This window comes from Curtobacterium sp. MCBA15_012, assembly GCF_001864935.2.
Lineage (GTDB): Bacteria > Actinomycetota > Actinomycetes > Actinomycetales > Microbacteriaceae > Curtobacterium.
In genome coordinates, this window is sequence record NZ_CP126267.1 from 2,295,013 (window position 1) to 3,210,975 (window position 915,963).

General features: G+C 72.7%; 860 protein-coding genes, 14 tRNA genes, 6 rRNA genes, 1 other RNA gene, 4 pseudogenes and 1 riboswitch (3 of these 886 running past the window's edge). Of the genes and pseudogenes, 395 read left to right on the forward strand and 490 right to left on the reverse strand.

Features of this window, described 5'->3' with window-relative positions:
• A protein-coding gene (otsB, locus tag QOL15_RS10460) for a trehalose-phosphatase (protein ID WP_083393967.1) crosses the window boundary here: on the reverse strand, positions 1-7 show its 5' end (the start). The gene continues 836 nt to the left of window position 1, outside the view; 7 of the gene's 843 nt are visible here — the first part of the coding sequence; its start codon is at positions 5-7; the stop codon falls past the left edge of the window.
• On the reverse strand, positions 1-1,586 hold the 5' portion of the coding sequence (gene otsA / locus QOL15_RS10465) for an alpha,alpha-trehalose-phosphate synthase (UDP-forming) (protein WP_065963332.1). It extends 1 nt beyond the left edge of the window; 1,586 of the gene's 1,587 nt are visible here — the first part of the coding sequence; its start codon is at positions 1,584-1,586; only part of the stop codon is in view: it crosses the left edge, with 2 bases visible at positions 1-2. Before otsA ends, otsB begins: the two co-directional genes overlap by 8 nt.
• 120 nt (positions 1,587-1,706) lie before the next feature.
• Between otsA and QOL15_RS10470 the strand changes: the two genes are divergently transcribed.
• A complete protein-coding gene (locus tag QOL15_RS10470; RefSeq protein ID WP_065963330.1) occupies positions 1,707-2,681 on the forward strand; it encodes a magnesium transporter CorA family protein in 975 nt (324 codons plus the stop codon).
• Positions 2,682-2,750: 69 nt separating this feature from the next.
• Here the strand turns inward: QOL15_RS10470 and QOL15_RS10475 are convergent, their stop codons facing one another.
• The gene (locus QOL15_RS10475) at positions 2,751-3,902 is read right to left on the reverse strand and encodes an SLC13 family permease (protein WP_065963329.1); all 1,152 of its coding nucleotides are present in this window, start codon (positions 3,900-3,902) and stop codon (positions 2,751-2,753) included.
• Positions 3,903-4,018: 116 nt separating this feature from the next.
• Here QOL15_RS10475 and QOL15_RS10480 point away from each other — a divergent pair, with 116 nt between their 5' ends.
• Positions 4,019-4,210 carry a hypothetical protein gene (locus tag QOL15_RS10480; protein WP_065963327.1) on the forward strand — a complete coding sequence of 64 codons (192 nt, stop codon included), beginning with the start codon at positions 4,019-4,021 and terminating at the stop codon, positions 4,208-4,210.
• A 103-nt stretch (positions 4,211-4,313) separates the two neighbouring features.
• On the opposite strand, the gene QOL15_RS10485 is transcribed toward QOL15_RS10480, so the two are convergent.
• Positions 4,314-5,519 (reverse strand): mechanosensitive ion channel family protein, encoded by a 1,206-nt coding sequence (locus QOL15_RS10485; RefSeq protein WP_065963324.1) that lies wholly within the window; start codon positions 5,517-5,519, stop codon positions 4,314-4,316.
• A gap of 138 nt (positions 5,520-5,657) precedes the next feature.
• Between QOL15_RS10485 and QOL15_RS10490 the strand changes: the two genes are divergently transcribed.
• The gene (locus QOL15_RS10490) at positions 5,658-7,193 is read left to right on the forward strand and encodes an amino acid permease (protein WP_065963323.1); all 1,536 of its coding nucleotides are present in this window, start codon (positions 5,658-5,660) and stop codon (positions 7,191-7,193) included.
• 97 nt (positions 7,194-7,290) lie between these two features.
• Positions 7,291-7,596, forward strand: coding sequence for a hypothetical protein (locus QOL15_RS10495; RefSeq protein ID WP_071247019.1), 306 nt, complete (start codon positions 7,291-7,293; stop codon positions 7,594-7,596).
• 195 nt (positions 7,597-7,791) lie between these two features.
• On the opposite strand, the gene QOL15_RS10500 is transcribed toward QOL15_RS10495, so the two are convergent.
• The 4 genes from QOL15_RS10500 to QOL15_RS10515 all read right to left on the reverse strand — a co-directional run bounded on the left by QOL15_RS10500 (position 7,792) and on the right by QOL15_RS10515 (position 10,016).
• Positions 7,792-8,004: an SCO4848 family membrane protein gene (locus QOL15_RS10500; protein ID WP_065963319.1), complete on the reverse strand. Its 213-nt coding sequence runs from the start codon at positions 8,002-8,004 to the stop codon at positions 7,792-7,794.
• Positions 8,005-8,182: 178 nt separating this feature from the next.
• On the reverse strand, positions 8,183-9,121 hold the full coding sequence (locus tag QOL15_RS10505) for a hypothetical protein (RefSeq protein WP_071247017.1): 939 nt from the start codon (positions 9,119-9,121) through the stop codon (positions 8,183-8,185).
• Entirely contained in the window at positions 9,118-9,579 is a 462-nt protein-coding gene (locus QOL15_RS10510) for an ImmA/IrrE family metallo-endopeptidase (RefSeq protein ID WP_065963313.1), read from the reverse strand. The genes QOL15_RS10505 and QOL15_RS10510 overlap by 4 nt, the downstream gene beginning before the upstream one ends.
• Positions 9,576-10,016, reverse strand: coding sequence for a hypothetical protein (locus tag QOL15_RS10515; protein WP_065963311.1), 441 nt, complete (start codon positions 10,014-10,016; stop codon positions 9,576-9,578). The genes QOL15_RS10510 and QOL15_RS10515 overlap by 4 nt, the downstream gene beginning before the upstream one ends.
• Before the next feature lie 121 nt (positions 10,017-10,137).
• Between QOL15_RS10515 and QOL15_RS10520 the strand changes: the two genes are divergently transcribed.
• Complete coding sequence (locus tag QOL15_RS10520; RefSeq protein WP_065963308.1) at positions 10,138-10,785, forward strand: YigZ family protein; 648 nt, start codon at positions 10,138-10,140, stop codon at positions 10,783-10,785.
• Positions 10,786-10,969: 184 nt separating this feature from the next.
• On the opposite strand, the gene QOL15_RS10525 is transcribed toward QOL15_RS10520, so the two are convergent.
• Positions 10,970-11,045: transfer RNA gene (locus QOL15_RS10525), tRNA-Lys, on the reverse strand.
• Between the two features lie 114 nt (positions 11,046-11,159).
• On the opposite strand from QOL15_RS10525, the gene bcp reads away from it, so the two are divergent.
• Positions 11,160-11,630, forward strand: coding sequence for a thioredoxin-dependent thiol peroxidase (gene bcp / locus QOL15_RS10530; RefSeq protein WP_071247015.1), 471 nt, complete (start codon positions 11,160-11,162; stop codon positions 11,628-11,630).
• 107 nt (positions 11,631-11,737) lie between these two features.
• On the opposite strand, the gene QOL15_RS10535 is transcribed toward bcp, so the two are convergent.
• Positions 11,738-12,148, reverse strand: a complete 411-nt coding sequence (locus tag QOL15_RS10535) for a hypothetical protein (protein WP_083230296.1) — start codon at positions 12,146-12,148, stop codon at positions 11,738-11,740.
• Between the two features lie 258 nt (positions 12,149-12,406).
• Between QOL15_RS10535 and QOL15_RS10540 the strand changes: the two genes are divergently transcribed.
• Positions 12,407-12,655 carry a WhiB family transcriptional regulator gene (locus tag QOL15_RS10540; protein ID WP_022904217.1) on the forward strand — a complete coding sequence of 83 codons (249 nt, stop codon included), beginning with the start codon at positions 12,407-12,409 and terminating at the stop codon, positions 12,653-12,655.
• Positions 12,656-12,959: 304 nt separating this feature from the next.
• On the opposite strand, the gene QOL15_RS10545 is transcribed toward QOL15_RS10540, so the two are convergent.
• Positions 12,960-14,462, reverse strand: a complete 1,503-nt coding sequence (locus QOL15_RS10545; protein WP_071247648.1) for a sensor histidine kinase — start codon at positions 14,460-14,462, stop codon at positions 12,960-12,962.
• Between the two features lie 99 nt (positions 14,463-14,561).
• Between QOL15_RS10545 and QOL15_RS10550 the strand changes: the two genes are divergently transcribed.
• Positions 14,562-15,050 carry an Rv3235 family protein gene (locus tag QOL15_RS10550; RefSeq protein ID WP_139197503.1) on the forward strand — a complete coding sequence of 163 codons (489 nt, stop codon included), beginning with the start codon at positions 14,562-14,564 and terminating at the stop codon, positions 15,048-15,050.
• 92 nt (positions 15,051-15,142) lie between these two features.
• On the opposite strand, the gene secA is transcribed toward QOL15_RS10550, so the two are convergent.
• From secA to mtrA, 6 genes are all read right to left on the reverse strand, one after another.
• Complete coding sequence (secA, locus tag QOL15_RS10555; protein WP_065964963.1) at positions 15,143-17,932, reverse strand: preprotein translocase subunit SecA; 2,790 nt, start codon at positions 17,930-17,932, stop codon at positions 15,143-15,145.
• A 146-nt stretch (positions 17,933-18,078) separates the two neighbouring features.
• Complete coding sequence (hpf, locus tag QOL15_RS10560) at positions 18,079-18,786, reverse strand: ribosome hibernation-promoting factor, HPF/YfiA family (protein WP_071247645.1); 708 nt, start codon at positions 18,784-18,786, stop codon at positions 18,079-18,081.
• Between the two features lie 380 nt (positions 18,787-19,166).
• Positions 19,167-19,859, reverse strand: coding sequence for a phosphoribosyltransferase family protein (locus QOL15_RS10565; protein WP_071247642.1), 693 nt, complete (start codon positions 19,857-19,859; stop codon positions 19,167-19,169).
• A gap of 258 nt (positions 19,860-20,117) precedes the next feature.
• Positions 20,118-21,878, reverse strand: coding sequence for an LpqB family beta-propeller domain-containing protein (locus QOL15_RS10570; protein WP_083394008.1), 1,761 nt, complete (start codon positions 21,876-21,878; stop codon positions 20,118-20,120).
• Positions 21,878-23,560: an MtrAB system histidine kinase MtrB gene (mtrB, locus tag QOL15_RS10575; protein ID WP_139197501.1), complete on the reverse strand. Its 1,683-nt coding sequence runs from the start codon at positions 23,558-23,560 to the stop codon at positions 21,878-21,880. Before mtrB ends, QOL15_RS10570 begins: the two co-directional genes overlap by 1 nt.
• A gap of 5 nt (positions 23,561-23,565) precedes the next feature.
• Entirely contained in the window at positions 23,566-24,240 is a 675-nt protein-coding gene (gene mtrA / locus QOL15_RS10580; RefSeq protein ID WP_065964678.1) for an MtrAB system response regulator MtrA, read from the reverse strand.
• 146 nt (positions 24,241-24,386) lie between these two features.
• Between mtrA and QOL15_RS10585 the strand changes: the two genes are divergently transcribed.
• The 5 genes from QOL15_RS10585 to QOL15_RS10605 are packed head-to-tail and all read left to right on the forward strand — an operon-like array spanning position 24,387 to position 30,304.
• Positions 24,387-25,844, forward strand: coding sequence for a glycerophosphoryl diester phosphodiesterase membrane domain-containing protein (locus QOL15_RS10585; protein WP_071247632.1), 1,458 nt, complete (start codon positions 24,387-24,389; stop codon positions 25,842-25,844).
• Positions 25,841-26,482: a DUF4129 domain-containing protein gene (locus QOL15_RS10590; RefSeq protein ID WP_071247629.1), complete on the forward strand. Its 642-nt coding sequence runs from the start codon at positions 25,841-25,843 to the stop codon at positions 26,480-26,482. Before QOL15_RS10585 ends, QOL15_RS10590 begins: the two co-directional genes overlap by 4 nt.
• Positions 26,479-27,849: a DUF4350 domain-containing protein gene (locus QOL15_RS10595; RefSeq protein WP_071247626.1), complete on the forward strand. Its 1,371-nt coding sequence runs from the start codon at positions 26,479-26,481 to the stop codon at positions 27,847-27,849. Before QOL15_RS10590 ends, QOL15_RS10595 begins: the two co-directional genes overlap by 4 nt.
• Positions 27,846-28,934, forward strand: coding sequence for a MoxR family ATPase (locus tag QOL15_RS10600; RefSeq protein WP_083394007.1), 1,089 nt, complete (start codon positions 27,846-27,848; stop codon positions 28,932-28,934). Before QOL15_RS10595 ends, QOL15_RS10600 begins: the two co-directional genes overlap by 4 nt.
• Entirely contained in the window at positions 28,934-30,304 is a 1,371-nt protein-coding gene (locus QOL15_RS10605) for a DUF58 domain-containing protein (protein ID WP_071247623.1), read from the forward strand. Before QOL15_RS10600 ends, QOL15_RS10605 begins: the two co-directional genes overlap by 1 nt.
• A gap of 77 nt (positions 30,305-30,381) precedes the next feature.
• On the opposite strand, the gene QOL15_RS10610 is transcribed toward QOL15_RS10605, so the two are convergent.
• Positions 30,382-31,377, reverse strand: coding sequence for a stage II sporulation protein M (locus QOL15_RS10610; protein ID WP_071247621.1), 996 nt, complete (start codon positions 31,375-31,377; stop codon positions 30,382-30,384).
• Positions 31,378-31,446: 69 nt separating this feature from the next.
• Here QOL15_RS10610 and QOL15_RS10615 point away from each other — a divergent pair, with 69 nt between their 5' ends.
• Positions 31,447-32,316, forward strand: coding sequence for an RDD family protein (locus QOL15_RS10615; RefSeq protein ID WP_065960715.1), 870 nt, complete (start codon positions 31,447-31,449; stop codon positions 32,314-32,316).
• A gap of 30 nt (positions 32,317-32,346) precedes the next feature.
• Here QOL15_RS10615 and ahcY read toward each other — a convergent pair whose 3' ends face one another.
• On the reverse strand, positions 32,347-33,825 hold the full coding sequence (gene ahcY, locus QOL15_RS10620; protein ID WP_071247618.1) for an adenosylhomocysteinase: 1,479 nt from the start codon (positions 33,823-33,825) through the stop codon (positions 32,347-32,349).
• 175 nt (positions 33,826-34,000) lie between these two features.
• The gene (locus tag QOL15_RS10625; protein WP_065960687.1) at positions 34,001-34,216 is read right to left on the reverse strand and encodes a DUF3499 family protein; all 216 of its coding nucleotides are present in this window, start codon (positions 34,214-34,216) and stop codon (positions 34,001-34,003) included.
• A 79-nt stretch (positions 34,217-34,295) separates the two neighbouring features.
• On the opposite strand from QOL15_RS10625, the gene QOL15_RS10630 reads away from it, so the two are divergent.
• Complete coding sequence (locus QOL15_RS10630; RefSeq protein ID WP_065960685.1) at positions 34,296-34,736, forward strand: metallopeptidase family protein; 441 nt, start codon at positions 34,296-34,298, stop codon at positions 34,734-34,736.
• A 97-nt stretch (positions 34,737-34,833) separates the two neighbouring features.
• Here the strand turns inward: QOL15_RS10630 and QOL15_RS10635 are convergent, their stop codons facing one another.
• The 5 genes from QOL15_RS10635 to manA all read right to left on the reverse strand — a co-directional run bounded on the left by QOL15_RS10635 (position 34,834) and on the right by manA (position 42,112).
• Positions 34,834-36,237, reverse strand: coding sequence for a DUF5719 family protein (locus QOL15_RS10635; protein ID WP_071247615.1), 1,404 nt, complete (start codon positions 36,235-36,237; stop codon positions 34,834-34,836).
• Positions 36,234-39,155, reverse strand: coding sequence for a glycosyltransferase family 2 protein (locus QOL15_RS10640; protein WP_139197500.1), 2,922 nt, complete (start codon positions 39,153-39,155; stop codon positions 36,234-36,236). Before QOL15_RS10640 ends, QOL15_RS10635 begins: the two co-directional genes overlap by 4 nt.
• A 140-nt stretch (positions 39,156-39,295) precedes the next feature.
• Positions 39,296-39,625 (reverse strand): WhiB family transcriptional regulator, encoded by a 330-nt coding sequence (locus QOL15_RS10645; protein ID WP_370692369.1) that lies wholly within the window; start codon positions 39,623-39,625, stop codon positions 39,296-39,298.
• Between the two features lie 231 nt (positions 39,626-39,856).
• Positions 39,857-40,819: a UDP-glucose 4-epimerase GalE gene (gene galE, locus QOL15_RS10650; protein WP_071247612.1), complete on the reverse strand. Its 963-nt coding sequence runs from the start codon at positions 40,817-40,819 to the stop codon at positions 39,857-39,859.
• A gap of 84 nt (positions 40,820-40,903) precedes the next feature.
• A complete protein-coding gene (gene manA, locus QOL15_RS10655; protein WP_071247609.1) occupies positions 40,904-42,112 on the reverse strand; it encodes a mannose-6-phosphate isomerase, class I in 1,209 nt (402 codons plus the stop codon).
• A 56-nt stretch (positions 42,113-42,168) separates the two neighbouring features.
• On the opposite strand from manA, the gene QOL15_RS10660 reads away from it, so the two are divergent.
• The gene (locus QOL15_RS10660) at positions 42,169-43,548 is read left to right on the forward strand and encodes an O-antigen ligase (RefSeq protein WP_065960680.1); all 1,380 of its coding nucleotides are present in this window, start codon (positions 42,169-42,171) and stop codon (positions 43,546-43,548) included.
• A gap of 131 nt (positions 43,549-43,679) precedes the next feature.
• Here the strand turns inward: QOL15_RS10660 and QOL15_RS10665 are convergent, their stop codons facing one another.
• Positions 43,680-45,083: a hypothetical protein gene (locus QOL15_RS10665; RefSeq protein ID WP_083394004.1), complete on the reverse strand. Its 1,404-nt coding sequence runs from the start codon at positions 45,081-45,083 to the stop codon at positions 43,680-43,682.
• A gap of 121 nt (positions 45,084-45,204) precedes the next feature.
• Here QOL15_RS10665 and QOL15_RS10670 point away from each other — a divergent pair, with 121 nt between their 5' ends.
• The 5 genes from QOL15_RS10670 to QOL15_RS10690 all read left to right on the forward strand — a co-directional run bounded on the left by QOL15_RS10670 (position 45,205) and on the right by QOL15_RS10690 (position 50,496).
• Positions 45,205-46,518: an O-antigen ligase family protein gene (locus QOL15_RS10670; RefSeq protein ID WP_139197499.1), complete on the forward strand. Its 1,314-nt coding sequence runs from the start codon at positions 45,205-45,207 to the stop codon at positions 46,516-46,518.
• 183 nt (positions 46,519-46,701) lie between these two features.
• Complete coding sequence (locus QOL15_RS10675; RefSeq protein WP_305404477.1) at positions 46,702-48,195, forward strand: hypothetical protein; 1,494 nt, start codon at positions 46,702-46,704, stop codon at positions 48,193-48,195.
• Positions 48,196-48,245: 50 nt separating this feature from the next.
• Complete coding sequence (locus QOL15_RS10680; protein WP_065960675.1) at positions 48,246-48,983, forward strand: glycosyltransferase family 2 protein; 738 nt, start codon at positions 48,246-48,248, stop codon at positions 48,981-48,983.
• Positions 48,980-49,480 (forward strand): DUF2304 domain-containing protein, encoded by a 501-nt coding sequence (locus QOL15_RS10685; protein ID WP_071247599.1) that lies wholly within the window; start codon positions 48,980-48,982, stop codon positions 49,478-49,480. The genes QOL15_RS10680 and QOL15_RS10685 overlap by 4 nt, the downstream gene beginning before the upstream one ends.
• The gene (locus tag QOL15_RS10690) at positions 49,477-50,496 is read left to right on the forward strand and encodes a glycosyltransferase family 2 protein (protein ID WP_071247596.1); all 1,020 of its coding nucleotides are present in this window, start codon (positions 49,477-49,479) and stop codon (positions 50,494-50,496) included. Before QOL15_RS10685 ends, QOL15_RS10690 begins: the two co-directional genes overlap by 4 nt.
• Positions 50,497-50,621: 125 nt before the next feature.
• Here QOL15_RS10690 and QOL15_RS10695 read toward each other — a convergent pair whose 3' ends face one another.
• Entirely contained in the window at positions 50,622-51,902 is a 1,281-nt protein-coding gene (locus QOL15_RS10695; protein ID WP_139197498.1) for a lipopolysaccharide biosynthesis protein, read from the reverse strand.
• Positions 51,899-52,660, reverse strand: coding sequence for a polyprenol monophosphomannose synthase (locus QOL15_RS10700; protein WP_216093102.1), 762 nt, complete (start codon positions 52,658-52,660; stop codon positions 51,899-51,901). Before QOL15_RS10700 ends, QOL15_RS10695 begins: the two co-directional genes overlap by 4 nt.
• A 213-nt stretch (positions 52,661-52,873) precedes the next feature.
• Between QOL15_RS10700 and QOL15_RS10705 the strand changes: the two genes are divergently transcribed.
• A complete protein-coding gene (locus QOL15_RS10705) occupies positions 52,874-54,553 on the forward strand; it encodes a DUF2142 domain-containing protein (protein ID WP_071247590.1) in 1,680 nt (559 codons plus the stop codon).
• Between the two features lie 532 nt (positions 54,554-55,085).
• Here the strand turns inward: QOL15_RS10705 and QOL15_RS10710 are convergent.
• From QOL15_RS10710 to QOL15_RS10720, 3 genes are all read right to left on the reverse strand, one after another.
• Positions 55,086-57,824: a hypothetical protein gene (locus QOL15_RS10710; RefSeq protein WP_071247708.1), complete on the reverse strand. Its 2,739-nt coding sequence runs from the start codon at positions 57,822-57,824 to the stop codon at positions 55,086-55,088.
• A gap of 290 nt (positions 57,825-58,114) precedes the next feature.
• The gene (locus QOL15_RS10715) at positions 58,115-61,150 is read right to left on the reverse strand and encodes a glycosyltransferase (RefSeq protein WP_065960664.1); all 3,036 of its coding nucleotides are present in this window, start codon (positions 61,148-61,150) and stop codon (positions 58,115-58,117) included.
• A 49-nt stretch (positions 61,151-61,199) separates the two neighbouring features.
• Complete coding sequence (locus QOL15_RS10720) at positions 61,200-63,107, reverse strand: glycoside hydrolase family 99-like domain-containing protein (protein WP_254784124.1); 1,908 nt, start codon at positions 63,105-63,107, stop codon at positions 61,200-61,202.
• A 274-nt stretch (positions 63,108-63,381) separates the two neighbouring features.
• On the opposite strand from QOL15_RS10720, the gene QOL15_RS10725 reads away from it, so the two are divergent.
• Genes QOL15_RS10725 through QOL15_RS10735 form a run of 3 tightly spaced genes read left to right on the forward strand, consistent with a single transcriptional unit; the run spans position 63,382 to position 66,452 of the window.
• Positions 63,382-64,293, forward strand: a complete 912-nt coding sequence (locus QOL15_RS10725) for an ABC transporter permease (protein ID WP_083230068.1) — start codon at positions 63,382-63,384, stop codon at positions 64,291-64,293.
• A 3-nt stretch (positions 64,294-64,296) separates the two neighbouring features.
• The gene (locus QOL15_RS10730; protein ID WP_071247702.1) at positions 64,297-65,505 is read left to right on the forward strand and encodes an ABC transporter ATP-binding protein; all 1,209 of its coding nucleotides are present in this window, start codon (positions 64,297-64,299) and stop codon (positions 65,503-65,505) included.
• Between the two features lie 5 nt (positions 65,506-65,510).
• Positions 65,511-66,452, forward strand: coding sequence for a glycosyltransferase family 2 protein (locus tag QOL15_RS10735; RefSeq protein ID WP_071247699.1), 942 nt, complete (start codon positions 65,511-65,513; stop codon positions 66,450-66,452).
• Between the two features lie 90 nt (positions 66,453-66,542).
• Here QOL15_RS10735 and QOL15_RS10740 read toward each other — a convergent pair whose 3' ends face one another.
• Positions 66,543-67,955, reverse strand: a complete 1,413-nt coding sequence (locus QOL15_RS10740) for a glycosyltransferase (protein ID WP_071247696.1) — start codon at positions 67,953-67,955, stop codon at positions 66,543-66,545.
• 76 nt (positions 67,956-68,031) lie between these two features.
• Here QOL15_RS10740 and QOL15_RS10745 point away from each other — a divergent pair, with 76 nt between their 5' ends.
• Both QOL15_RS10745 and QOL15_RS10750 read left to right on the forward strand, forming a co-directional pair.
• Positions 68,032-69,153: a glycosyltransferase family 1 protein gene (locus QOL15_RS10745; protein ID WP_139197505.1), complete on the forward strand. Its 1,122-nt coding sequence runs from the start codon at positions 68,032-68,034 to the stop codon at positions 69,151-69,153.
• Positions 69,150-70,001 carry a glycosyltransferase family 2 protein gene (locus tag QOL15_RS10750; RefSeq protein WP_071247693.1) on the forward strand — a complete coding sequence of 284 codons (852 nt, stop codon included), beginning with the start codon at positions 69,150-69,152 and terminating at the stop codon, positions 69,999-70,001. Before QOL15_RS10745 ends, QOL15_RS10750 begins: the two co-directional genes overlap by 4 nt.
• 91 nt (positions 70,002-70,092) lie before the next feature.
• Here the strand turns inward: QOL15_RS10750 and rfbA are convergent, their stop codons facing one another.
• Together rfbA and QOL15_RS10760 are read right to left on the reverse strand one after the other, a co-directional pair.
• Positions 70,093-70,956, reverse strand: a complete 864-nt coding sequence (gene rfbA / locus QOL15_RS10755) for a glucose-1-phosphate thymidylyltransferase RfbA (protein WP_065960648.1) — start codon at positions 70,954-70,956, stop codon at positions 70,093-70,095.
• Between the two features lie 10 nt (positions 70,957-70,966).
• Positions 70,967-71,575, reverse strand: a complete 609-nt coding sequence (locus QOL15_RS10760; protein WP_065960647.1) for a dTDP-4-dehydrorhamnose 3,5-epimerase family protein — start codon at positions 71,573-71,575, stop codon at positions 70,967-70,969.
• 91 nt (positions 71,576-71,666) lie between these two features.
• Here QOL15_RS10760 and rfbB point away from each other — a divergent pair, with 91 nt between their 5' ends.
• From rfbB to QOL15_RS10775, 3 genes are all read left to right on the forward strand, one after another.
• Positions 71,667-72,653 carry a dTDP-glucose 4,6-dehydratase gene (gene rfbB / locus QOL15_RS10765; RefSeq protein WP_065960644.1) on the forward strand — a complete coding sequence of 329 codons (987 nt, stop codon included), beginning with the start codon at positions 71,667-71,669 and terminating at the stop codon, positions 72,651-72,653.
• A 14-nt stretch (positions 72,654-72,667) separates the two neighbouring features.
• A complete protein-coding gene (gene rfbD, locus QOL15_RS10770; RefSeq protein WP_065960705.1) occupies positions 72,668-73,519 on the forward strand; it encodes a dTDP-4-dehydrorhamnose reductase in 852 nt (283 codons plus the stop codon).
• A 141-nt stretch (positions 73,520-73,660) separates the two neighbouring features.
• Complete coding sequence (locus QOL15_RS10775) at positions 73,661-74,803, forward strand: glycosyltransferase family 1 protein (protein ID WP_071247690.1); 1,143 nt, start codon at positions 73,661-73,663, stop codon at positions 74,801-74,803.
• Positions 74,804-75,022: 219 nt separating this feature from the next.
• Here the strand turns inward: QOL15_RS10775 and purE are convergent, their stop codons facing one another.
• Together purE and QOL15_RS10785 are read right to left on the reverse strand one after the other, a co-directional pair.
• Positions 75,023-75,490 (reverse strand): 5-(carboxyamino)imidazole ribonucleotide mutase, encoded by a 468-nt coding sequence (gene purE / locus QOL15_RS10780; protein ID WP_065960703.1) that lies wholly within the window; start codon positions 75,488-75,490, stop codon positions 75,023-75,025.
• A 70-nt stretch (positions 75,491-75,560) separates the two neighbouring features.
• Entirely contained in the window at positions 75,561-76,697 is a 1,137-nt protein-coding gene (locus tag QOL15_RS10785) for a 5-(carboxyamino)imidazole ribonucleotide synthase (RefSeq protein ID WP_071247687.1), read from the reverse strand.
• 157 nt (positions 76,698-76,854) lie between these two features.
• Between QOL15_RS10785 and QOL15_RS10790 the strand changes: the two genes are divergently transcribed.
• Both QOL15_RS10790 and QOL15_RS10795 read left to right on the forward strand, forming a co-directional pair.
• Positions 76,855-77,337: a GtrA family protein gene (locus QOL15_RS10790; RefSeq protein ID WP_065960636.1), complete on the forward strand. Its 483-nt coding sequence runs from the start codon at positions 76,855-76,857 to the stop codon at positions 77,335-77,337.
• 94 nt (positions 77,338-77,431) lie between these two features.
• Positions 77,432-78,067: a hypothetical protein gene (locus QOL15_RS10795; RefSeq protein WP_071247684.1), complete on the forward strand. Its 636-nt coding sequence runs from the start codon at positions 77,432-77,434 to the stop codon at positions 78,065-78,067.
• Positions 78,068-78,160: 93 nt separating this feature from the next.
• On the opposite strand, the gene QOL15_RS10800 is transcribed toward QOL15_RS10795, so the two are convergent.
• The 3 genes from QOL15_RS10800 to QOL15_RS10810 form a co-directional block, all read right to left on the reverse strand.
• Positions 78,161-79,468: a UDP-glucose/GDP-mannose dehydrogenase family protein gene (locus QOL15_RS10800; RefSeq protein WP_071247681.1), complete on the reverse strand. Its 1,308-nt coding sequence runs from the start codon at positions 79,466-79,468 to the stop codon at positions 78,161-78,163.
• Between the two features lie 68 nt (positions 79,469-79,536).
• Positions 79,537-80,055: a PH domain-containing protein gene (locus QOL15_RS10805; RefSeq protein WP_065960633.1), complete on the reverse strand. Its 519-nt coding sequence runs from the start codon at positions 80,053-80,055 to the stop codon at positions 79,537-79,539.
• Positions 80,056-80,059: 4 nt separating this feature from the next.
• Positions 80,060-80,923: a biotin--[acetyl-CoA-carboxylase] ligase gene (locus QOL15_RS10810; RefSeq protein WP_071247678.1), complete on the reverse strand. Its 864-nt coding sequence runs from the start codon at positions 80,921-80,923 to the stop codon at positions 80,060-80,062.
• 74 nt (positions 80,924-80,997) lie between these two features.
• Here QOL15_RS10810 and QOL15_RS10815 point away from each other — a divergent pair, with 74 nt between their 5' ends.
• On the forward strand, positions 80,998-82,593 hold the full coding sequence (locus QOL15_RS10815) for an acyl-CoA carboxylase subunit beta (RefSeq protein ID WP_065960629.1): 1,596 nt from the start codon (positions 80,998-81,000) through the stop codon (positions 82,591-82,593).
• Between the two features lie 31 nt (positions 82,594-82,624).
• Positions 82,625-82,885: an acyl-CoA carboxylase subunit epsilon gene (locus QOL15_RS10820; protein WP_071247670.1), complete on the forward strand. Its 261-nt coding sequence runs from the start codon at positions 82,625-82,627 to the stop codon at positions 82,883-82,885.
• 490 nt (positions 82,886-83,375) lie between these two features.
• On the opposite strand, the gene QOL15_RS10825 is transcribed toward QOL15_RS10820, so the two are convergent.
• The 4 genes from QOL15_RS10825 to QOL15_RS10840 all read right to left on the reverse strand — a co-directional run bounded on the left by QOL15_RS10825 (position 83,376) and on the right by QOL15_RS10840 (position 87,858).
• Complete coding sequence (locus tag QOL15_RS10825; protein ID WP_071247710.1) at positions 83,376-84,425, reverse strand: hypothetical protein; 1,050 nt, start codon at positions 84,423-84,425, stop codon at positions 83,376-83,378.
• The gene (locus tag QOL15_RS10830) at positions 84,422-85,714 is read right to left on the reverse strand and encodes a sensor histidine kinase (protein ID WP_071247667.1); all 1,293 of its coding nucleotides are present in this window, start codon (positions 85,712-85,714) and stop codon (positions 84,422-84,424) included. Before QOL15_RS10830 ends, QOL15_RS10825 begins: the two co-directional genes overlap by 4 nt.
• A gap of 5 nt (positions 85,715-85,719) precedes the next feature.
• Entirely contained in the window at positions 85,720-86,436 is a 717-nt protein-coding gene (locus QOL15_RS10835; RefSeq protein ID WP_065960621.1) for a response regulator transcription factor, read from the reverse strand.
• Positions 86,437-86,598: 162 nt separating this feature from the next.
• A complete protein-coding gene (locus QOL15_RS10840) occupies positions 86,599-87,858 on the reverse strand; it encodes a class I SAM-dependent RNA methyltransferase (protein ID WP_071247664.1) in 1,260 nt (419 codons plus the stop codon).
• Positions 87,859-87,872: 14 nt separating this feature from the next.
• On the opposite strand from QOL15_RS10840, the gene QOL15_RS10845 reads away from it, so the two are divergent.
• Positions 87,873-88,670, forward strand: coding sequence for a nucleoside triphosphate pyrophosphatase (locus QOL15_RS10845; protein WP_071247662.1), 798 nt, complete (start codon positions 87,873-87,875; stop codon positions 88,668-88,670).
• A 96-nt stretch (positions 88,671-88,766) separates the two neighbouring features.
• A complete protein-coding gene (locus tag QOL15_RS10850) occupies positions 88,767-90,539 on the forward strand; it encodes a biotin carboxylase N-terminal domain-containing protein (protein ID WP_071247659.1) in 1,773 nt (590 codons plus the stop codon).
• 157 nt (positions 90,540-90,696) lie between these two features.
• On the opposite strand, the gene QOL15_RS10855 is transcribed toward QOL15_RS10850, so the two are convergent.
• The 16 genes from QOL15_RS10855 to QOL15_RS10930 all read right to left on the reverse strand — a co-directional run bounded on the left by QOL15_RS10855 (position 90,697) and on the right by QOL15_RS10930 (position 108,463).
• Positions 90,697-91,650, reverse strand: a complete 954-nt coding sequence (locus tag QOL15_RS10855) for a hypothetical protein (protein WP_139197504.1) — start codon at positions 91,648-91,650, stop codon at positions 90,697-90,699.
• A gap of 321 nt (positions 91,651-91,971) precedes the next feature.
• On the reverse strand, positions 91,972-93,663 hold the full coding sequence (locus QOL15_RS10860; RefSeq protein WP_071248548.1) for a phospho-sugar mutase: 1,692 nt from the start codon (positions 93,661-93,663) through the stop codon (positions 91,972-91,974).
• A gap of 44 nt (positions 93,664-93,707) precedes the next feature.
• On the reverse strand, positions 93,708-94,535 hold the full coding sequence (locus tag QOL15_RS10865; protein WP_071248401.1) for a purine-nucleoside phosphorylase: 828 nt from the start codon (positions 94,533-94,535) through the stop codon (positions 93,708-93,710).
• A gap of 32 nt (positions 94,536-94,567) precedes the next feature.
• On the reverse strand, positions 94,568-94,846 hold the full coding sequence (locus QOL15_RS10870; RefSeq protein ID WP_065960609.1) for a PTS sugar transporter subunit IIB: 279 nt from the start codon (positions 94,844-94,846) through the stop codon (positions 94,568-94,570).
• Complete coding sequence (locus QOL15_RS10875; protein WP_071248404.1) at positions 94,843-95,289, reverse strand: PTS sugar transporter subunit IIA; 447 nt, start codon at positions 95,287-95,289, stop codon at positions 94,843-94,845. The genes QOL15_RS10870 and QOL15_RS10875 overlap by 4 nt, the downstream gene beginning before the upstream one ends.
• Positions 95,290-95,294: 5 nt before the next feature.
• Positions 95,295-96,407, reverse strand: a complete 1,113-nt coding sequence (locus QOL15_RS10880) for an adenosine deaminase (RefSeq protein WP_071248407.1) — start codon at positions 96,405-96,407, stop codon at positions 95,295-95,297.
• Positions 96,408-96,572: 165 nt separating this feature from the next.
• Positions 96,573-97,862, reverse strand: a complete 1,290-nt coding sequence (locus QOL15_RS10885; protein WP_071248410.1) for a thymidine phosphorylase — start codon at positions 97,860-97,862, stop codon at positions 96,573-96,575.
• A gap of 1 nt (position 97,863) precedes the next feature.
• A complete protein-coding gene (locus QOL15_RS10890) occupies positions 97,864-98,274 on the reverse strand; it encodes a cytidine deaminase (RefSeq protein ID WP_071248552.1) in 411 nt (136 codons plus the stop codon).
• Between the two features lie 136 nt (positions 98,275-98,410).
• Complete coding sequence (locus QOL15_RS10895) at positions 98,411-99,697, reverse strand: ABC transporter permease (protein WP_065960604.1); 1,287 nt, start codon at positions 99,695-99,697, stop codon at positions 98,411-98,413.
• Positions 99,694-101,034 (reverse strand): ABC transporter permease, encoded by a 1,341-nt coding sequence (locus QOL15_RS10900; RefSeq protein ID WP_370692372.1) that lies wholly within the window; start codon positions 101,032-101,034, stop codon positions 99,694-99,696. The genes QOL15_RS10895 and QOL15_RS10900 overlap by 4 nt, the downstream gene beginning before the upstream one ends.
• Positions 101,035-101,083: 49 nt before the next feature.
• On the reverse strand, positions 101,084-102,604 hold the full coding sequence (locus QOL15_RS10905) for an ABC transporter ATP-binding protein (RefSeq protein ID WP_071248413.1): 1,521 nt from the start codon (positions 102,602-102,604) through the stop codon (positions 101,084-101,086).
• Between the two features lie 85 nt (positions 102,605-102,689).
• A complete protein-coding gene (locus tag QOL15_RS10910) occupies positions 102,690-103,763 on the reverse strand; it encodes a BMP family protein (protein ID WP_071248416.1) in 1,074 nt (357 codons plus the stop codon).
• A 282-nt stretch (positions 103,764-104,045) separates the two neighbouring features.
• Positions 104,046-104,456 (reverse strand): hypothetical protein, encoded by a 411-nt coding sequence (locus tag QOL15_RS10915; RefSeq protein ID WP_071248419.1) that lies wholly within the window; start codon positions 104,454-104,456, stop codon positions 104,046-104,048.
• A gap of 299 nt (positions 104,457-104,755) precedes the next feature.
• A complete protein-coding gene (locus QOL15_RS10920) occupies positions 104,756-105,127 on the reverse strand; it encodes a hypothetical protein (RefSeq protein ID WP_139197540.1) in 372 nt (123 codons plus the stop codon).
• 181 nt (positions 105,128-105,308) lie between these two features.
• Entirely contained in the window at positions 105,309-107,243 is a 1,935-nt protein-coding gene (locus tag QOL15_RS10925; protein WP_071248425.1) for an alpha/beta hydrolase, read from the reverse strand.
• Positions 107,244-107,347: 104 nt separating this feature from the next.
• Positions 107,348-108,463: a mannose-1-phosphate guanylyltransferase gene (locus QOL15_RS10930; RefSeq protein ID WP_071248428.1), complete on the reverse strand. Its 1,116-nt coding sequence runs from the start codon at positions 108,461-108,463 to the stop codon at positions 107,348-107,350.
• A 291-nt stretch (positions 108,464-108,754) separates the two neighbouring features.
• Between QOL15_RS10930 and QOL15_RS10935 the strand changes: the two genes are divergently transcribed.
• From QOL15_RS10935 to QOL15_RS10960, 6 genes are all read left to right on the forward strand, one after another.
• Positions 108,755-109,993, forward strand: a complete 1,239-nt coding sequence (locus QOL15_RS10935; RefSeq protein WP_071248558.1) for a glycosyltransferase family 1 protein — start codon at positions 108,755-108,757, stop codon at positions 109,991-109,993.
• A 77-nt stretch (positions 109,994-110,070) separates the two neighbouring features.
• Complete coding sequence (sdhC, locus tag QOL15_RS10940) at positions 110,071-110,520, forward strand: succinate dehydrogenase, cytochrome b556 subunit (protein WP_083394065.1); 450 nt, start codon at positions 110,071-110,073, stop codon at positions 110,518-110,520.
• Positions 110,521-110,540: 20 nt separating this feature from the next.
• The gene (gene sdhD, locus QOL15_RS10945) at positions 110,541-110,987 is read left to right on the forward strand and encodes a succinate dehydrogenase, hydrophobic membrane anchor protein (RefSeq protein ID WP_065960378.1); all 447 of its coding nucleotides are present in this window, start codon (positions 110,541-110,543) and stop codon (positions 110,985-110,987) included.
• A gap of 94 nt (positions 110,988-111,081) precedes the next feature.
• Entirely contained in the window at positions 111,082-112,875 is a 1,794-nt protein-coding gene (gene sdhA / locus QOL15_RS10950) for a succinate dehydrogenase flavoprotein subunit (protein ID WP_071248433.1), read from the forward strand.
• On the forward strand, positions 112,875-113,648 hold the full coding sequence (locus QOL15_RS10955) for a succinate dehydrogenase iron-sulfur subunit (RefSeq protein ID WP_065960376.1): 774 nt from the start codon (positions 112,875-112,877) through the stop codon (positions 113,646-113,648). The genes sdhA and QOL15_RS10955 overlap by 1 nt, the downstream gene beginning before the upstream one ends.
• Before the next feature lie 64 nt (positions 113,649-113,712).
• Positions 113,713-114,375 (forward strand): TNT domain-containing protein, encoded by a 663-nt coding sequence (locus tag QOL15_RS10960; RefSeq protein ID WP_065960375.1) that lies wholly within the window; start codon positions 113,713-113,715, stop codon positions 114,373-114,375.
• Positions 114,376-114,456: 81 nt separating this feature from the next.
• Here QOL15_RS10960 and QOL15_RS10965 read toward each other — a convergent pair whose 3' ends face one another.
• The 9 genes from QOL15_RS10965 to ptsP form a co-directional block, all read right to left on the reverse strand.
• Positions 114,457-114,732, reverse strand: a complete 276-nt coding sequence (locus QOL15_RS10965; protein ID WP_065960372.1) for a DUF4190 domain-containing protein — start codon at positions 114,730-114,732, stop codon at positions 114,457-114,459.
• A gap of 151 nt (positions 114,733-114,883) precedes the next feature.
• The gene (locus QOL15_RS10970) at positions 114,884-115,684 is read right to left on the reverse strand and encodes a DUF805 domain-containing protein (protein WP_175473853.1); all 801 of its coding nucleotides are present in this window, start codon (positions 115,682-115,684) and stop codon (positions 114,884-114,886) included.
• A complete protein-coding gene (locus QOL15_RS10975; RefSeq protein WP_083230044.1) occupies positions 115,681-116,241 on the reverse strand; it encodes a DUF805 domain-containing protein in 561 nt (186 codons plus the stop codon). Before QOL15_RS10975 ends, QOL15_RS10970 begins: the two co-directional genes overlap by 4 nt.
• 64 nt (positions 116,242-116,305) lie before the next feature.
• Positions 116,306-117,082, reverse strand: coding sequence for a DUF805 domain-containing protein (locus QOL15_RS10980; RefSeq protein ID WP_071248439.1), 777 nt, complete (start codon positions 117,080-117,082; stop codon positions 116,306-116,308).
• A 131-nt stretch (positions 117,083-117,213) separates the two neighbouring features.
• Positions 117,214-118,146, reverse strand: coding sequence for an NADP-dependent oxidoreductase (locus QOL15_RS10985; RefSeq protein ID WP_071248565.1), 933 nt, complete (start codon positions 118,144-118,146; stop codon positions 117,214-117,216).
• A 183-nt stretch (positions 118,147-118,329) separates the two neighbouring features.
• A complete protein-coding gene (locus tag QOL15_RS10990; RefSeq protein ID WP_071248442.1) occupies positions 118,330-119,487 on the reverse strand; it encodes a mannitol-1-phosphate 5-dehydrogenase in 1,158 nt (385 codons plus the stop codon).
• Complete coding sequence (locus QOL15_RS10995) at positions 119,484-119,921, reverse strand: PTS sugar transporter subunit IIA (RefSeq protein ID WP_031274425.1); 438 nt, start codon at positions 119,919-119,921, stop codon at positions 119,484-119,486. The genes QOL15_RS10990 and QOL15_RS10995 overlap by 4 nt, the downstream gene beginning before the upstream one ends.
• Positions 119,922-119,997: 76 nt before the next feature.
• A complete protein-coding gene (locus QOL15_RS11000; RefSeq protein WP_071248445.1) occupies positions 119,998-121,551 on the reverse strand; it encodes a PTS mannitol transporter subunit IICB in 1,554 nt (517 codons plus the stop codon).
• A 107-nt stretch (positions 121,552-121,658) separates the two neighbouring features.
• Positions 121,659-123,314 carry a phosphoenolpyruvate--protein phosphotransferase gene (gene ptsP, locus QOL15_RS11005; protein WP_065960365.1) on the reverse strand — a complete coding sequence of 552 codons (1,656 nt, stop codon included), beginning with the start codon at positions 123,312-123,314 and terminating at the stop codon, positions 121,659-121,661.
• 346 nt (positions 123,315-123,660) lie between these two features.
• Between ptsP and QOL15_RS11010 the strand changes: the two genes are divergently transcribed.
• The 9 genes and pseudogenes from QOL15_RS11010 to QOL15_RS11050 all read left to right on the forward strand — a co-directional run bounded on the left by QOL15_RS11010 (position 123,661) and on the right by QOL15_RS11050 (position 133,131).
• Positions 123,661-124,431 carry a DeoR/GlpR family DNA-binding transcription regulator gene (locus QOL15_RS11010; protein WP_065960363.1) on the forward strand — a complete coding sequence of 257 codons (771 nt, stop codon included), beginning with the start codon at positions 123,661-123,663 and terminating at the stop codon, positions 124,429-124,431.
• Between the two features lie 75 nt (positions 124,432-124,506).
• Positions 124,507-124,779, forward strand: a complete 273-nt coding sequence (locus QOL15_RS11015; protein ID WP_065960361.1) for an HPr family phosphocarrier protein — start codon at positions 124,507-124,509, stop codon at positions 124,777-124,779.
• A gap of 192 nt (positions 124,780-124,971) precedes the next feature.
• A complete protein-coding gene (locus tag QOL15_RS11020) occupies positions 124,972-125,814 on the forward strand; it encodes an exodeoxyribonuclease III (protein ID WP_065960360.1) in 843 nt (280 codons plus the stop codon).
• 41 nt (positions 125,815-125,855) lie between these two features.
• Positions 125,856-126,866, forward strand: a complete 1,011-nt coding sequence (trpS, locus tag QOL15_RS11025; protein WP_065960358.1) for a tryptophan--tRNA ligase — start codon at positions 125,856-125,858, stop codon at positions 126,864-126,866.
• A gap of 1 nt (position 126,867) precedes the next feature.
• Positions 126,868-127,449 carry a GNAT family N-acetyltransferase gene (locus QOL15_RS11030; RefSeq protein WP_071248449.1) on the forward strand — a complete coding sequence of 194 codons (582 nt, stop codon included), beginning with the start codon at positions 126,868-126,870 and terminating at the stop codon, positions 127,447-127,449.
• Positions 127,450-127,549: 100 nt separating this feature from the next.
• Positions 127,550-128,614, forward strand: a complete 1,065-nt coding sequence (gene ribD / locus QOL15_RS11035; RefSeq protein ID WP_071248451.1) for a bifunctional diaminohydroxyphosphoribosylaminopyrimidine deaminase/5-amino-6-(5-phosphoribosylamino)uracil reductase RibD — start codon at positions 127,550-127,552, stop codon at positions 128,612-128,614.
• 29 nt (positions 128,615-128,643) lie between these two features.
• A pseudogene (ribA, locus tag QOL15_RS11040) lies at positions 128,644-129,267 on the forward strand (GTP cyclohydrolase II); the annotation flags it as partial.
• A gap of 334 nt (positions 129,268-129,601) precedes the next feature.
• Positions 129,602-131,011 carry an MFS transporter gene (locus QOL15_RS11045; RefSeq protein ID WP_071248454.1) on the forward strand — a complete coding sequence of 470 codons (1,410 nt, stop codon included), beginning with the start codon at positions 129,602-129,604 and terminating at the stop codon, positions 131,009-131,011.
• 236 nt (positions 131,012-131,247) lie between these two features.
• Positions 131,248-133,131: an ABC transporter ATP-binding protein gene (locus QOL15_RS11050; protein WP_071248458.1), complete on the forward strand. Its 1,884-nt coding sequence runs from the start codon at positions 131,248-131,250 to the stop codon at positions 133,129-133,131.
• A gap of 79 nt (positions 133,132-133,210) precedes the next feature.
• Here the strand turns inward: QOL15_RS11050 and QOL15_RS11055 are convergent, their stop codons facing one another.
• The 12 genes from QOL15_RS11055 to QOL15_RS11110 all read right to left on the reverse strand — a co-directional run bounded on the left by QOL15_RS11055 (position 133,211) and on the right by QOL15_RS11110 (position 146,448).
• A complete protein-coding gene (locus QOL15_RS11055) occupies positions 133,211-134,638 on the reverse strand; it encodes an NAD-dependent succinate-semialdehyde dehydrogenase (RefSeq protein ID WP_071248568.1) in 1,428 nt (475 codons plus the stop codon).
• A gap of 104 nt (positions 134,639-134,742) precedes the next feature.
• On the reverse strand, positions 134,743-135,363 hold the full coding sequence (locus tag QOL15_RS11060; protein ID WP_071248461.1) for an isochorismatase family protein: 621 nt from the start codon (positions 135,361-135,363) through the stop codon (positions 134,743-134,745).
• An 82-nt stretch (positions 135,364-135,445) separates the two neighbouring features.
• Positions 135,446-136,942: a D-alanyl-D-alanine carboxypeptidase/D-alanyl-D-alanine-endopeptidase gene (gene dacB / locus QOL15_RS11065; RefSeq protein ID WP_071248464.1), complete on the reverse strand. Its 1,497-nt coding sequence runs from the start codon at positions 136,940-136,942 to the stop codon at positions 135,446-135,448.
• An 11-nt stretch (positions 136,943-136,953) separates the two neighbouring features.
• Positions 136,954-137,967 carry a Gfo/Idh/MocA family protein gene (locus tag QOL15_RS11070; protein ID WP_071248467.1) on the reverse strand — a complete coding sequence of 338 codons (1,014 nt, stop codon included), beginning with the start codon at positions 137,965-137,967 and terminating at the stop codon, positions 136,954-136,956.
• Between the two features lie 226 nt (positions 137,968-138,193).
• A tRNA-Thr gene (locus QOL15_RS11075) sits at positions 138,194-138,266 on the reverse strand.
• A 113-nt stretch (positions 138,267-138,379) separates the two neighbouring features.
• Positions 138,380-139,522, reverse strand: coding sequence for a DNA polymerase III subunit delta' (locus tag QOL15_RS11080; protein WP_065960341.1), 1,143 nt, complete (start codon positions 139,520-139,522; stop codon positions 138,380-138,382).
• 25 nt (positions 139,523-139,547) lie between these two features.
• Entirely contained in the window at positions 139,548-140,192 is a 645-nt protein-coding gene (gene tmk, locus QOL15_RS11085; RefSeq protein ID WP_071248470.1) for a dTMP kinase, read from the reverse strand.
• Positions 140,189-142,987: a type I DNA topoisomerase gene (topA, locus tag QOL15_RS11090; protein WP_065960396.1), complete on the reverse strand. Its 2,799-nt coding sequence runs from the start codon at positions 142,985-142,987 to the stop codon at positions 140,189-140,191. The genes tmk and topA overlap by 4 nt, the downstream gene beginning before the upstream one ends.
• A 458-nt stretch (positions 142,988-143,445) precedes the next feature.
• Positions 143,446-143,745: a hypothetical protein gene (locus QOL15_RS11095; protein ID WP_071248473.1), complete on the reverse strand. Its 300-nt coding sequence runs from the start codon at positions 143,743-143,745 to the stop codon at positions 143,446-143,448.
• Positions 143,746-143,831: 86 nt separating this feature from the next.
• Positions 143,832-144,023: a DUF4244 domain-containing protein gene (locus tag QOL15_RS11100; protein WP_071248571.1), complete on the reverse strand. Its 192-nt coding sequence runs from the start codon at positions 144,021-144,023 to the stop codon at positions 143,832-143,834.
• A gap of 119 nt (positions 144,024-144,142) precedes the next feature.
• Positions 144,143-145,015, reverse strand: a complete 873-nt coding sequence (locus QOL15_RS11105; protein ID WP_071248476.1) for a type II secretion system F family protein — start codon at positions 145,013-145,015, stop codon at positions 144,143-144,145.
• Positions 145,015-146,448: a TadA family conjugal transfer-associated ATPase gene (locus tag QOL15_RS11110; RefSeq protein WP_370692373.1), complete on the reverse strand. Its 1,434-nt coding sequence runs from the start codon at positions 146,446-146,448 to the stop codon at positions 145,015-145,017. The genes QOL15_RS11105 and QOL15_RS11110 overlap by 1 nt, the downstream gene beginning before the upstream one ends.
• 591 nt (positions 146,449-147,039) lie before the next feature.
• Here QOL15_RS11110 and acs point away from each other — a divergent pair.
• Positions 147,040-148,992: an acetate--CoA ligase gene (acs, locus tag QOL15_RS11115; protein WP_071248480.1), complete on the forward strand. Its 1,953-nt coding sequence runs from the start codon at positions 147,040-147,042 to the stop codon at positions 148,990-148,992.
• A 76-nt stretch (positions 148,993-149,068) separates the two neighbouring features.
• Here the strand turns inward: acs and QOL15_RS11120 are convergent, their stop codons facing one another.
• Both QOL15_RS11120 and QOL15_RS11125 read right to left on the reverse strand, forming a co-directional pair.
• Positions 149,069-149,530: a RidA family protein gene (locus QOL15_RS11120; RefSeq protein WP_065960333.1), complete on the reverse strand. Its 462-nt coding sequence runs from the start codon at positions 149,528-149,530 to the stop codon at positions 149,069-149,071.
• On the reverse strand, positions 149,527-149,685 hold the full coding sequence (locus QOL15_RS11125) for a hypothetical protein (protein WP_171898715.1): 159 nt from the start codon (positions 149,683-149,685) through the stop codon (positions 149,527-149,529). Before QOL15_RS11125 ends, QOL15_RS11120 begins: the two co-directional genes overlap by 4 nt.
• A gap of 50 nt (positions 149,686-149,735) precedes the next feature.
• On the opposite strand from QOL15_RS11125, the gene QOL15_RS11130 reads away from it, so the two are divergent.
• The 3 genes from QOL15_RS11130 to QOL15_RS11140 all read left to right on the forward strand — a co-directional run bounded on the left by QOL15_RS11130 (position 149,736) and on the right by QOL15_RS11140 (position 153,422).
• A complete protein-coding gene (locus QOL15_RS11130) occupies positions 149,736-152,294 on the forward strand; it encodes a transglycosylase domain-containing protein (RefSeq protein WP_065960331.1) in 2,559 nt (852 codons plus the stop codon).
• Entirely contained in the window at positions 152,291-153,247 is a 957-nt protein-coding gene (locus tag QOL15_RS11135; RefSeq protein WP_065960329.1) for a metallophosphoesterase, read from the forward strand. Before QOL15_RS11130 ends, QOL15_RS11135 begins: the two co-directional genes overlap by 4 nt.
• 101 nt (positions 153,248-153,348) lie before the next feature.
• A tRNA-Pro gene (locus QOL15_RS11140) sits at positions 153,349-153,422 on the forward strand.
• Positions 153,423-153,823: 401 nt separating this feature from the next.
• On the opposite strand, the gene QOL15_RS11145 is transcribed toward QOL15_RS11140, so the two are convergent.
• The 12 genes from QOL15_RS11145 to ffs all read right to left on the reverse strand — a co-directional run bounded on the left by QOL15_RS11145 (position 153,824) and on the right by ffs (position 168,379).
• Complete coding sequence (locus QOL15_RS11145) at positions 153,824-154,864, reverse strand: LLM class flavin-dependent oxidoreductase (protein ID WP_071248483.1); 1,041 nt, start codon at positions 154,862-154,864, stop codon at positions 153,824-153,826.
• A 199-nt stretch (positions 154,865-155,063) separates the two neighbouring features.
• Positions 155,064-155,699, reverse strand: coding sequence for a thymidine kinase (locus QOL15_RS11150; RefSeq protein ID WP_065960325.1), 636 nt, complete (start codon positions 155,697-155,699; stop codon positions 155,064-155,066).
• Complete coding sequence (locus tag QOL15_RS11155; RefSeq protein WP_253181551.1) at positions 155,699-156,400, reverse strand: response regulator transcription factor; 702 nt, start codon at positions 156,398-156,400, stop codon at positions 155,699-155,701. Before QOL15_RS11155 ends, QOL15_RS11150 begins: the two co-directional genes overlap by 1 nt.
• Positions 156,387-157,565, reverse strand: coding sequence for a hypothetical protein (locus tag QOL15_RS11160; protein ID WP_065960323.1), 1,179 nt, complete (start codon positions 157,563-157,565; stop codon positions 156,387-156,389). Before QOL15_RS11160 ends, QOL15_RS11155 begins: the two co-directional genes overlap by 14 nt.
• Positions 157,562-158,857 carry a sensor histidine kinase gene (locus QOL15_RS11165; protein ID WP_139197541.1) on the reverse strand — a complete coding sequence of 432 codons (1,296 nt, stop codon included), beginning with the start codon at positions 158,855-158,857 and terminating at the stop codon, positions 157,562-157,564. The genes QOL15_RS11160 and QOL15_RS11165 overlap by 4 nt, the downstream gene beginning before the upstream one ends.
• A 157-nt stretch (positions 158,858-159,014) precedes the next feature.
• Positions 159,015-160,172 (reverse strand): Rv2578c family radical SAM protein, encoded by a 1,158-nt coding sequence (locus QOL15_RS11170; protein WP_071248489.1) that lies wholly within the window; start codon positions 160,170-160,172, stop codon positions 159,015-159,017.
• Positions 160,173-160,231: 59 nt separating this feature from the next.
• Complete coding sequence (locus QOL15_RS11175) at positions 160,232-161,719, reverse strand: malate:quinone oxidoreductase (protein WP_083394059.1); 1,488 nt, start codon at positions 161,717-161,719, stop codon at positions 160,232-160,234.
• A gap of 116 nt (positions 161,720-161,835) precedes the next feature.
• Positions 161,836-162,888: an aspartate-semialdehyde dehydrogenase gene (locus QOL15_RS11180; protein ID WP_065960317.1), complete on the reverse strand. Its 1,053-nt coding sequence runs from the start codon at positions 162,886-162,888 to the stop codon at positions 161,836-161,838.
• 49 nt (positions 162,889-162,937) lie between these two features.
• On the reverse strand, positions 162,938-164,203 hold the full coding sequence (locus QOL15_RS11185) for an aspartate kinase (RefSeq protein ID WP_065960315.1): 1,266 nt from the start codon (positions 164,201-164,203) through the stop codon (positions 162,938-162,940).
• A gap of 133 nt (positions 164,204-164,336) precedes the next feature.
• Positions 164,337-164,936 (reverse strand): recombination mediator RecR, encoded by a 600-nt coding sequence (gene recR / locus QOL15_RS11190; protein WP_065960312.1) that lies wholly within the window; start codon positions 164,934-164,936, stop codon positions 164,337-164,339.
• On the reverse strand, positions 164,936-168,211 hold the full coding sequence (locus tag QOL15_RS11195) for a DNA polymerase III subunit gamma and tau (RefSeq protein WP_071248492.1): 3,276 nt from the start codon (positions 168,209-168,211) through the stop codon (positions 164,936-164,938). Before QOL15_RS11195 ends, recR begins: the two co-directional genes overlap by 1 nt.
• Before the next feature lie 71 nt (positions 168,212-168,282).
• An RNA gene (ffs, locus tag QOL15_RS11200) (signal recognition particle sRNA small type) lies at positions 168,283-168,379 on the reverse strand.
• A 36-nt stretch (positions 168,380-168,415) separates the two neighbouring features.
• On the opposite strand from ffs, the gene QOL15_RS11205 reads away from it, so the two are divergent.
• Positions 168,416-169,090, forward strand: coding sequence for an SDR family oxidoreductase (locus tag QOL15_RS11205; protein ID WP_071248495.1), 675 nt, complete (start codon positions 168,416-168,418; stop codon positions 169,088-169,090).
• A 56-nt stretch (positions 169,091-169,146) separates the two neighbouring features.
• On the opposite strand, the gene QOL15_RS11210 is transcribed toward QOL15_RS11205, so the two are convergent.
• Positions 169,147-170,343, reverse strand: a complete 1,197-nt coding sequence (locus QOL15_RS11210; protein WP_065960304.1) for an acetate/propionate family kinase — start codon at positions 170,341-170,343, stop codon at positions 169,147-169,149.
• Positions 170,344-170,446: 103 nt separating this feature from the next.
• A complete protein-coding gene (pta, locus tag QOL15_RS11215; RefSeq protein WP_065960303.1) occupies positions 170,447-172,555 on the reverse strand; it encodes a phosphate acetyltransferase in 2,109 nt (702 codons plus the stop codon).
• A 119-nt stretch (positions 172,556-172,674) separates the two neighbouring features.
• Between pta and QOL15_RS11220 the strand changes: the two genes are divergently transcribed.
• Positions 172,675-172,762, forward strand: a tRNA-Ser gene (locus tag QOL15_RS11220).
• A 332-nt stretch (positions 172,763-173,094) separates the two neighbouring features.
• Entirely contained in the window at positions 173,095-173,739 is a 645-nt protein-coding gene (locus QOL15_RS11225) for a hypothetical protein (RefSeq protein WP_139197542.1), read from the forward strand.
• A gap of 141 nt (positions 173,740-173,880) precedes the next feature.
• Here QOL15_RS11225 and QOL15_RS11230 read toward each other — a convergent pair whose 3' ends face one another.
• On the reverse strand, positions 173,881-175,965 hold the full coding sequence (locus tag QOL15_RS11230) for a helicase HerA-like domain-containing protein (RefSeq protein ID WP_071248500.1): 2,085 nt from the start codon (positions 175,963-175,965) through the stop codon (positions 173,881-173,883).
• A gap of 110 nt (positions 175,966-176,075) precedes the next feature.
• Positions 176,076-177,332 carry a multidrug effflux MFS transporter gene (locus tag QOL15_RS11235; RefSeq protein WP_254784145.1) on the reverse strand — a complete coding sequence of 419 codons (1,257 nt, stop codon included), beginning with the start codon at positions 177,330-177,332 and terminating at the stop codon, positions 176,076-176,078.
• A 284-nt stretch (positions 177,333-177,616) separates the two neighbouring features.
• Here QOL15_RS11235 and QOL15_RS11240 point away from each other — a divergent pair, with 284 nt between their 5' ends.
• Positions 177,617-178,198 carry a TetR/AcrR family transcriptional regulator gene (locus tag QOL15_RS11240; protein ID WP_065960297.1) on the forward strand — a complete coding sequence of 194 codons (582 nt, stop codon included), beginning with the start codon at positions 177,617-177,619 and terminating at the stop codon, positions 178,196-178,198.
• 58 nt (positions 178,199-178,256) lie between these two features.
• Here the strand turns inward: QOL15_RS11240 and QOL15_RS11245 are convergent, their stop codons facing one another.
• From QOL15_RS11245 to QOL15_RS11265, 5 genes are all read right to left on the reverse strand, one after another.
• The gene (locus QOL15_RS11245; protein ID WP_083394061.1) at positions 178,257-178,853 is read right to left on the reverse strand and encodes a substrate-binding domain-containing protein; all 597 of its coding nucleotides are present in this window, start codon (positions 178,851-178,853) and stop codon (positions 178,257-178,259) included.
• A 30-nt stretch (positions 178,854-178,883) separates the two neighbouring features.
• The gene (locus QOL15_RS11250) at positions 178,884-180,302 is read right to left on the reverse strand and encodes an MFS transporter (RefSeq protein WP_071248506.1); all 1,419 of its coding nucleotides are present in this window, start codon (positions 180,300-180,302) and stop codon (positions 178,884-178,886) included.
• A gap of 159 nt (positions 180,303-180,461) precedes the next feature.
• Positions 180,462-181,607, reverse strand: coding sequence for a cystathionine gamma-synthase (locus tag QOL15_RS11255; protein ID WP_071248510.1), 1,146 nt, complete (start codon positions 181,605-181,607; stop codon positions 180,462-180,464).
• A 55-nt stretch (positions 181,608-181,662) separates the two neighbouring features.
• Positions 181,663-183,027, reverse strand: a complete 1,365-nt coding sequence (locus QOL15_RS11260; protein ID WP_065960289.1) for a cystathionine beta-synthase — start codon at positions 183,025-183,027, stop codon at positions 181,663-181,665.
• Positions 183,028-183,395: 368 nt separating this feature from the next.
• Positions 183,396-185,276, reverse strand: coding sequence for an ABC transporter ATP-binding protein (locus tag QOL15_RS11265; protein WP_083394062.1), 1,881 nt, complete (start codon positions 185,274-185,276; stop codon positions 183,396-183,398).
• Between the two features lie 118 nt (positions 185,277-185,394).
• On the opposite strand from QOL15_RS11265, the gene QOL15_RS11270 reads away from it, so the two are divergent.
• Positions 185,395-186,819: an APC family permease gene (locus QOL15_RS11270; RefSeq protein ID WP_065960284.1), complete on the forward strand. Its 1,425-nt coding sequence runs from the start codon at positions 185,395-185,397 to the stop codon at positions 186,817-186,819.
• A gap of 213 nt (positions 186,820-187,032) precedes the next feature.
• Here QOL15_RS11270 and QOL15_RS11275 read toward each other — a convergent pair whose 3' ends face one another.
• From QOL15_RS11275 to QOL15_RS11295, 5 genes are all read right to left on the reverse strand, one after another.
• The gene (locus QOL15_RS11275) at positions 187,033-187,950 is read right to left on the reverse strand and encodes a type IV toxin-antitoxin system AbiEi family antitoxin domain-containing protein (protein WP_071248515.1); all 918 of its coding nucleotides are present in this window, start codon (positions 187,948-187,950) and stop codon (positions 187,033-187,035) included.
• Between the two features lie 297 nt (positions 187,951-188,247).
• A complete protein-coding gene (gene rplL, locus QOL15_RS11280; protein ID WP_065960820.1) occupies positions 188,248-188,631 on the reverse strand; it encodes a 50S ribosomal protein L7/L12 in 384 nt (127 codons plus the stop codon).
• A 51-nt stretch (positions 188,632-188,682) separates the two neighbouring features.
• Positions 188,683-189,198 (reverse strand): 50S ribosomal protein L10, encoded by a 516-nt coding sequence (gene rplJ, locus QOL15_RS11285; protein WP_058741931.1) that lies wholly within the window; start codon positions 189,196-189,198, stop codon positions 188,683-188,685.
• A gap of 305 nt (positions 189,199-189,503) precedes the next feature.
• Positions 189,504-190,979 carry a HAMP domain-containing sensor histidine kinase gene (locus QOL15_RS11290; protein WP_071248518.1) on the reverse strand — a complete coding sequence of 492 codons (1,476 nt, stop codon included), beginning with the start codon at positions 190,977-190,979 and terminating at the stop codon, positions 189,504-189,506.
• Positions 190,980-190,989: 10 nt separating this feature from the next.
• Entirely contained in the window at positions 190,990-191,730 is a 741-nt protein-coding gene (locus QOL15_RS11295; RefSeq protein ID WP_071248521.1) for a response regulator transcription factor, read from the reverse strand.
• A gap of 125 nt (positions 191,731-191,855) precedes the next feature.
• On the opposite strand from QOL15_RS11295, the gene QOL15_RS11300 reads away from it, so the two are divergent.
• From QOL15_RS11300 to QOL15_RS11310, 3 genes are read left to right on the forward strand one after another with little or no spacing between them, the layout of a single operon-like run.
• Positions 191,856-192,974, forward strand: a complete 1,119-nt coding sequence (locus QOL15_RS11300) for an acyl-CoA dehydrogenase (RefSeq protein ID WP_139197543.1) — start codon at positions 191,856-191,858, stop codon at positions 192,972-192,974.
• Positions 192,968-194,392: a bifunctional PIG-L family deacetylase/class I SAM-dependent methyltransferase gene (locus QOL15_RS11305; protein WP_071248526.1), complete on the forward strand. Its 1,425-nt coding sequence runs from the start codon at positions 192,968-192,970 to the stop codon at positions 194,390-194,392. The genes QOL15_RS11300 and QOL15_RS11305 overlap by 7 nt, the downstream gene beginning before the upstream one ends.
• On the forward strand, positions 194,389-195,198 hold the full coding sequence (locus QOL15_RS11310) for a glycosyltransferase family 2 protein (protein ID WP_254780271.1): 810 nt from the start codon (positions 194,389-194,391) through the stop codon (positions 195,196-195,198). Before QOL15_RS11305 ends, QOL15_RS11310 begins: the two co-directional genes overlap by 4 nt.
• Positions 195,199-195,213: 15 nt before the next feature.
• On the opposite strand, the gene QOL15_RS11315 is transcribed toward QOL15_RS11310, so the two are convergent.
• The 6 genes from QOL15_RS11315 to QOL15_RS11340 form a co-directional block, all read right to left on the reverse strand.
• Positions 195,214-196,152 carry a hypothetical protein gene (locus tag QOL15_RS11315; RefSeq protein ID WP_071248529.1) on the reverse strand — a complete coding sequence of 313 codons (939 nt, stop codon included), beginning with the start codon at positions 196,150-196,152 and terminating at the stop codon, positions 195,214-195,216.
• A gap of 77 nt (positions 196,153-196,229) precedes the next feature.
• Positions 196,230-197,069, reverse strand: a complete 840-nt coding sequence (locus tag QOL15_RS11320) for a carbohydrate ABC transporter permease (protein ID WP_065960812.1) — start codon at positions 197,067-197,069, stop codon at positions 196,230-196,232.
• A complete protein-coding gene (locus tag QOL15_RS11325; RefSeq protein ID WP_139197544.1) occupies positions 197,062-198,057 on the reverse strand; it encodes a carbohydrate ABC transporter permease in 996 nt (331 codons plus the stop codon). The genes QOL15_RS11320 and QOL15_RS11325 overlap by 8 nt, the downstream gene beginning before the upstream one ends.
• A gap of 242 nt (positions 198,058-198,299) precedes the next feature.
• Positions 198,300-199,604 carry an ABC transporter substrate-binding protein gene (locus QOL15_RS11330; RefSeq protein ID WP_065960810.1) on the reverse strand — a complete coding sequence of 435 codons (1,305 nt, stop codon included), beginning with the start codon at positions 199,602-199,604 and terminating at the stop codon, positions 198,300-198,302.
• 114 nt (positions 199,605-199,718) lie between these two features.
• Entirely contained in the window at positions 199,719-200,870 is a 1,152-nt protein-coding gene (locus QOL15_RS11335; RefSeq protein WP_071248533.1) for a Gfo/Idh/MocA family protein, read from the reverse strand.
• The gene (locus tag QOL15_RS11340) at positions 200,867-201,613 is read right to left on the reverse strand and encodes a sugar phosphate isomerase/epimerase (protein WP_071248536.1); all 747 of its coding nucleotides are present in this window, start codon (positions 201,611-201,613) and stop codon (positions 200,867-200,869) included. Before QOL15_RS11340 ends, QOL15_RS11335 begins: the two co-directional genes overlap by 4 nt.
• Positions 201,614-201,757: 144 nt before the next feature.
• Between QOL15_RS11340 and QOL15_RS11345 the strand changes: the two genes are divergently transcribed.
• Together QOL15_RS11345 and QOL15_RS11350 are read left to right on the forward strand one after the other, a co-directional pair.
• The gene (locus QOL15_RS11345) at positions 201,758-202,969 is read left to right on the forward strand and encodes an ROK family transcriptional regulator (protein ID WP_171898724.1); all 1,212 of its coding nucleotides are present in this window, start codon (positions 201,758-201,760) and stop codon (positions 202,967-202,969) included.
• A gap of 383 nt (positions 202,970-203,352) precedes the next feature.
• Positions 203,353-203,910 (forward strand): YqaJ viral recombinase family protein, encoded by a 558-nt coding sequence (locus tag QOL15_RS11350; RefSeq protein WP_065960835.1) that lies wholly within the window; start codon positions 203,353-203,355, stop codon positions 203,908-203,910.
• A gap of 79 nt (positions 203,911-203,989) precedes the next feature.
• Here QOL15_RS11350 and QOL15_RS11355 read toward each other — a convergent pair whose 3' ends face one another.
• The 6 genes from QOL15_RS11355 to QOL15_RS11380 all read right to left on the reverse strand — a co-directional run bounded on the left by QOL15_RS11355 (position 203,990) and on the right by QOL15_RS11380 (position 207,610).
• Entirely contained in the window at positions 203,990-204,598 is a 609-nt protein-coding gene (locus tag QOL15_RS11355; protein WP_071248542.1) for a Pr6Pr family membrane protein, read from the reverse strand.
• A gap of 93 nt (positions 204,599-204,691) precedes the next feature.
• Complete coding sequence (gene rplA / locus QOL15_RS11360; protein WP_065960804.1) at positions 204,692-205,381, reverse strand: 50S ribosomal protein L1; 690 nt, start codon at positions 205,379-205,381, stop codon at positions 204,692-204,694.
• 84 nt (positions 205,382-205,465) lie between these two features.
• Entirely contained in the window at positions 205,466-205,897 is a 432-nt protein-coding gene (gene rplK, locus QOL15_RS11365; protein ID WP_017888638.1) for a 50S ribosomal protein L11, read from the reverse strand.
• Positions 205,898-206,036: 139 nt separating this feature from the next.
• Positions 206,037-207,089, reverse strand: coding sequence for a transcription termination/antitermination protein NusG (gene nusG, locus QOL15_RS11370; protein ID WP_071248545.1), 1,053 nt, complete (start codon positions 207,087-207,089; stop codon positions 206,037-206,039).
• Positions 207,090-207,238: 149 nt separating this feature from the next.
• The gene (secE, locus tag QOL15_RS11375; RefSeq protein ID WP_139197545.1) at positions 207,239-207,523 is read right to left on the reverse strand and encodes a preprotein translocase subunit SecE; all 285 of its coding nucleotides are present in this window, start codon (positions 207,521-207,523) and stop codon (positions 207,239-207,241) included.
• A gap of 14 nt (positions 207,524-207,537) precedes the next feature.
• A tRNA-Trp gene (locus tag QOL15_RS11380) sits at positions 207,538-207,610 on the reverse strand.
• A gap of 236 nt (positions 207,611-207,846) precedes the next feature.
• Here QOL15_RS11380 and QOL15_RS11385 point away from each other — a divergent pair.
• Complete coding sequence (locus tag QOL15_RS11385; protein ID WP_071248586.1) at positions 207,847-209,028, forward strand: pyridoxal phosphate-dependent aminotransferase; 1,182 nt, start codon at positions 207,847-207,849, stop codon at positions 209,026-209,028.
• Between the two features lie 130 nt (positions 209,029-209,158).
• Here QOL15_RS11385 and QOL15_RS11390 read toward each other — a convergent pair whose 3' ends face one another.
• The 3 genes from QOL15_RS11390 to QOL15_RS11400 are packed head-to-tail and all read right to left on the reverse strand — an operon-like array spanning position 209,159 to position 211,055.
• A complete protein-coding gene (locus QOL15_RS11390; RefSeq protein ID WP_071245727.1) occupies positions 209,159-210,190 on the reverse strand; it encodes a UDP-N-acetylmuramate dehydrogenase in 1,032 nt (343 codons plus the stop codon).
• Complete coding sequence (locus QOL15_RS11395) at positions 210,187-210,609, reverse strand: MaoC/PaaZ C-terminal domain-containing protein (protein WP_065960794.1); 423 nt, start codon at positions 210,607-210,609, stop codon at positions 210,187-210,189. Before QOL15_RS11395 ends, QOL15_RS11390 begins: the two co-directional genes overlap by 4 nt.
• Positions 210,606-211,055 (reverse strand): MaoC family dehydratase N-terminal domain-containing protein, encoded by a 450-nt coding sequence (locus tag QOL15_RS11400; protein ID WP_065960793.1) that lies wholly within the window; start codon positions 211,053-211,055, stop codon positions 210,606-210,608. The genes QOL15_RS11395 and QOL15_RS11400 overlap by 4 nt, the downstream gene beginning before the upstream one ends.
• Before the next feature lie 146 nt (positions 211,056-211,201).
• Here QOL15_RS11400 and QOL15_RS11405 point away from each other — a divergent pair, with 146 nt between their 5' ends.
• Positions 211,202-211,579 (forward strand): hypothetical protein, encoded by a 378-nt coding sequence (locus tag QOL15_RS11405; protein ID WP_071245724.1) that lies wholly within the window; start codon positions 211,202-211,204, stop codon positions 211,577-211,579.
• 171 nt (positions 211,580-211,750) lie between these two features.
• Here QOL15_RS11405 and QOL15_RS11410 read toward each other — a convergent pair.
• The 5 genes from QOL15_RS11410 to QOL15_RS11430 all read right to left on the reverse strand — a co-directional run bounded on the left by QOL15_RS11410 (position 211,751) and on the right by QOL15_RS11430 (position 214,534).
• Positions 211,751-211,827: transfer RNA gene (locus tag QOL15_RS11410), tRNA-Met, on the reverse strand.
• Between the two features lie 32 nt (positions 211,828-211,859).
• A tRNA-Thr gene (locus QOL15_RS11415) sits at positions 211,860-211,931 on the reverse strand.
• Between the two features lie 92 nt (positions 211,932-212,023).
• Positions 212,024-213,271, reverse strand: coding sequence for a M23 family metallopeptidase (locus QOL15_RS11420; RefSeq protein WP_071245722.1), 1,248 nt, complete (start codon positions 213,269-213,271; stop codon positions 212,024-212,026).
• A gap of 174 nt (positions 213,272-213,445) precedes the next feature.
• Complete coding sequence (locus QOL15_RS11425; RefSeq protein ID WP_071245767.1) at positions 213,446-214,267, reverse strand: inositol monophosphatase family protein; 822 nt, start codon at positions 214,265-214,267, stop codon at positions 213,446-213,448.
• 182 nt (positions 214,268-214,449) lie between these two features.
• A tRNA-Tyr gene (locus QOL15_RS11430) sits at positions 214,450-214,534 on the reverse strand.
• Positions 214,535-214,731: 197 nt separating this feature from the next.
• On the opposite strand from QOL15_RS11430, the gene QOL15_RS11435 reads away from it, so the two are divergent.
• The gene (locus tag QOL15_RS11435) at positions 214,732-215,220 is read left to right on the forward strand and encodes a YajQ family cyclic di-GMP-binding protein (RefSeq protein ID WP_065960788.1); all 489 of its coding nucleotides are present in this window, start codon (positions 214,732-214,734) and stop codon (positions 215,218-215,220) included.
• Positions 215,221-215,231: 11 nt separating this feature from the next.
• The gene (gene cls / locus QOL15_RS11440) at positions 215,232-216,692 is read left to right on the forward strand and encodes a cardiolipin synthase (RefSeq protein ID WP_071245720.1); all 1,461 of its coding nucleotides are present in this window, start codon (positions 215,232-215,234) and stop codon (positions 216,690-216,692) included.
• 200 nt (positions 216,693-216,892) lie between these two features.
• On the opposite strand, the gene QOL15_RS11445 is transcribed toward cls, so the two are convergent.
• The 4 genes from QOL15_RS11445 to QOL15_RS11460 form a co-directional block, all read right to left on the reverse strand.
• Complete coding sequence (locus QOL15_RS11445; protein WP_083393830.1) at positions 216,893-218,014, reverse strand: heparan-alpha-glucosaminide N-acetyltransferase domain-containing protein; 1,122 nt, start codon at positions 218,012-218,014, stop codon at positions 216,893-216,895.
• A 14-nt stretch (positions 218,015-218,028) separates the two neighbouring features.
• A complete protein-coding gene (locus tag QOL15_RS11450) occupies positions 218,029-219,399 on the reverse strand; it encodes an FAD-dependent oxidoreductase (RefSeq protein WP_065960784.1) in 1,371 nt (456 codons plus the stop codon).
• A gap of 129 nt (positions 219,400-219,528) precedes the next feature.
• On the reverse strand, positions 219,529-220,605 hold the full coding sequence (locus tag QOL15_RS11455; RefSeq protein WP_071245718.1) for a polyprenyl synthetase family protein: 1,077 nt from the start codon (positions 220,603-220,605) through the stop codon (positions 219,529-219,531).
• Positions 220,606-220,636: 31 nt separating this feature from the next.
• On the reverse strand, positions 220,637-221,458 hold the full coding sequence (locus QOL15_RS11460) for a demethylmenaquinone methyltransferase (RefSeq protein WP_071245716.1): 822 nt from the start codon (positions 221,456-221,458) through the stop codon (positions 220,637-220,639).
• 139 nt (positions 221,459-221,597) lie between these two features.
• On the opposite strand from QOL15_RS11460, the gene QOL15_RS11465 reads away from it, so the two are divergent.
• Positions 221,598-222,857 (forward strand): isochorismate synthase MenF, encoded by a 1,260-nt coding sequence (locus QOL15_RS11465; RefSeq protein ID WP_071245714.1) that lies wholly within the window; start codon positions 221,598-221,600, stop codon positions 222,855-222,857.
• 190 nt (positions 222,858-223,047) lie between these two features.
• Here QOL15_RS11465 and menD read toward each other — a convergent pair whose 3' ends face one another.
• Both menD and QOL15_RS11475 read right to left on the reverse strand, forming a co-directional pair.
• Positions 223,048-224,787, reverse strand: coding sequence for a 2-succinyl-5-enolpyruvyl-6-hydroxy-3-cyclohexene-1-carboxylic-acid synthase (gene menD / locus QOL15_RS11470; RefSeq protein ID WP_065960825.1), 1,740 nt, complete (start codon positions 224,785-224,787; stop codon positions 223,048-223,050).
• Positions 224,780-225,136, reverse strand: coding sequence for a PLDc N-terminal domain-containing protein (locus QOL15_RS11475; RefSeq protein WP_071245709.1), 357 nt, complete (start codon positions 225,134-225,136; stop codon positions 224,780-224,782). The genes menD and QOL15_RS11475 overlap by 8 nt, the downstream gene beginning before the upstream one ends.
• A 78-nt stretch (positions 225,137-225,214) precedes the next feature.
• Here QOL15_RS11475 and QOL15_RS11480 point away from each other — a divergent pair, with 78 nt between their 5' ends.
• Complete coding sequence (locus tag QOL15_RS11480; protein WP_071245707.1) at positions 225,215-225,634, forward strand: DUF4229 domain-containing protein; 420 nt, start codon at positions 225,215-225,217, stop codon at positions 225,632-225,634.
• An 11-nt stretch (positions 225,635-225,645) separates the two neighbouring features.
• Here the strand turns inward: QOL15_RS11480 and QOL15_RS11485 are convergent, their stop codons facing one another.
• The 4 genes from QOL15_RS11485 to QOL15_RS11500 all read right to left on the reverse strand — a co-directional run bounded on the left by QOL15_RS11485 (position 225,646) and on the right by QOL15_RS11500 (position 229,697).
• Positions 225,646-226,641, reverse strand: a complete 996-nt coding sequence (locus tag QOL15_RS11485; protein ID WP_071245705.1) for a 1,4-dihydroxy-2-naphthoate polyprenyltransferase — start codon at positions 226,639-226,641, stop codon at positions 225,646-225,648.
• A gap of 332 nt (positions 226,642-226,973) precedes the next feature.
• Positions 226,974-228,110, reverse strand: coding sequence for an AMP-binding protein (locus tag QOL15_RS11490; protein ID WP_071245701.1), 1,137 nt, complete (start codon positions 228,108-228,110; stop codon positions 226,974-226,976).
• Positions 228,110-229,039, reverse strand: a complete 930-nt coding sequence (locus QOL15_RS11495) for a 1,4-dihydroxy-2-naphthoyl-CoA synthase (RefSeq protein ID WP_071245700.1) — start codon at positions 229,037-229,039, stop codon at positions 228,110-228,112. The genes QOL15_RS11490 and QOL15_RS11495 overlap by 1 nt, the downstream gene beginning before the upstream one ends.
• A 100-nt stretch (positions 229,040-229,139) precedes the next feature.
• On the reverse strand, positions 229,140-229,697 hold the full coding sequence (locus QOL15_RS11500) for a hypothetical protein (RefSeq protein ID WP_071245698.1): 558 nt from the start codon (positions 229,695-229,697) through the stop codon (positions 229,140-229,142).
• Positions 229,698-229,925: 228 nt separating this feature from the next.
• Here QOL15_RS11500 and QOL15_RS11505 point away from each other — a divergent pair, with 228 nt between their 5' ends.
• The gene (locus tag QOL15_RS11505; protein WP_071245697.1) at positions 229,926-230,906 is read left to right on the forward strand and encodes an o-succinylbenzoate synthase; all 981 of its coding nucleotides are present in this window, start codon (positions 229,926-229,928) and stop codon (positions 230,904-230,906) included.
• 262 nt (positions 230,907-231,168) lie between these two features.
• Here the strand turns inward: QOL15_RS11505 and ccsB are convergent, their stop codons facing one another.
• The 6 genes from ccsB to QOL15_RS11535 all read right to left on the reverse strand — a co-directional run bounded on the left by ccsB (position 231,169) and on the right by QOL15_RS11535 (position 237,598).
• A complete protein-coding gene (gene ccsB / locus QOL15_RS11510) occupies positions 231,169-232,161 on the reverse strand; it encodes a c-type cytochrome biogenesis protein CcsB (protein ID WP_253181565.1) in 993 nt (330 codons plus the stop codon).
• Positions 232,158-233,918: a cytochrome c biogenesis protein ResB gene (locus QOL15_RS11515; protein ID WP_083393833.1), complete on the reverse strand. Its 1,761-nt coding sequence runs from the start codon at positions 233,916-233,918 to the stop codon at positions 232,158-232,160. The genes ccsB and QOL15_RS11515 overlap by 4 nt, the downstream gene beginning before the upstream one ends.
• A 112-nt stretch (positions 233,919-234,030) precedes the next feature.
• Complete coding sequence (locus tag QOL15_RS11520; RefSeq protein ID WP_065960822.1) at positions 234,031-234,729, reverse strand: cytochrome c biogenesis CcdA family protein; 699 nt, start codon at positions 234,727-234,729, stop codon at positions 234,031-234,033.
• 45 nt (positions 234,730-234,774) lie between these two features.
• Positions 234,775-235,383, reverse strand: coding sequence for a TlpA disulfide reductase family protein (locus QOL15_RS11525; RefSeq protein ID WP_071245694.1), 609 nt, complete (start codon positions 235,381-235,383; stop codon positions 234,775-234,777).
• Positions 235,383-236,039 (reverse strand): histidine phosphatase family protein, encoded by a 657-nt coding sequence (locus QOL15_RS11530; RefSeq protein ID WP_071245692.1) that lies wholly within the window; start codon positions 236,037-236,039, stop codon positions 235,383-235,385. Before QOL15_RS11530 ends, QOL15_RS11525 begins: the two co-directional genes overlap by 1 nt.
• A gap of 68 nt (positions 236,040-236,107) precedes the next feature.
• The gene (locus QOL15_RS11535; protein ID WP_071245690.1) at positions 236,108-237,598 is read right to left on the reverse strand and encodes a SulP family inorganic anion transporter; all 1,491 of its coding nucleotides are present in this window, start codon (positions 237,596-237,598) and stop codon (positions 236,108-236,110) included.
• A 126-nt stretch (positions 237,599-237,724) separates the two neighbouring features.
• Between QOL15_RS11535 and QOL15_RS11540 the strand changes: the two genes are divergently transcribed.
• Positions 237,725-238,099: a MerR family transcriptional regulator gene (locus QOL15_RS11540; RefSeq protein ID WP_254784074.1), complete on the forward strand. Its 375-nt coding sequence runs from the start codon at positions 237,725-237,727 to the stop codon at positions 238,097-238,099.
• Between the two features lie 66 nt (positions 238,100-238,165).
• On the forward strand, positions 238,166-239,506 hold the full coding sequence (aspS, locus tag QOL15_RS11545; RefSeq protein WP_071245685.1) for an aspartate--tRNA(Asn) ligase: 1,341 nt from the start codon (positions 238,166-238,168) through the stop codon (positions 239,504-239,506).
• A 79-nt stretch (positions 239,507-239,585) separates the two neighbouring features.
• Here aspS and QOL15_RS11550 read toward each other — a convergent pair whose 3' ends face one another.
• From QOL15_RS11550 to QOL15_RS11570, 5 genes are all read right to left on the reverse strand, one after another.
• On the reverse strand, positions 239,586-239,879 hold the full coding sequence (locus QOL15_RS11550; RefSeq protein WP_071245684.1) for a Dabb family protein: 294 nt from the start codon (positions 239,877-239,879) through the stop codon (positions 239,586-239,588).
• Positions 239,876-240,130, reverse strand: a complete 255-nt coding sequence (locus QOL15_RS11555) for a glutaredoxin family protein (protein WP_065960748.1) — start codon at positions 240,128-240,130, stop codon at positions 239,876-239,878. Before QOL15_RS11555 ends, QOL15_RS11550 begins: the two co-directional genes overlap by 4 nt.
• A gap of 96 nt (positions 240,131-240,226) precedes the next feature.
• Positions 240,227-240,325 (reverse strand): 30S ribosomal protein bS22, encoded by a 99-nt coding sequence (locus tag QOL15_RS11560; RefSeq protein WP_003792170.1) that lies wholly within the window; start codon positions 240,323-240,325, stop codon positions 240,227-240,229.
• A 110-nt stretch (positions 240,326-240,435) separates the two neighbouring features.
• On the reverse strand, positions 240,436-240,633 hold the full coding sequence (locus QOL15_RS11565) for a helix-turn-helix domain-containing protein (protein ID WP_065960746.1): 198 nt from the start codon (positions 240,631-240,633) through the stop codon (positions 240,436-240,438).
• Between the two features lie 123 nt (positions 240,634-240,756).
• Positions 240,757-241,272, reverse strand: coding sequence for a helix-turn-helix transcriptional regulator (locus QOL15_RS11570; protein WP_083230077.1), 516 nt, complete (start codon positions 241,270-241,272; stop codon positions 240,757-240,759).
• A 76-nt stretch (positions 241,273-241,348) separates the two neighbouring features.
• Here QOL15_RS11570 and QOL15_RS11575 point away from each other — a divergent pair, with 76 nt between their 5' ends.
• Complete coding sequence (locus QOL15_RS11575) at positions 241,349-242,782, forward strand: TrkH family potassium uptake protein (protein ID WP_065960743.1); 1,434 nt, start codon at positions 241,349-241,351, stop codon at positions 242,780-242,782.
• A complete protein-coding gene (locus QOL15_RS11580) occupies positions 242,775-243,491 on the forward strand; it encodes a TrkA family potassium uptake protein (protein ID WP_065960740.1) in 717 nt (238 codons plus the stop codon). Before QOL15_RS11575 ends, QOL15_RS11580 begins: the two co-directional genes overlap by 8 nt.
• A gap of 126 nt (positions 243,492-243,617) precedes the next feature.
• On the opposite strand, the gene proC is transcribed toward QOL15_RS11580, so the two are convergent.
• Positions 243,618-244,448 carry a pyrroline-5-carboxylate reductase gene (gene proC / locus QOL15_RS11585; protein ID WP_071245677.1) on the reverse strand — a complete coding sequence of 277 codons (831 nt, stop codon included), beginning with the start codon at positions 244,446-244,448 and terminating at the stop codon, positions 243,618-243,620.
• 65 nt (positions 244,449-244,513) lie between these two features.
• On the opposite strand from proC, the gene QOL15_RS11590 reads away from it, so the two are divergent.
• A complete protein-coding gene (locus QOL15_RS11590) occupies positions 244,514-245,470 on the forward strand; it encodes a cation diffusion facilitator family transporter (RefSeq protein WP_065960737.1) in 957 nt (318 codons plus the stop codon).
• 39 nt (positions 245,471-245,509) lie between these two features.
• Here QOL15_RS11590 and QOL15_RS11595 read toward each other — a convergent pair whose 3' ends face one another.
• The gene (locus QOL15_RS11595; RefSeq protein ID WP_071285093.1) at positions 245,510-245,995 is read right to left on the reverse strand and encodes a nucleoside deaminase; all 486 of its coding nucleotides are present in this window, start codon (positions 245,993-245,995) and stop codon (positions 245,510-245,512) included.
• A 21-nt stretch (positions 245,996-246,016) separates the two neighbouring features.
• On the opposite strand from QOL15_RS11595, the gene upp reads away from it, so the two are divergent.
• The 6 genes from upp (at position 246,017) to QOL15_RS11625 (ending at position 252,650) form a co-directional block, all read left to right on the forward strand.
• Positions 246,017-246,652, forward strand: a complete 636-nt coding sequence (gene upp, locus QOL15_RS11600; protein ID WP_065960733.1) for a uracil phosphoribosyltransferase — start codon at positions 246,017-246,019, stop codon at positions 246,650-246,652.
• Between the two features lie 732 nt (positions 246,653-247,384).
• A complete protein-coding gene (locus tag QOL15_RS11605; protein WP_071245675.1) occupies positions 247,385-248,155 on the forward strand; it encodes a winged helix-turn-helix domain-containing protein in 771 nt (256 codons plus the stop codon).
• Between the two features lie 489 nt (positions 248,156-248,644).
• The gene (locus tag QOL15_RS11610) at positions 248,645-249,145 is read left to right on the forward strand and encodes a MarR family winged helix-turn-helix transcriptional regulator (RefSeq protein WP_139197289.1); all 501 of its coding nucleotides are present in this window, start codon (positions 248,645-248,647) and stop codon (positions 249,143-249,145) included.
• Positions 249,142-250,491 carry a deoxyribodipyrimidine photo-lyase gene (locus tag QOL15_RS11615; protein ID WP_071245673.1) on the forward strand — a complete coding sequence of 450 codons (1,350 nt, stop codon included), beginning with the start codon at positions 249,142-249,144 and terminating at the stop codon, positions 250,489-250,491. Before QOL15_RS11610 ends, QOL15_RS11615 begins: the two co-directional genes overlap by 4 nt.
• Positions 250,488-251,984, forward strand: coding sequence for a serine hydrolase (locus tag QOL15_RS11620; protein WP_071245672.1), 1,497 nt, complete (start codon positions 250,488-250,490; stop codon positions 251,982-251,984). The genes QOL15_RS11615 and QOL15_RS11620 overlap by 4 nt, the downstream gene beginning before the upstream one ends.
• Before the next feature lie 90 nt (positions 251,985-252,074).
• The gene (locus QOL15_RS11625) at positions 252,075-252,650 is read left to right on the forward strand and encodes a TetR/AcrR family transcriptional regulator (protein WP_065960723.1); all 576 of its coding nucleotides are present in this window, start codon (positions 252,075-252,077) and stop codon (positions 252,648-252,650) included.
• A 75-nt stretch (positions 252,651-252,725) separates the two neighbouring features.
• Here QOL15_RS11625 and QOL15_RS11630 read toward each other — a convergent pair whose 3' ends face one another.
• The 4 genes from QOL15_RS11630 to QOL15_RS11645 form a co-directional block, all read right to left on the reverse strand.
• Entirely contained in the window at positions 252,726-253,538 is an 813-nt protein-coding gene (locus QOL15_RS11630) for an AAA family ATPase (protein WP_055960810.1), read from the reverse strand.
• A complete protein-coding gene (locus tag QOL15_RS11635) occupies positions 253,535-254,938 on the reverse strand; it encodes a Mu transposase C-terminal domain-containing protein (protein WP_071245666.1) in 1,404 nt (467 codons plus the stop codon). Before QOL15_RS11635 ends, QOL15_RS11630 begins: the two co-directional genes overlap by 4 nt.
• A 6-nt stretch (positions 254,939-254,944) precedes the next feature.
• Positions 254,945-255,547: a recombinase family protein gene (locus QOL15_RS11640; protein WP_055960814.1), complete on the reverse strand. Its 603-nt coding sequence runs from the start codon at positions 255,545-255,547 to the stop codon at positions 254,945-254,947.
• A gap of 709 nt (positions 255,548-256,256) precedes the next feature.
• Positions 256,257-257,321 carry a TDT family transporter gene (locus tag QOL15_RS11645; protein WP_240614499.1) on the reverse strand — a complete coding sequence of 355 codons (1,065 nt, stop codon included), beginning with the start codon at positions 257,319-257,321 and terminating at the stop codon, positions 256,257-256,259.
• Positions 257,322-257,486: 165 nt separating this feature from the next.
• Between QOL15_RS11645 and QOL15_RS11650 the strand changes: the two genes are divergently transcribed.
• A complete protein-coding gene (locus QOL15_RS11650; protein ID WP_208385475.1) occupies positions 257,487-258,419 on the forward strand; it encodes a LysR family transcriptional regulator in 933 nt (310 codons plus the stop codon).
• On the opposite strand, the gene eno is transcribed toward QOL15_RS11650, so the two are convergent.
• The 6 genes from eno to QOL15_RS11680 form a co-directional block, all read right to left on the reverse strand.
• Positions 258,404-259,738, reverse strand: a complete 1,335-nt coding sequence (eno, locus tag QOL15_RS11655) for a phosphopyruvate hydratase (RefSeq protein ID WP_083393829.1) — start codon at positions 259,736-259,738, stop codon at positions 258,404-258,406. The two genes, QOL15_RS11650 and eno, sit on opposite strands and share 16 nt — an antisense overlap.
• 145 nt (positions 259,739-259,883) lie before the next feature.
• Positions 259,884-260,369, reverse strand: coding sequence for an inorganic diphosphatase (locus QOL15_RS11660; protein WP_055960822.1), 486 nt, complete (start codon positions 260,367-260,369; stop codon positions 259,884-259,886).
• A 26-nt stretch (positions 260,370-260,395) separates the two neighbouring features.
• Positions 260,396-260,767 carry a CrcB family protein gene (locus QOL15_RS11665; protein ID WP_055960823.1) on the reverse strand — a complete coding sequence of 124 codons (372 nt, stop codon included), beginning with the start codon at positions 260,765-260,767 and terminating at the stop codon, positions 260,396-260,398.
• Positions 260,764-261,267 (reverse strand): CrcB family protein, encoded by a 504-nt coding sequence (locus QOL15_RS11670; RefSeq protein ID WP_228506157.1) that lies wholly within the window; start codon positions 261,265-261,267, stop codon positions 260,764-260,766. Before QOL15_RS11670 ends, QOL15_RS11665 begins: the two co-directional genes overlap by 4 nt.
• Positions 261,264-262,007, reverse strand: coding sequence for a 2,3-diphosphoglycerate-dependent phosphoglycerate mutase (locus QOL15_RS11675; RefSeq protein ID WP_055960826.1), 744 nt, complete (start codon positions 262,005-262,007; stop codon positions 261,264-261,266). Before QOL15_RS11675 ends, QOL15_RS11670 begins: the two co-directional genes overlap by 4 nt.
• Complete coding sequence (locus QOL15_RS11680; protein WP_060915497.1) at positions 262,004-262,510, reverse strand: universal stress protein; 507 nt, start codon at positions 262,508-262,510, stop codon at positions 262,004-262,006. The genes QOL15_RS11675 and QOL15_RS11680 overlap by 4 nt, the downstream gene beginning before the upstream one ends.
• A 434-nt stretch (positions 262,511-262,944) precedes the next feature.
• Between QOL15_RS11680 and QOL15_RS11685 the strand changes: the two genes are divergently transcribed.
• A complete protein-coding gene (locus QOL15_RS11685) occupies positions 262,945-263,478 on the forward strand; it encodes a hypothetical protein (RefSeq protein ID WP_071282847.1) in 534 nt (177 codons plus the stop codon).
• A 142-nt stretch (positions 263,479-263,620) separates the two neighbouring features.
• Here QOL15_RS11685 and QOL15_RS11690 read toward each other — a convergent pair whose 3' ends face one another.
• Positions 263,621-263,947, reverse strand: a complete 327-nt coding sequence (locus QOL15_RS11690; RefSeq protein ID WP_071282846.1) for a hypothetical protein — start codon at positions 263,945-263,947, stop codon at positions 263,621-263,623.
• Between the two features lie 339 nt (positions 263,948-264,286).
• Between QOL15_RS11690 and QOL15_RS11695 the strand changes: the two genes are divergently transcribed.
• Positions 264,287-264,619, forward strand: a complete 333-nt coding sequence (locus QOL15_RS11695; protein WP_071282843.1) for a hypothetical protein — start codon at positions 264,287-264,289, stop codon at positions 264,617-264,619.
• Positions 264,620-264,671: 52 nt separating this feature from the next.
• Here the strand turns inward: QOL15_RS11695 and QOL15_RS11700 are convergent, their stop codons facing one another.
• The 7 genes from QOL15_RS11700 to QOL15_RS11730 form a co-directional block, all read right to left on the reverse strand.
• A complete protein-coding gene (locus QOL15_RS11700) occupies positions 264,672-265,220 on the reverse strand; it encodes a hypothetical protein (RefSeq protein WP_071245658.1) in 549 nt (182 codons plus the stop codon).
• A 55-nt stretch (positions 265,221-265,275) separates the two neighbouring features.
• Positions 265,276-265,776 carry a hypothetical protein gene (locus QOL15_RS11705; RefSeq protein ID WP_071245657.1) on the reverse strand — a complete coding sequence of 167 codons (501 nt, stop codon included), beginning with the start codon at positions 265,774-265,776 and terminating at the stop codon, positions 265,276-265,278.
• Positions 265,777-266,068: 292 nt separating this feature from the next.
• A complete protein-coding gene (locus QOL15_RS11710; protein ID WP_065960721.1) occupies positions 266,069-266,683 on the reverse strand; it encodes a superoxide dismutase in 615 nt (204 codons plus the stop codon).
• Between the two features lie 45 nt (positions 266,684-266,728).
• On the reverse strand, positions 266,729-267,238 hold the full coding sequence (locus tag QOL15_RS11715) for a flavin reductase family protein (RefSeq protein WP_065960717.1): 510 nt from the start codon (positions 267,236-267,238) through the stop codon (positions 266,729-266,731).
• 312 nt (positions 267,239-267,550) lie between these two features.
• Positions 267,551-269,074, reverse strand: a complete 1,524-nt coding sequence (locus tag QOL15_RS11720) for an MFS transporter (RefSeq protein WP_071245655.1) — start codon at positions 269,072-269,074, stop codon at positions 267,551-267,553.
• A gap of 212 nt (positions 269,075-269,286) precedes the next feature.
• Positions 269,287-270,351, reverse strand: a complete 1,065-nt coding sequence (locus QOL15_RS11725; protein WP_254784072.1) for a LacI family DNA-binding transcriptional regulator — start codon at positions 270,349-270,351, stop codon at positions 269,287-269,289.
• Complete coding sequence (locus tag QOL15_RS11730; RefSeq protein ID WP_071245756.1) at positions 270,344-272,377, reverse strand: aldo/keto reductase; 2,034 nt, start codon at positions 272,375-272,377, stop codon at positions 270,344-270,346. The genes QOL15_RS11725 and QOL15_RS11730 overlap by 8 nt, the downstream gene beginning before the upstream one ends.
• Before the next feature lie 135 nt (positions 272,378-272,512).
• Between QOL15_RS11730 and QOL15_RS11735 the strand changes: the two genes are divergently transcribed.
• Positions 272,513-273,067 carry a TetR/AcrR family transcriptional regulator gene (locus QOL15_RS11735; protein WP_065964377.1) on the forward strand — a complete coding sequence of 185 codons (555 nt, stop codon included), beginning with the start codon at positions 272,513-272,515 and terminating at the stop codon, positions 273,065-273,067.
• Positions 273,068-273,156: 89 nt separating this feature from the next.
• Positions 273,157-273,327: a hypothetical protein gene (locus QOL15_RS11740; protein WP_171898823.1), complete on the forward strand. Its 171-nt coding sequence runs from the start codon at positions 273,157-273,159 to the stop codon at positions 273,325-273,327.
• A 235-nt stretch (positions 273,328-273,562) separates the two neighbouring features.
• Here the strand turns inward: QOL15_RS11740 and ribH are convergent, their stop codons facing one another.
• From ribH to QOL15_RS11775, 7 genes are all read right to left on the reverse strand, one after another.
• Positions 273,563-274,045 carry a 6,7-dimethyl-8-ribityllumazine synthase gene (gene ribH / locus QOL15_RS11745; protein ID WP_065964375.1) on the reverse strand — a complete coding sequence of 161 codons (483 nt, stop codon included), beginning with the start codon at positions 274,043-274,045 and terminating at the stop codon, positions 273,563-273,565.
• Positions 274,042-274,785 carry a 3,4-dihydroxy-2-butanone-4-phosphate synthase gene (gene ribB / locus QOL15_RS11750; RefSeq protein ID WP_065964372.1) on the reverse strand — a complete coding sequence of 248 codons (744 nt, stop codon included), beginning with the start codon at positions 274,783-274,785 and terminating at the stop codon, positions 274,042-274,044. Before ribB ends, ribH begins: the two co-directional genes overlap by 4 nt.
• Positions 274,782-275,423, reverse strand: coding sequence for a riboflavin synthase (locus tag QOL15_RS11755; protein ID WP_065964370.1), 642 nt, complete (start codon positions 275,421-275,423; stop codon positions 274,782-274,784). Before QOL15_RS11755 ends, ribB begins: the two co-directional genes overlap by 4 nt.
• Positions 275,424-275,503: 80 nt before the next feature.
• Positions 275,504-275,637: riboswitch (FMN riboswitch) on the reverse strand.
• A gap of 231 nt (positions 275,638-275,868) precedes the next feature.
• Entirely contained in the window at positions 275,869-278,376 is a 2,508-nt protein-coding gene (locus tag QOL15_RS11760; protein WP_083393827.1) for a bifunctional lysylphosphatidylglycerol flippase/synthetase MprF, read from the reverse strand.
• Positions 278,373-279,692: an esterase family protein gene (locus QOL15_RS11765; RefSeq protein WP_254780304.1), complete on the reverse strand. Its 1,320-nt coding sequence runs from the start codon at positions 279,690-279,692 to the stop codon at positions 278,373-278,375. The genes QOL15_RS11760 and QOL15_RS11765 overlap by 4 nt, the downstream gene beginning before the upstream one ends.
• A gap of 168 nt (positions 279,693-279,860) precedes the next feature.
• A complete protein-coding gene (locus tag QOL15_RS11770) occupies positions 279,861-281,735 on the reverse strand; it encodes a cell wall anchor protein (RefSeq protein ID WP_305404480.1) in 1,875 nt (624 codons plus the stop codon).
• Positions 281,736-281,824: 89 nt separating this feature from the next.
• Positions 281,825-283,219 carry a hypothetical protein gene (locus QOL15_RS11775; protein WP_071284363.1) on the reverse strand — a complete coding sequence of 465 codons (1,395 nt, stop codon included), beginning with the start codon at positions 283,217-283,219 and terminating at the stop codon, positions 281,825-281,827.
• A gap of 110 nt (positions 283,220-283,329) precedes the next feature.
• Here QOL15_RS11775 and QOL15_RS11780 point away from each other — a divergent pair, with 110 nt between their 5' ends.
• Positions 283,330-283,761, forward strand: coding sequence for a GNAT family N-acetyltransferase (locus tag QOL15_RS11780; RefSeq protein ID WP_071245647.1), 432 nt, complete (start codon positions 283,330-283,332; stop codon positions 283,759-283,761).
• 43 nt (positions 283,762-283,804) lie between these two features.
• On the opposite strand, the gene QOL15_RS11785 is transcribed toward QOL15_RS11780, so the two are convergent.
• The 3 genes from QOL15_RS11785 to QOL15_RS11795 all read right to left on the reverse strand — a co-directional run bounded on the left by QOL15_RS11785 (position 283,805) and on the right by QOL15_RS11795 (position 285,415).
• Positions 283,805-284,332 (reverse strand): Lrp/AsnC family transcriptional regulator, encoded by a 528-nt coding sequence (locus QOL15_RS11785; protein WP_065964927.1) that lies wholly within the window; start codon positions 284,330-284,332, stop codon positions 283,805-283,807.
• Positions 284,333-284,469: 137 nt separating this feature from the next.
• On the reverse strand, positions 284,470-284,985 hold the full coding sequence (locus QOL15_RS11790) for a hypothetical protein (RefSeq protein ID WP_071245645.1): 516 nt from the start codon (positions 284,983-284,985) through the stop codon (positions 284,470-284,472).
• 37 nt (positions 284,986-285,022) lie between these two features.
• Entirely contained in the window at positions 285,023-285,415 is a 393-nt protein-coding gene (locus QOL15_RS11795) for a DUF5997 family protein (protein WP_071245643.1), read from the reverse strand.
• Positions 285,416-285,448: 33 nt separating this feature from the next.
• Here QOL15_RS11795 and QOL15_RS11800 point away from each other — a divergent pair, with 33 nt between their 5' ends.
• Entirely contained in the window at positions 285,449-286,273 is an 825-nt protein-coding gene (locus QOL15_RS11800; protein ID WP_071245641.1) for a LysR family transcriptional regulator substrate-binding protein, read from the forward strand.
• Complete coding sequence (locus tag QOL15_RS11805) at positions 286,270-286,740, forward strand: GNAT family N-acetyltransferase (protein WP_083393826.1); 471 nt, start codon at positions 286,270-286,272, stop codon at positions 286,738-286,740. The genes QOL15_RS11800 and QOL15_RS11805 overlap by 4 nt, the downstream gene beginning before the upstream one ends.
• Positions 286,741-286,808: 68 nt before the next feature.
• Here the strand turns inward: QOL15_RS11805 and QOL15_RS11810 are convergent, their stop codons facing one another.
• Entirely contained in the window at positions 286,809-287,435 is a 627-nt protein-coding gene (locus QOL15_RS11810) for a DNA-3-methyladenine glycosylase I (protein WP_065964939.1), read from the reverse strand.
• 141 nt (positions 287,436-287,576) lie between these two features.
• Positions 287,577-287,984, reverse strand: a complete 408-nt coding sequence (locus tag QOL15_RS11815; protein ID WP_253181730.1) for a VOC family protein — start codon at positions 287,982-287,984, stop codon at positions 287,577-287,579.
• Between the two features lie 263 nt (positions 287,985-288,247).
• On the opposite strand from QOL15_RS11815, the gene aroQ reads away from it, so the two are divergent.
• Positions 288,248-288,715, forward strand: a complete 468-nt coding sequence (gene aroQ / locus QOL15_RS11820) for a type II 3-dehydroquinate dehydratase (protein ID WP_065964943.1) — start codon at positions 288,248-288,250, stop codon at positions 288,713-288,715.
• 109 nt (positions 288,716-288,824) lie between these two features.
• On the opposite strand, the gene QOL15_RS11825 is transcribed toward aroQ, so the two are convergent.
• Positions 288,825-289,421, reverse strand: coding sequence for an NAD(P)H-dependent oxidoreductase (locus tag QOL15_RS11825; protein ID WP_071245749.1), 597 nt, complete (start codon positions 289,419-289,421; stop codon positions 288,825-288,827).
• Positions 289,422-289,542: 121 nt separating this feature from the next.
• On the opposite strand from QOL15_RS11825, the gene QOL15_RS11830 reads away from it, so the two are divergent.
• Positions 289,543-290,025: an MSMEG_6728 family protein gene (locus QOL15_RS11830; RefSeq protein ID WP_071245639.1), complete on the forward strand. Its 483-nt coding sequence runs from the start codon at positions 289,543-289,545 to the stop codon at positions 290,023-290,025.
• Positions 290,026-290,271: 246 nt separating this feature from the next.
• Here the strand turns inward: QOL15_RS11830 and QOL15_RS11835 are convergent, their stop codons facing one another.
• The 6 genes from QOL15_RS11835 to QOL15_RS11860 form a co-directional block, all read right to left on the reverse strand.
• The gene (locus tag QOL15_RS11835; RefSeq protein ID WP_139197285.1) at positions 290,272-290,538 is read right to left on the reverse strand and encodes a hypothetical protein; all 267 of its coding nucleotides are present in this window, start codon (positions 290,536-290,538) and stop codon (positions 290,272-290,274) included.
• Positions 290,539-290,750: 212 nt separating this feature from the next.
• Positions 290,751-291,911, reverse strand: a complete 1,161-nt coding sequence (locus QOL15_RS11840) for a cysteine desulfurase family protein (protein WP_071245634.1) — start codon at positions 291,909-291,911, stop codon at positions 290,751-290,753.
• Between the two features lie 19 nt (positions 291,912-291,930).
• Entirely contained in the window at positions 291,931-292,869 is a 939-nt protein-coding gene (gene nadC / locus QOL15_RS11845) for a carboxylating nicotinate-nucleotide diphosphorylase (RefSeq protein WP_083393825.1), read from the reverse strand.
• Positions 292,866-294,632, reverse strand: a complete 1,767-nt coding sequence (locus QOL15_RS11850) for an L-aspartate oxidase (protein WP_071245632.1) — start codon at positions 294,630-294,632, stop codon at positions 292,866-292,868. The genes nadC and QOL15_RS11850 overlap by 4 nt, the downstream gene beginning before the upstream one ends.
• 19 nt (positions 294,633-294,651) lie before the next feature.
• Positions 294,652-295,923, reverse strand: coding sequence for a quinolinate synthase NadA (gene nadA / locus QOL15_RS11855; protein ID WP_065965010.1), 1,272 nt, complete (start codon positions 295,921-295,923; stop codon positions 294,652-294,654).
• Between the two features lie 8 nt (positions 295,924-295,931).
• On the reverse strand, positions 295,932-296,711 hold the full coding sequence (locus QOL15_RS11860; protein ID WP_254784071.1) for an NUDIX domain-containing protein: 780 nt from the start codon (positions 296,709-296,711) through the stop codon (positions 295,932-295,934).
• 153 nt (positions 296,712-296,864) lie between these two features.
• Here QOL15_RS11860 and QOL15_RS11865 point away from each other — a divergent pair, with 153 nt between their 5' ends.
• The 3 genes from QOL15_RS11865 to QOL15_RS11875 all read left to right on the forward strand — a co-directional run bounded on the left by QOL15_RS11865 (position 296,865) and on the right by QOL15_RS11875 (position 300,032).
• Positions 296,865-297,146 (forward strand): acylphosphatase, encoded by a 282-nt coding sequence (locus QOL15_RS11865; protein WP_253181725.1) that lies wholly within the window; start codon positions 296,865-296,867, stop codon positions 297,144-297,146.
• 126 nt (positions 297,147-297,272) lie between these two features.
• On the forward strand, positions 297,273-298,751 hold the full coding sequence (locus QOL15_RS11870) for an MDR family MFS transporter (protein WP_071245630.1): 1,479 nt from the start codon (positions 297,273-297,275) through the stop codon (positions 298,749-298,751).
• Between the two features lie 33 nt (positions 298,752-298,784).
• Entirely contained in the window at positions 298,785-300,032 is a 1,248-nt protein-coding gene (locus QOL15_RS11875; protein WP_071245628.1) for an FAD-binding protein, read from the forward strand.
• A gap of 107 nt (positions 300,033-300,139) precedes the next feature.
• On the opposite strand, the gene QOL15_RS11880 is transcribed toward QOL15_RS11875, so the two are convergent.
• Positions 300,140-300,631 carry a 2'-5' RNA ligase family protein gene (locus QOL15_RS11880; protein ID WP_071245626.1) on the reverse strand — a complete coding sequence of 164 codons (492 nt, stop codon included), beginning with the start codon at positions 300,629-300,631 and terminating at the stop codon, positions 300,140-300,142.
• Positions 300,632-300,808: 177 nt separating this feature from the next.
• Here QOL15_RS11880 and QOL15_RS11885 point away from each other — a divergent pair, with 177 nt between their 5' ends.
• The 3 genes from QOL15_RS11885 to QOL15_RS11895 are packed head-to-tail and all read left to right on the forward strand — an operon-like array spanning position 300,809 to position 303,464.
• Positions 300,809-301,756 (forward strand): MetQ/NlpA family ABC transporter substrate-binding protein, encoded by a 948-nt coding sequence (locus QOL15_RS11885; protein ID WP_071245745.1) that lies wholly within the window; start codon positions 300,809-300,811, stop codon positions 301,754-301,756.
• Entirely contained in the window at positions 301,756-302,796 is a 1,041-nt protein-coding gene (locus QOL15_RS11890; protein WP_071245624.1) for a methionine ABC transporter ATP-binding protein, read from the forward strand. The genes QOL15_RS11885 and QOL15_RS11890 overlap by 1 nt, the downstream gene beginning before the upstream one ends.
• Positions 302,790-303,464: a methionine ABC transporter permease gene (locus QOL15_RS11895; RefSeq protein WP_253181727.1), complete on the forward strand. Its 675-nt coding sequence runs from the start codon at positions 302,790-302,792 to the stop codon at positions 303,462-303,464. Before QOL15_RS11890 ends, QOL15_RS11895 begins: the two co-directional genes overlap by 7 nt.
• 779 nt (positions 303,465-304,243) lie before the next feature.
• On the opposite strand, the gene QOL15_RS11900 is transcribed toward QOL15_RS11895, so the two are convergent.
• Positions 304,244-305,020, reverse strand: coding sequence for an endonuclease/exonuclease/phosphatase family protein (locus QOL15_RS11900; protein ID WP_083393823.1), 777 nt, complete (start codon positions 305,018-305,020; stop codon positions 304,244-304,246).
• 214 nt (positions 305,021-305,234) lie between these two features.
• Positions 305,235-306,644: an MFS transporter gene (locus QOL15_RS11905; protein ID WP_083393822.1), complete on the reverse strand. Its 1,410-nt coding sequence runs from the start codon at positions 306,642-306,644 to the stop codon at positions 305,235-305,237.
• A gap of 310 nt (positions 306,645-306,954) precedes the next feature.
• On the opposite strand from QOL15_RS11905, the gene QOL15_RS11910 reads away from it, so the two are divergent.
• Positions 306,955-308,208 carry a hypothetical protein gene (locus QOL15_RS11910; protein ID WP_083230410.1) on the forward strand — a complete coding sequence of 418 codons (1,254 nt, stop codon included), beginning with the start codon at positions 306,955-306,957 and terminating at the stop codon, positions 308,206-308,208.
• Positions 308,209-308,433: 225 nt separating this feature from the next.
• Here the strand turns inward: QOL15_RS11910 and QOL15_RS11915 are convergent, their stop codons facing one another.
• The 3 genes from QOL15_RS11915 to QOL15_RS11925 all read right to left on the reverse strand — a co-directional run bounded on the left by QOL15_RS11915 (position 308,434) and on the right by QOL15_RS11925 (position 311,216).
• Positions 308,434-308,925: a pyridoxamine 5'-phosphate oxidase family protein gene (locus QOL15_RS11915; RefSeq protein WP_065964736.1), complete on the reverse strand. Its 492-nt coding sequence runs from the start codon at positions 308,923-308,925 to the stop codon at positions 308,434-308,436.
• 457 nt (positions 308,926-309,382) lie between these two features.
• The gene (locus QOL15_RS11920) at positions 309,383-310,009 is read right to left on the reverse strand and encodes a hypothetical protein (RefSeq protein WP_071245622.1); all 627 of its coding nucleotides are present in this window, start codon (positions 310,007-310,009) and stop codon (positions 309,383-309,385) included.
• A gap of 97 nt (positions 310,010-310,106) precedes the next feature.
• Positions 310,107-311,216, reverse strand: a complete 1,110-nt coding sequence (locus QOL15_RS11925) for an LLM class flavin-dependent oxidoreductase (RefSeq protein WP_083230411.1) — start codon at positions 311,214-311,216, stop codon at positions 310,107-310,109.
• Positions 311,217-311,391: 175 nt separating this feature from the next.
• Between QOL15_RS11925 and QOL15_RS11930 the strand changes: the two genes are divergently transcribed.
• A complete protein-coding gene (locus tag QOL15_RS11930) occupies positions 311,392-312,330 on the forward strand; it encodes an SDR family oxidoreductase (RefSeq protein WP_071245620.1) in 939 nt (312 codons plus the stop codon).
• A gap of 74 nt (positions 312,331-312,404) precedes the next feature.
• On the opposite strand, the gene QOL15_RS11935 is transcribed toward QOL15_RS11930, so the two are convergent.
• Together QOL15_RS11935 and QOL15_RS11940 are read right to left on the reverse strand one after the other, a co-directional pair.
• Positions 312,405-313,163, reverse strand: coding sequence for an SGNH/GDSL hydrolase family protein (locus tag QOL15_RS11935; RefSeq protein WP_175473794.1), 759 nt, complete (start codon positions 313,161-313,163; stop codon positions 312,405-312,407).
• Between the two features lie 102 nt (positions 313,164-313,265).
• Entirely contained in the window at positions 313,266-314,054 is a 789-nt protein-coding gene (locus QOL15_RS11940) for an NRDE family protein (protein WP_071245616.1), read from the reverse strand.
• A gap of 65 nt (positions 314,055-314,119) precedes the next feature.
• On the opposite strand from QOL15_RS11940, the gene QOL15_RS11945 reads away from it, so the two are divergent.
• The 7 genes from QOL15_RS11945 (at position 314,120) to QOL15_RS11975 (ending at position 319,884) form a co-directional block, all read left to right on the forward strand.
• Positions 314,120-315,511: a bifunctional phosphopantothenoylcysteine decarboxylase/phosphopantothenate synthase gene (locus QOL15_RS11945; protein ID WP_071245741.1), complete on the forward strand. Its 1,392-nt coding sequence runs from the start codon at positions 314,120-314,122 to the stop codon at positions 315,509-315,511.
• Between the two features lie 75 nt (positions 315,512-315,586).
• Positions 315,587-315,985, forward strand: a complete 399-nt coding sequence (locus tag QOL15_RS11950) for a hypothetical protein (RefSeq protein ID WP_071245614.1) — start codon at positions 315,587-315,589, stop codon at positions 315,983-315,985.
• A complete protein-coding gene (locus QOL15_RS11955) occupies positions 315,982-316,845 on the forward strand; it encodes a DUF2071 domain-containing protein (RefSeq protein ID WP_175473793.1) in 864 nt (287 codons plus the stop codon). Before QOL15_RS11950 ends, QOL15_RS11955 begins: the two co-directional genes overlap by 4 nt.
• Positions 316,842-317,312, forward strand: coding sequence for a DUF1810 domain-containing protein (locus QOL15_RS11960; RefSeq protein ID WP_083393819.1), 471 nt, complete (start codon positions 316,842-316,844; stop codon positions 317,310-317,312). The genes QOL15_RS11955 and QOL15_RS11960 overlap by 4 nt, the downstream gene beginning before the upstream one ends.
• Before the next feature lie 108 nt (positions 317,313-317,420).
• Positions 317,421-318,071: a GntR family transcriptional regulator gene (locus QOL15_RS11965; protein WP_065962349.1), complete on the forward strand. Its 651-nt coding sequence runs from the start codon at positions 317,421-317,423 to the stop codon at positions 318,069-318,071.
• A gap of 127 nt (positions 318,072-318,198) precedes the next feature.
• The gene (locus tag QOL15_RS11970) at positions 318,199-318,708 is read left to right on the forward strand and encodes a MarR family winged helix-turn-helix transcriptional regulator (RefSeq protein ID WP_253181640.1); all 510 of its coding nucleotides are present in this window, start codon (positions 318,199-318,201) and stop codon (positions 318,706-318,708) included.
• A 282-nt stretch (positions 318,709-318,990) separates the two neighbouring features.
• Positions 318,991-319,884: a hypothetical protein gene (locus QOL15_RS11975; protein ID WP_083230229.1), complete on the forward strand. Its 894-nt coding sequence runs from the start codon at positions 318,991-318,993 to the stop codon at positions 319,882-319,884.
• A gap of 190 nt (positions 319,885-320,074) precedes the next feature.
• On the opposite strand, the gene QOL15_RS11980 is transcribed toward QOL15_RS11975, so the two are convergent.
• Genes QOL15_RS11980 through QOL15_RS11995 form a run of 4 tightly spaced genes read right to left on the reverse strand, consistent with a single transcriptional unit; the run spans position 320,075 to position 321,867 of the window.
• Positions 320,075-320,377, reverse strand: a complete 303-nt coding sequence (locus QOL15_RS11980; protein WP_065962348.1) for a hypothetical protein — start codon at positions 320,375-320,377, stop codon at positions 320,075-320,077.
• Between the two features lie 2 nt (positions 320,378-320,379).
• The gene (locus QOL15_RS11985) at positions 320,380-321,144 is read right to left on the reverse strand and encodes an Asp23/Gls24 family envelope stress response protein (protein WP_071245610.1); all 765 of its coding nucleotides are present in this window, start codon (positions 321,142-321,144) and stop codon (positions 320,380-320,382) included.
• Entirely contained in the window at positions 321,135-321,689 is a 555-nt protein-coding gene (locus QOL15_RS11990) for an RNA polymerase sigma factor (RefSeq protein ID WP_065962345.1), read from the reverse strand. The genes QOL15_RS11985 and QOL15_RS11990 overlap by 10 nt, the downstream gene beginning before the upstream one ends.
• Before the next feature lie 16 nt (positions 321,690-321,705).
• On the reverse strand, positions 321,706-321,867 hold the full coding sequence (locus QOL15_RS11995) for a hypothetical protein (RefSeq protein WP_175473792.1): 162 nt from the start codon (positions 321,865-321,867) through the stop codon (positions 321,706-321,708).
• Positions 321,868-322,075: 208 nt separating this feature from the next.
• Here QOL15_RS11995 and QOL15_RS12000 point away from each other — a divergent pair, with 208 nt between their 5' ends.
• Entirely contained in the window at positions 322,076-322,717 is a 642-nt protein-coding gene (locus tag QOL15_RS12000; RefSeq protein WP_083230228.1) for an MOSC domain-containing protein, read from the forward strand.
• On the opposite strand, the gene QOL15_RS12005 is transcribed toward QOL15_RS12000, so the two are convergent.
• The 4 genes from QOL15_RS12005 to QOL15_RS12020 all read right to left on the reverse strand — a co-directional run bounded on the left by QOL15_RS12005 (position 322,714) and on the right by QOL15_RS12020 (position 326,041).
• Positions 322,714-323,124: an MmcQ/YjbR family DNA-binding protein gene (locus tag QOL15_RS12005; RefSeq protein ID WP_071245608.1), complete on the reverse strand. Its 411-nt coding sequence runs from the start codon at positions 323,122-323,124 to the stop codon at positions 322,714-322,716. The genes QOL15_RS12000 and QOL15_RS12005 overlap by 4 nt on opposite strands.
• Positions 323,125-323,267: 143 nt before the next feature.
• The gene (epsC, locus tag QOL15_RS12010) at positions 323,268-323,852 is read right to left on the reverse strand and encodes a serine O-acetyltransferase EpsC (RefSeq protein ID WP_253181639.1); all 585 of its coding nucleotides are present in this window, start codon (positions 323,850-323,852) and stop codon (positions 323,268-323,270) included.
• On the reverse strand, positions 323,849-324,787 hold the full coding sequence (gene cysK, locus QOL15_RS12015; protein WP_071245606.1) for a cysteine synthase A: 939 nt from the start codon (positions 324,785-324,787) through the stop codon (positions 323,849-323,851). The genes epsC and cysK overlap by 4 nt, the downstream gene beginning before the upstream one ends.
• Positions 324,788-325,006: 219 nt before the next feature.
• Positions 325,007-326,041, reverse strand: a complete 1,035-nt coding sequence (locus tag QOL15_RS12020) for a dipeptidase (protein ID WP_071245602.1) — start codon at positions 326,039-326,041, stop codon at positions 325,007-325,009.
• Positions 326,042-326,085: 44 nt separating this feature from the next.
• On the opposite strand from QOL15_RS12020, the gene QOL15_RS12025 reads away from it, so the two are divergent.
• From QOL15_RS12025 to QOL15_RS12055, 7 genes are all read left to right on the forward strand, one after another.
• Positions 326,086-326,661 (forward strand): GNAT family N-acetyltransferase, encoded by a 576-nt coding sequence (locus QOL15_RS12025; RefSeq protein ID WP_071245600.1) that lies wholly within the window; start codon positions 326,086-326,088, stop codon positions 326,659-326,661.
• A gap of 88 nt (positions 326,662-326,749) precedes the next feature.
• Positions 326,750-327,169: a hypothetical protein gene (locus tag QOL15_RS12030; protein WP_065962338.1), complete on the forward strand. Its 420-nt coding sequence runs from the start codon at positions 326,750-326,752 to the stop codon at positions 327,167-327,169.
• A 68-nt stretch (positions 327,170-327,237) separates the two neighbouring features.
• Positions 327,238-327,720: a hypothetical protein gene (locus tag QOL15_RS12035; protein WP_065962336.1), complete on the forward strand. Its 483-nt coding sequence runs from the start codon at positions 327,238-327,240 to the stop codon at positions 327,718-327,720.
• A gap of 68 nt (positions 327,721-327,788) precedes the next feature.
• The gene (locus tag QOL15_RS12040; protein ID WP_071245598.1) at positions 327,789-328,730 is read left to right on the forward strand and encodes an ABC transporter ATP-binding protein; all 942 of its coding nucleotides are present in this window, start codon (positions 327,789-327,791) and stop codon (positions 328,728-328,730) included.
• The gene (locus QOL15_RS12045; protein WP_071245596.1) at positions 328,727-329,530 is read left to right on the forward strand and encodes an ABC transporter permease; all 804 of its coding nucleotides are present in this window, start codon (positions 328,727-328,729) and stop codon (positions 329,528-329,530) included. The genes QOL15_RS12040 and QOL15_RS12045 overlap by 4 nt, the downstream gene beginning before the upstream one ends.
• Before the next feature lie 29 nt (positions 329,531-329,559).
• The gene (locus QOL15_RS12050) at positions 329,560-330,855 is read left to right on the forward strand and encodes a sensor histidine kinase (protein ID WP_139197283.1); all 1,296 of its coding nucleotides are present in this window, start codon (positions 329,560-329,562) and stop codon (positions 330,853-330,855) included.
• The gene (locus tag QOL15_RS12055) at positions 330,852-331,478 is read left to right on the forward strand and encodes a response regulator transcription factor (RefSeq protein WP_071245592.1); all 627 of its coding nucleotides are present in this window, start codon (positions 330,852-330,854) and stop codon (positions 331,476-331,478) included. The genes QOL15_RS12050 and QOL15_RS12055 overlap by 4 nt, the downstream gene beginning before the upstream one ends.
• Before the next feature lie 212 nt (positions 331,479-331,690).
• On the opposite strand, the gene QOL15_RS12060 is transcribed toward QOL15_RS12055, so the two are convergent.
• From QOL15_RS12060 to QOL15_RS12090, 7 genes are all read right to left on the reverse strand, one after another.
• Positions 331,691-332,230, reverse strand: coding sequence for a cysteine hydrolase family protein (locus QOL15_RS12060; protein ID WP_071245590.1), 540 nt, complete (start codon positions 332,228-332,230; stop codon positions 331,691-331,693).
• A 116-nt stretch (positions 332,231-332,346) separates the two neighbouring features.
• Positions 332,347-333,180, reverse strand: a complete 834-nt coding sequence (locus tag QOL15_RS12065; protein WP_065962327.1) for a MurR/RpiR family transcriptional regulator — start codon at positions 333,178-333,180, stop codon at positions 332,347-332,349.
• Positions 333,177-334,511, reverse strand: a complete 1,335-nt coding sequence (locus tag QOL15_RS12070) for an allantoate amidohydrolase (RefSeq protein ID WP_083393818.1) — start codon at positions 334,509-334,511, stop codon at positions 333,177-333,179. The genes QOL15_RS12065 and QOL15_RS12070 overlap by 4 nt, the downstream gene beginning before the upstream one ends.
• On the reverse strand, positions 334,508-335,824 hold the full coding sequence (locus tag QOL15_RS12075) for an alanine--glyoxylate aminotransferase family protein (RefSeq protein ID WP_071245588.1): 1,317 nt from the start codon (positions 335,822-335,824) through the stop codon (positions 334,508-334,510). The genes QOL15_RS12070 and QOL15_RS12075 overlap by 4 nt, the downstream gene beginning before the upstream one ends.
• A complete protein-coding gene (gene allB / locus QOL15_RS12080; protein ID WP_071245586.1) occupies positions 335,821-337,233 on the reverse strand; it encodes an allantoinase AllB in 1,413 nt (470 codons plus the stop codon). Before allB ends, QOL15_RS12075 begins: the two co-directional genes overlap by 4 nt.
• Positions 337,230-337,994: an aspartate/glutamate racemase family protein gene (locus QOL15_RS12085; protein ID WP_065962321.1), complete on the reverse strand. Its 765-nt coding sequence runs from the start codon at positions 337,992-337,994 to the stop codon at positions 337,230-337,232. The genes allB and QOL15_RS12085 overlap by 4 nt, the downstream gene beginning before the upstream one ends.
• Positions 337,995-338,226: 232 nt before the next feature.
• Positions 338,227-339,789, reverse strand: a complete 1,563-nt coding sequence (locus QOL15_RS12090) for an NCS1 family nucleobase:cation symporter-1 (RefSeq protein WP_083393816.1) — start codon at positions 339,787-339,789, stop codon at positions 338,227-338,229.
• A 251-nt stretch (positions 339,790-340,040) separates the two neighbouring features.
• Between QOL15_RS12090 and QOL15_RS12095 the strand changes: the two genes are divergently transcribed.
• Complete coding sequence (locus tag QOL15_RS12095; RefSeq protein ID WP_065962320.1) at positions 340,041-340,598, forward strand: VOC family protein; 558 nt, start codon at positions 340,041-340,043, stop codon at positions 340,596-340,598.
• Positions 340,599-340,766: 168 nt separating this feature from the next.
• Here the strand turns inward: QOL15_RS12095 and QOL15_RS12100 are convergent, their stop codons facing one another.
• From QOL15_RS12100 to QOL15_RS12110, 3 genes are all read right to left on the reverse strand, one after another.
• Positions 340,767-341,489, reverse strand: coding sequence for a VIT1/CCC1 transporter family protein (locus QOL15_RS12100; protein ID WP_139197281.1), 723 nt, complete (start codon positions 341,487-341,489; stop codon positions 340,767-340,769).
• A gap of 82 nt (positions 341,490-341,571) precedes the next feature.
• Positions 341,572-342,105, reverse strand: a complete 534-nt coding sequence (locus tag QOL15_RS12105; protein ID WP_071245584.1) for an N-acetyltransferase — start codon at positions 342,103-342,105, stop codon at positions 341,572-341,574.
• Positions 342,106-342,141: 36 nt separating this feature from the next.
• Complete coding sequence (locus QOL15_RS12110) at positions 342,142-343,548, reverse strand: LLM class flavin-dependent oxidoreductase (protein WP_302847145.1); 1,407 nt, start codon at positions 343,546-343,548, stop codon at positions 342,142-342,144.
• A 113-nt stretch (positions 343,549-343,661) separates the two neighbouring features.
• Between QOL15_RS12110 and QOL15_RS12115 the strand changes: the two genes are divergently transcribed.
• Positions 343,662-344,138 carry an SRPBCC family protein gene (locus QOL15_RS12115; protein ID WP_071245582.1) on the forward strand — a complete coding sequence of 159 codons (477 nt, stop codon included), beginning with the start codon at positions 343,662-343,664 and terminating at the stop codon, positions 344,136-344,138.
• A gap of 13 nt (positions 344,139-344,151) precedes the next feature.
• On the opposite strand, the gene sufU is transcribed toward QOL15_RS12115, so the two are convergent.
• From sufU to QOL15_RS12145, 6 genes are all read right to left on the reverse strand, one after another.
• Complete coding sequence (sufU, locus tag QOL15_RS12120; RefSeq protein ID WP_071245580.1) at positions 344,152-344,598, reverse strand: Fe-S cluster assembly sulfur transfer protein SufU; 447 nt, start codon at positions 344,596-344,598, stop codon at positions 344,152-344,154.
• Positions 344,595-345,950, reverse strand: coding sequence for a SufS family cysteine desulfurase (locus QOL15_RS12125; RefSeq protein WP_254784067.1), 1,356 nt, complete (start codon positions 345,948-345,950; stop codon positions 344,595-344,597). The genes sufU and QOL15_RS12125 overlap by 4 nt, the downstream gene beginning before the upstream one ends.
• A gap of 85 nt (positions 345,951-346,035) precedes the next feature.
• On the reverse strand, positions 346,036-346,248 hold the full coding sequence (locus QOL15_RS12130) for an antitoxin (RefSeq protein ID WP_065962308.1): 213 nt from the start codon (positions 346,246-346,248) through the stop codon (positions 346,036-346,038).
• Between the two features lie 186 nt (positions 346,249-346,434).
• A complete protein-coding gene (locus tag QOL15_RS12135) occupies positions 346,435-347,730 on the reverse strand; it encodes a chloride channel protein (protein ID WP_065962306.1) in 1,296 nt (431 codons plus the stop codon).
• A gap of 212 nt (positions 347,731-347,942) precedes the next feature.
• On the reverse strand, positions 347,943-350,078 hold the full coding sequence (locus QOL15_RS12140; RefSeq protein WP_071245579.1) for an alpha-galactosidase: 2,136 nt from the start codon (positions 350,076-350,078) through the stop codon (positions 347,943-347,945).
• Positions 350,079-350,240: 162 nt separating this feature from the next.
• Positions 350,241-351,224 (reverse strand): magnesium and cobalt transport protein CorA, encoded by a 984-nt coding sequence (locus QOL15_RS12145; protein WP_065963417.1) that lies wholly within the window; start codon positions 351,222-351,224, stop codon positions 350,241-350,243.
• Between the two features lie 214 nt (positions 351,225-351,438).
• Here QOL15_RS12145 and QOL15_RS12150 point away from each other — a divergent pair, with 214 nt between their 5' ends.
• Complete coding sequence (locus tag QOL15_RS12150; protein ID WP_254784066.1) at positions 351,439-352,284, forward strand: tryptophan-rich sensory protein; 846 nt, start codon at positions 351,439-351,441, stop codon at positions 352,282-352,284.
• Positions 352,285-352,575: 291 nt separating this feature from the next.
• Here QOL15_RS12150 and ald read toward each other — a convergent pair whose 3' ends face one another.
• From ald to QOL15_RS12165, 3 genes are all read right to left on the reverse strand, one after another.
• A complete protein-coding gene (gene ald / locus QOL15_RS12155; protein ID WP_071245577.1) occupies positions 352,576-353,676 on the reverse strand; it encodes an alanine dehydrogenase in 1,101 nt (366 codons plus the stop codon).
• 136 nt (positions 353,677-353,812) lie between these two features.
• Positions 353,813-354,877 (reverse strand): AraC family transcriptional regulator, encoded by a 1,065-nt coding sequence (locus QOL15_RS12160; protein ID WP_071245575.1) that lies wholly within the window; start codon positions 354,875-354,877, stop codon positions 353,813-353,815.
• 84 nt (positions 354,878-354,961) lie between these two features.
• Positions 354,962-355,924, reverse strand: a complete 963-nt coding sequence (locus QOL15_RS12165) for a sugar-binding transcriptional regulator (RefSeq protein ID WP_065963424.1) — start codon at positions 355,922-355,924, stop codon at positions 354,962-354,964.
• Between the two features lie 189 nt (positions 355,925-356,113).
• Between QOL15_RS12165 and QOL15_RS12170 the strand changes: the two genes are divergently transcribed.
• The gene (locus tag QOL15_RS12170) at positions 356,114-357,856 is read left to right on the forward strand and encodes a glycerol-3-phosphate dehydrogenase/oxidase (protein ID WP_071245573.1); all 1,743 of its coding nucleotides are present in this window, start codon (positions 356,114-356,116) and stop codon (positions 357,854-357,856) included.
• 173 nt (positions 357,857-358,029) lie between these two features.
• Here QOL15_RS12170 and QOL15_RS12175 read toward each other — a convergent pair whose 3' ends face one another.
• Complete coding sequence (locus QOL15_RS12175; RefSeq protein ID WP_071245571.1) at positions 358,030-358,686, reverse strand: histidine phosphatase family protein; 657 nt, start codon at positions 358,684-358,686, stop codon at positions 358,030-358,032.
• A 28-nt stretch (positions 358,687-358,714) separates the two neighbouring features.
• Positions 358,715-358,837 (reverse strand): type B 50S ribosomal protein L36, encoded by a 123-nt coding sequence (ykgO, locus tag QOL15_RS12180; RefSeq protein ID WP_065963431.1) that lies wholly within the window; start codon positions 358,835-358,837, stop codon positions 358,715-358,717.
• Between the two features lie 58 nt (positions 358,838-358,895).
• Here ykgO and QOL15_RS12185 point away from each other — a divergent pair, with 58 nt between their 5' ends.
• Positions 358,896-359,924, forward strand: coding sequence for a GTP-binding protein (locus QOL15_RS12185; protein ID WP_071245569.1), 1,029 nt, complete (start codon positions 358,896-358,898; stop codon positions 359,922-359,924).
• A 136-nt stretch (positions 359,925-360,060) separates the two neighbouring features.
• Here QOL15_RS12185 and QOL15_RS12190 read toward each other — a convergent pair whose 3' ends face one another.
• On the reverse strand, positions 360,061-361,026 hold the full coding sequence (locus QOL15_RS12190) for a sugar-binding transcriptional regulator (protein WP_071245567.1): 966 nt from the start codon (positions 361,024-361,026) through the stop codon (positions 360,061-360,063).
• 52 nt (positions 361,027-361,078) lie between these two features.
• Positions 361,079-361,885 (reverse strand): GolD/DthD family dehydrogenase, encoded by an 807-nt coding sequence (locus tag QOL15_RS12195; RefSeq protein WP_071245565.1) that lies wholly within the window; start codon positions 361,883-361,885, stop codon positions 361,079-361,081.
• Positions 361,886-362,022: 137 nt separating this feature from the next.
• Between QOL15_RS12195 and QOL15_RS12200 the strand changes: the two genes are divergently transcribed.
• From QOL15_RS12200 to QOL15_RS12230, 7 genes are all read left to right on the forward strand, one after another.
• Positions 362,023-363,273 carry a zinc-binding dehydrogenase gene (locus QOL15_RS12200; protein WP_083230303.1) on the forward strand — a complete coding sequence of 417 codons (1,251 nt, stop codon included), beginning with the start codon at positions 362,023-362,025 and terminating at the stop codon, positions 363,271-363,273.
• Between the two features lie 20 nt (positions 363,274-363,293).
• The gene (locus QOL15_RS12205; RefSeq protein ID WP_071245563.1) at positions 363,294-364,625 is read left to right on the forward strand and encodes an RbtT/DalT/CsbX family MFS transporter; all 1,332 of its coding nucleotides are present in this window, start codon (positions 363,294-363,296) and stop codon (positions 364,623-364,625) included.
• A gap of 174 nt (positions 364,626-364,799) precedes the next feature.
• Entirely contained in the window at positions 364,800-366,539 is a 1,740-nt protein-coding gene (locus QOL15_RS12210; RefSeq protein WP_071245561.1) for a dihydroxyacetone kinase family protein, read from the forward strand.
• Positions 366,536-367,039, forward strand: coding sequence for a ribose-5-phosphate isomerase (locus QOL15_RS12215; protein WP_065963444.1), 504 nt, complete (start codon positions 366,536-366,538; stop codon positions 367,037-367,039). The genes QOL15_RS12210 and QOL15_RS12215 overlap by 4 nt, the downstream gene beginning before the upstream one ends.
• Before the next feature lie 103 nt (positions 367,040-367,142).
• Positions 367,143-368,219, forward strand: a complete 1,077-nt coding sequence (locus tag QOL15_RS12220) for a sigma-E factor regulatory protein RseB domain-containing protein (protein WP_071245559.1) — start codon at positions 367,143-367,145, stop codon at positions 368,217-368,219.
• Entirely contained in the window at positions 368,216-369,163 is a 948-nt protein-coding gene (locus QOL15_RS12225; RefSeq protein WP_071245557.1) for an ABC transporter ATP-binding protein, read from the forward strand. Before QOL15_RS12220 ends, QOL15_RS12225 begins: the two co-directional genes overlap by 4 nt.
• Positions 369,150-370,097 carry an ABC transporter permease gene (locus QOL15_RS12230; RefSeq protein ID WP_302847144.1) on the forward strand — a complete coding sequence of 316 codons (948 nt, stop codon included), beginning with the start codon at positions 369,150-369,152 and terminating at the stop codon, positions 370,095-370,097. Before QOL15_RS12225 ends, QOL15_RS12230 begins: the two co-directional genes overlap by 14 nt.
• Positions 370,098-370,262: 165 nt before the next feature.
• On the opposite strand, the gene QOL15_RS12235 is transcribed toward QOL15_RS12230, so the two are convergent.
• Complete coding sequence (locus QOL15_RS12235; protein ID WP_083230304.1) at positions 370,263-371,324, reverse strand: NADP-dependent oxidoreductase; 1,062 nt, start codon at positions 371,322-371,324, stop codon at positions 370,263-370,265.
• A 277-nt stretch (positions 371,325-371,601) separates the two neighbouring features.
• Positions 371,602-372,516, reverse strand: coding sequence for a metallophosphoesterase (locus QOL15_RS12240; protein ID WP_071245555.1), 915 nt, complete (start codon positions 372,514-372,516; stop codon positions 371,602-371,604).
• 166 nt (positions 372,517-372,682) lie between these two features.
• Between QOL15_RS12240 and QOL15_RS12245 the strand changes: the two genes are divergently transcribed.
• Together QOL15_RS12245 and QOL15_RS12250 are read left to right on the forward strand one after the other, a co-directional pair.
• On the forward strand, positions 372,683-373,693 hold the full coding sequence (locus QOL15_RS12245) for a low specificity L-threonine aldolase (RefSeq protein ID WP_083230306.1): 1,011 nt from the start codon (positions 372,683-372,685) through the stop codon (positions 373,691-373,693).
• A 258-nt stretch (positions 373,694-373,951) separates the two neighbouring features.
• A complete protein-coding gene (locus tag QOL15_RS12250; protein WP_071245553.1) occupies positions 373,952-374,860 on the forward strand; it encodes a glycoside hydrolase family 16 protein in 909 nt (302 codons plus the stop codon).
• Positions 374,861-375,060: 200 nt separating this feature from the next.
• Here QOL15_RS12250 and QOL15_RS12255 read toward each other — a convergent pair whose 3' ends face one another.
• Positions 375,061-376,269 (reverse strand): ROK family protein, encoded by a 1,209-nt coding sequence (locus tag QOL15_RS12255; protein ID WP_071247952.1) that lies wholly within the window; start codon positions 376,267-376,269, stop codon positions 375,061-375,063.
• A 134-nt stretch (positions 376,270-376,403) separates the two neighbouring features.
• Between QOL15_RS12255 and QOL15_RS12260 the strand changes: the two genes are divergently transcribed.
• Genes QOL15_RS12260 through QOL15_RS12275 form a run of 4 tightly spaced genes read left to right on the forward strand, consistent with a single transcriptional unit; the run spans position 376,404 to position 381,304 of the window.
• Positions 376,404-377,702, forward strand: a complete 1,299-nt coding sequence (locus tag QOL15_RS12260; protein ID WP_071248022.1) for an ABC transporter substrate-binding protein — start codon at positions 376,404-376,406, stop codon at positions 377,700-377,702.
• Positions 377,703-377,712: 10 nt separating this feature from the next.
• Positions 377,713-378,669 (forward strand): carbohydrate ABC transporter permease, encoded by a 957-nt coding sequence (locus QOL15_RS12265; protein ID WP_071248018.1) that lies wholly within the window; start codon positions 377,713-377,715, stop codon positions 378,667-378,669.
• Entirely contained in the window at positions 378,669-379,589 is a 921-nt protein-coding gene (locus QOL15_RS12270) for a carbohydrate ABC transporter permease (protein WP_139197515.1), read from the forward strand. Before QOL15_RS12265 ends, QOL15_RS12270 begins: the two co-directional genes overlap by 1 nt.
• Positions 379,590-379,642: 53 nt before the next feature.
• Positions 379,643-381,304 (forward strand): glycoside hydrolase family 13 protein, encoded by a 1,662-nt coding sequence (locus tag QOL15_RS12275; RefSeq protein WP_071248012.1) that lies wholly within the window; start codon positions 379,643-379,645, stop codon positions 381,302-381,304.
• 133 nt (positions 381,305-381,437) lie between these two features.
• Here QOL15_RS12275 and QOL15_RS12280 read toward each other — a convergent pair whose 3' ends face one another.
• Both QOL15_RS12280 and QOL15_RS12285 read right to left on the reverse strand, forming a co-directional pair.
• Complete coding sequence (locus QOL15_RS12280) at positions 381,438-381,752, reverse strand: transcriptional regulator (protein ID WP_071247951.1); 315 nt, start codon at positions 381,750-381,752, stop codon at positions 381,438-381,440.
• Positions 381,749-382,171, reverse strand: coding sequence for a chemotaxis protein CheY (locus QOL15_RS12285; protein WP_065963498.1), 423 nt, complete (start codon positions 382,169-382,171; stop codon positions 381,749-381,751). The genes QOL15_RS12280 and QOL15_RS12285 overlap by 4 nt, the downstream gene beginning before the upstream one ends.
• A gap of 100 nt (positions 382,172-382,271) precedes the next feature.
• On the opposite strand from QOL15_RS12285, the gene QOL15_RS12290 reads away from it, so the two are divergent.
• Both QOL15_RS12290 and QOL15_RS12295 read left to right on the forward strand, forming a co-directional pair.
• Positions 382,272-383,198 (forward strand): ABC transporter ATP-binding protein, encoded by a 927-nt coding sequence (locus tag QOL15_RS12290; protein WP_071247950.1) that lies wholly within the window; start codon positions 382,272-382,274, stop codon positions 383,196-383,198.
• Positions 383,195-384,505, forward strand: a complete 1,311-nt coding sequence (locus QOL15_RS12295) for an ABC transporter permease (RefSeq protein WP_083394027.1) — start codon at positions 383,195-383,197, stop codon at positions 384,503-384,505. Before QOL15_RS12290 ends, QOL15_RS12295 begins: the two co-directional genes overlap by 4 nt.
• A gap of 112 nt (positions 384,506-384,617) precedes the next feature.
• Here the strand turns inward: QOL15_RS12295 and QOL15_RS12300 are convergent, their stop codons facing one another.
• The gene (locus QOL15_RS12300; RefSeq protein ID WP_065963466.1) at positions 384,618-385,247 is read right to left on the reverse strand and encodes a TetR/AcrR family transcriptional regulator; all 630 of its coding nucleotides are present in this window, start codon (positions 385,245-385,247) and stop codon (positions 384,618-384,620) included.
• 124 nt (positions 385,248-385,371) lie between these two features.
• Entirely contained in the window at positions 385,372-386,037 is a 666-nt protein-coding gene (gene pnuC / locus QOL15_RS12305) for a nicotinamide riboside transporter PnuC (protein WP_065963468.1), read from the reverse strand.
• Positions 386,038-386,194: 157 nt separating this feature from the next.
• Between pnuC and QOL15_RS12310 the strand changes: the two genes are divergently transcribed.
• On the forward strand, positions 386,195-386,719 hold the full coding sequence (locus QOL15_RS12310) for a hypothetical protein (RefSeq protein ID WP_065963470.1): 525 nt from the start codon (positions 386,195-386,197) through the stop codon (positions 386,717-386,719).
• A gap of 43 nt (positions 386,720-386,762) precedes the next feature.
• Here QOL15_RS12310 and QOL15_RS12315 read toward each other — a convergent pair whose 3' ends face one another.
• Positions 386,763-387,515, reverse strand: a complete 753-nt coding sequence (locus tag QOL15_RS12315; protein WP_071248006.1) for an NADH(P)-binding protein — start codon at positions 387,513-387,515, stop codon at positions 386,763-386,765.
• A 101-nt stretch (positions 387,516-387,616) separates the two neighbouring features.
• Between QOL15_RS12315 and QOL15_RS12320 the strand changes: the two genes are divergently transcribed.
• From QOL15_RS12320 to QOL15_RS12350, 7 genes are all read left to right on the forward strand, one after another.
• Positions 387,617-388,168 (forward strand): TetR/AcrR family transcriptional regulator, encoded by a 552-nt coding sequence (locus tag QOL15_RS12320; RefSeq protein WP_065963474.1) that lies wholly within the window; start codon positions 387,617-387,619, stop codon positions 388,166-388,168.
• A 2-nt stretch (positions 388,169-388,170) separates the two neighbouring features.
• A complete protein-coding gene (locus tag QOL15_RS12325; protein ID WP_217640997.1) occupies positions 388,171-388,671 on the forward strand; it encodes a GNAT family N-acetyltransferase in 501 nt (166 codons plus the stop codon).
• Positions 388,672-389,162: 491 nt separating this feature from the next.
• Complete coding sequence (locus QOL15_RS12330) at positions 389,163-389,711, forward strand: alternate-type signal peptide domain-containing protein (protein WP_071247949.1); 549 nt, start codon at positions 389,163-389,165, stop codon at positions 389,709-389,711.
• A 44-nt stretch (positions 389,712-389,755) separates the two neighbouring features.
• Entirely contained in the window at positions 389,756-390,289 is a 534-nt protein-coding gene (locus QOL15_RS12335) for a hypothetical protein (protein ID WP_083394026.1), read from the forward strand.
• On the forward strand, positions 390,286-391,164 hold the full coding sequence (locus QOL15_RS12340) for a hypothetical protein (RefSeq protein WP_071247946.1): 879 nt from the start codon (positions 390,286-390,288) through the stop codon (positions 391,162-391,164). The genes QOL15_RS12335 and QOL15_RS12340 overlap by 4 nt, the downstream gene beginning before the upstream one ends.
• Before the next feature lie 89 nt (positions 391,165-391,253).
• Positions 391,254-391,622 (forward strand): signal peptidase I, encoded by a 369-nt coding sequence (locus QOL15_RS12345; RefSeq protein ID WP_254784134.1) that lies wholly within the window; start codon positions 391,254-391,256, stop codon positions 391,620-391,622.
• Positions 391,623-391,634: 12 nt separating this feature from the next.
• Positions 391,635-391,829, forward strand: coding sequence for a hypothetical protein (locus QOL15_RS12350; protein ID WP_071247940.1), 195 nt, complete (start codon positions 391,635-391,637; stop codon positions 391,827-391,829).
• Positions 391,830-391,972: 143 nt separating this feature from the next.
• Here QOL15_RS12350 and QOL15_RS12355 read toward each other — a convergent pair whose 3' ends face one another.
• Genes QOL15_RS12355 through uraD form a run of 4 tightly spaced genes read right to left on the reverse strand, consistent with a single transcriptional unit; the run spans position 391,973 to position 394,451 of the window.
• The gene (locus tag QOL15_RS12355) at positions 391,973-392,584 is read right to left on the reverse strand and encodes an NTP transferase domain-containing protein (protein ID WP_254784133.1); all 612 of its coding nucleotides are present in this window, start codon (positions 392,582-392,584) and stop codon (positions 391,973-391,975) included.
• A gap of 24 nt (positions 392,585-392,608) precedes the next feature.
• Positions 392,609-393,622, reverse strand: a complete 1,014-nt coding sequence (gene pucL / locus QOL15_RS12360) for a factor-independent urate hydroxylase (protein WP_083230311.1) — start codon at positions 393,620-393,622, stop codon at positions 392,609-392,611.
• A 5-nt stretch (positions 393,623-393,627) separates the two neighbouring features.
• Positions 393,628-393,960, reverse strand: coding sequence for a hydroxyisourate hydrolase (gene uraH / locus QOL15_RS12365; protein WP_071247937.1), 333 nt, complete (start codon positions 393,958-393,960; stop codon positions 393,628-393,630).
• Positions 393,957-394,451, reverse strand: a complete 495-nt coding sequence (gene uraD, locus QOL15_RS12370) for a 2-oxo-4-hydroxy-4-carboxy-5-ureidoimidazoline decarboxylase (protein ID WP_071247934.1) — start codon at positions 394,449-394,451, stop codon at positions 393,957-393,959. The genes uraH and uraD overlap by 4 nt, the downstream gene beginning before the upstream one ends.
• Before the next feature lie 317 nt (positions 394,452-394,768).
• Here uraD and QOL15_RS12375 point away from each other — a divergent pair, with 317 nt between their 5' ends.
• From QOL15_RS12375 to QOL15_RS12385, 3 genes are read left to right on the forward strand one after another with little or no spacing between them, the layout of a single operon-like run.
• Positions 394,769-395,620: a xanthine dehydrogenase family protein subunit M gene (locus tag QOL15_RS12375; protein ID WP_071247931.1), complete on the forward strand. Its 852-nt coding sequence runs from the start codon at positions 394,769-394,771 to the stop codon at positions 395,618-395,620.
• Positions 395,611-398,430, forward strand: coding sequence for a molybdopterin cofactor-binding domain-containing protein (locus QOL15_RS12380; protein WP_071247927.1), 2,820 nt, complete (start codon positions 395,611-395,613; stop codon positions 398,428-398,430). The genes QOL15_RS12375 and QOL15_RS12380 overlap by 10 nt, the downstream gene beginning before the upstream one ends.
• Positions 398,430-399,440 (forward strand): XdhC family protein, encoded by a 1,011-nt coding sequence (locus tag QOL15_RS12385; protein WP_071247994.1) that lies wholly within the window; start codon positions 398,430-398,432, stop codon positions 399,438-399,440. Before QOL15_RS12380 ends, QOL15_RS12385 begins: the two co-directional genes overlap by 1 nt.
• 136 nt (positions 399,441-399,576) lie before the next feature.
• On the opposite strand, the gene QOL15_RS12390 is transcribed toward QOL15_RS12385, so the two are convergent.
• The gene (locus QOL15_RS12390) at positions 399,577-400,869 is read right to left on the reverse strand and encodes an amidohydrolase family protein (protein WP_071247924.1); all 1,293 of its coding nucleotides are present in this window, start codon (positions 400,867-400,869) and stop codon (positions 399,577-399,579) included.
• A gap of 218 nt (positions 400,870-401,087) precedes the next feature.
• On the opposite strand from QOL15_RS12390, the gene QOL15_RS12395 reads away from it, so the two are divergent.
• From QOL15_RS12395 to QOL15_RS12405, 3 genes are all read left to right on the forward strand, one after another.
• The gene (locus tag QOL15_RS12395) at positions 401,088-402,947 is read left to right on the forward strand and encodes an alpha/beta hydrolase (RefSeq protein WP_071247921.1); all 1,860 of its coding nucleotides are present in this window, start codon (positions 401,088-401,090) and stop codon (positions 402,945-402,947) included.
• Positions 402,948-403,077: 130 nt separating this feature from the next.
• Positions 403,078-403,530, forward strand: coding sequence for a hypothetical protein (locus tag QOL15_RS12400; RefSeq protein ID WP_065965116.1), 453 nt, complete (start codon positions 403,078-403,080; stop codon positions 403,528-403,530).
• Positions 403,531-403,761: 231 nt separating this feature from the next.
• The gene (locus QOL15_RS12405; protein WP_065965079.1) at positions 403,762-405,159 is read left to right on the forward strand and encodes an amidohydrolase family protein; all 1,398 of its coding nucleotides are present in this window, start codon (positions 403,762-403,764) and stop codon (positions 405,157-405,159) included.
• A gap of 101 nt (positions 405,160-405,260) precedes the next feature.
• Here the strand turns inward: QOL15_RS12405 and QOL15_RS12410 are convergent, their stop codons facing one another.
• Together QOL15_RS12410 and QOL15_RS12415 are read right to left on the reverse strand one after the other, a co-directional pair.
• Complete coding sequence (locus QOL15_RS12410) at positions 405,261-406,214, reverse strand: PDR/VanB family oxidoreductase (RefSeq protein ID WP_071247913.1); 954 nt, start codon at positions 406,212-406,214, stop codon at positions 405,261-405,263.
• Complete coding sequence (locus QOL15_RS12415; protein ID WP_254784132.1) at positions 406,211-406,894, reverse strand: helix-turn-helix domain-containing protein; 684 nt, start codon at positions 406,892-406,894, stop codon at positions 406,211-406,213. The genes QOL15_RS12410 and QOL15_RS12415 overlap by 4 nt, the downstream gene beginning before the upstream one ends.
• Positions 406,895-407,037: 143 nt before the next feature.
• Between QOL15_RS12415 and QOL15_RS12420 the strand changes: the two genes are divergently transcribed.
• From QOL15_RS12420 to QOL15_RS12470, 11 genes are all read left to right on the forward strand, one after another.
• Complete coding sequence (locus tag QOL15_RS12420; RefSeq protein ID WP_071247910.1) at positions 407,038-408,378, forward strand: cytosine deaminase; 1,341 nt, start codon at positions 407,038-407,040, stop codon at positions 408,376-408,378.
• A gap of 75 nt (positions 408,379-408,453) precedes the next feature.
• Complete coding sequence (locus QOL15_RS12425) at positions 408,454-409,221, forward strand: ABC transporter ATP-binding protein (RefSeq protein WP_254780130.1); 768 nt, start codon at positions 408,454-408,456, stop codon at positions 409,219-409,221.
• Complete coding sequence (locus QOL15_RS12430; protein ID WP_071247904.1) at positions 409,221-410,090, forward strand: ABC transporter permease; 870 nt, start codon at positions 409,221-409,223, stop codon at positions 410,088-410,090. Before QOL15_RS12425 ends, QOL15_RS12430 begins: the two co-directional genes overlap by 1 nt.
• 99 nt (positions 410,091-410,189) lie before the next feature.
• Positions 410,190-411,374 carry a nitrate ABC transporter substrate-binding protein gene (locus tag QOL15_RS12435; RefSeq protein WP_071247901.1) on the forward strand — a complete coding sequence of 395 codons (1,185 nt, stop codon included), beginning with the start codon at positions 410,190-410,192 and terminating at the stop codon, positions 411,372-411,374.
• A 119-nt stretch (positions 411,375-411,493) separates the two neighbouring features.
• On the forward strand, positions 411,494-412,879 hold the full coding sequence (locus QOL15_RS12440) for an FAD-binding oxidoreductase (RefSeq protein WP_071247898.1): 1,386 nt from the start codon (positions 411,494-411,496) through the stop codon (positions 412,877-412,879).
• Positions 412,876-413,664, forward strand: coding sequence for a creatininase family protein (locus QOL15_RS12445; protein ID WP_071247894.1), 789 nt, complete (start codon positions 412,876-412,878; stop codon positions 413,662-413,664). The genes QOL15_RS12440 and QOL15_RS12445 overlap by 4 nt, the downstream gene beginning before the upstream one ends.
• Positions 413,665-413,729: 65 nt before the next feature.
• Entirely contained in the window at positions 413,730-414,794 is a 1,065-nt protein-coding gene (locus QOL15_RS12450; protein WP_071247890.1) for an acetamidase/formamidase family protein, read from the forward strand.
• A complete protein-coding gene (locus QOL15_RS12455; protein WP_305404482.1) occupies positions 414,791-416,512 on the forward strand; it encodes an AtzH-like domain-containing protein in 1,722 nt (573 codons plus the stop codon). The genes QOL15_RS12450 and QOL15_RS12455 overlap by 4 nt, the downstream gene beginning before the upstream one ends.
• A gap of 135 nt (positions 416,513-416,647) precedes the next feature.
• Entirely contained in the window at positions 416,648-418,417 is a 1,770-nt protein-coding gene (locus tag QOL15_RS12460) for a hypothetical protein (protein WP_071247887.1), read from the forward strand.
• A 142-nt stretch (positions 418,418-418,559) separates the two neighbouring features.
• Complete coding sequence (locus QOL15_RS12465; protein ID WP_071247883.1) at positions 418,560-420,038, forward strand: cryptochrome/photolyase family protein; 1,479 nt, start codon at positions 418,560-418,562, stop codon at positions 420,036-420,038.
• Positions 420,039-420,230: 192 nt separating this feature from the next.
• Entirely contained in the window at positions 420,231-421,553 is a 1,323-nt protein-coding gene (locus QOL15_RS12470) for a GNAT family N-acetyltransferase (protein ID WP_071247877.1), read from the forward strand.
• Positions 421,554-421,701: 148 nt separating this feature from the next.
• Here the strand turns inward: QOL15_RS12470 and QOL15_RS12475 are convergent, their stop codons facing one another.
• From QOL15_RS12475 to QOL15_RS12495, 5 genes are all read right to left on the reverse strand, one after another.
• Positions 421,702-422,700, reverse strand: coding sequence for an ABC transporter permease (locus QOL15_RS12475; RefSeq protein WP_071247872.1), 999 nt, complete (start codon positions 422,698-422,700; stop codon positions 421,702-421,704).
• Entirely contained in the window at positions 422,697-423,635 is a 939-nt protein-coding gene (locus tag QOL15_RS12480) for an ABC transporter permease (protein ID WP_071247868.1), read from the reverse strand. The genes QOL15_RS12475 and QOL15_RS12480 overlap by 4 nt, the downstream gene beginning before the upstream one ends.
• Positions 423,632-425,383 carry an ABC transporter ATP-binding protein gene (locus QOL15_RS12485; protein ID WP_071247865.1) on the reverse strand — a complete coding sequence of 584 codons (1,752 nt, stop codon included), beginning with the start codon at positions 425,381-425,383 and terminating at the stop codon, positions 423,632-423,634. Before QOL15_RS12485 ends, QOL15_RS12480 begins: the two co-directional genes overlap by 4 nt.
• Positions 425,380-427,047, reverse strand: a complete 1,668-nt coding sequence (locus tag QOL15_RS12490; RefSeq protein ID WP_071247862.1) for an ABC transporter substrate-binding protein — start codon at positions 427,045-427,047, stop codon at positions 425,380-425,382. The genes QOL15_RS12485 and QOL15_RS12490 overlap by 4 nt, the downstream gene beginning before the upstream one ends.
• Before the next feature lie 297 nt (positions 427,048-427,344).
• Positions 427,345-428,625 (reverse strand): MFS transporter, encoded by a 1,281-nt coding sequence (locus tag QOL15_RS12495; protein WP_065962162.1) that lies wholly within the window; start codon positions 428,623-428,625, stop codon positions 427,345-427,347.
• Between the two features lie 55 nt (positions 428,626-428,680).
• On the opposite strand from QOL15_RS12495, the gene QOL15_RS12500 reads away from it, so the two are divergent.
• The gene (locus QOL15_RS12500; protein WP_071247859.1) at positions 428,681-429,637 is read left to right on the forward strand and encodes a DUF5937 family protein; all 957 of its coding nucleotides are present in this window, start codon (positions 428,681-428,683) and stop codon (positions 429,635-429,637) included.
• 10 nt (positions 429,638-429,647) lie between these two features.
• Here QOL15_RS12500 and QOL15_RS12505 read toward each other — a convergent pair whose 3' ends face one another.
• The gene (locus QOL15_RS12505) at positions 429,648-430,160 is read right to left on the reverse strand and encodes a MarR family winged helix-turn-helix transcriptional regulator (RefSeq protein ID WP_254784130.1); all 513 of its coding nucleotides are present in this window, start codon (positions 430,158-430,160) and stop codon (positions 429,648-429,650) included.
• 40 nt (positions 430,161-430,200) lie between these two features.
• On the opposite strand from QOL15_RS12505, the gene QOL15_RS12510 reads away from it, so the two are divergent.
• Positions 430,201-431,088 carry a DMT family transporter gene (locus QOL15_RS12510; protein WP_071247851.1) on the forward strand — a complete coding sequence of 296 codons (888 nt, stop codon included), beginning with the start codon at positions 430,201-430,203 and terminating at the stop codon, positions 431,086-431,088.
• Here QOL15_RS12510 and QOL15_RS12515 read toward each other — a convergent pair.
• The gene (locus QOL15_RS12515; RefSeq protein ID WP_071247848.1) at positions 431,085-431,930 is read right to left on the reverse strand and encodes a hypothetical protein; all 846 of its coding nucleotides are present in this window, start codon (positions 431,928-431,930) and stop codon (positions 431,085-431,087) included. The genes QOL15_RS12510 and QOL15_RS12515 overlap by 4 nt on opposite strands.
• Before the next feature lie 293 nt (positions 431,931-432,223).
• On the opposite strand from QOL15_RS12515, the gene QOL15_RS12520 reads away from it, so the two are divergent.
• A complete protein-coding gene (locus QOL15_RS12520; RefSeq protein WP_065962172.1) occupies positions 432,224-432,415 on the forward strand; it encodes a hypothetical protein in 192 nt (63 codons plus the stop codon).
• Positions 432,416-432,464: 49 nt separating this feature from the next.
• Here QOL15_RS12520 and QOL15_RS12525 read toward each other — a convergent pair whose 3' ends face one another.
• The 5 genes from QOL15_RS12525 to QOL15_RS12545 form a co-directional block, all read right to left on the reverse strand.
• Positions 432,465-433,724: an FAD-binding protein gene (locus tag QOL15_RS12525; protein ID WP_071247984.1), complete on the reverse strand. Its 1,260-nt coding sequence runs from the start codon at positions 433,722-433,724 to the stop codon at positions 432,465-432,467.
• A 10-nt stretch (positions 433,725-433,734) separates the two neighbouring features.
• Complete coding sequence (araA, locus tag QOL15_RS12530) at positions 433,735-435,258, reverse strand: L-arabinose isomerase (RefSeq protein ID WP_071247845.1); 1,524 nt, start codon at positions 435,256-435,258, stop codon at positions 433,735-433,737.
• On the reverse strand, positions 435,255-435,995 hold the full coding sequence (locus tag QOL15_RS12535) for an L-ribulose-5-phosphate 4-epimerase (protein WP_071247842.1): 741 nt from the start codon (positions 435,993-435,995) through the stop codon (positions 435,255-435,257). Before QOL15_RS12535 ends, araA begins: the two co-directional genes overlap by 4 nt.
• On the reverse strand, positions 435,992-437,698 hold the full coding sequence (locus QOL15_RS12540; protein ID WP_065962178.1) for a xylulokinase: 1,707 nt from the start codon (positions 437,696-437,698) through the stop codon (positions 435,992-435,994). Before QOL15_RS12540 ends, QOL15_RS12535 begins: the two co-directional genes overlap by 4 nt.
• A 131-nt stretch (positions 437,699-437,829) precedes the next feature.
• A complete protein-coding gene (locus QOL15_RS12545) occupies positions 437,830-438,879 on the reverse strand; it encodes a substrate-binding domain-containing protein (RefSeq protein ID WP_065962180.1) in 1,050 nt (349 codons plus the stop codon).
• Between the two features lie 248 nt (positions 438,880-439,127).
• On the opposite strand from QOL15_RS12545, the gene chvE reads away from it, so the two are divergent.
• From chvE to mmsB, 3 genes are all read left to right on the forward strand, one after another.
• Complete coding sequence (chvE, locus tag QOL15_RS12550) at positions 439,128-440,258, forward strand: multiple monosaccharide ABC transporter substrate-binding protein (RefSeq protein WP_065962182.1); 1,131 nt, start codon at positions 439,128-439,130, stop codon at positions 440,256-440,258.
• Between the two features lie 104 nt (positions 440,259-440,362).
• A complete protein-coding gene (gene mmsA / locus QOL15_RS12555; protein WP_065962184.1) occupies positions 440,363-441,904 on the forward strand; it encodes a multiple monosaccharide ABC transporter ATP-binding protein in 1,542 nt (513 codons plus the stop codon).
• Positions 441,901-443,082: a multiple monosaccharide ABC transporter permease gene (gene mmsB, locus QOL15_RS12560; RefSeq protein WP_065962187.1), complete on the forward strand. Its 1,182-nt coding sequence runs from the start codon at positions 441,901-441,903 to the stop codon at positions 443,080-443,082. Before mmsA ends, mmsB begins: the two co-directional genes overlap by 4 nt.
• Before the next feature lie 89 nt (positions 443,083-443,171).
• Here the strand turns inward: mmsB and QOL15_RS12565 are convergent, their stop codons facing one another.
• Positions 443,172-444,452, reverse strand: coding sequence for an alpha-amylase family glycosyl hydrolase (locus QOL15_RS12565; RefSeq protein ID WP_071247982.1), 1,281 nt, complete (start codon positions 444,450-444,452; stop codon positions 443,172-443,174).
• 177 nt (positions 444,453-444,629) lie between these two features.
• Here QOL15_RS12565 and QOL15_RS12570 point away from each other — a divergent pair, with 177 nt between their 5' ends.
• The 3 genes from QOL15_RS12570 to QOL15_RS12580 all read left to right on the forward strand — a co-directional run bounded on the left by QOL15_RS12570 (position 444,630) and on the right by QOL15_RS12580 (position 446,540).
• Complete coding sequence (locus QOL15_RS12570; protein ID WP_071247838.1) at positions 444,630-445,028, forward strand: DUF3253 domain-containing protein; 399 nt, start codon at positions 444,630-444,632, stop codon at positions 445,026-445,028.
• A 35-nt stretch (positions 445,029-445,063) separates the two neighbouring features.
• Entirely contained in the window at positions 445,064-446,170 is a 1,107-nt protein-coding gene (locus QOL15_RS12575; RefSeq protein ID WP_071247835.1) for an SDR family oxidoreductase, read from the forward strand.
• Positions 446,171-446,363: 193 nt separating this feature from the next.
• Positions 446,364-446,540, forward strand: coding sequence for a CsbD family protein (locus tag QOL15_RS12580; RefSeq protein ID WP_139197513.1), 177 nt, complete (start codon positions 446,364-446,366; stop codon positions 446,538-446,540).
• A gap of 53 nt (positions 446,541-446,593) precedes the next feature.
• On the opposite strand, the gene QOL15_RS12585 is transcribed toward QOL15_RS12580, so the two are convergent.
• Positions 446,594-447,667, reverse strand: a complete 1,074-nt coding sequence (locus QOL15_RS12585; protein WP_065962193.1) for a spore photoproduct lyase family protein — start codon at positions 447,665-447,667, stop codon at positions 446,594-446,596.
• A 49-nt stretch (positions 447,668-447,716) separates the two neighbouring features.
• Here QOL15_RS12585 and QOL15_RS12590 point away from each other — a divergent pair, with 49 nt between their 5' ends.
• Positions 447,717-448,049: a biopolymer transporter Tol gene (locus QOL15_RS12590; protein WP_065962197.1), complete on the forward strand. Its 333-nt coding sequence runs from the start codon at positions 447,717-447,719 to the stop codon at positions 448,047-448,049.
• A 130-nt stretch (positions 448,050-448,179) separates the two neighbouring features.
• Here the strand turns inward: QOL15_RS12590 and QOL15_RS12595 are convergent, their stop codons facing one another.
• The 11 genes from QOL15_RS12595 to QOL15_RS12645 form a co-directional block, all read right to left on the reverse strand.
• A complete protein-coding gene (locus QOL15_RS12595; protein ID WP_065962199.1) occupies positions 448,180-449,007 on the reverse strand; it encodes a methyltransferase in 828 nt (275 codons plus the stop codon).
• A 10-nt stretch (positions 449,008-449,017) separates the two neighbouring features.
• Positions 449,018-449,560 carry a GNAT family N-acetyltransferase gene (locus tag QOL15_RS12600; RefSeq protein ID WP_175473847.1) on the reverse strand — a complete coding sequence of 181 codons (543 nt, stop codon included), beginning with the start codon at positions 449,558-449,560 and terminating at the stop codon, positions 449,018-449,020.
• The gene (locus tag QOL15_RS12605; protein ID WP_065962202.1) at positions 449,547-450,776 is read right to left on the reverse strand and encodes an MFS transporter; all 1,230 of its coding nucleotides are present in this window, start codon (positions 450,774-450,776) and stop codon (positions 449,547-449,549) included. Before QOL15_RS12605 ends, QOL15_RS12600 begins: the two co-directional genes overlap by 14 nt.
• Complete coding sequence (locus QOL15_RS12610) at positions 450,773-451,504, reverse strand: NTP transferase domain-containing protein (protein WP_065962205.1); 732 nt, start codon at positions 451,502-451,504, stop codon at positions 450,773-450,775. Before QOL15_RS12610 ends, QOL15_RS12605 begins: the two co-directional genes overlap by 4 nt.
• Entirely contained in the window at positions 451,501-452,178 is a 678-nt protein-coding gene (gene hisG / locus QOL15_RS12615) for an ATP phosphoribosyltransferase (protein ID WP_139197512.1), read from the reverse strand. Before hisG ends, QOL15_RS12610 begins: the two co-directional genes overlap by 4 nt.
• Positions 452,171-453,271, reverse strand: a complete 1,101-nt coding sequence (locus tag QOL15_RS12620; RefSeq protein WP_139197511.1) for a hypothetical protein — start codon at positions 453,269-453,271, stop codon at positions 452,171-452,173. The genes hisG and QOL15_RS12620 overlap by 8 nt, the downstream gene beginning before the upstream one ends.
• Before the next feature lie 334 nt (positions 453,272-453,605).
• Positions 453,606-454,616 carry a DUF1152 domain-containing protein gene (locus QOL15_RS12625; RefSeq protein ID WP_139197510.1) on the reverse strand — a complete coding sequence of 337 codons (1,011 nt, stop codon included), beginning with the start codon at positions 454,614-454,616 and terminating at the stop codon, positions 453,606-453,608.
• A 779-nt stretch (positions 454,617-455,395) separates the two neighbouring features.
• Positions 455,396-457,312 carry a beta-galactosidase family protein gene (locus QOL15_RS12630; protein ID WP_071247822.1) on the reverse strand — a complete coding sequence of 639 codons (1,917 nt, stop codon included), beginning with the start codon at positions 457,310-457,312 and terminating at the stop codon, positions 455,396-455,398.
• A gap of 69 nt (positions 457,313-457,381) precedes the next feature.
• The gene (locus tag QOL15_RS12635; RefSeq protein ID WP_175473846.1) at positions 457,382-458,716 is read right to left on the reverse strand and encodes a sugar ABC transporter substrate-binding protein; all 1,335 of its coding nucleotides are present in this window, start codon (positions 458,714-458,716) and stop codon (positions 457,382-457,384) included.
• 197 nt (positions 458,717-458,913) lie between these two features.
• On the reverse strand, positions 458,914-459,879 hold the full coding sequence (locus QOL15_RS12640; RefSeq protein WP_065962216.1) for a carbohydrate ABC transporter permease: 966 nt from the start codon (positions 459,877-459,879) through the stop codon (positions 458,914-458,916).
• Positions 459,876-460,811: a carbohydrate ABC transporter permease gene (locus QOL15_RS12645; RefSeq protein WP_065962218.1), complete on the reverse strand. Its 936-nt coding sequence runs from the start codon at positions 460,809-460,811 to the stop codon at positions 459,876-459,878. Before QOL15_RS12645 ends, QOL15_RS12640 begins: the two co-directional genes overlap by 4 nt.
• Positions 460,812-461,069: 258 nt before the next feature.
• Between QOL15_RS12645 and QOL15_RS12650 the strand changes: the two genes are divergently transcribed.
• Both QOL15_RS12650 and QOL15_RS12655 read left to right on the forward strand, forming a co-directional pair.
• Complete coding sequence (locus tag QOL15_RS12650) at positions 461,070-462,056, forward strand: LacI family DNA-binding transcriptional regulator (protein ID WP_083394019.1); 987 nt, start codon at positions 461,070-461,072, stop codon at positions 462,054-462,056.
• Between the two features lie 114 nt (positions 462,057-462,170).
• Positions 462,171-463,232 (forward strand): GNAT family N-acetyltransferase, encoded by a 1,062-nt coding sequence (locus QOL15_RS12655; protein ID WP_254784129.1) that lies wholly within the window; start codon positions 462,171-462,173, stop codon positions 463,230-463,232.
• Positions 463,233-463,662: 430 nt separating this feature from the next.
• Here the strand turns inward: QOL15_RS12655 and QOL15_RS12660 are convergent, their stop codons facing one another.
• Entirely contained in the window at positions 463,663-465,165 is a 1,503-nt protein-coding gene (locus tag QOL15_RS12660) for an alpha-N-arabinofuranosidase (protein ID WP_065964278.1), read from the reverse strand.
• 264 nt (positions 465,166-465,429) lie between these two features.
• Here QOL15_RS12660 and QOL15_RS12665 point away from each other — a divergent pair, with 264 nt between their 5' ends.
• From QOL15_RS12665 to QOL15_RS12675, 3 genes are read left to right on the forward strand one after another with little or no spacing between them, the layout of a single operon-like run.
• Positions 465,430-466,800 carry an extracellular solute-binding protein gene (locus tag QOL15_RS12665; RefSeq protein WP_071247804.1) on the forward strand — a complete coding sequence of 457 codons (1,371 nt, stop codon included), beginning with the start codon at positions 465,430-465,432 and terminating at the stop codon, positions 466,798-466,800.
• A 54-nt stretch (positions 466,801-466,854) separates the two neighbouring features.
• Positions 466,855-467,820 carry a carbohydrate ABC transporter permease gene (locus tag QOL15_RS12670; protein WP_139197509.1) on the forward strand — a complete coding sequence of 322 codons (966 nt, stop codon included), beginning with the start codon at positions 466,855-466,857 and terminating at the stop codon, positions 467,818-467,820.
• A gap of 1 nt (position 467,821) precedes the next feature.
• Positions 467,822-468,736 (forward strand): carbohydrate ABC transporter permease, encoded by a 915-nt coding sequence (locus tag QOL15_RS12675; RefSeq protein WP_065964280.1) that lies wholly within the window; start codon positions 467,822-467,824, stop codon positions 468,734-468,736.
• Positions 468,737-468,910: 174 nt separating this feature from the next.
• Here QOL15_RS12675 and QOL15_RS12680 read toward each other — a convergent pair whose 3' ends face one another.
• Together QOL15_RS12680 and QOL15_RS12685 are read right to left on the reverse strand one after the other, a co-directional pair.
• Entirely contained in the window at positions 468,911-469,288 is a 378-nt protein-coding gene (locus QOL15_RS12680) for a VOC family protein (protein WP_065964282.1), read from the reverse strand.
• 40 nt (positions 469,289-469,328) lie between these two features.
• Entirely contained in the window at positions 469,329-470,156 is an 828-nt protein-coding gene (locus QOL15_RS12685) for a siderophore-interacting protein (RefSeq protein WP_071247802.1), read from the reverse strand.
• Between the two features lie 28 nt (positions 470,157-470,184).
• On the opposite strand from QOL15_RS12685, the gene QOL15_RS12690 reads away from it, so the two are divergent.
• The 4 genes from QOL15_RS12690 to QOL15_RS12705 all read left to right on the forward strand — a co-directional run bounded on the left by QOL15_RS12690 (position 470,185) and on the right by QOL15_RS12705 (position 474,526).
• The gene (locus QOL15_RS12690; protein ID WP_254784128.1) at positions 470,185-471,336 is read left to right on the forward strand and encodes an iron ABC transporter permease; all 1,152 of its coding nucleotides are present in this window, start codon (positions 470,185-470,187) and stop codon (positions 471,334-471,336) included.
• The gene (locus QOL15_RS12695) at positions 471,333-472,418 is read left to right on the forward strand and encodes an iron chelate uptake ABC transporter family permease subunit (protein ID WP_254784127.1); all 1,086 of its coding nucleotides are present in this window, start codon (positions 471,333-471,335) and stop codon (positions 472,416-472,418) included. The genes QOL15_RS12690 and QOL15_RS12695 overlap by 4 nt, the downstream gene beginning before the upstream one ends.
• Positions 472,415-473,341: an ABC transporter ATP-binding protein gene (locus QOL15_RS12700; protein WP_254784126.1), complete on the forward strand. Its 927-nt coding sequence runs from the start codon at positions 472,415-472,417 to the stop codon at positions 473,339-473,341. Before QOL15_RS12695 ends, QOL15_RS12700 begins: the two co-directional genes overlap by 4 nt.
• 159 nt (positions 473,342-473,500) lie before the next feature.
• Entirely contained in the window at positions 473,501-474,526 is a 1,026-nt protein-coding gene (locus QOL15_RS12705; RefSeq protein WP_083230368.1) for an ABC transporter substrate-binding protein, read from the forward strand.
• A gap of 184 nt (positions 474,527-474,710) precedes the next feature.
• Here QOL15_RS12705 and QOL15_RS12710 read toward each other — a convergent pair whose 3' ends face one another.
• On the reverse strand, positions 474,711-476,768 hold the full coding sequence (locus tag QOL15_RS12710) for a transglycosylase domain-containing protein (RefSeq protein WP_071247800.1): 2,058 nt from the start codon (positions 476,766-476,768) through the stop codon (positions 474,711-474,713).
• A gap of 200 nt (positions 476,769-476,968) precedes the next feature.
• On the opposite strand from QOL15_RS12710, the gene QOL15_RS12715 reads away from it, so the two are divergent.
• Positions 476,969-477,961: an alpha/beta hydrolase gene (locus QOL15_RS12715; protein ID WP_071247797.1), complete on the forward strand. Its 993-nt coding sequence runs from the start codon at positions 476,969-476,971 to the stop codon at positions 477,959-477,961.
• Positions 477,962-478,062: 101 nt separating this feature from the next.
• On the opposite strand, the gene bla is transcribed toward QOL15_RS12715, so the two are convergent.
• Both bla and QOL15_RS12725 read right to left on the reverse strand, forming a co-directional pair.
• Positions 478,063-479,001 (reverse strand): class A beta-lactamase, encoded by a 939-nt coding sequence (gene bla / locus QOL15_RS12720; protein WP_254780151.1) that lies wholly within the window; start codon positions 478,999-479,001, stop codon positions 478,063-478,065.
• A 351-nt stretch (positions 479,002-479,352) separates the two neighbouring features.
• Positions 479,353-480,858 carry a mannitol dehydrogenase family protein gene (locus QOL15_RS12725; protein ID WP_071247794.1) on the reverse strand — a complete coding sequence of 502 codons (1,506 nt, stop codon included), beginning with the start codon at positions 480,856-480,858 and terminating at the stop codon, positions 479,353-479,355.
• Positions 480,859-481,031: 173 nt separating this feature from the next.
• On the opposite strand from QOL15_RS12725, the gene QOL15_RS12730 reads away from it, so the two are divergent.
• The 5 genes from QOL15_RS12730 (at position 481,032) to QOL15_RS12750 (ending at position 486,519) form a co-directional block, all read left to right on the forward strand.
• Positions 481,032-481,670, forward strand: coding sequence for a TetR/AcrR family transcriptional regulator (locus QOL15_RS12730; protein ID WP_175473845.1), 639 nt, complete (start codon positions 481,032-481,034; stop codon positions 481,668-481,670).
• A gap of 72 nt (positions 481,671-481,742) precedes the next feature.
• Complete coding sequence (locus QOL15_RS12735) at positions 481,743-484,439, forward strand: MMPL family transporter (RefSeq protein WP_071247789.1); 2,697 nt, start codon at positions 481,743-481,745, stop codon at positions 484,437-484,439.
• Positions 484,440-484,618: 179 nt separating this feature from the next.
• Positions 484,619-485,065, forward strand: a complete 447-nt coding sequence (locus QOL15_RS12740; RefSeq protein ID WP_071247788.1) for a MarR family winged helix-turn-helix transcriptional regulator — start codon at positions 484,619-484,621, stop codon at positions 485,063-485,065.
• Positions 485,066-485,147: 82 nt separating this feature from the next.
• Positions 485,148-485,360, forward strand: coding sequence for a hypothetical protein (locus QOL15_RS12745; protein ID WP_171898821.1), 213 nt, complete (start codon positions 485,148-485,150; stop codon positions 485,358-485,360).
• 64 nt (positions 485,361-485,424) lie between these two features.
• Positions 485,425-486,519, forward strand: coding sequence for an alkene reductase (locus QOL15_RS12750; RefSeq protein ID WP_065964264.1), 1,095 nt, complete (start codon positions 485,425-485,427; stop codon positions 486,517-486,519).
• 187 nt (positions 486,520-486,706) lie between these two features.
• On the opposite strand, the gene QOL15_RS12755 is transcribed toward QOL15_RS12750, so the two are convergent.
• From QOL15_RS12755 to QOL15_RS12795, 9 genes are all read right to left on the reverse strand, one after another.
• Positions 486,707-488,251: a CdaR family transcriptional regulator gene (locus QOL15_RS12755; protein ID WP_071247785.1), complete on the reverse strand. Its 1,545-nt coding sequence runs from the start codon at positions 488,249-488,251 to the stop codon at positions 486,707-486,709.
• The gene (locus tag QOL15_RS12760; protein ID WP_175473844.1) at positions 488,248-489,351 is read right to left on the reverse strand and encodes a DUF917 domain-containing protein; all 1,104 of its coding nucleotides are present in this window, start codon (positions 489,349-489,351) and stop codon (positions 488,248-488,250) included. Before QOL15_RS12760 ends, QOL15_RS12755 begins: the two co-directional genes overlap by 4 nt.
• A 90-nt stretch (positions 489,352-489,441) precedes the next feature.
• The gene (locus QOL15_RS12765) at positions 489,442-490,554 is read right to left on the reverse strand and encodes a DUF917 domain-containing protein (protein WP_071247782.1); all 1,113 of its coding nucleotides are present in this window, start codon (positions 490,552-490,554) and stop codon (positions 489,442-489,444) included.
• On the reverse strand, positions 490,551-491,783 hold the full coding sequence (locus tag QOL15_RS12770) for a DUF917 domain-containing protein (protein WP_083394015.1): 1,233 nt from the start codon (positions 491,781-491,783) through the stop codon (positions 490,551-490,553). The genes QOL15_RS12765 and QOL15_RS12770 overlap by 4 nt, the downstream gene beginning before the upstream one ends.
• A complete protein-coding gene (locus QOL15_RS12775; protein WP_065964257.1) occupies positions 491,780-493,336 on the reverse strand; it encodes a hydantoinase/oxoprolinase N-terminal domain-containing protein in 1,557 nt (518 codons plus the stop codon). The genes QOL15_RS12770 and QOL15_RS12775 overlap by 4 nt, the downstream gene beginning before the upstream one ends.
• Before the next feature lie 161 nt (positions 493,337-493,497).
• Positions 493,498-494,859, reverse strand: coding sequence for a cytosine permease (locus QOL15_RS12780; protein WP_065964255.1), 1,362 nt, complete (start codon positions 494,857-494,859; stop codon positions 493,498-493,500).
• Between the two features lie 388 nt (positions 494,860-495,247).
• Positions 495,248-495,320: transfer RNA gene (locus QOL15_RS12785), tRNA-Arg, on the reverse strand.
• 110 nt (positions 495,321-495,430) lie between these two features.
• Positions 495,431-496,216 carry a dienelactone hydrolase family protein gene (locus QOL15_RS12790; protein WP_071247779.1) on the reverse strand — a complete coding sequence of 262 codons (786 nt, stop codon included), beginning with the start codon at positions 496,214-496,216 and terminating at the stop codon, positions 495,431-495,433.
• A gap of 135 nt (positions 496,217-496,351) precedes the next feature.
• Complete coding sequence (locus QOL15_RS12795; protein WP_071247776.1) at positions 496,352-497,776, reverse strand: glucose-6-phosphate dehydrogenase; 1,425 nt, start codon at positions 497,774-497,776, stop codon at positions 496,352-496,354.
• An 81-nt stretch (positions 497,777-497,857) separates the two neighbouring features.
• Here QOL15_RS12795 and QOL15_RS12800 point away from each other — a divergent pair, with 81 nt between their 5' ends.
• The 3 genes from QOL15_RS12800 (at position 497,858) to QOL15_RS12810 (ending at position 503,407) form a co-directional block, all read left to right on the forward strand.
• Positions 497,858-499,027 carry a Gfo/Idh/MocA family protein gene (locus QOL15_RS12800; protein ID WP_071247773.1) on the forward strand — a complete coding sequence of 390 codons (1,170 nt, stop codon included), beginning with the start codon at positions 497,858-497,860 and terminating at the stop codon, positions 499,025-499,027.
• 121 nt (positions 499,028-499,148) lie between these two features.
• Positions 499,149-500,963 carry a thiamine pyrophosphate-requiring protein gene (locus tag QOL15_RS12805; protein WP_071247769.1) on the forward strand — a complete coding sequence of 605 codons (1,815 nt, stop codon included), beginning with the start codon at positions 499,149-499,151 and terminating at the stop codon, positions 500,961-500,963.
• Between the two features lie 116 nt (positions 500,964-501,079).
• Positions 501,080-503,407 carry a bifunctional UDP-sugar hydrolase/5'-nucleotidase gene (locus tag QOL15_RS12810; RefSeq protein ID WP_071247766.1) on the forward strand — a complete coding sequence of 776 codons (2,328 nt, stop codon included), beginning with the start codon at positions 501,080-501,082 and terminating at the stop codon, positions 503,405-503,407.
• Positions 503,408-503,711: 304 nt separating this feature from the next.
• Here the strand turns inward: QOL15_RS12810 and QOL15_RS12815 are convergent, their stop codons facing one another.
• From QOL15_RS12815 to efeU, 4 genes are all read right to left on the reverse strand, one after another.
• Complete coding sequence (locus QOL15_RS12815; RefSeq protein WP_253181591.1) at positions 503,712-505,640, reverse strand: ABC transporter ATP-binding protein; 1,929 nt, start codon at positions 505,638-505,640, stop codon at positions 503,712-503,714.
• 113 nt (positions 505,641-505,753) lie between these two features.
• A complete protein-coding gene (locus tag QOL15_RS12820; RefSeq protein WP_071247763.1) occupies positions 505,754-507,034 on the reverse strand; it encodes a Dyp-type peroxidase in 1,281 nt (426 codons plus the stop codon).
• Positions 507,031-508,251, reverse strand: a complete 1,221-nt coding sequence (gene efeO, locus QOL15_RS12825) for an iron uptake system protein EfeO (RefSeq protein WP_065961327.1) — start codon at positions 508,249-508,251, stop codon at positions 507,031-507,033. The genes QOL15_RS12820 and efeO overlap by 4 nt, the downstream gene beginning before the upstream one ends.
• The gene (efeU, locus tag QOL15_RS12830) at positions 508,238-509,830 is read right to left on the reverse strand and encodes an iron uptake transporter permease EfeU (RefSeq protein ID WP_071247760.1); all 1,593 of its coding nucleotides are present in this window, start codon (positions 509,828-509,830) and stop codon (positions 508,238-508,240) included. The genes efeO and efeU overlap by 14 nt, the downstream gene beginning before the upstream one ends.
• Before the next feature lie 69 nt (positions 509,831-509,899).
• Between efeU and QOL15_RS12835 the strand changes: the two genes are divergently transcribed.
• Positions 509,900-510,928 carry a trimeric intracellular cation channel family protein gene (locus tag QOL15_RS12835; protein WP_305404485.1) on the forward strand — a complete coding sequence of 343 codons (1,029 nt, stop codon included), beginning with the start codon at positions 509,900-509,902 and terminating at the stop codon, positions 510,926-510,928.
• A 261-nt stretch (positions 510,929-511,189) separates the two neighbouring features.
• Positions 511,190-511,792 carry a TetR/AcrR family transcriptional regulator gene (locus QOL15_RS12840; protein ID WP_065965222.1) on the forward strand — a complete coding sequence of 201 codons (603 nt, stop codon included), beginning with the start codon at positions 511,190-511,192 and terminating at the stop codon, positions 511,790-511,792.
• A gap of 574 nt (positions 511,793-512,366) precedes the next feature.
• On the opposite strand, the gene QOL15_RS12845 is transcribed toward QOL15_RS12840, so the two are convergent.
• From QOL15_RS12845 to QOL15_RS12880, 8 genes are all read right to left on the reverse strand, one after another.
• Entirely contained in the window at positions 512,367-514,604 is a 2,238-nt protein-coding gene (locus QOL15_RS12845; protein ID WP_139197508.1) for a DUF3488 and transglutaminase-like domain-containing protein, read from the reverse strand.
• Positions 514,605-514,783: 179 nt separating this feature from the next.
• The gene (locus QOL15_RS12850) at positions 514,784-516,115 is read right to left on the reverse strand and encodes a DUF58 domain-containing protein (RefSeq protein WP_071247752.1); all 1,332 of its coding nucleotides are present in this window, start codon (positions 516,113-516,115) and stop codon (positions 514,784-514,786) included.
• Positions 516,115-517,107: a MoxR family ATPase gene (locus QOL15_RS12855; RefSeq protein WP_071247748.1), complete on the reverse strand. Its 993-nt coding sequence runs from the start codon at positions 517,105-517,107 to the stop codon at positions 516,115-516,117. The genes QOL15_RS12850 and QOL15_RS12855 overlap by 1 nt, the downstream gene beginning before the upstream one ends.
• Positions 517,108-517,536: 429 nt before the next feature.
• Positions 517,537-518,253 (reverse strand): hypothetical protein, encoded by a 717-nt coding sequence (locus QOL15_RS12860; protein ID WP_305405906.1) that lies wholly within the window; start codon positions 518,251-518,253, stop codon positions 517,537-517,539.
• The gene (locus tag QOL15_RS12865) at positions 518,198-519,199 is read right to left on the reverse strand and encodes a type IV toxin-antitoxin system AbiEi family antitoxin (RefSeq protein WP_139197506.1); all 1,002 of its coding nucleotides are present in this window, start codon (positions 519,197-519,199) and stop codon (positions 518,198-518,200) included. The genes QOL15_RS12860 and QOL15_RS12865 overlap by 56 nt, the downstream gene beginning before the upstream one ends.
• Before the next feature lie 151 nt (positions 519,200-519,350).
• Positions 519,351-519,440, reverse strand: a tRNA-Ser gene (locus QOL15_RS12870).
• A gap of 487 nt (positions 519,441-519,927) precedes the next feature.
• On the reverse strand, positions 519,928-520,602 hold the full coding sequence (locus QOL15_RS12875; RefSeq protein ID WP_065963789.1) for a GntR family transcriptional regulator: 675 nt from the start codon (positions 520,600-520,602) through the stop codon (positions 519,928-519,930).
• Positions 520,603-520,751: 149 nt separating this feature from the next.
• Positions 520,752-522,200: an MFS transporter gene (locus tag QOL15_RS12880; RefSeq protein ID WP_366556886.1), complete on the reverse strand. Its 1,449-nt coding sequence runs from the start codon at positions 522,198-522,200 to the stop codon at positions 520,752-520,754.
• Between the two features lie 181 nt (positions 522,201-522,381).
• Between QOL15_RS12880 and QOL15_RS12885 the strand changes: the two genes are divergently transcribed.
• Positions 522,382-523,752 carry an AAA family ATPase gene (locus QOL15_RS12885; protein WP_065963792.1) on the forward strand — a complete coding sequence of 457 codons (1,371 nt, stop codon included), beginning with the start codon at positions 522,382-522,384 and terminating at the stop codon, positions 523,750-523,752.
• Positions 523,745-525,763 carry a VWA domain-containing protein gene (locus tag QOL15_RS12890; protein ID WP_071247731.1) on the forward strand — a complete coding sequence of 673 codons (2,019 nt, stop codon included), beginning with the start codon at positions 523,745-523,747 and terminating at the stop codon, positions 525,761-525,763. The genes QOL15_RS12885 and QOL15_RS12890 overlap by 8 nt, the downstream gene beginning before the upstream one ends.
• Positions 525,764-525,872: 109 nt before the next feature.
• Here the strand turns inward: QOL15_RS12890 and QOL15_RS12895 are convergent, their stop codons facing one another.
• From QOL15_RS12895 to QOL15_RS12905, 3 genes are read right to left on the reverse strand one after another with little or no spacing between them, the layout of a single operon-like run.
• Positions 525,873-526,649 carry an SCO1664 family protein gene (locus QOL15_RS12895; protein ID WP_065963796.1) on the reverse strand — a complete coding sequence of 259 codons (777 nt, stop codon included), beginning with the start codon at positions 526,647-526,649 and terminating at the stop codon, positions 525,873-525,875.
• Positions 526,646-527,173 carry a DUF3090 domain-containing protein gene (locus QOL15_RS12900; RefSeq protein ID WP_065963798.1) on the reverse strand — a complete coding sequence of 176 codons (528 nt, stop codon included), beginning with the start codon at positions 527,171-527,173 and terminating at the stop codon, positions 526,646-526,648. The genes QOL15_RS12895 and QOL15_RS12900 overlap by 4 nt, the downstream gene beginning before the upstream one ends.
• 33 nt (positions 527,174-527,206) lie before the next feature.
• Positions 527,207-527,917 (reverse strand): MSMEG_4193 family putative phosphomutase, encoded by a 711-nt coding sequence (locus QOL15_RS12905; protein ID WP_071247728.1) that lies wholly within the window; start codon positions 527,915-527,917, stop codon positions 527,207-527,209.
• Positions 527,918-528,029: 112 nt separating this feature from the next.
• Here QOL15_RS12905 and QOL15_RS12910 point away from each other — a divergent pair, with 112 nt between their 5' ends.
• Positions 528,030-528,458 carry a BLUF domain-containing protein gene (locus QOL15_RS12910; protein ID WP_175473843.1) on the forward strand — a complete coding sequence of 143 codons (429 nt, stop codon included), beginning with the start codon at positions 528,030-528,032 and terminating at the stop codon, positions 528,456-528,458.
• 62 nt (positions 528,459-528,520) lie between these two features.
• Here QOL15_RS12910 and QOL15_RS12915 read toward each other — a convergent pair whose 3' ends face one another.
• A complete protein-coding gene (locus QOL15_RS12915; RefSeq protein ID WP_071247725.1) occupies positions 528,521-529,144 on the reverse strand; it encodes a ScbR family autoregulator-binding transcription factor in 624 nt (207 codons plus the stop codon).
• A gap of 103 nt (positions 529,145-529,247) precedes the next feature.
• A complete protein-coding gene (locus tag QOL15_RS12920; RefSeq protein WP_071247719.1) occupies positions 529,248-529,718 on the reverse strand; it encodes a BLUF domain-containing protein in 471 nt (156 codons plus the stop codon).
• A 183-nt stretch (positions 529,719-529,901) separates the two neighbouring features.
• Between QOL15_RS12920 and QOL15_RS12925 the strand changes: the two genes are divergently transcribed.
• Positions 529,902-531,314 carry a PepSY domain-containing protein gene (locus QOL15_RS12925; RefSeq protein WP_071247716.1) on the forward strand — a complete coding sequence of 471 codons (1,413 nt, stop codon included), beginning with the start codon at positions 529,902-529,904 and terminating at the stop codon, positions 531,312-531,314.
• Between the two features lie 168 nt (positions 531,315-531,482).
• Here QOL15_RS12925 and hxlA read toward each other — a convergent pair whose 3' ends face one another.
• Positions 531,483-532,121 (reverse strand): 3-hexulose-6-phosphate synthase, encoded by a 639-nt coding sequence (gene hxlA / locus QOL15_RS12930; protein ID WP_071246722.1) that lies wholly within the window; start codon positions 532,119-532,121, stop codon positions 531,483-531,485.
• Between the two features lie 76 nt (positions 532,122-532,197).
• Positions 532,198-532,842: a 6-phospho-3-hexuloisomerase gene (hxlB, locus tag QOL15_RS12935; RefSeq protein WP_083393940.1), complete on the reverse strand. Its 645-nt coding sequence runs from the start codon at positions 532,840-532,842 to the stop codon at positions 532,198-532,200.
• 116 nt (positions 532,843-532,958) lie between these two features.
• Between hxlB and QOL15_RS12940 the strand changes: the two genes are divergently transcribed.
• A complete protein-coding gene (locus QOL15_RS12940) occupies positions 532,959-533,786 on the forward strand; it encodes a LuxR C-terminal-related transcriptional regulator (protein ID WP_071246706.1) in 828 nt (275 codons plus the stop codon).
• Positions 533,787-533,994: 208 nt separating this feature from the next.
• On the opposite strand, the gene QOL15_RS12945 is transcribed toward QOL15_RS12940, so the two are convergent.
• The 7 genes from QOL15_RS12945 to QOL15_RS12975 form a co-directional block, all read right to left on the reverse strand.
• Positions 533,995-534,519, reverse strand: coding sequence for a GNAT family N-acetyltransferase (locus QOL15_RS12945; protein ID WP_171898838.1), 525 nt, complete (start codon positions 534,517-534,519; stop codon positions 533,995-533,997).
• Positions 534,520-534,572: 53 nt separating this feature from the next.
• A complete protein-coding gene (locus tag QOL15_RS12950; RefSeq protein WP_139197425.1) occupies positions 534,573-535,001 on the reverse strand; it encodes a PIN domain-containing protein in 429 nt (142 codons plus the stop codon).
• A complete protein-coding gene (locus QOL15_RS12955) occupies positions 535,001-535,858 on the reverse strand; it encodes a hypothetical protein (protein ID WP_065964768.1) in 858 nt (285 codons plus the stop codon). Before QOL15_RS12955 ends, QOL15_RS12950 begins: the two co-directional genes overlap by 1 nt.
• Before the next feature lie 55 nt (positions 535,859-535,913).
• Positions 535,914-535,998, reverse strand: a tRNA-Ser gene (locus QOL15_RS12960).
• A gap of 110 nt (positions 535,999-536,108) precedes the next feature.
• Positions 536,109-536,957, reverse strand: coding sequence for an HAD family hydrolase (locus QOL15_RS12965; protein ID WP_139197424.1), 849 nt, complete (start codon positions 536,955-536,957; stop codon positions 536,109-536,111).
• Positions 536,958-537,067: 110 nt separating this feature from the next.
• Positions 537,068-538,336, reverse strand: coding sequence for a serine--tRNA ligase (gene serS / locus QOL15_RS12970; protein ID WP_065964767.1), 1,269 nt, complete (start codon positions 538,334-538,336; stop codon positions 537,068-537,070).
• Positions 538,337-538,430: 94 nt separating this feature from the next.
• Entirely contained in the window at positions 538,431-538,958 is a 528-nt protein-coding gene (locus QOL15_RS12975; RefSeq protein ID WP_083393938.1) for a MarR family winged helix-turn-helix transcriptional regulator, read from the reverse strand.
• A gap of 60 nt (positions 538,959-539,018) precedes the next feature.
• On the opposite strand from QOL15_RS12975, the gene QOL15_RS12980 reads away from it, so the two are divergent.
• A complete protein-coding gene (locus QOL15_RS12980; RefSeq protein WP_071246704.1) occupies positions 539,019-539,384 on the forward strand; it encodes a VOC family protein in 366 nt (121 codons plus the stop codon).
• 94 nt (positions 539,385-539,478) lie between these two features.
• Entirely contained in the window at positions 539,479-540,561 is a 1,083-nt protein-coding gene (locus QOL15_RS12985) for a diacylglycerol kinase family protein (protein WP_083230414.1), read from the forward strand.
• Between the two features lie 166 nt (positions 540,562-540,727).
• On the opposite strand, the gene pheA is transcribed toward QOL15_RS12985, so the two are convergent.
• From pheA to QOL15_RS13010, 4 genes are all read right to left on the reverse strand, one after another.
• Positions 540,728-541,696 (reverse strand): prephenate dehydratase, encoded by a 969-nt coding sequence (gene pheA / locus QOL15_RS12990; RefSeq protein WP_065964764.1) that lies wholly within the window; start codon positions 541,694-541,696, stop codon positions 540,728-540,730.
• A 129-nt stretch (positions 541,697-541,825) separates the two neighbouring features.
• Positions 541,826-542,926: a GNAT family N-acetyltransferase gene (locus QOL15_RS16675; protein ID WP_370692384.1), complete on the reverse strand. Its 1,101-nt coding sequence runs from the start codon at positions 542,924-542,926 to the stop codon at positions 541,826-541,828.
• A gap of 9 nt (positions 542,927-542,935) precedes the next feature.
• Positions 542,936-543,388, reverse strand: a complete 453-nt coding sequence (locus QOL15_RS13005) for a hypothetical protein (RefSeq protein WP_065964888.1) — start codon at positions 543,386-543,388, stop codon at positions 542,936-542,938.
• On the reverse strand, positions 543,385-544,806 hold the full coding sequence (locus QOL15_RS13010) for a molybdopterin-dependent oxidoreductase (RefSeq protein ID WP_253181728.1): 1,422 nt from the start codon (positions 544,804-544,806) through the stop codon (positions 543,385-543,387). Before QOL15_RS13010 ends, QOL15_RS13005 begins: the two co-directional genes overlap by 4 nt.
• Positions 544,807-544,824: 18 nt before the next feature.
• Here QOL15_RS13010 and QOL15_RS13015 point away from each other — a divergent pair, with 18 nt between their 5' ends.
• The 3 genes from QOL15_RS13015 (at position 544,825) to QOL15_RS13025 (ending at position 547,653) form a co-directional block, all read left to right on the forward strand.
• Positions 544,825-546,285, forward strand: a complete 1,461-nt coding sequence (locus tag QOL15_RS13015; RefSeq protein WP_071246702.1) for a glycosyltransferase family 87 protein — start codon at positions 544,825-544,827, stop codon at positions 546,283-546,285.
• A gap of 76 nt (positions 546,286-546,361) precedes the next feature.
• A complete protein-coding gene (moaA, locus tag QOL15_RS13020; RefSeq protein WP_370692487.1) occupies positions 546,362-547,411 on the forward strand; it encodes a GTP 3',8-cyclase MoaA in 1,050 nt (349 codons plus the stop codon).
• Entirely contained in the window at positions 547,408-547,653 is a 246-nt protein-coding gene (locus QOL15_RS13025) for a MoaD/ThiS family protein (protein ID WP_071246700.1), read from the forward strand. The genes moaA and QOL15_RS13025 overlap by 4 nt, the downstream gene beginning before the upstream one ends.
• Before the next feature lie 3 nt (positions 547,654-547,656).
• Here QOL15_RS13025 and QOL15_RS13030 read toward each other — a convergent pair whose 3' ends face one another.
• The 5 genes from QOL15_RS13030 to QOL15_RS13050 all read right to left on the reverse strand — a co-directional run bounded on the left by QOL15_RS13030 (position 547,657) and on the right by QOL15_RS13050 (position 551,963).
• Entirely contained in the window at positions 547,657-548,682 is a 1,026-nt protein-coding gene (locus tag QOL15_RS13030) for an ABC transporter ATP-binding protein (protein WP_071246698.1), read from the reverse strand.
• Positions 548,679-549,527: an ABC transporter permease gene (locus QOL15_RS13035; RefSeq protein WP_139197423.1), complete on the reverse strand. Its 849-nt coding sequence runs from the start codon at positions 549,525-549,527 to the stop codon at positions 548,679-548,681. The genes QOL15_RS13030 and QOL15_RS13035 overlap by 4 nt, the downstream gene beginning before the upstream one ends.
• Positions 549,524-550,342, reverse strand: a complete 819-nt coding sequence (gene modA, locus QOL15_RS13040) for a molybdate ABC transporter substrate-binding protein (protein ID WP_071246696.1) — start codon at positions 550,340-550,342, stop codon at positions 549,524-549,526. Before modA ends, QOL15_RS13035 begins: the two co-directional genes overlap by 4 nt.
• 110 nt (positions 550,343-550,452) lie before the next feature.
• On the reverse strand, positions 550,453-551,553 hold the full coding sequence (locus tag QOL15_RS13045) for a HesA/MoeB/ThiF family protein (RefSeq protein ID WP_071246694.1): 1,101 nt from the start codon (positions 551,551-551,553) through the stop codon (positions 550,453-550,455).
• Entirely contained in the window at positions 551,550-551,963 is a 414-nt protein-coding gene (locus tag QOL15_RS13050) for a molybdopterin-binding protein (RefSeq protein ID WP_071246693.1), read from the reverse strand. The genes QOL15_RS13045 and QOL15_RS13050 overlap by 4 nt, the downstream gene beginning before the upstream one ends.
• 90 nt (positions 551,964-552,053) lie before the next feature.
• Between QOL15_RS13050 and QOL15_RS13055 the strand changes: the two genes are divergently transcribed.
• Positions 552,054-553,682 carry a glycosyltransferase family 39 protein gene (locus QOL15_RS13055; RefSeq protein WP_071246692.1) on the forward strand — a complete coding sequence of 543 codons (1,629 nt, stop codon included), beginning with the start codon at positions 552,054-552,056 and terminating at the stop codon, positions 553,680-553,682.
• Between the two features lie 29 nt (positions 553,683-553,711).
• Here QOL15_RS13055 and QOL15_RS13060 read toward each other — a convergent pair whose 3' ends face one another.
• The 3 genes from QOL15_RS13060 to QOL15_RS13070 all read right to left on the reverse strand — a co-directional run bounded on the left by QOL15_RS13060 (position 553,712) and on the right by QOL15_RS13070 (position 556,906).
• Entirely contained in the window at positions 553,712-554,647 is a 936-nt protein-coding gene (locus tag QOL15_RS13060) for a 4-(cytidine 5'-diphospho)-2-C-methyl-D-erythritol kinase (RefSeq protein ID WP_065962598.1), read from the reverse strand.
• 71 nt (positions 554,648-554,718) lie between these two features.
• Positions 554,719-555,747, reverse strand: coding sequence for an LLM class flavin-dependent oxidoreductase (locus tag QOL15_RS13065; RefSeq protein ID WP_065962600.1), 1,029 nt, complete (start codon positions 555,745-555,747; stop codon positions 554,719-554,721).
• 139 nt (positions 555,748-555,886) lie between these two features.
• Positions 555,887-556,906, reverse strand: a complete 1,020-nt coding sequence (locus QOL15_RS13070; protein ID WP_071246690.1) for a RimK family alpha-L-glutamate ligase — start codon at positions 556,904-556,906, stop codon at positions 555,887-555,889.
• Positions 556,907-557,003: 97 nt separating this feature from the next.
• Between QOL15_RS13070 and QOL15_RS13075 the strand changes: the two genes are divergently transcribed.
• On the forward strand, positions 557,004-557,717 hold the full coding sequence (locus tag QOL15_RS13075; protein ID WP_065962602.1) for a DUF3800 domain-containing protein: 714 nt from the start codon (positions 557,004-557,006) through the stop codon (positions 557,715-557,717).
• Positions 557,718-557,855: 138 nt separating this feature from the next.
• Here QOL15_RS13075 and QOL15_RS13080 read toward each other — a convergent pair whose 3' ends face one another.
• Entirely contained in the window at positions 557,856-558,710 is an 855-nt protein-coding gene (locus QOL15_RS13080) for a helix-turn-helix transcriptional regulator (protein WP_071246686.1), read from the reverse strand.
• A gap of 101 nt (positions 558,711-558,811) precedes the next feature.
• On the opposite strand from QOL15_RS13080, the gene QOL15_RS13085 reads away from it, so the two are divergent.
• Positions 558,812-559,549 (forward strand): SDR family oxidoreductase, encoded by a 738-nt coding sequence (locus tag QOL15_RS13085; protein ID WP_071246714.1) that lies wholly within the window; start codon positions 558,812-558,814, stop codon positions 559,547-559,549.
• 205 nt (positions 559,550-559,754) lie between these two features.
• On the opposite strand, the gene QOL15_RS13090 is transcribed toward QOL15_RS13085, so the two are convergent.
• The 6 genes from QOL15_RS13090 to rsmI form a co-directional block, all read right to left on the reverse strand.
• Positions 559,755-560,267, reverse strand: coding sequence for a hypothetical protein (locus QOL15_RS13090; protein WP_071246684.1), 513 nt, complete (start codon positions 560,265-560,267; stop codon positions 559,755-559,757).
• A gap of 6 nt (positions 560,268-560,273) precedes the next feature.
• Positions 560,274-560,489 carry a hypothetical protein gene (locus QOL15_RS13095; protein ID WP_071246681.1) on the reverse strand — a complete coding sequence of 72 codons (216 nt, stop codon included), beginning with the start codon at positions 560,487-560,489 and terminating at the stop codon, positions 560,274-560,276.
• A gap of 404 nt (positions 560,490-560,893) precedes the next feature.
• Positions 560,894-561,742 (reverse strand): 16S rRNA (adenine(1518)-N(6)/adenine(1519)-N(6))-dimethyltransferase RsmA, encoded by an 849-nt coding sequence (gene rsmA, locus QOL15_RS13100; RefSeq protein WP_065962611.1) that lies wholly within the window; start codon positions 561,740-561,742, stop codon positions 560,894-560,896.
• A 2-nt stretch (positions 561,743-561,744) separates the two neighbouring features.
• Positions 561,745-562,683 (reverse strand): TatD family hydrolase, encoded by a 939-nt coding sequence (locus QOL15_RS13105; RefSeq protein ID WP_175473826.1) that lies wholly within the window; start codon positions 562,681-562,683, stop codon positions 561,745-561,747.
• Positions 562,680-564,263, reverse strand: coding sequence for a methionine--tRNA ligase (metG, locus tag QOL15_RS13110; RefSeq protein ID WP_071246710.1), 1,584 nt, complete (start codon positions 564,261-564,263; stop codon positions 562,680-562,682). The genes QOL15_RS13105 and metG overlap by 4 nt, the downstream gene beginning before the upstream one ends.
• A gap of 152 nt (positions 564,264-564,415) precedes the next feature.
• A complete protein-coding gene (gene rsmI / locus QOL15_RS13115) occupies positions 564,416-565,237 on the reverse strand; it encodes a 16S rRNA (cytidine(1402)-2'-O)-methyltransferase (protein ID WP_065962613.1) in 822 nt (273 codons plus the stop codon).
• Between the two features lie 54 nt (positions 565,238-565,291).
• On the opposite strand from rsmI, the gene QOL15_RS13120 reads away from it, so the two are divergent.
• Positions 565,292-566,923, forward strand: coding sequence for a dolichyl-phosphate-mannose--protein mannosyltransferase (locus tag QOL15_RS13120; protein WP_071246676.1), 1,632 nt, complete (start codon positions 565,292-565,294; stop codon positions 566,921-566,923).
• A gap of 174 nt (positions 566,924-567,097) precedes the next feature.
• Here QOL15_RS13120 and QOL15_RS13125 read toward each other — a convergent pair whose 3' ends face one another.
• The gene (locus QOL15_RS13125) at positions 567,098-567,757 is read right to left on the reverse strand and encodes a TetR/AcrR family transcriptional regulator (protein WP_175473825.1); all 660 of its coding nucleotides are present in this window, start codon (positions 567,755-567,757) and stop codon (positions 567,098-567,100) included.
• A gap of 143 nt (positions 567,758-567,900) precedes the next feature.
• Here QOL15_RS13125 and QOL15_RS13130 point away from each other — a divergent pair, with 143 nt between their 5' ends.
• The 6 genes from QOL15_RS13130 (at position 567,901) to hrpA (ending at position 578,357) form a co-directional block, all read left to right on the forward strand.
• The gene (locus QOL15_RS13130) at positions 567,901-569,451 is read left to right on the forward strand and encodes an MFS transporter (RefSeq protein ID WP_065962642.1); all 1,551 of its coding nucleotides are present in this window, start codon (positions 567,901-567,903) and stop codon (positions 569,449-569,451) included.
• 274 nt (positions 569,452-569,725) lie between these two features.
• Positions 569,726-570,583 (forward strand): sulfurtransferase, encoded by an 858-nt coding sequence (locus QOL15_RS13135; protein WP_071246672.1) that lies wholly within the window; start codon positions 569,726-569,728, stop codon positions 570,581-570,583.
• Between the two features lie 222 nt (positions 570,584-570,805).
• Positions 570,806-571,873 (forward strand): NAD(P)-dependent oxidoreductase, encoded by a 1,068-nt coding sequence (locus QOL15_RS13140; protein WP_071246670.1) that lies wholly within the window; start codon positions 570,806-570,808, stop codon positions 571,871-571,873.
• A gap of 3 nt (positions 571,874-571,876) precedes the next feature.
• Positions 571,877-572,407, forward strand: coding sequence for an ATPase (locus QOL15_RS13145; RefSeq protein ID WP_071246668.1), 531 nt, complete (start codon positions 571,877-571,879; stop codon positions 572,405-572,407).
• A gap of 196 nt (positions 572,408-572,603) precedes the next feature.
• On the forward strand, positions 572,604-574,439 hold the full coding sequence (locus tag QOL15_RS13150; protein WP_071246708.1) for a thioredoxin domain-containing protein: 1,836 nt from the start codon (positions 572,604-572,606) through the stop codon (positions 574,437-574,439).
• A gap of 75 nt (positions 574,440-574,514) precedes the next feature.
• Positions 574,515-578,357 carry an ATP-dependent RNA helicase HrpA gene (gene hrpA / locus QOL15_RS13155; RefSeq protein ID WP_071246666.1) on the forward strand — a complete coding sequence of 1,281 codons (3,843 nt, stop codon included), beginning with the start codon at positions 574,515-574,517 and terminating at the stop codon, positions 578,355-578,357.
• Between the two features lie 12 nt (positions 578,358-578,369).
• On the opposite strand, the gene QOL15_RS13160 is transcribed toward hrpA, so the two are convergent.
• A complete protein-coding gene (locus tag QOL15_RS13160; RefSeq protein ID WP_065962628.1) occupies positions 578,370-578,918 on the reverse strand; it encodes a YbaK/EbsC family protein in 549 nt (182 codons plus the stop codon).
• A 200-nt stretch (positions 578,919-579,118) separates the two neighbouring features.
• Between QOL15_RS13160 and QOL15_RS13165 the strand changes: the two genes are divergently transcribed.
• Entirely contained in the window at positions 579,119-579,721 is a 603-nt protein-coding gene (locus tag QOL15_RS13165; protein WP_071246665.1) for a hypothetical protein, read from the forward strand.
• A gap of 35 nt (positions 579,722-579,756) precedes the next feature.
• On the opposite strand, the gene QOL15_RS13170 is transcribed toward QOL15_RS13165, so the two are convergent.
• Both QOL15_RS13170 and QOL15_RS13175 read right to left on the reverse strand, forming a co-directional pair.
• Positions 579,757-580,632: a hypothetical protein gene (locus QOL15_RS13170; RefSeq protein ID WP_071246663.1), complete on the reverse strand. Its 876-nt coding sequence runs from the start codon at positions 580,630-580,632 to the stop codon at positions 579,757-579,759.
• 132 nt (positions 580,633-580,764) lie between these two features.
• Positions 580,765-581,436 carry a DUF2461 domain-containing protein gene (locus QOL15_RS13175; RefSeq protein WP_175473824.1) on the reverse strand — a complete coding sequence of 224 codons (672 nt, stop codon included), beginning with the start codon at positions 581,434-581,436 and terminating at the stop codon, positions 580,765-580,767.
• A 61-nt stretch (positions 581,437-581,497) separates the two neighbouring features.
• Here QOL15_RS13175 and QOL15_RS13180 point away from each other — a divergent pair, with 61 nt between their 5' ends.
• From QOL15_RS13180 to QOL15_RS13205, 6 genes are all read left to right on the forward strand, one after another.
• Positions 581,498-582,148, forward strand: a complete 651-nt coding sequence (locus QOL15_RS13180; RefSeq protein WP_071246659.1) for a CatA-like O-acetyltransferase — start codon at positions 581,498-581,500, stop codon at positions 582,146-582,148.
• Between the two features lie 77 nt (positions 582,149-582,225).
• A complete protein-coding gene (locus QOL15_RS13185) occupies positions 582,226-582,495 on the forward strand; it encodes a hypothetical protein (RefSeq protein ID WP_139197422.1) in 270 nt (89 codons plus the stop codon).
• A 163-nt stretch (positions 582,496-582,658) separates the two neighbouring features.
• Complete coding sequence (locus tag QOL15_RS13190; protein WP_071246655.1) at positions 582,659-583,390, forward strand: class I SAM-dependent methyltransferase; 732 nt, start codon at positions 582,659-582,661, stop codon at positions 583,388-583,390.
• A 345-nt stretch (positions 583,391-583,735) separates the two neighbouring features.
• Positions 583,736-583,984 (forward strand): hypothetical protein, encoded by a 249-nt coding sequence (locus QOL15_RS13195; protein ID WP_065965201.1) that lies wholly within the window; start codon positions 583,736-583,738, stop codon positions 583,982-583,984.
• Positions 583,985-584,208: 224 nt separating this feature from the next.
• Positions 584,209-585,371 (forward strand): IS3 family transposase gene (locus tag QOL15_RS13200; protein WP_139197620.1). Its coding sequence is split into 2 segments (ribosomal slippage): positions 584,209-584,488 and positions 584,488-585,371, totalling 1,164 coding nucleotides; the frame shifts between segments, so codons are not numbered across the junction.
• Between the two features lie 230 nt (positions 585,372-585,601).
• Complete coding sequence (locus QOL15_RS13205) at positions 585,602-586,399, forward strand: hypothetical protein (protein WP_071247511.1); 798 nt, start codon at positions 585,602-585,604, stop codon at positions 586,397-586,399.
• A gap of 692 nt (positions 586,400-587,091) precedes the next feature.
• On the opposite strand, the gene QOL15_RS13210 is transcribed toward QOL15_RS13205, so the two are convergent.
• Positions 587,092-588,147, reverse strand: coding sequence for a hypothetical protein (locus QOL15_RS13210; protein WP_175473841.1), 1,056 nt, complete (start codon positions 588,145-588,147; stop codon positions 587,092-587,094).
• Between the two features lie 172 nt (positions 588,148-588,319).
• On the opposite strand from QOL15_RS13210, the gene QOL15_RS13215 reads away from it, so the two are divergent.
• Positions 588,320-589,327, forward strand: coding sequence for a LacI family DNA-binding transcriptional regulator (locus QOL15_RS13215; RefSeq protein ID WP_065964880.1), 1,008 nt, complete (start codon positions 588,320-588,322; stop codon positions 589,325-589,327).
• Between the two features lie 342 nt (positions 589,328-589,669).
• Here QOL15_RS13215 and QOL15_RS13220 read toward each other — a convergent pair whose 3' ends face one another.
• Positions 589,670-590,482: a triacylglycerol lipase gene (locus QOL15_RS13220; RefSeq protein WP_254784121.1), complete on the reverse strand. Its 813-nt coding sequence runs from the start codon at positions 590,480-590,482 to the stop codon at positions 589,670-589,672.
• Positions 590,479-591,384: an alpha/beta fold hydrolase gene (locus QOL15_RS13225; protein WP_071247514.1), complete on the reverse strand. Its 906-nt coding sequence runs from the start codon at positions 591,382-591,384 to the stop codon at positions 590,479-590,481. Before QOL15_RS13225 ends, QOL15_RS13220 begins: the two co-directional genes overlap by 4 nt.
• A 90-nt stretch (positions 591,385-591,474) precedes the next feature.
• Between QOL15_RS13225 and QOL15_RS13230 the strand changes: the two genes are divergently transcribed.
• The 4 genes from QOL15_RS13230 to QOL15_RS13245 all read left to right on the forward strand — a co-directional run bounded on the left by QOL15_RS13230 (position 591,475) and on the right by QOL15_RS13245 (position 596,321).
• Positions 591,475-592,023 (forward strand): dihydrofolate reductase family protein, encoded by a 549-nt coding sequence (locus tag QOL15_RS13230; protein ID WP_071247570.1) that lies wholly within the window; start codon positions 591,475-591,477, stop codon positions 592,021-592,023.
• A gap of 103 nt (positions 592,024-592,126) precedes the next feature.
• Positions 592,127-593,458, forward strand: a complete 1,332-nt coding sequence (locus QOL15_RS13235) for an NAD(P)/FAD-dependent oxidoreductase (protein ID WP_253181717.1) — start codon at positions 592,127-592,129, stop codon at positions 593,456-593,458.
• Between the two features lie 361 nt (positions 593,459-593,819).
• Entirely contained in the window at positions 593,820-595,028 is a 1,209-nt protein-coding gene (locus QOL15_RS13240; protein WP_071247517.1) for an acyltransferase, read from the forward strand.
• Positions 595,029-595,130: 102 nt separating this feature from the next.
• Positions 595,131-596,321, forward strand: a complete 1,191-nt coding sequence (locus QOL15_RS13245; protein ID WP_071247520.1) for an NAD(P)/FAD-dependent oxidoreductase — start codon at positions 595,131-595,133, stop codon at positions 596,319-596,321.
• Positions 596,322-596,463: 142 nt separating this feature from the next.
• Here QOL15_RS13245 and QOL15_RS13250 read toward each other — a convergent pair whose 3' ends face one another.
• The 5 genes from QOL15_RS13250 to QOL15_RS13270 form a co-directional block, all read right to left on the reverse strand.
• Positions 596,464-597,330, reverse strand: a complete 867-nt coding sequence (locus QOL15_RS13250; RefSeq protein ID WP_254784122.1) for a UbiA family prenyltransferase — start codon at positions 597,328-597,330, stop codon at positions 596,464-596,466.
• 94 nt (positions 597,331-597,424) lie between these two features.
• A complete protein-coding gene (fdhA, locus tag QOL15_RS13255) occupies positions 597,425-598,645 on the reverse strand; it encodes a formaldehyde dehydrogenase, glutathione-independent (protein ID WP_065964644.1) in 1,221 nt (406 codons plus the stop codon).
• A gap of 89 nt (positions 598,646-598,734) precedes the next feature.
• Positions 598,735-599,715, reverse strand: a complete 981-nt coding sequence (locus QOL15_RS13260) for an ATP-grasp domain-containing protein (protein WP_065964643.1) — start codon at positions 599,713-599,715, stop codon at positions 598,735-598,737.
• Positions 599,708-600,982, reverse strand: a complete 1,275-nt coding sequence (gene alr / locus QOL15_RS13265) for an alanine racemase (protein ID WP_071247523.1) — start codon at positions 600,980-600,982, stop codon at positions 599,708-599,710. The genes QOL15_RS13260 and alr overlap by 8 nt, the downstream gene beginning before the upstream one ends.
• The gene (locus QOL15_RS13270; RefSeq protein WP_071247524.1) at positions 600,979-601,632 is read right to left on the reverse strand and encodes a M15 family metallopeptidase; all 654 of its coding nucleotides are present in this window, start codon (positions 601,630-601,632) and stop codon (positions 600,979-600,981) included. Before QOL15_RS13270 ends, alr begins: the two co-directional genes overlap by 4 nt.
• 88 nt (positions 601,633-601,720) lie before the next feature.
• Between QOL15_RS13270 and QOL15_RS13275 the strand changes: the two genes are divergently transcribed.
• Both QOL15_RS13275 and QOL15_RS13280 read left to right on the forward strand, forming a co-directional pair.
• Positions 601,721-602,455 carry a response regulator transcription factor gene (locus tag QOL15_RS13275; protein WP_071247527.1) on the forward strand — a complete coding sequence of 245 codons (735 nt, stop codon included), beginning with the start codon at positions 601,721-601,723 and terminating at the stop codon, positions 602,453-602,455.
• Positions 602,452-603,651 carry a HAMP domain-containing sensor histidine kinase gene (locus QOL15_RS13280; protein ID WP_071247530.1) on the forward strand — a complete coding sequence of 400 codons (1,200 nt, stop codon included), beginning with the start codon at positions 602,452-602,454 and terminating at the stop codon, positions 603,649-603,651. The genes QOL15_RS13275 and QOL15_RS13280 overlap by 4 nt, the downstream gene beginning before the upstream one ends.
• On the opposite strand, the gene QOL15_RS13285 is transcribed toward QOL15_RS13280, so the two are convergent.
• Positions 603,593-604,615 (reverse strand): DMT family transporter, encoded by a 1,023-nt coding sequence (locus QOL15_RS13285; protein WP_139197495.1) that lies wholly within the window; start codon positions 604,613-604,615, stop codon positions 603,593-603,595. The two genes, QOL15_RS13280 and QOL15_RS13285, sit on opposite strands and share 59 nt — an antisense overlap.
• Before the next feature lie 71 nt (positions 604,616-604,686).
• On the opposite strand from QOL15_RS13285, the gene QOL15_RS13290 reads away from it, so the two are divergent.
• The 6 genes from QOL15_RS13290 to QOL15_RS13315 all read left to right on the forward strand — a co-directional run bounded on the left by QOL15_RS13290 (position 604,687) and on the right by QOL15_RS13315 (position 616,362).
• On the forward strand, positions 604,687-605,535 hold the full coding sequence (locus QOL15_RS13290; protein WP_071247533.1) for a LysR family transcriptional regulator: 849 nt from the start codon (positions 604,687-604,689) through the stop codon (positions 605,533-605,535).
• Between the two features lie 88 nt (positions 605,536-605,623).
• On the forward strand, positions 605,624-606,832 hold the full coding sequence (locus QOL15_RS13295; protein ID WP_071247536.1) for a sensor histidine kinase: 1,209 nt from the start codon (positions 605,624-605,626) through the stop codon (positions 606,830-606,832).
• Complete coding sequence (locus tag QOL15_RS13300; protein WP_071247539.1) at positions 606,820-607,557, forward strand: response regulator transcription factor; 738 nt, start codon at positions 606,820-606,822, stop codon at positions 607,555-607,557. The genes QOL15_RS13295 and QOL15_RS13300 overlap by 13 nt, the downstream gene beginning before the upstream one ends.
• A gap of 104 nt (positions 607,558-607,661) precedes the next feature.
• Positions 607,662-608,474, forward strand: a complete 813-nt coding sequence (locus QOL15_RS13305; RefSeq protein WP_071247542.1) for a fructosamine kinase family protein — start codon at positions 607,662-607,664, stop codon at positions 608,472-608,474.
• Between the two features lie 512 nt (positions 608,475-608,986).
• A complete protein-coding gene (locus QOL15_RS13310; protein ID WP_071247545.1) occupies positions 608,987-614,572 on the forward strand; it encodes a glutamate synthase-related protein in 5,586 nt (1,861 codons plus the stop codon).
• The gene (locus QOL15_RS13315) at positions 614,569-616,362 is read left to right on the forward strand and encodes a sulfite reductase subunit alpha (protein WP_071247548.1); all 1,794 of its coding nucleotides are present in this window, start codon (positions 614,569-614,571) and stop codon (positions 616,360-616,362) included. The genes QOL15_RS13310 and QOL15_RS13315 overlap by 4 nt, the downstream gene beginning before the upstream one ends.
• 96 nt (positions 616,363-616,458) lie before the next feature.
• Here QOL15_RS13315 and QOL15_RS13320 read toward each other — a convergent pair whose 3' ends face one another.
• The 8 genes from QOL15_RS13320 to mvk all read right to left on the reverse strand — a co-directional run bounded on the left by QOL15_RS13320 (position 616,459) and on the right by mvk (position 624,467).
• Complete coding sequence (locus QOL15_RS13320) at positions 616,459-617,601, reverse strand: S9 family peptidase (protein ID WP_083394003.1); 1,143 nt, start codon at positions 617,599-617,601, stop codon at positions 616,459-616,461.
• Positions 617,602-617,605: 4 nt separating this feature from the next.
• Positions 617,606-618,511 (reverse strand): hypothetical protein, encoded by a 906-nt coding sequence (locus QOL15_RS13325; protein ID WP_065962883.1) that lies wholly within the window; start codon positions 618,509-618,511, stop codon positions 617,606-617,608.
• Positions 618,511-619,005: a hypothetical protein gene (locus QOL15_RS13330; RefSeq protein WP_065962886.1), complete on the reverse strand. Its 495-nt coding sequence runs from the start codon at positions 619,003-619,005 to the stop codon at positions 618,511-618,513. Before QOL15_RS13330 ends, QOL15_RS13325 begins: the two co-directional genes overlap by 1 nt.
• A 156-nt stretch (positions 619,006-619,161) precedes the next feature.
• Positions 619,162-620,337, reverse strand: coding sequence for a hydroxymethylglutaryl-CoA synthase (locus QOL15_RS13335; RefSeq protein ID WP_071247551.1), 1,176 nt, complete (start codon positions 620,335-620,337; stop codon positions 619,162-619,164).
• Entirely contained in the window at positions 620,334-621,398 is a 1,065-nt protein-coding gene (locus QOL15_RS13340; protein ID WP_065962890.1) for a hydroxymethylglutaryl-CoA reductase, read from the reverse strand. The genes QOL15_RS13335 and QOL15_RS13340 overlap by 4 nt, the downstream gene beginning before the upstream one ends.
• Positions 621,395-622,474, reverse strand: a complete 1,080-nt coding sequence (locus QOL15_RS13345; RefSeq protein ID WP_071247553.1) for a phosphomevalonate kinase — start codon at positions 622,472-622,474, stop codon at positions 621,395-621,397. Before QOL15_RS13345 ends, QOL15_RS13340 begins: the two co-directional genes overlap by 4 nt.
• Positions 622,471-623,478 (reverse strand): diphosphomevalonate decarboxylase, encoded by a 1,008-nt coding sequence (gene mvaD, locus QOL15_RS13350; protein ID WP_254784123.1) that lies wholly within the window; start codon positions 623,476-623,478, stop codon positions 622,471-622,473. Before mvaD ends, QOL15_RS13345 begins: the two co-directional genes overlap by 4 nt.
• The gene (mvk, locus tag QOL15_RS13355) at positions 623,478-624,467 is read right to left on the reverse strand and encodes a mevalonate kinase (protein ID WP_071247558.1); all 990 of its coding nucleotides are present in this window, start codon (positions 624,465-624,467) and stop codon (positions 623,478-623,480) included. Before mvk ends, mvaD begins: the two co-directional genes overlap by 1 nt.
• 136 nt (positions 624,468-624,603) lie before the next feature.
• On the opposite strand from mvk, the gene QOL15_RS13360 reads away from it, so the two are divergent.
• The 3 genes from QOL15_RS13360 to QOL15_RS13370 are packed head-to-tail and all read left to right on the forward strand — an operon-like array spanning position 624,604 to position 626,500.
• Positions 624,604-625,056 carry a MarR family winged helix-turn-helix transcriptional regulator gene (locus tag QOL15_RS13360; protein ID WP_175473842.1) on the forward strand — a complete coding sequence of 151 codons (453 nt, stop codon included), beginning with the start codon at positions 624,604-624,606 and terminating at the stop codon, positions 625,054-625,056.
• A gap of 25 nt (positions 625,057-625,081) precedes the next feature.
• Positions 625,082-625,504 (forward strand): organic hydroperoxide resistance protein, encoded by a 423-nt coding sequence (locus tag QOL15_RS13365; RefSeq protein ID WP_065962896.1) that lies wholly within the window; start codon positions 625,082-625,084, stop codon positions 625,502-625,504.
• A 21-nt stretch (positions 625,505-625,525) separates the two neighbouring features.
• The gene (locus QOL15_RS13370; protein ID WP_071247585.1) at positions 625,526-626,500 is read left to right on the forward strand and encodes a zinc-binding dehydrogenase; all 975 of its coding nucleotides are present in this window, start codon (positions 625,526-625,528) and stop codon (positions 626,498-626,500) included.
• Positions 626,501-626,575: 75 nt separating this feature from the next.
• On the opposite strand, the gene QOL15_RS16680 is transcribed toward QOL15_RS13370, so the two are convergent.
• The 6 genes and pseudogenes from QOL15_RS16680 to QOL15_RS13400 form a co-directional block, all read right to left on the reverse strand.
• On the reverse strand, positions 626,576-626,995 hold the full coding sequence (locus tag QOL15_RS16680; protein WP_370692488.1) for an HPP family protein: 420 nt from the start codon (positions 626,993-626,995) through the stop codon (positions 626,576-626,578).
• 145 nt (positions 626,996-627,140) lie between these two features.
• Positions 627,141-628,403: pseudogene (locus QOL15_RS13380) on the reverse strand (chloride channel protein); the annotation flags it as partial.
• 46 nt (positions 628,404-628,449) lie between these two features.
• Complete coding sequence (locus tag QOL15_RS13385) at positions 628,450-628,914, reverse strand: MarR family winged helix-turn-helix transcriptional regulator (RefSeq protein WP_065962897.1); 465 nt, start codon at positions 628,912-628,914, stop codon at positions 628,450-628,452.
• A 20-nt stretch (positions 628,915-628,934) separates the two neighbouring features.
• On the reverse strand, positions 628,935-629,639 hold the full coding sequence (locus tag QOL15_RS13390; RefSeq protein ID WP_216093130.1) for a DUF4396 domain-containing protein: 705 nt from the start codon (positions 629,637-629,639) through the stop codon (positions 628,935-628,937).
• 1 nt (position 629,640) lies between these two features.
• Positions 629,641-631,104: a sugar porter family MFS transporter gene (locus tag QOL15_RS13395; protein ID WP_071247561.1), complete on the reverse strand. Its 1,464-nt coding sequence runs from the start codon at positions 631,102-631,104 to the stop codon at positions 629,641-629,643.
• Between the two features lie 141 nt (positions 631,105-631,245).
• A complete protein-coding gene (locus tag QOL15_RS13400) occupies positions 631,246-631,752 on the reverse strand; it encodes a hypothetical protein (protein ID WP_065962902.1) in 507 nt (168 codons plus the stop codon).
• 153 nt (positions 631,753-631,905) lie between these two features.
• Here QOL15_RS13400 and QOL15_RS13405 point away from each other — a divergent pair, with 153 nt between their 5' ends.
• On the forward strand, positions 631,906-632,811 hold the full coding sequence (locus QOL15_RS13405) for a LysM domain-containing protein (protein WP_139197496.1): 906 nt from the start codon (positions 631,906-631,908) through the stop codon (positions 632,809-632,811).
• A gap of 192 nt (positions 632,812-633,003) precedes the next feature.
• On the opposite strand, the gene pgi is transcribed toward QOL15_RS13405, so the two are convergent.
• The 4 genes from pgi to QOL15_RS13425 form a co-directional block, all read right to left on the reverse strand.
• Positions 633,004-634,710, reverse strand: a complete 1,707-nt coding sequence (gene pgi / locus QOL15_RS13410) for a glucose-6-phosphate isomerase (protein ID WP_065963364.1) — start codon at positions 634,708-634,710, stop codon at positions 633,004-633,006.
• A gap of 113 nt (positions 634,711-634,823) precedes the next feature.
• Positions 634,824-637,082: a cation-translocating P-type ATPase gene (locus tag QOL15_RS13415; RefSeq protein ID WP_071247564.1), complete on the reverse strand. Its 2,259-nt coding sequence runs from the start codon at positions 637,080-637,082 to the stop codon at positions 634,824-634,826.
• Entirely contained in the window at positions 637,079-637,297 is a 219-nt protein-coding gene (locus QOL15_RS13420; RefSeq protein WP_065963368.1) for a heavy-metal-associated domain-containing protein, read from the reverse strand. The genes QOL15_RS13415 and QOL15_RS13420 overlap by 4 nt, the downstream gene beginning before the upstream one ends.
• Positions 637,298-637,329: 32 nt before the next feature.
• Entirely contained in the window at positions 637,330-637,626 is a 297-nt protein-coding gene (locus QOL15_RS13425; RefSeq protein ID WP_065963407.1) for a metal-sensitive transcriptional regulator, read from the reverse strand.
• Between the two features lie 243 nt (positions 637,627-637,869).
• Between QOL15_RS13425 and QOL15_RS13430 the strand changes: the two genes are divergently transcribed.
• The 9 genes from QOL15_RS13430 (at position 637,870) to QOL15_RS13470 (ending at position 643,234) form a co-directional block, all read left to right on the forward strand.
• A complete protein-coding gene (locus QOL15_RS13430) occupies positions 637,870-639,066 on the forward strand; it encodes a helix-turn-helix domain-containing protein (protein ID WP_071247567.1) in 1,197 nt (398 codons plus the stop codon).
• 166 nt (positions 639,067-639,232) lie between these two features.
• Entirely contained in the window at positions 639,233-639,688 is a 456-nt protein-coding gene (locus tag QOL15_RS13435; RefSeq protein ID WP_139197497.1) for an Asp23/Gls24 family envelope stress response protein, read from the forward strand.
• Complete coding sequence (locus tag QOL15_RS13440; RefSeq protein WP_065959885.1) at positions 639,681-639,872, forward strand: DUF2273 domain-containing protein; 192 nt, start codon at positions 639,681-639,683, stop codon at positions 639,870-639,872. The genes QOL15_RS13435 and QOL15_RS13440 overlap by 8 nt, the downstream gene beginning before the upstream one ends.
• 23 nt (positions 639,873-639,895) lie before the next feature.
• Positions 639,896-640,201 carry a hypothetical protein gene (locus QOL15_RS13445; protein ID WP_305404537.1) on the forward strand — a complete coding sequence of 102 codons (306 nt, stop codon included), beginning with the start codon at positions 639,896-639,898 and terminating at the stop codon, positions 640,199-640,201.
• Positions 640,202-640,209: 8 nt separating this feature from the next.
• The gene (locus QOL15_RS13450; RefSeq protein ID WP_065959888.1) at positions 640,210-640,785 is read left to right on the forward strand and encodes a DUF6286 domain-containing protein; all 576 of its coding nucleotides are present in this window, start codon (positions 640,210-640,212) and stop codon (positions 640,783-640,785) included.
• The gene (locus QOL15_RS13455; RefSeq protein ID WP_305404539.1) at positions 640,782-641,345 is read left to right on the forward strand and encodes a hypothetical protein; all 564 of its coding nucleotides are present in this window, start codon (positions 640,782-640,784) and stop codon (positions 641,343-641,345) included. Before QOL15_RS13450 ends, QOL15_RS13455 begins: the two co-directional genes overlap by 4 nt.
• Positions 641,346-641,485: 140 nt before the next feature.
• Positions 641,486-641,659 (forward strand): CsbD family protein, encoded by a 174-nt coding sequence (locus tag QOL15_RS13460; RefSeq protein ID WP_065963379.1) that lies wholly within the window; start codon positions 641,486-641,488, stop codon positions 641,657-641,659.
• A 61-nt stretch (positions 641,660-641,720) separates the two neighbouring features.
• Complete coding sequence (locus QOL15_RS13465) at positions 641,721-642,821, forward strand: Asp23/Gls24 family envelope stress response protein (RefSeq protein WP_071249727.1); 1,101 nt, start codon at positions 641,721-641,723, stop codon at positions 642,819-642,821.
• A complete protein-coding gene (locus QOL15_RS13470; RefSeq protein WP_065963383.1) occupies positions 642,818-643,234 on the forward strand; it encodes an MFS transporter permease in 417 nt (138 codons plus the stop codon). The genes QOL15_RS13465 and QOL15_RS13470 overlap by 4 nt, the downstream gene beginning before the upstream one ends.
• 187 nt (positions 643,235-643,421) lie before the next feature.
• Here the strand turns inward: QOL15_RS13470 and QOL15_RS13475 are convergent, their stop codons facing one another.
• From QOL15_RS13475 to rimK, 4 genes are all read right to left on the reverse strand, one after another.
• Complete coding sequence (locus QOL15_RS13475) at positions 643,422-644,393, reverse strand: NAD(P)-dependent oxidoreductase (protein ID WP_065963410.1); 972 nt, start codon at positions 644,391-644,393, stop codon at positions 643,422-643,424.
• A gap of 77 nt (positions 644,394-644,470) precedes the next feature.
• Positions 644,471-647,179 carry an alpha/beta fold hydrolase gene (locus tag QOL15_RS13480; protein WP_071249725.1) on the reverse strand — a complete coding sequence of 903 codons (2,709 nt, stop codon included), beginning with the start codon at positions 647,177-647,179 and terminating at the stop codon, positions 644,471-644,473.
• Positions 647,176-648,258, reverse strand: a complete 1,083-nt coding sequence (locus QOL15_RS13485) for a 3-oxoacyl-ACP synthase III (RefSeq protein ID WP_370692386.1) — start codon at positions 648,256-648,258, stop codon at positions 647,176-647,178. The genes QOL15_RS13480 and QOL15_RS13485 overlap by 4 nt, the downstream gene beginning before the upstream one ends.
• A gap of 58 nt (positions 648,259-648,316) precedes the next feature.
• The gene (rimK, locus tag QOL15_RS13490) at positions 648,317-649,495 is read right to left on the reverse strand and encodes a 30S ribosomal protein S6--L-glutamate ligase (RefSeq protein ID WP_065963388.1); all 1,179 of its coding nucleotides are present in this window, start codon (positions 649,493-649,495) and stop codon (positions 648,317-648,319) included.
• Between the two features lie 70 nt (positions 649,496-649,565).
• Between rimK and QOL15_RS13495 the strand changes: the two genes are divergently transcribed.
• From QOL15_RS13495 to QOL15_RS13505, 3 genes are all read left to right on the forward strand, one after another.
• Positions 649,566-650,027, forward strand: a complete 462-nt coding sequence (locus tag QOL15_RS13495) for a RimK/LysX family protein (protein WP_071249723.1) — start codon at positions 649,566-649,568, stop codon at positions 650,025-650,027.
• 359 nt (positions 650,028-650,386) lie between these two features.
• The gene (locus QOL15_RS13500; protein WP_083394182.1) at positions 650,387-652,408 is read left to right on the forward strand and encodes an alpha/beta hydrolase; all 2,022 of its coding nucleotides are present in this window, start codon (positions 650,387-650,389) and stop codon (positions 652,406-652,408) included.
• Entirely contained in the window at positions 652,332-652,625 is a 294-nt protein-coding gene (locus tag QOL15_RS13505) for a hypothetical protein (protein ID WP_083230300.1), read from the forward strand. The genes QOL15_RS13500 and QOL15_RS13505 overlap by 77 nt, the downstream gene beginning before the upstream one ends.
• Before the next feature lie 140 nt (positions 652,626-652,765).
• On the opposite strand, the gene QOL15_RS13510 is transcribed toward QOL15_RS13505, so the two are convergent.
• Positions 652,766-653,320 carry a TetR/AcrR family transcriptional regulator gene (locus QOL15_RS13510; protein ID WP_065963395.1) on the reverse strand — a complete coding sequence of 185 codons (555 nt, stop codon included), beginning with the start codon at positions 653,318-653,320 and terminating at the stop codon, positions 652,766-652,768.
• 23 nt (positions 653,321-653,343) lie between these two features.
• Between QOL15_RS13510 and QOL15_RS13515 the strand changes: the two genes are divergently transcribed.
• From QOL15_RS13515 to QOL15_RS13540, 6 genes are all read left to right on the forward strand, one after another.
• Positions 653,344-654,540 carry an MFS transporter gene (locus QOL15_RS13515; protein WP_071249718.1) on the forward strand — a complete coding sequence of 399 codons (1,197 nt, stop codon included), beginning with the start codon at positions 653,344-653,346 and terminating at the stop codon, positions 654,538-654,540.
• A 7-nt stretch (positions 654,541-654,547) separates the two neighbouring features.
• Positions 654,548-655,264 carry a DUF6584 family protein gene (locus tag QOL15_RS13520; RefSeq protein ID WP_071249715.1) on the forward strand — a complete coding sequence of 239 codons (717 nt, stop codon included), beginning with the start codon at positions 654,548-654,550 and terminating at the stop codon, positions 655,262-655,264.
• Between the two features lie 44 nt (positions 655,265-655,308).
• Positions 655,309-656,586: a sensor histidine kinase gene (locus QOL15_RS13525; RefSeq protein ID WP_065963400.1), complete on the forward strand. Its 1,278-nt coding sequence runs from the start codon at positions 655,309-655,311 to the stop codon at positions 656,584-656,586.
• Entirely contained in the window at positions 656,568-657,326 is a 759-nt protein-coding gene (locus QOL15_RS13530; RefSeq protein ID WP_071249713.1) for a response regulator transcription factor, read from the forward strand. The genes QOL15_RS13525 and QOL15_RS13530 overlap by 19 nt, the downstream gene beginning before the upstream one ends.
• A 148-nt stretch (positions 657,327-657,474) precedes the next feature.
• Entirely contained in the window at positions 657,475-658,356 is an 882-nt protein-coding gene (locus QOL15_RS13535; protein ID WP_065963404.1) for an ABC transporter ATP-binding protein, read from the forward strand.
• Positions 658,353-659,471 carry an ABC transporter permease gene (locus QOL15_RS13540; protein ID WP_071249711.1) on the forward strand — a complete coding sequence of 373 codons (1,119 nt, stop codon included), beginning with the start codon at positions 658,353-658,355 and terminating at the stop codon, positions 659,469-659,471. Before QOL15_RS13535 ends, QOL15_RS13540 begins: the two co-directional genes overlap by 4 nt.
• 333 nt (positions 659,472-659,804) lie before the next feature.
• Here QOL15_RS13540 and QOL15_RS13545 read toward each other — a convergent pair whose 3' ends face one another.
• Both QOL15_RS13545 and QOL15_RS13550 read right to left on the reverse strand, forming a co-directional pair.
• Positions 659,805-660,890, reverse strand: a complete 1,086-nt coding sequence (locus QOL15_RS13545) for a YeiH family protein (RefSeq protein ID WP_071249709.1) — start codon at positions 660,888-660,890, stop codon at positions 659,805-659,807.
• A gap of 65 nt (positions 660,891-660,955) precedes the next feature.
• On the reverse strand, positions 660,956-661,576 hold the full coding sequence (locus tag QOL15_RS13550; RefSeq protein WP_071249707.1) for an LppP/LprE family lipoprotein: 621 nt from the start codon (positions 661,574-661,576) through the stop codon (positions 660,956-660,958).
• A 188-nt stretch (positions 661,577-661,764) separates the two neighbouring features.
• Between QOL15_RS13550 and QOL15_RS13555 the strand changes: the two genes are divergently transcribed.
• Positions 661,765-662,103 (forward strand): hypothetical protein, encoded by a 339-nt coding sequence (locus QOL15_RS13555; RefSeq protein ID WP_065964111.1) that lies wholly within the window; start codon positions 661,765-661,767, stop codon positions 662,101-662,103.
• Between the two features lie 137 nt (positions 662,104-662,240).
• Here the strand turns inward: QOL15_RS13555 and QOL15_RS13560 are convergent, their stop codons facing one another.
• Both QOL15_RS13560 and QOL15_RS13565 read right to left on the reverse strand, forming a co-directional pair.
• Positions 662,241-663,083 carry an ABC transporter permease subunit gene (locus QOL15_RS13560; RefSeq protein WP_071249705.1) on the reverse strand — a complete coding sequence of 281 codons (843 nt, stop codon included), beginning with the start codon at positions 663,081-663,083 and terminating at the stop codon, positions 662,241-662,243.
• Positions 663,080-664,000, reverse strand: a complete 921-nt coding sequence (locus QOL15_RS13565) for an ABC transporter ATP-binding protein (protein ID WP_065964107.1) — start codon at positions 663,998-664,000, stop codon at positions 663,080-663,082. Before QOL15_RS13565 ends, QOL15_RS13560 begins: the two co-directional genes overlap by 4 nt.
• 251 nt (positions 664,001-664,251) lie before the next feature.
• Between QOL15_RS13565 and QOL15_RS13570 the strand changes: the two genes are divergently transcribed.
• Positions 664,252-664,710, forward strand: coding sequence for a DUF4383 domain-containing protein (locus tag QOL15_RS13570; RefSeq protein ID WP_071249703.1), 459 nt, complete (start codon positions 664,252-664,254; stop codon positions 664,708-664,710).
• 193 nt (positions 664,711-664,903) lie between these two features.
• On the opposite strand, the gene QOL15_RS13575 is transcribed toward QOL15_RS13570, so the two are convergent.
• From QOL15_RS13575 to QOL15_RS13585, 3 genes are read right to left on the reverse strand one after another with little or no spacing between them, the layout of a single operon-like run.
• Positions 664,904-665,845, reverse strand: coding sequence for a 3-oxoacyl-ACP synthase III family protein (locus QOL15_RS13575; RefSeq protein WP_071249701.1), 942 nt, complete (start codon positions 665,843-665,845; stop codon positions 664,904-664,906).
• Complete coding sequence (locus tag QOL15_RS13580; RefSeq protein ID WP_071249699.1) at positions 665,842-666,696, reverse strand: MBL fold metallo-hydrolase; 855 nt, start codon at positions 666,694-666,696, stop codon at positions 665,842-665,844. Before QOL15_RS13580 ends, QOL15_RS13575 begins: the two co-directional genes overlap by 4 nt.
• On the reverse strand, positions 666,689-667,657 hold the full coding sequence (locus QOL15_RS13585; protein ID WP_071249697.1) for an NAD(P)-dependent oxidoreductase: 969 nt from the start codon (positions 667,655-667,657) through the stop codon (positions 666,689-666,691). The genes QOL15_RS13580 and QOL15_RS13585 overlap by 8 nt, the downstream gene beginning before the upstream one ends.
• 70 nt (positions 667,658-667,727) lie before the next feature.
• On the opposite strand from QOL15_RS13585, the gene QOL15_RS13590 reads away from it, so the two are divergent.
• Complete coding sequence (locus QOL15_RS13590; protein ID WP_071249695.1) at positions 667,728-669,062, forward strand: glycosyltransferase; 1,335 nt, start codon at positions 667,728-667,730, stop codon at positions 669,060-669,062.
• A 237-nt stretch (positions 669,063-669,299) separates the two neighbouring features.
• Here QOL15_RS13590 and QOL15_RS13595 read toward each other — a convergent pair whose 3' ends face one another.
• On the reverse strand, positions 669,300-670,667 hold the full coding sequence (locus QOL15_RS13595) for an MFS transporter (RefSeq protein WP_065964094.1): 1,368 nt from the start codon (positions 670,665-670,667) through the stop codon (positions 669,300-669,302).
• A gap of 188 nt (positions 670,668-670,855) precedes the next feature.
• On the opposite strand from QOL15_RS13595, the gene QOL15_RS13600 reads away from it, so the two are divergent.
• A complete protein-coding gene (locus QOL15_RS13600; protein WP_065964093.1) occupies positions 670,856-671,161 on the forward strand; it encodes a putative quinol monooxygenase in 306 nt (101 codons plus the stop codon).
• A gap of 62 nt (positions 671,162-671,223) precedes the next feature.
• On the opposite strand, the gene QOL15_RS13605 is transcribed toward QOL15_RS13600, so the two are convergent.
• Positions 671,224-672,732: a CitMHS family transporter gene (locus tag QOL15_RS13605; protein WP_065964088.1), complete on the reverse strand. Its 1,509-nt coding sequence runs from the start codon at positions 672,730-672,732 to the stop codon at positions 671,224-671,226.
• 154 nt (positions 672,733-672,886) lie between these two features.
• Here QOL15_RS13605 and QOL15_RS13610 point away from each other — a divergent pair, with 154 nt between their 5' ends.
• Both QOL15_RS13610 and QOL15_RS13615 read left to right on the forward strand, forming a co-directional pair.
• Positions 672,887-674,650, forward strand: a complete 1,764-nt coding sequence (locus QOL15_RS13610) for an ATP-binding protein (protein ID WP_071247009.1) — start codon at positions 672,887-672,889, stop codon at positions 674,648-674,650.
• Positions 674,647-675,303: a response regulator gene (locus QOL15_RS13615; RefSeq protein WP_071247007.1), complete on the forward strand. Its 657-nt coding sequence runs from the start codon at positions 674,647-674,649 to the stop codon at positions 675,301-675,303. Before QOL15_RS13610 ends, QOL15_RS13615 begins: the two co-directional genes overlap by 4 nt.
• Positions 675,304-675,443: 140 nt before the next feature.
• On the opposite strand, the gene QOL15_RS13620 is transcribed toward QOL15_RS13615, so the two are convergent.
• Entirely contained in the window at positions 675,444-676,685 is a 1,242-nt protein-coding gene (locus tag QOL15_RS13620) for an endo-1,4-beta-xylanase (protein ID WP_071247005.1), read from the reverse strand.
• Between the two features lie 87 nt (positions 676,686-676,772).
• Complete coding sequence (locus QOL15_RS13625; RefSeq protein WP_065964081.1) at positions 676,773-677,009, reverse strand: hypothetical protein; 237 nt, start codon at positions 677,007-677,009, stop codon at positions 676,773-676,775.
• Between the two features lie 89 nt (positions 677,010-677,098).
• Between QOL15_RS13625 and QOL15_RS13630 the strand changes: the two genes are divergently transcribed.
• Positions 677,099-679,264, forward strand: a complete 2,166-nt coding sequence (locus tag QOL15_RS13630) for a glycosyltransferase family 39 protein (protein ID WP_071247004.1) — start codon at positions 677,099-677,101, stop codon at positions 679,262-679,264.
• Positions 679,265-679,279: 15 nt separating this feature from the next.
• On the opposite strand, the gene QOL15_RS13635 is transcribed toward QOL15_RS13630, so the two are convergent.
• Entirely contained in the window at positions 679,280-679,969 is a 690-nt protein-coding gene (locus QOL15_RS13635; RefSeq protein ID WP_071247003.1) for a TetR/AcrR family transcriptional regulator, read from the reverse strand.
• Positions 679,970-680,030: 61 nt separating this feature from the next.
• On the opposite strand from QOL15_RS13635, the gene QOL15_RS13640 reads away from it, so the two are divergent.
• Together QOL15_RS13640 and QOL15_RS13645 are read left to right on the forward strand one after the other, a co-directional pair.
• The gene (locus tag QOL15_RS13640; protein WP_071247002.1) at positions 680,031-680,684 is read left to right on the forward strand and encodes an NAD(P)-dependent oxidoreductase; all 654 of its coding nucleotides are present in this window, start codon (positions 680,031-680,033) and stop codon (positions 680,682-680,684) included.
• Positions 680,685-680,713: 29 nt separating this feature from the next.
• Positions 680,714-681,196 carry a GNAT family N-acetyltransferase gene (locus QOL15_RS13645; protein ID WP_071247000.1) on the forward strand — a complete coding sequence of 161 codons (483 nt, stop codon included), beginning with the start codon at positions 680,714-680,716 and terminating at the stop codon, positions 681,194-681,196.
• Positions 681,197-681,310: 114 nt separating this feature from the next.
• Here the strand turns inward: QOL15_RS13645 and QOL15_RS13650 are convergent, their stop codons facing one another.
• The 3 genes from QOL15_RS13650 to QOL15_RS13660 form a co-directional block, all read right to left on the reverse strand.
• Positions 681,311-682,660: an ABC transporter substrate-binding protein gene (locus QOL15_RS13650; RefSeq protein ID WP_071246998.1), complete on the reverse strand. Its 1,350-nt coding sequence runs from the start codon at positions 682,658-682,660 to the stop codon at positions 681,311-681,313.
• Between the two features lie 142 nt (positions 682,661-682,802).
• The gene (locus QOL15_RS13655) at positions 682,803-683,633 is read right to left on the reverse strand and encodes a carbohydrate ABC transporter permease (protein ID WP_071246996.1); all 831 of its coding nucleotides are present in this window, start codon (positions 683,631-683,633) and stop codon (positions 682,803-682,805) included.
• Complete coding sequence (locus QOL15_RS13660; RefSeq protein WP_071246994.1) at positions 683,633-684,574, reverse strand: carbohydrate ABC transporter permease; 942 nt, start codon at positions 684,572-684,574, stop codon at positions 683,633-683,635. Before QOL15_RS13660 ends, QOL15_RS13655 begins: the two co-directional genes overlap by 1 nt.
• 240 nt (positions 684,575-684,814) lie before the next feature.
• Here QOL15_RS13660 and QOL15_RS13665 point away from each other — a divergent pair, with 240 nt between their 5' ends.
• The gene (locus QOL15_RS13665) at positions 684,815-685,699 is read left to right on the forward strand and encodes an inositol monophosphatase (RefSeq protein ID WP_071246992.1); all 885 of its coding nucleotides are present in this window, start codon (positions 684,815-684,817) and stop codon (positions 685,697-685,699) included.
• Positions 685,700-685,749: 50 nt separating this feature from the next.
• On the opposite strand, the gene QOL15_RS13670 is transcribed toward QOL15_RS13665, so the two are convergent.
• The 3 genes from QOL15_RS13670 to QOL15_RS13680 form a co-directional block, all read right to left on the reverse strand.
• Entirely contained in the window at positions 685,750-686,766 is a 1,017-nt protein-coding gene (locus tag QOL15_RS13670) for a LacI family DNA-binding transcriptional regulator (protein ID WP_071246990.1), read from the reverse strand.
• Positions 686,763-687,476 carry a 2'-5' RNA ligase family protein gene (locus tag QOL15_RS13675; RefSeq protein WP_254780211.1) on the reverse strand — a complete coding sequence of 238 codons (714 nt, stop codon included), beginning with the start codon at positions 687,474-687,476 and terminating at the stop codon, positions 686,763-686,765. Before QOL15_RS13675 ends, QOL15_RS13670 begins: the two co-directional genes overlap by 4 nt.
• A 128-nt stretch (positions 687,477-687,604) precedes the next feature.
• On the reverse strand, positions 687,605-688,624 hold the full coding sequence (locus QOL15_RS13680; RefSeq protein ID WP_071246988.1) for a LacI family DNA-binding transcriptional regulator: 1,020 nt from the start codon (positions 688,622-688,624) through the stop codon (positions 687,605-687,607).
• A gap of 94 nt (positions 688,625-688,718) precedes the next feature.
• Here QOL15_RS13680 and QOL15_RS13685 point away from each other — a divergent pair, with 94 nt between their 5' ends.
• From QOL15_RS13685 to QOL15_RS13710, 6 genes are all read left to right on the forward strand, one after another.
• Positions 688,719-689,354: a molybdenum cofactor guanylyltransferase gene (locus tag QOL15_RS13685; RefSeq protein WP_071246986.1), complete on the forward strand. Its 636-nt coding sequence runs from the start codon at positions 688,719-688,721 to the stop codon at positions 689,352-689,354.
• A gap of 4 nt (positions 689,355-689,358) precedes the next feature.
• Positions 689,359-689,670, forward strand: coding sequence for a DUF6457 domain-containing protein (locus tag QOL15_RS13690; protein ID WP_065964461.1), 312 nt, complete (start codon positions 689,359-689,361; stop codon positions 689,668-689,670).
• A complete protein-coding gene (locus QOL15_RS13695; protein ID WP_071246984.1) occupies positions 689,667-690,869 on the forward strand; it encodes a molybdopterin molybdotransferase MoeA in 1,203 nt (400 codons plus the stop codon). Before QOL15_RS13690 ends, QOL15_RS13695 begins: the two co-directional genes overlap by 4 nt.
• A gap of 167 nt (positions 690,870-691,036) precedes the next feature.
• Complete coding sequence (gene fdhD / locus QOL15_RS13700) at positions 691,037-691,924, forward strand: formate dehydrogenase accessory sulfurtransferase FdhD (RefSeq protein WP_071246982.1); 888 nt, start codon at positions 691,037-691,039, stop codon at positions 691,922-691,924.
• 38 nt (positions 691,925-691,962) lie between these two features.
• Positions 691,963-694,227: an FdhF/YdeP family oxidoreductase gene (locus tag QOL15_RS13705; RefSeq protein WP_071247013.1), complete on the forward strand. Its 2,265-nt coding sequence runs from the start codon at positions 691,963-691,965 to the stop codon at positions 694,225-694,227.
• 295 nt (positions 694,228-694,522) lie between these two features.
• The gene (locus QOL15_RS13710; RefSeq protein WP_139197457.1) at positions 694,523-695,212 is read left to right on the forward strand and encodes a hypothetical protein; all 690 of its coding nucleotides are present in this window, start codon (positions 694,523-694,525) and stop codon (positions 695,210-695,212) included.
• Between the two features lie 51 nt (positions 695,213-695,263).
• Here the strand turns inward: QOL15_RS13710 and QOL15_RS13715 are convergent, their stop codons facing one another.
• The gene (locus QOL15_RS13715) at positions 695,264-695,719 is read right to left on the reverse strand and encodes a GNAT family N-acetyltransferase (protein ID WP_065964457.1); all 456 of its coding nucleotides are present in this window, start codon (positions 695,717-695,719) and stop codon (positions 695,264-695,266) included.
• A gap of 486 nt (positions 695,720-696,205) precedes the next feature.
• Here QOL15_RS13715 and QOL15_RS13720 point away from each other — a divergent pair, with 486 nt between their 5' ends.
• From QOL15_RS13720 to QOL15_RS13735, 4 genes are all read left to right on the forward strand, one after another.
• Positions 696,206-696,625 carry an HIT family protein gene (locus QOL15_RS13720; RefSeq protein ID WP_065964455.1) on the forward strand — a complete coding sequence of 140 codons (420 nt, stop codon included), beginning with the start codon at positions 696,206-696,208 and terminating at the stop codon, positions 696,623-696,625.
• 334 nt (positions 696,626-696,959) lie between these two features.
• Positions 696,960-697,205 (forward strand): hypothetical protein, encoded by a 246-nt coding sequence (locus QOL15_RS13725; RefSeq protein WP_139197456.1) that lies wholly within the window; start codon positions 696,960-696,962, stop codon positions 697,203-697,205.
• Positions 697,202-697,429 carry a hypothetical protein gene (locus tag QOL15_RS13730; protein ID WP_071246978.1) on the forward strand — a complete coding sequence of 76 codons (228 nt, stop codon included), beginning with the start codon at positions 697,202-697,204 and terminating at the stop codon, positions 697,427-697,429. The genes QOL15_RS13725 and QOL15_RS13730 overlap by 4 nt, the downstream gene beginning before the upstream one ends.
• The gene (locus QOL15_RS13735; protein ID WP_071246976.1) at positions 697,426-697,623 is read left to right on the forward strand and encodes a hypothetical protein; all 198 of its coding nucleotides are present in this window, start codon (positions 697,426-697,428) and stop codon (positions 697,621-697,623) included. Before QOL15_RS13730 ends, QOL15_RS13735 begins: the two co-directional genes overlap by 4 nt.
• A gap of 21 nt (positions 697,624-697,644) precedes the next feature.
• Here QOL15_RS13735 and QOL15_RS13740 read toward each other — a convergent pair whose 3' ends face one another.
• Positions 697,645-698,346 carry a hypothetical protein gene (locus QOL15_RS13740; protein WP_139197455.1) on the reverse strand — a complete coding sequence of 234 codons (702 nt, stop codon included), beginning with the start codon at positions 698,344-698,346 and terminating at the stop codon, positions 697,645-697,647.
• Positions 698,343-700,181 (reverse strand): alpha/beta hydrolase, encoded by a 1,839-nt coding sequence (locus QOL15_RS13745; RefSeq protein ID WP_139197454.1) that lies wholly within the window; start codon positions 700,179-700,181, stop codon positions 698,343-698,345. Before QOL15_RS13745 ends, QOL15_RS13740 begins: the two co-directional genes overlap by 4 nt.
• Before the next feature lie 150 nt (positions 700,182-700,331).
• Between QOL15_RS13745 and QOL15_RS13750 the strand changes: the two genes are divergently transcribed.
• Positions 700,332-701,357, forward strand: a complete 1,026-nt coding sequence (locus QOL15_RS13750; RefSeq protein WP_071246970.1) for a hypothetical protein — start codon at positions 700,332-700,334, stop codon at positions 701,355-701,357.
• A gap of 251 nt (positions 701,358-701,608) precedes the next feature.
• Here QOL15_RS13750 and QOL15_RS13755 read toward each other — a convergent pair whose 3' ends face one another.
• Complete coding sequence (locus tag QOL15_RS13755) at positions 701,609-702,289, reverse strand: response regulator (RefSeq protein ID WP_071246968.1); 681 nt, start codon at positions 702,287-702,289, stop codon at positions 701,609-701,611.
• Positions 702,286-703,920: an ATP-binding protein gene (locus QOL15_RS13760; RefSeq protein ID WP_254784105.1), complete on the reverse strand. Its 1,635-nt coding sequence runs from the start codon at positions 703,918-703,920 to the stop codon at positions 702,286-702,288. Before QOL15_RS13760 ends, QOL15_RS13755 begins: the two co-directional genes overlap by 4 nt.
• 189 nt (positions 703,921-704,109) lie before the next feature.
• Here QOL15_RS13760 and QOL15_RS13765 point away from each other — a divergent pair, with 189 nt between their 5' ends.
• The 6 genes from QOL15_RS13765 to QOL15_RS13790 all read left to right on the forward strand — a co-directional run bounded on the left by QOL15_RS13765 (position 704,110) and on the right by QOL15_RS13790 (position 711,774).
• Positions 704,110-705,531 (forward strand): cation:dicarboxylate symporter family transporter, encoded by a 1,422-nt coding sequence (locus QOL15_RS13765; RefSeq protein WP_071246964.1) that lies wholly within the window; start codon positions 704,110-704,112, stop codon positions 705,529-705,531.
• A gap of 114 nt (positions 705,532-705,645) precedes the next feature.
• Positions 705,646-707,520, forward strand: coding sequence for a phosphoenolpyruvate carboxykinase (GTP) (locus QOL15_RS13770; protein WP_083393966.1), 1,875 nt, complete (start codon positions 705,646-705,648; stop codon positions 707,518-707,520).
• Positions 707,520-709,121 (forward strand): glyceraldehyde-3-phosphate dehydrogenase, encoded by a 1,602-nt coding sequence (locus QOL15_RS13775; RefSeq protein ID WP_071246962.1) that lies wholly within the window; start codon positions 707,520-707,522, stop codon positions 709,119-709,121. Before QOL15_RS13770 ends, QOL15_RS13775 begins: the two co-directional genes overlap by 1 nt.
• Positions 709,031-709,732 (forward strand): HAD family hydrolase, encoded by a 702-nt coding sequence (locus QOL15_RS13780; RefSeq protein WP_065964605.1) that lies wholly within the window; start codon positions 709,031-709,033, stop codon positions 709,730-709,732. Before QOL15_RS13775 ends, QOL15_RS13780 begins: the two co-directional genes overlap by 91 nt.
• 132 nt (positions 709,733-709,864) lie before the next feature.
• Positions 709,865-710,302 carry a hypothetical protein gene (locus QOL15_RS13785; protein WP_083393965.1) on the forward strand — a complete coding sequence of 146 codons (438 nt, stop codon included), beginning with the start codon at positions 709,865-709,867 and terminating at the stop codon, positions 710,300-710,302.
• A 179-nt stretch (positions 710,303-710,481) separates the two neighbouring features.
• Positions 710,482-711,774 carry an ice-binding family protein gene (locus tag QOL15_RS13790; protein WP_071246960.1) on the forward strand — a complete coding sequence of 431 codons (1,293 nt, stop codon included), beginning with the start codon at positions 710,482-710,484 and terminating at the stop codon, positions 711,772-711,774.
• 35 nt (positions 711,775-711,809) lie between these two features.
• Here the strand turns inward: QOL15_RS13790 and QOL15_RS13795 are convergent, their stop codons facing one another.
• Positions 711,810-712,571, reverse strand: a complete 762-nt coding sequence (locus QOL15_RS13795) for a GAF and ANTAR domain-containing protein (RefSeq protein WP_065964601.1) — start codon at positions 712,569-712,571, stop codon at positions 711,810-711,812.
• A 413-nt stretch (positions 712,572-712,984) separates the two neighbouring features.
• Here QOL15_RS13795 and QOL15_RS13800 point away from each other — a divergent pair, with 413 nt between their 5' ends.
• From QOL15_RS13800 to QOL15_RS13820, 5 genes are all read left to right on the forward strand, one after another.
• Complete coding sequence (locus QOL15_RS13800) at positions 712,985-714,085, forward strand: fatty acid desaturase (protein WP_370692489.1); 1,101 nt, start codon at positions 712,985-712,987, stop codon at positions 714,083-714,085.
• 10 nt (positions 714,086-714,095) lie between these two features.
• On the forward strand, positions 714,096-714,278 hold the full coding sequence (locus tag QOL15_RS13805) for a hypothetical protein (RefSeq protein ID WP_071248665.1): 183 nt from the start codon (positions 714,096-714,098) through the stop codon (positions 714,276-714,278).
• Positions 714,275-715,276 carry a diacylglycerol kinase family protein gene (locus tag QOL15_RS13810; protein WP_065964592.1) on the forward strand — a complete coding sequence of 334 codons (1,002 nt, stop codon included), beginning with the start codon at positions 714,275-714,277 and terminating at the stop codon, positions 715,274-715,276. The genes QOL15_RS13805 and QOL15_RS13810 overlap by 4 nt, the downstream gene beginning before the upstream one ends.
• Positions 715,277-715,509: 233 nt before the next feature.
• Positions 715,510-717,033, forward strand: coding sequence for a tyrosine-protein phosphatase (locus QOL15_RS13815; protein ID WP_071248764.1), 1,524 nt, complete (start codon positions 715,510-715,512; stop codon positions 717,031-717,033).
• Positions 717,034-717,681 (forward strand): class F sortase, encoded by a 648-nt coding sequence (locus tag QOL15_RS13820; RefSeq protein WP_071248667.1) that lies wholly within the window; start codon positions 717,034-717,036, stop codon positions 717,679-717,681. It abuts the gene before it with no gap.
• Positions 717,682-717,833: 152 nt separating this feature from the next.
• Here the strand turns inward: QOL15_RS13820 and QOL15_RS13825 are convergent, their stop codons facing one another.
• On the reverse strand, positions 717,834-718,253 hold the full coding sequence (locus QOL15_RS13825) for a helix-turn-helix domain-containing protein (RefSeq protein ID WP_083394077.1): 420 nt from the start codon (positions 718,251-718,253) through the stop codon (positions 717,834-717,836).
• A gap of 63 nt (positions 718,254-718,316) precedes the next feature.
• On the opposite strand from QOL15_RS13825, the gene QOL15_RS13830 reads away from it, so the two are divergent.
• Together QOL15_RS13830 and QOL15_RS13835 are read left to right on the forward strand one after the other, a co-directional pair.
• On the forward strand, positions 718,317-719,291 hold the full coding sequence (locus tag QOL15_RS13830) for a nuclear transport factor 2 family protein (RefSeq protein ID WP_071248669.1): 975 nt from the start codon (positions 718,317-718,319) through the stop codon (positions 719,289-719,291).
• A gap of 169 nt (positions 719,292-719,460) precedes the next feature.
• Positions 719,461-720,201: an SGNH/GDSL hydrolase family protein gene (locus tag QOL15_RS13835; protein ID WP_254784152.1), complete on the forward strand. Its 741-nt coding sequence runs from the start codon at positions 719,461-719,463 to the stop codon at positions 720,199-720,201.
• 199 nt (positions 720,202-720,400) lie between these two features.
• Here QOL15_RS13835 and QOL15_RS13840 read toward each other — a convergent pair whose 3' ends face one another.
• Positions 720,401-721,342 (reverse strand): LysR family transcriptional regulator, encoded by a 942-nt coding sequence (locus QOL15_RS13840; protein WP_071248681.1) that lies wholly within the window; start codon positions 721,340-721,342, stop codon positions 720,401-720,403.
• 118 nt (positions 721,343-721,460) lie between these two features.
• Here QOL15_RS13840 and QOL15_RS13845 point away from each other — a divergent pair, with 118 nt between their 5' ends.
• From QOL15_RS13845 to QOL15_RS13855, 3 genes are all read left to right on the forward strand, one after another.
• Positions 721,461-722,444, forward strand: coding sequence for a putative oxygenase MesX (locus tag QOL15_RS13845; protein WP_065963175.1), 984 nt, complete (start codon positions 721,461-721,463; stop codon positions 722,442-722,444).
• 18 nt (positions 722,445-722,462) lie between these two features.
• On the forward strand, positions 722,463-723,512 hold the full coding sequence (locus tag QOL15_RS13850) for a methionine synthase (RefSeq protein WP_065963128.1): 1,050 nt from the start codon (positions 722,463-722,465) through the stop codon (positions 723,510-723,512).
• Positions 723,513-723,638: 126 nt separating this feature from the next.
• Positions 723,639-723,989 (forward strand): hypothetical protein, encoded by a 351-nt coding sequence (locus tag QOL15_RS13855; RefSeq protein WP_071248684.1) that lies wholly within the window; start codon positions 723,639-723,641, stop codon positions 723,987-723,989.
• Between the two features lie 122 nt (positions 723,990-724,111).
• Here the strand turns inward: QOL15_RS13855 and QOL15_RS13860 are convergent, their stop codons facing one another.
• The 3 genes from QOL15_RS13860 to QOL15_RS13870 all read right to left on the reverse strand — a co-directional run bounded on the left by QOL15_RS13860 (position 724,112) and on the right by QOL15_RS13870 (position 726,234).
• Entirely contained in the window at positions 724,112-724,606 is a 495-nt protein-coding gene (locus QOL15_RS13860; protein ID WP_139197550.1) for a hypothetical protein, read from the reverse strand.
• Between the two features lie 55 nt (positions 724,607-724,661).
• Complete coding sequence (locus QOL15_RS13865; protein ID WP_139197551.1) at positions 724,662-725,408, reverse strand: hypothetical protein; 747 nt, start codon at positions 725,406-725,408, stop codon at positions 724,662-724,664.
• 196 nt (positions 725,409-725,604) lie between these two features.
• A complete protein-coding gene (locus QOL15_RS13870) occupies positions 725,605-726,234 on the reverse strand; it encodes a TetR/AcrR family transcriptional regulator (protein WP_065963135.1) in 630 nt (209 codons plus the stop codon).
• Positions 726,235-726,325: 91 nt separating this feature from the next.
• On the opposite strand from QOL15_RS13870, the gene QOL15_RS13875 reads away from it, so the two are divergent.
• From QOL15_RS13875 to QOL15_RS13905, 7 genes are all read left to right on the forward strand, one after another.
• Positions 726,326-727,072 carry an SDR family NAD(P)-dependent oxidoreductase gene (locus QOL15_RS13875; protein ID WP_065963136.1) on the forward strand — a complete coding sequence of 249 codons (747 nt, stop codon included), beginning with the start codon at positions 726,326-726,328 and terminating at the stop codon, positions 727,070-727,072.
• An 80-nt stretch (positions 727,073-727,152) separates the two neighbouring features.
• Entirely contained in the window at positions 727,153-728,349 is a 1,197-nt protein-coding gene (locus QOL15_RS13880; RefSeq protein WP_071248693.1) for an FAD-binding domain-containing protein, read from the forward strand.
• A gap of 199 nt (positions 728,350-728,548) precedes the next feature.
• Positions 728,549-728,851, forward strand: a complete 303-nt coding sequence (locus QOL15_RS13885; RefSeq protein WP_065963142.1) for a hypothetical protein — start codon at positions 728,549-728,551, stop codon at positions 728,849-728,851.
• Positions 728,852-728,965: 114 nt separating this feature from the next.
• On the forward strand, positions 728,966-729,391 hold the full coding sequence (locus tag QOL15_RS13890; protein ID WP_071248696.1) for a PRC-barrel domain-containing protein: 426 nt from the start codon (positions 728,966-728,968) through the stop codon (positions 729,389-729,391).
• A gap of 72 nt (positions 729,392-729,463) precedes the next feature.
• Complete coding sequence (locus QOL15_RS13895; protein ID WP_071248699.1) at positions 729,464-729,817, forward strand: SdpI family protein; 354 nt, start codon at positions 729,464-729,466, stop codon at positions 729,815-729,817.
• Positions 729,818-729,902: 85 nt separating this feature from the next.
• The gene (locus QOL15_RS13900; protein WP_139197552.1) at positions 729,903-730,544 is read left to right on the forward strand and encodes a hypothetical protein; all 642 of its coding nucleotides are present in this window, start codon (positions 729,903-729,905) and stop codon (positions 730,542-730,544) included.
• 162 nt (positions 730,545-730,706) lie between these two features.
• A complete protein-coding gene (locus tag QOL15_RS13905) occupies positions 730,707-731,126 on the forward strand; it encodes a hypothetical protein (RefSeq protein ID WP_071248702.1) in 420 nt (139 codons plus the stop codon).
• A 68-nt stretch (positions 731,127-731,194) separates the two neighbouring features.
• Here the strand turns inward: QOL15_RS13905 and QOL15_RS13910 are convergent, their stop codons facing one another.
• The 5 genes from QOL15_RS13910 to nrdH all read right to left on the reverse strand — a co-directional run bounded on the left by QOL15_RS13910 (position 731,195) and on the right by nrdH (position 735,915).
• The gene (locus QOL15_RS13910) at positions 731,195-731,650 is read right to left on the reverse strand and encodes a hypothetical protein (RefSeq protein WP_071248705.1); all 456 of its coding nucleotides are present in this window, start codon (positions 731,648-731,650) and stop codon (positions 731,195-731,197) included.
• Between the two features lie 245 nt (positions 731,651-731,895).
• The gene (nrdF, locus tag QOL15_RS13915; protein WP_065963154.1) at positions 731,896-732,897 is read right to left on the reverse strand and encodes a class 1b ribonucleoside-diphosphate reductase subunit beta; all 1,002 of its coding nucleotides are present in this window, start codon (positions 732,895-732,897) and stop codon (positions 731,896-731,898) included.
• Between the two features lie 133 nt (positions 732,898-733,030).
• Positions 733,031-735,136 (reverse strand): class 1b ribonucleoside-diphosphate reductase subunit alpha, encoded by a 2,106-nt coding sequence (gene nrdE, locus QOL15_RS13920; RefSeq protein ID WP_083230284.1) that lies wholly within the window; start codon positions 735,134-735,136, stop codon positions 733,031-733,033.
• Positions 735,137-735,153: 17 nt separating this feature from the next.
• A complete protein-coding gene (gene nrdI / locus QOL15_RS13925; protein ID WP_065963157.1) occupies positions 735,154-735,570 on the reverse strand; it encodes a class Ib ribonucleoside-diphosphate reductase assembly flavoprotein NrdI in 417 nt (138 codons plus the stop codon).
• A gap of 111 nt (positions 735,571-735,681) precedes the next feature.
• The gene (nrdH, locus tag QOL15_RS13930) at positions 735,682-735,915 is read right to left on the reverse strand and encodes a glutaredoxin-like protein NrdH (protein ID WP_058727719.1); all 234 of its coding nucleotides are present in this window, start codon (positions 735,913-735,915) and stop codon (positions 735,682-735,684) included.
• A 401-nt stretch (positions 735,916-736,316) separates the two neighbouring features.
• Here nrdH and QOL15_RS13935 point away from each other — a divergent pair, with 401 nt between their 5' ends.
• The 3 genes from QOL15_RS13935 (at position 736,317) to QOL15_RS13945 (ending at position 740,556) form a co-directional block, all read left to right on the forward strand.
• Complete coding sequence (locus QOL15_RS13935; RefSeq protein ID WP_071248708.1) at positions 736,317-737,522, forward strand: MFS transporter; 1,206 nt, start codon at positions 736,317-736,319, stop codon at positions 737,520-737,522.
• 289 nt (positions 737,523-737,811) lie between these two features.
• Positions 737,812-738,630, forward strand: coding sequence for an aldo/keto reductase (locus QOL15_RS13940; protein WP_071248711.1), 819 nt, complete (start codon positions 737,812-737,814; stop codon positions 738,628-738,630).
• Between the two features lie 141 nt (positions 738,631-738,771).
• A complete protein-coding gene (locus QOL15_RS13945) occupies positions 738,772-740,556 on the forward strand; it encodes a hypothetical protein (RefSeq protein WP_139197553.1) in 1,785 nt (594 codons plus the stop codon).
• 103 nt (positions 740,557-740,659) lie between these two features.
• Here the strand turns inward: QOL15_RS13945 and QOL15_RS13950 are convergent, their stop codons facing one another.
• Entirely contained in the window at positions 740,660-740,998 is a 339-nt protein-coding gene (locus QOL15_RS13950; RefSeq protein ID WP_139197554.1) for a hypothetical protein, read from the reverse strand.
• 97 nt (positions 740,999-741,095) lie between these two features.
• On the opposite strand from QOL15_RS13950, the gene QOL15_RS13955 reads away from it, so the two are divergent.
• Positions 741,096-741,992, forward strand: a complete 897-nt coding sequence (locus QOL15_RS13955) for a hypothetical protein (RefSeq protein ID WP_071248726.1) — start codon at positions 741,096-741,098, stop codon at positions 741,990-741,992.
• 102 nt (positions 741,993-742,094) lie between these two features.
• Positions 742,095-742,616: a ribonuclease H gene (locus QOL15_RS13960; protein WP_065963170.1), complete on the forward strand. Its 522-nt coding sequence runs from the start codon at positions 742,095-742,097 to the stop codon at positions 742,614-742,616.
• Between the two features lie 27 nt (positions 742,617-742,643).
• On the opposite strand, the gene QOL15_RS13965 is transcribed toward QOL15_RS13960, so the two are convergent.
• Positions 742,644-742,895, reverse strand: a complete 252-nt coding sequence (locus QOL15_RS13965; protein WP_065963172.1) for a DUF6458 family protein — start codon at positions 742,893-742,895, stop codon at positions 742,644-742,646.
• A 409-nt stretch (positions 742,896-743,304) separates the two neighbouring features.
• On the opposite strand from QOL15_RS13965, the gene QOL15_RS13970 reads away from it, so the two are divergent.
• Entirely contained in the window at positions 743,305-744,816 is a 1,512-nt protein-coding gene (locus tag QOL15_RS13970) for a hypothetical protein (protein ID WP_071248728.1), read from the forward strand.
• Positions 744,817-744,939: 123 nt separating this feature from the next.
• Here QOL15_RS13970 and QOL15_RS13975 read toward each other — a convergent pair whose 3' ends face one another.
• On the reverse strand, positions 744,940-747,573 hold the full coding sequence (locus tag QOL15_RS13975; RefSeq protein WP_071248731.1) for an RNA helicase: 2,634 nt from the start codon (positions 747,571-747,573) through the stop codon (positions 744,940-744,942).
• 223 nt (positions 747,574-747,796) lie between these two features.
• Here QOL15_RS13975 and QOL15_RS13980 point away from each other — a divergent pair, with 223 nt between their 5' ends.
• Positions 747,797-748,804 (forward strand): LLM class flavin-dependent oxidoreductase, encoded by a 1,008-nt coding sequence (locus QOL15_RS13980; RefSeq protein WP_071248734.1) that lies wholly within the window; start codon positions 747,797-747,799, stop codon positions 748,802-748,804.
• A 461-nt stretch (positions 748,805-749,265) separates the two neighbouring features.
• Here QOL15_RS13980 and QOL15_RS13985 read toward each other — a convergent pair whose 3' ends face one another.
• A complete protein-coding gene (locus tag QOL15_RS13985; protein ID WP_083394078.1) occupies positions 749,266-751,743 on the reverse strand; it encodes a glycoside hydrolase family 3 protein in 2,478 nt (825 codons plus the stop codon).
• Positions 751,744-751,882: 139 nt separating this feature from the next.
• Here QOL15_RS13985 and QOL15_RS13990 point away from each other — a divergent pair, with 139 nt between their 5' ends.
• Together QOL15_RS13990 and QOL15_RS13995 are read left to right on the forward strand one after the other, a co-directional pair.
• Complete coding sequence (locus QOL15_RS13990; RefSeq protein WP_065963185.1) at positions 751,883-752,482, forward strand: TetR/AcrR family transcriptional regulator; 600 nt, start codon at positions 751,883-751,885, stop codon at positions 752,480-752,482.
• Between the two features lie 121 nt (positions 752,483-752,603).
• Positions 752,604-753,470: an NAD(P)-dependent oxidoreductase gene (locus QOL15_RS13995; RefSeq protein ID WP_065963186.1), complete on the forward strand. Its 867-nt coding sequence runs from the start codon at positions 752,604-752,606 to the stop codon at positions 753,468-753,470.
• A gap of 137 nt (positions 753,471-753,607) precedes the next feature.
• On the opposite strand, the gene QOL15_RS14000 is transcribed toward QOL15_RS13995, so the two are convergent.
• Positions 753,608-755,179 carry a class I SAM-dependent methyltransferase gene (locus tag QOL15_RS14000; protein WP_071248774.1) on the reverse strand — a complete coding sequence of 524 codons (1,572 nt, stop codon included), beginning with the start codon at positions 755,177-755,179 and terminating at the stop codon, positions 753,608-753,610.
• A 95-nt stretch (positions 755,180-755,274) separates the two neighbouring features.
• Positions 755,275-755,649 carry a helix-turn-helix transcriptional regulator gene (locus tag QOL15_RS14005; protein WP_071248738.1) on the reverse strand — a complete coding sequence of 125 codons (375 nt, stop codon included), beginning with the start codon at positions 755,647-755,649 and terminating at the stop codon, positions 755,275-755,277.
• Positions 755,650-755,754: 105 nt separating this feature from the next.
• Between QOL15_RS14005 and QOL15_RS14010 the strand changes: the two genes are divergently transcribed.
• The gene (locus tag QOL15_RS14010; RefSeq protein WP_071248741.1) at positions 755,755-757,002 is read left to right on the forward strand and encodes an MFS transporter; all 1,248 of its coding nucleotides are present in this window, start codon (positions 755,755-755,757) and stop codon (positions 757,000-757,002) included.
• Positions 757,003-757,014: 12 nt separating this feature from the next.
• Here the strand turns inward: QOL15_RS14010 and QOL15_RS14015 are convergent, their stop codons facing one another.
• Together QOL15_RS14015 and QOL15_RS14020 are read right to left on the reverse strand one after the other, a co-directional pair.
• Positions 757,015-757,488 (reverse strand): TIGR02611 family protein, encoded by a 474-nt coding sequence (locus tag QOL15_RS14015; protein ID WP_065963193.1) that lies wholly within the window; start codon positions 757,486-757,488, stop codon positions 757,015-757,017.
• Positions 757,489-757,722: 234 nt separating this feature from the next.
• Positions 757,723-758,055: a TraR/DksA family transcriptional regulator gene (locus QOL15_RS14020; protein WP_071248745.1), complete on the reverse strand. Its 333-nt coding sequence runs from the start codon at positions 758,053-758,055 to the stop codon at positions 757,723-757,725.
• A gap of 102 nt (positions 758,056-758,157) precedes the next feature.
• Here QOL15_RS14020 and QOL15_RS14025 point away from each other — a divergent pair, with 102 nt between their 5' ends.
• Positions 758,158-759,189, forward strand: a complete 1,032-nt coding sequence (locus tag QOL15_RS14025) for an LLM class flavin-dependent oxidoreductase (RefSeq protein WP_254780261.1) — start codon at positions 758,158-758,160, stop codon at positions 759,187-759,189.
• Positions 759,190-759,241: 52 nt separating this feature from the next.
• On the opposite strand, the gene QOL15_RS14030 is transcribed toward QOL15_RS14025, so the two are convergent.
• Complete coding sequence (locus QOL15_RS14030; RefSeq protein WP_071248786.1) at positions 759,242-759,667, reverse strand: ASCH domain-containing protein; 426 nt, start codon at positions 759,665-759,667, stop codon at positions 759,242-759,244.
• 213 nt (positions 759,668-759,880) lie between these two features.
• Here QOL15_RS14030 and QOL15_RS14035 point away from each other — a divergent pair, with 213 nt between their 5' ends.
• Complete coding sequence (locus QOL15_RS14035; RefSeq protein WP_083394079.1) at positions 759,881-760,324, forward strand: DUF2510 domain-containing protein; 444 nt, start codon at positions 759,881-759,883, stop codon at positions 760,322-760,324.
• A 79-nt stretch (positions 760,325-760,403) separates the two neighbouring features.
• On the opposite strand, the gene QOL15_RS14040 is transcribed toward QOL15_RS14035, so the two are convergent.
• The 32 genes and pseudogenes from QOL15_RS14040 to infC all read right to left on the reverse strand — a co-directional run bounded on the left by QOL15_RS14040 (position 760,404) and on the right by infC (position 801,657).
• Positions 760,404-761,468, reverse strand: a complete 1,065-nt coding sequence (locus QOL15_RS14040; protein ID WP_071248788.1) for a site-specific tyrosine recombinase XerD — start codon at positions 761,466-761,468, stop codon at positions 760,404-760,406.
• A 41-nt stretch (positions 761,469-761,509) separates the two neighbouring features.
• The gene (locus tag QOL15_RS14045; protein WP_071248751.1) at positions 761,510-762,097 is read right to left on the reverse strand and encodes a DUF1349 domain-containing protein; all 588 of its coding nucleotides are present in this window, start codon (positions 762,095-762,097) and stop codon (positions 761,510-761,512) included.
• Positions 762,094-762,690, reverse strand: a complete 597-nt coding sequence (locus QOL15_RS14050; RefSeq protein ID WP_071248754.1) for an NUDIX hydrolase — start codon at positions 762,688-762,690, stop codon at positions 762,094-762,096. The genes QOL15_RS14045 and QOL15_RS14050 overlap by 4 nt, the downstream gene beginning before the upstream one ends.
• Before the next feature lie 144 nt (positions 762,691-762,834).
• A complete protein-coding gene (locus tag QOL15_RS14055) occupies positions 762,835-764,559 on the reverse strand; it encodes a CTP synthase (RefSeq protein WP_071248757.1) in 1,725 nt (574 codons plus the stop codon).
• A gap of 730 nt (positions 764,560-765,289) precedes the next feature.
• Positions 765,290-766,984 carry a DNA repair protein RecN gene (gene recN / locus QOL15_RS14060; protein ID WP_065963205.1) on the reverse strand — a complete coding sequence of 565 codons (1,695 nt, stop codon included), beginning with the start codon at positions 766,982-766,984 and terminating at the stop codon, positions 765,290-765,292.
• A complete protein-coding gene (locus QOL15_RS14065) occupies positions 766,981-767,898 on the reverse strand; it encodes an NAD kinase (protein WP_065963206.1) in 918 nt (305 codons plus the stop codon). Before QOL15_RS14065 ends, recN begins: the two co-directional genes overlap by 4 nt.
• Positions 767,895-768,773: a TlyA family RNA methyltransferase gene (locus tag QOL15_RS14070; protein WP_139197555.1), complete on the reverse strand. Its 879-nt coding sequence runs from the start codon at positions 768,771-768,773 to the stop codon at positions 767,895-767,897. The genes QOL15_RS14065 and QOL15_RS14070 overlap by 4 nt, the downstream gene beginning before the upstream one ends.
• On the reverse strand, positions 768,766-769,041 hold the full coding sequence (locus tag QOL15_RS14075; RefSeq protein ID WP_071248760.1) for a hypothetical protein: 276 nt from the start codon (positions 769,039-769,041) through the stop codon (positions 768,766-768,768). Before QOL15_RS14075 ends, QOL15_RS14070 begins: the two co-directional genes overlap by 8 nt.
• A 10-nt stretch (positions 769,042-769,051) precedes the next feature.
• Positions 769,052-770,029, reverse strand: coding sequence for an HAD-IIA family hydrolase (locus QOL15_RS14080; RefSeq protein WP_065963207.1), 978 nt, complete (start codon positions 770,027-770,029; stop codon positions 769,052-769,054).
• Between the two features lie 16 nt (positions 770,030-770,045).
• Positions 770,046-770,783: a hypothetical protein gene (locus QOL15_RS14085; RefSeq protein WP_071284579.1), complete on the reverse strand. Its 738-nt coding sequence runs from the start codon at positions 770,781-770,783 to the stop codon at positions 770,046-770,048.
• 47 nt (positions 770,784-770,830) lie between these two features.
• Positions 770,831-771,643, reverse strand: a complete 813-nt coding sequence (locus QOL15_RS14090; protein WP_305404627.1) for a hypothetical protein — start codon at positions 771,641-771,643, stop codon at positions 770,831-770,833.
• A gap of 456 nt (positions 771,644-772,099) precedes the next feature.
• Positions 772,100-772,216 (reverse strand): 5S ribosomal RNA (gene rrf, locus QOL15_RS14095).
• Between the two features lie 137 nt (positions 772,217-772,353).
• Positions 772,354-775,476 (reverse strand): 23S ribosomal RNA (locus QOL15_RS14100).
• Positions 775,477-775,945: 469 nt separating this feature from the next.
• A 16S ribosomal RNA gene (locus QOL15_RS14105) occupies positions 775,946-777,466 on the reverse strand.
• Positions 777,467-779,061: 1,595 nt separating this feature from the next.
• Positions 779,062-779,178, reverse strand: a 5S ribosomal RNA gene (rrf, locus tag QOL15_RS14110).
• A gap of 138 nt (positions 779,179-779,316) precedes the next feature.
• Positions 779,317-782,443 (reverse strand): 23S ribosomal RNA (locus QOL15_RS14115).
• 469 nt (positions 782,444-782,912) lie between these two features.
• Positions 782,913-784,434 (reverse strand): 16S ribosomal RNA (locus QOL15_RS14120).
• Together the 16S, 23S and 5S rRNA genes form the textbook arrangement of a ribosomal RNA operon.
• A 653-nt stretch (positions 784,435-785,087) precedes the next feature.
• A complete protein-coding gene (tyrS, locus tag QOL15_RS14125) occupies positions 785,088-786,401 on the reverse strand; it encodes a tyrosine--tRNA ligase (protein ID WP_071247026.1) in 1,314 nt (437 codons plus the stop codon).
• A 123-nt stretch (positions 786,402-786,524) separates the two neighbouring features.
• Positions 786,525-787,277: a DNA-3-methyladenine glycosylase gene (locus tag QOL15_RS14130; protein ID WP_083393968.1), complete on the reverse strand. Its 753-nt coding sequence runs from the start codon at positions 787,275-787,277 to the stop codon at positions 786,525-786,527.
• On the reverse strand, positions 787,274-788,722 hold the full coding sequence (gene argH / locus QOL15_RS14135) for an argininosuccinate lyase (RefSeq protein ID WP_065961854.1): 1,449 nt from the start codon (positions 788,720-788,722) through the stop codon (positions 787,274-787,276). Before argH ends, QOL15_RS14130 begins: the two co-directional genes overlap by 4 nt.
• Positions 788,723-788,887: 165 nt before the next feature.
• The gene (locus tag QOL15_RS14140) at positions 788,888-789,976 is read right to left on the reverse strand and encodes an argininosuccinate synthase domain-containing protein (protein WP_305404632.1); all 1,089 of its coding nucleotides are present in this window, start codon (positions 789,974-789,976) and stop codon (positions 788,888-788,890) included.
• Between the two features lie 41 nt (positions 789,977-790,017).
• A complete protein-coding gene (argF, locus tag QOL15_RS14145; RefSeq protein ID WP_071245206.1) occupies positions 790,018-790,995 on the reverse strand; it encodes an ornithine carbamoyltransferase in 978 nt (325 codons plus the stop codon).
• Positions 790,992-792,212 carry an acetylornithine transaminase gene (locus tag QOL15_RS14150; RefSeq protein ID WP_065961860.1) on the reverse strand — a complete coding sequence of 407 codons (1,221 nt, stop codon included), beginning with the start codon at positions 792,210-792,212 and terminating at the stop codon, positions 790,992-790,994. Before QOL15_RS14150 ends, argF begins: the two co-directional genes overlap by 4 nt.
• Positions 792,213-792,379: 167 nt before the next feature.
• Positions 792,380-793,282: pseudogene (gene argB / locus QOL15_RS14155) on the reverse strand (acetylglutamate kinase); the annotation flags it as partial.
• Positions 793,282-794,433: a bifunctional glutamate N-acetyltransferase/amino-acid acetyltransferase ArgJ gene (gene argJ, locus QOL15_RS14160; protein WP_071245374.1), complete on the reverse strand. Its 1,152-nt coding sequence runs from the start codon at positions 794,431-794,433 to the stop codon at positions 793,282-793,284. The gene argJ and the pseudogene argB, both read right to left, overlap by 1 nt.
• Positions 794,434-794,513: 80 nt before the next feature.
• Positions 794,514-795,611, reverse strand: a complete 1,098-nt coding sequence (locus tag QOL15_RS14165; RefSeq protein ID WP_071245376.1) for an N-acetyl-gamma-glutamyl-phosphate reductase — start codon at positions 795,609-795,611, stop codon at positions 794,514-794,516.
• Between the two features lie 72 nt (positions 795,612-795,683).
• Positions 795,684-798,176 (reverse strand): phenylalanine--tRNA ligase subunit beta, encoded by a 2,493-nt coding sequence (gene pheT, locus QOL15_RS14170; RefSeq protein WP_071245211.1) that lies wholly within the window; start codon positions 798,174-798,176, stop codon positions 795,684-795,686.
• The gene (pheS, locus tag QOL15_RS14175) at positions 798,176-799,216 is read right to left on the reverse strand and encodes a phenylalanine--tRNA ligase subunit alpha (RefSeq protein ID WP_065961867.1); all 1,041 of its coding nucleotides are present in this window, start codon (positions 799,214-799,216) and stop codon (positions 798,176-798,178) included. Before pheS ends, pheT begins: the two co-directional genes overlap by 1 nt.
• Before the next feature lie 71 nt (positions 799,217-799,287).
• Positions 799,288-800,175 (reverse strand): RNA methyltransferase, encoded by an 888-nt coding sequence (locus QOL15_RS14180; RefSeq protein WP_071245213.1) that lies wholly within the window; start codon positions 800,173-800,175, stop codon positions 799,288-799,290.
• Between the two features lie 133 nt (positions 800,176-800,308).
• Positions 800,309-800,692 (reverse strand): 50S ribosomal protein L20, encoded by a 384-nt coding sequence (gene rplT / locus QOL15_RS14185; RefSeq protein ID WP_065961870.1) that lies wholly within the window; start codon positions 800,690-800,692, stop codon positions 800,309-800,311.
• 28 nt (positions 800,693-800,720) lie between these two features.
• Positions 800,721-800,915: a 50S ribosomal protein L35 gene (gene rpmI / locus QOL15_RS14190; protein WP_065961871.1), complete on the reverse strand. Its 195-nt coding sequence runs from the start codon at positions 800,913-800,915 to the stop codon at positions 800,721-800,723.
• 79 nt (positions 800,916-800,994) lie between these two features.
• On the reverse strand, positions 800,995-801,657 hold the full coding sequence (gene infC, locus QOL15_RS14195; RefSeq protein ID WP_065961872.1) for a translation initiation factor IF-3: 663 nt from the start codon (positions 801,655-801,657) through the stop codon (positions 800,995-800,997).
• Positions 801,658-801,952: 295 nt separating this feature from the next.
• Here infC and QOL15_RS14200 point away from each other — a divergent pair, with 295 nt between their 5' ends.
• Positions 801,953-802,306, forward strand: coding sequence for a DUF1844 domain-containing protein (locus tag QOL15_RS14200; protein ID WP_065961874.1), 354 nt, complete (start codon positions 801,953-801,955; stop codon positions 802,304-802,306).
• A gap of 204 nt (positions 802,307-802,510) precedes the next feature.
• Here QOL15_RS14200 and QOL15_RS14205 read toward each other — a convergent pair whose 3' ends face one another.
• Complete coding sequence (locus QOL15_RS14205) at positions 802,511-803,770, reverse strand: hypothetical protein (protein WP_071245215.1); 1,260 nt, start codon at positions 803,768-803,770, stop codon at positions 802,511-802,513.
• 101 nt (positions 803,771-803,871) lie between these two features.
• Here QOL15_RS14205 and QOL15_RS14210 point away from each other — a divergent pair, with 101 nt between their 5' ends.
• Positions 803,872-805,806, forward strand: coding sequence for a glycoside hydrolase family 2 protein (locus QOL15_RS14210; RefSeq protein WP_083393792.1), 1,935 nt, complete (start codon positions 803,872-803,874; stop codon positions 805,804-805,806).
• A 163-nt stretch (positions 805,807-805,969) separates the two neighbouring features.
• Here the strand turns inward: QOL15_RS14210 and QOL15_RS14215 are convergent, their stop codons facing one another.
• A complete protein-coding gene (locus QOL15_RS14215) occupies positions 805,970-806,809 on the reverse strand; it encodes an alpha/beta fold hydrolase (RefSeq protein ID WP_071245381.1) in 840 nt (279 codons plus the stop codon).
• Positions 806,810-806,968: 159 nt separating this feature from the next.
• Here QOL15_RS14215 and QOL15_RS14220 point away from each other — a divergent pair, with 159 nt between their 5' ends.
• Entirely contained in the window at positions 806,969-808,204 is a 1,236-nt protein-coding gene (locus QOL15_RS14220) for a mannosyltransferase family protein (RefSeq protein WP_139197229.1), read from the forward strand.
• Positions 808,205-808,403: 199 nt separating this feature from the next.
• On the opposite strand, the gene QOL15_RS14225 is transcribed toward QOL15_RS14220, so the two are convergent.
• The gene (locus QOL15_RS14225; protein WP_139197231.1) at positions 808,404-809,444 is read right to left on the reverse strand and encodes an amidase domain-containing protein; all 1,041 of its coding nucleotides are present in this window, start codon (positions 809,442-809,444) and stop codon (positions 808,404-808,406) included.
• A gap of 75 nt (positions 809,445-809,519) precedes the next feature.
• On the opposite strand from QOL15_RS14225, the gene QOL15_RS14230 reads away from it, so the two are divergent.
• Entirely contained in the window at positions 809,520-809,903 is a 384-nt protein-coding gene (locus tag QOL15_RS14230) for a hypothetical protein (protein ID WP_065961880.1), read from the forward strand.
• An 80-nt stretch (positions 809,904-809,983) separates the two neighbouring features.
• Here QOL15_RS14230 and QOL15_RS14235 read toward each other — a convergent pair.
• From QOL15_RS14235 to galU, 4 genes are all read right to left on the reverse strand, one after another.
• Positions 809,984-810,059: transfer RNA gene (locus QOL15_RS14235), tRNA-Ala, on the reverse strand.
• Positions 810,060-810,188: 129 nt separating this feature from the next.
• The gene (locus QOL15_RS14240) at positions 810,189-811,292 is read right to left on the reverse strand and encodes a hypothetical protein (protein ID WP_071245219.1); all 1,104 of its coding nucleotides are present in this window, start codon (positions 811,290-811,292) and stop codon (positions 810,189-810,191) included.
• A gap of 140 nt (positions 811,293-811,432) precedes the next feature.
• Entirely contained in the window at positions 811,433-812,095 is a 663-nt protein-coding gene (locus tag QOL15_RS14245; RefSeq protein ID WP_065961883.1) for a GNAT family N-acetyltransferase, read from the reverse strand.
• An 89-nt stretch (positions 812,096-812,184) separates the two neighbouring features.
• Positions 812,185-813,075, reverse strand: coding sequence for a UTP--glucose-1-phosphate uridylyltransferase GalU (gene galU, locus QOL15_RS14250; protein ID WP_065961884.1), 891 nt, complete (start codon positions 813,073-813,075; stop codon positions 812,185-812,187).
• 114 nt (positions 813,076-813,189) lie between these two features.
• Between galU and QOL15_RS14255 the strand changes: the two genes are divergently transcribed.
• The 3 genes from QOL15_RS14255 to mscL all read left to right on the forward strand — a co-directional run bounded on the left by QOL15_RS14255 (position 813,190) and on the right by mscL (position 814,705).
• Positions 813,190-813,774 (forward strand): 5-formyltetrahydrofolate cyclo-ligase, encoded by a 585-nt coding sequence (locus QOL15_RS14255; RefSeq protein WP_065961886.1) that lies wholly within the window; start codon positions 813,190-813,192, stop codon positions 813,772-813,774.
• 1 nt (position 813,775) lies between these two features.
• Positions 813,776-814,129 carry an FmdB family zinc ribbon protein gene (locus tag QOL15_RS14260; protein WP_071245221.1) on the forward strand — a complete coding sequence of 118 codons (354 nt, stop codon included), beginning with the start codon at positions 813,776-813,778 and terminating at the stop codon, positions 814,127-814,129.
• Between the two features lie 75 nt (positions 814,130-814,204).
• Complete coding sequence (mscL, locus tag QOL15_RS14265) at positions 814,205-814,705, forward strand: large conductance mechanosensitive channel protein MscL (RefSeq protein ID WP_071245223.1); 501 nt, start codon at positions 814,205-814,207, stop codon at positions 814,703-814,705.
• A 288-nt stretch (positions 814,706-814,993) separates the two neighbouring features.
• On the opposite strand, the gene QOL15_RS14270 is transcribed toward mscL, so the two are convergent.
• From QOL15_RS14270 to QOL15_RS14280, 3 genes are read right to left on the reverse strand one after another with little or no spacing between them, the layout of a single operon-like run.
• On the reverse strand, positions 814,994-815,578 hold the full coding sequence (locus QOL15_RS14270; RefSeq protein ID WP_071245225.1) for a CDP-alcohol phosphatidyltransferase family protein: 585 nt from the start codon (positions 815,576-815,578) through the stop codon (positions 814,994-814,996).
• Positions 815,579-815,598: 20 nt separating this feature from the next.
• The gene (locus tag QOL15_RS14275; protein ID WP_071245227.1) at positions 815,599-816,024 is read right to left on the reverse strand and encodes a hypothetical protein; all 426 of its coding nucleotides are present in this window, start codon (positions 816,022-816,024) and stop codon (positions 815,599-815,601) included.
• Positions 816,021-819,719, reverse strand: a complete 3,699-nt coding sequence (locus QOL15_RS14280) for an AAA family ATPase (RefSeq protein ID WP_370692490.1) — start codon at positions 819,717-819,719, stop codon at positions 816,021-816,023. The genes QOL15_RS14275 and QOL15_RS14280 overlap by 4 nt, the downstream gene beginning before the upstream one ends.
• 317 nt (positions 819,720-820,036) lie before the next feature.
• Here QOL15_RS14280 and QOL15_RS14285 point away from each other — a divergent pair, with 317 nt between their 5' ends.
• Genes QOL15_RS14285 through QOL15_RS14295 form a run of 3 tightly spaced genes read left to right on the forward strand, consistent with a single transcriptional unit; the run spans position 820,037 to position 822,712 of the window.
• The gene (locus tag QOL15_RS14285; protein ID WP_071245229.1) at positions 820,037-820,909 is read left to right on the forward strand and encodes a CoA ester lyase; all 873 of its coding nucleotides are present in this window, start codon (positions 820,037-820,039) and stop codon (positions 820,907-820,909) included.
• Between the two features lie 9 nt (positions 820,910-820,918).
• Entirely contained in the window at positions 820,919-821,425 is a 507-nt protein-coding gene (locus QOL15_RS14290) for a DUF6264 family protein (protein ID WP_065961902.1), read from the forward strand.
• A gap of 42 nt (positions 821,426-821,467) precedes the next feature.
• On the forward strand, positions 821,468-822,712 hold the full coding sequence (locus QOL15_RS14295; RefSeq protein ID WP_071245231.1) for an FAD-dependent oxidoreductase: 1,245 nt from the start codon (positions 821,468-821,470) through the stop codon (positions 822,710-822,712).
• Positions 822,713-822,758: 46 nt separating this feature from the next.
• Here QOL15_RS14295 and QOL15_RS14300 read toward each other — a convergent pair whose 3' ends face one another.
• Positions 822,759-823,616: a hypothetical protein gene (locus QOL15_RS14300; protein ID WP_071245233.1), complete on the reverse strand. Its 858-nt coding sequence runs from the start codon at positions 823,614-823,616 to the stop codon at positions 822,759-822,761.
• A gap of 258 nt (positions 823,617-823,874) precedes the next feature.
• Between QOL15_RS14300 and QOL15_RS14305 the strand changes: the two genes are divergently transcribed.
• Positions 823,875-824,750 (forward strand): aldo/keto reductase, encoded by an 876-nt coding sequence (locus QOL15_RS14305; protein ID WP_065961907.1) that lies wholly within the window; start codon positions 823,875-823,877, stop codon positions 824,748-824,750.
• 109 nt (positions 824,751-824,859) lie between these two features.
• Here QOL15_RS14305 and QOL15_RS14310 read toward each other — a convergent pair whose 3' ends face one another.
• A complete protein-coding gene (locus QOL15_RS14310) occupies positions 824,860-825,270 on the reverse strand; it encodes a hypothetical protein (protein ID WP_071245235.1) in 411 nt (136 codons plus the stop codon).
• 110 nt (positions 825,271-825,380) lie between these two features.
• On the opposite strand from QOL15_RS14310, the gene QOL15_RS14315 reads away from it, so the two are divergent.
• Positions 825,381-826,346, forward strand: a complete 966-nt coding sequence (locus QOL15_RS14315; protein ID WP_071245237.1) for an NAD(P)H-quinone oxidoreductase — start codon at positions 825,381-825,383, stop codon at positions 826,344-826,346.
• Between the two features lie 93 nt (positions 826,347-826,439).
• On the opposite strand, the gene QOL15_RS14320 is transcribed toward QOL15_RS14315, so the two are convergent.
• From QOL15_RS14320 to QOL15_RS14345, 6 genes are all read right to left on the reverse strand, one after another.
• The gene (locus QOL15_RS14320) at positions 826,440-827,162 is read right to left on the reverse strand and encodes an amino acid ABC transporter ATP-binding protein (RefSeq protein WP_071245385.1); all 723 of its coding nucleotides are present in this window, start codon (positions 827,160-827,162) and stop codon (positions 826,440-826,442) included.
• Positions 827,163-827,251: 89 nt separating this feature from the next.
• A complete protein-coding gene (locus QOL15_RS14325) occupies positions 827,252-828,130 on the reverse strand; it encodes an amino acid ABC transporter permease (protein ID WP_071245238.1) in 879 nt (292 codons plus the stop codon).
• Positions 828,131-828,137: 7 nt separating this feature from the next.
• Entirely contained in the window at positions 828,138-828,959 is an 822-nt protein-coding gene (locus QOL15_RS14330; RefSeq protein WP_071245240.1) for an ABC transporter substrate-binding protein, read from the reverse strand.
• Between the two features lie 101 nt (positions 828,960-829,060).
• On the reverse strand, positions 829,061-829,564 hold the full coding sequence (locus QOL15_RS14335; RefSeq protein WP_083393794.1) for a cupin domain-containing protein: 504 nt from the start codon (positions 829,562-829,564) through the stop codon (positions 829,061-829,063).
• Positions 829,561-831,105, reverse strand: coding sequence for an amidohydrolase family protein (locus tag QOL15_RS14340; RefSeq protein ID WP_370692397.1), 1,545 nt, complete (start codon positions 831,103-831,105; stop codon positions 829,561-829,563). The genes QOL15_RS14335 and QOL15_RS14340 overlap by 4 nt, the downstream gene beginning before the upstream one ends.
• Positions 831,102-832,787 carry an adenosylhomocysteinase gene (locus QOL15_RS14345; protein WP_175473783.1) on the reverse strand — a complete coding sequence of 562 codons (1,686 nt, stop codon included), beginning with the start codon at positions 832,785-832,787 and terminating at the stop codon, positions 831,102-831,104. Before QOL15_RS14345 ends, QOL15_RS14340 begins: the two co-directional genes overlap by 4 nt.
• A gap of 125 nt (positions 832,788-832,912) precedes the next feature.
• On the opposite strand from QOL15_RS14345, the gene QOL15_RS14350 reads away from it, so the two are divergent.
• Together QOL15_RS14350 and QOL15_RS14355 are read left to right on the forward strand one after the other, a co-directional pair.
• Positions 832,913-833,083, forward strand: a complete 171-nt coding sequence (locus tag QOL15_RS14350; protein WP_175473163.1) for a hypothetical protein — start codon at positions 832,913-832,915, stop codon at positions 833,081-833,083.
• A complete protein-coding gene (locus QOL15_RS14355) occupies positions 833,080-833,802 on the forward strand; it encodes a hypothetical protein (RefSeq protein ID WP_071245242.1) in 723 nt (240 codons plus the stop codon). The genes QOL15_RS14350 and QOL15_RS14355 overlap by 4 nt, the downstream gene beginning before the upstream one ends.
• Positions 833,803-833,819: 17 nt before the next feature.
• On the opposite strand, the gene QOL15_RS14360 is transcribed toward QOL15_RS14355, so the two are convergent.
• Positions 833,820-834,824 carry a PrsW family intramembrane metalloprotease gene (locus QOL15_RS14360; protein WP_071245246.1) on the reverse strand — a complete coding sequence of 335 codons (1,005 nt, stop codon included), beginning with the start codon at positions 834,822-834,824 and terminating at the stop codon, positions 833,820-833,822.
• Between the two features lie 73 nt (positions 834,825-834,897).
• Here QOL15_RS14360 and QOL15_RS14365 point away from each other — a divergent pair, with 73 nt between their 5' ends.
• The 3 genes from QOL15_RS14365 to QOL15_RS14375 all read left to right on the forward strand — a co-directional run bounded on the left by QOL15_RS14365 (position 834,898) and on the right by QOL15_RS14375 (position 836,330).
• Complete coding sequence (locus QOL15_RS14365) at positions 834,898-835,161, forward strand: glutaredoxin domain-containing protein (RefSeq protein WP_065963648.1); 264 nt, start codon at positions 834,898-834,900, stop codon at positions 835,159-835,161.
• A 171-nt stretch (positions 835,162-835,332) separates the two neighbouring features.
• On the forward strand, positions 835,333-835,608 hold the full coding sequence (locus tag QOL15_RS14370) for a GlsB/YeaQ/YmgE family stress response membrane protein (RefSeq protein ID WP_065963609.1): 276 nt from the start codon (positions 835,333-835,335) through the stop codon (positions 835,606-835,608).
• A gap of 179 nt (positions 835,609-835,787) precedes the next feature.
• Positions 835,788-836,330: a hypothetical protein gene (locus tag QOL15_RS14375; RefSeq protein WP_065963611.1), complete on the forward strand. Its 543-nt coding sequence runs from the start codon at positions 835,788-835,790 to the stop codon at positions 836,328-836,330.
• A 126-nt stretch (positions 836,331-836,456) separates the two neighbouring features.
• Here the strand turns inward: QOL15_RS14375 and nadE are convergent, their stop codons facing one another.
• Positions 836,457-837,284, reverse strand: a complete 828-nt coding sequence (gene nadE, locus QOL15_RS14380; RefSeq protein WP_065963614.1) for an ammonia-dependent NAD(+) synthetase — start codon at positions 837,282-837,284, stop codon at positions 836,457-836,459.
• A gap of 135 nt (positions 837,285-837,419) precedes the next feature.
• Entirely contained in the window at positions 837,420-837,587 is a 168-nt protein-coding gene (locus tag QOL15_RS14385) for a hypothetical protein (RefSeq protein ID WP_175473096.1), read from the reverse strand.
• A 434-nt stretch (positions 837,588-838,021) separates the two neighbouring features.
• On the opposite strand from QOL15_RS14385, the gene QOL15_RS14390 reads away from it, so the two are divergent.
• A complete protein-coding gene (locus QOL15_RS14390; protein ID WP_065963617.1) occupies positions 838,022-839,161 on the forward strand; it encodes an AI-2E family transporter in 1,140 nt (379 codons plus the stop codon).
• A gap of 296 nt (positions 839,162-839,457) precedes the next feature.
• On the opposite strand, the gene argG is transcribed toward QOL15_RS14390, so the two are convergent.
• The 6 genes from argG to QOL15_RS14420 all read right to left on the reverse strand — a co-directional run bounded on the left by argG (position 839,458) and on the right by QOL15_RS14420 (position 845,211).
• Positions 839,458-840,897 carry an argininosuccinate synthase gene (gene argG / locus QOL15_RS14395; protein ID WP_065963619.1) on the reverse strand — a complete coding sequence of 480 codons (1,440 nt, stop codon included), beginning with the start codon at positions 840,895-840,897 and terminating at the stop codon, positions 839,458-839,460.
• A gap of 154 nt (positions 840,898-841,051) precedes the next feature.
• Positions 841,052-841,126: transfer RNA gene (locus QOL15_RS14400), tRNA-Arg, on the reverse strand.
• A gap of 14 nt (positions 841,127-841,140) precedes the next feature.
• The gene (locus tag QOL15_RS14405; protein ID WP_071245248.1) at positions 841,141-842,256 is read right to left on the reverse strand and encodes an epoxide hydrolase family protein; all 1,116 of its coding nucleotides are present in this window, start codon (positions 842,254-842,256) and stop codon (positions 841,141-841,143) included.
• Between the two features lie 124 nt (positions 842,257-842,380).
• The gene (locus tag QOL15_RS14410; RefSeq protein WP_065963623.1) at positions 842,381-842,875 is read right to left on the reverse strand and encodes an HNH endonuclease; all 495 of its coding nucleotides are present in this window, start codon (positions 842,873-842,875) and stop codon (positions 842,381-842,383) included.
• Between the two features lie 398 nt (positions 842,876-843,273).
• On the reverse strand, positions 843,274-844,224 hold the full coding sequence (locus QOL15_RS14415; protein ID WP_071245250.1) for a C40 family peptidase: 951 nt from the start codon (positions 844,222-844,224) through the stop codon (positions 843,274-843,276).
• 291 nt (positions 844,225-844,515) lie between these two features.
• Entirely contained in the window at positions 844,516-845,211 is a 696-nt protein-coding gene (locus QOL15_RS14420; protein ID WP_065963626.1) for a metal-dependent transcriptional regulator, read from the reverse strand.
• A 150-nt stretch (positions 845,212-845,361) separates the two neighbouring features.
• Here QOL15_RS14420 and serC point away from each other — a divergent pair, with 150 nt between their 5' ends.
• Positions 845,362-846,480, forward strand: a complete 1,119-nt coding sequence (gene serC, locus QOL15_RS14425; RefSeq protein ID WP_071245252.1) for a phosphoserine transaminase — start codon at positions 845,362-845,364, stop codon at positions 846,478-846,480.
• Positions 846,481-846,791: 311 nt separating this feature from the next.
• On the opposite strand, the gene QOL15_RS14430 is transcribed toward serC, so the two are convergent.
• Together QOL15_RS14430 and QOL15_RS14435 are read right to left on the reverse strand one after the other, a co-directional pair.
• Complete coding sequence (locus QOL15_RS14430; RefSeq protein WP_071245254.1) at positions 846,792-847,454, reverse strand: DUF3027 domain-containing protein; 663 nt, start codon at positions 847,452-847,454, stop codon at positions 846,792-846,794.
• Entirely contained in the window at positions 847,454-847,831 is a 378-nt protein-coding gene (locus tag QOL15_RS14435; protein ID WP_065963630.1) for a cold-shock protein, read from the reverse strand. Before QOL15_RS14435 ends, QOL15_RS14430 begins: the two co-directional genes overlap by 1 nt.
• 55 nt (positions 847,832-847,886) lie before the next feature.
• Between QOL15_RS14435 and QOL15_RS14440 the strand changes: the two genes are divergently transcribed.
• The 5 genes from QOL15_RS14440 (at position 847,887) to QOL15_RS14460 (ending at position 854,316) form a co-directional block, all read left to right on the forward strand.
• Positions 847,887-848,186: a hypothetical protein gene (locus QOL15_RS14440; protein ID WP_065963632.1), complete on the forward strand. Its 300-nt coding sequence runs from the start codon at positions 847,887-847,889 to the stop codon at positions 848,184-848,186.
• Positions 848,187-848,214: 28 nt separating this feature from the next.
• The gene (locus QOL15_RS14445) at positions 848,215-849,990 is read left to right on the forward strand and encodes a helicase-associated domain-containing protein (RefSeq protein WP_071245256.1); all 1,776 of its coding nucleotides are present in this window, start codon (positions 848,215-848,217) and stop codon (positions 849,988-849,990) included.
• A 113-nt stretch (positions 849,991-850,103) separates the two neighbouring features.
• Positions 850,104-851,798 (forward strand): DNA repair helicase XPB, encoded by a 1,695-nt coding sequence (locus tag QOL15_RS14450; protein ID WP_071245258.1) that lies wholly within the window; start codon positions 850,104-850,106, stop codon positions 851,796-851,798.
• 55 nt (positions 851,799-851,853) lie between these two features.
• Positions 851,854-852,549 carry a response regulator transcription factor gene (locus QOL15_RS14455; protein ID WP_058740468.1) on the forward strand — a complete coding sequence of 232 codons (696 nt, stop codon included), beginning with the start codon at positions 851,854-851,856 and terminating at the stop codon, positions 852,547-852,549.
• A 66-nt stretch (positions 852,550-852,615) separates the two neighbouring features.
• Entirely contained in the window at positions 852,616-854,316 is a 1,701-nt protein-coding gene (locus QOL15_RS14460; RefSeq protein ID WP_071245260.1) for a cell wall metabolism sensor histidine kinase WalK, read from the forward strand.
• Between the two features lie 103 nt (positions 854,317-854,419).
• On the opposite strand, the gene QOL15_RS14465 is transcribed toward QOL15_RS14460, so the two are convergent.
• The 7 genes from QOL15_RS14465 to QOL15_RS14495 form a co-directional block, all read right to left on the reverse strand.
• On the reverse strand, positions 854,420-855,313 hold the full coding sequence (locus tag QOL15_RS14465) for a hypothetical protein (RefSeq protein ID WP_071245263.1): 894 nt from the start codon (positions 855,311-855,313) through the stop codon (positions 854,420-854,422).
• Positions 855,314-855,584: 271 nt separating this feature from the next.
• Positions 855,585-857,204 (reverse strand): chaperonin GroEL, encoded by a 1,620-nt coding sequence (gene groL, locus QOL15_RS14470; RefSeq protein WP_065962791.1) that lies wholly within the window; start codon positions 857,202-857,204, stop codon positions 855,585-855,587.
• A gap of 250 nt (positions 857,205-857,454) precedes the next feature.
• Positions 857,455-857,658 carry a cold-shock protein gene (locus QOL15_RS14475; RefSeq protein WP_022903461.1) on the reverse strand — a complete coding sequence of 68 codons (204 nt, stop codon included), beginning with the start codon at positions 857,656-857,658 and terminating at the stop codon, positions 857,455-857,457.
• A gap of 192 nt (positions 857,659-857,850) precedes the next feature.
• Complete coding sequence (locus tag QOL15_RS14480; RefSeq protein ID WP_065962794.1) at positions 857,851-858,441, reverse strand: LytR C-terminal domain-containing protein; 591 nt, start codon at positions 858,439-858,441, stop codon at positions 857,851-857,853.
• Positions 858,438-858,737 carry a DUF3263 domain-containing protein gene (locus QOL15_RS14485; protein ID WP_253181649.1) on the reverse strand — a complete coding sequence of 100 codons (300 nt, stop codon included), beginning with the start codon at positions 858,735-858,737 and terminating at the stop codon, positions 858,438-858,440. Before QOL15_RS14485 ends, QOL15_RS14480 begins: the two co-directional genes overlap by 4 nt.
• A gap of 98 nt (positions 858,738-858,835) precedes the next feature.
• A complete protein-coding gene (locus QOL15_RS14490; protein ID WP_071245265.1) occupies positions 858,836-859,888 on the reverse strand; it encodes a DUF2332 family protein in 1,053 nt (350 codons plus the stop codon).
• The gene (locus QOL15_RS14495; protein WP_071245267.1) at positions 859,885-860,367 is read right to left on the reverse strand and encodes a GNAT family N-acetyltransferase; all 483 of its coding nucleotides are present in this window, start codon (positions 860,365-860,367) and stop codon (positions 859,885-859,887) included. Before QOL15_RS14495 ends, QOL15_RS14490 begins: the two co-directional genes overlap by 4 nt.
• 63 nt (positions 860,368-860,430) lie before the next feature.
• On the opposite strand from QOL15_RS14495, the gene msrB reads away from it, so the two are divergent.
• On the forward strand, positions 860,431-860,832 hold the full coding sequence (msrB, locus tag QOL15_RS14500) for a peptide-methionine (R)-S-oxide reductase MsrB (protein WP_071245392.1): 402 nt from the start codon (positions 860,431-860,433) through the stop codon (positions 860,830-860,832).
• A 33-nt stretch (positions 860,833-860,865) separates the two neighbouring features.
• Positions 860,866-860,938 (forward strand) — tRNA-Thr (locus QOL15_RS14505).
• Between the two features lie 77 nt (positions 860,939-861,015).
• On the opposite strand, the gene QOL15_RS14510 is transcribed toward QOL15_RS14505, so the two are convergent.
• Genes QOL15_RS14510 through QOL15_RS14520 form a run of 3 tightly spaced genes read right to left on the reverse strand, consistent with a single transcriptional unit; the run spans position 861,016 to position 863,006 of the window.
• Entirely contained in the window at positions 861,016-862,167 is a 1,152-nt protein-coding gene (locus QOL15_RS14510; protein ID WP_071245269.1) for a site-specific integrase, read from the reverse strand.
• Positions 862,167-862,580 carry an ImmA/IrrE family metallo-endopeptidase gene (locus QOL15_RS14515; RefSeq protein WP_071245271.1) on the reverse strand — a complete coding sequence of 138 codons (414 nt, stop codon included), beginning with the start codon at positions 862,578-862,580 and terminating at the stop codon, positions 862,167-862,169. The genes QOL15_RS14510 and QOL15_RS14515 overlap by 1 nt, the downstream gene beginning before the upstream one ends.
• Before the next feature lie 24 nt (positions 862,581-862,604).
• A complete protein-coding gene (locus QOL15_RS14520) occupies positions 862,605-863,006 on the reverse strand; it encodes a helix-turn-helix domain-containing protein (RefSeq protein WP_139197233.1) in 402 nt (133 codons plus the stop codon).
• A gap of 87 nt (positions 863,007-863,093) precedes the next feature.
• On the opposite strand from QOL15_RS14520, the gene QOL15_RS14525 reads away from it, so the two are divergent.
• The 29 genes and pseudogenes from QOL15_RS14525 to QOL15_RS14660 all read left to right on the forward strand — a co-directional run bounded on the left by QOL15_RS14525 (position 863,094) and on the right by QOL15_RS14660 (position 877,579).
• Positions 863,094-863,345, forward strand: a complete 252-nt coding sequence (locus QOL15_RS14525; RefSeq protein ID WP_083393796.1) for a helix-turn-helix transcriptional regulator — start codon at positions 863,094-863,096, stop codon at positions 863,343-863,345.
• On the forward strand, positions 863,342-863,512 hold the full coding sequence (locus tag QOL15_RS14530) for a hypothetical protein (RefSeq protein ID WP_175473784.1): 171 nt from the start codon (positions 863,342-863,344) through the stop codon (positions 863,510-863,512). The genes QOL15_RS14525 and QOL15_RS14530 overlap by 4 nt, the downstream gene beginning before the upstream one ends.
• Positions 863,509-863,682, forward strand: coding sequence for a hypothetical protein (locus tag QOL15_RS14535; RefSeq protein WP_175473785.1), 174 nt, complete (start codon positions 863,509-863,511; stop codon positions 863,680-863,682). The genes QOL15_RS14530 and QOL15_RS14535 overlap by 4 nt, the downstream gene beginning before the upstream one ends.
• Before the next feature lie 213 nt (positions 863,683-863,895).
• A complete protein-coding gene (locus tag QOL15_RS14540; protein WP_071245275.1) occupies positions 863,896-865,176 on the forward strand; it encodes an AAA family ATPase in 1,281 nt (426 codons plus the stop codon).
• Positions 865,173-865,499 carry a hypothetical protein gene (locus QOL15_RS14545; RefSeq protein ID WP_071245277.1) on the forward strand — a complete coding sequence of 109 codons (327 nt, stop codon included), beginning with the start codon at positions 865,173-865,175 and terminating at the stop codon, positions 865,497-865,499. The genes QOL15_RS14540 and QOL15_RS14545 overlap by 4 nt, the downstream gene beginning before the upstream one ends.
• Positions 865,496-866,128 (forward strand): hypothetical protein, encoded by a 633-nt coding sequence (locus tag QOL15_RS14550; RefSeq protein ID WP_071245278.1) that lies wholly within the window; start codon positions 865,496-865,498, stop codon positions 866,126-866,128. The genes QOL15_RS14545 and QOL15_RS14550 overlap by 4 nt, the downstream gene beginning before the upstream one ends.
• A complete protein-coding gene (locus tag QOL15_RS14555) occupies positions 866,125-867,120 on the forward strand; it encodes a hypothetical protein (protein ID WP_071245280.1) in 996 nt (331 codons plus the stop codon). The genes QOL15_RS14550 and QOL15_RS14555 overlap by 4 nt, the downstream gene beginning before the upstream one ends.
• A complete protein-coding gene (locus QOL15_RS14560) occupies positions 867,117-867,512 on the forward strand; it encodes a hypothetical protein (RefSeq protein WP_071245282.1) in 396 nt (131 codons plus the stop codon). Before QOL15_RS14555 ends, QOL15_RS14560 begins: the two co-directional genes overlap by 4 nt.
• Before the next feature lie 50 nt (positions 867,513-867,562).
• Complete coding sequence (locus QOL15_RS14565; RefSeq protein WP_071245284.1) at positions 867,563-867,940, forward strand: hypothetical protein; 378 nt, start codon at positions 867,563-867,565, stop codon at positions 867,938-867,940.
• A 2-nt stretch (positions 867,941-867,942) separates the two neighbouring features.
• Positions 867,943-868,809, forward strand: coding sequence for a DUF2303 family protein (locus tag QOL15_RS14570; RefSeq protein WP_071245286.1), 867 nt, complete (start codon positions 867,943-867,945; stop codon positions 868,807-868,809).
• Positions 868,810-868,882: 73 nt separating this feature from the next.
• Positions 868,883-869,275 (forward strand): hypothetical protein, encoded by a 393-nt coding sequence (locus QOL15_RS14575; RefSeq protein WP_071245288.1) that lies wholly within the window; start codon positions 868,883-868,885, stop codon positions 869,273-869,275.
• A pseudogene (locus QOL15_RS16685) lies at positions 869,272-869,775 on the forward strand (DNA cytosine methyltransferase); the annotation flags it as partial. The gene QOL15_RS14575 and the pseudogene QOL15_RS16685, both read left to right, overlap by 4 nt.
• On the forward strand, positions 869,768-870,292 hold the full coding sequence (locus QOL15_RS14580) for a hypothetical protein (protein ID WP_305404687.1): 525 nt from the start codon (positions 869,768-869,770) through the stop codon (positions 870,290-870,292). The pseudogene QOL15_RS16685 and the gene QOL15_RS14580, both read left to right, overlap by 8 nt.
• Before the next feature lie 71 nt (positions 870,293-870,363).
• Positions 870,364-870,504 (forward strand): hypothetical protein, encoded by a 141-nt coding sequence (locus QOL15_RS14585; protein ID WP_254784055.1) that lies wholly within the window; start codon positions 870,364-870,366, stop codon positions 870,502-870,504.
• Entirely contained in the window at positions 870,501-870,905 is a 405-nt protein-coding gene (locus tag QOL15_RS14590) for an HNH endonuclease signature motif containing protein (RefSeq protein ID WP_071245292.1), read from the forward strand. The genes QOL15_RS14585 and QOL15_RS14590 overlap by 4 nt, the downstream gene beginning before the upstream one ends.
• A complete protein-coding gene (locus QOL15_RS14595) occupies positions 870,902-871,663 on the forward strand; it encodes a hypothetical protein (RefSeq protein WP_071245294.1) in 762 nt (253 codons plus the stop codon). Before QOL15_RS14590 ends, QOL15_RS14595 begins: the two co-directional genes overlap by 4 nt.
• The gene (locus QOL15_RS14600; RefSeq protein ID WP_071245296.1) at positions 871,636-871,959 is read left to right on the forward strand and encodes a hypothetical protein; all 324 of its coding nucleotides are present in this window, start codon (positions 871,636-871,638) and stop codon (positions 871,957-871,959) included. The genes QOL15_RS14595 and QOL15_RS14600 overlap by 28 nt, the downstream gene beginning before the upstream one ends.
• Positions 871,956-872,258 carry a hypothetical protein gene (locus QOL15_RS14605; RefSeq protein WP_071245298.1) on the forward strand — a complete coding sequence of 101 codons (303 nt, stop codon included), beginning with the start codon at positions 871,956-871,958 and terminating at the stop codon, positions 872,256-872,258. The genes QOL15_RS14600 and QOL15_RS14605 overlap by 4 nt, the downstream gene beginning before the upstream one ends.
• A complete protein-coding gene (locus QOL15_RS14610; RefSeq protein WP_071245300.1) occupies positions 872,258-872,818 on the forward strand; it encodes a single-stranded DNA-binding protein in 561 nt (186 codons plus the stop codon). The genes QOL15_RS14605 and QOL15_RS14610 overlap by 1 nt, the downstream gene beginning before the upstream one ends.
• Positions 872,818-872,958, forward strand: coding sequence for a hypothetical protein (locus QOL15_RS14615; protein WP_175473786.1), 141 nt, complete (start codon positions 872,818-872,820; stop codon positions 872,956-872,958). The genes QOL15_RS14610 and QOL15_RS14615 overlap by 1 nt, the downstream gene beginning before the upstream one ends.
• Entirely contained in the window at positions 872,955-873,920 is a 966-nt protein-coding gene (locus QOL15_RS14620; RefSeq protein WP_071245302.1) for a hypothetical protein, read from the forward strand. Before QOL15_RS14615 ends, QOL15_RS14620 begins: the two co-directional genes overlap by 4 nt.
• Positions 873,917-874,465 (forward strand): hypothetical protein, encoded by a 549-nt coding sequence (locus tag QOL15_RS14625; protein ID WP_071245304.1) that lies wholly within the window; start codon positions 873,917-873,919, stop codon positions 874,463-874,465. Before QOL15_RS14620 ends, QOL15_RS14625 begins: the two co-directional genes overlap by 4 nt.
• On the forward strand, positions 874,458-874,979 hold the full coding sequence (locus tag QOL15_RS14630; protein ID WP_071245306.1) for a hypothetical protein: 522 nt from the start codon (positions 874,458-874,460) through the stop codon (positions 874,977-874,979). Before QOL15_RS14625 ends, QOL15_RS14630 begins: the two co-directional genes overlap by 8 nt.
• On the forward strand, positions 874,976-875,182 hold the full coding sequence (locus QOL15_RS14635; RefSeq protein ID WP_071245308.1) for a hypothetical protein: 207 nt from the start codon (positions 874,976-874,978) through the stop codon (positions 875,180-875,182). Before QOL15_RS14630 ends, QOL15_RS14635 begins: the two co-directional genes overlap by 4 nt.
• Positions 875,183-875,727: 545 nt before the next feature.
• On the forward strand, positions 875,728-876,174 hold the full coding sequence (locus QOL15_RS14640) for a hypothetical protein (RefSeq protein WP_139197235.1): 447 nt from the start codon (positions 875,728-875,730) through the stop codon (positions 876,172-876,174).
• 14 nt (positions 876,175-876,188) lie between these two features.
• Positions 876,189-876,467 (forward strand): hypothetical protein, encoded by a 279-nt coding sequence (locus QOL15_RS14645; RefSeq protein WP_139197237.1) that lies wholly within the window; start codon positions 876,189-876,191, stop codon positions 876,465-876,467.
• Positions 876,451-876,594, forward strand: a complete 144-nt coding sequence (locus tag QOL15_RS14650) for a hypothetical protein (RefSeq protein WP_175473787.1) — start codon at positions 876,451-876,453, stop codon at positions 876,592-876,594. Before QOL15_RS14645 ends, QOL15_RS14650 begins: the two co-directional genes overlap by 17 nt.
• 13 nt (positions 876,595-876,607) lie before the next feature.
• The gene (locus QOL15_RS14655) at positions 876,608-877,006 is read left to right on the forward strand and encodes a hypothetical protein (protein ID WP_071245314.1); all 399 of its coding nucleotides are present in this window, start codon (positions 876,608-876,610) and stop codon (positions 877,004-877,006) included.
• A gap of 42 nt (positions 877,007-877,048) precedes the next feature.
• Positions 877,049-877,579: a hypothetical protein gene (locus QOL15_RS14660; RefSeq protein WP_139197239.1), complete on the forward strand. Its 531-nt coding sequence runs from the start codon at positions 877,049-877,051 to the stop codon at positions 877,577-877,579.
• A gap of 47 nt (positions 877,580-877,626) precedes the next feature.
• On the opposite strand, the gene QOL15_RS14665 is transcribed toward QOL15_RS14660, so the two are convergent.
• Entirely contained in the window at positions 877,627-877,851 is a 225-nt protein-coding gene (locus QOL15_RS14665) for a hypothetical protein (protein WP_071245318.1), read from the reverse strand.
• A 26-nt stretch (positions 877,852-877,877) separates the two neighbouring features.
• Here QOL15_RS14665 and QOL15_RS14670 point away from each other — a divergent pair, with 26 nt between their 5' ends.
• The 26 genes from QOL15_RS14670 (at position 877,878) to QOL15_RS14795 (ending at position 899,752) form a co-directional block, all read left to right on the forward strand.
• Positions 877,878-879,161 carry a PBSX family phage terminase large subunit gene (locus QOL15_RS14670; protein ID WP_071245320.1) on the forward strand — a complete coding sequence of 428 codons (1,284 nt, stop codon included), beginning with the start codon at positions 877,878-877,880 and terminating at the stop codon, positions 879,159-879,161.
• 11 nt (positions 879,162-879,172) lie between these two features.
• On the forward strand, positions 879,173-880,903 hold the full coding sequence (locus tag QOL15_RS14675) for a phage portal protein (RefSeq protein ID WP_071245322.1): 1,731 nt from the start codon (positions 879,173-879,175) through the stop codon (positions 880,901-880,903).
• The gene (locus tag QOL15_RS14680) at positions 880,845-882,119 is read left to right on the forward strand and encodes a phage minor capsid protein (RefSeq protein WP_071245325.1); all 1,275 of its coding nucleotides are present in this window, start codon (positions 880,845-880,847) and stop codon (positions 882,117-882,119) included. The genes QOL15_RS14675 and QOL15_RS14680 overlap by 59 nt, the downstream gene beginning before the upstream one ends.
• Positions 882,120-882,134: 15 nt before the next feature.
• Positions 882,135-882,467 (forward strand): hypothetical protein, encoded by a 333-nt coding sequence (locus QOL15_RS14685; protein WP_071245327.1) that lies wholly within the window; start codon positions 882,135-882,137, stop codon positions 882,465-882,467.
• A complete protein-coding gene (locus tag QOL15_RS14690) occupies positions 882,464-882,610 on the forward strand; it encodes a hypothetical protein (protein WP_175473788.1) in 147 nt (48 codons plus the stop codon). Before QOL15_RS14685 ends, QOL15_RS14690 begins: the two co-directional genes overlap by 4 nt.
• Entirely contained in the window at positions 882,607-882,861 is a 255-nt protein-coding gene (locus tag QOL15_RS14695; protein WP_071245329.1) for a hypothetical protein, read from the forward strand. The genes QOL15_RS14690 and QOL15_RS14695 overlap by 4 nt, the downstream gene beginning before the upstream one ends.
• 91 nt (positions 882,862-882,952) lie before the next feature.
• The gene (locus tag QOL15_RS14700) at positions 882,953-883,774 is read left to right on the forward strand and encodes a hypothetical protein (RefSeq protein ID WP_071245331.1); all 822 of its coding nucleotides are present in this window, start codon (positions 882,953-882,955) and stop codon (positions 883,772-883,774) included.
• Positions 883,775-883,798: 24 nt separating this feature from the next.
• Entirely contained in the window at positions 883,799-884,983 is a 1,185-nt protein-coding gene (locus tag QOL15_RS14705; RefSeq protein WP_071245333.1) for a DUF5309 family protein, read from the forward strand.
• A gap of 26 nt (positions 884,984-885,009) precedes the next feature.
• Entirely contained in the window at positions 885,010-885,450 is a 441-nt protein-coding gene (locus tag QOL15_RS14710; RefSeq protein ID WP_071245335.1) for a hypothetical protein, read from the forward strand.
• Entirely contained in the window at positions 885,450-885,767 is a 318-nt protein-coding gene (locus tag QOL15_RS14715) for a hypothetical protein (RefSeq protein ID WP_071245336.1), read from the forward strand. The genes QOL15_RS14710 and QOL15_RS14715 overlap by 1 nt, the downstream gene beginning before the upstream one ends.
• Before the next feature lie 11 nt (positions 885,768-885,778).
• Positions 885,779-886,144, forward strand: a complete 366-nt coding sequence (locus QOL15_RS14720; RefSeq protein ID WP_065961270.1) for an HK97 gp10 family phage protein — start codon at positions 885,779-885,781, stop codon at positions 886,142-886,144.
• Complete coding sequence (locus QOL15_RS14725; protein WP_071245338.1) at positions 886,141-886,593, forward strand: hypothetical protein; 453 nt, start codon at positions 886,141-886,143, stop codon at positions 886,591-886,593. The genes QOL15_RS14720 and QOL15_RS14725 overlap by 4 nt, the downstream gene beginning before the upstream one ends.
• Before the next feature lie 78 nt (positions 886,594-886,671).
• Entirely contained in the window at positions 886,672-887,382 is a 711-nt protein-coding gene (locus tag QOL15_RS14730) for a phage tail tube protein (RefSeq protein WP_071245340.1), read from the forward strand.
• A gap of 86 nt (positions 887,383-887,468) precedes the next feature.
• Positions 887,469-887,879, forward strand: a complete 411-nt coding sequence (locus tag QOL15_RS14735; protein WP_071245342.1) for a hypothetical protein — start codon at positions 887,469-887,471, stop codon at positions 887,877-887,879.
• Between the two features lie 23 nt (positions 887,880-887,902).
• A complete protein-coding gene (locus QOL15_RS14740) occupies positions 887,903-888,178 on the forward strand; it encodes a hypothetical protein (protein ID WP_071245344.1) in 276 nt (91 codons plus the stop codon).
• On the forward strand, positions 888,171-891,896 hold the full coding sequence (locus QOL15_RS14745) for a hypothetical protein (RefSeq protein WP_071245345.1): 3,726 nt from the start codon (positions 888,171-888,173) through the stop codon (positions 891,894-891,896). Before QOL15_RS14740 ends, QOL15_RS14745 begins: the two co-directional genes overlap by 8 nt.
• Positions 891,893-892,780 carry a hypothetical protein gene (locus QOL15_RS14750; protein WP_071245347.1) on the forward strand — a complete coding sequence of 296 codons (888 nt, stop codon included), beginning with the start codon at positions 891,893-891,895 and terminating at the stop codon, positions 892,778-892,780. Before QOL15_RS14745 ends, QOL15_RS14750 begins: the two co-directional genes overlap by 4 nt.
• Before the next feature lie 17 nt (positions 892,781-892,797).
• A complete protein-coding gene (locus QOL15_RS14755) occupies positions 892,798-893,922 on the forward strand; it encodes a hypothetical protein (protein WP_139197241.1) in 1,125 nt (374 codons plus the stop codon).
• Positions 893,919-894,794, forward strand: a complete 876-nt coding sequence (locus QOL15_RS14760; RefSeq protein ID WP_071245352.1) for a hypothetical protein — start codon at positions 893,919-893,921, stop codon at positions 894,792-894,794. The genes QOL15_RS14755 and QOL15_RS14760 overlap by 4 nt, the downstream gene beginning before the upstream one ends.
• 63 nt (positions 894,795-894,857) lie before the next feature.
• Positions 894,858-895,517, forward strand: coding sequence for a hypothetical protein (locus QOL15_RS14765; protein ID WP_071245354.1), 660 nt, complete (start codon positions 894,858-894,860; stop codon positions 895,515-895,517).
• On the forward strand, positions 895,517-896,497 hold the full coding sequence (locus tag QOL15_RS14770) for a D-alanyl-D-alanine carboxypeptidase family protein (protein ID WP_071245356.1): 981 nt from the start codon (positions 895,517-895,519) through the stop codon (positions 896,495-896,497). Before QOL15_RS14765 ends, QOL15_RS14770 begins: the two co-directional genes overlap by 1 nt.
• A gap of 10 nt (positions 896,498-896,507) precedes the next feature.
• Positions 896,508-896,984 (forward strand): hypothetical protein, encoded by a 477-nt coding sequence (locus QOL15_RS14775; RefSeq protein ID WP_071245358.1) that lies wholly within the window; start codon positions 896,508-896,510, stop codon positions 896,982-896,984.
• 29 nt (positions 896,985-897,013) lie between these two features.
• Positions 897,014-897,274: a hypothetical protein gene (locus tag QOL15_RS14780; protein ID WP_065961294.1), complete on the forward strand. Its 261-nt coding sequence runs from the start codon at positions 897,014-897,016 to the stop codon at positions 897,272-897,274.
• Positions 897,271-897,987 carry a collagen-like protein gene (locus QOL15_RS14785; RefSeq protein ID WP_071245360.1) on the forward strand — a complete coding sequence of 239 codons (717 nt, stop codon included), beginning with the start codon at positions 897,271-897,273 and terminating at the stop codon, positions 897,985-897,987. Before QOL15_RS14780 ends, QOL15_RS14785 begins: the two co-directional genes overlap by 4 nt.
• Before the next feature lie 21 nt (positions 897,988-898,008).
• Positions 898,009-898,500, forward strand: coding sequence for a hypothetical protein (locus tag QOL15_RS14790; protein ID WP_071245362.1), 492 nt, complete (start codon positions 898,009-898,011; stop codon positions 898,498-898,500).
• A gap of 1 nt (position 898,501) precedes the next feature.
• Entirely contained in the window at positions 898,502-899,752 is a 1,251-nt protein-coding gene (locus tag QOL15_RS14795; RefSeq protein ID WP_071245364.1) for an SGNH/GDSL hydrolase family protein, read from the forward strand.
• Between the two features lie 4 nt (positions 899,753-899,756).
• On the opposite strand, the gene QOL15_RS14800 is transcribed toward QOL15_RS14795, so the two are convergent.
• The 6 genes from QOL15_RS14800 to QOL15_RS14825 form a co-directional block, all read right to left on the reverse strand.
• The gene (locus QOL15_RS14800; protein WP_071245366.1) at positions 899,757-901,139 is read right to left on the reverse strand and encodes an O-antigen ligase; all 1,383 of its coding nucleotides are present in this window, start codon (positions 901,137-901,139) and stop codon (positions 899,757-899,759) included.
• An 81-nt stretch (positions 901,140-901,220) separates the two neighbouring features.
• Positions 901,221-901,496, reverse strand: a complete 276-nt coding sequence (locus tag QOL15_RS14805; protein ID WP_071245368.1) for a hypothetical protein — start codon at positions 901,494-901,496, stop codon at positions 901,221-901,223.
• Between the two features lie 10 nt (positions 901,497-901,506).
• On the reverse strand, positions 901,507-901,779 hold the full coding sequence (locus QOL15_RS14810) for a hypothetical protein (protein ID WP_071245370.1): 273 nt from the start codon (positions 901,777-901,779) through the stop codon (positions 901,507-901,509).
• On the reverse strand, positions 901,779-902,069 hold the full coding sequence (locus QOL15_RS14815) for a hypothetical protein (RefSeq protein ID WP_139197243.1): 291 nt from the start codon (positions 902,067-902,069) through the stop codon (positions 901,779-901,781). Before QOL15_RS14815 ends, QOL15_RS14810 begins: the two co-directional genes overlap by 1 nt.
• Positions 902,070-902,692: 623 nt before the next feature.
• Positions 902,693-903,724 carry an aldo/keto reductase gene (locus QOL15_RS14820; RefSeq protein ID WP_065962431.1) on the reverse strand — a complete coding sequence of 344 codons (1,032 nt, stop codon included), beginning with the start codon at positions 903,722-903,724 and terminating at the stop codon, positions 902,693-902,695.
• A 103-nt stretch (positions 903,725-903,827) separates the two neighbouring features.
• The gene (locus QOL15_RS14825) at positions 903,828-904,619 is read right to left on the reverse strand and encodes an alpha/beta fold hydrolase (protein WP_065962435.1); all 792 of its coding nucleotides are present in this window, start codon (positions 904,617-904,619) and stop codon (positions 903,828-903,830) included.
• A gap of 35 nt (positions 904,620-904,654) precedes the next feature.
• On the opposite strand from QOL15_RS14825, the gene QOL15_RS14830 reads away from it, so the two are divergent.
• On the forward strand, positions 904,655-905,416 hold the full coding sequence (locus tag QOL15_RS14830) for an NAD(P)H-hydrate epimerase (protein WP_071245394.1): 762 nt from the start codon (positions 904,655-904,657) through the stop codon (positions 905,414-905,416).
• Positions 905,417-905,527: 111 nt separating this feature from the next.
• Here the strand turns inward: QOL15_RS14830 and QOL15_RS14835 are convergent, their stop codons facing one another.
• Positions 905,528-906,469: a 2-deoxy-5-keto-D-gluconate 6-phosphate aldolase domain-containing protein gene (locus tag QOL15_RS14835; RefSeq protein WP_071245395.1), complete on the reverse strand. Its 942-nt coding sequence runs from the start codon at positions 906,467-906,469 to the stop codon at positions 905,528-905,530.
• A 138-nt stretch (positions 906,470-906,607) separates the two neighbouring features.
• Here QOL15_RS14835 and QOL15_RS14840 point away from each other — a divergent pair, with 138 nt between their 5' ends.
• Positions 906,608-907,498, forward strand: a complete 891-nt coding sequence (locus tag QOL15_RS14840; protein ID WP_065962439.1) for a neutral zinc metallopeptidase — start codon at positions 906,608-906,610, stop codon at positions 907,496-907,498.
• A 195-nt stretch (positions 907,499-907,693) separates the two neighbouring features.
• Here the strand turns inward: QOL15_RS14840 and QOL15_RS14845 are convergent, their stop codons facing one another.
• The gene (locus QOL15_RS14845) at positions 907,694-908,617 is read right to left on the reverse strand and encodes a thioredoxin domain-containing protein (protein ID WP_065962441.1); all 924 of its coding nucleotides are present in this window, start codon (positions 908,615-908,617) and stop codon (positions 907,694-907,696) included.
• Positions 908,618-908,865: 248 nt separating this feature from the next.
• Here QOL15_RS14845 and QOL15_RS14850 point away from each other — a divergent pair, with 248 nt between their 5' ends.
• Both QOL15_RS14850 and QOL15_RS14855 read left to right on the forward strand, forming a co-directional pair.
• Positions 908,866-909,966 carry an ABC transporter ATP-binding protein gene (locus QOL15_RS14850; protein ID WP_065962443.1) on the forward strand — a complete coding sequence of 367 codons (1,101 nt, stop codon included), beginning with the start codon at positions 908,866-908,868 and terminating at the stop codon, positions 909,964-909,966.
• Positions 909,967-910,055: 89 nt separating this feature from the next.
• Positions 910,056-911,357: a DUF4032 domain-containing protein gene (locus QOL15_RS14855; RefSeq protein ID WP_065962445.1), complete on the forward strand. Its 1,302-nt coding sequence runs from the start codon at positions 910,056-910,058 to the stop codon at positions 911,355-911,357.
• Between the two features lie 64 nt (positions 911,358-911,421).
• Here the strand turns inward: QOL15_RS14855 and rlmB are convergent, their stop codons facing one another.
• The 4 genes from rlmB to QOL15_RS14875 form a co-directional block, all read right to left on the reverse strand.
• The gene (gene rlmB, locus QOL15_RS14860; RefSeq protein ID WP_065962447.1) at positions 911,422-912,432 is read right to left on the reverse strand and encodes a 23S rRNA (guanosine(2251)-2'-O)-methyltransferase RlmB; all 1,011 of its coding nucleotides are present in this window, start codon (positions 912,430-912,432) and stop codon (positions 911,422-911,424) included.
• Between the two features lie 28 nt (positions 912,433-912,460).
• The gene (gene cysS / locus QOL15_RS14865; protein WP_065962449.1) at positions 912,461-913,870 is read right to left on the reverse strand and encodes a cysteine--tRNA ligase; all 1,410 of its coding nucleotides are present in this window, start codon (positions 913,868-913,870) and stop codon (positions 912,461-912,463) included.
• 127 nt (positions 913,871-913,997) lie between these two features.
• The gene (gene ispD / locus QOL15_RS14870) at positions 913,998-915,158 is read right to left on the reverse strand and encodes a 2-C-methyl-D-erythritol 4-phosphate cytidylyltransferase (protein WP_083394116.1); all 1,161 of its coding nucleotides are present in this window, start codon (positions 915,156-915,158) and stop codon (positions 913,998-914,000) included.
• A 51-nt stretch (positions 915,159-915,209) separates the two neighbouring features.
• Entirely contained in the window at positions 915,210-915,692 is a 483-nt protein-coding gene (locus QOL15_RS14875) for a CarD family transcriptional regulator (RefSeq protein WP_017888066.1), read from the reverse strand.
• Between the two features lie 160 nt (positions 915,693-915,852).
• Here QOL15_RS14875 and QOL15_RS14880 point away from each other — a divergent pair, with 160 nt between their 5' ends.
• Positions 915,853-915,963: the 5' portion of a hypothetical protein gene (locus QOL15_RS14880; protein WP_065962454.1), read on the forward strand. 549 nt of this gene lie beyond the right edge of the window; the window shows 111 of its 660 coding nt (coding positions 1-111); its start codon is at positions 915,853-915,855; the stop codon falls past the right edge of the window.

The following is a 915,963-nucleotide window of genomic DNA, read 5'->3' on the forward strand; positions in this document are numbered from 1 at the left end:
CAGGCACCGTGCGCCTCCCGGGTGTCCTCGGCGGCGCGCGCGGTCTGCGCGTCCTGGTCGAAGATCGACATCGTGTCGGTCTGCGCCTCGCGGTGCACCTCGCGCTCGGCGCCCGACGGGTCGATGCGCGCGGAACGGGGCGCGTGCCGGTCCAGGGCCTCGAGGAACGAACGCGACCAGCGGGCCACGTCGTTGTCGCGGACGCGCTTGCGGAGGGCGCGCATCCGCGTCGAGCGCTCGCGGCGGGGCATCTCGACCGCGCGCTGGATGGCGTCCTTCAGGGCGCCGATGTCGTGCGGGTTGATGATGACCGCCTGCTTCAGCTCGTCGGCAGCACCGGCGAACTCGGACAGGATGAGCACGCCGTCGTTGTCGAACCGGCTCGCGACGTACTCCTTGGCGACGAGGTTCATGCCGTCGCGCAGCGCGGTGACGAGCATGATGTCGGCCGCGAGGTACAGGGCGACCATCTCCTCGCGCGGGTACCCGTGGTGCAGGTACGAGATCGGCTGGTGGCCGATCGTGCCGAGGTCGCCGTTCAGCCGCCCGACGCTCAGCTCGATCTCGTCGCGCAGCGTGCGGTACGTGTCCACCCGCTCGCGGCTCGGGCTCGCGACCTGCACCAGGGTGGCGTCCTCGACGGCGATGCGGCCGTCCTCGACGAGCTCACCGAAGGCCTTGATGCGGTGGCGGATGCCCTTGGTGTAGTCGAGCCGGTCGACGCCGAGCAGCACGGTCTTCGGGTTGCCGAGACCGGCACGGATCTCGCGGGCGCGCTCCTGGACCTCGGGCCGACGGGCGATCTCCTCGAAGCTCTCGGCGTCGATCGAGATCGGGAAGTGGCGCGCCTCGACGTGCCGGACCGTGATGCCCTTGCGGCTGCGGGGCGCATCCGGGTCGTCGACCGGCACGTCGATGGTCGAGCCCTTGGTCGTGTAGCCCTTGATGTGCCGCACGGCGCGGAGGAAGTCGCTCGCGTCGTCGTGGCGCTGGAAGCCGATGACGTCGGCGCCGAGCAGACCGTCGAGGATCTGCGCCCGCCACGGCAGCTGGGCGTAGATGCCGACCGGCGGGAACGGGATGTGGTTGAAGAAGCCGATCGTCAGGTCGGGACGGAGTTCGCGCAGCAGGGCCGGCACGAGCTGCAGCTGGTAGTCCTGCACCCAGACGATGCCGTCCTGCTCGACGATCGCCGCGATCTGCTCCGCGAACCGGGCGTTCACGGTCTTGTACGCGTTCCACCAGTCGCGGTGGTAGCTCGGGTGCTCGATGACGTCGTGGTAGAGCGGCCAGAGCGTGTCGTTGCTGAAGCCCTCGTAGTAGTCCTCGACCTCGCTCGCGCTGAGCGGCACCGGGACGATGTGGATGCCGTCGTTGTCGAACGGGGCGACCTCGACGTCGGGCTGGCCGACCCATCCCACCCAGGCGCCGTCGTTGGCGCGCATCACCGGCTCGAGGGCGGTCACGAGGCCGCCCGGGGAGTGCCGCCACCCCTCGTTGCCGTCCTCGTCGACCACGCGGTCGACGGGCAGACGGTTCGAGGCGACGACGAAGGCGTACCGGTCCTGGTGGGTGGGTGTTGCCATGGGGTGGTGGGGTCTCCGTTCCGCCCGGACGGTGCACCGGGTTCCCCGCCGACGGTACCAGCGCGGGGTCGGCCGGTCCCCCGGCGGGACCGCACCGGTCGGCTGGCTAGGCTCGCGGACATGGTCGCAACACGCGCGTGGCGGAACGGCAGGCCCGCGGAGCGGGACTTCCCGGTGGACGAGGTGTCGGACCTGCTGGGCCGGGACGACGACACCTTCGTGTGGGTGGACCACACCGACCCGGGTCCGGACGACCTGCGGCACGTGGAGGAGGAGCTCGGCATCCACGCCCTGGCCCTCGAGGACGCCCTCGAACCCGGGCAGCGTCCGAAGCTCGACCGGTACCGGGACAGCCTGTTCCTGGTCGTCTACGACGTCGAGGGGCTCGACGCGCAGGGCGACCTCGTCACGCACGAGGTGAAGGCGTTCATCACCCGGCGGGCCCTCGTCACGATGCACGGCCCGGACGTCGACCTCGGCGCGGTCGACCGCCGGCTCGACGCGAACGTCGACGTGTGCGAGCACGGCGTGCCGTGGCTCGTCTGGGGGCTGCTCGACGCGGTCGTCGACCACGCGACGTCGACCGTCGAGGACGTCGAGGCGCGCATCGAGACGCTCGAGGACGACCTCTTCGAGCACGGCGACCCGCGCGAGCAGCAGGTCCAGCGCCGCTCGTTCCGGCTCCGGAAGGCCCTCGGGGTGCTCCGGCGGCAGGTCGTGCCCACGCGGGACAGCGTCGCCTCGTTGCTGCACGGCGACGCCCAGTCGATCGCGGACGGCATCCGCCCGTACTTCCGCGACGTCGAGGACCACCTGGTGACGATCGCCGACTCGGTCGAGCAGCTGCGCGACTCGGTGTCGAGCGTTCTCGACACGAACCTCAACCTGGCGTCGAACCGGCAGAACACGGTCATGAAGAAGGTCACGAGCTGGGCGGCGATCATCGCGATCCCCACCGCGATCACGGGCTTCTTCGGGCAGAACGTGTCGTTCCCCGGCGAGGGGCACTGGAGCGGGCTGGCGGCCTCGGTGTCGCTCATCGTCGCGACGTCGCTCGTGCTCTACCGCGTGTTCAAGACGAAGGACTGGCTCTAGCCGGAAGCTGCCGCCACCACCGGGGCGGCGTCCGTCGCCGCGACGGACGCCGCGGCCGGGCGGGAGCGGCTACAGCTGCAGGGCGAGCACGCCCGCGACGACCGTGAGGGGCGCGACGACGCAGCCGAGCGCCATGTAGCGCCCCCACGACAGGTGCACGCCCTCGCTCGACAGCCGCGCGTGCCAGAGCAGCGTCGCGAGCGAGGCCCACGGCGTGATGAGGCACCCGGCGTTCACGCCGACGAGGAGCGCCGCGTACCGCAGGGCCTCGTGCCCGGCGGCCGGCTCGAGCACGAGGTAGGCGGGCAGGTTGTCGATCGCGTTCGCCGCGACCCCGCCGGCCCCGCCGAGCAGCAGGAGCGACCCGGTGTCGGTCCCGCCCGAGAGCGCCTGCACGATCGGGTCGGTGAGCCCGGTGGCGTGCAGGGTCTCGACGACGACGAACAGCCCGGCGGCGAACACGAGCGTCGCCCACGGCACCCGGGACGGACGGAGCTCCGCGGGGGCGCGGAACGCCGCGACGACGACGAGGGCGGCCGCGGCGGCGAGGGCCGCGATCCACACCGTGACGCCGGCCGTGAGCGCGACGACCAGGGCGACGAGCACGACCGACGCCGACCAGAAGAACACCGGGTCGCTCGGGCGGCGCACCGCGACCGGCGTGTACCGGCCGAACAGCTTGCCGCGGAACACGACGAGGAGCACGGCGCACGGCACGACGACGCCCGCGAGCGCCGCCCACACCATGAGGCCGGCGAACGGGATCGGCCCGTCGAGCCCGATCTTGTCGACCGCGAGCAGGTTCGTGAGGTTCGACACGGGCAGCAGCAGCGACGCCGTGTTCGCGAGCCACACGGTGGTCAGCGCGAAGGGCATCGGCGGCAGGCCCACCCGGCGGGCGAGCGTGATCACGATCGGGGTGAGCAGCACCGCGGTGGTGTCGATGGACAGGAACACCGTGCAGACCACGGCGAGCACGACGACCGCGCCCCAGAGCCCGATGGTGCGGCCGCCACCGACCCGGGCGGCCAGGTCGGCGAGCCGGTCGAAGACGCCGGCGTCGGCCGCGAGCTCGGACACGATCGTCAGGCCGAGCACGAACGCCAGCACCGGGACGACCCGGTCGGCCAGGGTGGCGAGCTCGGACAGGGGCAGCAGCCCGAGCAGGACGCACACCGCCCCGACCGCGAGCAGGACTCCCCCGATGACGGCCTGACGCACGCTGACTCCTCGTTCTCGTCACGGCCAGGTCGACCGGCCGTCGCCGGGCAGGGTGACCGGCGGCGCTCCAATGTACTGGCCGGTAGCGTGGCCGGGACGACCAGGAGGAGGAACCCGTGCGGAAGTTCATGTTCAGCGGTGCGGTGTGGAGTTCGATCATCAGCGGCTACAGCGTCGTGCAGACCACGCGGCAGGGGCCGCGGGACTGGCGCCTGGCGCTCACCTGGATCGCGTGGCTCTCCACGACGATCGTGGCGCTCGGCACGGTCGTCGAGGACGACCGCGCGGTGAAGGCGCGCCAGAAGTAGCGACGCGGCCCGCGGTCACCGACGTGACCGCGGACGGACGGGAGGCGCGGTGCCGGCTGGCACCGCGCCTCCCGTCCGTCGTGCGGTGGGTCGCGGCGGCCGGTCAGCGCTCCTGCGGGCGCGGGTGCGCGGTCGGGGCGTCCGGCACCTGGTCGGGGCGGATGCCGGAGGTCTGGATCGGTCCGGTGAAGAGCGCGGAGCGCTCGTCGCCCTCGCGGAACAGCGAGGCGTCCTGCTCGTCGGTGCGGGGACGCCGCTTGCCGACCGACTCGTGGCCCTGCGTCACCTGCACGCGCTGGCGCGGCAGGGCGTCCGGGTGCTCGCGCTGCAGCCACTCGACCATCTCCTCGCGCACGTAGCAGCGGAGGTCGAACAGGCCCCCCGCGTCCGGGGCGCTGACGAGGATGCGCACGCGCACCAGTCCGCCGACGGCCTCGGTGACCTGCAGGACCTTCGTGCGGCCGTCCCAGATCGTCGAGGTGGCGAGGATGCGGTCGAGCTCGGTGCGCATCTCGGTGGGGCTGATCCGCCAGTCCAGGTCGAACTCGACCGCGCCGAGCAGTTCACTGCCCGTGCGCGTCCAGTTCTCGAACGGCGTGCTCGTGAAGTACGTCGACGGCAGGACGAAGCGACGGTCATCCCAGAGGTGCACCACCACGTAGGTGAGGGTGATCTCCTCGATCCGCCCCCACTGCTGCTCGACGACCACGACGTCGTCGACGCGGATGGAACCCGAGAAGGCGAGCTGCATGCCGGCGAACACGTTCCCGAGCGTCGACTGCGCCGCGAGCCCGGCCACGACCGAGATGAGCCCGGCCGAGGCGAGCACGCTCGCGCCGGCCGCCTCGACGCCCGGGAAGGTGAGCAGGATCGCGCCGACCGCGATGATCACGAGCACGGCCACCGTGAGCCGACGGATGATGAGGACCTGCGTGCGGATGCGTCGGGCCACCCGGTTGTCGGGCACGTCGACGCGGTAGCGGTGCAGGCCGAGGTCCTCGAGGAAGATCGCGACCTCGCACGCCAGCCAGCACCCGACCGCGATCGTGGCGATGAGGAACGCGTGCGAGACCTCGTCCCGCCACGGGTACTGCTCCGCGTCGTGCGGGATCGTCGCCGCGAACGCCGCCCAGAGGAGTGCGACCAGGAGCACGGTCCGGAAGGGGTGCTTCGTCCGGCGGGAGAGCACGGCGGCCCAACGTTCCCGGCGGGCGATCGTGCGGAGCACCAGGTGCAGGACGAGCGCCGCGGCGGCCGTGACGAGCAGGGCGAACCCGATCGCGACGAGGAGTCGGAGGAGGATGTCCATCCCTCCATCGTGGCGGTCGCGCCCTGACCGTGTTCGCCGGTCGGAGCGGCGACCCCGACGCGGCACGACAACCTGTCGGAGCGTACAGGCATCGTGGCCGTGCCGCCCCGGTGCCGCCGCCGATGTAGGTTGGCGCGCATGACAGCGCAGAACGACACGGGTGTCTCGAAGCCCGCGAACGACTTCTCGCACGAGCAGGAGGGCTTCCAGCACGGTCTGAAGCCCCGGCAACTGCAGATGATCGCGATCGGCGGGGCCATCGGCACCGGACTCTTCCTCGGCGCGGGCGGCCGCCTGCACACCGCCGGACCGGCGTTGGCGGTGACGTACCTGATCGCGGGCATCTTCGCCTTCTTCATCCTGCGGGCGCTCGGCGAGCTCGTGCTGCACCGCCCGTCCTCGGGGTCGTTCATCTCCTACGCCCGCGAGTTCTACGGCGAGAAGTTCGCGTACGCCGCCGGGTGGATGTACTTCCTCAACTGGGCGATGACCTCGATCGTGGACACCACGGCGGTCGCGCTCTACCTGCAGTACTGGAAGGCGTTCACCGCCGCGCCGCAGTGGCTCCTCGCGCTCATCGCGCTCGTGGTGGTCCTCGCCGCGAACATGGTCGCCGTCAAGGTCTTCGGTGAACTCGAGTTCTGGTTCGCCCTCATCAAGGTCGCGGCGCTCGTCGCCTTCCTCGTCATCGCGCTCGTGTGGCTCGTCTTCGCCTTCCCGGTGGAGACCGGCGGCGAGGCGGTCCGCACCGGCTTCTCGATCTGGCAGGACAACGGCGGCCTCATCCCGAACGGCGTGCTGCCCGCCGTGCTCGTCGTGCAGGGCGTCGTGTTCGCCTACGCCGCGATCGAGCTCGTCGGCACGGCCTCCGGCGAGACGCAGGACACCGAGAAGGTCATCCCGCGCGCCATCAACTCGGTCGTCTTCCGCATCGCGGTCTTCTACGTCGGCTCGGTCGTGCTGCTGTCGCTGCTGCTGCCGTACACGTCGTACAAGGAGGGCGTGAGCCCCTTCGTGACGTTCTTCTCGTCGCTCGGCAACCCGCAGGTCGGGGTGGTCGCCGGCTCCATCATGAACTTCGTGGTGCTCACCGCGGCGCTGTCGTCGCTCAACGCCGGCCTGTACTCGACCGGCCGCGCGCTGCACTCGATGGGCATGAACGGTTCCGCGCCGAAGTGGACCACGAAGATGTCGAAGGGCGGCGTCCCCTACGCCGGCATCCTGCTCACCGCCGCGTTCACCGTCGCGGGTGTCGCGCTCAACTACTTCGTCCCGTCGCAGGCGTTCGAGATCGCGCTCAACGTCGCGAGCCTCGGGATCATCACCGCGTGGGGCACGATCATCCTCTGCCAGATGCGCCTGCGGCAGTGGGCGAAGCAGGGCCTGGCGAAGGAACCGAGCTTCAAGCTGCCCGGTGCCCCGGTGACGTCGTGGCTGACGCTCGCGTTCCTCGTGTCCGTCGTCGTGCTCATGGCGATCGACTGGCCGGTGGGCACCTACACGATCGCCTCGCTCGTCGTCATCATCCCGCTGCTCGTCGTCGGCTGGTTCCTGCAGCGCGACCGGATCCTGCGCATCGCCGCCCTGCGTGAGGGTGTCACCGGGCCGTACCCGATCACCGGTCGGGACCCCGCGAACCAGGTCCGACGCGACGGACGGTCCGGCAAGGACTGACCGCCGCGCGACGCGGACACCGTCCTCGTCGTCCGGACAACGCTCTCGTCCCCGGTGGGGATGGCACGGGTCCGGCACACGCCGCTACGATCGGCGCGTGCCGGACCCTTCTGTCTCCCCCACGCTCGACCTGCAGCTCAGCTGGCGGGCCACCACCGGACGGCTCCGGTTCTACGACCACACGGTGCACGCCGAGACGAGCTTCGAGCGCGACGCACCCACGCAGGTCCCGATGGACGAGGTGTACGGCTGGCGCATCGAGCCGTGCGACTTCGACGCGGTGTGCGTCGAATTCGTGACCGCGCGTGACACCTACCGGGTGCTGCTCGACACCCGGGACGAACGGGTCGCGCGACTGGCGCTCGAACGGGTCCTCGGGGCGTCGCTGCCGTCCGAGGGCTGAGGCGCCGCCGCCGGGGCCGCCGGGCAGCGCCGCGGCGGCCGAGGCCGGCGCCGAAGGGGCCACCGCGCGGCGGCGGGCACCGACGTGGCGACCGCGCAGCGGCGGGCACCGACGTGGCGACCGCGCAGCGGCGGGCGACGCGGCCACCGTGCAGCCGCGGCCTGCGAGGCGGGCGCGACCCGCGCCTCCCGGCCGTCAGACGAGCAGCAGGATCCCCGCGACGACCGCGGCCACCGCGATCGCGAGCGCGATCAGCAGCAGGACGAGGTGCACCGTGTAGAACGTCGTCGGCCCGCCGGCGGCGTCACGCGCACGGGGGTCGGTCGCGACCCGCTGGAAGAACCGCGGCCACGTGACGACGTTGAAGACGGCGGCGACGAACAGGACGATGGCGGCGAAGACGAACACGCGACGATCCTAGCCACCGAGGCGTGCGCCCCGCGGGAGGACCGGGGGTGCTCGGCCGCCCCCAACGCGGCCGAGTCCGCCCCGGCGGCACTCCACGACGTGTAGCACCTGCTACAGACCCTACACGGCTCGCGCGCGAGCGTCGAGTCGTCCTCGTGTCCCGGGGCCCGACGTCCGGTCAGGACCGGCCGGGAGCCCCGAGCAGCGCCGCCTCGGCGTCGGCGAGGGCGGCCTGCTCGTCCGGCGCGAGCGGCTGCCGCGCCCGCCGGGCGCCGTCGTTGATCTCGACGATCGTGCGGCTGAGCCGCGTCGCGGGGTCGTCGGAGTCGGGGTAGGCGTTGTCGGTGCCGACGCGCTCGTGCAGCGGCGCCAGCGCGGCGAGGGCGGCCTCGACGCGGCGGGTCGCACGGCGTCGGGCGAGCCGGAGCCCCACCACGAGCAGGAGCATGCCCGAGGCGACGCACAGGACCGCCCCGGGCGTCGTGACGTCGTAGGGCAGGGACAGCGCCCGGGTGACGTCCGTGCGGCCGAGCACGTGCGCCACGTCCATGACCACGACGACGACCATCCGCACCGCGCCGAGCACGCCGCCGAGCACGATCGCCCAGAGCCCCACGAGGTCGGTCGCACCGCGGGCCTCGCGCAGGTGCAGGAGACAGATCAGTGCGGTGGCCCCGAGCGTCACCCCGAGGTAGACGGTCTGCGCGATCGAGTACACGGCCGCTGCGGGCTGGTCGCCGGCCGTCAGCATGAAGGTCGTGGTCGTCGCCGGCCGGTCGAGGACGAGGAACGCGCCGAGCACGACCACGCCGACGACGACGCACGATGTGACGATCGCCGTGCGCATCCACGGGCGGGCGGCGCCGACGGCCTTCGCCACGCCCCAGAGCAGCGTGCTCGTGCCCGCCACCATCAGGCAGTCGCTGAGGACGGTGACGACGTTCTGCCCGCCGAGCAGCGGGTCGAGCCAGCGGTACAGCGGGTCGACGTTGGTGACGATGGTCGCCGCGAACAGCAGGAAGGTGAGCGCGAGCGTGCGGTCCTGCCCGCGCTGCAGCCAGAGCAGCACACCCGACCCGACGACCAGGAGGACGGCCTGGGCGACGGCGAGGATCACCCGAAGACCCCGCGGAAGGCGCTCGGGCGGCCGCGGTGGCGACGGATGAGCGCCGCCAGCCGGTCGGCGAACAGCTCGGCCTCGTGCTCGTAGTCGTTCGAGAAGGCACCGCGGGCCAGCGCGCGCTCGACCTTGTACTCGGGGACGTCGGGGATGACGTCGCGCACGTACGCCGACTGCGGGGCGTGGTCCTGGTGGCGGTGCAGCAGGTGTCCGAGCTCGTGCCCGATCACGAACGACCGGAACGTCTCCGAGGTCGTCGGGGAGATCATCACGAGGTGCTGGTGCTGGAGCGTCGCGACGAAGCCGCACACCGGCTCGGTGGCGAGGAACGACTCCTCACGCACCACGACCGGCTTGCCGAGGTGGTCCGTCGCCGCCGCGACCGCGTGCTCGATGTCCGACCAGCCCTCGGCGTCACCGCGGCGCCACCAGGACTCGACCGTCGCCCCGGTCACGCGACGCTCCCCCGCGCGGACTCCTCCTCGAGCACCTGCGCGATGCGCCGGAGCGCCTCCGGCGACAGTTCGCCGGGAAAGGTGCGGGCCGCGAACCCGCTGACCCGGGCAGAACGGAGCGCGCGCACGAGCTCGATCTGCGCGCCGATCCGTTCCGGGACCGCGCTGTCCTCGAGCAGGAAGCGCTCGTCGACCTCGAAGAAGCCCGCGAGCACCGTGAGGAGCTCGGTGTCGCGGTTGCGCCGCCCGTCCCCGGAGAGCATGTAGGTCCACTTCGCCCGCGAGAGCGACCCACCCCGCGCGGCCACGTACTCCTCGATCGCGGCGAAGGGCACCGGCGCACCACGCTGCGACTCCTCGAAGTCGAGCAGCAGGTTCAGGCGCCGGGCGAGTTCGGCGGCGTCGAGCGCGCCGCCCTTCGGAGCTGGTGTCGCCATGTCGATCGGACTCCTCCCCAGTCGCCGGCACTGCTCCCCAGTCACCGGCTGGTCGTCATGCTAGCGCGGACCACCCACAGCCCGCCGTCGCCGGCCCCCGTCGGCGCACTACCCTGACCGTGTGGCCCGCACCCTCCCGTCGACCGTCGCCGCGGTGGTCGAGCACGAGGTCACCATCACGAAGTCGCGCTTCCGGACCACCATCGCACCCGTCACGGGCGTGGCCGACGCCGAGCGGGTCGTCGCCGAGGTCCGCCGGGCCGCGTGGGACGCCCGGCACCACTGCACCGCGATGGTCACCGGCGTGCTCGGCGACCAGGCCCGGTCGAACGACGACGGCGAGCCGTCCGGCACCGCGGGCGTGCCGATGCTCGAGGTGCTGCGGCGCCGGGAGCTCACCGACGTGGTCGCGGTCGTCACCCGGTGGTTCGGCGGCGTGAAGCTCGGTGCCGGCGGCCTCGTGCGGGCGTACTCGACGTCGGTGTCCGAGGCGCTCGACCGGGCCACGGTCCTCCGCCGTGCCGAGCTGACCCGCGTGGACGTCACCGTCCCGCACGCCGAGGCCGGTCGCATCGACAACGTCCTGCGCGACTGGGTGCGACACCACGACGCCCGCTTCGACGACCCCGCGTACGGCGCGGCGGTCGACTTCACGCTCTGGGTGCCCGACACCGCGCTCGGACGGCTCCGGGACGACCTCGCCGCAGCGTCGGCCGGCGCGCTCGTCCCGGTCGTGGGCCCGGTCCGGGTCGTCGACGTCCCCGCCTGACGGCTCGCGCCCGGTCATCGCACGGTCAACGCCGACGGTCGGGGCGAACGGTCCGGGCCGGACGACGACCGTCGCGGCCGCTCCGACGAGTTCGACCGCACAGGAGCACTCGGGCGTGTCGCTCCGATCAGGCGCCGTGCCACAACGACGAAGGCCCGGTCGAACGATGTCGACCGGGCCTTGGTGGTGCACCCCCTCGGACTTGAACCGAGAACCCACTGATTAAGAGTCAGTTGCTCTGCCAATTGAGCTAGAGGTGCGTGCTGTCGTGCTGTTCGTTGCTGTCCGGAACTCCGTCCTGCAACGGGAAACAACAATAGCATGGCTTCGGCGTGCTCATGACCACTCGAGCACCGGACACGAACAGGAGCACCATGACGGAGCGTTTGGCCGCCGGCGACACGGCCCCCGACTTCACCCTTCCGGACCAGGACGGCGTGCAGCACGCACTCGCCGACCTGCGCGGCAGGAAGGTCATCGTGTACTTCTACCCGGCGGCATCCACCCCTGGTTGCACCACCGAGGCGTGCGACTTCCGCGACAACATGTCCTCGCTCCAGGCAGCCGGCTACGAGGTGCTCGGCGTCTCGAAGGACGAGCCCGCGAAGCTCAAGACCTTCCAGCACGAGCAGGCGCTGACCTTCCCCCTGCTGAGCGACCCCGAGCTGACCGTGCACCGGGCCTACGGGGCCTGGGGCGAGAAGAACAACTACGGCAAGATCGTCACCGGCACCATCCGGTCGACCATCGTCGTCGACGAGGAGGGCCGCGTGCAGCTCCCCCTCTACAACGTGAAGGCCACGGGCCACGTCGCCAGCCTGCGGAAGAAGCTCGGGTTGGTCTGACGGGTCACGGACCCGACACTCAGACGGACGGGAGGCGCGGTGCCAGCTGGCACCGCGCCTCCCGTCCGTCGGTCGTCACGAGCGCGACGCGGGTCGCGCTGGCGGGGTCAGTCGCCCTGGCCGTCGCGCGGCAGCAGCCATGCCGAGACCGCGCGGGACAGCACCAGGGTGAGGCCGAGGAGCGCCGGGATGAGGAGCAGCCACCCGACCCAGGCGACGCGGAAGACGCCCTGGAACGCGCCGATCGCGAGCGCGCCCTGCAGGACCTGCCAGACGACGATGCCGGCGCGCACCCACGGACGGCGGTTGCGGAGCCCGACGACCATCGCGCACAGCCAGGTCGTGGCGACGGCGGAGAGCACGGTGAGCGCGATCGCGGACGCGATGCTCGCGGCCGGTGCGGTCACGAGCTCGACGAGCAGGACGACGGTGGCCACGGCCAGCGCGAGGGCCTCGAGGCCGACCACGACGAGGAGCACGGTGACCGCGGGCGAACGCGGCGGGGTGGTGTCGGGCACAGCAATCCTCCAGATCGGACCCTTGATTTGGCCCTACCAGTATGGAACGATATTCGAGGTCGTTTGGACGGCACGATGTGGTGTGCGTCTCCCGCAGTTCGACGCTCCTCCCCCGAGCGTTCAGCGGGCGTCAGACTCGCTCCCAGCGGAAGCCTCCCCCACAGGTTCCCCCTCGTGCCTCGTGCATGCCCAGCGTTCCGATCCCCGAACTGCGTCCCCGGCCTGCCGTTCGAGCATCGACATCAAGGAGCACCACACATGGACTGGCGTGACCAGGCAGCCTGCCTCACCGCGGACCCCGAGCTCTTCTTCCCCGTTGGCAACACCGGACCCGCCGTCGATCAGATCGAGAAGGCCAAGTCGGTCTGCGCCCGGTGCACCGTCACCGAGATGTGCCTGCAGTACGCCCTCGAGAACAACCAGGACTCCGGTGTCTGGGGTGGTCTGAGCGAGGACGAGCGTCGCGCGCTCAAGCGTCGCGCCGCCCGCGCCCGCCGCGCCTCCTGACGCAGCGGCCGGACCACCGGCCCCGCGCACACGACGACGCCCGTCGCTCCCCCGGGAGCGGCGGGCGTCGTCGTGTGCGGTGGGGCGGGGCGGGGCGGGGCGGGGACGCAGTGTGGGGGCCGCCGGGCCGCCGAGCCGCTGGGTCGCCCCGGTGGGGCCGCTGGGTCGCCCCGGTGGGGTCTCGCACAATGGGAAGCAGCTCGCGCCACGGACTTCCGTGGTGCGAGCTGCTTCCTGTTGTGCGGCGTGCCGGCAGCTGGGGCGGCGCGGCGCGGCCGCGACGTGCCGACGCGCCGGCGTCCGGCTAGGCGCCGGCGGCCGTGAGCCAGCGGAACGGGATCGTGATCGTGACCTCGGTGCCGCTGCCGGTCAGCGTGTGCCAGTCGATCGTGCCGCCGAGCTCGCCCTGGATGAGCGTGCGGACGATCTGCGTGCCGAGCCCCGACCCGACCTTGCCCTCCGGCAGGCCGACACCGTTGTCGCGGACCTCGATGTCGAGGTGGTCGTCGGCGCGGTTCGCCACGATCTCCACCTCGCCGTCGCGGCCGTCCAGCCCGTGCTCGACGGCGTTCGTGACGAGCTCGGTGAGCCCGAGCGCGAGCGGGGTCGCGGCCTCGGACGGCAGCACGCCGAACTCGCCGGTCTTCTTCGGGCGGACGGTGGTGTTGTGCGACGCGGCGACCTCGGTCACGAGCTTCAGCACGGAGTCGAACACCTCGTCGAAGTCGACGTTCTGGCTCAGGCCGGTCGACAGGGTGTCGTGCACGACGGCGATCGCCGCGACGCGACGCATCGCGTTCTGCAGGGAGGTCCGGGCCTCGTCGGAGTGCGTGCGCCGTGCCTGGATCCGGAGCAGGGACGCGACGGTCTGCAGGTTGTTCTTGACGCGGTGGTGGATCTCGCGGATCGTCGCGTCCTTCGTGATGAGCTCGCGCTCCTGGTGCCGCAGCTCGGTGACGTCGCGGCACAGCACGATCGCACCGATGCGCTCCCCGTGGTCCCGGAGTGGTATCGACCGGAGCGACACCGTGACGCCCTTCGACTCGACGTCCGCGCGCCACGGAGCACGTCCGGTGACGACGAGCGGCAGGGACTCGTCGACGTCGAGCTTCGAACCGATGAGCTCGGTGGTGACCTCGGCCAGTGACTTCCGCTCGAGCTCCCCCTCGAAGCCCATCCGGTTGAACGCGCTGAGGCCGTTCGGGCTCGCGAAGGTGACCGTGCCGTTCGTGTCGAGCCGCAGCAGCCCGTCGCTGGCACGGGGCGCACCGCGGCGGGGACCGGCCGGGGCCCCGAGGTCGGGGAAGTCGCCCGTGGCGATCATGCCGAACAGGTCGTTCGCGCCCGCGGTGAAGTTGAGCTCCTGGCGGCTCGGGGTCCGCATCTCGTCCTGGTTGGAGTGCCGGGTGACGACCGCGATCGGCCGCTCGGTCGTCTCGGCGCTGTGGGCGCTCAGGCGGCGGAGGACCGGGATCGCGCGGACCCGGGTCGGGGTGTCCTCGTACCAGTCGGGTTCGGCGGAGTCGACGACCTGCGCGCTCGTGAAGCACGCGGTGATCTGCTCACGCCACTCCTCGCGGATCTCCTGACCGACGATGTCGCGGTAGAAGAGCGTCGCCGCCGAGCTGGGGCGCGCGTGGGCCACGGCCACGAACGAGCCCTCCTGGGCGGTCGGGACCCAGAGGACCATGTCGGCGAAGGACAGGTCGGCGAGGAGCTGCCAGTCCCCCACGAGCAGGTGGAGCCACTCCACGTCCGCTTCGGAGGATCGGCCTTGCGCGAGGACGAGGTCACTGAGGGTCGACACCTCGACAGTCTAGGTCCGCGCTCTTGTGGACAACCGTCGTCCATCCACAGTCGGCGGGTTTGGTATTCCTCATGTTGCACGCATTCGTACGCTCACGGCATGGGAGGGACCGGGGTGGCAGGACACGCGCGACGTTTCGAGGACGAGGACGACCCGGCGGGGCACCCGGCACCACCCGAGGTGGCGCTCGTCCCCGTCCGGACACCGCCGGAGCAGACGCCGGGTGCACACGCTCCGCCCCGGCCGGCGCTGCCCGATCCGTCGACGGCGGCCCGCGCGCTCGGCCTGTGCGTCGTCGAGGTCCTCACCGGCGGACGTGAGGTCGACAGCATCGCCCGCTGGATCACCGAGGACGTCCACCGCCACCTGCTCCAGCGTGCGGCGCTCGCGGCCCGGTCCCGGAGCCTGGGCGGCCGCACCCGGACCCGCCCGGCGCTGCGGGTCGGCGGCGTGCGCGTGTGCGAGCCCGCGCCCGGGGTGGCCGAAGCCGTCGTGGTCGTGCACACCCGCAGCCACGCCCGCGCGGTCGCGCTCCGCCTCGAGGTCCGGAAGGGGCGGTGGCAGGCCACCGCCGTCGGCGTGCTCTGACGGACCGTCAGCCGGCGCGGTGCGCCGGGTGGACGACGGACGGGAGGCGCGGTGCCAGCCGGCACCGCGCCTCCCGTCCGTCAGTGGTCGGCTCAGCCCTTCTTGGCCGCCTGGCGCCGCTCGGCGCGGTTGCTCGCCGTGGCCGCCTGGCCCGACGCGGTCGCCGCGTTGCCGAAGGCCGACCCCTGCTCGGGGCCGTCGACGACCTCGGCTTCGGCCTCGGCCTGGGCCTGCTGCGCGCGGGCGGTGGCAGCCTGCTCGAGCCGCCCCTGCTCGTCGCGGACCTCGACCTCGCCGTCGATCGACGGTGCCGAGTACTCGAGGCCGGTGGCCTCGCCCTCGTCGAGACCCTTGGCCGCGATCACGGCGTTGTCGCCGTCGGACTGCACCTGGACCTCGAGGTTGAACAGGTAGCCGACCGACTCCTCGCGGATCTGCCCCATCATGCTCTGGAACAGGGCGTAGCCCTCGCGCTGGTACTCGACCAGCGGGTCGCGCTGGGCCATCGCACGGAGGCCGATGCCGTCCTTGAGGTAGTCCATCTCGTAGAGGTGGTCGCGCCAGCGGCGGTCGATCACCGAGAGGACGACGCGACGCTCGAGCTCACGCATGGCCTCCTCGCCGAGGAGCTCTTCGCGCTTCTGGTACGCGAGCTTCGCGTCCGAGAGGATCTCCCGACCGAGGAACTCGCGCGAGGCCTTGCCCTTCGAGCCCGCCTCGGTGATGACCTCGTCGATCGAGATCGAGATGGGGAACAGGGTCCCGAGCTCGGTCCACATCGCGTCGAGGTCCCAGTCGTCCGGCGAGCCCTCGCCCGTGTGGGTGTCGATGACGTCGTCGACGACGCTCTTCAGGAACGTCTGCGCACGCTCGTGGATGTCGTCACCCTCGAGGATGTGGCGGCGGTCGCTGTAGATCGCCTCGCGCTGCCGGTTCAGGACGTCGTCGTACTTGAGGACGTTCTTACGGATCTCGGCGTTGCGGCCCTCGACCTGCGCCTGTGCGGAGCGGATCGCGCGGCTGACGAGCTTGTTCTCGATCGCCATGTCGTCCGGCACGTTCGACCGGCCCATGAGGCTCTCGGCCGCACCGGAGTTGAACAGGCGCATCAGGTCGTCGGTCAGCGACAGGTAGAAGCGGCTCTCGCCCGGGTCACCCTGACGACCGGAACGGCCACGGAGCTGGTTGTCGATGCGGCGCGACTCGTGACGCTCGGTGCCGAGGACGTACAGCCCGCCGGCTGCGCGGACCTTGTCGCCCTCTTCCTCGACGGTCTTCTTGACCTCGGCGAAGACCTCGTCCCAGGCGGCCTCGTACTCCTCCGGGGTCTCGGTCGGCGACAGACCCTTGGCGTGCATCTCCTGCACCGCGAGGAACTCCGAGTTGCCGCCGAGCATGATGTCGGTACCACGGCCGGCCATGTTCGTCGCGACCGTCACGGCGCCGAGGCGACCCGCCTGCGCGACGATCGCGGCCTCACGCGCGTGGTTCTTCGCGTTGAGGACCTCGTGCTTGACGCCCTTCTTCGCGAGGAGCTTCGACAGGTACTCGGACTTCTCGACGCTCGTGGTGCCGACGAGGACCGGCTGGCCCTTCTCGTGCCGCTCGGCGATGTCGACCGCGACCTGCTCGAACTTCGCCTTCTCGTTCTTGTAGACGAGGTCGGTCTGGTCGATGCGCTGCATCGGCCGGTTCGTCGGGATCGGGACCACGCCGAGCTTGTACGTCGACATGAACTCGGCCGCTTCGGTCTCGGCGGTACCGGTCATGCCGGAGAGCTTCTGGTACAGGCGGAAGTAGTTCTGCAGCGTGACGGTCGCGAGGGTCTGGTTCTCGGCCTTGACCTCCACGCCCTCCTTCGCCTCGATCGCCTGGTGGATGCCCTCGTTGTAGCGACGGCCCATGAGGATGCGGCCGGTGTGCTCGTCGACGATGAGCACCTCGCCGTTCATCACGACGTAGTCCTTGTCGCGCTTGAACAGGGCGACGGCCTTGATCGAGTTGTTGAGGAACGAGATGAGCGGGGTGTTCGCCGACTCGTAGAGGTTGTCGATGCCGAGGTAGTCCTCGACCTTCTCGATGCCGGGCTCGAGGACGCCGACGGTGCGCTTCTTCTCGTCGACCTCGTAGTCCTCGCCCGGGATGAGCCGCGTGGCGATCGACGCGAACTCGGTGAACCAGCGGTTCGCCTCGCCCGAGGAGGGGCCGGAGATGATGAGCGGCGTGCGGGCCTCGTCGATGAGGATCGAGTCGACCTCGTCCACGATCGCGAAGAAGTGACCGCGCTGCACCATGTCGGACGACTGCCACGCCATGTTGTCGCGCAGGTAGTCGAAGCCGAACTCGTTGTTCGTGCCGTAGGTGATGTCGGCGGCGTACTGCTCGCGGCGCTCGGCCGGGGACTGGTTCGCGATGATGCAGCCCGTGGTCATGCCCAGCGCACGGAAGACGCGGCCCATGATCTCGGACTGGTACGACGCGAGGAAGTCGTTGACCGTGATGACGTGCACGCCGCGCGACGGGATGGCGTTGAGGTACGCCGCCGTGGTCGCGACGAGGGTCTTGCCCTCACCGGTCTTCATCTCGGCGATGTTGCCGAGGTGCAGGGCCGCGCCGCCCATGAGCTGCACGTCGAAGTGCCGCATGCCGAGGGTGCGCTTCGCCGCCTCCCGCACCGCGGCGAACGCCTCGGGCAGCAGGTCGTCGAGGGTCTCCCCGTTGGCGTAGCGCTCGCGGAGCTCCTTGGTCTCGCCCTGGAGCTCCTCGTCCGTGAGGCTCGAGAAGTCGTCCTCGAGGTCGTTGATGGCCGAGGCGTACGCCTTCAGCCGACGGAGGGTGCGCCCTTCGCCGATGCGGAGGACCTTCTCCAGCACGTTTGCCACGTGAGCTCCTTACGGGGTCGTCGCGCGCGACCTGCGCGAGCCGAACAGCCAGTCATGCTAGCAACCCGCCGGAAGCCCGCGCTGGGAGGGACGCGGGTGTGCGCGGCCCGCGGGGGCGGACCGCGCACACGGTGGGTGGTGGTGCGTCAGGCGACGGCGGTGGTCGCCTCGCGCGGTGCCTCGGCGTCGGCGGCGCCGCTGCCCGGCTCGGCGATGCCGATCACGCCGTAGTCCCAACCCTTGCGCCGGTAGACCACGCTCGGGCGCTGGGTCTCGGCGTCGACGAACAGGTAGAAGTCGTGTCCGACGAGCTCCATCCGGTAGAGCGCGTCGTCGACGGTCATCGGGCCCTCCTCGAAGACCTTCCGGCGGATGACCACGGGCGAGTAGACCTCGGTGTCGTCGTCGTGGTCACGGTCGGCCTCGACCACCGGGACGGCTCCGGTCGCGACGGTCTCGATGAGCTTGCCGTCCGCGGGCGTCACGTCCATGTGCTCGAACCCGGAGCCGGCGGCCTCGGCGACCGAGGTCGGGCGGTGGCGGCCACGGTGCACCTTGCGGCGGTCGCGGGCCCGGCGCAGCCGCTCGGTGATCCGCGCGAAGGCCAGGTCGAACGCCGCGTACTTGTCCGATGCGGCCGACTCGGCCCGCACGAGGGGGCCGGGACCGATCAGCGTCAGCTCGACGCGGTCCTCTCCCCCGGACCCGCCGGACTTCTCGTTGTGGCGGCTGAGGCGCACCTCGAAGGCGAGGGCGCGGTCGGCGAGCACGTCGATCTTCTCGGACTTCTGTTCCACGTAGGTGCGGAATCGATCGGTGACCCCGACGTTCCGGCCCGTGATCGTCACGTCCATGTGGCGGCTCCCATCCGTACTTCGGCGCGTCGCCTCCATCCGGCGATCCCGAACGCCTTGCCGCGAGGCTAGACCCCCGGCAGCCGGGCCGTCACCACCCCTCGGCGGGTCGGCCCGGACACCCACCGGACACCCAGGCGACACCCGGCGTCCACCCCGGCGGGGACCGGACCGCGGACACTCGCCGCCGTCCTGGTCGGGCATCCCTCGGCCCGGGCGCGGACACCGGCCGTCCGCCTCGTGCGACGGCACTCGGCCCCGGCGCGGACACCGGCCGTCCGCCTCGTGCGACGGCACTCGGCCCCGGCGCGGACGCCGGCCGTCCGCCTCGTGCGACGGCACCCGGCCCCGGCGCGGACACCGGCCGCGGGCAACGTCGGTCATCCCTCGACCTCGGCGAGGGCGACGCAGCGCACGACCCGTCCGCCGGCAGCACGCACGGCGCGGACGGCCTCGGCCATCGTGACGCCCGTCGTGACCACGTCGTCGACCAGCACGACGTCGCGACCGCGCAGCCGGATCGGCGCACGGAGCGTCCCCACGGTCGCGGCGACCCGTTCGGTGGCGGTCCGTTCCTTCTGGCCGTGCGCCCGGCCGCGCGGACCACCGGCACCGTGCTCGGTGCGGCGACGTGGTTCCGGGACGCGCAGCAGCGCGGGCGGTCGCCGGACACCGGCCCGGGCGAGCAGCAGGACCACCGGGTCGAACCCGCGGCGCCGGCGCCCGGAGCGGGACGGGGGCACGCGGACGAGGACGGCCCCCGGGGAGGATGCGAGTGCCGCTCCGACGACGGCGCCGAACCGTGCGGCGAGCACCCCGGCGAGGTCCACCCGGCCGCGGAGCTTCAGCTCGAGGACGAGGGTCCGCACCGCCCCCTCGTACCCGTGGGCGGCGTCGAGTCGGACGCCGGCGACGAGGCGGCGGCGCTGCGGCAGGGCATCGACGGCGGCGCGGCAGGCCCGGCACACCGCACGGTCGGGTGCGCCGCAGACAACGCACGAGACCGGCAGGAGGAGGCCGACGACGGCCGCGACGGCATCGGCCCACGGTCGGGCCGCACCGGGTCGGACCACGGCGGGTCGAACCGCGGCGGGTCGGACCGCACCAGGTCGGACCGCGGCGGGTCGGACCGCGGCCGGCGGATCCGTGGTGGGGGGATCTGTGGTGGGCACGCACCCATGCTCGGCGCGACCCACCGTCGGACGCGCGCCGGTGCGGCGGACTGTGGACGGGCCTCCAGTCCGACGGCCCTGTGGAGGAAGACCGGACCCGCTGGGACGACCGCCCGCCCGGACGACCGCCCGCCCGCGCGCCGCGCCCCTCCGCCTCCGTCAGCGCTGGATGCCGAGCACGTCCGCCGTCACGCCCGTGGTGTCCCACCCGCCGCCCGAGGACTGCAGCACGGTGCCGTCCGACATCCGGAGCAGCATCGACCCACCGCTGCCGCCCGCGACCGTCGTGGCGGTGCCCTCGGCCTTCGGCAGCGTCGTCGAGCGGCCACCGACCGTCGACCGGACGACGTCGGGGCCGCTGTCGGCCTGCCCGACCGACACGACGTCGCTGTCGTTCACCCACGCGGCACCGACGGCCTGGCCGGTGGCCGCCTGCACACGGACCGGCGGGCCGAGGCTCGTCGGGGTGCGGTCCGAGCCGCGGGTGATCGCCATGACGTAGAGCGCCGGGCCGTCCGCGGTCTGGATGAGGGCGAGTGCCCGGGTCGAGTCCCGGGAGACCTGGAAGGACACGAGCTGGCCCGCGGGCAGCGTCGTGGTGACCTGGTGCGGGTCGCCGCCGAGCCCGTAGGCGGTGACCTGCCGGGTGTCGCCGGCCCGGCCGACCCAGACGTACCCGAGGTCGTCGACGGACGGCGGGACCAGGCCCTCGGACGCGTCGACCCGCAGGGCGTCACGACCCCGGACGACCACCACACCGCTCGCGTTGCCGACCGCGACCGTCGAGCCGTCGGACCCGAGGGCGAACGACGTCGGGTCGAGCGCGGCCACGGCGTCGCCGGTTCCGCCGCCGAGCGCGGCGACCTTGCCGCCGGCCGCCGCGAAGCCGACCTGGTCGTCGCGGAGCACCAGCGGACGCGGGTCGACGTCGGGGTTGACCTGCGCCGCGGAGCCGTCCTGCTCGGGGTTCGCGAACGTCGCGCCCTCGATCGTGATCGACACCGAGGACACCGACGCGACCGACGCCAGCGACCGCGTGAGCTGTTCGCGCATGCGCGCCTTGTCGGCTCCGCTGGCGCCCAGAGCACCGCTCGACAGGTCGACCGCGGCGGTGCCGTTCTCGATCGTCACGGCGTTCAGGGACAGCTGCGTGCCCTCCGGGAAGGCGGAGACGACCGCGCCCTTGAGCCACTCGGCCGGTCCGGCGAGCAGCGCGCTCGCGATCCGGGTGCTCGTCGACGACCGCGCCAGGAACCACCGTTCGTCGGGCACGAGGTACTGGTAGGTCGGGTCGAAGAAGTAGAGGGCGTGCTCCTGGAACGACGCCTCGAAGCTCACCGGGGTCAGGACGATCCCGTCGGGGGCGTACGCGATCCGCCACTCGCCGTCCTGTCGGACGAACTGGAACGTCAGGGTCGAGGTCGTCGGTCGGACGGCCTGGGTGTACTCGCCGTTCGCGTCCACCGTGGCCGTCGCGGTCAGCGTGTAGGTCAGCTCCCGGTCGGCCGCCCGCTCGACCGTGCCGTTGCCGGGGACGATCGTGACGCCGCGGCGGGGGTTCCACTTGCTCGCGAACCCGTCGGCGAGGAACGCCCGGGCGATCGCGTAGTCGTCCTGCGCGCCCGTGCCGGCGGCGATGAACCCGCGCAGCACGGCGGTCTGGTCGGCTCCGGCGACCGGGCGGTCGGGGCGGTAGTCGAACCCCGAGATCGACTCGTCCTGCACGGACTGCCCGGCGCGGACCGGGCCGTCGGTCGGGATCGCGGCGCAGGCTGCCAGGGCGACGGCGGCGAGGGCCGCCGTGACGACGGCGACCAGCGGACGGAGGCGGCGGCGCACGCGCGGGCGGGCTGCAGAGCGCGGGGGCCCGGAACGCGGGGGCACGGCGGACGCCGGGCGGTCGTCGGGACGCGTGGGCATCAGCGGTCCTCCCTGACGGCGCGGGGGCCGTCGTAGTCCTCGTCGAGCTCGGGCAGCGGGATCGCCGAGGTCGCGGTGCCGACGGCCTCGCCGCGGGGCAGGGTGAGCACGAACGTCGAGCCCTCGCTCGGCCGCGACCAGACGTCGATGCGGCCACCGTGCAGCCGGGCGTCCCCGAGTGAGATCGCCAGCCCCAGCCCGGTGCCGCCGATGGTGCGCCGGCGACTCGGGTCGGCCCGCCAGAACCGGTCGAACACGCGCGCGGCGTCCTCGGGCGGCATCCCGATGCCCTGGTCGCGCACGGCGATCGCGACGGACCGCGAGTCGCTGTCGACGACGACCTGGACCGGCTTCCCGTCGGCGTGCTCGATCGCGTTGCCGACGAGGTTGCGCAGGATGCGCCGCACCCGCTTGGCGTCGAGCTGCATGGTCGTGTGCCCGCCCGGCGTCACGAGCTGCAGGGCGGTGTCGGCCCGCTCGGCGAGCGGCTGGAACTCCTCGACGATGTCCGCGGCGAGCGCCGCCGGTACCACCGGCTCGGTGTCGAGCTGCACGGCCTGGGCGTCGTACCGGGAGATCTCGAGCAGGTCCGCGAGCAGGAGTTCGAACCGCTCGACCTGGGTGTGCAGGAGCTCGGCGGACCGGCCGACCGAGGGCTCGAAGGAGTGCCGCGAGTCGAACAGCATGTCGCCCGCGAGCCGGATCGTGGTCAGCGGCGTCCGGAGCTCGTGGGACACGTCGGACACGAAGCGCTGCTGCACCCGGGAGAGCTCGGCGAGCTGGGTGATCTGGCGGCTCACGGCGTCGGCCATGTCGTTGAAGCTCCGCGCCAGGATCGCGATGTCGTCGTAGCCGCGGACCGGGATGCGTTCGTCGAGGCGTCCGGCGGCGATCTTGCGACTGGTCTCGGCCGCGCCGCGGATCGGGACGACGACGAGCCGCACCACGAGCGACGTCACGAGCGCGATGAGCACGATGAGCGCGACGCCGCCGATGGACAGGGTCTGCGACACGAAGTCGAGCGTCTGCTGCGCGTCGGACAGGTCGTAGACGATGTACAGCTCGTACTGCCCCGCGCTCGGGATCTGCAGCACGGAACCGACCGCGAGCCCGGGTTCGCGGCGCCCGCCGTCGTCGAGCTGCACGGCCTGCAGGCTGAGGCGGCCGGTGTCCTTCGCGACCTCTCGCCGCAGCTGGTCGGTGATCACGGCGTCGGGGAACTCGGGGCTCGCGAGGTTCTGCAGCGTCTGCGGGCTGGTCTGCCCGGGCGTGCGCTCGATCGCGATGGTCGTCCCGCCCGGGCTCGTGGTGTTCGACAGGATCGACTGCTGCGCCTCGCTCTGCAGTGTCTCGAGCTCGGACTGGTTGTTGTCCTCGCCCGCGGTCGCGGCGTCGAAGATGCCCTGGGCGACGACCGTCGCGCGGGCCGACTCCGCCTCGATCTGGTCGCGGCGCTGCGCGTAGACGTTGTTCGAGATGCTGATCATGACCGCGGTGCCGATCACGGCGACCGCGAGCCCGGTGGTCGCGACGGTGATCGCGACGGACCGCACCATGAGGGACCGTCGCCAGAGCCAGGCGAGCGCGTACCAGCCACGCCGCACCCAGCGGCGCACCCGGCGGCGGGCACGACGGGCCCACCCGCGGCCGGGTGCGCCGTTGGCGGACGGTCCCGGCGGCATCGTGGTCAGGCCCCTCCGGCCCGGTAGCCGACGCCGCGCACGGTCGTGACGATCCGCGGGTTGTCCGGGTCGTGCTCGATCTTCGCCCGGAGGCGCTGCACGTGGACGTTCACGAGCCGGGTGTCGGCCTTGTAGTGGTAGCCCCAGACCTGGTCGAGGAGCATCTCGCGCGTGAACACCTGGTTCGGCTTCTCGGCGAGCGCGCGGAGCAGGTCGAACTCGAGCGGCGTGAGCGCGATGACGGTGTCGCCGCGGCGCACCTCGTGGGCGGCGACGTCGACGGTGAGGTCCCCGGCGTGCAGCACGGTGCCGTCGGTCGCGGTCGGGCGCAGCCGGGTCTTGATCCGGGCGACGAGCTCCTTCGGGTTGAACGGCTTCACGACGTAGTCGTCGGCACCGTTCTCGAGCCCGGCGACGACGTCGGCGGTGTCGCCCTTGGCCGTGAGCATGATGATCGGCGTGCCGCTCTCGGCGCGGATGCGCTTGCAGACCTCGATGCCGTCGATCCCCGGCAGCATGACGTCGAGGAGCACGAGGTCGGGCTTGGTCGCGTGGAAGGCGTCGACGGCGTCGTTGCCGTCGGCACTGAAGTCGGGCTCGTAGCCCTCGGAGCGGAGGACGATGCCGATCATCTCGGCGAGGGCCTGGTCGTCGTCGACGACGAGGATGCGCGGTGTCATGCGTGTGGACTCCGAGTGGCGGGCGGCGGGTGCCGGACCGGCACCCACCGCCACGATAGCGTCCGGCCCCGGCAGGGCGGGTTTTCCGCCAGGATGGGAGTGTCCGCGCGTCCGCAGCGCGGCCGGAGCACGACGAGGGGGCGGCGATGTCCGACTGGCAGGTACCGGGAGCGCCGGGGTCGCGTGGCGAGGACGACCGGACGGGAGGCCCGGCGCACGACCGCGGGCAGCAGCAGCCCGGCGGGTGGCCGGGTCAGCAGCAGCCCGGCACGTGGTCGGGCGGGCCCGGGGCGCCGGGTCACCAGCCCGGACAGGGCTCCGGCGCACGGCCGACGCCCGCGGGCTCCCGGCCGGTCCTGCCGCTCCGACCGCTCGGGCTCGGCGACGTGCTGTCGGGCGCCTTCACGGTCTTCCGGCGCAACGCGCGGGTCCTGCTGCTCTGGAGCCTGCTGCTCAGCGGCGTGCTCGGGCTGCTGTCGACCCTCGCGAGCACGATCGGGCAGTCGGTGCTGCAGTCGCGGATCTCCTCGGCGCTCGACGGCGGGCGGGGCGGCGACACCGTGGTCGCCGGCTCGATCACCCTCTGGCTGGTGCTGACGGTCGCGCTGCCGTTCCTCACGACGCTCGGCCGTGGCTTCCTGGTCGCCCCGGTCGCCGCGGACACCGGTCAGCGCATCCTCGGACGGCGCGCGACCTTCCGAGGGCTCTGGGCGCTGCTCGCCGGACGACGCCGCTCGGTCGTCGCGTGGATCCTGCTGCAGGCCGGCGCCGGCGTGGTGGTGGGCGTCGTCTTCGGCCTCGTCGTGTTCGGCGCAGCCCTCGCCCTGGGTGCCGGCGGCTCCGGGTTCGACGGTGCCTCGTTCGGCGGGTTCGTCCTGCTCTTCGTGGTGCTCGCGCTGGCGTTCGCGGTCGTCGGCGTGTGGCTCGGGACGAAGTTCGCCTTCACGGTGCCGACGATCGTGCTGGAGGGCCGCACGGTGTTCGCCGCGGCCGCGCAGTCCTGGCGACTGACGCGCGGGGCGTTCTGGCGCACCTTCGGGATCCTGCTGCTCGTCACCGTGGTGTTCGGGTTCGCGGCGTCCATCGCGGCGACGCCGCTGTCCATCGGTGCGCTCCTGCTCGCCGGGACGTTCGACCCGCTCGGGCAGACCGGTGTGTCGACCGGTACCGGGATCGCCGGGGTCGTCGCGCTCGTCGTCGGCAGCCTGCTCGTCACGGCGGTGCAGTGCATCGTCGACGTGCTGACCGGGTCGATCACGACGTTCCTCGCCGTCGACCGACGGATCCGGACCGAGGGACTCGACCAGCGGATCGCCGCACACCTCGAGACCGGGCAGCCCGCCGACCCGTTCGCGCCGGCCGACCCGCTGCCCCGCCCCCGACCGGGCACGTGGCAGCCGCCGCAGCAGTGGCCCGGCCAGCAGTGGCCGGCGCAGCAGCCCCCGGTCCCGCAGCAGTGGCAGGGCCAGCAGCCCGGCCCCCAGCAGCAGCAATGGCACGGCCAGCAGCCGCAGTGGCCCGCGCACCAGCCCCCGGCACCGCAGCAGTGGCCCGGCCAGCAGCCGCCGGCACACGGCGGGCACCTCCCGGGCGGACGCCCGTGACCACCCCCGACGCCGACGAGGCACGCCGACTCCTCGAGCGCGAACTCGAGCGGAGCACGTACGACGGTGCCCAGCCGACGTGGTGGGACCGGGCCTCCCGGTCGGTCCTCGACTGGCTCGGGTCGCTCCGCGGCGACGGGGTCGACTCCCCCGTCCTCGCGCACACCCTGCTGTGGACGGCGGTCGTCGTCCTCGTCGCCGTCGTCGTGCTCGTCGTGGTCGCCCGGGGACTGCCCCGTCGGCGTGCCCGCGTGACCGGTTGGACGGTCGGCGGTGTCCTGGACGGGGACGACCTGCGCTCCGCCCGCACGATCGCCGAGGCCGCACGCGCCGCCCTGCGCGCCGGTGACCACGACACGGCCGTGCTCGAGGGCTACCGCGCCGTGGCGCGCGGCCTCGGCGAGCGCGACCTCGTGCCCGACGTCCCCGGCGCGACCGCACGTGCGATCGCCGGCCGGGCACGCGCGCCGTTCCCGGACCTCGGCGACCGACTCGACGGGGCGGCCGCGGCGTTCGACGCGGTGCGCTACCTCGGTGGGACCGCCGACGAGCGCACGGCCCGCGAGGTCCTCGACACCGAGCAGGCCGTCCGGACCGCCCACCCCGCGCGGCCGGACTCCCCGGCGGTGCCCGCGTGAGCGCCCGGACCGCGACGCCCGCACCGACCGGCACCCCGGCGACCCCGACACCCGCCGGCCGCGCTGCACGGACCCGGCACGTCGGCGCGTGGGTGCTCGTCGTCGCCGTGGCGCTCGTCCTCGCCGTCCTCACGGCCGTCGTGCAGTCCACGACGCCGCCCGGTCGCGACCCGCTCGACCCGCGCTCCGCGACCGCGAGCGGGTCGATGGCGCTCGTCCGGGTGCTCGAGCAGCGCGGGACCCGGGTCGACGTGGTGCGCGACGCCGACCGGGTCGGTGACGGCACGGTCTTCGTCGACGACGTCTCCGGTGTGCTCGACCCCGACGTCGCCCGGCGCCTGGTCCACCGGGCCGAGCACGTGGTCCTCGTCAGCGGGGACCCCCGGGTGCTCGACGCCGTCGGGCTCCCCCTCGAACCGGCCGCCCGGCCCGGCGACGGGGACACCGTGTCGACCGCTCGCTGCGGGATCCCGGCCGCCGCCACCGCCGGCGAGGTCTCCACGGACGGGACCGCCTACGTGCGGACCCCGGGGGGCCCGGGCTCCGACGGCGCGGACGCCGGCACGACCGGGTCGCTCGAGCTCTGCGCCCCGTCCGGCACCGGCGAGGACCGCGCCTGGGGCCTCGCCCGGACGGACACCCCGGCCGGCGACGTCACCCTGGTCGGCACGACCGCCGCGTTCCGCAACGACACCGTGACGACGGCCGGCAACGCCGCGCTCGCGCTCGGTCTGCTCGGACAGGGCGGCGGGACCGACGGCACGGACACCCTCACCTGGTACGTCCCGACCGCGGGGTCCCCGGACGCGGCCCCGACGCTCGGCAGCCTCGCGCCGCCGTGGGTGCCGGGGCTGCTCGGCCTCCTCGGGCTGGTCGTCGTCGCCGCGGCGGTCTGGCGCGGCCGACGCCTCGGACCGCTCGTCGTCGAACGGCTGCCGGTCGTCGTGCGGGCCGCCGAGACCACGGAGGGACGGGCCCGGCTCTACGCCCGCACCCGCGACCGCACGCACGCGCTCGACACCCTCCGCGTGGCCGCGCTCCGCCGCACCGCCCGTCGACTCGGGCTGCCGCGTTCCGCCCACGTCGACGAGGTGGTCCGCGCCGCCGCCCGCGCCACCGGACGCCCCGACCACGACGTGGGCCGGGTGCTGGTCGGCGGGCCGGCCGGCGACGACCGCCGACTGGTCGACGCGGTCGCGGCGCTCGACGCCCTCGAGGCCGCGGTCCGCGCCGCCACCGAGGGCCGGACCCCGGGCACCGGTCCAGGCACCGGCCCCACCGCCACCACCACCATCGACACCGCCACCGCCACCGCCACCGGCCGCGACACCGCGCACGACGACCACCGACGAGGAGCACGCCCGTGACCGACCCCGCCAGCACCCCGGACGACCGGACCGAGCACCCCACCGGCACCGCCCGCCCCACACTCGGCAAGGACGCGGCCGCCCCGGCCCTCGACGCCGACCGTCGTCCCCGCGGCCGTCGCGGCGGCGAGGACGACGCCGCCCTCCGCGACGCCTTCGGCCGGCTCCGCGCCGAGGTCGGCAAGGCCGTCGTCGGCCAGGAGGGCGCGGTCTCCGGGATGATCGTCGGCGTGCTCGCGCAGGGCCACGTCCTGCTCGAGGGCGTCCCCGGCGTCGCCAAGACCCTGCTCGTGCGGAGCCTCGCAGCAGCGATGTCGCTCGACACCAAGCGCGTCCAGTTCACCCCGGACCTCATGCCCGGCGACGTCACCGGTTCGCTCGTGTACGACGCCTCGACGGGCACCTTCCCGTTCCGCGAGGGCCCCGTGTTCACGAACGTGCTCCTCGCTGACGAGGTCAACCGGACGCCCCCGAAGACGCAGTCCGCCCTGCTCGAGGCGATGGAGGAACGCCAGGTCAGCGTCGACGGCGCGGCCCGACCGCTGCCGGACCCGTTCTTCGTCGCGGCGACCATGAACCCGATAGAGTTCGAGGGCACCTACACGCTCCCCGAGGCGCAGCTCGACCGCTTCCTCATGAAGCTCGTCCTCGAGGTCCCGCCCCGCGACGTCGAGTGGCAGGTGCTCCGTCGCCACGCCGACGGCTTCGTCCCCCGCGACGTCCGGTCCGCCGGGGTCTCCCCCGTGCTCGGCGTGGACGAGGTCCTCGCCGCGCAGCGCGCCGTCGGTGCCGTCGGTGCCCGTGACGACGTGCTCGCGTACATCGTCGACCTGGCCCGAGCGACCCGGCAGGCACCGTCCGTGCGCGTCGGGGTGAGCCCGCGTGGCGCGACCGCCCTGCTCGCGGCCGCGAAGGCCTGGGCGTGGCTCACCGGCTACGACGCGATCACCCCGGACCACGTGCAGGCGATGGTCGTCCCGGTGTGGCGGCACCGCCTCCGGGTCGCCGCGGACGCCGAGCTCGAGGGCGTCGGCGCCGACGGGGTGCTGCAGCAGGTCCTCGAGCAGGTGCGGGTGCCGATCTAGTGGCGATCTCCGGCCGGTTCGTCGCGCTCCTCGCGGTCGCCGTCGTGCCCACCGTGCTGCTCGGCAGCGCCTGGGCGGGCCTCGCGTGGGCCGGAGTCGTCGTGCTCGGTGCCGTCGTCGACGTCCTGCTGGCCGCCGACCCCGCGCGCGTCCGGGTGGAACGACGCATGCCCCGGCTCGCGCGCCGTGACGCCACCGCCGACGGCACCCTCGTGCTCGCGAACGACGGCACCCGTCGCCTGCGCGCGGTCGTCCGGGACATGTGGGAGCCGTCCGCCGGTCACGAGCCCCGGCGGATCCGCACCGACGTCCCGGCCGGCGAGCGGCGCACCGCCCGGATGCGCTTCACGCCCTTCCGTCGCGGCCGCCGCCGCACCGCCGGCGTCGCGGTCCGCGCGTTCGGGCCGCTCGGCCTCGCGGCCCGGCAGCGCGTCGTGCCGGCGCCGGGCGAGCTCGTCGTGACGCCGCCGTTCCGCTCGCGACGGCACCTCCCGTCCCGCCTCGCGCGGTTGCGCGAGCTCGACGGCGAGACCACCCTGCAGCTGCGCGGACACGGCACCGAGTTCGACTCCCTCCGCGACTACGTGCGCGGCGACGACGTCCGGTCGATCGACTGGCGCGCCACGGCCCGTCGGCAGGACCTCGTGGTCCGGACGTGGCGTCCGGAGCGCGACCGCCGCGTCGTGGTCGTCGTCGACGCCGGTCGCGCGGGCGCGGGACGCGTCGAGGACGAGCCCCGCCTGGACACCTTCATCGAGGCCGCCCTGCTCCTCGGTGCCCTCGCCGCCGCGGCCGGCGACCGGGTCGACCTCGTCGTGCTCGACGACGCCGTCCGCGAGCGCGTGCACGGGGCCACCCGCGCCGACGTGGTGCAGCGCTTCGGCGAGGCGCTGTCCGCCGCCGAGCCGGGCATCCGGGCCACCGACTGGTCGCTCGTCCCCGGCGTGGTCGACGGCATCACCACCTCGCGCGCCCTCGTGGTGCTGCTCACCGGCCTCGAGTCCGTCGGGGCGTCGGGCGACGTGCTCGCCGTCCTGCCCCGTCTGGCCCGACGGCACGCCGTCGTGGTCACCGGCGTCGACGACCCGGCGGTCCAGCGGACCGCCTCCGGCGCACCCGGGACGACCGACGACGCGGTCGCGACCCGCTCCACACGCCGGCGACGGCACGGGCGGGTGCCGGGCCTCCCGTCCGGCGCGGAGCGCGACGTCTACCGCAGGGCCGCCGCGGAACGCACCCTGCTCGACGCCGACGGCGTCGCCGACGTGGCTCGCCGCGCCGGGGCGGAGGTCGTGCGCGGCACGCCCACCGACGTCCCGCCGCTGGTCGCCGACGCGTACATCCGCGCGAAGGCGGGCGGTCGCCTGTAGCGGCCGGGAGGCGCGCCCCGCGCCCGCCCCGTCGGACCGGTGAGCCGTCGGACCGGTCCGCCGTCGGTGCGGTCGGGTCAGCCGGCCGTCAGCGCGGTCGCGCCGCGCTCGAACTCCTCGACGTCGCCGCGCTGTCCGGCACGGTGGGCCCGGCCGCCGAGCACCCACTGGTACCAGAGCACCGCCGCGAGGGCGACCGTGCCGATCCCGATCTTGACGGGCCACGGCCAGTCCTGCCGGGTCACGACGCCCTCGATCAGCCCGGAGAGCAGCAGGGTGAGGACGAGGCCGACGGCGACGGACAGGAGGGCCCGGCCGTCCTCGGCGAGCGCCTGCGCCCGCGTCCGCTCCCCCGGGGCGATCCAGGACCACGCGATGCCCAGGCCCGCCGCGCCGGCGAGGAAGATCGAGTACAGCTCGAGCTGCCCGTGCGGTGCGATCCACGTGAAGAAGTCGCCCAGGCGGCCCTCGGAGTGCATGATCGCCGCCGAGACCCCCAGGTTGATCGCGTTCTGCCCGATCGAGTACGGCACGAACAGCCCGGTGATCCCGAACGCGACCATGCTCGCAGCGATGTAGGCGTTGTTCGTCCACACCTGCGCCGTGAAGGCCCCGAGCCCGTGGTCGGAGTAGTAGGCCTGGAAGTCCTCGGTCGCGTACCGGCGCAGGGACTCCGCCGTGCCGAAGGTGTCGACCGCACCCGGTGTCGTGCTGATCCACACCGCGACGACGGCCGCGACCACCGCGGTCGCTGCGGCCACCCAGAGCGTCAGCCAGCGGATCCGGAACAGCGCGGCCGGCAGCTGGAGGACGAAGAACGCGGTCACGGCGGTGAGCGGGTCGACCGGGGTGCCGGTGAAGCGGAGCCGCGCACGGAACACGGTGAGCGACAGCCGGTCGCCGGTCACGGTCCGCGGTGCGGCGCCGCGGATGCGCGCGAGGTCGGTCGCGGCCTCCTGGTAGCCGGCGACGAGGTGGTCGACGTCCTGCCCGGTCCGCGGGCGCCGTCGGGCGAGCCGGTCGAGCGCGCCCCAGCGGTCGCGGTGCACCTCGTCGTAGGCGTCCAGGTCCACGTCGTCTCCCCCGTCGTCGTGTCGACCGTCGCGCGGGCGGTCGACGCCGGTCTCCGCCAGAATGATCCCATGTCGACGACGCGCGTGCCCCGTGACCTGGCCGACGCCCGCTTCGTCCGGGCGCTCGACGACACGGCCGACGAGCTCGTGGTCGGTGAGGCCGTCGCCCTCGACGTGCAGCCGGCGGGCATCGCGCTCCGGCTCGCCGCGGGCCTCCTCGACGCGGTGTGCCTGCTCGCCCTGTACGTGATGCTCCTCGTCGGCACCTCGCGGCTGTGGCCGAGCAGCGTCGACCCGGCGTGGGAGGCAGCGCTGTCGATCGCGGTGCTCGTCGTCGTGTTCGTCCTCGTCCCGGCGGCGCTCGAGGCCGTCACGCGCGGCAAGAGCGTCGGGCGGTACGCCACCGGCACGCGGGTCGTCCGGCTCGACGGGGGTGCGGTCGGGTTCCGGCAGACGTTCACCCGCTCGCTCGTGGGGCTGCTCGAGCTGTGGGGGTCGGCCGGGTCGATCGCGCTGCTCGTGGCCCTGTTCGGTTCGCGGCCCCGGCGCCTCGGGGACCTCCTCGCGGGCACGGTCGTCCAGCAGGAGCGCGCCGTGCGGGCCCGGCCCACGCAGGTGGTGCTCCCCGCCGAGCTCGTCGGGTGGGCCGCGGTCGCCGACGTCTCGGCGCTGCCGCAACGGCTCGAGAACCGGCTCGGCGCGTTCTTCCGCGGCGCTGCCGACATGCGTCCGGACGCCCGTGCGGCGACGGCCCAGCGGCTCGCGGCCGAGGTCGTGCCGTCGGTGCACCCCGTGCCGCCGGTCCCCGCCGAGGTGTTCCTCGCCGGGGTCGTCGTGCTCCGCCGGGACCGCGACCGCACGGCGCTGCGTGCGCGGGCGGCGCTGCTGGACCGCGCAGCGGCGACCGCGACGGCGCGGCCCCCGGGCTTCCCGCGCTGACGAGCGGGTGGCGAGCGGACCAGGGGCGGTTCAGTACCGGTAGTGCTCGGGCTTGTACGGCCCCTCGACCGGCACCCCGATGTACGCGGCCTGCTCCGGTCGGAGCTCGGTGAGCCCCACGCCGAGGGCGTCGAGGTGCAGGCGCGCGACCTTCTCGTCGAGGTGCTTCGGCAGCACGTGCACGCCCGTCGGGTAGGCGTCGCGCCGGGTGTGCAGCTCGATCTGCGCGAGCACCTGGTTCGTGAACGAGGTGCTCATCACGAACGACGGGTGCCCGGTCGCGTTGCCGAGGTTCATCAGCCGCCCCTCGCTGAGCACCAGGATCGACCGCCCGGTCGGCAGCCGCCACTCGTGCACCTGCGGCTTGATCTCGACCTTCACGGCACCGGGCAGCGCCTCGAGCCCGGCGACGTCGATCTCGTTGTCGAAGTGCCCGACGTTCGCCACGACCGCGAGGTGCTTCAGCCCGAGCATGTCGTCGACCCCGACGACCCCGAGGTTGCCGGTGCACGTGACGACGATGTCCACCTGGCCGACGACGTCGGACAGGCGGGCGACCTGGTACCCGTCCATCGCCGCCTGCAGGGCGCAGATCGGGTCGACCTCGCTGACGATCACGCGCGCACCCTGGCCGCGGAGCGCCTCGGCGGCCCCCTTGCCGACGTCGCCGTAGCCCACCACGAAGGCGACCTTGCCGCCGATGAGGACGTCCGTCGCCCGGTTCAGGCCGTCGGGCAGCGAGTGTCGGATGCCGTACTTGTTGTCGAACTTCGACTTCGTGACGGAGTCGTTGACGTTGATCGCCGGGAACCGGAGCACGCCCTCCCGCGCGAGCTCGACGAGGCGGTGCACGCCCGTGGTCGTCTCCTCGGTGACGCCCTGCACGTCGGCCGCGATGCGGGTCCACCGGTCGCCCGACCTGCGGAGCGAGGCCGCGACCGTGTCGAGGACGATCCGCCACTCGGCGCTCGCGTCGGGACCGGGCTCGGGAGCGGCCCCGGCGGCCTCGGCGTCGGCCGCGGTGTGCAGGAGCATCGTGGCGTCGCCGCCGTCGTCGAGGATGAGGTTCGGGCCGGTCCAGGTCGCCCCGGCGACGGCCGCCTCGGCGCTCCAGTCGAAGATGCGCTCGGTGCACCACCAGTACTCGTCGAGGGTCTCGCCCTTCCACGCGAACACGGGGACGCCCGCCGGTTCGTCCGGGGTGCCGTTCGGCCCGACGGCCACCGCGGCGGCGGCCTCGTCCTGCGTCGAGAAGATGTTGCAGCTCGCCCAGCGCACCTGCGCGCCGAGCGCCACGAGGGTCTCGATGAGGACCGCGGTCTGCACGGTCATGTGCAGGGAGCCGGCGATCCGGGCACCCGCGAGGGGCTGCGAGGGACCGAACTCCTCGCGGAGGGCCATCAGGCCGGGCATCTCGTTCTCGGCGAGCCGGACCTGGTGCCGGCCGGCGGCGGCGAGGGCCGGGTCGGCGATGCGGAACGGTGCGGCGGTGCGGGCGTCCGTGGTCATGGCGCCAGTCTCGCACGGTGGGTCCGGCGGACCGTCAGACGACGTCACGGACCGGTGTCGCGCCTCCAGGCCGTCGCACCGGGCGTCGGACGGCCCGTCTCGCGGTCGGGGTCGGTCGGTCGCGCGCCGGCACACCGTGGCGGACCGTCGCACCGGGCGGCCCCTCGCGGTCGCGTCAGTCGGACTCTCGCCGGACCGGGCCGCGGCGCACGACGTCCCAGCCGAGCGGGACCCGCAGGCGCGCGGCGTGCCGGGCGCACAGGTCGTAGCCGTGCGGTTCCACGCGTGTGGAGAGCGGTCCGACGACGACCATCGAGTCCGCGTAGTCGTACGTCAGGGTCGCCGCAGCGCTGCCGCCACAGGCGACCTTGCTGCAGATCCGCACGTCCATACCGGCACCGACCCTACCGGAGGGCCCGTCGGTCGGTCGGCCCCGCGTCGCGGGGGTCGTCGCCGCGTACGATGGCGGGATGTTCCGCAAGCCGCGTCTCGTCACCCCGGTCGACCGCGCCAGGGGACGCTCCCGACACGGGCGCGGCGGACGGTCGAGCGTGACCGGGCCGCACCTCGCACCGGTGATCACCCGCGCCGAGCTGTTCGACCGGATCGTCGGCGACACCGCCCACTACCTGCTCGGGCTCTGGCCGGAGGAACTCGCCGGCGTCGTCTTCCAGGTCGCGGACATGCCGACGGTGGCGCCGGTGCCGGAGCGCATGCCCCGATGGCGCGTGGACCGTGACGAGCGTCGTGTGACGCTGTTCCGGATCCCGGTCGAACGGGTCACCCACAGCCCCGAGAAGGACGACACCGACCGCCGGGTCATCATCGAGACCGCGGTGTTCCGTGCCGTCGGCGAGCTGCTCGACAAGGACCCGTGGGACCTGGCGCCGGACCGCTACCGCCACTGGTGACGCGGCGGCTCCCCCGGTCGGGGATGCCGCACGGCGACGACCGGGCCGGCCGCGCCCGCGGCGGGGACCGCCCGGGCCGACCCTGCAGCGGTGCCCGCTACGGGTAGATCCGCAGCGGTGTCGACGCCTCGGTGGCCGCGCGGACCGGGAAGCCGGCGATGCCCGCACTGCCCGCGTACGACACCCCGGCCACGAGCCCCTCGGTCCCCGTCATCACGAGCTGCTGGGACACCGGCACCGAGACCGTCGCCGTCGAGCCGGAGGCCACCTCGACCCGCTGCTCCGCGTCTCCCGAGCGGATCGTCACCCGGGCGTCGGAACGCGTCGGGTTCACGAAGGACAGTTGCGGCGCGTCACCCGGGGCCACGGCCGCGATCGTGCGGTCGGTCAGCGGCTCGGCGGACGCGAACCAGCCGAGGTCGGTGCGGCCGTCCTCGGTCGGCGTCGTGGTGCGGGCACCGGCGACGACGGGCTCGGTCGCGGTCACCGTGAAGGAGTAGCGCCCGTCCGGGAAGTCGTCGAGCGCGACGTCGGTGACGACACCCGGCTCCGCGGTCGCGTTCACGGTCGACCCGCCGCCGTCCGCGGTGGTGATGCCGAGCGTGACACGGGCGGTGCGGGTCCCGGGCACGAAGATCCGGACGATCGGTCCGGCGTCCGCGGCGTCGTCCCCGCTCTGGGCCTCCTGCGCCTGGTCGAGCACGACCGCGGGGATCACCTGGCGCTGCGCCGGAGCGGCACCGCCGGAGACGATGTCGAACCCGCCCGGGGTGAGCGTCCGCACGATGCTCTCCTGCATGTGCGCGACGATCTGGCCGCCTGAGGACGTGACGTGCACGACCGTGGAGCCCTGGTCGGACACGAAGCCCGACAGCGGCACGACCTTCTGCGTGTTCGGGGCGACGACGATGCCGGTCGTCCCGGGTGCGCTGACCTGCCCGGAGCCGTCGTAGACCGCGAGGTCGACCGTCGCGTTGACGTCGGTCGGGTTCGACAGCGTGATGAGGCTCGTGCGACCGGTCTCCGTCGACCCGCCGACCAGCCACGTCGACTGGCCCGGGTCGTCGCAGGACGCCGCGGCGGTGCCGACGAGGTCACCCGACGAGACGCTCTGGCTGCTGCTGCCGGCGACCTGCGGGGTCGTCCGGCCGGCCGGGGCGGTGAGGAGCTGCGGTGCGCTGCTCCCGGTGGTGGAGCCGCTCAGCTCGCTCCGCTCGACGGTCGAGCCCGTGGTCGCCGTCGCGACCGAGGCGGAGCCGACGGTGCTCGCCTTCGTGGCGTCGTTGCCGGAGTCGTCCGACAGGCGCAGGGCACTGCCGGCACAGACCCGCTCGGCGGCGGCGGGGACCGGGGTCACGGTGCGGCCGGCGGGACGGGCGGGGTCGCTCCCCGTGCCGAACGCGTGGGCCGCCGTGACGGCGCCGGCCGCGACGACCACGGCGACGGCGGTCGCGGTGCCGCGGACGAGCCAACGGCGGACGGTGGCGGGACCGGTGCTCATTCGTCGCGCTCCTCGTCGAAGGTGGTGGCGGGTTCCTCGGCCTCGATGACGTTCGAGGTGGCGCGGCGTCGGCGCGGGGCGGTCGGCACCGCGAGCAGGGCCGCGGCGCCGAAGACGACGCCGAGGACCACGAGGTACAGCACGTGCGTCGCCTGGGTGGCGGCGGAGCCGGTCGACACGCGGTCGACGTCGCCCTCGTAGTGGAACAGGCGGCCGGTGGCGGTCTCGCCGATGCTCGTGAACCGTGCGTCCTGCCCGATGGCCCCGACGGCACGGTCGTGCACGGCCTGCGCGGAGGCGTCGTCGGGTGCGCCCTCGAGGAGCACGAACGAGATGCCGAGCGAGCGCAGCGCGGGCTCGGGGTCGTAGCCGCTCCGGCTCGCGAGGTTGCCGGCGAGCGTGGTCAGGCGGGCCCCGGCCGGGCTGAGCCGCAGCGCGGTGGCGTCGAGGGTCGACTGGTCGTCGAGCGTCGAACCCTGCCCGCGCTCGAGCGCGACCGCGAGCGACCCGTCGGTCTGCGGCGAGACCACGAGCGTGCCGACCTCCGGGTTCGCCTGCGCCTCGGCGTTCACGTAGGCGCTGAGGACCCGGCCGGTGGTCGGCTGGATGACCGCCGTGCCGAGGAAGAACGCGGCGAAGGACGGCGCGACCGCGACCCCGGCGAGGACGGTGGCGACGAGCCCGGCGACGGGGGCGACCCGGGGTAGGACGTCGACCCCGATGCACGCGGCGAGGGCGAGCGCGAGCCAGTACACCGACAGGCCGCTGCCCGGCCACACGATCGCGGTCGTGGACCCGACGCCGGTCACGGTGACGTGCGTCGCGGCGAAGGCGGTCGCGAACCCGAGGAGTGCGAGGACGAGCGCGGCACCGGCGACGGCCCAGCGGTGCCCGAGCAGTGCACCGACCGCGAGCGCGGCGACCGGCAGCACGAGGACGGCCATGACGACCGGGAGCACGACCGCGACCAGCGCGGCGTCCACCCCGGCGACCGCGGGCAGCCACCCGCTCCAGTCCGGGAGCGGCTGACCGATCGCGAGCTGCAGCGCGGAGGGGACCGGCGTCGCCGAGGGGACACCGGGGTCGGCGGCGATCGCGAGCGGGTTGCCCCGGGCGACCTGCGTGAGCACGAGGGGCAGGAAGAGCACGGCGGCCGGGACCGGGATGAACACCCGACGGTGTGCCCGTCGCCAGCCGACGACGACCGAGACGAACCACCCGATCACGAGCACGGGCAGCAGCGACGGCGCGGACGCCGCGACGACCGCGAAGAGCAGCGCGGCGCCGGAGGCCCACGCCCAGGAGCGGTGCGCCTCGAGGACCGCGAGCAGCAGCCACGGGAGCGTCAGGTGGGCGACGACGGCGCCGAGGTGCCCCGTGGTGACGCCGCCGACGAGCGACGGCGCGAGGGCGTACAGGGTCGCACCGATCACCGGGACCCAGGTGCGCGTCGTGACCTTGCGCACGGCGAACCAGGCACCGAGCGCGGACACCGGCATCGCGAGCAGCATCACGAGGACGACCGAGGTCGAGGGCGACCACCAGGTGAGCGTGCCGAGCACCGCGACGACCGCGGCGAACGGGTCGCTCGGACCGGTCCACCCGGTGCCGACGGCGTGCCAGCCGTAGCCGACGTTCTGCCAGAGCCGTCCGACGTCGGTGCTCAGCGGCAGGAGACCCCCGCCGGTGAGCGCCGGGCTGCCGAGCAGCGGCCACAGCGTGACGGCGCTGACCACGGCCGCGGCGAGCACGACCCACACGCCGCCGTCGCCGAGGAACGAGGCGCGGGCGATCGGGGCGTCCTCGACCCGGGCGAGCTCGACGTCGCGCGAGGTGGTCCGGTGTTCGTGGACGCGACGCCAGCTGACCCGGAGCGGCTCGACCGCGGCCCACCCGACCCGTCGGGTCCGGGCGATGCTGCGGCGCGCACGACGGACGCCGCCGCCGAAGGCCACCGCGAACGCAGCCGCGAGCTCCCCCGACACCGCGGCGGGGTGCTTCGCGACGAGGTGTCCGACGGCGCGCCCGATCGCGAACGGCACGAGGGTGAGCCAGTGCAGCCAGAGCAGCCCGGCCGGTGCGTAGGTCAGGCGTCGGTGCAGCTGGGCCTGCCGGTGCATGCGCACCCGACGGGCCTCGGACACGCGCTTGCGCCCGAACTCCTCGATCGGGCCGGCGCTCGCCACGCGGGCGTCCGGGACGACGGCGACGCGGTGCCCGGCGAGCCGGGCGCGGATGCAGAGGTCGAGCGCGGCGTCGACGTCGGGCAGCGCCGGGTCGAAGCCACCGAGCTCGCGGAAGACCGAGCGGCGCACGAGCATGCCCGCCGCCGCGACGCCGAGCACGTCGGTGTCCCGGTCGTGCTGGCCCTGGTCGAGCTCGTCCTGGACGAGCGTGATCGACCGGCCGGTGCGGGTCGTGCTCTCGCCGAACGCACGGATCACCGAGGGGTCGTCGGGCGACACGAGCTTCGGGCCGGCGACGACGACCGAGGGGGCGATCTCGACCGCGGAGAGCATGGCCTCGAGCGCGGTGGGCGCCGGGGCGTTGTCGTGCCCGAGGACCCAGAGCCACTCGTCGGCGGGGGCGACGTCCTCGGCGAGCGGCGCCTCGCGTTCGGCGCGGGCGACGGCCTCGCCGAAGGGACGTCCGGCGGGCAGGCGCACGAGGCCCGCGGAACCGCCGAGGGCGATGTCGGCGGTCGAGCCGTCGGTCGACCCGAGGTCGACGACGACGAGGTTGTCCGGGTGCCGCGTCTGTGCGACGAGGGCGTCGAGGGTGCGGTCGACCTGCTCCCCGCCGTTCGCGGCGACCAGGACCGCGGTGACGCGGGGTCGTCCGGAGCGTGGCTGGTCGAGGTCCGACCGGGACCGGTCGGACTCGGACTGGGGCCGGGACTGCGCGGGACTGGGCTGCATGACGCGCGTCACTCTACGGTCTGGAGGCGCGGCGCCGGTCCGCGACGACGGCGCGCCGTGAACCTGTGCACCTGGTCACCGCTCGGTGCGGGGCGGGCGCGCACCGTGCCTCCCGGCCGGGTGGCGGTGGGGTGGTCCGCCTACGCGCGACGGCGCAGCTTGCGGCGCTCGCGCTCCGACAGTCCGCCCCAGATGCCGAAGCGTTCGTCGTTCTCGAGCGCGTACTCGAGGCACTGCGTCCGGACCTCGCAGGATCCGCAGATCTTCTTGGCCTCGCGCGTGGAGCCGCCCTTCTCGGGGAAGAACGCCTCCGGGTCGGTCTGCGCGCAGAGCGAGTCGACCTGCCAGGAGAGCGGGTTCTCCTCGTCGGCGCCGGCTCGTCGGACCCCGGGGACCCCGAGGGCCACCGGGTCGACGTGCCAGTCCTCCGGCACTCCGGTGTGGAATTCGGCGCTGTTCACCCTGATCACCCCTGACGTCTCGGCTGCGGACCACGTTCGACACGTGGTCGCTGCTGTAATTACAGCGGTGTGATTCCCGAGAGTCAAGTCGCGGATCATAGGAGGCAGTGACCGATCCGGCGTGTCATGTCCCCCGTACGGGCGTGTCGCGGTCGATCTGTCCGCCGATCGGGGGACAACACCGGGCCCGGGCGGACGGTCCGCGGCGGTGTCGTCGACGCGGTCGCGCACGCCGCCGGCTCAGCCGATCCGGCGCCGGGCCTCCCACGCACTGCTGACCATCTCGTCGAGCGTGTGGCGCATCGACCACTCGAGGTCGCGGGCCGCCGCCTCACCCGTCGCGACGATGCGGGCCGGGTCGCCCGGACGCCGCGGGGCCACCTCGGGCTCGAACGCGATGCCGGTGCCGGTCGCCATCGCGTCCATGATCTGCCGGACGCTCACGCCGTCGCCACTGCCGAGGTTGTACGCACGCTCCAGGGGCTCCCCCGCCTCGAGCTTGCGTGCGGCCACCGCGTGCGAGTGGGCGAGGTCGGCGACGTGCACGTAGTCGCGCACGCACGTGCCGTCCGGGGTCGCGTAGTCGTCGCCGTTGATCCGCGGGGTGCGACCGGCGAGCAGGGCGTCGAACACGAGCGGGAAGAGGTTGTGCGGGCTCGCGTCGTACAGGTCCGGCGCCCCCGACCCGACGACGTTGAAGTAGCGGAGCGAGGTGGTGGTGAAGCCCGCGGCGACCTCCATGTCGCGCAGCAGCCACTCGCCGATGAGCTTCGACTCGCCGTAGGGCGACTCCGGGGCCTTCGGCGTGGACTCGACGACCGTCTCGACGTCCGGCGTGCCGTACACCGCGGCACTCGACGAGAAGACGGCCTTCGTGACGCCCTGCTCGGCCATCGCTCGGAGCAGCGTCGTCATGCCGGTCACGTTCTGCTCGTAGGTGTGCAGAGGGCGCTCGACCGAGACGCCCGCGTACTTGAAGCCCGCGACGTGCACGACGCCGGTGACGTCGTGCTCGCGGAGCGTCCTGGCGACCAGGTCGCCGTCGAGGATCGTGCCCTCGACGAACGGCACGTCCTCGGGGACGAACGCACGGAAGCCGCTCGACAGGTCGTCGAACGCGACCGTGTCGATGCCGGCGGCGCGCAGCGCGCGGACGACGTGGGACCCGATGTACCCGGCACCGCCGGTGACCAGCCAACTCATGCTCGTCACGCTAGCGGACCGGCTGGTCTCCCCCGGCCGCACCGGCGTGCGTGTCCACGCACGCGTGGTCCCGTGGCTGCGGGATCACGCACCCGTCGCGATGAAGACGGTGGAGGTCACACCCGAGCCGGCGTCCGCCTCGACCGTGACGTCGCCCTCGTCCGGCGTGACGTAGCACGCCTCGCCCTGGCGGAGCAGGGTCGCCGAGGTCGCGCCGACGAGCGTCACCACGCCCGCGGTGCACACCGCGATCGACGGGCCCGAGAGCGGGGCCACCCCGCCCGTGGCGAGCCCGACCGGACGGCCCTCGCCCGTGACCCGCAGGAGCGCGAAGCCCACGCCGTCCGGGGCGAACCGGTCGACGCCCGGCGCGAGGTGCTCGGGTTCGAGCAGCGGCGCCGGGTGCGCGGTGAAGTCGAGCACCCGGAGGAGTTCCGGGACGTCGACGTGCTTGGGGGTGAGCCCGCCGCGGAGCACGTTGTCCGAGGGGGCCATCAGCTCGATGCCGAGGCCGTCGAGGTACGCGTGGACGTTCCCGGCCGGCAGGTACATCGCCTCGCCCGCGGGGAGCGTCACGCGGTGCATGAGCAGGGACACGACGACGCCCGGGTCCCCCGGCCAGGTCGCCGCGAGGTCCCGGACCGTGCGGGTGTTCGGGGTGTGCGCGTCCTCCGGCAGGGCCGCGGCGAGGTCGCTCGCGGCCTGCACCACGGCGAGCGCCGACGCGTCCGCGGTCTCGAGCCAGCGCACGGTGTCCTCGAGCCCGTGCGCCAGGTGCACCAGGAGCGGACCGAGCCGACCGGTCCCGCCGTCGAGCGCCTCGACGTCGGCGACGGTGTCGGCGACCGGCCGGAACCCGCTGAGCGCCTCGAACCGCTCGCTCAGGGCGACGACGAGCTCGGGCTTCGGGAACGGGTCCTTGTAGTTGCGCGCGGGGTCGTCGAGCGGGATGCCCGCTGCCTCCTCGCGGTCGTAGCCCTCGCGCGCCTGCTCCGGCGTGGGGTGTGCCTGGAGCGAGAGCGGTGCCGCGGCGGCGAGGAGCTTGAGCAGGAAGGGCAGGCCGGTGCGGTCCGGTCCGAGGGCGTCCTCGGGCTCCGCGGCGATCCACTCGCGCAGGGTGTCCGCGCCGCCGACCATCGCCGGGTTCACCACCACGCTCGGGCTCCCGGCGTGCGCACCGAGCCAGAGCTCGGCCTGGGGCGCTCCGGTGACCGTGCGCCCGAGGAGTTCGGGGATCGCGGTGGTCGATCCCCAGGCGTAGTCGCGCGGGGTGTTGGTGATGCCGAGGAACATGCCCCGAGCGTACCGGGACGCCCCGACCGCCCGACGAGCGGCGGTAGCCTGTCGCCGTGACGAACACCTGGCCGATCGCCCGCGGGACCGTGTCCGAGCGCGAGGCGTTCGCCCTCGCCGTCGCGGTGGTCGGCACCCTCTTCGCCGGCGACGCCGTGCCGAACGTGCTCACCTGGTACGGGGCCGCCGCCGTGTGGGCGCTCGAGGCGGCCTGGGGCGTGTCTGTCGTGGTCCGCGCACGGCCCCCGATCGCCCGTACGCCCCGGTCGCTCTGGTTCTTCCTGGCGTGGTGCCTCGTCACGGTCGCCTGGTCGCACTGGCGCCCCGCGACGCTCGCGAGCATGGTCGCCCAGGTCGTCTGCGTCGTGGTGGCCTTCGCGATCGCCTCGACCCTGAGCTGGCGCCGCCTGCTCGACGCGGTCTCGGTCGCGATGCGCTGGGTGCTCGGCCTGTCGCTCGTGTTCGAGGCGGTCGTGGCCGTCGTGGTGCGGCACCCGATCGCGCCGATCTGGACGGACTACGGCGACCGGAAGATCCCCGACGCCTTCTACTTCTCGCGCGCCGAGCTCCTGACCGGCGGGCGCATCCAGGGGCTGCCGGGCAACGCCAACCTGCTCGCGATGGTCGCCCTGCTCGCCGCCGTCGCGGTCGCGGTGCAGCTCGCCGAGGGGCGGATCGGCCGGTCCCGCGGGCTCGTCTGGCTCGCGCTCGCGGTCGTCGTGCTCGGACTCACCCGTTCGTCGACGGTGCTCGTCGCGGCCGTGGCCGTCGTGCTGGCCGCGCTGGTGGCGGTGTGGCTGCGCCGGGTCCCCACCGAGCGCCGGACGCCGCGGTACCTCCTGCTCGCGGTCGTCGCCGTGGTGGTCGTCGCGGGTGGGGTCGCAGCGCGCAGCGCCCTCACCGGCCTGCTCGGCAAGACCTCGGACCTGACCGGGCGGGGTGAGATCTGGGACGCCGTGCTCGGCCTGGTCGCCCGGCACCCGGTGGTCGGGTCGGGGTGGATCGGCTACTGGTGGCCGAACATCCCCGAGCTCGCCGACATCGCGCACCGCAACGGCGTCACCTACCTGCAGGCCCACGACGCCTACCTGGACGTGTGGATGCAGACCGGCGTCGTCGGCCTGGTGCTGTTCGTCGCCTACGTCCTGACCACCCTGCTGCGGTCGTGGTCGAGCGCCACCCGGGTCGCCTTCGGTCCGGACCTGCGCCCGCGGCCGTTCGACCCGGTGTCGCTCTTCCCGCTGCTCGTCGTGGTCGCGCTGCTCGTGCAGTCGGTCGCCGAGTCCCGCCTGCTCTACCAGGGCAACTGGGTGCTGTTCGCGGTGCTCGCGGTCAAGACCCGGAACGTCCTCGTCGGCGAGGAGCCGGCTTCGGTCGGCGACGGGCCGCGCACGCCGCGGGCCGCACGCGCCTTCCGTCAGGCCGGAGCGCGCTGACCGCGAGCGCGGCACGGGCGAGGGCCCGAGCACCGAGCACCGAGGCCAGGACAGGCCTTGCCGGTCCTGGCCACGCCGGGCCCCGCCGGGCCAGGACCGGCCAGGTCGGGTCGTGCCAGGGAAGGTGCCCGTCAGCGGTCGACGACGACGAGCACGCACGGCACGCTCGTCTGCCAGACCCGGTCGAGGGCCTTCGGGGCGTTCTGCACGACCGCCGCGCCGGACGGGTCGGCGCGGCAGAGCGCCGTCTGCTGCTCGAGCTGCGGGCGCCACGCGGGTCCGTCGCTGCGGTAGGACAGCCCCGGGGCCGCCGAGCCGACGGCCGCCGCGACCACGACCGCGATCGCACCCCAGCCGACGACCGCGGCGACGATGCGGAGCACACGGTTGCGGTCGACCAGCCGCAGCGCGCCGGACCGCAGGGCCGGTCGCGGGCCGATCAGGACCGCTGCGGCGACGACGAGGGCCGCCGTGAGCAGCATGGCCGCGGGAGCCGCGTACCGCGTCGGGGCGCTCATGGTCGCGGCGAACAGGCCGTTCGGCTGGCTCCACCCGCGGTCGCCCGAGCTGTTGGCCTCGAGGGCCGCGGTCCAGGTGCCGACCGAGCCGACCACGAGCGCGACGATCTGGACGCGTGCGCGCCAGGACCCGGCGACGAGTCCCCCGACCAGCACGACGGCGATCCCGACGATCGGCACGAGGAGGACGACGGGGCCGTGCGCGATGACGGCGCCGGCCACCCGGAACGACTCCTTGAGGAACGTGCCCGCGAGCGGCTCGAACAGGTAGCCCTGCACGACGTCCGCGACGGCGGGGTTCCCGGCCGCCGTCGGACGGTCGGTGGTGAGCGCCGTGACGACCTGCATCGCGAGCCCGACGACGGTCACGCCCGTGACCGGCAGCGCGGTGAGGACCCGTCGCCGGGCCCCCTCGTCCTCCGCCGTCCGCGGCGTCCGCCACCACGCCACGACCAGGAGCGGCACGAACAGCAGCGTCTGCGGTTCGGTGAGCACGGCGACGGCGGCGAGGACCGCGACCGCGGCGGACGCCCACCAGGTGCGGACCCGGGCGGTGAAGAGCCACGGCACGAGCAGGAGCATGAACCAGTGCAGGTTCGCGGCGTTCCCGAGCACCTCGATCGGCGCGATCGGCACGATGACCGGCACCACGGCGAGCACGAGCCGCAGCGGCCACGCCGGCACGACGTCCTTCGCGAGCACGAAGACGGCGGCGCACACGATCCCGGCGATCACGCAGCTGGCCCCGGAGACCGTGACGGCGTACTGCTCGATCGGCCGGTGCACGGCCAGGTCGACGACGAGCCGCGGCAGCAGGTGCAGGTAGCCGGCGTACGGGTGCAGCAGCGACCCCACCGAGCCGTACCGCAGGTGCTCGGCGAAGAACACGTCGCCGTCCTCGGCCCACACGGTGGCGCGGGCGACGGGTCCGAGCCGGTACCAGGCGTACGCGGTCGCCAGGACGGCCACGACCACGGCGGCGAGGGTGGTCGTCAGGGTCTGCTGCGTGCGCTTCATCGACGATCGAACATAGTCGCGATATCGCATGGCGCTATATCGACGCTCCGCGATGCTCCGCCGCGTCCGCCGTCCCCGGCCGCCGTCGGAACCTCGCAGAGCAGTGCGAGAGGATGGGACCGTGACGAACATCAGGGTGGGCAGGCGGGCGCTCGCGCGCCGCTACCTGTCCGCCTGGATCGGGTTCTCGGCGGGCGGGCGGTTCAGCCAGGCCCTCGCGACCGTGATCGTCCTGTTCGCGTTCGGGGAGCCGACCGTGCGCGTCCTCGTCGGGAGCGCCGGCACCTGGGCCGTGCTCGTCACGCTCGTCGTGCTCGCCGGCCTGAGCCTGCTCGGACAGCGCTACCGCATCGAGTGGCACGGCGTCCTGCCGCTCTCGCTCCTGGCGCTCGTCGGGTACTGCGCGCTCAGCGTGCTCTGGAGCCCGTACTCGTGGGTGGCGCTCCGCGGCTTCGTGGCGATGGTCGGCTTCGTCGGGCTCGGGCTCTACCTGGCGCTCGGCCGCGACCTCGTGCAGGTGATCCGCGCCGCGGGCGACGCCTTCCGCATCCTGCTCGTCGTCGCACTCGGGCTCGAGGTGCTGTCCGGGCTCGTCCTCGACGTGCCCTTCCCCGCGTTCGACATCCAGGGCGCCATCGCGTACGGCGGTCCCATCCAGGGCATCGGCGGCACCCGCAACTTCATGGGCTTCGTCGCCGCGGTGGCGCTGGTCACCTTCGTCGTGGAGTTCCTCACCCGCTCCGTGACGACGTGGCGTGCCGTCGCGTCCACCGCGCTCGCGGTGATCGCCCTCATGCTCGTGCAGTCGCCGATCACCGGGCTCGCGATGATCGCCCTCGCCGTGACCGCGCTCGCCCTGTGGGCGCTCCGGCACGCCCGGCCCCGCACCCGGCCGGTGGCGAACACCGTGCTCGGCGCGGTCGTGGTCGGCATGGCGGTCGTGGGGGTGATCGCCCGGCACCGGATCCTCGCCGAGATCGGGGCGGCTGGCGGCAGCGCGACGCGGCTCCAGCTCTGGCAGCAGATCCGCGTGCTCGTCGACCAGTACCCGGTCCAGGGATGGGGCTGGGTCGGGACCTGGCCGCACGAGGCCGTCGTGCCCTACTCGACGTTCATCGGGCCGACGGGCGAACGCTTCACCTCCGGGCTCAACGCGTTCGTCGACGCGTGGCTCCAGATCGGGCTCGCCGGCATGCTCGTCCTGCTCGCCACCGCCCTGCTCGCGTTCGCCCGGGCCTGGGTCACCGCGACGACCTTCCCGGGGGTGGCGTACGTCTGGCCGGCCGCGATCCTCGTGCTCCTCGGGGTGACGAGCACCGCCGAGAGCTACCTGCTGCACGGGGCGGGGCTCATGCTCTTCACGACCGTCCTGGTGGTCGCGGCGCGCCGCCGCTCCTGGCGGCGGCACCTGCCGCGTCCCGACCACCCCGCCTGACCGCGCGCTCCGGTGGGTGGTCGCGACCACCCACCGGCCGGGAGGCGCGACACCGGTCCGGCACCGTGCCTCCCGTCCGCTGGTGGCGACCACCCACCGGACGGGAGGCGCGACACCGGGCCGCCACCGTGCCTCCCGTCCGTCGCGTCCCACGACCGCGACGGTGGCGGGTACCGTGTCCGGGTGCACCCCCGACTTCCTGAACGTCTCGCCATGTGCGTGGTGGCCGCCGTCCTGACCGTGCTGAACCTGCTGCTCAAGCTGCCGTGCACGGACACCGCGCCCTCGGTGTTGCCCCGCGACGCCGTGGTGTCGCGCTTCGGCTGCTTCTCGGACGTCGAGTTCCTGTGGGACGTCCGGCAGCTCGCCTCGCACGTGTTCCCGTACGTCACCGGGTCGGACATCGGCAACGGCACCGTCGAGTACCCGACCCTGACCGGCGTCTGGATCTGGCTGACCGCGCTGCCGGTGGACACGGCGCGGGGCTTCCTCGTCGTCACGGCGGCCGTCGCGGTCGTGATCGTCGTCGTCGTGACGCTCCTGCTCGCCCGCATCGCCGGGCGGCGCGCCTGGATCTGGGCGGCGACGCCCCCGCTCGCGCTCTACGCGGTCTCGAACTGGGACCTGCTGCCGGTGGTCTGCACGGTCGTCGGTCTGGTCGCCGTCGTCCGTCCGCCCGCACGCTGGTCCACGACCACCCGGTACGCCGTGGCGGGGCTGGCCTTCGGCCTCGGCGGCGCGTTCAAGCTCTACCCGCTGATGTTCCTCGCCCCGCTGGCGATCGCGGCGCTGCTCGACCGCGACGTCGCCCTCGCCGCGCGCGTCAAGCGCACCGTCGCCGCACTCGGCAGCGGGATCGGGGTCGTCCTCGCGGCGAACGTGCCGTTCGCGCTGATCAACCTGGACGGGTGGCTCTCGGTGTTCCGGTTCCAGGCCGGCCGCCCGATCAGCCCGTCGACGATGTCGATCTGGTTCTACGGCCTGATGCCCTGGTCGATGGCCCCGGAGGGCTCGTTCCAGACGCTGATGGGCACCCTGTCCACCGTGACGACCGCGATCGGCATCCTCGCGGTGCTCGTCGTCACGGTCGTGCTCGCGCTCCGCCGGGGCACGACGCCGTGGATCGAGTCGGCGGCCGCACTGCTGGCCGTCTACATGGTGTGCAACAAGGTCGCCTCGCCGCAGTACGTGCTGTGGCTGCTGCCGTTCTTCGTCGTCGTACGGATCGGCGGGTGGTGGGTCGCCGCGTACCTGGTGGCGGACATCTGCGCGTTCGTCGGGTTCTTCCGCAACACGTTCTACATCGCCGTCGGCATCGGCACCTCGACGTGGGCGAACCAGGCGATGGCGGTCGGCATCTGGGGTCGCGCGGCGCTGCTCGTCGCGTTCGCGGTGGTGTTCTTCCGGGTCGGCAGCGTCGCGACCGACCGGCCGGGTGCGCGGCCCGTGGCCGACGGGACGCCCGGTGCACCCGAGGCGCGCGGTGGGCACGGTGCGCCCGGTGCTTCCGGTGCTTCCGGTGTTTCCGGTGCTTCCGGTGCTTCCGGTGCTTCCGGTGCTTCCGGTGCTTCCGGTGCGCACGGTGCTTCCGACCACGCGGCGGACGGCGTGCCCGTCGGCGTGTCCGGTCGTGCCGCTGGCGACCGCGACGACGACGCCACGGTGCACCCCGCGTGACGGTCCCCGGCGCGCCCGGCGGCTCCCCCGCGGTTGGTAGCATCGTCGGCATGTCCCTGCTCCAGCAGACGCTCATCGTCATGCCCGCGTTCAACGAGAGCGCGGTGGTCGGCGACGTGGTGCGCGAGGTCCAGGCAGCGCTGCCCGGGGCCACCGTCCTCGTCGTCAACGACGGTTCGGCCGACGACACGGCCGCGGTGGCGCGACGTGCGGGCGCGACGGTCCTCGACCTGCCGTTCAACCTCGGCGTCGGCGGCGCGATGCGCGCGGGCTTCAAGTACGCCGTCGCGAACGGCTTCCGCTACGCCGTCCAGGTCGACTCCGACGGTCAGCACGACCCGTCCGGCGTGCCACAGATCCTCGACGCGCTGCAGCGCAAGGACGTCGTGATCGGCGCGCGCTTCGCCGGCGTCGGCGACTACGAGACCCGCGGGCCGCGCCGGTGGGCGATGGTCGTCCTGGCGTCGGTCGTGTCCCGCATCGCGGGCACGAAGCTGACCGACACCACGTCCGGCTTCCGGGGCGCCGGTCCCCGCGCCCTCGAGCTGTTCGCCGAGCACTACCCCGCCGAGTACCTCGGCGACACGGTCGAGTCCCTCGTGCTCGCCGCCCGCGCCGGCTGCTCGATCGAGCAGATCCCGGTCGCGATGCGCGTCCGGGCCGGCGGAACGCCCTCGCACGCGCCGTTCAAGGCGATGATCTACCTCGGTCGTGCCGCGATGGCCCTCGTCGTCGCCCTGTGGCGCCCCCGACTCTCCCTGCGCACGGTGGAGGTGCCCGGCTCGTGAACGTCACCACCTACGTCTTCGGCATCGTCGTCGCCCTGCTCGTCCTGGTGGCGGTCGTCGAGCTGCTCCGTCGTCGCCGGCTCCGCGAGCGCCACGCGCTCTGGTGGATCGTGGCCGGCGTGGTGGCCCTCGTCGTCGCGGTCTTCCCGGGGCTGCTCGTCGGGACCGCCGCCGCCCTCGGCTTCTCGGTGCCGACGAACCTCGGTTTCTTCGTCTGCCTCGTGCTGCTCTTCATGGTGTCGGTGTCGCAGAGCGCCGAGCTCACCGTGCTCGAGGACAAGACCCGCGTGCTGGCCGAGGAGAGCGCCCTGCTCGAGGAGCGGATCGGTCGGCTCGAGCGCCGTGCCGCCGGAACCGTCCCCACGGACACCTCCGCACCGGTCGTGGCCGGCCCCGCCGCGGCTCCCGTCGCGGGGTCGCCGTCCGTCACCCGTGAGCGCGTCGCGCTGCCCGCCGACGCACCGACCGGGCACGCGGGCACGGACCACGACGCATGACCGCTCCGGACGTCACCGTCGTCATGCTGGCGTACGGTGACGAACCCGTCCTGCACGCCGCCGTCCGCTCGGTGCTCGACTCCGAGGGCGTGGACGTCTCGATCGTGCTCGTCGACAACGGGTGCACCTCGGACGCCGTGCGGACCCTGCCGGACGACCCCCGTCTGACCGTCCGGACGCCGGACGAGAACCTCGGATTCGCCGGCGGCGTCAACCTGGGTGCCGAGGGCGTCACGTCGACGTACCTCGGGCTCGTGAACTCCGACGCCGAGGTCCGGCCCGACGCCCTCGCCGCACTCGTCCGGGTGGCGGCCCGCCCCGACGTCGGCATAGCGAGCGGCAGCATCCGGCTCGCCGACCGTCCCGACACCATGAACTCCGCGGGGAACCCGGTCCACGTGGTCGGCCTCAGCTGGGCCGGCGCGTACGGCGAGCCCGCGAGCGCGCACACGACGGAGCAGGACATCGCGTCCGCGTCGGGTGCGGGTCTGGTGCTCCGGAGCGAGCTCTGGGAGCGTCTGGGCGGGTTCGAGGACACCTACTTCGCCTACCACGAGGACGTCGACCTCAGCTGGCGCACCTGGCAGCTCGGGCTCCGCGTGGTGTTCGTCCCCGACGCGGTCGTGCTGCACCACTACGAGTTCAGCCGGAACGCCCGCAAGATGTTCCTGCTCGAGCGCAACCGCCGCATCTTCCTGACCACGCTCTACGGCCCGCGCCTGCGAGCAGCCACCGCGTTGCCCGCGTGGGCGATCGGGCTCGCGATGGGACTCGTCGCCCGCGCGCAGGGATGGGGTCCGCAGCACCACGAGGCCCGGCGCTGGATCCGCGACAACCGGCAGTGGCTCGTCGAGCGCCGTGCCCGGGTCGAGGCCGCGGCCGTGGTCGACGACCGCCGCATGGCGCGCCTGCTCACGGCGACGCTCGACCAGCAGGTGTTCCCGCTCCCCCCGGGTGCCGGGGTCCTGCAGGCAGTGATGCGCGCCTACTGGGGCGTCGTCCGCCGGTTCGTCTGAGTCGTCACCGCACGGGCTCGGCACCGCGGCACCGGCGCGTCCCCGCTACACCGGCGGGCCGTCACTGCGCACCGGCGGGGAACCGTCGGCGTGCACCGGCGCGGAAGCGTCCCGCCGGTGCCGGATCAGTCCCGCCGGACCGCTCCGGCAGGTCCGGCAGTTCCGGCAGGTCCGGTTCGCAGGCCGACCACGACGAGCGCGACCAGGCTGACGACCGACCCGACGACGAACCCCGTCGTCCCGGCGGTCAGCGGCGACGCCGGGGCCGCGAGCAGGATCACGACGACGCCGACCACGAGCCCGGTGAGCGACGCCACCGCGACCTCGCCCGAGCGCCCCGCGGCGAGCAGGAACGCGGCGGGGACGAGGGCGATCGTGAAGACGTACACGCCGACGAGCAGCCCGCGCAGCACCGGTACCGCGGCGACGCCCTGCTCGGGGTAGAACAACGGCATGACGATCCCGGCGAGGGCCGCGACCGCGCCGAAGAGCACCAGGCAGCCCGCCGCGAAGGCCAGGAACACCCCGAGCCGGCGCCGGTCGCGGAGGGAGCCGTTGCCCGCCTCGTGCGCGAAGGCCGGGACGATGATCTGGCTGACCGCCTGGCCCACCATGGAGGCCGGGGTCGCGATCGTGAAGGCCGCCGCGTAGACGCCCACCTGTGCCGGCGCGGCGAACACCTCGGCGCTGATCATCGCGAGCTGCAGCAGACCGTTCGTGGCGAGGCCGGCGAGGACGTTCCACGCGGCGAAGGACAGCACGCCCGTCCGGGGCAGCTCCGTCGCGCCGCTGACGCCCGTCGGCCAGCAGAGCACCGCGAAGACCGTGTACCCGAGGGAGATCGGCACGAGGACGAACGCGTCCGCACCGAGGGCGAGCACGACCACGAGCCCGGCGACGGACAGCACGCCGGTGCCGACGTCCGCGATCCCGACCCGACGTGCGCGGCCCCGTCCGAGCGTGCCGGTGCGGGCGTACGCGTAGGCCCCGTACCCGGCGACGGCCCAGGCAGCCGTGGCGGCGAGCACGCCGTCGTGCGTCCACCCCCACGCGACGGGAACGGCCACGGCGCCGAGCACCACGACCGACACCGCCCAGGTGCGGGTGAGGAGCCGCACGACCGCGCGGTCGTCGTGGCCCCGCGCCACCGCGAACGCGATGAACCGGCTGGCGGCGTTGCCCGCGGCGGTGGGCCACACGAGTGCGGCGAAGATCGACAGGGACAGGATGGCGCTGACGTGCCCGAGGTCGGCGGACCCGAGCGCCCGGCCGATCAGGACGGTGTACGCCAGCCGGGCCACGCCCTGCGCGACGATCCCACCGGTCGACCACGCAGCGGACCGTGCCAGGTTGCCCGTGGTCGCGACGACGGGCGACGCCGGACCGGTCTCGCCGGGAACGCTCACCGACGCCCGCGGAACCAGCGCTGCACGCCCCACTGGGTCACGCGCAGCATCGCCTCGACGATCACCGAGCGGTCCATCTTCGAGGTGCCCAGCACGCGGTCGCGGAACTGGATCGGCACCTCGACGATGCGCCCGCCCAGGTCGTGCACGCGCAGGGTCATGTCGACCTGGAAGCAGTAGCCCTTGGAGTCCACCCCGGTGAGGTCCATCCGGCGGAGGACGTCCGCGCGGTACACCCGGTACCCGGCGGTGACGTCGTGCACACCGACGCGGAGCATGAGCCGGGCGTACAGGTTCGCCGTCCGGCTGAGCAGCTCACGGCGCTTCGGCCAGTCGACGACGGAGCCACCGCGCACCCAGCGCGACCCGATCGCGAGCTGGACGTCGTCGGCCGGGGCGTCGGCGACCGCACGGAGCAGCGCCGGCAGCCGGTCGGCCGGGTGTGACCCGTCCGCGTCCATCTCCACGAGCAGGTCGTAGCCGCGCTCGAGACCCCAGCCGAAGCCCGCCACGTAGGCGGTGCCGAGGCCGAGCTTGCCGGTGCGCCGCATCAGGTGCAGCCGGTCGTCCGTCCGCGCGAGCTCGGCCACGCGGTCGCCCGTGCCGTCCGGGCTCGCGTCGTCGACCACGAGCACGTGCGCCTGCGGTGCGTGCTGGTGGATGGTGGCGATCGCCGTCTCGATGTTCTCGACCTCGTCGTAGGTCGGGACCACCACGAGGGCACTGGGGGCGGACGCGTCGTCCTGGTGTTCGGCCACTGTTCGGTCCGCTCCTTCGTCGATGTACGCCGAGTGATCGTAGCCGACGGGCTCTCGGCGGCCTACCGTGCGTCCGCGGGTCGGCTCGATGCGCCGGGCCCGCACCGCCCGCCGGGACGGGGGTCGAGGACCCGTCGCTGCTAGAGTTCCGCGTGGCCCGCGACCGGTGGGCGGACGGCGGGGACCGCCGGGTGAGGAGACACAGGAACACCGATGACGGGAACCACGCTCGGAGCGACCGACCGGACCCGCGCCACCGGCGCCCGACGCCCCGGGTGGCAGGTGTTCCTGATGGCGTTCCTCGTCATCGCGGCGATGGCCGGCAGCTGGGCGATGACCAGCCCCCTCGAGTCCGCGCCGGACGAGCCCGCGCACACGATCCACGCCGCGGCCGTCGTCCGCGGGGAGTTCGTCGGCGCGAAGTCGTCGGTGCAGCGCGGCGCGAGCGACGTCGAGGTGCCGGCCTGGGCAGCCCAGACGACCGACCTCGCGTGCTTCGCCTTCGACCCGGGCATCGCGGCGAACTGCCAGAAGCCCGTCACCGAGTCGGACGCCGAGCGGACCGCGACGACGAGCGCCGGGACGTACAACCCCGTCTACTACGCGGTCGTCGGTTTGCCCTCCCTCGTGCTGGACGGCAAGGCGGCCCTCTACGCGATGCGCGGCACCAGCCTGATCTGGTGCTCCGCGCTCCTGGCCCTCGGCGTCGTCGCGCTGGCCGGGCTCCGGGCACGGACGTGGGCCCTCGGCGCCTTCGCCGTCGCCGTGACGCCGATGGTGCTGTTCATCCTCGGCTCGGTGAACCCGAGCGCCCTCGAGATCTCGGCCACCGTCATGCTCTTCTGCTGGCTGACGCGCATCGCCGAACGACGGGCACCGCGGGTCGCGCCGTCCCACGCCGCCGCGGTCGCGGTCTCGGGCGCACTGCTCGCGAACACGCGCAGCATCGCCTTGCTCTGGCTCCTCCTCGTGGCGGTCGCCACGCTCCTCGACCTCCGGCTCCTGGCACGACTCGTGCGGGACCGTGCCGTGTGGATCGCGGCCGCCGTGCTCGCCGTCGCCGCGATCGCCGGCCTCGCGTGGACCCTCGGCAGCAACAGCCTCGGTCCGGGCATCCCCTACGTCGGTGCCGGGACGAGCCACCTGCGCGGGTTCGTGCACATGTTCGCGCTGACGTTCCAGAACTCGGACGGCTACATCGGCCTGTTCGGCTGGATCGACACCCCCGCTCCCCCGTCCACGGTGTCGCTGTGGGGCGGGCTGATGCTCGCGCTCACGATCGGGGCGCTCGTGTTCGGCCGCGGCCGTCGCCGGCGCGGTGTCGCGCTCCTCGCGGTCGCGATGGTCCTCGTCCCGCCGGTCGTGCAGGGGTTCGCGGTCACGGAGTACGGCTACATCTGGCAGGCCCGCTACGTGCTCGCCCTCCTGGCCTGCATGGTCATCGCGGCCGGCGTCACCCTGGACCACGCGTTCCCGACGGCGTTCTCGAACGCCCGGGTGCGCTGGCTGTTCGGCCTCATGCTCGCCACCCTCGCCGTCCTGCACGTGCACAGCTCGATCTGGGCGCTGAAGCGCTACGTCGTCGGCGCGCACCTCGGCTGGCGCGCCATGGTGACCGAGCCGCAGTGGCAGCCGCCGCTCGGCTGGCCGGTGTGGGTCGGGGTGCTCACGCTCGCGGTGATCGTCGGGGGGTTCCTGCTGATGCGGGCCGCGGCCGCCCCCGTGGCACCGCTGCCGATCGACGGCGACGGGGTCGTCGACGACGACCGCCCGCTGGGCACGGGCACGACCACCACGACCGCTGCGTCCGCCGGGGACGACGCCACCGCGGACACCGCTCCCACGCGGATCGTCACCGCTGACGGGACCGCACCGGGCCACGAGGCTCGCTGAGCCTCGGACGACCGGCGCGCGGCGGTCCGCCACTCGCGCCGGTCGTCCTGCCGGCCGACGGCCGACGGCCGTGCCTCCGGCCTGGAGGCGCGGCTCCCGCCCTCCGGCGAGCGGACTTCCGGACACCCCGGCTCCACCCCTGACCGGCCCGTCACGGGACCGGCCGTCGTCCGACGCGCCACCGGCACGGGAGGCACGGATCCGGCGCGCCCGTGAGCCGACGTCCCGGCACCCCGGCTCCACCCCCGACCGCCCGCCACGAGCGCGGCAGACCTCCCGGGTGCGACCGGCCCCGGCAGCGCGGCACGGCGCCGGCGCCGGACGGGCGGGACGTCGACGACCAGGACCAGGACCAGGACCAGGACCACCCACTCCACACCCCGCGGCCGCGGCCGCGGCTCCACCGACACCGTCACGGGCGGACGGGCCGGCACCGCAACGGACGACCGGACACCGCCACGCACACGGGGACGGCCCCGGCTCCTCGCGGAACCGGGGCCGTCCCCGTGTGCGTCGAGCGGTCGCCCGGTGGTCAGGGCACCGTGACCGTGAAGCAGCCGAGCGAGACGTTGCCGCCCGCACCGGTGTTCACGGCGGTCACGCAGAGCTGCTGCGTGCCCGAGGCCGCCGGCACCGTCGCCTCGAACCCGTGCTGCGCGCCGGCGGCCGGGTAGGCCTTCCCGACGTCGGTGCGGGTGACGTTCGCCGTCAGCGGGGTGACCGTGGAGCCGACCTGCGCGTTCACGGTGATCGCCGTCGCGGGGGTGTCCGCGTCGAACGACCAGCCGCGGAGGGCGATGCCGCCCGCGACGCCGCTGACCGAGTCGACGACCCCGCGCGGCGGGGTCCCCGGGTCACCGGCGACGGTGACCTGGCGGCACCCGAGGTCGGTGTCACCGCCGGCCCCGTCGTTCACCGCGGTGAGGCAGACGGTCTGCGTGCCGGTCGCCGCCGGGATCGTCGCGTCGAACCCGGTGGTCCCGGTCGCGGCCGGGTACGCCTTCGGCACGTCGGTCCGCGCGCCGGACGCGGTGATCGTCGTCGTGGTCCCACCGACGGTGGCGCGGACGGCGATCGGCTTCGCCGTGTCGGGGTCGAACGCCCACCCGGAGACCCGGACACCGCCGGACACCGCGGTGGCCCCGTCGTACCAGCCGATCGGCTTGCTGCCGGCGTCGGCGACGGTCACCGTCCAGCAGCCGAGGGAGGCGTCGCCGCCCGTCCCGGTGTTGCCGGCGGAGAGGCAGATCTGGTTGACCCCGGTGCGGGCCGGGACGGTCGTCTCGAACCCGTGTGCCGATCCGGCCGCCGGGTAGGCGTTGCCGACGTCCGTGCGGGTGCCGTTCGCCGTGATCTTCGTCACGGTGGAGCCGACCGTCGCCGTGATCGTCAGCGGGGTCTTCGGCGTGTCGGTGTCGAACGCCCAACCCCGCACCGCGATCCCGCCCGGAGCGGCGACGACCGAGTCGACGTTGCCGCGGGGCGGCGTGCCCGGGTCGACGACCGGCTGCGGCACGGTGACCGTCTTGCAGCCGAGGTCGGTGTCCTTGCCCGATCCGACGTTGACCGCCGTGGCGCACACGGTCTGCGCTCCCGCCGACGCGGCGACCTTGCCCGCGAAGCCGCTCGCTGCGCCGGCCTTCGGGTAGACCTTCTGCACGTCGCTGCGGGTCTGGTTCGTGGTCATCGTCGTGACCGTCGAGCCGACCGTGAACCGGATGGTGAGCGGACCGGTGGCGTCCGCGTCGAAGGCCCAGCCACTGACCGAGATGCCGCCGTCGGTGGCCGTCGCGGAGTCGAACACACCGGCGGGCGAGTTGCCGCTCGCCGCCGCGATCGTGACGGTCTTGCAGCCGAGCGTCGTGTTCGCGCTCCCGGCGCCCTGGTTGATGCCGAAGGCGCAGACGTCGTACGTCCCCGGCGACAGGGTCATCGTCGTCTGGAAGCCGTGCGCCGCACCGTAGGCCGGGTAGGCCGCGGCAACGTCCGGACGGGACTGGTCCGCCGTCGCGTGCTGGCCCTGGGCGCCCGCGTAGACGTCGACCGGGATCGAGGCCGTGGTGTCCGGGTCGATCGCCCAGCCGCGGAGCGTCACGGTGCTGCCGGACGTCGTGACCGAGTCCAGGTTGCCGATCGGGTTGCCCGTCGCGACGGTCACGGTCTGGCAGCCGGCGCTGGTGTTCGCTCCGCCCTGCGTGTCGATGAAGAACAGGCACACCTGGTGTTGGCCGCCCGCGATGCCGAACGTGCCCGAGAACCCGTGGTTCGGACCGTTCGCGGGGTAGGCCGCCCCGACGTCCGGACGGCCGAGGTTCGCGGTGAGTGCCCCGGCACCGTTGCCGTCGATGTACACGTGGACCTGGGCCGGGGTCGTCGGTGCGTCCGGGTCGATGGTCCACCCGGCGACGCTGACCGTCCCGACGCCGGCGGTCACGGACTCGACGTTGCCGAAGGGCTGCGACGCACCGGTCGGCGAGCCGAACCAGTTCGAGTAGTAGGTGAAGAAGTTGAGGTTGCCGTAGGCGCCGCAGGCGCTGTCCGCGCGACCGGCGAGCACGTTCGCGTTCGGCTGGTACGGCGTGTAGTAGTACAGCGCCGCGGTGGCCTTGTTCTGGACCGTGACCTGGCTGGAACCACAGGCAGCGTTCGGGTTGAAGCGCACCGCCGACGGGACACCGATCGGGTACCAGGTGAAGTAGTTGCTCGTGCCCGGCGGGTTGCCGTACCGCTTGAGCTGCCACGCGGCGAGGTAGATCTGGTTGTACAGCCCCGCGTACGCCGGGTCGCACCAGCCGGGCTTCGCGGTGTTGTCCGGGCAGGCGTAGCCCATCGCCCGGTCGAGACGCGCGTCGGACGGAGCGCTCATCGTGACGAGCGACTGCTCCTTCTGCAGGATCACGAGGAGCGCCTTCGCGCTGATGCTGCAGGACTGCTGCACCTTGAAGATGATCGACGAGGTCAGCTCACCGGCCGCGCCCTGGTAGGCACCGCACATCGCGTCGGCCGAGCGCGACGAGGTGTCGGTGCGCTTCAGCCGCAGGCAGTTGCCGTTCCCGCAGGAGGGCTCGTTCGCCTCGAGGAACGACTGGATCTGCGCCTGCGACATCGCGTTCGCGTTGTAGAAGTTCGCGTCCGAGATGATGTTGCCGGCCTGGAACGTCGCGGCCCCGGCGGAGTTCGACTGCACGGCCACGAGACCGCCGACCACGGTCGCGACGAGCGCGAGCGCGATGGCTCCTCGGAACCAGATGGATCGCAGCAGCGCTGCCATGGTGCTTCCCCTTCGGGCGTCGCCGCGTGTCCACACGGCGCCTGATCACCTGCTGACCGGGACCCAGCAGACATGGACAGTCAGATGCTATGCGATAACACGAGTTCACATCAGTCCCACGTGTATCCCGCGATCGGGGGGTCCGGGGTGACCACACGCTGTCCGAGGGGGAAGGCGTCCGGGGCGACCACCCGCTGACGGACGCAGCGGGGCGGACGGGAGGCGCGCCTCCCGTCCGCCCCGCTGCTCGCGTCGGCGACCGCTCCGGTCGATCCGCTCCGGTCAGCCAGTCAGTCCGTGCTGCTGGCCGCGGTGTCGGCCGCGTCGGCGGCCGGTGCCGCCTGCGCTGCCGCTTCGGCCTCGGCCTCGGCTGCCGCGAGCGTGCCGGCCGGTGCCTGGGCCGGCGCCTGCTCGGCGAGGACGCCCTCGGGGTCCACCAGGAACGGGTAGATGTGCTCGAGCGCGTGGTCCCACGAGCTGTGGTGCTCGTCGATCGTGCGCAGTGCGCCCGCCGAGAGCTTGCGGCGGAGCTGCGCATCGCGGATCAGCGTGTCGAGGTTCTCCACCATGTCGTCGAGCGACCGCATGGTGAGCTGCGAGTTCTCGTCGTCGCGGAACAGCCAGGTGAACCACTCGCTGTCCGGTGCGACCATCGGCACACCGCTCGCCATGAGCTCGAGCGGCAGGTACGACGGGTGGCGCGAGATCTGCATGGTGAGCCCGATGTCGGTCTCGCGGTAGACGCGACCCGTGGCGCGGTAGTCGAGCAGCCCCATGTCGATGAAGTCGGCGCTCTGCGGCAGGTACCGTGCCCCGGCCGCGACGATGCGCACACCGTCGCCGTGCCGGCGCTTGATCTCGGTGAGCGCCTGGAAGACGAGCTCCCAGCAGTTGCGGAAGTGGTCGCGGGCGTACGCGAAGATCGTGACGGGCTCGTCCTCGCCCTTCTCGCGGCGTCCGTCCGGGTGGTAGATCGAACGGTCGACGGCCGGCGTGAACGGGATCGACTTCCCGCCGTACTCCCCCGAGTAGATGCGGTGCATGCTCTCGGTGTTGCAGATGCCGTACAGGCCGAGCCGGTAGCTCTCCTCGGCCATCGCGAACATGCTCGACGCCGGGTAGAACGCGGGCTCGTAGTCCTGCATGAGGTAGAACTTGCGCGGTGCGCTGTCCGAGCGCGCGACGTGCATCGCGGTCAGCCAGAGCGTCGCGATCGCGGCGTCCGCCTCGGGAACCGCGGCGATCTGCTCGTCGGACCCGTCGTAGAACATCACCTCGGACTCGGCGAGCGACGGGAAGGCCGCGGCGATGGCGGACTTGATGTACGCCTCGTTCGGCTGCGCGTACGCGATGAAACGGTGGTGCACGCCGTGCTCGCGCGTCAGCTTGTCGGCCAGGCGGAACGCGGTGTTCAGGCCGCCGAAGAACGGCATGTCGACGTCCGGGATGAACCAGTTGATCGTCCGGACGGCGCGCGGGCCGGTCGTCCGGGCGTGCAGTTCGTGCACGCGTTCGACGGTCCCGTGCGTGATCGAGGCGACGCCGAGCAGCGACTTCGCCTCGTCGGAGATCGACGAGCTCTGCGCGACCTTCGTGTAGGCCCGACCGAGCACCGCGAAGGCGAGCTGGACCGGCTTCGGGTCGCGGGTGCTCGCGAAGCGCGGCACCGCGGACAGCCGGGAGACGTTCGGCGACGAGTACGGGTCGCCGTTCTGGAGCCACGGGTGGTAGCGCCAGTAGCTGGCGTAGAAGTCCTCCATCGGCACCGAGGTGCCGCGGGTGATCGACTCGTAGTGGCGCACCATGTCGAACGGGATGACCACGTTGCGGCGGCCCGCGATGATCTGGTCGAGGCCGAGCACGACGTCGCTACCGGTGAGGATGAAGCGCTCGTCGAGGCCGTTCACCGCCTCGAAGTGCTCGCGGCTGATCGCGACGCACGCGCCCGTGACCGCGAGCGAGTCGCGGTACCACCGGGTCGAGCCGAGCAGCGTCTCGCTCCCGGGACGCATGCCCGTGAACAGGTTGTCGGCGAACCCGTTCGGGCCGACCATCACGCCGCCGTGCTGGATGAGCCCGTCGCCCTGGCGGTGCTGCATGCCCACCGTCGCGACGCCGTCGCGCTCGAGCATGCCGACCATGTCCCGGAGCCACGTCGGGTCGACGATCTCGGTGTCGTCGTTGAGCATCACCACGACGTCGCCGTCGGTCGAGCGCACGCCCACGTTGTTCACGCGGGAGTAGTTGAACGGCGTCTCGGTCCACCAGATGACCTTCGGCACGATGCCGTGCTCGCCGGCCGCGTACCAGGCCGCGCGCTCCTCGGTCTCGCCGCCGTTGTCGACGACGGTGACGTCGAACTCGGGGTAGTCGGTGCGGGCCAGGCTCGGCAGCAGGCGGTCGAGGTTGCCGCGGTTGTGCCGGGTCGGGATGACGATCGACACCTTCGGCCACGCCTGCGGCTCGAAGGAGACCCGGACGACGCCGTCCTGCGGTCGCGTCGAGACGGTGTGGCCCTGCGACTCGAGCACCTCGCGCACCATCGCCGCGTCGGCGGGCAGCGCGCGCCACGCCGTCTCGTCGACGCGCTCGGAGAGCAGCACGCGCGAGACGTTGCCGACGGTGCGCTCCTCGAGGTCGGCGGAGAGCAGGAACCGCCAGACACCGCGGTCGGACAGGTCCGCCTCCGGCACCTGGGCGACGGTCGCCCGGCTCGCCGCGAACGCGCGCCCGACGTAGTTCGCGCCGAGGAGCATCTCGGGCGACCACATCGGGCGGAACCGCGGCGAGGTCCGACGGCCGCGCTTGCCGATGTGGTCGGAGTCGAGCACGATGAGCCGGAGCGCCGGGTCGATGCGGTGCAGGCGGGCGATGTCCGTGAACGCGTTCGAGCGCAGCACGCTCCCACCGCGCAGGAACATGTAGAAGTCGGCGTCGGTCTGCTCGAGGATGCGCTCGAACGTCGTGCCGCGCGGCACGACGACCACCTGCACGTCCGCGTCACCGCGCTGACCCTGGACGCTCTCGCGGGTCTCCTGGTCGGCCTTGGGGTCCGTGGACTCGACGACCACGGCGAACCGCGTCTCCGACATCCGCTCGAGCGGTGCGTGCGGGATGCGACGCTGCTGCGCGAGGAAGTCGTGGTACGACTCGAACCCGGCGGAGCGCTGCGGGACCTTGGCGAACAGCTGCCGGGTGTCGGCCACCCAGGAGCGCGCGCCCTTGTAGGAGTGGTAGCTCGCGATCGCGATCCCGCGGCCTCGCGAGTTCATCGGGAGCGACTTCCGTGCGCTCTCGACGGCCCAGACCCTGAAGTTGTGCAGCAACGATCCTTCTCCCACTGGTGGCGGTTGACTCCGGCAGTCTAGGGGGTGCTCATCGGGCGCCGACCGACGCGACGGCGTCCAGGTAGGTCGCCCCGTACCGCTCGGTCGGCTCGAGCACGGCCCCCTCGGCCCACTCGTTCCAGGCGTTGAGGAACACCACGGGCGCGTCCGGGGTCACCCGCTCCGCGGACCGGACGGCCTCGGCCAGCCAGCGTCGGAAGGTGAAGGGGTTCGCTCCGTACCAGACGTCGGGAGCGAGCTGCCGCCGAGCCGTGTTGTCGAACCCGACCATCACGCCGGGGGCCACCGCGCCGTACCCCTCCGGGAGGCGCAGGCGCGAGATCGCCCCGTCCGCCGTGCCCCGGTAGCTGAGGATGCGGCCCGCGAAGTCCGGACGGACCCCGAGCTGCCCCTGCTCCTTCCAGTGCCACTCGTGGTTGTGCGGCGGGAAGCCCATCAGTCCGTCGAGCCCGGAGTCCTCGATGCCGTCGGCGTCGAGCCCGTCGAACACCGCGCCGACGTCCACGCCGAGCACGTGCAGCGGTCCGACGCCGGCCGCGTCCGCACGCCGACGCCACTCCGCGATGGTCGCGCGGTGGTCCGGCAGGTGTGCCGGGCGGTACACCGCGATCACGGCGGCGCCGCGGATGCGGAACCAGCGCGGGTCGCCCAGCAGCGGGAGCAGGTGGTCGATGAAGTCCTCGGCGGGGACCTGGTCGTAGTCCTGGGCGATCAGGACGCTGTCGCCCCGGCCGTCCCAGGTGCGGGTCCAGTCCTCGTTCGCCCACATCACGCAGAACCGCTGGTCGGTGTCGCTCGCGGCGAGGCGCTCGAGCGGCATGTCCATCAGGCGCTTGCCCGCGAACCAGTAGTGGTAGTACATGAACGCCCCGATGCCGGCGTCCCGCGCGAGGCGGGTCTGGGCGGCCCGGACCTCGTCGCGGTGCAGGTCGTAGAACCCGAGCGCGCCGGGCAGCATCGGCTGCGCGTGCCCGTGGTAGTCGGGGACGGCGCGCGTGACGTTCGTCCACTCGGTGAAGCCGGCGCCCCACCACGCGTCGTTCTCCGGGAAGGTGTGGAACTGCGGCAGGTAGAAGGGCACGAGCTCGGCGCGCACCGCCGGCTCGGGCCGTCGTGCGGGCAGGTCGTCGACGGCCGACACGGTCAGACCGCTCTCCACGGTGAGCACCCCGAGCAGCCGCTCGACGGCGTGCGCCGTGGTGCCGTCGATCTCGCCGCGCTCGTCCGGGAAGTCGTCGCGGTCCATCCGCAGGGCACGGAGGCCGCGGAGCACGAAGCCCTTCGTCCAGTACACCGAGCCGGCCGGGAACCGCAGGTCGATGACGAGGTCCTCGAGCTCGAGGCGTCGCAGCAGCGACCGGACGCCGTGCTCGTCGGCGCCCCAGTGCTCGGCACCGACGATGGACGCGCCCGAGGTCACCATGCCCGCGTCGGTGTGCCGGAGCGCCTCGATCACGCGCGCGACCTGGTCGCGGTCGCCGAGCACGGCGTCGAGCAGTTCGTCGCGCCAGTCGGCTCCGCTCCCCTGCAGCGACTCGTGGTCGGCGCGCCAGGCCGATCGCTTCGTGTGCACCTTGAGCACGGCGTCGTAGCCGTCGAGCAGCCCCGCGTTCACGACGGACACGAGCGGCAGGACGTCGCGACCGCGGTTCTCGATCGGCAGGACGACGACGCGGCGCACCAGGTCGAGCGCGCTCGTGTCGACCGCGACGTCCACGCCCTCGGTCACCGTGACCACGAGGTCGAACGGCTCGGGCACGGACCGCAGTCGCTCGACGAGCCCGGGCAGCAGTTCCGGGTAGTGCACGTGCAGCACGACCGCCACGCGCGGGGGCGCGTCGCGCTCCGCCGGGGTGCGATCGCGGTCGGCCGCGGCGACCAGGTCGCGCCAGTGCTCGGGGAACCCGACGAAGCGGCCGCCGGAGCGTCGCTGCACCCAGGTGCCGAAGTCGTAGGACGGCAGGGCCGCGGTCTCGGCGGCGGCGGCCTCGCGGAGCAGTGCCCGTCCGAGGCTGATGCGGTACCGCCCCAGGCGTCGCTTCGCCCCGGCCCACGTTCGGATCCTGATGATGTCGCCCCTTCCGATCGCGAGGAGCGAGGGTCGGACCGCTGCTCCAGGCGGTCTATCGTAGTATCTCCGCGGCGATCGTCAGGTCGCCGCCGGTCTGCGCGTCCGCGTGACCGAAGCCCCCGTGAGGAGACCGCAGCACATGCCAGACGCGAGCGCAGTGGCCAACGAACGTGCGGAGCGGCTCGCCACCGAGCCCTGGCAGCACGCCGGGGCGAACGGCAGCGGACTCGTCGGGTTCGCCAACACCGTCCGCGACATCTGGGTCCAGCGCGAACTGCTCGGCATGCTCACGAAGCGCGAGCTGAAGGCCCGGTACAAGGACTCGTCGCTCGGCTTCCTCTGGAGCCTCGCCCGGCCGCTCACGCAGCTGTTCATCTACTACGTGGTGCTCGGGACGTTCCTCGGCAACGCCAAGGCGATCGACAACTTCGCGATCTACATCTTCTCCGGCCTGACGATCTTCACCGTCTTCCAGGAGATCGTCGGCGCCGGCACCGCGTCCATCGTGGTGAACGCGGGGCTCGTCAAGAAGGTCTACCTGCCGCGCGAGATCTTCACGCTGTCCTCGGTCGGGTCGTCGCTGTTCAACTTCCTCATCCAGTTCGCCATCCTGCTCGTCGCGGCGCTCGCGCTGCAGACCGTGGCGTTCGGCTGGGACCTGCTCTACGGCGTGGGTGCCCTCGTCCTGACGATCGTGTACGCCGTCGCGCTCGCGCTCCTGCTCGGCGCCCTGAACGTGTACCTCCGCGACGTCCAGTACCTCGTCGAGGTCGTGCTCATGCTCGCCATGTGGGGCTCGCCGATCGTCTACTCGTGGACGCAGGTCGCCGACCGCGTGCCCGGCTGGCTCACCGAGATCTACCTCAACAACCCCGTCACCATCGCCGTGATCGGCTTCCAGCAGGCGATGTGGGGCGAGACGAGCCACGGCACCACGCCGGACCACCTCGCCACCCGCATGCTCGTCGCGCTCGTCGTCGGCCTCGTGCTGCTGTTCGTCTCGCAGCGGGTCTTCTCCCGCCTGCAGGGCAACTTCGCCCAGGAGCTCTGATCGATGTCCCCCGCCACCCCCATCGTCCGCGTCCAGGACGTCTCCAAGCGGTTCGTGCTGCACAAGGAGAAGAGCCTCAAGGAGCGCGTCCTCAGCGCCGGTCGGAACAGCGCGTTCCGTGAGGACTTCTGGGCCCTCCGCAACGTCGACCTCGAGATCGACTCCGGCTCGACGGTCGGGCTCATCGGGCCGAACGGCTCGGGCAAGTCGACGCTGCTGAAGACCATCGGCGGGATCATCCAGCCGACGAGCGGCTCCGTCGTGCGCCGGGGTCGGATGGCCGCGCTGCTCGAGCTCGGCGCGGGCTTCCACGCCGACCTGACCGGCCGCGAGAACGTCTACCTGAACGCGTCGATCCTCGGGCTCTCGCGCACCCAGACCGACCGCTACTTCGACGACATCGTCGACTTCTCGGGCATCGCGGAGTTCATCGACACGCAGGTGAAGTTCTACTCGAGCGGCATGTACGTCCGGCTCGCGTTCGCCGTCGCGGTGCACGTCGACCCCGACCTGCTCCTCGTGGACGAGGTCCTCGCCGTCGGCGACGAGGCGTTCCAGAAGAAGTGCCTCGACAAGATCGCGTCGTTCCAGGCCGAGGGCCGGACGATCGTGCTCGTCACGCACACGCTGAACCAGATCACCGACCTCTGCTCCCGCGCGCTCGTGCTCGCCCGGGGCAACGTCATGTTCGACGGCGACCCGACGGACGCCGTGAGCGTGCTGCGCTCCGGGTTCCAGACCACCATCGACGCGGACGCCGCCAACGCCGAGCGTCCGGCCCAGGCCGCGGCCCCCGCGTTCGACATCGCCCGGGTGCGTTCGATCGTGGTCGACGGCGAGCACGACCGGAGCACCGACCAGGTCGTCGTCGCACCGGACCGTCCGCTCACCATCGACGTCGAGCTCGACGCGAAGACGCAGCTCGACGACTGGGGCATCGGCGTGCACGTCGACAACCCGTTCGGGCAGGTCGTGGTCGGCACGCACACCGACATGCTCAAGGTGCCGACACCGTCGTTCCAGGGCTCCCGGACGGTGCGCTTCACGTTCTCCGACGTCCGTCTCGGCGGCGGCGAGTACCGCGTCACCAGCGCGCTGTTCGGCCGCGGCGGCCAGGAGATCCACCGCCTCACCGAGGGCGCGACCTTCACCGTCCGCCCGAACAGCAGCTCGTACGGTCCGATCGGCGCCGCAGCCGCGATCCAGTTCTGACGCCGGTGTCGCCCGCGGTCGAGGTCGTCGTCGTCAACTGGCGCCGCGCGGACCTGACGATCGAGTGCGTCGAGTCGCTCCTCCCCCAGCTCGCGGAGGTCGACGCCGTCGTCACGGTCGTCGACAACGCGTCCGGCGACGGCTCGGTCGAGCGGCTGCGGAGCGCCCTGCCCGGGGTGCGCGTCCTGGAGAGCCCCGTCAACGGCGGCTTCGGCGCGGGTGTCGACCTCGCCGCGGGTGCCTCGACCGCCGACGTGCTCGTGCTGCTCAACAACGACGCGGTCGCGCGGCCCGGCTTCCTCCGGGCCCTGACCGCCCCGGTCCTCGACGGCAGCGTCACCGGCGCCACGACGGCCAGGATCCTCCTGCGCGCCGAGCCCGGCGAACCGGTCCGCACCAACTCGACCGGCAACGTCGTCGACCGGTCCGGCAACGGCGGCGACCGGGACTGGCTCGTCCCGCACCCCGCCGACGCCGACCCGGAGGTGTTCGGCTTCTGCGGCGGCGCCTGTGCGATCGCGATGCCGGCGTTCCGCCAGGCCGGCGGGTTCGACGAGTCGCTCTTCATGTACTACGAGGACACCGACCTCAGCTGGCGACTGCGCCGTCTCGGGCACGGCGTCCGGTTCGTCGGCGACGCGGTCGCGGTGCACCGGCACGCGTCCTCGCTCGGGACCGGGTCGGCGGGGTTCGTCACCGCCAACACGCGGAACCGCGTGGTCGTGGCGGTCAAGAACGCCCCGTGGGGCGTCGTCGCCCGCGCCGTGGCGCGGACGGTCGTCCGCACCGCCCTCGACAGCGCGGCCCGCGACCCGCGCGCACGCGACCGTGGGCGCGCCGAGCGGCACGGACTCGCCCAGGCCGTGACGCGCCTCCCGGCCGCGCTCCGCGCCCGACGCACCATCGACCGGACCGCCACCGCGCCGCGTCCCCGACTCGACGGCTGACCCGGTCGGGAGGCGCGCCCCGCCTCCGCTGGTCGCGTCCGGCCCGTCGTCGTCCCGGACGCGACGCAGTCCGCGCGCAGCGCGGCGCGGTCAGCGCTTGGAGCTGAGCCGCAGCGCCTCGCGGCGCACGCGGTCCCGGACCCGTTCCGCGACCAGGCGCGGCCCGCCCTGCCGCAGCAGCCGTGCGAAGGTCCGCACTTCGTCCAGACGGGTGCGTGCCGGCAGCGGCGGCGGGTCCTCGACCATGTTCCAGATCGGCACCTGGCTGCGCTCGGGCGCGTCCATGAAGTCGAGCAGCGGGCCGAGCACGCGCTCCCAGGTCATCGCGGTCGCGAGGTCGCGGGACGCAGCCGCCCACGCCTCGCGGGCCGGTGCGTCGCGGGCAGCCCGGACGATCGCCGCGGCCAGGGCGTCCACGTCGCCGACCGGCACGGTGATCCCGTTGCCGTGCTGCTCGACGAGGTCGGCGAACACGTCGCCCTCGCTCGTGATGATCGGCAGGCCGGCCCACAGGTAGTCGAGGTTGCGGGTGCGGAAGCTGAAGCGGGTCTCGAGCCCCGCGGGGTGTGTGGTGACCCCCACGTCGGCCTCGGCGAGGTAGCCGGCGCGCTCGTCGTAGGGCACCCACTCCTCGTTGAACACCACGTGCGTCCCGAGGATCCCGAGCTCGCGGGCCAGGCTGACCGCCTGGTCCGGGACCGCGTGTCCGTCGAGCCAGGCGTTCGGGTGCACCTTCGCCATGAAGAACAGCCGCAGCTCGGGGACCTCGTGCCGTGCGACGTCGACCGCGCGGATGAGGGTCAGCGGGTCGAACCAGTCGTAGATGCCGCCGCCCCAGACGAGGACGAAGTCGTCGGTGCCGATCCCGTCGACGACACCGCGCAGGACACCCGTCGTCGGTTCGAAGGGCTGGTCGGTGACCCCGAACGGGGCGATGCGCACGAGGTCGTCGATGCTCCCGCTGCCGTCACCCGCCGCCGCGCCGGCGCGACCGTTCACCGGGCGCACCCGACCGAGCGCGGCCAGCTGGCCGATCCAGAGGTCCCGCTGTCGGTCGTTGGCGCAGAGCACCAGGTCGGCCCGGGAGAGCTGCGCGTTGAGCTCCTTCGTCAGCTCGCTCACGACGCGGGTCTCCTCGTCGCGGTCGAAGCCGTGCTGGCGCCCGAGGAACTCCAGGTGGAACGGGTCGTAGAGGTCCATCACCTGGATCTGCGGGCGCACCGCCAACCAGGGCATCGAGGCGTAGAAGCCGCCCTGGAAGACGACGACGTCGGACTCGTCGACCAGCGCCTCGGCGTTGTCGCCGCGGAACTCGACGACGCGGAAGCCCTCGCCCTCGCGCGAGACGGACCGTGAGGACGCGATGGTCACGTGGTGGTTGCGGGCGGTGAGCGCGCGGGCGATCTCCCACGCGCGGATCGCCGGGCCGGCGAGGCGCTCGGAGATCGGCTCGCCCACGATGAGGAGCACGCGCGCGCGAGCAGGGACACGGGTTGTGGTCACCTGAGCGAGCGTAGCGGCTGGCGGGGTCCGTTATGCTTGACGCTGCCCTGCCAGCCGAGAGGAACCGTACAGCTCCATGACCGTTCCGCTGCTGATCGACGGGACGGCGGTGCCGGAACGTCTCGGGGGCGTGGGGCGCTACCTCGAGGGGCTCGTCGCCGGCCTGCACGAACTCGGTGCGCCGTTCGCGCTCGTCGTGCGCCGCGGACACGTCGAGCACTTCCGGGCGATCGCCCCGTCGGCGCGCATCACCGTGGCCCCGGACTGGATCCGTTCGCGACCGCTGCGCTTCGTCTGGGAGCAGTTCGGACTCCCCCTGCTCCGCCTGCGCGCCGGCGCCCGGGTGCTGCACTCCCCCCACTACACGTTCCCGCTCCTGGCGCACCGCACGGTCGTCACGCTGCACGACGCGACCTTCTTCACCGACCCGGGCGCGCACGTGCCGCTCAAGCGCTGGTTCTTCCGCGCCTGGACCCGCGCCGCACTCGCTCGTCGCCGCGTCTGCCTCGTGCCGAGCGCCGCGACCGCCGACGCCCTCCGCGCCCACGTCCGACCGGTGCGGGCCGAGCTCGCGGTGGCACACCACGGCGTCGACCGCCGGGTCTTCCACGAGCCGAGCGACGCCGACGTCGCGGCCTCGGCAGCGGAGGTCGGCGTCGACCCCGGGCGCGGGTGGATCGCGTTCCTGGGCACGATCGAACCGCGCAAGAACGTCGGCCCGCTCGTCGAGGCCCACCGCCGGCTCCGTCGCGACCACCCGGACACGCCCGACCTCGTCGTCGCGGGACAGCGCGGGTGGGACCCGGTCGCGGCCGCCGCCCTCGACGCCGTGGGGCCGCAGGACGGCGTGCACGAGGTCGGCTACCTGCCCGTCGAGACCCTGCCCGGTCTGCTCGGCGGCGCCACGGTCGTGGCCTACCCGAGCTCCGCCGAGGGCTTCGGGCTGCCCGTGCTCGAGGCGATGGCGACGGGCGCGTGCGTGCTGACCACCGACCGCACCGCACTGCCCGAGGTCGGCGGCGACGCCGTCGCGTACACCGAACCCGACGCGGCAGCGATCGCCGAGGCGCTCCGCTCGCTCCTCGCCGACCCCGACCGCCGCGACGCACTCGGCACGGCAGCGGTCACCCGCGCCGCCGGGTTCACCTGGGCCGCGACCGCGCGCGCCCACCTCGACGCCTTCCGGAGCGCGCGATGAGCCGCGTCGCAGTCGTCACCGTCGCGTACGACTCGACCGACGCCCTCGACGGCTTCCTCGCGAGCGTGCGTGCGTCCGACGGGTACGCCGACGTCGACGTGGTCGTCGTCGACAACGCCTCGTCGGAGCAGGCCGCCGAGCGGGCCGTCGCCGAGCGCCACGGTGCCCGGTTCGTCGACCTGCCCGACAACCGCGGCTACGGCGGCGGTGTCGCGGCGGGCGTGGCGACGCTCGGCGCCGACGTCGAGTACGTGCTCGTGTCCAACCCGGACGTCGAGGTCACCCCCGGTGCGATCGGCACCCTCGTCGAGGCCGCGACCCGGACCCCGGGCGGCGCCGTCTTCGGCCCGCGCATCATCGACGCCGACGGCGAGGTGTACCCGTCGGCGCGGAACCTGCCGTCGATCCGGACCGGGATCGGGCACGCCGCGTTCGGACGGATGTGGCCGGGCAACCCGTGGTCGGTGCGGTACAAGGCCGAACGGGACACCGACCGCGAGCGCGACGCCGGGTGGCTCTCCGGGGCGTGCCTGCTCGTCCGGCGGGACCGCTTCGCGGCGCTCGGCGGGTTCGACGAGGGCTACTTCATGTACTTCGAGGACGTCGACCTCGGCGCCCGCGTCACCGAGGCCGGCTGGGCGAACCGGTACGTCCCGAGCGCCGTCGTCACGCACAGCGGCGCGCACTCGACGGCCCGCAACGTGAAGCGGATGGAGCGCGAGCACCACAGGAGCGCCTACCGCTTCCTGTCCCGTCGGTACGACGCGTGGTGGCTCGCGCCCCTGCGGCTCGTGCTCCGCGTCGGGCTCACCGCACGCGCGCGCTGGGTCACCCGCGGGCAGCGCTGACCCCGTCCCGACGCCTCCGGCACGTGCAGGACGCCCCGGCCTCGTCGAGGCCGGGGCGTCCTGTGTCAGGTGTCCTGTCGGACGGTCGCGGTCAGCGGCCGAGGAGTCGACGCAGGTACACGCCGTACCCGCTCTTGACCAGCGGCGCGGCGATCTGCGCGAGCGCGTCGTCGTCGATCCAGCCGTTGCGCCAGGCGATCTCCTCGATGCAGCCGATCTTGCTGCCCTGGCGGTCCTCGATGACCTTGACGTACTCGGACGCCTGCATCATCGACTCGAACGTGCCGGTGTCCAGCCACGCCGTGCCACGGTCCAGGACCTGCACGCTCAGGGAGCCGTCCTCGAGGTAGCGCTCGTTGACCGTGGAGATCTCGAGCTCACCGCGCGCGCTCGGCTCGATCGTCTTCGCGATCTCGACGACGCGGTTGTCGTAGAAGTACAGACCGGGCACCGCGTAGTCGGACTTCGGCTGCTCCGGCTTCTCCTCGATGGACAGCGCGCGGAACTCGTCGTCGAACTCGACCACGCCGTACGCGGTCGGGTCGGCGACCTGGTACGCGAAGATCGTGGCACCGGCCACCTCGGTGTTCTTCCGCAGGTTCGTGCCGAGACCCGTGCCGTGGAAGATGTTGTCGCCGAGGACGAGCGCGACGCTGTCGTCGCCGATGAACTCCTCGCCGATGACGAACGCCTGCGCGAGACCGTCGGGCGAGGGCTGGACGGCGAACTCGATCGTCATGCCGAGGTGCGAGCCGTCGCCGAGCAGGGCGCGGAACTGCTCGTTGTACTCCGGCGTCGTGATGACCAGGACCTCGCGGATGCCCGCCATCATGAGCGTCGACAGGGGGTAGTAGATCATCGGCTTGTCGTAGATCGGCATCAGCTGCTTGCTGATGCCCTTCGTGATCGGCCAGAGACGCGTGCCGGAACCCCCGGCGAGGATGATGCCCTTCACGGGGACCCCTTTACTGCTTCGTCCGGAGGGACTCGGTGTACGCGACGCACTCCTCGTACGTCGGAAGCAGGCCCTGCTCGGCGGCCTGCTCGAGCGTCGGTGCGCTCGTGTCCTTCTCGGACAGGACGGGCTCGCCGATGCCGCTCGGGAGCTCGAGACCGACGGTCGGGTCGAGGATGCTGATCCCCTTCTCGCGCTGCGGGTCGTAGTGGGCGCTGACGAGGTAGTTGACCGTGGACTGGTCCTCGAGGGCGACGATCGCGTGACCGAGGCCCTCGGACAGGTACACCGCCCGGCGGTCGACGTCGTCGATGCGCACGGAGTCCCACTGGCCGAACGTCGGCGAGCCGACCCGGATGTCGACGATGTAGTCGATGAACGCCCCGCGGACGGCCGTGACGTACTTCGCCTGGCTCGGCGCGACGAGCGCGTAGTGGATCCCGCGCGCGACCCCGCGCGCCGAGATCGACATGTTCACCTGGCGGAGGTCGAGCGGGTGTCCCACGGTGTCCTCCAGCACGTCGGCACGGTACGCCTCGAGGAAGGCCCCCCGTGCGTCGCCGTGCTGGACGGGGGTGAACTCCCACGCGCCTTGGATCTTCAGTTCGCGGATCTGCACCCGGACACCCTAGCAACCGGCCGTCGGTGCGGACACGCTCCCGCTAGACTGCCCGCCGACCGTCGAACCGATCACTGTTAGGAACAAGCGCGTGAAGATCCTCGTCACCGGAGGGGCCGGCTTCATCGGCTCGAACTTCGTCCGCAGAACCCTCGAGGACGCCTACGCCGGCCTCGAAGGGGCCGAGGTCGTCGTCTACGACGCCCTGACCTACTCGGGCAACCTCGAGAACCTGGCACCGGTGGCCGACTCGCCGCGCTACTCCTTCGTGCAGGGCGACATCCGCGACGCCGCGAAGCTCGACGAGGTCGTCCCGACCGTCGACGCGATCGTGCACTTCGCCGCCGAGTCGCACGTCGACCGCTCGGTCCGCGACTCCGGCATCTTCGTCGAGACGAACGTCGTCGGCACCCAGCGTCTGCTCGACGCGGCGCTGCGCCACGGCACGGAGCGCTTCGTGCACGTCTCCACCGACGAGGTCTACGGCTCGATCAGCGAGGGCTCGTGGGACGAGGAGCGCCCGCTCGAGCCGAACTCGCCGTACTCGGCATCGAAGGCCGGCAGCGACCTGCTCGCGCGGAGCTACCACCGCACCCACGGGCTGAACCTCTCGATCACGCGCTGCTCGAACAACTACGGGCCGTACCACTTCCCCGAGAAGGTCATCCCGCTCTTCGTGACGAACCTGATCGACGACCGCCACGTGCCGCTCTACGGCGAGGGCGACAACATCCGCGACTGGCTGCACGTCGACGACCACACGCGTGGCATCGCGATGGTGCTCACCCGCGGTCGCGCCGGCGAGATCTACAACATCGGCGGCGGCACCGAGCTGACGAACAAGGAGCTCACCCAGCTGCTCCTCGACGCCACCGGCAAGGACTGGTCGTACGTCGACCGCGTCCAGGACCGCCTCGGTCACGACCTCCGCTACTCGGTCGACATCTCGAAGATCCAGGCCGAGCTCGGCTACGAGCCGCAGGTGCCCTTCGAGCAGGGCCTCGCGGACGTCGTGCAGTGGTACCGCGACAACCGTTCGTGGTGGGAGCCGCTGAAGGAGCGGGCCGCGCTCGCGTGAGCCGGACCGACACCATGACCCGGTACCTCATCACCGGCGCGAGCGGCATGCTCGGCCAGGACCTGCAGCACGCCCTCGCGGGTGAGTCGGTGACGGCCCTCGGCCGGGCCGACCTGGACGTCACCGACGCGGACGCGGTCGACGCGGCCGTCGCCGGGCACGACGTCGTCATCAACTCGGCCGCGTACACCAAGGTGGACGACGCCGAGACGCACGAGGACGACGCGCACGCGGTGAACGCCACCGGGCCCGAGCTGCTCGCCCGTGCGGCGGTGCGACACGGTGCGCGACTGATCACCGTGTCGACCGACTACGTCTTCGACGGCCACGGCACCGCGCCCTACGCCGAGGACGCGCCGACCGACCCGATCAACGCCTACGGCCGTACCAAGGCCGACGGCGAGCGCCTGGTGCGCGAGATCGCACCGGACTCGTCGTACGTCGTGCGGACCGCGTGGATCTACGGCGCGCACGGGCCGAACTTCGCCGCGACGATGCTCCGGCTCGCCGCCTCGCACGAGACCGTCAGCGTCGTGACCGACCAGGTCGGGCAGCCGACGTGGACCGGCGACCTCGCGGCCCGGATCGTCGAGCTCGCCCGCTCGGACGCTCCCGCCGGGATCTACCACGGCACGAACGCGGGCCAGGCGTCCTGGTTCGACTTCACCCGGGCGATCTTCGCCGAGAACGGTCTGGACCCGGAGCGCGTGCTGCCGACCGACAGCGGCGCCTTCGTGCGTCCCGCCGCCCGGCCCGCGTACAGCGTCCTCGGGCACGAGGGCTGGGCGCGTGCGGGCATGGCACCGATGCGCGACTGGCGCGAGGCACTGACCGCGGCCGTCCAGGCCGGCGCGCTCAGCCGCTGACCGACCCGTACCCGGCCCGTCGCCGCGCGACGGGCCGGGTGCACCCCGCGACCCGGCCCCGAGCCTCCAGACCGCCCCTGGTAGTGTCGGGGCCCGACGGGCCGCGCCGCCGGTCGGTCCGCCCCGGAAGGAACCACCCGAATGACGACCCTCCGCATGATCGTGGACCAGGTGATCGCCCCGGTCCCCGGCGGGATCGGCCGCTACGCGGAGGAACTCACCCGGCAGCTCATCGCCACCGCACCGTCCGGCTGCGAGGTCGAGGGCATCGTGTCCGCGTGCTCGCCGGCCGACCTCGAGCGCATCACGACGCTGCTCCCCGGGCTGACCGAGCTGCAGCGGCTCGCGCTCCCCCGCCGCGAGCTCTCGCTGGCGTGGCAGGCCGGGATCGTCGGCTCCGCCGCGCAGGGCCTGGTGCACGCGCCGAGCGTGCTCGCTCCCCTCGTCCGGCACGACCGCGTGGCCGAGCCCGGCCGACAGGTCGTCGTCACGGTGCACGACACGGTGCCGTGGACGCACCCCGAGACGCTCACGCCCCGCGGCGTGCACTTCCACAAGGCGATGGTGCACCGTGCGTGGAAGCACGCCGACGCCGTCGTCGTGCCGACCCACGCGGTCGCCGCAGCCCTCAACGAGATCCGGCGCTTCGACGACCGCCTCCGGGTGATCGGCGGCGCCCCGAGCCCGCGACTGCAGGTGCCCGTCGACGCCGACGTGCGCGCCGAGCGCCTCGGGCTCCCGGAGCGCTACGTGCTCGCGGTCGGGACGCTCGAACCGCGCAAGGGCCTCCGGCACCTGATCACCGCCATGGCCCACCCGGACGCACCCTCGGACGTGCCGCTCGTCATCGCCGGGCCGGACGGCTGGGGCGACGTCGACGTGTACGGGCTCGCCGAGGCGGCGGGGCTCCCCCGCGAGCGCCTGCTCGTGCTCGGCCGGCTGTCGGACGCCGACCTCGCCGTCGCCTACGACCGGGCAACGGTGTTCGTGTTCCCGAGCCTCGCCGAGGGGTTCGGCCTGCCGGTCATCGAGGCGATGCACTTCGGCACCCCGGTCGTGCACTCGGACGACCCCGCGGTGCGCGAGGTCGCCGCGGACGCGGGCGTCACCGTCGAGCGGGACCCGCTGGACTCCTACCCGGAGCGGCTCGCCCAGGCGGTCTACCAGGTCGTCAGCGACCGGGTGCTCGCGGACCGGATGGCGATCGCCGGGCCGGACCGGGCGCGCATGTACGACTGGCGGGACAGCGCCGTCGCGACCTGGCAGCTGCACGCGGACCTGTAGGCGCGCCGACCGCTCGGTGCGCGGACGCGCCGGCGCGGTCGCTCCTGCGGACGCTCCGTCCGGTGGTCGCCCCTGCGGCGGACGGTCTGTCTGGTGGTCACCGGGTCCCGGCCGGGAGGCGCGGGGCGGCCCCGCCGTGCGGCCTGCGCCCGGTGGGCGGTCACCCGGTGCCCGATCGCGACGGTGGCGAGCGGTGCCCGGTGCGGGACCGGCCCGCCGTCAGAGCGCGTCGCGCAGGCGGGCGGCCTTCTCCTCGACGAGCTGCTCGAGTTCCGCAGCGTGTTCGGCGAGGCGCTCCGCGACGGCGGGGTCCGACGACCCGATGATGCGCGCCGCCAGCAGACCGGCGTTCGCAGCCCCGTTGATCGCGACCGTGGCGACCGGGATCCCGGCCGGCATCTGCACGATCGACAGCAGCGAGTCGAGGCCGTCGAGGCGTGCCAGCTGCACCGGCACGCCGATCACGGGCAGGGTCGTCATCGAGGCCACCATGCCGGGCAGGTGTGCGGCACCCCCGGCCCCGGCGATCACGACGCGGATCCCCCGGCCGGCGGCGGCCCGGGCGAACCGGACCATCTTGTCGGGGGTCCGGTGTGCCGAGACGACGTCCGCCTCGAACGGGATGCCGAGCTGGTCGAGGGTGTCCGCGGCGGCCCGCATGGTGGGCCAGTCCGAGTCGGAACCCATGATGATGGAGACGAGGGGGGCGGCTGCGCTTCCGGTCACGGCACGAGCCTAGCCGAGCGCCCCGGCCGGCTCAGTCGTCGAAGTGCGCGGCGGCCGAGCGCGCCCGGTAGACGACGTCCTCGAGGTCGTCACCGAGCACCGTCACGTGACCGATCTTGCGGCCGGGCCGCGGCTCCTTGCCGTAGAAGTGGTACTTCGCCTCCGGGAAGGCGGCCAGCGCTGCCGGGTAGCGCGCCGCGAGGTCGCCGTCGCCGGGCCCCCCGAGCACGTTGATCATCACGGCGGCCGGAGCATGGGCTCCCGTCGCGCCGAGCGGCAGGTCGAGCACGGCCCGCAGGTGCTGCTCGAACTGGCTCGTCGTCGCGCCGTCGATCGTCCAGTGCCCGGTGTTGTGCGGACGCATCGCCAGCTCGTTGACCAGCAGACGGTCGTCCGCGGTCTGGAACAGTTCCACGGCGAGGACGCCGGTGACGCCGAGCTCGGTCGCGATCCGCACCGCGGTCTCCTCGGCGACGTCCGCGAGTCGCCCGGCGCTGTCCGGGGCCGGGGCGAGCACCTCGGCACAGACGCCGTCACGCTGCACGGTCTCGACGAGCGGCCAGGCGACGACCTCGCCGGACGGGCGACGGGCGACGGACTGCGCGAGTTCCCGGGTGAAGGGCACGAGCTCCTCGACGAGCAGGGCCTGGTCACCGGCGGCCTCCGCGACCGCGACGAACCAGTCGGCGACGTCGGCGGGGTCCGAGACGACCCGGACGCCCTTGCCGTCGTAGCCCCCGCGCGGGGTCTTCACCACGGCACGACCCCCGTGGTCGGCCAGGAACCGGCCGAGCTCCTCGGCGTCGTGCACCGCTGCCCAGTCCGGCACGGCGATCCCGAGGTCGCTGAGGCGACGGCGCATCACGATCTTGTCCTGTGCGACCGCGAGCGGTGCCGGTCCGGGCCGGACCGCGACGCCCGCTTCCTCGAGCCGACGCAGCACGTCCTGCGGCACGTGCTCGTGGTCGAAGGTCACGACGTCGACGTCCCGCGCGAAGGCGAGCACGGTCTCGGCGTCGTGGTAGTCGCCCTCGGCGGTCGCCGCGATGGCCGCCGACATGCCCGGCCCCTCGGCGAGCACCCGGATGTCGATGCCCAGCTCCACGGCGGCCGGCACCATCATCCGTGCCAGCTGACCTCCACCGATGACCCCGACCCGCAACGCCATGCTGTGTGTTCCTTCCGTCGTCCCACCGTCCGGTGACAGCGGATTGTCTATACTGGGCAGCTGTTGTCCACGCCCGGTCGGGCGCGGACCGACCGGCAGACCCGGACAGGCCGTACCCTGCACGGTCTGCGACAACTCTACGGATCTTGGAGAGACCTTGCGGCGACTCATTGCCCAGCTCGCACGCTTCGGCATCGTCGGCGCTGTCGGCTTCGTCGTCGACTTCGGCATCTTCAACCTGCTGCGTGCCACGGTGCTCAACCCGGACGAGGTGCACTCGGGACCCTTCTGGGCGAAGGTGATCTCGACCGTCGTCGCGATCTTCGTGAACTGGATGGGCAACCGCTACTGGACGTTCCGCGACCAGCGACGGTCGGTCGCGACCCGCGAGGGCGTGGAGTTCGTCGTGGTGTCGCTCGGCGGCATGGCCATCTCCCTCGGCTGCCTCGCGATCTCGCACTACGCCCTCGGGTTCACGTCGGCCCTCGCCGACAACATCTCCGGCAACGTGATCGGCCTCGGTCTCGGCACCGCCTTCCGCTTCTGGCTCTACAAGGTGTGGGTGTACCACCCCGAGCGCGACGTCCAGACCCGCGACGAGGTGGCCGCACCGCGCGACGAGGTCGTGTCCGGCAGCTGAGCCGACGACCCCGCCAGGTCACGATCGTGTTCCGTCCGTCGACCCTCCGGCACCGCGCGTGGTGCGTCCGCGCCGACGCTGCGAGGATCGGGGCATGAGCCGATCCCGCCGTGTCCCGGTCCGCACCGTCCCGATCGTCGCCGCCCTCGGGCTCGGACTCGCACTGAGCCTCGGGCTCGCGGCCTGCACCGAGGGCGGGGACCCGGCCCCGAGCCGGAGCGCCGGTCAGTCGCCGGACGGCGCGGCCACCGACGCCACCGGGCCCGACGCGACCGCGACGAGCGGCACCGGGAACGGCAGCGGCGTCGAGCACCCGGACGAGGTCGACTTCTCGAAGGTCGCGGCGCAGGGCGTCGCGGCCGCCGGCGGTGGGACGGTCGTCTCGATCGCCGGATCGGGTGACTCCTGGACGGTCGTCGTCGTCGGGCCGGACGGCTCGCAGACGCAGTCGGTCGTCTCGGCGGTCCTCGACCGCGTGACGTCCGGTCCGTTCCCGAAGCAGGTCGACGCCGCGGCGCAGGCCTCGACCGTCGCCCTCGCGGCAGCGGTGCAGACCGGTGCCGGGCCCGCGGCGGCAGCTGCCGAGGCCGCCGTGCCGGGCAGCGAGCTGCGCTCCCTGGTGCTCGGCGGGTCGACGGCCGCACCGGTGTGGACCGCGACCGTGGCCGACGGCTCGGCCACCAGCACGGTCAGCGTCGACGGGACGACCGGCACCGCGACCGTCGGCTGAGCGGCGCCACGGCGGGCACCGGCGCCGGGCCCGGGGCGGATCCGGGCGCACGGACGGGACCGAGCACCACGGCGCCCGGGCGTCCGACCGCGCTCAGCGCCCCATGCCGCGGTAGGTGAAGCCCGCCGCCGTCCAGGCGTCCCGGTCCAGGCAGTTCCGCCCGTCCAGGACGATGCGCCCGGCAGCGAGCCCGGCGACGGCCTGCGGGTCGAGCGACCGGTACGCCGCCCACTCGGTCAGCACCAGCACGGCGTCCGCGCCGGCCAGTGCGTCCTCGGCGCGCTCGACGTACCCGAGCTCCGGGCGCAGGCGGCGCGCGGTCCCGATCGCCGCCGGGTCGTGGGCGGCGACGGTGGCGCCGAGCTCGACGAGCCGCGCGGCGATGTCGAGCGCGGGCGAGTCCCGGACGTCGTCGGAGTTCGGCTTGAACGCGAGCCCGAGCACCGCGATCCGACGGCCCGCGACCGAGCCGCCGAGCAGCTCCTCAGCGAGGGTCACGACGTGCGCGCGACGCCGCAGGTTGATCGCGTCGACCTCGCCCAGGAAGGCGAGCGACTGCCCCACGCCGAGCTCGTCGGCGCGAGCCTGGAACGCGCGGATGTCCTTCGGCAGGCAGCCCCCGCCGAACCCGAGACCGGCGTTCAGGAACTTCCGGCCGATCCGGTCGTCGTGGCCGATCGCGTCGGCGAGCGCCGTCACGTCGGCCCCGGCGACCTCGGCGATCTCGGCCATCGCGTTGATGAACGAGATCTTCGTCGCGAGGAAGGCGTTGGCGCTGATCTTCACGAGCTCGCTGGTCGGCAGGTCGACCACGAGCCGCGGGATGCCGGCGGCGAGCGCCCGGGCGTACACCTCGTCGAGCACCGCGACCGCGCGCTGCCCGGCCTCGCCGGCGGGCACGCCGTACACGAAGCGGTCCGGCGTGATCGTGTCCTGGACCGCGAAGCCCTCGCGGAGGAACTCCGGGTTCCAGACGAGCGTCGCCTCGGGCTGCACCGCACGGACGCGCTCGGCGAGCCGCGCGGCGGTCCCGACGGGCACCGTGGACTTGCCGACGACCAGGTCGCCCGGCGCGAGGTGCGGCAGGAGCCCGGTCACGGCGGCGTCGACGTAGGTGAGGTCCGCGGCACCGCTCGGCCCCTGCGGGGTCCCCACCGCCAGGAAGTGCACCCGGGCGCCCGCGACGCGGGACGGGTCGGTCGTGAACTCGATCCGGCCGGAGGCCAGGGCCTCGGCGAGGGTCTCGGGCAGTCCGGGCTCGAAGAACGGGGCGTCACCCGCTGCGAGCCGTCCGATCTTGTCCGGGTCGACGTCGAGCGCGACGACCTCGTGTCCGAGCTTGGCCATGGAGGCGGCGTGCACGGCACCGAGGTACCCGCAGCCGATGACGGAGATGCGCACGGGACGACGGTACCGGACCGCGGGGTCGCGAACCTGGCGGAACGCGCCGAAGTCGAGGCTCGCTCGCCTCAGTACCCGCCGACGATCTCGTCCCAGTCGGGCTCCCGGTGCCGCCGCCGGGCCTCGTACCCCTCGACCAGGTCGTGCAGCACGGCGACCACGAGGTCGGCGTGCGGGACGTCGCCGAGCACCACGGGCGGTTCGTCGCCGGGGAAGACGAGGACGTCCCCGGACCGCCACACCCCCTGCATGCCTCGACGCCGGACGGTCACGTCGTAGCCCCGCGAGTGCAGGAGCTCCCGGCGCGTGCGGGTCCCGAGGCCGTGCACGACGACGAGCCGCCGCGTGGTGACGACGTACCGCTCCGACATCCAGCGGAACAGCGGCACGAGGCCGCCGAGCACGACCAGCAGCAGCGTCACCGCCGCGACCACGACGTTCACCCACGCCAGCTGCGCGCGGAACACCCCGAAGCCGAACCCACCGGCCGCGGCGACGAGCACGACGAACACCGCCGGACGGACGAGCCGCCGCGCGTGCGGCCGGAGCCGGGCGACGACGCGTTCGGGCGGCGGCTCGGCGGTCATGCCGTCATGCATACCGCAGGTGGGTGAGGTCCCCCACCGCGACGCCCCTCTCCGCGCCGTCCCGATCCCGGATCGTGATGCGGCCGTCGTCGTCGACGCCCGTGGCGTCCGCCTCGGTGACGCTGCCGTCGGGCAGCTCCAGACGGACGCGGCGGCCGATCGTGCCGCACGCACCACGGACCCGCGACCGCACCCCGTCGGCGGCCGCACCACCCGCGACCAGGGCGGCCACCGCCTCCAGGACGGCCGTGTGGAAGCCGGACGCGACCGCGTCGGCCAGGTCGGCCGCCCCGCCGGTCGCGCCCGCGACCGTCAGCGATGTCGCGGTCGGCGTCGGCAGCGCGTCCGCGGGGATCGTCAGGTTGACGCCCGCGCCGACGACGACGCTGCCGTCCGCGGCGACCTGGCAGAGGATCCCGCAGACCTTGCGGCCGTCGACGAGCACGTCGTTCGGCCACTTCACGAGCACGCGCGGCTCCGGCGTCCGGCCCGCCGTCTCCTGGTCACCGGTCGGCCGGGAGGCGCGGCGCACGTCGTCCGCGTCCGGCAGGACCGCGGTCACCGCGTCGCGCATCGCGAGCCCGGCGACGAGCGGCAACCAGCCGCGGTCGCGGTCGTCGAGGTCGGCGCGCACGAGCAGGCTGAGCGCGAGGGTCTGGCCGGCCGGAGCGAACCACGTGCGGTCCAGGCGGCCACGGCCCGCGGTCTGGTCGAGGGTCACGACCACGCTGCCGTGCGGCCGGTCGACGGCGACCGCGAGCAGGTCGGCGTTGGTCGAGCCGGTGCGCGCCGGGGCGTCGAAGGTCCCGCCGGCGGCCGCGACCACGCTCCGGGCAAGCGGGAGGGTCGGCTGCTCGGGTGTGGACATGCACGCAAATCTACGGGCAGGAACCGTGGGGGTCCTCCAACCGGCGCCGTCGTGGCCGCCGGTAGGGTGAGCGGGTGACCACAGGAGACACCCCCGACCTCTCGACCACGGCCGGTCGCCTCGCGGACCTGCGCGACCGCTACCACGAGGCCGTCACCGCCGCGGGCGAGGCCGCCATCGCGAAGCAGCACGCGAAGGGCAAGGGCACCGCCCGGGAGCGCATCGAGCAGCTCCTCGACGACAACTCGTTCGTCGAGTTCGACGAGTTCGTCCGCCACCGCACCACGTCGTTCGGCATGGACGCCAAGCGCCCGTACGGCGACGCGGTCGTCACCGGCGTCGGCACGATCCACGGCCGCAACGTCGCGGTCTACGCTCAGGACTTCACGGTGTTCGGCGGCTCCCTCGGCGAGGTCGCCGGCGAGAAGATCGTCAAGGTGATGCAGCACGCACTGAAGACCGGCGTGCCGATCATCGGCATCCTCGACTCCGGCGGCGCCCGTATCCAGGAGGGCGTCGTCGCGCTCGGCAAGTACGGCGAGATCTTCCGCCTGAACACCCAGGCGTCGGGCGTCATCCCGCAGATCTCGATCGTGATGGGCCCGGCCGCCGGTGGCGCCGTGTACTCCCCCGCGCTCACCGACTTCGTGATCATGGTCGACAAGACGAGCCACATGTTCGTCACCGGCCCGGACGTCATCAAGACCGTCACGGGCGAGGACGTGGGCTTCGAGGAGCTCGGCGGCGCGCAGACCCACAACGCGGTCTCGGGCGTCGCGCACTACCTGGCCGAGGACGAGACCGACGCGCTCGACTACGCGCGGTCGCTCATCGGGTTCCTGCCGGACAACAACCTGTCCGACGCCCCGGCGTACGACGTCGTCCCCGAGCTCGAGACCACCGACGCCGACCACGAGCTCGACACGGTCATCCCGGACTCGACGAACCAGCCGTACGACGTCACGGCGATCATCGAGCACCTCGTCGACGACGGCGACTTCCTCGAGGTCCAGCCGCTGTTCGCGCCGAACATCCTGATCGGCTTCGGCCGGGTCGAGGGCCGCACGGTCGGCATCATCGCGAACCAGCCGCAGGCGATGGCCGGCACGCTGAACATCGACGCCGGCGAGAAGGCCGCGCGCTTCGTCCGGTTCTGCGACGCGTTCGGCATCCCGATCCTGACGCTCGTCGACGTGCCGGGCTACCTGCCCGGCACCGACCAGGAGTGGACCGGTGTCATCCGCCGCGGCGCCAAGCTCCTGTACGCCTACGCCGAGGCCACCGTGCCGCTCGTCACGGTCATCACCCGCAAGGCCTACGGCGGCGCGTACATCGTGATGGGCTCGAAGCAGCTCGGCGCCGACATCAACCTGGCATGGCCGACCGCCGAGATCGCCGTCATGGGCGGCCAGGGCGCGGTGAACATCCTGTACCGGGCCGAGATCAAGCGGGCCGAGGAGGCCGGCGAGGACGTCGCCGCCGTGCGGGCCCGCCTGGCCAACGAGTACACGTACAACGTGGCCTCGCCGTACCTCGCGGCGGAGCGCGGCGAGCTGGACGGCATCATCCAGCCGCACGCGACGCGCGTCGCCGTCATCAAGGCGCTGCGGGCGCTCCGCGGCAAGCGTGCCTCGCTGCCGCCGAAGAAGCACGGGAACATCCCGCTGTGAGCCGGGTCGCACACACCGGGGACGTGCGCTGATGGGCCGCCACGCAGCGGTCGTCCCGCCGGTGCCCGAGGAGCCCGTGTCGGTCGCCGACGTGCGGGTCGTCGCCGGGGAGCCCTCGCCCGAGGAACTCGCCGCGGTCGTCGCGGTCCTGCAGCGTCAGGCCGACGAGGCCGCCGCGCTCGGTGCCGCCGAGGTCGCCGTCTCCCCGCGCTCCGGGTGGGAGGTCTCGGCCCGCGGGCTGCGCCGCCCGCTCGACCACGGCCCCGGCGCCTGGCAGCGCGCGACACGCTGACGCGATCCGACCCGTCGCGATCCGCGCCGCCGTCGTCGGTCCGGGCCCGCCGACGGTCCGCACCCGGTGCCGGACGTCACCCGACCCACACCCACGAGACCCCCGTCGTCGACCGGCGGGGGTCTCGTTGCGTCCACCGTCACGCGCGGCGATGTACCCCGCTCCGGGCGGCACAGCGACCCGTTCCCGTGCCGTTGCAGGATGCACTCAGGGGTCGGTCTGCCCTCGAACGGGGGGCACGGAGAACGCGGATCGCGCGGAACGCCGCAGATTGTCCCCCATAATGACGACTGACACGTGTCGACGGCCACGGCATAGTCGTACGTGTTCGGTGTCCTTCGTTGAAGAACATCGTTGGTCGGTGGCTGACTAGGGTACGACGTCACCGGCCAGCTACGGGCCAGGGCGGTATTCGGGTTGCCGCTCAGGCCCGGGTCGCGAACGGGCCGGTCCCCTCGGGGTCCGGCCCGTTCCCCCTTCCCCCCGGCGCTCAGACCGAGGCGTGACGCGGGATCTCGAGCCACACCACGACCGAGTCGTCCTCGTCGCCGTCCCCGTCGTCGTGCCCGGCACCGAGCGCCGCGGACTCGCTCGCCGCGGTGTCGAGCCGCAGCCCCACCACGGTCACGGCCGCGTCCGAGCCCTCGGGCACCGTGCGGACGATCACGTTGTCGGCCTCGCGGGCCTGCCGGAGCGCGTCGGCCAGTCGGGCGTGCACGCGGCGCAGGTCGTCGATCTCCAGGTCGTCGAGACCGCCGTCGTCGTGCAGCTGCACGGTCGCGCCACGCCGGCGGAGGCGCATCACCTCGTCGCGGACGTCGTCGGAGAGCAGGGACCGGCCGCGGATCTCGTCGCGGATCGCCTGCTCCAGGTGCAGGCACTCCGCGCGCTCGTCGTCGGAGAGGTCCCCGCCGGTCGCCATGATCCGCTCGAGCATCGGCAGCGCCATCCGCGTGGTCTGGCTCAGGCGGAACTGCCGTTCGAACACGTGCGCGTCCTGGGCGGCCTGCCAGTCGGCGGTCTCCTGCTCGGCGAGCACGAAGTCCCGGGTGACCCGGACCGCCCGCTCCATCGCGATGGCGAACCCGCTGGCGATCACGACCCAGGCGACGCTGCCCGCGACACCGAGCGACTGGAGCGCCGGGAGGCCCGCCCACCCGACCGAGAACAGCGTGAGGAACCCCACGCCGACCCAGGCGAACGCGCGCCGCCCACGGACGACGAGCACGACCATGAGCGTGCCGACCGCCGCGACCCACCAGGTGGTGTGCTCGTGGTCCCGCGCGAGGTCGATGACCGGTGCCTCGATCACGGGGATCACGAGCGCGGTGGCGAGCGCGAAGCACGCGGCCCACACCGGCAGCACCCGGCCGGGCAGGAACAGCGCGACCCCGGTGGCCGCGGCGTACAGGACCATGCAGGCCACCACCGGACCGGCGTCGGCGACGCGCGGCAGGGAGACCGTGGCGAGCACCAGGTGGTACACGGAGAACAGCGACGCGAGACCGATGGCGATGCCGGCCGGGACCGAGATCCTCACGGTCGACCTCCCGTCGCCGTCCACGCCAGGCGGATCCGGGTGCCCGCACCGGGGGCGCTCTGCACGGTGGCGGTGCCGCCGGCCATCACGACGCGTTCGACGATCGACCGCCGGACCCCGAGCCGGGCAGCCGGGACGGCAGACGGGTCGAAGCCCGCGCCGTCGTCGCCGACCTCGACGTGCACGGCCGATCCCCGCTGCTCGACGCGCACCCAGCGGTCGACCTCGGGACCACCGGCGTGCTGCACGCTGTTGACGGCTGCCTGGACCGCTGCCGAGGCGAGCGCGTCGGCCACGGTCGCGGGCATCCGCAGGCCACCGACGGGTGCTGCACGCACCGCGACGGGCGCGGCGAGCCCGGCGACCGCGTCGACGATGCGCGCGCGGAGCTCGGTCGACGAGACCGGCGGTGCGTCGCCCGGCACGTCGGCGGCCGCGGCGTCGAGGTGGTCGACGGCGTTCCGGGCCATCCGGGCGGCGAGCGCCTGCGCCTCGGGCGTCTCTGCCCGGGCGGCGGACAGCAGCGTCGTGAGGACGCTGTCGTGCACGATGGCGTCGACCTGGACGCGTTCGACCTCGGTCGCGTGCGCCCGGATGGCGAGCGAGTAGCGGCGCACCGCGGTGGCCTGCGCGACGTCGACCGCGGTGGCCGCACGGCGGAGCAGGACCGCGATGACGAGCACGCCACCGCTGAGGATGACCGTGTACAGGCCGTCCAGCACTGCGCCGGCGCCGGCCTCGCCACCGACCGGGGTGAGCCGGATCGCGACGTAGACGGCCGGGACCAGCGCGACGTAGACGGTCGCACGCCACGGTGCGAAGCCCATCGCCGCGGCGGTCGACGCGACGGTGCAGAACCACCACGGCCACGGCGGCTGGGAGGCAGGCAGCGCGGTGTGCACCGTGAGCGGCCACGTCACGAGGACGACCAGGAAGAGCAGCGCGCAGACGATCTGCGCGACCTGGGCGTACCGCTGTACGAACGCGGTCACCCCGACGAACAGGAACGACGCCGCCATCACGCCCGCCGCGACCGGACCCCACACGGGGTCGAGGTACTGCAGCTGGCGGACGACGTTCGGCACGTTCACGGCACCGAAGCCGATCGCGGCGCTGGCGATCACCACGGCGAACACCCGCTCGACCGACGCCTGCGTGACGGCGGGCCGCACGCTCCGCGACGGGTCGACGCCGAACGGGGCCGGCTCGGCGACGGCGGGGGCCCGGTCTGCCGGTCCCCCGCCCGTCGCGTCGCCGTCGGTCGGCACCGGTGCCGCCGTGGTGTCCATCCGGGTCAGCGACCGTCGGTGTCGGGGTCGATGCCCGAGTCGAGCCCGGGCAGGATGCCGTCCTCGACGGCCCGGCGGAGCAGGTCGACCTTGGTCGGCGCGGGACGCCCGACCTCGACGTACTTCACGCGGATGCGGTCGAGGTACTCGCGGGCGGTGGAGTACCCGATCCCGAGCTGCTGGGCCGCGAGCTTGAGCGGCAGCCCCGAGGCGTACAGGTGCAGGATCTCGCGCTCGCGCCGGCCGAGCTGGGCCTTCGCGAAGTCCCGGTCGGCGTCGATGGCGCTCGCCCACTCGAGGTTGTTGAGCACGTCGCCGCGGGCGACGGTCGCGACCGCAGCCATGACCGTCTTCGTCGCCGACGACTTCGGGATCACGCCGGCCGCCCCTGCGGCCAGTGCCTCCCGCACGCTCGCGACCCGGTCGGCGATGGAGTGCACCAGGACGGCCGATCCGGTGCCCTGCACACCCTTCACGTTCGCCGTCACGGTCGAGCCGTCACCGAGGGAGAGGTCGAGCACGACGACGTCGACCTCGCGGTCTCCCAACTGCTGGATGTACTCCGGGACGCTCGCGGCGGTGAGCACCACCTCGAAGCCCTCGTTCTGGCACGCTGCCTGGATGCCGAGCCGCACGGACTCGTGGTCGTCGACGATCGCGACGCGCACGGGCCCTGTCGCCACGCTCGTCGCTCCGGTGCTGGTGTTCGTTCCTGTTGCCACGGTGGCCTCTCGTTCCGATGCGCTCCCGATCCCTGATACCGGGAGCGATCACAGGGAGAGGATACCGGCGACGGGTGTCGTCGGCGTTTCCGCACCACCCCGTGACGCAACTGCCGCCCGTGAGCCCGCTCCGGCGCTGCGGACGCGACCGCCCACCCGCCGTCAGGCGACCGGCACCAGGCGCGCCACGGCCTCCAGGTGGTGGGTGTGCGGGAAGAGGTCGAACGCACGCAGCGCCTCCAGGCGGTACCCGAGGTCCGCGAAGGTCGCGACGTCGCGCGCGAGCGCCACCGGGTCGCAGGCGACGTAGACGACCTGCGCCGGCTGGAGCGCCGCGATCTGGACGACCGTCTCGCGTCCGGCACCCGAGCGCGGCGGGTCGAGCACGACCGTGCCGGCGCGGAACCGCTCCTGCTCCGGCCGCGACGCGGCAGCGGCGGTCCGGGTGAGCCACCGCTCGACGCGGCCGGTCTCGGCGCGGGCGCCGATCCACTCGGCCAGGTTCTCCTGCGCGTGCTCGGTGGCGCGCGGTGCGCTCTCGACGCTCGTGATGCGCGCCTTCGGTCCGACGAGGTCGCCGAGGGCGGCGGCGAGCAGGCCGACCCCACCGTACAGGTCGAGGTGCTGCCCCTCGGGGTCGAGGCGGTCGCGGTCGACGAGGTCCTGCACGGCCGCGGTCAGCACGGCCGGAGCCTGCCGGTGCACCTGCCAGAACCCGGTGTCGTCGACCGCGAACGACCGCTCGCCGACGCGCTCGCGCACCACCGACGGGGCCTGGTCGTCGATCACCAGGCGGGCGCCCTCGGCACCGCTCGGGGCGATGACGTCGACGACTTCCGCGCCGGGCATCGCGCCGCGGGCGAGCGGCGCGGCGTCCTGCACGACCTGCGCGGCGAGCGGCAGCGACGTGACGGGGACGACGGAGTGGGAGCGTGCGGCGAAGGGGCCGGCGGTGCCGTCCTCGGCGACGTGCAGGCGCACGCGGGTCCGCCACCCGAGCCCACCCGCCGCGTCGTCGCCGGGCGCGGCCTCGACCACCACGTCGTGGCCGAGCACCTCGGTCAGGTCGGTACGGGCGAACCGGGCGAAGGCGTCCACGAGGACGTCGTGCTTGAGGGTGCGCTGGTGCGGCAGCGCGATGTGCCCGAACTCGGCACCCCCGGCGCGCTCGGCGGGGTCGCGGTCGAGGGCGGCCTCGGCCCACACGTGCTCGACGCGGTGCTCGCTCGGGGTCACGACCGAGACGGTGTCGGCGCGCCAGAAGGACTTCTTGCGGTCCTCGGTGACGCGGGCGACGACCCGCTCACCCGGGACGGCGTCGGAGACGAACACCACGCGCCCCTCGTGCCGTGCCACCGAGATGCCGCCGTGGGCGATCCCGGTGACGTCGAGTTCGAGCAGCGTTCCGACGGATTCACCCATGGTTCGATGTTCCCATGCGTCTGTACCTCGCGAGTACCTCCCCCGCCCGTCGTGCGCTCCTGGCCCAGACCGGGATCGAGCCGGTGCTCGTCGCCCCGGGCGTCGACGAGGACGCCGCGGTCGCCGCCGCCGAGGGCGCGCTCGGCCGACCGCTGACCGGCCCGGAGCTCGTCGCGATGCTCGCGGTCGCCAAGGCCGGTGCGGTCGCCGACGGCACGGTGGCCGGCGCGCCCGTGGACGGGTTCGTGTTCGGTGGCGACTCCGCGTTCGAGGTGGACGGGGTCCTGTACGGCAAGCCCCACGAGCCCGCGGTCGCCCGTGAGCGCTGGCGGCAGATGCTCGCCGCCGGCGGCGGCACGCTGTGGAGCGGGCACTGCGTCGTGGACCGTCGGGCGGACCGGGTCGCCGACCCGGCCAGCGGACGGACGGGAGGCGCGGGGCGGGCCGGCACCGTGCCTCCCGTCCGACAGGTGGACGCGTCGGGCGGCGGGCCGCTCGGCGCGGCCGGCCACCTGGGCGACGTCGCGCCCGGCGGGTCGACGCTGGTGGCCGCCGGCGACCACGTGGTGGCGGTGGACAGCGCGGTGCTGACCTTCGCCGACGACGTGTCGCTCGACGAGGTCGACGCGTACGTCGCGACGGGCGAACCCCTCGAGGTCGCGGGTGCCTTCACGATCGACGGGCGGGCGGCCGCCTACATCTCGCGGATCGACGGTGCCCCGTCCGCCGTGGTCGGGCTCTCGCTGCCGGTCCTGCGCGCGATGCTGCTCCGGGGCTTCGGCGTCGCCTGGCACGAGCTGTGGTCGGCGTAGCCGTCGGTCCTTCGTAGACATCCGCACTTGTTCGGCGTCGTTCTTTGTGGATGCCGGTCAATTCTCGCTTCGTCGGCGCGAATAGGCTGACCAACCATGCCCCGTATCAGCAAGGTCCTCATCGCGAACCGCGGCGAGATCGCCGTCCGCATCATCCGCGCGGCCCGCGACGCGGGCAAGGCGTCGGTCGCGGTCTACGCCGACCAGGACCGTGACGCCCTCCACGCCCGCCTCGCCGACGAGGCCTACGCGCTGAACGGCACCACGAGCGCGGACACCTACCTCGTCATCGACAAGATCATCTCGGTGGCCCGTCGCTCCGGCGCCGACGCCGTGCACCCGGGCTACGGGTTCCTCGCCGAGAACGCCGACTTCGCCCGCGCCGTCATCGACGCCGGGCTCGTCTGGATCGGCCCGTCGCCGGAGTCGATCGAGCGCCTCGGCGACAAGGTCTCCGCGCGGCACGTGGCCGAGAAGGTCGGCGCACCCCTCGCCCCGGGCACGATCGAGCCCGTGCAGGACGTGTCCGAGGTCGTCGCGTTCGCCGACGAGGTCGGCCTCCCCGTCGCGATCAAGGCAGCCTTCGGTGGCGGCGGTCGCGGCCTGAAGGTCGCCCGCACGCGCGAGTCGATCCCGGAGCTCTTCGACTCGGCGACGCGCGAGGCGATCGCCGCGTTCGGCCGGGGCGAGTGCTTCGTCGAGAAGTACCTCGACAAGCCGCGTCACGTCGAGACCCAGTGCCTCGCCGACGAGCACGGCAACGTCGTCGTCGTGTCGACGCGCGACTGCTCGCTGCAGCGCCGGCACCAGAAGCTCGTCGAGGAGGCCCCGGCCCCCTACCTGACGGACGCACAGACCGAGCGGCTGTACGAGTCGTCGAAGGCGATCCTCCGCGAGGTCGGCTACGTCGGCGCGGGCACGTGCGAGTTCCTCATCGGCGCCGACGGCACCGTGTCCTTCCTCGAGGTGAACACCCGCCTGCAGGTCGAGCACTGCGTCTCGGAAGAGGTCACCGGCATCGACCTCGTGCGCGAGCAGTTCCGCATCGCCGAGGGCGGCACGCTCGACTACGCCGACCCCGAGCCGCGCGGCCACTCGTTCGAGTTCCGCATCAACGGCGAGGACGCGGGGCGCAACTTCTTCCCCGCTCCCGGCCCCGTGCACACCTTCCACGCCCCGTCCGGCCCCGGCGTGCGCGTCGACTCGGGTGTCGTGTCCGGCGACGTCGTCTCCGGCTCGTTCGACTCGATGCTCGCGAAGCTCATCGTCACCGGTGCGACGCGCGAGGAGGCGCTCGAGCGCTCCCGTCGCGCCCTCGCCGAGTTCGAGGTCACCGGGCTGCCGACCGTGCTCCCCTTCCACCGCGCGGTCGTCTCCGACCCGGCGTTCGCCACGTCGGACGACGAGCCGTTCAGCATCTACACGCAGTGGATCGAGACCGACTTCCAGAACGACATCCCCGCGTGGAGCGGCGCGACCGAGGAGCTGCCCGAGCCGGCCGCCCGCGAGAGCGTGGTCGTCGAGGTGCAGGGCAAGCGCATCGAGGTCACGATGCCGTCGATCGTCGGCGGCGGGTCCGTCGCCGGTCGTCGTCCGGCGGGTCCCTCGGCTCCCCCGAAGCGCCGGTCGTCGGCCGTGAAGGGCGGGCTCGCGTCGTCCGGTTCGGTGACCTCGCCGATGCAGGCCACCGTGGTCAAGGTCGCGGTCGCCGAGGGTGACACCGTGGTGAAGGGCGACCTGCTCGTCGTCCTCGAGGCCATGAAGATGGAACAGCCCGTGCAGGCCACGCGCGACGGCGTCGTGACCGGGCTGAACGCCCCCGTCGGCCAGACGGTGTCGTCCGGGCACGTGCTGCTCGAGCTGGCGTAGCGCGGGGCTGCCGCGCGCTCGCGCGCGTCGCGCGCGTCGCGCGGCGCTGGCTCGCGCGGCGCTGGTGGCCCTCGCACAACCCGGAGCACGTCGCACCACGGCTTCCCGTGGCGCGACGTGCTCCTGCTTGTTCGGGGGCACGTCGCACCATGTCGTGTCACCGCACGGTCGTGAAGCGTCGCCGGGTCGTGGGCACCCCGAGCACGCGCAGGACGTCGCGGAGGCGCTCGGTGTCGTCGGTCTCCGCGAAGCCGATGCGACCGAAGCCGTGCACCTCGGGACGCCGACGGATCCGGTCCTCCCGGTGCTTCTCGGCGACCACCACGTCGGCCGCGGTCTGCCCGGCTCGGCGCAACGACGGGTCGGTGTACTTCACGCGCCCGTCGAACTCCAGGACGACGCCCTGCTCCGGGAACCAGAAGTCGACGACGCCGATGAGCCCGTCGACGTCGTCGAACCGGTGCTGCAGTTCCGGCTCCGGCGCACCGACCTCGTCGAGCGCGACCCGCGCCACCGACTCCCCCGGCGACCCCGACCGCCCGTCCGCCAGCGCGATCGCACGCTCCGCGCGGGCACGGAACTGCACCGACCCGGCGGCGTCGAGCGCGGCGAGGACGTCCGCCCGGTCGGTCCCGGCGGCCAGGGCGACGTCGAGCGCCGGCACACTCGTCCGGATCGGGTAGGCGACGGCGAGGTCGGCGACCGTGCTCGCCCGGTCGGTGAGCGAGCGCCCGTTCGCGATCATCGAGTCCGTGCGGAACCGCCGTCCGGCTCCGGCACGCTTGTGGACCGTGCGGAGCGTCTGCCCGGTGGTGCGCAGGGGGTCGAGCACCTCGACCGCGACCGGGAACTCCCCCGGCCACGGCAGGCCGTGGAGTGCTGCCGCTGATGCGTGCGACACGACGAGCCGCGGGGCGAGCAGATCGTGGACGGCCTTGATGCGGGCGATGTGCCGTTCGCCGGGGTTCGCTCGTCGCCACTCGTCGGCGTCGACGAACCGGCCCGGTGCGAGCCGGACGAGCTCACCCCGGAGCGCGCGGTCGCGGAGGTCACGGCCGCGCCTCCCACTCGGGTCCGCACCACCGCCGACGACGATCTCCAACCTGGCCATGACCGCAACGGTGACCGACGTCCGACGTTCTCGACAGCGCGACGGCCGAGCTGTGGACCGTCGCGCCGGTACCCCGTCCTGTGGAGGAACGCGCGCCGGCAGGAACGCGGCGCGCGCCGGCGCCGCGCCCCTCCGCACCGTGGTGCGACGTGCTCGTGAACAACGGAAAGCACGTCGCACCACGCGATCGCGTGGTGCGACGTGCTTTCCGTTGTGCGGATGGCGCGAGCGTCCGAAGGCGCCGCGACCGACGCACGGACACGCCGCGCCGACGCAGGCAGCTGCGCGGCAGCTGCGCCCGGGCGCGGCAGCGCCGCGACCCTACGACACCAGCGGGCGCACGTCCGCGGCGATGGCGTCGACGAGGGCCTGCGCCTCGGCCGAGGACTCCGCGACGGTGTCGATGTACACCTTGACCTTCGGCTCCGTCCCGCTCGGACGCACGATGACGCGTGCGCCCCCGTCGAGGTCGTACCGCAGGATGTCGGACGGCGGGAAGCCCTCGACCCCCGCGTCGTAGTCCGTGACCCGCTGCACGGCGCGGCCCCCGAGCGACGTCGGCGCGCTCGAACGCAGGGCCGCCATGACCTCGCCGATGCGCGAGAGGTCGTCGACCCGCGTCGCGACCTGCCCGGAGGCGAAGGCACCGAACTCGGCGGCGAAGGCATCGAGCTGGTCGGCGATCGTCCGGCCCTGCTCGGCGAGCGACGTGGCGAGCGACAGGAGTTCGAGCGCCGCCGAGATGCCGTCCTTGTCGCGCACCACCTGCGGGTCGACGAGGTAGCCGAGCGCCTCCTCGTACCCGAACACCAGTCCGGGCACGCGCGACACCCACTTGAAGCCGGTGAGGGTGTCGCGGTACTCCAGACCGTGCGCCGCCGCGACGCGGGCGAGTGCCGGCGAGGACACGATCGACGCCGCGAGCGTCCCGCCCGTCCCGGCCTCGGCGGCGCGCTGGGCAGCACGCCAGCCGAGCAGCCACCCGACCTCGTTCCCGGAGAGACGCCGGAACCCGTCGCCGGTCGGGATCGCGAGCGCCAGGCGGTCGGCGTCGGGGTCGTTCGCGATGACGAGGTCCGCACCGACCGCGGCGCCCCGCGCCTCGGCCAGGTCCATCGCCCCCGGCTCCTCCGGGTTCGGGAACGCGACCGTCGGGAACGCACCGTCCGGTTCGATCTGCTCCGGCACGGTCGCCGGCTCCGCGAAGCCGGCGGCGGCGAAGACCGCGCGCGCGGTCTCCCACCCGACCCCGTGCATGGCCGTGTACACGACCTTCGGGTGGGCATCGACCGGGAGGCGCGGGGCCGGTACGATCGCGGCCGTCGCGGCCACGTACGCCGCGGCCAGGTCCGGGCCCGCCGTCACGTAGTCCGTCGCGCGTCGCAGGTCGCCGAGCGGCGTCGCCGCCACGGCGGCGATCGCGTCCGCGATCTCGCCGTCCACCGGCGGCACGATCTGCGAGCCGTCGTCGTCCCCGCCGAGGTACACCTTGTAGCCGTTGTCCCGCGGCGGGTTGTGGCTCGCCGTGACCATGACACCCGCCCCGACGCCGAGGTGCCGGACCGCGAACGCCAGCACCGGGGTCGGGAGCGCCGACGGCAGCAGGGTGACCGCGAGCCCGAGGCCGCGCATGACCTCGGCGGAGTCCCGGGCGAACACGTCGGAGTTCACACGGCCGTCGTAGCCGATGACCACGCTGCGGTCCCGGCCGGTGTCGACGAGGAAGCGCGCGAGGCCCGCGGCGGCCTGCGAGACGACCACGCGGTTCATGCGGAGCGGACCGTACCCGAGCTCGGCGCGCAGCCCGGCGGTCCCGAACGCCAGGCGTCCGGCGAACCGGGCACGCAGCTCGGTCTCGGCGTCGGCGTCACCTGATGTGGCGCGGTCGAGCACCGCGAGCAGCTCGCCACGGGTCTCGCCGTCGGGGTCCTGGTCGGCCCAGGCCCGCGCGACCGCGAGGACGTCGGAGGAGCCGGTCCCTGCCCCGTCCGTACCGGCCTCGGTGCCGGTCAGGTCGCCGTCGGCGATGGACCCGTCCGATGCTCCGTCGTGCCGGCTCACAGGGCGGTCACCACCCGGGCGAGCAGGTCGGCGATGACCGGCTCGGCCTCCTTGCCGGCCTCGAGCACCTCGGTGTGGGACAGCGGCGTCTTCTGGATGCCGGCGGCCAGGTTCGTGATGAGCGAGAACCCGAGGACCTCCATGCCCGCCTGGCGCGCCGCGATCGCCTCGAGCGCGGTGGACATGCCGACGATGTGCCCGCCGATCGCCTTCGCCATCTGCACTTCGGCCGGGGTCTCGTAGTGCGGGCCGCGGAACTGTGTGTACACGCCCTCGTCGAGCGACGGGTCGACCGACTTCGCGACCGCGCGGAGCCGCGCCGAGTACAGGTCGGTCAGGTCGATGAACGTGGCGCCCTCGAGCGGGCTGTCCGCGGTCAGGTTGATGTGGTCGCTGATGAGCACCGGGGTGCCGGGCTTCCAGTGCTCCTTGATGCCGCCGGCACCGTTGGTGAGCACCATCACCGAGGCACCCGTGGCCGCCGCGGTGCGGACGCTGTGCACGACGCGGCGCACCCCGTGGTTCTCGTAGTAGTGCGTGCGCGCCCCGATCACGAGCGCGTGCCGACCGTCGGCGAGGCGGATCGAGCGGACGGTGCCGGAGTGCCCGGGGACCGCCGACGCGCTGAAGCCGGGGACGTCGGCGGCGTCGATGGTCGACACGGTCTCGCCGATGAGGTCGGCCGCCTTGCCCCAGCCGGAGCCGAGCGTCAGGGCGATGTCGTGCTGCTCGATGCCGGACCGGTCAGCGATGACGGCGGCGGCGTCGCGGGCGACCTCGAACGGGTCGGTGGTGGGGTCGTTCAGCGGGTTCTCCGTGCTCATGCCCCAACTCTAGAGGGCGGGCAGGAGACCGCTCAGTGCTCCCCGAGCGCCCGGTCGACGGCCGCCGTGATCTCCCCCTGGTCGAAGTGGTTCCGGATCACGATGACCTCGGCGTAGGTGTCCCCGATGGCCTCGACGAACTCGGCGCTCGTCAGGATGACGTTCGCGTCGTCGGCCGCGGCCCGGACGGAGGCGACGTCCGCAGCGACCACGGCGGCGGAGAGGCCGAGCGACTCGAGCGCCTTCTCGGCGTTCACCTTGAGGATGCCGCTCGAGCCGATGCCCGCGCCGCAGATGGTGACGATCTTCACGCCGGTACCCCCAGGATCGACCGGACCTCGTCGGGTGTCGAGGCCGCTGCCAGCCGCCCGGTCACCGTGGGGTCGTTGAACGTGTTGGCGATCTCGCCGATCGACTCGAGGTGCGCGCCGACCTCGGCCACCGCGAGCCCGAGGACGACGGACACGGGGTCGTTGTGCGGGTGCCCGAACACGACCGGCTCGCGCAGCGTCACCACCGCGAGGCCGTCCCGGCGCACCGTCGGCCCCGGTCGGGCGTGCGCGAACGCCAGTCCGGGTGAGATCACGATGTACGGACCGTGCTCGTCGACGAGGTCGATCATCGCCTGCGTGTACGCCTCGGTGGCCGCACCCGAGGCGACGAGGGCCTCCCCCGTGCGCTCCAGTGCCTCGCGCCAGGTCGACACGACGGCGCCGAGCACGACGGCGGTGTCCGGCAGTGGTGGCAGCGGCATGTGCCTCAGGCCTCCTGGTACCCGGCCGTGATGGTCGCGATGATCTCCTCGCGGTCCTCGAGCGGCAGGAACGACCCGAGCGCGGCGTTGATCTGGAACGCCGCGAGGTCGTCGAGGTCGTAGCCGAACGTGCCCGCCAGCAGCGCGAGCTCGCGGGACAGCGAGGTGCGGCTCATGAGGCGGTTGTCGGTGTTCACCGTGACCCGGAAGCCGAGCTGGTAGAGCACGTCGAACGGGTGGTCGGCGAGGTCGTCGCCCCAGGCCGCGACGGCACCGGTCTGGAGGTTCGACGACGGCGACACCTCGAGCGGGATCTCGCGGTCGCGGACCCACGACGCGACCTCGCCGAGGGACGCGAGGGTCGACCCGTCACCCGCGTCGGACAGCATGACGTCCTCGAAGATCCGCACGCCGTGACCGAGGCGGAGCGCGCGTCCGTCGACCAGGGCTGAGCGGATCGAGGCGAGCCCGTCGGCCTCGCCCGCGTGCACGGTGACGGGGAACAGCTCGGACGCGAGGTACTCGAACGCCGCGCGGTGTCCGGAGGCGGGGAACCCGGCCTCGGCGCCGGCGATGTCGAACCCGACGACGCCGCGGTCGCGGTGGCGCACGGCGAGCTCGGCGATCTCGAGCGAGCGGTCGGCGTGGCGCATGGCGGTGACGAGCTGCCCGACGCGGATGGCGCCGTCGGCGGCCTGGACGGCCTCGGCGATGCCGGCCTGGACCGCCTCGACCGTCTCGTCGAGGGTCAGCCCGCCACGGAGGTGCTGCTCGGGTGCCCAGCGGACCTCGCCGTACACGACGCCGTCGGCGACGAGGTCCTCGACGAACTCCTTGCCGACGCGGTGCAGCTGCTCGGCGGTCTGCATCACCGAGGTGGTGACGTCGAAGGTCTTCAGGTACTCGACGAGTGAGCCGGAGTCGGACTGGTCGGCGAACCACTGCCCGAGCGCCTCGGGGTCGGTCGTCGGGAGCGTGACGCCGGCCTCGTCCGCCAGCTCGACGATCGTCGCGGGACGGAGCCCGCCGTCGAGGTGGTCGTGCAGCGACACCTTGGGCAGGTCGTCGATGACCGCTCCGGCGTCGGGGAGGCGGTAGGTGGGGGCGTCGGCGCTCATGCGTCCCAGGCTACCGGTGCGCACCGACCGCGCGCGGGCCACGCACATCCACCGCCGACGGGGCCCGGCCGTACCGACCGCACACGCCGCGCGCCCGGACGCACCGACCGCGCACACGCCGCGTGCCCGGACGCCCCGACCGCGCGCGGTCGGCCCCCCACCCCCTCAGGAGGTGATGCGCTCCCGCACGATCGGCCCGCGCGGCTCCGCCGCGGCCCCGATCGCCCACGCGCCCTCGAGCGACCCGAGCGCCCGCTCGAACCGCTCCGGCTCGTCGGTGTGCAGCGTCCACAGCGGCTGCCCCGCCGTGACGGTGTCGCCGGGCTTCACGTGCAGCTCGATGCCCGCGCCCGCCTGCACGGGGTCCTGCGCCCGGGCCCGACCGGCGCCGAGACGCCAGGCGGCGATGCCGAACGGCAGCGCGTCCTGCTGGACGAGCACACCGGACTCGGTCGCGGTGACGACGTGCTGCTCGCGGGCGACCGGCAGGTCCGCCGCGGGGTCGCCGCCCTGCGCCGCGATCATCCGCCGCCAGGTGTCCATCGCCCGGCCGTCGGCCAGCGCGGCCGCCGGGTCGGCGTCCGGCAGACCGGCGAGCCGCAGCATCTCCGACGCCAGCTCGACGGTCAGCTCGACCACGTCGGCCGGGCCACCGCCCGCGAGCACCTCCACCGACTCGCGCACCTCGAGGGCGTTGCCGATGGTCAGGCCGAGCGGCACGCCCATGTCGGTGAGGAGCGCCGAGGTCGCCACCCCGGCGTCGTTCCCGAGGTCGACCATCGTCTGCGCGAGCTCCTTGGAGGCCTCGTAGGTCGGCATGAACGCGCCGGAACCGAACTTCACGTCGAGCACGAGCGCCCCGGTGCCCTCGGCGATCTTCTTCGACATGATGCTCGACGCGATGAGCGGGATGCACTCGACCGTCCCGGTGATGTCCCGGAGCGCGTAGAGCTTCTTGTCCGCCGGTGCCAGTCCGGAGCCCGCGGCGCAGATGACCGCCCCGACCTCGGCGAGGACCTGCATCATGCGGTCGTTCGAGATCGACGCCTGCCAGCCGGGCACCGACTCGAGCTTGTCGAGCGTCCCGCCGGTGTGCCCGAGCCCGCGGCCGGACAGCTGCGGGACCGCGACGCCGAACGACGCCACGAGCGGTGCGAGCGGCAGGGTGATCTTGTCCCCGACCCCACCGGTGGAGTGCTTGTCGACGGTCGTCTTGCCGAGCGAGCCGAACGACATCCGCTCCCCCGACGCGATCATCGCGAGCGTCAGGTCCTTGATCTCACGGCGCTCCATCCCGTTCAGGAAGATCGCCATCGCGAGGGCCGCCATCTGCGGGTCCTCGACGTAGCCGCGCGTGTAGGCGTCGACCAGCCAGTCGATCTCGGGCGTGCTGAGGGCGTCGCCGGAGCGCTTGGTGCGGATCAGGTCGACGGTGTCGAACGGCTCGACGGCCATGTCAGTGCTCTTCCTGGTAGGTGGCGAGGGTCCGCGGCCCGAAGGCGTCCGGCAGGACCTCGTCGATGGTGCGGATGCCGGAGACGGTCTCGAGGAGCATGCCCTCGGCCGAGTGCTCGAACAGCAGCTGCCGGCACCGCCCGCAGGGCATCAGGGTCGCGCCGTCGCCGTCCACGCAGGTGAACGCGACGAGCTTGCCGCCGCCGGTCATGTGCAGCTGGGACACGAGCGAGCACTCGGCGCACAGGGTGACCCCGTACGACGCGTTCTCGATGTTGCAGCCGGACACGACGCGCCCGTCGTCGGTGAGGGCCGCGGCCCCCACCGGGAACGACGAGTACGGCGCGTAGGCGCGCCCCATGGCGGCGGTCGCCGCCTCCCGCAGGACGGCCCAGTCGACGTCGACGGTCACGTCGACGTCGGTGCCGGGACCGGCCTGGAGGCTCGTGGCCGGGTCCGTCCAGGTCGGCTCGCCCGTCTCGGTGTCGGTGGCGACCCCGTCGCCACCCGCAGCGTGCGTGTCGGTCATGTGCGGCGCCTCCAGTCCGTCAGCTCTTGGTGTACGGCTTGCCGGCGGCCGCCGGTCCGCGCGACTGCCCGACCAGGCCGGCGACCGCGAAGATCGTGACGACGTAGGGCAGCATGAGCAGGAACTCGCTCGGGACGGGCGAGCCGACCGCGGCGAGCGTGTTCTGCAGGTTCGAGGCGAAGCCGAACAGCAGCGCCGCGAGCGTCGCGCGGATCGGGTCCCACCGGCCGAAGATCACGGCGGCGAGGGCGATGTAGCCCGCGCCCGCGGTCATGTCCTTCGTGAAGCCGCCCGCGGCGTCGAGCGTGAAGTACGCACCGCCGAGACCGGCGACCGCACCCGCGAGCGAGACGTTCCAGAACCGGGTGCGCGCGACGTTGATGCCGACCGTGTCGGCGGCCTGCGGGTGCTCGCCGACCGCGCGGAGGCGCAGGCCCCAGCGCGTCTTGAACAGACCGAAGGTGACCACCGCGACGGCGACGTACGCCAGGTAGACGACGACGGTCTGCTCGAAGAAGATCGGTCCGATCACCGGGATCTGGTGCAGGACCGGGATCTCGATGCGGGGGAACCGGATGCCGACGTTGAGCGTCTGCTGGTTCGGCGAGAGCACCTGCGAGTACAGGAAGCCGGTCAGACCCGAGATGAAGGCGTTGATGACGACACCGACGATGACCTGGTCGACGAGGTACTTGATGCTGAACGCCGCGAGGACGAACGACACGAGCACACCCGCGACGAGGGCGCCGACGAGCCCGACCCACGCGGAGCCGGTCAGCGAGGCGATCATCGCCGAGGTGAACGCGCCGGCGAGGAACTGGCCCTCGATGGCGATGTTCACGACGCCGACGCGCTCGGAGATCACGCCGCCGAGCGCGCCGAACACGAGCGGGACGCTGAGGCTCAGCGCGCCGACGAGCATGCCGGGGATCGTGATCGAGTCGCCCGCGACGGCCCAGCTGAGGAAGCCGACGACGAAGACGAGCGCGAACAGCGCGGTGACCCAGAGCGGGACGCGGCGCGACCCGCGGGTCTCGACGACGGCGTAGACCGTCGCGATCGCGAGCAGGACGATGACGACCACGCCGGTCGCGGCCGCCGGGAGCGGCACGTTCGGCAGCGCGAAGAAGTCACCGGACGTCGAGAGCCGGAAGGTGGCGGTGCCGGGACGGCGGGCGAAGCCGAAGAGCACGAGTGCGAGCAGCGTGAAGACGCCGTACGCGATCGGGGTCTTCCAGCTCCGGGTCGTCTCGACGGGACGGTCCGCGGGCAGGGCCGGGACGGCGGTGGGGCTCAGGGTGCTCATGCGGCGACCGCCTTCTTGCTGGTCTTCGTGCGGACGCGGCGACGCGCACCCGGCTGCGGGATCCGGAAGATCGCGCGGACGAGCGGCGGGGCGGCGATGAAGAGGACGATGAGGGCCTGGATGACGCCCACGATGTCGATCGGGATGCCGTTCGCGGCCTGCATGGCGTAGCCGCCGTTCTTCAGGACGCCGAACAGGATGGCGGCCCAGAACACGCCCCACGGCTTCGAGCGTCCGAGCAGCGCGACCGTGATCGCGTCGAACCCGATGCCCGCGTCGATGCCGGACGTGAAGCCCGAGGTCACGGCGCCCTGCACCTGGTACGCACCCGCGATGCCGACGAGCGCGCCGGAGATCACGAGCACCCAGATCGTCAGCGCGGGGACGCTCATGCCGGCCACGCGTGCGGCACGGGGGTTCTCACCGATCGTGCGGAAGCGGAAGCCGAGCGAGGACTTGTTGACGAGCCACCACACCACGACGACCGCGATGATCGCCACGATGAACCCGACGTTCACGCCGTAGCGCGGGCCGAACAGCGCCGGGAAGACCGCGCTCTCCTTCGTCGCGGGCGAGATCGGGTTCGCGCTGCCCGGGGCCTGCAGCAGGCCCGGGGTGCGCAGCATGAAGCTGACGAGGTAGAGCGCGACGTAGTTGAGCATGATCGTGACGACCACCTCGTTCGCGCCCGTCCGTGCCTTGAGCACGCCGACGATGCCGCCCCACACCGCACCGCCGACGATGCCGGCGAGGACGGTGAGCGGGATGTGCACGGCGGCGGGGCCGTCGAACGAGAAGCCGACCCAGCCGGCCGCCGCGGCGCCCATCAGGATCTGGCCCTGGCCGCCGATGTTGAACAGGCCCGCGCGGAAGGACAGCGCGATGCCGAGACCGGCCGCGACGAGCGGGACGGCGTAGTCGATCGACCGGGTGATCGGGATGACCGCCTGGGCGAACGACGGCGCACCGAAGTTGATGACGGAGCCCTGGAACAGCGAGGCGTACGCGCCGCCGACCGAGGTGCCGATCGCCTGCAGCGTGTCGGTCGGCCGGGCGAAGAAGTACCCGGCCGCCGCGCGGACGTTCTCGTCGGTCAGGGCGATGAGGACACCGCACGCGACGAGCGCGAGCACGACCGCCAGGACCGTGACGAGCACGGAGCCGTTCACGATCTGCTGCGCGGCTGCACGCCAGCGGTCGCCACCGGCGCGTCGCTCGGTGTCGTCCGCGGAGTCGGTCATCAGGTGCGGGGTGGCCTCGACGTCCTGCAGGCGGTCGTCGGTGGGGGTCTCGACCGGGGTCGCCGGCTGCTGCGTGTGGTCTGGCGTGTTGCTCACGCTGCCAGCTCCGTTCCTGCTGCGTTGGTGCTGTGGAGTTCTCCGGCCATCATGCGACCTGCTTCGTTCCTTCGGGGAGTTCCCCGGCCATCATGAGGCCGAGGACGTCGCGGGGGGTGTCCGCGGGGACGATGCCGACGATGCCGCCGCGGTACATGACCGCGATCCGGTCGGCGAGGGCCACGACCTCGTCGAGCTCCGTGGAGACGACGATGACGGGGACGCCGGTGTCGCGCGTGGCGACGATGCGCTTGTGCACGAACTCGATCGAGCCGACGTCGATGCCGCGGGTCGGCTGGGCGGCGACGAACAGGCGCAGCTCGCGGCTCAGTTCGCGTGCGAGGACGATCTTCTGCTGGTTGCCGCCGGAGAGCCGGCCGGCCGCGGTGGCGCGGGACGGCGTCCGGATGTCGAACTCGGCGATCTTCTCGTCGGCGAACGCGTCACGCTCGGCGGCTCGGATGGTGCCCGCGCGGACGAACTCGTCGTGGTCGGCACGGTCGAGCATGAGGTTCTCGGCGATGGTGAACTCGCCGACAAGCCCGTCCTCCTTGCGGTCCTCGGGGACGAAGCCCACCCCGGCGTCGAGCACCTGCTTGACGGTGCGGCCGGTGAGCTCCTTGCCGTCGAGCACGATCCGCCCGGCGTGCACGGGCTCGAGGCCGATGATCGCCTCGGTGAGCTCGGTCTGCCCGTTGCCCTGCACGCCCGCGATGGCGAGCACCTCGCCGCGGCGGACCGTGAAGGAGACGTCGTCGACGAGCACGACGCCGGACGGGTCGGTGACGGTGACGTGGTCGACGACGAGGGCGTCCTCGCCGCCGGAGGCCGGTGCCTTGTCGACCACGAGCGAGACCGCACGGCCGACCATGAGTGCTGCGAGCTCGTTGTTCGTCGCGGTGGGCGACGCCTCGCCCACGACGGCGCCGAGGCGGATGACCGTGATCCGGTCGGCGACCTCGCGCACCTCGCGCAGCTTGTGCGTGATGAAGACGATCGCGGTGCCGGCCTCGCGGAGCTGGCGCATGATGCCCATCAGCTCGTCGGTCTCCTGCGGCGTCAGCACTGCGGTGGGCTCGTCGAACACGAGCACCTTCGCGTCGCGGGACAGCGCCTTGATGATCTCGACGCGCTGCTGCACGCCGACCGGCAGGTCCTCGACGCGGGCGTCCGGGTCGACGTCGAAGCCGAAGCGGTCGCTGATCTCCCGGACGCGGGCGCGCGCACCGGCGAGGTCGAGGCGTCCGCCGAAGGAGGTCTGCTCCTGACCGAGCATGACGTTCTCGGCGACGGTGAAGACCGGCACGAGCATGAAGTGCTGGTGCACCATGCCGATGCCGGCGCGCATGGCGTCACCCGGTCCGTCGAAGTCCTGGACGACGTCGTCCAGGAGGATCTCGCCCTCGTCGGCCTGGTACAGGCCGTACAGGACGTTCATCAGGGTCGACTTGCCAGCACCGTTCTCGCCGAGGAGGCAGTGCACCTCACCCGGCTCGACGGTGAGCGAGATGTGGTCGTTGGCGACGAGGGGACCGAACCGCTTCGTGATGCCGCGGAGTTCGAGCTTCATGTTCGCAGAGTCTGTTTCTGTCGGTGCTTGTGCGGGGACACGTCGATGCGGGCGGAGGACTGGTCCCCCGCCCGCATCGGTCGTGTTACTTGACGGTCGCCTTGGTCTCGACCGTGATCGAGCCGTCGATGATGCCCGACTTGATCTTGTCCAGCTCACCCTGCAGACCCGAGTCGACCTTCGACTCGTAGTCGTGGAACGGCGCGATGCCGACGCCGTCGTTCTTCAGCGTGCCCACGTAGGGGGTGTTCGAGTACTTGCCGCCGGCGGCCTGCTCGACGACGTCCTTGACGGCGGGGCGCATGCCCTTCTCGACGGACGTGAACGCGATGTCCTTGTAGCGGGGGTCGGCCTCGTAGAGGTCGCTGTCCGCACCGATCAGCACCGACCCGTTGTTCGCGTCCTTGATCGCCTCGGCAGCCGACTGGTAGATCGGACCACCGACGGGCAGGATCACGTCGGCGTCCTGGTCGAGGAGCGTCTGCGCCACGGCCTTCGCCTGCGTGCCGGCGTCGAAGCCGCCGGTGAAGGAGCCCTTCTGGCTGTCGACGTCCCAGCCGACGACCTTGACGTCCTTCTTCTTCTGCTCGTTGAAGTACTTGACGCCGTCCGCGAAGCCGTCCATGAAGATGGTGACGGTCGGGATCTGCATGCCGCCGAAGGTGCCGACGACGCCGGACTTCGAGTACGACGCCGCCGCGTAGCCGGCCAGGAAGGCGGCCTGCGAGGTGTCGAACGTGATCGGCTTGACGTTCTTCGCGTCGATCGAGTTGTCGTCGATGATGGCGAAGTCGGTGTCGGGGTTCGCCGCGGCCTGCTTCTTCGTCGCGTCGGCGAGGTTGAAGCCGACGGTGACGATGAGGTTGCAGTTCTGGCCGACGAGCTGCTGGATGTTCGAGTCGTAGACGGTCGCGTCCTTCGACTCGGCCGACTTGTAGGTCGCGCCGAGGTCGGACGCGGCGTCCTTCATGCCCTCGAACCCGAGCTGGTTGAACGACTTGTCGTCGAAGCCACCGGCGTCGGAGACCATGCAGGGTCGGAAGTCGCTCTTCTTCGAGGACGCGGATTCGGACGGGGCGGCCGAGCAGCCGGCGAGGACTGCCATGGTGCCGGCGAGCGCGATGCCGCTGAGCACGACCTGACGGGTACGAGATGTCACGGGTTGGTTCCTCCGGGGAGCGGTGCCCGGACCACGTGCGTTCCGGGCGATCGTGGCGACAGTACACGACCGTCGGGCCGGTACAGAACGCCCCTGAGCGGGTGCTGGGATCAGTTACGGGATCGCGACCCCGCCGAAACGCGCCCGTAACGGGAGGGCACGGGCGGCCCCCACTCCGCGGGACACGAGGGCGATTTCGTGGTGGAGCGCTACACCCGCCCGTGCGGGTCGGCGATCGTGCACGGAAGCGTCACACGGCTGCCGTGTTCGTGGCGGCGAGGTTCACGGCTGCGGCGCATCGTCCGCGTCCCGTTCGGCCATGCGGTCGGCGTCGCCGGGGAAGCACAGCGAGACGGCCTGGACGGTGGTGTTGCCGGAGGGGGTGTACACGCTGATCGAGGAGATCTCCCCACCGCCACTGGCGAAGACCGCCGGTTCGTCGGCCGAGCCGCGCACGACGACGTCCATGCCCTGTCCGCGCCAGTACTCCGCTACACGCGCGCCGTCGGCGGCGGGGTCCCCGGTGCGGGTGCTCCCCGTCAGGTACCGCCACTGCGCGCCCTGCTCGCCGCTCGGGAGGGTGCAGTCCTCGGCGTAGTCCGGGCCGGTCCGGGCCTGCCAGTCGCCGCCGAGGAGCCCCGTGGCGTCGTCCACGGCGGCCACCATCTGCTGCTTCGCGGTGTCCGCGTCCACCGTGGGCGCCGATGCTCGTGTCCTCCTCGCATCCGGGTGCAGAAGCGCGCACCCGCCGAGGAGGCCGACGACCGCCACGGCTGCGAGACACCCACCGGTCGCGCGGCGCGTCCGTACCCGTACCGTGCCGACTTCCGCCGTGATCTCCCCCGCCAGCACTCCCCCGGTTCGTTCCGGCCCCCAGGGCCGGGACGACCGTACCCGTCCCCGTCCCCGTCCCCGTCCCCGTCCCCGTACCAGGTCAGCCGGGATCGACCCCTGATCCGGCATCCAGGACACCGCGATCGTCGGATCGCGAGTCATTCGTCCGCCTGCTGCTCCTCGATCTCGTCTGCGTTGCCGGCGAAACACGTCGAGAGCGCTTGGATGCTGTAGTTGTCGGGGAAGGCGAAGAACCGGATCGTCTCGACGCGATCGCCGCCGCGCGCGACCATCGCTGGCCCCTTGGTGTCGGCGAGTCGGTCCACGGTCATACCGGCGGACCTCCAGATGTCGGAGGCTGCAGCAGCATCCGCCTCCGCGTCACCGGACTCTGATCGAGCAACTCGGTACACCCACCGGGCGCCTTCTTCGTCGCTCGACAGCTGGCAGCTCTCGACGTAGTCGGGAGACGTCCGCGTTTCCCACTCGCCGCCGAGCGCGGCGGTCGTCTGATCGACGATGTCGATCATGGTGCGCTTCGCAGTGTCCGCGTCCATGGAAGACGTCCTTTCGGTCGGTCGGGGTGCACCACGCTGTTGCCCGGCACATCCGGCGGTTGCGACGACGAGTGCCAGGAGCACTGCCGTCGTCGCCATGGTGCGACAGGCAGAGTGTCGTGCGTTCATGTGCCTCCTCGTTCGTCGGACCGGGTCACTGAGACCGCGTCCCGGTGAGCAACTCGTCCTGACCTGTGGTGGCGAGTGCGACGTTGTGGAGTGACTCGGTACCACGGTCCAGGTAGCCCCGTTGGTCCTTGAACACCGGAGCGTGGTGCAAGACCGACGAGAGGGTCTGCCCCTCGCTTCCTGTCCCGCCGTCGGCGCCGAACAGGGTCGCTCCGAAACTCTGCGCGGTCGGGTCCACGTGATGGCCGAAGCTCTTCTCCCGGCCGAACGTTGCCCATTCGTCACCCTCCCCGGTATTGCCGGTGGGGCCGTCCTTCGCCTGAGCCGCGAAGACGTGGTCCGCGTGCAGCTGCTCCGCACCGTCGAGACCATCGGGTAGCCCAGCAGAACCGAGCGCGACGAATCGATCGATGTGGACACCCCGCTCGGCCAGGGCCACCGCGCCGGTGGTCGTGCCGTAGGAATGCGCCACCACGTTCGTCTCGACGTGATCAGTTCCACGGACGGCTGAGAACCCGCGAATCGAGTCGGCGAGCCGCTGGCCGCCCTTCTTCGCCTTGTCCATGAGGAGCACGTCCTCGGGCCCCGGTGTGGCGTAACCGACCCAGGCGACCACTGCTCGATCCGGAGCGCCTGCGACATCGGTCTGCTCGTCTGCGATGTTCTGAGCCGCCCTCGCCCACGTTGTCATGTCCGCTGTCGTGGTGTCCATCCCCGGGACAGCCCAGGTCACCGACTGTGCACGGTCGAGATCCCCGATCGAAACGGCAGCCAGCGGCGGGTGATGATCGGTGAGCGAGATGAGGAAGCGCTTGCCGTCGGAGCCCTTCTTCGTCAGCGCAGCGTTGATGTTCCGCAGGGCCTTGCGGTCCGCGTACAGCGCCGTGAGCTCCTGCGCCAACGCCCGTGAGCCGTCACCCGCTGACGCGACTGTCCCCTCCAGCTGCTCGATCTGGCGCTCGACCTCGACGAGTCGCTGGTTGAGCACGAGGGCGTTCGCCGTACTCCGCGCCCAGTACGGGACACCCTCGAGGTTCCCGACTCGTGCGAGCACGTCCGTCGGCAGTCCGTCGAACACGGCGGCGTCGGCCCTCGCCAGCCCGAGCGCGGCCCAGCGCTCCGCGATCTCCGCCGGCGTCAGGTCCGCCTGGAACAGCCGCTGGAGGGCTGGCGCGGCCTGGCCGGTCGCCGCGATGTCCAGAGCGACGTTCGACAGCGAGCCGCTGCCGCCGGCGGCCTCGAAGGCGTCGGCGATCCTGCCGATCCAGCTCCGGTCCTCGTCGTTCTCGCGCACGTAGCCCTCGAAGCCCGCCGGCATGCTCACGCGATCGACCGTGACCCAGGCACAGGTGGACCGGAAGGACGACCACGCCGATCGCACGCGCTCGGACTCGGCCGACGCGGCGGAGTCCAGTCCGGAGGCCGTCGTGACGAAGGCGCGGAGCGCGCTCGGGTCGGCAGAGCTCCGACCACGACTCGCTCCGTCTCCGTAACGCGCACGCTCGCGACCACGGAATTCGGCGTCGACCTCCGGCCTCGGTTCGGGTTCGGTCGACGGCTCGGGGTCGGTGAAGCTCTCCCAGGCGTCGACGACCGATCGCCCCGCGGCACCGGCGAAGGCCTCGGCCCCGGATGCCGCCCGCTTCCGGTCGGCATCACGTGCCTTCCACTCGGCGTGGTCACGCAGCCGCTGCCGTTCACGCTCAGCAGCATCGACGGCGGCGTCGATCTGGTCGGCGAGGTCGACCAGCACCCCCGCCAACCGTGCTCGGTCCTCGGCCTCGATCGCCGCGGCGCTCCCGAACCGCTCGGCGTATGCGCCCTCGAAGTCATCGAGTGCCCCTCCGACCGCCCCGGAGCGAGGGCCAGCCTGCCCGCGGAGCGTCTCGGCCGCCCGACGCGCCACCCGCGCCGCCGACCTCGCCTCGTGCACGTCGAACGCGATGTCCCCCACGATCACTCCCCCGCATCGTTCCCCTCGGCTGACACATTACCGGACGCGGCGACGCGCGGCACCCATCGACCGGAGGCGTGAGAAACGACGGCACCGACCGGTGCTGCCGCTCAGAGCACGTCGCCCCGACCGCTGAGCTTCAGCGCGTCGACGACGCCCTTGACGCGCTGCGCGTGCTCGCTCGTCGTGACGAGCAGGGCGTCGGGGGTGTCCACGACGACGATGTCGTCCACACCGATGAGCGAGATGAGCCGCTGGCTGTGCGCGACGACGATGCCGCTCGACGAGTCGGCCAGGATCCGGGCCCCGTCACCGAGCACGGCGAGGTTGTTCGCCCGTCCACCGGACTGCAGCTTCGCGAGCGAGGCGAAGTCGCCGACGTCGTCCCAGTCGAAGTCACCGGGGACGACGGCCATCCGACCGGCGGCCGCGGCGGGCTCGGCGACGGTGTAGTCGATCGCGATCTTCTCGAGGGCGGGCCACACCGCGTCGACGACCGCACCGCGCGACGAGGTGTCCCACGCGGCGGCGAGCTCCTCGATGCCGGCGAGGAGCTCGGGCTTCGTCCGGCCGAGCTCGGCGAGGAGGACGTCGGCGCGCGCGATGAACATGCCCGCGTTCCAGAGGTAGTTGCCCTCCTCCAGGTAGCCGCGTGCCGTGTCGAGGTCGGGCTTCTCGACGAAGGAGCGCACGCCGTGCACCGTGGTGGCGCCGTCGACGTCGAGGGTCCCCTCGGTCGCGTGGATGTACCCGAAGCCGACCGCGGGCTCGGTCGGGGTGATCCCGATCGTGGTGACGTACCCGGCGCGGGCTGCGGCGACGGCCTCGCGGACCGAGCGACGGAAGCCGCGTGCGTCGCCGATGACGTGGTCGGCGGCGAACGAGCCGATGACGACGTCCGGCTCGCGACGGTGCAGGATCGCCGCTGCCAGGCCGATCGCGGCGGTGGAGTCCTTGGGCTCGCTCTCGAGCACGACGTTGTGGTCGGCGACCCCGGGCAGCTGCGCCTCGACCGCGGCGCGGTGCGCGCGCCCGGTGACGACCATGATCCGCTGGTCTCCGGCGAGCGGGGCGAGCCGGTCCCACGTCTGCCGCAGCAGCGACGTGCCCGACCCGGTCAGGTCGTGCAGGAACTTGGGCGCGTCGGCGCGCGACAACGGCCACAGCCGGGAGCCGATGCCGCCAGCGGGGATGATCGCGTAGAAGTCCTCGAGTTCGTGTTCCACCCGCCCACCGTACCGGTGTCACCGGGCACCCACCGGATGCTTCCCGCACGCTCCGTGCGGGAGACCGCACCACCCGCCACCGCCTCCGCCTCCGCGCGCCACCGGCGCCCAACGAGCCACCGCGCCACCGCGCCACCGCGCGCCACCGGCGTCCACCGCACCACCTGCCCGACCGCGCCCCGCCCACCGGGACCGCACCGCGCCTCCCGGCCGCTGTTCACCACCTGCCTGCCGTGCGTTCACGCGCTCCGCCCCGCCCGGTCACGGACGCGCCGCAGCATGGGCCGTGCCATGAACGCACGCAGCGTGGAGCGCGACACGGTCCAGCGGACCGTCGCCGTCGTGACCGAGAGCTTCCTGCCCACCCTCAACGGCGTGACCACCAGCGTCCTCGCGGTCCTCGACCACCTGGAACGCCGCGGACACCGCGCGGTCGTCATCGCGCCGGACACCCCCGGACTCGCGCAGTTCCGCTCGAGGACGCAGGTCGAGCGGTACCGCTCCTTCGACGTGCACCGCGTCCCGGCGGTGGCGTACCGCCAGTTCCCGGTCGCCCTCCCCCACCCGGTGCTCGACACGATCCTCGCCGCCTCCGGCGCCGACGTGCTCCACGCCGCGAGTCCGTTCCTGTTGGGTGGGCGCGCCATCACGGCGGCCGGGAGGCTCGGCATCCCCTCCGTCGCCGTCTTCCAGACCGACGTGGCCGGGTTCGCCCGCCGCAACGGCCTGACCGCGACCGTCCCGCTGGTGCGCAGGATCCTCGGCCGCATCCACGCCGGGGCCTCGCTGACGCTCGCCCCGTCGAGCGCGACCGCGGCGATGCTCGCCGAGGACGGCGTGCCGCGGGTCGCGCGGTGGGGCCGCGGCGTCGACACGACGCTGTTCCACCCGGACCGCCGCCGGTCGGACGCCGTGCGGGCGGCGCGACGCCGCATCGCCCCGGGCGGCGAGACGATCGTCGGCTACGTCGGGCGGCTCGCGCCGGAGAAGGAGGTCGAGCGGCTCGCCGAGCTCGGCGGGGTGCCCGGCTCCCGGGTGGTCGTCGCGGGCGGCGGGCCCTCGCGCGCGTCCCTCGAGCGGCGGCTCCGGCACCTCGACGTCACGTTCACGGGGCCGCTCCGCGGGGAGGCGCTGGCCGACGCGTACGCGATGCTCGACGTGTTCGTGCACACCGGTCCGGCGGAGACGTTCGGCCAGACCCTGCAGGAGGCGCACGCGACCGGGCTCCCGGTGGTGGCCCCGGCTGCGGGCGGCCCGCTCGACCTCGTGGCGCCCGGGCTCGACGGGGAGCTCTACGACCCGGACGTCCCGCAGGCGCTCCGACGCGCCGTGCTCGGGCTCGTGGGCGACCCCGCGACCGCCGCGCGGATGGGCTCGGCCGGACGCCTCCGCGTCGAGGGCACGACCTGGGAGGCGGTCGGCGACCAGCTCCTCGCGCACCACGACAGCGCCCGCACGATCGGCGCGGCGCCCGCGGTCTCGCGCACCGCGCGGGCCGGGTGGGACGAGAAGGTCAGCGCACGCGCATAGGATGGGTCGTGTTCCACACGAACACGAACGGCAAGGGCTCGCCGATCGCCGAGCCCGTCCTATGGGAGGACTTGCTCATGGCCGAGCAGACCGCGAGCGGGACGGCGACCGCCGAACCGCGGGTGACGATCGAGGCGCCTCGCGCATCTCGGAAGCTCGAAGGAACGCTGTACCGCGGGTCCACGGGGATGTGGTCGTGGGTGCTCCACCGGATCACCGGTGTCGCGATCTACTTCTTCCTGCTCGTGCACATCCTCGACACCGCACTGGTGCGCCTGTCGCCCGAGGCCTACAACGCGGTCATCGGCACGTACAAGACGCCGATCATGAACATCGGTGAGATCGCCCTCGTCATGGCGATCGTCTTCCACGCCCTCAACGGTCTCCGGATCATCGCGGTCGACTTCTGGTCGAAGGGCCCGAAGTACCAGCGCACCATGTTCTGGGTCGTCCTGGTCGTGTGGGCGATCCTCATCGCGGGCTTCCTCCCGCGCCAGCTCATGAACCTCGTCGCGGACTTCCAGTAGGCGAAGGGACGGACCAGAAGATGACCACGCAGACCGTCGAGCCACCGCGCTCCGCCGCCGCAGCACGCCGCACCACCAACTGGGAGAAGTGGGGGTGGATCTACATGCGCGCGTCGGGTGTCTTGCTCGTCGTGCTCATCTTCGGCCACCTCTTCGTGAACATGGTCGCGGGCGAGGGCGTCAAGCAGATCGACTTCGCCTTCGTCGCCGGCAAGTGGGCGAGCCCGTTCTGGCAGGTGTGGGATTCCCTGATGCTCGTCCTGGCGCTCGTCCACGGCTCGAACGGCATGCGGACGATCATCAACGACTACGTCGCCAAGCCGGGCATCCGGAAGACCCTCCTGCTCGCGGTCGCCATCGCCTGCGTCGCGCTGGTCGTCCTCGGCCTGCTCGTCTGCTGGACGTTCGACCCGTGCCCCGCGGGCGCCGCCGCAGCGGACCTGCCCTCGTTCTGCCCCGCGCAGTAGCCCTCCCGCCGCGGCCCGACGCAGCACGTCCCACGAGCACGAACGCCGCGCGACGCACCCCGACGCGCGACATCTCCACCCCGGAAAGGCCCCAGTGACCGAGACCACCGTTCACCACCACCAGCACGACATCGTCATCATCGGCGCGGGCGGCGCGGGCATGCGTGCCGCGATCGAGGCGGGCCCGAGGGCGAAGACGGCCGTCATCTCGAAGCTGTACCCGACCCGGTCCCACACCGGTGCGGCGCAGGGCGGCATGGCCGCGGCGCTGGCCAACGTGGAAGAGGACTCGTGGGAGTGGCACACCTTCGACACGGTCAAGGGCGGCGACTACCTCGTCGACCAGGACGCCGCCGAGATCCTGGCGAAGGAGGCGATCGACGCCGTCATCGACCTCGAGAACATGGGCCTGCCGTTCAACCGCACGCCCGAGGGCAAGATCGACCAGCGCCGTTTCGGCGGCCACACCCGCGACCACGGCAAGGCCCCGGTCCGCCGGGCCTGCTACGCCGCTGACCGCACCGGCCACATGATCCTGCAGACGCTGTTCCAGAACTGCGTGAAGCTCGGCGTCGAGTTCCACAACGAGTTCTACGCGCTCGACCTCGTCATGGTCGAGGTCACTGGCGACGACGGCGTCACCCGCGAGCAGCCGGCCGGCGTCGTGGCGTACGAACTCGCGACCGGTGAACTGCACGTGTTCCACGCCAAGGCCGTCGTCTTCGCGACCGGCGGCTTCGGCAAGATGTACAAGACGACCTCGAACGCGCACACGCTGACCGGCGACGGCGTCGGCATCGTCTGGCGCAAGGGCCTGCCGCTCGAGGACATGGAGTTCTTCCAGTTCCACCCGACCGGCCTGGCCGGCCTCGGCATCCTCCTCACCGAGGGTGCCCGTGGCGAGGGCGCCATCCTCCGCAACGCCTCGGGCGAGCGCTTCATGGAGCGCTACGCCCCGACCATCAAGGACCTCGCGCCGCGCGACATCGTGGCGCGCTGCATGGTCCAGGAGGTCGCCGAGGGCCGCGGCGCCGGACCGAACAAGGACTACGTGCTGCTCGACTGCACGCACCTCGGTGCCGAGGTGCTCGAGACGAAGCTGCCGGACATCACCGAGTTCGCGCGGACGTACCTCGGTGTCGACCCGGTGGTCGAGCCGGTGCCCGTGATGCCGACCGCCCACTACGCGATGGGCGGCATCCCGACCAACACCAACGCCGAGGTCCTGTACGACAACACGACCGTCGTGCCCGGCCTGTACGCCGCCGGCGAGTGCGCGTGCGTCTCGGTGCACGGCTCGAACCGTCTCGGCACGAACTCGCTGCTCGACATCAACGTGTTCGGCAAGCGCTCCGGCAACAACGCCGCCGCCTACGTGCAGACCGCCGACTTCCTCCCCCTCCCCGAGGACCCGGCCGCCGGCGTCCGCGACATGCTCGACCAGCTCCGTGCCTCGACCGGCACCGAGCGCATCGCCGTCCTGCGCAAGGAACTGCAGGAGGAGATGGACAAGAACGCCCAGGTGTTCCGCACCGACGAGTCGCTCGGCAAGATGACCGAGACGATCCACACCCTGCGCGAGCGCTTCCGCAACGTCGCCGTCCAGGACAAGGGCAAGCGCTTCAACACCGACCTGCTCGAGGCCGTCGAGCTCGGCTTCCTGCTCGACCTCGCCGAGGTCGTCGTGTTCTCCGCCCGGAACCGCAAGGAGAGCCGCGGGGGCCACATGCGCGACGACTTCCCGAAGCGCGACGACGAGAACTACATGCAGCACACCATGGCGTACCTGACGGGCGACCCGCACTCGTCCCTCGCCGACGACCACATCACGCTCGACTGGAAGCCCGTCGTCATGACGCGCTACGAGCCGATGGAGAGGAAGTACTGATGACCGACACCCTGGTCTCCGACGCGCCCCGCACCGACACCGTGCAGGACGCCCCTCCCGGATCGTTCCCCGTCACGGTCATCGTGCGGCGGTTCGACCCGGACGTCGACGACGAGCCGCGCTGGCAGGACTTCGACGTCATGATGCTCCCGACGGACCGCATCCTCGACGCGCTGCACAAGATCAAGTGGGAGCAGGACGGGTCGCTGACCTTCCGCCGCTCCTGCGCGCACGGCGTGTGCGGTTCGGACGCCATGCGCATCAACGGCCGCAACCGCCTGGCGTGCAAGACGCTGATCAAGGACCTCGACGTGTCGAAGCCGATCTACGTCGAGGCGATCAAGGGCCTGCCGCTCGAGAAGGACCTGGTCGTGGACATGGAGCCGTTCTTCCAGTCCTTCCGCGAGGTCCAGCCGTTCCTGCAGGCGAACAGCAAGCCGGAGAAGGGCAAGGAGCGCGTGCAGTCCGTCGCCGACCGCGCCCGCTTCGACGACACCACCAAGTGCATCCTCTGCGCCGCGTGCACCTCGTCGTGCCCGGTGTTCTGGACCGACGGCCAGTACTTCGGGCCGGCCGCGATCGTGAACGCGCACCGCTTCATCTTCGACTCGCGCGACGACGCCGCGAACGTCCGCCTCGACATCCTCAACGACAAGGAGGGCGTGTGGCGCTGCCGCACGACCTTCAACTGCACCGACGCCTGCCCCCGTGGCATCCAGGTGACGAAGGCGATCTCCGAGGTCAAGCAGGCGATCATGCGTGGCGGCGCGTGACCGTGGCAGCGCACGCGGCACGGTCTCGGCGGACGGCCGGGACCCGACCGGTAGGCTCGCGCGCATGACGTTCGCGGAGACCCGCCCCATCCTCGACCAGCTCGGCTACACCGTGCGCTACGTGCAGCTCCCCGGTGAGCAACTGCACGAGCCGCCGGTGGAGGGCGCGCTGCGGATCACCCCGGCGCAGGACGACGCGGGGGCCGCGGGGTCCGGCGACTTCGCGCTCGAGGTCGTGGACTACGGCACCGCCCGACGCCTCGCGACCGCGCGGGGAGAGGCCGACGCGGTCGAGATGCTGCGTCGCTTCCTGAACCGGCCGTTCCCCGCACCGCGGGACATCCCCCGGCACGAGCTCGACGGCCTCCGCGACCGCGCGGCGACGACCTACCCGCAGCTCGCGCAGCAGGTCGCCCAGGCCGGCGACGAGGGCCTCCGCATCCAGGTGCCGGCCGGCGTCCCGGTCGACCGCGTGGGCGGCCCGGACGGGTACCTCCTGCACCCGCTCGACACCCCGCTCCCCCAGCGTTCCCTGCCGCCGCACGTCGCGGCGGCGCCCGAGGTGCACCGCTACGTCGTCGAGCGGCCCTTCCTGGTCGAGGTGCGCTTCGTGCAGCCCTGGTTCGACCAGCCGGGAGGCGCGCTCCGGTTCGCGACGGCGGACCCGTCGGTCACGGTGCGCGACCTGGTCGTGGACGGCTCCCTGGTCCGGCTGCGGGTGGTCTGACCGCCCGACGTCCCACCGCACCACGACGAAGCGGCCCGCCCCCTGAGGGCGGGCCGCTTCGTCGTGCGGGAACGGTCGGGCTCAGTAGCCGGTCGTGCCCTGCATCGACGCCGCTGCCGAGAAGAGCACGATCATCGAGATGATCGAGATGACCAACGACAGGGCGCTGATGATGATGCCGGCGAGCGCGAGGCCACGGCCACGCTCACCCGTGCGCTTGATCTGCGTGAGCGCGATGATGCTCACGACGAGCCCGGCGATGTTCACGAGGAACGCCAGGATGAACCCGACGATCGCGAGGACGCTGTAACGGTCGGATGCCGGTGCGGCGGGCTTGTACGGCTGGGCGGTGGTCATGGGGTTCCCCCTCGGGAGCTGTGTGTGTGCTGCAGGCCGGTCCGGGTGGCCGGTCGCCATCACCATAGCGGCAGCGGGGCGCGGCGTCCGGCCGACCACTCCGGTCGGTCTCGGGCACCGCGCCCCGCTGTGTCGCTGGTCGTGGTCCGGGTCAGGCCTTCGGGAGCCCCGCAGCGTCGTGGCCGCCGTCGTACGCGCCCGGGGGCGGTCCGTCGGGACGGTCGTACTGCGCCCCGGCCGGGTTCGACTCGAGCGCACCGAAGACGATGCCCGCGATGCCGGTCACGAGCGAGATGAGCCAGAACGGCCCGGCGAGGTTCGCGTCGTGCACCCGTCGCCAGCCGAGCGCGAAGGTGGGCACGATCGTCGCGAGCCACCACAGGCCGTACAGCGCGAGGAACAGGAGGGCGACGACCGGGACCGACCCGTTCGTCGTCGTGTTGCCGTACTCGTCGACAGTCGTCGCCGAGGATGCGGCCCACGCGATGACGCCGGCGATGTAGCCGCCGAGCAGGATCGTCGAGACGATCGCGTTCGCCAGGACCCAGTACCAGAACTCACTGCGGCTGGCGCGACCGTCGAACCGGGCGTACTTCTTGAAGAAGCGGGTCACGGCGTCGAGGAAACCGATGCCGTACCAGGGGGCCCAGAGGGGCGGGGCGCCGCTCGCGTCGCGCGGGATCGGGCCGGACGGGACGAACTGCGGGTACGGCTGCTGTCCGTACGGCTGCTGCCCGTACTGCGGGGCCTGGCCGTACGGCTGCTGGCCGTACGGCTGCTGCCCGTACGGCTGCTGGCCGGGCTGCGAGGCCTGGCCGTACGGCTGCTGCCCGTACTGCGGAGCCTGGCCGTTCGGCTGCGGCGGCTGCTGCGGCTGGCCGGACTGCGGGGTCTGGCCGTCCGGCTGCTGGCCGTCCGGCTGCCCCCACCGCGGCGTGCGGTCGTCGGTCATCGCGCGGCCCCCGGGCGGTCGTACCGCGCACCCTCGGGGTTCGACGGCAGCAGACCGAACACGATGCCGACGATGCCGACGAACACCGCGATGAGGTACAGCGCGCCGGGCAGGTTGGCGTCGTGCAGGCGCCGCCAGCCGAGCGCCAGCGTGGGCACGATCGTCGCGAGCCACCACAGGGCCGGGAGGGCCATGAGCACGAAGAAGAGCGGCCCCGGCGCGTTCGGGCTGCGGTAGACCTGGCCGTCACCGAAGTCGACGGTGTCGTACTGGATGGTCGAGAAGCGGTAGACCAGTGCGATCGTCACGAGGATCGTCGGCACGGCTGCCACGACCAGGTACGCCCACCAGAACTCGCTGCGGCTCGCGCGACCGCTGAACGTGGCGTACTTGCGGAAGAACCGGCCGACCGCCTGCCCGAACGAGGCACCGTAGCGCGGCGCCCAGAGCGGCGGCTCCCCGCCGGCACCGGTCACGTTGCCGGCGCCGAACTGGCCGTGGCCGCCGGCCGGCTGCTGCGCGGTCCCGTACGGCGGATCGGGTTGCTGGTAGGTCATGTGGTCCCCCTCGTGGTGTGGTCCTGTGTACCCCACGAGTCAACCAGATCCGCCGATCCGGGCGTCACATGCGGTCGGGCCGGTCGAACCGCTGTCCCTGCGGGTCGGTCGCGAGGAAGCCGACGATGAGCGCGAAGAGCACCCCGATCGGCGGGATGATGAAGAACAGGGTGAAGTACCCGGAGAGGTTGACGTCGTGCAGGCGTCGCATGGTCAGCGCGATGAACCCCACGGCGCAGGCGAGCGCCCAGAGGGTCGTCAGGCCGTCGTCGACGTTCGACAGGCCCGGCGCCGCGTCGAAGATCCCGCCCACGAACCCGGTCGCGAACGAGCCGATCGCGTACCAGAGCGCCCAGAACCAGAACTCGCTGCGGCTGGCTCGCCCGTCGAACCGCGCGTACTTCTTCCAGAACCGGCGGAACGCCTGCGGGAACGGGATGCCGTACCAGGGCGCCCAGATCGGCGGCTCGGTCGCGGTGGCACCGCGGGGCACGGCGGCCTGCCCGTACTGCGGTGCCTGGCCGTACGGGGCCTGGCCGTACGGGGCCTGCCCGCCAGAGGGCTGCTGCCCGTACGGTGCCTGCCCGTACGGCTGCTGCGGCTGGCCGTAGGGCGCCTGCCCGGACGGTGCCTGCCCGTACGGCTGCTGCGGCTGGCCGTACGGCGCCTGGCCGTACGGCTGCTGCCCGGCCTGCGGCTTCGCGTACGGGTCCGGCGCGGAGCCCTGCTGTCCGTACGGCTGCTGCCCGTACGGCTGCTGCCCGTCCGGCCGCTGCGCCCCCGCGCCCGAGTGGTCCTGTCCTCCGGGCTGCTGCCCGCCGTACGGATCCTGGTTGCTCACTGCTGTCCCTCCCGAGTGGTGACTGTCCCCCGCAGTCTGGCAGGCTCTGGGCTCCGCGGGCGTCCCTCGCACGGAGGACGCGCGGCGGACGCGCGAGCGCCGGGGATCTCGGGGTCCCGGAGTCCCCGGCCTCAGGGCAGCAGCGCGAGCTTCCCGCCCGGGTGCTGCGACTCGAGCAGGTGCACCGCGGCGAGGGCCTCGGCGAGCGGGAAGGTCCGTGCCACCGGGACCTCGAGCTCCCCGGCCCCGGCGAGGTCGATCAGGCGCTGGCGCACCGAGTCCCGGAACGCAGCGCTCTCGGGCTGCGCACCGCCGACGGCACGGATGCCGTCGGACTGCGCGCGGCCGGGGGCCGCGATCGTGACGATGCGGCTGCGGTCCGCGACCAGGGCGAGCGAGACGTCGACGGCCTCGTCGGTCCCGACGCAGTCCAGTGCCACGTCGACACCGTCGGGTGCGCGGTCACGGATGCGTGCCTCCAGTCCGTCGCCGTACGCGACCCACTCGCCACCGAAGCGTCGGACGGTGTCGGCGTTGCGCTCGGAGGCGGTGCCGATCACGCGCGTGCCGAGCGGGCGGAGCAGCTGCAGCAGGCTCACGCCGACCGCACCGGACGCGCCGTGCACGACCACCGTGTCGCGTCCCTCCGCACGCGTGACGCGGATCATGTCGGCGGCGGTGGTCGCGGCGAGGAGCAGGTTGGCCGCCTCGGCGAAGCCGAGCGCGGCGGGCTTGGCGAAGACGTCGGCGGCGGGCACCGTGATCCGTTCGGCCCAGCCGCCCGAGACGCGGAACGCCAGGACCTCGTCGCCGACCGCTCCCCCACCGGAGGCGATCTCGGTGTCGGGTCCGACGGCGCTGAGCACCCCGGCGACCTCGTAGCCGATCGGCGCCGGCAGGTCGGCCGGGTCGCCCTGCCGGACGTGCTTCGTGTCCGCGGGGTTCACCCCGGCGGCGCGGACGTCGATCGTGACCTCGCCGGGCCCGGGTGCCGGGACCTCGGTGTCGACCAGTTCCAGGACCTCGCTGCCGCCGAACCGCGGTGCCACCCAGTGCTTCGTCATGCCGTCGACGCTACGCCGGCACCCCACGGACCCACCGAGCGGGGACACGGCGACCGGGGACGTGCGCCCGGCTCGCGCGCGTCCCCCGTCCCGACCGCGGGTCGCGACGGGCACCACCCCGGACGAACGGGAGGCGCGGTGCCAGCCGGCACCGCGCCTCCCGTCGCGTGGGGTGGTCGCGTCTCAGGCGCGCGCGGCGCGCACCCGCTCGGCGAACGCGGCGTGCAGCGGGTGCTGCGCGTCGAGTCCGGTGATCTCGCTCGCGACGCCGGCGTCCGAGCGGTCCGAGCGCAGCAGCTGCTGCAGCTCGACGCTCTGCTCGTCGTCCGCGACGTCGAAGCGGAGGGCGGCGCCCATCGCGTCGAGCAGCGCCGTGGGCTCGGTGCCGTCCTCGGCGAGTGCGGCCGCGGGCGAGACGAAGCGCTCGTCGCGCGACAGCTTGCGGAGCGGCTGGCGACCGACGCGGGTCACGGTGTCCGGCAGGTGCGGGTTCTCGAACCGGCCGATGATCGCCTCGACGTAGGAGCGGTGCACCTCGGGGTCGAGCTCGTGGCGGCGGACGAGCAGGTCGCTCGTCTCGGCGAGCACCGACTCGAGCGCCGAGCGCACCGCGGGGATCGCGATCGCGTCGGAGATCTTGTCGGCGCCGGCGAGGAAGCCGTGGTACGCCACCGTGGCGTGGCCGGTGTTCACCGTGAACAGCTTGCGCTCGATCGACGCGGCCAGGCCGTCGACGTAGTGCGCGCCCGGGATCGTCGGCTCGTGGCCGTCGAACGGGGTGCGGTCGATCGCCCACTCGAAGTAGGTCTCGACGGTGACGTCGAGGCCGCCGCCCTCGGGCTGGGCCGGGACGATCCGGTCGACCGCGGTGTTCGCGAAGACGGCCTTGGCGAGTGCCTCGTCGCGCGACTCGGCGGGCAGCGCGTCGACGATGAACTCGCGGAGCCGGTCGGTCGCGTTGATCGCGTTCTCGCACGCCATGACGGCGAGCGGCGCGGCGTCGGCCGGGCGCTGCACGAGGGCACGGGCGACGACCGGGGCGATGAACTTCAGGACCGTCGGACCGACGGCGCACGTGACGACGTCCGCGGCGGCGACCTCGGCCACCACGCCGTCCTCGTCCTGCGCGCTGTTCACGGCTCGGAAGCCGGTGACGACGTGGTCCCGCGCGCCCTGGCCGACCTCGTGCACGGTGTACGAGTCGGCGGCGGCGAGGGCGTCGATGAGCGGGGCGGCGACGTCGGCGAAGACGACCTCGTAGCCGGCCTCGTGGAGCAGGAGCCCGACGAAGCCGCGCCCGATGTTCCCGGCGCCGAAGTGGACCGCGGTACCGGTGCTCACTCGTTGACCTCGCCGAGGATCGCCAGGATGGCCGCGGTGTCCGGGGCGTCGGTGAGCTTCTGGACCTCGTCCTCGTCCGAGAACACGATCGCGATCTTGGACAGGATGTCGAGGTGCTCGTTGTTCACGCCGGCGATGCCGACGACGAAGCGCACGGGGTTGCCGTCCCAGTCGATCGGGGTGGCGTAGCGGATGAACGACAGCGCGGACGACTTGATGGCGTCCTTCGCGTCGTTGGTGCCGTGCGGGATCGCGAGGAAGTTCCCCATGTACGTCGAGACGCTCTTCTCGCGCTCGAGCATGGCCGGGTAGTAGTCGGCCGTGACCGCGCCCGCCGCCTCGAGGATCTCGGCCGCCTCCTTCATCGCCTCCGACTTGGTCGGGGCGGTGTCCTCGGTGTGGATGCGGATCTGGCTCTCCTGCAGGACGGGCATCGGGGGTTCTCCTTCTTCTGGCGGAACGTGATGGAGGGGACGGGTCTGCACCCGTCCCCTCCGATACTGCACTGTGTTACTGGTTCTTGAGCTGGTCGACGACCTGGTCGTACTGCGGCGCGTTCATGAAGTTGCCGACCGACACGTGCTGTGCGTTCGGGACCTTCTGCTTCGCGCGGTCGGTCAGTTCCTCCTGGGTGATGACGAGGTCCTCGGTGCCGTCGAGGTTCGCGATCGCCTTGTTGACGACCGTGACCCCTTCGATGCCGGCCTTCTTCACCTTGTTGCGGAGGACGCTGGCGCCCATCGCGCTCGACCCCATGCCGGCGTCGCACGCGAACACGACGTTCTGCACGCGGGTCGCCGTGGTCGTCGCCGACCCGACGCCGCCGAGCGTGGCCTCGGCCTCCTCGTCGGTGGCCGGCGCGTTGGTGCCGAGCAGACCCGAGGTCGCGGCGTTCACGTCGCGGCCCTTGTTGGCCTGGAGCTTCGCCATCGCGGCGGACATGTCGCCGCCGCCGTTCGCCAGGTCGCGCTTGCGGCTGGCGAGCAGGAAGAACGACGCGACCGCGAACGAGACCGCCGCGGACAGGATCACCGACAGGATGACGCCGACGAAGCTGCCCTTCGCCGTGACCGTGAGGACGGCGATGATCGACCCGGGGGATGCCGGAGCGGCGAGACCGGACTGGAATGCGACGTTGGTCGCGACACCGGTCGCACCACCGAGGATGACGGCGAGGAACAGCACCGGCTTCTGCAGCACGTACGGGAAGTAGATCTCGTGGATGCCGCCGAGGAACTGGATGAGGATCGCGCCGGGGGCGGTCGAACGGGCGATGCCGACACCGAAGAAGGTGAAGGCGAGCAGGATGCCGAGACCCGGGCCGGGGTTCGCCTCGAGCAGGAACAGGATGCTCTTGCCGGACTCCTGCACCTGCTGCGCGCCGAGCTGGTCGAGCACGCCGTGGTTGATGGCGTTGTTGAGGAAGAACACCTTGGCCGGCTCGATGATGATGCTCGCGACCGGGAGCAGCGAGTTGTCGACGAGGAACTTCACCGCGGCGCCGAGACCCTCGGCGATGGCCTTGAACAGCGGGGCGAGCAGGAAGAACCCGATGAGCGCGAGCACGAAGCCGAGGATGCCGGCCGCGTAGTTGTTCACGAGCATCTCGAAGCCGGGCTTGATCTTGCCGTCCCAGATCTTGTCGATCTGCTTGATGAGCCACGCGCCGAGCGGGCCGCAGACCATCGCGCCGAGGATCATGATCGTCCCGTTGGCGCCGATGATGACGCCCATGGCCATGATCGACCCGACGACGGCGCCGCGGGTCTCGTAGATCATGCGGCCGCCCTGGAAGGCGATCGCGAGCGGGATGAGGTACGTCAGGATCGGGCCGACGAGGCCGATGTTCGCGACCCCGTTCGTCTCCCCGAAGCCGCCGAGGACGCCCACGGGCGTCCAACCCTTCTCGATGAAGAACGCGGTGATGAGGCCCCACGCGATGAAGATCGCGATGTTCGGCATCACCATGCCGGAGAGGAACGTGCCGAACTTCTGCACGGCGACGCGTGCGCCGCCCCGCGACTTCGCGGGAGCGTCGGGCGCTGCAACGGACGACGTTGTCATGTGCCTGGCTTTCTGTGATGGGTGCTGCAGTGGTGGAGGGAGGTGGTGCGGTGCTGCTGGTGGTGCGGGGTGTTGCTGGTGGGTCGGGTGCTGCGGTGGTGCTGCGGCTAGGCGGCGTGCGCGGCAGCCGCGGCGGTCTTGGCCGCCGCCGCGGTGCTCGCGGCGAGTGCCGCCGTCGCCATCTCGCGGGCCTGGTCGAGCGTGTGCTTGCCGAGCTCGGCGCGCACGTCGGCCAGGGCCGCGGGGGTCATGGAGAGGGTGGTGGCGCCGAGGCCGACGAGGACGACGGCGAGCAGGGGGTCGGCCGCGGCCTCGCCGCAGATGCCCACGGGCTTGCCGGCGTCGCGGCCGGCCTGGCCGAGCTGCGCGACGAGGCGCAGGACGGCCGGGTGCCACGGGTCCTGGTAGCTCGCGACGGTGCCGAGCATGCGGTCGGCGGCCATCGTGTACTGGGTCAGGTCGTTCGTGCCGATGGACACGAAGTCGGCGGACGTGAAGACCTGCTCGGCCATGAGCGCGAGCGAGGGCACCTCGGCCATGACACCCGCGGTGCGGATGCCGAGCTCACGGGCCAGGTCGACGAAGTACTCGGTCTCCTCGGCGTCGGCGACCATGGGGGCCATCACCCAGAGGTCGGCCTCGGTCTGGGCGTCGGCCTGCGCGAGGGCGGTGAGCTGGTCCCGCAGCACCTCCTCGTGGTTGCGGAGGGCCCGCAGCCCGCGACGGCCGAGTGCCGGGTTCTCCTCGTCCTTGTCGGTGAGGAACGGCAGGGGCTTGTCGGCGCCGGCGTCGAGCGCGCGCACGACGACCTTCTTGCCGGGGAACGCCTCGAGCAGCTGTCGGTACGACTCGGTCTGCTGCGCGACGGTCGGGGCGGTCGGCGCGTCGAGGAAGAGGAACTCGGTGCGGAAGAGCCCCACGCCCTCCGCACCGAGAGCGACGGCTCCCGCGGCGTCGGCGGGGCTGCCGAGGTTCGCGAGGAGGGGGACGGTGTGGCCGTCGGCGAGGGCACCGGCGGTGAGCGGTGCGGCCGCGGCGGCCAGGCGGTCGGCGATGCGCTGGTCGACGTCGGCGACGAGCGCGTCCGACGGGTCGGTGACGACGGTGCCGGCCGCGGCGTCGACGACCACGTGCGTGCCGTCGGCGAGGGCGTCCGCGCCGGTGACGCCGACGATGGCCGTGATGCCCTTCGCCCGGGCGAGGATCGCCGTGTGCGAGGTCGGGCCGCCGTCGCGCGTGACGAGCGCGAGCACCTTGTCGAGGTCGAGCAGGGCGGTGTCGGCCGGTGCGAGGTCGCGGGCGACGAGCACGAAGGGGGTGTCGGACTCGGGGACGCCGGGGGCCGGGACGCCGCGGAGCTTGGCGACGATGCGCTGGGCGACGTCGTCGAGGTCGGCCGCGCGCTCCCCCATGTAGCCGCCCATGCCGACGAGCAGGTCGCGGAACTGACCGAAGGCCTCGAACACCGCACGCTCGGGGTTGGTGCCACCGTCGATGCGGGCGTGCACGTCGTCGAGGAGGGTCGGGTCCTGCGCCATGAGCGCCTGCGCCTCGAGCACGGCCTGGGCGTCGCCACCGGCGAGCGCCCCGCGCTTGTTGAGGTCGTCCGCGACGACGGCGAGTGCGTCGTGGACCGCCTGCTTCGCATCCGCGGCCGAACCCTCGAGCGGTGCCGTCGACGGTTCGCCGAGCGGGTCCGCCATGCGGAGCACGGGGCCGTGGGCGACGCCACGGCCGACGCCGGTGCCGAGCAGTTCGGTCATTCGAGACTCCTTCATCTCACACGGAGGTGCGGTGGTGGGTGCGCGTCGCAGCGCATCAGAAGGAACCCGACCGCGGCGGCGTGGACGCAACCCTACCCCGATCCACGTTGACAAACAAACACATCCGGGGATAAAAATGCAGAAACAGATGCCCGTTTGCGTCTGCCGGACGATCATCCGACGGGCGATCCGACGCGATCGTGCCCGGTCGTGTCCGTTCCGTTCCGAGCACGCCGGGAACGCACCGCACCCCGAGCGTCCGGAGCACCGCCAGCGCCACCAGCACCCCAGCACCCCAGCACCCCAGCACACCAGCACCCCAGCACCGACCGAGACGACGAGGTCCATGTACGCACCAGAGCGCCACCAGCGCATCGTCGAGCAGGCACGCGCGCACGGCCGGGTCGACGTGAAGGACCTGGCCGAACTGCTCGCCGTCACCCCGGAGACGATCCGGCGCGACCTCACGAGCCTCGAGCGCCGCGGACTGGTCCGTCGGGCGCACGGCGGGGCGATCCCGGTCGAGCGCATCACGCTGCACCCCGGCGTCGGCGACCGCGGCGGCATCAACCAGGCCGAGAAGATGGTCATCGCCGAGGCCGCGCTCGAGGAGCTGCCCGAGAACGGGTCGGTGATGATCGACGCCGGCACGTCGACGATCTGCCTCGCCGAGATGCTGCCCACCGACCGCGGCCTCACGGTCGTCACGCACTCGTTGCCCGTCGCGATGGCGGTCGCGAACCGGGCCGGCATCGACCTGCACCTGCTCGGCGGGAACATCCGCAGCGACTCGCTCGCCGGAGTCGGCACCTGGACGCACCAGCTCATCGGCATGGTGAGCGTCGACGTCGCCTTCATCAGCATCAACGGCATCACGCCCGAGCGCGGCCTGACCACGCACAACGTCGCCGAGGCCGCCGTGAAGAGCGCGATGATCAAGGCCGCCCGTCGGAGCATCCTGCTCGCCGACCACACGAAGTTCGGTCGCGAGGAGTTCGGCCGTGTCGCACCGCTCGCCGCGATCGACACGATCATCACCGACCCCGCGGTCAACGCCGACCTCGTGCGCGAGGTCGAGGCCGCCGGCACCGAGGTCCTCTGGCCCGGCCGCGACTGACCGTCCGGGCACGCCCGGAACCCCCACCGCGCGCTCGCTAGCATGAGCGCACCACCCGTCGACAGGAGCACATCGATGTCCGAAGCCACCCGTACCGTCACCGTCGCGAGCGCCTCCGGCCTGCACGCCCGCCCGGCCTCCCTCTTCGTCCAGACCGTCACCGCGTCCGGCCACCAGGTGACGATCGCCAAGGGCGACAAGTCCGGCAACGCCGGCAGCATCCTCGCCCTGCTCGGCCTGGGCATCGAGAACGGCGACGAGGTCGTCCTCACGGTGACCGGCGACGACGCCGAGGCGACCGCGGACAGCCTGGTCGAGTTCCTGCAGACGGACCACGACGCCGCCTGAGCGCGCAGGTCGCGTCCTCGACGCGACCACGGGACGGACGGGAGGCGCGGTGCCAGCTGGCACCGCGCCTCCCGTCCGTCGTCCGGCCGGTCCACCGCGCCGACCGCGTCCGTCGTCCCGCTGACCCGCCGGCCCGCTGCCGCGTCCGCGGTCCGGACCGGGCCGTCGGCGCCCGCCGATAAGGTGGTCGGCATGACACGCCTGCGCCTCGCATCCGTCAACGTGAACGGCGTCCGCGCCGCGTTCCGGAAGGGCATGGGCGACTGGCTCGCCACCCGTGACGTCGACGTGCTCGCCCTGCAGGAGGTCCGCGCCTCGACCGACGACCTGACCGGACTGCTCGGCGACGAGTGGGACGTCGTGCACGACCCGGCGACGGCGAAGGGCCGCGCCGGCGTCGCGATCGCCTCCCGCAAGCGCGCGCACCTGCACCGGGTCGAGCTCGGTCCCGCCGAGTTCGACTCCGCCGGACGCTGGATCGAAGCCGACTACGAGGTCGGCGACAGCACCGTCACGGTCGTTTCGGCGTACGTGCACTCGGGCGAGGTCGGCACCGAGAAGCAGGACGAGAAGTGGAAGTTCCTCGACGCGATGACGGAGCGGCTGCCCGCCCTCCGCGCGCACAACCCGCTCGCGGTCGTCGTCGGTGACCTCAACGTCGGCCACGACGAGCGCGACATCAAGAACTGGAAGGGCAACGTCAAGCGCGCCGGGTTCCTCCCCCGCGAGCGTGCCTACTTCTCGCGGTTCTTCGGGGCCGAGGGCGAAGCGGTCGAGGGCGCCGACGGCTCCACCGGCCCGGGCCTCGGCTGGGTCGACGTCGGACGCGCACAGGCCGGCGACGTCCCCGGCCCCTACACGTGGTGGTCGTGGCGCGGACAGGCCTTCGACAACGACTCCGGCTGGCGCATCGACTACCAGGTCGCCACCCCCGAGCTCGCCGAGAAGGTCCGCACCTACACGGTCGACCGGGCCGACGCGTACGACCAGCGATGGTCCGACCACGCCCCCGTGGTCGTCGACTACGAGCTCTGACCCTCCTCCCACCAAGCACCACGCACCACCAGGACACCGCCATGACCAAGACGCGCATCTTCTCCGGGATCCAGCCCTCTGCCGGGTCCCTCCACCTCGGCAACTACGTCGGGGCGCTCATGCAGTGGCGCGACCTGCAGGACGACCACGACGCCATCTACTGCGTGGTCGACATGCACGCGATCACCTCGCCGCAGGACCCGGCCGAGCTCCGCGCGAGCACCCGGGCGACGGCCGCGCAGTACATCGCCTCGGGCATCGACCCGGCGAAGTCGACGCTGTTCGTGCAGTCGCACGTCCCGGCGCACGCCGAGCTGGCCTGGGTGCTCAACACCCTCACGGGCTTCGGCGAGGCGAGCCGGATGACCCAGTTCAAGGACAAGTCCGCGCGCCAGGGCGCCGAGGCCGCCTCGGTGGGCCTGTTCACGTACCCGATCCTGATGGCCGCGGACATCCTGCTGTACGACACCGCCGTGGTGCCCGTGGGCGACGACCAGCGGCAGCACGTCGAGCTCACGCGCGACCTCGCGACCCGGTTCAACTCCCGGTTCGGCGACACCTTCGTCGTGCCGAAGGCGCAGATCGGGACCGAGACGGCCCGCATCTACGACCTGCAGGACCCGACCAGCAAGATGAGCAAGTCGGCCGCGTCCGACAACGGCCTCGTCCGGCTGCTCGACGACCCGAAGCGCACGGCCAAGAAGATCCGCTCGGCCGTCACCGACACCGAACGCGAGATCCGCGCCGACCGCCAGGCGAAGCCGGGTGTGACGAACCTGCTCGCGATCCTGTCGGCGTTCACCCGCACGCCGGTGGCCGAGCTCGAGGCGTCCTTCGTCGGCAAGGGCTACGGCGACCTGAAGGGCGAGGTCGCCGACGCGGTCGTCGCCGAGCTCGAGCCGGTGCGTGCACGCACCCTCGAACTCCTGGACGACCCGGCCGAGCTCGACCGGCTGCTCGCCCTCGGAGCCGAGCGTGCCGAGTCGATCGCCGAGTCGACGCTCGCGCGGGTGTACGACCGCATCGGCTTCGTGCCCCGCACCCGGCGCTGACGTGCTGCCCGTCACGCTGTCGTCGGCCCGGGTGCGCCTCGACGTGCCCACCCGGGCCGACACCGCGGCGATCACGGCGGGCTGCCAGGACCCCGACGTCGTCCGCTGGACCACGGTGCCGACGCCGTACACGGAGCACCACGCGCGGTCCTTCGTCGACGCCCTGGTCGGCCCCGGGTGGGCGTCCGACCAGGAGTACACGTGGGCGATCCGCCGCACCGGGTCGACCTGGCTCGAGGGGGTCGTCAGCTACCGCACGTCGTACCGGGGTCTCGGCTTCTGGCTGGCCCCGTCCGCGCGCGGTGCCGGACTGGTGCACGAGGCGGTCGAGCTCGTGGTCGCGTGGGCGTTCTCCCAGGGAGCACCCGACGTGTACTGGGAGTGCTGGGAGGGCAACACCGGCTCCGCCCGGGTCGCCCGCCGCGCCGGGTTCTCGTACACCGGGACCGCGCCGGCCCGCGTCCCCGACCGCGACGGCGACCCGACGACCGCCTGGACCGGGCTCCGTCGTGCCGACGGCGCACCGGCCTCCGACCGTCCGTGGCCCGCAGCGGTGGTCGGACGCCCCGGCGACGTTCGCTGACAGGGGACAGCACGGTGACGCGTCACCGAACGCCGGTGGGTAGTGTCGGAGCGTGACCACCACCACCGCTCCGTCGGCTCGTCCGGCCGAGGTCCGAGCCATGCGGCGTGCGCTCCAGCTCGCCGCGCTCGGGCCGGCGGTCGGCGACCACGCCCGGGTCGGTGCGGTGGTCCTCTCCCCCGCCGGTGACGTCCTCGCCGAGGGCTGGCACAAGGGCGCCGGGACCCCGCACGCCGAGGTCGACGCGATGGCGAAGGTGCCCGCCGAGCAGCTGCGCGGTGCGACCGCGGTCGTGACCCTCGAACCCTGCAACCACACCGGCCGCACCGGCCCGTGCGCCGTGGCCCTCGTCGAGGCCGGCATCGGCCGCGTCGTCTACGCCGTCGACGACCCCGGGGTGCAGGCCCGCGGTGGTGCCGACCGCCTCCGCGCCGCCGGCGTCGAGGTCGTGTCCGGGGTCCTCGCCGACGAGGCCGAGGCGTTCCTCGAGCGCTGGCTCCTGTCGGTGCGCCAGGGCCGGCCCTGGGTGACCGTGAAGTGGGCGTCGAGCCTGGACGGCCGCGCTGCCGCCGCCGACGGTACGAGCAAGTGGATCACCGGGACCGCCGCACGGCAGCACGTGCACGAGCAGCGGGCCGCCCACGACGCCATCCTCGTCGGCACGGGCACGGTCCTCGCCGACGACCCGAGCCTCACCGCGCGCGGCGACGGCGGCGAACTGCTCGCCGACCAGCCGCTCCCCGTCGTGCTCGGCGACCGCCCGGTCCCCGCCGACGCCGCCGTCCGCCGCCACCCGCGCGGACTGCTCGTCCTGCCGGGCCACGACCTGTCCGCGGCGCTGCACGGCCTGCGGGACCACGGCGTCCACTCCGTCCTCGTCGAGGGCGGCCCGACCATCGCGTCCGCCCTCGTCGCCGCGGGCCTCGTCGACGAGGTCCTCGTGTACCTCGCGCCCGTGCTGCTCGGCGGTCCCCGCACCGCCCTCGGCGACGTCGGCGTGGGAAGCATCGGCGAGCGCCACCAGTTGGACGTGACATCGACCACCAGCCTCGGCCCCGACCTGCTGGTCCGTGCCCGACCGCACCGCGTTCGACCCCGTGTCGAGCAGCCCGCGGTCGGACAGCACGGTGACGGCGGGGCCCGTACCGACCGGAGCACCCCATGACCGACCCCCGCACCTCCCCCAGCCCCGGCAGCCCGGTCCGCTTCGAGGTCGCCACGACCGTCCCGACGACGCACGGCACCTTCGAGATGCGCGCCTACCGTGACCTCGTCACCGGCGCCGAGCACGTCGCGATCATCGGCCGCGGGGCCGACGGGTCCATGCCGACCGACGGCGCGCTCGTCCGCGTGCACTCGGAGTGCCTGACCGGCGAGGCCTTCGGGTCGCTGAAGTGCGAGTGCGGGCCGCAGCTCGACGCCGCCCTGGACACGATCGCCGTCGAGGGCGGGATCGTCGTGTACCTGCGCGGGCAGGAGGGGCGCGGCATCGGCCTCATCAACAAGCTCAAGGCGTACCGCCTGCAGGAGGACGGCCTGGACACCCTCGACGCGAACCTCGCGCTCGGGCTGCCCGCCGACTCCCGGGAGTACGGCGGTGCGGCCGGCATCCTCGCCGACATGGGCATCACGAGCGTCCGCCTGCTGTCGAACAACCCCGAGAAGCGCCGCCAGCTCGAGGAGCACGGCATCACGGTCGAGGCGCTCGTGCCCCTGGTCGTGGGCGTCGTCGCGCAGAACGCCGGTTACCTCGACACCAAGCGCGACCGGATGGGCCACCAGCTCCCCGCGCACCTGCAGACCGGCGCCGCGAGCTGAGCGGCAGCGGCACAGGCACCGGCACCGGCACCGGCACCGGCACCGGCGCCGCGAGCTGAGCGGCACCGGCACCAGCACCGCGAGCTGACCGGCAGCAGCAGCGGCAGCGGCAGCGGCAGCGGCGATCCGCCCTGCGCGGACCCACACGGCGGTTCCTCGGCGGATTCGCAGGTGGCCGACATGTGTCGTAGCCTGGGTGCTCCGTCACGAGCGGTCCTCCCCAACCGAACGCACCCGACCGGTGCCCGCGCCACCCCGCGCGAGCCGATCGGTGTCCGCAGCTTCGGGACACCGCCGCGCTCGCCCGAGCGCTCCCCGCGAAAGTCCGTGCCCCATGTCCGCCGCACCGGCCACCCCGTCCACCACCGACACCGCTCCGGCGACGAACCCGCGCTCGCGGGTCGTCATCGCCAGCCTCGTCGGCACGTCGATCGAGTTCTACGACTTCTACGTCTACGCGACCGCCGCCGTCCTCGTCTTCCCGACGCTGTTCTTCCCGAACGAGGACCCGACGGCCTCGCAGCTGTCCTCGTTCGTCACGTTCGCGCTCGCGTTCTTCGCCCGGCCCGTCGGGTCGGTCCTGTTCGGGCACTTCGGTGACCGCATCGGCCGCAAGGCCACGCTCGTCGCGTCCCTGCTCGTGATGGGCGCCGCCACCTTCCTGATCGGCTGCCTGCCGACCTTCGGCAGCGTGGGGGTCCTGGCGCCCGTGCTGCTCGCCGTGCTCCGCTTCGCGCAGGGCGTCGGGCTCGGCGGTGAGTGGTCCGGCGCGGCCCTGCTCGCGACCGAGAACGCCCCCGAGGGCAAGCGCGGCGTGTTCGGCTCGATGCCGCAGCTCGGCGCGCCGATCGGCTTCCTGCTCGCCAACGGCCTGTTCATCGCGATCAACGCCGCGATGCCCGCCGGTGCCGACGGCACCCCGAACGCCGACTTCCAGGCGTGGGGCTGGCGCATCCCGTTCCTGCTCTCCGCCGTCCTCGTGCTCGTCGGCCTCTACGTGCGGTTCAAGCTCGTCGAGTCCCCGGTGTTCCGCGACGTGCAGGAGACCGGCTCGGTCGCCAAGGTCCCGCTCGGCCGGGTGTTCCGCACCTCGTGGAAGGCCGTCATCGTCGGCACCTTCGGCATGGTCGCGACGTACGTCCTCTTCTACTTCATGACCACGTTCACGCTCAACTACGGCACGAACCCCGCCGAGCCGACCCCGCTCGTGAAGCTCGGGCTCGGCTACAGCCGCGGCGAGTTCCTCACGCTGCTCATGATCGGCGTCGTGTTCTTCGGTATCTGCACGCCCATCGCGGGCTGGCTGGCCGACAAGTACGGCCGTCGCCGCACGCTCATCCCGACCACGGTCGGCATCGCCCTGTTCGGCCTGACGTTCCAGTTCTGGTTCGCCGCCGCCACCGGACCGATCACCGTCGTCACGTTCCTCATCGTCGGGCTGTCGCTCATGGGCCTGACCTTCGGCCCGATGGGTGCACTCCTGCCCGAGCTCTTCCCGACGAACGTCCGCTACACCGGCTCCGCGCTGGCGTACAACATCGCATCGATCATCGGCGCCTCGCTCGCACCCACGATCGCGCTGAAGCTGTGGCAGCCGGACGGGAACATCTTCCTGGTCGGGCTCTACCTGACGGCCGCCGCGGTGGTGACCTTCGTCGCCCTGCTCTTCGTGCGCGAGACGAAGCACGCGCGGCTCGGCGACGCCGACGTGACCGCGCAGGACGGCGCGACCACGGGTCGCTGACGCGACCCCCTGCGGACGGGAGGCGCGGTGCGGGCCGGCACCGCGCCTCCCGTCCGACGTCAGGTCGCGTCCACCGCACGCCACCCGCCGTCCGCGCCGGTCCACCCACTCGACGACGCGTGGTCGGGAGGGCCCCCGACCGACGTGAGCGGCCCGCGCGCAGCGCGCACCCACCGGTCGGTGCGAGGATGGTCGGCGGCCGCCACACCCCGCCCGGGCGGCAGGAACCAGGAACGATGAGCCTCCCCTTCACACGCCGGAAGCAGTCCGACGGGCCCCGTGCCAGCTTCGGCCGTCTGCTGACCTACCTGTTCGAGAACAAGCCCGCGATGGTCGTCATCATCGTGCTGAGCGTCCTCGGCGCCGGGGCGTCCCTCGCGCAGCCGCTGCTCGTGAACCAGGTCGTCACCGCGGTGCAGCACGGGCACACGCTCTCGGTGCTCGTCTGGGCGCTCGTGGCCCTGGTGCTCGTGTCCGGACTGCTCAACGGCGTCCAGCACTTCCTGCTCCAGCGCGCGGGCGAGGGCGTCGTGCTCGCGACGCGCCGCAAGCTCATCGCGCGCATCCTCAACCTGCCGATCTCGGAGTTCGACACCCGACGCACCGGCGACCTCGTGTCCCGCGTCGGCAGCGACACCACGCTGCTGCGGGCCGTGCTCACCCAGGGCCTGATCGAGTCGATCGGCGGAGCGCTCACCTTCGTCGGCGCGATCATCGCGATGGCGGTCATCGACCCGCTGCTGCTCGGCATCACCGTCGTCATCGTGCTCGTCGCGATCGTCGTCGTCGGCGGCCTCAGCCGGCGCATCCGGATCGCCTCGAAGCGCGCGCAGGAGAAGGTCGGCGACCTCACCGCCGCGGTCGAGCGCGGCATCGGCGCCGTCCGGACCATCCGTGCCGCGGGTGCCACCGCGCGCGAGGTCGCCGAGGTCGACGGCCACGCCACCGAGGCCTACCGCCGCGGGCTCGACATCGCGAAGATGTCGGCCTTCGTCGTCCCGGTCGCGAGCATCGTCATGCAGGTCGCGTTCATCGCCGTCCTCGGGGTCGGCGGCGCGCAGGTCGCCGCCGGGCAGATCACCATCGCGACGCTCATCACGTTCATCCTGCTGCTGTTCATGATGGTGATGCCGCTCGGACAGGCGCTCGGCGCGGCCGTCGCCGTCGCGCAGGCGCTCGGGGCGCTCGGCCGGATCGAGGAGATCCTGCACCTGCCGACCGAGGACCAGGACGACGCCGCGGTCCGCACCGCACCGGCGATCGAGACCGACGACGCGATCGCCTTCGAGCACGTCACCTTCCGGTACGCGCGGACGGCGGACGCGTCGGGTGCGGACGGTGCAGCCGGTGCGGGTGGCGGATCCGAGGCCGCCGGCGGTGCCGGCGGGACGGCCCGGCCTGGAGGCGCGGTGCCGGTCACCGACGCCGGCGCCGACGACGACGTGGTGCTGGACGACGTCTCCTTCCGGGTGCCCCGCGGCGCCCGGGTCGCGCTCGTGGGTCCCTCGGGTGCCGGCAAGTCGACCACCCTGGCGCTCATCGAGCGCTTCTACGACCCGACCTCGGGGGTGATCCGGCTCGGAGGCGTTGACGTCCGCGGGCTCGACCGCGCGGAGCTGCGCGCCCAGATCGGCTACGTCGAGCAGGACGCCCCGGTGCTCGCGGGCACGATCCGGGCGAACCTGCTGCTCGGCTCCCCCGACGCCTCGGAGCAGGAGTGCGTGCGCGTCCTCGAGGCGGTGAACCTCGGCGACGTCCTGCACCGCGACCCGCGGGGCCTCGACGCACAGGTCGGCGAGGACGGCGTGATGCTGTCCGGTGGCGAACGCCAGCGGCTCGCGATCGCCCGGGCGCTCCTCGCCGCTCCCCCGATCCTGCTGCTCGACGAGTCGACGTCCTCGCTCGACGGCGTGAACGAGCAGAAGATGCGGCTCGCGATCGACGCCGTGGCCACCGACCGCACGCTGCTCGTGATCGCGCACCGGCTGTCCACGGTCGTCGACTCGGACGTCATCGTCGTGCTCGAGCACGGCCGGGTCGTCGGGACCGGGACGCACTCCGAGCTCGTGCAGTCCACGCCGCTCTACCGCGACCTGGCGAAGCACCAGCTCCTGGTCTGAGGCGCCGGGGGCGGTCCCGGCCGGTCCGGCCCCGGGGTGGCGAGCCCCCGGCCCCGGGGTGGCGAGCCCCGGCGACGGGTCAGGCGGCGAAGGGGTCGGGCGTCAGGACGTACACCGACTCCAGGTACTCCTCGATGCCCTCGTGCGAGCCCTCACGGCCGAGCCCCGAGGACTTCACGCCGCCGAACGGGAACGCGGCGTTCGACACCACACCCGTGTTCAGGCCGAGCATGCCGGTCTCGAGCCGCTCGGCCAGGCGCTGCCCACGACGGAGGTCCGACGTGAAGGCGTAGGCGACCAGGCCGTACTCGGTGTCGTTCGCGAGGCGGACACCCTCCTCCTCGGTCGCGAAGCGGGTGATCGACACCACGGGCCCGAAGATCTCGGTCGTCAGGACGTCGGACCCCGGCTGGACGTCGTCGAGCACGGTCGGTGCGAAGTACGTGCCCGGGCGGTCGACCCGCTCCCCGCCCGTGACGAGCCGGGCGCCGCGCGCGACGGCGTCGTCGACGAGCCGGGCGGCCTTGTCCACCGCACGGTCGTCGATGAGCGGACCGAGGGTCGTGCCGTCCTCGGTGCCACGACCGACGCGCAGCTCCTCGACCTTCGCGGTGAGGGCAGCGGTGAACGCGTCCGCGATGCCCTCCTGCACGAAGAAGCGGTTCGCGGCCGTGCACGCCTCGCCCGTGTTCCGGAACTTGGCCTGCATCGCCGCGGCGACCGCCTCGTCGAGGTCGGCGTCGTCGAACACGAGCAGCGGCGCGTTGCCGCCGAGCTCCATGCTCGTCCTGAGCACGGTGTCGGCGGCCTGCTTGAGGAGTGCCGAACCGACCGGTGTCGACCCCGTGAAGGTGAGCTTGCGCAGGCGGCGGTCGGCCAGGAGCGGTGCCGAGAGCCCCTTCGCGTCGAGCGACGGGACGACGTTGAGGACCCCGTCCGGGAGCCCGGCGCGACGGAACAGCTCGACCAGGAACAGCGTCGTCAGCGGGGTGAGCTCGGCGGGCTTGAGGACCACCGTGCAGCCGGCGGCCAGCGCCGGGCCGATCTTGCGCGTGGCCATCGCGAGCGGGAAGTTCCACGGGGTGATCGCGTAGACCGGGCCGACCGGCCGGCGGAGCACGATGCCGCGTCCGGTGCCCTCCGGGTTCGTGCGGTAGTCGCCGTGGATGCGCACGGCCTCCTCGGAGAACCAGCGGAGGAACTCCGCACCGTACGCGACCTCGCCGCGCGACTCGGCGAGCGGCTTGCCCATCTCGAGCGTCATGAGGGCCGCGAGGTCGTCCTCGTGTTCGTGCGCCAGCTCGAACGCGCGGCGCAGGACGTCGGAGCGCGTGCGCGGCGGCGTCGCAGCCCATCCCGCCTGCGCTGCGGCCGCGGCGTCGAGGGCCGCCGTGCCGTCCTCGGGCGTCGCGTCGGCGACCTCGGCGAGGACCGCACCGGTGGAGGGGTCGCGGACCGGGAAGGTCGCACCGCCGGACGCCGCCCGCCACCGGCCGCCGATGAACAGGCCGGTCGGGACGCCGTCGACCGAGACGTGCTCGTCGGCGACGGTCGTCGTGGTGCCGGGGGCGGCCGCGTCCGCGGTCGTCGGGTCCGTGTCGGTGGTGTCGGTCACAGTACTGCTCCTCCGGGGCTCGCGAGCACCTCGTCCGTGTCGCTGCGGTCGACGTGCCCGCCGACCGCCCTGATGTCGTCGAGCGCGGCGGCGCTCCGGTCCGGGTCGACGCCCGCGACGAGGTCCTCGTACACGGCGACGTCGAACCCTGCGGCGCGCGCGTCGAGCGCCGACGCGAGGACGCAGTGGTCGGTCGCGATGCCGACGATGTCGACCGTGGTCACCCGCCGGTCGGCCAGGAGCTCCGGCAGCGGCGTGCCGTCCTCGGTGACCGCCTGGAACGCCGAGTAGTCCGGCCGTCCCTGGCCCTTGTACACGTCGACGTCGACGACGCTCGTGTCGAGGTCGGGGTGGTACGCCGCGCCCTCGGTACCGCCGACGCAGTGCGCGGGCCACGTGTCGACGAAGTCCGGACCCGCCGGCCCGGCGAAGTGCCCGCCGTTGTCGTCGTCGCCGTGGTGCCAGTCACGCGATCCGACGACCAGGTCGTACTCGTCGGCGTGCCGACCGAGGAAGACGCTGATGCGCTTCGCGAGTGCGGCACCACCGGTCACCCCGAGTGCACCGCCCTCGGTGAAGTCGTTCTGGACGTCGACGACGAGCAGTGCCCTGGCCATGCGTCCATCCTGCACCCGCCGGCTCCGCGTCCGTGGGGCCCGGCCACGACCTGCCGTCGACTCCGCGGACGGCGAACGCGGATCAGGAGCCGGTGAGCTGCCCGCCGCACCGGAAGGCGGCCGTGGTGACCGCGTCGAGGGCCGGGAGCGCCGCCGCTCGCGACGACCCGATGGCGTAGAACGCGAACGTCAGCCGGGTGCCGTCCGCGGCGTCGATGTACCCGCCGAGGGTGTTCGCGCTGTCGATCCACCCGGTCTTGGCGTGCACCTTGCCCCGCGCCACCGCGTTCGCTCCCGTGAAGCGGCTCGCGAGCGTCCCGGACTGGCCCGCCACCGGCAGCGACTGCGCCAGCGTGCCGAGGCCCTTCGACCCGGCCGCGACCTGGACCATGAGGTGCGCGACGAAGTCCGGCGAGACGGCGTTCGACGCGCTCTCCCCCGAACCGTCCTTGATGACGATGCCCGCGGGGTCGACGCCGTAGGACGCGAGGGCCTTCTGGTACACGCCGGTCAGGGACGCCGCCGAACCGTCCGAGCCGGACTCCTTCGAGGAGACACGAGCGAGCATCTCGGCGAGCGTGTTGTCGGAGTTCGGGATCATCTGCCCGACGAGCGTCGAGACGGGCTGCGAGGACACCGTCGCGATGGTGTCCGAGCTCGTCGTCGCGCGCTGCACGATCTGCGCGTTCCCGGCGCCCACCACGCCGGCGTTCGCGAGTGCCGTGCGGAACGCGGCGCCCGCACGGCCGACCGGGTCGGTGGACCGCGGCGAGGTGGCGGCCGCGGGGTTCGCCCGGTCGCCGTCGACCATCAGGGCGGTGACCTCGGGCTGGTACCCGATCGTCCGCTCACTGACCGGCCAGGTCGGATCCCAGGCGTCGCTGTCGTTCCAGTACGTGTCGTCGGTGACGATGGTCGACACCGGAGCGTCGCCGAGCGAGGCCTTCACCTGCTGCGCGAGCTGGGCGAGGGTCGGCGCACCCGGGTACACGGTGCCGCCGCCGACCGAGAGGGTGGCGTCGCCGTGTCCGACGATCGCGATCGTGCCGTCCGACTCCTTCGTCACGGTGGTCGGGATGCGGTGGTCGCCCCCGAGGACCGACAGGGCGGTCGCCGTCGTCAGCGTCTTCATCACGCTGCCGGTCTGCGCCGGCTGGTCGCCCTTGCGCGAGAACAGCACCTGGCCCGTCGCCGCGTTCATGACGTACCCCTCGAAGGCACCGAGGCCGGGCGCGGACGCCTCGGCGTCGATCGTGCACGTCCGCAGCGGGTCCGGTCCGCCCACGGTGGCGGGGAGGGCACGCGTGTCCGCGGTCGGCGTCGGCGTGGGTGTCGGGGTCGCCGAGGCCGGACGCGTCGCGCGCGCTCCGGCTGCCGCGGTGGAGCCACCATCCGTCCGGTCCCCCGGCATCGTCGCCGACGCCACGGCCACCGCGCCGCCGGAACCGAGAACGAGGACGCCCGCGAGCGCACCGGCGATCCACGGGACGGGACGCCGGGCCACGGAGGCCCGCAGGGCGGCGACCGTCGCGCGGACGCGGTCGGGGACGGACTGCGGCGAGGGCTGCTGGTCGGACATCGTGACCGATCCTACGGAACAGCGGGAGGAGCCTCCAGACCCGGTTCCGCATCGGCCGCGTAGCGGACGCCGACCTGCCGACGGGCCTCGTCCATCACGGCCATCACGGCGACGGTCTCCTCGGGGTCCATCGGACCGCCCTCGTGCGTCCCGGAGGTGACCATCTCCTCGAACGCACGTGCCTCGTGGGCGTAGCCCGCGAGCTCCTCGCGACCGTCGAACTCCTCGACCACCGCACCGTCCCGGTCCCGGATCCGCCACGTCGTCGGCGTGTACCAGGTGGCGTCGACGTCGATGCGGCCGTCCTCGCCGATGACCGACGCCGTGTTCGGGCTGCGGACGTCGAGGGCGAAGTGGAGCACGGACTGCGCGCCGCCCTCGTGGGTGAGCACGACGCCCATCTGCGTGTCGACCCCCTGCTCGCTCAGGGTGCCGGACGCGCTGACGGCCGTCGGGACGCCGAGCACGTCGACCGCGAACGAGATCGGGTAGACGCCGAGGTCGAGCATCGCGCCACCGCCGAGCGCGGGGTCGTTGAGCCGGTGTGCCGGATCACTCGGCAGGGCCTGGTGGTGGGTGGCCTCGACGACCCGCGGACGGCCGATGCGACCCTCGGCCAGGACCTGCCGGATCATCCGGGACTGCGGGAGGAAGCGGGTCCACATCGCCTCCATCACGGCGACGTCCGCGCGGCGGGCCGCGTCGACCACGCGTCGGGCCTCGGCCGCGGTGATGGTGAACGCCTTCTCGACGAGCACGTGCTTGCCCGCGCCGATCGCGAGCAGGGCGTCCTCGGCGTGCCGGGAGTGCGGGGTGGCGACGTAGACCGCGTCGACCTCGTCGTCGGCGACGAGCGCTTCGTACGACCCGTGTGCGTGCGGGATGCCGTGCTCGGCCGCGAAGGCATCGGACCGCTCCTGGCTGCGGCTGCCGACCGCGACGAAGGTGATGCCCGCGGCGGTGCAGTCCGCCACGAAGGAGTGGGCGACGCCACCCGTGCCGATGACTCCCCAGCGAACCGTCATGGGTCCTGTCTACCAGGACGGTGGTGGATGGCCGTGGGGCCGTGGGGACGACGCCCGCGGAGGCGCCCACGCCGGGACGACGCCTTCCGGGACGCCCCCGCCGGTTCCGGGACGCCCCCGCCGGGACGACGCTGCTGAGACGACTCCTGCTGAGACGACTCCTGCTGAGACGACGGAAGCCCCGGCCGCTCCGGTGGTGACCGGTGCGGACGGGGCTTCGTGGCGGAGCCGCCTGTCGGAATCGAACCGACGACCTATTCATTACGAGTGAATCGCTCTACCGACTGAGCTAAGGCGGCGGACACTCCGTTGCCGGAGTGGCACGGGAGACGACTATACAGGCCGGGGCGGGTGAACGCGAAACGGGCGGGAGCCCGTGCGTGGCGGACCGTTCCCGGCCGGTGCGGACGGCTCAGCGGGTCGCGCGGGCGACCGTGACGAGGAGTGCCTCGAGGGCCAGCAGCGCCGCGACGTTCGCCGCGATCCGGTTCCGCGCGAGGGACACCGCGTCGAGGACCTCGAGTGCCGAAGCGGGCGGCACGGCGTCGAGCGCGCGGTCGAGCTCGGCGCGCATCGACTCGTTGACGGGCTCCGTCGGGACGCCGAGGCCGAGCAGCAGGAGATCGCGGTAGAGCGAGGACACGTCGACCAGGATGCGGTCGAGCCCGTCGCGCAGGCTCCGGGTCGCACGACGCTTCTGGTCCTCCTCCATCGCGCGCAACTGCGATCGGAGTGCCGGCGGCACGGTCCCGCCGGGTTCGACGCCGAGCGAGCGGAGGGCGGCGTCGCGTTCCTCGGCATCGCGCTGCTGGGTGATGGCCTTCGCGTCCTCGTCGGCGACCGCGAGGAGTTCCGCGGCCGCGAGGACCGCGTCGCCCACGGACCGGACGCGCAGCACGGTGGTGAGCGTCCGGCGACGCCGGTCACGGGCGTCCGCGCTCGTCGCGAGGCGCTGCGCCATGCCGATGTGGCTCTGTGCCTGCCGCGCGGCGTCGGTGGCGAGTTCCCGGTCGACCCCGGTCCGCGCGACGATGAGGTCGGCGACCGAGTCGATGCCGGGGACCCGCAGCCGGACCGAGCGGACGCGGGACCGGATCGTCGGGAGGAGGTCGGCCTCGCTCGGCGCGCAGAGGATCCAGACCGTGCGCTCAGGCGGTTCCTCGAGCGCCTTGAGCAGGAGGTTCGACGTGCGCTCCGTCATGCGGTCCGCGTCCTCGACGATGACGACGCGGTAGCGCCCGACGGACGGCGAGTAGTACGACGACGTGACGAGCTTGCGGATCTCCTCGATGGTGATGATGACCCGTTGGGTGGTCAGCACCGACACGTCGGGGTGTGTCCCGGCGGTGATGAGGCGCAGCGTGTGGTCGTCGTCCGGGCCGGAACCGACCAGTGCGGCGGCGAACGCGGCGGCGACGTTCGAGCGACCCGACCCGGGCGGACCGGTGATCAGCCACGAGTGGGTCATGCCGCCGGTGTCCTCGGGACCCTCGGCGGCGCTGCGGAGCGCAGCGACCGCGTCGTCCTGCCCGGTCAGGCCGTCCCACACACTCACGACGCCATCCTGCCGTCGACCACCGTCACGACGGGTCCTCCTCGGCGATCCCGACGAGCGGAGCGACGGCCTCCCGGATGTGCTGCTGCACGACGTCCGGGTCGGCGGCGGCGTCGACGACGAGGAACCGCGCGGGTTCCGCGGCGGCCATGTCGAGGAAGGCGCGACGGACCCGCTCGTGGAACACGGCCGCCTCGGACTCGAGACGGTCGAAGGTGTCTCCCCGGGCCGCGGACACGCGCGCTCGTCCGACCGTGACGTCGAGGTCGAGCAGGACGGTCAGGTCCGGGACCAGCCCGTCCGCGGCCCAGTCGGACACCGAACGGATCTGCTCGGCGCCGAGGTCACGCGCCACGCCCTGGTAGGCCACCGAGGAATCGACGTAGCGGTCCTGGAGCACGACCTCGCCGCGGGCCAACGCCGGACGGACGACGGTCTCGACGTGGTGCGCCCGGTCGGCCGCGTACAGCAGGGCCTCGGCACGCGGGGCGACGTGACCGCGCTCGTGGAGGACGATCTCGCGGATCCGCTGCCCGAGGTCCGTGCCGCCCGGCTCCCGGGTGCGCACGACGGTCCGGCCGTGCGCCCCGAGCCAGTCGGTCAGGAGGGCGGCCTGCGTCGTCTTGCCGGCGCCGTCGCCGCCCTCGAGGGTGATGAAGCTGCCGGTCACTTCTTCTTGGCCGTCTTGGCGGCCGGCTTGCGGGCCGGCGCCTTCTTCTTCACCGGACCCTTGGCACGCTTGTCCGCGAGCAGCTGGATCGCACGCTCGTGGTCGACGGTCTCGACGTCCTCGCCACGCGGGATGGTCGCGTTCGTCTCGCCGTCGGTCACGTACGGACCGAAGCGGCCGTCCTTGACCTTGATCGGCTTGCCGGACACGGGGTCGGCGTCGAACTCCTTGAGGGCTGCCGTCGCGGCCTTGCGTCCGCCGTACTTCGGCTGCGCGAACAGCTCGAGCGCGCCCGGCAGGTCGACGTCGAAGATCGCGTCCTCGCTCGGGAGGGTCCGGGTGTCCGTCCCCTTCTTGATGTACGGGCCGTAGCGACCGTTCTGCGCGGTGATGTCCTCACCCGACTCCGGGTCCTTGCCCACCACGCGAGGCAGGTCGAGGAGCTTGAGCGCGGTCTCGAGGTCGACCGTCTGCGGGTCCATCGACTTGAAGAGGGACGCCGTGCGCTCCTTCGGCGCGGCGGGCTTCTTCGTGGTCTTCTTCGCCGGGGCCTTCTTCGCGGTCGTCTTCGCCGCGGTCGTGCCGTCCGTCGCCGCTGCGGCGTCGGCCGTCGCAGCCGGGGTCTCGACGACCTCGCCCGTGGCCTGGTCGACGACCGGCTCGGGCTCGGGGGTGCGCTCGGTGACGTACGGGCCGAACCGGCCGTCCTTCGCGAGGACCTCCTTGCCGGTCTCCGGGTTCACACCGACCACGCGGTCCCCGAGCACGGGCGCGTCGACGAGTTCCTTGGCCTTGTCGACCGTCAGTTCGTCGGGCGCGAGGTCCTCCGGGACGTTCACCCGTCGGGGCTTCTCCGGGTCGTCGCTCGGCACCTCGATGTAGGGGCCGTAGCGACCGATGCGCAGGGTCAGGCCGGGGGCGAGCTCGACCGAGTTGATGTCGCGCGCGTCGATCTCACCGAGGTTGTCGATGACGGTCCGGAGCCCGCGGTGGTCGCCGCCGCCGAAGTAGAACTCCTTGAGCCAGTCGGACCGGTCCTCCTCACCGCTCGCGATGCGGTCGAGGTCCTCTTCCATGCTCGCGGTGAAGTCGTACTGCACGAGGTCGGAGAAGTGGTCCTCGAGGAGCCGGACGACGCTGAACGCGATCCAGTTCGGGACGAGAGCGCTGCCCCGCTGCGTGACGTAGCCGCGGTCCATGATCGTCGAGATGATCGCCGCGTACGTGGACGGACGACCGATCCCGAGCTCTTCGAGCGTCTTGACGAGGCTCGCCTCGGTGTAGCGCGGGGGTGCGGAGGTGTCGTGCCCCTTCGCCTCGACCTCGCTCACGCCGAGGTGGTCGCCCTGCGCCATCTGCGGCAGCTTGGCGTCCGCGCCGTCGGCCCCGCCGGCGTGGCGGTCCTCGTCGCGGCCTTCCTCGTAGGCGTTGAGGAAGCCGCGGAAGGTGATCACGGTGCCCGACGCGGTGAACTCCGCGTCGGTGCCGTTCGCCGTGGCGGCGACCCCGGCGACCGGGTCGGACGACGTGATCCCGAGGACCACCGACGCCGTGGATCCCTTGGCGTCCGCCATCTGGGACGCGACGGTGCGCTTCCAGATCAGGTCGTAGAGCTTCCAGTCGTTGCCGCGGAGGACGCCGTTCATCTCGGACGGCGTGCGGAAGGTGTCGCCGGCGGGGCGGATCGCCTCGTGCGCCTCCTGCGCGTTCTTGCTCTTGCCGCTGTAGCTGCGCGGCTTGTCCGGGATCGTCTCCGGGCCGTACAGCGCCGAGGCCTGCTTGCGGGCGGCGGTCACGGCCTGCTGCGACAGCGAGGACGAGTCCGTACGCATGTAGGTGATGTGGCCGTTCTCGTACAGCCCCTGCGCGACGCTCATCGTCTGACGGGCGGAGAAGCGGAGCTTGCGCGCCGCCTCCTGCTGCAGGGTCGAGGTCGTGAACGGCGCTGCGGGACGGCGCGTGTAGGGCTTCGACTCCACGCTGCGGACGACGGCGTCGCCGGCCTGCTCGAGGACGGTCGTCAGCGCGGCGGCCGACGCCTCGTCGAGCCGGACGGCCTCGCCCTTGAGCGTGCCGCGGTCGTCGAAGTCGCGGCCCGAGGCGACGCGGGTCCCCTGGAGCCGGGCGAGCCGCGCGGTGAACGCGGTGTCCCCGACCTTCTCGAACCGAGCGGTCAGGTCCCAGTAGTTCGCCGAGACGAACGCGAGGCGCTCGCGCTCGCGGTCCACGACGAGACGGGTCGCGGCCGACTGCACACGGCCGGCGGACAGGCCGGGACCGACCTTGCGCCAGAGCACGGGCGAGACCTCGTAGCCGTAGAGCCGGTCGAGGATGCGCCGGGTCTCCTGCGCGTCGACGAGCGCCGTGTCGAGCTCCCGGGTGGCCTCCTGCGCACGCTGGATGGCCTCCTTGGTGATCTCGTGGAACACCATGCGCTTCACGGGGACCTTGGGCTTGAGCACCTGGAGGAGGTGCCACGCGATGGCTTCGCCCTCGCGGTCCTCATCAGTCGCGAGGAAGAGCTCGTCGGCGTCCTTCAACGCCCGCTTCAGCTCGGAGACCGTCTTCTTCTTCGCGTCGGACACCACGTAGTAGGGCTCGAAGCCGTTGTCCACGTCGACGGAGAACTTGCCGAGCGAGCCCTTCTTGAGCTCCGCCGGGAGGTTCTTGGGCTCGACGAGGTCGCGGATGTGTCCGACTGACGCCTGGACCTCGTATCCGTCACCGAGGTATTGCGCGATCGTCTTCGCCTTCGCGGGGCTCTCGACGATCACGAGCTTCTTCGTGCCTGGCACGTGACTCCTTGATCGATGGTGCGCGCCGGCCCTGGACCGCAACGAGGTCCGGGTCGACCGGGACGACGGTGACCGGGGGCCGACGTGCACACCATACACACTGTGTTCGGGCGACCCGGTGGCGGGACCGGCGACGGCGACCGCGTCGGCGACGAACGGTCCGGAGCCGGTCTCGACGGCGACACGCGCGGTCGCGCCCGCCGTCTCGCAGGAGGTCGACCGCGCACCGCCGGCCGCGACGACACGGTCGGCGACGGCGCACGGACGCCCCGGCACCCGACCGACCGCGGCAGCGGCGGCCGCGGTCGCCCCGGCGTCCGCGGCCACCTGGGCCTGCACGCCGAGCACCCGGGAACGGGCGCCGAGGACGGTTGCCGAGCCGACCAGCAACGCCAGTGCGACCGCGGCGACGAGCACGACCGTGGCCGAACCGCGCTCGGACCGCGCGAGCCCGCGGTTCACCGGCCGCCGTCCGCCGCGCAGCCGGTGGCGCGCAGGGGCACCGCGGCGAACAGGCCGCCGGCGCTGCCGTGCACGTCGACGCAGACGATGCCGTCGACCCGGCTGACCGTGGTGCTCGCACCGGGGGCGATGGTGCTGACCGCCCGGGTCGCGGCCGCCTCGTCGGCACGGCCGAGCGCGCGCGCCGCCGCCCCCGCGGCGGCCTGCATCCGGCCCACGCGGTCGACCAGGACGACCGCGGTGACGAGACCGAGCACCACGAGGGTGACGACGGGCAGTGCGACCGCGAACTCCACGGTCGCACTCCCCCGGTCCCCGGGACGCCGGTCCCGTCGCGGGCGGGCTCCGCGCGGACGCCGACCGGCCGGAGCAGTCGTGCCGCTCACGGCGTGAGGGCCCCGCGGACCAGGTCCGTGAGGATCTGCTGGACCTCGCCCGAACGCATCACCGCGACGAGCACCCCGGCGAAGGCGACCGCCGCGAGGATCACGACCGCGTACTCCGCCGTCGCCGACCCGCGGTCGTCGCCGAGGTCGACCCCGGAGACTCCCCGGCGACGACGCTCGTGTCCGATGGTGTCCTCCTGGTTGGTGGTCTGTTGCACGTCCTGCTCCTTCCGCTCGGTGTCTGGTCCTCCGACGATCGCCGATCTCCGCCTGCCGCAGAGCGCCGATCCCGCTTCCTGTGGACAGGTCAGCCGAGGCCGCCGACGGTGGAGGAGAGGACGCCGACGACGACCGGCACCACCCCGACGAGCACGAAGGCGGGCAGCACGCACGCCCCCAGGGGCAGGACGAGCCGGACGCCGAGGCGTTCCGCGGCTGCGAGACCCGCGGCGGCTGCGTCGTCGCGGACGTCCTCGGCAGCGGCACGCAGCAGGGGGAACGCCGGGACCCCGGCGCGTCGGCTCAGGTCGAGCACCTCGTGCAGGCGGGCGTCGGCCGCGGCGTCCCGCCCCCGGGCGACGGCCGGCGAACCGCCTCGTGCCGGACGCTCGACGCCGTCGAACCCGTGCTCGGCGAGCACGGCCGCCACCGTGGCACCGGCGCTCGACCACGACCCGCCCCCGGCGAGCGCCACGGCCCACGCGTCGAGCAGGACGCCGGGGATCCGCCCGTCCGGGCTCGCCCGCCGGACCAGCACACCGGACCACCGTCGACCGACGGCGACCAGGACGCCCGCCACGACCACGCAGGTCCAGCCGACCGGCCGCGTCAGCAGCACCTCGACGGCCCCGGCACCCCACGCGGCGCCGAGCCCGATGCCGAACGCGGGGAGCGCCAGCACGACGCGTGCACTCGCCCGGGGGCCGGCCAGCGCCACCCGGACGGCCCGGTCGGCGGCGGACGTCCGGCGCATCGCCGACGCGAGCCCACGGAGCGTCCCCGCCGTCGGCGCGCCGCTCCGTTCCGCGACGTCGAGCACGAGACGGACGTCGTCCCACGCCGGACCGCCCGTGGCCGGCCGACCGCCGACCAGCTCCCAGGCGCGCGGTGGCGGGACGCCGGCGCCGACGAGCACCGCGACGCGGTCGAGGACCCGGGCCGTGGCCGGACCGTCCGGCATCACCGGTCCACACGGCGAACGACGAGCCGGCCGTCCTCGAGTGCGAACGCCCCGAGCGCGGTGACGCCGCGCCACCGACCGTGCCGCTCCACGTGCACGACGAGGTCGAGGGCGCTGACGACCTGTCGCGCGAGGGCGTCCGGGCTCCACCCCGCGGTCGCACCGAGCGCCTCGAGTCGCGCCGGGACGTCGGCCAGGCCGTTCGCGTGGAGCGTGCCGGCGCCGCCGTCGTGCCCGGTGTTCAACGCGGACAGGAGCTCGCGCACCTCCGCGCCGCGACACTCCCCCACGACGATCCGGTCCGGGCGCATCCGCAGCGCCTCACGCACCAGGCGGTCGAGCCCGATCGCGCCCACGCCCTCCGCGTTCGACTGACGTGCCTCGAGCGCGACGACGTGCGGGTGGTCGATCCGCAGTTCTGCGAGGTCCTCGACCGTCACGATCCGTTCGGTGCTGGGCACGGCGGCGAGCAGTGCGCCCAGCACGGTCGTCTTGCCGCTGCCGGTCGCCCCGGTGACGACGAGGTTCCGCCGCGCCGCGACGGCGTCCTCGAGCACCGTGCGCCCGACGAGCCGGAAGGTGCCGGTGCGTTCGAGGGCCGCCAACGTCGGCCGTTCCGGCCGCGGGAGTCGGACCGAGAGCGCCGTGCCGTGCACCGCGACGGGTGCGAGGACGGCGTGGACCCGGATCCCGTCGCCGAACCGGACGTCCGCGCACGGGGTCGTCTCGTCGACGTGGCGTCCCCCGAGCGCCACGAGCTCGGCTGCGAGCGCACGGACGCGCCGCTCGGGCAGGATCGGCCCGGCCCGCTCGAGTCCGAGTCCACGGTCCACCCAGGTGCCGGAGTCGCCGACGACCAGCACGTCGGTCACCTCGGCGTCCGCGACGAGGGCCGCCAGCTCCTCGAAGGCCGCCGCGTCGACCGCCCGTCGGCGTGTGGGGCTGCCGACGCGCGGCAGGAACGGGGGGTCGTGGACGGCGGTCCTGCTCCGTCGGGCGCCCCGCCGCTCGGGTGCGGCGCCGTCCGGGCGCCCGCCGTCGTCGGTCCGTCCCGCGACCGCCGCGCGTGGGTCCCGAGCCGGGCAGTCGACCGCCGAGCGCACGGCGACCGCCGACCGGGCCGGCACGGGCGGCCGGTCGACGACGGGCGACGGGCCGGCGCCTCGACCGACCGCTCCGGTGACGGCGGCGGTCGCCCGTCCGGCCACGGCAGCGGTCGCCCGTCCGGCCACGGCAGCGGTCGCCCGTCCGGTCGCGGCAGCGGTCACGGGGGCGGTCGCCCGGTCGTCGCTGCCACCGACCGGGTCGACCCTGCGGATGCCGGTGCCCCCACCGCCCGCTGGCCCGTCCCGCTCACGGCCGGCGCCCCGCGTCGTGGCGGCGCGACGTCGTGGCGCGGGGTCGGGCGGTCCGTCGGCTCGGTGTCGGTGCATGGACGGCACGGTAGGCAGCGCCTCGGCACGGACGGCGCACCGCGGACCAGCACGTGGATCGTTCGCCGCTGTCCCCAGCCGATGGCTGTTTTGTCCCCCGAAACGCAATCCCGTACCCCGTTCGGCTGACCGGCGGGCAGGGCACCGCGGTACACCGACGGGAGCTCGGGAGGCCCTCGCAAGTACCTCGCTCCGGGCTCGACGGCCGCGGCGCATGTCCGTCGACGCGTGGACAGACCTGTCCACCGTTCGGCACCAGCGCGCGGATCGCGCCCGGACCGCACGGCGGGTTCTGCGACACCCGTCGGGGAAAAAGAAGAGGCGGCACCGGTTGGGGGGAACTGGTGCCGCCTGGACACCAGCGGATTGGGGGGAATCCGAGCCGATGCCACCGGAAACGAGTCCGGCGAGGACAAGTGTACCCCATGACGCCCCGTGCTCGGCAACCCCGGACCCGGCCGAACCGATCCACCCACGCTGACCCGGACACCGCCCGGACAGCGCACACACCCCGGCCGCCCCGCCGGCCCACCCCTCCCCGAGGGGTAGTCTCCGACTGCACCCCTGCCGCAACGACGCGAGAGGACCCCGATGTCCACACCGACCCAGGCCGACGCCCGTCACGAGGACGGCCCGACCTTCGCGCCGCCCGCCGAGTTCGTCGCGGACGCCGTCGCCCACGCGGACCTGCACGAGTCGGCCGCCGCCGACCGCGAGGCGTTCTGGGCCGACCAGGCCCGGACCCTGCTCGACTGGCGCACGCCGTTCACCCGGACCCTCGACTGGTCCGGTGCCCCGTTCGCGAAGTGGTTCGACGACGGCACGCTCAACGTCGCCGAGAACTGCCTCGACCGCCACGTGCGCGCGGGAAACGGCGACCGGGTGGCGATCCACTTCGAGGGCGCACCGGGCGACACGCGTCGGATCACCTACGCCGAGCTGACCGCCGACGTCCAGCGCGCGGCGAACATGCTGACGGACCTCGGCGTCGGTGCGGGCGACCGCGTCGTCGTCTACCTGCCGCTCATCCCCGAGGCCGTCGTCACGATGCTCGCGGTCGCCCGGATCGGCGCCGTGCACTCGGTCGTCTTCGGCGGCTTCAGCGCCGAGAGCCTCCGCACGCGCATCGAGGACGCCGGCGCGAAGGTCGTCGTGACCGCGGACGGCGGCTGGCGACGCGGTGCCGTCTCACCGCTCAAGCCGGCGGTGGACGAGGCGCTCGCGGGCCCCGGGACCGACTCCGTCGAGCACGTCCTCGTCGTGAAGCGCGGCGGCAACCGGGTCGAGTGGACCGAGCGCGACCGCTGGTGGCACGACGAGCTGGCGAAGGCCGCCCCCGAGCACGAGGCGCAGCCGTTCCCGGCCGAGAACCCCCTGTTCATCCTCTACACGTCGGGCACGACCGGGAAGCCGAAGGGCATCGTGCACACCTCGGGCGGCTACCTGACCCAGGCCGCGTACACGCACCGCAACGTCTTCGACATGCACCCGGAGAAGGACGTCTACTGGTGCACGGCCGACATCGGCTGGATCACCGGGCACTCCTACGTCGTCTACGGGCCGCTCGCGAACGGCGTCACACAGGTCCTGTACGAGGGCACCCCGGACGAGCCGAAGCCCGGCCGGTGGTGGGACGTCGTCGACACCTACGGCGTCACCGTCCTCTACACCGCCCCGACCGCGGTGCGGGCCGCGATGAAGGCCGGACGGCAGATCCCCGAGGCCCGCAGCCTCGAGTCCCTCCGACTGCTCGGCAGCGTCGGCGAACCGATCAACCCCGAGGCGTGGCAGTGGTACCGCCAGGTCATCGGCCACGACCGCACGCCGATCGTCGACACGTGGTGGCAGACCGAGACCGGCGCCATCATGATCTCGGCGCTGCCGGGCGTCACGAAGCTCAAGCCCGGCGCCGCCCAGACCCCGCTGCCCGGCATCGTCGCGGAGATCGTGGACGAGGACGGCCACCGCGCCGACCCCGGCGAGAGCGGGTACCTCACCATCACCGAGCCCTGGCCGTCGATGGCCCGCGGCATCTGGAACGACCCGGACCGCTTCGTCGAGACCTACTGGTCACGCTTCCCCGGCCGCTACTTCGCGGGCGACGGTGCGCGGCTCGACGGCGAGGGCGACATCTGGGTGCAGGGTCGCGTCGACGACGTCATGAACGTGTCGGGCCACCGCCTGTCGACGGCCGAGATCGAGTCCGCGCTCGTCGGCCACGAGGGCGTCGCCGAGGCCGCCGTCGTCGGCGCCGCCGACGAGACCACCGGTCAGGCCGTCGTCGCGTTCGTCATCCTCACCGCCGAGGCGGCGGAGGGCGCGGACCGCGACGCGGTCGCGAAGGAACTGCGCGACTGGGTCGGCAAGCGGATCGGCGCGATCGCGAAACCACGCCAGGTGGTCGTCGTGCCGGAGCTCCCGAAGACGCGGTCCGGCAAGATCATGCGCCGTCTGCTCCGCGACGCGGCCGAGGGCCGCCGCATCGGCGACACGACGACGCTGGCCGACCCGACGATCATGGCGACCATCGCGGAACTGATGTAGGCCGCCGGACGCAGGTCGCGCCTCCCGTCCGACCGGACTGGAGGCGCGACCTGCGTGACGGGGCGGGGAACCGCCGTCAGTCGGTCAGTTCGACGACGAGCTCGACCTCGACCGGTGCGTCCAGCGGCAGGACGGCGACGCCCACCGCGCTGCGCGCGTGGACGCCGGCCTCACCGAAGACGTCGCCGACCAGGGTGGACGCGCCGTTGGCGACCCCGGGCTGGCCGGTGAAGGAGGGGTCGGACGCCACGAACACGGTGACCTTGACGACCCGGGCGACCCGGTCGAGCGACCCGGCGACCGACTCGACGGCCGCGAGGGCGTTGAGCGCCGCGGTCCGCGCCTGCGCGGTCGCGGTCTCGGCGTCGACGTCGGCGCCGACCTTGCCCGTGACGGGGAGGGCTCCGTCCACGAACGGGAGCTGTCCCGCCGTGTACACGTGGTGCCCGGACACGACCGCCGGGACGTAGGCGGCGACGGGTGCCGCGACGGGCGGCAGCGTCAGGCCGAGCTCGGCCAGTCGGGCGGCGACGCTCACGCCTCGGCCCTCGGACGCTTGAGGTAGGCGACGAGCCCGCCCTCGGGGCCGGTGACGACCTGGACCAGCTCCCAGCCCTCGTCCCCGAAGTTGTTGAGGATCGCGGTCGTGTTGTGGATGATCAGCGGCGTCGTGAGGTATTCCCAGCGCATCATGGAGATCCTTGCCAGCCTTCCGGTCGGGGGTGTCGTTTAGGCTGCATCCTATGTCTGCCCAGAAGACGTCTGCCTCGCGGACCAAGCCCGTCTCTGCGATCGGCGCCTTCATCGGCTTCGTCGGCTTCAGCGCGCTCGCCGGCCTGCTGGTGACCATCGGCGTCACGCCCGCGATCGCGGTCGCCGGGGTCACCACGACCTCCACCATCGGCGTGTTCGAGTCGCTGCCGGAGTACATCGAGATCGGTGACCTGCCGCAGCGCAACGAGGTCCTGGCGTACTCGGGCGGCCAGTCCGTCCACCTGGCGACGGTCTACGACCAGAACCGCCAGGAGCTGCAGTTCGACCAGATCAGCGACCAGCTGAAGAACGCGGCCATCGACGGCGAGGACAAGCGCTTCTACGACCACGGCGGCGTCGACATGACGTCCCTGGTCCGTGCCGGTGTCGGATCCCTCGCGGGCGGGCTCGGCGAGTCCGGCGGTGGCTCGACGCTCACGATGCAGCTCGTGCGCAACATCAAGATGCAGCAGGCCCTCGAGCTGCCCTCGCAGGAGGAGCGCCAGAAGGCCTACAACGACGCGGTCGAGCAGACCATCCCCCGCAAGCTCGAGGAGATGAAGCTCGCGATCGGCCTGGCGAAGAAGTACTCGCACAAGGAGATCCTCACCGGGTACCTCAACATCGCCTACTTCGGCGACCAGACCTACGGCGTGCAGGCCGCGGCGCAGCACTACTTCAACAAGAGCGCCACCGACCTCAGCCCCCAGGAGGCCGCGTCGATCCTCGCGATCGTGCAGTCGCCGAACACGCGCAACCTGTCCGACCCGAAGTACTACGACGCCAACGTCGCCCGTCGCGACGTGATCCTGAAGTCGATGTTCGCGCAGAAGCACCTGACGCAGGAGCAGTACGACCAGGCCATCGCCTCGAAGCCGGCCGACTACGTGCGCCTGACGCAGCCGAGCCAGGGCTGCCAGTCGGCCGCGGGCAACGGCTCGCAGTTCTTCTGCGACTACGCCGTCAAGGTCGTCAAGCAGATGTCCCAGCTCGGCGCGACCGAGAAGGACCGCGCGACCGCGTGGCGCAACGGCGGATTCACGGTGCAGACGACCCTGAACCTCGACCTCAACGGTCAGCAGAAGGACCTGCTCAACAAGTTCGACCCGAACACCGAGAGCCGCTTCAAGCTCGGTGGCGCCCTGAACTCGGTCGAGGCCTCGACCGGCCGGATCCTGACGATGGCGCAGAACAAGGACTACGACCAGTCCCTGCAGTCACCGCCGACCGCGACGTCGATCAACTACAGCGTCGACAAGGAGTACGGCGGGTCGATCGGCTTCCAGGTCGGCTCGACCTACAAGGTCTTCACGCTGCTCGACTGGCTCAAGGCCGGTCACGGCCTCAACGAGTCCGTGAACGGGACGCCGCACAACACCTCGCGCTGGACGCAGTGTGGCGACACGATCTACTCCGCCTGGGCGCCGAAGAACGACTCCGCGGGTGAGAACGGCAACTTCACCGTCGCCCGCGCCACGGCGCTGTCGGTCAACGCGGCGTTCGCCTCGATGGCCGCGAAGCTCGACCTCTGCGACATCCGGCAGACCGCGCAGGACCTCGGGGTGCACTCGGCCGACGAGAAGACCGAGCTGAACGCCTACCCGTCGTCGATCCTCGGCACGAACAACATCGCGCCCCTGACCATGGCGTCGGCGTACGCGACGATCGCGAACAACGGCACCTACTGCGCCCCGATCGCCATCGACAACGTGAAGAACGCCGAGGGCAAGGACCTCGGCGGTCAGCCGAAGCAGTGCAAGCAGGTGCTCGACCCGGGTGTCGCCGCATCGGCCGCGTTCGCCATGCGCGGGACGATCCAGTCCGGTACCGCGGTCGGCGCCCAGACCCCGGACGGCACGCAGCTGTTCGCGAAGACGGGCACCACCGACGACGCCGACCAGATCTGGCTCGTCGGCGCGAGCTCGAAGGTCGCGACCGCCTACTGGCAGGGCAACACCGACGGTGGCAAGAACAACCTCCGCCACTACCTCCCGGGAGCCGGGTACGGCTCCTACGCGTCGCAGCGTGCCCACGTCTGGCAGCAGGCGATGATCCCGATCAACGCCATGTACGAGGCCGGGCCCTTCCCGACCCCGTCGCAGGCCGCCCTCCGCGGCAACAGCCAGAACGTCCCCGACGTGACCGGCAAGACGGCCGACGAGGCCCGTTCGATCCTGGCCGGCGCCGGCTTCACCTACGTCGACGGTGGCGCGCAGCCGGGGTCCGGGACGCCCGGGACGGTGTCGAGCACCTCCCCCGGTGCCGGATCGCTGCTCTCGGCCGGTTCGTCGGTCACGGTGTACACGACGGACGGCTCGCAGGCGACCGTCCCCGACGTCGCGGGCAAGAGCCTCCGCGACGCGCAGGGCGCCCTGGGCGGTGCCGGGTTCACCTCGGTCGCCGTGTCGGACCAGTTCGCCGCCGGTGGCGCGGAGTGCACCGTCGCGGGGGTGAACCCCGGAGCCGGCACGAGCGCGGCGAAGTCCACGCCCGTGACGCTGCAGCTGTTCGGCGACAAGGACGGCAAGGCTCCGAAGGGCTGCCAGTGACCCGCGGTCGCGCGGCGCTCGGGATCATCGCAGCGGGCGCGACCATCGGAGCGGCGACGACGGCGTGGGGCACCCTCGTCGAGCGTCGCCGCTTCGGCATCCGGTGGGAGACCGTGCCCGTCCTCGCGCCGGGCTCCCGTGACGTCACGGTGCTGCACCTGTCCGACATCCACATGGCGCCCTGGCAGGCCGACAAGCAGCAGTGGCTGCGCGACCTGAGCCTGGTGGAGCCCGACTTCGTCGTGAACACCGGCGACAACCTGGGCCACCCGACGGCCAACGCGGCGATCGAGTACGCACTCGAGCCGTTCCGCGGCGTGCCGGGCGCCTTCGCGCACGGCTCGAACGACTTCTTCGGTCCGCAGCCCCGGAACCCGTTCAAGTACTTCACCGGGCCGAGTCGGCATCACTCAGGCGCCCGTCCGGTCGAGCTCGACGTCGACCGGCAGACGGCGTTCTTCGAGTCGCTCGGCTGGCTCGACGTCAACGACCAGGCGCACGCGATCGAACTCAAGGGCTCGCGCTTCGAGTTGTTCGGTACCTCGGACGCGCACCGCGGCTGGGACCGACTCGACCTGCTGCCGACCAACGTCGACGAGATGCGCAGCACGGTCCCGTGGACCGAGGACGAGGACGGCCCCTCCCCCGTCGCCATCGGCATCACGCACGCGCCGTACCGCCGCGTGCTCGACGCGTTCGTCGACCAGGGTGCCGACGTCGTGTTCGCCGGGCACACCCACGGCGGCCAGGTCCAGGTGCCGGGCGTCGGGGCGCTCGTCACGAACTCCGACCTGCCCCGCCGGTACGTCAGCGGGCTGCACAAGTGGCAGCACCGGGCGCACTGGTCGTGGCTCGAGGTCTCTGCGGGCATCGGGACGTCGATCTACGCGCCCGTGCGGTTCTCGTGCCGCCCCGAGGCGGTCGTCGTGACCCTGACCGCGCGGACGGACTGACGCGTCCGGACGACGCGCCCGGGCGTCACCGCGATGGTCGTGAGCACCCCCGATCATCCGGTAGACTTCTGGGGTTGCTCCGGTTCGGAGTGATCACACCGCGGGGTGTGGCGCAGCTTGGTAGCGCGCCTCGTTCGGGACGAGGAGGTCGCAGGTTCAAATCCTGTCACCCCGACACTGTGTTGAGACAGTACGCAAGAGGCCCTGGTTCTCCGGAACCAGGGCCTCTTGTCATGTCCGGACCTGTCGTGTCCGTACCTGTCGCGTCCGTACCTGTCGCCCCTGTACCGAGAGCGCAGACGCCCGGCGGCGCGCCACCCGTGCGCGGTGCGCGGCGCTCGGTGCGCGCCTGCGTGGCGCGACCTGCTCCGGCACAACCGGAGGCACGTCGCGCCACGCGATCCCGTGGTGCGACGTGCCTCCGGTTGTGCGCCGGCACCGCGCGGCACGAGGCGCTCCGGCGCGTCCCGGCACGTCCCCGCGCGTCCGGCCCACGGCCCGGGGCTCACGCCGAGACGGCAGCGCGGGCCGACGCCGCGAGGACCGCGCGCCGTCGCCCGCTCTCCCGCCGAGCAGCTACGCCGCGGCTATCCCCGCCGGCACGAGCCGCCCCTCGGCCTGCAGCGACGCCACGACGTCGAGCGCCTGGTGCCGGTAACGCGCCTGAGCGGCCCCAGGAGCGACGATCACACCATCCGCACCCGTGGACGCCACGAGCTCGTTGATCTTCGCCGCGACCTGGTCCCGCGAACCGTACGCCTGCCGCTCGGTGCGCGCGGCGATGAACCGACGCTCGAGGTCCGAGAACGTGTACGCGCGCGCCTCGTCCATCGACACCGGCTCTGGCTTCATCCCCTGGCGCATCCGGATGAACGAGATCATCCCGGGGGCGCTCTGCTCCTCGACGACCGCCGGGTCCTCGTCGGTGACGACCTGCACGCCGATGAGCGCGTTCGGGGTCTGCCGGAAGCGCGAGGGCCGGAACGAGTCGCGGTACAGCGCGAGCGCCGCCTCGGTGTTGTCCGACGCGAAGTGGTGCGCGAAAGCGAAGGAGACGCCGAGCGCTCCCGCCACCTGCGCGCTGTACCCGGAGGACCCGAGCAGCCAGAACTCGGGCACGTCGCCGTACCCGGGGACCGCCCGGATGCGCGACAGCGGGTTCTCGGCGTCCATCCCCGTGAAGAAGCCGATCAGGTCGGCGAGCTGCTGCGGGAAGTCGTCGACGTCGAGCCGGTCGGTGCGGCGCAGTGCCATCGCGGTCGCGCCGTCGGTGCCCGGGGCGCGCCCGATGCCGAGGTCGACGCGGTCCCCGTACAGGGCGCGCAGGGTCCCGAACTGCTCCGCGACGACGAGCGGCGCGTGGTTCGGCAGCATCACGCCGCCCGACCCGATGCGGATCCGGGAGGTCGCCGCACCGACGGCGCTCAGCAGCACCGCGGGCGCCGACGAGGTGATGCCCGGCATGCCGTGGTGCTCGGCGACCCAGATCCGCTCGTAGCCGAGCCGTTCGGCGTGCACCGCCGTGTCGATGGTGCCCTGCAGGGCCTCGGTGTTCGTCTGGCCGTACTCACGCGTGGCCAGGTCGAGGACGGACAGGTGCACGGTTGCGTCGCTCATGCGGGAGGCAACCGCGGGCATCCGTCGGGCATTCCGGTCGGCTCGCCGACCGCCGTGCGCGCGGGGCCGTCCCGGCCCCGTTCCGGACGGGAGGCACGGGGCGGCGCCGACCCGCGCCTCCCGTCCGACCGTGGCCCGACCACCCCGGTGGCCGGGCCCCGCAGGACCGGCCCGGACACGACGTGGTCAGCGTCCGGGGTCAGTGCCCGAGGTCGCCGTCCAGGCGGCCACCGGACTCGCTGAGGTAGCAGTTCGCGCAGAGCGACTCGTAGGTGACCCCGGCGCCGTCGATCGCCACCTGCGAGCCGTCGAAGACGAAGCGGCCGTCGACCTTCCGGGTGTTGAAGACGGCCTTCCGGCCGCAGCGGCAGATGGTCTTCAACTCCTCGAGCGAGTGGGCGACCTCGAGCAGGCGCGCGCTGCCGGGGAACGCCTCGGTGCGGAAGTCGGTCCGGATGCCGTACGCGAGGACCGGGATGCCGTCGAGCACGGCGATCCGGAGCAGGTCGTCGACCTGTCGCGGGGTGAGGAACTGGGCCTCGTCGACGAGCACGCAGCTCACCGGTCGGACCACGCCGTCGAGCCGGTCGGACTCCGGGTCGGTCGCCCCGGCGTCGGCCACCGCGGCGCGCACGTCGTCAGCGGCACCGAACACCAGGTCGACGGACCGCGTCACCCCGAGCCGGGACACGATCGCGCCGTCGGCCTTGGTGTCGACCGACGGCTTCGCGAGCAGCACGCGCTGCCCGCGTTCCTCGTAGTTGTAGGCGGCCTGCAGCAGCCCGGTGCTCTTGCCGCTGTTCATCGCCCCGTAGCGGAAGTAGAGCTTCGCCACTACGCGAGGAACCCGTCCTCGGCCGCCCGACGGATCAGGTCGGACTTCTTCGACGCCGGACGCCCGACCTTGCTGTACTTCTCGCGGACGCGGCGCAGGTAGGTCTTCGCGGTCTCGTACTGCACGTTCATCTGCGCGGCGACCTCGTTCGTCGAGTAGCCCGAGACGTACAGCCGCAGGGCCTCTTCCTCGCCGTTGCTGAGCTTGGGCCGCTGGTGCGCGTTCGCCCCGGTGGGCAGCGGACGCCAGTCGCGCTGCGGCGGGGTCTCGCGGGAGACGCCCATGACCTCGCGGGCGATGTCCATCACCTCGCGCATCGGCAGCGACTTCGACAGGAACGCCGCCGCTCCGGCCGCGAGGGCACGGTCGCGGGACTCACGGCTGTCGACGCTCGACAGGACGATCACCTTCGCGCCCGCCGCACGGCAGGTGCGGACGCGCGCCTCGATCGACACGGGTTCCTTGAGCTGGAAGTCGAGGAAGACCAGGTCGGTCGGGAAGTTCTCGCTGTGCACCATCTCGAGCCACGTGTGCGCGGTGAGGGCCAGGTCGAAGTCGAAGGCGTTCACGGCGATCCAGCTCGAGAGGCTGTCGAGCAGCACCTCGTGGTCGTCGAGGATCGCCAGCCGCACGCGTCGGGTTCCGGGCTGCGGGAGCGGGGGCACGCCCTCCGAGGTCCGGGTCGGGTCAGTGCTGGTCATAGGAGAACCTTAGTGCGAGGGACGACGGGCGGACCGCGACGTCGAGGTCGGGGAAGGTCACGCGGAGGACCGCGAAGTAGGGGTCGAAGGTGCGGTGGATGCCGACGTCGGAGTCGTCGACGGTCAGGTCGATGGAGACGGCGACGCGCGCGGGCACGCCGTCGAGCGTGGGGGTGCGGCGGACGGTCGCGTGGAAGCCCGCGGGGTCGACGTGTTCGTCGTCGAACGCGGCACGCAGGAAGGTGCGGACGACCGTGCGCTGGTCGGCGTCGAGCGTGGCGATGAGGCCCTCCGGGTCGTCGACGGCCGTGGTGCTCCCGCCGTCGACCGCGACCGCGTGCTCGAACCAGGTCCGGTCCGCGTCGGCGACCATGCCGCGTCGGATGCCGTCCGCGATCGCCCGTGCCCGCGCCCGGTCGGCGTCGGTGATCACCTCGCGGTCGCGGAGCTCGGCGAAGAACGGGGCCACGTCGCGGGCGAGGACGTTCGATCGCTCCTGCTGCACACTGGCCGCGATGCCGTCCCGCTCGGCGCGCGCCACCGAGTACGAACCCGCACGGATCTGCACCCGCTCGGCGAGGCCGGCGAACGTCCAGGCGAACACGACCGACGCACCGGTGAGCACGAGCGTCGGAGCCGCCGCCAGGAACGCTGCGACCGAGACGGGTGTGGCGTGCGGGAAGACCGAGGCGGCGACACCCCACGCGACCCCGTCGACGACGGCGAGGACCACTCCCCCGACGGCGAGGTCGCGCCACGGACGGTACGGAGCGGTCATGACGATGCCGGTCGCGGTGAGCAGGCACATGAAGTCGTTGAGGGCGTTCCGGTCCGGCCCCCACTGCGCGGCCACGCTGGTCGCCGCGGCCGCGGCGAGGAGGGCGACGTGCAGGGCGAACGCCCACCGCGGGAACGGGGCCCGGAACGGCGAGGACGCCACGACCACCACGACCCCCGACGCGGCGAGGAGGAGGACGGTCACCGCGCTGAGGGTCGGGCTCCCGACCACGTCGCGGTCGAACACCGAGACGAGCAGCGCCCAGAGCACCGCACCGGCACCGAGCACGACGGCGAGCGGTCGCGACCCCATCGCACCGAGTGGGTCGTACTGCTGGGCGGTCCGGTCACCGCGGGCGTGCAGACGAGTCGTGTCGACGCGGCTCACCGACCGGTCCCCCGGTCGATGACCCCGTCGAACCCGGGCGGCGGCCAGGTGAACGACCCGGAGGAGCGCAGGCGCCCGCTGTCGGGCCCGGCGCCGACCGAGGCGTGCTCGCCCGCGGACGAGGACCGGGGCACGGTCATCATGACGCTCGTCCCCGACCCCGGCGACGACCAGACCTGGACGTCGCCGCCGACACGACCGATGCGCTCGCGGACCGAACCACGGAGGCCCATGCGGTCGGCACCCGTCTCCTGCTCGTCGAAGCCGCGGCCGTCGTCGACCACCATGACGGTGCACGAGGAGCCGTCGTCGAACACGCTGACCTCGGCGCTGTCGGTGCCGGCGTGCTTCCGGACGTTCGCGAGGCACTGCCCCACCGCGCGCAGCAGCGCGGTCGACGCGTCGCTCCCGAGGGAGCCCAGGACACCGGCGTCCCCCGTGACGACGACGTCGAGCCCCTCGGCCCGGTGCTCGTCGACCATCGCCTCGAAGGCGCGCGACACGGCGTCCGGCTCGGGCTCCGCGTCGCTCGTGTCCGTGCCGAGCCACTGTCTGCCGGTCAGCATCGCGACGTCGGACTCGATCGTCCGTGCGAGCTGGGGGTCCATCGGACCCGAGGGTGCGAGGGCGATCGCGCCGAGGTGGTTCAGGACGGTGTCGTGCAGGATCGCGGCGGCCTCGGCCTCGACGCCCGCACGGTAGGCGGACACGTGTTCCTCGCGGGCCGAGCGGAGCAGTTCGGGCTGGACCCGCTCCGACCGGGCGGTGTTGCGGCTGGTGACGAGCACGAGGGCGACCACGAAGCCGAGGGTCACCCAGGCGAGCACGAGCGGCTGCGGCGGCGCACCGGCCTGCACGAGGGCGACGGACGTCGCGGTCCGACCGACGAGGAACCCGCCGACCGACCACAGCACGACCCGGCCCGGTACCGCGCCCGCTCCGCCGACGAGCACGAGCGGGATGACCGCGAGGGACAGCAGGTAGCCGACCACCCAGCCGGCCGGGACCTGGTCCTGGACGGCGGACGCGAACCACCACGTGCAGAGGCCGCCCACGACGAGGAAGGCCACCGCCGACCGCCAGGTGGCGAACTGCACGTGCACACCGACCATCACGAGCGTCGGCAGGAGCGCCAGGACGGCGCCCCCGACCCGGACCTGCGGGTCGGCGAGTCCCCAGAGCAGCAGCACGACCGCGGCTGCGACGACCGAGCCCACGGCGGCGGCGTGGAAGGCGCGCACGGTCGACCAGGCATTCACGCGGGGCGCGAGGTGCGTGGGGATGCCGAGCACGTGCGGTGGGTCCTTCCGGGAGACGTCTGAGCCGCCGGACCCGGCCACCGGGAGCGGTGGTCGTGTACCCCGAATCGAGCGCGGTGCGGCGACTCGCCCGATGGTACCGCCGATCGCTGACACGCGGTGTCCCCCGGACGCGGAACACGGACGTTCCTCAGAACAGGGTCGGGCCCGACGGAGCCGGCACGGCCGCAGCGCGACGGTCCCACCCCGGCTCGGCGCGCTTCAGCGGCGACGCCGACGGGCGGGACTGCTCCTCGGGCGACGCGGACGACACGCTCGGACGCAGCAGCGGCGCCGGACGCATCGTGTCCGGCCGGTCACGGAACCCCATCGACCCGGTGGCGGGGTCGACCCGTCCGAGGTCGACCCCGTGCGCCCGCAGGATCGGCCGCACGCGCTCGGCGAGCCACCGTCGGTAGTCGGCCGGCGCGTACGTGTTGTCGAGGTACATCGAGCGGTAGCGCGCGACCAGGTCGGGCCTGGTCCGCTCGAGCCACGCGAACCACCACGGCTTCACACCCGGTCGCAGGTGCAGGGCCGAGTACATGACGCTCGTCGCGCCGGCCGCGGCGGCGCGACCCACGGCGTCGTCGAGGTGCGCGCGGGTGTCGGTGATGAACGGCAGGACGGGCATGAGGAACACGGCGCAGTCGAGACCGGCGTCACGGATCGCACGGACGGTCGCCAACCGCGCGGAGGTCGTCGGGGTCCCGGGCTCCACCTGCTGCTGGAGGTCGTCGTCGTAGACCGCGATCGACATCGCGAGGTCGACCGGGACGGAACGGGCGGCCTCGACCAGGAGCGGCAGGTCCCGGCGCAGCAGTGTGCCCTTGGTCAGGACGCTGAACGGCGTCCCGGACTCGGCCAGTGCCCGGATCACGCCCGGCATCAACCGGTACCGCCCCTCGGCGCGCTGGTACGGGTCGGTGTTCGTCCCGAGGGCGACGGGGTGGCGGTCCCAGCTCGGCCGGCGCAGCTCCCGACGCAGGACGTCGGCGACGTTGGTCTTCACGACGATCTGCTGGTCGAAGTCGGCGCCGCCGTCGAACTCGAGGTAGGTGTGCGTCGGCCGCGCGAAGCAGTAGACGCACGCGTGACTGCACCCGCGGTACGGGTTGATCGTCCACCCGTAGGTCCCCGTGCCGTCGGCCGCCGGCACCCGGTTGAGGGCGCTCTTCGCGAGGACCTCGTGGAACGTCACGCCGGCGAACTCCGGCGTCGTGACGCTCCGGACCAGTCCGCTGTTCGAGCCGAGGCCGGGCAGGGCGTCGTCCCGCTCGGCATCGATCGCCTGTCCACTCCACCGCATCGCGCCATTCGAACACATGTTCGAACGTAGCGCAACCGCGGTGGGCCGGGACGGGCCGGTCAGTGGTGCAGGCCGAGCACCTTCGCCGTGCGTTCGAGCGTCTCGTCGGCGAGCTGCGCGTCCGAGCCGAGGTCCTTGCCGTACGTCGGCACCATCTCGCGCACCGCGGGCTCCCACCCGGCCCAGCGGTCCGGGAAGCAGCGCTGCAGCATCGTCAACATGATCGGGACCGCGGTCGACGCGCCCGGGGACGCCCCGAGCAGCCCGGCGATCGACCCGTCGGCCGACGTGATGACCTCGGTGCCGAACTGCAGCACCCCGCCCTTCTCACGGTCGGGCTTGATGACCTGGACCCGCTGTCCCGCGGTGATGCGGTGCCAGTTCTCGGGCTCGGCGGTGGGCATGAAGTCGCGCAGCGCGTCGAACTTCGTCTCCTTCGACGCGAGCAGCTGCCCGACCAGGTAGCGGACGAGGTCGAAGTTCGAGAACGCGACGCTGAGCATCGGCCGGAGGTTGTGCGGCCGGATCGAGCGGAACAGGTCGAGCACCGAGCCCTGCTTGAGGAACTTCGGGCTGAACCCGGCGTACGGGCCGAACATGAGCGACGCCGACCCGTCGACGATCCGCGTGTCGAGGTGCGGCACGGACATCGGCGGCGCACCCACGCTGGCCTTGCCGTAGACCTTCGCCGCGTGCTTCTGCACGACCTCCGGGTCGTCGGTGCGCAGGAACTCACCGGACACCGGGAAGCCGCCGTACCCGCGGATCTCCGGGATCCCGGACTTCTGGAGCAGGTGCAACGCCCCGCCGCCGGCGCCGACGAACACGAACTTCGCGGCGATCCGCTGCGTCGAGCGTCCGACCTCGTTCCGGACGTCGAGCGCCCAGCCCTCGGACACCTTCGACCGCGTGATCTTCCGGACCTGGTGCGAGGGCTCGAACTCGACGCCGGCGATCTCGAGCTCGTCGAACAGCTGACGCGTCAGCGACCCGAAGTCGACGTCCGAACCCGCCGCGGAGTACGTCGCCGCGATGGGCTGGTCCTTCTTGCGGCCGGGCACCAGTGCCGGCGCCCACTCGCGGATCTTCGCGGGGTCGTCGGAGTACTCGATGCCCGCGAAGAGCGGGTGGTCCTTGAGCGCCTCGTACCGCTTGCGCATGTACTCGACGTTCTCGGCACCCCACACGAAGGAGATGTGCGGCGTGGGGTTGATGAAGTTGCTCGGCTGCGGCAGCGCCCCGGTCTCGACGAGGTGCGCCCAGAACTGCCGGGAGACCTGGAACTGCTCGTTGACCGTGACGGCCTTCGCGATGTCGACGTGGCCGTCGGGCATCTCGGGCGTGTAGTTCAGCTCGCAGAGCGCGGAGTGCCCGGTCCCGGCGTTGTTCCACGGGTTCGAGGACTCCTGCGCGACCGACCCGAGCCGCTCGTACACGCGGATCTTCCACGTGGGTTCGAGGCGATGGATGATGGCGCCGAGCGTGGCGCTCATGATCCCTCCCCCGACCAGGACGACGTCGATGGGGTCCACCTGCTTCACTGCCACCCGTCGATCCTACCGTCGTGCGGCCGAGTGCGGGCCGACCACGGGACGGACGGGAGGCCCGTGGCGGATCCGCCACGGGCCTCCCGTCCGTCTGCTGGTCGCGTCGGCGACCGCCGCTACGCGGCGACCGAGCGGCGCGCGACGATCGTCTCGGCGATCTGCACCGCGTTGAGCGCGGCGCCCTTGCGGAGGTTGTCGTTGCTGACGAAGAGCGCGAGTCCGCGTCCCTCGGGGGCCGACTGGTCCGCGCGGATCCGGCCGACGAAGGTCGGGTCCTGGCCCGCCGCCTGCAGCGGGGTCGGCACCTCGGACAGCTCGACGCCCGGTGCGCCCGCGAGGAGTTCGGTCGCGCGCTCCGGCGAGAGCGGACGGTCGAACTCGGCGTGGACCGAGATCGAGTGTCCCGTGAACACGGGCACGCGCACGCAGGTGCCGGCGACCAGGAGGTCCGGGAGCTCGAGGATCTTGCGACTCTCGTTGCGGAGCTTCTTCTCCTCGTCGGTCTCGCCCAGGCCGTCCTCGACGATGGAGCCCGCGAGCGGGACGACGTCGAACGCGATCGGCCGCACGTACTTGACCGGCTCCGGGAAGGTGACCGCGGACCCGTCGTGCGTGAGGGCAGCGGTGTCCTGCTCGAGGGCGGCGCGTGCCTGCCCGAGGAGTTCCTCGACCCCCGCGAGGCCCGAGCCGGAGACGGCCTGGTACGTCGTCGCCACGAGTCGGCGGAGGCCGGCCTCGCCGTCGAGGACCTTCAGCACCGGCATGATCGCCATGGTCGTGCAGTTCGGGTTCGCGATGATCCCCTTCGGTGCCTGGTCGATCGCGTGCGGGTTCACCTCGCTCACGACGAGCGGCACGTCCGGGTCCATGCGCCAGGCGCTGGAGTTGTCGACCACCACGGCACCGGCGGCGGCGAACCGCGGCGCGAGGGCACGGGACGCCGTGGCACCGGCCGAGAACAGCGCGATGTCGATGCCCGACGGGTCGGCCGTCTCGGAGTCCTCGACGACGATCTCCTCGCCGCGGAACGGCAGCGTCGTGCCGGCGGACCGGGCGCTCGCGAAGAAGCGGACCCGGTCGGCCGGGAAGGCGCGCTCCTCGAGGAGACGACGCATGACCGCGCCGACCTGTCCGGTGGCGCCGACGACGGCGACGGTGAGGGTGCTCATGTGGTGCTCCTGGTGGGCTCGTCGATCGGGCTGCGGCGCGACGCCGGGGTCAGCGACCCGTGCCGGCGTAGACGACGGCTTCCTGGTCGGCATCGAGCCCGAACGCGGCGTGCACGACGCGCATCGCCTCGTTCAGGGTGTCGGCGCGGGTCACGACCGAGATGCGGATCTCGGAGGTCGAGATCATCTCGATGTTGATGGACGCCTCGTGCAACGCGCGGAAGAGCGCGGCCGAGACGCCGGCGTTGGTCCGCATGCCGGCACCGACGAGCGCGAGCTTGCCGATCTGGTCGTCGTACTGGATGCCCTCGTACCCGATGTCGGCCTTGGCGACCTCGAGCGCGGTCAGCACGCCCTGCCCCTGGTCCTTCGGCAGCGTGAACGAGATGTCCGTGCGGCCGGTGACGGCCTCGGACACGTTCTGCACGATCATGTCGATGTTCGCGCCCGCGCGGGCGACGATCGTGAAGATCTCGGCGGCCTTGCCCGGGGTGTCCGGCACACCGACGACGGTGATCTTGCCCTCCGAGAGGTCTCCGGCGATCCCGGTGATGATCGGTTCTTCCACGGTTTCCCCCTCTGCAGGGTTGTAGACGATGGTTCCCTCGGCGTTGCTGAAGGACGAGCGGACGTGCAGGGTGACGCCGTGCCGACGGGCGTACTCGACGGCACGGATGTAGAGGACCTTGGCACCGGACGCGGCGAGCTCGAGCATCTCCTCGCTCGTGATCCGGTCCACCTTCCGGGCCTTCGGGACCACGCGCGGGTCGGCCGTGAAGATGCCGTCGACATCGGTGTAGATCTCGCACACGTCGGCGTCGAGCGCCGCGGCCAGGGCCACCGCGGTGGTGTCCGAGCCGCCACGGCCGAGCGTCGTGATCTCACCCGTGGTGCGGTTGAAGCCCTGGAAGCCGGCGACGATCGCGACGTGACCGGCGTCGAGTGCTTCGCGGACCCGCTTCGGGGTGACGTCGACGATCCGGGCCTTGCCGTGCTGTGCGTCGGTGAGCATGCCGGCCTGGCTGCCCGTGTAGGACGACGCCTCGACGCCGAGGCTCTTGATCGCCATCGCGAGCAGCGCCATCGAGATGCGCTCCCCCGCGGTCAGGAGCATGTCGAGCTCACGACCGGCCGGGATCGGGGTGACGGAGTGCGCGAGGTCGACGAGTTCGTCGGTCGTGTCGCCCATGGCCGACACCGCGACGACGACGTCGTTGCCCGCCTTCTTCGTCTGGACGATCCGCTTCGCCACGCGCTTGATGCTCTCGGCGTCCGCCACGGACGAACCACCGAACTTCTGCACGATCAGGGCCACTGGTTGGTACTCCCGGGGACGAGGATCCGCGACTGTGACGCGGTTCGACAATGGTAGTGCGTGTTCCGCGGATGTTGCGTCGGAGCCCAGCCGGACGCAACGATCCTGCGTGGGCTGGCGTGGTCGGCGTCCGTCAGCCGCCGACGACGCGACGGCCCTCGAACGCGCGGCCGAGGGTGACCTCGTCGGCGTACTCGAGGTCGCCGCCCACCGGCAGGCCCGAGGCGAGCCGCGTGGTGCGGATCCCCATCGGGACGAGCAGGCGGCTCAGGTACGTGGCCGTCGCCTCGCCCTCGAGGTTCGGGTCGGTGGCGATGATGACCTCGTCGACGGTGCCGTCGGCCAGGCGGGTCATGAGCTGCTGGATGCGGAGGTCGTCGGGTCCCACGCCGTCGATCGGGCTGATCGCACCGCCGAGCACGTGGTACAGCCCGCGGAACTCACGGGTCCGTTCGATGGCCGCGACGTCCTTGGCTTCCTCGACGACGCAGATGGTCGCCGGGTTCCGCCGCGGATCGCGGCAGATGCTGCAGCGCTCGGACTCCGTGACGTTGCCGCACACCTCGCAGAATCGGACCTTCTCCTTGACGTCAGCGAGGAGCTCCGCGAGCCGGCTCGGGTCGAAGGACTCGGTCTGCAGGATGTGGAAGGCGATCCGCTGCGCTGACTTCGGGCCGATGCCCGGGAGCCGGCCGAACTCGTCGATCAGGTCCTGGACGATCCCGTCGTACATCAGGCGCCTTCCTCGTGCAGGGCGGTCTCCTCGATGAACTGCGCACCGAGGATCTCGCGGACGACTGCCTCACCGTAGCGGCCGGACACGGGTGTGCGGCGGACCTGGGGCGGAGCGGCCGGTGGGGTCCGGCGTGCAGCCGGGGCGGCGGACGGCGTCGACGCGGGGGCTGCCCCGGACCTGGCAGGCGCGGGTCCACCGGCTCCACCGCGGGAGCCGCCGACGCCCGGGTCGGGGTACGGCGCCCCGTCGTCGTAGGGGTCGTCGTCGAGCGGGTAGTCGTCGACCGGGACGTCGGGCCCTGTGACCGGTGCGGTGGGTGCTGACGCTGCGGTCGGGGCGGAGCCGTTGCCGGCCGGTACGGCCGTCGACTGCTCGTCGCCCGCGCCCGCTGAGGTGGCCGGGGTCGTGGCCGCGGGGGCGTCCGCAGACGCGGAGCCGGAGGCCTGTGGCCGCTCGGCGTCGGGCGTTGCGGCCCCTGCGGCCGCTGCGGGGCGGCCCGCCTGCTGCCCGCCGAGTGAGGACGCCGGGCGCAGCTGTGCCGCGAGGGCGGCGTCGACGGCGGGGTCGGACACCGTCCGGACGGGGGCGACCGGTTCACCGGTGTCCGTCGTGCCGAACGGCGCGGACCAGCTCGGTTCGACGTGCTCCGGGACGGCACCCGAGGTCGGGTCGGTGGCGGGGATGGCGGCGACGACCCAGTCGGTGACGGGTCCCGAGGGAGCCGGGGTCGAGGAGGCAGCCGGGGTCGCTGACGGCGCCGGCGCCGAGCCGGACGGCTCGGGGGTCCCGGCGCTCCGGTCGGGCTGCGGCTGCGGCGACGGACGGGACTGCTCGGCCTGCCGGGACTGCCCGGCCGGACCGGACTGCCCGGCCGGACCGGACTGCCCGGCCGGACCGGACTGCTCGGCCGGACGGGACTGCTCGGCCTGACCGGACTGCTCGGCCTGCCGGGACTGCTCGGCCTGCCGGGACTGCTGCGTCGGCGCCTGCTGCTGCGTCGATGGGCGCTGTCCGGTCGTGGGCTGCTGCGCACCCGGCTGCGACTGCTCCGGTCGCTGCGACTGCGCGCCCTGCTGCCGGTCCTGCTGGCCGCCCGCCCCCTGCGGACCCGCACCCTGTTGGCCCGCACCCTGCCGACCCGCGCCCTGCGGGGCAGATCCCTGCGGTGCAGATCCCTGCGGCGCCGGTGCCTGCGGCGGTCGCCCGGCAGGCGGCTGTCCCTGCTGGCCGGGGCCCTTGGCGACGAACTTCACACGGAGCCCGAGCACGTCGAGGATCGCCGACCGCAGCAGTTCACTCACGCTCGTCGACGGGTCGCTCATCTCCTTGAAGGAGGCGACGTCCTGCTGGCTCGGGAACGTGAGGGTGAGCACGTCCTCGCGGAGGGCGGTCACCTGTGCGGTGACGACCACCGACCAGGCCGAACGCTTCGCGTGCTGGACGTGCTCGACGACCTGCGGCCAGGCGTCACGCAGCTGCTGGAACCCGACTGCGGCGACCGGACGGACGACGGGCTCGTCGCCCACCGCGGTGCCCTGGCCGGTCGACGACGGACTGACCTCGCCGGACGGTTCGTCACGACCGGGGCCCTGCGTGCCGGCACCGGGGGCGGCGGTCCGATCCCCGTCGTCCGCCTGACCGGGACCGGCCGCCGTGCGAGCGGATCCAGCGGGACGGTCGTCGGTCGACCCGTGCGTGGTGGGCGCTGCCTGGTTCGGCGCTGCCTTGTCCGGCGCTGCCTGGTCCGGCGCTGCCTGGCTCGGCACGCTCTGACTCGGCGTCCCCTGGTCCGCCGTGCCGGGGGTGACCGCTGCCCAGGAGGCGGCGGCATCGCGCGCTGCAGCCCCGGGGTCGGCCACACCGGCTCCACCGGACGCCCGACCCTGGTCGGCCTGCTGCGCCGGCGCGGCGGCGGACGGAGCGGTGGCACGAGCACCGCCGGCTGCCGGTGCACCCGACGACTGCGCGCCTGCGGCGGGAGCGGACTGCGTGGCGGTCGCGGGAGCGGACTGCGGCACCGCGCCGGTCCCCCGACCGGCGTCCGACGCCGGACGCGACCGGGCCCCGGCATCGGGAGCCGCGCCTCCGACCTGGTGCTCGGCGGGCTCGCCGACGCCCACCCGTCGCTCGAGCCGCTCGACCCGCGCGAGCGCGCCGCGCTGGGTGTCGTCGGCCTCGGGCACGAGCATCCGCGCCGTCATGAGCTCGAGGTGCAACCGCGGCGAGGTCGCACCGGTCATGTCCGTGAGGGCGCGGTTCGCGATGTCCGCCGACCGGGACAGTGCCGTGGCGCCGAACACGCCGGCCTGGCGGGTCATGGTGTCGAGTTCCTCGGGCGAGACCCCGCGCAGGACCGCTGCCGCGCTCTCGTTCGTCGCGGCGACGACGATGAGGTCGCGCAGGCGCTCGAGCAGGTCCTCGACGAAGCGCCGCGGGTCCTGCCCCGTCTGCACGACCCGGTCGATCGCGGCGAACGCCGAGGCGGGGTCGGCGACGGCGAGCGCGTCGACCACGTCGTCGAGGAGGGCCGCGTCGGTGTAGCCGAGGAGCGCGACCGCGCGCTCGTAGGCGATCGCGCCGTCTTCGCTGCCGGCCATCAGCTGGTCGAGCAGGGAGAGCGTGTCGCGGACCGATCCACCACCGGCGCGGACGACGAGGGGCAGCACCCCAGGCGCGACGGAGACGGACTCGGTCGCGCAGAGCTGCTCGACGTACTCGAGCATGGTGGCCGGCGGGACGAGTCGGAACGGGTAGTGGTGGGTGCGGGACCGGATCGTGCCGATGACCTTCTCGGGCTCGGTCGTCGCGAAGATGAACTTGACGTGCTCCGGCGGCTCCTCGACGAGCTTGAGCAGCGCGTTGAAGCCCTGCGGCGTCACCATGTGCGCCTCGTCGAGGATGAAGATCTTGTAGCGGTCCCGCGCCGGGGCGAACACCGCACGGTCCCGCAGGTCGCGCGCGTCGTCGACGCCGTTGTGGCTCGCCGCGTCGATCTCGATCACGTCGAGCGACCCGCTCCCGCCACGGGCGAGCTCGACGCAGCTCGGGCAGACACCGCACGGGGTGTCCGTCGGGCCCTCGGCACAGTTCAGGCAGCGGGCGAGGATGCGCGCCGAGGTCGTCTTGCCGCACCCGCGCGGGCCGCTGAACAGGTACGCGTGGTTCACGCGGTTCGTCCGGAGTGCGGTGCGCAGCGGGTCGGTGACCTGCGACTGCCCGATCAGCTCGGCGAAGTTCTCGGGCCGGTAACGGCGATACAGGGCGGTGACCACGCGACAAGGGTAGCCGGGACGGCCGACACCTCGACGCCGGATCCGACCGGCTGTGGACGGACCCCGGGAACGAAGAAGACTCCTCACGCACCCGCCAGAGCCCGGTTACCCTTGCTGCGTTTCCGCCCTGGGGGAGTTGGCCTGGATGGCGTCACGTGAGGAGCCTCCGGAAGTCTACCGGACGTCACGGGCAGTATCGAACGCATGAAGATCGCCATCGCCGGAGGACACGGCCAGATCGCCCTGCTCCTCGCCCGACTCATCACCGACGCCGGCCACGACGCACTCGCGATCGTCCGCAACCCGGCGCACGTCGCCGACGTCGAACAGCAGGGCGCGACCGCACTGGTGGCCGACCTGGAACAGCTCGACGACGACGAGCTGGCCATCCGCCTGCGCGGTGTCGACGCCGTCGTGTTCGCCGCCGGCGCCGGCCCGAACAGCGGCGCCGAGCGCAAGGAGGCCGTCGACCGCGACGCGGCGATCCTGCTCGCCGACGCCGCCGAGCGGCGGGGCATCGACCGCTACGTGATGATCTCCTCGATGGCGGCGGACACGTACGACCCGGAGCGTGCGGTCGTGCCGGCCCGCTCCGAGGACGACGTCTTCCAGGTCTACCTGCGCGCGAAGTCCGAGGCTGACGCGGACCTCCGGGCGCGCAACCTGCGCTGGACGATCGTCCGGCCAGGTGCCCTGCTCGACACGCCACCGCAGGGCACGGTCAGGGTCGGCCGCACCGTGCCGCGCGGATCGATCCCCCGTGCCGACGTCGCGGCGGTCGTGCTGCACGCGCTCCTCGACGACACCGCGGTGGGCGTGCAGTTCGAGGTCACGAGCGGGGACGCCCCGATCGCGGCCGCCCTGCAGGCGATCAGCTGACGCCGGTGACCGAGCAGCACACCCGACCCGGGGCGTGCTGCTCGGTCACCCCCGGTTCAGAGCGCGACCGCGGCGGACTGTCGCGCGATCTCGAGTTCCTCGTTCGTCGGGATCACGAGCACCGCGACCCGCGAGGCGTCCGTCGAGATCCGGCGCGCCTCGCGTGAGGCGAGCTCGTTGCGGTCCGGGTCGACCTCGATGCCGAGGTGCTCGAGGCCGGCGAGCACCCGTCGGCGCAGCAGGGCGTTGTTCTCCCCGACGCCGGCCGTGAACACCACGGCGTCGAGGCCGCCGAGCTGGGCCGTGTACGCGCCGACGTAGCGCCGGATGCGGTGCCGGTACACGGCGAGCGCTGCCTCGGCCGTCTCGTCACCCCGCGAGGCGGCGTCCTGCACGTCCCGCATGTCCCCGTTGCCGGTGAGGCCGAGCAGCCCGGACTGCTTGTTGAGCATGGTGTCGAGTTCGTCGAAGTCGAGCCCGGCCTCGCGGTGCAGGTGCAGCAGGACGGCCGGGTCGAGGTCGCCCGAGCGCGTCCCCATCACGAGGCCCTCGAGCGGCGTCAGCCCCATCGAGGTCTCGATGGACCGGCCACCGTCGATCGCCGCGGCGGACGCGCCGTTGCCGAGGTGCAGGACGATGGTCTTGAGTTCGGACAGCGGCCGGCCCAGGAACGCGGCTGCCTGCTCGGAGACGTACTTGTGGCTCGTCCCGTGCATGCCGTAGCGGCGGATCTGGTACCGCTCGGCGAGGTCGGCTGGGATCGCGTACGTGTAGGCGTGCGGCGGCATCGTCTGGTGGAACGCGGTGTCGAACACGGCCACGTGCGGCACGTCGGCGAACACCTGCTTCGCAGCCCGGATCCCCTCGAGGTTCGCCGGGTTGTGCAGCGGTGCGAGGCTGTTCAACGCCTCGATCTGCCCCTCGACCTCGTCCGTCACGACGGTGGCGCGGTCGAACGTGGTGCCGCCGTGGACGACGCGGTGTCCGACGACGGCGGGCGGGTGCTCGTCGAACGACGGGCCGACCTTGGCGAACGCGTCGATCATCGCCTGGAACCCGGCTGCGTGGTCGGGGACGTCGGCGCTGTCGTTCGAGGTCGACTCCCCCGTCAGCGCGTTGGTGTGCTTCCAGGCACCGGAGGACTCCCCGATGCGCTCGACCAGTCCGGAGGCGAGCGTGCGCTCGTCCTCGAGCTCGATGAGCTGGTACTTGAACGAACTCGAGCCGGAGTTGACGACGAGGGCTGCGGTCACGGGGTGGTGCCTTCCTGGGTCGGACGGGTGGTGGTCGCGGTCCGGGGTCGCGTCGCGTCCGCGACGGGGCGCCCGGCCTGGAGGAACGGTGCCGGTCGGTCGGTCACGCCGCGTCGGTCGCGGTGCCGGCCTGGATGGCCGTGATCGCCACGGTGTTGACGATGTCGCTGACGAGCGCCCCGCGGGACAGGTCGTTGATCGGCTTGCGCAGGCCCTGCAGGACCGGACCGATCGCGACCGCGCCGGCCGAGCGCTGCACGGCCTTGTAGGTGTTGTTGCCGGTGTTGAGGTCCGGGAAGACGAACACCGTGGCGCGACCCGCCACCGGCGAGTCCGGCATCTTGGTCGCCGCGACGGTCGGGTCGGCGGCCGCGTCGTACTGGATCGGCCCCTCGACCAGGAGGTCCGGGCGACGCTCGCGGACGAACGCGGTCCCGGCACGCACCTTGTCGACGTCGGCGCCGGAGCCGCTGTCGCCGGTCGAGTAGCTGAGCATCGCCACGCGCGCGTCGATGCCGAACTGCGCGGCCGTCTCGGCGGACGAGATCGCGATGTCGGCGAGCTGCTCGCTGGTGGGGTCCGGGATCACGGCACAGTCGCCGTAGACGAGCACGCGGTCGGCGAGCGCCATGAGGAAGACGCTCGACACGATCGAGGTGTCCGGGCGGGTCTTGATGATCTCGAAGGACGGCCGGATCGTGTGCGCCGTGGTGTGGCGCGCGCCGGAGACCATGCCGTCGGCGAGGCCGAGCTGCACCATGAGCGTGCCGAAGTACGACACGTCGGTCACGGTGTCCCGCGCGAGCTCGATCGACATCCCCTTGTGGGCGCGCAGTCGCGTGTACTCCTCGGCGAAGCGCTCGCGCAGCTCGGGGTCGAACGGGCTGACGACGTGCGCCTCGTCGAGGTCGAGTCCGAGCTCGGTCGCGCGGGCCCGCACGGCGGTCGGCTCGCCGAGGATCGTCAGCTCGCACACCTGGCGCTGCAGCAGGGTCGAGGCGGCCCGGAGGATGCGGTCGTCGTCGCCCTCGGGCAGCACGATGTGCTTGCCGTAGCCGCGCGCCCGGTCGAGCAGCCCGTGCTCGAACATCAGCGGGGTCACGACGCCGGACGGCGTGAGCTGGAGCCGGTCCCGCAGGGCGTCCGCGTCGACGTGCTGTTCGAAGAGCGCGAGCGCGAGGTCGGCCTTCCGCGGTGAGTCCGCCGCGAGCCGACCCCGGGTGTGCGTGATCCGGAGCGCCGTGTCGTACGTGCCGAGGTCGTTGCGCGCGATCGGCAGGGGGCTCGACAGACCGTCGAGCAGCCGAGTGATCTGCGGGGACGTGTCGAACCCGCCGTTCAGGATGACGCCGGCCAGGCTCGGGAAGGTCTCGGACTGGTTCGCGAGCACCGTGGCGAGCAGCACGTCGCTGCGGTCGCCCGGGACGACGACGATGCCGCCGTCGATGAGCCGCGGCAGCACGTTCTCCATGCTCATGCCGGCGACGACGGTGCCGAGCGCCTCACGGTCGAGCAGGGCGTCGTCGCCCCGCACCAGCGTCGCGTCGGTCGCCTGGAGCAGCGCCCGCACGGTCGGGGCGACCAGCACGCTGTCCTCGGGGATCGCCCACACCGGTGTGTCCGGGTGGTGGTCGTGCACGGCGCGCTCGACGCTGTGCACGATCGGGTCGAGGGCGTCGGGGTCGGCACGGTTCACGACGACGCCGAGCAGCTGGGCGTGCTCCGCCCGCAGTTCGCTCGTGGTCACGTCGGCGACCTGCGCCATCGCCTCGGGGGTGCGGGCACCGCGCTCGGACGTGTCGCGCCCGCCGAGGACGAGCAGCACCGGCGCGCCGAGGTTCGCGGCGACCTTCGCGTTGAAGGAGAGCTCGGTGGGGCTGCCCACGTCGGTGTAGTCGGAGCCGAGGACCACGACCGCGTCGCACCGGCGCTCGACCTGGGCGAACCGGGTCAGGATCGTGGCGACCGCGGCGTCCGGGTCGGCGTGGACGTCGTCGTAGGTGACGCCGACGGCTTCGTCGTAGGAGAGCCCGACGGCACTGTGCTGCAGCAGCAGTTCGAGCACGTAGTCGGGCTCGGCGACCGACCGGGCTACCGGTCGGAACACGCCGACGCGGCCGACGGACCGGGCGAGGGTCTCGAGGACACCGAGGGCCACGGTGCTCTTGCCGGTGTGCCCCTCTGCGGACGTGATGAATATGCGGGTCGACACGGCCCCAGGCTAGCCCGGTGGCCGCCGGGCGCTCTGGGAACCGGACGGGCTGTGGAGGGACGTGGTCGTCCACACCCTCGAAGACCTGTACCATGGGGTGTCGTCGCGAGACGGCACCAGGAGAATTCGCCTAGTGGCCTATGGCGCACGCTTGGAAAGCGTGTTGGGTGCAAGCCCTCGGGGGTTCGAATCCCCCATTCTCCGCCAGCACGACGAAGGGCACCCGGCGACGGGTGCCCTTCGTCGTTCCCGGGAGATCGCCCCGGCACGCCGTTCCCGGCCGGGGCGCTCCGGCCGCGGCGTCCGACCGGGCCGTCGTGTCCCCCGTGTGCGGGACCGTCGTGCCCCCCGTCCGCCATGAGCTGGCCGGTACACGCGCACCCGGGGTGGAACGCACTGTCCTCCTGCCCCGTCACGCCCTATGGTGAGATCGACGGACGGCCCCGGGACGGGTCGGACACGGTGCATCTCGGGCGGCAGGGGCGTCGCCCGCGGGGAGCGTACGACGCTGCCTGCGCACCCGAGCACGAGGAGAGCACGTGGGGGACACGACGGTACCGGTGACGGGACGCCTCCGCGCGCCCACCTTCGACGTGTTGCTCCGGCCCCGCCGGTCCCTCGTCCGCTCGACGGTCCTCAGCATCGTCTTCTCCGCCGTGCCCCTGGCCGTCGCGCTCGTCTGGGTGTCGCTGCCGGTCCGGTGGTGGGCACTCGTGGCGACACTCGTGGTGGTCCTCGCGGTCGTCGTGGGCGTGCTGTTCGTCCGGCTCCGCTCGGCGTTCCTCGGCATCGCCGCCGACGCCGTCGTGCTGAACGGGGTGGTCTCGGCCAACCGGCGGATCGCCCGCGACCGCGTCGACCACGTCGTCGTCGCCTCGACCCACGGGTCGCCCCCGGACCGCACGGTGCGCGAGCTGCTCGCGTTCGACGTCACGGGACGGCACCTGTTCCGGATGCGCGCTGACGTGTGGGGTGACGCCGCGCTGGACCGCGTCGTCGACGAGCTCGACGTCCGGGTCGACCGGGAGCCGCGGGTCGTGCCGCCGGCCGAGATCGCGCGCCGCTGGCCGACGAGTCGTGCGTGGTACGAGCGACGCTCCGGTGCCCTCGTGGCGGCACTCGCGGCCGTGGTCCTCGTCGTCGGGCTCCTCGCCGTCGAGACGGTGCGCCTGCTCGCAGCCTGACGCGCCGCCGAGCACACCGCCCCGCGCGCCGCGACCGTCCCGCACGTCGCCTCGCACGCCGCGACCGCGGAGCACACCGCCTCCCACGCCGCGACCGCCGAGCACACCGCCGCGACCGCCGGGACCGGCCGGGCAGGACCGTCAGCGCCGCCGACGCAGGGTCGCGAACACCCCGCGGACGACCTCCTTCGCGATCGACCGCCCGAGCGACGACCCGAGCAGGTCCGTCAGCGGGTCCTCCGCCCGCCGTGTGGTCGAGGTCCGACCCGTGCTCCGCGGCGACCGCCGTGCCCGCGCACTCCGCTCCGCCTGCTCGAACTCGCGCTGTGCCCGCTCGTACTCCTGCTGGGCCGCGCGCCGCTCGCGCTCCTCGGTCCGTTCCCGCGCCGCGGCCTCCTTCGCCGCCGCAGCGGCCGCACGCGCGGCCTCCCGTTCGGCCTCGGCCTGCGCGGTCGCTGCGGCCTCCGCAGCGTCGGCGGCGGCCGTCTGCGCCGCAGCGGCCTCGAGGCGACGTGCCAGGACCTCGCGGGCCGAGTCGGGGTCGACGCTCGTGCCGTAGGTGGCGAGCAGCGGGGACGCGGCGACCCGCGCCTCCAGGTCGGGTGCCGGCAACGGCGCCATCGAGCCCTGCGGGGCGCGGAGCCGTGTCCAGGCGACCGGTGTCGGTGCACCGCGCTCGTCCATGACCGTGACGATCGCCTCACCGGTCGCGAGCGAGGTGAGCACCTCGCCGAGGTCGTAGTCGCTCGTGGGGTACGTCGAGACCGTCGCCCGCAGCGCCTTCGCGTCGTCGGGGGTGTGTGCCCGGAGCTGGTGCTGGATGCGCGACCCGAGCTGCGCGAGCACGTCGTTCGGCACGTCCTTCGGGGTCTGCGTCACGAAGACGATGCCGACGCCCTTCGACCGGATGAGCCGGACGGTGCGCACGATCTGCTCGGTGAAGTCCTTCGAGGCGCCCGAGAACAGCAGGTGTGCCTCGTCGAAGAAGAACACGAGCTTCGGCGCGTCGAGGTCGCCCACCTCGGGCAGTTCGTTGAACAGGTCGGCGAGCAGCCACATCAGGAAGGTGGAGAAGACCGCGGGCTGGTCCTGCACGCCCGGTACCTCGAGCAGGCTCACGATCCCCCGGCCGTCGGCCGCGGTGCGGAGGAACACCTGCGTGTCGATCTCGGGCTCGCCGAAGAACGCGTCGGCGCCCTGGTCGGCGAACGTGACGAGCTCGCGGAGGATCACGCCCGCGGTCTGCTTCGACAGGCCGCCGAGGGCCGCCAGCTCGGGCTTGCCCTCGTCGCTCACCAGGAACGTCAGGACGCTCCGCAGGTCGGCGAGGTCGACGAGCGCCAGACCGGCCTGCTCGGCGTAGTGGAAGACGAGGCCGAGCGAGGACTCCTGCGTCTCGTTCAGGCCGAGGACCTTCGACAGCAGCAGTGGACCGAACCCGGAGGCCGTCGCCCGGACCGGCACGCCCGTGCCCTTCCCGCCGAGGGCGTAGAACTCGGCCTGGCTCGCGACGCCCCGCCACTGCTGCCCGATGCCGCCCGTGCGGGCGAGGAGCTTGTCGCTCGGCTCGCCGGCCGTGGCGAGGCCGGACAGGTCGCCCTTCACGTCGGCCGCGAAGACCGGGACGCCGTGCGCTGCGATCTGCTCCGCGAGCACCTGCAGCGTGCGGGTCTTGCCGGTACCGGTCGCCCCGGCGACCAGGCCGTGCCTGTTCAGCATGCCGAGCGGGATCCGCACCTGGACGTCGGGCATCGCCTCGCCGTTGACGAGCGCGCCGAGTTCGAGGGCACTGCCGGTCACGGTGTACCCGTCACGGATCCGTGCGACCGCGTCCGGGCCGAGGGGGCCGGGCGAGGGCACCGTGCTCGGTGCGGTGGGTGTGCTCGTGTCGGCCGGAGTGCTCGGCGCGGCAGGTGCGGGCGACCGGTCGGGAGGCACGGTGCCGGTCGTCGACGCGGCCTGCGTCGCCGAGTCGGTCGCGTCGAGCGCGGTGGTCGCGGTGGTCGCGACGGGCGCGGTGGTCGCGTCACCCTCGGTGGTCGCGACGGGCGCGGTCGTGCCGTCGCGCTCGGTCGTCGCTCCCGCGGGTGCTCCGGCCGCCTGCTCCAGCGCTGCCGCGAGCTCCTCGGCGCGCCGCGCTGCTTCGTCGGCGAGCCGGCGGGCCTCCTCCGCTGCCGCCCGTGCCTCGGCCGCAGCCGCTCGTGCCTGCTCCACCGCGTCGCTCATGTCCGCAGCCTACGGACGCACGAGGCGCTCGGTCCGGGCCCCTGGCGAAGATCGACGCGGAACGACACCGCGGTCGTCGGACGACAGCGGACCTGTCGAACCATGCGACGTCAGTGCGAGAGCGCCGGGACCGTCCTCGGCCGCACCACGACCCACAGCACCAGGATCGCGACCGCCGCGGTGCACGCCATCACGGCGGCCATCGGGGTCGCCGCGGTGATGCCGAGCCACCCGACGATCGGCGAGACCAGCCCGGCGACGCCGAAGTTCAGGGCGCCGAGGAGCGACGCGGCGGTCCCGGCCTCCTTGCCGTGCGCCGCGAGGCCGATCACCTGCACGAGCGGGAACGAGAACCCGCACGCGGCGATGAAGAACCACAGCGGGACGAGCACGCCGACCAGGCCCGCGCCGAGCTGGTCGAGCACGACGATGGCGGTGGCGGACAGGAACAGCGTCGCGGTCGAGCACGCCAGGATCCACTGGGGCCCGACGCGCTGCGCCAAGCGCGAGGAGACCTGCACCCCGACGACCACGCCGACGGAGTTCACGGCGAACAGCAGGCCGTACTGCTGGGCGTTGAGCCCGTAGACGGTCTGGAACAGGAACGGCGACGAGCTGAGGTACGAGAACAACCCACTGAAGACCATCGCCCCGATGAGGGCGACCCCGACGAAGATCCGGTCGGACAGCAGCGCCCGGTACCGCTGGCCGATGGTCGAGTGCCCGGACTCGTGGCGGCGTGCCGGCGGGAGCGTCTCGACGATGAGCAGCACCGAGGCGATCACGACCGCGGCGCCGTAGCAGGCGAGGAAGACGAAGACCCCGCGCCAGCTGACGAACTGCAGCATCTGCGAGCCGATGAGCGGGGCGAGGATCGGCGCGAGGCCGTTCACCATCGCGAGGCGCGAGAGCATCCGGACGAGGGACTTGCCGCCGAACAGGTCGCGGACCGTGGCCATCGCGACGACACCGCCGGCCGAGGCGCCCATGCCCTGCAGCACGCGGAACAGTGCGAGCACCTCGACGTTCGGCGCGCACGCGGCCCCGATCGAGGCGCCGACGTGCACGGTCGTCGCGATGATGAGCGGCAGGCGGCGCCCGACCTTGTCGCTCCAGGGCCCGACGAGCAGCTGCCCGAACGCGAACCCGAGCGTCGTGGCGGTCAGGGTGAGCTGCACCGCCCCCTCGGAGATCCCGAACTCGCGCTCGAGCGACGGGAACGCCGGCAGGTACAGGTCGATGGTGAACGGGCCGAGCGCGGTGAGCGCCCCGAGCACGAAGACGTAGACGAGGCGCTGCCGCCGGGTGAGCGAGTCACCGGGGTGCAGCACGACGCGGAGCGAACCGGTGGTGGCGGGCGCGGTCACGGGAGGGCGGTCCTTCGACAGGAGAGAGACTGGTGAGGAGGCCGGCGTCATCGGACCGGGCCGAGGCACGAACGGATCGGTGCGCGGACCGGGTCGGATCGAATCGATTCGGCCGTGGAACCATCCTACGGGCTGCGTGCGCGCTCACGGAACACCTGTCGGCGACCGGAGCGGCCGGACCGCGTTCCGTGACCCGTCCGTGACCGGTCCCGCGGCCCCCGGTGCGGTAGCGTCGGACTGCCCGGCCCGCGCGGCCGACGCACACCGACGAGAGGGGGACGACGGTGGTCGATGCCCGTGTCCTGCACACCACGGCGGCGCTGCGTGCGGCGATCCTCCGCCTCGCCGCCGACCGACCCGTCTCGACCATCACGGTCGCCGACGTCACCCGCGCCGCCGGCATCAACCGCGCGACGTTCTACTCGCACGCGGTGTCGCCCGGGTCGCTGCTCGCCGACGTCCTGACCCCCGAGCTCGACCGCATCCGCGAGGACGACGTCGCGGCCCGCCGTGCCGCGACCGACCGGGGCGCCGGGCCCGACGAGCTCGCGGCGATCACCCGACGGGGCATCGACGCGGTCGTCGAGCACGTCGTCTCGCACCGGGACATCTACGCCAAGGGCCTGCCCGACTCCGCCGACGCCTCGCTGCACCGGCTGCTCGTCGAGCACTTCACGGTGTCGAGCGTGCAGCACATCCAGGAGCTCCCGACCGCGGACCGACCCGCGCTGCTCGACGACGTCGCCGCGGGTTTCGTGGCCCAGGGCTTCGTCGGCGCGATCGAGGTCTGGCTCGGCGGCCCCCGACGGTCCCGCCGCTCGCTGGTCGACACGATCACGCGGTCGTTCCCGGCCTGGTGGCACTGACCGGACGACGCAGCCGGGCCATCCGGACCCGTCCCCCACCCGAGAACGCCCGGGCCCTTCAGTCGCCCGACGCGGGCCGTTGCCCCCGCTGCAGCGTCCGCACGACGTCGGTCGCGGTGCGTGCCACGACGTCCGGGTCGTCGTCGGCCGGCACCCGGTGGTCGGCGGACACCCCGTCGCCGCCGGTCCCGCTCGCGGGCAGCGCCTGCCCGAGGGAGACCACGACGACACCGGCGTCGTGCGCGGTCTGCACCACCCCGGTCAGCGCGGACGCGTCGACGGGTTCGACGAGGAGCGCCTTCGCTCCCCCGCGCACGAGGTCCGCCACGGCCCGCTGCTGTGCACCGGGGCCGTCGTCGGCGGGCGCGACCCGGACGTCCGGACGGAACCCCGCGTCGGACAGGCGCCGGTCCAGGTCGGTGCCCAGTGCCTCCCGGCCGGCGGGCAGCACCACGCCGACGACGGCGTGCTGGTCGAAGCCGCCGTCCGAGCTCGTCAGGTCGGTGCTCCGGACGGGCGTCGGTGCGGCGGCCGTCGGCCCCTGGCAGCCGCCGAGCGCGAGTGCCGTGCCCGCGGCGACCACCACCACGACGGCCCGCGCCGCGACGGACACGCGGCCCGGACGCCCCGGTCGGGTCAGACTGACGCTGCGCACGGTGGTCCTCCGCTCGGTCGGTCTGCCACGTTACCCGCCGGCCGCGGCGGACACCGTGCCCCCGGTCGCCGTCGTCGACGGGACGGCCGGCACCGGTCCGAGCCGCCGGACCGCCACCGTCGCGACGAGCGCGATGCCGGTCATCGCGACGAAGACGAGCGGGAACGACCACGCTCCGTCCGCCCCGCCGGCCCCGACGAAGAGCAGTCCGGTGACGGCGAGGCCGACCACGCTGCCCGACGCGTCGGCGATCGTGAGGGCCGAGCTCGCGAACCCGTCGTCGCCCTCGCCCGAGAACCGCAGCGTCAGCATCGAGGCCCGCGGGTAGATGCCGCCCATGCCCGCTCCCCCGACGAACCACCCGACGACGAGCACCCACCACGGCAGGTCGAGCGTCGCCACGGCGAGCGCCGTGAGCAGGCTGACGAGCACCAGCACGAGACCACCGCCGAAGGTCCGTGCCGCGGTGAGCCGCCGCTCGCCGAGCCGTCCGTGCAGCCAGCTCGCCGCGGCCCAGCTCAGGGCCGCGACCGTCAGCGCGAGCCCCGCGGCGGATGCGGACAGGCCGTGCCGGGCCTGGAGCAGGTACGGGACGTACGCCTCGCTGCCGAAGAACGCGGCAGCGACGAGCCCGCGGACGAGCACCACCGACGACAGCCCGGGCGCTGCGCGGAACGTGCCCGCGGGGAGCAACGGGCGGAGCGCCGCCCAGGTGCCGACGAGGCCGACGACCACCGCGACGATCCGCGCCCAGGAGCCGAGGTCGGCGGCGACGTTGAGGAGCAGGATCGCGGCCGCGGCTCCGATCGACCACCCGATCCGGACGCGCTGCCACGGCGGCCGGACCGCGTCGGCGGGCGGCCGGAGCCGACGGAGCGTCGGCACGAGCAGCGCGAAGGACACCACGGCGACGCCGAGGGCGCCGGCGAACACCCAGTGCCAGTCCCACACGTCGGTGACGATCCCGGCGAGCGCCGGACCGACGAGCGCGGGCACGACCCACGCGGCCGCGAAGCCCGCGAACACCGGACCGTGCAGCTCGGCCGGGAAGATCCGCGCGACGAGGACGTACAGCACGACGTCGATCGCGCCCGCGCCGAACCCCTCGACCAGGCGTCCGGCGAGGAACACCTCCATGGTCGGGGCGAGCATCACGACCGCGGTCCCGAGCGCGAACAGCGCCGCAGAGACCCACGCGACGACCCGGCCGCCCGCACGGTCCGTCCAGTTGCCCGCGAGCACCATTCCCGGCACCCCGGCGGCGAGCGGGGCGGCGAACGCGAGCGCGTAGAGCGTCTCACCGTCGAGGTCGCGGCTGATCTCGGGCATCACGGTGGTCATCGCGAGGTTCTGGAACGCGGCCACCCCGACGATCGCGACCATGCCGACGGTCGCGAGCGCGTAGCGCCCGCTCAGGATGCCGGTCCGCCCCGTCGCCTCGTCGCCCACCCGCGTCACGCTACCGTCGGGCACCCACCGGCGCGACCGGCGGACGCGACCGGGGACCGGACGGGAGGCCCGTGGCGGCGCCGCCACGGGCCTCCCGTCCGGTCCGTCCCCACCTGCGCGACGCGGGCCGGCCGACGGGGCGGGTGTGCGTGCGGCTCGTCAGCGCGACAGCGCCTGCAGGACGTCGGCGACCAGGTCGCCGGCGTCCTCGATGCCCACCGACAGGCGGACGACGTTCTCCGGGACCGCGAGCTCCGTGCCCTTGACCGACGCGTGCGTCATCTCGCTCGGGTACCCGATGAGCGACTCGACGCCGCCGAGGGACTCCGCGAGCGTGAAGACCTCCGTCGACTCGACGAACCGCTTCGCGGCCTCCGGTCCGCCGTCGAGCGCGACCGAGAGCATGCCGCCGAAGCCGCGCATCTGCTTCGCGGCCACCTCGTGGCCCGGGTGGTCGGGCAGGCCCGGGTAGAAGACGCGCTCGACGCCCGGGGCGGAGACCAGCGCCTCGGCGACCGCCTGCGCGTTCGACGAGTGCCGCTCCATCCGGACCGGCAGGGTCTTGATGCCGCGGGTGGTGAGGAACGCGTCGAAGGGCGAGGCGATCGCGCCCGCGCCGAACTGCAGGAAACCGACCTGCGCGGCGAGCTCCTCGTCGCGGAGCACCACGGCGCCGCCGACGACGTCGGAGTGGCCGCCGAGGTACTTCGTCGTCGAGTACGACACCGCGTCCGCGCCGAGGGCGAGCGGCTGCTGCAGGTACGGCGAGGCGAAGGTGTTGTCCACCACGACGAGCGCGCCGGCCGCGTGCCCGATCTCGGACAGCAGGGCGATGTCGGCGATCTTCATGAGCGGGTTCGTCGGCGTCTCGACCCAGAGGACGGTCTTCGCCGGTGCGCCCTCGAGCGCGGCGCGGACCCGGTCGACGTCGCCGGTGTCGACCACCACGAGCTCGACACCCCACGGCACGTGCAGCCGGTTCACCAGGCGGTGCGTCCCGCCGTACACGTCGTTGCCCATCACGACCCGGGCGCCGGGCTCCAGGTAGGCGCGGAGCAGGGCGTCCTCGGCGGCGAGTCCGGACGCGAACGAGTACGCCGCGACACCGCCGTCGAGGTCGGCGAGCAGCGTCTGCAGGGCGTCGCGGGTGGGGTTGCCGCCGCGGGAGTACTCGTAGCCGTTGCGCATGTTCCCCACGCCGTCCTGCACGTAGGTGCTCGTGACGTGGATCGGCGGGATCACCGCGCCCGTGGTGGGGTCGGGCGTCTGGCCGGCGTGGACGGCGCGGGTGCTGAACTCGGTCATGCGTGCTGGTTCCTCGGGGTCGTACGTGCTGGTCTGGCGGCGGGCTGGTCGCGGGTCACTCGGACAGGGAGGTCAGGAGGTCGTGGCGGGTGAGCACCGTGACGGGCTTGCCGTCGTCGACCACGAGCAGGGCGTCGACGGTCTCGAGCGCCCGCCGCGCGGCCGCGAGCGACTCGCCGACGCCGATCAGCGGGAGCGGGTCGCCGACGAAGCCGCTCACCGCGTCCGTCATCGCCGCCGCGCCCGTGAAGACCTGCTCGAGCAGGTCCTTCTCGGCGACCGCCCCGACCACCTCGCCGATCACGACCGGCGGCTCGGCCGCGAGCACCGGCATCTGCGAGACGCCGTACGTGGACATGATCTCGACGACGTCGCGGACCGTGTCGGACGGGTGCGCGTGCACGAGGTCCGGCAACCGGCCGTCCTTGCCCGCGACGACGGAGCCGACCGTGCGCGCGTCGTCGGTCTCGGCGAAGCCGTACGAGCGCATCCAGCGGTCGTTGAAGATCTTGCCGAGGTAGCCGCGGCCACCGTCCGGCAGCAGCACGACCACGACGTCGTCCTCGGTCAGGTCACGGGCGGCGCGGAGGGCGGCGACGACGGCCATGCCGCTCGAACCGCCGACCAACAGGCCCTCCTCGCGCGCCAGGCGGCGGGTCATCGCGAACGACTCGGCGTCGGTGACGGCGATGATCTCGTCCGGGATCCCGGCGTCGTAGGCGGCCGGCCAGAAGTCCTCGCCGACGCCCTCGACCAGGTACGGACGGCCGGTGCCGCCGGAGTAGACGGAGCCCTCCGGGTCGGCTCCGACGATCCGCACGCGCCCCTCGGACGCCTCCTTGAGGAACCGCCCGGTGCCCGAGATCGTCCCGCCTGTGCCGACGCCCGCGACGAAGTGCGTGATCCGCCCCTCGGTGTCGCGCCAGATCTCCGGCCCGGTGGTCTCGTAGTGGCTGCGCGGCCCGTTCGGGTTGGCGTACTGGTTCGGCTTGTACGCACCCGGGATCTCGCGCACCAGGCGGTCGGACACCGAGTAGTAGGACTCCGGGTGGTCGGGCGCGACCGCGGTCGGCGTGACGACGATCTCGGCGCCGTAGGCCGTGAGGACGTTGCGCTTGTCCTCGCCGACCTTGTCCGGCAGCACGAACACGCACCGGTACCCGCGCTGCTGGGCGACGAGGGCGAGGCCGACGCCCGTGTTGCCCGACGTCGGCTCGACGATCGTGCCGCCCGGGCGGAGCTCGCCCGAGGCCTCGGCCGCGTCGAGGATCCGCGTGGCGATGCGGTCCTTCGACGAGCCGCCCGGGTTGAGGTACTCGACCTTGACCAGGACGGTGGCGCGGAGGCCCTCGGTGACGCGGTTCAGCCGGACGAGCGGGGTGTCGCCGACCAGGTCGACGACGGAGTCTGCGTAGCGCACGCGGCGAGTCTAGGTGGCGGGGGTGCGGCACGGCTGGGACGTTGCGCCCCGCGTCGTCCGGGCGGCGCCGGGAGGCGCCGGGCGGCGCTCCGCGTCGTCCGCGCGGCTTCCGGGTGGGACCGTGGGCGCGCGCGACGGACCGTGGGAGCGCGGGCCGGACCGTCCCACCGGCCGTGGAGGCGCGGCGCGGTCCCGGCGGGTGACGCCGGTCCCGGAGGCGCGGCGCGGTCCCGGCAGGAGACGCCGGTCCCGGAGGCGCGGCGCGGTCCCGGCAGGTGACGCCGGGCCCGGAGGCGCGTGCGCTGGGTCCGGACGGACGGGGCGGAGCCGGGCCGCGCCTCCCGACCGGGACGGCCCCCGAGCGGGCGTCAGCCGCGACGGTCGGCCGTCACCGGCGCGGCCTGCTGGCGGTACAGGGCCGCGTACGTGCCGTCGCGACCGAGGAGTTCGTCGTGCGACCCCTGCTCCACGATCTGCCCGTGGTCGAGCACGAAGATGACGTCGGCGTCGCGGACGGTCGACAGCCGGTGTGCGATCGAGATGGTGGTCCGTCCGGCCGCCGCCGTGTCGAGGGCCGTCTGCACCACGTGCTCGGAGATGGAGTCGAGCGCACTGGTGGCCTCGTCGAGCACGAGCACCGGCGGGTCCTTGAGCAGCACGCGCGCGATCGCGATCCGCTGCTTCTCGCCGCCGGACAATCGGTAGCCCCGCTCCCCGACGACGGTTTCGTACCCGTCCGGGAACGACGCGATCGTCTCGTGGATGTTCGCCGCCCGTGCCGCGCGTTCGAGCTCGGCGTCGGTGGCGTCCGGCTTCGCGTACCGCAGGTTGTCGCCGATCGTCGCGTGGAACAGGTAGGTCTCCTGGCTCACGATGCCGACGTGCCGCATCAGGTCCTCGTGCTGCAGCGCGCGGACGTCGGTGCCGGCGAACCGGACCGTGCCCGACGACGCCTCGTACAGCCGCGGGACGAGGTACGAGATGGTGGTCTTGCCCGCCCCGGAGGGTCCGACGAAGGCCGCGAACTGCCCGGGCTGCAACTCGAACGAGACCCCGCGGAGCGTGGGCTTGTCGGGCTCGCCGTCCGGGTAGGCGAACGTGACGTCGTCGAACGCGACGTGCCCGACCCGCGTGGTGTCGACCTGCTGCGCGTCCGGGGCGTCCGTGATCGCGGGCTTCAGGTCGAGGTACTCGAAGATCCGGGCGAACAGCGCACCCGAGGTCTGCAGGTCGAGTACGACCCGGAGGAGCCCGACCGTCGGGAACAGGAGCCGCGACTGCACGGTGGTGAAGGCGACGATCGTGCCCGCGGTGATCGGGACGTCGCCGATGATGAGCCACGCGGCCACGAGGTAGATGATCGCGGGGATGATCGACAGGAAGATCGACACGATGGCGAAGAACCACTGCCCGGACATCTGCTGCCGGACCTGCAGCCGGATCTGGTTGCGGTTCTCGTCCTCGTAGCGCTGCGTCTCGCTGCGCTGCTGGTTGAAGCTCTTGGCGAGCAGGATGCCGGAGACGCTCAGGGCCTCCTGCGTGATCGCCGTCATGTCGGACAGCGACTCCTGGGTCTGCGCCGCGATCCGCGCCCGCACCTGGCCGACCCGCCGCTGCGCGATCACGAGCAGCGGGAGCAGGACGACGGCGACGACGGTCATCTGCCAGCTCAGCAGCAGCATCGCGACCACGGCCGCGATCACCGTCACGGTGTTGCCGAGCACCGACGAGATCGTGTTGTTCAGCACGCTCGCGACGCCGCCGACGTCGTTCTGCAGCCGCGACTGGATGACGCCCGTCTTCGTGCGGGTGAAGAACGCGAGCTCCATGCGCTGCAGGTGCCCGAACAGGCGCATCCGCATCGACCCCATCACCTGGTTGCCGACCGTCGCGGTCAGGTAGGTCTGCCAGATGCCGATGCCGGCGCTCGCGATCCAGAGGAAGACCATCGCGCCGACGAGCTCGAGCAGCACCGGGACGTCGGGGCGGCCGCCCGGCGGGAACAGCCCGCGGTCGAAGGCCTGCTGGGTCAGCAGCGGCGGCACGACCGACACCGCTGCGCCGACGAGCACGAGCGCCACCGTGAGGACGATCGCGCGACGGTGCGGCGCGAACAGCCCGGCGATCCGGCGCAGCAGGTGCGGGATCCGGGGCGCCTCGGCGTTCGCGGCCTTCTGCGCGGCGGTGTCGCCGCTCGAGATCCGGCCGACCCCGCGCGGACCGCCGCCCCCGCGTGCTCCGTGCCCCATGCTCATGGGGCAAACCTATCCCCGCCCTGCGACACCGACCGTCCCCGGCGTATTTGACCCTGTTCAGGGGCCGTGCCACCATCGTGCGTCCCCGTCCCACCGCCCCGTCCGAGGTCCCATGACGTCCGCGCCGCCCCGTCCCCCGTCGCTCCGCGAGCAGCTCGCACGCCGCAAGCCCGTCGAGCGCCTGCAGGCCGAGGCGTCCACCGGGGTCGACGGCCGCCCGCTCCGTCGGTCGCTCGGGGTCTGGCACCTGACGATGATCAGCGTCGGCGCGACGCTCGGCACGGGCATCCTCGTGGTCCTCGGCACCGCGGTCCCGCTGGCCGGTCCGGCGGTCTGGATCTCCTTCGTGGTCGCCGGTGTCGCCGCGCTCCTGTCCGCGCTGTCGTACGCCGAGATGGCCGGGGCCGTGCCGACGTCGGGGTCGAGCTACTCGTACACCTACGCGACCATGGGCGAGGGCATCGCCTGGGTCTGCGGCTGGTGCCTCGTCCTGGAGTACGCGGTCTCCGTCGCCGCGGTCGCCGTCGGTGCGAGCGAGTACGTCGACGAGACCCTGCGCGTGTTCGGGCTGCACCTGCCCACCGCGCTCGCGGCCCCGCCCGGGGACGGCGGCGTCGTGAACCTGCCCGCCGCGGTGCTCGTGCTCCTCGCGACCGTCGTCCTGCTGCCCGGCGCGCGGGAGAGCGCGTGGGTGAACACGCTCATGGTCGCGGTGAAGATCGCCCTGCTCGTGTTCTTCGTCGTCGTGGCGTTCACGGCGTTCCAGGCGCAGAACTTCACGCCGCTGGCACCGATGGGCGCCGCGGGCGTCACCGCGGCGGCATCGCGCCTGTTCTTCTCGTACATCGGCTTCGACGCCGCGTCCACCGCCGGCGAGGAGGCGAAGGACCCCCGCCGCGACCTCCCCCGCGCCATCATCGGGTCGATCGCCCTCATCACCGCGCTCTACATCCTCGTGGCGATCGCGGCGATCGGCGCCCGCTCCTGGACGTCGTTCTCGTCCGACGAGGCCTCGCTCGTCCGCATCGTCGTCGAGGTCACCGGTCAGCCCGTCGTCGCGCTCGTCTTCTCGATCGGCGCCGTCATCGCCATCGCGAGCGTCGTGCTCACCGTCCTGTACGGGCAGACCCGCATCCTGCTCACGATGGCGCGCGACGGCCTCGTGCCGAAGCTCTTCGGCCGCGTCTCCGCACGGACCGGGACGCCCGTCGCGGGCACGCTCGTCGTCGGCATCGTCGTCACCGTCGTGGCCGCACTCGTGCCCCTGGGCGAGCTCGCCGACGCGACGAGCATCGGCACCCTCGTGGCGTTCGCCCTCGTGAACGTCTCGGTCATCGTGCTGCGCCGGTCCCGCCCCGACCTCGAGCGCTCCTACCGCGTCCCGCTGTTCCCCGTGGTCCCGGTGCTCGGCACCCTGTGCTGCGTGCTGCTCGCGGTGTTCCTCGGCGCCGGGACGTGGATCGCGTTCGGTGTGTGGATGGTCGTCGGCGCCGTGCTCTACCTGGCCTACGGCCGCCGCCACAGCACCCTGCACTGACCCGCGGGCGCCTGGCGCCTCCGGGCCCGCCTTCCCCGCGCGCTGCCCCCGGTCCGTTCCCCACCACCCGGACGGATCGCGAAAGCGACAGTTCGCCGCCGATCATCCGGACGAGACTGTCGCTTTGACGGGAGGCTCGGGGCGGCCCCGGCGCGAACTGTCGCTTTCCCGAGGGACTCACCGGACATCCGTCGGCTCAGCGACCGCGTCGGATCAACGACACGGGACGCCGTGCTGGCGCAGGTGTGCGCGCAGCAGCTCCGGCTCCACGAGATGACCCCAGTGGACACGGACGAAGCCGTCGACCTCGGGTCGGGCGCGGATGCGGTCCTCACGGAGCTTCTCGACCCAGACCGCCCCAGCACTGCTCCGGCCCGCGAGCATCGCCGGGTCCTCGTACTTCTGCCGTCCGTCGAACTCCACGACGATCCCTTCCCTCGGCAGCCAGAAGTCGACCCGGTCGACCGTCCCGTCCGCGTGACGGAACTCGCGCTGCGGCTCCATCGGCGGGCTCCGCAACTCCGCTGCGCGTGCGGCGAAGTACGACTCACCGACCGACTCGTGCCGCGCGTCGCAGTGGTCGAGGGCCTGTGCGACCCGGGTACTCCCCCACGGACCGGACGCGAGCGCGAGCCGACCGAGCAGCTCGACGTCCACACCGTCGCGCAGTGCGTGGTCCAGGACGACGACCGCCGTCGAGAGCGATCCCCGTCGTGCGATCTCGACGGTGGTCTGGGCGAGGTCCGTGAAACCGACACCGTGGAAGTGCCGTCCCGACGGGCGCGGGACCCCGGCGTGCAGGGTGAGCCCGACGCGCTGCAGGTCGTGCTCGATCCCCGGGACCATGGCGTGCACGCGGTCCGGCCATGCGTCGAGCCGTGGCACGCCGAGCACGGCCGCCGCGGAGTCGAGCGCCCAGACGGCGGCAGGACGGAGCAGCGGGGATGCCGCACGCATCCGGACGAGGTGGCGGCTCCGCCCGTCGAGCCCCTCCCACGCGTCGCGCCCGACGTAGACACCGTGTCGGACCCGCACGAGGTCGCCCGACCGACAACGGCGCTGGAGGTCGCGCGCCGCAGCTCGGTCGACGGGGTCGGTCCGGAACAGGTCGACGGCGTTCGCGGGATGCATGCCCGCACTCTGTCGCCGGAGGTGCCCACACGGACGACCGCGAGCCGATCTGTGGACAACCGCCGCGCCTCCCGGCCGCGCACCGTACTCGCGAAAGCGACAGTTCTCACCGCCCGGCGCACGTTTCCCATCGGAAAGCGACAGTTCCGCCCGAACAGTCGGCGGTGAACTGTCGCTTTCGCGAAAGCGACAGATCAGCGCCACCCCGCCACCCGCCACCCGCCGCCACCCCGCCCCCGCACACGACGAAGGCCGCCACCCCGAGGGGCAGCGGCCTTCGTGACCGTGAGGTCGGAACTACGCGAGCTCGACCGTGGCGCCGGCGGCCTCGAGGGCCTCCTTCGCCTTGTCGGCCGTCTCCTTGTTGACGCCCTCGAGCACCTTGGCGTCGGCGGTCTCGACGAGCGCCTTGGCCTCGCCCAGGCCGAGCGACGTGAGGCCACGGACCTCCTTGATGACCTGGATCTTCTTGTCACCGGCCGACTTGAGCACGACGTCGAACTCGGTCTTCTCCTCGACCTCCTCGGCGGGGGCAGCAGCGCCACCGGCCGCGGCGACCGCGACGGGGGCAGCAGCGGTGACCTCGAAGACCTCCTCGAACTTCTTCACGAAGTCCGAGAGCTCGATGAGCGTGAGCTCCTTGAAGGCCTCGATGAGCTCGTCCTGCGAAAGCTTCGCCATGATTTTCTCCTACTACTAGCTAGTACGTGTGGTTGATGAACGCGTGCCTGGTCAGGCCGCGGACTCCTGCTTCTCGCGAAGGGCGTCCACGGTGCGGACGGCCTGCGAGAGGGGTGCCTGGAACAGGTACGCAGCACCGAACAGCGAGGCCTTGAAGGCGCCGGCGAGCTTGCCGAGCAGGACTTCACGGGACTCGAGGTCGGCGAGCTTGTCCACCTCGGTCGCGGTGAGCGGGTTACCGTCGAAGTAACCGCCCTTCACCACGAGCTGGGGGTTCGCCTTGGCGAATGCACGCAGCGACTTCGCGACGGCGACGGTGTCACCGTGGACGAAGGCGAGAGCGGACGGACCGGCGAGCTCGTCGTCGAACGACGTGATGCCGGCGTTGTTCGCCGCGATCTTGGTCAGCGTGTTCTTCACCACGGCGTACGTGGCGTGCTCACGGATCGAGTTGCGGAGCTCCTTGAGCTGCGCGACCGTGAGACCGCGGTACTCGGTGAGCAGAACGGCGTTCGAGCTCTGGAATGCATCCGTGAGCTCGGCGACCGCAGCTTCCTTGTTCGCCATGGTTCTCCTTGGGGTTCTTGCCGGCTAGCCCCAGGACCTGCACACATGAAGAAAGCCCCGGCGCAGAGGCTCGGAGCTGCTCCCCCGCGAACGGTAGGAGTGGTTCGGAACACCTGCGCTGGCTTCCTCACGAGTGAGGACCTTCGGTCTGCGCGCAAGCGCACAGACGACCGGCGGTCTTTGGCTTCGAGAACGGTACCACAGGACCGGCACCGCACCCAACCACCCGACGCAGGCCCGCGCCGGAACCCCACCACCGGCCGGACGGGAGGCCCGTGGCGGCGCCGCCCCGCGCCTCCCGTCCGTCAGGTGGCCGACGCCACCGCGTCGCGCGCGTCCGCGGCCCCACCAGCGCCCGGCCGCACCGCGGGCAGGTGCACCGTGAACACGGTGTCGCCCGGCTCGCTCGTCACCGTGACCGAGCCGCCGTGCGCCTGCACGACCGCGTCGACGATCGCGAGCCCGAGCCCGGTCGACCCCGCGCTCCGCGACCGCGAGCTGTCGGCCCGGGCGAAGCGCTCGAACAGCTTCGGCACGAACGCGGGGTCGATGCCCTGCCCGTCGTCCCGGACCGTCAGGTCGACGCCGCCCCCGGCGCCCGCTCCGACCGGGGTGAGGCCGACGGTGATCCGCGTGCCCTCCGGGGTGTGGGTCCGTGCGTTCGTGACGAGGTTGACGACCACCTGGTGCAGCCGGGCCGCGTCGCCGGGGACCACGACCGGCTCGTCCGGGACGTCGACGGCGATCGCGTGCGCCGGCGACGCCGCGTGGGCGTCGTTCACCGCGTCGAGCACGAGGCCGGTGAGGTCGACCTCGGCGAACTGGACCTCGCGGCCCTCGTCGAGGCGAGCGAGCAGCAGCAGGTCCTCGACCATCGAGGTCATCCGGATCGACTCGCTCTCGATCCGGCCCATCGCGTAGACGACGTCCTGCGGCAGGTCCCCGCCCATCCGACGGGTGAGCTCGGCGTACCCGCGCACCGAGGCGAGCGGCGTGCGGAGCTCGTGCGAGGCGTCGGCGACGAACTGCCGGACCTGCTGCTCGGACCGTTCCCGGGCCTGCAGCGCGGCGCCGATGTGGCCGAGCATGCGGTTGAACGCGGTGCCGACCCGTCCGACCTCGGTGCGCGGGTCGGTGTCGGGGACGCGCACGCCGTCGAGCACGTCGCTGCGGTCGAGGGGCGTCCGTGCCACCGCGGAGGCGGTCTCGGCGACCCGGTCGAGCGGCCGCAGGGAGCGGCGGACGGCGAGCGCGGCGACGGCCGAGGCCGCGAGCAGGGCCAGCACGGTCACGACGAGCACCACCACGAGGAGCTTCCCGACGCTCTCGTACACCGGGGTCATCGGCAGGCCGACGACGAGCACGGCGGGGCCGACCGGCGCGGCCGTGACCCGGTAGCGCCCGAGGTCCCCGCCGAGGTCCACGGTGTGCGCCCGACCGTCGACCGTGACCGTGCCGAGCGGTCGGACCACGGCGCTGCTGAGCCGTCCGAGGTCGCCGGCGTTGTCGATGACGCTGCCGACCACGACGTCGCCGTTGAGGAAGTAGGCCGTGAGCGTCCCCGCTGCCTGCCCGCTCGGCCGGGCGATGTCGAGCCCGGGCCCGTTCGGCCCCTGCTGCTCGACGGAGCGCTGCGCCCGGTTCGTCGCGTACTGCAGCTGGTGGTCGATGGCGGACCGCTGGATCGAGGCGAGCGCGATGATGCTGCCCGCGCCGATCACGGTGCTGACGGCGACCGCGAGCGCGACGGTGACCAGGACGAGCCGGCGGCGGAGGGTCACGGGTGCGCCCTCAGGAGGTCGGCTTGATGACGTACCCGACACCGCGCACGGTGTGGATCATCGGGGTCTCGCCGGCGTCGATCTTCTTGCGCAGGTAGGAGATGTAGATCTCGACGACGCTCGACTTGCCGCCGAAGTCGTACGACCACACACGGTCCAGGATCTGCGCCTTGCTGAGCACCCGGCGGGGGTTGCGCATGAGGAAGCGGAGGAGCTCGAACTCGGTGGCCGTCAGCTCGATCGGGCGGCCGGCCCGGGACACCTCGTAGGACTCCTCGTCGAGCACGAGGTCCCCGACGACGATGCGGGAGTCCCCGGCCTCGGAGACCGAGATCTGCGACCGGCGGATGAGCCCGCGGAGCCGCGCGACGACCTCCTCGAGCGAGAACGGCTTCGTGACGTAGTCGTCGCCGCCCGCGGTGAGCCCGGAGACGCGGTCCTCGACGGAGTCCTTCGCGGTGAGGAACAGCACCGGGGTGTCGTCGTCGTTCTGCCGGAGCCGGGCGAGCACCTGCAGGCCGTCGAGGTCGGGCATCATCACGTCGAGCACCATCGCGTCGGGCCGGAACTCGCGCGCGGTGGCCAGCGCCTCCTGCCCGCCGTTCGCGCTCTTGACCTCCCAGCCCTCGTACCGGAGCGCCATCGAGAGCAGGTCGGTGAGACTGGCCTCGTCGTCGACGACGAGGATGCGCAACGGGGAACCGTCGGCACGGGTGAGGCGCGGGGCTGCGGTGGGCTGGCTGATGGTCACACTCCCAGTGTCGAGGGTTTCCTATGAGCACACTGTGGAGGAACCGTCTGCGCTCTGTGGATCACCCGTCGACTCCCCGTCGGGCGCCGTGAGGGCACCCGGGGAGCGCTCCGTAGCGTGGCGGCGTGCTGCGATCCCCCGCCTGGCCCCCGTCCGCTCAGGACGTCGACACCGACGCGGTCGGACGGGCGGTGCGGGCCGCGACCGCGGTCGCGGGACCGGACGGGAGGCCCGGTGCGGCCCCGGCGGACCGACTCGCGGTGGTCCGGGCGCTCGGCGCCACCGCCCCGCTCCTGTCCGCGGGCACGGCCGGCGCGTCCTTCGCGACGCTCGCGGCGGTCGCCGCGGCCGACGTGCAGGCGGCGCGGGTCCTCGAACCACACCTCGACGCCCTCGCGATCCTCGCGCAGGCCGGCGTCGCCGCCCCGGCCGGGTCGTCGTGGGGCGTGTTCGCGGCCGAGGCGCCCGGGCTCCGGCTCGGCGCGACCGCGTCCTCCGCCGACCGGAACGTTCCGCCGGGACCGTCGCCAGCCGTGCCCTCCGGCACCGCGGTCGTGCTCGACGGGACGAAGCCGTGGTGCTCGCTCGCGTCGTCGCTCTCGCACGCCCTCGTCACGGCGCACCTCGGCGACGAACGGGTGCTCGTCGCGGTCGATCTGCGCCAGGGCGGTGTCACCGTGCACGACGAGGCCTGGGTCGCCCGCGGCATGCCGGACGTCCCGAGCGGACCGGTCGACCTCGACGGGGTCGCCGCGCAGACCGTGGGAGCACCCGGCTGGTACCTCCGTCGTCCCGGGTTCGCCTGGGGCGGGATCGGCGTCGCGGCGTGCTGGTGGGGCGGCACGGTCGGACTCGCACGGGTGCTCCGCGACCTCGCCCGGGCCCGCCCGGAGAGCGAGCTGCTGCAGGCCGCGCTCGGGGCGACCGTCCTCGACCTCGAGGACGCCGAGGACGCGGTCGCCACCGCCGCGGCCCGCATCGACGCGGTCGTCGCGGGTGGCGCGCCCGGCGCGGAGCCGGACTGGCCGCTGCTCGCGCAGACCGTCCGGTCGCGGGTGCGCCGCGCGGCCGACCGGGTGCGCGAGCGCGTCGTCCGGACGATCGGACCCGGTCCGCTCGCACAGGACCCCGCGGTCGCGGCGCGGGTCGCCGACCTCGAGCTCTACGTGCTCCAGGACCACGGCGACCGTGACCTCGCCCGCGTCGGCCGCATCGTCCTCGAGCGCGGCGGTGTCGCGTGGTGAGCTTCGACCACCGCGAGCCCGGGACCGACCCGGCGGCCTGGACGACGTTCCTGGCCGGCGTCGGTGCCGCGACCGTCGACCTCGCCGGGGTGGGGTCGGTCGTGGTCGTCGCTCCGCACCCCGACGACGAGACCCTCGGCGCGGGCGGGCTGATCGCGACCGCGGCCGACGCCGGCACCCCGGTCCACGTGCTGCTCGTGACCGCGGGCGAGGGCTCCCACCCCGACTCCCCCACGACGACGCCGGACGCACTCGTGACCCGGCGACGTGCCGAGTTCCGCGCCGCACTCGGCACGCTGCACCCCGCGGCGAGCGCCACCGAGCTGACCGTCCCGGACGGCGGGCTCCGCGAGCACCGCGACGAGCTCCGTCGTGCCCTCGCAGCACGCCTCGCCGGGGCGGCCCGACCGACGCTCGTCGTGGCGCCATGGCGCGGGGACGGTCACCGCGACCACCGGATCGCCGGCGAGGTCGCCGAGGAGCTCGTCGCCGCGACCCCCGGCACCGCGCTGTTGTCGTACCCGGTGTGGACCTGGCACTGGGACACCCCGGACGCCCCCGCCGCACCGTGGGAGCGGGCACGGGTGCTCCCGCTCGACGCCGCCGTGCGCGACCGGAAGGCCCGGGCGCTGGCGGCGTACCCGTCGCAGACAGAGCCGCTCTCCCCCGCGCCGGGCGACGAGGCGGTCGTCGACGACCGGCACGCGGCGCACCACCTGCGGGCCGAGGAGTGGTACTTCGTGCCGGACCCGGCCACGGACGACGCCGACGCCGACGCCGACGCCGACGCCGACGCCACCCTCGCCGACGCCACCGTCCCGTCGTCCCGTTCGCGGGCGTCCTTCGACGAGCACTACGCCCGGAAGCCCGAGGGGTGGGACTTCGACGGGTCCTGGTACGAGCGCCGGAAGCGTGCCGTCACCCTCGCCGCCCTCCCCCGCGAACGGTTCCGGTCGGCGCTCGAGCTCGGGTGCGCGACCGGGGTCCTCACCGCTGCGCTCACCGAGCGTGCCGACGCCGTGCTCGGGACGGACATCGCCGCGGCACCGCTCGACCGCGCACGGCGTCGTGCGCCCGCGGCCCGGTTCGAGCAGGCCGCGTTCCCGGCGGAGTGGCCGGCGGGCCGGTGGGACCTCGTGGTCCTGTCCGAGGTCGGCTACTACCTGTCCGCGGACGACCTCGACCGCACCGTGGACCGCGTGCTCGGCTCGCTCGACGACGACGGGGTGCTGGTGACCTGCCACTGGCGGCACCCCGACGACGAGGCCGTCTCCGACGGGGACACAGTCGACGCACGGATCGGCGCACGCTGGCCCCGGCCGCGGCTGGTCCACCACGTCGAGGACGACTTCGTGCTCAGCGTGTTCCCGGGGCCCGACGTGCGGTCCGTCGCCCGCACCGAGGGACTCGCCCCGTGACCGGGCGGACCGCGGTCGCCGTGCCCGCGCGGACCGACCCCGTCGGGCCCCGCCGGGTGGACGTCGTCGTGCCCGTGCACGACGAGGAGGCCGCCGTCGGACGCTGTCTGTCCGCCCTCGCGGACGCCGTCCGTGCCGTGCGCGCGGCGTCACCCGGGGTCCGGGTCGGCGTCACCCTCGTGCTCGACGGCTGCACGGACGGCACGGCCGCCGTGGTCGCCGCGGCCAGGTCGTCCGACGCCACCTGGGACGACCGGACGCTGCACGTCCTGGCCTCCGCGCACGTGGGCGTCGGGCGGGCTCGGGCGCTCGGCGTCGCCCACGCGCGGGTGCTCGGCGCCGGACGCACGCCGCTCCCGACGGCCGCCACCGACCCCGTCGCCCCGGCGGACCACTGGTTCGCGCACACCGACGCGGACTCGCGCGTCGACCCCGACTGGCTGCGGCAGCACCTCGCGGCACTCACCGACGGCGCGCACGTGCTCGTCGGCGCGGTGGTCCCCGACGCGGACGACCTCGACGCGGACGTCCTGGCCCGGTGGCGGGCAGCACACCCGCCCGGTGCGACGCTCGGGCACGTGCACGGCGCGAACCTCGGCGTGCGCGCGGACGTCGACACCGCCGTCGGCGGCTTCGACCCCGTCCCCGAGCACGAGGACGTCCGGCTCGTCGCGCGGGCCCGGGCCCTCGGCTTCCGGGTGCGCGACACCGAGGACCTCCCCGTGGTGACGAGCGGCCGGTTCGCGGGCCGGACGCCCGGCGGCTACGCCGAGCACCTGCGCCGGACCTACGGCGACGCCGGCTGACCCGGCCGGGCCGTCCTACCCCGCGACCGGGTAGTCGCAGTACGCGAACCACGTCGAGTCCGGCGACCACGGCGGCACGTTCACGGTGCCCTGACCCCCGTCGAGCACCACGAGCGTCTCCGGCACCACGGCGATCCGGGCACCGCGGACGAGCGACCCGGGCAGCAGCCGGAGCTCGACCCGGTGGTCGGCGGGGTGCCCCTGGACGCCGGGCTCGTACGACAGGTACAGCAGGTGCGCACCGTCCGGTGACAGGTGCGGGAACCAGTCGACCCGGTCGTCGGCCGTGATCCGCACCGGGTCCCCGCCGTCGAGCCGGACGGCCGCGAGCTGCGCGGTGCCCGGCGTGAACCGCTCGGTGTTCCACAGGACCGTCCCGCCGTCGGGCGTGACCGTGCAGCCGTCGTCCGGGTGTCCGTCGCGCGTCAGGAAGGTCGGCTCGCCCGTGGCCGGGTCGACGAGGGCGACGTCGGTGGTCCAGACGCCGTCCTCGGACAGCTCCCCCACGATCGCGGCGAGCGACGACCCGTCGGGGGCGATGCCGTGCAGGTAGAACTTCCGGCGCACGGGGAGCGCCGCGGCGACGTCGGTGATGCGGGTGCTCGGTCCGCCGTCGGGCAGCGGCACGCGGTACAGCTCGCCGTCGCGGGCGCTCACCACGACGGAGCCGCCCGCCGGGTCGAGCACGTGGTCGTTGTTGATCTCGTCGACGCCGTCCATCGGCACACGGACCAACGCGGTCTCGTCGAGCACGGTGCCGTCGTCGGGCAGCCGGAGCAGCCACAGGTCGCCGTCGCCGTTCAGCACGAGCGTCCGTTCGTCGAGCACGTTCGGCGCCTCGACGAGCAGTGACGACGACGCGAACACGAGCCGGCTGGTCCGCGACGCCAGGTCGTACACGTGCACGCGGCTGGTCTGTCCGGGCAGCAGCTGCCGCCCTCGGGTCCCGGTCATGGTTCCATCCTCTCCGGACGTGCGAGAGCGACGGCCGCGGCGGTGGACGCCGGGGCCGTCGCTCCTGCGAGGGGGTGCTACTTGACCGCGCCCGCGGTCAGGCCGGCGACGAACTGCCGCTGCACGATGAGGAACGCGATCACGACCGGGATCGAGACGACCAGCGAGGCCGCCATGATCTGGTTCCAGTACACGTTCGTCTGCGTCGAGTACTGCTGCAGGCCGTTCGCCAGCAGCTGCCCGTCGCCGTTCGTCATGACCGAGGCGAACAGCACCTCACCCCACGCCGTCATGAACGAGTAGATGCCGACCGCGACCAGACCCGGTCGGGCCGACGGCAGGATCACGCGGAACAGCGCGCCCATCGGGCCGGATCCGTCGACCATCGCGGCCTCGTCGAGCTCGCGCGGGATGGTCTCGAAGTAGCCGGACAGCATCCAGATCGAGAACGGCAGCGTGAACGTCAGGTACGTGATGATCAGGCCGAGCCACGAGCCGACCAGCTGGATGCCGAGGGCGTTGCCGAGGTTCGTGAAGATGAGGAACAGCGGCAGCAGGAACAGCACGCCGGGGAACATCTGGGTGGAGAGCACCGCGGTGGTGAAGGTGCTCTTGCCCTTGAAGTTCCAGCGCGAGACGCCGTACGCCGCGAACGTCGCGATGACGAGCGAGAACAGCGTCGCGACGGTGCAGACGACCAGCGAGTTGACGAAGTACTTCGCCAGCGGGACGGTCGACCACATGTCGATGAACGGCTGGAAGGTGATGTTCGTCGGGATCCACGTGAAGTCGTTCTGCACGTCGCCGAGCGGCTTCATGGCCGTCGTGATCATGACGTAGAGCGGGACGACGGTGAAGAGCGTCAGCAGGACGATCGTGATGATCTTGAACGACTTGGCGCCGAGTGTCTCACGCACGGACGGACCTCCGGTTGGTCACGGCGAGGTAGATGCCCGTGACGATGAGCAGGAAGATGAGGAGCAGGACGCTCATCGCGGCGCCGGAGCCGAAGTTCCAGGTGATGAACGACGCGTTGTAGATGTGGAAGCTGAGCAGGTCGGCTGCCGGCGGCTGCGCGGTCGAGCCGAACAGCACGAACGGCGTGTTGAAGTCGTTGAACGTCCAGAGGAACATCACGAGCACGAGCGTCACGTTGACCGGGCGGACCATCGGCAGCGTGATCGAACGCCACTGGCGGAACGGCTTCGCACCGTCGACCGACGCGGCCTCGTAGACGTCGTTCGGCACGGACTGCAGGCCGGCCATGAGCATGAGGAAGGCGAACGGCCAGGTCTTCCAGATCGCCACGACGACGACCGAGACGAAGGCGTTGGACCCGATCAGCCAGAACGGCGCCTGGCCCCCGAACAAACCGAGCTGGTCGACCAGGATGTGGTTCACCGCACCCGAGTCGCGCTGGAACATGAACTTCCAGGTGATGACCCCGGCGTACATCGGCAGCGCGTACGGCACGAGGAAGAGCGTGCGGAACAGGCCCCGGCCCTTGAACGGCTTCTGCAGCGCGACCGCGGCGGCCATGCCGAACGTCCACGACAGCGCGACCACCAGGAGCGTGAAGCCGCAGGTGATCAGGAAGGAGTTGAGCACGCCCTTGCCGATGGCCTGGTCGAAGTCGATCGCGACCTGGTAGTTGCGCAGCCCGGCGAAGGGTGCCGCGCCCCAGTTGGCGATGAAGTACTTGGTGAGCTGGATGAACGAGATCCAGATGCCGGTGACCATCGGCACGATGTGGATGAGCAGCTCGAACAGGATCGCCGGTGCGACGAGCGCGTACGGCAACCAGTGACGCTTCGGCTTGCGGGCCGACTGCGGGCCCGACAGCGTCGGACCCTTCGTGTGCGTCAGGTCGATGCGCTCGGAGTCGGGCAGGACCGAGGTGGACATGGGTGGTGGCCTTCCGGCGAGGTGGGGATCGGGTGCGTCGTCCCCCGGACCGTCGGGACGGCTGCGACAGCAGCCGGGCCGACGGCCTGGAGGAACGGCATGCGTGAGCCGATCGGCTCACCCCCGGCGCGTGGCCGGGTGTGGGACCGCTGGTGCGGACCGACGGACGTGCCGCGGGTCACCAGCGAGGGGGCGGAGGCCCGGACGCGTCCTGGCGGACACGATCCGGGCCTCCAGGCGGATCAACCGGCGGCCTGCGAGACCTGGTCCTGCGCCGTCTGCAGCGCAGACTTGATGTCGCTCTCCGACACCGTGGAGCCGGTGGCGATCTTGGCGAACATGTCGTTCATCGCCTTGCCGACCGTCGACTCGAACTGGTCCTCGGCGGGCACCAGCGGGAGCGGCTTCGCCTTGTTGTTGTAGATGTCGAGGAACGTCTTCGTCTGCTCGTCGGTGACCGAGTCGGCAGCCGAGGCGAGCACCGGCAGTGCCGAGTACGGCTTGTCGAGCGTGGCCTGCGTGTCCGCGCTCGTCATGTACTTGACGAACTTGAGCGCGCCGTCCTTGTTCTTCGTGTTCTTGAAGACCGACAGGTTGATGCCGGCCGGGAAGGACGCGATGTCCTTGCCGTCAGCGGTGGTCGGGAAGGGGACGACACCGAACTCGTCGGTGGTCATGCCCTGCGACGTGATGGTGGCGTTCGCGTTGTTCTGCGTCAGCATCATCGCGGCCTTCTTGTTCGCGAAGTCCGAGACCGCCTGCGTGCCGTTGTCGTACTGCGCGTTCGACGGGTTGACGACCTTGTCGGACTGCATCAGGTCGAGGTAGCGCTTGATGCCCTCGACGTTGCCCTTCTCGGTGAAGGTCGGCTTGCCGTCCTTGTCGAACCACTCGCCGCCGTTCTGCGCCGAGGTGATGAACGCGAAGTGCGAGTTCTCGGTGTACGAGCCGCCCGCGATCGTGAAGCCGTACTTGTCGCCCGAGGTGAGCTTCTTCGCGTCGGCGGTGAGGTCCTCCCACGTGGTGGGTGCCTCGAGGCCGGCGTCCTTGAACATCTGCTTGTTGTAGTACAGGCCGTAGGCGAGGCCGTAGAGCGGGACGCTCGTGACGGTCTTGCCGGGGGCGCCACCGGTGGACAGTGCGACCTTGCCGAACTTGTCGGCGCCGCCGATCGCCTTCATCTCCGAGTCACCGAACTCCTGGAAGGCGCCGGTGGCCTGGAGCGAGGTCGCCCAGGTGTTGCCGATGTTCACCACGTCCGGGCCCTGGCCCGAGGTGACGGCGGTCTGGATCTTGTTCTGCAGGTCGTTCCAGCCGATGACCTGGAGGTTCACCTTGATCCCGGTCTCCTTGGTGAACTTCTCGAGCACGGGGGTGAGCACCTCCTTGTCGTTCTGCAGGGAGGTGCCCTGGTTCGACGCCCAGTAGGTGAGCGTCTTCGTGTCGCCGGAGGAACCGGACGACCCGCCGGAGGAGCAGGCCGCCAGGCCGGTCACGGTCAGTGCCGCGGCCGCTGTGATGGCCAGTGCGCGGATGGCAGTGCGCATGACTCTCTACTTTCTCGTCGTTGAGATGGTGCTGAGGGTGGTGCGTGTCGGGTGCTGCTGTGTGCGTGCGGGCCGACGTCGGTGCCGGCCTGCGGCGGTGCGCGCCCCGTCCGGTCAGGACAGGGTCTGCTCCGCGGGGTCCCAGCCCTCGGGGAGGGTCGGGGAGGGCTCGACGGTGCTCTGGACGAGCACCGTCTCGCCACGTTCTGCCGCCTCGGCGATGGAGACCATCACGTCGAGGACGTGGAAGGCGAGGGCACCGGGGACCCGGTTGTCCTGGCCGGCGCGGAGCGAGCGGGCCAGGTCGACCACGCCCGTCCCGCGCGAGTAGGTGGAGCCGACCGCGGGGATCGTCTCGGGCTCCTCGGCGCCGTGCGCGAAGAGCCGGGTGTCGCCGTCGAACTCGTTCGGGTCCGGGAACACGACCGTGCCGGTCTCCCCCGCGACCTCGACGAAGCCGGTCCGGCCGCGGTCCGACTCGAACGAGAAGACGCTCTGGGCGCTCCCGCCGCCCTCGAACTGGATGAGCGCGGAGTGGTTCGTCGGCACGTCGACCGGGAACTCGGTGCCGGCCTTCGGACCCGATCCGATCGTCCGCGTGGCACGGGACTTCGACGCCGTCGCGGTGACCTTCGCCACCGGGCCGAACGCCTGCACGAGGGTCGTGATGTAGTACGGGCCGATGTCGAACAGCGGGCCGGCACCGTACGCGAACAGGAACTCGGGGCTCGGGTGCCACGACTCGGGGCCGGGGCTCTGGAAGAGCGTGAGTCCGTTCAGCGGCGTACCGATCCGACCCTCGCGGATGGTGCGGAGGGCGGTCTGCAGGCCGGCGCCGAGGAACGTGTCCGGGGCGACGCTGACGGTCTTCCCGGCGGCGGCCGCGGCGTCGCGGAGCTGCGCGGCGCTCTCCCGGTCGAGGGCGTAGGGCTTCTCGCCCCACACGTGCTTGCCGGCGGCGAGGGCCTGCAGGGCGACCTCGACGTGGGCGGCCGGGATGGTCAGGTTGACGACGATCTCGATGTCGTCGTCGGCGAGGAGCTCCGCCACCGAGCCGGACCCGGGGACGCCCCACTTCTCGGCCTGTGCGGCGGCGCGGGGCTCGTCGATGTCGGCGATGAACCGGACCTCGAGGTCGGGGAACACCGTGAGGTTCGACAGGTACTGGTCGGAGATGACCCCGGCGCCGATGACGCCGACGCCGACGGGGCCGGTCCGGGTCGCCCCGGCGGCGTGCTGGTCGGCGGTCGTGTCCGTGGCGGTCATGCGCGGGCCCCCTCGAGGAACGTGTAGGAGTCGGCGACGGCCTGCAGGACGTCGCCCTCGTGGTCGTCGAGCTCGACGACGTGCTGCGCGTCGGGCGCCGCGGCGACGATCTCGCGGGTCGGCATGACGCCGTTCCCGACGGCGACCTGCCGCTTGTCGTCGTGCGAGCCGTCGCCGTCCTTGACGTGCAGGAAGCGCACCTTGTCGCCGTACTTCCGGATGACCGCGACCGGGTCGTCCCCGCCGACCGTCACCCAGTAGGTGTCGAGCTCGAGCACGACGTCGTCGGACAGGGCGTCCGCGAAGACCTCGTAGGCCGAGACGCCGTCGATGCGGTTCGAGAACTCGAACGCGTGGTTGTGGTAGCCGAGCACCAGGCCGTGGTCGGCGGCGCGCGGGGCGAGGGCGCTGAGTTCGCGGGCGGCGGCCTCGACGTCCTCGCGCGTCGTCCAGCGCGACTCGTCGATGTGCGGGTCGATCAGGGTGCCGAGGCCGATCGTCGTGCTCGCGTGGAAGATCTGCTCCAGGTCCTGCTCGCCGGCGTCCAGCAGACGGGCGTGGCCGCTCGGGCTCCGGAGGCCGGCCTCGGCCAGGGCGTCGCGGAGGGCCTCGGCGCGGTCGACGAAGCCGAAGGCCTCGACGTCGGTGTAGCCGATGGCCGCGATGCGCTGGAGCGTGCCGAGCAGGTCCGCCGAGAGGGCGTCCCGCACGGTGTAGAGCTGGACCGACAGGGGTTGGGTCACCGGGTGTTCTCCTCGTCGAGATGATGGATCGTCGCTGATCGAGCGTCACACTATGACCACCTTCTGTCGGCGGTCAAGCAAAAGTTGCAACCGCTTCGACGAGGTTCGTTGCGTGGCGCGTTCGAACTGTGGTTCACTCCCGACATGGTCGACTTGACACGGACGGCAGCGTCGCCTCCGGTCGGGACGAGCGAGCTCTTCCAGATCCTCCGCGACGGTGTGCCGCGGACGCGCGCCGAGCTCGCCGCCCTGACGGGACTCGCACGCTCGACGATCGCCGTGCGCCTCGACGCGCTCATCGACGTCGGCCTCGTCGGCCCGGTGCACACCGCCGCGTCGACCGGCGGGCGTCCCCCCGCCCAGGTCGCGCTCGTCCCGCGGGCCCGGCTCGTCGTCGCCGCCGACCTCGGCGCCTCGCACGGCCGCGTCGCCGTGACCGACCTGGTCGCCACCCCCCTCGCCACCCGCGAGGCCGCCGTCGACATCGCCGCCGGCCCCGTGCCCACCCTGACCTGGCTGGTCGAGACGATCGACGACCTGCTCGACGAGGTCGGTCGGTCCCGCGAGGACGTCGTCGCGATCGGCATCGGCGTGCCCGGGCCGGTCGAGTTCTCGACCGGCCGCCCCGCGAACCCGCCGATCATGCCCGGGTGGGACGGCTTCGACGTGCCCGCGTGGCTGCACGACCACGTCCCCGCGCACGTCCTGCTCGACAACGACGTGAACATCGCCGCCCTCGGGGAGCGCCAGCACGGCTGGCCCGACGTCGACCACCTGCTCTTCGTCAAGGTCGCCACCGGCATCGGCTCGGGCATCGTCTCGGACGGCGAGCTCCAGCGTGGCGCGCAGGGCACCGCGGGGGACATCGGCCACGTCCGGGTGTCCCGAGCCGGCGACGTCCCGTGCCACTGCGGCAACACCGGCTGCCTCGAGGCGGTCGCGTCCGGTCCGGCCATCGCCCGGGCGCTCCGCGCCAAGGGCCACGACGTGCACACCAGCGGCGACGTCATCGACCTCGTCAACCGCGCCGAGCTCGACGCCATCGGTGCGGTGCGACAGGCCGGACGGGACATCGGCGAGGTCCTCGCCACGTGCGTCTCGCTGATGAACCCCTCGGTGATCGCGCTCGGCGGCTCGATCACCCGTGCCGGGGAGCACCTGCTCGCCGGCGTCCGCGAGGTCGTCTACTCCCGCTCGATGCCGCTCGCCACCGAACACCTCGTCATCGCGCAGTCCCGTGCCGGCTCGTTCGCTGCGCTGCAGGGGGCCGCGGCGCTCGCGATCGGGTACGCCCTCTCGCCCGCGGGCGTCGACGAGCTCGTCACCTTCGCCGAGGGCCGGGCGCTCGTCTCCTGACCGAGGTCCCGTCCGTCACGGTCCCGTCCGCTCACGGTCCCGTCCGCTCACGGCGGACCACCCAGGCGTCGAGGCGCGTCGGTTCGCGTCCTGTCGGCGTGCGGGGTGACAATCGTACGGTGACGATCGTGCAGCCCACCCTGTGGGGCGACCTGGACCCGGGCTTCGACCCGGTCGTCCCGGCACCCCGCGGGTCGACTCCGTCGTTCCGGCCCGCCCCCACCCCCGGCCTGGAGGCGCGTCACACCGCCGCCACGCCCCGCACGGCCGACGCGTCCACCGCCACCGTCCCGTCGGGTACGGCCGCCGCCGCCCCGTCCGGCGCCCCCGCCGCGACTGCGGCGCACGACGCGTTCACCGCGCTCCGTGGACACACCGAGCGGATCGTCGCGCACTCATCGGACCGCGTCGCCTGGCTCCGCGCCCGCGCGATGGGGATCACCGCGACCGACGTCGCCCGCCTCGCCTCGCTCCGCGCGGTCGAGGCCGTCGTCACCGACAAGCGGTACGGGTCACGGTTCTCGGGCAACGCGTACACCGAGCACGGCAAGGACCGCGAACCGGCGATCGCCGCGTGGGTGGCCGCGACGCACGGCATCCAGCCCTCGGCGCACCTGTTCCACGCCAGCACGAACCGCGCGCACCTCGCCACCCCGGACGGGGTCGGCCTCGACGGTTCGCAGCGGCTCGTCCTCGCCGAGATCAAGACGACGGGCAAGGGCTGGCGGAGCATCCCCCGGCACTACCTCCGGCAGGTCTGGTGGCAGCAGTACGTGCTCGGGGCCGACCGCACGCTGTTCGTCTGGGAGCGCCACGACGACTTCGTGCCCGTGGCCGACGAGCCGGAGTGCCGCTGGGTCGACCGCGACGACGACCAGATCCGCGGCCTCGTGCAGCTCGCCGACATGGTCCTCGACAAGCTCCGCGCCTTCCGCGTCTAGGTCCGGCCGGGCCCGACACCACCGCACCACCGCACCACCGCACCACCGCACCACGCTGCCGGCCGCGCTGGGTTCCCGGCTACACCCGCACCAGACGGAGCCGGCTCATCCCCACGACCAGGATGCCCATCAGGCCGATGAACACCGCGACGCCGAGGCAGTACAGCGCGACGACGCCGTACCCGAGCGACGGGTCCAGGAACGGGTACGGCACCCACCCGTCGGTCGCCCCTCGGACCAGCACGACGCCGAGCCAGACCGCCGGGTAGAGCAGGAACCACCACACGTGCCGGAGCAGCAGCCGGGCCCGGTCCGAGAACAGCAGCCAGTCGAGCACCACGTACAGCGGGATCCACCGGTGCAGCAGGTCGTTCGACCACGGCACGGTGTTCTCGACCGCCGCGCCGACGAGCAGGGTGTTGTAGACGACCCCGGTCGTGGCGATGTACACCGTCGCCGCGCCCCGGATCCCGCTGAGCAGGAGGGCCGAGCGCTTCTGCCGGGCCGTCGCGACGAGGGTCGCCGCGAACGCCACTCCGACGAACACGTTCGACTGGATGGTGAAGTACCCGAAGAAGTCGAACGGCGAGTAGTCGGGCGCCCGCATGCTCACGAGCCACTGCCCGAGGATCGCGGCGACCACGGCGATGACGACGATCAGCCGGAGGGAGTTGACGAGGGTCCGCACCCGACCACGCTATCCGGACACGATGCCCGACACGCAGGAGGGCCCGCACCGTTCCCGGTGCGGGCCCTCCTGGTGGATCGGTCGATCAGTCGATCAGATCGCGTTGACGTCGAGCGGGATGCCCGGGCCGAAGGTCGTCGAGACGGCGCCCTTCATGACGTAGCGACCCTTCGAGGCGCTCGGCTTGAGGCGCACGATCTCCTCGAGCGCGGTCGAGATGTTCTCGTCGAGCTGCTCCGGCGTGAACGAGGCCTTGCCGACGACGAAGTGCACGTTGGCGTGCTTGTCGACGCGGAACTCGATCTTGCCGCCCTTGATGTCGTTGACGGCCTGCGCGACGTTCGGGGTCACGGTGCCGGTCTTCGGGTTCGGCATGAGGCCACGCGGGCCGAGCACCTTTCCGAGACGACCGACCTTGCCCATGAGGTCCGGGGTCGCGACGGCGGAGTCGAAGGCGGTGTAGCCCTCGGCGACCTTCGCGATGAGCTCGTCGCCACCGACCTCGTCGGCACCGGCGGCGATGGCGGCCTCAGCCGCAGCGCCCACGGCGAAGACGATGACGCGGGCGGTCTTGCCCGTGCCGTGCGGCAGGATGACCGTGCCGCGGACCATCTGGTCGGCCTTGCGGGGGTCGACGCCGAGCTTGAGCGCGACCTCGATGGTCGAGTCGGTCTTGGCCGAGCCGGTCTCCTTCGCGAGGGCGACTGCCTCGCTCGGGGTGTAGAACTTGTCGGCCTCGATCTTCGCGGCCGCGGCCTGGTAGGCCTTGGACTTCTTCGCCATGGTGTTCTCCTTGCAGAGCTACGTGGTTGACGAGCCGGCGAGGCTCTCCCACGGAAGGGGTCGGGGTGTGTGGTGCAGGGAGGCTCAGGCCTCGACCGTGATGCCCATCGAACGCGCGGTGCCGGCGATGATCTTCGCGGCCTGCTCGATGTCGTTGGCGTTCAGGTCGGCCTGCTTCGTCTCGGCGATCTGACGGACCTGGTCCATCGAGATCTTCGCGACCTTGACCGTGTGCGGGGTCGAGGACCCCTTCTGCACACCCGCAGCCTTCTTGATGAGCTCGGCGGCCGGCGGGGTCTTGAGGACGAACGTGAACGAACGGTCCTCGTAGACGGTGATCTCGACCGGCACGACGTTGCCACGCTGCGACTCGGTCGCCGCGTTGTACGCCTTGCAGAACTCCATGATGTTCACGCCGTGCTGACCGAGCGCCGGACCGATCGGCGGGGCCGGGTTGGCGGCGCCCGCGTTGATCTGCAGCTTGATCAGGCCCGTGACCTTCTTCTTCGGTGCCATGTTTCGCTTTCCTCCTGGAATCGAACGCACGGGGACCCGTGCACTCTCCCGCTGGCCCGGCGGATCCGGACCGCGGTGAAGCCCCGCACGCTCAGCGTGCGGGGCCAAACCTGTTCAGTGTACCCGACGGGTACAGGGGCTAGAGCTTGGTGACCTGGTCGAAGCTCAGCTCGACCGGCGTCTCGCGCTCGAAGAGCGAGACGAGGACCGTGAGCTTGCCGCTCTCCGGCTTGATCTCGGAGATCGATCCCGGCAGACCCGCGAACGAGCCCTCCTTGATGGTGATCGTCTCGCCGACCTCGAAGTCGACCTCGGCCTGCGGCTGCGCCTGCGCACCGCCGGACTTGCCGCCGCCCTTGGTGGGCGCGGCGTCGGCGACCTGGACGAGGGACTTCAGCATGCCGAAGGCCTCGTCGAAGCGGAGCGGGGTCGGGTTGTGCGCGTTGCCGACGAAGCCGGTGACGCCCGGAGTGTGCCGGACGACCGACCAGGAGTCCTCGTTGAGGTCCATGCGGACGAGCACGTACGAGGGGATGCGCACGCGGGTGACGAGCTTGCGCTGGCCGTTCTTGATCTCGACGACGTCCTCCATGGGGACCTCGACCTGGTAGATCGAGTCCTCCATCGACATCGAGACCATGCGGTTCTCGATGTTCGACTTCACGCGGCGCTCGAAGCCCGCGTAGGAGTGGATGACGTACCACTTGCCCGGCTTCATCCGGAGCTCGGCCTTGAAGGCGTCGTACGGGTCGACCTCGGCCTCGGCCTCGTCCTCGTCCTCGAGCGCGTCGGCTGCCTCGTCGGCGGCGAGCGTCTCGTTGGCCTCGGCCGCGGTGGCGTCCTCGAGCTCGGTCTCTTCCTCGTCCTCGACGGCCTCGACGGCGGCCTCGGCCTCGTCGGGGGTGTCGATCTCGAGGGCGTCGTCGACGACGGCGTCCGCCTCGGGGTCACGGGCTTCCTGCAGGGCGGTGAGCGCCTCGTCGATCGAGGTGTCGACGGTGCCGTCGTCCGGCTCGTCGCTCAGCCCGAGGGACTCGTCGTCCTCGTCCTCGACGGAGATCGCACGCTCCTCGGCCGACTCGACCGAACGGCCCTCGGCGGTCTCGACGTCGCCTTCCTGGTTCTCCTCGACCTCGGAGGACTGCTCAGCAGCCGTGGCGAGGTCGATGTCGTCGCGGGAGTAGTCAGACACTGCGGTTCTTTCCGTTCGGTGGTGCGGATCGGTGGTGCGGTCGGATCGCTTCGCGTCCGGCGCCGTCTCGGGTGACCGTACTCCTGTCGGAAGCCGCGGAGGCCAGCCGACGCCCGAGTCGCCCGGAGGCGGTCCGGGCGGTGCCGGGGTCAGACCGTCGGACCGTTGCCGAAGACGTAGCCGACGCCGAGGCCGAACACGAAGTCGAGGATCGACACCAGGATCATCATCACGATCACGAAGATCAGGACGACGCCGGTGTAGCTGAAGAGCTCCTTGCGCGTCGGCGTGACGACCTTGCGGAGTTCGCCGATGACCTGGCGGATGAAGAGGGCGATGGCAGCGAAGGGGCCACCGCGTGCGGCGCGGTCGGCCTTCGCCTTCGCGACGACGTCGTCCGCCGTCGTTTCCATGTCCTTGCTCGCCAACTTCACACCTTCCAGACTTGCAGGGCGGACAGGACTCGAACCTGCAACCTGCGGTTTTGGAGACCGCTGCTCTACCAATTGAGCCACCGCCCTAGGGAGACGATCCCTGTGGGATCCCCCGCGGTGCCGGCACGCTGGGCGTTCCGTGCACCGGTGGTCGAGTGTACGGGAGTCCGTCACACGCTGTCCACTCGGGGCGGTGCCCCGGCGTGCCGCGCCGGTAGGCTGGCGCCGTGAGCACCGCAGCCCCCGGCCCCGAGTCCACCGCCCCCGAGTCCGCCCGCCACGGGTCCGACCACAGCCCTGCCGCTGCCGCCGACCGGCCGCGCATCGCGAGCCGGATCGCCGCGATCGCCGAATCGGCGACGCTCAAGGTGGACGCGAAGGCCAAGGCGCTCAAGGCCGCCGGCCGCCCGGTCATCTCCTTCGCCGCGGGCGAGCCGGACTTCGCGACGCCGCAGCACGTGGTCGACGCCGCGGTCGCCGCTGCCCAGGACCCGGCCAACCACCGCTACACGCCCGCGACCGGTCTGCCGGAGCTCAAGCGCGCCGTCGCCGACAAGACCGCGCGCGAGTCCGGCATCGCCGTCGACCCCGCACAGGTGATCGTGACGAACGGCGGCAAGCAGGCCGTGTACCAGGCGTTCCAGACCGTCGTCGACGACGGCGACGAGGTCCTGCTCCCCGCGCCGTACTGGACGACCTACCCCGAGGCGATCCGGCTCGCGGGCGGTACCCCGGTCGAGGTCTTCGCCGGCAGCGACCAGGAGTACCTCGTCACGGTCGAGCAGCTCGAGGCGGCGCGCACCCCGCGCACGAAGGCCCTGCTCTTCTGCTCACCCTCGAACCCGACCGGCTCGGTGTACTCCGCCGAGCAGACGAAGGCCATCGGCGAGTGGGCGCTCGAGCACGGCATCTGGGTGATCAGCGACGAGATCTACCAGGACCTCGTGTACGACGGCGTCCGGTTCACCGGCATCCTCGACGCGGTCCCCGACCTCGCCGACACGACGATCCTCGTGAACGGTGTGGCCAAGACCTACGCGATGACCGGCTGGCGGGTCGGGTGGATGGTCGGCCCCGCCGACGCCGTCAAGGCCGCCTCGAACCTGCAGTCCCACCTGTCGTCGAACGTGTCGAACGTGTCGCAGCGGGCCGCGATCGCCGCCCTGACCGGCCCGACCGAGCCCGTCGAGGCCATGCGCACGGCCTTCGACCGACGTCGGCGCGCCATCGTCGAGGGCCTCAACGCCATCCCGGGCTTCACGACGCCGACCCCGCAGGGTGCCTTCTACGTCTACCCGGACGTCACGGCGCTGCTCGGCCGCGAGTGGGCCGGGTCCACGCCGACGACCACGCTCGAGCTCGCGGACCTGATCCTCGAGCAGGCCGAGGTCGCGGTCGTCCCGGGCGAGGCCTTCGGCCCCTCCGGCTACCTGCGCCTGTCCTACGCACTCGGCGACGACGACATCGCCGAGGGCGTCGCACGCCTGGCACGGCTGTTCTCCTAGTCGCGCACGGCACGTCCCGGCTCCGGACGACACGAGGCGCCCCGCTGCGGCGGGGCGCCTCGTGTCGTCCGGAGCGTCGGTCCGGTCGCGTCGACGGCACGGTGGGTCCGGCCGGGAGGCGCGGACCGCCTCAGTCGGTCAGCTCGCCCACCACCACGGGTTCCGGCACGAGCGTCACGCCGAAGCGGTTGAGGACGGTCACCTGGACGTACCGGGCGAGCTCCGCGACCTGCGCGGCGGTCGCGCCGCCCCGGTTCGTCAGCGCGAGGGTGTGCTTCGTGGACACCGCTGCGCGGGACCCCGGGACCGCGTAGCCGCGGTGCACCCCGGCGTGCTCGATGAGCCACGCCGCGCTGAGCTTCACCTGGTCGCCGGCGGGCCAGCGGGGCGCCTCGGCGGGCAGCGTCTCGGCGAAGGCGGCCGACACGATCGGGTTCGTGAAGAAGGACCCGGCGCTCCAGGTGTCCGGGTCGGCGTCGTCGAGCACCATGCCCTTCGCGCCGCGGAGGCGCAGGACCGTCTCGCGGATCGTCTCCGGCGCCACCGGCGTGCCGAGGTCGACCCCGAGGGAACCGGCGAGCTGGGCGTAGCGGACCGGCACACCCTCCTGCGGCGCCGTGCCGAGCCGGAACTCGACGGCGAGCACGACACCGCGACGGCCGTGCTTGAGCGTCGAGGTGCGGTAGCCGAGCGCCAGCTCGGCCGCGGGCACCCACGTGCGCTCCCCCGTCGACGCGTCGAGGAGGTCGACCGCGGTGAGTACGTCGGACAGCTCGACCCCGTAGGCGCCGATGTTCTGCACGGGGGCGGCACCGACCGTGCCCGGGATGCCGCTGAGGGCCTCCAGGCCGGTCCAGCCGTTCGCGACGGTCGTCGCGACGAACGCGTCCCACGGTTCACCGGCCGCGACGCGGACCGTGACGCCGTCGGCGTCCGTCGACGCGTCGACGCCGCGCGTGCGGACGAGCACGACCGTGCCGTCGAAGCCCGCGTCGGCGACGAGCAGGTTGCTCCCCCCGCCGACGACGAGCCAGTCGTCGTCCTGCCAGGCGTCCCGGACAGCGGCGACGAGCTCGTCGGTCGTGTCCGCGATGCGGAGCGTCGTCGCGGGCCCACCGATGCGGAAGGTCGTGTGGTCGGCGAGACGCGTCGAGACGGTCAGTGGAACACCACCGTGACCTGGGCCTTGCCGAGCACGGTCTGACCGGCCGCGGTGACCGTGAGGTCGATGCGCTGCGGTCGGCCCTCGTCGTCGACGGTGCCGACCTTCGCGACGACGCCGACGGTCGCACCCTGCTCCGGGTCGACGACGACGGGGCGGGTGAAGCGGACGCCGTAGCGCGCGACCCAGCCGCGGTCACCGAGCCACTCGGCGACCGGCTGGACGGCGAGGCCCATCGTGAGCATGCCGTGCGCGAGGACGCCGGGCAACCCGACCGAGGCGGCGACGTCGTCGCGGTAGTGGATGGGGTTGAAGTCACCCGAGGCGCCGGCGTAGCGGACGAGCGCGTCGCGGGTCAGGTGGACCTCGCGCTCGGCGACGACGGTGCCGACCTCGACGGCGGGGACGGAGGCGGTCATGCGTCATCTCCTCGGACGACGAGGGTGGACGTGGCGGTGACGACGTGCGCACCGTCGGCGTCGACCACGGCGGACGCGGCGGTCACCATCGCGTTGCCACCGAGGGTCTTGACGCTCGTGACGGTCAGGGTCGCGGTGAGCTCGTCACCGGCGACGATCGGGCGCTCGTACGCGAACGACTGCTCACCGTGGACGACGCGCGAGAAGTCGATCCCGGCGTCCGGCTCCGCGAGGAGCTGGGCGAGGGTCGCCTCCTGCACGACGACGGCGAACGTCGGCGGAGCGACGACGTCGGCGTACCCGGCGGCGCGGGCAGCCTCGGGGTCGAGGTGGATCGGGTTCGTCGCGAACACGGCGCGCGAGAACTCGCGCACCTTCTCGCGCCCGACGAGGTAGGGCTGGGCCGGCGGGAACGTCCTGCCGACGAGCTCGGGGTTCACTGACACGTGCGGGAGTCTACCGAGCGCCCGCGACACCCGGCCCGGGCCGCAGCTGGAGCCGAGGAGTCGTCGGATATGCTCGGAACGCGACTTCGGGGGAGGTCGCGGCTCCCGGGGAAGACGCGGGAGCGCTCTGCGGTTGGGGAGGGACGATGGAGACGACGACCGAGTTCGCGGTCCACACCGGCGACCGGTGCGCGGCCATGGAGGTGGCCGGTGCTGCGCTGCGCCGGACGGGCCACCGGGTCGAGACCACGGGCGGGACGATCACCGCCACCGCGGGCAGCCGCGTGTTGACGATCCTGCTCGGGGCGCTCGTGCACCCGTCGCGGGAGTTCCGACGCTACGAGCTGTCGACGACCGTCACGGGGACGTCGACCACGATCACGCTGCGGCCGGCCGGGAGCGGCACGGCCGTGTCCGGCGGGGGCATCGGTGCCCAGCGGCGACGGTCGGCGTGGCAGCAGGTCAACGCGGTGCTCGAGCGGGCGCTGCGGTCGGCCGGAGTGCTGACCGGGCCGCCGCGCTGAGCGGTGTGCGCTGCCTGGGAACCGCGGACGAACGGGACGGGCCAGTCGGCGACGACGCACGCCCGGGAACGACCAGGACCTGGGAACGACGCGCTCCCGGGGACGACACGCGCCCGGGGACGACACGCGCCCGGGAACGGCGAAAGCCCGGCGAGCGGATCGCCGGGCTTGTGGTAGCGAGGACGGGACTTGAACCCGTGACCCCACGATTATGAGTCGTGTGCTCTAACCAACTGAGCTACCCCGCCAGAGATCCGGAGCGGTAGCAGCTCCGGGTCGGAGCCCCGAGTCAGGATTGAACTGACGACCCCTTCCTTACCATGGAAGTGCTCTACCACTGAGCTATCGGGGCGAGTGCCGCTCGGCGGCACCAGATGAGAGTAGCAGACTCGCGACGGTGGTCAGGAACCGGACGAGACGCCCGGGCGTGCCGCCGCTCCCCGGCTAGCTCGCGTTGGCCTTGAGCCACGCCAGCGGGTCAACGGGGACGCCGTCGACGTGGATCTCGAGGTGCAGGTGCGGTCCCGTGGAGTTGCCGGTGGAGCCGACCTGGCCGAGCACGTCGCCGACCTCGACCTCCTGCCCCTTGACCACCGTGAAGGTGTTGTCCTTCATGTGGCCGTAGACGCTGACGAACCGCTTGCCGTCGACGTCGTGCTGCACCCAGACGTCGTTGCCGAAGCCGCCGTCGTGCGCCTGCACCTTGATGACGGTGCCCGCCGCGACGGACCGGATCGGGGTGCCCTCGCCGGGCGCGAAGTCGATGCCCATGTGGTTCGTGGAGCAGAACGAGCAGCCGGCGACCTGGCGCCCGCCGAAGCCCGAGGTGATCGGCACGCCGGTCAGGAACGGCCACTGGATCGCGCCGCCGGGGTCGTTCGAGAACGCCGACGAGTCGACGTTCTTGTACTGGGTCGTCGCCGACACCGAGTACTGGTCGCGTGTGGTCTCGGCTGCCGCGGTGCTGCCGCCGACGCTGAGCGTCTGCGCTGCGCGGGCCGGGGTGCGCTCGGTGGTCGTGTCGCCGTTCGCGACCCAGAGCGCCTGCGCGGGCAGCGAGGTCGAGACGACGAGGCCCGCCGCGAACAGGAGCGCACCGACGGCCGTGACCCGCGAGGCGTTCCGACGGAAGGACGTCCCACGTGACGCCGACTGCGCGACCGGGGTCGTGCGCGCGGGAGCCGTGCCACGACGACGTTCCGGCGCGGGGGCCGTGGTGCGGGCAGCGCGTCGACCCGCGGGGACCTGCCCGAGGACACGGCGGGGGCCGGCGTCGGTCGCGGACCGGCGCTCCGGCGAGGTCCGGCCCTCGGGCGAGGCCGTGCGCTCGGGAGCGACGTGCTGCTCCGGCGCGGGCACGGGCGACGTGGGGGCCGGCGGCGTGACCGCCCCGACCACGGGCTCCGGCAGCACCGGCGACGCGGGCGCGAGGTCGACCGGGGACACCGGCGCGGCTGCTGCTCCCGGTGCGGCGGGGGCTCCCGGTGCGACGAGACGGTCGAACTCACCGGTGTCGAACGTGGTCCGACCGAACGCCGATGCGTCGAGACCGCCCTCGTCGGACGCCGCGGTCACCGGGACGGCGGCCGTCCGACGCTCGGCTTCGATGCGAGCGCGTCGGGTGAGGTGCACGACCGGCTCGGGGCCGGTGGTGGCGTCGGGACGGGTGGACGGCAGCGGAGCGTGGGGCATGCGGTTCGGTGGTGATCCTGATCGGGGCGCGAGGCGCTCGTTGGTAACGAGCCGGTAACGGGACCTGAGCACGCTAGCAGGGGCCGTCCCGCCTCGCCAGTCCGCTGCACGACCGTGCACGATCGTGCCCCGTGGCCACGGCGCGGCGCGGTCGGGTGCCGGGACGGGAGCGGGTCAGTCGCCGAGGACGTCCCGCTCCGCCCCGCGGACGAGCGACTCGAGCGCGTCGGCGATCGACGGCGCCGCGAACAGGAAGGAGCGGATCCCGCCGGCCTCCCAGATCCGCACGACCGCACCGGCCTCGGCCGCGACGACCGCGCCGGCGGCCATGTCCCACGGGTTGATGCCGCGTTCGTAGTAGGCGTCGACGGTGCCCGTACCGACCGCGCAGCAGTCGAGCGAGGCCGCTCCCCCGCGGCGGATGTCCCGGACCTCACCGATGAACCCGGCGAGCACGGCGACCTGCTCCCGGCGTCGGTCGGCCGTGTAGCCGAACCCGGTGGCGACGAGGGTCTCGGCCAGGGTCGGCGGGGCGGAGACGTGCAGCGGCACGCCGTCCCGGGTCGCCCCGGCGCCCGCAGCGGCACGGAACACGGTGCCGGTCGCGGGGACGACGACGACCCCGGCCACCGGCTCCCACGTGGCGGGGTCCGGGGCGCCGCGCACGACGCCGATGCTCACGCCGTACGCCTCGCTGCCGTAGAGGAAGTTGACCGTGCCGTCGATGGGGTCGACGACCCACGTGTAGCCCGAGGAGCCGGCTCCCGAGCCGGACTCCTCCCCGTGGAAGCCGTCGTCGGGACGGGCCTCGGCGATGCGGCGCCGGACGAGCTCCTCGACCTCGCGGTCGGCAGCCGTGACGACGTCCACGATGCTCGACTTGCGGTCGGCGACCTCGACCCCCGCGGCTCGGTGTCGCGCGGCGAGGGCGGCAGCTTCGAGGGCGATGGTCTCGGCGAGGTCGGCGAACCAGGACGGGGCGGGTGCTTCGGGCATGGGTCCATCCTCGCGGATGCGACACCGGATGCCCTCGCAGGTGCGCGGGAACGCAGGACCGACGCGCACGGTCGACCCGGCCCCGATCGGCACGACACGGCCCCGGGAAGGACGAACGCCCCAGGAACGACGAACACCCCGGGAACGACGAATGCCCCGTCCGACGGACGAGGCACTCGATGTGGTGGCGAGTGAGGGATTCGAACCCCCGAAGGCTACGCCGGCTGATTTACAGTCAGATCCCTTTGGCCGCTTGGGTAACTCGCCATGTGCGCACCCGGCTCGTGTGATCACCAACCGAAGGCGCTCCAAGAGCATAGCGGATAGCGGAGGGTGGTCGTGACCACCGTCCGGGCGGCGACGAGCACGGTCCTTCCTGCACAGCGGGCCACCGGAGCCGCCTCCTCCACAGGCCCGCCACCGGAGCCGAACCGGCCGACCCGCGCGCAGTTAGGCTGTCCGGCATGGCAGACAGTTCCTTCGACGTGGTGAGCAAGGTCGACAAGATGGAGGCGGAGAACGCCGTCAACCAGGCGGCCAAGGAGATCGAGCAGCGCTACGACTTCAAGGGAGCCGGCGCCTCGGTCGCGTTCAGCGGCGAGGACGTCCTCATCAAGGCGAACTCCGAGGAGCGCGCCAAGGCCGTCCTCGACGTGCTGCAGACCAAGGCGATCAAGCGCGACATCAGCCTCAAGAGCCTCGACGCGGGCGAGCCCTTCGCCTCGGGCAAGGAGTACCGCATCGAGGTGAAGTTCAAGAACGGCATCGAGCAGGACGTCGCCAAGAAGATCGGCGCCTTCCTCCGGGCCAACGCCGCGAAGAGCGTGAAGAGCCAGATCCAGGGAGACGAGCTCCGCGTCTCCTCGAAGAGCCGCGACGACCTGCAGAACACGATCCAGCTCCTCAAGGGTGAAGAGTTCGACGTGCCGCTGCAGTTCGTGAACTTCCGCTAGCGCCCCGCCCCGTGGAGCACTGGCTCGGCGTCGCACTCACGATCCTCCTGGTCCTGCTCGACCTGGCGATCCGCGTCTTCTCGATCATCTACGTCCCGTACAACCGGAAGCCGCAGACCGCGACCGCGTGGTTGCTCGCGATCTTCCTCATCCCCTACATCGGCTTCATCGTCTTCCTGGTGATCGGGTCGACGAAGCTGCCGCGGGCACGGCGTGAGAAGCAGACCGAGATCAACGCGTACATCCTCGAGCAGACCGAGGGCATCGAGCGTGTCCGCCGGGACCACCCGTGGCCGCCGTGGCTCGAGAGCATCACGAAGCTCAACCGCGAGCTCGGGTCGATGCCCCTCGTCGGCGGCAACTCCGCGGAGCTCTACCCGGACTCGTACGAGTCCGTCCAGGAGATGACCCGCGCGATCGACCAGGCGCGTCGCTTCGTGCACGTCGAGTTCTACATCGCGACGATCGACGACACGACCCGCCCGTACTTCGAGGCCCTCGCCCGTGCGCAGGCCCGCGGTGTGACGGTCCGGTTCCTGCTCGACCACTGGGCGAGCCGCGGCTACCCGGGCTACAAGGAGACGCTGGCCTTCCTCGACGAGGCCGGCATCGAGTGGCACCTGATGCTGCCCCTCCAGCCGCTCCAGGGGAAGTTCCAGCGGCCCGACCTCCGCAACCACCGCAAGATCATGGTGATCGACGGCTCGGTCGCGTTCACCGGCTCGCAGAACCTGATCGACCCGTCGTACGACCTGAAGTCGCACATCGAACGCGGGATGGTCTACAAGGACCTGTTCGCCCGGTTCGAGGGTCCCGTGGTCGCCGGACTCAACGCCCTGTTCGTCACCGACTGGTACAGCGAGACCGACGAGCTCCTGCTCCGGGAGAGCGACCCCGTGCACCGGGCCGACCGCGACGACGCGCTGGACTGCCAGGTCGTGCCGTCGGGCCCCGGCTTCGACGGCGAGAACAACCTGCGCCTGTTCAACGCGCTGCTCTACGCCGCCCAGGACAAGGTGTCGATCACGTCGCCGTACTTCGTGCCGGACGACTCGATGCTGTACGCCATCACGACGACCGCCCAGCGCGGCGTCGCGGTCGAGCTGTTCGTCGGCGAGATGGGCGACCACGCGATGACCTGGCACGCCCAGCGCTCCTACTACGAGGAGCTGCTCCGCGCCGGGGTCCGCATCTGGCTGTACCGGGCACCGACGATCCTGCACGCGAAGCACTTCACGATCGACGACGACGTGTCGGTGATCGGGTCGAGCAACATGGACATGCGCTCGTTCAGCCTCAACCTCGAGGTGTCGGTCATGGTCCGCGGGCGCACGTTCGTCGACGCCCTGCGCGGGGTGCAGGACGCCTACAAGGAGGCCTCGTTCGAGCTCACGCTCGACGCGTGGCTCGAACGACCGCGCCGGTCGCAGGTGCTCGACAACGTCGCGCGGCTCACCGCCGCCCTGCAGTAGCCCCGTTCGGGAGGCGCGCCCCGCGTCCGCCCCGCTGCTCGGCGGGGTGCACGGGGCCGGCACGGCAGCGGGCGGCGGACCGTCCGTTCGACGGTCCGCGTGGCGGCGACCTGGTCCGGAACGCCGCGACCACCCGGGTCACCGCCCGGCGGGCACCAACCCGGTCAGGCGCGTCCCGGTCCGGCACGCGACCACCCGGGTCACCGCCCGGCGGGCACCAACCCGGTCAGGCGCGCGACCAGGCGTTCCAGCGGACCGCGCCCGAGGAACGCCCGCCACACCACGGCGACGAGCACCGAGCCGATCGCGAACAGCGCCCACGCCGTCCCCGACGCGGGCAGTTCCCCGAGGGCCGCGATGACCACGAGGTGCCCGGCGTACACCGTGAGCGGCATCGACCCGACCGCCGCCAGCGGGTACGCGACCCTGGACACCGCCCGCCCGCGCCCGTCGACCAGGAGCGTGCAGAGCGCGATCACGGCCACGGCGACGCCCGCCGTGCCGACCACGTCGACCGTCGACGAGGAGTGGTCACGCGGCGAGAGGAACAGCTGCGCGACCAGCCCCGCCGGCGTGGTGTCCTCCGGCAGGAACGGCAGGCCCGCGAAGCCGTACAGCGCGGCCTCGTCCGGCACCGGCGCGAGGAGACCGCCGACCACGTAGGCCGTGACGGCGGCCAGCGTGCCGGACGCGAGGAGCGCGACCTGGGTGCGCCGCGCCTCCAGTCCGGCCCTGGCGACCGCGAGACCGACGAGCACGTACGCCAGGAAGGTGACCACGGGGTACACCAGGCCGAGCTGGATCCCGAACATGTCGGCGTCGGCGGAGAGCGGGACGACCGCGAGCGCAGCGAGCGGGGAGACGAGGGCGCACACCGCCGCGACGACGACGAGCCAGCGGGCACGGAGTCGCAGCACCGGGACCACGAGCAGGAACAGCGCCCCGTACGTCGGCAGGATCACGTACACCGGCGTGTCCAGTGCCATGAGGAGCAGTCCGATCGCGACGACCACGACCGCCCGGACGGCGAGCCGCGCCCGCACCCGGCCGATCGCGGGCGGACCGGGCGGGCGCGTCCGACCGCTCGTGAGCCCCACCGACACCCCGGCGAGCACCGCGAAGAGCGCCGCCGACCGGCCGTTCACGACCGCCGACCACGTCGCCGGGTCGCCCCAGTCGACCCCCTCGCCGACACCGCCGACGTGCGCGGCCATCATCCCGAGGAGGGCGAGCGCCCGCGCGACGTCGACACCCTGCAGACGCCCGGGCGCGACGAGCACACCCCGCATCGCGGCGGGCGGTGCGGGGTGTGCGGCGGTCATCGCGGTGCGTCGGCTCAGCTCGCCGGGGCGTCCGCGCGGCGGAGGGAGACGTCGACCATCTCGTCGCGCGGGACCACCTTGATGCGCTCCCGCCCCTCGGCGGCACCGAGGGCGATCTCGTGCTGGTCGAGGGCGTGCCAGCCGTCGAGGTCGGTGAACGCGACGCCGCGCGCACGGAGGAGGGCCGGGACCGCCTCCGGGGACGGGTCGGCCGGGGTCCACCAGGAGGCCTGGTCGTTCACGATGTGCTGCACGGTCTCCATCGCGTCGGACTTCGTGTGGCCGATGAGGCCGACCGGGCCGCGCTTGATCCACCCCGTCGCGTAGACGCCGGGCAGCTGCGAGCCGTCCTCGCCGAGGACCTGGCCCTCGTGGTTCGGGATGACACCGTAGCGCTCGTCGAACGGCACCCCGGGCAGCGGCGAACCGAAGTACCCCACGGCGCGGTAGACGGCCTGCACGGGGACCTCGCGGACCTCGCCGGTGCCCTCGACGCCGCCCTGGCCGTCCGGACGGGTGCGCTCGTAGCGCAGGGCGGCGACGTGGCCGTCCTCCCCCACGATCTCGAGCGGCTTCGCGTAGAAGTGCAGGTGCAGTCGGCGGCTCGCCTGACCGACCTCGCGGCCGCGCCACGACTCGAGCACGCGGTTCATCACCATGACCTGCTTGTTCGTCTGGATCGCGGTGCGGGACGCCTCGTCGTGGTCGAAGTCCTCGTCGTACACGACCATGTCGACGTCGCGGAGCTCGCCGAGCTCGCGGAGCTCGAGCGGCGTGAACTTCACCTGCGCCGGGCCGCGACGGCCGAACACGTGCACGTCGGTGACCGGGCTCGCCTTGAGGCCCTCGTACACGTTCGCGGGGATCTCGGTGGGCAGCAGGTCGTCGGCGTGCTTGGCGAGGATGCGGGACACGTCGAGTGCGACGTTGCCGTTGCCGATCACCGCGACGCTCTCGGCGTCGAGCGGCCAGGTGCGCGGCACGTCCGGGTGGCCGTCGAACCAGCTGACGAAGTCCGCCGCGCCGTGCGAGCCCTCGAGCTCGACACCGGGCACGTCGAGGTCGGCGTCCTTGATCGCGCCGGTCGAGAACAGCACCGCGTGGTAGTGCTGCTTGAGGTCGTCGAGGGTGATGTCCTCGCCGAAGCGCACGTTGCCGAACAGCCGCACGACCCCGCGGTCGAGCACGTCACGCAGCGCGTTGACGATGCCCTTGATCCGCGGGTGGTCCGGCGCGACGCCGTACCGCACCAGCCCGTACGGCGCGGGGAGCTGCTCGAACAGGTCGATCGACACGTCGTAGCCGTGGGCTTCGCGCAGGAGGATGTCGGCCGCGTAGATCCCGGCCGGGCCGGCGCCGACGATGGCGAGTCGGAGGGTGGGCACTGATGTCTCCAGTTCGTTCGGCCGGGATCGTCCCGGCGGACTGTCCGAGGGTACGTGCTGGCGGGTGGGTGCCAGCGGCTGCGTGTCGTGGACCTCGCCCGGCGGGTGGACCCGCGCCCGGTGGGGCCGTCAGCGGCTGCGGTCCACGACCGTCTCGGCGAAGCGGGTGAGCGCACGCTTGACCGTGCCGTCGGGCAGCGGGGCGAGGGCCTCGACCGCTTCCTCCGCCCAGCGCACCGCGACGGACCGGGTCGCGGTCGTCGCCTGGTGCTCACGGAGCGCGGCGACCGCCGACTGGTACGGCGCGGACTGCACGGCCTCGTCCGGGGCGTCCTTCACGTCCCGGTCGATCCGCTCGAGCAGGGAGGCGGCATCGACGTCGGACACGGCGAGGCGGCGCAGCTGCAGCAGCGGCAGCGTGTCGACGCCGGCGCGCAGGTCGTTGCCGGCGATCTTGCCGGTCTTGTCGGTCGCCGGGGCGAGGTCGATGACGTCGTCGACGAGCTGGAACGCGACGCCGACCTTCTCGCCGAACGTCCCGACGGCGTCGAGGTACGCGCGGTCGGCGCCCGAGAACATGACGCCCGCGCGCGCGGCGGTCGCGATCAGCGAGCCGGTCTTGTCGCTGAGCACCTGGATGTAGTGCTCGACGGGGTCGTCCTCCGGCTGCGGGCCGGTCGTCTCGTGCAGCTGGCCCATGCAGAGCCGCTGGAAGGTCTCGGCCTGCATCCGGATGCCCTCTGCGCCGAGGTCGGCGGTGATGAGGCTGGCCCGGGCGAACAGCAGGTCACCGGTCAGGATCGCGACGTTGTTGCCGTAGGTCACGTGCGCGGCCGGGACCCCGCGGCGCACCGGCGCCTCGTCCATGACGTCGTCGTGGTACAGCGACGCCAGGTGGGTCGTCTCGATGCTCACCGCGGCCTTCACCACGGCGTCCGTGACGCCCTGGCCGAGCTGCGCGATGAGGAGCGTGAGGGTCGGCCGGATCCGCTTGCCGCCGGCGGACAGCAGGTAGCGGCTGGTCGTGTCGGCGAGGGTGTCGGTCGACCGCATGGCGACCTCGAGGCCCTCCTCGACGAGCTCGAGCCCGTCGTCGACCGAGGCGATGAAGCGCCGGTCGGCGGGGCTGGCGAACAGGCGTTCGCCGATCCCCAACGACTTGCGGAGACTCGGTGCGCGACGTGCGACCGGGACGCTCGGGTTCAAGTGCTGCTCCGTGTTCGAAGGGTGGGGGCCGTCAGGCGCCGGACGGCTCGGAGCCCGAGGACGTCGTGCCGGTCTGGTCGAGGCCGGGCTGCTCACCCGTGTGCTGGTGGGCACGGCGGGCCTTGGCGCGACGGGCCGCCGACTCGCGGACGGTCCCGGCGACGGGCTTGCGGCCGCGGTGCAGCGCGACGATGCCGGCGGTCAGGTTGCGGTGGGCCACCATCGTGAAGCCGACGCCGCGGAGCCACTGGCTGAGGACCTGCTGGTCGGGCCAGGCCTCGATGGACTCGGCGAGGTAACGGTAGGCCGCCGGGTTGCTGCTGGAGAGCCGGGCGATGCCCGGGAGCACGCGCTTGAGGTACGCGCCGTAGCCGAGGCGCAGCAGCGCCATCGGCGGGGTCGAGAACTCGCAGATGACGACACGGCCGCCGGGCTTGAGCACCCGGAGCATCTCGCCGATCGCCTGCATCGGGTCGTTCACGTTGCGCAGCCCGAACGAGATCGTGACCGCGTCGAACGTGTCGTCGTCGAAGGGCAGGTGCTCGGCGTCGCCCTCGACGAAGGTGATCTCGGGGTGCCGCTCCCGCCCGACCGCGATCATGCCCGCGGACAGGTCGAGGGCCGTGACCTCCGCGCCCTTCTTGGCGAGCACCGCGGCACTCGTGCCCGTGCCCGCCGCGATGTCGAGGATGCGCTCCCCCGGTTGCGGGTCGATCGCGCGGACCGTCGCGACACGCCACAGCGGGGCGTTGCCCGCCGAGAGGATGTCGTTCGTGAGGTCGTACTTCGCGGCGACGTCGTCGAACATTGCCGCCACTTCGTCCGGCTGCTTGCTCAGGTCCGCTCTGCTCACCGCACCATCCTAGAGGTCGCGGCCGAGGGTGTCCCGGACGCACGCGCCGGTCCGTGCGCCCGTGGGCGGCGGGGCGCCCGGCCCCGGTCTGCGCCGGACCCGGCGGGGCGCCCGGCCCGTGCGCGCGTACGATCGATCCGTGCCCCGAACCACCACGGCGACCCCCGCGCTCACGGTCTCGACCAGGATCCTGGACGACCCGGGCGACGTCCTCCGGCACACCCTGCGTGACGCGCCCCTCGCCTTCGTCCGCGGCGGCGACGGCATCGTCGGGATCGGTGAGGCACACCGGTGGACCTTCAGCGGCCCGGACCGGATGCGGCAGGCGTCGGCGGCCTGGCGCGAGCTGGTCGCAGCCGCCACGGTCGACGACCCCGTGCAGCTCCGCGGCAGCGGTCTGGTCGCGTTCGGGTCCTTCGCGTTCGCCGACGACTCGGGCGAGCAGAGCGTCCTCGTCGTCCCCCGCGTGGTGATCGGTCGGCACCGGGGCAAGGCCTGGCTGACCGCCGTCGACACGACACCCGACCCCGCTCCCCTGACCTTCTCGCGCACCTCGGTCCCGGTGCCCGTCGTCGGCGGGCACGTCTCCGTCGCGTTCGGTCCGGGCGCCGTCGACGAGGACGCCTACGCCGCCGCGGTCGCCGACGCCGTCCGACGCATCACCGCGGGCGACGCCGACAAGGTCGTGCTCGCGCGGGACCTCGTCGGCACGCTGCCGCCGGACGCCGACCTGCGTGCCGTGCTGCTCGACCTCGCCGCGGCCTACCCGCAGTGCGTCACCTTCGCCGTGGACGGTCTCGTCGGGGCCACCCCGGAGACCCTGGCCCGGACCGACGGCACCGAGCTGTCCGCACGGGTCCTCGCCGGCAGTGCGGCGCGCGGCGACGACCCGGTGTCCGACCGTGCCGCCGCCGAGGCCCTCGCGGCGAGTGCGAAGGACGTCGAGGAGCACGGCTTCGCGATCGCCAGCCTGCTCGAGGCGCTCCGACCGATCGCCTCCGACCTCCGCGCCGACCCGGAACCGTTCCGGCTGCAGCTGCCGAACCTCTGGCACCTCGCCACCGACGTGCGCGCGACGCTCCCGCCCGGGACGACCTCGCTCGACGTCGCCGACGCCCTGCACCCCACCGCCGCGGTCGCCGGCACGCCGACAGACGTCGCCGTGCGCCTGGTCGCCGAACTCGAGGGCGTCGACCGCGGTCGCTACGCCGGCCCGGTCGGCTGGATGGGGGCGAGCGGCGACGGCGAGTGGATGCTCGCACTGCGGAGCGCGCAGGTCTCCGCCGACGGGACCGTCCGGGCCTGGGCCGGGGCGGGCATCGTCGCCGGGTCCGATCCGGCGCGGGAGGTCGCCGAGACGGCGCTGAAGTTCCGCCCGATCCGCGACGCGCTGGCCTGACGAACGGGCCGGACCCGCCGAGCGGGCGCGCCGACCCGACGGGCGCGCCGACCCGACTCACGCGCCGGACACACCGGGTGCACCGGGCGCACCGGACACGCCCACCCGGCGCACGGGCCAGGCGCACCGGCCCGGCGCACCGCCCCGACGCGCGGGCCCGGCGTACCGCCCCGGCGCCCGGGCCGCGGCCTCACTCGGCCAGCGGCACCTCGACCACGAGTCGCTCCGCCGGGTCGGTGAGCACGGCCTCCAGGTCACCCCACGTCTCGACGCGGCGGTACTCCCACCCGAGCCCGGTCACGACGCGCTCGACGTCGACGTGCTGCGGCGTGGTCATCATCCGGCGCATGTCCTCGTCGGGCGTGGTCTCCGCCACCTCGAGCCCGCGGAAGATCGCGCCGCCGTCGTCGTTGCCGACCACCACCTGCACGCGGTGCGTCTCCTCCTCGGTCCCGGTGACGAGCGCGCCGAGGTCGTGCAGGAACGTCAGGTCGCCGACGAGCACGCGCGTGGTGCCGATCAGCCCCGTCGAGCCCTCGAGCGCGGCGGCGATCCCGAGGGCCGTGGACACGGTGCCGTCGATCCCGGCGAGGCCGCGGTTCGCGTGGACGCGCAGCTTCTTGCCGGCGACGTGCGCGTCGGCGACGCGGATGAGCTGCGAGGCGCCGAGCACGAGCCGGTCGTGCGGCCAGGTCGCGCCCCACACCGCGTCGACGAGCATCGTCCGGTCGACGGGGCGACGGCGCAGCGCGACCTCGTCGCGCAGGTACCGGTTCCGCTCGCCGCGGTCGGTCGACCGCTTGGCGTCGAGGTCCGGACCTGCGTCGCCGTCACCGAGGAGCGCGCGGCTCGTCGCGACCCAGCGCCCCACCCACGCACGGTGCGCGGCCGTGGTGCGGCCCGTCACGCGGACGTCGGACACGACGGTGGTCACCGCGGTCGACCGGGAGGCGCGGCGCGGGTCGTACGGGTCGGCCGCCGGTCCGCGGACCACGACCGTCTCGACGTCGTCGCGCTGCAGGAGCGCGGGCACCTCACGGCTCAGGGTCGGGTGGCCCACCACGACCGCGCGGCGGACCGCGCCGCCGAACGCGGGGTCACGGAGCAGGTCTCGGTAGGCCACGACGAGGTTGCGGCCGAACCGGGCACCGCTGGACACCTCGGCGAGCAGCGGCGCACCGAGTTCCCAGGCGATCCGTTCGGCGTCCGCACCGGCGTCGTGTCCGGCGATGACGACGGTGCCCGGCTCGGCGTCCGGCTCGAGCTCGGCCACCGGCAACCCGGTGTGGGCGCGGCGCCGGGCGTGGTCGAGGTCGACCTCGTCCTCGGGCACGGCCTCGACGTCCTCCGCACGGAGGCCGGCGGAGAGCGGTTCCCGGAAGGCGACGTTGAGCTGGACGGGGCCCGGCTGCCCGGTGTGCCCGGCCGCGACCGCGACGGCCTCACGGGCGAGTGCGCGGACCGTGGCGACGTCGACGCTGCCCGAGCTCGGGGCCTGCACGTCGCGGACGTGGTCGACCGCCGGGCCGAACAGCCCCGGCTGCACGGTGGTCTGGTTGCTGCCGATGCCGCGGAGCTCCTCGGGCCGGTCGGCACTGAGCACGACCATCGGGACCCCGGAGTGGTGCGCCTCGAGCACGGCCGGGTGGAGGTTCGCGACCGCGGTGCCGGAGGTCGTGACGACCGCGGCGGGGCGACCGGTCTCGACGGCCAGTCCGAGCGCGAAGAACCCCGCGGTGCGCTCGTCGAGCCGGACGTGCACAGTGATCCCACCGGCACGTTCGAGGGCGACCGCGGCGAGGGCGAGGGCCTGCGACCGGGAGCCGGGACTGACCACGACGTCGGTCACGCCGGCGCGCGTCAACTCGCGCAGGAGCGCCAGCGCGAAGTCGGTCGACGGGCTGCCCGATCCGGGCGGGCCGTCAGCGATCGGAGGGGCCGTCGTCGTCTCGTTCGTGGAACTGGTCCTCGAGGTCTCGGAGGGTGGCGTCGTCCTGGTCCTTGTCGGTGCGGGGCGGCTCGGTGCCGCGGGGGCCGCCGAGGAAGTCCGGGTCGTCTTCGGGACCACGGTACCGGGGTCCCGGTCCGCGGTTCGCCGGTGCGCGCCCGAGCAGGAACCACAGCAGGCCGCCCAGCACGGGGAGCACGAGGACGAGGAGGATCCACCACCCGCGGCGGAGGGACCGGATGCGGTCGCGCGGCATGGTCGCGCAGTCGATGACCGCGTAGACCGTGAAGGCCACGGCGGCGACGACGACGACCAACCACAGACGGACCATCCCCGGATTCTAGGAGTCGCGCCTGGGACCGCCCTGCCCGTCAGCGTCCACGGGGTCGACGTTCCGTAGACTCATCGGGTGAAAGCGTGGCTCGTCTACACCCTGGCCCGGCTCGGCATCTTCGCCGTGGCCCTCGTCGTCCTGTTCGTCGTCGGTCTCCCCTGGTACTGGGCGACGATCGGCGCGGCGGTCATCGGGTTGCTCGTGTCGTACATCGCCCTGCCCGGGCTCCGAGGACAGGTGACCGCGAGCATCGCCGCCCGCCGTGGCCGCACCGCTCGCGACGCGGACAGCGACTTCGAGGACGACTTCGTCGACGCCGAGGACACCGAACCGGCCGTCCCGGGAACGCCCTCGGCCGAGGCCACCACGGCTGCACCGGGCGAGACCGCGATGCCCGCGTCGTCCGCGACCACCCCGGCCGCGTCCTCGGAGTCCACCGAGGCCGCACGACCGGCCGGTGACCGCGGACCGGACCCGGAGCGCGACGCGGACTGACCGACCCTGCGCTACGGCTGGATCGCGAGCGTGATCCCGAGCACGACGCCGAACGCCAGCGACGCGAACGACGACAGCTGCAGCGCGGTGATGAGTTCACGGGGCTTGCGGGACGACACCCCGATCGCGAGCGCCGGCAGGGCCAGCAGGAGCGAGAAGTACGCGAAGCCGGTCCGGAAGTACAGCAGCACGAACCAGAGCAGCGCGACGTACGGCAGCAGCAGGAACAGCGCGAACAGCACCCGTGCGACGGGACGGCCGACGACGACCGCGAGGGTGCGCTTGCCCGCCTGACGGTCCTCGTCGACGTCGCGGATGTTGTTCACCATGAGGACGGCGCAGGCGAAGAAGCCCGCCGCGACGGCTGCGGCCCACCCGCTCGTCGTCACCTCGCGGATCTGCACGAACTGGGTGCCGAGGACGGCCACCAGGCCGAAGAACACGAAGACGAAGACCTCGCCGAGCGCGTTGTAGCCGTAGGGCTTCTTGCCGCCCGTGTAGAACCACGCGGCGACGATGGCGGCGGCACCGACGAGCAGCAGCCACCAGAGCCCGGTCAGCAGCACGATGACGAGCCCCGCGAGGGCCGCGAGGCCGAAGAAGGTCAGCGCGACGACGAGCACGGTCCTCGGCTTCGCCAGTCCGGCCCCGGTGAGTCGAGCCGGGCCGACCCGGAACTCGTCGGTCCCCCGGACCCCGTCGGAGTAGTCGTTGCTGTAGTTCACGCCGATCTGCAGGAACAGCGCCACGGCGAGGGCGAGGAGCGCCACCGCGAGGTGGTGGTCCTTGCCGAGGTAGGAGCCGAAGTCACCGGGCTCGCCGCTGTCCACGAACGCCACACCGGTGCCGAGCACCACCGGGACGACGCCCAGGGTCAGCGTGCGCAGGCGGGCGCCGCCGATCCAGTCGCTGGCGGTCGCCTTCCGCTTCGTGCGCTGCGGGGCGGCGGCCTTCGCGGGGTTGCCGCTGCGGCCCTTCGACTGGGTCGTGTTCTTCGTACGTGCCACGGCCGACCATCGTACCGACGTCGGCCGTGCGTCCGTGGCCGCCCGGGTGTCGGGCCGCCCGGGCCACCGGCGTGGCGCGTCCGCGGGACGGCCGCCGGTCCGGCGAGCGGGTCACCCGGCGTCGGCCAGGAGGCCCGGCACCAGCCCGTCACGGCCGTCGCCCCCGTCAGGCGGCCGGGCCGTCGCCCCCGTCAGGCGGCCGAGCCGTCGCCCCCGTCAGGCAGCCGGGCCGTCGCCACCGACCTTGTCCCGTGCCGCCGACGAGCCCGTCCGGCGGTCCGTCGCGCCACCGGGTCGGCACCGCGGTCGCGATCGAGCGGCCGTCGCTCCCGTCAGGCGCTCGGGTCCGCGATCGCCCGTACCGCGCGGCGGTCCGGCTTGCCCGACGCGAGCATCGGCAGGCGGTCCACGACCAGCACGTCGGCGGGACGGGCGGCCCGACCGAGGGCGTCGCCGACGAGGGCGCGCACGGTCTCGAGGTCGAGTGCCCGCTCCGTCACGACGACCGGCACCTCGCCCCACTCCCCCGAGGCGCGCCGGGTCACGACCGCGCCCTCGTGTCCCGCGATCCCGCGGACGATCCGCTCGACCGCGCCGAGCGGCACCTTCTCGCCGCCGGAGATGAGGACGTCGTCGAGCCGACCGAGCACGCGCACCCGGCCTGCGTCGACCTCGCCCGCGTCGCCCGTCCGGTACCACCGGAGTCCGTCGTGCTCGGTGAAGGTGCGCGCCGTCCGCTCGTCGTCATCGAGGTAGCCCTCCGCGAGGACGGGCCCAGCGAGCAGCAGCTCCCCGTCGTCGACCGCGGCACGGACGGGCCCGAGTGGGACGCCGTCGTAGACGCAGCCCCCGCTCGTCTCGCTCGCGCCGTACGTCGTCACGACACGGACGCCCGCGGCTCGGGCGCGCTCCCGCAGCGGGACCGGTGTGGCCTGGCCGCCGACGAGGACCGCGTCGAGGGTCGCTGCCGCGGCGGTGGCGCGGGGGTCGTCGAGGACCCGGGCGAGCTGCACCGGGACGAGCGACGTGTAGCGGCGCGGCGCGGCCGGGCCGACGTCGAGCCGGGCGACCCCGTCGGCGAAGGCACCGGCGTCGAAGTGCCCGGCTGGGAGCACGACCGGGGTCGTCCCCGCGGTGATCGAGCGCGTCAGGACGTTGAGGCCCGCGATGTAGTGCGTCGGCAGCGCCAGCAGCCACGCGCCCGGACCGCCGAGGGCCGCGTCGGCCGCCGCCGCGCCCGCGAGGACGGCGTCCGACGACAGCGCGACGCGCTTGCCCGTCCCCGTCGAGCCGCTCGTCTCGACGACCAGGGCGACCCGTTGCCCGACGTGGGCCGGTGCCCGGTTCGGCAGCGCCGGGCCGCCCTCGGCGACGGGGAGCAGCGCGGGGCCGCCGGCGAGCGCCGCCTCCAGGCCGCGCAGGACGGCCAGCGGATCCGACGCGCTCAGCGCGACCAGCGGACGGGTCATCAGTAGTGCCAGGGGAAGGCGGTCCAGTCGGGCTCGCGCTTCTGCAGGAACGAGTCGCGACCCTCGACCGCCTCGTCCGAGCCGTAGGCCAGGCGCGTGGCCTCGCCCGCGAAGACCTGCTGCCCGACCATGCCGTCGTCGACGGCGTTGAAGGCGTACTTGAGCATCCGGATCGCGGTCGGCGACTTGCCCAGGATCGTCTCGCCCCAGCGGATCGCCTCGCGCTCGAGCACGGCGTGCGGGACCACCTTGTTGACCGCGCCCATCTCGTACGCGCGCTGGGCGGAGTACTCCTCGGCGAGGAAGAAGACCTCACGCGCGAGCTTCTGTCCGATCTGACGGGCGTAGTAGGCACTGCCGTACCCGCCGTCGAAGGAGCCCACGTCGGCGTCGGTCTGCTTGAACTTCCCGTGCTCGGCGCTCGCGATCGTGAGGTCGCAGATCGCGTGCAGGGAGTGCCCGCCGCCGGCTGCCCACCCCGGGACGACCGCGATGACGACCTTGGGCATCATCCGGATGAGCCGCTGGACCTCGAGGATGTGCAGGCGCCCCATCGAGGCCTGCGCCGCTGCCGGGTCGATGCCCTCGGGCGGGGCGCCGTCGTCGCCGACGTACTGGTACCCGCTCCGCCCACGGATGCGCTGGTCGCCGCCGGAGCAGAACGCCCAGCCGCCGTCCTTCGGGCTCGGGCCGTTGCCCGTGAGCAGGACGACGCCGACCCGGGGGTCCTGGCGGGCGTCGTCGAGGGCGCGGTACAGCTCGTCGACCGTGCGCGGCCGGAACGCGTTGCGTACCTCGGGCCGGTCGAACGCGACGCGGACGATGCCATGCGACACGTGCTTGTGGTACGTGATGTCGGTGAACTGCTCCGCGATCGGAGCCACGGTCCAGACGTCGGGGTCGAACAGGTCGGAGACGGGGGCAGCCATGCGTCCACCGTATCGCCGGGCGACGGTCGCGAGCCGTGGGGAACGGACGCTGTGGACGAGCCTGCGGCGCACGCACCCTGTGGAGGAACGCCCCGCGGCGTCACATGCCGGTGAGCGCCTCGGGGGCCACGACCACGAGCAGGACGATGAGGATCACCGGGTTCGCGAAGAACGCCAGCACCACGCCGACGGCTCCGTACCACCGGCCGAAGGACCCGACGGCGGCGATGAACCCGAGCACGGCGGCGATCAGCGTCAGGAACACCACGACGAAGCAGATCCCGAAGGCGAAGGTCGTGTCCCCGCCCATGAACACCGCGAAGGCGCTCGCGTCGACCGCGGCCGAGACGATCGCCAGACCCAGCGCGATCTTGCCCACGATCGGGTTCCGGCGACGCTTCGCGGCGGCGAGGGTGCGCGTGTCGACGGTGTTCCGCTGCATCAGACGCTCGAAGTCCCCCGTGGCCCGACCGGTCGTCGAGCGCGCCGCGGCACCGTTCCGTCCGGCGGCGCGGGCGGCCGCGGTCGAGGGGGCGGCCGCGCGCTGCGGTGCGTCCGGTCGGGCGGCGGGGTCGGGGCGAGGAGCGGCTGTGGCCTTCGTGCGGCTCGTCGACGACGGGCCGGTGGCACGCGGTGCGCGCTGGTGCGGTTCCGGCACCGGCCCTCCCTCTGTGCTGTCCTGGTGTGCTGTGCTGCCCTGGTTCGGCTTGGCCGTCGATCCGGAGACCGACCGTCGCATGCTAGTGGCCGGCCCTGGCGGTCGGCTCCGAGGAACCGGCGGGCCGGCTGAACGCCTGACCGGCCGGCCCGCCGGTTCCTCGGAGACCCTGACCACGGAGACACAGGACGAGCGGACGAGGGGTCGCCGCGTGCGTGAGGATGGGGTGTGCTCCCCGACCTCGCCGACCTCACCGCCGATGCCCACGTCGTCGCGCTGCCGATGCGCGTCCGGTTCCGCGGCATCACCACGCGCGAGGCCCTCGTGCTGCGCGGTCCGGCCGGCTGGACCGAGTTCTCGCCGTTCGTCGAGTACGACGACGCCGAGGCCGCCGCATGGCTCCGTGCCACCGTCGACTTCGGCTGGACCGAGCACGAACCCGCGGCCGGGACCGTCCCGGTCAACGCGACCGTGCCGGCGGTCTCCCCCGACCAGGTGCCGGACCTGGTGGCGCGCTACCCGGGCTGCACCACGGCGAAGGTCAAGGTCGCCGAGCCGGGGACGACCCTCGAGGACGACGTCGCGCGGGTCGCGGCCGTCCGGCGGGTGATGGGCCCCGACGCCGCGGTCCGGGTCGACGCGAACGGCCTGTGGTCGGTCGAGCAGGCCGTGGCCGCCGTCGAGGCGCTCGCCCCGTACGACCTGCAGTACGCCGAGCAGCCCGTCGCGACGGTCGAGGGGCTGGCCGAGGTCCGTCGGCGCACGGCCGGGCTCGGCGTGCCGATCGCGGCGGACGAGAGCGTCCGGAAGGCCGCCGACCCGCTCGCGGTCGCCCGCGCCGGGGCCGCCGACGTCCTGGTCGTCAAGGCCCAGCCCCTCGGCGGGATCAGCGCGGCACGGCGCATCATCGCGGAGGCCGGACTGCCCTGCGTCGTCTCGAGCGCGCTCGACACGTCGGTCGGACTCGGCATGGGGGCGTTCCTCGCGGCTGCGGCGATGACCCCCGGGTACGCCGCCGGTCTCGGCACCGCCGCCATGTTCACGGGCGACGTGACGGATGCGCCGCTCCTGCCGGTCGACGGCGCCGTCCCCGTTCGTCGGGTCGAGGTGGCACGCGACCTGCTCGAGCGGCACGCCGCGGCACCGGAGCGCCGAACCTGGTGGATGGACCGGCTCCGACGCACGCACGCGGTGCTCGCGGCCGGCTGACCCCCGGCGAGGACCGCCACGACCGGGCACGACGCGCCGCGGGGCCTGCGCCACATGGGCAGGACACGCCGCGGGCTCACGCCGAGTGGGCCCGAGAAGGCGCGCTCGCGCCCACCGACAGACATGTGCTGCCCGCTCGACGCGGCCGCCCGCGCGCCCCGCGGCGCCGCGCCCCGCGACCCACACGACGGACGGGAGGCGCGGTGCCGACCGGCACCGCGCCTCCCGTCCGGGGGTGGGTCGCGTCAGCGCCCGCCGTGGGTCACAGACCCGAGTAGCTGTGCAGCCCCTTGAAGAACACGTTCACGACCGAGAAGTTGAACATCACCGCGGCGAAGCCGATCAGCGCCAGCCAGGACGACCGCGCACCACGCCACCCGCGGGTCGCCCGCGCGTGGATGTACCCGGCGTAGAGGACCCAGATGATGAAGGTCCAGACCTCCTTGGTGTCCCACCCCCAGTACCGACCCCAGGCGCGCTCGGCCCAGATCGCACCGGCGATGAGCGTGAACGTCCACAGCACGAAGCCGACGAGCAGCACGCGGTAGGTCAGGACCTCGAGCCGCTCGGCGTCGGGCAGGGTCTCCATGAACCGCAGCTGCTTCGACACCGGGCGCCCCTGGCGGTACGTCTGCACGAGCTGTGCGACCGCGAGCCCCGCGCCGAGGGCGAAGAAGCCGGTGCCGGCGATCGCCACGAACACGTGGATGACGAGCCAGTACGACTCGAGCGCGGGCACGAGCGGCCGGACCGGGACGTAGTAGTTCACCGTCGCGATGCCGAGCAGGATGATCGTGAGCCCGCTGATGAAGACGCCGAGGAACTTCAGGTTCTGCCAGAACTGCACGAGCAGGAAGATCAGCGTGATGAGCGCCGTGCCCGTCAGGGAGAACTCGAACATGTTGCCCCACGGCACCCGGTCGGCCGCGATGCCACGGAGCACGACGGCCGCGACGTGCAGGACGAGCGCCAGGACGGTCATCGCCATCCCGACCCGCTCGAACTTCGTGCCGCGTCCGCCCCGGCCGCCGTCGGTGGTCTCGTCGACCCGTTCCAGCACGACCGTGCCGCCCTGGACGGTCGCGACCGTCCGGGGCTCGGCGGCGGGCGCACGGCCGGCCGCCGCGGCGGTGACCTCACCCGAACGCTTCGCCATGTCCAGCGCGAACGAGATGAAGGCGATGACGTAGACCGCCATGGCCGAGTACGTCAGCACGACGGAGTACGTCGCCAGGTTCGTCGTCAAGTCGTTCACGCAGGGATCCTAACTCCGAGGTCCGACAGGTGGCGCCGGGCGATGTCCGCGACCGCGCGCTCGAGGTTGGGGTCCTCGCCACGGGCCAGGCCCGCGTACTCGAGGTCGTACTCGCCGTGCTCGGCACCGCGGCGCGGCACCGCCTTGACCCACACGCGGCGGCGCGGGACGAACAGCGAGGTGAGGAGGCCGAGCACCGCCAGGGCCGCGAAGCCCGCGACCCAGGCCTGCGACGGGTCGTGGTGCACGTCGAGGGAGACGTACCGCTTGACCCCGTCGAACGTGATCGACCCGGTGCCGTCCGGCAGCTGCTGTGTCTGACCGGGCTTGAGCTCGATGCTCGCGGTCTTCGACTGCCGACCGGCGATCTGCTCGAGCCCGCTCGTGTCGAGCGAGTAGACGCTCTGCGGCACGCCGCTGTCGAGCCCGAGGTCGCCGCGGTACACCTGCAGCGTCAGCATCGGGTTCTGCGCGTCCGGGTAGGCGCTCGCGAACGCACCCGACCCGAGCTTCGAGGCCGTCGGGTAGAAGAACCCGACCATGCCGAGCTGCGACGGCTTCGCGTCCGGCACCTTGATGACGCCGGTCGAGGTGTAGTTCGAGTCCTCGGGCAGGAACGGCACGACGTCCTTGAACGCCACGTTGCCGTCCCCGTCGCGGACGGTGACCTGCATCGCGTAGCCGTTGCCGAGCAGGTACACGTTCGTCCCGCCGACGGACAGCGGCGCGTTGACGCCGAGTCGCTCGGTACGCTCCTGGCCGCCCTTCTCGCGGGCGGTCACCTCGGCCGTGTAGTCGAGCGGCTGTCCGAGGGCGTCGAGGTTGCGCTCCTCGTACGTCGTCGTGAACTTGTCGAGCGTCAGGTTGTAGCCCTGCAGGTCGGACTGGGTGAACCAGCGTCCTGGGTTGAACGAGTCGTACGAGCCGAGCACGTTCGAGAAGGTCTGCCCCTCGACGAGCAGGCGCTGCCCGGTGTAGCTGAACCCGCCGCCGAGGCCGACCGCGACGAGCACGCCGACGAGCGCGGTGTGGAAGACGAGGTTGCCGGTCTCGCGCAGGTAGCCACGCTCCGCGCTGACCGAGTCGCCGAAGCGCTCGACGCGGTACCCGGACCGCTTGAGGAGCGCCGCGGCGCGCGTGATCGCGTGGTCGACGGACGGGAGGCCCGTGGCCGCGTCCGTCGTGCCGCCCGCGTCCGTCGTGCTGGTCGCGGGTGCGCCGGTGGCGGTGCTGGTCGCCGCGTTCGCGCCGGTCGCCGCGTTCGCGCCGGTCGCGGTGCTGGCCGCGCCGGTGACGGTCGTCGCGTCGACGGGCACCGACCGGTGGCCGGCGAGCCGACCGAGGCGGGCCGGGGTCCGCGGCGGGCGCGTGCGGAGCGCCTGCCAGTGGTGCCGGGTGCGCGGCACGATGCAGCCGATGAGCGACACGAAGAGCAGCAGGTAGATCGCCGAGAACCACACCGAGGTGTACGTGTCGAAGACCTGGAGGGTGTCGAGCACCGGGAACAGCTGCGGGTGGTCGGCCTTGTACTGCACGACGCCGTTCGGGTCGGCCGTGCGCTGCGGGACGAGGGAGCCCGGGATCGCCGCGAGGGCGAGCAGCATGAGCAGGAAGAGCGCCGTGCGCATGCTCGTCAGCTGGCGCCAGAAGAACCGGACGTAGCCGGTGAAGCCCAGCTTCGGCTGGGTCACCCCGGCGTCGCCGGCGTCGTCGCCGCCCGTCGGGGCCGCGCTGTCGACGTGGTCGGACGGCCGCATCGGGTCGCCGCCGGACACGGTGTCGGTGTCGCGGCCGGTGTCGGCGTCGCGGCCGGTGTCGGCGTCGCGGCCGGCGTCGGTGTCGCGGCCGGCGTCGGTGTCGGTGTCGCGGTCAGACTGCGGGGACAAAGCTCTGGATCACCGCCCCGACGCTCGACATGACGGCCGACCAGATCCCGGTGACCATGAGCAGACCGATGACGATCAGGATCGCTCCTCCGATGATGTTGACAGTGCGCATGTGGCGCTTGACGACCCGGATCGCCCCGGTCGCCCACCCGGCGCCGACGGCGACGAGGACGAACGGGACACCGAGGCCGATGCAGTACGCGACCCCGAGCCACATGCCCTGCCAGGCACTGCCGGTCTGCACGCTGAGCAGGTTGATCGCGGCGAGCGTCGGGCCGAGGCAGGGCGTCCAGCCGAGCCCGAACACGATGCCGAGCAGGGGCGCCCCGACGAGCCCGGTCGCGGGCGTCCACGACGGCTTGATCGTGCGCTGCAGGAACGTGAACCGGCCGACGAAGACGAGGCCCATCGCGATCACGACGATGCCGAGCACCTGCGTGATGAGGTCACGCCAGCGGACGAGCCAGAAGCCGAGCGCGCCGAAGACGGTCGTGTAGGCCACGAACACGGCCGTGAAGCCGAGCACGAACAGCAGGACGCCGAGCACGACGCGACCGCGACGCTGCCCGCCCTCGGCGATGCCGCCGACGTACCCGAGGTAGCCGGGCACGAGGGGCAGGACGCACGGGGACAGGAACGAGACGAGGCCCGCGAGCGCGGCCACGGGCAGCGCCACGAGCATCTGCCCGCTGAGGATCGCGTCGGCGAAGGGGTTGCCGGACACGGGTCAGGAGGCCTTGCCGCTGAGCTCGTCGCCCACCAGGGTCTGCAGGATGCTCGGGCCGTCGACGGCGCCGAGCACGCGGGCGGCGACGCGGCCCTGCTTGTCGAGCACGATCGTCGCGGGCACCGCGTTCGGCGCGATCTGGCCGGACAGGGCGAGCTGCACGGTGCCGGTCTTCGCGTCGAGCACGGTCGGGTAGTCGACCCCGAAGGTGCGCTCGAACGCGGCGGCGGAGCCCTCCTCGTCGCGGACGTTCACGCCGACGAACGCGACGTCCTGGCCCTGGTACTGGTCGTGCACCTCGTTGAGGTACTTCGCCTCGGCGCGGCACGGCGGGCAGCCCGCGTACCAGAAGTTCAGGACGACGACCTTGCCGCGCAGGTCCTTCGCCGAGATGGTGTCGCCGTCGGTGTCCTTCGCGGTGAAGTCGACCGGGTCCTTCCGGTCGCCGGCGGAGACCTCGGTCACCGCGCCGTCGCCGGAGATGTAGTTCTGCGTGGTCCCGCTGCCGTACTGCTTCGACAGCGAGTCGTTCGACGAGCACCCGGCGAGCGCCAGCGCGGCGATCAGTGCGGTGGCAGCGACGGTGGCGATGCGCGTGCGGGGGGTCATCAGACTGCTCCTTCGTCGACGGCGGACGCACGCAGCGCGTACGCCGGGTCCGCGTACCCGACCTCGGTGAAGCGGCCGGGCGAGGTGGCGGGTGCACGCTCGACGGTCGTGATGCTCGACAGGTCGCACCGGCGCTTGCGCGGGTCGTGCCAGAGCGGCTCCCCCGCGAGCTTGCGGTGCACGGTCCAGATCGGCAGCTGGTGGCTGACGAGGACGACGTCGCCCTCGTCGACGCTCTCCCAAGCGGTCGTGACGGCCGCGAGCATGCGGTTCGCGATCGACTCGTAGGCCTCGCCCCAGCTCGGGCGGAACGGGTTCGCGATCCAGGGCCACTCCGTGGGGCGGCCGAGCGAGCGCTTGGTGAAGCCCGGTCGCTGTCCCTCGTAGCGGTTCGTCGGCTCGATGAGCCGCTCGTCGAGGGCGACCTCGAGGCCGTACGCGGCGGCCCACGGCGCGGCGGACTCCTGGGTGCGCTGGAGCGGCGAGGCGACGATCCGACGGACGTCGACCCCGGCGTCCTTCCAGGCGGTGGCGGAGGCGAGGGCCATCCGGGCACCGAGTTCGCTCAGACCGAAGCCGGGGAGCCGGCCGTAGAGCACTCGCCCCGGGTTGTGGACCTCGCCGTGCCGGACGAGGTGGATCCGTGACGCGGGCATGGGTTCCAGTCTAGGTCGGTCTGCGCTTCCCACCGGCCGCCCAGGGGATTCACCGGATGCGGGACCGCTCAGCCCAGCCGCCCGGTGAGTCGACCGTGCAGCGCGGTCGAGGCCGTGTTCAGGTGCACGACCTCGACCGTGCTTCCGTGCTTCGCGTACCGCTGCTCGACGCCGTCGAGGGCGGCGACCGTGCTGGCGTCGAAGACGTGCGCGTCGGACATGTCCACGACGACGTGCTCCGGGTCCTCGGCGTACGAGAACCGGGTGACGAGGTCGTTCGACGACGCGAAGAACAGGGCGCCGCGCACCCGGTAGCGGACGGTGTGCTCGTCGACGGGTTCTCGGACGACCGACACCACGTGCGCGGCCCGACGGGCGAAGACGAGCGCGGCGACGACGACGCCGACCAGGACGCCGGTCGCGAGGTTGTCGGTCGCCACGACCACGACGACGGTGACGAGCATGACCGCGGTCTCGCCGAGCGGCATGCGCCCGAGGGTCCGCGGCCGGATGCTGTGCCAGTCGAAGGTGGCGACGCAGACCATGAGCATCACGGCGGTGAGCGCGGCCATCGGGATCTGCGCGACGACGTCGTGCAGCACGATCGTGAGCACGAGGACGGACACCCCGGCGACGAAGGTCGACACCCGGGTGCGCGCCCCGGCGGTCTTCACGTTGATGACGGTCTGGCCGATCATGGCGCACCCGCCGGTCCCGCCGAAGAAGGCCGAGGCGATGTTCGCGATCCCCTGCCCCCAGGACTCACGCCAGGCGCTCGACCGGGTCTCGGTGATCGCGTCGACGAGCTGCGCGGTGAGGAGCGTCTCGATGAGCCCGACGAGCGCGACGCCGAACGCGTACGGCGCGACGACCTGCAGCGTCGCCAGGTCCAGCGGCACCGTGATCCCGGAGAACCCGGGCAGGGCGGTCGGCAGCGATCCCTCGTCGCCGACCGTCGGGACCGCGATGCCGAACACCATCGTCATCGCGGTGACGACGACCACCGCGATGAGCGGTGCGGGCACCGCCTTCGTCAGGAACGGGAACGCGACGATGATCCCGACGCCGAGCGCGGTCAGGGGCCAGACGACGAACGGGACGTCGTGCCCGAGCAGGTTCGGCAGCTGCGCGGTGAAGATGAGGATCGCCAGGGCGTTCACGAACGCGACGTTGACGCTCCTCGGGATGAAGCGCATCAGCCGGGCGACCCCGAGGAACCCGAGCACGAGCTGGAACACGCCGCCGAGCACGATCGCGGGCACGAGGTAGGCGATGCCGTGGTCGCGGACGAGCGGCGCGATCACGAGCGCGACCGAGCCCGCCGCGGCCGAGATCATCGCGGGCCGACCGCCGACGACCGAGATCACGACCGCGATGACGACGCTCGAGAACAGGCCGACCGCGGGGTCGACCCCGGCGACGACCGAGAACGAGATCGCCTCGGGGATGAGGGCCAGCGCGGTCACGACGCCGGCGAGGACCTCCCGCGTCAGCAGGCGCGGCGAGCGCAGGGCGTCGAGGACCCGCGGCGGGGTGGGGGCGTGCGTGATCGTGGTCATCGCCCGCAACCCTACCCTCACGTGAGGGTAGGGTTGACCACCACCCGACACCGGGCACGGTCGACGGGGCACGGAGGGAGGTCTGTCACGATGGCGGACGTGAAGGACGAGCACGGCACGGACACCATGCACATCGGCGAGCTCGCCGAACGCGCCGGGATGTCCCTCCGGACGATCCGGCACTACGACGAGGTGGGTCTCCTGGTGCCGAGCGCCCGCACGTCCGGCGGCTTCCGCGTGTACACCGCGCAGGACCTCGAACGCCTGCTCGTCATCCGCCGGATGAAGCCGCTCGGCTTCACGCTCGACGAGATGCGCGAACTGCTCCGCGTCGTCGACGCCCTCGCCACCGCGGGCCCGGCCGAGGAACACGCGCTCGCGGCCCGGCTCGACGAGTACCTCGCCGACGCCCGGGAACGCCACGCGAAGCTCGTCGAGCGCGCCGGCATGGCCGAGGAGTTCATCGGCACCCTCGGTACGCTCCGCGCTGCCCTCCCCTGAGCGCACCCGCCGCAGCCCACCCCTGGCCGCGCCCACGGCGGGACGGAGGCCGTAGACTCGACGACCGTGATCGAACGCACCCGCATCGCCGACCTCGCCGCCCGCCCGGAGGGCCCCGTCTCCGTCGCCGGATGGGTGGAGACCGTCCGCGACCAGAAGAAGGTCCAGTTCGTCGTGCTCCGCGACGAGTCCGGCGCAGCGCAGCTGGTGAACCCCGCCACGCGCGAGGCCGAGGACGGCGACGACGCCGCCCAGGCCGCCCTCGCCACGACGAACGCGATCTCCGGCCTGGCGCACGGCACCTTCGTGCACGTGCAGGGCACCCTCAAGCACGACGAGCGCGTCAAGCTCGGCGGCCTCGAGGTCAAGGTCGGCTCGCTCGAGGTCGTCAGCGCGGCGATCCCGGAGACGCCGATCGCCGACGACTCCTCGCTCGACAAGCGCCTCGACTGGCGCTTCCTCGACCTGCGCAACCGCAAGCAGAACCTCATCTTCCGCATCCAGACGACGATGGAGCACGCGTTCCGCACCTACTGGGTGGAGCGCGACTACATCGAGGTGCACACCCCGAAGCTCATGGCGTCGCCGTCCGAGTCGCGTGCCGAGCTCTTCCAGCTCGAGTACTTCGAGACGACCGCCTACCTCGCGCAGTCGCCGCAGAACTTCAAGCAGATGGCGCAGCCGGCCGGCTTCGGCGCCGTGTTCGAGATCGCCGACGCCTTCCGTGCCGACCCGTCGTTCACGAGCCGCCACGCGACCGAGTTCACGAGCGTCGACGCCGAGTTCTCGTGGATCTCCTCGCACGAGGACGTCATGGCGATGCAGGAGGAGCTCCTGGTCGCCGGCTTCACCGCGGTCAAGGAGAAGCACGGCAAGGACATCGAGGAGGTCTTCGGCTTCGAGTTCGTCGTCCCGACCACCCCGTTCCCCCGCGTCACCCTGGCCGACGCCCGGAGGATCGTCGCCGACAGCGGCTACGAGGTCGTCCGTGCGGACGGTGACCTCGACCCCGAGGGCGAGCGTCGCGTCGCCGCGTGGGCCAAGGAGACGCACGGCTCCGAGTTCGTCTTCGTGACGGACTACGACGCCTCGATCCGGCCGTACTACCACATGCGCCACGAGGACGACCCGACGCTCACGAAGAGCTACGACCTCATCTTCAACGGTGCCGAGATCTCGACCGGCGCGCAGCGCGAGCACCGCGTCGACACCCTCGAGGCGCAGGCCGTCGAGAAGGGTCTCGACCCGGAGGAGCTCGGCTGGTACCTCGACTTCTTCCGCTACGGCGTCCCGCCGCACGGTGGCTTCGGCATGGGCCTCGCGCGCGTGCTCATGCTCGCCCTGCACGAGCCGTCGATCCGCGAGGTCACGTACCTGTTCCGCGGCCCGACGCGGCTGACCCCGTAGTCCTCCCCAGGACCACGACACAGCGGCCACCCTCCGGCAGGAGGGTGGCCGCTGTCGCGTCCGGGCCGGGAGGCGCGGCTCAGCTCCGCCAGTCGATGGCGGCCCGCTGCGTCACGAGTCCGCGGATCTCGGCTGCCGCGGCCTGGTGCTCGGGGTGCACCTGGTACGCGTCGAGCCCGGCGAGGTCGTCGAACGTCGCCACGACGGCCACGTCGTGGTTCTTCCCCGGGTAGGCCACGTTCTCGACGACCTCGAGGGAGCGGATCGACCCGACGGTCCCGACCAGGCCGGTCAGCAGCGTCCGGATGCGGTCGATCGACGCGGCGCGGTCGAGGTCCTCGCGCAGGGTCCAGGAGACGACGTGGTGGATCATGCGCGGGCTCCCGCCTGCTCGAGGGCGCGGCGGAGCCGGTCGGCGTCGACGTGCCAGTTGCTGTGGACGCGGCCGTCGACCAGGACCACCGGGATGTCCTCGGCGTACTCCTCGCGCAGGGCGTCGTCGTCGAGGATCGACCGTTCCTCGAGGGTGACGCCGGGGTGCTCGGCGACGACCTGCTCGACGATCGGTCGGGCGTCGTCGCAGAGGTGGCAGCCGGGCTTGGTCAGCAGGGTCACGGCGGGCATGTCCACCACCCTAGCCCGCGGCCGTCGGCGGCACGGGAGCGCCCCCGGGAACACGAAAGCCCCGGCGGACCGGGGCTTCGAGTGCAAGTTCGGGACTTACTTCTTGTTGCGACGCTGGTGGCGCGTCTTGCGCAGGAGCTTGCGGTGCTTCTTCTTCGCCATGCGCTTGCGACGCTTCTTGATGACTGAACCCATAGTGGACCTCGCTCGGAACGATGCTGATGTGTGGACACCGGGCCCGAAGAGACCGCGGAAAATCAACCCGGCCGAGTCTAGCGGAGCGCGGCGGCCGTGTCGAACGAGCGTCAGCCGACGTCGGCGACGCCCCCGCCGCGGAGCATCTCGGCGACCGCCGCCTCGGGCACGCGGAACGACCGGCCGAAGCGGATCGCCGGGAGCTCGCCGGCGTGGACCATGCGGTAGACGGTCATCTTGGAGACCCGCATCATCTCGGCGACCTCAGCGACGGTGAGGAAGCGCACGTCGTCGAAACTGCCGGTCATGGTCCGCCTTCGGGTGACCCGTGCGGTGCACGGGGTTGGTGTGACCTGTGTGGTCACCGCAACTGTAGGGCTCCGCGGGTCGCCGTGTCCAGGAACCACAGAGGTCGCGTCCAGACCGTCGGGTCAGTCGTCCTCGCCGCGTCGCGTGAACCGCTTCCGACTGCTCTCGACGACGCGCTCCCAGCCCTGCTGCGCGCCGGAGAACGCGGCCGTGGCCCGGTACGACGCCTCGGCCATCACGCGCCCGAGCTCGGTGCCGACCTCGACGGTGGCCTTGCCGGCACCCGCACTGCGTCGGACCGAGACCGGCTGCCCGTCGAGCGTCCACGCGGTCGTCGCCGGGGTCCCGTCGGCGTCCACGGCCCCGGTGAACGGCAACACCCACTCCTCGAGGCGCACGAGCGGCTCCGGGTCGAGTCGGTAGAAGCGGTGCTGGCCCTCCTCGCGGGTGGACACCAGGCCGTTGTCGCGCAGTACGCGGAGGTGCTTCGACACGGTCGGCTGGCTCACGCCGAGCTTCGCGACGAGCTGCCCGACGCTGAGCTCCCCGCCGGTGGCGTCCGCGCCGTACGCGGCCAGCAGCGCGCCGAGCAGCTCGCGGCGGGTCGGGTCCGCCACGACGGTGAAGATGTCGGCCATGGCGGCAAGGCTATCCGGGCCGGAGCGCATGTACCATGACCGCTGTCCTCGCCCCTGTTCCCCGGGAGACGCACGCATGCTCGACCGGCACGAGCCGCTGACGCCGCACGTGAGCGCGTCACGGGCCCAGGCGAACCGGTTCGCGGCCGTCCTGCGGTCGTCGCCCTCGCGGCTGGCGATCCTGGTGTTCATCGCGCTGGTGTTCCTGTTCACGTTCCTGTTCATGACCCCGGTCGCGGCGGCGGACGGCACCACGACGCACTTCTCGGACGCCCTGTTCACGGCCGCGTCGGTGGTCTGCGTCACGGGGCTGTCGACGGTCGACATGGCGACGCACTGGTCGGTGTTCGGCAAGACCCTCGTGGTGATCGGCACCCAGATCGGCGCGGTCGGCGTCCTGACCTTCGCCTCGATCCTCGGACTGGTCGTCACGCGCCGGCTCGGGCTGCGCGCCAAGCTCATCGCGGCCGGGGACTCGAACCCGCTGCGCACGCACCACGGCGCGGTGCCCGAGGGCCAGGCCGTGCGGCTCGGCGAGGTCGGCACGCTGCTGCTCACCGTCGCGGTGAGCACCCTGACCATCGAGGTCGCGGTCGGCCTGCTCCTGCTGCCGTCGGTGCTCGTCGCCGGCTACCCGTTCTGGACCGCGGTCGGCGACGCGTTCTACTACTCCGCGATGGCGTTCACGAACACGGGCTTCGCGCCGAACGCCGACGGCCTCGCGCCGTTCACCCACGACTACTGGTTCCTGTCGCTCCTGATGCTGGCCGTGGTCCTCGGGTCGATCGGCTTCCCGGTGATCCGCACCCTCACGAAGCAGCTGCGGACCCCGCGCCGCTGGCCCATCCACGTCAAGCTCACCCTGACCACGAGCGCGGTCCTGCTCCTGCTCGGCGCGATCGTCTACACCGCGCTCGAGGCGTCGAACCCGCGCACGCTGGGCAGCGAGGGCGCCGGCCACACCGCGTTCCAGGCGCTGTTCTTCTCTACCATGACCCGGTCCGGGGGCTTCGCCACGATCGACGTCGAGCAGATGCACGGTGCGAGCCTCCTGGTCACCGACATGCTCATGTTCATCGGCGGCGGGTCCGCGTCGACCGCGGGCGGCATCAAGGTCACGACCCTGGCCGTGCTCTTCCTCGCGGCCGTGGCCGAGGCGCGCGGACGCCGGAGCATGGAGGCGTTCGGCCGACGCATCCCCTCCGACGTGCTCCGCGTCGCCGTCGCCGTCGTGCTCTGGGGTGCGACGATCGTCGCCGTCGCCACGGTCGTGCTGCTGCAGATCACCGGGGACTCGCTCGACCGCGTGCTGTTCGAGGTGATCTCGGCGTTCGCCACGTGCGGGCTGTCCTCCGGGATCTCCGGCGAACTGCCCGAGTCCGGCAAGTACGTCCTCGCCGCCACCATGTTCCTGGGCCGGGTCGGTACAGTGACGATCGCCGCCGCCCTGGCCGCCAGCCAGAGCCGACAGCTGTTCCGTCGTCCCGAGGAGAGGCCCATCGTTGGCTGACCGCCGCGCAGCACGCGCCGACCGCCGTACCCCGCACCCCGCCACCGGTGCCGTCAGCCACGACGCACCGGTCCTCGTCCTCGGCCTCGGCCGCTTCGGCGCCGCGACCGCGGGGCAGCTCGAGCGCCAGGACCGCGAGGTCCTCGTCGTGGACACCGATCCGGGACTGGTGCAGAAGTGGTCCGACCGCGTCACGCACGCGGTCCAGGCCGACGCCACCGACATCGACGCCCTCCGCCAGATCGGCGCGCAGGACTTCGCGATCGCCGTCGTCGCGGTCGGCTCGCACCTCGAGTCGAGCGTGCTCATCACGTCGAACCTCGTCGACCTCGGCATCCCGCAGATCTGGGCGAAGGCGGTCAGCCGGTCGCACGGCACGATCCTGTCCCGGATCGGCGCGAACCACGTCGTCTACCCGGAGCGCGAGGCCGGCGAGCGCACCGCCCACCTGGTGTCCGGTCGGATGCTCGACTTCATCGAGTTCGACGACGACTTCGCGGTGGTCAAGATGCACCCGCCGCGCGCGGTCCGCGGCAAGGACCTCGCGACGACGGTGATCCGCACGCGGCACGGTCTGACCGTCCTCGGCATCAAGACGCCCGGCAAGGCCTTCGTCCCGGCGACCCCGGACAGCGTCATCGGCGAGGACGACGTCATCATCGTCTCCGGCACCGAGACCGACCTGGAGCGCTTCGCCGCCCTGGAGTAGCCCAGGACGGACGGGAGGCCCGTGGCGGGCCCGCCACGGGCCTCCCGTCCGTCCCGCGCCCCGTCCCGGACCGGCGCCCGCGTCGACGACGGCGGGCACGCCCGCACGGTGCGCGGCAGCGCCGCGTCAGGAGCGGGCGATCTCGTCGGCACGCGCGATCGCGGCGCGCGACGCCCGCTCGAGCGTCCCGGCCAGGTCGGCCTCCTCGAGCACGGCGACCGCGCGCTCGGTGGTGCCCTTCGGGCTGGTGACCGCGCGGCGCAGGTCGGCCGGCTCGCGACCGGAGGCGGCGAGCAGCTCGACCGCACCGCGGAGCGTGCCCTGGACCATCGTCGCGGCCTGGTCGTGGTCGAAGCCGAGCGCCTCGGCGGCACGCTGCCACTGCTCGACGAGCAGGAACACGTACGCCGGCCCGGAGCCGGAGACCGCGGAGAGCGCGTCGAGCTGGTCCTCGGGAACGCGGATGACCCGTCCGGAGGCGGCGAAGACGGCCGAGGCGAGCGCGATCGCGTCCTCGTCGCCGGACGCGCCCGCGCTGATGCCGGTGACGCCGTGGCCGACCCCGATCGGCGTGTTCGGCAGCGCCCGGACGACCCGGACCCCGGCGGGCACGCGGGCCTCCATCGCGGCGAGGGTGGTGCCGACCGCGACGCTCACCACGACCGTGCCCGGGCTGAGCGACGCCGCGACCTCGTCGAGCAGGTCGGCGATCGCGTACGGCTTCACGCCGAGCACGACGAGCCCGGCCCCGCGGACGGCGGCCCGGTTCGCGTCGGCGTCCGTCTCGGTGGCCGTCGCGGCGAGCCCGCGCTCCCGGTGCACGGCGGCGGACGCCTCGGACCGGGTGGTCAGCACGACCGTCGTGGGGTCGAGCCCCGCCGCGAGGAGGCCGTCGAGGACCGCGCCGGACATGGAGCCGACGCCGAGCATGGCGGTGCGGGGCAGTTCGATCGTCATGCTCCCGACCCTACCGACGGCCCACGCCTAGGATCGGGCACCAGGTCACGAGAACAGGGGTCACTGTGAGCGCTTCCGGAGGCAACCGCGCGGTCCTCGCCGCACTCGGTGCGAACGTCGGCATCGCGGTCGTCAAGTTCGTCGCCGCGGCGATCAGCGGCTCGGCGGCGATGCTGGCGGAGGGCGTGCACTCGCTCGCCGACTCCGGCAACCAGCTGCTGCTGCTCCTCGGCGGACGCCGGGCGCGCGCGGCGGCCGACCAGGAGCACCCGTTCGGCCACGGCCGCGAGCGCTACGTGTCGGCCTTCGTCGTCTCGATCGTGCTGTTCAGCGTGGGCGGTGTGTTCTCGCTCCTCGAGGGCATCGACAAGCTCCGCGACCCGCACCCGCTCGAGAACTGGTGGCTGCCGGTCGCGGTGCTCGTCGTCGCGGTCGGGCTCGAGGGCTTCTCGCTCCGCACCGCCGTCCGCGAGTCCCGGCCGCACAAGGGCACGCAGTCGTGGGTGCAGTTCGTGCGCCGGGCGAAGGCGCCCGAGCTCCCGGTCGTGCTCCTCGAGGACACCGCCGCCCTGACCGGCCTGGTGTTCGCACTGCTCGGCGTCGGGCTGACGGCCGTGACCGGCAACGGGGTGTTCGACGCGGTCGCGACGATCCTCATCGCGCTGCTGCTCATCGCGGTCGCCCTCGTGCTCGGCGTCGAGACGAAGAGCCTGCTCGTCGGCGAGGGAGCGACGCCCGGCGACGTCGAGCGGATCCGGGCCGCGGTGCTCGACGGCCCCGAGGTCGACGCGATCGTGCACCTGAAGACCCTGTACCTGGGCCCGGACGAGCTGATGGTCGGCATGAAGGTCGCCGTCGACGGCGACCGACGGCTCGGTGACGTCGCCGCCGGCATCGACGCGGTCGAGCAGCGCATCCGCACCGCCGTCCCCGCGGCCCGGGTGATCTACGTCGAGCCGGACGTGCAGCGCACCGGACCGCGTCCGCCCACCGAGGCGATCGTCATCCGCGCGGCGGACTGACGCCGGGCGGTCCGCGGCGGTCAGTGCCGCTCGCTGCGGTCAGCGCCGCTCGCGGAAGAACGTGTCGAGCAGCGCGGCGCACGCCTGTTCGCGGACACCGCCGACCACCTCGGACCGGTGCGGCAGCCGACGGTCGCGGGCGATGTCGTAGACGCTCCCGCTCGCCCCCGCCTTCGGGTCCCAGGCGCCGAACACGACCCGCGGCACCCGGGCGGCGAGGACCGCTCCCGCGCACATCGGGCACGGCTCGAGCGTCACGACGAGGGTGTGCTCCTCGAGGTGCCAGTCCCCCGTCGCCGCCGCTGCTGCACGGAGCGCGAGCACCTCGGCGTGCGCGGTCGGGTCCTGCCGCGCCTCGCGTTCGTTCCGGCCGGTGGCGACCACCCGCCCAGCCGCGTCGAGCACGACGGCGCCCACGGGCACGTCGCCGGTCGCCAGGCACGCGCGCGCCTCGTCGAGTGCACGGTCCATCGCGTCGAGCCAGGGACGAGCGGCAGGGTCTTCCACGCGTCGATCCTGCCCCATCGGCACGGTACGCTCGACACCATGCGAGTCCACGTCGCCGACCACCCGCTCATCACCCACAAGCTCTCGGTGCTCCGCGACCGGACCACACCCTCCCCCACCTTCCGCGCGCTCACCGAGGAGCTCGTCACGCTCCTCGCCTACGAGGCCACGCGGAACGTCCGGGTCACCGCGACCCCGATCGACACCCCGGTCGCCCACACCATGGGCGTCGCGATCGCGAAGCCCCGCCCGCTCGTCGTCCCGATCCTGCGCGCCGGGCTCGGCATGCTCGAGGGCATGGTCAAGCTCGTCCCGACGGCCGAGGTCGGCTTCCTCGGCATGGCCCGGAACGAGGACACCCTCGAGCCCCAGACCTACGCCGAGCGTCTGCCCGACGACCTGTCCGGCCGGCAGTGCTTCGTCCTCGACCCGATGCTCGCGACCGGCGGCACCCTCGCCGCGGCGATCGACTTCCTGTTCGCACGCGGCGCGGAAGAGGTCACCTGCGTGTGCATCCTCGGAGCACCCGAGGGCCTCGCGGCCGTCGAGCAGGCCGTCGGCGACCGCAACGTGTCGATCGTCCTCGGGGCGCTCGACGAGAAGCTCGACGAGAACGGCTACATCGTGCCGGGCCTCGGTGACGCCGGTGACCGCCTCTACGGGCTCGCCGAGTAACCACCCGGCCCGATCCGGACGAACGCCCCGCGGCACGCCGCGGGGCGTTCGTCGTCTCCCCCACCGTGTCGCAGGCGGCGGCGGTCCCGGTGACGGCGGACGGGAGGCGCGGTGCCGGTCCGCCACGCGCCCTGCGTCGTCCGCGCGCGTCCGGACCGACCCTGCGGATCGCACCCGCGCCTCCCGGCCGTCCGCGTACCGTCCGGACCCGCCGTGCGGGCCGCACCCGCGCCTCCCGGCCGCGCGCCTGCCGTCCGGACCCGCCCTGCGGGCCGCACCCGCGCCTCCCGCCCTGCGGGACGGGGCCCTGTCCACTCCCACCCACCGTCCGTGCGGACGGTTGACAGCGTGTTGGTATACCGCCGATACTCATCCCATGACTGCGAACCCGTCCACCCGCGTCCTCCCAGAGGCACAGGGGACCGTCGGCACGATGATGCCGACGACGGTGGTCATGCGTTGTCGAATGTGTGCCTGATCGGTACCCGTTCCAGCCGGATCCCCCGCGACGCCACCCCGGTCGCGAGCGTGTGATCCCCGGGTGACGACCACCTCGACGACGCCGTCGGTCCTCCGACCACAGCGACCCTCGACGTCGGTCCGTCCCCGTACTCCCGGTGTGCCCCGGTCCCGTCCGGACCGCAGGGCACCGCGGCGACCAGCCGCACCCGGACCGACGCATCCGCACCGCCGCGCAGCACCGCCGCGCAGCTCCCGCAGGGAAGAACCACCATGTCGCTCACGCTCACCCAGCCCCGCACCGTCCTCCGCACCGCAGCCCCGGCCGCGACCGACCTCGGCACCGTGACGCCGATCCGCGCACGCCGCACGCCGGCCGCGCCGCCCGCACCGAGCGCCGTGCCCGCCAGCCCCGTCGTCGCACCGCAGCGGAACCGGGCCCTGCCCGAGGGGACCGAGGCACGTGGCTTCGCGCTGTACGTCGGCATCGACGAGGCAGCCGCCGCCGCAGCCGGCACGACGCTCGCCGCCGTGGTCGAGCAGCTCAAGGCCCTGACCGCGCAGCTCGTGCCGTCCGCGCAGACGTACGCCGCGGTGGCCGTGGCCGCCGAGGGCAGCGGCGGCCGCGACGTCGACGTGGTACGCCTCGCGCTCCAGGACCGGTCCGCGGTGGCCGCGCGCAAGCAGGCCGTCGAGCCGGAGCCCGAGGAGACGGGCGTCGTCATCGACATCTCCCGCAAGCGCGTCACGCTCGACGGCGAGGCCGCTCCGCTGACGTACAAGGAGTTCGAGCTCCTGCAGTTCCTCGTCCTGCGCGAGGGCCAGACCGTCGACCGGGGCGCGATCATCGAGGGCCTGTGGTCGGACGACGAGGACGAGACGCCGAACGAGCGCACGATCGACGTGCACGTGCGACGCCTCCGGTCCAAGCTCGGCGCCTTCGAGGAGATCGTCCGCACCGTGCGCGGCGTGGGCTACCGCTTCGACCGGCACGCGGACGTCGCGGTGCGCTACGCCTCCACCCCGTCCCCCGACCTGTTCTGAGCCGCCGACCTCCGACGCGCTCGATCGCTGCCCGCGGTGCGCCGCCGCGCTCGGCGACGGTCCGTGGGCGGCACGCGACCGGGCGCTGATGGTCCGTACGGGCCGCTCCCGGTGAACTCGCAGCGAGCGACCGCCACGAGGGCTGGCGCGCCGTTACCGCAGCGTTATACAGTCGGTTCCGCAGGCAGTGTTTGCTGTGGCACGGCCTGTGGAATGTGATTGCAGGACACTCTTGGTGCAAGGGAGAGGGCCGGTCGCTCAGAAGGCGACCGGCCCTCGTCACGTCCCGGGGTCCCCGTCACGGCCCGGGCCGCCCCGTCGCGTGCCGGTCGTCCCGTCACGCCCCGGCCCCCGCCGCGCGGTCGTGCCCGTGCTCGCGTCCCGCTCCGGTCCCCGCGGGTCCTGTCCCCCGTCGCCGCACCGAGCCGGGTGTCGTGTCCCCGCCCCTCGGTAGTGTGGAGCGACCGTTGGACCGGAGGGAACGCGATCGTGGACGAGTCACGCCGCAGCGACAAGGCGACAGCCGTCGCGGCCTGGGAAGCACTGTTCCGGGCGCAGGTGACGGTGATGCGTGCGCTCAACGCCGACTTCCCCGGCGGGGAGATCTCGTTCAACGAGTACGACGTGTGCTTCAACCTGTCGACCCAGCCCGAGCGCCGCTGCCGCATGCGCGAGCTCACCGGGCACCTGCTCCTCACCCAGCCGAGCGTCAGCCGCCTCGTGGAACGCCTGGCTGCTCGCGGCATCGTCGAGAAGCAGCCGGACCCGTCCGACGCCCGCGGGGTCATCGTCGCCCTGACCGCGCACGGGTTCGACGTCTACCGCTCGGTGGCCGTGCAGCACGCGCAGACCATCGCCGACCAGGTCGGCGCCGGTCTCGACGACGACGAGCTCCGGACGCTCACCGAGCTGTGCACGAAGCTCCGTGTCGCCGCCGGTGACCGACCGGCCCGTCGCACCCGTCCCACGGCGGACGCGGTCGTCGCATGAGCGGCGCGCTCGTCTGGCTGCGCGAGGACCTGCGCCTCGCCGACAACCCCGCGCTCCGCGCCGCGATCGACCACGGCGGCCCCGTGACCGTGGTGGTCGTCCTCGACGAGGACTCCCCCGGCATCCGCCCGATCGGCGCCGCCAGCCGGTGGTGGCTGCACCAGTCCCTCGGCGCCCTCGACGCCGACCTCCGGGCACGCGGGTCGCGTCTCGTGCTGCGGCGCGGCAGTGCGGCCGAGGTCGTCCCCCGCCTGGTCGCCGACGCCGACGCCGACGCCGTCTACTGGAACCGCCGCTACGGCCGGGTCGAGCGCGACCTGGACGCCGGCATCAAGACCGCCCTGACCGACGCCGGCACCGAGGCCCACAGCTTCGCGGCGAACCTGCTCTGGGAGCCGTGGACGGTGCTCACCGGGCAGGGCGAGGCGTTCAAGGTGTTCACGCCGTTCTGGCGGGCCGCCCAGGCCATGCCCGAGCCGCGGCACCCGCTGCCGAAGCCCCGCGACCTGCCAGCGCCCGCCGACGTGGCGAGCGACGACCTGGACGACTGGGGGCTGCTGCCGACCGCCCCCGACTGGGCCGGCGGTCTCCGCGACGCGTGGGAGCCGGGCGAGGCCGGTGCGCACCGCAGGCTCGAGCACTTCGTGCACGAGTCGCTCGAGGACTACGACCAGCGCGACGAACCGGCGATGGCCGCGACGAGCGACCTGTCCCCCCACCTCCGCTGGGGCGAGGTCAGCCCGTACCAGGTCTGGCACCGCCTGCACGGCGAGCTCGAGCCCGAACAGCGTCGACAGGCACCCGCGTTCCTGCGACAGCTCGCGTGGCGCGAGTTCAACTGGAACGAGTACTTCCACTGCGACGACATCGCGACGGTGAACGTCCGCCGCGAGTTCGACGCCTTCCCGTGGCGCGACGTGGACGACGACGAACTCGACCGGTGGCGGTACGGCCGCACCGGCATCGACCTCGTCGACGCCGGCATGCGCGAGCTCTGGCACTCCGGGGCCATGCACAACCGCGTCCGACTGGCCACGGCGAGCTTCCTGGTGAAGAACCTGCTCGTCGACTGGCGCATCGGCGAGCAGTGGTTCTGGGACACCCTGGTCGACGCCGACCCGGCGAACAACGCCGCGAACTGGCAGTGGGTCGCGGGCTCGGGCTTCGACGCGGCGCCGTACTTCCGCATCTTCAACCCGGACCGACAGCTCGAACGCTTCGACCCGCACCGCGAGTACGTGCGGCGCTGGGTCCCGGCCGACGAGGACCGCCCCGAGCCGATGGTCGACCTCAAGGCGAGTCGGCAGCGCGCCCTCGACGCCTACGCCGAGATGCGCCGGGCATGACCCCGTCGGACGACGTCCTCGGGCAGGTCGACGCCCTGTTCCGCGAGCGGGTCGCCGCACGCACCGCCCCGAGCAGCGTGTGGGGCGTGTTCGACCGCACCGGCCTCGTCGCCTCGGGCGGCCACGGCGACCGGGGTGACGGCCGGTCACCCGACGCCGACACGGTCTACCGGATCGCGTCCTGCACCAAGAGCATCACCGCCGCGACCCTGCTCACCCTCGTGGCGGAGGGCCGGGTGACCCTCGACACGCCGATCACCGACCTCGTGCCCGCGTTCGCAGCGGTGGAGCTGCCGTCCGACGACGCGCCGGTGCCGACGCTCCGGATGCTCCTGACGATGTCCGGCGGGCTGCCGACCGACGACCCGTGGGCAGACCGGCAGGAGGCGATCACCGACGACGACCTCGACCGGGTGCTCCGCGGCGGTCTGCTCTTCGACTCCGTGCCCGGCACCCGGTTCGCGTACTCGAACACCGGCTACGCCCTGCTCGGACGTGCCGTCGCCGCGGTCGCGGGCACGTCCTTCACGCGGGCGGCGCACGAGCGGGTGCTCGGCCCGCTCGGCCTCGACGACACGGTGTTCCGCACCGAGGACGCGCGCGGGTACGTCGTCACGGGGTTCCGGGACGACGACGGCTCCTGGACCCCACAGCCGATGACCGGCCCGGGTGCGTTCTCGGCGATCGGCGGCCTGTTCTCGACCGTCGGCGACCTCGCGCGCTGGGCCCGGCACCTCGCGTCCGCGTGGACGACCGAGCCCGAACCGGGACCGCTCTCCCCCGCCGACCGACGGCTCGCGCAGCAGGCCGCACGGGTCGTGCCGCCGAGCGTCGTGCCGTCCTCGACCCGGGCGACGGCGTACGGCTTCGGCCTGTTCGTGGAGCAGGACGCGGAGTCCGGGGAGCTCGTCTCGCACTCGGGCGGCTACCCGGGGTTCTCCGCGCACGTGCGGTGGTCCACCGAGACCGGACTCGGTGTCGTGGCCTTCGAGAACGCCACGCGCGCCAAGGTGTCCGCACCGGCCGAGCGCGCCCTCGACCTGCTGCTCGCCGACGCCCGCCGTCGTGCCGCAGCGTCCGACACCGCCGCGCCGCCCACCGGTGCACCGCTCGGCCGCGTGCCGGGCGTCGAGCGCACCCGCGCCGCCGTCCGCGCGGCGCAGGTCGGAGTCACCGAGGTGCTCCGGACCTGGCAGGCCGCCGACGCCGACGCGGCCGCACGGGGCGACGTCCTCGCCGCGCAGCTGTGCGCACCGAACGTCCCGATGGACCTGCCGTGGGAGCAGCGCCGTCGGCGCGTGGCCGAGGCGGTCGCCCGGGTCGGCGCGGACCTCCACGCGGACGCGGTCCACGAGCACGCGGCGACCCCGTCGTCCCTGCGCTGGTGGTTGCCCGGGACCGCCGGACGGCTGCGGGTCGACGTCGCCCTGGCACCCCCGTCGGACGGGCTCGTGCAGACCTTCACGGTCACCGCCGAGCCCGCCGAGTCCTGAGCGCGGAGCGGATCCCCGGCAGAGCCGTGTAACATTTCAGATGCTCGCACTCGCCGTCGGGCATCCGCTGCCGTGACCTCCGGAGACCCCATGCCCAGGAAGCCCGACCCGACGCTCAAGCCCGCGATCATCGAGAAGGTCGCCCGACACCTCCTGGACACCAAGCTCGAGGACGTCTCGGTCCGCAGCCTCGGGCGGGTCCTCGGCACGAGCGCGTACCCGATCGTGTACCACTTCGGGTCGCGCGAGGCCCTCGTCCAGGCCGTCGTCGAGCACCTGTCCGCCGACGTCGAGGCCCGCACGCTCGAGCCCTGCGCCGACGCCGACGCCCTCGCCGACCACCTCGTCGCCGTGTTCGGCGGCCTCGACGTCCGCGAGCGGGCCCTCGCCGCTCGCCTGACCTTCGAGCTCGGCAGTGTCGAGTCGCTGGACGGCCGGGACCACGAGTCGCGCTGCCACCGCCGTCGCGTCGACGAGCTCGCGGCCTGGTGCCGGGCGCACGGCCGCTGCCCGGACGAGGCCGAACGCACCGCACGCGCGCTGGTCGAGGCGGCTCGCGGAGCCCAGTGGGGTGCGCTGGTCGACCCCGAGCACACCGACGTCGACGCCGCACTGCGCGCGCTCGCGCGCGACGTCACGGCCGGCGCCCGCCTGACGGCGGCCTGACCCGGCCGCTCCGCGCGGGCAGGGCTGTGAGCAGCCTCGCTCTGTGTCGTCGTTTTCGCTGCGATCGGTGTCGGGTCAGGTGGTGCCGATGACGAGGGTGCTGCGGGCGGCCTCGACGACGTCGTTGGTGATGACGTCGAGTTCGTTGATCTTCAGGACGCGTTGGATCTGAGGGAGGAGGCGCTCAAGGAGGCGGAAGTTGCCGCGGGTGATGCGTTCGACGGCGGCGATGGCTTGCGCGTCGGTGAAGTCGTCGGGGTCGAGCGTCTTGCCGAGCTTGCGCCATTGACGTTCGAGGACGAAGAGCAGCTCGTCGTGGCCGAGCGGACGGTACTGGTGGGCGAAACCGAGGCGGCTGTAGAGCTGCGGGTAGTGGCTGAACTGCTTCTCGATGCCGGGCATGCCGATGAGGATCATCGCTATGCCGGTGCGGTCGTACTGGTCGCGGAGCCACTCGATGGCGTTGCCGGTGAGGCGTTCGGACTCGTCGATGATGATCAGCTCGAGCAGGGACGGGTTGGGGCCGTGTGCGTGGTCGAAGTGGCGACCCTGGAGCAGGAGGTGTTCCTCGATGCAGCGTTCGGTGCGGAGCATGTCGTGCCGGAGGTCGTCCTGCAGGGCGCGCATCGTGGCGGAGACCTCGGGCGTGTAGAAGACGGTGCGGGCTCGGTGGGCGGCGGCGTAGATCTTCGTGTCGTCTTCGCTGCGTGCGGCCCATCTGGCGATGAACGGGCCGATGCTGTCCCAGTGGGCGTAGCGGCGTGCGGAGAGGGTCTTGCCGACGCCAGCGGGGCCGAAGCAGACGCCGATGGTGTTCTGCTTCCGGACGGCGTCGGCGAACTCCGCGAACCGACGGTGTTCCTTCGTGATGATGAACTGGCTCGTCATGACCGGTCCTCCTCGTAGGTCATCAGTCGCGGTTGATCCGGTGCCGGTGCGGGTGCTGGTGGGGTGTGATCATCGGGTGTGGGGCGGATGATCGCGATGCGTTCGCGGATCTGCCCGCGCAGGGCTCTTCGTTGCGCGTTCCGGGCGGCCTGGATCTGCTTGAGACTGATGGTCTCGGTCTGATGCGCGGTACTGATCGCGGTGCACAGGAACGCGTCGCGGTGAAAGACACGGATCTCGGTGACGTCGCGGGGGTCGTACCGGACGCTGACGGTGCTGCCCACGAAGGGTGCGAGAGTGGTTGCGGTGTAGCGGAGCCCTTCGAAGTGGATGCCGTCTCGTTGCACGACACGCGTGGTCGGGACGGTGAGCAGGAACCCGTCGAGCTGTTCGAGGGAGTCCGGCATTCGTGGCAGCCACCCGTCTGCGATCCACGCTTCCAGTGGGCTCTTCCGGAGCTCGCGGTGGATGCGGGCGTTGTAGCGGCGGATGAACGTGTTGATGGCACTGTCGACACCGGCGAGATCCAGCGCCGGCGTCGGCGCCGGCGCCGAGGATCCGGGTGCGAGGTGGCCGGGGAGCGTTGGGAGCAGCTCGGTGTTGATGGTGCCGAAGAACCGCTCGATCTTCCCGCGGCCCTGGGGGCGAGCGACCTGCGAGTGGATGATGCGGAGGTGCAGCACGGCGGCGGTGTCGCCGATTCGGTGGCTGGTGAAGTCGGACCCGTGGTCTGTGTAGAGCACGTCTGGGATCCCGCAGACAGGCCAGTCCGGTTCCGGCTTGTGCCAGATCGCTTGCCGGAGCGCGAGCGCGGTGTTCGCGGCGGATGGGGCGCCGAGGAACACCATGTACCCGCAGACCGCGCGGGAGTAGTCGTCGAGGATCACCGTCAACCACGGCCGTTCGGGCTTGCCGTCGGGTCCGACGATGAGCAGATCGAGCATCGTGTGGTCCGCCTGCCAGATCGCGTTGGGGCGATCCGCACGACGTCGGAGCAGCAGTTCGTGCTTGTCCCGATATGACGCGGGCCCCTCAAGCGCGAGCGTCACCATCCCGGGATCAAGCCCGTTCACGATCGACCGCACAACGGAGTACGACGGCGCTGAGAGACCTCGTTTGGTGCAGTAATTGTCGACCTGGCGGTGAATCGTGGCGATCGAAGGTCGTGGCTTGGTGAGTGCGAGCCCCTCAATCAGGCGCACCAGTTCCGGTGCCGTCCGTCGGGCGCCGTGATCGGTGCGGGTGCCGTCGGCGAGAGCCGGGTATCCGCCGGTTCGGTAGCGGGCCAACCAGCGTTGCAGGGTGCGCTCAGCGACGCCCGTGGTGCGGGCCAGGGTGGCGAGCGGGATGGCGTCCTCGACGTGCAGTCGAAGGATGCCCCACCGCTCGCTCGCGTCCATAGCCAGCTACATCGTTGGGGAAGGCTTGGTTCGTCGCGCCGCGACGGGCTCGGCGTGCTTCGCGAGTGCACGGTAGATGGTGGTGCGGCTAACGCCGAGCACGTCGCCGATCTGCGCGACGGTCATGTCCTGCTGTTCGTAGAGCCGGCGTGCGGTGCGCACCTGGTCCGCGGAGAGCCGAGATGGTCGGCCGCCGGTGCGGCCGCGGGCTCGAGCGGCGGCGAGGCCGGCGTTGGTGCGTTCCTTGATGAGGTCCCGTTCGAACTCCGCCAACGCGGCGAAGACGTGGAACACGAGCCGGCCGCCGGGCGAGGTGGTGTCGATGGTCTCCTGCAGGGACCGGAACCCGATGCCGCGCTCGGCGAGAGCGTGCAGCTGATCGATGAGGTGCCGGATGGACCGGCCGAGCCGGTCGAGTCGCCAGACGACGAGAGTGTCGCCGGGGCGGAGCTGGTCGAGGAGCTTGTCGAGCTCGGGCCGGTGTTGGAGCGACCCGGACATGGTGTCGACGAACACGCGGTAGCAGCCAGCGGCGTTGAGCGCGTCGATCTGCAGCGACGCGTCCTGGTCTGTGGTGGACACGCGCGCATACCCGAGAAGGTGACCCATGAAGAGAACGTAGCGAAACTCGACCAGGAGGGGTAGTGGCGGCACGTAGATTCTGGGACTGGGTTCCGCTACAAGACACGGCGCCTCGCACCCGGACTGAGCGCCGGTACGGATAGTTGTAGCGGAATCGTTCGTATTTGTTACGTCTGCCGCGCTCGCGCGGCGAGCCGGAGTGCTTGCACGGAACGGAGGTGTTGTTCCGATCGGTGGCGGCCGTTGGCGGGAGACGGATGTGGTGCTGCGATGACCGGAAGGAGTCGGGGGTGCTCGTCCAGGGTGAAGTGTCGCATGACGCCGTCGAGGGCAACGGCCCCGTACGTGACGATCGCAGTGAGAGCGGGGAGGGCCGCGAGCAGTGTGGCGAGGGCATGCCGCCCCTCGTCGATGTCCTCGAGTCGCACGCGGTCGGGCAGTTCCCATGGGACAAGGTTCCAGCGGACGTACTCGCCGCGTGCGAGTCCGGACTCGATACGGGCTGCTCGGAACGCGGCCGCGGTCGGGCCCGGGTTGTCCTCGCTGCAGATCGCTGCGTGCGCTGCGGCGATGGTCTGGGGGCCAGGCGACTGCATCAGGACCAGGACACGGCTGAATCTGCCGCCGGATCGTGGGTCGAAGCTCGGGACGAACCGTTGGCTGCCGTCGGGCGCGGTCCGCCACGTCTCCGCGAGACCGTTCAGCGATCGAACGTCAGCGAGTTCCTCGGGGGTACTCATGCCGGCTGTGGCGGTGCCAGCAGGGTGCCACGGATGACGGATCCGTGAAAGGTGCGAAGGGCAACGGTGATCCATGCGGCGACGAGGCCGGCGTAGTAGATGACGGCGAGGACGGCAACGACGGTCAGGCCTGAGTGCAGGGCGAGCCCGTTCAGGCCGGTGACGCAGGTCCCGACGGGGAACGTGAAGGACCACCAAGTCAGGCTGAACGGCAAGTGTTCGCGGGCAGTGCGGATGGTGATCGCGAGGGCGATGACGGTCCACAGCAGCGCGAAGCCGAGCATCGCGAACCCGTACACCAGCGCCACGACCAGCAGGGCATGCGCGGTACTCGCATCGACAACGGTGGGGGCGTTCGATGCGAGGAGGTTCACCGCGGTGATCGACTGTCCGACCGGCCCGAGGACGATCCACAGAGTCGGGACCATGCCGGCGGCCCCGACCTTGTGCTGCGCGAGACGGTTCCAGATCAGCGTGATCACGACCAGCGACGTGATGAGGCTGAGGCCGAAGAAGCCGTAGCAGGACCACAGCAGCGTCTCCCGCGCCTGCCCGGCGGGGGCGTACGGCAGCAGGAGCGCACCGGTGGAGGCGGACACCATCGGCGGGACGATCGGCATCAGCCAGCCGCCGAACGCGGAGTCGGGCTTGTTCTCGTGGCGGGTGAACGCCAGGTACGGCACGAGCACTGCCGTGAGCAGTCCTCCGATGGTGCCGATGGTCCACAGGACCCAGTCGATGGTGACGGCGGCGGGCAGGCCGACCCAGTCCTTGCCGAGCAGGAGTGTCCCGGCGCCGACGGTGAGGAACGCCATCGGTGGTGCGCCGTAGAAGTGCGAGATCACCGGGTTGAGCTGGTGCCCGGCTGCAGTGCTCCGGTAGCGGATCCAGTGCAGCACCGTCGCGGTCGTGAGGGCGACGAGGAGCACCGCGGCGATCGCCCACACGACCGTCGCCGCGAGGCGCAGCCCGGGGAACTGCAGCGGCAGTGACGCAGCTGCGACAGCGACGATCCCCGTGCCCATGATCGACGCGAACCAGTTCGGTGTGAGATTCGACACGATCAGGCCTGGCCGCTCCAGGTCACGGAACAACGCCGTCTGCGGCCGTTGGGGCAGCTGGCTACCGTTCGCGGGTGCAGGGTCCGTGCGGAGCGTTGTCATGGGCCAAGCCTGCGCGAATCCTGCCTCTGGCGGTACCCGGAACCTCTTGGCAGGGCACAATCAATGATTGTGGCACTACGGCGACTCACGGACCGAACCCTCGACCTCGACACACTCGACGTGCTCGCACGCGTCGCCGAGACCGGCTCCCTCTCCGCTGCCGCTGGAGCGCTCGGCGTCACGCAACAGGCAGTGTCTGCTCGGATCCGGGTCGCCGAGCGCATGGTCGGTCACTTGTTGGTGCACCGCTCGACCACGGGGTCGGTGCTGACCGAGACCGGCAGGCTCGTCGTCGGGCTGGCCGGACCGGTCCTCGACGCGTCTCGCCACCTCGAAGCAGGAGTGGCTGCGCTGCGGACTCCCACGGGTTCGCTCGTCGTCGCAGCGTCACAGACGATCGCGGAGCTGCTGCTGCCGGGCTGGCTGCTCGAATTCCGCCGCCGCGAACCCGACGTGCGGGTGCGCCTGATCGCGGGCAACTCCGCCGCGGTGACGGACCTCGTGCAGTCGGGTGGCGCGAACCTCGGGTTCACGGAGACCCCGGTGACGGCGGCAGGTGTGTCCGCGCAGGTGATCGCGGACGATGAGCTCGCGGTCGTCGTTGCGCCGGAACATCCCTGGGCTCGGTCGACCGGGATCACTGCGGAGGTCCTGGCGGCGACGGCTCTGCTCCTGCGGGAAGAAGGTTCCGGAACTCGCGCGACCCTCGCCGCATGGCTCAGGGAGGCCGGTTTGAGCATGTCGGTTCCGGCCGCGGTGCTGGAGACCACGAGCATCATCCGGGCGAACGCGCAGGCTGGAATTGCACCGGCGGTGATGAGCCTTCGCACGGTCGCCGCCGACATCAACGACGGGTCGCTGGTGCGGGTCCCGCTCGCTGGGCCGCCACTTGCCCGGCCGTTGCGGGCGATCTGGTCGGGAGAGCCTCAGCCAGCTGGTTCTGCTTTCCTGCGCGTCGCCCACGAGGTGACCGGTCGGGGTCAGCGCAGCCCGTAGGGCAGCTCCGGATTGTTCTCCGCGATCTCGGTGAGCCGGTTGTACTTGGCGACGCGTTCTCCGCGGGCGGGTGCGCCGGACTTGATCTGTCCGGTTCCGGTGCCGACGACGAGGTCCGCGATGAACGTGTCGGTGGTCTCGCCGGACCGGTGCGACACCATGCTCCGCATCCCGAGCGAGCGTGCGACGCCGATCGCGTCGAGGGTCTGGGAGACGGTGCCGATCTGGTTCGGCTTGATGAGCGCCGCGTTCGAGAGCCCGTCCTTCCCACCGTCGCGGATGCGCTGCGGATCGGTGACGTAGAGATCATCGCCGACGATCTGGAGCATGTCGCCGAGCGCGAACGACATCGCCTTCCAGCCGCCGTGGTCATCTTCGGAGAAGCCGTCTTCGATGCTCCGGATCGGATACCGGCTGATGAGGTCGCGGTAGTAGTCGACCATGCCTGCGCGGTCGAGCCGGCGGTCCACGACCCGGTAGCTACCGTCACCGAGCGCGAACTCGTTCGCCGCCGGGTCGAGTGCGATCGCGACGGTGTCCACGCCGGGCTCGTAACCGGCGGCACTGATCGCGGCGACGAGGAGGTCGAGGGCCTCCTCGGGCGCGGCGATCGACGGGGCGAAGCCGCCTTCGTCCCCGAGACCGAGACTGCCGAACCGTTCCCGGACCAGTGCCGCCAGCGCGTGGTAGACGTCCGATCCGATCCGAACCGCGTCGGTCATGGTCTCGGCGTTCACCGGGGCGATCATGAACTCCTGGAAGTCGAGCGCGTTCGCTGCGTGCGCTCCGCCGTTGAGCACGTTGAAGTGCGGGACGGGCAGGCGGGGCGTGCTGCCGGTGACGTCTGCGATCCAACGCCAGAGCGGCAGCTCCGCTGCGGCGGCGAGAGCGCGTGCCATCGCGATCGAGGTCGCGACGACACTGTTCGCGCCGAGCCGGCGGTGGTTCGGGGTGCCGTCGAGGGCAGCGAGGGCGGCGTCGGCCTGCCCGATCGAGGTCCACGACTGGCCGGTGATCATCGGTGCGACGTCCGTCGTGATGAGGTGCAGTGCCTGGCTCACGTCGCGGCCGCCGTAGCTGCTGCCGCCGTCGCGAAGCTCGACAGCCTCATGCGCGCCAGTGGATGCGCCTGCGGGGGCGTCACCGGTGACGACGGTGCCGTCCTCGAGCTCGAGACGCACCTGGATCGTCGGGTAGCCGCGGGAGTCGAGGATCCGGGAGCCGTGCAGGCTGCTGATGGTGACGGGGCGGCTGGTGTGGGTCACGTACTCGCCCTGATGGTGGGTGGTGTGGTGGACGTTGCTGATGTAGTCGTTCACGGCGGTTGTCGCCTTTCGGGTTGGTCGTGCGGGTGTGGGCCGCGGGGAGGCGGAGGGACGACCTCCTGGCGATCACTGGGCGCCAGTTGCCTCCCCACGGCGGTTCAGGGCGCGCACTGGATGGTGTCGGGTGCGCGGGTGCCGGTCAGGGGTGCGGGGTGAACCGTTCCTGTGCGGCGCGGATGATGGCTTCGGCGTCGACACGGTTCGCCCACCCGTTGGTGGTGACGTGCTTGCCGTGCTCGATCTCCTTGTAGTGGGCGAAGAAGTGCTCGATCTCCGCCAGGACCGGCTCGGCGACGTCGGAGATGTCCTGGACGTGGTCGAAGCGGACGTCTCCGGCGGGGACGGTGAGGATCTTGTCATCGCCGCCGTTCTCGTCGACCATGCGGAGCATCCCGACCGGGCGGACGTCGATGACGACGCCGGGGAACGTGGGCCGGGGCAGCAGCACGAGCGCGTCGAGGGGGTCGCCGTCATCGCCGAGAGTGTCGTCGATCGAGCCGTAGTCCTGCGGGAACACCATGCTGGTGAACACCGCCCGGTCCAGGCGGATCCGTCCGGTGGCGTGGTCGACCTCGTACTTGTTGCCGCTGCCGCGGGGGATCTCGATCGTGATGTCGAAGTGCATGAGCTGTTCGTCTCCCAGTCGGATGGTCAAGTGAGGGTGCCGAGGGTGACGCCCCCGGCGGCTGCGGCGACGGAGACGACGAGCATCCCGAGCCCGTTCACGGCAGCCGCGGTGGTGCGGCCAGTGCGTGCGAGGCGGACGGTCTCGAAGCTGGCGGTGCTGAACGTGGTGTAGCCACCCATGAGCCCTGTTCCGAGCACCGCGACGGGGGTGGCGCCGAGGTGACCGGCGGCGCCGGTGATCAAGCCCAGCAGGAACGAGCCGGTGATGTTGATCGTCAGCGTCCCGACCGGGAGCCGGAACTGCCGACCCCGGTTGATCGCACCATCCACGAAGAACCGTGCGGCCGCGCCGACACCGCCAGCGACCGCGACGCTGAGGAAGGCCAGGGCGCTCATGATGTGGCCCCGTTCGGTCGGACCAAACCCGCGATCGCGAGGCCGCTACCGGTGGCGATCGCGCCGGCGAGGACCGTCAGGAGCGCGTACCCGGTGCCGGCCAACCCGCGGCCAGCGAGGAACAACACCGCGGTGCTGGTCGCGAGGGTGCTGTAGGTGGTGAACCCGCCGAGGACACCGGTTCCCAGAAGCAGGCGCAGTGTCCGGCGGCGACCCTCGTCAGGTCCGCGATGCGCGAGGTGTTCCAGCAGCACACCCAGTAGGAGCGCGCCGGCGATGTTGATCCAGAAGATCGCCCAGGACACCTCCTGCTGAGCGGGGAACGCGGTGCTGAGTCCGTCGCGTGCGGCGGTACCGATGGCGCCGCCGAGTGCGACGACACCGAGGTACCGCCACCGCAGATGCACTGGCCGGTCGATACGTTCCGGGTCGTTGGCGTCGATGTCTGGGTCGGGCGGGAGCTGCCCATCGGGCAGGTGCGTGTCCGTTCGGGAGGTCATGTTCCACCTTCCGCAGCGACCGCTGCCGCTGCTGCTCGTGCTGCCGGATGCAGGTACTCCCCACCCCGCGGACAGAACCCACCGTCGCCGTCGAACCGGTAGATCAGGGGTTCGCCCGTGGGGAGGTTCAGGTCCGCGAGCTCACCGTCAGTTAGGCCGTCCATGCAGGCACACAGTGCCCGCAGTGAGTTGCCGTGCGCGACGACGAGCACTGTCTGCCCGTCGCGGAGTGCCGGGGTGATGCTGTGCGACAGGACGGGTTGGACCCGGCGGATGACGTCGGAGAGTGTTTCGGTTCGACGAAGTGCCGCCCACGGCAGTCCACGAAGCGCCGGCGTCCGCCGGAGCGCCAGCCACGCGCGGATCGACATGCGTGGTGGCCGTCCCGTGCGGGTCCGACGAACAGCGAAGAACTGCTCCGCCCCCAACGCCGCTTGCGCATTCTGCTTGGACATGCCGGTGAGGGCGCCGTAGTTCCGCTCGTTCAACCGCCACGTCGACTCGATCGGCGCATCACGTCCGAGGACGTCGGTGACGAGCTCCGCCGTGTGGAGCGCCCGCTCGAGCGTCGACGTGAGCACGAGGTCCGGTCGGATGCCGGCATGCAGAAGTAGCAACCCAGCCCGATTCGCTTCGGCGCTGCCCTGTTCGGTCAGCGCGACGTCTCGCAAGCCGGTGAAGGTACCGGCAGCGTTCGCAGTGCTCTGTCCGTGGCGGAGCAGAACAAGCTGGCCGGTCACGGGGTGTCCCACGGCAGTGGGGCATCGAACCCGACCGGATCAACGGGCACTACGAGCACTGAACGGTGCTGCTGATGGGTCAGCCGTACCGCGACCGACCCCGTGAAGAACTCCGCGATTCGACCCGCTCCCGTCCTGGCCCCGACGACCAGCATCGCCGCGTCGCGGTCTTCGGCCACTTGCGACAGTGCCCGGCTCGGATCCCCGACACCCGGGACGAACGTGACGTCGACGCCGTAGGTCGTTGCGGCAGCACGTACTGCCGCCTTGTCACTGTCCGACAAGCCCTGCGGTGTCGTGTCAGCGGTGTCAGGGTCGATCGGTTCCACCATCACCGACCCGTCCGAGCGCGTACCGGCATCGAAGAGCGATGCATCCACGCTGACGCACACCAGCGTCGTACCGAAGCGCCGCGCGATAGACGACGCAACCTCGATGACCCCCGGAGCGAGGCCGGGCAGGACGCCGACGACGACCGGTCCGGAACCGATTGGTGCTGTCATGACACTCCCTACCTCAGGCGCGCAGAAGCGCGACCAGCTGAGATAGGGACTGTTGTCGACAACTGTCGAGGTTGGGTCCGGCAAGCCCCACTACCGGGTCCGAAGACACCACCATTATGCACCCGAACCCCAAGTCACGCGGGCCGTCTCGCGCACCCGCGACGTCCCGACACCGAAGGAAGCGATTCCGACGACACGGAGCGAAGCTGCCCACACTCAGGGAGTTGCTGGGTTCCGTCTCTCAGCCCGGGGCCTCCGAGCCTGTACCGGTGAACGACCGACTATCGGACGGTCGTTTGCGCATTCCGCGGCAGTATCCGTTTGCGTGACGAGCACGGCGAGACGAGCGATGTTGTGCGCGTTCGTCGACGAGGAGTGGAACAATCCGTCCCCCGAATGACGACGCGAGGACATCGGACCGACAAGATGGTTCGATGGCCTCGCAGTCGAACACGTCAACCGTCGGGCAACGTCTCGGCGCGCTGGCAGTATTCGTTGCGGTCATCCTCGTCCTCGCAGGTGTCGCGGCCGGTGGCGCGTACTGGGGTGTGTCGGCGCTGACCAACGGGCTCAAGGAAGCAGCCACGCCAGCGCAAGCCGGCGCGTACGGAGCGTGCGACGAACACTCCCCGTGGTCCTGCCGAGCGGTGCCACAACGCACCGTCGAGAACCGGTTCGGGCAGACCGTGCCCGACGACTGGACAGTCCTCACCGCGGAAGCAGAGCCCATAGCAGCCGTGAGCGGCACCCCACAGATCCAAGTGTTGCTGGAAGCGCCTGCCGGCTCTGACGTCAGCTCCTGGCTGGCACTCGTCGATGACGTTCACACCACTGCCACCACTTCAGAGGCACCACCTCTGAAGGACCTTGGCATGACTTCCGTCCGCGGTGGGACGAGGGACTTCACGAAGGTGTACTCCGGCGACTACGACGACCACATCTACGTCTGGGCATACAAGCACCTGTAGTGCGGCTCCGCCGCATACCCTGCCGGCATGTCCCCGCTTCTCGAGTCGAGGCTGCAGGGCTGCCAATCCCGCTCGGAGAACTCTGGCGCGCTGGATGTCACGCCGAGCGCGGAAGTCCTTCGTTGTGTCGATAGCCGATCGGCTACCGGGCGGTCCTCGTCTGGACGAACAGGGAGAGGCCGAACACAAGCACTCCCAGCCCGAGCGGGGCAAGGATGACCAGGAACGGCGCCCCCGCTCCTTCGGCAGCGAGCATCATCGCGACCCAGAAGAACGCGATGATGCCCGTTCCCGCGCTCACCGCCCCGAAAGTGATCGCAGTGCCCCATCGCGACGCGTCCGAAGACAACGGGACGACCAGCAGACTGCAGACGAGTGCTCCGACGATGCCCGGCACGATGCAGGACCAGAACGCAGCGTCCGCCGAAGCCCACTGGTCAGGGCCTGCTCCCGTCCAATGCACGGGCACGCGAGAAGGAGGGTCTGTCCATGCCAGGCGGAGAGCGATCACTGACGCTGGAGCAAGCCAGGCCAGCAGCGCAGCCATGACAAGCGCAGCACTCACGCGCGACCGTGGCTTGATGACGCCAGAACTCGACACTCCTGCACGGTATCGCTGCCAGACGTGCCCGGTAGCCGATCGTCAAGCGGACGGGCCGGCCTGAGGGACGAGACCTCTTCTCTGCGGTCGCGAGATCGCATGAGCACCTCGTTGCCGTCGTGCGGGTCGCGCGGATCACCGACGGGCATGAGCTGTCCGTCCGGAGCACGCAGAGCCTCCGCTGGGCGCAGGCATTAGCTTCGAGTGGTGGACGAGATCCTCAAGGTGTCAGAAGTCATCGCCCTGCTGCGGCCGATGTTCCAGGTCATGCTCACGACCCCTGAACTCGCGACGCTCACGCTGGAGATCGTGCCGATCGACGACGTCACCGGCTCAGCGCTGGACGGGGACGATCTCGTCGAGCAGAACAGTGCCGTGGTCCGCTGGCGCATCATGCGCGAACGCGGTTGGTCCGGCGGTTTGTGGGTCGAGGACGGTCTCGACGCCCTCGTTCGCAATGTGCAGAGTGATCTCCAGGACTTCATCGCGGAGAGCCGATTCGGATGGGGTCAGCTCAGAGGGCCTCACGACCTCCCGTGATGTCGACCTGGTCGACGAAGTAGCCCAGTCAGGACGCCCGGTGTTCGACCGGTTATCGCTGCTGCTGCCCCCGAGTGAGAGCGATCCGTGAGCGCACGGCCTCGACGCACTGCTCCAGCGAGTCTCGGTCGGTGTGCAGCGTCAGGTCAGCTTCGATTCGAGGCAGCTCATCCCCCCAGCGGTCGTAGACCGCGCGCAAGTGATCCTCTTGACGCGAAACTCCGCGGCTCGGATCGGCCAATGCTCGCTTGAAGGCGACTTCGAACGGTGTGGTCGTCGCGATCGTCAGCGATGGCACTCCGTCTGGTGCTTGCCGGAGCAGTTTCCGCACCTTCTCGCTCGTTCCGACGCCTTCGACGATGACGCAGCTCATCCCCGCGCGGAGCCACAGCCCCACGACTGTCTCAGTAATGCGATGGGCAACTTCCCAATCCGCGAGCGTAGGTAGCGCCATCGACGCGATCAGGTCCAGCTCAACCGCGGCAACTTGCTCGCCCTGCGCGCGAAGCGCATCGCTGAGAGCGGAGCTGAGAGCGCTCTTCCCTGACGCTTGTGGCCCCGCGATCACCACGTAAACAAGGGGTCGAGTACATGTCGTCATCCCGGCAGCGTGCTCGACAGACGCCAGGCCCGCAAGAGTCTCGACAACCGATCGGCTATCGGACACCGAATCGGGCCCAGGAGTCGGCGGGTAGCTCCGGCTGGCCTGGGACGGCGTGGTGCTCGAACGTGCACGTCGGGTCGATTTCGGTCGCGACCGTGCGCCAGAACTTCGCTGCTACTTCGTTGCGGTCCTGGTAGGCCACCGCCCATCTCCCCGGGTGCGCCGCGGTCAGTTCCGTCACGGCGGCACGTCCGATGCGAGAGCGTCGTGCTCCGTGCGCGATGAAGAAGCTACTGATGATGTGTTCCTCTTCGTCGAGTCCGCGGAGGACCGCGAGTCCGACCGGGTGCGGTCCGAGGTGGAATACGTGTGCCGACCAGCCCGGCTCCGCAAGGCCGGCGTCGAGTCGTTCTTGGCGGAAGCGGCCGCGCTCATCGGGGAGCGTGCCGGTGAACGCGGACATCTCGTGCCGGAACATGGTCCAGAGCTGTTCGAGCTGATGGCGGTGTCGTTCGTCGGCGGTGGTGATGGTCAGGGGCGTTGGGGTGCTCATACAAGAAAACCTCCGCCGTGGTCGGCGGAGGTTTCGTCGCTGACAGTATATCGCCCCGTCCGGCACCCGATCGGCTACCGGGACGCGATCACGACACAGAGCGAAGCGAGAAGGACGACACAGAGCGAAGCTGCTCACAGGCAGGGCCCGGCCGGCCTGACGGAACGCGACCCGGTCAGTGCACCCGGGTCGCGGTCGTCACGCGCCACGACGACGGACGGGAGGCGCGGTGCCAGCCGGCACCGCGCCTCCCGTCCGTGGTGGGTCACCCGAGGCGACCCGCCGGGTCACGTCAGAGCGTGACGAACGACTGCGACTTCGCGTTGGCGAAGCGCGCCGCGACGTTCTCCCAGTCGACGATGTTCCACACGGCCTTGACGTAGTCCGCCTTGACGTTGAGGTAGTCGAGGTAGAACGCGTGCTCCCACATGTCGAGCATGAAGATCGGGACGACGCCGAGCGGCACGTTGGCCTGCTGGTCGAACAGCTGGAACGTGACGAGCTTCTGGCCGACCTGGTCCCAGGCGAGGACGGACCAGCCGGAGCCCTGGATGCCGTTCGCGACGGCGGCGAACTGGGCCTGGAACTGCTCGAAGGAGCCGAAGAACTCGTCGATCGCGGCGGCGAGCTCGCCCTCCGGGACCTTCGTGTCCGGGCCGAGGTTGGTCCAGAAGATCGAGTGGTTGACGTGGCCGCCGAGGTGGAAGGCGAGGTCCTTCTCGAGCTTGTTGATCGCGCCGAAGTTGCCGGACTCGCGCGCCTCGCCGAGCTGCTGCAGCGCGGTGTTCGCACCGGTCACGTAGGCCTGGTGGTGCTTGTCGTGGTGCAGCTGCATGATCTTGCCGCTGATGTGCGGCTCGAGGGCGGCGTAGTCGTACGGCAGCTCGGGCAGGGTGTACTCAGCCATTGCGAGGTCCTTTCGATCTGGGGTTGGCGGTGTGGGCTCCGCGGCTCAGGAGAGCCGGGAACGTTCGGAGAGGGAGTGGAACTCCCGGTTGTGGTAGACGAGCGGCTCGCCGTGCGCCTGGCCGACGACGATGTCGAGGACCTCGGCGACGACGACGGTGGACGAGCCGATCTCGGTCGTCGACCGCGGGCGGCAGCGCAGGGCCGTCGCGGCACCCGGCAGGTAGCGCTCGCCCGACGGCAGGGTGCCCCACATCGGGTCGTCGGCGGCCGGGCTCCCGGTCGCGGCGAACCGCTTCGCGAGACCGACGCTGAGCGAGTCGACGAGGTGCACGACGAAGACGTCGGCGCCGAGCACGACCCCGGCCGAGCCGGACTTGGTCGACAGCGAGAAGACGAGCACGGGCGGGTCGACCGCCACGCTCGCGACGCTCGAGGCGGTCAGGCCGGTGGGTCCGTCGGGGCCCTCGGCGGTGATGACCGCGACACCGGCAGGGTGACCGCGGAAGGCGGCCTTGTACGCGTCGGCGGTGGTGGCCGGTGCTTCTGGGGGCATGGCAGTCGTGGGGTTCCTCCGGGTGGGGTGGGCCGCGGCTGCGCGGCCACGTCCCAACGTAGGACCTCAACCGTGGTTCAGGTCAACGATTCCCAGGTTCGTCCGATCCCGGGCGTGCCGGAGGGCCTGACCGGGGGACGTCGCCCGTGGGAGGTGCCGGGTGCCCACCCGCCCGCTCGCCCGTTCGCCCGCGGATGGAGCAGACGATGTCGGGTGGACGGGCTCGACCCGACATCGACTGCTCCATCCGCGGGCGGCGCGGGGCGTCGAGCGTGGGCGGGGCGGGACGGGGCGGGGCGGGCGGGGGCGAGCTCAGTCGCGCTTGAGCATGACGACCGAGGCGGCCGCCGCGACGAGCATGAGCACCGCGGCGACACCGGCCGTGATCGTCACGCCCGAGTCGAAGGCGGCCCGGGCGCTCTCGAGCAGCGCCTGCCCGGCCGTCCCGCCGAGGTCCGACGCCGCCGACACCGCGCCGCCGAGCGTCTCCTGCGCCGCCGTGTGCGCCGAGCCGCTCAGGCCGTCGGGCACCACGACGTGCGCCCGGTACGCGGTCGCCAGGACCGTCCCGAGCACGGCCGTGCCGAGCACCGCGCCGATCTCGTACGCGGTCTCGGACACCGCCGAGGCGGCACCGGCCTTGTCCGCCGGCGCGGTCGAGATGATGAGGTCGTTCGTCACGGTCTCGGACGCGCCGATGCCGATGCCGAGCAGCACGAACGCGAAGCCGAGTGCGACCACCGAGGCGCCGTGCCCGAGCACCGACACCATCGCGTACGCGGCGGCCGAGAACGTCAGCGAGACGGCGACGACCCAGCGCGGGGCGACCCGGGCCACGATCGGGACGACCACGAGGCCCGCGACGATGGTGAGCACCGAGCCCGGGATGAGCACGACCCCCGCCGCGAACGGGTCGAGGCCGGCGACGAGCTGCAGGTGCTGCGCGACGAAGAACAGGAACCCGGTCAGCGAGAACATCGCCGCCATGTTCATGAGCACGCTGCCGGTGAACGCGGTGCTCTGGAACAGCCGGAGGTCGAGCATCGGCGTGCGGGACCGGAGCTGCCGACGGACGAACGCGATCCCGCACAGGACTCCGACCGCGAGCAGGGCGATCGCGAAGCCGCGCTCCTCGGGGTGCACGACCGACTTGATCGCCCAGGCGGTGGGGGCGAGCGCGCCGAGGGACAGCGCCATGCTCGTCACGTCGACGGGGCCGGGCGCGGGGTCGCGGGACTCCGGGACGAAGAACGGGATCCCGACGAGCATGAGCACGAGGATCGGGACGGCGACGACGAAGACGCTCCCCCAGTGGAAGTGCGCGAGCAGGACGCCGCCGACGAGCGGGCCGAGGGCGTTGCCGGCCGCGAACATCGTCGACCACACGGCGAGCGCCATGCGTCGCTCCCCCGCGTCGGTGAAGACGTTGCGGATGATCGACAGGGTCGCGGGCATGAGCATGGCGCCGAAGACGCCCATCGCGGCGCGGGCGGCGACGAGCATCCAGGCCTCGGTGGCGAAGGCCGCGGCGAACGAGAACAGCGCGAACCCGGTGCCACCGACCACGAGGATGCGACGGCGGCCGATGCGGTCACCGATGCTGCCCATCACGACGAGCAGCCCGGCGAGCACGAGCGGGAAGACGTCGACGATCCAGAGCTGCGTGGTCGCGCTCGGGTCGAGTGCGCGGGCGATCGTCGGCAGTGCGAAGCTCAGCACGGTGTTGTCCACCGAGATGAGCAGCACGGGCAGCATCAGCACGGCGAGGGCCGCGAACCGTCGGGCGCGGCTGCCGGTGACGGCGGTGGCGACGGGGCTGGTGAGCAGTGCGGACACGGGGACTCCCTGGGACTTCGAGCCGGACCAGGTCGACGGCGGAGCAGACGAGACGGGACGCGGAAGTGGACACGCGCCCCGTCAGGACTCCGTGAGTGTACCGTCTGGACGGTGTTAGTTGCAAATGCAACCGATCGACGGCCGGGAGGCGCGTGCCGGCCGTGCACCGCGCCTCCCGGCCGCCTCGTGGGCACCTTCCGGGCCGTGGCCGGTCAGGCGGACTCGCGCACCAGCAGCCGGTGCCGGACGGTGCGTTGCACCGCCGCGCCGGAGCGCGGCAGGTCACCGGCGAGCATGCCGAGGGCGAGGTCGACGGCCTCGCGTGCGACGGCTGCGAGGTCGACCGCGAGCGTCGTGAGCGTCGGGGCGACCAGGGTGCCGGCCGTGAGTCCGTCGACCCCGACGACGCGGACCGTGCCCGGCACGTCGACCCCCGCGCGTCGGCACGCGGCGAGCACGCCGAGGGCCATCACGTCGTTGAAGGCGAGCACCGCGTCGACGCCGGGGAAGCGTTCGAGCGCACGGGCCGCCATCGCCGCGCCGTGCTCCGCGGTCGCGGCGTCGGCGATCGCGATCTCGGGGTGGCGTCCCCGTCGGCGCAGGGCGTCGAGCATGAGCCGCCCGCGGCTGCTCGGGCGTGCGTCGTGCGACGCGTCGACGATGACCGGGTGCCGGACGCCGGACGCGACGAGGTGGTCCGCGAGGTCCTCGACCGCGGCGGACGCGTCGAGGCGGACGGCCGCGCGGAGGACCTCGCCGGCGGGGTCGAGCTCGACGACCGGGACCGATCCGAGGTGGCCGATCCACTCCGCTGCTCGGGAGCCGAGGTACCCGATCACGACGTCGGTCTGCGCGCCGAGCGCCCGGACCGCGCGGTCCTCGTCCCCGGAGAGCCCGACGTCGGCGAGCATGACGTTCCACCCGCGGGCGGCGGCGAGGCCGAGGACGGCGGCGGCGAGCTCCGGCGAGTAGGGGTTGCGGAGGTCGTTCACCACGAGCCCGAGCTGCCGGTCACCCCCGGTGACGAGGCCGCGGCCGAACCGCGACGGGCGGTAGTCGAGCGCGGCCGCCGCGGCGAGGACCCGCTCCTTCGTCGCGGCGCTGATGCCGTACATGCCGTTGACGGCGCGGGTGACCGTCTGGCGGGACACCCCGGCGGCTGCCGCGACGTCGTGGATCGTGGCGCGCGGCGACGCGGACGCGGCCGGGGAGGTCGCGCCCGCGTCGGGCGGCGGGGTGCGCGTCACCGTCGTCGGGTCGGCCGTGCCGTCAGGCACGCAGGTCGAGCCAGGCGACCTGCTCCGGGCTGAGCTCCACCAACATGCCCGTCATCGAGGACCGTGCCTCGGCGATGGTGCGCGGTCCGAACAGCGGGAACGTCGGGAACGGCTGGTGGAGCACGTAGGCCAGGGCGATCGCCGTCGCGGGCACGCCGTGCTGCTCGCCGAGCTCCCGGGCACGGCGCAGGCGCTCGAAGTTCGCGTCGGAGTAGTAGCAGCGGACGAGCTCGGCATCGCTGGTGTCCTCCGGGGTCGCGCGGCCGGTGAAGAACCCGCGGGCCTGCGACGACCACGGCAGCAGCGGGACCTGGCGTTCCTCGAGCCACTGCTTCGACGCCGCGTCGGTGACGTGCCGGCAGCCCTCCCACGGCACGTCGTACGCCTCGGCGAGGCCGAAGTGGTTGCTGAGGACCTCGAACCCGTGCTTGCCGTTCGCCGCTGCGTAGGCGTTCGCCTCGTCGAAGCGGGCGAGGCTCCAGTTCGAGCCGCCGTACACCCGGATGCGGCCGGCGCGGCGGTGCTCGTCGAGGACGTCGACGAACTCCCCCACCGGCACGTCCTCGTTGTCGCGGTGCATCATGTAGACGTCCGCGTGGTCGGTGCCCTGCCGCTCGAGGCTCTCGAGGAGCTGGCGGCTCAGCGACTCCGGGTCGCAGTACGGGGTGTGCGCGCCCTTCGTGATGACCACCACGTCGTCGCGGATGCCGCGGTTCTGGATCCACGTGCCGAGCCTGCCCTCGAGGACGCCGCCGCCGTAGATGTAGCCGGTGTCGAAGACGGTCCCGCCCTGCTCGACGAACATGTCGAACAGTGCGCTGGCGTGCGCCAGGTCCGGCTGGTTGTCGACGCCCATCACGAGCCGCGAGACACGCTTGTCGATACCGGGCAGCGTGCCGTACTGCATGGGGGCGTCGGCGCGGACACGCAGGGGGCGGCCGCCGACCGTGGGGATGTCGGCGGTCTCGGCCTCGAACGGGTAGCGCAGACCGATCGCCGCACGCCAGCGGTCCAGCGTGCGGGCGGTCGCCAGGGTCTCGTCGTGGGTCATCTGCGGCGCCTCGACCGCTCCGGACCGGAGGGCGGCGACGGTGGCGTCGGCCTCGTGGGCGTAGGGGTGCTCGCCGGTGGACGACAGCGTGCGCGGCTCCTCGTCGACGGTGTGCACCGTGATGGTGGGGTCGTCCGAGAGCGTCCACGGGTCGGTGAGGACGATCCGTCCGCGGCTGCCGTGCACGGTCACCGTGTTGTCGTCCTGCAGGCGCACGCCGGTGCGGACGCTCGCGGTGATGCCGGTGCGGTAGGTCAGGTGCGCCACGGTCCACTCGTCGACGCCCGTCGGGCCGAGGGTGCCGGTCGCGGTGAGGTCGACGGGCTCCGCGACGGGGACACCGGTGGCGGCCTGCACGACCGCGGCGGCCATCGTCACCGGGTACCCGCCGACGTCGAGGATGCCGCCGCCCGCGGTCGCGGGGTCGTACAGCCGCCCGGTGCGCTCCGCGGCGCGGAACGCGAAGGACGCGTCGACGTGCACGACGTCGCCGATCGCACCCGTGCGGACGAGGTCGAGCAGCGCCGCGGTCTGCGGGTGGAAGCGGTACATGAAGGCCTCGACGAGCGGGAGACCGGCCTGGCGTGCGGCGTCGACGAGGGCCATCGCGGTGCCGTGGTTCGGGGCGAGGGGCTTCTCGCACAGCACGGCCTTGCCCGCCTCGAGGGCGCGGACGACGAGGTCGGCGTGACCGGTGTGGACGGTCGCGACGTACACGGCGTCGACGCGCTCGTCGGCGAGGACGTCCTCGTAGCTGCCGGCGCGGACGTCGGCGAACCCGTGCTCGGCGGCCTCGTCGGCGAAGCGCTGCGCCCGTTCGGCCGAGGAGCTCCCCGCGGCGACCAGGACACCCGTGCTCGTCGGCAGCTGGGACAGGAACCGGCGGGCGATCGAGCCCGGTCCGAGCACCGCCCACCCGGGGCGGTCGGACCCGGTGGGCGGGGTGGACGAGGGGGTCGCGGTCTGCGCTGACATGCGGTTCCTGTTCTTGTGGTGGACCATCCGGTCACCGCGACGCTACCGGCGCCCGAGTGCCCCGACAAGGCGTTCGTGAACGTTCACGGAACCGATCGGTCGCCGGGGTCCGGACGGGTCCCTAGACTCGAGCGCATGGCAAGCGCCCGTGACCGTGTCCTGGACAGCTTCGTCGCCATCGTGTGCGAGGAGGGCGAGCGTCCGGCGACCCTCGACGCCGTCGCCGCCCGGGCCGGGGTGTCCAAGGGCGGACTGCTCTACCACTTCGGTTCGAAGGCCGCCCTGGTCGAGGGGCTGTGCGAGCGGCTGTCCGACCTCTCCGCGATCGACGTCGAGCACATGCGCGAGGCCGAGGACGGCGCAGCGCGGTACTTCGTCCGCAACTGCCTGTACGTCGGGAGCGAGCTCGACCTCGTCCTGCTCGCGGCCAGCCGGTTGCAGCAGGCGGGCTACGAGGAGGCCGGGCGCACCCTGGACGACACCGAGAACGCGTGGCTCGAAGCCCTCGTCGACGCCCTGCACGACGTGCCGACGGCACAGGCCGTGAAGCTGCTCGGCGACGGGCTCTACCACCAGGCCTCGCTCGGTGCCGTCACCGTCGACGAGGTCCGACCGAACCGCGGCTCGGTCGACATGGAGGCGCTGCTCGCCGTCGTCGACCGGCTCGTCGCCACCCGTCCCGGCGCGTGATCCGGCGCTCCGGCGTCGGGGTGGACCGCCGTCGCCCCACCTGGGGATAGACTGGGCACGATCCACCCGCTCGAACCGGAGGTACCACCGTGGGCCGCGTCATCGCCGCTTTCTTCTCGATCCTGCTGCTGCTGGCATCGATGTACCTGTTCGGTTTCGCCTTCCAGGTGGAGTCCGGTCAGGCGTTCGTCTTCATGGGCGGACTGATCCTGATGTCGCTCTCGTTCTTCCTGCCGATCCACGTGTTCGGCAAGCGCTGACCCCAGCGCTCGACGGAACGGCCCCGCACCGGTGGTGCGGGGCCGTTCTGCGTCCGGTGGGTGCCGGCGCCGATCGCCGCGGCGGAGCGCTCGATGCGCGCTGCACAACGAGAAGCACCTCGCACCACGGGATTCCGTGGTGCGAGGTGCTTCTCGTTGTGCGCGGCGCCACGGCTCCCGCAACGGCGGCCGCGTGGAACCGCGCGGCGCGCCCGGGGCGACCGCCGCGCCGGCGTCAGCCCGCGATCTCGCGCAGGCTCCGCAGCGACAGGGCCGTCGCGATCGCGGCGTGCGCCGCCTCGGCGCCCTTGTCCTCCTTCGACCCGGGCAGCCCGGCGCGGTCGATGCCCTGCTGCTCGTCGTCGAGGGTGAGCACGCCGAAGCCGACGGGCTTGCCGGTCTCGATCGCGACGCGGGTGAGTCCGCTCGTGGCGGCGTCGGACACGTACTCGAAGTGCGGGGTGCCGCCGCGGATGATCACCCCGAGGGCGACGACCGCGTCGAACCCGGCCTCGAGCGCGGCCTTCGCGACGACCGGCAGCTCGAAGCTGCCCGGCACGGGGACGACCTGCGCGGTGGCCCCGAGGCGCTGCACCTCGCGCTGCGCCCCCGCGAGCAGGCCGCCCGCGATGGTCTCGTGCCACTGCCCGGCGACGATCGCCACGCGCACCCCCGTCCCGTCGACGTGGTCGCGCTCGGCTGCTCCGGCTCCGCTCATCGTGTGGTTCCCTCCTGGGGCGCGGACGCTGCCGCCGCCCGGTCTGCCGCGTCGAGCCAGTCGACGAGTGCGGCGATGGTGATGACGGGCACGCCCTCGCGTGCCCCGAGTGCGACGAGGCCCGGCAGGCGCATCATGTCGCCGTCCTCGCCGACGATCTCGCAGATCGCCGCTGCGGGCCGGAGCCCGGCCGCGGTGACGAGCTCGATCGCTGCTTCGGTGTGCCCGGCGCGCTCGCGGACGCCGCCGGGTCGTGCCCGCAGCGGGACGACGTGCCCCGGACGGTGCAGGTCGTCGCGGACCGACGCGGGGTCGGCGAGCACCCGCAGGGTCCGTGCTCGGTCGTGCGCGCTGATGCCGGTGGTGACCCCGACGGCCGCGTCGACGGTCACGGTGTACGCGGTGCCGCGGACGTCCTCGTTGCGCGCGACCATCGGCGGCAGGTCGAGCGCGTCGGCGATCGCCGCACTGACCGGGGCGCAGATGAACCCGGAGGAGTGCGCCACGGTCCACGCGATCCACTCGGGCGACGCGAGCTCGGCGGCGAGGACGACGTCGCCCTCGTTCTCGCGGTGTTCGTCGTCGGCCACGATCACCGGGCGGCCGGCCGCGATCGCCGCGACGGCGTCCTCGACCGAGGACAGCCCCGACACCGTGCCACCGACGGACGACCCCACCGGACCCGCCACCGGGGTCGACGGCACCACGCGCTCGACGTGCGCGGCGTCGACGGCGCTCACCGTGCCTCCAGGACGGGCACCGTGGCGGCGTCGAGCCGCAGCATCCGGCGCACGTGCCGGGCGAGCACGTCGGTCTCGATGTTCACCCGGTCGCCGGGGACGCGCGCACCGAGGGTCGTGGCGGTGAGTGTCTCGGGGATGAGGCTGACCTCGAACCACGCGTCGGCGGGGTCGGTGTCCTCGCTGGAGACGGCGCTGACGGTGAGCGAGACGCCGTCGATCGCGACCGAGCCCTTGTCGACCACGAGCGGGCTGAGGTCGGGCGCGAGCGAGAACCGGACCCGGCGCCAGCCGTCACCGTCGCTGGTCGACAGGACGGTCGCGGTGCCGTCGACGTGCCCCTGCACGATGTGGCCGCCGAGGCGGTCCCCCACCGACGCGGCACGCTCGAGGTTCAGCCGGTCCCCAACGGCGAGCGACCCGTGTGCGCTCATGTCGAGCGTCTGACGCATGACGAAGGCGGTGAAGGTGTCCTCGGTCTGCTCGACCACGGTCAGGCAGACGCCGCTCGTGGCGATGGAGTCGCCGTGCCGTGCGTCGGCGACCACGATCGGGCCGCGGACGGTGAGCGCGACGGAGTCGCCGTGCTGCTCGACGGCGGTGACGGTGCCGAGTTCCTCGATGATGCCGGTGAACACTGGTGTCCTCTCAACGGGACTCCGGGTGTGCGCGACGGACGTCGGCAGCGGCGGTCGGGACGACGGATCGTCCTGGCCGCCAGCGCTTCCTCCCGTCCGGACTCTCACCGTCGGTCCCGGAGTTCCGCCGGGTCAACATCGGTCGGGTGTGCACCCGTCCTCAGCTCGTGGACTGTCACCACCGGTTCGGAATTGCACCGACCCCGGAGCGCTTGCGTGGACCCGACGATACCCCACCCCACCGGCACGGGTGCCGGGACCGCGTCACGCGGCGCCACGGACCGGAGACGTGTCCGGCAGCGTGTGCGGCAGCGGGACCGGTGACCGGTCCGCTGCCTGGTCGGCTGCCTGGTCCGGTGGCGCCGTCCGCCACCGGCGCCGGGTCCCACGTGACGGACGGGAGGCCCGTGGCGGCGCCGCCACGTGCCTCCCGTCCGTCACCGCGTCAGCGGCCGCGGACCAACGCGACCGCCTGCCGCACCGACAGGTCGGGGAGGTATGCGCGGACCACCGCGATCCCGATCGCGGGCAGCGCGACCGGGTCCGGGTACGCCAGCACGAGCGGGTGCAGGTCCGGGCCGAACTTCGCCTTGAACCGCAGCAGCGACCGGAACCCGTAGACCGGCTCGAGCACCCCGCCGACCAGGTCGAGCAGGCTCTGCACGCCCTCGCTCGCGGGCGGCGCGTCCGACGACGAGGCGAGCGGTGCCGCCGACAGGCTGAGCCGCTCGACGCCGTCCTGGCGCATCTGCTCGGCGGCGCTCGCGACGAGGAACTCCATGACACCGTTCGGTGCGGCGGCCGTGCGACGCATCACGTCGAGCGTCCAGCCGACCACGCGGCCCTCGCGGAAGGTGGGGAGCCAGCTCGTCACGCCCAGGACCGTGCCCTCGGCGTCGAGCGCGACGAGCGTGCGCACGGCGGGGTCGCGCATCTCGTCGACGCCGCCGAGCGTGAAGCCCATCTCCGGCAGTTCGCGCTCCGACACCCACTCCTCGGAGATCGCCTCGATCTGCCGGGTCGTGGCGACGGGCAGGTCCTGCCACGACGACCACAGGGCCGTGATGCCCTCGCGCTTCGCCTTGTTCACCGAGGTGCGGACGTCCTGCTTCTTCTTGCCGGTCGTGGTCCACGTGCGGGGGTCGAGGTCGGCGTCCTCGGCGACCGGGAGCGTCGCCCAGCCCTGCTCGACGAGGTGCGCGGCCGCGTCGGCCTCGATGCCGTAGTAGGCGGCCGTCCAGCCGTTGTCGTCGCAGTACCGCGCGAACGCGGTCATCGCGCGGTCGCGGGCGTCCGGCCAGCCGAAGGGTCCCCCGACGGTGACCGCGACCCGGCCGGTGCGGCGGTACGCGACGCCCGCGCGACCGTCCTCGGCGAACCAGTAGGCGTTCCCCTGCCAGGTCGTCATCCAGCCGAACGTGTCCCCGCCCGCGGCCTCGAGCAGCGCCCGGGCGCGAGCGCGGTCACGGCCGACGACGTCGGTGTCGAGGGCGTGCGGAGCGGCCCCGGTCGGACGGATCGCGGCGAGGGCGATGACCGTCCAGAGCGCCGGGCCGGACACGCCGAGCAGGAACCGGAGCGCCGGGTCCATCGCCGGCAGACGGTCCCAGAACGTCACGGGCGACAGCGGTCCGAGCACCGCCACGACCAGGCGGAGCGGGTCGGCCACGCGCTGCGGCGACGACGCGGCGGTGACGAGGACGAGCACGATGATGACCGCCGCGGCTGCGAGCACGACGACGCCGAACGTCGCCACCCGCCGACGCGACGGCAGCACCGTGAAGGACCGGCGCAGCACGACGAGCACGAGCGCGGTCGCGAGCGGCACGACGATGGAGGCAGCGATCGACAGGTCGACCACGACCTGGTTCTCCGAGCCGTGCAGCTGCTGCACCCGGCCGGGCACCGCGCTGTAGGTGACCGCGGCGGCGATGCCCGTGACGAGCTCGACCGCGACGACGAGCCACACCGCGAACCGGCTCCCGCGCATGAGCCCGAGGCCGCCGACCACCAGGACGAGCAGCGGTGCGGCCGCGAGGACGAGCGTCCACGGGTCGGTCGCGCGGTAGTTCAGCAGGCCGCGCAGGCACGTGTCGACCGCACCGTCGGCGTGGCAGCCGCGCACCGGGGTGACCGGCCCGGCGCCGACGACGGCCGCGAGCGGCGCGAGCAGGCCCACGCGGGCGCGGGACACCAGGGCGATGACCGGGCCGACCGCGGACACGAGCACGACCGTGCCGAGCAGGACCCGGGTCTCGCGGTGCGAGCTGCGGACCCACCCGATGCGTGCGGGGCCGCTGCGGAGCAGGGTGCCGAGGCCCCAGCCCACGAGGGCGGCGCACGCGGCGTACAGGTCGGAGACGTGCCCGGCGTAGAGCAGCAGCGCGGCGACCACGGCGAACGCGTTGACCCGGATGCGTCGTCGCCAGAGCGGACCGGCGAAGGCGCTCGCGGTGACGATCGTGCCGACCAGGGCGGTCCACGGGTCGAAGCTCGTCGCCCGACCGAGCAGCAGCGAACCGACGGGGCGACCGTCGGGGTCGAGGAGCGCCACGAGTGCGCCGAGCCCGGTCCCGACCACGGCCGTCACGACGAACGCGATCGCGGTGCGCCACGACCCCATCAGCCGTTCGGAGGCGCCGAGCAGCACCACGACGCCGGCGACGGTCGCGACGAGGGCGAGCACACCGGTCGACGCCGCGAAGACCCGGAGCGGGCCGAAGTGCGTCGGCTCGACGCCGTGCGAGACGCGCAGGGCGATGCCGACGATCGACGTCACCAGGACGAGCACCACGACCACCGCGGTCACCGGTCGACGCCGCAGCGCCCGCACCGTCGCCGTCCAGGCGGTCGACGCAGCGGTCGCGAAGCGGCCCGGCTCGCGGGGCGGCGGGGCCGACGGGGTCGGGGTCGAGGCCTGGGGCGACGTCGTCGTCGTCTCGTCCGTGGTCACAGTGCGCCCTCCGTCGCGGGGAGACCGAGGTGCGCGAGCACCGGCGGCAGTCCGTGCGCGAGCACGTACCGCACCGTGTTCCAGTCGTGGGCGGAGCCGGGCGAGACGATGGTGCTCGTCTGCATCCCGGCACGTTCCGCTGCCGCTCGGAGCAGTCCGGTCGACGCCGTGTACGGGGCGTCGTCCTGACCGTAGCCGAACACCGTCAGGTGGTCACGGTACGGCGCGTGCGCGGCCATCTCGGCGACCGGCATCGCGGCGCGGTAGGCGGCCGCGTCCCCGCCGAAGCCGAGGGCGATGGTCTGCTGCAGGCTGCCGTTCTTCGGGCCGAGCTCGCTCGAGATCGCGAGGGTGGTGCCGAACAGGTCGGGGCGGGACGCGCTGAACTGCATCGCGCAGGTCGCACCCTCCGAGAAGCCGGCGACACCCCAGTGCGCGGGGCCGCTCTCGACGGGCAGGTGCGCCTGGATCCAGTTCACCGTGTCGGTCGTGACGTACGTGGCGCTCCGGCCCAGTCGGCGCGAGTCGAGGCACATCGGGTTCCGGTTCGGTGCGCCGAGCTGGTCGGGCGAGACCACGATCGGGCCGAGGCCGTCGTGCTGTGCCGCGTAGTGGTCGAGGAACTGCCCCATGTCGCCGGTCTGGAACAGGTCGGCGGGCTGGCCGGGCTGCCCGGAGAACGCGATGATCACGGGCAGCTTCGGCGGGTTCGCGACGCGGGCGGCCGGCGGCAGCCAGACCACGGCCCTGCGGGCCCGGAAGTGCGAGACCGTGCCGGGGATGGCGACGCTCAGGGTCTCACCGCTGCGGGGCATGCCGGCCGGTGCGTGCCAGTCGGCGAGGTCGGTCGACGCCGTCGTGTGCTCGACCGGCAGCTTCACCGTCCGGTAGGGGCTGGTCGCGACGGCCTGCTCGACGTTCTTGTAGAAGCCGAAGTCGACGTTCACGCCGAGCGCCGCGGACAGGACGACCGCGACGCCGGCGACCAGTGCGAGGCCCCGACGTCGCCATCCGCCCTGCACGAGCACCGCGATCAGGAGCGCCACCCCGGCGAACGCGAAGGCGATCCACATCCTCGTGATCGGGGTGAAGGCCACACCGAACAGGTCCTGCACGTCACCGGTCCACCAGACCGCGACCAGGCCGACGACCGCACCCACGACCCCGGCACCGGCCCGGATCGCGAGTCGGCGTCCGCGGTGTCGCTCGCGCGCCGGGCCGACGAGGACCCAGGCCGTGAGGACGGCGGCGACGACGTAGACGGGGACGAGGAGCGACCGACCCGTGATCGGGATGCGCAGGAGTTCGTGGAGCACCCGTTCATCGTGGCGCGCACGACTTCCTGTACGGCCGGGAACCGCTTCCACTGCGCACAGGTTCGACACCGAGCGCTCCCAGGGAACGCTCTGTCGCCACCAAGACACGACGGACGCCGGGCACGGGTCGGAGGGGCGCCGCGTGCGACGCCCCTCCGACCCGTGCTGTCAGGCGAGCCGCTTGCGCAGGACCATCGCCGCCGCACCCGCGAGCAGGAGCAGCAGGGCGATCCCGACGGGCAGCGTCTGCGACGCGGCCCCGGTGTACGCGAGCTGCGGCTGGTCGCCGCGGGTGGTCGCCGTGGTCGCGGCGGCCACCGTGGTGGACGCGGTCGTCCGGGAGGCGGTGGTCACCTCGGCGGTGCCGGCTGCGGTCGGGACGGTGGTCGCCGTCGGGACCGTGGTCACCACGGGCGTGGTGCCCGGGTTCGTGCCCGTGCCGGGGTTGGTCCCGGTGCCGGGGTTCGTGCCGGTGCCCGGGTCGGTCCCGGTGCCGGGGTTCGTGCCGGTGCCGGGGTTCGTGCCGGTGCCCGGGTCGGTCCCGGTGCCGGGGTTCGTGCCGGTGCCGGGGTTCGTCCCGGTGCCCGGGTTCGTGCCGGTGCCCGGGTTCGTGCCCGTGCCCGGCGTGGTGCTCGTGCCGTCGCCGACGATGCCGACGCCGTTGCCGCCGATGGTGACGGGGATGCTGATCACCGGGATGATCTGCGTGCCCGAACCGATGCCGCCCGAGCCCGAGGTCGAGCCACCGGTCGCCGGGGTCCCGGTGCCGGAACCCGTGGTCGGGGTGGTGCCGGTCGCGGTGCCGTCACCGATCACGCCGATGCCGTTCCCGCCGACGGTCACGGGGACGCCGATCACCGGGATGACCTGCGTGCCCGAACCGATGCCGCCCGAACCCGAGGTCGACCCGCCGGTCGTCGGGGTGCCGGTGCCGGAACCCGTGGTCGGGGTGGCGCCGGTCGCGGTGCCGTCACCGATGACGCCGATGCCGTTCCCGCCGACGGTCACGGGGACGTCGATCACCGGGATGACCTGCGTGCCCGAACCGATGCCGTCCGAGCCTGAGGTCGTTCCACCAGCAGCGGGGGCACCCGTGCCGGTAGCAGGGGTCGTGCCCGTCGCGGGAGTGGTGCCGGTCGCGGTGCCGTCACCGAGCAGCCCGATGCCGTTGCCGCCGATCGTGATCGGGACGCTCACCACCGGGGACACCTGCGTGCCCGAAGCGATGCCGTCCGAACCCGAGGTCGACCCACCGGCAGCCGGGGTCCCGGTACCGGCACCCGCGGTCGGGGTCGTCCCCGTCGCGGTGCCGTCACCGAGCAGCCCGATGCCGTTGCCCGTCACCGTGACCGGGACGGACAGCACCGGCGCGATCTGCGTGCCGGAGGCAGTGCCGTCCGCGCCCGAGGTGGTCGGCGCGGTGCCGGTCGCCGCGGGCGTGGTCGCGGGCGTCGACGGAGCCGGTGCCGAGGTGGCCTCGGCGTCGCCGAGGACACCGACCGCGTTGCCGGTCGCCGTCACCGGTGCGGTGACGTCACCGACGACCTGGGTGCCGGACAGGACGCCGTCCTGACCGGAGGTGGTCGCCCGAGCCGGAGCAGCAGGCGCCGCAGACGCCGGAGCTGCCGGAGCCGGAGCAGGCGCCGCCGCCGCCGGTGCGGTCGTCGCGACGGCGTCGCCGCCGACGGCCACCGCGTTGCCGGCTGCCTGGACGGGTGCCGTCACCTCCGGGACCACCTGGGTGCCGGACGCGACGCCTCCGGCCCCCGAGGTGGACGGAGCAGGTGCAGGTGCCGGAGCCGGCGCGGTTGCCGGGGCCGGAGCCGGAGCAGCGGGTACCGCCGCGGAGACGGCGTCGCCGAGCACCCCGAGGGCGTTCCCGGTGACGGACACCGGTGCGTCGACGTGCGGCGCGACCTGGGTGCCGGAGACGATTCCGTCGGCGCCGGAGGTCGTGGCGGCGTTCGCTGCCGCTGCCCCTCCGATCGTGAGGCCACCGACGAAGAGGGCGAACCAGAGCCCTCTGCAGACGTGCTTGTTCATGGTCGTTCACTCCCTGATCGAGATCTGACGTCGACCGCGGTCACGGTCGACGGGTGCGATGCCTGCCGAGACGGACAGGCGCACCGACCTCAGTCAGGAGCGACGTCGTGGTCACCGACGACCGATGCGGGGACCGCGTCGTCGGTGAGCGTGCCGCGAGACCCCGCGGCGAGGGAGAACTGGGTGCCCGTGGTGCCGTCCACACCGGCCGGGGCGCTGCCCGCGGAGCCGGAGGTGCTGCCACCGGTCGTACCGGTGGAGCCGGTCCCGGTCGGCAGTGCGCCGTCCCGGTCGCCGTCCGCGGGGACGAGCAGTGCGTGGCCGCCGAGGGTGGCGGACAGCGGCTGCTCGGTGCCGGAGGACCCGGCGGCCGCGACACGGGCCTGCCGGTCACGGACCGGCGAGACGGCGGCGGCGGACCCAGCCGGGGTCGCGACCGCGTTCGACGCGGCGCCGACGGGACCGAGGTCCTGCGGCGCACCGTCCGACGGACGCGCGCCGAGCGGGGTGGTGCCGCCACCCTCCGGGGCCGGCGCGGTCCCGGTGACGGGGGTCGTGCCTCCCGGCAGCACCGGCGTTGTCGGCAGGGTCGGGACGGGCAGGGTCGGGACGGGCAGGGGGCCGATCGGGAGCGCGCCCTCGACGGGCGACACGACCGTGCCGACCGTGCCGGGCAGCGTGCCGACGGTGCTCCCGACGCCGCCCAGCAGGTCGTCGGTGACGCCCGTGACGGGGCGCGTGACCGTGCCGAGCGTGTCGTCACCGAGCAGGTCCCCGGTGACCGGCAGGACGCCGAGCAGGCCGTCGATCGCCTCGACCACCGCCGCGGTGGGGCGCGCGTCGGTGATGGCCTGCACGGTCCCGGTGACGGGCGTGAGGACGCCGACCACGGTGTCGGTGAGCGGCCGGGAGGCGGTGCCTGCGCCGTCCGCGTCGGCCGCCGTGGTCGGGGTGGTCGCCACCGACCCCGTCAGGCCGCCGACCAGGTCGGCCACCGGTCGCGCGGGTGCGGCCGGAGCACCGGCCACCGGGGCGGCCGGCGTCGCCGGTGCCGCAGCGGGCGTGCTCGACGACGGCGTCGCAGCGGCCGGAGCGTGGGCTGCGGGGGCCGGGGCAGCGGGCGCCGGGGCGCTGACCGGGGCCGGAGCCGCGGGAGCAGGGGCTCGCACCGGGGCCGGGGCCGCGGGAGCCGGGGCTCGCACCGGGGCCGGAGCAGCGGGAGCGGGTGCCGGAGCAGCGGGAGCCGGTGCCGCCGCGGGCACCACCGAGCGGACCGGCGCGACGACCTGGTCCACGGTGGAGCCCACCGTGCCGGTCACGCCCTGCACGAGTCCGCCGACCAGGCTGCGCTGCTGGACGCCCTCGGCGGAGGCCGGACGGGCACCGAGCACGAGCGAGAGCAGCACGAGGGCCGCGGCGACGCCGACGCCCGCGAGGACGTACCGGAGCATCGCGCGCCAGGGGTCGCGCAACGGCTGGTCCATGCGCTCACCTCCTGATCTCGGCTGCGCACGTAGAGTGGTTGACCGGTACCGTACGCCGGTCCACTCCGGAATGCACCCCTTTTCGGAGCAATCTTCAAGAAAGGCCGGACGTGGTCTCGATCTTCAACGCCCCGACCCGCAACCTCGACGTCGTCACGCTGCACGAGGTCCTCCGTCTGCGTCAGGACGTCTTCGTCGTCGAGCAGGAGTGCGCCTACGGCGACATCGACGGCCGCGACCTCGAGCCCGGCACGCTGCAGTTCTGGGCCGGTCAGGGGTCGGTCGACGCCACCCTCCGCCTGCTCCGCGAACCGGACGGCACCGAGCGGATCGGCCGGGTCGCCACGGCCCGGCACGCGCGTGGGCAGGGCCTCGGTGCCCGGCTCATGGAGGCCGCGATCGCCGAGTCGCGGTCGGGCTCGATCGCGATCCACGCGCAGGCGCACCTCGAGCGGTGGTACGGCCGGTTCGGTTTCGTGCGCTCCGGGGACGACTTCGTCGAGGACGCGATCCCGCACGTCCCGATGACCCGCACGCGCTAGCCGCCTCCCCCGTCACCTCGGCGCGGGTGCACCCGTGCCGGGGTCAGGCCCGCCAGCGCCGGAGCTCGTCGAACGAGCGGCCCTGCGTGGCCCGGTCGGCCACGAGTCGCTCGAACACGATGTTCGTCTGGGTCGTGGCCACCGCCGGGTCGCCGCTGAGCTCGTCGGCCACGAAGTCCCGGAGCTGCTCGGTCGACGTGCAGGCGATGTGCACGAGGAAGTCCTTGTCGCCCGCGAGGAACGACACGTCCTGCACGACGGGCACCCGGAGCAGGCGCTTCGCGAAGTCCCGGAGCTCGTGCCGGGCGGCGGCGTGCACCCGCACGGAGACCATCGCCTCGATCGCGAACCCGAGCCCGGCGACGTCGACGTCCGCGCGGTAGCCCCGGATCAGCCCGGCGTCCTCGAGCGCACGGACCCGGGTGAGGCAGGTCGACGGTGCGACGCCGACCTCGGCCGCCAACCGGTTGTTCGGGATCCGGGCGTCGGCGGCCAGGGTCCAGAGGATGCGCTCGTCGACCTCGTCGAGTCGCGGAGCGGGGGTGGCACGGCGGGCTGGGCGGTCGGACACGCACCGACGGTACCGCGGGCCGCGCCGTCCGCCCAGCGCGGGCCGACCGCCGGGGGTGCGCCGCGCCTCCCGGCCGCTGCCCGTGCGACGCGCGACGTGCGCCGCGTAGCGGACCCGGCCGCGCCGGACCCGCTCCGTCACATGGCGAGCGTCATGCCGACGACCGCGACGGTCATCGCGAAGACCTCGCCGCTGCGCACCGCGCGACGGTCCTCACGGGCCCACTCGTGGCGGAGCAGCCAGCCGCTGAAGGCGCAGTAGCCGACCACGCCGGCGCCGAGGACCGCCGTCAACGCGATCCCGTGCCCGGCGTGACCGTCGGCGAGACCGCTCGCGTGGCCCATCAGGAGCATCCCGGACATGACGACCGCCGAGAGCGCGCGGTGCACGTCCATCGGCTCGGCGCGGCGGCCGTCCGGTCGACGTCGGCGTATCACCGGCAGCGGGGCCAGGAGCAGGAGCACGGTCGCGGCGAGGATCGTCCACGCGGCACCGGCGTGCGCGACCGGCAGCACCATCGCGACGAGCATCACCGTCGCGGGCACGATCACGCCCGGACGCGGGCGGTAGCGGTCCCCGACGATGCAGCACACCGACGCGAACTGCGGCACGACGAGCATCGCGTCGGCGACGGTCTCGTGCACGGCGGTCATGTCGGGCGGTGGGTCCGGTGCGGCTGGAGCCGGACGGTCAGTCCTGCTCGGCGCGCGCCGCGGCCTTGTCGGCGCGCTGCTGCTTCACACGGGCGTTCTCGGCGTGCACCTCGGCCTGGGTGGCGCGCTCGCGCACGAGCCACTCGGGCATCTCCTGCAGCAGCGCCTTGATCTCGGCGGTGGTCAGCGGTTCGTCGACGCCGGCGCGCGTGAGGCCCGAGATCGAGATGCCGAGCTTCTGCGCGACGACCGGGCGCGGGTGCGGGCCGTCGCGGCGGAGGTCCTCGAGCCACGCCGGCGGCGCGGTGCGGAGCTCGTCGAAGGCGGTGCGCGTGACGGGCTCCGCCTGGAACGACTCCGGGGCCGCCGTCAGCAGGATGCCGAGCTTCTTCGCAGCCGTCTCGGGCTTCATCGTCTGTTCCTGCGCCATGAGGACCAGGGTACGGCCCCTAAGCTCGGTTGCATGACCGCGGCACTCACCATCGCCTTCGTCCCGGGGGTCTCCCCCGCGAAGTGGGTCCGGGTCTGGCGGGAACGCCACCCGGACGCAGCCCTCGGCCTGCGCCCCATCGGGCACGACGAGGTCGACGACGCACTCACCGGCGACGCCGACATGGCCTTCGCCCGGATGCCCGTCGGCGCGCACCTCAACGCCATCCCGCTCTGGACCGAGACCGCCGTCGTCGCGATGCCGAAGGACTCCCCGCTCGCCGAGGGCGACGTCGTCACCGACGCCGACCTCGCCGACGTGCACGTCGTCGACGCGGGCCCCGTCCCCGCGGACGTCGCCGCGGCGCTCGACCTGGTCGAGGCGAACGTCGGGGTCGTCGTGCTCCCCCAGTCGCTCTTCCGCGCCGCCAGCCGCAAGGACCTGGTCTCGCGGCCCCTCGACGGCGCCGCCGGGACGCGCGTCGCGCTCGTCTGGCGGGACGCGGACGCCTCGGAGACGACGGACGAGTTCATCGGCGTGGTCCGTGGGCGGACCGCGAACAGCTCGCGCTCCGACCAGGACCGGCCGGGAGGCGCGTCCCGCGTCGACGACGACGCTGCGGCCGGGGCGGACAGCCGGTCCGACGGCGGGGCCGGCTCGGCGCCCGGTGGCCGCGCCGGTTCCGGCGGGCGCGCCGGTTCGAGCAGCGGTTCCGGCGGCGGCAAGGCCAGCGCGAAGCAGACCGGCGGCGGCAAGGCCGGCGGCAAGGGTGCGCGGAAGCCCCGCGGCGGCGGCCGTCCGGGCACGCAGCGCCTCGGGAACGGGAAGCCGAAACGCGGATCCAAGGGCAACCGGTGACCGAGACGCGACTCGTCCCGATGCCGGCCGACCGGCTGCCGGGCTGGCTCGACCGGACGATGACCGAGTACGTCGCGTCGCGGATGCGCGCCGGGGAGTCGCGCGAGCGGGCCGAGGCGAACGCCCAGCGGTCCACCGAGCAGTGGTTCCCGGACGGCACACCGCTGCCGGAGCACTTCGTGTGGGACGTCGTCGACGAGCAGGACGAGGTCGTCGGGTTCCTGTGGATCGGCCCCTTCACGGTCGGCGGGTCCGAGTGGTGGGTCTTCGACGTGGAGATCGACGAGCCGTACCGACGCCGCGGGCACGCGCGCCGGGCGCTCGAGGCCGCGCAGCGCGTCGCGGCGGAGCACGGGGCGACGAGCATCGGGCTGAACGTCTTCGGCTACAACACGGGCGCGCAGGACCTGTACGCGCAGCTCGGCTACCGCGTCACCGCGACGCAGATGCAGCTGCCGCTGGCCTGAGGCGGTCCGTCGTCGGGGTGCTGCCGCGGCGGCGCTCGCTGCTGCGGGGTCCGCGGCGGTGTCGGGTGTCAGGACCAGACGCCGGAGGTCCCGCGTCGGTGGCTACCGACCAGGTGCGTGTCGACGATGCCGAGCGCCTCCATGAGGGCGTGCATCGTGGTCGGCCCGACGAAGGCGAACCCGCGCTTCCGCAGCGCCTTCGACAGCGCCGTCGACTCCGCGCTCGTCGTCGGCACCTCGTCGATCGTCCGCGGCGCCGGCGTGGTGTCGGGGCGGAAGGACCAGACGAGGTCCGCGAGACCGCCGTCGGCGCGGAGGGCCACCGTGGCGTTCGCGTTCGTGATCGTCGCCGTGATCTTCGCCCGGTTCCGCACGATGCCGGCGTCGCCCATCAGGCGTTCGACGTCGTCGTCCCCGAACGCGGCGACGGTGTCCGGGTCGAAGTCCGCGAAGGCCGCCCGGAACGCCGGACGCTTCGCCAGGATCGTGCGCCAGGACAGTCCGGACTGGAACGCCTCGAGGGACAGGCGCTCGAACACGCCCCGCTCGTCGCGCACGGGCACGCCCCACTCGGTGTCGTAGTAGTCCCGGAGCAGCGGGTCCGTCGCGGCCCACACCGGGCGAGCCAGTCCGTCCGCACCGACGACGAGGCCCGAGGGGATGCTGGCGGGGGCGCTGTCGTCCGAGGTGCTCACGGTCCCATCCTCGCGGGTACGTCCGACGCGCGTCGCACGGTCAGGCGTCGCCGCCCGGTGCACGGTCGGGAGCCCCGGCCCGGTGCTCGGTCGGGCGTCACCGCCTGTTGCGCGGTCGGGCGTCGCCGCCCGGAGCGGTCGCTACTCGGTCGGCGGTCCGACCCGCATCACGTCCTGGTCCATCCAGACGTACTCCCAGCGGTGGCCGTCCGGGTCGGTGAAGCTGCGCTGGTACATGAAGCCGAGGTCGGTCTCGGGCCGGTCCTCGTCGCCGCCCGCCATCACCGCGGCGTCGACGATGCGGTGCACCTCGTCCTTCGACGCCGCGCTGAGCGAGTTGATCACCTCGATCGATCCGCGGTCGGCGATCGTCTTGTCGGTGAACTCCCGGAACTTCGCGTGCGTGAGGATCATCACGTACACGGTGTCGCTGACGACGACGCAGGCCGCGGTCTCGTCGGTGAAGTCCGGGTTGATCGAGTAGCCGAGCGCCTCGTAGAACGCCTTCGAGCGGTCGAGGTCGGCGACGGGGAGGTTGATGAACACCATCTGGTCCACGGGTGGTCCTTTCGTCAGGATCAACCTGGCCCGACTCCCCCGTCGGCGCAACCGTTCCGGCCCGGTACGGCCGGTCCACGGCGGACATCGGCCCTCAACGACGAATCCCCGGGCCCGCGCTTGCTGCAGGACATCCGGGGATCACTTCCAGCCGAGCAGCACCCGACCGACATGTCAATGCTAGACGTGCACGGGCACCCGGTCAACCGAGCTCGACCGGCCGCGGTGCCCGTCCCGCTCGCTAGGATCTGCCCATGAGCGATCCGGTCACCGACACCACGACGCGCCCCCGGCGGATCCTGGTCCTCAACGGACCGAACCTCGACGTGCTCGGGCGGCGTGACCCGGCCCAGTACGGCACCGTCACCCTCGCCGAGATCGAGGCGATCGTGCACACCGAGGCCGCGGTGCACGACCTCGAGGCGGACTTCCGGCAGACGAACCACGAGGGCGTGCTCGTCGAGTGGCTGCACGAGGCGCTCGACGACTTCGTCGGGGTCGTCGTCAACCCGGCCGCGTACGCGCACACCTCCGTGGCGCTGCACGACGCCGTCGAGGCCCTGACGGTCCCCGTCGTCGAGGTGCACCTGTCGAACACGTGGAAGCGCGAACCGTTCCGGCACGTGGACCACGTCGCGACCGCCGCGACGGCGGTCATCGCCGGCGCGGGCGCCGACGGCTACCGCCTCGCGGTCGCACACGTCGCGTCGCTCCTCGACTGAGCCCCACCCGGACGGGAGGCGCGGGGCGGGCCCGCACCGCGCCTCCCGTCCGTCGCGCACCGCGTTGACACGCCCGGTGTCCTCTGCCGAGGCACCGGGGTCCTCGCGGCTAGAAGTCGGCCGGTCGCCGCACCTCGGCCGCGCCGGCCGCCGCGAACCCACCACGGACGATCGGGAGCGCCCGGCGCACCGCCTGGTCGATCCGGAGCTCGAGGTCGACGCTCGCGACGTCGTACCCGCCCTCGCGCTTGGTGAAGTCACGCTCGTTGCCGAACACCCCGAGCGGCAGCGTCGTCGACTGGAAGAAGCCGAACAGCGGACGCATCTGGTGCTCGACGAGCAGCGCGTGCCGGTCACTCCCGCCGGTCGCGGTGAGCAGGACCGGGGTGTCGACGAGGTCGTACTGCCCGACCCAGTCGAAGAAGAGCTTGAACGCGCCCGAGTACGCGGCGCGGAAGGCCGGGCTGCCGACGACCAGGACGTCCGCGGCCTCGACGGTCGCGAGGGCGCGTCGGGTGCGCTCGGACATCGCCTCGCGGGACGGCGCCGCGGCGAGGTCGGCCAGCAGCGGGGCGACCTCGACGGTCTCGGTGCGTGCGTCCGGGAGCTCGGCCGCGAACCGCGCCACCGTCGCGGCCACGAGGGTGGAGGTGCGCGAGGGGTCGGAGGGGCTGCCGCTGACGCCGACGACGAGGGTTCCGCTCATGCCACCGATGCTCACACGCGGCCGCGCGCCCCGTCCGCGGTGTGACGGCATGTGTCGCCCGACGACCGCCGGGTGTGACGGCATGTGTCGGGTGCCAGCCGCCCGGCGTACCGTGCCGGGGATGCAGACGTTCCTGCCCTACGCCGACTTCCGTGCCTCGGCGGAGGTGCTCGACGACAAGCGGCTCGGCAAGCAGCGGGTCGAGACCCTGCAGGTGATGCGGGCGCTCACGCTGCCGGACTACGGCTGGCAGCACCACCCCGTGACGGCGATGTGGCGCGGGTTCCGTCCGGCGCTGATGGCCTACCAGGACGCGACGTGCCGGGTCTGGCTCGAGCGGGGGCACGCCGACACCTGCCTCGAGAAGACGCTGCTCGACCTGGCACGCATCCCGGAGGACCTCGCCGCGTACGAGCGCGGGGACTTCCCGGTGCCGGCGTGGAACGACGACCCCGCGGTGCACCGGTCGCACCGGTCGAAACTCGTGCAGAAGGCCCCCGAGCACTACCGGCCGCTGTTCCCGGACGTGCCGGAGGACCTCGACTACGTGTGGCCGGGCACGCAGGCGCCGACGGGCACGAGCGCGGACACGCCGGCCGGCTGAGACGGGTCCGTCACCGAGGGCGCCCCGGCGGCGACCACGACCCCGGACACACCGACACCGCCACCCGCCGCGGACTGACAGGGGGGGCGGCGCCGGTCAGGGTCCGGCGCCACGTCCACGGCGGGGGCGGTGCGGCGGAGCGCGACGACAGGGGACGTCGCACTCCGTCCGGACACGGTCAGGGGTGCCGCGTCCGGTCTGGGCGCGCCCGGTGGTCGACGGGTGTCGGCCGCCCGGCGCTGGTCCTCAAGGTCGTTCGGTGTCCTCTCGGTACCGGTCCGTCTCCCGCGGGGCAGGCATCGGTCGACGGGTCGCCGCGGGCCGGACCATCGGGAGCAGGGCGCTCCCGACCGTCGCGAGCGCACCGACCGTGGCGATCACCCCGAGCGGGGCGGAGCCGAGGTCGTGCTGGGCGGCGAGGACGAGCGCCACGAGCGTCGCGGGTGCCGGCAGGAGCTGGACCACCCGGAAGTGGTCCTCCCCGAGCACCCGGGTCGTGATCGCGTTCGTCATGCCCACCATGCTGCACGAGGACGTCGGTCCGCAGAAGGGGGGACACGACCCCACTCATGGAGTAGAACGTCTAGTACACGTACGCACCGAAACGGGCCCTGAGGCATGCACCGGGTCGGCGCAGGGGCAGGCACCGGGACGCGGGACGCGGGACTCGGGTCGCGGGTCGCGGGACGCGGGTCGCGGGTCGCGGGTCGCGGGACGAGCGGGCCTCACGCGAGCGCGCGCACCGCCCCGACGGCCTCGGCGACGGACCGCACGACGACCGGGACGTCCTCGTCCCGCAGCCCGGCGTCGAACGTCAACCGCAGTGCCGTCCGCGCCACGTCCTCGCGCAGCCCGAGGGCCGTGAGCACGTGCGAGGCATCGGTGCTGCCCGCCGCGCACGCGCTCCCCGAGGACGACACCACGTCCCGTTGCTCGAGCTCGAGCAGGACCGTCTCGCCGGTGACCGCGGGGGCGACGCCGGGGACGGCCGGGAAGCAGAACGACGCGTGACCGGGCAGCCGGTGCGTCGGCGAGCCGGTCAGGACCGCGCCCGGGACGCCGGCGAGGACCCCGGCGACGACCGCGTCGCGCGTCGTCGTCGCCCGGGCCGCGGCGGCCGCCCGCTCCCCCGCCGCGAGGGCGAGCGCGGTCGCGACGGCGACCGCCCCGGCGACGTCCTCGGTACCCGAGCGCCGCCCGCGCTCCTGCCCGCCGCCGTGCAGGAGCGGTTCGATCGGGACACCCCCGCGCAGGGCGAGGACGCCGGTGCCCTTCGGCGCGCCGAGCTTGTGCCCGGACAGCGACAGCGCGTCGACGCCGAGCCGGTCGAGGCCGATCGGCAGCCAGGGCGCGCTCTGCACCGCGTCGGTGTGGAAGCGGGCACCGACCGTCCTCGCCACGGCGGCCAGGGCGGGGACGTCCTGCACCGTCCCGACCTCGTTGTCGGCGTGCGCGATCGACACGAGGGTGGTGTCCGGCCGGAGCACCGCGGCGAGCGCATCGGGGTGCACGACGCCGTCTCGGTCGACCGGCACCACGGTCAGGGTGAACCCGTGGTGGCGCTCCAGGTACCGGCAGCTCTCGAGCACCGCCTCGTGCTCGATCGCGCTCGTCACGACGTGCCGGCCGCGGGGTGCGGCGAGGGCGATGCCCTTCACCGCCGTGTTCGCGCCCTCGGTGCCGCCGGTGGTGAACACGACCTCGCCCGGACGGCAGCCGAGCACGGCAGCGACGGTCGCGCGGGCGTCGGCGAGCGCCCGGGCAGCGGCGTCCCCGACCCCGTGCGTCGACGAGGGGTTGCCGAAGACCCCGGTGAGGTAGGGCCACATCGCCTCGAGCACCTCCCGCCGGACGGGCGTGGTCGCGGCGCGGTCGAGGTAGAACACGACGGGACGCGGGACCGGCTCAGGCCCCGGCGGGCGTGGCGTCGCCCGGGCCGGCGGTCACGACGACGTCGAGCCCGAGGTCGAGCGCGCGTGCCGAGTGGGTGAGTGCACCGACCGAGACGACGTCCACCCCGGTCGCGGCGATCGCGGCGACCGTGGTGAGCGAGACCCCGCCCGAGGCCTCGACGAGCGCGCGCCCGGCGACGATGCGGACGCCCTCGACGAGCTGCTCGGGGGTGAAGTTGTCGAGCATGATCGTGTCGACCCCGGCGGCGACCACGGGTTCGACCTGGTCGAGCCGGTCCACCTCGACCTCGACGTGCACGGTGTGCCCGAGCCGGCGCCGCGCGCCCGCGACCGCGTCGCCGATGCTCGTGCCCTGCGCGGTGAGGACGGCGAGGTGGTTGTCCTTCGCGAGGACGGCGTCGGACAGCGAGGAGCGGTGGTTGTGCCCACCGCCGCACCGCACCGCGTACCGCTCCAGTGCCCGCAACCCGGGCGTCGTCTTGCGGGTGTCGGTGACCCGGGCGCGCGTCCCGGCCACGGCCTGCACGTACGCGGCCGTCGCCGTCGCGATCCCGGACATGCGCTGCGCCAGGTTCAGGCCGACGCGTTCCGCCCGCAGCACCGCCCGCGCCGACCCGCTGACGGTCGCGAGCACGTCCCCCGCGGCGAAGGGCGCGCCGTCCGGCACGTGCAGGACGGTCTCGACGGTCGGGTCGACGGCACGCACGACGGCCGCGAAGACGAGGCCGCCGGCGAACACGCCCGGCTCACGGGCGGCCAGGGTCGCGGTCGCGGTCGCGTCGGCGGGGATGAGCGTCTCGCTGGTGACGTCGCCCCAGGGCGCGTCCTCCTCGAGCGCCGTGTCGATCACGCGTCGCAGCACGTGCGGCGGGATCGTGCCCGGGTCGACGACGGCGGGCGCGGCTGCGGTGCGCTCGGTGGTGCTGGTCATGCGGGGACTCCCTGCGGGACGGCGGCGGACACCCGGACCCACGCGGTGCTGGCCGGTGCGGTCGGGTCGGTTCGGGGGTGGTCGGTGCGGGCGTGCGCGCCGCGGGACTCGGTGCGCGCCTCGGCGGCGAGCGCGGTGAGGCGCGCGAGGTCGAGCAGCGCGCGGTCCTCGTGCTCGCGGACACCGGTGGGGGCCGGGACGGCGAGCGCCGCGAGTGCGCTCCGCGCGGCGGCGAGGCCGTCGGCGTCGCGGAGCAGGCCGACCCGGTCGGTCATCTCGGTCTGGAGCGCCCGGCGGACGGATGCGGCGTCGACGGCGCTGGGCGCGCCTCCCGGCCGGGTCGCGGGGTCCGGGCCGGCGTCGACGACGCGGGACGTGCCTCCCGACCGGCTCGCGGTGTCGCGACCCGCAGACGGCTCGCGACGGACCGGTCTGGAGGCACGGTGCACGCCCGCCGTGCGGCTCGCGTCGTCGGGGCCGTCACCACCGGAGCCGGCGCGCACTCCCTGCACGTCGGCGTCCGGCACCTGCGTGACCGGCAGGTCCGCGTCGCCGCGCAGCCGGAGCCGCGCCGGACGCGGCGCGTCCACGGCGTCCGCGGCGCGGACGGCGAAGACGAGCCCCTCGAGCAGGGAGTTCGACGCGAGTCGGTTCGCGCCGTGCACGCCCGTGCAGGCGACCTCGCCGACGGCGAGCAGGCCGGGCAGGCTGGTCCGGCCCTCCGCGTCGGTGGCGACGCCGCCCATCGCGTAGTGCGCGGCCGGGGCGACCGGGACGCCCTCACGGGTCCAGTCGAACCCCGCCGCCCGGGTCGCACGGGTCAGTCCCGGGAAGCGGCGGACGAGGTGGTCCGGGTCGAGGCCGGTCGCGTCGAGGAGCACGGGCTGCCCGCCCTGCTCGCGCACCGCGGCCGCGATGCCCCGTGCCACGACGTCGCGCGGTGCGAGCTCGGCGGCCGGGTGGACGGCGGTCATGAAGCGGCGGCCGGCGGCGTCGCGGAGCACGGCGCCCTCGCCGCGGACGGCCTCGGAGACCAGCCCGCCGTCGGGCACGGCGAGCCGGGTCGGGTGGAACTGCACGAACTCCAGGTCGGCGACGACCGCACCGGCACGCCAGGCCGCCGCCACGCCGTCACCGGTCGCGACGAGCGGGTTCGTGGTCTCCTGGAACAGGTGCCCGGCGCCGCCCGACGCCAGGACGACCGCGTCGGCGTCGATGCGCCGCGGTTCGCCGAACAGGTCGAGCACGTCGACGCCGACGACCGCGCCGTCGCGGACGACCAGGTCGGTCAGGCAGGTGCGCTCCAGGATCGTCACGTGCCGGCGGTGCAGTGCCGCGACGAGCGTGCGTTCGATCGCGGCTCCGGTCGCGTCGCCGTCGGCGTGCAGGACCCGCCACCGCCCGTGCGCCGCCTCACGCCCGCGGGCGAGGTCGTCGCCGTGGCGGTCGAGGCTCGCCGGGTCGGTGGTCCGGTCGAACGGCACGCCGAGCGCGAGGAGGTCGCGGACGCGGGCCGGCCCGTCAGCGCAGAGCACGGCGACGGCCCGGTCGTCGGCGCTGCCGGCCGCCGCCGTGTGGGTGTCCTCCTCGTGCAGGCCGACGCGGTCGTCGGCGCCCAGGGCGACGGCGACCCCGCCCTGGGCGTACGCGGTGGCACCGTCGGTGAGTGCCCCCTTCGTCACGAGGGTGACGTCGTGCCGGGCGCTGGCGCGGATCGCGGCGGTGGTCCCGGCGATGCCGGAGCCGACGATGACGACGTGCACGGTGTCCGCCGGTGGTCCGTCAGCCGCGCGGCTTCGCGGCGAGCATGCGCTCGAGCGCGACCCGGGCATCGGCCTGCACCGCTGCGGGGACGGCGACCTCGTTGAGGACCTCGCCGCGCACGAGCGCCTCGAGGACCCACGCGAGGTAGCCCGGGTGGATGCGGTACATCGTCGAGCACGGGCAGACCACGGGGTCGAGGCAGGTGATCCGGTGCTGCGGGTACTCGGCGGCGAGGCGGTTCACCATGTTGATCTCGGTGCCGATCGCGAACGAGGACGGCTCGGTCGCCGCAGCGACGGTCCGGCGGATGAGGTCGGTGCTGCCCGCGACGTCCGCCGCGTCGACGACGGCCATCGGGCACTCCGGGTGGACGATGACCGTCACGTCCGGGTCCTCGCGGCGGGCCTGCTCGATCTGGTCGACCGTGAACCGACGGTGCACCGAGCAGAAGCCGTGCCACAGGACGACGCGGGCGTCGAGCAGGGTCTGCGCGTCGTTGCCGCCGCCGGCCAGGCGCGGGTTCCACATCGGCATCAGGTCGGTGCTGATCCCCATCGCCTTGGCGGTGTTGCGGCCGAGGTGCTGGTCGGGGAAGAACAGCACGCGCTGCCCCCGCTCGAAGGCCCACTCGAGGACGGTCGCGGCGTTCGAGCTCGTGCAGACGATGCCGCCGTGCCGTCCGCAGAACGCCTTGAGGTCGGCGGCGGAGTTCATGTACGTGACGGGGACCACCGGCACGCGGCCGTCGGCGTCGGGTTCCGTGCCGTAGAGCGCCTCGAGCTCGGCCCAGGCCGCCTCGACGCTGTCGATGTCGGCCATGTCGGCCATCGAGCAGCCGGCGGCGAGGTTCGGCAGGATCACCCGCTGCTCGTCGCGGGCCAGGATGTCCGCCGTCTCGGCCATGAAGTGCACGCCGCAGAACACGATCGCCTCGGCGTCCGGCTTCGTCAGCGCGGCGTTCGCGAGCTGGAACGAGTCGCCGAGGAAGTCCGCGTGCCGGACGACCTCGTCGCGCTGGTAGAAGTGCCCGAGCACGACGACCCGGTCGCCGAGGGTGGCCTTCGCCCGCTCGATGCGCTCGTGCAGCTCGTCGTCGCTCGCGGTCTTGTACTCGTCGGGCAGCTGGCCCTGGCGCGGGGCGGTGGTCGGGATGACGTCGGACATCGACGAGCCCGGACCGTAGCCCGGGCGCGTGTCGAAGTCCCAGGTCGGCAGCGCGAGGTCGGGGGTGCAGGTGCTCCCGGCGGCCTTGCCGTTGGAGATGAGGTCGATGGTCGTCGCGATGGACACGTCGGTTCCTATCGGGTGGGGGTGGAGTGGGCGGCGGCGGCTGCCGTCGGGGCTGGCTGGGCGGCGGGGTCTCGGTGGACTGCAGCGTGTGCGGCGGCTCGCGCGTCGGTCAGCGGGCCGTTGTCGGCGTAGGCGAGGTCGGGGTTCGAGCGGTACAGACGGGCCGGCCGGTGCCGGTCGCCGCTCGTCGTCTCGTCGGTGGGCAGGACGGCGTCCGACTGCGCGACCTGGCGCCGGAAGTTCGCCGGGTCGAGCCGGCGGCCGAGCACCGCCTCGTACACACCGCGCAGCTCGGCCAGGGTGAAGCGGTCGCCGAGGAACGCCTGCGCGATCCGCGAGTACGACATCTTGTTGCGGAGGCGCCAGAGGGCGTAGGCGACGATCCGGTCGTGGTCGAACGCGAGCGGCGGGTGCTCGTCGGCCAGGAACCAGCGCACGTTCCAGTCGTCGGGCACCGAGCTGGCCTCGTCCGGGTGCACGAGGGCCCAGTAGACGATCGACACGACCCGGCTCGGCGAGCGGTCGACGTCGCCGAACGCGTAGAGCTGCTCGAGGTACCGCGGCTGCACGTTCGTCGTCTCGCGGAGTCGGGCGGCCGCCGAGTCCTCGAGCCCTTCGTCGGGGCGGACCCAACCGCCGGGCAGCGCCCACGATCCCTCGTGCGGCTCGGCGACGCGGCGCACGAGCGGCATCCACAGCGCCGGGGCACCGGTGTCCGGGTGCGGGCGCAGCGCCACGATCACGGTCGAGACCGCGACGCGGATGAGGGGGTCTGAGGCAGAGGTCATCGTCCTGGGGTGTCCGTCCCGGGATCGTGCGCGAACGGGACTTAGGGTTTGTTTGACTGTAAGTGTTGGGGTGGAGTTGACACTATCACCGTGTTCACCGGATCGGAACAGCGCCGAAACGAGCGGCGTCGCCGTCGGGCATAGGTTCGGGCCATGACGACGGTGACGAGGATGCACGCCGTGGTGTCGGGGACGGTCCAGGGGGTCGGGTTCCGGTACTGGACCGCGCGGAAGGCCGACGGGCTCGAGCTCGCCGGGTACGCGCGGAACCTGTTCGACGGGACGGTCGAGGTCGAGGCGGAGGGGCCCTCGGCCGCGGTCGATGCCCTGATGGCCTTCCTGCACAGCGGACCGCCCTCCGCCACGGTGACCGACGTGTCGCTCCGGACGGTCGTGCCGCACGGGGACGCCGAGGGGTTCGCGATCCTGCACTGAGGGTCGCGGGGCTGCGCCGAATCGAGCAGATCTCGCGGAAGCGGAATACTCGCATCCACTCAGGGTGTTGCCGTGTCTGCGCCCCGTGCGCCGTCCCACCACGCCGTGACCCCGTCAGGAGCCCGCATGACCCAGGCCGTCGATTCCGCACCCCGCACCGGGAGCGTCTCGCAGCCCTCCCCCGGTGAGACCCGACTCGTCATCGGGCTGCTGCTCGTGTCGGCGTTCGTCGTGATCCTCAACGAGACCATCATGGGCGTCGCGCTCCCCCGGCTGATGGACGACCTCGACATCAGCGCTGCGACGGGCCAGTGGCTCACGACCGGCTTCCTGCTCACCATGGCGGTCGTGATCCCGGTCACCGGCTTCCTGCTGCAGCGGTTCGCCACGCGCCCGGTCTTCATCGCGGCGATGACCCTGTTCTCCGTCGGCACCCTGGTCGCCCTCACCGCGACGGGCTTCCCGATGCTCCTCGTCGGCCGCATCGTGCAGGCGAGCGGGACCGCGATCATGATGCCGCTGCTCATGACGACGGTGCTGAGCCTCATCGAGCCCGCCCACCGCGGCCGCGTGATGGGGAACATCTCGATCGTCATCTCGGTGGCCCCGGCCATCGGGCCGACGATCTCGGGGCTCATCCTCAACGCGTTCGACTGGCGCTGGCTGTTCGGGTTCGTCCTGCCGATCGCGGTCGCCGCGCTCGTGCTCGGCGCCGTGAAGGTCCGCAACGTCTCGACGCCGCGCGAGGCACCGCTCGACGTCCTGTCCGTCGTGCTGTCCGCCGTCGCGTTCGGCGGTCTGGTGTTCGGGCTGTCCAGCTTCGGCGAGTCCGGGTCGACCGGGCCTCTCGTCCCCGTGACGGCGATCGTCGTCGGCGTGGTGGCCCTCGCGGTGTTCGTCCTCCGGCAGAACCGCCTGCAGCGCACCGACAGCGCACTGCTCGACCTGCGCACCTTCCGGACGCCCGGCTTCACGATCCCGATCGTCGCGATGGCGCTGAGCTTCATGGCGATGTTCGGGACGCTCATCCTGCTGCCGATCTACCTCGAGCGCGTGCTCGGCCTCGACGTGCTGCACGTCGGCCTGCTGCTCCTGCCCGGCGGGCTCCTCATGGGCCTGCTCTCCCCCGTGGTCGGCCGGATCTACGACCGCCGCGGCCCGCGCGTCCTGCTCGTCCCCGGCTCGATCATCATCAGCGCGGTGCTCTGGGCGCTGTCGACCGTGACCGCGGACACCAGCGTGTGGTTCGTCCTCGGCGCCCACGTCGTCCTGAGCCTCGGCCTGGCGCTCACCTTCACGCCGCTGTTCACGGCGGCGCTCGGGGGTCTGCCGCCGCGGCTGTACTCGCACGGCAGCGCCGTCCTCGGCACCGCCCAGCAGCTCGCCGGAGCCGCCGGCACCGCACTGTTCGTGACGTTGCTCACGATCGGTGCGGCCTCGGCCGGCGCGGGCGCCACGGACGGGGCCGTCGCCAGCGCGACCGCCTCCGGTGTGGCGACGGCCTTCATGGTCGGCGGGATCATCTCGCTGGTCGGCATCGTCACCTCGTCGCTCGTCCGGAAGCCCGAGACCCCCGAGGGGGCGCCGGCACCCGCGATGCACTGACGTCGTGGCGGGGCGCATGGCATCGTTGGCGGCATGCGGTCGACGGCGCGCGAGCGGAACTGGTCCGGCACGGTCACGTACTCGGCCGAGCGGGTGGTGCGACCGCGGTCGATCGACGAGGCCGCGGAGCTCGTCGCCGGGTCCGGCCGCGTCCACGGGCTCGGCACGCGCCACTCGTTCAACGACGTCGCCGACGCCCCGGGGATCCTGCTCGACCTGACCGGCATCCCGACCGACCTCGTCGTCGACCCGGAGGCCGGCACCGCGTCGATGGGTGCGGGCACGCGGTACGGTGCCGTCGCTCCGGCGCTCGACCGGGCCGGCTTCGCGCTGCACAACACCGGCTCGCTGCCGCACATCTCGCTCGGCGGGGCGATCGCCACCGGCACGCACGGCTCCGGCACGGCCCTCGGTTCGCTCAGCACCGCCGTCCGCTCCCTCGAGCTGATCGGTCCCGACGGGTCGACCAGGACACTCCGTCGCGGCGACCCGGACTTCGACGGATCGGTCCTGCACCTCGGGCTGTTCGGCATCGTCACCCGGGTCGAGGTCGACGTCCAACCGACCTACCGGATGCGCCAGGACCGCTTCGGCCCGGTGCCGTGGGACGTGTTCACGGCGAACGTCGCCGCGGTGCACGCGGCCGCGTACTCGGTGTGCGCGTTCACGCTGTTCGGCGACGAGGTCGGCGAGGTCCTGCTGAAGTCCCGCGTGCCGGCCGGCGCCGAGGACGTCGCGGTCCCCGAGGACCTCTTCGGTGGGCCCCGACTGCCCGGCCTGGCCGCGGACGGACACCACACCGCGCGCGACGGATCGGTCGGCCCGTGGTGGGACCGCCTGCCGCACTTCCCGATCGACACCGTGCCGTCCCACGGCTCCGAGGTGCAGAGCGAGCACTTCGTCCCGCTCCGGCACGCCGCGGCGGCGCTCGACGCGTTGCGTGGACTCGCCGACCGGATCCAGCCGCACCTGCACGTGTGCGAGCTCCGGACGATGGCCGCCGACCCGCTCTGGCTCAGCCCGACCCAGGGCGAGGACGTGCTCTGCATCGCGTTCACGTGGCAGAAGCACCCGGAGGCCGTGGCCGCGCTGCTGCCGGACCTGGAGGCGCGGCTCGCGCCGTTCGGCGGGCGTCCGCACTGGGGCAAGACGAGCTCGCTCGACGCCGACGCGGTCGAGGCGCTCTGGCCGCGGCTGCCCGAGGTCCGACGACTGGTCGCCGCTGCGGACCCCGACCGGGTGTTCGCGTCCTCGTTCGGGGCGCGGGTGCTCCGGACCTGAGGTCGGACCGGACCGGCGAGACGGGGCCGACCCGCGCCTCCCGGCCGTGACGGTGCCCGGCCGGACCCGCGCGGCGGGACCGAGCCGGTGCTCGGTGCCGACTCGCCTCAGGCCAGCGGGGTCACGGTCTTCGTGGCGCCGTCCCAGTGCCGGACCCCGCCGACCTGCAGGACCTCGGGCAGCGGTGCCGTCCGGAGCGCCGCGAGCGCCGTCGGGAGGTCAGCGTCGCGCACCCGCCGGGCGAACGACACGTGCGGCGACCACGCCTCCGGGTGGGACGTGTCCACGCTCCCCGGTGCGGCACGGTGCACGGCCTGGTGGAAGGCCGCGAGCTCCGGGTCGACCACGACCGCGCGCACGAGCACCGATCGACCGGGACCGGCCGGGAACAGGAGCACGCCGCCCAACCGCAGCGAAGTCGGGACCGGCCGGGCGAACCCGTCCGGGACCGGCACGTCATCGCCCGCCACGAGCGTCACGTGCGGGTCGTTCGACCCGGAGCGGCCCAGGCTCGGCAGGTCGGCCGCGGTCAGGGCGTCCCACGCCGCGCGGACCGCCGCGTCGGAGTCGGGGTCGAGGATGAGTTCGATGCTGCGCACGTGACGAGTCAACCCGGTCGCCGCACTGCACGGGCTCTCCGGCGCCGACCTGTGGAGAACTCGTCGGGATGTAACACGGCGGAACGCAACGGGCGTGCGTCGTCGGTGCCCGTCACACTCGAACGCACACCGCGGGACCACCGCGACCCCCACAGCACGGCCCACGAGGAGCACCTGATGTCCGCAGCACCCGTCCTGCCCGCGAAGCCGAAGGGCAAGCGTCCGATCGGCTGGATCATCGCCGCGGTGGTGGTCGTCGTCGCGATCGTCGTCGCCGTCGTCGTCGGTGCCGTGCGTGCCGGCGGGTCCGAGGGTGCTGCGTCCGGTGGCGCGCAGAAGACCGTGAAGATCGGCGTCTCCGACAAGTCGCTCGGGTACTGGAGCACCTACACGAAGCTCGCGAAGGAGCGCCTCGGCGTCGACGTGCAGCTCACGAACTTCTCCGACTACTCGCTGCCGAACCCGGCGCTGAAGGACGGGCAGCTGGACATCAACCAGTTCCAGCACATCCAGTACCTCGCCGACTACAACGTCTCGTCGGACGACGACCTGCAGCCGATCGGCTCGACGGCCGTCTACCCGCTGCCGCTCTACGCGACGAAGTACTCGAAGCCCGCCGAGCTGCCTGCGAACGCCGCGGTCGCCATCCCGAACGACGCCATCAACCAGGCCCGCGCGCTCCTCATCCTGCAGGCCGCGAAGCTGGTGGAGCTCAAGGACGGCGGCTCCGCGTTCTCCACCACGACCGACATCACCTCGTCGAAGGTCGACGTGCAGCCGCTCGACGCCTCGCAGACCGCGAACGCGCTGCAGCAGGGCTCCGTCGCCGCCGCCGTCGTGAACAACAACTTCGCCACCGCGGCGAACCTGCCGACGAGCGACATCATCTACCAGGACGACCCCGCCAGCGCGAGCGCCGCCCCCTACGTGAACGTCTTCGCCGTCCGCGCGGCCGACAAGGACGACAAGACCTACCTCGACCTCGCGAAGCTGTTCCAGGACGACGCCGTGCAGAAGGCGTTCAAGAAGGACCTGCCCGAGGCGGTGTCCCGCGACGAGAGCGCCACGAAGCTGCAGGACGAGCTCGCGAAGGTCGAGCAGGACGCGAAGGCGGCCAAGCAGTAGTGCCCGCCCTCGTCGAACTCCGCGGTGTCTCGAAGCACTACCGCCGCGCCGACACCGGCGAGACCGTGGTGGCGGTCGAGGACGTCTCCCTGGACGTGCACCAGGGCGAGGTCCTCGGCGTCATCGGGTACTCCGGTGCCGGCAAGTCCACCCTCGTCCGCCTCGTCAACGCGCTCGAGCTGCCCACGTCCGGGAGCGTGACGGTCGCCGGTCAGGACCTCACCGCGATCCCCGAGCGGGACCGTCGCCTGGCACGTCGGAAGATCGGCATGATCTTCCAGCAGTTCAACCTGTTCCGGTCCCGGACCGTGGCCGGCAACGTCGCGTACCCGCTCAAGGTCGCGGGTGTCGCGAAGGAGGAACGGGACCGCCGTGTCGCCGAGCTCCTCGACTTCGTCGGACTGCTCGAGCGGGCGCACGCCCACCCCGAGCAGCTGTCCGGCGGCCAGAAGCAGCGCGTCGGCATCGCCCGGGCGCTCGCCTCGAACCCCGAGCTGCTACTGGCCGACGAGGCCACGAGCGCGCTCGACCCGGACACCACGTCCGAGGTCCTGGCGCTGCTCCGTCGCGTCAACCGGGAGCTCGGCGTCACCATCGTGGTCATCACGCACGAGATGGACGCCGTCCGGCAGATCGCCGACCGCGTCGCCGTGATGGAGCGGGGGCGCGTGGTCGAGGTCGGGGACGTCTACGACGTGTTCGCGCGGCCGCAGACCGGTGCGGCGAAGCGGTTCGTCCGGTCCGCACTGCACGACCGGCCGTCCGCCGACCAGCTGCGACGCCTGCGGGAGCACCACGGCGGCCGCATCGTCACGGTGCAGATCACCGACGAGGTCGGGCTGCAGAACCGGATCGACACCGTCTGGCGCGACACGGGGGTGGCCGCCGAACTCGTCCACGGCGGGGTGGGCGAGATCCGTGAGCGTCGTATCGGATCGCTCACCTACGAGCTCACCGCCGCCGACCCGGCAGCGGTCGACCGCGCGCTGACCGCGCTGCGCGACCAGGGCACCACCGTCGACGAGGAGGACGCATCGTGAACACCGGCTTCCAGAGCGTCGTGGACACGTTCGACGTCTTCCTCGCCGCCGTCCGCGACACACTCGTCATGACGCTCGTGTCGCTCGTCGTCGCGGGCGTGATCGGCCTCGCCCTCGGGCTGGCGCTCTACGCGACCCGACCGGGCAACCTGCTCGGCAGCCGCGCGGCGTACACGGTGCTCAACCTCGTGGTGAACATCGTCCGGCCGATCCCGTTCGTGATCTTCCTCGCTGCGATCGCCCCGCTGTCGCGCGTCGCCGTGCAGACCACGATCGGCGTCCCCGCGGTCACGTTCGCGATCTCGCTCGCGGCCTCGTTCGCGGTCTCGCGCATCGTCGAGCAGAACCTGCTCGCGGTGGACCCCGGTGTCGTCGAGGCAGCGCGTGCCGCGGGAGCGCACCCGCTCGCGATCCTGTTCACGGTGCTCATCCCGGAGGGCCTCGGACCGCTGATCCTCGGCTACACGTTCATCTTCGTGGGCATCGTCGACATGACCGCGCAGGGCGCCCTGATCGGCGGAGGCGGCATCGGTGAGTACGCGATCACGTTCGGCTCGCAGCGCTACAACTGGTGGATCGTCTACGTGTCGGTCGCCGCGATCGTCGTGATCGTGCAGCTGGGGCAGTTCCTCGGCAACCGGTTGGCGAGGGCGACGCTGCGCCGCTGACGCGACGCGACCCGGCGACGGACGGGAGGCGCGGTGCCGGCTGGCACCGCGCCTCCCGCCCGTCGTGTGCCGCGGCAGCCCGCGCGCCGGTCCCCGCGTGTCCGTCTCTCCGTCCCGCGCCGCCCGCCGCCCGCCGCCCGCCGCCCGCCGAGGGCGCAGAATTCTGCCCCCTGGACGCGTCGGTGCGCCGTGTCGCGCCCCCTCGGCGAACCGCACGCGGCGTGTCCCGCTCACTCGGCGACCGGTGCCCGGGCGTGTCCCGCTCGGCCAGCCACCCACCCACCCACCAGCGGGCCGTATCCGGCACGCTCGACGTCCTCGCGCGACGCTTCGAGCACGCTCGGCGGACCGCACGCGGCATGTCCCACCCGCTCGAAGACACGCGGTCGGACGCATCCCGCAGGAACCCCTGCCTGGCGTCGGGCGTGTTCCGCCCTCTCGGGCGGCGTTCCGCTCATCGGGCCTGATCCGGCACGCTCGACGCGCCGGAGCGACGCATTCCGCCCGCTCGACGAACCGCACGCGGCGTGTTCCGCCCGCTCGATCTGCCGCACGCTCGACGACCCGCACGCGGCACGTTCCGCACGCTCGACGACCCGCACGCGGCATGTCCCGCACGCTCGACGAACGGCACGCGGCATGTCCCGCACGCTCGACGAACCGCACGCGGCACGTCCCGCACGCTCGACGAACCGCACGCGGCATGTTCCACCCGCTCGATCTGCCGCCCGCTCGGCGGAACGGGACGGACCCGCCACCTGCCGCGCGCGCCGGACCGCTCAGGAAGCGGGCGCCTCCGGGAGGGCGACCGCGCCGGTCTCTCCGGGGTGCTCGTAGTGGGCACGGACCAGGATCGGGCGGTGGTCGGAGATGCCCGCGGGCAGGGTCTCCACGCCTGCGATGTGCAGCCCCACGCTCGTCGCGAAGTCGAAGTGGCCGGTGAACTTGCGGTAGCGCAGGTACGTCGGCTGGTCGGAGAGCGAGAGGGCGAACCCGTGCTCCTCGATCTTGCGGCGCAGGTTGGTCTGGAACCACGGGTAGTTGAAGTCGCCGACCATGATCGCCGGGGCCTCGGCGGAGAGGTCGCGCACGAACTGGTGCGCCGCCTCGATCTGCTTGCGGCGGAGCGAGTTGGTGGCGGTCAACGGCGACGCGTGGAAGGAGGCGACGATGACCTCGGTGTCGGCCTCGGTGTCCTGCAGGCGCATGGCGATGAGCCGCTCGTGCGCGGGCGAGAGGACCCGGTCGTGGAGGGACTTCTGCAGCGAGTGGATGCTGAAGTCCTGCACGGTGAAGCGGTCGTCCCGCGTGTAGATCGCGAGCCCCAGGCGGTTCGTCTTGGTCGAGGCCGCGAGGGACAGCCCGGCGACGCTGGTCGCGAGGTCGTTGCTGTCGCACTCCTGGACGCAGATGACATCGGCCTCGGAGGCCTCGGCCAGGGCGGCGAGCTCGCCGTTCGCGGTGTGCTCGCGGAGGTTGTAGCTCACGACGCGCAACTCGGTCGGCTGGACAGCCGCGTCGGCTTCGATCGTCCCCTGCTCCTGTGGCCCGGCCATGCTGCCTTCCGTCCTGGGTGTCTCGGTCACCCTGCCGCGCCGACCGTACCCGGCCGTCGCGATCAGTAGCTGTGACCGTAGCGCACCCCGGGTTGCAGGCGTGTGACGAGCGCGGGAACGGGCGGCGGCGGTGCGTCTCGTCCGCCCAGCCGGCACCGGACGAGCCGCCCGACGGCCCCTTGCGGCGGCCGTCGGCACCCCGCGGCGGCCGACGTCAGGTCCGGACGCGCACCCGCGGAGCCGGCCGCACCGTCTCCCCCGCCGTGCGGCTCATCAGCAGGCCCTCCACGCAGGCGACGACGAGCAGTACCGCGATCACCCAGAACGCCACGTCGTACGGGCCGGTGCCGCCGAGTCCCGCAGCCGCCCGGATCGCCACCGCCGCGACGGCGACACCGAAGCCCGCCGCGACCTGCTGCAGCGTCGAGGACAGCGTGTTCGCCGGGGTCATGTCGGCCTGCTCGACGTCGGCGAAGGCGATCGTGTTGTACGCCGTGAAGCCGACCGACCGCGCGGCGCCGCTGACCACGAGGAGCGCGGCGAGGAGCCAGAACGGGGTGTCCTCGGTCATGAACACCATCGCGACGACGCTGAGGGCCGCGACCGCGCTCGACACGACGATGACCGCGCGGTACCCGAACCACCGCAGGAACGGCGTCGTCATCGGCTTGATGCCGAGGTTCCCGACGAACACCCACAGGACCGCGGACCCGGCGAGGACGGCGGACCAGCCCCACGCGTCCTGGAACAGCAGCGGGAGCACGAACGGCACGGCGGAGACCGCGAGCCGGAACAGGCTGCCACCGGCGTGCGAGACCCGGAACGACTCGAGGCGGAAGGACTCGAGCCCCATGATCGGGTGCGGCGCACGGCGGAAGTGCCGGATCGCCGCCCAGCAGCAGACCGCCCCGACGACCCCGGAGGCGACGACGGCCGGCACGGGGATCTCGTCGAGGGCGAGCAGGGACGCCATCACCACGAGCGCGCCGAGACCGAAGCACGCCAGGAGCGAGCCGAACCAGTCGAACGGCACGCGCTCCGCCGCACGCTCCTGCGGGACGAGCACGAGGGCGGCCACGAACGCGATGACACCGAGCGGGATGTTCACGAGGAAGATCCAGTGCCAGCTGAGGGTGTCCACGAGCACGCCGCCCACGAACGGCGCGATGATCGGCGCGACCAGGGCGGGCCAGGTCAGGATGGCGATCGCGGTGACGAGCTGCTCGCGGCCGGCGCTCCGGAGCACGACGAGCCGCCCCACCGGGACCATGAGCGCACCGCCGAGCCCCTGGACGATGCGCCACAGCGTCAGGTCGACGAGCCCGGTCGACATCGCGCACAGTGCCGAGGCGACGGTGAACAGCGCGATCGCACCGGCGAACACCGTGCGGGACCCGACCCGGTCGGTGAGCCACCCGCTCACCGGGATGAACACCGCGAGCGTCACGAGGTAGGCGGTGATCGCCACGCCCACCGCGGCGGAGTCCACCCCGAGGTCGCGGCCCATCGCCGGTGCGGCGGTGGCCAGGATGGTGCCGTCGAGGAGCTCCATGAAGAAGGTGCCCGCGACGAGCACGGCCACCGCGGTGCTCCCCCGGCGTCGTGTCGTCGTCATCGTCGTCATCGCTCCGAATGCTATGCCCGCTCGGTTTCCTGCGGGTCCGTGAGGCTCCGTTCAGCCACACGCCGCGGCGGGACCGCCGGCCGACCGGCCGAGCGCGCCACACGCCGCGGCGGGACCGCCGGCCGACCGGCCGAGCGCGCCACCCGCCCTCGACCCGACCACCCGCCGGCGGCGAGCCGGGTGGCGGCCGCGAGCCGCGCCTCCCGGCCGACACCCGTGCTGTGCCCCGCGCTGTGCGCCCCGCCCCAGCCTGCGCTGACTACGCTCAGGGCGTGCCCACCCCTGTACCCGAAGCTCGAGGACCCGTCCGGTGAGCCGTACCGACGGCGCCGTCGCCGGGTCGCTGGCGAGCGGCCGGCGCCGCGTGGTGGACCTCGCGACGAGCCTGCCGGTGTGGGCCGCCGTCCTGCTGACCTGGGTCGGCGGACGAGCCCTGTCGACCTCCTGGCTCGCGCTGGCGTTCCCCCTGATGGGTCGGGCCATGCCCGACAACGCGATCTGGGGCAACGGGCACGGGTTCGGGGCGTTCCTCACCGCGTGGGACGGGCAGTACTACGAGACGATCTCGGTGCACGGGTACCCGACGACCCTCCCGCTCGACCAGGCCGGGCACGTCGCCCAGAACGCCTGGGCGTTCCTGCCCGCGTTCCCGTTCGCGATCCGCGCGCTCACGGCCTCGACCGGGCTGCCGTTCGCGGTGGGGGCGCCGCTCGTCGCGCTCCTGGCCGGGCTCGTCGCGACGTTCCTGCTGCACCGCCTCGTGAGCGACCACGCCGGGCACGCCGCGGGCATGTGGGCGGTCTTCTTCTTCGCGTGCGGCCCGCTGTCCTTCCTGCTGCAGGTGGGGTACGCCGAGAGCACGTTCCTCGCCCTGACGTTCGGCGCGCTGCTCGCGCTCGAGCGTCGGCGGTACGGCCTGCTCACCCTGCTCGGGGTGGTCGCCGCGTTCACCCGGCCGGGAGCACTCGCCCTGCCGCTGTTGCTCGGTGTGATCGCCCTGGTGCGGTGGGTCCGGGCGCGGCGGGCCGAGGCCGGCACGGGCGTCCGTTCGCTCGACGCCTTCCCCGTGGCCGAGCGGGTGCGCGTGGTCGCCGCGGGCGTCGTCATGGCAGCCGCGGGTGTCGCGTGGCCCCTCATCGCGTCGCACGTCACCGGGCGGCCGGACGCCTACCTCGAGACCGAGATGTCCTGGTGGGTGAACTTCATCGGCCGGGTCGAGTTCGTGCCGATGTCGCCGTGGTTCCTCATCGCGCTGCGCTGGATCGGCGTCGGCGGCGTGTTCATCGTCGTGTTCCTGCTCGTGGCGTACCCGGTCTGGCTGCTGCGCCGCTCGACCCGGCAGCTCGGGCAGACCACGGTGCTGTACTCGGCGGCGTACGCGCTGTACATCTTCGCGGTGTCGCTGCCGATGGCCTCGACGCCGCGGTTGCTCATGCCGCTCGCGCCGCTGTTCGGGTCGCCCGAGCTGGTCGCGCGGCCCTGGATGCGCTGGACGTTCGTGAGCTGTGCCCTCCTCGGGCAGCCGGTGCTCGTCGCGGTGCTCTGGCTGCTCGGCCCGCCCTGACGCGCGCGGGCGGATGCGCCGCGCACTCCCCCGACGCGACACGGGCGGTTCCTCGGATGAGGAACCGCCCGTGTCTCGTCCTGCGGGCCGGGCCAGCCGGCCGGCCAGGCCAGGCCAGGCCAGGCCGGGTCGGGCCGGCCAGGCCAGGCCGGCCGGGTCGGGCTGGCACGCCGGGTCGGGCCGGGTCGGGCTGGCCCGCTGGGCCGGACCAGCCGGCCCCGCTCCCTAGAGCTCGACCGTCCCGTGGTGCCCCGTGTCGGGCTGGCTCTGCTTGCCCAGCGCGGCCTTGATCGTCTGCACGAGGCTGCCGACCGGCCCGGTGTCCTGCGTCCAGTACTCGACGGAGTCGCCCTCGACGGTGAGGAGGCGGATCGTCGGGTCCTGGCGCCCGTCCGGGAACCAGGCCTCGGCGAACGGCGACCACAGCTCGTCGATGACGGACTCGTCGCGGGTCACGGTCGCGGTGCCGGCGATCGAGAGGTACCCGCCCTGCGACTCGATCGCGACGTTCACGTGCGGGTTGCGGGCGATGTCGTCCACCTTCTCGCTGCCGTCCTGCACCAGGAAGCGCAGCGTCCCGTTGAACGCCTTGTCCTGCACGGCGAGGGGTCGGGCGTGCAGCTGGCCGTCGTCGCTGACGGTGGTGAGCAGGGCGGTGCGTGCGCCGTGGACGATGTCCGAGATGGCTGCGCGGTGGTCTGCCTGCGTGTCGGTCATGATGCTCCTGTTCGTCGTGCGCCCCGTTGTGCTCGACGTCCGGCCGGGCGTACCCGGGCGCGTTCCGTTCCGACCAGTGTGCCCCTCGGTGCTGGACGCGTCCGTCACGGCTCGGTACCGGGCGGGTGCGCCGCCCGGTCGCGCGCGCGTCGCCCTGCGCGTGCCGGTCCGCGCGGCGACTCACGTCGGCCCGTGGTCGCCCACGGCCTGGAGGCTCGGCTCGGCTCCGCCTTCCCACTCACCCGGGTGGGTGGCCGGTGGAGACGCGTGGTCCGGTGTGCGACAACGTCGACGTCGGACGACAGCGGACGTGTCGCAGGGCAGCGGTGGACGGGGCGCGCACCACGCGGGACGCCGGGTGCGACCGGTTGTGCGACAACGTCGACGTCGGACGACAGCGGACGTGTCGCTCGGCAGCGGCCGACGACGGCGCGCAGTCGAGACCGCGCGTCCGACCTCAGGAGGCGGGTTCGCGGATCGTCGTCTCGACGTCGACGACCTGGGGCGCGCGCGGCATCGACGCGAAGCCGAACGCCACGGACGGGTCGAGCGGGGCGATCGAGCCGAGGGGCTCCCCCGCCCAGGTGCCCGACACCGCGGTGACCTCGTGGGCGCCGGTCACGCCGTAGTACTCGCGGCGGCCTCCGCCCGCGGTACCGGCGGTCGCGGAGCCGGGCGAGACGATCCGCGCGACGGGGTCGATGAGCGCGAGCCAGCGGGGGTCACGGGCGATCGGCTTCGGCACGATGCGGAGCACCCGCCCCAGCGGCGAGATCCGGCCGACGTCGATCGTCGCCTGCAGCGGTCCGGCGTCGAGCTCCAGGCCGCGGGCGGTCCGACGGGACCGGACGTCGACGACGGAGACGGTGTCGAACCGGTAGGTGCCGGAGACGTAGGCGGCGACGATCTCGTCCGGGGCGAGGAGCACGCTCGTGCCGTCGGGGTGTTCGAGGAACACGTCGGTGAACGACCCGAAGGGCGAGTCGTCCCACATCCCGACGACGAAACGGATCCCCGACGTCGTCCCGACGCCGAGGATCCGACCGCGGAAGCGTCGTTCGGTGGTCCCGTCTGGTCGCAGCATGGCGCCGACCGTACCCGCGGCAGCCGTGAGCGGCCGTGGCGGACGTGCCCCGGGCCTCCAGGCCGGCGCAGCCCGCGCGAGCGACCGGACCGCCGACCTACGGGACCGGGACCGGCTCCGCGAGCAGCTCGCGCACCCGCGGGGCGACCCGCGTGCCGTAGAGCTCGATCGACCGCATCATGTCCTCGTGCGGCAGGCGGCCCGTGGCGTAGCGCATGTCGAAGCGCGAGACGCCGAGGATCCGCATGTTCCGCGCGATCTTGCGCGCCACGGTCTCGGGCGATCCGACGTAGAGCGACCCGCCGGCCGACAGACCCGCCTGGTACTGCGCGAGGTCGAGGGGCGGCCAACCGCGCTCACGACCGAGCCGGTCGGTGACGGCCTTGTGGTACGGCCAGTAGCGCTCGGCCGCTTCCTCGTCGGTCTCGGCGACGAAGCCGGGCGAGTGCATCGCGATGGGCTGCTGCGGGAGCTCGAGCTGCGCGAGTGCCTGGCGGTACAGGCGCGAGAACGGGGCGAACTGGGCGGGCTGACCGCCGATGATCGCGAGGAAGAGCGGCAGCCCGTAGGACGCCGCACGGATGACCGACTGCGGGGAGCCGCCGACGCCGATCCAGGTCGGGATCGGGCCGTGCTCGAGCTTCGGGAAGACGTCCTGGTCGGTGAGCGAGGCCCGCTTCGTGCCGGACCAGGTGACCTTGTCGCCGCCGCGGAGGGCGTTCCAGAGCTGGAGCTTCTCCTCGAACAGGACCTCGTAGTCGCTCAGCTCGTAGCCGAACAGCGGGAACGACTCGGTGAAGGACCCGCGCCCGAGGATGACCTCGGCGCGACCGTCGGAGATCGCGTCGACGGTGGCGAAGCGCTCGTACACGCGGACGGGGTCGTCGCTCGACAGCACCGTGACGGCACTGCCCATCCGGATCCGCTCGGTGCGGGCGGCGATCGCGGCGAGGACGACCTCGGGGGCGCTCACCGCGTAGTCCTCGCGGTGGTGCTCGCCGACGCCGATGAAGTCGATGCCGACCTGGTCGGCGAGGACGGCCTCGTCCACGAGCTCGCGGAGCGCCTGCGCCTGGCTGCGGAGTGACCCGTCGGCGCGCTCGGTGACGTCCCCGAAGGTGTCGAGGCCGAGCTGCACCGGGCCGATGCGCTCGGGTGCGGGTGGCGGGACGTCCGAGGGACGGTCGGAACCGAATGCGTTGCTCATGGCGCGCCTCCTGATCGATGCGTTTGCATAAACATAGCACGCCGCTCGGCGCACGGACAGCCCCGCGCCCGCACGCCGCGCGGCGCACGGACAGCCCCGCGCCCGCACGCAGCACCGCCTGCGAGCCGGTCCGCCGCGCGGCCTGCGACCAGCCCTCCCGGGTACGGTCACGCGCATGCCGAAGATCCCCGACCAGACCGGCCGCCGCATCGTCGTGACCGGCGCGAACAGCGGCACCGGCAAGGAGGCCGCGAAGCGCCTCGCCGCCGCCGGCGCGAGCGTCGTGATGGGCGTGCGCACCCCGTCCAAGGGCGAGGACGCCGCCGCCGAGATCCGCCGTGAGCACCCGTCCGCCGACCTCGAGGTCCGCCGACTCGACCTCGCCGACCTCGCGAGCGTGCACGCCTTCGCCGAGGGGCTGCTCGCCGACGACCGCCGGCCGGACGTGCTCGTCAACAACGCCGGGGTGATGGCGCCGCCCGAGCGCTTCACCACCGCGGACGGGTTCGAGCTGCAGTTCGGCACGAACTTCCTCGGCCCGTTCGCCCTGACCAACCTGCTGCTGCCCGCGCTGCTCGACAGTGCGGGGAACGCGCGGCCGCACCCGGGCGCGGCACTCCCCCGGGTCGTGACGATGTCGAGCCTCGCCGCCGTGGGTGGCCGCATCCGCTTCACCGACCTGCAGTGGGAGCACGGCTACAACCCGTGGCGTGCGTACGCCCAGTCGAAGCTCGCCGACCTGCTCCTCACGCTCCACCTGCACCGACTGACGGTCGAACGCGGCTGGGCACTGACGAGCACGGCCGCGCACCCCGGCTTCACCCGCACGAACCTGCAGACCGCGGGGCGCTCCCTCGGCCGGTCCCGGCCGGCCCGGTCGAGCGACCGCGCACTCCCCTTCACGCAGGCCGTCGAGCAGGGCACGGAGCCGCTGCTGTACGCGGCGGTCGGCCCCGCAGCGGTCGGCGGCGCCTACTACGGCCCCTCTGGACCGGCGGGCCTCACCGGCACGACGACGACCGCGTCGATCCCGCGGAGCGCGCGCAGCGCCGACCTCGCGCGCTCCCTCTGGGCGGTCGCGGAGGACCTCACCGGCACTCGCGCACCGGCCTGACGACGCGCTGCGCGGCCGGGAGGCGCGGTGCAGGCCCGCCCCGCCGGCTCGGGGACGCGTGTGGTCGCGCGGGCTCAGAACCGCAGGTGGTCCCGCTTGAACGCGGCCTCGACGGACTCCTGGATCGCCTGCTGGCCGCGCACCGTGGGGTGCACGTCGTCGGACTGCATCCACGCCGGGTGCCCGCGGAGCGGCTCGCCGATGTCGACGTACGTGCCACCGTCCCGGCGCACCGCGCGGTGCATCGCGTGCGAGATGACCGCGAGCTGCGCGGGCGGCTCCTGCTCGTTCCAGATCGCGCTGAGCCCGACGACCCGGGCGTCCGGCAGCAGACGGTGCACCTCGGCGACGAGCTGGTCGGTGCGGCTCGTGACCACGGCGTCGTCGACCCCGAGGTCGTTCGAGCTCGCCTGGACGAACACGACCTCGGGGCGCAGGTCGGCGGCCCGGCGGACGAGCGTCTGGTATGCGCTCGCGCACTGGTCCTCGTCCCCCTCCGTGACCACGCCGGCGCCGTCGCACGAGAAGTTCGTCAGCTGCCAGTGCTCCTTGCGGGCGAGGGTGGCCGGCCAGGCCTGCTCGGCGCTCAACCCGTGGCCGCCGCTGATCGAGTCGCCGATCACGACGATGCGCTCGCCGCGGGCCTCGTCCCACGGCCGGAGCACGGCGGACGAGTGGGTGGACGAGGCGGCGACGGAGCGGTCCTCGGCGCAGCCGACGAGCAGCCCGGTCACCGCGAGGGCCACGGCCCCGACGGCGAGCAGCCGACGTCGGGGGCGCGTCCGGGGACGCGGGGCGGGGTCGCCGGATCGGCGGGGTGTGGTGGGGGTCACGAGGCGTGAAGGTACGCCGTGGCGGGCACCCCGGGACGGCTCGGCGGCTGCCGGTCCGCACAGGCACCGGCGTCCGGGTCGGGCCCGGGACACCACCCCGGGTCAGGCGTGGTGCAGTTCGACCGATCCGTCGAGCCGGCCGGGGCGCTCGAGCCGCGCGTGCTGCAGCACCGTCCGGTCCCGTCCGACCGCCGCGGCGACGATCGACAGGGTCGCGACGTGCCCGTCGGGCTCCACGGCGTCGCGGAGGATCGCGTCCGGGTCGTCGGCGGGCAGCGCCGCGGACTCGGCGAGCAGCCCGAACCAGCCGCTCCACCCGTCACCGGCGTCGGCTCCGGCGTCGGCGGTGCGGAGCTCGTCGAACGGGCCGAGGACCGGCGGGCCGTCCGGGGCAGCTGCTTCGCGGAAGGCGCTGAGCCAACGCCCGATGCGCGGAGCCGCGGGGTCGTCGGCGGCGCCGTGCGTGACCATGTGCACGCCGGGTCCGAGGTCGGTCGTGGTCACGGTCGTGCCGTCCCAGGTGACGACCTGGACGCCGTCGGCCGTGGCACGCACGAGGTTGAACGCGCGGGTCGTGGGCAGCACGCCGTCCGCACCGGGGAGGACCCCGTCGACGGCGTCGAGCGGCACGACCCCGCGGGTGGTCCAGGTCCCGTCCGCGCTCGGCACGGGCTCGGCGCGGTTCAGCACGACCGCGAGTCCTGCCTCGTCCGACGCGGCGAGCCACGCCCCACCGGCGGAGCGGTCCCGCACGCCGCGGACGGACGGGTCGCGGTCGGGCCACCACGCGGCCGGCGGGTCCCACGGACGCTCGGGTGACTCGTCGCGCAGGGCGAGCACGGTGACGGGCCACTCGGCCGCGGGGTCGACGCGGACGACGACGGTGCACATGGGTCCGATCCTCGCACGGGCGGCCGGGTAGCGTGACCGACGTGGAAGCCGCAGCTGCTCGCCGTCTGTCCGTCGTGGTGGGGATCACGGGCGGGATCGCCGCCTACAAGGCCGTCGGGGTCGTCCGTGACCTCGTGAAGCGCGGGCACGACGTGCACGTCGTCCCGACCGAGGGCGCACTGCGCTTCGTCGGGCTGCCGACACTCGAGGCCCTGAGCCGGAACCCGGTCACGACGAGCGTCTGGGACGACGTGGCCGAGGTCCGGCACGTGGCGCTCGGTCGCCGTGCCGACCTCGTGGTGGTCGCCCCCGCGACCGCCGACGCCCTCGCCCGGATGGCGGCGGGCCTCGCGGGCGACCTGCTCGGCACGACGCTGCTCGCGACCGAGGCCCCGGTCGTCGTGGCGCCGGCGATGCACCCGCAGATGTGGGAGCACCCCGCCACCCGGGCGAACCTGCGGACGCTCCGCGAGCGGGGCGTGCACGTCGTCGGCCCGGTCGTCGGCGCGCTCACCGGGGACGACGCGGGGATCGGCCGCATGTCCGAGCCCGAGGACATCGTCGCGGCGGCGCTCACGGTGCTCGACCGTGCCCCGACCGGCCACGCGGCGGACGCGGGCGGGACCGACGGACGCGGGACGAGCCTCCCGGGCGACCAGCGGACCACCGCGGGCGGGACCGACGGAGGCGGGACGGGCCTCCCGGCCGACCAGCGGACCACCGCGGGCACCGCGACCCGGGCGGCCACCGCACCACCCACCGGCACCACCGCCCGCGGCGAGCAGGGCGACCTCGCGGGCGTCCGGGTCGTCGTGAGCGCGGGCGGCACGCGCGAGCCCGTCGACCCCGTGCGCTTCGTGGGCAACCGCTCGAGCGGCCGGCAGGGCCTGGCGATCGCGGTTGACGCCGCCCGACGCGGCGCGACCGTGACCGTGGTCGCCGCGAACGTCGACGCGTCGCTGACCGCGGGACTCGACGCGACCGTCGTGCCGGTGGGCTCCGCCGTCGAGCTCGCCGAGGCCGTGCACGCAGCGGCGGCCGACGCCGACGTCGTCGTGATGACCGCCGCGGTCGCCGACTACCGGCCGACCGAGGTTCGCACCGAGAAACTCAAGAAGGACGAGCAGGGCGACACCATGACCCTCGAGCTCGTCCGGAACCCCGACGTGCTCGCCGAGCTCGTCGCGGCCCGCCGGACCGGCCAGGTGATCGTGGGCTTCGCCGCCGAGACCGAGCCGGACCGCGACGCCCGGATCGAACTCGGCCGGGCGAAGATCGCGCGGAAGCCGGCCGACCTGCTCGTCGTGAACCACGTCAGCTGGTCGGCGGGCTTCGAGCGGGAGGAGAACGCGATCGAGGTGCTCGTCCCCGGCGGCGCCGTCGTGCAGGAGACCGCGGGCAGCAAGGCCGAGGTCGCGGCGGCCGTGCTGGACCTGGTGGCGACCGCGCTGGCCTGACCGGCCGAGCCCGACCGACCGCGCGACGTGCCGCGAACCTGGACCGCGCCGCGCCGGTGCGGGCACGATGGACCCATGCGACGACGTGAACGAACCCGACGCGCGGACCGCACCGCGGCGGCCCTCGCGGTCCTCCTCGGCGGTGCCGGCGTGACCCACTTCCTGCGCCCCCGCACCTACGACCGGATCGTCCCGGACGGCCTCCCGCCCCGGACGACCACGCTCGCCTCGGGCCTGGCCGAGCTCGTCGTGGCGGTGGGCCTCGCGGTCCCGGCGACCCGTCGCGCCTCGGGCTGGGCGGCCGCGGCCCTGTTCCTCGCGGTCTTCCCGGCGAACGTGACGATGGCGCGCGACCTGCTCGACAGCCCGCGGTCGACGCGCGCATCGCGGCTCGTGTCGGTGCTCCGCCTCCCGCTCCAGGCCCCGCTCGTCGCGTGGGCCGCCCGCGTCGGCCGGCACGCCTCGAAGCGGTGACCGACACCCGGGCGTCCGCACCGCTGCGCCACCGTCCGGTGACGGTGCACGCCTGGGAGGACGTCGTCTTCGCGCACTGGCGCCGCGAGCCCGCACAGCTCGCCCGGCTGCTGCCGCCGGGGACGCGTCCCGACGTGGTCGACGGCAGCGCCTGGGTCGGCCTGTCGGCGTACGTGTTCCGGGAGACGAGCGTCCCGCCGTTCCCGCCCTCGCGCCGACTCGGGTCGATGACGGAGGTCACGATCGAGGTGCTCACGGTGGACGACCGCGGCCGCCGCGGGGTGGTCCACCGGACCGTCGACACGTCGAACGTCCCGGCGATCGTCGCCGCGCACGCGCTGCTCGGCGTGCCGTACACGTTCGCGCACACGCGCGCCCGACGTCGCGGGGACACCGTCGAGCACCGGTCCGTCCGCCACCCGGCCCGCGCCGCGCACCCGCTGCGGTGGGCGGCCCGGACGCTCGGACCACGGCTGGCCGCTCCGGGTGCGTCCGGAGACGCCGGCTCCGGGGCCCGACCCGCCTGGTCCGGGCTGCGGGCCACGACCGGACGGTCGGGAGGCGCGCCCCGCCCCCGCCACGACGCCACCGTGCGCGTCGTGGCCGGTGCGGTCGTCGAGGACCCGCTGGCCGTCGAGCTCACCGACCGTGCCGGCATCCACGCCCGGCTGCTGTCGAGGACGCTGTTCTGGCAGCGGCAGCACGCACCCCTGACCGTCCGCTCGGCCGTCCTGGAGCGGCTCGAGGGCGACCTCCCCGCAGCCGTCGGCCTGCCGGGCCTGTTCGACCGGGACCCGGACTCGCTGCTCGTCGTGGACGCGACCACCGTCCGGTACGCGTGGGGGGACGTGGTCCGGTGAGCGCCGACGACGGTACGCCGGACCGCACGTCCGAGCACGCGACCGACCGATCGCTCGACCGGTTCGTCCGCGCGCAGGAGGGCGTGCACGACCAGGCCCTGCAGGAGCTGCGCGCTGGCCGGAAGCGCTCGCACTGGATGTGGTTCGTGTTCCCGCAGCTCGCCGGCCTCGGACGGAGCGCCACCGCCCAGCACTACGCGGTCCGGGACCTGCGCGAGGCGCGTGCGTACCTCGCCCACCCGGTGCTCGGTCCGCGGCTGCGCGAGGCCGCCGCGGTGGCCGCCGCTGCGCCCGCACGCAGCGCCGACGACCTGTTCGGCGGCGTCGACGCGATGAAGGCCCGGTCCTCGATGACCCTGTTCGCCCGGGCCGCCGACGACCCGGCACCGTTCCGCGCCGTGCTCGACCGCTGGTACCGCGGCTCCGAGGACCCGGTCACGCTCCGCCTGCTCGACCCCTCCGACTGACCCCCTGCGGGCAGCCGTCCGCCGGTGGTACATCAGGTACGGTGTCCCTGCACACCGCGCGCGGTCGCGGGGTGCAGCCCGACCGCTCCCGAGAACCGAGGACACCGCATGCCGGTCCCCAGCAGCACCCCCACCGAGCACCAGCTCCTGCGCGACACCGTCCGCCTGAAGATCCACGCCGCGATCATGGACGGCACGCTCGAGCCGGGCGAGCGCCTCAACGACGAGGAGCTCATCGCCTGGCTCGGCGTCTCCCGCACCCCGATCCGCGAGGCGCTCAGCCAGCTCGCCCGTGCCGGCCTCATCGAGATGGCGCCGAACCGGTACACCCGCGTCACGACCCCCAAGCCGGAGGAGGTCGTCGAGGCGATGCAGACCCTCGGCGTGCTGTTCGGCGGGGTGGTCCGGCTCGCCGTGCCACGTCTGACCGCCGCCCAGCGCCGCAGGATCACGGCGAAGCTCGACCGCACGATCACCGAGCTCGAGGCGCACGACGTCGTGGCGGTCAACCGCGACGCCCTCGACGTCTTCACGCTGTACGTCGACGCCTGCGGCAACGAGAACCTGCAGCGCGTGTGCCGCGACACGATGGACGGCCTGGCCTTCCGGCTGCGCCTGCCGAACCTCGACGAACTGGTCGACTGGGACGCCATGACCGAGGACTTCCGCCGCCTCCGGGCCGCGACCGAGGCGGGCGACAACATCGCCGCGGAGCTCGCGACCGAGGCGATCCACCTGCTCCCGGGCGAGAAACGCTGAACATCCCTGAACACCCGCACAGGAACGCGCCCGCCCCGACCCGTCGAGGTGGGCGCGTCCCGTCCGGAGGGCCACCAGCGGGGCGCTCGGTCACACGTTCCGGGCGACCGGTAGCATCACCGGCGACGTGGTCGAGCAGTCCGACCGCCCGACCCCGAACGACCCGGAGCCCCGCATGAGCCACCGCCAGCCGGACCGCACCGAGATCGCCGCGCGCCTGGCCGCCGCGGTCGGCCGGATCAACCGTCGTGCCCGCACCGACTCCGCTGCGCTCGGCTACGGCCTGGTGTCCGCGCTCGCGTCGATCCAGCGGCACGGACCCCTGCGCCCGGGCGACCTGTCGCGGATCGAGGTCGTCACGAAGCCCACCATGACGCGGATCCTCACCGAGCTCGAACAGCGGGGGTTCATCGAGCGCGAGGCCGACCCGAGCGACGGCCGCGCCTTCATGGTGAGCATCACCGCAGCGGGCGCCGCAGCCGTCGAGGAGGCCCGCTCGACCCGGACCGGGATCGTCGCCGACCTCATCGCCGAGCTCGCCCCGGAGGACGTCGCCGCGATCGCCGGCGCCCTCGATGCCCTCGAGCGCGTGGCGCAGGGCGAGCGCGTCCAGGAAGCTCCCACCTCGGACCGCTGATCGGACCGTTACCGAACCGTTATCGAGGGGTGGACGGACGGTTCTGCCAGCCTCCCTGGACGACCTGCCCAGGCTGACGCGTCATCGTTCTGGCTTCGCCCGAGCGGGTGGCTCCCCCAGGCCGCCTGCGTGGCGGACGGACGGGCCCCACACCACCGTCCGGTCCTCCCCCGGCTCGCGGCTCCCCCACGACGCCGTCCTCGTGACGGCACCGGCGCGCTCCCCCCACCCCGCGCGCCGCACCGGGGGTCCGCACGAGCAGCCGGCCGACCACCGGATCCGATGACACGACGCACCACCCCCACCGACCCGAGCACGATCCCCGCCAGCAGCACGACCCCCGCGACCACGCGACGCCAGGCACTCGACACCCCGAGCCGGCGCCTCCGCCGCGCGATCCGCAGCCGTTCCACGCTCGTCGTGGGCGGTGCCGCGACGCTCGCGATCGTCGGCGGCGTCGCGACCCTCGGCACCCAGCCCGCCATCGGCGACGCGATCGGGCTGCCGAGCCCGTCCGCCTCGGCGAGCAGCGCGCCGGCCCTCCGCGGCGTCGCGCTCGACAAGGCACAGGCCGCAGCGACGATCTCGACCGCCCAGACCGTGCTCGCCGACGCGAACGAGAAGACCGACACCGCCGCGCTGCAACGCCAGGTCGCGGCGCTGTCGGACTACCGGTCGATGTCGAGCGGCGCGATCACGTCGCGCATCGCCTCGACGGTCGACGCCACGACCCAGGTCGCCGACGCGAGCGCCGTCCAGGACAAGGCCGACGCCGACCAGCAGGCAGCGGCAGCCGCGGCCGCACAGGCAGCCGCCGAGCAGGCGGCAGCCGAGGCCGAAGCCGCCCGTCAGCAGGCCGCCGCGAACACCGTCGCCGGTGCGAAGGCCACCGCCACGTCGCTGGCCGCGTCGAAGTACGGCTGGGGCTCCGCGCAGTTCCGCTGCCTCGACAACCTCTGGACCAAGGAGTCCGGGTGGAACTACCGCGCGGTGAACCCGAACGGTGGCGCGACCGGGATCCCGCAGGCGCTCCCCGGCTCGAAGATGGCCACCGTCGCGGCCGACTGGCAGACGAACGCCACGACGCAGATCACGTGGGGCCTGCAGTACATCAGCGCCGCGTACGGCACGCCGTGTGCCGCGTGGGCGCACTCGCAGGCGAACGACTTCTACTGATCGGACGCACACGACGACGGCCCCGGGCTCCGGCCCGGGGCCGTCGTCGTGTGCGGGGGCGGTGACGGACGGGAGGCGCGGGCGGGCCCGGCGGCACTCCTCGCGCCCGCAGGGTGGTCGGCGACCGGAGGCGCGGGGCGGGCCGGTGACGCGCCTCCCGTCCGCCACGTCGTGTCGTAGGGCCGAGCGGTCAGCCGACGCGGGCGATGCGGACGTCCACGCGGCTGAGCGTGACGCCGCGCGCGGTCGCCACGTCGAGGGCCGCGCGGTGCGCGGCGCGCGCGGTGGCGGGCGCCGGTGCGGACCCGTCGGTGCCGATCACGACGCGCAGGACGTCGTCGTCGAGGACGACGCGGGACACCGCGGTGCCCGTGGCGAGGTTGCGCGCCGAGGCGAGCGCACTGCCGACGGTCGGACGGGCGCGGTACAGGTCGGCCACGCCGGGGACCGCGAGGACGGCGTCCTCGATCGCGGCGGCGGTCTCGTCGTCCATGCTCAGGCTCCGTCCTCGTCGTGGGTGGGCTCGTGGTAGGGGGTGGGCTCGTGGTCGTCGTCGGGCAGCGCCGGCAGGAGGTCGCGGACACGGACGTCGACGGCCTCCACCACCAGGTCGGTCTGCTCGGCCAGCACCGCGGCGACGGCCGACCGGACCCGGTCTGCGGCGTCGTGGATGGGCGAACCCGCCCGGACCGCGAGCTCCACGGTCACGCGGACCGGGGCACCGAGGCGGACGACGTCGCCGTCCAAGGAGCACCGGGCGATGACGACCCCGGGGACGACGTCGCCCGCGGAGCGCACGAGGGAGCGGATCGCACCCTCGGTCATCACGGGGCGTTCGGTCGGCGACTCCGCGCGGAGCGGGACGTCGCGGCCGGCGCGGGCCTCGAGCGAGATGTTCGCCAGCACGCCGCCGATCCACGACTCGTCGGCTGGGGGCTCCTGGGCGGCCGCGGCCTCGAGCGAGCCGAGCGACGACTGCCGGAGCCGGATGATCGCGGCGAGGGCGTTCTGGCACGCGGCGGAGTCGTCGATCGACGGGTCGGCCGGCTGCATACCCGCGTCGAGGTAGTCGGCGAGCTCGTCGATGGAGTGGCCGTCGAGGTCCTCGGGCTCGAGCGCGTCGAGGCGGAGGTCGTCGGGGTGCGTGTCCGCGGCGCTGGTGGTGCCGGGGCGCGGGTCGGCGGCGGACGCGTCGGCGGCACCCGTGCCGTCGGGGCGCAGGTCGGCGCCGAGCTCGTCGTCGTGCGGGGTCATCGCCATGCCTCCATGAGACGGATCATGTTCTTCCGGGCCCGCGAGAGCAGACCGCGGACGGTCGACACCGGCAGGTCGAGCTCCTCGGCGATGTCCTCGTAGCGGTACTCGAGCACTTCCTTCATCAGCCAGCACCGCCGCTGCTGCTCGGGCAGTTCGGCGAGCGCCGTCTCCAGCGCCTCCTCGCGCGAGCGGGCCTCGGCGACACGGTCCGGGGCGTCGTCGCGGGGTGCGGCGACCTCGAGCTCGGTGACGTCGTCGTGGTCCCGGCGGGCACGGATGCGGTCGATGCACTTCCGGCTGAGGATGCGCATGAGCCACGACTTGACCTTCGCGCCGTCCTCGAGCGCGTCGAGACGCCCCCACGCGGTGATGAAGGTCTCCTGCACGACGTCGTCGAGCTCGTCGGTGGAGCCGAGCGTGCGTCGGGCGTAGGCGCGGAGCAGCGGGGTGTACCGCCGGATGAGTACCTCGAAGGCCCGCACGTCGCCGTCGGACGACCGACCGGCGAGGACGGCGTCGTCGAGGTCGACGAGGGACTGGTGGGGCACGGATTCCTTCTACTGGTCACTGGTGTGGGAACACTGGGTGGGTGGGGACGACCCGGAACGGACCCGCGGGCCGGGACGCGAGGGAGCGGACGCGGGCCTGGGCGAGGTGGTGCACGGTGCCGGTCCGGGGGCCGTGCGGGCGCTCGTGCGGCTGTCGGGTCGGGACGGTGTCGGTCATGGTCTGGCCTCCTCGCCGGGGTGTCGGTCGGGCGGTCCGTCGGGCCGGGGGCAGGTCCGTCGGACGGTCACGGGTGTGACGGACCGGGGCGGGCGGTCGTCACGCGGCTGCGCGGAACGGCCGCGTCGGTGCGCTGTCGGGCTCGACGGTGGTCGTCCGGGGCGCTGTCGGTCTCGACGGGGATCCGGCGGTGCGCCAGGATCGAGGGGTGTCCTCCGTCACCGCCGTCTGCCGCGTCCACCAGCTGCTCCGCGACTCGGGCACGATCGGGATCACCGCGATCGACAAACGGCCGGTCGACGGTGCCGTGCGGATCCGACCCCTCGGCCTGCACGCCGACGTCCAGGCCGACCGGAAGCACCACGGCGGCGAGGACCAGGCCGTGTACGCCTACGCCGACGAGGACGCTGCGTACTTCGCCGAGCTGCTCGGCCGGGAGGTCCCGCCCGGGCTGTTCGGCGAGAACCTGCGGACGAGCGGCGTCGACGTCACCGGCGCGGTCACGGGCGAACGCTGGCGGATCGGGGAGACCCTCGAGCTCGAGGTCACCATCCCGCGCACCCCGTGCGGCACCTTCGCGCGGCGGATGCGCCTGGACGGGTGGGTGAAGCGGTTCGCGGCGGAGAACCGCCCCGGCGCGTACCTGCGGGTGGTCCGGTCCGGGTCCGTGCGCGCCGGCGACCCCGTGGTCGTGACGCACCGCCCCGCGCACGGCGTGACGATCGGGCAGATCGGCGCCGGGCTGACCCCGGACCAGGCCCGGGCCGTGCTCGCGGAGGGTGACCGCCTGGCACCGAAGGTCGTGCGGGACGTGTCGAAGGTGCTCGCGCGCGGTCGCGTCGAGGCCTAGCGGGGTCCCCGGTCGTCCCCGGGCCCGGGGGCGTCCCCGCGCCGGGTCGGGTCGAGGGGTCGGCGGGCCCGCGGGAGTCCGGCGACGACGAGCTCCCACGAGTTCGCGACGAGGTCCTCGACCATCGTCTCGTGCATGCCGTCGCCGGGGGCGAGCGTGATCCAGTGCCGCTTCGACATGTGCCAGCCGGGGGTGACCTCGGCGTGGTCACGGACCAGTGCGGCTCCGTGGGCGGGCGCGCACTTGAGGTTCACGAACGGGGTGCCGCGCACCTCGGTGACCATCGCGAACATCTTGCCGACGACCTTGTACACCAGGGCGTCCGGTCCGAACGGCTGCGTCTCCTCGACCGCGGGCAGTGCCGTCGCGGTCCGGATCGCCACTTCGTGCAGTGCCTCGCCGTCCATGCGCCCAAGCATGCCGCACGCCTCCGACGCGGTGCCCGCACCCGACGCGGTGTCCGCCCTGGCCGCGGGTCCTGCCCGCGCGAGCCGCCCCGCCCTGGCCGCGGGTCCTGCTCGCGCGGACCACCGACACGGCGGAGCGGGCGTCAGAGCGGCGGGACGCCCTCGTGCCCGGAACGGGGGCGCGCGGTGCCGGCGACCCCGGTGACGACCGAGCCCGGCGGGACGTCCTTCGTGACGACGGTGTTCGCGCCGACGACGGAGTCGGCCCCGATCGTGATCGCGCCGATGAGGGACGACCCCGCGCCGAGCACCACGCGGTCCCCGACGACCGGGTGCCGACGGGCGCCCGGACCGTGGTCGCCGCCCCGGCCGCCCAGGGTCACCCCGTGGAACACGACGACGTCGTCGCCGACCACCGCGGTCTCGCCGATGACCACGCCCATGCCGTGGTCGATGAAGCACCGGCGACCGATCCGGGCGCCGGGGTGGATCTCGATGCCGGTCACCGACCGTGCCACCTGGCCGAGCACGCGCGCGGCGAACCGGGAGCCGGGCAGCCCGCGGGCGTTCCACAGCCGGTGCGTCAGCCGGTACGTCCACACGGCGTGCAGGCCGGAGTAGACCACCGCGTTCTCCAGGTCGCCCCGGGCGGCGGGGTCACCGCGGCGCGCTGCGGCCAGGTCCTCGCGGACCGTCCGCAGCACGCCGCGACGGACGGCTCGCGTCACGCAGTGAGCCCCTCGAACAGCGGCGTCGACAGGTAGCGCTCGCCGGTGTCGCAGACGATCGCGACGACGCGCTTGCCGGCGTTCTCGGGCCGCGCGGCCACCGTGACGGCGGCGTGGATGATCGCACCCGACGAGATCCCCGCGAGGATCCCCTCCTCGGTGCCGAGCGCACGGGCCACGCGGAGGGCGTCGTCGAGCTCGACGTCGAACACCTCGTCGATGACGTCGCGGTCGAGGACCTCGGGGACGAAGTTCGCGCCGATGCCCTGGATCTTGTGCGGCCCGGCCTTGCCCTCGGTCAGCAGCGGGGAGTCCTTCGGCTCGACGGCGACGATCTGCACGCCGGGCACGCGCTCCTTGAGGACCTGGCCGACACCCGTGATGGTGCCGCCGGTGCCGACGCCGGCGACGAACACGTCGACGTGCCCCTCGGTGTCGCGGAGGATCTCCTCGGCCGTGGTCCTCCGGTGGATCGCCGCGTTCGCAGGGGTCTCGAACTGGTGCGCGAGGATCGCCCCTGGGGTCTCCTCGACGATCTGCTCGGCACGGGCGACCGCGCCCTTCATGCCCTCGGGGCCGGGGGTCAGGACGATCTCGGCGCCGAACGCGCGGATGAGCGCCCGACGCTCGACGCTCATGGTCTCGGGCATCGTGATGACGACGCGGTAGCCGCGGGCCGCGCCGACGAGGGCGAGCGCGATGCCGGTGTTGCCCGAGGAGCCCTCGACGATCGTGCCGCCGGCCGTGAGGGCGCCGGACTCCTCGGCCGCGTCGATGATCGCGACGCCGAGGCGGTCCTTCACGCTCGACCCGGGGTTGTAGAACTCGAGCTTCGCGAGGACCTCGGCGCCGCCCTGCTGCGGGATGCGGTTCAGGCGCACCAGCGGGGTGTTCCCGAACGCCTGCGAGATGTCGTCGTAGATCGTGCCGCTCATCCGGTCCGTCCTCCTCGGGTCGTGTCGCGCCGCCGTCCTGGAGGCGCGGGTCGGGTGCGATCCTAGCGACGGCACCCGGCGTTCCCCTGTCGCGTGACGTCCGCTGACGCGGGCCGGTGCGCCGGGCGCGCGCCGCGCCTCCGGGCCGGTCCGCCGGTCCGCCGGACGCGACCCGGTCCGCCGGGCGCGCGCCGTGCCTCCAGGCCGGTCCGCGGCGCGTCAGCGCAGCGCGGTGCGGGCGAACCGGTCGTCGGTCGCCGCGACCACTCGGAGCACGTTGCCGCTCGCGAGCGCGCGGAGGTCGTCGTCGCCCCAGCCCCGACGTCGCAGTTCCTCGGCGAGGACCGGGTACCGGGACACGTCGCTGAGGTCCGGCGGCAGCACCGGGGTGCCGTCGTAGTCGCCGCCGATCCCGATCTGCTCGACGCCGGCGACCTGACGGGCGTGGTCGACGTGGTCCGCGACGTCGGCGACCGTCACCAGGGGCGGCTCGCCCTCGGAGCCGGCCTCCTCCCAGTCGGCCCACGCGCGCGAGACGAACTTGGGCACGAACGTGATCATCACGACACCGCCGTTGTCGGCGAGCCGGGCGAGGACGTCGTCGGGGACGTTGCGCGGGTGGTCGTCGACCGCGACCGTCGACGAGTGGCTGAACAGGACCGGACGCGTCGCGACGTCGAGGGTGTCCCGCATCGTGGCGGGCGCGGTGTGCGACAGGTCGACGAGCATGCCGATGCGCTCCATCTCGGCGACGACCTCGCGTCCGCGGTCGGTCAGGCCGCCGTGGGCGCGGACGCCCGTCGCCGAGTCGGCCCACGAGGTGTCGTCGTTGTGCGTCAGGGTCATGTACCGGACCCCGAGCCGCGCGAACGAGCGCAGCACGGCGAGGTCGTCGCCGATGGAATGCCCGCCCTCGGCGCCGAGGAACGACGCGATCCGGCCCGCGTCGACCGCCGCACGGGCCTCGGCCGCGGTGCGCACGAACGTGAGGTCGTCCGGGTACCGCTCCACGATCCGGTGCGCGGTGTCGATCTGCTGCAGCGTGGTCCGGACCGGGTCCGGGTCGTCCGCGGGCACGAACACCGACCAGAACTGCCCGACGACCCCGCCGGCGCGGAGCTTCGGCAGGTCGGTGTGCAGGGTGTCCTGCTCGGTGTCGATCCCCTCGACGCCGGAGTCGTGCGACTCGCGGCGCTCCCACGGCAGGTCGTTGTGGCCGTCGATGACGGGGAAGTCGAGCGCGTCGAGGGTCATGCCGCCGACGCTACCGTGCACCCGTCGGTCAGTAGGCTCGCGGCGTGCAACCCCTGACGCTCCGGACCGACCGGCTGGTCCTCTCCGCCCCCACCGCGGCGGACACCGAGGACGTCATCGCCTACGCCAACGACCCCGACGTCATCGCGACGACCCCCGTCCCCGTGCCGTACGGGCACGCCGAGGCGAAGCGCTTCGTCGACGAGGTGGTCGCCGCCGGCTGGCGTGACGACACCCGCTACGAGTTCGGCATCCGCCGCGCCGAGGACCTCCGGCTGCTCGGCACCGTCGGGCTGTTCGGCATCGCCGACGGCGCGGCCGAGATCGGGTACGCGATGCACCCCGACGGCCGGGGCCACGGCTACGTGACCGAGGCGGCCGACCGGCTGGTCCGGTGGGCCTTCGCGGACGCGCCGGACGGGCTCGGGCTGGTCCGGGTGCAGTGGCGGGCGCTCGCGACGAACACGGCCTCGGCCGCGGTGGCGCAGCGCCTCGGGATGACCTACGAGGGACGGCGACGCTCCGGGTCGCTGCACCGGGGGCGGCGGCACGACGAGCTCACGGCCGCGGTGCTGCGGTGGGACGACCGCGGGGTGGCGCGGGGGTGGCCCGCGGGGTGAGGCCCGTGGCGGTCGGCGGCGACCGGCCGTCCGCCCGTGCCGCTCCGCTGGCGTGACGGCCCCGTCCCTCCGGCCCTACGATCGACCCGTGTCCCGCAGCCACAAGCCCTTCGCGCAGTACTCCGGTGTCCTGCCGGACGGGCGGTCAGCCGTCGAGGCCACGATCTTCGACCCGTTCATCGTGCGGGTCGTGCTCGTGGCAGCGGACAAGCGGGAAGCGCTGCAGCGGATCCGGGCCCTCGGCGGGCGGGACGTGCACGTCTCGAAGTCCTTCCGTCCTGCGCACCGCGTGGTCGACCGACTCGTCGACGACGGACTCGACGGCGTGTTCGCGCCCGACCCGCAGGACGGCACGTGGCTGCCGCTGTCGGAGCTCCCCGCGTTCCTGGCGGGCACGAGTCGGTTCCTGGCGCGCTACGACACCAGCGCGTTCAACCGGTCCTTCGTGGGCATCCACGGCGATCCCGCCCAGGAGGGCGACGCCCCGCGCGGAGGCACCGGCGACTGACACCCCGCTCCAATGGTCTCGGTCCGCCGAACGGCGAGGGGACCGCGACGACGAGGTACGCTCCGAGCGTGTTGTTCCGGCCCGCCGAGGAGCCCGTGCCCCCGCTCCCCGTCGGCGTGGAGCCGGGCCTCTGGACGCTGCACCTCCCGGACCACCCGTGCGACCTCGCCGGCTACCTGTCCGTGCGCCCGGACCACGTCTTCGACGAGGAAGGGCCGTGGTGGAACCGGCGTCGCGTCCGCCCTCGGCTGGTCGGCGACTGGTACGTGGACTTCTGGGACTTCGACACCTACCGCGCGTGGCCGGACGGGTCCCTGAGCTACGGGATCAGTGACGGGTTCCCCTTCGACGAGAGCGGCTTCGAGGAGCTGGCGAGCGGGGTGTTCCTGCTGCACGGCGTGCTGTTCACGGTCCGCCGGGTGGACCCGACGGAGCAGCCGAACGAGTACGGCACCCACTTCAACTTCCTCGACCTGAAGCAGTGGAAGCGCATGAGGAGCGCTGGCCGGACGGACGGGGACCCGACGGACGGGGCGACGCCGCTCCCCTGACAGATGTCACGGCCGAGTCGTGACGACCGGCACCGGAGCCACCTGCTGCACGGCGGGATCGTGGAGCCATGAACGAGACACCGGTCATCCAGCTCAGCGGGCTCCGCAAGCGCTTCGGCGCCGTCACCGCGGTCGACGGCGTCGACCTGACGATCCGCCCGGGCGAGGTCGTCGCCCTCCTCGGCCCGAACGGCGCCGGCAAGACAACGACGGTCGACCTGCTGCTCGGCCTGGCGACCCCGACCGACGGCGAGGCCCGGCTGTTCGGCACGGACCCGCGCACCGCGGTCGTCGACGGCCGCGTCGGGGCTATGCTCCAGGGCGGGGCGCTGCTCCCCGACGTCACGGTCCGCGAGGCGGTCGCCCTCGTCGCCGCCGCGCACCGCCACCCCATGCCCGTCGCCGAGGCCCTCCGCCGGGCGCGCTGCACCGACATCGCGACCCGTCGGGTGTCGAAGCTGTCCGGCGGCCAGCTCCAGCGCGCACGCTTCGCGGTCGCCGTCGTGTCCGACCCGGACCTGCTGGTGCTCGACGAGCCGACGGCCGCCATGGACGTCGAGGCCCGCCACGTCTTCTGGTCGTCGATGCGCGAGTTCACGGACGCAGGCCGCACGGTCGTCTTCGCGACGCACTACCTCGACGAGGCGGACACCTTCGCCGACCGCATCGTCATCATCCGCGACGGTCGGGTCGTCGCCGACGGCACGCCCGCGGCGATCAAGGCGACCGCCGCGACGCGCACCGTCCGCTTCGCGGGCGTCGCCGCGGATCGGCACGACGCGTTGCGCGGTCTACCGGGCGTCGTCGGCCTGGAGGCGCGGCACGACGCCGTCTCGCTGCGCACCGACCGCAGTGACGACACGCTCCGGGCCCTGCTCACCGCGTTCCCGGAGGCGCACGACCTGCAGGTGGTCGCCTCGACCATGGACGACGCCTTCCTCGCCATCACCGCCGACCCGGCCACCACCACCACCACGAGCACCACCGAGACCGAAGGGGTCCTCGCATGACCGCCACCCCCGTCACCGCACCCGCCACGACCGCTCGCGGCTCCGCCGCCGGTCGGCTCCCCCTGCGCTACGTGCTCCTCGAGACGCGCCGGCAACTCCGGAACGTCAAGGCGATGGTCTTCACCTTCGCGATCCCGATCGTCATGCTCCTGGTGTTCGGTGCCGCGTACGGCGGGCAGACCGACCCCGGGACCCACCTGCCGTTCCTCGTCGTCACGACGCTGCAGATGACGGCGTACGGCGCGATGATGGCGGCGCTCAGCCAGGCCTTCGCGCTGGTCAACGAGCGGTCGCTCGGGTGGAACCGCCAGCTCCGCGTGACGCCGCTGTCCGGGTGGGCGTTCCTCGTCTCGAAGCTCGTCTCGGCGATGGCGTTCGCGGCGGTCTCGATCACGCTCACGTTCGCGGTCGCGATCCTCGGCATGCACGCGTCGCTCGGTGCCGGGCACTGGTTCGCGGCCGGGCTCGGCATCTGGGCCGGGGTGGTGCCGTTCGCGCTCATCGCCATCCTGATCGGGCAGTTCGCGAAGCCCGCGTACGCCCAACCGATGTTCATGGTCGTCTTCATGGGACTGTCGATCCTCGGCGGACTGTGGGTCCCGCTCTCGGTGATGCCCGCCTGGATGGGCTCGGTCGCGCACCTGCTGCCGTCCTACTGGCTCAACCGGATCGGTCAGACGGGCGCCGGTGCGACCGGGTCCGCCGGGATGACGGAACCGACCCTGGTGCTGCTCGGCTGGACGGTCGCCCTCGCCGCCGTGATCGTCTGGCGCTACCAGCGCGACGCGGCACGCCGGTGACCGACCCGGACGGTCGTACGCTGGCCGACGTGACGGACAGCGCGGAGGTGGCGGAGGTGCCCGACGTGACGGACCCGACCACCACCGAGCCCGGCACCACCACGACCGAGGCGCGGGGCGCGGACGACGCGCACCGCGCCTCCCGGCCGTCCGCCCGCGCCTTCCCGTGGGCCGCCCCGCCGGACGCGGACGACGCCGAGGTGCGCGTCGCCCGCCGCCGCTGGTACGGCGGCGCCGCGTTCGGCCTGCTCTGGCAGGCGCTCCTGCTCGTCGCCGTGTGGACCGACGGCCGCTCCGTCGACGAGCACGTCTCCGCGACGCTCGCGCTCGCGGTGCTGTACGCCGGGTACCTGTTCGCGCCCGAGGCGATGTGGCGGCACGGGCTCCGACGGCGCGTGGTCGTGCTCGCCGTCCTCGCCGCGTACGCCGGGCTCCTGCTCGTACCGGTCGGCCCGGCCGCGGTGTGGTCCTGGCTGCTGGTCGTCGCCCTGTCCGGGTTCGTGGCGGTGCGGCTCTGGGTCGCCCTCGCGGTCCTCGGGGTCGTCGTCGCCGCCGAACTCGTCGTCGCCGCGGTCGTCGGGTGGGACACCGCGTCGGGCACGGGCATCCTGTTCGCCCCGATCGTGGCGGTGTCGATCGGCGCCTCGATGGTGTTCTTCGGTCGCCAGCGCGAGGCCGAGGACCGGCTCGGGATCGCGCAGGACGAACTCACCCGGCTCGCGGTCGTCGAGGAACGTGCGCGGTTCTCCCGCGACCTGCACGACGTCCTCGGACACTCCCTGACCGTCGTCACGATGAAGTCCGAGCTCGCCGCGCGGCTGGTCGACGTCGACCCGGCCCGCGCGAAGGCCGAGATGCAGGACGTCCAGCGGCTGTCGCGCGAGGCGCTGCAAGGCCTCCGGCAGGCGGTCAGCGGGTACCGCCAGGCCGACCTGGACGCCGAGCTCGTCTCCGCACGGTCGGCCCTGGACGCGGCCGGGGTCGCAGCGGAGCTGCCCGCGACCGGGGACGCGGCGGCCGCCGACGTCCGGAGCCTGTTCGCGTGGGTGCTCCGCGAGGGCGTGACGAACGTCGTGCGGCACGCAGCGGCCAGTCGGGCGCGGGTGACCCTGACCCGCACGGCCCTGACCGTCGAGGACGACGGCACCGGCACGGGCGACGGCACCGGCACGGTCGACGGCGCCGCTCCCGCCGACCCCCTCGGCGTCGGTGGCAACGGCCTGCGCGGACTGCGCGAGCGGGCCGACGCGGTCGGCGCCACCGTGACGACCGGCACGAGCGACCTCGGCGGCTTCCTGCTGCGGGTCGAGAGGAGACCACGGTGACCGACCCGATCCGCGTCCTGCTCGCGGACGACCAGGCGCTCGTCCGCGGGGCCCTGGCGTCGCTGCTGTCGCTCGAACGGGACATCGACGTCGTCGCGCAGGTCGCCCGCGGCGACGAGGTGCTCGACGCCGCCCGGGCGTCGGGGGCCACGGTCGCACTCCTCGACGTCGAGATGCCCGGCACCGACGGCCTGACGGCCGCCGCGACCCTGGCCCGCGAACACCCCGGCTGCCGGTCCCTGATCGTGACGACGTTCGGCCGGCCCGGGTACCTGCGGCGGGCGCTCGAGGCCGGGGCCGCGGGCTTCGTGGTGAAGGACACCCCCGCCGAGCAGCTGGCCGACGCCGTCCGCCGGGTCGCCGGGGGCTTCCGCGTGGTCGACCCGGTGCTCGCCGCGGAGTCACTGGCCGCCGGCCCGTCCCCGCTCACCCCGCGGGAGACCGACGTGCTCGTCGCCTTCCGCACGGCATCGACCGTCGCGGGCGTCGCGGCGGCGCTGCACCTGTCCGAGGGGACGGTGCGGAACCACCTGTCCGCGGCGATCGGCAAGACTGCGGCCCGGAACGCGACCGAGGCACTGCGGGTCGCCGCGGACAACGGGTGGCTGATCGGGACGGCCTGAGGGAGGCCGCCGTCGAGGAGCGCGAGCGGGGATCTCCGGCTGCGCGGCCTGCCGTGCCGGTCAGGTCAGGGAACTGGCTGCGCGGCGTGCCGTGCCGGTCAGGTCAGGGAGCTGGCTGCGCGGCCTGCCGTGCCGGTCAGGTCAGGGAGCTGGCTGCGCGGCCTGCCGTGCCGGTCAGGTCAGGGAGCTGGCTGCGCGGCCTGCCGTGCAGGTCAGGTCAGGGAGCTGCTCGTGGTCACGGTCCCGAAGCTGCCGTCGAGGGCTGCCATGAAGGCGGCGTGCACGGCCGCGCCGGGGACGGTCGTGTCCCCGAGCCGCAGGTCCGGTGCCGCACAGGCGTCCGCGACCACGGTGTTGCGGTACCCGAGCTCGTGCGCCGCTCGGGTGGTCGAGTCGATGCACATGCTGCTCATCATGCCCACGATGACCAGTTCGGTGACGTCGGCGTCGTCGAGGACGTCCCGGAGACCGGTGTCGATGAAGCTGTTCGGGCGGTGCTTCTCGAGCACGACCTCTCCCTCGACCGGTGCGACCGTCGGGTGGAACGCCACCCCCGCCGTCGCGGGGCGGAAGAACGTCGCCTCGGTGTCCGTACTGACGTGGAACACGTGCACGACGAGCTCACCGGACGCCCGGAACGCGTCGAGGACCGTCCTGGCTGCGGTGGCCGCGGCCTCGGGGTCGACGAGGGGGAACGCTCCTCCGGGGAAGTAGTCACGCTGGATGTCGACGAGGACGAGGGCACGGGTCACGTCACGAGTATCGCGGCCTGCCGGGTGTCGGTCCCACCGCCCCGCCGCGGCGGACCACGTCCGTGCGTCCACGGGACCGCCGCGCTCCGCGGACGGTCGGTGTCCGGGCGGCACCGTCACGACGCGGCGAGCTCCCCGAGGGTGTCGTACGCCGCCGCGACCGCCTCGACACGGGCACGCCCCGCCGGACCCGCTGCCTCGTAGACGTCGTTCGCGATGGCCGCGACGACGGCGAACATCGCCGACATCGAGTCGAACGCCGACGGCGAGTCGACGGGGCACAGCACCGCGGTGGCGGCGGGCGCGGCGATCACGGCGGCCGTCGGGTCGCCGAGCACCACGACGTCGGCACCGGTCGACACGCAGTGCCGCACGAGCCCGGCCGCCCCGGCCGCGTGCCGCCGGACGGTGACCAGCACGACGAGGTCGCGGCGGTCGAGGTCGGCGACCTCCTCGCCGAGCCGCTGCCCGGGTGCCGGTCCGATCCGGACGTCGGGACGGACCTGCGCGAGCTGCGATCGGAGCTGCATCGCCACGGGGTGCGCCGCACGCTCCCCGAAGACGAGCACCCGGTGCGCCCGGACGATCCGTCGCGCCAACCGGACCCGGTCGGCACGGGCGAGCGAGGCGAACGCGGCGTCGAGGTTGCGGGCCTCGACGGCGCGCTGGTCGACGTGCGCGGCGTCCTCCGCCGCCCACGGCAGCCCGTTGCCGCGTGCCGACATGAGCTCCTGGCGCGCCTCGGCGGCGTCCTGGAAGCCGAGGGACCGGACGAGCCGGGAGACGGTGGCCTTCGAGGTGCCCGACTCGGCCGCCAGCTCGGCCGACGTCCCGACGAGCAGGAGCTCCGGGTCGTGGCGGACCATGGCGGCGACGCGGCGCTCGGCCGGCGACAGGCGGTCCCAGACGGCGTCGACCCGGGCGCGGACGTCCTGCACGGCGGGGCTCACGAGGTGGCCCCGTGGTCGGCGGCGCGCTCGGCGCGGGCACCGGCACCGGCACCGGCACCGGCACCGCGGTCGTCCGCGATCCGCTCGACCGCCACCGCGAGCGCGTCGAGCCCGAGTGCGACGTCGTCCTCCGACACGAACTCGTCCGGGTGGTGGCTGATGCCGTCCGGGTTGCGGAGGAAGAGCATCGCCACGTCGGTGACCAACCCGAGCGACATGGCGTCGTGGCCGGCGCTGGAGAACAGCTCGGCGGGCGCGGACTCCCCCGTCGCGGTGATCCCGGCCCGCACGGCGTCGGTGAGCCGCTCGGCGCAGAACACGGCGGGCGCGCGGTGCACCTCGGTCGGGGTGACGGTGACGCCACGGCGTGCGGCGATCTCGTCGAAGGCGTCGGTGATCGCGTCCCACACGCGGTCCCGGCCCTCGTCGAACTCACCGCGAAGGTCGACCGCGAACCGGGCGAGGCCGGGTACGACGTTCACGGCGCCCGGTTCGACGGTCATCGTGCCGACGGTGCCGACGTGCTGTTCGGCACGACAGATCCGTTCGACGGCGAGCGCCGCCTCGGCAGCGGCGAGCAGCGCGTCGTGACGGCGCTCGTACGGGGTCCCGCCAGCGTGCCGGGCCTCGCCGACGACCTCGACCGAGAACCGTCGGGCGCTCGCGATGCTCGTGACGACGCCGAGCGCCTGCCCGGCCTGCTCGAGCCAGGGGCCCTGCTCGATGTGCGCCTCGAGGTACCCGACGAGCTGCTCGGGCCGGACGGCTGCCTCGCCGACGCGGGCGGGGTCGAGCCCGAAGTCGGTGAACGCCTGGCGCAGCGTGACACCGTCGCCGTCCACGAGGTCCCACCACCCGTCGTCCCAGACCCCGGCGACCGCCGAGGACCCGAGGAGCGCCTTGCCGAACCGGGTGCCCTCCTCGTCGGAGAACGCGATCACCTCGAGCGCGAACGGCAGCGGTCCGCCCTCGACGAGCCGGGCGACCGTGCGGATCGCCATGAGGACCCCGACGACACCGTCGTAGCGCCCGGCGTCGACCACGGTGTCGAGGTGCGAGCCGAGCAGCAGCACGGGTGCGTCCGGCGCGGCGCCCGCGACCCGGCCGTGCAGGTTGCCGGCGGCGTCCTGCCACGTCTCGAGTCCGGCGTCGCGCATCCACCCGGCGACGATCGCGTCGACCTGGGCGTGCTCGGGTGACAGGTACACGCGGGTGATCCGGTCCGGGTCCTGGGACACGGCGGCGAGCGTGTCGCACCAGCGCACGACCGTCGCGGCGTCGGCGAGCGCACGGCGGCTCGCAACCGGCACGGTGGCCGTCCGGGGGCTCACGCGGACACCGCCGGAGCGGCGACCGCCGCCTGCGCCGCCGAGGCGGGCGGGGCGACCGCACCGGTCGGCTCCGGACCGGTCGGCTCCGGGGCGGCGACGACACCCGCGTAGACGTCGAGCGCGGCGTCCACCCCGGCACCCTGCGGTACGGCGTGGCCGGCGCGGCGCAGCGTGTGCTCGAGCGCGGCGAGCGTCGTCACGACGGCGTCCTTCCGCGCGTTGAAGCCCATCGTGCCGATCCGCCACACCCGCCCGTGCAGGGGCCCGAACGAGGTGCCGATCTCGATCCCGTGGTCCTCGAGCATCGCGGTGCGGACGGCGTCGCCCACCACGCCGTCGGGGATCTCGACGGCGACGACGTTGTGCATCTTGTGCGCCTGGTCGCCGAACACCGTGAGGCCGAGCGCCTGGACGCCGGAGGTCATCGCCCGCCCGGCGGTCGCGTGCCGCAGCACCGCGGCGTCCTTGCCCTCCTCGAGCAGGATCCGGGCGCACTCGTTCGCCGCGTAGAGCATCGAGGCGGCCTCGGTGTGGTGGTTCAGCCGCCGCGGCCCCCAGTAGTCGAGGATCATCGCGAGGTCGAGGTAGTTCGACCGGATCGGGTCGTCGGACACGACGTCGTCGGCCTCGCGGATGCCGGCCTCGACGCTGCGACGGCCCTCGACGACGTCGACGGCCCGCGGCGACAGCGTGAGCGGCGCCGAGCCGGACGGCCCGCCGAGGCACTTCTGCAGGCCGGCGGTCGCGGCGTCGATCCCCCACGCGTCGACCTCGAGCGGGTTCCCGCCGACCGAGGCGGTGGCGTCGGTGTACAGCAGCGCGCCGTACCGCTCGCAGATCGCCCCGAGCTCGTCGAGCGGCTGGTTCATCGTGGTGGACGTGTCGCCCTGCACGACCGCGAGCACCTTCGGCCGCACCCGGCGCACGGCGTCCTCGACGACGGACGGCGGGAACACCTGACCCCACTCGGTCTCGATGGTGTGCACCTCGGCGCCGGCGCGCGTGGCGATCTCGACGAGGAGGTGCCCGAAGCGGCCGAACACCGGGACGAGCACGCGGTCCCCCGGTGCCAGCAGGGACACGAGCGCCGCCTCGATGCCGGCGCGGGACGTGCCGTCGACGAGCACCGTCGCCTCGTTCGCGGTCCCGAACACCTGCCGGTACAGCGCCTGCGTCGCGGTCATCGTGCCGGTCATCCACGGGTCGTACTGCCCGACGAGCGGCGTCGCCATCGCGCGGAGCACCCGCGGGTCGGCGTCGATCGGTCCCGGGCCCATCAGGAGTCGGGCAGGCGGGTTCACTGGCTGCGTCATGGTGCCTCCGTTCCGAGAACAACGCTACCGGAACGTTCGTTACGGACGTGTTGCGGGGTGGTGTCCGCGCCGGGTCGGTCGAGCAGCGCCCCGCGGACGGCGGTCACACCGGAGGCGGCGGTCGCGACGAGTTCGCCGCGCAGCCACGTCTCGGTCACCGATCCGAGCGTGCGGTGCCCGGCGAAGGCCGACACCGGGTTGCGGTGCTCGAGCGCCGTGACGTCGACGACGCCCGTGGCGGCGGGGTCGAACACCGCGAGGTGTGCGACGGCACCCTCCGCGATCCGCCCACGGTCGGACAGGCCGACGAGGTCGGCGGGACCGGTCGTGAACCACGGCACGACGGTCTCGAGCGGTATCCCCCGCCGCGACGCCTCGGTCCACACGGCGCGGAACCCGACCTGCAGGCCGGCGATCCCGCCCCAGGCGAGCCCCCAGTCGTCGGTCTTCAGGTCGGCCGTGGACGGCGAGTGGTCGGTCACGACGCACGAGATCGTCCCGTCGAGGAGCCCCTGCCAGAGCGCGTCGCGGTTCGCGTCGTCGCGGATCGGCGGACAGCACTTGTACTCGGTCGCACCGTCCGGGATCGCGTCGGCGGCGAACGCCAGGTAGTGCGGACAGGTCTCGGCGGTGATCCGGACGCCCTCGTCCCTGGCGGCCCGGATCATCGGCAGCGCGCCCGCGTCGGACAGGTGCAGGACGTGCACCCGCGCACCGGTCGCGCGGGCACCGTCGACCACCCGGCCGATCGCCGACCGCTCGGCAGCCGGCGGGCGGGTCGCCAGGAAGTCCTCGTAGCGGCCCCCGAGGGCGTCGTGCGGGACGAGGTGGTCCGGGTCCTCGGCGTGCACGATGAGCAGCGCGTCGATCGACGCGACCTCGGCGATCGCGGCCCGCAGCTGCTCCGGGTCGAGGTGCGGGAACTCGTCGACGCCCGACGGCGCCGTGAAGCACTTGAAGCCGAACACCCCGGCGTCGTGCAGGTCGGCGAGCGCTCCGGCGTTCGCGGGCACCGCGCCGCCCCAGAACCCGACGTCGACCGCCACCCGGCCGTCTGCGCTCGCGCGCTTGACCGTGAGGGCGTCGACGTCGACCGTGGCGGGGATCGAGTTCAGCGGCATGTCGACGATGGTGGTGACCCCGCCGAGCGCGGCGGCGCGGGTCGCCGAGGCGAAGCCCTCCCACTCGGTGCGGCCGGGTTCGTTGACGTGCACGTGCGTGTCGACGAGCCCGGGCAGGAGCACCTGGACGTCCGGCACGGTGCGGTCGGTGACCGCCGCGACCTCGGCGTCGACGGGCAGGACCGCGTCGACGCGTCCGTCCCGGACGACGACCGCAGCCGGTCGGAACGCTCCGTCGACCCACGCCCGGTGCGCGCGCAGCACCAGGTCGGCCGGGAGGCGCGTCACGCCGCCGCCCCGACCGTCGCGCCCGTCGTCCCCGCGCGCTCGAACCCGGCGAGCAGTCCGGCCATCGGCTTGCGCGGCGGCTCGGCGTACTCGCCCCGCTTGCCGGTCCGCAGCCCGAGGCGCACCAGGGACTCGGCCAGCACGGTCGCCGCGGCGACGCCGTCGACGACCGGGGCACCGATCGCACGGGACACCTCGGCGCAGAACGACGCCATGCCCGCGCAGCCGAGGACGACGGCGTCGGCACCACCGGCGACCACGGCCCGGCAGTGCTCGATGACGAGGTCCCGGGCGCCGGACGCCGGGTCGTCGAGCGCGAGGACCGGGACCTCGCACGCGCGCACCTCCGTCACGAGGGACGCGAAGCCGTACCGTCCGGCGAGCTCCCACGCGCGCCCGGTCGTGCGCTCCAGGGTCGTGACCACGCCGAAGCGCCGGCCGAGCATCGCCGCCGCGTGGTACCCGGCCTCGGCGATGCCGACCACCGGCCCGGACGCGAGCTCCCGCGCGGCGTCGAGTCCGGGGTCGCCGAAGCACGCGACGACGTACGCGTCGACGCCCTCCTGCTCACCGCGGGCGACCTGTTCGAGCAGCCCGGGGACCGCGAGCGCCTCCTCGTAGTGGCTCTCGATCGAGGCCGGGCCCATCGTGGGGTGCACGGCCTCGACGACGGTGCCGGGGGCGGCGACCGCCGCCGCTGCGCGGCCGACGGCCGCGGTCATGGCGGCGGTGGTGTTGGGGTTGACGACGCGGATGCGCATCGGGGTCCTTCCGGGGTGGAGCGGTGGAGCGGTGGAGGAGCAGTGGAGCGGGTGGACGGGATCGCGACCAGCGTGGCGGAGGCGACCCGCGCCTCCCGGACCGATCGCGGGTCCTGTGGACGGTGACTGGCGGCACACGGCCTGTGGAGGAACCATCGCGACCGCCGCGACCGTCGCGACCGCCCTGGCGACGAGGCGGGCGACGACCGTCCCGGGCGCCGCCCGCCCTGCGTCAGTCCCGCCCGGCGGCGGCCCCGTGGTCGACGGTCGGGTCGTCCTCGGCGAGCGCGGGCATCTGCGGCGACCGGCGCTCGAGTGCCCAGAACAGGACGAACCCGAGCCCGCAGCCGACGAACCAGCTGTAGTTGCTCAGCCAGGGCAGCACGCCCGTCGCCGGCGGCAGCACCGCGCACGCGACCGACAGGGCCCCGGCGACGACGAGCGTCCAGACGGCGTTCGGGTTCCACCCGCCGCGGTACCAGTACCGGCCGGTGGTCGACCGCGTGTACATGTCGTCGACCGCGACGCGCTGCTTCGCGACCACGTAGTACCCGGCGATGAGGATGCCGAACAGCGGGCCGATCAGGGCCCCGAGGATGCCGAGCGTGTAGAGGATGGCCTGGTCGTTGCCGTACCAGTTCCACGGCGTCAGGAGCACCGACCCCACGGCCGCGATCATGCCGCCCGTCCGCCAGCTGATCCGGCGCGGGGACACGTTCGAGAAGTCGAACGCGGGGCTGATGAAGTTCGCGACGATGTTGATGCCGACCGTGGCGGTGACGAACGTCAGGCCGCCGAGCAGGATCGCGAACGGCGCGTCGATCGCCTGCACGGTCTGGATCGGGTCGGTGATGAGCTTGCCGAACACCGGGACGGTCGCGCTCGCGCACAGCACCGTGAGCACCGAGAAGAACAGGAAGTTGACCGGGAGGCCCCAGAAGTTGCCGCGCTTCACGGCCCGGAACGAACGGCCGTACCGCGAGAAGTCGCCGAAGTTCAGCATCGGACCGGAGAAGTAGCTCACGACGATCGCGACCGCCGACAGCATCACCGGGATCGAGTCGCCGAACGACATCGGGGCGCCGGTGTGCAGCGTGAGCGAGATGTTGCCGATGCCGGCCCGGGCGACCAGGTACACGGCGAGCGCGATCATCACGACGTAGACGGCGGGGCCGGCCCAGTCGATGAAGCGCTTGATCGCCTCCATGCCCATCGAGAACAGCGCGGCCTGCGCGACCCAGAGGATCGCGTACGAGATCCAGCCGAGCGCGGAGAGCCCGAGGAACGACGGCTCGAGCAGCCCTGCCGCCCCGGGCACGAACTTCAGGAACACGATGTTCAGCGACTGCGCCGCGAGGAACGTCTGCACGCCGTACCAGGCCATCGCGATGAGCCCGCGGATGACGGCCGGCACGTTCGCCCCGAGGACCCCGAACACCGCGCGGTTGATCACCGGGTACGGCACACCGGTGCGCTGGGAGGGCTTCGCGACGAGGTTCGCGAACACCTGCACGACCAGGATGCCGACCACGAGGGCGACGAGGACCTGCCAGCTCGCGATCCCGAGGGCGAAGAGCGACCCGGCGGTGACGTACCCGCCGACCGAGTGCACGTCGGACATCCAGAACGCGAAGATGTTGTAGCTCGTCCAGCGCTGTTCGCGCAGCGGGGCGAGGTCCTCGTTGGTGAGCGACGGGTCGTACCCGGGCTTGACGACGCCGGCGCCCGCACGGGCGGTCGGCGTCGGGGTGGGGGCGTGGGGCGCGGCGACCGGGGTCGCGATCTCTGTGACCAAGGCGTCCTCCGTGGGAGTGGCGGCGGGGGTGGGTCCCCGCTCGAGGACGAAGCTATTGAGGCTCCCGACACCGCCCGTTTCCCTCGTGTAACGGTCGTGTGTCGCGTCGTCCGGTCTGGAACGCCCGTTCCGACCGGTCCCCGGTCCGCCGCGCCTGAGCGGGGCCACAGCCTCTGCGGCTTGCCGCACCGATGGCGCAGCCGGGGTCCCGGGACGGTCCGGTCCCGCTCCCCGGTGGGGATCATCGGGGGATGACCAGGGGCATCAGGATCGACCACGTCGGCGTCACCGTGCCCGACGTCGACGCCGCGACCGCGTTCTTCGTGGCGGCCTTCGACGCCGTCGTCCTGTACGACGTCCGGTCGCGCTGGGAACCGGTCAACGGCACCCCGGAGGCGCACCGCTACCTCGGCATCCCGTCGTCGATGGCGCAGGGGGCGATCCGGATGCTCGCGTTCCCGGAGGGTCCCGGCCTCGAGCTGTTCGAGTACGCCGGTCCCGAGCAGCGCGACGCCGCGGCCCCGTCCGACCTCGGCTGGCAGCACCTCGCCCTGTACGCCGACGACCTCGACGCCGCGCTCGCACGGGTCGAGGCCGCGGGCGGCGTCCGGAACGCCGACCCCCGACCGCTGCGCGGCGTGGAGGCCGGCGAGGGCAACCGCTTCGTGTACACCCGCACCCCGTGGGGGTCGACGCTCGAACTGGTCACCTACCCGACGCCGCAGCCGTACCTGCTGCACGCACCGCGCCCGAAGTGGGCGCCGTGGCCGGACGTCGACCAGGTCCGGTTGCTCAGCCCGGCCCCCTGACACCTGCCCTGCCGTCGACGGCGACGGGCTCCGTCCGGCGGGACGCGGTCGGTCCACCCGAGACGCGCGCCGACTCGCGGGGCGGACAGACGGACGGGAGGCCCGGATCACCGCAGCCCGTCCGCTGCGGTGGTCCGGGCCTCCCGTCCGACCTCCGGGGTGCGCCCGTCAGAACGCGTGCGTCCCGAGCAGCGCGCCCGCCGCGTAGGTCGCGGCGAGCGCGAGCGCGCCGCCCACGAGCACCCGCGCGGCCGCACGACCGCGGCGTGCGCCGCCGAGCGTCGCGCCGGTCGTGCCGGTCACCGCGAGTGCGACGAGCACGGCGACGACCGTGACGGGGACGCGGAGGCCCTCGGGGGCGAGCAGCAGCGCGACGAACGGCAGCAGGGCGCCCACCGTGAAGGTCGCCGCGGAGACCCAGGCCGCACGCCACGGGCTGACGACCTCGTCCTCGGCGTCGCGCAGGGCGGCGGCGGCCCGACGTCGACGGACCTCGGGCCGCGTCAGTTCGCGTGCCACCGCGTCGGCCACCGAGTCGTCGACGCCGAGCGACCGGTAGTGCGCGGCCAGGGTGGGTGCGTCCTCGGCGTCGGCCTCGAGCTGGGCCTGCTGCGCCGCCTGGCCGGTGCGCTGCGCGTCGCGCGCTCCGCTGACCGAGACGTACTCGCCGAGCGCCATCGACACGGCACCGCCCACGAGCGCTGCGGTGCCGGCGGCGACGACCGGACCGGTGCTCGCCCCGGCACCCGCGACCCCGACGAGGACGGCGGCGACCGAGACGATGCCGTCGTTGGCGCCGAGCAGCCCGGCGCGGAGCCAGTTGAGGCGGGCGGCGCTCGCGGCGTCGTCGTGCTCGGAGACGGGGAGCGAGAGGTCCGTTGCGGTCGACATGTCGGCCATCGAACCACCGTCCGGTGGATCGCGCCAGCAAGGGAAGGCTGCCCTGACCGGGGGTTTCCTGGTGAGGTTCGCCTTACCTGACCGGCTCGGGTCCGGTCCGCCAGACCCGGGTCGGACGGCCGCTCAGGGGGTGCGGGAACGGCGGGCCGACGGGCGCGAACCCGGCGCTGCGGTAGAGCGCGACCGCGGGGGCGTTGTCGTCGAGGGCGTGCAGCTCGCAGCGGTCGTGGCCGGCCGCTGCGGCTGCCTCGACGGCGGCGGCGAGCAGGCGTCGGCCGAGGCCGTGCCCCTGCGCGTGCGGCGCGACGGCGAGCAGGCTGAGGTACGCGGCGTCGCTCGCCGGGCCGCCACCGGTACCGGGGGCCGACACGAGGGCGAAGCCAGCGACCGGCGCCGTGCCGTCACGGGTGCCGTCGGGGCGCGGGCCCGCGTCGGCGACGACCAGGGCGACGCGGTCCGCGGCGAACTTGTCGCGGGCACGCTCCCGCACCGCGTCCGACGGCGGTTGCCCGTCCCGTGCTGCCACGGCGGCGACCCAGAGCTCGATGCAGGCCACCGCGGTCGTCTGGTCGTCCGCGGTCCGCACGACGAAGGACGACCCGATCACCGTTCCACCCTACGCCGGGCCACCCCGCCGACCGGGTCAGGTGGTCGCGCGGGCGCCGACGCGGTACCCGGCACCCCGGTGCTCCTCGGGCAGCCGGTCCCCGCGGCCGTGCAGCTTGTGCCGGAGCGACCCCGGCGTGTAGCCCTCGGGGTAGGCGCCGCGTGCGCGGAGCTCCGGGACGACGAACTCGATGACGTCCTCCCACGTGCCCGGGGTCACCGCGTAGGCCAGGTTGAACCCGTCGACGTCGGTCTGCGCCTGGATGTCGAGCAACTGCTCGGCGATGGTCGCTCCCCCGCCGACGGCCACCGGACCGAGCCCACCGATCGCGGTGTGCCGGGCGAGGTCGCGGATCGTCCACGCGGTGCCGTCCTCGCCCGTGGCGGCGGAGATGTTCGCCGCCGCGGACTGGATCGCGTTCGACTCGACGTCGCCGAGCGGCTCGTCGAGGTCCCACTGCGACAGGTCGACGCCCATCCAGCCGGAGTTCAGCACGAGCGCGCCGAGCTCGGAGGCGTACGACAGGTAGTCCTCGTACTTCGCCTGGGCGGCCTCGTCGGTCGCGTCGGTGATCACGGTCAGGAGTGTGTAGATCTTCGCGGCGTACCGGTCGCGCCCGGCGGCCTCGAGCGCGTCCCGGATCCTGCGCACGGTCGCGGCGAGCTGCGGCAGCGTCGGCGCCCCGACGAAGATCGCCTCGGCGTGGTCGGCGGCGAACGCGATGCCGCGCGGCGATGCGCCCGCCTGGTAGATCACCGGGGTGCGCTGCACCGACGGCTCGGACAGGTGGATGCCCGGGACGTCGAAGTGCCGGCCGTGGTGCTCGATCGGGTGCACCTTCGCCGGGTCGGTGAAGACGCCGGACGCGCGGTCCTCGACCACGGCGTCGTCCTCCCACGACCCCTCCCACAGCTTGTAGAGGACCTCGAGGTACTCGTCCGCGACGTCGTAGCGGTCGTCGTGGCCGAGCTGGTCCGTCTGCCCCATGTTCCGTGCGGCGCTCGGCAGGTAGCCCGTGACGACGTTCCAGCCGACGCGGCCCTTCGTCAGGTGGTCGAGCGTCGACACACGGCGCGCGAACGGGTAGGGGTGCTCGTAGGCGGTGCCCGCGGTGATGCCGAAGCCGAGGTGCTCGGTGACCGAGGCCATCGCGGACACCAGCAGGATCGGGTCGTTCACCGGCACCTGGGACCCGGTCCGCAGCGCGGCCTCGTTCGAGCCGCCGTACACGTCGTAGGTCCCGAGCACGTCGGCGATGAAGATCCCGTCGAAGGCCCCGGCCTCGAGCGTGCGGGCCAGGTCCGTCCAGTACGACAGGTCCCGGTAGCTGCGGGAGCGGTCGCGGGGGTGGCGCCACAGCCCGGAGGACTGGTGCGCGACGCAGTTCATGTCGAACGCGTTGAAGCGGATCTGCCGGGGCGCGGGCTCGTTCGTCGGGGTCACGCCGCGACCGTACGACGCCCGGGACGGTCCGGTCACGGACGGTGACGATCCGTGACGCACCGCGACGCCGTGTGACACGACCGGCGGCGGACCCGACCTGGCACGATGGCGACATGCCCGTCGTCGAGTCGCGCGTCACCGTCCCCGTCCCGGTCGAGGTCGCGTTCGCGGTGTCGCAGACCCAGGGCGCGACCCGGAAGCGCTGGGACCCGTTCATCCGCCGCCAGCACCTGATCGACGCGACCGTGCCCGCGAAGGGCGTCCGGACGTACACGGTGCAGCGGTTCGGGCTCGCGATGGAGAGCGAGTACGTGTCGTACAACCCGCCGTCGAACGTCGGGATGAAGATGACGAAGGGCTCGTGGTTCTTCGAGAAGATGGGCGGCGGCTGGCGCTTCACCCCCGTCCCCGACCGGCCGGACCACACGCTCGCGGTCTGGCGCTACAACTTCACGTGCCGCCCGGCCTGGCTCGCGCCGATCGCCGAACGGATCGGCACGGTCGTGCTGCAGCGGGACATCGACCGCCGGATCCGGGGGTTCGCCGCGGGCTGCGTGGACCCCGTCGTGCTCGCCGCGATCGACGTCTGACCGCGGGCCGGCGTCAGCGGGCGAGCGCCTGCTGCGCCGCCGTCTCGGCCGCGACCCACGCGAGCATCCCGCACTTCACGCGCATCACGAACTTCGAGACGCCGTGGAACGCCACGAGGTCCTCGAGCACGTCCTCGTCGGGCTCCCCCGCGCCGCGCGACCGCATCATCTCGCGGAACGCCTCGGTGAGCGCGAGGAGCTCGGGAACCGTCCGGCCGACGGCCATGTCGGTCAGCACCGAGGCCGACGCCATCGAGATCGAGCACCCGTCGCCCTCCCACGCGAGCGCGGCGATCCGGTCCGTGCCCGGTTCGAGCCGCACCCGCACGGTGATCTCGTCGCCGCACGTGGGGTTCCGCTCGAAGTGCTCGGCATCGGCGTCGGTGAGCGGCCCGTGGCCGTGCCGCGCCCTCGCGTGGTCGAGGATGACCTGCTGGTAGAGCGCGTCGAGGGAGCTCATGCGCGGTCCTCCCCGGTGGTGCCGGCCGCGGGGAGTGCCGCGTCGTCCGCCCCGAAGTAGCCCCGCACCTCGGCCACGGCCCGGACGAAGCGGTCGACGTCCTCGTCGGTCGTGTACACGTACGTGCTCGCCCGGCTCGTCGCGGTCAGGCCGAGTCGGCGGTGCAGCGGCTGGGCGCAGTGGTGGCCCGACCGCACCGCGATGCCCTGCGCGTCGAGGTACTGGGAGACGTCGTGCGCGTGCACGCCCGCGACGTCGAACGCGACGAGCCCGGACCGGGGCACCCCGACGGGCGGCCCGACCACGCGGACACCGGGGACCGTCGCGAGCCCCTCGAGCATGCGCTGCGCCAGGGCCTCCTCGTGGTCGCGGACCCGGTCGGTGCCGATGCGCTCGAGGTAGCGGACCGCCTCGGCGAGCGCGACCGCCTGCGACACGGGCTGCGTGCCGGCCTCGAAGCGCTCGGGGGCGGGCAGGTAGTCCGACGACTCCATCGTGACGGTCGTGATCATCGAGCCGCCCGTGCGGAACGGCGGCAGGGCGTCGAGGAGCTCGCGCCGGCCCCACAGCACGCCGATGCCGTTCGGGCCGAGCATCTTGTGCCCGGAGAACGCGGCGAAGTCGAGGTCGAGCGCGCGGACGTCGAGCGGACGGTGCGGTGCGGACTGGCAGGCGTCGAGGACCACGAGGGCGCCGTGCTCGTGCGCGGCGGCGACGACCTCGGCGACCGGGGCGACCATGCCGGTCACGTTCGACACGTGCGCGAAGGCGACGACCCGGGTGCGCTCCCCGATCATCCCGACCATGTCGTCGGCGGTCCAGGTGCCGTCGTCGGCGACGGGCACCCAGCGCAGGGTCGCACCGGTGGTGGCGGCGAGCTCCTGCCACGGCACGAGGTTGGCGTGGTGCTCGGCCTCGGTGACGAGCAGCTCGTCGCCGGGTCCGATGCGGAAGCGCTCGGCGGCCGCTCCCCCGCGGCCGTGGCTGGCGTTGGCGATGCCGTACGCCACGAGGTTCAGCGCGTCGGTCGCGTTGGCGGTCCAGACGACCTCGGACGGGCTCGACGCCCCGACGAAGCGGGCGACGGTGGCACGGGCGTCCTCGTAGGCGTCGGTCGCCAGGGCCGCGAGCGTGTGGGCACCGCGGTGCACGGCGGCGTTGTCGCGCTCGAGGAACCGGCGCTCGGCGTCGAGGACCTGCACGGGCCGCTCGGCGGTGGCCCCGGAGTCGAGGTACGCGAGCGGGGCGCCGTTGACCTCCTGGTGCAGGATCGGGAAGTCCCGGCGGATCGCCTCGACCTCGGCGGCGGTCAGTGGCCGGGTCGGCACGTGCGGAGCGGGGGCGTCGGTCACCACACAATCGTGGTCCCCGACGGCCCCCCGCGTCCAATCGCCCAGAGCGGACACCGACCGCGCGACCGGTCCCCGCGCGGACGGCCTACTGGTTGCCGATGTGCTCGTCCGCGGTGTCGCGGGCGCCGTCGATCTTGTCGTCGTACTTGCCCCCGGTGGCCTTCTTGACCGCGTCGGCGACCCCGTCGAGTACCTTGTCGCTGATGCCCTCGGCCTTCTCGCTCTTCAGGGCGTCCTGCACCTTGCCGTCCTGCAGGAACTGCTGTGCCTTCTTGGTGATGTCGTCGAACCCGGCCATCGTGCCCTCCTCGTCGTGCGGCGGAGCGGTGCACCCCGCGCTGTCGCCGATGCTAGGCCGACCGCCCCCGCGACGTCCGCGTCGGACAGAGCGGCCCCACGACGACCGCGTCGGGCCGACCGACCCACGACGCCCGCGTCGGGCCGACCGCCCCCGCGACGTCCGGCGGTCCCGCACCACGGAGCGTCAAGTCATCTGCGCGCTGCGCCGCCGGGCGAGCAGGTACCCGACCGCGACCGAGCCGGCGACCGCGAGCATGGACGGCACGAGGACGTCCGTGCCCTCCTGGGTGAACTCCACGACGAGCACGAGCGCGGTGAACGGTGCCCGCATCGTCGTGGCGAGGAACGCCGCCGCCCCGACGAACGCGAAGGACACGAGCGTCGAGCCGTCCGCGGGCCAGAGCAGCACCCACGCACCGCCGAGGGCCGCACCGACCGCCGAGCCGATCGCGATCGACGGGGTGAGCGTCCCGCCCACGGCACCGGCGCCGATGGTCGCCGAGGTCGTGATGGTGCGGAGCACGGCGAGGAGGAGCAGGAACACGATCGGGCCGACCCCGGCGAAGTCGGGCGCACTCGTCGTCGCGTTCATCGCGACGAGCCCGAGCGCGCGTCCGTTGCCGAGGATGTCGGGGAACGGCACGGCGATGAGGCCGACCATCGCGAAGACGACCGGCAGCACGACGAGCAGGTGCCACCCCTTCGGCGCGGTCGCCTGCAACCGGTTCGTGAGCTTCACGAACCCGACCCCGGCGAAGCCCAGGAGCGGGCCGACGACCACCGCCCACACGAGCAGCGACGGCGACAGGTGCGTGGCCGGCACGTGGTAGAGCACCTCGTCGGGGATCACGAGCCGGGCGGTCACCGCGGCGATCGCGCTCGTGGCGAAGGCGGGCAGCGCGGTGGCGAAGGTGAGCTCGCCGAGCAGCACCTCGACCGCGAAGAGCGCGCCGCCGAGCGGGACGTCGTAGACGGCGGCGAGACCGGCCGCGGCACCGCACGCGACGAGGATCTTCCGCTCGCGGTCGGTCAGCCCGGCCTTGACGGTGACGACCTGGGCGAGCCACGCCCCGACCTCGCGCGGGGCGACCTCCTTGCCGATCGAGGCGCCGAGCCCGACCGCGAGGATCTGCACGCCCGCGTTCGCGAGGGTCGCCAGCGCCGGCATCCGCTTCCCGCCCACGGCGGCGGGCACGGAGACGACCGGTCGCCCCCAGCGCCGGAGCGCCCACCAGGCCACGCCTGTGAGGACACCGGCGGCGGCGAGCGCGAGGAACCGGTTCCACCCGGACGGCGCATCGGCCGCCTCGAGGTGTCCGCCGAACGGGTACCCGAACGCGACGAACTGGATGAGCTGCAGCGCCAGCCAGACCGTGATGCCGGCGACGCCGCCCGCCAGGCCGACGAGGGCGGTCACCACCGCGAGCTTGACGGCCCAGACCGGCGTGGACGTGCGTGTCGCGGTTCCGGTCTGCGGCATGCCGGGAAGCCTACCGGCCCGCCGGGGGTCGCCGGGGGCGACCGCGTCACGGACGGGAGGCGCGGCGCGGGCCCGCCACGCGCCTCCCGTCCGCCCCACGGGGACGACGGGAGGGACGGGGCGGGCCCGGCACGCGCCTCCCGTCCGCCCCGCGGGGACGACGGGAGGGACGGGGTGGGCCCGGCACGCGCCTCCCGTCCGCCCCGTCGCGGTCAGACGGCCGTGACGTGGAACGGCACCACGCAGTCGGCCGGCAGCAGCGGCACCTGCAGTCCGACGGTCTGCAGCACGCGTCCGGTGGCCGTGCGGTCGCCGCTCCACCACGCCGGCGGCGTGACCAGGTGGGCGTCGCCGAGGACGACCGGGTCGACGCGGTACCGCGTGTCCGGGTCGAGGTCGCGGAACAGCATCGGGCCGGTGCCCGACACCTCGGACCGGCCGACGCTCGCGAGGAAGAACACGGCCTCCCGCCGGTCGGGTGCGACGACGCCGTACACGCGGCGGGTCGGGTCGACCTCGTCGACACGGACGAGGTCCCCGCCGTGCAGCAGGGCGCGCCACCGCTGGTGCAGGGCGATCCACTCGGCGAGCACGGCTTCCTCGTCCGGGGTCGCGAGGGTCAGGTCCCACTCGATGCCGAAGTGCCCGACGAGCGCGGTCCCGGCGCGGAACGACACGTCGTGGACGCGTCCGGTCGTGTGGTTCCGGCCGCTCGCGACGTGGGCGCCGAGGAGCTCGGGCGGGAGCAGCTGCTGCGTCCAGCGGTGCATCTCCTGACGCTCGGCCGGGTCGATGTCGTCGGACACCCAGACCCGGTCGGTGTGCTCGAGCACGCCGAGGTCGACGCGCGAGCCGCCCGACGAGCACGACTCGATCTCGAGCGCCGGGAACCGCTCCTTGAGCGTCGCCATCAACCGGTACGTCGCCAGGGTCTGCTCGTGCACGGCGGCACCGCCCCCGGGGTGGCCGGCCTCGACGAGGTCGCGGTTGTGGTCCCACTTGACGTAGTCGACGCCGTACTCCCCGATCACGGCCGTCATCCGCTCGAGCACGTACGCGAAGGCCTCGGGGATCGCGAGGTTGAGCACCTGCTGGTCGCGGGAGCGCACCGGCAGGCGACCGTCGGCCTGCATGATCCACTCGGGGTGCGCGCGGGCGAGGTCGCTGTCCTCGTTCACCATCTCCGGCTCGAACCACAGCCCGAACTGCATGCCGAGCGCACGGACGCGGTCGACGATCGGCCCGAGGCCGTCGGGCCAGACGTCCTCGTCGACGTACCAGTCACCGAGCCCGGCGTGGTCGTCGCGGCGGTGCCGGAACCAGCCGTCGTCGAGCACGTACCGCTCGACCCCGAGTCGTGCGGCGCGCTCGGCGAGGTCGGTCAGCCGGGCCAGGTCGTGGTCGAAGTACACGGCCTCCCAGACGTTGATCGTGACCGGGCGCGGCGAGGTCGGGTGCTGCGGGCGGCTCCGGAGCCAGCGGTGGAACCGGCGCGCCTGGTCGTCGAGGCCGTCGCCGTAGGCGCCGTACACCCAGGGGCCCTCGTAGGTCCCGCCCGGTGCGAGCCGCACCTCGCCGGGCAGGAGCAGTTCGCCGCCGCCGACGACCTGGCGCCCGGTCGCGAGGCGCTCCGCGAGGTGGCGGTGGTTGCCGCTCCACGCGGTGTGCACGCCCCAGACCTCGCCGCGGGCGAAGCCGAAGCCGGGCTCGCCGACGCTCAGGACGGTCGCGGCGTCGGAGCCCGTGCGGCCCTTGCGGTTGTCGCGCTCGTGCGTCCCGACGACCAGGGCCCGGCGCTGCGGCGTGCGCTCCTTGCCCCAGCGGCCGGCGAAGTCGAGGACCTCGCGGGCGCGGGGCGGGACGGGCAGCGCGACCGTGAGGTCCTCGACCGTGTAGACACCCTCGCCCGTGTTCGTCACGGCTGCACGCGCGCGGACGAGTCCGGAGACGAGCACCTCGACCGTGACCCGCACGGCGAGCCCGGCGGTCCGGTCCTCGGCGTCGGCGACGACCGCGGTGTCCGTGACCTCGAGCGCCGTGACCGTGAACGCGGGCGACCAGTCCCGACCGTCCCGGTGCCCGGAGAGTCCGGGGCGTCCGGTCCAGCCGCGGTGCGGCTCCGGCAGCACGGCGAGGCGCACCGGCACGTCCATCTCGTTCGGGGCGACCGGCATCACGTCGGCCGCGGCCATCGCTGCGAGCGCGGTGTCGTCGAGGTCACCGAGTGCCGCACCCCAGTGCAGGACGGCGGGCAGGGCGGCGTCGCGGCAGTCGAGCACGAGGGACACGCCCCCTGCGGTCAGGTGGACGATCCCCGAGGTCGGCGCGGGGGTGGTGTCGGTGGGCATCGTTGCTCCTGTCGGCGGCGGTGACAGGACGAGCCTCGCCGGTCTGGGAGCGCTCCCGCAACCCGACGCGCCAACGCGACGGGAACCGCGGCGCCCGCACGGGAACCGTGGCGCCCGGTCAGGGATGGCGGTGCCCGGACGGCGGGCGCGCCGCCGGGTGGGTCAGAACCAGCGTTTCACCTTGAACACGACGTACAGGACGACCGCGAAGAGCACCATCGCGACGATCGACAGCGGGTAGCCCCACGTCCAGCTGAGCTCGGGCATGTGCGTGAAGTTCATGCCGTAGATCGCCGCGATGAGCGTCGGCGCGAACAGGATCGCCGCCCAGCCCGAGATCCGCTTCGTGTCGTCGTTCTGCTTCTGCGCCGCCAGGGTCGCGTCGACCGTCAGGGCATTCTGCAGGAGCTGCCGGAACGTGTCGAGCCGCTCGACCGTGCGGATGGCGTGGTCGAGCACGTCGCGGAAGCGCCGCTGCATCTCGACCGGCAGGTGGTACTTCTCGGCGCCGCGGTGCAGGTTCTCGATCATGCCGATCAGGGGTCGTGCGGCCCGCTGGAAGTCGACGACCTCGCCGAACAGCTCGTAGATGCGCTTCGAGACGCCGGGGACGCCCGCGAAGAGCTGGTCCTCGATCTGGTCGATGTCCTCCTCGAGCCCGTCGATCACCGGGGCGTACCCGTCCACGATCGAGTCCATGAGCGCCCAGAGCTGCGCCTGCGGGCCGACCGTCACGAGGCCCGGCTTGCCGCTCATCCGCTGCAGGGCCCGGGGCACCGCCTGCGGACCGCGCGGGTCGGCGGGCACGACCGCCAGGAAGAAGTCGCTGCCGACGAACGCGTGCACCTCACCGAACTCGACCTCCTCGCGGTCGTCGTGGTACACCGCGGGCTTGAGGACCGCGAACAGCGTCGAGCCGTACCGTTCGAGCTTCGGGCGCTGGTGCCCCTCGGCCGAGTCCTCGACCGCGAGCTCGTGCAGGCCGAGCGCGACCGCGACGTCGCCGAGCTCCTGCGCGTCGGGTCGGTGCAGCACGATGCACGCGGTCGCGCCCTCCTCCCCCACCATGCGGAAGGTGGTCTCCAGCGAGGGGCAGACGATCGGCGCGATCCGGTCGACGTAGACGGTGTTGAGCTCGACGGTCACGCTGGCCACCGTACGCACGGCCGACCATGCGCGGACGGGACGCGCCCGCGGGGGTGGGTCGCGCCTCCCGTCCCGCCCGTCGTTTCCGGGGAGCCCGGTCCCTGCCGGGGCGCGTCCGGACGCCGACACCGGGTCCGGCCCCGGTCGTCCCCCGCAGGCTGGGCGCGCGCTGCGCGCGCGGTCGGGCGGACGGCCTACGGTCCAGGTCATCAGCATGCTGACGATGGGAGTGGACATGGACAAGGCCTGGAGGATCGTGGTCGCGGCGAGCGCGGTCGTCGCGGTGGTCGGCGGCTTCCTCGGATCCGGCGCGGTGGTCGGGACGCCGATCGCGCAGGCGTCCGGCGGGGCACTCTCGGCGTCGTCGACGGCCATCGCGCCCGACGGACCGGCGTTCTCGATCTGGAGCGTCATCTACCTCGGGTTGGTCGCCTACGCGGTGCGGCAGTGCTTCCGCACCGCCGACGACGCCCGGCACCGTGCGATCGCCCTGCCGGCGACGCTGTCCCTGCTGCTCAACGCCGCGTGGATCCTGTCCGTGCAGTTCGGCGCGCTGTGGCTGAGCGAACCGGTCATCGTCGCGCTGCTCGTGGTGCTCGTCTGGACGTTCGTGGTGCTGCGGCGGAACCCGGCCGCGGGGACGGCCTCCGGGTCGGGCCTCGTCGAACGGGTGCTCACCGACGGGACCTTCGGGCTCTACCTCGGGTGGCTGTGCGTCGCGACCGCGGCGAACACCGCCGCGGTGCTGTCGGCCGCGGGCTTCCGGGGCTTCGGGCTCGGGGAGGACCTCTGGGGTGTGGCGGTCGCGCTCGTCGCCGGGCTCGTCGGCGTGCTGCTCGCGGTGTGGGACGGCGGTCGGATCGCGCCGACGCTGTCGATCGCGTGGGGGCTCGCGTGGGTCGCGGTCGGTCGGCTCGACGGGCCGCTCGTGTCCGTGCCGACGGCGGTGGCCGCGGTGGTCGCGGTCGCCGCGGTCGTCGTCACGACGCTCGTGGTGCGCACGCGCGTCGGCTGGGTCGGCGGCCGTTCGGCCGCCCGCCCCCGGGCACGGGTGGCGTAGGCGGGCGGCTGCCGCCGGCGGCCGGCGGCCGGCTGGTCACGCGAGGGCCGCGGCTGGTCACGGGCCCGACGGTCGGCTTCGCGAGGGCGACAGCCGGTGACGCGAGGGCCGCGGCCGACCACGCGAAAGCGACAGTTCCCCGCCGATGGTCGGCGGGGAACTGTCGCTTTCGCGTGCATGACGAGCGTCCGGGGCCGCGATGTGTCGCTTTCGCGGGGTGGTCGGTGCGGAAGCGGGCGGGCGCGAAGTGTCGCTCCCGCGAGGTGGTCGGCCGGCGGTGGCCGACCCGGGTCAGCGCGCGGCCGGCGTCAGGCCGTGGGCAGCGGCGACCGCCTCGTTGACGACCTCGCCCGCGTGCACGTTCACGCCCTTCGCGAGCGCCGGGTCCGCCGCGGTCGCGCGCTCCCAGCCCTGGTCGGCGATCGCGAGCGCGTACGGCAGCGTGGCGTTCGTCAGCGCGATCGTGCTCGTGCGCGGCACCGAGCCCGGCATGTTCGCGACGCAGTAGTACACCGCGTCGTGCACCCGGAAGGTGGGGTCGTCGTGCGTGGTCGGCCGCGAGCCCTCGAAGCAGCCGCCCTGGTCGATCGCGATGTCGACGAGCACCGAACCCGGGCGCATGTCGGCGACCATCGCATCGGTCACGAGCTTCGGCGCGGACGCCCCCGGGATGAGCACCGAGCCGACGACGAGGTCGGCGTGCTGCAGCGCCTCGGCGATCGCGTGCGAGGACGACCGCAGGGTCGTGACCCGACCGTCGAAGCGGGCGTCGAGCGCGCGGAGCCGCGGCAGGCTGATGTCGAAGACGGTGACCTCGGCGCCGAGGCCGAGCGCCATCGTGACCGCGTGCTCCCCCGCGACGCCGCCGCCGATCACGACGACGCGGCCGCGCGGCGTCCCGGGAACCCCGCCGAGCAGCAGCCCGCGGCCGCCGTTCGTGCGCATCAGGTGGTACGCGCCGACCTGCACGGACAGGCGCCCGGCGATCTCGGACATGGGCGACAGCAGCGGCAGCGAGCGGTCGGGCAGCTGCACGGTCTCGTACGCGATCGCGGTGGCGCCGGACTCGACGAGCGCGGTCGTCAACGGGCGGTCGGCGGCGAGGTGCAGGTACGTGAAGAGCACCTGTCCGGGCCGGATCGACGCGTACTCCGCGGCGACCGGTTCCTTCACCTTGAGGACCAGCTCGGCGCGCGCCCAGACCTCGGCGGCGGTGTCGACGACGGTCGCGCCGGCAGCGCGGTACTCGTCGTCGGTGAAGGACGAGCCCTCGCCCGCCCCGGCCTGCACGAGGACCTCGTGGCCGTGCAGGGACAGCTCGCCGACGCCCGCCGGGGTCGCCGCGACGCGGTACTCGTTGTTCTTGACTTCGGTGGGGACGCCGATCAGCATCACGGACTCCTTCGTGGGCGGTGCAGGTGAGCCCACGATGCGACGCCGTTCGACCCGGCAATGCCGGATCCGAACATCTGCTCACCCGGAGGCCGTTCGGTGCGACGGAGTTCGGCGAGCGGGTGCCCGGAGCCGGCTAGCGCGTCCGGAGCGACTCGCTCGGCAGCTCGCCGAACCGTGCGCGGTACGTCGCCGAGAACCGGCCGAGGTGCCCGAAGCCCCACGCACGCGCGACGTCCGCGACGCTCGTGCCGTCCCGGTCACCGCGGAGCAGGTCGCCCCGGGCACCGTCGAGTCGGACACCGCGCAGCAGGTCGCCCGGGGTCTGGTCGAGGTGTCGGCGCAGCGACTGCTGGAGCCCACGCGGACTCAGGCCGGCCGCCGCGGCGATCTCGGGCGTGCCGATCGGGTCGCGCGCGTGGGCGTGCACGTAGTCGAGCGCCCGACGGAGGCGGTCGTGCTCCGGACCGTTCCCGGACACCGCCGAACGCCAGCGGTCCCGGTGCGGGAACGCCTCGACCGCGGCGGTCACGAAGGACTCGGCGATCGCGCGCTGGGCGGCCGGGGTCAGGTCGTGCGTCCGGTCGAGCCAGGTGGCCGAGTGCGCCCGGACGACCGACTGCCACGCGCGGATGCCCTCGCTGGTGGGCCGTCGCATCGGGTCGAACGCGAAGTCCTCGTCCCCGACGACGCTCCGGACGAAGTCGCGGTCGAGCTGCACGAGGTTGAGGCCGATGTCGCGGTGGTGCAGCTCGTACGTGTCGGCGAACGGCAGGACCACCGGCACGCCGGGCTCGAGCTCGAACGCCTGCCCGCGGTAGGTGATCGTGCTCGAGCCGCTGCGCATCCACGCGATGACGAACTCGTCGTCGACGCGGCTCTCGGTGCGCAGGTCGACCAGGAACCGCGACGACCGGAGCGACATGCGGTCGTCGCCGACGCCCGCGAAGTCCCACTGGGGCTGCGGACGGGTGCGGCGGACGCGCGGTGCGGTGAAGTCGTAGTCGCCGGTGAAGAAGGCGAGCGCCTCGTCGACGTCGGTGCCGACGAGTCGGCGGAAGTAGCGGGGTGAGCCGTCGGTGGACGGGTCCGTGCCCGCGGTCGCGGACTCCGCGGCACCGGCCGACGCCGGGCCCGGGGCGGGTGACGCAGGGCGCGCAGCAGCCGTCGCCGGCTGACGGGTCTCGCGGGAAGGCACCATGCACCGGAGCCTAGGAGGAGCCACCGACAAAGTCGGTCAGCCCCTGACGCAGGTGGGGTGCCCGGACCCGCCGGGACACGCCGGTCACGGCTGCAGGATCGCCTGCCCGACGCTCTCGTCCAGGATCAGGTCGGTCACCAGTCCGGCCGCCAGCGCCCCCTTCAACGAGGCCGCCTTCGACCGGCCCGCGACGACGCAGACCCGGCGCGGGGCGCGCTTGATCGTGTCGAGGTCGGGAGCGCCCGCGCGGGCGTTCACCCCGATGTCCTTCCAGGAGCCGTCGGCCCGGTAGAACACCGTCGAGACGTCCCCGACCACGCCGGCCTCGGCGAGCTCGTCGCGGTCCTCGGGGTCGAGGTACCCGCCCGAGTACACGTGCGACGGCACCGGCGCCTGCGGGGCACCGACGCCGAACACGACGAGGTCCATCCGCTCGTGCAGGTCGAGGACCCGTCGGATCGAGCGTTCGCGGAACAGCGCCTCCTTGGTGGCCGGGTCGTCGAAGAACGCCGGGACGGGGAACTGCTGCACGAACGCGCCGTACGCCTCGCCGAACCGCCGCAGGATCTCGGAGGCGTAGACGATGCCGGTCGTGCGGGTGTTCGCGGCGCCGTTGATCTGCACGACGGTCGACCCGTGCGTGGTCTTCGGCACGAGGTACCGGCTCACCGCGCTCACGGTCGACCCCCACGAGATGCCGACGACCATGTTCGACTCGACGTACTGCGTGAGGATCCGCGCGGCGGACAGGGCCACCCGCTCCAGCCGGTCGACGTCGCTCGTGTGGTCGGGCACCGGGACGACGTGCGCGTGCACCCCGTACCGCGCCCGGATGTTCCGGCTCAGCGCCGCGGCCTGGTCGAGGGGCGACCGGATCTGGATGTCGACGAGCCCGGTGTCCCTGGCGTACTTCAGCAGACGCGACACCGACGATCGCGAGGTCGCGAGCTCGTCGGCGATGGCGTCCATCGTCAGGTCCTGCAGGTAGTAGAGGTGTGCGGCGCGCAGCGCCTGCTGGGTCCGCATCGGCTGCGCAGCGTCGCTCATGGGAACCGAGCATGCACGGACGTGCACGGCCTCTGCAACCCCTGTCGCGCCTCCAGACCGCTCTCCCGGCCACCTGCCGGGCCGGACGACACCTGTCCTGCACGTTCGTGCACGCGTGTTGCCCGCTCTCCCGAGCAGGCGCACCATCGAAGTCGACCCACGGAACCGACCCAAGGAAGCGACGCACCAATGTCGAAGAAGACGCAGCCCCGGAACACCGTGACGGCGCTCACCGAGCGACCGACCGCACAGGTCCTCGTCGTCGGTGGCGGCATCAACGGCATCGCCACCTTCCGCGACCTCGCCCTGCAGGGCGTCGACGTCGTGCTCGTCGAGCGCGGCGACTACGCCGGCGGCGCCTCGGCCGCGTCGAGCCACATGATCCACGGCGGCATCCGCTACCTCGAGAACGGCGAGTTCCGCCTGGTGCGCGAGAGCGTGCAGGAGCGCAACGGCCTCATCCGCATCGCCCCGCACTACGTCAAGCCGCTCCAGACGACGATGCCGATCTTCTCGACGTTCTCCGGCATCATGAACGCCCCGCTGCGCATGCTCACGCACAAGCAGCGCTCCACCAAGGAGCGCGGCGCGATGCTCATCAAGATCGGCATGACGATCTACGACTCCTTCTCGCGCGACGGCGGCTCGGTCCCGAAGCACGTCTTCCGCACCAAGAAGGCTGCGCTCGAGGACATGCCGGCGCTCAACAAGGACCTGAAGTACACGGGCACCTACTACGACGCGTCCGTCCACGAGCCGGAGCGCCTGGCGCTCGACGTGCTCAAGGACGGCCTCGCCGCCGGCACCGGGACCGGCTCGGCGAGCACCGCGCGAGCGACGAACTACGTCGAGGCCGCGGGCACCCGCGACGGCGGCGTCCTGCTGCGCGACCGCGAGACCGGCGAGGAGTTCGCGTTCCACGCCGACGTCGTCATCAACGCCTCCGGGCCGTGGACCGACCTCACGAACCAGGCGTTCGGCGGCGAGACGAAGTTCATGGGCGGCACCAAGGGCTCCCACATCGTCGTGCACAACGACGAGCTCCTCGAGGCCACCAAGGGCCGCGAGCTGTTCTTCGAGAACGACGACGGACGCATCGTGCTCATCTACCCGCTCAAGGGCCGGGTGCTCATCGGCACGACCGACATCGACGCCGACCCGTCGAAGCCGGTCACCACGACCGAGGAGGAGATCGACTACTTCTTCGGCCTGGTCAAGCACGTGTTCCCGCAGATCGAGGTCACGCGCGACCACATCGTCTACAGCTACTCGGGCATCCGGCCGCTCCCCCGCCACGAGGACACCGCCCCCGGCTTCGTGTCCCGCGACTACCGGATCGTCGACACCCCGATCGCCGGCCTGCCGGACAGCACCGTGCTGTCGCTCGTCGGCGGCAAGTGGACCACGTTCCGCGCCCTCGCCGCGCACCTGTCGACCGAGGCCACCACGAAGCTCGGCGTCGCCCGCACGGTCGACACCACCGGCATGCCGATCGGTGGCGGGAAGGACTTCCCGACCACGGACGCGCAGCGCGACCTGTGGATCACCTCGCACCGCGACGGGCTCGACCCGCAGCTCGTCGAGGGGCTGCTCGAGCGCTACGGCACCCGTGCCGCCGAGGTCGTGGACGTCCTGGTCGACGGCCCGGTCGAGCCGCTCGAGTCCGAGCCGTCGCTCACCCGCGCCGAGGTGGCGTACTTCGCCGAGCACGAGCAGGCCGTCCACCTGGTGGACGTCGTGCTGCGTCGCACGAACCTCGCGTTCGTCGGCGGGGTCACGATCGACCTGCTCGACGAGCTGGCGGACGTGCTCGCCGGGTCGCTCGGTTGGACGACCGAGGAGCGCGCGGACGAGGTCCAGCGCACGCTCGACGTGCTGCGCGAGTCGCACGGCGTGATCGTGCCGCTGCACACGACGGCGCAGCCCGCGTAGTCGGGTCGCGTCCACACGACGGACGGGAGGCGCGGTGCCGGCTGGCACCGCGCCTCCCGTCCGTCGTCCGGTTGCGTCCGGCGGGCGGGCGCGGTCGCGCCGTCCAGGCGGGCGCGCCGTCCACGCGGTCGCGCAGCCCGCGCGGTCGCGCAGCCCGCGCGGTCGTGCGATCGCTAGAAGCGCTCGCCCGTCGGGTCCTGCGCGGTCCGGTCGACGAGGTCCTCGCCGCCGTCCGGCTCGCCCTCCCAGTCCACCAGGCGCCACCCGTCGGCGGTCGACCCCTCGAGCTCCACGATCCCGGTGTTCTCGAGGTGCCGCTTCGTGCCGAAGTCGTCGGGGGTGTTCTGCGCGACCGCGCACGCCCAGGTCCGGATGGCCGCGCCGTGGCTGACCACCGCCGCGACGGCCGCCCCGGACGCCTCGACCCGGGCGATCGCGTCGTCGTAGCGGGCGAAGAACTCCTCGCCGCTCTCCGCACCGGGCATGCGGCTCGCGCGGTCGCCGGCCGACCAGCCGTGCACGGTCGAGATGTACATCTGGACCGACACCCGGTCCGACTTGCCCTGCGTGTCGCCGGCCTCGATCTCGCGGAGGCCGTCGAGCACGACCGGCTCGATCCCGAGCGCGGCGGCGAGCGGCGCGGCCGTGTGCTGCGTCCGCACCATCGACGAGACGAACAGGCGCTCGATGCCCCGGTCGGCCAGCGCCACCGGCAGCGCGGCGGCCTGCCGCTGCCCGAGCTCGGTCAGGCCGGGGCCGGGGACCTCGGCGTCGAGGATGCCGTGCACGTTCGCGGGGGTCTGGCCGTGGCGGATGAGCAGGAGTCGCATGCGGCCACCCTACGGACCGCCGGTGACGTCAGCCCTGCCGCGCCTTCCACCGGGGATCACGCTTGTTGATGACGTACACGCGTCCGCGGCGACGGACGACCTGCGAGCCGGGGACCTGCTTGAGTGCCTTGAGCGAGTTGCGGACCTTCACGGGTTCCTCCTGGTCGATGCCCTCTTGTTGAGAACGGTTGTCATGTAGGGTACCGGACATGCGTCCCGCCGCCATCACCCTCGTCTCCGCGCTGCACGACGTCGACGCCGACCAGGTCGCGTCCCGGATCGCCCTCGGACACCGCATGCACGTGTCGGGCACCGCGTTCGCCGCGGCGCGCGCGATCGCCGCCCGCGCCGACCAGCTCGACCGGGTGTGCGGGCCCGACGCCGACCACGGGCTCGTCGTCAGCACGAGCCCAGGAACCGACGTCCGCGCGGTCGGCATGCTCCTGGCGAACGCCGCCCGCTCCGAGACCGGTGACGACCGCGTGCTGCGGCACGTCGTCGCGGTCCTGCGGGCCGACGAGGTCGCGCACCTGCTGTGGTCCGACGTCGACGACGCCTTCGTCGCCGCCGACCGGGTCACCACGGTGGTCGAGTACGCCACGGTCGTCGTGCTGGACCGCATGGAGCCGCTCTCGGGTCGGCGCCGACGGGCACTCGTCGCACTCCTGCACCGCCTCGCACCGCACGCGGCGATCGTCGCCCGGCACACCGTCCGGTCGGCCGCCGACCTCCCCGCATCGAACGGCGGAGCGGCGCGGCTGCTGGCCTCCGGCGCCGGGTGGATGCGCGCGCTGTCGACCGACGCCGGGCGGACCGACAGCGGGCGTGCGCCGTGCGACGACCTGGTGACGCTCCGCTACCGGGAACCGCTGCCCTTCCACCCCGGACGACTCGCGACGGTCATCGCCGAGGACCTCGCCGCCGGGGTGAACGGACGGGTGCTGCGGTCGCGGGGGTTCTTCCGTCTGGCGTCCCGACCGGACCACGTCGGGTCGTGGTCGAGCTTCGGGGCGATGCTCGCCCTCGACCCGACCGCGAACCCGTCGTGGGACGCGGACGCCCCGATCGGGCAGGCGATCTGGTTCGTCGGCGAACGGCTCGACGTGCACGGCATCGAGCGCGCGCTCGACACCGCGCTGCTGACCCCGGCCGAACTGCTCGCCGGCCCGGCGCTGTGGCGCTCGTGGGCGGACCCGTTCCCGGCCTGGCCGGCCGTGGACGCGCAGCAGCCGGAGTGACCGGTCGCGTGCTGCACGTGTCGAGCAGCGCGCGGCATGCCCGGCCGGACCCGCGTGTCGAGCAGGGCGTGTGGCCGGTCCCGACCGGGTCCGCGTGTCGACCAGGACGCGCGGCCGGTCCGGGCGGGCCCGCGCGTCAGGTGAGCGTGTCGAGCAGGGCGCGCGCGGTGACCGCGTCGGTGACGAGTTCGTTGACGAGACCGGCACGCACCGCCCCGATGATGCTCGGCACCTTGGCCGTGCCCACCGCGACCCCGACGGCGTGCGGCACACCGGCCAGGATCTCCCGCGAGGTACGGACCATGCGCTCGCTCCCCGGGAACTCGATCGCCGAGCCGTCGGCGGCGTAGAAGTTCAGGCAGACGTCGCCGGCGGCCTGGTCGAACACGGCGTCCTCGACCGGGATGCCCCGGGCGAGGGCGTCCCGCGTCGGGGTCGGCGCGCCGATGCCGAGGATCGCGCCCTTCGCCCGGCTCCAGAGGCCCACGACGTGCTGGAACGCCGGGTCCTCGTCGAGGGAGGCCCGCATCGCCTCGCTCGGGAGCGCCTGCGCGAACAGGAAGGCCGGGATCGCGCCCGAGTGCTCGGCAGCGGTACGGGTGATCTCGTTCGTCTGGAACCAGGGCATCGGGTCGGCCTGGCCGCCCACGGTCGGGACGAGCTGCACACCCGCGAGGGGCGGCATCCCGGCGTGCGCGACGTCGTACACGGTCCGCCCCGAGCTCATCAGGACCGCGTCGCCCGGGACGAGCCCCATGCCGTCGACCGCGGCGGCGATGGGTGCCGCGAGGTCGGCGCCGAGCGTCGCCCCGTGCGTCACGGCCGCGAGGTGCACGGCCCGCAGCCCGAGCACGACCGTCAGGCGTTCGGCGAGCGCGACGGTCTCGTCCTGGAACGGGTCGACGACCTCGATGCGCACGAGTCCGGCGCGGCGGGCCTCGGCGACGAGCCGGCTGACCGTGGGCCGGGAGACCCCGAGGCGCGAGGCGATCTCGACCTGGGTGGCGTCCTCGAGGTAGTACATCCGCGCGGCCTGGTACACGGTGTCGAGCGGGAAGCGGGGCCGGGTGCCCTCCGCTCCGGTCGTGCTCTCGGAGGACATGCTGCGGGACCCTTCGATCGATCGGACACCGCGATGCTAGTCCGGCCGTCGCTCAGCGGATCGTGAACCCGCCGTCGACGCGGAGGTCCGCGCCGTTCACCATGCCCGCCGCCTCGCTCGCCAGGAACAGCACGGCCGCGGCGACCTCGTCCGGGGTGGCGAAGCGGCCGGTCGGGATCTCGTCCTGGTGCCGCAGGCCGGCCTCGTTCGCCCAGGCCGCGCGGCCCAGGTCGGTGAGCACGACGGTCGGGGACACCGTGTTCACCGTGACGCCGCGCCCGCCCCACTCGAGCGCGAGCACCTTCGTCAGCCCGAGCACGCCGGCCTTCGACGCACAGTAGGCCGCATGCCGGTCGAGACCGACGTGCGCCGCCTGCGACGCGATGTTCACGATGCGGCCGTACCCGGCGGCGAGCATGTGCCGGCCGACGGCCTGCGCGACCCGGAACGTCCCGGTCAGGTTGACGTCGAGCGTCCGGCTCCACGCGGCGGCCGAGAGGTCCTCGGCGGCGTCGAGCGCGACGATGCCGGCGCAGTTCACGAGCACGTCGACCCGGCCCGTGGCGGCGACGACCGTGTCGACCGCGGCGGCCACCGAGGCGTCGTCGGTGACGTCGCACCCGACCCCGAGGTGCGCGCTCTCCCCGGCACCGGACAGTGCGTCGGCGGCCCGGCGTGCACCGTCCTCGTGCACGTCGACGATCGCGACCCGGGCTCCCCGCGCGGCGGCGGCCCGGGCGATCGCGAGACCGATCCCGGAGGCCCCACCGGTCACGACAGCGGTGCGTCCGGAGAGGTCGTTCGTCAGGTCGACGGAGTCGGGCCCGGGGCGGAGTGCGGCGTCGAGGTCGGTGGTCATGCTGGTCGCTCCCTTGCGTCGGTGGTGGGCAGAACCGTAGCAGAAATTGTGTGCTGGACAACGGTTCCGTCGGGTGTACAGTCGTCGCCGAACCATCGGAACGGGCCCAGCCCGGCTGACCAACGGAGGAACAGCGCATGTCGACGACGACGACCGGTACCCCAGCGACACCGACCACGACGACCGCCCCCGCGGACACCGTCACCGCCACGATCCCGACGACGATGCGCGCCGTGGTGGTGCACGGACCCGGCGACTACCGGCTCGAGGAGCGCCCGGTGCCGACGCCCGGTCCGGGCGAACTGCTCCTCCGCACCGACGCCGTGGGCATCTGCGCGAGCGACCTGAAGTGCTGGCACGGCGCCGCGAAGTTCTGGGGCGACGAGCACCGCGCCGCGTGGGCCGAGACCGACCGCGTCCCCGGGCACGAGTTCGTCGGGACCGTCGTCGCCGCCGACGACGCGGCGCTCGCGAAGCGCGGTCTGGCGATCGGCGACCGGATCGCGTGCGAGCAGATCGTGCCGTGCTGGGAGTGCCGGTACTGCCTCGAGGGCTCCTACTGGATGTGCGCCGTGCACGACATGTTCGGCTTCAAGGGCTTCGACGGCGCGATGGCCGAGTACGTGCTCGTCCCGACGCGGGCCCTGACCCACCCCGTCTCGCGTGCGCTGCCCGGCCAGGTCGCCGCCTTCGCCGAGCCGCTCTCCTGCGCCTTCCACGCCGTCGAGCGCGGCGAGATCCGGTTCGGCGACACCGTGGTGATCGCCGGCGCGGGCCCGATCGGTCTCTCCGCCATCGCGGGCGCCCGCCAGAAGAACCCGCTGCGGGTGGTCGCCCTCGACGTCGTCGACGCGAAGCTCGACCTGGCCCGCAAGGTCGGTGCCGACGTCACGATCAACATCGCCCGGGAGGACGCGGTGGCCCGCGTGAAGGAGCTCACCGACGGCTACGGCGCCGACGTGTACATCGAGGCCACCGGGCACCCGTCCGCGGTCCCCCAGGGCCTGGACCTCCTGCGGAAGCTCGGCACGTTCGTCGAGTACTCGGTCTTCAAGGACGCCGTCTCGGTCGACTGGTCGATCATCTCCGACGACAAGGAGCTCGACGTGCGCGGTGCCCACCTCGGACCGCACACCTGGCCCGCGGCGATCAAGCTGCTCGAGTCCGGGACGCTGCCGATGGACGAGATCTGCACGCACCAGTTCCCGCTCGAGGACTTCCAGCAGGCGCTCGACCTGGTCGGCGACTCGGCCGGCGCGAGCGTCAAGGTCTCGATCGTCCCGTCCCTCAGCGCGCCCACGACCGCGGCGGCGTCCGGGTCGGCGGCGTCGTCGACCGCGTCGTCCACCGCCGAGTCCGTCCCCGCGGCCGCCGCCGCGCGGGCCTGAGCGCACGAGGAGTCCGAGGCATGTCGACGACGACCGCCCGCGCGACCACCGCGCCCACCGCCGCCCCGGCCCGCGCCGAGGGCCGACTCGACCGGATGGGGATCCCCCGTCCGCTCGCCCTCGGGTTCGTCGCCGTGCTGGTCTTCATGACCGGCAACGGCGTCGAGTCCAACTTCATCACGCCGCACATGGTCGCCGTCCTCGGCAGCCCCGAGGCCACGGTCGCGACCATCGTCACGTTCTACAGCCTCGCCGCACTGATCGGCAGCTACGTCTCGGGCGCCCTGTCCGACCTCGTCGGGCCGCGACGCGTGATGATCCTCGGGTTCGCCGTCTGGGTCGTGTTCGAGGTGCTCTTCCTCGTCGCGCTCGGTCTCGGCAGCGTCCCGTTCGCCGCCGTGGCGTACGCGATCCGTGGCTTCGGCTACCCGCTGTTCGCGTTCGCCTTCCTCGTGTGGGTGAACATCACGACGCCGGTCGAGCGCAACGGCTCGGCGGTCGGCTGGTTCTACGTCGCGTTCACGGGCGGCCTGCCGACGCTCGGGTCGCTCTTCGCGATCGGCGCCATCCCGGTGTTCGGCGGCGGGACGACCGGTGAGACCGGTGCCATGGTCGCGTCGATCGCGCTCGTCGTCGCGGGCTTCCTGATCATGCTGTTCGGCGTCCGCCTGCCGAACGGGTTCTCCCGGATCGCCCCGGCGGGCGAGAGCGCGTGGCGCGTGCTGACGAGCGGCATCCGGCTCACCGCGACGCGGCCGAAGGTGCTCATGGGCTTCCTGGTCCGGCTGATCAACACGGCGCCGGAGTTCGGCATGTTCGTCGTCCTGCCCGCCGTCATCGCAGACCAGCGCGGGTGGGGCCAGGGCCGCTGGCTGCTCATGACCGTCTGCGTCTACGCCACGAACATCCTCGTCAACGCCCTGTTCGGCTGGGTCGGGGACCGGATCGGCTGGCAGCGCACCGTCAAGTGGTTCGGCATCGTCGGCTCCGCCACGGGCCTCGTCGCCTGGTGGTACGTCCCGCAGCTCGTGCCCGCCGGCTCGGACTGGGGCTACGTGCTCTCGGTCGTCGCGGGCTGCGTGTTCGGTTGCCTGCTCGCCGGGTTCGTGCCGATGGGCGCGATCATGCCGGCGCTCGCCCCCGAGCACAAGGGTGCGGCGATGGCGATGTACACGACCGCGGCGGGCGGTGCCGCGTTCCTCGGGACGGGCGTCGTCGCGGCGGTGTTCGCCCTCGGCGGCGGTGGCGAGGCCGTGACGTGGACCTTCGTCGGGCTCTACGCCTGCGCGTTCGTGATGATCCACTTCCTCGACGTCCCGCAGCGCCGGGCGACACCGCACCGGCAGCACTGACCCCGCGGCACCGCCGACAGCGCCGGCCGGTGCCGCCGGCGGCGCCGAACGGTACCGCCGGCACCGCCCCGCAGCACCGACGCCCCGACCCCGGGCGACGGCGGCCGTCCCGCCGTCGCCCGGCACCACCCGACCCACCACGGGTCGGCCGACACACACGAAGGAACGAACGAGATGACCACGATCCACGACGACCCGGAGGAGTTCGCCGAGGACCAGCTGGCCGGCTGGCTGGCACTCCACGGTGACCGCGTCCGCGGCGTGCACGGGGGCGCCGTCGCCCTGCCGACCGAGGGTGCCCCGCCGCAGGTGGCGGTCGTGGTCGGCGGTGGCTCCGGCCACTACCCCGCCTTCTGCGGGCTCGTCGGCCCCGGGTTCGCCACCGGCGCGGTCGTCGGCAACGTCTTCACCTCGCCGTCCGCGGCGCAGGTCTACTCGGTCGCCAAGGCCGCCGACCAGGGCCGCGGCGTGGTCCTGTCGTTCGGCAACTACGCCGGCGACACGATGAACTTCGGGCTCGCCGCCGAGCGGCTGCGCGCCGAGGGCGTGGACACCCGCATCGTCGTCGTGACGGACGACGTCGCGAGCTCCGACGAGGTCGCGCAGCGTCGCGGCATCGCCGGCGACTTCTCGGTCTTCAAGGCGATGGGCGCGGCGGCCGCGGACGGCGCCGACCTGGACACCGTCGAGCGACTGGGGAACGCGGCGAACGCGGCCACCCGCACGATCGGCGTCGCCTTCTCGGGCTGCACCATGCCCGGGGCGACCGGCCCGCTCTTCAGCGTCCCGGACGGCCACCTCGGCCTCGGCCTCGGCATCCACGGCGAGCCCGGCATCCGCGACGTGCCCGTCCTGCCCGCGACCGACCTCGCACAGCTGCTCGTCGAGCGGGTCCTCGCCGCCCGCCCCGACGGCGCCAGCACGCGGGTCGCGCCCGTCCTGAACGGCCTGGGCGACACGAAGTACGAGGAACTGTTCCTGCTCTGGGGCCGGGTGCTGCCGCTGCTCACCGCGGCCGGACTCGAGGTCGTCGAGCCCGAGGTCGGCGAACTCGTGACGAGCCTCGACATGGGCGGCTGCTCCCTGACCCTGCAGTGGCTCGACGACGACCTCGAACGGCTCTGGCGTGCCGACGCGTACACCCCGGCCTACCGCAAGCTGCGGGCGCCGGTCGCCGCGCTCGTGCCGGCCACCGCGGTGCAGGAGGCCGAGGCGGAGGCGACGGTCGTGCCGGAGGCGACCGACGCCTCCCGTCGGGCCGCCGACGCGGCGCGCGCCGCCGTCGCGGCGATGGACGAGCTGCTGCGTGAGCAGGAGGAGACCCTCGGGCGGATCGACGCGGTCGCCGGGGACGGCGACCACGGACGCGGCATGGTGAAGGGGATCGGTGCGGCCCGCAGGGCGGTCGAGCAGACCGGCCGGGAGGCGGGGGTCGCCTTCGTCCTCGGACGTGCCGGTGACGCGTGGGCCGCGTCGGCGGGCGGCACGTCCGGTGTCCTGTGGGGTGCGGCGCTCGAGGCCTTCGGGCGGGCGCTCGGTGACGACCGCGAGACGGTCGCGCCCGCCGACGTCGTCGACGCCGCCCAGGCCTTCGCCGACTCGATCGTGCAGCTCGGCCGCGCGTCGCGCGGCGACAAGACGCTGCTCGACGCGCTGCTGCCGTTCGTCGACGAACTGCGCGCAGCGGTCGAGCAGGGCGCGGCGCTGCCCGAGGCGTGGCAGGTCGCCGCCCGGACCGCGGTGGAGCAGGCGGCGGCGACCGCCGACCTCACGCCGCGGGTCGGACGGGCGCGACCGCTCGCCGAGAAGAGCAAGGGGACGCCCGACGCGGGCGCCACCTCGATGGGGATGGTCCTCACCCGCGTCGGCGAGGTCCTCGCCGCACGCGCACCGAAGGAAGGAGTGGTCGCGTGACGTACCGGTTGGTGGTGGGCTCGGACGACGCCGGGTTCGACTACAAGGAGGTCATCAGGCGGGACCTCGAGGCCGACCCGCGGGTGGCGTCGGTGGTGGACGTCGGGGTCGACGCCGAGGGGCACACGGCGTACCCGCACGTCGCCGTGGACGCGGCACGGATGGTCGCCACGGGCGAGGCCGACCGGGCGGTCCTGGTGTGCGGCACCGGGCTCGGGGTGGCGATCAGCGCGAACAAGGTCCCGGGCATCCGTGCGGTGACCGCGCACGACAGCTTCAGCGTGGAGCGGTCGGTGCTCAGCAACGACGCCCAGGTGCTGTGCCTCGGGCAGCGGGTCGTCGGGCTCGAGGTCGCGCGACGCATGGTGCGGGAGTGGCTCGGCTACGTCTTCGACCCGGGCAGCGCGAGTGCCGACAAGGTCGCCGCGATCTGCGGGTACGACGGCTCCGCCCCGGTCGGCGCGGACGCCCTCGAGACCGGCGGCGGCCCCCGGGACTGAGGCAGCCCGTCGCGTCCCGGGTACCGGGCCGTGGGTCCCAGCCGGCTGTCGGTTGCCGGACGTACGGTACCCGGGACGCAACGCTCCACCGAGGGGAACACCGATGCAGAAGTCAGCCTGGCTGCCCGCCGTCCTCGCGCCGCTCGTCGTCGCGGGGGCCGTCGCCGCCCCCGTGATCGCGAACGCCGCCGCCGACCCCGTCGCGGGGAAGGACCCGAGCGCCGCGGACGTGATCGCGAGCGTGGCGCAGTCCCGCGACGCACAGTACTCGGGCCGGCTCTCGCAGACGAGCGACCTCGGGCTGCCCGAGCTCCCCTCGGGTGCCGGCGGGTCCTCCGTGCAGGGCGACGCGTCCGACGTGCTCGGGCTCCTCACCGCACCGCACACCGCGCGCGTCTACGTCGACGGACCCGACAAGCAGCGCGTGCAGCTCACCCAGCAGCTCGCCGAGCAGGACGTCGTCCGCAACGGCGACGACGTCTGGACGTGGGACTCGAAGCAGCGCACGGCCGTGCACGTCACGCTCCCCGCCCGCGGGGACGCGCCCGCCGCCGGCACCACGACCCCGGCCGACGTCGCCCGGCGCGCGATCGACGCGATCACGCCGAGCACGACCGTGTCGAAGCCGACGGCCGTCCGGGTGGCGGGCCACGACGCGTGGCAGGTCACGCTGACGCCGAAGTCGGACGACACCCTGGTGGGCTCCGTGCGGCTCGCGGTGGACCAGCAGACCGGCCTGCCGCTCCGCGCGACGGTCCTCGCCGCGGGCAGTGCCGACCCGGCGTTCCAGGTCGGGTTCACGAGCCTCGACTACGGCGCGCCGGCCGCCCGCCTGTTCGACTTCACCCCGCCGAGCGGCGCGGAGGTGACGACGAAGGACCTGTCCGACGCCGACCACGGTGGCCACGCGGCACACGGCGACGGCACGGCAGCCGACCGCGGCACGCCCACCGTGACGGGTTCGGGCTGGGACACCGTGGTCGAGCTGCCCGCGGGCTCCGTCGACCGCTCGGCGCTGCAGGGCGACGCCGACGCCTCCGGCCTGCTCGACCAGCTGACGAAGCCGGTCGACGGCGGGCGCGCGGTGCAGACGAAGCTCGTCTCCGTCTACCTGACCGACGACGGCCGCGTGTTCGCGGGTGCCGTGCCGGTGTCGACCCTGGTCGCCGCGGCGAAGTGACCGCGACCGCCGACCTCGCGATCCGGACGGAGGCGCTCGCCAAGGTCTTCCGCCGCCAGCGCGCCGTCGACGGGATCGACCTCGCCGTGCCGCGCGGGTCGGTCTTCGGGTTCCTCGGTCCGAACGGCTCCGGCAAGACCACCACGATCCGGATGCTCCTCGGACTCTCGTCGGCGACGAGCGGCCGCATCGACCTGCTCGGCCAGCCGATGCCCGCCGCGCGCCACACCGTGCTCCCCCGGGTCGGGGCGCTCGTCGAGGGGCCGGCCTCCTACCCGTACCTGAGCGGTCGGGCCAACCTGCACCGCTTCGACGCCGCCGATCCCACGTCCGACCCGCGGTCCCGGAAGACCCGGGTCGACGCCGCCCTCGACCGGGTCGGCCTGACGCACGCGGCCGACAAGAAGGCGCACGCGTACTCGCTCGGCATGAAGCAGCGCCTGGGGCTCGCGAACGCGCTGCTCGCACCCCGGGACCTGCTCGTGCTCGACGAACCGACGAACGGCCTCGACCCGCAGGGCACCCGCGAGGTCCGGAACCTCATCCGGTCCCTCGCCGACGACGGGACGACCGTGTTCGTGTCGAGCCACCTCCTCGCCGAGATCGAGCAGGTCTGCACCCACGCCGCGGTGATGCGCACCGGGCGCCTGGTCGCGCAGGGCGCGCTCGACGACCTCCGCGCGCAAGGTGGCCGGACGATCACGGTCCGGACGCCCGACGTGGGGCACGCGGGCACGGTCCTGATCGGCCTCGGCCTGACGCCCCGACGGGACGCCGGTGCCGACACGCTCGTCGCGGACCTGCCCGCCGAGACGGAACCCGAGGCCGTGACCGCGGCGCTCGTGCACGCCGACGTCCGGGTCCGCGGGATCACGGTCGGCGGCGGCACGCTCGAGGACCTGTTCGTCGCGCTCACCGGGGATGGGTTCGATGTCGCAGCCTGAGACCACCGCACCGCAGCCCGACGCGGGCGCCGGGGCCACGGCCACGGCCACGGCCACGGCCACGGCCACGGCCCACCGTGCGGACGCCACCGCGCCGCAGCCCCACGCCCCCACCGGCCGGGGTCGCACGTTCGCCCTGCTCGGGTCCGAGCTCGCCCTGGTCTTCCGTCGGCGCCGCACCTGGGCGATGCTCGGGGCGCTCGCCCTCGTCCCGGTCCTCATCGCGATCGCGGTCCGCCTGACCACCGACGGCGACGACGGCGGCCCGGCCTTCCTCGGGGACATCACGAACAACGGACTCTTCGTGGCGTTCACGGCACTGACGGTGTCGATCCCGCTGTTCCTGCCCCTCACGGTCGGGGTCGTCTCGGGCGACACGGTCGCGGGCGAGGCGTCGCACGGCACGATCCGGTACCTGCTCGTCGCGCCGACCGGGCGACTGCGGTTCATCCTCGTCAAGTACGTCGGTGCGGTGGCGTTCTGCCTCGCCGCGACCCTGCTCGTGGTGCTCGTCGGAGCCCTCGTCGGGGCGCTGCTGTTCCCGATCGGCCCGGTGACCCTGCTGTCCGGGACCCAGGTCGACGGGTGGTCGTACGCCGGGCGGGCGGTGCTCCTCGCGCTCTACGTGACGCTGTCGATGCTCGGGCTCGCGGCGATCGGCCTGTTCGCCTCGACGCTGACGACGGTGCCGGTCGGGGCGATGGCGACCACCGTGGTGCTCGCCGGGGTCTCCCAGGTGCTCGACCAGCTGCCGCAGCTCGACTGGCTGCACCCGTTCCTGTTCTCGCACCTGTGGCTCGGGTTCGGCGACCTGCTGCGCGACCCGATCGCGTTCGACTCGTTCGGGTCGAACGCGCTGCTCCAGCTCGGGTACGTCGCGGTCTTCGGCGCGCTCGCGTACGGCCGCTTCGCGACGAAGGACGTCCTGAGCTGACGCGAGACGCGGCCGACCCGCGCCGACCCGCGCCGAACTGACGCGCGCGACCCACGCCGACCCGACGGGCGCGATCCGCGCCGACCCGACGCGCGCGACCCGCGCCGACGACGAACGGGCCCGACGTCCACCAGGACGTCGGGCCCGTGTCACGAGCGCCGGGGCTCAGGAAGCGGGGCTGGCCGTCCCGCCCGCCATCGTCTCCGTGTCGGCCCCGCGCTGGTCGGCGTACCGGTCGCGCAGGTCCCGGGCCTTCTCGGAGCGGTACCAGTCGAGGCGTGCCCCGGTCTCGACGGTCTGCATGCCGATCACGACCTTGCCGCGGGACCGCATCTCGGCGAGGTCCTCGTACGCGTCGACGATGTACTCGAACGGGTAGAAGCCCGAGATGAGGACCTGCACCCGCCGGTCCTGCACGGCCTTCGCGAGCATGGTGAGCAGCTCGCGCGCCTCTTCGTCCTCAGCAGGCGCGCGGAGGAACCGGATCTCGACGTCGCGCCGTTCCTCGGACGACACGAAGCGGTCCTCGCCGACGCCGAGTCGTGCCGCGAGGCCCTTCGCCGCGTCGTCGCCGTGGTTGTCGATGAACGCCGTGATCGGGCGGCCACCGGCGATCTCGCGGATGCGGTCCTCCTCGCCGTCTCCGTAGGCCACCGGGAGGGTGCCGATCTGCCGCAGGTAGTCGTGGTTGCGGGGGCTGCCGAGCGCGATCACGGTCGCGCCGGCGTCGTGCGCGAGCTGGCACTGGATGTGCCCGACCCCGCCCGCCGCGGCGCTGATGACGACGGTGTCGTCCGGTCCGAGGCGCAGGGCGCGGACGATCGACGCCGCGGTGCAACCGGCCAGGTACAGGCCACCCGCGACCTCCCAGCCGACGTGTTCGGGCTTCTTGATGACCGCGCCGCGGGGTGCGCGCACCCAGGTCGCGTGCGCGCCGCCGTCGGGCGCGTGGCCCATGACCTCGTCGCCGACCTTGAGGTCGCGGACTTCGGAGCCGCGTGCGCGGACGATGCCGGCGAAGTCGACGCCCTGGTGGGCGGGGAACGCGAGGTCGACGTGGTCGCGGAGCTTCCCTTCGCGGAGGAAGCGCTCCACGTGGTTGAGTCCGGCGGCGACCACCTCGACGACGACGTCGCCGGGGCCGGGTTCGGGACGTTCCTGCGGGACGAGCTCGACCACGTCGAACCCGCCGTACCGGTCGTACTGCACTGCACTACCGATGCGCATGAGGGACTCCTTCCGTCTGCATGCCACCGGTGTACTCGCGCAGACGGGACGGTGTCCGTGAGCACGGGGTACTCCGCGGGTCCCCCGCGACGCGCGGGAGCCACAGCCGGACCGGCCGACGGTCCGGTCGCCGGGCAGGCGGTCCGGCGGACCGATGCGCGTGGGCACGGGACAGGCGGACCGACGCGCACGGGCGCGGGACGGGCGGACGGGAGGCGCGGTGCGGGCCCGCCCCGCGCCTCCCGTCCGCCCCGCACCGCGTCGGTGACGCGACCGGTCAGCGCTTGCCGGCCGCCTCCGCGACGCGCGCCGCGGTCGCCGCGTCCAACCGGAACGCGCGGCGGTCGCCCTCGGGGCGGGGCACGCGGACGGGCGTCGACCAGACGGACCCGTCGGCGGCGACGTCGACGACGAGCGCACCGGAGGAGACCCAGGCGGACTCCTCGTCGTACGGGCCGACGACGTCGGAGTCGTTCGCGACGCCCGGTGCGACCAGCACGGGCACGCCCGCGAGGGACCCGGCGGAGTGGTGGTGCAGGTGCCCGCCGAGGACGAGCCGCACGTCGGATCCGTCGAGCACCTCGGCGAGGTCCTCGGGGTTCTGCAGGCGGAGCGCCTCGTGCAGCGCGGTCGGCGCGGGCACCGGCGGGTGGTGCAGGACCACGATGCTGCCGTGCTCGACCGGGTCGCCGGTCAGCGCCGCGCGCAGGTGCTCGAGGGCGGTGTCGCTCACCTCGCCGTAGCCCGCGCCCGGGACGCTCGTGTCGACGGTGACGATCCGGAAGCCCGCGACGAGGGACTGCCCCGATACGGGGACGCTCGGCGGCGTGTACTGCATCGTGTGCGCGAACGGACGCCCGCCCTCCCCCAGGACGTGCCCGTCGGCGAGGACCTGCCGGAAGCCCTCGCGCAGGTCGTGGTTGCCCGGCACGGCGACGAACGCGGCGCCGTGCCGCTCGGCCCAGGACCCGACCCGCTCGCGCACGGTGCGGTACGACTCCGGACTGCCGTCCTCGGAGACGTCGCCGGACACGACGACGAGCCCGACGCCGGGGACCGGGTCGACGTGGGCGAGGACCGCGTCGAGGGCCGCGGTGGTGTCGACGGTCCCCTGGTGCAGGGCGCCGTCGCCGGTCAGGTGGGTGTCGGACAGGTGGAGGACACGGAGGGTCCCCGGTGCGGGCGGCTGCATGCGGACACGCTAGCGACGTCGGTGGTCCGGGGGCTGCACGGCGGGTGGACCGCGGGTGGCGCCGACGGACGCGGACGCGGGGGTGCGTGCGGCGGCCCCGCTGCGGGTGGCGCCGGCGGACGCGGACGCCGGGGCGCGCGGCGGCCCACCGCGCTACCGTTGCCGCGTGACCGACGCCCCGATCGACCTGCGCTCCGACACCGTCACCCGCCCGACCCCCGCGATGCGCCGGGCGATGGCCGAGGCCGAGGTCGGCGACGACGTGTTCGGCGAGGACCCGGAGACGAACGCCCTCGAACGCGAGGTCGCCGCGCTGCTCGGGTACGAGGCCGGGCTGTTCACCCCGACCGGCTCGATGGCGAACCAGCTCGGGCTCCGCCTGCACGTCGCCCCGGGCGAGGAGCTGCTGGCCGACGTCCGCGCACACGTCGTCCGTGCCGAGCTCGGTGCGGCCGCGGTGTTCTCGGGCATCACCACGCGCACCTGGCCCTCGGACCGCGGGCGCCTCGTCGCCGAGACCGTGCGCGAGCTGGCCGAACCGAACGCCGGCGCGTACTCGGTCTCCACCACGGCGATCGCGGTCGAGAACACCCACAACTTCGGCGGCGGCACGGTGCAGCCGCAGGACGAGATCCGCGCGGTGCAGGCCTTCGCCCGGGAGCACGGGATCGCCCTGCACCTCGACGGCGCCCGGCTCTGGAACGCCCACGTCGCGACCGGCACCCCGCTGCACGAGCTCGCCGCCGGGTTCGACACCGTGTCCGTCTGCCTGTCGAAGGGGCTCGGTGCCCCGGTCGGCTCGGTGCTGCTCGGCACGCGCGAGCACGTCGCCGCCGCACGGACCTGGCGGAAGCGCTTCGGCGGGGGCATGCGGCAGACGGGCTTCCTCGCCGCCGCCGGTCGGTACGCGCTCGGCCACCACGTCGACCGGCTCGCGGAGGACCACCGGAACGCCCGGGTCCTCGCCGCGGCGCTCGACGTCGACCCGGCGACGGTGGACACGAACATCGTGTTCGCCGAGGTCGCCGACCCGGCCGCCTTCGTCACGGCCGCGGCGGAGCGGGGCGTCCGGGTGATGCAGCTCGGGCCGCGCAGCGTCCGGCTCGTCACGCACCTGGACGTCAGCGCCGACGACGTCGAACGTGCGGCCGAGGTGCTCGCGGCCCTGCCCCGCTGACGGGACGAGCACGGAGCCGACGCCGCGGCGGTCGAGCGGCTGCCCGCGTGGCCCGCAGGCCGGAATCCGTCGGTACCCCCCGAACGGGGCACACCTGGGGCACAATGCTCGTGGACCCGTCACCGACTCCCCCGGGACTCCGGTGCGGTCCACCTCCGTGCCCGAGCCCCGTCCCGAGGAGCCCGCCATCCCCGTCCCGTGCCCGCGCACCCTCACGTGCGCAACGCCCGTCCCGCCCACCACCGATCGGAGCGCCCGGTGAACCGCCGGCGCGTCACGGCCGCCGCCGCCGCGCTCAGCTGCGTGCTGATCGCCGTCCCCACCGCCGCCTCCGCGAACTCCTGGTGCGGGTGGTGGCGCGAACACCACCGCCCGCCGGCGGCCTCCTCGACGCCGACACCGACGGAGCAGCCGGAGGACACGACGCCCGCTCCCGACGACCGGTCGGGCGACGAGCAGCCGACCACGGAGCCGACCGAGACCCCCACGGAGCAGGCAGAGACGGCCCCGGACACGACCCCCGTGACCGCGGCCCCCTCGGACGACACCCGCCCGCCCGCACTGTCCTTCGTCGAGGACTTCGACACGCAGGCAGCGGTCGGCCGGGTCGCGTCGACGTACCCGCAGGCGTGGCAGCCCTACCCGGACGGCACGTCCGGCATCTACGAGCCGAGCAGGACCGTCTCGGTGCACGACGGCGTCCTCGACGTCCCGCTCGGTGGTGCCGGCACCGCGGGCACGTTCGGCTCCCTCGCGGGCGCCTGGGGCCACGTCGGCGGCACCTTCTCGGTGCGCGCGAAGGCGACCGGCGGCGACGGGAACGGCGCGGCCTTCATGCTGTGGCCGAGCTCGAACGTCTGGTCCGACGGCGAGATCGACTTCCCGGAGGGCAACTTCGAGGAGCGCCCGCAGGCGTTCCAGCACGCGATGACGCCCGGTCGCGAGGCCGAGCGCACCCAGGTCGACAGCGGCGTCTCGTGGCGCGACTGGCACACCTACACGGTGCAGTGGGAGCCGGGGCGGTCCGTCACGTACAGCGTCGACGGCCGCGTGCTCGAGACGATCACGCACGACGTCCCCACGACCGCGCACCGCTTCATGTTCCAGACCGGCAACTGGGGCGCGTCCGGCAACCTGCTCGTCGACTGGGTCGCCACGAGCGAGTGACGCGCGTCGTCCGCACCACCTGACGGACGGGAGGCGCGGTGCCGGCCGGCACCGCGCCTCCCGTCCGTCGCGACACGGCCCCGGCGGTCGCGGTCGCGGGCGCGGTCGCGGTCGCGGTCGCGGAACGACACCCCCGCCGTCGTTCGACAGCGAGGGTGTCGCCGGACAGCAGCGAGCCGTCCGTCGCGGCGTGGCCGTGCTCAGACCGCGGCGGCGGTCCGTGCCGGCAGCGGGAACCCCAGCGGGTCGGCGCGCACGGTGTCGAGCGCCGACGCGAGCGCCCCGAGCACGACGACGTCGCCGCCGAGCCGGGAGGCCACGACCTCCGGCGTCGGGTCGTACGCCCACGCGGCCAGGTGCGCCCGCGCACGGTCGATCACGCCCGAGGCGGCCTCGGCGATCGCGCCGGCCACGACCACGCGGTCGATGTCGAGCAGGCTGGCGAGCAGGACGCACACGCGGGCCAGGCGGTCCCCGAGCCGGTCGACGACCTCGAGCGCGACCGGGTCACCGAGCGCGGCGGCGGCGAACACCTCCGCGGCGCCCGGCCCGGCCTCGCCGTCGGCGGAGACCCCGGCGTCGAGCAGGGACCCGGGGCCGATCCGTCCGGCGTCGCGTGCTGCGCGCACGAGGTCGCGGGCGGTCCGGCCGATGCCGTTCGACGACCCCACGCCGTCCACCAGGTCGAGCACACGGAGCTCGCCGGCACCGCCGCGTGCGCCGCGCAGCAACGACCCGTCGACCACGAGCCCGGCGCCGAACCGCTCCCCCGACAGCAGCGCCGCGAAGGAGGCGTCGCCGGAGGACGGCCCCTCGGCGAGCGCGGCCGCGTTCGCGTCGTTCTCGACGACGACGCGTCCGTGCCCGACCACGCCGCGGAACCCGGGGTTCATCGCGTCCCAGAAGCCGCCGTCGGCCGGTGAGGCACCCGTGGCGTCGACGGGCGCCGGGACGCCGACCACCGTGACGAGCACCCGCTCCGGGTCGACCCCGGCACCGGCGAGCGCCGTCGCGATCGTGTCGGCCGTGACGCCGAGCCGCACCGGGACGTCGAGGCCCGTGTCGCCGAGCGCTCCCTCGGCCCGCGCGAGGACGGTGCCGCGCAGGTCCGCGACGAGGGCGGCGACGCGGTGCTGCCCGGCGTCGACGCCGACGACGACACCGGCGTCGGGGTCGAGCGCGTACCGACGGGCCGGACGCCCCTTCTGGTACTCGCCGGCGGCCCGGGCGTCGTCGAGGTCGCGCAGCCACCCGAGCCGGACCAGCTCGGCGCACGCCCCGAGCACGGTCGAGCGGGTCAGGCCGGTGGCGTCGATCGCCTCGGTCGCGGTGAACGCCTCGGCGTCGAACGCGTACGCCAGGACCGTCTCGGCGCTGGTGGCGCGGACGGTCGCACGACGTGGTGGCATGCGCCGACCCTACCGTCGGAACAGTTGCTTGCGCGATTAGATTTTCTGGGTAGATTTACTCCCGTGAGCCGGCACCGACGCCGGACGCGACACCCGGGACGGCAGTGACGCCGATCCGGACGGACGGAGACGACGTGCAAGCAGACGCCACCACCAGGAGCGCCGCAGCGGTCAGCCGCCGCGGGTTCCTGCTCGGGGCCGGCGGCATCGGGGCGGGCCTCGCGCTCGCCGGGTGCGCCCCGCTCGGGTCCTCGAGCAGCCGCCCCGAGACGATCACCTTCTACGTGTCGAAGCCCGAGGTCATCGGCTACTTCGACGACGTCATCGCGACGTTCCACGACAGCCAGTCGAGGATCCGGGTCGTGCGCGACTCGACCTCGAACATGTCGGCGAACTTCGTCCGGAACCGACCGCCGGACCTCGGGTGCCTGAACTACAACTACGCGATGGTCTCGTTCGTCGAGCACGGCGCCCTGACGGACCTGTCCGACCTGCCCGAGAAGGACACGATCAACCCGGACCTGTGGCCGCTCATGCAGCAGACCGCCACGTACCCGGGCCGCACGAGCGTCCTGCCCTACTCGGTGACCGCCGCGTCGGTGATCTACAACAAGCGGATCTTCGCCGACCAGGGCCTCGAGGTACCGACCACCTGGAGTGCGTTCCGCGACGTGTGCGAACGGCTCGTCCGGGCCGGCATCACGCCGATGTACGGCACGTACAAGGACAACTGGACGATCGCGCAGGGCATGTTCGACTACTCGGTCGGCGGCATGCTCGACCTGCAGGAGACCTTCGCCGCACTCGACCGCGAGGGCACCTCGGTCGGCCGGGGTTCGAGTGTGTCGTTCGAGAAGGACTTCGCCGCACCGGTGGACCGCATGGTCGACCTGCTGCAGTGGCACCAGGAGGGCGCCGCGAGCCGCGGGTACGGCGACGGCAACCTCGCGTTCGCGCAGGGGAAGGCCGCGATGTACCTGCAGGGGCCGTGGGCGCTCGGCGAGATCGCGAAGTCGAACAAGGACATCGACCTCGGCACGTTCCCGTTCCCCGCGACCGACGACCCCGCCGACAACAAGGTGCGGGTGAACGTCGACCTGGGGCTCTGGATCCCGGAGGCGTCGCGCAAGCAGGAGGCCGCGCGCGAGTTCCTGTCGTTCCTGATGAGCCCCGCGGTCAACGACCGGTACAACGCCGACAACAACGGGTTCGGCGTCCGCAAGGACTCCCCGCCCGCGGCGAACCCGGCCCTGCAGGGCATGCAGGCGTCCTACGACGCCGCACGGTTCTCGCTCGGCGCCTCGCAGCTCATCCCCGCCGAGATCCCGGTGGCGAACTACCTGCAGTCCATCGCCTTCGGCGGTGCCCCCGCTCCGCAACTCCGCACCCTCGACGGCGACTGGGCGCGTCTCGCGCTCCGCACGGCCGCGTAAGGAGACGACCTTGGCAACCACGACCACCGAAGCCGTCACGACGGCGGGCCGCCGCCGACGGGGCGGGAACGCACCGCGCCTCCAGTCCGGGCGGGCCGGCGCCGGCCGGAAGCAGCGGGTCGACCCGCTCTTCCTGCTCTTCCTCGTCCCCACCCTGGTGCTCTTCACGCTCGCCATCACGCTCCCCGCGGTGATGGGCATCGTGCTGAGCTTCACCGACTCGGTCGGGTTCGGCGAGTTCCGGTTCACCGGGTTGACGAACTACGTCGCGCTGTTCTCCGACCCGGCGATCCTGCAGGCGTACCTGTTCACGATCGGGTTCTCGCTCGTCACCGTGCTCGTCGTGAACGCGATCGCGTTCCTGCTCGCCATCGCCCTGACCTCGCGGGTGCGCGGGAAGATCGCGTTGCGGGCGGTGTTCGTGCTGCCGATGGTGATCTCGGGCATCGTCATCGCGTACGTGTTCTCGTTCCTGTTCGCGAACTCGCTGCCGGCACTGGCGACCACGCTGGGCTTCGCACCGCTCGAGCAGAGCATCCTCGCGAACCCGGACCTCGCGTGGGTCGCGGTCGTCGTCGTGACCGCGTGGCAGGCGATCCCGTCGACGCTCCTCATCTACATCGCGGGCGTCCTGTCGATCCCCGGCGAGGTGTACGAGGCCGCCGCGCTCGACGGCGCGAGCGCGTGGCGGCAGCTGGTGTCGATCACGGCACCGCTGACCGCGGGCTACATCCTCATCAACCTCGTCATCGGCTTCAAGAACTTCCTCAACTCGTACGACATCATCGTCGGCCTGACCGACGGTGGTCCCGGCACCTCGACCACGAGCGTCGCGATGTCGATCTTCAAGGGCTTCAGCGGCGGGGACTACGCCTACCAGATGGCGAACGCGACGGTCTTCTTCGTGATCGCCGTCGTCATCGCCGTGATCCAGCTGCGGGCCACCCGCGGGAAGGCAGCGCTCTGATGTCCCTCCAGGCACCCCTCCGACCGGGGACCACCGCGACCGGTTCGATCCGCTCCGTCGACGCCGACCGGAACCCCGGCGGCCGCGCCGCCGGTCGTCGAGGCGGACGGTCCAACTGGCCCGTCACGATCCTGCTCGTCGTCTGCACGCTGTCCGTGCTCGTGCCGCTGTACGTCACGGTGGCGATGGCGTTCAAGACCACCGCCCAGGCGGTCGACGGCAACGCGTTCTCGCTGCCGGCACCGTTCAGCGTCGACGGCTTCGTGCAGGCGTGGGAGCTCACCGACTTCCCGCGGGCGTTCGGTGTCTCGGTCCTCGTCGCCGCGATCACCGTGGCGGGCACGATCCTGCTCGCGTCGTTCACGGCGTACGCGATCGCCCGGAACTGGGACCGCCGGCTCTTCCGCTGGTCGTTCTTCTACCTGCTGGCGGCGATGTTCCTGCCGTTCCCGGTGCTCGCGCTGTCCCAGGTGAAGCTGACCGGGCTCGCCGGCCTCGACAACCCGATCGGCGTCGCGATCCTGCACGTCATGTTCCAGCTGTCCTTCAGCGTGCTGCTCTTCACCGCCTTCCTGCGCTCGATCCCGGCGGAGCTGGAGGAGAGTGCACGCATCGACGGGGCGAGCACCGGGCAGGTGTTCTGGCGGCTCGTGTTCCCGCTGCTCGCGCCGATGAGCGCCACGGTCGGCATCTTCGCGTTCCTGGCGTCGTGGAACGACTTCGTGATGCCGTCGCTGATCACCTCGGACCCGGCACTGCAGACCCTGCCGGTGCTCCAGCAGATGTTCCAGACGCAGTTCAGCAACAACTACAACGTCTCGTTCGCGTCGTACCTGATGGCGATGGCGCCGGCGATCATCGTCTACCTCGTGACGCAGCGCTGGGTGATGGCCGGCGTGACGCAGGGCGCCATCAAGTGACGAGCACCACCACGAACCCCGCACCGACGACCACGAACCACGGAAGGACCGTCGTGACCGACACCCTCGCCCAGCCCGCTGCGACCACCACCGACGAGACCTGGTGGCGCCAGGCGAGCGTCTACCAGGTCTACCCCCGCTCCTTCGCCGACGCGGACGGCGACGGCATCGGCGACCTGCGCGGCGTGACCAGCCGGGTGCCCTACCTGGCGTCGCTCGGGGTCGAGGCCGTCTGGCTCAGCCCGTTCTACCCGTCCGCCCTCGCCGACGGCGGCTACGACGTCGACGACTACCGTGACGTCGACCCGCGGCTCGGCACGCTCGACGACTTCGACGAGATGGTCGGGGCGCTGCACGCCGCCGGCATCCGCGTCATCGTCGACATCGTCCCGAACCACACGAGCGACCGGCACGCCTGGTTCCGCGAGGCCCTCGCGTCACCGAAGGGCAGCCCGGCCCGCGACCGGTACGTCTTCCGCGACGGCACCGGCGCGTCCGGCGAGCAACCGCCCGCCGACTGGGTGTCGATCTTCGGCGGCCCGGCGTGGACCGCGGTCGGCGACGGCCAGTGGTACCTGCACAACTTCGCCTCGGAGCAGCCGGACCTGAACTGGGCGAACCGGGAGGTCCGCGACGACTTCCTGCACACCCTGCGCTTCTGGTCGGACCGCGGGGTCGACGGCTTCCGGATCGACGTCGCCCACGGCCTGACGAAGGACCTGCCCGACGGTCCGCTGCCGACCTGGGCCGAGGTGACCGCGGCGCCGAAGGACGGCTCGCACATCCTGTGGGACCGTGACGACGTGCACGAGGTCTACGCCGAGTGGCGCCAGGTCTTCGACGAGTACACCCCCGCTCGCACCGCGGTCGCCGAGGCCTGGGTCGCCGCCGACCGCCGTGCGCGGTACGCCAGCGCCGAGGGGCTCGGGCAGGCGTTCAACTTCGACCTGCTCGAGGCAGACTTCGACGCCGGGCAGTTCCGGAGCGTCATCGAGTTCAACCTCGGCCTCGCCGAGCAGTCCGGCTCGTCGACGACGTGGGTGTTCTCGAACCACGACGTCGTCCGGCACGCCACCCGCTACGCGCTCCCCGCCCGGGACGGCGACGAGCAGAAGCAGGGCGCCGCGTGGCTGCTGGCCGGCGGCTCGCAGGACGCACTCGACCGTGCGCTCGGGCTCCGGCGGGCCCAGGCTGCGACGCTGCTCGAACTCGCGCTCCCCGGCTCCGCCTACCTGTACCAGGGCGAGGAGCTCGGCCTGCACGAGGTCGGCGACATCCCCGACGCCGAGCGGCAGGACCCGGCGTTCTTCCGGAACCCGGGCGTCGACGTCGGGCGTGACGGCTGCCGCGTCCCGATCCCGTGGACCCGCTCGGGGCCGTCGTTCGGCTTCGGCGCGGGCGGCGCGCACCTGCCGCAGCCGGCGTGGTTCGCCGACTCGTCGGTCGAGGCCGAGGACGCCGACCCGGACTCGACGCTGAACCTGTACCGGAAGGCCCTGGGCCTGCGCGGCCAGCTCCAGACCGAGGAGCACCTCGAGTGGATCGAGACCGGCCGCGACGACGTGCTCGCGTTCCGCCGCCCGAACGGGTGGACGAGCGTGACGGTGTTCGGCGACGAGCCGTACGCACTCCCCGCCGGCGAGCTGCTGCTCGCCTCCGCGCCGGTGGCAGACGGCGCACTGTCGGGGGTGGGGACCGCCTGGTTGCGTTCCTGACGGGACCGGGAGGCGGACGGGAGGCGCGGTGCGGGCAGGCACCGCGCCTCCCGTCCGTCCAGTGGTCGCGTCGACGGACCGGGCGGACCCGCCCGTCCTGGGTCACCTCGACCGGCCGGACGGACCCGCCTGCTCAGGCCGACGGCTCCGCGATCTCGCGGAGCGCCGCCAGGTGCGACCGCCAGGCGGCACGGCCCGCCCGCGACAGGGTGAGCGACGTCCGCGGGGTCTTGCCGACGAAGGCCTTGCCGACGGTCACGTACCCGGCGGCCTCGAGCGCGCTGACCTGCTTGCTCAGCGCCGAGTCGGTGACCTCCACGGCGTCGCGGACCTCGCGGAAGCCGAGCGTGCCGGCGCGGTCGAGCGCCGCGACGACCGAGAACCGGACCGGGTTCTGCAGCAGGTCGTCGAGCCGGTGCCGCGGGTGCGTGCCCGACGTGACGGTCACGACCGGGACTCCCGCGCAGCGCAGGCGAGCGTGACGACGAGCACCGCGCCCGAGGTCACCGCGGACCACAGCACCGAGCCGTGCACCCACGCGACGACCGCGATGGACGCGCCGTAGGTGACGGTCCACGCCGCGATGTACCCGGTCCAGCGACGCCCCCGGGCGAAGGCGGAGCGCCCGCGGATCGCGGCGGTGAACCAGAGGACGAGCGCGAGCACCACCGCGATGGTGCCGACGTAGGCGGCGGCGAACGCGCGACCCTCGCTGAGGCCCATCGCGAAGGTCCCGAGTGAGGTCGCGGCGCCGAGCGCGACGATGAAGGCGACGTAGGGCCACCGGACCCCGTCGTGCGCGCGGCGGGCGATGCGGTCGGCCTGCGCCAGGAGCGCTCGGGCCTCGGCGGGCTGGATCTCGGTCATGTGGTTCCCCTCTCCGGTCTCCACCCTGGCATGTACTTTCCATCTTGGCAAGTGGTTTCCATGCCGTGGCGCGTCGGTGGTGCCCGGCTAGGCTCGCGGCATGAGCGGCGCTGCCATCGACGTGCGGGACCTGGTCGTGCGGTTCGGGGACCGGACGGTGGTGGACGGCCTGACCTTCGCGGTCGCGCCGGGCGAGACCTTCGGGCTGCTCGGCAGCAACGGCTCCGGCAAGACCACGACGATCCGGGCGTTGCTCGGCATCACCACGCCCACGAGCGGGACGCTGACGATCGACGGCCAGCCCTTCCGACCGGCGACCGGCGGCGTCGGGTACCTGCCCGAGGAGCGCGGCCTGTACCGGAAGGAGTCGGTGCTCGACGTGATGACGTACTTCGGCGTCCTGCGCGGGCTCGGGCGGGCCGAGGCGACCGCGTGGAGCACCGGGTTCCTCGAGCGCGTCGACCTCGGCGACCGGGCGAAGGTCCGCGTCGACCGGCTCTCCGGCGGTCAGCAGCAGAAGGTGCAGCTCGGCATCACGATCATGGACCGCCCGCGGCTCCTCGTGCTCGACGAACCGACGAAGGGCCTCGACCCGGTGAACCGCCGGCTCCTCCTCGACCTGGTCGACGAGCGGAAGGCGGACGGCGCGACCGTCGTGCTGGTGACCCACCACATGGACGAGGTCGAGCGGCTGTGCGACCGGATCCTGCTCCTCAAGGACGGACGGGCCGCCGCGTACGGATCCGTGCCGGACGTGCAGGACGCCTTCGGCGGCGCGGTCGCCGAGGTCGCGCTCGACGGGCCCGTCCCGCCGTCCCCGCTGTACCGGCTGGTCCGGCACGAGGGCCACGTCGCGCACCTCGCACCGACCGCCGCAGCCGCACCCGACGGCTCCGACGTGCTCGCCGCGCTCGTCGCCGCGGGTGCGCACGTGACGGGCTTCGCGATGCGGCGGGTCCCCCTCGATGAGGTCTTCGTGCAGGTGTACGGACACGGGGCCGGCACCGAGGCGGAGGCGTCGGCATGAGCCGGGCAGGACGCCGGGCCGTGGACGCGCGCGCGGCGGACGGGATGCGCGGGTCGCCGGGAAGCGGCCGGGGCGGCGGTCGCGCCGGTGTGCTCCGCACGGTGGTCCGGTTCGAGTTCGTGCGAGCCGTGCGGAAGCCCGCGTTCTGGATCGGCACGCTGGCCCTGCCGCTCGTCGTCGTGGTCGTGTCGCTGCTCGTCGGGGTGGGCCAGGCGGCCGGGACGGACTCGGCGTCGTCGAGCGCAGCGGCCGCGCGGACCCCGTTCCACTACGTCGACCACTCCGGGCTCGTGTCGGCGTCGGTGGCCGCGGAGTGGGGCGGCTCCCCCTCCGAGGACCCGGCCGCCGACCGCGCCGCCGTGCGCGCCGGGACGCTGGACCTGTTCGTCGAGTACCCCCGCACGCCCTCGTCGGCGCCGATCCGCCTGCAGGGCGCCGATCGCGGCCTGTTCGAGAACGGCGGGTACGCGACCCTCGCCGAGAAGGTGCTCGAACGGAGCGTGGCCGCATCGGTCGACGACCCCGAGGCCGTCTCGCTCCTCCGCTCGCCGCCGGACACCGAGCTCACGACCTGGTCGGACGGCCGGGAGGCCCCCGGGTGGCTGTCGATCGTGCCGCCGTTCCTCTACGTCGTGGCGTTCTTCGGACTCGTCGTCCTGCTCGCCACCCGCATGGTGACGGTGGTGGTCGAGGAGAAGGAGAACCGGATCTCCGAGATGGTCCTGACCACCGTGACCGCCGGACAGCTCATCCGCGGCAAGGTCGTGGCGATGCTCCTCGTCGGCCTGGTGCAGGTCGGGGTCGTCGTCGTCCCCGGGCTCGTCGTCGCCCTCGTCGCGCTCCCCCTCGTCGCGCCGCGGCTCGGCGGGCTCACGGTCGACCCGTGGCGGATGGTGGTGGGCGCGCTGCTGCTCGTCGGTGGCGTGCTGCTCGCGTCCGGGCTCTTCGTCGCCGTCGGTGCCGCGGTCCCCTCGATCAAGGACGCCTCGACGCTGCAGTCCGCGGCGATCTTCGCGCTCGTCGTGCCGCTCTACGCCGCGTTCTTCGTGGCGACCACCCCGACGTCCCCGGTGGCGGCGTTCTTCACGTGGTTCCCGACGTTCACGCCGATCACCGCGATGGTGCGGAACGCGGTCGGGACGCTGTCGGTCGCCGAGTCGGTCGGGGCCGTCGTCGAGGTGTTCGTCGTGGCGGCCGTGCTGCTGTGGGCCGCCGAGCACCTGTTCCGGCACTCGGTCGCGCAGTACGGGTCGAAGGTGACGCTGCGGCAGGTGCTCGCGATGCGGCCGGGGCGGCGAGGCCGGTAGGCCGGCCCACACCGGGGAGCGTCCCGGTGGTCGGGTGCCGGTGCTCGGGCGCCGGGAGTCGGGCGCCGGGTGCCAGGCGGCGACCCCGGTCGCCGATCAGCCCAGGACGGGTTCAGCCCAGGACGGGGGCCGCGTCGAGGTCCCAGGGTGCCGGCTCCTGCTCGCGCCACCCGGCGCGGACGGTGCGGATCATCCGGTCGAACTCGACGAGCACGTCGAGGTAGGGCCGCACGAGCATCTGCACCTGGAGCCCCTGGTAGACCGCGATGAGCTGCGTCGCCGCCTGGTGCGCCGGGATGCCGAGCTGCTCGATCCCGCGGACGACGTCGAACTCGAGGCCGTGCGCGACCTCGCCGACGTACTCGTCGAAGCGGGCGCGGAACAGCTCGCCGAAGTCGCACTCCGACGACGCCAGGTTGACGACGCCGGCCAGCAGCCGCACGAGCCCCGGGTCGGCCACGTCCTCGGCGAGCGAGCGCCGCACGTGGTCGACGGTGCACGCGGCCGGCTGCGACCGACCGGTGCCGCGCAGCTGCACCCAACGGTCGTACGTCACCAGGAGCAGGGCGTCCCAGCTCGGGAAGACGCGTCGGACGTCCTCGACGGTCACCCCGCACGTGTCGGCGACCGCCGCGGTGTCGACCTGGTCGAACGGGTACAGCCGGTAGGCGCGGATCGCGCTCCGGACGACGCGGTCGGCGAGGACGCCGTCGTCGACGGGCGTCGCCTGCAGGTCGTCCATGGGGACAGTCCACCGCATCCGGGCGCCGGCTGTCGCGACCCCGAGCGGGGGCCAGTCGCCAGGTCGGCCCGGCGAGGCCGGTGTGCCGGGCCGGGCCGGCCGGCCGGGCTCGCCCGCCGCCTCGTCAGCCGAGCGTCACGGGTGCGGCCGACGGGCGGACGCGCTGCCGCATCCACACGAAGAAGCCGGTCAGGGTGAACGCGCCGTAGAAGACGTACATCAGCCCGGACGCGTAGTACCCCGCCGAGAACAGCAGCGGCACCCCGACCAGGTCGACGGCCACCCAGACCAGCCAGAACTCGACCCACCCCTTCGCCATCCCGTAGGTGGCGAGCAGCGAGCCGACGAAGATCCACGCGTCGCTCCACACCGGCTCGTACGAGCCGAGGGCGCGGAACACGGGGGTCAGGACCGCGGTGCCGCCCACCAGCGCGAGGACCAGCAGGCCGCGGGTCTGCCAGGAGGCCCACCTCGGCTCGACGACGGTCGTCGCCTCGTCCGCGCGGTGCGTCCACCGGTACCAGCCGTAGACGCTCACGACGATGAACATCACCTGGCGCCCGGCCTGGCCGAGCAGGTTCACCGGGTTCGGGGTGTCGAACAGCGCCCCCATGAAGACCGTGAAGAGCAGGGCGTTGCCGAGGATGCCGACCGGCCACGCCCAGACCCGGCGCCGCATGCCGCCGAGGGCGCTCGCCAGCCCGAACAGGTTGCCGATCACCTCGCGCCACAGCACGGTCTGGTCGCCGATCACGAGCTGCGCGTCGAACAGCCACCGCACGATGCCCACGGGCCCTCCTCGTCTCCGGACAGGCCAACGGTAGGGGGTCACCGCGCATTCCGGGCTGCCGCGACCCCGTGTGACGCCCCGGTCCGGACCTGCGCCGGGCGTCGCCGTCCACGGTCGCCCGGCCCCGCGTGGGCGTCCCGGTCTAGGCTCGGGCGACGTGACGGACGGGGTGCAACGGGCGCGGGACCTGCTCGACGAGGCGGCCGTCCGCCTGCGCGCCGCGGCCGTCCAGGACGAGGCCCTGGGCGAGTACGTCGAGCCGCGCGCCGTGCTCGGCATCCGCCGCGAGCCGACGATCCGGTCGCTCGGTCGGGTGTGGCGCGTCGGCGCGCTGCTGCTCGGCTCGACCGACGAGACCGCCGGCCGGGTCTGGGCCACGGGGCGCATCACCCGCGTCACCGACCCGGGGCGGTCGCAGTTCGTGTCGGTCTCGGCGGAGGTGCGCCGCGCCTACCGGGCCGCCGCCGCGAAGGGGCACTTCCCCGAGGGCGACACGGTCAACCACGGGGCGGTGCCGATCCCCCTCGACCGGTCCCTCGTCGACGGTGACGGCGTGCTCGCGGTCGTCGACGACGAGCCCGTCGTGCGGTGGTCCCCGGCGGCCGGGACGGTGCCGCTCGACGCCTACCTGCGGGACCGCGTCGGGCTGCTCGTCGAGCCGCCGCGGGGCGCGACCGACTGAGCCGCCTCCTCCACCCGTCGCCCAGCGCGGGGTCGGCTCGGTGTCAGGCACGGTTCCCGACCCGGCCGGGCACGGCGATCCACTCGGCGACGGACGGCCCGACCACCTCGGCGGTCTCGTCCGGGAGGAGCGCTCCGCCGCGGAACGCCGCGCCGAGCGACCCGGGGATCCGGAACGGCACCGGCAGCACCCCAGCCGGTCGCACCGCGCGCGTCAGGGCCCAGAGCGTGGTGACGTCCGGCCCGGCGACGTCGACCCGGGGATCCGCGAGGACACCCGTGACGACGTCGGCCAGCACGCCCGCCACCGCGTCGAGGGCGACCGGTGCGATCGTCATGCCCGGCACGAGCGCGACCGGCCCGACGCGCAGCCGCCCGGCGTTCTGTGCGGCGAACTCGAACCACTGCGTCGACCGCACGACCGTCAGGCGGGAGCCGGTGCGGGCGGCAGCCGCCTCCTGCGCCGCCTTCCCCGCGAAGTACCCGTACCCCTGGACGGCCGGTCGCTCGCACCCGTGGATCGAGAGGAGCACGTGGTGCGCACCGGTCCGGGCCGCGGCAGTACCGACCGCGCGGGTCGAGCGGGTGGAGAAGTCCGTCGCGACCCGCCTGCTCGTGGTGGCACGCCCGGCCGCCTCGACCACCGCGTCCGCACCCTCGAGGAGCGCGGCGACGTCGTCCCGCAGCACGTCGAACCCGGTCGACCGGGAGCGCCGCACGACCTCCCAACCCCGGGCGGCGATCGCCCGCTCGATCGCTCGTCCGGACCCGCCCCCGCCGATCACCACTGCGCGCATCGCGTTCCCCTCGTCGCACTCCGGTCGGATGTCCACTACATCCGTAGAGGACACTACACGTGTAGAGGACCCTACGATGAGACCGACGAGGAGGGACGCGCATGGGACGCCGTGAGGAGCTCGCGGACGCCGGCATCCGGCTCGCCGCCCGCGGCGGCAGTCGCGCACTGACCCACCGTGCCGTCGACCAGGAGGCCGCGGTGCCACCGGGGTCGACCTCGTACTACGCCTCCACCCGTCGCGACCTCACCGCGCTGGTCGTCGACCGGATCACCGACCAGCTCGCCGTCGACCTCTCCGACCTGGTGCTCCCGCCGGTCCCCGACGACGACGCGGTCGTGGCGATCGCCCTCGGGTTCCTCGACCGCCTGGCGGCTCGCGCCGACGCCCAGGCAGCACGGCTCGCCCTGCTCGTGGACCTGCGGGACGACGACCTCCGCACCACGCTGACCGGCGACGACCCCGCCCGGGAGGCACTGGTCGCGGTCGCGCGCACCCTCCTGGTGGCCGTCGGCGCGGCGGACGTCGACCGACGAGCCGTCGACCTCGTGGGACTCGTCGACGCACTGCTGCTCTACCGGGTCGCCGACGTCGCCCCCGTGGACGCCCGGGCGGTCGTCGCCGCGTTCGTGGCGGGGCTCCCCCGGCGGTGACCGTGCACGACGGACCCCGGATCCGCGCGGTCGACCCGGCGTCGCCGCTCGCGGTGGCGATCGTGCGCACCTACCTCGAGGACGTCGCGTCGCGGTGGTACGGGCGCCCGGCCACGGTGGACGAGGTCGACCGTGCACTCGTCGAGGAACCAGCGGCCGACCTCCACGGCGACTCCGGTGTGCTGCTCGTGGCGGTCGACGACGACCGGGCCGTGGGCTGCGCCGGAGCGCGGTTCCTCGGCGACGTCGCCGAGCTGACGAAGGTCTTCACCCTGCCGGGACACCGCGGGCACGGCACGGGTCGCGCGCTCGTGGCCGCCGTCGAACGGGTCTGCCGGGACCGTGGGACCACGACGATCCGACTGGACACCCGGGCCGAGCTCGTCGAGGCGTGCGCGATGTACGAGCGTGCGGGCTACGAGCAGGTGGCTGCGTTCAGCGACGACCCGTACTCCGACCGCTGGTACCGCAAGACCCTGGTGGACACCGCGGGCAACGACTGAGGGTCGCCCGCTGGGTCGACGAGCCGCACCGTCAGCGCTGCACGGGACACCGCGTCCGCGCCGTCGTCGTGCGCACCCCGGGACACCGGGACACCGGGACACCGGGACACCGGGACACCGACCAGAGTGCCGACTCGACCAGGCGGGCGGTGCACCACGCCGCGATGCGCTCCGGCGACGGCGTCCCACACCGCCCTGCTGCCGGGGTACACCGCTGTCGGCCATGTCACCGACAACGACTGTGCCCCGTTCTGGGGTGGATGCATGTGCATGTTCTTCCGGACGAACCGGGGACAGACCGGTACGTTCGGCCCTGGCACGTCCCGACACGCCCGAGCGTCCCTGCGCTCCGGAGCCCCGTCGGACGGCCTGGCACCGGCCAGCCGCGTCCCGCCTCCCACAGCGCGACGGAAGGCACGAGTCCCCGCGCACCCGACCCGACACCCGTGCGCGGGCTGGAGCGCTGCACGCTGCGCGGAAACGGATCGAACATGCACAAGCTCGTCACCGGCACCATCGCCGGCGCGGTCGGCGTCGCCCTCCTCCTGGGCGGTGCCGGCACCTTCGCCCTCTGGAACGCGGACGCCTCGACGGCGGCCGGGCGGATCAGTTCCGGGACCCTCTCGTTGCGCACCGCCGACGCCGGCGCCTGGACCGACGTCACGAAGGGGCGGTCGGCGTCGATCGACCCCGCGCAGGTCCTCATGGTCCCGGGCAACACCTACCGGTTCACGCAGACGCTCGCGATCGACGCGACCGGGAACGACCTCGTCGCCGACCTGACGTACGCGCCGCAGAGCATCACCGGGGACGCCGACCTGCTCGCCGCGACGACGAAGACCCTGTCGGTGACGTCGTCGAGCACGTCGATCACGGAGACATCCCCGGGCACGTTCGAGGTCCGGCCGACGAGCGGCACGGCGACCGTGCAGGTGGTCTTCACGATCGCGCTGCCCGAGTCGGCGACGACGGGCCAGGGCGGCACGCTCGACGTCGGCGGGCTCGCCTTCACCCTGAAGCAGCGACCCGTCACCGTCTGACCGTGACCGGTCGACACCGCGCACGCCCCCGGCACGGGAGACCGGTGGGCGCGACCCTGGTCCTCGTGGCCGGGGTCGCCGCGGCGCTGGCCGGGACCGGCGGGACGTACGCCCTGCTCACCGACTCGGCTGGCACGGCGGGTGCGACCGTGCGGTCCGGCACCGCGACCCTCACCGTCTCGCAGCTGTCGGCGACGGGTGCGACGGTGCTCGGCCCGGGATCGAGCACCGTCGGGTCCTTCGCGGTCCGCAACACCGGCACCGTCCCGCTCGCGATCCGGGTCGCGACGACCGCGTCGCGGGTCTCGTCGGCCGGCACCACCGCCGCCGTCGTGCTCGGTGCGCAACGGGTGACCCTGGCACCGGTCACGTCGTCCCGTGCGTGTCGGGCGGGGCTCCGCGGCACGAGCGGTGCCCTCGGCACGTTCGACACCGGGAGCGGTCTCCTCACGGTGTCCCCGGGCGCGAGCAGCACGGCCTGCGTCGAGGTCGCCCTGGCGGGTGACGCCCCGCAGAGCGTGACCGGGGCCGTCACCGACTTCACGCTGACCGTCACCGGCACGCAGGTCGCCCCGTGACCGCCCGGCTCCGCACCGTCGTCGCGGTGGTCCTCGGCGTGGTCCTCGTCGTCGTGGGTCCGTCCGCCGCCTGGGCGCTCTGGACCGCGAGCGGCGCGACGAGCTCGCGGACCACGGTCGGCACGCTCGTCGCCGGCATCAGCGGCACCGACGCGATGAGCGTCGCGTCGTCCGGCTCCACCCCGACCACCCGGCCGGTGACGCTGACGAACGCCGGCACCCTCGCGGGCACCACGGCCACCACGGTGTCGACCGCGTCCGGGACGACGGCCGCCCTCGCCGCGGCCGTCGACGTCGTCGCGTGGCCGGTGTCCTCGGCGGCGGCCTGCACGGACGCCGCCGCCGTCGGTGCCGGGTCGGTGTCGGGGACCTGGGCGGCGCTGCCGAGCATGTCGTCGTCGCTCGGCGCCCGGTCGAGCGCCGTGTGGTGCACCCGGAGCACCCCACGACCGGACGCCCCCGCGTCGAGCCGGGCGGACGTCGTCCTCACGCTCACCACGACCACGGGGTCCTGGCGGTCCGCACCGGCCCGGGGCACCTTCACCCTGACGACGGCGGCGGCGGTCCCGGCGATGGGGTGCACGAGCGACAACGACAACTACGTGACGGTCACGTGGCCCACTGCCGACCGCCCGATGGACACCTGGTACGGCGCGTTCGTCCAGGGCACCATGGTGGGCGCCGTCGCGCAGGGCTACTCCGGCTTCACCACGATCGCGCCGGAGCAGGTGCGTCCGGTCGCGACGAGCGGCACGCAGACGGTGGTGGTCCGGGTCCTCGACTCCGCCCGACAGCCGACCGACACCGTCGTGGCGAGCGGGACGGTCACGTTGTTCCAGCGGGACGACGGGCCGCGGATCCGGTGCGGGTCGTGACGTCGCTCCGGATCCGGACGGCGGACGGTCGACCACCGATCCGCCGCGCGACCGGAGGTCGGTCCCCGCGTCGGACCGGATGGCGGGCGGTGCTCCGTGCCGTCGGGACCGGACTGTCCGTCGGCATCCTCCTGGTCACCGCGGCGCTCGCCGTCGCGGTGGTCGTCGTGCCGAGGGTGACCGGGTCCGTCCCGCTCACGGTCCTGACCCGGTCGATGGAGCCGACCCTGCCGCCGGGGACGCTGCTCGTGGTGCGGCCGACCCCGCTCGCGGACGTCCGGGTGGGTGACGTCGTCACCTACCAGCCCGTGTCGGGCGACCCCGCCGTGACCAGTCACCGGGTGGTGGCGGTCACGACGGCGACGGACGGCAGCCGGACGTTCACGGTCCGCGGCGACGCCAACGCCGAGGCGGACCCGCCCGTCCTCGGCGCGCAGGTGCGGGGCGTCGTCTGGTAGAGCGTGCCCGGCGTGGGGTGGGCGAGCCAGGCCGTGAACCGCGAGCGCGGCTGGCTCCTGCCCACGGCGGCCGTGGTCCTGATCGCGTACGGCCTGGTGCAGGTCGTCTCGGGAGTGGTGGCGGAGGTCCGGCGACGTCGGCCCGGACGGCGGCGCGGCCGGCGACGCGCGACCGACGGCGACACGTCGCGGCGGCTGCCGGCCTGACCGGCCGGCACCGCGCCTCCCGGGCCGCGCCGACGGCACGGCGACCGATCAGACGGACCGGCACGGCGCCTCCCGGCCCCGGCCGACGGGACGGCGAGCGGTCCGACGGACCGGCACCGCGCCTCCCGGCTGGGTCGGGACGGTCAGGACGGGAGGTCGTGGTCGCGTCCGTCCCAGAGGTCACCGCAGTCGACCGGCTCGGCTCCGACGGCGGCCAGGTACGGCCCGGCCCCGCGGTCCGCCACGGCGGCCGACCCCGCGGACGCGCGGAGCGCCGCGAGCAGACCGGACCAGTGCGCGCGACCGAGGAGCACCGGGTGACCGGGTCGGCCACCGAAGGCCGCGCGGCGCACGGCGTCGGGACGACCTCCGGCGTCGCCGACCACGCGGTCCACCGCGGCTGGGGGCAGGTCCGGGAGGTCGACGAGGGAGACCAGGGCCGTCGCCGCACCGCGCGACGCCGGGGCGGCGGAGAGCACGTCGAGGCCGGTCGCGAGCGACGCGCTCACCCCCGTCGCCCAGTCCGGCGCGACCACGGTGCGGACGACGGCCCACCGCGGGACCAGGACCCGTGCCTCGTGGGCGGCGCAGCCGAGCACGACGACCACCTCGTCGCACCCGCCGTCGACGAGCGTCGTCACCGCGCGCTCGACCCAGGGCCTGCCGTCCGCCGAGCGGACGAGCGCCTTCGGGGTCCCCATCCGGGACCCGGCACCCGCGGCGAGGAGGAGCCCCGCCACGTGCCCGCCGGTCACGGGGTCAGCCGTCCGCGTCCGGGCTCACACGAAGCCGGGGACCGTCGCCCAGGCGGCCGGTGCCTCGGCCACGCCGTCGCGGACGACCGTCCCGGCGATGAGGCCGTAGGGGCGGTCTGCCGCGAAGAACACCTCACCCGGGTTCTCGAGCCCGAACGGGGCCAGGTCGACGAGGAAGTGGTGCTTGTTCGGCATCGCGAACCGCACCTCGGCGATTTCCGGGAAGGCCTCGATCGCGGCGCGGCCCATCGCGAACAGCGTCTGCTGCAGGGCGAGGGAGTGCAGGTCGGCGAACACCGCGAGCATCTCGTCGAGCACGCCCGCGTACCGGGCGTCGTAGTCGATCCCGGCGGCGACGGCCTCGGGCGTGTACCGCCACCGCGCGGTCACCGAGGTCGCGAGGATCCGGTCGTCGGTCTCCGCCAGGGTCGTGTAGCCGTCGCGCGGGAACCCGTGGAACTCGCTGCCGGTCGACTTGAGCACCGTCAGGTCCGTCACACCGGCCAGGACGTGAACGTCCTCGCCATCGACCTGGACGACGGCCGTCCGGGTCCCCCGACCGGCGCGGACGAACGCGTGGTCGTGCTCGGCACCGTCCACGACGATGCGTTCCCAGGCGTGCTGCTCGGCGGAGAGCGTCGCGCCGTCGTACCAGTCGAACGCCGTGGTGAAGTGGCGGCCGAGGCGGAGCAGGAACTCCTCCGGGCTGTGCACGCCGTGCTCGCGGGCGAAGGCGTACACGGTGTTCTTCTGGGTGTCCGTGGCGACGACCTTCGCGTTGTCGCCGTCGGTGTACGAGTCGGCGAGGGCCTCGCCGCGGAGCTGGGTCGTGACCGTCAGGTCCTCGATGGTGTGCCGCGGGGTGTCGCGGGTGACCCGGACGAGCCGGACCTCGGCCTTGCCGTACTGGTTGGCGCCGAGGTGCACCGTCGTCGCCGTGGTGGCGGCGGCGGACGCGGCGTCGGGGCCGGCCGGCACCGCGTCGGGGTCCGCCGGGGCGGTGGCGGTCGGCACGGTGCTGGTGGTGGTGTCGGTCATGGGGGTCAGCTCCCTCGGTAGGTGGAGTAGGCGAACGGGCTGAGGAGCAGCGGGACGTGCAGGTGCCCGTCCGCCGGGTCCTCGCGGACGGTGACGACGACGTCGACGCGCGGGTGGAACGCCGCCGTGCCGAGGGCCGACCAGTAGGCGCCGGTGGCGAACGACAGCGTCCACTCCCCCGGCGCCAGGCGGTCCGGCCCGAGGTCGGCGACCCGGCCGTCGGCGTCGGTGGTGCCCGCCGCGACGACGACGTGCCCGGCGTCGCGGAGGGTCACGGCGATGCCCGCGGCGGGACGGCCGTGCGTGGTGTCGAGCACGTGGGTGCTGAGGTGGCTCACGCGACGGTCCTCCCGAGTCGGAGCATGGCGATGTCCCGGAGGGCGTCGGCGACCTCCGCGCGTTCGGTGACGTCGTCGTTCCCGAGCCGCCGGTCGAGCTCGGCGAGGACCTCGGGCGCCGTCCGGCCGGCGGCACGGACGAGGAACACCCGGCCGAAGCGTTCCTCGTACGCCGCGTTGCCGGTCCGGAGCGCCGCGGTCGTGGCGTCGTCCCGGTCCGCCGAGGCAGCCTGCTCGGTGCGGGCGGCCTCGGCGGCGGCGTCCGTCCCGGTCGGGCGCTCGCCGATGCGGGGGTGGTCGGCCAGGGCCGCGGCGACCTCGTCGTCGGTCCAGGTGCGGGCGGCGGCGTCGGCGGCGTCGGCGAGCGCCGACACGGCGCCGTACGGTCGGCCGGCGACGACGGCACCGACCCAGCGCGGGACCGGCGCCCACGCCGCGACGACCGCACGTGCGGCCGCGTCGTCGAGGGCGTCGAACTCGGTGATCTCCATGTCCCGAAGCGTCGCACCGCCGTGTTTCGGGGAGGTCTCCGGCAGGTCACCACTCGTCGCCCGGCCCGGTCGCCGTTCGTCGCGGGCCCGTCACACCGCTGAAACACCCGTTCCGTACGGTGACGACACACCGCGTGGCGGACACACCGCGCGGCGGACCCACCCCACGACACGACCGGCACCGAGGAGGCGACCGTGCGAGCGAACACCACCACCGCCGTGCCCACGACCGCCTGGTCCCGCGGGATGATCGCGCACGGACGACGGCCGGGACCCCGCTCCCGCCCCTCGTCGACCCCTCGCGATCGGACCACCCCTTGGACCTCGTCTCCGTCCGCGCCGTGCGGACCCCCACGCACCGCTCCGACCTCCGACTGACCGCCGGCGACCGCCCGCTCGCCGGTGGCACCTGGCTCTTCTCCGAGGAGCAACCCGGGCTGACCGGCCTGGTGGACCTCACCGCCCTCGGGTGGCCCGACCTCGAACGGTCCGGGCACACCCTGACGATCGCCGCGACCTGCACGATCGCGTCCCTGCTCCGCGCCGAGCCGGACCCGGCCTGGACCGCGTGGCCGCTCGTCGACCGGTGCGCGAACGCCCTGCTCGCGTCGTTCAAGGTCTGGAACGCCGCGACCGTCGGGGGCAACGTTGCGGTCGCCCTGCCCGCCGGTGCGATCACGGCGCTGCTCGCCACCCTGGACGCCGTCGCCGTGGTGTGGACGGACGACGGCGGGGAGCGACGCACCCCCGTGGCCGACCTGGTCACGGGGGTGCGCACCGTCGCGCTCGCCCCGCAGGAGGTGATCCGCGCGTTCGAGGTGCCGGTCGCGGCCCTCGCCGCCCGCACCGGGTACCGACGGGTGGCGCTCAGCCCGCACGGGCGCTCCGGGGCGCTCGTCACGGCGCGGTGGACGGCGGACGGGTTCGTCCTCGTCGTGACCGCGGCGACCCCACGGCCGCTCGTGCTCCGCTGGGACCACGTGCCGAGCAGCGCCGCGGTCGACGCCGCGGTCGGTGGCCACGACGACTGGTACGACGACCCGCACGGTTCGCCGGACTGGCGCCGCGCCGTCGCCACCCGTGCCGCACAGGAGCTCCGGGACGAGGCGGCGGCGGACACCCGGGCCTCCGCTCCCGGCGGCACCGAGGGGGTGGCGTCGTGCAGCTGACGGTCGACGGGCACACGCTCGACGTGGCCCCGCAGCCCGGGCAGGTCCTCCGCACGCTCCTGCGCGAACACGGTGTCACCGCGGTGAAGAAGGGCTGCGACGCGGGTGACTGCGGCGCCTGCACGGTGCTCCTCGACGGCGTCCCCGTGCACGCCTGCATCACCCCCGCGCACCGGCTCGCGGACGCCACGGTGACGACGGCGGCGGGCCTCGGCACGGCGGAGCACCCGCACCCCGTGCAGCGCGCCTTCGCCGAGGCCCCCGGGTTCCAGTGCGGCTTCTGCACGGCCGGGTACGTCGTCACGGCCGCGGCGCTCGACGACGACCAGCTCGCCGACCGGCACCGGGCGCTCAAGGGCAACATCTGCCGCTGCACGGGGTACCGCGCGATCGAGGACGCCCTCGACGGGGTCCGGAACACCGCGTGCGCCAGCGCCGGGGACGCCGTCGGGACGTCGGTCGCGGCCCCCGCGGCGTGGCGCATCGTGACGGGTGCCGAGGAGTACACGCTCGACGTCCGACGCACCGAGGCGCTCCTGCACCTCGCGGTCCTCGGCAGCCCGCACCCGCACGCCCGCATCACCGCGATCGACACGAGCGCCGCCGAGGCCCTGCCCGGCGTGCACGCCGTGCTCACCCACCGGGACGACCCGGGCGTGCTGTTCTCCACCGGGCGGCACGAGTCCCGGCTCGACGACCCCGACGACACCCGGGTGTTCGACACGGTGCTGCGGTTCCGCGGGCAGCGGGTCGCGGCCGTCGTCGCCGAGAGCGTCCGGACCGCCGAGCAGGCGTGCGCCCTGCTGCGCGTCGCGTACGAGGTCCTGCCGAGCGTGCACGACGTCGATGCCGCCCGGCGCCCCGGGGCACCGCTGCTGCACGCCGACAAGACCACCGCCGAGCACCGCATCGCCGAGCCGGACCGGAACGTCGTGGCCGCCCTGCACGGCGGGACCGGGGACCTCGAGGCCGCCCTCGCCGCGTCCGCGGCGACGGTCGACGGCACGTGGTCGACGGGTCGCGTCTCGCACGCCGCGCTCGAGACACACGCGACCCGCGGGTCGCTGGACCGGGACGGGAGGCTCGTGCTGCGGACCGCCACGCAGGTCCCGTTCCTGGTGCGGGACGAGATCGCGCACGTCTTCGGTCTCGACCCGGCACGGGTGCGCGTGGTCGCGAAGCGGGTGGGCGGCGGGTTCGGCGGCAAGCAGGAGATGCTCACCGAGGACCTCGTCACGCTCGCGGTGCTCCGCACCGGCCGCACCGTGCAGTACGAGTTCAGCCGCCGGGACGAGTTCACGATCGCACCGACCCGGCACCCGATGCGCGTGCGCGTCCGGCTCGGCGCGGACCGCTCCGGCCGCCTGACCGCGATGCACGTGGACCAGGTGATGGACACCGGCGCGTACGGCAACCACGGCGTCGGCGTCATGTTCCACTCGGTGAGCGAGTCCGTCGCCGTGTACCGCTGCCCGGTGAAGCGGGTCGACGCGGAGTCGGTCTACACGAACAACCTGCCGTCGGGGGCGTTCCGCGGGTACGGCCTCGGCCAGGTGGTGTTCGCGATCGAGTCGGCGATGGACGAGCTGGCCCGCGAGCTCGACCTCGACCCGTTCGAGCTCCGGCGGCGCAACGTGGTCGTGCCCGGCGACCCGCTCGTCGTCACCGACCCGGACGAGGAGGACGACCTGCGGTGGGAGGGCAGCTACGGCCTCGACCAGTGCCTCGACCTGGTCGAGGACGCCCTCCGCGCACCCCTGCCCGAGGTCCCCGCGATGGACGGGCCGCCGCTCGACCGCGCGGCAGCGGACGGCACGGCACCGGCCGGCACCGGCGACTGGGCGTTCGGCACCGGGGTCGCCCTCGCCGCGATCGCCACGATGCCGCCGCGGGGCCACCACGCACACGCCTCGGTCGAGGCGACCGCGGACGGCCGCTACCGGATCGGTGTCGGCACGGCCGAGTTCGGCAACGGCACGACGACCGTGCACACGCAGCTCGTCGCCACCGCCCTCGGCACCACCCCGGACCGGGTCGACGTGCACCAGTCCGACACCGACGCCGCCCGGTACGACACCGGTGCGTTCGGGTCGGCCGGCGTCGTCGTCGCGGGCAAGGCGCTGTACGCGGCCGCGCTGGACCTGCACGAGCAGATGACGGCACGCGCGCTGACGATCGTGGCAGCCCGGACGTCCCGCGCCGCGGTCGGCCCGCTCGGCCCGGCGGTCGCCGTGCTCCCGGACGGCGTGCGGGTGGGCGACCAGGTGGTCGGGCACGCCGAGCTCCTGGCCGAGGGGCCCCTCGTCGCGCACGGCAGCCACGACGGCACCCCGCGGTCCCTGGCCTTCACGGTGCACGGCGCCCGGGTCGCGGTGCACCGCCCCACCGGCGAGGTCCGCGTCCTGCACAGTGCGCAGGCGGTCGACGCCGGGACGGTCCTCAACCCGGAACAGCTCCGCGGGCAGGTCGAGGGCGGCGCGGCGCAGGCGATCGGCTCGACCCTGTACGAGGAGGTCGTGCTCGACGACGAGGGCCGGGTCACGACCGACGCGTTCCGGTCGTACCGCGTCCCGAAGATCTCCGACGTGCCCCGCACCGAGGTGCTCTTCGCGGCGACGCACGACCCGCTCGGGCCGCTCGGCGCGAAGTCGATGAGCGAGGCCCCCTACAACCCGGTCGCCCCGGCGGTCGCGAACGCCGTCCGTGACGCCCTCGGCGTCCGGCCGTACCGCCTGCCGATGACGCGGGACCGGGTCTGGCGTCTCGTGCAGCAGGCGTCGCCGGACGCGACCGACGTCGGAGGTGCGTGATGTTCGAACTGGCACCGCGCCTCCTGGCCGTCCTCGACCACGGCGACCCCGTCGTCGTCGCGACGGCCGTCGCGATGTCCGGCAGCGCGCCCAGCGGGGTCGGGACGTCGATGGCGGTCCTGCCGGGCGGCGGGGTCGTCGGGACGATCTCCGGCGGGTGCGTCGAGGGGTCCCTGTTCGTCACGGCCGGGCAGGTGCTCGACGACGGCGTGCCGGTGCTCGAGCGGTTCGGCTTCGACGCCGACCCGGACGCGGAGGCCCCGGACGCCGCCGGGCCCGACGCGGTCTGGGCGCCGGCGCTCCGCTGCGGCGGCCGGGTCGAGGTCCTGGTCCGCCGCGTGGACCCCGGCGACCCCGTGGTCGACGCCCTGCGGCGGGCGGCCTCGGGCGAGCCGACGTCGCTCGCGCTCTCCCTCGAACCCGACTCGCTGGGTGCGGTCGTCACCGCGCCGGACGGGTGCCGGGGCCGGGTCTTCGTCGAGCGGGCCGACGCGCGTCCCCGGTGCGTCGTGGTCGGCGCGGTCGAGACCGCCGTCGCCGTGACGAACGCGGCGGCGGTGCTCGGCTACGCGGTGACCGTCGTCGACCCACGGTCGGTGTTCCTGACCGACGAGCGCTTCCCGGCGGCGGACGAGCGGATCGTGGGGTGGCCGACGCGCGTGCTCGCGGGACTGCCGATTGACGGCACGACCGCCGTCGTGGTGCTCTCGCACGACGACCGGTTCGACGCCGCGGTGGTCGACCTGGCGCTCCGCCGCGGCGCCGGCTACGTCGGGGCGATGGGCTCGCGGGCGACGCACGAGCGGCGGCTCGCGGAGCTGGTCGCGCTCGGGACGCCGGACCTCGAGCGGCTGCGGTCGCCGATCGGGCTCGACATCGGGGCGGAGACCCCGGCCGAGACGGCGCTCGCGGTCATGGCGGAGGTGGTCGCCGTGCGCCGGGGTGCCCCGGGCGGTGCGCTCGCGGGCGGGGCGGGGCCGATCCACCGGCACGCGGTCGTCGCGGGCTGACGGGGCGGAGCCGGGCGCACCCGGTCGTCCCGGGCGTCCCCGGTCGTCCCGTCCGACCAGGGACGCCCGTTCCCACCTCCCACAGCGCCCGTCCCGGGGAGGAACCCGCGACCGACCCACTCCGCGGGGAGCGCCCTCACACGGGCGTGCGGGCCAGCCGTTCCGACAGCCGCGCCGCGATCTCGCGCTCGTCACCGGTCACGAGCCGGTGGTCGCGGACGACCACCCGCCCACCGACGACGACGTGCCGCGGGCGCCGCCCCGGGGACGCCCAGAGCAGCCCCGCGACCGGGTCGGCGACCCCCGCGTCCGCCACCCCGGAGACGTCCCACACGCACAGGTCCCCCGCCGTCCCGTCGCCGAGGTGCCCGAGCTCCGGCCGCCCGAGCCCCGCCGCGGACCCCTCGGTGGTCATGCCGAGCACCTGCCGCGCGGGGAGCTGCGGCCCGACGAGCGCCGACACCTGCATCGCCAGCCGTGCGTCCGCGAGCAGGTGCCCCGCGTCGTTGCTGCCGCCGCCGCTCGTCCCGAGGCCGACCGGGACCCCGGCCGCCGCGAGCGCCGCGACCGGGGCGATCCCCCACCCCATGGGCACGTCGCACCCCGGTGCGTGCGTCGCGGACACCCCGGCCGCGGCCAGCCGTGCGACCTCGTCGGCGGTCACGTCGCACAGGTGCGCGATCGTGACGTCGGGGGCGAGCCACCCCCACTCCTCGAGCAGGTCGATCGGCCGCCGCCCGTACCGCTCGAGCGCGATCGCGGTGTCGACCTGCTCGTTCGCCTGGGTCCGCCGTCGGAGTCCGTGCCGGGCGGCGACCTCGCCGAGCGCCCGGAAGGTCGCCTCACCGTCGGAGTGCACACCGGCCGGGCCCACGGCCACCTGCAGGCCCCCGTCCGGGTCGACCCCGCCGACCGCCTGCTCGTGCAGCAACCGCGCGGCGATCGCGTCCGCCGACGCAGCAGGACGCTCCGGGTCGTCGCGCGCCGAGCCCCGCACGAACACGAGACGCCCGCCGAGTCCGCGGACGGCGTCGACCGTCGCCGCGGCGAGCGCCACGGTGTCGTCGGTGGTCGCGTCCGCGGGCCAGTTCAGGTGGTGGTCGGCGATCGTCGTGACGCCGGACAGGAGGCCCTCCGCGGCCCCGGCGGACGCGGCCAGTCCGTACAGCTCGGGATCGTGCCCCACCCGGCCGTACGCGCCGGCCATCGTCGGGAGCCACTCCGCCATCGGCACGGCACGCGTCCCGGGCAGGGTGCGGAAGGCGGTCTGCAGCAGGTGGTGGTGGGCGTTCACGAGGCCGGCGGTGACGACGCAGCCCGAGGCGTCGAGGGTCGTCGCGAGGTCGCTGCCGTCGTCGAGGACCACGTCGCCCTCCCGTTCGGTGCGGGGGTCGACGAGGACGCGGCGGGCACCGGTGACGGTCAGCATGCGTCGGTTCTAGCAGCCGACTGTTTCCGCGGCGTGACGGAGGAACCGGCCGTGCCGGAGGAACCGGCCGTGCCGGAGGAACCGGCCGTGCCGGTCTCGGGTGCGGGAGCACCCGGCGGATCGCACTCCGCGCTCCATCGGTGGTCCTGGATGTGGAATACCGGCCGATCGGCTCGCCCGTGTGTACGCTCGGCCTGGGGAACGATCCGGGGGGGGACATGAGCGACATCGAGTTCGACGACGGCGCCGCGAAGCGGTTGATCGCAGCGGCCGACGCCGGCGACGATCGCCTCCGCGGTCAGGGCGGGACGAGGGCAGCCGCGGCGGAGGACGCGCTCTGGAACTTCGAGGGCGCCTACTCCCAGCGCTTCCTCGAAGCCGTGCAGGTCGAGGCGGCGGACCGCGCCCGCCTCGCACGACAGCTCGCGTCGTTGTCCGACCAGGTCAGCGCCGTCGCGGCCGCGGCCTTCCGCGAGCGCGAACGTCTGGCGGACCTCGCGTCGTGGAACCAGCGTGAGCAGCACCGTCAGGACGCTGCGGCCGCCGATCCGCTCCGCGCGCTCGGCATCCCGCCGAGCACGTTCCCGGACCCGCGCCCGTCGACGACACCGGTGGTGCCGCCGGAGGTCTCGGTCTCCTTCACGGCGCGTCAGCGCGAGCGCACCGGGACGGGGACGAGCGGCGGACGCAGCTCGGCCGTCCCGGAGAACCTCCGACGGTTCGCACAGACCACCAGGGCCTCCGACCGAGCGGCGTCGACCGCCGTCGGCGACGTCCGTCGAGCGTGGCACGCCTTCGTCGGGTCGTGCGGCTGGGCCCGGATCGGCAGCACGACACTCCTGTCCGGTGCGGAGGCGTACCTGCGCGAGAACGACGGGGACGCCGCGTGGACGGAGCGCGTGGCCGCGGCCTTCGAGCGCGCAGGGAGCGCCGGCTCGCTGTCGAACGCCACGCTCGACGTCGCCGTGTCGGACGACGTCCCGGCTGCCGTGCAGCGCCTCACGGCCGACGGGCTGACCCCGACCGAGGTGAACGCACTCTGGAACGCCTTCGGCTTCTCCCCGGAGCGCCGCTCCGACCTGGAGTCGGTGCCGGTCACCGCCCTCGCCGCACTCGGGAACCTCGAGGGCGTGCCGTACTGGGCCCGGGACACCGCCAACCGCGTCGTGCTGCGCGAGCGCCTGGCGGCGGCCCGCACCGGCGACGATCCGGTCGAACTGGCCGCACTGCAGAACATCGACAAGGCACTCCGCGGGGCGGTGGACGACTGGCCGCGGTCACTCACGACGCTGTCCGCCGACGTGCCCCCGCTCGCGGCGGTCTCGATCGGTGACCTCGACACCGCTGCGAACGTCACGTGGACGGTACCCGGGATGGGGACGACCTCGGCGGACACGGTCGGTTGGGCGAACGCCTCCCAGAACCTCGCCGAGCAGCAGGCCCGGACCACGGGTCGGACCGACAACGCCGTGCTCGCGTGGATCGGGTACGCACCACCGCCGGTCCCGGACGCCGAGAACCGTGACCTCGGGGTGCTCGGCAACCGCTCGGCCACCGAGGGCGCACCGCACCTCGTCGACAGCATCCACGGTCTCGACGCGGTCCGGGCGGGGGACGTGCCGCACACCAACGTCGTCGCCCACTCGTACGGGTCGACGACCGCCGCGATCGCCCTCGACCGCGAGGACGTGCACGTGGACACCCTGACGACGATCGGCTCCGCCGGCATCCCGGGGAGCGTGCGTGACGCCGCCGACCTGAGCGCCGACCACGTGTACGCCGGCCAGGCGCGCAAGGCGTACCCGTGGGACGACGACGGCCCGCGGGGCGACCAGTGGGCCTGGCTCGGTCGGGAAGGCAGCCGCCGGAAGGACCCGACCGACGCGGACTTCGGCGCCACCGTGTTCGAGGTCGACGACGGCGGATCGGGCAACCCGGTGCTCGACCACGGCGTCCACACGAAGGACGACCGGGGGTACCTGGACAAGGGCACCGAGTCGCTCAAGAACGTCGCACGGACCTCCACCGGACAGGGAGACCGTGTGAGCCGACCCACGGAAGAAGAGGAAGCCTGGTGAGTCGATCATGATCCGACCGGTCCCCGTGCGGAATGCCGCCCGACTGAGTGTCCGACCGCACCACCTCGCCAGGGCGGTGGTCACGGTCCTGACGATGGCCCTGTTGACCGGATGCGCAGGAGGAGAACCCATGGAGCCCGACCAGACCCAGCAGCCCACCGTCTCGCCGGACGAGGCGAAGCGATCCGTCGTCGACGTCGTCGACCGGACCGCGAGCCTCGTCGACGGCGACTGGGAGGTCCTCAGCGGGCCGAGGCTCGGGCTCTGCCCGGGATCGGACGGCTCCGGCGACGCCGACGACCCGGGCGGCGTCACGTGGGTGTACGTGAAGCAACGGCCGGGGTCCGACGACCCGAAGGAGGACCTCCGCAAGGTCGAGTCCCTCTGGCAGAGCATGGGGATCACGACGAAGCGGTACCGCAGCGGTGGCGACGACCCTGACCTCGGGCTGACCGGGCGCGGCGGTCCGGTCAGCAGCATCGACTTCCTCGCGTCCTCCGCGGGCGGCTACAGCATCGACGGCGAGTCGCAGTGCGCCGACGGCGACTACGGCGACCTGGCCACGGGGAGCCCGACCCCCTGACCGGCACCGCCGGGCGCGCGGGCAGGGACGCCGGCGCACGGCACCGCCGGGCGCGCGAGCGGAGACGCCGGCGCACGGCACCGCCGGGCGCGCGAGCGGAGACGCCGGCGCCCGGCACCGCCCGGCACCGCCCGGCGCAGGGACGGCTCCGCCGTTCCGACCACCCCACCGACACCCTCCGGGAAACCCCGTGGTGACGCCCGCGAAACACGCGGACCCTACGGTCCAGGCATGACGACGACCCTGATCCGTGCCGGCTGGGTGCTCACCGCAGCGCCCGACGACTCCCCCACCCCCGCTGCGATCCGCGACGGCGCCGTCCTGCTCGACGGGGACCGCATCGCCGCCGTGGGCACCTTCGCCGAGCTGTCCGCCGCCCACCCCGACGCACCGGTCCGCGGGGGCGCGTACGACGTCGTCACCCCGGGCTTTGTCAACACGCACGGGCACTTCAGCGAGGGCCTCGTCACGGGCATCGGCTCGCAGTACACGCTGTGGGAGTGGTTGACGGCGCTGATCAGCCGCGTCAACCCGGTGATGACCCGCGAGAAGGCGTACGCCGGCACGGTGCTGCAGGGCATCCAGCTGCTCCGGAGCGGTGTCACGACGGCGAACGACATGTTCTGCGCGGACCCGGTGCCCGACGAGCCCGCGACCCCCGGTGTCGTGCAGGCGCTCGAGGACCTCGGCCTGCGCGGCGTCGTGTCGTTCGGTTCCGGGGACGTCGACCGGGACTTCGGCGCGACCCCGATCCTCGAGGAGTTCGAGGCGCTGCGCGAGGCGGCGGACGCCAGCCGCTACAGCACCTTCCGGGTCGGGGTGTCGTCGATCGGCCGCTACACCGACGACACCTGGCAGGAGCACGTCGACTACGCGGTCGCGGGCGGCCACGGCGTGCACGTGCACTTCCACGAGGTGCGCGAGGAGGTCACGGCGGCCCGGCAGCGCACCGGCCGGACGGCGATCGGGCACGCCGAGGCGACGGGCATGTTCCAGGTGCCCGTGATCGCGGCGCACAGCGTCTGGGTGGACCGCGAGGACCGGGAGCGCTACGCCACGAACGGCGTCGGTGTCGCCCACAACCCGGTCGCGAACGGCATCCTGGCGAGCGGCATCGCTCCGGTCGCGGAGCTCCGTGCCCTCGGCGTCCCGGTCGGCATCGGGGTCGACGGCCCGGCCTCGAACGACTCGCAGGACTTCCTGCAGGCGATGAAGACCGCCGCGCTGCTCGCTCGGGTCCGGGACCTGCAGGCGACGGCGATGAGCGCCCGCGAGGCGTTCGAGATGGGCACCATCGGCGGCGCCCGTGCGCTCCGCATGGACACCGAGATCGGGTCGCTCGAGCCCGGCAAGCGCGCGGACGTCGTCGTCTTCGACGGCGACTCCCCGGCCCTGGCGAACGTGCACGACCCCTACCAGGCGGTCGTCTTCGTCGCCGGCAGCCGCGAGGTCCGCGACGTCTGGGTCGACGGCGAGCTGAGCCTGGCCGACCACGACGTCACGAAGGTCGACGTGCGCGAGGCCGTGGCGCGTGCCCGACCGCTCGCCCGGCAGCTGGTCGCCGAGGCGGGGCTCGAGCGCCTGTCGGCGCTCACCGGCGGCCCGCTCGACGACACCGAGCGTCCGTAGCGGCGGCGACCGCCCGACGGTCGCACCACGGGACGGACGGGAGGCGCGGCACCCGTCGTGCGCCGCGCCTCCCGTTCGTCCCGACCCGGCTCAGCGGCCGGTCACAGCTCCAGGACGAGGCGCGGGCACCCGCGCCGGGCACGGGAGACGCAGACCATCATGGTGCGGTCGTCGGCCTGCTCCTCCGGGCTGAGCACGGTGTCGCGGTGCTCGACCGCGCCCTCGAGCACCGGGGTCTCGCAGGTGCCGCACGTGCCCTCGCGGCACGAGGACAGGACGAACGCGCCGGCCTCCTCGGCGACCTCGAGCAGGGTGCGGTCGGCCGGGACCGTCACGGTGACGCCGGTCACGGTCAGCTCGACCTCGAACGGCTCGCCCGGGGCGTCGACGGCGTCCGCCGGTTCGAAGCGCTCGACCCGGACGCTGCCGGCCGGCCAGTGCGCGGCCGCGGCCTCGACGGCGTCCATCAGTGCCCGCGGGCCGCAGCAGTACACGACGGCGTCCCGCGGCTCGGCGAGGAGCGCGGGGACGTCGAGCCGGACGCCCTCGTCCGCCGCGGCCACGGTGACCCGGTCGGGGTGCGCGGCGACGAGGTCGTCGACGAAGGCCATCCGGTCGCGGGTGCGGCCCGCGTAGTGGAGCTCCCACGGCGTCCCGGAACGCTCGGCGGCGTCGATCATCGCGGCGAGCGGCGTGATGCCGATGCCCCCGGCGACGAACACGGCGGGGCGGCCGGGGTCGAACCCGAAGTGGTTGCGCGGCCCACCGACGAGCACCTCGGTCCCGACCGCGAGCGCGTCGTGCACGGCCGCCGATCCGCCGCGGCCGTCGGGTTCCCGGAGGACCGCGATCCGCCAGTGCCCCGCGCGGGTGGCCCCGACGAGCGAGTACTGCCGCTCGGTGCCCGGCGTGACCTCGAGGTCGAGGTGCGCCCCGGGCTCCCAGTCGGGCAGCGGGGTGTCCCCCGTGGCCGCGAGGTCGAGCGCGACGACGTCGGTCGCGACCTCGCGGCGTGCGGCGACGCGCAGCCGCAGGCGCTCGGGGACGGCGGTCACGCGACACCCCCGACCCGCGGGGTCTCCTTGACCACGAGCATGTGGAAGCGTCCGCCGTCGGCGCTGCACCAGCGGTGTGCGGTGCCGCCCCGGTGGTAGACGGAGTCACCTGGCCCGAGGCGGATCGGCTCCTGGCCGCGCAGGTCGAGCAGCACGTGGCCGGAGAGCACGGTGAGGAACTCGTCCTCGCCGTGCTCGAAGTACTCGCCGAGGTCGGTGTGCTCGCCGGTCCACTCGAGCGGCTCGAAGGCGTGCGGTCCGGCGTGCACGAGGAGCCGCGCCTCGCCGTCGGAGGAGGGTCCGCGAGCACCCTCCCCGGCCCGCAGCACCTCGGGCGCACCGCCGTCGTGGCCGCCGTGCTCCGGGGCACCGGCGGCGAGCAGTGCGACCTGGGTCGTGCCGAGCGCCGCCGCGATCTTCTCGAGCGAGACCATGCTCGCCCGGGAGTGCCCGCGTTCGACCTGGCTGAGGAAGGGGTGCGACAAGCCGGTGGCGGCGGCGACCTGCACGAGGGTCAGGCCCGCGGCCCGGCGCCGGGCGCGGATCTGCTCGCCGATCCGACGGGTCTGCGCGTCGACGACCCGGTCGGCGTCGGGACGGGAGTCGGTGCCCGCCCCGTCGGCGGTGGTGTCGGTGCTCGCCCCGTCGGCGGTCATGCTGGTGCGGGTCCCCGGGCTCACGCGTGCTCCTGTCGTTCCGGTTCGTTCCGGTCCGGGACGGCTGTCACACACGGCAACCGCCGCGAAACGTGAGGGAAACAGAGCCGCCCTAGCATCGGAGATGTTGATGCGATCAACATTCTCACACTTCCCCGGGAGGCGCCATGGGCTCGACAGCACCACGACCGGTCGCCCTGCTGCGGGACGCCCTGCTGGCCGACGGACACCGCGTCGACGTCGCGATCGCAGGCGACACGGTCGTGGCCGTCGCCCCGGCGGGCAGCCTCCACGCCCTCGCCGAGGACACGCTCGACCTCGGCGGACGGCTGCTCCTCACCGCTCCCGCCGAGCCGCACGCGCACCTCGACAAGGCCCTCAGTGCCGACGTGATCCGGCCGCCGCTCGGGGACCTCGGTGCCGCGATCGCCTCGTGGTCGGCGCACGCCACGACCATGACCGTGGACGAGATCGCCGACCGGGCGCGCACCGCCGCCCTGGCCCTGCTCGCCGCCGGGACCACCGCCGTCCGCAGCCACGTCGACGTCCTGAGCGGTCGCCGCACGGCCGACGACGCCCCCGCGTCCACCGAGTCCGCCGTGCGCGGTGCACGGGCGCTCGTCCGGGTCCGCGACGAGCTCGCCGGGCTCGTGGACATCGAGCTCGTCGCCCTGGCCGGACCGCTCGCGCCCGACCACCACGTCGAGGCCGTCCTGGCCTGCGGCGTCGACCTGGTCGGCGGCGCGCCGCACCTGGCGGCGGACCCGCTCGCCGACGTGGACCGGCTGCTCGCGCTGGCCGACCGGCACGGCGTCGGGGTCGACCTGCACACCGACGAGAACCTCGACGGCCCGCTCACGCTCGACCACTTCGCCCGCGCGGTCAGCGCACGCCGGGGTGCCCACGCCGGCACGGGCGAGCGCGACGGCAGGACCTGGACCGCCGGCCACTGCGTGCGGCTCGGCACCCTGGGCCCCGAGCGTCTGGCCGAGGTCGTCACCGACGTCGCCGCCGCCGACCTCGGGATCGTGACGCTGCCGATCACGAACCTCTACCTGCAGGGCTGGCAGCACCCGGTGTCCACGCCCCGCGGACTGACCGCGATCCAGGCCCTCACTGCGGCCGGGGTCCGCGTGGCCGCCGGCGCCGACAACGTCCGCGACCCGTTCAACCCGGTGGGCCGCAGCGACGCGCTCGAGACGGCGTCCCTCCTCGTGACCGCGGGCCACGTGACGCCGGACCAGGCGTACGCGATGGTGAGCGACACCGCCCGGAGCGTGATGGGCCTCCCGGCCGCCGGTCCCGTCCCCGGACGGCGAGCCGACCTGCTGGCGGTCGCCGCGACCAGCGTCACCGACGCCGTCGCGAACGCGCCGGCGGACCGCATCGTCCTGTCCCGTGGGCGACTCGTCGCCCGCACCGAGGTGCACACCACGATCGCCGCTCCCGCGTCCGCGGCCGCACCCGCGTCCGCGGCCGCACCGACACCGGCAGCCGTGCCGGCCTGACCGCGCACGGCACCGCGCCGCGCACCCACCCGACCCGACCCCGCCCCCGCGCCCCACCGAGAACCCGAGGTGACCGTGACCACCACCGCCCCACCGCCCGTCACCGCGACGGACACCCTGCTCGACTTCCGCGACGTCGAGATGACCTTCCCGAACGGCACGGTCGCGCTGCAGGGCGTCGACCTGACCGTCGACCGCGGCCAGTTCGTGTCCGTCGTCGGTCCCTCCGGCTGCGGCAAGTCGACCCTGCTCCGCATCGCCTCCGGCCTCGAGTCGGCGTCCCACGGCACGGCCGGCGTGGCGACCGACCGGATCGGGTACGTGTTCCAGGACGCCACGCTCCTGCCGTGGCGCTCGGTGCAGGGCAACGTCGAGCTGCTCGCCGAGCTCGGACACGTGCCGAGGGCCGAGCGGGCCGCGAAGGCCGCCCGGGCCATCGACCTCGTCGGACTGAACGGCTTCGAGTCGAACCTGCCGAAGCAGCTGTCGGGCGGCATGCGGATGCGCGTCTCGCTCGCCCGGTCGCTCACGCTCGACCCGGAGCTGTTCCTGTTCGACGAACCGTTCGGCGCCCTCGACGAGATCACCCGCGAGCGCCTCAACGACGAACTCCTCCGGCTGTTCGTGGAGCAGCGGTTCGCCGGCCTGTTCATCACCCACTCGGTCTCCGAGGCGGTCTACCTGTCCACCGAGGTCATCGTGATGTCCGGTCGTCCCGGCAGCATCGTCGGCCGGTTCGACGTCCCGTTCCCGATGCCCCGCGACCCCGACATCCGCTTCACCCCCGAGTTCGCCGAACTGGTCGGCGAGGTCTCGCACGCGCTCCGGGAAGGACACCGCTGATGGTCACCCTGCAGGAGGTCTCCGAGGCCCGCGCCGTCCGCGCGGCAGCCCGGCGCGGCGCCGCTCGCCCGCGTCGCACCGCCACGTGGTGGCCGCCGCTCGTCGTCCTCGCCGTGCTCGTCGGCATCTGGTACGCGGCTGCGGCCTACTACGACCACGTCCGGGGACTGGCGTTCCTGGTGCCGTACCCGCACCTCGTGGCGAAGGCGATCGTCGCGCCGACGATGCCGGACGGGTCGCCGTCGACGTTCGGCTCCGACCTGTGGTCCGCCCTCGGCCGCACCACCGTGGTGTCGCTCGTCGGGCTCGGCGTCGCGATCGTGATCGGCGTCGCCTGGGCGATGGCGATGGCGCAGGCGAAGTGGCTCGAGCGCTCGCTCTACCCGTACGCCGTGGTGCTGCAGTGCGTGCCGATCCTGGCGCTCGTCCCGCTCATCGGCGCCCTGTTCGGCTACGAGTTCGCCAGCCGGGTCATCGTCACCGTGATGATCGCGCTGTTCCCGATGGTGTCGAACACGCTGTTCGGCCTGCAGTCCGCCGACCGGGCGCAGCGGGAGCTGTTCCGCCTGCAGCAGGCCGGCCGGTTCGCCCAGCTCGTGAAGCTGCAGGTCCCGGCCGCCCTGCCGTCGATCTTCGTCGGCCTGCGCACCTCCGCGGGTCTGAGCGTCATCGGCGCGATCGTCGGCGACCAGTTCTTCCAACGCGGCAACCCCGGTCTCGGCGTCCTCATCCAGGTCACCGCCTCGCGGCTGATGGGCCCGGAGCTCTACGCGACCATCATCATCGCCTCGCTCTACGGCGTCGCCGTCTTCCTCGTGTTCGGGCTGGTCGGCCGCCTCGCGGTCGGTCGGTGGCACGACTTCAGCTGACCGACCCACGGTCCCCCGCTCCGCCCGCGGAGCACCTGCCCCACCCCTGCCCCACCCGACCCCCAGCACCACGAGACCCGCACCACGAACGGAGCCTCCATGCGCACCACCACCCGACTCGGCGTCGCGACCGCCGCCCTCGCCGCGACCGCCATCGCCCTCACCGGGTGCGCCGCCGGCTCGTCCGGCAGCAGCACGAGCACCGCCAGCGCGAAGGCCGCCACCGGCCCCGCCGTCGACCTGTCCTCCGCCTGCCCCGCGAAGATCGTCGTGCAGACCGACTGGAACCCCGAGGGCGAGCACGGGCACCTGTACGAGATGCTCGGGCCGAACCCGACGATCGACGCCTCCGGCAAGACCGTGACGGGCGACCTGTACGCCAACGGGAAGTCGACGGGCGTGCAGCTCGAGATCCGCGCCGGCGGCCCGGCGATCGGCTACACCAAGGTCGCCTCGCAGATGTACCAGGACAAGTCGATCACCCTCGGCTACATGTCGACGGACGAGCAGGTGCAGTTCTCCGGCAACCTGCCCACCACGGCCGTCTTCGCCGAGAACGACCAGTCCCCGATGTCGATCATGTGGGACCCGGCGACGTACCCGAAGGTCGACAGCATCGCGAGCCTCGGCAAGGCGCTCGAGAAGGACGGCGGCGTCGTCCGCTACTTCAACGGTGCCGCGTACATGACCTACCTCGAGCAGTCCGGCGTCCTGCCGAAGAGCGTCCTCGACGGCAGCTACGACGGCACCCCGGCGAAGTTCGTCTCCGCGGGCGGCAAGGACGCCCAGCAGGGCTTCGCGACCGCCGAGCCGTACATCTACCAGAACCAGGTCGCGGCCTGGGGCAAGAAGGTCGACTACGCGCTCGTCTCGAGCACCGGCTGGAACCCCTACCCCGAGGCGATGAGCGTCCGGACCGGCGACCTGGCGAAGCTGACGCCGTGCCTCAAGGCGCTCGTGCCCGTCATGCAGCAGGCGGACGTCGACTACCTGAAGGCCCCGCAGGCCACGAACGACCTCATCACGAAGCTCGTGCAGCAGTACAACAACGGCTGGACGTACGACGCGAAGGTCGGCGCGTTCGCGGCGAGCCAGATGGTGAAGCTCGGGCTCGCGAAGGACACCGACGGCTACATCGGCTCGATGGACGAGCAGCGCATGCAGGACTTCATCGCGAAGGCGACCCCCGTCTTCGCCGGTACCGGTGACGTGAAGAGCGACCTGAAGCCGTCCGACCTGTACACGAACGAGTTCCTCGACAAGACGATCGGGCTCGGCGACTGACGCGGGTCGGCCGAGCCGACCGCACGGAGCCGACCGACTGCCGGACGGGAGGCGCGGAGCACGCCCGCCCCGCGCCTCCCGTCCGCCGTTCCCGCACCACCCACCCCACAGGAGTGAGCATGACCACCGTCACCCCCGCCTCCACCACCGTCTCCCCCGCCGCCCTGGCGGCGCTCCACGCCGACCTCGTCGCGCTCCTCGGCGAGCGCGGCGTGAGCGCCGACGAACGCACCCGCACCCGCGCCTCCGTCGACGAGGCGACCATGAGCCCGATCCTCAGCGCCCAGCTGCCCCTCGGCCTGGCCGACCTGGTCGCGTACCCGGCGTCGGCCGACGACGTCGCCGCCACCCTGCGGGCGGCCGTCCGGCACGGCGTCCCCGTCACCACCCGCGGCAAGGGCACCGGCAACTACGGACAGGGCATCCCGCTGCACGGCGGGCTCGTGCTCGACACCTCGCGGGCCCGCGCCGTCGTCGAGGTCGGCGACGGCTGGGTCACGGCCGAGGCCGGCGCGTCCATGGTCGCGCTCGAGCAGGCCGCGGCGGCCACCGGGCAGCAGCTCTGGATGTACCCCTCGACCGCGCAGTCCACGATCGGCGGGTTCCTGTCCGGCGGCTCCGGCGGTACGGGGTCGATCGCGCACGGCTCGAACTGGCAGGGCTTCGTCACCGCGCTCGACGTCGCGCTCCCGGGCTCGGACGAGCTGCTGCACGTCGAGGGCGACGAGGCGCAGCCCTTCGTGCACACGTACGGCACGGCCGGGGTCATCGCACGGGCGACCGTCCGGCTCGAGCCGCTGCAGGAGTGGCGTGCCGTGTACGCGGCGTTCCCGACGTTCGAGCACGCGCTCGTCGCCGTGCGGACGCTCCGCGGACTCGACCCGGTGCCGCGGCTCGTCAGCGCCGACCGGCCCGAGGTCGCGGCGGCCCTGCCGTCGGACGCCGCGATCCCGGACGACCGTGCGAGCCTGCGCGCGATCATCGACGACGCCGTGCTCGACCAGGCCAGAGAGCTCATCGAGCTCGCCGGCGGGACCGTCGAGGACGTCCGCGAAGGCCTGCAGCAGACCACCAAGGTGTCGATGCTGTCGTACAACCACCCGATCTGGTGGCTCAAGCGGAACACCCCCGACACCGAGTACTTCCACGTCGAGGTCGGCGGTGAGGCGCTGATCGACCGGATCGCCGAGGTCGAGGCGGTGTACCCGGGCGGCATGCTCCACATCGAGGCGGCCCACGTCGGTCCGATCGGCATGCTCACGGCGCCGTACACCGGGGCGGAGGACGTCTACGCGGGCTACCCGGTGCTCCGCGAGCTGGGCGTCCGGGTGCACAGCCCGCACCAGTACTACGTCGACCACGGCGTGGAGGAGCTCGTGGCGCTCAAGCAGCGAACCGACCCCGAGGGGCTGCTCAACCCGGGCCACGTGATCGACCCGTCGCTCGTGGTCAGCGGGGGCTCGACCGCCTCCGCGCAGCCGGTCGTCCCGGGGTTCGGCAAGTGAGCGGCACGCGCAGGCTCGCCGAGCTGTCCGGTCCCGCGGTCGCCGCGGGGTTCACGGCGGACACGATCGTCGTGCAGCCCACCGGCGCCGTCGAGCACCACGGACCGCACCTGCCGCTGCTCACCGACTTCCTCCTCGCCGACCACATCGGCGGTGCGGCGGTCGAACAGGCCGCGGCGGAGGGCCTCGACGTCTGGCAGCTGCCGACCCTGGCGTTCACGAAGTCCGACGAGCACAGCTGGGCGCCCGGCACCGTGTGGCTCGACGCGTCGACGATGTTCGAGACGGTCGTGCAGATCGGCCGCGCGGTCGCCCTCACCGGCGCCGGCACGCTCGTGTTCGCGAACGGCCACGGCGGCAACGTGGCGCTCCTGCAGGTCGCCCTGCGCGAGATCCGGAAGCGGTACGGCCTGAAGACCTTCCTCATGCCGACCCTCACCCGGGTGCCCGGGCCGGACGGCGAGGACGCCGACGAGCGCGGCCTCGGCATCCACGGCGGCGCTGCGGAGACGTCGATGATCCTGCACCTGCGGCCGGACCTGGTCGACACCACCCTCGCCGAGCGGTGGGTCCCCGACCACCTCGCCGACTTCGAGAAGATCGCGTTCAACGGTGGCCCGGTGTCGTTCGGGTGGCTGTCGGACGACTTCGGACCGGCCGGCGTGGTCGGGGACGCGAGCCGCGCCTCCGCCTCGTACGGCGCCGCGCTGTGGGAGCACTCCCTGGCCGAGGCGGTCGCGTCGCTGCACGAGATCGCCCGGTTCGACCCCGCGCCGCCGGCCTGAGCGCGGCCGTCGCGAGCGCGCCGCACCACCGCACCACCGCACCACCGCACCACGATCGGAGCACCGTGACCCCGTCACCGACCACGACCGACCTGCACCTCGGATCGACCCCGTCCGACGTTCTCTGGGGCCGCCTGCCCGCCCGGACCGACACCCCGGCGCTGACCGTGCGCCCCGGGGCCGTCGTCACGGTGGACACCCTGAGCCACGAGGGCGTCCTCGAGGACCAGGGCTCCGACCCCGTGGCGTTCTTCGGGCGGCACGGGGTGGCCCGCGCCGACGTGCTCGACGACGCCGTGGCGGTCGCGCGCGAGCTGCGACGCGGCCCCGACGACGGCCCGCACGTGGTGTCGCGGCCGATCGCGGTCGACGGCGCCGAGCCGGGCGACGTCGTCTCGGTGACGGTGCTCGCGGCGGACCCGCGCGTGCCGTACGGCGTCGTGTCGAACCGGCACGGGCACGGCGCCCTGCCCGGCGAGCTGCCGCGCGCCGAGGAGACCGTGTCGGTGTTCGCCGACGTCGTGCAGCGTGACGGTGTGGACGTCGGCAGGCTCCCCGCCGTCGAGGGCGGACCGCGCGTCGTCACCTTCCCGCTGCGGCCCTTCCCCGGCATCGTCGGGGTCACCCCGGACAGCGACGAGCGGGCGCACTCGGTGCCGCCCGGGCCGCACGGCGGCAACCTCGACATCGCCCTGCTCACCGCCGGGGCGACCCTGCACCTGCCGGTCCTCGTGCCGGGCGCGGGGGTGTACGTCGGCGACCCGCACTTCGCGCAGGGCGACGGCGAGGTCGCGCTGACGGCGCTGGAGGCCTCGCTCCGGCTGGTGCTCCGGATCGACCTGGTCCCGCGGGCCGAGGCGCTGCGGCGGTTCGGCGAGCTCGTCGGTCCCCTCGCCGAGACGACGGAGCACCTCGTGCCCACGGGACTCGACCACGACCTCGACGAGGCCGTGCGGCGCTGCGTCCGGGCCGCGATCGCGCTGCTCCGGGCGCGCTGGGGCGTCGACGAGCACCTGGCGTACGCGTACCTCAGCGCCGCGACCGACTTCCGGATCTCGCAGGTGGTCGACCTGGTGTGCGGCTCGCACGCGATGATCCGCAAGGCCGACTTCGCCGGGCTCGACCGGTGACCACCGACCAGGGCCGACCGGTGACCACCGACCAGGGCCGACCGGTGACCACCGACCAGGGCCGACCGGTGGCCGCCGACCAGGGCCGACCGGTGACCACCGACCCGGGCCGACCGGTGACCACCGTCGCGGCCACCTGGCCGGACGGACTCGAACGGGCCTGGACGGCGTACGAGGCCGCCCTCGCCCGGGACGACACCGCCGTGCTCGACGACCTGTTCGAGCCCGGCCCGGACACCCTGCGCGGCGACGACGCCGGACTGCTCCGCGGGCACGACGCGATCAGCGCCTTCCGGTCCGCCCGCGGCGGTGTCGCGCCCCGCACGATCACGTCGGTCGAGGTGCGCCCCCTCGCCGAGGACGTCGTGCTCGTCGTCGGCGTCTCGGCGTTCGACGGCGGCGGGAACGGACTGCAGACCCAGGTCTGGCGGCGGACGGCGGGCCGCTGGCGGATCAGCGCCGCGCACGTCACCGGCCGACCGAGGGCCCTCGACCGGTCGGTCTGGCGGGTCGTCGGCGACCCCCTCGTCCGCGGTGCCTCGGCCGACCGCGACCGGGCCGACCGCGACCGGGCCGACCGCGACCGGGCCGACGGCAGCGGGGACCGTGGCGGCGCCGCACCCCGTCCGCTCACCGGGGTGCGCGTCGCGGTGAAGGACCTGTTCGCGGTCGCGGGGCACGTGGTCGGCGCCGGCAACCCGACCCGGGAGCGGTCGGCCCCGACCTGCGCCGAGCACGCCCCGGCGGTCCGGGCACTGCTCGACGCGGGGGCCGACATCGCCGGCATCGCCAGGACCGACGAGTTCGCGTACGCCCTCGCCGGGCGCAACGCGCACTTCGGGTCACCGCCGAACGGCGCCGACCCGGCCCGCATCGGTGGCGGCTCGACCTCGGGGTCGGCGTCGGCCGTCGCCCTCGGGCAGGCCGACCTCGGGCTCGGCACCGACACGGCCGGCAGCCTGCGCGTGCCGTCGTCGTACCAGGGGCTCTGGGGCATCCGGACGACGCACGGCGCGGTGTCCCGCGACGGCCTGCTGCCCCTCGCGCAGTCGTTCGACACGGTCGGCTGGGTGGCGCGGTCCGCGGGGGTCCTCGCCGACGCCCTGGACGTCTCCGCGCCCGCGTCGGACACCGCCGTCGACGACGGGTCGCTGCTCGTGTCGGACGCCCTGCTCGACGCCGCCGACCCCGCGACCGCACGGGCCTTCGCCGCCTGGGCCGACGGCACCCGCCGGCCGCTGCGTCCCGTCGCGCTCCCGGACCTCGACGACCTCGCCGAGACCCTGCGGGTCGTGCAGGCCGCCGAGGCGTGGCGGAACCACGGCCGGTGGGTCACGGAGCACCCCGGCGCGCTCGGCACGGACGTCGCCGAACGCTTCGCCGCGGCCGCCGCCGTGACCGCCGAGGAGGAAGCAGCGGCCCGCGCCCGGTTGCCGGAGTTGCGCGACCGCGTGCGCGAGGCGGTGGGACCGGGTGTGCTGTGCCTCCCGACCGTGCCCGGGCCGGCCCCGCTGTGGACCGCGACCGGACCCGACGTCCTGGCCACGCGCCGGGCGACCCTGCGGATGACGGCCGTCGCCGGGATCGGCGGCCTGCCCGCCGTGAGCGCGCCCCTGCTCCGGGTCGACGGGGCGCCGGTCGGCGTGTGCCTGGTCGGGGCCGCGGGGTCCGACCGCGCCGTGCTGGCCCTGGCGGCGACCCTCGCCGGGGCCGCCTGACGGACGACCGCCTGCCCGCCGGGGTACGCGGTTGTCCGCCGACGCACCGACTGTCGTCGACGACGCCCGGGTCTACCGTCGGTCCCGGGCGGCAACGGGGCCGTCCACGACGGATCGAGCATCATGCAACGACGGATGAGCAAGCTCCTCGCGACCATCACGGCGGTCGGGCTGGTCGGTGCCCTCGCACCGGCCCTGCAGGCACAGGCCGCGGTCACGACGAGCGACACCCCGGACCTCGGGAGCAACGTCAAGGTCTACAGCCCCTCGACACCGACCTCGACCATCCAGGCCGACGTCGACGCCGCGTTCAGCTCGCAGCTCCGCAGCACCACCGCGCAGTTCGGGTCGCAGCGGTACGCCTTCCTGTTCAAGCCGGGCAGCTACGGCCGGGTCTGGGCGAACCTCGGCTTCTACACGTCGGTCGCGGGTCTCGGGAAGAACCCCGACGACGTCACGATCAGCGGCGCGGTCAACGTCGACTCGGGCTGGAACGCCGGCGACGAGAAGAACGCCACGCAGAACTTCTGGCGCTCGGTCGAGAACCTGGCGATCGTGCCCGAGGGCGGCACCGACCGCTGGGCCGTGTCCCAGGCCGCGCCGATGCGCCGCGTGCACGTCAAGGGCAACCTGACGATGGGCCCGTCGAACCAGGACGGCGGCCAGGGCTACTCGTCCGGCGGCTACATCGCGGACACGAAGGTCGACGGCACCGTCACCTCGGGGTCGCAGCAGCAGTGGTACACGCGCAACTCCACGCTCGGCTCGTGGCAGGGCGGCAACTGGAACATGACGTTCTCGGGCGTGCAGGGCGCACCGGCGAACGACTTCTCGAAGAGCTACACGACCCTGTCCACCACGCCGACGACCCGCGAGAAGCCGTACCTGTGGGTCGACTCGTCGAACAAGTACCACGTGTTCGTCCCGTCGCTGCGGCAGGACTCGTCCGGCGTCACCTGGCCGAACACCGGCGGCACCGACCTCCCGATGCGGAACTTCTACGTCGCTCACCCGGGCGACTCCGCGGCCACGATCAACAGCGCGCTGGCCCAGGGCCTGAACCTGTTCTTCACGCCGGGCACCTACCGACTGGACGCCGCGCTGAACGTCACGCGTGCGGACACCGTCGTGACGGGCATCGGGTTCCCCACGCTCGTGCCGACGGCCGGCAACGCGGTCCTGACCTCGAACGACGTCGCCGGCGTGAACGTGTCGAACCTCGTGGTGGACGCGGGACCGCAGAACAGCGCGCAGTTGGTCCGACTCGGCACGAGCGGTTCGCACGTCGACCACGCGGCCGACCCGCAGAGCATCCAGGACGTCTTCTTCCGCGTCGGCTCGAGCATCCAGGGCAAGGCGACGACGACGCTGCAGGTCAACGCCGACGACACCCTCGTCGACCACATCTGGGCCTGGCGCGCCGACCACGGCGGAGCGGCCACGGGCTGGACGGTCAACACCGGCGCGACCGGCGTCGAGGTGAACGGCAACGACGTCCTCGCGACCGGCCTCTTCGTCGAGCACTACCAGCAGTACGAGGTGCTCTGGAACGGGAACAACGGGAGGACGATCTTCTTCCAGAACGAGATGCCGTACGACGTGCCGGACAACGCCTCGTGGCAGAGCCCGACCGGAGCCGGGTACGCGGCGTACAAGGTCGCGTCGACCGTCACGAAGCACGAGATCTGGGGCGGTGGCGTCTACTGCTTCTTCAACACCAACCCCGCGGTGCACGCCGACCGGGCGTTCGAGGTCCCGCAGACGGCCGGGGTGCGGGCACACGGCCTGGTCACGGTGTCCCTCGGTGACGTCGGCACGATCTCGAGCGTCATCAACGGGGTCGGTGGGCCCGTCCCGACGCCGGCGGGCAACACCGCGCCGAACCGGGTGGCGTCCTACAACTGACCCGATCCGGGGCGACCGGGGGCGGGGCCGACGCGGGTGGGAGCCGCGGCGGCCCCGCCCGCGCGTGCGCTCGATCGTGCGTGTCCGTCGGGGCACACGCACCGTCAGCCCACCGGGACGCGCCGTCGGTAGCGTCCGCAGGGTGACCGACACCCCACGGACCCGCCTGGTCCTCCCCGGGCAGTACGGGCCGCTGTTCGACGACGGCGGCCCCGCCCTCGTGGTCGAGGCCCGGGAGTTCTTCGCCGCCCGACCGATGCACCGCGCGAAGGCCCACCTGTGGCTGAGCGCCCTGCGCCACCGGGTCCGCGAGCTCGGCGACCGCGCCGAGCACGTGCAGGTCGAGACCCTCGAGGAGGCCCTGGTCGGCCGGGACGACCTGGACGTGGTCGATCCGCCGTCCCGGACGCTCCGCGCGCAGGTCCGGCACTGGGGCCGGGGCACCGAGGTCCTGCCGAGCCGGGGCTTCATCACCGACGAGGCCGAGTTCGCCGAGTGGGCGGCGCAGGGCACCGGGCGCTTCCGGATGGAGACCCACTACGAGCGGGTCCGCCGCCGCGAGGGCTGGCTCATGCAGTCGGACGCGCCGCTCGGCGGGAAGTTCAGCCTCGACGAGCAGAACCGCCAGCCGCCGCCGAAGGGTGCGACGACCCTCGGCCTGCCCGACCCGTGGTGGCCGACCGAGGACGAGGTCGACGACGAGGTGCGGCACGACCTCGACCGGTGGGAGCGCGACGGACTCGTGCGCTTCGTCGGCAAGGACGACACCCGGCGCTTCGCGGTCACGGCCGACGAGGCCCGCGCCGCCCTCGACGACTTCGTGCAGGTGCGGCTCGGCGACTTCGGTCCGTTCGAGGACGCCACGCTCACGAACGACTGGACGATGGCGCACTCGCTCCTCAGCGTGCCGATGAACCTCGGCGTGCTCGACCCGTTCGAGGTCGTCGAGGCCGCACTCGCCGCGTACCGCGACCACGACGCCCCGCTCGCGAGCGTCGAGGGCTTCGTCCGCCAGGTCGCCGGTTGGCGCGACTACGTGTGGCACCTCTACTGGTGGTTCGGCGACGACTACGGTGCGACCGAGAACGCCCTCGACGCCACCGCGCGCCTGCCCCGGTGGTGGCGGGAGCTCGACGCCTCCGAGGTCGATGCGGTCTGCCTGAGCACGGCGATGGAGGGGCTGCACGACCACGGGTGGCTGCACCACATCCAGCGCCTCATGGTGCTCGGCAACTTCGCCCTGCAGCGCGGCTACGACCCCGTGCACCTGACCGAGTGGTTCACCGACGTGTTCGTCGACGGCACCGACTGGGTGATGCCCGCGAACATCATCGGGATGTCGCAGCACGCCGACGGCGGCATGGTCGCGACGAAGCCGTACGCGTCCGGCGGGCGCTACATCGACCGGATGTCCGACCACTGCGGCGGGTGCCGGTACGACCCGACGAAGCGGGTCGGCGAGGACGCCTGCCCCTTCACGGCCGGCTACTGGGCGTTCCTCGCGCGCACCGAGCCGGCGCTGCGGGACAACCCCCGCATGATGCGGCCCCTGCAGCAGATGCGGAAGCTCGCCGACCTGGACGAGGTGGTCGCACAGGAGGCGCGGCGCGGGACGCCCTGACGGCGTCGGTCCCAGGGTGGTCGGCACCGGCCGGGAGGCGCGGGGCTGGCCCGCCCCGCGCCTCCCGTCCGGTGCCGGGTCGCGCCCCGTCGACGGAGCAGACGACGTCGGCTCGCGCCCGTCCACCCGACGGTTCCTGCTCCGTCCGCGGAGGGAGGCGGCCGCGCGAGCCGCCCCGGTAGGGTCGGGAACGTGAGCAACGATGCATTCGACGACCGCTACGAGCTGCGCGAGTTCGCGCCCGGTACGGACGAGCAGGGGGCACCGGACGCCGTGACCGACGCGTGGATGCACGCCGTCGGGCTCGGCTTCCACGAGCCGCACCCGGACGCTGAGGGCGCCGCGCGGATGGTGGCGAACATGGTCGCCGACGACGAGACCTTCCTCGGGGTGTACGTCCGCGAGCCCCTGCCCGGCTCGGTGGACGCGACGTGGCCCGCTGGCACGTTCACCTGGTTCCGCAAGGCCCTGAGCTGGGGCGACGGCGCGACCATCGACACCCAGGCGATCTCCGCCGTGACCGTCCGACCGACCGAACGTCGGCGCGGGATCCTCCGCCGGATGATGACGCACGCCCTCGAGCGCGGCGTCGCCGAGGGGTACGCGGTCGCGTCGCTGACCGCCTCCGAGGGCACCATCTACCGGCGCTTCGGCTTCGGCTGCGCGATCCGCGAGCGCGCGGTGCGTGTCCGTCGCGCACGGGCGCTCCCGTTGCTCGCACCGACGAGCGGCCGGGTGTCGGTCGTCACGCCGGAGTGGCTGGACGAGGGCACCGCCCGCGCCGTGTTCGACCGGTTCGACGCCCGCACCCCGGGGTCGATGGTGCGGAACGCCGGCACCTGGCCGATCGTCCTCGGGCTCCGGAACGGCGACGGCTCCCCCGCGAAGGACGTCCGCGGCGCCGTGCACCGCCCCGACGACTCGGACGAGGTCGACGGCTACGTGACCTGGCGCGTCAAGGAGGGCTCGGGCCGCGACCAGGACACCGTGCTCGAGGTCGTCGACCTGGTCTACGCGACCGACGAGGCGTACCTGTCGCTCTGGGAGTTCCTGCTCTCGATCGACCTGAACGACGTGGTGCGGTACAGCCGCTCGCGCCTGGACGACCCGATCGTCGCGGCCATCGGCGACAACCGCGCGTACGACGTCGACCACGAGGAGGACCACGTCTGGCTCCGCGTGCTCGACGTCGCGGCGGTGCTGTCCGCGCGGCCGTTCGCGGTCGACGGCTCGCTGACCCTCGCCGTGTCCGACGCGATGGGCTTCGCGGCGGGCACGTACCGGCTCGACGTCGTGGACGGCCGCGGCACGGTGACCCGCACGGCGGACGAGCCGCGCGACGACGCCGACCTGCAGATGGACGTCGCGGAGCTCGGCGCGGTCCTCATCGGCTCGGTCTCGCCGCGGACGCTCGCGGCGGCCGGGCTCGTGCGGGCCACGGGCCCGGCGGCGGTGACGCGCTTCGCGGCGATGCTGACCCCGGTGCGCACGCCGCACGGCATCACGTACTTCTGATCGGCGCGGGGGCAGTCCCCTGCACTGCGAACAACCGGAAGCACCTCGCACCACGAAGTCCCGTGGCGCGAGGTGCTTCCGGTTGTGCACGAGCACGCGGCACCACGCGAGTGCGACGTGCGCAGGCGGCCCGCGGCGGCGCGCGCCCCTACGCCCGGCGCCGCACGCGGGGGTCGACGAACGCGTAGACGACGTCGACGACCAGGTTCGCCGTGACGATGAGCAGCGCCGAGAACACCGTGAACCCGACGACCACCTGCAGGTCCAGGGACCGCACCGCGTCGATGAGCAGCGCGCCGAGGCCCTGCATCGAGAACACCTTCTCGGTGATGACCGCCCCGCCGAGCAGCGAACCGAGGTCGAGCCCGAACAGCGTGACCACGGGCAGGATCGCCGTCCGGAGCCCGTGCCGCACGACGACCTGGCGTTCGCGCAGGCCCTTGGCCCGGGCGGTCCGCACGAAGTCCTGCGACATCGACTCGAGCATCTCGCCGCGGGTGAGCCGGGCGTAGATCGCGGCGCTGATGAACGCGAGGACGCACCACGGCAGCACCAGGTGCACGAACCAGCCGACCGGGTCCTCGGCGAACGGCACGTACCCGCTGGTCGGCAGCCACCCGAGGGTGAACCCGAACAGCAGGATCGCGAGCAGTCCGATCAGGTACGCGGGCGAGGACACCCCGGCGACCGCGACGGTCATCACGGCGCGGTCGGCGAGCGACCCGCGGCGCAGGGCCGACACGGTCCCGCCGGCGACCCCGACCACGAGCCAGAGCACGGCGGCACCGACCGCGATCGACGCGGTGACGGGCAGGCGCGACGTGATGAGGTTCGTGACCGAGTCGTGCAGCTGGAACGAGTACCCGAAGCAGGGCGCCGCGCAGCTGATCGTCGAGGCACCGGAGCCGAACGTGCGCCCGGCGAAGATGCCCGCCAGGTACGCGCCGAACTGGGCGATCCAGGGCTTGTCGGTCCCGAGGAACGACTGCACGTCGGCCAGGCGCTCGGGCGTGCACGGCTTGTCGCAGATGGCCTGTGCCGGGTTGGTCGGCAGGAGCATGAACAGCGCGTACGTGACGGCCGCGACGACGAGCAGCACGACGACCGCGCCGAGCACGCGGACGGCCAGGAAGCGGAGGGCGTTCACCGGGCACCTCCGCGCGGGTCGAGGGCGTCGCGCAGGGCGTCACCGAGCACGTTGAAGGCCAGGGTGATGAGGAACAGGGCGGCTCCGGGGAAGACGAGGTACATCGGGTCGGTCTGCACCCAGCCGATCGCGTCGCCGATGCTCCGACCCCACGAGGGCGTCGGCGGCGTGACCCCGACGGCGAGGAACGACAGCGCGGCCTCGGCGCCGATCATCGACGGGATCGAGATCGTGGCGTAGACGGTGATCGTGGCGGAGAGGTTCGGCAGCAGCTGCGTCCGGATGACGTGCCAGCGGCCGGCACCCATCGCGGTCGAAGCGACGACGTAGTTCCGGGTGACGAGGGACAGCGTCTGCCCGCGCACGACCCGGGCGACGGCCGGCCAGCCGAAGAACCCGATCACGAGGACGACGAGCAGCGGCTTCGGGAACGACGTCGGCACGACCGCGGTCAGCGCGATCATGAACACCAACGACGGGAAGCCGAAGATGACGTCGACGACCCGGGACAGCACCCGGTCGTACCAGCCGCCCAGGAACCCGGTCGTGACGCCGACGAGCACGCCGATCACGATCGACATCGCGGTCGCGGCGATCCCGATGCCGAGCGAGGTCCTGGCGCCGTACGTGACGATCGCGAACAGGTCCCGGCCGGTCAGCGGCTCGACGCCGAACCAGTGCGTGCCGCTCACGCCGCCCGCGGGACCGCGCGGGGCGCCGAAGTCGTTCAGCGCGTCGACGTGGTACCGGTACGGGTCCTGCCCGCTCACCGCGGCGATGAGCGGCGCGGCGAGGGCGACGACCACGAACAGCGCGATCACCACGGCGGCCACGACCGCCCACCGGTCCCGGGCGACGCGACGCACGACGGCACGGAAGCCGGTCGTCCGTCCGCTGGCCACGGGGACCGGGCTGTCGACGACGTTCGCGGTCACGGTGCCACTCCTTCCCACGCACGCCAGGCGGCCCGGCGCTCGGCCTGCCGTGCCGGGTCGGCGACCGGCGCCGCGGCGAGCAGCATGCGCGTGTAGTCCTGCTGCGGGTCGTCGAGGACCCGCTCGGTGGTGCCCCGCTCGACGATCCGGCCGCCGTGCAGCACGACGACCTCGTCCGCGAGCTGCCGGACGACGGCGAGGTCGTGGCTGACGAGCAGCATGCCGAAGCCGAACTCGTCCTGCAGGTCGGCGAGCAGGTCGAGCACGGCCGCCTGCACGGTGACGTCGAGGGCGCTCGTGGGCTCGTCGGCGATCACGAGCGCGGGGCGGAGGGCGAGCGCCCGGGCCACGGCCACGCGCTGGCGCTGCCCGCCCGAGAGCTGGTGCGGGAACCGCTCGGCCCACGTCGGGTCGAGCTGGACCGCGGCGAGGAGCTCGGCCACGCGCGCAGCCCGGTCGGCGGGTGACGCCGCCGTGTGCACCAGGAGCGGCTCGGCGATGCTCCACCCGATCGTCTGCCGCGGGTTGAGCGACGACGCCGGGTCCTGGAAGACGATGCCGACGCGGCTGCGGAGCTCGCGCAGCCGCCTGCCGCGGGCGGTGCGGAGGTCGCTGCCGTCCACCTCGACGCTGCCGTGCACGACGGGGACGAGCCCGGCGAGCGCGCGCCCGATGGTCGACTTGCCGGAACCGGACTCCCCCACGAGCCCGAGCGTCCGCCCGGCCTGCAGGTCGAGGTCGATGCCGCTGACGGTCGGCGCACCACGGCGCGCGTAGCGCACGGCGACGTCGCGCAGGCGCGCGACGACCGGACGGGAGGCGCGGCTCGCCTCCGTCGCGTCGCCCACGTCCGTCCCGGGTCGCGCGACCGAAGTGGCGGACCCGTCACGGGCCTCCCCGCCGGCGTCCGTCCCGGGACGTGTGACCGACGTGGCGGACGCGGCACGCGCCTCCCGGCCGCTGCCCGTCTCGAGGACCGGCACCGCGTCGAGCAGCTGCCGCGTGTACGCGGCGGCGGGCCGGGCGAAGACGTCGACGACCGAGCCGGTCTCGACGGGGTCGCCCCGGCGCATCACGAGCACCTCGTCGGCGACGTCCGCGACCACGCCCATGTCGTGCGTGATGAGCAGGACGGCGAGCGAGCGCTCGACGCCGAGCCGACGGAGCAGGTCGAGGATCCCGGCCTGCACGGTGACGTCGAGCGCCGTCGTCGGCTCGTCCGCGATGAGCGCCACCGGGTCGCCCGCGAGCGCCATCGCGATCATCGCGCGCTGCAGCTGGCCACCGGAGAGCTCGTGCGGGTAGGCCTTCCGGATCCGCTGCGGGTCGTCGAGTCCGGCGGACCGCAGGAGCTCGTCGACGCGGGCCGAGACCCCGGCGCGGTCGAGGTCGGTCGGGTGCGCGCGGACGGCCTCGGCGATCTGCGTGCCGATCGACAGGACCGGCGTGAACGAGTTCATCGGCTCCTGGAACACCACGCCGATGCCGGCGCCGCGGACCGCCCGGAGCCGGTCCGCCGAGGCGCCCACGAGCTCGTCGCCGCGGAACCGGACGCTGCCGCTGACCCGAGCCTCGGGTGGGAGCAGACCGAGCACGCTCATCGCGCTCACGGACTTGCCCGACCCGGACTCGCCGACGAGCGCGAGCACCCGGCCGGGTGTCAGGGCGAAGGAGACGTCACGGACGACGGGCTCCGCGTCGCCGAACGCGACGCGGAGCCCCTCGACCTCGAGCAGCGGCGCACTCACTTCGCGAGCGAGACCTTGAGGTAGTTCGGGTACGCCGGGAAGTCCGCGATCCGGAAGTTCTCGACGTTCGAGCCGGCCAGGAAGGACTGCTTCGCGTAGATCAGCGGGACGACGGGTGCGTCGGCCATGATCTTCCGGTCGGCCTCGGCCCAGAGCTGCTGGGCGTCGGACTGGTCGATCGTGCCGGTGGCCTTCGCGATGAGGGCGTCGACCTCGGGGTTGCTGTACTTCGAGACGTTGTAGCCGCCCCCGCCGATCTGCGAGGAGTCGTACAGCGGCTGCAGGTTGGCGTTCGCGCTCGGGAAGTCCGGCTGCCAGCTCGACAGCGACAGGTCGAAGTCGGTGCCGTTCGTGGTCGCCTGCGTGAAGGAGTCGTAGTCGAGCGGCTTCAGCGTGACCTGGATCCCGACGCGCTTCAGGCCGGCCTGGAGCGCCTGCGCCTGTGCGAGGTACGTCGGGTCGTTCTGGGTGACGAGCGTGAGGTTCAGGTCGGTGGCACCGGCCTCCTTGAGGAGCGCCTTCGCCTTGTCGACGTCACCGGTGGGGCTCGTCTTGTAGAGGTCGTAGTCCTTGCGGCCCGCGATGCCGGGCGTGATGAGCGTCGAGGCGTACTCGCCGGCCAGTGCACCACCGGCGGCGATGCGGAACGACTTGCGGTCCACGGCGTACTGCAGCGCCCGGCGCACCTTGAGGTCCTGGAGCTGGCCGCGCTGCGTGTTGATCGCCATGTAGGTGATCGGGCCGGCCTTGCTCGTCGCGAGGCGGTCCTGCGCGGAGGGGTTCGCGCGGACCTGGTTGAGTTCGGCGGCGCCGAGGTAGATCGCGCCGAACGAGTCCTTGGCGTCACCGTTGTCGGCGATCAGGCTCTGGGTGGTGGTCGAGGCGTCCTGCGACTCCTTGAACACGATCTTCGACGGGCCCGCGGTGCGGATGCTGTCGGTCTTCGCGCTCCACTCCTTGTTGCGGACGAGCGTGACCTGCGAGCCCTGCGTGTTCGACTGGACCTGGTACGGGCCGGAGGACACGGGCTTGGCGTCGTACGCACCGGTGTCCGTGCCCTGGCCCTCGGGGACGGGGGCGAACGCCGGCATCGAGGCGAGCCACGGCCAGTCGCCGTACGCGCTGTCCAGCTTGAAGACGATGGTCTTGTCGTCCGGGGTCTCGATGCTGTCGAGGGTCTTCCCCTCGAACGGCCCCTGGTACTCGCTACCGCCGACGAGCAGCGACTTGTGGTAGCTCAGGCCACCGGTCAGGTTCGGGGCGAACGAGCGCTCGATCCCCCACTTGACGTCCTTGGTGGTGATCGGTGTGCCGTCCTGGAACTTCAGGCCGTCCTTGAGCGTGTACGTCCAGGTCTTGCCACCGTCGCTCGACTCGCCCGTCGTGGTGGCGAGGTCCGGCACGACCTTCGCGGTCTTGCCGGGCTCGACGTCCCACGTGGTGAGCCGCCGTGCGACGAGACCCATCGACGTGATCCCGAGGCTCTGGCTCGTCGCCGGGTCGAAGTGCAGCGCGGTCTGGGGCGTGAGGATGTTGAGCGTCCCGCCCTTGCTCGTGCCGGCGGACGCGTCGTCCGAGGCGCTGCCGCCCGTGCAGCCCGTCAGCACCAGGGCTGCGGCTGCGGCGACGGCCGCGGTGATCGTCAAGCGCTTGGGGCGGTGCATGGCGTGCTGCTCCTCGTGGGGGGGTCGTGGGGGTGGCTGCCGCGGCTGGGCGGCTGGCGCCGTCGGTTCGGGTGGCCGGGCGGCGTCCATCCTGACACCGTGCCGCGCGGGCGTCCGAACCCCGCGGGGTCCGGACGACACGGGGCGCAACATTGCAGGACGCAACAGTGTCGGACCCGAGGTGCAACGCGGGTGCGTGCCGGGTATTCCCCGGTGGGTCCGGGAGGCGCGGTGCGGCGCCGCTGGGCCGGTCGCGGCGCGCGGGTGGTCCGGTCGGGCGCGGGGGCGCGCCGCGGCTCAGGTGGTCGGGAGCGCGCGGGCGGCCCGTGTGGCGACGGCGGCCACGGCGAGCGCCGCGCCGAGGAACACCACCGCCAGGATCGCCCACCCGACCGTCCCCATGTCGATCGCCGTGACCGTGACGACGGTCGGCGCGAGCATCGCCGCCACGGCGTAGCCGGTGCCGTACACGCCCTGGTAGGCACCGATCCGGTCGGCCGGTGCGAGCTCGAAGCTCAGCGCCCACCCGGCTGCGCTCGAGGTGATCTCGGCGAGCGAGTGCGCGACCGCCGCCACGACCAACACGGCCGCCGCGACCGCGACCGGCACCCAGTCGTCCCCGCGCACCCACCCGGCCGCCGCCCACAGCCCGCACGCGACCGCCATCACCCAGCCGGCGTGCCGCATCACCCGCGCCGCGCCCGCCACGGTGTCGGTACCGCGGCTCATCCGCACCTGGAGCAGGACCACGGCCACGGTGTTCACGAGCAGGAGCGGCGACACGAGCACGTCCGGTGCGACCGTGTGCTGGACGACCCAGAGCGGCACCGCGACCTCGAACAGTCCGAACTGCATGCCGAACACGCCCGTCAGGGCCGACACCGCGAGGAACCGCACGTCACGGTAGGGGCTGCGGCCCGCGGGCTCCCGGCGGAGGATCGTGCCGGTGTCGGTGCGCTCGGCGGGGGCGGGGTCGACGCGTGCCGCCCGGAGTCCGGCGACGAGGAACGCCGACGAGACGAAGAGCAGCCCCGACACGACCATCGTCACGCGGTACGCCTCGCCCGTCCCGATCGCGAGGGGGATCGCCGCGAGCGCCGTACCGACGCCGATGCCGACGTTCGTCACGGTGCGCATGGTCGCGCGCACCCGGACGCGGTCCGGTCCCGGGAAGGCCCGGCCGACCGCGGCACTGCGGACCGAGCCGCCGCCCTGCTGCGCGAGCGTGACGACCGAGGCCGTGAGGATCAGCGTCGGGAGGTCGTGCACGAGCACGTAGGCGACCAGCGCCGTGCCCTGGACGACGTGCAGCCAGACGAGCATGCGACGGGCGCTGTACCGGTCGGCCAGGTGCCCGAAGACCAGCGAGGACGCGACGCCGACCGCACCGGCCACCGTGAGCCCGAGGCCGACCGCGACCGGGGGGATGCCGACGATCGTGATGAGGTAGAGCGACGTCAGCGTGAAGAAGGCGCCGCGGCCCAGGGTGTCGACGAGCGTGACGGTGAGCAGGCGTCGGAGCGTGGTGTCCCGGCGGACGAGTTCGCGGATCGGGACCTGCTGCTCGGCGGTGCTCATCCCACAGTTCTGGCAGGGACGGGGTGCCGGGCGAACGGATGTAGGTTCGGGCTTCATGATCCGCTACCGCCTCGAACCGTCGGACGTGTCGGCCGTCCGGTTCGGGATCTCGCCGCTGTCCGAACTCGGGCTCGGACTCCGCGCGTTCCGGGAGCCGGAGCGGTACCCGTTGCAGCGCCCGTGGACCGACCGCGTCGCGGGGGTCCTGCCGTTGCTCGACCGCGAGGTCCTGTCCGGGCTCGTCGACGACCGCCGGTGGGTGGCGGACTTCGTGAACCCGCGGCCCGACTCACCGCTGACGTCGTTCGACGACGAGCTCCGTGCCCTCGGTCGGATCCGGCCGGAGCGACTCCGCGGGGACCTCGAGCGCGTGCACGGCACGGTCCCCGCGGTGTTCACCGGACGCCACGACCGCGTGGTCGAACGGCTCCAGCAGGCCCTCGCGACGACGTGGGAGCTGTGCTTCGCGCCGTACTGGCCGCGGATGCGCCGCGTGCTGCAGGCGGACGTCACCCACCGCGGCCGGGTCGCTGCGCACGAGGGGGTCGGCGCGGTGCTCGCCGGGCTGTCCGAGAGCGTGCGGTTCGACGGCCGGCACGTGGACGTCCGCCTGAGCAGTCCGATCGCCCGGGACCGGCCCGTGCAGGGCGAGGGGCTCACGCTCGTGCCGTCCGTGTTCGTCGTCCGGGCGTCGACGCCGATCGACGACGACCTGCCCCCGACGGTGATGTACCCGGCCCGCGGGCAGGGCGCCATGTGGTCGACCGCGTCCCACCCCGACGCCGGAGCCGTGCGGGACCTGCTCGGCCGGACCCGGGCGGCGCTGCTCGAGGCCCTGGGCGAGCCGTCGTCCTCGACCGACCTGGCGATGCGCTTCGGGGTGTCGACGTCGGCAGTGAACCAGCACCTGCGCGTGATGGAGCGCGGCGGGCTGCTCAACCGCACGCGGTACGGCCGGGCGGTCCTGTACTACCGCAGCACGGTCGGCGACGCACTCCTCCGGCGGGAGTGACCGCCGCCCCTCAGTCCTCGGGGTCGAGCCGCCCCAGCCACGAGCGCAGCACGTCCTGGAGCAGCCGCTGCTCACGCGCGGGGACCAGGTCGAGCAGTCGCCGCTCGTTCGCCATGTGCGCCGTGAAGGCCGCGTCGATCAGCTGCAGCCCGGCCGCTGTGAGGCGCACCGCCCGGCCCCGACCGTCGGCGTCGCTCACACGCCGCACCACGAGCCCGGAACGTTCGAGCCGGTCGAGCCGTTTCGTCATCCCACCGCTCGTCACCATCGTGGAGGCGGCGAGGTCGCCGGCGCTCCGCTCGTAGGGTGCCCCGGCCCGACGCAGCGCCGCCAGGACGTCGAACTCCCCTTCGCTGAGGCCGTGCTCGGCGTACACGGCAGTGATCTCCTCGGTGAGCCGCGCCGCCAACCGGTGCAGGCGTCCGACGACCCCCTGCGGCGCGACGTCGACGTCGGGACGCTCGCGGCGCCACTCCTCCTGGATGCGCGCGACCCGGTCCTGGCGTTCGTCGTCTCCGTCCACGAGCACCACTGTACCTTCCCGGGAAGCTATGTTGTCTTCCATGGAAGACAACAAGCGGTGGATCCTCGTCGCGGCGCTGGCACCCGTCCTGTGGGGCAGCACCTACTTCGTCACGAGGACGTTCCTCCCACCCGGTGCCCTCTGGGGCGGGACCCTCCGCGCGCTCCCGGCGGGACTCCTCCTGCTCGCGATCGTCCGGCGGGTGCCGCACGGCTCGTGGTGGTGGAAGGCCGTGGTGCTCGGCGTGCTGAACGTCGGCGGGTTCTTCGTGCTCGTGTACCAGGCGGCGCAGCTGCTGCCCTCGAGCATCGCGTCGACCGTCATGGCGACCGCACCGATCACCCTCGCGCTCCTGGCCTGGGCCGTCCTCGGCGAGCGTCCGTCCGGGTGGCGCCTGGCCGGGGCCACCGTGGGCATCGGCGGCGTCGCGCTGCTCCTCCTCGGCGGGGCCGGGCACGTCGACGGCACCGGTGTCGTGACGTCGGTCGCGGCGATGGGGGCGTCCTCGCTCGGCTTCGTCCTCGGCAAGAAGTGGAACCCGGAGGTCGGTGTCCTCCCGTCCACCGCGTGGCAGCTCGTCGTCGGGGGCATCGTCCTGCTGCCGGCCGCGTTCCTCGTCGACGGTCCGCCGCCCCACCTCGGGTCGGCGGCGCTCGCGGCCACCGTGTGGCTCACGCTCGCCGCGACCGCCGTCGCGTACCTGACGTGGTTCACGGCACTCGACCACCTCCGCGGGGACGTGATCGGACTGGTCGGGTTGCTCAACCCGGTCGCCGGCGTGATGCTCGGCGTGATGGTCGGTGGCGAAGCCCTCGGGACGCGTCAGCTGATCGGCCTCGGGCTCGTCCTGACCGGCATCGCCGGACCGCTGCTGCTCGGACCGCGGGGCACCACCACGGTGGCTCCCGCCGCGCGCGCACACCCCTAGCGGTCGAACAACCCACCGAGGAAGTCACTGCCGAGGTTCGACGCCTGCTCGCCCAGCCCACCGGCCTGCTCGCCGAAGCCCGCGACCTGCTCACCCAGCCCGCCGGCCTGCTCACCGAGTCCGCCGAGGAACTCCCCGCCACCGGCGGCGACGCCCTCGAAGTCGACGCCGAGGTCCGCGGCACCCGCGAGGACCGGCCCGGCAGCGGCACTGAGGACCGCTCCCCCGGCGACGGCGACCGCGAGGCCGCCGACCGCCATCGCACCGGCACCGACCGCCGCGCCGCCCGCGAAGGAGCCACCCCGGCCGCCGAGGGCACGCCGGAGGAGTCCGGGCCGCGCGACCTCGGCGCGGGTCGCCGCACGGGCCATGCCGCCGGCGGAGTCGTCGCGCAGGTGCTCGTGTGGCGGCAGCTCGGAGTTGAGGCGGTCACGGACCTGCTGGCGCTGCGCGGGCGTGAGCCGGGCGAAGGCGTCGTGGTGGACCTGCTCGAGACGCTCCGGGGGCGCCGTGCGGAGCAGGTAGTCGTACTTCGCGAGGGCGACCGCGTCCGGGTCGACGTGCCCGCGCTGCTGCGGTCGCTGACCGTGCTGCTGCGACTGTCCGTACGACTGCTGGCCGTGCTGCTGCGACTGTCCGTACGACTGCTGCTGGGGCGCCTGCTCCCGCTGCCGGTCGTCCCCGGTCAGTTTGTCCGCCGCGGTCCGGACGATGTTGCGCCAATCGGTCCCACCCGACGACTGCGGGGTCGCGGAGTCCGGGCTCCTTTGCCCGCGCTGCTTCTGCATCTGCTTGTCGATGACCTTCGAGGCCATGCCGAGGATCCGGTTGAGGTTCGCCATGACCCAACCTTTGTGATCACACATGTGAGCACTCAGCATCGCAGCCGTGCCCCAGCCGTCGAACGCCTGCGCATCTCCTGAGGCAGGCGTCGGCAGCCGACAGTTCCCGTGGACACCCGCACGTGGTACATCACCGGACACTCCGGTAGTCTCTCCGCGGCTGCGGGACCGCCGGACCGCAGCCAGGCGGACGAGCGAGGCCCGGACCTGCTGGAACAGATCCGGGCCTCAGTTCGCCTTCCGAGTGGAAAGCCAGGGATGCATCACCATCCCCGAGCTCGTCGCTCGGATCGATGGTAGCCGAGCCCGCTCGGCACCGCATCCCTGACCGGAAGCTCCTCGTGTCCGCCGGCGACGACACCGGGAGGTCATCGATGTCGCGAGACGACGACGACCGGACCAGGCGTCAGGCGTTGTGGCTGGGGGTCGCGAGCTTGCTCGTGAACTCCGTCCGGCTCCTGGTCGACCTGCTCCGCAAGGGCTAGGGAAGCGGGTGCCCCTCGTCGCAGCCGGCGGCGAGGGGCACCCCCGCCGTCAGGCCAGCAGCCGCGCCAGGAACGCGTTGCGGAACCGCCCGGTCGGGTCGAGGTCCCGCGCGAGGGCTGCGAAGTCGTCGAGCCGCGGGTACGCCTCGTGCAGGCGCTCGACACCCGCTGCGGAGACCTTGCCCCAGTGCGGCCGCGGGTCGAACGGCGCGAGGACCTCCTCGATCCGCTCGACCGCCGCCGCGACGGCCGCGGGGTCCCGACGGAAGGTGAAGTGCAGGCCCACCGACTGCCGACCGGTCGAGGGCGCGAGCCACGCGGTGTCCGCGGCGATCGTCCGGACCTCGGCGGCGATGAGGATCGGCGCGAACACGTCGTGCAGCGGGCGGAGCGTCTCGAGCGCGGCGACGGCGGACGCCGCCGGGACGAGGTACTCCGCCTGGATCTCCGCGCCGGTGGACGGCGTGAAGGTCGACCGGAAGTGCGGCAGCCGTTCGGACCACGGCCCGGGGACGCCGCCCTGCTCGGTGACGCCGGCGGTGTCGTTCTCTCCGGGGTGCACGGGCCCGGTCGCGCGTCGGGCACCGAGCGCGACGAGGTCGACCGACGGCGCGGGCTCGTCGACGCGGTGCTTCGTCCAGACCTGGCGGGCGCCGCGGTCGTCGAACGCCGTGAACAGCGAGACCGAGTAGGCGTCGGACACCACCGCCTCGAAGTGTCCGAGCACCGCGTCCCACGGCAGGTCGAGGTGCACGGTCGTCGCGACCCGGAACGTCGGCTCGATCGCGAGCTCGACCGCGGACACGACGCCGAGCGCGCCGAGCGCCACCCGGTGCGCGTCGAGCGCACCGTCCGGCGAGGACGCGTCGACGACCGCGAGCGAGCCGTCCGCGCGGACGACCTCGAGTCCGACCACCGCCTGCGCGAGCGAGGGGTTGCGGACGCCCGAGCCGTGCGTCCCGGTCGCGACCGCACCGGCCACCGAGATGTGCGGCAGGGACGCGAGGTTCGCGAGGGCCCAGCCACGGGCCTCCAGGCCGGCGGCCACCTGCGCGTGCGTCATGCCGGCGGCGACCCGCACCACCCGACGCTCGGCGTCGACGTCGAGCACGGGCGGCAGCCCGGCGAGCGTGACCTGGACGGCGTCGGTGTCGGCGATCTCGTTGAACGAGTGCGTCGAGCCGAGCGCCGTCAGGCGCGGTGTGGCCGCGACGAGCTGCTGCAGGTCCGCCACCGAGGTGGGGCGGGCCAGCGCGGAGGCACGGTACGTGACGTTCCCGGCCCAGTTGGTGCGCGTCGTCGCGGCCACGGTCACGGTCCTAGAACCCGCGGTCGAGCCGGTGCCACGCCTGCTGCAGGCGGAGCTCGTCCGTGAACGCGCGGGCGGTGGTGTGCTCGTCGATGACCAGGAACTCGGTGCCGACCATCGTCGCGAGGTCCTCGACCACCTGCAGGCCCACGGCCGTCGTCATCACGGTGTGGTGCGCGGCCCCGGCGGTGAGCCAGGCCTCCGCGGCGACCGGGAAGGACGGGCGCGGCTCCCACACGGCACGGCCGACCGGGAGCTTCGGCAGCGCCTCGGTCGGGGGCACCACGTCGACGACGTTCGCGGTGAGGCGGAAGCCGTCGCGGGTGTCGGACAGCGCGACGACCACGGCCTCGCCCGCGTCGGCGGTGAAGACCAGGCGGACCGGGTCGTCCTTGCCGCCGATGCCGAGCGGGTGGACCTCGAGCGTCGGCGTCGCGGTGGTGAGCGTCGGCGAGACCTCCAGCATGTGGGCGCCGAGGATCTTCTCCGCACCCGGGGTGAGGTCGTACGTGTAGTCCTCCATGAGCGACGCGCCACCGGGGAGCCCGGCGCCGGCGACGTTCATCGCGCGGACCAGGACGGCGGTCTTCCAGTCGCCCTCGGCGCCGAAGCCGTAGCCGTCCGCCATCAGCCGCTGCACCGCGAGGCCGGGCAGCTGCTTGAGCGTGCCGAGGTCCTCGAAGTTCGTGGTGAACGCGGCGCTGTCGTTCTGCTCGAGCAGGGCGCGGAGGCCGAGTTCGATCGCGGCGCCGTCGCGCAGCGCGTCGTGGCGGTCGCCGCCGTTCCGCAGCGCCGGCACCACGTCGTAGTCGCGCTCGTACGCCGCGACGAGGGCGTCCACCGCCGCGGTGTCCGCCTCCGCGTCCGCGACGGCCGCAGCGAGCTCGTTCACGGCCCAGGTGTTCACCTGCACGCCGAGCTCGATCTCGGCCTCGGTCTTGTCGCCCTCGGTGACGGCGACGTACCGCATGTTGTCGCCGAAGCGCGTGAGCTTGAGCGACCGGACGGCGGCGGCACCGGCCGCGGCACGGGTCCAGTCGGACACGCGCTGCTGCACGCGCGGGTCGGACACGTGGCCGACCGCGGTCGCGTGGCGGACGCCGAGGCGCGCCAGGGCGTACCCGAACTCGCGGTCGCCGTGCGCGGCCTGGTTGAGGTTCATGAAGTCGAAGTCGATGTCGCCCCACGGGAGCGCGACGTTCGCCTGCGTGTGCAGGTGCAGGAGCGGCTTCGTGAGGGCCTGCAGGCCGCCGATCCACATCTTCGCCGGGCTGAACGTGTGCATCCACGTGGTGACACCGATGACCTTGTCGTCGCTGCTGGCCTCGACGAGGGCGCGGCGGATGCCGTCGGCGTCCTTGAGGACGGGCTTCCACACGAGCTTCACCGGCAGCGCTCCGGCGAGCTCGGCGTGCACGGCCCGGCTCTGCTCCTCGACCTGGCGGAGGGTCTCCTCGCCGTACAGGCCCTGCGACCCGGTGAGGAACCAGACCTCGTAGCTGTCCAGGGTGGCCTGGGGGTTCACCTGCGTCATCGCATGGCTCCTTCGGGGTTCTGTCCGTAGACGTTCTGGTAGCGATCGAAGAGTCGATCGACGTTCTCCGGCGCGATCGGGACGAGCTCGCCGCCCTGCTTCGCGATGTGCACGGTGCGGGCGACGTCCTCGCACATCACCGCGGCCTTGACGGCGTCCTTCGCGTCCTTGCCGATCGTGAACACGCCGTGGTTCTGCATGAGCACCGCGCGGGAGCGGTGGCCGGCGAGGGTGTCCACGATGCCGCGGCCGATCGAGTCGTCGCCGATGATCGCGAACGGGCCGACCGGGATCGGGCCGCCGAACTCGTCCGCCATCGCGGTGATCACGCAGGGGATCTCCTCGGCGCGGGCCGCCCACGCGGTCGCGTAGGTCGAGTGCGTGTGCACGACCCCGCCCACCTCGGGCATGTTCCGGTAGACGAAGGCGTGCGCGGCGGTGTCGGAGGACGGGCCGTGCGCGTTGCCCCACCCCTCGGCCGGCACGCCGTCGAGGGTGCAGACGACCTGGTTCTCCGGGGTGAGGTCGTCGCTCGACACCCCGCTCGGCTTGATCACGAACAGGTCGGTGCCGGGCACGCGCTCGGACACGTTGCCGCCGGTCCAGATGACCAGGCCGTAGCGGACGAGCTCGCCGTGCAGGCGGGCCACGCGCTCGCGCGCGCGGGCGACGGCCGCCTTCGTCTCCTCGGTCGGCGCGCTCGGGGCGGTCGGGGCGGTCGGGGTCGCGTCCGTCATGCGGCTGGCTCCTGCTCGGTCTGGAGGCGCGGCTCGGCCTCGTCGGTCGGCTCGGCCTGGTCGGCCGGTGCGTCGGTGCGGGTGGTCGCGGCCGCCACGGCCTGCACGGGCAGGGCCGCGCGGTAGCGGTCGAGGTAGGTCCGGAAGCCCGCGACGTCGGTCGGGTCGGGTTCGGCCACGTGCACGGCGTCGCCGCCGAACACGGTGTCGGCCAGGAAGTCGGCGAGCGTGCGGTCGGTGTGCTCGAGGTACGCCGCGAGCACGGCGATCCCCCACGCACCGCCCTCGCCCGCGGTCTCCTCGAGGGCGACGGGGACGCGCAGGGCCGCCGCGAGCAGGCGCTGCGGTGCGCCCGGGGTCCGGAAGAGCCCGCCGTGCGCGGTCATCCGGTCGACCGCGACGTCCTCGCCGTGCAGGACCTCCATGCCGATCGCGAGGGTGGCGAACGCGCCGTGCACCTCGGAGCGGACGAGGTTGCCGAGCGTGAACCGGGCGCCGGGGGTGCGGAGGAGCAGGGGGCGCCCGTCCTCGACACCCGTGACGGGTTCGCCGGCCAGGTAGTTGAAGGAGAGCAGCCCGCCCGCGTCCGGCTCGGCGTCGGCCGCCTCGGCGAGCAGCGTCGCGTAGACGTCGTCGATCGCGACGGCGGCGCCACCCGTGCGCTCGCTCGTCGCCTGGGCGAAGCGGCCGAACACCCGTGCCCACGCGGCGATCTCGCTCGCGCCGTTGTTGCAGTGCACCATCGCGACGGCGTCGCCGGACGGGGTGGTGACCACGTCGAGTTCCTCGTGCGGCGTGCCGAGGGGACGTTCGAGGACGACCATCGCGAAGATGCTCGTGCCGACGCTGACGTTGCCGGTGCGGGGTGCGACGGCGTTCGTCGCGACCATGCCCGTGCCGGCGTCGCCCTCCGGCGGGCAGAAGGCCACGCCGGGCTGCAGGGTCCCGGTCGGGTCGAGCCACGCGGCGCCCTCGGGGGTGAGCGCGCCGGCGTCCTCGCCCGCGACGAGCACCTCGGGCAGCAGGGCGCGGAGGTCCGGGACCGCCTCGCCGAGCAGCTCCTGCGTGGTCGCCAGCATGTCGTGGTCCCAGTCACGGCGACCAGGCTCCCCCGGGCCGCTGTCGACGGGCGCGCTGTCGATCGGGAAGACGCCGCTCGCGTCGCCGACGCCGAGGACGTCCTGCCCGGTCAGACGTCGGTGCACGTAGCCCGCGAGGGTCGTGATGCCGGCGACCTGCGCCACGTGCGGCTCGTCGTCGAGGACGGCCTGCACGAGGTGCGCGATCGACCAGCGCTGCGGCACGTTGAAGTCGAGCGCGGCGCTCAGCCGTTCGGCCGCGGGGCCGGTCGAGGTGTTCCGCCACGTGCGGAACGGCACGAGCAGCTCGCCGTCCTGGTCGAACGGCAGGTAGCCGTGCATCATCGCGGAGACGCCCGCGGCGCGGAAGCTCGTCGGTCGGACGCCGTACTGCCGTTCGACGTCGGCGACCAGGTCGGCGTAGGCCGCACGGAGCCCGGTCTCGACGGCGAGGAGCGAGTAGGTCCACCGTCCGTCGACGTACTCGTTCTCCCACTCGTGGGACCCGGCGGCGATCGGGACGAGGTCCTCGTCCACCAGGCACGCCTTGATGCGGGTCGACCCGAGCTCGATGCCGAGCGTCGTCCGCCCGTCCTCGACCTGTCGTCGGCGGTCGTCGCTCATGTGTCCTCCTGAGACCTCGTCGTCCTCCGTGAGCGCTCACATCCTGGCACGTGAGCGCTCACTCGCGCAACGTGCGACTCGCCGTGCGGGCGGCGGGTGTCGCGTGGGGCCCTCGGCGACGACCAGCGCGGCTAGGCGCTGCGCCGCACCACCAGCTCGGGCAGCAGCAGCGTCTCGTCGCGCGGCTCGCCCTCGACCAGGGCGCGCACGGACTCGAGCACCCGCTGCCCCATCGCCATGAAGTCCTGCCGCACGGTGGTGAGCGGCGGGGTGAAGTGCGCGGCCTCGGGGACGTCGTCGAACCCGACCACCGCCACGTCGTCGGGCACCCGGAGGCCGTCGTCGGCGAAGGCGTGCAGGACCCCGAGCGCCATCTGGTCGTTCCCGGCGAACACCGCGTCGACGACCGCGGTGTCGATCTGGCGTGCGGCCGCGAACCCGCTCGCGGGGGTCCAGTCGCCGTCGAGCACGACGGGGGTCAGCCCGGCCTCGCGCATGATCCGCACGTAGGTGTCGCGGCGGACCTCGGACTCCTGCGACACGGCGGGACCGGCGACGTGGACGACGTGCCGGTGCCCGCGGCCGAACAGGTGCTCCATGACGAGGGTCGTGCCGGCGGCCTGGTCGATCGCGACCGCGGCGACGCTCGGCGCCACCGGGGTGCGGACCGCGTCGCGCTGCACGGCGTTCGCGACCACGACCGGGACGGTCACCGGGATCGTCAGCGACTCGAGGGCCGCGAGCACGCGGTTGTCGGCCGCGACGAGCACGATCGCGGCGACGTCCTGGGCGAGCAGCGTGGTGAGCGCGCCGGACAGGTCGGCGGGCCGAGGGGCGTCGGGCAGCGTGGACAGCAGCACGTGGTAGCCGGCGGACCGTGCGGCGCGTTCGAACCCGATCGAGGTGCTCGACGGCCCGTACAGCGCGTCGCCCGCGGTGATGATGCCGAGCGCCCGACTCCGTCCGCCGGCGAGGGCCCGGGCGGCGGCGCGGGGCCGGTAGCCGAGCGCCGTCACGGCGTCGGTGACCTGCGAGCGGAACTGCTCGCGGACCGTCGGGTCGCCGTTGATCACCCGGGACACCGTCTGGTGGGAGACGCCCGCGCGCTCGGCGACGTCGAAGATCGTGGGGGCCTTGCGGCGTCTGCCGCCGGCGCTCCCGAGCGCGGTCGTGGTCGTCACGTGGCAGAGCGTACCGCCCGGGTCGTCCGGCTCCGCAACCCCTCCGACCGGTGGCGAGCGGGCCCCGCTCCCCGCTGCGGGAAGCCGCACGCCCCGCCGGAACATCCCGTCACCGCGACGGGGGAGTTGACACCCCGGCACGGAACACCCCATCATGTGAGCGCTCACACGAGCACATCCCAGCGGGGCACAGCAGCCCCAGCACCTGAGCGCGTCGACGTCGACGCGAGAGGAACAGAGGTACTTCGATGATGAAGCGCAGGATCATCGCGGGGGTCGCGGCCCTCGGCATCGCGTTCTCCCTGGCAGCATGCTCGGCCGGTGGCCGTGGTGCGACCGACAGCGGCGCCGGCAGCGGCGACAACAAGGGCGCGCTCGTCGGCGTGGCCATGCCCACCAAGGTCTCCGAGCGGTGGATCAAGGACGGCGACGCCGTCAAGAGCGACCTCGAGAAGGCCGGCTACAAGGTCGACCTCGAGTACGGCGACAACAAGGTCCAGCAGCAGGCCCAGCAGGTCAGCAACATGATCACCAAGGGCGCGAAGGTCCTGATCATCGCGTCGATCGACGGTGGCGCCCTGTCCGACCAGCTCGACGCCGCCGCCAAGGCCGGCATCAAGGTGATCTCGTACGACCGCCTGCTCACCGGCAACAAGAACGTCGACTACTACGTGTCGTTCGACAACGAGAAGGTCGGCGTCGACCAGGCCAACTCGCTGCTGACCGGCCTCGGGCTGCTCGACAAGGACGGCAAGAAGACGGACGAGAAGGGTCCGTTCAACATCGAGGTGTTCGCCGGCTCGCCCGACGACAACAACGCCACGTTCTTCTTCAACGGCGCGATGAAGACCCTCAAGCCGTACCTCGAGGACGGCACGCTGAAGATCGGCTCCGGCCAGGACGGCTTCACGCAGGCCGCCACGCAGCAGTGGGACCCGGCGACCGCCAAGGCCCGCATGCAGAACCTCGTCGCGAAGTCGTACTCCGGCGGCACCAAGCTCGACGGTGTCCTGTCGCCCTACGACGGCATGTCGATCGGCATCATCTCGGCCCTGCAGGGCGCCGGCTACGGCTCGGGTGACCGTCCCCTCCCGGTGATCACCGGTCAGGACGCCGAGGCCGCCTCGGTCAAGTCGATCATCGCGGGCCAGCAGTACTCCACCATCTACAAGGACACGCGCAAGCTCGCGAAGCAGTCCGCGACGATGGCCGAGGACCTGCTCGCCGGCAAGAAGCCCGAGGTCAACGACACCAAGAGCTACGACAACAAGGTCAAGGTCGTCCCGACCTACCTGTTCCAGCCCACGGTCGTCACGAAGGACAACTACAAGGAAGTCCTCGTCGACTCGGGGTACTACACCGAGGCCGACCTCAAGTAGGTCCTGCCCCATCTGACGGACAGGAGGCGCGGTGCCAGCGCGCACCGCGCCTCCTGTCCGTCTCCACCAGCGCGCGCACGCGCGCACGACGGAAAGGCGTCCACATGGCGGACACCATCCTCGAGATGCGGGACATCACCAAGACCTTCCCCGGGGTCAAGGCCCTGCAGGGCGTCAGCATCGAGGTCGAGCGCGGTCAGGTCCACGCGATCTGCGGCGAGAACGGCGCGGGCAAGTCCACGCTGATGAAGGTCCTGTCGGGCGTCTACCCGCACGGCTCCTTCGACGGTGAGATCCTGCTCGACGGTCAGCCGGTGAAGTTCGGCTCCATCAACGACTCCGAGGCCGCGGGCGTGGTGATCATCCACCAGGAGCTCGCCCTCAGTCCCTTCCTCTCGATCGCCGAGAACATCTTCCTCGGCAACGAGCGCGCCACCGGCGGGCTCATCGACTGGAACAAGACGAACCTCGAGGCCGCGGCGCTGCTCAAGCGCGTCGGGCTCAAGGACAACCCGGTCACGAAGATCGTGGACATCGGCGTCGGCAAGCAGCAGCTCGTCGAGATCGCGAAGGCGCTGTCCAAGGAGGTGAAGCTCCTCATCCTCGACGAGCCCACCGCCGCGCTGAACGACGACGACTCCGAGCACCTGCTCGAGCTGATCCGCACGCTGCAGGCCGAGGGCATGACGGCGATCATCATCAGCCACAAGCTCAACGAGATCAAGGCGATCGCCGACAAGGTCACGATCATCCGCGACGGCCAGACCATCGAGACCCTCGACATGCACGCCGGCGAGGTCTCCGAGGACCGCATCATCCGCGGCATGGTCGGTCGCGACCTGTCCAACCGGTACCCGGAGCACGAGCCGAAGATCGGCGAGGAACTCCTGCGCATCGAGGACTGGACCGTCCACCACCCGCTCGACGCCTCGCGCGAGATCATCCACCAGGCCAACCTCACGGTCCGCGCGGGCGAGATCGTCGGCATCGCCGGGCTCATGGGCGCCGGCCGCACCGAGCTCGCGATGAGCGTCTTCGGCCACTCGTACGGCGCCGGCATCTCGGGCACCGTCTACAAGCGCGGCGTGCCGATCAAGACGAACACCGTGACCCGGGCGATCGACAACGGCATCGCCTACGCGACCGAGGACCGCAAGCGCTACGGCCTGAACCTCATCGACGACATCAAGCGGAACGTCTCCGGCTCGGCGCTCGGGAAGCTCGCGCAGTGGGGCTTCGTGAACGGCTCGAAGGAGACGACCGTCGCCGGCCAGTTCCTGAAGAGCATGAACATCAAGGCGCCGTCGGTGAACGCGGTGACCGGGAAGCTCTCCGGCGGCAACCAGCAGAAGGTCGTCCTGTCGAAGTGGATGTACGCCGACCCCGACGTGCTCATCCTCGACGAGCCGACGCGCGGCATCGACGTCGGCGCGAAGTACGAGATCTACACGATCATCAACCAGCTCGCGGACCAGGGGAAGGGCATCATCGTCATCTCCTCGGAGCTGCCGGAACTCCTCGGCATCTGCGACCGCATCTACACGCTCTCCGAGGGCACGATCACCGCTGACGTGCCCCGCTCCGAGGCCACGCCCGAGGTCCTCATGCAGTACATGACCCAGGAACGGGAGACCACCGTCAAATGAACGCGCTCAAGTCCGCCGCCGGCTACCTCACCGGGCAGCTCCGACAGATCGGCCTGTTCATCGCGCTGATCGTCATCGTGATCTTCTTCCAGGCGACGACCGGCGGGATCACCCTCGCGCCGATCAACGTCTCGAACCTGATCGTCCAGAACAGCTACATCCTCATCCTCGCCATCGGCATGGTGATGGTCATCATCGCGGGCCACATCGACCTGTCGGTCGGCTCGGTCGTCGCCTTCACGGGCGCCATGGCCGGCGTGATGATCACGCAGTGGGGCATCCCGTGGCCGATCGCGGTCGTCCTGTGCCTCGTGCTCGGTGGCCTCGTGGGCGCCTGGCAGGGCTTCTGGATCGCCTACTTCGGCATCCCGGCGTTCATCGTGACGCTGGCGGGCATGCTCGCCTTCCGCGGTGCGGCGCAGATCGTCCTGCAGAACCAGCAGATCTCACCCTTCCCGGACGGCTTCCGCTCGCTCGGCTCCGGCTTCCTGCCGTCGTTCGGCACCTCGGGCTACGAGCCGCTGACGATGATCCTCGGCTTCGCGGCCGCCGCGATCATGGTCGTCGTCTCGCTGCGCGGTCGCGCCACCCGCCGCAAGTACCAGCTCGAGAGCGAGCCGCTCGTGTGGTTCCTCGTCAAGCTCGCGTTCGGCGTCGTGCTCGTCGTCTACGTGTCGCTCCTGCTCGCCAGCTACAACGGCACCCCGATCGTGCTCGTCGTGCTCGGCCTGCTCGTGGTCGTCTACTCGGTCGTCATGCGCAGCGCGGTCTTCGGTCGCCACGTGTACGCGATCGGTGGCAACGCCCTCGCGGCGCAGCTGTCCGGCGTGAAGACCAAGCGCGTCACGTTCCTGCTCTTCGTGAACATGGGCGTCATCGCGGCCCTGGCGGGCGTGGTCTTCACCGGCCAGCTCAACCTCGCCGCCCCGGGTGCCGGCAACGGCTTCGAGCTCGACGCCATCGCGGCCGTGTTCATCGGTGGCGCAGCCGTCACCGGCGGCATCGGCACGGTGCCGGGCGCGATCATCGGTGGTCTCATCATCGGCATCCTGAACAACGGCATGTCGATCCTCGGTGTCGGTACCGAGTACCAGTCGCTCATCAAGGGCCTGGTGCTGCTCGCCGCCGTCGCGTTCGACGTGTTCAACAAGCGTCGGGCCGCGTCCGCGCGCAAGTAGGGGTCTCCCCTCCCCCGGATGGAGCAGGAGACGTCGGGTCGCTGTCAGGCACCCGACGTCTCCTGCTCCATCGCTGCGTTGCGGGGGCGTCAGGACGTCAGGACCGCCCACCCCGCGGCCGGGAGGCGTAGGCTCCCGTCCCGCAGGTCGCCACCGCCCGCCTCGACCCGCGTCGCGTCGGCCGCGGGCACCTCGACCGGCTCGTCCGCCAGGTTCAGGGCGGTCACCACGGCGGCGTCCGCGGTCGCGGTCCGGAGCACGACCGCGGTGTTCGTCAGGTGCAGGACGTCGGTGTGCGCCCGGTGCAGCCACGGCATCCGCCGCCGGAGTGCGACGAGCGCCTGGTACGTGCGGGTCAGGTCGCTGGGCTCCGGCGGCACCGCGGGCAGCGCCGGACGCACCGCGTCGTCCCCGCCCTCGCGCTCCTCCTTCACGGCGGTCCAGCCGTACTCGTCGCCCGCGTAGACCACGGGCGTGCCGGCCACCGTGAACAGCACCGCGGCGGCGTGCGCGGCGAACCGCTCCCCCACCGCGCTCGCGATGCGCGTCACGTCGTGGTTGCCGACGAACGTGGTGGGGACGAACGTGCCGAGCAGGGCGTCGTGCCGCTCCACCGCGTGCGCGAGCTCGAAGCAGTTCCGGTCGGCGATGCCGTGCCAGATCCCCTGCCACAGCTCGTACTGCGTGACCGAGTCCATCGTCGACGCGGTCACGATCGCCGCGGCGTCGCCGTGGATGACCTCGCCGCTGCACCAGGCGTCCGGGAAGCGTTCGCGCACGCGCGGCAGCACCCGGGCCCAGAACGCCGGCGGCACCGCGTAGGCCGCGTCGAGCCGCCACCCGTCGACCCCGCGGTCGAGCCAGTACGTCATCACCTCGACGACGAGGTCCTCGGTCGCCCGGCTGTCGTGGTCGAGGGCGACGAGGATGTCGTGCCCCTCGAAGTCGGCGACGGGCACGGGGTCGCCCGCGCTCCAGCCCGACCGGTCGACGGCGAACAGGTCGACGGTCGGGGCGTCCGGCCCCTGCTCCTCGAGGGCGCGGAACGCGGGGTGCTCCCGCCCGACGTGGTTGAACACGCCGTCGAGCAGCACCCGGACCCCACGCTCGTGCGCCGCCGCGACGAGTGCGGTGAGGTCCGACTCGTCGCCGAGCCGGGAGTCGACGCGGAAGTGGTCGACGGTGTCGTAGCCGTGGGTGCTGCTCGCCGAGACGGGCCCGAGCAGCAGGCCGTTCAGCCCGAGGTCGACCACGTGGTCCAACCAGCCCGTCAGCCGGTCGAGGCGGTGCTCGACGGGCCGCTCGTCGACGGGGGAGTCGGGGCGCACCGCGGCGTCGACCGCGCCGAGCGGGTAGACGTGCCACCACATCGCGTGCTCGACCCAGGCGGGCTCCTGCCGGGGTGCGGGGCGGCCGGGGGCGTCGTCGTGACGGTCGGTGTCGGGACGGTCGGTGGCGGTGCGCTCGGTGTCGTCGGTCACCGGGACGATGCTGCCACCCGTACCTGGGCTGTGCGCCCGGGTGGACAGCGGGACGAGGATGGACGCATGGGACGAGCGATCAGGACGGCCGCCGACGCCGAGGCGGTCGAGCAGGCGCACGGCGAGCGCACCTGCGCCGCGTGCGGGCGACGGATGCCGTCCTCGGCGGGGCCGGACACGAAGTGGTGCTCGGCGGCCTGCCGGAAGCACGGCGTCGACGCCACCGACCGGGCGCTCGAACAGCGCATCGACGAGCTCTTCGCGGCGCGCGCCCGGACCGCGAGCATCTGCCCGTCCGAGGTCGCACGGTCCCTCGATCCCGACGACTGGCGGCCCCTGATGGAGCCGGCACGACGGGCCGCCCGGCGCATGGTCGCCCGCGGCGAGGTCGAGATCACGCAGCACGGCAGCGTCGTCGACCCGTCGACCGCGAAGGGACCGATCCGGATCCGGCGTCCCCGGTAGGGAACACCCGTCACCCGCGGGCGTTGCAGTCGGGGATGACCTCGACCACGCGCACCACCACCGACCAAACCTCCGACCGGCCCGAAGCGCTCGTCGTGGGGGCCAGCGGCATCACCGGCTCGGCGCTCGTCGACCACCTGCTCGACCTCGGCTGGCGGGTGACGGCGCTCTCCCGCAGACCGCTCGCCCGGGACGGCGTCCGGACCGTCGCGGCCGACCTCCGCGACCCGGACTCGCTCGCCGCGGCACTCGCCGACGAGCGGCCGACCCACGTGTTCTTCACCGCGTGGCAGCGCCAGGACACCGAGGCCGAGAACATCCGCGTCAACGGCGGCATGGTCCGTGACCTCCTCGCGGCGCTCGCACACGCACCCCTCGCCCACGTCGCCCTGGTCACCGGGCTGAAGCACTACCTCGGCCCGTTCGAGGCGTACGCCGCCGGGGTCGTCCCGGACACGCCCTTCCACGAGGAGGAACCGCGGCTCGACACCCCGAACTTCTACTACGCGCAGGAGGACGAGCTGTTCGCGGCCGCCGCGCGCCAGGGCTTCACGTGGTCGGTGCACCGTTCGCACACCGTGATCGGCCACGCGGTCGGCAACGCCATGAACATGGGCCTCACGCTCGCGGTGCAGGCGACGCTCGTCAAGGAGCTCGACCTCGACTTCGTGTTCCCCGGCAGCGCGGCCCAGTGGAACGGGCTCACCGACATGACCGACGCCGGACTCCTCGCCGAGCACATGGTCTGGGCGGCGACGAGCCCCGAGGGCGCGGACGAGGCGTTCAACGTCGTCGACGGCGACGTCTTCCGCTGGCGGTGGATGTGGCCCCGGCTGGCCGCGCACCTCGGGGTGGACCCGGCGCGGGTCGTCGGCTTCGCGGACCGGTCGCGACCGCTCGAGGAGCAGATGGCGCCGCACGTGTCCGCGTGGCCCGCGATCGCCGAGCGGCACGGCCTGGTGGAGTCGGACGTCACACGCCTGGCCTCGTGGTGGCACACCGACGCCGACCTCGGGCGCGAGATGGAGGTCGTCACCGACATGGGCAAGAGCCGCGAGGCCGGGTTCACCGGGTACCGCCGCACGGACCGCGCGTTCGCGGAACTGTTCGACCGGTACCGCGCGGACCGACTGGTCCCGTAGCCCGCGGGCCACTGCCTGGCGGTCGGCCGACCCAGCGGTCGGCCCGCGCCTGCACCGCCGGTCGTCGTACCCCGTTCTCGTGGACGGGGTACACGAACCTCCGGCTGGGCCGCGAGCGGGTGGGAGGCCCGTGGTTGTGTCAGGTGCACAGGCGCCGGGGTCCCTCGGCGGATCCCCGCAGGAAGGAAGCACCATGTCGCTCGCAGACAAGGCCAAGGACGTCACGCAGAAGGTCGTCGGCAAGGTCGAGGAGACCGTCGGCAAGCACACCGACGACGCCGAACTGACCCACCAGGGCCAGAAGGACCAGGTCATGGGCGAGGCTCGCCTCGACAAGGAGAAGGCCAAGGACGCGTTCGAGGGCAAGTGACCCTCGCTCGACCCTGACGCCCGCACCGTTCGTCGGTGCGGGCGTTCGTCGTCTCAGAACGCGTAGCGGATGCGGCAACTCGGCAGGTGCTCGGCGACCAGCTCGCGGAACCGCTCGACGAGCTGTCCCTTCATGCCCGACCGGTACCGGACGTTCACGGCGCCGTTCTGGGACACCTTGCGCTCCTGCAGGTCCGGGCGCCACAGCAGGTCCTCGGCCTTCGGGTGCCAGCCGAGGTTGACCTCGTGCAGCGGCTCGTTGTGGGTGAGGAAGATCACCTCGGCCGCGAGCTGCGCCTTGGCCGCCGGGGACAGGACGTCGTCGACCTGCCGGAGCAGCTCGGTCCAGTCGGCCTCCCACGTGGGGGTGAGGACGACGGGCGAGAAGTTGAGGTGCACCTCGTACCCGGCCTCGACGAAGTCGTTCACCGCCGCGATCCGTTCGGCGATCGGCGAGGTGCGGATGTCGGTGACCTTGGCCGTCTCGTGCGGCATGAGCGAGAACCGGATGCGCGTGCGGCCGAGGGGGTCCCAGTCGAGCAGGTCGCGGTTGACGTACTTCGTGGCGAAGGAGGCCTTGGCGGTCGGGCTCATCCGGAACAGGTCGCACAGGTCGCGGACGTTGTCGCTGATCACCGCGTCGACCGAGCAGTCGCTGTTCTCGCCGATGTCGTACACCCACGCCTCGGGGTCGCACTGGTTCGGCTCGGTCTTCGGCCCCTGCTTCGCGATGTTCCGCGCGAGGTGCGCCGTGATCTGCTCGATGTTCGCGAACACCGTCACGGGGTTCGAGTACCCCTTGCGCCGGGGCACGTAGCAGTAGGCGCACGCCATCGCGCAGCCGTTCGCCGTGGACGGGGCGATGAAGTCCGCCGAGCGGCCGTTCGGCCGGGTGACGAGGGACTTCTTCACGCCGAGCACGAGCGCCTCGGTCTTGATCCGGACCCACCGCTGCACGTTGCGCTCGTCGCCGTGCACCTCGGGGATCTGCCAGTGCGAGGCGACCGGGACGATCTCGGCGTCCGGCCACCGCCCGACCACCTCCTGCCCCCGGGGCAGTGCGAGCGCCGCGTCCTCGGCGTAGATGCGTCGGACGTCGAGCATCGGGCGCACGCGTGGTTCCGTCATCGGCTCCTGTCTACCGGGCACCGCCGACACCGCCTGGCAGACTCGGGTCGTGCCCGCGAGCGAACCCGACGACCACTTCTTCGTCGTCGACGGCCGCCGGTGGCGCCGGACCGACCCCGCGCTCCCCGAGGACCTCGCCGCGGCGCTCCGGTCCCACCTCGGCCGCGGGCGGGGCGGGGTCCGGCAGGCGAAGCGCGCGGGCGACGACGCCGCGCTCGCTGCGGCCCGGCACCGGAACGGCCTGGCGAAGCACGGGCTCGGCGAACGCGGTCCGGAGTGGTGGACGCGCCCCGAGGCCGACCGGGTCGCCGACGCCCGGCGGGCGCTCGAGGAGCTCGACGCGCTCGACACTCTCGACGTTCCCGACTCGCACCGATCGTGACTGCGGCGATCCGCCCGCTTCAACTGGAGCGGGGTCTCGACGCTCAGGTCCATCACCGCAGCGGCCCTGCGGAGGTGACTTCGTCAGGTCAGTCGCGGATCTGGCACATCCTGCAAGCACGGTTCCGCTCTCACGACTTGAGGCACAGCTCGAGCACGGAGACCTCGTGTTCAACCTCGTGAGCCGAACTCGGAAGATCGTAGAACCGCCCCAGGAACTGCGGCGCGATGAGGTGAGCTGGTAACGGTGCTCTCCAACTGGCAAGACGGGAGACGACCAGATCGGATCGTGTTTCGATGATCGCGTCGATCTCCGAAGCGAAAGCCTCGGAGCGAGTCATGATCACTTTTTCTGCGTGCACACCGACCGCATCGACAAGCGATCCGTAGAGTCCGAATTCATCGCTCATGGTGACTTGCCCGACCCTTGGGATCACAGAACCGCTGGGGAAGTAAGGAGGGTTGCTCACTGCCACGTCGAATTCCTGCCCCCGCTCGAGGCTTCTGTAGTCGGAAAGCACGAACGCACCATGAACCACTTGATCGATCCCGTCGAAATTTTGCTCAGCAAGCCGAAGTGCGCTCTCGCTGAGGTCGAGCAGCGTGATGGCCTCCAGCCCATCGAGCGCGGCGATGAGGTTCAGTCCGACCACGCCCGAGCCGCAACCGACGTCGATCAGAGTCCGCGTCGACCCTCCAGCGAGGCGTGCGCGCGCCGCTCGCACCAGCCGGAAGGCGTCGAGCGTGATTTGATACGCACCGGGAGCCCAGACGATCCGCGTCTCCTCGAAGATGACCTCCAGTCTCAACGCAAGTCCGGACGAGACGTAGCGAACAGCGTCTGTCAGCAGAGACCGTGGGGCGCCTCGCTCGTAGCTCCTGACCAAGCGCCCTCCGTGGAACACGCGTGTCCGGACAGAGGAGAGATCCGATGTCAACTCGATCTCGATGTCGAACATCCGCCTCTCCTCACTTGAACACATCGGTCATGAGCAATGAGAAGAGCCGCATGTCCGTGCGGCCAGAACGAAGGACTCCCGCAGAGCGCAGCAGACCCTCTTCTCGGAAACCTGCTTTCTGAGCTACACGGGCTGACGCCGAGTTACCCTGCGCCACACGCAGCTCGACCCGATCGAAGCCGACCGAGAACGCGTAGTTCGACAAGGCCGCGACCGCACGGCCGGCGATGCCCTTCCCCCGCTCGTTCTCAGCCAACCAGTAGCTGACCTCTACGATGCCTTCCCTCCAATTCGGGTTCTTCAGCGACATACAACCGACGAAGGACCCGTACAAGCGAATCGCGAACTGAACCCCGGAACCGCTGAGCCGATAGGCCTCAGCACCCCCTTCGCACCAGCTACGAGCGATAGCCCGCGTGTACGGCGAAGGCAACGGAATCCAGCGATTCACCGTCTCGTCCTGACAGGCCAGGAAACAATCATCGGCGTCCTCGGCACGGAGAGGCGTGAGGGAGATCCCGTCACCGGCGTCGATCTCCTCAGCTGGGAGCACTTGCGCTTTCATCCTTGACCTCCATCAATCTCGTGGTTCTTTGCATCGCGAAGACAACCATGCACATCGCTGCGGACACAGCCGCTGCTCTGATCACCGGTGCCGGACCGATGCGCTCGGACAGCCCACCTACGACGAGGTACGAAAGCGGGAGGAGGAATGTCGAGGGGAGCATCAGCAGAGCGCTGGTCCGACCGAGCAACTCTGCAGGAATGTTTGTCTGCAGCACCGTGTCGAAGAGCACTTTTCCCAGCTCGAGACTCGCCCCGCCGATGCAGCACCCCAGGAGACAGATCGCGAGGCGCTCTTGAGCTACACCCAACAAAGCGACCCCGAAGAGGGCTACGAACAGGCTTGCGCGGACCGCTGCCCGTCCCCGCGCCAGAACCGGTGCGGACAAGGCACCGATCAGGCCGCCGATCGCGAAGGCACCGAGCACCGCCCCGAACGCACTCGCTCCCCACGCGTCTCGCACGAGTACTGGCCCGAGCACCGTCCATGCCCCGACCGCCAGAACCGTCTGCAGAGCCCCGGCCGTCGCGTACCGCCACAGCCAGCTGGTGCACAACAGAGCAGCCGCACCCTCGCGAAGGCTTCGCGCATAGGTTCGTGGAGTCAAGGCTGGCCGCTTGTCCGTCCCGCCGACGTACAGCAGCCGGCCGAGGAATAGTGCGCTCATCCCGAAAGCCGCGCAGTTCAGGAGAATCCCCCACACGGGTGCCACGATGAGCAGGAGGAGAGCTGCGAGTGCGGGTCCCGCGATCATGGTGGAGCTCCGTGCAAGAGAGGACAGGCTGTTCGCTGAAGCGAGATCGTCGCTCGCGACGATCGCAATCAGGAGCGCCCGTGCAGACGGGGAGAACACTGCCTCGGCCAAGCCAGTGACCAGAACGGCCGCGACCGCGACCGGGAAGCAGCCCGTCGATATCCCAACAGCCACGAGAAGAGTGGTCAGAACCCGCAGTAAGTCGGCCCAGATCATGAGGTTCCGTGGCTCGAGATGCACACTCAATCCCCCGAGCACGAGATAACCAAGGAAGAGACCGATCGCGCGAGCAGCGAGTATCTCCGCGACGCTCGAGGCGTCGCCGCCGTGCTCCAGCACCGCGAGACTCGCGACCACGGTCATGAGCGACGCACCCATCAGCCCCGTCACCTGACTCAACCAGAACCGCGAGAACGCCCTGTTGCGGCGCAGCAGTGCGAACTGATTCACGTGCTGGCAACCCCGATCTGCTCGTCGGCGAGCCGCAACAGGGCGTCGGTGCCGCAGTCCTGATAGGTCTTCGGCAGGTCAGCAGCGACGAAGCGGGCGGAGGAAGCCAAGATCGCCCCGAGAACACTCCGTCCGACGCTGAGGTTGGCGAGGAGCGCCTCCGATGTCCTGAAGGCGTAGCGCCCGATGTACCGCGCCTGCACTCCCTGGGGCGCGTCGCTCCTCCGCGCCCACTTCGCTTCCCCAGCCCCGATGTCCATCATGAGGGGGTCGAACTCCCCCGGCGGGAAGCGCTCGTCGTCTTCCAGGACGACTTCAGCCGACCGACTCAACCCCAGTCGAATTGTCTCTGTGAGGCGAGCCGCCGAGGAGCCGACCACCGGCAAGTTGAACCGTTCCGCGATCGCTGAGTAGCATCTCGCTCCTGCCGAGCCCAGACACAATTCGTCTGTATGCAGCACCACGACGATCTCGCCGACCGAAACTTCACGCGCGATCGATCGAGCGGGCGTATCTGCCTTCGCTACGGAGATACGCACTCCGCGGAGCCAAGGCTCGTGCTCGAAGGCAGTCAGCGCATCGTCACGGACCAGGATCGTGGTTTCCAATCCTTCAGTCTCCTCAAGCACCCACTCGAGCAACGCTCTTCCTGCGACCTGGACGAGCGCCTTCGGACCGGGCGACGAGACCCGGGTGCCGAGACCGCCCGCCAGGATGATGGCCCTCACCGGAGCGCCGAATCCATACGCGCCGTCACACCGGTGAGCAACTGCAGTGCCCGGGCATCTTTCGCAATCCGCCGGGACCGGTAGATCCGTCCCGAACTCTCGAACAAGCACTCAGCGATCCGCATACCGTTCGCCTCGAGGCTCAGGCCGGTCATGACTGCATCGATTGCTAGGTCGGCCATACCCAGACTGACGAACACCTCGGCCGCTCCGTCGATCGGAACGAGCGTCATACGACGGCGCAGGGGGTGACGTCGGATCCAGTCGCTGGCGATGTTCGGGTACTGGCTGACGACGGTGAGAGATCGGGTGACATCCTCGAGCTCTTCATCGTCGTCACGCCGCACAACGCACAACTTCGTGCGCTGGATGCCGAGGTCCTTCACCATGCGCAACTGCGACGCTGTCCCCGACTCGACGACGTAGTCGTGCGCGGAGACGCACGCATCCAGGGCGCCGCTCGCTACTAACCTCGGAAGGTCCGTGGATCTGGCGAGGACGACCAGGATTCCGTCTGCACGGAAAGTGAGACTCCTACTGTCGGAGCCCCATCCCTTCCAGTCGAGAGCCTCCCGCACTTCCGCACGCAACCTGCCCTGGTTCGGCACCCCGAATCGTAGAGCCTCTCTTCGCTCGACGCGTGGCAGATCAAGGAACGATCTCGCTTCACTCATCCACACTTCTTTCTATCTCGAACACCTCGCGCAAGTACGCCAGGCGATCGGTACCGAAGATGACCACTCGCACCGAGCCGATGTCAGGCCCTGCGTCGCCGGGCACTGCGAACAACACATCACTCGGCCGCTCTTCGAAACGTTCGCTCTGTTCGACGACCGGAACTCTCCTCGACTTGTCCCGAACTTGTACGAAGACAGTCCCCGATGTCGTCTCGTCGGACATCGGTAGGCGCACCAAGTGACGTTCACCAGCCAGTACAGGTCTGTGCACATCCAAGAAGGTCGCGGGACCATCGCCCTGGGCGGAAGCCCGCTTGACGCCGCAACCGCTGCACCAAGAGATCAACCAGCGCTGCGCCACACCGCTCGTCGTTTGCCAGACCGTCCCCGAACACATGGCGCAGAATCGTCCGGAATGTGTCGAGCTGCTCGGTGCGAGCCGCGCTCTACCGATCATCGCTTTCTGGAGAACGTCTCCGTGACCCGATCCTGACCCGAGTAGGCCCTCTTCGACGCAGTGCTCCCAGCCAGTCCTGATCGCGCGATGAATGCGATCGCGCAGGTCGGCCTGCGGCGTCGCTGCGGAGAAGTATGCTCTCGTCTCCAGTGTCGCGAGCCCGGATATCAACCTCCCCTGCTCAGCAAGTCGTCGGCCAAGCGCGCTGTTGGCGCCCACGTGCGCAACGGCGGCCAGGATGACCTCTTCGATGGCCCGTAATCGCTTCACCTGAGACGGCGCTCTCGTCGGGAAGGACCGTGGCAGGTTCGACGAGGCGTCCGGGTGTTCTTCGGCCTCGTCCCCCCCAGCGGGCACCAGGAGGACGTACGCGCCATCCACCTCCGGTAGATCGTTCAAGTTCTGGACGATGTTCTCGACCGAGTCACCGGCCATCCAGCTGTCCTCGATGACAGCGATCTGCCTTCGGTTGACGATCACCTGCCTCGTCGAAGCAACCACCTTCGAGAACCCAGCTTCAAGGAGCGTCCACGCGAGACTCAGGCCCGGCGAGCCGAGCTGGGCTGCGAGGTTTGCGCTGTTGCAAGAAAGGAGGAAACACACGTCGCCTCGCATGTTCGCCGCAAACTTCACGCAGCGCACCGCTCGCGATTTTCGGCACGCCCCGCCTGCTCTGCAGCCGTCAGCCGCGCTGTCCGTGCCCACCGAGACGCGCGCGCCACACAGACACGAATCGCCGAGCAGGAGATGCAAGCCGTCGCCGTGGCCGGCAAGCAAGTACCCTCGCTCGGCCCGAGAAGCACGCCCTCGCAGTTCGAAGCGCGACTGCCAGTTCGGCGGGGGCGCCGTTGCAACGGCGAGAGCGCCGCCTGGAAGCCGGACTCGGACGTACGGGGGCTTGGAGTCGCGTCTTGCTCGAGATGCAACACCCTCCAGCTCATCGAAGGTCAGCCGCACTTCCACCGCCTCAGACTGCACGATCACTGCCGATCGCCTCGATCCTCGACAGAAGACCGTCGCCAACACTTCGCACCGTCAACAACTGCCTCCCGTAACGTTGCTGGAACCGGTTGGTGACGAAATCACCTACACGGCAATCGTCGACCGCTTCTCGCCGGGCCTGGATCGGTAGGACGGAAAGGCGAGATGCGTTTGCACGCATCTCATCGACGTACCCGCTGTCGACGAGATCGACATTGGCATCCCGAATCCCCCTGGCGGCGGGGCGCACGGCGAGCCCAGGATTTCGGGTCAACGCTGTCAGCGGTAGACGAACAGCTCGGGCGGCGAAACAGTTGAGGTGCACTGGCCGCCCTCGCCCATCGCACCACACTCGGCCGCGGCGACCCGAAAGGGCGCTGAGCCAAAGCCTGCTCGCTTCGGAGTCGACGGCGTCGAACACGTCCAGGAGCTTCGGTGCCCCCGCATCGATACGGCAGTCTTCGTGCGGCATCTCGGACAGGCGGACGGTGATCTCTACCTGAGTCAGCTCGTTGTCGACCCCCGGGCCGGCCACGATCACATCAGCGGCCCGGATCTGGTCGGCGTCGATCACGAGACGAATTGCAAGTGCTTCGAGCAAGGGACTCGTCAAGCCCTCATGAGAAGCCTCGCCCAGTATGTCTCCCCCCGCATCGACCAGAACCACGCGCTCGTGGACGTCCTTCGAGACCAACGCGTTCAACACGCCGGCGGACCAGGACAAGTCGTCGACATCGAGCAGGTGCAAGCTCCCGGGTAGGTTCTGGGCCAGAGTGCGCACCTGATCCCACCTGCCGTCGATGGTGAACGTCTCAGGGTCGACCCGGCCATGAGCCGCTCGGTCTACCCCATGCAGTGCCGACCATGGGCTGTAGCCGGCAGACAGAGCGTCACGACGCCAAGCGAACGTGACAAAACTGTCGATCGGACTCACCTCAGAAAGGGCGGCAGCGACGATGAGATCGCCCGGCCCTCCGGCGGCCATGTACACGGTCACTGTTCTCCCCAGTGGTAGGGCGGCTCGCTCCCCGTGTCGTGGAGGGGAGCGAGCCGTGAATTCACCAGCTCATCAAGTTGTCCTCGGGAAGCTGTGCGATGTCGATCGACTCGATCTCCTCGATCAGCGCTTCAAGAGCGTTCTTCGTTTCCACGGCGATTCACCCCCCTTCTCCACTCGCGCCACGCTGTAGCGGCAGTCTCACCCTACTATCGTAGTACGTCACATGCCACATCTCGGTTCGTGGTCGTGGCTGCCCACGGACAGCGCGTTTGTCGAGGGGAGGTGGCGGCAGCCGTGTGGCGTCCATCGGCGGACGTCATCCTTCGTTCTCCACGACCTGGCCGGTCTGAGTGCTTCCGCCCGGCTCGGTCGAGTCGAACGGCGCCATGGAGTCGATTCGAGACGCAGAACTCAGGGTTCCCTTCGGTTGACGTCGAGCGACTCGCGCCGCGGTCGGGATCGACGCGGAATCGGAGGATGTGTCGAGCCTGGACGACCGTCAAAAGCTGCCTGGTGCACACCGCCAGAACAGTGGTCTAACAGGTCCTCCGAGACGCTCGTACACGTCGAGTCGTTCCCCGTGGTTCTGCCGGCAAGCCCCGTCTCGGTCCGAGAGGAGAGGACGTTGGACGCCGGCGAAGGTGTTGTGAGATTGGCCTCGATGGGAGAGCAGGTCCGGCTGAACCCTTCGGGCTGTGCCGATCACGCGAACCGCGCAGGCAGCTACACCCGGAGTACAGCGCTTGGTTGCCCCCGGGCGTCGGCCTACGCTCGCGCTACGCCTCGGTGTGGCCGAGGTCGGGCTCGGTGAGCAGGCAGACCCGGCGTGCGGCCGACGCGTGCACCTCGAACACGACGACCTCGTTGCGGCCGGCCCGCAGCACCGGACCCGGCACGGCGAGGGTCCGCTGCGGCCCGCGCGACCAGTGCCGGCCGAGGCAGAACCCGTTGACCCAGGCGACGCCCTTCCGGAAGCCGTCGAGCGACAGGTACCGGTCCCCCGCCTCGGCGAGCTCGAACGCCCCCGCGGCGAACACTGGCCCGGCGAGCACGTCGCCGTCGGTCGGGACCGCCTCGGCGAGCAGGGACAGCGCGGCGGGGGCGACCGGGTCGAGGGCGAGCGGCGACGCCGTCCACCGGGCGACCGGGACCCCGTCGACGGCGACCCCGCCGAGCAGGCCCTTCGGCTCGCCGATGCGGGGGCCGTAGTCGACCCGACCCTGGTCCTCGACGAGGAGCTCGAGCGTGCCGGTGACCGGCGGGAGCGCGACGGCCCGGTCGTGGTGCTCGCGTTCGAGCACGCCGACCACGACGCCGTCGACGGAGACGACCGCACGGTCGCGGACCTCGGTGCCGACGGTGAGGACGCCGCCGTCCGGCAGGTCGACCTCGGCGCGGTACAGCACGAAGCCGCTGGCCGCCCCGAGCGCGTCGAACGTCGGCGGCTCGTCGTGCGTCGACCAGTCGGTGAGCGCGGGCAGCAGGGACCGCAGCGACGCGACCCGGTCGAGGCGGACGGCGACGTCCGCGGCGGGCGCGGGGCGCGCCTCCCGGCCGGTGCCGGACGCACCCGGTGCCGACGCACCCGGTGCCGACGCGACCGGTGCCGACGCACCCGGCGCGGAGCCAGCTGCTCCGGATGCCAGCGCGGCCGGCGCGTCCTCGTCCAGGTGACCGGACCCGCCCGGCTGCATCGAGGCGGGCAGCGGCGGGACGGGCGCGTAGCGCTCGATCACCGCGCGGAACGCGTGGAACTTGTCGGTGGGGCGACCGGCTTCGTCGAGCGGTGCGTCGTAGTCGTACGACGTCGCGATCGGCCGGTAGACGCCCTTGTCGTTCGCGCCGTTCGTGAAGCCGAAGTTCGTGCCCCCGTGGAACATGTAGATGTTCACGGAGCCGCCGGCGGCCAGCAGGACGTCGAGGTCCTCGGCGCTCGCGGACGCGGGCGTGGTGTGGTGGTGCTCGCCCCAGCTGTCGAACCAGCCGTCCCAGAACTCCGAGCACATGAGCGGACCGGTGGGCTGGGCCTGGCGCAGGCGGGCGAGCCGCTCGGTGGACCTCGAGCCGAAGGACCCGGTCTTGTGCAGCGACGGCAGCGACCCGTCCTCGAGCATGGTGCCCATCGGCTGGTCGACGCTCGTGAACGGCACGGTCAGCCCGACGTCGCGGTGCATCTGCTCGAGCTTCGTCAGGTACACGGGGTCGGAGCCGTACGCGCCGTACTCGTTCTCGACCTGCACGAGCACGATCGGCCCGCCCTGGTCGACCTGCCGTGGGACGAGCACGGGGGCGAGCTGCTCCAGGTACTGCCGCACGGCGGCCAGGAAGCCGGGCTCGTCGCGGCGCACACCCACGGTGCCGTCCGCGAAGAGCCAGTACGGCAGGCCGCCGTTCGACCACTCGGCGCAGATGTACGGGCCGGGGCGGACGATGGCGTGCATGCCCTCGGCGGCGACGAGGTCGAGGAACCGCCCGAGGTCGAGGCCACCGGTCAGGTCGAACTCGCCGGGACGCGGCGCGTGGGCGTTCCACGCGACGTAGGTCTCGATGGTGTTGAGGCCCATCAGCCGGGCCTTGCGGATCCGGTCCTGCCACAGGTCGGGGTGGACGCGGAAGTAGTGGATCGCGCCGGAGAGCACCCGGTGCGGCTCGCCGTCGAGCAGGAAGTCGGTGTCGCCGATGGCGAAGCGCATGGTGTGACCCTCTCAGGGATCGGGGCCGTGCGGAAGATCCGCACGGCCCCGAGGTGGTGGTGGGACGTCTTACTTGGTGGTGACTTTGAAGCCCTGGTCGTTGCCGTACTTCACGAGGGCCTTCTGCCAGGCCTCGAGCCCGCTCTCGAGCGAGGTGCCGTTCTCGTACGACTGGCCGACGGTGTCCGCGTAGACGCTGTTCGCGTACACCTGGTAGGGCAGGTAGGTGAAGTCGGTGGCCGAGGTCTTCGACGCGTCGACGAGCACCTTGTTGATCTCCTGGCCGCCGAAGTACTCCGGCTTCTCCTGCAGGAACGCGCTGGAGTCGAGGTCGGCGGTGGTCGACGGGAAGCCGCCGGACTCCATGAAGACCTTCGTCGACTCCTTGGACGAGTTGAGCCACTTCAGGAAGCCCGCGGCGAGGGCCGGGTTCTTCGACTGCTTCATGACCGCCTCGGCGCTGCCGCCGTTGCTCGCGGTCTGTGCCTGGCCGCCGTCGTACGTCGGCATCGGGGCGACGCGCCAGTCACCCTTCGACTCGGGGACGCTGGCCATCAGGTTGCCGGGCATCCAGGCACCGGTGATCATCGTGGCGATCTGGCCGTTGCCGAGCTGCTTGTACCAGTCGTCGGTCCAGCCGGTGGTCTTCGACAGGAGCCCCTGCTCGACGAGCTGGTCCCAGGTCTTGGTCCACTTCTTCGTGCCCGCGTCCTCGAGGTTGATCGTGACCTGGTCGCCCTTCGTGGTGAAGGGGGTGCCGCCGGCCTGGGCGATCATGCTCGTGGTGAAGCCGGCGTCGCCGGAGTCCGCCGCGATGTACTTCGACGGGTCGGCCTCGTGCAGCTTCTTGGCCGCGGCGACGTACTCGTCCCACGTCTTCGGCACGGCGATGCCGTACTGGTCGAAGACCTTCTCGTTGTAGAACAGCGCCATGGGGCCGGAGTCCTGCGGCAGGCCGTAGACCTTGCCGTCCATCGCGACGTTGCTCCAGGTGCCCTTCGAGAACTTGCTCTCGAGCTTGTCGAAGCCGTACGACTTGAGGTCGACGAGCGAGTCCGACAGCGCGAACTGCGGCAGGGCGTAGTACTCGACCTGCGCGACGTCCGGGGCGCCCGAGCCGGCCTTGATCGTGTTCTGCAGCTTCGTGTACTGGTCGGCACCGGTGCCGGCGTTGACGATCTTGACCTTCACCTTGGGGTACTGCTTCTCGAACGCGGCGACCTGGTCCTTGGCCGAGGGGGTCCAGGACCAGTACGTCAGCGTGCCGCCGTCCTTGAGTGCCTTGTCGATGTCGCCGGACGAGCCGCCGGCGGACGAGCCACCGGAGGCGCAGGCCGCGAGGGCGATGGCGGCGGTGACGCCGATGGCGAGGGCGCTGAACCCGCGCCGGATGCGCTTGTGCATGGTGCCTTCCACTTCTTCGTGATCGGGGATGTTCCGTGGTGCAGGTGGTGCGCCGGTGCCGGACCGTCCGCACCGTGGGCGGTGCGGACGCCGGTCGGCACCGGGTCGTGCGGTGGTGCTGCGGTGCGGTCCGTGGCGGACCGGCACCGTGCCTCCCGGCCGACGGTCCGACGTGGACCGGCAGCCGGGTGGCGGGATCAGGCCTTGACGGACCCGGCCGCGAGGCCGGACTGCCAGAAGCGCTGCAGGAAGAGGAACGCGACCACGATCGGGATGATCGTGAGGAGCGATCCGGTGACGACGAGGTTGTAGATCGGCTGCGCGCCGGAGCCGGTGGCCTGCGCGTTCCACTGGTTGAGGCCGACCGTCAGCGGGTACCACTTCGGGTCGCTCAGCATGATGAGCGGCAGGAAGTAGTTGTTCCAGGTCGCGACGACCGCGAACAGCAGGACCGTCACGACGCCCGGGGCGAGGAGCTTCAGCGCGATGGTGAAGAAGATCCGGAACTCGCCGGCGCCGTCCATGCGGGCGGCCTCGATGAGCTCGGTCGGGATCGCGTCGATCGCGTAGGTCCAGATCAGGTACATGCCGAACGGGCTGATCAGCGACGGCAGGATGATCGCCCACGGGGTGTTCGTCAGGCCGAACTGCGAGAACAGCAGGAAGGTCGGGACGGCGAGGGCGGTACCGGGCACCGCGATCGCGCCGAGGACGACCGCGAACACCGCGCGGCGGCCGGGGAACTGGAACTTTGCCATGCCGTAGCCGGCGACCGTCGCGAGCAGGGTCGCACCGCCGGCGCCGACGACGACGTACAGCAGCGTGTTGCCGAGCCACTGGACGAAGATGCCGTCGTCGTAGGTCAGCGTGTCGACGATGTTCTGCCAGAGGGTGAAGTCGCCGCCGAACCACAGGCCGAAGGTCGACAGGAGCGACGACTGCGTCTTCGTGCTGTTCACGAGCAGGTAGAACAGCGGCGCGAACGAGTAGACGACGAAGACCACCATGACCGCGGTCAGCAGGCCGGAGCGCTTCACCTTGCGTCCGTCGACGGGCTTGCGGGGCTTCCGGGAGGCGCGGCTCGTCACGGCGCGCGGGTCGCGCTGCGTCGTGGTCGCCTCGGTGACGGTCGCCGGGCCGGCGGGGTGCTGCAGGGTGCTCATCGGTTCTCCTGGCGGGTTCCGCGGACCTGGACGACGTAGGCGATCACGGCGGTGATGACGCCCATGACGATGGCGACCGTGGCGGAGTAGTTGAACTGCTGGCCGCTGAAGGACAGCGAGTAGGCGTACATGTTCGGGGTGAAGGCGCTGCCGATGACGTTCGGGGCCAGGGTCTTCAGCAGGTTCGGCTCGTTGAAGAGCTGGAAGCTGCCGATGATCGAGAAGATCGTCGCGATCACCATCGGGCCGCGGAGCGCGGGGATCTTGATCGAGAACACCGTGCGCATCGGGCCGGCACCGTCGAGCTCGGCGGCCTCGTACAGCTCACCCGGCACCGTGCGGAGCGCGGCGTAGAAGATGAGCATGTTGTAGCCCAGGAACTCCCACGTCACGACGTTGCCGATCGAGGTGAGCACCCAGTCCGGGCTGAACGGCTGCAGCAGGTCGATGCCCATGGCCTGGTTGGCGGCACCGGTCAGACCGAACTGGTTGCCGTAGATGAAGCCCCAGATGAGCGCCGCGACGACGCCGGGGACCGCGTAGGGCAGGAACACCGCGATGCGGAAGAAGCCGGTCCCCCACAGGCGGGCGCTGTCGAGCGCGAGGGCGGCGACGAGCGCGAGGCCGAGCATGATCGGGACCTGCACGACGAGGAAGAGCGCGACGCGGCCGAGGCCGGACCAGAACTTGGCGTCCTGGAACAGCTGCACGTAGTTGGCGAACCAGACGAACTGGTTGCCGCCGATGAGCTGGTCGCGGAACAGGCTGAGCCAGAGCGCGTAGCCGATCGGGACGATGAGCATGGCCACGAGGACCACGACGAAGGGGCCGACGAAGAGCCAGCCGGTGAACCGCCCCCGGGGCTTGGGGCGGCGAGCGGTCGGCCGCGGGGCGGAGGCCGCCTCGGCCGGACGCGCTGCGAGCGTGCTCATGTGACTCCCTCGTCTGGTGCGTTCGTGTGCCGACCGGGTCCGGTGCTGCTCGGTCCGTGGTCGGGGGACGTCGATGTTGACGTCAACATCGAACGTCGGAACCGTAGCATGGCAACGTCAACATGCGCTACCGTTCGGGAGTCCTGCGCCGTCGCGGGTCGGCACGGAACCCCGTCCGCACCCGTCACGGCCCCGCCCCACCAGCCCCGAGGAGCGCCCGTGTCGACCGACCTGACGGCTGGCCGCCGTGCGCCGTCGATGGCCGCCGTGGCCGAGGCCGCCGGCGTGTCGATGCAGACCGTGTCCCGCGTCGCCCGGGGCTTCGACAACGTCAGCCCGGACACCCGCGACCGCGTGCAGCGGGCGATGGACGAACTCGGCTACCGGCCGAACCGCGCCGCCCGGGCCCTGCGCTCCGGACGGTTCCGCACCATCGGCGTGATCATGTTCTCGCTCGCGTCCTTCGGCAACATGCGCACGCTCGAGGCGATCGCCGAGGCGGCCGTCGCGGCGGACTTCACCATCACGCTGCTGCCGATGGCGTCGCGCACCGAGGAAGGCGTCCGCTCGGCCTTCTCGCGCCTGCACGAACAGGCCGTCGACGGCGTCGTGATCATCATCGAGTCGCACATCATCGACACCGCCGAGGTCGTGCTGCCCGACGGCGTGCCGATGGTCGTCGTCGACTCCACCGGCACCACCGACCACCCCTCGATCGACACCGACCAGGCCGACGGCGCGCGGCAGGCCACGCAGCACCTGCTCGACCTCGGGCACGAGACCGTCTGGCACGTCGCCGGGCCGACCTCGTCGTACTCCGCCGCCCGCCGGCTCGCCGCGTGGCAGGACACGCTCGAACGTGCCGGCCGTCCGGTCCCGCCGGTGTTCCACGGCGGCTGGACGACCGAGCACGGCTACCGGGCGGGCCTCGAGATCGCCGACCGACCCGAGGTGACCGCGGTGTTCGCCGCGAACGACCAGACCGCGCTCGGGGTCCTGCGTGCGGCGCACGAACGGGGTCGCGCCGTCCCGTCGTCGTTGAGCGTCGTGGGGTTCGACGACTCCCCCGAGGCCGACTCGTTCTGGCCGCCGCTCACCACCGTGCACCAGTCCTTCGACGAGGTCGGGCGGCGCGCGGTCGCGAACCTGCTCGACCAGATCGACGGCATCCCGGTGCGGGGCGAGACCGACCTGGTGCCAGTCCGGCTGGTCGAACGCGCGAGCACGGCACCGCCGCAGGGCTGAGCGGCGCCGCCGCGGGGCCGATCGGCACCGCCGCGGGGCCGATCGGCACCGCCGCGGGACCGATCGGCACTGCCGCCGGGACGGTCGGCGCCACCCGTCCCCTAGGCTCGTCCGATGGAACTCGTCGCCCCCGCCACCCGGTACTTCCCGTCGTTCCGCCGCGCCCTCGACGAGTGGGACGGTGCCCACCAGGACGGTGCCGGCATCCGCGACGCCGACGCCCTGACCGACCGCGCGGGCTTCGACGAGTGGGTCGGGCAGCTCCTCGACGAGGAGACCACGCCCGCGAGCCCGAACCACGTGACGTGCACGTACCGCTGGCTCGTCGAGGGCGACGAGTACCTCGGCAGCATCGCCCTCCGGCACGAGCTCAACGACTTCCTCCGCGAGACCGGCGGCCACGTCGGCTACGGCGTCCGTCCCTCCGCCCGCGGTCGGGGCCTGGCCGCCGAGGCACTCGCCCGGGTCGTCGTGCTGGCCGCCGAGCGCGGCATGCCCGAGCTCCTGGTCACCTGCGACGCCGCGAACCCCGCGTCCCGCCGCACGATCCAGCGCGTCGGCGGCCGCCTGCAGGACGAGGTCCCCGGCCCCGACGACCACCGGCTCCAGCGCTGGTGGATCCGCACCGGCGCGCGCCACGCACCGGACGTCGACACGGTCGACATCGTCGGCGGGCCCGAGCCGCTCACGGTCGGCATGCACGAGCACGATCCGGCGTGGGCCGACCGCTACCGGGAGCACCGCGACCGGATCACCGCGGCGCTCGCGGACCTGCCGGTCCAGGTCGAGCACATCGGGTCGACGGCGGTCCCCGGGCTGGCCGCCAAGCCGATCGTCGACATCGTCGTCGCGGTCCCGGACGTCACCGACGAGGACGCCTGGCTGCGCCCCCTGCTCGACGCCGGGTACGAGCTGCGCGTCCGCGAACCGGGCCACCGGCTCGTCCGGACGCCGACCCGCGACACCCACGTGCACGTCTACGACCGCGGCGCGACGGCGATCGAGGACTACCTGCTCCTGCGCGACCAGCTGCGCCGCGACCCCGACGACCGGCAGCGGTACGAGGCGGTGAAGCGCGCGCTCGTGGAGCGCACGTGGGACGACACGAACGCGTACGCCGACGCGAAGACCGAGGTCGTCACGGCGATCCGGGAGCGGGCCCGCGCGGCGCGGTGACGTCGGGGTCGCGCACGGCGGGGACGTCGGAGCGGCGGGCGTCCGGACCGAGCGGGCCGGACGACCGGGACGACCGGACCGGGAGGGCCGGGCCGGGAGGACCGGGCCGGGACGGGTGGCCGCGGTCCGTGCGACGGACCGCGGCCACCGAGCACCGGGCGTGACCCGAACACGGACCCCGGCACCCGCCGCGCCGCCGGGACCTGATCCTCCACTGCGACGCTGCCGTTGCGAGGATGCCTCCGGCGGACGCCCGGGTCAAGTCCGGACTGCGCCCAGCGGACGCTCAGACCGCGATCGGCCTGCGCGCACAGCGGAAGGGCGCCGGCCCGCTCGCGCGGACCGACGCCCTCCGTGCTCACTCGACGCTCACCGTGGCGCTCGCCGAGGCACCTGTGCACCGTGCCCGGGCGGACCGGGCACGGTGGGGTCAGCCGATCGACACCGCGGTCCAGGAGACCGGCGGCAGCTCGATCGTGACGGTGTCGCCCTCGCGACGAACCGTCTCATTCGTGCGCAGTGCGACCCGCTCGCGGTTCCCGAGGTCGTTCACCGCGTGCACGTCGTCGTCCCACACGCCCTCGGCGTGCACGTCACCCTCGACGCCGATGCCGGCGAGGTCGATCGTGACCGTGGTGGACTCGGTCTGGCTGCGGTTCACGAGGAACACCGCGGCCGTGCCGTCCTCGACCGTCGCGGCCGAGTCGACGACGGGGACCTCGCCGTACTTGCCACCGTCGACGGTGTCACCGGAGGCCTTGACCTGCAGCGACGTGCCGTTCGCCAGACGCGAGGTCACCGAGAACGGGAAGAACGTCGTCTGCCGCCAGGCCGGACCACCGGGCTCGGTCATGATCGGGCCGATCACGTTGACGAGCTGCGCGAGGCTCGCCGACGCGACGCGGTCGGCGTGGCGGAGCAGCGAGATGAGCAGCCCACCGACGACGACCGCGTCGGCGACCGTGTAGACGTCCTCGAGGAGGCGCGGGGCGACCGGCCAGTCCTGCAGTTCGAAGGTCTTCTGCTGCGCCTCCCAGCGCTTGATCGACCAGACGTTCCACTCGTCGAACGAGATGTCGATCCGCTTGTCGGACTTCTTGTGCGCCTTGACGTGGTCGGCGGCGGTCGTGACCGTGTCGATGAAGTGGTCCATGTTCACGCCCGAGGCCAGGAACGAGGACATGTCGTCGTCCTCCTCGTAGTAGGCGTGCGCCGAGATGTAGTCGACGTCGTCGTAGGTGTGCTCGAGGACCGTGCGCTCCCACTCGCCGAACGTCGGCATCGACGCCCCGGAGGACCCGCACGCGACGAGCTCGAGGTCGGGCTGGATCTGCCGCATGGCCTTCGCGGTCATCGCGGCGAGCTTGCCGTAGTCCTCGGCGTTCTTGTGGCCGAGCTGCCACGGGCCGTCCATCTCGTTGCCGAGGCACCACATCTTGATCGCGAAGGGCTCATGACGGCCGTTCGAGCGGCGGTACTCGCTCAGCGCGGTACCGGCGTCGATGTTCGCGTACTCGAGGAGCTCGATGGCCTCCTGCGTCCCGCGCGTGCCGAGGTTCACGGCGAGCATGAGCTCGGAACCGACCTGGTCGAGCCAGTGCTGGAACTCGTGCAGGCCGACCTCGTTCGTCTCGGTGGAGTGCCACGCGAGGTCGAGGCGACGGGGGCGCTGCTCGACCGGGCCGACGCCGTCCTCCCACTTGTAGCCCGACACGAAGTTGCCGCCCGGGTAGCGGATGGCCGAGACGCCGAGCTCCTTGACGAGCTCGACGACGTCCTTCCGGAAGCCGTGCTCGTCGGCGGTCTCGTGCGCGGGCTCGTGGATGCCGTCGTAGACGTGACGACCGAGGTGCTCGACGAACCCGCCGAACAGCCGACGGCGCACCGGCCCCACGGTGAACGCGCTGTCGAGGACGAGGTGAGTGCGAGGCATGGATCTCCTTCGATCTGCTGGGGGCTGGTGCTGCACGTGGCGGGAGCGGGTCACGCGTGGGGAGGTCCGATCGGCGTCCGTCGGCCTGCGTGAGCGCTCACGACACGGACGACGCTAGCGGCTCGGGGCCGGACACGGAAGGGGACGCGCACGGTCGTCGTGACGTTCACGAAAAGGCTGGCGCGACGTCCGACCCAGCACTAGTGTGAGCGCTCACGGAGCACCGACCCTGCTCCGCTCGGCCCGTCCCGATGGAGTGATGCCATGCCGATCCGATCCGTTGTACCCACCCCGCCCCCACGCGGCGGCGCCTTCACACGGCGCAGCCTCCTCGCCGGTGCCGCAGCGGGAGCAGCGGTGCTCCCCCTCGCCGCCTGCGCCAGTCCCCTCGCCGCGGGGATCGCCGGCGCCCCGCTCAACCCGGAGACGCTCGTCTTCTGGAACCTGTTCGGCGGCGGTGACGGTCTCCGCATGCAGGCGATGGAGGCCGGCTACGCGAAGCAGCACGGCGGTTCGTCCTCGCTGCAGGCCACGACGTTCGCCTGGGGCAACCCGTACTACTCGAAGGTGACACTGGCCACCGTCGGGAACAAGCCGCCGGACGTCGCGATCGCGCACCTCACCCGGGCGAAGCCGCTCTGGGACGGCGGGCTGCTCGACGCCATCACGTCCGAGGACCTCGCGAGCGTCGGCCTCAGCGCGAGCGACTTCAACCAGAAGGCGTGGTCGGCCCAGAAGACCGACGGCAAGAACATCTGCGTCCCGCTCGACACGCACCCCTTCGTGCTGTTCTACAACGTTGACGTGTGCCAGAAGGCGGGCCTGATCGGCGCGGACGGCGAGCTCAAGGACCTGAACGGGCTCGAGGCCTTCGAGGCCGCGCTCGCCGCGGTCGCGAAGGTCACCGGCGGCACCGCGCTCAACGTCGCGAACGTGGTGCCCGAGACCGCGACCCCGTGGCGGTTCTTCTGGACGATGTACAACCAGATCGAGGGCGCGACGCCGTTCATCAGCGACGGCGGCGCGAAGCTCACCGTCAACGAGGACGCCTACACCAAGGTCACCGAGATGACCCAGAAGTGGGTGCAGAACGGCTGGATGAACAAGGCGCTCGACTACGCCACGGCGCAGTCGCTGATGTTCGACGGCAAGGCCGGGTTCTTCATGCAGGGCGAGTGGGAGATCAGCACCGCCCAGTCCATCAAGGGGCTGAAGTTCGGCATGGTGCCGATCCCGCAGCTGTTCGACAAGCCGGCCACCCAGGCCGACTCGCACACGTTCATCCTGCCGAAGAAGGACCGCACGCCCGAGCAGCGCAAGGCGCACCTGCTCTTCATCAAGCAGATGCTCGAGCAGAGCCTCACCTGGGCCGAGGGCGGGCACGTCCCCGCCTACATGCCGACGTTCGACAGCACCGCCTACAAGGACCTCAAGCCGCAGTCGAACTACGCGTCGGCCGCCGAGACCGCCGTGTTCGACGACCCCGCCTGGTACGGCGGGTCCGGCTCCACGTTCGAAGGCATCGTCGGCGCCCAGCTCGCCCTCGTGCAGCAGGGCAGCTCCACCCCGGCCAGCGCGCTCAGTGCCATCAAGGGGCAACTCCAGACCTACCTCGACACCCCGAGCCCGCTGTGATGCGGCCCGCGACCCCCTCGATCCCTGTGGCCCCCGCACGAGAGGCACGATGACGTGACCGCTGCACCCGTTCTCACCCGTCCCGCCGACGCCGCGTCGATCACCGGCCGGACCCGCTCCCGCGTCAACTCGACGAACCGCGGGCAGGGCCGCTCCGGCTGGCTGTTCCTCGCCCCGTTCGGACTCTTCTACCTGGCCTTCCTGCTGGGGCCGACGGTCTGGATGATCGTCACCAGCTTCTTCAACACCTCGACCGTCCGCACCGGGCTCGGCAGCTTCGCCGGGTTCGCGAACTACGCCGAGATGCTCGGACGCGCCGACTTCTGGTCGTCGCTCTGGCACACCCTGCAGTTCACGCTGTACACGACGCCGCCGCTCGTCATCCTGGCGTTCGTGTTCGCCGTGCTGACGAACCGGATGAACCGCGGCCAGTGGTTCTTCCGCCTGGCGTTCTTCCTGCCGTTCATCCTGCCGTCGGCGACGATCTCGCTCATCTGGGTGTTCATCTTCACGCCGTCGACCGGCCTGTGGGCGAGCCTGCAGACCGCGATCGGGATGACCCCGGGCTCCGGGATGCTGTCCAGCCCGAACACCGCGATGATCGGCGTCGCGATCGCCACGATCTGGTGGACGCTCGGGTTCAACTTCGTGCTGTACCTGGCCGGCCTGCAGGAGATCCCCCGTGAGCTGTACGAGGCCGCGGCCGTCGACGGCGCCTCGAACTGGCAGCAGATCAAGTCGATCACGCTGCCGCTGCTCGGCCGCACGACGACCCTGGTGATCCTGCTCCAGATCATCGCGAGCCTGAAGATCTTCGACCAGGTCTACCTGATGACGAACGGCGGCCCGGGCATCTCGACCCAGGTCTCGCTGCAGCTCATCACGGGCGTCGGCTTCACCGACAACCGCCTCGGTGCGGCATCGGCCGCCTCGGTGCTCCTGTTCATCGTGATCGTCGCGATCGCGGTCATCCGGCAGCTCGTCGAGCGCGCTGCCGCCAAGCGAGAGATCGGTGCCTGACATGACCGCCACCGAGAGCATCACGACCGGCCGCCCGAAGTACCGGTCCGGCGTCTCGTCGGCCGCCCCGACGAGCGCCGCGAAGATCGGCGTCAGCGGACGCGGCTTCACGATCGCGTCGGGCATCATCCTGACCGTCTTCGCGATCATCTGGCTCATCCCGAGCCTGTTCGCGCTGAAGACCTCGCTGTCCGACAACGGCGTCGCCGCACTGGGCGCGAACTCGATCCTGTCGAACTGGAACCCGACGCTGCACTCCTACGCGTCGCTGTTCCAGGCCGGGGACATCTGGAACTGGTACCTCGCCAGCGGGATCACGAGCTTGTTCACCACGGCGCTGACGGTGCTGTTCGCCTCGATGGCGGCGTTCGCGCTGTCCCGCCTGGCGTTCCGCGGCCGCAACGTCGCGTTCCTGCTCATCATCCTGGGCATCATGATCCCGACGCAGGTCCTGATCATCCCGATCTTCCAGGAGCTCAACGCGGTCAACCTGCTGAACACCTACTGGTCGGTGATCTTCCCGCAGGTACCCGCCGTGATCGCGGTGTTCATCTTCAAGCAGTTCTTCGACGGCATCCCGAAGGAGCTCGAGGAGGCCGCGCGCATCGACGGTGCGGGCATGTGGAAGATCTACTGGTCGGTCATCCTGCCGCTGTCGCGTCCGGTCATCGCCGCCGTGGCGATCCTGACGTTCGTCGGGGTGTGGAACAACCTGCTGCTGCCGCTGTTCGTGCTGTCGAACCCGGACCTCATGACGATCCCGGTCGGGCTCGCCACGGTCCAGGGCAGCTTCGGTCAGCGCTACGCGGACATCCAGGCCGGGGCGATCCTGGCGGCGCTGCCGCTCATCATCCTCTACCTGATCTTCCAGCGGCAGATCGTCGAGGGCGTGACGGGGTCCGGCCTCAAGGGCTGACGCGACCCCGGGACGGACGGGAGGCGCGGTGCCGGCTGGCACCGCGCCTCCCGTCCGTCGTCCGGTCGCGTCCACGACGTGCGGTCGCGCCGGCGGCGTGCGACCACGTCCGCGGCCTGCGGTCGCACCGGCGACCCGCGTCCGCGCTGCGCCGTCACGGCCGCAACGCGGGTCTCAGAGCGGGTCGAGGCGCCTGCGCAGCAGGCAGAACTCGTTGCCCTCGGGGTCCTGCAGGACGTGCCACGACTCCTCGCCGGTCTGCCCGATGTCGGCCGGCCGCGCACCGAGGCCGAGCAGGCGTTCCAGCTCGGCGTCCTGGTCGCGGTCGACGGGCGAGACGTCGATGTGCAGGCGGAGGGGCTGCGCCTTCGCGTGCTCGACCTTCGACAGGATGATCGTCGGGGCCGCTCCCCCGAACCCGGACTCGGGCCCGATCTCGATGCCGTCCTCGTCCTTGCCGAGTTCGACGTAGCCCAGCACGGCGCACCAGAAGCGCGACAGCTCCTCGGGGTCGTGACAGTTCAGCACCAGTTCGCTCAGTCGGCTGCTCATGCCGCGACCGTACTCGTCGCGGGACGCGGTCGACCGGAGCTCAGGCGGGGACGACCTGCCGGGCGTCGTGCTTCCAGAACCCCGAGAACGTGATGCGGTCCTTGGGCAGCCCGGCCCGGTGCAGGTGCCGACGCCCCTCGGTGGCCAGGCGGGACTCCCCCACGACGAAGGCGTACCCGCGGTCGTCGGAGGGGACGTGCCGCTGGAGTTCGGCGAGCGCCGCGTGCCCCGGGACGTCGTGCTCGGTCTCGTCGCGGACGATCCAGGTCACGACGACGCCGGCCGGCGCGTCGAGCTCGCGCACGTCGCCGGCGGTCGGGACCTCCTGGATGATGCGGCCGACCGTGTCGCGCGGCAGCGACGCGGCGATGCCGACGACGCCGGGCAGGCCGGTCTCCTCGGCGGCGATGACGACCTCGCTCGTGTCGGGCGGGCAGTCGAAGATGCAGCCCTGGTCGAGGAGCGCGAGCTCGTCGCCGGGTCGGGCGGCGCTGGCCCAGATCGCGGCGCGGCCCTCGGGCTCGCCGTCACGGTCGCAGTGCACCACGAAGTCGACGTCGAGCTCGGCCGCGTCGGGGCGGAAGGCCGCGACCGTGTAGTTCGCGCAGTGCGGTCGGACGGCCTCGGGGATCGCGAGGAACGACGGCCACCAGCGGCGCCCGTCGAGGTCCGGCATGCGGAAGCCGTCCTGGTCGGGGCGGGGCACGAACAGGCGGAACCAGTGGTCGAAGCCGAGGAACGGGAAGGCGTGCAGGTCGGCTCCGGTGACGGTCACGCGCTGGATCGACGGGGTGTGGCGGACGCTCCGGACGACGCGGGCCCGGAACAGGGCGGGGTTCTCGGGGAGGAGCCGCGGGGTCTTCGCCATGAGGCAAGGCTACCCTAAGCTGGTCCGCGTGCCAGCCCCCGATCCCCTGACGACGCCGACCCCGGCGGACCGCCGTCCGGCGTCCCCGGCGGCGGCTCCGGACCCCCGGACGCCCGGCGCGGCGGCTCCCGGCGCAGCGCGGGTCGGCGGCACCGGCGTCGCGGCCCTCGGGGTGCACCGTGCCGCGGTCCGACGCCGGGTCGCGGTCGTCGCGGCCCTGGTCGTCGTCCTGCTGCTGGCCGCCGTCGCGAGCCTGCTCTTCGGCAGCAACCGGCTCGGGGTCGACCAGGTCCTCGCGGGGCTGACCCGCACCGGGTCGAGCACGACCGAGGCCGTCGTCTGGGGGTCACGCATCCCCCGCACCCTGATCGGGGCCGCGGTGGGAGCCGCACTCGGGATCGCCGGTCTGCTCATGCAGGGGCACACCCGCAACCCGCTCGCCGACCCCGGGCTGTTCGGCGTCTCGTCCGGTGCCGGCCTGGCGGTCGTGCTCGGGGTCTACGTCTTCGGGGTGACGAGCACGGGCGCGACCGTGTGGTTCGCCCTCGCGGGTGCGGTCGTCGCGAGCGTCGTCGTCTTCTCGGTCACGATCGCCGGCAGCGGCACCGCGAGCCCCGTTCCACTCGCACTGGCCGGCGCCGCGGTGTCGGCGCTGCTCGGCGCCGTGACGTCCTTCATCGTGCTCACCGACCAGCAGTCGCTCGACGCGTACCGCCTGTGGGTGGTCGGCTCGCTCGCGGCCCGGCAGCTCGACGTCCTGGCCGCCGCCGCCCCGTTCCTCCTCGTCGGACTCGCCCTCGCGGTCGCGAACGTCCGGTCGCTCGACGCCCTCGGGCTCGGTGCGGAGCTGGCCAGGGGCCTCGGCGAGAACGTGCTCGTCGCGCGGCTCGTCGGCCTCGGCGGCATCACGCTCCTCGCCGCGGGGGCGACCGCCGCCGCCGGGCCGATCGGCTTCGTCGGCCTCACCGTCCCGCACGTCGCCCGCGCGCTGGTCGGCACCGGGCACCGCTGGACCCTGCCGGTGAGCGCCCTCGTCGGCGCGGCCCTCGTGCTCGTCGCCGACGTGGTCGGGCGGCTGGTCGGCGGGTTCTCCGAGGTCGAGGTCGGCATCGTCCTCGCCGTCATCGGCGGACCGGTCTTCGTCGCCGTCGCCCGCCGTCGATCGCTGGTGTCGCTGTGAGCGCCGCGACCCGCAGCCCCGAGGTCGTCCCGGGCCGCCGCGGCGTGCGCGTCGGTCCGGTCGGGCTCGCCTGGCGCCCCCGGGTGCTCTGGTACACGGTCGGTGCGCTCGTGGCGGCCCTCGTCCTCGTGGTCCTCGGCGTCGCGATCGGCAGCACCTGGATCGCCCCCGCCACCGTCGTCCGCGCGCTGCTCGGCGCCGAGGACGGCCCCGAGGGCTTCATCGTCACGACCCTGCGCCTGCCCCGCGTGCTCACCGGCGCCCTCGTCGGCCTCGTGCTCGGCGTCGCCGGTGCCCTGACGCAGACCGTCACGCGCAACCCGCTCGGCACCCCGGACATCATCGGCGTCACCGCGGGCGCGAGCGTCGGCGCGGTCGCCGCGATCGTGCTCGGCGGCGGGTCGTACTCGGTGTCCTCGATCGTCCTCGGCGGCGGCATCCCGGTCGCGGCGACGATCGGTGCGCTCGTCGCCGCCGCGGCCGTGTACGGCTTCGGGTGGCGCGGCGGGGTGCAGAGCTACCGGCTCGTCCTCGTCGGCATCGGCGTGAGCGCGACGCTCGACGCGGTCACGAGCTACCTGCTCGTCCGCGCGAAGATCACGATCGCGACCGCAGCCTCGCAGTGGCTCGTCGGCAGCCTGTCGAGCACCTCGTGGTCGGCGGTGTGGCCGCTGCTCGTGGTCGCGGCCGTCGCGGTGCCGCTCGCCCTCGCCACGAGTGCGGCCCTCGGCACCGGTCAGCTCGGGGACGAGGTCGCCACCGGCGTCGGGCTCGGGGTGCAGCGGCACCGGCTGCTCGTCATCGTGCTCGCCGTCGTGCTCACCGCCGCCGCGGTCGCCGCCGCCGGGCCGATCGGGTTCGTGGCGTTCGTCGTGCCCCAGGTCGCGCTGCGCCTCGCGGGCACGAACCGCCCGCCGCTGCTGCTCGCCGGGGCCCTCGGTGCCGTCCTCGTGCTCGGGGCCGACCTGCTCGCCCGCTCCGCGTTCCCGTGGCAGGTGCCCGTCGGCATCGTCACGACCGTCGTCGGCGCCCCCTACCTGATCTGGCTCCTCGTCCGGCACCGCAAGGAGATGTCCCGATGACCGCACGCAGCGCGACCGACCCGTCCACGGCGACCGGGGCCGACGGACGGGGCCACCCGGCCGCCCCCGGCGCCGACGCGACCACCCCGTCGACGCACGCCGACGCACCGACCCGCACCGCGCCTCCCGGCGGGGTCCCCGTGCTCGAGGCACGCGGCCTGTCCGTCGGCTACGACCGCGAGCCGGTCCTGCGCGACCTGGACCTGCGGATCGAGCGCGGGACCGTCACGACGTTCCTCGGTGCGAACGGCTGCGGGAAGTCGACGCTGCTCAAGGCCTTCGGGCGCGTGCTGAAGCCGCAGTCCGGCGAGGTCCTGCTCGACGGCACCCCGATCCGTCGGGAACCGACCCGCTCGGTCGCACGTCGGCTCGCGATCCTGCCGCAGTCCCCCGTCGCGCCGGCCGGCACGAGCGTGCTCGACCTCGTCATGCGCGGCCGCAACCCGCACCAGGCCTGGGCGCGACCCTGGACCGCCGAGGACGCCGACGTCGCCGAGCGGGCGATCGCGGCCACCGGGCTCACCGAGGTCGCGCACCGCGACGTCGCGAGCCTGTCCGGCGGACAGCGGCAGCGCGCGTGGATCGCCCTGGTCGTCGCACAGCAGGCCGAGACGCTCCTGCTCGACGAGCCGACGACCTACCTCGACCTCGCGCACCAGCTCGACGTCCTGCGGCTCGTGCGGCGGCTGAACCGGGAGCAGGGCTCGACGGTCGTCATGGTGCTGCACGACCTGACGCTCGCCGCGCGGTACTCGGACCGGCTCGTGGTGCTGCACGACGGCGGGGTGGTCGCGGACGGGACGCCGCAGGAGGTCCTCACACCCGCGGTGCTCGAGCGGGCGTTCGGGCTGCACGCCCGGGTGGTGCCGGACCCGGTCACCGGGGCGCCGATGATCGTGCCCGAGGCCGACGAGCACGACTGAGCAGGGGCGGGGACGCGCGCGGCAGCGCCGGCGCTCGCACGAGTGCGGCAGCGCGTGCGGCAGCGCGCGGCGCGCGTGCGGCAGCGCGCGGCGCGCGTGCGGCCCCCGGGCAGCCCCGCACCTGGCGGAACCCACAGAGTTAGGTTAGGCTCCCCTAACGTGAAGATTCTCCGCCGCGGCTCCGTGCGCGCCGCCCTCGTGACCTCCGTGGCCGTCTCGGCCCTCCTGCTCTCCGGCTGCTCCGCATCGGACGGTGCCGACGACTCCTCCGGGGGCGCGGCGAAGGGTTCCGCAGCGAGCGGTCCGTGGTCGTACCGGGACGCCACCGGCGCCACCGTGAAGACCGACCACACCCCGAAGCGCGTGGTCGTCCTGAACGACATCGCGATCTCGTTCATCGAGTACGGCGTGCGCCCGGTCGGCACGTTCGGGCAGCTCACGATGGCGAAGGACAAGCGCTTCGCGGGGCTCGACACGAAGGGCATCACGCAGCTCGGCGACGCCTACGGCGACATCGACCTCGAGGAGCTCGCGGCCCTGAAGCCCGACCTCGTCGTCACCTCGGTGTACCCGACCGACGAGAAGGGCACGCTGGACAAGACGCAGCCCGCGTACGGCTTCAAGGACAAGGAGCAGCAGCAGCAGGTCGAGGCCATCGCTCCCGTCGCGACGGTCGAGTGGGGCGGCAAGGGCGAGGACGTCATCGAGGAGATCGCCGACCTCGCCGAGTCGCTCGGTGCGCCCGAGTCGAAGGTCGAGGCCGCCGAGAAGCGCTTCGACGCCGCGGAGGACGAGCTCGAGAAGGCCGCGAAGGCGAGCGACGTGTCCGTCGTCTCGATGTACGCCGACGGCGACGGCGCCTACGTCACCCGCCCGTCCGACGAGCCGACGCTGCAGATGTACTCGTCGTTCGGTGTCGACTTCGTCGACCCGAAGCCGAAGGGCTTCTACTGGGGCATCTACTCGTGGGAGAACGCCGGTCAGATCACCGGCGACGTCCTGCTGCTCTCCCAGCAGGGGTACCAGGTGGCGGACCTCGAGAAGCAGCCGACGTTCGCCGACAACCCGGCACTCAGGGCCGGCCAGGTGCACAGCTGGACGTTCCCGGCCCTCGACTACGCGTCGCAGGCCGACTACATGACGAAGCTCGCGGGCTGGCTCGCCGAGAGCAAGAAGGTCTCGTAGCCCGGGTGGAGCCGGACGGGAGGCGCGGTGCCGGCTGGCACCGCGCCTCCCGCCGTCCGCGGGGTCGCCACCACCGCCCCGATGGAGCAGACGACGTCGGGTCGCGCCGTGCGACCCGACGTCGTCTGCTCCATCGACGAGGGCGAAGGGCCCGGGGGACGCCGGGCGCGCCGCTGCCCGGGCGTCAGCGGACGGGCAGGGCGGCGTTCACCGCGGTCTGCGCCTGCCGCCAGACGGCCGCTCGCGCACCGGCGTAGTTCCCGCCCTGTCCGTTCGCGTACCGCCGGAGGTTCGCCTTGCCGCCGTCGGTGTTCCCCTGCCAGTAGGCCGTGACGGCGCGCTCACTGCCGCCGACGAGCCAGATCTGGTCGGCGGCGTCGGTCGTGCCGGTCTTCCCGAACAGCGTCGTGCCGTCCGGCGTCTGCCCGCCGTCCGCGGTCCCGCCCCGGAAGGCGCCGCGCATCACGTCGAACGCCGTCGCCGCCGTCGACGCGGACACCGCCCGGGAGCAGGCGCGCGGCTGTCCGCCGAGGGCCTTCCCGTCGCGGCCGGTCACCTGGTCGACGACGACCGGGGCGCAGTACACCCCGCCGTTCGCGATGCCGGCGTACGCCGCGGCCATGGTGAGCGGTGCGATGCTCGTCGTCCCGAGCACCGCGGCCGGGTTCGCCGGCAGTTCACCGCCGGTCGCGGGGTGCACACCGAGCCGGGTCGCCACGTCGCGGATGTCGCACAGGTCGAGCTTCGACGCCATGTCGGCGTAGGCCGCGTTGACCGACTGGGCCGTGGCCGAACGCACCGAGTACGGCCCGGTCTGCCCCGCCGAGTCGTTCTTCGGGTTCCACGCCTTCGTGGTGACGCGCTTGCCGCACTGCGTCCACGAGGACCGGGCCTGCCGGGTGCCGTCGACGACCGCGTCGGGGCTCCGGCCGTCGGCCAGCCAGGCGAGCAGCGTGAACATCTTGTACGTCGACCCGACCTGGAAGCCCGTCGAGCCGCCGTTCGCCTCGTCGGTCGCGAAGTTCAGCGAGGTCGCCGTCGGCGGGGCCGTCGAGGAACGGTCGTAGTCGGTGTTCTGCGCCATCGTGAGCACGCGCCCGGTACCGGCCTCGACCGTGTCGAACGTGGCGCCGAGGGCGAACTGCGCGCGAGCGGCGCCGTCGTACCGGTCCAGCAGCTCCTTGTGCCGGTCGTTGAGGTCGAGGTCGAGCGTCGTCTGCACGCGCAGTCCGCCCCTCCGCCAGGCGTCCGCCCGGGCGGCGTCGTCCGCGCCGAGCTGCGGCAGCGCCTTCGCGACCTCGACCGCGTACGCGCAGAGGTACTCGGCCCCGCGGACCGCGGACTCGCAGCCCTGCCGCGACGGGGTGAGCCGGACGTAGTCGGCCGGCGTCGAGGCGAGCGCGGCCTGCAGCCCGGCGTCGTCGAGGTGTCCCTGCTGGTGCATCGACCGCAGGATGACGTCGCGGCGGGCCTGGTTCGCCGCGTGGTGCTCCGGGGTCGACAGGTCGCGTTCCTCCGGCCACTGCACGATCGCGACGAGCGACGCAGCCTCGGCCGGGCTGAGGTCGGCGGCGTCCTTGCCGTAGTAGTGCTGCGACGCGGACTGCACGCCGTACGTCTGGTCGCCGAAGTAGGCGATGTTGAGGTACGCGGCCAGGATCTCGTCCTTGGTGTGCCGCTTCGCCAGACCGATCGCGAGCTTGACCTCGCCGAGCTTGCGGTCGAGCGACCGCTTCGTCGCCTCCTTCGTCGCGGCGTCGCGCTCCTCCTGGGTGGGCAGTTCGCTGGCCGCCTGGATCTTGATGTTCCGGACGAGCTGCATCGTCAGCGTCGACCCGCCGGAGCCGCCCTCGCCGCCCGAGGCCACCACGCTGACGAGCGACCGGACCAGGCTCGTGGCGTCGACGCCGCCGGTCTCGCGGAACCGCTTGTCCTCGCCGTCGATCGCGGCGTGCTCGACGGTGTCGCTGATCCGGTCGAGCCCGACCTCCTGCCGGTTCTGGTCCCACACGTCGGCCAGGTGCACGGGCTGTCCGCCGCGGTACGCCCAGACCTCGTTGCGGGTCGGCAGGTCACCGATCTCGATGTACTCGGGCATCGAGTCGAAGACGTCGATCGCGCTCGTCGTCCCGATCCCGGCCACCGCGAGCACCGGCGTCACGCCGACACCCACCAGCAGTCCGGCCAGCACGCTGCCGCCCACGAAGCCGGCCGCGGCCCCGGTCACCCGTCGCATCGTCATGTGTCTCCCCCTCGGTCGAGTCCGTGGTGACCATCGCAGCGCTCCTCGGACGATCACCCCGCGTTCCCGGGGTGGACACGGGGTGCGGGCTGGGAAAGGCCCGGGTCGGCACGGATCGTTACCGACCGCGGTGTCCGCGTGATGCGTCCGTGACCCGCTCGTGCCCGGTCCTGACCGGCGGCGGAGGCTAGCCTCGGGGCATGGAGACGGGGCGCTGGCGCGAGGACGTCCTCGGCCCGCCCTTCGAGCAGCTCGAGCTGCCGCTCGGCGAGGACGCCGAGGGGCCCGTGGTCGCCACGCTCGTCCGGCGTCGACGGTCCCCGAACGACCTGCTCCTGCACGCCCGCGGGCCGCTGCACGGCGTCGACGTGCTCTACGTGCACGGATGGTCGGACTACTTCTTCCAGGTCGAACTCGCCGAACGCATCGAACGGCTCGGGGCACGCTTCCACGCGCTCGACCTGCGCAAGTACGGGCGGAGCCTGCGTCCGCACCAGACCCCCGGCAACGTCGACGACCTCGCGGTGTACGACGAGGACATCGGGGCCGCGCTCGACGCGATCGCCGCCGAACACCGCGGTGGACCCCGACGGCGGCTCGTGCCGATGGGCCACTCGACCGGCGGGCTGACGCTGTCGCTCTGGGTCGCCCGGCACCCGGAGCTCGTCGACGGACTGGTCCTGAACAGTCCCTGGCTCGAGTTCCAGGCGAGCGCGGTCGGCCGGGCCCTCGTGGCGCCGGTGATCAGGCTCGGCGCCCGGCGGAACCCGCTCGCGCCGCTGCCGGCGGTCGACCCCGGCTTCTACACGAGGACCGTCTCGGCAGCGGGCGAGGGCTCGTGGACGTACGACCAGCAGTGGCGCCCGGACCGCGGCTTCCCGCTCCACCCGAACTGGCTCGCCGCCGTGTTCGCCGGGCAGGAGCAGGTCGAGCGGGGGCTCGGCATCGCCGTCCCGACGCTCGTGCTGCTGAGCGACCGGAGCATGCTCCAGCCACGCTGGGACGACGGCATGGCCCGGGCGGACGTCGCGATCAACGTGGACGTGGTCGCCCGACGGGCACTGTCGCTCGGGGCCGAGGTGACCGTCCGTCGTCTGCACGGCGCCCTGCACGACGTCGTGCTGTCCGAGCCCGCCGTCCGCGAGCAGGCGTACGACGCGGTCGCCCGCTGGTCGGCCTCGCTCCCCCGCTGACGGGTCCGGCTGTGGACCGGTCCGGCTGTGGACCGGTCCGGCTGTCGACCGGTCCAGCTGCTGACCAGCCCGGCCGCTGACCAGTCCGGTCGCTGTCCCGGTCAGCCGCCGGTCGTGGCCCCGAGCCGCTCGACCGCCGTCCGGGTGGCCTCGGCGACGAGCGCGTCGGACGGCTCGGCGTCCGGCGCCGGGTGTGACGTCATCACGACGAGCACGATCGGGTCCCGCCCGGGCGGCGTGACGACCGCGACGTCGTTCCGGACGCCGTACGACGCCGTCCCGGTCTTGTCCGCCACCGTCCACGCGGGGTCGACCCCGGCCCGGATCGTGCCGTCACCGGTCGTCGTCCCGCGCATCGAGCCGAGCAGCAGCGCCCGGTCGTCGGCGTCGAGGACGTCCCCGAGCAGCACCGCGCGCAGGTCGGTGGCGGACTGCGCCGGGGTCGTGGTGTCCCGCCGGTCGCCCGGCACGGCGGTGTTGAGGTCGGGCTCGGTGCGGGACACGTCCGTCACGTCGTCCCCGGTGCTGCGGAGCCAGCGCGACACCGCCTCCACGCCGCCGAGGCGTTCGACGAGCAGGTTGGCCGCGGTGTTGTCGGAGGACCGGACCGCGGCGTCGACGAGCTGCCGCACGGTCAGCCCGGTGTCCACCGCGGGGCGCGTCACCGGGGCGTACGACAGCAGGTCGCCCCGGTCGTAGTGCACGACCTCGTCGAGGTCCGACCCGGTCGCGGCGTCGAGGACGGCCGCGGCGATGAACACCTTGTTCGTCGAGGCGAAGGCGAACCGCTCGTCGGCGTGGTACCCGATCGCGTGCCCGTCGCCGGTGTCGAGCGCGACCACACCGACCCGGGCACCCGAGCGGGCCTCGAGCGCGGCGAAGGCCTGCCGGGTGGCGGCGTCGGCCGTGGGCACCGGAGCGGGCGTCGAGGAGGGCGCGCCCGTGGTCGACGCGCTCGGCGCCACGGACGACCGGGGTGCGGCCGTCGGGCCGCCGGGGCTGCACCCGGCGAGCGCCAGCAGCCCCGCCACGGCGGACACCGCGAGCAGGGTCGCGCGCGCCGGGCGACCCGGCCGCGCCGTCCTCGTCGCGCGGGTCGGCCGCGCCGTCCTCGGCGCGCGGGTCGGCCGCGCCGTCCTCGTCGCGCTGGTCGGCCGCGCCGTCGTCGTCTGCACGGGCCGAGCATGCCGGACCGGGTCGGGACCGACCTGGACGCGGGGACCGTCGGACGCACGCCTGGGGACGGGGGTGGGCCCCGCCTCCCGGCCGTCCCGCGACCACTGCGGGGCGGACCCGGCGCGAACCGTCCGCGCCGGACGGACGGCCCGCCCGCCGCGCCCGCACCTGGCGGACGAGCCGCCTGCGGTGAGCGACCGCAGCCGCGGTCGCCCTCAGTCCCCTGGCCCGGCCCCGGCCCCGGCCCCGGCCAGTCGGCGCACCGTCGCGTGCGCGCCGTCGGTGAGCAGCCCGTCCAGGGCGTCCAGGTACGCGGCGACGAAGCGCTCGTCGTCCACGAGGTCGCCGAACACCGCCCGGTTCTCGATGAAGGCCGTGCGGTGCTCCCGCTGGGTCGCCGCCGTGCGCTGCAGGTCCTCGGCCAGCCGGTCGACGACCGTGATCGGCTCGCCGGACTCGTCGGTGCCCTCGGCGTACCTGGCCCACGACGCGACCACGGCGGCGGACAGCGTCACGGGCCTGCCGGCCGCCAGGTTCTCGCGCACGACCGGGAGCAGCCACGTCGGGATGCGGTCGCTCGACTCGGCGCACAGGCGGGCCAGGGTGTCCCGCACCTCGGGGTTGCGGAACCGGTCGAGGAGCGTCGCCTCGTAGGCGTCGAGGTCGATGCCGGGGACCGGGCGGAGCGTCGGCGCGCCCTCCTCGGCCATGTACCGGCGGAGGAACGTCGCGATCGCCGGGTCCTGTGTCGCCTCGTGCGCGGAGCGGTACCCGGACAGGTACCCGAAGTAGCACAGGGCCTGGTGGCTGGCGTTGAGCAGCCGGAGCTTCATGAGCTCGTACGGCTCGACGTCGTCGACGACCTGCACGTCTGCCTGCTCGAAGGGCGGGCGACCGGCGGGGTGGTCGTCCTCGAGCACCCACTGGAAGAACGGCTCGGCGACGACCGGCCACGCGTCGTCGATGCCGAGCTCGTCGCGCACCACGGCACGGTCGGCGTCGGTCGTGCCCGGGGTGATCCGGTCGACCATCGAGTTCGGGAAGGCGACGTGCTCGTCCACCCAGTCGCCGAACGCCGGGTCCTGCAGTCGGGCGAACGCGGTGAACACCGCGCGGGCGACGTGTCCGTTGCCCTGCACGTTGTCGCAGGACATCACCGTGAAGGGCTCGATCCCGCGGTCACGGCGACGACGCAGCGCCTCGGTGACGAGGCCGAAGACGGTGCGCGGCGGGGTGTCCCCGGCGAGGTCGGCGACGACGCCCGGGTGGTCGGCGACGAACGCTCCGGTGACGCGGTCGGTGTTGTACCCGCCCTCGGTCACCGTCAGGCTGACGATGCGCGTGGTGGGTGCAGCCATCCGTTCGAGCACCGCCTCGGGGTCGTCCACCGCGAGCAGGTACTCGACGATGCTGCCGACCACGCGTGCCTCGCGGGACCCGTCCGGGTGCTGCAGGACCAGCGTGTACAGCCCGCCCTGCTCCCGCATGACGTCGGCCATCCGGCGGTCCTGGTCGAGCACGCCGACCCCGCAGATGCCGTACTCGCGGGCCTCGCCCTGCTCCAGCAGCCGGTCGACGACCATCGCCTGGTGCGCCCGGTGGAAGCCGCCGACGCCGAAGTGCACGATCCCGGGCACGACGTCGTCGCGGTCGTACGTCGGGACGGGCAGGCCGAGGGCGGCGACCTGGTCGAGGGTGTCGGGCGACAGGCGGACGGGCATCGGTACTCCTTCGTACGCGGCGGTGGTCCACCGGCTGCGGCGGACACGGACCAGTCTGCCACCCTGAACGTCCGTGCTGCACAGTCGTTCAATGGCGACGACCGGGGGACGAACCTGAGGGAGTGCTCCCATTCGTTGCACCGAGTGCATCGATGCACCTAGTGTCTCCACTCGTGACCACCTCGACCGACCGCCGCGCTGCCCTCAAGGCGAAGCACCGCGCCGCGATCGTGCAGGCCGCGCGCGACCTGATCGACGCACGCGGAGGCCGTGGGTTCAGCGTCGACGACCTCGCCGAGCGGGCCGACGTCGCCCGCCGGACGGTGTTCAACCACTTCGCCTCGCTCGACGAGGTCCTGCTCGCCGTGTGCGAGGAGGAACTCTCCGTGATCATCGACCGCTTCCTCGCCGACATGGCGCGGACCCCGGTCGGCGACGGGAGCCGGGCGTCGATGTTCGACGAGCTCGAGTCCGCGGCGCGCGGGGCCGACCTGGCACCGGCGATCTCCGGCATGTACCGGATCATCGGCGAGCCCGGGAAGGAGGACCCGAAGGCCGCGGTGCTCACGCAGACCGCGTTCTCGCGGGTCACCGACCGGCTGCGCGACGAGGTCGCCCGGCGGCACCCCGGCGCCGACCCCCTCGACACGGCCCTCCTGGTCGACTCCCTGATGAGCGGCATCGTCGTGATCGCCGACCACTGGCTCACGACCGACGGCCCCGACCTGACACCCGACAGCCTGGGCGCCTGGGACGCACTGCTGAGCAGACTCGTGCACAGCGTCCGCTCCGGCTACATGGCCGTCGACTGACACCTCCCCCGGGGTCCACCGGCGCACCCCGCACCTCCACAGCACCTGACACGAAAGGAACGGGGCAACCGCATGGCCGGTCTCCTCTACCGTCTCGGACGGTTCGCCGCACGACGCCACTGGCTGGTGATCATCACCTGGATCGTCCTCATGGGCATCGCGGGACTCACCTACAGCCTGTTCGCCGGCACGATCTCGTCGTCGATCACGATCCCGAACACCAAGACGAGCCAGGTCCAGGACCAGCTCGCCGACAAGTTCCCGTCGGCGAACGGCGGCAACGGCACGCTCGTGTTCGAGACGACCGACGGCAAGGCCTTCACGGACGAGCAGAAGGCGGACGTCGGGTCCTTCCTGAAGGGACTCGAGGACCTCGACGGCGTCAAGGGGGTGCGCGACGGGTTCACGGTCCAGCAGCAGCTCGACGAGCAGCGCCAGAAGATCACCGACGGCCGGCAGCAGATCACCGACGGCCGGGCGCAGATCACGCAGCAGACGGCGCAGCTCGACGCGGGCAAGCAGCAGCTGCAGCAGGCGCAGCAGCAGCTCGACCAGCAGAAGGCACAGGCGCAGTCCGCCGGTGCCGCCGCGGCGGCCGGCAGTGCGGCGGGCGCAGCGGCCCAGGCGCAGCTCGAGCAGGCGCAGGCCCAGATCGACGCGCAGCAGCAGCAGATCACCTCGGGTGAGCAGCAGATCCAGGCCGCCGAGCAGAAGCTCGACGCCAGCGAGCAGCAGCTCGAGCAGGGGTCCGACCTGCTCGACCTGTCGAAGGGCATCCGGTTCGTGTCGTCGAACGACTCGGCCGCGATCGGCACCGTGCAGTTCACGACGTCGACCTACGAGGTCCCCCAGGCGACCAAGCAGGCGATCTCCGACCGTGCCGACGACGCGAAGATCGACGGCGTCGCGGTGTACGTCTCGAACGACATCGCGCAGGGCGTGCCGTCCATCCTCGGTCCGGGCGAGATCATCGGCGTCGTCATCGCGGCGCTCGTGCTCCTGCTCATGCTCCGCACCGTGATCGGCGCGGCGATCCCGCTCGTCTCCGCGGTGCTCGGCGTCGGCGTCGCGACCCTCGCCTCGCTGTCGTTCTCGAGCCTGGTCGAGTTCATCTCGGTCACGCCGGTCCTGGGGGTGATGCTGGGCCTGGCGGTCGGCATCGACTACTCGCTCTTCATCCTCAACCGGCACCGCACGCAGCTGAAGACCGGCATGGGCGTGCACGAGTCCATCGGCCTGGCGAACGGCACCTCCGGCAACGCCGTGGTGTTCGCCGGCACGACCGTCATCGTCGCCCTGCTCGCGCTGAACATCACGGGCATCCCGTTCCTCGGTCTGATGGGCACGGTCGGCGCGGTCGCGGTCCTGTTCGCGATCCTCATCGCCACGTCCTTCACCCCGGCGCTGCTGTCGCTCATCGGCATGCGGATCCTCCGGCGGAAGGAGCGCGACCAGATCGGCAGCACGGGTGCGATCCGGGTGCCGAACAAGCCGATGTCGACCTGGCGCGCGGTCGTCACGCTCGTCGCCGGCGTCGCCGTGCTCGGCACGATCGCGCTGCCCGCGACGCAGATGCGCCTCGGCCTGCCGACCGGTGCGTCCGAGTCGGTCGAGTCCAGCCAGTACAAGGCCTACAAGGCGCTCGACGACGAGTTCGGCGCCGGCCAGAACGGTCCGCTGCTCGTCGTCGCCGACCTGCCGAAGGCGATCAGCAAGGACGACGTCACCGCGACCGAGGTCACGATCGGCCAGGCGCTCGCGAAGAACGACGACGTCGAGGCGGTCCTGCCGATCGGCGCCTCGAAGGCCCGCGACATCATCGCCTTCCAGGTGAAGCCGTCCGGCGGCCCCGACAGCGTCTCGACCGAGGACCTCGTGAAGGACCTCCGCCAGCAGACCGTCCGGACCGACGACGGCCGGGTCACGCTCGGCGTCGCGGGCAACGCGTCGGCGAACATCGACGTGTCCGAGAAGCTCGCGAACGTGCTGCCGCTCTACCTCGTGGTGGTGGTCGGCCTGTCGCTGCTCATCCTCATCCTGGTGTTCCGGTCGTTCCTCGTCCCGATCACCGCGACGGCCGGCTTCATCCTGTCGGTGCTCGCGTCGTTCGGTGGTCTGACCGCGATCTACCAGTTCGGCTGGCTCGGCTCGGTGTTCGGGGTGCACGACCCCGCGCCGATCCTGAGCTTCCTGCCCATCATCGAGATCGGCATCCTGTTCGGTCTGGCGATGGACTACCAGCTGTTCCTGGTGTCGGGCATGCGCGAGGCGTACGCCCACGGCGCCTCGGCGAAGGTGGCGGTCCAGCGCGGTCTGCACGCCGGACGCGCGGTGGTCACGGCGGCCGCGATCATCATGATCTCGGTGTTCGCGGGCTTCATCTTCTCGGACTCCTCGACCATCAAGCCGATCGGCTTCGGGCTCGCGTTCGGTGTCCTCATCGACGCCTTCGTGGTCCGGATGCTGCTCATCCCCGCGGTCATGCACCTGCTCGGGAAGAGCGCCTGGTGGATCCCGAAGTGGCTCGACCGGATCCTGCCGGACGTCGACGTCGAGGGCGCGAAGCTCGAGCGGTCGCACCCGGGCGACGGCAGCGGCGCCCAGCACGGCACGGACGACCAGCACGGCCCGCGCCACGGTGCACACGCCGCACCGGTCGCTCCGGACGGCGGCGGGACGCACGCGGAGGGCCACCACGGGTCGCACGCCGCGGACGTGGCACCCGACGCGGGCCCGCACGAGGGGCACACCCCGACGCACCGCGCCTAGGCACGGCCGGTCGCGTCCCGACGCGACGAGCGGTCGCGACCGCCGCTCGCGTCCCGACGCGACCACCCTGGAGGCCCGGAGCCGGTCCACGAGACCGGCACCGGGCCTCCCGTGCGTGCGCCACCCACGCGACCCGGCTCCCCTCGACGGATCGTTCGCCCACGAAGTACCCTGACGACATGACCGCGACCGACGTCGACCCCCTCGCCCTCGACCGGCAGCTCTGCTTCGCCCTGGCCGCGACGAGCCGGAGCGTGATCGGCCTGTACCGCGACCTGCTCGACCCGCTCGGCCTGACGCACCCGCAGTACCTCGTCATGCTCGCGCTCTGGGAGCACGACCCCCGGTCCGTGCGCGAGATCGCCCGCGAGCTCCGCCTCGACTCGGCCACCCTCAGTCCGCTGCTCAAGCGCCTCGAGGCCTCCGGCTACGTCCGCCGTGCCCGCAGCACCGCCGACGAACGGCAGCTCGAGGTGTCCCTGACCACCGCGGGCCGCGCGCTCCGCGCCCGCGCCCGGGACGTGCCGCTCGCCGTCGCCGACCGGCTCGGGTGGCCGCTCGCACGCCTCGAACGCCTGAAGGACGACCTCACCGAGCTGCTCGGGCGGGTCGACGCGCTCGACTGACGGGTCGGCCGTCAGTGCGGAGCCCTCGACGCGCGGAACACTTCGTGCCACAATGATTGGTGTACGAACGAAAGGACGGACCGTGGGTCGCTTCGGCAGCTGGTACGACCGCTGGAACCGCACGCTCATCGAGAAGATGGGCCCCTCGCAGATCGGCGCCGGGCGCGACGAGGGCATCGACGACCGCACGGTCGACCGGCCCTGCCCGATCTGCCACCAGCCGCTCTCGCAGCACACCGTGATCCGCCCCGAGGGCCAGGTCCGGTCGAGCACCCTGGTGTGCCCCGTCCGCTGAGCATCCGCCGAACGTGTCCGCCGGACGCGGAATTGCTCGGGGCAACACGTGGTTCAACGGTTCCGTGAAGCTCTTCGAACCCGCCGACCTCGGCGCACTCCACCTGAACAACCGCATCGTGATGGCCCCGCTCACCCGGACCCGCGCCGGAGCCCAGGGCGTCCCGAACGACCTCCTCGTCGAGCACTACGCGCAGCGCGCCGGCCTCGGCATGATCATCACCGAGGGCACCTGGCCCGTGCAGGAGGGTCGCTCGTACCCCGGCCAGCCCGGCATCGAGACCGACGAGCAGGTCGCCGGCTGGCGCCGCGTCGCCGACGCCGTGCACGAGCGGGGCGGCACCATCGTCATGCAGCTCATGCACGGTGGCCGCGTCTCGCACACCGACATCTCCGGCACCCCGCGCATCGTCGGCCCGTCCGCGGTCGCCGCGCCCGGCCAGACCCACCTCGCCGACGGCAGCAAGGCCGACATGCCCGTCCCGCACGAGCTGACCACCGACGAGGTCCGCGAGGCCGTGCAGCAGTTCGCCCGCGCCGCCCGCAACGCGATCGCCGCCGGCCTCGACGGCGTCGAGGTGCACGGTGCGAACGGGTACCTCGTGCACGAGTTCCTCTCCCCCGTGTCGAACACCCGCACCGACGAGTACGGCGGGTCGCCCGAGAACCGCGCACGCTTCGCGGTCGAGGTCACCACGGCCGTCGCCGAGGCCGTCGGCGCCGAGCGCGTGGGCATCCGCCTGTCCCCGGAGCACAACATCCAGGGTGTCCTCGAGGAGGACGCCGACGACGTGCGCGCCACCTACACGGCCGTCGCCGAGGGCCTCGCACCGCTCGGCCTCGCGTTCGTGGACGTCCTGCACGCCGAGCCGGGCAGCGACCTCGTCCAGCACGTCCGCCGGACCGCCGGTGCCCCGTTCATCGCGAACTCGGGCTTCTCGTCGATGACGTCCCGCGACGAGGCGATCACGCTGCTCGACCAGGACCTCGCGGACGCCGTCGCCGTGGGCCGCGCGGCGATCGCCAACCCGGACCTCGCCGAGCGCTGGGAGCAGGACGCGGAGCTCAACGAGCCGCGCCCCGAGCTCTTCTACGGCGCCACGGCCGAGGGCTACACGGACTACCCGACGCTGGCCGAGCTGCAGGAGCGCGCCGCGTAGTCGACGCGACCACCCCACGGACGGGAGGCGCGGTGCCGGCTGGCACCGCGCCTCCCGTCCGTCTGCGGTCCCGCTCCCGGCGCCGACACCCGCGCCCTCCGCGGATGGAGCAGGAACCGTCGGGTCGCGCCCGGCCACCCGACGTTTCCTGCTCCATCCGCGGGCCGCACCCCGGGCGGCCCGCGGGTCAGGCCCCGCCGAGCGCGCGCGTGGCCAGGTGCAGCGCCAGACGCGTCTCCGGGTCGCCGAGGTCCACGCCGAGCAGCCGCTCGACCCGCGCGACCCGGTCGGCCACGGTGTTCCGGTGCACGCCGAGCACCGCGGCGGTCTCGGCGACCGAGGACTCGGCGTCGAGGTAGGCGGCGAGCGTCGCCCGGAGCGCTCCCCCGCCGCGTTCGAGCGGTGCGAGCAGCTGCTCGGCGGCCGGCAGGAACGTGTCGGTCTGCGTCCACGCGAGCAGCAGCTGCGCCAGACCGAGCCGGTCGACGTGCACGAAGTACCCCGACTCGGGGCGCGCGGCGGCCAGGCGGACAGCGTCCCCGGCCTCGCCGAGCGTCCGGACCAGGCCGCCGGCGCCGGCGTGCACGCTGCCGACGCCCGCGTTCGTGTCGACCGTACCCCGCAGCGCTCGCTGCGCGGTACGGACGGCGGTGGCGACCGCGGCGACCCCGGCCCGGTCGGGCTCCTCCGTCGAGGACCGCCAGAGCGCCCAGCCGTCGGCCTGCTCGACCACCGTGACGTCGAGGCCCGTCGCCGCGAACGCGACCTCGACCTCGCGCCGGAGGGCCACCGCGTCGACGGGCTGCCGCGCGATGAGCCGGACCCCGACGTGCCAGGCGTCGAGCTGCCACCCGGCGGCGATCGTCCGCTGCACGAGGGGCGGTGCGGGTGCGCCGTCGGCCGCGCGGAGGTCGTCGAGCATCGCCATCCGGTACCGGGCGTCGCGCTCGTCGTCGAGCCGCGTGAGCACGAGGCGGTGTCCCGCGGCGACCGCCGCCACCCGGAGGGCGGTCGCGAGCGTGGTGCGCTCAGCGGCCAGCGGGGCGTCGAGCCCGACGGCCAGCCAGGCACGCGGGCCGATGCCGGTCGGGACGGGGACCGCCACGACGGTCTCGCCGGGCTCCGCGCCGTCCGGGTCGGCGGTCGCCCACACCGGCTCGCTCGTGCCCACCGTCCGGGCGAGCAGGGCAGCCGTCGCCGGGGCCACCCCGGCGCCGCGCAGTGGTCGGCCGGAGGCGTCGAGGAAGCGGACGGCGTGGCCGAGCTCCGCCTCGAGGCGACCGAACAGCTCCTCGAGGTCGGGCCCGGCGTCGAGGCCGACGCGCGCCACGGCAACCGCGGCCCGGGCGGCCGGGGCCTCGCCCGACCCGATCAACTCGTGCATCCGGACCGAGGTCGCCCACGGGTCGGGCGTCACCACGACGCCGACGCCGAGCCGGTCGGCGAGCGCCGCGGTCCCCGGTCCGGGCGCGGGCGCGCTGTCGGTGACCGCGACGACGAGCGCGGTCACCCCGGCGGTGGCCGCGCGACGGAGCAGCACGTCGAAGCGGGCGTCGAACCGGGTCACGGGGGTGAGGAGCACGACCGCGTCGTCGGCCGGGGTGAGCGTGCGACCGACCTGCTCGGGCGGGCCGACCACACCACGGACGGCGGCCACCGCGCCGGACGCCGGGCCGACGAGCAGCGCCGTGCCGGACGGCAGCAGCGGGAGGAACTCGGCGACCGGGATCACCGGACGCCCCCTCGCGCGGGCCGCTGCCCGGGCTCCGGCACGGGGTCGGCGTCGATGCCGAAGGCGCGGGGTGCGACCCGGTCGGTGCGGTGCGGTTCCGCCCACCACCACGGGGCGCCCGGCAGCACGACCACGGCGAGCTCGTCACCCACCCGGGCACGGTCGGTCGACACCGGGCGGAGGGACCGGGCGTCGACCACGACGATGCAGCTCGGTGTGCTCGCCACCGGTTCGCCGTCGACCAGGCAGTGCACCCACTCGCTGCCGGCCTCGACCCGCACCACCGCTCCGGTGCCGGCGTCGCGGATCGCCATCGAGCCGTGCACGAACGAGACCGCGTCGCCGCCGCGCTGCACGTCGAGGACGCGTCCGCGTGCGACGAGCCGGCCGCCCGACACCGCGGCGAGGTGCTCCACGTCCCGCGCCCGGCCCGCGGCTCGTCCGGTCCGGACGGCACGGGTCACGCTGCCGTCCACGGCCCGCCCGGCGAGCAGCTCGGCGTCGACGGGGCCGATCGCGAACGCGGCCCACCCGCCGCTGTGGGACACCGCCTCGCGCCACACCGTCTCGAGGTCGCGCGGGTCCGGCGCGTCGACGACGATGCGGAGCCCGCTGGACGTCACGGCGGCCGCGGTGACCGTGGGCAGCGGGTCGACGAAGAGCGACAGCTGGTCGATGCGCGGCGTCGCGCGTCCGACCAGGTCGGCGTCGACGAGCGGGAGCCCGGCGGCGTGCGCGGTCAGGGCGGCGGCGGGTCCGGTGACCCCGCCGATCTGCGCGGCGACGACGGCGTCCGCACGGCGACCGGTCCAGCGTTCGACGGCGGCGAGGGCGTCCGGCAGCTCGCGGCCGCTCGGCGTCTTCTCCTCGAGCACGGTCGTCGACCCGACGAGTCCGACTGCGATCACCGAGTGTGCGGGCCCGTCGAGCGGGACGACGGGGACCGTGTCCGCACCGAGCGCGACGCGGAGCGCGTGCACCATGTGGTCGACCTGGCCGCCGCCCCCGCAGCCGAGCAGCGCGGTGCCGCGGCCGAGGTCGACGGCGTCGCCGGCCTGGAGGCCCGTCACGGCTCCGTCACGCGGGTCACCCTGGTGCACACCCCATGCTCTCACCCCGTGGTCGCCCGGGTGCGGACGCGGCGGTGCCGCTCACCCCTGGTCGCCCGGGTCCGGACGCGGCGGTGCCGCTCACCCGGCCGGAGCCAGCTGGCCGTGCAGCTCCTCCACCGGAACGAAGGCGTCCTCGAGGCCGAAGCAGGACGGACCGAACACCGCGAGCGCCTCGGGCGTGCGCATCAGGTCGGGCGTCGAGACCCCGACCACGCGGACGCGCTGCCCGTACCGCAGGCGCTCGGTGGTGATCGGCTCCGCGGTCTCGGCGTCGAGGACGCAGATCAGGTCGGGCACCACCGCGACGAGTCGGCCGTCCCGTCGGGCGACGAGGTTCTCGTTCTGGAAGGCGATCTCGAGCGTGGACCCGTCGGCGTCCTGCACGACGGCGCGGCCCTTCGCGAAGCCGTCCACCGTGCGGCGCTCGACGTCGACGACCTTGCCGTCGAACAGCTCGCGCAGGTGCGTGTAGATCGTCTGCCCGAACGCCTCGGCGAGTCCCTCGACGGGGTCGCGGTGCTGCTCGCGGGCGAGTCGGACGGCGCGGCCGACGGACAGCGCGAGCGAGAGCGTGCGCGGGACCGCGGTCTCCCGGACCTGGCGTCCGGTCATGGCGTACTCGGCGATGTACGCGACGCCGCCGAGGCGGATCGTGACACCGCGGGCGAGCCACTCCATCTGCCGGTTGTCGTGCCCGGTGTCGATGACGACGCCGTGGCCGTTCTCGTCGCTGATCGCGAGCGGTGACCCGGGCACGCCGTAGACCGAGAACGTCTCCATCTGCAGCTCCGGGAACGCCCGGCCCATGCCGTCGGCGTCGACGACCGGCAGACCACCGGTGGCGCCGACGAGCAGCGGGATCATCGAGTTGATGCCGCCGCACTCGATCGGCATGGTCGCCGTCGCGGTGCAGCCCAGGTGCTGCTCGAGCCGGCGGAGGGCACCGAGCGGCTCGGGTCCGGCCGGGATCCGTTCGAGCACGACCGTCGGGGCGCCCATCTGCGCGGTGGGGATGACGAACGCGTCGTCGTCGAGCTCGGACGGGTCGAGGATCGTCACCGGACCGTGCTGCTCGATGGCGGCCTTGACGAGGAGCATCCCGATGGTCGGGTCGCCGCCGCCGCCGGTGCCGAGCAGTGCGGCACCGCGGGCGAGGTCGGGCAGGTCGTCGACGTCGATGGTCCAGCTCACGGCTGTTCTCCTTCACTGACGGTGCCGTCGTGGCGGACCGCCGGGGTGTCGTAGCCGAAGTACCGCGGGCCGGCGAGCGCGAGGCCGGCCGGGCTGTGCCACCGCGGGTCGGCGGGGGCCGTGACGATCCGGACGCGCGCGCCGAACCGGAGGCCCTCGGTGGTGATCGGTTCGCCGGTCTCGGCGTCCAGGGTGACGATGAGGTCGGGAGCCGTGGTGCGCACCGAGCCGGCCACCTCGACCAGCAGGTGCTCGTTCTGGAACCGGAGCACCGCCTCCCGTCCGGTGTCGTCGCCGGAACCCGTGATGCGGGCGGTCCCGCGCGCGAAGCCGGTGACGGTCTTCCGTTCCACGTCGGCGACCTTCCCGCTGAAGACGACGCTGCCGCCGAGGGTCGCGGCGACCGCCGCGACCGGGTCCGCGTTGGCGGCCCGCGCCGCGACCAGGGCCTCGCCGAGGCGGACGCACAGCGACAGGCTGCCGCGCACGTACGACTCCTTGACCTGCGCGCCGGTCATCGCGTAGTTCGCGGTGATCGCGGAGCAGCCCATCTCGACGGTCGCGGTCCGGGCGAGCCGTTCCGCCCACCGGTTGTCGACCGTGCTGAACACGGCGGTGTTGCCCTTCTCGTCGGCGAGCGCCATCGGGGTGGCGCTGACGCCGGCGAGCGTCGGCAGGACCATCTGCACCTCCGGGAACGCGCGTCCCATCGCGTCGCCGTCGACCAGGGGCAGGCCGAGCTCGGCGGCGGCGACGATCGGGCTGGTCGAGTTGACCCCGCCGACCTCGATGCAGGCCACGTGCGTGGGCGTCACGCCGAGGTGGGCGGCGAGGCTGCGGACCGCCTCGGCGAACTGCGCGCCGGAGGGGAGCTTCTCGACCATCACGGTCGGTGCGCCGATCATCGCGACGTTGAGCACCACGGCGTCGTCCGGCAGGTCCTCGACCTGCACGACGGTGACCGGGCCGTGCTCGCGGACGGCGGCCTCGGCGAGGAGCCGGCCGATGTACGGGTCGCCGCCGCCACCGGTGCCGAGCACGGCGGCACCGCGCGCGAGGTCGGCGCAGTCGCCGTCGACGACCGTGAGGGGGCGGACGGTGGGGGCTGTCGTGGCGGCGCGTGCCGACGTGCCGCCGGCGTGCGTCGACGCGTCGGTGTGTGCCTGATCGTCGGTGTGTGCCGGTGCCGCGCCGTGGGTCGGCGCGGGTCCCGCTGCGGTCGTGCTCACCGGACCAGGGCCCCGAGTGCGAGGTCGCCGACGGCCTTCGCGCGGATGCGGGTCGCGTTGCCGGGCAGGTACGGGATCGGGACCTCGTCGAAGTCGACGATCGCGACGGTCGCCGGGTCGGCCCCGGCGGCGACGGCCCGGTCGATCGCCTCCTGCCGCGCCTCCTCGACCACCGTGGCACGGCCGCCGTCGGTGATCGCGTAGACCTTGTCGACCTCGCCGGAGACCTGCGCGATCGCCGCGCCGATGGCGTTGGCGACGGCGTAGTGCTCCGGGCGGTGCACGGTGCCGAGCCCGGGCAGCGTGTCCGGCAGCAGCACCGAGCCACCCCCGACCGCGACCACCGGCAGCGGTGCCGACGAGGTCCGCATGCGCTCGACGACGTCGGCCACGCGCTCGGCGATCACCGCGAGGGCGCGCTCGGCGACCTCGGCGGGCACCTCGGCGACCCGGTCCGGGTCGCCGATCGTGCCGCGGCCACCGCGGACGGCGACGTCGGTGGCGGTGAGCGTCGTGCCGCCGAAGACGAGGCCGTCCTCGGTGAGTCGGTAGCCGACCGAGTCCGGACCGACGAGCGCGCCGTCCTCGCGGATGCGGGAGCCGCCGCCGATGCCGATCGACAGCACGTCGGGCATCCGGAAGTTCGTGCGGATGCCCGCCACCGCGACCTCGCCGGTGGCCTCGCGCGGGAACCCGCCGGTCAGGACGCCGACGTCGCTCGTCGTGCCGCCGACGTCGACGACCGCGCAGGTGTCGAACCCGGACAGCACCGCGGCGCCGCGCATCGAGTTGGTCGGTCCGGAGGCGAACGTCGCGACCGGGTACCGGCGGGCGTACTCGACGTCCATGAGGGTGCCGTCGTTCTGGCTGAGGAACAGGGGCGCGTCGATGCCGCTCGACGCGACGGAGGCGGACAGCCCGTCGACGATCCGGTCGGCCAGCTCGCGCAGGGCGGCGTTGATGATCGTGGCGTTCTCGCGTTCGAGCAGCCCGATGCGGCCGATCTCGCTCGACAGCGAGAACGCGACGTCCGGTCCGAGCTCCGCGGCCAGGATCTCCTGCGCGCGCTGCTCGAACGTGTCGTTGATCGGCGAGAACACCGACGAGATCGCGACCGAACGGATGCCGGCGGCCCCGATCGCCGCAGCGTGGCGCTTCAGCTCGTCCGGGTCGAGCTCCGAGATCACCCGGCCGTCGAACTCGTGGCCGCCGTGCGCCAGGAACGCCCGTCCCTGCACCGCGGTGACCAGGTGCTCGGGCCAGTCGGTGAACGGGGGCAGCGACGCCGTCGCCGGGAGCCCGAGGCGCACGGCGGCGGTCGGCGCGAGCCCGCGGGCCTCGATCAGGGCGTTGATGAAGTGCGTCGTGCCGATCATCACGCCGTCGATGTCCTCGGACCCGAACGCCCGCTGCTCGCGGAGCCCGGCCAGTGCGGCGACGATCCCGGACGTGACGTCCTGGCTGGTGGACCGCTTCACGGCCGCGGCGACCGTGCTGCCGTCCATGAGGACGGCGTCCGTGTTCGTGCCGCCGACGTCGATGCCGATGCGCATGGGGTTCCCTTCGGGGTGGAGCGGGGTGGTGCGGAGCCGTGCGGGTCGCTGGTGGACGCCGAGCGGCCGTCGGGCGGAGGTGGCGGTCGACGTGGGGGGACGCCGACCGCCGGTCCGGGGGCGACGGTGCCGGCGCGGGGCGGGCGGCACCGTCGCCGGGTCTAGGCGGTGGTCGCCGGGGCGGGGACGGCAGCCGCGACCGGGGCGGCCTCGGTGCGGCTGACGCCGAGGCCACGGACCCAGCCGGCCTTGCCCGCGACCACGTACAGCACGAAGGCGATGACCACCGAGTTGATCGACGGGATGCCGACGGCGACGAAGTACCCGACCACGGCGGCGACCGCCCAGATGACCAGGGTGGCCGGTACCCACGTCGGACTCGTCGGCGGCAGGCCCTCGCTCGCGCTCAGCTCGGGGCGCCACCGCTTCACGACGAAGTACTCGGCGATCATGATGCCCGCGATCGGCGGGAAGACGACGCCGAGCACGATGAGGAACGGCGTGAACGCGTCGAGGAACCCGACGGCCGCGAGCAGCGACCCGACGACACCGAGCACGAGCGTGACGACACCGCGGTTCACCTTCTTGCCGAACACGACGTCGATGAAGTTCGTGACGCCGAGGCTCGAGCTGTAGATGTTCCAGTCGTTGATCTTGAAGGTGCCGAGCAGGATCACGAGGATGCCGACCCAGCCGACGCTCGACGTGATCACGCGGGTGATGTCCGAGGAGCCGACGGCGTGGGCGAGCAGGACGCCAGCGAGGCCGATGACGTACTCGCCGAGGGTGACACCGAGCGCGGTCTGCTTGACGACGTCGCCGACCGAGCGGTTGAAGCGCGTCATGTCGGGCGTGATGACGGCGCCGACGATGAAGCCGCCCGCGACGAGCGTGGTGCCGGCGACGAAGCTCAGCTCGGGACCGGCCGGGGCCTTCGCGGCGAGCTCGGCGAGCGAGTGCTTGCTCAGCTCGACGACGACCGCCCACCCGACCAGCACCAGGAACAGCGGCACGGTGACGTTCGCGAGCCACTGCATCGAGTGGAAGCCGCGCAGCACGATGGCGGTGACGAGCAGCCCGAACACGAGCGACCACGCCCACGCGGGCAGGACCGGCAGGATCGCGACGAGGCCAGCTGCCGAGACGCCGGACTGGATGCCGAACCAGCCGATCAGGCTCAGCCCGATCGCGAGCCCGACGAGCGCCGACCCGGCCTTGCCGAACCCGGTCCACCGCGCGATGACCGAGGTGTTCAGCCCCTCGCGCATGCCGATCACGCCCACGAACACGGACACGACCTCGAGGATCACGGCTCCGAGCGTGATCGCCCAGAACGCCTCCCAGAAGCCCATCCCGAAGCCGAGCGTCGCGCCGAGCAGGAACTGGGACAGGGCGGAGATCTGCCCGAAGCGCTGCACCGCCACCTGGAACCACCCGTAGCGGGCGGACATCGGGACGCGGGACAGGGAGTGGTCGTCGACGACGACGGACGGGGCTGGTGGTGCTGACGCTGCACTGGCCATCGGGTGCTCCTGGGGGAAGGGGTGCCGGCCGGGGCGGCCGGGTTGGAGCAACCGTAGTGAGCGCCCGGCGACCGGCGACACGTGCACTCCGTCGTTACGGGAACGTGAATCGGTGCACTGTGCACAGCCGCCGCCGGCACTCGTCGGCACCCGCCGGCACCCGCCTGCCCCGCCGAGCGCCCCGCCGGGCGCCCTGCCGTCCGCGGATGGAGCAGGAAACGTCGGGTCGAGGTCCGCCGCCCGACGTTTCCTGCTCCATCCGCGGGGCGGGGGGCGGGGGGCGGGGGCGGGCCGGGAGGCTGGGGACAGGACGGGAGCGCGGGGCGAGCACGGGCGCGCCCGGGAACGACGAAGGCCCCGCCGCAGTGCGACGGGGCCTTCAGTGATGTGCGCTCGAAGGGACTCGAACCCCCAACCTTCTGATCCGTAGTCAGATGCTCTATCCATTGAGCTACGAGCGCATCCGGCTTTCCAGCCGAACTGGCCTTGCGGCCGTGGAAGACTCTACAACAGGTCCGGCGCGGACGCGAATCGAGCTCCTCCGGGGCAGCCCCTCGGCGTGTCGCGCGGGTCAGGCGACGGTCGGCTCCTCGTCGAAGACCTCGGCGAGGAACACCTGCAGCGCCTGCCACGACCGACGGTCCGCGCGCTCCTGGTACTGCGCACCGTGGTCCGGCGCGTCCGTGCCCGGCACGGCGAACGCGTGCATCGCGCCCGCGTAGGTGACGACCTGCCAGTCGACCTCGGGGGCGCCGCGCATCTCGTCCTGCCACGCGGTGACCGCGCTGTCCGGGACCACCGGGTCCGAACCGCCGGTCAGCACGAGCAGCTTCGCGCGGATCGCCGACGCGTCCGACGGGTCGTGCGCGATGAGGCCGCCGTGGAACGACACCGCACCGACCAGGTCGGCACCGGTCCGGGCGAGCTCGAGGGCCCCGGAGCCGCCGAAGCAGTACCCCATCACGACGATGCGGGAGTGGTCGACGTCGGGGTCCTCGCGCAGCCGGTCGAACCCCGCCGTGAGCCGGGCGCGGAACAGCGGCAGGTCCTGGTAGAACGAGCCGGCGACCTCGGACGCGGTGTCGTCGCCGGGACGGACGCCCTCGCCGTAGACGTCGGCGCCGAACGCGACGTAGCCGAGCCGGGCGAGCATCGTGACGCGGGCCTCGACGTGCTCGTTGACGCCGTGCCAGTCGTGCACGACGAGGACGCCGGGACGCGGCCCGGACACGGCGTGGTCCTTCGCCAGGACACTGAGGAGCGCGGTGCCGTCGTGGTCGTGACGGACGGGCTCGACGCGGACGTCGGAGCCGGCGGGAGCGGGGACGGTGGACAGGACGTCGTCGGTGGTCTTCACGGTGCGCGACGTTACGCCGCGCGACCAGGAACGGGTCGGGAGGCGCGTGGCGGGCCCGCACCGCGCCTCCCGTCCGACCGCGCGCACGACGGGAGGCGCGTCACCAGCCCGCCACGCGCCTCCCGCCCGACCGCGTCAGCAGTCGACGTTGTCCCAGCCCTCCGGCCCCTCGGACCCGGCCGCGTAGTCGTCGAGCGGCGTCTCGCCGGAGCGCCACGCCTGCAGGAACGGCTCGACGACCTTCCACCCCTGCACCGCGCTGTCCCCGCGCACCGACAGGGTCGCGTCGCCCTCGAGCACACCGGCCAGGACCTCGCCGTAGGCGCTCAACCGCCCCGGGTTGAACGTCGTCGACAGCGAGGTGTGGTCGATCGTGTACGGGTCGCCGGGGCCGTTCACGTTGAGCTCGAGCTGCATCTCGTCGGGGGCGATCCAGATGCGCAGCTTGTCGGGGCGCTCGGGCCCGGTCAGCCCGTTCGGCACGTGCGGGGAGTCCTTGAACGTCACGACGATCTCGCGGCGCTGCTTCGCGAGCGCCTTGCCCGACCGCAGGGTGAACGGCACGCCGGCCCAGCGCCAGTTCGCCACCTCGACGGTGAGCTGCGCGAGGGTCTCGGTGCCGAGCGAGGGGTCGACACCGTCCTCGTCGACGTAGGCCGGGAGCGACCGGTCGCCGATCGTGCCCGCCGTGTACCGGGCGCGCTTGCCCGCCGCGACCACGTCGCCGCCCCACGGCCGCACGGCCCGCAGCACGAGCTCCTTCTGGGTGCGGAGGTCGTCGGCGTCGATGGACGCGGGGGCCTCCATCGCGACGACGGCCATCACCTGCAGCAGGTGGCTCTGGATCATGTCCACGAGCGCGCCGGCCTTGTCGTAGTACCGCGCGCGGCCCTCGAGCCCGAGGGTCTCGTCGTACACGATGTCGACGCGGGCGACGTGCTGCGACGACAGCAGCGGCTCGATGATGCGGTTCGCGAACCGCAGCCCGAGCAGGTTCAGCACGGTCGACCGGCCGAGGAAGTGGTCGACGCGGTGGATGCGCTCCTCCGGCAGGAACGAGTGCAGCAGGTCGTTGAGCTGTTCGGCGCTGCGGGCGTCGGTGCCGAAGGGCTTCTCGAGCGCGAGCCGGGTGCCGGCGGGCAGGTCGAGGTCCTTGAGCACGGCGCAGCTCTTCTCGGTGACCGCGGGCGGGAGCGCGAAGTAGATCGCGGGGTCGTGGTGGCACGCGGCGAGCAGCGCCTCCAGGTCGTCGGCGTCGGTGACGTCGGCCTTGCGGTAGGTCGACGCGTCGACGACCGCCCGGAGGCGCGCGCTCAGCCGCTCCCCGCCGTCGTGGGCGCCCTCGTCCTCCTCGTTCTTCGACGCCTGCGCGTTCTCGAAGGAGGTCCGCACCTGCGCCTTCCAGTCGGCGTCGGAGAGGTCCTCGACACCGGCCCCGACGAGCTGGACGTCCCAGTCCTCCTTCACCTCCAGCAGGGTGGCGAGGCCCGGCAACAGCAGGCGCTTGGACAGGTCGCCGCTGGCTCCGAGGATGAGCAGGCTGGTCTGGAGGCTCGACATGCCCCAGAACGTACTCACGCGTTCCGGCGCGTGGCCGGGCTGCGTCGGTACGGTGGGTCGAGTCCGTCGCGGAGGAGCACCATGAGCAGTGGGTACGGAGGGCGACGCATCCGCGTCGCGGTGGTCGGCACCGGGATGATCGCGGGGGTCCACGCCCGCGCCGCGCGTGCGGCCGGCGCCGAGGTCACCGGCGTCCTCGGTCGGACGCCGTCGCGGTCCGACCAGGTCGCGGAGCAGCTCGACGTGCCGCGCGGGTACGCCTCGCTCGACGACGTCATCGCCGACCGTCCCGACGTCGTGCACGTCTGCACGCCCAACGACCAGCACCACCCGCAGGCGCTCGCGGTCATCCGTGCGGGCATCAACGTCGTGTGCGAGAAGCCGCTCGCGATCGACGCCACGCAGGCCGCCGAGCTCGTCACCGCCGCCGACGAGGCCGGGGTCGTCGCCACGGTGCCGTTCGTGTACCGGTACCACCCGATCGTCCGGGAGATCCGCGCCCGGGTCGCCGCCGGGGAGCTCGGTCGGCTGCTCGCGGTGCACGGGCACTACCTGCAGGACTGGATGCTCGACGAGGACGCCTCGAGCTGGCGGGTCGACGCCGGTGCGGGCGGACTGTCCCGGGCGTTCGCGGACATCGGGTCGCACTGGTGCGACCTGGTCGAGTTCGTCACGGGCGAGCCCTTCGCGTCCGTCTCGGCCGCGACCGACGTCGTCTACCCGACCCGACCGGCGGCCTCGGGGCCGTCGTTCTCCGGCTCCCCCGACCCGGACCCGGTCGCCGACGCCTCGCAGCGTGCCGAGGTGACGACCGAGGACACCGCGGTCGCGACCTTCCGCACCGCCACCGGCCGGATCGGCAACGTCGTCGTCTCGCAGGTCGCCGCCGGGCGGAAGAACCGGCTCTGGTTCGAGGTCGACGGCACCCTCGGGTCGGCCGCGTTCGACCAGGAGCAGCCGGAGTCCGCGTGGTTCGGCAACGAACGCGGCGCGCAGATCGTCGTCCGCGACCCGGCCCTGGGCTTCCCGGACCAGCGGCGTCTGGCGGTCGTGCCGGCGGGGCACCCGCAGGGGTACCTCGACGCGTTCGCGGCGTTCGTCGCCGACACCTACGCCGCGGTCCGCGCCGAGGGCGACCGTTCGGCCTGGCCGGACGGACTGCCGACGTTCGCGGACGGGGCCCGAGCGGCGCAGGTCATCGACGCGGTGGTCGGCAGCGCCGCCGAGGGTGCCTGGCGGCAGATCCGGTAGGACCCGGGACACCGGCGTGACGCGACGTGGGCCTCCCGCGGGCGCGCCGTGGGCCTTCCGCGGGTACCCGCGGGCACCGGGGAGCTGAGCGCGTACAGGAACCGGCGAGCACGGTGGGGGCATGGGCCAGACCGTGAGCGACTTCGTCATCGACCGCATCAAGGCGTGGGGTGTGTCCCGCGTGTTCGGGTACCCCGGGGACGGCATCGGCGCGTTCGACGGCGCCCTCGGCAAGGCGGACGGCAGCGAGCGCGCGCTCGAGTACGTCCGGCCGACCCACGAGGAGATCGCCGCGCTCATGGCGACCGCGCACGCGAAGTTCACCGGCGAGGTCGGCGTGTGCGTCGCGACGTCGAGCCCCGGAGCGTTCCACCTGCTCAACGGCCTGTACGACGCCCAGATGGACAACCAGCCGGTCGTCGCGATCGTCGGGCAGCAGGGCCTGGCGTCGATGGGGTCGTTCACGCAGCAGGAGTCGAACCTCGAGCGCGTGTTCGCCGACGTCGCCTGCTACGTCGAGACGGTCGCCACGCCGGACGCCGTCGGGGTCGTCGTCGACACCGCCTTCCGCACCGCGATGCTCCGCAAGCAGCCGGCCGTCGTGGTCCTCCCCCACGACGTGCAGGCGATGGCGTACGAGGCACCCGCCGCCGAGCACTGGGTGTCCCGGTCGAGCGACGTCGCGCCGTCGACGCGGATCACCCCGCCGCAGGACGAGATCGCGCGGTTCGCCGAGATCCTCAACGCCGGCGAGCGCATCACCTTCCTCGTCGGGGCCGGTGCCCGGGGTGCCACCGACCTCGTGCTCGCCGCGGCCGAGAAGACCGGCGCCGGCATCATCACGGCGCTGCGCGGCAAGGACGTCGTGCCGTCCGACGTGCCGTACCACACGCAGCAGGTCGGGCTCCTCGGCTCACGTCCGAGCCTGACGCAGATCAAGGAGTGCGACACGATCGTGCTCCTCGGGACGAACTACCCGTACGGCGAGTACCTGCCCGAGAGCGGTCAGGCGCGCGGCGTCCAGGTCGACATCCGGCCGGAGATGATGGGCCTGCGCTACCCGACCGAGCTCAACCTGTGGGGTGACGTCGGGTCGACGCTCGAGGCGGTGCTCCCCCTGCTGCACGGCGACCCCGACACTGCGTGGCAGGACAAGCTCGCCGGCGAGATGCGCGAGTGGGAAGCCGAGATGGACCGCCAGGCCGAGGTGCACTACAGCGACGGAGTGAACCCCCGCCGGGTGATCCGCGCCGTGAACGAACGGCTGCCCGAGGGCGTCACCGTGACGTGCGACGCCGGCACGACCGCCGACTGGTACGGCCACCACATCCGGCTCCGCCGCGGCATGCACGGCGACATGTCCGGCCGCCTGGCGACGATGCTCGCGGCGATGCCGTACGCCGTGACCGCCAAGTTCGCCTTCCCGGACGCACCGGCCGTCTGCACGATCGGCGACGGCGCGTTCCAGATGCTCGGCATGAACGAGCTCATCACCGTCAAGAAGTACATGGCGCAGTGGCCGAACCAGCAGCTCGTCATCGTCGTCGTGCACAACGACGACCTCGGGCAGGTGTCGTGGGAGATGCGGACCGAGGACGGCAACCCGATGTGGTCCGGCTCGCAGGACGTCGAGTCGATGGACTACGCCGGGTACGCCGAGCTGCTCGGCTTCACGGGCATCGCGGTCCGGAGCGACGACGAGGTCGACGCCGCCGTCGAGCGTGCGTTCGCGAACCCCGGCGTGACGCTCATCGACGCCTACGTCAGCCGCAACGTCCCGCCGCTCCCGCCGCACATCACCGCCGAGTACGCGATCAACACCGCGAAGAGCCTGCTCAAGGGCGACCCGCAGGAGCTCGGCGTGGTGAAGGACTCGGCGAAGGCGATGGCCGCCGAGGCCGTCGAGCGCGTCAAGGGTGCCCTCGGTCGCGACTGACCCCGCGCCCCGCCCTGGCCCCCGGACGCGGGCCAGGGCGGTGCCGTGTGAACTCCGCGTGACGTGTTGCGGCACCCCCTGGCGTGTTGCTGAGGGATTTCGTAGGTTCGTCGCCGATGAACACCCACACCTCCCCACGCCGTCGGCGCCTGGTCGGTACCGCGACCCTCGCGACCGCCGGTGTCCTCGTAGCCCTGTCAGCCCCGTCCGCCGCCCTCGCCGCCGACGGTGACGTGACGATCGACCTCTACAACGTGAACGACTTCCACGGTCGGATCGCCCAGTCCATCTCGGTGACGTCCGGCAAGCCGACGCCGCGGGACGGCGACGCAGCCGGCGCGGCCGTCCTCGCCGGCGCACTGGACCGGTTCCGCGGCGCCGACCCGTCGCGGTCGGCGTTCGTCAGCTCCGGCGACAACATCGGTGGTTCGACGTTCGAGTCCTTCATCCAGCAGGACCAGCCGACGATCGACGTCCTCAACCAGATGGCCCTGTCCGTCAGCGCGATCGGCAACCACGAGCTCGACCGCGGTCAGACCGACCTGCGCGACCGGGTCATCGGCCCGGACGGCGCCCGCAACGCGAAGTGGGACTACGTCTCGGCGAACATCCTCGACGCGGCGACCGGGAAGCCGGCGTTCGACCCCTACGCGATCCAGGAGATCAGCGGCAAGCGGGTCGGGTTCATCGGCGCGACCGTCGACCTCGTCGGGCAGGGCCTCGTCAGCCCGGCCGGCATCGCAGGCTTGCGCATGGGCGACATCACCACCGAGGTGAACAAGGTCGCCGCGCAGCTCACCGACGGCGACGAGTCGAACGACGAGGCCGACGTCCTGGTCCTCCTCGTGCACGACGGGGCCGAGTCGCCGAACGTCGCAGACCTGTCCGGCGGTTCGGACTTCGCCCGCGCCGTCCGGGGAGTGACGCCGGACGTCTCGGCGATCCTGTCGGCGCACACGCACCAGACCTACGTGCACCAGGTGACACTCGCCGACGGCAGCACGCGTCCGGTGATCCAGACCGGTTCGTACGGCTTCAACCTCGGCCACGTGCAGCTCACCGTCGCTGCCGACGGGAGCGTCCGACCGACCAAGGCCGAGAACATCCGTCTCGTCGACGCGGGGACCTTCGCCCCGGACGCGAGCGTGGCGGCCACCGTCGACACCGCGGTGAAGGAGGCCGATCGGCTGGGTGCCGTGGTCCTCGGCTCCGTGGACCGCGACATGAAGCGCGCCGTGCAGACCAACGGCTCCGAGAACCGCGGCGGCGAGTCGACGCTCGGCAACTTCGTCGCCGAGGTGCAGCGTTCCCAGACCCAGCGCCAGGGCTCGCAGATCGCGTTCATGAACCCCGGTGGCCTGCGCGCGGACATGACCGCCGGTGCCGTCACCTACAAGCAGGCCGCCGCGGTCCAGTCCTTCGCGAACACGCTCGTCGTGCTCGACCTGACGGGCGACCAGATCCGCCGTGCGCTCGAGCAGCAGTGGCAGCCGTCGACCTCGAGCCGCCCGTTCCTCAAGCTCGGCACCTCCGAGGGCTTCTCCTACACGTACGACCCGCTCGCGGCCGCCGGGTCGCGCATCACCTCGATGACGCTGAACGGCACGCCGATCGTCGCCGGGACGACCTACAAGGTGACCGTCAACTCGTTCCTCGCGACCGGCGGGGACAACTTCGGCGCGTTCAAGGAGGCCGCCGTGAAGCAGGACAGCGGCAAGGTCGACCTCGAGGCACAGGTCGAGTACTTCACGGCGAACCCGAAGGTCGCGGTCCGACAGGACCAGCGCGCCGTCGGCGTCCGGGTCTCCGGGGTCCCCGAGGGTGGACTGCGCCCTGGCGACCCGGTGCGGATCGACCTGTCGTCGCTGACCTTCAGCAGCGCGGCCGACCAGGGCGGCACCGTCTCGGTGGGCGCCGGAGGAACGACACTCGCGTCTGCCCCGATCGACACCACGGTGGTCGACACCACGGATGAGCAGGGCCGCGCGACCCTGACGTTCACCGTCCCCGGGGCGACCGCCCAGCCGGGCACCGAGCAGCCGCTCGCCGCGCGTGCGGTCAGCCGGGCAGCGGTGGCTCCCACCGCCACGACGGACCAGCCGCTGGTCGTCACCCTGCCGAACGGCCAGACGATCACGCTCGCCGTGACCGTCCCCGTCGCGGCCGTCGTCGACCCGGGCACGCCGGGTGGCGGCGGCACGACCGCCCCGGGCACCGGCGGCACGGTCGGCGGCGGCACCGCCGGCGGGACCGTCGGCGGCGGGACCACCGGCACCGCCGGCGGCACCGTGCCACGGACCGGTTCCGGGTCCCTCGCGTGGACCGGTGCCGAACTGGTGCCGGCCGGCGTGGCCGCGGGCCTGCTGCTCCTGACCGGGGCGACCGCCGTGGTCCTGGTGCGTCGTCGCCGCCTGCAGCACGAGGCGACCGTCGAGGCGGACTGACACCGCGCCTCCCGGCTCGATCGCGGACGGGCCGTCCCACCCAGGTGGGGCGGCCCGTCCGCCGTGTGGGGGGCCGTCGGACGACGGGCTCGTCGCACCGATCGTCCGCGGATCGCACCGGGACTGCTGACGGTTCCACGACGGGGGTACGCTCGGCGTGTCGCACCGCGACGCGTCGCGCCGGGTCGCCTCCCAGGGCCGGACGGTGGTTCCGTTCGTCGGACTCCGTGACGCGGGTGCCCTCCGTCTCCAGGGAAACGACGGAGGGCACCCACTCACCCCACCCGGCGGCGGGTCCCGGCGCCTAGTGCGTGGTCGGCGTCCCCGCGTCGACCGGCACCCCGGCAGTGCCCGCAGCGACCACGTCCGGCGCCTGCACCGCGAACTGCGTCCGGTGCAGCTCCTCGTACCGGCCGCGACGTGCCAGGAGTTCCTCGTGTGTGCCCCGTTCCACGATCGAGCCGTCCTCGACCACGAGGATCTGGTCCGCACTGCGGATCGTCGACAGCCGGTGCGCGATCACCATCGCCGTCCGCCCGTCGAGCGCCTCGCTCAGGGCCGCCTGCACCGCGGCCTCGGACGTCGAGTCGAGCGCGGCGGTGGCCTCGTCGAGGATGACGACCCGCGGCTGCGCCAGCAGGAGCCGGGCGATCGTCATCCGCTGCCGCTCACCGCCGGACAGCCGGTAGCCCCGCTCCCCGACCATGGTGTCGAGCTGATCGGGCAGCGACCGGACGAGCGTCTCGAGCCGCGCACGGCGCACGGCGTCCCACACCTCGTCGTCGGTCGCCTCGGGCCGGGCGAGCCGGAGGTTCGAGCCGATGGTCTCGTGGAACAGGTGTCCGTCCTGGGTCACCATGCCCATCGTGTGCCGCATCGAGGCGAAGGTGACGTCGCGGACGTCGGTCCCGGCGAGACGCACCGCACCGCTGTCGACGTCGTACAGGCGCGCGAGCAGCTGGGCGATCGTGGACTTGCCGGCGCCGGACGACCCGACGAGTGCGACGGTCTGCCCCGGCTCGATGCGGAACGACACCCCGTGCAGGACCTCGTCGCCGCCCCGGGTGTCGAGTGTGGAGACCTCCTCGAGCGAGGCGAGGGACACCTTGTCGGCGGACGGGTAGGCGAACCGGACGTCGTCGAACTCCACCGACACCGGGCCGTCCGGCACCACGACGGCGTCGGGTCGCTCCTGGATGAGCGGTTCGAGGTCGAGCACCTCGAAGACGCGCTCGAAGCTCACCACCGCGCTCATGATCTCGACGCGCGCGTTCGCCAGGCTGGTCAGCGGCGCGTACAGGCGGGTGAGCAGGAGCGCGAGGGTGACCACGTCGCCGGTGTTCAGCTGCCCACCGAGCGCGAGGGCCCCGCCGAGCCCGTACACGAGCGCCAGCGCGAGCGCGGAGACGAGCATGAGCGCGGTGACGAAGACGAACTGCAGCATCGCGGTGCGGACCCCGATGTCGCGGACGCGGGCGGCCCGGACCCGGAACTCCGCGGACTCGTCGTCCGGACGGCCGAACAGCTTCACCAGGGTGGCGCCGGGCGCCGAGAACCGCTCGGTCATCTGCGTGCTCATCGCGGAGTTGTGGTCGGCGGCCTCCCGTCGGAGCGCGGCGAGCCGGCTGCCCATCCGACGGGCCGGCACCAGGAACACCGGCAGCATCACCACGGCGAGCACGGTCACGAGCCACGACGTGCTGAGCATGACGCCCAGGGTGAGGACCAGCGCCACGAGGTTCGTCACGACGCCGGACAGGGTGCCGCTGAACGCCTGCTGCGCGCCGATCACGTCGTTGTTGAGCCGGCTGACGAGGGCACCGGTCCGCGTTCGGGTGAAGAACGCGATCGGCATCTTCTGCACGTGGTCGAACACGGCGGTGCGGAGGTCCAGGATGACGCCCTCACCGATCCGCGCCGAGTACCAGCGGGTGAGGAGCGATGCGGCGGCGTCGGCCACCGCGACCAGGGCGATCACGACCGCGAGCCAGACGATCGTGCCGACCGCCCCACGAGCGGCGATGACGTCGACCACCTGACCGGCGAGCACGGGCGTCGCGACCGCGAGGAACGCCCCGACGACGGACAGGGCGATGAACACCACGAGCTTCGCCCGGTACGGCACCGCGAACGTCATGATGCGCCGGACGGACTCCCGCGAGAAGCCGTGCTTCCCGTCCCTCGCGGTGGAGATCTTGTAGAGCGAGCTCCAGGCCGCGCCTTCCATGCTCATGGTGTCCCCTTCCGGCCGCCACCGACCCGGGTGGTCCGGGGGCGCGGGTCGTCCCCCGTGGCGGGGACCAGGGAGTCAGGATACGTCGGGGGCGGGGACCGCCGCGGCCAGCGTCAGCGGAACAGCTGCTCCCCCACGTACGACCCCTTCCGCGGTGCCGGCGGGACGGCGAACACCCCGGAGCCGATGTGCGACACGTACTCGTTCAACCGGTCGGACGCGCCGAGCTTCCGCTGCAGCCGCGTGAAGTGCTCCGGGTCGTTCATGTAGGCCGCGAACAGCAGCCCGGCGTCGAGCTGGCCGTACTGGTTCAGTCCGTCCGTGTAGTTGTAGCCGCGGCGGAGGATCTTCACGCCGCCGTTGTTCTCGTGCGCAGCGAGCGCGACGTGGGACCGCGGGTCGATCGCGGTCCCACCGTCCGACCCGGCGCCGTGTGCGGCGGCGTGGAAGTCCGGCGTCGTGTGCTCGCTCCCGCCGGACAGCGGCGCCCCCTCGACCTTGGTCCGGCCGAACACGCGCTGCTGGTCGCTCACCACGTCGGCGTCCCACGTCTCCAGGTTCATCCGGATCTTCCGCACGACCTGGTAGCTCCCGCCCGCCATCCACCCGGCGTCGTCGTCGAGCCACACGAAGCGGTCGTACTCCTCGTCGGTGGTGACGTTGCGGGTGCCGTCCTTGAAGCCCATCAGGTTGCGCGGGGTCGACTGCGTGGGCCCGGCCGAGGCGCGGCCGAAACCGATGACCGTCCACCGCACGGTCGCGGTGCCGCGGGCCATGCGCGCCAGGTCGCGCACCGCGTGGTACGCCACCTGCGGGTCGTCGGCGCAGGCCTGCAGGGACAGGTCGCCGCCGGTCAGGCCGTCCTCGAGCGCGTCGCTCGGCAGGGTCGGGATCGCCGCGAGGTGCGCCGGCCGCTTGGACGCGAGGCCGAAGCGCTCGTCGAACACGCCGGGACCGAGCCCCACCGTGACCGTGAGCGACGCGGGCCCGAGGTCGAGCGCCTCGCCCGTGTCCGCGCCGACGCCGTTCCCGTGCGCGGGCTCGACGCTGCCGATCGTCCGACCGGCCTGCAGCTGCGCGATCGCCGCGGACCACCGGGCGAGCAGGACCTGCAGCTCGGTCGCGGTCGACGCGGTCAGGTCGAACACCATGAAGACGCAGTGCCGCTGCGGGGTCGTCCGGATGCCGCCCTGCGGCTGCCGCGCGGCGGTCGCGTAGAACGGCACCTGCTGCGACAGGTCGATCGACTCGTCGGCGTTCCCCGCGGCACGGAACGGGTCCACCCCGGTCGCGGCCGCGGAACCGGCGATCCCGGCGGCCGCCCCGACCCCGGCACCCGCGGCGGCGAGGCCGGCACCGAAGAGCCCCCGGCGGGAGACGTGCGGTGCGGTCACGCGGTCGCGACCTTCTCGGCCAGGCGGGAGAGCGGGTCCTGGAGCGCCTGCACCTGCTGCGAGATGCGGTTGGCGTCCTTCGCCTTCGCGGCGTCGTCCCACGTGGTGAAGCCGCCGAGGGCGTTGCCGTCGCGGAAGCCGTCCATCATCGTGTTCGTCGCGTCGAACTGCGCCGCGATCTGCTTCGTGAGCGCCGGGTCGACCTTCGTCAGGCCGGGCTTGAGGTACGCGAAGGCCTGCCGGGCGCCCTCGACGTTCGCGGCGAGGTCGACGAGGTCGATGTGGCTGTACGCCTCCTCCTCGCCGGTGACCTTGTTCGACTGGACCTCCTCGAGGAGCCCGGCCGCGCCGTTCGCCAGGTCCTCGGGCTTGTACTGCAGCGTCGGCACGAGCTTCGCGAGGAGCTGCACGTTCTCGGTCAGGTCCGCCGCGGTCTGCTTCGTCGACGCGGTGATCGCACCGGCCTGGAACAGGTCCTTCTCGACGGCGTGGAAGCCGCTCCAGCCCACGGCGTCGTCGAGGTTCGACGCACGCATGTCCACGAGGTAGTCGAGGTTGCCGGCGTTGTCCGTCGCGCTGTGCCCCTTCTTCACGAAGCCGTCGACGTCGCTCTCGACGTGCTCGTAGAAGGGCCGGGCAGCCGCGTAGTCCCGCTTCGCCGCCTCGAGGTCGCCCTTGTCGACGTCGGCCTGGAGCTGCTGGACGGCGGTCACCATGTCGGTGACCTGGCCGTCGACGTACGTCGCGTAGCCCTTCGCACCGTCGGCGAGCAGGGCCGCGGCACTGCTCCCCGCGGTCGCGGCGGCCTTGCCGGTGACGGTGAAGTCGGTGAGCTCCTCGGTCGCCCCGGGGCAGTACACCTGGTACTTCCCACCCGTGAGCGTCGCGGTGAAGGTCACCGGGGCCAGACCGGGCGCGAGGTTCTCCTTCTCGCCGAGGATCCGCTGGTCCTGCAGCAGCTCGACCTCGGTGATCGCGGTCGAGCTCTGGTTCTCGACCCGGAACGTGACGGGGCCCGCGGGGACCTTCGTGGTCGACACGGCGCAGGCGTCGGAACCGTCGTTCGTCAGGGTGATGGTGACGCGCGAGACCTTCCCGGTGCCGCCGGTGGCGTCGTCGGCCGGGGTGCTCGCGGCGCAGCCGGTGAGCGCGAGGGCGGTGACGGTGCCGAGGGCACCGAGGGCGATCAGGGGTCGGACGGTCCTACCGAACGGCATGGTCGAGGCTCCTTGCAGGGACGTCGGCGGGCGGTCCGCGCGACGGGTCGGTTCCGGGGGTGGTGGTCGTGGGGGCGGGGAGGCGGCGTCGGTCGCGCACCGCGAGCGCGGCCTGGGCGGCAGCGGCGACGAGCAGGGCGATCGGCAGCCAGGCGTTCCAGAGCCGGAGCTCGGCAGCGCGGGTCTGTGCGGCGGCGACGGCCGCGGCCGTGCGGTCCGCCGTGGCGCCGGGGACGGCCCACACGTCGCGTTCCAGCGTGGTCGTCCGAGCGGCCGGGAGGCCCCCACCGCGCAGCGTGAGCACGTCGCGTTCCGAGCGGGTCGCGTCCAGGACGCCCCCCGCGACGGTCGTGAGGGTCGTGCTGGCGCGGACGGTCCAGGTGGCGGCGAACGGGCCGGGGTTCGTCGACGGCGAGACGCCGACCGGGACCCGCCCGAACAGTCCGACGAGCTGGTCGAGCGTCAGGCTGGTCGGCCGGTCCGCGGACGGGACGTCCTCGGTCACCTGCCACTGGTCCGCGGTGGTGCCCGCGCGGGCGACGCGGCGGTGGGCCGACGCGGGCAGGGTGAGCCGCGCCTCCCGGCCGCTCCCGGCCACGCGGAGGACCGCCGCCGCACCGTCGACGGACGCCGTGACCGACGTGGCGTCGCCGGTGACGGCGACCGTGCGCGGCACGTCGGGTCCGGTCCCGGACGGGACGGCGACCGCGAGCACGACGGCGGCCGCGGCGAAGGCGGCGGCGAGGACCGCTCGGAGCCGCGGGACGCGAGCGGGCGCGGGGCGCCATGCCCGCGGCCACAGCGAGATCGCGAGGACCGGGACGACGTAGAGGACCCAGCCGAGCACCTCGATCACCCGCGGGTCCGCGGGGATGCCGAGCACGCCCGTGACGAGGGCGCCGCGCAGCGAACCGTTCGGCGCGAGCCACCCGAGGTCGACCGTGCGCTGCTGGCCGATCACGATCCACCCGGCCTCGTGCGCGTGCCGGATCGCGGTGAGCACGAGGCCGCCCGCGACGAAGACGAGGAAGACGCCCGTGCCGGTGAAGAACCGGCGGAGGTCGAGCCGGACGCCGCCCGTGTAGATGCCGTAGCCGACCAGGACCGCGACGGCGATGCCGATGACGGCGCCGAGGGCCGCCGTGCCGGTGTCCGCGGACGCCTGGAACGTGGCGAGCAGGAACACCGAGGTCTCGAAGCCCTCCTTGAGGACGGCCAGGAACGCCATGCCGGCGAGTGCCCAGGCGGTGCCGCGGCCGAGGGCGGCGGTCGCGCTCGCCTCGAGGTCCTGCGACAGGGTGCGGGCGTGCGTCCGCATCCACACGATCATGCCGGTGACGAAGACCACGGCGACGACGCCGATCACGGTCTCCATGCCCTCCTGCTGGGCCTGGGGCAGCGCCTGTTCGACGGCTTGGAGGCCGAAGCCCACGGCGATGCTCAGCGCGACGGCGAGGCCGACCCCGACCCACATCGGGGCGAGCGGCGCGCGGTTGCGACGCAGGAACGCGGCGATGATGCCGACGATGAGCGTCGCTTCGAGGCCTTCGCGGAGGCCGATGACGAGTGTGGCGATCATGGCGTAGGTGAGGCTAACCTAACCGCACCGCGATCCGCCACCTGCGGCCCGTGGGGTTTGATTGTTCTCATGAACCTGCTCACCCCCGAGGGCCTGGCGTCGGTGACGAACGTCCTCGATCTCGCGGGCGTGTTCGCGTCCGCGCTGCTCGGTGGATCGCTCGCCCGCACCATGGACTTCGACCTGTTCGGGTTCCTCGTCGTCGGCTTCGTCTCCGGCCTCGGCGGCGGCATGCTCCGCGACACCCTGCTGCAGAACGGTCCCCCGGTCGCGCTCGTCGACCCGCTGTACGTGCCGGTCGCGATCGCCGGCGCGCTCATCGCGTTCCTCGTGTCCTTCTCCGAGCTCACGTGGGACCGCCTGTTCACCGTGCTCGACGCCGCGGTCATCGGCTTCTGGGCGGTCGTCGGCGTGCAGCGCACCTTCGACGCCGGGCTCGAGTGGCCGGCCGCGATCATCATGGGGACGATCACCGCGGTCGGCGGCGGAGCGATGCGCGACATGCTCCTCCGCCGTGTGCCGGCGGTGTTCGGCGGGAACGCGCTGTACGCGACCGTCGCCGTCGCCGCGTCGGCCGTGATGGTCGTCGCGTCGCACCTCGGCTCCCCCACGATCGGGATCATCGCCGCGATCGTGCTGTCCCTGGGGCTGCGCTACGGCGCGGTCCGCCGGGGCTGGGGGCTGCCGAACGGCCGCGACTGGCAGCCGAAGTCCACGCTCGGGTCGCTGCTGCAACGGGGTCGGCGGCTGCGGCCGGACGCGATCCGGCTGCTGCGGCGGCCGGGTCGGCGTGCAGGGGCGGGGAGCGTCCACAGCGAGCGGGGCGGGGACGGTACCGGGACGGTGGCGACGGTCGACGGAGGTGGGTCCTGGGGCGGTCAGGGCGACTCGGGCGCGCGGGGCGACGCGGGCGGTCGGGGCGACGCGGGCGGTCGGGGCGACGCGGGCGGTCGGGGCGACGCGGCCGGTCGGGGCGACGCGGCCGGTCGGGGCGACGCGGGCGGTCGGGGCGACGCGGCCGGTCGGGGCGACGCAGCCGGTCGGGGTCGTGGCGCCGAGGGCGGTCCGACCGACCAGGAAACGCACTCCGGCAGCTGAACCTGTCTCCGCTGCCACCCCGGCAGTAGCATCGGTACCGCCGGGTATCGACCCGGTGACCGCCGCCCGCTGACGCACCGACACGACCCGAACGTGCCGGTCCGCCACACGGACGTCAGGTCGGGGACCAGGTCGGTGCCGCGCGGGATCAGCGCGCGGCGCGACGGTCCTCGACGGACCGCGCACGCCACCACCGAGCGCGGGGATCGCACCCGACCAGCTCTGCCCCGCACCGCCACGACGATCACGAACCAGGATCAGATGCGCGACGACGCCACATCCACCCCGCGGACCCCGCGCGCCGAGGTGCGGGAGCGCCTGCTCGTGGCCGCCGCCGAGGTCTTCGCTGAGTCCGGCCTGGCCGGGGCCCGGCTCGACGACGTCGCCGCGCGGGCGGGGTTCAGCAAGGGCGCGGTCTACTCGAACTTCGCGTCGAAGCAGGACCTCGTGGCGGCGGTCATGCAGCGCCAGACGAACCGCGTGCTCGCGTCGTTGCAGGAGGTCGTCCAGGTCGACGTCACGGCGGCACGCCTCGGCGATGTCGTCCGCGCCGCGTTCGGCCGGCACGACCAGCGCGCCCAGTTCGCGCTGCTCGCCGAGTTCCGGGGCTACGCCGTGCAGCACCCCGAGTTCACGCCCGAGTTCGTCCGGCAACGGCGCGAGCTGCAGGACGGGGTGCTCGGCCTCGTGGACCTGTGGTTCGACGCGCACCCCGAGGTCGATGCCGGGATGCCGCGGGAGGACCTCGCCGTCCTGCTCGTCGCCGCCAACGTCGGGATCGTGTTCGACGAGCCCGCGCTGCCCGGGGTCGACCCGGGCGACGTCATCGCCGCCGTGGTCGAGGCGGTCATCCGGCCGCGCTGACGACGTCGGTGGCGGCGGCTGGCGCCGCGGGGCGCGCGGCGCCGCGCCGCCGCTGCGCGGCGGGACGCCGCCGCTGCGCGGCGAACAACCGAAAGCACGTCGCACCACGAGATTCCGTGGCGCGACCTGCTTTCGCCCGTGCGCGCGTCGCGCGCGCAGGCGGCGCGCGGGGGCGCGCGGCGCGCCGACAGCGGAGCGCCGCCGCCGCTGCGCGGCGAACAACGGAAAGCACCTCGCACCACGAGATTCCGTGGCGCGACCTGCTTTCGCCTGTGCGCGCGTCGCCCGCGCAGGCGGCGCGCGGCGCGCCGACAGCGGAGCGCCGCCGCTACGCGGCGAACAACGGAAAGCACCTCGCACCACGAGATTCCGTGGCGCGACCTGCTTCCGCTTGTGCGCGAGTCGCGCGCGCAGGCGGCGCGCAGCGCGGTCGCAGCGCGCCGGCAGCAGAGCGCCGCCGCCGCTACGCGGCGAACAACCGGAAGCACCTCGCGCCACGAGATTCCGTGGCGCGACGTGCTTCCGGTTGTGCGCGGCGCCGATCGGCGTCGGCAGCGGCGGGCGGGCGCCGCCGCTACGCGGTGCGGCGGCTCCGCCGCCCCTCGTGCGACCACGCCGACGACGGCAGCAGACTCGGCGGGAGCAGCCGTGCCCGGGCCAGGCGCCCACGGGAGACCGACGCGTCCAGGGCGATCCGCGCCTCCAGGACGGCCCGGTGCACCGCACCGACGTCCACCGCAGCTGCCCCGTCTGGCGCGAACCGCTCCGTGTCGACCGCGTCGACGACGGCACGGAGGTGCGGCAGCACCGTGACCGGCATGCTCGGCGCCAACCGGCCGAGGACCGCGCGTGCGGTGCGGGCGGCCGCGGCGGCGTCGCCGGGCGGCGCGAAGCCGGGCGCGAAGCCGTGGTCGGCGACGTCGTCGAGGACCACGCGCCACGCGTGCGCAGCCGGAGCGCGACCGGCTCGGATCGCTGCGAGCCGCCGCCGTCGCCGTGTGACCCGGACCACGGCGGGCGCGGCGAGCACGAGGAGCGCGAGGACGAGCCCGAGCACGAGTCCTGCTGGACCGGACCCTCCGCCACCGGTGCCGGACGCCGTCGCGCCCGGGGCCGGCGATGCCGATGCGGTCGGGGTCGGGGTGGCCTCGGCCGGGGCGGTCTGGCCGGGCGCGGGCAACGGCGTCTCCGGGTCGGCCGGTGCGGGCGTGGCCGAGGAACCGGTGGACGGCTGCGCGGCGGCGTCCGAGTCGGGGGTCGGCTCGAAGGAGACCCACCCGGCGCCGCGGATGTAGAGCTCGGGCCACGAGTGCAGCTGCCGGTTCGACACCGTGTACTCGCCGTCCTCGGTGCGGTCGCCACTCGCCCGGTACCCGACCGCGATGCGCGACGGGATGCCGAGCGTGCGGGCCATGACCGCCATCGACGAGGCGAAGTGGACGCAGTAGCCCTCGCGGACCTTGAGGAACGTGTCGATCACGTCCATGCTGTCGCCGTCGTAGCCCTGCTCGACCGGGGCCGTCTCCGAGTAGGTGAACAGGTCGCTGCGGAACCACTGCTCGAGTGCCCGGGCCTCCTCGTAGTCGTTCGACCCGCTGCCGGCGACGCGCTGTGCCGCGGAGCGGATGTCCTCCGGCAGGTCCTTCGGCAGGGCCAGGTCGGTCTTCAGCTGGGCGCGGCTCGGGGTCTCGAAGCCCCGGCCGTCGGCGCGACCGAGCAGGCCGGACTCGGCGATCGTGTCGAGGTACTCGCCGGACGACGTCGACGCACCGTAGACCTCGTACGTCGACCCGCGCTGCGTCGTCGGTCCGGTCGACCGGACGGTGTTCGAGTCCCCCATCCACCGCCACTGCGCCAGGTCGAGGTTCGTCGACTGCGACGTGAGCGACATGGCACCGGCGGGCACGGGCAGGTAGTTGCTCGACAGTCCGGTGATGCGGATCGTCACGTCGCCGCGGTTCGCCAGCCGCGGGTTGACCCCGAGGGCGTAGCGCTGCCGGTCGGCCGTGGACGAGGTGCTCGCGTCGGTCACCGTCGGGACCCAGTCGCCCGTGCCGAACTCGTCGAGGTCGGCGAGCTTGAGGTACTCCGGGCGGCCGTCGGCGGAGCGGTAGCGCAGCACCTCGAGCTCGTTCGGCTGGCGCAGGTCCTGCCCGAGTTCGAGCAGCGTCCCGGGACGTCCGGGTTGGATCGGCGACTGGAGCGACCCGGTGACGCCCGACAACCAGCCCGCGTTGAGCGGCACCACGGCGGGGAGGCCGACCGCGACCACCAGGCCGAGGGCGCCGACCACCGCAGCGGGGAACGCTCGCTGCACCGGTCGTACCGACAGCCACAGCAACGCGAGGAAGGCGATCCCGACCAGGACCACGAGGACCGCCGGTGCGGGCTGCCCGGTGATCACGCCGGGAACGATGAGCACGACGAGCGCCGGGACCGCGGCGAGCGCGACGGTCGGTGCGATGGCCGCGAGGAAGAGCGCGACGCCCGCGACCCACCCGATCGCGATCGTCACGACGAGTCGGATCGCGTCGGTCTGCGGCAGCGGCGCGGGGTTGAGCCGGATGGCCGCCATGGCCTCGCCGAGTGCCCCCTGCCGGTCGAGCCACCCGAGCGGGTGCACGTCGTTCAGGACCGCGGCGGCGCAGGACCCGGCGACGAGGACCGCGACGAGCACGACGAAGCGGACGCCGGGGGCGCGACGGCGAACGGTGAGCAGCGCTGCGACGAGCACGGCGGCGAACACCACACCGGAGAGCCACCACCCGATCCCCTGCACGAGCGGACGCATCGCGAGGGCGGCGACGAGCACGGGGACCGGCGCCAGCGCGACGAGCCAGGCGCTCGGTGCGTCGGGTCGGTCGACGGCACGGTCGCGACGAGGGCCGCCGGGTCCGGACCCGGTCCCGGGACCGCGGCCGCCGACACCGTCCCGGTCAGCGACGGACGGCCCGCGCCCCGGACGTCCCCCGCCTGTGGTTCGCTCCCCGCTCACCGGAGGCTCCCGGGTGCACGGGCACCGGTGACCGGCACGACCAGGGTGCGCCACCCACCGCGGTCGAGGATCCCCCGCACCGCCGGCTCGGGCGGCACGATCGTCGCGAGGATGCCACGGCTCGACCCGCTGGTCTGCGAGACGAGCTCGGCCGCCTGCTCGGCGGTGATCCGCCCGGTGACGACGGCGGTCATCCCGTGCACGTCCCGCCCGCGGACGTCGGGCAGCACCTCGGCCACGTCGCGCGCGTCGGACCGCACCCGCACGTCGGCGAGCCCGACGAGCACGTCGGTGAGGCCACCCGCGTCGCCCGCGTGCCGCGAGCGGCCGTCCGGGGCGTCGCTGACGAGCACGACCCGCGACGTCCGTGCGCTCAGCGCCCGCGCGACGCTCGCCGCCACCACGACCGCGTGCTCGAAGGCCGCGTCGCCGCCGAGGTCGGAGAGCTCAGCGAGGTCGTCGCGACCGAGGCTCTGGTACGACTCCCGCCGCACGTCGAGGGCGATGACGGCCTCGGGCGGCTGCGCCTGGCTGGTCTGCCGCACGTGCAGTTCGCCGCGGCGCGCGCTCTGTGCCCAGTGCACGCGGCGGATCGGGTCACCCTGCCGGTAGGGCCGGAGCTCGCTGTCGTCGGCGGAGCCGCCCTGACCGACGCGCCCCTCGTCGGCGGACACCGCACCCGCGAGGGCACCCGTGTCGATCGCGCCGAGCGGGGTCGACGCGGGGACGACCACGACCTCCTCGGCGGCGACCACGGGACGGTCGATGCGGAGCAGGCCGAACGGGTCCTCGACGCGGATCGTCACGGGGCCGACGACCGCACGGCCGCGGTGCACCGCGAGCGCCTCGACGTCGAGCACGGCCGGGGGCACGTTCGGTCCGACGAGCGCGAGGACCTCGGCCTCGGACACGCTCGCGAACGCGTCGTCGAGCTGCTCCCGGACGAGGAGCGTGGAGCGGGGGCCGATCGGCAGCGAGGTCCCGCGCAGCGTGATCCGCTCGCGGTGCACCTCGCCCACCTGGACCATGCCTCGCGCGGTCGTCCGGGTCGCGCGCAGCGGTGCTGCCACGACGAGCGCCATCACGACGCCGAGCACGAGCAGGACGAGCAGGAGCAGGCCCGCGGACACCGCGACGCTCGTGCTCGAGACGAGGCCGCCACCGACGAGCGCGACACCCGACCCGAGGACCGTCCATCCACGCGCGGTCGGCCGCGGGAACGGCGTCCGACGCAGCAGCGCCAGCCCGCGGCGGCCGTACCGCGTCCCCCACGACCGCACGGCCCCGGAGCGCAGGGCGACCGCGGACGGCCCGTCGGGGCGGGACATCAGGAGCGGACCGGCGCCGCCGTGAACGGCACGGCGGTCTCCGACACCACACGGACCACGATGTCGCGGGCGGTGTCGTCGCCGCTCCCGCCGAGGCCGCGGGCGACCGGCACGAGCCGGTGCGCGAGGATCACCGGCGCGAGGTGAGCGACGTCGTCCGGGGTGACGAACGGCCGTCCGAGCAGTGCCGCGTGCGCGCGGGCGGCCTGGGCGAGGTGCAGCGTCGCCCGGGGGCTCGCGCCGAGCAGCAGGTCGGGATGGGTCCGCGTGGCCCGGACGATCGCGACGATGTACGCCTCGACGTCGGGGGCGACGTGGACACCGCGGACCGCGTGCACGACGGCACGCAGGGTCGCGACGTCGACGATCGGCCGGAGCGAGGTCAACGGGTCGCGGGTCCCGCGGCTCGCGAGCATGTGGCGCTCCGCGTCGGCACTCGGGTAGCCCATCGTGATCCGGGCCATGAAGCGGTCGCGCTGCGCCTCGGGCAGCGGGTAGGTGCCCTCCATGTCGATCGGGTTCTGCGTCGCCACGATCATGAACGGTGAGTCGAGCGGTCGCGTCACGCCGTCGACCGTGACCTGCGCCTCGGCCATCGCCTCGAGCAGTGCCGACTGGGTCTTCGGGCTCGTGCGGTTGATCTCGTCGCCGATGACGACGTTCGCGAACACGGGCCCCGGCGAGAACCGGAAGGTGCCCGACGACTGGTCGAAGACGTTCACGCCCGTCACGTCGGACGGCAGCATGTCCGAGGTGAACTGGATGCGGTTCACGGTCCCGCCGACCGATGCGCCGAGCGCCTTGGCCAGGACGGTCTTGCCGACGCCCGGCACGTCCTCGACGAGCAGGTGCCCCTCGGCGAGCATCACCGTCAGCGCGGTGCGGATCGCCTCGACCTTGCCGTCGACCACGGTGGAGACCGACTCGACGATGTCGTCGCCCACTGCGCGGACGTGCTCGATCGGGAAGGCGGGGTCGGTCGGGTCCGGCACGCGGGCCTCCTCGTCTCGGGACAGGTCCGGTGATGCTACATCGGGGCGGTGACAGCCACCGGTACGCAGCCAGGCAGGTGTCCGGGAGCGCGACGGTCGTCGCGGGACGGCCGGGAGGCGCGGATCGCGTCCGCCGGTCGGCCGGCGGTGGTCGGACCACCGGCCGGGAGGCGCCGGTCACGTCCGCCGGTCGGCCGGCGGGCCGCAAGATGCGGCCACTTCGACCGGCCCGTCGATCCACCTGCGGCTGCATGCCGAGCGGCATCGGTCGGCCACTGAGCAGCCTCGCTGTGCCGACCTCGGGAGACCCGGGTCTGGTGAGTGGCACACGGGGGCGGTGCAGCTCGAGCCCGTCGTTCAGGCGTGGCGTCCGGTCCCCGTGCGGTTCGACCACCCAGCCACGTCAGCGAGGGCGCTGTCGGTCGTCGATCATCCCCCGACAGCGGTCTCGACGAAGCCGCGCACGAGCGCATCAGCCCCGACCAGGTCGGTATCGGACTCGTACTCGAGGAACACGGCGTCCTCGACCTCGTCCCACAGCTCGTTGACCATCTCTGGGGACGAGCAGTACCACTCAACTGCGAGCGCCAGGTCTCGCGCGTCCTTGTCGTCGTAGGATGACCGGTCGACCCAAGCTCTGAGCTTCAGAGCCACGTAGCCCGGGGCCGATGGAACGCGCACCCGGTACCCACTCGGGAGCACGAGTTCCGCGGCGTCGGCGAAGACATCCTGAAAACCGAACACGCTCATCTCCTCCCGACGAGATGCGGGCACGACAACGCCGTCGGGTTCCTCGACAGCTTCGCCGAACGGCATGAAGTCGACGGGGATTTCAGCAACCAGGTAGCGCACCCCGTTGGCCCCCGTCGGAGAGTAGCCCGAGGTCACCCTCTCGTAGTCGGTCCACGAATCGATCGCGAGGGCGACGTCGACGTCCTGTGTTCCTCTCACCGGGAGATCGGACGCGAAGACGTCGTGGTGCAGGTGGTCTCGGGCTTCCGCTCCGATCACCATCAGCTTCTCGGACACGACGCCAGCTCCCTCGACGAGCTCCGTCACGACGGCGTCCACGACCGCCAACCGATCCCCCTCAGGCATCGACGAGCCCGGTTCGAGAGCGGATCTCCTCGGCGGCTTCTCGCGCACGGCTGTCGTTCATCGCCATCAGTTCCGCGAACACGAGCAACGGCGGCGCGAGCGTGATCGATGCATCGCCCGCGGACGGCGCTCGCCAGAACATCTCACGCACGAAGACGTTCGGCTCGCCGATGCTCCGCCAACGATTCCGGACGGCGACCATCGGGTCCCACGGACGGACCCAGACAGAGAGAGTCTCAGGGCTACGGATCCACGGCGCTCCACGCTCGCCACTGACCGCGATCTGGACGCCGTCGGCAGGCCCGACGTCCAGTGTCTGCGCGACGAAGCGGCGCGTCCGTCGAGACGCTCCAAGCCCGCTGGGGAAAGCCGCCACCCATTGATCGACGAAGCGGTCGCGCGACCGGCCGCCCGGCCATAGGTCGCGCACATCTCCCGAACGCTGCGACAGGTGATCGACGACCTCCTTCGCCAAGCCGATCGAGACACCGGAAGCCTCGGCTATGCGGCGGAGTGGAGCGTCCACCAGACCCGGCCATGTGAGGAGCGCGAACAGCACCTGCGAGCGCTTGATACTGAAGAGGTTGACGTCTCCAGGCGCGGAAGCGGTTGACACGGCTGCACCTCCGGGACGCCGTACATCGATGAGGAGCGCCTCGTCCCGGATGAAGGCGTTCCCGACGGTGTCGACGAAGTTCACACCGAGCGCACGGAAGCGGTCTGCGCTCTGAGTGGTGACCCTCGGACCGATGAGCAGCCGCGGCCGTCCATCCCCCGCAGGCCAGGGGATCTGATCGTAGGAACTCAGCGTCATCGACGGCACGATCGCGGCGAGCACCGGGCGCCGCCACGAGGTATCCCGTCGCTGCAACTCGGCATCCCAGATCCCGAGGTTCTGGACCCCATCGATCTGACCCGACGCAGAGATGTCCAGCCCCATGACTCTGAGGCGTTCTTCCACTTCTCGCACGATGCCGTGCGTTTCGGCGTTCAATGGGTCCACATGTTCAAAATAGTTGAACTACGCCTAAAAGTGAACACGGGCACGAAACGTTCGAAGCTTGCGCACGGAGCGCGCACATAGGGCGCGCGCACTGACACCTGGAACGACGAAACCCCCGCCGAGGCGGGGGTTTCGTCATGTGCGGAGACGGAGGGATTTGAACCCTCGGTCCCCTCAAAGGGGACTCCACCTTAGCAGGGTGGTGCACTCGGCCGGACTATGCGACGTCTCCGTGCGCTCTCGCGAACGCTCACCCCACCATACAGGAGGACGGGCGTCCTCTCGACCCGGTGACACGGCCGAGAGACCGCCGCACCACAACCGCCGGACGCACCGCCGCACCCCTCGATCCCGCCGGTCCCCTCAAGTGGGGACACGAGGGGGTTGTCGAGACGTACCCCGGTCCGTAGTCTCATCGAGCCGCGACCATCACATTCCGGGGTTCCCCCGCAGTCGCGACACAGCACCGGACGTCGTCCCCACGCGACCCGAGCCCCGCGCACCCGATCGCGGCGCCGGGACGGGGACGGCCAGGGGGCGCGGACCCGGTCCGCGCCCCCGCTCTGGGTGCTCCGCACGAGCTCGGGGCGCTCCTCACGGCGGGCGCAGCACGCGCGAGCAGCACGCCGGACAACCTCCCGCGCTCCCGCTCGGCCGGCTGCACACAGCCGAGAAGCGCGCCCCCGTCGCCGCAGTCCTCGCGCACACCGCCGCCCTCCTCACGCCACCGAACGGAACCGCCCCGGCAACGCGATGAGGTCCGACGCGAGCTCCACCAGCGCCGCGGCACACCCGTCGAGGTCGTCCCGCTCGGCAGCCGAGACCGCACGCTCGACCCGTTCGGCCCGGACCCGTCGCCCGACCACGGCATCGATCCCGTTCGCCGCCGCGACGTCGTCGGTGAAGAACGTGTCGAGCACGGGCCGCTGCGCGAACAGCCAGTCGGCGCTCACCATCGACCCGCGCCGCCGCAGGCACCACGTGCCGAGCTCGACGAGCGCCCCGGCTTCGGACCGGCAGTCGCGGAGCAGCCACGCGTCGAACGCCCCGGGCTCCGCGGGACCGCCGACGGGCGGGTCACCGAGCACGGCACGGGCGAGCCGGAGCCGCTCGACCATCTGCGCGACCGTCCACGGCGCCACGACGACCCCGACGTACCGCTGCACGCTGACGAGCCGGAGCGACTCGAGCGGCACGAGGGCTTCGCGCACCGGCGTCCGCGACACCCCCATGTCCCGGGCGATGTCGTCGAGCCGGAGCCGCTGCCCCTTCCGGTACACCCCGCGCAGCACGTTCTCGAGCAGCTTCAGGAAGACGGCGTCCCGGAGCAGCCCGCGCTGGATGCCGGTGGGGTCGCCGTTCCCCCCGGAGGCTGCTGTCGGTGCGTGGTCCATCCACCCAGGCTCAAGCACGACGACCACCAGTGCGTGCGGCATCGGGTGACCCGTGGACCGGGACGGTTGCGGTCGGCCTGTGGAGGAAGGACATGCGACGAGGGTCCCAGCACGGGACCCTCGTCGCAGAACATTCTGAGTACGAAATGCTACTTCTTGCTCGACTCCGTCAGGACCGACAGCGGTTGGGTGATGTCCTCCAGGCCCTTGCGCGCCGCGTCCACGCCGAACACGAGCGCGACCACCCCGCCGGCGATCATCACCGCCGAGCCGAGCAGGTACCCCCAGAAGAGCGGCTCCCGCGACGACCCGTCCCCGATGAAGGCGCCGTAGATCGCGGGTGCCACGGCACCGAAGATCTGCGCGAGGGCGAAGAAGTACGAGATCGCCTGCGACCGCAGCTCGAGCGGGAAGATCTCGCTCACCGTCAGGTACGCGCTCGACGCCCCGGCCGAGGCGAAGAAGAACGACACGCACCAGAACACGACCTGGACCGTGGCACTGATCGCGTCGGCGCGGAACAGGAACGCCGAGGTCGCGAGCACGAGCCCGGACACCAGGTACGTCAGGAAGATCATCTGCCGGCGACCCCAGGTGTCGAAGAAGCGACCGAGGATGATCGGGCCGAGCAGGTTGCCGATGGCGAACGGGAAGAAGTAGATCGACGTCTCCGCGGTCTTCAGCCCGAAGAAGTTCGTGAGCACGAGTGCGTACGTGAAGAAGATCGCGTTGTAGAGGAACGCCTGCGTGATCATCATCGTCGCGCCCACGAGCGTGCGCGTCGGGTACTGCTTGAGCAGCACGCGCGCGATCGTGAGGAAGCCGACCTTGTCGAGCGGCGTCACCGTCAGGGCCTTCGACCGGTCCACCTCGGGCAGCCGCTGCCCGGTCGAGCGCTCGACCGAGTCCTCGATCTCGGAGACCGTCCGCTCGGCCTCGTCCTCGCGGCCGTGGGTCATCAGCCACCGCGGACTCTCCGGGATGTGGCGTCGCAGGAAGATGATCGCGATGCCGAGCACCGGCCCGAGGAAGAACCCGATGCGCCAGCCGATGTCCTCCGAGAAGTTCGCGGTGTCGAGCAGGTAGATGTTCGCGAAGGCGCCGAGCGCCGCGCCACCCCAGTAGGTGCCGTTGATCGCGATGTCGACGTGGCCGCGGTACTTCGACGGGATGAGCTCGTCGATCGCCGAGTTGATCGCCGCGTACTCACCGCCGATGCCGAGCCCGGCGACGAACCGGAAGGCCGCGAGGAACCAGAAGTCCTGCGCGAGCCCGGCGATGCCGGAACCGATCAGGTAGATCGCGAGCGTGAGGATGAAGAGCTTCCGGCGCCCGAGCCGGTCGGACATGCGCCCGAACACGAGCGCCCCGACCACCTGGCCGACCAGGTAGATCGTGCCGAGCAGCGTCACCTGCTGCGTCGACAGGTGCAGGTCCGCCTGGAACCCTGCGTTGGAGACGATCTGGATCTCGAGGCCGTCGAGGACCCACGACACACCCAGCCCCACCACCACGCTCCAGTGGAACCGCGTCCACGGCAGTCTGTCCATCCTGGCGGGGACCAGGCTCGTGATCGCCCCGTTCGTCGCACTGCTCACGAGGGCGGAACGTACTCCGGGTTCTCAAGGCGGGTTGCCAGATCAGTCGCAGCTTTACGGCCTCACAGATTCAGGGAAGTGCCGTAAGAGCGGACGGGAGGCGCGTGGCGGGCCCGCCACGCGCCTCCCGTCCGCCGTGTCGGTGCGCGGGCGTACCGTCGGAGGCGTGACCCGACCAACCATGAGCACGGTCGGCGAGCTCCGCGCTGCTGGACACGTCCAGAAGTCGGTCCGCGCCGAGATCCGCGACAACCTCCTCCAGGCCCTCCGCGAGGGCCGCGACCCCTGGCCCGGCCTGCACGGCTTCCAGACCACGGTCGTCCCCCAGCTCGAGCGTGCGCTCATCGCCGGGCACGACCTCGTGCTGCTCGGTGAACGCGGGCAGGGCAAGACCCGCCTGCTCCGCTCGCTGCAGGGCCTGCTCGACGAGTGGACGCCGGTCATCGACGGCTCCGAGCTCGGCGAGCACCCGTTCGACCCGATCACGACCGAGAGCATCCGCCGCGCTGCCGAGCTCGGCGACGCGTTGCCCGTCGCGTGGCGCCACCGTGACGAGCGCTACGTCGAGAAGCTCGCGACGCCGGACACGAGCGTCGCGGACCTCATCGGCGACGTCGACCCGATGAAGGTCGCCGAGGGCCGCAGCCTCGGCGACCCGGAGACGATCCACTTCGGGCTGATCCCCCGCGGCCACCGCGGGATCGTCGCGATCAACGAGCTGCCCGACCTCGCCGAGCGCATCCAGGTCGCGATGCTCAACGTGATGGAGGAGCGCGACGTGCAGGTCCGCGGCTACGTGCTGCGCCTCCCGCTCGACGTGCTCGTCGTCGCCAGCGCGAACCCCGAGGACTACACGAACCGCGGCCGGATCATCACGCCGCTCAAGGACCGCTTCGGCGCCGAGATCCGCACGCACTACCCGATCGAGCTCGCCGACGAGGTCGCCGTCATCCGCCAGGAGGCCCAGCTCACCGCCGACGTGCCGGACGCGCTGGTCGAGATCCTCGCGCGGTTCACCCGTGCGCTCCGGCAGTCCAGCGCGGTCGACCAGCGCAGCGGTGTCAGCGCCCGGTTCGCGATCGCCGGTGCCGAGACGATCGCCGCGGCGGCCGTGCACCGTGCGGCACGGCAGGGCGAGGAGCACGCCGTGGCCCGGCCGATCGACCTCGAGACGGCGGTCGACGTGCTCGGCGGCAAGATCGAGTTCGAGAACGGCGAGGAGGACCGCGCGGACGAGGTCCTCGAGCACCTGCTCCGGACCGCGACGGCCGAGACGGTCCGCTCCCGCTTCCGGGGGCTCGACTTCGACGTGCTCATCGAGGCCCTCGACGGCGGCACCATGGTGACCACCGGCGAGCAGGTCAGCGCGCGGGCGTTCCTCGAGGGGCTGCCGTCGATCGGCGAGTCCGACCTGTACGACCAGGTGTGCGAGCGCCTCGGTGCGACCGACGACGGCGAGCGTGCCGGCGCGATCGAACTCGCACTCGAAGGACTCTTCCTGGCCCGCCGGATCAGCAAGGAGTCGGGCGGCGGCGAGGCCGTCTATGGCTAGGCAGAACCGGCGCCTCAGCCGCGACGCCCGGTACGGCCCGTACGAGGGCGGGCCCGACCCGCTCGCGCCCCCGGTCGACCTGTCCGAGGCGCTCGACGCCATCGGCGAGGACGTCATGGGCGGCACCTCGCCCGAGCGGGCGATCCGGGAGTTCCTCCGCCGCGGCGGCGCGACCCAGCGCGGCCTCGACGATCTCATGCGCCGGGTCGCCGAGCGGCGCCGGGAGCTGACGAGCCGGAACAACCTCGACGGCACGCTGCAGCAGGTCAAGCAGCTCCTCGACGAGGCCGTCCTCGCCGAACGGGGCGAGCTCGCGCGCAACGTCGACATCGACGACGCCGACCGTGCCCTCGCCGAGGTGCAGCTCGACAGCCTGTCACCCTCGCCCGCGGCCGCCGTGCAGGAACTCAGCGGCTACGACTGGAAGAGCCCGCAGGCCCGGCAGCGGTACGAGGCGATCAAGGACCTGCTCGGCCGGGAGGTGCTCGACCAGCGCTTCGCCGGCATGAAGCAGGCCCTCGAGGGTGCGACCGACGAGGACCGCGCCGCCGTTGCCGCGATGATGCGGGACCTCAACCAGCTGCTCGCCGACCACCGCGACGGGACCGACACCCAGGAGCAGTTCGACGCGTTCATGGCCCGGCACGGGCAGCACTTCCCGTCGGACCCGGCGAACGTCGAGGAACTGCTCGACGACCTGGCCGCCCGGGCCGCGGCCGCGCAGCGGATGCGCAACTCGATGACGCAGGAGCAGCGTGACGAGCTCGACGCCCTCGCGCAGCAGGCCTTCGGCTCGCCGGACCTGATGCGCGAGCTGGGCCAGCTCGACGACACCCTCCGCTCGCTCCGTCCCGGCGAGGACTGGGGCGGCTCGGAGCGCATGGACGGCGAGCAGGGCCTCGGGCTCGGCGACGGGACCGGGGTGTTCCAGGACATCGCCGACCTCGACGCCCTCGCGGACCAGCTCGCGCAGTCCGGCCCCGGTTCGGACCTGGCGGACCTCGACCTCGACGCGCTGCAGCGGCAGCTCGGCGACGAGGCGGCCGTCGACGCGAAGACCCTGCAGCGCCTCGAACAGGCCCTGCGGAACTCGGGCGCGGTGAAGCGCGGCACCGACGGGCAGCTCCGCCTCACCCCGAAGGCCATGCGACAGCTCGGCAAGAGCCTGCTCGAGGACGTCGCCGAGCGCATGTCCGGCCGGCAGGGCGCCCGTGACCTCCGCCGTTCGGGGGCGTCCGGTGAGCCGTCCGGCGCCACCCGTCCGTGGGCGTTCGGCGACACCGAGACGTGGGACCTCCCCCGCTCGATCACGAACGCGCTCGTCCGCACCGCCGCCGACGGCCGGAGCGGCCCCGGCGTCCGACTGACGATCGACGACGTCGAGGTCCAGGAGACGGAGGCCCGGACGCAGGCGTGCGTGGCGCTCCTCGTCGACACCTCGTTCTCGATGGCGGTGGAGGACCGCTGGGTCCCGATGAAGCGCACCGCCCTCGCGCTGCACACGCTCGTGAGCACCCGGTTCCGCGGCGACGACCTGCAGCTCATCGCGTTCGGTCGCGAAGCCGAGGTGATGGACGTCGAGCAGCTCGTCGGCCTCGACGCCCAGTGGGACAAGGGCACGAACCTGCACCACGCCCTGCTCCTGGCGAACCGGCACTTCCGCAAGCACCCCGCCGCCCAGCCGGTGCTGCTCATCGTGACGGACGGCGAGCCCACGTCGCACCTCGAGCCGGACGGCCAGGTGTGGTTCGGCTACCCGCCCGACCCGGTGACGATCGCCCTGTCGGTCCGGGAGCTCGAGAACGCCGGACGGCTCGGCGCGCAGACGACGTTCTTCCGCCTCGGCGACGACCCCGGGCTCGCGCGGTTCGTCGACGCGATGGCACGCCGGGTCGACGGCACCGTGGTGGCGCCGGAGAACGACGATCTCGGGGTCGCCGTCGTCGGCTCGTACCTCGGGTCCCGCCACGGCGGGACCGGCGGGTTCCCCCGCGACGAGTGGGGGACCTAGACGCGACCACCCCACGGACGGGAGGCCCGGTGCCGGTCGGCACCGCGCCTCCCGTCCGGCGCCACGCACCTCGCGCGCGACCCGGCGGGACCGACGGGGCGGCGGCGGGTCAGAACAGGGGCCAGGGCACGGCCGGGCCGTGACCTGGCGGCGGCGGGAACACCCCGACCGCGCGGAGCGCGGCGCACCGAGCCCGGGTGTTGTCGATCTCGGCCGGCGTGAGGTGCTCCTCGAGCGCGGTGCCGAGGTCCCCGCGGAGCGCCTCGGACACCCGGTCGAGTCCCTCGAGCTCGTCGGCGTCGAGCGGTTCGCCGATCCACCCCCACAGCACGCTGCGGAGCTTGTGCTCGACGTGGAAGGCGAGCCCGTGGTCGACGCCGTACCGGTGGCCGTCGGGCATCGCGAGGACGTGCCCGCCCTTGCGGTCCGCGTTGTTCACGACGACGTCGAACACCGCCATCCGGCGCAGGGCCGCGGTGTCCTCGTGCACGAGGGTCACCGGCCGGTCGTGCTCGTCGATCGCCTCGAGGACGGGCAGCCAGGGCGACCCCTCGGCGTCTGCTTCGTCGGTCGGGACGAGGTCGACCGCGTCCTGGTCGGGGTCGACGTCCTGCCAGCGCTGCACCATGCCGGGGCCGAAGGGGCCGTCACCGAGCCAGGTCGGCGGGACGACGCCCCAGCCGAACGCCTCGGAGACGAGGAACGCGGCGACCTCGCGGCCGGCGAGCGTGCCGTCCGGGAAGTCCCAGAGCGGCTTCTCGCCCTGCACCGGCTTGTAGACGACGGACTCGCCGTCGAGCTCGGCGAGGAAGGTGGCGTTCGACGCCTCGCGGATCCGGGCGCGGATCGTCAGGGCCCCGTCGGGCGCGGGCGACCCGTCGCTCATGCGTCGCCGGGCTGTCGTCCGGCGGCGACCACCTCGCGCGTCCGCTCGACGAAGGCGCGGGCGCTGCCGACGGGGATCTTGACCTGGAAGACCTCGGCCGGCTCGGGGATCTCGACCACGGACTCGACCTCGTCGCCGTCCTCGTCGGTCTCGGTGACGATCTCGAGCTCGTCGTCGATCGGGTACGCCTCGATGACGACCTGCGCGGTCGCGGGGTCGAAACCGAGACTCAGGGCCCCGGCGCGGAACTCGGGCTCGACCGGCTGGTCGAGCGGTCCGGCGTCCCGGAGCTCGGTCGGCGCGGACGGCGGCACGCTGAAGCGGTTGTCCTCCACGGTGGCGACCTCGTCGAGCAGCTCGGCGACCTTGTCGGCCAGGACCGCGGACTGTTCCTTCTCGAGGGCGACGCTCGTCACCCGCTTGCCGTCCCGGGCCTGCAGGTAGAAGGCGCGCTCACCCGGGCGGCCGACCGTCCCGACGACGAGACGTTCCGGCCAGTCGAAGCCGTGCACGATGGTGGGCATGCCCCGATTGTAGGAGCGCCCGCGTGCACGTGTTCAGGGTCGCGCGGAGTCCGGCTCCCCGTGGCCCGCTCCCCCGCCGACCGCGGCGTCGCCCGACGGCGCCGGGGCCGCGGCGAGCCAGGCGAGGTCACCCGAGTCGGTGTTCGTCGCGACCACCTCGGGCCGGTGCTCGCCGTAGCGCACGACGGACACCGAGGCCGGTCCGACCGCGATCCGCTGGAACAGGTCGAGGTGCATCCCGAGCGCGTCGGCGAGCACGGACTTCACGATGTCGCCGTGGCTCACCGCGACCCAGACCGCGGTCGGGCCGTGCACCGCCTCGACCTCGGCGTCGATGCGGCGGATCGCCGCGACCGCGCGGGACTGCATGGTCTGCATGGACTCGCCGCCGGGGAACACGACCGCGCTCGGGTTCGCCTGCACGGTCCGCCAGAGCGGCTCCTTCGCCAGGTCGGCGAGCTTCCGGCCCCGCCACTGCCCGTAGTCCGCCTCGGTGATCGCGCGCTCGACCCGCACCTCGGGGTCGCCCTGCTGCTGGGCGAGGACCGCGCGGGCCGTCTGGCGGCAGCGTTCGAGCGGACTCGTGACGAGGGCGGCGAGCGGGATCGGCGCGATGCGGGCCGCGGCGCGGTCGGCCTGCTCACGGCCGACGCGGTCGAGGGCCACCCCGGCGGTCCGGCCGGCGAGCACACCGGTCGCGTTCGCCGTGGTACGCCCGTGCCGGAGGAGGAGGACGGTCGCCATGCGCTCGATCCTAGGCGGCCACCGCGTGCCCGGGCGCCGCCGGGGTGGGCTCGTGCCGTGCGGCTCGCGGACAGTGTCCGGCACTCCCGGGACGATGCACCATCATGGTCCGGTGCTCGTCTCGATCGTCTACATGAGCCGCTCGGCGGTGCCCTTCGACGACGACGCCCTGGCCGAGCTCCTGCGCGGGTCGCGGCTGCGCAACGAGGCCCTCGGCGTCTCGGGCCTGCTCGTGGCGAAGGGCGGCCGGTTCATGCAGCTGCTCGAGGGGCCGGCGTGGAGCGTCGACGACCGCTTCGCCGCGATCTCCCGCGACCCGCGGCACGGCGAGGTGAAGTCGCTCGTCCGCGAGGACATCGAGCGCCGCCGGTTCGACGGGTGGTCGATGGCCTACCGCTCGCTCGACGACGCCGACCTGCACGGCGAGGAGGGCTTCAGCCCGTTCCTGTCCGGCACGATGGACTTCACGCGCGAGTTCGACCGGACGAGCGCCGCCTGGCTGCTCAAGTGGTTCCGGGACCGCGAGCTCACCGACCGCTGACGCGACCCGTCCGCGAGGGACCCGTCAGCGTCAGCTGACCCGACCCGTCCGCGAGGGACCCGTCACCGACCGCTGACCCCTGCCCTGTCGAAGGTCTCCTCGACCACCGCGAGCAACCGTGCCCGGTGCGCGGGAGCCGCGGTGGCAGCCAGGACGACGCGCCACATCACGGCGACCGCCGGGTCCAGGTCGGCCCGGCCGCTCCGCACCTCGGCCACGAGCTGCACCCCCGTGAAGTACGGCACGACGGACCCGCCCAGCTCCTCGGCGGTCAGGTCGGTCCGCAGCTCCCCGCTCGCGAGCGCGAGGCGGAAGACGTCGACGATCCCGCCGATCCACTGCTCGTAGAACGACGACGTCGCCCCGGCGAACTCCCCGCGTTCGAGCGAGAGCCGGATGCCGGCCCGGACGATCGGGTCGGTCCGGAGCTGGTCGGCGATGCCCTTCGACGCCCGCACGAGCGCCGCGGTCTGCGACGCGTCGGCGTGCTCGACCGACGCGAAGGTCCGGGCGTTCTGCTCGTCGATCACCGCGAGGGCGAGCGCGAGCTTCGTCGGGAAGTGGAAGTGCAGCGTCCCCTGCGGCACGCCGGCGCGGCGCGCGACGGTGGCGATGGTCGTGGCGGCGTAGCCGACACGGTCCATCTCCTCGGCCGCGGCCACCAGGATCTGCTCGCGTCGGTCCACGGGTCCAGTCTCACGGACGCCGGGTGCGGTGCCTGCCAGCCCCGCGCCTCCAGTCAGGGGGTGGTCGCCACCCGGGCCGGGCGTGCGACGCCCTGCGGTCGGGCTACGCGGCGCGCCGCGCGAGGGAGACGCGCTCCTCGGGCAGGTCGAGCAGCTCGCGCCCGCGGAACCACCGGAGCAGCCAGTCGGCCGGGCTTCCGGCGAGCCCCGCGGGCAGCCCGGAGCGCTCGGTCAGGAACGTGCTGAAGCCGGGCTCGTCGCGGACCTCGACGTCCGAGGGGTTGCCGAACGCCATCGACCAGCCGTCGAAGCGGCGGGCGTCGATCGTCTCGCGGGACAGCGACTTGACGCCGTGGTGCCGGGGGTCGCGCTCGATCGCGGCGAACCGGTCGGCGACGCTCCACGTCGGCCCCTCGAGCACCTGCATGAACCGCCCGCCCTTGGCCAGCAGGAGCCCGGAGACCCCGAGCGCCTCGTTGCGCAGTCGGGCTTCACGGAGCATGGCGACGAGGGCGTCGTCCGTCAGGTCGTCGACCGCGACGGACATGTACACGTGGGAGGAGAGCGATGTCATCGGCGCCAGTCTCCGTCCAGCCGCGGACACCGGTCAACGCAGTCGTCCGCACACCGCACCCGAGTGCGGAGACCGGATGGGCGCGCCGCTCGGGTCCGGTTCGCATCGTGCTTCTACATCTCGTAGAATCACGGTCGCGCGGCACGGTGTCGCGCCCTCCGCCCGACAGGACCCCGCGCCCCGATGCCCAGCACCGCTCCGCCGCCGTCACGGGGCTGGTTCGCCCAGCTCCTGCTCCGCCTGCACTTCCTCGCCGGACTCTTCGTCGGCCCCTTCATCCTCGTCGCCGCGCTCTCCGGAGCCGTCTACGCGCTGGCCCCGTCGATCGAACCGGTCCTGTACCAGCACGAGCTCACGGCGTCGTCGACCGCGTCCGCACGGCCGCTCGCCGACCAGGTCGCCGCCGCCGAGCGGTACGTGGCCGCCCACCACCCGGACGACACCGTCGTCGAGGTCCGTCCCGCCCCCGGGCCCGGCGCGACCACCCGCGTGCAGTTCAGCGAGGCGGGGCTGCTCGAGTCGCAGACCCGCGCCGTGTTCGTCGACCCGGGCGACGCCGAGGTCCGCGGCGACCTGCCCGTGTACGGCACGTCCGGGTCACTGCCGTTCCGCACCTGGGTGAGCACGTTCCACCGCAGCCTGTTCCTCGGCGACGCTGGACGGCTCTACAGCGAGACGGCCGCGTCCTGGCTGGGGATCGTGTCGCTGGCCGGGATCGCGCTCTGGGCCTTCCGGATCCGTCGCGCACGCCGCAAGCGGGACCTCGTGGTGCCCGACAACCGCGCCCGCGGGTACCGCCGCACGTTCTCGTGGCACGCCGCCACGGGCGCCTGGGTGCTCCTCGGCGCGCTCTTCCTGTCGGCGACGGGCATCACGTGGTCGCACTTCGCCGGGGACAACGTGACGGCGCTCCGCTCGGCGCTGAGCTGGCAGGCGCCCACGGTCGACACCACACTCGGCGGCGCGGCGGCGATGTCGATGTCGGCCGGCGAGCACGCCGAGCACCACGGCGGCGGGACGACCGCCGCCGGCACCCCCGCCACGATCAGGCCCGAGCAGTTCGACGAGGTCCTCGCCGTCGCCCGCGCGTCCGGCGTGCGTGCCGACGAGGTGCGCATCCGACCGGCCGCGACCACCGACCAGGCGTGGACCGTCGAGGAGATCAAGCTCAGCTGGCCGGTCGCGATGAACGCCGTCGCGGTCGACCCGGGGACGATGACCGCGGTGTCACGGGTCTCGTGGGACGACTACCCGCTGATGGCCAAGGCCGCGAAGCTCGGCGTCAACACGCACATGGGCGCGCTCTTCGGGCTGCCGAACCAGATCGTCCTGCTCCTGGCGGCACTCGGTATCGCCGCGATGGTGGTCTTCGGCTACGTGATGTGGTGGCAGCGCCGTGTCCCGGGCGGCCGGGTCGGCCGCGCACCGGCCGAGGGTGCGCTCGCCCGCGCGCCCTGGTGGGGTGCGGTGGCCGTCGTGGTCGTCGCGATCGGGCTCGCGCTGCTGCTGCCGACGGTGGGCGTCACCCTGCTCGGGTTCCTGCTGGTCGACGCGCTGGTCACCGCGTTCCGGTCACGCACCGGCGCGACCGGCTGACGGACGGGAGGCGCTGGTCGCCTCGTTCCGGTCGCGCACCGGCGCGACCGGCTGACGGACGGGAGGCGCTGGTCGCCTCGTTCCGGTCGCGCACCGGGGTGACCGTGTGACGGACGGGAGGCGCGGTGCCAGCCGGCACCGCGCCTCCCGTCCGTCACGTGGTGCGGATCAGGCCGAGGCCGACTCCGTGATCGCGTCGCGGAGCGCCTTCGCGGCGGCCGCGACGTCGTCGGCGCTGTAGATCGCGCTGCCGGCGACCGCGATGCGGGCGCCGGACGCCTGGACGGCGCCGACCGTCTCGGGCTTGATGCCGCCGGCGACCGAGAACGGCACGCCCGAGGCCTCGCCGTCGCGGAGCAGCGTCTCGAAGGTGAAGCCCTCCTCGGCCTGCTCGTCGAGCCCGGCGTGCATCTCGACGAACTCGGCGCCGAGTGCGACGACCTCCTTGGCGCGGGCGGCCTTGTCCTCGACGCCGATCAGGTCGACGACGATGCCCTTGCCGTGCTCCTTCGCGGCCTTGACGGCGCCGGCGATGGTGCTGTCCCCGGCGACGCCGAGGACCGTGACGAGGTCGGCACCGGCGTCGAACGCGATGCCGGCCTCGAGCTCGCCGGCGTCCATCGTCTTGAGGTCGGCGAAGACGACCTTGTCCGGGTGCGCCTGCTTGACCGCGGTGATCGCGGAGAGGCCGGCGCTCTTGATGAGCGGGGTGCCGAGCTCGATGACGTCGACGTACGGGGCGGCCTTGCCGGCGAGCTCGAGGGCGTGCTCGGTGGTGAGGGTGTCCATGGCGAACTGGAGCTGCATGGTGGTGTCCTTCCGGTGGTGGTTCGTGGGGGTGTCGGAACGGGTGGTCACGCTCGGGCGGCACGCCGCGGGGCGGTCACTCGAGGTTGGCGTGCCGCGGCCACAGGTCGTCGGCGTCGTGACCGCTGCGCTGCCAGAGCGCGTGGAACAGGGCGTCCCCGAGGAGCACGACGCCCTGCTCGAAGAGGCTCCCCGCGTACTGCGCCGAGGCCGTGCCGGAGCGGTCGGTCTTCGTCGCCGCGGGCAGCACGAGCGTCGTGTCCGCGAGGGCCGCGAGCGGGGAGTCGTCGGTCGTGCTCACCGCGAGGACCCGCGCGCCGACGTCGACCGCGGTGCGCGCGGCCTGCACGATGCCGCTCGTCGTCCCGGAGCCGCTCGCGACGAGGAGCACGTCGCCCCGCTCGATCGCGGGGGTCGTGACCTCGCCGACGACGTGCACCTCGAGCCCGAGGTGCATGAGGCGCATCGCGGTCATCCGGAGCGCGAGCCCCGACCGGCCCGCGCCGTGCACGAACACGCGCTCGGCGTCGGCGAGCAGCTCGAGGGCGCGCTCGGACGGGGCGTGGTCGGCGTCGAGGACGGCGTCCGCCAGGTCCTGGAGCTCGTCGGCGATGAGCTCCAGGGCGTCGGCCGTCGTGGCGTCGTCGCCCGCGTTCCCGTGGTCGGCGGTGCCGGCGCCGTCGCCCGTGCTGCCGTGGTCGGCCGTGCTGCTGTTGTGCATGGCAACGATGCTGCTCCGGTGCGCCTGGGTCCGCCGCCGCCCGGCCGGGCTGCCCTCCCGTCCGATCGGGTGGGAGGGGGCCCCGTCACGGGGTGGGGCGGGTAGGTTCGGTCCCCGTGACCGACACCACCCGGACCCCCGCCAGTCGGCTCGCCGCCTCGGAGCACGCCCGCACCGTGGCCGAGCAGGCCGACCGACACGCGCTGACCCTCGAGTCCGTCCTCGCCGTGCTCCGCTCCCCGCGCCTGTCGGACGCGGCAGCCCGGACCGAGGCCGTCGAGATCGCCTCGGCCGCGCTCGTCGAACTCCGCACGGTGACGGACCGGCAGCGCAGCACGCTGCTCGAACCGGTCACGGGGGCGTTCTCACGGCTCCGGGCCGACCTGCGCCCGCTCGTCCGCTTCGGCGACCTCGACGTGCAGTTCGTCGAGCCGCCCGCGACCGGTCGGGCACTCCCCGGGGACGTCGCGCACGGGGCCCGCGCGATCGTCCGGACGGCCGTGCTCGCCCTCGTCGACGACGGCGTCGCGCGGCGGGTCCGGATCCAGTGGGACTGCGACGGCCGGAACCTGCTCGTGCAGCTCCGCGACGACGGCGCCGGCACGCTCGACGCCCACGACGACGCGGTCCGGCCGATCGCCGAGCGGGTCGTCGCCCTCGACGGGACCCTGCACGTCGACTCGACGCCCGGGTGGGGGTCCACGCTCGACATCGCGCTCCCCCTCGACCCCGCGCCCGGTGCCGTCGACGTACCCGAGGACGCCGACCTGACCGACCGCGAGCGCGACGTGCTGCGGCTCGTCGTCACCGGCGTGGGCAACCGCGAGATCGCCGACGGCCTCGGCATCAGCCCGAACACGGTCAAGTACCACGTGGCGAACCTGCTCCGGAAGCACGGTGCCCGCACCCGCGCGGAGCTCGCCGCCCTCGGCGCCCGCGCCTGACCGGTCGGCCGGCGTGCCGGCGTGCCGGCGTGCCGGCGTCTCCGTCCGCCGCGCCGATCGGCCGCGCGTCGTGTCTCCGTCCGCCGTGTGCTGGTGCGACGTGCTCGCGCACAACCGGAAGCACCTCGCACCACGTCGTTCCACGGCGCGACGTGCTTCCCGTTGTGCGGACGGCGGGGCCGACCCCCGGGGCCGCTGCCGGCCGGCGTCAGGCCGACGGCGCGAGCAGCTGGAACATGACGTGGTCGCGCCACGCCCCGTCGATGTGGATGTACTGCGGCGCGAGGCCGTACCGGACGAACCCGTTGCGCTCGAGCGCCCGCTGCGACGCGGTGTTCTCGGGCAGGGTCTCGGCCTGCACCCGGTGCAGCCCGAGCCTCCCGAACGCGTGGTCAACCGCGAGCCCGACCGCCCGCGTCGCGTGTCCCTGCCGGGTGCGGTCCGCGCGGACCCAGTACCCGAGCGCGCAGGACTGCAGCGCCCCTCGGGTGACCCCGCTCAGCGTGATGCGCCCGAGCAGCTCGCCGTCGTCGTCCGTGATGACGAACGGCACCGAGCTCCCGGTCTGCGCCGCCGCGAGCAGCAGCCCGATCGTGCGACGCTGTCCCGCCTCGGTGTAGTACTCGGGCGTCCGGCTCGGCTCGAACGGCCGCAGGTGGTCGGCGCTCGCGCGCACCACGGCCGCGAGTTCGGCGGCGTCGCCGGACTCGACCAGGCGGAGGCGGGTGCTCACATCCCGTCGCGCGGATCCGAGGGATGAAACGCGGTCAGGATCATCATCGCGTCTCACAATGGCAGGAGATCGAGACCGGGTGCGGACGCGTAGATCCGATCAGCGGCAAGGAGCGGAAGTTTCTTCGCGATCGCGCACGCAGCAACCCAACGGTCGGCAGTGTGCACCTTTGAATGGAGCGCATGACCCGAGGCCCGACAAGCGATCGTCAGGTCGACGAACGATGACAGCACTTCGGTATCGACGCCGATGGTCGGGTAAGCCTCCAGGGAACGCAACGCTTCACCGAAACGCCGTTCACCCCATCGAGCGGCGCGAAAGCCACTGATGAGTTCGGCCCGGGTCTGGAACGACAGCAACACCGGCCTCCCCGCGAGTGCACGTCGCCAGTCGTCAACCGGCACACCTCGGGCTGCGGCCGCCTCAGGAGAAACGATGACGTGACTGTAGACGTCGGTGTCGATGACGACCGGCCCGGACATCAGAGGCCCATCGCGTCGAGGAAGCTGTCCTGCTCTTCCCTGGTCAAGGCCAGTGCTTCCGCCGTTCCGAGTGACGCCTCGGGGCTGAGGATCTCTTCCACCGGTATCGCCCGTGCGAGCGCCGCACCCTTGAGGTGGTCAGGCGCGGGACGCACGACCGCTGAGCGGATGGCAACGACCTCTCCGCGCTCGTTCCGTTCTGCTGTCCCCTCCACCTGAACGCGGCGACCGATGAGCGCGGACGTCTCCGCAGCGGACCGGACCTTCGGAAGCGGGTATGCGATCCCGACGGCATCGCGAACCCGGAAGTCACCCGAGCGGATGTCGACCTTCTCGAGCCAACCTTCGATGACGACATCCTCCGCCTCTCGCAGCCCTGGCCGCCAGACGTCGGCGCGCAGCGACTCGGTGGACGCCTCTCCCCGAGACCTGCCATCAACGCGGACTTCGAGGCGCGGAGCGGCTCGCCGGAAGGCGGCGATCAGGTCTGCCACCGAAGCTGCGGTGCTCTCGTTGGCGTCCTGCGGGCGTTCGTTCACGAGAATTCCCGAGAGGAGGGCGTCGAAGCGTCGATCGAAGTCCTGCTCCTCAGCGAGGTCGAAGTCGAGCTTCGAGTGCTCGGACGCTCGCGTGACCTGGATCACCGTGCTCCCCGCGAACAGACCAGTCAGCCGGAGTTTCGACAGCCGCTCGACCTGCGCGGATGGGCGACCGCGATGCGCCGCGTCGGCAGCGACCCTCCCGACGCGGACTGCCACTTCCTGCAGCTTGCCGAGGATCTGCAGGACGTCGTCTACGTCGATTTCTCCCTGCGGGAGATCTGCATCGATCAGGCGAAAGTCGTACGACGAACTCATGAGCGATCTGCCCCTCCCGTGATCACAGCAAGCTGCGCGCCCCTGAGGACGGTCGCGGAGGGTGTGGGATTCGAACCCACGAGACATCACTGCCCACCTGTTTTCAAGACAGGCTCCATCGGCCGCTCGGACAACCCTCCAGCGACGCGACCACGTGGCGAGACGTGATCGCGTCCCGAGCAGTCTACCGGCCGCGTCGACCGCCGGCGCGGCAGCCCTGTCGACGGTCAGCGCAGCAGCGCATCGACCGTCAGCGTGGCAGCGCGTCGAGCGCCGCGGCCAGCCCGTCGTCGGCGACCCCGCCCGTGAGCTCGTTCCCGGCGTCGACGACGTCGGACGGCGCCTGCCCCATCACGACGCCACGGCCCGAGGTCGAGGCCCACCGCAGCATGTCGATGTCGTTCCGCCCGTCGCCCGCCGCCATGACGCGGGAGCGCGGGATGTCGAGCCACTCGCGGACCCGTTCCATGGCCGTGGCCTTCGTCACGCCCTCGGGAGCGATGTCGAGCCACGAGGTCCAGCCGACCGAGTACGAGACCTTGTGCAGGCCCATCCGCTCGACGACCTGCAGGAAGTCCTCGGTGTCGTGCCCGGGCGAGATGACGACGACCCGGGTGGCCTCGACGCCGAGCAGCTGCTCGAACGGCACGTGCTCGCCGGAGACCGTCATGGTGTCGTCGGGGAAGTTGCCGGAGAGCAGGAAGTGCCCGGTCTCGTCCTCGACGCCGAACGCCGCGTCGACGAGGGCCCCGTGGATGGTCTGCAGCACCTCGGTCGGGTCGAACCGCTCGACGTGCACGCGCTCGTACGAGCCGTCCTCGCGTCGCCCCAGGATCAGCGCCCCGTTCGCGCACACGACGTACTTCGGGCGGATGCCGATCCGGTCGAGCAACGGGATCGTCATGCCCTCGCTGCGGCCGGTGCTCAGCATGACCTCGTGCCCGGCGGCCTCGGCGGCGCGCACGGCGGCGGCGACGGGCTCGGTGATGACCCCGTCCTCGCGCATCGTGGTGCCGTCGACGTCGAGCGCAACGAGCCAGCGCTTCGTCCGCGCCGGAGCAGCGAGACCCGCGCCTGCACCCGCAACCGCGCCAACCACGCCGCCAGGAGCCGCGCCCGCGGCAACCGCGCCACCAGCAGCGTCAGCACCACCCGCAGCGGCAGCCCCGCCACCCTGCGCCGACCCGTCGACGAACCGTCCCTGCGCACTCATCGGGGTTCGATGACCTCGACGCCGCCCAGGTACGGCCGCAGCACCTCGGGCACGACGACCGAGCCGTCCTCCTGCTGGTGCGTCTCGAGGATCGCGACGATCCAGCGCGTGGTCGCGAGCGTGCCGTTCAGCGTCGCCACCGGGGCGGTCTTGCCGCTCTCGGTGCGGTAGCGGGTGTCGAGACGACGGGCCTGGAACGTCGTGCAGTTCGAGGTCGAGGTCAGCTCGCGGAAGGTGCCCTGCGTCGGGACCCACGCCTCGATGTCGTACTTGCGCGCGGCGCTCGTGCCGAGGTCCCCGCCGGCGACGTCGATGACGCGGTAGTGCAGCCCGAGGTCCTGCATCATCGACTCCTGCATGGCGACGAGACGCTGGTGCTCCGCCTCGGCCTGCTCGGGGAGGACGTACGAGAACATCTCGAGCTTGTTGAACTGGTGCACACGGAGGATGCCGCGGTTGTCCTTGCCCGCCGAGCCGGCCTCGCGGCGGTAGCAGGTCGACCAGCCGGCGTAGCGGATCGGGTCGCCCGACTCCGGGAACGACAGGATCTCGTCGGCGTGGAAGCCGGCGAGGGCGACCTCGCTCGTGCCGGTCAGGTACAGGTCGTCGGCCTCGAGCCGGTAGACCTCGGCCGCGTGCTCGCCGAGGAACCCGGTGCCCGCCATGGTCTCGGGGCGGACGAGCGTCGGGGTGATGAGCGGCTCGAAGCCGTGCTCGACGGCGCGGTCGAGTCCGAGGTTCATGAGCGCGATCTCGAGCCGGGCACCGAGGCCGCGGAGGAAGTAGAACCGCGAGCCGGAGACCTTCACGCCGCGCGGGATGTCGATGATGCCGAGGTGCTCGCCGAGGTCGGCGTGGTCCTTCGGCTCGAACGTGAACGACGGCTTCGTGCCGACGGTGCGGAGCGTGACGAAGTCGTCCTCGCCGCCCTTCGGCACGTCCGGCAGCACGACGTTCGGGATGGACCGGACGACGCGGTCGAACGACTCCTCGGCCGCGGTGACCTCGGCCTGCGCCTCCTTCACCTTCGCGGCGAGCGCCTGCGCCTGCTGCACGAGCGCGGCCTTCTCGTCCTTCGGGGCCTTGGCGACGGTCTTGCCGAACGCGTTCTGCTCGGCGCGGAGCGCCTCGAACGCGGTGATCGCGCTGCGTCGGGCGGCGTCCGCGGCGACCGCGTCGTCGACGACGGAGACGGAGGCGCCACGCGCCTCCTGCGAGGCCTTGATGACGTCCGGGTGGTCGCGCAGGAGCTGGAGATCGATCACCGGGTCATCCTACCCAGCGCAGGTCACGGCCCCTCGGCGGGACCGGGTGACGGACGGGAGGCGCGGTGCGGGCGTGCACCGCGCCTCCCGTCCGTCAGTCGGTCGCGTCCGTCGGCGGCTGGTCGCGCAGGGCGGCGACCATCCCGCGGAGCAGGCGGAAGGCCGCTGCGCGGCCCGCGTCGTCGAGGTCGCGCGTCATCCGCAGCTCGACGCCGCGGACGGCGGCACTCGCCTGCTCGCGCTGCCGGTGCCCGGCGGCGGTCAGCGTCGTCGGCTGGACCCTGCCCGCGGTGGGTGCGGAGCGCGTGACGACGCCGTCGCGCTCGAGTTGCTGGAGGAGCGTGTTCATGGACTGGCGGGTGACGAACGTGCCGCGCGCGAGCTCGGAGTTCGACAGGCCGGGGCGCTGGGCCAGCAGCTCGAGGCAGGAGTAGTGCGTGACGGTCATGCCGAGGGGGCGGAGGGCGTCCTCCATCGCGGCACGGAGGGCGCTGGCCGCCTGCTTGAGGACGTAGCCGACGGAGGTGTCGAGCTCGATGCGGTCGGCGCCTGGAGCGGCGTCGGGACCGGTGTCGGCAACGGTGTCGGTCCGGGTGGGTGCGGCGTGGTCGTCTTGACGCATGTCAGGAGTCTGACATAGGTTGTGCGTGTCAGGCATCTGACACGGAAGAAGGAGCACACCATGCCCACCACCGGGATCGACTTCACCTCGCTGCAGGTCCGCGACCTCGACGCCTCGCAGGCGTTCTACGAGCAGTACCTCGGACTCGTCCGGTCCCCCGCCGGACCGCCGCACGCCGTCGTGTTCCAGACCGAGCCGATCGCATTCGCCCTGCGCGACCTCGTGCCCGGGACCGACCTGACCGCCGGACAGCCGGCCCTCGGCGTCGCGCTGTGGTTCCACGCGACCGACGTGCAGGCCGTGCACGACGCACTGGTCGCCGACGGGCACACGATCGTCACCGAGCCGTTCGACGGACCGTTCGGGCGCACGTTCGCCTTCGCCGACCCGGACGGCTACACGATCACGCTGCACGACCGGCGCTGACGCGGGCGGAGCGGCGGGGCGGCGGGCGGCCGGGCGGTGCCGGTCTGCGCGGGCGGCCGTCCGCTCGCAGGGCCCGATCGGTAACGTCGAGGGCATGTCGACACCATCGGAGACCGCGCCCGCGGGCCAGGACGCCCTCCCGACCGAGCAGAAGACCGCCGCGGTCGTCTACAACCCGGTCAAGGTGCACCTGGAGACCCTGAAGCGCACCGTCGCGAAGCACGAGCAGGAGGCCGGCTGGGCCGAGACCCTGTGGTTCGAGACCAGCGAGGAGGACCCGGGCGGCGGCATGGCGAAGGCCGCCCTCGAGGCCGGTGCCGACGTGGTCGCCGCCGCCGGTGGGGACGGCACCGTCCGCGCCGTGGCCGAGGTCGTGCACGGCTCCGGTGCCGTGCTCGCCCTCCTCCCGAGCGGCACCGGGAACCTGCTCGCCCGGAACATCCCCGCGCCGATCGACGACATCGGCGCGAGCATCCGGACGATCTTCCGCGGCGAGGACCGCGCCATCGACTTCGGCGAGCTCGAGATCGAGCGGCCCGGGGGCGAGCGCGAGCAGTACGGCTTCGTCGTGATGGCCGGCCTCGGGCTCGACGCCCGCATGCTCGCGAACACCAAGCCGGAGCTCAAGAAGAAGGTCGGCTGGCTCGCCTACGTCGACTCGCTGTTCCGCTCGGTGCGGGACGCCGACGCATTCGAGTTCCGGTACCGGCTCGACGGGGACGGCAACCAGTCGGTCCGCGCGCACTCCCTGATCGTCGGGAACTGCGGCATGCTCCAGGCCGGCGCGACGCTGCTGCCCGACGCCGAGATCGACGACGGCGTGTTCGACGTCGTCGTCATGCGGCCCCGGGGCTTCTTCGGCTGGGTCCGCATCGGGGCCCGGGTGTTCTGGGAGAACGCGATCCTGCGCTCCTTCCGCCGCTCGAAGATCGGGCAGACCCAGGTCGGCAGGCGGATCGCGACCGCGGCCCGCGAGGAACGCCCCCTGCGCTACATCCGCGGCAAGGACTTCGTGGCACGCCTGGAGCGGCCCGACGAGTTCGAGATCGACGGCGACCCGGTCGGCGAGGTCGTCGCGTTCCGGGCGAGGATCGACGCCGGCGGCCTCACGGTGCGGGTCGCAGGTCCCCAGGACCAGACGCGGAACACCCGCCGCGTCGAGCACGACCACAGCTGACGGGGGCCGGGCGGGGCCGCTCGGGCCGGACGGGGTCGCGCCGGGCCGGGCGCGCTCCGCACAACGGAAGGCACGTCGAACCACGGGAATCCGTGGCGCGGCGTGCCTTCCGTTGTTCGTGAGCGCGTCGAACCAGCGCGCGGGCACCGGCGACGCGCTGCGCGACTCAGGCCGCGTCGGGGTCGGGCTCGGGCTCGCCCGAGACGATCGCGCGGAGCCAGTCCCGCGCCTCGACGAACGCCTCGTCGGAGTAGCGCGCCGACACCTCGGGGCGGAAGCCGTCGGCCCGCGGGTACGAGCCCAGGAACGTCACGCGCGGGCTGAACCGCCGCAGGCCGAGCAACGCGTCCGCCACCCGCTCGTCGTGCACGTGTCCGTCGAGGTCGACGACGAACCGGTACCGCCCGAGCTCGTCGCCGATCGGCCGCGAGGACAGCAGCCCCATGTTGATCCCCCGCGTGGCGAACTGCTCGAGCATGTCGACCAGGGCACCCGGGTGGTCGGCCGGCAGCTCGACGATGATGCTCGTCTTGTCGGCGCCCGTGCGCGGCGGGATCGCGAGCGTGCGCGACACCAGGACGAACCGGGTGACCGCGCTCGCGTTGTCGCCGATCGACGTCGCGAGCACGGCGAGGTCGTGGTGGTCGGTGATCCCCGGCGGGGCGACGGCGGCGTCGGCGACCGGGTGCTCGTCGAGCAGGGCCGTCGCGGCGGCCACGTTCGACGACGCCGGGATGTGCCCGTGTCCCCGCACGTTCGCCTCGAGCCAGTGGTGCGTCTGCGCGTACGCCACCGGGTGCGCGTTCACGGTCCGGACGTCGGCCAGGGTCGTGCCGTGCCGGGCGACGAGCACGAAGTCGACGGGGACGAGGTACTCCCCCACGATCCGCACGCCGGGGATCCGCGCGAGGGCGTCCTGCGTCGCGCTCACCCCGCCGTCGACGCTGTTCTCGATCGCGATCACCGCGCCGACCGAGCGACCGGTGACGACGTCGTCGAGCGCCTCGCCGACGTTGTTGACGCTGCGCCAGGGCTTGCCCGCGGCGGCCTCGACGAGCTTGAGCGCCGCCTCGGTGAACGTGCCGGCGGGTCCGAGGTAGGAGTACGTGTCGGTCGTCTCGGCGCGCTCGGTCATGCGGCGAGCCTACTGGTGTACCAGCACCGCCGACCCGCCCCGGCACGTCCGATCAGACCCGACCCACCCTGGCGCGCCTGGCCGGGCCCGACCCGCCCGACCCCGGCCCGTCCGGTCGGACCCCGCGCGTCAGGACCGGACGAGCAGCGTGTCCGAGTCGCCGTTCCGCCCGACGGTCCGGAACCCGACCCGCTCGTAGAGCATCCTCGCCCCGGTGTTGCCGTCCTCGACGCTCAGGCTGACGCCGGGCCACCCGGCCGCGCGTCCGGCGTCGAGCAGCCGGGCCAGGAGCGCACCACCGATCCCCCGCCCCCGCCCCCGCGGCTCGACCGCGATGGTGAGCTCGGGCACGTCTGCCGCCACGAACCCGTACCCGGGGTCGTCCTCGGGCAGGAAGCGCGCCCAGACCACCCCGACCGGCCCGTCGTCGTCGACCGCGACGACGCCGTGGTCCCGCGCGGGGTCGAAGCCCTGCCAGTAGTGCGCGAACTCCGGCCGGTCCAGGTCGGCGTCCGTGAAGGTCGCGGCCTTCCAGTTCATCGCGGCGAGCGTGGCACGGCGCAGCAGTTGCTCGTCGTCCGCGGTCACGGCACGGAAGCGCACGCCGTCGACCTCCGGCAGCGCGGCCGCTGCACTGCCGGGGACCGCCGCCCCCGCGCCGGGCTCCGCCCCCGCCTCCGCACCGGGCGCCGCCTCCCCGGCACCGGTCAGCCGCTGCTCGCACAGCACCTCGTCGTCACCCCGCGGGTACGTCAGCGCCGCGAACCGCCCCTCGGGGTCGAGGCGCTCGAGCAACGCCCGCGTGATGTCGTCGAGCTGCCCGACCTGCTCGTCGGTCAGGGCGTCGACGACGAACCGCCGTGCCGTGCGGACGTGGTCCGGGGCCGCGGCGACGATCGCGTCGTACCCGGCGTCGGTGAGCCGGACATCGGTGGCCCGCCGGTCGTCGACCGAGGGGCAGCGCCGCACCAGGCCGCGCTTCTCGAGCCGCGACACCACGTGCGACAGCCGCGGCAGGGACGCGTTCGTGGCCGAGGCGAGCGCCGACATCCGGAGCGTGCGCGACTCGGTCTCGGACAGCATCGCGACCACCATGTAGTCGAAGTGGGTCAGGTCGGCGTCCCGCTGCAGCTGCTGGTCGAGCGCCGCCGGCAGCAGCTCCATGACCGCGACGAGCTTCATCCAGGCGCGGAGCTGTGCACGCGTCAGCCACGGTGTCTCGTCGGTCATCCACCCATGCTAGCGATTGGTTGTCGATGCAACCAGTGCCGGACGCCGACGTGCAGCGAGCACACCGACCACGAGCGCGACGACGACGACCGCGAGCAGCACGCCCTCGACGACGAGCAGCCGCGTCGTGTAGTCGAACGGCAGCACCGTGGGGTTCTTCTGCCCGTGCGCCTTCGCGGCGATCTCGGGCACCACGACGAGGGCGAGCACGCTGCCGAGCACGACCGCCGACTGCACGACGACGAGCACCCAGGCGCGGAGCGACCGTCCCGCCCGGCGGAGCAGCAGCCCGACGCCGACGACGAACGGCGACAGCACGACGTCGTGGAGCACCACCGCGCCGAGCAACCACGTCGCCAGCCCCCAGATGCGGTTCGGTCGGACCGTCGTCACGAGGACGGTCGCACCGAACGCGATCACCAGCACGCCGAGCACGACGAGCACGATGCGTGCGGCTCTCATCGGATCACCTCGATCTTCCCGATCCACTTCGTCTGCAGCACGCCGGGTCTGCCGGGTGCGATGACCCGGGCCGGGAACCCGTGGTCGAGGTCGAGCGTCGCGCCGTTCACCTCGAGCGCCACGAGGGTCGTCGGATCGGCGGCGTACTCGGGCCCCATCTCGGTGACGCGGTACCCACCGCTCCGCTCGAGGCTCGTGATCCGCAGCGACGACGCCGGGTCGGCCTGGACGGCCGCGAGGAGGTCCCGCATCCGCACGCCCCGCCAGCTCGCCATCTGGCTCCAGCCCTCGACGCACGAGATCGGCAGCTCGGCGGTGTCGGTGCCGAGCGCGACGAGCTCCGCCCGCGAGAAGGACCGGGTGACGTCCGGTCCGACGACCGTGAGGGTCCAGTCGGCCGCCGTCGCACTCGCGAGCACCCCGGCGGCGCGTGCCGTGCGGTTCACCGGGAGCGCGTTCGGGCCGACGTGCCGCTGCCGCGCGCCGAAGACGTTGAGCGGTTCGAGCAGCCGGTTCGACTGCCCGGCGGTCAGGGCGACGACCCCGACGGTCGCGGCCGTCACGCCCGCCACGAACCCGCGTCGGGCGACCAGCTCACGACGACCGGTGGTCGCCTCGGTCGACGGACGGGAGGCCCGCCCCGCGTCCGTCGCGTCGGCCGACGGGCCGTCACCGGTCGGCGCAGCGTCCGGCGCGGCCTCCTGGGCGCCGCTGGCCGGCGCAGCCGGCCCGTCCACCCACCGCAGCACGCGTCCGGTCAGACCACGGGGGTAGGGCCCGACCGTCGGCACGGCCGCAGCGGACGCGCCGGCGGTGGGGTGCGCCTCCCGGCCGGTCGGCGGCAACAGCTCGCTGCCCACCGACGGGTCCACCACGAAGCGCCCCTCGGCGTCGTACGAGTCGCGCGCCCGCCAGTACCGCGCGATGATCCGCAGCTGCACACCCACGTGCAGCACGATCGAGCCGATGATGACGTAGGCCAGCGCGTTGTGCACCTGGCGGAACGGGAACGGCCACGGGTACCACTGGTACGTGTTCACCAGGCCGGTCGCGACCTGCACGAGCGCCGACGCGACGAGCACCGCGATCGACAGCCGTTCGAGCAGGTGCAGCACGCCCCGGACCGGCGGCACCTGGGCCAGCGCCGGCATCACGGCGTTCAGCTTCGCGAGCAGGAGCGGGATGATCGCGATGCCCGCGGTGATGTGCAGGCCCTGCGTGAACTGGTAGAGCTGCACCGGTCGGGTCGGGAAGCGCATGCCCGGCAGCGGGTCCTGGAGCAGGTGGCTGTAGACGCCGGTGACGAAGCAGACGAGGAACGCGACGCCGAGCAGTCGACCCCACACCACCGCCGAGCGGGCGTTCCGGTTCGGCGAGGCCATCGCGGCACGGGCGTCCAGCAGGAGCCGTCGCAGCACGGATAGCCTCGGGGCACCATGAGCCACCGACAGCGCGCCGCCCGACTCCTGCCGACCGTCCTGGCCGTCGTCGGCGTGCTGGTGCTCGCCGGTGTCATCGCCTACGGCGTCACGCATCTGGGGTTCCTCCGTGCCGGTCATCGTGCACCATTCGTAGGCTGGACGCTCATCGCTTGGACCGTCTTCGCAGGTGCGGCCCTCGCGCTCCGGTCCGTCCCCCGTGCGTGGGCGACCCGGATCGTCCTCGGCGGCGCGGTCGTCGTCGGGGTCGCGGCGCTCGTGGGACCGCCGAACACCAGTACCGACTCTGCCCGGTACGCCTGGGACGGGATCGTGCAGCACGCCGGGATCTCCCCCTACGCGCACACGCCGCAGTCCGGGGCGCTCGCCGGACTCCGGCCCGACTGGCTGTTCCCGGACAAGGTCGACGGCACGTGCAAGCCCCTCGAACCGCGGATGCGCGGCCTCGGCGACGGTGCCGACGGCCACTGCGTCGCGATCAACCGGCCGGACGTCGTGACGATCTACCCGCCGATGGCCCAGCTCTGGTTCGCCGGGGTGCGGGCGTTCGTCCCCGCCACCGCGCAGTACCTGCCGTTCCAGGTGGCCGGGCTGCTCGTGTCGCTCGGGGTCACGGTCGGGCTCGTCGCGGTGCTGCGTCGCGTCGGGCGGCCGACCTGGTGGGCCGCGCTCTGGGCCTGGTCGCCGCTCGTCGCGTCCGAGGCCGTCACGAACTCGCACGTCGACGTGGTCGGGGCCGCACTCGCGACGGCCGGCGTCGTGCTCATCGCCTTCGGCCGACCGATCTGGGGCGGGATCGCCCTCGGAGCCGCGACCGCGACGAAGCTCATCCCCGCGATCGTGTACCCGCCGCTGCTCTCCCGCTGGCGGCACTGGTGGGCGGTCCCGGTCGGCATCGCCGTGTTCGGCCTGCTCTACGTGCCGTACGTGCTGACGACCGGCGTGAAGGTGCTCGGCTACCTGCCCGGGTACCTCTCGGAGGAGGGCTACGAGGACGGCTCCCGGTTCGCCCTCGTGTCGCTGCTCGTGCCCGGCGACGGGGCGACGGTCCTGGTCGGGCTCGCCGTGCTGCTCGCCGCCGTGGTGTCGTGGCGCCTCGCCGACCCGGCGCGCCCGTGGTCCGCCGAGGTCCTGATGATCGGCGTCACGTTCCTCGCGGTGACGCCCCGCTACCCCTGGTACGCGCTGCTGCTCATCCCGTTCGTGGTCCTCTCCGGCCGGTGGGAGTGGCTGTCCCTCGGCCTGGCGATCGCCCTCCGCGGGGTGTGGCCCTCGGTCGACGCCTTCCGCTGGTGGCTCGGCGCAGCGGTCCTCGTGATCCTGGTCGTCACGCTCCTCCGCACCGACCGCGACACCTGGCGCCGGTGGGGCCGACGGCTCGACCCGCGGAGCTGGCGGGACGACGTCGGTGGCCACCGACCGTCGGCCGTGCCCCGCAGCACCGGCGTCGGCAGGTAGCATCGGCCCGGTGACGGCGAGGATCCTGCCCGCGACGGGCGACCGGCCCACGGCGACCGCCGTGCCCGCGGCCTCGCTGCTGCGCCGCGTGCGCGCCACCACCGCCGGGCTGACACCGCGCCCCGCCGACGACCCGTCGCTGGTCGACCGGTTCGGCCGCCGCGCCGTCGACCTGCGCGTCTCGCTCACCGAGCGCTGCAACCTCCGCTGCACGTACTGCATGCCGGCCGAGGGGCTGCCGGTCATCCCCTCCGACGCCCTGATGACCGCCGACGAGATCGACCGCCTGGTCGGGCTCGCGGCGCGCGACCTCGGCGTCCGCAAGGTCCGGTTCACGGGCGGCGAACCGCTCCTCCGCGCCGACCTGGCCGACATCGTCCGGCGGTGCTCCGCCCACGGCGTCGAGCTCTCGCTCACGACGAACGCCATCGGCCTGGCGAACCGGGCGCAGGCCCTGGCGGACGCCGGACTCCGTCGCGTCAACGTCTCCCTCGACACCGTCGACCCCGACGTCTTCGCCGAGGTCACGCGCCGCCCGTTCCTCGACCGCGTGCTCGAGGGCATCGCCGCCGCGGCCGACGCCGGGCTCGGCGTGAAGGTGAACGCGGTGCTGCTCCGCGGCGTGAACGACCACCTGGCGACCGACCTGCTCGCGTGGTGCCTCGAGCGCGGCCACGAACTGCGGTTCATCGAGCAGATGCCGCTCGACCCCGGGCACGCCTGGGACGGCGCGACGATGATCACCGCGACCGAGATCCGCGCGGTCCTCGGCGAGCGGTACGTGCTCACCCCGGACGAGGCCCCGCGCGACGGCGCCCCCGCCGAGCGGTACCGCGTGCACACCCGGGACGGCGCCCTGCTCGGGACCGTCGGGATCATCGCGAGCATCACCGAGTCGTTCTGCGGCGACTGCACCCGCACCCGCCTGACCGCCGAGGGCCACGTGCGCTCGTGCCTGTTCTCGGACGACGAGGTCGACCTGCTCGGACCGCTCCGCGCGGGTGCCGACGACGCCGTCCTGACCGACACCTGGCGCCGCGCGATGTGGGCCAAGCCCCGCGACCACGGCGACGACGTGGACGGCATCGTGCACCCGGCACGCGGCATGAGCGCGATCGGAGGATGACCGTGACCACCCTGCGCTTCTTCGCGGCGGCACGTGCCGCCGTCGGGACCGACGAGACCACGACGTCCGCGCCGACCCTCGACGACGCCCTGCGCGCCGTCACCGCCGCCGACGCCGAGCGCTGGACGGCCCTGCAGGAGCGCTGCTCCTACCTGGTCGACGGGGTCACCACGCGCGACCGCTCGACGTCCCTCGTCGGCGTCGGCACGGTCGACGTGATGCCGCCCTTCGCGGGCGGGTAGCGCTCAGCCCGCCGGTTCGTACACCGCGACCTCGTCCGGTGCGACCGTCATCCGGACGGTGACGCCCGGCGCCAGGCCGAGTGCGGCAGCCGTCACGACCGTCACGTCCGCCACGAGGTCGGCGGTGCGCACGCGCACGAGGCCGTCCCGCGGCTCGAGCGCGGTCACGGTGCGTCCCGGCCCGGTGCCGTCCCGGCCCACGCGGACGGCCGTCGGGTGCAGCGCGGCCACGACGGGTCGGCCGGGAGGCACGGTGCGGGTCGACGACGCCAGCTCGCCCCCGCCGTCGAGTGCGATCCCCGCCGCGGTGGCGGTCCCGCGGACGAGCGCGAGCCCGGAGAAGGACGCCGCGAACGGCGTCCGCGGGTGCCGGAGCACCGCCTCGACCGGCCCCTGCTCGACGACGCGGCCGTCCTGCAGCACCACGACGCGGTCGGCGAGCGCGACGGCCTCGAGCGGGTCGTGCGTGACGAGGAGCGTCGGCCGGCCGGTCCGTGCGGTGGCGAGGGCCTCGCGGACGGCCGCGCGGGCGTCGAGGTCGAGCGCCGAGGTCGGCTCGTCGAGGAGCAGGACCGCGGGGTCGGTGGCGAGGGCCCGGGCGATCGCGACGCGCTGGGCCTGCCCGCCGGAGAGCGTCGCCGGCGCCCGGTCGCCCAGCCCGGCCACGCCGACCAGCGCGAGGGCCGTGGCGGCCCGGTGCCGCGCCTCCCGTCCGCCCGCCCCGGCAGCGCGCGGACCGAAGGCGACGTTGTCGGTGACGGACAGGTGCGGGAAGAGGTCGGCCCGCTGCGCGACGAGGCCGGTGCGGCGGCGGTGCGCGGGGAGCCGGGCGAGGTCGCGACCGTCGAGGTGGACCGTGCTGTCCGTGCCGCGGAGGAGCCCGGCGACGGTCTCGACGACCGTGGACTTGCCGGCGCCGTTCGGACCGACGAGCGCGACGCACTCGTCGGGGCCGACCGTGACGGTGACGTCGACGCCGCGGGACGGGTCGACGACGCGGGCGTGGAGTCCCGCTGCCGGCGAGGTCACGCGACCACCGCCCGGGTGCGCAGCGACGTGACCCCGATGACGACGACCGCGACGACCACGAGCACCAGGGCGAGCGCGACCGCGGTGTCCGGGTCGACCTCGCGCTGCAGGTAGACCTCGAGCGGGAGGGTCCGCGTCACGCCCTGCAGGCTGCCCGCGAAGGTGAGCGTGGCGCCGAACTCACCGAGTGCCCTCGCGCCGCACAGCACCAGGCCGGAGACGATGCCCGGCAGGACGCGCGGGGTCGTCACGGTGAGGAACGTGCGGGTCGGTCCGGCGCCGAGCGTCGCCGCGACCCGCTCGTACCGGTCGCCACCGACGCGCAGGGCACCCTCGACGCTCGACACGAGGAAGGGCATCGACACGAACACCTGCGCCATCACGACGGCCGTCGTGGTGAACGCGATGCGGAGTCCGTGCTCGTCGAGGAACGCGCCGAGCACGCCGAGCCGCCCGAACGCCGCGAGGAGGGCGAGGCCACCGACCACCGGCGGGAGCACGAGCGGCAGGAGCACGAGGGCGCGGAGGACCCCGACCCACCGGGCCGTCGAGCGGGCGAACAGGACGGCCAGGGGGTAGCCGAGCACGAACGCGATGCCCGTGGTCGCGGCGGCGGTGCCGAGGGACAGCCCGAGGGCCGTGGTGGACGCGGGCGAGGTGACGAGTGCGACGAACGAACCCCAGTCGACGCGGCCGACCATCGCGAGGACGGGGACGACGACGAACAGGCCGCCGAGGGCCGCGGGGACGGGGAGCCACCACGGGACGGGCAGGCGGGGGCGGGTGGTGCGGCGGCGGCGGCGCTGGTGCCCGCCCGTCGTCGGGCCGCCGTCCTGCGCCGTCACCGGGCCGGGGTGCCGAAGCCGGCGTCGGTGAGGACCCGGCGGCCGGCGTCGGAACGGACGTACGCGGCGAAGGACGCCGCGAGGGCCGGGTCGGCCGCGTCGTCGAGCACCGCGATCGGGTACGTGTTGACGACCTTCGCCGCCGCGGCGAACCGCACGCCGTCGACCCTGCCCGCGGCACCGCGGACGTCGGTCACGTAGACGAGCCCGGCGTCGGCCTGCCCGGACTCGATCTTGCCGAGGACGTCGGTCACGGATTGCTCCTCGCTGACCGGGTGCAGGTCGACCCCGGAGGCCCGCTCGACCGCGGCCGTCGCGGCACCGCAGGGCACCGGGGCGGCGCACGTGACGAGCTGGACGTCCCGGGCGGTCAGGTCGCGGAGGTCGTGGATGCGGAGCGGGTTGCCGGGGGCGACGGCGATCTCGAGCGTGTTCGTGGCGAAGTCCTGCGGCCAGCCGTCGGCGAGGTCCCCCGCCGACAGCTTCCGGATCGTGGCCTCGTCGGCGGTCGCGACGACGTCGGCGGGCGCGCCGTTGCGGACCTGCGTGACGAGGTCGCTCGACCCGGCGAACGAGAACTGCACCGTGGTGCCGGGGTGCGCCTGCTCGTACCGCTCGCCGAGGGTCGTGAAGGTGCGCTGCAGCGAGGCGGCGGCGAGCACGGTGATCGTGCCCGTGGGGCCGGTGGACGGAGTGGGGCCGGCGGGGTCCGCGGTCCGTGCGCTGCCGCCGGTCGTCGCGGCCTGGGTCGAGCAGCCGGCGAGGGCGAGCGACGCCACGGCGACGAGGACGGCGACACGCAGGAGCGGCTTCACAGGGCGATCCTAGCCGCAGGTGCGGTCGTCGTGGTGTTCCACGGTCGCGCGGTCGTCGTGGTGTTCCCCGCGCGCGCGGTCGCCGGGGGTGCCGACCACCCGCCGCTCGTTCAGTCGGACGCGGACCGGTCGGCGGTCGGACGTCCCTCGTGCCGCCAGGCCGTGATGCCGCCGTCGAGGACCACGGCGTCCCGCCCCTCGGCCGCGGCCGCCCGGGCCCACGCGGTGGCCCGACCGCCGCTGGCACACACCACCACGACCACGAGCGTCGAGTCCCCCGCAGCGGTCCCGGCGGCCGGGTCGAGGTCGGTCGGTCGCACGGAGCCGGGGACGATCCCGGTCGCCAGCTCCTCCTCGGTGCGGACGTCGACGAGCACCACCCGCCGCGCCGGGTCGTCCAGCCACGCGGCCAGCCCGGCCGGCGACACCCGTGCCGGCTCCGGCAGCGCCGATGCCTGCGGGCGCCGCGACCCCGGTCCGCGCCGCAGCGGGCTCTCGGTCCACCGCCAGCGTCGGGCGTCCACCGTGAGCACGCGGCCGAGCAGCGGTTCACCGAGTCCCGCGACCAGGGCCGTCACCTGCGCCGCCATCACGGAACCCACGGCACCGCAGAGCGCGGGCAGCACGCCGTCCCGCGCGCAGGACCCCTCGTCGGGCAGTGCGTCGGGGTGCAGGTCGTGGAAGTCGACCGGCTCCGGTGCGGCGTCGTGGAAGACCGAGACCTGGCCGTCGTAGCCGAGGACCGTGCCCCACACGAACGGGACCCCCGCACGGGCGCAGGCGTCGGACACCGCCCGGGTGACCTCGACGCTGTCGGCCGCGTCGACCACGACGTCGTGCCCGGTCACGTGCTCGGGGCGGAAGTGCTCGGCGAGCGCGACGACCTCGACGACCGGGTCGACCCCGCGGACCCGTGCGGCGGCGACCTCGGCCTTCGGGCGGTCCACGTCCGCCAGCGAGAACAGGGTCTGCCGCGCCAGGTTCGACGCGTCGACGACGTCGTGGTCGACGATCGTGATCCGCCCGAGGCCGGCGCCGGCGAGCAGGGTGAGCACGGGCGAGCCGAGGCCGCCGGCACCGACGACCAGGACCCGCGCCGCGGCGAGGGCGTCGAGCGCGGACCGGCCCGCGCCGGGGAGCACTGCCGTGCGGGACGTCACCGCACGCCGCGCGTCCCGGGCCGCGAGGGCGTCGGCGCCGTCGGTGGTCACCGGCCTGCCTCGACGACGTCCGGGACCTCGACGGTCACCATCGTCGCCTTCACCGAGGCCACGGCGACCGACCCGACCTCGAGCCCGAGGTCGCGCACCGCCTCGGCGGTCATCAGGGACACGACGCGGTTCGACCCGGCCTGCAGCTCGACCTGCGCGACCAGACCGTCCACGACCAGGTCCGTCACGATCCCCACGAACCGGTTCCGGGCGGAGCTGCGGACGCCCGACGGGTCGTCCAACCCGGCGTCCCGCCCCCGCACGTACGCGGCGAGGTCGCTGCCCGCGACGACCGTGCGCCCCGCGGCGTCCTCGGCACGGGGCAGCGCGCCGGACTCCACCAGGCGGCGGACGGTGTCGTCGCTGACGCCGAGGTACCGTGCGGCGTCGCGGATGCGGAGTGTCGTCATGGTGGACGCGACCCTACGGCATGGCGAACTCTCACGCAGACCGGTCCGGTACCGGGCAGCCGTCCAGCCGACCCCGCTACCGTCCTGAGCGTGAGCACACCCCAGACCGGTAGCATCCGCGTCCCCGCGTCCGCGGGCGTCGCGCCGGTCCGGTCGCGCCTGCGCACCGGTTCGGCGGCCGTCGGACTCGCCCTCGTCCGCACCCCCGAGCTGACGATCGGGGCGTTCGGCGTCCTCGTCGCCGCGGCCTTCGCCTGGGTACCCTCGCTCTGGTACGACGAGGCCGCGACCGTCACGAGCGCGCAGCGCAGCTGGCCGCAGCTCTGGGCCGAACTGCACTCCGTCGACGCGGTGCACGGTCTGTACTACGCGATGATCCACGCCTGGTTCTGGCTCGTCGGGTACACCCCGTTCACCCTCCGCTTCCCGAGCGCCCTGGCGATCGGGGTCGCGGCGGGGCTGATCGTCGCACTCGGCCGTCGTCTGGGCGGTCGACGGCTCGGCATCACGGCCGGCCTGGTCTTCATCGCCCTCCCCCGCGTCCAGTGGGCCGGTTCCGAGGGACGCCCCTACGCCACCGTCACGACGCTCGCCGTCTGCCTGACCCTCGTCGGCCTCACCGCCGTCCGACGGACCCGCACCGGTCGGAGCCTGCGCTGGTGGATCGCCTACGGCGCCGTGGCGCTCGTCGCGGTCACCTTCAACGCGTACCTCGCCCTCGCCGTCGTCGCGCACGCCGTCGCACTGGGCTGGACCCTGCTCGCCGAGCGCCGCTCCGGCCGTGGCCCGGCACCGCTCGTCACCCGCGACGTCGTGGTGCGCTGGGCGGTGGCCGCGGGCATCGCCGCCGTGGCCGTCTCGCCGCTCGTGCTCGAGATCACCGCGCAGTCGAAGCAGGTCGGGTGGATCGGCCCGATCAGCGAGCGGACGATCCCGCAGGTCTTCGCGACCGCCTGGTTCGGTGGCTCGGACCTGTACGCGGCCGTCGCGTGGGCCCTGATGGTCGTCGGTGTCGTCGCCGCGGCGGTCCAGGTGCACCGCCGCTCGCCCTCGGTGCGCGCGCTCCTGCGTGCCCAGGCCGTCCGGGTCGCCCTCCCCCTCGTGGTGCTGCCCACCGCGGTTCTGCTCCTGGCGACCGCGTTCGGCAAGCACCTGTACACGCCGAAGTACGCGTCGCTGAGCCTGCCGTTCGTCGCGCTCCTCATCGCCCTCGCCATCACGCTCGTGCGGCCCAAGGCACTGCTCGGCGCCGCGCTGGCCGTGTGCCTCGTGCTGAGCATCCCGACCGCGAGCGCCGTCAAGATGCCCCGCGCCAAGCAGGACTCGACCTGGGCGAACGCCGCCTCGATCGTCTCCGCGGAGCGTGCCGGGCGTGCGGGTGCGAACGAGGGCGTCGTGTTCGGCAGCGTCTACGGCCACCCCGGCACCACGGCCGACATCATCCGGATCTCCTACCCGTGGGCGTTCACCGGCATGACCGACCTCGGCGCGCGCAAGATCGGCGCCGAGACCGGGGTGCTGTGGAACCAGAACGGCGACCTCGCCACGACGATCCCCGAGCGACTCGGCGAGATCGACACCGTGTGGTTCGTCGGCGGGACCCCGAAGGCGCGGAACATCGAGCCGGAGACCGCCGCGGTCCTGGCGGAGCACGGCTTCCACGCCGAGCAGCACTGGAAGACCGGCCGCGTCGTGCTGACGGAGTACGTCAAGGGCTGACCCCCGCCGTCAGGGCCCGGGCGCCGTCGTCACTGGTGGACGACGCGCGCGCCGTGCACCGGCCCGGTCGCCCGCAGCGCCACGAACCCGGCGGCGCTCAGTTCGACCTGCACCTCGAGCGCGGTGTCCCGGTCGGCGACCAGGAACGCCACCGTCGGCCCGCTCCCGGACACGATGCCCGCGAGCGCGCCGGCCTTCTCGCCGACCTCGAGCGTCGCCGCCAGGGCCGGCTGCAGCCGCATCGCGGGGGCCTGCAGGTCGTTGTGCAGGCAGTCCGCGAGGAGGCCCGGGTCACCCGCCCGCAGCGCCTGCAGCACGTGGGCCTCGACCACCGGGGTCGTCGGCGCGGGCGCGATGTCCGCCCGGTACCGCTCGCGGTGGGCGTCCAGCGCGCGGTAGACCGCCGGCGTGGACAACCCGGAGTCGCTCAGCGCGAGCACCCAGTGGAACTCCCCCTTGGCGAGCGCCGGGCTCAGCTCGTCGCCGCGGCCGGTGCCGACCGCGGTCCCGCCCGCGAAGGCGAAGGGCACGTCGGCGCCGAGCCGGGCCGCGAGACCGAGCAGCTGGTCGCGCCCGAGCGCGGTGCCCCAGAGCGTGTCGACGGCGAGCAGGGTCGCAGCCGCGTCGGCCGATCCGCCGCCCATGCCCCCGGCGACCGGGACCTGCTTGTCGATCGTCAACCGCACCCCGCCGCGGTGTCCGGACGCGTCGGCGACCATGCGGGCCGCCCGGATCGCGAGGTTCGACTCGTCGGTCGGCACCCCGCTCGTGTCGATCGGGCCGGTGAACCGCACCGAGAAGTCGTCGGCGTGCTCGGCGGTGACGTCCTCGTACAGCGAGACCGCCTGGTACGCGGTGGCGACGTCGTGGTACCCGTCGTCCTGCAGCGCCCCGACGGACAGGTACACGTTGATCTTGCCGGGGGCGCGTACCCGTACGCGGGTCGGAGCGGCCGGCGTGGTCATGGCACCAACCTATCCTCCCGACGACGGACCGCCGTCGCACGCTGCGCCGACGGACCGCGCACGCCCGCGACTCAGACGGTCGGCCGCACCAACGGGATGACCTGCTCGCCGAAGCGCTCCATCTCCTCGGCCTGCGGCGAGAACTGCAGCAGGAGCGTGTCGACCCCGGCGTCCTCGAACGCGCGGATCCGGTCGGCCACCTGCTGCGGCGTCCCGACGAACCCGGGACGCAGGCCACGGTTCGACACCGAGTAGTCCTCGAGCGAGGGCACGTGCTCGAGCTGCGACTTCGAGATGAAGTCCTGGTACGACTCGTACGCCTTCCCGTGCTGCACGTCGGTGATGCGCGCGAGCTCGGCCTGTGCCTCCGCCTCGGTCTCGCGCACGATGACGTACGCGGCCATGCCGAACGCCTCGAACGGCGCGGCCCCGGCCTCCTCGCGCCGACGTCGCATCTCGGCGATCTTCGTCCGGAGCTCGTCGACCGTGCCGCCGTGCGTCAGGTACGCGTCGGCGAAGCGGGTGATCGCGCCCTTGCCCGCCTCGCTCTCGCCGCCCGCGTAGATGCGCGGCGTGACGCGGGGCTTCGGCTCGAGGTGCGCGTTCTGCACGTCGTAGTACTCCCCCGAGAACGAGAACGGCGTCTCCGCCCACAGTCCCTTGAGGATCGCGACGAACTCCTCGGTGCGCGCGTACCGGTCGTCGTGCTCCGAGAAGATGCCGCCGTACTGCCGTGCCTCCTCGGCCCACCAGGCGCTCACCACGTTGAACGTGAACCGCCCGCACGAGATCTCGTCGATCGTGGCCGCCTGCTTCGCGGTCACGGCCGGCAGGTGGTAGCCGGGGCGCATCGCCGCCATGATCTCCAGGCGCTCGGTCGTCGCCGCGAGCGCCGCCGCGAGGGCCCACGCCTCGAGGCTCGGCGCCGCCGTCCCCTTGATGTCGTTGAGGTTGAGCTCCGGCACGAGCGTCAGGTCGAAGCCGATGCGCTCGGCGCGCTGCGCGAGCCGCTTCACGTAGTCGAACGTGACGGGCATCGCCTCGTCCTCGACGTTGCGCAGCCAGCCGCCGAAGAGCGGGGTCCAGTATCCGAATCGCACGAGTGGTTCCTTGCTGGTGGGGAGTGACGGCCGGGAGGCGCGGGGCGGGCCCGACCCGCGCCTCCCGGCCGGTGGTGGGACGGACGGGAGGCACGGTGCGGCGCCGCGCCGCGCCTCCCGTCCGGTGGGTGGTACCGGATCAGGCGGTGGTCGCGGCCGCCGCGTACTCGCGCTCGAGGAGCGCGCCGGTGAAGCGCGCGATCGCGCGCGGGCCGGAGACCGGCGCGACCGCCTCGACGGCGGGGTTGTAGTTCGTGTTCGTGTTGATGTCGTACACGACGGTGCGGCCGTCGGTGGTCTCCATGAACTCGACACCGGCGATCGCGATGCCCTGCTCGGCGAGGAACGTGCGCAGGCGCTGCACGAGCGGGTGCTCGGCGGTGACCTCGTCCCGCAGGCTGAAGGCCGGGGGTGCGCCGGGCGTCCCGGTGCCGGGCACGTCGCAGACGGCTCCGGCGATGACCTGGGGGGTGTCCGCTCCGGACGGTACGGCGCACGCGTCGGCCGGGCAGAGCTCGAAGCTGCCGGCGCTCGTGTCGACACGGACGGCGTAGACGAACTCGCCGCCGACGAACTCGGCACGCGTGATGAACGGCTCGCGCGCGGTGAGGTACTCCTGCAGCAGTGTGATGCCGTCGACGGGCGCCTCGAACTCGGGGCTGCCGACGTACGCGTCGAACTCGGCGAGCGAGTCGAAGCGGCGGACCCCGAGGCCCTTGCCGCCCTGGTTGTGCTTCGTGATGAACGGCACGTCCTGCCCGCCGGTGAAGTCCCGGGCGGCCGCCGAGAGCTGCTCGGTGCCGAACACCGCCGTGGTGCGCGGCACGTCGAAGCCGGCGGCCCGCAGGAGTCCGTGCTGGGCGACCTTGGAGACCTCGAGCTCGAGGACGTGGCTGCCGCCGACGACCGTGCGACCGGCCCGCTCGAGCCAGCCGAGGACCGCGCGGGTGTACTCCTTGCTGTGCTCGTGGCCGCGGGTGTGGCTGCTCGCCGACATCCGGCTCCAGTACACGCCCGGCTCCGGATCGGCGCCGAGGTCGATCCCGCCCTCGGTCAGCAGGACCTCCTGGACCGGGACGCCCTCGGCTGCGAAGGCGGCGGCGAGCGGCGGGAACCACTCGGGGTTCTCGTGGATGACGTACACGCGCGGAGTGCTCACCGCCCCACCCTAGGCACGGGTGGTCGGGCGGTGCCAGGAGTGTGACGCGCCGTTGCTTCGGCTCGGTGATGTTCTGGAACATCAGTACGGTTGCGTGGTGCGCCTCATCTTCATCGACGAATCAGCGAGGGATGACGACTTCTACTTCTTCGGCGCGCTCGTCGCCGACGCCGACGCGATCAGGTCCATCGAGCGGGGGTTCGACGACATCGGCCGACTGGTGGCCGCACATGTCGGAGGCTTCGAGCCGGATGCGGAGTTCCACGGAGTGGAGATGTTCCACGGCGAGGGTCCGTGGAAGGGAGTCCCCGTCGGGTGGCGGGTCAAGGCGTGCACCCTGGCTGCGAAGGTCCTGGCGCGATCCTCGGCCTCGTACGTCCTCCGCGGCATCGACCTGCAGGCCCACCGCCGCCGCTACGGCTCACGCGCATTCCCTCCGCACCTCCTCACTCTCGCCCAGCTGCTCGAGTGCGTGCACGAGCGGCTGGGCTCGCTGGACCGCAGCGATGGTCTCGGTCTCGTGCTCGCAGACGAACACCACTCGGCGGCGGGCGCTCGCCGGAGCCTCCGGAGTTTCAAGGTCGAGAGCGTTCCCGGCTACACGAAGAAGCCGCTCACCCGGATCGCGGACACGATCTACTTCGGCCCCTCGCACGAGAGTCGCATGCTGCAGGGAGCAGACCTGGCGACCTACTTCATGAACCGCTCACGAACAGTTGTCGAGAAGGACGAGCGGGCGGCCGCAGCAGTCGCGAAGATCGTGGCGATCCTCGAACGGATCACGATCGTGGACTACGTCTGGGCACCGTGAGACCGGGATGATCCTGATCCCGAACGACACAACGCCCCGCCGATGGCGGGGCGTTGGCTGGGTGCGGGAGGCTCTGCAGCGTCCTGCTCCTCCATCATATCACCGGCTCCCCACGACGCTCGGCGACGTGCTGCAGTCCTACCGCGCCGGTTCGGAGCCGAACTGCTGGGTGCCGAGGACGCCGAGGAGTTCGAGCTTCTGAGCGTCCTCGCTGCCCGGGGGCGCGGTGAACAGGAGCAGGGCCTGTGCCTGGTCGTCGGTGTGCAGGACCTGGCAGTCGACGGTGATGCGCCCGAGCTCCGGCTGCACGATCGTCTTGTTGTCCGACCACCGGGTCGCGACCTCGTGCCGCTCCCAGAGCTCGCGGAAGGCGGGGCTCCGGTCGAGCAGGTCCGCGATCAGCTCGGTGGCGCGGCGGTCGCCCGGACCCGCGAGGCCGACCGCTGCCCGCAGCGACGCCACCACGACGCACCCGAGCCGGTCGTGCTGCTCGGGGGCGTACTTCGCGAGCTCCGTCCCCGTCACGAACCAGCGCCACGCCTGGTAGCGCTCGTTGCCGGGTAGGCCGACCGAGGTGCCGAGGAGGGCGGTCGCCAACCGGTTCTCGACGAGCGTCTCGCCGAGCAGGCTGACGACGATCGCCGGGGTGTCCTCGAGGCGGTCGAGCACCCGCAGGATCGCCGGGTCGACGTGGTCGCTACGGTGCATCCGGACCGGGGCGGTGTGACCGGCGAGGTGGAACAGGTGGTCCCGTTCGTCGAGGCTGCACCGGAGCGCCCGGGCGATCGCCGCGACCATCTGCTCGGAGGGCTGGGGGCCGCGCTGCTGCTCGAGCCGGGTGTAGTAGTCGACGCTCATGCCGGCGAGTGCGGCGACCTCCTCGCGGCGGAGGCCGGGCGTGCGGCGGCGGGGTCCGGTGCCGAGTCCGACGTCGTCCGGGCGGAGCGTCTCGCGGCGGCGTCGGAGGAAGTCGGCGAGAGCGGGACGGTCCATGTGCCCATCGTGCCGCCTGGGCCACGGTCGAGCCAGGGATCGCCGGTCCCCCGATGCGCGCGCCCTGGTGGCCGCCCGTGCGGCGGAGCACGCTGGAGCGCATGGACACCACGAACAGCACCGTCTTCATCCCCGGCGCCACCTCCGGCATCGGGCTCGCCCTCGCCCAGCGCCTGCAGGCCGCCGGCAGCACCGTCGTCATCGGCGGCCGTCGGCAGGACCGGCTCGACGCCCTGGCCGCCGAGCACGGCTTCGACACCGTGGCGGTCGACGTCGCCGACGCCGCGTCCGTCCGCGAGGCCGCGTCCGCCGTGCTCGGACGCCACCCCGACCTCGACACCCTCGTGACCATGTCGGGCATCATGCGCAACGAGGACCTGCGCGACCCCGGGCACATCGACGACGCCGTCGCGACGATCGAGACGAACCTGCTCGGCACCATCCGCCTCATCGACGCGTTCCTGCCGCACCTGCTCGCCCGACCGACCGCGACCGTCGTCACGGTCTCCTCCGGCCTGGCGTTCGTGCCGCTGACCGCCACCCCCACCTACAGCGCGACCAAGGCCGCGGTGCACTCCTACACGCAGGCGCTCCGGCAGCAGCTCGTCGGATCGGACGTCGCGGTCGTCGAGCTCGCGCCGCCCGCCGTCGAGACCGACCTGATGGGTGGGCAGGACTTCGGCGGGATGCCGCTCGACGTCTTCGCGGACGAGGTCATGACGCTGCTGGCCTCGGGGGCCGACGAGGTCCTGGTGGAGAACGTGCAGCCGCTGCGGTGGGCCGAGCGTGACGGGACGCACCGGCAGATCCTCGAGGCGATGGCCGGCCGCGGGCACTGAGGCCGCGGGCGCGCGTCGGGCGGGCGCCGCGCGCGGTTCGCGCTGGGCGGGCGCGCCTTCGCACAAGGGAAAGCACGTCGCACCACGGAATTCCGTGGTGCGACGTGCTTCTCGTAGTTCGGGAGCACGTCGCGCCACGGCGGCTTGGGAGCACAGCTCGACGAGCACGGACGCCGGTGACCCCGCATCCCGGTGAGCACGCGGTTCAGCTCGACCGTCCGCGATGACGTCGTGCGGCGTCGACGTTGTCGGCGTCCACGAGCAGGGGCAGCGTCCCGGCGTCGACGACACCCAGGCCCGGATCGACGCTGACGAGCGCGTCTGCGTCGACCGCGACTGTCGTGGCGACCTGGATCGCACCGCTCGCCGTCAGACCGTACCGGTCCACCAGCGCCTCGACGTCGTCAGCGACCTCGTCCACCCCCACCCAGTGCACGCGTGTCGTCGACTTGACCGTCTCCCACTCGACGAGCAACCCGCGTCGCCCCATCGAGTAGGCGGACTCGATCATCTCCAGCTCGGAGAGGCCGTTGTAGAAGCAATCGGTCGCCATGAGGTCCAACCGCTGCAGGAACGCCGCCGCCGCACTGTGCCCGCAGACGGTCGTGTCGATCGCCCGTCGGAGGAACCAGGAGTCGAGGACGACCCTGCGCGGCACGTCGACGTACTGCTCGAACGCGAGCACGCCACGCGCGCCCGGGTCGTCGAACGACGGCATCCGTGATCATCCTCGGCGGAGGAGCCGAGAGGTCGGCGTGAACTCCCTGTCCGACGCGAAGGTGTTGAGCGCTCGGTGCAGGCGGGCCCGGCGCTCCTCTGGCGTGCCGACGGGCGCGGGCGTCCGCGCCGTGATGGCGTCGATCTCCTCGCGCGAGAAGACCCGCGTACTGGTCGGCCTTGTGCGGCGGGACGCGGCCAGGGCAGGGTCGGTCGTCGTCATGGGTGCTCCTTTCGATGAGGTGGAGCGACCGTACCCAGCGTCGTTCCTGAACCACGAACATGTTGTATTCGTGACTCCAGGTCTCCGTGCCAACGGGACGCCGGGCCTCCGAGCCTTCGCACAAGAGGAAGCACGTCGCACCACGGGTTTCCGTGGTGCGACGTGCTTCTCGTTGTGCGGGAGCACGTCGCGCCACGGCGGGACCACGGCACCGGGACCACGGCGCCGGGGGCGCGGGTACCGGGGGCTCCGCGAGCGCAGGAGCGCACCGCGCCGCGCGGAGAGCGCCCCGCGGCCGGACCGGGGCGCACGGGCCGGTCAGGACGCGGCGAGCACCGCCGGACCGGGGCGCACGGGCCGGTCAGGACGCGGCGAGCACCGCCCGACCGGGTCGTGCGGGCCGGTCAGGACGCGGCGAGCACCGTCCGACCGAGTCGGACGAAGTCCTCCGGCGCGAGCGCCTCACCCCGAGCCGTGGAGTCGATGCCGGCAGCGGTGAGCAGCTCGGACGCCCGGGCACTGCTGCCGAGCACGCCGGACAGGCTCTGCCGCAGCATCTTCCGGCGCTGCTGGAACGCTCCGTCGACCAGGGCGAACACCTGCGCGCGCAGCGTCTCGTCGCCTGGCTGGTCGTGCCGGTCGAACCCGACGAGCACGCTGTCGACGTTCGGCACCGGCCAGAACACCTGGCGGCTGATCTGCCCGGCGGTGGACCAGGAGCCGTACCAGGCGGCCTTGACGCTCGGCGCCCCGTAGACCTTGCTGCCCGGTCCGGCGGCGATCCGGTACCCGACCTCGGCCTGGACCATCACGAGGATCCGCTCGATCGACGGGAAGGTCGCGAGCAGGTGCAGGAGCACCGGCACGGACACGTTGTACGGCAGGTTCGCCACCACGTGCGTGGGAGCCTCGGGCACGTCGTCGACCGTGACGGTCAGCGCGTCCTGGTGCACGACCCGCAGGCGTGCGTCGGGCTGCATGGCAGCGACGGTGTCCGGCAGTTGCGCGGCGAGGCGACCGTCGATCTCGACGGCGGTGACGGGAGCGCCGGTCTCGGTGAGCCCGAGCGTCAACGACCCGAGCCCCGGGCCGATCTCCAGCACGCGGGCATCGGCCGTGACCCGACCCGCGGCGACGATGCGGCGCACGGTGTTGGCGTCGTGGACGAAGTTCTGCCCGAGCTTCTTGGTGGGCGTGACGTCGAGCTTGGCGGCCAGGTCGCGGATCTCCGCGGGGCCGAGCAGGGCGCCCACGGCTACTCGTCCACCGTGACGGGTTCGGCGTCCCACGCGCCGTACACGAGCTCGGTGTTCGACGCGATCTGCGCGGCGAGCATCGAGGCGTCGGTACCGAGCGTCTCGGCCATCGACCGCAGCGTGTGCGGGATGAGGTACGGCGCGTTCGGCCGGCCGCGGTACGGCGTGGGCGTGAGGAACGGCGCGTCGGTCTCGATCATCACGAGGTGCCGCGGCGCGACCCGCAGGGCGTCGCGGAGCAGCTCGGCGTTCTTGAACGTCACGGTGCCGGCGAACGACATGTACCAGCCGCGCTCGGCGCACAGGCGAGCCAGGTCCGGCCCGCCCGAGAAGCAGTGGAACACGGTCTTCTCGGGGGCGCCGACACGGTCGAGGACCTCGACCACGGCGTCGTGCGCGTCGCGGTCGTGGATCGTCAGCGCGAGGTCGTGCTCCTTGGCGATCCGGATGTGCTCCTCGAACGAGCGCACCTGGGCGGCACGGCCGTCCTCGCCCGTCCGGAAGAAGTCGAGTCCGGTCTCGCCGATCGCGCGCACCCGGGGCAGCGCCGCGAGCCGCTCGATGCCGGCCAGGTGCTCGTCGAGCAGCCCCTGTTCGTCGAGGACGGGTGCCTCGTTCGGGTGCAGCGCGACCGCGGCGAGCACACGGGGCTCGCGGGCGGCGATCTGCGCGGACCACTCCGAGGTCGCCAGGTCGGTCCCGACCTGCACGACACCGCGGACCCCGACGCTCGACGCACGGTCGAGGTGCTCGCGGTAGTCGAGCGGACCGTCACCGCCGTCACCGACGCCGTCGGCGATCTCCATGTGCGTGTGGTTGTCGTAGACCGGGACGACGAGCGCCTGCGGCAGCGGCGGGTAGCTCAGGTCGCGCTTCGACCCGCCCGACGAGCCGTCGCCACGGGCCCGGACGTGCGAGGCGTCCGCCGCGTCGGTCACGCCGCGCCCTGCTCGGTCGCCGGCTGCTCGATCCGCGGGAACAGTCCGCTCTCGAGCGGCACGACGGTCTCGGCACCCTGCCACTCCCAGGCACGGTCGACCCGCTGCTCCGCCACGGACCCACCGGCACCGATCGCGGCCCAGAGCTTCTCGGTGGCCTTCGGCATGACGGGCGACACGAGGACGTTCACGGTGCCGAGGCCGCGCAGCGCGGTGGTCAGCACGGTGCCGAGCCGCTCGCGCGCCGACTCGTCCTTGGCCAGTGCCCACGGCTCCTGCTCGGTGATGTACCCGTTCAGGGCGTCGACGAGCTCCCAGACGGCGGCGATGGCGTCCTGCGGCGCGAACGCCTGGATCGCCTGGTCGGCGCGCTCGGTGACGGACACCGCGAGGGCGTCGATCGCACGGTCGGAGTCGGTCAGCTCGCCGCGTTCGGGGACCGCACCGTCGAAGTACTTCTGCAGCATCGCGACGAGCCGCGAGGCCAGGTTGCCGAACCCGTTCGCGAGGTCGGCCGCGTACCGGGCGGAGATGTCCTCCCAGCTGAAGTTGCCGTCCTGCCCGAAGGTGATCGCGCGGAGGAAGTAGTAGCGGAACGCGTCGGACCCGAACGTGTCGGTGATCTCGGACGGGGCGATGCCGGTGAGCTTCGACTTCGACATCTTCTCGCCGCCGACGAGCAGCCAGCCGTGGCCGAAGACCCGCTCGGGCACGGGCAGCCCCGCGGCCATGAGCATCGCCGGCCAGATGACGGCGTGGAACCGCGCGATGTCCTTGCCGACGATGTGCACGCTCGGCCACAGACGCCGGAACGCCTCGTCGTCGTCGGAGCCGTACCCGAGGGCGGTGACGTAGTTCAGCAGCGCGTCGAACCACACGTACAGCACGTGGTCCCGGTCCCACGGGATCGGGATGCCCCAGTCGAAGCTCGACCGCGAGATCGACAGGTCGCGCAGGCCCTGCTTCACGAACGCGGTGATCTCGTTGCGGACGCTCTCGGGCTGGATGAACAGCGGGTTCGACTCGTACAGGTCGAGCAGGCGCTGCTCGAAGTCGCTCATCCGGAAGAAGTAGTTGCGCTCGGCCAGGACCTCGACCGGGATCGAGTGGATGGCGCAGACCTGCTGGCCCTCGTACGCGCCGGTGCCGGGGACGAGGTCGCTCGGCTGCTTGTACTCCTCGCAGCCCACGCAGTAGAAGCCCTCGAACTCGCCGGCGTAGATGTAGCCGTCGTCGTACAGCTTCTGCAGGAACGCGGTGACGCCGCGCTCGTGGCGCTCGTCGGTCGTGCGGATGAAGTCGTCGTTCGCCACGTCGACGGTGTCGAGCAGCGGCTTCCACGCGTCGTTCACGAGCCGGTCCGCCCACTCCTGCGGCGTGACGTCGTTCGCCGAGGCGGTGCGCAGGATCTTCTGCCCGTGCTCGTCGGTGCCGGTCAGCAGCCAGGCGTCGTCGCCCCGCTGCCGGTGCCAGCGTGCGAGGACGTCCGCGGCGACCTCGGTGTAGGCGTGCCCGATGTGGGGCACGTCGTTCACGTAGAAGATCGGCGTGGTGATGCTGAACGAGGACCCGGCGGACATGCGGACCATCCTACGGGCGGCCGCATGCCGCGTGACGCGCCCCGCGCACCACCTGTGGAGAACACGTCGCGCCCCGCGCGCCGCCTGTGGGCCGGCGGACGGGAGGCGCGGGGCGGGCCCGCACCGTGCCTCCAGACCGGCCGTGGTCGCGACTAGCGCGCGGCGAGCGCGCCCTCGTACAGGTCGCGCTTCGAGAGCCCGGTCGCGTCCGCGACCGCGGCCGACGCCTCCTTCATGCGCGTGCCCGCGGCGACGCGTTCCAGGACGAGCCGGACGCCGTCCTCGAGCGAGACCTCGTCGACCGAGCCCGAGGCGCCCGCGACGACGATGCAGATCTCGCCCCGCACGCCGTCGGCGGCCCACGCCGCGAGCGCCTCGAGCGAGTCGCGCCGGACCTCCTCGTAGAGCTTCGTGAGCTCGCGGCAGACGACCGCCCGGCGCGTGGCCCCGAACCCGGCCGCCATGTCGGTGAGCGTGTCGGCGAGCCGGTGCGGCGACTCGAAGAACACCATGGTCCGCTGCTCCCCGGCGAGCGCCTCGAACGCGCGACGCCGCTCCCCCGCCTTGCGCGTCGGGAACCCCTCGAAGGTGAAGCGGTCGGTCGGCAGTCCGGACACGGCGAGCGCCATCAGCACGGCCGACGGACCCGGCAGCGCGGTGACCGTCACCCCGGCGGCAGCGGCGGCCTCGACGAGCGGGAACCCGGGGTCGCTGATCGCCGGCATGCCCGCGTCGGTGAGCACGACCACGTCCTCGTCGCGCGCGAGTTCGACGACCTCCGCGGCGCGGGCGCGCTCGTTGTGCTCGTGCAGGGCGATGAGCCGCGGCCGGTTCTCGATGCCGAGCGCGCGCATGAGGTGCACGGCGGTCCTGGTGTCCTCCGCCGCCACGACGGTCGCGTTCGACAGGGTCTCGACGAGTCGGCGCGACGCGTCGCCGAGGTTCCCGATGGGCGTTGCTGCGAGGACGATCACCTCCCCATTGTGGTGGCAGGTCCGTCGTGGGGTCGATCCGTAGGATGCACTGCGATGACCACGGAGCTGACCGACGACCCGACGACCACGCCCGCCGGGCCGGTCGGCTCCCGCATCGACGACTGGTGGGGCCGGGTCCTGTCGACCTCGCGCCGGGTCGCGGTCTGGCGGTGGACCGGGCCGCTCGCGGTCACGCTCCTCGCGGCGGTCCTGCGCCTCGTCGGGCTCGGCCACCCGCACTCGCTCGTGTTCGACGAGACGTACTACGTCAAGGACGGCTGGTCGATCGTGCACCTCGGGTACGAGGGCACCTGGCCGGCGAACCCGAGCGGCGAGGGCGCCACGACGACCGACCAGCGCTTCGCCGCCGGCGAGACCGACCTGTTCACGAAGGCGGCCGAGTTCGTCGCGCACCCGCCGCTCGGCAAGTACCTGATCGGCCTGGGCATGCTGCTGTTCGGGGCGGACAGCTCCTTCGGCTGGCGCATCACGGTCGCCGTGCTCGGCACCGCCACGGTCCTGCTGACCGCGCTCATCGCCCGCTCGCTCTTCCGGTCCACCGCGATCGGCACCCTGGCCGGCTTCCTGCTCGCCGTCGACGGGCAGGCCATCGTGCTCAGTCGCGTCACCCTGCTCGACGGCATCGTCACGTTCTTCGTGGTGCTCGGTGCGGGGGCGCTGCTGCTCGACCGCCGGTGGGCCCAGCGACGGCTGGACGCCTGGGTCGCCCGGTGTCGGGAGGCCGGCCGCGAGCTGCTCTGGGGCCCGGTGCTCGTGTGGCGGCCGTGGCTCCTGGCGACCGGGATCGCGCTCGGGCTCGCCTCGGCGACGAAGTGGTCGGGCCTGTACTTCCTGGCGTTCTTCGCGCTGTACTCGGTGCTGGTCGAGATGATGATGCGCCGCCGGGCCGGCATCGCGTTCTGGTCGTCGAGCGCCTTCCTGCAGCAGGCGCCCGTGACGTTCCTGCTCACGGTGCCGGTCGCCGCCGTCACCTACCTGGCGTCGTGGACCGGGTGGTTCCTGTCGCGGGCGGGCTGGGACCGTGACTGGATCGGCTCCGGCGGACAGCGCTGGACGGGCGTGCTGGCGTGGGTCCCGGACTCGTTCCAGAACTGGTGGCACTACCAGTCCGAGATCTACGGCTTCAACATCGGGTTGCACACGCCGCACTCGTACCAGGCGAACCCGCTGCTCTGGCTCGTCATGCAGCGGCCCACGTCGATGTACTACGTCGGGACGGACGCCGGGCAGGACGGCTGCGCGTCCACCCGCTGCGGCGAGGCCATCACCGGGATCGCGAACCCGTTCGTCTGGTACGCGGCGGTGATCGCGACCGTGGCGCTCCTGGTGCTGTTCGTACTGCGTCGCCGCTGGGAGTACGGCTTCGTCCTGATCGGCGTCGCGGGCGGCTACCTGCCCTGGCTGCTGTACACCGACCGCACGGTGTTCCAGTTCTACACGGTGGCCTTCGAGCCCTTCATGGTGATGGCGCTCGCGGCGGCGATCGGGCTGGTGGCCGGGTCGCGGGACGACCCGCGGCCGCGCCGCACGCGGGCACTGGTCTGGATCGGGGTGTACCTGGTGGTCGTCGTCCTGGCGTCGGCGTACTGGTACCCGATGTGGACCGGGATGCAGGTGCCGTGGGACTTCATCCGCTCGCACTACTGGGTGCCGAGCTGGTTGTAGCGCGCGTCGCGTCGCGACCGTGTTCGCCGGTCGGAGCACTGCGTCGCGACCGGCGGACGCCGGTCGGCGCCCGGTCGCGTCGCGACCAGGGGACGGCCGGGAGGCGCGGGGCGGGCCCGCCACGCGCCTCCCGGCCGGTCGCGGGTCACGTGACGGGCGCGCGCCGCACGTCCGTCAGACGGTCGGCTGCATCGCGCGCTCGAGCGCGCCCCGGTCGAGCGGCGTCCCGACCATGTCGTCCGGCGTGCTCGGCGGCATCACCCCGTCGACGAGGACCTGCGCGTAGCGCTGCCATGCCTCGGGGTCGGCATCGCGGGTGGCGTCGGCCACGGCACCGAGCATGGTCGTGAGCATCGGCAGGTCGCGGTAGTCGAACCCGGCGCGCACCACCCCGGCGTCCTTCGCGCGGCGGATGATGCGGTCGACCTGGTCCTCGAGCCGGTCGCGCTCGCGGGCGATCGACGGGCGCCCCTTGCCCGCGCGGACGATCGCGTCGGCGAGCGCGCGGTCCCGGGCCCGGAAGGCGAAGACGCCCATCAGGTACACGCGGAGGGCCTCACGCGGGTCGGACTCGGCGGCGGCCCGGGCAGCGGCCTCGTTGAGGGCCTCGAACTTGGCGGCGAGCAGCGCCTCGATCAGGGAGTCCTTGTCGGCGAAGCGCCGGTAGACGGTGCCGACGCCGACGCCGGCCTCGTGCGCGATGTCGTTCAGGGTGACCGAGATCCCGCGCTCCGCGAAGCACCGACGCGCGGTCTGCAGGATGAGCTCGCGGTTGCGTGCGGCGTCGGCGCGCAGGGGGCGCTCGACGTCGTGCGCGTGGTCGGTGGTGCTCATGACCATGAACGTAACGGAACTTTCTGGGAACAAGTGGATGCGGTCGCTCCGTTTTGGTCTACAGTGTTCCGAAGCGGATGCCGCGCATCCGTTTCCCGGTTCACCAGACCACCTCCCCCTCCACCTTCTCGAAGGAGGCTGCCGTGACGGCAGAACAGACCGCGCCGACCCCGACCGGGTCGGCCCCCGCACCTTCCCGGAGCGCCGGCTCCGCTGACGGCCAGCCGCAGCACCGGTGGATCGCCCTCGCGGTGATCGCCCTCGCCCAGCTCATGGTCGTCCTCGACGCCACCATCGTGAACATCGCACTGCCCTCGGCGCAGGCCGACCTCGGCTTCGCGACCGACCAGCGGCAGTGGATCGTCACCGCCTACTCGCTCGCGTTCGGGTCGCTCCTGCTGCTCGGCGGCCGCCTCGGCGACCTGTTCGGGCGCAAGAACACCTTCATCATCGGCCTGGTCGGCTTCGCGGTCGCGTCCGTCCTGGGCGGCCTCGCCGACTCGTTCGGGCTGCTCGTCGCGGCCCGCGCGTTGCAGGGCGTGTTCGGTGCCCTGCTCGCACCGTCGGCCCTCGGCATGCTCACGACGACCTTCCGCGACCCGAAGGAACGCGGCCGCGCGTTCGGCATCTTCGGGTCGATCGCCGGGTCCGGTGCCGCCATCGGCCTGCTGCTCGGCGGTGTCCTCACCGAGTACGCCTCGTGGCGCTGGTGCCTCTACGTGAACGTCGTGTTCGCCGTCCTCGGCGTGATCGGTGCGCTCGTCTTCATGGCCCGTCCGCCCAAGGTCGACCGCCCGCGCATCGACGTCGCCGGGGTGCTCACGATCACCGCCGGCCTGGTCGGGATCGTCTACGGGTTCTCGAACGCCGAGTCGAACGGCTGGGATGCTCCCGTCACGATCGTCATGCTCGCCGCGGGCGTCGTGCTCGTCGCCGCATTCGTGTTCATCGAGACCCGCGTCGCACACCCGCTCCTGCCGCTCCGGGTCGTGCTCGACCGCGACCGCGGCGGCTCGTTCCTCGCCATCGGCCTCGTGGCGATCGGCATGTTCGGGATCTTCCTGTTCCTGACCTACTACCTCGAGCAGACCCTGGGCTTCACCTCGCTCCAGACGGGTCTGGCGTTCCTGCCGATGCCGGCGTCGATCATGCTCTCCTCGACGCAGATCGGTGGGCGGCTCCTGCCCCGCGTCGGCCCCAAGGTGCTGGTGTTCGCCGGTGGCCTCGTGGCGGCGACGGGCCTGCTGCTCCTGCTCCGCACCGACCTGGACAGCACCTACGCGGGCACCGTCCTGCCGGCGCTGATCGTCATCGGTCTCGGCATGGGCACGATCTTCTCGTCCGCGATGAACACCGCGACCACCGGGGTGGCCCGCGCCGACGCCGGTGTGGCCTCGGCGACCGTGAACACCGCGCAGCAGGTCGGCGGCTCGATCGGGACAGCGCTGCTGTCGACGATCTTCGCCGACGTCGTCTCGAACAGCCTGTCCGGACTGCAGGGCGCCCCGAGCAAGCTGCAGCAGGCGCAGGCGGTGCTCGACGGGTACCACGCCGCGTTCGCGATCTCGGCGGGCGTGCTCGTGCTCGTCGCCCTCGCCGGCGGGCTGCTCATCAACCGGCAGTCGGTGCGGCTCGCGAAGCTCGAGCACGCGGCGTCGACCGCCACGGGCAGCATCCCCGCGGCAGCGCACTAGCGGCAACCCCGCAGCGGGCGCACCAGCGGCATCCCCGCAGCGGGCGCACCAGCGGCATCCCCGCAGCGGGCGCACCAGCGGTGTCCCCCGAGTGGCGCACCTGGCGACCGCCCGACGCGGGGACCGCTCCACGGCCCGGGCCGCGCAGAACCTCTGCGCGACCCGGGCCGTCCTGCTGCACGGAAGTTCGGATTCCGTGCGCTCCGGACGGCGCGGTTGCGCACTGTGTCGATCCTGCTGGGATGCGTCGGGGGCCGCGGATATCGTGAGCGCCATGTCCCCCGTCCTGACCTCGCCGCTCGTGTCCACGCAGTGGCTCGCCGACCACCTCGGTGCCGACGACCTCGTCGTGCTCGACGCGTCGGTGCACACGACGGGGACCGGACTGGCGATGAGCTGGCAGGACGCCCGCGACGCGTACGAGCAGCAGGGCCACGTGCCCGGTGCCCGCTACGCCGACCTCGTCGACGCCTTCTCCGCCCCGGACGCACCCGTCCCGTTCACCCGTCCCGGTGCCGAGCGGTTCGAGGCCGCGGCCCGGGCGCTCGGCGTGACGAACACCTCGTGCGTCGTCGTCTACGACGACAGCGTCGGCGAGTGGGCTGCACGGCTGTGGTGGATCTTCCGCGCGTTCGGCTTCGAGCAGGTGGCCGTGCTCGACGGCGGCTTCACGAAGTGGCGCGACGAGGGCCGCCCGGTCCGCGTCGGTGCCCTGCGCGCCGCGGTGGCCGTGCCGTCGGAGCCGTTCCTCGCGGGTGAGGAACGCGCCGTCTGGGCCGACCACGACCGGGTCCAGCGCGCCGTCCGCGGCGACGAGCCCGCCGCGATCGTCCTGGCGGCACCGCGGTCACTGCTCGGCGACGACCACCCGGACGTCGTCCCGGGGAGCACGGCGATCACCACCGACGACCTGGTCGACCCGGTGTCGAACACGCTGCTGCGGCGCCCCGCGCTGGCCGAGGCGTTCCGGCCGGTCCTCGATGCCGACGAGATCGTCACCTACTGCGGGGTCGGGAGCGCGGCGTGCGTCGACGCCCTGGTCCTGACCGTCCTCGGGCACGAGCACGTGACGGTGTACGACGGGTCGCTCGTGGACTGGTGGCAGCGGGAGCCGGAGCGGCTCGCGTCCTGAGTCCGGCCAGCGCCCGGTCCGGGCCGGGTGCCCGCCGGGCCGGGCGAGCGCGCCGTCCCGGCCACGCGCCTCCGCGTCCGAGGCATCTGCACACCGTGACGAGCGCGCGGACCCGGCCGCGCGCATCCCGTCCGTCCCTCGTGCACGCCGTGGGCGGCGCGCCGGACCAGCCACGTGCCTCCCCGTCCCGGCCCGCGCCTGCTCGGGGCTAGCGTTGACGCCATGAGCACCAGGCGAGCCGTCGTCCTCGGCGGCACCGGCGGCATCGGCTCCGCCGTGGTCCGCGACCTCCTCGACGCGTCCGGACGCGGGGGTGACGACTGGCAGGTGGACGTCCTCGCCCGCCGGGGCGGGCCCGCCGCGGACGCCCTGACGGCGGCCGGCGCCTCCTTCACCGCGGGCGACCGTCGCGACACCGCGGTGCTGCGCGACCTGCTCCGTCCCGGGGCCGACCTGCTGGTGGACACCGTCGGCGTCACGCGCGACGACGCCCTGCAGCTGCGCCCGTACCTCGACGACGTCGGCTCGACGGTGTTCGTGTCGTCCAAGGCGGTCTACGTCGACGAGCAGGGTCGGCACTCGAACTCCCTCGACAAGCCGGTGTTCGGCGGCGCGGTCACCGAGCTGCAACCGACCGTGACCGCGGGCGACGGCGACCCGACCAGCCGTGACGGCTACGCGGCCGCGAAGGTCGCCGCGGAGCAGGTGCTGCTCGACCACGGCGCCCCCGTCACGGTGCTGCGCCCGTCGAAGGTGCACGGCCCGGGCACCGGCCGGCCCCGGGAGTGGTTCGTCGTGCGCCGCGCGCTCGACGGTCGGGAGCGGATCCTGCTCGCCGACGCGGGCCGCGGTGTCGACCACACGACCGCCGCGAGCGGCATCGCGTCGCTCGTCCGGCTCGTCGCGGACGCACCCGACCGCCGCATCCTCAACGTGGCCGACGAGGACGCACCGAGCGTGCTCGAGATCGTCCGCACGCTCGCCGGCCTGGTGGACCACCGGTTCGACGAGGTCCTGCTCGACCAGGACGCTCCCGGCTTCGTGGGCGTCACCCCCTGGAGCGTGCCGTCGCCGTCCGTGCTCGACACCACCGCCGCCCGAACGCTCGGGTGGCAGCCGCCGCGGTACGCCGAAGCGGTGCGCACGACCGTGGACTGGCTGCTCGAGACCGCGCACACGGTGCCCGCCGACGGCGACGTGCCGTGGGCGGCGGACCCGTTCTGGGACCGCATGTTCGACTACGGGCCCGAGGACGCCGCGCTGGTCCTGCTGTCGCTCGGGCGCGGCTGAGTCGTGCCGCGGTCGGAGGTCCTGTTCGTCGGCGGACGTTCCGGCGTCGGCAAGTCGACGGCAGCAGCGACCCTGCACGACCTGTTGTCCGCCGCGGACGTCCACCACGCGGTGATCGAGGGCGACGTGCTCGACCTCGCCTACCCGGCCCCGCACCTCGTGCACCCCGAGGCGCACCTGGCGGAGCGGAACCTCGCGGTGCTGTGGCGCGCGTACCGGGAGCTGGGGCACCACCGGTTGGTGTTCACGAACACGGCCGCGGTGCTCGAGCACGACCGGTTGGCCGCGGCGATGGGCGACGACCCGGTCGTGCACGTCGTGCTCCTCCGCGCGGACGACGACACGACCGCGGAGCGGCTGGGCCGACGGGCGGGCGGCCCCGCCCCGCCGGCGCAGCTCGCGCACAGCGCGGCGACGGCCGGGAGGCTCGACTCGGCCGTCGCGGACACGGTCACCCGGGTGGACACCGCTGGACTGTCGCCGTCGGACGTCGCGCGTCGGCTCGCGGCCGTCACGGGGTGGTTGCCCGCCTGAGGCGGGTCGGAGCGGCCCGGTGCGGCTGGGGCGCCCGCGCTGCGCGGGCCGCCGCCGCTCGCGGTGCCGTCGCTCGCGGTGTCGCCGACGCGGCTGGCGGTCCGGTTCCCCCGCGGTGCCTGTGGACGGCGTCGACGTGTCCACCGGTCCCACTCCGATCCCCCGTGTCCAGCGTCGGCGGGGCACGCTGGACGGCATGAGCGACAACCGACTCGGCAGTGCGGTCAGCCCGTACCTGCGGCAGCACGCGGACAACCCCGTCGACTGGCGGGAGTGGGGGCCCGACGCCTTCGCCGAGGCACGCGCCCGCGACGTACCGGTGCTCGTCTCGGTCGGGTACGCCACCTGCCACTGGTGCCACGTCATGGCGCGCGAGAGCTTCTCCGACCCCGAGGTGGCCGAGCTCCTGCGACGGGACTTCGTCGCGGTGAAGGTCGACCGCGAGGAACGGCCCGACGTCGACGCGAGCCTCATGGCCTCGGCGAGCGCCTTCACGCAGCAGCTCGGCTGGCCGCTCACCGCGTTCACGACGGGCGACGCGCAGGTGTTCTTCGCGGGGACCTACTACCCCCCGGTCCCGGTCGGCCAGGTGGGCTCGTTCCGGCAGGTCCTCGCGGCCGTCCTCGACGCGTGGCGGGAGCGTCGGCACGAGGTCGACGCGAACGCGACCGCGATCGCGGCGGCGATCCGGCAGGGAGCCGAGGCGGAGGCGACCGCCCGTCGGGGTGGGGCCGACGGCGGCGACGAGCCGCGCCTCCCGACCGTCGACGCGATCCGGGCGGTGACCACGCAACTGGCCGCGGCCGAGGACACCACGTACGGCGGCTTCGGAGGCGCACCGAAGTTCCCGAGCACGCCCCTGCTCGAGTTCCTCGCCGACGTCGCGGCCGACGGCGACGACGCCGCCCGTGCCCTGCTGGAACGGAGCCTGCACGCGATCCGGTCGACGGAGCTCACCGACGCCGACGGCGGGGTCTTCCGGTACGCGACGAAGCGCGACTGGAGCGTGCCGCACTACGAACGCATGCTCTACGACAACGCCGGACTGCTCGCCGTCGCCGACGCGGAGCAGGCCCGCGGCATCGCCGACTTCCTGCGGGACACCCTCCGCAGGGACGACGGGGCGTTCGTCGCCGCGCAGGACAGCGAGTCGACGATGGACGGTCGGCGGGTCGAGGGCGAGTGGTACCGCCTCCCGCTCGACCAGCGGGGTCGGTTCGACCCGCCGCCGCTCGACGACCAGGTGTTGACCGGGTGGAACGGGCTGGCGATCCGCGGCCTCGCGATCGCCGGGTCGCGGCACGGTGACGACGAGATGCTCGCCATCGCGCGGGGAGCGGCCGATGCGGTGCTCGCCGCCCACGTCCGCGACGGGCACGTGGTGGTGCGGTCCAGCACGCCGCGTGGTGCGTCCTCCGCCGCCCCGACCGTCGAGGACGTCGGACTCTTCGCCGAGGGGCTCCTCGAGCTCGCCCTCGTGACCGGTGACGTCACCCTCGCCGAACAGGCGCGCACGATCGTCGACGACGGCCTCGCCGGTCGCTTCACCGTCGACCCGGTCCTGGCCGGTGCCGGCACGGCGACGGGCGAGCAGCCGCAGACGGCGATGCGGTCCGGGACCGTGGCGCTGGCGTCTGCCGCGGTGACCCTGGCCGCGCTGACGGGCGACGACGCGTACCGCCACGCCGCCGCACGGCTCGTCGCGGACCGCGCCAGCACCGGGACCGAACGACCGCTCGGCCACGCGGACGCGCTCGGGGTCGCCCTCGCGCTGGGCCGTCCGTCGCGTGAGGTCGTCGTCGTGGCCTCCGACCCGGTCGACCCGATGCGCGCCGTCACCCGCGACGCGAGACGGCCCGGGACGGTCGTCGCCCACGTCACACCGGACCAGGCCGACCAGTGGGCCGAGGCCGGGTTCGAGCTCTTCGCGGGACGCAGCGCGCTCGACCCCGCGGGCTACGTCTGTCACGACCGCGTGTGTGCCCTCCCCGCGCGTCGGGCCGAGGACCTGCACGCGCAGCTCGTGGGCTGACGAGCCGCTCCTGCTCCGACGTGCAGTCCCGGGGCAGCACGGCTGCCCCTCCCGAACCGCTATCCTGGAAGGCTCATGTCTGCCACGCCCGTCATCACGTACCCGCCGGAACTGCCCGTCTCGCAGCGGCGGGACGACATCGCCGCCGCGATCCGCGACCACCAGGTCGTCATCGTCGCGGGCGCGACCGGTTCGGGCAAGACCACGCAGCTGCCGAAGATCTGCCTCGAGCTCGGTCGTGAGCACATCGGGCACACGCAGCCCCGACGCATCGCGGCGCGCACGATCGCCGAGCGCGTCTCCGAGGAACTCGGCGGCGAGCTCGGCGACCTCGTCGGCTACCAGGTGCGCTTCACCGACAAGGTCTCGGCGAACACGCGGATCAAGCTGATGACCGACGGCATCCTGCTCAACGAGATCCACTTCGACCGCGACCTCACCCGGTACGACACGATCATCATCGACGAGGCGCACGAGCGGTCGCTCACGATCGACTTCCTGCTCGGGTACCTCAAGCGGCTGCTCCCCCGTCGTCCCGACCTCAAGGTCATCATCACGAGTGCGACGATCGACCCGGAGTCGTTCTCGCAGCACTTCGGCGGTGCGCCGATCATCGAGGTCTCGGGCCGCACCTACCCGGTCGAGATCCGCTACCGGCCGCTCGTCGGCGACGACCCGGAGGACGCCGACGACGACACCGACTCCCGCACCGGCGACAGCGGCAACGCGGCCGACGACCGCGACGTGCTGCAGGGCATCACCGACGCGCTCGACGAGCTGGCGCGCGAGGACCCGGGCGACGTGCTCGTGTTCCTCTCGGGCGAGAACGAGATCCGCGACGCGCAGGACGCCATCGAGGGCAAGCGGTACCCGGGCACCGAGGTCCTCCCCCTCTACGGCCGCCTCTCCGCCGCGGACCAGCACCGGGTCTTCGAACGCCGCAGCACGCCGGGGATCCGCCGCCGGGTGGTCCTCGCGACGAACGTCGCCGAGACCTCCCTGACCGTGCCGGGCATCAAGTACGTCGTGGACACCGGCACCGCCCGCATCTCGCGGTACTCGCCGCGGGCCAAGGTCCAGCGGCTCCCGATCGAGGCGATCAGCCAGGCGAGCGCGAACCAGCGGTCCGGGCGTGCAGGTCGCACGAGCGCGGGCATCGCGATCCGGCTGTACGCCGAGGACGACTTCGAACGCCGCCCGGAGTTCACCGACCCCGAGATCCTGCGCACGAACCTCGCGGCCGTGATCCTGCAGATGATCTCGCTCGGCTTCGGCGACATCGAGTCGTTCCCGTTCCTGCAGCCGCCGGACTCCCGCGGTGTGAAGGACGGCCTCGACCTGCTCCGGGAGTTGCGGGCGGTGGACGCCGACGGTCGGATCACGAAGCCCGGACGGCAGCTGACCCGCCTGCCGATCGACCCTCGGCTCGGGCGGATGGTGCTCGAGGCCGGGCGACAGGGCGTCGGGCGCGAGGTCATCGCGATCGTCAGTGCCCTGAGCATCCAGGACCCCCGGGAACGCCCCCTCGAGAAGCGTGCGCACGCCGACCAACTGCACGCCCGCTTCGCCGACCCGACGAGTGACTTCCTGACGCTCCTCAACCTCTGGAACCACATCGAGGACAAGCAGGACGAGCTGTCGTCGAGCGCGTTCCGTCGCCTGTGCAAGGCCGAGTTCCTCAACTACCTGCGCATCCGCGAGTGGCAGGACCTGTACCGGCAGCTCTCCCGCGCCGCCAAGCAGGTCGACGTCCGGATCGCCCAGTCCCGCTCCGAGGACGGCGACGCCGTGCACCGCTCCCTGCTCGCCGGACTGCTCAGCCAGATCGGCCTCCGCGACCGCGAGAAGCGCGACTACCTCGGCTCGCGGAACACCCGGTTCGTGGTCTTCCCGGGCAGCGTCCTCGCGAAGAAGCAGCCGGACGCCGTGATGGCCGCCGAACTCGTCGAGACGAGCCGGTTGTTCGCCCGGACCGTCGCGCGCATCGACCCCGCGTGGGTGGAGCCGCTCGCCGGTGACCTCCTCAAGCGCACCCACGGCGAACCACACTGGGAGAAGAAGCAGGGCGCGGCCGTCGCCTACGAGCGGGTGACGCTGTTCGGCGTCCCGATCGTGCAGCGCCGCCGCGTGCAGTACAAGCGCATCGACCCGGAACACTCGCGCGAGCTCTTCATCCGGCACGCGTTGGTGGAGGGCGAGTGGGACGGCCAGCAGGCGTTCGACCGCGACAACCGTCGACTCCGCAAGGAACTCGAGCAGCTCGAGGAACGCACCCGCCGCCGGGACATCCTGTTCGACGACGAGCGCGTGTACGAGTTCTACGACGCCCGCATCCCGGCCGACATCGCGACCACGCGCGACTTCGAGGGATGGTGGCGCACCGCGCGTCGCGACCAGCCCGACCTGCTCACGATGCGCCGGTCGGACCTCCTCGACGAGGACGCCGCCGACGCCGCACAGGACGAGCAGGAGTACCCGACGCAGTGGCGCAGCGGCGACCAGCGCCTCGCGGTCCGCTACCGCTTCGAGCCCGGCGCGCAGGACGACGGCGTCAGCGTGCAGGTCCCACTCGCGCTGCTCCCCCGGATGCGCGAGGAGGGCTTCGACTGGCAGGTCCGCGGGCTCCGGCGCGAGCTCGTCACGGCGCTCATCAAGTCCCTGCCGAAACAGATCCGCAAGAACGTCGTCCCCGCGGCCGACTGGGCCGAGAAGATCGTCGCCGAACTGCCCGACGACGCCCCCACCGAGCCGACCGAGTCGTTCCGCGCGACCCTCGCCAAGGCCATCCAGCGCATGACCTACGTGACCGTGTCGGAGTCCGACTTCGACCTGTCGCGCGTGCCCGCGCACCTCCTGCCCACGTGGGCGGTCGTCGACGAACGCGGCCGCCGGGTCGAGTCCGGCAAGGACCTGTCGGCCCTGCAGACCAAGCTCAAGGACCGGACCCAGCAGAGCGTCGCCGCCGCCACCGCGAAGGGCGCGGCACGGTCGGGAGGCGCGGCTCGTGTCGCCGGGGCCGCCTCCGGCCAACAGGTGGAGGCGTCCGGCCTCACCGCGTGGCCGTCCCGCGACCTGCCGCAGGTGCTCGACACGAAGCAGGCCGGCGGCGTCATCCGTGCGTACCCGTCCCTCGTCGAGGAGGGCGAGGGACCGAAGGCGACGGTCGGCGTGCAGCTGCTCGCGACGCCGGGCGACCGCGCGGTCCGCATGCCCGGCGGTGTCCGTCGCCTCGTCATGCACGCGGTGCCGTCCCCGGTGTCGTACGTCCAGTCGCACCTGACGTCCCAGGAGAAGCTCGGGCTCGCGGCGAGCCCCTACCCGTCCACCGCTGCCCTGTTCGACGACGTGCTCGCCGCGGTCGTCGACGCCGGGATCCGCGCGGCACACCCGGACGGGCTCGTCTTCGCGAGGGTCGACTTCGAGGCGGTCCGCGATCGCGTGTCGTCGACCGTCGTCGACACGATGTTCACGGCGGTGTCCGAGGTCGCCGCGGTCCTCACAGCACACCGCGCCGCCGAGAAGTCCCTCAAGCAGGCCAACTCGATGTCCCTGCTGCCGGCCCTGACCGACATGCGGCAGCAGATGGAGCGCCTCGTCTTCCCGGGCTTCGTCGCCGTCGCCGGGCTCGACCGACTGCGGCGGATCCGCGTGTACCTGCAGGGCGTCGACGCACGGGTGCAGAAGCTCCTGCAGAACCCGGGGCGCGACGCCACGTGGATGCGCGAGGTCACCGTCGCGACCGACCGCTACACCGATGCGGGTGGGACCTTCCCGCCCGCGGTCGGCGCGCACCCGGAGCTCGTGCACGCGCGGTGGATGCTCGAGGAGTTCCGCCTCAGCCTGTTCGCCCAGGAGCTCGGGACGGCCGAGACGGTGTCGCTGCAGCGCATCACGAAGGCACTGACCGCCGCGCGCTGAACGAGACGACCGTCAGACGGCGGCAGCCTCGGTCGCCAGGCCCTCGACCACGGTCACGTTCGGCAGCGCCGCGAGGACCTCGCCCGGCAGGAACACCTTCGCACCGCGCAGTCCCGCACCGACGACGATCTCGGGCGCCCGGAGCACGCGGGCGTCGACGTACACGGGCCAGTCGGCGGGCAGGCCGATCGGCGTGATGCCGCCGTACTCCATGCCGGTGAGCTCGACCGCCCGATCCATCGGCGCGAAGCTCGCCTTGCGCACGTCGAGGAGCTGCTTCACGACACGGTTGACGTCGAGCTTCGTCGAGGCGAGCACCACGCACGCCGCGTACCGGACCTCGTCGCCGCGCCTGCCCGCGACCACGATGCAGTTCGCGCCGGCCTCGAGCGGGTACCCGTAGGCCTCCGAGAACGCCGCGGTGTCGGCCAGCTCCGGGTCGATCGGCGCCGCCTGGATGCGCGAGAGGAGTGCGCTCGGCAGCGCGACCAGGGCCTGGGCGACGGGGATCGCGAGGAACCCGGTGGCGACGAGGGCGTTGGATCGTTCGAGCGTCGGCATGGTCCCACCGTAGGGAACCCTCCCCCGGCGATGATGGAGCCACGGCAGGCGACCACCGCCGGCACACCACTGCAGCCGCTACACCGCTGGGGCCAGCAGGTGACCGCAGCCGCCACTCGACCGTGGCCACCACGAGACCAGGACGGAGCGCCAGACCCGTGTTCCGACGACTCCTCCGACGACACCTCCGACCTCCGTCGGTGCAGCAGCGGCCGGTCCGGACCCCTGCGGTCGTCCCTCGGCCGGGCGTCCCGCTCACCACACCCGGGCCGGAGCCGACGGACGCGCCGGAGGTCGTCCGGGCGCTGCTGACGATGCGGGCGCTCGGGGTGCTCGGCCAGCGTGAGCCGCGGCACTCCTCGGCACTCGCCGCGCAGGCGGTCGCACTCGGCCTCGGCGGACCGGCGGCGGTGGCGCTGGCTGCCCGGTACACCGACGACGACCCCGAGGGTCTCGACTCCGAACTGGTGGACTGTCTCGACGAGCTCGGGTGGTCGACCGCGGGGATGTCGACCGCGGACGCTGCCGTCCACCTCACCCGGGCGCGTGCCGCCCACGTCCTCACCGGTGCGGCCGACGGCCGATCGGTCGCGGCATGGGTGAACGCGCGCTTCGCGTGGGACGAGGCCGTCACCACCGGGGCCTTCGACGGCTTCGTCGGTCTGCACTGGGAGTTCGAGGAACTCGACGAGCTCGCAGAGCACGACCCCGGGGCCCGATGGGTGTTCCCCGACGTCGACGACGTCGCGGCTGCGTTCATCAACGACACGTCCCCCGTCGTCGAACGGTGGCGGCGCCGCTGACGGGACACGCTCCGCTCAGCGGAGCGAACGGCTGCTCAGCGTTCGAGGCAGATCGTCCTGAGGGTCACCGTCGGCCCCGGACGCGCGTACGACGAGGGCGAGAGCCAGTCCGCCCGCGGCTCGTACTGTTCCTCGGGCCCGACGTCGCTGCGCTCCGCACGGATCCCCTCGGCCTTCCACGCCGCGACGACCTCGGACATGTCCGTCGTGCCACCGGGAACGGTCTCGGCCCCCTCGGGCAGCAGGTCCGCGCCCGAAGCGTCCACGAGCTCGGCGGCGGTGAACCAGTACTCCCACTGCAGGCCCTCGTGCCGGTTGTCGAGCAGGCACGGTTCCGAGTACGCCCCGCCCTTCGGGGACCCGTCGGACCGGAAGGCGTCCGATCGTCGGGACCCGAGGAGCTCGACGGTGCGGTCGCCGATGCGGTTCAGGGCGGCCTCGGGGTCGTCCTCGCCGTCCGAGAAGTGCCGCTCGGCGGCGGTGGCGGGCTGCGCGCGGAGCCGGGCGTCCTCGGCGACCGACCCGGCCTGTGCGGTGATCCCGATCACGTTGAACGGGACCGCGATGACGAGCACGACGATGGCGGAGATCACCGCGGCGAGCGATGTGCGGGGCTGTCGCCGACGCTTGACGGCGTAGGTGACGACGACCGCCACGGGGACGCCGACGGCGAGCAGCGCGCCGAACAGGAACCCGGTCAGCACGCCGCCGGGTCCGGGTCGCTCGTCCTCGGGCGCGAACGAGCTCTGCAGCAGGACCGCGAGCTGGATCCACCAACTCACGAGGAGCAGGATCGGCAGCACGACCGCGACGACGACCGCGTTCGTCCGGCCGACGACCCCCGCGCCCGGCTCGGCCCCGTCGTCGGTCTGGTTCCAGGCCGGTTGTGGCCCCTGGTCGTCGATGCTCATGCGTCCCCCTCGCGCCGCCCATCCTGGCAGGCTCCCGGCGATCGGGCGCACGGACTGCGAGGCTCCCGGCGATCGGGCGCACGGACTGCGAGGCTCCCGACGACCCGGGCGACCTGCCGGGCGTGCTGCGCGCTACGCCCGTTCGTCGATGGACCGTGCCCCCGGCACCGGCGGCGCCGGGTCGTCCGCGGCCTCGGGGTCGTCCGCCCGCGCCCACTTCACCGTCCACCGCACGAGGGGCTGCACCCGGTCCCACGCCGCCACGATGTCCTCCGTGCTGCTGTCGAGCGGCAGGTGCACGAGCGCGGCGTAGTGCTGCATCCGGAGCAGGTCGATCCGCGGGTGGTCGGCGTCGTACCCGCGCGGGGCGGTCTTGAGCGGCGGCCCGGCGAGCTCGTACCCCGCGGCGACCAGGTCGTCGAGTTCCCGGCGCAGCGCGGCAGCGGCCTGCGGGTGCCCGTCGATGGTCTCCCGCGCCGCCCGCAGCTGTGCGCGCGACGGTTCGTAGAGCCCACCCCCGACCTGCAGACCATCGGCACCGGCGCTCAGGTACATCCCGCCGGCGGTGAGCCCGGTGTCCTCGCGGTAGGGCCGCTTGTCGGGCGTGAAGCGCAGGTCGCGGTGCTGCCGCAGCACCCGACCGGGCCCGTACCGTCGCTCGGCCTCGTGCAGCAGGGCCTCCATCGGGTCCCGGACGTGCCGTTCCCAGTCCTCGCGGTGGTCCTCGAACCACGACTTGTCGTTGTGCGCGGCGAGCCCGCGGAAGAACGTCGCCAGCGCTGGCGAGAACGGCGTCTGGGTCATGCACCAGTGAACCGCCGCCGCGTGCAGGACCGTCGGCGGGTCGGGGTACGAGGATGACGACATGAGCGAACTCCGTCCGATCGACCTCGACCGCTGGCCCCGTCGCGAGCACTTCGCGCACTACCGACGGGAACCCTGCGCGTGGGAGCTGACGGTCGACGTCGACGTGACGGCGTTCGTCGCGGCGGTGCGTGCGGCGGGCGTGAAGACGTACCCGTCGCAGATCTGGGCGATCGCGACGGTCGTGAACCGGCACGACGAGTTCCGCATGGCGCTGACCGAGGACGGGCAGCCCGCCGTGTGGGACTCGGTCGACCCGACCTTCACGGTGTTCCACCCGGACACCGAGACGTTCTCGGTGCTCGGCGTGCCGTACGACGCCGACCACCGGCGCTTCCACGACGCCGTGGTCGCGACGACCGCGACGTACCGGGACGACCACCGGCTGTTCCCGCAGGAGGACCGCGCGACGAACCGCTTCGACGTGTCGACCCTCCCGCGCACGTCGTTCACGGGGTTCGCGCTGCACCTGACCGGCGCCGAGGACCACCTGCTCCCGGTCGTCACCCTCGGCCGGTACCGCGAGGTCGGAGGCCGCACCCTCATGCCCCTCGCGCTGCGGGTGAACCACGCGGCGGTGGACGGCTTCCACGCGTCGCGGTTCGTCGCCGAGCTCGAGGAACTGTTCGCCGACCCCACGTGGCTCGCCTGACCGGACCCGCCAGCCCACCGCCCCGCGTCCCCCGACCGCACGGCCCACGGGCACCCGGACGGAGCACCGTGGCCGGCATGAACGACGACGACGTCTTCGTCACGGCCTACCCGTGCCCGATGTGCCTCGGTGCGCTCTACTACGCCCAACCCGACCGCGTCGTCTTCGCCGCCACCCGCGAGCAGGAGGGCGAGCACTACGAGGACGGCAACCGCCTGATGACCCTCGCGACGTTCTACGACGAGTACGCCAAGCCCGTCGCCGACCGGAACCTGCCCACCGAGCAGGGATCGGTCGACGACCCGACGGCCCCGTTCCGCGCGTGGACCGCCCGCTACCCGGCCTGAGGCGGACGCGACCACCCACCGGACGGGAGGCCCGTGGCGGCGCCGCCACGGGCCTCCCGTCCGTCCCCCGGTCCACCACCGCGAGCCGCGCTGCCGGGCGGGTCCGGGACGGCCTGAGGCGTCTCGCATCGACAGCCTGGCCGCGACGGACCACGCTGGAACCGTGACCCTCGACCGCTTCGCCCGCTCCTTCGGATCCGCCGTCGACGCCTACGAGCGCGGCCGGCCCGGCTACCCCGCCGCCGTGGCGGCCGCGCTCGTGCCGGACGGGACCGACACGGTCGTCGACGTGGGTGCGGGCACCGGCAAGTTCACGCGCACGCTGCTCGGCCGGGCCGACCACGTCGTGGCGGTGGAGCCCGACCCGGCGATGCGCGCGCGGCTGGTCGCGGAGCTGCCCGGCGTGCGCGCGCTCGACGGAACCGGCGAGGCGATCCCGCTCGACGACGGCGAGGCCGACGTCGTGACCTTCGCGCAGTCGTGGCACTGGGTCGACCCGGACCTGGGTGCGGCCGAGGTGGCCCGGGTGCTGCGGCCGGGCGGCGTCCTCGGGCTCGTCTGGAACGCACGCGTCGAGGACCGGGGGTGGGCGGAGCGGATCGGGCGGCTCGTGCCGCAGCCCGAGACGCGTCGGAGCGCGCAGGGCGCGCCGGTCGTCGGGCCGCCGTTCGGGCCGGTGGAGCACCACGAGGTCCGCTGGACGCTCGACCAGGACCGTGACGGGTTCCTCGACGCGATCGCCTCGCGGAGTGCGGTCATCGTGCTCCCGGCGGACGAGCGGGCCGCGCTCCTCGACGCCGTCCGCCGGGTGCTCGACGACGACCCGCAGACCGCCGGTCGGTCGACGATCCCGGTCGAGTACGTCACGCGGGTGCACCGCTCCGTCCGGGCCTGACCGTCGGGCGATGCGTTCCGCGCCACGCATCTGGCTCTTCCCGCTCTACCTCGTTCCGGTCGTCTGGCTCTGGAAGCTGATCGTGTTCGGCTTGCTGCTCGGGTTCTCTCTGCCTCGCGGACTGATGGGGCTCGCGTCCCTCGGCGTAGAAGAACACCGCGGCGCCGGAAGCCGGTTCCAGTGGGCGTCCCGGTGGTCAACACCGCGATGAGCGGGGTGGTGGGCGTTAGGTGCCGACCACATTGCCGTAGAGGCGATCCCGGTGGCCGGTGAGCAGCGACCCATCCGCCAATTGACATCGCAGGCATCGGAGCTCTACGAGGAGCCGCAACCAAGGAGAGACCAATGACCGACAACGTGGTGCGGCGCACCAAACGCCGCTACGCGCACGAGCTCCACCCCGCCGGCGACGGACGGGAAGTCCGTCCCCTCGCCGTCGAGGTACCGCGCCTGTACGCCCGCGCTCTGGGTACAGAGGTCCTCGGCACGAGCTGGCGCGACGGCGACGAAGACGCCGTCCGCCGCAGGTCCGATCGCCTCCTGCAACTCCTCGACGCACGAAGAATCGCGTTCCTTGCAGACGCGCTCGCTTAGGGCACGACCGGTGACGCTGCCTGGAGATGGGCGGATGCACACACCCAGGACGGGACCGGAGAGCCGGTATGGAACCACGCCGAGCGCTACAGTGTGCGGCCCTGGGTGATCAAGCCGTACCCATGTGGGGCTGAGCCCGACTACCACGAGCACTTGGGACTGCTGCAGGTTCGGTTGACTCCTGAGAGGTAGGGGCATTGGCTCCTGCTGGAAGGATGTGCGCCATGGTGAAGGCGTATCCGGAAGAGTTCCGCCGTGACGTGATCGCGGTCGCCCGGAAGGGCGAGACGTCAGTGCGGCAGGTCGCGAAGGACTTCGGCGTCTCCGAGTCCTGCCTGGCCCGCTGGTTGCGCCTCGCGGACCGTGACGACGGCATCGGGGTCGCAGAGCCGCCGTCGCTGAAAGCGGTGGAGCAAGCCGAGCTGCGGGAGGCGCAGAAACGGATCCGGCTGCTCGAGCAGGAGAACGAGATCCTCCGCCGGGCAGCGGCGTACTTCGCGCAGTCACAACTCCCAAAATGATCTACCCGCTGGTCCTTGAACTCGCCGACGACGGTGTTCCTGTCGCGGTGGCCTGCCGGGTACTGGGCTTCTCGAAGCAGGCGTTCTATCGCTGGCGCGCCAGCCCCGTGTCCAAACGGGACTGGGACGACGCGCACCTGACCAACGCCGCCATCGACGCGCATCGCGACGATCCGACGTTCGGGTACCGGTTCATCGCTGACGACTTGGCCGCGGCTGGCCACCGGACCTCCGAGCGTCGGGTGTGGCGGTTGTGCTCGCAGCAGCGGCTCTGGTCCCTGCACTCGAAGAAGCGCGGCCTGACCCGGAAGGCCGGTCCGCCGGTGCACGACGACCGGGTCCGGCGAACGTTCACAGCACCAGACCTGGACCGGCTGTGGCTGACCGACATCACCGAGCACCCGACCGGGGAGGGCAAGCTCTACCTCTGCGCGATCAAGGACGCCTGCTCCCGCCGGATCGTGGGCTACTCGATCGGTGATCGGATGCGGTCCTCGCTCGCCGTCGCAGCCCTGCAGATGGCGGTGCACCGCCGGAACCCGACCGGGACGGTCGTCCACTCGGATCGCGGCAGCCAGTTCCGGTCGAAGAAGTTCGTCCGCGCCCTCTGCGATGCAGGGCTCCTCGGATCGATGGGCAGAGTCGGCGCCTGCGCGGACAACGCTGCGATGGAATCGTTCTTCGCCCTGCTGCAGAAGAACGTCCTCAACCGGAAACGATGGACGACCCGGGAAGAGCTCCGGCTGGCGATCATCACTTGGATCGAAGCGACCTACCACCGGAAACGACGCCAACGCGGTCTTGGGAAGTTGACCCCAATCGAGTACGAGACGATCATCAACCCACAGGTCGCACTCGCGGCCTAAACGAACGAGTCAACCAAACCTGCAGCAGTCCCCTTCGCTAACCAGGAGGAGCAGCAAGGCACCGTGACGCGCGTAGACGGACCAGAGTCAAGCTGCCCGCTCTGCACCGAGGCGCTTCCCACCGCAGTGGTCGCGGCATGATGCCCAGCGCCACCCCGATGCCCGCACACTTAGCGGCGGTGCGGTCCGGTGCCATGCGGGCGTCGATCTAGTCGGGTGGTGGGCGTTAGATGACCGGTGCCGCGCTAAACGAGCAGGAACGGTTCTGGTCGCACCTGATTCGTGGACCGCTGCCGGATGACTGCCGGATCTGGACCGGCGCGATTAGTGACGACGGTTACGGCCGGTTCTGGATTCGGCCCGGCGCAGGTCGGCAGCGTACGGCGCGTCCGTCCCGCTACGCGCACCAGATCGTGACGGGGCGGGCGTTGCCGTCGTCGGTGATGCTGCTCCACACCTGCGACGTACCGCTGTGCGCGCACGTCGACGCCGACCCGATGGCGTCGCATCTGTTGGAGGGTGACCACCGGATCAACATGCTCGACCGAGAGCAGAAGCACGTGCAAGTGCAAGTGCAGGTGCAGGTGCAGGTGCAGGTGCAGGTGCAGCGCATCAACGCATGGGCGGCGCGGCCGATTGAAGCCGGCTTGGGACAGGGCACCTTGAACGGCCACTTCGAGGGACAGGGCTTGCGGATCGACCCACTCGTCGCCTTGGACGTCGACGACCTGCATGAGTCAGTACAGGGGCCACGCTACGAAGGGCTCCGCGGCGCAGTCGACAAGGTCCTGCTCGTTGGGACGCCGCGGAGCCGCGACGCGTTGCAGGAGATGCAGCGCCTCGTGTTCGACGTCGTCGTGGCACCGCAGTGGCACGCCGCAGCTCAGTTCCTCACGGACATCAGCAGCGCCGCTGCGCAGTGGAGTGGTCGTGATGACAACGTCGACGCGTTCGTCGCTGCTCTCGATGGCATCAGCGCGCAGCACCGGGATCAGGTCAACGTCGCTGAAGCTCTCCGCGGAACCTGACTGAGCACCAACTACGGCTTCAGCGAAAGCGCCGATAGTATGGCTAATATCAGTAACTGGTCGTCGTCGAACTGCAGTCACCCCCGGACCCCTCGCGGACGGCGCCCTGAGTCCTCGAAGCGCACGCGAGTCTTGAATCCTTCAGGAAGGGCACGCAGGCCCGGAACAGAGACGTCACCCTGGACAGCCACAAAGCTCCCGTCGGCGGTTCCACTGAGGCCCGCAAGAAGTCGCATGCCCACGGCTGCGACGCCGGCGCCCAGTCGCGGCACGGACGTGCAGAGCAAGTCGTTTCATGGAACGATCTGACCGTGCACTACCGCCTCATGAACGACTACGGTGTCGAATGGCCACTCTGGGACGACGAAGGGCAATGCAAGGCCCATATACCCCCGCTACCCCCTGCCGTCCGCCAAGAGATCCTGTCCTGGACGCAACACTTCAACGACTCGTATTCCAGGGAATACGGATGGCCCTCGTCTGCGGCGGCGGCATTCCATAGGAGACAAGGAGAGCGGCTGTTGGAGATTATTCGACGCGAGCTCCCCTCGGGCGACACAATTGACCTTCAACTATGGGAGTCAAGAAGTCGATTGGGCTTTTAAGAACACCCTGGCGCTGTTCGCCAGGGTGTTCTCTCGGTTAACGCTCCTACGAGCACCCTGGCGCTGTTCGCCAGGGTGCTCTCCCGGTCAACTAGGGAAGGCCGTGATGATCCTCCAGCTCCCTGCAGAGTGGCCTACCTTGACCGTGTATGTACGTACAACCTTGCCTTTTTGCTTGATCTGAACCAAGCCGTAATAGGTATACGTATCATTGGCCCGATTGTACACAACGCTCGACGGCGCGCGCAGCGTGGTGTTGATCGATTGATCCATGAAACTTTCGGCACTAATTCCCATCGGATACTCATTTACGATACCAATCCAATCATCACCGTGCCCTGCCCAGATGTGCCGCATCCCCATGCCACCTGGGGTTCCGCAGATGAGCGTGCCGACTCCGCCTCGACCGACTACCCCCGGGAAGGCCTTTCGCTCGTAGATGCGAACTGTCTTCGACGTGTTATCACGCGAACTGCAATAGGGCACATCTGCATATCTCCTTGATACGCCGAAGCTGGATTGAGATGGATCCTGAGCGAAAGCACCAGCCTGATTGGCATCGCTTGCCGTCCACGTCCCATCTGAGGAAGTAGTCGCAGCTTGCTCTGCTCCCGCAGCGTGATCAGAGGCAGTGAATGAGAAGACAGGGGTAACGACTGTGGACTGCGTGCCGGAGGGATCAACGCTCCCCGTGATCTCAGCGTGCCACGAATATGTCACTCCATTCGTGAGCGGCATTGAAACTTGTGCAAATGGCTTTGTGATTTGCCCGCTGTCCCAGAGTACCTGCGTCGAGGCCGAGTCGCTTAGATAGTATCGATACGTGCTATCCCGAGGGAACTGATCGGCACCCGCGAGCGTGACCGACAAGTAGGGATTGAGATGGGTAACTTCACCTTCAGTCGGGGCACCAACCAGGGCAGATTCAGTCCAGGTTCCGAACGTCAGCGGGTAGACAGTGGTGGAAGTTGCCGTCCCGTCGATGATTCGCGTCGCAGTAATGAGATGAGCACCGCGAGTTGCGGCAACTTGTACACTCTGGCTGAATGCGACACTTTCAGGAACAGTTCTTGTGACCGCGTCGGCGGCGTCCACCGAAACCGTAATCTGCGCGGAACTTGATGTTGCGGGGGGTGCGGTCACCGAGTCGGACGGTCAGAACCGGTTGGGGTCGTAGCGAGGCAGGCGGACCGGATCCCGATCCTGCTGCTCGTCCGCGATCGCAGCGAACTCCGCCCACACCGCGTTCGACAGCGGGGCGCCGGCCCGTCGGGCGACGGCCCTCGGGCGCGGACCGTCGCGCTACGCTCGACCGGTGCGCGCCACCGTGCGGGACGTGGCGGCCCTCGCCGGGGTCTCCGCCAAGACCGTGTCCAACGTGATCAACGGCGTCGTCCCGGTGCGCCCGGACACCCGCGAGCGGGTCGAACGGGCGCTCGCGGAGCTCGACTACGTGCCGAACCTGTCCGCCCGGGGGCTGCGGAACGGCCGCTCGGGGGCGATCGCGCTGACGCTGCCCGAGCTGGGGAACGCGTACTCCGCCGAGCTCGCCCAGTGGTTCGTCGAACTCGCGCGGGACCGCGGGTGGACCGTGCAGCTCGACCAGACCGGCAACGACCCCGACCGGGAGCGGGAGCTCGTGTCGCGGGCCCGGGCGCACCTGGTCGACGGGCTCGTCCTCAACCCGGTGTCGCTCAGCGCGAGCGTCCTCGCCACGACCGAGGGGCTGCCGCCGACGGTCGTCATCGGCGAGGTCGAACCCGAGCACGTCGACCAGGTCCACGTGGACAGTCGTCGGGCGGCCGAGGAGGTCACCGCCCACCTGCTCGCCCGCGGCCACCGGCGGATCGCGGTCGTCGGGGCGGCCCGGGAGGGTGCTCCGACCGCGACGAGCGAACTCCGGGAGCGCGGGTACCGGGCAGCGCTCGACGCCGCGGGGGTCCCCGCCGACCCGGCTCTTCGGGTACCGCTGTCGGCGTGGACGACGAGCGCCGCCGCCGGGGCCTTCGCCGCGTGGCTCGACGCCCACCCGCTGCCCGACGCGGTGTTCGCCTTCACGGACTCGATCGCGTTCGGCGTGCTGCACGTCCTCGCTGCGCGGGGCGTCCGGGTACCGGAGCAGGTGAGCGTGGTCGGGTTCGACGACGTCGACCCGGCGGCGTACGCGATCCCCGCACTGACGACGGTGTCCTTCGACCGCCGGGCCTTCGCGACCGCGGCGCTCGACCTGCTGTCCCGGCGCATCGCGGACCCGTCGGCGCCGCCGGAGACCGTCGTGGTGCCGCACCGGATCGTCGAGCGCGCGAGCGTGCGCGCGCGCTGAGCGGCGCGGGCGCGGCCGCGGCGCGGCACGGCAGGCGGCGGGCACGGCGCGGTTCGACGTGCTCCCGCACAACGGGAAGCAGGTCGCACCACGGGAAACCGTGGCGCGACCTGCTTCCGGTTGTGCGCCGGCCAGACGGCGCGCGCGGAGCGCCGCCAGGGCGGCGCTCCGCGACGGCAGTCGCCGCGGCGGCCGAGGACGGCGCCACGAGGCTCTCGGCAGTGGTTCGACGTGCTTCTGAACAACGGGAGGCACGTCGCGCCACGGAAACAGGTGGTGCGACGTGCCTCCCGTTGTGCGACGCGCCAGCAGCGCGCTGCTGACGCCCCTCCGGCCCGCCGGTCAGGCCGGCCCGCCGGCCTCCGGCCCGGGTCCCAGCCCGGCCCCCGGCTCGCCGGCCCCCGACCCGAGGGCCGGCCGCGCAGCGCCCGACCCCGCCGCGGCCAGCACCGCCTCCCGCGTCTGCCGCGCGCCCAGGATCCGGAAGTGGCCACCGACCGGCACCCGCACGTTCGCGGCCCCGGCGAGCGCACTGCCGCCCGGGATGAGCGTGTCGAACACCCCGTACACCGAGGTGATCCGGGCGTTCACCGCGAGGTCCCTCCCGAGCGCCGCGAGCACCGGGTCCGTCGCGCGGAAGGCCCGCAGGTGCGCCACGGGTGCGAGCCGCGCGTACGCTGAACCACCGAACGGCGTCGACACGGCGACCATGCGGTCGATCCGGTTCCCCTCGGGCATCGTCATCGCGTACTTGCCGATCAGCCCGCCCTTGCTGTGCGCGACGACGAGGACCCCGCGCAGGTCCTGCTCGGCGCAGTACGCGAGCACCTCGCGCGCCGACTCGGGGACGGGCCGCAGGTTGTGCCGGAGCACCGGCAGCACGTGCACGGGGTGGCCGGCGTCGTGCAGGGCGTCCATCAGCGGGCGCATGAAGTGCCAGGTCTCGTAGACACCGGGCACGACGACGACCGGCTGGCCGTCGCCGCTGCGGTAGTCGTCGGCGGTCGTCGGCCCGAGGCTCCGGAGCTGCCACCGGGCCGCGTACCACCAGTCGAGTGCGGCCCACCACGCGCGTCGCACGAGCGACACCCGGACGGGAGGCTCGGTGCCGGTCGTGCGCGCCGGTCCGGTCGCGGGGGCGGTCGCGTCGCTCACGGTGCGGCCCCCGCTCCGCGGTCGTCGCCCTCCGACGCCGGTCCGCGGTCGTCGCCCTCCGGCGCCGGTTCCGCTCGTCCGGCAGTACCGGCAGGACCGGCAGGATCAGCGCGACCAGCTGAACCGGCGAGCCCGGGGTCCTCGAGGGTCTGCACGCGGCGCAGCTCGTCGACGAGCCGGGCCACGGCCTGCGGCTGCCGCTCCTGCACGTGGTGGCCGCCGGGCAGCTCGACGAACGCGCCGCGGGGCGCCAGGGCCGCGAGCGACGTCGCCCAGTCCCGCCGGGCGATCGGGTCACGGTCGCCGCGGACGACGAGCACGGGCTGCGTCACGGTGGGCAGGGCGTCCTCGAGCCGGTGACGCAGCATCGGGCCGAGCTGCCGGACGTACTGCCGGATGCTGCGGAGGTAGTCGGTCGTCACGACGGCGTTCAGGCGCGGGGTCTCGGCGAGGGTGTCCCGGGCGAGGTCGACCGCCTGGTGCAGCAGGGTCCGTCGAGCGCGGTCGACGACGGGCCCGACGAGGACCACGGCCGTGACGAGACCGGGGTGTCGGCGTGCGGCCTCGACGGCGACCTGCGTGCCCATCGACTGCCCGACCACGACGAGGTCGCCCGCCCCCGCGGTGCGGACCGCGGCCACGACGAGGTCGGCGAGCTCCTCGATCTGCAACCGCCGACCCGCGGGTGGAAGTCCCCCGAACCCGGGCAGGTCGACCGCGACGGTGCGGTGCGTCCGCGCGAGCGCCCGCTGTGTCCGGGCGAAGGACCGGTGCGACATGCCGATGCCGTGCACGAGGACGACCGTCGGGGCCAGCACGTCGCGGAGCCGTCCGGCCGGGGCGAGCGTCCGGAGGCGCACGGGGAGCCCGTCGACCTCGACCGTCTGGACCCGCGCACGCACGACCCGACCGTACCCGGGGGCCGACGCGTCGCCGTCAGGATCGCGGGGACACCCTCGACGTGCGGGGCCGCCGGTCCTATGCTCCGCAACATGCGCAAGGTGACCTCGGGCCTCTTCACGTCGGTGGACGGCGTGGTGCAGGACCCGTACACGTTCCAGTACGACTCGTTCGACGCCGAGCTCGGCACCGCCATGGGCGCGTGGATGGAGCGCACCGAGACGGTCCTGCTCGGCCGGCAGAGCTACCTCGAGTGGTCGGAGTGGTGGCCGTCCCACGACGACGACCCGTTCGGACAGTGGATCAACCCGATCGAGAAGCACGTCGCCTCGACCACGCTCGACGGCGACCTGACCTGGCAGAACGCGCACCTGATCCGCGGCGACGTCGACGACTTCGTCCGCGACCTCAAGGCCGGCGACGGCGGCGACGTCGCGGTGACCGGCAGCGTCACGCTCGTGCGGCACCTGCTCTTCGCGGGCCTGCTCGACGAGCTGCAGCTCATGGTCCACCCGGCCGTCGCCGGTGCGGGGCGCAGGCTGTTCGAGCCGACCGACCCGCCCACGCGGCTGCGCCTGGTGCGCAGCGAGGTGACCAGCAAGGGGAACGTGCTGGCCACCTACGCGCCGTTCGCCGACTGACGGAGGCGGGGCGCGCCTCCAGACCGACCCGGCGCGGAGCGCTCCATCGGCACCGGGACGGGCCGGTGGACGGACAGGGTGCGGAAGCGGCGTACCCTTCTGGGTGGCCGTCGACCGCACCACACTGGAGTTCACCATGTCCGAGGACACCCGCCCGCACGTCGTCATCGTCGGCGGTGGCTTCGCCGGCGTCGCGGCCATGCGCGAGCTCGCCGACGCCGACGTCCGGGTGACCCTGGTCGACCGGCACGTCTACAACATGTTCCAGCCGCTCATGTACCAGGTGGCGACCGGTGGGCTGAACGCCGGCGACGTGACGTACTTCCTCCGCAGCCTCCGCGCGAAGCAGGCGAACGCCGACTTCCGGCACGGGCTGCTCACCGGCATCGACCACGAGAACCGCGTCGCCGAGATGTCCGACGGCGAGCACCTGCACTACGACTGGCTGATCCTGGCCAACGGCGTCAACACGAGCTACTTCGGCACGCCCGGCGCCTACGAGTACGCGTACTCGATGTACTCCCGCTCGCAGGCGCTCCGGATCCGCGACGAGCTGTTCACCCGTCTCGAGCAGGCCGCGGCGAAGCAGGGTCCCGACGAGATCCGCGTGGTGATCGTCGGCGGCGGGGCCACGGGCGTCGAGATGGCCGGCGCCCTCGCGGAGCTGCGTGACCAGGCGCTCGTCGGGGCCTACCCCGAGATCGAGCGCGGCAACATCTCGATCACGCTCGTGCACCGCAGCGGCGAACTCCTCAAGCCGTTCGCGCCGCGCCTGCGTCGGTACGCGGCGAAGATCCTCCGCAAGCGCGGCGTCGAGCTGCGGCTGAACACCGGCGTCGCCGAGGTCAAGCCCGACGGCGTGGTGACGGCGACCGGCGAGTTCATCCCCGCCTCGCAGGTGATCTGGGCGACGGGCGTCGCCGCGCACAAGGAGGTCTCGGGCTGGGGTCTGCCGCAGACGCACGGCGGTCGCATCCAGGTGAACGACGACCTCAGCGTCAAGGGCGTCGAGCGGATCTTCTCGGCCGGTGACATCGCGGCGCAGGACGACGCGCTCGCCCAGCTCGCCCAGCCGGCCCTGCAGGGCGGCAAGCACGCGGCACGGCAGATCGTCCGGCTCATGCAGGGCAAGCCGACCGAGCACCTCAAGTACTTCGACAAGGGCACGATGGCGACGATCGGCACGAACGCCGCGGTCGCGCAGCTGCGCGGCGGCGTCACGATGGTCGGGCCGGTCGCGTGGATCGCGTGGGTCGCGGTGCACATCGCGTCGCTGCTCGGCAACGGCAACCGGCTGTCGACGCTGTCACACTTCTTCGTCCGCTACATGTGGTTCATGCGGAAGCGCTCGATCCCGATCGTCGGCGACGTCCGGCCGGTGCGCCCGAACGGCGACCGCGAGCCGGAGCCGTGGCAGATGCAGAAGGCCGAGTAGCGCCGCACGCGGCGCGGACGGGAGGCGCGGGTCGGGGTCGACCCGCGCCTCCCGTCCGTCACGTGGTGACGCGGGGCTGACGCCGCCGCGTGCACGCGAGCTCGCCGAGCTCGCGAACCTGAAGGTCCACCTGGCCGACGCACTGCGGGCGCACGGGATCACCGAATCGACCGCCACGATCGCCGCGGAGACGGCGTTCGCGCAGTGGATCGCCGACGAGGAGACGCGGGACTTCCGCGCCGTCGTGCAGGAGCGACTGGCGGCCTTCACCGCACTCGTGCACCCCGGTCGTTGAGCGCGCTCTTACCTCGGCGGAGCAGTCTGGTCGTCACCCGGAAGACCGATCCCGCAGGGAGGGACCGTGACGACGAACGCGATCGCGCCCGAGCGCACGAGCACCACCGGCCGCACCCCGGTCGGCACGGTGGTCGGCGCTGCCCGGACCGCACCGCCGCCACCCCTCACGCGCCGGGCCCCGGCGCTCGACGGGCTGCGCACGGTCGCCATCCTGATGGTGATCCTGTACCACCTGCACGTGCCGCGGTTCGACGGCGGGTTCACCGGCGTGACGGTCTTCTTCGTCCTGTCCGGGTTCCTCATCACGACCCTGCTGCTCGGCGAGCACCGGAAGACGGGCCGCATCCGGCTCGGGTCGTTCTGGTGGAAGCGCCTGCTGCGGCTCTACCCGGCGCTGCTCGCCCTGGTCGTGGTCGGCCTGCTCCTGTGGAACTGGGTCGGCGACTACAAGGGTGCGTCCTTCGGCCCCGGTGAGGCGGCCTTCATCGCCCTGACGTACACGGGCAACCTGTTCCGCTCGTTCTGGGACACCACGCAGGGCGTGTTCGCGCACACCTGGAGCCTGTCGATGGAGGAGCAGTTCTACCTCGTGTGGCCGCCGGTGCTCGTGCTGCTGTTCACGCTCCGGGCACGCCGCCGCTGGCTGCTCGCGGGCCTCGGTGCCGTCGTGGTCGGCGGGTCCGTCGCCGCGGGTCTGCTCTACCGCACGCCGAGCGGCAACGCGACGCCCGACGTGTACTTCTCCCCCGTGCTCGGCGTCGTGCCGCTCGCCACCGGCTGCCTGCTCGCGCTCCTGCTCGACGACGAACGGGTCCGGACGTGGGCGTCCGGTGTCGCCGGGCACGTCGCGACCTGGGGCGGGATCGTCCTGCTCGCCGTCGTGACGGCCTCGATCGGCGACGACTGGACCCAGCACGCGTCGACCTTCGGCGTCGTGCTGCCGCTGACCGGCCTGGTGTCGGCGGTGCTCATCGGCGGGCTCGTCTCGGTCCGGTCGCCGCTGTCGTCCGCCCTGGCGTGGACGCCGGTGTCGTGGTTCGGTCGGCGGGTGTCGTACTCGGCGTACCTGTGGCACCCGCTCGTGATCGCCCTGCTCGACCCGTTCGCGATCGGTCCGTGGGGCACCGTGTGGCTCGTCGGCGTCGCGCTGCTCGTGGCCGTCGGTGCCGCGTACGCGGTCGAGGTGCCCGTCGAGAAGGCCCGGAAGCGCGTCCGCGAGGCACGCCGGGCCGTGGCCGCCGACCGCGCCGGACGCGCCAGCGCCACCAGCTGACGCAGCCGCAGGCCGACCCAGCCATCACCTGACGCGGCCGCGGGCCGGCACAGCCATCGGCGGCTGACGCCCCGGACACCCGCCCGTCCGTAGGCTCGGGCCGTGACCACGGAGCAGACCGACGTCCTCGTCGTGGGCGGCGGCCCCGTCGGCCTGTCCGTCGGCGCACTGCTCGCCGCCGAGGGCCTCGACGTCCGGGTCTGGGAACGCCGGGACGCCCCGCCGTCCGGGTCCCGGGCGATCGGCATCCACCCGCCGTCGCTCGACCTGTTCGCGCGCCTCGGGGTCGCCGCACCGGTCGTCGCCGAGGCCGCCCTCGTCCGCCGCGGGATCGCCACGAGCCGCGGACGCACGCTCGGCACCCTGTCGTTCGACCACGTGTCCGCCACGCACCCCTACGTCGCCGCGCTCGACCAGCACCGCACCGAGACGATCCTGCGCGACCGGCTCGCGGCCCTCGCCCCGGGCGCCCTCCGCACCGGCACCGCCGCGACCGCGCTGCACAGCCACCGGGACCACGTCGACGTGCACGGTACGGGACCGGACGGCACCCCGGTCACCGTCCGGGCACGCTTCGTGGTCGGCGCCGACGGGGCCAGGAGCGCGGTGCGCGACCTGCTCGGCGTCGGGACGCACGGCCGCGACTACGGCGACCGGTACGTCATGGGCGACTTCGCCGACCCGGGCGGTACCCCCGCCGACACCGCGGTCGTCGACGTCGGGCCGGCTGGCGTCCTCGAGTCGTTCCCGCTGCCCGGCGGGCGCCGACGTTACGTCGCCCTGGTGCCCCACCACGACGAGGAGGCGACCACGCGCGCCCCGGACGGCGACGCGGCGGAGGCGGGACGGGCCTCCCGGCTGGCCGCCCTCGTGCGCGACCGCACCGGCGTCGCGCCGGACCCCGCGACCAGCTCGATGACGAGCGGGTTCCGGGTGCGGCGACGGACGGCGGACCGCGTCGGCGTCGGCCGCGTCGTGCTCGTCGGCGACGCCGCCCACGAGATCAGCCCGATCGGCGGGCAGGGCATGAACCTCGGGTGGCTGGACGCCGCGGCGCTCGCGCCGGTCCTGGCCGGGGCGGTGCGCTCCGGGAGCTCCGGGCCGTGGCCCCGGTACGCGGCGACGCGGCAGGCCGCGGCCGCGCGCGCGGCGCGGCAGGCGGAGGCGAACATGGCGGTGGGTCGGCCGGCCCGGGGGCTCGCGCTCGTCGGCCGGGAGGCGCTGCTCCGGTCCGCCCTGCGGCTCCCGACCGGCGGGCTGCTGGCCTCGGTCTACGCGATGCGGTGGGCCTGACGGGTCGCGTCCGCGCGCGGCCGGACGGCCCGCTCGGGACGGGCGCGACCCGTCGCCGTCGCTGTCGCCGTCGCTGTCGCCGTCGCCGGTCGTGCGGGTCGGGAGCCGATCGCTCCGTGCGGGGCCGGGCAGGGCTCCCCGGTCAGGCGACGAGCCGGGCGCCCGCGACGCCGAGCTCGACCACCAGGACGAGCGAGGACGCGATGACCAGCCGGAACAGCGCTCGGGTCGGACGTCCGGCGAACACGAGTCGGACGCCCACTGCGGCCAGGACGACGACCACCACGGCGCCGACGACCGCGAGCACGGCACCGACACCGCGCGCCGGTGCATCCCCGAGGAGCTGTCCGCCGAGCACGAGCACGGCCGCGACCACGAGCGCGCCGAACGCGAGGGTCCCCGCACCGCGGAGCCCGAGCCGGTGCGGGAAGCCGCGCACCCCGGTCGCCGCGTCGTCGAGCAGGTCGGGCAGGACGTTCGTGCAGTGGATCGCGACGCCGAACACCGCACCCGTCGCGACCGCCCACCACGCCGGCCACGCGCCACCGCCCGCGGCGACCGCGACCACCGGCAGGAGCCCGAACGCGACCACGAACGGCACGACGGACCACGCCGTCCGCTTCAGGCCGGCGTCGTACGCCCACCCCGCGGCGACGAGCACGACGTGCGCGACGGCGGCGACCGGGCCGAGGAACGCGCTGAGGACGACCGCGACGGCCGCCGTGGCGAACGCCGTCGTGCGGACGGTCGCGACGGGGACGAGACCGCGGGCCACCGGCTTGTCGCTCCGACCCACCGCGCGGTCGCGATCGGCATCGATCCAGTCGTTCGCGAGGCCGATCGACAGCTGCCCGGCGACGACGGCGAGCGCGACGAGGACGACGAGCCACACCGGGTCCCCCACGGCCCCGGCGACCACCGCGGCGAGGACGGTCACGGTGACGGTCGGGCCGGGGTGCGAGGACGCGACGAGCAGCCTCGCGGTGGTCAGGGGGGCGGGTCGGCTCACCGCGCCCAGCGTAGAGCGGGGCGGCTGACCGGGTCCGCCGGCACGCGCCCCGCCGGGTGTCGACGGGGCGCGTGCCGGGACCGTCCTCGCGGGGTCAGGCCGCGGGGATGAGGCCGTTCGGGTTCAGCACGTACTTCGTCGCCGCGCCCTTGTCGAACTCCTCGTAGCCGCGCGGGGCCTCGTCGAGGCCGATCGCCTTCGCGTTGACGTTCTTCGCGATGCTCGTGCGGTCGTGCAGGATCGCCATCATGAGCTGCCGGTTGTACTTCATGACCGGGCACTGCCCCGTCGTGAAGGACAGCGACTTCGCCCAGCCGGTGCCGAGGCTGAGCGACAGGGCGCCCTTCTTCGCGGCCTCGTCGACGCCGCCCGGGTCACCGGTGACGTAGAGCCCGGGGATGCCGAGGGCACCACCAGCGGCCGTGACGTCCATGAGCGAGTTGAGGACGGTCGCGGGGGCTTCCTCCCCCGATCCCGAGCCGTGGCCCTTCGCCTCGAAGCCGACGGCGTCGATGCCGCAGTCGACGAGCGGTTCGCCGAGGATCTGGTCGATCTGGTCGGCGGGGTCGCCCTTCGTCAGGTCGACGGTCTCGCAGCCGAACGTCCTCGCCTGGGCGAGGCGGTCGGCGTTCATGTCCCCCACGATCACGACGCTCGCGCCGAGCAGCAGGGCGCCGGTCGCAGCCGCGAGCCCGACCGGTCCGGCACCGGCGACGTAGACCGTCGAGCCGACCTCGACGCCCGCCGTGACGGCGCCGTGGAACCCGGTCGGGAAGATGTCGGACAGCATCGCGAGGTCGAGGACCTTCTCGAGCGCCTGGTCGCGGTCCGGGAACTTCAGCAGGTTCCAGTCGGCGTAGGGCACGAGGACGTACTCGGCCTGCCCGCCGACCCACCCGCCCATGTCGACGTAGCCGTAGGCACTGCCCGGGCGGTCGGGGTTGACGTTGAGGCAGATGCCGGTCTTGCGCTCCTTGCAGTTCCGGCAGCGCCCGCAGGCGATGTTGAACGGCACGGAGACGATGTCGCCGACCTTGATGAACTCGACGTCGGACCCGACCTCGACCACCTCGCCGGTGATCTCGTGCCCGAGGACGAGGTCGCTCGGGGCGGTCGTCCGGCCGCGGACCATGTGCTGGTCGCTGCCGCAGATGTTCGTCGCCACCGTGCGCAGGATCGCACCGTGGTTCACCTTGCGTCCGACGTTCGCGGGGTTGACCCCGGGTCCGTCCTTGAGTTCGAACGTCGGGTAGTCGGTCTCGATGACCTCGACCTTCCCCGGCCCCTTGTACGCGACTGCGTGGTTGCTCGCCATGTGATCCTCCTCGATCCTCGGCGGCCACCCGGTGTCCCCACCGGGACGTCGTCATCGTCGACGACGTCTCGGACAGTACGCCGCCGGGATCACCGTGCGGTGGCCGCGCGCAGGAGCGCGTCGACGAGGGCGACCTGGTCGAGTCCGACGGCGGCGAACACGAGCGGCACCTGCGACCGTTCGGTGAAGCCCGGCGTGGTGTTCACCTCGTTGAGCACGACCCCGTCGTCGGTCACGAAGAAGTCGAACCGGGCCACCCCGGCGCACCCGAGCGCGTCGTACAGCGCCACGGCCGCCCCCGTCACCGCCGCCTGCTCGGCGGTCGACAGGCGCGCGGGGACGCGGAAGTCGGCCGTCCCGTCGTACTTCTGCTCCCGGTCGAACACCTGGTCCGCGGCGACCACGACCTCGAGCGGCGCCCCGGTGCGGAGCGTCCCGGTCGCGTCCCGGAACAGGGCGACGTCGACCTCGCGGCCGGAGACGAACGACTCGACGAGCACCGCGTCGCCCGCCGCCCGTGCGTGCCGGACGGCTGCGGCGACCCCGGCGGACCGCCGCACGACCGTGACGCCGTTGCTCGACCCGGCCGAGGTGGGCTTCACGACCCACGGCGGTCCGGGCAGCGCCCGCACGGCGACGTCGACCTCGCGGTCGTCGGCCGTCCGGCGCACGAGCACACCCGGCGCGGTCGCGATGCCCAGTGCCTCGGCCACGAGCTTCGTCACCCACTTGTCCGCGGCGAGCGCCCCCGCCCGGACCGGCGAACCGACGACCGGCACGCCGATCATGTCGAGCAGCCCGGCGACCGCGCCGTCCTCGCCGTGGTCGCCGTGCAGGAGCGGGAAGGCGGCGTCGCAGGTGGTGATCGCGGCGACCGCGGCGGCGGCGGACAGGGGCGTCCCGTCCGCCGCGTGCCAGGAACCGTCGCGCCCGACCGTGAGCGCGACGGTCGCGGTGCCGCCGGCGCGGAGTGCCCGCTCGGCGGCGGCCGCCGACGCCAGGGAGACGTCGTGTTCGTCGTTCGCGCCGCCGCCGATGACGGCGACGCGGAGGTGGGAGTGGTCAGGCACGGTGGCCCTCCTGGTGGTGGATCGGGGAGCGGACGGACGGCGGGCGCCCGGACGGCGAGTGCTCGGACGGCACGGGGGCAGCGTCGTCTCCGCGGGGGTGTGCCGCGGAGTCGGCGTCGGCGCGGGTGGTGGTGCGGTGCACCCGGGCGACGCGCGTGCCGACCCGGGTGACGAGTTCGTGCGGGATCGTGTCGGCCCAGGCCGCCCACTCCGCCACGGTCGGCACGGCGTCCCGGCCGACGGCACCGGTACCGGCACCCGCGCCGCTCGCCCGGGGCCCGAACACCGTGACGCGCTCGCCGGGCAGCAGCAGGTCGTCGCCCGTGTCGACGACGACGCTGTCCATCGAGAAGCGGCCGACGAGCGGGCGTCGCCGTCCCCGGACCCACACCACCGCGCGGCCCGAGGCGGCGCGGGGCAGCCCGTCGGCGTACCCGAGCGGCAGCAGCGCGGTGTTCGTGGGCCGGTCGGTCACGTGGTCGCCGCCGTACCCGATCCGGGTCCCGGTCGGCACCGCCCGCGCGGACACCACGGTCGTCGTCAGGGAGAGCGTGTCGCGCAGGGCGGTCGTCGTGCCCGAGGGGTCGATCCCGAACAGTCCCGCGCCGACCCGGTGCAGGTCGAACCCGTCGGCGGCTCCGGTGACCGTCGCCGCGGTCGCCGCCAGGTGGCGCACGAGCGGGCCGAGCCCCCGTCGACGGGCGCTCCGGACGGCGTTCCGGAAGAGCAGCACCTCGCGGGTGTCCCGCCCGTCCCCGGGTCGGTCGGCCGAGGACATGTGCCCCATCACCCCGACGACACGCAGCGCCCCCGTCCCCTGCAGCTCCCGCGCGAGGACGCACAGCGCGTCCCACGCCGACGGCGGACAGCCCTCCCGTCCCATCCCGACGTCGACGTGCAGGTGGACGGCGGCGCGACGTCCGGTCCGGCGGGCGGCTCGCCCCACGGCGACGAGCGTCGCCGGGTCGGCGACGGCGAGCGCGACGTCGGCACGGAGTGCCGACGCGAAGTCGGCGTCCGGCGGGTTGAGCCAGCTGAGCACGGGCGCGCGGACGCCCCCGGCGCGGACCGCGAGTGCCTCGTCGACGCTCGTCACGCCGACGGAGCCGGCCCCCGCCTCCAGGACGGACCGCGCGACCGCGCCGTGCCCGAAGCCGTCGGCCTTGAGCACGGCCATCAGGCGTCCGCCCGTCAGGGCGGCGAAGTGGGCTGTGTTCGCCCGCACCGCGTCGTCGTGGACGAGCAGTTCGGAGACCGGCGCGGTCACCGCTGCATCCGCGGGTCGGCCGTCGGGTCCGCGTAGAGGCGGGGGCAGCCGGCCTCGGGCGCCTCGGGCCGGAGCTCGAAGTGCCACGCCTCGTTGTCGTAGACCTGGCAGAGCCCGTACCCGGCGCCGTGGTCCTGCAACCACTCGGCGGCGTCCCAGTCGCCGATGTCGATCGCCTCGCCGCGGACGTGCAACGACGTCTGCGGGGTCGAGACCCATCGCGCGGCCTCGTCGCGGGAGCCGTACTCGGCCACCGCGTCGTCGAGCAGGCGTTCCTGCAGCGCGGCGGACCGCCAGCCGCTGTTCACCACGAAGCGGACGCCGTCCCCCTCGGCGTCGCGGGCGGCACGGCGGACGGCCTCGAGCAGGTCCGGGTCGAGCTTCGTCACGGCGGGCAGGTCGTCGTCGAACACCGAGGCGCCGGAGGGCGCCTCACCGCCCGCGGGTCCGGTCGCGCCCTCCGTGCCGGCGGCACCGGCGCCGACGGAGGCGGCTCCCGGCCAGGACGGTCCGCCCGGGGCGGCGACGGCGAGCGCTCCCGCGACCACCGCGGCAGCCAGGACCAGCACGAGGACGACGACCAGGGGCAGCGCGCGGGACCGACGCGGTCGGTGACGGACGGGGACCGGGGTGTGCAGGGAGTGGAGCATGTCGACCAGTGCAACGGGCCGGACGTCGCCGGAGCGTACGCGTTTCCGCATACGCTCACGACACGTCCCGCCGCCTAGCATCGGGGTCGTGCGTGTACTGATCCTCGAGGACGAACCCCTGCTGGCCGGGGCGGTGCGGGACGGCCTGCGGCTCGAGGCGATCGCCGCGGACGTCGCGGCCGACGGGGACGCCGCGCTCGAGCTCCTCGCGGTGAACCGCTACGACGTCGCCGTGCTCGACCGGGACGTCCCGGGGCCGTCCGGCGACGAGGTGGCCGAGCACGTCGTCGCGACCGGGTCCGGCACGCCGATCCTCATGCTCACCGCCGCGGACCGGCTCGACGACAAGGCGTCCGGGTTCGCCGCGGGTGCCGACGACTACCTGACGAAGCCGTTCGAGCTGCGGGAGCTCGTGCTGCGGATCCGCGCGCTCGACCGGCGTCGTCCGGAGCGTCGGCCGCCCGTGCTCGAGGTCGCCGGGGTCCGGCTCGACCCGTTCCGCCGCGAGGTCTTCCGGGGCGGCCACCACGTCGCGCTGACCCGCAAGCAGTTCGCCGTCCTCGAGGTCCTGGTGCAGGCCGGGGGCGGCGTGGTCAGCGCCGAGCAACTGCTCGAACGAGCCTGGGACGAGCACGCCGACCCGTTCACGAACGCCGTGCGCATCACCGTCTCGGCGCTCCGCAAGCGGCTCGGGGAGCCCTGGGCGATCGTGACCGTGCCCGGCGTCGGCTACCGGATGGACGTGCCCACGGCCGCGGACACGGCGGTCGACCGGGCTGCGGGCGTCGACGCGGGTCGTGCTGCGGACGGTCCCCCGCGGTGACGGACCGTCGCCCCGGGCCGAGCGTCCGCCTCCGCCTCGCGCTGAGCTACGCGGGCGTCGTCGTCGTCACGGCCGCCCTGCTGCTGACCGTGGTGTGGCTCTTCCTGCTCCGCTACGTGCCGGTCGGCAACCTCACGACCACGGACGGGCACGTGCCGGACCGGACCGACCTGGTCCGCGCCTTCGTCCCGCCGGCGGTCTGGGCGTTCCTCGTGCTCGTCGTGCTCGGTGTCGTCGGCGGCTGGCTGCTCGCCGGCCGGGTGCTCGACCCGCTGCGGCGGTTGACCGAGGCCTCGCGGGCGGTGTCCTCCGGCGCCCTCGACCACCGCGTCGACCTGCCGGGGCGACGGGACGAGTTCCGCGAGCTCGCCGACGCCTTCGACGGCATGGTCGCGCGCCTGGCCGCCGACGTCGCCGAGCAGCAGCGCTTCGCCGCGAACGCCTCGCACGAGCTCCGGACGCCGCTCGCCACGACGCGGGCCCTGCTCGAGGTCGCCGTCCGCGAGCCGGGCAACGACCCCGCGGCGGTGCTCGACCGGCTCCGCGTGGTGAACGAGCGGGCGATCGACCTGACCGAGTCGCTCCTGGTGCTGGCCCGCGCCGGTCGACGCGTGCCCGACCCGGAGCCCGTCGACCTGTCGCTCCTCGTCGAGGACGCCGTCGAGACCCTGCTGCCCCTGGCCGAGGCGCGCGGCGTCGCGCTGGACGCAGACGCAGACGCAGACGCAGACGCAGACGCAGACACAGACGCAGACGACGACCGCGACACCGACACCGCCGCGCACGTCCACACCGACGCGGCGTGGACGACGGGGTCGCCCGCGCTGCTCCTGCAGCTCGTGACGAACCTCGTGCAGAACGCCGTCGTGCACAACGTCGGACCGGGCGGGTGGGTGCGGATCCGGACGGGTGGGTCGTCGGCGGACGGCGGTGCCGGCACCGTGGTGCTGCTCGTCGAGAACACCGGCCCGCGGGTCCCGCGTGCGGTCCTGCCGACGCTGACCGAACCGTTCCAGCGTGCCGCGTCCCGACGCCGGGACGAGGACACCGGCGCGGGACTCGGACTCGCCATCGTGGCGGCGATCGTCGCTGCGCACGGCGGCGCGCTGACCGTGGACGCCCGGGACGGCGGCGGGCTCAGCGTCCGGGTGGCGTTGCCGTCGGCGTCCCCGCCGGTGCGACCCCGTCAGCCGTAGCCCCGGCCGGACCGGCAGCCCCGGCCGGACCGTCTGCAGCCCGGGCCGGCCCGCGCCCCGCCCCGGCCGCCCCGGCAGCGACCCGCCGCCCGCGCAGCAACCCCGACGCGAGCGCGATCCCGGCGAGGACGACGACCCCGCCCACCGGCTCGTTCCACCGCAGCGGCTCACCGAGCACGAGCACCCCGAGCCCCACCCCGACCACCGGCGTCAGGTACGTCACGGTCGACGCGCGGCCCGCACCCCACGCGCCGACCAGGCGCGTGTTCCACGCGTAGGCCAGCCCCGTGCCCACCGCACCGAGCGCGACCATCGCGGCCACGATCCTCCAGTCCAGCCGCACCGGACCGGTCGCGACCACGGGCGCGACCACCAGCATGAGCAGCGCCGCCAGGCTGAGCTGCACGGTCGCGACGGTCGTCGGGTCCTGCCCGCTGCCGACACCGAAGCGGCGGAGCCAGGCGAGACCGACGCCGTACGACGCCGTCATGCCGAGCAGGGCCAGCTGCCCGGGCACCGTCGCGAGCACGCGCGGGTCCCCGACGAGGTCCCACGGCCCGACCAGGACGAGCACCCCGACGATCCCGGTCACGATGCCGAGGACCTGTCGGCGGGACAGGCGTTCGGTCGGCACGAGCACCGCGAGCGCGAGCAGCGTCATGATCGGGGTCGTCGCGTTGTAGATGCTCGCGAGCCCGGACGGCACGGTCTGCTCCGCCCACGCCATGAGCGAGGACGGCACCGCGTTGAGGAACACCGCGACGACGAACAAGTGGCCCCACACACGGCGGTCGCGCGGCCAGCGGCGACGGGTGACGAGCAGGATGCCGACCAGCGTCACCGCGCCGAGCACCGTGCGCACGGTGGCGACCTGCTGCGGGGCGAGCCCCTCGAGCCCGATCTTGGCGAAGAAGAAGCTGGAGCCCCAGGTCAGGGCCACGAGCACGTAGAGGAGGGCGTTCACGAGGGCTAGCATCGAGCACCGTCGGCGCATGTGTCGAACGCATGCGCCGCATACCCTCATGAGGAGGACGCATGGCCGTCTCGATCCCGCAGGTCCGTGCCTTCGTCGCGACCGTCGACGCCGGCTCGTTCACGAGCGCCGCCACCGCGCTCGGCGTCGGGCAGTCGGCCGTCTCGCACGCCGTCGCCGGCTTCGAACGCGAGGTCGGCGGTCCCGTCGTGCGCCGCGGCGGCGCCGCGGTCCCGACCGCCCTCGGCGAACGGCTGCTGGCGCACGCCCGCCAGGTGCTCGCCTCGGTCGACGGCCTGGAGGCGGTGGTGCGGCCCGCCACGGCGCGCGGCACCGTGCGCCTCGCCGCGGTGCCGACGGTGTGCCAGGGCCTGCTCCCCCGCCTCCGCGAGCTGTGGTCGGTGACGCTGCCGGACGTCGACGTCCAGGTGTACGAGGGCGACGACGACGAGATGGCGGAGTGGTTGGAGGGCGGCACCGTCGACGCGGCCGTGCTCGTCGACCCGACGCCGGTGCCCGAAGGCGGGGTGGTCGTCGCGCGGGACGAGATGGCCGCGGTCGTCCGGCGGGACCACCCGCTCGCGGACACCGCGGCGATGACCCTCGACGACCTGCACGAGGACGGGCTCGTCGCGGGCGGCGGCGGGTGCGAGCACCAGATCGAACGGATGCACGAGCTCGCGGGGCAGCCCTTCCGGTGGGCGCACCGGGTGCGGGAGATGAGCACGATGTTCGGGATGATCCAGCGCGGCGAGGGGGTCTCGATCGTCCCGTCACTCGGGCGGGTGATGCTGCCCGAGGACCTCGTGATGCTGCCGGTCGCGCCGCGGTACGAGCGGACGCTGGTGCTGAGCGGGCCCTCGACGCGGGCGTGGCACCCGCTGGCGCGGGCGCTCGTCGACGCCGTGTGACGTCGCCGGCGGCACCGGTGCCGACGCCCGGACATCTCCGACCTTCGGCCGATCCGGCGACCGCCCGGTCCTTCCTAGGCTCGGGGGCATGACCGCGACCGTGCTCCCGCCACCCGCGCCCCTCGGACGACGGGTGTGGGCGCAGACCTGGCGGGTGCTCGTCGCCCTCGTGGCCGGCTTCACCGCGTTCGGCCTGATCTGGCCCGAGCTCGACACGTCGTCGTGGTCGGAGGCGCGGCTCGGCATCGGGCTCCTCGGGGACGTCACGGCCGGGGTCGTCGCACTCGTCGTGTACTGCTTCCGCCACCGTGCGCCGCTGTTCGTCACCCTGGCGGTGATCGGCCTCAGCACCGTGTCGACGTTCGCCGCGGGCACCGCCGTGCTCGCGCTCGTCTCCCTCGCCACCCGGCGCCGCGGGGTCGAGATCGCGGTGGGCAGCGCGGCGATGCTCGTCACCGGGCTCGTCGGCGAGCAGCTCGTCTTCCCGGGCGGTGACATGGCGCTGTGGCAGACCACGCTGGTGTCGGTCGTCTTCCTCGCGCTCGTGGTCGTCGTGGGTGTGGCGATCGGGCAGCGCCGGGCGCTCGTCCAGTCCCTCCGGGAGCGGGCCGCCCTGCTCGAACGCGAACAGGCCGTGCGCGAGGACCGCGCGCGCGAGCAGGAACGCGCGCACATCGCCCGCGAGATGCACGACGTGCTCGGCCACCGGCTCTCGCTCGTGGCCCTGCACGCCGGCGCGCTCGAGTTCCGCGGACGTTCGCTGTCGCCGGACGACACCGTCGAGGCCGCGGGGGTCGTCCGCGCCGAGGCGCACGCGGCCCTGACCGACCTGCGCGACGTACTGGGGGTCCTGCGCGACCCCGCCGGTCGCGACACCGACGACCCGACCGGCACCGCGCCTCCGCAACCGACGCTCTGCGACGTGCCGGCCCTCGTCGACGAGGCCCGTGCAGCCGGTGCGACCGTGACCTGCACGGTCGCCGAGGGTGCCTGCGCCGCCGGGGAGACCGTCGGCCGCCACGCGTACCGGATCGTCCAGGAGGCCCTGACGAACGCCCGCCGGCACGCCCCGGGCCAGCCGGTCACGGTGTCGATCGCGGTGCTGCCGACCCCGGCGCTCCGGGTCACGGTGACCAACCCGACGCTGCCCGGGGACCGCGGGCACGACACCGACGGCGGCGGGCACGGGCTGCGCGGCCTCGCCGAGCGGGCGCGGCTCGTGGGCGGCTCGTTCCGCGCCGACGTCGACGCCGCCGGCGTCCACACGGTCGAGGCGGTGCTCCCGTGGACGGCGTGACCGCGCCGGTCCGCGTGGTGCTCGTCGACGACGACCACCTCGTGCGCGCCGGGCTCCGGCTGCTGCTCAGCGGCGACGACGGTGTCGACGTCGTGGGCGAGGCCGGCGACGGCGTCGAGGCCGAGCAGGTCATCGACGCGGTCGAGCCGGACGTCGTGCTCATGGACATCCGGATGCCGCGCTGCGACGGGCTCGCCGCCACCGAGCGGGAGCTCCGGAAGCGGCCGGAGCTCGCCGTCCTCGTGCTCACCACCTTCCAGGGCGACGACATGGTCCTCGGTGCCCTGCAGCGCGGTGCGCGCGGGTTCCTGCTGAAGGACACCCCGCCGCAGGAGCTCGTGGCCGCGATCCACGCGGTCGCCGCCGGCCGCTCGACGCTGTCGCCGTCGGTGCTCGACCGGGTGATCGCCTTCGCCGCGGGCACCGGGAACGCGACCGGTCCCGGGAGCGGACCTGCCGACGGGTCCGGTGGAACCCGGGACGGCCGCGCCGCGGGAGGCGCGCTGCCGGACGCGAGCGAGGAACGCCGGCTGATGGCGACGCTGACCGACCGGGAACGCGAGGTCGCGGTCGCCGTCGCGAACGGGGCCTCGAACGCCGAGATCGCCGCGGACCTGTTCGTCGGGCTCGCCACCGTGAAGACCCACATCGGGCACGTCTACGACAAGTTCGGGGTCGACAACCGGGTGCAGTTGGCGCTCATCGTGCACGCCGCCCAGCGCTGACGAGCCGGGGCGACGAGCCGAGCTGACGAACCGGCACGAGTCGGGCGCGACGACCCGGGGGCGGTACCGAGCCGCCGGGCAGGCGCGACCGGCAGGATGGGGCGATGCCCGCGACGCACGTGAAGACCTTCACCGACCCGGACGAGGCCACCGCCGAGGCCCTCGGACTCGAGTGGCTCGCCGAGGCCGAGGACGCCGGCGGCACCCGGATCGCCCGTGTGCTCGCCCACCCGGAGCCGACGGTCCTGCACCTCGAGCGCATCACCGACGGCGTCCCCGACCGCGGCCAGGCGGAACGCTTCGGCCGGTCCCTGGCGCACACCCACGCCGCGGGTGCGACGCACTGGGGCGCCCCCGCACCGGGCTTCCCGTCCGGACGCGGGATGCGCGTCGGGCGGTCCCGGACACCGTTCGTCCCCGCCGCCGAGGCGCCCGCGAGCTGGGGCGAGTTCTTCGCCGAGTACCGCATCCGTGACTTCGTCCGCCGCATCGTCGACCGTGGCGGGTTCGACGGTGCCGAGGCGGCGGTGTTCGACCGGGTCGCCGACCGGGTCGCGGACGGGACGCTCGGCTCCCCGCAGCCCGCGCTCGTCGGCGACGGACCGGCCCGCCTGCACGGCGACCTCTGGGCGGGCAACGTGCTCTGGCCCACCGACCGGAGCGAGCCGACCGGCGCGGTGCTCATCGACGCGACCCCGCACGGCGGCCACGCCGAGACCGACCTGGCCCTGCTGGCGCTGTTCGGACTGCCGCGTCTCGAGACGGTCCTGGCCGGCTACGACGCCGAGTCGCGGTTGGCCGACGGCTGGCAGGAACGGGTCGAGCTGCACCAGCTGGCGCCGCTGCTGCTGCACGTGTTCCTGTTCGGCGGCTCCTACGCCGACGACGCCCTGCGCGCCGCCCGCCGCTACGCCTGACCCAGTCGCAGGCCGGTTCCAGCCCGCCGTCCGGACTCCGCCTGACCCGGTCGCAGGCCGGTTCCGGCCCGCCGTCCAGACCCCGCCTGACCCGGTCGCCGGTCGGCTCCGGCCCGCCGTCCGGACCCCGCGCACGTCCGGCGGCCGGCGAGGCCCGAGGTCGGACCGCCGGTCCCGCTCCCCCGCTGACGCAACCGGTGCACGACCCCCGGGGAACGGGCACCGGGATCGTCAGCAGCTCCCCCACGGCTCGGTGCCCGGCCCGGCGTGGGGCCCGCTCGGGCCGGGCACCGGGCGTCGACCGGCGACCGCGGCGCACCGCGACGCGCCCGCCGGAGCCGACCCGCGCCTCCCGTCCGGTCGGTCTGTTGCGTGCGCGGTATACCAACCCGTAGCATCGGCTCACCCCACCCCACCGGGCCCGGCCGCCACCAGACGGTCTGCCCACGGCGAGCGCTCCACCGATGCAGCCTGGCCGACCGCTGCCGGCACTCGTTGCACTGGATCCGCTCGTGAACCCCTCCCCCTTCGGCCTGTACGACCCTGCTCGCGAGTCGAGCGACTGCGGCGTCGGCTTCATCACCCGTCTCGACGGCACCCCGAGCCACGACGTCCTGGTGAAGGGCGACGAGGCGCTCTGCTCGATCCCGCACCGCGGCGGCAAGTCCGCCGAGGGCGTGGGCGACGGGGCGGGTGTCAGCATCGACCTGTCCGTCGAGTTCTTCAGCGCGATCACCGGGCAGGCCCTGCGCGCCGGGCACTTCGGCGTCGCGAACTGCTTCGTGCCGAGCGACCCCGACGAGCGTGCCGACGCCGAACGGCTCGTGACCGCGGAGCTCGACCGCCAGGGCTTCGAGCTGCTCCTCGTGCGCGACGTCCCGGTCGACCACTCCGTCGCCCGTCCCGAGGCCGAGCGGTACCAGCTGCCGATCGTGCAGTGGGTGTTCCGCGCCCCGGAGGACTGGGCCCGCGCCGACGTCGACGCGGCCGCGAACCGAGCGCTGCTCGCGATCGAGGCGGTGTCCTACGCCCGAGCCGCCGAGACCCGCGCCCCGCACGCCGCCCTGTACCCGCTGTCGCTCAGCGCACGCACGCAGGTGCTCAAGGGGCGCCTGAACTCGGGCGAGGTGATCGGGTACTTCACCGACCTGCGCGACCCGCGGCACTCGGTCCGGACGCTGTACTTCCACGCGCGCTTCTCGACGAACACCGAGCCGCACCCGACGATGGCCCAGCCATTCCGACTGATGGCGCACAACGGCGAGCTGAACACCGACCGCAAGAACCGCCTGTCCGACGAGGCCTCGGCCCGGGCCCGCACGCGCAGCATCGTGCGTCCGCCCGGGCAGTCCGACTCGAGCCGGCTCGACCAGACCCTGCAGAGCCGGGTGTTCGAGGACGGCCTGGACATCGTCGAGGCTGTCGTGACCCTGATGCCGCCGGCGTGGGAGAACGACCGCACGCTGAGCCCGGCGGTGCGGGACATGCTCGAGTACCACTCGCTGTACGAGGAGAAGAACGACGGCCCGGCCGCCGTGATCTTCAGCGACGGCGACGTCGTCGGCGCCCGCCTCGACCGGCTCGGCCTCCGCCCGCTGCGCACGGTGCAGACGGACGAGTACCTCATCGTGGCGTCGGAGAGCGGCCAGGTGTCGTTCGACGCCGACACCGTCGTGCACCGCGGCCGCATCGAGGCCGGCGGGATGCTCGTCGTGGACCACCGCACCGGCGCGGTCCTGCGCACCGACGAGGCCCTCGAGCTGCTCGCCACCCGGAAGCCGTACGGCGCGCTGCTGGACGCCGCCCGGGTCGACCTCGACGCGCTGCCCGCGCCCGACTACGACCGCGGCGCGAGCACGCTCGGCTACGACGGCGACCTGTCGCTCGCGGGGCGCTACGTGGCGTACTCGCTGAACCAGGAGAGCTTCCGGTTCATGCTCGACCCGATGCTCGCGACCGGATCGGAGCGCATCTCGGCGATGGGCTACGGCACCGCGATCAACGCGCTGAGCGACACCGAGGGCGGCATGGCGAAGTACTTCTCGCAGCGCTTCGCCCAGGTGACGAACCCGCCGCTCGACTCGATCCGCGAGGCCGACGGCATGTCGATGCGGGTCGCCCTCGGTGCCAAGCTCGACGCGCACGCCAGCGCAGGAGCCCCGGTCACCGACGGCGCCGGCACCGCCCCCACCCGCCAGATCGTCGTGCAGTCCCCCGTGCTCGGCCACCTCGACATGGTCCGCCTGCGCGACCAGACCGTCGTCCCGCTCGAACGCTTCGACATGCTCTACGTCCCCGTGCTCGGCGACGAGCAGGCCAACGCCGCGGCCGTCCGCTCGGCGGTCGACGCGCTGTGCGACGCCGTCGAGGCGTTCGCCCGCACCTCGGGCGGCATCGCCGTCCTGACCGACCGCGCGGTGTCGTCGACGCACGCCCCGCTGCCCGTGATCCTGGCCGTCGCCGCGGTCAACCAGCGGCTCATCGAGACCGGCCTGCGCCTGCGGCTGTCGATCGTCGCCGAGTCCGGACAGCTGCCGTCGTCGCACCACGTGGCGACCGCGCTCGGCTTCGGCGCCTCGGCCGTGTACAGCCTGTCGGCACGACTGCGTGCGGAGGAGCAGTACCCCGCCGAGGCCGCCCCCGCCGGCGAGGTCACCGCGACCGACCTGGCGCTGCAGCGGTTCCGGAAGGCCGCCGAGAAGGCCCTCGCGAAGACCATGGGCCGCGTCGGGCTGTGCACCGCGGAGAGCTACATCGGCGGCGCGTTCTTCGAGCCGAACTACCTCGACACCGGCGACGACCTGTTCGCGCGGGTGTTCCCGTACATGCAGGCACCGGTCGGCGGCGTCGGCTTCGCGCGCATCGCCCAGGCCGCGACGGACTGGCACGAGCGCGCACGATCGGTCGCATCGGCGGCCCAGGTCCCGCTCCTCGGGCTGTTCAAGGAGCGCTCGGACGGCGCGGGCCACTCGTTCGGCGTCGCGAGCGTCCGCGGCTTCGGCGGCATGACCGAGGAACGCCCGGCGTTCGAGCGCGCGGGCGACTCCGAGGCGCTGCGCCTGCTCACCCTCGGGCAGCTCGACGACGCCTTCGGCATCACCGACAGCGCGTACCGCCACACCGGGTACGACCGGCTGAGCGACGCCGAGGTCGACGCGCACCGGATCACCCCGGGCTACGTGTCGTTCCTGCAGACCACGCACGACGAGCGCTCGCGTCGCCCGGCCGCGCTCCGCGACGTGCTCGCGCTGCCCGCCGACGTCACCGGCATCGACACCGCCGAGGACTTCGCGCGCGAACTCGGCCGCTTCTCGACGAGCGGCAACGCGAGCATCACGGTGCGCGGGCTGTCCGGCTCGCGTCCGGCGTCGTCCGACGGTCTGCCGGGAGGCGCGGCCCGCTTCCGCCTGGAGCTCACCTCGACGGGACCCACGGGTGCCGTGCGCCACACGGCCCTCGCGGACGGGCTCGCGCTGCTGCACCCCGGCCAGGTCGCCGTCGACACGGTCGACGACGACCAGGTGACGCTGCGCGCCACGGGCGGCGCGGCCGCCCTGCTCGCCCTGCTGCAGAGCGCCCCCGCGAGCGTCGACCTCGACGAGGTCCAGCCCGCCCACGAGGTCACCCGCACGCTGGCGTCCGGCGCGATGAGCCACGGCGCCCTCGTCGCCGCGGCGCACGAGGCGGTCGCGCACGGCACGAACATGGTCGGCGGCATGTCGAACTCCGGCGAGGGCGGCGAGCACCACACCCGCTACGGCACCATCCGCGGCTCCCGGATCAAGCAGTTCGCCTCCGGCCGGTTCGGCATCTGGGCCGGGTACCTCGCCGACCCGATGCTCGAGGAGCTCGAGATCAAGATCGGCCAGGGTGCGAAGCCGGGCGAGGGCGGCCAGCTGCCCGCGCCGAAGGTCACGGTCGACATCGCCGCGGCGCGCGGTGGCACCCCGGGCGTCGAGCTCATCTCGCCGCCGCCGCACCACGACACGTACTCGATCGAGGACCTCGCGCAGCTCATCCACGACTGCAAGGCCGCCCGCGTGCGCGTCGTCGTGAAGCTCGTGTCCTCCGAGGGCATCGGCACGATCGCGGTCGGCGTCGCGAAGGCCGGCGCCGACGTCATCAACGTCGCGGGCAACACCGGCGGCACGGGTGCCGCGGCCGTCACGAGCCTGAAGTACGCGGGGCGCTCCGCCGAGATCGGCGTGGCCGAGGTGCACCAGGCCCTCGTGGCGAACGGCCTGCGGCAGAAGGTCACGCTCCGCTGCTCGGGCGCCCACCAGACCGGCTCCGACGTCGTCACGAGCGCCCTGCTCGGCGGGGACTCGTTCGAGTTCGGTACGACGGCGCTCATGATGCTCGGCTGCGTGATGGCGAAGAACTGCAACGTGAAGTGTCCGGCGGGCCTGACCACGAACCCGGAGGCGTTCGAGGGCGACCCGCGCGCGCTCGCGCAGTACCTGCTGAACATCGCGCACGACGTCCGGCAGATCCTCGCCCGCCTCGGCCTGCGGTCGCTCCGCGAGGCCCGGGGGCGCACCGACCTGCTCCAGCTCCTCGACCACCCGGCGAGCGTCGGGCGGCTCGACGTCCGCGGCCTGCTCGCCCGGGTGCCCGAGAAGGTCGTCACCGACCCGGAGTACCTCGAGAAGGACTACCGCACCGACGACGCCCTCATCGAGCAGGTCCGCGCCGCGCTGGTCGAGGGGCACGAGGCCGCGCTGACGATCGACGGCGTCCTGCTCGGCAACGCGGACAAGTCCGTCGGCGGCCAGCTCGGCATCGACCTCGAGCGCGTCCTGAACCACGAGCTGCGGGGCGTCGACCTGTCGGCGCACCCCGCGGTCACGACGGACGACCGTGGTCGCCGCCGGCTCGTCGACGGCGCCCTCACGGTGCGCACCTCCGGCTCGGCCGGGCAGTCGTACGGCGTCTTCACGAACGACGGCACGACCCTCGAGCACACCGGCACCGCGAACGACGGCGTCGGCAAGAGCCAGTCCGGCGGCCGCATCGTCGTGCGTGCGCCCGGCGGCGGCAGCGCCGAGCGGGGCGGCAACGTCCTCGTCGGCAACTTCGCGCTGTTCGGCGCGACCGGTGGCCGCACGTTCGTCGAGGGCGAGGCCGGCGACCGGTTCGCCGTCCGCAACTCCGGCGCGACCGCGGTCGTCGAGGGCCTCGGCGACTTCGGCTGCGAGTACATGACCGGCGGCGCGGTGTTCAACCTCGGCGGCTTCGGCAAGGGCCTGGGCAACGGCATGTCCGGCGGGTTCCTGTACCAGTACGACCCGACCGGCCGGGTGACCGAGCGGGCGAGCACCGACTCGCTCCTGGTGTTCCCCGTGACCGAGACCGCACGCGGGGCGTTCCACGAGGCGGCCGCCCGGCTGCTGCTCGAGTGGCACCTCGAGGCCACCGGTTCGGCACGCGCCGAGCAGCTCCTGGCCGACTGGGACACCACCCGCACGCACGTGTACGTCGGCATGCCCCGGGCGCTCCTGCTCAGCCAGGACGCGGACGAGATCCTCGCGGCGGCGACCCGCACGGAGCTCCTCGACGAACTCGCGACCTCGGTCGCGACGGACAAGCTCCGTGCGTTCAAGACCGACTACCGCGACCGGCGCACGGTGCTCGACGGCCGCGCCCCCGCGCTCGGCGACCAGGGCGGCGACACGTTCTCGCTGCTGTCGTCGTACACGGTGCTCGCGGTCGCCCAGGACGTGGCGCAGGAGCGGGTGCCCGGCGCCGCCCCGGCCGACCCGCGGGTCACCGAGGCCGTCCGGAACCTCGTCCTGACCGAGGACTTCCAGGTGAAGCAGCGCGTGGTCAAGTACCTGCGCGCGACCTTCGAGTCGTTCGCCGACGACGAGCTCGCCACGCTCATCGCCGTGAAGCGGCTCGACGACGCCAAGCGCGCGCTGACGCAGCGGAACAACCGCAGCTCGGACGCGCCCGGGACCACGGGGTGGATCATGCACCAGAACGCCAAGAACGCCGGACGGGTCCGCGCGGCCCGGTTCGACGAGCTGCTCGCGACCGCGGCCCTCGACGACATCGCGCGCCGGGCACCGCAGGCACCGGTGGAGGTGGGCGCGTGAGCACGCTCCGCCCGACCGGGTCCCTGATCCCCGTCGACGCCCCGTTCTCGGCCGCCCAGGAGTCCTGGCTCGCGGGCTTCATCGCGGGGGTCGCCGCCGCGGGACGCCGGTCGACCGCGCCCGCACCGACGACCACGGTGGACGTGCTCTTCGGCACGCAGACCGGCAACGCCGAGGTGCTCGCCGACCAGCTCGTCGCCGGTGCCGTCGCCCGCGGGCTCGGCGGCCGGGCCACCGCGCTCGACGACGTCTCCCCCGAGCAGCTCGCCGACATGTCCCACGTGCTCGTCGTCACCTCGACGTACGGCGAGGGCGAGATGCCCGACAACGCCGGTCTGTTCTGGGAGGCGCTGCAGGCGAGCACCGTGCCCCGGCTCGAGGGGCTGCAGTACGCCGTGCTCGGGCTCGGCGACACGAGCTACGACGAGTTCTGCCAGGCCGGCAAGCTCCTCGACACCCGCCTCGAGCAGCTCGGCGCGACACGGATCCACGACCGGGTCGACTGCGACGTCGACTTCGAGGACCCGGCCGAGCTCTGGACGGCTGCCGTCCTCGACCGCGTCGCCGCCCAGGCGGGAGCCACGGGCGCCGCTGCGGGCGCGACCACCGGGGTCGGCGCGACCACGACCGCGACCGCAGCCGGCGGGGCGGGCGCGAGCCGCGCCTCCCGGCCGGGTGCGCAGTGGACCAAGCGCACCCCGTACCGTGCGCCCCTCGTCGTGAACCGCCTGCTCAGCGCACCGGGCAGCGCCAAGGAGATCAGGCACCTCGAGTTCGACCTCGGCGACTCGGGCATCGAGTACGCGGCCGGTGACGCCCTGGCCGTCGTCCCGCACAACGACCCGGCACTCGTCGACGAACTGCTCGACCACCTCGGCGCCGACGGCTCCGCGGACGTCGACGGCCGCACGCTCGCCGAGGTCCTGCGCGTCGACCGCGAGGTCAGGACCCCGTCGAAGGACCTGGTCGCCGACCTCGTGCAGCGCGCGCCGGCGTCCGAGCTCGCCGCGGTCGTGGCGCACGGCGACAAGCAGGAGCTGGACCGGTGGCTGTGGGGCCGCGACGTCCTCGACCTGCTCCGGGACGCGGGTCCCGCGGCGCCGACCCTCGAGGAACTGCTGCCGAACCTGCGCGGACTGCAGGCGCGCCAGTACTCGATCTCGTCGAGCCCGCTCGCCCACCCGGGCCGGGTCCACCTGACCATCGCGAGCGTGCGGTACGGCGACGCCCACCGCACCCACCACGGCGTCGCCTCGACGTACCTGGCGGACCGCGTGCAGGCGGACGGCGAGGTCGGGGTGTACCTGCAGCCGAACGCCGCGTTCGGGGTGCCCGCCGACGGCGACGCCCCGATGGTGATGATCGGTCCGGGCACCGGCATCGCGCCGTTCCGCGGGTTCCTGCACGAGCGTGCCGCATCCGGGGCGCGGGGTGCGAACTGGCTGTTCTTCGGCGACCAGCACCGCGCCACCGACTTCGTGTACGAGGACGAGCTCACCGACCTGCAGGAGCGCGGCGTGCTCGACCGCCTCGACGTCGCGTTCTCGCGCGACCAGGCCGAGAAGGTCTACGTGCAGACGCGCATGCGGGAGCAGGCGGCGGAGCTGTACCGCTGGCTGGAGGACGGTGCGTCCGTGTACGTGTGCGGCGACGCCTCGCGGATGGCGAAGGACGTCGAGCAGGCGCTGCTCGACGTGATCGCCGCCGGTCGGGGGCGCGGCGTGGACGACGCGCTCGCGTACCTGGCCGACCTGCGCCGCGCGAAGCGGTACGTGCGCGACGTGTACTGAGCGGGGCCATCACCCCTGCGGCGCCACCCTGCCCCGGGGCGCGACGGCTCGGACCCAGGGCACCCCCGGGGCCGCCCCCGGTGCAGCGCGCTGCGCTCAGCGGGTCGGCAGCCCCGGCAGCGCGGCGATCCACCCGCCGACCTGCGCGTCGAACCACGCCGCGTCGAGGTTCCGCTCCCACGCGTGCTCGGCCGACCCGCTCACCGCCAGGGTCACCCGGTCGGGGTGCGCGGCGGCGAAGTCCTGGCTCACCGTGAACGGCACGGTGCGGTCGCCGTCGGAGTGCACGAGCAGGGTCGGCGGCAGCGGCGGCAGCACCCGCAGCCACGACAGCGCGCGGACGTCCACCGGCCGCCGCAGTCCCACGACGCGGTGCAGCCCGGGCGTGCGCATCGCGGCGAGGGCGGCGGACACGACGGCACCGGGCACGGGGGTGCGGGCGGCCTGGAAGCGGACGGCGGCCTCCCAGTCGAGCGCCGGCGCGACGAGCAGCACGCCGACCACCAGGTCGCGGTGTGCCGAGCGCAGGAGCAGCTCGTGCGTGACGGTCGCGCCCATCGACCAGCCGACCAGGACGATGCGCCGTGCACCGTTCGCGACCGCGTGGTCGAGCGCGGCCTCGACGTCGACCCACTCCCGGGCACCGAGGTGGGACGCCCGCCCCTCCCACGGGGCCTCGCCGTCGCCGCGGAACGACGGGACGATCGAGGTCCACCCGGCCTCGAGCGCGGCCGGGACGGTCCGGAGCGCGGTGACGCGGGTGGTCCGGATGCCGTGCACGTGCACGGCCCAGGTCGACGCGGCGTCGTCGTCCGGACGGGCCGGGCGGACCACCCACGCGGGGGCGTCGCCGAGCGGCGTCGGGATCGCGACCTCGGACCAGTCGACCGCCATCGCCGCCGGGTCCGGGTGCACGTGCCCGCTCCACCGGATCCGGTCGGACACCGCACCCGTCGTCCGGACCACGGCGCGGCGCACGGTGCCCGCGGTCTCGTCGACCTCGAGCACGGGGCCGACGGTGGTGTGCCCGTCGCCGTCGTGCCACAGGCCGTACTCGCCGGGCCGGAGCGTGTCGGGCGTCAGCGGCAGCTGCACCGAGTCGGCGTCCGCCGAGAGCACGGGCGTCCAGCGGTCCCGCCCGGGCAGCACGATCTTGCCGACCACGGCCCGCAGGCCCAGCAGGCCGCCGACCACCACGAGCACCACCAGGGCGACGAGCACCCACACCACGACCGTCATGCCGTCATCCTCCGATGTTCCGTGCGAGCACCCGCTCCGCGGACCGCACGTGGGCGAGCTCGCCCGGGTCGATCGACCGTCCCTGCACCTCTGCGTCGCGGATCGCGATGACGAGGTCGTACGTCCGCACCCGCAGGTCCGCGCGGCGTTCGACCGGCCGCAGCCCGTGGTGCCGCACGACGCGGGCGAGCCGCCGGTGGTGCCGGCCGAGCCGCAGGTCGCGCACCCACCGGCGCACCGTGAACGAGGCCATGCCGACCACGACGAGCACGATCCCGAGGTAGAACGGCGGGTCGAAGGCGAACCGCAGCACGTCGCGGACCCCGGCCGGGAACAGGCCGAAGTGGTCGGCCGTCAGCGACACGACCTCCTCGACGCTCGCCGCGGTGACGAGGACGAGCCCGACCCGGAAGACCCCGAGCGCGCCTCGGCCGGTCGGCATCCCGCGCACGAGCGTCGTCACGGTGATCGCCGCCACGCAGGCCATGTACACCGAGGCGTACAGCCACATCGCGGTCTGGTCGATGCCGAGCACGATGAAGTGGAACGCGGTGGTGCCGCGGTCGGTGATGCAGGCGAAGGGGATCGCGAACGCGGCGACCATCGCCAGGAGCGCAAGCGGGTGCGCGAGGAGCGGTCGTCGCGGCAGGTCGCCCGTCGCGGCGCGGAGCATGAGCCAGAACGCGGTGGTCGCGCACACGTTCTGCACCAGGTTGACGACGTTCGTCCCGCCGAGCCACCCGTCGAGCACGGTCTGCGGCACCACGCTGCCGAGGGTCAGCAACCCGAGGGCACCGACGCCCGTCGCCGCCCAGGCCGCACGGCCGCGGGGGTTCCGCCGGACGGACGGCGTCCGCGCCACGAAGATCAGGGCCGCGCACCAGAAGGTCGCGGCGTGCAGGGCACCCATCAGCCGTAGGCCCGCTCGTCGGACGCGCCCGCACCCGCACCGAGCAGCACGGTCGCGACCTCGTAGGCGAACCGCTCGGCGAAGTGCTCGTCGTCCCCGGAGACCCGCGCGAGCCCGGCACCGGCGTGGCCGGCGTGCGGCGCTGGGGTCCCGTCGACGTCCCGCTGGCACACGTTCGTCCCGCTGGCGAGGGCGGCGACCGCGGTCGGGGTCGGCGCTCCGGCGTCGCCGTGCACGAGGTGGCCGAGTTCGTGCAGCACGCAGTGCATCCGGTACAGCGGCGGGACGGCGGCCGGCACGAGGACGAGGTTCTCGTGCGGCGCCTGCGACACCAGGGCGGTCAGGCTCCCCCACGACGGCCCGTCGACGTCGACGACCCGCGTCGGGCGGCCGACGGTGCGGGCGACCGCGGCGACCACGTCGTCGAGTCGCGGGGCCCGCGGCAGCGTGCGCACGAGGTCGGCGACCACCGCCGTCACGTCCCGCTCGGCCATCGACTCCCCCTCGTCCCGCGGACAGCCTAGCGGCGCGGTGGGGCGGACCGGGCGGACGCCGGTCGCGGCGACCGGACGACGGACGGGAGGCGCGGTGCCGTCCAGCACCGCGCCTCCCGTCCGTCGTCAGGTCGCGTCCACCGCGACCTGCCGCACTCAGTCCTGCGCGACCGCCTCGTAGTGGCGCGCGCCACCGCGGACGCCCGCGAAGCGGAACGGTCCGGCGGTCACGCGCGGACGCTCGACGTCCTCGCTCGTCGCCGCACCCGCGGCGTGCAGGGCGCGGTACTCGTCGACGGTCAGCCGCACGCGGGACCCGAGCACCTCCTGCACCCGGCCGACACGGCGGTGCTGCTGGTGGTCGGGCCGCACGATGCCGGTCATCAGCTCGCCGACGCTGCCCGAGCCGTAGCTGAACATCGCGATCCGCTGCCCGGCGAGGTCGTCGTCCAGGTCGAGCAGCGCCGCGAGCCCGATCCAGATCGACGCCGTGTACGTGTTGCCGGTCTGCTTGTTGTACGTGAAGCCGATCGCGAGCTCGGACTCGTCGAAGGGCTCACCGACGTGCTGCGTGAGCTTCCGGTGCGCCTTGATCGCCATCTTCGTGAACGGCTGGTGGTGCACGAACCGGGCGATGTCGCCGAAGGCCGGACCGCCCTGCGCGGCGAGGTCGTCCCACGCGCCGATGAAGGCGTCCACGTAGGCGCTGACCGACAGGCGGCCGTCGACGAGCGCGGTGGAGCGGTCGTTCGGCCGCCAGAAGTCGTCGACGTCCGCGGTGAAGACCCCGGCGGCCGGCTCGATCTCGATGAGGTCGGGGTCGGCCGACACCAGGATCGCGGCGGCGCCGGCACCCTGCGTCGGCTCCGCGGCGGTGTCGACGTCGTAGCGGGCGACGTCGGCGGCGATCACGAGCACGCGCTCGTGCGGTGCGCGCGCGACGATGCCGAGCGCGAGCTGCACCGCGGCGGTCCCGCCGTAGCAGGCCTGTTTGAGCTCGACGACGCGGACGCCCTTCGGCAGCCCGAGCAGGCCGTGCACGAAGACACCGGCCGCCTTCGACTGGTCGACGCCGGACTCGGTCGCGAACAGCACGGTGCGGATGCCCTCGACGCCGTGGCGGTCGATGACCTCCTTGGCCGCGGCCGCGCCCATCGTGACGATGTCCTCGTCCGGGGCGGGCACGCTGAAGGCGTCCTGGCCGATGCCGACGTGGTACTTGGCCGGGTCGACGCCGAGGCGCTCCGCCAGGTCGTCGAGCTCGAGCACGTGGTGGCCCGTGGCGATCGCGATGTCGTGGATGCCGACGGACAGCGACTGCTGCGTGGTCATGCTGCACCTCCTGCAGGTCGGGAGCCACGGCGTTCCATCGCGACGTGCGCGGCCATCAGCTCCCCGGGGTTCGTCTGGGCGGCGAGCAGGGACAGCTCACCGCAGAGCACCGTCGCGGCGCACATGGCGGCCAGACGACGGGCGTTGGCGCCGGGCTCGCGCTCCTCGCGGCAGCCGAGGCGCACGAGGGCGTCCTCGACGACCGGTAGGTCGCCGCCCTTGCCGTTGCCGACCGTGCCGACGATCAGGTGCGGCAGCGCGGTCGAGAAGTACAGGTCGTCGCCGCGCGCCTCGGCGAAGGTGATGCCCTGCGAGCCCTCGACGATGTTCGCGGCGTCCTGCCCGGTGGCCAGGTAGAAGCCGAGGAGCATGTTCGCGTAGTGCGCGTTCGCGGAGCGCAGGGCCCCGGCGATGGTCGAGCCGACGAGGTTCTTCGCGACGTTGAGCTCGGCGATGCGGGCGGCGGAAGACCGTAGCCGCTTCTCGACGACCTCACCCGGGATGACGATCTCGGCGATGGTGTTGCGCCCGCGGCCGCGGATGCCGTTCACCGCGGTGGCCTTCTTGTCGGTGCAGAAGTTGCCCGAGACGCTGACGTACCGCAGGCCCGGCTCCCACGCGAGGATCGCGGGCAGGAGCGTGTCCGCCGCCTGCGTCACCATGTTGTGCCCGGACGCGTCACCCGTGGTGAACGCGAAGCGCAGGAACAGCAGGTCGCCGACGATCTCGGGGTGCACCTCGATGAGCTTCGCGAACCGGCTCTGCCCGGCGACGAGCTGCGCGAGTTCGTCCTGGCGCGCGAGGATGCGGCCCGCGGCGATGTGCGCGGCGGCGGCGCTGTCGGCCTTCACGACGACCGAGCGCGTCATGCGCTCGTCGACGACGGTCGCGACGATCCCGCCCTCGACCATGCGCGAGACACGGGCGCCGCGGCCGACGGAGGGCCACAGCGGCGACTCGTACGTCGCGAGCGGCACCTCGTGCTCGCCCTCGACGGCGTTGCCGCTGATGCGGATCGGTCCCACCCACTTGGTCGGGATCGGGGTCAGCAGGTCGGTCATTCGACGCTCCCTTCGGGTGCCTGCACCGCGACGCTGAGGTGTCTGATGTCGTGCGCCTCCCAGGCGCGGTGGATCTCGGCGAGGTCGGTGTCCGCCGGGACGAGTGCGATGCCGCAGTCGCCGCCGCCGGCGCCGGACGGCTTCGCCGCCCCGCCGGCCGCCTCGACCACGTCGCACAGGGTGGTGAGCCGCTCGGTCTCGATCTGCGAGCCGACGGACGCGCCGAGGCGCTGCAGCAGTCGACGGGCGCGCCGCAGCGCGTCGAGCGTCGTCGCCGCGTCGCCGGTCTGGAGGCCCGTGGTCAGGTCGTCGACGCAGGTCCGGCTCTCGTCGAGGAACGCCTGGTACCCGCCGTTGCGGTGCCGACGGACGACGTCGACGAGCTTCGTCGTCGACGCGGGCGAACCCGTCCAGCCGACCAGGAGCTCGAGGTCCGTCGGCGCGGGCAGGCGCTGCACGTCGAACCCGGTCCACGCCTCGGCGTCACCGAGGACGTCGGAGACGGAGCGGTCCCCGAGCATCCCGGCCAGCCGTTCGCGGTCGGGCGCGCTGTAGCGAAGCCACCCGCCGAAGGTGCTCGCCGCGAGGTCGCCGCCGGAGGCCTGCGGGTTCACCCGGATCGTCGCGAGGAGGGCGACCTGGAACCGCTGGCGCTGCGTCAGGCCGATCCGGTAGAAGCGGTCGAGCGCGCCGACCGTGGCGACCGTGACGGCGGCCGAGGAACCGAGGCCGAACTTGCGGCCGCTGGCGTCGTCGAGCTGGCTCTCGATGCGGAGGTCGTGGAACCGCGGGGCGATGCCGCGCTCGGCACGGAGCTTCTCGACGAGGTCGATCGTCGCCATGACGTAGTCGTACGGGTGGTGCTCGCGGTCGAGGGCGAGCCCGTCGTCGTCGCGCGTCCAGGTGAGCGGCAGGTGGCCGTACTCCTCCGAGTGCACGCTGCCGGCGCCGTGGCCCTCCTGCACGCGCGCGGTGATCGCACGGTCGAGGGCGATGAGCACGGACGGCTGCCCGGGCTCGACGACGGCGTACTCACCCGCGACGAACAGCTTGCCGTGGGCGCGGAACTCGATCACTCGGCGGTCTCCTCCGGTCGGACGGCACCCGCTCCGGGTGCCCCCGCTCCTTCGGAGCCGACGAGGTGCGCGCCTGGTCCCGTGCCCGACTCGATGACGTCCCCCAGGCCCTGCAGCGAGGCCGCGACGGCGCCCCGGTCGTCCGGGGTGGTGAGGACCACGACGTTCGGCCCCGCGTCCGCCGTGGCGTACGCCTGCAGCCCCGAGGCACGGAGCTCGGCGACCGCGTCGAAGACCGCGACGCTGCGGGCGTTCAGGTAGCGGATCGGGGGGAACGCACCCTCGATCGTGGCGTGCATGCGGAGCGCGTTGCTCTCGGTGAGCTCGCCGATGCGCGGGAAGTCGCCCGCGGCGCAGGCCGCGAGCATCTCGTCCACGGTCCCGGTGGTCGACGTCACCCACGCCGGGTAGAACGGCGAGGTGGCGATCGTGCGCCGCATGGCCTCGCGGGAACCGATCGCCTTCTCGCCGGCCGAGATCGTCACGACGACCATCGCCATCGGCGGCGCGGGGACCCGCTCGGCGAACGAGCCCTGGTCGTCGCCGGCGTGCCAGACGGCCACCCCGCCGGGGATCGACCGGGTGGCCGAGCCGGAGCCGCGCCGGGCCAGGCGGGAGAGGTCCCGCTCGGACAGGTCGAGGCCGTACGCGGCAGCGGCGGCCGTGGCCAGGGCCGCGAAGCCCGAGGCGCTCGACGCCAGGCCGGCACCGGTCGGCACGGTGTTCTCGGAGACGACGGCCGCGCGCTGGTCACTGCCGGCGAGGTCGCGCACGAGGTCGAGGAACTGCTGCACACGGAGCAGCGCACCGTCCGGGGCTGCGCCGCCGTTGAGCACGAGGGTGTCGTGCTCCGCCGTGCCGTCGAGCGTCACCGTGGTGGTGGTCGGGAACACGTCGAGGCCCATCGACACGCTGCCGGTCGCGGGCAGGGCGAGCTGTGCGTCCGCCTTGCCCCAGTACTTCACGAGCGCGATGTTGGGGTGCGCGACGGCGGTGGCGGTCATCAAGCGCGGGCTCCGATCGTGGTGGTCCAGGTCTCCGTGGCGCCGGCCTCGCGGAGTGCGGCCGCGATGCGGTCCGCGTGCTCCCGGTCCGCGGCGAGCGCGAGGACGCATCCGCCGCGCCCACCTCCGGTGAGCTTCGCGCCGAGGGCGTCCGCACGCCGTGCGGCGTCGACGAGCCGGTCCAGGTCGCCGCTCGACACGTCGAGGGCGGTGAGCAGTCCGTGCGCGGCGTCCATCGTGGCACCGAGGGCCTGTGCATCGCCATCCACGAGTGTCCCCCGTGCGCGTCGCGCGAGGGCCCCGATCGCCGCGACGACCTCGTCGACCGCGGCGGGGTCGGCGTCGTGCCGCTCGCGCACGGCGGCCACGGCCTCGCGGGTGTGGCCGGGGACGCCGGTGTCGGCGACGACGAAGGTGAACACGGCGCCGAGCGGCACCGGGTGCACGACGCCGTCCTCGAACCACACCGGGACGTCGGCGACGACCCCGCGTGCGTCGAGCCCGGAGGGGCGGCCGTGCGCGACGCGCTCGCACTCCTGCACGAGCTCGTGGTGCTCCTCGGGGTCGAGGGTGCGGCCGAACACGTCGGCGACCGCGGCGGTCACGGCGGCGGCGACGGCGGCGCTCGACCCCATGCCGCGGGCCGTGGGCACGGCGCTGTCGACCCGGACGTGCAGGTGCTGGCCGGGGACGCCGAGGTGCCGGAGCGTCGCGGTGACCGCGGTCACGGTCGGCAGGACCGCCGCGGGGGCGGTGTCGAGCGGCCCGGTGTGCACGACCGACTCGAGGGTGCTGCCCCGCTCGGCGTCGACGGGCGTCACGGTCGCCGTGACGCGGACGTCGAGGACGGGCAGCACGAGGGCCGGGACGCCGTACACGACGGCGTGCTCGCCGACCAGGATGGTCTTGCCGTGGGACGACGCGGTCCCGGTGCGGAGGACGTGTCCTGCTCCCGGGGTCGCGGTGGTGTCGGCGTCGTGGTGGGTCATCGTGGGTCACGTCAGCCTAACCGGCTGCGCGGACACCGGTCGTGCGGGGCCGGGCCGATGGTGCCGACCGGCCGGACTTCCTCCACGTCCCCTGAACTCGGTTGTGCACAACTCGGTTGCGTGCAATGCTCTTTCCATGGCCGTGACGGACGAGATGGTGTGCTTCTCGCTCTACGCGGCGTCCCGGGCCACCACCCAGGCGTACCGCTCGATGCTCGAGCCCTGGGGCCTCACGTACCCGCAGTACCTCGTGCTCGTGACGCTGTGGATCGAGGGCGACCAGACGGTCTCCGGACTCGGCGACCACCTGCAGCTCGACTCCGGGACGCTCTCGCCCCTGCTCCGCCGCATGGAGCAGGCCGACCTCGTCCGCCGCGAACGCCGCAGCACCGACGAGCGCGTCGTCACCGTGACCCTCGGCGAGCGCGGCCGCTCGATCCGCCCCGAGCTCGCCCACGTCCCGGCCCGCATCGCCGCCGGGATGGGCCTGTCCGACGAGGACGCCGCACTCGAGCTCATCAGCACGCTGCAGCGCCTCACGGCCACCATGCACGCCGCCGCCGCGGACCCCGCGGTCGCGGCCGACTGACCCCACGAAGGAAGGAAGGACCCACATGGACGTCCTCTACACCGCCGAGGCCCTCGCCACCGGCGAAGGCCGCAACGGCCACGTCACCACGAGCGACGGCACGGTCGACTTCGACCTCGCCATCCCGAAGGAGATGGGCGGCTCCGGCAACGGCGCGAACCCCGAGCAGCTCTTCGCGGCCGGCTACAGCGCCTGCTTCCACTCCGCGCTGCAGGGCGTCGCCCGCGCGCAGAAGGTCAAGATCACCGACTCCTCCGTCGGCGGCCGCGTCCAGATCGGCCCGAACGGCCAGGGCGGCTACCAGCTCGCCGTCATGCTCGAGGTCGTCATCCCGGGCATGGACCACGACCAGGCCCAGGCCCTCGCCGACGCCGCACACCAGGTGTGCCCCTACTCGAACGCGACGCGCGGCAACATCGACGTCACGATCACCGTCTCGGAGGACTGACCCGTGAGCACCCCCACCACCATGCGCGCCGTCGTGCACCCGGAGTTCGGCGAGCCCGCCGACGTCCTGACCGTCGAGCAGCGCCCCGTCCCGACGCCCGGCCCCGGCCAGGTGCTCGTCCGCACGGTCCTCTCCCCGATCCACAACCACGACCTGTGGACCATCCGCGGCACGTACGGCTTCAAGCCCGAGCTGCCCGCCGCGAGCGGCACCGAGGCGCTCGGCGTCGTCGAGGCCCTCGGTGACGGCGTCGACCGCCTGCAGGTCGGCCAGCGCGTCGCCGGCGGCACCTTCGGCGTCTGGGCCGAGTACTACGTCGCCGACGCCGCGGGGCTCGTCCCGGTGCCCGACGCGATGGACGACGAGTCCGCCGCACAGCTCGTCTCGATGCCGTTCAGCGCGATCAGCCTGCTGCACTCGCTCGACCTGCACGAGGGTGGCTGGATCATCCAGAACGCCGCGAACGGTGCGGTCGGCCGCATGGTCGCGCAGCTCGGCAAGGCCCGCGGCATCAACGTCGTCGGCCTCGTCCGTCGGGCCGAGGGCGTCGAGGAGCTCCGCGCCCAGGGCATCGACCGGATCGTCGCCACCGACGCGGACGACTGGAAGGACCAGGTCGCGGCCATCACCGGCGGCGCCCCGATCGTCGCGGGCGTCGAGTCCGTCGGCGGCAAGGCCGCCGGTGACATCGCCTCGGTGCTGGGCGAGGACGCTACGCTCGTCGTGTTCGGCGCGATGGCGTCCCCCACGCTCGAGATCCCGTCGGGCAAGGTCATCTTCGGCCAGCTCACGGTCAAGGGCTTCTGGGGCGCGGTCGTCAGCAAGACGATGCCGGGCGAGCTGAAGGGCCAGCTCTTCGGCGAGCTCATCAGCCGCGTGCTCGACGGCTCGCTGACGCTCCCCGTCTCCGAGACCTTCGTCTTCGAGGACGCCCGCGACGCGGCGCGTGCCAGCGACACCGCCGGCCGCGTCGGCAAGGTGCTCCTGCGCCCGTAGCGCGACCTGCGTCCGCGGACGCACCAGCAGACGGACGGGAGGCCCGTGGCGACACCGCCACGGGCCTCCCGTCCGTCACGGGGCCGGCGCCAGTGCCCGCAGCGCGTCCGTGACACCCAACCACCCGACCGGCCGACCGTCGGCGTCCACGACCGGCACCCCGGTCGCGCCGTCGGCGTCGACCACCCGCTCGACGACGTCGGCCAGGCGCGCGTCCGCGGGGACGGCGGTCACGTCGGCCAGGACGTCCCCGACGACACGGCGCCCGAACCCCTCGTCGGCGAGCAGCGCGTCCCCCACCGACCGTGCCGTCACCACGCCGGCGAGCCGCCCGTCCTCGTCGACGACGGCCAGCGCCCCGAGGCCCGTCGACCCGAGCAGGTCGAGCGCCTCGGCGGCGGCCGTCGACGGCGTCGTGACCGGACCGACGGGCCGGACCGCGTCCCCCGCCGACGGGCCGGACCGCGTCCCCCGCCGACGGGCCGGTCCCGGCAGCGTCGGTCGGCAGGGGTGCCGAGTCGGTCAGGTCGACCCCGCGACGGCTGAGCTTGAGGGTGTAGATCGTGTCCCGCGAGAGCGCCCTGGACACGGCGGTCGCGATGACGATCGCCACGAACAGCGGGAGGACGAGCGCGTAGTCGCCGGTGAGCTCGAACAGCATGATCCCGGCCGTGATCGGCGCCCGCGTCGAACCGGCGAACACCGCGCCCATGCCGACGACCGCGAAGGCACCGACCTGGCCGTGCATCCCGGGCACCACGGACGCGACGACCTCGCCGAACGCGGCGCCGGTCATCGCACCGACGAAGAGCGAGGGAGCGAACACCCCGCCGGACCCCCCGATGCCGAGCGTCAGCGAGGTCGCGAGCACTTTGCCGACGACGAGCACCGCGAGGAAGCCGAGCGCGTACCGACCGGCGACCCCGTCCTCGAGCACCGGGTACCCCACCCCGTACATCTGCGGCAGCACCAGGAGCAGCGCCCCGAGCAGCAGCCCGCCGACCACGGGCCGGAGCCACTCCGGCCCCCTCGTCGCCCGCCAGAGCACGTCGCAGGCGTCCTCCACCAGGTAGAGCACGCGGGTGAAGCCGATGCCGACCGCACCCGCGAACAGGCCGAGGACGGCGAAGAGCAGGTACTCCGGCGGCGTCACGGCCCCGATCGTCGGCAGGTGCAGGAACGCCGTGTCCCCGAACGCCGCGCGACCGATGAGCGCCGCGGTGACGCTCGCGACGGCGACCGCGCCGAACGACGTGGGTGTGAAGTCGCGGAGCAGGAGCTCGAGCGCGAAGAACACCCCGGCGACCGGGGCGTTGAACGTCGCGGAGATGCCACCCGCAGCACCGCACGCCACGAGGGTGCGCAACCGCCCCTCGGGCATCCGCATCCACCGTCCGATCGTCGACCCGAGCGCCGAGCCGATCTGGATGATCGGGCCCTCGCGCCCGACGGAGCCGCCGGACCCGATGCAGATCGCGCTCGCGAGGGCCTTCACGACGGCGACCCCACCGCGGATGCGACCACCGCTCCGAGCGATCGCGAACATCACCTCGGGGACGCCGTGCCCGCGGGCCTCCCGGGCGAAGCGCTGGATGAGCGGCCCGTAGAGCAGGCCACCGACCGCGGGGGCGAGGACGACGAAGCCGGCGCCGAGCCCCGGGACCCACGGGTTGGCCGGGTGACCGGTGGTCGCCGAGTAGTCGACGTGGCCGCTGAACAGGAGCGTCGCGTGCTCGATCAGCCAGCGGAAGACCACGGCCGCGAGTCCCGCGCCGGCGCCGACGACGAGTGCCGGGAGGGCGAGGCGGAGCGCCGCGGAGCCGAACCGCGTGCCGGCGAGCCGGACGTGTGCGTGGACGGCCGGGATGCGGGCAGGGACGGTCTTCCGAACGATTGCATGCACACAACCATTGTACGCATACAACTCTCGGTCACCCGAGGACCGTGGATCACCCGCCGAAGGCCGAGACCTCCTCCGGTGTCGGCTCCCCCATCGCCCGACGGAACGCCGCCATCCCCGCCACGGCGACCTCCCGGTCCTGCTCGGGCATCCCGGCGACGATCGCCTCGAGTTCGGTGCGGCGCCGTGCGGAGACCTCGTCCACGAGGGCGTGCCCCCGCTCGGTGGCGGCGATGCGCACCTCGCGGCGACTGTCGGCGCTCGGGCGTCGCTCCACCCAACCGCCCGTGACGAGCCGGTCGACGTTCCGGGTCAGGGTCGAGGGACCGACCGCGAGCCGCTCGGCCAGTTCACCAGCGCGTGTCGGCCCGAGGGTCGCGACGAGCACGATGAGCCGGAACTGCGGCACGCTGACGTCCTCGAGCGCGGGTGCCAGGGACCGGGCGACGACCCCGAGGAGGCCGCGGGAAGCGGCGAGGACCTCGTCGATCCCGTGATCAGCGTGTTCCGACATGGGTCCATCCTCCCAGGCGGTCACATCGCCTCCTTGAGCCCCCGCCGCACCAGGAGTGCGTTCACCGGGTACGAGCACACGAAGCCGGCGACCATCGCGAGCTGCATCGCGACCCAGAACTCGGGCGTCAGCACCCCGACCCGGCCGCCGAACGCCGCCGGGAACACCACGAACTGCCACAGCGCCATCAGCCCGTACATGCCGACCTGCCACGCGGTGATGCTGAGGGTGTCGGCCTTGAGCGCGGCGACCAACCCGTCCCGCAGCCCGAGCCCGCGCATCGGGGCGATCGACCAGTACTGGAACGCGATCCCGACCACGAAGGCGACGACGAAGTCGAGGATCCACCCGGCGAAGACCGCGTCCCGGTACAGCGTGCCGAGCCCGACGAGCGCACCGAGACCGGGGAACGCGACGAGACCGAACTCACCGACCAGGTCGCCGAGCGCACAGCCCGCCCCGCAGTGGCTCGTGTCGATCGCCGTCCCCGCGAGCCGACCGTGCCCGTCGACGGTCGCCCGACCCCGACGCAGGTAGAACACGAGCCACACCACGCTGCCGAACAGCATGGTGAGCGGCCACACGAACGCCATGACGCGCATGTGCGGCGGGTGCCGGACGACGTCCACGGTCACGACGAGCGCGCACGCGACCGCCAGGATGAGCAGGCCAATGCAGACCGCCGTGAGCAGCGGCGGCAGGGCCGTCACGGTGAGGCCGTCCACGTCAGCGTCCCGCGCCGGTCGACCCGTCCGCCGCGTGGGCGCTCGCCGGGGGTACGGTGCCGACCTGCTCGAGGGAGCGACCGCGGGTCTCCGGCACGGCACGCCAGATGAAGACCAGCGCGAGCAGCCCGACGGCGGCGAAGCCGAAGAAGGTGCCCGTGATGCCGGCCGCCGCGACGACCGAGGGGAACACCAGCCCGATGCACGCGTTCGCCGTCCAGAGGCACGCGACCGCGATCCCCATGCCGAGCGCGCGGATGCGGCCGGGGAAGACCTCGGACAGCACGACCCACGTCGCGACGTTGAGGAACGTCTGCATCGACCCGACGAACGCGACGACGAGCGCCAGGATCACCCACGGCCGTGCCGGGTCCCCGGGTGCGAGCACGAGCGACGCGGTGCCGATGAGCAGGTGGCAGACCGTCGTCAGCGCGTAGCCGACGATCAGGGTCGTCCGCCGGTCGATGCGCTCCATGTTCCGCAGCGCGACCAGCCCGCCGAGGACCGCGATCACGCCGGGCACGACGTTCACGACGAGCGCGGTCGACCGGGTGAAGCCGGACTCCACCAGGACGGCCTGGCCGTAGTACATGATCGAGTTGATCCCGGTGAGCTGCTGGGCGACGCCGATCCCCGCGCCGACCAGCACGATCCGGACGAGTCGTCGGTCGCCGAGCAGGGCGTGCCAGCCCCGCGCCGCCGAGGGGCCGGTCGTCGCGGCGGCGCGCACGATCTCGTCGAGCTCGGCGGCGGCACGCTCGGGCGACCGGACCGCGGCGAGGACCGTGTACGCCTCGTCGGTGCGGCCCCGCGCGGCGAGCCAGCGCGGCGACTCCGGCACGCGCAGCATGCCGACGAACAGGGCGACGGCGGGCAGGGCGCAGACCGCGAGCATGACGCGCCAGACCCCGTCGCCCTCGCCCCACAGCGTGCCGATCACGGCGTTGACGACGAAGGCGGCGAGCTGGCCGATCACGATCATCAGTTCGTTGCGCCCGGACAGGGACCCGCGGAACTCGTACGGGGCGACCTCGGCGAGGAACACCGGCACGACCGTCGACGCGCCGCCGACCGCCAGGCCGAGCAGCACGCGGCCGACGACCATGACGCCGAGGGCCGGTGCCACGACGCACACCAAAGTGCCGACGAAGAACACGACCGCGAGCAGCGTGATCGTCGGGCGTCGTCCCCAGCCGTCCGCGACCCGTCCGCCGAGGGCCGCGCCGACGACCGCGCCGAAGAGCAGCGAGCTCGTCACGACGCCCTCCGTGGTGGGGGTCAGCCCGAGTTCCTGGCTCATCGGCAGGAGTGCACCGTTGACCACGCCGGTGTCGTAGCCGAACAGCAGGCCGCCGAGGGTCGCGACGAGGGCCACCACGCCGAGTCGGCGACGGTGCGGTCCGGAGCCCATCGGGGGCAGGGGGACGGTGCCGGTGGGTCGCCCGGTCGCTTCGGTGCTGGTCATCGGTCCCAGTCTGCTCCGTGTCGGGGGCTGCTCCGTGCCGGGGTCGGCGCCGTGTCCGCGGGGCGCGAGGTGCCGACGGTCCGCTCCGTGTCGGGGCCCCGCCCGTTCCGGGGTCCGGCCCGTGGGGTCGGCGCGCGCCGGTCAGTCCTCGGCGGGCCCGTCGCCGAGGACGTCGCCCAGCGAGGCCATCCCGGCCCCGTGGTCGGTGTAGCGGCGGACCGTCCGTCGTGCCGCGGCGCTCGCGGCTCCGGACAGCGCGGGGTTCCGGCGGGCGGCATCGGCGACGCGACCGGCGTGGCCCGCGGTCGACAGGAGCACGTTCGCGAGTGCGCGGGCATCGCCCTGGTCGGGCACACCGGCGACGGCCCAGGCGCTGCGGAGCTGCTCGTCGGGTGAGACCCCGCGCCGGGTGCCCATGCGGTGCCAGTCGGACAGCGCGCCCTCGGTGCGGGTGGCGGCCCGCTCGACCTCGCCCGCACGGCGTCGGTCGACGGCACGCGCTGCGTCGGCGGCTGCGTCCTCGGCCCCGGGCTCCCGCGACGCGACGGCGTCGGCCCGCTGTCGTGCCGCGGTGTCGTCGCCGCCGCCCTCGGCGATGCGGGCGGCGTGCGCTGCGGCTGCTGCGGCGAGGATCTCGTGACGGTCCATGCCTCGACGCTAGCCGCTCGGACCGACACCCCGGCACCGGCGGCGGATCCGGCGCACGGCCCCGTTCCTCCCCGGGGCGTCGCCGCGGCCCTGTCCGTCCACAGGGCGTCGCCGGGGCGCTGCGGGCCGGTTACGCTCGACCCGAGGGGGAACATGAACAACCGCACCGCCGTCGTCGGCCTGGTCGTGCTGGCAGCCGTGACGCTGTCCGGCTGCTCGCTGCTCCGTGGGTCGGACGGTGCGGTCCCGGCACCGACGTCCCGCAGCAGCACCGCGTCGGCCTCCCCGACCGCAGACCCGACGCCCGACGCCGAGTCCGACGAGGACCTGCTGTCCGCTTCCGCGTCGCCCCGCACGCCCACGCCGGAACCGTCCGAGGCGGCGGCCCCCGCGCCCGTGCTGACCCCGATCCCGGCCGGCACGGTGCTCACCGAGACCGATGTGGCATCGCCCAAGGGCAGCATCCACTTCCACGTCCGGGTCGTCGCGGACGGCGACGACACCTTCACGGCGCAGTTCTCCGGCTTCACGTCGACGCTGCCGGTCCCGGTCGCGGTCGGCTTCTTCGAGCGGGCCAGACAGGTCGGCGACGGCCTGACCTACCCCGGTGTCGGCACGCACGTCCTCGGCGGTCCCACCAGCGGCCCGCAGTCCGTCGCGGTGCCGCTCGACGGTTCCGGCGTCGACCCGTCCGGCCTCGGCACGCTCGTGGTGTCCTCGGCGGCCGCCGCCGGGCAGGACGTCCCGGTCGAGATCGCAGCCGGCAAGGTCCTGGCCGTCGCATCGCTGCGCTGGTCGGTCCCGGCACGCCAGACGAACGTGCACCCGGTCGACGGCGGCGCACGCGCGAACGCTTCCGGCCCGGTCACCGCGACCACGGCGAGCGGTGCCCCGCGGTCCTACACGGTGGCGTCGGGCGACCTCATCGGGGACGTCGCGGCGCGATTCGGCATCACGGTGACCGACCTGGTCTGGCTCAACGAGGGCGTCCAGGTGTTCGGGCAGGACCAGTACCTCTACGAGGGCACGACGCTCAACCTCGACCCGCTCGGGCGCTGAGGCGCGGGGTCCAGGCCGCGGTGTCCAGGCCGCGCGGTTAGGCCGCGCGGCCGGGCCGCGCGGCCGGGTCGCGCGGCCGGGTCGCGCGGCCGGGTCGCGACGGCGGCTTCCGCACCTGGGTGACCGGCAGACGGACGGGAGGCGCGGTGCCAGCCGGCACCGCGCCTCCCGTCCGTCCCGGGGTGACGCGGTCTAGCCGCGCAGCTCCAGGTACTTGGCGATGAGCGCCTTCGTCGACGAGTCCTGCGCGTCGAGCGCGGACTGGTCGCCGTCGACCGCCGGGGCGATCTGCAGCGCGAGCTGCTTGCCGAGCTCCACGCCCCACTGGTCGAACGAGTCGATGCCCCAGATGGTGCCCTCGGTGAACACGATGTGCTCGTAGAGCGCGATGAGCTGGCCGAGGACGCTCGGGGTGAGCTCCGGCGCGAGGATCGACGTGGACGGCTTGTTGCCGGTGAAGGTGCGCGCGGCGACGATGCCCTCGTCGGTGGTGCCCTCGGCGCGGACCTCGTCGGCGGTCTTGCCGAACGCGAGCGCCTTCGTCTGCGCGAAGAAGTTCGCGAGGAACAGCGCGTGCACGTCCTGGCCCGGCTGCACGGCCTTGCCGTCGCCGGACTCGTCCTTCAGCGGACGGGCCGGCTTCGCGACCGTGATGAAGTCGGCCGGGACCAGGCGCGTGCCCTGGTGGATGAGCTGGTAGAACGCGTGCTGGCCGTTCGTGCCGGGCTCGCCCCAGAAGACCTCACCGGTGTCGGTCGTGACGGGGGTGCCGTCCCAGCGCACGCGCTTGCCGTTCGACTCCATGGTGAGCTGCTGCAGGTACGCGGCGAAGCGGTGCAGGTACTGCGTGTACGGCAGGACCGCGTGGCTCTGCGCACCGAGGAAGTTCGTGTACCAGACGTTGAGCAGGCCCATCAGGACCGGGACGTTCTGCTCGAGCGGCGTCGTGCGGACGTGCTCGTCGATGGCGTGGAAGCCGGCGAGGAACTGCTCCCAGTTCTCCTTGCCGATCGCGATGACGACGCTCGTGCCGATGGCCGAGTCGACCGAGTAGCGGCCGCCCACCCAGTCCCAGAAGCCGAAGGCGTTCTCGGGGTCGATGCCGAACGCGGCGACCTTGTCGAGCGCGGTCGACACGGCGACGAAGTGCTTCGCGACGGCGTTCGACTTGTCGTCGTCCGAGGCGTCGGTCAGGCCGAGCCGCTCCCACAGCCACTGGCGCGCCAGGCGGGCGTTCGTCAGGGTCTCGAGGGTGCCGAAGGTCTTCGACGCGACGATGAACAGCGTGGTCTCGGGGTCGAGGTCCGCGGTCTTCTCGTAGATGTCGGCGGGGTCGATGTTCGAGACGAAGCGCGCCTCGAGCCCGGGCTGCACGTACGGCTTCAGGGCCTCGTAGACCATGACCGGGCCGAGGTCCGAGCCGCCGATGCCGATGTTGACGACGGTCTCGATGCGCTTGCCGGTCACGCCGGTCCACGCACCGGAGCGCACCTGCTCGGCGAAGGCGTACACCTTGTCGAGCGTGGCGTGCACGTCGGCGTCGACGTCCTGGCCGTCCACGACGAGCGCCGGGGTGGCGCCCTTCGGGCGGCGGAGCGCGGTGTGCAGGACGGCGCGGTCCTCGGTCACGTTGATGTGGTCACCGGCGAGCATCGCCTGGAAGCGCTCGGCGACCTTCGTGTCCTTCGCGACCTCGAGCAGCGCGTCGAGGATCTCCGGGGTCACGAGCCCCTTGGACAGGTCGACGGTCAGGTCGGCGGCCTGGAACGTGTACTGCTCGGCACGACCGGGGTCGCTGTCGAACCAACCGCGCAGGTCGGGGGTGAAGCCGTCGGCGATGCCGGCGAGCTTCTTCCATCCGTCGGTCGACGTGGGGTCGACGGGAGCAGATTCGGTCACTTCGGTCCTCCTGGGATCGCGTTCGATCAGTCGAGCCCGCGGGTCACCGCAGCACTGCGTCGCGGACCACCTCCGAGCGTAGTGCCGCGGGGGTGCGGTCGCGCACAGCGCCCTCAGGCCTGCGGCCGGAACCGACGCAACCGCAGGCTGTTCGTCACGACGAAGACCGACGAGAACGCCATCGCCGCCCCCGCCAGCACGGGGTTGAGCAGCCCCGCCATCGCGAGCGGGATCGCCGCGACGTTGTACGCGAACGCCCAGAACAGGTTGCCCCGGATCGTCCGCAGGGTCGCCCGCGACAGCCGCACGGCGTCCGCGACGACGGTCAGCCGTCCGCTCACGACCGTGATGTCACTCGCCGCGATCGCCACGTCGGTGCCGGCGCCCATCGCGATGCCGAGGTCGGCCGCCGCCAGTGCCGCCGCGTCGTTGACACCGTCGCCGACCATCGCCACGGTCCGCCCCTCGGCCTGCAGGCGACGGACGGTCTCGAGCTTCGACGCCGGGGTCGCCCGGGCGTGGACCTCGTCGATGCCGACCTGCTCGGCGACCGCACGGGCCGCTCCCTCGTTGTCGCCGGTGAGCAGGACGGGGCGGAGGCCCAGGGCGACGAAGCGTCGGACGGCGTCGGCGGCCTCGGGCTTCACGGTGTCGCCGACGACCACGACGCCGAGCGCGGCGCCGCTGCGGGCGACCACGACGGCGGTTCCGCCCGACGCCTCGGCCGCGGCCACCGCGGTACGGAGGTCCTCGGGGAGCGTGACCGCCCAGGCGTCGGTCAGCCAGGACGCCGTGCCGACGAGCACGACCTCGCCGTCGACGAGCGCCTGCACGCCGGCCCCCGGTTCGGCGCGGAAGTCCGTGGCGGTGGGGACGTCGAGCCCGCGCGCCCGCGCTGCCGCGACGACGGCCCGGCCGACCGGGTGCTCGGACCCGTCCTCGGCGGACGCCGCCAGGGCGAGGACGTCGGCGTCGGCGGCGGCGGCGGCGGCACCAGCACCGCCCACCGCCACGACCACGTCCCGGACCTCCGTCGCACCCGTCGTCACGGTCCCGGTCTTGTCGAGCACGATCGTGTCGACCGTCCGGGTCCGCTCGAGCGCCTGCGGTCCCCCGATCAGGATGCCGAGCTGCGATCCCCGCCCGGTCCCGACGAGCAGCGCGGTGGGCGTCGCCAGCCCGAGCGCGCACGGGCAGGCGATGATGAGCGTCGCGACCGCGGCGGTGAAGGCCGCGGTGAGCGAGCCGCCCGCGACGAGCCACCCGACGAACGCGCCGACGGCGAGCCCGATGACGACCGGCACGAACACGGCCGAGACCCGGTCGGCAAGGCGCTGGACGGCGGCCTTGCCGGTCTGCGCCTCCTCGACGAGCCTGCCCATGCGCGCGAGCTCGGTGTCGGCGCCGACCGCGGTGACCTCGACCACGAGCCGTCCGCCGACGTTCACGGTCGCGCCGGTCACCCGGTCGCCGGGGCGCACCTCGACCGGTACGGACTCGCCCGTGAGCATGCCGAGGTCGACCGCCGACGACCCGTCCTGCACGACGCCGTCGCTCGGGATGCGCTCCCCCGGCCGGACGACCACGACGTCGCCGACCACGAGCGAGGCGGCCGGGACGCGGTGCTCGGCCGGGCCGCCGGGGCCGTCCCGCAGCACCGAGGCGTCCTTCGCACCGAGCTCGAGCAGGGCACGCAGCGCCTCGCCGGACCGCTGCTTCGCCCGGGCCTCCATGTACCGTCCGGCGAGGATGAACACCGTGACGGCCGAGGCGACCTCGAGGTACAGGTCGCTCGCCTCGGGGTCGGCGGCGAACCACGAGAACACCATGTGCATCCCGGGTCGTCCGGCGTCGCCGAGGAACAGCGCGGAGAGCGACCACCCGAAGGCCGCGAGGACGCCGACGCTCACCAGGGTGTCCATGGTCGCCGCACCGTGTCGGGCGTTCGTCCACGCCGCACGGTGGAAGGGCAGGGCACCCCAGACCGCGACGGGGGCCGCGAGTGCGAGTGCCGCCCACTGCCAGTTCGGGAACTGCAGCACGGGCACCATCGACAGCAGCACGACGGGCACCGCGAGCACCGCGGACACGACGAGTCGTTGCCGCAGGGGCGCGGTCGGGTCGTCGGTCTCCGGCGCCTCCGGTGGGGCGGCGGCGTGCACGGTCGCGCCGTACCCGGCCGCCTCGACCGCAGCGATGAGTGCGGCGGTGTCCGCCGCGTCCGGGCCGGCGACCTCGACCTGCGCCTGTTCCGTGGCGTAGTTCACCGTCGCGGTGACCCCGGGGAGCTTCCCGAGCTTCCGCTCGATCCGGTTCGCGCACGAGGCGCAGGTCATGCCGGTGATGTCGAGCTCGACGACCCCGTCGCTCACCGTGCCACGACCTCGTAGCCCGCCTCGGCGACGGCGGCGCGCACGGACGCGGGGTCGAGCGGGTGGTCGGAGGTCACGGTCACGGTCGACGAGCCGCCGGGGACGAGTTCGACCGCGACGTCGGTGACGCCGTCGAGCTCGGACACCTCCTCGGTGACGCTCGCCACGCAGTGCTCGCAGGTCATGCCGGTGACGGCGAGGGTCTCGGTGGTCATCTGGGTTCCTTCCGGTCGGTCCGAACAGTGGGTCAGGAGCGGACGAGCCGCGCGATCGCGTCGCTCGCCTCGCGCACCTTCGCGTCGGCGGCCTCGCCGCCCTCGGCGACGGCCTGGGCGACGCAGTGCCGCAGGTGGTCCTCGAGCAGCGACAGTGCGACGCGTTCGAGCGCACGGTTCGCCGCCGAGATCTGGGTGAGGACGTCGATGCAGTACGTCTCGTCCTCCACCATGCGCGCGATGCCGCGCACCTGCCCCTCGGCACGGCGCAGCCGCTTGAGCAGGTCGTCCTTGTCGTCGATGTACCCGACGTGCGTGTGGTCGTGCATGCTGCCCTCCGTCACCGTGTACGACACGGTACCCCCCTGGGGTATTCCCGCGCACCGGGTCCGCCGCACGGGTCCCGGCGGTCGGCTCGCGGTCCGGCGTGGTCGGGACACCGGCCGGGAGGCGCGGCTCCGGTCCGCCCCGCCGCCCACGGACCGCGCGTGCGCACCTGGTGCGCGTCGGGCCGCGGCCCGCGATGTACGCGGACCGACGCGCATCCCGGACAGGCCTGCCATGATGCGCGGGTGAGCACCACCACGTCGACCAACGGATTCCGCCGCCTGCGGTTCACCGACGGCGACGGCACCGACTACTCACGGATCTTCTCCGCCGAGTACAACGGCCGCGACCTCGGGACCGACACGTTCGTGACCGTCGGCACCCGGTACGAGTACACGATCGTCGGCGACGACGACGTCACGCTGCGGACGATGCGGGCCGAGGGCGGACGGCGCGGCGGCGTGATCGGCGCACGCAACGACCACGTGGTGTTCTGGCTCACGAAGGGCCGGCTCACGATGCACTTCGCCGACCGGACGCGCGACGTCGAACCGGGCAGCCCGTACATCGCGTCGGCGTCCGAGGCCTACCGCTTCGAGTCGACCGACACCGTCTACAACGGACTGCACCTGTCCGACCCGTTCCTGCGCACGGTGGGCGACGAGCTCGGCTACCGGCTGCCGAGCGGCCCGCTGCTCTTCGACCAGCAGGACGCGAGCGTGGCACAGCACGAACCCCTCCGGCGGCTCGTGCACGACCTCGCGCCCGCGCTGCTCGACGACCGCGTGGTCGGTCCGATGCGGACGGCGCTCAACCGGCGGCTCGCGACCGTCGTCCTCGACACCTTCCCGATCCGCAACCGCGGAGTCGACGTCCCCGTGGCGAACCGGCTGCGGGACGCGATCCGGTACATCGAGACGCACGCCGCCGACCGCCCCGCGGTGCCGGAGATCGCCGCGGCGTGCGGCCTCAGCCAGCGCGGCCTCCAGGACGTGTTCGCCCGTACCCTCGGGACCACACCGAACCGCTTCCTGCGCGACCACCGCCTCGACGGGGTGCGGCGCGAACTCCTGCACGGGGGCACCGAGGACGGTGTGACCCCGGTCGCGCGCCGCTGGGGCTTCACGAACCCGGGCCGGTTCGCCGCGGCCTACCGGGAGCGGTTCGGCGAGGACCCGGCCGCCACGCTCCGGTCGTCCCGTGCCGCACGGCCCGAGTCCGGCCGGTCCTCGTGGCGGGTCCGCCGCGCGGTCGCGCACATCGAGCAGCACGCCGACGCCGACCTCACCGTCGAGCAGATCGCGGACGCCGCGGGTGTGCGGCCCCGTCGTCTGCAGCAGCTGTTCCAGGAGGAGTGCGGCCAGTCACCGATGGCGTACCTGCGGGCGATGCGCGAACGTGCACGACGCAACCCCGAGGCCGGAATCGGCGGCCGGGCCTGACCCTCCTCCCCCGGGGTACACGGAGAACCGCCGTTCTGGGGCCTTTCCTGGAAACCCGCTGCGACCGATGACGGTGGCGTGACGAACGTCGGTGACAGCCCGTCTCATCCGTGAACAGCATCCGCTGGGCACGAGCCTCGCGGGCACATCGGAAGGAGCACACCCCATGGCTGACACCATCACCACCCCCACCTCCGCCACCACCGCTCGTGGCACCGGCTCGCACGCCTCGGGCTCGACCTCGGGCAAGACGACGATCGACGACACCGTCGTGTCGAAGGTCGCCGGCATCGCCGCCCGCGAGGTCAACGGCGTGCACTCCCTCGGCAACGGCGCCGCCCGTGCCATCGGCGCGCTGCGCGACAAGATCGGCCAGCGCGACTACGGCCAGGGCGTCAAGGTCGAGGTCGGCGAGAAGCAGGTCGCTGCCGACGTCGTGATCGTCGCCGAGTACCCGGTCTCGCTGCAGCAGGTCGCCGACGGCGTCCGTTCGGCCGTCGCCCGCGCACTGACCCAGATCGTGGGCATGGAGGTCGCCGAGGTCAACGTGACCGTCCAGGACGTCTACATCCCGGGCGACGACGACGACAACGAGGACAAGAAGGAGTCGCGCGTTGAGTAACACACTGGTCGGCGCCCTGATCGGCGCGATCCTCGCCGTCGTGGCACTGCAGTTCGGGTTCTGGGGCTTCGTCCTGGTCATCGTGTTCGGGCTGATCGGCGCCCTCGTGGCGGCCCTGTCGACCGGCAAGATCGACCGCGGTGCCCTGACCGACGTGCTGACCGGACGCCGGAGCTCCCGGTGAGCGCCGGCCCGGGAAGCCTCCCGGTGAGCGCCGTCCCGGGCCGGGTCGAGATCACCGCCAAGGCCCTGACGGCCCTCGCCCGGGCAGTCTCGGCCGAACGGCTCGGGGTCCCCGCGAAGCGGCTCCGGGTCGGGCTCGGTGACCACCAGGGCGCACTCGCGCTCGAGGTGACCGGTCCGATCCGGGAGCAGCACGACATCGTCCAGGCGGCGAGTTCCGCCGCGGACGGCATCAAGACCCGTGTGCACGACCTCACGGGTCGTCACGTGGGCAGCGCCCACATCGAGTTGACCGGCATCGTGCGTGAGCACGAGGGCCGGGTCCGGTAGGAGGAACCATGAGCACCAGCAGCATCGAGCGGCGCCTGCGTCGCCGGAGCGTGCACCGGTCCCGGTCCACCGCCGTGTCCGTGGCCCTGGTCGTGACCGCGCTCGTCGCGGCGTGGATCGGCACTGAATCGGTCCTGAAGGCGATCGGTCAGGCACCCCTGCTCGCCGACCCGCAGACCGTCGTCGACACCGCCCTGAAGCCCGACGCGGCGTTCACGACCATCGCCGAGGTCATCGCCGCGGTCCTCGTGATCGCCGGGATCGTCCTGGTCGTCCTCGCCCTCAAGCCCGGCCGGATGTCGCGCTCCGCGATCGACCACGACCGCGGCGCCGTCGTGATCGACACCCGCATCCTCGCCTCGACCGCAGCCAACGCCGCAGCATCCGCCGCGCACCTGCCCGAGTCGAACACCTCCGCCACCGCCCGCGGCCACCACACCGAGGTGCGCGTGGTGCCCCTGTCCGGCATCCCCGTCGACCAGGCAGCCGTCCGCGACGCCGTCCAGGAACGCCTCGGCCGGCTCGGCGGCAAGCACGGCACCCGCGTGAGGGTGCACGTGGAACAGAAGGGAACCCTGTCGTGACGACCACGAACCGCACCCTGAACCGGATCCTGCTGTTCCTGCTCGGCCTGGTCGCGATCATCGTCGGCGTCGTCATCGGCGCCGGGGTCCTCACCCCCGTCCGCGACGCCGTGGAGCCCTACGTCACGTTGCCGTCGAAGGTCGACGTGCCGTCGCAGGCGTTGCGGATCATCGCCGCCGTCTGCGCGGTCGTGATCATCCTGGCGTTGGTCGTGGTGTTCACCCGTGGTGGTGGCGGCACCTCGGTCGCGGCCCGGGAACGCACGGGCGATGACCAGGTCACCGTGAACGTCGCGCTCGTGCGGGACGTGGTCGACCACGAACTCGCCGACGTCCACGACGTGGTCGCGGCGAAGGTCGACACGTACCTGATCCGGAAGCAGCGGGCCGCGCGGATCAAGGTCCACGTCCGTCGTGGTGGGGACGCGGTCGGTGTCCTGACCGCGGTCGAGCACGCCGTCGACACCCTCGACCAGACCCTGGGCCGCCAGCTCCCGGTCCTGGTCCACCTCACCGGCGGCACCCGCACCACCCTCGCAAAACCCGCCCGCGTCCACTAGCCGGACCCGGACGACCAGACCGCACCACCAGCTCCACCAGCTCCACCCGCGTCCAGCCGGACGCACCGGCGGAGGCGACCAGCGCCTCCAGTCCGTCACCCACACCGGGCGCGAGCCCGGACAACGGAGAGGAAGAACCCATGGGACTCGACGACAAGATCAAGAACGCAGCGCAGGACCTCGCGGGCAAGGCGAAGGAAGCCCTGGGCAACGCGACCCACGACGACTCGAAGGTCGCCGAGGGCAAGAAGGACCAGGCCGCCGCGAGCGCCAAGCAGACCGGCGAGGACGTCAAGGACGTCTTCAAGCACTAGTGGACCCACGGCCGTCGCTCCCCTGACGGGAGCGACGGCCGTCCTGTTCGAGGAGGAAGCCATGCAGCACGATCCGAACGCCCGGACGCAGATCACCGAGGTCGACCTGCCGTCCGAGCTGACCACCCCGCTCCCCGAGGACGCCGGGCCACTGGTGGTCGCCGCCCGCACCGCGGCGGAGACGGCGCTCGGCGTGCCGGGCGTCCACCACCTGGGCGGCCTCGTCGCCCGAGCCGCCGACCGCGTCCGTTCCCAGCTCGGGCGCTCGGCCGGGGCGCCCGGGGTGCAGGTCGACGAGGTCGACGGGACGCTCGACGTCACCGTGTCGCTCGTCGTCACCTACCCGCAGCCCGTGCAGGACGTCGCCGCCGAGGTCCGCCGCCAGGTGACCGCTGCCGTGTCCCAGCTCGGGTCCGGCCAGCCGACCACCGTCGACGTCCGCGTGCTCGACGTGCACGGTCCCTTCGACGACGAGCCCACCCCGGTCGACAAGGCGAAGGAGGCCGTCGGCGACGCCGTCGACCGCACGAAGGACGCCGTCGCCGGTGCCGCGGAGACCGTCCGCGAGGGCGCAGCGGACGTCGCCGAACGGGCGAAGGAGGTCGCACAGGACGCGGCCGCCACCACCCGTGAGGCAGCCGAGCGAGCGAAGGACGCCGCCGGTGACGTCGCCGACCGTGCTCGTGACGCCGCGTCCGACGCGGCCGACCGCACCCGCGAAGCCGCGGACGACGCGCGTGGGGCCCTCTCCGACGCCGCCGACCGTGCACGGGAGACCGCGTCCGACGCGGCCGACCGCGCCGCTGACGCGTCGGCCGAGGCCGGTGCGGCGGCGAAGGACGCCGTCGGTGCCGCGAAGGACGCCGTCGCTGACGCCTCGGACGAGGTGCGCGAGCGTGCATCGAGCGCCGCATCCGCCGCGACCGACGCCGCCGCCGACGCCGGTGCCGCTGCGTCCGACGCAGCCGACGCAGCCGCCGACGCCGTGTCCGACCGCGGTGGCGCGCACCGTGCCGAGGCGCACGGCGACCACGCCGCCGCCGAGGACCGGGTCGCCGATGCGCTCGACGACGCCGCAGACCGCATCGAGGACGCCGCGGACGTGGTCCGTGACGAGGCCGGGTCGCACCGCCACGACGGCGGCGACGCGGACCGCCCGTGACCTCCGCGTGGGCAGGGCGGCGGGGCTCCTCGCTCCGCCGCCCCCGGCCCCGCGGGGTCTGGATCGCGTCGGGCATCGGCATCGTCCTGGTGCTCGCGATCGCCCTCGGCGCCTACCTGCCGCTCGTGGGCTTCCTCGGCGGCGTGACGGCGACGACGGCCGGCCTGGTGCCGTTCCCGTTCCTGCGGGTCACGGCCGTCACCCTGGTCGGCGTCGTGGTCGTCCTGGCGCTGCTCCTGCTGGCCCTCACCCGTCGGCACACCGTCACCACGGTGCTCGTGGTGGCGCTCACGGTGCTGGTCAGCCTGGCCGTGACCGCCTACCCGGTCGTCACGGTGGCGATCTCGTCGGCCGACCGTGCCGGGGACGTCTGGCCGATCGTCACGGAGCTCTGGCAGCGCTTCACCGGCTGAGCCCCTGACCGCCGCGGCGGGCTCGTGACCCGAACACGGGCCCGCCGCGGCTCCCACCGGTCCGCCGCGGCGGGCCGGGAGTGGCCGTCCCACGGCCGCAGCGACACCCCACGTGCGTCGACGCGCGTGGGGTGTCGCCGTGTGCGTGAGGACGATCCGGACGGGACGGGACTGCCCGCCCCGCTCCTCAGCCGGAGTGCGCGTGCGTCGCCAGGCGGGCGAGCCCCTCGTCGATCGACACGGTCGGCTCCCACCGCAGGTCCCGGCGGGTCCGCCGCTGGTCGAACCAGTGCGCCGTGGACAGCTGCTCGGCGAGGAACCGCGTCATCGGCGGTTCGTCCTCGCCCGGGCGCACCCGCCACACGGCCTCGACGAGCGAACCGGCGGCCCGGGCGAGCGCCGCCGGGACGTGCACGCGGGGTGCCGGCACCCCGGACGCCCGGCAGATCCCGCCGAGGAGCTCCCCGACCGGACGCGGCTCGCCGTTCGTCACGACGTACGCGGTGCCGTGCACCCGGTCGTCGGCCGCGTGCTCGAGGGCCGCGACCATCGCCGAGGCCGCGTTGTCGACGTAGAGCGTGTCGATGAGCGCCGCGCCGGAGTCGAGCAGCGGCAGCCGCCCCGACCGGGCCCGGTCGACGATCCGTCCGACGAGCTGTGTGTCGCCCGGCCCCCAGACCAGGTGCGGGCGCACCGCGACGACCGCGAACCCGGGGGCGTCGGCACCGAGTGCGAGCAGTTCGGCGGCGGCCTTCGTCCGGGCGTAGTCGCCGCGGGCGGCGTCGGGCTCGGCGGGTCCCGCGCCGACGCCGACGAGGGACGATCCGGTGTGCGCGACCGAGGGTGACGAGACGAACACGAACCGCCCGGCCCCGGCGGCGCGCGCGGCGTCGAGCAGCAGCCGCGTCCCGTCGACGTTGACCCGGGCGAAGTCGGCCGGGTCGCCCGCGAGCGAGACCTTGGCGGCGAGGTGCACGACCGCGTCGACACCCGCGACCGCACGGCGCACGGCCTCGGCGTCGGTCGTGCTCCCCCGCACGTCGGTCACCCCGTCGACGCCGGACGCCCGGCGCTGGAACGTGCGGACGGCGTACCCGGCGTCGCGCACGGCCGCAGCGGTCGCCCGACCGAGGAAGCCGCTCGCGCCGGTCACCAGCACCGTGGGACGGTCCGTGCCCTCGGCCGGACCGGTGGGACGGTCCGTGCCCCCGTCCGGACCGGTGGGACGTGCTGCGCTCACGGTCGGACCATCCGGGCACCGCCGAGGACCGACGTGGCCCAGCGGGACAGGCGCGCACGGTCGACCTTGGAGTTGTGCCGGATGTCGGTCGGCAGCACGGGCACGACGAGCACCGCGGCGAGCGGGACCCCGGCGGCGGCCCGGACCGCGGTCGCGAGGGACGCCGTCGCGAGGCCCGGACGACGGACGGGCGGTACGGTCTCGACCACGGCGACGACCTGCTGCGTCCCCGTGGGGCCGACGCCCGCGACACCGACGCGGCCGACGCCGTCGACGGCCTCGATCCGCTGCTCGGGGCCGACCGGGGTGACGACGCCACGGGCGGTGGCCACGACGTGCTGCAGACGGCCCTCGACCCAGAGGCGGCCGTCGGCGTCGAGGTGCCCGACGTCACCGGTGCGGTGCCCGCGCGGGTCGTCGACGCCCTGCCGCGAGGCCCGGTTCGTCCGCCAGAGCCGGTCGTAGTGGTCGCGGACGTGCGGCGCCGCGACGACGATCTCCCCCGTGACGCCCGCGGCGTCCGTGGGGGTACCGCTCGGGACGCCGAGGTCGTCGAGCGGCGCGATGCGCACCCGGACCCCGGCCGCCGGGACGCCGACGCAGATGCCGGACCCGGAGGTGTCGCCCGCGGCGCGCACGCCGTCCAGGTCGACGTCGGTCATGAGCAGTCCCTCGGTCATGCCGTAGGGGGTGTGCGCACTCGCGTTCGGCATGAGCTCGGTCGCCGCCGCGAGGAGCGCCTCGGGGACCGGCGCGCCGGCCGACAGGAACAGCCGGACCCCGGCGAGGGCCTCCCGGTCGGTCGCGGTCAGGTCACCCGCGGTCGCGACCACGTTCGCCAGGGCGGCCGGCGAGAGGAACACCACGGTGGCGTCGACCGCGCGCACGGCGTCGGCCACGGCCCGCGCGGTGAGGGTGCGGGGTGCGGTCACGTCCATGTCCGGCGCGACCGACCGTGCACCGAGCGCCGGCCCGAGCAGCGCGAACGGCGCGAAGCCCGCGACGAGTCCGGTCCCGACGCCGACGTCGTACTGCGCCGCGAGCACGTCGCGGACGGCCGCGAGCTGCCGGTGCGTGTACACGACGCCCTTCGCGGGACCGGTCGACCCGGAGGTGAAGAGCACGGCGGCGGGGTCCTCGGGGGACGGTGCGGCCGGCAGGGTCCGCCCGGACGCGAGCAGCCGGGCACCACGGCGTGCGACCTCCGCGAGGGAGTGCTCCACCCGCAGCGCGCGACGCGCGGGTGCGGGCAGCGCGACGGTCGCGATCCGCCGCCCCGGCCAGCCGAGCGCGCGCGCCGCCGCCAGCCCGGGCAGCGCGCCGACGATCCAGTCCGGGCGCGCGCCGCGGACGGCACGCGTGAGCCCGCGCAGCCCGAGTCCCGCGTCCGCGACCACGACGACGGCACCGATCCGGACGCACGCGTACAGGACCGCGGTCAGGTCGGCACCCGGCGTGACGAGGAGCGAGACGCGGTCGCCGTGGCGGACACCGAGGTCGGCGAGCCCGACCGCGACCTCGTCGACACGGCGCGCGAGCAGCCGCCAGGACACGGTGCGGGGGCCGCCGGGGGCGGCCATCTCGACGAGCGCGGGGCCGTCGGCGTCGCGCTGGTCCTCGAGTGCGGCCCAGAGCGGGCGGCTCGCGTCGGCCGTGTGGTCCGGGACGTCGGTCGGGAGGCGCGGCTCGCCCCCGGCGGGTGCGCGGCCGTCCGGCAGGTGGTCGCCCAGCCAGTCGGTGAGCGTGCCCGCCACGTCGGCGTCGTCGGGCAGCAGGTGCCCGGCGCCCTCGAAGCGGTGCACGTCGGCGTGCGGCAGCCGTGCCGTGAGGTCGTCGAGGTAGCGCTCCAGGAACACCGGGTCGCGCGGCCCCCACACCAGGAGCGCGGGCACCCGCAGGGCGGCGACACCGGTCGCGATGCGGTCGAGCTCGGCGGCGCTCGGGTGCGCGGCGTCGACCGGGATGTCCGCGACGAAGCCGCCGATCCCCCCGCGGCGCGCGGCCCCGCGGTACGGCGCACGGTAGGCGTCGGCGACGGGTCGGTCGAGCCGGGGGTGGGCGATCGCGAGCGTCGTCTCGAGGAACGCCGGCGTCAGGACCGTCCCGCGCCCGAGCACCTGCGGCCGCAGTGCGAGCCGGAGCGGAGCGGGGATCGGGGCGTCCTCGGGCTGGTGCACGGCGGTGTTGCACGTGACGACCCCGGCGAGCAGCCCGGGGTGGTCGACCGCCCAGCCGAGGGAGACGACACCGCCCCAGTCGTGCCCGACCGTGACGACCGGACCGGTCAGCCCGAGCACGTCGGTCAGGGCGCCGAGGTCGCGCACGCGGTCGGCGAGGCGGTGCTGCACGCCGGTGCGCTCCGAGAACCCCATGTCCAGCTGGTCGACCGCGACGACGCGCCAGGCCGGGCCGCCGGCGCGGGCGACCGCGAGGGTCTGCGCCGCGACGGACCGCCACAGGTACGACCACGTCGGGTTGCCGTGCACGCACAGCAGCGTGCCCACCGGGGTCGCGCCGAGCGCGTCGAGGGAGCCGGCCGTGTCGAGGAGGTGCCACGTGCGGTCCGGGTGATCCGTGCCTCCCGTCCGGTCCGTGCCACCCGGGACGGTGACCAACCGCGACCAGGCCGGGTCGAGTCCGGGCAGGGGCGGCGGGAGCGTCGCCGGAGCCGTGGAGGCGGCGACGCGCGGGAGGTCGGACCTCACCAGCGCAGTTCCATCATCGCCGTGTTGATGCCGGAGCCCACGCCGCCGAGGAACACGCGGTCACCGCGGGTGATGCCGCCGCGGGCGACCTCGTCCGCGAGGGTGATCGGGATCGACGCCGGACCGACGTTGCCGTAGCGCTGGTACGTCGTCGGCACCTTGGCACGCGGGATGCCGATCGCCTCGACGAAGGCGTTCGTGTGCACGTCCGAGACCTGGTGCAGCACGTAGCGGTCCATGTCCGCCCAGTCGAAGTGCGCGCGGGCCTCGGTCCAGGCGGCGACGACGAGCTCCATGCCGCCCTTGAGCAGCATCTTCGCGTCGGTGAACATGCCGTCGACGCTGCCGACGCACAGGTCGTACCACTGCGTCGCGGCACGGGTGACACCGCCGATGATGCGGTGGCCCTCGGGGTGCACGTCGGACGGGCCGAGCACGGCGGCCGCGGCACCGGACCCGAGGGTCAGGCTCGCGAACTCGCTCATGAAGTCCTTGCGGTTCCGGCCGCCCTGGTTGAGGCGGTCGATCGTGTTGAGCTGCACCTGGTCGGCGTCCTCGCCGTCGACCACGAGCGCGTACTTGATCTGGCCGGAGTCGATCATGCTCGCGGCGACGCTCATCGCGTTGACGAAGCCGAGGCACGCGTTCGCGATGTCGAAGTTGATCGCGGACGACGGCAGGCCGAGCCCGTGGTGCAGCCGGACGGCGACGCTCGGCTCGAGGTGCGGGCGGGTCACCGACGTGTTGATGAGCAGGCCGACGTCCTCGGGGCGGATGCCCGCCTCGGCCATGGCGCGGCGGCCGGCGTCGATCGCGGCGTCCTGGAAGGTCTGGCCCTCGCCCCAGTTGCGACGCTCGGTGACGCCCGCGACGCGCTCCAGCAGGCCCATCGGCAGGCGCAGGCGCCGGAGGACCCCGCGCAGCTTCGCCTCGATGTCGGCCGAGGTCGTGACCCGCTCGGCCGTGGTCGTCGCGACCGAGAGCAGGGACACGTTCTGGTGCTTCGCGGTGGCGTTGCCCGGGCGCTCCACGTCGTCGTTCGGGGTGGGGTCGACGGGGCGGTCAGCGAGTATCGTCACCGGGTCATCTTTCCGCATCGTGGCTGGGTGTGGGGTCCGTTCCGGGTGGGAGACGGCGTCATGCGTCCTTCGGGAGCTTCCGGACCTTGCTCCGACGGCGTCGGCGGTCCGGGATCATCGAGCGCATCTCCTCGAGCTTGCCGAAGCAGAGCAGCCGGTCGCTCGCCTGCAGGGTCACGCCGCTCCGGGGGTTCGGGATCACGTTCGCGCCGCGGTGCAGGGTGAGCACCGTGATGTCGCGGTCCCAGAGCCCCGACTCCTTGATCGTCCGGCCGACCAGGTCGGCGTTCGTGTGCACGAGGAGCTCGGCGACACCGTACCCGGTCGACACGCTGAGGCGCTGGCGCACGTCGATCTCCGGGAAGGCGACCTGGTTGCCGATGAAGTCGATGATCGCGCCGGCGACGTCGAGGCCCGTCGCACGCTCGATGCCCTCGAGCCCGGGCGACGAGTTGACCTCCATCACGAGCGGGCCGTCGTTGCCCTCGAGCATGTCGACGCCCGCGACCCGGAGACCCATGATCTGCGCCGAGCGGACCGCCGCCTCCTCGTACTCGGGCGTCAGCGTGACCTTCTCGACCGTGCCGCCGCGGTGCACGTTCGACCGGAACTCGTCGCCGCTCGCACTCCGGCGCATCGCCGCGACGACCCGGTCGCCGACGACGAGCGCGCGGATGTCCCGCCCCCGGCTCTCGGAGACGAACGCCTGGATGAGGACGTTCTGCTTCGTCGAGTGCAGCGTCTCGACGATCGACTCGGCGACCTTCGCCTCCGGCGCCAGGATCACGCCGATGCCCTGCGTGCCCTCGAGCAGCTTGATGACGACGGGCGCACCGCCGACCCGGTCGATCGCCCCGCGGACGTCGGCGCGGCTGTTCACGAACGTCGTCGCCGGCATGCCGATGTGGTGCCGGGACAGGATCTGGTTCGCGCGGAGCTTGTCGCGCGAGTTCGTGATCCCCGTCGCGGTGTTCGGCGTGTAGACGTCCATCTGCTCGAACTGCCGCACGACCGCGGTGCCGTAGTACGTGATCGAGTTCCCGATCCGGGGCAGCACGGCGTCGTAGTCGCTGAGCAGCTTGCCGCGGTAGAGCAGGTCGGGCTCGTCGGCGGTCAGGTCGATCGCGAACCGCAGCGTGTTCAACACCTTGACGTCGTGCCCGCGGTCGATCGCGGCGGCACGCAGGCGCTGCGTCGAGTACGCGTGCGGGGCGCGCGACAGGATGGCGAGTTTCATCGGGGTGCTCCACGGGGGTTCGAGGACGTCGACGGCGACGCTCCATCAAAGCATGCGACAGGATGGCCCCATGGCCCGGAACCCGATGATCGCAGGCTGGCGCGAGTGGGCTGCCCTGCCCGGTCTCGAGCTGCCCTGGATCAAGGTCAAGCTCGACACCGGCGCACGGAGCTCGGCACTGCACGCGTTCGACCTCGAGGAGCTCCCCGGCGACCGCGTGCGCTTCTCGGTGCACCCCTGGCAGGACACCGACGCCGACGCCGTCACCCACGAGTGCGAGGTGCACGACCGGCGGGTCGTGCGGAGCTCGACGGGCCACACCCAGGAACGCATCGTCGTGCTGACGCCGATCACGCTGGCCGGGATCACGGTCGACGCCGAGGTCACGCTGAGCAACCGCGACCAGATGGGCTTCCGGATGCTCGTCGGTCGGCAGGCGCTGCGGCAGGGGTTCCTCGTCGACCCGGCGCGGTCGTTCACGGCGGGACGGGCGCCGAAGGAGATCCGGCGGCGCAACCGCGGGCGGGTCTGAGGCGCGGTCGCGCTGGGCGCGCTGCGCGCGCTGGGCGCGCTGGGCGCGCTGGGCTGGCCGCTGGTCGCTGCGCGCTGGCCGGTGGCCGGCGTAGCCGTGCCGCGCCGTGCGCCGGCGGCTGCCGGTGCCGCATGCTCCTGCACAACGGGAAGCACGTCGAACCACGTCGTTCCGTGGTGCGGCATGCTTCCCGTTGTGCGCGCCTCCCGACATGCGGCCGACTCCACGGCGGACGGGAGGCGCGGGGCCGGCTGCATCCGCGCCTCCCGTCCCGGAGGGGCCGTATTCCACACGCTCCTTGTCAGTTCGTTCGAAATGCTACGTTCTCCACATTGCCGGTCTGGTGATGGGGGTGGGACGTGGGGTTCGGGTTCGACGACGCCGCAGCTGCGCGGCTCGCGGCGTGCGCTGCGCAGGCCGCGCTGGCGCTGCGCGGGAGCGCGTGGCCGCGACGGAGCGCTGCAGAGGCAGCGCTGCGGGACTTCGACGGCGGGTACGCGCGACTCTTCGAGACCGCCAGGACCGTCGAGTACGAGGACCGGGTGCGTCTCGCGCACGCCCTCGACGACCTCGCCGACCAGGTGCGGATCGCCCGGCACCAGGCCTCACAGGAGCGCCACCGACGGTCGGAGCTCGCGGCCTGGCGGAAGCGGGCAGCTGACCGCGAGCACACCCTGGTCGGCATCGCTGCCGCGTGGGAGCCCCTGCTCGATGCGAGCGCGGCGGCCTTCGACCCGGAACCGACCGCGGCCCCGATCAGACCGACGCCCGTCACCGCGACCTTCCGTGCTCGGCACCGACGACGGACCGGCGCGCAGGCGACCGGGCGCAGCAGTGCCGATCCGGAACGGTTGCGCCGGTTCACCGCCACGGCCCAGGCGCAGGACGGTGTGACGGAACAGGACCTCGTCCGCGTCCGGGACGCGTGGGCGGGCTTCCGTGACCGGTGTGGGTGGGTCCCCGTCGAGGCACCGCCGCTGCCGGGCGGTTTCGGTGCGTACCTCGACGAGAACGCCGAGGACGCCCGGTGGGCGGCGCGGATCGCCGCCGCGTTCGAGGCCGCCGGAGGACGATCGGTCGCCGACGTCGCGCTCGACATCGCCGGAGCGTCGACCCTCTCCCCTGCGGCACGGCGGCTGCTGGAGCCGTCCCTGACCCCGGCGGAGGTCGCGGCGGCCTGGAAGGAGCTCGGGCTCACCGCCGAGGACATCGCAGTACTCCCGCTGCGGACCCAGGTGCAGGTGGCGAACCTCGACGGGGTGCCCGCCGTCGCTCGTGACGTGGCCTCGCGGCGGGTGCTCGCCGCGGCGCTCCGAGACCCCGAGCGGATGTACCGGCTCTTCGGTCTGGCGTACACGTACGGAGCGGTGAGCCTCGAGGAGTTCACCACACAGGTCCGCGCGCTCGCGCAGGGGCTCCAACGAGCGGACCGGATCGCAGCCGACCTGCCGGCGCCGACCGCGACGGTGGCGCAGCTCGTCGGCTTCGGCGTCGCGAACGGCGCTCCCGTCGCCGCAGTCGTGCTGGGCGACCTCGACACCGCCGCGAACGTCACGGTGAACGTCCCCGGAGCGACGACGACGCTCGGCAGCACGCTGGAGAAGACGCAAGCCGCTTCTGGGCTCCTCCGGTCTGCCGCGAGGGCACGGAAGACGGATTCGTACGCGATCGTGTCCTGGTTCGGCTACCGCGCACCCGCCTTCCCCGAGGTCCCGGCGCAGGGGCGGGCCGCCGCGGGTGGGGCCGAGCTGGCGTCGTTCCTCGACGGCATCCACGACAGCCGAGGGGGCGCACCGCGTCGGTCCACGGTCCTCGGCCACTCGTACGGCTCCACGACCGCAGCCGAAGCGCTGGCCCAGACCCGACACCTGGCTCGACGGCTCAGGACACCATCTCGAAGCTCGTCGCTACCGGAGTACCAGGATGAAGATCATGCGATCGCTTCGTGCCCTCGTAGCAGCCGCCTGCTGCGCTTGGCTCCTCACCGCGTGCACCAGCCCAGGAGGCCACATGCCAGTCGATGCCGCAGGTCTGACAGAGGACGACGTGGCGGAGATGTCGGCGCAGCAGGAGTTCGACCGGTACGCCGAGCGCTACGCGCAGATGCAGGTGGTCCTCGCGGAAGCGCAGCGAGCGGTACACGTCGGCGAGTGGTCGTGGATCGGCGGCGACCGGGTTCCCAACATCGGCGGAGACGGAATCGTTCCGCTCCGTGGAGCCGGTCCCCGCAACAGTTACTTCCTCCGGAGCGATCGGCTGTGGTCGCCTGCTGGAGCGACCGGAGACCCGCGCGATCTGCAGCCCATGATCGACTTCTTCGGGCAGCGCGACTGGTCCTACCGCGAGCGGACACGAGGTCGCTACCACGAGGTCCTGGCTGACACGGGAACCGGTTGGCACGTCGAGTACGAGGTGCAGCCCGATGGGGACTACGGCCTCACCGTGTACAGCGGGCAGTACTGGACCAACGACGGCCACGCACTGACCGAGGCCGTCGGCGGCCGCAATGACGGGGAGTACCCCGAGGAGTCCCTACCCGGCGAGTACCCGCCGTTCCCGAAGTGGAGCGACCCGATCATCAGCCCGCCGAAGACCTGAGCGCGCATCGCCCGCCAGCCCAACGGGAGCGCCTGCCGGCGGTGCAGGAGCGCGGCATGCAGCTCGCCACCGTCAGCGCGACCGCCGTCCCGGCGGGCCGAGACGGTCGCGCCTCCCGTCCGTACCGTGGGCCTGCGCGGTCAGGGCAGGAGCGCGACGGCGACCGCGCGCGCGGTCGCCGTCCCGCCTGCCGCATCCCGCAGCCGCATCGCCAGCGATCCCGACACGACGAGCAACAGCTGCTCGGCGAGCGCCGGGGCTGCGGCACCGACGAGCGGGCGGGCGGTCTCGGTCAGCCGGCGGCGCAGCGTGTCGGTCTCCCGGTCGAGCACGGCCCGGACGTCGGCGGGGGCGTCGACGTACTCGGCCGCGGTCCCGAGGAACGCGCACCACCGTGAACCGGTCGGGGTCGCGCGGTGGTCGTCGAGCGCGTCGAACACGGCGAGCAACCGGCCCCGGTCGTCGGACGCCCGGGCGACGGCGCGGTCCCACGTGGCGGTCCAGTCGTCGTGGCGGCGGTCGAGGGCGGCCGCGACGAGGGCCTCCTTGCTCGGGTACCCGCGGTAGAGCGTCGCCGAGGACACCCCGGCGCGCTCGAGCACCGCGTCCACCGGGGTCGCCGCGATGCCCCGTGTGAAGAAGAGCTCCTCGGCGGCGTCGAGCACGCGCTGCTCGGTCGCTGGACGCATCGCCATGCCGTCAGCCTACGATCCCAGAAGTGAAACGATCGTTTTTGTTCTCCGGCCGGGTCCTGATCGGGAGCGGGCTCGGGCTCATCGCCGCGACGTACGGTCTCGTGCGGCTGGCGTACGGCCTGTTCCTCCCGGACGTGCAGCGCGACCTCGGGCTCGGGGCGGACGTCGCCGGGGCGGTCTCGGCAGGTGGATCGGTGCTGTACTGCGTCGGTGCGGTCGCCGGGTCGGTCCTCGCCGGACGGGCGGCGCGGGGTCTCGTCGTGGTGGCCGCCCTGGTCGCGGGGGTCGGGGCACTCGTGATGGCGGCCAGCACGTCGACCCTCGTGTTCGGGACCGCTGCGGTGGTGGCCTCGGCCGGGGCCGGCATCGCGTCGCCCGCCCTGGTGCGGCTCCTCGGCGACCGGGTCGAGCACGCCGCACTCCCCCGCGCGCAGGCGGTGGTCAACTCGGGCACCGGCCCCGGGCTCGTCGCCGCGGGTGTCCTCGCCCTCGTCCTGCTGCCCGACTGGCGCACGGCGTGGACCACCGCGGGGATCCTGACGCTCGTGGTGGGCGGGGTCCTCGTCAGCGCTGCCGGGTCTGCCCGGGACACGGCGGGCCGAGGACCCTCGACAGGTCCCGCCGGACCGGACCGGTGGTGGCTCGTCGCACACGCACTGCCGATGGCCGTCGCCCTGGCCTTCGGGGCGGGATCAGCCGTGGTGTGGACGTACGGGCGGACGGCACTGGTCGAGGCCGGCGTCGGGAGCGCGCTGTCGGTCGGCGCGTGGGTCGCACTCGGCGCCGGCGGTGCCCTGGTCGCGGTGACCGCTCGGTGGACGAGCCCACCGCTGGCGCGCCGGCAGTGGGCGCTGACGGCCGCCGTCGCAGGCGCCGCGGTGCTCGTCCTCGGCCTCGCGCCCGCGGTGGTGCCGGTGTCGCTCGCGGCGTGCGCGGTGTTCGGCTGGGGCTACACCGCGGCGACCGGCGCGCTCATCGCGTGGACGACGGAGGTCGACCGGACCCGGGCCCCGGTCGGCACGTCCGCGCTGTTCGTCCTCCTCGTCGCCGGACAGGCACTCGGTGCGGCGGTCGCGGGCACGGTGCTCGGCACGCTCGGGACGGCCGGCACCTTCGTCGCCGCCGCCGCCGTCGTGCTCGCCGCCGCACTGGTCCCCGTGGTGGCCGGGCGCACGGCCCTGCGCCGACCGGTCGCCACGCGAGGGCACGAGGCCCGATGATGGGCACGTGCACGCGCCGGACCGCCAGGACGACGTCGACCGGCTGTGGGCCGACGGCGATCATCGGGCTGCCCTCGCCCTGTTGCGGGAGCGCGTCCGCGCCGACCCGACGGACGCGCACGCGCGCCGCGCACTGGTAGAGCGCTACCGCGCACTCGGCCACCCCGACCAGGCGGGGCGGTGGGGACTGACCCTGCCCGAGAGCGTGACCGACGTCGAGCGGGACCGCGCTGCGCGCCTGCTCGCATCGTCGGGCGTGCGACCGGGCGACCTGGCGCGTTTCCTCGCCCTGCCGCTCCGCGAACCGCTCCCGCCGAGCGTCGTGGACCTGCTGCCCGAGGTCGAGGAGCACCGCGCACGGATGTCCGTGCACCCGCGCCGGCGCTCGGCAGAGGCACGTCGGCCGACGTCCGCGTTCGAGGAGCGCTGCGCCGACGTCGCCGAGGCCCTGGTGGTCGTCGTGGCGGGGTGCCTCGTCCTCGCGTTCGTGGCGGCGGTCGCGACGTGGGCCGGTGCGCCCCTCGACGACCTCGTCCTGTGGAGCGGGCTGGCTTCGCTCGCGGTCGCTGCGGTCGCCGCAGCCGTCCGGGCCGTGGGCGCACTCGGGTCCCGTCGCCCCCTCCGCGCGACCGGGTGGGCGACGACCGCCGCCGTGCTCGGCTCCGTCGTCGCGATGGGCGTGCTGCAGGTGGTCGGGACCGGAGGGCCGGGACGGGACTGGTGAGGAAGGCTCCGGCGGCGCCGCCGGGTACCGCTACCGTGGAGCACATGGGGCGGACGACGACGGAGTGGGCGCGGCTGCCGATCGGGCGCCGTGAACAGCGGCAGGACCTCCTGCTCGCGCTCGTGCTCACGGTGGGGCTCGCCGTCACGACGACCCTGTACGGCGCGTCGGGCCTGTACGAGGACGACCAGGCGGCGTGGTGGGTGTCGGCGCTCATGGTCGTGGCGAACGCGGCCCCGCTCGCCTTCCGCCGCCGGTGGCCGATGACGGTCGCGGTGGTGGCCGCGCTCGCGTTCGCCGCCACGCAGCTCCTGCACGTGCCCGAGGTCCTGCTCATCAACTTCACGCTGTTCATCGCGCTCTACACGGTCGGTGCGTGGTGCTCCGACCGCGTGCGCGCCGAGGCGGTGCGGTGGGTCGTGATCGTCGGGATGTTCGTCTGGGTGTTCCTGTCGATCTCGTTCGGGTGGTCGATGCCGAGCGCGTTGCCCAAGGACGACGGCGCCCTCATCGCGCCCTACGTCGCGTACTCGCTCGTGAACATCCTCATCAACGTCCTGTACTTCGGCGGCGCCTGGTACGCGGGCAACCGGGCCTGGGCGTCCGCGGTCGCGAAGCACGACCTCGCCGAACGCACCGCGGAGCTCGCGGCCGAACGGGAGCGCACCGCCGCCCAGGCCGTCACGCTCGAGCGGGTGCGCATCGCGCGGGAGCTGCACGACGTCGTCGCCCACCACGTCTCGCTCATGGGCGTGCAGGCCGGTGCGGCCCGACGCGTGATCGATCGTGACCCGGGGCAGGCCGCGACCTCGCTCGGCGTGGTCGAGGACAGCGCACGCACGGCGGTCGAGGAACTCCGTCGGATGCTCGGCACGCTCCGCTCCGACGACGAGCCGTCGGGCGGGGACCGCGCCGCCACGACCGCCCCGAGCACCGCGGGCCTCGCTCGGGTGCCGGAACTCGTCGACGCCGTGCGGACCGCCGGGCACCCGGTCGAGTACGTGGTCGTCGGCGACGAGCGCCCGGTCCCGCCGACCGTCGGCGCGGTCGCGTTCCGCATCGCCCAGGAGGCGGTGACGAACGTCCTCAAGCACGCCGGTCCGACCGCACGGGCGGACGTCCGGCTGCGGTACCTCGACGACGGCATCGAGGTCGAGGTCGCCGACGACGGCCACGGCGAGCGCGCGGTCCGGCGGACGGACGGCAGCGGCCTCGGCCACGTGGGGATGCGCGAGCGGGTCGCGGCGGTCGGCGGACGCATCGAGATCGGGCCGCGCGCCCGGGGAGGGTACCTGGTGCGGGCATGGCTACCGACGACCTGACGATCGTGCTCGCGGACGACCAGGACCTGGTCCGGGCCGGCTTCCGCGTCATCCTCGAGTCCGAGCCCGGCTTCCGGGTCGTCGGCGAGGCGCCCGACGGTGCCGCGGCGGTCGACGCCGTGGTGGCGCTCCGGCCGGACGTCGTCTGCCTCGACGTGCAGATGCCGGGGGTCGACGGACTCGAGGCCGCCCGACGGATCGCGGCGCTCCCGGACCCGCCCGCCGTGCTGGTGCTCACGACGTTCGACGACGACGACGCCCTGTTCCAGGCGCTCGAGGCCGGGGCCAGCGGGTTCCTGCTGAAGAACGCCTCCCCCGAACGGCTGATCGACGCGGTCCGCACGGTCGCGGCCGGCGACGCCCTGCTCGCGCCGGACGTGACCCGCCGGGTGATCAGCCGCGCGACCACCGCCCGTCCGACCGGCACGTCGGGCGGCACCGGCACCGGCACCGGCACCGGCACCGGCACCGACGAAGGTGTCGACACCACCGCCGACACCGCGAGCGGGACCGACCCCGGCACCGCCGCCATCGCCGCCGCGGGCCTGACCGAGCGCGAGTCCGAGGTGCTCCGCCTGCTCGCCAAGGGCTACAGCAACGCCGAGATCGCCGCGGCCCTGTACGTGGGCGAGGCCACCGTGAAGACCCACGTGTCGAACGTGCTGCAGAAGCTGTGCCTGCGCGACCGCATCCAGGCGGTCGTCTGGGCGTTCGAGCACGGCGTCGCCGCCCGCCCCTGACGGACCGGACAGCACCGGCCCACCCACCGCTCCCCCGTGCGGTGGAGCCGCCCCGTACCGGAGTCCCCCCTCACGTGGGAGGCGACCCGCGCCTCCCGGTCAATACGGTCGACGTGTCGGCGAGGACCGCCGACGGAAGGGGACGACGATGCTCACCATCGAAGGCGTCACGAAGCACTTCGGCGACCGCCGGGTGCTCGACGACGTGGGGTTCACGGTCGGCAGCGGCCGCCTGACGGGGTTCGTGGGCGGCAACGGCGCCGGCAAGACCACGACCATGCGGATCCTGCTCGGCGTCCTGCAGGCCGACGCGGGGACGGTGTCGATCGACGGCGCGACCGTCGGTCCGGCCGACCGTCGCCGCTTCGGCTACATGCCGGAGGAGCGCGGGCTCTACCCGAAGATGCCGGTCGCCGAGCAGATCACCTACCTCGCCCGGCTGCACGGCGTCGACAAGCGGACCGCGGGGCAGCGGACCGCGGCGCTGCTGGAACGCCTCGACCTCGAGCAGCACGCCGACGACGCCGTCGAGAAGCTGTCCCTCGGCAACCAGCAGCGCGTGCAGGTCGCCGCGGCGCTCGCCCACCAGCCCGAGGTCCTCGTGCTCGACGAGCCGTTCTCCGGCCTCGACCCGATGGCCGTCGACACCGTGCTCGGGGTCCTGCGCGAGACGGCGGCGACCGGTGTGCCCGTGCTGTTCTCCAGCCACCAGCTCGACGTGGTCGAGCGCCTCTGCGACGACGTCGTCGTGATCGCCGCCGGCACGATCCGTGCGGCCGGCCCGCAGGAGGAGCTCCGTCGCGCGGCGGGCCCCGCGGCGTGGGAACTCCTGGTCGAGGGCGACCTCGCCTGGCTCCGCGCCGAGCCCGGGGTCGTCGTCCGCGAGTTCGACGGCGGCTACGCCGTGTTCGAGGCCGACGACGCCACCGCCCAGGCCGTCCTGCAGCGTGCCGTCCAGCACGGCACCGTCGGGTCGTTCGCGCCCCGGGTCCCGCGGCTCAGCGAGGTCTTCCGGGAGGTCGTGCGATGACCACGGCACGCCAGGGCACGTCCCGCCAGGGCACGTCCCGTCAGGGCACGTTCGTCAACGCGGTGCAGCTCGTCACCGCGCGGGAGATCCAGGCCCGTCTCCGCAGCAACGCGTTCATCGTCTCCGCCGCGATCCTGATCCTCGCCGTCGTCGCGTCGATCGTCGTCGCCGGCATCGTCGGCAAGGCCACCGCGGACGACACCACGCCGGTCGCGGTCGTCGACGGCGTGAGCCTGACGTCGACGCGTGGCCTCGACGTCACGCAGACGTCGAGCGTCGCGCAGGCCGAACGGCTCGTCCGCTCGGGTGACGTCGACGCCGCGGTCGTGCCGTCCGACGACACCCTCGGCTACCGCGTGGTCGGGCTCGACGACGTGCCGACCGACGTCGTGAGCGCGCTGAGCACGACCCCGCGCGTCGACCTGCTCGACCCCGGTGCGCTGCCCGCGGGTCTGGTGTCGCTCATCGGGATCATGTTCGGTGTCGTGTTCTTCGCCTCGGCGGTCACGTTCGGCTCGTCGATCGCGCAGAGCGTCGTCGAGGAGAAGTCGACCCGCGTCGTCGAGATCCTGATGGCCGCGATCCCGGCCCGGGCACTGCTCGCGGGCAAGGTGCTCGGGAACAGCCTGATGGCGTTCGCGCAGATCGTCGCGGTGGCCGTCGCGGCGGCGATCACGCTCGCGGTGACCGGGCAGGACAACATGTTCTCGATGCTCGGCCCGAGCGTGCTGTGGTTCGTCGGCTTCTTCGCGATCGGCTTCGTGCTCATCGCCGCGATGTTCGCCGCGTCCGCCGTGCTCGTCTCGCGCCAGGAGGACGTCGGCAGCGTCACGATGCCGGTGATGATGCTCGTGATGATCCCGTACATCCTCATCGTCTCGGCGGCGGACAACCCCACGATCGTCGGGATCATGTCGTACGTCCCGTTCAGCGCGCCGATCGGGATGCCGATGCGGATCTTCCTCGGGACCGCCCAGTGGTGGGAGCCGATCCTGTCGCTGCTGATCGTCGCCGTGTCGGTGGTCGTGGTCGTGCTCGTCGGCGCGCGCATCTACGAGAACGCGCTGCTCCGCACCGGGGGTCGCGTGAAGCTCGCGGAGGCGCTGCGCGGCTGACGCCGCCACGGGACGGACGGGAGGCACGGTGCGGGCGGGCACCGCGCCTCCCGTCCGCCGTGTGGTCGCGTCCCGCCGCCCTCGATGGAGCAGACGACGTCGGGTCCGGGCCCGCCACCCGACGGTTCCTGCTCCATCCGCAGGGGCGGGGGGGACGGGACGGACGGGAGGCACGGTGCGGGTGGGCACCGCGCCTCCCGTCCATCGTGTGGTCGCGTCCCGCCGCCCTCGATGGAGAAGACGACGTCGGGTCCGGGCCCGCCACCCGACGGTTCCTGCTCCATCCGCAGGGGCGGGGGGGGGGCGCGCGGCGCCCGCGGCGCCGCGCCCGGGTCAGAGCTGGCCGAGTGCGGCCTGCACGCCCAGGCTCGTGCCCGCGACGAGGACCCAGAGCACGATCCCGAGCAGCATCGGGCGGAACCCGGCCCGTCGCAGGGCGCCGAAGTCCGTCGAGAGCCCGATCGCGGCGAGCGCCACCGTCACCAGGAACGTCGCCACGGCGGCGAACCCCGGTGCCGCGTCGGCAGGCAGGACCCCGACGGTCCGCAGCAGCACGACCACGAGGAAGCCGAACAGGAACCACGGCACCAGCCGGAGCACGCGGACGCCCCCGGCGTGACGCTCCCCCGTGTCGGGCGTGGGCTGTGTGCGGGCGGTGCGGCGGGCCTCCAGTCCGGCGAGCCCGACGACGATCGGGATGATCACGAGCGTCCGCACCAGCTTGACGACGACCGCGGTGTCGGTCGCCTGGCGGCCGTACACCGTGGCGGTGGCGACGACCGACGAGGTGTCGTTCACGGCGGTCCCCGCGAAGACGCCGAACGCGTGCTGGGAGAGCCCGAGCGCGTGGCCGACGACCGGGAAGACGAACACCGCGGCGATGTTGCAGAGGAAGATCGTCGACATCGCGTAGGCGACCTCGGCGCTCGCCGCACCGATCACGGGGGTGACGGCCGCGATCGCCGAGGCCCCGCAGATCCCGGTGCCGACGCCGATCAGCGTGCGGAGCGCGCCCGACACCCGGAGCAGCCGGCCGATCCCCCACGCGGCGACCAGGCAGACCACGAGCGTCGTGAGCATCACGGGCAGGGTCTCGCCGCCGATGCGCAGGACCTCGCCGATCGACAGCTGCGCGCCGAGCAGCACGACGGCGGCCTGCAGGACGCGGCTCGAGGCGAACTTCACGCCGGGTTGCAGGACGCCCAGGTCGCCCGCGGCACCGGCTGTCGCACCGTCGCGCCCGTCCTCGTGGGCACGACGGCGGACGAGCCACCCGACCAGGGCGCCGAGCACGACCGCGGGCACCGGACCGCCCACGACGGGCACGGCACGCCCGGCCAGGCTCGCGACGATCCCGATCACGAGCGCGAGGGCGATCCCGGGCAGGGCGGCGGCGACGGCCGGGCGGGACAGGGGCATGCGGACCAGCATCCCACCGCTGCGCCGCCCGCCGGGGAGCGGCCGCCTGAGACGTGGTTCAGGTGCTACGGCGCCGGCGGCACCTCGCCCGTCATCCGGACGCGGCCGGCGGCGTCGTCCCACGTGTAGGTCGCGGTGGCCCGGCCGGTCGGGTCGGCGTTGCTGTCCTGCGGGCCGGCGTACCGGTACTCGACGCGCAGGGCCGCGTCGGAGGTGCGGGTCACGGTCGGTTCGAACGGGTACTGCAGCTTCGTGGCGGTGCCGAGGTACGTGCCGTCGTGGAACAGCAGGATCGCGACGGGCGAGCTCCCGGTGGCGTCGGCGACCGTGACCGTCACCGCGGACAGCGCCGCGCAGCCGTCGTACTGCGCGGTGTCGGCGGTCGCGGGGTCCCACCGCGCCGACTCGAGGCCGGCCGGCAGGGGCAGCTCGGCGATCGCCCGGGCGGCGGCCGTGGCCCCGTCGGACGGTCCGCAGGACGGCGTCGCGCTCGACGTCGCGGCCGGTGCGGCGGCGGGTGTGCTCGGCGCGGGGCTCGCGGTGACGGTCCGGGTCGTCGTGGCGGTCGGCGTCGCCGCGGGCCCGCCGGAGCACCCGGCGAGCGTGGCCACGGCCGCCGCCGCGAGCAGGACCCCGCCGACGGTCCGGGCCGGACGAGTGGTGCTGGTGAGGCTGGAGTGACGCATGTCCCCACACTGCTCCTCGGGTGCGGCGGACGTTCCGGTCCACGGGGCGCGCTGCCCGGCTGAGCAGGACACCACGGGCACACCGGGGCGTACCATCCTGGTCGGGAGCAACGGCGGTCCCGTGACATCCCCGCCGTCACCCACCCAGTGGCGCCGGGTCGAGCAGACCGACCGACCAAGAGCATGCCGTGACCGAACACCTCATCGAGTACGTCGCCCGTGACCGTACGGGCATCACCGCCGTCGTGACCACGACCGGCGTCGTCGACGTCGACACCGTCATCGACCACATCCACGCCGGGCACGCCGGGTACTACGTCGCTGCCGACTCGTGGAAGCGCACCCCGGTGCGGAGCATGTCCTTCATCGGCGGCTCGTACCTGTTCGCGAACTGGGACGGGTCGAAGCGGAACATGCTGCACGACCTGGCGTTCCGGATGCCCACGCGCAGCGTGCAGGTCGTGCCGCAGCAGCGGACGGGCCCGGTGCAGCGGCTCCTGCAGGCGCTCTTCGGCCACCGCGGCTGACGCGCGCGTCGCGCTGGCCGTCGCATCCGTCGCGTCCCGGAGCGGGCACGGACGCAACGGGAGGCGCGGTACCAGCTGGCACCGCGCCTCCCGTTGCGTCCTGCGGTCACCGCACCGGGCCGCGGGTCGCGTCCGTCCTAGACGTCGCGCGTCTTCGCGGCCGTGACCGCGAACGCGGCGACCGCCGCGACCCACGCGGCGAGGACGCCGAAGGCGGCCCAACCGCTCAGCACGATCGTCCCGGACGCGTCGTCGACCTGCGGCACCGAGTAGGTGTAGAGCCGCATGCCGGCCGCGTCGGGCATGAACGCCGCGGTGTCGAGCAGCCACTGTGCGCCGAGCAGGTTGCCCATGAGCTGCAGGATGATCGGGACCACGAGCAGGAGCCCGAGCGTGATCGCGATGCCACCGGCGCTCGAGCGGACGAGCAGCCCGACGGCGAACGCCAGCAGCGCGATCATCGTGACGTCGACCGAGGCCCCGAGGATCGGCAGGAACACCGACGGGTCGGCGAGGTCGGCCTCGACGCCCTTCGCTGCCTGGAGCGGTACCGCGATCGCGACGCCGATCCACGTCGACACCGCGCTGACCAGGAAGGTGGCGACGGCGAGCACCACGGCCTTGGCGCCCAGGGCACCGAGACGACCGGGGTCCGCCGTGAACGTCGACCGGATCTGCCCGGTCGTGTACTCGCCGGTGATGATGAGGACGCCGAGCACCGCGACGACGAGCACGGTGAAGCCGACGCTGAGCGTGGCGATGTTCACGACCTGCCGGTTCGCCGCGTCCTGGAGGACCTTCCCAGGCTCGGGGTCGACGAGCGCGCCGAGCAGGGCGGCCATCCCGACGGTGAGCACGACGAGGATCGCGAAGCACCAGAGGGTCGAGCGGACGCTGCGGAACTTGATCCATTCGCTGCGGACCAGTCGGGGGAACCCGAGGCCGATGCGGGCGCGGGAGTCGAGCGCGGTGGCGGTCATCGGGTGGCCTCCGCCCGGTACTCGACGTCGTCCTTGGTGAGGGCCATGTACGCCTCCTCGAGGCTCGCACCCATCGGGGTGAGTTCGTGGAGCACCGCGCCGGTCTGCGCGGCGAGGGTGCCGATCTGCTGCGCGTCGGGGCCGACGACCTCGAACGCGCCGTCCTCGCGCGGGGTGATCGACGAGGCCGCCGAGCCGAGCGCGGTGAACAGCTGGTCGGGGTGCGGCGTCCGGACGAGCGTCCGCTTGCCACCGCCCCCGGAGCCACCGGAGACGAACTCGTCGATCGGGGCGTCGGCGAGGACCCGCCCGCGGCCGAGCACGACGACGCGGTCGGCGGTCTGCGCCATCTCGCTCATGAGGTGGCTGGACAGGAACACCGTCCGGCCGTCGGCGGCGAGTCGGCGGGCGAGCTGTCGCACCCACACGACACCGTCCGGGTCGAGGCCGTTGACGGGCTCGTCGAGGATGAGGGTCTTCGGGTCGCCGATGAGCGCCGCCGCGATGCCGAGGCGCTGCCCCATGCCGAGCGAGAACCCGCCGACGCGCTTCTTGGCGACCGACTCGAGGCCGGTGAGCTCGATCACCTCGTGCACGCGGGCCTTCGGGATGCCGTGCGTCGCCGCGAGCCCGAGCAGGTGGTTGTAGGCGCTCCGCCCGGAGTGCACCGCCTTCGCCTCGAGCAGGGCCCCGACCTGCCGGAGCGGGTCGCGGAACGACGTGTACGGCTGCCCGTTCACCGTCGCCCGCCCCGACGTGGGCCGGTCGAGTCCCATGATCATGCGCATGGTGGTCGACTTGCCCGCGCCGTTCGGCCCGAGGAAGCCGGTCACGCTGCCCGGCCGCACGACGAACGAGACGTCGTCGACGGCGAGCTTGGAGCCGTACCGCTTGGAAAGATGCTCGATCTCGATCACGGTCTCGACGCTATTGCCGGGCGCCCGGTCGGCGCGTCCCCCGGAGGGTGGACCCCCGGCGTCATCCCCCGGGAGGACACCGTGCCGTGATCCGTCGTCACCGCGACGGACCAGGACGCCAGGACGCACATGGAGAACCGCTGGAGATCCACCCCAAACCGACCCGGGGAGTGCTCCGAACAACCTGCACGACGACGGCGCTGCCTCAGCGCAGCGCCGGGACCACGTCACCGCACTCGGAAGGACCGACCATGACCAGCAACGCAGCAACGCGCACCACCGGCTACGGCTCGACGCTGACGCAGAAGGGCGCCCTCGTCTTCGGAGTCGTCTTCCTCATCGTCGGCATCGCCGGCTTCATCCCGGGCCTCACGATGGACATGGGCTCGATGTCGATGGCGGGCCACGGCTCGATGGCACTCCTCCTGGGCCTGTTCCAGGTGTCGGTGCTCCACAACATCGTGCACCTGCTGTTCGGTGTCGTCGGGCTCCTCGCGGCCCGCACCGCGACGGGCGCACGGCTCTACCTGCTCGTCGGCGGGATCGTCTACCTCGTGCTCTTCGTCTACGGCCTCTTCACCGCCGGCATGACGGGCGGCGCGAACTTCGTGCCGCTGAACAGCGCCGACAACGTGCTGCACGCCGTGCTCGCCGTCGCGATGATCGTGCTCGGCCTGCTCCTGCCCCGCGCCGGTCGCACCGCGCGCTGACCTCGTCGGGGCCGTCCGGTGCTGGACGGCCCCGACCTCGAGCGGTGACCTGGGGATCAGGGGTCATCGGACGCCCCCGTCGCGATCGCGGCGGGGGCGTCGTCGTGCGTGCGTGCGTGCGGGCAGCGTGCGTCGTCGCTCACGACCACGGTACCGACGCCGGCGCAGGTCGGAGCCGAAGTGCGCCGGCGCGTCAGAGCCGCAGTGCCAGCGCGTTCGCGGTGAGGCCCGCCGCGGTCCCGCAGAGCAGGACGGTGTCGCCCGGCCCGAGCCGCCCGTCGTCCAGGCACCGGGCGAGCGTGTACGGCACCGACGACGACACCATGTTCCCGTACTCGGCGACCGCGTCGACGTACTTGCCCGGCGGGATGCCGATCCGGCGCATCGCGATGCCGAGCGCCCCGCTGGCCTGGTGCGGCACGACGAGGTCGACGTCGTCGAGGGTCAGCCCGCTCCGTGCGAAGAACCGCTCGAAGAACCCCGGCAGCACGCCGAGCATCCCCATCAGGGCACGCCGCCCGTCCATGTCGAACAGGTAGTCGGCCGGGTCCCCGTCGGCGTACGCCTGCGCCGGGAAGCGGGACAGGCCGCCACGCAGCTCGGTGTCGTGCGCGTGCGCGGGCCAGGTCTGCTGCAGCGCGGACAGGACGCCCTGCCCGCCGTCACCCCGGGTGAGCACGACCGCGGCCCCGGCGTCCGAGAACAGCTCGGCGGACTCGCGCTGCGCCGGGTCGAGGAACCGGGAACCGACGTCACCGGACACGACCAGCACGCGCTCGTGGTCGCCGTCCTCCAGGTAGCGGGAGGCCACGTCGAGCGCCGTGATGAAGCTCGTGCACGTGGACCCGACGTCGAGCGCTGCGGCACGGGCACCCGGCGCGACCCGCTCCATGACGAGTGCGGCCGTGCACGGGATCGGCTGCACCCCGGCGGCACAGGCCGCGATGACGAGGTCGAGGTCGTCGGCGTCGATCCCGGCCGACACGATCGCCCGGGACGCGGCCTCGGCGAGCATGTCGAGGTGCGACACGTCGTCGGCGATCCGGTACCGCGTCACGGTCCGCACCCCGCTGCCGAACGTGACGGCGCGCTCCGGCAGGGACGTGCCCCACCCGGTGATCCTGCAGTGCTTCATGGTCCCCCTCGGTCGTGCGCGACGAGCAGGTCGACCCCCGCCGGGTGCTCGTCGTGGCTGAACAGCAGTCTGGTACCCGCGCGCTCCAGGTCGAGCAGTCGCCGGGCGGTGTCGCGCTGGGCGTCGGCGTCGTGCGCGACCGCGCGGGGCAGGGCGCGGAGTGCCCCCTCCCGCCCGAGCAGGTCTCGCGACCACGCGGCGTCGCCGGCGAGCAGCACCCGGTCGGCGACGAGGGCGCCGAGCTGGCCGTCGGCGTGGCCGGGCAGGCGCACGAGCCGGTACACGCCGTCGCCGAACGGGTCCGCGACCGCGAGGCCGGCGGGTCCGGGGCGGAACGCGGCGTCCGGCACGACGTCGAGACGGTCGGTCAGGTCCGCCGGCAGCAGGCCGCGCAGCACCCCGTCCCGCAGGCGCGGGTGCGCGATCCGCCGCCGGACGCCCTCGCTCACCAGGACCCGGGCGTGCGGGACGGCCGCGAGCCCGCCGACGTGGTCGGGGTGCAGGTGGGACAGCACGACGTGGGTCACGGCCGCGGTGTCGACGACGTCGGCCAGGGTCGCCCCGGGCGGGACCACCGGGGGCAGCAGGCGACGGTACAGCCGACCCGCGACCCCGGTCGCCCAGGGCAGCGGCGCGTACCCGGTGTCGAACAGGACCCGTCGCCCGCCGCCGCTCCACAGGAACACCCCGGCGGGGAACACCCGGCGCTCCCGCGGGGCACCGCGGAGCAGCTGGTGGACGTCGTGCGTCGTGTGCCCACAGGCGAAGGCGTGCAGCGTGCCGATCCCGCCCGCGCCGCCCCCGTCGCCCGCGCCGACTCCGCCGGCCGGCGCCGCGTCGTGCTCAACCACGCAGCACCGACGCGTAGCTCGCGAGCGCGTCGTCGAGGGACACCAGCGGCTCGTACCCGAGCACCCGCCGGGCACGGGAGACGTCGAGCGTCTGCGAGTGGGTGATCGTCGAGACGGTGTACCGCGTGACGGGCGGCTCGGGGTGGCCGGGCAGCACCGCGCACACGGCCTCGAGCACCCCGGCGACGCCGTACACCAGGCGCGCGGGCAGGTGTCGGTGCCGCAGCGGGAGCCCGAGTCCGGTGAGCAGCTGGTCGAGCAGCTCGACGAACGGCCTCGGGTCGTCGTTCGTCACGTTGAACGCGAGCCCGGCGGCACCGGGGACCTCGGCCGCGAGCCGGACCGCGTGCGCGACGTTCTCGACCGCCGTCAGGTCGACGAGGCCCCGGCCGCCGTCGAGCACCGGCACGCCGACGCGCGCGTGCACCCGGAGCAGCCGCGGCACCAGGCCGGTGTCGCCCGCCCCGACGACCCCGCGCGGCCGGAGCACGACGACCTCGGGGTTCCGCGGGTCCGCCGCCGCGGCACGCAGGAGCGACTCGGCCTGGGTCTTCGAGCGGATGTAGTGGTTCATCGGCCGGCTCGGGTCGACCTGGTCCTCGCGGATGTCGAGCCGGTCGCGGGGTGCGGCGTAGATCCCGGGCGAGGAGACGTGCACGAGCCGCCGGGCGCCCACGCGCCGCGCGTACTCGAGGACCTTCCGCGTCCCGGTGACGTTCGCGTGCTCGAACTCCGCCCACCGGCCCCACGGCGAGGACAGTGCGGCGCAGTGCACCACGACGTCGGCGGGGACGTCGGCGTGCGCGAGGTCGTCGAGGTCCCCGACGTGCACGGCACCGGCGGGCAGCGCCTCGGCACGACGCCCGGACGCGGTCACCCGGTACCCGTGCTCGCGCAGCGTCCGCACGACGTGCCCGCCGACGAACCCGCTCGCACCGGTCACCAGTGCCCGCTCCCCCATGTCGACCGATCCTAGGCGCACCCCCCGTCCGCGCCCGGGTGGCGGACCGGGCTCCCCCTAGGCTCGGGGCGTGCGGATCGCCCTCGTCACCGACTACTACCTGCCGACGCTCGGCGGGGTGCAGACCGCCGTGCGCTCCCTGGCCGAGGCACTGACCACCGCGGGCCACGAGGTGACGGTGTTCTGCCCGGACGACCCGGCGGGCCCCTGGCACGACCCCGCCCGGCACGACCTCGCCGCGCACGACCCAGCCGGGCACGACTCCGCGGCCGGGCACGACACAGCCGCCGACGGCAGCCCCGCGGCCGCGCACGACCCCGCCACCGCGCCGGGTCCCGCCGTCGTCGGCCTCCCCGTCGCCCGCGCCTTCCGCCCCGACGGCTACCCCTTCGCCTGGTCCCCCCGGCGCGTCCGGGCCGTGCTCCGTCGCGCCTTCGCCGCCCGGGGCGTCGAGGTCGTGCACACCCACTCGGAGATGTTCGCCGCGCTCGGCGGGATCCGCGCCGCGCAGGACCTCGGGCTCCCCGTCGTCCACACCATGCACGGTCGGATCGACGTCTACACCCGGAACGTGCTCCCGCTGCCGGCGCTCACGACCGTGCTCCTCGCCCGGTTGCACGCCGCCCAGGTCGACCACCGCGGCATCCGGGTCGGCGCGGACACCCCGTACACCCGCACGCGGACCGCCCGGCGGATGTGGCGGGTCATGCTCGCGCAGTCCCGGGCGAGCGACCACGTGCTCGTCCCCTCGCGGCACTTCGCCGACAAGCTCGTCGACCGGGGCGTGCGCACGCCGGTGTCGGTCCTGACGAACGGCATCGAGCCCGCGGTGCTCGACGCCCTCGGTCCCGCCCGCGAGCGGACCCGGCAGCCCGACGAGCCCCTCCGCGTGCTCTGGGTGGGCCGGCTGTCGCCGGAGAAGCGCCCGGAGGTCCTCGTCGCGGCAGCGCGCTCGTTCCCGCCGGGGACCGTCGTCGACGTGCTCGGCGACGGGGTCTCGCGCGCGGCGGTGGCCCGGGCGGCGGCGGGTGGACCGGTGACGCTGCACGGCTCGACGCCGCACCCGCGGGTCCTCGAGATGATGCGGCGCGCGCACGTGCTCGTGTCGAGCTCGTCCGGCTTCGACAACCAGCCGATGGTGATGCTCGAGGCCGTCGCGACCGGCCTGCCGGTCGTGCACTGCGACCCCGACCTCGCCGAGGTCGTGCCCGACGGCGGCGGCTTCACGACGCCGACGCCGGACGCCGCGGGGATCGTCGCGACGATCCGGCACCTGCACGACGACCCGGCGGCGCTCACGGCCGCGAGCCGCGCGCTCGTCGCGGCGCGCGGCCGCGTCGAGCAGCGCGTCGACGACCTGGTCGACGTCTACGCGAGCGTCCTGCGTCCGTCCCGCACCACCTGACGGACGGGAGGCGCCGTGCCCGGCCCGCCACGCGCCTCCCGGCCGCACCGTGCGCCGGACCGGAGGCGCCGTACCCGGCCCGCCACCCGCCTCCCGGCCGCACCGTGCGCCGGACCGGAGGCGCCGTACCCGGCCCGCCACCCGCCTCCGGCCCGCACCGCACGACGGACGGGAGGCACGGTGCCGTCCCGCACCGTGCCTCCCGTCCGTCCGCCGCTCACGCCGAGCGGCGCGCGGTCACCGGACCTTCTTGATGGGCAGGATCACGAGTGCCCCGAGGAGCACCGCGACGCCCGCACCCCAGAGCATGAGCGTGTAGTTCTGCCCGCCGCCGGTGCCGAGCAGGAACAGGCCGACGGCCGGGGCGAGCGACTGCGGCAGCGCGTTCGCGATGTTGATCACGCCGAGGTCCTTGCCGGGGCGCTCCGGGTCGGGCAGCACGTCGACCACGAGCGCGGTGTCGATCGCGGCGTAGATGCCGAAGGCGAAGCCGAGCACGACCTCGGCGAAGTAGAACCCGCCGACCGAGTCGACGTGCGCCAGGATCACGAGGCCGACCGCGGTGAGGGCGGTCGATCCCCAGACGAAGACCTTGCGGCGGCGGATGCGGTCGGACACCCATCCGGAGACCGCGGCGCTGACGAGCAGGGCGACCGTGTAGAGCAGGACGCCGAACGCGACCGTCGCGGTGGCCTGGGCCACGTCCTCGATGCCGATCTGGTCCTTGATGTAGAGCAGGCGGTAGGTCGTGAACATGAACGTGCCGAAGGTGATCAGGAAGCGGCCCCACCAGGCGAGCCCGAAGTCCGGGTGCTTGATCGGGTTCGTCCAGAACGACGCGATGAGGGTCAGCCAGCTGAAGGGCTTGGTGGTCGTCGGGAGCTCGTCGCGGGCCACGACGCAGTAGACGAGGATCACGACGACGGCCAGGACGCCCGGTGCGATGAAGAGCACCGGCAGGTTGCCGACCAGGTACACGGCGAGGTAGAGCCCGGCCAGGATCGCGATGTTCTGCGCGAGGGCGATGACGCTCGATGCCTTGCCGCGCTGGAACTCGGGCACGTTGTCGGCGAAGCTCGCGGTCAGGGTGGCGAGGACCGCGTTGGCGGAGACCTGGGCGAGGACCCACGCGAGGGTGAGCTGCAGCACGTCCGGCGAGAACGCCAGCCACGCGAGCGCGGCGACGAAGACGACGACGCCGATGACCATCCAGGGCCGGCGACGACCCCAGCGCGTGCGGGTGCGGTCGGAGAGTGCGCCGGCGAGCGGGTTCGCGAGCAGGGCGCCGAGGGCACCGAACGGCAGGACCGAGCCGACGATCGTCTCGGGGCTGTCCGGGTTGAGCACCGTCGCCTTGATCGACATGCTCACGAAGACCGGGGTGAGCAGCGCGGCGAACAGACCGAACTGGGCGAGGCTGAGCGCCCAGAGGTACTTCGGGCCGACGCGGACCGTGCTGACGGACTGCGTGAGGCCCTCGACCGAGAACGCTCGCGATGCCGCTGCGGGGTCGGAGCTCGTCGCCCCGGCGGCTGCGGTGACCGGCGGGTTCGCGGTACCGGCGAGACCGGTCTGCGGTTCTTCCTTCGACGTCGGTGTCGACATGACTCCTCCTCGAGCCATCGGGGGCCTGGGGCCTCTCGAATACCTAGTGCTACTAGGTGGAGTGACCGTAGCACCGAAAACCTTGCAGCGGAAGGGTTCTGTCCGGCCACCTCGGAACACCACGAGGGAGGCCGCGGTTGGCTCGACGGGTGGCCGATGCGCGGCCGCCACTGACGAAAGGTGCACCCGTGACCCAGACGGTCTTCCTCGAGGTCCGGTTCCGCGACGACGTCGGCCAGGACGCGATCGACGCCGCGGTCCGCGAGACCCTCGCCCAGACGGCGGGCTTCGCCGGCAACGAGTCGCTCGAGGTGCTCTTCGACGACGCCGACCCGACCCGTGCGGTCGTGCTCGAGCGCTGGACGACCGCGGCCGACCACGACGCCTACGTCGCGTGGCGTGCGACCCCGGAGGGCGCTCCGGAGGCCCTCGGCGCCGTGCTCGCCGGACCGCCCGTCACCCGGACGTTCGGCCGCACGCTCGACCTGGCCTGACCCGGTCACGACGACGCCCCGCACACCAGCGTGTGCGGGGCGTCGTGGTGCCGGCGACGGGCTCAGCCGAACGGGACGACCCGCACGACCACCGCCACGACGAGCATCGCGACCGACACCACCGCCGCGCGCCACAGCACCTTCCGGTGGTGGTCGCCGAGGTTGACGTTCGCGAGCGACACGAGCAGCAGGATCGCCGGCACGAGCGGGCTCTGCATGTGCACGGGCTGCCCCACCACCGAGGCCCGCGCCATCTCGGCGGGCGTGATCCCGAACGCGGCGGCGCTCTCGGACAGCACCGGCAGGATCCCGAAGTAGAACGCGTCGTTGCTCATGAAGAACGTGAGCGGCATGCTCAACACCCCGGTGATGCCCGCGAGGTACGGCCCCATCGAGTCGGGGATCACCGCGACCAGCCAGTCCGCCATCGCCGCGACCATCCCGGTGCCGTCGAGCACACCGATGAGCACCCCGGCGGCGAACACCATCGACACGACGCCGACGATGCTCGGCGCGTGCGCCACGATCTGCGCGGTCTGCTGCTTGAGCTGCGGGAAGTTCACGAGCAGGGCGATCGCCGTGCCGACCATGAACACGTACGCCAGCGGCAGCAGCCCGGTGACGAGGGCGACCATGACCACGACGGTCAGCGCGAGGTTCACCCAGATGCGCCCCGGGCGGAGCGTGGGACGGTCCGGGTCGAGCATGGTGGCCGCGAGCGACGAGCCACCACCGGCGGCCTGGTCGACGCCGGTCGCGTCGTCGTCGATCCCGTCGACGCCCTCGCCGTCCGCCCGCCGCCCGTCGGCCTTGCCGCCGCGCAGGCCGAGCGCGACCGTGGGGCTCGTGAACATGCCCCCGCCGGTGCCACCGACGGCCGCGAGCACGCGGGACCCGGCACCCGCGGGTGTCCGTTCGGCACGGCGCTCGGTGCGGAGCGACTCGGTGAACTCGATCAGCCCGAGCCGCTTGCGCTCCCGGAGCCCCATCGTCCACGCGAAGACGAAGCACAGCACGAGGCCGACGACGAGCGACGGGATGAGCGGCACGAAGATCTCCGACGGCTCGATCTTCAACGCCGCGGCCGCACGGGCGGTCGGCCCGCCCCACGGCACGATGTTCAGCGTGCCGTTCGTCAGGCCGGCGACGCAGGTCAGCACGACCGGGCTCATCCCGAGCTTGAGGTAGATCGGCAGCATCGCCGCGGTGACCACGATGAAGGTCGTCGACCCGTCGCCGTCGAGCGACACCGCGCCGGCGAGCAACGCGGTCCCGAGCACGATCTTCGCCGGGTCGTTGCCGGTGACCTTGAGGATGAACCGCACGAGCGGGTCGAACAGGCCGACGTCGATCATGAGCCCGAAGTACATGATCGCGAACATGAGCAGCGCCGCGGTCGGGGCGAGCGTGCCGATCGCCTTCATCACCATGTCGCCGAGGCCCAGCCCGGCCCCGGCGAACAGTCCGAAGACGGTCGGCACGATGATCAGGGCGAGCATCGGCGACATGCGCTTCGTCATGATGAGCACCATGAACGCCGCGATCATCGCGTAGCCGAGGATGACGAGCATCGGGACTCCTTCGTCCGTGTCGAGCAGTTGGGGCAACCTACGACCCGGCCTGGAGGCGCGGCGCGCTTCTGCGCGTTGGCCCACCATCGCGCGTTGACCGCGTTCTGCGCGTTCTGCGCACGCGGGTCGGCGCGCGCTCCGTACGCTGTGGTCCGTGACCGACGACCGCTCACGGCGCCGCCCCCGGCTCCGCTTCGCCACCCAGGTGCTGGTGCTGCAGCTGGTCGTGGTCGTCGCGGTCGTCCTGCTCACGAGCGCCGTCTTCGTCCGCGTCGAGGTCGCCCGGCTCGAACGGGCCGCCGAGGGCACCGCGCTCGCGATCGCGCAGAGCGTCGCCGCCCAGGACGACGTGCGCACCGAGGTGGCCCGGCTCAGCGTCGACGGCACGGCCCTCGACCGCACGGCGCTCGCGGACGGACCGGTGCAGCAGGCGGCCCTCGCCGCGCAGCGACGGACCGGTGCGCTCTTCGTCGTGGTGACCGACGACCGGGGCGTCCGGCTGGCGCACCCCGACCCGGACCGCATCGGCGAGATGGTGAGCACCTCCCCCGACGCGGCGCTGCGCGGCCGGGAGACCGTGTCGTGGGCGCGCGGCACCCTCGGGGAGTCGGCACGCGCGAAGGTCCCCGTCTACGCGCCCGGAGCGGACGCGACCCGAGCGGACGCGACCCGCGCCGACGCGGACGGCACCGACGGGGCGGACGCGAGCCGCGCCTCCCGGCCGGGCACCGGGGTCGTCGGCGAGGTGAGCGTCGGCTTCACGCGCGACCGGGTCTACGACACCCTCGTCGAGGACAGCGTGCCGGTCGTCGGCGCCGCCGTCGCGGCGGTGCTGCTCGGGCTCGTCGCCTCGCTGCTGCTGCGTCGACGGCTCGTCCGACTGACACTCGGCGTGCAGCCCGAGGAGCTCGTGACGCTCGTGCAGAACCAGCAGGCCGTGCTCGGCGGGGTCGACGAGGGCGTGCTCGCGACGCGGCCGGACGGCACCGTGACCGTCTGCAACCCCGAGGCCGCGCGCCTGCTCGCACTGGCGGACCCGGTCGGTCGGCCGGTGCGGGAGCTCGCGCTGCCCGTCGGCCTCGCGGCCGCGCTCGACCCCGGGGCCTCGGTCCCGTCGAGCACGACCGTCGTCGCCGGCACGCGCGTGCTGCTCGTCGACGTCCGCTCGGTCACCCGCGACGGGGTCGACCTCGGCCGCGTCGCCGTGCTGCGGGACCGCACCGACGTCGAGGCGCTGTCCCGGCGGCTCGACGCGGTCGGCTCGCTCACCGAGGCCCTGCGCGCGCAGCGGCACGAGTTCGCGAACCGCCTGCACGCGATCGCCGGACTGCTCGACCTCGGCGAGACCGGACGTGCCCGCTCGTACCTCGCCGACGTGCAGGAGCGCGGGCCGCTGCGCTACCCGGTGCAGCACGCCGACCGGCTGACCGAGCCGTACCTGCAGGCGTTCCTCGGCGCGAAGGGCGTCGAGGCGGCCGAGCGCGGGGTGCTCCTGCGGATCGGCGCCGAGACGATGATGCAGGGCACCGTCACCGACCCGGGCGACTGCACGACCGTGCTCGGCAACCTCGTGGACAACGCCGTGACCGCGGCACTGCAGGGCGACGACCCGACGCCGTGGGTCGAGGTCGAGGTGCTCGACGACGGCGCGGTGCTGCACCTGTCGGTGATGGACTCCGGTCAGGGGGTCGCCGACGGGGTGGACCCGTTCGCGCGGCGGTCCCCCGTCGTCGACCCGGCAGCGACCGGCGACCCGGGCGGTCCCGACCCGGACCGGGCGCACGGGTGGGGCATCGGGCTCCCCCTGTCGCGGGAGGTCGCCCGTCGGCGCGGCGGGGACGTGTGGCTCGCCTCGGCGGGCGGGGACGACCACGGCGCGGTGTTCTGCGCCCGACTCGAAGGGGTGGTGCGACCGTGACCGACGACGCGACCGTGCTCGTGGTGGACGACGACTTCCACGTCGCCGAGCTGCACCGACGCCAGGTCGACCAGGTCCCGGGCTTCCGGGCGCTCGACCCGGTCGGGACGATCGCCGCAGCGCGGTCGGTCCTCGCGAGCACCCCGGTCGACCTCGTGCTCGTCGACGTCTACCTGCCCGACGGCAGCGGGATCGACCTGCTGCGGGCGGTCGACACGGACGCCTTCGTGCTCAGCGCCGCCTCGGACGCCGGGACCGTGCGCCGGGCGATGCGGCACGGGGCCCTCGCGTACCTCATCAAGCCGTTCGGGTCGGGCGTGCTCGCCGAGCGGCTCCGGGCGTACGCGCGCTCCCGGAACGTGCTCGACGAGCGCGCGACCCTCGACCAGGAGGCCGTCGAGCGGGCGTTCCGGATCCTGCACGCCGGGGACGGCGGCGGGGCGTCCCCCTCCCGTGCGGCGACCGCGGCGCTCGTGCTCGAGCAGCTCTCCGCCGAGGTCGAGCGGTCGGCCGCCGAGGTCGCCGGCGCGATCGGGGTGTCCCGGGCGACGGCGCAGCGGTACCTGGCGCAGCTCACCGCGGACGGGACGGTGACGATGCAGCTGCGGTACGGGGCGGCGGGGCGGCCGGAGCACCGGTACACGCGGCGGTGAGCCGGTTCCGCGCGGGGTGCACAGCCGGCGCGCTGGCGCATTCGGGCAGCGTCTCCGGACCGGTGACGCCGCCCGGGTGACCGGCTGCCGGACGGGAGGCGCGTGGCGGGCCCGCACCGCGCCTCCCGTCCGACACCGGGTCACGCCGTGACCGCGACCTCCGTCGCCTGCCGCCCGATCGCGAAGTCCGTCGCCGTGCCGCGCACGGCCGCGCGGTAGCCACCCCGGAACCCGTGCACCCGCACCTGCCCGCGCTCGTCGGTGCGCAGCACCGTCGGCCCCGTCCACCACTCGTCCTTGACGAGCCGGCGCAACGCCTCGTACGACGGCTTCGGCGTCCCGTCCGCGTGCACGAGCCCGATCGGCGCACCGAGCCAGGCGCCCGCGTCGGTGATGCCCCAGTAGGTGACCGCCTCGACGGCCGGGTGCCCGACCAGGCTGCGGTAGTGCCGTTCGACCTCGTCGGCCTGACGGGCCTCGCCCTCGGGCGTGGACGGCCACGAGTCGACCTGGTGGTCGTTGAGGTCGACGACGTCGGCGGGCATGAGGTCGCCCGAGACGAGCGAGGTCTCGGTCAGGTGCAGCGGCAGGCCGTACCGGGCGAAGCGGTCGACCATCGCGAGCATCGCCTCCTCGCCCCGGTAGCCCTGGTGCATGTGGGTCTGCAGGCCGATCGCGTCGATCTGCACCCCGGCCTCGAGGACCCCCTCGATGAGGCACTCGTACGCGCTCGACAGGTCGAAGTCGTTGAGCAGCAGGGTGGCGTGCGGATTCGTGGCACGGGCCTCCTCGAACGCCATCCGGATCGTCGGGATGCGGCCCTTCGCCCGGGCGAGCGGCGTGATCGCGTTGTCGCCGTTGGCGAAGACCGGCATGATGACGACCTCGTTGATCGCGTCCCACGTGTCGACCAGGCCGGCGAAGTCCCCGACCTCACGGCGGATGCGCTCCCGTTGCAGCCGTTCGACCTCGTCGAGCGGCAGCCCGAGGAGCCAGTCGGGCTGCACGGTGTGCCAGACGAGCGGGTGGCCCTTCAGGGCGACGCCGCGGTCCCGGAACCAGCGTGCCGTCGCCTGCAGGCGGACCGTGTCGGGTGCGCCGCGCTCGGGTTCGAAGCGGCCCCAGTAGAACGGCAGGGTCGCCGTCGTGAACACGTCGGTGTACAGGTCGGCGAGCCGTTCCAGCCGGTCCCGCTCGTCGCCGTCGACCTCGTCGTTCGCGAGTCCGACGAAGTCGAAGCCGATGTTGCCGAACCCGAACGCGTGCCCGGTCTGCTCGACGGTCACGTCGACGTCCGGCACCGGAGCGCCGTCGCGGTCGAGGACGGTCAGGGTCGCCGTGCCGGTGCGGTGCGCGACCGCCTGCTGCTGTGCTCCGTGCATGTCCGCGGCTCCTCCGCCGTCACCCTCCCGGACACCGTCGTCCCGGATTTGTTGTGCGGCCGAACATAGCAACCGTGCGCGGCGCTGTCAGGAGGGCGAGGTGCCGTCTGTCCGCTCGACGATGCGCTCGCCCGTCTCCGGGTCCCAGCCGACGGTGCGGGGCGGCTGCTCCCGGGGACGTCGCGGGAGCGGTGGGAACCACGGACGGGCGGCGGGGAGGAAGCTCAGCACGACGGCGACGACGACGAGCACGAACCACCAGGTGGCGGCCGCGACGGCGACGACGGCCGGTCGTACCGGCACGGACCGCGACAGGTCGGCCACGACATCCTGGTACCGCTCCTGAACGAACCGGAGTCCCGGGACCCGGTCTCCCGAGGCTCGTTCATCGACTGCGGCGCGATCTTCAGCGCATGGACCCGAACGACCCGAACCGGGGGACCCCGACCCCCACCCCCGCCCGCCCCGTCCGCTGGTGGCACCAGACCCGGGGGCAGCGCGCCACCCTCGCCGTGATCGTCGTGCTCGGCGCCGTCCTGACGAGCTGGAACCTCGCCCGCGGCGGCGACTCCGCGTTCTACGCCGCCGCCGCCCGCTCGATGTCCGAGTCCCTGCCGGCGTTCCTGTCCGGCTCGTTCGACCCCGACGCGACCGTCACCCTCGACAAGCTCGCCGGGTTCGCGGTGCCGCAGGCGATCAGCATCCACCTGTTCGGCATGTCCACCGCGTCGCTCGCGCTCCCCCAGGTCCTCGAGGGCGCCGTCACGACCCTCGCCGTGTCGCTCGTCGTGCTGCGCTGGCTCGGGGCCCGGGCCGGCCTGGTCGCCGCCGCACTCGCCGCGGGGACCCCGATCTTCGTCTCGATGTTCGGCCACCCGATGGAGGACGGCCTGCTCACGATGGCGCTCGCCGTCGCGCTGGTGTGGTGGCAGCGGGCCGCGCTGACCCGCACGTGGTGGCCGCTGCTGCTCGCCGGCCTGTTCGTCGGCATCGGGTTCCAGGCGAAGATGCTGCAGGCCTGGCTGGTGCTGCCGGCCCTGGTGCTCGCGACGGTGGTCGCCACCGCCGGACCGGGCCCCCGGTGGCGCCGTGCCGCGGGACACGTGGCCGCGCTGGTCGGCGCCGCGGTCGTCGCGAGCCTCGCCTGGCCGGTCGCGCTCGCACTGCTCCCGGCGGGCGACCACCCCTACTTCGACGGGTCGACCGACGACAGCGTGTTCGCGATGGTGTTCGGCTACAACGGCGTCGACCGCTTCATGCCCGGGCTGTGGCCCGGCGCCGTCGGCACGCTGGGCGCGGCCGTCGGGCACGCCGGCACGCACGTCGCGGACGCGTGGCGCGCCGCGACCGCCGGTCGCGGCGACGGCCACTCGCTCCTGCAGCTCTTCTCGCCGCGCTACGCGTCGCAGGTCGGCTGGTCGTGGCCCGCGGCGCTCACCGGGGTCGGCATCGGCGCGGTCCGGTGGTGGCGACGGTCCGCCGGCCGGGAGGCGCGCCTCCCCGCCGCCACGCTCGTCGCGCTGGTCGTGTGGCTCGGGACCGCGGTCGTGGTGCTGTCCGTCCTGCGGCTCCCGCACACCGCGTACGTCGCGGGTGTCGGGGTGCAGCTCGCGGCGCTCGGCGCGCTCGGCTGGTGGGGCGCCGCAGGGTTCGTCGACGCGGCGGACCGCCGGCTGCGGCTCGTGCCCGTCGGGCTGCTCGTGGTCCAGGGCGCGTGGTGGGCGTGGCTGGCCCGAGCCGCGTCCGAGCCGGCGCTGCTCGGCACGGTCGCCGTCGGGGTGACCGTCGCGGCGCTCGTCGGACTGATCGTGCGGCGGCGGCGCGCGGGAGCCACGGCCGGTGGCGGCCTGCGTGGCGACGCGGGCGGCCGGGGTGCCACGGGCAGTCCGGGCGCCACGGGCGGTCGGGGTGCCACGGGTGGTCGCCGGCTCGCCGCGGGGCTGCTCGCCGCCGCGGTCGTGCTCGGACCGGCGTGCTTCTCGCTGCAGGCGCTCGACGCCGCGCGGGACGGCAGCGGCGGCGACGCCTCGGTCGGCCTCGCGCAGGGCGCCTTCGCCCGCGGCGGTGCCGTCCCGGAGCGGGCGCTCGCGCTCGGCCGGACGGGCGCCCCGACCCGCGGGACCAGCACGGCCGACGCGTTCCACGTCTCGGCGCCCGACGTCGTCGGCGGGCACACCCGGTTGCCGGCCGACGAGGCGGCGCTCGTCGCGGAGGCCCGACGCGCGGGTGGCGGACGGGACGGCGGCCCGCTGTTCCTCACCGACTCGTGGCGGATCGCGGCCGACGTCATCGGGGACACCGGTGCCGAGGTCCTGACCGACGGCGGCTTCTCCGGACAGGTGCCGGTGTTCACCACGGCGCAGGTCGAGTCGCTCGTGCGCTCCGGGCAGGAGCGGCTGTTCGTCGTGTCCTCGACCGCTCGGTCCTCCGACCCCGTGCGGCAGGCCACCGACGACCTCGGGTGCACGGTCCTGCACCGGTGGGGTCCGGCGTCCGCCTCGGCCGCGCCGAGCACCGGTCGTGGCCAGCAGTGGGGCGGTGCCGGCGGGGCGTCCTTCGCCCTCGAGCGGTGCTCCTGACCGGGTCGGTGACCGTCAGTCGGCGGAGACGGCGCGGCGCGCCAGGTCCGAACCGAGCATCGTCTCCGCCGCGGCGTCCACGAGCTCGTCGCCCTGGGCCCGCCCGATCCGTCGCGACACGACGAGCGTGGCGATGCCCTGCATGGTCGCCGCGAAGAGCATCTTGAAGGTCTCGCGGGCGCCGTCGTCACGGGGGTCGCCGTCACGCGGATCGCCCTCGTGGTCGCCGTCGTCGTGTCCGCCGCCGTCCGGGGCGCCCTCGTCCTGGTCGGTCGGCGTGCCGGCGCGCGCCGGGCCCATCGCGCTGTCGAGCAGGGTGAACAGGGTGCCCGCGGCCGCCTGGACCTCGGCGGCCGCGGCCCCGACGGCCTTCCCCTCGAACATGAGCTCCATGAGCGCGGCGTCCTCGACCGCGAAGTCGACGTAGGCGTGCGCCACTCGGCGGAAGCGGTCACGCAGGCCGTCCGACCCGGCGATCGCCTGCTGCACGCGGTCGTGCAGGCGCTCGAACCCCAGCACGGCGAGCGCGTCGAGCAGCGCCCGGCGGTCGACGAAGTGGCTCCGCGGGGCACCGTGGCTCACACCGGCGCGGCGGGCGAGCTCGCGGAGCGACAGCCCTTCGACGCCGGACTCCCGCAGGGCGGCCACCGCTTCGTCGAGCAGGACGGCGCGGAGGTTGCCGTGGTGGAAGGGCCGGTCGGTCACGCCTCGAGGATACTCCGAACTAGACGTTGCCCAGATTCTAGACAGCGCCTACATTGAGCACGTGACCTCCTTCCAGAACCTCCTCGTCCTCGGTGCGACCGGACAGACCGGCCAGCACTTCACCCGGCTCGCCCTCGACGCCGGCCACCGGGTCCGGGCCCTCGCCCGCACCCCCGACAAGCTCCGTGTGCAGCACGACCGACTCGAGGTCGTCCAGGGGTCGATCACGGACCGGCTCGACCTCGACGGGCTCCTCGACGGCGTCGACGCCGTCGTCGCGATGATCGGCGACCGGCAGGCGCAGGAGCACCGCCTCGTGAACACCGAGTTCGTCCGCGAGCTCGTCCCGGCGATGCGGCGGCAGGGCGTGCACCGGTTCGTGTACCAGGCGGGTGGCCTCAGCGGCGCCCCCGGCCGACCGCTCGCGCTGCCCCTCCGGATCGTGCGCGCCACCGTCGCGCGCGCCTACCTCGGGCAGCACCGCGACAACGAGGCGGTCATGCGGTACCTCGACACCGAGGCGCGGGACCTGCAGTGGAGCGTGCACCGCGCGGGCATCGGGTCGGACGGCCCGTCGAAGGGGACCCTGCAGCGCTCGCGCCACTGGATCAGCATCGGGACGTTCGTCGACTGCGCGGAGTACACCCTGCGCATGCTCGACGACCCGTCCTCGGTCCACACGAGCGACGGCAGCGCCTACCGCCGCGCGCGGTGACCCGGGCGTCCGTGCACCAGGATCGGTGCATGGACATCAGGGAAGCGCTTGTCGCCGACGCGGACGCGATCGGGGCGTTCCAGTCCGCGTGCTGGGAGCAGACCTACCGCGGGGTGGTGCCCGACGCGTTCCTGGACTCGAGCGCCTCCCGCGACCGCGCAGCACGGTGGGCCGAGCGGATCCGGAGCGGCGGACGACGCGTGCTGATCGCGCTCCGCGACGGCCGGCTGTCCGGTGTCGTGAGCACGGCCCCGACGGACCCCGGGGCGGACGACCTCCCCGCCCTGGAGCTCTGCACGCTGTACCTCGATCGCGACGTGCACGGGACCGGGCTGGCCGACCGCCTGCTCGACGCCGCGATCGGTGGCGAGGACGCACACCTGCTCGTGTTCAGCGTGAACGAGCGGGCGAAGCGCTTCTACGCCCGCCACGGGTTCCTGCCGTCCGGCGCCCCGGAGACCGATCCCGGGACCGGCCTCGACGAGGAACGGTGGGTCCGCCGGGCGTCGTGACGTCCCGACGGCTGCCCGGTCGTGAGCCTGGGGACCGCGTCAACGGTGCTCGGGGCGCACCGGTCGACCGCGGACCGTGCCGTCGGGAGCGGCAGACGCCCCCGACGGCGCGGGTCACTTGCCGGCGGCCTGGTTGTACGAGGCGATCTGCGTCTTCGCCTGCGCCTCGGCGGCCCGCATGGTGGTCCGCACGTCGGCGCCCTCGACCACCCGGTCGAACGCGCCGATCACGGTCGCACGGACCGTCGGGAACGCACCGGTGACGCAGCCCGCACTCGCGGTGCTCGTCGGGTCGTCGGCGAGCTGGCGGTACATCGTCGCGACGTTCGGGTCGGTGAGGGACTGCTTGCCGACCGTGGTGTCCTGCGCCTTCGTGTTCACGGCGAGGTAGCCGGTCGCCTTCGCCCACTCGGCCTGCACCTCGGGGGTCTCGAGCCAGGCGGCGAAGTCGTGGGCGGCGCGCTGCTCGGCGGTCGAGTGCCCCTTCCCCGAGATCCACAGGGCGTTGCCGCCGATCACCGGTCCGGCGCCCTTCGCGCCGGACGTGGTCGGGAAGGTGGCCACGACCGACTTCGTGCCGGTCGGGTCGAGGGTCGTGTAGGCACCGGACGAGGTCAGGACCATGCCGACCTTGCCGCTCGAGAACGCGGAGTTCTGCGCCGCCGAGTCGGTGCCGGGGTTGAGCGCGGCGCCGTCCCGGTACAGCCCCTGGAGCGTCGTCATGAAGGCGACCTGCGTGTCCGAGGTGAGCGAGACGCCGGTGACGGCCTTGCCCTTCCGGCCGTTCGACGGGGTGCAGAACTGCTGCCCGCCCGAGGCGCTGAGCTCCTCGAGCATCCACGAGTCCGCCATGTTCATGCTCATGCCGTACAGCCCCGTGCTGCGGTGGATCTGGTCGGCCCACCGCGCGACCTCGTCGAGGGTCGTCGGCGGCTTCGTGACGTCGAGTCCCGCGCGCTCGACGATCGCCTTGTCGAGGTAGAGCACGGGCATCGACACCGAGAACGGCATCGCGGCGAGGCCGTCCCCGGCGCTGTAGTACGCCTTCGCCGCGGGGACGATGCTCCCGCCCGTGGCCGTCTCGCCCGCGAAGGTCGACGGCGACACGGTCTGCCCGGAGTCGACCATGAAGCCCGTGGCGACGTCGTTCATCATGAGCAGGTCCGGGGTGGAGCCGGACTGCACCGCGGCGGTGTACTTCGTCTGGACGTCGGCGTACTGGCCCTGGAACGTGGCCCTCACCGTGACGCCCTGCGTGTTCGCGGCGTTGTACTGGCTGACGAGCTCGGTCAACTCGGTGGCGGCGGGGCCGGTCATGGCGTGCCAGAAGTCGACGGTGACCGGACCGGAGGACGCGGCCGGGGTGGCCGAGCCGGACGCGGAGCAGCCGGTCAGGGCGAGCAGCGCCGCGGCGGAGGCGGCTGCGACCGCGAACGCGAACGCGGAGGATCGACGAGCGGGCATGGGTGTGCCTTCCTGTGGGGACGAGACGAGACGAGACGAGACGAGACGAGACGAGACGAGACGAGACGAGACGAGACGAGACGGGACGGGACGGGACGGACGAGACAGGGACGGGCGAGGTCCGGGGTGCTGCGGGACGGTGCTACTTGAGGGCGCCGGCGGTGATCCCACCGGCGAGGAAGCGCTGCGCCACGAGGACCAGCACGAGCACGGGGAGCGTGACCATCGCCGCACCGGCCAGCACGACACCGACGTCCGAGGCCTCGGCGTTCGACAGCTGCGCGATGCCCACCTGCACGGTCCGGTTCTCGGGCGAGTTCGTCACGAGCAGCGGCCAGAAGAAGCCGTTCCAGGCCGCGGTCGCGCTGACGAGCGTCACCGACACGAGCGTCGGCCGCGTGACCGGCAGGAGCATCGAGCGGATGAACCGGACGTGTCCGGCGCCGTCGAGCACGGCGGCCTCGTGCAGCTCGGCGGGGAAGGACAGGAACGCCTGGCGGAACAGGAAGATCGTCAGCGCCGAGGCGACGAACGGCAGGAACACGACGAGCAGGGTGTCGATGAGGTGCCAGGACGCGACCGTCAGGTAGTTCGCGATGAGGGTCGTCTCGCCGGGGATCATCATGCTGGCGAGCAGGACGAGGAAGATCGCCCGGGTGCCACGGAGCCGGCAGAACACCAGGGCGTACGCGGTGACGATGCCGATCACGACCTGCAGCGTCGTCTGCGCGAGCGTGACGACGACGCTGTTGAGGAACTGCCGTCCGAGCGGTGCGACCTGCAGGGCGCGTTCGACGTTCCCGAGGTCGAGGTGGACCGGCACGAGGCCGGGGAGCCCCTCGTGCAGGTAATCCGACGGGGTGAGCGCACCCTCGAACACGTAGTACAGCGGGAAGCAGACGACAACGACGGCGACGACGAGCCAGGCGTGCAGCAGGGTGCTGCGGATCCGACGTGCGGTGCGCGGGCCCATCAGTAGTGCACCCGCTTCTCGAGCACGCCGAACTGCACGAGCGACAGCGCGAGGACGAGCAGGAAGAGCACGACGCCGAGCGCCGCGGCGAGCCCGAAGTTCGCACTCGCGGCGCCGAACGCCTGCTGGTAGATCGCGTAGACGAGGGTCCTCGACGAGTCCGCCGGTCCCCCGCCGGTGAGGATCTGGACCTGCCCGAACGTCGTCAGCGCCTCGACGGTCCCGGTCACGACGACGAAGAACAGCGTCGGGGTGACGAGCGGCAACGACACCGACCAGAACGCCCGGACGGGTCCGGCACCGTCGAGCTGCGCGGCCTCGACGACCTCCGGGTCGATCGCACCGAACGCACCGAGCAGGAGCAGGACCGTGAAGCCGAGCGACCCCCACGCGGTGACGACGATCACGCTGAACAGCGCCCAGTGCGTGCTCGTCAGCCACGGCACCGGGGTCCCGCCGAGCTGCTGCACGACGGTGTCGACGAGCCCGGTCCCCGGCGCGAGCATCGCGGCGAAGGCGACGGACGCGGCGGACACCGACACGACCATCGGGGACGTCAGGAGGGCCCGGTAGACCGTCGTGCCGCGGAGCTTCGCGGTGAGCGGCACCACGATGAGCAGGCCGAACACCACACGCGCCGCGACGACCCCGGCGCAGAACACCGCGGTGTTGACCATCGTCCGACCGAACGCCGGGTCGGTGAAGGTCCGGACGTAGTTCTGCAGCCCGACCGACCCGGCGGGCTGCCCGAAGACGTCGGTGCCCTGCGTGCTGAGGACGAGCACGCGGCCGAGCGGCCAGAAGACGAAGACCGCGAACACGACGAGCGCGGGCAGGAGCAGCACGACGCCGACGCGTCGATCGGCCCGGTGCCAGGAGCGGGTGGCCGGGGCGGACCGCTGGCGACCGGCGACCAAGCCGGGCCGGACGGAGACCGTCATGGTGGGGACTCCTCGTTTCAGGGAACGTTCCCGATCTGGGGACGGCACCACTGTGCTGGTGTCCGTCACGCGGTCGCAAGGGAGGTCGACGGCCCGCCGCCCGCCGTTCACGCAGTGTTCGACAGCAGGCCCCGATCAGTCCCGTCAGCCCCGGGCCCGACGCCGGAGTTCACCCGCGGGACGGTCGCCCGTCGCCCGCGGTTCCGCGTCCAGCGCGCCGCGCGTCGTACACCGGAGCACATGACCGACGACCCCGTGCACGACCGCCCCGAGCCCGACCGCCCCGCCCCCGCGGCCCCCGGACCCGCCGCACTCCGCCGCGCCGCCGAGGACGCCGCGCGCGCCGTCGCACCGGCGCTCCTCCGCGCCTTCCGCTCCGACGTCGTCGTGGACACCAAGCGCGACGCGCACGACGTCGTGACCGAGCACGACCGCGCTGCTGAGCGCGCCCTGACCGCGTTCCTCACGGCGGCCGTCCCCGGTTCCACGGTCCTCGGGGAGGAGGGCACGACCGGCCCCGCCCCCGCCGGTGCGCGCGTCCGCTGGATCGTCGACCCCATCGACGGCACCGCGAACTTCGCCAGGGGCCTGGCGTACTGGTGCGTCTCGATCGCCGCGGAGGTCGACGGCACCGTCGCCGCCGGCGTCGTCCACGACCCCGTCGCCGACCACGTCTTCAGCGCCGACGACGGGGGCGCGTGGCTCGACGGGCGGCCGGTGCGGTCCGCGTCCGCACCGGCCGCGTCGGCCACCGTGCTGACCAGCTTCCCGGTGCAGCAGGACCTCGAACTGCTCGGCGAGACTGCCGCGTTCGACCTGCTCCGCGACCTGACCCTGCGCTACCGCCACCACCACAGCACCGGGAGCGGGGCGCTCAACCTGGTGCACGTCGCCGCGGGGTGGTCCGACGTGACGATGGGGTTCGCGACGCACCCCTGGGACGTCGCCGCCGGCGCGCTGGTGCTCGAGCGCGCCGGCGGCTGGTTCCGCGGCTTCCGGCACGGCGTCGCGACGGACCGAGCGGTCGACGCCGAGGACTACGTCGCCGGCGGCGCGGGTGACCGGCACGAGCACCTGGTCGCCCGGGTCGCGGCGCTGTCCGCGACGATCACCCGACGCCCCTGACCGCAGGCGAGCACCGGTCCACCGGTCAGCGGGGCACCGACCGCCCCGGGTCAGCCGCGGGCGCCGAGGACGGGCTCGACCGCGTGGACGGAGCCGCGCTGCTCCAACCGGGTCGGCAGCACCTCGTGCCGCTCGACCCGCCGACCGCGCAGCCGCTCGACGACGAGCTCCACCACGCGGGCACCCATCCGCGCGCGGGGCTGGTCGACGGTCGTCAGGTCGAGCCGTCCCGCGAGCGTGGTGCCGTCGAACCCGGTCACCGAGGCGATCCCGGGCAGTCGGAGTCCGACGCCCGCGGCCGCGGTCACGAGCCGGGCGGCGGTCGCGTCGTTCGCGGTGACGAACGCCGTGACACCGTCCCCGAGCAGCGTCGCGAGCCGCGCCGGGTCCACCACGAGGGCCTCGACGTCCTCGGTCCGCACCGCCGTGGGCAGCACCCCGACGGCCACGGCGTACGCCCGCGCGCGACGCGTGGTCGACGGGTGGTCGGTCTCGCCGACGAAGCAGGTGCGGACGTGGCCCGCCGCCGCAAGGTGCAGCACGAGGTCCCGCATCCCAGTCTCCTCGTCGGAGCGGACCGTGTCCACCCCGCGTCCGGCGAGCGCGTCGCCCGCCGACCCGAGGACCGCGACCGGCAGGTCCGCCGCGACCGCGGCGAGCGCGGCCGGCGGGAGCCGGCTGCTGACCACCGCGACCCCGAGCACCCCGTCGGCCGACCCGGCGGACGCGTGCAGCGCCTCCAGGCCGGCGACCAGGCGGTCGTCGTCACGGAACGCGTCGACGACCCGCAGCGCGAACCCCAGGGTGTCCGCGGTGGCCTGCGCGCTGCGCAGGACCTCCGTGTGGAACGGGTTCGCCCGCTCGGTCAGCAGGACGCCCAGCACGAGCGGTGCGCCCGCCGCGCGACGGCGCGCCAACGAGCCGACCGGGAGGCCCAGCTCGTCCGCGGCGCGCACGGCCAGTTCCCGACGTGGTGCGGACACCCCGTCGTCGCCCCGCAGGGCGAGCGAGACCAGCGAGCGGGACATGCCGGTCCGGCGTGCGACGTCGCGCAGCGTCGCGGTCACGGCGTGCGGAGCTTCCAGGTGCGGACGTGCTCCCAGGTCATCGTCTGCCACCAGCGGCCCGTCCAGTCGGGGCTCGCGGTGCGGTACAGCACGACGGTGTCACCGGCGAAGTCGGACGGCACCGGGACGTCGAGGCCGCGGATGAACTCGCCGACCTCGTCGTGCAGGTCGGGGCGGACGTACAGGTCGTGCGACGCGAGCGACAGGTGCGGGCGGTAGCGCTCCGGGTCGTGGTCGTTCGGCAGCGGCGCGTTCATCGGCCGCCGGAACGGGGCGACCGCCGCGTCGACGTCGATCGCGAGCTGGTCGAACGCGGTGTTGCGGGAGCCGTCGGGGTTCGTGGCGACGTCGTACACGAATCCGATGCCCTGCTCGCGGACGCCGGCGTTGTGCACCGGGAACCCCGGGCGTCCGTCGAGCAGCGCGGTCAGGGCGTCGACGACCGCGGACTCGGCGGACCCGAACGGCTGGCTGCCGACCAGGGTCGCGTGCGGCGGGAACGCGCCGGAGGACACCAGGCCGTACTGGGCGCGGAGCTGGTCGGTGACGACCGTGACCGCGCGGCACGTCCGGGGGTCGGGGCGCAGGTAGACGCCGTAGCGGTAGGGGTCACTGTCGTCGCGGGCACCCTTGGCGGTGACGACGGGGGTCGTCGTGGGCGTCGTGGCGGTGGTCGTGGTGGTGGGCTCGAGGACGGCGGGGTTCGACACGGTGATCCTGTTCGTCGCGGTTCCGGGAACGTTCCCCATCGTGGTCGGGATCGTTCCCGAGCGCAGCCCTCCCTGTGGTGACGAAGCGGTGAACGACCGGTGACGGAAGCCCCGTGATCGGCGGTCGGTCAGGCGCGGGCGAGCGTCCGGCCCGGGACGAACTCGCCGTCGACGGCGACGTGGGCGGCGTTCGACCGGCTCGCGTCGATCTGGTCCACGACCGCGTCGACCGCCATCGTGCCGATCACGTCGAGCGGCTGCCGCCACGAGGTGATCCCGAACAGCTCGGTGGCGTACGGGCGGATGCCGTCGTAGCCCGTGACCGAGAAGTCCTCCGGCGCGGAGAGTCCCCGGCGGCGCAGCGCCTCGAGGACCCCGACGGCGTAGTGGTCGCTCGGCGCCATGATCGCCGACACCCCGCCCGCCGAGATCACCGCCGCGACGAAGGAGTCGAGCGCGCGGGGGTCGTTGCCGTGGTCCTCCGCGCGGATCCGCAGGACGTCGACGCCGCGGGTCCGGAGCCGCCGCGCCATGGCGTCCGTCCGCGCCGACTGGGTGAGGGACCCCGCGGCGCTGATCGTGAGCACCGCGACCCGCACGTGCCCGGCGTCGGCGACCTGGTCCGCCAGGGCCCGACCGCCGCCGCGCTCGTCGCAGTAGACGCTGCTGACCGACGCGTCGCGCTCCGGGCGTCCGGCGATGACCGTGGGGATGCGACGGGCGAAGGGCAGGACGTCCTCGACCGGCAGCGCCCCGCTGCAGACGATGAGCCCCTCGACGCGGAGCGAGACGAGCGTCTCGAGCGCGCGGCGTTCCTCGGCGACCGGGAACGACCCCGCGCCCGTCGCCGTGACGGCCCGGTAACCGCGGGCGGCTGCCTGCAGCTGGAACGCCGTGAGCAGGTGCCCGTAGAACGGCGTCGCGGCGTCGCGGACGAACACCCCGAGCGTGTGGGTGCGGTGCGCGGACATCCCGCGGGCGTTGGCGTTCGCGACGTAGCCGAGCTCGACGGCGGCGCGCTTCACCCGTTCGATCGTCGCCGGCGCCACCCCGTACGCCCCCGCGAGTGCCCGCGACACGACGGACTTCGACACCCCGGCGAGCGCCGCCACGTCGTGGATGGTCGGCACCGCGTGCAGGCCGCTCACGTCGCACGCCGTCGGGTTCGGGAGGTCACACCCGTCACGCTAGCGGCGATCCCGCGTCAGGCGGGGCGGTGGGTGGTGAACGTAGGGTGCAGACATGGTCGAGGTCGTGGGCGTGCAGCACGACGCCGTCCTGCTCGCGGGCGGCCAGGCGTCGCGGATGGGCGGGGTCGACAAGACCGCGATCGTCGCCGACGGCCTGGCGCTGTCGGACCACGCCGTCGCCGCTGCCGCCCGTGCCCGCACCGTCGTGCTCGTCGGGCTCCGGGACGGCCGGACCGCGCCGGACGGGGTCGTCGCCACGCGCGAGGACCCGCCGTTCGGTGGACCCGTCGCCGGGATCGTCGCGGGGCTCACCGCGGTGGCCGAACCCGCGCCGTGGACGCTCGTGCTCGCGTGCGACCTCGTGCAGCCCGAGCGGGCGGTCGACGCACTGCTGGGCGCCGCGGAGGACAGGGCCGACGCCGACGGGTCCGACACCGACGGGCTCGACGTCGACGGGTTCGTCGCCGTGGACGAGGACGGCCGCCGGCAGCCCCTCCTCGCGCTCTACCGGTCGACGGCCCTGCGCGACGCCGTCGCCGCGCTCGGGGACCCGGACGGCGCGGCGGTCCGACGGCTCACCGCCGCCCTGCGACTCGTCGAGGTCCCGCTGTCCGCCGGACTCTGTGCGGACGTGGACGAACCGGCCGACGCCGCGCGGGTCGCCGACACCCCGCGGCTGCTTGACTGACCGCATGACCACCGACGACGTCCTCGCCGCATGGACCGCCGAGCTCGCCGAGGCGCTCGGCTTCCCCGAGGACTTCACGCTCGACCGCGACGTCGTGCTCGACCTCGCCCGCGACGCCGCGCACGGGGTCGCCCGACCGGCCGCACCGCTCACCACGTTCCTGGTCGGCTACGCCGCCGGGCTCCGAGGGGGCTCCCCGGCGGACGTCGAAGCCGCCGCCGCGACCGCCACGCGGTTGGCCTCGGCGCGCGACGCCGGCGCCGGCCCGAGCACCGACGACGGCACCGGGTCCGTCACCGGCCCCGGCACCCGGTGACGGCGGTCCTCCTCCCCTGGCAGGCAGCGCGCGACGAGGCGCACCGGCAGGGCGCCCGACTCACCGCCGACCGCGCACGGCTCGACCCGCGTTCGGCACCGCTCCGACTCGACCTGGCGGCGGCGATCGGGTCCACGCTCGTGGGGGACCTCGTCGCCCCGGGTGACGTCCCCGGACACGACGGCGCCGCGATGGACGGCTGGGCGGTCGCGGGCGACGGGCCGTGGGAGCTCGGCGGACCGATCGTCGCCGGGGCGGCCGTCCCGACGGAACCGATCCGGGCCGGACACGCACGACCGATCACCACGGGAGCGCCGGTCCCGCCCGGGACGACGGCCGTGGTGCGCTCCGAGGACGCCGCGGTCGACGCCGCAGGACGGCTCGTCCGGCACACCGCCTCGGACCGCCGGCACGTCCGGCCCGCGGGCGAGGAGGTCGCCCGGCACAGCACGCTGTTCCCCGCCGGCACGGTCCTGACCCCGCCACGAGCGGCCCTCGCGGCGGCGTCCGGCGTCGACGACGTGCTCGTCGCCCCCGCGCCGACCGTGCGCGTCGCGGTGCTCGGCAACGAGATCGTCGGTGCGGGCGTCCCACGACCCGGACAGGTGCGCGACGTGTTCACCCACACGCTGCCGACCGTGCTCCGTGCGTACGGCGCCGACCCGGTCGCGGCCGAGCGGGTGTCCGACGACGCCGACGCCACCGCGCGGGTGCTCGACGCGGCCGAGGAGCGGATCGTCGTCACGACCGGCGGCACCGCGGGCTCGTCGACCGACCACGTCCGCGGCGCCCTCGCCCGGATCGGCGCCGAGCTGCTGATCGACCGGGTCGACGTGCGTCCCGGCCGACCGATGCTGCTCGCCCGGCGCGGTGCGACCGTCTTCCTGTGCCTGCCCGGCAACCCGATGGCGGCGATGGTCGGGCTGGTGCTGCTCGGCGGCCCCCTCGTCGCCGGGGTGCTCGGCCGACCGACCGAACCCGTCGCGCACGTCCGCCTGGCCGTGGACGTGCCGAACGACCGCCCCGGCTCGCTGGTCACCGCGTACCGGGCGGCCCCGGAGGGGGCGGTCCCGACCACCCACCAGACGTCGGCGATGCTGCGGGGGCTGGCCGACGCCGACGGGCTGCTGGTCGTCGGACCCGGTGGCGGCGTGGCGGGCGATGCCGTGCCTCCCGTCCGGCTGCCCTGGACCCGCTGACGCGAACCGCACGGCGGAGCGGACCGCCGGGGGAGCCGGCCGCCGGGGGACGACGCGGACGCGAGGCCGACGCGGCGGCACGACGGCCACGACAGCCGGCCGGTCTCCGCCCGCGGAAACCGCACCCGCACTGGCAGCGTCACCGGCTCGGGTGGTAGACCCGGACCATGAGCCGGATCACGGCGCGCAAGCGCGTCACCCGCATCACCGTCGCGACGTCCCGGTCGGTGCGTGACGACCTGCTCGCGGTCGAGGAGCCGCTCGAGATCCGGGTCGGTGGGAACTCGCTCGCGATCACGATGCGGACCCCGGGCAACGACGTCGACCTCGCGGCCGGGTTCCTGGTGTCCGAGGGGGTCATCGCCCGCGGTGACGACTTCGCCGCGGCACGGTACTGCGCGGGTGCGACCGACGAGGGGCTGAACACCTACAACGTGCTCGACGTGACGCTCGCGCCGGGCGTCCCCGCACCCGATCCCAGCCTGGAGCGGGCGTTCTACACGACGAGCTCCTGCGGCCTGTGCGGCAAGGCGAGCATCGACGCGGTCCGCACCACCTCGCAGCACGCGGTCCTGCACGACCCGCTCGTGCTCGACCCGGCGCTCCTCGCGACCTTCCCCGACCGGCTCCGCGAGGCCCAGGACGTGTTCGAGAAGACCGGCGGTCTGCACGCCGCGGCACTGTTCGACGGGCGGTCCGGCGAGATGCTCGTCCTGCGCGAGGACGTCGGCCGCCACAACGCCGTCGACAAGGTCGTCGGGTGGGCCGTCAAGGAGGGTCGACTGCCCCTCGGCGGCACCGTCCTCATGGTCTCGGGTCGCGCGAGCTTCGAGTTGACACAGAAGGCGTCGATGGCCGGGATCCCGGTCCTCGCGGCGGTGTCGGCACCGTCGTCGCTCGCGGTCGACCTGGCGAAGGAGGTCGGCATCACGATCGTCGGCTTCCTGCGCGGCCAGAGCATGGTCGTCTACAGCCGAGCCGAGCGGATCGTCGAGCCGGCCGACACCGCCCCCGAACCGGTACAGCAGCCCCGACAGACAGTGAGCGCCCCGTGACCGAACAGCCCCCGAAGGACGACGTGACCGACGCCGACATGACGGTCGGCGAGCCGAAGGACTGGGCGGCCGGCGTCCCCGGCGTCCTGCACTCGATGGGGCCCGCGATCGAGCAGCTCGGCCTCGCCCGCACCGCCAAGCTCATGCTGTCCCTGAACCAGAAGGGCGGCTTCGACTGCATGAGCTGCGCCTGGCCGGACCCGGACAAGCGCAAGACCGCCGAGTTCTGCGAGAACGGCGGCAAGGCGGTCGTGTGGGAGGCCACCCCGGTCCTCGTGCCGCGCTCGTTCTGGGCGGAGCACTCCGTCGACGACCTCGCCGACAAGACCGAGTACTGGCTCGGCATGCAGGGCCGTCTGACCGAACCCGTGTGGAAGCCCGCGGGGAAGGACCACTACGAGCCGATCAGCTGGGAGCGGGCGTTCCGGATCGTCGCCGACAAGCTCAACGGCCTCGATTCCCCCGACCAGGCGTCGTTCTACACGTCCGGACGCACCTCGAACGAGGCCGCCTTCGTCTACCAGCTGTTCGTCCGGGCCTTCGGCACGAACAACCTGCCCGACTGCTCGAACATGTGCCACGAGTCGACGAGCCTGGCGATGGCCGAGACCGTCGGCATCGGGAAGTCGACCATCGCGTACGACGACTTCGAGCACACCGAGCTCATCATCGTGATGGGCCAGAACCCCGGCACGAACCACCCCCGGATGCTCACCGCGCTCGAGGACGCCAAGCGCAACGGGGCCGAGATCGTCGCGGTGAACCCGCTGCCCGAGGCCGGCCTGCGCCGCTACAAGAACCCGCAGCGCGTGCGCGGCGTGGTCGGCCACGGCACCGAGATCGCCGACCAGTTCCTGCAGATCCGGCTCGGCGGCGACATGGCGCTGCTGCAGGCGATCGCCAAGCGCGTGGTCCTCGCGGAGCAGCGCACGCCCGGGTCCGTCGTGGACCACGCGTTCATCGAGAAGCACACGAGCGGGTACGAGGCGTTCGTGGAGCACATCCTCCAGGTCGACGACGACGAGGTCGTCCGGGCCACGGGCCTCGCGATCGAGGAGATCGACGAGCTCGCCGAACGGTACCTGCGCTCCGAGCGGACGATCATCACGTGGGCGATGGGCATCACGCAGCACGTCAAGGCCGTCGACACGATCAAGGAGATCATCAACCTCCTGCTCCTCCGCGGGAACATCGGCCGCCCGGGCGCCGGTGCCTCGCCGATCCGCGGGCACAGCAACGTCCAGGGCGACCGGACGATGGGCATCTGGGAGCAGATGCCGGACACGTTCCTCGACGCGCTGGCGGAGGAGTTCCACTTCGAGCCGCCCCGCGAGCACGGCGTCGACGCGCTCAAGGGCATCCACGGGATGCAGCGCGGCGACATCAAGTTCTGGATGGGCATGGGCGGCAACCTCGTCGCCGCGATCTCGGACAGCCAGCTCGCCGAGCAGGCGTTCCGCGGCACCGAGATGACCGTGCAGGTGTCCACCAAGCTCAACCGCTCGCACGCCGTCGTCGGCCGGGAAGCCCTGATCCTGCCGACCATGGGCCGCACCGAGATCGACGTCCAGGCCGCCGGCCCGCAGTTCGTCTCGGTCGAGGACACCGTCTGCTCCGTGCACGGCAGCCACGGCCAGGTCCCGCCCGTCGCCCCCGGCCTGCTGTCCGAGGTCGCGATCGTCTGCGAACTGGCGAAGGCCACGCTCGGCGACCGCCTCCCGATCGACTGGTCGGCCATGCGCGACGACTACGACGTGATCCGCGAGCACATCAGCCACGTCGTCCCCGGCTTCGAGGACTACTCCCGTCGCGCCGGCAGCAAGGAGGGCTTCGTCCTGCCGAACGGCCCCCGCGACTCCCGGACCTTCGCGACGAAGACCGGCAAGGCGATGATCACGGTCAACGAGCTCGAGCACGTCGAGCGCCCCGAGGGCACCCTGCTGCTCCAGACCCTGCGGTCGCACGACCAGTACAACACGACGATCTACAGCCTGAACGACCGGTACCGCGGCATCAAGAAGGGCCGGCACGTGGTGTTCGTGAACCCGGACGACCTGACCGAGCTCGGGCTGCAGGACGGCGACACGGTCGACGTCGCGACCGTGTGGCACGACGACGTCGAACGCGTCCTGCGCGGGTACCGGATCGTCGCGTACCCGAGTGCGCGCGGCTGCGCCGCGGCGTACTTCCCGGAGGCGAACGTGCTCGTCCCGCTGGACAGTGCGGCGAAGGGCAGCAACACCCCGGTGTCGAAGGCCGTCCCGGTCCGGCTGACGCGGGTCGCGGTGCCGGCGACGGTCTGAGGAAGGACCGGACGGGAGGCGCGGTGCGGGCCCGCACCGCGCCTCCCGTCCGCCACCGGTCACCTGTCGGACCGGTGTTCACTCGGTCAGGCCGTGTCGCGGCACGCGTGTGCCTGCCTGCCTGCGTGCGTGCGTGCGTGCGTGCGACCGCCCCTGTCGGCGCGCGCCCGGGCGCGCTAGCGTGACGGGATGGGGCAGCACAGGGGCAGCGGCGACGGGGAGCGGTCGAGGGACCACCGGGACGGACCGCGGACGGCCACGGTCGTCACACGCGGCGTGGCGGCCTGAGGTGCACGTGTCGGGTCGCGTCGGATCGGACGCGCCGGACCCCTCGCTCGCCGTGCACGCGCGGGTGGCGGCACTCGGCATCCGCGTCGCCGGTCTCGTCGCGCAGCGCCACCTCGAGGACCTCGGCGTGACCGGCCTGCAGGAGAGCCAGCACGGCAGCGGGTCGGACGCGGTGACCGTCGACGCCGCTGTCACCCGCAACTACGGCTTCTGGCGGAACCCCGACGACCGGGACGACCCGGTGAACCTGGCCGACCTGTCGGCGGCCGAGCGTGCCGCACTCGACGGCCCGGTCCCGGGCGACCTTCCCGCGTGGCTGCTGGCTGCTCGCGACCGGATGCGCTTCCCGACGATGTGGGACGCGGTCACGACGCACTGGAGCGCCGCCGGCGACCAGGACGCCCGGGAGCTCCTCCGTGCCCACGTCGACCACGTGCTGCACGACCACCACCGCGGCGCGCACGGGCTCGACGGCCCGTCGCCCCGAGGTCCGTGGGTCGAGCTCGTGACCGTGGACGCCGTCCGACCGCACCCCGTGGTCGTCGACGGCGAGGAGCGCGTCGGACTGCTGCTCGACACCGACCCGTTCGTGGTGGGGTCCGCGTTCCCGTTCGACGACGGCCGGGTCGTCACCGCGGTGGTCGACCGGGACCTCCTGCCCTGGGTGGACGTCGCCTTCCTCGGCGACGCGGGCTGACCACGGCGATCGACCGCGTCGACCGGTGCCGTCAGTGCGGTGCCGGCGCCGTCAGTGCGGTGCCGGCGCCAGGTCGTAGGTGACCCACGGCGTCGCCGACGCGACCGTGTCGTACACGCGGCGGGCCCGGTCGTTGTCGGTGGCGGTGATCCACCGGACGACGGTCGCGCCCTCGTCGGCCGCGAGGGACGCAGCCGCGTGCAGGAGCGCCGTCGCCGCACCGGTGCCCCGCGCGTCCGGAGCGGTGAACAGGTCGTCGAGGTACAGCCCGGTGCTCGCGGTCGACGGTCGGACGAACCGGCGGAGGTTCGCGAGCGCCACGGGTCGGTCGTCGGCGTCGACCGCGACGAGCCCGGTCAGGCCGTGCGCACCGGAGGACACCCACGACCAGGTGGTCGCCACGGCCGCGGGGTCGTCGGGGAGTCGGTAGAAGGCGCGGTACCCGGCGTAGAGCGTCGACCACGCCCGTTCGTCGGCGGGGCGGACGGGTCGGACGTGCACGGTCATGCGGTCACCCTACGGTCGGCGGGGCGGACGTGGGCGGCGTGACGGGCGCGAGCCGCGCCTCCCGGCCGTCCGCGGCGACCAGCACGGTGCCGTGCCCCCGTGCGGACGGGTGGTGAGCACCCGCGGTGCGAGCCGACCCGAACGGCTGCACCACGGGTGCCGCAAGACGATCGTATGACGAACGACCCCGGTGCACCATGAGGGCTCGGACAGCTCGGCCACGCAGCACGCTCCCGTTCCGACCGACCGACCGACGCTGGACCGATCGGGCCTGCCGACGCCATACTCGGAGTCGACCGCGACCCGGGGAACGGACGCGGGCCCCGGGTCACGGACGCGATCCGGGTACGGGAGCGTCGAGCGCACCACACCGACGTGGTGACCGGCGCCGGACGGAGGGGGAACCATGACCGCACTCATCTGGGGCGGAGCCGTCGCAGCGGGCCGGGCCGTCGTCGCGGTGCTCGCACGGGCACGGCGTCGGGGATGACGGACGCCTGCACCTTCTGCGGCATCATCGCGGGCTCGTCGCCCGCCGTGTGGGTCGAGCGGGAACCCGAGGCGGTGGCGTTCGCGCCCCTGCCCGACTCCGCACTGGCCCCGGGGCACACGCTCGTCGTGCCGGTGGAGCACACGGTCGACCTCCGCGCCGCCGGGCCGACGTCGCTCGCGGCGACGATCGCGCTCGTGCAGCGCGTCACCCGTGCGATGCGTGCGGGACTCGGGGCGACGGGGACGGTCGTGCTGCAGGCCTCGGGCCCGGACGCCGGGCAGAGCGTCCCCCACCTGCACTTCCACGTCGTGCCGTGCTGGCCGGACGACGGCACGACCCACTGGCCCGAGGGGCGGTCGGCGCACCGGGTCGAGGGCGACCCGTACGCGGCCCTGGCGGAGATGTTCGACTGACGAGCAGGAGCCCTCGTGGTTCCGACGCCCGGGGACCGTCCGGTGTCGCGCGCCGGAACGACTGGTGTCGCGGTCTGACCGGACCACGGGCGGACGGGAGGCGCGGTGCCGGCCCGCACCGCGCCTCCCGTCCGACCGTGGTCGCGACAGCGACCCACCGTCGGTCCGCGTCCGCGCGTGGTCGCGACGCTCGTGGTCGCTTCACGCATGGTCGAGTCAGCGACCCGTCATCGTTCTGCGGTTGTGACGATCCCGGTGCAGCATCCTCGGGATCCGTGCACCGAGATCGTCAGAATCCGGAACGTGACGCGATCGCGGTCGGTACGGTGTCACGGTGCAGAGCACTCCTGATCCCGAAGCGCCCACGGCCGTGTGGTGGGTGTCCGAGGAGGACGCCATCTTCCCCGGTGACGACGACCTCGACCGGGTCCTCGGCGCCTTCTCCACGGCAGCGGCAGCGAACGCCTACGCCGCGGAGCGGCGACGGGAGACGGGCGGCAGTCGCACGGTCCACGTCGACCGGTACGAGGTCGGGATCGTCAGCGGCTGGAACTCCGACTTCTTCCAGGTCGACGCATGACCGTCTGGCTCCTCGTGCACCGGTCCACGGTGGCGGAGGACGAGGTGATCGGCGCCAAGCTCCTCGGGTTCTTCGCCTCCGCGGACGAGGCCGACCGTGCCGCTGCCGAGCTCGTCGATCGGTGGGCGAGCTACCGCGCGATGCCCGAAGGTTTCGAGCGGTTCGAGCTGCCGCTCGACGAGGAGATCCCCGAGGAGCTGTCCGACCGGATGATCTGGGGGTGAACGTGGGTCCGAAGCACCGCGACCGCCCGTGGACACGGAGCGAGCGCGCTGCCGAGATGCATCGACGCGCGAACGCCGATGCCCCGGCGTGGTGGCCGCGACGAGCGCTCTGGTCCTGGCGACTCGTCGTCCGTCCGGTCGGCAGGGCGATCGGCGTGGTGCTCGGCGCGGTGGGCGACGGCTTGTCGTTCTGACCGCGGTGGAGGCACGGTCCCTCAGGGCTCCCGCACCGGGTCACTCCACTTCGGGAAGGGCGCGGACACCCCGGGCGCCGACTCCTCGGGGAAGTCCGCCGGGTCTCGGACTGCGATCGCCTCGACGAGCGCATCGGTGTCGTTGGTCCAGAACGTCTCGCTGTAGACGCCGACCGAGTACTGGCCGTTCTTCCGCACCGTCCACGTCACCCACCAGCCGTCCCCGGTGTCCGCCCGCAGCTCGGTGCTCTGCCCGATCTCGGCGCTCCGCGAACGCCACCCCTCCTCGTCGAACCAGCGCCGCATCGGTTCGAGGTCCGCAGCCGCGCCGGTCGCCCCCTCCGGGTGGAGGATCCGGACCGTCCGGAACGAGTAACTGTTCTCCGCCGTCGCCCCGTCGGGCACGTCGCCGAACGCATCGTCGCCGGGAAGCGGGAGAACGTCCCCGCCGTTCCAGGTCCACACCCCGTCGGAGATCCGCGCCTGTGCGTCGGCGAGCAGCGCCTGACCTCGCTCGTACCGCTCACCGGCGAGATCGAACTCCTCGTGCAGACTCATCCGCTCCACCTGCTGCCGGGTCGCCCCGGCGGCGTCTCGCGCACCCTGTTCGGCCACGTCGTTCCCTCTTCCTGTGCTGGTCGCGCACCCCGCCGTCGCGAGCAGGAGTGCGGCGAGCGCCGCGATCACGACTCGGCGTCGTGTGGTCGTCCTCAGGACACTCATGAGCCCACCTTCCCCTTCGCAACGATCTCAGCGATCTCCTGCAACGACCTGGACTTCTTCGAGAGGTAGCCGACATCGTCGGATTCCGGGTCGTGCCACATGTCGTGGCCGGTCACGGACTCCGTCTCCGGACCGGCCTCCGACGAGAACACTTGCACGCCGTCGAACAATCGCGGGTCGGCCCTGGTCAAGATGCCCAGACGCTGACCGACCGTGGCGAGTTGATCCGCTTGAGCCTGTGTGGCGTAGACGGCGCTGGCGTTGATGTCCTCGACTTCCGTACCGTACGGGAAGCCCACCGAGCCGTAGGACACGAACGAGTCGACGCGGTGTCGAGTGAGCTCGAGGCCTTGCACCGCGGTCGTGGACCCGTACGAGTGGGCGGCGACCGTGACGCGATCCGGAGGCCCTCCGGTCCTGCTGTCATGGATTCCGTCGAGGAACGACGCGAGTTCGGCAGCTCCCGACTCCGAACGGTCGGGCAAACCGACCGTGCCGGGCACTGGCGCGTGGTAGCCGACCCAGGACACGACAGCGTACGTCTGGTCGGAGTCGGTCTCGTGCGCTCTTCGCAGGAGCCCTTCGGCCGCAACCACTCGTCCGCCCATCCCGGCGACGTCCGAGCTCATCCCCGGGACGTTCACCGTCACGTTCGCGGCCGTGTCCAGGTCACCCAGCGACACCGCGGCGACCAGCGCGCCGTCGTGCTCACCGAACCCCACGAGTTGCGCCTTCTGCATCGTGGGGCCGCCCGGGAGGTACCTCGCCCGGACGTCGGCCTTGCGCACTGCTTCCTGGAGCCCCCGCACCTGTTCCGTGAAGTCGGACAGCCCGCGCTGCTCTCCGAAGCCCATGAGCTGGTACACCCGCTCGGGCTCCTCGACAGCAGCCGCGAGCACGGCGCGCGATGCGATGTCGCGCTTGGCTGCCGGAACCCCGTCGAGGTTCGCGAACAGGTACTGCGCGGCCAACGGCAGGGACCGCACGTACGCGTCCGTCTGCGGGAGCTGCGCGTACGCTTCGGCCACCTCCGCCGGGGTGAGGCCCGGTCGCAGGAGCCGCGCGAGTTCGGGGGACGACGACGTGACGGCGACGGCATCGAGCGCGAGATCGGGGAGGGATCCACCGCCCGCACGTTCGAATGCCGTGGCGATGCCCTCGAGCCAACTTGCCTCCGCTGCGTTCTCGGCCAGCAGCGCATCGAAACCCCCGACCACCGTCGAGCCCTCGACGGGTGTCCACGCGCACGTCGAACGGAACCTGCTCCAGGCGTTCTTCACCTGGATGAGGTGCTGTGCGGTGCTGAGGTCGGCAGCGCGGCTCGCGCCGGCGAAGACGCGGAGAGCGTCCGGGTCGGCTGCCGACGTCCCGCCGGAGCCGGCTGCACCGGACCGGACCCGCGCCCGTGGGGAGAAGTTCGCGGACAGCGGGGTGGGGCGGACAGCGGTGTGGTCGGGGCGGACGTCGACGAGTCCGTCGACGAACGCCGACGACGCTGCGAACGGGTCGCCAGAAGCTCGGCGACGGTCACGCTCCGCCTCTCGTGCGGTCCACTCACGGACTGCACGCTGTCGACGACGCTCTTGGTCGGCCTCACGCCTGGCCTGTCCGACCGCGTCCCCCAAGTCTGCGAGCACCCCCGCGAGCTTCTGCGTGTCCTCCGACCGGACCGTGCTGCCCGCTGTGAAGAGCGTCGCATAACCGCCGCGGAAGTCCGTCGCGACGGTCTCGACCCGCACCCGGTTCGCGATCGCCTGAGCCCTGAGATCTCTGGAGGCGCCGTCGGCTGCGGCGACCAGCGCCTCGGCAACCGCGTCATCGAATGCGATCGTCATGCACACTACCCCCGTCGTGTGACCCGTAATCTGATGTCCGACACTACACGATCCGCGGCTCGTCAGCCAGCGAGGTGCCGGCGGGCGGGCACGCGCGAGGTCCCCGTCCGCGAACACGATCGTGGTGAATGCTGTCGCGAAGGAGCAACGATGCGCCTTCTCGCCTACCTGCTGACGGTCGTCGTGCTGACTGCACTGTCGCTCGGGGCCGGGCTGCTCGTCGCCCTCCAGCTCGACGGTGCGCCGCAGGGACTCCGCGTCGCGACGTCGATCACCACGCCGTTCCTCGTCCTGGGGCCGATGCTGATCGGGGCGTTCGCCGGGTACTGGGACCACCGGTCCTCGCCCGAGGGACGTCGGTACCTCCGCTGGTGGTTCGTCGGCGTCGTCGGCGCGGACGTGGTCGCCGCCGTGGTCGCCACCGTGGTCCTCGTGCTCGCGAGCGTGGCGGCCGGTGCGCCGTCCTGGGTCCCCGTGGTGCTCATCGCCGGCGCTGCGGTGCTGCTCGCCGTCGCGAGGCCGCTCGGCGACCGCTTCCGGAGGACGGAGCCCGTGGACGACCGGCCCGGCGACGACGTCGTACCCGCCCCGACGATCGTCCGCCGGAAGGTCCGCACGATCGCCGTCACATTCGCCATCGCCGCCGCCGTGGCCTCGATGATGCACACCCTGCTCGCGACGCTCCTCCGCGAACGCGGGCCGGACCTCGCGCAGGAGGCGTTCCTGGCGGGACAGCTGACGTTCACGGCGACGGCCATCGCCGCCGTGCTCGTCTCCCTGCCCTTCAGCCGTGCGCTCCGCGCCACCGGTGGTCGGGACATCGGACGACTGCGGCGCTTCGCGCAGGTCGTCCTCCGCGGGAAGGCACTCCTCCTCGACGCGGAGGACCAGCGCGGCGCACTCCGGTATGCCCGGCTCCTCCCCCTCGTGCTGCGGTTCCAACTGGCGTTCACGGGACTGCTGTACGGCGGGATCACGTGCCAGTTCGTCTCATACGCCGTGCGCGGCGAACTCGGGCTGCTCCCCGTCGTGTTCCTGTTGCTGATGGCGGCCGTCCTGCTCTGGGCGGCGCCGCCGACGCTGCGCCGCATCCGGCGGGCGCGCGCGTACGCCGACCTGCACGGCGACGGTGCGCGTTCCGCCGTCGACGGCGGGGCACCGGCACCGGTCCCGTGACCGGGACACGCCCCCGGACGACTCGGCGCGCGTCCGCCGGTCCGACCGGACGACTGCCGGGCGGGAGGCGCGGTGCCGACCCGCACCGCGCCTCCCGTCCGCCCGTGGTCGCGTCAGCGACCTGTCTTCGGTCTGCCCCATTGACGATCCCGGTGCAGCATGCGCGGAGTTCGCGTACCGGGATCGTCATGACCACGAGACCGGATGCCGTCTCGCCGGGCCGTCGCTCGAGACCGCACTCGCGGGTCAGGTCACCGTAGCCAGCGGTACTCGTACTCCGGTCTCCCCTGGCCGCTGTGCCGGACGTCCTTCTCGACCTGCCCGACGGCGACGAAGTGCTCCAGGTACCGGCGGGCGGTCACGCGCGAGGTCCCCGTCGCCTGCGCCACCTCGGTCGCCGAAGCCCCGCCGACCGCACGCATCAGGACGCCCTCGATCGACTCGAGCGTCTCGCGCGCGATGCCCTTCTCCGGCTCGGTCGGCACCGCCGGGCGGAGCGTGCCGAGCCGCTGGTCGATGTCCGCCTGCGAGAGCGACCGACGGTCGTCGAACCCGCGGCGGTACTCGCGGTACGTGGTCAGGCGGTCGGCGAAGGTGCGGAAGCTGAACGGCTTGACGAGGTACTGCACGATGCCGAGCGCGATCGCGTTCCGCACGCCCCGGACGTCGTTCGCAGCGGTGACGGCGATGACGTCGACGGCGGACCCGGCGGTGCGCAGGGCGCGGACGAGCTGCAGGCCGTGGGCGTCGGGCAGGTTGAAGTCGAGCAGGACGAGGTCGGGCTTCTCGGCGGCGACCGCGGCGAGCATCTCCCGTCCGGTCGCCGCGGAGGCGACCACCGTGAAGCCCTCCACCCGCGCGACGTACGCGGCGTGGGCCTCCGCGGTGAGGGGTTCGTCCTCGACGATCAGGACCCGGATCGTGTCGGTCACGCGACCACCTGCCGCGCGTCGAGGTCGACCACGAAGGTGCTCCCCGTGGGGCCGGTGTCGACGGTCATCGTCCCGCCGACGGCGGCGAGCGTGGAGCGGACGAGGTCGAGTCCGATCCCCCGCCCCTCCGGCCCGGACGGCTTCGTCGACCACCCCCGTTCGTAGGCGGCACCGACGTCGGCGATGCCGGGGCCGTTGTCCTCGACCGTGATCCGCGTGTGCCCGTCGTCGAGCGTCGCGACGGTGACCAACACCCGCGGTCCGTCCGGTCCCCCGGCGTGTTCGGCCACGGCGTCCACGGCGTTGTCGACGAGGTTCCCGAGCACCGTGATCACGTCGCTCGCGGGCGCGGACACCGCCCCTCGCAGGCCGCTGGTGTCGGCCACGAGCACGACGCCTCGCTCGTGCGCCTGCGCGCGCTTCCCGCTCAGCACGGCGGCGAGCACCTGGGCGGTCGCGGTGAGCGGTTCCCCGCCGTCGGCGCGGACACCGACCTCGGGCGCCCCGGCGTCCGCGTGTCGGTCGAGCTCGTCCGACGCGAACCGGATCGCCTCGTCGACCCGACCGAGTTCCATGAGGGCGACGACCGCGTGCATCCGGTTGGCGAACTCGTGCGTCTGCGACCGCAGCGCGTCCGTGAGGGTCCGCGTCGCCGCGAGTTCCCCGGACAGGTGCAGCACCTCGGTCCGGTCCCGGATCGTGGCCACCGTGCCGAGCGGCTTCGCCGACCCCCGCGGGAACGCCAGCTCCTGGTTCACCACGAGCACACGGTCGGCCGTCTCGTGGGTCTCGTCCACCGCGCGGTCCCCGGACGCGAGCAGCGCCCGCAGACCCTCCGGCAGGTCGACCTCGGCGAGCGGGATCGGCTCCTGCCGTTCGGCGGGCGGGGGCAGGTGCAGCAGTTCCGCGGCCCGGTCGTTGTGCAGCACGACGGCTCCGGACCGGTCGATGACGACGAGTCCCTCGTGGACGGAGTGGAGCACGCCCTCGTACGAGGCGAACACCCGCGCGAGCTCCTCGGGACCGCGGCCACCGGTGACCCGGCCGAGGTACCGGCTGAGCAGCCACGAGAACAGCGCCGAGACCGCGACGATCGCCAGGGCGAGCACGACGACGGACACGAGCCGGGGCACCAGCGCGGTGGAGATGTTCGCGACGGTGACGCCCGCGGCGACGAGCCCGACGACCGTGCCGTCCTGGTCGGTGATCGGGGTGACCGCGCGCACCGAGGGGCCGAGCGTCCCGGCGAAGGTCTCGGTGAAGGTCTCGCCCCGCAGCGCCGGCGTGATCGTGCCGCGGAAGGGCCGGCCGATCTCGGCGCGGTCCGGGTGCGTCCAGCGGGTGCGGTCCGGCGCCATGATCGTGATGAAGTCCGTCTGCGTGCGGCGCATCAGGTCGAGCGCGTACGGCTCGAGCCGTGCGGAAGGATCGCTCGTCGACGCCTGCTCGACGACGAAGGGGTTCCGCGCGATCGAGACCGCGACGGCGGTGCTCCGGTCGGCGGCACGCTCCTCGAGGTCCGCGCGCGCCGACGACCAGCTCCAGGCGCCGCCCACCGCGACGCCGACCACGACGAACAACAGCTGCAGCGCGAACAGCCGCCTGGCGATGCTCCAACGTCTCGGTGCCACGGTCCGATCCTCCTCGCCTCGTCGCGGGACCCCCATTCTGCGACACGACCCGACCGCCTGGGACCATCCGTGAACGCAATGAACACAAGTCCCCTCCCGTGTGCGGTCCGCGGCAGGGTGGGCCCGTCCCCACCGGGGAACGAGCCGACCGAGGTGACGACGCCCCGGTCCTGACGACAAGGAAGTCTCATGGCATCGACGCACTCGTCCACCGCACGCCCTGCGCGGCGTCGCGGGCTGGACCGCTCGCACTGGCTCTACATCGCGGTCATCGCAGCCGTGGCCGCCGGCATCGTGGTCGGGCTCACGGCACCGACCTTCGCGGTCGGTCTCAAGCCGATCGGGGACGGCTTCATCGCCCTCATCAAGATGATGATCGCCCCCGTCATCTTCTGCACGATCGTCCTCGGTGTCGGCTCGATCGCCAAGGCGGCGACGGTCGGCAAGGTCGGCGGGCTCGCGCTCGGGTACTTCATCGCGATGTCGACCTTCGCCCTCGCGATCGGCCTCGTCGTCGGCAACCTCATCCACCCGGGCGACCACCTCGACATGTCGACCGCGAAGTACGACCCGCCGGCCGGTTCCGCCGAGGACGCGTCGTCGACGTCCGGCTTCCTGCTCGGGATCATCCCCGCCACGCTCGTGTCGTCGCTGACGAGCGGCAGCATCCTGCAGACGCTCTTCGTGGCGCTGCTCGTCGGTTTCGCGCTCCAGGCGATGGGCGAGAAGGGCGCACCGATCCTCACCGGCATCCGGCACCTGCAGGCCCTCGTGTTCCGCATCCTCGCGATGGTGATGTGGGCCGCCCCGGTCGGTGCCTTCGGCGCGATCGCGGCCGTGGTCGGCGCCACCGGCGTCGCGGCGCTCGTGGCCCTCGGCACGCTCATGGTCGCGTTCTACATCACGTGCATCGTCTTCGTCGTCGGGGTCCTGGGCCTCCTGCTCCGCCTCGTGACCGGCGTGAACATCTTCCGGCTCATGAAGTACCTCGGCCGCGAGTACCTGCTCATCGTCTCGACCTCCTCGAGCGAGGTCAGCCTGCCCCGGCTCATCGCGAAGATGGAGCACCTCGGCGTCTCGAAGCCCGTCGTCGGCGTCACCGTCCCGACCGGCTACTCGTTCAACCTCGACGGCACCGCCATCTACCTGACGATGTCGTCGCTGTTCATCGCGAACGCGCTCGGCACCCCGCTGAACATCCCGGAGCAGATCTCGCTCCTGGTCTTCATGATCATCGCCTCGAAGGGCGCCGCGGGCGTCACCGGTGCCGGCCTCGCGACCCTCGCCGGCGGGCTGCAGGCGCACCGCCCCGACCTGGTGAACGGCGTCGGGCTCATCGTCGGCATCGACCGGTTCATGTCCGAGGCCCGCGCCCTGACGAACTTCACCGGCAACGCGGTCGCGACCGTCCTGGTCGGCACGTGGACCCGGCAGATCGACAAGGAGCAGGTCGAGCGGGTCCTGTCCGGAGCGGCGCCGTTCGACGAGCGGACGATGTCCGCCGACGACCACGGCGCTCCCGCCCCCGTCGAGCGCGAGCGCATCTCGACCGAGGCCGTCCGCACGATCGTCGAGCCCGAGCGCTCCGCAGCGTCCGCCGACCGCCGCTGACGGCGACGGCCGGCCCCCACTGACGGGGTCGGCCGACCGCCGCCTCCGCGCCCACCACCACTCCGCCCGTCCCGCCCGGCGCTGACGCGCCGGCCCGCCCCGAGGAGATCGCCGATGATCACCAACCCCAACCACACGAGTCCCGCCCCCGCCACCGTCCCCGGTTCACCCCGTGTCGCCCTGGAGGCGTGGGTCGCCCGGGTCGCGTCCCTCACCTGCCCCGACGCGGTCGTCTGGTGCGACGGGTCACCGGACGAGACGGCTCGCCTCACGCAGCAGCTCGTCGACGAGGGCAAGCTCGTCGCGCTGGACCCGGAGCGCCGACCGAACAGCTACCTCGCCCGATCGGCACCGGGCGACGTCGCCCGGGTGGAGGGTCGGACGTTCACCTGCTCGGCCACCCCGGAGGACGCCGGCCCGACGAACCTCTGGCGTGATCCGACGGCGATGCGCGCCGAGCTCGACGGACGCTTCGCGGGGAGCATGCGCGGTCGGACGATGTACGTCGTGCCGTTCTCGATGGGTCCGGTCGGCGGTCCGATCTCGCAGCTCGGCGTCGAGGTCACCGACTCGGCGTACGTCGTCCTGAGCATGGGCAAGACCACCCGCCTCGGTCCGGAGGTGCTCCGCGCGATCGGCGCCGGCGTGCCGTGGGTCGCGGCCGTGCACAGCGTGGGGATGCCCCTCCGCGACGACGACGGCACCGTGCACGAGGACGTGGCGTGGCCCTGCAACGAGACGAAGTACATCGTGCAGTTCCCCGAGACCCGCGAGGTGTGGTCGTACGGCTCGGGCTACGGCGGCAACGCCCTGCTCGCGAAGAAGTGCTTCGCGCTGCGGATCGCCTCGGTGATGGGGCGCGACGAGGGCTGGCTCGCCGAGCACATGCTGCTCATCCGGCTGACCTCGCCCGAGGGCCGGGCGTTCCACCTGGCCGCGGCGTTCCCCTCCGCCTGCGGCAAGACGAACCTCGCGATGCTCCAGCCGGCGCTCCCCGGGTGGTCGGTCGAGACGATCGGTGACGACATCGCCTGGCTCCGTCCGGGGTCGGACGGGCGGCTGCACGCGATCAACCCCGAGGCCGGGCTGTTCGGCGTCGCGCCGGGGACCGGCGTCGACACGAACCCGGTCGCCGTCGAGACGATCGCGGCGGACACGATCTTCACCAACGTCGCCCTGACCGACGACGGCGACGTGTGGTGGGAGGGCCTCACGCCGGAGCCGCCGGCGCACCTGGTCGACTGGACGGGTGCCGACTGGACCCCGGCGAGCGGGACCCCGGCGGCGCACCCGAACGCCCGGTTCACCGTGGCGCTCGACCGTTGCCCGTCCCGCGCGGCAGACCTCGACCACAGCGTCCCGATCGACGCCGTCGTGTTCGGCGGTCGACGCTCGACGAACGTGCCGCTCGTGGCGCAGGCCCCCACCTGGGCGGAGGGCGTGTTCATGGGCGCGACCGTCTCGTCCGAGCGCACCGCCGCGGCCGAGGGCACCGTCGGCGAGCTCCGCCGCGACCCGTTCGCGATGCTGCCGTTCTGCGGCTACGACATGGCCGACCACTGGGCGCACTGGCTCGACGTCGGTGCGCAGCTCGGCGCGGGGGCCCCTGCGGTGTTCCAGGTGAACTGGTTCCGCAAGGGCGACGACGGCTCGTTCCTCTGGCCGGGCTTCCGCGAGAACGCCCGCGTGCTCGAGTGGATCGCCCGCCGGGTCGAGGGCAGCGTGCCCGCGGTCGAGAGCCCGGTCGGTCTGCTCCCCGACGTCGACGACCTCGACGTGCGCGGCCTCGACCTCCCGCCGTCGGACCTCGACGCCCTGTTCGCCGTCGACCCGGACTCCTGGCTCGAGGAGTGCGACCGCACCGAGGAGTTCCTCGCGGAGTTCGCGGGACGGACGCCGTCCGTGTTCACCGCCGTCCTCGACGGGCGTCGCGCCGCCCTGCAGGCCTCGGCGACGCCCGCCGCCGAACCCGCTGTGCAGGTGGCCTGATGGAGCACGCACCGTCCGCCGCCGACCGTGCCGCCCTGCAGCACGCCTGGACCGACAAGCTCGCCGCGGCCGAGGCGATGGTCCCGCTCATCGGCCGGCTGTACCGCCGTGACGACGTCGTCCCCTCGGTGTACGGCCGGCCCCTCGTCGGCGAGTCCCCGATCGGGATCGTCAAGGCACACCGGTCCACCCGCCGCGTCGACGAGACCGAGCTGCCCGTCAGCGAGAGCCTCGCGATCCTCACCGAGCTCGACACCATGGACGTCGCGTCCGCGTCCGTCGACCTCGCGGACCTGGCCGCCCGGCACCGCGCCGACCCGCTCGGGACACCCCTCCGCGAGTTCCTCGAGGACGAGCTGTTCCTCGCGCGCGGCTCGTCCGGAGACGCTCCACGACCCGCGCCCCGCGACGTCGTCCTGTACGGCTTCGGCCGCATCGGTCGGATGCTCGCGCGCATCCTCCTCGAGCGCGCGGGCGAGCACGCCCCCCTCGTCCTCCGCGCCGTCGTGGTCCGCCGCCGCGGGCCCGACGACCTGGTCAAGCGTGCGAGCCTCCTCCGCCGCGACTCGATCCACGGCCCCTTCGCCGGCACCGTCACGGTGGACACCGAGCACGACACCATCACGGCGAACGGCACGCTCGTCCAGTTCATCTCGGCCGACGCCCCGAGCGCCGTCGACTACCGCGCACACGGCATCGAGGACGCGATCGTCGTCGACACCACGGGCCGGTGGCGCGACGCCGAGGGCCTCGAGCAGCACCTCCTCGCCCCCGGGGCCGGCCGCGTCCTGCTCACCGCCCCGGGCACGGGCGACCTGCCGAACGTCGTGCACGGCATCAACCACGACGCGATCGGCGACGCGCCGGTCGTCAGCGCCGCGTCCTGCACCACGAACGCGATCGTCCCCGTCCTCAAGGCGGTCTCCGACGCGTACGGCGTCGTGCACGGCCACGTCGAGACCGTGCACTCGGCGACGAACGACCAGAACCTCGTGGACAACTACCACCCCGCCGACCGCCGCGGACGCGCGGCCGGACTGAACATGGTCATCACCGCCACCGGCGCGGCACGGGCGGCCGAGAAGGCCCTGCCCGAGCTGCGCGGGCGCCTCACGGGCAACGCCGTCCGGGTCCCGACGCCGAACGTCTCGCTCGCCGTCCTGCACCTGACGCTCGCCCGTGCGGTCGGCCGCGACGAGCTGAACGGCCTGCTCCGTGACGCGTCGCTGACGTCGTCGCTCCGGCGGCAGATCGACTACGTCGAGTCCCCCGAGGTCGTGTCGACCGACTTCCTCGGCAGTCGCCGCGCCGGCGTCGTCGACGGGCTCGCGACGATCGCCGACGGCTCCGAGCACGTGGTCCTGTACGTCTGGTACGACAACGAGTCCAGCTACAGCCGCCAGGTCCACCGGATCCTGCAGGAGATGGCGGGAGGCCGTGCGACCGCGCTCCCCGCCACCCCGGTCGGGAGGCGCGCAGCAGTCCGTCACGTCGGCGGTAGCCTGCAGACGTGCGGCACCTCCGAGCGGTCGGGTTCGACCTGGACGGCACCCTCCTCGACCACCGCGGAGCGGCCAGAACCGGTGCGTCCGGGTTCCTGACGAGCCTCGGCCTGCCCGCGTCCGAGGCGGCGCTCCGCGCCTGGTCCGACGCCGAGGACGACCAGTTCGAACGGTGGCGCTCGGGGGAGATCGGCTTCGCCGAACAGCGGCGGGAGCGCCTGCGCGCGGTGCTCCCGCCGCTCGGCCACGCGCTCGACGGCCGCGACGGAGACGACGACCGCCTCGACGAGTTGTTCGCCGGCTACCTCCGGCGGTACCGGGCGGCCTGGCGCGCCTTCCCCGGGAGCCGGGGACTGCTCGACGAACTCCGGTCGCGCGGCTACCGCCTCGGTCTGCTGACGAACGGGACGGAGGAGCAGCAGCGTGACAAGCTCGCCGTGACGGGTCTCCCCGACGCGTTCGACGTGGTGCACGTCTCCGGGCGCACCGGGTTCCAGAAGCCCGACGTGCGCGCGTTCGCCGCCCTGGCGAGCGACCTCGGCGTCAGCGCGTCCGAGTGCCTCTTCGTCGGCGACGACGCCGAGCGGGACGTCGCCGGCGCCCGGCGCGCGGGCATGCGATCCCTCCTCGTCGACCACGAGCTCCTCGGCCCGGGGGCGTTCCGGACCGCGGTCCTCGCAGCCCTCGAGCCGGACCCGACGGACCGGTAGCACCGGCTCGGCCGAGCACCACCGGGGACGACACCGCACGGGGACACCACACAGGCGGGTCTGTCCGTGGCCCCGTCCGCCGTGCGACCCTGGTACCCCGGCACGACGACGCGCCGGTGGAGGGGGCAGACCATGACGACGTCGGAGATCACGGCCGGAGGACTCCGGGCAGGACACCGGTTCCGGCTCGCAGCGCGGATCGGCACCGGGCTCGTCGTCGGCGTCGTCGCCGTGTACGTCGTCGCGGTGATCGCGACGGCCCCGCTCGGCGGCGACTCGACCACCCACCCGCTGGTGCTCGCCGGACTCGCCCTCGTCGGTGCGGCCGCCGTGGCCGTCGGCACACGCTGGCCGACGGTGGGTGTCACCGCCGGGGCGGTGGTGCTCCTGGTCACCGTGTTCGCGGTCGTGCAGCGGGTGTCGTGGACGACGGGGACCACGCAATGGCTGAGCCCGACGGACGCCCTCGGGTACGCGGCGGTCAGCGCCCACCCGGCGATGGTGGGCGCGGTGCTCGTGTCCGCGGCCGTCGTCCGTGGTCGTCGCCGGAGCACGTCGCCGGACCGGTGAGCCGCTGACAGCGGCGGGTGCGCTCGCTGTCCACGCGACGTGGTTCCTGGCAGTGCGCGGTGCATCCCGCTGGGACCCTCGTCCTCCTGTCCGGCCGCGCGCATACTTCGGAGACCGGGGATCACGTGCGCGTCGTCGACGTTCGCCGAGTGCCTCCCCGTCCCAGACAGGTGCCTTCCATGGCCACGTCCCGTTTCCTCCGCCCCACCCTCTTCGCCCTCACCGGCATCGGACTCGCCGCGTCCCTGGCGGTGATGAGCACGTCGGCGGCGTCCGCTGCGACGGTGCTCGACGGGCCGGTGAACCTCGGCACCGCCGCGACCTACGGCGTCCTCGGTGCGAGCGCCGTCACGAACACCGGTCCGACCGTGGTCGACGGCGACCTCGGCGTCTCGCCCGGCACCTCGATCACCGGGTTCGGCGCGGCTCCCGACGGCGTCGTGAACGGCACCGTGCACCAGACGGACGCCGCGGCCGCCCAGGCGCAGCGGGACACGACCACCGCGTACGACGTCGCCGCGTCGCTCACCCCCGCACAGACCGGCCTGACCGAGCTCGACGGGCTGTCGTTGTCCCCCGGGGTCTACTCGGGTGGGGCGCTCTCCCTGGCGGACACCGGGTCGCTCACCCTCGCCGGCAGCGCCGACTCCGTCTGGGTGTTCCAGGCCGCGTCGACCCTCACGATCGGCTCCGGGACACGCATCACGATCACCGGCGGCGCGAGCTCCTGCAACGTGTTCTGGCAGGTCGGCAGCTCCGCGACCATCGGCACCGGAGCGCAGTTCCGCGGCACCGTGCTCGCGCAGCAGTCCGTGACCGCGACCACCGGCGCGACGGTCGTCGGTCGCCTGTTGGCCCGGACCGGTGCCGTGACCCTCGACACCAACACCATCACGGCCCCCACCGGCTGCCCGACGCCGGGCACGCCCTCGCAGACGGTCGCGCCGACCATCACGTCCGGCGCTCCGACCCCCGCGACCGCCGGGACCCCGTACTCGTACACCGTCACCGCGACGGGCACGCCCTCCCCGACGTTCACCGCGACGGGACTGCCCGCCGGCCTGACCATCGACAGCACCACCGGCGTCGTCTCGGGCACCCCGACCACGCCGGGTGCCGCCACCGTCACCGTGACCGCCTCCAACGGCACCGCGCCCGACGCCACCCAGACCGTGACGATCACCGTGCAGCCGTCGGCCACGACCACGCCGACCGCTCCCGCGACCGCACCGACGCCCACCGCGCCGGCCACGGCGCCCAGTGGGACCCCGATCGCCGGCGCAGGCTCGGGCGGTGGCACCCCGAACGGCGAGCTCGCCTTCACCGGCAGCGACCCGACGGTGCCGCTCGGCATCGCCGGAGCGTTGCTGGCGGCGGGCCTCGGTCTCGCGCTGGTCGCCCGTCACCGCCGGAGCGCGAGCGCGATCCGGAGCGCGAGCACGCGCACGCGCCGCGGCCAGCACGGGAGCTGACGGATCCGTCCGGCAGCGTCCGTGCCGCGCCGCGCTCAGCCGCGGTCGTCCGGCACGGACCCGCCGGTCGCACCCGCGACCAGCTCGTCCAGCGTGAGCTCCCCGTCGGCCACCTCGACGGCCACGGCACTGAGCTTGCGCTGGGTCCGTCGGGCGTACCCGCGGAGGACCTCGCGGGCCGTGTCCACGTCGACCGACAGGGCGCGCGCGACGTAGCCCTTCGCCTGCTCGACGGGGACCTTGGCGTCCAGCGCGTGCTGCAGCTGCTCGGCGGTGACGGCGGCGTCCTGCATGGTCCGCTGCTGCAGGATGCTGATCGTCGCGACGTCCGCGAGCGCCTGCGCTGCCCGGGCGTCGGCGCCGTTGAGCGCCCCCTCCATCTCGCGGAACAGGTTCAGCGATCCGATGACCTCCTCACGGAGCCGCAACGGGATCGCGTGGACGCTCCGGTACCCGTGGTCCCTCGACGCCGCGGCGAACCGGGGCCACCGCTCGGTCAGCGACCCGACGTCCTCCGACGTCACCAGTTCACCGGAGGTCACCGCGGCGATGCACGGCCCCTCGCCGGCGTTCAGCTGGAGGAGCCCGATGAACTCGCTGCGCTCGCTGGTGGAGGCCGCCACCTCGAGGACACCGTCCCGGTTCAGCAGGTGGATCGCCCCTGCTGCGGCGTCGAAGAGCTCCACCGACCGGTCGACGAGGGTCTGCAGGACGTCCAGGACGTCGTAGTCGGCGACGAGGTTGTCGGTCAGCGTCACGAAGGTCTCGACGAGTCGTGTCTCGCGGGTCTCGATCATCGGCGGGCGGCCTCCTCCTGGTCCGGCCACCACCGTAACCGGTCGTCGGACGGGGTCCCCGACGACCCCGACGCGCCCGAGCCCGGGGACTTGCGCGGGCTCGGGCGCTCGTTCTACCGTGATGGACGAGCCACCCCTGACCCCGGTTGCCGGAACGATCCCTCGTTCCAGTCGCACAACGGGAGGCACAGGCATGGAGCAGCACCACGACGGCACACGCACCGGTGCGTCGCGTCGTACCGGTGCACCCGCGGCACCGTCGACCAGCACCACGACCACCGGGCCGTCCGGTCCGGTGGACACCGCCCCGTTCTCCACTCCTCGAACCGACGACCGCGACCGCGAGCCGGGACGCCCCCGGACCTGACACCGTCAGGAAGCACGAAAGGAACACCGTGACCGCCGAGGACACCATGGCCGGCCACTACCGCACGACCGGCGCCACCCCTGGCGGCGCCCGGACCGGAGGTACGTCCACCTACTCCGCCCTGCTCGCCCAGGTGAAGGAGGCCGGGCTCCTGCGCCGGCGTCGAGGCTTCTACTGGGCGCTCTTCTCGGCGCTGGTCGTCGCCACGGCTGCGTGCTGGGTGGCGTTCGCGTTGTTGGGTGACTCGTGGTTCCAGTTGATCGTGGCGGGTGCGTTGGGTGTGGTGTTCACGCAGTTCGCGTTCCTGTCGCACGAGGCCGCGCACCGGCAGGTGTTCGACTCGCAGAAGTGGAACGACCACGCCGGCCGGTGGATCGGCACGTTCCTGGTCGGGTTGTCGTACTCGTGGTGGATGAACAAGCACACCCGGCACCACGGGAACCCGAACACGGTCGGCAAGGACCCCGACATCGCGCCCGACGGGATCCGGTTCCTGCCCGAGGACGCCGCCGCTGCCCGCGGTCCGCTGATGCGCACGTTCCTGCGGTTCCAGGGGTGGTTGTTCTTCCCGCTGCTGACCCTCGAGGGCATCAACCTGCACCGGCACGCGGTCGTGTCGGTGGTGCGTGGTGCCGGGGGTCGTCCGGACACGAAGGGCCGGGTGCTGGAGGGGGTGCTGCTGGCGGCGCGGTTCGCGATCTACCTGACGGTGGTGTTCTGGTTCCTGCCGTTCGGGATGGCGTGTGCGTTCCTCGGGGTCCAGCTCGCGGTGTTCGGGGTGATGATGGGTGCCTCGTTCGCGCCGAACCACAAGGGCATGCCCACGATCGCGCACGACGCGAAGGTCGACTTCTTCTCCCGTCAGGTCCGCACGTCCCGCAACATCCGTGGGGGTTGGTGGGTGTCGTTCCTGATGGGTGGGTTGAACTACCAGGTCGAGCACCACCTGTTCCCGTCGATGCCGCGGCCCGCGTTGAAGCAGGCGCGGCTGCTGGTCCGGGACCACTGCGACACGTTGGACGTGCCGTACACCGAGACGACGTTGCTGCGGTCCTACGGGATCGTCGTGCGGTACCTCAACCGTGTCGGCCTCGCCGCCCGCGACCCGTTCACCTGCCCGCTCGTCTCCGAACTCCGTATCCACTGAAGGAACCACCGTGAAGACCGTCGTCGTCCTCCTCGCCCTCTGGCTGATCCTGTCCATCGTCGGCTTCGCCCTGAAGGGGCTGCTCTGGCTCGCGATCATCGGCATCGTCCTGTTCGTCGCCACCGTCGTCTTCGGCGCACTCCGTCGTTCCGCGAACAAGCCCGCGCGGGCCGACCGACCCTCGCGTCCGTGAGCACGTCGAGGCCGCAGCGCGTCGCCGCGGTCGTCGTCAACCCGGTGAAGCACGACCGGGAACGTCTCCGGGCGCTCGTGGACGCCGAGGCACGGCGCAACCACTGGTCTCCCGGGACCCACTGGTTCGAGACCGCCGCCGAGGACGACGGTCGCGCCGCGGCGCGCGCAACGGTCGCCGCCGAGCCGGACGTCGTCCTCGTCGCCGGCGGGGACGGCACCCTGCGGGTCGTCGCGGAGGAGCTCCGCGGGACGGGGATCCCCGTGACGCTGGTCCCGAGCGGGACGGGCAACCTGTTCGCGCGCAACCTCGGCCTCCCCCGGGGCGACACCGCGGGTGCCGTCGCCGCCGCGTTCACCGGGGTGGACCGGCCCATCGACGTCGGGCTCGCCGCACTGACGGACGACGAGGGCACCACGACCACGCACGCCTTCCTCGTGATGGCGGGCATCGGTCTCGACGCGAGCATGGCCGCGGACACGAACGCGTGGGTCAAGCGTCGCTTCGGCTGGGTGGCGTACTCGGACCCGATCGCGCGGTCGATCATCGGCAACCGGCAGATCCCCGTGCACTACCGGCTGGACTCCGGTCCCACGCGGACGATGCGGGCGCACACGGTCATCGTCGGCAACTGCGGCAGTCTCACCGCCGGCGTGCTGCTGCTCCCCCGCGCGGCACCCGACGACGGCATCCTCGACGCCGTCGCGTTCCGCCCGACGGGCTGGTTCGGCTGGACCGCGATCGGCACCACCCTGACCCTCGCCCGGTTCTCCTCCCGCACGCGCACCGGGCGGTTCCTGTCCCGGTTCCTGCCGCCCTCACGTGTGCTGCCCACGACACGTGCGCGGACGCTCCACATCGACCTCGACGCCGCGGAGCGTCTCCAACTCGACGGCGACCCCTTCGGGACCGTCCGGTCGGTGACCCTCACCACCCACCGACACGGGCTCGTCCTCCGCACCGCACCGGCCACCGAGCGACGGCGCGTCACCACCTGACGGACGGGAGGCGCGGTGCCGGCCCGCACCGCGCCTCCCGTCCGTCAGGTGGCACGGCGGAACGCCGCGCCGGGTCGGCGGCGCGGGCCCACCCACCTGAGCCCTGCCTCATGTGGTGGCAACCCGACGGTCCGCGGCCGTTCACCCACGCGACGGGCGGCCTCGTCACGCTGCTCCGCGGGCCGTCCGGTGCTCCCGGGCGACTCCCCCGTGCCCCGTCCCCGAGGAGAACCGTGTCCCGCCGTCCCGTCCGCCCGTCCGCGCTCCTCCGCGCGAGCGCCACCGCCATCGCAGCTGCCGCCGTCCTCGGCGCCGTCGGGCTCTCGTCCGCCGCCCACGCCGACTCCGACCTCCAACCGGCCCTGACCGCCCAGAACCACCCGATCACCGACGTCCCGGGGCTGGTGAACGGTCGCGAGCTCGGTGCCTTCACCGGACTCGGCGGCCAGCGGGTCGACGCCTCCCGCCTCATCCGGTCGGAGTCGCTCGACAAGGTCACGGCAGCCGGTGCGCAGACGCTCGCGAGCGAGTACCACGTCGACCTCGTCGTCGACCTCCGCACGCCCGACCAGGTCGCGGCGAAGCCGGACGTGGCGATCCCCGGCGCGCAGGAGGTCCACATCTCGATGTTCGGCGCCGACGGCGACTACAGCGACGACACCGCGATGTACCACGACCTCGTCGACAAGGGCTACGTGGACGCGACCGACCGCGGGCCGATGATCACCGCGTACGCGCAGGTCCTGCAGATCCTCGCGACCCACACCAGCGGCACCGTGCTCGTGCACTGCTCGCACGGCATGGACCGCACCGGGACCGTGGTCGACCTGCTCGACCGGGTCCTCGGCGTCGGCAGTGCGGACATCCTCCACGACTACCTGCTCTCGAACACGCAGCTCGGGGTCACGTGGGCGACACCCGCGCTGCTGCAGGGCACCTTCGAGCACGACGTCGCGACGAAGTACGCCGGGATGGACTCGTACCTGTCCAGGACGATCGGTGTGACCGCCGACGAGGAAGCCGCCCTGCGCGCCCGCTTCCTCGTGTCCGACGACGCCTCCGCATCGGCGATCACGGTCGACGGCGTCACGGTGCCGCTCGACGCGGCCGCGACCACCGCGGGTGCGACGGTCACCGCCCCGGTCGCCACGATCTCGGACACCGACGTCCACGTGTCGACGACGGACCCCTCCGCCCGGTCGACGGTCGCGGTGCAGGGCGACACCGCCGTCGTCACCGTGACCGCGGAGGACGGCACCACGACGACGACCTACCGGGTGCACGTCGCCCGCCCGACGCTGACCCTCGGGGCGCACGGCGCGCTCACGCCCGGGTCGACCGTCACGGTCGGCAGCAGCGGACTGACGCCCGGCGCCTCGTACCAGGTCGTCGTGCACTCGACCCCGCAGGTGCTCGGCCGCGTGACCGCCGCCCAGGACGGCTCCGTCAGCGCCTCGGTCACGCTGCCCGCCGACCTCGCTCCCGGCGCGCACACCCTGTTCCTCGCCGACGCGACGGGCACCGCGGTCAGCGACCCGCTCGCGCTGACGGTCGTGTCGGCGACGACGACTGCGGCCTCCGGATCGGTCGCGGGGACGGCGACCACGGCTGCGGTCGGCCCGTCGGTCGCGACGGGCGGCACGGTCGCCGGCGGTCGGGACGACGCACCCTGGCTGGCCCTCGGTGGCCTCGGCGCCCTCGTCCTCGGCGGTACGGGTGCACTCCGCATCCGCTCCCGTCGCCGCGCGGGGCGCTGAGTGACCGGCACGTCCCCGCGGGGGCGGTGGGGCGCTCGCCTCACCGCCCTCGCGGCGGTCGTCGCGGTGGCGATGATCGCCGTCGCCGGGGTCGAGCTCCTGACCCCGCACCCGCACGGGACCGCGGCAACGACGGGCGTCGACCTCGCCGGCGACCCCGTGCGGCTCGACGGGCCGCCGCCGGAGCCCGCGGCCTCGGCGACGCCGTCCGGGCACGGCCGGTTCACGGTGCCGTCGGTCGGGCTCGACGTCCCCCTCGGTGCGCTGGACGTGGCCGACGGGGTCGTCGAACCGCCGGGGTCCACGACGGCGTACTGGGTCCGGAACCTCGGCGTCGAGCCGGCGGCGGCGGCCCACGGCACCGTCTTCGTCGCGATGCACTCGCTGCGCGGCGGGGGTGTCGGTCCGGGCAACGCCCTGATCGACGTCGCGCACGGCCGGGCCCGCGTCGCCGTGGGGGCCACGGTCACGGTCGACGACGTCACGTACCGCGTGACGCGGTCGGAGACGGTCGCCAAGCGCGACCTCCCCGCCGACGCAGCGGTCTGGGCGGACACCCCGGGGCGCCTCGTCGTCGTGACGTGCCTGCAACGGCCGGACGGGCGGCCGTCGGTCGACAACGTGGTGGTCGAGGCGACGCGCGTCTGAGGTGCTGCCGCGTGCCGCCTGGCACCGCGCCTCCCGTCCGTCCTCCGGTCACGTCTGCAGGACCGCCGGCGCCCGGTCCCATGCCCCGCGCGTCCGGCTCGGCGTCCACGGCGACGAGCCCGAGCCGCCGGAGCGTGGGCTGTGCGCGGTGCTCACGCGCCGTCGGTGCCCCGCCCCACCCCGCCGGGCCGCCCCCGGTCCACGATCCCGTCCGCGTGCTCGACGAGCCACTCCATGAGCGGGACGAGGCGCTCGGCGAGCTCGTGCCCGGACTCCGTCAGCGAGTAGTCCACCCGCGGCGGCACCGTGGGCTGTGCCTCGCGGTGCACGATGCCGTCGTGCTCGAGGGTCCGGAGCGTCGAGGCGAGCATCTTCTCGCTGACGCCCTCGATCGTCCGGCGCAGCTCGCCCCAGCGCACGGGACCGTCCCGCAGCGCGAGCAGGACGAGGACGCCCCACCGGCTCGTCACGTGGCTGAGCACCACTCGCGTCGGACACGCCGCGGGGAACCGGACGGGTTCGTCCGCGGTGGTGTCGATCGATCCGTCAGGGGCCACGATTCCGACGTCCATGTCAGTACCGTACGGAGAAGTGCGTCCTTCCGACCAGTGGACGCCCGACCTACCGTCGACGCCATGCAGCCCACGACGAAGCACCCCACCCGCCGCCGCGCCGCCCTCGTGAGCGGTACGGCCCTGGTCACCGGCGCCCTGCTCGCCGGACTCAGCGCCCCCGTCACCGCCAGCGCGAGCGCGGCAGCCGGCACCGCGACCGCCGCCACGAACACCGTCGCCGACGGCGGGACCACCGCCTCGCGGTACGACACCGCGACCGAGCACCGCAACCGCTGCGCCGTCCGTACGCTCCTGACGCGGACCTTCGCGGACCCGACCAGCCCGGCCGCACGGCGCCTGGCGCAGGCGCTCGTCGCCCCGGACGCGGTCACGCACACGAGCGGGGCTGCTGCCGGGCCCGCCGGTGTCCTGGCCGAGTTCGCCGCCGACCGCACCCGCGTCCCCGGCGCCCAGGCCGTCGTGAAGCACATCGCCGCCGACGGCGACCTGGTCGCCGTGCACTGGCAGGTCGCCCCGGACGTCCGTGACGAGCGTCGCGGAGACGCCGCGGTCGACCTGTTCCGACTGCGCGACGGCCGGGTCGTCGAGCACTGGTCCCTCGACCAGCCGATCGCCACCGGCACCCCGGCGAGCGGCAACACGAACACCATGTTCAGCGACCTGTACCGCCCCGCGCGGCCGGCCCCGGCGCCGTCCGAGCGCCAGGAGGAGCGCAACCGCACCTTCGCGGTGTCCGCCTACGACACCCTGTTCCGCGACCACGACGTGTCCGTGCTCGACCGCGACTTCGACCCCGCGTACCTGCAGCACAACCCCATCGCACCGAACGGCACCGCCGCACTGAAGCAGCTGTTCGGCAGCGGCGCGCAGTTCCCCGCGCAGCAGTCCGTCATCTCACTCGCGGACGGTGACATCGTGTGGACGTTCTCGCAGCCGGTCGGCGCGGCACCGGACGCCCCGCTGCTCGCGGCCGACCTGTTCCGCGTCGACGGCGGTCTGATCCGCGAGCACTGGGACGTCGTCCCGACGAGCTGAGCGGTCGCCCCGGCGGCCCGTTCACGCACGCGCGACGCGCGACCGAGTGGCCGGGCCGCCGGGTGGCCGGGTGCTGATCGAACGGGCGCGCGGTGGGTCGGTCGGGCGGCCGGGCGGCGGCGACCCCTGTCCGGGGACGCGCTCGGGCGGCGGTGGGAGGATGGCGACGATGCACACGAAGTTCGCGGTGGTCGGCGACAGCTTCGCCGAAGGGGTCGGCGACGACTGGTCCGACGGTTCGCCCCGAGGGTGGGCCGACCTCGTCGCCGGAGGGCTCTCAGCAGCCACCGACGAGCAGGTGACCTACGCGAACCTCGCGGTCCGCGGCAAGCTCCTCACGCCCATCCTCGACGAACAGCTCCCGGCAGCACTGCGCCTCGCGCCGGACCTGCTCAGCATCAGCGGCGGCAACAACGACATCATCCGCCCGAAGGTGTCGATCGCCGCGAACGCGGGACGGATCGCGGCCGGCCTGGACGCCGCCGTGGCCGCGGGAGCCGACGTCCTCTTCGTCACGGTCGCCGACATGACCCAGCACCTCCCCCTCGGACGGCTCATCCGCCGACGAGGCGACGAGTACGCGGACCACATCCGCAGCTGGGCGGACCGACCGCACGTCACCGTCGTGGACAACTGGTCGGACCCGGTCTTCCACGACATCGCGCTGTGGGCACCGGACCGCCTCCACCTGAACACACTCGGGCACCGGCGGGTCGCGGCCAACGTCCTCGCGGCGCTCGGCGTCGACGTCCCGGACTGGGACGACACGACGACGCTCGCGGCGCGCGCGTCCACGATCGAACACCTCCGCGTCCACGTCCTCCCCTGGGTCGGCCGGCGCCTGACCGGACGGTCGTCCGGCGACGGACGCGAACCGAAGAGCGCGACGCTCGGTCCGGTCCGGCGGTAGCGGGCGGCCTGGAGGCGCGACCCACCTGACCGACGCAGGCCGCGCCTCCTGCCGGGTCACCGCACCCACGCGACCCACCCGACCGGCGCAGGCCGCGCCTCCAGACCGGTCGCCGCACACGCGACCCGCCTGACGGACGCAGGCCACGCCGCCAGGCCGGTCGTCACCCGGCCTGCGGACGCAGGCCGGGCCGCCGGGCCTAGCCCAGCGGCTCCACCCCGTAGCTGACGACCACCGCGCGCAGCTCGTCCAGGTACGTCTGCGCCTGCACGGTGAGCGGCACCGACGCGTGCGCGATCCACCCGATCTCGATGCGCTCGTCGACGTCGAGCGGGATCGCGACGATCTCCGGGTCCAGGTCGTCGCTGATCAGCCCCGTCGAGATCGTGTACCCGCCGAGGCCGATCATGAGGTTGAAGATCGTCGCCCGGTCCGCGACGCGGATCTCGCGCTTGCTCGACATCGTCGACAGGATCTCCTCCGCCAGGTAGAAGGAGTTGTTGGCGCCCTGGTCGAAGGTCAAGCGGGGCAGGTCGGCGAGGTCGTCGAGCGTGGCCCGATCCTGCGAGGCGAGCGGGTTGCGCCGCGCGACGAAGATGTGCGGCTGCGCGACGAACAGCGGCGTGAACACGACCCCGGCGTCCCGCATGAGCTTGCCGAGCACCTGCCGGTTGAAGTCGTTGCGGTACAGGATCCCGACCTCGCTCCGCAGGGTCCGGACGTCCTCGATGATGTCCCACGTGCGGGTCTCCCGGAGCGAGAACTCGTACTCGTCCGCGGCCGCCGCCTCGACCATGCGGACGAAGGCCTCCACGGCGAAGGAGTAGTGCTGCGCGGAGACCCCGAGCAGCCGCCGCGAGGCCTGCCGTCCGACGTAGCGCTGCTCGAGCAGGGAGACCTGTTCGACGACCTGCCGGGCGTACCCGAGGAACTCGACCCCGTCGACGGTGAGCACCACGCCCCGGGCCGACCGGGTGAACAGGGGGCGCCCGATCCGCGTCTCGAGGTCCTTCATCGCTGCGGACATCGTCGGCTGCGACACGTAGAGCAGGTCGGCGGCCGCGCTGATCGAGCCCTCCGAGGCGACCTCGATGAAGTACCGCAGCTGCTGCAGGGTGATGTCGTTCGCGACCCGAGCCATAGGCCGAGGCTATAGCAGCGCATAGCGTCTCGGTATTACCTGATGACTCCGCTCCGCCGTCATGATCGAGGGACACCTTCCCAGTGCCCTCGGGCGCACGACGTACGGAATGCCGAGCATGGCGAACGACCTCACCTTCAGCATCACCCGGACCCGCTTCGACGAGGACTACTCCCCCGCCGACAGCTCCCGGCTGACCACGAACTTCGCCAACCTGGCACGCGGCGAACACCGGCAGCAGAACCTCCGCAGCGCCCTCGCGATGATCGACCGCCGCGCGAACGACCTGGCGTCGTCGGACGGCGACGTCACCGACCGCTTCCACGTCGAGCTCGACATCGTCTCGGTCACCGCGCACTTCGTCGACGACGGTGCCGCCGTCGCGTTCCCGCTGCTCGAGATGCTCGACGTCACGATCGTCGACCAGCAGACCGGCGAGCGCCACCAGGGCATCCTCGGCAACAACTTCTCGTCGTACCTGCGCGACTACGACTTCGCCGTGCTGCTGCCGACCCTCGACAAGACCGTCGGCCTGCCCGACGACTTCGGCCACCTGCACGGCCAGCTCTTCCAGCGCTTCGTGGAGTCCGACGCCTTCCGCGCCGAGTTCCACGCCGAGCCCGTCGTCTGCATCAGCGTCTCCACGAGCCAGACCTACCGGCAGACCGGCACCGTGCACCCGGTGCTCGGCGCCGAGTACGCGCACGAGCACTCCTCCCTGACCGACGACTACTTCGGCCGGATGGGCATGCAGGTCCGCTACTTCATGCCCCCGGGCGGCAAGGCCCCGCTCGCGTTCTACACGCGCGGCGACCTGCTGCACGACCACTCCGACCTGCAGCTCGTCGGCACGATCGCGACGATGGAGACCTTCCAGAAGATCTACCGCCCGGAGATCTACAACGCGAACACGGTCGCCCCGAGCACCTACCGCCCGACCCTGGAGCACACCGACTTCACGCGGCCCGACGTGACCTACGACCGCGAGGAGCGGAGCCGCCTCGCCGTGACGCAGGGCCGCTACACCGAGGAGCACCTCGTGCAGCCGCACCGATCGTTCCTCGAGCGCATCGCCGCCGACGCCGCCGTCCCGACCCACTGAGAACCTGGACCTTCACCGATGAGCACCCTCCTCCCCACCTCCATCGTCGGCAGCCTGCCGAAGCCGTCGTGGCTCGCCGAGCCCGAGAAGCTCTGGTCGCCCTGGCTGCTCGACGGCGCAGCCCTGGCCGAGGGCAAGCAGGACGCCCTGCGCATCGCCGTCCACGAGCAGGAGCGCGCACGGCTCGACATCGTCAGCGACGGCGAGCAGACCCGGCAGCACTTCGTCACGACGTTCATCGAGCACCTCGACGGCATCGACCAGGAGCGCAAGGAGACGGTCCGGATCCGCGACCGCTACGACGCCGCCGTGCCCACGGTCGTCGGCGCCGTCAGCCGCCCTGCGCCCGTGTTCGTCGAGGACGCGAAGTTCCTCCGCGCCCAGACCGACCGTCCGATCAAGTGGGCGCTCCCCGGCCCGATGACGATGATCGACACCCTGTCGGACCAGCACTACAAGAGCCGCGAGAAGCTCGCGTGGGAGTTCGCCACGATCCTCAACCAGGAGGCGCGGGAGCTCCAGGACGCCGGCGTCGACGTCATCCAGTTCGACGAGCCCGCCTTCACCGTCTTCCACGACGAGGTGCAGGACTGGGGCGTCGCCGCACTCGAACGCGCCGCCGAGGGGCTGCGCGCCGAGACCGCCGTGCACATCTGTTACGGCTACGGCATCGAGGCGAACAACCGGTGGAAGGAGACCCTCGGCGCCGAGTGGCGGCAGTACGAGCAGTCCTTCCCGCTCCTGCAGCAGTCGTCGATCGACATCGTCTCGCTCGAGTGCATCCACTCCCACGTCCCCCTCGAACTCGTCGAGCTGATCCGCGGCAAGAAGGTCATGCTCGGCGCGGTCGACGTCGCCACCGAGACCGTCGAGACCCCGGACGAGGTCGCCGAGGTGCTGCGGCGAGCGCTCGAGTTCGTCGACGCGGACAAGCTCATCCCGAGCTCGAACTGCGGGATGGCGCCGCTGGCGCGGGACGCGGCGCTCGGCAAGCTGAGCGCGCTGTCCGCTGGGGCGGACATCGTGCGGGCCGAGCTCGCTCGCGTGGCGGTGCCGGCAGGGCGGTAGCGCGGCGTCGCGGCGGCCGAATGGCGCTCAGGTCCCGCCTGGAGGCTCGGGTCGCTTTCGCGGCAGAGGTCGCGTCGGCCGAGACGACGTTCCAGCAGATCGACACGTCCGTGCCAGCATGCTTCCATGCGACCCTGGCGGAACCGAAAGCCCCCCGCACCGCATCCCGAGGAGATCGATCCCCGAGTCCCGAAGCTCGCGGACTGGGGCCGGAACGGCATCATCGGGACGATCGGCTCGGGGCCCGCGGCCGGCTCGACGGTCGTGGCTCATCCACACTGGACCGCAGCCGGCTTCGACTGGTACGAGGTGGAGGTGTGGGACGGCCCCGAGGAGATCGAGTGGTTCACGGACGATCGGGTCCCCGGCCAGGAAGGTGGCCTCATCGACGCGCTCACCCGCGAGGTCGATGTGCACTGGTGGACGGACAGGGAGCGCATCGACGCCTTCTGGGCCACGCACTGGGACCGCACCTGAGCGACGAACCGACGACGAGCGGGGCCTCACGCGATCGGGTCAGACCCCGGGCGTTGACCACGTGACCTGGTCGCAGCCCGGACCGGAGGCGCGGCTCCGTTGCTGCGATCAGGCCGCCGAGGTCACTCCTGGCCGTCGAGGCTCATCTCGTCGAAGTCGCCCGCGACGCACAGCGAGCTGCCGTCGATCGTGTACCCACGCGGATCAGCGCGGAAGTCCGAGGAGCCCACCGGCCCACCCCGACCTCGAACGCCGAGGATCGGGTCCTCGCCGCCGGTCTGGTACCGCTCAGTCGTGACCCCGAGGTCCTTCCAGTGCTGCTCCACCGCCTCGACATCCGCCTTCGGGTCAGCGCTCGCAGCGCGGACCTTGACGTAGACGTACTGGACGCCACGCTCCCCCAAGCCGACATCACACTTCCCGAGTCCGGGACCGTCGCTGGTTTCCCAGCCGTCCCCCACCACGTCGGTCGAGCCCTCGACGAACGTGACGACGGACTGCTTCGCGTGGTCCGGGCTCTTCCCGACCCCGGCGCTGCAGCCGGCGAGGACGACCATGAGCAGCGCGGCTGCGGTCGCTCGGAGAACGGCGACGGCCCTCCACCGCATGGGTTCCACGCGGGTGTTGCTCACTGACCGGTCGGCGTCCGCGAGGCGCACCGTCGTCCGGCGATCAGCGCTGCCGGACAGGATCGCTCCAATTCGGGAACGGCTCCGAGACACCCGGCTCGGATGCATCGGGGAAGTCGGCGGGGTCCCGCAGTGCGATCGCCTCGATGAGCCCCGGAGCGTCGTGTGCCCAGAACGCCTCGCTGTACACGCCGAGCGAGTACTGTCCGTTCGGCCGCACGTTCCAGGTCACCCACCATCCGTCGCCGGTGTCGGCCCGGACCTCGTGATCCGTTCCGACCTTCGCGCTGCTCCAGCGCCACCCTTCTTCGTCGAAGTAGCGCTGCATCGGCTCGAGGTCCTGCACCGCGCCGGTTGCACCCTCCGGCTCGATGATCCGCACGGCTCGGAACGCGTAGGAGTTCTCCCTTGTCGCACCCTCCGGCGCCGTGCCGAACGCATCGTCGCCCGCGGGCAGGGGACGGACGTCTCCGCCGTTCCAGTACCACGTGCCGTCCGATATCCGTCGTTGTGCAGCTGCGAGCAAGGCCTGCCCGTGCTCGTACCGCTCGCCAGCCAGCTCGAACTCGTCCTGCAACGAGCGGTCGGCTCCCTGCGCCTGCGTCGTGCCCGCTGCGTCTCGCGCGTCCTGCCCGGGCACGCAGCCTGCGCCGCCCGAGGCGCATCCGGTCGTCGCGAGCACCGTTGCCGCGAGCACGGTCACGATCGCGCCGCGCAGTCGCGGACGGGAGGGGTGAGCCCGCAGGCCCCCGGAAGTTCCCCCGACGGCAGCGACGCGGACGTCGGTCACCCCGTCATCGAACACAGTCGTCACGCACACCCCCGTGTGGTTCGCAAGCTGGTGTCCGACACTACCCAACGACCGACGGACCCGACCCGCGCGGTGCTCCCGCCGGATGCGCGCCTCCAGACCCGGACTGGAGGCCCGGCAGCCGTCCGCCCCGCCGGTCACGTCGCTGCGCCGTCACCTCGGCCGGCCGTGACCTTCAGTCCCAGGGACCGTCTGCGGTCCCGAGGTGCTCCTCGCCGAGTGGTGTGATCGGCAGGGCCGCGAGGCTCGCGATCCCCACCTGCAGGAGCGCAGCGCGCGACGTCCCGACGCGCCCGATCGCGCCCATCCCCTCGATCACCGCGCAGAAGTAGGTGCCGAGCGCCTCCGCGTCGGCGTCGGCCTCGACCTCGCCGGCCGCCTGCGCGTCGACGATGCAGGCCGTGTAGCCCGCGCGGATGGTGTCGAAGGCCTCGGAGACGGTCGCGGCGACCTCCTGATCGCGGGCCGACAGCTCCACCGCCGCACGGAGCAGCAGTGACGGTGCCCCCTGCGCCGCCCCGTGCTCGACCGCCACCGACACCAGCTGCGTCCGGATCCGCGCGATCGGGTGCTCCGCGCTCCGGAGGACGGACTGCACGACCTCGACGGCCTCGGCGGTGTCGCTCAGGAAGGCGCGCATGAACAGCTCCTTCTTGCCCCCGAACGTGTTGTACAGACTCTGCCGCCCGAGCCCGGTCGCCGCCAGCAGGTCGTCGAGGGACGTGCCGTCGAACCCGGACGCCGCGAAGGCGCGCCGGGCGCGCTCGACCACCTCGGCCTCGTCGAACTTGCGCGGTCGGGGCATGTCGACTCCTCGGAACTCGTTGTTGACTGATCAGTCAAGCACGGCGTACCGTTCTGGACCAAGCAGTCAACAACAACCCCAGGAGGTCACCATGGTCGGAGTACTGCAGGACAAGACCGCACTCGTCACCGGCGGGACGTCGGGCATCGGACTCGCGGTCGTGCGCCGCTTCGTCGACGAAGGCGCGCACGTCTTCGTCACCGGTCGCCGGCAGGAGGCACTCGACGCCCTGCGCGACGAGTTCGGCGACGCGGTCACGCCGATCCGCGCCGACGCTGCCGAGCCGGACGACATCGCGGAGGTCTTCGCCGCGGTCGCCGAGCGCGGTCGCGACCTGGACGCCGTGCACGCGAACGCCGGTGGTGGGGAGTTCAAGTCGCTCGACGCCGTCACCGCCGAGGACTTCGAGGCGACGTTCGGCACCAACGTCCGCGGGACCACCCTCACCGTGCAGGGCGCCCTGCCGTTCCTGCACGAGGGCTCGGCCGTCGTCGTCACCGGATCGACGGCGGCATCGGGCACGGAGCCGTCGTTCGGCCTGTACGGGGCGTCGAAGGCCGCGATCGCGGCGCTGACCCGCACGTGGGCGGCCGAGCTCGCGCCGCGCGGCGTCCGGATCAACACCGTCGTCCCCGGCCCCACGGAGACACCTGGTCTCGCCGGCCTCGCCCCGGGCAACCCGGACGCGCTCCTCGAGCAGATGGCGAGCGGGCTCCCGTTCGGCCGGCTCCTGCGCCCGGAGGAGGTCGCCGCCACGGTGCTCTTCCTCGTGTCCGACCAGAGCTCGGGGATGACCGGCAGCGAGCTCCTCGTCGACGGCGGCAGCAGCATCGCCTGATCCGGCCGACCTGTCCGGTCTCCCCCTCCTGCGCCCGCCGCGCGCGGCTCCTCCGGTGGCGGCGGGCGCAGGATGGCGGGGTGACCACCCCCACCCGAGCCGCCGGCCTCGACGCCCTGCACACGTTCGTCCCGCACGCCGGGGCCGACTACCGTCGCGACCGCAACCTCGACACGGGTCCCGGGCGGACCAACGTCTCCGGTCTGTCGCCGTACATCCGGCACCGGCTCGTCACCGAGCAGGAGGTCGTCGACGCCGTGCTCGAACGGCACAGCCTGCACGCCGCGGAGAAGTTCGTGCAGGAGGTCTTCTGGCGCACCTACTGGAAGGGATGGCTCGAACAGCGCCCCGAGGTCTGGCGCCGCTACCGTGCCGAGGTCGCCGACCTGCTCGCCGGGGATCTGCCCGCCCGCTACGAGGACGTGGTCTCCGGACGGTCCGGCATCGACGCGATGGACGCGTGGGCCGCGGAGCTCGTCGAGACCGGGTACCTCCACAACCACACGCGGATGTGGTTCGCGAGCATCTGGGTCTTCACCCTCGAGCTGCCGTGGCAACTCGGCGCCGACTTCTTCCACCGCCACCTCCTCGACGGCGACGCCGCCTCCAACACCCTGTCGTGGCGGTGGGTGGCCGGTCTCCAGACCCGGGGGAAGACCTACCTGGCGACCACCGAGAACATCGCTCGGTACACCGACGGACGCTTCGCACCGACCGGGCTCGCCACCGAGGCGCGCGCGCTCGACGAGGAGCCCTTCCCACCCGCAGTCCCGGTCGCGTCCGACGACGTCGAGGGCCAGCCGGGCGAACGCGTCGGGTTGCTGCTGCACGAGGAGGACCTCGAGCCCGAGAGCCTGCTCGCCGAGCACCCGTCCCTCGCCGGGTCGATCCGGGCGGCCGCTGTCGCCGCCGACCCCCGTCACCGTTCCCCCGCCGAGGTGTCGCCCGCGGTCGTGGCCTTCACCACCGGCGCGGCAGCGGACGCGGCGTCACGGACGACCGACGCAGCAGGTCGTCCCGCGACGGGGCTCGACTCGCTCGAGCCGTCCGCTGTGCTCAACTGGGCAGCCGCCGAGGACCTCGACTCGATCGTCGTCCCGTACGCGCCCGTCGGCCCCGTCCGGGAGCGACTCGACCTCCTGCGCGCCCGCCTCGCCGCGGAGGGCATCGCGCTCGTCACCGTCCGCCGACGCTGGGACGGCCGCGCGTGGCCGTACGCGTCGCGGGGGTTCTTCCCGTTCCGCGAGCGGATCCCGGGGCTCGTTCGTCAGCGCTAGCGTCCGCCGAGCCCCGGCACCGTCCGCCGCGTCCCGTCCGGCAGGTGGTTGCTCTGCCGACCGGCCTGGAGGCGCGGCTCACCTCCGTCCCGCAGGTCACGTCCGCAGGTTGCAGCAATGGACCGCCGCGGATGCATGCCTGAGGTGCAGATACACCACGTTTGATCTTTCTCCGTCGGTCGGGCACGATGCTCGCACCGTGGCGAGGGCCGCCGGGGTCGAAAGGGAGGTCATGATCGTCGTAAACGCGCGGACCCGCGCCCTCGTGATCGTCAGCGGAGTGATGGCAGCAGTGGGCGCCTTCGCGTTGTTCGGTACCGCGCCAGCGGGCATGGTGGCGTTCGGGACGTTGTGGTTCGCCGCGGCCTCTCCCGGTGCCGACGACTCGATCGCCGTCGATCTCCGCGGCGCTCGCGTCGACCCGCGTGATGTTCGTCGGTACCGCGAGGACCATCCGGGCACGACGATCATCGAGGCCGCGTCGGCGATCGCTCGACGCTGAGCCATGGTGGCTCCGCCGATTTCGACGGCGGAGCCACCACATCCTGGTCGTAGCCGTTCAGCACCATGAGACGCTCCGCCGCGAAGCGCCAGGCGCGGGGCGTTGACTACGTCCATGATCACCAAGGACAGGATCCACGAGGTCGAGAACGCCACCGTCCGGGACCGCGACGGCGCATCGGTCGGCAAGGTCGCGCAGGTGTTCCCCTCCGCGGAGGACGGCAGCGCTGCGTTCGTCAGCGTCGCAACCGGGCTCCTCGGGAGTCACACGGCTCTCGTCCCCGTCGAGGACGCCAGCTTCGACGGCACGGACCTGCACGTCGGCTACACGAAGCGTGCGATCAAGGACGCGCCCTCCCCCGGCGCCGGGAACATCCTGCCCCTCGCCGACGAGAACGCCGCCCGCAAGCACTTCGGGCTCTCCCCGGCCGGCAAGGCGACCGGCGACATGGGCGACCCGCACGAGAACCTCGACCAGGCCGGCACCGGCCCGGCCGGCGCGGACGACACCGAGGGCGCGGGCACGACGCCACCGGCGTGAGCCGAGCGGCCACCCCTCCCATGCGCGACTGAAACATTGCCGTTCTTCGACTCGTACTCTACCGCGGCTGACATGCTCGGAGTGCTGGTGTTCGCGATGACGCTCGAAGTCGGCGGAGCGGCCCTCATCACGTGGCTGACCTGGAGAGCGGCCAACGGATCGTTGCCGCGGAACAGGCTCGCTGGTGTACGAACGTCGATCACGCTGTCGAGCGACGAGGCGTGGCGGCTCAGCCATCGTGCAGCACTGCGACCGACGATCATCTCCGCGATCGCCACCGTGACGTGGGCAGCGATCAGCATCAGCGTCGAACCACTCCGCACACCGGCCGCCGTGCTCGTCGCCGCGGGCCTCCTGGTCGGCGGGGCGCTCCTGTCCATCCCGGCCGCCCACCGCGCCGTCCGCCGGTCGTCGCAGGCGTCGTAGGGCTGCGACGCGCTGCAGGGCCGGGCACCGTCCCGGGCACGAGCTCCGTCGGTCGATCCGCGATCGAACAGCTCACTCGACCCGCATGCGCGAGACCACGAGACCTGGGACCTGGGACTGCGAGGATCACACCGTGCCACTGCGTTCCCTCGACGAGCTCGACGATGCGACGTTCGACGTCACCGCCGCACGGGCCGTCGACGGACGGTTCGTCCTGAACGGTTCGGTCGTCGAGCACGACACGAGCGCCGGAACGGTTCTCCTGCCTGTCACGCTGACCGTGCCGGACGCGGTGGACGTCGTCGTCGATCACGTCCATGGGACGGGCGACCTCGTCCTCGAAGCCATCGACGTGACCTCGACGACAGTGACGCTCCGAGGCGTCATCCCGTGCGAGGTAGCCGTGACCACGTCCGTCCAGAGTCAGGTGCTGCTCGATGTCGGCACGACGCTCATCGCGGTCCGCCGTCGGTGGCGATGGCGGCCGTGGGACGGATCGACGCCGGTGATCCTCGACTTCCGCGCCGTGTCGAGACGCCTCCGGCAGCACGCCTGTGACGTGTGCCCACACCCGTGGGCCGAACACCCCACCGAACGGGATGCGAAGGGCGCGACCTGCGGTGAGTGCGACTACGAGCTCGAACACGGCGAACTTCCGCCGGGCACGCGGGTGTGCACCGCGCAGGTACCGCATCGACTCATCGAGCCAGAGTCGTCCCTCCGGTGACACGGAGCTCCAGGCCGCGATGCGCGGGGAACGCGATGGCGAACGAGAGCTTCCTGCACGCGATCTCGCCGGCGTCGTGATCGCCGAGGAGCGGCCGCCACGGGGCGAACGCGTTCCCGAGGAGCAGCACCGCAACCACGCTCGCCGCATTAGCGTCTTCCCATGAGCGAGTTCTTCATCGCAGGCAGCTGGCGCAACCGGGCAGCAGTGCTCGACGTCGTCGAAGCACTCGACCGCGCGGGGGCTTCGTCGTACTCCTTCGTGCGAGCGGAGTACGACGAAGAGGCCGCCGTCCTCGCGAATCCGGGAGGCGCAGACGACGCAGCTCTCGACTCGGCAGGGGTGCGGAAGCTCTTCGAACAAGACCTGGCGGAGCTCCGCGCGGCCGATCACTTTGTCCTCGTGCTGCCGGCCGGGGCTGCTGCACACATCGAAGCAGGCATCGCGTTCGGCCTTGGCAAGCGCTGCTGGGCCGTCGGTCCTGTCGATCGATCGGAGACCCTCTACCGGATCTTCGAGGGGATGCACGCTGACGCCGCGGACCTGGTCGGACAGCTCAGGGCGCTGCACGTCGTCCGGTAGCCGATCGGCGTTCGGCGGTCACATGACAAGGACGGAACCGGACGGTCTCGTGCACGTGCAGCGCGTACTCAGAGCGTCCGCGGGGTGAGGTCGCCGTCCTCGGTGTCGTACGTCGTGACCCGCCACGTCGGCTCGCGCCCGTCGACGACACGCGCCAGCTCGACCAGTCGTGAGCCGGGCCACTCCTCGCCCGAGGCCCGGACGGCGTCGCCACAGCTGGTGTCCGTCTCCGCGACCTCAGCCTCGGTCAGGGTGACCTCGCGTCTCCGCACGAGGCTGAGGTCCGCGGCGTCGACGAGCGCCTCGACACCGCTGGTCGGTTCCGCGTCGGACTCCCCCATGAAGTCCGTCCTCCCCGGATCGGTGCTGCGGATCCGCCAGACCCACTGCTCCGCCACGTACTCGAGGCGGAGCCCGACGACCGGACCGCCCACGGCCTCGGATTCGCCGGAGATGCCGTCGATCCAGTCGGAGGGCCACCGCACCGCACTCGGCACCGCGGCGCTCGGCCAGTCAGACCCCACCCCTCGGGGAGCTGGGGGAAACGTCGCACACCCGGCGAGCGCGACGGCGACCGCGCTCAGCATGCTGGCGATGACCACAGATCGTCCGGATCGCACCACGTCCCCCTCGTGAGCAGCCCAGCGTAGACGAGCACCGGCGCGCCTGCCTCCGAGGACCCGCCCGGCATCAGCTTCGAAGCGCGCGAACGCCCCGCCAGCCGGAGCCAGCGGGGCGTCCCCACGAGTCAGAGCGGATCAGACCAGGATCAGAAGTCCCAGTCCTCGTCCTCCGTCACGACCGCCTTGCCGATGACGTACGACGAGCCCGACCCGGAGAAGAAGTCGTGGTTCTCGTCCGCGTTCGGCGACAGGGCCGACAGGATCGCCGGGTTCACGTCCGTCGTCTCCTTCGGGAACATCGGCTCGTATCCCAGGTTCATCAGCGCCTTGTTGGCGTTGTAGTGCAGGAACTTCTTGACGTCCTCGGTCAGCCCGACACCGTCGTAGAGGTCCTGCGTGTACTGCACCTCGTTCTCGTAGAGCTCGAACAGCAGGTTGAACGTGTAGTCCTTGATCTCCTGCTTGCGCTCCTCGGAAGCGCCCTCGAGGCCCTTCTGGAACTTGTAGCCGATGTAGTACCCGTGCACGGCCTCGTCGCGGATGATCAGACGGATCAGGTCGGCGGTGTTGGTGAGCTTCGCGCGCGAGGACCAGTACATCGGCAGGTAGAAGCCGGAGTAGAACAGGAACGACTCGAGCAGCGTCGAGGCGACCTTGCGCTTCAGGGGGTCGTCACCGGTGTAGTAGTCGAGGACGATCTGGGCCTTCTTCTGCAGGTTCACGTTCTCGGTGGACCAGCGGAAGGCGTCGTCGATCTCGGGCGTCGAGGCGAGCGTCGAGAAGATCGACGAGTAGCTCTTCGCGTGCACCGACTCCATGAACGCGATGTTCGTGTAGACGGCCTCTTCGTGCGGGGTGATCGCGTCGGGGATCAGGCTGATCGCGCCGACGGTGCCCTGGATGGTGTCGAGCAGCGTCAGGCCGGTGAAGACCCGCATGGTGAGCTGCTGCTCCTCCGGCGTCAGCGTGTTCCACGACTGCACGTCGTTCGACAGCGGCACCTTCTCGGGCAGCCAGAAGTTGTTGACCAGCCGGTTCCAGACCTCGACGTCCTTGTCGTCCTGGATGCGGTTCCAGTTGATGGCACTGACCGCACTGATCAGCGGGATGGACTTGCCCGTTGCGTGGACCGGGTCGGTGAGGGTCATGGGATCGTCTTCCGGATTCGAGATGGTGATCTGATGTCGGACTGGAGGCGCGGTGCGGTCTGGCACCGCGCCTCCAGGATGTGGGCAGTCGCGTCAGCGACCGGTGGTCACTGCATGCACGACGCCGAAGGCGTCACAGCATGCAGGAAACGCAGCCCTCGACCTCGGTGCCCTCGAGAGCGAGCTGGCGCAGACGGATGTAGTAGATCGTCTTGATGCCCTTGCGCCATGCGTAGATCTGGGCCTTGTTGATGTCGCGCGTGGTGGCGGTGTCCTTGAAGAACAGCGTCAGCGAGAGCCCCTGGTCGACGTGCTGCGTCGCCGCGGCGTACGTGTCGATGATCTTCTCGGCACCGATCTCGTACGCGTCCTGGTAGTAGTCCAGGTTGTCGTTCGTCATGAACGGCGCCGGGTAGTAGACGCGACCGAGCTTGCCTTCCTTGCGGATCTCGATCTTCGACGCGATCGGGTGGATCGACGACGTCGAGTGGTTGATGTACGAGATCGAACCGGTCGGCGGGACGGCCTGCAGGTTCTGGTTGTAGATGCCGTGCTCCTGGACGGACGCCTTCAGCGCCTTCCAGTCGTCCTGCGTCGGGATCGTGACGTTCGCCTTCGCGAAGAGCTCGCGGACGCGCTCGGTCGCCGGCACCCACGCCTGGTCGGTGTACTTGTCGAAGAACTCACCCGACGCGTACTTCGAGTCGCGGAAGCCGTCGAAGGTCTCGCCGGTCTCGATCGCGATGTTGTTCGAGGCGCGCAGGGCGTGGAACAGCACCGTGTAGAAGTAGATGTTCGTGAAGTCGATGCCCTCTTCGGAGCCGTAGTACACGCGCTCACGAGCGAGGTAGCCGTGCAGGTTCATCTGGCCGAGGCCGATGGCGTGCGACTTGTCGTTGCCGTCCTCGACCGAGCGCACCGAGGTGATGTGCGACATCTGCGAGACCGAGGTCAGGCCGCGGATCGCGGTCTCGATGGTCTTGCCGAAGTCCGGCGAGTCCATCGTCAGCGCGATGTTCAGCGAGCCGAGGTTGCAGGAGATGTCCTTGCCGATCTCCTTGTACGAGAGGTCCTCGTTGAAGGTCGTCGGGGTGTTGACCTGCAGGATCTCCGAGCACAGGTTGGACATGTTGATCCGACCCTTGATCGGGTTGGCCTTGTTCACCGTGTCCTCGAACACGATGTACGGGTAGCCCGACTCGAACTGGATCTCGGCGATGGTCGTGAAGAAGTCACGCGCCTTGATCTTCGTCTTCTTGATGCGCGAGTCGTCGACCATCGCGCGGTAGTTCTCGGAGATCGGGACGTCGCCGAACGGGACGCCGTAGACCTTCTCGACGTCGTACGGCGAGAACAGGTACATGTCCTCGTTGTTCTTCGCGAGCTCGAACGTGATGTCCGGCACGACGACGCCGAGCGACAGCGTCTTGATGCGGATCTTCTCGTCGGCGTTCTCGCGCTTGGTGTCGAGGAACTTCATGATGTCGGGGTGGTGGGCCGACAGGTACACGGCACCGGCACCCTGACGCGCACCGAGCTGGTTCGCGTACGAGAAGGAGTCCTCCAGCAGCTTCATCACGGGGATGATGCCCGAGGACTGGTTCTCGATCTGCTTGATCGGGGCACCGGCCTCGCGGATGTTCGAGAGCAGCAGGGCCACGCCGCCGCCGCGCTTCGAGAGCTGCAGCGACGAGTTGATCCCGCGCGAGATCGACTCCATGTTGTCCTCGATGCGGAGGAGGAAGCAGGAGACGAGCTCACCGCGCTGGGCCTTCGCGGTGTTGAGGAACGTCGGGGTCGCGGGCTGGAAGCGGCCGGCGATGATCTCCTCGACGAGGTCGATCGCGAGCTGCTCGTTGCCCTGCGCCAGGCCGAGGGCGGTCATGACGACGCGGTCCTCGAAGCGCTCGAGGTAGCGCTTGCCGTCGAACGTCTTGAGCGTGTAGCTCGTGTAGTACTTGAACGCACCGAGGAACGTCTGGAACCGGAACTTCTTGGAGTACGCCAGGTCGTTGAGCTTCTGGATGAAGTCCATCGAGTACTGGTCGATCGTCGCCTGCTCGTAGTACTCGTTCTCGACCAGGTAGTCCAGCCGCTCCTTCAGGTTGTGGAAGAAGACGGTGTTCTGGTTGACGTGCTGCAGGAAGAACTGCTTGGCGGCCTCACGATCCTTGTCGAACTGGATGTTCCCGTCCGCGTCGTAGAGGTTGAGCATCGCGTTGAGGGAGTGGTAGTCCATCCCCGTCTGCGGCGACGTCAGATCGACGTCTGCAACTGCTGCGTCCAAAATGCATCCAATCCTGAGTTGACCGCCTGCACGTCGTCAGGCGTTCCGAAGAGTTCGAAGCGGTACAAGACGGGGACGCCGCACTTCTGCGAGATGACGTCCCCTGCGAGCCCGTAGGCCTCGCCGAAGTTCGTGTTGCCCCCGACGATCACGCCGCGGATGAGCGAACGGTTGTGTTCGTCGTTGAGGAACTTGATGACCTGCTTGGGCACCGCGCCCTGCCCGTTGCCGCCGCCGTACGTCGGCAGGACGAGCACGTACGGCTCGTCCGCGTGCAGGAACGGGTCGCCCGGGTAGAGCGGGATGCGGTCCGCGTCACGGCCGAGCTTCTCGATGAAGCGTGCGGTGTACCCGGACACGCTCGAGAAGTAGACGAGGCGACTCATGTGCGCGCTCCTTGCGAGAGGTGCGGACAGCAGATCAGGAGGGGCCTGGCGGAGGCGGTGCGTGCCTCCAGGCCGGCGGAGCCGCGGGTCCCGTGACGGGACCCGCACGGCTCACGCGAGTTCGGCGCTGAGCGTCGCGATCTTGTCGGGACGGAAGCCCGACCAGTGGTCGTCGTCGGTCACGACGACGGGGGCCTGCATGTAGCCGAGCGACTTGACGTGCTCGAGCGCGGCCTCGTCGGCGGAGACGTCGAGCACCTCGTACTGGATGCCCTTGTTGTCGAGCGCGCGGTACGTCGCGGTGCACTGCACGCAGGACGGCTTGGTGTAGACGGTGACGGCCATGATCTCCCCTGGTTCTTGCTGGTTGTTCGTGCTGTGGAGTGGTGCTGGTGTCGGGTGCCACTGGCACCTGCGCAGACGTGTCCGGGAAGGGGCCGCTGCGGTGACTCCACACTACATCTAGTGGCTGGCCACGGCACCGACCACAAGAGGAAGTGTTACAGCCGTGTAGTTCTCCACAACGCCCTCCACAGTCTGTGGATTCCCGGGAGGCCCGTCGTTCCGCCAGTCTGCGGCGCACCACCGACACTTCCCCACACCGGTGGACGACCTCGATCCACAGGTGTGGAATCGGCGCGTCGGCGTGTCGCGGTGAGTCCTCCACAAGGGGTGCTCGAGGCGGCTCGTCCACAGCACCCCCGGACGGGTGTCAGCGGATTCCGTCCGGTCCGTACACTCGGACCGTGAGCGCCTACGGACCCCTGCTGAAGACCCCCGGAGTCGGCCGCGTCATCGCTGCGCAGCTCACCGCGCGCTTCCCGTTCGGCATGCTCTCCCTCGCCTACCTGCTGCACGTCGAGCACGTCTTCGGCTCGTACGGCGCCGCCGGACTCGTGCTCGCGACGACGAGCATCGGCCAGGCCATCGCCGGTCCGCTGACCAGTCGGTGGATGGGCAGCTGGGGCATGCGCCCGGTCCTCGTGCTGACGAGCATCGTCGCGCTCGCGAGCATGGTCGTCATCGCGTTCGTCCCGATGGCGCTCGGCGGGTACGTCGTCGTCGGGTTCCTCGGTGGCCTGGCGGTGCCGCCCGTGCAGCCGGCCGTGCGCACCATCTACCCCAAGATGGTGACCTCGTCGCAGCTCACACCGCTGTTCTCGCTCGACGCCAGCGCGCAGGAGCTCATCTGGGTCGCCGGCCCCGTCATCACGACCTTCGTCGCGACGCAGGTCGGGACCGTGCAGGCGATCGTCGTGGCGATGGTGTTCCTGGTGGTCGGCGGTGTGTGGTTCATCGCCTCCCCCGAACTCGGTCGCGTCCGGATCCCCCGGTCGAAGCGCGCGTTCGGCGTCGTGCTCAAGCGGCCCTCGGTCGTCGTCGCCACGCTGACCGGCCTGCTCCTCATCGGGGCGTGCTCGGCGGTCGAGGCGAGCGTCACCAGCGTCTTCGGCGAGGGCAGCCCGAACGCCGGCATCGTCCTCGCGGTCTTCGCGGTCGGCTCGCTCGCGGGCGGCCTGGCGCTCGGGCACCGACCGATCTCGCGCAACACCCTGTGGGCGCGCATGTGCATCGTGTTCGTCGGCCTCGCGCTCGCGGTCGGCGGCACGGACTTCTGGTGGCTGTGCCTCGCGCTCGTCATCGCCGGTGCCGGTATCGCCCCGGCCCTCGCGGTCATGTTCGGCTCGGTGTCCGCGACCGTGAAGTTCTCCGACACCGCCGAGGCCTACGGCTGGATGGGTACCGGGCAGCTCATCGGCGCCGCGGGCGGGTCGGCCGTCGCCGGCTTCCTCATCGACGCGAACGGCCCCACCGGCGGCATGACCGTCGGCGCGGTGATGGCGGCCGCCGGGGTGGTCCTGCCGCTCGTCATGCGGCGGTGGCTCCCCGACCTGCGCGGACGCGACGCGAGCCCGCTGCCCGACACCGAGCCGGTCACGCTGCCGAGCTGACCGAGGCCGTCGGTGGGGCGCGGGCGGCGGCGCGACCGAGCCGCCGCGGGTGAACGACCTCCTCGCTGTCGAACGACACCCGCGATGGCGCTTCCGCCCGGGGCACCCGATGCGCCCGCAACGAGCGACACCTCCACTGTCGAACGACACCCACGATGACGCTCACCCTGCGTCCTCGCTCCACGCCCTGACCCGTCGCGGTTCCTCCACAGCTCACCGCCCGGCGCACCTGCTCCACACCCGGCCTGGAGGCGCGGCGCACCCCCGCCACGTTGGGCAAGATGGGCACATGGTCACCTCCATCCCCCTCCACGACGGCGCGACGATCCCCGCCGTGGGCTTCGGCGTGTACAAGGTCGACGACGCGGCGGCCGAGACGGCCGTCGCGACGGCCCTCGACGCCGGCTACCGGCACGTCGACACAGCCGAGATGTACGGCAACGAGGCCGGCGTCGGCAGGGCGGTGCGCGCCTCCGGCCTCGACCGTGACGACGTCTTCGTGACCACCAAGGTCTGGAACGACCACCAGGGCCGCGACGCCACCCCCCGCGCGTTCGACGCGAGCCTCGAGCGGCTCGGCCTGGACTCGGTCGACCTGTACCTCATCCACTGGCCGGCTGCCGCGAACGACCGCTACGTCGAGACGTGGCGGACGCTCGTCGAGCTGAGCGACCAGGGGCTGGCGCGCAGCGTCGGTGTCTCGAACTTCCAGGTGCCGCACCTGCAGCGACTGCTCGACGAGACGGGCGAGGTGCCCGTCGTCAACCAGGTCGAACGGCACCCGTGGCTGCCGCAGCGCGAGTTGATGGCCTTCCACGAGGAGCACGGCATCGTCACCGAGGCGTGGTCGCCGCTCGGCCGCGGCCGGCTCGTCGACGAACCGGTCCTCACGCGAATCGCCGAGGCACACGGCGTGAGCGTCGCGCAGGTGCTCGTGCGGTGGAACGTGCAGCAGGACGTCGTCGTGCTGCCCAAGTCGGTCACACCGGCACGCATCCGCTCGAACATCGACGTCGACGGCTTCGCCCTGACCGACGACGACCTGGCGGCGATCGCCACGCTCGAGTCCGGGCAGCGCACCGGGTCCCACCCCGACACCGTGTCCTGAGCGGCGGGAGCGGGAGTGGGCCGGGCACCTCGGTCCGCTCGGCTTCTTCGCTCATCGCACCCGGCAGGAATACAGAGTACGGAATACTCGTCCGCGATCCTTGCTCGGCGGCCCGTGTGGGCCGCGGACAAGGAGAACCACGTGACACACACGACCACCGGCCGCCGCGCGCGAGTGGCCAGCCTGCTGCTCGGCACCGCCCTCGCCGGCACCGCCGTCCTGGCGACGTGCGACCTCGCGAGCGCGACGCAGCTGCAGTACCCCCACGACCCGAGCATCGTCACGGTGGACGGCCGCCCGGCAGCGGACACGAAGGACGGGACGGACGTGTTCCAGACCGACCGCTGGGACTCCTCGGTCGTCGTCGACGCGGACGAGGGTGCGCTGACGATCCGGGACGAGGAGACCGGCGACGTCGTCTGCAGCGTGCCGGACTACGTGTTCGGTGAACACGCTGGCTGCCCGGCCTTCGTCGGTCCGGGTTCCCACCGCCTGGTCGCCTCGATCACCACGGACGGGGAGACCCGCTCCTCGCGCCCGTTCGTGCTCGAGTCGTACGCCGAGGACATGCCCGACGACGGCGCCGAGCCCTCACCACTCTCGGTCGAGCGGACCGCACCCGGCACGACTCCCGGGACGACCGCGGAGACCTTCGGTGGCGCACCGGGCGACCGGTACGTCCTCCGTGACGACCAGGGCTACGAGCTCGCACGCGGGACGGTCGACCCGGCCGGTCACGTCGTCGCAGCGGTCCGCACGTGGACGGAGCCGGTGCACGTGCACGCGGAGACGCAGCGGTCGGGCCACCGCGTCGTGACCGACCTCGAGGTGGTTCCGGACGCCGCACCCGTCCCGACGACCACGCCGCTCGAGCTCGTCGAGACGACGCCGGGCGCCGCGGGCACGACCGTCGTCCTCCGCGGGACGCCGGGGACGTGGTACCTGCTGCAGCAGGCGAACTCGCCCCGCCGCACGCAGGGCACCGTCCCCGCTGACGGTCGCGTGGCCTGGACCGTCCCGACCTCGCCGACCACGACGACCGTGCACTGGGAAGCGCACGGCGACGACGGTGCGGTCCTGAACGGGTCGTTCGACGTCGCCGCGGCAGTCGACACCGGCGTCCCGACCACGCCGGTGGTCGCGATCCCGGCACCCGGCCCGACCGATCCGGGCTTCCCGCTGCCCGTCGGCGACCAGGGCAGCGGCACCGGAGTCGGCGCTGGAGCAGGTACAGGTGCGGGTGCAGGTGCAGGTGCAGGCCCCGGTGCCGGTGCCGGTGCCGGTGCCGGTGCAGGCGAAGGCAGTGCGGGGCCGGGCAGCGGTGCCGGCCAGGGCGGTGGCGACCTCGTCGGCAAGCGAGTGGCGGCGGAACTGACCGCGATCAACCCGATCAGCCACGCCGGCACCCTGCGCGTGTCCGACCCGGACGCGCGGTACGGCTCCTACTCCGCCCGCGTCCTCGTCGACGGCAAGCAGGTGGCCTCCACCCGCATCTCCGCGACGCCGACGGACCGGACGATCGCTGATCTGGGCGCGAAGGGCGACCACACCCTGACCCTCGCGATCGACGACCGGGTCATCGCCTCGGTCGCGTACACCGTGCCGAGCAGCGTCCCGCAGCCCGGCGAGCACGCCGGCGAACGGGTGTCGGCGGAGCTGACCGCGATCAACCCGATCACCCACGCAGGAACCCTCCGTGTGTCCGACCCGGACGCGGGCTCCGGCTACTCCGCCCGGGTCCTCGTCGACAGCAAGCAGGTCGCCGCCGCGCTGATCACCACGACACCGACCGACCGCACCATCGCGAACCTGGGCGGGAGGGGCGACCACACCCTGACCCTCGCGATCGGCGACCGGGTGATCGCCACGGTGCCCTACACGGTGCCGGGCGCGATCGGGGCGACCACGGGCGACACGGGGGCCTGACCGCCGGAGGCGAGCCGCGCCTCCAGACCGGGTCGGCATCGTCGATGCCGCACCCGCACCGCGAACGGCGGGCCCGCACGGGCCCGCCGTTCGTCGTTCCCGGCTACGGGCGCCGGTCGTCCTCCGACTGCCACGGCAGGTGCAGGTCACCCGGCTCGGGCTCGACATCACCGGCGTCGTCGGCGCCGCCGGTCCCCGGGGCAGCAACGATGCGCGACGGGTCGATGCCGTCGCGGCGCAGGTCCTCGTCGTCGCGCTGCCGCGTCTGCGCGGCGACGGTCTCCCGCTCGCTCGACGGGCTGTACGACGTGTCGGCGGCCCGCTGCTCGGACTCCCCGACGCCGTCGGCGCCCTCGTGGTGTGCGGTCTCGCGCAGGGCGTCGTCGCGTGCGTGGTCGTCGGAGGCCTCGGGGCCCGGTGCGTCGGGGTTGCTGTCGCTCATGCCGTGCACAGTAGGCCGACGACCTCCGGTGTCGGTTCGGTCACGGGCGTCGTGGTCCGCTCCACGCTCGGCTACGGTCGTGACGAGGGGGTCCGACATGGGACGCAGGACGGTCACGGCGTCGATCGCGCTCGCGGGGGTGAGCGCGCTGCTGCTCACGGGGTGCTCGGTGTTCGGCGACGACGCACCGCTGCCGAAGCCGACGGGGCACGCGGCTCCGAGCGCGTCGGCGCGTCCGGACGGCGGCGTCGACGGGGACGGCGCGGGCGGAGACGCCGAGCAGGTGTCGACGAAGCAGGCGGTGCCCGCGGGCACCGTGGTCGCCGAGACCGACGCCGTGTCGAAGTCCGGGGACACGGCCGTGCACGTGCGGATCGTGGCGGACGATGCCGGCACGTTCGACGCGCAGCTCTCCGGGTACCGGACGACGAACCCGCAACCGATGAGCATCGAGTTCCGCCGGTCCGTCGCCACCCCCGGCGAGGGCTTCGATGCTGACTCCGTCGCCTCGACCACCTGGCAGGCCGACGCTCCGGCGCCCGACTCGGTGAGCCTCTCGGACGCGGGCGCGTACCCCGACTGGCTGCACAGCGTCGTCCTCGTCCCGGCCGCCACGACCCAGGTCCCGGCCGACTCGGACGACGCGGACGAGTCCCTCGACGCCGATCGCCCGTGGGTCGGCACCGTCCTCGCGGCGGCCGAACTCCACTGGCGCATCCCGTCGCCGTTCCCCGACCTCCGACCGCGGGCCGGCGCTGCTCGGCCGGGCGCCTACGGCTGGGTGTTCGACGCCGCCGGCGACAAGCTCGCCGCTCCGGGCGGTGCCGTACCGACCGCCTACCGGGTGTCCCACGGCGACGACCAGACCACGGTGGCGAAGCGACTCGGTCTGACCCTGCCGCAACTGCGGTGGCTGAACCCCACGATGCACGTGCGCGGCAACGGATGGCTGTACGAGGACACCGACCTCAACCTCGACCCAGCGGCGCGCTGATCCCCGGGGACGTCCGCCCCACCCCGTCACGCGCTGACGCCGAGGGATGACCGGGGTCCGTTACGCTCGACCCCGCACACGCACCACCTTGGAGGTCCCACCGTGACGATCGTCGCCGCCGCAGACGGCTCAGCCCTCGGCAACCCCGGCCCGGCCGGCTGGGCCTGGTACGTCGACGACGACCGCTGGGCAGCCGGTGGCTGGCCGCGCGCCACGAACAACATCGGCGAGCTCACCGCCGTGCTCCAGCTCCTCCGCGCCACGAAGGGCACCGACGAGCCGCTGCACATCCTGTGCGACAGCCAGTACGCCATCAAGGCCTGCACCGAGTGGCTCGCAGGCTGGAAGCGGAAGGGCTGGCGGAAGGCCGACGGCAAGCCGGTGCTGAACGTCGAGATCATCAAGGAGCTCGACGCCGAGCTGCAGGGCCGCAAGGTCACCTTCGAGTGGGTGCGCGGGCACGTCGGACACGAGATGAACGAGGCCGCGGACGTCCGCGCCCGTGGTGCAGCGACCGCCTACCAGCAGGGCACCGACGTCCCGCACGGTCCGGGCTGGCCCGGCGTCGAGGTCGAGGAGCCGACGGCGCTGCCCGAGGCGACGCCTCCCGCGACCCTGTTCTGACCCGCGGTCAGGAGGCCCCCTCGGGGGTCAGTACGCCCCGTCGCGGCGGTCCTGGCGGGTGATCTGCTCCCCCGAGGCCGGGTCGACCCCGGAACGGGTGGTCGTGGTGGTCCGTCGTCCACCGAAGCCGACGGCCAGGCTGATGACGAGCAGCACGACGCCGGCGGCCATCAGGATGTAGCCGATCAGGCGCAGGTCGACGCCCGCGACCTGGAAGTCGAGCGCGAACGCGACGATGGCGCCGATCACGATCAGGGCGATGCTCGAGCCGATGCGCATGGGATGACCTCTCGTCGGGCCCGGCCGGTCGGCGATGGGCTGCCGCCGAAGGTACCCGTCCGGCCCGGCGAGCGTTCCCGGCGGCCTCGCGAGCGCTCACGGCACCCCTGGCGCGGGCGCGCCTGCGCGCCCCTCCGGCTGGCCCACCGACGACACCGGCCCGGCCCGGCCCGGCTCGAGCGCATCGCCGCAGCATTGCGTTCGGCATAAATACAACATGTTTGATCCCGGGCGGGACACAATGTCCCGGCGATGACCGACGCATCCCGTCGTCGGCGAGCGGTTCGACTCCGGTCATCTCCGGAGCACCCCACGCAGCGTCTCGACCGCGGTCGGGCTGCTGCGCCCTCGCCGCACCGCACCTCCCCCACCAGGATCCGGCAGACACCTGCCGCCGAGAGGAAACACCGTGCACGAACCGAAGAAGTCCCGCCCTCGGGCAGCCAAGCGGCTCGCCGCCTGCGCCCTGGCCGCCACCGCCGTCGCGACCGGAGCCACGGCGGGGATCGCCCCCGCCGCCACGGCTGCGGAGAACCACGCCCACCCGTGGGAGAAGCCGTCGCCGTTCCGCGTGGACGGACGGGCCCCCGTCAGCGAGTCGCCGATCACCGAGTTCCAGGTCGACAAGCGCGACTTCCACGTCCTGATCACCCCGGTCGAACCCGGGCACCTGACGCTCACCGAGCAGGACGGCACCGTCCTCTGCGACCTCGACGCACCGACGCCGGGCGTGCGCTGGTTCGACTGCGGCCTCACCGACTTCAGCGCGGGCCGGCACGTCCTGACCGCATCGGTCGACGAGAGCGACCAGGTCCGCGAGTCGGACCCGTTCGTGATCGAGTCGTTCCTCGACGGCGGCGACGCCGGCACGCCGGGCGGCGGCGACGAGGGTGACGGCGCCGGCCCCGGCGACGGCGGCACCCCGGATCCTGAACCGGTCGTCGCCGTCCCGGCCCCGGGTCCGGTCGACCCCGGCTTCACCGCCGGTCCCGGCGCGACCGCCCCCGGTCCGGTGGAGTTGGTCTCCGCAGAACCCAACGGGAACTTCTTCGAGACCCGGGTGACCGTCCGTGCCACGCCCGGTGACGAGCTGTCGGTCCGGCAGGAGGACGGGCACACCGTGCTGAACGAGCGGGTCCCCGCGGACGGACTCGTCTCGTTCGACACCGCACTGCACACGGGCGAGCACCGCCGGTTCCTCGCCGAGAGCCGCCGCTCCGGCAAGGTCCAGTCGAGCTCCTTCGAGGTGACGGGCAACGCGAACGAGGGCGTCGAGCAGCTCGAGGCGTTCCGGCTCGTCGACACGCGACTCGCCGGTTCCGCGACCGAGCTCGAGTTCCGCGGCACGCCGGGTGCGAACTACCAGATCAGCGGGGACCACGGCACCATCGCGAACGGCGTCGTGCCGGCGGACGGTGTCGTGGTCGTCCAGCTCGAGCTGCGCCACGGCGAGACCACCAAGGTGAGCGCCCTGGCCTTCAGCACGAGCGGCTCGAAGTGGGCGTCGTTCCCCGTGGTCGGCCTGGCGCCCGCACCGGAGCCCGAGCCGGAGCCCGAGCCCGAGCCCGAGCCGCAGCCGGAGCCCGTGGTCGCCGAGCCGAACCCCGGCACCCCCGTCGACCCGGCCTTCACCGTCGAGCCCGGCGCCGGCGAGGGCGCCGAGACCACCCTCGTCGCCACCGTCGAGCGGGCGAGCACGTTCTTCGGCGGCAGCGCCACGATCGGCCTGCGCGACGACGCAGCGATCGGCGACGGCTACGGGATCCGCGTCTGGGTCGACGGGAACTTCTCGACCTACGGTTCGCTGCGGGCAGACGGCACGGGACGGGTGCAGCTGCGCAACATGGGCGGCGCGGGCGATCACCAGGTCGTGATCGACCGTCGCGACGCGCCGATCCTCACGTTCACCGTGCACATCTGATCCGAGCACGCCCACCGCGGGAGCGCCACGAGCGGCCCCGGGAACACCGCCGACGGGGCGGGGACGACACGTCCTCGCCCCGTCGGCGCACGCGTCCCGCACCACCCGAGCGGAACGACGACCTCAGTCGACGTCGACCTCGGCCCACCCGTCGAACCGCCCGATCTCGGTCACCCGCACGACCGCCTCGCCGGCCTCGTCCGAGGCGTCGAGGTCGATCGTCGCCGAGAACCCGAAGTCCTTGTCACCCTCTGGATCGGCGAAGATCTGCCGCGCCCGCCAGACCCGCGGAGCAGCACCGGCACCGCCGCCCGCGGCACCCCCGCCCGTACCACCGGCGCGCCCCGTCCCCGGCGCCTCGTCGAGCACCAGGTACTGCATCGAGCGCGCGTCGGCGTCGGTGCCGATCGCGTCGTGCTCCTCGTAGTACGACTCGAGCACCGCGTCCCACGCGGAACGGTCGAAGCCGCTCGTCGCGTCGAGCTCGCCGAGTCCGGCGGGGTCGTCGGCCGCGGCGAGCAGCACCCGCTGGAACAGGGCGTTGCGCACGAGCACCCGGAACGCCCGGACGTTGCCGGTCAGACGCGCGGGCTGGGGCGGCGCGATCTCGGCGTGGGGAGCGACCCCGGATTCCTCGGCGGCCAGCAGGAGGTCACCGTTGAGCAGCGCCTCCCATTCGTCGACCAGGGACGAGTCCGTCTGCCGCACGACCTCGCCGAGCCACTCGATCAGGTCGTCGAGCTCCTGGGTCCGCTGCTCCTCGGTGATGGTCTGGCGCATCGTGCGGTAGGCGTCGGACAGGTACCGGAGCACGAGGCCCTCGGAGCGGGTGAGCTGGTAGAACCGCACGAAGTCGCCGAAGGTCATGGCCCGCTCGTACATGTCGCGGACGACGGCCTTGGGCGAGAGCGCGAAGTCGAGCACCCAGGGCTGCTCGGCCGCGTACGACTCGTACGCCGCGGTGAGCAGCTCGTCGAGCGGCTTCGGCCAGGTGACCTCCTCGAGCAGCTCCATCCGCTCGTCGTACTCGATGCCCTCCTGCTTCATGCGGGCGACGGCCTCGCCGCGTTCCTTGAACTGCTGCTGCGCGAGGATCGCCCGGGGGTCGTCCAGCGTGGCCTCGACGATCGAGACCATGTCGAGCGCGTAGGTCGGCGACTCGGGGTCGAGCAGCTCGAACGCGGCGAGCGCGAACGGCGACAGCGGCTGGTTGAGCGCGAAGTTCGGCGCGAGGTCGACCGTCAGGCGGTACTCGCCGTCGACCTTCTCGATCACGCGGGCGTTGATCAACGTGCGGGCGATCGTGAGCGCCCGCCGGGCCATCGCGAGCTGCCGGGAGCGCGGCTCGTGGTTGTCGAACACCAGGGACCGCACGTCCTCGAACACGGATCCCCCGCGTGCGACGACGGAGAGCACCATCGCGTGCGTGATCCGCATCCGCGACACCATCGGCTCCGGTTCGGCACCGATGAGCCGCTCGAACGACGGCTGTCCCCAGGAGACGAACCCCTCGGGCGCCTTCTTGCGCTTGATCTTGTTCTTCTTCTTCGGGTCGTCCCCGGCCTTCGCGACGGCCCGTGCGTTCTCGATGTCGTGCTCGGGCGCCTCGGCGACGACGTCGCCCTCGGTGTCGTACCCGGCGCGACCGGCACGGCCGGCGATCTGGTGGAACTCGCGGGCGGACAGCTGCCGCATCTTGGTGCCGTCGAACTTCGTCAGCCCGGTGAACAGCACCGCGCGGATCGGCACGTTGATGCCGACGCCGAGCGTGTCGGTGCCGCAGATGACGGGCAGTAGACCACGCTGGGCGAGCTGTTCGACGAGCCGCCGGTACTTCGGCAGCATCCCGGCGTGGTGCACCCCGATGCCGGCGCGGATGAGCCGCGACAGCACCTGCCCGAAGCCGGCGCTGAACCGGAACCCGGCGATGGCCGCGGCGATCTCGTCACGGCGTTCGCGGGAGGCGACGCGCGCCGACATGAGCGCCTGCGCCCGTTCGAGCGCGGCGGCCTGGGCGAAGTGGACGATGTAGACCGGCGCCTTGCCCTCCTCGAGCAGCCGTTCGACGGTCTCCTGCACGGGCGTCATCACGTACTCGTAGGACAGCGGGACCGGCCGCGAGACGCCGGTGACCCGGGCCGTCGGCCGACCGGTGCGCCGGGACAGGTCGTCGGCGATGGTCGTCACGTCGCCGAGGGTCGCGGACATGAGCAGGAACTGCGCGCGCTCGAGCACGAGCAGCGGCACCTGCCACGCCCACCCGCGGTCCGGGTCGCCGTAGAAGTGGAACTCGTCCATCACGACGACGTCGACCTCGGCGTCGGGTCCCTGCCGCAGCGCGAGGTTCGCCAGGATCTCAGCGGTGCAGCACACGATCGGGGCGTCGGCGTTGACGCTCGAGTCGCCCGTGACCATGCCGACGTTCTGCGCGCCGAACAGGTCGACGAGCTGGAAGAACTTCTCGGAGACGAGCGCCTTGATCGGCGCCGTGTAGTAGCTCCGCTTGCCCTCGGCGAGCGCCGCGAAGTGCGCACCCGCCGCCACCAGGGACTTGCCGGTCCCGGTGGGCGTGCTGAGGACCACGTTCGCACCGGAGACGAGCTCGATGACGGCCTCGTCCTGCGCGGGGTACAGGGGTCGGCCGCCGGACGCCGCCCAGTCGGCGAACGCCTCGTAGACCGCGTCGGGGTCGACGACGCCGTCGACCGCCGCCGGCAGGGCGGCGACGAGGGGCGGGACGGTGGTGACGTCGGTCATGCACCCATCCTCCCAGGTGGGCGGTGACCGCCCGACGGACGGGAGGCACGGTGCCGGCCCGCCACGAGCGTCCCGTCACGCACGCGGTAGCCGGGAGGCACGTGGCGGCGGCGACCCGCGCCTCCCGTCCGGCACGGGGCGGACGGGAGGCGCGGTGCGGGCCCGCCACGCGCCTCCCGTCCGACCCTGGCCACGTTTGGATGCGCGCGCATAGACTCGACCCGTGCGCGAACTCGGCTTCCTGTCCTTCGTCCCGAACCACGGCGGCCCTGCGGGTGCCGCCGCCGCGCTCGAGGACGGCCTGCGGCTCTTCGAGACGGCCGAGTCCCTCGGCTACGGCACCGGCTGGGTGCGCGGTCGGCACTTCGAGCCGTTCCTCACCAGCCCGATGACCTTCTTCGCCGCCGCGGCCCAGCGCACCAGCTCGATCGGCTTCGGCACCGCCGTGCTCGGCATGCGCTACGAGGACCCGGTCCGGCTCGCCGAGGACGCGAGCACCGTCGACCTCCTGAGCGGCGGCCGCGTGCAGCTCGGCATCAGCACCGGCATCCCGGGCTACGGCCCGATCCTCGACCCGGTGTTCGGCGCCTCGGAGCGCAGCTTCCGCGACGAGGCCGAGGCACGCGCCGCCCGCCTGCTCGAGGTCCTGCGCGGTGAACCGCTCGGCACCTCCGGCAAGGGCTACGAGAGCATCCCGGCCGACACCGAACTGACCCTGCAGCCGCAGAGCCCGGGGCTGCTCGAGCGCGTCTGGTGGGGCGGCGGGAGCCTCGGCACCGCGGAGCGCACCGCCGACAAGGGCCTGCTGCTGCACTGCTCCACGCTGAACACCGAGGACACCGGCGAACCGTTCGCCGTCGCGCAGGCGGCCCAGGTCGAGGCGTACCGGGCCCGCTTCGCCGAACGACACCCGGGCCGCACGCCGAAGGTCGCGGTCGGGCGCATCGTCGTGCCGCTCCTCGACGACCACGACCGTGCCGTGCACGAGGAGTTCCTCACCGGGTACGCCAGCGGCATGGACGACGAGGGCCGACCGCTCTCCGGCCCGCCGTTCCGCTTCAGCAAGGTCGTCGCGGGAGGCGTCTCCGAGATCGTGGACGCCCTGGCCGCCGACCCGGCCGTGACGGCGACCGACGAGCTCGTCGTCACCCTGCCGGCGAACGGCGACGCGGCGTCGCACGAGCGGATCCTGCGGATCGTGGCCGAGGAGGTCGTCCCGCAGCTGCGGTGACGGCTCGCGGTGGACCAGGCATCCGGCCGGGCCCACGCACGGTGGTCCCGGTACCCGGCCGGATGTCCATCCGGTTCCTGATCCACACCGGATGGTCGCTCCACTCTCGCACCGCCTGAGTGGTTTGTCATCATCGCTGCTCGGACAAGATGACTGATGTTCACGCCTGTTTCGACGCCCGGGCGTGTTGCGTCCAGCCGGTCCCAGCGATCCGAGGCGCAGCAGCGCGGACGGTCCCGGCAGAGCATGCGGCTGCATGTACGTGCCCGGAAGAGGAATGCGCCCCCGCGTCGAGGCAGGGGCGCATCCGGACGCACCAGGGTCGAGGGGGCTTCGACGGTCGGATCAGGAGACCGCGTCGCGCACACGACGACCCCGTGGTGGTGCGTGTGCTGACGGTAACCAGCCGTCGAGCACTGGTCGATGGTACTGCTCGGGGTCGTCGTGCGCGCGGGAAGCGGCTACTCCAGTTCGAGGGTCGTCGTCCCGACGATCGCGGTCACCGACTCGGCGACGTGCAGCGAGAACGTGCCGGGCTCGTACCGCCAGGCACCGTCCCAGTGCGCGAACGCCCGTGCCGGCACCTCGATCGAGACCTCGGTCGACGCACCGGCGTCGAGGCGCACCGGCGCGAAGCCGACGAGCCAGCGGACGGGGCGGTCGACGGCCGACTCCTCGCGCGAGGCGTAGACCTGCACGACGTGCTTGCCCGCGCGGTCGCCGGTGTTCGCGACGGTCGCGGTGACGATCACCGCATCGCCCTCGCGGACGGTCGGCGTCGCGCTGATGCCGTCGATCGCCCAGGTCGTGTAGCCGAGGCCGTGGCCGAACGGGTACGCGGGCTCGGTCCCGGCGCGGAGCCAGGCCCGGTACCCGACGTGCACGCCCTCGTCGTACGCGACCTTCCCGTCGACCGGGGTGACGTTCGCGACCGGGACGTCCTCGAGCGTCGCCGGCCACGTGGTGGGCAGGCGACCGCCGGGTTCGGCCGCGCCCGTGAGCACGTCGGCCAGGGCGTTGCCGTACTCCTGGCCGCCGAACCAGGTGAGGAGCACCGCGGCGACGTCGTCCCGCCAGGGCATCTCGACCGGTGACCCGGAGTTGACCACCACGACGGTGTTCGGGTTCGCGGCGGCGACCGCACGGACCAGGTCGTCCTGGTGTCCGGGGAGCGCGAGCGACGAACGGTCGTACCCCTCGGACTCCACCTTGCTGTTCGTGCCGACGACGACGATCGCGACGTCCGCGCCGGTGGCGGTCGCGACGGCCGCCTCGACGAGGGCCGCGGGGTCGGCGTCGCTCGGCTCGGTGCCGAACTGGTACGCGAGCACCCCGCCGAGCGCCTCGTCCTGCACGATGTCGTGCTCGATCCGGATCGCAACCGGTCGGCCGGCCTCGACCGGCACGGGCACCGAGCGTGCCGGCGGGTTGAGGAAGGCGGCACCGAGCTGGTCACCCTCGTACGGCACGGTCTCGTCGAGCAGGAGCTCGCCGTCGATCCAGAGGCGCGAGTGGCCGGCGGCGCCGATGCCGATCCGGACCGTGCCCGTCGTCTCCGGGGTGTACGAGGTGGTGATGTCGAGCCGGTCGGCCTCCCGCGTCGGGGCGTCGCCGCCGAACCAGAACAGCGCGGTGGCACGGCGGTCCTCGACGTACAGCTCCTCGCCGTCCCGCACGAACGCGACGCGGGCGCCGGGCTCGCCGGTGCCGGGGTTCGTGATGGTCGACAGCGGGAACTCGGCGATCCCCTCCTGCACGACCGCACCGATGGCGTACTCGACCGTCGCACCCGGGAACGCCGCCCGGACGCCGTCGATCGGCGACACGACACGCTCCGGCACGACGGTCGCCGAGCCGCCGCCCTGCGTGCGGGCCTGGTCGGCGTTGTGCCCGACGATCGCGATGCGGGAGACCGCGGCGGGGTCGAGCGGCAGCACGCCGGTGTTCCGGACGAGCACGGTGCCCTCGGCCTCGGCACGGCGCACGAAGGCGATCCCGTCCTCGACGTGCACCGGACGCTCGGCGACCGGCTCGAAGCCCTCGAGGGCACCGACACGGGCGGCGAGCACGAGGATGCGGCGGACCTTGCGGTCGATCGCCGCCTCGGGCACCTCGCCGGACTGCACGGCGGCGAGCAGCGGGCCCTCGCTCCACCACGGGTTCGGTCCGGGCATCGCGACGTCCTGCGAGGCCTTCGCCGACTCGACGGAGCGCACGCCCGTCCAGTCGGACACGACGATCCCGTCGAAGCCCCACTCCGCGTTGAGCGGCGTCTCGAGCAGGTCGTTCTCCGACGCGGTCACGCCGTTGATCGCGTTGTACGACGACATCACGGCCCAGGCGTGCGCCTCGGTCACGGCCTTCTCGAACGCGAGCAGGTACAGCTCCCGGAGCGCCCGGTCGGACACCTCGGTCGACGCGGTGAAGCGGTCGGTCTCGTAGTCGTTCGCGATGTAGTGCTTCGGGGTCGCGGCGACGCCGTTCTCCTGCACGCCGGCGACGTAGCTCGCGGCGAGGTCGCCGGTCAGCAGCGGGTCCTCACTGAACGCCTCGAAGTGCCGGCCGCCGAGCGGGGAGCGGTGCAGGTTGATGGTCGGGCCGAGGACGACGTCGACACCCTTGCGCCGGGCCTCCACGGCGGCCGCGGCACCGTAGCGCTTCGCGATCGCACGGTCCCAGGACGCCGACAGCGCGGTGGCCGAGGGCAGGTTGAGCGAGGGGTCGCGCTCGTCCCAGACCTCGCCGCGGACGCCGGACGGACCGTCCGACATGAGGATGCGCCGCAGACCGATCTTCTCGATCGGCCAGGTGGTCCAGAAGTCGCGTCCGGTCAGCAGCTGGACCTTCTCCTCGGTCGTCAGCTGTCCGAGGAGCGCGTCGATGCGCTCGGTCAGCGGCGACGGACGGGAGGCGCGGGTCGTTTCGTCCACGGTGGTCACGATGGTCGGTCCCTTCGGTGTTCGACGGGCGCCGGGGCAGGACCTCCGCGCGCCATCGTCGGCGGCTCGGGCCAGCGTAGCACCGAAAACCTATCTTAAGTCGGTTTCTGCGGGTGGGAGCGGACGGTACGCTCGCGCCATGGCACGACGGGGTTCGTACGCGAAGGGCATCGCGAAGCGCGAGGAGATCCTCACGGTCGCGCTCGACCTCGTCGCCCAGCAGGGGTTCCGGCGCACGAGCATCAAGGACATCGCCGACGCCGTGGGGCTCACGCAGGCCGGGCTGCTGCACTACTTCGACTCGAAGGACGAGCTCTGGGTCGAGGTGCTCCGCCGCCGCGACGAGGTCGACCTCGCACAGGACTGGGGTGCCGCCGCGTCCGACCCCGGCTCGTTCCTGGCGGCGATCGTCCGGCACAACACCGAGGTCCCCGGCCTCGTGCAGATGTTCGTGAACCTGTCCGCCGCGGCGGCCACCGACCCGGAGCACCCCGCGCACGAGTACTTCCGCGAGCGCTACGAACGCAGCCGCGGGGACTTCGCCGCCGACTTCCGCGCGATGCAGCAGGACGGCCGACTCCGTGCCGACGTCGACCCCGAGCAGCTCGCGAGCGTGCTCCTGGCGATCTCCGACGGCATGCAGATCCAGTGGCTCTACGACCCGACGCGGGACATGGCCGAGCACGTCGAGCTCGTCGCCCGGCTCGCGGTCGCCCAGGCCGTCACGCCCGCCGTCTGACCACCGCCCCACCTCGCGCCCGCCGGACAGGTACCGCCAGTGCCTGGTCCCGCCCGCCCGCCGGACGGCAGGATGGGACGCGGCCGACCACGGCCGACCGACGACGATGTGGAGTGACGCGATGACGCGTGTTGTGGTGACCGGAGGCAGCGGCAAGCTCGGACGGGCGGTCGTCCGCGACCTCGACGAGCACGGGTACGACGTGGTCCTGCTCGACCGGGTCCCCTCCCCCGACAAGCCCGAGCGGGTGCCGTTCGTCCGCGTCGACCTGAGCGATTACGGCCAGGTGCTCGGCGCACTGACCGGCATCGACGACCGCTACGACGCCGTCGACGCCGTGGTGCACCTCGCGGCCGTGCCCGCCCCGGGCCAGGTGCCCGACGTGGCGTTGATCACGAACAACGTCACGGCGTCGATCAACGTCTTCCACGCGGCCCGTGTCGCCCGGATCAAGAACGTCGTGTGGGCGTCGAGCGAGACCCTGCTCGGCATCCCGATGGGCGAGCACCACCCGCCGTACCTGCCCGTCGACGAGGAGTTCGCGGTGCGCCCGCAGTCCTCGTACTCGCTCGGCAAGGCCGTCGAGGAGGAGATGGCCCGCCACTTCACGCGCTGGGACCCGGAGCTGAAGATGATCGGTCTGCGGTTCTCGAACGTCATGGACGAGACCGACTACCCGGCCTTCCCGTGGGACGCCTCCCCCGAGGCGAAGACCTTCAACCTGTGGTCGTACATCGACTCGCGCGACGGCGCCCAGGCCGTGCGGAAGTCGCTCGAGGCCGACCTCACCGGCTTCGAGGCCTTCGTCATCGCGAGCCCGGACACCGTCATGGACACCCCGACGATCGAGCTCGTCGAGCGCTTCGTGCCGGACATCGAGCGTCGCGCCGACATCGACGGCGTCAGCTCGCTGCTCTCGATCGAGAAGGCTCGCGAGCTCCTCGGCTACGCACCCGAGCACAGCTGGCGCGACCACCGCACGCACTGACACCGTCCCCCGCCTGCGGGACGCGACGCAGGCGGTCGCGTCCCGCAGGCGGGTGCGCCCCGCAGGCGGTTGCGTCCAGCGGACGGGAACCGGCAGGCAGGCACGCGGTCCCGGCCGGACGGGAGGCGCGGGTCGCCTCAGGACGTCGGCGCGAGCAGCAGGCCGTCCAGCACCAGGTCCCGCACCCGCGGCAGCAGGTCGGCCGACAGTGCGTCGCCGTCGACCCCGGTGATCTGCGCGATGGCGGCGACGATCGCCGCGACCGACAGTTCGCCGTCGCAGGCCCCGACGAACGCGGCGAGCGCCGTGTCCGCGTCCACGCGCCGACCGAACCCGCCGCCCTGCACCAGGGTGATCACGGTCGGGTCGTCGTTGCCGGGCCAGTAGTGCCGCTCCTCGGTGACGTCCCCGGCGACCCGCAGGTGCGCCGACGCCAGTGCCGCGTCGTCGTGCGCACCGAGCCACGCGGCCGCGTCGAGGACGCGCGCCACCGTCGCACCGAGCCCCGCGGGGTTGGTGCCGAGCGCCTCGGGGACGCGCTCGAAGCGACGGAGCCGGGCCGGGCCTCCCGTCGGTCGCCGCACCACGACGTAGCCGAAGCCGACCCCGGTGACCCGCCGCGTCGCGAAGTCGTCGAGCCAGGCGTCGACCAGGGCGTCGGACTCGGGCGTGCCGGGCTTGGTGCCACCGTCCCGGATCCAGGTCTCGGCGTAGGCGGGCGGGTCCTCGCGCTCGCGTTCCACGACCCACACGTCGAGGTCGGTGTCCGCGAACCACGACCGCACCCGCTCGAGCCCGTCGTCGCCCCAGCGGTACTCCCAGTTGCCGAGCAGCTGCGCGGTCCCACCGGGTTCCAGGTGGTCCGCCAGGCCGCGCAGCACCGTCTCGACCAGGGCGTCGCCGACCATGCCGCCGTCGCGGTACTCGTAGGCCGGGACACCGTCGCGGCGCGGGGTGATCACGAACGGCGGGTTCGACACGATGCGGTCGAAGCGTTCCCCGGCGACCGGCTCGAACAGGGAGCCGAGCCGCAGGTCGATGCCGTCGACGCCGTTGAGCGCCGCGTTGAACCGGGCGATGTCGAGGGCCCGCTGCGAGATGTCGGTGGCCACGACCTCGTCGGCGAACCGTCGGGCGTGCAGCGCCTGGATCCCGCACCCGGTGCCGAGGTCGAGCACCCGCCGCACGGGCACGGGCACCTGCAGACCGGACAGCGTCGTCGAGGCACCGCCGATGCCGAGCACGTGCTCCTCGCCGAGGGCCGTGCCGAGCGCGAGCTCCCCGAGGTCGGAGACGATCCACCAGCTGCCGGCACCGAGGTCGTCGACGAACGCGTAGGGCCGCAGGTCCACGGTCGGACGCACCCGCTCGTGCCCGGCGTCCGGGACGCCCGCGTCGTCGGAGTCGTCGTCGCGCCGCAGCAGCCCGGCGGCGAGCACGCCGTCGAGTCCGGCGGTCGGGAAGGCCCGCTCGGCGTCGGACCGCGGGACGGGCAGGCCGAGCACGAACAGCGTCGCGAGGGTCGCCAGGGCCGACGGCTCCCGTGCGGCGAGGGCCCGGAGCGCGGCGACCCGCGAGCCGCGGTGCAGCGACGCGGCCGCCTCGCTCCCCCACAGTGCGTCGACCCGGTCGACCGTGAAGCCGGCGGCGTCGAGGTCCGCGGCGAGCGCGGTGACCACGGCGGGGTGGGTGCGGACGGTCGGGAGCACGTGCCGCGGGCCGGTGTGGGCGGCGGCGCGGAGAGCAGCAGGGGTCGCGACGGGGTGCGTGCCGGGCAGGGCATCGCCTGGGGCCGCGGTCGCGGTCACGCCGGGACCTCCGCCCGCATCAGAGCGGCGGGCACGGTCCAGTCGACGACGAGGTCGAGCAGGCCGGGGAAGCGCTGCTGCACGTCGTCGACCCGCACGCGGCTCGACCGCACGAGTCCCTCCTGGTGCTGCTCGAGCAGCCCGGCCTCGCGCAGCACGCGGAAGTGGTGTGTCAGCGTGGACTTCGGTCGGTCGACGCCGACCCACCCGCAGCTGCGCACCCCGCCGGCCGCGTCCACCAGGTAGCGGTGCAGGATCGCGAGCCGGATCGGGTCGCTCAGCGCGTCGAGCACGACGGGCAGCTCCATCTCGGCCGCGGTCGGCTGCGGCAGACGTTCTGGGGCGACGGAGTCCACGGGCGCGGCGGGCATGCCACGACGGTAGCACCGCCGCTCGATCAGTACGAGTTGCGTCGTACAGTCGGACTGCTGTACGAATGTGCTCGTACAGCAGTCGACCCGGCAGGAAGGTGCCCCATGCAGCCAGCACGCGGAGTCGCGGGGTTCTGGATCCTCGCCGCCATGCTCTTCGTGGCGATGGCCTCGTCCTCGGTCCCGTCGCCGATCTACCCCGTCTACGCCGCCGAGTGGGACCTCACCCCGCTCATGCTCACGGGCGTGTTCGCGATCTACGTCGCCGGACTCCTGGTCACCATGCTCGTCGCCGGTCGACTGTCGGACCACGTCGGTCGCAAGCCCGTGCTCGTCGCCGGCGGGCTGCTGCTCGTCGTGTCGCTCGTGCTGTTCACCGGCGCCGACGGCTTCGCGGCACTCGTGGTCGACCGGATCGTGCAGGGCGTCGCGGTCGGACTCCTCATCGGCGCCCTCGGCGCGGCACTCATCGACAACTCGCTCGAGCGCTTCCCGTCGCTCGCCGGTGTCCTGAACGGTGCGGTCCCGCCCTTCGCCCTGGCGACCGGAGCCGTGTCGAGCGGCGCCCTGGTCGAGTGGGGCCCGGCGCCGGAGCAGCTCGTCTACGTGCTCTTCGGTGCGCTCCTGCTGCTGCTCGTCGCCGCCCTGGCCGTCGTGCCCGAGCGGGTCACCCGCCGCCCGGGCGCGCTCCGCTCCCTCCGCCCGACCGTGTCCGTGCCCCGGGCGTCGCGAGCACTGTTCCGCGGCGTCGCCGGTGCCCTCGTCGCGAGCTGGGCGCTGGGCGGGCTGTTCCTGTCGCTCGTGCCGTCGGCGCTCGGCGCGGTGTTCGGCATCCACGACCACTTCGCGGCCGGGGCCCTCATCGCGGTCGTCACCGGCGTCGGCGGGCTGACCGGGCTCGCCATCCAGCGCCTCGACACGCGTCGGAGCCTGTTCCTCGGTCTCGTCGCGCTCATCGTCGGCCCGGTGGTCACCGTGTCGTTCGTGTTCGCGCACTCGCTGCCCGGACTCGTGGTCGGGAGCGCGATCGCGGGGGTCGGCTTCGGCGCCGGGTTCCAGGCACCGCTGCGGATGCTGCTCGCGACCGCCGCCCCCACGCACCGCGCCGGACTGCTGTCGTCGGTCTACGTCGTCAGCTACCTGGCGTTCGGTGTGCCGGCCGTCGTCGCGGGTCTCCTCGAGCCGACGTTCGGCTTCGTGCCCGTGCTCGCCGGGTACGGCGCGTTCATCGTCCTCGCGGCGACGATCGCCCTCGTGCTGCAGGGAACGTCGCGCGGTTCTGCAGCGGTCGAGGAGCGCGCCGCCGAGGCCGTCGAGCGCACGGCGACGGGCTCCGTCCGGACCGCCGAGTAGCGCGAGCCGAGGTCAGTGCCCGGGGCGCGCCTGGTTCGCCCGCGGGTTCGGCCGTTGCCCCGCCCGCACCCCGGTGCTCCGGTGCGCGTCGGCGTGTGCGGCGTCGACGTCCGCCTTGCCCCGGTCGGCGGCGTTCCGGAGCCACTGCGGCCCGTGCCGCTTCGCCCAGTCCCAGAAGCGGTGCAGCAGTGCGCGGAGCCACGTGATGATCCGGTGGAAGAAGTGGAACTCACTCGCCAGGATCGTCAGACCGATGAACACCACGAGCCACCCGGGCCCGGGCAGCGGGACGAGGATCAGGCCGATCACGACGACGAGACCGCCGACGATCCCGACGAGCACCTTGTAGAACAGGTGCAGCCCGGGCCGCGCGTGGATCCACGTCCGGAGGTCGCGGAACCACCGGAAGCGGTGGGGTCGGTCGTCGGTCTGCTGGGCCTCGGCACGCACGACCGCATCGGGTCGCTCGTGGGTGTCGCCGTCCATGGCGGCACCGTAGGACGCGCGGCTGGGAAACGGCGGCGCAACCGGTCCACGCGGGGTGAGCGGACCGGCGGGCGCACCACGCGCCTCCCGTCCGTCCCGTGTCGCACCGGCGAGCGGACAGGCGGACGGACCACGCGCCTCCCGTCCGTCCCGTGGCGGCTCCCACCCGGCCGGGAGGCGCACCACCAGTCCTCGACGTCGGTCACCGCCGCAGGCGGGTGCAGGAGGGGCGCGTCAGGCGTGCGCGACGCAGGTCGCCGCCCACGGGACCGCCGCCAGCCGGGCCTCCGGGATCGGCTCACCGCCGACGGCGCACCGCCCCCACGTGCCGGCGTCGAGCCGCGCGAGCGCGGCGTCCACTAGGCGGACCCGCTCGCGGGCGGCGTCCCGCACCGCGCCGAGCGAGCCGCGCTCCCACGCGAGGGTCGCACCCTCGGGGTCGTGCTCGTCGTCGCTGTTCGCGTCGAGCCGGGCGTCGCTGACGTCCTGCATGCTCCGCTCGACGTCGGCCAGCAGGCGCTCGTTCCGCTGCCGCTCGGCGGTGAGGGCTGCGCGGGGATCGTCCATGCCGCCACGGTAACCGCCCGCCGACCGCGAAGACCGTCGAGCGGATCGAGCGGACTGCCGGGCGGGCGGAATGTGCACACCGTCGCATGCGTTCGCATCGGCATGACCAAGATCGGGTTCCTGTCCTTCGGACACTGGCGCGACGTGCCGGGCTCCCGCGTGCGCAGCGGCCGCGAGGCCCTCGTGCAGGCGATCGACCTCGCCGTCGCCGCGGAGGAGGCGGGCGTCGACGGGGCGTACTTCCGCGTGCACCACTTCGCACCGCAGCAGGCCGCACCGTTCCCGCTCCTCGCCGCGGTCGCTGCCCGGACCAGCCGCATCGAGATCGGCACGGGCGTGATCGACATGCGCTACGAGAACCCGCTGTACATGGCCGAGGAGGCCGCGGCCACCGACCTCATCTCGGGCGGCCGGCTGCAGCTCGGTGTGAGCCGGGGGTCACCCGAGACCGCCCTCGCCGGGTACCAGCAGTTCGGCTACGTCCCCGACGCGGACGACCCGAACGGCGGCGACATGGCCCGTGCGCACACCGACGTCTTCCGCCGCGCGATCGCCGGCGAGCCGATGGCGAACGCGAACCCGCAGATGACCGGCTCCGTCGGCTCGCTGCCCGTCTCGCCGCTGTCCGACGACCTGCCCGACCGGATCTGGTGGGGTGCCGGTACCCGTGCCACCGCGGAGTGGACCGCCGAGCAGGGCATGAACCTCATGTCCTCGACCCTGCTCACCGAGGACACCGGCGTGCCGTTCGACCAGCTCCAGGCCGAGCAGATCGCCCGCTTCCGCAGCACCTGGGCGGACATGGGCTGGGGCCGAGAGCCCCGGGTCTCGGTCTCGCGGAGCATCATCCCGATCACCGACGACGAGTCGCGGCACTCCTTCGGCGTCCGCGCGCAGGTCGAGGGGCAGGACCAGGTCGGACACCTCGACGGTGGGCTCGCCCGGTTCGGCCGCTCGTACATCGGCGAGCCCGAGCAGCTCGTGGCGGAGCTCGCCGCCGACGAGGCCGTCCGCGCCGCCGACACCGTGCTCGTCACCGTGCCGAACCAGCTCGGCGTCGACTTCAACGCCCGACTGCTCGCGGCGACGAAGGCCGTGATGGACGAGGTCGACGCGGCCGTCGTGCACGTCTGACCGGTCCGGACGCGGTGTGTGAGGAGCGCCCACACACCGCGTCCGACGGTCGCTAGGTCCGGTCGGTCGGCATCGGCCAGAGCAGCCGGAAGCGCTCGCACAGCACCGGCATGTCCGGTTCGAACCCGCGGTCGTTCTCGGAGTGCTCACGCCAGTAGCGCTCGTGCACCGCGCGCCAGTGCTCGAGCGTGCGGTCGCCCTCCCCCTCGGCGCGGGCGTGCTCGGCGTCGACCTGGTCGAACGGCACGACCCGGAGGTCGGTCGTCTCGATCACGGCCCGCGGTTCGCCACGGCCATCGAGGACCACGCTGAGCTCGCCGACCTCGGGCAGCGGCTCGCCGGTCGCCTCGTAGTCCCACATCGACGACGCCGTCCCGTCCTTGATGCCGCGCAGGACCAGCTCGAGCAGTCCGTCGGCCTGCTCCGGGGTCGCGCCGAAGGCCCACGCCTCCGGGACCGCCTCGGGCAGCGCGGGCATCTCGGCACGGCGGGCGGCCCAGAAGTCGGGCAGGGCGTCGGAGGCGGTGACCACCAGCCGACCGTAGCGCAGGCCGGAGGCGACGCGCAGGACCCGGCCGACGCACTGGACTGGTCCCCCTTCCTGCCGACACCCGCGTTGGGACTGTGAGCGGTCCTCCCGTGCGCGTAGCGTCGAGGGCAGCACCGCCCACCGCACCCTCGAGGAGCACCCGTGACACTGCCGGCCGCAGGCTGGTTCCCGGACCCGCGCGACGCCAGCCGTCTGCGCTGGTGGGACGGTCACGCCTGGGGCGCCGCGACGCGGATGACCCCGGCTCGTCCGGGGCCGGCGGTCCCGACCGTCGCCGCACCCGTCGGACCGTCGTTCTCGGTGCAGGACGGGCCGCTGCACACGGGGTCCTGGGCGTCGGGTGCCACCTCGCCGGGTGCCGGCATCGCCGCGACCGCAGCGGTCGTGCTCGCGCTCCTGTCGGTCGCGTGGAACCCGCTCGGTCTGGTGAGCCTCCTCGCGCTGGTCGCCGGCGTGCTCGGGATCGGGCGGCACGCGAGCGACGGCGGCCTGCGCGTGCTGGCGCGGAGCCTCGCGGCGAGCGCCGTGGTCATCGCTGTCGGGACGGGCGCCGTGGCGGCGTCCGCGCAGTACCACCTGTTCTGAGCCGGCCGGGCGTCGTCCGGTCCCGACGGGCGGCCGGAACGGGCCGGAGCGGGCCGGGCCGGGCCGGGCCGGACGCTTGCTACCGCCGCGCCCGCGGGTGTGCCGTCTGGTACACGTCCCGGAGCGCGTCCGCCGTCACGAGCGTGTAGATCTGCGTGGTCGCGACGCTCGCGTGCCCGAGGAGCTCCTGCACCACCCGGACGTCGGCACCGCCCTCGAGCAGGTGCGTGGCGAACGAGTGCCGGAAGGTGTGCGGCGACACGTGCGCGGCCAGATCCGCCCGCTCGGCCGCGGTTTGGATCACGAGCCAGGCGCTCTGCCGGGACAGCCGGGCTCCCCGTGCGCCGAGGAACAGCGCGGGCGTCCCGGAGCCCCGTGCTGCGAACACCGGCCGCGCCCGCACCAGGTACGCGTCGACCGCGGCCCTGGCGTAGCTGCCGAGCGGGACGATGCGCTGCTTGTTGCCCTTGCCGGTGACCTTCACCACGGCGACGTCCGCGACGCCGGAGCGGTCGGTGGCACGCGGCTCGTCGTCGTCCACGACGTCCGCGCCGAGGACACCGCCGCCACCGTCGCTGCCCTCGACGTCGGCGAGCGTCGCCAGGTCGTCCACCGACAGCCCGACCGCCTCCGAGATCCGGGCACCCGTCGCGTACAGCAGCTCGAGCAGCGCCCGGTCCCGCAGGCGGACCGGGTCGTCGTCGTCGGTCGAGCCGGCGGCCTCGAGGAGCCGCTCCACCTCGTCCACCGTGATCGCCTTCGGGAGGCGCGCCGCGGCCTTCGGCGGTCGGACCGCCGTCGACGGGTCGAGCGGCATCCACCCCTCGGCAGCCGCGAAGGCCGTGAACGACCGCACCGAGCTGAGCATCCGGGCGACGGACCGCGGCGCGAGCGGCCCCTCCGGTCGGCTGGTCAGGTGCCCGACGAACCCGGCGACGTCGGCACGGGTGAGCCGGGCGACGTCCGCCGACGCCGCAGCCCCACCGGCACGGTCGGCCCCGGCGGAGTCGACCGTCGGCGCCCCCTGCAACCAGTCCGCGAACACGGCGAGGTCACGCCGGTACGCCGACACCGTGTGCTGCGACAGGCCCCGCTCGATCGCGACGTGCCGGAGGTAGGTCTCCACGGCACGGTCCAGGGGCATCACCCGACCAACCTAGACGAGCGCGGGACGGAGCCGGACCGTCAGTGCAGCGCCGCGTCCGGGCCACCGAACCGGCAGTCCGTGAACGTCACGGTCAGCCCGCTCCTGGTCGGTGCCGCACAGAACAGCCCCGCCGACACCGCTGCGTCCGGGTCGAGCGGCGCGACCCGCACGAGCCGGGGCTCCTCGCCCTCCGCCCAGGCCCGGACGGTGACCGCGTCCCCCTCCCGGCTCGCGCGCACGGTGACCGTCCGCCCGGCCCACGACGGCACCGGCGCGACCGACCAGTCGGACACCCCGCGCGTGACGACGGCACCCACCTGCGGCTGCCCGTCCGCGAACTCCACGCCTGCCTTCACCCAGTGCCCGTCGTCGACCCGCAGGAACACCCCGGCCTGGTCGAACTGCTCCGTGAAGTCGAGGACGAACGACACCTCCACCGAGAACGGCCCGTCCGTCGGCCGCACGAGGGCGTGCTCGGAGTCGTGCACGAACCCGTACGAGGTCGTCCGCCACGCGTCGCTGCCCTCGACCGCGGTGACCCGCAGGACGGTGCCCTCGGGGTCGACCCCGGCGGGCTCGTGCGTCCACGCCCCGGCGGCGAGCAGGGCCCGGAGCCCCTGCGTCACCGGCCGGACCCGCCCTCGTCCGCACGGCGACGTTCGATCGCGTCAGCCGCGAGGGTCGAGACGATCAGCGCCGAGTTGTGCACCCGCCCCGCGAGGACCGCCGCGACGAGTTCCTCGCGCGGCACCCACCGCTTCACGATGTCGGCTTCCTCGGCCTCGCGCTCGAAGGCGCTCTCGGTGTCACGGATCCCCCGCGCCCGGTAGACCTGGATGAACTCGTCGCTGCCGCCCGACGAGGTGTTGTACCGGACGAGGGGCTCCCAGTGGTCCGCCGCGACGTCGGCTTCCTCGCCGAGTTCGCGCTTCGCGGCCTCGAGGTGGTCCTCGCCCGCGTGGTCGAGCAGGCCCGCGGGCAGCTCCCAGTCGCGCAGGCCGACCGGGTGCCGGTACTGCTGGATGACGAGGACGCGGCCCTCGTCGTCCTCGGCGAACACGGCGACGGCGCCGGTGTGGTCGATGTACTCGCGCACCATGTCGTGCCCGTCGTAGTCGACGACGTCGCGGCGGACGTCCCACACCGCGCCCTCGTACACGACGGTCGACTCGGTGACCGGGTAGGAGGCGGGTTCGTCGGCGATCGGTGCGTCAGTCACCGCCCCATCCTGGCACGCAGCCCCTCGCGGGCCACCCGGTCACCAGGCCACCTCGTGCGCGCACCGCGCGTCCCACGCACCCCACGGACGACGGGAGGCGCGGTGCCAGCCGGCACCGCGCCTCCGGTCAGGACGTGGGTCGCGTCAGGCGACGACCTCCGCCGACTCCTCCTGCGGGTCGAAGAGGCTCGACGCCTCGTGGCGGGCGATCGCCGCGTCCACCAGCCCGGCGAACAGCGGGTGCGCCTTCGTCGGACGCGAGCGCAGTTCCGGGTGCGCCTGCGTGGCGATGTAGAACGGGTGCACGTCGCGGGGCAGCTCGACGTACTCGACCAGGGTGCCGTCGGGCGACGTGCCCGAGAACACCAGGCCGGCGTCCGCGATCTGCTGGCGGTACTGGTTGTTCACCTCGTAGCGGTGACGGTGGCGCTCCGACGCCTCGGGAGCACCGTAGAGCTCGGCGGCGAGCGATCCGTCCGTGAAGTGCGCCGGGTAGAGGCCCAGGCGCATCGTGCCGCCCATGTCGCCGCCGGCGATGATGTCGACCTGCTCCGCCATCGTCGCGATGACCGGGGTCGAGGTCTCCGGGTCGAACTCGGTGCTCGACGCGTCGGTCAGACCGGCCTCGTGGCGGGCGTACTCGATGACCATGCACTGCAGGCCGAGGCACAGGCCGAGCGTCGGGATGCCCTGCTCACGCGCGAAGCGGAGCGCACCGAGCTTGCCCTCGATGCCGCGCACGCCGAAGCCGCCGGGCACGCAGATGCCGTCCACGTCGCCGAGGTGCTTCGCGGCACCCTCGGGCGTCGTGCAGTCGTCCGACACGACCCACTTCAGCGTGACCTTGGCGTTGTGCGCGAAACCACCGGCGCGCAGGGCCTCGGTCACCGACAGGTAGGCGTCGGGCAGGTCGATGTACTTGCCGACGAGGGCGATCGTGACGGCCTTCTTCGGCTCGTGCACGGCGTCGAGGACCGGCTTCCACGCCGACCAGTCCACGTCGTGCGCGTCGAGCTTGAGCGCGTCGATGATGACCTGGTCGAGCCCCTGGTCGTGCAGCAGCGTCGGGAGGTCGTAGATCGAGGGCACGTCCACCGCGTTCACCACGGCGTCCTCGTCCACGTCGCACATGAGGGCGATCTTGCGCTTGTTCGCGTCCGACACCGGGCGGTCGCTGCGCAGGACCAGGGCGTCCGGCTGGATGCCGATCGACCGGAGCGCGGCGACGCTGTGCTGCGTCGGCTTCGTCTTCTGCTCGCCCGAGGCGCTCATGAACGGCACGAGCGAGACGTGCACGAAGAACACGTTGTTGCGCCCGAGCTCGTGGCGCACCTGCCGCGCGGACTCGATGAAGGGCTGGGACTCGATGTCGCCGACCGTGCCACCGACCTCGGTGATGATCACGTCGGGCTGCGGGTCGTTCTCGGCCTGCTCGCGCATCCGGCGCTTGATCTCGTCGGTGATGTGCGGGATGACCTGCACGGTGTCGCCGAGGTACTCGCCGCGCCGCTCCTTGGCGATCACCGTCGAGTAGACCTGCCCGGTCGTGACGTTCGCCGACTGCGCCAGGTCGATGTCGAGGAAGCGCTCGTAGTGCCCGATGTCGAGGTCCGTCTCGGCACCGTCGTCGGTCACGAAGACCTCGCCGTGCTGGAACGGGTTCATGGTGCCCGGGTCCACGTTGAGGTACGGGTCGAGCTTCTGCATGACGACCTTGAGGCCGCGCGCCGTGAGCAGGTTGCCGAGGCTTGCCGCCGTCAGGCCCTTGCCGAGGGACGAGACGACCCCGCCGGTCACGAAGATCTGCTTCGTCACCTTCGGGGTCGAGTTGCTGTCGTTCTGGGTACCGCCGCTGAGAGTGTCCGCCACGGGGTTCCATCGTACGTCAGAACCGGCGGGAGGCGCGACCCCCGGTCCGCCACGGGCGTTGCGCCCGGTGCGCGGTGCCGGGACGGCGGCCAGGAGGCGCTGCTCACGCCCGCCACGGACCTCGCGCCGCGCGCTGGTCCGGGCACGGCAGCCGGGAGGCGCGACCCCGGTCCGCCACGCGCCTCGCGCGCCCCGCGCGGAGCCGGGTACGGCAGCCGGGAGGCGCTGCTCACGCCCGCCACGGACCTCGCTCCGCGCGCTGGACCGGGCACGGCAGCCGGGAGGCGCGACCCCGGTCCGCCACGCACCGCGGCCCGCGGCCCGCGGCCCGCGCAGAGCCTGGGTACGGCAGCCGGGAGGTGCTGCTCACGCCCGCCACGCACGTCGCGCCGCCGCCCGCGCGGACGGCCGGACGCGCCGGAAGCGGCCGGCCGTTCGTCGGCGCGGCCTCCGCTCGGGCATCCCGCGGCGCGGCCGGGGCGACCTCCGTTCCACGCTGTGCCCGACGGCGCATGGGGCGCTCCGGCGGAGCGGCCCATGCTCCCGAGCATGCGGACGGCCGGACGCGCCGGACGCGCCGGACGGCCGTCGGCGCGGCCTGCGCTCGGGCATCCCGCGGCGCCGGAGGACGCGCGGTGGCGGTGGCGGTGGCGGTGGCGGTGACGGTGACCACGTCGCGACCGCCGGCGGCCCCGGACGGGCGACCCGCGCCTCCCGACCGGCCGCGTTCCTACGCGCGCTGACCGGCGACGTCGAGGAGCTCGCGCGCGTGCTCCATGCCGCTCGCGCTGTCCCCGAGGCCCGAGAGCAGCCGTGCCATCTCCTGCAGCCGGTCCTCGCCCTCGAGTCGCCGCACGCTCGACGAGGTGACCGCCCCACTGGCGTCCTTCACGACGTTGAGGTGGTTGTTCGCGAACGCCGCCACCTGCGCGAGGTGCGTGACCACGATGACCTGCGTCCGCTCCGCGAGCTTCGCGAGTCGCCGCCCGATCTCGATCGCGGCGGCACCACCGACGCCCGCGTCGACCTCGTCGAACACGAAGGTCGGCACGGTGGTGCTGCCGGCCATCACGACCTCGATCGCGAGCATCACCCGGGAGAGCTCACCGCCCGAGGCACCCTTGCCGATCGGGCGCGGGTCGGTACCGGAGTGCGGCTGCAGCAGGATCGCGACCTGGTCCCGTCCGTGCCGCCGGTACTCGCCGCCGTCGGTGACCTCGACGACCAGGGTCGCGCCGGCCATCGCGAGCGTCCCCAGCTCCGCGGTGACGCGCTTCGCCAGGTCGGTCGCCGCCTTCGACCGTGCCGCGGTCAGTGCGGCAGCGGCGGTGGCGAGCGTCTGCTCGTCCTGCGCGACGGCCTCCTGCAGCGCGGTGATGCGGTCGTCGTCCCCGTCGAGCTCGAGCAGCCGATCACTCGCGCGCTGCCCGTAGGCGATGACGTCGTCGACCGTGTCGCCGTACTTCCGGGTCAGGTTCGCGAGCAGTGCCCGCCGTTCGTTGATGAGCTCGAGGTCGTGCCCGGCGTCCGGCTCGAGCGACCCGAGGTAGCTCGACAGGCTCGCCGACGCCTCGGATGCCTGGATGCCGAGCTCGGTCAGCTGCTCGAGGACGGGCAGCAGCGCCGGGTCCGAGCCGGCCACGCGCTCGACCGCACGCCGCGCCGTCTCGACCAGCCCGATGACGTCCGGAGCGTCGTCGAGCGACTCGCTGGACAGGGCTTCGTGGGCGGTCCCGGCCGACAGCCGGAGTTCCTCGAGGTTGCCGAGCCGTTCCGCGCGCTCGGTCAGTTCGACGTCCTCGCCGGGCTGCGGGTCGGCTGCCTCGATCTCGTCGGAGGCCGCTCGGATCCGGTCGGCCTCGGCGACGCGGTCGTCCCGGTCACGGACCAGGGTCTCGAGCTCGCCCGCGTGCGCCTGCCAGGTGTCGTACGCCGTGACGTACGCGTCCAGGGCGCGCTGCACGGCCCGACCGCCGAAGCCGTCGAGCGCGGCGCGCTGTGCCGACGCCGACGTCAGCCGGATCTGGTCGGACTGCCCGTGCACGGTGACGAGCTGGTCGGCGAGTTCGCCGAGCACCGCGACCGGGGCGCTGCGGCCGCCCACCGTCGCGCGGCTCCGGCCCTCGGCCGACACGGTACGGGTGAGGATGAGCTCGCCGTCCTCGACTGTCCCGCCGGCGTCCTGCACGCGCGCGGCGACCGCGTCCTGCTCCGGGACGTGCCAGCGGCCCTCGACGACGGCGCTCGACGCACCACGGCGCACCGAGCCGGCGTCGGCGCGCGCGCCGAGGAGCAGCCCCAGTGCGGTGACGATCATGGTCTTGCCCGCACCGGTCTCGCCGGTGACGACCGTGAAGCCCGGGCCGAGCTCGAGCGTCGTCTCACCGATGACGCCCAGGTCGGAGATGACGATCTCCTCGATCATGCGTCGTCCTCGACCGCGGGGCCGCGCCACCCGGCGACGGGCAGCTGGAACTTCGCGACCAGGCGGTCGGTGAACGGGGCGTCCTTGAGCCGTGCGACGCGGACCGGGTCCGTCGAGCGACGGACCTCGACCCGTGCGCCCGGTGGCAGGTCGTGGGTGCGGCGGCCGTCGCACCAGAGCACGCCGACGCCGCTCGTCCGGCGCAGCACCTCGACCGCGAGGGTGCGGTCCGGGCCGACGACGATCGGACGGGAGAACAGGGCGTGCGCGCTGAGCGGCACCATGAGGAGCGCGTCGACGTCGGGCCAGACGATGGGACCGCCACCGGAGAACGAGTACGCGGTGGACCCGGTGGGCGTCGCCACGACGACGCCGTCGCACCCGAAGGAGGACAGCGGACGCCCGTCGACCTCGGTGACGACCTCGAGCATGCGCTCCCGTGACGCCTTCTCGATCGTCGCCTCGTTGAGCGCCCACGAGGAGTACACGACCTCGTGCCCGACGACCACGTCGACCTGGAGCGTCACGCGCTCCTCGACCTTGTAGTCGCCCGCGAGCACCCGCTCGACCGTGGCGTGCAGGCCGTCGCGCTCGCTCTCGGCGAGGAAGCCCACGTGCCCGAGGTTCACGCCGACGATCGGTGCGCCGGTGCCGCGGACGAGCTCGGCCGCCCGGAGGATCGTGCCGTCGCCGCCGAGCACGACGACGATCTCGAGCTGGTCGGCCTGCACGTCGACGTCGAGGATGTCGACCTGCCCGACGGAGGCCTCGGCGCGACGGACGTCGGCGTACTCGTCGAACGGCATCACCGGGACGAGCCCGGCGTCGTGCAGGAGGTCGCAGACCTCGACCGCAGCATCGATGGAGTCCTGACGCCCCGTGTGGGAGACGAGCAGGATGTGGCGGTCGCTCATGCAGCCCCTTCAGTGAGTTCGGACGCCCGACCGATCCACGCTGTCGGGTTCCCCCATTCTGTCGGATCGCCACCGACACGACGCTGGAAGCGCGCGAGGTACTCGTGGTTGCCGTGCGTGCCGACGATCGGTGACGCGGCGAGGCCGGTCGTCCCGAGGCCCGCGTCCCACGCCGACCAGAGGACGTTCATGAGGGCGTCGTTGCGCAGCGCGGCGTCGCGGACGATGCCCTCGCGCACACCGCCACGACCGACCTCGAACTGGGGCTTCACCAGGAGGACGAAGTCGTCGGCGGGGACCGCCCCGGCGAGGACCGGCAGCACCAGGCGCAGCGAGATGAAGGAGAGGTCCCCGACGACCAGGCTGGTCTCCGGGGCCGCGGCGTCGAGGGCTGCGTACTCGTCGGCGGTGAGGGTGCGCGCGTTCAGCCCCTCGACGACCCGGACACGGGCGTCGATCGCCAACGAGGGATCGAGCTGCCCGTGGCCGACGTCGAGCGCGACCACCCGTCGGGCGCCGCGGTGCAGGAGGACCTGCGTGAAGCCCCCGGTGCTCGCGCCGACGTCGAGCACGACGCGGTCGGTGGGGTCCACGTCGAACGCGTCGAGGGCGTGCACGAGCTTCAGCGCCGCCCGCGAGACCCACTCGTCCTCGGTGTCGACGACGATCGGCGCCTGCGGGGACACCGGCGCGGACGGCTTCACCACGGGGCGGCCGTCCACCGTGACCCGGCCGGCCTGCACGAGCTTGGCTGCCGCGGTCCGCGAGCGGGCCAGACCACGGGCGGCCAGGAGGGCGTCGAGGCGGACCGGCTGCGACGCCTCGTCCGTCCGGGTGCCCGCGTCGGTGGAGGCCTGGTCGCGAGGCTCAGGCACGGTGGGCGCTCCCGCTCTCGAGGCGCGTCCGGAGTTCGTCGTGCAGTGCCGCGAAGGCGTCCGCGCGCTGTTCGAGCGGCAGCGCCTCGGCGGCGGCGGCGCGCGAGGCGACGCTGTCGGGTGCGTCGGCGGTCGCGTCCGCATCGGTCCCGGCGCGGGCGAACCCTGCGGTGTCAGGGGCGCCTGCGGAGTCGGGGGCGTCCGTGGTGTCGGGTCCGTGCGCGGGTCGCCTCGTCTCGGGACCACCCGCACGCTCGTCGTTCGACACGTCGGTCAGGCTACTCGCCGCCGTGGAGCACGGGGTCCACGTCGAGGCCGTAGATGGCCAACCCCGACTCCCAGATCAGGGTCGACCCCGCACGGAGCAGGTTGATGGGCGTCCCGCGGTCGAGGACCCGGACGACGTGCCCGTGCATCGCGACGGTGGCGTCGCCGACCGTGACGTAGCGCGTGCCGTCGTGGTCCTCGCGCCGCACGGTGACCGGGTACGGCTCGGACAACCCGCGGAGGTCCTCGAGCACGTAGGTCGGACGCGAGCGCTGGTCGGCGGCGAGGACCTGCTTCGCCTGGTCGATGCCCGTCAGCACGAGGACGCTGGGGATGCCCGCGTCGTTCGCACCCTTGATGTCGGTGTCGAGGCGGTCACCGATGAACAACGGCCGCTCGCCCCCGAACCGCGCGAGCGCAGCGTCGAAGATCGGGCGCTCGGGCTTCCCCGCCACCACCGGCATGCGGCCCACCGCCTGGTGGACGGCGGACACCAGCGTGCCGTTGCCGGGCGCGATGCCGCGTTCCACCGGGATCGACCAGTCCATGTTCGTCGCGACCCACGGGACGTCCGGGTCCGCGAGCGCGAACGACGCCTCGGCCAGGTGCGTCCACCCGAGGTCCGGCGAGAAGCCCTGGATGACGGCTGCGGGTGCGTCGTCGGCACTCGCCGTGACCGTGAAGCCGGCTTCCTCGACGATGCTCGTCAGCCCGAGCCCGCCGGTCACCAGGACGGTGGAACCGGCCGGCACGAGGGTCTCGAGCAGACGGACGCCTGCCTGGGACGAGGTCACGACGTCCTCCGGGCCGACGACCAAGCCGTACTGCTCGAGGTGCTCGGCGACGTCGACGGGTCGACGCGAGGCGTTGTTCGTGATGTAGCCGACCCGAGCGGACCGAGCAGCGAGGTTGAGCGCCTCGACCGCGTGCGGGATGGCGTTCCGACCGCGGTAGACGACACCGTCGAGGTCGGTGAGGACGACGTCCACACCGGCCGTCGGCGGCTCAGCCTGCTGCGGAGCCGTCGACGTCGCGGGGGTTGTCGTCGTCGATCTCGTCGATGTCGTCGTCGGGCTCGACGGGCTCCCCGAGCTGGGCGGTGTCGTCGAGGCCGTCGACACCGTGCTCGACGACGTCGGAGTCGGCTGCGACGTCGGCGACGGGCTCGTCGTGTCCTTCGACTTCTTCCTCGACCACATCAACTGTCTCCCATGCGTTCTCGTCCGCTGCGGCGGCGAGGGCCTCGGCAGCGCGGTCCACCCGCGCCCACCACTCGTCGGCCTCGTCCTGTCGCCCGAGCTCCTCGAGCGTCGCCGCGTAAGCACTGTAGAGCGCCGGCGACCACGTGTAGGCCGTGGTCGGGTCGAGCTGTGGAATCTCCAGCTCGCCCAGCGCGGCTGTGGGGTTGCCGAGGTCGAGCCGCGCACCGGACATCGCGATCGCGAGCTCCACCTGCACGGCCGGGTCGAGTGCAGCACGGTCGATCGACCGTCCGAGCTCGAGCGCGCGCTCAGGGCGTCCCAGCCCGCGCTCGCAGTCGACCATCATCGGCAGCTGGTCGTTCTTGCCCGAGATCCGTCGGTAGGTGCGGAGCTCGCGGAGCGCCGTGGCGAAGTCGCCGGTGCGGTACGCGGTGATGGCCGCGGTCTCGCGGACGACCGCCACGCGGCCGGCCCGACGCGCTGCACTGAGCGCGTGCTGGTTCGCGGTCTCGGGGTCCTCGTCGACGAGGAGTGCCGCCATGACCAGGTGCTTCGCGACCCAGTCAGCGTTCTCCTTGCTGAGGGTCTTCAGCTCGGCGCGTGCAGCCGGGTCCAGGTCGCGGGCCGAGACCTCGTCCGAGATCTCCGGGTCCTCGTGCCGCGGGCGGATCGACCGCGTGCCGTACGGGTCGCGATCCTCCCAGTCGTCACGCGCTGCCTCGCCGAACCGTGCACCGGCGTGCCGGTCACCGTCGCCGAAGCGCCGACGCTCGCCACCGCTGTCGCCGCCACGGTTCGGACGGTCGCTGCCGAAGGAACGACGCTCACCGTCACGCGGCGGACGACGATCGTCCCCTCCGAAGGAACGACGCTCACCATCACGCGCCGGACGACGGTCATCGCCACCGCGGAACGGACGGTCACCGCCGAAGGAACGACGCTCGCCGTCCCGCGCCGGACGACGGTCATCGCCACCACGGAACGGACGGTCACCATCACGCGGCGGACGACGGTCGTCACCACCACGGAACGGACGGTCACCATCACGCGGCGGACGACGGTCGTCACCACCACGGAACGGACGGTCACCATCACGCGGCGGACGACGGTCATCACCACCACGGAACGGACGGTCACCATCACGCGGCGGACGACGGTCATCACCACCACGGAACGGACGGTCACCGCCGGAGGGACGACGCTCGCCGTCACGCGCCGGACGACGGTCATCACCACCGCGCGCGGCACGGTCACCGCCGAAGGAGCGACGCTCACCATCACGCGCCGGACGACGATCGTCACCACCAGGGAACGGACGATCGCCTCGCGGCCCGTCACCGCGAGGGGGACGACCCGCGTCATCGCGATCGCCGCGCCACGCCGGTCGGGAGCCAGAGTCACGGAACGGACGGTCCCCGTCACGAGCGGGGCGGCCGACGTCGCGACGCTGGGGGCCTGTGTCCCCGCGCGGGCGCTCATCGCCCCGGCCACCGCGCTGCCCTTCGCGACGTTCGAAGTCCCGAGGCCCGGACGACCAACGGTCGCTTCGCGGTGCACCGCCGTCCCGACGTGGCTCCCGGTCGGATCGACCCTGGCGGTCGCCGTCGTTCCGTCGCTGCTCGTCGTCGTTCGCCACCGTTGCTCCTCGTCGCGTGCCCGAAGCTGTCCTCGGGCGATCGTCCGCTGTGTCGTTGTGTGTAGAGGCCGCACGAAGTCGGCACAGAAGCAAGTCCATCACGGACCGCTCGGCACGTCGAGTGCGGCGCAGAAACAGATGTGGCCACCGGCCTCCACGAGAACGAGGGTCTCCCCTGCGCGTTCTCGATGGAGGGCCGATGGCCACATCACTTACGTTGAGTCCGGCGGCGTCCTACTCTCCCACAAGGTCCCCCTTGCAGTACCATCGGCGCTGAGAGGCTTAGCTTCCGGGTTCGGAATGTGACCGGGCGTTTCCCTCTCGCTATGACCACCGGAACACTGTCGACCCGAAACGGATCAAACACTGTTCCTTCATGCTGGTTCAGCTGAAGTATTCAGTTTGATTCCCGATCGTCTGTCGGGAACCACAAAGTGGACGCGAGCCCCCACCACAAGGGTGGGGAAATATTTGTGTTGTCAAGTCTTCGGCTTATTAGTACCGGTCAGCTCCACGGGTCGTTAGTCCCCGCTTCCACATCCGGCCTATCAACCCAGTAGTCTGCTGGGAGCCTCTCACACTCAAGGTGCATGGAAATCTCATCTCGAAGACGGCTTCCCGCTTAGATGCTTTCAGCGGTTATCCGGTCCGAACGTAGCTAATCAGCGGTGCCCTTGGCAGAACAACTGACACACCAGAGGTTCGTCCATCCCGGTCCTCTCGTACTAGGGATAGATCTTCTCAAATTTCCAACGCGCGCAGCGGATAGGGACCGAACTGTCTCACGACGTTCTAAACCCAGCTCGCGTACCGCTTTAATGGGCGAACAGCCCAACCCTTGGGACCTACTCCAGCCCCAGGATGCGACGAGCCGACATCGAGGTGCCAAACCATGCCGTCGATATGGACTCTTGGGCAAGATCAGCCTGTTATCCCCGAGGTACCTTTTATCCGTTGAGCGACAGCGCTTCCACAAGCCACTGCCGGATCACTAGTCCCGACTTTCGTCCCTGCTCGACCTGTCAGTCTCACAGTCAAGCTCCCTTGTGCACTTACACTCGCCACCTGATTGCCAACCAGGTTGAGGGAACCTTTGGGCGCCTCCGTTACTCTTTGGGAGGCAACCGCCCCAGTTAAACTACCCATCAGGCACTGTCCATGAACCCGATCAGGGTCCTACGTTAGACATCCAAAGTGACCAGAGTGGTATTTCAACAATGACTCCACGAACACTAGCGTGCCCGCTTCACAGTCTCCCACCTATCCTACACAAGCCACTCCGAACACCAATACCAAACTGTAGTAAAGGTCACGGGGTCTTTCCGTCCTGCTGCGCGTAACGAGCATCTTTACTCGTAGTGCAATTTCGCCGAGTTCGCGGTTGAGGCTGGGAAGTCGTTACGCCATTCGTGCAGGTCGGAACTTACCCGACAAGGAATTTCGCTACCTTAGGATGGTTATAGTTACCACCGCCGTTTACTGGGGCTTAAATTCAGAGCTTCGCCCGAGGGCTAACCCTTCCTCTTAACCTTCCAGCACCGGGCAGGCGTCAGTCCGTATACATCGTCTTGCGACTTCGCACGGACCTGTGTTTTTAGTAAACAGTCGCTTCCCACTGGTCTCTGCGGCCTTCAACGCTCACGGAGCAAGTCCGGTCACGTGTCCGGCCCCCTTCTCCCGAAGTTACGGGGGCATTTTGCCGAGTTCCTTAACCACGATTATCTCGATCTCCTTGGTATTCTCTACCTGACCACCTGAGTCGGTTTCGGGTACGGGCGGCTGCAACCTCGCGTCGATGCTTTTCTCGGCAGCATAGGATCACTGATTTCCCCTTACGGGTACGCGTCGGATCTCAGGCGTACAGACGACGGATTTGCCTATCGTCAGCCCTACATCCTTACACCAGGTTCACCTTACGGATACCATCGCCTGGCTCAGCTACCTTCCTGCGTCACACCTGTTCATACGCTAGCCGCACCAGCATGGGGTCGAGCGTTAGACCGGACACCATCACCCCGAAGGGATCCGACGAACCGGGTTAGGACTCTTAGCACCACTGGATTAGCTTGGGCGGTTGTTCGCCGGTACGGGAATATCAACCCGTTGTCCATCGACTACGCCTGTCGGCCTCGCCTTAGGTCCCGACTTACCCAGGGCGGATTAACCTGGCCCTGGAACCCTTGGTCTTTCGGAGGACGGGTTTCTCACCCGTCTTTCGCTACTCATGCCTGCATTCTCACTCGTGTGGCGTCCACGGCTGGATTACTCCGCCGCTTCACTCGCCACACGACGCTCTCCTACCACTCCGCACGACTGAACCACGAAGGCTTGTCTGTGTGCGAAATCTACAACTTCGGCGGTGTGCTTGAGCCCCGTTACATTGTCGGCGCGGAATCACTTGACCAGTGAGCTATTACGCACTCTTTCAAGGGTGGCTGCTTCTAAGCCAACCTCCTGGTTGTCTGTGCAACTCCACATCCTTTCCCACTTAGCACACGCTTAGGGGCCTTAGTTGGTAGTCTGGGTTGTTTCCCTCTCGACGATGAAGCTTATCCCCCACCGTCTCACTGCTGCGCTCTCACTCACCGGCATTCGGAGTTTGGCTGACGTCAGTAACCTGTTGAGGCCCATCGGCCATCCAGTAGCTCTACCTCCGGCGAGAAACACGCAACGCTGCACCTAAATGCATTTCGGAGAGAACCAGCTATCACGAAGTTTGATTGGCCTTTCACCCCTATCCACAGCTCATCCCCTCCATTTTCAACTGAAGTGGGTTCGGTCCTCCACGACGTCTTACCGTCGCTTCAACCTGGCCATGGATAGATCACTTCGCTTCGGGTCTAGGACATGCGACTGAACCGCCCTATTCAGACTCGCTTTCGCTACGGCTGCCCCACACGGGTTAACCTCGCCACATATCACTAACTCGCAGGCTCATTCTTCAAAAGGCACGCCGTCACCCCTACTAAGGAGGCTCCGACGGTTTGTAAGCAAACGGTTTCAGGTACTATTTCACTCCCCTCCCGGGGTACTTTTCACCTTTCCCTCACGGTACTTGTCCGCTATCGGTCATCTGGGAGTATTTAGGCTTATCAGGTGGTTCTGACAGATTCACACGGGATTTCTCGGGCCCCGTGCTACTTGGGATACACATCCGGCCATAACACCATTTCGTCTACGGGGCTGGCACCCACTACGGCCCGGCTTTCAAACCGGTTCGACTATGATGCGCTGTAACCGCCCCAGTCCGGCAGAACTGAGTGACGTGTCCCACAACCCCGACCATGCAACGCCCGCCGGCTATCACACATGATCGGTTTAGCCTCATCCGCTTTCGCTCGCCACTACTCACGGAATCACATGTTGTTTTCTCTTCCTGTGGGTACTGAGATGTTTCACTTCCCCACGTTCCCTCTACCCGCCCTATATATTCAGGCGGGAGTCACCAGGTCACAAAAGCGCCTGGCGGGGTTTCCCCATTCGGAAATCCTCGGCTCACAGCTCGATTATCAGCTCCCCGAGGCTTATCGCAGATTTCTACGTCCTTCTTCGGCTCCAGATGCCAAGGCATCCACCGTTTGCTCTTAGAAACTTGACCACAAAGATTAAAATTGCGATCCAACGCCAACCACAACCACCAACCGAAGCCGGTGATCATGCGATGACGCGAATCTAAAGATGCTCGCGTCCACTGTGTAGTTCTCAACATACGATCGGCACCATCCTCCACCAACGCAACCGCGCCGGCATCACATGGCCCACTCGAAGAACCGCGTCCCCAGCACCACCCACACAGGGCAGCACCAGACGGCTCAACCCCCAACCACAACGGGCCGGGAAGCCTGGTCCCTCAGGACCCAACAACGTGCACCAGATGCTCACCACACCCCGACCCCTTCCAACCAACCGCGAACGATCGATGTACTGACGCCGAGAGCATGACTCCCACCTGCACTGTCAATGTTCCACCCATGAGCTACCCGTCGGACACGTTCGGTCCGAACCGGGCGCCTGGACCCACCCCACACCTGCATCTGCAGACACGAGACGAGCCAGATGCTCCTTAGAAAGGAGGTGATCCAGCCGCACCTTCCGGTACGGCTACCTTGTTACGACTTAGTCCTAATCACCGATCCCACCTTCGACGGCTCCTTCCACAAGGGTTAGGCCACCGGCTTCGGGTGTTACCGACTTTCATGACTTGACGGGCGGTGTGTACAAGGCCCGGGAACGTATTCACCGCAGCGTTGCTGATCTGCGATTACTAGCGACTCCGACTTCATGAGGTCGAGTTGCAGACCTCAATCCGAACTGAGACCGGCTTTTTGGGATTCGCTCCACCTTACGGTATCGCAGCCCTTTGTACCGGCCATTGTAGCATGCGTGAAGCCCAAGACATAAGGGGCATGATGATTTGACGTCATCCCCACCTTCCTCCGAGTTGACCCCGGCAGTCTCCTATGAGTCCCCGCCATAACGCGCTGGCAACATAGAACGAGGGTTGCGCTCGTTGCGGGACTTAACCCAACATCTCACGACACGAGCTGACGACAACCATGCACCACCTGTACACCGACCACAAGGGGGCGACCATCTCTGGCCGTTTCCGGTGTATGTCAAGCCTTGGTAAGGTTCTTCGCGTTGCATCGAATTAATCCGCATGCTCCGCCGCTTGTGCGGGCCCCCGTCAATTCCTTTGAGTTTTAGCCTTGCGGCCGTACTCCCCAGGCGGGGCGCTTAATGCGTTAGCTACGACACAGAAACCGTGGAAAGGTCCCTACATCTAGCGCCCAACGTTTACGGCATGGACTACCAGGGTATCTAATCCTGTTCGCTCCCCATGCTTTCGCTCCTCAGCGTCAGTTACGGCCCAGAGATCTGCCTTCGCCATCGGTGTTCCTCCTGATATCTGCGCATTCCACCGCTACACCAGGAATTCCAATCTCCCCTACCGCACTCTAGTCTGCCCGTACCCACTGCAAGCCCGAGGTTGAGCCTCGGGATTTCACAGCAGACGCGACAAACCGCCTACGAGCTCTTTACGCCCAATAATTCCGGACAACGCTTGCACCCTACGTATTACCGCGGCTGCTGGCACGTAGTTAGCCGGTGCTTTTTCTGCGGTACCGTCACTTTCGCTTCTTCCCTACTAAAAGAGGTTTACAACCCGAAGGCCGTCATCCCTCACGCGGCGTTGCTGCATCAGGCTTTCGCCCATTGTGCAATATTCCCCACTGCTGCCTCCCGTAGGAGTCTGGGCCGTGTCTCAGTCCCAGTGTGGCCGGTCACCCTCTCAGGCCGGCTACCCGTCGTCGCCTTGGTGAGCCATTACCTCACCAACAAGCTGATAGGCCGCGAGTCCATCCCCAACCAAAAAATCTTTCCACCACCAGACCATGCGGCCAGTAGTCCTATCCAGTATTAGACGTCGTTTCCAACGCTTATCCCAGAGTCAGGGGCAGGTTACTCACGTGTTACTCACCCGTTCGCCACTAATCACAGAAGCAAGCTCCTGATCATCGTTCGACTTGCATGTGTTAAGCACGCCGCCAGCGTTCGTCCTGAGCCAGGATCAAACTCTCCGTAAAAAAATTACAACCAACACCGAAGTGTCAGCGAGTTGAAACTGACTGTTGACTGTCCACTGGACAATCTTCAATCCAAAAGGAATTGTCTCCGACCCAACCAACCAAAAGGCCAGCCAGGCACGGGGTCAATAAATTGGCATTGACAATGTGCACGCTGTTGAGTTCTCAAGGACCAGACGCACCCACCACTCCACACCCATCAGGGCGCTTCACGAAGGAGCTGGTTCGTTGCCCGGGGAAGAACCGTGGCGGACAAGATCCCCAAGTCGATGACCTGGCGACCGTCCCGGCCGTTCCGTTCTCCGCCTCAGCGGCAACGAGGTACAACCTTACGCGGGACTGAGCAGCACCGCCAACCACGCCTACTCCCGGGCGTGTCGCGCTCTACGAGCAAGCCGGGCGTGACTGCGGATGACCTTCTGTTGCCCTGTGGCCCACGGCCCGGCTCACGGCTCACGGCTCACGGCTCACGGCTCACGGCTCACGGCTCACGGCTCACGGCTCACGGCTCACGGCTCACGGCTCACGGCTCACGGCTCACGGCTCACGGCTCACGGCTCACGGCTCACGGCTCACGGCTCACGGCGATGGTGCTCCCCGCCGGCCTCGTATGCAAGCGCCGGCGGCCTCGAGGGGAACCACCGCGATCAGCTCGAAGGCAGCTCGCCTCGACCTGTGGCCGAACAGGCGGAAGATGTTGCCGCGGCGACGAACGCCGCCCCGACCGCCCGTGCCACGGCACAGCTGACCCGTCGGGACCCCATCGCCGGAACACCCGCGAGAGAACGCAGCCGCATCATGCACTGGGCGCCCTGCCGGTCCCGACTCGTTCGGCGGCCGATGCAGCCCGAGCTTCTCGACCGGCCGACGCTCCACGCCGCCGAGTCGATGTACGCGCGATGTGAACGCTTGATGTGCGTCCCTCGTCACGGTGCATCGGTGCAGACCTGGACACGGCCCCGTCGCAAAGGTCGGCTCCAGCGTCCGAAGGCCCCAGCGACGGGTCCTTACCGTTCATCGGTTGCATTGGACACACCGCCACGGCGGTCGCCGCAATCCATCCCCGCCCGCCGGTCCTCGAGCGCCCGCCCGCAGCGGTTCTGACGAGCGCCTGCCCGATCTCGGTAGCACCCGACGAGGGAATGTCGCGATCGGGCGTCGTTCCCCGGCTTCTCGAGCGGCGGGTCCTGATCGAGATCCGATCAACGAGCCGCCGGCCGACTCCGGCCGCGCCCCGTGAAGGGTGGCGCCCTGCAGTGCTCGGGGCGTGGGCGGGCGCAGGGCAGGTTGACCGACCGGAACGTCCCCGACAGGCGCGACACCTCAGCAGGCGGAGGCGCACACGGCCGGCGCGCAAGGCCAGGCGCAGGTGCAGGTGCCGACAACCGTGCCATCGCAGGTGCGGGTGCGGGTACGGGTACGGGTACGGGTGCGACGCATGAAAGCCTCGAAACGCAGAAGATCCCTGGCCGTCATGGCCAGAGGTATCCCGGGTACGCAGAAGACGCCCGACCGTCACAGTCCGGGGTCCCCGGGAACGCAGAAAACCCCTGACCATGAATGGTCAGGGGTTCCCTGGTCGTACGTGAAGTTGAGTCCGGCGGCGTCCTACTCTCCCACAAGGTCCCCCTTGCAGTACCATCGGCGCTGAGAGGCTTAGCTTCCGGGTTCGGAATGTGACCGGGCGTTTCCCTCTCGCTATGACCACCGGAACACTGTCGACCCGAAACGGATCAAACACTGTTCCTTCATGCTGGTTCAGTCTGAAGTATTCAGTTTGATTCCCGATCGTCTGTCGGGAACCACAAAGTGGACGCGAGCCCCCACCACAAGGGTAGGGAAATAATTGTGTTGTCAAGTCTTCGGCTTATTAGTACCGGTCAGCTCCACGGGTCGTTAGTCCCCGCTTCCACATCCGGCCTATCAACCCAGTAGTCTGCTGGGAGCCTCTCACACTCAAGGTGCATGGAAATCTCATCTCGAAGACGGCTTCCCGCTTAGATGCTTTCAGCGGTTATCCGGTCCGAACGTAGCTAATCAGCGGTGCCCTTGGCAGAACAACTGACACACCAGAGGTTCGTCCATCCCGGTCCTCTCGTACTAGGGATAGATCTTCTCAAATTTCCAACGCGCGCAGCGGATAGGGACCGAACTGTCTCACGACGTTCTAAACCCAGCTCGCGTACCGCTTTAATGGGCGAACAGCCCAACCCTTGGGACCTACTCCAGCCCCAGGATGCGACGAGCCGACATCGAGGTGCCAAACCATGCCGTCGATATGGACTCTTGGGCAAGATCAGCCTGTTATCCCCGAGGTACCTTTTATCCGTTGAGCGACAGCGCTTCCACAAGCCACTGCCGGATCACTAGTCCCGACTTTCGTCCCTGCTCGACCTGTCAGTCTCACAGTCAAGCTCCCTTGTGCACTTACACTCGCCACCTGATTGCCAACCAGGTTGAGGGAACCTTTGGGCGCCTCCGTTACTCTTTGGGAGGCAACCGCCCCAGTTAAACTACCCATCAGGCACTGTCCATGAACCCGATCAGGGTCCTACGTTAGACATCCAAAGTGACCAGAGTGGTATTTCAACAATGACTCCACGAACACTAGCGTGCCCGCTTCACAGTCTCCCACCTATCCTACACAAGCCACTCCGAACACCAATACCAAACTGTAGTAAAGGTCACGGGGTCTTTCCGTCCTGCTGCGCGTAACGAGCATCTTTACTCGTAGTGCAATTTCGCCGAGTTCGCGGTTGAGACAGCTGGGAAGTCGTTACGCCATTCGTGCAGGTCGGAACTTACCCGACAAGGAATTTCGCTACCTTAGGATGGTTATAGTTACCACCGCCGTTTACTGGGGCTTAAATTCAGAGCTTCGCCCGAGGGCTAACCCTTCCTCTTAACCTTCCAGCACCGGGCAGGCGTCAGTCCGTATACATCGTCTTGCGACTTCGCACGGACCTGTGTTTTTAGTAAACAGTCGCTTCCCACTGGTCTCTGCGGCCTTCAACGCTCACGGAGCAAGTCCGGTCACGTGTCCGGCCCCCCTTCTCCCGAAGTTACGGGGGCATTTTGCCGAGTTCCTTAACCACGATTATCTCGATCTCCTTGGTATTCTCTACCTGACCACCTGAGTCGGTTTCGGGTACGGGCGGCTGCAACCTCGCGTCGATGCTTTTCTCGGCAGCATAGGATCACTGATTTCCCCTTACGGGTACGCGTCGGATCTCAGGCGTACAGACGACGGATTTGCCTATCGTCAGCCCTACATCCTTACACCAGGTTCACCTTACGGATACCATCGCCTGGCTCAGCTACCTTCCTGCGTCACACCTGTTCATACGCTAGCCGCACCAGCATGGGGTCGAGCGTTAGACCGGACACCATCACCCCGAAGGGATCCGACGAACCGGGTTAGGACTCTTAGCACCACTGGATTAGCTTGGGCGGTTGTTCGCCGGTACGGGAATATCAACCCGTTGTCCATCGACTACGCCTGTCGGCCTCGCCTTAGGTCCCGACTTACCCAGGGCGGATTAACCTGGCCCTGGAACCCTTGGTCTTTCGGAGGACGGGTTTCTCACCCGTCTTTCGCTACTCATGCCTGCATTCTCACTCGTGTGGCGTCCACGGCTGGATTACTCCGCCGCTTCACTCGCCACACGACGCTCTCCTACCACTCCGCACGACTGAACCACGAAGGCTTGTCTGTGTGCGAAATCTACAACTTCGGCGGTGTGCTTGAGCCCCGTTACATTGTCGGCGCGGAATCACTTGACCAGTGAGCTATTACGCACTCTTTCAAGGGTGGCTGCTTCTAAGCCAACCTCCTGGTTGTCTGTGCAACTCCACATCCTTTCCCACTTAGCACACGCTTAGGGGCCTTAGTTGGTAGTCTGGGTTGTTTCCCTCTCGACGATGAAGCTTATCCCCCACCGTCTCACTGCTGCGCTCTCACTCACCGGCATTCGGAGTTTGGCTGACGTCAGTAACCTGTTGAGGCCCATCGGCCATCCAGTAGCTCTACCTCCGGCGAGAAACACGCAACGCTGCACCTAAATGCATTTCGGAGAGAACCAGCTATCACGAAGTTTGATTGGCCTTTCACCCCTATCCACAGCTCATCCCCTCCATTTTCAACTGAAGTGGGTTCGGTCCTCCACGACGTCTTACCGTCGCTTCAACCTGGCCATGGATAGATCACTTCGCTTCGGGTCTAGGACATGCGACTGAACCGCCCTATTCAGACTCGCTTTCGCTACGGCTGCCCCACACGGGTTAACCTCGCCACATATCACTAACTCGCAGGCTCATTCTTCAAAAGGCACGCCGTCACCCCTACTAAGGAGGCTCCGACGGTTTGTAAGCAAACGGTTTCAGGTACTATTTCACTCCCCTCCCGGGGTACTTTTCACCTTTCCCTCACGGTACTTGTCCGCTATCGGTCATCTGGGAGTATTTAGGCTTATCAGGTGGTTCTGACAGATTCACACGGGATTTCTCGGGCCCCGTGCTACTTGGGATACACATCCGGCCATAACACCATTTCGTCTACGGGGCTGGCACCCACTACGGCCCGGCTTTCAAACCGGTTCGACTATGATGCGCTGTAACCGCCCCAGTCCGGCAGAACTGAGTGACGTGTCCCACAACCCCGACCATGCAACGCCCGCCGGCTATCACACATGATCGGTTTAGCCTCATCCGCTTTCGCTCGCCACTACTCACGGAATCACATGTTGTTTTCTCTTCCTGTGGGTACTGAGATGTTTCACTTCCCCACGTTCCCTCTACCCGCCCTATATATTCAGGCGGGAGTCACCAGGTCACAAAAGCGCCTGGCGGGGTTTCCCCATTCGGAAATCCTCGGCTCACAGCTCGATTATCAGCTCCCCGAGGCTTATCGCAGATTTCTACGTCCTTCTTCGGCTCCAGATGCCAAGGCATCCACCGTTTGCTCTTAGAAACTTGACCACAAAGATTAAAATTGCGATCCAACGCCAACCACAACCACCAACCGAAGCCGGTGATCATGCGATGACGCGAATCTAAAGATGCTCGCGTCCACTGTGTAGTTCTCAACATACGATCGGCACCATCCTCCACCAACGCAACCGCGCCGGCATCACATGGCCCACTCGAAGAACCGCGTCCCCAGCACCACCCACACAGGGCAGCACCAGACGGCTCAACCCCCAACCACAACGGGCCGGGAAGCCTGGTCCCTCAGGACCCAACAACGTGCACCAGATGCTCACCACACCCCGACCCCTTCCAACCAACCGCGAACGATCGATGTACTGACGCCGAGAGCATGACTCCCACCTGCACTGTCAATGTTCCACCCATGAGCTACCCGTCGGACACGTTCGGTCCGAACCGGGCGCCTGGACCCACCCCACACCTGCATCTGCAGACACGAGACGAGCCAGATGCTCCTTAGAAAGGAGGTGATCCAGCCGCACCTTCCGGTACGGCTACCTTGTTACGACTTAGTCCTAATCACCGATCCCACCTTCGACGGCTCCTTCCACAAGGGTTAGGCCACCGGCTTCGGGTGTTACCGACTTTCATGACTTGACGGGCGGTGTGTACAAGGCCCGGGAACGTATTCACCGCAGCGTTGCTGATCTGCGATTACTAGCGACTCCGACTTCATGAGGTCGAGTTGCAGACCTCAATCCGAACTGAGACCGGCTTTTTGGGATTCGCTCCACCTTACGGTATCGCAGCCCTTTGTACCGGCCATTGTAGCATGCGTGAAGCCCAAGACATAAGGGGCATGATGATTTGACGTCATCCCCACCTTCCTCCGAGTTGACCCCGGCAGTCTCCTATGAGTCCCCGCCATAACGCGCTGGCAACATAGAACGAGGGTTGCGCTCGTTGCGGGACTTAACCCAACATCTCACGACACGAGCTGACGACAACCATGCACCACCTGTACACCGACCACAAGGGGGCGACCATCTCTGGCCGTTTCCGGTGTATGTCAAGCCTTGGTAAGGTTCTTCGCGTTGCATCGAATTAATCCGCATGCTCCGCCGCTTGTGCGGGCCCCCGTCAATTCCTTTGAGTTTTAGCCTTGCGGCCGTACTCCCCAGGCGGGGCGCTTAATGCGTTAGCTACGACACAGAAACCGTGGAAAGGTCCCTACATCTAGCGCCCAACGTTTACGGCATGGACTACCAGGGTATCTAATCCTGTTCGCTCCCCATGCTTTCGCTCCTCAGCGTCAGTTACGGCCCAGAGATCTGCCTTCGCCATCGGTGTTCCTCCTGATATCTGCGCATTCCACCGCTACACCAGGAATTCCAATCTCCCCTACCGCACTCTAGTCTGCCCGTACCCACTGCAAGCCCGAGGTTGAGCCTCGGGATTTCACAGCAGACGCGACAAACCGCCTACGAGCTCTTTACGCCCAATAATTCCGGACAACGCTTGCACCCTACGTATTACCGCGGCTGCTGGCACGTAGTTAGCCGGTGCTTTTTCTGCAGGTACCGTCACTTTCGCTTCTTCCCTACTAAAAGAGGTTTACAACCCGAAGGCCGTCATCCCTCACGCGGCGTTGCTGCATCAGGCTTTCGCCCATTGTGCAATATTCCCCACTGCTGCCTCCCGTAGGAGTCTGGGCCGTGTCTCAGTCCCAGTGTGGCCGGTCACCCTCTCAGGCCGGCTACCCGTCGTCGCCTTGGTGAGCCATTACCTCACCAACAAGCTGATAGGCCGCGAGTCCATCCCCAACCAAAAAATCTTTCCACCACCAGACCATGCGGCCAGTAGTCCTATCCAGTATTAGACGTCGTTTCCAACGCTTATCCCAGAGTCAGGGGCAGGTTACTCACGTGTTACTCACCCGTTCGCCACTAATCACAGAAGCAAGCTCCTGATCATCGTTCGACTTGCATGTGTTAAGCACGCCGCCAGCGTTCGTCCTGAGCCAGGATCAAACTCTCCGTAAAAAAATTACAACCAACACCGAAGTGTCAGCGAGTTGAAACTGACTGTTGACTGTCCACTGGACAATCTTCAATCCAAAAGGAATTGTCTCCGACCCAACCAACCAAAAGGCCAGCCAGGCACGGGGTCAATAAATTGGCATTGACAATGTGCACGCTGTTGAGTTCTCAAGGACCAGACGCACCCACCGCTCGACCCGGTCGAACCGGATTCCGCCAGGGGGGCTTGTGTACTTGGTTGCCACCGGCAACGCGTCGGACCGAGGTCCTGTGGCTCATCCCGTAGGAGAGGGCCGGTGGAGTAGTCATCCTAGGCGTCGGAGCGAACGAGTGCAAGACCCGATCTGAACTCCAGTGGAGGATGGCCCCCACTTGAGGCCGGCAGGCTCTGGGCTCTCGCTCCAGCCGCTCCGCCGCACCTTTGGGGTGACGAGAGGAAACTATACGCAGCGTTCGGAGGCCTGGCCAACACCGGCCCCATCCCGGGCGTGTCGCACTGTGCAACACCGGGGGCGCCCGGGACCGCGATCCCGAGCGCCCCCGGACGCGACGACGCCCGGCGCCCCTCGTCGGAGAGCCGGGCGTCCGCAGGAACGCAGTACCTCAGGACCTCAGGACCTCGGGACTGCAGGGCCGCAGGGCCGCAGGGCCGCAGGTCAGCCGATCGTCACACCGGCGAGGGTCTTCTTGCCACGGCGGAGCACCACGACACCGGCCGGCAGCGCGAGCGCACCGATGGTCGCGGTCGCATCGGTCGCACGGACGTTGTTCACCGAGACCCCGCCCTGGTCGATCGCCCGCCGGGCCTCCCCCAGCGACTTCACGAGCCCGGTCTCGACCAGGGCGCGCGCGACGTCGACGTCTCCGCCCAGCACGACCGAGCCCGGGAGCTCGGCGATGGCCGACCGCAGGGTGCGGTCGTCGAGTGCGCCGAGGTCGCCGTTGCCGAAGAGCGCGGCCGACGCATCGATCGCCGCCCGTGCCGCAGCGGCGCCGTGGACGGTCGTCGTCACGTCGAGCGCGAGCGTCCGCTGCGCTTCGCGACGGAACGGTTCGTCCGCGACGGCCCGCTCCAGGCGCGCGATCTCGTCCCGGGTCAGGAAGGTGAACTCCCGCAGTCGCGCGACGACGTCGGCGTCCGACGTGTTGAGCCAGAACTGGTAGAAGGCGTACGGCGAGGTCATCTCCGGGTCGAGCCAGATCGCGTTGCCCTCGCTCTTGCCGAACTTCGTGCCGTCGGAGTTGGTGATGAGCGGGGTCCCGAAGGCGTGTACCGACGCCCCCTCGGACCGCCGGATCAGCTCGGTCCCGCTCGTCAGGTTGCCCCACTGGTCGGACCCGCCGGTCTGCAGGGTGCAGCCGTACTGCCGGTAGAGCTCGCGGAAGTCCAGCCCCTGCAGGATCTGGTAGCTGAACTCGGTGTAGCTGATCCCGGCGTCGGACTGCAGCCGCGCGGCGACGGCGTCCTTCTTGAGCATGCTGTTGACGCGGAAGTACTTGCCGACCTCCCGCAGGAAGTCGATCGCCGAGAGCGGCGAGGTCCAGTCGAGGTTGTTCACCAGACGGACCGCGTTGTCGCCCTCGGGGCTGAGGAACCGGGACACCTGCCCCTGGAGGCGGGTGACCCACTCGGTCACCGTCTCGCGCGTGTTCAGGGTGCGCTCGGCCGTGGGTCGCGGATCGCCGATGAGACCGGTCGAGCCCCCGACGAGGGCGAGCGGCTTGTGGCCAGCCAGCTGGAGTCGCCGCATGGTGAGCAGCTGCAGCAGGTTGCCGCAGTGCAGGGACGGAGCCGTGGGGTCGAAGCCGCAGTAGTACGTGACCGGCTCGCCGTCGAGGGCCTCCTGGAGTGCCGTCTCGTCGGTGGAGACGTGCACCAGACCGCGCCAGCGCAGTTCGTCCCACACCGAGGCGAAGGTGGGGTCGTTCTGCTGGCGTGTCAGGACATCGTGATCGGTAGCGCTGGACACACCACGATCGTAGCGGCGCCTCCGCGCCGACGGCGCCGGTCGGGAGGCCCGCCCCACCCACCCACGGGTGGATCACCTGGTCCGGCGGGGACTCCGTCGTCCGGAGGGGGACGTCGGCTCGCCTCAGTCGACGGCGCACTTGTGCCGTCGGTACGACGAGACGGTCGGGTCGCCCGTGAGCCACCAGCGCCACGGGAAGGACGCGCCGCCGGCGGTGCCGCCGACGCCGACGCGCGGTCCCCGCGAGATGCGGCGCACGCCCGGCCGCACGTCCTCGGACAGGAGCTCATCGACCACCGCAGCCGGCGGGGCGGCGGCGAGCCGCGCCTCCAGGCCGGGTGCCAGGGTGAGCACGTACGGGCCGGACCCGTCGAGCAGCGACGTCCCGTCGTCGGTGCCGAGCACCGCGCCGAGTGCCTGGCCGAGGTTGCCGGGGCCCCGTGCGAGTGCGGCGCTCGGCACACCGTCTCCGCGCCGTTCCCGGGCGACGGGTCCACCGTCGACGACCTCCGCGGCACGGAGGAGCGAGCCGGACGAGGTGCCCTCGGCGGCGCTCACCACGTTGACGCAGGTGTGGATGCCGTACGAGCGGTAGGCGTACAGGGTGCCCGGGCGTCCGAACAGGTGGCGGTTGCGCTCGGTCATGCCCCGGTGCCCGTGCGAACCGGGGTCGGTCGGGCCCCAGTACGCCTCGACCTCGGTGATGCGCAGCGTCACGCCCTTGCCGGCGATGGTCGCGCCGAGCAGCCCCGGTGCCGAGGTCGGTGCCGGGAGCTCGAGCAGGGAGCGGAGTGCTGCGGTCGCCGCGGTCCCTCCGGCCGTGGCGTCCGCCGCGTCCTCCCGGCCTTCCGCGCCTTCCGCGCTCGTCGCGCTCATCGCGCGAACGGTGCTCCGGCGGCGAGCGTGCGGACGCGGGCGGTGAGCGACGCGAGCTGCTCGGCGACGCGGTCCGGCGCGGTACCGCCGACACCGGCGCGCGAGGACACGCTGCCCTCGATCGTGAGCACGCCGCGCACCGCCGGGGTGAGGTGCTCCGACACGGCGCGGTACTCGTCGTCGGTGGGGGCGTCGAGCTCGATGCCGCGCTCCTCGCAGTACCGGACGAGTGCGCCGGAGACCTCGTGCGCGTCGCGGAACGGCACGCCCTCGCGGACGAGCCACTCGGCGACGTCCGTCGCGAGCGAGAAGCCCTGGGGGGCGAGCTCCGCCATCCGGTCGGTGTCGAAGGTCAGCGTCGCGACCATGCCGGTGAACGCGGGCAGCAGGACCTCGAGCTGGGCGACCGAGTCGAAGACCGGCTCCTTGTCCTCCTGCAGGTCGCGGTTGTAGGCGAGCGGCAGGCCCTTCAGGGTGGCGAGCAGGCCGGTCAGGTTGCCGATGAGCCGGCCCGACTTGCCGCGCGCGAGCTCCGCGATGTCCGGGTTCTTCTTCTGCGGCATGATGCTCGAGCCGGTCGAGAACGCGTCGTGGAGGCGGACGAAGCCGAACTCCTTCGTGTTCCAGAGGATGACCTCCTCGGCCAGGCGGGACACGTCGATCCCGACCTGCGCGAGCACGAAGGCGAACTCGGCGACCACGTCGCGAGCAGCGGTCGCGTCGATCGAGTTGTCCGCCGGCCGGGCGAAGCCGAGCTCGTGGGCGATCGCCGCGGGGTCGAGTCCGAGCGAGCTCCCCGCGAGGGCACCGGCACCGTACGGGCTCACGCTCGCCCGGTCCGCCCAGTCGCGGAGGCGCTCGAGGTCGCGGACGAGGGGCCAGGCGTGCGCGAGGAGGTGGTGCGCGAGGAGCACCGGCTGCGCGTGCTGCAGGTGCGTGCGGCCCGGCATGATCGCCGTCGGGTGCTCGCTGGCCTGCTGCGAGATCGCGTCGACGAGGTCGATCACCATGTGGCCGATGCGGCGCGCGTGGTCGAGCATGTGCATCCGGCCGAGGGTCGCGATCTGGTCGTTCCGGCTGCGCCCGGCGCGGAGCTTGCCGCCGAGGGCCGGACCGACGTCGGCGATGAGCAGCCGTTCGAGGGCGCCGTGCACGTCCTCGTCGGACGGGTCGGGCTGGAGGGTGCCGTCGGCGTGCGCCTCGGCCAGGCGGTCGAGCCCGGCGAGCATGCGGTCGAGCTCGTCGACGGTGAGGTACCCCGCACGCTGCAGGGCCCGCGCGTGGGCACGCGACCCGGCGATGTCGTACGGCGCGAGCTGCCAGTCGAAGTGCGTGGACCGCGAGAGTGCCGCGAGCTCGGCGCTCGGGCCGTCGGCGAAGCGGCCGCCCCAGAGGGCGCCGGTGTTGGTGGCGTCGGTCTTGGTGTGCTGGTCAGCGTCGCTCATGTCGTCCTGCGTCGTTCGTGGGTGGCGGATCGTGCGTGGTGCGGTCGGTCGTGCGTGGTGCGGTCGGTCGTGCGTGGTGCGGTCGGTCGTGCGGGTGGTCGTGCGTCCTGCTGTTGGTCGTGCGGGTGGTCGTGCGTCCTGCTTGTTGCTGGCGGGGGGCGTCGCTCAGTTCGCGCGGTCGCGGCGGGCGGCGGTCCGGCCCGGTCGGGACCAGGCCTCAGCCAGCGTGGGCGGGCCACCGTCGGTCGGACCCGCGAGCTCGTAGTCGTACAGGCTCTGGTCGGACCGGCGCCCGGTGACGGCCGCGGTCCCGCCGTGCAGGCGGAGTCGGACGTCTCCGGAGACGTGCTGCTGGGTGTGCTCGACGAACGCGTCGGCCGCGCGGCGCAGACCCGAGGCCCACCGTCCGTCACCGACGCACGCGGCCCACTCGCGGTCCAGGACCTGCTTGGTCCGCAGCAGGTCGCGCTCGAGGGTCAGGCGTTCGAGGTCGGCGTGGGCCGTCACGAGCGCGGTCGCCCCCGGGGTCTCGGTGACCCGGCGGACCTTCCGGCCGTCGACGAGGTCGGCCACGACGTCGTGCCGGCCGATGCCGTGCCGTCCGGCGAGGGCGTCGAGCTCCTGCAGCAGGCGCACCACGGGGAACCGCTGCCCGTCGAGCGCGACCGGGACGCCGTGCTCGAAGGTGACGAGGACCTCGTCCGGCTCCGCGCCGGGCTCCGGGTCCTGGGTGCGGGCCCAGTCGCCGCCGGCCGGTCCCGCCCAGGGGTCGTCGAGGTCCCGCGCGGACACGACGCGACCCCAGAGGTCCTGCTCGCCGGGTGCCACCGGGGCCGCGTCGAGGGACTCGACGCGGAGGTCCGGGTCGAGTGCACCGACCGTCGCGACCAGGGCCACGTCGTCCGGTGTCGAGGTCGCGTGCGCGACCGCCGACGCACCGAGCCGCCGTGCCGTGGACACGAGGTGCGACGCCACGAGCGGCCGACGCAGCCCGGGCACGAGCGCGTGCTGCGCGCAGCTGGCGTTCGCGCGGACCGCCGGGACGACGTACTGCTCGGCGAACTCGGCCTTGGCGTCGACGACGAGGGCGTCGACCGCGCCGGCAGCCCGTGCCCGCTCGCGGACAGCCGCGACCTCGCGCCCGCGGCCACCGACGTCGACCACGAGCGCGACGACCTCGTGCCGGGCGAACTGCGCCACGGCGGCGGTCGGGTCGACGCCGGCGGACGCCGCCACGACGATGCGGTCTGCCACGGTGCTCCCTCGGGTGCGGTGTCGGTGCGGTCGGGTGCGGGTCAGACGGCGGGGGCGGTCGCGGTCGCGCTGGTGACGCTCGCCGGGGCGCCGGTCGCGCTCGCTGCGAGCAGCCAGGCGAGCAGTGCCTTCTGCGCGTGCAGACGGTTCTCCGCCTCGTCCCAGATGATGCTGCGGGGCCCGTCGATGACCTCGGCGGTGACCTCGTACCCGCGGTCGGCCGGCAGGCAGTGCATGAAGACCGCGTCGTCGACGGCGTGCGCCATCATCGCGTCGTCGACGCGGTACCCGGCGAAGGTCTCGAGGCGCGACTGCTTCTCGTCCTCCTTGCCCATCGACACCCACGTGTCGGTGACGACCACGTCGGCGCCGGCCACGGCGGCGACCGGGTCGGTCACGACGAGCACCGAACCGCCCGTCTCGGCGGCACGACGTTCGGCGTCCGCGACCACCTGGGGGGACGGGCTGAACGCCGCCGGGGCCGCCACGCGGACGTGCATGCCCGCGGTCGCCCCGGCGAGCAGGTACGACTGCGCCATGTTGCTCGCGCCGTCACCGACGAACGCCACGGTCTGCCCGGCCAGCTCGCCGCGGTGCTCGCGGATCGTCAGCAGGTCGGCCAGGAGCTGGCACGGGTGGAAGTCGTCGGACAGGGCGTTGACGACGGGCACGCGGGTGTCGGCGGCCATCTCCTCGAGGCCGGACTGGGCGTACGTGCGCCACACGATCGCGGAGACCATGCGCTCGAGCACCCGGGCCGTGTCGGACGGGGTCTCCTTGCCGCCGAGCTGGCTGTTCGCCGTCGTGATGACGAGCGGACTACCGCCGAGGTCCGAGATGCCGACGTGGAAGGACACCCGGGTGCGGGTGGACGACTTGTCGAAGATCACGGCGACGGACTGCGGGCCGGCGAGGGGCTTCTCACCCCAGCGGTCGCGCTTCATCTGCTCGGCGAGGTCGAGGATCGCGGACTGCTCGGCCTGCGTGAGGTCGTCGTCGCGGAGGAGGTGGCGGGTCATGCGGTCTGCTCCTGGGCGGCGACTGCCGCGAGGCTCTGGCCGAGGATCGTCACGAACTCGTCGATCTCGGCATCGGACACGATGAGCGGCGGCGCGATGCGCAGGCTCGACTCGTTGGGGGCGTTGATGATGAGGCCCCGCTCGAGCGCCGCGGCGTTCACCGCGGGGCCGACCGGAGCGGAGAGGCCGACGCCGATGAGCAGGCCCGTACCGCGGACCTCCTCGACGAGGGGCGATCCGAGGCTCGCGATGCCCGCGCGGATCCGCTCGCCCTTCGTGACCGCGCCGGCCACGAGGTCGGCGCGCTCGATCTCGGCGAGGACGGCGTTCGCCACGCGGGTCCCGAGCGGGTTGCCGCCGAAGGTCGACCCGTGCTGGCCGGCCGAGAACAGCTCCGAGGCCCAGCCGAAGGTCACGAGCGCGCCGATCGGGAAGCCGCCGGCGATGCCCTTGGCGATGGTCACCGCGTCGGGCGTGAAGCCGTGGCCCTGGAACGTGAACCAGTTGCCCGTACGTCCGACGCCGGTCTGGATCTCGTCGAGGACGAACAGCGCGCCGTGCTCCTCGGTCAGCCGACGCGCGGCGAGCAGGAAGCCCTCGGGCAGGTCGACGACGCCGGCCTCGCCCTTGATCGGTTCGACGATGAGGGCGGCCACGGTGTCGTCGATCGCGGCCTCGAGCGCCTCGACGGTCGAGTCGATGTGCTCGACCCCGGGGACCATGGGCAGGAAGTCCTGCTGCAGCGCGGGCTTGCCGGTGAGGGCGAGCGCTCCCATCGTGCGGCCGTGGAAGCCCTGCTTCAGCGCGAGGATGCGGGTCTTGCGGCCGTCCGCCCCGCGGTTGAGCCGCGCGAGCTTGAACGCGGCCTCGTTCGCCTCGGCGCCGGAGTTGCCGAAGTACACGCGGCCGGCCTCACCCGCGCCGGTGATGCGCTTCAGCCGCTCGGCGAGTTCGAGCTGCGGGGGCGTCGCGAAGTAGTTCGAGACGTGCACGAGCTTCGCGGCCTGGTCGGCGACGGCCTCGACGAGTGCGGGGTGGGCGTGCCCGAGGGAGTTCACGGCGATCCCGGCGAGGAAGTCGAGGTACTCGTTGCCCTCGACGTCCCAGACGCGGCAGCCCTGGCCACGCTCGAGCATGATCTTCGGCGGGGTCAGGGATCGCATGAGCGACGCCCCGAACCGGTCGTTCCAGGTCTCGGTCTGCGTCTCGGTGCTCACTGCTCGTGCCCTTCCTGTGCGGTGTCCGTGGTGGTCGCGCTCGTGCCGGCTGCCGGGGCGCCGGTGGCGGTGCGTGCTGCGTGTCGCCCCGGGTCCGCGGCGGACTCGGGGACACGTCGGCCGACCTCGGCGTGGGTGTTCTGGTTCTCGGTCCGGCGGCTCGGGTCCGGGATGACCTCGGTGCCGGCACCGCGCAGCGTGAAGACCTCGAGGAGGATCGAGTGCGGGATCCGACCGTCGATGATCGTCGCGCCGCCGACCCCGCCCACCACGGCGTCGAGGCACGCGGTCATCTTCGGGATCATGCCGGACTCGAGGCTCGGCAGGAGTTCCCGGAGTTCGTCGACCGCGATGAGGTCGATGATCGAGTCGCGGTCCGGCCAGTTGCGGTACAGCCCCGGCACGTCGGTCAGCATCATGAGCTTCGCGGCGCCGAGGGCGATCGCGAGCGCACCGGCCGCGGCGTCGGCGTTGACGTTCAGCGCCTGGTCGGGGTGGGCGTCGTCGATCGCGATGCTCGAGACGACGGGGATGCGCCCGGACTCGATCGCGGCGAGCACGCCCGACGGGTCGACGTGCGTGATGTCCCCGACGTGGCCGAGGTCGAAGTGCTCGCCGTCGACGACGACGCCCTTCTTCTCGCCGGTGAAGAGCGAGCCGCCGTCACCGAAGACCCCGACGGCCAGGCCGTCGCCGTGTTCGTTCACGAGGTCGACGATCTCGCGGTTGACCTCGCCGGCGAGCACGTCGCGGACGACCGTGATCGCCTCGGTCGTCGTGACGCGGTACCCGCCGCGGAACTCGGACTCGATGCCCTGTTCCTTGAGCGCCGCGGAGATCTGCGGACCGCCGCCGTGCACGACGACCGGGTGCAGCCCGGCGTACCGCAGGTAGACCATGTCCTCGGCGAACGCGCGCTTGAGGTCGTCGTTCACCATGGCGTTGCCGCCGAACTTCACGACGACGGTCTTGCCCGAGAACCGCTTCAGCCACGGCAGGGACTCGATGAGCGTCGCGGCCTTGACGGCGGCGAGCTCGTGGGCTTCTTCCTTGGTCTGTCCGGTGGTCATCAGCTGGAGTACGCGCTGTTCTCGTGGACGTAGTCGTGCGTCAGGTCGTTCGTCAGGATCGTCGCGGCGTGCGGGCCGACGCCGAGCTCGATGAGCACGTGGCAGTCCCGCGGCGTCAGGTCGACCTCGTCGACGGGCCGGTCCGGCGCGCCGGCGTGGCAGACCCGGACGCCGTTCATCGAGACGTCGACCGCGTACGGGTCGAACGCGGCGTCGGTCGTGCCGATCGCGGCGAGCACGCGGCCCCAGTTCGGGTCGTTGCCGAACACGGCGGCCTTGAAGAGGTTGTTCCGGGCGACGCTGCGCCCGACCGTCACGGCGTCGTCCTCGGACACGGCGCCCGTGACCTCGATCGTGATGTCGTGGCTCGCACCCTCGGCGTCCTGCTGCAGCTGCCGCGCCAGGTCGGCGCAGACGGCGGTCAGGGCTTCCTGGAAGTCGCCGACCTCGGGCGTCACGCCCGAGGCGCCGGAGGACATCAGGACGACGGTGTCGTTCGTCGACATGCAGCCGTCCGAGTCGACGCGGTCGAAGGTCACGCGGGTCGCCGCGCGGAGCGCCTGGTCGAGCTCGTCGGCGCTCTGCACCGCGTCCGTGGTGATGACGACGAGCATGGTGGCGAGCCCCGGCGCGAGCATGCCGGCGCCCTTCGCCATCCCGCCGACGGTCCAGCCGTCCTCGGTCACCGCGGACTGCTTGGCCCGCGTGTCCGTCGTCATGATCGCCGCGGCCGCGTCGGGACCGCCGTCCGTCGAGAGCGCTGCGGCGGTCAGGTCCACGCCGCGCAGCACGCCGTCGCGGAAGGTCTGGTCACCGCGACCGATGAGCCCGGTCGAGCAGACGACCACGTCGCCCGCACCGACGTCGAGGGCGTCGGCGACGGCCTCGGCGGTCAGGTGCGTGGTCTGGAAGCCGAAGGGGCCGGTGAAGCAGTTCGCGCCGCCCGAGTTGAGGAACACGGCGCGCGCGACGCCGTCGCCGACGACCTGGCGCGACCAGATCACCGGGTGTGCCTGTGCGCGGTTGCTCGTGAACACGGCGGCCACCGCCGACTGCGGTCCGTCGTTCACCACGAGGGCGACGTCGGGGGTGCCGCTCGCCTTGAGGCCGGCGGTCGCACCCGCGGCCCGGAAGCCCGCGGCGGCGGTCACGCCCTGTCCACCAGCGGCTCCTCCGGAGCCCGCACCGGTCTGGAGGCCCGCCCCGGCCTGGTCCGATCCGCTCACGTCGGTCACGGTGCGACTCCGTCCACGCTCAGGCCCGTCGTCTCGGGGAGACCGAGGGCGATGTTGGCCGACTGCACGGCGGCGCCGGCGGTCCCCTTGGCCAGGTTGTCGAGCGCGGTGATCGCGACGACGCGGCCGGCGGCCTCGTCCACCGCGATGCCCACGAGCGCCGTGTTCGCGCCGATGGTGTCGGCCACCCTGGGGAACTCGCCCGCGGGCAGGAGGTGCACGAACGGCTCGTCGGCGTAGGCGAGCTCCCACGCGACGCGGACGTCACGGGCGCTGACTCCGGGTGAGAGCTTCGCGGTGGTGGTCGCGAGGATGCCACGGGACATCGGCACGAGCACGGGGGTGAACGAGATCGTGACGTCCCCGGCGCCGGCGGCGACGAGGTTCTGCTGGATCTCGGGGACGTGCCGGTGGGAGCCGCCGACCGCGTAGGCGCTGGCCGACCCCATGATCTCGGCGGCCAGGTAGGTGGTGGCGAGCTTCTTGCCCGCGCCGCTCGGGCCGACGCTGAGCACCGCGACGATGTCGTCGGTCTCGACGAGGCCTGCCTGGACCCCCGGTTGGATGCCGAGGGTCACCGCGGTCACGTTGCAGCCCGGGACGGCGATGCGCTTGGTCGCGGCCAGCTCGGTGCGCTGCCGCCCGGTGACCAGGATGTCGTCGACGTCGTGCCAGGCCTCGGCAGACCCCGGGGCCGGAGCCGCGTGGAGCAGTTCGGGCAGACCGTACGTCCACGCCCCGTGGTACTCGCCGCCGTAGAACGCGTCCCACGCCGCCGGGTCGGTCAGGCGGTGGTCGGCGCCGCAGTCGACGACGAGCGTGTCGGCGTCGAGCTCGGCGGTGATCGCCCCGGACTGCCCGTGCGGCAGAGCCAGGAACACGACGTCGTGGCCGCGGAGGTTCTCGGCCGTCGTCTCGACGAGCGTCAGGTGGGCGAGCGACCGCAGGTGCGGCTGCGTCGCGATCAGGGGCTGTCCGGCGTTCGAGTGCGCGGTCACCGTCCTGACCTCGAACTCGGGGTGGGCGGAGAGCACACGGAGGAGCTCACCACCCGCGTAGCCGGAGGCTCCCGCCACGGCGACGGATACGGACATCGGTTCCACCTTTGATCGGACTGCTCGTCGAGGATTCGGAGGCGGCGGCCCCGGGCGGTGCTGATCGGTGGATCAGTCGCGCAGGGTCGCCCCGAATCGCTCGCCGGCACGTCGGACGGCGCCGTCACGGGCCTCGGAGGCCTCGGCAGCGGTCAGCGTGCGGTCCGTGGCACGGAAGCGCAGGGCGAACGTCAGGGACTTCTGTCCCTCGTCCACGCCCGCGCCCCGGTAGTCGTCCACGAGCCGAGCATACTCCAGCAGCTCTCCGGCGCCAGAGCGCACCGTCTCGAGGACGTCACCGGCCGGGACGTCGACGTCGACCACGAGCGACAGGTCCTGCGTCGCCGCCGGGTAGGACACGATGGCCCCCACCGAGGCGAGCTCCGGAGCCGCCGCGACGAGTGCGTCGAGGTCGAGTTCGACGACCGCGACGACGCGCGGCAGGACCGCGGCCTCGGTCAGCGTGGGCAGGAGTTCACCCGCGACACCGACGACCGTGTCCCCGACGAGCAGGGACGCGGCGCGGCCCGGGTGGAGCGACGGGTGCGCGGTCTGCGCGACCGTGAGCTCGACCCCGACCGCCCACGCGACCGTGCGGGCGACGTCGAGGGCGTCCGCGATGCCGTACGGCTCGGCCGGGACCCCGGGCTGCTTCACGACGCGGTTGCCCGTGAGCAGGGCGGCGACGTGGAACGGCTGCGGCGGCAGCGAGGCGTCGAGCGCCGCGAGGGTGTCGGCGTCGGGCCGAGCAGCCCCGGCCGGGACGGCGTCCGTGCCGAGCTGTTGGCCCGGGGTGGGCAGGAAGACGCGGGAGGTCTCGTACAGGGCGACGTCCACGAGTCCGCGCGAGACGTTTCGACGCGCGGCGTCGACGAGCGCGGGGACGGCGCTCCGGCGGAGCAGGTCCTGCTCGCTGTCGAGGGCGTTCGCGAGCCGCACGCTCGGGCCGCCGTCGCCGTCGATGCCCGGGTACGCGTCCTGGGTCGCCCGCGACACGAACGGTGCGGTGACGACCTCGACGAGGCCGGCGGACGCGAGGGCCGCGGCGACCCGACGACGGGCACGCTGGTGTGCGGTCAGACCGCGGCCGGGCGGGGCCACGGGCAGCACGCTCGGGATGCGGTCGTACCCGTCGATGCGGGCGACCTCCTCGACCAGGGAGACGTCGTCGACGAGGTCGGGACGCCAGGTCGGCGGCGTGACCGTCAGCTGGTCGCCGTCGACCGCGACCGTGGCACCGAGGGCGCGCAGGGTCTCGACGACCTCGGCCTCGGTGTACGGGACGCCGATCAGCTCGCCCGGACGCCCGGTGCGCATCACGACGGCAGCGCGGGGCGTGGTGTCGACGAGCGTCGACCCGAGGGTGTCGGGCGTCCCGCCGGCCAGCTCGACGAGCAGGTCGACGGCACGGTTCGCCGCGGCCTCGGCCACGAGCGGGTCGACGCCGCGCTCGAAGCGCTTCGACGCCTCGCTCGGCAGCTTGTGCCGCCGGGCGGTGCGGGCGATCGACACCTGGTCGAAGCCCGCGGCCTCGATCAGGACGTCGGTCGTCGTGCCGGAGATCTCGGTGCGGGCGCCACCCATGACGCCGGCGAGGCCGACCGGACCCTGGTCGTCGGTGATGACGAGGTCCTCGGCGTCGAGCGTGCGCGTGACGTCGTCGAGGGTGACGAGCTGCTCCCCCGCGGTGGCGCGGCGGACGCCGAGGCCGCCCTGCACCTTCGCGAGGTCGTAGCCGTGCAGCGGCTGGCCGAGCTCGAACATCACGTAGTTCGTGACGTCGACCGGCAGCGAGATGGACCGTACGCCGGCGAGTGCCAGGCGCGACACCATCCACGCCGGTGTCTTCGCGTTCGGGTCGATGCCGCGCACGACGCGGGTCACGAAGGTGTGCGCGCCGACACGACCCCGGATCGGGGCCTGGTCGTCGACGGTCACCCGGAAGCCGTCGCCGGAACGGCGCGTCGCACGCTCGGCGGGGTCGTGGAAGGACGCACCGGTGGCGTGGGCGTACTCGCGGGCGACGCCGCGGATGCTCATCGCGTAGCCGCGGTCCGGCGTGACGTTGATCTCGACCGCGGCGTCGTCGAGGCCGAGCAGCGCGATCGCGTCGGTGCCCACCTCGGGCGCCATGCCGAGATCGGCGAAGCGCAGGATGCCGTCGTGCTCGTCGCCGAGCCCGAGCTCGCGGGCCGAGGCGATCATGCCGTCGGACACGTGCCCGTAGGTCTTGCGGGCCGCGATCGGGAAGGGCCCGGGCAGCACGGCGCCGGGCAGCGTCACCACGACGAGGTCGCCCACGTCGAAGTTGTGCGCGCCGCAGACGATGCCGCGCGGTTCGCCGTCGCCGACGTCCACCTGGCACCAGTTGATCGTCTTGCCGTTCTTCTGGGGCTCCGGCTCGCGCTCGAGCACCCGGCCCACCACGATCGGCCCCGTGAGGTCGTTCGTGTGGACGGCTTCTTCCTCGAAGCCCACGGACACGAGGGCCGCGTGGACGTGCTCGAGGGAGACGTCGTCGGGCAGGTCGACGTTCTCGCCGAGCCAACTGATCGGGATGCGCATCAGACCACCGTTCCGAACTGCTGGGAGAAGCGGATGTCGCCCTCGAGGAAGTCACGCATGTCGTTGAGCCCGTTGCGGAACTGCAGCGTCCGCTCGATGCCCATCCCGAACGCGAAGCCCTGGTACTCGTCCGGGTCGATCCCGGCGGCGCGCAGGACGTTGGGGTTCACCATGCCGCAGCCACCCCACTCGACCCACCGTGCGCCACCCTTGGCGTTCGGCTGCCAGACGTCCATCTCGGCGCTCGGCTCGGTGAAGGGGAAGTAGTTCGGGCGGAGGCGGATCTGCGCCTCGGCCCCGAAGACCTGGCGGGCGAAGTGCTCGAGCGTGCCGCGCAGGTGCGCCATGGTCAGGCCCTTGTCGATCGCGATGCCCTCGACCTGGGTGAAGACCGGCAGGTGCGTGGCGTCGAGCTCGTCGGCGCGGTACACCCGCCCCGGGGCGATGACGTACAGCGGGAGCTCGCGGGACAGGAGCGACCGGATCTGCACCGGCGAGGTGTGCGTGCGCATCACCAGGTGCCGGTCGACCGGCTCGACGAAGACCGTGTCGGCCATCGCGCGGGCCGGGTGGTCCTGGTCGAAGTTCAGCGCGTCGAAGTTGAACCACTCGTGCTCGAGTTCGGGGCCCTCGGCGACCTCCCACCCCATGCCGACGAAGATGTCGGCCACGGTCTCGTTGAGCAGCGAGAGCGGGTGGCGCGAGCCGTGCGCCCGACGGCTCGGCAGCGCCGTGACGTCGACGCGCTCGGCCTCGAGCCGGGCGTGTTCCTCGGCCTGCGCCAGGACGGACTCCTGCGCGGCGACCGCCTGGTTCACCTGGCCGCGCGCCTGGCCGACGAGCTTGCCGGCCGCGGCCTTCTGCTCCTTAGGCACGCTGCGCATCGCGGCGTTCATGCGCGCGAGCACGGACTGCTCGCCCGTGTGCTCGGCCCGGGCCTGCTTCAGCTCGGCCACGGACGTCGCGGCGCGGACGGCCGCGAGGGCGTCGTCCACGGCGGCGGCGACGGCCGCTTCGCTGATCTCGAGAGGTTCTGACACGAGGCCCGATCCTACCGGCCGCCGGGATACCGCCGTCCTGTACCGAGCGGTCGGTGGAGGAACCCCGGCGGTCAGTCCCCTGTGGAGGAGGAAGCCGCCCGCTGCGCGAACGCGCTCTCGTACAGGCAGACCGAGGCGGCCGTGGCGAGGTTCATCGACTCGGCGCGACCGTAGATCGGCACCTTCACCGCGCGGTCCACGAGCGCCAGGTCCTCGTCGGTGAGCCCGCGGGCCTCGTTGCCGAAGACCCACGCGGTCGGGCCGTCGAGCATGCCGTCGGCGCGCACGTCGGGCAGGTCGTCGCCCGAGACGTCGGCCGCGAGCACGGTGTAGCCGAGCCCCTTCGCACGGGAGACCGCGTCGGCGAGCGTCACGCCGACCGACACCGGCACGTGGAACAGCGAGCCCGTCGTCGAGCGCACGACCTTCGGGTTGTACGGGTCGACGCTGCGGCCCGTGAGCACGACCGCGTCGGCACCGGCGGAGTCGGCGGCGCGGATGATGGTGCCCGCGTTCCCCGGGTCCCGCACCTCCTCGAGGATGGCGACCAGACCGGGCAGGGCGCCCGACGCGGCGGACGCGCCACGGGCCTCCTGGTCGGCACCGGCGTCGCCGGCCGCGGCGCCCGCGCGGTCCGGGAAGACGTCCTTCACCGACGTCGGGAACTGCTGGCAGACCGCGACGACCCCCTGCGGCGTGACCGTGTCGGCCATCGCGTCGAGGACCTGCTCGGTCACGAACCAGGTGTCCACCGGCGCGTCGTCGAGGGCGTACCGTGCCGCCGCCGTCGGCGTCACGTACAGCTCGCGGAGCAGCTCCGGGCGGGACGCGATCGCCTCGCGGACGGCCTGCGGGCCCTCGAGCAGGAACAGCCCGGTGTCGGCCCGGACGTCCTTCTTCGCCAGTGCTGCCACGGCCTTGACGCGGCCGGCCTTGGGGTTCTCGAGGAGATCGCTCACACCGAGAGTCTAGGAACCCCCACGCGGTCACGGCGACGCCCAGGCCCCCTCCGGGACGGGGACACCCCGGCGCGGACACGACGACGCCCCCGTCCCACGGAGGGGACGGGGGCGTCGGCAGCAGTCGGTCGGACTACGCAGCCTTGGGGGCCGAGGTGTCGGCCGGCAGGGCGTTCTTGGCGGTCTCGACGAGCGCCGCGAAGGTCTCGGGGTTGTTCACCGCGAGGTCCGCGAGGATGCGACGGTCGACCTCGACGCCGGCCAGGCCGAGGCCCTGGATGAGGCGGTTGTAGGTCAGGCCGTTCGCACGGGACGCAGCGTTGATGCGCTGGATCCAGAGGCGACGGAACTCGCCCTTCTTGGCGTGACGGTCGCGGTACGCGTAGACGAGGGAGTGGGTGACCTGCTCCTTGGCCTTGCGGTACAGACGCGAACGCTGGCCGCGGTAGCCCTCGGCGCGCTCGAGGATGACGCGGCGCTTCTTGGCGGCGTTGACCGCTCTCTTTACTCGTGCCATTGCAGTGTTCCTTTACGAATCCGGGGGCTCAGTGGCCGAGGAGCTTCTTGACGTTCTTGGCGTCGGCCTTCGACAGGACCTGGTCCTCGTTGAGGCGTGCCTTGCGCTTGGCAGACTTGACCTCGAGGTTGTGACGCATACCGGCCTGCTGCTTCATGATCTTGCCGCTGCCGGTGACCTTGAAGCGCTTCTTCGACCCGGAGTGGGTCTTCTGCTTGGGCATGGTGGTGCCTTTCCGTGGGGTGGGATGGGGGCCGCGCCGTTGCGGTCGGGAGGACTGCGCGGGATCGGTCCGGGAGGACCTATTCGGCGGGAGCGGCTGCCGGCGCGGTCTCGGTGTCCGACTCGTCGGACTCCTTGCCCTTCGCGGCGTGCTCCGTGGCGCGACGTTCGGCCTTCTGTGCAGCACGCTTGGCGTTCTGCTCGCCCTTGACGTCGGACTTGTTCTTGAGGGGGGCGATGATCATCGTCATGTTGCGGCCGTCCTGGGTCGGACGCGACTCGACGACGCCGAACTCGGCGATCTCCTCGGCGAACTTCTGGAGGAGGCGGACACCCTGCTCCGGACGCGACTGCTCGCGACCACGGAAGAGGATCATCGCCTTCACCTTGTCGCCGCCGAGGAGGAAGCCCTCGGCACGCTTGCGCTTGGTCTCGTAGTCGTGCACGTCGATCTTCAGGCGGAACCGGACCTCTTTCAGGTCGGTGTTCACCTGGTTGCGACGGGCTTCCTTGGCCTTCTGCGCAGCCTCGTACTTGAACTTGCCGTAGTCCATGATCTTGGCCACGGGCGGCTTCGAGTTCGGGGCGACCTCGACCAGATCCAGTTCGGCTTCCTGCGCGAGACGCAGGGCCATGGCGATCGGGACAACGCCGACCTGCTCACCCTGGGGGCCGACGAGTCGGACCTCGGGAACGCGGATTCGGTCGTTGGTGCGGGGATCGGTGATGCGGAGCTCCTTCAATCAGGTGGTGGTCGTTCGGGGCTGTTGCCCTGGACGACGGCACGAGAGAGGAGATCTGACGCTCGGATCGGGACCCGTTCGGCAGCCGCCCGACGTCGGACCCGGGAGGTCCGGCCTGTCGCGGTGCGGCACGGTGGTGCTGCACGCCCGACGGAGCGGTTGGGACCCGGTAGCCTGTGGTGCACGGCCGCGGGTGGGAGAGACTCCTCTTCTACGACACCGTTCGACTGCTCCGGAACGAGTTCCGAGGCGCGCGGACAGTGTCTGCCGTCGGCGAGTCTAGCAGAGGAGCACCGTGACCGACACCCCACCCACCGAGGACGCCGGAGCCGCCGAGGCGCGCGACATCGCGGAGGTCCCCGCGGTCGAGCTCATCAACACCGTGGCGGTGCACCTGCTCAGCGCGGCGGCCGTCAAGGTCGGGCTCGCGGACGACCCCGAGTCGCAGACCGACCTGGACGAGGCACGCAAGCTCATCACCGCCCTCGCCGGGCTCGTGACCGGGGCGGCGACGGAGATCGGCGACCAGCACGCCCGCCCGCTCCGCGACGGCCTGCGCTCGGTCCAGCTCGCCTTCCGCGAGGCGTCGAGCATCCCGGACGCACCCGGCAAGGGTCCCGGCGAGAAGTTCACCGGCCCCGTGAACTGACGCGTCCGCCACGGACGACGGACGGGAGGCGCGGTGCCGGCTGGCACCGCGCCTCCCGTCCGTCCGTGGTGCGGACCGCAGGACGCGGGACGGACCGGAGCCGGACCTCCCGTCCGCCACGCGGTGCGGACCGCGGGGCGCTGATGGGACCGGACGCGGGCCTCCCAGCCGACCGCCGTCGCCGCAGCGACCGGCGCGGCGGCCTCAGTCGGCGCTGCGCGCCGCGAGCCGCGCCACCGCCGCGAGCGGGATCCCCGCCCAGTCCGGACGGTTCCGCGTCTCGTAGACCACCTCGTACACGGCCTTGTCGAGCTCGAACGCGTCGAGCAGCTCGCGGTGGGTGCGCAGGTCCGCGCCGGTCCCCCGCTGGTAGCCGTCGAGGAACGCCGCACGCGCCTGGCGCGACCACACGCCGGCGTCGACGAACGGCTGGTCGTGGGCGAGTGCCCCGGCGACGTAGTCGAACGAGCGCAACATGCCCGCGACGTCGCGCAGCGTGACGTCGGGCAGCGTGCGCTCGGCGAGCGGGCGGAGCGGCTCGCCCTCGAAGTCGAGGAACACCCACCCGCGCGGCTCGGGGGCGGCGAGCACCTGCCCGAGGTGCAGGTCGCCGTGGATGCGCTGCAGGTCCGGCCAGTGCGCGGCGCCGGCCCGCTCGTAGACCGTCCGGATCGCCGCGACGTGCGGCTCGATGGTCGGGGCCTCGCGGACCGCGGCGTCGAGCCGGGCGTGCATGGTCGCGAGGGCGGTGGCGCGCCGGTCCTCGTCGGCGGGCTCGGTGGGCAGCGCACCGGCGAGCGTGCGGTGCACCTCGGCCAGGGCCTCGCCGAGCCGTGTGGCGGGTTCCTCCCACGCGGTGCCGTCGCGGGCGTCACGGAGCGCGACCCGCCAGGCGTCGTCGAGACCGGGCAGGAACTCCTGCGCGAAGGCGAGGTGCCCCTCAGCGGTACCGTCGGCCCGACCGGGGTCCGGCCAGGTCGCCCGGAGCGCGCCGTACACCGCCGGGACGCGGTCGCTGCCGGCGGCGGAGAGCGCGAGCTGCGTCGTCACGTCGGGGTTGTCGCCGTGGTGCAGGACGCGGAAGACCTTGACGATGACCTGCGCGCCGTCGGCGGTGTCGCAGATGACCGAGGTGTTCGACTGCTCGCCGGACAGGACGCGGGAGGCCGTGACCTCGCCGATCGGGCGGAGGCTGTCGGGGTCGGCGTCGATCCGGGCCGCCAAGGCCTGCACCCACGCGGTGTCGGTGGTGCCGTCGACGGGCTCGTCGTCGACCGTGCCGCTGACGGGTACCTGGTACAGGACGGGTCCGGTCGGGGCGTCGTCGAGGACGAGCCGCGTGCCGTCGGTCTCGGCCACGGTGCGGAGTGCCGGGGTCCCGCCCTTCGCGGCGTACCAGCGCTGCCGGGCGATCCAGCCCTCGAGCGTGCGGTCGGTGACCTGGACGGGTGCATCGGCGCTCATGCGGTCGAACCTACGCGCGGGGGCTGTGGTGCGTCCCGGCCGGTCGTCACCCGGACGCCGCGGGTCTTTACAACGATGTAGGTGACGGCGACGATGGAGGCATGAGCTCGCTCGACGGCACCGTCGCCGCCCCCGCACCGTCCCCCGCCGCCCCGTCCTCCGGCGTCCCGTCCGTCGGCGTCCCGTCCGTCGGCGGCCCGTCGTCCGGTGCCCCGCACGGCGCCACCGGACTGCCGGTCGCGTCCGAGCAGGACGGCACGTACCCCCGCCCGCAGATGCTCCGCCGGCACTGGGCCGACCTCGACGGCACGTGGTCGTTCCGCAACACCGGGGACGACCCCGCGTGGCGGCAGGGCTTCCCGGACGCACGCGACATCACCGTGCCGTTCCCGCCCGAGTCCGTCGCGTCGGGGATCGACGAGCCGGGCTTCCACCCCGTCGTCTGGTACGCCCGACCGCTCGCCCGCGCGGACCTCGACGCCGCCGGCTTCCGGGCGGCGGGGGCCGACCGCCTCCTGCTGCACTTCGGCGCCGTCGACCACCGTGCCCGGGTCTGGGTCGACGGGCAGTTCGTCGGCGAGCACGAGGGCGGACACACCCCGTTCGTGTTCGACGTCACCGAGCACCTGGCCGGCGACCCGGACGCCGAGCACCTGCTCGTGGTCCGCGCGGAGGACGATCCGCACGACGCCACGCAACCGCGCGGCAAGCAGGACTGGCACGAGGACCCGCACGTCATCTGGTACCGGCGCACCACGGGCATCTGGCAGACCGTGTGGCTCGAGGCGGTGCCGGCGTGCGCGATCGGCGCGCTGCGGTGGACGAACGTCGACCACGCGACCGTCCGGCTGACCGTGCGGCTCTCCGGCGAGCGCCGGGGCGGCGAGCGGGTGCGGGTCGAGGCGCGATGGCAGGGCGAGGTCCTCGCGGTCGTCGAGACCCTGGTGCCCGACACCGCGCACGAGGTCGACGTCGTCGTGCCGCTCGCCCGGATGACGAACGGGCAGGCCGAGGACGAGCTGACGTGGAGCCCGGAGACCCCTCGGCTCGTCGACGCCACGGTCGCGCTGCTCCCCCGCGACGGTGCGGACCCCCTCGACGCGGTCTCGTCGTACTTCGGGGTCCGCACGGTCGGGATCGACGGCGGCGCCTTCCTGCTCAACGGCCGGTCCTACGACGTGCGGAGCGTGCTCAACCAGGGCTACTGGCCCGAGTCGCACCTGGCCGCCCCCTCGCGGGCGGCGCTGCGTCGCGAGGTCGAGCTCATCAAGGAGCTCGGGTTCACCGCCGCCCGCAACCACCAGAAGATCGAGGACCCGCGGTTCCTGTTCTGGGCGGACCGGCTCGGGCTGCTCGTCTGGGGCGAGGCACCCGGGGCGTACGCGTTCTCCCCGCTCGCGGTGCAGCGGCTCGTGCGCGAGTGGATGGACGCGGTCGAGCGGGACGCCTCGCACCCGTCGATCGTCACCTGGGTGCCCGCGAACGAGAGCTGGGGCGTGCAGCACATCGCGACCGACCCGGCGCAGCAGGCGTACGCCCGGGCCCTCGCCGACGTCACCCGCGCCCTCGACCCCACCCGCCCGGTGGTGTCGAACGACGGGTGGGAGCACGTCGACTCGGACCTGCTGACGGTGCACGACTACGAGGGCGACGGCACCCGGCTCGCCGCCACCTACGCCGACGACGCCGCGCGGACGGCGCTGCTCGGCGGTCGGGGACCGGCCGACCGACGGATCCTGGTCGGCGGGGCGGTCGACCGCGGTCAGCCCGTGATGCTGACGGAGTTCGGCGGCGTCGACTTCCAGCCGGACGCACCGCGGGAGGACGGCTGGGGCTACACCTCGGCGGTCGACGGCGACGACTGGGTCGCCCGGATCACCGCGCTGTACGACGGCGTGCGGGCGAGCAGCTTCCTGGCCGGCTCGTGCTGGACGCAGCTGACGGACACCCTGCAGGAGACGAACGGGCTGCTGCGCGCGGACCGGACGCCCAAGGTGCCGATCGAGCGGATCCGGCGGGCGGTCACGGGCGCCTGACGCCCCGGCACCGCACGTTCCGGCCGGTCGCCCCGCGACGCACGGCGGGCGGCCCCTCGCAGCGGGTTCCTGCTGCGGTGGACCGCCCACCGTGCGTGGAGCGGAGCGCACCCCCCGGGCGACGCGCGCCCGCGGGGGCACGGCACCGGGCTGCCGCGCCGGACTACTGCGCGAGGAAGCGGAGCACCGCCTCGTTCCACTCGTCGCGGTGCGACGCGAGCACGCCGTGCGGGCCACCCGCGATGAGGTGCGTCTGCGCGTCCGGGATCGCCTCGGCGGTGCGCTTGCCCGATGCCTCGAAGGGCACGATGCCGTCGGCGTCGCCGTGGATGACGAGCGTCGGGACGTCGACCTTCGTCAGGTCGTCACGGAAGTCCGTGGTCGCGAACGCCGTGGTGCAGTCGAGCGTGCCCTTCGGCGAGGCGAGCTCGGCGATCGCCAGGTCGTACGCGCGCTGGTCGGCGGACACGAGGGGCTCGCCGGAGTCCCCCGGCGTGTAGAACATGTCGACGAACTCGTGCAGGAACGCCGGGCGGTCGCCCGTGATGCCGTTCGCGAACCAGTCGGCCAGGTCCTGGTCGACCGCCCCGTCCGGGTTGTCGTCCGACTTCCACAGGTACGGCGGCACGGCGCTCGCGAAGACGAGCTTCTTCACCTTCGCCGTCCCGTAGGTCGACACGTAGCGCGCGAGCTCGCCGCCGCCCATCGAGAAGCCGATCAGGGTGACGTCCGACAGGCCCAGCTCGGTGATGAGCTTGTCGAGGTCGGCCGCGAAGGTGTCGTAGTCGTACCCGCCCCACGGCTGCGAGGACTGGCCGAAGCCGCGGCGGTCGTAGGCGATGACCCGGTGGCCGGCCTCGACGAGCGCGGGGACCTGGCCCTCCCACGAGCGGCCGGAGAGCGGCCAGCCGTGGATGAGCACGACGGGGTCGCCGGTGCCGAGGTCGTCGTAGTGCAGGTCGATGTCGTGGCCGTTCTCGGCGCCGACGGTGATGAAGGGCATCATGCCTCCTGTCGAGGATTTCCAGGGAACGAGCCCTATGCAACGCCCCGCCGCCGGACGGACCCTGACCGGCCGTGACCCCGGTGCGGCGACCGGACAGGGCCGGTCACACCAGTCCGGCCGGACCGGTGCGGGCGGTGGAGGTGGGAGGATCGGTCGGTGACCGACCTGGCGGAGCCGACCCGAGCCTCCCGGCCGGGTCTGCCGACCCGCGTGCGACGCGTGGTGACGAGCGGTCTGGAGGCGCGCCACAGCGGGTGGACCACTCCCCTGGCCGTGTGGCTGGCCTCCCGTGTGGTCAGCACGGTCCTGCTCCTCGCCGTCTGGGGCACCGCGTCCGCGAACGGCTGGCGGTTCGCGTCGTACCGTCGCGAGGGCACGTTCTGGTCGTTCCTCGGCTCGTGGGACGCGTCGTTCTACCGGACCATCGCCGAGCACGGCTACCCGACGACGCTTCCGACGGACGCGGCGGGGCACGTGCTGCCGAACCCGTGGGCGTTCCTGCCGGTGTTCCCCGCGATCGCGCGCGCGGTGCAGCCCCTCGTGGGCGGGTCGTTCTGGCTGGCCGGGGTGCTCGTCGCGACGCTCGCCGGGGCGGGCGCGTGCGTGGTGTTGTTCCGGCTCGTCGCCGCGGTGGCGGACGCGCGACGGGCCCGCTGGGCGACGGCCCTGTTCGCGTTCGGCCCGACCGGGTTCCTGCTGCAGGTCGCCTACGCCGAGAGCACCTTCCTGCTCCTGCTGTTCGGTGCGCTGCTCGCCCTCGTGCGTCGGCGGTACTGGGTCGTGCTGCCGCTCGGGCTGGTGGCGGCGTTCACGAAGCCGGGGGTGCTCGCCCTCGCGGTGGCGCTCGCGGTGCACCTGGTCGTGCGGTGGCAGGCGGAACGGCGCGCCCTGCCTGTCCGCGACGTCGTGGCGATCGTCGTCGCAGGCCTGGTGACCGCGACGGCCGGGCTCGCGTGGCCGTTCGTGGCCTCCGCGGCGACGGGACGGCCGGACGCGTACCTCGAGACCGAGCTGTCGTGGTGGGTCGGGTTCGTCGGGCGGCAGCACTTCGCGCCGCTGACGCCGTGGTTCACGATGGCGGGGACGTGGCTCGGGCCGGCCGGGATCGTCCTCGTGGTGGTCGTGCTCGCGGGGGCGGTGTGGTTCTGGACCCGACGGGGCGTCCGTGCGCTCGGGGTCGAGGTCGTGTCGTTCACGACTGCGTACGCGCTGTACCTCGTCGCGGTGTTCCTGCCGCAGCAGAGCCTGCCGCGGCTCCTGATGCCGACGGCACCGCTGCTCGCGGCCGATGCGTTCACGGGGACGCGGCGACGGGCGGTGTCGTGGCTCGTGGCGGGGGTGTGCCTGCAGGCGGTCGCGGTCGTGCTGCTGTGGTTCCTCGGGTACCCCTGAGCGCTGCCGGGTCCTGGCGCGCCGTTGCGCGGCCGCGCGCGCGTGGTGTCAGGTGCATCTGCACAACAGAAGGCACCTCGCGCCACGAGATTGCGTGGCGCGAGGTGCTCCCGGTTGTGCGGAGGTCGGCACGGGCGCCGGCCGGCACCGGCGCCGGCCGACCCGACCGGCCGGCCGCCGCCTGCGCCGTTGGCGACGGCTACGCGTCGAACGTGTGGAACCAGGCGGTGCCGCCCGGGTGCTGCACGGTGATCATCTCGTCGAGGTCGCGGTACGGGCCGTCCTGGTTGTGGCTCGCCGACTTGATGCGCACGGTGCCGTCCGGTTCGGTGAAGACCTCGGACACGATCGTCACGTGGTCGGGCGACCGGTTGGCGTTCCAGTCGTAGAACACGATGTCGCCGACCTTGACCTTGCTCCGCTCGTCGAGCGACCGCCGGGTGAGGCCGAACGTCGCCGCGTTCGCGGTGAGCCACGGGTCCATCGCCGGGCAGTACGTCCACGTGGCCGAGTGCTGCGCGCCACCCGCCCGGTTGTACCAGTCGGAACGCTGCTTCCACCCGCGGGCGATCAGCGTCTGGCTGACGTAGTTCGCGCAGTCGCCGCCGATCGGGTTCATGGTGCCGTACTCGGCGAGGTTGTAGTCCTCCCAGTGGGCCATCGCGTACTCGAGCTGCCGGTCGACGGCGGTGAGGGCCGCGTAGGTCAGCGAGCTCGTGACGACCGCGGCCGAGGCGTCGGGGACGGCCGCGGCGGTCGGCGTCGGGGTGGCGCTCGCACCGCCCTGCACCGAGCCGGACTGGCCGTCGTTCGCGGCGCTGCCGTTGCCGTCGGACATCCGGTTCGCCGACGGGACCGGGGCGATCGCCTCGGTGAAGAGCGCGACCGGTGCGGCGCCGGCCGTGTACATCGCCTGGTGCGGGGCCGTGAAGGTGACCTTCGTCGCGGTGGCCTCGACGTCGCGCGCGGGGACCCCGCCGACCGTGACCCCGCGGACCGCTGCCAGGCCGGTCCCGGCGACGGTGACGCGGACGCCCCCGGCGAGCGGGACCTGCGCGGGCTGGATGCCCGAGGCGGTGGCCCGGGCCCGTCCGCTGCCGGGCGCGGTCGACGCGGCACCGGACGGGCCGTCGGACGACTCCGCGTCGCCCCCGTCCCGCGAGCACGCCGCCACGGCGAGACCGACACCGGCGACGCCGACGAGCGACAAGAGGGAACGACGCGTGAACGAGGAAGTCATGACCTGTCCAGGGTAGGCGACGGTGGGGCAGGATCACTGGCAGCAACCCGCTCACCACCGGAAGGATCAGACACCATGCCCGAGAGCCACGACTTCTTCGTCGCCGCCGACCCCGAGTCCACCCGAGCCCGCGTCCGCGACGCACTCGTCCGCGAGGGCTACTCCGTCGCCGACGGCGACCAGGGCACGCTGCTCGCCACCCGGGGGAGCCTCGGCCTGACGCTGCTCATCGGCGGCCTGGCGAACGACCGCACGTTCCACACCCGCCTCGACGTGCAGGTGATGGTCACGCCCGAGGGCTCGACCGTCGCCCGGCTCATCCGCGGGTCCGGCAAGTCGGCGCTCAAGGGCGGTGCGATCGGGATCGCCCGGGGCAACCGCGCCTTCGAGCAAGCGGCGAACGCCATCCACGCGGAGCTGAGCCAGGCGGGCGTGCTGACGAACAGCGTCGCGAGCTGACCCACGGGTCCGCTCCCGCCCGGACGGCGGACCCGGCAACGACGAAGGCCACCCCGCGGGGTGGCCTTCGTCGTGCTGCTTGGTGGAGCTAAGGGGATTCGAACCCCTGACCTTCTCATTGCGAACGAGACGCGCTACCAACTGCGCCATAGCCCCAAGTGCTCGACCACACTAGCACCACGGATCGCGCGAACCGAAATCCACACCGCCCGTCCGGGCGTGCCGCGGGACGGCCGGCAGGTCGGGACGGCGGGCAGGTCGGGACGGCAGGGAGGTCGGGACGGCTCAGACCGCGCGACGGCGGCGCATGATCGCGTCGAGGTCGGCCTGCGGCAGCGCGTCCTCGTCGATCACGCCCATGCCCGCCCACCGGCTCGGGGCGGCCGGCGGCTCCGGTGCCGTGGCGGCACCGGTCGCGGCAGCGGGGGTCGCGGTCTGTTCCCCGGACGGCGCACGCAGCCCGAGCCGCTCCGCGAGGCGCCCCTGGTCGTGCGCGGAGAGCGACGCGACGGCCTCCTCGACGTCCGGGCGCATGGGCGACACCCGGGCGAGCGTCGGGTCGGCCTCGGCGGCGCGGATCGCGGCCGCCTCGGCCTCGGCCGCCGCCTTCGCCTCGGCGACGCGCTCACGGAGCCGCGCGGCGAGCTCGGCCGAGGACTCCGGCGAGGGCGCCGGTGCCGCGGGCCGCTCGACGTACAGCGGCTTCGGCACACCGGCCGGCGTCCAGCTGCGGTCGCGCGCGGCCTCGGCGGGCTGCTCGGTGGACAGGGGCGGCGCCGGGTCCGTCCACGTCGACGTCGGACGGGAGGCGCGGCCCACCTTCGCAGCGCCGGCTGCGGCCCGCGCCTTCCGCGCCTGGGCGACCTGGTGCAGCTGCGCGAGGACCGCTGCGGACCCGCCCGCGGCGAGCAGCCCGGCGACGCCGAGGAGCCAGAGCCCGGGTGCAGCCACGAACACGACGAGCGCGACGACGACCCCCACGGCGCCGAACAGCGTCGCGCCGAGCCGGGAGCGGCGCATCCGCCGGGCGGTCAGCGCGGGGACGGACGACACCCGCTCGAGCTGGGGCTGCTGCTCGGCCAGGCGGCGGGTGATCTCCCGCTGCCGGGCGGCCTCGTGCGCCCGGACGATGGCGGCGCGCTTCGCCTCCTCGGACCGGGCGACGCGCTGCGCCTCGGCGAGGGACTTCGCGTTCATCTCGATGCGGACCTCGTCCGGCAGCTCGGCGGTCTGCGCGAGGATGCGGAGGGTCTGCTGCAGTCGGATGGCGTTGCGCTCGGTGGCGAGGTACTGCCGACGGGCCGCCCACGAGGGCATCAGGTAGACGACCCAGAGCACGGCCGCGATGAGCAGGACGATGCCGCCGCCCCAGGAGCCGATACCTGCCATGGGGACACGGTAGGGGTGCGGGTTCCCCCGTCGGGTGATTGCCGGTCGCGTGTTGCGCGAGTCGCGACCGAACCGGCGGTGGTGGGGCGCGCCTCCCGGCCGTCACCGGCACGTCGGGACGGGTCGCGCCCTGCGGAGCGTCAGCCGATGCGGGGTCGCGTGTCCAGCGGCACGGCCGCCTCGTCGCGTGCGGCGAGCGGCACGCTGCCGGCCCCGGCCGGGACGCGTCCGGCGACCCAGCGGTCGAGGACGCCCTCGCGGACCTCCTCGGCGACGAGGGCGAAGCAGAAGTGGTCGCGCCAGTCGCCGTTGATGTGGATGTAGCGCCGACGGAGGCCCTCGTAGCGGAAGCCGAGCTTCTCGACGACCCGCAGGCTCGGCGCGTTCTCCGGACGGATGCAGATCTCGATCCGGTGGATCCCGACGACCCGGAAGCAGTGGTCGACCGCGAGCGCGACCGCGATCGGGGTGACGTTGTGGCCCGCGGCGCCCTCGACGACCCAGTAGCCGATCGAGGCACTGGCGAGCGAGCCGTAGCTGATGCCGGAGACGTTGAGCTGCCCGACGAAGCGACCGTCGAGCTCCATCGCGAACGGCAGCCCGAGGCCGGCGCGGGCGTTGGCCTGCAGCGCGCGGATGCTGCCGCGGACGTCGGTCGCGACGTGGCCGGAGGGGTTCGTGGCCTCCCACGTGCGGAGCCACGAGCGGTTCGACGCGAGCGCGACGTCGAGGTCGCGGGTGTCACGGAGGCGGAGGGGCCGGATGGTGACCCGCCCGTGGGACAGGGTCGGGATCGTCGTCATCGCTGTGGTTCCTCCGGTGCCCGGTGGTCGGCCGGGCGGATGCACGAACGGGCCCGGGGAGTCCCCGGACCCGTTCGCGACGGGGTCGGCTATTCGCCCGCGTTGAACTCCTTGAGCCACGCCTTGAGGTCGGGGCCGAGGTCATCGCGGTCCGAGGCGAGCTGCACGATCGCCTTGATGTAGTCGAGTTTGTCACCGGTGTCGTACCGACGTCCACGGAAGACGACGCCGTACACGCCACCCGTCCATTCCTCGGCGCCCGCCATCTTCATGAGCGCGTCGGTGAGCTGGATCTCGCCGCCCTTGCCCGGCTCCTGCTTCTCGAGGACGTCGAAGACCTCGGGGCGGATGACGTAGCGGCCGATGATGGCCAGGTTCGAGGGCGCCTCGCCCTGCGGCGGCTTCTCGACGAGGCCGGTGATCTTCACGACGTCGTCGGTGTCGGTCTCCTCGACCGTGGCGATGCCGTACATGTGGGTCTGTGCCGCGGGGACCTCGAGGAGCGCGACGACCGTGGCGTTCTTCTGGCCCTGGACCTCGATCATGCGCTGGAGCAGCGGGTCACGCGCGTCGATGATGTCGTCACCGAGGAGCACGGCGAACGGCTCGCGGCCGACGTGCATCTTCGCGCGGAGCACCGCGTGGCCGAGGCCCAGCGGGTCGCCCTGGCGGACGTAGTGCATGTCGGCGAGGTCGGTCGACTGGTTGACCTTCTGGAGCTTCTCGTGGTCGCCCTTCTTCTTGAGGGTCTCCTCGAGCTCGGCGACGTGGTCGAAGTGGTTCTCGAGCGCGTTCTTGTTGCGGCCGGTGATCATGAGGACGTCGGTGAGACCGGCACCGACGGCCTCCTCGACCACGTACTGGATCGCCGGCTTGTCGACGACCGGCAGCATCTCCTTCGGCATCGCCTTGGTGGCGGGGAGGAAGCGCGTGCCCAGCCCAGCGGCCGGGATCACCGCCTTGGAAATCTGGAAGCCCATGTCCAGGAACCTATCGGACCGGCCCTGATCAGGCATGTCGTCTCATCGGAGGACACGGGATCCCCCGGAGCACGGCGGGAAGCCGCAACCGGAGCGCTCGCTAGACTCACCGCCATGACCGCCGACCTCGGGAACGAGAAGCGTGCCCTGCGAGCCGAGCTCCGGCAGCGCCGGCGCACCCGGACCACGACGGAGCGCGACGCGGAGCGCGCGGCCCTGACGACGACGCTGCAGCGCTTCGTCGAGGAACGCCAGGTCCGTTCGATCGCCCTCTACCTGTCGGCGCCCGACGAGCCCGACGTCCGACCCTTCCTGACCTGGGCGCACGAGCAGGGCGTCCGGGTCCTGCTGCCGGTCACCCGCGAGGACGGCCTGCTCGACTGGGCGGTCGGCGACGGCGTGACCGAACGCGAGGGCCTGCACGGCATGCCCGAGGTGGTCGGCGAGGTGCTGTCCCCGCTCGCGCTCGGCGACGTGGACGCGATCCTCGCACCGGCCGCGGCGGTCGGCCACGACGGCTGCCGGATGGGCTGGGGCCGGGGCTACTACGACAAGACGCTCGGGTCCATGGCGAACCGGCCGCCCGTCTATGCTGTGATCTTCGACGCGGAGTACCTCGACGAGGTCCCGCGCGAGGCCCACGACGAACCCGTCGACGGCATCATCACGCCGTCGCGCATCATCACCTTCCGGAGCTAGGGTGCCCACCTACTCGTACCGCTGCACCGCCTGCGACAACGCCTTCGACATCAAGCAGTCGTTCTCCGACGCCACCCTCACCGAGTGCCCGGTGTGCGGCGGGCAGCTGCGCAAGGTCTTCTCGCCGGTGGGCGTGACCTTCAACGGCGGTGGCTTCTACCGCACCGACTCGCGCACGACGCCGAAGGAGTCCGGTTCGGCCGGCGGTTCGTCGTCCGGTTCGTCGTCGGCGGCGGGCTCGTCGGCCGGCGGCTCCTCGTCGGGCGGCTCGTCGTCGGCGGGCGGCTCGTCGTCGGGCGCGTCGAAGCCGGCGGCGTCCACGTCGTCGAAGCCCGCCGCTCCCGCGGGCTCCTGACCTCGCGGTCTGCTCCTCGGTAGGGTCGCAGGCGTCGCCGACCGGCGGCGGTCCGACCTTCGGAAGGAGAGTCCCGTGAAGGGGTTCAAGGAGTTCCTGCTCCGCGGCAACGTGATCGACCTCGCAGTCGCGGTCGTCATCGGTGCTGCGTTCACCGCCATCGTCACGGCGATCGTCACGAGCCTGATCAACCCGCTCATCGGCGCGGTGTTCAACGCGTCGAGCCTCGACAAGGCGCTCATCGTCGCGATCCCGACGACCTCGGGCGGCAGCGCGAAGCTGCTCTTCGGCGCGATCATCGGCGCCGTGCTCAACTTCGTCATCGTCGCGGCGGTCGTGTACTTCGCGCTCGTCCTGCCGGTGAACCACCTCCGGAAGGCCGCGTTCGAGCGGGTCAAGAACGACCAGGAGCAGACGCCGCAGGACGTCCCGCCGACCGACGTCGAGGTCCTGCTCGAGATCCGCGACCTGCTCCGGTCGCAGAACGGCGGCGCGGTCGGGACGGGTGGCGGTGCGCACATCGCGCCGTCGACCACTCCCGAGGGCCCGGGGATCAGCGGCACGACGAAGCTGTAGCGCGCGGCGCGGCCGCGGCCGCGCGCGCTCGCGGCCGCGCGCGACCGCTCGCGCTCGCACTTCGCACAACGGGAAGCCGTTCGCACCACGGGAATCCGTGGTGCGAACGGCTTTCCGTTGTGCGCGAGCACCTCGCGCCGGGTCGCGACCCGCGTCGGCAGCGGCGGGACGGCGACGGCGATGGCGATGGCAGCGGCGACGGCGACGGCGACGGACAGCAGCGGTCCGCGGGCCGTCCCCAGCAGCTCGGTACGCCGCGAGCGGCCGGGCCGCCGGACCGCCGGGCCCTCAGGCCGTGCGGGACGCCAGGCGGTGCTTCGCGGACAGCGCCCGGACGTACTGCACGCCCGCGACCACGTGCCCGACGGTCCCGGCCCACACGAACACGAGGGCGAGGATCCGCACCCAGTCGTGGTCGGCCGCGAACGACGTCGACGAGAACAGCAGCAGCGGCAGGCCGACGAACAGCAGCGCGGACCGGATCTTGCCCGTCCAGGTCACGTCGAGGTCGGGGTCGCCGCGGAACCACAGCCCGGACAGCAGCGCCAGCACCGCGTCGACGAGGACGATGATCGCGACGCTCGGCCACGGCAGCAGCCCGACGAGCACGAGCGACAGCACGATCGCGATGATCGCCAGCCGGTCGGCGATGGGGTCGAGGGCCTTGCCGAGCTTGGACCCCTGGTCGAACTTGCGGGCGATGAACCCGTCCGCCCAGTCGCTCACCCCGAGGACGACGAGCGTCACGAGTGCCCACCCCGAGTGGTGCGCGACCACGAGCCCGATGAACACGGGGATCAGCAGGAAGCGGACCACCGTGATCAGGTTGGGCCACGTCTGCCAGTCGGGGCGCTCCCGCACGGTGTTCGTCATCGCGTGCCAGGCTACCCGGCTCACCAGTGCGGCGGGACGTCGCGGAGGAGCTGGTCGTCGTTCTCCCCCGCGCGGTGCCGCGGCGGCTCCGGTGCGGGAGCCGGGTCGCTGCCCGGCACCGGCTGGGTGGTGACCCGCCTGCGGGGCCGGGTCGCGCCTCCCGGCCGGCCGTCGGCCTGCGGTCCGCCAGCCGCATCCGGGACGGGAGGCGCTGCCTCCGTCGCGTCGCCGGCCTGCGATCCGCCAGCCGCACCCGGGACGGGAGGCGCGGCTGCGGTCGCGTCGTCGGCTCGCGTCCACGTGCCCACGAGCTGGTCCGTGCCCGGCGTCACCGGGCCCGCGACCCGCGCCGCGCGACGCGACCCGCGCCGCCGCTGCGCGCTGCGCTGCTGCCCGTCGCCGAGCTGCCCGTCGCCGGGTGCTCCGTCGCCGTGCGTCCCGGTCACCGGCGAGCGGGGACCGGCGGGATCGAGATCTCCTGCGTGGCGCCACGGTCGACGCCGAGCACCGACGCCACGGTGTCCGCGACGCGGTCCGGGTCGGAGAACAGCTGGAACGCGTGCACGCGCACGTAGTGCCAGCCGAGACGCCGGAGCACCTCGGGCCGCAGGCGCAGCGTCTCGCGCAGCGAACCGCGGACGAGCGACGCGTCGGTCTCGATCGTGACGCAGACGCCGCCGTGCGCCGCGACGAGCCCGAGCTTGCCGCGGTGCCCGAGCGCGACCGGGATGCCGCGCATCTCGAGGCGTCGGGCCAGGTCGACGAGCAGCGGGTCGGAGTCGTCCGGCACGTACTCGGCGGTGGTGCGTGCCCGGACCTCGGCGAGGATCTCCGCGAGCGCGACGGTGCCGTGGCCCATCCGCTCGGCCTCGATGTCGGACGGCTGGAAGCACGTGACGATCACCATCGAGCGGCGGGCCCGGGTCATCGCGACCGCGAGCAGCCGCTCCCCGCCCGGCTTGCCGAGGGCACCGAAGTCGCGCAGGACCCGCCCGTGCGGGGTGCGGCCGTAACCGATCGAGAACACGACGCGGTCGCGGCTCTGGGCGACCGACTGCTCGAGCGTCGCGACGATGAACGGTTCGGCGCGGTCGCCGATGACGAACTCGGTGAGGTCCTTGTGCCCCTGCGCCGCGGTCAGGACCGCCTGCTCGACCCGGACCGCGTGCTTCGCGGAAGCCGTGATGACCATGAGCGACTCGGTCGGCCGGGTGCGGGCGTGCTCCATCACGAGCCGGACGACGCGGTCCACCTCGGCGTCGACGCTCTCGACCGCTCCGGACTCGGGGTCCGGCACGGCCTTGCCGTCGCTGACGTAGTCGATCGCGATCGAGCCGTGGCCGAGGAACGACCCGGCCCACGGCAGCGACTCGATGCGACCGCCGTAGAAGCGGCGGTTCACGAGCTCGGCGAGGTCCTCGCCACCGGCACGGTACGACCGGGTCAGGGACAGCGTCGGGAGCAGCGTGGAGAGCTTCGCGAGCGCGGAGTCGGCGTGCAGCGCGTCGAGGGTGCCCTCGTCGACCTGGAGCGCACGGTGGTCGGGGTCGACCGCGATCCGGAACGGCGACGGCGTCTGCGTCACCGGGTCGCCGAACGCGACGGTCTGGCGGGCGCGGCGGACGGCTCCGACGGTCTCGGCGATCGTGACGGCCCCGGCGTCAACCAGGATCACGGTGTCGAACGGCATCGTGTCGGCGATCTCGGCGACCTCGTACGGCGAGGCGAGCCAGACCGGCGCGATCGACCGGGACAGGTGCGGCGCGGAGTCCTGCAGCAGGCGCGAGGTGATCGCGCCCTCCTTGAGCTGCGTCTTCAGCGCGGCGGCCTCGTCCGGCCAGTCGACGAGCCCGACCTTCCAGTTCTCGGCGAGCTGCCACGCCAGGCCCTGGGAGACCCCGGCCGCGTGCGCGTCGTCGACGAGCCGGAAGTCGGCCTCGACCCGGTCGAGCATGTCGGTGTTGCCGCCGAGCAGCGCCCGGTCGGACTCGAGCATCGTCTCGAGGGCGGACTGCCACCACGCGAGCTCGAGCTCGGCGGGCACCTGGGTGTCCGGCACGTGGCGGTTGGCGAGGTCGGTGAACAGCGGCTCGAGCTGCAGGTCGCGCAGGGTCTGCATGAGCTCGGTGCGCTCCTGCAGGTTGTGCAGGACGTCGGAGTCCTCGGCCAGGCGCGCGACGGTCGGGACGAGCTCGTCGATCGGCAGGTTGGCCAGCTGGGACTCGCGGGAGGTGCGGCCGAGCGGCTCGTCCAGGCGCGCGAGGTCCTGCACGACGTTCGAGAACAGCACCTGCACGTCGCCGATGCCGGTGGGCACCTCGGGGTTCACGCCGGCGGCGACGTAGCGCTGCCAGAGGACGCGCTGCTGCTGCACACGGGTGAGCGCCTCGTGCAGGTCGGACACGTGCACGCCCGGGCGGACGTACTCGCGGGCGAGCTTCTTGAGCCGGCGGCGGTTCGTCGAGGACATCGGGGCGCCCTCGCCGCGCGGGGCGGTGGCGGCGACGAGCTCGGAGACGGACCGGTCGAACACGACCGGCAGGAAGCGGTCGAGGGTGTCGCGGATCTCGGTGAGCAGGCGGAGGTAGATGCCGAGCTCGTTGATCGTCGTGAACTGCCGCATGTGCGTCGAGGCGACGAGGTCCTGGGCGCGACGGAGCAGCGTCGGCAGCCCCTCGGCGTCGAGGTCCTGCGCGGTGCGGTGCGCACGCTGCGCCCCGTCGCTCGAGCCGAACTTCGCGCCGTACCAGGGCGAGTCGTCGGGGCCGTAGCGGAACTCGCCGAGGTTCGCGGCGCTGACCATCGTCTCGGCGACGCGCGAGCGCCCCTCGACCATGCTCGTCACCGAGGTCGCGGACAACCGGGCGGTCGTCGACGGCGGCACTGGCAGCAGCGACAGTCGGGACAGCTCGACCAGGCAGTCGAGCACCGACACCCGGAACTCCGGGTGCACGCGGGTCAGCGAGCCGCGGTAGTCCTTGAGCACCTTGCGGAGCCGGACCAGGGCGTCGTCGACCTCGCGGAGGTTCGGGCGCGACGCCTTCTCGTTGCGGGCGATCGCGCGGACGACGTCACGGCGGAGCGTCGAGGGCGTGACGGCGACGCCGGGCAGCTGCACCTCGGCGAAGCGTGCGGCGATCCCGCGCAGGGTCGCGCGGCGGGGGCTGACGACGAGGACGCGCTTGTTCGCGGCGACGAGGCCGCCGAGCGCGTTGACGATCGTCTGGGTGCCGCCGGTGCCCGGGAGGGTCTTCACGACGATCGAGTTGCCGGCCGTGATCTGCGCGATCACGTTCTCCTGCTCGTCGTCGGCGTCGAGCAGGAGCGTGTCGGTCTCGGGGCTGCGCTCGTCGGACGGGGTCTGCTCGACCGGGTGGTACGACTGCTCGACCTGCCACTTCGCGCTCGGGTTGCCGGCGAGGGCGTCGAGCACCGGGTGGGACAGGTCGCCCGTGTCCTCGACGAGGCCGTCGGCGACCTGGGCGAACGTCGAGACGACGAGGCGTGCGTGCACCGAGAAGCCCGGGATGTGCGCCGTGAGGCCGCGGAGCCGGTCGATCACCGGGTTCGGTGTGAACGAGCCGTCCTGCTGGGCGAGCGCGACGAAGGACTGCGCGTCGAGGATGACGCCGTACTGCTCGTGCAGGGCGTCGGCGAGGCCGGGGTTGAGCACGGGTTCGCCGAGCAGCCGGACCTCGAAGTCACGGCCGTGGCGCCGGATCGCGAGCGGGCGGAGCAGCACCGGGCCGCGGAAGTGCTCGTCGCCGTGCTGCCAGTCGGCCATGCCGATGCCGAGCTTCACGGCGTCGATGCCGCGCACGGTGGCGAGCTCGGTGCCCTTCTCCTCGACGCGGGCCGCCGCGACGCGGGCGGCGCGGAGCGCCACCTCGTCGCGGATGAGGCTCGACAGCAGGGTGGTCTTGCCGGTGATGAACTGCGCGAGACCACCGGGGTGCGTGGTCGACAGCTCGATGCGTGCGCGCGGGTGGTCGCTGAAGTGGATCAGCGGGCTGGTGCCGCCGACCCCGGTCAGCTGCTTCCGCCAGGCGTCCCACGCGGGTTCGGCGGCGTTGCCGGCCTGGAGGCGCGGGTCGCCGAGGCTGATGGCCTGCGGACTCGTGAGCTGCAGCTCCGGTCGCAGGGTGCGGTCCGGTTCGTCCGTCACGGCGGTCTCTTCCTGCTGGTCCCGTCGGTCCCCTGCCGGTCCGCCGCTGCGCGGCTGTCCGCTCGTCGCGCGGTCGTCCCCCGACCGGTCGTCGGTGGCCGCGGCGCCGTCGCGGGCGGGGGCGTCGCCGTCCACGCCGCCCTCGTCGCCCCTCGTCCTGTCCGCTCGCCACACATCGGACACTGTAGGCGGAAGCGACCGGCGCGTCGGCCAACGACCCGGGTTTCGGGGATTCCGGCGGGAGCGCCGGGGTGGTCCGGCGGCCGCATCGCGCGATGTGGTACCAACGGGGCATGGCCATCGACGACCGCACCGCTGAGTCCACCCCCACGCCGAACCGGCGTCGATCGGTCCCCGCCGAGATCTCCCGCTCGTGGCTGCTCGTGCCCGGGACCGCCGCCGACCGCTTCGAGCGGGCCCAGCGCTCACGTGCCGACCAGATCATCCTCGACGTCGAGGACGCGGTCGACCCGGCCGCGAAGCCCGGCGCCCGCGCGACCGTGGCGTCCTGGCTCGCCGGCGGCGGCGAGGCCTGGGTGCGGATCAACGACGTGACGACGGACTTCTGGGCCGACGACGTCGAGGAGCTCCGCGGCCTCCCGGGTCTGCAGGGCGTGATGCTCGCGAAGACCGAGTCCCCCGCGCAGGTCACCGACACGTGGCACCGCCTCGGCGGCCACACCCCGGTGATCGCGCTCGTCGAGTCGGCGCTCGGGATCGAGGAGGCGACGTCGATCGCCAAGGCCCAGGGCGCGTTCCGTCTGGCCTTCGGTTCCGGCGACTACCGCCGGGACACGGGTGCCTCGGCCGACACCCTCGCGATGGCGTACCCGCGGTCCCGCCTGGTCGTGGCGTCGCGGGTGGGCGACCTGCCCGGCCCGATCGACGGCCCGACGGTCGGCTCGGCGCACGCGATCCTGCGTGAGCAGTCCCAGGTCGCGGTGTCGCTCGGCCTGACCGGCAAGCTCTGCCTCGACACCGAGCAGCTGCCGGTCATCAACGAGGTCATCTCACCGACGCCGACCGACGTCGCCTGGGCGCAGGACTTCCTGGACGACTTCGAGGCGCGCGGCCAGGTCATCCGCGACGGCTCGGACCTGCCGCGGCTCGGCCGGGCGCAGAAGATCCAGCGGCTCGCCCGGGCCTTCGGCGTCGAGGCACGGTAGGACGGTCCCATGACCTGGTCGAACGTCCCCGGCGGTCCGCCGCAGTCCGCTCCCGGTGCCCCGCGTCCCGAGCACGACCGCGACGCCGAGGCACGGCGCACGGCCTGGGAGCGCGGTGGCACGACGCTCTTCCCCGCCGCGAAGATCGCCGACCGGGTGTCGACCGTCCTCCTGCTGGTCTTCGGCGCGGTGATGACCGTCGTCACCGTGGTCGTGGGCGTGATCGGGGTGGCCTCGGCGACGACCTCGTGCGACGCGGCGACGGGGTGTTCGCCCGGTGGGTACCTCGGCGGTGCGGCGATCGCGGCGGGTGGCTCGTTCGTGGTGGGGGTCGCCACGGTCGTCCTCGCGGTCGGGGCCTGGGTGCGCCGACGCTCGTCGTGGTGGATCGCGGCGATCGGCTTCGTGCTCGCGGTGGCCTGCATCGCGTGGGGCGGGGTCGTGTTCGCCGACGCGGCCGACGGTGCCGGGAGCACCGGGACCGCGGGGAACGCGACGGCGTCGGCGCCCGCCTGACCGACCCGACACGCACGCGCCGCCCGGCGTAGCCTGCCGCGCATGGTGACCGTGTCGCGCACGACCGTGGCCGTCGTCGGCGGCGGTCCCGCCGGCGTCGTGCTCGGCCTGCTGCTCGCCCGCGGCGGTGTCGACGTACGCGTCGTCGAGTCGCACGACGACTTCCTCCGCGACTTCCGCGGCGACACCGTGCACGCCTCGACGATCCGACTGCTCGACGAGCTCGGGCTCGGGGAGCGCTTCCGTGCGCTGCCGCAGACCCGGCTCGACGACCTGTCCCTCCCCCGCCCGGACGGTTCGCGCGTGGTGCTCGGGGAGTTCTCGCGGCTGCGTCCACCGTACGACCACGTCGCGATGGTGCCGCAGTGGGACCTGCTCGACCTGCTCACCACCGCCGCCCGCGAGGAACCGTCGTTCACGATCTCGATGGGCACGGCCGCGAGCGGGCCCATCGTCGAGGACGGGGTCGTCACGGGCGTCCACCTGCACCCGCGCCACGGGGGCGGTCCCGAGGAGCTGCGCGCCGACGTCGTGGTGGCCTGCGACGGACGGAACTCGGTGCTGCGGACCGCCGCCGGGCTCCGGCCGCGGCGCTTCCGCGTGGGGTTCGACACGTGGTGGTTCCGGCTGCCCCGCCGTGCCGGCGACGACGGCGCCGCACTGGTCCCCGCGTTCGACGGCCGTGACGTCCTGCTCGCCTTCCCCCGACGGGACCACCACCAGGTCGCGTACTTCGCGCCGAAGGGGTCGGACCCGGCGCTGCGTGCCGCGGGAGTGGCGGCGTTCCGGGCGACGGTCGCGCGGCTGCGGCCGGACCTGGCCGACCGGGTGGGCGCGATCCGGTCGATGGACGACGTGCACGTGCTCGACGTGCGGCTCGACCGGCTGCGGCGCTGGTGGCGGCCGGGGCTGCTCTGCATCGGGGACGCCGCGCACGCGATGTCCCCGGCGGGCGGGGTCGGGATCAACCTGGCGGTGCAGGACGCGGTCGCGACCGCCACTGCACTCGTGCCCGCGCTCCGTCGGGGGCTGCACGGACGGGCGCTCGACCCGGTGCTGCGCGCCGTCCAGCGACGCCGGACCCCGCCGACCGTGGCCGTGCAGGCGGCGCAGCGGCTCCTGCACCGGGTCGTGTTCGAGCGTGCCTTCGCCGGGCGGACGGCGGGCGGACCACCGCTCCTGCCCGTGCTCCTCGCCCGCTGGGTGCCACCGGCCCGGTGGGCGTACGCCCGGGCGGTCGCGTTCGGACCGCTGCCGGAGCACGCCCCGCCGTGGGCACGGCGCTGACCGCAGCGGCGTCGGCCGTGGCGCGTGGACGGACCGCGGCGCGCGCCTAGGCCCCGACGGCCCCGTCCTGCCCGGACGACTCGGACGGCGCAGCCGGGAGCGGTTTCTGCCACCGGTCCACGCGGACGGCGATGCGTTCGGAGGGGTCCCCGCTCCACGTGGCGTCGAGCCCGTGGTCCGCGAGCGCCGTGACGACCGCCACGGCGGCGCTCACCCGGCTGTGCTGCCGCAGCGCCGAACGACCGTCGAGCGACTGCTCGGCGAGTGCGACGTGGTCCGGCTCGAGGTCGGGTGCGTGCCGGAAGGCGCCGTACGACAGGTGCAGGGTCGTCGGCGTCTCGGCCAGCCGCTCGGCGTCCTGCTCGTGGAAGAACACGTACGCCCACTCGCGGGACCCGTCCTCCGCGGTCCCGTCGGAGGTGCGGGCGTCCTCGCACGCGGCGATCCCGTCGGCCTGGTCGACCCCGGTCGCCATCGCCGCGACGAACCCCTGCTGCCGGAGGACGTCGAACGCCTCGCGCAGCCGGTCGTACTGGCCGCTGCCCGGAGCCCGGCCGTGCTGGTCGAGCAGGCGCGCGGCCCAGCGTGCCCGGACGACCTGCTCGACCGTGTCGCGCAGCGCGTCGAGGTCGTCGGTGTCGTCCTCGTGCTCCTCGACGACCTGCTCGACGACGTCGTCGAACGACGTGAAGCCCGGCAGGACGAGGGCGTCGACGGACGCGGCGAGCGCCGCCGGGTCGAGGGTGTCCCGGGCTGTCGGAGCGGCCGGGGCGACCGGGGCGGCGGAGGGATCGGTGCCGGCAGCGTCGTCCGACCGGGTCTCGTCGGCCCCGTGCTCCGACCCCGCGCGGGTGGTCCCTGCGGTGTCGGTGTCACGCCGTCGTCGCCACCATCGGAACGCCATGCCGCCGATGCTACCCACGGGTGCCGGGCCGGCGACCGGTGCCACCGGCAGCCGGCACCCGGCGGGCGCAGACCGGCCTGCGCACCCGCACCGTGCCTCCCGGTCCGACCGGTGCCGGACGCGAGCCGACCGGCGGAGCCGCACCGCGCCTCCCGACCCGACCGGTGCCGGACGCGAGCCGAGCGGCGGACCCGCACCGTGCCTCCCGGCCGTGCGCAGACTGGACGTCCACCGGACGGCCGGGCGCATGCTGGCGGCATGAAGCAACGAGTCATCGGAGACGTGTCGGTCAGCGCGATCGGTCTGGGCGGCATGCCCATGTCCATCGAGGGGCGGCCCGACGAGCGGCAGTCCGTCGCCACCATCCACGCAGCCCTCGAGGCGGGCGTGACGCTCATCGACACGGCCGACGCCTACCACCAGGCGGGCAAGGACGAGGTCGGCCACAACGAGACCCTCATCGCGAAGGCGGTGCACGAGTTCCACGGGGACACCGACGCCGTGCTCATCGCGACGAAGGGCGGACACCTGCGACCCGAGGCCGGGCCGTGGGCTCAGGACGGCCGTCCCGAGTACCTGAAGGAGGCGGCGAAGGCCTCGGCCGCGCGCCTGGGCGTCGACGCCGTCGGGCTGTACCAGTTCCACCGGCCGGACCCCGCGGTGCCGTACGCCGACTCGATCGGGGCGCTCGCGGAGCTCCTCGACGAGGGCGTCATCCGGATGGCCGGCATCTCGAACGCCGACCCGGACCAGATCCGGACCGCGAACGAGGTGCTCGGCGGGCGACTGGCCTCGGTGCAGAACCAGTTCTCGCCGGCGTTCCGCTCGAGCGAGGCGGAGCTGCAGCTCTGCGACGAGCTCGGCATCGCGTTCCTGCCGTGGAGCCCCCTCGGCGGCATCGCCAAGGCCGGCGACCTCGGCACCGCGTTCGAGGAGTTCGCGATCGTCGCGCGGGAGCGGGACGTGTCGCCGCAGGTCGTCGCGCTGGCGTGGGAGCTGCACAAGAGCGACGTGGTCGTCCCGATCCCCGGGGCCTCGCGGCCGCAGTCGATCCTCGACTCGGTCGTCGCGGCGACGATCAAGCTCCGCGACGAGGACGTCGCCCGGCTCGACGCGGCGCAGCGGTCCGCCTGACCCCGGCACGCACACACCGCGACGCCCCGGCTCCGCTCGCGCGGGGTCGGGGCGTCGTGGTGCTCCGGTGCGGCGGTGTCGCGGGCTCGGCCCGCGACCACACCTGCCGTCAGGACGTGCAGGCCTTCTGGAAGTCGCTGCCCGTCGACTGCACCTTCTGGCTCGAGGCGGTGAGCGCCGACACGTCGGCCGACCCCGGGTCCTCGGAGACGTCCTCGATGGCGTCCACCATGTCGCCGTAGGCCTCGCTGAACGCGTCGCCCTTCTCCTTGAGGTCGGCGTCCTCGAGCTCGTCGACGCCCTGGTCGATCTTGTCGTCGAGCTCCTTCAGCCGGTCGAGCGCCGCGCCTGGGTCGGACTGCAGGTCGGCCGCCGACGACTGCACGCCCGATGCGGCGTCCTCGACGGTCTTCGAGAACTCACGGCACTGCTCGGCCTTCGACGGGCCGCCCGCCGAACAGCCGGCGAGCAGGACCACGGAGAGTGCTGCGGTGGCGATGGCGATGGTCTTCCTGGACATGCTGTGTCCCCCTGCTTCGTGCCCGCGCTCCCCCCGGTGGGTCGCGGATCGTCCCCGACGGTACATGGCGGACGCACAGGTCGTTCCGTGGTCCGGCGTACGGTCGAGGGATGCACGCGATCACGGCACACGACGGCGGACTCCGACTCGACGAGCACGACGACCCGGTGGCGGGCCCCGGCGAGGTCCTCGTCGCGGTGGCCGCCGCGGGCGTCAACAACGCCGACCTGCAGCAGGTCGCCGGGAACTACCCGCCGCCGCCCGGGGCCTCGGACGTGCTCGGGCTCGAGGTCTCCGGCACCGTCCGCGCGCTCGGGGACGGCGTCGAGGGGTTCGCCGTTGGCGACCGGGTCTGCGCCCTGCTGTCGGGCGGCGGGTACGCCGAACTCGTCGCGGTGCCGGCGACGCAGGTCCTCCCCGTCCCGGACGGCGTCGACCTCGTCGAGGCGGCCGCCCTGCCCGAGGCCGCGTGCACGGTGTGGTCGAACCTCGGGATGATCGCCGGGCTCCGCGCCGGGCAGACCCTGCTCGTGCACGGCGGCACGGGCGGCATGGGCTCGCACGCCGTCCTGCTCGCGAAGGCCATGGGCGTCCGGGTCGTGGCGACGAGCGGCGGCGAGCGGAAGGTCCGGGCGTCGCAGGAGCTCGGCGCCGACCTCGTGGTCGACCACCGCAGTGAGGACTTCGTCGAGCGGACCCTGGCGTTCACCGAGGGTCGCGGCGTGGACGTCGTCCTCGACGTCGTCGGTGCGGACTACCTGGCGAAGAACCTCGCGGTCCTGGCGCCGAACGGCCACGTCGCGGTGATCGCCGCCGGCAGCGGTGCGACGGGCGAGCTCGACTTCGGCGCGATGATGCGCAAGCGCGCCACGATCAGCGCCACCACCCTGCGGGCACGACCGGCCGACGAGAAGGCCGCGATCGTCGCCGCTGTCCGGGAGCACGTCTGGCCGCTCGTCGCCGGCGGCAGCGTGCGCCCGGTGGTGGACAGCACGGTGCCGCTCGCCGAGGCCGCCGAGGCGCACCGCCGCATCCGCGACGGCGAGGTGGTCGGCAAGGTGCTGCTCACGATCTGAGCGGGCCGGGCCGGGCGAGCGGGCCGGGCGGGCCGGGCGGGCCGGGCGGGCCGTTCCCCGGAACGACGCAGCCCGAGCCCGGCCGGGCCCGGCTCAGGCGTGCACGCGCGCCAGGAACTCCACGAGCGCGGGGTGCCGCGGCCGGTCCAGCACGTCGGCCGGGGTCCCCTGCTCGACGACCTCGCCCCGGTGCAGGAACACGATCCGGTCGGCCACGTTCCGCGCGAAGTGCATCTCGTGCGTGGTCATCAGGATCGTCGACCCCTGCTCCCCGAGTTCGCGCACCAGGTCGAGGACCTCGCCGACGAGCTGCGGGTCGAGCGCGCTCGTGACCTCGTCGAGCAGCAGGAGCTCGGGCGAGGTCGCGATGGCCCGCACGATCGCGACGCGCTGCTGCTGCCCGCCGGACAGCCGGTCGGGGTAGGCCTGGGCGAAGTCCGCGAGCCCGATCCGCGCGAGCAGGCGGTGCGCGGTGGCCTCGGCCTCGGCCTTCGGGACGCCGTGCACCCGCCGCGACGCGAGCGTCACGTTGTCGAGCACGCGCATGTGCGGGAAGAGGTTGAACTGCTGGAACACGACGCCGATGCGCGCGCGGACCGCGTCGACGTCGGTGCGCGGGTCGGCGATGTCGGTGCCCTGCAGCAGGACCTCGCCGTCGTCGATCCCCTCGATGAGGTTCACCGTCCGCAGCAGGGTCGACTTCCCGGAGCCCGACGCGCCGATGACGCAGATGACCTGGTGCCGGTGCACCGTCAGGTCGATCCCGCGCAGGACCTCGTGCTCGCCGAAGGCCTTGCGCAGGCCGCGCAGTTCCAGGACGGGGACCGACCCGTCGGACGCACCACGGGCCTCCTGGCCGTCGCCCGGTCGGGAGGCGCGGGTCGCGCCGGTCTCGGATGTGTCGGTCACACGGTCCCCCCGGTCTGCTCACGCTGCTGCTGGCGCCGCGCGATCGCGTCGGTGACGCGGATGAGCGGCAGGCTGATGACGACGAACAGGAGCCCCGCGACCAGGTACGGCGTGAAGTTGTACGACTCCGCCTGCGCGATCTGCGCGCTGCGGACGGCGTCGACGGCCCCGAGGATCGACACGAGGCCGACGTCCTTCTGCATCGACACGAAGTCGTTCATGAGCGCCGGGGTCACCTTGCGGACCGCCTGCGGCAGCACGACCAGGCGCAGCGTCTTCGCGTGCGACAGGCCGAGCGACCGGGCGGCGAGGCGCTGCGACGGGTGCACGGCCTCCATGCCGGCGCGGAGCACCTCGGCGACGTACGACGAGTAGGTCAGGACGATGGCGATCGTGCCCCAGACCTCGGGCGGCTGGCGCGGGAAGACGCCGAGCCCGGGCAGGCCGAACCCGACCAGGTACAGGACGATGATGAGCGGCAGCCCGCGGAACAGGTCGGTGTAGGCGGTCGCGGCCATCCGCAGCGGGAAGAACACCGGGTTGCGCAGGCCACGGACCACCGCGAGCAGGGTGCCGAGCACCGCGACGCCGATGCTCGCGACGACGAGGATCCGGATGTTCAGCCACAGGCCGAGGAGCACCTGCGGGAACGTGTCGATCGCGGTCTGCGGGTCGAAGAACGACTGCTGGACCGCCGCCCAGCCCGGGGTGTTCACGACGCCGAACCAGACGACGAGCACGACGACGAGTGTCGACACGGCCGAGACCACGACCGAGCGCCGGCCGCGCTGCCGGCGGTACAGGCGTCGTTCGACCTCGATCTGGCTCGGTGCGGGGGCCGTCGCCGGGGTGCCCGCTCCCGCTGGTGCGGTCATCGGGCCGCTACTTCAGGACGGGGGTGTTCGTCGCCGAGGACAGCCACTTCGTCTCGAGCTGCTCGAGCGTGCCGTCCGACTGCAGGCTCGCGAGCGCCTTGTCCACCTTGCTCGTCAGTGCAGACCCCTTCGGCAGCACGAAGCCGAACTGGTCGCCCTTGCCGTCCTGCGGGAACTGCGCCGAGACGGTGCCGTCGTCGACCTGGGTGGCCGCCATGGAGAACGCGGTCGGCAGGTCGGTCACGATGGCGTCGATCTGCCCGGACTTCAGGGCGAGCACCGCGTCGTCGTTCGAGTTGAACACCTGCGGGGTGACGCCGAGGACGTCCTTGACGCTCTGGATGCTCGTCGAGCCGGCCGCGACGCCGATCGTGTCGCCCTTGAGCGCCGAGACCGTCGTCGCGTGCGCGGCCTTCGAGGACCCCGACGTCACGACGGCCTGGGTGGTCGTGTAGTACGCGGTGGACATGTCGACGGCCTTCTTGCGCTTGGCGTCGATCGAGAACTGCTGCAGGTTGAGGTCCCAGTCCTTCGGCCCCGGGGCGATCGCGCTGTCGAAGGTGCTGCGCTTCCACACCACGTCGGACTTCGCGTAGCCCATCTCCTCCGCCACGGCGTAGGCCACGGCGGCCTCGAAGCCCTTGCCGGACTGCGGCTCGTTGTCCTCGACCCAGGGCGCGTACGCCGGGTCGCCGGTCGCGATCGTGAGCTTGCCGTCGGTGACGGTCCCCTCGGCGTTGCTGCTGCCCCCGGCGGAGCAGGCGGCGAGCGCGAGGGCGGCGACCGCGGCGGTCGCGACGGCGAGGGACAGGCGGCGGGTGCGGGTCACGGTGGGCCTTCGTCGAGGGGGTGCGGGGCAGGGCGTGTCGTAGTGTACCGGCGTCTGGGATACCAGCGCGAAGCCGACGACGGCTCGTGACGCGTGCGGTGTCAGGCGGGGCCGGCCATCGTGAAGTCGTCGAACGAGAACCCCGGCGACACCATGCAGCTGAGCAGGACCTCGCCGTCGCTCGGCAGGGTGCGCTGCCAGACGCCACCGCGGACGAACGCCTGCGCGTCGTGCAGCCGGTGCCGGCCGGCGTCCGGGCCGAGCGTGATCCGGTCGCCCGGCTCCGGCTGGTCGCCCGACCCGCCGAGCTCGAGCACGACGGTGTCCGGGCCGTGCCACATCCAGATCTCGTCGCTCGTCACGCGGTGCCACGCGGACGCCCCGCCCGGGGGTAGCAGGAAGTGGATGAGGGTCGCGGCGGGCCGGTCACCGGCGGGCGTCGGGACGGTCGACGGCGAGGTCCAGGTGCGGACGTACCAGCCGCCCTCGGGGTGCGGCTCCATGCCCAGGGCGGCGGCGCGCTGCGGCACGTCGAGCCACTCGATCAGCTCGCCGGTGACGGTGCGGCGGGCCACCTGGCCGGGACGGGGTGCGGTGTCGGTCATCGGGACTCCTCGGGGGTGGGGGCGGGTGGGGTGACGGCGGCGGGCCGGGCACCGGTGACCGCGGGTGCGGACCCCGCAGTGGGCGGGGACACGGCAGTGCGCGGGGACGTGGCCGGGGGCGGGGATCCGGCAGCGCGCGGCGACCCCGCCGGTCGCGGTGCCCCCGCGGGCTCCGCGTGCAGGACGCCGTCCCGTGCACGGACGACCCCGCGGACGACCGTCGCCACGGCGCGGCCCGCACCGTCCTCGACGAGCTCGGCGAGGGCGTCCGGCACCGTCCTGGCGTCGACGTCGAACACCGCGAGGTCCGCCCGGGCGCCGACGGCGAGGTGCCCGACGCGGTCCGGGCCCACCGCGGTGCCCATCGCCTGCGCTCCGCCGAGGGTCACCGCCGCGAGCAGCCGCTCGTGCAGGTCGCGGTGGCCGTAGCCCTGGGCACGGGCGATCCGGTGCAGCGCGGTGACGTCGGCCATCGGGTCGAGGGACGGCGAGGAGGACAGCGAGTCGGTACCGACGGCGATCGGGCTGCCCTCGCGCAGGTAGTCGGCGACCGGCGGCGGGTCGAGCCCGATGACGGCGTTCGACCGCGGGCACAGTGCCACGCTCGTCCCCCGCGCCCGGAGGAGCGCGCGGTCGGCGGCGGTGACGTACACGCCGTGCGCGATGTGGCAGTCCGGCCCGAGCACCCCGAGCCGGTCCACGAACGCGGTCGCGCTCGCACCGAACCCGAGCGCGCGCATCGCCCGGAACGACGGCACGTCCGCGAGGTGCCAGTCGGCGGTGTGCCCGGCCCCCGCGGGTCCGACGCCGTCGACGCCCTCGAGTCCCGGGACCGGACCGAGGGCGACGCGCTCGCCCTCGAACGCGGCCTCCCCGAGGTGCAGGTGCAGGCGGAGGCCGCGCTGGCGGACGATGTCGGGCAGCTCGAGCAGCGGGGAGACGTCGAGGGAGTACGGCGCGTGCGGGGAGAGCCCGGCACCGGGGGTGGTCGGGATGCGCGCGAGCTCCTCGAGGACCTGGTGGCGCCCGTGGTCCCGCCACGCCTGGTTCTCCCAGTCCATGACCTCCCAGTAGGCGATGCCGCCGAGCCCGGTCGCCTCGAGCACGTCGGCCGCCTCGATGTCCGTGACGACGTCGGCGATGCTCGTGACCCCGGCGACGAGCGAGGCCCGGGCACCGGCGATCGCCTCGGCGCGCCAGTCGTGCGGGAGCGCGTAGTCGACGTTGAACGCGGCGGCCCAGTCCTCGAAGCCCGCGTACTGCCGCTGTCCGACACTGGCCATGCCGGTGTACTGCAGGTGGGTGTGCGCGTTCACGAGCCCGGGGAGCAGCACCCCGCGCCACCGGCGTTCGGTGACCGTCGTGCCGTCGAGCTGGTCGACGACCCACGAGCGGTCGCCGACGTGCAGGATGCGTCCGTCGCGTACCGCGACCGCCCCGTCCGCGATCGGCGGTGCGGTCATCGGCACGACGACGCGTGCCGAGTGCACGACCACCGTGCCCCGGTCGCCGGTGCGGGCGTCGCTGCGCGTGCCGCTCACGCGGGCGTCCCGAACCGGTGGGTGCGGACGTCCGGCTCGCGGTCCGCCGGGTGCTCACCAGGACGGCCTGGAGGCGCGGCTCGGCTCCCGAACGCGGCGAGCGCCGCACGGGCGGTCGCCTCGTCCACCGCGGGGTCGATCGGCACGACCGTCCGGTCCAGCTCGTCGCCGCGCTCCAGGAGCATCCGCACCGCCCCGAGCTGCACGGCGAAGGACAGGTCCATGATCTCGACCGGGTTGCCCTCGGCCGCGGTGATGTTCACGCACCCGCCGCGGTCGAGCACGACCACGTGGTGCCCGTCTGGCCACGTGAAGCGCTCGACCTTCCGGGCCTCGGTCCGCGGCACCGCGCCGTCCGCGAGCGCGTCGATGACGGCGACCTCCTGCTCGACACCACCCGCGACGGCGACGACCGCGCCGGGTGCGCAGGCCCGCAGCGTCCGGAGGTCGATCGTGTCGGTGACGCCCGTCGCGCTCACGAGGAGGTCGGCGTCCCGCACCGCGTCCTCGAGCAGTGCGACCCGGTACCCGGCGAAGCGCGCCTGCAGGGCGCGCACGGGGTCCGTCTCGGCGACCGTGACCCGGAACCCGAGCGCACGGAGCACCATGGCGACCCCCTCGCCCACGGGACCGGACCCGGCGACGACCGCCGCGCCTCCCGACCGCACCCGGTGCGTGCCGGACGCGAGCCCGTCGACCAGGTCGAGCGCCGCGAACACCGTCGACTGCCCGGTGCCGTACCGGTTGTCGAAGAACGTCTTGGTGCGGGCGTCGTTGACGGCGACGACCGGGATGCCGAGTTCGCCGCGTGCCGCCATCACCCGGAGCGGGCGGAGGCCGCTCGTGGTCTCCTCGGCCGCACCGAGCATCGTCGGCAGCAGCTCCGGCCGGTCCTGGTGCGCGAGCCGGACCACGTGCGCACCGTCGTCGAGCAGCACCTGCGGTCGGGTGTCGAGCATCGCGAGGGCGAGCGTGCGCTGTTCGGCCGGCGTCGCGGTGCTCGACGCGTGCACGGGCAGCCCGGCGTCGCGGAGGACCTGGGCGACGGCCTCGTCGGTCTCGTCGGCGTGCGCGTAGACGACGACCTCGGCACCCGCCTCGCGGAGGAGCAGGCTCAGCACCGCCGTCTTCGGCTCGAGCACCATCGCGACGCCGACCCGGGTCCCGCGGAGCAGACCCGCGTCGCGGAGCTCGGCGGCGACCGCACGCGAGACCGGCATCGACCGACGTGCCCAGCGGATCCGGGCGGCCGCGGCGGGGTCGACCTCCGGGTCGCGGCCCACGGACACCAGGAAGACGTCGTCGGACAGCGTCGGCACCGCGAGCACCCCGGGCCGGGCCGGTGCGACGGGTCCGAAGGCGTCCTCGTCGACGCCAGGAGCGTGGCGCCCGGCGTCGACCACGACGAGGGTCCGGCCGCGGGGACGGACGGCCTCGCGCTCGACGGCCGCGGTGGCGTCGTCCGGGTCGCCGAGGCACCAGAGCTGGTCGACGGGGTCGTCCCCGACCGCGGCCCGCGCACCGAGGCCGGTCAGCAGGGCGTGCAGCGCGGCGACGTCCTCGGGGTCGCCACCGACCGTGCGGAACGTGCGGGCGGCGACGAGCAGGTTGGTGACGGCGGCGAAGCGGCGGACCGCCGCCGAGGCCCACGTCGCCCGGGCGGGGTCGGGTCGCTGCGGCACGGGGTCCATCGTACGGCCCGGTCGCGCGGCGGTCCCGCCGGAGCGAGATGCCAGCAAGAACGATGTTCACGATGTGATGTTTGACGGAGGCGTCAGGGGCTGGGACCATCCGACGAGGAGGATTGATGCGCGAAGACAACGGAGCGCCGGGGGCACTCGTAGCACTGCTGATGCTCACCGCCGCAGCGGCAACGCTCACGGCAACCGCTGCCGTCCCAGCCGTCGTCGGCTGGACCACCACGACCGTCCTCGCCCTCGCCGGTGTCACGACAGTCGTCATCAGACAGAAGCGATGAAGATCACGATCGACCGGAAGCACCTTCCGGTGCTGTTCAGCATGGCCGTCTCGACGGTCCTGCTGTCGGCCCTGCTCAGTCCGGCACGGGCCGAAGCTGCCGAGACGACCGAGCGGGCAGCGAACGTTCTGGACTTCCAACGGAGCATGGTGCAGAACGCTCCCGTTCCTCTCGGGCCGTCCCCTCGAGCCGACGCGCTCCGCAGCGCCGCCCTCGAGCAGACCGAGACGGCGAGCGGAGCCGTACTCGACGGAAGCGATGTCTCGGTGCTCGCACAGGGCGATGGGGCAGTCGTGCGAGTCGGGCTGCGAGGCGCTGGCGTCGAACCCATCTCGAGCCGGTCGACCTTCTTCGACGCACACGGCAACGCGACATCGACCGTCGAGTTCGCGTTCCGGGCGGACGGGCGAGGGGGTGGCAGCCTGCAGGTGTGGCAGGACGGACAGAGCCGGTTCTCCAAGTCCATCACTGCGGCCGAGACCGCGGCCACCATGCGTGTCGCCGCGCAGGACTCGCGCGCATCGCAGGGGTTCTGGGCGAAGCTCAACGATTGCCTTGCCAAGCAGAACGTGAATGCCTGGGCTCTCGCCATCCTGGCCGGGGTCTGCGCCGCGGCCTGTGTCGTGACCGCCGGGGCCGCCTGCGCCGCGTGCGTCGGGGCCACGATCGGCTTCCCCTCAGGGGTCGTGACGGCCTGCATCGTCATCGCGAGCCGGTAGGGCGGAGGGAGGCGGTGTCAGCGATCGTCCCGCCGCGGCGCCGCCTCCCAGTCTCGCTGCTCCACTGGGCCCGCCACAGCCCACCACGACGGTCCCCCGACCGCCGCCTGCGCCCGTTCCGCCTGCGCCCGTTCGAGCAGCGCACGGTCACGGTGCCGGTGGCTGACGAGCAGCCAGACCAGGACCGCGACGCCGATCAGGGTCACGACGAGCAGCCCGACCACGTACAGCGTGGTGGCGATCCCGGCGAGCGTCGGCGGCACCGCGCCCGTCCCGGCGGCAGACAACGGCGTGCCGGTGAGCACGAACGCGAGCACCGTCGACAGCGTCCCGTTGCTGTCCCACAGCCCGTGCAGCAGGGCGACCCCGACGTACGCCACCGGGATCGACCACGACCACCGCAGCCGCGCCCCACCCCGGGCGGCCCCGAACAGCACCGCACCGAGGATCGCCGTCCAGAGCACGTGACCGACCGGCGAGAGCACGGCACGCACGACCTCCGTCTGCAGCAGGGAGACGAGGTCGATCCCGCGCTGCGTGATCGCGGCGTTGAAGGCGTAGCCCGCCGACTCGAACGCCGCGAACCCGGCGCCGATCGTCGCCCCGAGCAGGGCACCCTGCCGCGCGGTCTTGGGACGCACCCGCCACCCGACCACGAGGAGCAGCACACCCTTCACGAGTTCCTCGACGAACCCGACGACGACGTACACGAACGCGTCCTGCCGCAGGTCTGCCTCGAGCAGGGACGCGCCGAGCACCCCGAGCACCCCGCCCACGAAGAACGCGGTGACGAGCTGCATCGTGCTCACCGTGCCCGTGACCCGCTCGATCACGAAGAGCACGACCGTGAAGGGCACCAGGAAGCTGCCGAGCAGGATGATCGTCGGCACGAGGTTCGTGTTCAGCGTCAGCACGGTGACGACCACCGTGACGGCCCAGAGCACGGCCCCGGCGAGCAGGGTCTTCCACCACCAGCCGTGCCGGTGGTGCGGGTGGACGGATGCGTCCGTCGTCGTCGTCATGGCGCCATCGTGCTCCTCCCCGGAGCGGGCCGTCGTGGGAATGTCCGGTGTCCTCCGGACGTACTGTGTGGACATGACTGACGAGACGTTCGACAAGGTGACGATGTTCGGCGCGGACTGGTGCCGCGACTGCCGGCGCTCGAAGGCGCTGCTCGACGGGCTGGGGCTCGACTACCAGTACGTCGACGTCGAGGCGGACCTGTCGGCGGCCGGCCGTGCCGAGGCGATCAGCGGACGCAAGAACATCCCGGTCGTGGTGCTCCCGAACGGTAAGCACTTCGTCGAGCCGTCGGACGCCGAACTCCGCTCGGAGCTCGAGGCCGCTGGCATCGTCTGACCCGTCGACCACGGGCGCCGAGGGCCCGGCGGGGTCGCCGACCACGTCGGCGATCCTGAACCTGCGCACAAGCTGAGCGGGTGCTGAGGAACAACGGAGTTCAATCGGGGATCGACCCGAACCACGGACGGCCCCGACCGTGGTGGAGGGTCCTGATCCAAGGAGGACACCGTGCTCGGTCTCATCATCAGCCTCATCATCGTCGGCCTCATCGCCGGCGCCCTCGCCCGCCTCATCATCCCCGGCAAGCAGCACATGTCGATCCTCATGACGATCGTCCTGGGCATCGTCGGCTCGTTCGTCGGCGGCTTCCTCGGCTTCCTCATCTTCCAGCACGACCCGATGGAGGGCTTCTTCCAGCCCGCCGGCATCATCGGCTCGATCATCGGTGCCGTCATCGTGCTGTTCCTCTACACCCGCTTCGCGGGCCGCGGCGCCCGCCGCTGACCTGCTCGGTCGACGCCCACGCGTCGACCCGGCTGGGTACCGTCCCCCGGTCCGAACGCCCCGCACCACGTCCTCGTGGTGCGGGGCGTTCGTCGTCGGTGCTGATCGGCGGTCGCCGCGCCAGCAGGGTCCCCCACCCGTACAGGTGCCACGGCCGGCCGGAGCGTACGGTCCCGATCATGACCAACGAGAACGAACGCTCACGTCCTGAGGACGACGTCGCACGACTCGGACTCGTGGTCGTCGGTGAGGCGTCGGCCCTGCACGCCGGGGACGACGACGCACTCGACGCCAGCGAGGCGAACATCCGCGAGACGGTCGACAGCATGGTCGACGAACCCCTGACCGACCGGCAGGAGGAGGTCGTCGAGCGCCTGGCCTCGGCGAGCGGGACCCTGACGGCCGGCCTGAGCGGCGCCCTCGCGGCGAAGACGGGCAGCAGCGTCGACGACGTGCTCGAGGGTGCAGCTCGCAGTGTGCTCTGGCAGCAGCGGCTCGCCGCCGAGCGCGACGCCGGCGGGACGCTCTCCCCGGCCGACCTCGCCGACCTCGCAGACGCCGCTGATGCCTCCGACCCCACCGACGCGTCCACCCGGGGGCAGCACGACAGCGAGGCGGACGCAGCCGCGCACGACGCCGACCGTGGCCAGCGCGGCGAGCGCGAGGACGCCGGCGGCCAGCAGCAGCGCCGCGGCGACGACGAGGGCGACCGCCGGGCCTGATCCCGCCGGGGCGGCGGCCGCTCCGGCCACACGGACACGGCGCGACCGACGACGGGAGGCGCGGTGCGGGACGGACCCGCACCGCGCCTCCCGTCGGTCCCCCGTGGGCGAAGCCCGCCCGACGGCCTAGGCCGTCGGGCGCCACCACTCGTCGAAGGGCGTCGCGGGCACGCGACGCTTGTGCTCCGTGGCGCGGTAGCGCGTCTCGATGGCCTCGGCGACCTCGACCGGGACGTCGTGCCCCTGCAGGTACGCGTCGATCTCGACGTAGGTGAGCCCGAGGTTCGCCTCGTCGGTCTGCCCGGGCAGGTCGTCGAGCAGGTCGGCGGTGGGTGCCTTCTCGTACAGGCGCGCCGGCGCACCGAGGTGTTCGAGCAGCTGTCGGCCCTGGCTCTTGGTCAGGCCGGTGAGCGGGGTGAGGTCGACACCGCCGTCGCCGTACTTCGTGAAGAAGCCCGTGACGGCCTCGGCGGCGTGGTCCGTGCCCACGACGAGGAGGCCCTGCTGCCCCGCGACCGCGTACTGGGCGACCATGCGCATGCGCGCCTTGACGTTGCCCTTCACGAAGTCGCTGAGGTCGACGCCCGAGGCGGACGTGTCCTGCACGACGCCGTCGACACCGTGCTCGATGTTCACGACGATGCCGGGGTCGGCGCCGATGAACCGGAGCGCGAGCTGCGCGTCGTCCTCGTCGGCCTGCACGCGGTAGGGCATCCGGACGGTGACGAAGGCGGCCTCGCGGCCCTCGGCACGGAGCGACTCGACCGCGAGCTGGGTGAGGCGTCCGGCGAGCGTCGAGTCCTGTCCGCCGCTCACGGCGAGCACGTACCCGCGCGCGCCGGTCGTGGTCAGGTAGTCCCGGAGGAACCCGACCCGGCGGGCGACCTCGTGCTCGGGGTCGATGGTCGGCTGGACGTCGAGGTCCGCGGCGATGGTGGCTTGGAGTTCACGCACCCGACCAGTATCGCGCGCGGGTCCGACGTGCGCCGGGATCCACAGGCAGGCGTCACCTCCCGGAAACGCACCCCACGACGGACGGGAGGCGCGGTGCCAGCCGGCACCGCGCCTCCCGTCCGTCCTGTGGTGGCGTCAGACCTGATCGCCGAGGAAGTCGGCGTACGACGGTTCGTCGTGTTCGGCGCCGACGGGGACCGGGGCCTCGGACGTGCCGCCGATGCGTTCGGCGATGATCTCGGCGACCTCGTCGGGAGACCGGAGTCCGTGGCGGTGCCAGTCGGACGGCATGCGGGCGGTCACGAGCTCATCGCCAGGATCGAGACACCGAAGGGGACGGTGGTGGGGAAGCGCGTGGAGCCGTCGAAGAGTTCGACGAGGACGGAGCAGTGGAGCGTGGTGGCGGTCATCGTGACCAGCCCTTCATCGAGGTGATGCGCACCTCGGATCCGACCGGGCCGTCCCGCTGTGCCAGACCACGTGGAACACGTGGGCATCGTGACGACGGGACCCTGAAGGAGAACCCGGTCCGACCAGCGTAAGACTGATCTCGGATCGCGTCCACGTGGATGCGGATTGCGGCGACCCCGCCGACGGCGTCCTGCCGTCGCTCCCGGACCCGCGGGCGTCGTCCGACGACCCCCGGCCCGGTCCCGCGGACGTCGCTCGACGCCCGTCGGCCCTCCGCTCGCCCGCGCCGGTAGCGTGGTGGGTCCCGCACGACCACGAGGAGCCACATGCCCCTGTTCGGCCGTCCCAGCGACGCCCCTTCCGACGCCGCCCCGAGCGCGATCGTCCGCCCCTGGACCGACGCCTTCGGACGACTCGCCACCCGCTGCCTGCAGGCGATCGTGGTGTTGATCATCGCGAGCGGGATCATCTACGCCGCCGCCACCCTGAGCGTCGTGACGATCCCCGTGCTCCTCGCGCTCATCATCGCGTCGGCCATGCACCCGGTGGTGTCCTGGCTCCGACGTCACAAGGTCCCCTCGGTGCTCGCCACCCTCGCGGTGCTGCTCGGCGTGCTCGTCGTGCTCGGCCTGGTCGGCTGGCTCATCGTCGTCGCGGTCATCGCGCAGTGGCCCGACCTGCAGAAGTCCGCGATCAGCGGGTTCCAGCAGCTCCAGGAGTCCGTCGACCACCTGCCGTTCGCGATCTCCGACAAGCAGGTCGACCAGGTCGTCGGCGGCGTGCAGGGCTTCCTCACCAGCTCGCAGTTCGGCTCCGGTGCCCTCGCCGGTGCGTCCGCGACCGCGAACTTCCTCACCGGCCTCGTGCTGATGATCGTCGTGCTGTTCTTCTTCCTCAAGGACGGGCCACGCATCTGGGAGTTCCTGCTCCGTCCGTTCACCGGCGCCCGCTACGAGCGCGCCCGCCGCGTGGGTGACCGCGTCGTGCAGACCCTGGGTGGCTACGTCCGCGGGACCGCGAGCGTCGCCGCCGTGGACGCGATCGGCATCGGCGTCGGCCTGGCGATCATCGGCGTGCCCCTCGCGCTGCCCCTCGCGGTCGTCGTGTTCATCACGGCGTTCATCCCGATCGTCGGTGCCACCGCGGCCGGCATCCTCGCGGCGCTCGTCGCCCTCGTCGCGAACGGCCCCGTCGCCGCACTCATCGTCGTCGGCATCGTCGTGCTCGTGAACCAGCTCGAGGGCAACCTGCTCCAGCCGGTGCTCATGGGCAAGACGCTCAAGTTGCACGGCCTGGTCATCCTGATCGGGCTGACCGCCGGCACCGTGCTCGCCGGCATCACGGGCGCGATCATCTCGGTGCCGCTGCTCGCCGCGGCGTGGGGTGCCGTGCAGGTGTGGGACGGTCCGGAGACGCCCGCGCTGATGTGGCGGCAGAAGCGCCCGGAGACGGCCGAGCGGCGGTAGCGCGGGGCGGGGCGGCGCGGACGGCGCGGGGCGGTCGGCGCAGCGGTCCGTCGACGCCGAACGACACCACCGCCGTCGTACGACACCCGCGATGACGCACACGGCCCGCCGCCACGCTCGCGTCCGGGCCCGGCGATGCACACCCACGCCGAACGACACCGCCGCCGTCGTACGACACCCACGTTGACGCACACGGCCCACCCGCACCCGAACACGACGAAGGGGAGCCACCGCACGTCGCGGTGACTCCCCTTCGTCGCGTCACGCCGAGCGGATCGCTCGGCGTCGCCAGCCGGTCAGTCCGTCCCGGAGTCGAACGCCGCACCCTCGGACACGGCGTCGGTCGCACGCCCGAGTGCGTCGGCGGCGTCGGTCACCGGGGCTCCCCCGAGGATCTCCTCGGCCTCGCCCGCCTCGAGCTCACCGACGAGCTCGCCGGTCGCACCGCCGATGAGGCCCGCCGCCGCGTACTGCTCGAGCCGCGAGCGCGAGTCCGCGATGTCGAGGTTCCGCATGGTGAGCTGACCGATCCGGTCGTCCGGCCCGAACGCGGCGTCGCCGACGCGCTCCATCGACAGCTTGTCCGGGTGGTAGGACAGCGCCGGACCCGTGGTGTCGAGGATCGTGTAGTCGTCGCCACGGCGCAGGCGCAGCGTGACCTCGCCGGTGACCGCCGAGGCGACCCAGCGCTGCAGCGACTCACGCAGCATGAGCGACTGCGGGTCGAGCCACCGTCCTTCGTACATGAGGCGACCGAGCCGGCGACCTTCGTTGTGGTACGACGCGACGGTGTCCTCGTTGTGGATCGCGTTGAGCAGCCGCTCGTAGGCGATGTGCAGCAGCGCCATGCCCGGCGCCTCGTAGATGCCGCGGCTCTTCGCCTCGATGATGCGGTTCTCGATCTGGTCGCTCGCGCCGAGCCCATGACGGCCACCGATCGCGTTCGCCTCGTAGACGAGGGCGACGGCGTCGGCGTACTCGACGCCGTTGATCGCGACCGGGCGGCCGGCCTCGAAACGGACGCTGACGACCTCGGTCGCGACCTCGACGTCGTCACGCCAGGCGGCGACGCCCATGATCGGCTCGACGATGTCGAGCCCGCTCGACAGCTCCTCGAGGCTCTTCGCCTCGTGCGTGGCGCCCCAGATGTTCGCGTCGGTCGAGTACGCCTTCTCGGTGGAGTCGCGGTACGGGAAGCCACGCGCGACGAGCCACTCGCTCATCTCCTTGCGGCCGCCGAGCTCCTCGACGAACTCGGAGTCGAGCCACGGCTTGTAGACCCGGAGCCGCGGGTTGGCCATCAGGCCGTAGCGGTAGAACCGCTCGATGTCGTTGCCCTTGTAGGTGGAGCCGTCGCCCCAGATGTCGACGCCGTCCTCCTTCATCGCGCGGACGAGCATGGTGCCCGTCACCGCGCGACCGAGCGGCGTCGTGTTGAAGTACGTCTTGCCGCCGGAGCGGATGTGGAACGCGCCGGTCTGCAGCGCGACCAGGCCTTCCTCGACCAGGGCGCTCTTCGCGTCGACCAGTCGGGCGATCTCGGCGCCGTACTCGTGGGCGCGGCCCGGCACGGCGTCGATGTCCGGCTCGTCGTACTGGCCGATGTCGGCCGTGTACGTGCAGGGCACCGCTCCCTTCTCACGCATCCAGGCGACCGCGCAGGAGGTGTCGAGACCTCCGGAGAACGCGATGCCGACTCGTTCGCCGACGGGGAGACTGCTCAGGACCTTGGACACGGGGTCAATCGTACGGGGCGCACGGCCCGCGCTACCGTCCGGCCCGACGGTTGTGGAGAACCCACCGGAGAACGCGCCGATGGCCAGCCGTCGGCCGCCCGGTCCGCACGACCGGGCCGACCGCGACGGCGGGGACGCGCACCCGCTCGACGCGTGGTGCCCCTGGAGGGACTCGAACCCCCAACCGTTTCCTTAGGACGGAACTGCTCTTCCATTGAGCTACAGAGGCTGGTGCACCCCACTCTAGCGGCGCGACGAGACCCGGTACGGCTCCAGGAACGCCCGCACCTCGGCCACGAACAGCTCGGGCACCTCCACCGGTGCGAAGTGCCCACCCCGGTCGAGCTCGTGGTGGAACACGAGGTTCGTCGTCCGCTCGAGCCACTCCCGCGGTGCCCGGACGATGTCGCCCGGGAACACCGAGAACCCGGACGGCACCTCGACCCGCCGGACCAGCTGCTCCGGCGGGATCGCGGCGTTGGCGTGGTACATCCGCATCGACGACCCGATCGTCGCCGTCGCCCAGTACTCGGTCAGCAGCGCGAGCACCTGGTCCCGCGTGTACACCGACCAGAGGTCACCGTCGCAGTCGCTCCACGCACGGAGCTTCTCGACGATCCATGCTGCGAGCCCGGCGGGTGAGTCGGTGAGCCCGACGGCGGCGGTCTGCGGCTTCGTGCGGTGCAGCATCGCGTACGCGCCCTCGGCCGTCCGCCACCGTGCGGTCTCGTCGACGAACGCCCGATCCGCCGGCGACAGGTCCGAGGCGTCGAGCCCGGGCCACGCCAACCCGCCGTCGATCCGGTGCACCGCGACGACACGGTCCGGGTGGTCGAGCGCGAGGTACCGCACCACGTGCGTGCCGATGTCGCCGCCGGACGCCGCGAACCGCTCGTACCCGAGGTCGCGCATGAGCGTCGCCCACATCCCCGCGACCTCCCGGGCGTCGAGGACCCGCGGCGGCGCGTCCGAGAAACCGTACCCGGGCATGTCCGGCACGATGACGTCGAACCCCGCCTCGACGAGCATCGGCAGGACGGTCCGGTACCGCCAGCCCGAGTCCGGCCACCCGTGCGCGAGGAGCACCGGGAGCGCGTCCGGCCGACCGGACCGCGCGTGCAGCACGTGCACGCCGATGCCGTCCACCACGACCCGGCGCGAGGGCAGCGCCGCCAGCGCGGCACGGTGCGCCGCGAAGTCGAAGCCGTCGGCCCAGTACGCGACGAGTTCCCGCAGCTCGTCGACGTCGACGCCGAGCGACCATCCCTCCACGCCGGTCGTGTCCGGCCAACGGGTCGCCCGGAGGCGCGCACGCAGGTCCGCGATGGTGGCGTCGTCGATCAGCGGCGTCTCGCTCATGCGGCGCACGCTACGCGGCACCTCCGTCACGGCGCGACCACGGGCGGACGGGAGGCGCGGTGCCGGCCCGCACCGCGCCTCCCGTCCGCCCGTGGCTGTGTCAGCAGCCCCACCCGGCGGTCCGTCAGGCGGCGACCAGGAAGTCGTCCCACTCGGCCTGCGGCCGCTCGATCCCGCGCACGACCCACGAGGCGCCGTGCGGGGCCTTCGGCCGGAACCGGAGTCGCCAGCCCATCTCCTGCGGTGTGCGGTCGCCCTTCGTGTTGTTGCACGCGAGGCAGCAGGCGACGAGGTTCTCCCAGGAGTCCTGTCCCCCGCGCGAGCGCGGCTGCACGTGGTCGATGGTGGTGGCGTGCCGGTCGCAGTACGCGCACCGGTTCGCGTCGCGGCGGAGCACCCCGCGGCGTGACACCGGCACGAGCCGCGCGTGCGGGATGCGCACGTACCGCGTGAGGATGATCACGGACGGACGGTCGAAGGTCGCGGTCGACCCCGTGACCGGGTGGTCGGCGTCGGCGGCGACGATGGCGGCCTTCTGGTTCATGACCAGCACGAGGGCCCGTCGGTCCGAGATCACCGCGAGGGGCTCGTAACCGGCGTTGAGGACGAGAGTGCGCATGGGTTCCCTTCCGACGTGCCTGGACGGCTTCCAGGCGCTGCGGGTGCGTCGGGCCGAGCGACGCCGACGTGGGACCGCGGTCTGCGACCACGCCCGGAACCGCGAAGAGCACCACCCGGATGGGCAGTGCTCTCGTCAGGACAGGGCGTGATGGTGCACGCAGGGGGCGGTCGACCGTATGTCCACGAGCGCGCGCCGACCCGTGGTGCGGGTCGTGCGGATCGCTGACATGAGGTCTCCCGTGGTCGGGCCGGCTTCGGACCGGTGCAGCGTCAGGCTACGTCAGAAACCGGCCCAGCACGAGGGTGTGCGGGCCGGTTTCCGGGAGTGTTCACGGGAACGACACGTCGGTCGTCACCGCGGCGCGTGGTCTGGCGACCGGAGCGCGGGTGCCGTCGTCAGATGCCGAAGCGGACGATGTGGTAGCTGTTCGACCAGATCGGGCGGATCGAGACCGATCCGCCGGGCTTCGGGGCGTCCATGATCATGCCGTTGCCCATGTAGAAGCCGTCGTGCGAGCCGTCGTTGAACACGACGACGTCGCCGGGCTGCGCCTGGGACTCGGGGATCGTCGTGCCCGCAGCGTCCTGCAGCGGGACCGAGTGCGCCAGCTTGATGCCGTACTGCGCGTAGACGTACATGACGTAGCCCGAGCAGTCGAAGCCGGACGGGTCGGCGCCGCCGAAGACGTAGGGCGTGCCGATGTACTGCTTCGCGGTGGCCACGACCGCGGGGAGCGAGAACGGGGTGTTCGCGGCCGATGCGGTCTTCGCGATCTCCGATGCGCTCGGGCCGCTGTACGACTGGTACTGCTTCTGCGTCGCGGCGCGGGCGGCCTGGGTCGCGGCGGCCTGCTGGGCTGCCTCGGCGGCGGCCTTCTGCGCGGCCTGCTGGTCGAGGGTCGACTGCGCGGTGGCGCCGTAGCCGTCACGGTCGGTGCCGGCGAGGGCGACCGCGTCCGACACCGAGAACTGCTGGGCGTCGACGGTGCGGACCTGGCGCTGCGCGGTCGCGGCGTCGGTCCCGGTCTGCTGCGTCGACGCGAACGCCGGGGCGACCGCGACGGTGCCGAACATGCCCGCTGCGACGGTCAGGACGACCGGTGCGAGGAACCGGCGCTTGCGGGCCGAGGCACTCGCCTTCGCGGTCTCCGCGGCACGGGCGGCCTGTGCGGCACGTCGGCCACCGGGGAGCGGGGCGTCACGGACCGGGGTGACCTTGCGCACGGGGGCGGTGGTCTCGCGTGCTGCTCGTCGGGTGAGCGGGGCGGCGGCGACGGGGGCGGCGTTCGCGGTGTTCGTCGGGTTCGCGGGGGTCTGGCCGTCCGCGGCGGAACCGGTCTGCGTCAAGGGTGGTGTCTCCGGCGTCTCGTCATCACGACCGGTGGCGGGTGACCGCCGGTGTGCAACCCCATCCGTTCGTCATCGTCTCCGATCGAGGCAGGAGACGGGTTCGAGACGTCCTGCCACGGGTCCTGGGCCTCGTGGGCGGCCCGGGACTCGTCGAGTGTACGTGGGCACCGTTACCGTGTCGAGACGAAACGCCCCTCAGGTAACGGTCTGGTGACGAAGCCCTGGTCAGGAGCCTGTGCGTGCCGTTACCTTGTGGGGTTTCTCAGACCCGGCGGTCGCCCTGGGCGCTCAGGACCGCTCGATGTACACGTGCTGCGCGACCTCGGACGGCAGCTCGATGCCCGCGTCCTCGCCCTCGACCCGCACGGCCACGTAGGCACCGGCCCGCTGCACGCTCGCGACCCGGCCGGGCATGACGCCCGCGGTGCGCAGCTGGTGGAGCAGCTCCGGCTCGAACTGGACGGGCTCGCCCAGGCGGCGGACGACCCCGGTCGCGACGGCGTCGGTGCCCTCGGTCGCGGCGACGATGTTCTGCACGCCGTCGAGGAAGCCGCCGGCCTCGGGTCCGCCGATCTCGGCGAGGCCGGGGATCGGGTTGCCGTACGGCGACTCGGTCGGGTTGCCGAGCATCTCGAGCAGGCGGACCTCGACCTGCTCGCTCATGACGTGCTCCCACCGGCAGGCCTCGTCGTGCACGAAGGCCCAGTCGAGGCCGATGACGTCGGACAGCAGGCGTTCGGCGAGACGGTGCTTGCGCATGACGTGGGTGGCGCGGGAGCGACCCTCGGTGGTGAGCTCGAGGTGCCGGTCCCCGGAGACCACGACGAGGCCGTCGCGTTCCATGCGGGCGACGGTCTGCGAGACCGTCGGGCCGGAGTGCCCCAGGCGCTCGGAGATGCGCGCGCGCAGCGGGACGATCCCCTCTTCCTCGAGGTCGAGGATCGTCCGCAGGTACATCTCCGTGGTGTCGACGAGATCGGTCACGGTCCGCCTCTCATGTCTGGGCCCAGCGCGCCCACCCTACTTGTTCGGGGTGACAACGAGGAACGCTCGCGAAGGCGCGTCCACGGGCGCAGCGGGCGTGCTGCTCCGACCGGACGGCTGGGGTGGGATACCGCTCGCTAGGGTTGCTCCATGGCCGACATCGTCATCCCCGCCGAACTCCTCCCCACCGACGGCCGCTTCGGCTGCGGGCCGTCCAAGATCCGTGGCGCACAGCTCGAGTCCCTCGTGACGCGCGGGGCGACGATCCTCGGGACGTCCCACCGCCAGCAGCCCGTCAAGTCCCTCGTCGGCGACGTCCGCCGGGGCCTGGCAGACTTGTTCCAGCTGCCGGACGGCTACGAGGTCGTCCTCGGCAACGGCGGCTCGACCGCGTTCTGGGACGCAGCGGCGTTCGGCCTCGTCGAGCGCCGTGCCCAGCACCTGTCCTTCGGCGAGTTCGGGGCGAAGTTCGCCAAGTCCACCTCGGCCCCGTGGCTCGAGGCCCCGCACGTCGTCGAGGCGCCCGGCGGCTCGCTGTCCGCACTCGAACCGATCGAGGGCGTCGACGTCTACGCCTACCCGCACAACGAGACCTCGACGGGCGTCATGGCCCCCGTGGTCCGCGCGGCCGGCGACGACGGCGCCCTGACCGTCGTCGACGCCACGAGCGCCGCGGGCGGAGCGGCCTTCGACGTCAGCGCGACCGACGTCTACTACTTCGCGCCGCAGAAGAACTTCGCCTCCGACGGCGGCCTGTGGCTCGCCCTGTTCTCGCCGGCGGCGCTCGAACGCGTCGAGCGGATCGCTGCCTCGGACCGGTACGTGCCCGAGTTCCTGTCGCTGAAGAACGCCGTCGACAACTCGCGGCTCGACCAGACGCTGAACACCCCGGCGCTCGCGACCCTGCTGATGCTCGACGACCAGGTGTCCTGGATCAACCAGTCCGGCGGCCTCGCGTGGGCGGACACCCGGACGCGGACCTCGTCCTCGACGATCTACGACTGGGCGGACTCGGTCGACTACGCGACGCCGTTCGTCACCGAGCCGTCGCACCGGTCGCAGGTCGTCGCGACGATCGACCTCGACGACTCGATCGACGCGAAGGCCGTCGCCGCGACCCTGCGTGCCAACGGGATCGTCGACACGGAGCCGTACCGGAAGCTCGGCCGCAACCAGCTCCGGGTCGCGACCTTCACGGCGATCGACCCCGACGACGTCGCGAAGCTCGTCCAGGCGATCGACTTCGTCGTGCACGCGCTGCGCGGCTGAGGCGCGACCCGCCACGTGGCCGGGACCGCGCGGCGGTCCGGTCGGTCCGGGACCACGAGACGGACGGGAGGCGCGGTGCCAGCTGGCACCGCGCCTCCCGTCCGTCTCGTGGTGCGCACCAGCTCGTGGTTCGTGGTGCGCTGCAGGTCGCGGTGCGCGTCAGGTCGCGGTGCGCGACCGGTCGCGGTGCGCGTCAGGTCACGGCGCGCGTCGGCCGCGGTGCGCGTCCGGTCGTGTTCGTGGTCGCGGTCCCGCGGTCCCGTGGTCCGGACCGTCGGCCGGGGCGGGTCGTCGACCCGCCCCGGTCGGGGTCAACCGCGGTGGCGGCCCGGCTCGGTCTCGCCGGCGTCGAGCCGGTCGAGCTCCAGGTCGTCGTCCGGCTCGGTCGGACGGACGCGCCGTGCGCGGCGCCGGGCGCCGCGGGAACGCGGCGCGGCCTCCGTGTCGTCGTCGTCCGCGTCGTCCGTCGTGTCCGCGTCGGTCACGTGGCCGAGCGCGACGACCTCGGCGGCCCGGTCGACGTCGACGCCGTCGAGCTCGTCGTCGTCGGACTCGTCGAGGTCGTCCTCGTCGTCGCCGAACTCGTCGTCGTCGGCCTCGTCGTCGTCCGGGTCCTCGTAGTCGGCGTCCTCGTCCGAGTCCGCGTCGTCGTCCTCGTCGGCGTCCTCGTCGTCCTCGGACTCGCCCTGGGACGCGCGGTACTCCGCCATGCGCTCGGACCACGGCACCCACTCGGGCGCGACGAGCGAGCCGTCACCCGGCATCAGCTCGACCTCGAGCACCGTGGGCTCGTCGCCCTCGACGTGCGCGACAGAGACGGTCCAGCGCCAGCCGGGGTAGCCGGGCATCCGGTTCGAGAACAGGACCGAGACGACCCCGTCGCCCTCGTCGACCGTGCCGACCGGCTGTCCGACGGTGTCCTCGGACGTGACCTCGAGCAGCGCCGTGCGCGCGAGCTCCGTGACGTCGACCATCAGGCGTCCAGCTGGTCTGCGACGTGGCGCAGGATCGCGGCGATGCGCTCGCCGTTCTTCGGGTAGCGCCCGTGGCGGAGGTCGCCGCTGATGCGGTCGAGCTCCTTCACGAGGTCCTCGACGATGACGGCCATGTCGTCGGCGGACCGACGGGACATCTTCGCGAGGGAGGGCTGCTCCTCGAGCATGCGGACGGACAGCGCCTGTGACCCCTTCTTGCCCTGCACGACGCCGTACTCCAGGCGCGTGCCGGCCTTGACCGAGGTGGTGCCGTCCGGCAGCGAGGACGCGTGCAGGAACACGGGCTCACCGTCGTCGCCGGTGATGAACCCGAACCCCTTCTGGTCGTCGTAGAACTTGACCTTGCCGGTGGGCATGCGTGGACTCCTCGAGGTCGTGGAACGGCCGTGGTGCGTCGGATATCCTGGGTCGATGGCCAAGCCGACCCGATCGACCGGGAACCCGCGCGATGACGTGCAGCCCCCGGTGACGTTCAATCGTACCGAACGCGTGCTCGGGTTCATGGTCGGGGGGATCTTCATCGCCGCGCTCCTCTGCATCGCAGCGATGATCGTCATGTGGTTGACCGACCCGAGCGCGCAGGGCTCGATGCCGTGGCCGGTCGTCATGGCGGTCCCGCTCATCGGCCTGCCGATCGGCATGGTGCTCGTGTTCGTCCTGCTCGGCCTGACCTGGTCGAAGCGCGCCCGCGAGAACCGGTCGGGACGCTGAGCACCGGCGCCGACCGGAGCCGGGGCCGATGACGACCACCGCAGACCTCGCCGCACGACTGCGCGCGATGCCCGACGACGAGCTCGAACGGCTCGTGGTCGCCCGTCGACTGCCCGCCGCCGTGCTGGCCGACTCCGGTCCGCAGCACGCGACCGACTTCTTCGACCTCGCCGAGGCGCTCCGCAGCGACGACGCGGTCGACGCGGCGCTCGAGCACCTGCCGAGGGCGACGCTCCTCGCCCTCGTGCACGGCGCCGGTGCCGCGGACGCGCTCGCCCCGGCGGTGGCGCTCGGCCTGGCCGACCCCGACGGTGGCGTCGACGACGCGGTCGGTGCCCGACTGGCGGCCCACCCCGACCTCGGCGCCCTGCGCGACGCGCCGGACGCCGACGGCCCGTCCGAGCAGACCGGGGACCCGCGGCAGGGCGCTGCGCCGGACGACGAGCGGGACCGAGCGGCCGGTGCGGAGCAGGCGTTCGCGACGATGACCGTGCTCGCCGAGCTCGTCCGCGCGGTCGACCAGGGAGGCGTCCGCGAACTCGTGAAGGGCGGCATCGGCACCCCGCTCGCGCGGACCCTCGGCGAGCGCGTCGGCGCCGAGGCCGAGGTCGTGTCCGACCGGCTGGCCCTGCTCGCCCGGGTCGGGTACGCCGACCCCGGCGAGGGCGTCTGGACCACCACGGACGACGGGCGGACCTGGCTCACGACGGACTGGCCCGAGCGCTGGACCGGTCTGGTCGGACGCTGGTGGTCCTCGCTCGACCCGGCCGTGCACGACGTCCTCGAGACCGCCGGGGACGACCTGCGCGACCTCGTGTCCGTCGGCCGCTGGCGCTACCCGGCCGGATCCCGCTGGCTCGACGCGACGCTGCTCCAGGTGGCGGGGACGGCGTCGGCGCTCGGGCTCGCGGTCGACGGCACCGTCACCTCGACCGGGCGCGCCGTCGTCGCCGGTGACGCCGGGGCCGCCGCCACCGACCTCCCGCCGACCGTCGACACCGTGTACCTCCAGCACGACCTCACCGTGATCGCGCCCGGTCCGCTGACACCGGCCGACGACGCCGCACTGCGCGTGGTCGCCGACCTCGAGGCGCCCGGGCTCGCCGCCCGGTACCGGGTCTCCGAGGACTCGGTCCGCCGGGCCCTCCGCGCCGGACACACGAAGGAGGCGCTGCTCGCCTCGCTCGACCGGCTGTCCGCCACCGGGGTGCCGCAGCCGCTCGCCTACCTGGTCGACCAGGTCGCCGGACGCGACGGCGGCATCGTCGTCGACGTCGATGCCTCCGGGACGGGGGCCGTCGTGCACGGCACCCCGGACCAGCTCGACCTGATCGGGGTCGACGCCGAACTCCGTCAGCTCACGTGGGAGCGCCCGGACCTGACGACCCTCGTCACGCACCACCCGGCGCACGTGGTCCAGGCAGCGCTCGAGGAACAGCGGTACCCGGCCGTGCTGACGGCCGCCGCCCGCCCCGCGACGCGGGTCGCGCCTCCCGTCCGTCGCCGCGCCGCCGGCCGCACGCCGGAGCAGGCGGCGCACGCCCTCGTGGAACGGCTCCGTCTGACCACCCGCCGCGGCGAGGCGGAGCCGGAGCAGGAGTGGCTCGGGCGGCAGATCGACCTGGCGGTGCGTGGACGCACCCCGGTCCGCGTGACGGTGCGGATGCCGGACGGGTCGGAACACCCGTTCTCGATCGTGCCGACGTCGGTCGCGGCGGGGCGGGTGCGCGGACGGGACACCGGCGTGGACGTCGAGCGGACGCTGCCGCTGTCGCTCGTGGTGTCCGTGGAGAGCGAAGCCTGAGCGGGGTGGTCGGTCGGCGGCGTTCCTCCGCAGGCGAACGGTCGGGGCCGCTCCTCCACCGGAGCGCTGCGCACCGCACCCGTTCGCAGCCGCGACGCCTAGGCTGATCCGTCATGAACGGACCGCTGATCGTGCAGAGCGACCGCACCGTGCTCCTCGAGGTCGCACACCCCGACGCCGAGGACGCACGGCACGAACTCGCGGCCTTCGCCGAGCTCGAACGCGCACCCGAGCACGTGCACACGTACCGCATCACCCGCCTCGGGCTCTGGAACGCACGGGCCGCCGGGCACGACGCCGAGTCGATGATCGGCACGCTCGAGCGGTTCGCGAAGTTCCCGGTGCCGCAGAGCGTCACGGTCGACATCCGCGACACCGTCTCGCGCTACGGCCGCCTGGTGATCCGGCGCGAGGAACGCCCCGACGCCCCGGTCATCGCGAACTCCCCGTCCGAGGAACTCGAGCGCCAGCCCGTCCTGCTGCTCACCGCCGAGGACCCGTCCGTGCTCGCCGAGGTCACCCGGTCGAAGCGCATCAAGCCCCTGCTCGGCGACCAGCGCTCCCCCAACGCGATCGCCCTGCAGCCATGGGCGCGGGGACAGGTCAAGCAGGAGCTCGTCAAGCTGGGCTGGCCGGCCGAGGACCTCGCCGGCTACACACCCGGGCAGCCGCACCCGATCGACCTCGACACCGCGTCCTGGCGCCTCCGGCCCTACCAGGAGCAGGCGGTCGACACCTTCTTCGCTCAGGGGTCCGGCGTCGTCGTGCTGCCCTGTGGCGCCGGCAAGACCCTCGTCGGTGCCGGCGCGATGGCGACCGTCAAGGCCACCACGCTCATCCTCGTGACGAACACGGTCTCGGCCCGGCAGTGGCGTGACGAGCTGCTCCGCCGGACGACCCTGACCGCCGACGACATCGGCGAGTACTCCGGCACCGTCAAGCAGATCCGTCCGGTCACGATCGCGACGTACCAGATCCTCACCGCCCGCCGGAAGGGTGAGTACACGCACCTGTCGCTCCTCGACGCGCTCGACTGGGGCCTCATCGTGTACGACGAGGTCCACCTGCTCCCCGCCCCCGTGTTCAAGCTCACCGCGGACCTGCAGGCGCGCCGCCGCCTGGGGCTCACCGCGACCCTGGTGCGCGAGGACGGACGCGAGAGCGACGTCTTCTCGCTCATCGGGCCGAAGCGGTACGACGCCCCGTGGAAGGAGATCGAGGCGCAGGGCTACATCTCCCCCGCCGCCTGCTACGAGGTCCGCATCGACCTGCCCCACAGCGACCGGCTCGAGTACGCGGCCTCGGGCGACGACGAGCGGTACCGGCTCGCGGCGACGACCCCCGCGAAGACCCCGGTGGTGCGGGAGCTCATCGAGAAGCACCGCGGCGAGCAGATCCTCGTGATCGGGCAGTACATCGACCAGCTCGACGACCTCGCGGCCTCGCTCGACGCCGCCGAGATCACCGGGTCCACGCCCGTCGACGAGCGGGAGCGGTTGTTCCAGGCGTTCCGCGAAGGCTCGATCGACGTGCTCGTCGTGTCGAAGGTCGCGAACTTCTCGGTCGACCTGCCCGACGCGACGGTGGCCATCCAGGTGTCCGGTTCGTTCGGGTCCCGGCAGGAAGAAGCCCAGCGTCTCGGCCGACTCCTCCGCCCGAACAAGGACGGCCTGCCCGCGTCGTTCTACACGCTCGTGACGCGGGACACGGTCGACCAGGACTTCGCGCAGAACCGGCAGCGGTTCCTCGCCGAGCAGGGCTACGCGTACACGATCCTCGACGCCGATCAGGTCGCGGCTGCCGCCTAGCCGCCGCACGTGCCGCTCTCAGGAAACCTCTAGGGAACGGTCAGAGGATGGGTGCATGACCGATGGCCCCAAGATCCTGATCGTCGACGACGAACCGAACATCCGCGACCTCCTCACGACCTCGTTGCGTTTCGCCGGGTTCGCCGTCCGCGCGGTCGGCAACGGTGCCCAGGCGATCTCGGCGGTGCTCGAGGAAGAGCCCGACCTGATCATCCTCGACGTCATGCTGCCCGACATGAACGGGTTCGGCGTCACCAAGCGTCTCCGTTCGTCCGGCTACACCTCGCCGATCCTCTTCCTCACGGCGAAGGACGACACCGAGGACAAGATCACCGGTCTCACCGTCGGCGGCGACGACTACGTCACGAAGCCGTTCTCGCTCGACGAGATCGTCGCGCGCATCAAGGCCATCCTGCGTCGCACCATGAACGACGAGGAAGACGCGATCATCCGCGCCGGCGAGCTCACGATGGACCAGGACACGCACGAGGTCACGATCGGCGACGCGCAGATCGAGCTGTCGCCCACCGAGTTCAAGCTCCTGCGCTACCTCATGCTCAACCCGAACCGGGTGCTGTCGAAGGCGCAGATCCTCGACCACGTGTGGGAGTACGACTTCAACGGCGACGCCGGCATCGTCGAGTCCTACATCTCGTACCTGCGCCGCAAGCTCGACCAGTACTCGAGCGAGCCGATCATCCAGACCAAGCGTGGGTTCGGCTACATGCTCAAGGCGACGAAGGCTTCGTAGGCCGCCGTCGTCCTCACGGCGCTCGTCCGGTTTCACCGGGCGAGCGCCGTCTACCGTTGGGGCAGCATGCACACGCGAATGAGCCGTTGGTGGGACGGGATCTCCCTCCGCACCAAGATCACCGGGATCACGGTGCTCCTCGTCGCGCTCGGGCTGCTCGTCGCCGGCCTCGGCACCATGACGGTGCTGTCGACCTACCTCATGTCGCAGCTCGACGACAACGTCAAGCAGACGACCGAGCAGCTCGAGGGCCAGAACATCAGCGACGGCGAGCAGTACTGCAAGCTCTCCGTGGTGCTGTCGCAGAGCGCCTACGTCGCGGCGTACGACTCGTCGGGTGAGCAGATCTGCCAGACCCGCGCCTCGAGCCGGCCGGACATCCGGTCGCTCGACTTCTCGGCGGCGGCCCGGTCGTCGCAGCGGTTCTCGCTCTACGACAGCCAGCACGACCACGAGTGGCGTGCCCAGGTCATCCCGGCGTCGCTGCAGAACCAGTCGAGCGGCACCGCCGAGACGGGCTACGTGCTCGTCGCCGTGTCCAGCGCCGACACCGACCAGACCATCGCCCGGTTCACCGTGATCTTCCTCGGGTTCGGCATCTCGGTGATCCTGCTCGGCGCCATGCTGACCCGGCTCCTCGTCACGGCGACCTTCGACCCGTTGCGCGACGTCGAGGACACCGCAGCTCGGTTCGCCGCCGGCGACTTCAACCAGCGCCTCGAGGCCGACACCCCGAACACCGAGGTCGGCCGCCTGAACCGCTCGCTCAACGCGATGCTCGAACGCATCGACAGCGCCTTCGAGGACCGCGAGCGGACGATCGCGCAGATGCGACGGTTCGTCGGCGACGCCTCGCACGAGCTCCGCACGCCGCTCGTCTCGCTCCGCGGGTACGCCGAGCTCTACCGGATGGGTGCACTGCGCAAGGAGGAGGACGTCGCCCAAGCGATGGAGCGCATCGAGAAGGAGGCCCAGCGCATGGGGCTCCTCGTGCAGGACCTCCTCCAGCTCGCCCGGATCGACGAGTCGAAGCCGCTCGAACTCGGGCCGGTCGACCTCGTCGCGATCGCCCGCGACTCCGCGCTCGACACGATGGCGTCGAACCCCGACCGCGAGATCCAGGTGCTGGTCGAGGACGCCGTCACGGGGGTCAGCGTGCCGCAGGCCGTCCGCCCGCCGGCGCCGCAGTCCGACACGGGCGAGGTCCCGCCGACCTCCCCGTCCTCGGCGAACACGACAGGGCCGATCGCGTTCTCGCGGCAGACCCTCGCGCGACTGCGTGCCCGCCGGACCCGCGCGATGGGGGTCGAGGGTGGCGTGCCGTCCGACGACACGTCCCCGCTTCCGACCGTCGTGCTCCCGGCCCGCCCGCCGATCGTCCTCGCCGAGGAGAACAAGGTGCGGCAGGTCATCACGAACCTGATGGGCAACGCGATGCGGTTCACCGCGCACGACGACCCGATCGAGATCGGCATCGGCGTGGACGACGACCGTGGCATGGCGCACATCGACGTGATCGACCACGGCGAGGGCATCCCCCCGCAGCTGCGCGAGAAGATCTTCCAGCGGTTCTGGCGTGCGGACACCTCGCGGGCACGGGACACCGGCGGCTCCGGGCTGGGGCTCGCGATCGTGTCCGGCATCGTGCAGGCGCACAACGGCTCGGTCGAGGTCTTCGACACCGAGGGCGGCGGCGCGACCTTCCGCGTCTGGCTCCCGCTCATCCCCCGCGACTACACGCCCACCCCCGCGCCCGCCGCGGCCTGACGCGCACCCCGCCCCCGCACCCGCCCCAACCGCGCCGTCGTCCGCCGGGCCGGATCCGTCACGCTCGTCGCACCCGGCCGACAGCTCGTGCGCTGCCGGCGCATCATGCACGGCGTGTCCTGTCCGCTCGTTCGGCGAACGCCAGCCGCAGCCGCTCGAACAGGACCGCCGGGCGAGCAAGATCGACCGCAGTCGCGTGGATCACGAGCCAGCCGTTCACCGTGAACCCGTTCCGCCGCCGCTGATCGTGCCGGAACGTCTCGCGCTCGCGGTGGTGGTCGCCGTCGTACTCGAGCGCGATCCGGTACTCGGGCCACGCCATGTCGACCCGCCCGAGGAAGCGTCCCTGGGCGTCGTGCGCGTCGGCGTTCAGCTCGGGCTCCGGGAACCCGGCATCGACGACCGCCAGGCGGAGGCGGCTCTCCATGGCCGATTCCGAGCCGACCCGGATCCGCTCCAGCGCGGCGCGGGCGTTCCGCACGCCACGCGCCCCGGGGCGGATCGCCGCTGCGAGGTCATCGAGGGTGGCGAGGCCTCGCTCCCGGCTCACCATGTGGTCGCCGAGCACGACGAGATCCTCCACGGAGAGCATGCCCGCACACTCGAACCAGGCCTGAGCCGGGCTGCTGGTCGGTCCGTACGCGGTCGCTCGGACGGCCCGCGACGGCGAACGGTGTCCGACCACCCCCTGCCGTCGCATCGCGACATCGGCGTCCGACGACACGTGTACCGTCTCGTCCGACGCCATCCGGTGCGGCAACGGCGCACCCCAGATGCGTGCGGCCGTGACGTGGCTGAACCGCTGTCCCTCGCGCAGCACGACCGAGAGCGCTTCGACACGTCCGACGTCTGCTCCCGCTGGAGCCCGGACGCCGTGGACCGGCGAGACGAGGTCCTTCCGGCGGAGGCGCTCCGCGCCGATGCCGGCCCGCAGGGCCGCACCGACGGTGAACGCACTCTGGCGGAAGGGAACGGGGAGCGGGGTGGGGTTCGGCATGCCGATGATCGTCCGTGGAGCGCCGACAACGCCGACCATCCCGAGCCGGGACTGTGGAGGAGGGCGCACCGCGGGCCTCCTGTGGGGGAAGAACCCGGAGCACTGGGCGAGCGGGACATGCCGCACGTGCGGCGCGGTCCGGGCGCGACTCGTCGCACCGGAGCGTCGAACGTGACGAAGACGGCTCGCTCGCGCCCCGCCCCGCGCCCCCGACCCCCGCACACAGAAGGGCCCCGCACGCGCAGCGTGCGGGGCCCTTCTGTCGGACGGACTAGAAGTCCATGCCACCCGAGGGGTCGCCGGCCGGCATGGCCGATGCCTTCTCGGGCTTGTCGGCGACGACGGCCTCGGTCGTGAGGAACAGACCGGCGATCGACGCAGCGTTCTGCAGCGCCGAGCGCGTGACCTTGGCCGGGTCGATGATGCCCGCGGCGACGAGGTCGACGTACTCGCCGGTCGCAGCGTTCAGGCCGTGGCCCGACTCGAGCTCGCGGACCTTGGCGGCGACGACGCCCGGCTCGAGACCGGCGTTCAGCGCGATCTGCTTGAGCGGTGCGTCGATCGCGACGCGGACGATGTTCGCGCCGGTCGCCTCGTCGCCCTGGAGCTCGAGGGTGTCGAGCACGACGGACGCCTGGATGAGGGCGACGCCACCACCGGCGACGATGCCCTCCTCGACGGCGGCCTTCGCGTTGCGGACGGCGTCCTCGATGCGGTGCTTGCGCTCCTTGAGCTCGACCTCGGTCGCCGCACCCGCCTTGATGACGGCGACGCCGCCGGCGAGCTTGGCGAGACGCTCCTGGAGCTTCTCGCGGTCGTAGTCGGAGTCGGTCGCCTCGATCTCGGAGCGGATCTGACGGACGCGGCCCGCGATCTGCTCGTCGTCGCCGGCGCCCTCGATGATGGTCGTCTCGTCCTTGGTGATGATCACCTTGCGGGCCTTGCCCAGCAGGTCGAGGGTCGCGTTCTCGAGCTTGAGACCGACCTCCTCGGAGATGACCTGGCCACCGGTCAGGATCGCGATGTCCTGCAGCATGGCCTTGCGGCGGTCACCGAAGCCCGGGGCCTTGACGGCGACGGACTTGAAGATGCCACGGATCTTGTTCACGACGAGGGTCGCCAGCGCTTCGCCGTCGACGTCCTCGGCGATGATGAGGAGCTGCTTGCCCGCCTGGATCACCTTGTCGACGACCGGGAGCAGGTCCTTGATGTTGGAGATCTTCGAGTTGACGATGAGGATGTACGGGTCCTCGAAGACGGCTTCCTGGCGCTCGGGGTCCGTGACGAAGTACTGCGACAGGTAGCCCTTGTCGAAGCGCATGCCCTCGGTCAGCTCGAGCTCGGTGCCGAAGGTGTTCGACTCCTCGACGGTGACGACACCCTCCTTGCCGACCTTGTCGATCGCCTCGGCGATGAGCGCACCGATGGTGGGGTCGGCGGCCGAGATCGACGCGGTCGCGGCGATCTGGTCCTTGGTCTCGATGTCCTTCGCGTTGGCGAGGAGCTGGTCGGAGACGGCGGCGACGGCCTTCTCGATGCCGCGCTTGAGCGACACGGGGTCGGCACCGGCGGCGACGTTGCGGAGGCCCTCGCGGACGAGCGCCTGGGCGAGCACGGTCGCGGTGGTGGTTCCGTCACCGGCGACGTCGTCGGTCTTCTTGGCGACCTCCTTGACGAGCTCCGCGCCAATCTTCTCGTACGGGTCGTCGAGCTCGATCTCCTTGGCGATGGAGACACCGTCGTTCGTGATCGTGGGGGCGCCCCACTTCTTCTCGAGGACGACGTTGCGGCCGCGCGGGCCGAGCGTCACCTTCACGGCGTCGGCCAGGATGTTGAGGCCGCGCTCGAGGCCGCGACGGGCCTCCTCGTCGAAAGCAATGATCTTTGCCATGTGAGTTTCTCGTCCCTCCCGGACGTCGTGCATGGGGGTCGTGCTGGCACTCAGCGTGAGCGAGTGCCAACGCCGATTCTGGCACTCGCGTTGGTCGAGTGCAACACAGTCGGGAGGCGCGGGCCGACTTCCCAGGACACGTTGCGTCGCGAGCACGCGGACGACCGCGGCGCGAGCACGCGGACCACCACCCCGCCACGACGGAACGCGCCGCCCCCGAAGGGACGACGCGTTCCGTGGTGGTGCCGGCTCAGGCGGGGCGGACCGACTCGGCCTGCGGCCCCTTCGAGCCGGTGCCGACGTCGAACGTGACCGCCTGCCCCTCCTCGAGGACCTTGTAGCCCGACATGTCGATCGCCGAGTAGTGCACGAACACGTCCTGGCCCCCTCCATCGACGGTGATGAAGCCGAAGCCCTTCTCGGCGTTGAACCACTTCACGGTTCCGTTGGCCATGATCTCTTGCTCCCTGGTGGTGCCGGTGCGAACGACGGGTCGTCGTTGTTGCGGACGACGAGCCGTCGTCTGGCGATGACTCTTGCGGAAGCCACGCACCAGGGCAAGAGGTGTGACGCTCTTCCGCCTCGATTCACCCAGAACGCAACGCGCCGGAAACACGGCGGTCACGAACCGGGCCGTCGGGGCCGCTCAGCCGCGGTAGTCGGCACCCAGGACGACGGACACCCCGGCGTTCGGGAACGCGTCGGACTGCTGCACCGCGGTCACCCCGAGCGTCTTCGCGATGCCGCGTGCCACCGCGGCCTGCGACTCCTCCTGGTAGTAGACGATCGTCGACGCCGTGCCGGTCGTGCCGGCGTCACCCGTCGAGGCGACCTTCCACCCGGCGCCCCGCAGCGCCGTGGCACCGCGGGCCGCGAGACCGCCGGTCGACGTGCCGTTCAGGACGACGACCTTGGTCGTCCCCTGTGCGGCGGGCTCCGCGGCCTCGGGCTCCTGGGAGGCGGACTCCGAGGGCGACTCGGACGGCGACGCCTCCGAGCTCGCGGGGGCGGAGGACGACGCGGCCGGGGCCGGCGACGAGGTCGAGCCGCCGAAGGAGTAGCTGCCGTTCACGAGCGCGAGCGCCAGCACCCCGAGGAGCACGAGCACGCCGGTCGCGAGCGCCGCCCACGCGAAGGCGATCCACCCGCGTCCACGTCGCTGGGCGCCGCGGTGGGCGCCGACACGGGGTCCGTCGTGGACCTCGTCGAAGCGGTCTCGCGGGAATCTCTGGCTCATCGTTCCTCTTCACGGGGATCGGGCGTCGTGGCGGCGGCGACGAAGGACCGCGTGGCCCGCGCACGGGTGCGCGCGTGCCGGAGCCGCTGCAGGCGTCCGACCAGCTGCGGGTCGTACGCGAGGGCTGCGGGGTGGTCGATCACGCGGTTGAGCACCTGGTAGTAGCGCGCCGGCGACATGTCGAACTCGACCCGGATCTCCGCTTCCTTCGTGCGGTCGTGCCGTGCCCGGTCGTGCTCGAACGCGAGCACGTGCTTGTCGAGCTCGCTGAGCTCGTCGGCGGGGAGGGCGGTCACGGCACTTCCGATCACGGTCGGGCAACGGGTCTCGCACATCGTAGGGGTGACCGGCGCGCCGACCCTGGCACCACCCTGGACTGTCGCGGAGGCTGCGTTCAGGCACCGGGTGGGCGGAACCACCGCACGCGGACGCCGAACGGGTCGGAGACACCCAGCGCGACGCCGTCGAGCGAGAGGGTCGCGAAGGCGTCGGGGTCCTCCGGGTCGACGTCGTGCGGCAGCGTCGCCGCCACCCCGTCGAGGATCCCGGTGCGTTCGAGCGTCACCCAGTGCACGCCGCGCTCCCGGAGGCGGTCGACCACCCGCTGCCGACCCGCGCCCGGGACGTACACGAGGGTCCCGGTGGTCAGCACCACCGGTTCACAGCCGTCCGGCAGGGCGTCCAGTGCGCGGTCCAGGTCACCGGGCAGCGTGCCCCGGACCCGGACGGGAGGCACGGCGAGCGCCGCGCGGGCCGCCTCGCGCATCAGGGCGGTCCGGTCCGTCGCCTCGGGCGGGACGGCCTCGACGAGCCGGTCGAACGCGTGCGGCTCCGCGAGGTCGATCGGGTTCGGGTCGAGTGCGACCCGTGCGCCGATGCGGATCGGGGTCGACCGCGGGGCGGGCACGGCACCGGAGACCGTCACGGTGAGGTGCACCGCGGGGTCGGCGACGGCGGTGTGCACCCGGACCGGTGCGCCCGGCTCCCCCGCACCGTCCAGGACGCGGTGGTCGAGCGTGACGCGGTCCGGGATCGAGCACAGGCCCGCCGCGGCCCCCGCGTCGACGAGCCCGAGCGGTCGCGCGGACGCGGCGGCGAGCGCCTGGAGGACCGGGACGACGGGACCGAGCCGCCGCGGGTCGTTGGCCTGCACCGTGGCGGTGGTGAGGGCCGCGACGAACGCGTGGCGTGCCTCCCGTCCGATCGCGCGCAGCGCACCGGGGTCCGACGGGTCGGCGCCGAGCCGCCGCGCGACCGCGAAGACGAGCTCCGGCTGCCGCTGCTGCGGCGGGACCGCGTCGAGCAGCGCGACGAGCGCGTCGTCCACCGACCGCGCCCAGGCGGCGTAGGACGGCGAGGTGCCAGCGATCCGGTCGGCGTACGCGGCGAACCGCTCGCGGGTGCCCGTGCTGCTGCTCGTGCCGGTGCTGCTGCTGGTCCCGTTCACGGGCGGTGCATCCCGACGTGGCGGATGCCGGCCTCGTCGTAGGGCGTCCCGAACCGACGGAAACCGTGCCGCTCGTAGAGACCGGCCACGTACTCCTGGGCGTGCAGCACGAACGGTTCGTGCCCGTGCTCGGCGAGGACCGCGGCCACCAGGCTGCCCGCGATGCCCCGACCGCGGTGGTCGGGGTGCGTGGCGACGCGGCCGATCACCCACGCGGGCGGAGCCGACCCGGCCGGGTGCTGCTCGTCGGCCGCGGGCCGGACCAGGCGGAGGTAGCCGACCACCTCGTGCCCCTCCGCACCGGTGTCCGCTCCGAACCACCAGTGCTCGGTGTCCGCAGCGCGGTCACGCCCGTCGAGGTCCTCGGCGGTGACCCGCTGCTCGAGCGCGAAGACCCGGTTCCGGAGCCGCACGATCCCGTACAGTTCGTCCGTCGTCAGGCGGCTCCAGTGGGCGCGGCGTACGGAATGCTCGGACACCGTCGCGAGTTTACTGAGGTGGTCGCCAGGACCCACGACGGCGACCGGAACGAGGAGGAACACATGGCGTACAACGTCGACAAGTCCGATGCCCAGTGGCGCGAGGAGCTCTCCCCGGACCAGTACGCCGTCCTCCGGCAGGCCGGGACCGAGCGTCCGTGGACGGGCGAGCTGCTCGACGAGGAGCGCGCCGGCGTCTACACGTGTGCGGCGTGCGGCGCGGAGCTGTTCCAGAGCGGCACGAAGTTCGACTCCGGCTGCGGCTGGCCGTCGTTCTACGAGTCGGTCCGCCCGGAGGCCGTGCAGCTCATCGAGGACAAGTCCCTCGGCATGGTCCGCACCGAGGTGCGCTGCGCGAACTGCGGCGGCCACCTGGGTCACGTCTTCGCGGACGGCTTCGGCACCCCGACCGGTGACCGCTACTGCATGAACTCGATCTCGCTGAACTTCTCGGCTGCGGAGTGACCCCGGACGTGCCCCGGTAGAGTGGGCCCGTCAGCCGGCATGGCGCAATTGGTAGCGCACCGTACTTGTAATACGGGGGTTGTCGGTTCAAGTCCGACTGTCGGCTCGAAAATCCCAGATCAGGCCCCGGTTTGCTTCGGCAGACCGGGGCCTTTTCGTCGTCTGGGGCACGAATACCGACCGCTAATCGTCGCCGAACTGGTCGAGCAGGTCACGCACGTCCGGCCCGACGTGGATGTGGCCCGTGTAGTGGTCACGGGTCCAGCGGGTGTCGCCGTGGCCGAGCTGCTGCGCCGCGGCGTCGAGGTCTTGGCCGTTGCGGATCATCGTCGCGACGGTCTTCCGGCACGTGTACGGAACGAGCCAGTCGGGGTACTCGAGCGCCTCGCGGAAGGTGCGCCACTGGGTGCGCATGTTGTTCGGGGAGCGCAGCGTGCCGACAGCGGAGGGGAACACCCACTCGGTCGTCGCGGTGGCGGCTCGGCGGACGAGCATCCGAACGGCGAACGGCGGGAGCGCGAGCGTCCGGAACCCAGCGGCGGTCTTCGGCTTCGGCTGCCGCTGCAGGCCCTCGCCACGGACGTGCACGGCGGTGCCGGTGATCGTCACGGTCTTCACCTCGGAGCGGAGGTCGACGTCCTGCCAGCGGAGGGCGAGCACCTCGCCGGTGCGCACGCCGGTCGCGATGAGCATGTCGAACACGTCGGCCAGGTCGGTAAGGCGCTGGCGGCCCCCGCGATCCTTGCTCGCGTCCCACTCCTGCAGGCGGGCGCGGAGCAGGAGCACCTCCTCGCGGCTGATGGTGTGGATCTGCCCCGGGGTGCTCGTGACGTTCTCGGTCTCGCGCACGGGGTTCATCGCTGCGGCGCCGTGCCGGACGGCGAGCGAGAACATGCCCATGAGCACGACTCGGCAGAGCGCGGCGGTCGCCTTGCCGACGTTCTCCTCGACGGCGACGAGGTGCCGGTCGACGACGGGGACGGTGACCTCGCGCACGCGGAGCTCGCCGAGGGCCGGCCGGACGTGGTTCTTGATCGTTCGGCGGTAGACGTCGAGGGTGCCGTTCGCTCGCTTGCCGAGGAGCGTGTCGTACCAGCGGTCGGCGAGGATCGAGACGCGAGCCTCGCCGTTCAGGTCGGCCCCGTGCAGGCGGACGCGATCGCGCAGGTGCTCGACGAGCGCGTCCTTCGCCTTCTGCCGGCTCGCGCCGGTCCGGCGCACCTGCCGGGTCACGCCGTCGAAGTCCCGGAACCGCGCCGACGCGGTCCAGTCGGTGCCCTTGCCGGTCGCGCTGATGTTGCCCCACGTGCCGAGGACGAGCGGTGGGCGGGCCATCAGACGAGGACCCGGCGGCGACCGGCGTAGGTGCGCTCCCCGAGCCGCTGCAGGACATAGCGCCGGAAGTCGTGGACGATCTTCGGCGTCACGTTGAGCTCCTCGGCGATGTAGTGGACGTCCGGGCTGATCTGCTCGAGCTCGGCGTACTCCTCGGGGTGCACGAGGAGGGTCGCTGCGTACGTGTCTGCCTGGCGCTCGAGAGGGCTGTGCGGGCCGAGGTCGCAGGTGTGGCCGTAGTAGACGTGGCCGAGCTCGTGCGCGAGGGTCGACCGCCGCTCGCTGGGGGTGAGTCCGAGGTCAAGGTAGATCCGGTCCTCCACGGGGCTGTAGCCGCCGAGGAGGTCGTCCGGGAGGTGGGTCAGGACGACGCGCACGCCCAGGGCGGCGGCGCGGTGGAGCAGTTCCTTCAATCGGTCCCCCTGGTTCGCGGCTGGTTACTCCGCGTGCGGCTGGTCGGTCTTGCGTCGGCCGCGCTGTGCGGCGAGGGCGACGTCGCTGCGGCTGAGGTGCTCGGTGTCGAGGTCGACGTCGATGTCCTCGTCGGCGGTGTCGTCATCCTGGGTGAGGGGGGTGACATTCGTGCGGGCGGCGACGGTCTGTTCCGCGTCGAGGACGACGGCCTGAAAGTCGGCACCAAGGAACGCGGTCGCGCGGAACAGCTGATCGATGTCCCAGTGCTTCCCGCCGGCGAGCATGCGGGACATCTGCGCGGGCGAGACGCCGACGGCGGCGGCGAGCTTCTGCTGCTCGACTCCTCGGCGGACCATGAGGCCCTTGAGGATCGCGGCAACCTCCTTCGTGAGGTCGGACGGCTCGGGGCGCGCACTTGCTGGCATGAATAGGAACCTATCAGTTTTGGAAAGTTGTCCGCAACCCGCACCTTCTGGGTTGCCATATGAAAAGCAGAGTGGCAGGCTTTCCATATGGCAACCACGACACCGGCATCCCGGACGGTGGCAGACGAGGTGCTCGCCCACTTGGGCCGCACCCGTCAGACCCGGACCTGGCTGACCGAGAAGACCGGCATCCCGATCGCGACCATGTCGCGACGCCTCAACGCACAGTCTGCGTTCACGATCGATGAGCTCGTGAGCATTGCCCAGGCGTTGGAGGTTCCCCTAGGCGAGATCCTCGCCCCCATCACCAGCCCGGCGCAGGCGGCGGTCGCAGCATGAGCGGCCGGGTCCCGGGCGACATGTACGGCAAGTACTTCCCCGGCGAGCCGTACGTCACCGAGTTCATCCCGACGGAGCAGGAAGCCGCCGCCGTCGCCGCGTCCGCGGAGCGGCGGGACAGCGCCGACCTGCTGCCGATGCTTCTCGGAGAGGCGGTGGCGTCGTGAGGATCGTGCTGGCGCTCGTCGCCCTCTCGTTCGTCGCCGCGCTGTTCGCGTCCGCCGTCGACCGGTACTCGGTCGTCTGGGCCGCGCTCGCCTGGGCCGTCGTCGTCCTGTTCGTCGCCGCTGTCCTTCGCCTCCACGCCGTCATCAACGCCGAGTCGGCCGACGAGTGACCTTCCCGCACGGCATCCTCTGCGGCTGCGACGCCTGCTGGTCGCCCGCGGACCTCGACGACGACCGCCTCGGCAAGGCGATCGCTCGGGTCGCCGAGGTTGACGAGACGGATCCCTGCGACTGATCTGAGCAGTTCCCCGCTCTCGGTCCCCTTCCTCTGCAACGTGCTCCGCCTCCGGAGCGCGTCATCAGCCATCCCCTCAAGGAGAACCATGACCACCACGAACCCCGCCCCGCTGCGGGTGCTCAACCTCGTCGTCGAGAACTACAAGCGCCTCACCGCCGTCGAGATCAAGCCCGAGGGCGACGTCGTCCTCATCGGCGGCCGGAACGCGCAGGGCAAGACGTCCGTCCTCGACGCGATCTACGCCGTGCTCAAGGGCGGCGCCGCTGCCCGCGAGACGGTGCAGCCGATCCGCGACGGCCAGGACACCGCGGTCGCCCGGCTCGAGATCGGCGACGAGCAGGGCACCGTCGCCTACGTCGCCACCCGCCGGTGGACGAAGGACGACGCCGGCACCCTCACCGTCGAGTCGTCCGACCACGCGCGCTTCTCGTCGCCGCAGAAGCTCCTCGACGGGATGCTTGGCTCGATCACGCTCGACCCGCTCGCGTTCACCCGCATGGACGCGAAGAAGCAGCTCGCGACGCTCATCGACGCCCTCGGCGACTCGCTCGGGTTTGACCCCGTGAAGCTGGACGCCGAGCGGAAGGGCGTCTACGACCGCCGCACCGAGGTCGGGCGCGCCGTCACCCGCCTCGAGGGGCAGCTCGGCAGCTTCCCGTCGCCGGACCCGACGGTCCCCGCCGAGGAGGTGTCCGCCGCGGACCTGCTCGCGAAGGTTGAGGCCGTGTCGCGGCAGAACCGTGCGATCGACACGGCGATCGAGACCGCACGGCAGGCGCGTGCCGAGCAGGAGCGCGCAGCGGACGCGCTCGTCGCCGCGCAGAACGCCCTCACGGCTGCGACCACCCGCGCGACGGAGACGGTCACGGCGGCCCGGGCGCTCGGCGAGCGGGACGACCCGCAGCCGTTCCTCGATCAGCTAGCCGAGCTCGACAAGGTGAACGAGCGGGTGCGGCAGCAGCGCGACCGAGCCGCCGTCGCCGAGGAGCTGTCCGACCGGAAGCGGGAGCAGGCGCAGCACACGCTCCGTCTCGAGGAGATCGACCGGCAGAAGGCCGACGGCATCGCCGCCGCGAAGCTGCCCGTCCCCGGCCTCGGGTTCGACGCCGACGGCGTGACGCTCAACGGCATCCCGTTCTCGCAGGCGTCCACCGCCGAGCAGGTGCGGGTCTCGACCGCCCTCGCGATGGCCGGCGACCCGACGATCCGCGTGATGCGCATCGACGGCGGCGAGTCCCTCGACTCCGAGTCGCTCGCGATCGTCGAGCAGCTCGCCGCGGAGAAGTCGTACCAGGTGTGGATCTCCCGGGTCGACGAGTCGCGGTCGGTCGGCTTCACGATCGAGGACGGGACGGTCGTCGCATGATCGGGGCGGAGTTCCACCGTCAGGCGATGGAGGACGCCCTTGCGGACGCCGCCGAGCAGACCGCGGTCGACCGCAAGACCGTCGCCCTCGCTGAGGCGCAGGTGCACGCGACCGCCCTGCTGGCGGAGGAGCAGCGCACTGCGAACCTCATCGCCCTGTTCGACGAGGAGGGCCCCGAGGTCTTCCGTGCTCCGGAGATCTCCGCGACGAGCATCGGCACCCCGGTCGAGCTGCGGCAGGCCCGCCGTGCGGCGAGCGAGGCGGTCCGGACGCAGTACCTCGTGCTCGCGGCCGAGATCGCGGAACGGCTGGCTCTCGCATGAGCGCCCCGTCCTGGCGCAACAGGGTCATCGTCGATGGCTCCGACCGCGACCTCTGGCTCGGTGCTCGCCGGCAGGTGATCGGCGCGTACGACGCGAAGAAGCTCGCGAAGCCGACGAGCGTCGACAAGTACCTCGCGTCGAAGCTCGCCGAGAAGACGTTCACGGGCAACGCCTACACGGAGGAGGGGCACCGCTGGGAGCCGCTGATGCTCGCCTACGCGGGCATCCCGCAGAACAGCGCGCTGATCCACTCCCCCGACGAGCCCGGCCATGCAGCGACCCCGGACGGGCTCCGCGTGAACCCGGACGGCCGGCTCACCCTCGCCGAGTGCAAGGCCCGCCTCGGCCGGATCACGGACGGCCCGGAGCGGGAGGAGTGGCGGCAGCTCGCGTGGCAGTTCCGCGTCCTCCCCGAGGCCGACGAGATCGAGTTCCTGTGGGTCGAGCTCGTCAAGAACGAGCACGGCGAGTGGGACCTCCGCGAGGGCCTGCACGGCATCCCCCGCCGGCTCGTCGTCACCCGCGACCACCCGAAGGTCGTCGAGGCACTCGCCCTCGTCGTCCCCATCGCCACTGACCTCCTCGCGCGGCTCCGCGTCGCGCTGACCTACGAACGGAGAGCCGCATGAGCACCGAGATCACGACGTACGTCCGGGCGTCGCTCGCCGAGAAGCGCGACTACGTGCAGACGATCGCGCAGGCCGGCGACCTGCTGCCGAAGGGCCTCTGGCACAACGTCCGCAACCCCGAGACGAAGATGATGGAGCAGCGCCCCTCCCCCGGGAAGGTCATGCTCGTCGTCGAGACGGGCCTCATGCTCGGCGTGCACCCGATGGCCGCTCTGCAGGGCATCGACGTCATCGAGGGTCACCCGACGATCAAGCCGGCGCTCATGTCGGCGCTGCTCCGGCAGGCGGGGCACTCGCTCCGCATCCGGCAGACCGGCTCCGTTCGCGGTGGCGATCTCGCCGTCACGACGACGCTGATCCGCAAGGACGACCCGGAGTTCCCGTACGAGTACACGTGGACGCCGCAGGACGCCGTCGACGCGGGCCTGCTCGACTCGTACGTGCCGGACGCCGAGGGCGTGTGGCGGCCCCGGGCACGGTCGAAGGACGGCAAGCCGCTGCCGTGGGAGCTGTTCACGGCGCGCCTCTGCCGGTGGCGGTCGCTGTCCGACGCCGCGTCGGCTGGCGGCGAGGACGTCCTCATGGGCCTGCACTACACGGCCGAGGAGCTCGGCGCGACCGTAGACAGCGAGGGCTCGGTCGTCGAGGCCGCTCCGACTGAGGCGTCGGCTCCTGCGAGAGCCTGGCTGGACGAGATCGCCGCGGCGACGACGCATGAACAGGTGGAGGCGGTCCTCGACGAGGCTCGCGTCAGCGACGGGCTCACCGACGCGCTGCGCACCGCGGCGATGACGCGGCACGGCATGCTCGGCGCCCCGACTGCGGAGCCGGCCGAGGCCGCCGTCGAGCCGGTGCCCGAGGTCGATCCTGAGCTTGTCGTCGTCACCCCGCCGACGGGAGAGACCACGCCGGTGTCCTCGCCCGAGCTCTCCGACGACGACTGGTTCGCGCAGGCTGAGGCGGACTCTGCCCGGTACGGCGGCCAGCCGTGAGCACGCAGGACATCGCTCGGATGGACACCGGCGAGATCGTCTCGTACGAGCCGGTCACGCCGCTCGAGCTCGAGTTCATGATCCGTGAGCTCGGCGAGCGGCTCGAGCGGGCCGTGCCGGTGATGAAGGGGCTGTACAAGGCCCGCTACGACGCCGAGAGAGCACTCATCGAGGAGAAGGCGAAGGCGGTGCTCCGATCCGGGAAGGCGTCCGTCACCGAGAAGCGTGCCGAAGCCGACCTCGAGACCATGACGTTCCGCCGGGACGTCGACGCGGCGAAGGAGACCCTCCACGCCGCGGAGGAGCTGCAGAAGGCACTCGCCGCCCGCCTCATGGGCCTGCAGAACATCAACAAGGTGCTCGGCCAGGCGTACGGCGCCTCCCCGCGCTGACCCACAGACCCCCGGCCGCCCGGCCGGTTCACCCCAGGAAGGGAAGACCCATGTCCAAGGACGAGACGCAGAAGAAGCCCGGGAGCTTCGCCGCGTTCCTCGCGTCGACGAGACCGAAGACGGACCTCGAGCTGCACGAGGAGCTCACGAAGCTCGTCGCCGCGATCGAGGAGACGGGGAAGGGCGGCACGATCACCCTCACCCTCGAGCTCAAGCCGATCGACGACGCCGTCAGCGCGCTCAAGGTCAACGACAAGATCACCGTCAAGCGGCCCGAGAAGAACCGTCAGGGGTCGATCACGTACGTCGACCGAGACCACACCCTGTCGCGCCGCGACCCGTCGTCGATGCCCCTGTTCGACGACGACGACATCCGCAACGCACCCGCCCACGACCCCGCTACCGGGGAGATCAAGGAGCTCGACTGAGCATGACCGACTACACCGACACCCCCGAGGCCGCCGTCGTCGCGGACCTCGCCCGCCAGGCCGCCGGCGCGGAGACCCTCGACCCCGGCGCGGTCCTCGCCGTTCCGGGTCGCGACGGCAGCCTGCAGGTCGTCGACACCGACGCCTACGCCGACTCGCCCCGGCACATCACCGCGGCTCGCGTCGTCGGCGACGCCGAGTCGTTCGTCCGGTACGTCGAGAAGCACGTCATCGACGGGCACACCGAGGTCTACGCCGACACCCCGACGTCGAACGTCATCGCCGTGCTCGACTCCCACGACGCATCGCAGGGCGGATGGCAGAAGCACACCGCGCGCCTCGAGCTGCGGCACACGAAGTCGTGGGAGGCGTGGACGAAGGTCGACGGGAAGCTGCTCGAGCAGACCGAGTTCGCCGAGTTCATCGAGCAGCAGGCCCTCGACGTCCGGAAGCCAGACACCGCGGTCCTCATCGAGCTCGCGCAGTCGTTCCAGGCGAAGACGTCCGTCGACTTCGAGGGCGGCGAGCGGCTCGACTCCGGGCAGGTGCGGCTCAACTACAAGGAGACCGTCTCCGCGCGCGCCGGCCAGAAGGGGCACATCGAGATCCCGACGGAGCTCGAGCTGCTGCTCCGCCCGTACATCGGCGGCCCCGTGTACCTCGTCGTCGCGCGGTTCCGGTACCGGCTCCGCGGGTCGCAGCTCGGTCTCGGGATCGTCCTGCAGCGCCCGCAGGAGATCCTCGACGCCGCGTTCGCCGACATCGTCACCGAGATCCGCGACGGGAAGACCGTCACGAAGGACGGCGAGACGACCCAGGTGCACGACGGCATCCCCGCGAGCGTGCCGGTCTTCTCCGGCCGCCCGTAGCTCAGCCGGGGCGGTGACCTCTTGCACAGGCCACCGCCCCACCCACACTCCACCCCCTTGCGAGAGACACAGCATGGAACCCCAGGATCGCACGCCCACCAAGCGGCCCCGGCGCTCGAACAGCAGCGCCCGGAAGGCCGGCCAGATGTTCGAGCGCTCGGTCGCGGACTACCTCCGCGACGAGCTCGACGACCGCATCGACATCCGCCCCAAGAACGGCCGCAACGACCGCGGCGACATCGGCGGCGTCCGCACCCCGCGCGGGGAGCGCGTCGTCATCGAGTGCAAGAACCACCAGACGATGCGCCTGGGCCCGTGGCTGAACGAGGCCGAGCAGGAGCGCGGCAACGACGACGCCCGCATCGGTGTCGTCGTGCACAAGCGGCACCGCACCGCGGCGCCGGGCGAGCAGTTCGTCACGATGACCCTCGCCGACCTCGTCTTGCTCCTGGACGGCACGGCATGATCGCCCCGCGCATCGGCTCGCTGTTCAGCGGCTACGGCGGCCTCGACCTCGGCGTGCAGCAGGTGCTCGGCGGCAACGTCGCGTGGCACGTCGAGTTCGACGCGGCACCGTCGGCGATCCTCGAGCACCACTGGCCGGACGTTCCGAACTACGGCGACGTGACGGCGGTCGACTGGTGGTCGCCGGAGGTCGAGCGGGTCGACGTCCTCACGGGCGGGTTCCCGTGCCAGGACGTCTCCCTCGCTGGCCTCCGCCGAGGACTCCGCGACGGTACCCGCTCCGGTCTGTGGTCGGAGTTCGCCCGGGCGATCGACGCGCTGCGGCCGTCGCTCGTCGTCATCGAGAACGTGAGAGGACTGCTCAGTGCAACGGCTGATCGGCAGATGGAATCGAGCCCGTGGGGTGTGGGAGACCGACACGATGGACCTGCTCTCCGAGCACTCGGAGCCGTTCTCGGCGACCTGGCCGAGCTCGGGTACGACGCGGAGTGGTGTGGCGTTCGAGCTGCCGACGCCGGTGCTCCCCACGGCCGGTACCGCGTCTTCGTCGTCGCCCGTCCTTCCGACGCCAGTGACCTCGGATGGTCGGGGCATCGGGGTGCACGGGCAGGGCGGTCAGGATCTGCGGACCACGATCGCGCTGCTGAAGACGCCGCTGTCGAACCTCGGGGAGAACGGTGGCTCGCAGCATCCGGACAAGCGCCGAGCAGGAGGACACGGGCCGACGCTGGCGGACGAGGTGGAACACCTGCTGCCGACACCGACCACGATGGGTGGCGGCGGGAAGACACGGTCGGGCGACCGGGGTGGCGAGCTGCTGCTCCCGGGAGTCGTGGAGACGCTGCTGCCGACTCCCGCGACGCACGACTCAGGGAACACCCCGGAGAACCATCTGCGGAAGAAGCCAGGGCGCTCGGTGGTGACGTCGCTGCAGGTGCTGGTCGACCACGACTTGATCGCGACTGGGGGCCGTATCGTCCCGCCGTCGAGCGCTGGGAGCGTGTCACCGGACGAGTAGCACCTGCACCGACGAACCCGGACGGTCGGGGCGGCTCTCATCGTCTCGCCCCCGAGTTCGTCGAGTGGATGATGGGCCTCCCTGCCGGCCACGTCACCGGAGCCCCGATCACCCGAGCGCAGCAGCTCAAGGCGCTCGGCAACGGCGTCGTCCCGCAGCAGGCGGCCCTCGCAGTGCGCACGCTGCTCGAGCGTCGGGCGGTGGCGGCGTGATTGGGCCGAAGGTCGACCGCGCGTCGGAGGCAGAGGAGCAGCGCGCCTACGAGGTCGTGACCGAGCGCGACGAGCAGCAGTGCCAGCGGTGCTGGCGCGGCGGCGTCGCGCAGCGGGACCACCGGAAGAACCGCTCGCAGGGCGGCCGGACGGCGGCGTCGAACCTGCACCTGTTGTGTCCCGAGTGCCACCTCTGGAAGACGGACCACCCCGTCGAAGCGGCACGCGACGGCTGGGGGGTGCCGGGCTGGGCTGATCCGGCCGAGTTCCCCGCCCGCCGGTGGCTGCGGACGGCCGTCGGGACGCTCCGGCAGGCGTGGGTCCTCTACGACGACGCCGGCACGTGGACCGAGATCAGCGCCGAGCAGGCGCTCCGACGAATGGAAGGAGGTGCGAGGTGAGCAGACGGCGTGACCCTGGGAAGGACGATCGGCTGTTCGTGCAGCTCGCGCTCGACTTCGACGACAACCCGAAGATCCGCCCGCTGTCCGACAAGGCGTTCCGCACGCTCGTGCAGCTCCTCCTCTACTCGGCGAAGGCGGGCACGGACGGCCGGATCGACCCGGCCCTGTTCCGGACGTTCGGTACGCCGAAGGCGCGCACGGAGCTGCTGACGAACCACCCGACGCGGCCGTCCGTGTCGGAGCGGGACGGGGCGTTCTGGCTGCACCACTTCGAGCGGCACAACCGGACGGTCGCGGAGATCGAAGAGCTGTCGAAGAAGCGCGCGGACGCCGGGTCGAAGGGCGGCCAGGCGAAGGCAACCGGCAAGCAAGATGCCAAGCAAGTGCTACAGCAAACCGGTGGCTCGATGCCCCCCAGAAGTCCAGATCCTCAGATCACAGATACCAGAAGTGACCAAGACTCCTCGTCGTCCGTCCAGTTGGTAGACGCGAGCCGGTACGGGACGGACGACGAGCTCAACGCGCAGGCCATCCGATCGTTCGGGTACCTCGAACTCGAGGACTTCCCGCGGGTGCGGTCGGAGATCGCGAAGGCGACGGGGCGCATCCCGACGCCGCTGCAGGTCACGCAGATCGCGCAGACGATCCTCGCTCGGGGTGGCGCGAAGCGGTCGCCGACGGGCTACGTGCTCGCGTCGATCCGGGCGGACTGGGCGGAGTGGCAGCAGTGGCTCGACTCGGCGGCGGCATCGTGATCGCCCCGGACTGGGACGTGTTCGTCGCGTCGCTCGACGTCGTGGAGCTCCTCAGCGAGGTTCCGGGCGGCCGTCGCGACCGGGCAATGCGGGTCGTGCACGAAGCCCGGAAGCGCGAGCGGGAGCACCCGCTCGATCGCGACGACTGGACGCGGGCTCTGGCTGAGGCGGCCGAGTGGAACCACCGCGAGGCGAACCGGAAGCGGTCGCAGCGCATCGAGAACGAGCGGCGCCGAGCGCGCGCCGCGAGCAGCAGGGCGGCACGAGCCGCATCACCGAGAGGACACGCAGCATGACCGACAAGACCGTGAAGGCCACCGCCTTCCTGCAGATCGAGCCCGAATGGCCGAGCTACCTCGGCGCGGGGGACCGCGACAACCCCGCCAGCGTCCGCGGCGCGAAGGTCGTGGCGGTGACGCAGCGCCGCTCCCCGAAGCCGCGCACCGGTGTCCTCGAGGTCGCCGTCACCGTCGAGATCCCCGCGAGCGCGTTCGTGCCCCTGCGCCCGGAGGCGACCATCGTCATCCCGGCGGACCTGACGATCGCGCACCCCGTCGTCGTCGAGGCGACCGACCCGAACGAGGGCGCGCGCTGATGGCCGGGGAGACCGTCATCACCGTCGTCGGCAACCTCACCGCCGACCCCGAGCTGCGGTACACGCAGAACGGGCTCGCGGTCGTGAACTTCACGATCGCGAGCACCCCGCGGACGCTGAACCGGCAGACGAACGAGTGGGTCGACGGCGATGCGCTGTTCCTCCGCGCGTCCGCCTGGCGGGAGTTTGCCGAGCACATCGCCGGCAGCCTCACGAAGGGCGCTCGCGTCATCGCGCAGGGGCGGCTCCGGCAGCGGAGCTACCAGGACCGTGACGGGCAGCAGCGCACGAGCATCGAGCTCGAGGTCGACGAGATCGGCCCGTCGCTTCGCTACGCGACCGCGCAGGTCGTCCGGGCGGCGCGCGGCGGGAACGGCGGCGCGACCGGAGGCGGCCAGCAGCCCGGGGCGCACTACGGGCAGCAGGTCGACCACTCGGCCACGGGCCACGCGTACCAGGGCAACGCCTGGCCCGCGGACCAGGCGGGCCAGCAAGGCGGTGCTCAGGGGCAGGACGTGTGGACCGGGCAGCAGTCCTTCGACGACGAGACGCCGTTCTGATGCCGCTCACGCAGGGCAACGACACCGGCGGCTACGACTACGGCGACCCGAAGTCCCCGAGCTACTTCATCGCGGCCGAGCAGCGGGCCGCCCGCGCACGACAGCTCCGCGAGGAGCACGACATCAGGAGAGACCAGTGACGACCACCGACACCTACGACGCCGACACCGTCGAGCTCGCGTCGGCCCGAGCGCGTATCGCGCTCGTCTCCGCCGCGGAACTCGTCGAGCACGTCCTCGCTCACCGCATGCCGGCCCGCGCGGTCCCCGACGGGCAGCCCGGCGTCCCGATGGAGTCCCGCACCGCGGCGATCCCCGGGAACACGACCGCAGTCGACGACGCCGACGCGATCTACGCCGAGCTCACGAAGTGGGTGCGGTTCTGGGCAGGGGCGCTGCGGATCAGCACCGCGAAGCTCCGCATCCGCCGGCAGTGGGCGACCGACACCGGCCGCCCCCTCGGGTTCACCGCCGACGTCGACCCCGGCGACGCGAGGACTGCAGTCCGGGACGTCGCCGGGTGGCTGCTCGCCGAGCACGACCACATCGGCCGCAGCATCGGCGCGACGGACTACTTCGGCGACGTCGCCCGACTCATCGAGACCGTCGAGTCCCGGTTCCCCGCCGAGGCTCGGCCGGCACGCCCGCACTGGCAGCGGCAGTGCCCGATCTGCGGCCGCCTCGGCGTCACGACCGTGTGGGAGCCCGGCGCCGACGTCCGCGACGTCCGCGTCTGGTGCGAGGGCTGCTCCACCGTCCTCGTGTCCACCTCCGCCGACGGCGAGATCCGCACCACCGACCGGCTCCCCCGCAGCCGCGACCACGTCAACCCGGGCGACATCCTCCCCGCTCGGAAGCTGGTCGCCATCGTCCGGCAGATCGCCGCCGGCACCACCGTCCCCGAGGTCGAGAACCCCGAGGTCGGCACCCCGCACGTCGGCCGCTGCGCAGCATCCGGCGTCGACCCCACCGAGCCCAGCGACGGTGGGCAGCGCGTCTGGCAGTGCGTCCGACGCCAGGGACACCAGGGCGCGCACCGCGTGTCCCGCACCGAGCAGCCCGCGCTCGTGTGGAGCCGCGAACCCGAAGGAGCATCCGCGTGACCGACACCCTCCGCACGTTCGTCCTCGACGAGGTGAACGGCATGATCGACTCGCTCGACGAGACCGCGACGCACGAGGACATGGGGCGCGTGCTGCTTGAGCTCCGCGACGCCGTCCGGGACGGCACGTGGCAGCCGACCCCGACCGCCGAGCCGGACGACGAAGAAACCGATGACGAGGAGTTCTGCGCCCGTTGCTACGCGGGTGTGGACAGCAGCGAGCACCACGAGAAGTGCGTCGTCACCGGGCATGCCGAGGATGGCGAGAGTGCCACCGAGCCGCCCCGCCTGACGTTGAGCGAGGACGTGGCCGAAGCGCAGGCACTGCTCGACGAGGCCATGACCGAGCCGTGCCGCACCGAGGACATGGCACCGAGGACGACGTTCGATCATCCGACGCGCTGGGAGGTCGGTCACGGCAGCGGCTCGCCAGTTCGCATCAGCGTCCACATGGTTAGCGCCGTCGGTATCGACTACCTCGACGAACTCGACCTATCGCGGGTCAGCAACCTGACCCCGCCGCCGGAGGGAGACGACCGTGGCTGACAACGGCCTGCCGCGCTTCCGGAGCGTCGAGGAAGCCCGGGACGCCCTCCTGGGAGTCATCAAGGGCGGCAACACGACCGCCGCCATGCCCGACCGTTTCGAGTCGAGCACCCCGTCGACCGAGCACGTGCGCGCGGTGTACGCCGGCCAGCACGGCGCCATCCTCGTCGAGGAGCACCGCCGCGAGTTCGACCGGTGGCTCGCCGAGCACGACCGAGAGAAGATGACCCCCATGACGGACACCAACTGGGACGAGCTGCCCTGGATCGAGCGAGCGACGATCGTCACGACCGAGAGCCTGTGGCGAGACGCCGGCACCCGCTTGACCTACGCTGCTGAGTCCGCACGGAACCCGGCGGACACGCGAGTGTCGTCGAGGACGCTCACCCACCACGAGGGGCGCGTGCAGGGCCGGTACGCCGATCTCGGCGAGGTCTCGTCGGACGGGCACACCGTGACGACCCGGGTGTCGACGCCGAAGGTGGCGAGCCGCTGGGTCGACGAGCCGCGGTGACCGGGCTCGACCCCAAGCGACTCATCACCCTTCGCGCCGCCGAGAAGCTCGTCGGCCGCTCCCGCCGCACCCTGCTCGCCTGGCAGGGCGACGGGATGCCGACTGAGCTCCTCGGCGGGGTTCGGCACGTCCGCGTCTGCGACCTCCTCGAGTGGCAGCGCACGAGGGGTCGCCGCCACGGCCGCGCCCGCGACTACCTGTGACACCCGAACGGGGTACGCCTCAACTGCACCCCCTGGGTGATATGCTTCGCATGCATCACGACTCGGCCCGGACACCTGTCCGGGCCGTTCGTGTATCCAGACGTGGCGCTTGAGCACCGCCACGAGGTCCGAAGACCGGGGTTCGAATCCCCAGCCTCCCGTCGCCGGCTCGGCCGCGACGCGGGCGAAGCACAGCGGCACAGTGCAGCGGACCTCGACACCCGGCAGCATGCGCGGACGCGCGCTCCCCGCCGGGGCTCACCACGCTTCCCCGTGCCCGCCGACACGCACCACTACCGCACACGCCGCACCCGGACAACCGCAGCCCAGCCCCGCTGCACTCGTCGCCTTGCTCACTGAGCGGGCTTCCGGACGCCGCCAGCGAACCACCGCACGCGGCGCGAGCACGGGGAACCCCTCTCCGGGGTAGGGCGTCAACGCGTGTCCCGCCATGCTCGCGAAGGTCCGCCGCAGTACGGCCGCTGATTCTCCCGGCCGAGACGACCTGCGCCCACCCCGGACGCCGGCAGCCCTACGATGAGCCAATGTCAACGGAATTCGTGCAGATCCTGGTCGCGGTCATCGCCGGACTCGCACTGTTCGTCACGAAACTCGTCGAGACTCGGCAAGGCCGTCGGAACGAGCGCGCGGAACTGGCTGCAGACGTTGCGCTGCTCAAGGAGCTCCCGCCAGAGTCCACCGCTCGCGACACGTTGCGCGCGAACATCGATGCTCGCATCGAGGCGATGACCTCGAGCGACGATCGAACCCGTCACTGGTTCGGCATCGTCATGAGCTGCATCTTCCTCGTGCTCGGTGCCTGGCTCGGCTACGCCGCGTGGGCCGCCTGGCCGTCGTGGTGGTGGGCCATCCCCCTGGGAGTCATCGCGTTCATCTGCCTCATCATCTTCATCGCCGGGCTCGCGACCGGTGTCCCGAAGCGGAAGCGGGGGCCTAACGGCTCCATCATCCAGGAGCCGACCGCCGACTGATCAAAGGAGTGTCGATGGCCGGTCTCAACCTAGGCGCCGACTTCAACGCCGCCCTCGTCAACCTCGCCGGGTGGGACCAGAACGCCGTCGACGCCTCGACCCTGTCGATCGCATTCCTGAATCAGGGCGGGCAGACCACCATCCGCGCCACCGCGACCGCGAACGTCGACACCGACGCGCTCAACGCCCTCATCCGCGAGTACATCCCCGCACCCCCCGAGCCGAGCCCCGTCGACCCGACCACCACGGACACCGAAGTTCCCGAGGCCACCACGGATGAGCCGGCCGCCTGACGCGGACGACCCGGACCTCACCGCGCACCGGACGCGGCGCAACCGCAGACCCGACCCGCCCCTGCACCCCGAGACCCTCGCGGAACTCGACCGGGTCATGGACGACGTCATCGAAGACCGCACCTGACCGGAGGCTCGCCATGCATCAGCGGATCACCTCCCTCCTCACGGAACACCAGGAGTGGGCGCTCCGACGTCTGCGGGATGCCCTGGACGACCTCAACACCGCGATCGCCGCCCGCGACGCCGACGACACTCTCCACTGCACGGCGCTGTACGCCGACGCCCGGCGCTCCTACGCACGGGCCACGACCTGGCTCGACGCCTGGGCGACCGCGCACCACCACCTCACCCGGACGCCCATCGTCCTGTGGGGCGTCACCGTGTGGGCGCTGCTCCCCGTCCTCCCCCACACCTGGGGCACCCGGTTCCTCCACGCGTACCTCCGCACCGCGTACCGGTGGCGCCGACAGCACATCCCCTCCCGCGCACGCCTCGTCGCCCGCTGGGAAGCCGAACGCACCACGAACCACCGCTGACCCCTTCGATGAGCGCCCAGGCGGCGCACGGAGACGAGAACCATGACCGACGAGGCCCAGACCCCTGGCCCAGTCCAGGACCCCGCTGTACGCGCACGAGTCGCCGAGCTGCACGCGGCCGGCATGGGGCGCAACGCGATCGCGTCGGAGCTCCGTCTCGGCACGTCGACGGTCACCCGGATCGCGAAGGCCCTCGGGCTGGACTTCTCCCGTGCGCAGACGGCGGTCGCGGTGCAGGCGCGGTCGATCGACCTCGCGGCTGGACGTCAGCGGCTCGCCGAGAAGATGCTCGGCCGGGCGGAGAAGATGCTCGACGACCTCGACGGCCCGTACCTCGTGTACGCGTTCGGCGGGAAGGACAACGTCTACAGCGACCACGAGCTCGAGAAGCCGCCGGTCGAGGTGCAGCGCACCGCGGTCACCACGGCCGGCGTCGCGTTCGACAAGGTCACGAAGTACCTCGAGAAGGACACCTCAGGGGTCGAGACGGCGCACTCGCTGCTCGACACGCTCGCCGCCGGGTTCAAGGCAGCCGCGGACAGCTACACGCCCCCGGACGAGTCGGCCGAGTAGACGCCCAGGCCGGCAGCTCATCGGGTGACTGCCGACCTTGTGCACGGCTACTGGGCGGGATCGCCATCGTCGAAGACCGCGTACCAGGGAACGGCGCGCGGGTTCACCCAGAGGGACTGTGTCTCGAGCTCGTTCGCGGCGACAACCTGCACGAGCAGCCGCTCGTTCCTGTCGAACGCGTGCTGCCAGCGCTGGTCCAAGGAGTCGATGTCCTCGGTTACGGCGAGCCGCCAGGTCGGCTTGTTCGTTCCGATCAACAGGTACTTGGCCATGCGGCTGAGCGTACCCAGGAGGTGCCGTGTCCGCCCCGGCGCTCTCCCCGAAGCAGGTCTGGTCGATCACCGCCTCCACGACCCGGAAGCTGGCCCTCTGGGTCGGCGCCGTGTCCGGCGGGAAGACCATCGCGTCCCTGTTCGCCCTGCTGTTCGCGATCCGCGCCGTCCGCGGCGTCGGCCTCATCGTCATCATCGGCAAGACGCTGCAGACGATCGAACGCAACATCATCGAGCCGCTGCAGGACCCGAACCTGTTCGGTGCTCTCGCCGCTCAGACCGTGCACACCCGCGGCTCGTCGACGGCGACGATCCTCGGCCGTGAGGTGCACCTCGTCGGTGCGAACGACGTCCGCGCTGAGGAGAAGATCCGAGGCGGCACGATCGAGGTCGCGTACGTCGACGAGGCGACGCTGCTGCCCGTCGGGTTCTGGGAGATGCTCCTCACCCGCCTCCGGACGCCGTACTCGCGGCTCCTCGCGACGACGAACCCGGGCTCGTTCAACCACTGGCTCCGGCAGCAGTACATCCTCATGGCCGAGGCGAAGAACCTGATCGTCTTCCACTTCACGATGGACGACAACCCGTCGCTCACCGACGAGTACGTCCGCGACATGAAGGCCTCGTTTACCGGGATCTTCTACGACCGCTTCATCCGCGGCCTGTGGACGAACGCCGAGGGCGCGATCTTCGACATGTGGGACCCGAGGAAGCACCAGGTCGCGTGGGACACGCTCCCGACGATGTGGAAGCTGCTCGCCGTCGGCATCGACTACGGCACCACGAACCCGACCAGCGCGATCCTCCTCGGCATCGCCCTGCACACCGACGCGCACGGGCGACACCACCCGAAGCTGTACGCCATCGACGAGTGGCGGTACGAGTCGAAGGAAGCGCAGCAGAAGCTCACCGACGCGCAGCTCTCACAGGAGATCCGCGCGTGGCTCGGGCAACCGCACCTCCCCCCGGACCAGCCCCGCCTGCAGCCCGACTACGTCATCCTCGACCCGTCGGCCGCGTCGTTCCGGGTGCAGCTCCACCAGGACGGCGTCCTCTCCACCCAGGCCGACAACGACGTCCTCGACGGCATCCGCACCGTCGCGTCGCTGCTGTCCTCCGGCAACCTCCTCGTCTCCGACCGGTGCACCGGCTGGATCAAGGAGGTCACCGAGTACGTCTGGGACGCCAAGGCCGCCGAGGCCGGCGAGGACAAGCCCGTCAAGGCCAACGACCACTCGCAGGACGCCCTCCGCTACGCGATCAAGACCACCGAGAACATCTGGCGCAGCCACGTGAAGCTCGCCGCCTGAGGAGGCCCCCGATGCCGCAGCCCGCCGACGTGTGGCCCCCGCAGCCGTTCGACACCGCGTTCGCCCGGTTCGCCGAGCACGACGCCTGGTACTGCGGCGACACCGCCACCCTCGCCGGCATCTACGGCGGGAAGGGCGTCCCGACGACGCACCACCGCGGCAGCGTCCCGCACCGCGGCGGCGTGATCGGTGCCCTGTCGAAGATGTGGTGGGGGCAGCCGCAGGACACCGCGGACGGCCGCATGAAGATGCACCTCCCCGTCCCCGCGGACATCGCGCAGCTCTCCTCGGACCTGCTGTTCGCCGAGGCGCCGAAGATCCGCTACCCGAAGCCGGACACGGTCCCGAACGCGACCGACGAGCAGCGGCAGCAGCAGGCCGCGTGGAAGCACCCCGCGCAGGACCGCCTCGACACGATCATGGGGTCCGACGAGGCGCACGCCGAGCTGCTCAACGGCGGCGAGCTCGCCGCGTCCTCCGGCGGCACCTACTTCGCCGTCACCTGGGACGCCACGCTCCGCGACCACGTCTGGTTCCGCGCGTTCCACCACGACTGCGCGATCCCCGAGTTCCGCTACGGCGTACTCACCGCGGTCACCCTGTGGACGGAGTACGACACTACCGCGCAGGGCGGCGCCCTGTACCGGCTCCTCGAGCGGCACGAGCCGGGCCTCATCACCTACGAGCTGCACGAGGGCGGCCCCGGCAACCTCGGCCCCCTCGTCCCGATGCGCACCCTCCCCGAGACGGCGCACTACGAGGGCCTCCGCTCCGCGGCCGAGCTCGAACCGTTCGCGGATGCCCCGGAGCTCGTGGAGCTCGACAACCCGACGATCACCGTCGCGACGGGCGTGCCCCGCCTCGCGGTGCGGTACATGCCGAACGTCCGTCCCTCGCGGGACTGGCGGAAGCTGGGCCCGCTCGCGAACCTCGGCCGGTCCGACTACGCCGGCATCGAGGATCTGTTCGACAAGATCGACCAGGCCTGGTCGTCGCTCATGCGCGACCTCGAGAACGGGCAGGGGCGGCTCACCGTCCCCGAGCAGTTCCTCGAGACCGGCAAGCCCGGCGAGGGCGCGAAGTTCGACGTCAACCGCACCGTGTACGTCGGCGTGCAGGCGCTCGGCAGCTCGGACAAGCTCGGCGACCAGATCGTCGAGACGCAGTTCGAGATCCGCGTGCAGCAGCACCTCGACACGATCGACGCCCTCAAGCGGGAGATCGCGACGATGTGCGGCTACTCGCCCGTGCACCTCGGTCTCCGCGACGTTCAGCAGGGCGCGAAGACCGCCACCGAGGTGTCCGCGGACCTGTCCGACTCGGAGCGCACCCGCGACAAGAAGGCGCTCTACGCGAAGCCGGCCCTCGCCGAGCTCGCGCAGGTCGCCCTCGCGATCGACGGCGCCGTGTTCCCCGGCAAGGGCGGCGGCTGGTACGACGAGCTGCCCGACGTCGAGTTCGCCGAGGTGTCGCAGGTCGACCCGCTCAAGAACGCGCAGACGATCGGGATGCTCGACGGTGCCCGGTCCGTGTCGATCCTCACCCGCGTGCGGATGGCCGGTCAGGTCCCCGAGGAGGAGATCGCCGCCGAGGTCGCCCGCATCCGCGACGAGGAGAGTCTCGGCCAGATGCGCGACCCCGCGTCACCGCTGTTCGAGGCACCAGAGGACGAGGAGCCCGACGATGGCGAGCAGCAGCAGCCCGCAGGGGCAGCAGCCGGAGCAGCGCCGACCGACCGCTGAGGCCGTCGCCGCGCTCGTCGCGCTGCACATCACCGCTGAGTCGGAGCTGCTCGACCAGATCACCGAGATCCTGCGCCGGGCCTCCTCAGTCGAGGCGGCCCGGCCCGCGATCCGTCGCGTCGCGCTCGCGATCGCCCGGGCGCTCGACCGGCGCGTGCCCCCGCTCGTCGACGAGGTGATCGACGGGGAGCTGGTCGACGGCGCCGCGACCGCCGAGCGGGAGGTGCTGGCGGACATCGTCCAGCTCACCGACGGGGGCGCGCAGAAGGCGATCGAGGGTCGCATCCGTCGGGTCCTCGGCCGCGAGCTGCCGGCGGGCGCGTTCAGGGGGACGCCCGGCGGCATCCCGCCTCGCCGGCCTCCGGGCTCGGCGCTCGTGCCGGCGGGACGGCCGCGGGACTTCGACCTCAGCGTCCCGACGTCGGTGCGCGCCGAGGCCGCGATCCGCGAGTCCCTGGTCTCCGACCTGCAGGACGTGCGCCGCCGCATCACCCGCCTCGACAACGACATCTACAAGATGCTCGCCCCGCAGGCCGCCCGCGTGCAGGTGCTCGACTTCGAACTCACCCCCGCGCAGGCGCAGGCGATCGCGTGGCGAGACTTCACGTCGAATGGCATCACCGGGTTCACCGACAAGTCCGGCCGCGAGTGGTCGCTGTCGGCGTACACGGAGATGGCGGTCCGGACCGCGGCGGCCCGCGCGTTCAACGCGTCGCACCTCGAGCGGATGCACGCGATCGGGGTCCGCTACTTCACCGTCTCCGACGTCGGCTCCCCGTGCCCGCTGTGCCTGCCCTGGCAGGGCGCCGTGCTCACCGACGGCCCGGTCGCGGCCCCGGAGATGCACGTCGACGCGACGATCGCGGAGGCGCGCACACGCGGCCTGTTCCACCCGAACTGCCGCCACTACCTCACCGCCGTGTTCCCCGGCATCAGCGTCCTCCCGCCCCGGCAGGAGTGGACGCCCGCACACGAGGCCCGCTACCGCGCCGTGCAGAAGCAACGCCGCCTCGAGCTCGCGGTGCGGAAGGCGAAGCGGCAGCAGGAGAACGCGCTCGACGGCGACCGGGCCGCCGACGCGAAGGCGAAGGTCCGGGCGGCGCAGAAGCGGCTCCGCGACCACGTCAACAGCCGCGACGACCTCTCCCGCAACTCACGGCGCGAGCAGCCGCACCTCCGCGACGCATACGCGCAGATCCCGCTCTTCACCAGCTGACCCCAGGAGGCCACCATGAGCACCAACGTCGACGACATCATCGAGCGCCTCCGCGGGCGGACCCTCACGTCCGAGGACGCACAGGCCGTCATCGCGATGGTCCGGTCCCGCACGACCGCGGACGAGGTCCCGACGGGCGACCCGCTGCGTGACGTCGCGATCGAGCGGTTCTTCACCGCGAGCGAGCACGAGGACGTCGTCGCCCTCCGCGACCGCATCGTCGACCTCGGCACCGAGATCGACCGTCGGGTGCCCGCCGGCCGCAACAAGGCGCTCGCGCTCACCGCGCTCGAGGATGTGCAGATGCGCGGCAACCGCGGGCTGTTCGCGCCGGAGCACCTGAGGTGATCCTCGGCGTCGGCGCGACCGTGATCCACCAGGAGCGCGTCTGGACCGTCGTCGCGACGTCCGCGCACTCCCGGTTCCTGCAGTCCATCGACGGCTGCTGCAACACCCGCGTCGACGTCGACCAGCTACAGGAGGCCCCGTGAGCGCCGAGACCCTCGCCGTTCTCGAAGCGGCCGTCGCTGCGCACGTCGCCGACGAGCACACCGGCTACCACTCGCGCGGCTGGGTGCTCGGCTTCCAGGCGTCCCGGTTCCAGCCGGATCCCACGCTCGACCCCGTCGACAACATCAGCGGGTACATCGCCGCCGAGGGCACATCCGCGGAGCTCGCGATCGGGTTGTGCCGGGTGACGACTGCACGTATCGAGCGCGTCGTGCTCGAGGACGACCTGTGACCGAGAACCGGTGGCCGCTCGGCCCCATCACCGACCTACCCACGTCCGACCAGGCGTCGGACACCACCCCCGAGGAACCCAGGAGGCTCCCGTGACCCGCACCGTCCCCAGCACCGCACTCCCCGTCGTCGCCGACCGCGACGGCCTCGCCGTCATCGGCCGCACCCGCCACGACCTCATGGGCATCCGCTACGAGGGCGGAGAGGGCGGCGCCGGACCGGCTGCCGCCGCCGGCCAGGCCGACGCAGCGGCTGCCGCTGCTGCTGGCGCGGGCGACCAGACCGGCGCCGCCGGTGCCGACGCCCCGTGGACCAAGGACAACTTCGACCCCGAGCGCGCGTACCGCCTCGTCGAGAACCTCCGCGGCGACCTCGCCGCCGCGAAGACGAAGACCGACACGGCGATCGCCGAGGCCGCGGAGAAGGCGAAGAAGGACACCCTCGCCGAGTTCGCGAAGCTGCTCGGCGGCGGTGAGCAGCAGGAGACCGACCCCGCGAAGCTCGCCGAGAAGGTCACCGAGCTCTCCGGCCAGGTGCAGGCCAAGGACGGCGACCTCACGAAGGCGCAGGCCGACGTGAAGGCCGCGAACCTCACCATCGCCGTGCTCCGCTCCCCCGCGGCGCGCGAAGCGAACACCGACCTGCTGCTCAACAACGAGCAGTTCAAGACCACCATCGCGTCGGTAGAGCCGACCGATGGGGCCGCGATCACCGCGGCCATCACCAAGGCGCTGCAGGACAACGCCGCCCTCAAGGCAACCCCTTCCCGCTCAGGTGGCGGCGAACACCAGGGAGCCACCGTGCAGTCGCTCGAGGCGCAGCTCGCAGCCGCGACGAAGGCGAAGAACTTCACGGAGACCATCCGCCTCAAGCAGGCCATCGCCGCCGCCCGGCAGCGAGCCGCTCAGGGCTAGCCAACCAACCAGAAAGGCCAGCACATGCCTGGAATCGTTGGGCAGGGGACCACCTACAACCTGCCGAACTTCGTCGGTGAGCTCTTCGGAGTCTCCCCGGAAGACACCCCGCTCCTCTCCGCGATCGGCGGCCTCACCGGCGGTGAGCAGACCACGTCGACCACGATCGAGTGGCAGGGCTACGACCTGCGCGACCCGGACGAGAACCGCCAGCGCGTCGAGGGTGCGCCCGCGCAGCCGTCGGAGAACCGCGTGCGGTTCAACGTCGACAACGTGGTCGAGATCCACCAGGAGACCGTCGAGGTCAGCTACACGAAGCAGGCCGCGACCGGCCAGCGCAACGGGGCGAACATCGACGGCACCAACCCGGTGACCTCGGAGCTGCCGTGGCAGGTCGAGAAGGCGCTCAAGCAGGTCGCCCGCGACGTCGAGGCGTCGTTCATCCGTGGCCGGTACAACAAGCCGGCCGACAACACGGACGTCCGCAAGACCCGGGGCCTGCTCGAGGCGATCACGACCAACGTCGTCAACCTCGGCGAGTCCCACTCGGCCCTGTCGGCCGCGACGGACACGATCACCGAGGCGTCGACGACCCTGTCGAACGACGACAAGGTCGTCTTCACCGACACCGGCGCGTCCACCGCGATCAGCCGCAACCGCGTCTACTTCGTCGTCGGCAAGGCCTCGGGGTCGTTCAAGGTCGCCGCGACCAAGGGCGGCCAGCCGATCACCGTCGGTACCGCCACCGTGAGCCTCTACAAGCTCGACGGGGACGCCCCGACGAAGTCGGCCTACGACGACGTGTTCCAGCTCGCCTACGACAACGGCGGCATCGCCGAGGGCGAGACCGCGACGATCATGGTCGGCTCCTCGCAGAAGCGGAACATCTCGAACGCCTACGCGGCGAACGCGAACAACCTGGTCGCGGACCGCAACGTCGGCGGGGTCAACTTCCAGACCCTCGAGACCGACTTCGGTCGCATGAACATCATGCTCAACCGGTGGGTCCCGGCCGACGCCCTCGTCGTGCTCTCGATGGAGCAGCTCACCCCGCGGTTCCTCGAGATCCCGGGCAAGGGCCACTTCTTCCAGGAAGACCTGGCGAAGATCGGCGCGTCCGACCGCGTCCAGCTCTACGGCGAGATCGGCCTCGAGTACGGCAACGAGAAGGCCCACGCGGTCCTCCGCGGCCTGCCGACCACCCGCTAGCACCACCCACCGCCGAGGAGGCCAGCATGACCAGCAGCATCATCCCGGACACGCTGGCCTCCCCGGAGGACTACGCCGCACTCCCCGGCGCCCCTGCCGCGCCCGCCGACATCGCGTTCACGCTCGAGGCGTGCAGCGACATCGTGCTCCGCGCGACCATCACCGCGGTCTACGACACCGACACGGCGACCGGGCTCGCGTCCGATCCCGCCGTCCGGCAGGCCCTCACCGACGCGACGTGCATCCAGGCCGCGGCCTGGGTGACGCTCGGGATCAAGCCGTACGCGGGCGGCGTCGTGCAGGGCGGCATCAAGACCTCGGCGAAGGTCGGCACCGCGTCCTTCGAGTACGCCGGAGCCGCGCAAGCCGCCGCCGCTCGAGCGGACGCCGCCGTGTCGCTCGTCCCCGCCGCCCTCCGGCGGCTGCAGAACCGCGGCCTCATCAGCCAGAGCGTCCGGGTCATCTGATGGACGAGCTCGAAGACTTCTGGGTCCACACGATCACCGTCGAGACGTACCTCGGCGAGGGCGGCAACGGCGTCGCCTACGCGGCGCCCGTCGACGTGCCGTGCTTCATCGACGGCGGCACGAAGATCGCACGGACCGCAACCGGCGAGCAGCTCGTCGTCGCCGCGCCCGTGTACGCGCCGCCCGAGCACGCCGGCACGCTCACCGCCGGGTCGAAGGTCACCGTCCGCGGGCGGCCCGCGCGCATCCTCGCCGCGACCGTCTACGACTCCGGCAGCCTCGACCTCCCGGACCACGTGCAGATCGCCCTCACCTGATCGGAGCCGCCGTGTCGATCGAGTGGGAGGACTCCTTCGACTGGGACGGCCTGCAAGCCCGGAAGGCCGCCGCCGTCACCCCCGCGGTCGCCGCCGGCATGGAGGTCGTCCGGCAGGTCGTCACCCCGAAGGTGCCCGTCGAGATGGGCCACCTCGTCGGCTCCCCCAGCGTCACCGCGGTCGGTCACGAGGCGACCATCCGGTACGGCGGCCCGTACGCCCGGTACCAGGAGTTCGGCGTCTACTACCGATGGGGCATGCGCGGCGCGCCGCTGAAGCACACCCACGGGCAGTCCTTCTACCTGACCACGGGCATCGTCGAGGCCCGCGACCCCGCCCTGCGCGCGTGCGCACGAGTGTTCGAGGAGCGCCTGTGACGATCCCCGCGTCCCCCGTCTCGCAGCTCCTCACCGCCGTCGCCGAGCTCCTCGACGCGGCCGGCGTCGGCGTCTGGTCGCCCGGCACCGCCACGTACGGTCCGGACGACGTCGCGATCTTCCGCGGCACCGAGCGCCCCGTCGACAACCCGCAGCTCATCCTCAACTGGGTCGACACCGACCAGCACCCGGAGATCACGCAGGGCGACGGCATCCTGCAGGTCGCGATGAAGGGCCTCCCGAACCAGCCCGCCTCCGTCGACGACCTCGGCTACGCCGTCTTCGGCGTCCTCCACGGCCTCACCCAGCAGCCCGCCGGGGACGCCCTCATCGTCCAGTGCCTCCGCCGCAACAGCGTGCCGATGGGCCAGGACGAGCAGCTCCGCAAGGAGCGCGCGGACCAGTACGACGTCGTCGTCGAGTGGCCGCCCACCAGTCACCGGCCCTGAGCCGGTAGGTCCCCAGACCAGCCCTCCCCCGTGGGGGCACTTCCGCATGCCCACACACCGCCTCAGGAGGCACATCCCATGAGCACTGCGCTCGCACGCAAGTTCGCCTGCGAAGTCACGGCCGACCTCACCCTCGCCGGTGGGTGGCTGCGCTTCCGCGGCATGAACGACTTCGCCCCGAACGTGAACCCGAACCTCGAGGACGCGTCCGACTACGACACCGACGGGTGGGCCTCGTCCGAGGTCACGATGCAGGACTGGTCGGCCGAGGTCGGCTTCTTCCGCCGCAAGAACGGCGGTGTCTACGACCCCGCCCAGGAGCTCGTCCGTTCCCGCATCGGCCGGTTCGAGGACCAGGCGCGCGTCGGTGTCCGCTGGTTCGACAAGTCCGGCGGCCCCGAGGCGAACCAGGGCGTCGCGCTGGTGACCTGGAAGCGCTCGAACACGGGCGTCAAGAACCTCGAGCAGGCGACGGTCACCTTCACCGGCACGGACGTGCCGCTGCAGATCGACATCCCGAACCCGTACCAGGCGACGAAGGCCCCGGTCGTCATCGGCGCCACCCCCGGCGGGCAGGGCACCGGCGAGGGGGTCGCGATCACCGGCTCGAACTTCACCGGCGCGACCGGCGTCAAGTTCGGCGCGACGAACGCGTCGTCGTTCGAGGTCATCAACGACTCGCTCATCATCGCGGTCCTCCCGTCCGGTTCGGCCGGCTCGGCCGCGATCACGGTCACGACGCCCGTCGGCCCGAACGCCACGGCGTTCGCGTACACCCGCGCCGCGTGAGACCCCGGGGCCGCCGTCTCTGGGGACGCGGCGGCCCCGGCCTTCCCCCACCAGTCCCCACCCCTCACGCAAGGAGTCCCCAGCTCATGACGTTCCGCGACTACTACGAACTCGCCGACCCGCTCGTGCTCCCGATCCGGGAGAAGAAGTACGAGATCCCGCCCGCCGTCGCCAGCGACGTACTCCGGTACCGCATCTACCTGGCGAAGCTCGAGGCCGGCGAGCTCACCGAGGCGGACCGCATCGACGACGAGGACTACCTCGTCACCTTCCTCGGCACCGCGCTCGGCGACATGCGCGCCGACGGCGTCCACCCGGGCGTCATCGCGCACGCCGCGCAGACCGCGCTCGCTGAGGCCTTCGCAGGCCGCGAGATCGCCGAGACCGTCTGGAACGCCGCCGACCCAAAAGCGCAGAACGCCCTGCTGCAGGCGGGCCTGCTGGCGAGGGTCTCGACGCCATCGACCAGTACGGACGAGGCGAGTACGACGAGCTGACCGGCACGTGGGAGTGGTACGAGGTGCCGGCCGAGGTCACCGCGAGCCGCACGACCGCCGACTGGGGGCGGATCGTGCAGCGCCTCGACCTCCTCGCGTTCGACATGCAGCACCACCTCGGCCTCCGCCTCACCACGGTCCTGCGCACGCACACGTGGCGCGAGTTCGCCCACCTCGTGTCCGGGCTGCTCGGCCTCGAGGAGCACATCGTGACCGGCCGCGGCGTCACGTCCATACCGGCGTCCCTGCTCGGCGCGCACTTCCACACCCCTGACGACGAGGAGCCCGCCGATGAGTGACACCGAGATCGGCGGCATCACCGGCTTCCTGCGCATCGATGATTCCGACTGGGACCGGAAGATCGCGCACGCCAAGGAGCAGGCCCGCGAGCTCGGCACGATCAGCCCGACGATCACGGTCGACGCGGACACCGCCCACGCCGAGGAGCAGCTCCTCGCGTTCGCCGCGTTCGCTCGGGCGATCGGTGCCGAGTCGGTCACGGTCGACATCAACGTCGACCAGCACACCACCGGCGTGGGCGCCGCCGAGGTCGGGGCGCAGGCTGTCGCCGCCGCTGCGGCCCTCGAGGCCGCCGAGCAGGGCGTCGCTGACGCTCACGAGGACGTCGCGCACGCTGCCGCTCAGGCAGCCGCCGCGGAGAGCGCCCTCGCCACCGCACAGACCACGGCCGCCGGGTCCGCCGAGGCAGCAGCGGACAGCCAGGACGAGGCCGCGCACGCGGCACAGGCGTCCGCTGCGTCGCAGTCCGCTCTCGCGGCTGCGTACATCGAGGCCGTCACCGCCGCGTCGGCGGCGGCCGGCGCCCAGGAGGCCGTCGCCGACGGCCACGACGACGTCGCGTCCTCCGCAGCGACCGCCGCCGCTGCCGAGGCTGGCCTCGCTGCTGCCCAGGCCGCGACCGCCGCGTCCGCTCAGGTCGAGGCGGAGTCGGTCGACGAGGTCACGCACGCCACCGAGGCCGCCGCGGTCTCGCAGTCGGCCCTCGCTGCCGCCTACATCCAGGCGGTCGCTGCGGCGTCGTCCAGCGCAGTCGCGCAGGAGGCCGTCGCTGAGGCCCAGGAGAACACCGCCCAGTCCGCCGCCCAGGCGACCGCCGGTGAGACGACCCTCGCGGCTGCTCAGCGTGCAGCCGAACAGGCCGCCCGCCGCGCCTCGATCGCGCAGATGCGCCTCGACGCGCTCCGCAGCACCGGTCGCGCGACCGCTCTGCAGCTCGCCGGGGCGCAGCTCGCCCTCGACGAGGCCCTCGAGCGCGCTTCGGCCGCCGCACGCCGGGCGGGCATGTCGCAGGAGCAGCTCGACCAGGCCCAGCAGGCGGCGACGGCGTCGGCGATCGCTCAGGCTGCCGCGTCGAACTCGCTCTCCTCGAGCCAGGAGAAGGTCGGCTCGCTCGCCGGCTGGGTCGCGACCGGCATCGGCGCGGCCGTCGCGATCCTCCCCGCCGCGACCTCCGCCGCCGTGGCCTACGGTGGTGCGCTCGTCGGCATGGGTGGCGCCGCGGGGCTCGGCATCGTCGGCGCCGTGCAGGCCGTGAAGTCCGGGACCGCCGTCGGCGAGCAGTTCTCGGGCGTCCTCAACAACCTCAAGGGCGACCTCGACTCCCTTTCGAACACCGCCGCGGTCGCCGTGCTCGACGACTTCGGTCGCGCCGAGCGGTCGGTCACCGGCAACCTGCCGGCGCTCAACAGCCTCGTCCGCGAGCTCGGCTCCTCAGCGGGTCGGGCCGGTGCGGACATCGTCGGCGGGGCCGTCACCGGCCTCCTCGTGATGCGCCCCCTGCTCGTGTCGGTGGAGAACACCGTCGAGTCCGGGGCGTCCGCGTTCCGCCGGTGGGCGGGCAGCACGGACGGGTTCGTCCGGTTCGTGAACGACGCCGGCCACGATCTCCCGCAGCTCAACAGCGCCTTCGGGTCGCTCATCGGCGGCGTCGTCAACTTCATCGGCGCCATGCGGCCCGCCGGGCCCGTCGTGCTCACCCTCGTCGAGGGTGTCGGCAACCTCCTGACCGGGCTGTCGAACCTCGGCCCCGTGCTCCCCGCGATCGCCGTCGGCGCCGGAGGGGCGTTCCTCGCCTTCCAGCTCTGGAAGGGGGTCAACGCGATCCTCGCCGGGGTCGACGCGGGCGCCACCTCGCTCGCGGCGACGTGGGCCCGTGTCAGCGCAGGCCAGTGGAGCGCCGCCGCATCGGCCTCAGCGAACGCCGCAGCGACGAGCGCGCAGGGTGCTGCGGCATCCGGGGCAGCGGCCAGCACGACGCTCCTCGGTCGGGCGCTGACGTTCTCGACCGGCCCCGTCGGGCTCGTCATCGGCGGCCTCGGCGCCCTCGCGGCGATCACCGGCGTCGTGATGTCGGCGACGCAGCAGAACACAAAGGCCGCGGCGGACTACTCGTCGGCGCTGATCCAGGACAACAACGCGATCGGGCAGAACACCGCCAAGCTCGCCGCGCAGTCCCTGCAGCAGGCCGGCGTGCTCGGCACGGCGAAGCAGTACGGCCTCAACCTCACCGAACTCACCTCGGCGGTCACGGGGAACAGCGACGCGCAGGAGCGGGTCAACAGCATCCTCGACAAGCAGATCGCGAAGTACGAGGGCCAGGCAGCCGCGGCGCGCATGGGGTCGAACGGCCAGTCGGCTGCCGCGCGCATCGCGGGCGAGCACGTCGACGCGCTCAAGAAGCTGCAGAACGAGCTCGAGGGCACGACCGACTCCATCGCCAAGGAGAAGAAGCAGCTCGACGACGCGAACTCGGCGTCGTCCGGCGCGGCGAACGCGGCGAAGTCGCAGGCTGCCGCGTACGGCATGACGACGACGGCGTACCGCGACGCAGCGTCCGGCGCTCGGGAGCACATCGCGCAGGCGAAGGCCGCGACCGAGGCCATGCAGATGGAGAACGACGCCGCCGGCCTGCTGTCGAACGCGCTCACGCTGCTCAACGGCGGGGCGCTCTCGGTCGCGCAGGCCCAGACCGGGGTCGCGGCTGCGGTGAACCAGGCCAAGGACGCGTTCAAGGACAACGGCAAGGCGATCGAGGGGAACTCGGCCGCCGCGGTCGCGAACCAGCAGGCGATCCAGCAGCAGGTCTCCGCGGCGCAGCAGATGGCCGAGGCTCAGGCGAAGGCCACGGGCTCCACCCAGGCCGGCGTCGACGCGTACAAGCAGTCGAAGGCGGCCATCGAGGACGCGCTCCGTGCGCAGGGTGCCCTGACCCCCGAGGTGCAGGCGTACATCGACAAGCTCTACGACGTCGACAACCTGAAGGTGAAGCCCACCCAGCTCGAGGTCGACACGGCGCAGGGTGACTTCGGCATCCAGCACATCAAGGACGCCATCGCGTCGGTGCCCGACAAGCACGACACGAAGGCGCAGGCGCTCGTCGACGAGGCAGAGGCCCGGCTCCGGAACCTCAAGCAGAACATCGACTCGGTGCCGGCGTCGAAGCGGACCGAGATGCAGGCCTCGATCGCTGGGGCGCAGCGGCAGCTCGAGATCCTCCAGGCGCAGATCGACGGGATGCGGGGGAAGACGCTGACGATCACGCAGCGCACCGTCCTCGTGCAGGAGGCGGTGAACTCCGGGGCGGCCCCGGGGGTGGCGAAGTCGGCGTACAACGCGCACGGCGGCACCGCGGGCGTCGACGGCATCCGCACCCAGCGGTTCGCCACCGGCGGCACCTCCGGCGGCTCCGTGTGGGGCACGTCGGGGTCGTCGTTCAGCGACAGCATCCCGACGTGGCTGTCCATCGGCGAGGAGGTCGCGTCGGCGCAGGCGATGGCGTTCCCGGGCGCCCGATCGGTCGTCAAGGCGATCAACTCGGACCCCGCCGCCACCATGCAGGCCATCACGCAGAAGTCCGACGCGGCGCCCGTCGCGGTCACGGTCGTCAACAAGTCCGGCCTGTCCACGCTCGACGACCTCATCGAGCTCCACATCGAGAACAACGGCCGGAAGCGCAAGCTCAGGCTCAGCGCCGGACAGCAGGGAGGCGGCCAGTGATCACCTACGACGGCGGCAACGCCTCCTCCTCGTTCACCCGGGTGCTCGACGGTGGGAACGCGCGCTCGGTCTTCAACGCGCCCCTGCTCCGCCTGATCGACGACGCGTCCGGCCCGCGGGTCCAGGTGCAGTTCGGCCAGCTCGCCGCCGGCACGGTGCTCGTCACCGTGTACCGGACGGCGAGCGGCCGGACGATGAAGGTCCGCGGCGGGGTGAACCTCTACGCCGTGGGCGGCGCGTCCGTGCTCGACGCCGAGGTCCCGTTCGGTGTGCCAGTGACGTACCAGGCGGAGCAGTTCGACGGGGACGGGCAGTCGCTCGGGTTCACCCTCTCGTCGGTGATCACCGTCGACGAGCAGCACTCGTGGGTGTCTCAACCGCTGTCGCAGGCGTCGGCGATCCGGGTGCGTGTCCGGACGGTGTCGACGCACTCGCTGGTGCGGCCGTCGCCGGGCGAGATCGTGTTCACCGAGGGCGCGACCGTTGGGCGGGTCATCTCCGGCCAGCGGACCGGTCTCCAGGGCGCGACGATCGTGCTATCCGTCTCGGAGGACAAGGCGGATGCGTTCGACGCGCTGTGGGGCGGGTACTCGCAGGACTTCCCGGCCGTGGTCTGCCTGCGGACCCCGCCGGCTGTCCCGCTCCCCCGGGTGCTGTTCTTCGGCTGCCTCGCTCCGGAACGGCAGTCGTCGGGCGCGAACCGGGCGATCCGGTACTCCCTGCAGGGCGACGAGGTCGCCCCGCCCGCGCCCGGCCTGGTGATCCCCGCGCTGCGCCGGTCCGACATCGACGCCGCCTACCCGTCGCGCGACGCTCGCGCCGCGGCGTACCGAACACGTCTCGCTCGAGACACCGACTACGACCTCGCTGGCCTGGCCGGCTGACCCGGAACGGAGGCCGCATGCGCACCTGTTCCGTCGGCCTACCCGACGTGCTCGCCGGGTCGTTCGACCGCCGGTGGCTCCTCGACGTGTTCTACGACGGAGTCCGGGTGCTGCAGGACGTTCCCTGCACGCGCCCGGACTTCACCGACGACGCTGGGCAGCTCGTCCAGTCGACCGGGACGACGACGATCGTCTACCAGGGGGACTTCGCCGAGTCGATCGCGCCGACCGAGGTGAGCGATCTGCTCGCCCCGTTCGGCACGCAGGTCGAGGTGTACCTGATCGTCTCCGCGGGCCCGGGGTTCACTGAACGAATCCGGATGGGCCGCTACATGGTGGCGGAGACCCCGTCCGTCGTGACGACCCGCTTCGTGCTCAACGGCGGCGTCGTGTCGAAGGGCGACAGGATCGACCTCACCCTCAAGGATCTGTTCTACGGGGTGCAGGTCGACCGGTTCGACACACCGGGGTCCCCGCCCTCGCTCGACTCGGCGTGGGCGGAGGTGCAGCGCCTCACCGGCCTGCAGGTGACGAAGTCGGTCGCCGACGCGCCGATCCCGACGACGGTCGCGTACCAGGAGGACCGGCTGCAGGGTGTCTACGACGTCGCGAACTACGCCCTCGACGCCGTCGCCTGCCTCACCCCGGACGGCACCGTGTCGATGCGGCCGAACGTGTGGCCCGACCCGGTCGACACCGTGCGGTGGGGCGACGACGGCACCCTCGTGCACGTCAACCGGGGTCTCGCGAACGACTCGGTCTACAACAAGGTCGTCGTCCGCGCCTACGACTCGACGCAAGGTGCCGGCGTGCTCGCGTCCGGGGAGATCACGGACGGCCCGCTCCGCACCCGCAACCGTGACGGGTCCCTGTCGCCGTACCGGCGCCGGCCGACGTTCTACTCGTCGCAGTTCATCACGACCCAGGCGCAGGCCGAGGAGTACGTCGCGAAGTGGCTGCCCCGGGTGTCGCAGCTCAAGTCGGTGCAGGTGACGATCACCGAGGTGCTCAACCCGCTCCGCGAGCTCGGCGACGTGCTCACCGTCGACCGGCTCGGAGAGCAGTTCATCGGCCGCGTCGTCGGCATCCGACGAGGCACCGGAGCGAACCAGCAGACGACCCTGGAGGTGGGCGCGCCGTGACCGACGACGACCTCACCCCTCTGCAGCTCGCTCTCGCGAAGAAGTCGACCGTCACCGCGTTCGTCGGCCGGTTCGTCTCGGCCACCGCGACCGGCTGCTTCGTCGACGTCGGCGGCGGCCGTGTACCGGCGCAGTTCGGCTCCGACTACCTGCCCGAGGTCAACGAGCCGGTCAACGTCCTGTTCATCAACGGCGCGCCGTTCATGATGGGGCCCGTCGGCGCGAAGCCCGGCAAGGGCACCGTGCAGTCGGTGTCGGCGTCGGTCGTGACGCTCGACACCGCGTACGGCGAGGTCGTGTGCCCGTACAACCAGGGCGTCACCCCTTCCACCGGGCAGGTGATGCGGATCGGCTGGCGTGAGGGGCCGTTCGCCGAGGCCGTCATGTCGACGTCCCCGAAGCCGGCAGATCCCCCACCGGCGCCCGGCGGCGGCGCGACGACCCATGCCGACGTGTTCACCGCCCTGGACGCCGGCTCGTTCAACGGCCGGTGGTGGACGGCGCAGGTCCGCGCCGACGACTCTGACCTCGGCTGCTGGTTCTACGGGTCGAAGATCAGCGACACCATCCCGGCCGGGGCCCGCATCCAGGCGGTGCAGGTGTACGTCTCCGCCGACCGGATCTACGGCAACCCGCCCATCTTCGGAGTGCACCCGTACCAGTCGAACCCCGGCGGGGCGCCGACGCTCGGCGCGCTCTCGCCGATCCCGGTCGCGCCGGGCTGGGCGACCCTTCCGACGGGGTTCGGCGACGTCCTCAAGGCCGGCGGCGGGTCCGCCGGGGTCGGTGTCGCGCACGGCGGCTTCAACATCTTCCGCAGCCTCGCGCAGGACGGCCAGTCCGGCGCCCTGCGCATCACATCGGTCTACTGACCGCCCATCCCGTTCCCTTCCACGCCCGCCACCGTGCGGGCGTTTTGCATGCAAGGAGCCGTCATGGCACAGGACTCGTGGGGTCCCAAGCACCAGCCGCAGTACTCCGGCAACGGCGTCCCCGCCGACGCCGCCGACCTGTCCCAGATCGCGAACTTCGCGGCGCTCGTCGGCAACCGCAAGGTGGGCACGTCCGCTGATCGGGCGGCGCTCGGCGCCGACGAGAAGTGGCCGGGCCTGGAGTTCTACGACACCGACACCCTCGCGAGCTGGCTGTACGTCGCGGACGCGGGCGGCGGGTCCGCCGGGTGGATCAACCCGAGCATGCGGTTCGCGCAGTTCTCGACCCTCGCGGCTGGCGTGCCGGACGGCGGCCCGTTCCAGCAGGGGACGATCACGAAGGTGAGCGGGAAGACCGCTGGCGGGGACTTCGCGACGCTCGCGAACAACCAGATCACGCTCGTCCCGGGCCTCTACGACATCACGTGGACGCTCAAGATGAACGTCCAGCAGCCGACGACCGCGCGCACCGGGTACGTGCAGTTCGAGGTGCCGGGTGAGACCGAGGCGTTTCGGACTGAGTACGGGCCCGGCGGCGACACCGCCACGGCGAAGGGCGCGTTCATGCTGCTGCAGCCGGCCGCCCCGACGTTCACGTTCTACAAGCAGGGCGGCGGCACCCCGAGCGTGACCGGCACCATCCGCATCCGGAAGGACGCCTGATGTCGGCCAACGGGCAGCTCACCGACGCCGAACTCGTCGTCGTCCCGAACACTGCGGACATCACCACGATCGGGGTGCAGCGCATCGCGGTCGCGGTGCTGCCGTACCTCCTCGCCGCGGCGGCCGAGTTCCGGCAGGAGACCGGGCAGAAGCTCGTCCTCGCCGAGGGCTACCGGCCGCTCGCGACGCAGATCGACTACTTCAACGCCCGCTACCACGTCGTCGCCTCCGGCGGCGTCTGGTGGAACGGGAAGCGGTGGGCGAAGAACGCCGGGGCCGCGACCGCGGCGGTGCCCGGCACGAGCCCGCACGGGAACGCAGTCGCGGTCGACCTCTGGTCCGGCATCGACACATCGTTCACCACGGCGAACCACCGGGTCTGGGTCCGCGTGTCCGCGAAGTACGGGTGGACGAACACCGGCACCGGCTTCGGCGAGCCCTGGCACCAGGAGTGGTCCGCCGCCCGCGTCACGAAGCGCGTCACCCTCACCGCGGCGCTCGTGCGCCCGGCCGCCTCGTCCGGGGCGATCACGAACACCATCACCGGCCGCCCGGCGGCCACGAGCGTCCAGGAGGACGACATGCCCAGCATCGAGCTCGTCAAGCAGGACGGGGACACGTCCGGCACCGTGTGGATGTCCCGAGACCGGATGGAGCGCCGCCCGCTCTCAGCCGCTGACTTCGCGGACGTCGCGTACTGGGTCGGGAAGCAGTTCGGCGAGGACGCGGCGAAGGTACAGGTCGTGCGCAGCCTCACCGCGTTCGGCATCGACATCTCAGCCCGGCCGGACACGTACGAGCTCGTGAAGGACACCCACGGCGACGGCACCGTCTACCTCTCGTTCAACCGCGTGCTGCTCATCGCCCTCACCAGTGCCGCGCTCCCGGCCGCCGTCTGGTGGCTCGACAAGCGCGGCTACGACAACACCGTCTCCCTCACCGACAACCTGGCCGCGTTCGGCGCGGCCCTGCACGCCTAGGAGGCCTGCCATGTTCCAGCGCTACACCACCGCCCTGCTCCCGCTCGGCATCGCGATCCTCGGCGTCCTCGACGCCGCCCGCGCATCCGGCACCGCCTTGCTCGGCTGGCAGACCATCCTGCAGCTCGTCATCCTCGTCGCAACGACCGGGGCCGCGTTCTGGCTGCCGCTCGTCGACGGCCGGTGGGCGGGCCGGTGGAAGACCGGCGCCGCGATCGTCGGCGCGATCGCGTCCGCGCTGATCGCGACGATCCCCGACGGGCACTTCACCACGGCGACGCTGATCCTGTTCCTCACCGCCGCGCTCAAGGCAGTCGCGACGGAGGTCGGCGTGCAGATCCGCGTCGACGCCGCGAAGACCATCGACGCCGGCTCGACTGCCGACCCGGGCGTCCCCTCGATCACGGCACTGCCGGACCCGCGCAAGGTGTCCGACGGTGACCCCGCGATCGTCGGCTCCGAGCCCGCGCCCGCCTCGGCGCCCTGACCACCACGACACCCCAGGAAGGGGTCAGCATGCCCGACGATCGGCCGGACGACGTCACCCTCGGCGAGGTGAACCGGAACCTGCAGGCGTTCAAGGACGACATCAAGGGTGACCTCCGGGAGCTCCGCGACGGGTTCGTCTCCAAGGAGTCGTTCCGTGCGCTCGAGCGCACGGTGCAGGAGATCAAGGAGTCCGCGAAGTTCCGGGTCGGGTCGTGGCTGTCGGTCGCCGGCATCGTCGTCTCCGCCGCGGTCGCGGTGTGGGCGACGCTGCGGGGAGGTGGCGCATGAGGCACCTCCTCACCCGGGGCCCGCGGTGGCTCCGCGCGCAGAATCTCGTCATCATCATCCCCGTCGTCGCGATCGTCGTCGTGCTCGTCGCGCTGTACGTCTCGCAGGCGCAGACCATCGGCGTGCAGCGGGACCGGATCGGCGCGCTCGTCGCGCAGAACGGCCGACAGGCGGACCGGCTCGACGCCGCGTACTCGGAGTACACGAAGCTGTACGGGCAGGCGAAGCAGTCGGGGGTGCAGCCGACCACGGTCGCGCCCTCGGCGCTGCCCGGGCCGACCGGCTCCTCCGGCAAGGACGGCCGCGACGGCCCCCGCGGCTCCGACGGCCGCGGCATCGCGTTCGCACTGTGCACGGCGACGGGGTGGACGGTCACGTACACCGACGGCGACACCGAAAACGCCGGCCAGTGCGTCGGCGACACCGGGTCGGCCGGCAGCCCAGGTGCGACCGGCGCCGCCGGCTCGAACGGCAGCGACGGGCAGCCCGGCGCCCCGGGGGCCCACGGAGCACCGGGCGCGACCGGCGCACAGGGCGACCCCGGACCGGCCGGGCAGACCGGCACCGGCGTCGCATCCGTGTCGTGCGCCACGGCGGCCGACGGCTCCACCGTGTTCCGCTTCCTTCTCACCGACGGCACCACGCAGGACATCCCCGGTTCCTGCGTGGTGCCGTCCCCCTCCCCCTCCCCCACCCCAGACCCCGCGGGCTGACCCGCAGAACGGAGCGACCCGATGGAGACCATCGACGCGCAGATCTTCATCCGTCGAGACACAGCGGCAGGGCTCGCGCCGGTTGTGCCCGCTGACGGTGAACCGGTGTACGAGAAGGACACGAAGCTACAGCGCATCGGCGACGGCGTGACGCCGGTCGCGGAGTTGGACGCTGCTGCCTGGGTTGACGGTGAGACCCACGAGTTCAGCGACGACGTCAAGACCGCGCTCGCCCGATCCTTCATCACCCTCCGCGTCGCTGCAAAGAACCCTGACCTGCTCATCGTGGGCAGCATCACCCGGAATGCCGACGGCGTCGTGACGAGCGCAGCGGTGGTCTGGCCGGACGGGACCCTGGGAACCCTCACGACCGACGTGCTCGACCCTTCGGGGGCCATCAACGGCTACCACCTCACGTACGGCTCGCCCACGGCGAAGACCTTCACGCAGCCGACGATCACGCGGGATTCGTCTGGCGCTGCGATCTCCATCCCGCAGATCGTGGTGAGCTGACATGGGCCTTCTTGACGCGCCGGCACCGGCCTACACGAGCCCCCGGCTCGACGCTTTCCACCGGGCGCTACAGCTCCCCGCATCCGACGTCTACCTGCTGGTACTCGGCGACTCGACCGGAGCCGGCATCACCCGGTTCCCGCGGCTGCTCGCGAACTACTTCGCCGCGCAGTACCCCAAGTGGTCGGTCGTGTACGACGCGTGGGATGACTCATCGAAGACCTACCCGACAGCGAACCGGGTGACGGTGCAGACCGGCACGAATGGGTTCACGCTCTACATCAAGAACGGGTCGGTCTCCGGCCAGGTAATCGGCTACGCGCGCGACAACATGGCGACCCTCACCGCCGGGTTCAGCGCGTCGCTGATCTACTTCAACTACGCGCACAACAGCCCCCAGCTCGGGGACGGGTACCGCTACCTGATGGCGGAGACGGTCAACCGGTACCGGAACCAGTACCCGAAGGCTGCGATCGTCGTCGGCACGCAGAACCCCCGCGATCCCGCGGCATGGCCTCTGTCGGCCGCGCCGAACGACTACGCGTCCGACGACGGCAAGCAGCGTGCCGTGTACGAGTGGGCCGTCGCGCAGGGCTTCCCGGTCGTCGACATCAACCGCATCTTCTACAACTACGGCTCGAACTGGTCGTCCGCTCTGATGCTCGCCGATGGGCTGCACCCGAACGACAACGCCGGGTCGCCGCTGTGGGCGAAGAGCGTCTGGAACGTGATCCGCCCGCGCGGCGCCATCGTGTCGCCTGGCCACCAGCCCGACAGCAATCGCATCTGGATCCCCGCTCGAGAGTTCTACGCTGTCGACGGGACTCCGACCCTGACGTCCGCGTACGGGCTGCAGGCATGGTCGCTGCCGAACGGGTCACTGAACTCGATCGCGGCGCTCGTCGACATCCCGTCGGCCTGGAAGGCGCAGAACATCCACGCGATCACCACCGCGGCGGCCGCCGGCGCGGCGGGGCAGACCTCCTTGTTCTCTGCATCGCACCAGTACGTCGGAACGAGCACCGGGATCGGCGGAGCGATCAACCTTGGGACGTGGGTGTCTGACAACGCAGCGGTCACGAACGGCGCGAACTACACGGCCGGTCGAACCCAGGACAATACGCTCTGGGACCGGATCACGCTTGGAGCGTCACCGGTCGCACTCAAGGTGGGCCGCGACGGAACGAGTTCGGCGGACACGTTCGCGAGCGCGATCCTGTTACTCGGGCTGATGATCGAGCAGGCCTACTGACGAGTCAGACCCTCGCGGGGAGAGCGCCCAGCCTGCGCCCGCGACGTGTCGCTGCTCGGTCTAGCTCCAGGCGACCGCGCAGCGACATGTCGGCGTCGACCGGTCCGGGTACGAGGATCGCAAGGATCACCGCGCCGACGAGCACTGGGAAGTTGAAGCCGTAGTTGTGCAGGGTGAGGGGGACCTCGGTCGCAGCGAAGATCAGGGTGATGACTGCGGTCGCGGCGTAGACGACGTCACGAGTCGTGATCGCGTACCAGGTCACGACGCCGAGGCTGACGACCATGAGCAGCAACCCGACGAGGCCCCCCTCGATCAGAGCCTCGAGGAGCTGGTTGTGCGCGTGGTTGAAGAACAGCGACGAAGCGGGGGAATGTGTTGCGTCGTTGAAGGTGAACGGTCCCCACCCGAGGACGGGGTGGTCGACCCAGTAGCGGCCGACGAGGTTCCACACGACGGTCCGGGAGTTCAGTGTGGTCACGTCGCTGCCGAGCGTGGAGTCGTTGAACGCGTCATCGATCGCGGGCCAGGCGAACACCGCAATCGGCAGACCCACAAGGACCGCGGCGAAGGTGCGCACAGCGCGAGAACCGCGGCCTGCGATGATCCAGTAGAGCGCGAGCGCCACCGCCAGGCCGATGGTCAAGGACCGAGCCTCGGCGAGCACGAGGATCACGGCGATCGCCGCGACATGCACCAACCGAAGCCGAGACTTGTGCTTGAGGACGAGGATCAGCCCGACAGCGGCGATGAACGCGAGCAGGTTCGGGTGAGGGGTCACCCCGGCAACGCGGAAAGGCAGATCGCCGATCGTGACTCTTCGCGGAAGGTCGCCCATGGCCGCAGTCGGGTTGATCGCGAGAAGCACAAGGCTGGCCCACACGATCGTCAGGCAGATGTGGCGGACGGTGCTGCGGATCGCATCAGCGGAGGCAGTGGTCTTCCAAATGGCGACGACCAGGCCGGGAAGGTAAAGGATTCCGGCCGCGATGAGCCGGGTCACTTCCGTGAACTGACTGTTCAGCAGGGCCGAGACGATGAGGATGAGGGAGAAGGCCACGAGGCCGACGGGCACGAGGGGAGTCGTCGAACGTCCGGGGTTCTTGAACGCCGCTAGCACCGCAACGAGCAGGACCCCAGGGAAGACCACGCCCGCGATGTCGGTCAGTGTTTCGGCCGTTCCGCCCTGTTCCAGCACCGTCAGCAGGTTGACCACGCCGGTCGCCAGCGTCATCGTCCAGAGAATCGTGCGTAACGGCAGACCGCTCGGTCGTTTCTTCTCGGCCTCTCGCCAGATGACGACCAGCGCCGCGACGGCGACTATCGACACCGCAAGGATGCCGAACAGCGCAAGCAGGTCCGCTGCGCGGACGGCGAGGTTCCCCATGATCTGCTGATCCTAAGCGACGCTCACGATGCGCCCCGCCCCCTCGTCCGAGGGTGGCGGGGCGTTCTCGTCGTTCCGGGGCTACTGCAGGCCGGCGGCGAGGTGCACGAGCCCGGCGATGATGCCGGCGGCGACCGCGGCGGCGAGCGACCAACCGACGATGAGGCCGCCGATGTTCGCGCGTCGGACCTGCGCCGGGGTGCGGGCCGCGAGGCGGGCGTGGTGCTCGTCGGCGGACTGCTGCGTGGGGTGCGCGGTCGCGCAGCCGGGGTGGTGCCAGACGGTGCGGCGGCCGGGTCGGCTGCTGGTGGAGACGGAGAACGGCCCCGGGAGGGGGATGCTCACGCGGACGGCCATGAGGATGACTCTACGGCTCGGTGGTGACGCTGTCACGGGGTCGGATCGCGTCGCGCCAGATCCACGCGCAGTCGGCGCCCTGCCCGCGCCCCCACTCGACGAGCACCGCGCGCTCCGTGTAGGCGAGCACGCGCCCCTCGATCTCGAGGATGCGGTCGGGGAACTGCACCCAGGCGAGCACGTCGTCCGGCCACGGCAGGTCGACCTCGGGGCCGCCGCGTGCCGCCTCGGGGAGCGAGTACGCGTCGACGAGCCGCCACCGGTCGCGGCGCCGGACGGCCATCAGGGGCGCGGCTTGAGCGCGCGGACGGTGACGGTGTCGCGCGGCACCCACGCGCGCTGTAGCCGTCCCTGCCAGGAGATTTCGACGAACACGGCGACGTCGGTCCGGGCGACGGCGAACGCCTTCACCTCGGCGAGCACACCGATCTGCTCGAACCGGAGATCGTGCACGGTGACGGGCTGCGGCGGGTCGACGGGCTCCGGGCTGCCGACCTGCTCGAGGGGGAGGGACTCGGCCGCGTAGATCGGGACGTCCTGGTGCTCGGGCGGCGCCCACCGGTGTTCGGCCATGCCGACGATCGTCGTCGGGGCCGCCGACATCAGCGTTCGGCGTTGCAGCGGGCGCAGACCTGGGGGTCGTCGGGCTCGAGGCCGGCGGGGACCCAGACGTGGAGGCAGTCCGTCATGCCGTCCAGTGTGCACGACGAGGGCGGGTCACGCTTACTCACCGATTTGCTCGGAATCCGGTACCGCGAGCCAGCGCGGCGAACCCCTCCGCGAACCCTTCCATATGGATGCTGATCGGCGATCTTGTCAAGTGACAATCCACCTATGATCGGTCACCCCGTGAACGGGGGTTGCGGGTTCGAGTCCCGCTGCCGGCCCTGGATCAGGTCCCGCTCGTGGTGCCCGATGTGGAGCCGTGGACGGACGAGAGGCCCGGACGATGTGATCGTCCGGGCCTCTCGGCGCGTGTGGAACACGGATCAGGGTGTGTTCCGGGCGCTCGACGCGGTAACCAGCCGGCCGTGTCCCGAGGATGACACCTGTCCGGGGGACGTGTCCACGATTTCCGGCGACTCCGCGGGTTCCCGCACGATCATGCCGGAACCGGCTCGGCCGGGTGCGTCGGGCGCGCGGCCCACGGCGCCCCGCGCCCGGCGCCGGGTCCCTGCTGCTCGGTGCCCGGTGCCTCAGCGTCCGCCGGTGATCTTCCGCTCACGCTGCGCGACGCCCGCGGTGCCGTAGGGGTAGTCGTCGACCCGCGGGGCGCTCGCGTCGGTCAGGGTCCGCAGCTCGTCGTCGGTCAGGACGAGGTCGGCCGCGCCGAGGTTGTCCTCGAGCTGCGACAGGGTCCGCACGCCGAGGATCACGCTCGTGACGGCGGGACGCGCGAGCAGCCAGGCGAGGGCGACCTGCGACCGCGACGCCCCGTGTGCATCGGCGACCGCGGACACGGCGTCGAGCACGGCCCAGGTGCGCTCGTCGGCGTTCCGGGCCTCCCACGCCTCCATGCCGCGTGCGGGGTCCTCGCCGAGGCGGGTCGCCCCGGTCGGTGCCTCGTCGCGCTGGTACTTGCCGGTGAGCCACCCGCCGGCCAACGGGGACCAGGGCAGCAGGCCGATGCCCGCGTCGAGGCAGGCGGGGACGACCTCGTGCTCGATGTCGCGCACGAGCAGGTTGTACTGCGGCTGCAGCGTCACCGGCGGGGCCCAGCCGTGCGCCTTCGCCTCGTACACGGCCTTCGTGACCTGGTAGCCGAGGTAGTTCGAGAACCCGTAGGTGCCGATCTTGCCCGCGGACACCGCGTCGTCGAGGAAGCGCAGGGTCTCCTCGATCGGCGTCAGGGCGTCCCAGGCGTGCATCTGGTACAGGTCGATGTGGTCGACGCCGAGTCGCTCGAGCGAGGCGTCGAGGGCGACCCGGAGGTGCCGTCGGGACAGGCCGAGGTCGTTCGGTCCGTCGCCCTGGGGGAAGCGGCCCTTCGTCGCGAGGACGACCTGGCGCGCCTCGGTGGGGTGGGCGGCGAGCCAGCGGCCGATGATGCGCTCGGACTCGTTGCCGGAGTACACGTCCGCCGTGTCGACGAGGGTGCCGCCGGCCGCGACGAACGCATCGAGGATCTGGTGGGAGGTGGGTTCGTCGGCTTCGCTGCCGAACGTCATGGTGCCGAGGGTCAGCGTCGACACCGATGTCCCGCTGTTGCCGAGGAGTCTGTAGTCCATGCGCCGGACGCTACGCCCGGCGCGGTGCGCGGAGGAGGACCCGCGAGTACCTGTCAGCGCGGTCCGGACAGGACGGACCGGCGTCACCCCTCGATGAACGCGATCACTGCGTGGTCCCGCCCCGGATGAACCCGATCGCCGCCTCCCGGAAGTGCCGCGACGTGGGGGCGTTGAAGTGGTTCCGCCCCGGGATCTCGAAGAACGACGCGTCCGGCGCCGCCTCCGCCAGTCGCACCGCGCTGTCCTTGATCCCGTCCTCGCTGCCGGCGGCCATCAGGATCGGCTGCGTCGGGGCGTTCTGCGGCGTCGGCTCGATGCTGTCCCGCATCCCCTCGACCATCGCGACGAGCGCCTGCAGGTCGTTGCCCTCGATGCTGCCCGCCATCTGCAGGTACCCGTTCGTCACGCGGTCCTCGATCGGGGTCCCGTCGGCGATGTACGCCTTCGCCTGGTCGACGGCCACGCGGCGCATCGGGTCGGCGTCCGGGATGCCGCCGAGCACGGCACGCGAGATGCGGTCCGGGATGCGCTCGGCGGTGTGCCAGCCGACGCGGGCGCCGAGCGAGTAGCCGAGGAACACGACGTCGGACAGCAGGTAGGTGTCGATGACCGTGGTGACGTCCGCGACGAGCAGGTCCATCGAGTACGCGGAGGGGTCGTGCGGCTTCGACGAGGCACCGTGGCCGCGCTGGTCGAGCGCGACGACCCGGTGTCCGGCGCGGACGAGGTCGCGGGTCCAGCCGGAGGCGTGCCAGTTGAGGACCGCGCCGGACGCGAACCCGTGCACCGCGACGACGACGGGGGCGTCCGGGTCGCCGAAGTCGTAGGTCGCGAGCTTGAGCCCGTCGGGCGACATCACGGCACGGGGACGGGGTGCTTCGGGGACGAGTGACATGGCGCCACCAGGCTACCGGGGGCAGGGTGGTGGGCATGGACGGTTACGGCGGCGATCAGGTCCGGGCGGCGGAACGGCCGCACCTCGAGGCGGGGGAACCCCTCATGCAGCGCGCGGCGGACGGGTTGGCGCGGATCGTCGACGACCTGCTCGACGACCCGGCGGTCCGGCCCGTCGACGGTCCGGGGTCGGTCCTTGTGCTGGTGGGCAGCGGCGACAACGGCGGGGACGCCCTGTTCGCGGCGGCCCGCCTGGCGTCGGACGGGAGGCGCGTGGCACTGGTGCGCGTCGGCGCACGCGTGCACGAGGCGGGCCTGGCAGCGGCGCTGGACGCCGGGGCGCGCCTCCTGGCCGGTCCCGGTCCGTCGCGTGCCGACGCCGGGGCGGCGGACGTGCTCCGCGCCGCAGCGGTCCCGGACGGGCCGCGACTCGCGGCCGTCGTGACCGAGGCCGCTGCGGCGGCCGACGTGCTGCTCGACGGCATCCTCGGGATCGGGGCGTCGGGTCCGGTGGCCCTGCGCTCGCCCGCGCGCGAGGTGGTCGACGCCGTCCGCGAGCTCGCCCGCGACCAGCGGGCGCCGTTCGTGGTGGCGGTGGACCTGCCGAGCGGCGTCGACCCGGACACCGGCGGTGTGGCGGACGAGCACGTGCTGCACGCCGACGTGACGGTGACGTTCGGCGGGGTCAAGGCCGGGCTGCTCCGCGGGCCGGGAGCGACCCTCGCCGGTCGGGTCGAGTTGGTCGACGTGGGCATCGGCGACGAGCTCGCGGCGGTGGAGCCGCTCGTCCGCACCTGAGCCGCACCGGGGCAGCACCGGGTCAGCACCGGGTCAGCACCGACCCCTGCGCGCAGACCGATGCTCGTGCTCGCCGGGGTCAGCGCTGATCGGGGTCAGCAGGCAAGGGCGTCAGCGCCCGCCGGCGTCGAGCCCGTCCACGACGTCCGGCCGCGCCTCGAGCCACGTGTCGACGAAGTGCCGGTAGTTCGCGGCGATCTGCCGTTCGGCCGCCTCGTGGTCGAGGCCCTGCTGCACCACCTCGTCGAGGGCCTCCTCCCAGTTGCTCCGACCGATCGCGAAGCCGACGAACCCGTCGACGGGCGCAGCCGTCCGGAGCCAGTGGTCGACCTGCTCCTCGGGGGCGTCGCGGCCGAGCACGATGCACTGCACGCGGTCGCGACCGCCGGCGCGGGCGGCTGCGACGACGCGCTCGGCGTCCTCGGTGCGGTCGAGACCCTCGAGCTTCCAGACGTCGGCCTCCACCCCGTGCTCCTGCAGGTACCCGATCGACGCGACGACGAGTCCCGGCCGGACGTCGCGGTCGTAGTCGTCCGTCGCGGCCTGCTGCTCGTCGGTGCCCGGGACGAGCAGCTCGACCAGGAACGTGCGTCCGGCGTCGTGCAGGGTGCGGGAAACCTCGGCGAGCCGCTCGGCCTGACCGCGGCGTTCCTCGGCGTCGAAGGCCGGGTTGTCGCGGACGAGCACCTTCACGAGGTCGGGGTCGAACGCGTCGACGTGCGCGACCCAGTCGTCGCCGTACTCCAGCTGGAACCACTCCTCGCCGGACCGCTCGATCGGCATCGCGAGCCGCAGTCCCGCCTCGGTGACGAGCCGGGCGACCTCCGCGCCGTACCGCTCGTCGACGAGCACGCCCGTGCGGGCACGCGAGGCACCGGCGGCGAGCGCCGCGAGCACGCCGCGGTACACGAGCTGCTTGCCCGCGCGGACGCGCTGGGCGTCGGCCTCGTCGGTCGGCTCTCCGGAGTCGTCGCCGTAGGTGTGCTCCAGCAGCGAGGACCGCTGGTCCATCGCCAGGAGGAAGAGGGGGTGCTGCTCGTCGAGGTCGGCCATGCCGCCCATGCTGCTCGCACATCCTCCGGGGCGGCTCGGTGGGCGCGGTACGGCTCCGGATCGGGTGGCCACTGCGCGCGCCGGACCGTTCCCCCGACACCTGCGGACGCCCCGCCCGCCGCACCGTACGTTCGGAGCATGACGTTCAACGAGGACTCCCGGCTCTCCGGCGGGAAGGTGAAGCGCCGCGGCCGCGGGGTCGCCGTCGGCGGTGGCGCGGTCGGCATCGGCGCGATCGTGGTGTTCCTGATCGCCCAGTTCACCGGCGTCGACCTGAGCGGCATCGTCGGCGACGGCGGGACGACCCAGGTGCAGCAGCAGGGCGAGACGGTCGACGCGACCCAGGAGTGCCGGACCGGGCGGGACGCCAACCTGCGCGTGGAGTGCCGGATGGAGGGCGCGGCCGAGTCGCTCGACGCCTACTGGACGCAGGAGGCCCGCACGCTCGGGTTCTCGTACGACACCCCCGCGTTCTGGCTCTTCGACGGCTCGACGGACACCTCGTGCGGCCAGGCATCCGCGGCGACCGGCCCGTTCTACTGCCCGCCGGACCGCGCCGTGTACCTCGACACCGCCTTCTACGACGACCTGCAGTCCCGCTACGGGTCGTCGGGCGGTCCGCTCGCGCAGATGTACGTCGTCGCGCACGAGTGGGGCCACCACGTGCAGCAGCTCCAGGGCACGTTCGCCTCGACCGACCGGTCCGGATCCGGGGCGTCCTCGGGCAGCGTGCGCACCGAGCTGCAGGCGGACTGCTACGCCGGCGCCTGGGTCGGGTCGGCGGCGACCACGAAGGACGCCGACGGGAACACCTTCTTCGAGCCGGTGACCCGCCAGGAGATCGCCGACGCGCTCTCCGCGGCGAGCGCGGTGGGCGACGACAGCATCCAGGAGCGCGCGACCGGTCGGGTCGACCCGGACTCGTTCACGCACGGCACGAGCGAGCAGCGGCAGGACTGGTTCACCCGCGGGTACGAGCAGGGCGCGGGGTCCTGCGACACGTTCAGCGTGCCGGGCTCGTCCCTCTAGGGACGCTCGCAGCGACGCGCGCCGACGCGCGCGGCCACGCGCACCGGTCCCGCGGACGGCGGGACACGGCACCCGGGTGCCCCCTGACGGACGGGAGGCTCCCCACCGGTCCGGTGGGGAGCCTCCCGTCCGTCAGCGGGGCACGTCGCGACGTGCCGTCACGTCGGGTGCGCACCCGACGGCGCGCGACGCGCGTCAGCCCGCGGTGGGCGAGGCGCTCGCGCTGGGCGTGGGGGTCGGGGTGCCCTCGGTGGCACCCGCAGCCGACACCACGAAGGACCGGAAGTCGTCGTTGGTGATCGGCGCGGTGAGCTCGTACTGCTTGCCGTTCACGAGCACGAGCGGGGTGCCGGGGAACTCGGAGAGCGACGAGCCGGGGATGTCCCCGTCCGTGACCGCAGTCGTGCGCTCGTCGACCCACTTGGCGTACGTCTGGTCGGCGATGCAGTCGCGGACCGCCGCCTTGTCCTGCACCCCGCGGACGCCGGTGACGAGGCGCTCGAGCTGCGCGTCGGTCAGGCCGGCCGTGCCCTCCTCGGGCTGCTGCGCGTACAGCGCCCGGTGCACGGCGAAGAACTGGTCCGGCGACCGGTCGGCGACGCACGCTGCGGCGTTCGCGGCGCGGAGCGAGTACTTCGTGCCCTGCGAGCGGTTGCTGAGGATCGCGACCGGGTGGATGTCGACCGTCGCGGCTCCGGACTCGGCGAGGCTCTCGATGTAGTCGCCGTTGGCCTTCTCGAACTGACCGCACGTCGGGCAGAGGTAGTCGACGTACATCGTGATGCGCACGGCGCTCGCCCCGGCCGTCGCACCGGAGGCACTGGCGTCCGGCTCCGGCGACGAGGAGGCACCGACCGCGCGGAGCCCCTGCCCGATCGTGATGCCGCCCTGCGACATGTTCGCGGGTCCGGGACCGGCGGGCTTCGTCGAGTCGACGATGACGAGCGTGACGATCGTGGCGGCGGCGACGAGCACCACGCCCAGGCCGATCTGCAGGCCGAGCCGGGTGCCACGCTGCCGGCGCTTCTGCTGCGTCCGGATCTTCTGGGCCCGCTGGCGTGCGGCTTCCCGTCGTTCGTTGCGCGCGGCGCGTGCGTCACCCTCGGGGCGGTTGGTCATGCGTCGGTGTCCTCACGTTGATCCTGACGTCCGCACGGCCTTCCCCCGCACGGCGGACGGACCAAGCGATCGTAGTGGTCCTTCCTGGGACCAGCCAACCAGGTCCACCGGAGCACTGGCGCCGCCGGGAGAACTCGTGTTGTATGAGCACCGATGGTCGACGACGACCATCCGGGGCCCCCACGGGCAACCGCTTCACAACGGATCGTCCGGCACGTACCTGCCGGTGAAGGAAGGATCGAACGCTCATGGCGTCCGTCACCTACGACAAGGCAACCCGTCTCTACCCCGGAGGCAACCGTCCCGCGGTCGACTCCCTCGACCTCGACGTCGCGGACGGCGAGTTCCTCGTCCTCGTCGGCCCCTCGGGCTGCGGCAAGTCCACCTCGCTGCGCATGCTCGCCGGCCTCGAAGAGGTCAACTCCGGCGCGATCCGCATCGGCGACCGCGACGTCACCGACGTCCCGCCGAAGGACCGCGACATCGCGATGGTCTTCCAGAACTACGCGCTGTACCCGCACATGACCGTCGCCGAGAACATGGGCTTCGCGCTCAAGATCGCCGGCGTCGGCAAGGAGGAGCGCGCCACCCGCGTGCAGGAGGCAGCCAAGCTCCTCGACCTCGAGCAGTACCTCGGCCGCAAGCCGAAGGCGCTCTCCGGTGGTCAGCGTCAGCGCGTCGCGATGGGCCGCGCGATCGTCCGTCAGCCGCAGGTGTTCCTCATGGACGAGCCGCTGTCGAACCTCGACGCCAAGCTCCGTGTCCAGACCCGCACCCAGATCGCGTCGCTCCAGCGTCGCCTGGGCGTCACCACGGTCTACGTCACGCACGACCAGACCGAGGCGCTGACCATGGGCGACCGCATCGCGGTGCTCAAGGACGGCATCCTGCAGCAGGTCGGCTCGCCGCGCGATCTGTACGAGAAGCCGAACAACGTCTTCGTCGCGGGCTTCATCGGCTCGCCGGCGATGAACCTGCTGCCGGCCGACGTCGTCGAGGGCGGCATCCGCTTCGGTTCGCTGAACCACCCGCTCGACCGCGACACGCTGTCGAACGCCCGCGCCGCGCAGATCACGGTCGGCGTCCGCCCCGAGGACATCATCGTGTCCCCGTCGGGTGACGGCCTGCCCGTCACGGTCGACGTGGTCGAGGAGCTCGGCGCCGACGGCTACCTCTACGGTCACGCCGACGTGAACAACCAGCGCGTCGACATCGTCGCCCGCGTCGACGGCCGCGCGCACCCGTCGATCGGTGACACGATCGTCGTCTCGCCGAAGCAGGGCCACGTCCACGCCTTCGACACCGAGTCGGGCGAGCGCCTCGACGACAAGGCCGTCGTCAGCGCCTGACGCTGTCCGAGCCGGACGGGAGGCGCGGTGCCGACTGGCACCGCGCCTCCCGTCTGTCACACCACCCGCACCACCTGCAGGAGCCAACCGTGCCCGACTCCCTGTCCATCACCGCCGCGACCGTCGACCCGGGCCTGCTCGACCTGCCCTGGGACCGGCCGCTCGAGGACTGGCCGGACGACGTCATCGTCGCGCTGCCGAAGGGCATCTCGCGGCACCTGGTGCGCTTCGTCCACCTGAGCGGCTACGTCGCCGCGGTGAAGGAGACCGGCGAGGAGGTCGCGCGCTCCGAGTACGAGATGCTCCGCACCCTGCAGCGCATGGACGTCCCGTGCGTCGACCCCGTCGCGGTGATCACGAACCGCGTCGACGAGGACGGCGAGCCGCTGCACCCCGTGCTCGTCACGCGCCACCTCCGCTTCTCGCTGCCCTACCGCGCGCTGTACTCGCAGACGCTGCGCCCCGAGACGGCCACCCGACTCGTCGACGCCCTCGCGCTGCTGCTCGTCCGCCTGCACGTGATCGGCTTCTACTGGGGCGACGTCTCGCTGTCGAACACGCTGTTCCGCCGCGACGCCGGGTCGTTCGCCGCGTACCTGGTCGACGCCGAGACCGGCAAGCTCTACCCCGGCGGCCTGTCGAACGGGCAGCGCGAGAACGACCTCGAGGTCGCGCGCGTGAACATCGCGGGCGAGCTGCTCGACCTCGAAGCAGGGGGCCGCCTCGACGAGAACGCCGACGCCGTCGACGTGTCGAACCGGATCGTCGCGCAGTACCGGACGCTCTGGAAGGAACTCACCGGGACCGAGCAGTTCGACATCAAGGAACGCTGGCGCATCAACGACCGGGTCGAGCGGCTCAACGCGCTCGGCTTCGACATCGAGGAGCTGTCGATCCACACCACCGAGGGCGGCTCGCAGGTGCGGATCCAGCCGAAGGTGGTCGACGCCGGGCACCACCAGCGTCGCCTGCTGCGGCTGACGGGGCTGGACGCGGGCGAGAACCAGGCCCGCCGGCTGCTCAACGACCTCGACGCCTACCGCGCCCGCAACGGCCGGGACCAGCTCGACGAGGAGATGGTGGCGCACGAGTGGGTGTCGCGGGTGTTCGAGCCCGTCGTCCGGTCGATCCCCCGGGACCTCCGCGGGCGACTCGAACCCGCCGAGGTGTTCCACGAGCTGCTCGAGCACCGCTGGTACATGTCGCAGGAGGAGGAACGCTCGGTCTCCCTGCCGGAGGCGACCACGGCGTACATCAACGACGTCCTGCGACACCGTCGGGACGAGCGGCTGCTCATCGACCCGCCGACCTCGTCGATGACGCTGCCGATCCCGGTGGTCGACGACGGGTCGGACGACGAGGACGTCGCAGACTGGCGCGCGTCCGTCTGAACGGACAGGAGGCCCGGTGCCGGTCTCGCGGACCGGCACCGGGCCTCCTGTGGTCGGGCAGGCGCTACTCGGCGCGACGGCGCCGGGCGACCTCCCACAGGGTGACGCTCGCCGCGATGCCCGCGTTGAGCGACTCGGTCGCGCTCGAGATCGGGATCGAGACGATCGCGTCGCAGGTCTCGGTGACGAGGCGCGACAGGCCCTTGCCCTCCGAGCCGACGACGACCACGATCGGACGGTCGGCCAGCTCGAGCGCGTCGAGCTGCACGTCGCCGTCGCCGTCGAGCCCGAGGACGAACAGCCCCATCGACTTGAGCGACTTGAGCGTCTGGGTCAGGTTCGGGGCCATCGCGACGGGGAGCCGGGCCGCGGCGCCGGCCGAGGTCTTCCACGCCGACGCGGTGACGCCGACCGAACGACGCTGCGGCACGATCACGCCGTGGCCGCCGAACGCCGCGGTGGACCGGATGATCGCACCGAGGTTCCGCGGGTCGGTGATGCCGTCGAGGGCCACCATGAGCGGTACCTCGTCACGGGCGAACGCGCGCTCGGCGACGTCCTCGGCGACGGCGTACTCGTAGGCGGGCACCTTGAGCGCGACGCCCTGGTGGACGCTGTCGTGCCCGGTGATGCGGTCGAGCTCCGGCCGCATGATCTCCATGATCGGCACACCGCGGTGGTTCGCGAGCGCCAGGATCTCCTTCACGCGGTCGTCGACCTCGATGCGCGACGCGATGTACAGCGTCGTCGACGGGGTCTTCGTGCGCAGGGCCTCGAGCACCGAGTTGCGGCCGGTGACCAGCTCGGAGTCGTCGCTCTTGCGCTGCGGCGGACGGCCGGTGCGCTGCTGCGGCGTGCTCGACGCACCGTGCCGCCCGCGGGCGGCGTCGAAGCGCTCCTTCGCCGCCTTGCGCTTGCCGGCGGGGTGGTACGGCCGGTCCTCGGCCTTCGGCGTGGGCTTGCGACCCTCGAGCGCCTGCGCGCCCTGGCCGCCGGAGCCGACCTGCTTGTTGCCCTTGCGGCCGGAGCGGACGGCGCCGGGCCGACCCTTCCTGCTCCCCGAGACGTTCTTCATTGCTCTCTCCTGTCCGGCACGGCCGTTGTCAGGCGATGCTCCAGCGTGTTCCTGCTGCGGTGTCCTCGATGGTGATCCCCGCGGCTGCGAGGTCGTCGCGCACGCGGTCCGCGGTGGTGAAGTCCCGTGCGGCACGGGCGTCGGCGCGTTCCTGGACGAGGCGTTCGACGAGTGCGGCGAGCGGGGCGGCCGAGGTGTCCTGACCACCGGTCGACCAGTGTGCCGCTCGCGGGTCGATGCCGAGGACCTCGACCATCGCAACCACCTGATGGTACGCGCTCCCGAGCGCTTCCGCACCGTCCGCATCCAGGGCGGCGTTCCCGGCACGGACGGTCTCGTGCAGCACGGCGAGCGCCTGGGGCACCGAGAGGTCGTCGTCCATGGCCGCCGCGAAGGCCTCGGGCACGGCCGGGGCGTCCCGTAGCGTGACGCCCTCGAGCCGCTCCGCCGCACGTGCGAGGAACCCCTCGATGCGGTCGTACGCGGCCTCGGCCTCGGCCAGGGAGCCGTCGTGGTGGTCGATCGACGAGCGGTAGTGCGCGGCGCCGAGGAAGTACCGGACGACCTGCGGCCGTGCGGCGGCGAGGAAGTCGGCGGCGAAGATCGAGTTGCCGAGGGACTTCGACATCTTCTGGCCCTCGACCGTGACGAGGCCGTTGTGCAGCCAGTACGAGGCGAACGCGTCCCCCGCGGCGGTGGACTGCGCGAGCTCGTTCTCGTGGTGCGGGAACCGGAGGTCGAGCCCGCCGCCGTGCACGTCGAACGCCGGCCCGAGGTACCGGCGGCTCATCGCCGAGCACTCGATGTGCCAGCCCGGGCGACCGGGACCCCAGGGCGAGTCCCAGGTGGCGGTCGCGGGCTCACCGGGCTTGGCGCCCTTCCAGAGCGCGAAGTCCCGCGGGTCCCGCTTGCCGCGCGGGTCGGCGTCGGCCGCGTCCACCATGTCCTCGCGGCGCTGCCGGGTCAGGTCGCCGTAGGACGGCCAGCTGCCGGTGTCGAAGTAGACGTCGCCGGAGTCGTCGGCGGCGACGTAGGCGTGCCCGCGCTCGAGCAACCGCGTGATGATGTCGTGCATCTGCGGCACGCTCGCGGTCGCCCGCGGCTCGTACGTCGGCGGCAGGATGCCCAGGGCGTCGTACGCGGCGGTGAACTCCCGTTCGACGCGGTACGCCCGCGCGAACCACGGCTCGTCGGTGCCCGCGGACAGGTCGAGGACCTTGTCGTCGATGTCGGTGACGTTCCGGACCAGGGTCACGCGGTACCCGCGGTAGGTCAGCCAGCGACGCCAGATGTCGTACACCAGGGCGGACCGCAGGTGGCCGATGTGCGGCGACGACTGCACCGTGGGCCCGCACACGTACATGCTCACCTGTCCGTCGACCAGCGGGACGAGGTCGACGACGGCAGCGGCACGGGAGTCGTGGAGGCGTACGGTCACACGGCAAGCCTAGGACGTCGCCCGGGACCCGTGACGGGGGCAGGCCGGGCGCGAGAAGACGGACCACCCGGGCGGTGCTCAGGCGGGGCGGCGCCCAGGCGGGGCGGTGCCTCAGGCGGGGCGGCGCTCAGGCGGGGCGGACCACGGCCGTCGCGATCGCGGCGAGCCCCTCGCCCCGTCCGGTGAAGCCGAGGCCGTCCGTCGTCGTGCCGGACACCGCGACCGGTGCGCCGACGACCGCCGCGAGGGCGTCCTGCATCTCGGCGCGACGGGCACCGATCCGCGGCCGGTTGCCGACGACCTGCACGGTGACGCCCGTCGGCACGAGTCCGGCCCCGGCGAGCAGCTCCACCGCACCCCGCACGAAGACGTCCCCGGTCGCGCCGGCGTACCGCGGGTCGGCCGTGCCGAACCGTCCGCCGATGTCACCGAGGCCGCCGGCGGAGAGCAGGGCGTCGCAGACCGCGTGCGCGACCGCGTCGCCGTCGCTGTGCCCGGACAGGCCCGGCTCACCGGGGAAGTCGAGGAGCCCGACGCGGCACGGGCTCGCGGCGTCGAAGGCGTGCACGTCGACGCCGAGGCCGACCCGCACCGCGGGCACGTTCCCGGCACGGGAGGCGACGACCGCCTCGGCGCGGGCGAGGTCCCAGCGGGTGGTGATCTTGAACGCGTCTGCGTCGCCGGGGACCGTGCGCACCGTGCCGCCCGCGGCGCGGAACACCCCGGCGTCGTCCGTCTCCGCCCGCTGCGCCACGGCGTACGCCGACCGCAGCGCCCCGAGCGGGAACACCTGGGGCGTCTGCACCCCCACGAGCGCCGACCGGTCGACGGTCTCGACGACCAGGTCGCCCTCGACGCGCTTCACGGTGTCGGTCACGGGCAGGGCCGGCACGACACCGTCCCCCGTGGCACGGGCGGCGTCGAACACGGCGTCGAACTGCGCGGCCGGGGTCAGGCACCGCGCGGCGTCGTGCACGCCGACGAGCTCGACGCCGTCGGGCAGCGCGTCGAGGCCCGCCTGCACCGACGCGTGCCGGTCGGCTCCCCCGGGGACGACCGCGGTCAGGTGCACCGCGGGACCGGCGACCGCCGCGACGAGCGCGCGGCACTCGTCGAGCCGGGCGGCCGGCGCGACGACGACCACGGCGGTCGGTTCCGCCAGCGTGAACACCGTGCGGACCGCCCGGGTCAGCATGAGCTCGCCGGCGACGGGCACGAAGGCCTTGGCGTCACCGATGCCGAGCCGCGTGCCGGAACCCGCCGCGACGACGACGACCGCCCTGCTCACCCGATCGGGGAGCAGGGCGGTCGTCGTGGTGTCGTCCAGCTGCGGTCCGCGCTACGAGGCGAGGACCTCGTCGAGGACGGTCGATGCCTTGTCCTCGTCGGTCTTCTCGGCCAGGGCGAGCTCGGAGATGAGGATCTGCCGGGCCTTGGCCAGCATGCGCTTCTCACCGGCGGAGAGCCCGCGGTCCTGGTCACGGCGCCACAGGTCGCGGACGACCTCGGACACCTTGATGACGTCACCGGAAGCGAGCTTCTCGAGGTTCGCCTTGTAGCGACGCGACCAGTTGGTCGGTTCCTCGGTGAACGGTGCCCGCAGGACCTCGAAGACCTTGTCGAGGCCTTCCTTGCCGATCACGTCGCGGACGCCGACCAGGTCGACGTTGTCCGCCGGGACCTCGATCGTCAGGTCGCCCTGCGTGACGCGGAGCTTCAGGTAGACCTTCTCCTCGCCCTTGATGACGCGAGTCTTCACTTCAGAGATGGTTGCCGCCCCGTGGTGGGGGTAGACGACGGTCTCGCCGACCTCGAATTGCATGTATCAGGCTCCGTTCCCAGAACCCCCAGTTTACCACAAGGGCTCCTCGGGCAGAGGGGCCTGGGCGGACCCGCTCCCGGCTGATCGGTAGGATGGGCGTCGGACCGTCCGGTCCACCATCGTGATCTTCCGGAGGAATCTCTTGCGAGCTCGGGTACTCGTGTCCGTCGCCGTTGCGGCAACCATCGCGCTCGGCGCCACCGGCTGCGAGTTCATGTCGCCCGCGCACACCAAGGAGATCAAGCAGATCACCGACGGCGTGAACGTCTCG

What these genes read in the sequence shown, in the direction of transcription:
- QOL15_RS11975 (WP_083230229.1), top strand. Translation starts at nt 318,991, where the DNA reads ATGACACGACGCACCACCCCCACCGACCCGAGCACGATCCCCGCCAGC.
- QOL15_RS11275 (WP_071248515.1), bottom strand. Translation starts at nt 187,950, where the DNA reads ATGCATCCCGCGAACGCCGTCGACCTGTTCCGGACCGACCCCGTCGAC.
- QOL15_RS12330 (WP_071247949.1), top strand. Translation starts at nt 389,163, where the DNA reads ATGCACAAGCTCGTCACCGGCACCATCGCCGGCGCGGTCGGCGTCGCC.
- hisG (WP_139197512.1), bottom strand. Translation starts at nt 452,178, where the DNA reads ATGAGTGAAGCGAGATCGTTCCTTGATCTGCCACGCGTCGAGCGAAGA.
- QOL15_RS14645 (WP_139197237.1), top strand. Translation starts at nt 876,189, where the DNA reads ATGGCCGGTCTCAACCTAGGCGCCGACTTCAACGCCGCCCTCGTCAAC.
- QOL15_RS12490 (WP_071247862.1), bottom strand. Translation starts at nt 427,047, where the DNA reads ATGCACCGCCCCAAGCGCTTGACGATCACCGCGGCCGTCGCCGCAGCC.
- QOL15_RS12835 (WP_305404485.1), top strand. Translation starts at nt 509,900, where the DNA reads ATGAACCTGCTCACCCCCGAGGGCCTGGCGTCGGTGACGAACGTCCTC.
- QOL15_RS14130 (WP_083393968.1), bottom strand. Translation starts at nt 787,277, where the DNA reads ATGAGCGCGACGAGCGCGGAAGGCGCGGAAGGCCGGGAGGACGCGGCG.
- groL (WP_065962791.1), bottom strand. Translation starts at nt 857,204, where the DNA reads ATGGCAAAGATCATTGCTTTCGACGAGGAGGCCCGTCGCGGCCTCGAG.
- ahcY (WP_071247618.1), bottom strand. Translation starts at nt 33,825, where the DNA reads ATGACCACGGACGCCCGCACCGCCGCACCGTTCCGCATCGCCGACCCG.
- serC (WP_071245252.1), top strand. Translation starts at nt 845,362, where the DNA reads ATGGCCGACATCGTCATCCCCGCCGAACTCCTCCCCACCGACGGCCGC.
- efeO (WP_065961327.1), bottom strand. Translation starts at nt 508,251, where the DNA reads ATGCCGTTCGGTAGGACCGTCCGACCCCTGATCGCCCTCGGTGCCCTC.
- recR (WP_065960312.1), bottom strand. Translation starts at nt 164,936, where the DNA reads ATGTACGACGGGATCGTCCAGGACCTGATCGACGAGTTCGGCCGGCTC.
- QOL15_RS13135 (WP_071246672.1), top strand. Translation starts at nt 569,726, where the DNA reads ATGTCCCCCGTCCTGACCTCGCCGCTCGTGTCCACGCAGTGGCTCGCC.
- QOL15_RS12645 (WP_065962218.1), bottom strand. Translation starts at nt 460,811, where the DNA reads ATGAGCACGCTCGCAGCGCGTCCGGCCGAGGCGGCCTCCGCCCCGCGG.
- rplL (WP_065960820.1), bottom strand. Translation starts at nt 188,631, where the DNA reads ATGGCGAAGCTTTCGCAGGACGAGCTCATCGAGGCCTTCAAGGAGCTC.
- QOL15_RS14430 (WP_071245254.1), bottom strand. Translation starts at nt 847,454, where the DNA reads ATGGTCGACGTCACGGAGCTCGCGCGCACGGCGCTGCTCGAGGTCACG.
- QOL15_RS13560 (WP_071249705.1), bottom strand. Translation starts at nt 663,083, where the DNA reads ATGACCGCCACCGCGCTCGACTCCCGCGCCCGCATCGGCCTCGGGTTC.
- QOL15_RS14745 (WP_071245345.1), top strand. Translation starts at nt 888,171, where the DNA reads ATGAGTGACACCGAGATCGGCGGCATCACCGGCTTCCTGCGCATCGAT.
- QOL15_RS12510 (WP_071247851.1), top strand. Translation starts at nt 430,201, where the DNA reads ATGGAAGACAACAAGCGGTGGATCCTCGTCGCGGCGCTGGCACCCGTC.
- QOL15_RS12185 (WP_071245569.1), top strand. Translation starts at nt 358,896, where the DNA reads ATGCGTCCCGCCGCCATCACCCTCGTCTCCGCGCTGCACGACGTCGAC.
- QOL15_RS11540 (WP_254784074.1), top strand. Translation starts at nt 237,725, where the DNA reads ATGCACATCGGCGAGCTCGCCGAACGCGCCGGGATGTCCCTCCGGACG.
- QOL15_RS13850 (WP_065963128.1), top strand. Translation starts at nt 722,463, where the DNA reads ATGAGCACCCTCCTCCCCACCTCCATCGTCGGCAGCCTGCCGAAGCCG.
- QOL15_RS14040 (WP_071248788.1), bottom strand. Translation starts at nt 761,468, where the DNA reads ATGCCCCTGGACCGTGCCGTGGAGACCTACCTCCGGCACGTCGCGATC.
- QOL15_RS11130 (WP_065960331.1), top strand. Translation starts at nt 149,736, where the DNA reads ATGTCTGCCCAGAAGACGTCTGCCTCGCGGACCAAGCCCGTCTCTGCG.
- QOL15_RS12840 (WP_065965222.1), top strand. Translation starts at nt 511,190, where the DNA reads ATGCGCGACGACGCCACATCCACCCCGCGGACCCCGCGCGCCGAGGTG.
- QOL15_RS10935 (WP_071248558.1), top strand. Translation starts at nt 108,755, where the DNA reads ATGAACGCACGCAGCGTGGAGCGCGACACGGTCCAGCGGACCGTCGCC.
- QOL15_RS10795 (WP_071247684.1), top strand. Translation starts at nt 77,432, where the DNA reads ATGAGCCGATCCCGCCGTGTCCCGGTCCGCACCGTCCCGATCGTCGCC.
- QOL15_RS14315 (WP_071245237.1), top strand. Translation starts at nt 825,381, where the DNA reads ATGCACGCGATCACGGCACACGACGGCGGACTCCGACTCGACGAGCAC.
- QOL15_RS14360 (WP_071245246.1), bottom strand. Translation starts at nt 834,824, where the DNA reads ATGACGACGACGACGGACGCATCCGTCCACCCGCACCACCGGCACGGC.
- QOL15_RS12890 (WP_071247731.1), top strand. Translation starts at nt 523,745, where the DNA reads ATGGCTAGGCAGAACCGGCGCCTCAGCCGCGACGCCCGGTACGGCCCG.
- QOL15_RS12040 (WP_071245598.1), top strand. Translation starts at nt 327,789, where the DNA reads ATGAACGAGACACCGGTCATCCAGCTCAGCGGGCTCCGCAAGCGCTTC.
- QOL15_RS13365 (WP_065962896.1), top strand. Translation starts at nt 625,082, where the DNA reads ATGGACGTCCTCTACACCGCCGAGGCCCTCGCCACCGGCGAAGGCCGC.
- QOL15_RS11730 (WP_071245756.1), bottom strand. Translation starts at nt 272,377, where the DNA reads ATGTCAGCGCAGACCGCGACCCCCTCGTCCACCCCGCCCACCGGGTCC.
- QOL15_RS12495 (WP_065962162.1), bottom strand. Translation starts at nt 428,625, where the DNA reads ATGAGCACCGCCGAGCAGCAGGTCCCGATCCGCGAACTCGTCCGCCGG.
- QOL15_RS13320 (WP_083394003.1), bottom strand. Translation starts at nt 617,601, where the DNA reads ATGACGGTCGTGGTGTGGGTGCTCGTCGCCCTGGTGGTGCTCGTGGTG.
- QOL15_RS14675 (WP_071245322.1), top strand. Translation starts at nt 879,173, where the DNA reads ATGCCGCAGCCCGCCGACGTGTGGCCCCCGCAGCCGTTCGACACCGCG.
- QOL15_RS10820 (WP_071247670.1), top strand. Translation starts at nt 82,625, where the DNA reads ATGGGCCGCCACGCAGCGGTCGTCCCGCCGGTGCCCGAGGAGCCCGTG.
- QOL15_RS13950 (WP_139197554.1), bottom strand. Translation starts at nt 740,998, where the DNA reads ATGAGCGACAGCAACCCCGACGCACCGGGCCCCGAGGCCTCCGACGAC.
- QOL15_RS12255 (WP_071247952.1), bottom strand. Translation starts at nt 376,269, where the DNA reads ATGCCACCACGTCGTGCGACCGTCCGCGCCACCAGCGCCGAGACGGTC.
- QOL15_RS14270 (WP_071245225.1), bottom strand. Translation starts at nt 815,578, where the DNA reads ATGACGAACACCGTGCGGGAGCGCCCCGACTGGCAGACGTGGCCCAAC.
- QOL15_RS13900 (WP_139197552.1), top strand. Translation starts at nt 729,903, where the DNA reads ATGCGCGAGACCACGAGACCTGGGACCTGGGACTGCGAGGATCACACC.
- QOL15_RS14755 (WP_139197241.1), top strand. Translation starts at nt 892,798, where the DNA reads ATGCGCACCTGTTCCGTCGGCCTACCCGACGTGCTCGCCGGGTCGTTC.
- QOL15_RS12520 (WP_065962172.1), top strand. Translation starts at nt 432,224, where the DNA reads ATGGTAGCCGAGCCCGCTCGGCACCGCATCCCTGACCGGAAGCTCCTC.
- QOL15_RS14650 (WP_175473787.1), top strand. Translation starts at nt 876,451, where the DNA reads ATGAGCCGGCCGCCTGACGCGGACGACCCGGACCTCACCGCGCACCGG.
- QOL15_RS14615 (WP_175473786.1), top strand. Translation starts at nt 872,818, where the DNA reads ATGCCGCTCACGCAGGGCAACGACACCGGCGGCTACGACTACGGCGAC.
- QOL15_RS14605 (WP_071245298.1), top strand. Translation starts at nt 871,956, where the DNA reads ATGACCGACAAGACCGTGAAGGCCACCGCCTTCCTGCAGATCGAGCCC.
- QOL15_RS10690 (WP_071247596.1), top strand. Translation starts at nt 49,477, where the DNA reads ATGACCGCTCCGGACGTCACCGTCGTCATGCTGGCGTACGGTGACGAA.
- QOL15_RS14765 (WP_071245354.1), top strand. Translation starts at nt 894,858, where the DNA reads ATGGCACAGGACTCGTGGGGTCCCAAGCACCAGCCGCAGTACTCCGGC.
- QOL15_RS12020 (WP_071245602.1), bottom strand. Translation starts at nt 326,041, where the DNA reads ATGACCCTCGACGCGCTCGACTTCCCCGTCATCGACGGCCACAACGAC.
- QOL15_RS10895 (WP_065960604.1), bottom strand. Translation starts at nt 99,697, where the DNA reads ATGAGCACCCTGAGCCCCACCGCCGTCCCGGCCCTGCCCGCGGACCGT.
- rplA (WP_065960804.1), bottom strand. Translation starts at nt 205,381, where the DNA reads ATGGCGAAGAAGTCCAAGGCCTACCAGGCCGCGGCCGCGAAGATCGAG.
- QOL15_RS13295 (WP_071247536.1), top strand. Translation starts at nt 605,624, where the DNA reads ATGACCGCGACCGTGCTCCCGCCACCCGCGCCCCTCGGACGACGGGTG.
- QOL15_RS14520 (WP_139197233.1), bottom strand. Translation starts at nt 863,006, where the DNA reads ATGCCAGCAAGTGCGCGCCCCGAGCCGTCCGACCTCACGAAGGAGGTT.
- QOL15_RS10745 (WP_139197505.1), top strand. Translation starts at nt 68,032, where the DNA reads ATGACCGTTCCGCTGCTGATCGACGGGACGGCGGTGCCGGAACGTCTC.
- QOL15_RS12850 (WP_071247752.1), bottom strand. Translation starts at nt 516,115, where the DNA reads ATGTCCCGCCCCGACGGGCCGTCCGCGGTCGCCCTGCGCTCCGGGGCC.
- QOL15_RS14850 (WP_065962443.1), top strand. Translation starts at nt 908,866, where the DNA reads ATGGCGTCCGTCACCTACGACAAGGCAACCCGTCTCTACCCCGGAGGC.
- QOL15_RS10985 (WP_071248565.1), bottom strand. Translation starts at nt 118,146, where the DNA reads ATGACGAAGCACTGGGTGGCACCGCGGTTCGGCGGCAGCGAGGTCCTG.
- QOL15_RS14805 (WP_071245368.1), bottom strand. Translation starts at nt 901,496, where the DNA reads ATGGCCGTCCGCGTGAGCATCCCCCTCCCGGGGCCGTTCTCCGTCTCC.
- QOL15_RS13905 (WP_071248702.1), top strand. Translation starts at nt 730,707, where the DNA reads ATGAGCGAGTTCTTCATCGCAGGCAGCTGGCGCAACCGGGCAGCAGTG.
- QOL15_RS11640 (WP_055960814.1), bottom strand. Translation starts at nt 255,547, where the DNA reads ATGGGTCACCTTCTCGGGTATGCGCGCGTGTCCACCACAGACCAGGAC.
- QOL15_RS13120 (WP_071246676.1), top strand. Translation starts at nt 565,292, where the DNA reads ATGACCACGGAGCTGACCGACGACCCGACGACCACGCCCGCCGGGCCG.
- QOL15_RS14205 (WP_071245215.1), bottom strand. Translation starts at nt 803,770, where the DNA reads ATGAGCGCCGATGCACCCGTCCAGGTCACCGACCGCACGCTCGAGGGC.
- QOL15_RS12920 (WP_071247719.1), bottom strand. Translation starts at nt 529,718, where the DNA reads ATGACATCGCTCTCCTCCCACGTGTACATGTCCGTCGCGGTCGACGAC.
- rimK (WP_065963388.1), bottom strand. Translation starts at nt 649,495, where the DNA reads ATGAAACTCGCCATCCTGTCGCGCGCCCCGCACGCGTACTCGACGCAG.
- QOL15_RS10470 (WP_065963330.1), top strand. Translation starts at nt 1,707, where the DNA reads ATGGTCGCAACACGCGCGTGGCGGAACGGCAGGCCCGCGGAGCGGGAC.
- QOL15_RS11420 (WP_071245722.1), bottom strand. Translation starts at nt 213,271, where the DNA reads ATGCCCCACGCTCCGCTGCCGTCCACCCGTCCCGACGCCACCACCGGC.
- QOL15_RS12170 (WP_071245573.1), top strand. Translation starts at nt 356,114, where the DNA reads ATGTCGAAGAAGACGCAGCCCCGGAACACCGTGACGGCGCTCACCGAG.
- QOL15_RS13400 (WP_065962902.1), bottom strand. Translation starts at nt 631,752, where the DNA reads ATGGACCGTCACGAGATCCTCGCCGCAGCAGCCGCAGCGCACGCCGCC.
- QOL15_RS13525 (WP_065963400.1), top strand. Translation starts at nt 655,309, where the DNA reads ATGGGGCGGACGACGACGGAGTGGGCGCGGCTGCCGATCGGGCGCCGT.
- QOL15_RS11105 (WP_071248476.1), bottom strand. Translation starts at nt 145,015, where the DNA reads ATGCCGGACGGTCCGGCCACGGCCCGGGTCCTCGACCGCGTCGCGGTG.
- QOL15_RS14810 (WP_071245370.1), bottom strand. Translation starts at nt 901,779, where the DNA reads ATGGCCGTCCGGCGCCGCGACCGGTGGCGGCTCGTCGACGCGTACTCG.
- QOL15_RS14445 (WP_071245256.1), top strand. Translation starts at nt 848,215, where the DNA reads ATGACGACCACCGCAGACCTCGCCGCACGACTGCGCGCGATGCCCGAC.
- QOL15_RS14165 (WP_071245376.1), bottom strand. Translation starts at nt 795,611, where the DNA reads ATGTCCGTATCCGTCGCCGTGGCGGGAGCCTCCGGCTACGCGGGTGGT.
- QOL15_RS14555 (WP_071245280.1), top strand. Translation starts at nt 866,125, where the DNA reads ATGAGCACCGAGATCACGACGTACGTCCGGGCGTCGCTCGCCGAGAAG.
- QOL15_RS14290 (WP_065961902.1), top strand. Translation starts at nt 820,919, where the DNA reads ATGACCTGGTCGAACGTCCCCGGCGGTCCGCCGCAGTCCGCTCCCGGT.
- QOL15_RS11900 (WP_083393823.1), bottom strand. Translation starts at nt 305,020, where the DNA reads ATGGCCGGGCCACAGGAGCAGGGGACGATCGAAGCCGACGCGGCTGTC.
- QOL15_RS13465 (WP_071249727.1), top strand. Translation starts at nt 641,721, where the DNA reads ATGCAGCACGATCCGAACGCCCGGACGCAGATCACCGAGGTCGACCTG.
- chvE (WP_065962182.1), top strand. Translation starts at nt 439,128, where the DNA reads ATGATGAAGCGCAGGATCATCGCGGGGGTCGCGGCCCTCGGCATCGCG.
- QOL15_RS14025 (WP_254780261.1), top strand. Translation starts at nt 758,158, where the DNA reads ATGACCAAGATCGGGTTCCTGTCCTTCGGACACTGGCGCGACGTGCCG.
- QOL15_RS11630 (WP_055960810.1), bottom strand. Translation starts at nt 253,538, where the DNA reads ATGACGAGCCAGTTCATCATCACGAAGGAACACCGTCGGTTCGCGGAG.
- QOL15_RS11575 (WP_065960743.1), top strand. Translation starts at nt 241,349, where the DNA reads ATGCTCGACCGGCACGAGCCGCTGACGCCGCACGTGAGCGCGTCACGG.
- QOL15_RS13845 (WP_065963175.1), top strand. Translation starts at nt 721,461, where the DNA reads ATGGCGAACGACCTCACCTTCAGCATCACCCGGACCCGCTTCGACGAG.
- QOL15_RS11495 (WP_071245700.1), bottom strand. Translation starts at nt 229,039, where the DNA reads ATGGCTGCCCCCGTCTCCGACCTGTTCGACCCCGACGTCTGGACCGTG.
- QOL15_RS14705 (WP_071245333.1), top strand. Translation starts at nt 883,799, where the DNA reads ATGCCTGGAATCGTTGGGCAGGGGACCACCTACAACCTGCCGAACTTC.
- mmsB (WP_065962187.1), top strand. Translation starts at nt 441,901, where the DNA reads ATGAACGCGCTCAAGTCCGCCGCCGGCTACCTCACCGGGCAGCTCCGA.
- QOL15_RS14455 (WP_058740468.1), top strand. Translation starts at nt 851,854, where the DNA reads ATGACCGATGGCCCCAAGATCCTGATCGTCGACGACGAACCGAACATC.
- QOL15_RS13015 (WP_071246702.1), top strand. Translation starts at nt 544,825, where the DNA reads ATGAGCCACCGACAGCGCGCCGCCCGACTCCTGCCGACCGTCCTGGCC.
- QOL15_RS14640 (WP_139197235.1), top strand. Translation starts at nt 875,728, where the DNA reads ATGTCAACGGAATTCGTGCAGATCCTGGTCGCGGTCATCGCCGGACTC.
- QOL15_RS13495 (WP_071249723.1), top strand. Translation starts at nt 649,566, where the DNA reads ATGGCCCGGAACCCGATGATCGCAGGCTGGCGCGAGTGGGCTGCCCTG.
- fdhD (WP_071246982.1), top strand. Translation starts at nt 691,037, where the DNA reads ATGAGCCGGATCACGGCGCGCAAGCGCGTCACCCGCATCACCGTCGCG.
- QOL15_RS11265 (WP_083394062.1), bottom strand. Translation starts at nt 185,276, where the DNA reads ATGGGGCACGGAGCACGCGGGGGCGGCGGTCCGCGCGGGGTCGGCCGG.
- QOL15_RS14305 (WP_065961907.1), top strand. Translation starts at nt 823,875, where the DNA reads ATGAAGCAACGAGTCATCGGAGACGTGTCGGTCAGCGCGATCGGTCTG.
- QOL15_RS14335 (WP_083393794.1), bottom strand. Translation starts at nt 829,564, where the DNA reads ATGACCGACACCGCACCCCGTCCCGGCCAGGTGGCCCGCCGCACCGTC.
- QOL15_RS13715 (WP_065964457.1), bottom strand. Translation starts at nt 695,719, where the DNA reads ATGACCGTGCACGTCCGACCCGTCCGCCCCGCCGACGAACGGGCGTGG.
- QOL15_RS11735 (WP_065964377.1), top strand. Translation starts at nt 272,513, where the DNA reads ATGGCAAGCGCCCGTGACCGTGTCCTGGACAGCTTCGTCGCCATCGTG.
- QOL15_RS14065 (WP_065963206.1), bottom strand. Translation starts at nt 767,898, where the DNA reads ATGAGCGACCGCCACATCCTGCTCGTCTCCCACACGGGGCGTCAGGAC.
- QOL15_RS12975 (WP_083393938.1), bottom strand. Translation starts at nt 538,958, where the DNA reads ATGCGTCAAGACGACCACGCCGCACCCACCCGGACCGACACCGTTGCC.
- QOL15_RS14790 (WP_071245362.1), top strand. Translation starts at nt 898,009, where the DNA reads ATGGAGACCATCGACGCGCAGATCTTCATCCGTCGAGACACAGCGGCA.
- QOL15_RS11015 (WP_065960361.1), top strand. Translation starts at nt 124,507, where the DNA reads ATGTCCGAAGCCACCCGTACCGTCACCGTCGCGAGCGCCTCCGGCCTG.
- QOL15_RS12100 (WP_139197281.1), bottom strand. Translation starts at nt 341,489, where the DNA reads ATGTCGACCGCAACGGACCTCTCGCTCCCCGTCTCCGAGCACGACGAC.
- QOL15_RS14660 (WP_139197239.1), top strand. Translation starts at nt 877,049, where the DNA reads ATGACCGACGAGGCCCAGACCCCTGGCCCAGTCCAGGACCCCGCTGTA.
- QOL15_RS13595 (WP_065964094.1), bottom strand. Translation starts at nt 670,667, where the DNA reads ATGTCGACACCGACGTCGAAGGAAGAACCGCAGACCGGTCTCGCCGGT.
- QOL15_RS10960 (WP_065960375.1), top strand. Translation starts at nt 113,713, where the DNA reads ATGACGTTCGCGGAGACCCGCCCCATCCTCGACCAGCTCGGCTACACC.
- QOL15_RS14285 (WP_071245229.1), top strand. Translation starts at nt 820,037, where the DNA reads ATGGCCATCGACGACCGCACCGCTGAGTCCACCCCCACGCCGAACCGG.
- QOL15_RS14240 (WP_071245219.1), bottom strand. Translation starts at nt 811,292, where the DNA reads ATGGCAGGTATCGGCTCCTGGGGCGGCGGCATCGTCCTGCTCATCGCG.
- rplJ (WP_058741931.1), bottom strand. Translation starts at nt 189,198, where the DNA reads ATGGCGAACAAGGAAGCTGCGGTCGCCGAGCTCACGGATGCATTCCAG.
- QOL15_RS11515 (WP_083393833.1), bottom strand. Translation starts at nt 233,918, where the DNA reads ATGCGGCCGTCCGACCACGTCGACAGCGCGGCCCCGACGGGCGGCGAC.
- mvaD (WP_254784123.1), bottom strand. Translation starts at nt 623,478, where the DNA reads ATGACCGCCACCGCCGTCGCGCACCCCAACATCGCGCTCGTGAAGTAC.
- QOL15_RS14365 (WP_065963648.1), top strand. Translation starts at nt 834,898, where the DNA reads ATGACTGACGAGACGTTCGACAAGGTGACGATGTTCGGCGCGGACTGG.
- QOL15_RS14735 (WP_071245342.1), top strand. Translation starts at nt 887,469, where the DNA reads ATGACGTTCCGCGACTACTACGAACTCGCCGACCCGCTCGTGCTCCCG.
- pucL (WP_083230311.1), bottom strand. Translation starts at nt 393,622, where the DNA reads ATGACCGACACCACCACCAGCACCGTGCCGACCGCCACCGCCCCGGCG.
- QOL15_RS11920 (WP_071245622.1), bottom strand. Translation starts at nt 310,009, where the DNA reads ATGCTGCGACCAGACGGGACCACCGAACGACGCTTCCGCGGTCGGATC.
- QOL15_RS12980 (WP_071246704.1), top strand. Translation starts at nt 539,019, where the DNA reads ATGCCCACCACCGGGATCGACTTCACCTCGCTGCAGGTCCGCGACCTC.
- QOL15_RS12955 (WP_065964768.1), bottom strand. Translation starts at nt 535,858, where the DNA reads ATGAGTTCGTCGTACGACTTTCGCCTGATCGATGCAGATCTCCCGCAG.
- QOL15_RS10785 (WP_071247687.1), bottom strand. Translation starts at nt 76,697, where the DNA reads ATGGCGTTGCGGGTCGGGGTCATCGGTGGAGGTCAGCTGGCACGGATG.
- QOL15_RS14565 (WP_071245284.1), top strand. Translation starts at nt 867,563, where the DNA reads ATGTCCAAGGACGAGACGCAGAAGAAGCCCGGGAGCTTCGCCGCGTTC.
- QOL15_RS10665 (WP_083394004.1), bottom strand. Translation starts at nt 45,083, where the DNA reads ATGAAGCGCACGCAGCAGACCCTGACGACCACCCTCGCCGCCGTGGTC.
- QOL15_RS14525 (WP_083393796.1), top strand. Translation starts at nt 863,094, where the DNA reads ATGGCAACCACGACACCGGCATCCCGGACGGTGGCAGACGAGGTGCTC.
- QOL15_RS13830 (WP_071248669.1), top strand. Translation starts at nt 718,317, where the DNA reads ATGCAGCCCACGACGAAGCACCCCACCCGCCGCCGCGCCGCCCTCGTG.
- QOL15_RS10880 (WP_071248407.1), bottom strand. Translation starts at nt 96,407, where the DNA reads ATGAGCGCCGACGCCCCCACCTACCGCCTCCCCGACGCCGGAGCGGTC.
- QOL15_RS14310 (WP_071245235.1), bottom strand. Translation starts at nt 825,270, where the DNA reads ATGTCCAGGAAGACCATCGCCATCGCCACCGCAGCACTCTCCGTGGTC.
- QOL15_RS14540 (WP_071245275.1), top strand. Translation starts at nt 863,896, where the DNA reads ATGACCACCACGAACCCCGCCCCGCTGCGGGTGCTCAACCTCGTCGTC.
- QOL15_RS14225 (WP_139197231.1), bottom strand. Translation starts at nt 809,444, where the DNA reads ATGACTTCCTCGTTCACGCGTCGTTCCCTCTTGTCGCTCGTCGGCGTC.
- bcp (WP_071247015.1), top strand. Translation starts at nt 11,160, where the DNA reads ATGACGGAGCGTTTGGCCGCCGGCGACACGGCCCCCGACTTCACCCTT.
- QOL15_RS12440 (WP_071247898.1), top strand. Translation starts at nt 411,494, where the DNA reads ATGACCACCGTCACCCCCGCCTCCACCACCGTCTCCCCCGCCGCCCTG.
- QOL15_RS12815 (WP_253181591.1), bottom strand. Translation starts at nt 505,640, where the DNA reads ATGAGCATGGAAGGCGCGGCCTGGAGCTCGCTCTACAAGATCTCCACC.
- QOL15_RS14020 (WP_071248745.1), bottom strand. Translation starts at nt 758,055, where the DNA reads ATGGACGATCCCCGCGCAGCCCTCACCGCCGAGCGGCAGCGGAACGAG.
- QOL15_RS10840 (WP_071247664.1), bottom strand. Translation starts at nt 87,858, where the DNA reads ATGGGTGAATCCGTCGGAACGCTGCTCGAACTCGACGTCACCGGGATC.
- QOL15_RS11060 (WP_071248461.1), bottom strand. Translation starts at nt 135,363, where the DNA reads ATGGCCAGGGCACTGCTCGTCGTCGACGTCCAGAACGACTTCACCGAG.
- QOL15_RS12515 (WP_071247848.1), bottom strand. Translation starts at nt 431,930, where the DNA reads ATGGCGAACCTCAACCGGATCCTCGGCATGGCCTCGAAGGTCATCGAC.
- QOL15_RS13645 (WP_071247000.1), top strand. Translation starts at nt 680,714, where the DNA reads ATGGACATCAGGGAAGCGCTTGTCGCCGACGCGGACGCGATCGGGGCG.
- cysK (WP_071245606.1), bottom strand. Translation starts at nt 324,787, where the DNA reads ATGAGCGGCACGATCTACGACGACATCTCGCAGGCGTTCGGGAACACC.
- QOL15_RS11795 (WP_071245643.1), bottom strand. Translation starts at nt 285,415, where the DNA reads ATGGCGCAGGAACAGACGATGAAGCCCGAGACGGCTGCGAAGAAGCTC.
- QOL15_RS10710 (WP_071247708.1), bottom strand. Translation starts at nt 57,824, where the DNA reads ATGGCAGCGCTGCTGCGATCCATCTGGTTCCGAGGAGCCATCGCGCTC.
- QOL15_RS12395 (WP_071247921.1), top strand. Translation starts at nt 401,088, where the DNA reads ATGAGCGACATCGAGTTCGACGACGGCGCCGCGAAGCGGTTGATCGCA.
- QOL15_RS11530 (WP_071245692.1), bottom strand. Translation starts at nt 236,039, where the DNA reads ATGCCCGCGTCACGGATCCACCTCGTCCGGCACGGCGAGGTCCACAAC.
- QOL15_RS12540 (WP_065962178.1), bottom strand. Translation starts at nt 437,698, where the DNA reads ATGAGCGACGACCGCCGACGACAGGTCGAGGACGGGCGGACGACGCTC.
- ald (WP_071245577.1), bottom strand. Translation starts at nt 353,676, where the DNA reads ATGCTGATCGGCGTCCCCACCGAAGTCAAGAACAACGAGTACCGCGTC.
- QOL15_RS10490 (WP_065963323.1), top strand. Translation starts at nt 5,658, where the DNA reads ATGACAGCGCAGAACGACACGGGTGTCTCGAAGCCCGCGAACGACTTC.
- QOL15_RS12905 (WP_071247728.1), bottom strand. Translation starts at nt 527,917, where the DNA reads ATGGCGACCGTCCTCCTCCTCCGGCACGGGCGTACCACGGCGAACGCG.
- QOL15_RS12680 (WP_065964282.1), bottom strand. Translation starts at nt 469,288, where the DNA reads ATGAGCAGCCGACTGAGCGAACTGGTGCTGAACTGTCACGACCCCGAG.
- QOL15_RS12285 (WP_065963498.1), bottom strand. Translation starts at nt 382,171, where the DNA reads ATGACCGAGATCCAGCCCGCCGAGGCCCGAGCGCTCCTGGCGCAGGCC.
- QOL15_RS12135 (WP_065962306.1), bottom strand. Translation starts at nt 347,730, where the DNA reads ATGCCGCAGACCGGAACCGCGACACGCACGTCCACGCCGGTCTGGGCC.
- QOL15_RS12660 (WP_065964278.1), bottom strand. Translation starts at nt 465,165, where the DNA reads ATGCCTCGCACTCACCTCGTCCTCGACAGCGCGTTCACCGTGGGGCCG.
- QOL15_RS12085 (WP_065962321.1), bottom strand. Translation starts at nt 337,994, where the DNA reads ATGCGCATCCGCGTCGTCAACCCCAACACCACCGCCGCCATGACCGCG.
- QOL15_RS13575 (WP_071249701.1), bottom strand. Translation starts at nt 665,845, where the DNA reads ATGAAGCACTGCAGGATCACCGGGTGGGGCACGTCCCTGCCGGAGCGC.
- QOL15_RS13230 (WP_071247570.1), top strand. Translation starts at nt 591,475, where the DNA reads ATGCGCAAGGTGACCTCGGGCCTCTTCACGTCGGTGGACGGCGTGGTG.
- QOL15_RS10970 (WP_175473853.1), bottom strand. Translation starts at nt 115,684, where the DNA reads ATGACCGACGACCGCACGCCGCGGTGGGGGCAGCCGGACGGCCAGCAG.
- QOL15_RS13890 (WP_071248696.1), top strand. Translation starts at nt 728,966, where the DNA reads ATGATCACCAAGGACAGGATCCACGAGGTCGAGAACGCCACCGTCCGG.
- QOL15_RS13090 (WP_071246684.1), bottom strand. Translation starts at nt 560,267, where the DNA reads ATGCCGTCGTTCGACGACCCGGGCGCGCGTGGCGTGCTCGCGTTCGAG.
- QOL15_RS12430 (WP_071247904.1), top strand. Translation starts at nt 409,221, where the DNA reads ATGGTCACCCTGCAGGAGGTCTCCGAGGCCCGCGCCGTCCGCGCGGCA.
- QOL15_RS10775 (WP_071247690.1), top strand. Translation starts at nt 73,661, where the DNA reads ATGACGACCCTCCGCATGATCGTGGACCAGGTGATCGCCCCGGTCCCC.
- purE (WP_065960703.1), bottom strand. Translation starts at nt 75,490, where the DNA reads ATGGGTTCCGACTCGGACTGGCCCACCATGCGGGCCGCCGCGGACACC.
- QOL15_RS14715 (WP_071245336.1), top strand. Translation starts at nt 885,450, where the DNA reads ATGGACGAGCTCGAAGACTTCTGGGTCCACACGATCACCGTCGAGACG.
- rpmI (WP_065961871.1), bottom strand. Translation starts at nt 800,915, where the DNA reads ATGCCCAAGCAGAAGACCCACTCCGGGTCGAAGAAGCGCTTCAAGGTC.
- QOL15_RS14685 (WP_071245327.1), top strand. Translation starts at nt 882,135, where the DNA reads ATGAGCACCAACGTCGACGACATCATCGAGCGCCTCCGCGGGCGGACC.
- QOL15_RS14875 (WP_017888066.1), bottom strand. Translation starts at nt 915,692, where the DNA reads ATGCAATTCGAGGTCGGCGAGACCGTCGTCTACCCCCACCACGGGGCG.
- QOL15_RS14780 (WP_065961294.1), top strand. Translation starts at nt 897,014, where the DNA reads ATGCCCGACGATCGGCCGGACGACGTCACCCTCGGCGAGGTGAACCGG.
- QOL15_RS12385 (WP_071247994.1), top strand. Translation starts at nt 398,430, where the DNA reads ATGTTCGAACTGGCACCGCGCCTCCTGGCCGTCCTCGACCACGGCGAC.
- QOL15_RS12685 (WP_071247802.1), bottom strand. Translation starts at nt 470,156, where the DNA reads ATGGCGAAGACCCCGCGGCTCCTCCCCGAGAACCCCGCCCTGTTCCGG.
- QOL15_RS11870 (WP_071245630.1), top strand. Translation starts at nt 297,273, where the DNA reads ATGACCCAGGCCGTCGATTCCGCACCCCGCACCGGGAGCGTCTCGCAG.
- QOL15_RS10865 (WP_071248401.1), bottom strand. Translation starts at nt 94,535, where the DNA reads ATGAGCACGGAGAACCCGCTGAACGACCCCACCACCGACCCGTTCGAG.
- QOL15_RS12230 (WP_302847144.1), top strand. Translation starts at nt 369,150, where the DNA reads ATGTCGCAGCCTGAGACCACCGCACCGCAGCCCGACGCGGGCGCCGGG.
- QOL15_RS13060 (WP_065962598.1), bottom strand. Translation starts at nt 554,647, where the DNA reads ATGACCACGCCGGCCGCTCCGACCCGCGTACGGGTACGCGCCCCCGGC.
- QOL15_RS10550 (WP_139197503.1), top strand. Translation starts at nt 14,562, where the DNA reads ATGGGAGGGACCGGGGTGGCAGGACACGCGCGACGTTTCGAGGACGAG.
- QOL15_RS14375 (WP_065963611.1), top strand. Translation starts at nt 835,788, where the DNA reads ATGACCAACGAGAACGAACGCTCACGTCCTGAGGACGACGTCGCACGA.
- nrdI (WP_065963157.1), bottom strand. Translation starts at nt 735,570, where the DNA reads ATGAGTCGCCTCGTCTACTTCTCGAGCGTGTCCGGGTACACCGCACGC.
- fdhA (WP_065964644.1), bottom strand. Translation starts at nt 598,645, where the DNA reads ATGGCGAGCAACCACGCAGTCGCGTACAAGGGGCCGGGGAAGGTCGAG.
- QOL15_RS14830 (WP_071245394.1), top strand. Translation starts at nt 904,655, where the DNA reads ATGGACGGTTACGGCGGCGATCAGGTCCGGGCGGCGGAACGGCCGCAC.
- QOL15_RS14210 (WP_083393792.1), top strand. Translation starts at nt 803,872, where the DNA reads ATGAGCTCGCTCGACGGCACCGTCGCCGCCCCCGCACCGTCCCCCGCC.
- QOL15_RS12595 (WP_065962199.1), bottom strand. Translation starts at nt 449,007, where the DNA reads ATGTTCGACATCGAGATCGAGTTGACATCGGATCTCTCCTCTGTCCGG.
- QOL15_RS12210 (WP_071245561.1), top strand. Translation starts at nt 364,800, where the DNA reads ATGACCACGATCCACGACGACCCGGAGGAGTTCGCCGAGGACCAGCTG.
- QOL15_RS11790 (WP_071245645.1), bottom strand. Translation starts at nt 284,985, where the DNA reads ATGACCGCCGTGCACGAGACCGTCGCCGACGCGATGCTCGTCGTGCCG.
- QOL15_RS12700 (WP_254784126.1), top strand. Translation starts at nt 472,415, where the DNA reads ATGACCGCACGCAGCGCGACCGACCCGTCCACGGCGACCGGGGCCGAC.
- QOL15_RS13510 (WP_065963395.1), bottom strand. Translation starts at nt 653,320, where the DNA reads ATGGCGATGCGTCCAGCGACCGAGCAGCGCGTGCTCGACGCCGCCGAG.
- QOL15_RS13870 (WP_065963135.1), bottom strand. Translation starts at nt 726,234, where the DNA reads ATGCCCCGACCGCGCAAGTTCGACGAGGCCGAGGTGGTCGAGCGCGCC.
- QOL15_RS11715 (WP_065960717.1), bottom strand. Translation starts at nt 267,238, where the DNA reads ATGCCCCCAGAAGCACCGGCCACCACCGCCGACGCGTACAAGGCCGCC.
- QOL15_RS12390 (WP_071247924.1), bottom strand. Translation starts at nt 400,869, where the DNA reads ATGCTGACCGTCACCGGTGCCCGCCGCGTCCTCGTCGACCCCCGCACC.
- sdhD (WP_065960378.1), top strand. Translation starts at nt 110,541, where the DNA reads ATGACCACGCAGACCGTCGAGCCACCGCGCTCCGCCGCCGCAGCACGC.
- QOL15_RS12810 (WP_071247766.1), top strand. Translation starts at nt 501,080, where the DNA reads ATGAACACCCACACCTCCCCACGCCGTCGGCGCCTGGTCGGTACCGCG.
- QOL15_RS13330 (WP_065962886.1), bottom strand. Translation starts at nt 619,005, where the DNA reads ATGGCCGAGCGGGACGTGACGGCGGTGGTCGCCGACCTCGTGCGCACG.
- QOL15_RS14680 (WP_071245325.1), top strand. Translation starts at nt 880,845, where the DNA reads ATGGCGAGCAGCAGCAGCCCGCAGGGGCAGCAGCCGGAGCAGCGCCGA.
- rplK (WP_017888638.1), bottom strand. Translation starts at nt 205,897, where the DNA reads ATGGCACCGAAGAAGAAGGTCACGGGCCTGATCAAGCTGCAGATCAAC.
- QOL15_RS12900 (WP_065963798.1), bottom strand. Translation starts at nt 527,173, where the DNA reads ATGCCCACCATCGTGCACGGCTTCGACTGGCCGGAACGTCTCGTCGTC.
- QOL15_RS14435 (WP_065963630.1), bottom strand. Translation starts at nt 847,831, where the DNA reads ATGCCCACCGGCAAGGTCAAGTTCTACGACGACCAGAAGGGGTTCGGG.
- QOL15_RS11520 (WP_065960822.1), bottom strand. Translation starts at nt 234,729, where the DNA reads ATGCTCGTGGCGCTGCCCGTGGCCGCGCTCGCGGGCCTCGTCTCGTTC.
- QOL15_RS11560 (WP_003792170.1), bottom strand. Translation starts at nt 240,325, where the DNA reads ATGGGTTCAGTCATCAAGAAGCGTCGCAAGCGCATGGCGAAGAAGAAG.
- QOL15_RS10955 (WP_065960376.1), top strand. Translation starts at nt 112,875, where the DNA reads ATGACCGACACCCTGGTCTCCGACGCGCCCCGCACCGACACCGTGCAG.
- galE (WP_071247612.1), bottom strand. Translation starts at nt 40,819, where the DNA reads ATGAGTTGGCTGGTCACCGGCGGTGCCGGGTACATCGGGTCCCACGTC.
- rplT (WP_065961870.1), bottom strand. Translation starts at nt 800,692, where the DNA reads ATGGCACGAGTAAAGAGAGCGGTCAACGCCGCCAAGAAGCGCCGCGTC.
- QOL15_RS13605 (WP_065964088.1), bottom strand. Translation starts at nt 672,732, where the DNA reads ATGCTCGTCATCCTCGGCTACGCGATGATCGCGGCGTTCATGGTGCTC.
- QOL15_RS14405 (WP_071245248.1), bottom strand. Translation starts at nt 842,256, where the DNA reads ATGAGCGAGACGCCGCTGATCGACGACGCCACCATCGCGGACCTGCGT.
- QOL15_RS12895 (WP_065963796.1), bottom strand. Translation starts at nt 526,649, where the DNA reads ATGAGCGACGGGTCGCCCGCGCCCGACGGGGCCCTGACGATCCGCGCC.
- QOL15_RS12200 (WP_083230303.1), top strand. Translation starts at nt 362,023, where the DNA reads ATGTCGACGACGACGACCGGTACCCCAGCGACACCGACCACGACGACC.
- QOL15_RS13995 (WP_065963186.1), top strand. Translation starts at nt 752,604, where the DNA reads ATGACGCGTGTTGTGGTGACCGGAGGCAGCGGCAAGCTCGGACGGGCG.
- QOL15_RS10485 (WP_065963324.1), bottom strand. Translation starts at nt 5,519, where the DNA reads ATGGACATCCTCCTCCGACTCCTCGTCGCGATCGGGTTCGCCCTGCTC.
- QOL15_RS11050 (WP_071248458.1), top strand. Translation starts at nt 131,248, where the DNA reads ATGAGCCTCCCCTTCACACGCCGGAAGCAGTCCGACGGGCCCCGTGCC.
- QOL15_RS14775 (WP_071245358.1), top strand. Translation starts at nt 896,508, where the DNA reads ATGTTCCAGCGCTACACCACCGCCCTGCTCCCGCTCGGCATCGCGATC.
- QOL15_RS14410 (WP_065963623.1), bottom strand. Translation starts at nt 842,875, where the DNA reads ATGCGCACTCTCGTCCTCAACGCCGGTTACGAGCCCCTCGCGGTGATC.
- QOL15_RS11270 (WP_065960284.1), top strand. Translation starts at nt 185,395, where the DNA reads ATGACGTCCGCGCCGCCCCGTCCCCCGTCGCTCCGCGAGCAGCTCGCA.
- araA (WP_071247845.1), bottom strand. Translation starts at nt 435,258, where the DNA reads ATGACGCAGGTGAACCCCCAGGCCACCCTGGACAGCTACGAGGTCTGG.
- QOL15_RS11020 (WP_065960360.1), top strand. Translation starts at nt 124,972, where the DNA reads ATGACACGCCTGCGCCTCGCATCCGTCAACGTGAACGGCGTCCGCGCC.
- msrB (WP_071245392.1), top strand. Translation starts at nt 860,431, where the DNA reads ATGGCGTACAACGTCGACAAGTCCGATGCCCAGTGGCGCGAGGAGCTC.
- QOL15_RS11825 (WP_071245749.1), bottom strand. Translation starts at nt 289,421, where the DNA reads ATGAGCGGAACCCTCGTCGTCGGCGTCAGCGGCAGCCCCTCCGACCCC.
- QOL15_RS13405 (WP_139197496.1), top strand. Translation starts at nt 631,906, where the DNA reads ATGAACAACCGCACCGCCGTCGTCGGCCTGGTCGTGCTGGCAGCCGTG.
- QOL15_RS14295 (WP_071245231.1), top strand. Translation starts at nt 821,468, where the DNA reads ATGGTGACCGTGTCGCGCACGACCGTGGCCGTCGTCGGCGGCGGTCCC.
- QOL15_RS12565 (WP_071247982.1), bottom strand. Translation starts at nt 444,452, where the DNA reads ATGTGGTGGCACGTCTACCCGCTCGGCGCGGTCGACGCCGCGGTGCGC.
- QOL15_RS13125 (WP_175473825.1), bottom strand. Translation starts at nt 567,757, where the DNA reads ATGAGCACCACCGACCACGCGCACGACGTCGAGCGCCCCCTGCGCGCC.
- QOL15_RS13180 (WP_071246659.1), top strand. Translation starts at nt 581,498, where the DNA reads ATGAGCGAACTCCGTCCGATCGACCTCGACCGCTGGCCCCGTCGCGAG.
- QOL15_RS14475 (WP_022903461.1), bottom strand. Translation starts at nt 857,658, where the DNA reads ATGGCCAACGGAACCGTGAAGTGGTTCAACGCCGAGAAGGGCTTCGGC.
- ptsP (WP_065960365.1), bottom strand. Translation starts at nt 123,314, where the DNA reads ATGACCGAACTGCTCGGCACCGGCGTCGGCCGTGGCGTCGCCCACGGC.
- QOL15_RS13790 (WP_071246960.1), top strand. Translation starts at nt 710,482, where the DNA reads ATGGCCACGTCCCGTTTCCTCCGCCCCACCCTCTTCGCCCTCACCGGC.
- QOL15_RS12675 (WP_065964280.1), top strand. Translation starts at nt 467,822, where the DNA reads ATGACCGCCACCGAGAGCATCACGACCGGCCGCCCGAAGTACCGGTCC.
- QOL15_RS12320 (WP_065963474.1), top strand. Translation starts at nt 387,617, where the DNA reads ATGGGACGCCGTGAGGAGCTCGCGGACGCCGGCATCCGGCTCGCCGCC.
- QOL15_RS14030 (WP_071248786.1), bottom strand. Translation starts at nt 759,667, where the DNA reads ATGCCCGCGCTGCCCGAGGCGGTCCCGGAGGCGTGGGCCTTCGGCGCG.
- mmsA (WP_065962184.1), top strand. Translation starts at nt 440,363, where the DNA reads ATGGCGGACACCATCCTCGAGATGCGGGACATCACCAAGACCTTCCCC.
- QOL15_RS10730 (WP_071247702.1), top strand. Translation starts at nt 64,297, where the DNA reads ATGTCCCCCGCCACCCCCATCGTCCGCGTCCAGGACGTCTCCAAGCGG.
- QOL15_RS13205 (WP_071247511.1), top strand. Translation starts at nt 585,602, where the DNA reads ATGACCGGTGCCGCGCTAAACGAGCAGGAACGGTTCTGGTCGCACCTG.
- QOL15_RS11615 (WP_071245673.1), top strand. Translation starts at nt 249,142, where the DNA reads ATGAGCGGCGCGCTCGTCTGGCTGCGCGAGGACCTGCGCCTCGCCGAC.
- QOL15_RS10995 (WP_031274425.1), bottom strand. Translation starts at nt 119,921, where the DNA reads ATGCCCGTCCTGCAGGAGAGCCAGATCCGCATCCACACCGAGGACACC.
- sufU (WP_071245580.1), bottom strand. Translation starts at nt 344,598, where the DNA reads ATGAGCTCCCTCGACGCGCTCTACCAGCAGGTCATCCTCGACCACGCG.
- QOL15_RS14255 (WP_065961886.1), top strand. Translation starts at nt 813,190, where the DNA reads ATGACCGCCGACCTCGGGAACGAGAAGCGTGCCCTGCGAGCCGAGCTC.
- QOL15_RS11345 (WP_171898724.1), top strand. Translation starts at nt 201,758, where the DNA reads ATGGTCGACTTGACACGGACGGCAGCGTCGCCTCCGGTCGGGACGAGC.
- QOL15_RS12160 (WP_071245575.1), bottom strand. Translation starts at nt 354,877, where the DNA reads ATGGTGCCTTCCCGCGAGACCCGTCAGCCGGCGACGGCTGCTGCGCGC.
- QOL15_RS13895 (WP_071248699.1), top strand. Translation starts at nt 729,464, where the DNA reads ATGCTCGGAGTGCTGGTGTTCGCGATGACGCTCGAAGTCGGCGGAGCG.
- QOL15_RS13335 (WP_071247551.1), bottom strand. Translation starts at nt 620,337, where the DNA reads ATGACCACGCAGCAGTCGCTGTCCGTCGGCATCCACGACATCGCGATC.
- trpS (WP_065960358.1), top strand. Translation starts at nt 125,856, where the DNA reads ATGACCAAGACGCGCATCTTCTCCGGGATCCAGCCCTCTGCCGGGTCC.
- QOL15_RS10625 (WP_065960687.1), bottom strand. Translation starts at nt 34,216, where the DNA reads ATGGACGTGCGGATCTGCAGCAAGGTCGCCTGTGGCGGCAGCGCTGCG.
- QOL15_RS14710 (WP_071245335.1), top strand. Translation starts at nt 885,010, where the DNA reads ATGACCAGCAGCATCATCCCGGACACGCTGGCCTCCCCGGAGGACTAC.
- QOL15_RS11660 (WP_055960822.1), bottom strand. Translation starts at nt 260,369, where the DNA reads ATGCACTTCGACATCACGATCGAGATCCCCCGCGGCAGCGGCAACAAG.
- QOL15_RS13425 (WP_065963407.1), bottom strand. Translation starts at nt 637,626, where the DNA reads ATGCACGACCACACGCACGTCGGGTACATCGACGACAAGGACGACCTG.
- QOL15_RS10845 (WP_071247662.1), top strand. Translation starts at nt 87,873, where the DNA reads ATGCGTCTGTACCTCGCGAGTACCTCCCCCGCCCGTCGTGCGCTCCTG.
- QOL15_RS13800 (WP_370692489.1), top strand. Translation starts at nt 712,985, where the DNA reads ATGGCCGGCCACTACCGCACGACCGGCGCCACCCCTGGCGGCGCCCGG.
- QOL15_RS12420 (WP_071247910.1), top strand. Translation starts at nt 407,038, where the DNA reads ATGGGCTCGACAGCACCACGACCGGTCGCCCTGCTGCGGGACGCCCTG.
- QOL15_RS14815 (WP_139197243.1), bottom strand. Translation starts at nt 902,069, where the DNA reads ATGGCCGAACACCGGTGGGCGCCGCCCGAGCACCAGGACGTCCCGATC.
- metG (WP_071246710.1), bottom strand. Translation starts at nt 564,263, where the DNA reads ATGTCCGCCGGGTCCTCGTTCAGCATCACCACGCCGATCTTCTACGTG.
- QOL15_RS13965 (WP_065963172.1), bottom strand. Translation starts at nt 742,895, where the DNA reads ATGCGCATCGGCTCGAGCATCGCCCTGATCGTGATCGGCGCCATCGTC.
- hrpA (WP_071246666.1), top strand. Translation starts at nt 574,515, where the DNA reads ATGTCTGCCACGCCCGTCATCACGTACCCGCCGGAACTGCCCGTCTCG.
- QOL15_RS11525 (WP_071245694.1), bottom strand. Translation starts at nt 235,383, where the DNA reads ATGACCCCCCGCACGCGCATCGCCACCGTCGCTGCCACCGCACTGATC.
- QOL15_RS11770 (WP_305404480.1), bottom strand. Translation starts at nt 281,735, where the DNA reads ATGAACAAGCACGTCTGCAGAGGGCTCTGGTTCGCCCTCTTCGTCGGT.
- QOL15_RS10515 (WP_065963311.1), bottom strand. Translation starts at nt 10,016, where the DNA reads ATGGCGACACCAGCTCCGAAGGGCGGCGCGCTCGACGCCGCCGAACTC.
- QOL15_RS11710 (WP_065960721.1), bottom strand. Translation starts at nt 266,683, where the DNA reads ATGGCTGAGTACACCCTGCCCGAGCTGCCGTACGACTACGCCGCCCTC.
- QOL15_RS10885 (WP_071248410.1), bottom strand. Translation starts at nt 97,862, where the DNA reads ATGGCCGTCGAGCCGTTCGACACCGTCGACCTGATCCGCACCAAGCGC.
- QOL15_RS11435 (WP_065960788.1), top strand. Translation starts at nt 214,732, where the DNA reads ATGGCAGACAGTTCCTTCGACGTGGTGAGCAAGGTCGACAAGATGGAG.
- QOL15_RS13765 (WP_071246964.1), top strand. Translation starts at nt 704,110, where the DNA reads ATGGCATCGACGCACTCGTCCACCGCACGCCCTGCGCGGCGTCGCGGG.
- QOL15_RS13050 (WP_071246693.1), bottom strand. Translation starts at nt 551,963, where the DNA reads ATGACGACACTCCGCATCCGCGACGCCGCACGGTACCTCGGCGTCAGC.
- QOL15_RS14655 (WP_071245314.1), top strand. Translation starts at nt 876,608, where the DNA reads ATGCATCAGCGGATCACCTCCCTCCTCACGGAACACCAGGAGTGGGCG.
- QOL15_RS13095 (WP_071246681.1), bottom strand. Translation starts at nt 560,489, where the DNA reads ATGACGACGACCGACCCTGCCCTGGCCGCGTCCCGCCGCACAAGGCCG.
- QOL15_RS11180 (WP_065960317.1), bottom strand. Translation starts at nt 162,888, where the DNA reads ATGAGCACCCTCACCGTCGCCGTCGTCGGCGCCACCGGACAGGTCGGC.
- QOL15_RS12655 (WP_254784129.1), top strand. Translation starts at nt 462,171, where the DNA reads ATGGAACTCGTCGCCCCCGCCACCCGGTACTTCCCGTCGTTCCGCCGC.
- QOL15_RS11255 (WP_071248510.1), bottom strand. Translation starts at nt 181,607, where the DNA reads ATGACCGAGTTCAGCACCCGCGCCGTCCACGCCGGCCAGACGCCCGAC.
- QOL15_RS12235 (WP_083230304.1), bottom strand. Translation starts at nt 371,324, where the DNA reads ATGCGCATCGGTAGTGCAGTGCAGTACGACCGGTACGGCGGGTTCGAC.
- QOL15_RS13740 (WP_139197455.1), bottom strand. Translation starts at nt 698,346, where the DNA reads ATGAGTGTCCTGAGGACGACCACACGACGCCGAGTCGTGATCGCGGCG.
- QOL15_RS11445 (WP_083393830.1), bottom strand. Translation starts at nt 218,014, where the DNA reads ATGACCGCCGCACACCCCGCACCGCCCGCCGCGATGCGGGGTGTGCTC.
- QOL15_RS13785 (WP_083393965.1), top strand. Translation starts at nt 709,865, where the DNA reads ATGACGACGTCGGAGATCACGGCCGGAGGACTCCGGGCAGGACACCGG.
- QOL15_RS11145 (WP_071248483.1), bottom strand. Translation starts at nt 154,864, where the DNA reads ATGAGCGACGCAACCGTGCACCTGTCCGTCCTCGACCTGGCCACGCGT.
- QOL15_RS11800 (WP_071245641.1), top strand. Translation starts at nt 285,449, where the DNA reads ATGACCGCGGCACTCACCATCGCCTTCGTCCCGGGGGTCTCCCCCGCG.
- QOL15_RS14510 (WP_071245269.1), bottom strand. Translation starts at nt 862,167, where the DNA reads ATGGCCCGCCCACCGCTCGTCCTCGGCACGTGGGGCAACATCAGCGCG.
- ribD (WP_071248451.1), top strand. Translation starts at nt 127,550, where the DNA reads ATGCGGCGTGCGCTCCAGCTCGCCGCGCTCGGGCCGGCGGTCGGCGAC.
- QOL15_RS12725 (WP_071247794.1), bottom strand. Translation starts at nt 480,858, where the DNA reads ATGCCCGTCCGCCTGTCGCCCGACACCCTCGACCAGGTCGCCGCCCTC.
- QOL15_RS11205 (WP_071248495.1), top strand. Translation starts at nt 168,416, where the DNA reads ATGAAGATCGCCATCGCCGGAGGACACGGCCAGATCGCCCTGCTCCTC.
- QOL15_RS13460 (WP_065963379.1), top strand. Translation starts at nt 641,486, where the DNA reads ATGGGACTCGACGACAAGATCAAGAACGCAGCGCAGGACCTCGCGGGC.
- QOL15_RS12045 (WP_071245596.1), top strand. Translation starts at nt 328,727, where the DNA reads ATGACCGCCACCCCCGTCACCGCACCCGCCACGACCGCTCGCGGCTCC.
- QOL15_RS12460 (WP_071247887.1), top strand. Translation starts at nt 416,648, where the DNA reads ATGAGCAAGCTCCTCGCGACCATCACGGCGGTCGGGCTGGTCGGTGCC.
- QOL15_RS13855 (WP_071248684.1), top strand. Translation starts at nt 723,639, where the DNA reads ATGCGACCCTGGCGGAACCGAAAGCCCCCCGCACCGCATCCCGAGGAG.
- QOL15_RS14440 (WP_065963632.1), top strand. Translation starts at nt 847,887, where the DNA reads ATGGCCAAGCCGACCCGATCGACCGGGAACCCGCGCGATGACGTGCAG.
- QOL15_RS11045 (WP_071248454.1), top strand. Translation starts at nt 129,602, where the DNA reads ATGTCCGCCGCACCGGCCACCCCGTCCACCACCGACACCGCTCCGGCG.
- QOL15_RS13770 (WP_083393966.1), top strand. Translation starts at nt 705,646, where the DNA reads ATGATCACCAACCCCAACCACACGAGTCCCGCCCCCGCCACCGTCCCC.
- QOL15_RS11950 (WP_071245614.1), top strand. Translation starts at nt 315,587, where the DNA reads ATGCGACGACGTGAACGAACCCGACGCGCGGACCGCACCGCGGCGGCC.
- uraD (WP_071247934.1), bottom strand. Translation starts at nt 394,451, where the DNA reads ATGGAGATCACCGAGTTCGACGCCCTCGACGACGCGGCCGCACGTGCG.
- QOL15_RS13290 (WP_071247533.1), top strand. Translation starts at nt 604,687, where the DNA reads ATGGCCGTCTCGATCCCGCAGGTCCGTGCCTTCGTCGCGACCGTCGAC.
- QOL15_RS14465 (WP_071245263.1), bottom strand. Translation starts at nt 855,313, where the DNA reads ATGCCGAACCCCACCCCGCTCCCCGTTCCCTTCCGCCAGAGTGCGTTC.
- QOL15_RS12435 (WP_071247901.1), top strand. Translation starts at nt 410,190, where the DNA reads ATGCGCACCACCACCCGACTCGGCGTCGCGACCGCCGCCCTCGCCGCG.
- QOL15_RS11620 (WP_071245672.1), top strand. Translation starts at nt 250,488, where the DNA reads ATGACCCCGTCGGACGACGTCCTCGGGCAGGTCGACGCCCTGTTCCGC.
- QOL15_RS10630 (WP_065960685.1), top strand. Translation starts at nt 34,296, where the DNA reads ATGTTCCGCAAGCCGCGTCTCGTCACCCCGGTCGACCGCGCCAGGGGA.
- QOL15_RS13825 (WP_083394077.1), bottom strand. Translation starts at nt 718,253, where the DNA reads ATGGACGTCGGAATCGTGGCCCCTGACGGATCGATCGACACCACCGCG.
- QOL15_RS10750 (WP_071247693.1), top strand. Translation starts at nt 69,150, where the DNA reads ATGAGCCGCGTCGCAGTCGTCACCGTCGCGTACGACTCGACCGACGCC.
- nrdF (WP_065963154.1), bottom strand. Translation starts at nt 732,897, where the DNA reads ATGACCCTCACCGACCCGGTCCACGCAACGGGCAAGTCCATCCCGCTG.
- rfbD (WP_065960705.1), top strand. Translation starts at nt 72,668, where the DNA reads ATGACCCGGTACCTCATCACCGGCGCGAGCGGCATGCTCGGCCAGGAC.
- QOL15_RS12240 (WP_071245555.1), bottom strand. Translation starts at nt 372,516, where the DNA reads ATGCAGCCGCCCGCACCGGGGACCCTCCGTGTCCTCCACCTGTCCGAC.
- QOL15_RS11670 (WP_228506157.1), bottom strand. Translation starts at nt 261,267, where the DNA reads ATGACCTCCCGAACGGACACGCACCTGCCCGATGGGCAGCTCCCGCCC.
- QOL15_RS12985 (WP_083230414.1), top strand. Translation starts at nt 539,479, where the DNA reads ATGTCGACACCATCGGAGACCGCGCCCGCGGGCCAGGACGCCCTCCCG.
- QOL15_RS13530 (WP_071249713.1), top strand. Translation starts at nt 656,568, where the DNA reads ATGGCTACCGACGACCTGACGATCGTGCTCGCGGACGACCAGGACCTG.
- QOL15_RS11700 (WP_071245658.1), bottom strand. Translation starts at nt 265,220, where the DNA reads ATGACGACATGTACTCGACCCCTTGTTTACGTGGTGATCGCGGGGCCA.
- mtrB (WP_139197501.1), bottom strand. Translation starts at nt 23,560, where the DNA reads ATGCCGCCGGGACCGTCCGCCAACGGCGCACCCGGCCGCGGGTGGGCC.
- QOL15_RS12405 (WP_065965079.1), top strand. Translation starts at nt 403,762, where the DNA reads ATGACGACGACCCTGATCCGTGCCGGCTGGGTGCTCACCGCAGCGCCC.
- QOL15_RS12290 (WP_071247950.1), top strand. Translation starts at nt 382,272, where the DNA reads ATGAGCGGCGCTGCCATCGACGTGCGGGACCTGGTCGTGCGGTTCGGG.
- QOL15_RS12775 (WP_065964257.1), bottom strand. Translation starts at nt 493,336, where the DNA reads ATGCGCATCGGCATCGACGTCGGCGGCACGAACACGGACGCCGTCCTC.
- QOL15_RS12140 (WP_071245579.1), bottom strand. Translation starts at nt 350,078, where the DNA reads ATGCCCACCGACACCACCCCCGCGCCGACCTCGGGGATCGTCCACCTG.
- QOL15_RS12175 (WP_071245571.1), bottom strand. Translation starts at nt 358,686, where the DNA reads ATGCGACTCCTGCTCATCCGCCACGGCCAGACCCCCGCGAACGTGCAC.
- QOL15_RS12300 (WP_065963466.1), bottom strand. Translation starts at nt 385,247, where the DNA reads ATGGACGACCTGCAGGCGACGCCCGTCGACGACGGCGTCCTCGCCGAC.
- QOL15_RS12715 (WP_071247797.1), top strand. Translation starts at nt 476,969, where the DNA reads ATGGAGACGGGGCGCTGGCGCGAGGACGTCCTCGGCCCGCCCTTCGAG.
- QOL15_RS11865 (WP_253181725.1), top strand. Translation starts at nt 296,865, where the DNA reads ATGACGACGGTGACGAGGATGCACGCCGTGGTGTCGGGGACGGTCCAG.
- QOL15_RS10875 (WP_071248404.1), bottom strand. Translation starts at nt 95,289, where the DNA reads ATGCCGCTGCCACCACTGCCGGACACCGCCGTCGTGCTCGGCGCCGTC.
- QOL15_RS12800 (WP_071247773.1), top strand. Translation starts at nt 497,858, where the DNA reads ATGAGCAGTGGGTACGGAGGGCGACGCATCCGCGTCGCGGTGGTCGGC.
- QOL15_RS10905 (WP_071248413.1), bottom strand. Translation starts at nt 102,604, where the DNA reads ATGAAGCTCGAACTCCGCGGCATCACGAAGCGGTTCGGTCCCCTCGTC.
- upp (WP_065960733.1), top strand. Translation starts at nt 246,017, where the DNA reads ATGCGAGTCCACGTCGCCGACCACCCGCTCATCACCCACAAGCTCTCG.
- hpf (WP_071247645.1), bottom strand. Translation starts at nt 18,786, where the DNA reads ATGGACGTGACGATCACGGGCCGGAACGTCGGGGTCACCGATCGATTC.
- QOL15_RS13975 (WP_071248731.1), bottom strand. Translation starts at nt 747,573, where the DNA reads ATGACCGACGTCACCACCGTCCCGCCCCTCGTCGCCGCCCTGCCGGCG.
- QOL15_RS10850 (WP_071247659.1), top strand. Translation starts at nt 88,767, where the DNA reads ATGCCCCGTATCAGCAAGGTCCTCATCGCGAACCGCGGCGAGATCGCC.
- QOL15_RS11155 (WP_253181551.1), bottom strand. Translation starts at nt 156,400, where the DNA reads ATGACCAGCACTGACCCGACCCGGACCTCGGAGGGCGTGCCCCCGCTC.
- QOL15_RS14730 (WP_071245340.1), top strand. Translation starts at nt 886,672, where the DNA reads ATGAGCACTGCGCTCGCACGCAAGTTCGCCTGCGAAGTCACGGCCGAC.
- QOL15_RS14610 (WP_071245300.1), top strand. Translation starts at nt 872,258, where the DNA reads ATGGCCGGGGAGACCGTCATCACCGTCGTCGGCAACCTCACCGCCGAC.
- QOL15_RS14215 (WP_071245381.1), bottom strand. Translation starts at nt 806,809, where the DNA reads ATGCCCTTCATCACCGTCGGCGCCGAGAACGGCCACGACATCGACCTG.
- QOL15_RS11685 (WP_071282847.1), top strand. Translation starts at nt 262,945, where the DNA reads ATGGCCTCGCAGTCGAACACGTCAACCGTCGGGCAACGTCTCGGCGCG.
- QOL15_RS11925 (WP_083230411.1), bottom strand. Translation starts at nt 311,216, where the DNA reads ATGAGCAACGCATTCGGTTCCGACCGTCCCTCGGACGTCCCGCCACCC.
- QOL15_RS12875 (WP_065963789.1), bottom strand. Translation starts at nt 520,602, where the DNA reads ATGGACCACGCACCGACAGCAGCCTCCGGGGGGAACGGCGACCCCACC.
- QOL15_RS12635 (WP_175473846.1), bottom strand. Translation starts at nt 458,716, where the DNA reads ATGCACAAGCGCATCCGGCGCGGGTTCAGCGCCCTCGCCATCGGCGTC.
- QOL15_RS10855 (WP_139197504.1), bottom strand. Translation starts at nt 91,650, where the DNA reads ATGGCCAGGTTGGAGATCGTCGTCGGCGGTGGTGCGGACCCGAGTGGG.
- QOL15_RS12795 (WP_071247776.1), bottom strand. Translation starts at nt 497,776, where the DNA reads ATGTCGAGCCTCCAGACCAGCCTGCTCATCCTCGGAGCCAGCGGCGAC.
- QOL15_RS14325 (WP_071245238.1), bottom strand. Translation starts at nt 828,130, where the DNA reads ATGACCGCACCAGCGGGAGCGGGCACCCCGGCGACGGCCCCCGCACCG.
- QOL15_RS10705 (WP_071247590.1), top strand. Translation starts at nt 52,874, where the DNA reads ATGACGGGAACCACGCTCGGAGCGACCGACCGGACCCGCGCCACCGGC.
- QOL15_RS13080 (WP_071246686.1), bottom strand. Translation starts at nt 558,710, where the DNA reads ATGGACCGTCCCGCTCTCGCCGACTTCCTCCGACGCCGCCGCGAGACG.
- QOL15_RS12570 (WP_071247838.1), top strand. Translation starts at nt 444,630, where the DNA reads ATGGGACGAGCGATCAGGACGGCCGCCGACGCCGAGGCGGTCGAGCAG.
- QOL15_RS14480 (WP_065962794.1), bottom strand. Translation starts at nt 858,441, where the DNA reads ATGAGCCAGAGATTCCCGCGAGACCGCTTCGACGAGGTCCACGACGGA.
- QOL15_RS12500 (WP_071247859.1), top strand. Translation starts at nt 428,681, where the DNA reads ATGATCCGCTACCGCCTCGAACCGTCGGACGTGTCGGCCGTCCGGTTC.
- dacB (WP_071248464.1), bottom strand. Translation starts at nt 136,942, where the DNA reads ATGTCCGACCAGCAGCCCTCGCCGCAGTCCGTCCCCGACCGCGTCCGC.
- QOL15_RS11830 (WP_071245639.1), top strand. Translation starts at nt 289,543, where the DNA reads ATGCAGACGTTCCTGCCCTACGCCGACTTCCGTGCCTCGGCGGAGGTG.
- QOL15_RS12740 (WP_071247788.1), top strand. Translation starts at nt 484,619, where the DNA reads ATGACCGCGACCGACGTCGACCCCCTCGCCCTCGACCGGCAGCTCTGC.
- QOL15_RS11595 (WP_071285093.1), bottom strand. Translation starts at nt 245,995, where the DNA reads ATGGGGCAGGATCGACGCGTGGAAGACCCTGCCGCTCGTCCCTGGCTC.
- QOL15_RS12805 (WP_071247769.1), top strand. Translation starts at nt 499,149, where the DNA reads ATGGGCCAGACCGTGAGCGACTTCGTCATCGACCGCATCAAGGCGTGG.
- QOL15_RS11665 (WP_055960823.1), bottom strand. Translation starts at nt 260,767, where the DNA reads ATGAGCGCCCTGGCCTTCCTCAGCGTCGCGGTCGCTGGCGGTGTCGGC.
- QOL15_RS13270 (WP_071247524.1), bottom strand. Translation starts at nt 601,632, where the DNA reads ATGCTCCACTCCCTGCACACCCCGGTCCCCGTCCGTCACCGACCGCGT.
- QOL15_RS11535 (WP_071245690.1), bottom strand. Translation starts at nt 237,598, where the DNA reads ATGACCACGATCACGCACGCCCCCACCCCGCCGCGGGTCCTCGACGCC.
- QOL15_RS12665 (WP_071247804.1), top strand. Translation starts at nt 465,430, where the DNA reads ATGCCGATCCGATCCGTTGTACCCACCCCGCCCCCACGCGGCGGCGCC.
- QOL15_RS14390 (WP_065963617.1), top strand. Translation starts at nt 838,022, where the DNA reads ATGCCCCTGTTCGGCCGTCCCAGCGACGCCCCTTCCGACGCCGCCCCG.
- QOL15_RS11425 (WP_071245767.1), bottom strand. Translation starts at nt 214,267, where the DNA reads ATGCCCGAAGCACCCGCCCCGTCCTGGTTCGCCGACCTCGCCGAGACC.
- QOL15_RS11985 (WP_071245610.1), bottom strand. Translation starts at nt 321,144, where the DNA reads ATGGCGATGACCCCGCACGACGACGAGCTCGGCGCCGACCTGCGCCCC.
- QOL15_RS14300 (WP_071245233.1), bottom strand. Translation starts at nt 823,616, where the DNA reads ATGGCGTTCCGATGGTGGCGACGACGGCGTGACACCGACACCGCAGGG.
- QOL15_RS11000 (WP_071248445.1), bottom strand. Translation starts at nt 121,551, where the DNA reads ATGACAACGTCGTCCGTTGCAGCGCCCGACGCTCCCGCGAAGTCGCGG.
- QOL15_RS11835 (WP_139197285.1), bottom strand. Translation starts at nt 290,538, where the DNA reads ATGACGAACGCGATCACGACCCGGGTGCTCGGGGAGGACCACTTCCGG.
- QOL15_RS13450 (WP_065959888.1), top strand. Translation starts at nt 640,210, where the DNA reads ATGAGCACCAGCAGCATCGAGCGGCGCCTGCGTCGCCGGAGCGTGCAC.
- QOL15_RS11965 (WP_065962349.1), top strand. Translation starts at nt 317,421, where the DNA reads ATGCCGGTCCCCAGCAGCACCCCCACCGAGCACCAGCTCCTGCGCGAC.
- QOL15_RS13665 (WP_071246992.1), top strand. Translation starts at nt 684,815, where the DNA reads ATGACCGACGACCCCGTGCACGACCGCCCCGAGCCCGACCGCCCCGCC.
- QOL15_RS13535 (WP_065963404.1), top strand. Translation starts at nt 657,475, where the DNA reads ATGCTCACCATCGAAGGCGTCACGAAGCACTTCGGCGACCGCCGGGTG.
- QOL15_RS11110 (WP_370692373.1), bottom strand. Translation starts at nt 146,448, where the DNA reads ATGCACCGACACCGAGCCGACGGACCGCCCGACCCCGCGCCACGACGT.
- QOL15_RS13385 (WP_065962897.1), bottom strand. Translation starts at nt 628,914, where the DNA reads ATGTCGGAACACGCTGATCACGGGATCGACGAGGTCCTCGCCGCTTCC.
- proC (WP_071245677.1), bottom strand. Translation starts at nt 244,448, where the DNA reads ATGACGATCGAACTGCCCCGCACCGCCATGCTCGGCGTCGGCTCCATG.
- QOL15_RS14460 (WP_071245260.1), top strand. Translation starts at nt 852,616, where the DNA reads ATGCACACGCGAATGAGCCGTTGGTGGGACGGGATCTCCCTCCGCACC.
- QOL15_RS11650 (WP_208385475.1), top strand. Translation starts at nt 257,487, where the DNA reads ATGATTGTGGCACTACGGCGACTCACGGACCGAACCCTCGACCTCGAC.
- QOL15_RS12650 (WP_083394019.1), top strand. Translation starts at nt 461,070, where the DNA reads ATGGCCGCCGTGGCCGAGGCCGCCGGCGTGTCGATGCAGACCGTGTCC.
- QOL15_RS13940 (WP_071248711.1), top strand. Translation starts at nt 737,812, where the DNA reads ATGGTCACCTCCATCCCCCTCCACGACGGCGCGACGATCCCCGCCGTG.
- QOL15_RS11325 (WP_139197544.1), bottom strand. Translation starts at nt 198,057, where the DNA reads ATGTCCACCTCGGTCCTGCCCGACTCCGAGCGCATCGACCTGACGCAC.
- QOL15_RS10965 (WP_065960372.1), bottom strand. Translation starts at nt 114,732, where the DNA reads ATGACCACCGCCCAGCCGTACAAGCCCGCCGCACCGGCATCCGACCGT.
- QOL15_RS14085 (WP_071284579.1), bottom strand. Translation starts at nt 770,783, where the DNA reads ATGGCGGCACTCCTCGTCGACGAGGACCCCGAGACCGCGAACCAGCAC.
- QOL15_RS11330 (WP_065960810.1), bottom strand. Translation starts at nt 199,604, where the DNA reads ATGCGCACTGCCATCCGCGCACTGGCCATCACAGCGGCCGCGGCACTG.
- QOL15_RS14835 (WP_071245395.1), bottom strand. Translation starts at nt 906,469, where the DNA reads ATGGCCGACCTCGACGAGCAGCACCCCCTCTTCCTCCTGGCGATGGAC.
- QOL15_RS12130 (WP_065962308.1), bottom strand. Translation starts at nt 346,248, where the DNA reads ATGGCCGGGTTCGACGACATCACCAAGAAGGCACAGCAGTTCCTGCAG.
- QOL15_RS12005 (WP_071245608.1), bottom strand. Translation starts at nt 323,124, where the DNA reads ATGGACGGCGAGGCACTGCACGAAGTGGCGATCCGGACCGCGACGGCA.
- QOL15_RS11475 (WP_071245709.1), bottom strand. Translation starts at nt 225,136, where the DNA reads ATGGTCCGTCTGTGGTTGGTCGTCGTCGTCGCCGCCGTGGCCTTCACG.
- QOL15_RS13835 (WP_254784152.1), top strand. Translation starts at nt 719,461, where the DNA reads ATGCACACGAAGTTCGCGGTGGTCGGCGACAGCTTCGCCGAAGGGGTC.
- QOL15_RS11860 (WP_254784071.1), bottom strand. Translation starts at nt 296,711, where the DNA reads ATGACCTCTGCCTCAGACCCCCTCATCCGCGTCGCGGTCTCGACCGTG.
- QOL15_RS13750 (WP_071246970.1), top strand. Translation starts at nt 700,332, where the DNA reads ATGCGCCTTCTCGCCTACCTGCTGACGGTCGTCGTGCTGACTGCACTG.
- QOL15_RS11550 (WP_071245684.1), bottom strand. Translation starts at nt 239,879, where the DNA reads ATGATCCACCACGTCGTCTCCTGGACCCTGCGCGAGGACCTCGACCGC.
- QOL15_RS11405 (WP_071245724.1), top strand. Translation starts at nt 211,202, where the DNA reads ATGGAGACGACGACCGAGTTCGCGGTCCACACCGGCGACCGGTGCGCG.
- efeU (WP_071247760.1), bottom strand. Translation starts at nt 509,830, where the DNA reads ATGATCGCCACACTCGTCATCGGCCTCCGCGAAGGCCTCGAAGCGACG.
- QOL15_RS13505 (WP_083230300.1), top strand. Translation starts at nt 652,332, where the DNA reads ATGATCGACTTCTTCGGGCAGCGCGACTGGTCCTACCGCGAGCGGACA.
- QOL15_RS14015 (WP_065963193.1), bottom strand. Translation starts at nt 757,488, where the DNA reads ATGGACGGCGACACCCACGAGCGACCCGATGCGGTCGTGCGTGCCGAG.
- QOL15_RS13185 (WP_139197422.1), top strand. Translation starts at nt 582,226, where the DNA reads ATGAACGACGACGACGTCTTCGTCACGGCCTACCCGTGCCCGATGTGC.
- QOL15_RS13620 (WP_071247005.1), bottom strand. Translation starts at nt 676,685, where the DNA reads ATGCACGGAGCACAGCAGCAGGCGGTCGCGCACCGCACCGGCACGGCG.
- QOL15_RS13585 (WP_071249697.1), bottom strand. Translation starts at nt 667,657, where the DNA reads ATGGGGGAGCGGGCACTGGTGACCGGTGCGAGCGGGTTCGTCGGCGGG.
- QOL15_RS11905 (WP_083393822.1), bottom strand. Translation starts at nt 306,644, where the DNA reads ATGACGACGATGACGACGACACGACGCCGGGGGAGCACCGCGGTGGCC.
- QOL15_RS13540 (WP_071249711.1), top strand. Translation starts at nt 658,353, where the DNA reads ATGACCACGGCACGCCAGGGCACGTCCCGCCAGGGCACGTCCCGTCAG.
- manA (WP_071247609.1), bottom strand. Translation starts at nt 42,112, where the DNA reads ATGTTCCTCGGCATCACCAACACCCCGCGCGACTACGCCTGGGGATCG.
- mvk (WP_071247558.1), bottom strand. Translation starts at nt 624,467, where the DNA reads ATGACCCACCACGACGCCGACACCACCGCGACCCCGGGAGCAGGACAC.
- QOL15_RS14845 (WP_065962441.1), bottom strand. Translation starts at nt 908,617, where the DNA reads ATGACCAACCGCCCCGAGGGTGACGCACGCGCCGCGCGCAACGAACGA.
- QOL15_RS13435 (WP_139197497.1), top strand. Translation starts at nt 639,233, where the DNA reads ATGGCTGACACCATCACCACCCCCACCTCCGCCACCACCGCTCGTGGC.
- QOL15_RS13005 (WP_065964888.1), bottom strand. Translation starts at nt 543,388, where the DNA reads ATGAGAGCCGCACGCATCGTGCTCGTCGTGCTCGGCGTGCTGGTGATC.
- QOL15_RS13025 (WP_071246700.1), top strand. Translation starts at nt 547,408, where the DNA reads ATGACCGTGACCACCCTGCGCTTCTTCGCGGCGGCACGTGCCGCCGTC.
- QOL15_RS16675 (WP_370692384.1), bottom strand. Translation starts at nt 542,926, where the DNA reads ATGACCGACGAGACACCGTGGCTGACGCGTGCACAGCTCCGCGCCTGG.
- QOL15_RS12115 (WP_071245582.1), top strand. Translation starts at nt 343,662, where the DNA reads ATGCCCGTCGTCGAGTCGCGCGTCACCGTCCCCGTCCCGGTCGAGGTC.
- QOL15_RS13690 (WP_065964461.1), top strand. Translation starts at nt 689,359, where the DNA reads ATGACCACCGACGACGTCCTCGCCGCATGGACCGCCGAGCTCGCCGAG.
- QOL15_RS13325 (WP_065962883.1), bottom strand. Translation starts at nt 618,511, where the DNA reads ATGGGTGCCCTGCACGCCGCGACCTTCTGGTGCGCGGCCCTGATCTTC.
- QOL15_RS11490 (WP_071245701.1), bottom strand. Translation starts at nt 228,110, where the DNA reads ATGACCCGTCCGCTGGTCGCGCTGAGCGCGTCGGATCCGCTGGCCGTC.
- QOL15_RS11565 (WP_065960746.1), bottom strand. Translation starts at nt 240,633, where the DNA reads ATGACCGGCAGTTTCGACGACGTGCGCTTCCTCACCGTCGCTGAGGTC.
- QOL15_RS12195 (WP_071245565.1), bottom strand. Translation starts at nt 361,885, where the DNA reads ATGACCACCGACCTCGACGCCGCACTCCGCCCCGGGCCCGACTCCGTC.
- QOL15_RS14770 (WP_071245356.1), top strand. Translation starts at nt 895,517, where the DNA reads ATGTCGGCCAACGGGCAGCTCACCGACGCCGAACTCGTCGTCGTCCCG.
- QOL15_RS11775 (WP_071284363.1), bottom strand. Translation starts at nt 283,219, where the DNA reads ATGGACCAGCCGTTGCGCGACCCCTGGCGCGCGATGCTCCGGTACGTC.
- QOL15_RS12095 (WP_065962320.1), top strand. Translation starts at nt 340,041, where the DNA reads ATGACCAGGGGCATCAGGATCGACCACGTCGGCGTCACCGTGCCCGAC.
- argH (WP_065961854.1), bottom strand. Translation starts at nt 788,722, where the DNA reads ATGAGCGACGCTGACCAGCACACCAAGACCGACGCCACCAACACCGGC.
- QOL15_RS13775 (WP_071246962.1), top strand. Translation starts at nt 707,520, where the DNA reads ATGGAGCACGCACCGTCCGCCGCCGACCGTGCCGCCCTGCAGCACGCC.
- QOL15_RS14350 (WP_175473163.1), top strand. Translation starts at nt 832,913, where the DNA reads ATGCGCGAAGACAACGGAGCGCCGGGGGCACTCGTAGCACTGCTGATG.
- QOL15_RS11555 (WP_065960748.1), bottom strand. Translation starts at nt 240,130, where the DNA reads ATGCCCGCCGTGACCCTGCTGACCAAGCCCGGCTGCCACCTCTGCGAC.
- QOL15_RS12220 (WP_071245559.1), top strand. Translation starts at nt 367,143, where the DNA reads ATGCAGAAGTCAGCCTGGCTGCCCGCCGTCCTCGCGCCGCTCGTCGTC.
- QOL15_RS11010 (WP_065960363.1), top strand. Translation starts at nt 123,661, where the DNA reads ATGTACGCACCAGAGCGCCACCAGCGCATCGTCGAGCAGGCACGCGCG.
- QOL15_RS14450 (WP_071245258.1), top strand. Translation starts at nt 850,104, where the DNA reads ATGAACGGACCGCTGATCGTGCAGAGCGACCGCACCGTGCTCCTCGAG.
- QOL15_RS12585 (WP_065962193.1), bottom strand. Translation starts at nt 447,667, where the DNA reads ATGACGGAACCACGCGTGCGCCCGATGCTCGACGTCCGACGCATCTAC.
- QOL15_RS11940 (WP_071245616.1), bottom strand. Translation starts at nt 314,054, where the DNA reads ATGTGCACCGTCGTCGTCCGCGTCGACCCCGCGGCCGAGTGGCCCGTC.
- QOL15_RS11605 (WP_071245675.1), top strand. Translation starts at nt 247,385, where the DNA reads ATGTCGCTCACGCTCACCCAGCCCCGCACCGTCCTCCGCACCGCAGCC.
- QOL15_RS14530 (WP_175473784.1), top strand. Translation starts at nt 863,342, where the DNA reads ATGAGCGGCCGGGTCCCGGGCGACATGTACGGCAAGTACTTCCCCGGC.
- QOL15_RS12270 (WP_139197515.1), top strand. Translation starts at nt 378,669, where the DNA reads ATGTCCCTCCAGGCACCCCTCCGACCGGGGACCACCGCGACCGGTTCG.
- QOL15_RS13730 (WP_071246978.1), top strand. Translation starts at nt 697,202, where the DNA reads ATGACCGTCTGGCTCCTCGTGCACCGGTCCACGGTGGCGGAGGACGAG.
- QOL15_RS11570 (WP_083230077.1), bottom strand. Translation starts at nt 241,272, where the DNA reads ATGGCCGACATCTTCACCGTCGTGGCGGACCCGACCCGCCGCGAGCTG.
- QOL15_RS12315 (WP_071248006.1), bottom strand. Translation starts at nt 387,515, where the DNA reads ATGCGCGCAGTGGTGATCGGCGGGGGCGGGTCCGGACGAGCGATCGAG.
- QOL15_RS14545 (WP_071245277.1), top strand. Translation starts at nt 865,173, where the DNA reads ATGATCGGGGCGGAGTTCCACCGTCAGGCGATGGAGGACGCCCTTGCG.
- nrdE (WP_083230284.1), bottom strand. Translation starts at nt 735,136, where the DNA reads ATGGACTACCACTCCCTCAACGCGATGCTCAACCTCTACGACGCGGAC.
- acs (WP_071248480.1), top strand. Translation starts at nt 147,040, where the DNA reads ATGTCCACACCGACCCAGGCCGACGCCCGTCACGAGGACGGCCCGACC.
- QOL15_RS13140 (WP_071246670.1), top strand. Translation starts at nt 570,806, where the DNA reads ATGAGCACCAGGCGAGCCGTCGTCCTCGGCGGCACCGGCGGCATCGGC.
- QOL15_RS14800 (WP_071245366.1), bottom strand. Translation starts at nt 901,139, where the DNA reads ATGGGGAACCTCGCCGTCCGCGCAGCGGACCTGCTTGCGCTGTTCGGC.
- QOL15_RS14840 (WP_065962439.1), top strand. Translation starts at nt 906,608, where the DNA reads ATGACGTTCAACGAGGACTCCCGGCTCTCCGGCGGGAAGGTGAAGCGC.
- QOL15_RS12575 (WP_071247835.1), top strand. Translation starts at nt 445,064, where the DNA reads ATGACCTCGACCACGCGCACCACCACCGACCAAACCTCCGACCGGCCC.
- QOL15_RS12640 (WP_065962216.1), bottom strand. Translation starts at nt 459,879, where the DNA reads ATGAGCACCCTGCAGCACCCCGCCGGCCCGGCGACCGTCACCGAGGCG.
- QOL15_RS12165 (WP_065963424.1), bottom strand. Translation starts at nt 355,924, where the DNA reads ATGAGCGACGCTGCGCAGCCGATGCGGACCCAGCAGGCGCTGCGCGCC.
- QOL15_RS13795 (WP_065964601.1), bottom strand. Translation starts at nt 712,571, where the DNA reads ATGATCGAGACCCGCGAGACACGACTCGTCGAGACCTTCGTGACGCTG.
- nadC (WP_083393825.1), bottom strand. Translation starts at nt 292,869, where the DNA reads ATGACCAGCACCACCGAGCGCACCGCAGCCGCGCCCGCCGTCGTCGAC.
- QOL15_RS14785 (WP_071245360.1), top strand. Translation starts at nt 897,271, where the DNA reads ATGAGGCACCTCCTCACCCGGGGCCCGCGGTGGCTCCGCGCGCAGAAT.
- QOL15_RS13630 (WP_071247004.1), top strand. Translation starts at nt 677,099, where the DNA reads ATGGACCCGAACGACCCGAACCGGGGGACCCCGACCCCCACCCCCGCC.
- QOL15_RS13360 (WP_175473842.1), top strand. Translation starts at nt 624,604, where the DNA reads ATGGCCGTGACGGACGAGATGGTGTGCTTCTCGCTCTACGCGGCGTCC.
- QOL15_RS11915 (WP_065964736.1), bottom strand. Translation starts at nt 308,925, where the DNA reads ATGACCGACACGCAGGCAGACCACCGCGCAGCCATCTCGGACATCGTC.
- QOL15_RS14355 (WP_071245242.1), top strand. Translation starts at nt 833,080, where the DNA reads ATGAAGATCACGATCGACCGGAAGCACCTTCCGGTGCTGTTCAGCATG.
- hxlA (WP_071246722.1), bottom strand. Translation starts at nt 532,121, where the DNA reads ATGCAGCTCCAGTTCGCCATGGACACCCTCACCACCGAGCACGCCCTC.
- QOL15_RS13550 (WP_071249707.1), bottom strand. Translation starts at nt 661,576, where the DNA reads ATGCGTCACTCCAGCCTCACCAGCACCACTCGTCCGGCCCGGACCGTC.
- QOL15_RS13655 (WP_071246996.1), bottom strand. Translation starts at nt 683,633, where the DNA reads ATGGGCCCGCGCACCGCACGTCGGATCCGCAGCACCCTGCTGCACGCC.
- rlmB (WP_065962447.1), bottom strand. Translation starts at nt 912,432, where the DNA reads ATGAAGAACGTCTCGGGGAGCAGGAAGGGTCGGCCCGGCGCCGTCCGC.
- QOL15_RS12535 (WP_071247842.1), bottom strand. Translation starts at nt 435,995, where the DNA reads ATGACGGACGCGACCCCGACCGCCCCGACCGCCCCGAGCGCGCCGACC.
- QOL15_RS11125 (WP_171898715.1), bottom strand. Translation starts at nt 149,685, where the DNA reads ATGATGCGCTGGGAATACCTCACGACGCCGCTGATCATCCACAACACG.
- QOL15_RS11705 (WP_071245657.1), bottom strand. Translation starts at nt 265,776, where the DNA reads ATGAGCACCCCAACGCCCCTGACCATCACCACCGCCGACGAACGACAC.
- QOL15_RS11070 (WP_071248467.1), bottom strand. Translation starts at nt 137,967, where the DNA reads ATGACGGTTCGCTGGGGAGTCATCGGCACGGGTGGCGTCGCCCACTCC.
- QOL15_RS12710 (WP_071247800.1), bottom strand. Translation starts at nt 476,768, where the DNA reads ATGACGATGCGACGGGTGACCGGGGCCGCGGCCGGCTTCGTGGGCGGC.
- QOL15_RS11680 (WP_060915497.1), bottom strand. Translation starts at nt 262,510, where the DNA reads ATGACAGCACCAATCGGTTCCGGACCGGTCGTCGTCGGCGTCCTGCCC.
- mtrA (WP_065964678.1), bottom strand. Translation starts at nt 24,240, where the DNA reads ATGACACCGCGCATCCTCGTCGTCGACGACGACCAGGCCCTCGCCGAG.
- QOL15_RS12400 (WP_065965116.1), top strand. Translation starts at nt 403,078, where the DNA reads ATGGAGCCCGACCAGACCCAGCAGCCCACCGTCTCGCCGGACGAGGCG.
- QOL15_RS11995 (WP_175473792.1), bottom strand. Translation starts at nt 321,867, where the DNA reads ATGACCGACACCGTCCCGACCCGACAGCCGCACGAGCGCCCGCACGGC.
- QOL15_RS14550 (WP_071245278.1), top strand. Translation starts at nt 865,496, where the DNA reads ATGAGCGCCCCGTCCTGGCGCAACAGGGTCATCGTCGATGGCTCCGAC.
- QOL15_RS14570 (WP_071245286.1), top strand. Translation starts at nt 867,943, where the DNA reads ATGACCGACTACACCGACACCCCCGAGGCCGCCGTCGTCGCGGACCTC.
- QOL15_RS13875 (WP_065963136.1), top strand. Translation starts at nt 726,326, where the DNA reads ATGGTCGGAGTACTGCAGGACAAGACCGCACTCGTCACCGGCGGGACG.
- QOL15_RS13705 (WP_071247013.1), top strand. Translation starts at nt 691,963, where the DNA reads ATGACGGTCGGCGAGCCGAAGGACTGGGCGGCCGGCGTCCCCGGCGTC.
- QOL15_RS14005 (WP_071248738.1), bottom strand. Translation starts at nt 755,649, where the DNA reads ATGCCCGCCGCGCCCGTGGACTCCGTCGCCCCAGAACGTCTGCCGCAG.
- QOL15_RS13150 (WP_071246708.1), top strand. Translation starts at nt 572,604, where the DNA reads ATGAGCGACAACCGACTCGGCAGTGCGGTCAGCCCGTACCTGCGGCAG.
- QOL15_RS13370 (WP_071247585.1), top strand. Translation starts at nt 625,526, where the DNA reads ATGCGCGCCGTCGTGCACCCGGAGTTCGGCGAGCCCGCCGACGTCCTG.
- QOL15_RS11395 (WP_065960794.1), bottom strand. Translation starts at nt 210,609, where the DNA reads ATGACCGCCTCCGTCCCCGCCGTCGAGGTCGGCACCGTCGTCGCCGAG.
- QOL15_RS13650 (WP_071246998.1), bottom strand. Translation starts at nt 682,660, where the DNA reads ATGCCCGCTCGTCGATCCTCCGCGTTCGCGTTCGCGGTCGCAGCCGCC.
- QOL15_RS10540 (WP_022904217.1), top strand. Translation starts at nt 12,407, where the DNA reads ATGGACTGGCGTGACCAGGCAGCCTGCCTCACCGCGGACCCCGAGCTC.
- QOL15_RS12295 (WP_083394027.1), top strand. Translation starts at nt 383,195, where the DNA reads ATGAGCCGGGCAGGACGCCGGGCCGTGGACGCGCGCGCGGCGGACGGG.
- pheT (WP_071245211.1), bottom strand. Translation starts at nt 798,176, where the DNA reads ATGCGCATCCCGATCAGTTGGCTCGGCGAGAACGTCGACCTGCCCGAC.
- QOL15_RS13720 (WP_065964455.1), top strand. Translation starts at nt 696,206, where the DNA reads ATGACGGACGCCTGCACCTTCTGCGGCATCATCGCGGGCTCGTCGCCC.
- QOL15_RS14245 (WP_065961883.1), bottom strand. Translation starts at nt 812,095, where the DNA reads ATGACGACGATCCCGACCCTGTCCCACGGGCGGGTCACCATCCGGCCC.
- QOL15_RS14010 (WP_071248741.1), top strand. Translation starts at nt 755,755, where the DNA reads ATGCAGCCAGCACGCGGAGTCGCGGGGTTCTGGATCCTCGCCGCCATG.
- QOL15_RS10975 (WP_083230044.1), bottom strand. Translation starts at nt 116,241, where the DNA reads ATGACCTACCAGCAACCCGATCCGCCGTACGGGACCGCGCAGCAGCCG.
- QOL15_RS14825 (WP_065962435.1), bottom strand. Translation starts at nt 904,619, where the DNA reads ATGTCACTCGTCCCCGAAGCACCCCGTCCCCGTGCCGTGATGTCGCCC.
- QOL15_RS10640 (WP_139197500.1), bottom strand. Translation starts at nt 39,155, where the DNA reads ATGCAGCCCAGTCCCGCGCAGTCCCGGCCCCAGTCCGAGTCCGACCGG.
- QOL15_RS11315 (WP_071248529.1), bottom strand. Translation starts at nt 196,152, where the DNA reads ATGACCGGGACCCGAGGGCGGCAGCTGCTGCCCGGACAGACCAGCCGC.
- galU (WP_065961884.1), bottom strand. Translation starts at nt 813,075, where the DNA reads ATGGGCTTCCAGATTTCCAAGGCGGTGATCCCGGCCGCTGGGCTGGGC.
- QOL15_RS11980 (WP_065962348.1), bottom strand. Translation starts at nt 320,377, where the DNA reads ATGGACGACGAGACCGCCGCCGCGATCGAGGACGCCGTCCTCGCGGTC.
- QOL15_RS10570 (WP_083394008.1), bottom strand. Translation starts at nt 21,878, where the DNA reads ATGCCCACGCGTCCCGACGACCGCCCGGCGTCCGCCGTGCCCCCGCGT.
- QOL15_RS11625 (WP_065960723.1), top strand. Translation starts at nt 252,075, where the DNA reads ATGCCCAGGAAGCCCGACCCGACGCTCAAGCCCGCGATCATCGAGAAG.
- QOL15_RS11815 (WP_253181730.1), bottom strand. Translation starts at nt 287,984, where the DNA reads ATGGTGTTCATCAACCTCCCCGTCGCCGACCTCGACCGCTCGAAGGCG.
- QOL15_RS11230 (WP_071248500.1), bottom strand. Translation starts at nt 175,965, where the DNA reads ATGAGCGACGCGGTGGAGCAGGCACGAGCGGCTGCGGCCGAGGCACGG.
- QOL15_RS13990 (WP_065963185.1), top strand. Translation starts at nt 751,883, where the DNA reads ATGGCACGACGGGGTTCGTACGCGAAGGGCATCGCGAAGCGCGAGGAG.
- QOL15_RS10725 (WP_083230068.1), top strand. Translation starts at nt 63,382, where the DNA reads ATGCCAGACGCGAGCGCAGTGGCCAACGAACGTGCGGAGCGGCTCGCC.
- QOL15_RS11170 (WP_071248489.1), bottom strand. Translation starts at nt 160,172, where the DNA reads ATGCGGTGGAGTGGACAGGCGATCGATGCCGAGCGGGACGACGCCCTG.
- QOL15_RS13195 (WP_065965201.1), top strand. Translation starts at nt 583,736, where the DNA reads ATGACCGACAACGTGGTGCGGCGCACCAAACGCCGCTACGCGCACGAG.
- nrdH (WP_058727719.1), bottom strand. Translation starts at nt 735,915, where the DNA reads ATGGCCGTCACCGTCTACACCAAGCCGTCCTGCGTGCAGTGCACCGCG.
- QOL15_RS14665 (WP_071245318.1), bottom strand. Translation starts at nt 877,851, where the DNA reads ATGGCCAAGTACCTGTTGATCGGAACGAACAAGCCGACCTGGCGGCTC.
- QOL15_RS13170 (WP_071246663.1), bottom strand. Translation starts at nt 580,632, where the DNA reads ATGAGCATCGACGACCAGGGGCCACAACCGGCCTGGAACCAGACCGAC.
- sdhC (WP_083394065.1), top strand. Translation starts at nt 110,071, where the DNA reads ATGGCCGAGCAGACCGCGAGCGGGACGGCGACCGCCGAACCGCGGGTG.
- QOL15_RS13085 (WP_071246714.1), top strand. Translation starts at nt 558,812, where the DNA reads ATGGACACCACGAACAGCACCGTCTTCATCCCCGGCGCCACCTCCGGC.
- QOL15_RS10810 (WP_071247678.1), bottom strand. Translation starts at nt 80,923, where the DNA reads ATGTCCACACCCGAGCAGCCGACCCTCCCGCTTGCCCGGAGCGTGGTC.
- QOL15_RS14575 (WP_071245288.1), top strand. Translation starts at nt 868,883, where the DNA reads ATGGAACCCCAGGATCGCACGCCCACCAAGCGGCCCCGGCGCTCGAAC.
- QOL15_RS12190 (WP_071245567.1), bottom strand. Translation starts at nt 361,026, where the DNA reads ATGTCCTCCGAGAGCACGACCGGAGCGGAGGGCACCCGGCCCCGCTTC.
- QOL15_RS12780 (WP_065964255.1), bottom strand. Translation starts at nt 494,859, where the DNA reads ATGGCCAGTGCAGCGTCAGCACCACCAGCCCCGTCCGTCGTCGTCGAC.
- QOL15_RS11335 (WP_071248533.1), bottom strand. Translation starts at nt 200,870, where the DNA reads ATGACCGCCACGGACACGACCGCCGACCAGCACGCCGCCGGGGCGACC.
- QOL15_RS13570 (WP_071249703.1), top strand. Translation starts at nt 664,252, where the DNA reads ATGACCAGCAACGCAGCAACGCGCACCACCGGCTACGGCTCGACGCTG.
- QOL15_RS12925 (WP_071247716.1), top strand. Translation starts at nt 529,902, where the DNA reads ATGCCCAGCACCGCTCCGCCGCCGTCACGGGGCTGGTTCGCCCAGCTC.
- QOL15_RS10585 (WP_071247632.1), top strand. Translation starts at nt 24,387, where the DNA reads ATGTCCGACTGGCAGGTACCGGGAGCGCCGGGGTCGCGTGGCGAGGAC.
- pheA (WP_065964764.1), bottom strand. Translation starts at nt 541,696, where the DNA reads ATGACCGAGCGCGCCGAGACGACCGACACGTACTCCTACCTCGGACCC.
- QOL15_RS13660 (WP_071246994.1), bottom strand. Translation starts at nt 684,574, where the DNA reads ATGACGGTCTCCGTCCGGCCCGGCTTGGTCGCCGGTCGCCAGCGGTCC.
- QOL15_RS13685 (WP_071246986.1), top strand. Translation starts at nt 688,719, where the DNA reads ATGGTCGAGGTCGTGGGCGTGCAGCACGACGCCGTCCTGCTCGCGGGC.
- QOL15_RS11635 (WP_071245666.1), bottom strand. Translation starts at nt 254,938, where the DNA reads ATGGACGCGAGCGAGCGGTGGGGCATCCTTCGACTGCACGTCGAGGAC.
- QOL15_RS10635 (WP_071247615.1), bottom strand. Translation starts at nt 36,237, where the DNA reads ATGAGCACCGGTCCCGCCACCGTCCGCCGTTGGCTCGTCCGCGGCACC.
- QOL15_RS12150 (WP_254784066.1), top strand. Translation starts at nt 351,439, where the DNA reads ATGCTGACGATGGGAGTGGACATGGACAAGGCCTGGAGGATCGTGGTC.
- QOL15_RS13745 (WP_139197454.1), bottom strand. Translation starts at nt 700,181, where the DNA reads ATGACGATCGCATTCGATGACGCGGTTGCCGAGGCGCTGGTCGCCGCA.
- QOL15_RS14230 (WP_065961880.1), top strand. Translation starts at nt 809,520, where the DNA reads ATGCCCGAGAGCCACGACTTCTTCGTCGCCGCCGACCCCGAGTCCACC.
- QOL15_RS12580 (WP_139197513.1), top strand. Translation starts at nt 446,364, where the DNA reads ATGTCGCTCGCAGACAAGGCCAAGGACGTCACGCAGAAGGTCGTCGGC.
- QOL15_RS12075 (WP_071245588.1), bottom strand. Translation starts at nt 335,824, where the DNA reads ATGACGCAGCCAGTGAACCCGCCTGCCCGACTCCTGATGGGCCCGGGA.
- QOL15_RS13840 (WP_071248681.1), bottom strand. Translation starts at nt 721,342, where the DNA reads ATGGCTCGGGTCGCGAACGACATCACCCTGCAGCAGCTGCGGTACTTC.
- QOL15_RS13420 (WP_065963368.1), bottom strand. Translation starts at nt 637,297, where the DNA reads ATGACCACCGAGACCCTCGCCGTCACCGGCATGACCTGCGAGCACTGC.
- QOL15_RS12630 (WP_071247822.1), bottom strand. Translation starts at nt 457,312, where the DNA reads ATGCGCTTCGCCATCGGCGACACCGACTTCCTGCTCGACGGCGAGCCG.
- QOL15_RS11930 (WP_071245620.1), top strand. Translation starts at nt 311,392, where the DNA reads ATGCCGAAGATCCCCGACCAGACCGGCCGCCGCATCGTCGTGACCGGC.
- QOL15_RS13395 (WP_071247561.1), bottom strand. Translation starts at nt 631,104, where the DNA reads ATGACCAGCACCGAAGCGACCGGGCGACCCACCGGCACCGTCCCCCTG.
- argF (WP_071245206.1), bottom strand. Translation starts at nt 790,995, where the DNA reads ATGACCCGCCACCTCCTCCGCGACGACGACCTCACGCAGGCCGAGCAG.
- QOL15_RS12950 (WP_139197425.1), bottom strand. Translation starts at nt 535,001, where the DNA reads ATGTCCGGGCCGGTCGTCATCGACACCGACGTCTACAGTCACGTCATC.
- QOL15_RS14795 (WP_071245364.1), top strand. Translation starts at nt 898,502, where the DNA reads ATGGGCCTTCTTGACGCGCCGGCACCGGCCTACACGAGCCCCCGGCTC.
- QOL15_RS10830 (WP_071247667.1), bottom strand. Translation starts at nt 85,714, where the DNA reads ATGGACACCACGGCGGCACCGGTGCCGACCGACGGCGACGCGACGGGC.
- QOL15_RS13175 (WP_175473824.1), bottom strand. Translation starts at nt 581,436, where the DNA reads ATGACCCAGACGCCGTTCTCGCCAGCGCTGGCGACGTTCTTCCGCGGG.
- QOL15_RS14585 (WP_254784055.1), top strand. Translation starts at nt 870,364, where the DNA reads ATGGGCCTCCCTGCCGGCCACGTCACCGGAGCCCCGATCACCCGAGCG.
- QOL15_RS12885 (WP_065963792.1), top strand. Translation starts at nt 522,382, where the DNA reads ATGAGCACGGTCGGCGAGCTCCGCGCTGCTGGACACGTCCAGAAGTCG.
- aroQ (WP_065964943.1), top strand. Translation starts at nt 288,248, where the DNA reads ATGAGCGATCCGGTCACCGACACCACGACGCGCCCCCGGCGGATCCTG.
- QOL15_RS13160 (WP_065962628.1), bottom strand. Translation starts at nt 578,918, where the DNA reads ATGCCGACGCTCGAACGATCCAACGCCCTCGTCGCCACCGGGTTCCTC.
- ribH (WP_065964375.1), bottom strand. Translation starts at nt 274,045, where the DNA reads ATGAGCGGAGCCGGAGCAGCCGAGCGCGACCACGTCGACGGGACGGGG.
- QOL15_RS14820 (WP_065962431.1), bottom strand. Translation starts at nt 903,724, where the DNA reads ATGGACTACAGACTCCTCGGCAACAGCGGGACATCGGTGTCGACGCTG.
- QOL15_RS12735 (WP_071247789.1), top strand. Translation starts at nt 481,743, where the DNA reads ATGGCCGGTCTCCTCTACCGTCTCGGACGGTTCGCCGCACGACGCCAC.
- QOL15_RS13545 (WP_071249709.1), bottom strand. Translation starts at nt 660,890, where the DNA reads ATGCCCCTGTCCCGCCCGGCCGTCGCCGCCGCCCTGCCCGGGATCGCC.
- QOL15_RS11885 (WP_071245745.1), top strand. Translation starts at nt 300,809, where the DNA reads ATGTCCGCAGCACCCGTCCTGCCCGCGAAGCCGAAGGGCAAGCGTCCG.
- QOL15_RS10920 (WP_139197540.1), bottom strand. Translation starts at nt 105,127, where the DNA reads ATGATCGACATCGTCGATCAGACGACCGCCGCGCTCGGCGGCGAGTGG.
- QOL15_RS10680 (WP_065960675.1), top strand. Translation starts at nt 48,246, where the DNA reads ATGTCCCTGCTCCAGCAGACGCTCATCGTCATGCCCGCGTTCAACGAG.
- QOL15_RS11875 (WP_071245628.1), top strand. Translation starts at nt 298,785, where the DNA reads ATGCGGTCGACGGCGCGCGAGCGGAACTGGTCCGGCACGGTCACGTAC.
- QOL15_RS12205 (WP_071245563.1), top strand. Translation starts at nt 363,294, where the DNA reads ATGTCGACGACGACCGCCCGCGCGACCACCGCGCCCACCGCCGCCCCG.
- QOL15_RS13305 (WP_071247542.1), top strand. Translation starts at nt 607,662, where the DNA reads ATGCCCGCGACGCACGTGAAGACCTTCACCGACCCGGACGAGGCCACC.
- QOL15_RS10805 (WP_065960633.1), bottom strand. Translation starts at nt 80,055, where the DNA reads ATGACCGCCGAGCCGCCGCCCGAACGCGTCGTCGCCCGGCTCCGGCCG.
- QOL15_RS10615 (WP_065960715.1), top strand. Translation starts at nt 31,447, where the DNA reads ATGTCGACGACGCGCGTGCCCCGTGACCTGGCCGACGCCCGCTTCGTC.
- hxlB (WP_083393940.1), bottom strand. Translation starts at nt 532,842, where the DNA reads ATGCACAACAGCAGCACGGCCGACCACGGCAGCACGGGCGACGGCGCC.
- recN (WP_065963205.1), bottom strand. Translation starts at nt 766,984, where the DNA reads ATGATCGAGGAGATCGTCATCTCCGACCTGGGCGTCATCGGTGAGACG.
- QOL15_RS13340 (WP_065962890.1), bottom strand. Translation starts at nt 621,398, where the DNA reads ATGACCGACCTGCTGACCCCGATCCCGACCAAGTGGGTGGGACCGATC.
- QOL15_RS13955 (WP_071248726.1), top strand. Translation starts at nt 741,096, where the DNA reads ATGGGACGCAGGACGGTCACGGCGTCGATCGCGCTCGCGGGGGTGAGC.